We start from the raw sequence: 922,746 nt of genomic DNA on the forward strand, positions 1-922,746 counted from the left end.
CGTCGCCGAGAGCAAACCGGCGCCAGCGGTTTCGGCTAACGAAAAGGAACGTTACCAGGCGGCCTACGATACGTTGCGTAACGGCCATAACGCCCAAGCCGTGAAAATGTTTCAGGATTTGCTGAGGGATTTTCCGGCGGGCGAATTTGCCGACAATTCGCAATATTGGTTGGCCGAAGCTTATAAAATCAATCGCGAATTCGATGCCGCTCGTGCCGCGTTCAACAAAGTGGTCAGCCAATATCCGAACAGTTCGAAAGTGCCGGATGCGTTGTTGAAACTGGGTTATATCGAATTCGATCTGCAAAACGCCGCAAAAGCCCGCGATTATCTGACCCGGGTAACCACCAGTTATCCAGGAACCACCGCCGCGCATTTGGCCGAGAAAAAACTGGCGCAAATGTCGCAATAGCCGGTCGGCGGATGGATCAACAGCTACGCATCACCGAGATTTTTTATTCGTTGCAAGGGGAAACCAACACGGTTGGTATTCCCACAGTATTCGTACGCTTGACCGGATGTCCGTTGCGCTGTTCGTATTGCGACACCGCTTATGCCTTCAGCGGCGGCGAAAAGCGCAGTATCGGCGAAATCATCGCTGAGGTAGGGCGCTACCACACCCGCTACGTGACGGTGACCGGCGGCGAGCCGCTGGCTCAGCCGGGGTGTCATCCGTTGATGACAGGCTTGTTGGATGCCGGCTATTCGGTCTCGCTGGAAACCAGCGGTGCGCTGGACGTTGCGGCAGTCGATGCCAGAGTCGTCAAAGTCGTCGACTTGAAAACGCCGAGTTCCGGCGAAATGCAGCGCAACCTCTACCGCAACCTCGATTTTTTACTGCCGCACGATCAGGTCAAGTTTGTCATTGCCGATGCCGCCGATTACGAATGGTCCAAACAACAGTTGGAACATTACCGGTTGGCGCAACGCTGCGAAGTGCTGTTTTCGCCGGTCATGGGCGTGATGCCGCCGGCCGAGCTGGCCGAGCGGATTCTGGCCGACCAATTGACGGTTCGGTTTCAAATTCAATTGCATAAATATTTGTGGAATGATGCGCGAGGAAAATAATGCCGGCGCTAAACCGGCAGTAATTTTGTTGTCCGGCGGACTGGATTCGATCACGGTACTGGCCTTGGCCCAGCAGCAAGGTTTTGTTTGCCACGCGTTGAGCTTCGATTACGGCCAACGCCACAACGCGGAACTGGAGGCAGCCAGGAACATTGCCAGCCATTATCAAGTCGCCGCCCATAAAGTTATCAATTTAGGCTTGAGTTCTATCGGCGGATCGGCGTTGACCGACGCTAATATCGATGTGCCGACTTCGCCGCAGACCGGGATTCCGGTGACTTATGTGCCGGCGCGCAACACCATATTCTTGGCTTTTGCATTGGGTTGGGCAGAGGTATTGCAGGCGCACGACGTGTTTATAGGCGTCAATGCGGTGGATTATTCCGGTTATCCCGATTGCCGGCCGGAATTTATTAAGGCGTTCCAGGATATGGCCAATCTCGGTACCAAGGCCGGTGTGGAAGGCCACAAAATCCAAATCCACACGCCGTTGATCTCGTTCAGCAAGGCGCAGATCATCCAACAAGGTATGGCTTTAGGCGTCGATTACGCCGCCACCGTTTCCTGCTATTCGGCCGATGCCGAAGGCCGGGCCTGCGGCGTATGCGATGCCTGCCGGCTGCGCGCGGCGGGATTCGCGGCGGCCGGCGTCGCCGATCCGACCCGTTATCGTCCCCACTAAATCCGTATCGGCCCGCATTTATCGAAACTGAAATTCGCGCGCTCAAATTTGTCGGCTAAGCTTTGCAAGGTCAGACGGAGAGCCGCCAGAGGTCGTGCCAAATGCAAGTCAAACCAACCAAATCCCAGTTTGTCGCGGTCGCGTCGATTGCCGCCGAACTGAGCGCCGTGATGGAAGTTGCCAAGGAAATATCGTTGGCCGCGGCCAACGCCAAAGCCATCGCTTTTCGCGCCGGCGAAAAAGCCAAAGGTTTCCAGCCTATCACCGATTTCATTAACGAATTGGCCAAAGACACCATCGAACTAGTCAACAACATTAACGATTACGCCTTCCTGCTCTATCGCTTGACGGTCGACGAACAACGTTTGGCCGAAGCCTGCGGCCGTTTCGAACAGGTCGAACGTCTGGCCCAGGGCGCGCGTTATGCCGCGTCGTTGGCGGGGCCATTACAGCAAGCCCGGCATAAAGCTCAGGCTGCGCGCCGCGAGTTTACGATCCACGTTTCCGAATTGCTGGGCAAATTGGCCGAAGTGATGCATCCGGCTCGCGCGGCGCGGGTGATCGCCGCCAATTCCAGGATCGAAGCGTCGCAAGCCGGCGAGTACCTGCAAAGCTTGCAAGCGGTTGCCGAAAGCGTCGATAACGCCGCCCAAATCATTAACGACAAAGTACACCGTTGCCGTAGCGCATTGACCGTTATCAATCTGGCCGATTGAACGGGGCCGTTGCGAAGAGGAATCCGATATGAAAATGACCAGAATCTACGAAGGCGCGCACCAATGGGTGATGTTCGGCCGCGATCCGCACCGGCCGGAAAAGATTATCGATACCAACCAATACATGGTGCGCACCGCGGATCGTTGCCTGTTGCTGGATCCCGGCGGCATCGAACTGTTTGCGCCGATGTTGGCTGCGGTATTGCACCACGCCCCGGTCGAGGAGATTACCGATTTGTTCGCATCGCATCAGGACCCTGACATTATTTCGTCTCTAGGCCTGTGGGACCAAGCTCTGCCGAACGCCAAATTACACGCGGCGCAGTTGTGGGAGGGGTTTTTACGCCATTTCGGCTGCGAGTCTATCGAATACGTGCCGATTCCGGACCACGGCGGCACGATCAATCTCGGCAGCGTCGAACTGCAAATCGTGCCGGCGCACTATCTGCATTCATCGGCCAACTTTCATATTTACGATCCGCAAGCCAAGATTTTAATGTCGGGCGATGTCGGCGCCGCGTTGGAAGCCCCAGGCGCGCCGGTATTCGTCGATAATTTCGAGGCCCATATCGAAAAGATGCGCTATTTCCACCAGCGGTGGATGCCGTCCAACCAAGCCAAGCGGGCTTGGCTGGAGCGGGTCAGAAAACTGGATGTGCAAATCCTGGCCCCGCAACACGGCCGGATGTTCAAGGGCGACGATGTCAGGCGGTTTCTGGATTGGTTCGAGGCGCTGCAAGTGGGGATTGCCGTATAAAACAAGCATTTGCCGAAAATTGGGTTTATAATCCGGCCGTTACCAGCCCCTGTCGCGAGACGGGGGTTTTTTGTTAGTGAGAGGAGCTGGAGTATCTCATCAAGCATGGCGCAAAAACTTTATATACAGACTAACGGTTGTCAAATGAACGAGTACGATTCCGACAAGATGCGGGACGTACTGCAAGCATCGCACGGTTTGGAATTGACCGATATCCCCGAACAGGCCGACGTGTTATTGCTGAACACCTGTTCGATCCGGGAAAAAGCCCAGGAAAAAGTGTTTTCTGCGGTCGGGCGTTGGAAAAAGATCAAAGACAAACGCCCGGATGTGATTATCGGCGTCGGCGGTTGCGTCGCCAGCCAGGAAGGCGCGGCTCTTCAAAAGCGCGCACCTTACGTCGACATCGTCTTCGGGCCGCAAACCCTGCATCGTCTGCCGGAACTGTTGAACAAGGCGCGTAGCGGCGACAAACATGTGGTCGATATTTCCTTCCCGGAAATCGAAAAATTCGACAACCTGCCTGAGCCGCGCGCCGAAGGTCCGAAAGCCTTCGTGTCGGTGATGGAAGGTTGCAGCAAATATTGCACTTATTGCGTCGTACCTTACACCCGCGGCGAGGAAGTCAGCCGGCCGCTGAACGATGTGATTGCCGAAATCGAAACGCTGGCCAAGCAAGGCGTCCGCGAGATAAATCTGCTCGGCCAGAACGTCAACGCCTACCGCGGCGCCATGGAAGACGGCGACATCGCCAGCTTCGCCTTGTTGTTGCACTGCGTCGCCGCCGTCGACGGCATCGACCGCATCCGCTTTACCACCTCTCACCCGCTGGAATTCACCGACGACATCATCGAGGCCTTCGCCGAGATTCCGCAGTTGGTCAACCACCTACATCTGCCGGTGCAAAGCGGCAGCAACCGGATTCTGGCCGAAATGAAACGCGGCCACCGCCGCGAGGATTACCTGGAGATCATGCGCAAAATCAAAGCGGTGCGGCCGGGAATCAGTTTGTCGTCGGATTTCATAATCGGTTTTCCCGGCGAAACCGAGCAGGATTTCGAAGATACGATGGCGCTGATCGAGGAAGTCGGCTTCGACTTTTCCTACAGTTTTATTTTTAGCGCCAGACCCGGCACGCCGGCGGCGAATTTTGCCGACGACGTCAGCATCGAAGTGAAGGAGCAGCGTCTGCAACGCTTGAAAGAACGTTTGAACCAGATGTTCATGGCCATTTCGGAAGGGATGGTCGGCAGCGTGCAAAGCGTGTTGGTGGAAGGGGTTTCGAAGAAAAATCCGTTGCACTTGACCGGGCGTACCGAGAACAACCGGGTGGTAAATTTTGCCGCCCATCCGCGCCTGATCGGCCAATTCGTCGACGTGTTGATTACCGAAGCGTTGCCGAATTCTTTGCGCGGCCGCGTGTCGGAATCCTCCATCGAAAAAGTCAGACAGACCGCCTAGTGTTGAATACCTCGCATTTTTCTCAAGAAATCACGCTGTTGCCGGACGACGCCCAGCGCCTGTCCAATTTCTGCGGCCAACTCGATAGCCACATCCGCCAAATCGAACAGCGCCTGCATGTGGACATTGCCAACCGCAGCAACCATTTTCGAGTCACCGGCGTCGATGCTGCGGTCAAAGCGGCTTGCGCGGTGATTCAAAAACTGTTCGAAATGACCGAGCGCGAAGAAATTACCCCGGAGCAGGTGCACCTGAGTTTGCAGGATGCCAGCATCGACCAACTGCTGCAGCCTGCGGCCAACCACGAGCCGGTAGCGATTCGCACCAAGCGCGGCGTGATTAAAGGCCGTGGCCACAATCAGCAGGATTATTTGCGCAAGATTCTCAGCCACGACATCAATTTCGGCGTCGGTCCGGCCGGCACCGGTAAAACCTATCTGGCGGTGGCTTGTGCCGTCGAAGCCTTGCAAAACGAGACCGTCCGGCGGATCGTCTTGGTGCGCCCGGCCGTAGAAGCCGGCGAGAAACTGGGTTTTTTGCCCGGCGACATGGCGCAGAAAGTCGACCCTTATTTGCGGCCGTTGTACGACGCTTTATACGATATGCTCGGCTTCGAGCGGGTCGAGAAACTGCTGGAGAAAAACGTCATCGAAGTCGCGCCGTTGGCGTTCATGCGCGGCAGAACCTTGAACGATTCCTTCATCATTCTCGACGAAGCCCAAAATACCACGGTGGAACAGATCAAAATGTTCTTGACCCGGGTCGGTTTCGGCTCCACCGCGGTGATTACCGGCGACGTGACTCAAATCGACCTGCCCAGCGAAAAAATGTCCGGCCTGAAGCATGTTTTGAAAGTATTGAAAGACGTGGAAGGGATCAGCTTCACCTTTTTCGGCGTGCGCGACGTGGTCAGGCACCCGTTGGTGCAACGCATCGTCGCGGCGTACGACCGCTACGATCTGGAACAGGGCAAAAACACGCCGTGAACTATATCGATTTGCAAATTGCTACCGAGTCGGTCTATCCCGCCGCCGAGCAATTCCAAGCCTGGGTCGACGCCGCCTTATCCGATTTCCAACGCGACAGCGAAGTGACGATTCGTCTGGTCGATACTGCGGAAAGCGCCGAATTGAACAGCCAATACCGGCACAAATCCGGCCCGACCAATATCCTCAGCTTTCCGTTCGAGGCGCCGCCGGGCGTGGAGCTCGACCTGTTGGGCGATCTGGTGATTTGTGCGCCGGTGCTGGCGCGCGAGGCGGCCGAACAAGGCAAATTGCCCGAACACCATTGGGCGCATATCACTGTACACGGCGTATTGCATTTGCTAGGGTATGACCACATCGAAGAGCAAGACGCGGAACAAATGGAAGCGCTGGAAATTGACATTCTAAGCCGATTAAACATAGCCAATCCCTATCTGGAGGATAGTAAGCAATGAGCGATGGTAACCCCCCGAGTAGCCAGCCCCATCAGAAAAGCCTGATCGAACGCATCGGCCATTTTCTGAGTGGGGAGCCGCAAGATCAGGAAGACTTGCTGGAGATATTAAGAGAGTCGCAAGAAAAACATTTGCTCGATTCCGACGCGTTATCCATGATGGAAGGCGTCATGCATGTCGCGGAGATGCGAGTCAGAGACATCATGATCCCGCGTTCGCAGATGGTGGTGGTGCCGCGCGAGGCCGAATTGGAAACCATCTTTCCGCTGGTCGTCGAATTTGCCCATTCCCGTTTTCCCGTCATCGAAGAAGACCGCAGCAAAGTGGTCGGCATTCTGTTGGCCAAGGATTTGTTGGCCCATGCCTTGCGCAACAAAGCGCTGAAGGTGGAAGACGTGATGCGGCCGGTCAACTTGGTGCCGGAAAGCAAACGGCTGAACGTGTTACTGAAGGAATTTCGTACCGAACGCAACCATATGGCGATCGTGGTCGATGAATACGGCAACGCCGCCGGCTTGGTTACCATCGAAGACGTACTGGAGCAAATCGTCGGCAAAATCGAGGACGAGCACGACGATGACGAGGTCCAGGAATTCATTTCGCAGCGCGGCGAAAAAGAGTTCATTCTGAACGCATTAACGCCGATAGAAGAATTCAACGACTATTTTTCCGCCGATCTGGAAGACGACGAATACGACACCATCGGCGGTTTGATCGTGCAACGTTTGGAGCATTTTCCAAAGAAAGGCGAAAAAGTCGAAATCGGCGATTTTTGTTTCGAGGTGTTGCGAGCCGATAACCGCCGCGTGCATCTGCTAAAACTTAAAATCAAGTAAGCGTTCAGTCCGGCCGCTCGGCCGCACTTAAAAACCGCTCGAAATCCTCGGCCGGCAATGGCCGCGAAAAGTGGTAGCCCTGGCCGAAGTCGCAGCCGGATTCCAGCAGCAAGCGGTGCTGGTTTTCGGTTTCCAGGCCTTCGGCGATCACCTGCATGCCCAGCTTGTGCGCCATGACGATGATGGCTTCGCATAACGCCATGTCGCTCGAGTCCGGCGCTAAATTGGCGACGAAGGAACGGTCGATTTTCAAATAATCGATATCGAATTTTTTCAGATAAGCCAATGCCGAATAACCGGTGCCGAAGTCGTCCAGCGATATCTGCATGCCGGCGTCGCGAAACGCTTGCAGGCTGTTTCGTACCACATTGCTGGCATCCAGCAGCAGTCCCTCGGTAATTTCCACGACCAGCCCTTGCCCCGCCAGCCCCAATTCCTGCAGATAGTCGAGCCATGCGTCGTGCGATTGGCTGCCGTAAAATTGCGCCGGAGATTTGTTGATACTGATCTGGAACTCGGGATGGTAATGCTCCCGCCAGCGCCGGGCTTGCCGCGCGGCCTGCTCGAACACCCAGTTGCCGATATCGACGATCAGGCCGTTGTCTTCGGCAATCGGGATGAACTCGGCCGGATTGATCGGCCCGCGCTCGGGGTGGTGCCAGCGCAATAGGGCCTCGGCCTTCATAATCTTGCCGGAAGCCAGTTCGACGATCGGTTGGTAGTAAAGCCGGAACTGGCCGTTTGCCAGCGCGCTACGCAAATCGCCGGCGATCAACATCCGTTTGTGGGCGGCGGCATGCATGGCTGGCGTGAAATAACAATAGCGGTTGCGGCCCTGATGCTTGGCGGCGTACATGGCCTGGTCGGCGTTTTTGATCAACGCATCGATTTTTTCGGCGTCTTGCGGATACAGGGTAATGCCGACGCTGGCCGATAAATAGGCGACCTTGTTTTTCAGTTGGAAGGGTTCGGCCAACGTTCGCAAAATACTTTGCGCAACCCGCTCGGCGCTGGCAATGTCGTCCAGTTCCGGCAGTATCATCGTGAATTCGTCGCCGCCGAGCCGCGCCACCGTATCCGATTCCCGCACGCAACGGCTCAAACGTAGCGCGGCGTCTTTCAACAGCATGTCGCCCATGTCGTGGCCCAGCGTATCGTTGATTTCCTTGAACCAGTCCAGGTCGATGAAAATCAGCGCCAGCGGCAAGCCGCTGCGTTGGCTCTTTTTGGTTTCCTGGTCCAGCCGGTCGTGGAACATGCGCCGGTTGGGCAAGCCGGTCAGCGGATCGAAATTGGCCTGGGTCCAGATCAATTCCTCGGATTGTTTTTTCTGGGTGATGTCCGAGAACATCGCCACGCGCCGGTGCGGGCTACCGTCGGCGTTGAAAATGGTGTTGATGGTCAGCAATTCGGCAAAGATCTCGCCGTTCTTGCGCCGGTTCCAAAGTTCGCCTTTCCAGTGGCCGCTGCTGCCGATTGCATGCAGCATGGCTTGGTAAAACTGCTCGCTCTGCCGATTCGAATTCAAGATGGCGTGGCTTTGGCCGGCTACCTCGGCCAGCGTATAGCCGGTCAGTTCGGTAAAAGCCGGGTTGACCGTGATGATGGCGCAGTCGGCATCCATCACTGCCATCGCTTCGCTGCTGTTCTGGTATACCAGCGACGCCAATTGCAGCGCCTCGGTGCTGCGGCTGCGTTCGACGGCAATGCCGGCCAGGTTGGCGGCCTGCTCTATGGCCAGCAAGTCGTCGGCATTCGGTGCGGCCGGTTTGTGTTGGTAAATCGCCAGGCAGCCGAGCAGTTTGCCGGAAGCGTCGCGGATCGGTTCCGACCAGCAGGCGCCGAGTCCGGCCTGGGCGGCCAGCTCTTTGAACGGTGCCCAATACGGATGCTGCTGGATGTCTTCGACGATGGTGCGCTCGACGCAATAGGCTGCGTTGGCGTGGTTGTCGGCACCGATCTCGACCGGCAAGCCTTCCAGCGCCCTGTCGGCTAAGCCCGGCAAGTGGGGCGCGGCCGCTATATGCAAGCGTTTGCCTTGCTCATCCAATAACAGGATCGAGCAGAGCAGGTCCGGATTCTGGGTTTCGACTGCCAGGACCACGGCGTCCAGAGTGCCGGCCAACGGCGCGCCCTTGGCGACCAGCTCCAGGACGTGGTTGTGGGCGCGTTCGCGGTCAGCCGCATGCTGGCGGTCGGAAATGTCCATGGCGATGCCGATCACGCCGACCGGTTTGCCGTTGATGTCTTGCAGCCGGGTTCGGGTAATCTGCAGGACCCGGCGCTTGCCGTCGGCGAATTTTACCCGTTCCAACGCTTGGTGGACCGGGTCGGCGCCGTTCAGGCAGGCCTGGTCGGCCACGCTAAAGCGGGCGGCCAATTCCTCGCCCAGCAATTCGGCCAAGTTCGGGTAGGCGACGACTTGCTTTTCCGGCAGGCCCAGATGGCTGCAAAAGGTCTTGTTGGCGAAGGCAAATCGCCGGTCCATGCCAATCAACCAGATGCCGACCGGAGCATTGTCCAGAATGGCGTGCAATTTCGCTTCGGACGCATACAATTCGGCGACCTGGGCGTTCAATTGTTGGGTCATCGACACGAAACTGTTGGCCAGATAACCGATTTCGTCGCGGCGGCCGGTAGGGGCCGCATCCAGGGTTTGCCCCAGTTGAAACCGGCTGACGGCCTGGGTCATCTGGTTCAGCGGCTTGGCCAGGATTCTGGCCAAAACCAATGAGATCGCGCTGGCCAGCAGGCTGAAGATCGCCGTGATCTCCACGACCTTCCAGCCCAGGGTATGGCTGCCGGCCAACACCTCGGCCAGCGGCGTGTAAACGCCCAACAGCGCGAAACGCCGGTTTTGCGGACCCAGCGGTAACTTGGCGAACGCCGCCAAAGACGATGCCGCCAAGGTTTGCTCGGTTCCGGTGGCAAATACCGCAGACGTGCGTTTGCCGTACAACACCTCGCCGACTTCGGGGATGTCGTCTTGTATCACGAAGCGGCGGCCGCGCTCGAAGCCGAAGGTTTTGGCCTGGTCGGGGTGGATCAGATAATCGCCGCTGCCGTTGCTGAGCAACAAGCGGATGCCGGCGGGCAATTTGCCGGCGATCAGTGTGAACAGGCCGTCCAGATCGACGTTGACCACTACCAGCGCGATGTAGCCGTCTGGCGCGGACCCAATCGGTACGGCGACGCGTACGGTCGGTTTGCCGAAACCCTGATGGGCGCCCAGTTCCTGGTTTAAATTGATCTCCGAGACGTATATCTCTTCGGTAGCGGGCAGGCTGAGGGTCTCGAATACATACGGAAAATGGTTTTTTTCCTGCAATTGCGCATCCGTCACGATTTGCACACTGTCGCGGTCGCGGTCGACCCGGACCAGTTCCTTACCGTAGCGCTGGGCGTGGATCAGCCGGACCTGGCTGTATTCCGGGTGGCTCTTCAGCAAGGCGGAAAACAGGTCGGCCAGTTGCGCCTTGGCCGCGGCCGGCTCGCTGCCGGGTTTGGCCAAGGCGATTTGCCGGCAAAGCGATAAATTCGCCAGTGTTTTTGCGTCTTTCGCGGTTGTGGCCAGCGCATCGCCGAAGCGGTGAGACAAGCCCTGGACCGTGCTCAACAATTGGGCCTGTGCGGCACCGACCAGCAATTGTCGGCTGCGGTCGTAGACGTAGTAACCGGTCAAACCGGTGGAAGCGGTGCCGAGCAACGCCAGCCAGAATCCCAGTTTGATGCCGACGCTCGCCCGCATTAAAACGCCTCGGGCGGTTCGCCGGAAATGATGCGGTCCCAAAGCCGCTTTTGCAACTCGGGATTGGCGACGGGTTCCAGCCAGACCAGTTTTTGCCGGGTTTCGCCGCCGGGCTGGACGGTAACGGTATTGGCCAGGCCGTGGCGAATGCTGAGGCGTTCGCTGACGGCCGGTTCCAGCGTGTAATCGATCCATTGTGCGGCCAAATCCGGGTTGCCTGTGTTGCGGGTAACGGCCCAGCAGTCCAGCCAAGCCAGCGCGCCTTCTTGCGGAATGACGTAGCCGACATCGGCGCCGGCATCGCGCAAGGCCTTCAATTGTTGGTTGCCGTAATTGCCGAACACCAGCGCAACGTCGTGGCGGGTAAACAGTTCCACCGCTTCTTCCGCAGTCGAATAAAAAGTCAGCACGTTGCGGCGCAATTTCGCCAGTTCCCGCGCGGCTGTGGCCAGCTCGCGATCGGAGAGGCGAAACGGGTCGGCGGCCCCCAGCAACAGCCCGACCAACGAGAAATTATGGTTGCTGGTATTGAACGCCAGCACCCGGCCCCGGTAGGCCGTATCCCACATTGCGGCCATCGATCGCGGCGCTTCGGCCATGGTTTTGCGGTTGTAGATCAAGCCCATTTCCGCGTAGGTGTAGGGGATTGCAAATACTTGCCCCTGCCGTACCAAGCCGGGAATCGCATGCAGATCGCGGAAGCGCGGCAATTGCCGGGCATGATTGGCGAGCCGGCCGGGATCGAGCGCCTGTACCAAATGCCGGTCGATATAACGCTGCAATTCGGCGGTATTGACTGCAAACACGTCGTAGGCGGCGCTGTTGATTTTGTACCACAGGTCGTCGTCGGAATTGGCGTAAGTTACTTCCACTGCGGCGCCGTGGCGAATTTCGAACTCGCGGACGGTATCGGCGTCGGCGTAACCGGCCCAGGCCAAAATTCGCAGAATATCCTGTGCGGCTGCCGGCGCAGGGCAGAGCGCGGCAATAAACGCAATCGCCGCGATTGCGGCCAAGGATAGAAAACGTGGAGTCATATAGGGTGTGACTTACGCGCGGTTGACGAAGATGCCTAAGTATATTGGCGGATGAGGCCGGGCGTGGGCCGATCGACGCTGAAAACGTCGCCGGCACGGCATTTTGCCGACTAAAACCGATTAATCGGCGGTTTCCACTTTTATCAGTATCCGCAGCCGGTTGTGCCGGCTAGCGTGGTTGAAGCTATCGAAGCCGCTACCTTGGCTATTTTCGTCGTCGACGTTGCCGGCGATTTCGACCCATTCGCCCAGATTGGCGCGTATCGAGGTCTGCGCCGATTGGGTGTCGAGTTGGCCGTTCTGGCGAAAGCGGTCCGACCAGGGGGCGACATCGAGGACCACTTGCTGGCCGACCAAGCGCGGTGTGACGGCGAAGCCGGTCGTCGCTTCGACCATTTGGGTGTTACTGTAGACGGTGGCGCCGTAACCGTACTGGTAGACGTTGTGGCTATGTACCGGCCGGACTTCGCCGGTTCTGATGATGGCCGGCTGGCCTTCCAGGGTACGCAATTGTTGGTGTTGCTGGCGGTTTTCCAAATCGGCCGTGTTGCCGACCATGCCCCGCATCCGAATCGCATGCGGCGACACGGCGATTGCCGCCTCAGCGTTGAGTTCGGCGGCGGTTTTGGTACTGGTCTGCAACACGCTGATCATAAGATTGCTGAGGCGGGCGTCCAGTTTGCGGACCAGCGATTGGATATTCGCCAGCCGTTCCGGGCTGGTTCTGACGATCAGGCTGCTGCCGTTGTCCACCACCCGGTCTTCGCCGTCCAGTAGCGGCGCCAACAACGGCAGGATTTCGGCAGCCGGCCGGTTGGCGAGCGGAATCACTTCCATCACCGGCTCGCCGGCCAGCGTGGTTTGCCCGGCTAATACCACCAGCGCCAGGCAAACCGCCTTATATTTCATCGTACAAGGCCAGGTATTGTGCCGCGCTGTTTTTCCACGAGAAATCCTTGGCCATCGCATTGCGTTGGATCTGGCGCCAGATTTTGGGATTGTGGAACAGGACCAGGCTGCGCTTGATGGCTTCGATCAATGCCGCCGCCGAGGCATCGTTGAAAGAGATGCCGCTGGCCGTACCGTTGGCGATGCTTTCCGGTAGGGAGTCGACCACGGTATCGGCCAGGCCGCCGGTTCTTCGGACAATCGGGATGGTGCCGTAACGTTGGCTGTACATTTGGTTCAGTCCGCAAGGTTCGAACCGCGACGGCATCAGGAAGATGTCGGAGCCGGCTTCGATCCGGTGCGCCAAACGCTCGTCGTAGCCTATCGTCACGGCCACTTTTTCCGGATAGAGCCGGGCGAATTCCTGCAAGCGGTATTCTATGCTCTTGTCGCCGCTGCCCAGCAAGGCGAATTGCAGCGGTAAGTTCGTCATTTCGGCCAGACAGTTCAATACTAAGTCTATGCCCTTCTGTTCCACCAGCCGGCCGATCAGGCCGAATAACGGCACATCGGCCTCGACCGGTAGGCCCAACTCCTGTTGCAACGCAGCTTTATTGGCCTGTTTGCCTTCCAACTTGTCCGCCGTGTAATTGTGCGCCAGATAACTGTCGCTGCTCGGGTCCCAAACTGTCGTATCGATGCCGTTAATGATGCCGCTCAGTTGTTGTTGCTTGTGCGCCAGCAAGCCTTCCAGGCCGTAGCCGAATTCCGGAGTCTGGATTTCCTGAGCGTAGGTGGGGCTGACCGTGGTGATGCGGTCGGAATAGGCCAAACCGCCCTTGATGAACGACAGCATGCCGTGGAATTCGAGCCCTTCCGGGTGCAACAACTGGCCGGGCAAATTCAGTTGCGAATAGGCGCTGCCGGGAAACAGGCCCTGGTAAGCCATGTTATGGATCGTAAACACCGTTGCTGGCCGCTCCTGCTCCAACGACAACAGCGCCGGCGCCAGTCCGGTTTGCCAGTCGTTGCAATGCAGGATGTCGGTGCGCCAGTCCAGGTAGGCCCGGTTCATCGCCACTTCGACGATGATGCGGCAAAACAGCGCAAAGCGTTCGCCGATATTGGCCCAGGGCCGACCGGCTTCGTCCAGGTAGGGGTTGCCGGGGACGTTGAAAAACGGCGGGTAATCGACCAGCCAGACGATGACGTTGCTGTCCGGCAACCGGGTTTCCAATAAGTTGACGTCGCAATTGTTGACGCGCACCGTACACAGGTAGCGGCCCGGTTCGCAGTTCTTGATGGCCTGGTAGTTGGGCATGATGATGCGCACGTCCTGGCCCAAATCGGCCAAGGCTAGCGGCAAACTGCCGGCGACGTCAGCCAGGCCGCCGGTTTTGATCAGGGGATGGGTTTCGCTGCTGGCGAACAGAATTTTTTTCATGTGGCAAATTACATTTTCAAGATGATGCCGGCCAAGGGCGGTAACGTGATCGCAATCGAGTGTTGTTGGCCCATCCACGGTTGCGGTTCGCTAAGCACGGCGCCATTGCCAAGGTTGCTACCATCGTAGTATTGCGAATCGGAATTGAATATCTCGTAGTAGGTGCCGGGATTGGGCACGCCGATCCGGTAACTTTCCCGCGGCACCGGCGTAAAGTTCAGCACCACGATCAAGTCTTCGTGCGCAGATTTGCGGCGGTAACTGATGATGGATTGCTGGTAGTCGTGGCAGTCGATCCATTCGAAGCCTTGGTGTTCGAAATCGTAACGGTGCAACGCGGCATGGTTGCGGTAAAGTTTGTTCAGATCCTTGACCAGCGTCTGTAAGCCGCGATGGTGGGCGTAATCCAGTACGTACCAGTCCAGCGTACGGTTGCAGCTCCATTCGGTGCCCTGGCCGAATTCGCAGCCCATGAACAACAGTTTTTTACCGGGATAGGTAAACATCATCGTGTACAACAGACGCAGGTTGGCGAAGCGCTGCCATTCGTCGCCGGGCATTTTGTTCAGCATCGAGCCTTTGCCGTGTACCACTTCGTCGTGGGAAAACGGCAGTACGAAGTTTTCGGTAAATGCATAGAGCAGGCCGAAAGTCAGCGAATCGTGATGGTAGGAGCGGTGGATCGGTTCCTCCTGCATGTAATGCAGAATGTCGTGCATCCAGCCCATGTTCCATTTCATCGAGAAACCCAGGCCGCCGGTCCAGGTCGGCCGGGTCACTTGCGGCCACGAGGTGGATTCCTCGGCCATGATCACGGTGCCGGGGTGCTGCTCGTGAGTGACGGTATTCATGTGGCGCAAGAAGTCGATCGCTTCCAGGTTTTCGTTGCCGCCGTACATGTTCGGAATCCAGTCGTTGGCGTCGCGCGAGTAATCCAGATACAGCATAGACGCCACCGCATCGACCCGCAGGCCGTCCAGATGGAATTCCTCCAGCCAGAAGAAGGCGCTGGACAGCAGGAAGTTTTTCACTTCGTTACGGCTGTAGTTGTAGATCAGTGTGCCCCAATCGCGGTGTTCGCCTTTGCGCGGGTCTTCGTGTTCGTACAACGGGGTGCCGTCGAAGCGGCCCAGCGCGAAGCTGTCCTTCGGGAAATGGGCCGGGACCCAATCCAGAATCACGCCGATACCGTTCTGGTGGCAATGGTCGACGAAAAAGCGGAAGTCGTCCGGCGTGCCGTGGCGGCTGGTCGGCGCGAAATAACCGGTGGTCTGGTAGCCCCAGGAAATGTCCAGCGGATGTTCGGTGACCGGCAACAGTTCGATGTGGGTAAAGCCCATCTCCTTGACGTAATCGACCAATTGTTCGGCCAGTTCGCGGTAGTTCAGGAAATTGCCGCGATGGTCGCGCCGCCATGAACCCAGATGTACCTCGTAGATCGACATCGGTTGGTGCAGCCAGTCGTGTTGCGGCCTTTGTTCCATCCAGGCGCCGTCGCCCCAGGTGTAAGCGTTCTCGTCGACGACGACCGCCGCGGTGGCCGGGCGAAATTCGAATTGTTGGCCGTAGGGGTCGGTTTTAACCAGCACCTGGCCGCTGTGGCGATTGAGGATTTCGAATTTGTACAGGCAGCCGGCGCTCAAGCCCGGAATGAAGATTTCCCAAATGCCGCTGCTGCCCAGGCTGCGCATCGGATGGCCGCGGCCGTCCCAGCGGTTGAAATCGCCGATGACGCTGACCCGTTGCGCATTAGGCGCCCAGACCGCGAAATGCACGCCCTCAATGCCGTCGACCGTAAGCTGGTGTGCGCCGAGCTTTTGGTAAATGTGCCAATGCCGGCCCTCGCCGAACAAATGCTGGTCGAATTCCGGCAACACCGGGCCGAAGCAATAGGGGTCGTAGTGGCGGTGAGTATGGCCGTCCTTGTCCAACCAGGACAATTGGTAGTGCGCAGGAATAACGGCGGTTTTGCCGGGGCGGTATTCGAAGAAATCGCTGTCCGGGATGCGCTGGAATTCGCCGCCGTCGGCTTCGAATTTGACGGATTCGGCGTAGGGCAAAAAGGTGCGGATGATGGTGTCGCTGCCTACGGTATGGCGGCCCAAGACCGAGAAAGGATCGTGATGCTTGGCATCTTTGATTTTGACGAGTTCTGAATCAAGCGAATGTAATTGGCTTGGCTTGTTCATTTTGCAGGGCCTCAGTATAGTTAGGTTTAGCGTTTGGCGGGGACGGCAATTGGGTTAAAACACCGACGTTATTAATAGCAATGCGCTTGGGTTTTTACTTTTCCGTGAAGAGTAACGATAATGGCTCAGCGCGGCAAGTGGCAGGTCGAGAAATCTGTGTCAACCCGTCGGTGTCCGTATTTGCAGTAGTGAAGCTTATCAATTGAATGAGGAATTACATGTCAGTCGTCGATACACATCAGCAGGAGAGACGGGTAAACGATTTAACCCGCAATACCATCGCTTTAATTCTGGCTGGCGGCCGCGGCTCGCGGTTGAAGAATATGACGGACTGGCGGGCAAAGCCTGCGGTACCCTTTGGCGGCAAGTTTCGGATTATCGACTTTCCTCTGTCGAACTGCATCAACTCGGATATCCGCAAGATCGGCATCCTGACCCAATACAAAGCCGATTCTTTGATTCGGCACATCCAGCAAGGCTGGGGCTTTCTGCGCGGCGAATTCGGCGAATACGTGGATTTGATGCCGGCGCAGCAACGCCACGACGAACACTCCTGGTATCAGGGCACAGCCGATGCGATCTACCAAAACATCGACATCCTGCGGGCGCGCAATCCTGAATTCGTGCTGGTGTTGGCCGGCGACCACATCTACAAAATGGATTACTCGGTGATGCTGGCCGACCATGTCGCCAACAAGGCCGACCTGACTATAGGCTGTATCGAAGTGTCGCTGGAAGATGCCAAGGCCTTCGGCGTGATGCATGTCGACGACAATCGCCGGGTCAAGGCTTTCGTCGAAAAGCCGGAGAACCCGCCGGTGATGCCGGGCCGGGAAAACACCGCGCTGGCGTCCATGGGTATTTACATTTTTAACGCCGGCTTCCTGTTCGAACAACTGATCAAAGACGCCGACACCAAAGGTTCCAGTCGCGATTTCGGCAAAGACATCATTCCGTCGGTGATCGACAAATACCGGGTCAACGCCTATCCGTTTTTGGATTTGCAAAGCGGCCAACAAAGCTACTGGCGCGACGTAGGCACGATCGACGCCTACTGGACCGCTAATATGGAATTGGTTGGCGTCAAACCGGACCTGAATCTGTACGACAACACCTGGCCGATCTGGACCTACCAGGCGCAGACGCCGCCGGCCAAATTCGTGTTCGACGACGACGACCGCCGCGGCCAGGCCATCGACTCGATGGTATCCGGCGGCTGCGTGATATCCGGCGCGATCGTGCGCCACTCGCTGTTATTCTCGCAAGTGCGGGTCAATTCCTACAGTACCGTGCAGGATTCGGTGGTGCTGCCGGAAGTGAATATCGGCCGCCATTGCCGGATCAAGAAAGCGATCATCGAAAAAGGCTGCCAGGTGCCGGAAGGCACCGTGATCGGCGAGAACCGGGCCGACGACGAAAGACGCTTCCACGTCAGCGAGGGCGGAGTCGTATTGGTGACCTCCGATATGTTGGGCCAACGCCGGAATTATGTCCGCTAAAAAATTGAAGCTGGTGCTGTGTTGGCACATGCACCAGCCCGAATACCGCGATATGCAGAGCGGCGAGTTCAAGTTGCCTTGGACTTATCTGCATGTGATCAAAGATTACGTGGATATGGTCGCCCATCTGGAGGCCGCGCCGGCCGCGAAGGCGGTCGTCAATTTCGCCCCTATCCTGCTGGAGCAGATCGAAGATTATTCCAACCAGGTCAACGGCTATTTGCATGATCGGATCGCGATCAAGGATCCGTTACTGGCGGCCTTGGTCGAGCCGGCTATCTCGGCCGATCCGGAGCGGCGGTTGAAATTATTGCGCGATTGCAAAAAAGCCAACCGCGAACGCCAGATCGAACGCTACCCCGCGTTTCGCAAGCTGATCGATATGGCGGATTGGGTCCAGGCGCATCAGGATTCGGTCAACTACGTCAATTCCCAATTCGTTTCCGATATTCTAGTCTGGTACCATCTGGTTTGGATGGGGGAAACCGTCAAGCTCAGCGACGGCCGGGTGCAGCGCCTGATCGAGAAAGGCAGCGGATTCAGTCTGCACGACCGGATCGAAATCGTCGAAATCATTGGCGACTTGTTATCCCGCGTCATCTACCGTTACAAATCGCTGGCCAGAAAAGGCCGCATCGAATTGTCTGTCACTCCTTACGCCCATCCGATCATGCCGCTGATGCTGCAAATCGATTGCGCCCGCGAGGCCATACCCGGCATCTCATTACCCGCGCTGGAGCACTACCCCGGCGGCGAGGAGCGGGTGCGTTGGCATTTGCAGAAGGGCGTGGCCACGTTTCGTCATTTCTTCGGCTTCGAGCCGCAAGGTTGCTGGCCGTCTGAGGGCAGTGTCAGCGAGCGGACGTTGCAGATTCTGGCCGAAGCCGGTTTTCGTTGGGCCGCCAGCGGCGGAAACGTCTTGCACAACAGTTTGCATGCCTCGGGCATCGCCGGAAATTGCAGTCCGCACCAACCGTTCAAAGTGCATTCTGCAGATATCGCCTGTTTTTTTCGGGACGACGGTTTGTCCGATTTGATCGGTTTCGAGTATTCCAAGTGGCATGCCGACGACGCGGTGGCCGATTTGATCAAACATCTGGAAAATATCGCCGATTTCGACAGCCGGGAGCCTTTGGTGTCGATCATTATGGACGGCGAAAATGCTTGGGAATATTTTCCGGATAACGGCTATCATTTTCTTAGCGCTTTGTACCGCCGGCTGAGCGAACATCCACGTATCGAGCTGACCACCTTTGCCGAGTATTTGGATAACGCCGAAGCCCGGATGGATGCGCTGCCGAAGTTGGTGGCCGGAAGCTGGGTCTACGGTACTTTCTCGACCTGGATCGGCGATGCCGATAAGAATTACGGCTGGGATATGTTGGGCGACGTCAAGGCGGCGTTCGACCGGGCCGTCGCTAACGGCAAGCTCAACGAGCAGCAACTGCTGCAGGCGCAAAGCCAATTAGGGGTGTGCGAAGGTTCGGACTGGTTTTGGTGGTTTGGCGACTACAATCCCGGTGAAGCGGTCAGCGACTTCGAAAAGCAGTACCGGCTCAATCTGACCAACCTTTACCGGTTGTTGGGAGAAGAGCCGCCGGCTTACCTGGCCTTGTCGTTCACGCAAGGCAGCGGTAATCCAGCAATGGGCGGCGCAATGCGCCGCGGTAATCAAATATAAGAAAATGGAACTAGTTCATGGGTGCTCTCTTGGATAAACGCCGCGCGGGCGTTTTGCTACACATTACATCCTTGCCGGGGCGCGGAGAGTGTGGCGATTTGGGAAGGGAAGCGTTTCATTTTGTCAATTTCTTGCACGACACCGGGGTGACGGTTTGGCAGACCTTGCCGCTCGGCATGCCGCACGGCGACGGCTCGCCTTACCAGTGTTTGTCGGCCCATGCCGGCAATCCGGCATTGATCAATCTGGAATGGCTGACTGAGAAGGGGTGGCTGCAGGCTACCGACCGTTGCGGCGATTGCCATACCAATGCCGAATTTACCAAGAGTTGTCTGGTAACAAAGGCGTTCTACGGCTTCCAGAATCTGGCCGATGCCGAGCAGCAGCTGGATTTTCAGCGGTTTTGCCGGGAAAAGGCCGGCTGGCTCGACGATTTCGCGCTGTTTATTGCATTGCGTAACGTATTCGGCCACAAATGCTGGAACGAATGGCCGGAAGCATTGCGGCAACGCGAACCGAAAGCGTTGAGCGAATCCCGGCAATTATTGAAAGCGGTAATCGATTCGATCAAATTCGAACAATACGTGTTCTTCAAGCAATGGCATGAATTGAAGGATTATGCCGCCCGCCACGGCGTGCTGATGTTCGGCGACATTCCGATTTTCGTTTCCTACGACAGTGCCGACGTTTGGGCCAACCGGGACGTGTTCAAGCTGAACGCGGCCGGCGAGATGGAAGTGGTGGCCGGCGTGCCGCCGGATTATTTTTCCGAGTTCGGCCAGCGCTGGGGTAATCCGCATTACGACTGGGAGTATTTGCGGAAAACCGGTTTCAAGTGGTGGCTGGAGCGGATCGAATCGCAATACGAGATGTTCGATGTGCTCAGAATCGACCATTTCCGCGGACTCGAGGCGGCATGGGAAATTCCGGCTAACGAAGATACCGCGATCAATGGCCGCTGGGTCGTGGCGCCCGGGGCCGAGTTATTGGCCGAAATTCAACGCCATTTCGGCTCGCTATCGTTGGTTGCGGAAGATCTGGGCATCATCACTGCGGAAGTCGAAGCCTTGCGCGACGATTTCAGTTTGCCCGGCATGAAGATTTTGCAATTTGCCTTCGGCGACGACAGCCGCAACCCCTATTTGCCGTGCAATTACCATAAGAATTGCGTGGTGTATACCGGTACCCACGACAACGATACTACGTTAGGCTGGTTCGACGGGCTCAACGACGGCGAAAAGCAGCGCATTTACGACTACCTGGGCTGGTCCAGCCTGCCGATGCCGAGCGCGCTGATCCATGCCGCTATGGGATCGGTAGCCAATCTGGCGGTGATTCCGATGCAGGATATTTTGAAGCTAGGTTCGCCGGATCGGATGAATACGCCGGGGACCACCGAGGGTAATTGGCGCTGGCGCTTCGATTGGTCGCAATTGTCCGACGATAAAGCCGGACATTTTGCCCACTTAGTCAGGTTGTTCGGCCGCTGACGCGGCCGAATCCCGCAGTCAATCGTCGTCGTCTTTCTTCGCCGGTTTTTCCGGAATAGGTAGCGACGGAATTTTGTAGTCGGCAATGATCGCCTGGATTTTTGCCTGATTCTTGTCGATCAAGTCGTTAAGCTGTTGCTTGCGCTGATTGTCGCCTTGGCGGATTCCCATCGCAATCGAGAAATCGAAGCGGGTTCCCGCTGAGGATTGCATCGGCATTGCAATATAGCCGTTCTTGGCGCTCTGGTTTTGTACGTAAGCCGCCATCGGGCCCCATAAAATCACCATGTCGATTTTCCCTGCGCGCAGTTCTTTCTCGATCTGCATCGCGACATTATGCTCGCTGTCGCCGGTCATGCTTTGGTAAGGGACGCCGTAATCCAATAGCCCGTTCTGTTGCAGCCAGTCGGTACCGGGGCCGCGGTCGAACATGGCGATTTTCAGTTTCTGCTGCCGTTGCTCAGGCAATTGCGCTAGTTGGTTAGGCTCTTTGATATCGTCCCAGCCGCGGCCTTTTGCAATCAATAAGACGTAGGTCGAATGCAGATAGGGTTTGGTGGTTTCGGTCAATTCGAAGCCGGCCGGTACGCCCATCACCACGTCGCACTTGAAGCCTTCGCCATTGTCGTTTTCCGCTTTCAAAGTATTGCGGATGAAGCCGATGCGGTCCGGCAACCAGGTATATTCCAGTTCCTGGCCCAATTGGTCGGCAAACAGTGCGGCGATTTTATTCTCGTAGCCGGTGAGCTCCTTGGTGGAATAGGGCGGATTTACCGGGTCCGCACAGACTTTGAACTTATCCTGGGCTTGGCTGTTGGCCATGGGGGCGACCAAGGCGAGATATAAGGCCCAGGTAGCGAGGGTCGAATTGGCTTTCATGAAAATTCCTGTACTGGTTTTCTTGGCATAAAAAAGCCTTGGCCGATTGCTCGGCCAAGGCTTGCTTTACTGAGGTCCGAAAAGTCGGATCTTAGTTAGGCAGAGCGAACACGGTCAGTGTACCACCCAATTTGGTATAAGAACCCAAGCTTCTGTACGCACCAACCGCACCCAGACCTTCCGAGTTGGTTGAGGACGAGCCGTCGTCCAGGCCGGCAGCGATACCGATACCGGCCCAGCCGCCGATACCTGACAGAACGCCGACGTATTGTTTGCCGTTGAATTCCCAGGTGTTGACGTTGCCGATGATGCCGGATGGGGTTTTGAATTTGTACAATTCTTTACCGGTTTTGGCATCAACCGCTTTCAGGTAGCCTTCCAGCGTGCCGTAGAATACGACGCCGCCGGCGGTAGCAACAGAACCTGACCAAACAGAGAATTGTTCTTTGTTTGACCAAACGATTTTGCCGGTTTTTGCGTCAAATGCGGTGAATTGACCCAAGTTGGTGCTATCGTCTTTTTTGCCGGTCAGTACGTCAGCGCCTGCTGGCATCATTGACAGGGTAGCGCCTACGTACGGTTGACCCGCAGTGTAGCTAACTTCAAACGGTTCGTACTCCATGCACAAGTGGTTGCCGGAGATATAGAACAAGCCTGTTTGTGGAGAGTAAGACACAGGAGCCATGTTTTTGGCACCCAACGCCGCAGGGCAAGTACCTACGGTGTTAACGTCTTCGCCGTTGTGCTCAGTTGAGAACTCAGGCACGACTTGTGGGCGACCGGTTTTCATGTCGACGTGGGTCAGCCAGTTGACGGATTTATCGAATTTCTCAGCCACCAACAGTTCGCCGGTTTCGCGATCCAGAGTGTAACCTACACCGTTACGGTCAAAGTGCACGATGGTTTTATGCATTTTGCCTTTGACTTCTTGATCAACCAAAACGGTTTCGTTGATACCGTCGTAGTCCCACTCGTCGTGTGGCGTCATTTGGTAAACCCATTTGACTTCACCGGTGTCGGCGTCACGCGCCCACAAAGACATGGACCATTTGTTGTCGCCCGGACGTTGTACAGGGTTCCAGGTGGATGGGTTGCCTGAACCGTAATAGACCAGATTCAATTTAGGATCGTAAGAGTACCAGCCCCAAGTGGTGCCGCCGCCGATTTTCCATTGGTCGCCTTTCCAGGTCGCCAAGCCGGAATCAGCTCCCAGCGGGGTGACTTTGCCATCTTGCCAAGTGGTGGATTTGCCCGGTTTGATCAGAGTGTCCTTGTCCGGACCCATGCTGTAACCTTTCCATGCCAATTGGCCGGTTTTGATGTCGTAGGCAGCCAGGAAGCCGCGAACGCCGAATTCGCCGCCGGAAATACCGGTGATGACTTTATCTTTAACCACGATAGGTGCGTTGGTGTTGGTCATACCCAGTTTCGGGTCGCCGTTTTGCACGCTCCATACGCGTTTGCCGGTTTTGGCATCCAGTGCGGTCAGAACGGTGTCCGATTGTTGCAGGAAGATTTTGCCGTCGCCGTAAGCCAAGCCGCGGTTAACCGTGTCGCAGCACATAACCGGAATGGTTACGTCGGCGTCCATGGTCGGGGTGAATTCCCAGATCACCGCTTTGGTGGTTTGGTCGATAGCGTAAACAGTGTTTGGGAACGGAGTGTGAATAAACATTACGCCGTTAACAACCAGAGGACCGCCTTCGTGACCGCGCAATACACCGGTTGAGAAAGACCAGGCAGGTTGCAGGTTTTTAACGTTCTGAGTGTTGATTTGTGACAATTTGCTGTAACGGGTACCAGCGTAGTCGCCACCCCAAGTTGCCCAGTTGGCGGGGTTTTGAGTTAATTTCTCAACGTCTTCGTTCGCGGTAGATACGGTTGGTGCAGCAAGAATCGTCGCTACAGCCGAAGCAAGCAGCCAGTTGTATACAGGCTTCTTCATATGTTTCCTCCTGGTAATCTGCGGATGAGACAGAATACGGTTTTGTGTTGTTAAGACTAATATTAGTATTAAAGCTCTGTTTGGATGACTGACCTGTTTAGGTCGTTCGGTAAGCGCCGAACGCAGAGGTAGAGCCACACCAGGCGCGTAAATTGAAGGATTTTTTCCTAAAAGTCAACCGGAAAAACTCTGCTTGGAAGGCCTGGAAACGATAATGCCAAGACTTATAACGCCTTAGCATTCGGCACCGTTTTATTCAGCGCGGGTAACAAATCCCCAGTCCGCCGAGGCCGCAATAACCGTCCGGGTTTTTCGCCAGATATTGCTGGTGTTCCAGTTCGGCATAGTAAAACGGCGGCGCGTCGCGGATTTCGGTCGTGATCGGCGGCAGGCCGGCGCCGGCCAATGCCGCCTGGTATGCAGCCAGGCTGGCGTTGGCGGCGGCAAGTTGCGGTTCGCCGTAGCAGTAAATGGCTGAACGGTACTGGGTGCCGACGTCGTTGCCCTGGCGCATGCCTTGGGTCGGATTGTGCGATTCCCAAAACACGGCCAACAGCGCAGGGTAGCTGACGGTGTGCGGATCGAATACGACCAGTACTACCTCGGCGTGGCCGGTCAGGCCGCTGCAGACTTCCTGATAAGTCGGATTGGGCGTATAACCGCCGGCATAGCCGACTGCGGTGGCATAAACTCCGGCCTGCTGCCAGAACTTGCGTTCCGCTCCCCAAAAGCAGCCCATGCCGAACACGGCTTGCTGTAAATGTTCCGGAAACGGCGGATGGTAACAATGGCCGCTGACAGCATGTAGCGAGCCGCTGGCGATAGGCGTGGAGCGGCCCGGCAGGGCTTGTTCCGCCGTGGGCATCGCGGTTTTTTTGAGTAGAAAAGACATAACTGCTTCCCTCGGGTCGAATGATCGGACAGTGGGGGATTATAATCGCCGACCTTTCTTAACCGGTTAACGAAATCATGAAACAACAAGATTGCTTACGCCGCTTTATCTTTGAGGAGCATGGCGTGCGCGGCGAATGGGTTAGACTGCGGACCAGCCTGGCCGCAGCCAAACAGCACCAGCGGATAGTGGACGATGCGGTCGACGCGCAAATGGGCCAGGCGTTGGCGGCCGCGGTATTGCTGGCGGCGACTATTAAATTCAAAGGTGCAATGATTATGCAAATCCAGGGCGGCGGCGAGCTTAAGGCTGTGGTTGCCCAAGCCAGCAGCGACCGCAAAATACGCGGCCTGGTACGGAGCGCGGACAGCGTCGGCGGCACCAATCTGCGCGAAATGATCGGAGAAGGCGGCCGCTTGGTGCTGACCGTCGAATCCGAAAACGCCGAACCTTACCAAGGCATCGTCGGTGTCGAAGCCGATACGCTGGCCGAAGTGTTGGAAGTGTACTTCAAGCAATCGGAACAACTGAACACCCGTTTGTGGTTGTTCGCCGACCGCGACACCGCAGCCGGGCTGTTGCTTCAGGAATTGCCGGGCGAGCAAAAAGACCCGGCCGACTGGGAACGCCTGGAAATGTTGGCGGCTACCGTTACTGCCGAGGAAATGTTCGCGTTGGATTGCGAAGAACTGCTGTACCGCCTGTTTCATCAAGAAAAGGTCAGAATTTTCGAGGCGGAGATCGTGGAATTCAAATGCAATTGCTCGCGGCAAAAAATCGCCGGCACTTTAGCCGCCTTGGGACGGTCCGAATTGCACGCGATTTTGCAGGAGCGCGACGACATCGAAGTCGATTGCCAGTTCTGCGGCGCCCAGTACCGTTTTGATAAAATCGACGTAGAAAATTTGCTGGCCAATCCGGCGGCAGAAACCGAGACTAACCCGCCGACCCGGCATTGAGGAGGCTATGAAAACATTTACCCGAATTTTGCGCTGGTTGCTGGCTTTTACGCTGCTCAGCACGATGACCGGCTGCCTGCATTGGTTGCACGCCTATCAAACTTATTTACAGATGGACGAGTTCGACCGCTATTTCTCGGTGGTGTCGAAAGACGACTTCACCGTGCATTTCAAGAAACCCAAGTTATTCAGCGAAGACTTCGTCTCGCTGGCCAAACTGCATGCCAGCAGCGAAGAGCAGACTGCCGACGGCAAACGCTGGCGCTATTGGTTCCGGAAAATCGATAAGGATGGCAAGCAGGTGGCGCCGGAAGTCAGTTTCTACCTGGATCTGGCTTTCAATAAGGAAGATAAGGTCACCGACTGGACCTTTTCCAATCTGTTCCTGCAAATCGCGCCGCCGGAGTTTCTGGAAGCGTCGTTCCGTTCTTTGGGCGGTGCCGAAATCAACGAAGAGAAAAAGCAGTTGAAGGCCAAGGCCGACCAATTGGAAAAAATCGCCGCATTGCTGCCGAAGAAGTCTCAGGTGGTCAAGCAGTTGGGCGAGCCGTTGGAGATTACCCAAGAAGAGAAACAGGAAGTTTACCTGTACCACTTTCGCCTGGAAGCGAAGGAGATCGAAGAAGGTTACGAGGACCGGGCGTTGAGCGAGGTCAGGCTGATGTTCGATAAAGACACGGCAGAAATGGTGAAAATGTCCGGCCGTTTCGCCGGCCTGAAAATTTCGATCAACTACCGCGACTATCAGGAAGATAAGGATAAAGCCGTGGCCGGTTTGTAAGGCCGTTGCGGCCGGCTGCCACCAGCCGGCCGCATGCGCGGCTATCGATTAGCTGCGCGCTTTCAATACCGCAACTGCGGGCAGTTCCTTGCCTTCCAGGAATTCCAGGAAGGCGCCGCCGCCGGTAGAGGTGTAAGACACTTTATCGGCGATGCCGTATTTGTCGATAGCCGCCAGCGTGTCGCCGCCGCCGGCAATCGAGAACGCCGGGCTTTCCGCAATCGCCAGCGACAGGGATTTGGTGCCTTCGCCGAACTGGTCGATTTCGAACACGCCGACCGGGCCGTTCCAGACGATGGTGCCGGCGGTTTTCAGGATTTCCGCGTATTGTTTGGCGGTTTCCGGTCCGATGTCCAGGATCAAGTCGTCGGCTTCGACGTCGGCGACGTTTTTCACGGTAGCCGCAGCGCTTTCGGAGAATTCTTTGGCACAGACCACATCGACCGGCACCGGGATGTCGGCGCCGCGTTCTTTCGCGGAAGCGATCAAACGTTTGGCTTCCGGAATTAAATCCGCTTCATATAGCGATTTGCCGACGTTGTAACCGGCGGCCGCAATGAAGGTGTTGGCGATGCCGCCGCCGACGATCAGTTGGTCGACTTTGGTCGACAAGGATTCCAGCACGGTCAATTTGGTCGAAACCTTGGAACCGCCGACGATCGCGACCAACGGGCGGGCCGGCGTTTCCAGGGCTTTGCCCAGTGCATCCAGTTCGGCCGCCAACAGCGGGCCGGCGCAAGCGACGGCAGCATGCTCGGCAACGGCATGGGTTGAGGCTTCGGCGCGGTGAGCGGTGCCGAAGGCGTCCATCACGAAGATGTCGCACAGCGCGGCCATTTTTTGGCCGAGCTCGGCGCTGTTTTTCTTTTCGCCTTTATTGAAGCGCACGTTCTCGCACAGCACGACTTCGCCGCGCTTGACGTCGACGCCGTCCAGCCAATCTTTGACCAGACGCACCGGTTGGCCCAGCAATTGGGAAAAACGTTCGGCAACGGGTTGCAAGCTGGAGGCTTCGTCGTATTCGCCTTCGGTCGGACGGCCCAGGTGCGACATCAAAATCACCGCGGCGCCGCCGGCCAAAGCCGCTTCGACGGTCGGAACGCTGGCCTGGATGCGCAAGTCGCTGGTGACTTTACCGTCTTTGACCGGTACGTTTAAATCCTGGCGGATCAGGACGCGTTTGCCCGCCAGATCCAGATCGACCATTCGTTTGATAGACATAAGTTCTCCTATGGTTGAAATAAAAACATTATAAAGCGTAACACTGGGAGCGGCCTGAATTAAAAATCGTAAATTAGTCAGCCCTTTGGACTATATTTGCTAGCCATTACCTAAACTCTTGCGGACGCAGTTATGTTTAGAATGCTGATATTGGCCGTATTGTGCACTTTCGGCCCGGAGGGGTTTTCTGTCCGGGCTCAGCCCGCGGCGCTGGCGGGTGGGGACGATATCCAGGTGTTGATAGACGTCTCCGGCAGCATGAAACAAAACGATCCGGATAATCTGCGGATCGAAGCCGGCCGCTTGCTGGTCGAATTGTTGCCGGAGGGTAGCCGCACCGGTTTGTGGTTGTTTGCCGAAAAGACGGTGCCGCTGATCGCCAGCGATAAAGTCGATGCGGCCTGGAAACAACAAGCCGGTAAAGCGTTGGCCAACATACATTCCCGCGGGCTCTACACCCACATCGAAGATGCGATCCGCACCGCGCTCAGCCAAGGCTTCAAAGGCTCCGGCCGCAAACACCTGATCCTATTGACCGACGGCTTCGTCGACATTTCCAAGGACATCATGCAAAGCGCCGATTCGCGCGAGCGCATTCTCAGCGAGTGGATTCCTAAGCTGCAACAGCAAGACATCCAGGTGCAGACCGTTGCCCTGTCCGACCAGGCCGACAAGGAACTGCTGGAAAAGCTGGCATTCGAGACCGGCGGGTGGGCCGAAGTGGCGCAGTCGGCCGACAGCTTGCAGCGCTCGTTTTTGAAAATGGCGCAGAAAGCGGCGCCGAAAACCACGCTACCGTTACGCAACAACAAATTCGACGTCGATGCCGGCGTCCGGGAGTTTTCGATCCTGGTCTTCAAAACCGCGCATGCGGCGCCGACCCAACTGGTCATGCCGGACGGCAATAAACTGGCCAAGCAGACCATGGCGGCCAACGTGTCGTGGCTGGAAAGCCGGAATTACGATCTGATTACCGTCAGGCAACCGGCGGTGGGCGAGTGGGGTTTGTTGGCCGAGGTGGATCCGGACAACCAAGTCATGATAGTCACCGACTTGAAACTGCAACTCAGCGAAATTCCGAATTTCGTCGGCGAACAAGAGGCGGTGGCGATCGAGGCGCACTTTACCGACCGCGACCGGTTGATCACCCGTGCCGATTTCCTCGGCATGTTGAGCTTGGAAGTCGGTTTGGACCAACAGGCGCCGCTGAAAATGGCGCCAGCCGGGAAACCCGGTTTTTTTCAACAAAGCCTGAACGGGTTGGCACTCGGCAAGCACAGCCTGAAAATACTCGCCGACGGCAAAACCTTCAAACGCGAAATCATCAGCGAGATTCAGGTGGTGGCCGCGCCGATTAGCGTGGCGCGCGAGATCGATGCCGCGCAGCGCCGGGTGCGGCTGCTGTTGAAGCCGGATCTGGCGGTGGTGGATCCGGCCGGAATGGTGGTCAATGCTCAGGTCAGCCGCGACGGCAAGCCGCCGGAAACGCATGTGGCTACTGAAAAAGACGGAATTTGGCAATTGGAGTTGGCCGAATTGCCGCCAGCGGCGATCACCAAGGTGGGCTTTAACGTGATGGCCAAGGACCGTAATGGCAAACCGTTGGCACCGGCCGTCAAACCGCTAACCATAGACGATAGCTGGTTCCAACCCGCCGAGCCGCCGGCCGGCGCCGCTGTGCATGCCGCCGAGCATGGGGAGCATGTGCAGCATGATGCGGTCGCGGCGGCTGCAGCCGAGAGCGGCCATGAGCCGGCGGCGGAACACCCATCTGCGGAATCTCCGCCGGCAGCGCATGCGCCGCCGGAGCAACCGCATACGCCGGCTGAACCGACCAATTGGTGGCTGGTCGGCGGAATTTTGTTGGCAATTAACCTGTTATTTGGGGTGGGCGGCTTTTTTATCCACCGTTATCTGAAAAAATCCGAGGCGGAACAGCATCAACGCTTGTTGGAGAGATTGTCATGAATTCGTTCGATTCGGTAATGGTGATATTGGCGGCGGAAGCCTTGGCGGTTTTGACGTTGCTGGCAATTGCGCTGTTTTGTTTTTCCCGCAACCGAAAAGGCAAGGAAATAGCCGAAATCGACCGCTTTATCAACGATCTGGAGGACCACTCCTTCGAAAAGGGCGAACGCCTGCAGCAATTCATCGGCGAAAATTGCAGTTTGAGCGAAGCGGAAATCGAAAGCGTGTTGCAGCAAGTCAGCGCCTCGGAGCGGGCTTTGCTGCAGGATATCATCCGGCTGTTTCTGAAGCGGGAAATGGCTTTGTTGCAAGGGATAGAACAGCGCATCGAGCAATTGGCCGAACCTTACCAAAATCTGGTCACCAATGCCGGCCACGGCCAGCAACCGCCCGTCAGCCATGAAAACGAAGACCTGGCGCAAAAGCAGGCCGGCCTGGAACGGGTCAACCAGCAACTGGTGCGCCAACTCGATACCGCGATGAAAACCATAGACGAAATGTCGGCCGAATATACCCGCGTGTTCAGCGGCAACCAAACCGCGTTGGAACTGGAAAACAGCAGTAAAAAGATGATGCAGATATTTGTCGACGCCGAACGGGCGCTACGCGCCGACCTGACGGAAATGGAGCGGCGATGAATTCAACCTGGATCATCCTGATTTTGGCCAATACGCTGGCTGTCAGCTTGATCGCGTTGGCCGTGCTGCTATTGGCCCGCGGCCGGGAAAAGAAACGGCGGCAGGCCGAAATCGAGGAATTGCTGGCCGAAATCAAGGATAGGCAGGAGCGGCGCGGCGATAGGCTGCAGTTGGCCCTGATCGAAAAATACCGTTTCGGCGAGGAAGCAGCACATAGCGTCGCCGACGTGTTGATGCTGGCCGAAAAGCAGTTCCTGTACCAGTTCGTCGAACAATTGCTCGGCCGGCAGCCGCTGGCCGGCTGTTACCGGAATCTGTGCGATTTGTTGGACAGCTATCTGAACGGTGCGTTGGCTGCTGCCCATTCGTCGGCAAACGCGGCCGCACCATCGGCCGCCGAGCCGGCGGCCGGCAACGCCGCAGCGGCTGCGGGCGCCGAAACCGAGCTGCCGCCGCCTCCGGACTGGGGCGACGTGTTCGACTGAACCTCAGACCGCGCTGTCGGCGAGTTTGAGGCCGGTGAATTTGCTGAAAAAATGCGCGGAAAGTTTGGACAGGCTATCGCCGCCGGCCAGTTCCTGTTTCGCGTTCTCGAATACCACCACCGAATGCGGTTCGACCGCGTAACGGTTTTCCGCCACCGGTTTCTGCTCGGCCGGATCGATAATGTCCTGCCCCGGTTTCTGCGCGGTATCGACCGCCAAGCGCCAGACCCGTTCCGGGATTGGCGGCAATGCCATCGCGTGGCGTTGGTCCGACATGTTCAGAATCACGTGCAGATCGGCCTCTTCCTTGGCCAGCGCAGTCAACGTGAAAGCCAGTATCCGCGTCTCCGGATCGTCCCAGCGCGGCGGCTGCTCGACTTGCAAGCCATGCCAGACGATATCCGGCATGTTGCGTTCCTCCAAGATTTCTCCGGTCAAAAATCGCCGCCGCATCAACGACGTGTGGCGTTTGCGCAAACGGATCATCTGCTGCACGAAGTGCAGCACGTCGGCGTTTTCCTTGGCTTTTTCCCAATTCAACCAGCTTAGCTCGTTGTCCTGGCAATAACAGTTGTTGTTGCCTTGTTGGGTGTGCAGGATTTCGTCGCCGGCCAGTAACATCGGCACGCCGTGGCTCAGCAGCAGTATGGCAAAGGCGTTTTTGACGCGTTTGCGGCGCAAGGCCTGGATGGCCGGGTCCCGGGTTGGGCCTTCCATTCCGCAGTTGCTGCTGAGATTGTTGTTACAGCCGTCGCGATTGTTTTCGCCGTTGGCGGCATTATGCTTTTCGTTGTAGCTGAACAGGTCGTTCAGCGTAAAGCCGTCGTGGCAGGTGACGAAGTTAATACCGCTGATCGGCAACCGGTGCTGGTGTTGGTACAAGTCGCTACTGCCGCAGATGCGGGTGGCGACCTCGCTGATGATGCCGGAGTCGCCGCGCACGAAGCGGCGGATCACGTCGCGGTAGCGGCCGTTCCATTCGCCCCAGCGGTAGCCGGGGAAATTGCCGACCTGGTACAGGCCGGAGGCGTCCCAGGCTTCGGCGATCAATTTGGTTCTGGCCAATTGCTCCGATAACTCGATACCCCAGACCAGCGGCGGGTCCTGCAACACGCTGCCGTCTTCGCCGCGGGCCAGCGCGCTGGCCAGATCGAAACGAAACCCGTCGACGTGCATTTCCCTGACCCAATATTCCAGGCAACTGATAATGAAGTTGCTGACCAGCGGATGGTTGGCGTTGACGGTGTTGCCGCAGCCAGTGTAGTCGTGAAAGATGCGCTTGTCGTGTTTGTCGGTCAGGTAGAAGCTGTTGCCGGTAATGCCCTTGAAATTGATGACCGGGCCGTCGGCGCCGGCTTCGGAGGTGTGGTTGAACACGACGTCCATGATCACGCCGATGCCGGCCTTATGCAGCGCTTTGACCAGGTCGCGGAATTCGCGGAGATGGGTACCTTGTTCCGGCGTCACGCAATAACCCGGATGCGGGCTGAAAAAACTGTGGGTGCTGTAACCCCAGTAGTTTTTCAGGCCCAGATCGGAGGTGTGCGGCGGTACGTCCTGTTCGTCGAACGCCATGACCGGCAGTAACTCGACGTGGGTGATGCCCAGCTTGGACAAGTAAGGGACTTTTTCGATCAGGCCGGCAAAGGTGCCGGGATGTTTGACCTTGGCCGACGGATGGCGGGTAAAGCCGCCGACGTGCAATTCGTAAATGATGGCTTTTTCGCTGCGGATCGCCAGCGGCGTATCGCCTTCCCAGTCGTAGCGGTCGTCGACTACCACCGCACGCATCGCATGGGTGCTGTTGTCGCCGGGCAGGCAGGCGGCGGCGCGTTGCCAGAGCTTGTCGCTGACCGCCCGCGCCCACGGGTCCAGCAGCAGTTTGTCCTTGTCGAAGCGCAAACCGGTTTCGCGGGTATTGCTCGGGCCGTCGATGCGCCAGGCGTACCAAGTGCCGGTCGGCAAGCCCTCGACGAATACGTGCCAGGAAAAAAAAGTGTGGTGCTTGTCTTTGCGCAGGGCAATGACTTGAAACGGTTCCGGACTCTCGTTGCTGGAGAACAACAGTAATTCGACGTGAGTGGCATGCCGGCTAGAGATGGAAAAATTCACGCCGTTTTCGCTGGCTTTGGCGCCATGCGGATAGGGACTCCCTGACTTTAAACTGTATGGTTTGCGCATGCCCTTTGCCGAAAAACTTGGATGCCTTGATTTTACTGCAAATCGTAGGTGCAGGCCTACGCCTTGCGTAAATATTCGACAACGGTTAGAGTCTTATTAGGGCGGCTTTGCGAAGGGCCGCACCAGCGCGCGCCCGCGGTCCGCGCCCAAATTTCCGCTAAACGTATCTTTAACATCGCCAATGGCTTCTTCCCGGTCAACTTCTGAGTCTCGCCTGCAGCTTTCTGCCGAGGAGATGCGGGATATCAGCCTGGAGATCAGCCGCGGTTTCGCCCCGCGCCGGTTCAGGGCCGGCGGCAGAGCGGCCACCTCCGGATTTTCGCCGCAGGAGTTGTTCAACATCAGCCAGCAAATCAGCCGAGAATTCGCGCCGCGGGCCGATGCGCGGGCGCCGGGTGCACCCAGTCTGGTGCTGTTGCCGGTCGACCCGCGCCGCTTGCACGCCTATTGGCAATTGCCCGAACCGCCGCGGTTGGTGCCGGCCGATGAGCCCACCGAATCGCCCGCGGCGGCCGAGCCGGGCTTGACCCTGCGGATTTACCGGCAAGCGGAAGCCGCCGACAGCGGAAAGGATCAGGCCGAAACCCGGCCGGCGTGGTTCGACCTGCCGGTCAGCGGCCAGAGCAGCCAGCAGCGAATCGCGTTACCCGAGCAACTGGCGACTGCCGCCGGTTATTACCAGGCGGCCATCGGCCATCTGGACCAGTATAAGGAGTTTACCGCTTTGGCTTATTCCAATCCGGCCGCCGTGGCCGAAGTTGCTGACGCGGCCGGCGAGTGGCTACCGCCTGCCATCGCCCAATTTGTGATGCCGGCCGGGGCCGGTTCCTTGCCTTCCCTGGCCGGTTCGTCCGCCGGTTCGGCTGTTTTGGCCTGCTCCGAGCATGAATAACGGCTATCTTGCCATCGTTTTGCACGCGCACCTGCCGTACGTGCACCATCCCGAGCACGACAGTTTTTTCGAAGAAAACTGGCTGTTCGAGGCGATCAGCGAATGTTATCTGCCGCTATTGGCCATGTTGGAGCGTCTGCGCTACGACCGGGTGGCGTACCGGCTAACCTTGTCGCTATCGCCGACGTTGATGGCGATGTTGCGCAATCCGTTGCTGCAAAACCGGTTTTTGCGCTATATGCGCGGCCGGGTGGAACTGGCCGAGCGCGAGGTCGAACGGACCCGGCGCTTGCCGCAGTTCCACGCCCTGGCGCAGCATTATCTGCAATTGTTTCAAGACAACTTGCACGACTACCAGCAACGCTACCAGTGCGATCTGCTCGCGGCGTTTCAGCGCCACCATAGCGGCGGCCGGCTGGAATTGATCACCACGGCGGCGACCCACGGTTACTTGCCGCTGCTGAACGTCAACCCCGCCTCCGTGCGCAATCAGATCGGCGTCGGCGTCGACAGCTTTCGGGCCCAATTCGGTTTTGCGCCGCACGGTTTCTGGCTGCCGGAATGCGGCTACTATCCGGGGCTGGAGCAGACGTTGAAGGCGGAGGGGATCGATTATTTCTTTCTGGAAAGCCACGCGCTGCTCAACGCCGACCGTCGGCCGCAATTCGGCGTATACGCGCCGGTCGATTGCGGCGGAATTGCCGCCTTCGGCCGCGATCCGGCCGCGTCGCATCAAGTTTGGAGTGCCGAATCCGGCTACCCCGGCGACGGCGATTACCGCGAATATTACCGGGATATCGGTTTCGATTTGCCGCTGGAATACATCGCGCCCTACATCCTCGACGGCGAGACCCGGATCAACACCGGCATCAAATATTACCGGATTACCGGCGGCAAGCAGCCCAAACAGGTGTATCAGCCGGAATTGGCCAAGTTGAAATTGCGCCAGCACGCCGCGGATTTCATCGCCAGCCGCCAACGGCAGATCGACGCCTTGGCCGCGGAAATGCGGCAGCCGCCTATCGTGGTGGCGCCTTACGATGCCGAGCTGTTCGGCCATTGGTGGTTCGAAGGGCCGTTGTGGCTGGAGCAAGTGCTGCGTTTGGCGGCCGGCGCCGACAACGGCGTGCAAACCGTCAGTTGCGGCGATTACCTGCAATTGCCGTTGCCGCGCCAGCCTGCGCTGCCGGCTGCATCCAGTTGGGGCGAGCACGGCTATTCCGAATTTTGGTTGAACGAAAGCAACGACTGGATTTATCCGCTGTTGCATAAGGCCGCCGCCGAAATGGAAAAACTGGCGAGCGATTTGCGCGGCTTCCAGGTCAGCGACTTGCAGCGGCGGGCGCTGAACCAAGCGGCGCGTTCGTTGCTGCTGGCCCAGGCTTCGGATTGGCCGTTTATCATGAAGGCCGGCACCACGATCGATTATGCGCGCAAACGCATCACCGACCATTTGGCGCGCTTCAATTATTTGCACGATGCGATCCGTAAGAACCGGATCGACGAGCGCTATTTGACAGCGCTGGAAATCATGGACGATATTTTTCCGGACATCGATTTTCGCGCCTATGCCGCCTAGGCGGCCGGCCGCAAGGCCAAACCGGCGCCGGCTATCGCCGCGCCGGCCAACTCTCGGGAGGGACCATGGATAACATCCAGTTACTGTATGTCGCCAATACCGTTAGCGGTAAGGCTGCTGCCAGCACGCAGACTTTGCAGTTCTTGATCCGGGTGGCCAATCTCGGTTACGGCAAGACCGTAGAGGTGCATTGGGCCGGCGAAGACGGCGTCTGGCGCCGGGTGTTGGCCGATTATTGCGCCAGCGCCGGCGACGGCAGCGAGTATTGGCGGGCCGAGGTGGCGTTTCCGCGCCAGGCCAGGGCCGAATTGCCCGGCGACATCCATTTCGTTGCTCGGCTGGAACATGAAGGCTGCGAGTATTGGGATAACAACGACGGTTGCCTAGACTACTTCTGCGCGGCCGGCAGCGGCGGCCGGATGACCGGAGTCATGCCGGTAGTGCCATTGAATCCGATGCAAGGCTTGGGTCCGGCGCAGCGTAACGTTCCGCTCAAATTCGCGGTCAATGCCGCACTGGCGGCGGAGAAAGTGACTGTGCATTGGACGCTGGACGATTGGCGCCACGTGCACAAGACCAGCTGCCGGCTGCAATCCGGGAAGCGCTCCGCGACCCATGGCGGTTACGCCGGGCTGCATCCGGTGCAGCTTTGGAGCGCCAATCTGAAAGTCGAAGGTGCGTTCCGCCTGCAATACAGCATCTGCTGCGAGAGCGGGGAGCAAACCCTCTGGGATAACAATGCCGGCCGCAACTATCGGCTGAGCCGGGCGCCGCTGAAAGTGCTGATCCTGAATCTGCATTGCTACCAGGAAGACGACCAAGACCGCAAATTCTGGCAAATCGCCAAAGCCGTCGACGAACTCCAAGCCGATGTGGTCTGTTTGCAGGAAGTGGCGGAACATTGGAACGACGGCCGCGGCGATTGGGCCTCCAATTCCGCCAATATCATCAACCGTCGCCTGAAAAAGCCGTTCCACCTGTACAGCGATTGGTCCCACCTGGGCTTCGATAAGTACCGGGAAGGGGTGGCGATTTTGAGCCGTTATCCGATCGAACGCCAGGAAGCCCGCTACGTCTCCGACAGCAGCGATGCCTACAGTATCCATTCCCGCAAAGTGGTCGCCGCCTGCATCGATGTCCCTTGCATCGGCCCGATCGACGTATTTTCGGCGCATTTGAGCTGGTGGGACGACGGTTTCCCCGAACAATTCCAACGTTTGTCGGATTGGGCCGACAGCCGGCGCGGCGGCGAGGTTGCGGCGACTTTATTGTGCGGGGATTTCAATATCGCCGCCGGTTCGCTAGGCTATCGCCTGGTCGTCGATGGTCACCGCTACGAAGACCAGTATCTGGCGGCCAATGCCCCGGCCTTGTTTCAACAGATTTTCCGGGTCGACGATGCCCATTGGCGCGATCAGTTGGCGGACGACTACCGGATCGATTACGTGTTTATGAACAAAGACAGCGGATTGCGGGCGACCTCGGCGCGGGTATTATTCACCGAGCAGGATTACGGCCGGGTGTCCGACCATTGCGGCTATCTGCTGGAGTTCGAGCCGCTGTGACCGGCTCGAAGGTTAACCATGGATTTCAACGTGTGCGATTAGGCGAGCGAACATGCAAGTAGCAGAACATTACGCCAGGCCGGTATTCGGCAAATTGGGCGGCTGTTTCCAACGCAGCAACGATTTCAGGGAGAGTTTCGACATCCGCTGGGGCAAGATCGATTTCGAATTGCACCACGGCGTCGCGGCCAATTTGAAGGTGGTACTAAAGGTATTCCGCGATTCGATCTGCGAAACCTACATCGTCGATACCGACGCCTACGATGTCGAATGGGATCGGCACAAACGTTCGACCCGGGATTTCTACGTTCTGCCGTATTCGGCCCAGTTCGGCCGTATCCATTGCATCAAGTTCGGGTTTATCGTCCATATCGGCGAGCATTCGATTGCCTCGCGCCACGAATACATTTTCATGGATGCGCCGCAATTGCAGGATAACCAGCCGACGCAACGCCAAATTAGCGAGCAATGGGCCACGCCCAACCATTACCGTACCCACGAGATCGATGCCGGCAAATTGCAGGCCGACGTGGATTGGTATAACCGCCATTTCGAGTCGCTGCATCTGACGCCGAAATTCACCAAGGGCCAGCAGCACCATCCTTACCACCCGAAGCGCTTCATCCACGACCATATCGACAAAACTATCGCCGCCAAGCGGACGCAACCCGACCGGCTGTGTACGATCAAGGTCAGCGTCGATTGCATCGACGACAACGACTTTATCAACCATTTGATCCATGCCAGCCACCAGGGCGTGCTGGTGCAATGCATCGTCGATTGGCGCAAGATGACGCTGACCAACAGCCAGAACTACGCCCGGCTGAAACGCTCCGGCATCGAGTTGGTCGGCGTGTTTTGCACGCCGAAGCACCATTTGATCGAAGTCGAGCCGGATATGCACACCAAATTCGTCATCTTCAACGACGAGGACGCTATCATCGGTTCGTTCAACATTACTTTCGACCGCTGGTGGGCCAACTGGGAGTCGGGCATGAGCTTTCATTCCCAGGGCGTGTGCCGGCTGCTGGACAACATCTTCCAAAGCCAGCGCGGCGGCGTGATCCAGAAATACGGCATCGACCCGCTCAGCCCGTTCAATTTGCTGTACACCTTCGGTCGCCAGACCATGGCCAACGGCAAGCTGTACCGGCCGCACCATGCAATTTTGGCCGAGATCCACCGCGCCCGCCGTTCGTTGAAGCTTTGCCTGTTTTTGATCGGCGATCTGCTCGGCGACCATAACGACAGCGTCGTTACCGCCTTGATCCAGGCCCGCGACCGCGGCGTGGACGTACAGTTGTTGTTCAACGGCCATTTGGCGCGGCAGGGCAAGATCGGCGTCGAACGGCCGATGTCCGAAGAACTGGCGCGGCCGTTGCTGCCTGCCATTCAACGCTTGAAAGACGCCGGCATTCGCGTCGGCCTGGTCTACGGCCAGGACGACTTGCCGGTGCCGTATTCGCCGATCCATTGCAAATATTGCGTGATCGACGAATACATCGTCATCGAAGGCAGTTTCAACTGGTACAACACCTCGGTGTTTTCCCACGACTTGGTCGTCGTCGCCGCCAACCGCGACGTGGCCCGGCCGTATCTGTACGAATTCGAGCAGATACAGCGTTTGTTCAGAGTGTTTTATTAACCGTATCGGTTACAGGATATTTTTATTTTGGAGTATCGAGCATGAATTTGCGCCAGGGCTGGTTGCTGCTTTTTTCTGTGCTGTTTATCAATTCCGGACATAGCGAAACGTTGCCCGGCAAAACGGGGCAGGCGGCTTCGTCGAAATCGAAACCCGCGCCGGTGCGAAAGGCGCGAAACCGGGCGGCAAAGCATTTTCGCGATTGTGCCGATTGTCCGGAAATGGTGGCAATTCCCGGCGGCGTGTATCTGATGGGTTCGCCGGTGACCGATCAGGAAGGGCAGGATTATGAAAAGCCGCGCCACGAGGTCAAAGTTAGCGGTTTTGCCATCGGTAAATACGAAATCAGCAAATCGCAGTTTGCCGCGTTTGTCGAGGCGGCCAACTACAATCCGGGTAACGAATGTTGGACGATGGAAGCCGGCAAGGGCGAAATGCGCAGCAACCGGAATTGGTCGGCCCCTGGCTACCCGCAAGATAGCGATCATCCGGCCACTTGCGTCAGCGTCGACGACGCCGAGGCTTATATCAAATGGCTGAATCAAAAAACCGGCAAACACTATCGCCTGCCTACCGAGGCGGAGTGGGAATACGCCGCTCGGGGCGGTAGTGCTGCTGCCCGGTTTTGGGGCGATAACCCGGATGGCGCCTGCAAATATGCCAACGTTGCGGATCTAAGCCTGCAAAAAGCGGATTCGAAAGTCATCCCGCACAACTGCGAGGACGGGTACGTGTTTACCGCGCCGGTCGGCAGTTACTCGCCTAACGCGTTTGGGCTTTACGACATGTTGGGAAATGTCTGGGAATGGACCTGCAGTGCGGATAGCGGATACGGTTCCAGCGAAGAGGAAAAATGTACCGGCCTGTTATCGCGGCGCATCTACCGCGGCGGTTCGTGGATCAATACCGCGGACTATGTCCGTTCCGCCTCTCGCTACGGCTATATTCCGTCATTTCGGTTCAATAACGTGGGATTTCGCTTGGCGCGCGATAATTGAGTTATATCCGGGGTGGCCCGGCATATAGCATCGCCTGGAACGCGCCCGCATTCGTTAGTTGCTGCCGGATCAAGTTGAACGCGGTTTGGCCGATTTGGCGGCCGGCCGGAATCGCGGCGCCGGCGAGACCTTGAATGCGCTGCGGCGCAATAGAACCTAGCGTAACGTCCCGAACAAAACGTTAGTTTTGGAAACGCCCGGAAATATCGCACTACCCAGGCTTTACCCCGATTGACGCCCCCTACCTTTAACGTTACGACCGGCAATTGCAATGGCTAAAAAAACCAAATCCGCTTTCGTCTGCACCGAGTGCGGCGCCGATTTTGCCGGCTGGGCCGGCCAGTGCAACCAGTGCGGAGCCTGGAATACGATCAAGGAAGTCAAACTCGGCGGCGGCAAATCGGAGCGCGAGCGTTCGGGTTATGCCGGCAGCCGCAGTGCGGTGCAATTGTTGTCCGAAGTCAATCTGGCTCAGGCCGAACGGATTTCCACCGGTCTGGCCGAGTTCGACCGGGTGTTGGGCGGCGGCATCGTCAAGGGCAGCGTGGTGTTGATCGGCGGCGCGCCCGGCGCCGGCAAGAGTACGATTTTGTTGCAAGCCGTCGCCCATATCGCCCGGCAACTGCCGGTGCTGTACGTGTCGGGCGAGGAGTCGTTGCAACAGATCGCCGAACGCGCCCATCGGTTGCAGCTCAATAGCGCCGGCATCAAGATGTTGGCCGAAACCTCGGTGCAGCAGATTTGCCAGGTGTTGGACGAAGAGCAGCCGCAGGTTGTCATCATCGATTCGATTCAGGTCATGTACACGGCGGACTCCGACTCGGCGCCGGGCTCGGTGTCGCAGGTGCGGGAGTCGGCCAGTTATTTGACCCAATACGCCAAGCGCACTGGCGTATCGTTCTTTATGGTCGGCCACGTCACCAAGGACCAGTCGTTGGCCGGGCCGATGACCTTGAGCCATATCGTCGACGCCCAGGTGGTGCTGTCTTCGACCGACGATGCGCGGTTTCGGGTGCTGCGGGCCGACAAGAACCGTTTCGGCAGCGTCGGCGAGCTGGGTTTTTTTGCGATGGAAAGCAGCGGCTTGAAGGAAGTGAAAAACCCGTCGGCAATGTTTTTGTCGCGGGCGGAAAAACCGGCGCCGGGCAGCGTGGTGACGGTGTTATGGGAAGGCACCCGACCGCTATTGGTGGAAATCCAGGCGTTGGTCACGGAAAGCCAGTACGGCAATCCGCGCCGGCTGGCGGTGGGTCTGGACCAAAACCGTTTGGCGATGTTGCTGGCGGTGTTGTCGCGCCACGGCGGCATTTTCACCGGCAACGACGAGATTTACGCCAATGTGGTCGGCGGCATCAAGGTCAGCGAGACCAGCACCGATTTGGCGATCTTGGTTGGCGTGGTGTCCAGTTTGCGCGACCGCATCGTGCCTTACGATGCGGTGTTTTTCGGCGAAGTGGGTTTGAACGGCGAAATCCGCCCGGTCGCCAATGGCCATGCCCGCCTCAACGAAGCCGCCAAACACGGCTTTAAAAAAGCCATCATTCCGAAAAGCAACAAACCCAAGGACGGCGTCAAAAATCTGGAAATTCACGCGGTGGGTAATATTCAGGAAGCGTTGGCGGTGGTCAACGAACTGTAGGCGGGGCGGCCATCGGCCTTGGCAAAACTGTCGCCGGTTCGGGCTCGGCCGGAGGCCGGCGTTGAAGCGTCAACGCACCATCAGTTCCGGGCCGAATGCATCGATCACGACCCGGCGGTAATTCTCGGCTTTGGCAATTTGCAGATGTTCCAGCGGATTATAGTTGTCGGTAATGATCGTGCCGCCCGCGTTGTCCAGGGGCAGTCTGCGTTGCGCCAACCAAGTTTGTTGCGCTTCCGGCAAGCCCTGGGCAGCGATATCGATAGGGTGGTTAGTCGCCAGAAAAATAAAATCGTTGAAGTTTTCGCCCGGTTCGGACACGAAAAACAACTGGTGCGGAAAGACTTGTTCAAGCGTACGCGAAACGCTGGCTAGAGAAGGATTACGGCCGCCGTCGTAGAACGCGACGAAATTGAGCGCCATGATGCCGTGGTCCGACAACAAGCCGCGCAGTTGGGTCAGCGTTTCGACGGTCAACAGGTGCGAGGGCTCGGAGCCCCCGGTAAAACAATCGTGAATGATCAGATCGTAGGGCCCGGTCAAGTGGCGAATTTCGTAACGGGCGTCGCCGATGATGTTTTTGCCTCGCGGTTTAAAACCGAAATAATCGGCGGCCGCGTCGGCCACCGCCGGGTCGATTTCGAGAGTATCGGTGGCAATGCCGTAGCGCTCGTGCAGCGTGTTCGCCATCTTGCCGGCACCGAGGCCGACCACCAGGGCGCGGCGGATGCCCGGCGCCAGCGAGGGTAGGGCGTCGACGATGTTTTGGTAGGTCAAACGGTTCTCGCCGTTGGAAATGGTTTCCGCGCCTATCGCCGAGGCATCCGAGGTCATGACGCGCAGGTCGTTGGCCGGATGGTCGATCACTCTGACCCAGCCATACAGGCTTTCGCGTTCGGATTGAATGTGAAATTGGTCGTTGCCGCTGCTACGGCCGACAACGATGGCCGGCAATAAACCGGCGGCCAGCGCCGCCAAAAATAGGCAGGGCAGCAAGCGGCTGTTGCCGAGATACTTTTTTTCGACAACCGCGATCGCCAGACCCAGCATCAGCAGTAATACGCCCAGTCCGACCAGAATTTCCCGCGAGCCGACAAATGGAAATAAGAAGAAGCCCAAGACCAAAGTACCGACAACGCTGCCTACCGTGCTGACGGCATAGATCGAACCGGCGCTGGAACCGACGCCGTCGATACGCGCGGTATAAAGTTTGATGGCAAATGGGCTCACCATGCCCAGCATGGTCAGGCTGGGCAGGAACAAGGCGAGTGCGCTGGCAAAAGCCCCGGCGCGTAACCCTAGCGGATCGGTCGCCAACAATACCGGGCGCGTCAGCCAGGGGATGGTCAAGGTTAACAGCCCGGCCAGCGCAATGACCAACGACAAGCCGGTCCGCTCGGCCCGGTCCGCCCAGCGGCCGCCGACGAAATAACCCAGTGCCAGCGCAATCATGGTGATCGAAATCAACGACGACCAGACATAAAGGCTGGCGCCGTAAAACGGCGCGATCATGCGCGTGCCGAGCAATTCGATGACCATGACGGCTGCGCCCGTGACGAAAACGGTTAGGAACAGTCCGGCGCGGCCGCCGCCGGCAAGTGGTGGGTGGTTCATGTTATTGGTTCCGCAAGGTAGTAAAAATTCTTTGTGGCCGAGGGTTGCAGGATAAGACCGTTCGCAGCGAATTCGCCGATACACGAGCATTAGAGCTGCGTTTAAGCGCATTTCGCTGTTTGCCGGAGCAGGGCCTTCGCGACACCTTCCAAAAAGCCGGCAGTGGCGGCATTGCTCAGCCGATCCCACCGCTTAGGCCATCTATGCGTTTTTCAGTAGGCGGCGCCCCGGCATATCCGCGGGGCAGCGGATGATTGCCGGGGCCCTGAAGCCATTTATGGCGAGGGTTTCTTAGGTCCTTGCGGCTTGGTTCCCGGCTTAGACGTGGTTTCAACTACTAATACGAACAACGTCATTTCTGGAAGGGAAACGCAACGCTATCGGTTACACCGCAGCCGAACCCTACTAAAACGCGTAAGTCCAGGTCGCCGCCAAAGCCGCGTCCCGCTCTAATTGGTAGCCGTTTTGCTTGGTCGCCACCGGTTCCAGCCATTCGAAACTCAGGCTATTTCCGGCCAAATCGCCGCTCAGTACGCGGGCGTTGACGCCAAAGCCGACATCCCAATATTGGCCGCCGTAGTTTTTCGGAAAATCGGACGGTGCCATGGTTTGGATCAAGCCATTGAATTGGCCTCTGACTGCACCCTGAGCGGTATAGACGCCGCGCACCGAGGTAGACAGCCAGTCCAGCCACTGGTAACTGCCCCAGGCGGTGGATTGGATGATATCGCCCAGTGCGTAACCGGACGCGTTTTTGTTGTCCAGACGCTTGGTACCGTTGACCTGTGCCCCCCAAGACCATTCGCCGTTTTGTCCGGTATAACTCAGCGCGGGTTTGAAATCCCAGGTGCCGCTGCCCAATTGCATGCCGTAGTCGTTAAAACCGCCGTCCACCTGGTGGTTGCGGCGCAGCCGGTTGGAAACGTCGCCGGTCGGCGCGGTGACACCCAAGGTCAGATTGACGTGGTGGTCGGGCGTGCCGAACAATTTGAACAAGGCGTACATGCCGGTATCGCCGACGCCGCCGGTGCTATGGCCGGCGCTGATGTGGTGGGTGATGTGGTCCAGTTTGTTAGGGGGCGGCGGTAATCCGGCATAAGCCGCGGGATCGGCTATTTGCCGCATATCCATGTCCATGTCGACGAATTGCGGCATCAACATCAAGTTCAACCAATCGGTCGGTGCGTACATCAGATCCAGCATGTGCATGTGCATGCTCATGCGCTCCGGCGCGATGAAGCATTTGTCGATATTGGCGCTGCCGCAGCCGAAATTGACGATGGCCGGGTCGTTGGCGACCGACGAGCCGCGTAACATGTCTCCGGCCTGGGCGCTGTACATGTACCGGTAACCGACCATCACGGCGTCGGCCTGATCCATCATGTGGGCGAACATGACGCCGGCCGGTATTTCGGCGCCATGGTGGTGGTGCGCGTGATGGTGGTGTTCGCCGCCGGCTTTACCGGCACCGACGGCCGAGAAATTGACTTTCAAGCCGGCATTGGCTACGAAATAGTTAAAGTTGGAATAGTTGCCTTCGCCGTTGCCGCCGATCTTGAGCGAGCCGGAATGGGTGTAGTATTCGAACCCGGTTTCCAGGGTAATGCCTTTGGCGAATTGTTTGCTGACCGAGATGCCGCCGCTCAGCGTGCCGTAGCCGGATAAGCGCTGGTCGCTGGAGTAATAGTCGGGCAGTTTTCGGTAGTCGTTGCTAGTCGTAAAATTTGAAGAAACTGCCTGGTTGACTAGCAGGTAGGGTTTATAGAAATCGGCCGCGTCCTGCGAGTAATAACGGACTCGGGGAGTTACGGTCCAGCCCGAACCCAACGGTTGCACCCAATCGGCTTCGAAGGTGTGGGAGTTGATGCCCCAGTCGTCGTGCGAGAAGCGGTAATCGAAATGCAGGGCGGCATCGAAGGTATGGAAGTATTGGACGTAACGGCCACCCAGGTTCCATTGGTTGCGCAGGGTGGGCCGCTTTTCCAGAAATGCCCTTAGATCGCCTTTCAGAACATCGGCTGGTCGGCCGTCGCTAAAATAATCCTTGCCGTCGCCGAATGGGTCTATTAAGTCAGGAACCTGATTCGGATCGACGAACAATGCTTCCATCACCTTATACGGGTTGGCCATGTAGCCGCTGCTATGGGTAAAACTCAAGTCGGCCTGAATCAGTGAGTCTTTGCTCAAAATTTGAGTCAGGCCCAGGCTGGCGGCGATGTCTTCCTTGGTGCCGGTCAGGCGGGTTCCGGTGGTCGTGCTGCGAATTTGTCCTGATTCCCTGTAAGCTCGAACATTGATGTAAGGTGTTGCATCATGGTCGAGCAAGGCGTTGGTGTCGCTGTTGGTATAGCTCAAGCCCAGATTCAGGCTGGTCAGTTTTTGGTTGAAATCGATACGCCCGCCCAGATTGACGAAGCGCGATTCGTAATCCCGCTCGGACGATACGCCGCCGCCCAGATTGGCTTCGGCTTCGTCCCATTCGTAGCCCAATCTGAAATCGCCTTGTCTGCGGGTTTCCGGCGAGGCCGTCGACAGGGTATGGACTAACTGCCGGTTTTGGCTAAACAAACCTATCCCTGTGTTCGGGTCGTCCCCGTGATATTGCATCGGGTTGAAATTCCGGTCGACATACATCGTGTTTGGCGGGGATATAAACGGCGAGGCACCGGTCGCCGTGCCGCTGGTATAACGGTTATTGCCGCCGAAAACCAACGGGGCAGTGGCAATGGGCGTGGCGCCGGACCAGGTGTCCTGAATATAGTTGAAGCCGAGTTTGATCCGGTCGGTCAGCATGGCGTTGGCGCGGCCGTGTATGCTGTCGACTTCGATCGGGTTACGGCTGTCGGGTCGGCTGCCGTACAAATTGCGCTTGCCTTCCTGATAATGGCTGTACTGAAAATCCGCGCTGTCGTCTTCGGCGGCAACCCCGGTATTCGGTACCTGCACGCCAAGCAGTATCTGCGCCGCTACCGTAAACGCCTGCAGGGTCGGTGTAGCGAACGCCGGCGATTTGGCCGGCGCATGGTTTGTTGGCTGATCGGTGTGCTCGTCAGTAACAGCCACAGCCGCCGCCTCCTTTCGCCGTGTTGCTGCCGGCGCCGGCTTCGCGGCTGCCGTAGATATGGCCGCGCATTTCATCGGACATCGGATTTGCCGAGATCGCCATTTGCGGTTTGGCGAGAATGCCGCGCTCCCAGGGTTGTATTGGCGCACAGCCGGACGCGCCGCTGCAAACTGCCAGGCCTATCAAGGCGATAAACCCGGCCCGATTCAATGCCGTTATACCTTTAGGACGGAGCCCTTCGACGGGGGCAGGGCAAACGGCATTCGACGGCCGGGCTAATAATTCAAAAGACTTTCTATGCATCGGAGAGACTTGTCGCCGGTATTTTAACGTGCGGAGGTTTTTTCGCAGGCAAGGGTTGGCGCGAGATTTTAGTCGACTTTCACCGGCTCTCATCAGAACCCAATTTTTTTAATAGATGGAAAAACTCTGCCGCATTATCGCCGTGGCTTCGAAGATAGGGCGGATGCCTTGGCTTTCGGAAAAAGCGAGAATTCGGGAATATCTCATTTGCGAATCAGGGTACGGCCCAGCCGGGCGCGGGTTCGTTAAACCGGACATTGGCCACCTGCCGCGCGACCAATGTCCGGATGCAATTAAGTTTGCTTACTGGTTTTGTAATTGCAGCGAGTCGGTGCCGGTGTGGTTGTTGCCTGCATCCTCGCAGTGGGCGGTCAGCACATAATTGTCTGTCGCTGCGGCGGTATGGTGTACCACAACCGTAAAGGTCACGTCCTGGGCGGGCACCGGCGCTTTTAATGTCTTAACCGCACTAGCCGAGTTATCTCCACCCACCAAATCGGTCGCTGTCACGGCCGTGCGCAGATTGTTCGTGACTTGGTTGGCGATGATCGCGTTGTTTATTGCCGTCGCACTGATTTGCCCGCCGGCCGAGCTGGCGTCGCGAACTTGAAAATATAGATGGTCGGTCGGATTCGATGACAATGTCGGGTCGTTGTAACAGCTGACTGTGTAAACGTCGGTAGCGCCGGCACCGGTTTGGCTTAGAACACCGTTGCTCAACGAACCGATGATTTCGTGGGCGGAAGCGGTGGTTGCCAGTCCGGCAGACGCTAGCAGCAAACCGGCGATCGGAAGGTGTTTGGATGATGAATTTCGCATAGTGTTACTTGTGTAATTTTTGTTTAGTTAATTGGATTGGTTCAGTGCGGCCAATTTGGCGGCGGCATATTCGCGGATAGTACGGTCGCTGTCCGTGAGGGCCTGCTGTAATAGCAAGGCGTTGTCGCCTACGCTTTCCGTCGCCAATAGGCGGACATCGGCATTGCTGTCGTGCATGGCTTGGGCGATTTGGTTAACCGCGTCCCCGTCCTGGGTTTGGCGCAATGCCAACACCGCTTGCGCCCGCACTCCCGGATCTTTGTCTTTCAACGCGTCTTTGATTGCTGCCTTGACTTGCATATCGTCGAACCGCCCGGCCATGGCCAAATTGGCGATGGCCTGCATCCGTTGTTGCGGATCTTTGGCTTGCTCCAGAAAGGTTGGCGTATTGTCGGTTACGGTTGGTGCCGGCTCTGTGGCCAAGGCCCGGCCGGTTTCGCTGTCGCTTTCGGCAGGCTGCGGCAGTATCCAGGCTTCCGTTAGTTGCCTGTTCCCGCTCGGAGCCGACGAATAGCGAAATGCCAGGTTCGCTTGCGGGCCGAGCAGGCACGGCAACAAACTCTCCAGTTTGCCGGCACAATCCGCGCTGGCCGATTCCTTCGGTAACGCGGAATAGTGCAGCCTGATTGCCGATTTTTCGGCAATCTGCGCTAGCACTTGCTCCAGGCCGGCTTTGCCTGGAGCCACTCTAAATTCGCCCGGCCCGGTGCGCTCGAGCATTACCTGCCGTTCCGCTACGGCCGGCAAAGGCAGCAGCAGTAAGCTGTAGGCGAGCAGGCGAATCGAGCGCATCCGGCGGCTAAGGCGGCGACGGGTTCAGGCGACCTGGTTAAGCGGACTTTCTGCGGCCGAACAGGCCAAATCCACCCAGAACCGAGCCGAACAACCAGACGGCGGCTGGCACCGGCACTGCGGCTGGCGGTGCGGATACTTGGCTGACGTCGCCGGTAATGGTCAAAGTGTAGTTATTCAATTGCACGCCCTCAGTAGGTGCGCCCCAGGCATCGTAGGTTCCCCATAATGCGGCTTGAAATGGAGAACCCACGGCAATGGTTTGACCTAAGCTGCCGACCAAATTCTGTTCATTCGATAGAGACGTTGGGCCGTTGTTGGTGTCGGATTGCAAAATCAAATAGGTTGAGCCGGCGGTCAAGTTTAAGGTTAGACCCGGGTCGGAGATGCCTCCAAAAGGATCGGCTGCGGCCCACTGATGAACGTTAACGCCATAAATGTTCTTTGAGTTGGAAGCGTCTCTGGGGGCTTCATCGTTGGCGCCAACCAAAACCCAGTTGCTGCCCGACAGTTGCCAGACGCTGAGCAGGCCGTTCATTGCCAGCGAAAGCGGCTCGCCTCCGACGTCGACGTTCGTATCGATGGAGCTCAGAAAAATGTTGGAGCTGCCGGAAGTATTGGCTTGGATGTAATAAGCTTCGATCTTATTCGGGGTGGCGGTATCGTGTACGCTGTTAATGGTTAACGAAGCTTGCGCGGCACCGGTCGACAGTGCGAGGGCTAGGGATGAGGCCAGAATTGTCTTGTTCATCGGGTTACCTATTTCCATTTGGGATTAAAAAACTATTAATGCCAAACGAGGCGTTCACGAGTTTGGTGAATGCGCCGCTTGGCGTTAACGGGGCAAGCTGCTGATTATCGGCTTTTGCGCTTGGAGATACCCAATACGCCCATCAAACCGGACATCAGCATCCAGGCCGTTGCCGGTAGCGGAACTGCTGCGGGCGGATTGGCGCTTTCCAAGGCCGACACGACCGAGCTGTCGATGTTCAGCGAATAAAGGAACGTACTGGAAAAGCTGCCGCCGCCGGAGAACCCGCTAGACAAGGTGTTGCCCAGAGTATTGTTGCCGAATCCGGTGATGGTTGCCAAATAGTTTCCGATCCCCAGGTTCAGAACCAGTTGCGAGTCCTTGCTGTTGGTGGTCTCGAAGAAATTAGCGGTGGTGCGGTCGTCGTTGAAAGCCAGTTTGGTCCAGTCGGCGGCGGTCGGATTGGCCGCGGTTGTGGTCCACAGCGTCAACAATGGGTTGAACGGGGCATTGGAGGCGGTGTAAATATTGACTTCGCCGGCCGCATCGACCTGAAAGCTGAAATAGTCGACTTGGTTGGCGTCGTATTGGGTGGCGTCGACCCAGGCGAGGTCGGCTTGAGCGGTGGTCGAAAGTAAGGTTAATACAGCCAACAAGGCATGGATTTTTTTCATTTAGATTCTCCGAAAAAAGGGGCTGAGTGGAATCCGGAAAGGCGCAGCGCCGGATTGGCCGGGCAAATTCGACCGCGCTGCGCCTGGTATCGGCTTAACTAACCTTATTGGAAGGTGTTGCCGCTAGCCGGAGTACCCCAGCCTGGGAATGCCAGTTGGTCGATATCGTCCGCCGATGGTTTGACCGTGATTTCGATGGTCGGATCGCTACCGCCGGCCGCCGCGCAGTTGGCTGGGTAAGGGTTGATGGCGGTATCGCGGTTGATGGTCAAGTTGGTGGTGCCGGCACCGTTTTCAATCGCGCTGGCCGGGAATTGCGTGGTGTCCAGGTCTGCGATGGTCTTGTCGATCCACAGGTTGACGCCGTTATTGCCGCTACCGATCGCCGGCAAACTGCCCGGTTTTTGGTTGATGTTGCAAATGTCGGCCACGGCGAATTGCACGGTCAGTTTGCTGACGCAGGAATTGGCATTACCTGCGGCAAATCTGAAATGCGGCGCCGCAAAGCGGAATGGTACTTCGCCGTGCAGATTCACAGCCAAGCTGCCTTTGGTGGAAACCCAACCGATGACGCTGTTGCTCGCGTTGCGTTGTTCGATTTGATTGGAAAACACGTCTTTGCTTTGGATCAACTGCCCCAGGTTTTGCAGTGAGTTCAAAGGGGTGGTGCCGGCCAAGTTGGTTGAGAAGTAAGGACTTAAGCCGCCGCCGCTAACATCGGTCGTGGTGCCGGAAACGGTTTCTTTTTTCAGAATGGTCGGGTTAATGGTCGGGATGACTACGCTTTGGGCCACAATCGGAGTCGGCGGGGTGGTGCCGTTGCAAGCATGGTTCAAACCGACGCGAGGAAAGCCGGTCGCGCCGCTGGTAATCGCGCCAACGATAGAGGCGTGAGCAAATGCCGCATCGCCTGCAGCCATCATCGCCATGCCGCCAAAACCCATTGCAATGAATTTCAATTTCTTCATGTGGTTCTCCTTAAAAGATAGTTTCTCTGCTGTTATTAGTGTTGTTCCCCATTTTTGCCCCGCGTTGCGTGTCCAGGCGAAACTAAGTAACGTGAACAGGTACGCATAATTGATGCCATAAATGGGTGCTTGCTCGCATTGTATTTATCTGATTGATTTGTAAAGGCCTGGCCGGGTTTTGCCGGACGCGGAGCGGAGGAGGATTTGTTCCGGAGAAATTAAACTATGCTATATAACTTGGTTATAGGTGAAATGACACAGTTAAACGCTTGGTTTATCCGTATAAGATTGGCATAGGCCGGCATTGCGCCGTACTCGAAGCATGTTCTGGCGGGCCGGCGCAGCTGCGGCGGGCGGAATTCGCAAAAAAGGCCGGGCTGCGCTTGCTGTTGCGGTGCGATCTTTGTGCGTATGCGGGCTTTGGGCTTCAGCCCATCCGTAGCGGAATGTGCAGGAGGGCTGCAGTCTGGCGAGCGCCGCTTAGCTGTCGCCGGTGGACGTGGGCACTGTCTGTCCTGGAAGGCGTTGCATTTTGCCGAGTCTTTGGCGGTGCCGCCGGCTTTACCGGTCCAATACAACCGACGCTCGGCTAATGGCGGGCTCGAGATTATTCGGCGAGCAATTTGGCGACTTGATCGCGGATCTCGGACTGGTCGGTTTCGCGGAATCCCAGGTGGATTTTGCGGACTTTTCCGGTTTTATCGACGAAGAACGACGAGGGCATGGCTTGTACTCCAAACGCGCTGGGGCATTTGCCTTGCGGGTCGAACAGTATCGGATAGTCGACTGAGCGGGTTTGCAGAAAACGGCGGGCTTCGTCGCTATTTTCATCGACATTGATGGCAATGATTTCAAATCCGTCCGCTTGCAGCTCGTTACGCAATTGGTTCAGAAACGGCATTGACTTTTGGCAGGGGCCGCACCAGGTCGCCCAGAAATCGACCAGCAAGACTTTGCCCTTGTAGCGGCTAAAATCCAGAGTAGTTTCAGATTCGGCTAATTGGGCGGGGCATTGCGGTACGGGTTCGCCCAGTTCGGCCGCTTGGCTGGTGATTGTCGCCGCGAATGAGAGTCCTAGAAAAAAAATATGCTTTAGCGTCATGGCAGGTAAGGCTGTTGATTGAGGAAGGAAAACACTCGCCGGATAGGCAAGCCTCCGAGCGTATTGGCTGCTGAAGCCGGCATCGCTAACCGGTTTATGGTAGCAGCACCTTAATAGCAAGCAAAGCTTCGGCCAGCTAAGCCGGCATCCGCAGGAGTTTGCCGCGGATGTGTTGGGACTCGGAGTCGGCATCGGGTACCGTACATTTCAAGGGGGGATAAGGCCCGGTTTTCCAAGTTGCTTTTAGGGTTGTTCCGATGTTTCAGGCGGATGCGATAAATTAAACTGTGTTATACCCCGCGCTTATTGCGGTATTTGCCGGTTCTTGGGGCGGGTTTGGAAATATTCCCGGACCGGAAATATGCCGGAACGGATGCTTTTGTCTCTTCCTGCGGTTGTTTTATGTTCTAATCACCCTGTGTTGCTGGGGTTTTTGCATCCCGCAGGCGTTATCGAAAGAAATGGCCTTTATTTTGCAATACTTTGCTGCTATTTTGAGGCGCCTTGATTCCGGGCCGACTGCCAGTTGGAGATATTTATGCAAAAAACACCAAATACCCCGTTGTGGGTATTTCTTGCGCTATCCAGTATAGAGACGCGCCGGGGGGCGCTATGGCTGGTGTGGAGCAGCCTGTTGTTCACACTGTATTGCGTGCCGTGGGGGCATTATTTTCAGGGTAGCGCCTGGGTTGCCACGATGTTTCTGATAGAAGATTGGGAATGGTTTGCCATGATGGTGCCCATGACGCTTTGGTATTGGATGAGTATGCGCTGGGTTGACAAAAACGGCGGTTGGAACACGGTGAGCGTTTAAATTCAACCCGGTTTCCAGGTTGTGGTGCGGATGGTTTTTGAGCCTATTTTCAAAGCTTCTTTACCAAATTTAAATTAGCTGTTTAGATGGCCTTTTTATCCGGCCCATTCAAGTCTGGCAGGTTTTCCATGCTTTCCCACATCCTACCCAAAGCCGAAATCTCGATCCGGGAAAACCTCAGGTGGTTGTACATCCTGAGAAATCTGATGCTGTTCGCGGTGACCTTTGCCGTGTTCATTGCCGTCAACGGGCTGGGCATCGAGCTGCCGCAAAACCAGTTGTGGTTAGCGATTTTTGCGATCTCGATACTCAATTTATACACCTGGCTGCGGCTGCGCACGCCGGAAGAAGTCACCGAGCACGAGATTTTTTCGCAGATCTGCATGGACGTGCTGGCGTTGGCTTATCTGCTGTACCTGACCGGAGGCGCTTCGAATCCGATCATTTGGGTGTTTCTATTGCCGTTGATCGTAACGGCGATCATGTTGCCCCAGGCTTACGCGTGGAACATGGTGATCATAACTTCGTGTGTCTACACCGTGTTGATCGCCTATAACGTGCCGCTTCCGGCCATCGAGCCGCATTTGGCGCATCCGGCCATGGCCGAGTTGACGCCGGAAATGAGTCTGCAGATGCATCTGATGAACGATAGGCGCTATTTCAATCTGCACGTGTTCGGCATGTGGTTCGGTTTTGTGTTCAGCGCCGGCTTGGTCGCGTTCTTTGTCGTGGAATTGTCGAAAACGTTAAAAGAGCGCGAGCGCAATCTGGCCGATGCCCGCGAGAGTGCCTTGCGGGATGAGCGCGTGGTTTCGCTGGGTACGTTGGCGGCCAGCGCGGCTCACGATATGGGCACGCCGCTGGGTACGATCGCGATCCTCACGCACGAAATGGTCGAGGATTTCCCCGAGCACCGGTACCCTGAGCTCTACCACAAGCTGATGATCGTGCAGCAGCAAATCGACCGCTGCAAGCAGGCGTTGTCGGTGATGTCGGCGTCGGCCGGCGAGATGCGGGCCGAATCGGGCAAGGTCATGCTGGTCAGCGAGTATATCGACGAAGTTTTGCACCAATGGCGGGCGCACAAATCGGCTACCCGGCTGAAATTATTCGTATCCCCGAACGTGGACATGGCGGCGAAAATCATCGCCGAGCGCACGGTGACCCATTCCATTATCAACATACTGAACAACGCGGCCGAGGCTTCTCCGGACGACGCCGGTATCGAGTTTCATGCCGAGTGGAGCGATGACAATTTGTTTTTGCGGATACGGGATTTCGGTCCGGGTCTGCCAGCCGAGTTTATCGATTTCGCCGGGCATCAGCCGGTGAAAAGCAACAAGCAGGGCATGGGGGTGGGTTTGTTTTTGACCTATACCACGATAAAACGCTTGGGCGGTACAATACAGTTCAGTAATCTCGACAGCGGCGGAGCTTGCGTGGAGATCAGTTTGCCGTTGTTAGCTAAGGAGAGTATCCATGACCAATTTGCCTACGGATAAGCCGAATTTATTGTTGGTTGACGATGACGTAACCTATTGTTCGGTGTTGAAGCCGGCGTTGGAAAAGCGCAATTTTCAGGTAACGGTAGCCAACGATGTGGCGACGGCGATGAAATTGGCCGAGCAGACCGAGCCGGAGTACGCGGTAATCGATTTGCGGATCGGTTTCGATTCCGGGCTGGAGATGGTCAAGAAGCTGATTTCGCTCGACGACAATACCCAAATCGTCATGTTGACCGGTTTCGCCAGCATTGCGACCGCGGTGGAGGCGATCAAGTTAGGTGCAATCCATTATCTGACCAAGCCGGCGAATGCCGACGAAATTGTCAGCGCGCTATACAAAAACGAGGGCGACGCCTCGGTGGCTATCAGCGATAGCCCGTTATCGGTAAAGCGTCTGGAATGGGAACATTTGCAAAAAGTACTGATGCAACACGACGGCAACATTTCCGCCGCCGCGCGCGCCCTGAATATGCATCGAAGGACTTTGCAACGGAAGCTGGAGAAAAAACCGGTCAAGGAATGACGGGTAATCAGAGGGGGAGCTTGAAAAACGGGTTTCAGTTCGACCAAGGAAGAGGGTGTCCTGAATTTTGTGTAAACGGGTCGGTTAAAGGCTTGGCATCCGTTCTTTAAATTGAATGCTAAACCGATTCAAAGCGGCTTTTCAGTCTCGTAATGGCATGGTCCATTAGGGCAATCGCACTTAAATACCTCGGATCAAGCGTAGTAAATAGTCATTATCCCAACCGGCACGCTTGCGTTTGACTTTAATCCCAACCTTTCGGGAGGTTTCGTTCTTGAATAGATTCAAGGCGATATGCCGAATCACCGCGAGGTTGGCTGCACTATGGTTCTGACGAGTGCGGTTGCGGTCTTCGTCGAAAGCCACATCCAGCACCCAATGCAGATTAGACCAGTGAACACGGACGGCGATTGCCAGGCGCCGGTGATCGTCGGCTTTCAGGTTGGAAAGGATTTGTTGCATATGGGAACCTCTAAAAATTGCGCCCGGCGAGTAAAATGAGTCGGAGCTAAAGACCTGGAGAGCAGAGATGACGGTGGCACAAGACGACCTTTTCGGTTCCCTGTTTGAACATCGAGATCGTCGGATCGATCGTTTGGGCAATCCGTTGTTGGAATTGGACGCGCAAGTGGATTGGGAGGCGTTCCGTCCGTTGCTGGATCAAGTGCGTCACAAAGTCCGTAAATCGTCTGCCGGGCGAAAGCCTTGGGATGGGGTGTTGATGTTCAAAGCGTTGGTCATCGCCAGCCTCTACAATCTGAGCGACGAGCAACTGGAGTTCCAAATCGAAGACCGGCGCAGCTTCCAGCGATTTATTGGTTTGTCGGATGCCAAGCACGCGCCGGATCGCAACAGTTTCTGGCTGTTTCGTGAGTCACTCAAAGCACTGAAACTCACCGAGACGTTATTCAACGAATTCAACCGACAATTGGACCGTGCCGGCTTGATCGCCCGCAAGGGTCAACTGATTGACGCCAGCTTCGTCAAGGCGCCGGTGCAGCGTAATACCCCGGACGAGAACGCCCGGATTAAAGCCGGCGAAACCGTCGAGGACTGGTCAGTCGCCAAACGCAGTCAGAAGGATACCGATGCGCGCTGGACCAAGAAAGGTGACAAGAGTTATTACGGGTACAAGAATCACGTCAACGTTGATAATGCCCACAAGCTGGTACGCAAATACACGGTCACCGATGCCAGCGTCCACGACTCTCAAACCCTGAACGGCTTGCTCGATAGCGGCAATACCAGCCGGGATTTGTGGGCCGACAGTGCCTATCGTTCCGAAGCGGTGGAAGAACAGTTAAAAGTCCAAGGCTACCGCAGCCGGATTCACCGCAAAGGGGTGCGCGGCAAACCGCTGACCGACCGGGAAAAACAAGGCAACAGCACCCGCTCCAAAACCCGTTGCCGGGTCGAGCACGTGTTTGCCTGGATGGCGCAATGGGGCGGTAAGGCGATCCGTTGCATTGGCCTAGCCCGCGCCGAAGTACGTATCGGCTTCATGAATCTGGTGTACAACATGCGACGTTTTTGCGCCATTCGCAGGGTAGCTGCGTCTTGATGCCGCCCATCGGAGCTGAAAAGGCTTCGAGTTGAAGGTAGTCCGCTTGGAAATGTCAGCTTTCGAGCGCGTTTTACGCCCCGAATCTGATTAATCGTGGATTTTTAGAGGCTCCCATAAATCGAGGCCAGGGTAAATTTCCCCACCCCGAATCGTCAGACGGATTTAGGGCATGACCACGGTGATCGGCGTTCCCAGTTGGGTAAACCGGTTCTATAGCGCAGTTCGAATCTGCAACTTGGCGACTTGGCTATCAAAGACCCTCGCCTTGACCCGTTCGCCCAGCAGCTTGAAGCAACGCATTTTGGTTTCCACCAGACTGCGGCGATGGTAACCGTGAAATGGTCTAATAATCCCGGACACCTCTAAAGGCAGAATTTATACTGCTAACAGAGGTGACCATGAGTAACGACAAAAAACACAATCGACCCAAATACAGCCTGGAATTCAGACAAGATGCCGCCAGACTGGTTCTTGAAAAAGGCTACAGCCAGCAGCAAGCGGCCGAACATCTGGGCATATCGCAAAGTGCCCTGGGACGCTGGGTACGAGCGGAACGCAAGCCTTCGGCCAACGAATCGGCGACAAAAAAGTCTTGCCAGAATCTGTCGGATCATGACGAATTGATCCGATTACGCAAGGAAAACGAACAACTGCGAATGGAGCGCGAAATCTTAAAAAAGGCCGCCGTCTTATTTGCGAAAGAAGCCGAGTAAAGTACGGATTTATTCAGGCGCAACAGAAGACGTACCCCGTAACCGTACTGTGTCGAGTGATGCAGGTGAGCACCAGTGCTTATTATGCGTGGTGTAACAGCCCACCAGACAAGGGCAAAGCACATCAAGATCAACAGCGTACCGATAGTGTGCGGCAGATTTTTACCGACAACAAGCAGTGCTTCGGTTCGCGTCGTTTGGCGGATCGATTGCAGAAACAGGGCTTTGCCGTCGGCCGCTATAAAACGCGGCGGATCATACCCAAAGGGCACAAATGCGGGAGTTGAAATTAAAGGTTCGCTACCCCAAACGATTTAAAGCGACCACGGGCAGCAATCACAGTGAGGCTATTTCGCCCAACCGATTGGATCGGCAATTTCAAGTCGCTGAGCTCAATCAAGTGTGGACGACCGATATTACCTATGTCTGGACGCTACAGGGCTGGCTGTATGTCGCGGTCGTGATCGATCTATTTTCCCGCCAAGTGGTGGGTTGGGCGATTGACGGCCATATGCGGACGTCGCTCTGTGTCAAGGCATTACAAATGGCCTTCTACCCACAGGGCACAATTGGCGCCGTAAACCACCGCCTGGACTGCTGCATCATTCCGACCGTGGCAGACAGTATGCCGGCCGGGAATATCGGCAACATCTGGCGGTGATGCGCATGGAGCAAAGCATGAGCCGGAAAGGCAATTGCTGGGATAATTCGCCGACGGAGAGATTTTTCCGTAGCTTGAAGCATGAACAGCTCAGCTACGAAAAATTCAAAACCCACGAGGCGGCAAAACTGAGCGTGATCGATTATTTGACTTTTTACAATGGCCGTCGATCGCACTCAACATTGGGTTATCAATCCCCGGTCGAATTCGAGCGGGAATTTACGAGAAACGCTGCCTAAATAGGTGTCCGGTTTTTGTTGACCATTACAGTGCTGGATTCATCCCGACCAGGCCAAAGCGAAAAAAGGCGATTGGTATTCCGTTAAACGCGGATGCCATCGCGGTGATCCGCCAGCAACTCGGCCAACATGACCGCTACGTGTTCACGTTCAAAGGTAAACCCGTGCTAAAAGCCGGCGGTAACGCTTGGAAGAAAGCATTGAATCGCGCCAGCATTAGCGAATTCAGGTGGCACGATTTGCGCCATACCTGGGCAAGCTGGCATGTGCAGGCAGGGACGCCCCTGAATGTGTTACAGGAATTAGGCGGCTGGAGTGATTATTCGATGGTGTTGCGTTACGCGCACTTGGCGCCGGAACATCTGGCCGAATATGCCAACCGAATCGCCGATTCAGCACATTTTGCGCACACAAAACAGGAGGGCATAAAAAAACCAGTTGCCCTTGGAAGCTAACTGGTTGTTTTATCTGGTCATTCGTGGTGGGTCGTGTGCGATTCGAACGCACGACCATCGCATTAAAAGTGCGGTGCTCTACCGGCTGAGCTAACGACCCCCTGAATGAATTTCCCATTATACCTACGTTTTATTATTTTGCAACAATAAAAACCAAAATTTTAGGAAAACCTATCTTTAGCTCCCTGTTTAGTAGATCGCTTCGGCGATTTGCGCAGAAGGATCACGGTTTCCATTGACGGGCGAAGTTCAAGCTTGTGCCAGGGATGGTTTCAACATCGAGGTCTTGCCGACCATGATGTCCACTGCCTTTAACAAGCGCTTAAATACCGAGTCTTGGCAATAGGGAATGCCGTGGCGTGCACACAAGGCTTTTACCTGAGGTTGCAGCTTTTGGTATTGGCTCAACGGCAAATCCGGCCACAGGTGGTGCTCGATCTGGTAATTCAGCCAGCCGTATAAAAAGTCGTTGGCGTTGGAACCGGTCGGGTAGTTGACCGAACCCAGGATCTGGCGCAGATAGAACTCGCCCTTGCTGTGCGCTTTTTCGTCGAAACCCATCACGTCGTCGCCGGCGTGGTTGGGGATCATCACTAGAAAGGTATGCATGTTGGTGAAAATTTCCGCCAGGATGGAATTCAGCAACACGTAGCTGGCGGCAACGCTGCCTAGCGGTAGAAACAGCGCCGGCAGCAGCGCAAAGCGGAACGCTGCATAGGGCAGTATGCTTTGCAGCCAAAGGCCGCGGCCTTGCGGGGTGAAAGGACTCCAGGCACCGAGACGGGTCATTTTCGGTGTCGGTTGATGCAGGTGGCGAGCCTGTTCCAGGCGTAATTCCTTATGCGTGCGCGGCGTGTAGTAACTCAGTTTCCAAACCCCGGAAAACAAGGCGACGATCACGTAGCGCAACCACATCGGTAAACCGGATTGGCGTAGCCATTCCATATTGTGCTGAGCGTTATTGGGGTCGGCGGTCTCGCCCAAGCGATAATGGTGCAGCACGTCGTGTTCGTGGTGCCAGCCGGCCGGCGTCATCCAGTCCGGCCAATCCAAAAATCGGCGCCAACCCTTGGCAAAGCCTTTGCTTTTATAGCGCGGTTCGGCCTGTTTGATTTTGTCGTAACCGCGGTGCTGGATCGGATGCGCCACCTGGGTCCAGCGGGCAAAACTGCCCTGGCTGATCAGAAGCGCCGATAGCGGGTTCGGCGCGATCCAGGCCGTGGCGTAGCCGAGCAGCGAACAAGCCTGGCCCCAGCGTTCCATCCGCTTCATGTGGCGGAAATCTTCTGCGCCCAGATCTGCCTGGGCTTGCCGGTAAAGTTGTTTAATATCTTGCGCAAGCTGTTCGCGGTTGACGTTGCGGTAACTGGATAAACTCAAAAGAACCTCTTAGGTACGGTGGCAGCGGAAAAGCCCGGTAATCAGAATCGCCGTCGATACTGTCCCTGCGCCGGTGCCAAAACGTAATCGGGTTCGAACGCCCTGAACGCGCTGGAAGCGTTAATGCGGAGTGGTGGATAACTTACGAAACAAAGCTGAGCCGAGCGCCTGGCCGGGTTTGGAAACATAACAACCGTGGTTCGTTATGTTTGGTTTTAATCGGATCGGCTTGACCCGATTCTCCGCCCTTGCCAAGTAGCCGGTAATTTTACTTCAAACGTCCGGAAAATATTCGAATTTGCTATACCCGAGGGCCAATCCGGTTCTAATTCGGCTGGAGAAATAAATCGGCAAAGGGATTGATGTCACTTCAAGGTGGCATGCGCCGGCTTGAAATGCCTCTTCGGTGTTTGCGCTCAACAGGTCTGGCCGATCGCCGCCGGTGATTCGCCGGCCAAGTGCCTATCCCACATGGTTTGATATAACCCTTCCAGATGTAGCGTGTATGCCGCGCTGTCGAACAAGGCTAGCGATAAGCGGTTTTGCTGTAGCCGATGCCTGATTTCGGCCAAGCGTTGCGGGTGGTTGCTGAGCTCCAGGGCCAACGCATAGTAGGCGGCAGTGTCTTCGGCAATCAATTCTTCGAGATCCACCGCTCGCAGCAAACTTCCCGCCACGCGCGAGGCGAAGGTGTCGCCGGTGCAGGTAATCAGCGGCACGCCTACCCACAACGCGTCGCTGGCCGTGGTATGTGCGTTGTAAGGTGCGGTATCCAATACCAGATCGGCCAGGCTCAAGCGCGCCAAATGCCTGGATTGCGGCACTTCGCCGGCAAAAACCAAGCGCTCCGGCGATATGCCGCGCTGATAGGCTTCGTTGCGCAGCCGGCCTTTGGCCTTGGCGTTATCCAGTAACCAAAGCACGCTACCGGGCGTGTTATGCAGCAAGCGGCACCAGAGATCGAATGTCTCAGGCATGATTTTGTAAGCTTGGTTAAAGCAGCAAAACACGAAGCCCTCGGCGGGTAAGCCCTGTTCGGCCCGGTTACTCGATCGACCGATCGCCACGTCGCTGCCGTGCGGTTGGTAGCTGCCGGGCATGCAGGCGAACGCTTCGCTGTAATCGCCGGCGCTGGCCGGCGGAGTCACATAATTATCCGTAATGATGTAATCGCAGAAGTCGCCGCCGACGGTGCCCGGATACCCCAAATAATTCACCTGAACCGGCGCCGGACGGTAGGTCAGAATCTCGGTTCGGGTGCCGCGGGTGTAACCTTTGAGGTCGATCAAAATATCGATCCGGTCCGCGTAAATCGTTTTGGCGCAATCGGCGATCGACAATTGGCTGAGATCGATAAAGCGGTCGAAACAGCGTTCCAGGCGCTGACGCATCGTTCCACCGTCGTCGGCGCCGTAGGAATAGGCGTAAAGTTCGAAACGGTCGCGATCGTGCGCTTCCAGCGTTTCGGCCAGCAGGTACGCGGTGGCGTGTTCCTGGAAGTCGGCGGATAAATAACCCAGGCGGATTTTGGTTTGCGGCGGCCGGGCGAAATCGAAGTCGAGCTCCAAGCGTTCCTCGGCGCTGGCCGCCAAACGGCCGGCCATCCAGGCATCTGCGCATTGGCGCTGCTCGGCGGCGCTGAATCCGGCCAGCGACAACAAATGGAACGGCGAAATTCGGCTGGTTTCGCCGCCGGCCAGACTGGCGCGGATTTTATCCCGCCATTCGTCCAGCCGCTCCCATTCGCAGATACTCCGGCTGCGGTCGTAATACTTCATCATCGGGATCCACTCCGTTGTTGGCCTGTTAAGCCGGGAAGGGCCCGACGTGCGGTCCGGGGCTGTCTGGCATCGTACTCCGATTCTTAGAAAACACCGAGCAATTCCGCGGCCGCGGCGCGTAAATCCGGCAAACCCAAGCGCAGTTATTAGCAGTTGCAGACTTTTGTCGCATCGGTTTTCGGCGCTTGCCGCCGCGGTAAGCCTTAGTAAGCGTTCGACCGGCTAGGCCGCGCGGTTGGCGAGGCCGGTTTCGGCGAAAATGCGGGCATGCAAATGGCGGCCTTGTACTGTCACGGTTGCGGGCCGCTCGGTTCCAATACGCCGCGCAGCTTTACGCCGCCAACGTTCGAAACCGGTCGTTACGTCCGTGGCGATTGTGCCGGTCCAGCGGCGTTTCAGGTGGAGTTTGGATACGCTATCCCGATAGGGGGGTATCCACAATCTAATCCCGGTAATAGCTCGGGCCGAGACAATCGATTCGACGTCGAGAAAACCATACTGTAGCGGCCTTTATTCTAACGTGTTGTCAACGGGTGCTGGGGCTGGCAAAGGCTGTTCACACCCATTGAGCCGGGGCCGGCAAGCTCTGCCGGCAGTAGGGGATTACGGTTTCGGATACACTTCCACCCACTCGATGCGCGGGCCTTGCATTTCCTTAACGACGATTTCGAAATCGTTGAAAGCGATGCGTTCGCCGACGTCGGGGATGTCGCGCAATTGCGCCAGAATCATGCCGCCGACTGAATCGACGTCGTCCAAGTCCAATTCTTCGTTTTCGATGTCGACGCCGAGAATGCGCTCCAACGAAAAGATCGGCAGGCTGCCTTTACCTAACAGGCTGCCGTCATCTTGCCGGGTCCAATCGCTTTCCGATTGGCGGAATTCGTCGCGGATTTCACCGACCATGGCTGATAACAGGTTATCCAGCGTAATAAAGCCCAGAGGTTTTTGGCCTCTCTGGCCAATCACGGCGAAATGCGGCGACCCTTGGGTAAAGCGGCGGAATAATTCCAGCGCCGGCATGTGGGCGGAGATGTGTTGAATCGGCCGCAAGTAGGCTTCCAGGTCGGTTAACGGATCGCCTTTCTGCTGGGCCAGAAACAAATCCTTCAGATGGATGATGCCCAGTGCGTCCATGCCGTTGCTGTCGAAGTACGGAAAGCGGCTGTAGCAACTGTTGGAGACCGTTTCCAACATGTCCTGCGGCGACTGGCCGCGCTGCAGCGCAGTAATTTCGTGAATCGGCCGCATCAGATCGGAGACTTCCAGTTTGCCGAAATCCAGAGTTTTCGCTAACACCTTACATTCTTCGCCAGTGAAATTCTCGGCCGAGCGGGTGGAGCGCAAGATCAGTTTCAGTTCGTCGGTAGAATAATGGCTGTCGTGGTGGTGGCCCTCGCATAGCCCGGACAGGCGTAATACCAGGGTGGCGCTGCCGTTCAGTAGCCAGATAGCCGGATACATCAACCAGTACAGCGCATACAGCGGCCCCGCGCTCCACAGGCCGATGCCTTCCGGGTTGCGAATCGCCAGCGATTTAGGCGCCTGCTCGCCGACCACGATATGCAAAAACGAGATGGTGCAGAAGGCGAAGGCGAACGAAATGTTGTGGATTAGTTCGGGCGAGGTGATTTGCAACTGGTCGAACAAAGGTATCAATAAGTCGGCGAAGGCTGGTTCGCCGATCCAGCCCAGGCCCAGAGAGGCCAAGGTGATGCCGAGCTGACAGGCCGATAAATAGGCGTCGAGTTGTTTGTGAACCTTGGCCAGAATCCGGCCGCGCCAACCTTCGTTTTGTTCGATGGCTTTGATTCGGGTCTGCCGCAACTTTACCAGACTGAATTCCACGGCCACGAAAAAGCCGTTCAACAATACCAGCAGCAAGGCGCAGGCGACCAGAATAACGTTACTCATATACAGCTAAAGGATTACCACGGATGCAGCATTATACCGGTAATTGTGGGGTTTGCTCGGCAGGCGTGGCAGTGGCCGCCAAATGCCGGCTGCGTTTAGCGGATGACGCGGCGGAGCAGACGTGCTGTAATCCGGGCGCAGGCCGGTGACCGATTCGCCGCCTAAGCCCAGGAAATACTTTTAGTCGTTTGGAGAAAGCCGCCATGCCGGGACAACGCCCAGGACCGATCTGTAACAGCAGAGGAAACGAAACCGTAGACCAAGGCACCAGTTGCCGGGCGGCATCGCCGCGGCCGGGACCGGTCGGCGCCTTTTCGGGAGCGGTCGGCATGGTACGCAAACCGGTCAGTTTTGCCCGGTTGTGGGCAGGCTATCCGGGCGAGGCGCCTTATCGCGACGGCGAAGGCAATGTGCCCGCCGGTTACGAAAACCAATGCGCGATCAAGGTCAGCGCGGCACTCTACGCGGCCGGTGCCAAGCTGGACGGGTTCGGCGGAGCCACGGTCAGCGTCGGCGGCAACCGGTTGGCGATTCGAGCGCAGGAAATGGCGGAATGGTTGAAAACCGCTTCGGTCAAGGTGTTGCAAAGTCGGGTCACCGATGTCACCGGTCAGGATTGGCAGGCCAAGTTGAAGGGTAAGACCGGTATCGTCTATTTTCAGAATTACTGGTTGCGGCCGGGCGAAAAAACGCCTTCCGGCGACCATATCGATCTGTGGAACGGTAGCCGGTTGACGGCGTCCGGGTTTCAAGGGGCGGTGGTGACAGTTCTGCGCTTCGGTTTGGGTGTGGCGTCCGGACCGGGTTTTTCCGATCTGAGCAAATCGCAAAAGATTCTGTTTTGGGAGGTGCCGTGAATTTGCGCTTTCTGTTGCGCTTGGCCGGCGCCGGTTTGGCGGTCGGTTTGGGCGTTGGTTTGTGGCGCTATTGGTCCGGAATCTGCAATGAGGCCTGCGCTGCGGAACGGGCGCTGGCGATGATTTTGTTGAGTTTCCTATTGCCGGCTGCGGCCTATTGGACGCTGCTGGTGTGGACATCCGCCTGCCCACGGCCGCGCGCGCGGATCGTCGCCGCGCTGTTGACCGGAGTATGCTCGGTGGTTTCTATCTGGTTGAGCGTCACCGGCTGATGCCGGTGGTTGGTGGGCGCTTACTCGCGGTCGCCGATTTTCGGCAGCCGGTTGGCTAAACCCATCGCGTGGCGCGCCAGCATTTGCTTGGCGAAAGGCAGGTGGTCCAGCAAGGTGAGCCCGGCGTTGCGAACCGCGGCCAGCGGCAGGTTGCCGTTGGAGAAGATTTTGACCAAGTTGTCGGTAAAACCGATGGTCCTGCCGTGGTCTTGCTCGCGCTGCCGGCTGTAGTTTTTCAGCATGCGGGCATCGCCGATATCGCCGTCATGCTGGCGTTGCTCGATCAGCATTTCCGCCAGTAACGCCACGTCGCGGATGCCCAGGTTAAAACCTTGCCCGGCCACCGGATGCAGTTGGTGCACGGCGTTGCCGATGATGACGGTACGGCCCGAAACCATGCTTTCGGCGCGGATCAGGCTGAGCGGAAACGCCCGGCGCGGCGCCGCCAGTTTCAGCTCGCCCAAGCGGTAACCGAAGCAATCCTGCAATTCGGCGAGAAATTCGCGGTCGTTGGCGTTGAGTAGGGTTTCGGCTTGTTCGTGGCTGCGGGTCCAGACCACGGCCGATTGCTTGCCAGCGACCGGCAACAAGGCCAGCGGGCCGAATTCGGTAAAGCGTTCGAAGGCGGTGTTGCGGTGCGGTAGTGCCGAATGCACCGTGGTGACCAGCGCGGTCTGGCCGTATTCGGTAACTTGCTGCGGAATTTCCAACAGTTTGCGTACCGTGGAATTGCCGCCGTCGGCGCCGACCAGCAATTGCGCGCTGACGTTCAACGAACTGCCGTCGTGCTGTTTCAGACTGGCATTGACGGCGTCGCGGCCCGACATCAATCCCGCGACTCGGGTTTGGTACAGGCAGACGGCGTCGGTTTTCTCGGCCAAGTCGGCCATATGCTGTTCGATGTCGCGGGCGACGATCACATAGCCCAGGGCGGCGACGCCCTCGGTTTCGGCCGATAGCCGGGTTTTGCCGAAATGGCCGCGGTCGGAAACGTGAATGTGTTTGATCGGAGTGGCTTTGTCGGCCACGCCGCGCCAGGCGCCCAGTGAGTTCAGCAATTCCACGGTGCCGGCCGCGAGCGCGAGCGCGCGGTCGCCGGCCGGGGAATTGCGCATTTGTTCGCGGCTGGCGGCTTCGACCAAGGCGATCTTCAATCCGCTGCGCTTCAGAGCCAAAGCCAGACAGTTGCCGGCCAGACCGGCGCCGACGATGATCAGGTCGAAGTCGTGTTGCATCGTTTAGCCCGTCATTAACGCTTCGATGGCGTCTATCGACTTTGGTACGCCGCCGGTCAGAATCTCGTGGCCGTCTTTGGTGACCAGTACGTCGTCCTCGATCCGGATGCCGATGCCGCGCCATTGCTTATCGACGCTGTCGCAATCGGCCGGCACGTAAAGGCCAGGCTCCACTGTCAACACCATGCCCGGTTCCAGCAAGCGCCATTCGTCCTTGATTTTGTAATCGCCGACGTCGTGTACGTCCATGCCCAGCCAGTGGCCGATGCGGTGCATGTAGAACTGTTTATATTTCTCGTCCTTGATCAGTTTTTTCACCCGGCCTTTCAACAGGCCCAGCTCCACCAAGCCCCTGGTCAAGGTTTCCACCGAGGCGTCGTGGGCCTTGTTCCACGGGTTACCGGGTTTGATCTCGGCCAAAGCGGCAGCTTGGGCATCTAGCACCAATTGGTACAACAAACGTTGCGGCTCGCTGAATTTGCCGGATACCGGGAAGGTGCGGGTGATGTCGGCGGCGTAATGGTCGCATTCGACGCCGGCGTCGATCAGCAACAGGTCGCCTTTGTTCAGTTTGTCTTTGTTTTCGGTGTAATGCAGCACGCAGGCGTTTTTGCCGCCGGCGACGATGGACGGGTAGGCCACCGCGCGCAGGCCGTCTTGTACGAACTCGTGTACCAGTTCGGCTTCGACTTGGTATTCGTATAAGCCCGGTCTGCAGGCTTTCATGGCACGGACGTGGGCTTTGGCCGAGACTTCGGCGGCGCGGCGCATCAGTTTCAATTCCTCGGCGCTTTTGAACAGCCGCATCTCGTGCAGGATGTGCTCCAACGATACCAATTCGCCCGGTGCCGTAATGCCGGAACGCGATTGCTTACGGATGTTGTTGATCCACTCCATCAGCTTGTGGTCGAGATCGCTGTCCTTGCCCATCGGATAGAACACCTTGCTCTTGTTTTCCAGCATGCCGGGCAGGATGTCGTCCAGATCGTCGATCGGAAACGAATCGTCGGCTTCGTAATGTTTGGTGGCGCCTTCCAGGCCCGCATGCGCGCCTTCCCATAGGGCTTTTTTTTCGTCGAATTCGCGGCAAAACAGGATGTATTCGCCTTGTTCGCGGCCGGGAATGAATACGGCCATCGATTCGGCTTCGTTGAAGCCGGTCAGATAGTAAAAGTCGCTGTCTTGGCGAAACGGGTAATGTACGTCGCGGTTGCGGGTACGGTGCGGGGCGCTGGCAATAATGGCGATATTGCCTTTGCCGATTTGCTTCATCAGGCTGGCGCGGCGTTTTTTGAATTCGCTTTGTTTCATCGGCTGGCGGCTTAATGGGGTTGTAGCGGATTTTGTTCGGCAAACTGGTCGCGCACGGTGAATACGGCGGCGCGTACATATTCGCGGATTTCGATCAGTGCGTTCTCGTCGTCCCCTTCGCCCAGTTCGCTGTCGATTTTGGTCAGTTCGATCATGTCTCGCATCACCTCGGCCGTGTCGCCGGGCCAGTCGGCGTCGGTCTGAGCGTAGCCGACGCCGAACAGAAAGCCCTGGCACCAACAACGCAAGGCCTCCACTTGCTCGGCCAATGCTTCGTCCTCGTCCGGCAGCAATAAGTCGAATGCGAATTCGTCGTTCTGGTTTTCCAATAAAGTCCGGGTTTGTTCGAAGATGCCGCACAGCAGATTTTTGTCGTCGTCGGCCAGGTGCTGGCCGTCGGCAAACAATTCCCGCAGCCAGTTCTCGACGTCGGCCTTGATTTCGACGCAGAGCATACCGGTAGCGACCCCGTGCGCCTCGGCGGCGCCGAAGTCCGCGTCGTGTTGTTCCAGAATTTCGCTGATCGCGCGGTAGGTCATCGGATACGGGTTTCCTATCAAGGAGCTGTTCAAATACATGGCTTATGCTAACATTCCTAGCCGAACGTGAGGATTATAACGTCATATCAGCCCATACTTCTGACTATGTCTCAACCAGAAAAAGATCCGTCAACCGAACTCGAAGCGCTGGAAAAAAAACTGGATTTGCTGATCGCTCAGTTCAATCAAGTCAAAAATGAGAACAAGTCGTTGAAAGTCAAACAGGATGCCTTGGTTAAGGAGAAAGCCAAATTGCTGGAAAAAACCACGCTGGCCAAAGCCCGAGTCGAAGCCATGATCGCCCGCCTGAAAGCGATGGAACACGACTCATGAGCAAAGCCGTTCACCCCGTCTCGTTGAATATTCTGGACAAGGAATACAAGATCGCCTGCGCGCCGGACGAAAGAGAGACTTTGATCAGTTCCGCCCGCGAGCTGGACAAGCAAATGCGCAAAATACGCGATACCGGTAAAGTCAGCGGTGCCGATCGGATCGCCGTGTTGGCGGCGTTGAATCTGGCCCACGATTGGGCCGCGGAAGCTCACAAGTCTGCCGGCGCCGGCGATATCGCCAGCCGCTTGGCAGATTTGCGCGTCAAAATAGAAAACGTTTTGGAAAACCCGTAAATCCGGTAAACTACAGGTCCAATCTCCTGCAGCGTTCGAGCAGTACTGGGTGTTTCCTGAACCTGCATTTGCCCCGGAAGCTTTTTACCCGTCATGGTGTGCATGCCTGTTCGATCAGGAAGCCTGATTGGCGGGAATCGGTTTCCACTTGAACCTCCGGTTCAAGGACGAAAGTATCAGACGGCGCAGGCGGGAGATCTCTTCAATTTTCTTTCCTTTAGTCCGATCCGCGTTCCCCACTAATAGCCCTACCTTATACGGTCAGTTTTAGTGCCGCGGCCAACGGGCCTTGGCCAACCTCAAAATCGTCCCACCTTTGCCGGTTCCGGCATACAGACGCGATTCGTCGAGTTTGCTTCCAAATTGTTTTTTGAATGAAGTTACGGTTGCAAACGGCGTCCGCCACTCCGGTTTTTCGGTCGATCTTTGCAGCGAGCGTTCGATAACAAGATGTGCTTGGTTCGCGACAGGTAAAACTAGCGCTTGAACCAGATATTGCGCGCTGCGATGTATATCGCATAGGCAAACGCCAATAAGAACAGAGGTTTTATGCGAGAGCGTGGAATCCGGAAAATTGCGGTTTTTGTCGGTAAGCCTGTGGTTTTATATCCGAAATATGCGACATGTATTAAATAACGGTAAATCCGGTCTGGCAATAAATGGCGTTTTGGATTTTACTTACTGCGCGCCGTTGCTTGAGGTGGCGGGAATGGATTTTTAAAACGCAGTGGGTTGGATGCGCTTTTGATTTAATTTACCGTAGGGTGGTCGCAATGAATGATTTTAAAAAAGACGTGTTTGTTGGCTTGGTTTCGTTTTCCGGCATACTGAGTTTTATTTTCGGGCAATTCATAATTTCAACGATGCTGTTCGGTATAGCGGCGCTATCCAGCACTATGTTGGCGGACAATCGCGCTAAGCTCGAAAGGTTCTAAAGGTTTCTCCATTTGGCGGAGATTCGCAGGTAGATATTTTCGATATTTGCTTGCTTTCGCTCCCGTATTGGCCCTCCGGTACGGGAGTTTTTTTATGCGCGCTATTACAGTAAATGCCATCTTCAAACGCCTTAACTAAATAACGAAATCCGCGACCGATTTTTATTGTTTTCGCAAAAACTGCAGTTTCTCTTTTATTTTTATTTCCAGCCCGCGTTCGACCGGAAAATAATAGCGTTTTCCAATTAAAGGCTCCGGAAAATAGTTTTCGCCGGCGGCATAGGCGTTTTTCTCGTCGTGAGCGTAACGGTATTCTGCACCGTGTCCCAGCTCCTTCATCAATTTAGTCGGGGCATTGCGCAAATGCATCGGTACTTCCAGCGAACCGCTGGTTCGAGCATCGGTCATTGCCGCTTTGTAGGCCACGTAAACCGCATTGCTTTTCGGCGCGCAGGCCAGATAAACGATGGCTTGCGCCAACGATAATTCGCCTTCAGGGCTGCCCAGGCGTTCGTAGGCGTGGGCGGCGTTCAACGCCAGTTCCAGGCCGCGCGGGTCGGCGTTACCGATGTCTTCCGACGCCATCCGTACCACGCGGCGGGCGATGTACAACGGGTCGCAACCGCCGTCTATCATCCGGCAGAACCAATACAGTGCCGCGTCCGGGTCGGTGCCGCGCACCGATTTGTGCAGCGCGGAAATCTGGTCGTAGAAAATGTCGCCGCCCTTGTCGAAGCGCGCGGCGTGGCCTTGCAACACTTCGTCCAGCACCTCGCGATTGACCACGTCCTTGCCGTCGACGTTTTCCGCCAGATCGGCGGCAATCTGCAAAATGTTCAAACAGCGGCGGGCGTCGCCGTCGGCGGCCTTGGCAATCATCAGCAACACCTCGTCGTCGATGATCAGATTACGGCTGCCCAAGCCGCGAAGCGGATCGGTCAACGCGTTATGGAGCAGATTCAGCAAGTCGTCGGCGTCGATACTGCGCATTACGTAGACGCGCAGCCGCGACAGCAAAGCGTTGTTCAGTTCGAACGACGGATTCTCGGTGGTGGCGCCGAATAAAATGATCGCGCCGCTTTCGATCGGCGCCAGCAGGGAATCCTGCTGGCTTTTCGAGAAGCGGTGAATCTCGTCGATGAATACCACGGTGTTGAGATTGCGGCTCAGCTTGACGTCCTCGGCCTCGGCGACGGCGGCGCGAATTTCCTTGACGCCGGCCATCACCGCCGACAATTCGATGAAATGACAATGTGCGCTGGCGGCGATAATTTTCGCCAGCGTGGTCTTGCCGACGCCGGGTGGCCCCCAAAACACCAGGGAGTGCGGCGCGCCCTGATCTATCGCTGCGCGCAACGACTTGCCCTTGGCCAGCAAATGCTGTTGGCCTATGTATTGGTCCAGATTGGTGGGTCGCATCCGGGCTGCCAGCGGCGCGTGCGGGTTGATGTCGAAGGCGTCTTTGTTCATGGTCAGGTAAAACTGATAGGCAATGGCGGCATTTTTCTTTAAAATCGCCGGCCATTTTATTGATTCTCTGGCCGGATTGACATGGATTTAAAATTCTTAGATTTCGAACAGCCCATCGCCGAATTGCAAGCCAAAATTGAAGAGCTGCGCAAGGTGGAGCTGGACAACAATTTCGACATTTCCGAGACGCTGAAGCAGCTCGAGCAAAAATGCGAAATGCTGACCGAGAGTATTTTCAGCAATCTGACCGACTGGCAGATTTCGCAATTGTCGCGCCATCCGGGCCGTCCCTATACGCTGGACTATGTCAATCTGATGTTTACCGATTTCCACGAGTTGCACGGCGACCGGGCTTACGCCGACGATCCGGCCATCGTCTGCGGCTTGGCGCGGCTGGAAGGCCAGCCGGTGGTGGTGATCGGTCACCAAAAAGGTCGCGACACCAGGGAAAAGATTTACCGCAACTTCGGTATGCCGCGTCCGGAGGGCTACCGCAAGGCCTTGCGGGTCATGAAGTTGGCCGAGCGTTTTAAACTGCCGATTATTTGTCTGATCGATACTCCGGGCGCCTATCCCGGTATCGGCGCCGAAGAGCGAGGCCAGAGCGAGGCCATCGCCCGCAATCTGTTCGAGATGTCCAAGCTCAGAACGCCGGTGATCTGCGTGGTGATCGGCGAGGGCGGTTCCGGCGGTGCGTTGGCCATCGGTGTCGGCGATCGTCTGTTGATGTTGGAATACAGCACCTATGCGGTAATTTCCCCGGAAGGTTGCGCGTCGATCTTGTGGAAAAGCGCGGATAAAGCCCAGTTGGCGGCCGAAGCGATGGGGATCACGTCCGACCGGGTGCGCGAGCAAGGCTTTTTGGACGAGGTGGTACGCGAACCGGTCGGCGGCGGCCACCGTAATTTTCAAAAAATCGCCGAGAATTTGCAGGAGGCGCTGTTGCGGCATTTGGCGGAATTGAATCAAGAGGCGGCTGCCAACATGGATCAAATGTTGGAAAAACGCTACCAGCGGATCATGCGTTTCGGTTCTTACATCGAAGAGCCCGTCAAATAATTCGGCCCGATTCGTCCGTTAAGCAAAAGGCCGGCTGCGTTCGGCCTTTTTTATGAGCCGGAAAATGTCCAGTCTCGATCCGCGTCTGATCACGAAACTATTGCCGCCGGGGTGCCGAACGGTTTACTTGGCCTATAGCGGCGGCTTGGACTCGCATGCGCTATTACATCTAGCCACAGCCATCGGCGATTTGCGCGGCAGGTTGGTTGCCGTCTACGTTAATCATGGCTTGCAAGCCGCCGCCGCCGATTGGGGCGAACATTGCCGCCGCCAATGCTTGGAATTGGGGGTGGCGTTCCGAATCGTCGAAGTCGATGCGGCGGCGCGAAGCGGCGAAGGTCCGGAAGCAGCCGCGCGCGAAGCCAGGTACCGGGCTCTGCGCCAATTGTTGCAGGTGGACGATGTACTGTTACTGGCGCAGCACCGCGACGACCAAATGGAGACGTTGTTGCTGCAGTTGTTCAGAGGTGCCGGTTTGGCCGGTTTGGCCGGCATGCCCGCCAGCGCGGCGTTTGGTTGCGGCCTTATGTTGCGGCCTTTTTTGGATATTTCCAGAAAAGATATCCTCGATTACGCGCTGGCGAACAACTTGCGGTGGGTAGAAGATCCCAGCAACCAAAGTAACGATTTCGACCGTAACTTTCTGCGCAATCAAATTGTGCCGTTGTTGAAGCAACGCTGGCCGGGATTGGATAAGACGGTGGCGCGTTCGGCCGCGCATTGCGGCGAAGCCTCGCGCCTGTTAGACGATTGGGCGGATCGAGTTCTGGAAGAGTTAGCCGATGCCGAACAAGCCGGCATTTGCCTAGCAGGCTTAAGCGAACTAACCGAGGAGCAGCGTAGCGTCTTACTGCGAAGGTGGTTGGTCGGTTTCGGCTTGAAGCCGCCTAGTGCGGCCATTATCAAGGCGTTGGCGGCACAGGTGTCGGCTGGTCCGGGTAAAGCTTCGCCGCCGCAAATCCACATTCAGGGATGCCGCATCCTTGGCTATCGGCAAAAGTTGTTTTGCATTCCGGCGGCGGCGTTGAGTAAATTCACAGGCGATTTATTATGGCCGAAACCGGATGCGCGGTTAGACTTGGCGAACGGCTATTGCTTGCGCAGGATTGAGGCGCTCTCCGGAATCGGCAAAGATTATTGGGATAGGGCCGAGGTGTCGGTTAAGGCCCGCGCTGGCGGCGAAAAACTCAAGTTGCCGGGGCGGGAAGGGCATCATTGCCTGAAGAAGCTGTACCAGGAAGCCGGTATTCCGCCGTGGGAACGCGAGCAACGGCCGTTGGTCTATCTCGACGGACGCTTAGCGGCGATCGCAGGTTTATGGGTTGCCGAATGGGCTTGGGCGGCCGAGGCGGCTTGTTATCGGGTGGTTTGGCAGGCCGAGGCCGGGCTTGGCGATACTCACCACAAATGAGGAGGGGTTATGTTTCCGGATATTTTGCAGAGCGCGATTGTCGGCATGATGGTCGCGATACCGACCATCGTAGTTTATAAAAAAGCCGGCTTACATCCGGCGTGGGCGGCATTGGTGTTCCTGCCGGTGTTCGGCTTGCTGTTGGTGTTCCTGCAGTTGGCTTTTCAAGGCTGGCCTAACTTGAGACAGGAGCGTTAACCATGGAATTATTTTTTATTATTCTGCCGGCCTACATCCTGTTTTGCCTCTGGCTGGCTTACCGTATTTTGCAAAAAGCCGGATTCGACGGCCGTTGGGCATTGGTGTTAATGGTGCCGGTGGTGAACATCATCATGATTTGGGTGTTCGCCTTCAGTTCGTGGCCGAATTTGCGGCCGGGCGTGAAGCTGGAATGACGGTATTCGCCGGCCGTTTCAATAAAGCCGGCGTTGCCGCGATGCTGCCTCTGGGTCGGTTGCTCCGTCTAATTTAGCGGCAAGCTACCGCCAAAGCTGCTAAAATCGGCGTTTGTTTTGATCCTGCTATTCGCTAAACAGGGCGCAAATCCTTAATGACAAAATTCATCTTTATCACCGGCGGCGTGGTGTCTTCCTTGGGGAAAGGTATTGCCGCTTCGTCGTTGGCGGCGATTCTTGAAGATCGCGGCCTTAAAGTCACCATCACCAAACTCGATCCTTACATCAACGTCGATCCCGGCACGATGAGCCCATTCCAGCACGGTGAAGTCTTCGTCACCGAGGATGGCGCGGAAACCGATTTGGACCTTGGCCATTACGAGCGGTTTTTGAAGGCCACGATGGCCAAGAAAAACAATTTCACTACCGGCCAGGTGTACGAGCAGGTGTTGCGCAACGAGCGCAAGGGCGAGTATCTGGGTGCCACGGTGCAAGTCATTCCACACATCACCGACGAAATCAAACGCCGGGTGTTCGCCAGTGCCGAAGGCATGGACATCGGCATCATCGAAGTCGGCGGCACGGTCGGCGACATCGAGTCGCTACCCTTCCTGGAAACCATCCGCCAGATGGGTGTGGAACTGGGCCGTGACCGCGCCGTGTTCATCCACTTGACGCTGGTGCCTTACATCAAATCGGCCGGCGAACTGAAAACCAAGCCCACCCAGCATTCGGTCAAGGAGCTGCGTACCATCGGTATCCAGCCGGACATTCTGATTTGCCGTTCCGAGCAACCGATTCCGGCCAGCGAACGCCGCAAAATTGCGCTGTTTACCAACGTCAGCGAAAAAGCCGTTATTTCGGCGATCGATGCCGATACGATTTATCGCATCCCATTATTGTTACGCGAACAAGGCCTGGACGACCTGGTGGTGCACCAGTTGCGTCTCGATGTGCCGCCCGCCGACTTGACTGCCTGGGAAAAAGTCGTCGACGGCTTGACCCATCCGACCGACGAAGTGCAAATCGCCATCGTCGGCAAATACGTCGATCACACCGATGCCTATAAATCGCTGAACGAAGCCTTGCTGCATGCCGGCATCCATACCCGGCACAAGGTCGAGATTAAATACATCGATTCCGAAACCATCGAGCAGGAAGGCACCGCGCAACTGAAAGACGTCGACGCGATTCTGGTGCCGGGCGGTTTCGGCGAGCGCGGCGTGGAAGGCAAAATTTCCACCGTGCGTTTTGCCCGCGAGCACAAGATTCCGTACTTGGGCATTTGTCTGGGTATGCAGTCCGCAGTGATTGAGTTTGCCCGCAACGTGGTAGGTTTGGAAGGCGCACACAGTACCGAATTCCTGCCGAAAAGCCCGCATCCGGTGATCGGCTTGATCACCGAATGGATGGACGAAGCCGGCGAACTGGTGACCCGCGACGAAGATTCCGACATCGGCGGCACCATGCGCCTGGGCGCGCAAAAATGCCGCTTGAAGTCCGATTCGCTGGCGTTCGCGGTGTATCAAAAAGATGTGATTACCGAGCGCCACCGCCACCGCTACGAGTTCAACAATCAATATTTGAAACAACTGGAAGCCGCCGGCATGCGTTTTTCCGGCAAATCGCTGGACGGCCGCCTGGTCGAGATCGTCGAATTGGCCGACCATCCCTGGTTTCTGGCCTGCCAGTTCCATCCGGAATTTACTTCGACGCCGCGCAACGGCCATCCGCTGTTTTCCGGCTTCGTCGAAGCGGCCGCCAAACACAAAAAGCATTCACCCGAATCCAAGTAACCAAGGTCAAGCATGCAACTTTGCAATTTCGAAGCCGGACTCGACAAACCGTTATTTCTGATCGCCGGCACTTGCGTGATCGAAAGCGAACAAATGACGCTGGATACTGCCGGCAAATTGAAGGAAATCGCTAGCGAGCTGGGCATTCCCTTCATCTATAAATCTTCGTTCGACAAAGCCAATCGTTCGTCGATGAGCAGTTTTCGCGGTCTGGGGCTGGAAACCGGCTTGCAGATTCTGGAAAAGGTCAAACAACAATTGAATGTGCCGGTACTGACCGACGTCCACGAAGACACGCCGCTGGCCGAGGTCGCCTCTGTGGTCGACGTGATGCAAACTCCGGCTTTCCTGTGCCGACAAACCAATTTCATTCAGAGCGTCGCCGCTCAAGGCAAGCCGGTCAATATTAAGAAAGGCCAATTCATGGCGCCGTGGGATATGGGTAACGTCGTCGCCAAGGCCAAGGCCACCGGCAACGACAAAATCATGGTCTGCGAGCGCGGCGTGTCGTTCGGTTATAACAATCTGGTTTCCGACATGCGTTCGCTGGCGGTGATGCGCGACACCCAATGCCCGGTGGTTTTCGACGCCACTCACTCGGTGCAACTGCCGGGCGGGCAGGGTAGTTGCTCGGGAGGTCAGCGCGAGCATGTGCCGGTGTTGGCGCGGGCGGCGGTGGCGGCTGGTGTTGCCGGCTTGTTCATGGAAACCCATCCGAAGCCGGAAGAAGCCTTGAGCGACGGCCCCAACTCCTGGCCGTTGCACCGTATGAAAGAATTGCTGGAAACCTTAATGACGATAGACCGCGCGGTCAAGTCCGGTCCGTTCATCGAAACCACCCTTTAGTTTCTATTGCCATGGCCAAAATCACCCAGTTATCGCAGCTCGATTTATCGGCCAGCTATAGCTATGCGGATTATTTGACCTGGCAATTGGACGAAACTATCGAGTTGATCAAGGGCAAAATTTCGTTGATGGCACCGGCGCCGAACGTCAAGCATCAACGACTGTCGATGAGTTTGAGCGGGCAACTGTTTAACTATTTCTGCCATAAATCTTGCCAAGTGTTTGCTGCCCCATTCGACGTTCGCCTCTACGACCGCCGCAAATCCATCCTCGCCAGTCAAGACATCTTTACCGTCGTCCAGCCCGACATCTGCGTCATCTGCGACCCGGACAAACTCGACGAACAGGGTTGCAACGGCGCGCCGGACTGGATTATCGAAATCGTTTCCAAGGGCAGTTCCAAACAAGATGCCCAGATCAAACACGCATTGTACGCCGAAAGCGGCGTAACCGAATACTGGCTAGTATTCCCGTACGAAACCGTCATCCAGCAATTCGTGTTGAACGATCAGGGCCAATACCAGTTGCAGTGCAGTTTTGCCGGCGACGATATAGCAACCCCGCATTTATTCCCGGATTTGAGTATAGCCTTGAGCGAGCTCTTCCCTGACAATTAAAAACCACCATTAACCATATCCCTATTACGGAGCAACTGAAGATCATGAGAATCGTTGATGTAAAAGCTAGAGAAGTTCTGGACTCGCGCGGCAACCCTAGCGTCGAAGCCGAAGTGTATTTGGATTCCGGTGTGGTCGGCAGTGCGATGGTGCCGTCCGGCGCCTCGACCGGCGAGCGTGAAGCTATCGAATTGCGCGACGGCGACAAAAACCGTTACCTGGGCAAAGGCGTATTGAAAGCCGTCAACAACGTCAACACTGCATTGAAAGACGCAGTCGTTGGTATGCAAGCCGACGACCAAGCGGCATTGGACCAAAAAATGATAGCCCTGGACGGCACCAACGCGAAAAGCAACCTGGGCGCCAACGCGATCCTGGGCGTATCGATGGCCGCTGCTCGCGCTGCCGCACAAGAAGCTGGCAAACCGCTGTATCAATTCATGAACAAATCCGGCGAATTTATCCTGCCGGTACCGATGATGAACATCATCAACGGCGGTTCGCACGCCGACAACAGCGTCGACTTGCAAGAATTCATGATTCTGCCGGTTGGTGCGCCAACCTTCCGCGAAGCCATCCGTTACGGCGCCGAAGTATTCCACAACCTGGCGAAAGTCTTGAAAGGCAAAGGCCTGGCCACTACCGTCGGCGACGAGGGCGGTTTCGCGCCTAACTTGCGTTCCAACGAAGAAGCTATCGAAGTCATCCTGGAAGCCATCGAAAAAGCCGGTTACAAAGCCGGTCAAGACATCTACCTGGGTATGGATGCGGCCGCTTCCGAGTATTTCGAAAACGACAAATACTTCCTGTCCGCCGAAAACCGTAGCTTTACTTCCACAGAAATGGTCGACTTCCTGGCGGCTTGGGTCGATAAATATCCTATCATCTCCATCGAAGACGGCCTGGACGAAAACGATTGGGACGGCTGGAAATATCAAACCGAAAAATTGGGCAACCGTATCCAATTGGTCGGCGACGATTTGTTCGTGACCAATCCAGCGATCCTGAAAGAAGGCATTGAAAAAGGCATCGCTAACTCGATCCTGATCAAGGTCAACCAAATCGGCACGCTGACCGAAACCCTGGAAGCGATCAGCATGGCGTCTGCCGCCGGTTACAGCGCCGTGGTTTCACACCGTTCCGGCGAAACCGAAGACACCACCATTGCCGACCTGGTCGTCGCCACCGGCACCGGCCAGATCAAAACCGGTTCCTTGAGCCGTTCCGACCGCGTTGCCAAATACAACCGTCTGATGAAAATCGAAGACGAGTTGGGTGCCAAAGCCCGCTATGCCGGCCGCAGCGCGTTCAAAATGTTGAAATAAAATAGCGTAGGTTGGGTTAGCTCGATAGAGCGTAACCCGACACGTCGGCTTTTAAGTTGGGTTACACCCTTCGCTAGCGCTTAGGGCTAACCCAACCTACATTTTCGAGATACCGCCATCAAAACCCTGATCCTAGTCATCATCGCGTTGACGCTACACTTCCAGTATCGGTTGTGGTTCGGCGATGCCAGCTTGTCGCAGATTCGCGAGTACCGCGCGCGGCTGGAAGAATTGACCAAGGAAGCCCAGGAAAAAAAGGAACGCAACGACGCCTTGTACGCCGAGGTCAAGGATTTGCGCAAGGGTCTGGAAACCATCGAAGAGCGCGCCCGCTATGAGCTGGGCATGATCAAGGAAAACGAAACTTTCTTTCAAGTGCTTGAGTAAAGCATGAACCAAATTCCCAAATGTTGGGCCGTGGTGCCCGCAGCCGGCGTCGGCAAACGCATGCAGGCCGACCGCCCCAAACAATATCTGCCGCTGGCCGGCAAGACCGTCATCGAACACACCTTGAGCCGCTTGCTGGCTTCCGGCGCTTTTCAAAAAGTTGCGGTAGCGATTTCGGTCGAAGACCCTTACTGGCCGGAACTGGACATTTCCAAGCATCCCGATGTGATCACCGCGCCCGGCGGCAAGGAGCGCGCCGATTCGGTACTGTCGGCATTAAAATCCCTGCAAGGCTTGGCCGGCGAAGACGACTGGGTGCTGGTGCACGACGCCGCCCGTCCCTGTTTGACCGCCGGCGACATACATCTCCAGATCGACACCTTAAAAGATGACGCGGTTGGCGGCATCCTGGCCTTGAGTTCGCACGACACCTTGAAACACGTCGACGGCGATACGATTACCGCCACGATAGACCGCAAACACGTCTGGCGCGCGCTGACTCCGCAAATGTTCAAATACGGCATGCTGCGCGACGCGCTGCAGCAAACCGAAGGCAATCCGGCCGTCACCGACGAAGCCAGCGCGCTGGAAATTCTCGGCTTCAAACCGAAGATCGTCGAAGGCCGTCCCGACAACATCAAAATTACCCGGCCCGAAGATCTGGCGCTGGCGCAATTCTATATGGAGCAACAAGCATGATTCGAGTCGGCATGGGCTACGACGTCCACCGCTTCAACGACGGCGACCACATCATTCTGGGCGGCGTCACCATCCCCTACGAAAAAGGCCTGGAAGCCCACTCCGACGGCGACGTGGTGTTACACGCGTTGGCCGACGCCATTCTGGGTGCAGCGGCATTGGGCGACATCGGCAAACATTTCCCGGATACCGATCCCAACTTCAAGGGTGCCGACAGCCGGGTGCTGCTGCGCCACGTCTACAATATCGTCAAAGAAAAAGGCTATAAGCTGGTCAACGCCGACGTCACCATCATCGCCCAGGCACCGAAAATGCTGCCGCACGTGCCGGAGATGCGCGCCAACATCGCCGCCGACCTGGAAACCGACATCGACTGCATCAACGTCAAAGCCACCACCACCGAGAAACTCGGCTTCGAAGGCCGCAAGGAAGGTATCGCGGTGCAGGCGGTGGTGTTGATCGAGAAATAAACTTGGCCGAATTTGATGTGTAACCGAATTTATCTCCATGATTTGAAATTAGTTTTTGTTGGATTGACTGCAATCTGTCTGTCATTTTCAGCGTTGGCAGAGGAAAAATTTGCCAAAGCTTTATGTGGCGGAACCTCTGTCGAAGTAAAAGCAGAACGATTTCCGGATACCAAGCTAGCTTTATCTAAAATAGTCCTCTCTGCTAGCTCTGGGAAAGAATCAATTCGTTTGGTTTTTGATAATACGGTCGATGATCCAAAAGCGGCTGAGTACTTTTTTGCCGCTTGTCTAAAAGGAAAAGATCAAAGGCCGTATATCGTTTTCCAAAATTATTGCGGTGGCTCTGGTTGCCATGATTTGGACAACTTTGGCATTATCGACGCGGCGTCACTGCGCGTCTTGTTGGCGCCCTCCGATAACAATCATTCCGTTGCCGACCAAATTATTGGTTATTCGGTCCAACCTCTTTTTGATTACAAGGAACGTTTTTTCTGAGTCGTTTGACGCCAAATCCGGAATTTGTTGGTTTTGATTTAACTGGCTGGCCCCACGCCTACGGCGGCCCATCCGCCACCGCCGACTTCAAAACCCTCCCCGACGACTTCGTCGTAGAGGAAATCCTCGGCTTCGAGCCGGAAGGCAGTGGCGAGCACGTGTTTTTGTTCGTCGAAAAAATCGGCGAAAACACCGAATACGTCGCCCGCTTGCTGGCCCGCCACGCCGGCGTCAGGCAGCGCGACATCGGCTACGCCGGCCTGAAAGACCGCCACGGCCGCACTCGGCAATGGTTCAGCGTTTGGCTGCCCGGCAAAGACGCTCCCGATTGGTCGGTTCTCGAATCGGAATCGCTAAAAATCCTGCAAGCGGTGCGCCATCCGCGCAAACTCAAGCGCGGCGTGCTGGCCGGCAACCGTTTCGAAATTCTGCTTCGCAACTGGCAAGGCGACCGCGCGCAAGCCGAAAGCCAACTCCGGCAAATCCAAACTCGAGGCTTTCCCAATTACTTCGGCCCGCAACGCTTCGGCCACCAAGGCCGAAATATCGACAAAGCCTTGGCACTGTTCGGCGGCGCTAAACTCAAGCGCGAACAGGCATCGATTTACCTGTCTGCCGCCCGCTCCTATTTGTTCAATCTGATCTTGGCCGGGCGCGTCAGCCAAGGCAATTGGGATCAAGCTTTGGCCGGCGATATTTTCAAACTGGCGGCGAGCAACAGCCTGTTTGCCGGCGCAGCGGCCGATGCCGGCCTGGCAGCGCGGGTGGCAGCCGGCGAGATTCATCCGACCGGCGTGCTGTATGGTAAAGCCGGCCTGTTTGCCGAGGCCGACGCCGGACAGATCGAGCAAGCGGTATTAAACGCGAATCCGTTATTGGTCGAGGGCTTGCGAGTCCATGCCGATGCCGCCGACCGCCGTGCGCTAAGGGCGATACCGGGCGAACTGGGTTGGGAGTGGGAACACGCAGGCCTGCGATTAGGTTTTTCGTTGCCGGCCGGCAGTTACGCGACAGCCTTGCTGAGGGAGTTGATCGGCGACGAATCGGCCGCTGCGTAGCGGTTTATTGTGTAAATTGGACTTGGGTACAACTGTTGGTAGGATTGTGATCTTAATCAATTTATAATCTTGGGCAGAAACCGGACCGGTTCCACAATAAAAATAATCACTAGCAACCCCAAAAACCGATGCCCGACAGCCTGCTGAGCCTAGGACCCGCCAATCCCAAGTTTGACGATCCGCTATTGCTGGCTTTGTTATCGGTCTGCAAAATCCTGCATATTACGCAAACTGCGACGGCACTGGTGGCCGGCCTGCCGTTGCTCGACCATAAACTAACCCCCGATTTGTTTCCGCGTGCCGCCGAGCGCGCCGGTTTGCGTGCCAGCTTGTTGCGCCGGCCGTTGGAACGAATCTCCACGCTGGTGTTGCCGGTCGTGCTGTTACTGAAAGACGGCACCACCTGCGTGTTGGTCGGCCGGGACGGCGAGGGCTGCACCGTCATCGTCCCGGAAACCGAAAGCGGCGAAAAAACCGTCGCAGCCGCCGAGTTGAATGCGCTATACAGCGGTTTGGCGTTCTTCGTGCAAGTCAGCCACCATTTCGATGCTCGCAGCGGCGATGCGGGGCTGCCCAAAGCCAAGCATTGGTTTTGGGACGTCATCGCCAAATCCTGGCCGATTTATGCCGAAGTGCTGGCGGCGTCGCTGTTGATCAACATTTTTGCGTTGGCCGCGCCGCTGTTCTTCATGAACGTTTACGACCGGGTGGTACCGAACCGCGCCTTGGAAACCCTTTGGGTGTTTGCGCTAGGCATCGTGATCGTATTCGGCTTCGAATTGGCGATGAAACTGTTGCGTAGCTATTTCATCGACGCCGCCGGCAAGCGCGCCGATATCGTGCTGTCGGCGACGATTTTCGAAAAACTGATGAATATCCGGATGGAGGCCAAACCGGTTTCGGTCGGCGGTTTTGCCAACAACCTGAGCGAATTCGAATCGTTCCGCGAATTTCTGACCTCCGCCAGCTTGGCCACGCTGATCGACCTGCCGTTTCTGATCCTGTTCATCTTGATTATTTCCAGTATCGGCGGCCATTTAGCCTGGATTCCGCTGGTCATATTGCCGTTGGCGGTATTGGTCGGCATCGTGTTGCAGGCCCCGCTCAGGGCTACGATCCAGGCCTTGTTCAAAGCCGGCGCCGAGAAAAATGCCACCCTGGTCGAAGCCCTGTCCAACCTGGAAACGCTGAAGGCCGCCGGCGCCGAAGGCCAACTGCAGGCGCGTTGGGAAAAAGGCATCGGCGAGATGGCCCGGCTTGGTTTGAAGTCGCGGTTTTATTCCGGCTTGACCGTCAATTTGACGGCGTTTTTCCAGCAATTGGCCTCGGTGTTTGTCGTCGTCGCCGGCGTTTACCGCATTGCCGACGGCGACTTGACCACAGGCGGTTTGGTGGCCTGCACCATGCTGACCTCGCGGGCGCTGGCGCCGGTCGGCCAAGTGGCGGCGTTGTTGACCCGCTACCACCACGCCCGCGCCGCGTTGGATTCCTTGAACCGGATGATGGCTTTGCCGGTCGAGCGCGAACCGGGGCGGGACTACTTGCACCGGCCGCGCTTCAACGGCGATATCGAATTCAAACAGGTCGCCTTCCATTATCCGCAGCAACCGGTCAAAGCGCTGGAGGGGATCTCGTTCAAAATCAAAGCCGGCGAACGGGTAGGCGTGATCGGCCGGATCGGTTCAGGCAAAAGCACGTTGGAGCGTTTGATCCTGGGCTTGTACCAGGCCCAACAGGGCTCGATTTTGATCGACGGCGCAGATATCCGCCAAATCGATCCCGCCGACTTGCGCCGCCAGATAGGCTACGTGCCGCAAGACATTTCGCTGATGTACGGCAGCGTCAAGGACAATATCACGCTCGGCTCCGGCTTCGCCGACGACAGCCAAGTGTTGCGGGCGGCGCGGATCGCCGGCGTCGACCAGTTTGTGAATAGGCATCCGGACGGATTCGAACTGCAGGTCGGCGAGGGCGGCGCCAATTTATCCGGCGGCCAACGCCAGAGCATCGCCCTAGCGCGGGCCTTGTTGCTGGCGCCGCCGATTTTGGTGTTGGACGAGCCGACCAACGCGATGGATAACAGCAGCGAAGAAGGTTTTAAGCAGCGGTTCGCCGCCGAACTGGACGGTCAGACCTTGATTCTGGTGACGCACCGCATGTCGTTGCTGAGTCTGGTCGAGCGTTTGATCGTCATGGACGGCGGCCATATCGTCGCCGACGGCCCGAAACAGCATGTGCTGGAAGCCTTGCGCCAAGGCCAGATCAAGGTTGCGGCGTGACGATGTTTAAAAAATTCGCCGAATGGCGCGCCGCGCAACGGTATCGGACCGAAGACCAGGCTTTTCTGAACGACGTCAACGCCGCCAATTTGTACGAAGTGCCGCTGCAAGGCCATTTGATCTTGTGGTCCAGCTTTGCCTTTGTCGTCGTCGCCCTGGTTTGGGCCGGGTTCGCCAGCGTCGACGAAGTCACCCGCGGCCAGGGCAAGACCATTCCGTCCAGCCAGGTTCAGGTGGTGCAGAATCTGGAGGGCGGCATCGTTTCCGACATTCTGGTGCAGGAAGGGCAGTTGGTGGAAAAAGACCAGGTGCTGTTGCAATTGGACGAAGTCAGATTCGCCTCGTCGTTCAAGGAAACCAAACTGAAATACTACGAATTGCTGGCAGCCACCGCCCGCTTGAATGCCGAAATCAACGGCACGCCGCTGCAAATACCGGCGGAGGTGGCGGCTAACGCGCCGCAAATCGCCGAAAACGCCAAGCAGTTGCTCTTGTCGCGGCAGAACGAAATCAAATCGAATAGCGATATCCTGGCCGAACAAGTCCGGCAAAAAGAACAGGAGATCGTCGAATTGCAATCGAAGAGCGAGCAATTGGCGCGTAGCTACCGCTTGCTGCAGGACGAGGTAAAAATGTCCGAGCCGCTGGTGGCGGACGGCGCCATGTCGCAGGTGGAGTTGCTCAGGCTGCAGCGCGCCGCCAACGATTTGAAAGGCGATTTGAATTCGGCCAATCTGGCGATTCCGCGCCTGCGTTCGTCGTTGGACGAGGCGCGCAATAAATTGGCGGAAATCAAGATCCGCTACCGCACCGAGGCCTTGAAGGAATTGAACGAAGTCAAAGCCGAACTGGACCGCACCTCGGAGTCGGCGGTGGCGTTGGCGGACCGCGTCAGCCGCACCCGGGTGCTGTCGCCGGTCAAGGGCACCGTCAAACGCATCAAGGTGGCCACGGTCGGCGGCGTGATCCAGCCGGGCATGGATTTGCTGGAAATCGTGCCGGTGGAGGACCAGTTGCTGATCGAGGCCAAAATCCGTCCGGCCGATATTGCTTTTCTTCACCCCGGACAACGAGCTGTGGTAAAACTTAGTGCGTACGATTTCTCGATATACGGCGGGCTGGATGCGACGCTGGAGCATATTAGCGCCGATAGCATTCCCGGCGAGAAAAAGGACGAGGACAGTTATTATTTGATCAGGCTGCGGACCGCGAAAAATTATCTGGAAAAAAACGGCCAACGTCTTGATATCATTGCCGGGATGACCGCCGAAGTCGATATTTTGACCGGAAAGAAAACCGTACTGGACTACCTGTTGAAACCGATATTGAAAGCCAGAGATCGGGCCTTCAGAGAACGATAACCCAACACGACATAAACATCACTGTGGCTAACATACTGATTTATTCAAATAACCCTCAGTTGACCGCGCAATGGACGCACGCGCTAATCGCTGAGTACAGTGTCAGTATGCTGCACAGCATTCGCGGCGATTTTCAAGCCGACGCCGTGATCTTCGACGCCAAAAAACTGGACGAAGACGCCGGCCTGCTGGCGGTTTTCGCCAACAAACGCACCCGGTTCTTAGTGATCGGCGCCGATTGGCCGGAAGAAAAACAAATCAATATCCTGATCAACGGCGCTGCCGGCTATTGCGAGCAGGCCGAGGCGCCGGCTTTGTTGGTGCGCGCGGTGGCCTGCATCCTGACCGGCGACATTTGGATCCGGCGGGCGCTGGTACCCAAAGTGATTGGCGCCTTGACCGGAGCCCGCCGCATGCATGCCGTATCCGCCGCCCCGGTGGATTGCGATCGAAAACTACAAATGCTGGCCACGCTATCGGCCCGCGAATTGGAAGTGGCGGATATGATACGTCAGGGCGAGAGCAACAAGCGCATCGCCTTGGCGTTGAATATCTCGGAACGGACGGTGAAAGCCCATTTATCCTCGATTTTCCGCAAGCTGGAAGTCGACGATAGGTTGCGCTTGGCCATATTCTTGAAAGAGATCGATCAATACCAAAGAGGAACGTCATGAGATTTGCTATGGGAATTGGCATCGGCGTAGCCATGCAGATGGGATTTGTGTCCACCGGGCAGGCACTGAGTTTGCAGGAGTCGATACAAAAAGTTCTGGACGACAATCCGAAAATCCAGGCGGCGAAATCCGAACGGCGCGCGGTCGAGGAAGAAATCGACCAAGCTAGGGCCGGTTACTTTCCTACCGTCGATGTCACCGCCGGCATCGGCTGGGAGGAATCGAACAACCCGACCACCCGCGGCCGCGGCGACGGTTCGGTGTTTTACCACCGCGAAGAAGGCGCGATTCAAGTCCGGCAAATGTTGTTCGACGGCTTGGCTACGCCGAACGAAGTCGAGCGCCAGGAAAAGCGGACCGATTCCCGCGCCTACACCGTATTCGGCCAATCCGAAATCACCGCGTTGGACGGTGTCGAAGCCTATCTGAAAGTATTGCGCCGCCAGGAGTTGTTGAATCTGGCCAAGGAAAACCTGCAATTGCATTTGCGCACCAACGAGCAAATCAAGCTGCGCAGCGAGCGCGGCGTCGGCAAACGCGCCGATGTCGACCAATCCATGGGCCGGGTGGCGTTGGCCGAGAAGAACGTCTGGTCGGAAACCGGTAACCTGAAAGATGCCGAAACCGGCTTTCAACGGGTGATCGGCATCCTGCCGGATGCAGTCGAACCGGTGGCCGCGCCGACCGCGGCGCTGCCGGCGACGATGGAGCAAGCCATCGACGAAGCGCTGGCCGAACATCCGATACTGAAATCGGCCAACTCCGACATCGAATCGGCCTTTGCCCAACACAATACCGCGATGGCGCCTTACTTTCCCCGGTTCGATATCGAGACCGGCGTCAGCCACAACTACAATCTGGACGGCATCCGCGGCACCAACTCCGACATGACGGCTATGCTGCGCATGCGCTACAACATCTTCAACGGCGGCAAGGACATCGCCCGCCGCGAACAGACTGCGCAACTGATCAACCAAGCCAAAGACATCCGCGACAACACCCACCGCCAGGTGGTGGAAAGCATGCGCTTGTCGTGGGTGGCGTATCAGACCGTGAAAAGCCAGATGGATTTTTTCAAACAGCATGCCGAGTCGGCCGAAAAAACCATAACCGCCTACCAACAGCAATTCAACATCGGCCAACGCACCTTGTTGGACTTGCTCGATACTTTCAATGAAATGTACATCGCCAAAAGCTCGCTGATCAACGCCAAGTACGATGAGTTGTTCTCGCAATACCGGATTTTGGCCAGCAAGGGCCAGTTGAATAAGTATCTGGGTACTCAATTGCCGGCCGAGGTGCAGCCGGTTAGTTTGGCGGATTAGTCGTAAGTCGATTGGCCGGAATTGCCCGCCGTTCCGGGGTGGATGGTGGGTTTTCCGATTACTAAGTGGCCGCCTAGTTTGGGCACTTGGGTGTTCGCGCCAATTCGAGCTTAATCGAGAAAATTTTGGGGGTTTGATGATATACGGAAATGAAAATTATCTGTGGATCAATAATATACAGACGAGAGGGGTGGTTATGCTTATATACGCGGTTAACCGCTTAATAGCTTGTTAGGCGTCTCAAATCCTCCCATGGTCGACTTCCCCTTTCTCGCAAGCTTCACTGTCTGCTCTGCCAGCGCATCCGATGAAGTGACTTCGTCATCAAGTGGGCTGTCCACGCGTCACCGCATGTCGCTTGTGTTGCGTGCGGGGCCAGAAGTCGAGATTGAGTTGCCCTCGGGTGAGCCGCTGGGCAGTCTGGAGACTCACCTGACACTACAAGCAGGACTGGCATCGCCTCGCGACCTTGCCAGCGAGCTGGCCGCTGACGACGTCGGCTTCTTGCTTCACTCCAAAGCTGGGGCGGACCCGCCATTCATTCATGGCGCCGTTGCTTGGCCGACAGCAGACTTGCCTTACCACCTACTCACTCGGGGTCTGAGAGCCAGCGTTCTGCTGTCGTTCTCGTCGATACAGCAGATCCTCGAGTACCAGGACTCGTTTGTCTGGCAACCTGGCCGCGGCGCCATCCTCCGCATCGGAAGCTACTCGATCAACTGCACGAGCGCCCTGGTCCCGTGAGGAAATGAAGACCGAGCCGCCTAACATGTCGGTCAACCGGAGCCTCCACGGCATGGCACCGTGGCCGCGATGCGCTCGTTGTCTATGTTGTGCCTCACGGCTAGGGCGCCACGCCGTTCCGGCCCGGTTACCTCTACGTTAGGCCTGCGATGTCGTCGTCCGTCAGTCAAGCACGAGCCCTCTTCGCTTCAATGCCAGACCAAGTCTTCAACGAATGGTTAGTCGAAAGAATCGAATCAGCGGGTTGGCCGCCGGTTGGGCCGCGCTGGAATGCTTTGCTTGGCGGCTATACATCTGACACTTGGGCTACCTTTTCTTGGAATCAAGAAGAGCTTGATCTCTACAACCTAACCTACTCTAAAGAATCAATCCGCATCATCAAGGGTCTGTCCGAAGCACGATTCGGAGGCGTTGAGAACGCATACGCGAGCATCGAGAGGTCAGAGGAACGCATGCGAAGAATCCATCAATACGTCAAGTCCACAAGGAAGCTTCCTGGCTCGGTTGTTCTCATTGATGGGCCTCCTTGGGAGATCATCGATGGCTGCCACAGAATCACGATGTACGTTGGTTGGATTCGAAACAAAGAGCTTGCCGGTGGTGTCGATCGACTGCAAAAGGCATGGGTAGCAAGGCCACCTCGCGATGCGCTGGCCTAACCCTTCCATCGAGAGCCCGCGTCCGATTAGTGTTAGCTTAATCGGACGTATGTTTGTCCAAAATACCTTTGTTTCAACGGCTTCGCTATCGCGATGCCTGTTTTGAAGTCGGGTCTCGGCCCGACAGCCGAGTTTCTTTCTTTTGTTTGGCCAAAAGAAAGAAACCAAAGAAAAAGCCACCCCATGCCGCTTCGATCCTGCGCTCCGGTGGGTTTGAGCGGGGTTTTCTGAAGGGCTGTCCTAGCCCTCCGAAAACGCGCGGCATCCCTGCCGCGCCCCTGGCGGGCCGATCCGCCCAAACCCGCCGGTGCTCGGCGCGGCATAAGGCGGTGTAAAACCGTCCCGATTTCACGGCAGGCCGGAATAAGCGTAGCGTTTCCGGCAGCCGAGTAGGGTGGGCACGGCATTTTGTGCCCACGCGGTTAATAGGCCTTCGTGTCTTGTGTCGCTAACGCGACGGCTGCTTTGAATGTCGGGTCTCGGCCCGACAGCCGAGATACTTTTCTTTGCTTGTCCAAAGAAAAGTATCCAAAAGAAACGACACCCCATGCCGCTTCGATCCTGCGCTCCGGTGGGTTTGAGCGGGGTTTTCTGAAGGGCTGTCCTAGCCCTCCGAAAACGCGCGGCATCCCTGCCGCGCCCCTGTCGGGCCGATCCGCCCAAACCCTCCGGTGCTCGGCGCGGCATAAGGGGAGTGTAAAACCGTCCCGATTTCACGGTAGGCCGGAATAAGCGTAGCGTTTCCGGCAAGCTTTAAGTCCTTTGTATGTTTGGCTGGTGGCGGTTTGGAATGTCGCGACAGGATTAATCCGGTTAAAACGCCGGAGAGCGCGGTTGGTCGTAGGCCGGTTTCGATACCGGCCAACGGTTCCATGCGCTATGCGTCGTCGCCGGACGCGAACAGGCCGAATTTCCCCAGCGTCTCCTGGGTGTCGCACAGCCAGAAACCGGGCTCCAGTTTGGCTTGGGCTTTTGCCAGATACATGCGCGCATCGGCGGCCATGACCAATTCGTCGCCCGACATCGGTTTGTCCGGGCCGGTTTGGCAAATGCCGATGCTGAACGAGAGCTTATGCCGGTCGTTGCGCGCGACGAAAGCGTTGATCAGACGTTCGCAGACGTCCTTAGCGTGGCCGTTGGTGGCGCCGGGCATGATGATGCAAAACTCGTCGCCACCGTAGCGGCAGGCGATATCGGTTTCGCGGATACTGCTCAGGATGGTCGTGCCGAGCGCTTCCAGCATGTGGTCGCCGACGATGTGGCCGTAGTTGTCGTTCAGCAACTTGAAGTCGTTCAGATCGAAATACACCAGCGTCAAGGGTTCCTTACGCCGGGCGCAACCGGCCAATTCGATGCGGATGCGTTCGTAAAAAGCGCGGTGGTTGAACAAGCGGGTCAAGCCGTCCTGGCTGGATAGCTCCTGCAATTCCTTGGTTTGCTTGGCGACGGTTTCCACCAAGTCGCGGGCGTAATCCTCCAATTCCTGCTTGGCTTTCTGGACCTCGGCTACCAGCGCGCCGGTGTAGGTCTCGAACACGAACTGCACATCGAACATCAGCAATTTGGTCAAGCTGCGTTGGCGCTGATCGGCCTCGTGTCGGCTGCAGAGGCCTTCCTCGTATTGTTTTTCGAATTGGTCCGAGAGTATGTCCCACAGCAAGCGGACCGCGGACATGTAAAGCGCGGGCGACACGCCGATACGCTTGTGCACGATTCCGACCCGCAGCCGGTTGGTGACGTAATTCTGGTCGTAGGTGCCGGAAAACACTTCCTGAATATAACCGCGCATGCTGTTTTTTAATCGGCTCAACGTTTCTGAGTCGCCAATCACAATTTCCACTTCAGAGTGGGTCAACTGATTGGCATAAAACTCTTCGACGATGGCGTCCAGATTGCGCGTGATAAACGGCTCGGCCGCCAGCAGATTGTTTTCGTCTTCTTTGGTCAGATAGAACAACTTCTTGATTAGCTCGATTTTTCTATCCGTCAGCTTGAGCTGTTCCACCATGGTGTGGTTAGTTAGTAGCATCTAAATGCCTTTATATTTGGATGGATTACACGCACCTTAAACCTATCCCACGTCTTTGGCAAACCCCCGCGAGACCGCGCTCGCCGGGCGCAGCCGGTCCTAGCGGCGGCCGGGGCGGACGCGGCCGGAGTCCGTTTTGCCGGGAACTTCGTTACCGATTGTAGGGTTTCCGACAATGTGCTTTTCCGGTTCCCGGTTTTCTTGTCGGCATCCCGCCAAACTGCGGCGTCCGACCCGGTAAAACGCCGGCTTTCCGCAGTTGGCAAGTGTTTTGCATTATCTCTGGCAAAGGCGTCGCCCCAGCAAAACCGCAAACGACATTCCGCCAGAGGTGAAGTATGCAAGCCAATACTCGACACATCGTCATCGACGACACTACGCTGCGCGACGGCGAACAGTCGGCCGGCGTAGTGTTTTCGCTGCAGGAAAAGCTGGCGATTGCCGAACGACTGGCGGCATTGGGCGTGCCGGAGCTGGAAATCGGTATCCCGGCGATGGGCGCGCAGGAACGGGCCGAAATCGAAGCCATTGCCGCGCTGAATCTGCCTTGCAATTTGCTGGTGTGGTCGCGGATGCGAGACGACGATTTGCAGCATTGCCTGGGATTGGGCGTCGGCATGGTGGACTTGTCCATTTCCGCATCCGACCAGCATATCCAACACAAATTGAAACAAAGCCGGGCCTGGGTGTTAGCCACCATCGACCGCTGCGTCAAAGCAGCCATCGACGCCGGCTTGCAGGTTTGCGTCGGCGCCGAAGACGCATCGCGCGCCGATAGCGGCTTCCTGGCGCAGATGGCGGAAGCCGCGCAACGCGCCGGAGCGGTCAGAATCCGCTTCGCCGACACGGTCGGCATCATGGAGCCGTTCGGCACCTTCGAAGCGATCCGCAAATTGCGCAGCGTCACCGACATGGATATCGAGATGCACGCCCACGACGATTTGGGGCTGGCCACTGCCAACAGTCTGGCCGCCGCCTTTGCCGGCGCCACCCATTTGAATACGACCGTCAACGGACTGGGCGAACGCGCCGGCAATGCGGCGTTGGAAGAAGTCGTGGTCGGCTTGAAGCAGTTGTACGGTTTCGAAACCGGCGTCGATCTACGCAATTTTCCGGAATTGTCGCACCAGGTGGCGACGGCTTCCGGCGATACCATCGGCAGCCGCAAAAGCCTGATCGGCCGCGACGTTTTCAGCCACGAAGCCGGCATCCACGTCGACGGCCTGTTGAAAGACCCCAACAACTACCAAGGTGTCGACCCGGCCTTGGTCGGCCGCAGCCACCGGCTGGTGCTGGGCAAACATTCCGGCAGCCAGGGCGTGATGCACGCCTACCGGCAACTCGGTATCCAAATTAACCGCTGGCAGGCCGGCCGCCTGCTGCCTTTGATTCGCGAATTTGTCAGCCTGCACAAACGCGAACCGCAATCCGCCGATTTGAACCAGTTCTTACACAGCCTATAGCGAGGTGTGCGATGAGTAGTAACCGCCAACAATCAGTCGTGAAAACCAGCAGTAAAGTCGAAGCGCCGATCGCCAATCCGGCCCAACGCGAGCTGCCGGACGAGCGTTATCCGGGCACGTTCTTCCGGGTACCGGGCGTGCCGATGCCGGGCAAAACCACCTGGAGCTTGGCAAAATGATGCTGTTCTCGCCGTCGCGGCTTGCGGCCAAGCCCAGCCTTTGGCAGGACTGGCACGAAGACGTGGCGTGCGTTTTCGCCCGCGATCCGGCCGCCCGCAACGTATTCGAAGTATTGTTCGCCTATCCCGGCGTGCACGCGGTGCTGATCTATCGGGTGACCCACCGGCTCTGGCTGGCGGAGTGGAAATTCGCGGCGCGCTTCCTGGCGGCCTTCGGCCGCTGGTTGACCAACGTCGATATCCATCCCGGCGCGACGATAGGCAAACGTTTCTTCATCGATCACGGCGCCTGCGTCGTGATCGGCGAGACCGCCGAAATCGGTAACGACGTGACCATGTACCACGGCGTCACGCTGGGCGGCACCACCTGGCACAAGACCAAGCGTCATCCGACCTTGGGCAATAACGTGCTGGTCGGCGCCGGCGCCAAGATTCTGGGCGCGATCACGCTGGGCGACAACGTCCGGGTCGGCGCCAACTCGGTAGTGGTCAAGGACGTGCCGCCGTGCTGCACCGTGATCGGCATTCCGGGCCGGATCATTCAGCAAAAGGGCGTCAAGATTCAAGACCCGCGCGGCATCGATCTGGACCACCACTTGGTGCCGGACCCGATCGGCAAGGCCATCAATTGCCTGGTCGAGCGCTTGGACGAGCTGGAACACAACCAGAAGCGTTTCGTCGTCGCGGAAGATACCTGCGGCAGTTGCGAAGCGGAAGGGGTGTGCCACGGCGACGAGGTGGTGCAATTGAAGCAGGCGGCAGGTGGCAAATAATGGATTTGCTGCAGTTCGAAGCCGAGGATTTGTATTACGAGCAGGAAGACAGCCCGGAAGTCCAGGCATTGATCAGGTACGCCGCCGAGCGTTACGCGACCGGCGAAGCCGAGTTGCCGCTGCTGCAGGCTTACTTGCGGGCGCCGGAGTCGTTGAACGTGCTGGTGTCGTTGAACCGGTTTTACTACTACCAGCACCGCTTGCAGGAAGCGTTACTGATCTCGGAAAAAGCGTTGGAACTGATCCGGCCCGGCATCGGTTTCCCGGCAGATTGGCGCCAGGTCGGTCTGGGCCTGATTAGCGATGCGCCGAAGGAGTCGTTGACCCGGATTCGCTTGTATTTGTTTACGTTGAAGTCGGTCGGTTTTTTGAACATGCGCCTGGAAAATCTGGAATTGGCTAAAGCCATTTTCGAAAAACTGGTGGCGCTGGACGACATGGACCGGATCGGCGCCAAAGGCTTGCTGGAACTGGTGGTCCGCCGCCAGGAAGCCGACGAAGGAATTTTCCGTTTGTTCGGGTGACCGCTGCCCGGAATGAACACCAAACCACGATGGGCGCCGCCCATGCCGCACAATTGACCCGAAGGTGATAGCCATGAAAAAGCAGCAGAAATCCGATCCATTCCTGGCCCAGACCGCGGTAATGCTGGTGGTTTTAATAGTGGTGTACGCGCTGGGCGAACAACCCGCCAACCTGGATCACCTGATAATGAGGTAATGAGATGACTTTTTTGGAAGAAATGGAAGAAATGGAGTCGGCCGAGGACTTTCTGTTGTATTTCGGTTTGGAATACGACGCGACTGTGGTCCACGTCAACCGGCTACATATACTGCAGCGGTTCCACGACTATTTGAGCCAAGCCGGCGCCAGCATGCCGGAGGACGAGGACGCCCAGCGCGAAATCTATAAAAAGCTGCTGCAACGGGCTTATAGCGATTTCGTCCAGTCCGACGCCCAGACCGAAAAGGTGTTTAAGGTGTTCAAGATGATGGAACCGCAAACCGTGTTCGTATCGCTGGGCGACATCAAAACATGATAGAAGAACGATACGACGAAGAACGGTTCGAGTTCGGCGAGGCGGTGCGGGTCACCCGCAACGTGCGCAACGACGGTACCTATCCGGGCAGGGAAATCGGCGATCTGCTGATCCGCCGCGGTAGCGTCGGCCACGTCATTGAAGTCGGCACTTTTTTGCAGGACCAGGTGATTTACACGGTACATTTTCTGGATCACGGCAAAATGATCGGCTGCCGGGCCGAGGAATTGATCCCGGCCGATGCGCCGTGGAATCCGAGCCGCTTTGAATTCCGCGACAAAGTCAGATGCAACTGCGATCTGCCGACCGCAGACGGCGTGATCGCCAGCGGCACGGAAGGCGAAGTGCTGAAGATTTTGCGCGAGCGCGAGCCCTTGCTGTACCACGTGCGGTTTCCGGGTAAGACCATGCAGGTACCGGAAGTCGTATTGGAACCGGCCGACCCGGCCAATTTTCGCGAACCGGAGGAGTAGCATGAATCAAGCCTCTGAAGCCGTAATCGAACCTTACACTTTGTTGCGGGCCTCGTTGAGCCTGTTCAAAAAGTCGCCGGCGGAACTCGAGCAATTGCAGTTGCGCCAGGTCGAGGTGCAGGCCAAGAACGAATTCGAAATCGAGAGCAGGGTGCTCAGTTCCGCAGAAGCGGCCGGCGTCGTGGTTTCCGATATCGAACTGGAGCGGGCTTATCAGGAGATCCGCGGCCGCTTCGACGACGAAGACGCGTTTTTAGCGGCACTGGCCGCCAACCGGCTGGATGTCGATCAATTGAGGGCCGCGTTGAGCCGGCAATGCAAGGTCAACACCGTGCTGGAGCGGGTCGGATCGCGGGCGCCCAAGGTCAACGAGGTAGAGATCGGCATCTTTTACCACTCGCATCCGGAAAAGTTTCACAAGCCCGAGCAGCGTTCCGCCCGCCATATTTTGATCAGCATCAACCCGGATTACCCGGAGAACACCCGCGACAACGCCCGGCGCCGGATCGAGGAAGTTCTGGAAACGCTGAAACGCAAGCCGCACAAATTCGCCGACCTGGCGCTGAAACATTCGGAGTGCCCGACCGCGATGCAGGGCGGCGAATTGGGTGCCGTGACCAAAGGTGTGTTATACCCGGAACTGGACCAAGCCTTGTTCAGCTTGAAAGAACAAGCCATCAGCGAGGTGCTGGAATCCGAAATCGGGTTTCATGTGATCCAATGCCTGAAGATCGTCCCCGCCGAGACGATGTCGCTGAAAAAAGCCACACCGAAGATTCAGCAGATCATGCAAGACCGTTACCGCCGCAATTGCCAGCGTACTTGGCTGGCCAGTCTACCCGCCGCCACTAGGAGTGCCTAACATGACAAAAGAACCGAAACATTGCTCGTTTTGCGGTATTGAAGCGTCGGCCTCCGTGCCTATGATTGCCGGCACCGAAGGCTATATCTGCGAGGCTTGCGTAATGCTGGCCAGCCAGGTCGTCTCCAGTTGGGGCAAGAAAAAGGAGCTGGCCGATATGCAGGGGCCGCTGCCGAAGCCGGCTGAAATGAAGGCGATGCTCGACCAGTACGTGATCGGCCAGGACCTGGCCAAGGAAATCCTGTCGGTCGCGGTGTATAACCACTACAAACGCTTGAAGCACGTCGGCAGTAAAACCGGCGGTTTGGGCGAAGCCGACCAAAGCGTCGAAATCGGCAAATCCAACATCCTGATGATAGGCCCGTCCGGCACCGGCAAAACCTTGCTGGCTTCGACCTTGGCCAAGATCGTCGGCGTGCCGTTCGCGGTCGCCGATGCAACGACCTTGACCCAGGCCGGCTACGTCGGCGACGACGTCGAGAACATCCTGGTGCGCTTGCTGGACGTGGCCGACGGCCAGATCAGCAAGGCCGAGTGGGGCATCGTTTATATCGACGAGGTCGACAAAATCGCCCGCAGCCCGGAACAAGCCTTCGGTACTCGCGATGTGTCGGGCGAAGGCGTGCAACAGGCCTTGCTGCGTCTGGTCGAGGGGTCGCAAGTCAAGGTGCCGACCAAGGGCCGGCGCAAGGACCACAGCGGCAGCGACTCGGTGATGGTCGATACCAGCAACATTTTGTTCATTGCCGGCGGCGCGTTTCCCGGGTTGGAAAAGCATGTCGAGAAACGGCTGCAGCCGCCGAAAACCGCGATCGGTTTCCACGCCGAAGTCAACAATCCGGACGACAAGCCCAGCCTGGAACAGATGCTGAACGCGACTCAACCGGACGATTTGAAACGCTTCGGCCTGATTCCGGAATTTATCGGCCGTTTCCCGGTGCTGGCGCCGCTGGAGCCGCTCGATGTCGATGCCTTGATCCAAGTGTTGACCGAACCGAAAAACGCGCTGGTCAAACAGTACCAACAGTTGTTCGCTTTCGACGAAGTCGATCTGGAGTTTACCCAGGATGCATTGGTGGAAATCGCCGAGAAAGCCATTGCCCGCAATACCGGCGCCCGCGGTCTGCGCGGCATCATGGAGAACGTGCTGCGCAAAACCATGTTCGAACTGCCCTCCCGCACTAACGTCAAGCGCTGTATCGTCAATGCCGAGGTGATTCGCGGCGAAGGCGAGATTCAGGTGGTGGAACGGGACGGCGTTGCTGACGGCGAGGATTTGAAGCGGTTGTCGGGTGGGGAGTGATTTTTCAGATGTGCAGGTTGGGTTAGCCGGCAGGCGTAAGCCAACGGTGTTGTGTCGCTGTCGCGACGGATGGTTTGTAACTCGGTTCGCGGAACGACAGCCGCGATACTTTCTTTTGCTCCGCCAAAAGAAAGTATCCAAAGACAAATCTGCCTGGAGCAGATTTGGACGCCACCGGCGCACGAAGTGCGAGTGCCTGGATGGCGCGAGTCAGCAGGCGGCCCGGATGCCGCTTATTCCCTGCGCTTCGAAGCTTTTGCACGGGGTTGCCTGAAGGGGCTTCCCAGCCCCTGCAGGCAAATCGCCGCATCCCTGCGGCGCCCCTTTGGGCTGATCCGTGCAAAAGCTTCCGTGCTCGGCGCGGCATACGGGAGGGAGTCGGTGTGGTGGGGATTTCGTTTCCTCCGAATATGCCGAAAAGAAAAAATGTAGGTTGGGTCAGAGTAGCGTAACCCAACAAAATCAAAATGTTGGATGTAAGCAGGCAGGAAATTACCTCGCCTTCGGGTGTGAGAACCCGATTAAAACAGTTTCGCGGTAGCGAAACCTTAATTGAAAATTGAAAAGTGAAACTCCCTATGAGCGTCAAAGAAAAAATCCTGCAACAACTCGCCGAAAACCCGGTGATTATTTACATGAAAGGCGTACCCAGCGCGCCGGAGTGCGGCTTTTCCGCCAAGACGGTCGCGATTCTGAACCAGACCAAGATTCCTTACGCCTACGTCAACGTGCTGCAAGCGCCGTTCATTCGGGAAAAATTGCCGTCGATTTCGAAATGGCCGACCTACCCGCAAGTATTCATCAACGGCGAGTTGATCGGTGGCGCCGATATTGTCGAGGCGATGCATAACGACGGCAGCCTGTTGCCGAAGTTGCAGGCCGCCGTTAAGCCGGCCGAAGACAGCGCGCCCAGCCAAACAATTACCCATTCCGAAGTCGAGGCGCTGATTCTGGCCGAATATCCCGGCGCGAAAATCGCCATCGAGGGCCAAGGCTGCGATTTAAACATCACCGTAGTCAGCGATTTGTTCGCCGAGCAGCCGATGATCAAACAACACCAGGGCGTGATGGCAACGTTGAGCGAGCCGCTGGCTTCAGGCCGGCTGCATGCCGTTACGTTGAAAACCCATACCGCAGCCGCCTGGGCCGCCCTGCAACCGGCGGCTAATCCCGGCTTGCTGCAAATCCAAATTTAATTCGTTTAACAAGGAGCACATACCATGGCTAAAGTAGGCATCTTCTTTGGAACCGACACCGGCAACACCCGCAAATTCGCGAAAACGATTGCCAGCAAATTGGGCGATGTCGCCGACAAACCGGTCAACATCAACAAAGCCAGCGTCGACGATTTGCTGGCCTACGACGTGCTGATTCTGGGCTCGCCGACTTATGGCGAAGGCGAACTGCCGGGCCTGAGCGCCGGCCACGACAACGAGAGCTGGGAAGAGTTTTTGCCGACCCTGGCCGGTGCCGATTTTTCCGGTAAGACCGTTGCCTTGTACGGTTTGGGCGACCAGGAAGGCTATCCCGGCCATTTCGTCGATGCGTTGGGCTTTTTGTACGACGCCTTCGCCGATGCCGGCGCTACCATCGTCGGCATGACCAGCAAGGAAGGCTACGAATTCAAAAAATCCAAAGCCTTGCTGGGCGACCAGTTTGTCGGTCTAGCCTTGGACGAAGACAACCAAAAAGAGCTCAGCGAAGGCCGCTTGAATGCCTGGCTGGAGTCGATTTCCTCGGCCTGGGCCTAAGCCGAGCCTGCCATGATCGAAGAAGCGGCCGTCGTCACCCGTATCGGCGCCGACGGCCGGACTTGGATCAAAAGCCTGCAAACCAGTGCTTGCAGCGGCTGTATGCAACAGCAGTCCTGCGGCACTGCGACGCTGGCGAAAGTCCTGCCCAAACGCGAATTCGCAGTCGATTCCGATATTGCGCTGCAAGCCGGAGACCGCGTCGTGGTTGCGATCGACGATGGCCATTTGCTGTTGACCTCGCTGATCTTGTACTTGCTACCGTTGCTGATCATGCTCGGCGGGGTGGGTTTGGCTCAGGCCTGTTTGCCGCCGCCGCACAATAGCGATTATCTGCCCGAAATCGCGTTAACCAGCCTGTTGGCCGGTTTCGCGCTGATCAACCGTTGCCAGAACCTGTTGCTGCTGCATCTCTGTTTCAAACCGCAAATTCTGAAAAAACTGCCCGCCGCTTGAGGGTCCCCTTGTCGGATCGGCGACAATCCCTTGGCATTGTTGTCGGCTTGTCGCAAAACTCCGGCGCAAAATTTCGCCGGCAATCCGCGTCCGACCCGTAAACCCTGATTAGACCTTGCATTTCGTAAGGTAAATTTCTATGGCATTGATTTTGCAAATAATTGCTCGAAAACCACTAGGCTTTCAAGAGGGCGACAGGCGAGTGCCAGCGCCTGCCGCCATTGTGTTTATGGCGAAATCTTCGAGGTGATGAGATGAGCGAAGTTTTACTGGTTGGTTTGATCATGGTGATCGTCGCGGCATGTGCGTTTGCGCCGTTGGGTTGTTTTTTGTCGGCATACGCCAAAGCTAAACAGGCCGAGGACGGCAATCCGTCAGCCCATGGCGGTACCGCCAAGCCCGTGGTGCCGGAGGATTCCATCCTGAGACGGCATTTTCTAGCGCAATTGCAAAGCGAGATCGAGGCGGCATTGTTTCCGCGGCCGACCGATTCGATGTTGCAGCGCCACTACGACAGTCTGGTGGCGGCAAAAGTCGAGAGCCGGCTGCAGGCTTTGGGCAAATAGACTGCCTTAATTGGCTGCTGGTACCGAGGTGAAGCGCGCTTTAGGTACCGGCGCCTTCATCTGGGCCAATCCGCCCGCAGTATTTTCTGGCGTTTTGGCCTACGGTTTGGCGAGAATAGGCCGCATCCCGATCCATTCATTCGAAACATGCCTAACTCTTCCGATTATGCCGCGCTATGGCTGACGTTTCAGGTCGCCGGTCTGGCCACGCTATTGCTGTTATTGCTGGGTACGCCGTTGGCCTGGTGGCTGGCGCGGACAAGTTCGTGCTGGAAAGGTGCGATCAGCAGCATCGTGGCTTTGCCGTTGGTGTTGCCGCCCACCGTGCTGGGGTTTTATTTGTTGGTGCTGATGGGGCCGGCCGGCCCTATCGGTAAATTCACCCAATGGCTCGGCATCGGCACCTTGCCGTTCAGCTTCGGCGGATTGGTCGCGGCGTCGGTGTTGTATTCGCTGCCGTTCGTGGTGCAGCCTTTGCAAAACACCTTTGTTGCCATCGGCAACGGACCGTTGGAAGCCGCCGCAACGGCCGGCGCCGGGCCGCTGGACCGGTTTTTCTCGGTAGCCTTGCCGTTGGCCAAGTCCGGGTTTTTGACGGCCGGCATCCTCGGTTTTACCCATACCGTCGGCGAATTCGGCGTGGTGTTGATGGTCGGCGGCAATATTCCCGACAAGACCCGAGTGGTGTCGGTGCAGATTTATAACCACGTCGAGGCGCTGGAATACGGCCAGGCCCATTGGCTGGCCGGCGGCTTATTGATTTTTTCGTTTCTGGTGTTGTTGGCGTTGTACTCGACCCAATCCGTGCAGCCTTTGGGCCGGTCCGCCAAATGAGCGCATCCGAGTTGAAAGCCCGCTTCAAACTCAGTTACGGCGAGTTTGCGCTGGATTTGGATTTAAGTTTGCCGGCCGCCGGCGTTACGGTGTTCTTCGGCCATTCCGGCTCCGGCAAAACCACGTTGCTGCGCTGCATTGCCGGCCTGGAGCACGCACCGCTCGGTTATTTACGCATTGGCGACACGCTGTGGCAGGACAGCGAACGCGGCGTGTTTCTACCGACCCACCGGCGCAATCTGGGCTACGTGTTCCAGGACGCCAATTTGTTCCCGCATCTGAGCGTGCGCGGCAATCTGGATTATGCGGTGCGGCGCATGCGTTGCCGGGAACGGAAGATTTCGTTGGAACAGGCCATCGAATTATTGGCGATTGCGCCGTTGCTGGCGCGCATGCCGGATCGGCTGTCCGGCGGCGAGCGCCAGCGGGTGGCGATTGCCCGCGCCTTGGCGGCCAGTCCGGATATTCTGTTGATGGACGAACCTTTGGCGGCCTTGGACGATGAACGCAAACAGGAGTTTTTGCCGTATCTGACCGGCTTGCAGCAGAACCTGCGGATTCCGATTCTGTACGTCACCCATTCCCGGCACGAGGTCAATCGCCTGGCCGACCATTTGTTGGTGATGGCGGCCGGCAAAGCCGTGGCCTGCGGCCCGTTGGCCGAGACGCTGACCAGTCTGGACGGCCCGCTGGCCGCGGATCGGATGGCGGCCAGCGTCTGGCAGGGCCGGTTACTGGGCCACGAAGCCGAGTACCATTTGAGCCATGCCGAGTTTGCCGGCGGCAATTTGAGTCTGCCTTACCTGGATGCGGCGCCGGGCAGCCCGGTAAGGATCAGGATTTACGCGCGCGACGTCAGCATCGCGTTGCAACCGCCGCAGGCTTCCAGCATTCTCAACGTGCTGCCGGCCCAGGTGCGTGCGGTTGCCGATTTGGGCCAGGGCCAGACTGTGGTGCAATTAGCGCTGGGCGGCGAAATTCTGCTGTCGCACGTCACCCAAAAATCGGCGGCATTATTGAATCTGCAACCGGGGATGGCGGTGTTCGCCCAGATTAAGGGGACTTCTATAGTCGGCTAGGCCGGCGGATCGATAGCCTGTCGCCGCGTGCACCGGTCCTGCCGTTCGGCTTCGGCCGCAAAACCGATCCGCTGCGCAGGATGGCCGCTGGATTTGCCGCCGGCTCCCGTCTAAATAATCTGCTATTTTTCGGTTAAGTAATTCGCGGAATAAATCGCTGCGTAACCGTCTATTTTAGGCTGGATAAAAATTTGAGTTGCTTAAATAAACTGGCTTAGAATCGATACCAAATAATAACAACTGAAGGGTTATTGGCATGCAAAAAATCATCATAAAACACTTGGCGGGATCTAAGGCAAACCAAACCGATGGTTACGAATTGCCGATACAGGAATTGATTTTTGGCAGAGAAACTAACTGCCAGGTCATGTTCGACCCGGAGAAAGACGATTTAGTCAGCCGAACCCATTGCAAAATTACCGTTCAAAACGAAAACCAGTTTTGGCTGACCGATTTGAACAGCCGTAACGGCACCTTGGTCAATAACGCGAAAATAACCGCGCCGCAGCAAATATATGCCGGCGACGTGGTCGAGCTTGGTAAAGGCGGCCCTAAATTCGTGTTCGACCTCGATCCGCGGCCGCCCGCTGCCGCCAAGGCCACTCGCTTCGGCGATGCGCCGTCCCCCGTTGCCGCGACCCGGGAAGTCAGGGTCGAACCCAGTTTGGATGCGTTGGCCGGCATCCCCAAAACCAGCGCTACCAACGTCTCTGCGGAAAATGCCGAGCCACCGCGCACTATCGGCCGCAACACCGTCGAGCGGCTGATTACTCAGGCGGAAACCAATAGCCGTAAAAAGATGATCAATATCGGCGCCGGTATTATCGGCGTGATTGTGGCGATATCCGGTTTTCTGGCCTTCCAAAACTACCAAAGCAAAGCGGAACTGCAGTCGGAATTGGATAGGAGCAAATTGGAGCAAGGCAAGCAGATCGCCGAATTAAACGCCAATAAGGCCTTGAGTTCGTCCGATATTTTCAAAAGTTTCGGCAATGCCACCGTATTTATTGAGTCGAGCTGGAAATTGATTCATATTCCCACCGGCAAGCAAATCTTTCAAAAAGCCGGTTGCGTAACCAAAGCGGGGAAATGCATAACCGAATCCCGGCCTTGGTATATTTATATCGACGGTACCGTAGAACCGTTTTTGGATATCGACAGCGGTCTGCCGATCGGCGAATCGGGTTCCGGCTCCGGCTTCGTGGTCGAACCCGGCGGCTTTATTTTGACCAATCGGCATGTGGCGGCCAGTTGGCTTACCCAAAACCGCAATTTCAGTTTTCCGGGCTTTTTAGTAGTCTGCGGCGACGAGAATTGCAGCAAGCACGAGATCGCCGAATTGCGATACGACAAGGACAACAAGTACATCGCGTCGCTGAACAGTTGGGTGCCGTCGAAATCGAAAATGCTCGGAAAAAAACCGTTACACGGCAAAATCGTCGAGGGCCGTAACGATTATCTGGATGTGACCTTTCCGAAAACCGGTTTGCGCATCCCGGCGCATCTGGTCCGGGTTTCCGACAGTGCGGACGTGGCGTTGATTAAAGTCGATGTACCGCAAAGCCTGCCGGTGGTGCAAATGAGTTCCGAGGATGCGGTTACCGCCGGCGATGCGATTACCGTGATGGGCTATCCGGGCGTTTCGCCGGACGTTGCCGTGAAGATGAGCTCGCAAGACCCGTTCAACCGCGAAGGCGAATGGCGGCAAATTCCCGATCCGACCGTAACCGGCGGCAATATCGGTAAAGTGATACAGGGGTCGGCGACCACCATGTCCGATTCGGTGAACGGCTATTTCAGCGAGATGGGCGACGTCTACCAGTTGACGGTAAACGCCACCGGCAGCGGCAATAGCGGCGGCCCGGTATTCAACGACAAAGGCCACGTCATCGGTATCTTTACCTCGAAGCGCACCGACAACTCGGGCACGGTGATTTCGTTCGCGGTCCCGATCCGGCACGGCCAGGAAATCATGGGCGTGCACAAACTGGTGCAATGACGCCGATGAAAAAGTTGTGGTCGGCATGGTTCGACAAGCCCAAAGCGTCCCGTTACCGGAACCTGGCCGAGCCGATAGCGGATTATTTTCCGGAAATCGGCCTGTTGTCGGACGCCGGCGTCGTGCGGTCCAGCAATCAGGACCACATCGGTTGCATCCGCTTCGCCAACGACCGCAACCTGGTGGCCGTGATTGCCGACGGCATGGGCGGCCACCAAAGCGGGGAGATTGCCAGCCGCATCGCCGTCGAAGTGTTTCAGAAAAATTTCTCCGGCTATTTGCGCAACGCCGATTGCAGACAAGCGTTGCTCAAGTGTTTTGCCGACGCCAATGCCGAAGTGTTCCGCTCCGGCCAAGCCTTGGCCGAAAACCACGGCATGGGTACCACGCTGGTGGCGTTGGCGGTGATCGACGGCTTGGCTTATTACGGCAACACCGGCGATAGCCGGCTGTACCTGTGCCGGTCCGGTCAGGTTCGCCAGTTATCTCAAGACCACACCGTGGTCGCCGAACTGCTGAATGCCGGCTTGATCAGCGCCGAATCGGCCGCCAACCACCCCGACCGCAACGTAATTACCAGCGCTATCGGTACCCGCCAGACCACCAAAGCCGACATAGCGGACGTAGCGCTACCGATCGAGATCGGCGATTGTTTCGTCTTGTGTTCGGATGGTTTGTACGATCTGGTCGGCGATGGCGAAATCGCCGAAATCAGCGCCGCCCGTCCGGCACAGGAAGCGTGCAAGGTATTGGTCGATTTGGCCAATCAGCGCGGCGGCTACGATAATATTTCGGTGGCTGTCGTCAAAATAACCGAACAAAAAACCCAAGCCGCCAATTCCCCTATCACCCGCGTATAAGCCCCGGAATACTATGGACCAAATCGACAATTACAAAATCGTCGAAAAGATCGGCGAAGGCGGTATGGGCGAAGTCTATAAAGGCGTCGACGTAATGCTGGAACGGGAAGTCGCGATCAAGTTGTTGCGGCCGGAGTTGAGTTCCCGGGAGGATATCGTCAACCGCTTCAGATCGGAGGCGGTGGCGCTGGGGCGGTTAAACCATTCGAACATCGCCGTGGTTTATAACTTCGGCAAGTTGCCGGCCGGGCAGTTTTATATGGCGCTGGAGTTTGTCCACGGCGACACTCTGGACGCGGTGATAAAACGTTCAGGCTCGTTGCCGTGGCAAAAAGCGGTCAAGTACGCGCTCGGCATTTTGGAAGGCCTGGACCACGCCCACGGCTTCAATATCGTCCACCGCGACATTAAGCCGGCGAATATCGTCGTCACCAACCACGATACGGTCAAAATACTGGATTTCGGCATTGCCAGAATCCTGGAAACCGCCAGGCTTACCCGGGTCGGCCATTTGGTCGGCACCTTGGAATACGTCTCGCCGGAGCAAATTCAAGGCAAAGATACCGACGCCAAATCCGATATCTATTCGGTCGGCGTGGTGCTATACGAAATGCTGACCGGGCATATCCCGTTCGAAAAGGAAACCGAATACGACCTGATCAAATCGCAAATCGAGGAAAAGCCGAAAGCTCCGCATACGCTATGCGGCAATATTCCGCCGAAATTGGAAAAGCTGGTGCTGAAAGCCTTGGAGAAAAACCCGGACAAACGTTTTGCCAGCGCCAGAGAATTTTGCGATGCACTGATTGCCGTCTCCAACGAATGTGCCGATTCGATGCGGGCGGCGCCCGCTCGCCTGCCGTCAAACAAGTTATGGGGTTTGTGCCGGGAATATCCCGGCCCGGTATTTCTGCTTGCACTGTTGGCTTTCGGCCTGATCTATTTCTTATGGATGCAACTGGGCGCCGCCGATTTTGCGAAACCGCCCGACGTCGCCACCGGGCCGGCGTCGCAACCTCCTGCGGCGCTGGCGCCGCTTGCGGGCAACGATGGCGCGGACGGCGGCACTGCGGACCAGGACCCGAATAAAAAGCCGGATACCGGCGAACGCTTGCCGCCACCGCCGATCATGCCGATCCAGCCGGTTGCCGAAAGCCCGTTGGATGGTGCACGTTTACCGGCGCCGGCTAAAATCGGCGCGGTTTCCGCTGCGGAGGACAACAAAGCCAGAGTAAAACCTCCCGCGCCGGCCAAGCCCAAGAAAGAGCGGAGAATTGCCGACGACGATCCCGGTATCGGCCGGGCAGCCGACAATTTTTTCAACTAATCCACGTAAAGTCGTTTTAAGGAACTAGTCATGAAAAATACCTTGATTGTTTCGGCCACCATCGTTTCGTTGCTCAGCGGTTGCGCCGGTATGTCCAAAGGCCAACAAACCGCCCTGGGCGGTGTCGGCGGTTGTGCGGCAGGTGCCGCATTGGGCATTTTGTTGGGCGGCGGCGCAAAAAACGCGGCGATAGGTTGCGGCGCCGGTGCGGCCTTGGGTGCGGCAACAGCCTACATGTTAGCGAACGATCCCTATACCCAGTCCGTCACGCAGCAGGCGAATGCCTGGCAACAGGAAACCGGCGCCAGTACCGAAGTCGTGAAAGCCTCGCAAGTCGTCGAGAACGGCCAGAACGTGCAACGCATCGATTCGCAAAAAGTCGTGGTTCCGAATGAAAAAATGGTTTCCGGTAAACATTTGGCGCCGAAAGCCAAACAGCAGTTGGTCAATGCGAAAAGCCAGTCGGCGAAGGTGGGAGGTAACGTGCACGTCATCTGCCCGGCCAGTGCGACCAAGACGGTGTTGAACGATATCAGCAATACCGGCGTGACCTATACCCAAGAGCCGACCATGCAGAACGGTTACGTCGTCGTAATGTCCCGCAACAACGAAGGTGTGCCGCTGTAACCGATAGCGCCCCAGTATCGCGTAATCGGCAGCGAAATTAGCCGGCCGGCGGCCGGTCCGCAGCGGAAGCTGCCGCCGGCGCGGAAATCGGCTACTCTTTGCCGGAATTTTCGCCGAAGGCGGTTACGAGGTAGCGATGGAAGACGACAAAACCGTACTGATGCGTTCGAAGCCGGCAGCCGCGCAGTCCGATCCGGATCGGACTTTGCTGGTCGGTGGGAACAGGTTGGCGGCCAGTTTAGTGGACGCTGCCGGCCGCAGCGTCGCCGGTTATAGCTTTACCGGGGATTTTCGCGTCGGCCGCTCCGCCGACAACGATATCGTGATCCAGGACCCGGCGGTCAGTCGCCACCATTGCGAAATTAAATTCAGCGACGGGAGTTGGTGGTTGCACGATCTGAACAGCAGTCACGGCGTGTATCTGGAGGGGCTGCGGGTTCCGGGCAACGTCAAATTGGCGCTACCGGCGACGATAAGTTTCGGCCCGGCACCGTTCGGGCTGAAGCTCAGCGACCCCACCGCCCAGCCCAAACCGGTATTGCCGCAACCGGGCGCCGTCGCCGCAGTTGCGCCGGCCGAGCCGCAACCGCCGCAGCATGGCCAATCCCGCCCGCAATTGACGCCCGAGCAAATCCGTAACCGGCTGTTGTCGGAGCAGGAGTCGGAAGACATGGGCGACTATACCCGCATGGTGCGTGGCTTTATCCGCGAGGATAGAACCGTACGCACCAAAAGTTACAAGAAATGGATCTGGTCACTGGCCGGTTTGCTGGTGTTGGTCGCCGGTTTGGCGGTGTACCAGCGGTTTGCGTTGGACAATGCCCGGACGCTGGCGATCAACATGTTCTACGACATCAAGACGTTGGAGGTCAGCCTGTCGCAAGCCGACATTCGTTTGGAGCAAAGCGCGGAGACCTTGGCCCAAACCCTGGCCGCGGTCAACGACGAAAAATTGCGGGTGTCGCAGGAACGGATCAAGGAAGAGCAATTGCGCATCCAGCAGGAAAAGAAACGTCTGGCCGAAGAGCGCGAGCGGTTGAAGGCGATGAAAGTCAAATACCAGGCCTATCTGCAGCAAGTCGATTTCCTACGGCTGAGTTTTCCGACCGACGAGGAATACGAGCGGGAATTGGTGACGCGGGTGGCGCGCGGTTTCGGCGAAAGCGAACTGGAAGTGCCGGAAGAGTTCGTGGCCAAGGTCAAGCAGTACATCGACAACTGGAAAAACAGTTCCCGCCTGCAACTGGCGATTCGCAACCTGGAAACCAACCAATATGCGCCTATCGTATTGAGCGAGCTGGAAAAGGAAGGCTTGCCGGCATATTTTCTGTACCTGCCGTTGCAGGAAAGCAATTACGACAGCAAAGCGGTCGGTCCGGAAACCCGTTTCGGCATCGCCAAGGGCGCTTGGCAGTTTTTAGCCACGACCGGCCAGGATTACGGCTTAGTTCCGGGGCCGTTGGCTAACACCCGCGATTACGACGAGCAGGACGCCCGGTTCGACTTCAACCAGGCCACCCGCGCCGGCGCCAAATATTTGAAATACATCTACGGCACGCAGGCCCAAGCTTCGGGCTTATTGGTCATGGCCAGTTACAACTACGGCCACAACAAGGTGCGGAGCATGGTGGAAAACATGCCGGACAATCCGCGCGACAAGAATTTCTGGAAATTCATCCAGCAATACGAAATTCCGGCCGAGACCTACGATTACGTGTTTTACATCGTCTCCGCCGCAGTGATCGGCGAAGACCCGAAGCATTTCGGCTTCGATTTCAAACCGCCGTTGCTGGCGGCGCTGCCGTTACCGGGCTAGCGGCGGCGCAATCGACTAATTTTGCACCGCCGCCGGCCTTGGCGGTTTAAGCCGCTACTGCTGCCGCTTGGACCGATTGCAGAAAGTCCTGGACATCGGCATTGATCAATTCGAATCCCATCCGCTCGCTGAAGCGTTTTTCCTTGTCGGTCGGGTTTTTGCGGAGGAACCAGCCTTTCGGTTCGCTGGCACCGTAAACGATATCGCTCATCACCATCCGCTCCGAGTCGCGGTTCAACGGCAAGCCGAGCAACAGGTATTTTTTGCCGATGCGGTATTCCTTCAGAAAATCCGGAATGGCGAAGCCGCCCATCAGCTCGGTAATGTAGTCGACGTAATCGGCATCCGAGGCAATATAGTTGGACTCCGGTTTCGGCGTGCCCATCGGCTTGAACAGGATGGGCAGGTTGCGGTCGACTTGCTCCTGACTGACCTCGAAATAGCCGCTGCCGTCGTAGTGGTAGATTTTAAAGCGGAATGCGGTGCCGACGATGCGGGCGACGCCAACGATCAATGTGTGTTCCTCGTCGGCGTAACTGTCCTGCAATTGGGTGTCGCGGTTAATGTCGATCACGTACTTCGGCCGCCATTCCTGGAGCCAGTCGTGCAGCGCAGCACGGGTGTATTGCGTTTCGCCGTAGGTTTTGTCCAAAAACTGGCTCAGAAAGTTGCGACCGCGTTTCAGTTCCTGGTTCATCGCCGCGCGCGGAAATTCGTACATCAGCTTGGGAGCCATCGGCTTGCCGCCGTTCATCGCCAGAATCAGGCTGTCGCTGTCGGCCGGCATCGGCTCGCGGGTCAGTTTGTTCTGGGCGTCGAATAACACGCCCGGCCCAAGATACGGAATGACTTGATTGTCATACAAGCCGCTTAAAATTTCGGAAAACACATTGCTAGCCATGAAACGCTCCGTCGAAAAGAAATTGATAATTGGCTAAAGCAAGTTTCAATCCAGTTTGCGGGTTGGCCTGAAAGTCGCGGGGTGCCTGGCTTGGGCGGTTTGGCCGCGGTTGAGTGCGCGGCAACAACCGTATAAATTTCGGTGAAATTGTCGCAAGTACGACAACCATAATCCGCGCTTGCTGTCGATTGCCGAGCCGGTTCCAGAACGGACGGATGAAACCGAAGGCCGTAAAGCCGCCGTCGGCCTCCAACTCGGCGCAGGTCACGAATGAAGCGGCGCCGGCGGCCAAGGACAAAGTGGCCTTGGCGACTCGTCCGTCTCGCCGATGCGGCGGAGAAACTCCCCGGCGGGGTTGATCGGAACACCCCATACCCATCGTCCTGCCTCAATATCGCTGACGATCACCCATTTGCCGGTTGCTGCCAGGACCTGAGCCGTTCCGGTCCCGATGTCTTAGCCGGCCCCGGTCACCAGAGCGATTTTGCCGTCTATACGGGGCGTATGTTTTTTTGAATAGATGGGCCTGTTATGTCGATTTGATGGTCATCCGATCGACTAGTCGGTAACGAATCGTCTGATTGGCCCGCTAGGTTGCCAAGTGCGTGAGGATGTTCGTTATGAAACACATGGTTTAGTGTTTTTAAAACAGGGGGCACTCAGCGCCCACAACCTGGACGCTTAGGGGCCGAGAGTACGTTTCGGTCCCGAGTTATTATTTGCACGGCGACCGTCTTAAGGTCGGCCGACTAGCATGAGGCAAACCCATGACAGACACAATTTTGCTGGGCACCCGCAAGGGCACCGTAATTATTGACCGCTCGTCCGCCGGTTGGCGGCCCCGGCCGATTGTCCATGCCGGGATTCCGGTTTGTTACGCGGCGCGGGATACGCGCGATGGCACCTTGTGGGCTGCGCTGGATCACGGCCACTGGGGGCCGAAACTGTCGCGTTCGCGCGACGGCGGCGAGACTTGGCAGGACGTGTCGTCGCTGAAGTATCCGGATGGCGCGCGCTATATCGTCAAATATTTGCCGACGCCGGATTTCGATCCCGAAACGCCGGCCGGGCAGCCCGAATACAAAGACGCGACGGTGTTCAAGATCTGGTATCTCGCCTTTGGCAGCGTAGAGCAACCGGGCCGAATTTATGCCGGCACGATTCCCGGCGGCTTGTTCGTCAGCGACGACGGCGGCGACAGTTGGTCGCTGAATCGGCCGTTGTGGAACCACGACAGCCGGGGCGGCGATTTGTTCGCCGGCGAGGCGACCAGCGAAAACCGCTGGGGCGGCACGCCGGCCAGTATCGATTACGGTGTGTTCGAACCGGGTATTCATTCCATCGTCGTCGATCCGCGCGATCCGAACCGGCTTTACGTCGCGGTGTCGTCGGCAGGCGTATTGGAAAGCAGCGACGGCGGCCGAAGTTGGCAAGGCCGGAACCGCGGCTTATTGATGGATTACCTGCCGAATCCGGCAGCGGAATGGGGCCACGATCCGCATTTCATGACTCATTGTCCGGCGCAACCGGATCATCTCTGGCAACAAAACCATTGCGGCGTTTTTTATAGCGAAGACGGCGCGCGAAGTTGGCGCAAAGTCAGTCTGCCGGATGCCGGCGTCCATTTCGGCTTTCCGATAGCCGTTGACGGGCGTGACGGCCGGACCGCCTGGGTGGTGCCGGCGCGGGCGGATTCCGAACGGATGGCGATCGGCGGCGGCTTGTGCGTGGCGAGAACCAGCGACGGCGGCCGGAGCTGGCAAGCGTTTCGGGCCGGCCTGCCGCAGGATCACGCTTACGACATTGTTTACCGGCATGGGCTGGATGTGGCCGGTGATTGCTTGTGTTTCGGCAGCACGACCGGCAACGTCTATTTGTCGGAAGATCGGGGCGAAACCTGGCAATGCCTGGGCAACCACTTTCCGCCGGTTTACTCGGTCCGCTTCGGTTAGCCGCGATGGTCACCGTAAAAATGACCTCGCATCTTTACCGCTTCTTTCCGCTACTGGAGAACCGGGAAATCAGGGTTGCCACCGGTTCGGTGGCCGATGTTCTGCGAGCGGTGGATCAACTGGCCCCCGGATTTAGCGATTATGTGCTGGACGAACGCGGAGCGCTGCGCCGGCACGTCTATCTCAGTGTCAACGATACCATCCTGGTCGATAGGAAGACTTTAACGGATCGGGTTCCCGAGGATGGCACAGTCTATATTTTTCAGGCGCTGAGCGGCGGTTGATTTTAATGCCAGCCGCCGTACTGCGTGGTCGGGTCGCCGCGGAAACCCGAGGTGGTCTTGTTGGCATCGGGCACGTGCGCGGTTTCTTCGGCCGCTCTGACCATGTTGCCGTGGCTGTAGCCGCCCATGGCCTTGGCTTGTTTGGCGATGGCGGTCGTGGTCGGGTTGATGTCGTATTTGCCGGAGTCGGGATGGATGATCACGCTGACCAGTTCGTCGGCGCCCGAGCCGTAACTCAAAATCAGCGGTAGCGGCGTATTGGCCGGCACGGGTATCTCGAATCGCGGGCTGTTGTTCAATTCGGTGCTGGCGATCAATTTGCCGGCTTCGGAGCGCAATTTAACCTCGCCGGATTTGATCGGGCCGGCGTTGCCGCTGACCGCGCCGGTCAGGCTGGTCGCCCGTAAATGCTGGGTTCCGGCCGGCTTGGCGACGATGGTCTTGGCTTGCTCCTGGCCGCAGCCGGCCAGCAAACCGCCGCTCAACAGAGCCAGCGCCGCGACCGGAAAAATCAGGTGTTTTGGGGGTGTTTTCATGGGGTTCTCCTCCGTTGTCGGCTAAAGATACCCGTTTCGCCGCTGGCCGACAAGGCCGCACCGTCGCTCAGATTGCAGTTGAATAATGCCGGTAACGCCGTTATATTGCCTGGCTTTTATACTTGTAAATCAATGCTATGCCATCATTCGACATCGTTTCCGAACTCGATAGCCACGAAGTGACCAACGCCGTGGACCAAGCCAACAAGGAAGTCTCGACCCGTTTCGACTTCAAGGGCTCCAATGCCAATTTCGAACAGACCGACGACGGCATTTTGCTGAAAGCCGAATCCACCTTCCAGTTGCAGCAAATGCTGCCGATTTTGTACGCCAAGATGGGCAAGCGCGGCATCGATATTTCGGCGCTGGAGAGCGGAAAAATCACCGATACCGGCAAGACCGCCAGCCAGACCATTGCCTTGAAGCAAGGCATCGGCAGCGATCTGGCGAAGAAAATCGTCAAGCTGATCAAGGACAAAAAAATGAAAGTGCAGGCTGCGATCAACGGCGACAAGGTGCGCGTGACCGGCAAGAAAAGGGACGATTTGCAGGAAGTGATCCAGATGCTGCGCAGCGAGGATCTGGAACAACCGCTGCAATTCAACAATTTCCGCGATTAATCCGGCAGGCACACCGTGATGGAAGCGCGCATCGGCCATCCGGCACCGCCGTTGGCAATCGGCGAATGGCTGCAAGGCCAGCCAACGCAACTGGCCGACTTGGCCGATCGCGTGGTGCTGGTGGCGGTATTCCAGGTCAATTGCCCCGGCTGTTTTTTGTATTGCCTGCCGCGGGCGGAGGATTTGCATTGGCGCTACCAGGACCATGGCCTGACGGTGTTGGGCCTGGCCACGGCGTTCGAGGATTTCGACAAAAATACGCTCGGCAATTTACGCTTGCTGCTGGAAAGCGGCCGCGTGATCGGCGAAACCGAAAAACTGCTGAAACATCACGCGCTACTGCAAGGCGAGCGGCTGCCGTACTCCTTGAGCTTTCCGGTGGCGATGGACCGACTGGCGCCGCAAACGCTTGATAATATCGAGGCCGAGATCGACGCTTTTGTCGGTGAACAACTGCCCGATTTCGAAACTCGCCCGCCGGCGGAACGCCAAGCCATCCGCGCCCGCCTGCGCGCCTATTTCGCGCAGCGGCCGTTCCGTCCGGAAACCTTCGAGCGTTACCGGCTGCAAGGCACGCCGTCGTATCTGTTGATCGATAGGGCCGGCATCCTGCGCGCCAGCCGCTTTGGCGCCTACGACGAGCTGGAAGCCGATCTGACCGGCCTGCTTTAACACCTACCGGCTGTGGCCGGTTTTTTCCAACCCAAGGATATTTTTTTCGATGACCGAACCGCTGCTGATCGCCAAATCCGCCACCGCCGAATTGCACCTGTTGCCGGCTATGGCCAATCGCCACGGCTTGATTGCCGGCGCCACCGGTACCGGCAAGACCATTACCTTGCAAACGCTGGCCGAGGCCTTTTCCGAGATCGGCGTGCCGGTATTCATGGCCGACGTCAAAGGCGATTTGTCCGGCTTGAGCCGGCCCGGCGGCGGCAACGCCAAGGTCGACGCGCGCTTGGCCGAATTGGGTCTGCCGGCACTGGAACCGGCGGCGGCGCCGGTATTGTTTTGGGACGTGTTCGGCGCGAAAGGCCATCCGTTGCGTTCGACCGTGTCGGAGATGGGGCCGCTGCTGCTGGCGCGGATGCTGAATCTGAACGAGGTGCAGAGCGGCGTGTTGACCGCGGCCTTCAAAATCGCCGACGACAACGGCTGGCTGCTGCTGGATTTGAAGGACCTGAAAGCGATGCTGCAATACGCCGCCGAGCATGCATCGGAACTGGCCGACGAATACGGCAGCATTTCCGCCGCCAGCGTCGGCGCGATTCAGCGCGGTTTGCTGCAACTGGAGCACGAAGGCGGCGAAAAGCTGTTCGGCGAGCCGGCGCTGGACTTCAACGACCTGTTGCAAACCGAGGGCGGCCGCGGCGTAATCAATATTCTGGCCGCCGACACGCTATACAACTCGCCGCGGGTTTACGCCACGCTGTTGCTGTGGCTGCTGTCCGAGTTGTTCGAAAATCTGCCCGAAGCCGGTGATTTGGACAAACCGAAACTGGTGTTTTTCTTCGACGAAGCGCATTTGCTGTTCAACGACGCGCCGGCCGCGCTGTTGCAGAAAATCGAACAGGTGGTGCGGCTGATCCGCTCCAAAGGTGTCGGCGTCTATTTCGTCAGCCAGAATCCGCTGGATATTCCGGATGTCATTCTGGGCCAGCTCGGCAACCGGGTGCAGCATGCGTTGCGGGCCTTCACCCCGCGCGACCAAAAAGCGGTCAAGGCCGCCGCCGAGACCTTCCGCAGCAACCCCAAGTTGGATGTCGCTGCGGCCATCGGCGAACTGGGCGTCGGCGAGGCCTTGGTGTCGTTTCTGGAAATTAAAGGCACGCCGGCCGTGGTCGAGCGGGCATTGGTCAAGCCGCCGCGTTCGCGGATCGGTCCCGCCAGCGACGCCGAGCGACAACAAACCATCGCTGATTCGGTGATCGCCGGCCATTACGAAAAGCAGGTCGATAGAGAATCGGCTTACGAAATTCTGAAAGGCAAAGCCGGTAGAGAGGTTAAGACCGAAGCTGGCGGCGGTTTCGATTGGGGCGACGTGTTGTTGGGCGGCGGTAAGTCTGCTAGCAAACGCAGCCGGCGCTCGGCGGAGACCGTGTTGGAAGCGGCCGCGAAAAGCGCGGCGCGCAGCATCGGCCAGGAAGTCGGCAAGCAAATCATCCGCGGCGTACTGGGGTCGTTGCTGGGCGGCCGGCGCTAGCGGCAAACATTGCTGACACCACGCTGTCAGCAGGGCTGCTTTAGGATGGCGGCTCTTTTAAACCAATGGAGGAATCTGTCATGAATCAAAATATCGCAACCTGGTTCGAATTGCCCGCCACCGACCTCGGCCGCGCCCAGCAGTTTTACCGTAGCGTGCTGAACGCCAGTTTCAAGCTGGAGGACATGAGCGGCATGCAGTTGGCGATTTTCGAGGCCGAAGACGGTGCGGTTAGCGGTATGCTGGTGCAAGGCGAGCACTACCAGCCTTCTGCGACCGGCGCAGTGGTGTATTTCAGCGGCGGCGAAGATCTGAGCCAACCTTTGGCTGAAGTCGAGTCCGCCGGCGGCAAAGTGTTGATGCCGAAAACGCCGATACATGACGGCGAATGCGGTTATTTCGCGCTGCTGCTGGATAGCGAAGGCAACCGGGTCGGCTTGTACTCGCCGGCTTAATCCGGCCGGAAACCGCTATGCGCAGAGCCGACCGCTTGTTTCAGATCGTTCAGATTCTGCGCAACCGCCGTTTGGTCACGGCCAAAGCGCTGGCCGAGCGCCTGGAAGTGTCGGAGCGCACCATCTACCGCGACATTCAGGTGTTGAGTTTGTCCGGCATTCCGGTCGAAGGCGAGGCCGGCGTCGGATACGCGCTCCGCCACAGCCTGGACGTTCCGCCGCTGATGTTCAGTGCTGCCGAACTGGAGGCGCTGGTGGTTGGCGCCCGCATGGTCAAGACCTGGGCTGGCACCGAGTTGGGCCGTTCGGCGCAATCGGTGTTGGACAAGGTCACGGCGGTGGTGCCGACCGAACTGCGCGACCGGTTGGAGCGTTCCAAATTGTTCGCGCTGCGATTTTCGCCGCGCGAAGATTTGGACGTTACTATGGACATTTGCCGCAACGCGCTGGACGCCAAACGCGTATTGCACTTGGACTACCGCCGCGGCGACGGCGAATTCAGCCAGCGCCGGATCCGGCCGCTGGGGCTGTATTTCTGGGGTAACGTCTGGACCTTGGTCGGCTGGTGCGAACTGCGCGACGACTTCCGCAATTTTCGCTTGGATCGCATTGAGCGCGCGCTGGTGCTGGACGAAGCCTTCAGCGAAGACGCCGGCCAGACTTTGCAAGATTTTATCCGCAGCATGCATTGCCAGCCGCAGTAAACATTCCGTCAATCGCTAAGAATCGGTTTGCCGAATCTCGGCTTTTCTCTATCATGGTGGGTGACGCGGCCGGCGCGGCCGCCATTTTTCGTCACCGTTTCAATCATTATCCCTACCATGACAACAATCAACATCCAACAAATGATGGCCGACAGCGGCGTTGCGTTCGGCACCAGCGGCGCGCGCGGCTTGGTCAGCCAGATGAGCGGCGAAGTCTGTGCCGCTTATACCTTGGCGTTTATTCAAGCTTTGAACCTGAGCCGACCCGGCCAGCGCATTGCCCTGGGCATGGACTTGCGGCCGTCCAGTCCGGAGATTGCCCAAGCCTGCGTCGCCGGCATACGTCAGGCCGGCTGCGAGGTGGATTTCTGCGGCGTGCTGCCAACGCCGGCGCTGGCGTTATATGCGTTGGCCGAAGGCATTCCGGCGATCATGGTCACCGGCAGCCACATTCCGTTCGACCGCAACGGCATCAAGTTTTACCGGGCCGACGGCGAGATCAGCAAAGCCGACGAGGCGGCGATGACAAGCGCGACGGTAACAGTCGAAGCCGCCGCCGCCGAATTGCCGGCCGTCAATCCGGCGGCATTAAGCCAATACCGCCAGCGCTACACCAGTTTATTCGCCAAGGATTTGCTGGCCGGCTGGCGGGTAGGGGTTTACGAACATTCCAGCGCTGCTCGCGACGTGTTGAAGGAAGTTCTGGCCGAATTGGGCGCCGAAGTGATTGGTTTGGAGCGCACCGAGACCTTCGTGCCGATCGATACCGAAGCGGTCGGCGAAGCGGACAGGCAACGTGGCCGCGACTGGGCGGCGCAATACCGACTCGATGCGCTGATTTCCACCGACGGCGACGGCGACCGGCCGCTGATCGGCGACGAGAGCGGCGAGTGGTTGCGTGGCGATATCGTCGGTTTGCTGTGCGCCAAATTTCTGGGCGCCGACACCGTGGTGACGCCGGTCAGTTGCAATACCGCAATCGAAGCCTCGGGTTGGTTCAAACACGTGATTCGCACTCGGATCGGCTCGCCGTATGTGATTGCCGGCATGGAGCAGGTGACTGAAGGCGGCGTGGCCGGCTTCGAAGCCAACGGCGGTTTTCTGGCCGGCAATGGCCTGTCTGTCAACGGTAAGCGCTTGGCGGCTTTGCAGACCCGCGATTCGCTGTTGCCGGCGCTGGCCTTGTTGGCGATGGCGCGCGGGCAGGGCATCAAATTGTCCGGTTTACTGCAAGGCTTGCCGCAACGCTTTACCGCCAGCGACCGGATTCAAGAATTTCCGGTTGCCAACAGCCGCGCCTTATTGGAGCGCTTGCAAGCCGACGCCAGCGCCTATCGCGGCCTGTGGGGCGACACCCTGGGGGCGCCTGTCGCTAGCGACACTACCGACGGCTTGCGTTTGACCTTTGCCAGTGGCGACATCGTGCATTTACGGCCGTCCGGCAATGCCCCGGAATTGCGTTGCTACGCCGAGGCCGGCGACATGCCGCGGGCGCAAAAGCTGGTGGCGGATACCTTGCAGCGCATTGCCGGTTGATTCTCGGCCAATCGTCGAAATGGCCTCAGTTAATTTGCGGTTAAGTTTGCTTGGAGTATCGTAGACCCGCGATAACACACAATCCCAAGGAGACAACATGCAAAATAAAACTATTTTAATCGGTTCGCTGCTATTGGCATCGTCAGCGGCTTTTGCCGAAACCGGCGTTTTGGAAGGCGTCGCGAAGCAGGCGGCAAAAGATACGGCGGCAGCGGTAGCGCCCGGCGCGGTGCAACGTGCGGAGCAGGCCAACCAAGCCTTGGAGCAGGCTCAGGAGGTCAAACAGGGCGTCGAAAATGCTCCCGGCGCCTTGAAAAACCAGGCTAAGGAAGCCGTGAAAGACGCCGCGCAGCAGAAGCTGGAGCAAGCGGTGCCGGCCGAAGTGAAACAGGGCGCGGAAACCGTTAAAGCCGGCAAGGAAGCCGCTGCAAATCTGAAAGGCAAGGTCGATGCCGCTCCCAAGTCCGCCGGCGACGCGGTCAAGGCCGCCAAAGGCAAGGCCAAGCGAAAAGCTGCCGCCAAAGCCCTGGATTTGCTCAACTAAGTCGGCTAGACGGGCGGCGGTTTCGGCCGTCGCCCGCGATTTGCTAACATTACGGCTAGGCTCCATGGGCGGACCATGCGAGTCGGCTCGGTCCGGACAACGGAGTTGGGTACCGCTGCTCTCTGACCCGAATTGATAAGCCAACGGTGAACGCCGATATGGTGCCGTGAAGACGATTCGATACGAATCCCGGCCCATTCGCTATCATTAGCGCTCTTCCCTCAAAACCCGTCCGCCACCATGCTTAATGCCGCCCAACTCAAAGCTTTGTCGGTTTTTGCGATATTCGCGATCATCGGTTTCGGCCCGATTTCCCCCGGTTGCTTGATCGGCATGTATGTCGTGGTCAAGCGTCCCGAGTGGTTTCGCCGTTTGGTACGCGGCATCTACGCCTATCCCGACGACGTCGATTTTGTTACCGCCGCCGAAACCCGCGCGGCCCGCATCAAAAGTTTCGCCAGCCTCTTGCTGCTGTTTTTAGTCGATATCGTACCGCTGCCGGTCACGCCGGTGGTCGCCTTTGCCATCATCCTGAGCCGGCCCGCCTGGTTTTACCGGACGGCCAGACGCATTTACGGGCAAGCGGCGTGAGGCAAAGCTCGGTTGGCTGATAGCCGGAACCGACGAAATTTAAACCGGAGTTTGCAACGCGCGCCAGCGCTGATTGTTTACCCTCGTATCTTCCTGCTTGTGGCCGGAAGCAGACCGCGGCCGGCTCTCGCGTCTAAAACCCCATTCGCGCCGGCCGCGTTTTGCCGTTTTCTGTGCCGGATCGGATAGGCTAATTCGGAGCAGGAAAACTAGCGGCGTCCAATGCCAGATTCAGTCGTAACACGTTGACCCTGGGTTCGCCGAATACGCCCCATTGCCGGCCTTCGCTGTTGGCTTGGATCAAATCCCGTAATTGGCGCTCATCGATTTTTCTTAATCTGGCAACGCGTTTCAATTGGTATTCCGCCGCCGCCGGACTGATATGCGGGTCCAGGCCGCTGGCGGAAGCGGTGACCAGATCGACCGGCACCGGCGCTTTATTATCCGGATCGGCCTGTTTCAGGGCCTGGATGCGGGCGGCGACGGCGTCGGCCAACGCCGGATTGGTCGGCCCCAGGTTTGAGCCACCGGAGGCGGCGGCATTGTAAGGATAAGGCGCGGTGGCCGACGGCCGGCTCCAAAAGTATTCCGGTTCGCTGAAGCTTTGCCCTATCAGTTTTGAGCCGACCGCATCGCCATTGGCCGTTTTGATCACACTGCCGTTGGATTGCTCGGCAAATAGGGTTTGGGCAATTAACGTAACCAGTGCCGGATAGGCGGCGCCGGTAATGAACGTTAATAGCAACAGCATCGTCGCTGCGGGTCTTAAATAACTGGACATAGTCGCTCCTTACACCAAGTTCATGGCTACCAAAAACAAATCGATGGCCTTGATGCCGATAAACGGCACGATCAAGCCGCCGACGCCGTAGATCAGCAAGTTGTTGTGCAGCAGTTGCTCGGCGCCGACCGGGCGGTATTTGATGCCTTTCAACGCCAGCGGGATCAGGGCGATGATGATCAAGGCATTGAAAATCACCGCCGACAGGATCGCGCTGGCCGGCGTGGCCAACTGCATGACGTTCAACACGTTCAGCACCGGATAAGTCGTCGCAAACGCGGCCGGAATGATCGCAAAATACTTGGCGACGTCGTTGGCGATGCTGAAGGTAGTTAGCGCGCCGCGGGTCATCAGCATTTGCTTGCCGGTTTCGACGATTTCGATCAGCTTGGTCGGGTTGGAATCCAGATCGACCATGTTGCCGGCCTCCTTGGCGGCCTGAGTGCCGCTGTTCATCGCCACCGCGACGTCGGCCTGCGCCAGCGCCGGGGCGTCGTTGGTACCGTCGCCGGTCATCGCCACCAACCGGCCGTCGCTTTGGTGCTGGCGGATCAAGGCCAATTTGGCTTCCGGCGTGGCTTCGGCCAGGAAGTCGTCGACGCCGGCTTCGGCGGCGATGGCGGCGGCGGTCAGACGGTTGTCGCCGGTAATCATGATGGTTTTGATGCCCATCTGCCGCAACTCGATGAAGCGTTCCTTGATGCCGCCCTTGACGATGTCTTTGAGCTCGATCACGCCCAAGGCCTTGTCGCCTTCGGCGACTACCAGCGGCGTGCTGCCGCGCCGCGCGACATCGTCGACCAGGTTCTTCAGTTCGGCCGGCCATTTACCGCCTTGGGCTTCGATGTGCTGGCGGATGGAGTCGGCGGCGCCCTTGCGGATTTGCCGCAACCCGTCACCCCCGTCCCCTCTCGGCAACTGCTCCTGGCGTTGCTCTACCTCCTGCGTCCATGCAGTCGTCCCAGTGGGAGAGGGGAGATTTACGCCGCTCATCCGGGTTTGCGCGCTGAAATGGACGAAGGTGGCGCCCAGGGAATGAATGTCGCGTTCGCGTAAACCGAACTTTTGTTTGGCCAGTATCACCACGCTGCGGCCTTCCGGAGTTTCGTCGGCCAGCGAGGCCAGTTGCGCGGCATCGGCCAGTTGTTTGTCCGATACGCCCTTGACCGGAAAGAAACCGGAGGCTTGGCGGTTGCCCAAGGTGATGGTGCCGGTTTTGTCCAGCAGCAGCACATCGACGTCGCCGGCCGCTTCCACCGCCCGGCCGGAGGTGGCGATGACGTTTTTCTGCATCATCCGGCCGATGCCGGCCACGCCGATGGCCGACAACAGGCCGCCGATCGTGGTGGGGATCAGGCAAACCAGCAAGGCCACCAATACCGTGACGCTAATCGGGCTGCCGCTGCCGGCGGTTTCCACGCTGTAAATCGAAAACGGCAGCAAGGTCACCGTGGCCAGCAGAAATACCAAGGTCAGCGCGACCAGTAAAATGGTCAGGGCGATTTCGTTCGGGGTTTTCTGGCGCTTGGCCCCTTCCACCATGCCGATCATCCGGTCGAGGAAGCTCTCGCCGGGATTGGTGGTAATGCGCACCACCAGCCAGTCGGACAACACCCGGGTACCGCCGGTCACCGAACTGAAGTCGCCGCCGGATTCCCTGATCACCGGCGCCGACTCACCGGTAATGGCGCTTTCGTCGACCGAGGCCACGCCTTCGATGACGTCGCCGTCGCCCGGTACGAAGTCGCCGGCTTCGATCAGCACCACGTCGCCTCTGCGCAGGCTGGAACCGGCGACTTTGCTGTAGTTGGCGCCATATTTCGCTTCATCCAGCTTTTTGGCGGCGATGTCGCGCTTGGCGCTGCGCAGAAAGGCGGCTTGGGCCTTGCTGCGGCCTTCCGCGACCGCTTCGGCGAAATTGGCGAACAGCACGGTAAACCACAGCCAAAGCGTAATCGCCAGGATAAAACCGGCCGGTTCTTCGCTGCCGCCGTTCCAGGCTTGCAGCCACAATACGCTAGTCAGCATGCTGCCGAGGTAGACCACGAACATCACCGGATTTTTCCATTGCTGGCGTGGCGTCAGTTTGGCAAAGGCGTCGAAAAACGCCTGTTGCAGGATTTGCGGGTCCATCAAGGACGTTGTTGCGGGTTTGCTGGTCATAGTGTTTCCTATATCGATTCTATGTCGGCCGGAATAAAGCAGTTACGGCGATAGCGCAAACCGCTGTTTCCGGCGAATGGCTTTGCCGGAAACGCCCACCCTTGCTAACGCCGGGTGGGCTTATTCCGGCCTACGGCGCTATCGGTCTACGGTTTAAGCATTTGCAAATGCTCGACGATAGGCCCTAAAGCCAGTGCCGGCACGAAAGTCAGCGCGCCGACCATCAGCACGGTGACGATCAGCAACACCGCGAATAACGGCGTATGGGTCGGCAGCGTGCCGGGACCGACCGGCACCGTCTTTTTGGCGGCCAAGGAACCGGCAATCGCCAGCACCGGAATCATCAGCCAATAGCGGGAGAACAACATCGCCAGCCCCAGCCAGAAGTTGTAAAACGGCACGTTGGCCGACAAGCCGCCGAAAGCGCTGCCGTTGTTGTTGCCGGCCGAAGACCAGGCGTACAGCACTTCGCTGAAACCGTGGGCACCGGGGTTGAAGATCGAGGCCTTACCGGCGTCCAGCATCAGACTCAATGCGGTGCCGCCCAACACCATCAACGGCGGGATCAAGATGACGATGGCGGCCATTTTCATCTCGAACGCTTCGATCTTTTTGCCCAGATACTCCGGGGTGCGGCCTATCATCAGGCCAGCGATGAACACCGCGACGATGGCGAATACGATCATGCCGTATAAACCGGAACCGACGCCGCCGAAAATGACTTCGCCGAGTTGCATCAGCCACATCGGGACCATACCGCCGATGGGCGTGTAGGAGTCGTGCATCGAATTGACCGAACCGTTGGAGGCGGCGGTGGTCGCTACCGCCCATAAAGCGGAATTGACGATGCCGAAGCGGGCTTCCTTGCCTTCCATATTGCCGCCGGCTTGTTGTGCGCCGATACTTTGATCGACGCTCAATGCCGTCAGGGCCGGGTTACCGTGTTGCTCGGCCGGTACCGTGACGAAGATCAAGGCGACGAAAACCAGCGTCATCGCCGCCAGAATGGCCCAACCTTGGCGAGTGTCGCCGACCATAAAACCGAAGCTGTAACACAGCGCGGCCGGAATCAGCAGAATGGCCAGCATCTCCAAAAAGTTGGACAGCGGCGTCGGGTTCTCGAACGGATGAGCCGAGTTGACGTTGAAGAAGCCGCCGCCGTTGGTACCTAATTGCTTGATGGCAATTTGCGAGGCGGCCGGACCCAGGGCCAGGATTTGTTTGGTCGATTTGCCAGTTTGATTCTCCTCACCGCTACCCTCTCCAGCAGGCGAGGGAGCTAAACCCATCGACTGCGCATCAACCGTATTGTTTGAGGTTTCCAACAAGCTTACAGTCCGATCCGGGTTGAAGGTCTGCACCACGCCCTGGCCGACCAGCGCCAGCGACAGCAGCAAGGACAGCGGCAGCAGGATGTATAAGGTGCTGCGGGTCATATCGACCCAGAAATTACCGATACCCTGGGCGTTGCGGCGGGCGAAGCCGCGAATCAACGCCACCAGCACCGCCATGCCGCTGGCCGCCGACAGAAAGTTTTGCACGTTCAGCCCCAGCATTTGCGTCAGATAGCTCATCGTCGCCTCGCCGCTATAACCTTGCCAGTCGGTATTGGTGGCAAAGCTGACCGCGGTATTGAACGCCGAATCCGGGGGCACCGCCGGCAAGGCTTGCGGATTCAACGGCAGAACGTCTTGAAAGCGTTGTAAGCCATAGACCGCCAACAAGCCGAACAGATTGAAAGCCAAGGTCGCCAAGGCATATTGCTGCCAGCGCATGTCTTGCTCGGGATCGACCCCGCTCAGCCGGTAACACAACCGTTCTAGCCCGGCGAACCAGCGGTTCAAGCCCACCGACTCGTCTTGATAAACCCGCGCCATATAACTGCCCAGCGGCTTGGCCAGCGCAATCAGCGCGATCAGATAAATAGCGATTTGCAAAAAATCCGGTCCGTTCATCAGAATTTCTCCGGGCAAAACAGCGCGACCAGCAGATAGACGAACACGGCCAGCGCCAGCCCGCCGCTCAGTAAATAAATCCAGCTCATGCTTGCCCCCTCAGCGCATCGCAGCCCGCCACTAACATGACGGTGGCGGCGAAGAAGACGGCCGTTACCAGCAAATACAGGGTGTCCATCGTTACCTCCACTAAATTAAGCCGGCTTTGCAGCCGTTATCGATTGGGTGGCGATAGGGTAAAGACCGGCCGGTAAAAATGCCGTAAAAATGGCGTTTACCGGGATAAAGAAAATATAAGAATTTTATATTTGGCCGCGGCTGCGGAAAATGAAATGCCGGAGCTTATTTGGCTCGGCTATCGTAGCGTTACGTAGTGGCTGAATTGTACGTCGGCCCGTTTGGCAGCAATAGGAACAGGGTAAGGTCGGAACGAAGTGTCGGCCTGGCGGCCTTAGCGAAGGGGTTGGCGATATTAAAAACGGGAACCGGGTTCCGGCGCATGCCGCAACCCGGCCGTCCCGCCGGGTTAAGCCGCCGCCAAACCTTTGACGATATCCAATACCGCTTGGGCGTGGCCTTCGTGGTTGACGCCGTACATGGCTTCCACCAGCTTGCCGTCTTTATCGATAATGAAAGTTGAGCGAACGATTTTCCATTTTTTGATGCCGTCCTTTTCCACTTCCTGCCAGGTGCCGTAACTGTCGCACAGTGTGCCGTCGGTGTCGGCCAGCAGTTGTACGTTCAGGCCGTATTTGGCGATGAAGGCGCGATGGCTTTCGCAATCGTCTTTGCTGACGCCGATCACGACGGTATCCAGCGCCGCGAATTCGTCGGCCAGGCCGGTAAAGTCGTTGGCTTCTACGGTACAGCCGGGGGTGTCGTCCTTCGGATAAAAGTACAGCACGACGTTCTTTTCACCCTGATAGTCGGCCAGATAAACCGGTTTATTGTGTTGGTTGACGGCGCGGAAGAAGGGCGCTTCCTGGTTTTTTTCTAATTGTGACATGCGATTCTCCTCTCGATTTCAGCCAGTAGGAACCGGAGCTAAGTCCGGGTGGCGCTGCGTTGGCGGGCGCCGGATTTTCAAGACCAGCGGTCGTTGAAATTGGGGGCGGCTTCTTGGTGGAAACCGCAATCGGCCGATTATGGACCAAGTTTTCCGGCCCTATCTACCCCAAAAGCAGTGGGGCAAAGCCGGGCTTGCAGGCTAACGCAGGAAAGGAATCCGGCAAGCCGGCTAAGCCCATTGCTCCTCGACTTTGCCGTCGTGGCCGCAGAATACCGCGCGGGTCAGGCCGCTGAAAATGCCGTGTTCGACGATGCCGGGAATCGCGTTCAGGCGTTCGTTCAGGGTTTTGCCGTCCAGATTGGATTCGAAAGTCACATCCAGCACCAGGCTACCGTGCGACGTGACCACCAGGCCGTCCTGGTTCGGGGTTTGCCGCAGGTTGCCGTGGCCGCCGATTGCCGCCACACTACGCTGCACCAGGCGCCAGGCGAACGGGCTGACTTCGATCGGTATCGGGAAATTCTCGCCGATCCGCTTTACCCGTTTGCTGGCGTCGATCAGCACCAAGAACGAGTCGGCGGCCTTGGCCAGCAATTTTTCCCGTACCAAGTCGTAACCGCGGCCTTTCAGCAGTGTCAGGTCCGGCGCCACCTCGTCGGCGCCGTCGACGTATAAATCCAGACCGTCGATGTGCTCGATACCGAGCAAGGCCAAACCCAACTGTTTGGCTTTGTTGGCGCTGACCACCGAACTGGACACCACTTTGAATTTCAAGTTTTCTTCGCTTTGCCGGCGCGCCAGTTCTTCGATGAAAAAATTGGCGGTGGAGCCGGTGCCGAGGCCGACGACCATGCCGTTTTGCACTTGCTGGGCCGCATAGTGGGCGACGCGTTGTTTATCGTTCATGGCCGTCTTCCTCGCAGTTGGGGTGGCTTTATTCTTCCAGTTTGGCGATTCGCGCTTCCAGCGCTTTGAATTTCTGCAGCAGTTCCGGCAGCTTGGCCAGCGCCGCCAATTCCCGCCAGGCGACTTTGCGGTCCTTGGCCGGGCTGCCGAACACTTGGGCGCCGGGATCGACGTCGGCCGAGATGCCGCTGCGCGCCATCACCACGGCACGGGAGCCGATTTTGACGTGGTCGGCGACGCCGGTGCTGCCGGCCAGAATTGCGCCGTCTTCTATCGTGCAGGAGCCGGAGATACCGGATTGGCCGCAGATGATGACGTTGCGGCCGACGATGTTGTTGTGGCCCAGTTGCACCAGATTGTCGATCTTGCTGCCGGCGCCGATTTTGGTCGCACCCAGCGCGCCGCGGTCGATGCAGGTGTTTGCGCCGATTTCGACGTTGTCGGCGATTTCGACGTGGCCGACGTGCGGCACTTTGACGTGCTGGTTGTCGCGGAATTTGTAACCGAAGCCGTCGGCGCCGATCACGGCTCCGGCATGGATGATGACGTTATTGCCGATCACGCTGTGGTCGTAAATCACCGCATTCGGGTGAATATGGCAGTGTTTGCCGATCGAGACGTGGTTGCCGATACGGGCCCCGGCCTCTACGGTGCTGCTGTCGCCGATGCTGCTGTGCTGGCCGACCGTGGCGAACGGGCCGACGTGGATGTCGTAGCCCAGCGTCGAGGTATCGGCTAACACCGCATGCTCGGACACTTGGCGTTTTAGCACCGGTTCCGGGTGCAGCGCCTTGACGGCGTTCAGGAAGCTGATTTCCGGGTCCTTGCACACCAGCAGGGCCAAATTGTCCGGGATATCGCCGTCGATCAAGGCTTCGCTGATAAAACAGGCCGAGGCCTGGGTGTCTTTTAAATATTTTTTGTATTTGGCGTCGCTCAACACCGTAACCTGGTGGGCGTGGGCGGACATGATGTCTGCGGCGGAGTTGATGAAGGCCGACGCATCGCCGCCGTGTACGTTAGCGTCGCAGAGTTGGGCCAGATCCTTAATAAGCATGCGGTTTCCTATTTCCAAATTCCAATGATGTGCGTGAAGTCGTCGGTCCAAGGTTTTAAGCCAAAGGTCAACGGTAATTTTTGCCAATGCCCGAGCCGGCTTTGCTGCAAGCGTTGCAGGCGCTCCGGATTCTTGGCGATCACCACCCAGTCGGTGGCAAGCACCAGAGGGACATCGGTTTCCGGTTTAAATTCCTGCAGCAAGGCCGCCAGATGCAATTGGTTGACGTGGTCGGCCAATACTTTTTTCAAAGCCAAGTGGCGGTTGGTGATGTGAAACGCCAATAGGCCGTCGTCTTTCAGCTTGGCGAAGTATAGCTGCAATGCCTCGCGGGTCAGCAGATGAGTCGGCACCGCATCGGAACTGAAGGCGTCCATCACCAACAGATCGAAACTGCGGTCGGCGGCTTTAACCAGCGACAGGCGGGCGTCGCCGACCACCATTTCGGCTTGCGGGTTACAGCGGCTTAGATAGCTGAACCATTTCGGGTTTTGCGCCACGTCCACCACCAGCGGATCGATTTCGTAAAACGTCCATTGTTGGCCGGGCTTGAAATAACAGGCCAGCGCACCGGCGCCGAGGCCGACCGCACCGATATTCCAGTGCTGGTTCTCGTTGTCGAATTCGGCGAATACCTGGCCGATCGGGCCGGGCTTGCTGTAGTAGGTCAGCGGGGTCGTCAGGTTGCCGGGCGTTAGGCGTTGCGCGCCGTGTTTGGTGGTGCCGTGGTACAGCTCGTGTACGGTTTCCGGCTTCTGGTTCTCGTCGGGTATCACGGTGTCGCGTACCGACATCACACCGAAGAAGGTGCGTTCCTGGTACAGCGTGTTGGAGGCCATGCTGTGCAGGCCCAACGTAAATAGCAGTATCACTCCGGTCAGAGAGCCCAACGCGAGCGGGTTGCGGCGCAACGAGTAACTGATACCGGCCAGCAGGATCAGCGCGCCGCCGATTAGGTCCAGATAATCGAACAAGTCGCGGCTGCTGAAATAAACGATCAGACCGACCGTCAACACCACGGCCGGGAAAATCGGCTGTAGAAACCATTTGCCGTCGAAAAAGCCGGGACGCAACAACAACGCCGCGACGATCATGATCGGGTATTCGTAGACCGAGTTGAAGACGAACGGGGCGACGAAGGTGTTGAACAATCCGCCTAGCATGCCGGCAAATGACATGACCAGATAAAAACGGGTCAGATATTGCGGATGCGGCCGGCTTTTTGCCAGTTCGCCGTGGCAGACCATCACCGCCAGGAAAAACGCGATCAAGTGCAGAATCAGATCCAGCCAGTAGGGCAGTGTGGCCGGGTTGATGAAGGAGTAGGCGATGAACACCGTCAATACCGCCGGTTGCGCCGCCAGCATCCATGGCCGCAGCCGGTCTGCCCAAGTGCTGAACACCAGAATGAAGGTCAGCAGGTACAGGGTCAGCGGCACGATCCACAACAGCGGCACTGCAGCGATATCGGTACTGATGAATTGGGTCAGGCCCAGCAGCAGGCTGGACGGGACGAATGCCAGGGCCAGCCAGTGCAATTGCTGTAGCGTGGTCGGCGGTTCGACGCCGGCGTCGGCCAAGACCTCGTCGTCGGCCTTGTCGGCCTGATTGCGCCAAAAACTGATGCCGCACAGCAAAATCAGCAAGCACAATCCCACGTAACCGCCGCTCCAGACCAACCGTTGCGTGGCCAAGCCCAGATTAGGTTCGATTAAAAACGGGTAGCTCAATAAGGCCAGCAGGCTGCCGGCGTTGCTGGCGGCGTAGAGATAGTAAGGATCGCCGCTGCTATGGTGGCCGCTATGCGAAAACCATTTTTGCAACAACGGCGCCGTGGTCGATACGACGAAGAAGGGTAGGCCGATAGCCAGAAACAAGGTCCAAACCAGCCATAAAGTCGGATTGCCGGCGGTGGGTGGCGCGGCATTGTCCGGCAACGCCACCGGTAAGGCGATTGCGCTGAAAATCAGTAATGCGGTATGGATTTGCAATTGGCGCTGGCTGCCGAAACGCGAGCTGAGCCAATCGGCATACAAATAGCCGAGGAACAGCAGGGTCTGGTAAAACACCATGCAGGTATTCCACACCGCCGGGGTGCCGCCCAGCAAGGGCAGCAGAATTTTGCCGAACATCGGCTGCAGCACGAACATCAACGTGGCGCTGGCGAATAGGGTGGCGGCGAACGGAATGACCGGAGAAATCGGGGATTTGGCGGCGGATTGCGGGGTGCTGTTCATTGTTATTGTGATTGTGGCCGAACGAGTCTCCAGCCAATCATAAAGCATTTGGCCGGGCTTGTGGCCGGTAAACCGCGCAGTGACTTGGATTTGGCGGAGTTTGTCGGAAACCGGCAGTCAATCAATCCGCCGAAATTGAATAACCGGAGCGCTGGGGATGGTGTCGATGCGCTGTTAATCCGATTGCAGTGCCTCGCAGTCAGCCATTATGGAACGAAGAACCGATGAAACCGCTTACCGCACGCCGGTTAATGAGTGCCTGTTCAAGGTGGCCCGTGACTGTATTCTGGCCGACGAATACTATCAATCGAAGACTCGGGCGATTGCCGAAAAAGCCGATATCAACGTGGCGATGATCGAATATCAGTTCCGCAGCAATCAAGAATTGTCAGAAGCGGTCATAGCTCGAACGCTGCAACCGCTTTAAAATTTGCTTTGGCACATCAAAGACATGATCAGACTTTGGAGCGGAAAGAACCGGCCGGCAGAAAGAAGAAAAACACTTTCTGCCAGGCCGGTCATTTAAGCTATGCGCTAAACAACATATGATCCATCAGAGTGGTTAGGCCTTGCTGGTTGTTAACGCCAACCAAGCCGATAATTTGCAACTCATCTGGGCCAATACTCAGTGGGTCAACTTCCCCGGCATTAGTAGCGGATAAAAAGCCTTGGGAATTGATATGGACATCGGCAAAGTTGGCGCCGTTGATGTCACCTTTAGTCCCAATCAGGCCGTTAGCTAACGTGACTTTTATTCCGGTGACATTCTCGAATTTCAAGAAGTCTTCTGTGAGCTTGAAATCGAGAATTCGGCTAGTTTCTCCCGGGATCATGGAGTTTTTATCTTGCAACACAAAAATGTCGCTACCAATCCCGCCCATGGCGATATCACCCTCACCGGCATTCACGTAGAGTGTGTCTCCCCCGGCATTACCAAGCAGGCGATCTGCACCTTGCCGCCCGATTAGAATGTCATTGCCTAATCCACCTGACAGTAAATCGTCACCGCTACTGCCAACCATGAGGTCATCCCCTTGGCCACCGTACTCAAAGGCGTCAGATGATGTAGCGAGAACAAAATCAGATCCTTTGGTGCCAATTTCGCTCCAGGTAGTGGAGTAGACGTTGCTGACGCCTGTACCAAAGTCAAAGCCGATTTTTTCGATGCTGCGATCGACCAGCAGACTGGCATTGATCGGATGCGTCAAGAGTTGGGCTGGATCTGAGTTGGGTAGGCCGATGCTGACTGTGTTGCCTTTCACGTAAAACTGCAAGTCGTTCACTTTTGTGACTCCACCCACAATCAAGGTGTCGTTGCCGCCAGCATCTGTGCCGCCGCTAAGATCCAGGTTGCCATAGATGACACCTTCAGGGAGTTGGGAATTGCTGTCCGGACGAGAGCTATAGCTGGCTGTGCCTCCCGTTCTTTCACTTACCAAAGTTGCGGCCGTATTCAAAGCCACGTAATAGGTGTCATTGCCTTCGCCACCTAACAATTGGACGAAATCGTAGTCGCTGCTATCGATACCGACCTCCAGACGATCGTCACCTTTGCCACCGATCAAAATGTCATCGCCGCCGCCGCCGTTCAGAGTATCGTTGCCTTCCGCGCCATCCAGCTTATTCGCGTTGGCATCGCCGAATATGGTGTCGTTTTGCTTGCTGCCCAATATATTGCCAATGCCGCTGAATTGATCGAAGCCAACGATTTCTTGGCCCGTGGAGTCGTAGGCTAATCCGACACCGGCAGCCATATGCACTTCAGTAATCCCCGTTGCCCAAGCATAAGATAATGTGGCTTTTTGCGGTTCTTGAGGCGTTGGATTGATTGGGGCTTGATTCATCGCTGTATAGACGTTCAACTTGTTGAAGCCTTCACCCCCCATGACTACCGTATTTGTGCTGTCCTTAAACCAAATAAGGTCGTCGCCTTTGCCGCCATCAAAAACATTTCCGTCATTGGTGTTGGCATTGTTATCGTCCATGGCCAAGATCATATCGGCACCATCACTGCCCTTGGCGCTCCAATTGCCGCTACTCAAGCTCGCGTAAACCAACTTGTAGTCCAAAGATTTGGTCACTCGGGTCAAGTCGAGAGGGTCTTTGTATTCATTGAGTTTTAGGCGCTCAATAGTACCGATGTTAGACGTCACCAAGGGTGTTGAATACTCTTCTTGACCTTGTTGGTAGGCGTAAATTACCAACTTGGAGTTTTCTATGACGCTTCTTACGTTCAGGTTGCGCGGGATTACAATACCTCCACCTAAATTTGAATAGCCATAGTTATTGATGATAAGGTTGTCGCTACCACTGTTATCAGTTACGCTAATATTCTGATAAGTATCAAATCCATCCAGTAAATAAACGTCATCCCCCACGCCACCGTTCAATTCGATCAAGTCAGCTAAATTGGGCGCAACTCTAGAATACGGGTTGCTTACGACCAAGGTATCGCTACCATCTCCACCGATCAATACATCTGAACCACTAAAGCCATTTAAGTAATCATTACCCAAGCCGCCAATCAGTGTGTCGGCATATTGGCTACCGAACAGTTTGTCGTTACCTGCCAAGCCATCGATAGCTGGCAGCGGCCCGTTTGGAATAAACGCGTTGTTGGGCGTAAAGACTTGGGTAGCGAAGTTGTATGAACCGCTGCCGCGGTTGTACAGCACATCATCGCCGGTGGAGGCCGTCGCGGCCCAAAAATCGGAGAACGCAATCGGGTTGATCCCTTCAAATGCAATGAATTCGACGTTGTTTTTGACGGTGATGATGTTGCCGGCGGTGGTTTTGTCGGTGAATACCAAATCGCTGCCACTCTTGCTTATCAGGTAGTCGCTTTCGGCCTTGTGCAGATTCAGCGTATCGATACCGTCGCCGCCATCGATGCTGTCTTTGCCGGTGCTGTAGGTGAGGCCGGGCATCGGATTAATGACATTGTTGATCGACTCGTACTGGGTGAATGTATCGTCGCCTTTGCCGCCTATCAAGGTGTCGTCGCCTTTGCCCAACAGTAACCAGTCGTTGCCGTCGCCGCCATCCAGGATATCGTTGCCGGCTTCGCCGGAAAGGGTATCGTCGCCGGCCATGCCTTCCAGCTTGTTGGCGGCGGCATTGCCGATTAACGATTGGCCGTATTCGTTGCCCTTGATATTGGTGGCTGACGTGCTGCTGTAATCCCAGGTCCAAAAGATATCCGCCGGTGTTGATTTGGAGGCGGTGCCGGCACTCAGCCAGCCAATGGCTTGGCCGGAAGCCAGTACGTAGCTGATAGCGCCTTTGACTTGAACCTTATTTTCCAGAAATGGGCCTGGTTGCACACCTTGACCTAAAACCTCCTGGATCGAGTCGGCGATGTTATCCACCACGTAAAAGTCGTCGCCGGCGCCGCCGATCAGCGTGTCAGTGCCGTTGCCGCCATCCAGAAAATCGTTACCGCCAAAACCGGTCAGCGTGTCGTTGCCATCGCCGCCAATCAAGGTGTCGTCAAATTCGGTGCCAAATAGCTTGTCATTACCCGCTAAGCCATCGATAGCCGGCAGCGGCCCGTTTGGAATAAACGCGTTGTTGGGGGTAAAGACTTGGGTAGCGAAGTTGTATGAACCGCTGCCGCGGTTGTACAGCACATCATCGCCGGTGGAGGCCGTAGCGGCCCAAAAGTCGGAGAATGCAATCGGGTTGATCCCTTCAAATGCAATGAATTCGACGTTGTTTTTGACGGTGATGATGTTGCCGGCGGTGGTTTTGTCGGTGAATACCAAATCGCTGCCACTCTTGCTTATCGCGTAGTTGATTTCGGCTTTTTGCAGATTCAGGGTGTCGGTACCATCGCCACCGTCAATGCTGTCTTTGCCGGTGTTGAAGATCAAGTTAGGATTAAATACATCGTTTATCGATTCGTATTGCACAAATTCGTCGTCGCCTTTGCCTCCTTGCAAAGTATCATCCCCCTTCCCCAAGACTAAACGGTCATTGCCTTCGCCACCATCGAGAATGTCGTTACCCGCTTCACCTGATAGCCAGTCGTCTCCAGACATACCTTCAAGCTTGTTGGTCGCGGCATTGCCGATTACCACCTGGCCGAATTCATTACCTTTAATATTGGTTGTATTCGTGCCAGTGTAATCCCAAGTCAAAATGTCGCCTGGCATAACTTGGGCTGTACCTGCACTCAACCAACCGATAGCTTGCCCGGTAGCCAGCACATAGCTAATTGAACCTTTGACTTGCACTCTGTTTTCTGGATAGAACCCTGGTGAAACTCCCTGGCCGATTCCCTCTTGGATTACATCAGCAATGTTATCAACAACATAAAGGTCATGGCCGCTACCACCGATTAGGGTATCCGCTCCACTTCCACCATCAAGGAAATCGCTTCCGCCGAAACCAGTCAGGGTGTCATTGCCATCACCACCAAGCAAAGTGTCGGTGAATTCAGTGCCGAAAAGTTTGTCATTGCCCGCCAAGCCATCGATAGTCCCTATTGGTCCGATTGGCGTGAAAGCGTTATTTGGGGTGAATATCTGCGTTCCGAAGTTATATGTGCCACTGCCGCGGGTATAGAGTACGTCATCGCCGGTGGAAGCCGCAGACGCTAAAAAATCGGAGAACGCAATCGGGTTGATCGCTTCAAATGCAATGAATTCGACGTTGTTTTTGACGGTGATGATATTGCCGGCGGTGGTTTTATCGGTGAAAACCAGGTCGATACCGCTTTTGCTGATAAGGTATTCGCTTTCGGCCTTTTGCAGATTCAGCGTGTCGATACCGTCGCCGCCATCGATGCTGTCTTTACCGGTGCTGTAGGTGAGGCCGGGCGTCGGATTAATGACATTGTTGATCGACTCGTACTGGGTGAACGTATCGTCGCCTTTGCCGCCTATCAAGGTGTCGTCGCCTTTGCCCAACAGTAACCAGTCGTTGCCGTCGCCGCCATCCAGGATATCGTTGCCGGCTTCGCCGGAAAGGGTATCGTCGCCGGCCATGCCTTCCAGCTTGTTGGCGGCAGCATTGCCGATTAAATGTTGGCCGTATTCGTTGCCCTTGATATTGGTGGCAGACGTGCTGCTGTAATCCCAGGTCCAAAAGATATCCGCCGGTGTTGATTTGGAGGCGGTGCCGGCACTCAGCCAGCCAATGGCTTGGCCGGAAGCCAGTACGTAGCTGATGACTCCTTTGACTTGGATTGCATTTCCTGGAATGAGGTTTGGGTCCTGAAGTACGCCTTCCTGTACCAAATCGGCAATGTTATCAACCACGTAAAAGTCGTCGCCGGCGCCGCCGATCAGTGTGTCAGTGCCGCTGCCGCCATCCAGAAAATCGTTACCGCCAAAACCGGTCAACGTGTCGTTGCCATCGCCGCCAATCAAGGTATCGTCAAATTCGGTGCCGAACAGTTTGTCGTTACCAAGGCTACCGTCGAACACAGCGGCAGGGCCAACGTAGTTGATATCTTGAGTGAAAGAGTTGTTGGCATACGTGCCGCTGCCTACCCGGTAAAGAATGTCATCTCCCGCTGACGAGGCCGAAGCTTGTATCTGCTGCAAGGTCAGGATCTGTGCGCCGGCATTAAATCTGAACGATTCGACATTGGAAACTGTGGCTGCGCCGTTCGCGTCGCTGAGCGTGACGCTAGTGGCCGTTTTGGAAATGGCATAGGTCTCGAACGCGTTGGCAAATATTGCGGAGTCATCGCCGATTCCGCCGTCGACGTTATCTATTCCTGTTCCGGCGCTGATCCAGTCGTCGCCCGCTCCCCCCTTCAACGTATCATTGTCCTGGCCGCCGTTGATAATGTCGTTAAATCCGGTGCCGGTGATGGTGTCGTTACCGGTTCCCCCGTCAATTAGTGAGGGTATCAGTTGATTGCTAATAAGACTTGTGTCCAGAAAGTCGCCAGTCGAGCTTATGGTGATTGTGTCGTTGCCGCTGACAAAATTACTGTATAAATTGCTATTTAAAATAGAGTTAACATTTAACGACGTCGGTAAATTGGTTATTGTCTCGGTGACCAGGTTTTTTGTGGATTTGGTTTCCGTGTCGGTGACGGGGTTATAAGTCCATATATTCTGATCTAATTTAAGCGAATAGCTGCCGAATGTAGTTGTATTATTGACGCTTACTGCATTAGCATCGTTTGGTGATTGGAAAAGATTGATTGCCGATGTGAAAATGATTTTCTCGCTTTGGGTGGCTTCGATATATTCATTTTGATTCGAGCTGTCGGCAAAGTAATAAGTTGATTTTTCTACCGAAGCCAGCGTTCCGGTCCATGTATCGGTTAAGCTATTGTATGTCAATGCAGTATTTGCATCTAAATACGTGTTTGGATCGACACTGGACGATAGCAAAGAAATGGTCGAGCCGTTCCCTATGTCAACGGATGATAAGGTGCCTGTTTGATCAAAATGGTAGTTAACTTTAACATTCCCATTTAGCTCGTACAGATTGCCATTTATATACAAATCCATGCTTCTTACTGTCATGGATTGAATTGAATTTGGCGATGGTGGGATTCCTCTCATGAATCCAGGTAGATTAGTCTCTGATACGGCAATGCTGCCGAAAATACCTGCATCACTGTTTTCTATGCCATAGAACTTTAAACCGGTAGTGCTATCCAGAAAAGTAATAGGCGTACCGTCGTTTGGGTCAATCGCTTGCGATAACGGAAGTTGTATCGCTAATTCAAAGGCCGCTTGAGTTTGAGATATGCAGGAATTTATATCCTGAGCTACGCTAAATGAATCTTGATTGGGTTGGTCGGAGTAATTTAAATAATGGTATGGATTGAGTAGGTTTTCGTTTCCGGGTTGGTTAAGCAAAATATTTAATTCTTGCCGTAAATCCTTAAGGTTTACCGATATGTTAACTAATGACATTGATTATCCTGATTAATCGATTTTTATATAATTATTTTTTAATTGTTATGCTTTTGCGTTCAGGTTTCCGATCTTGTGTCTATGAAAATATCGGAGACACATGAATTTTTTTTGATGAATATCAAAGAAATGTTGAGTGCGGACGTGGGAAATAATAATTGCGTCACAATTTTATCAGTCTCGGAAGCTCGTACGGTTGGGTTATGTTGCTTTTGCGGTTGTATTCACGGATTTTGGTAAATCGATATATTTTGTTCAGGCTGAACGTAGTACAGCCTGAGCCACCGGCTCGACATACCGGCAAGTTAGGGCTCTGTATTTTGCCGCGAGGCTATAAATTGCCGGTGTCTTGGCAGATGGATGTATGGCTGGCGGTGATTAGCGGCAAATGCATGTATTCGCTAAGTGCAGTACGTTACGGCATGAGCAATAACGATCCCGTCAAGGATTTGGCGAATGTCGCCGCGGCCGGAAGCTTCAATGGCGCGCGGGTTGCGGTAATGGAATTAGTGCTGCCAGAAGCTTTTGCCTATCAGGTTTGTGTCGATTTCGTTATGTCCATTTCCGGCCTGAAACGCAAGCTCAGCGAATTGCTAATGTTGTTATGGCACGACGGTTGGCTACTTGAGGAGGTTCCGATCATGGTGCAAGGCCATGCGTCGCGCGCGAATCCGTTTTGGCGCGAGTGCGGCCCGCAGCAAGCGCCCGCAGTAGCGGCTTTCGTGCAACGGTGCTTAATAGCTAACGAGGATTAATCCGGCTTCTAATCGATGGTGGCGGCTATGGCCGGCCTGCCGTTTCGCGACGCCGGGAATTGCCGAGCCTTGTTTAGCTCAAGGCCAAATTACCGGCTTTCCCCGCGTCAAGAATCTGACTGAAAAGCCGCTTGGGGGCGGCAAGAAATTGCGCTTTTGGCCGAGGCGGGCGGAATCAAGTTGTTAAATAATTTTATAAGTTGTTGTTATTTTTATATAAAAGTTTTTTGGCATGGAAGGTGAATAATCCTGGTAGGCGGCAATAATGCCGAACTCATTAGAGATTTATCGGGAGAACGATCATGCCATCACCAATGGTCATCAATACGAATATCGCTTCATTGAACAGCCAGAAGTATCTGAGCCGGACCAACGAAAGTCTGCAAACGTCCATGGAGCGCTTGTCATCGGGTATGCGGGTCAACAGTGCGAAAGACGATGCGGCCGGTTTGGCGATCGCCGATCGGATGACTTCGCAGATTCGCGGTATGACGGTTGCCATGCGCAACGCCAACGACGGTATTTCCATGGCGCAAACCGCCGAGGCGGGCATGGGAACGCTAACTTCGACTCTGCAACGGATGCGTGACTTGGCGGTACAGGCTGCGAACCGGGCGGCGGTCAGCAATAGCGACCGGCAAAAACTGCAAACCGAGTTCAAGCAATTAGGCGATGAGATCGGGCGGATTATTTCCAATACCGAATTTAATGGGAAGAAAATTCTTGCCGGTTCTCTACAGGGAGCTAACTTTCAGATTGGCGCTAACACATCAACGGATAATCAAATTTCCGTGACTGTTTCAGACCTTCGGTCTATAGCCGATATCTATAACTTAACTTTAGGCGGCTATTCGATTGGTAGTGACGCAACCTCGCAAGGGGTTCGAGATGCTATAGACGACATCGATAGAGCAATCGAGAGAATCGATATCTTCCGCTCCAACCTCGGTGCGATTCAAAACCGTTTCACGACAACGATTGCTAATCTACAATCGTCTATCGAAAACCAAAGCGCGGCGCGCTCCAGAATCATGGACGCCGACTTCGCTGCGGAAACTTCGAACCTGACCCGCAGCCAGATCCTGCAACAAGCCGGCACGGCGATGTTGGCGCAGGCGAATCAGGTCTCGCAAGGGGTCTTGAAACTGTTGCAATAAACCCGGTCCACCAGGCAATGAGGCATGACAGAGACGATCGATTTGGCGGATGAACAAGCACTGGGGCCGCTGGCGGCGAATGCGTTCGGCGACCGCTACTTTTTCAACCTGAATCGCCACGCGTTCGCTAAGCTCGGCGCGACGGCTTTATTCGAGACCAAGTTCGGCGAGCTGTTATTCAGGGAAGACGAGCTGAGCGTCATTGTCGGCACCGATTCCGGTCTGTTGTTGCAGTATTTGCGCAGCAAGCCTTTGCCCAAGGGCACGCGTTACATTTTTATCGAGCCGGATCGGGTGTTGCAAGCCTTACGCAGCCACGATCTGCTCGGCGATGCGGACGAACGCATCGTTTGTGTCGGCCTCGAAGACTGGCCGCGGATGTTGCAAAAATTCAAAGCCGCCGAATATTTTTATATCGATGCGGTCAAGTCGGTCAACGCGCTGTGCGCGCAAGACGATTTTATCGACGAGTATGCCGAATTAAGCTGGCACGTCGCCGAAGTGCTGGCGCAATTGAACTGGCGCTATAGTGCCGAATTGGGGTCGGAGGCGTTCATCGCCCGCCAAATCGCCAACGCGGCGGACAATCGTTTGCCGGCAAAATTGCTGGCAAAGGCGTTCGGCGGCAAAACCGTGGCAATTCTTGCCGGCGGGCCGTCGCTCGACCAGGCCTTGCCCTGGGTCATCCAACATCGGCAGCAGTGCGTGGTATTTGCCGTCTCCCGCATTTCCAGGCAACTGCTGGCCGCCGGCATCGAGCCGGACTTCGTCTTTTCCGTCGACCCCACCGATTTAAGTTTCGATATCAGCAAGGAAATGCTGAATTTCAGCGAAAAAACCGTGTTCGTCTGTTCCTACCATACCGTACCGACGTTGGTTAGCCAGTGGTCGGGCACTATGTTGTACCTCGGCGCCAGATTTCCGTGGCAAAGCGATTTGAACAGCAAAAATCTGAGCAGTGCCGGGCCAACCGTGACCAATACGGCGTTGAACATGGCTTACGAGTTCGGTTTCAGCCAGATCGTTCTATGCGGTGTGGATTTGTGTTTTACCCGCGAGGGCTTTACCCACGCCAAAGGCAGCGACGAACAATTGGCCGGGCCGCGCTTTAATTTGACCTCGTTACAAGTCGAGACCAATGGCGGTTACCTGGCACCGACCAGTTGCGATTTTGCCCAGGCGATCCAGTCCCTGGGGCGGCAAGCGCAATTGTTGAGCCGTGCCGGTTGCCGCATTGTCAACGTGGCCGAAGGTGCCGCGAAAATTGAGGCTGTGGAATATCAGCCCTTAGCCTCCTTGCAACTCGATGCCGAACCGGTCGATGTTGCCGCCACGCTGGCGGCGAGGCTGGCGCCGGCTGCCGCTTCGTATCAGGATTTGGACAAGGTTGAGGCCGAATTGGCGCGCGCGCGGCATCAAGTCAAGGCGATTGCCAAACTGGCGGCCAATGCCCGCCAAATTAATGACGCAATGTACCAAAGCGAAGGGACCGTCGTCCGATTCAAAGACAAGAAAAGCCTCGACCAAATCGAGAAAAAATTCAAACGCGAATACCGGCAATTCAGCCGCTTGGTCAAAAAGTTCGGCATTCGCAGCTTCATCAAGCTGGCCAAACCGTTCGACGATGAAGAATGGAGTGCCGAGGAAGCAAGGCAATTGGGCAACGTTTATTACGATGCCTACGCCGAAGGCGCCAACAAATTACTGGTTTTGATCGATGGCGCGATTGACCGGGCTGCGGCGCGCCGCCAGGAACAAGCGCAGCATCCCGATTTTGCCGTGTTGCTGGCGCAGGCGGAAAAGGACCGCAGTTATGGTCGCGTTAAATTGTGGCGGCGCCGGTTCGACAGCGGATTATGGCCGGCAGAAGTACGCGCCGAATTCGCCGAGATGGAAAGGCGCTATCAGGACGTGTTGAACGATCGCAATACCAAGCACATGGCGCGAGCCAAAAGCCATAGCAATCTGGCGGCGGTCAAACATCGGGCCGGTTTGCTGTTCAAGCATCGCAAACTGGCCGAATTACAGGACTTGCTTGCCGCCTTGAACAAACACGAACAACAACAGGCGGCAAATTGTTACCGCTTTTTGATCGAAGGCTATTCGGCGGAGCTGCAGGATAGCCCTGAAGATGCTTTGGATGCCTACCAGCGGGTGGTCGATTTGGGGGATGCCTTGCTGGAAGAGGCTTTGGCCAGGATCGCCGCGATCGGCATAAGCCACGACGATGCGCAAACGGCGAGTTTGGCGCTGGAATGTCTGTCGCAATTGAATCCGGTTTATTTGCCGCTTTACGCAGAAATGCAGCGTTTGCAGCACGATATGGTTGCGGCCATCGATTCCTATGCAGCCTATATCGAGCAGTTTCCGCAAGACCTACTAGTGCAGATGAAATTGGCGGCGCTGTACGGCGAGTGCCGGATTTACGACGGCGCGGATATGATGCTGGATTACATCTTGCAGCAAAAACCGGATTACGAAGCGGCGCTTGCGTTGAGGCGGCACTTGGCGGCGCAGAAAATCTCCGGGTAACGCTAAAGATTCGGCGCGGCCGGGCGATAACTTGTGCATTCCCGATTTCAGTGGCGGAGGTGTGCGATGGCCGATTCAGTATCCGGCGTTAATTCATCCGGTCTGCTGGCTGCGGTGTTGCAGCAGGCAGCGAATAAGCAAGAGCTGGCTGTGGCGGTCGTCAAGAAAGGCCAGGAAGTCCAGGCCGCGCAAGGTGAGGCGGCGCTGAAGTTGATCGATTCCGCGGCGGCGGTTCCCGGCAGAATCGATACATACGCTTGATGCTGGCCCGCAGCGCTCAGGTTTTTTTCAAGATCAATTCCAACACCAGTTTGCTGCCGAAATAAGCCAGCAACAGCAGCACGAAGCCGACCAGCGTCCATTGGATCGCGGTACTGCCGCGCCAACCGTAACGCAGCCGCCCCAACAATAGTCCGGAAAAAATCAGCCAGGCGCAAATCGACAGGATGGTCTTGTGGGCCAGATGCTGGGCGAAGATGTCTTCGATAAAAATGAAGCCGCTCAATAACGCGGCCGTCAGGAAAAACAGGCCCGTGCCTATCATCTGAAATAGCAATGTTTCCATCGCCTGCAAGGGCGGCAGCGCCAGCATCAGTTTTTTCGGATGGTGGCTGCGCAATTGCTGGTCCTGAATCGCCAGCAGGATGGCCTGAATCGCCGCGATGTTCAGCAGGCTGAAGGCAACGATGGAGGTCAGAATATGTACGCTCATCTGCCAATTATGCGTGACCAGCGGATGCAGGGTTTCCGGAAAAACCATGTCCAGGCCGATCAATCCGGCCGCCAGCGGGAATACCGCAACGCCGAGCTTTTCGACCGGCTTGTCCAGCGCCGCAAACAATAAAAACCAGGCAATCACCAGCGCTACCAGCGTTGCTGCGTTAAAGAAGCTGAAGTTGAATGGTTGTTCGCCGAGGAAAATCGTTGCCGCATACGCCGTGTGCAGTCCGGCGCCGATCCAAGCCAGGCGGATAGGCGCCGGGCGCCGGTCCTGTCTGGCGAAAAGATCCTTCGCGATCAACGTGGCCGCAGCCGAATAGCATAAAACCGAGAGGATGCCGAAAATAGGGATGTTCATTGGATTGGCGTGGCGAATTATCAAAAGGCGTTGCGTAGGCCTTATGTTAAACTAAGCCCGAGTATTGTTCTAACTCCGCTTGAGCCGGAACGAGTCGTAATTAACCAGCTAAACAAGACGTATCTATGTTCGATAATTTATCCGATCGCCTGAGTGGCGCACTAAAAAAAATAAAAGGCCAAGGCCGTCTGACCGAGAGCAATATTCAAGAGACCATGCGCGAGGTGCGGATGGCTTTGCTGGAAGCGGATGTCGCTCTGCCGGTGGTGACCGATTTTATCGAGCAGGTTACCCAACGCGCGCTCGGACAGGAAGTGCAAACCAGCTTGACGCCGGGCCAGGCTCTGATCAAGGTGGTGCAATCGGAGTTGGTAAAAGTGATGGGTGCTGCCAACGAAGAGTTGAATCTGCGGACCAATCCGCCGGCCATCGTGTTGATGGCGGGCTTGCAGGGTGCCGGTAAGACCACGACGGTCGCCAAGCTGGGCCGCCACCTTAAGGAAAAGAAAAAGAAAAAAGTCGGTGTGGTCAGTGTCGACGTCTACCGGCCCGCGGCGATCAAGCAGTTGCAAACTTTGGCCGACGACATCGGGCTGAAGTTTTTCGAGAGCGACGCCAGCGAAAACCCGGTCGATATCGTCAATCGGGCCTTAGATGCGGCCAAGCGCCAATTCGTCGATGTATTGATCGTCGATACCGCGGGCCGTTTGCATGTGGACGACGAGATGATGGCCGAAATCAAAGCGTTGCACGCTGCGATAAAACCGATCGAAACCTTGTTCGTTGTCGACAGTATGACCGGTCAGGACGCCGCCAATACCGCAAAGGCCTTTCATGACGCGCTGCCGTTGACCGGTGTGATTTTGACCAAGGCCGACGGCGATGCTCGCGGCGGTGCGGCCCTGTCGATACGTCAAATCACCGGTAAGCCGATCAAGTTTATCGGTGTTGGCGAAAAAACCGATGCGTTGGAGCCGTTTTACCCGGACCGGCTGGCGTCGCGTATCTTGGGCATGGGCGACGTATTGTCGCTGATCGAAGATATCGAGCAAAAAGTCGATAAGAAAAAAGCCGAGCAATTGGCGAAGAAACTGCAGAAAGGCAAAAGTTTCGATTTGGACGATTTGAAGGAACAGTTGCTGCAGATGCAAAACATGGGCGGCCTGGGCGCGATGATGGACAAGTTGCCGGGCATGAACAGTGTGCCGAAAGATATCAGGGAAAAGGTCAACGACAAGGACTTGGCGCATCAGATCGCCGTGATCAATTCGATGACCAAGCAGGAGCGGCGGTTTCCCGATTTGATCAAGGGTAGCCGCAAGCAGCGCATCGCCGACGGTTGCGGTCTCGATTTACAAGCGGTAAACCGCGTGTTGAAACAACATCAGATGATGGAAAAGATGATGAAGAAGTTCAGCAAAGGCAATATTGCCAACATGATGCGCGGTTTAAAAAGCAATATGCGCGGCCTGAGAATGTGATCGGCGTAATTTGTCCTTCACTTATTCGCAAAATCGCGTAGAATAGTTTGATTAAATTTTTTGATTCAATGTTTTTTAAGGTATTCAAATGGTAAGCATTCGTTTGTCCAGAGGCGGCGCAAAGAATCGTCCTTTTTATCATGTTGTCGTAACCGACAGCAGAAGCAGCCGTGACGGCCGTTACATCGAGCGGGTCGGCTTTTTCAACCCGCTGGCGCGTGGTGCGGAGCAACGCTTGGTTTTGGATGCTGAACGCGTTCAATATTGGCAATCTAACGGCGCTCAGCCGACAGATCGCGTGGCCAGGCTGATCAAAGACGCCGCCAAAGCTGCCGCGTAACACGTAGTTTTGCAGTCAGGGGAGTATCTGAACGTCGGACAAGTATCCGGCGTTTTTGGTGTAAAGGGGTGGGTAAAAATTTTTTCTTTTACCGAACCCCGCGAAAATATCCTGAAATATTCGCCTTGGTTGTTACAAAAAAACGGCCAACGCCATGAGTTGAAAGTCGTTGGCGGTCGCCGTCAGGGTAACCTGATTGTTGCCCAGCTCGAAAATATCGACGACAGAGATGCCGCCGCCGCGTGGATGGGGGCTGAAATCCTGATTCGCAAGCAGCAATTGCCGAAGCCTGAGGCTGGTGAGTTCTATTGGGCCGATTTAATAGGGCTTGCAGTAGAAAACCAAACCGGTTACAGGCTCGGCATAGTCGATCATTTGCTTGAGACTGGGGCCAACGATGTATTAGTGGTCGTCGACGGCGAGACCGAGCGGTTAATACCGTTTGTGCAACCCAGCACGATTGTCAATATCGACTTGGCTGCCGGTTTGATTGTCGTCGATTGGGATCCGGATTTTTAGGCGGATATGCACTTCGATGTGGTCAGCCTTTTCCCGGACATGGTTTCCGGAGCCGCCGGCTATGGTGTAACCGGTAAGGCGATAGAAAAAGGTTTGGTCGGGTTATCGGTTTGGAATCCGCGCAATTACGCGCACGACCGGCATAAAACAGTCGATGACAGGCCATACGGCGGCGGGCCCGGCATGGTCATGAAATACCAGCCTTTGTTGGACGCCGTCAACGATGCGAAGCTGAGCCGGCCTGCTGATGCCGCCAAAGTCGTCTATTTGAGTCCGCAAGGGCGTTTGGTTACCCAGGCCCTATTGCAGGACGCCAGCGCTAACCGGCGCTTGATTCTGGTTGCCGGGCGATACGAGGGGGTCGACGAACGGTTTATCGGAAGCGTTTGCGACGACGAGTGGTCGCTGGGCGATTACGTGATCAGCGGCGGAGAACTCGCGGCGTTGATTGTGATAGACGGGATTAGCCGGTTGATACCGGGCGTGTTGGGCGACGAAGAGTCGGCCAAACAAGATTCTCACTCCGACGGATTGTTGGATTGTCCGCATTACACGCGGCCGGAACGTGGCGAGCTTGGCGATGTCCCCGAGGTATTGTTGGGCGGCAACCATGCGGCAATCCGGCGTTGGCGCATGAAGCAAGCCTTGGGCAGAACTTGGTTACGCCGGCCCGATTTGCTGGAAAAACTGGAATTAACCGCAGAGCAGGACGCTTTGCTGAAAGAATTTAGAAACGAAGTTGTTTAATAGGGTGTGGTTATGAGTAAAATTATCGAAGAATTGGAAGCGGAACAGCTGAAAAAAGATGTGCCTGAATTCGGTCCGGGCGATACCGTGGTTGTTCAAGTCAGAGTGACCGAAGGTAGCCGCGAACGGTTGCAGGCTTTCGAAGGCATCGTTATCGCCAAGCGCAATCGCGGTTTGAATTCAGCATTTACCGTTAGAAAAATTTCCCACGGCGTCGGCGTCGAGCGCGTATTTCAGACCCACAGCCCTGCGGTCGGCAGTATCGAAGTTAAACGCCGCGGCGATGTGCGCCGCGCCAAGCTGTATTATCTGCGCGATCTGGCCGGTAAAGCCGCACGGATTAAAGAAAGACTTTCTTAAGCCGTTGCTATCCGATTGGCAGCAATCGGGTCGGTTGCAAAAAGGCGGCTTCTGGCCGCCTTTTTTTTTCCGCTAATTTCGAGTAATCCATGACCTTGCATATTGTTTGGCAGCCAACAGCGGACGCGGAACCGCACACCGTAGGCGTGCCGGTGTTCGGTGTCGAATTGGCGTTAACCTTGCGCGGTTCGGTCATCATCGACGCCTCGTGGCAAATCGAGGCCCATGCCGCAGAAAAGACCCTGCCCGATTTGGCGCTGCAGGTTCGGCAGTATCTACTGGATCCGGATAACAGTCATTTACAGCTCGAACTGTTAACCCAGGGCAGCAAATTCAGCAACAGGGTCTGGAATGCTCTGTCGACAATACCGGTCGGCGTGACGTTAACCTATGCCGAATTGGCAAAACGCTTGGACTCCGCGCCTCGCGCCGTTGCTGCGGGTTGCCGGCGCAACCCCTATGCCGGCATTATTCCTTGCCACCGCGTCGTCGCCAGTAACGGTATCGGCGGCTTCATGGGCCAAGCCGATGGCGAATTCGTAGCGTTAAAAAGCCGGTTGCTCGATTACGAGAGTCGTTTGTGCCGCACGAAATCGTGAATTCGGCCCAAGCCATAGAGGCTTTCTTGAATGCGCTGTGGTTGGAGTTCGGTTTGAGCGATAACACGCTGGCGGCCTACGGCAGCGACTTGAAACAATTTGCCGTGTGGCTGAAGCATAAGGAACTGCCGGCGGCAGACGATACCGATGTCCGCGGCTTTCTGGCCAGCCAGCGCCGAGCCGGCATTTCGAGCCGCTCCGCGGCGCGCAAATTATCCTGCTTGAAGCGGTTTTATGGCTATTTGCTGCGAGAGGCAAAAATCGCCGCCGATCCCACTCAATTAATAGACGCGCCGCAATTAGGCCGATATTTGCCCGGTTCGCTGTCCGAGAGCGATGTCGAAGCGTTGCTTCTAGCTCCGGAAATCACTAGTACGCTGGGGTTTCGGGATCGAGCCATGCTGGAGATCTTATATGCGACTGGACTGCGCGTCTCAGAATTGGTCGGTTTGAGTTTTTCGCAGGTCAATTTTCGCCAAGGGTGTTTGCGGGTCATCGGCAAAGGCGATAAGGAACGTTTGGTCCCGGTCGGCGAAGAAGCGATCGAATGGGTCGAACGTTACATTAGTGGCGCCAGACAGGCATTGCTGGCCGGTCGGCAATCCGATTATTTATTCGTCACCGCACGCGGCGGCGCCATGACACGCCAGGCTTTTTGGCATATCATCAAACGCTATGCCAAGCAGGCCGGGATCGACAAGCACTTGTCGCCGCATACCTTGCGCCATGCGTTTGCGACGCACTTGTTAAACCACGGTGCCGACCTGCGCGTGGTGCAGTTGTTGCTGGGCCATTCCGATCTGTCGACGACGCAGATTTACACGCATATCGCCCAGCAGCGTTTAAAAGAACTTCATCGCCAACACCACCCCAGAGGTTAAACATGAGCAATTCGATCCATCCAACGGCTTACGTCGAAAGCGGCGCGATTTTAGCCGAAAATGTCTGCGTTGGACCGTTTGCTGTAGTCGAAGCCGGCGCCCGAATCGGCGCCGGCAGCCGAATCGGCGCGCACGCCGTAGTCCACGGCCAGGTGAAAATGGGAGCCGATAATATTCTGCATCCCCACTCGGTGCTGGGCGGATTGCCGCAGGATACCGGTTTCCGTGCCGAAACCGAATCCTGGTTGGAAATCGGCGACGGCAACGTGTTTCGGGAAGGTTTCACCGCCCACAGGGCTACCAAAGCCGGTGCTGCCACTATCATCGGTTCGGGCTGTTACTTCATGAACAACAGCCATGTCGCTCACGATTGCCGGATTGGCGATAAAACTATTTTCGCCAACAATGTCGCGATCGGCGGCCACGTCGAGGTTGGCGCTAACGTATTCATGGGCGGCGCGGTGGTGGTCCACCAGTTTTGCCGGATCGGAGCGTATGCCATTGTGCAGGGTACGACCGGTATCAATATGGACGTAATTCCGTTTACATTGATCGGCGGCCGGCCGGCCAAGCATTACCGGTTGAATATCGTCGGCCTGAGACGGGCCGGCATCGTCGGCGACCGATACAAAGTGCTTTCCGCTGCATTCAGATTGCTGCGGAATAAAAAAAGCCTCGACGAATTGCAATCTACCGAAGAACTGCAATACTTAAAAGATTGGTTGGCGGCCGAGTCGAAGCGCGGAATGCACGGCTTCATGTCGATAGCCTCGACCGATAACGAGTAAAAAGAAGCCTGGCCCGTTGCGAATCTGGGCTCAACCGGTTCAGTGACAATTTGGGCGCCTAAATCGGCACAACGTTAGTACTAATCGCCATGAAAATACATGTAATCGACAATGCCGGGCAAATCGAGCCGTTGCTGCTGATGGCCGAAGCCGAGGTGGCGTTCTATATCGACGAGATAAGGGCGCTGAATGCCGCGGAACAGGATAAGCCCGGGTTGATTTTGTTGAATTATGCGCTGCGCGGCGCGGACACCGCCGAATACACCGGCTTGCTACTGAACGCCAGTCCGGCCAGCAATATCGTTATCATCGGCGACGATCTGGCGACCGAGCAAGTGGTCAATTGCATAATGGCCGGCGCCAAGGGCTACCAAAACAGCGGTTCGCTGGCGGTTTATATCAATCGCATGATTCGGGCCGTGGCGGCTGGGGAAGCTTGGTTGAGCCGTAAACTGGTCGCCAGCCTATTGGATGCCATCCATAAAAACTATGCCGGCCAGGATGCCTTGTAGATCAGTAGTGTAAACCCACTTCGAAGTAAAACATCTGGCCGCTGATCGGCAGATTGTAAGGATAGCTAGCCGTGGCCGGTTCCGTACCGCGAGCATCCAGCAAATTGCGGGCAGAAGCCGTCAAATCCAGATAACCCATCAATTTTTTCGCGTTCAGCGTCAGGTCTACCGTTTCGTAATCTTTTAATTGTCTGCTGTCGCCGGGACTGCTCAGCCGGTGGCCGATCCAGTTGATCTGGGTTTGGATTTGCCATTTGGGCAGGAAATTCCAGGCCAGGGCCGAATATACATGGTGTTCGGGAACATTGCTGACCCGGGTGTGGGTCGCTTCGTTGCGGGCAAATTGCCAGGCATAATTGCCGCGCAAATTCCAATCCGGCAGAAACTTCCAATCCCATTCGAACTCGCTGCCGTAACCGTCCTGACCGGGCGTGTTCTGTTCCGTCAGGGTTGTGGACGAGGCAATCGGACCGCTGATCAGATCGTGAATTTCGTAATGGTATAAATTCAACGCGGTTCTGAGCGTTTTGCTCGGATGGTAGTCGAAGGCCAGCTCGGTGGTGGCGATGGTTTCCGGACTCAAACTCGGATTGCCCAGAAATAGCGTGCTGTTTTGTTGGTATTGCTCCAAAAAGCTCGGAGCGCGGTAAGCTTGGCCGTAAAGCAATTTGCCGGTGAAATGTTCGTTGACGTCCCAAACCAGTGCCGCCCGCGGGTTTAGTGTGCTGCCGAAGTCGGAATAGTGGTCGAAACGCAAGCCGGTCGTCAAATGCCAATCCGGGGCGAATTGCCATTCGTCTTGAAATGCCGCCGACCAGATGTCGCGGTGGTGGTCGTCCAGGAACGTGAAGGGCGTGTCGGTCAGATTTTGCAGCGGGCCGCCGAGATTGGCGATGCCGGCCCCGTAGTTACGGGCTTCCCGGGTGTTGAGTTCCTCGTAACGGAAGCCGGTGATCATCCTGATGATATGGTTGGAGAACCCTTTGTAAATACTGGTCAGTTCGAAACTGGGTACTGTGTTTTTGAAGCCGGCGACGAAACGTAAACCGTTTGGAAACGGCACGAAGGCATTGATCAATCCCGGTTGGCCGGTGACGTTGCCGCTGGCGTCCAGTGGCAGTATCGATCCCGGCGGAAAGCCGTAAATGTCGGCCGCAACGTCGGTATGCAAGAAGCTGGCGTGGGCTTGCAATTCCCAATCCTGCAAATCGTCCTCCGTCGAATAACGGATGTCGGCCAGATAATTGCTGCCGTTGCCTTTGCCGCGGTTGTCCAAAGCGCCGAAAGCGCCCGACCTAAAGCTGTAGTCCGATTCGTTAAAAGCCCAGAATCCCAAGTCCCAATGTTTGCGTTGCAGATTCAGATGGCCGTTCCAGCGTTCGTTTTGAGTTTGCATCGGCCCCGGCGCCAGCGACGCGCGCGTCGCCAACAGTTGGTCGATCTGGCTTTGCGCGTCGGCCTTGATGATCCGGTCGGGATCGGCGCCGTTGTGGCTGTATTGCAGACTGCCGGCTACGTCCCAGCCTTGCCATTTGCCGCCGTATTGGCCCCAGGCGCTTTTGGTATCGGCATTGCCGCCGCGCGCGCCGACGTTAAGCCCGTCGATATCGGCCGCTTTCTTGGTGACGATGTTGATCACGCCGGCAAAGGCGTCGGCGCCGTACAGCGCGGACCCCGGCCCGCGAATTACTTCGACGCGCTGGATGTTTTCCACCGGCATAATCATGCCGGCCATGTGCGTGCCCTGGTAAGGTACCGAAAAGCGGGTGCCGTTGATCATCAACAACACTTCGGAATTGGTTTCGTTGCGGATGCCGCGCATCGTATAACTGTAATCGTTGGTTACCGGCTGGATCGTGACGTGCATGCCGGGCACGGTTTCCAGCACCTCGTGCAATTCGGTGGCGCCCATTGCCGCGATTTGCTCGGCGGTGATGACGCTGGTGACGGCTGCGGATTGGGCGATGGGTTTGGCGGTGCCGGAGGCGATTGCAACCGAGATATTGGCCAGCTCCGCCGGCGACATATCCAGCAATTCGTTCATGCTTTGCTCTGCGTGCGCCGCTTGGCCGATCAGCGTCAGCCATAAACCCGGTTGGAACAGTCGTTTCTTCAAAGCTCCCGGCATAAGTAATCTCATAGTTCCCGTAAAGGCACCGGCTTGGCGATGCCGTAACCTTGCGCGTAATTGACGCCCAGGGTTTGCAGTAAATCAAAGATAGACTTGTTTTCGACAAATTCGGCAATTGTTTTCTTGCCCATCACGTGGGCGACTTCGTTGATCGACTTCACCATCGTCAGATCCACCCGGTCTTCTAGGATGTCTTTGACGAACAAGCCGTCGATTTTCAGATAATCGACCGGCAGGTTTTTCAAATAAGCGAACGAGGATAAGCCGCTGCCGAAATCGTCCAGCGAAAACGAACACCCCTTTCCGCGCAGCGACTCCATGAACTGGCGGGCGTAAGACAGGTTGCTGATCGCCGCGGTCTCGGTGACCTCGAAGCAGATTTTCTCGGTCGGGATCCGCCATTTCTGGAATTGTTCGCCGATGAAACTCAGCATGGATTGGTCCGACAGCGACAGGCCCGACAGATTGACCGAACACATTTCCAGGCGACGCAGCAAATCGGGCGTGGTAGCCAAATACTCGAATAGCGTGGCGATGACCCAGCGGTCCAGCGGCGGCGCCATGTTGTAGCGTTCCGCGGCCGGTAAAAACGCGCCGGGCGGTATGATTTTGCCCTGGTCGTCGCGGTAGCGGATCAGGGTCTCGAAATGCAAGGCCTCGTGGTTATGGGTCAGCGGCACGATCAACTGGCCGAACAACTGGAAGCGGTTTTGTTCGATGCCCAGCCGAATTTTTTCCACCCACTGCATTTCGCCCTGGCGCAAGGTCAATTCCTCGTCGTCCGGGCTGAATACGTGCACCCGGTTGCGGCCCTTCTCTTTCGCGGCATAGCAGGCGGCGTCGGCCTCTTTCAGCACGTCGACCGCGTTGCCGCTGGAGCGGTTGATCGGCGCCACGCCGATGCTGACGCCGATGCTGAAACTGCGGCTTTCCCAGGCGAACTGGAAGTCGCAAATCGCATTGCGCAATTTTTCGCCGGTGACCACGGCCTGCTCCAGCGAGCAATAGGACATCAGGATGCCGAACTCGTCGCCGCCCAGCCGCGCCAAAATATCCATTTTTCGGACCTGTTGCCGCAACACCTCGCCGAGTTGCCGTAGCAGTTCGTCGCCGGCCAAATGGCCGCAGGTATCGTTGACGATCTTGAATTGATCCAGGTCCAGGTAACACAACACGTGGCTGCTGTCGTCGGTTTGCGCCTGCAACACCAGGTTCTGGATATGGATATCGAATTGGCGGCGGTTGACCAGTCCGGTCAATTCGTCGTGGCTGGCCTGGTAGGCGATTTTTTCCGACAGCCGGCGGGTTTCGGTGATGTCTTCGCAGACCAGCAGCAAATGCGGCAAATTGTTTTCGTCCTTGACCAGGCGCGCGGTTTCCCTGACCCAAATCGTATTGCCGTTGCGGCAGACGATGCGGCTTTCCAGCTTGTGCACCTGTTCCGGATGGTTGCGGCAAATTTGCAGAAATTGGTTGCAATTGCCGATGTCCTCCGGATGGGCGAAGTTGAAGATCGAACAACCCTGCAATTCTTCGACGCCCAGCCCCAATTGGCGGGCGCCGAAGCGGTTTACCGAGATAATCTGCCCGTCCATGTCCAGGTTGAACACCATGGTCGGGTTGTTGTCGTAGAGCGCCTGGTAGTTGTTCTTGACGCTGACCAGCGCTTTGTTCTGGGTTTCTACCGTGTCGAGCATGTCGTTGAAGGCATCGACCAGGATGCCCATTTCGTCGCTGCTATGTTTCTCGGCGCGCAACGAATAATCGTGGCCGCGGCTGACTTTTTGCGCCGTGTGCGCCAATTGGGCGATCGGTTTGGCGACCCGGTTCAGCAGCGGCGCCGTCAGCAGAAAGGTAATGAACAGCGCGACGAACAGCACCAGCAGCACCACGCCGACGAATTTCAATTCCCGCCAGAACGCGGTGCTCAAATCGGAGCACAAATACACCGCGCCGATGATCTCGTCGTCCACCAGCATCGGTTGGTAAACGTATAACGACAATTGGTCGAAGTGGGTGCGCAGGCCTTGCAGGCTGTCCGGGCAAGCGGCCGTCGGTTTGTCCAGCGCAGTAAACAAGCCGCCCTGTTTGTCGTAAACGCAGGCGCTGCGCAGATCGGGCAGATTGGCCAACGATGCCAGGTTTTCCTTAGCCAGATTGGAATCGTCGAACATCACGGCCGCGATACTGCGGTTGGCGATCAGGCCGGCGACCGCGAGCAGGTCGTCCTGCGCCTTGCGCTTGACGTCACTGATATTGATCGTGACCAGTATCAGTAAAGCCAGCAGCATCGAAAACAAGCTGGACGTAATTGCTATGGTGAACAACTTGGACTTGATCGACAGCCGGGCGAAGAATTTACTCAACTTCGCCCCCTTCGACCAGCGTGGCGACTTCGATCAGTTTGGCGCTGACGCTGAGGCCGTTTTTTTTCAACGCCTTCAGATTGATGTGCAATTTGACTTTAGCGTCGTCCAGTACGAAGCCGATCATGCCGCCGGATTCGGCAAAAAACGGTTGGCTGCTGACGGTCAGGGCGGTTTTCAACGAGCCCACCGTCAACACGCCGGCCATGGCTTGCTCGGGGCGCTGGTCCGGATTGTCGAAGTAGGCGATGTCGCAATCGCGGGCCTGCTTGGCCGAATCGTAGCGGATCAGTTTGATCGGCTTGTCTTGGACGGTTTTAGTTTCCAGCGGATCGAGCAAGTGGCCGAACGGGTCGTTGCCGATAATGCAAATATTGAAGGTTGGGCTGGTTTTGGCCGGCCAGGTAATGAATTTGGTGAAATTGTATAGGTAAGCCGCTTTGACCTTGTATTCCAATTCGTTGTCTTCGGCCTGGGCTTTGGGGAGGCTGCACCAGCATAAGACTGTCCAGCCGAAGGCGACGCAAATGCGCCGCAGTGGCCGTGCCTCAGCAAAAGAAAAAACGGAAACCAAGTTATTGCCTGCCGGAAAAAATCATCAGGCAAGAATAGTTGAAAAATCACTGGCTGCAGAAAAAAGCCCGCAGCGCCCGGATCATATAACCGTGGTCCAAAACGCCGGCGCTTTCGCGGAGGCTGTGCATGGCCCACATCGGCGAACCGACATCCACGCTGCGTACGCCCAGTTTGGCCGACGCGATCGGGCCTATCGTGCTGCCGCAGGGCAGGTCGCCGCGGTGAGCGTACTTCTGGTAGGGCACGTCGGCGTCTCGGCAAAAGCGGATGAATTCCGCCTCGGACAGGCATTCCGAGGCATAGCGGTGGTTAACGTTAATCTTGATGGCCGGGCCCTGGTTGACGATCACTTTGTGGCCGGGTTCGTAAGCGCCGGGAAAGCCGGGCTGGTAGCCATGCGCCATATCGGCACTAACCATAAAGCTGTGGGCCAAGGCTCGGCGATAACCGTCGGCTCGGTCGCAGCAGCAGGCGGCGATGCGTTCCAGCACGTCCGGCAAAAAGCTGCCGGCCGCGCCTTTGCAGCTTTCGCTGCCGATTTCTTCGTGGTCGAAAAAGGCGCAGACCAGCGTGTTGCCGCTGTTCAGTACCGCGTTATCCAGCATCGCGCTTAAGCCGGCGTGGCAGGACGCCAGGTTATCCAATTGGCTGTCGGCGTAGAACAAGCCGTCGTTGCCCCAGAATGCGCCTTTTTGGGTGTCGTAAACGTTCAATTCCCAACTCAACAGGCTGTCGGCCTCGATGCCGGCGGTAGCGGCCAGCAACTGGCGAAAATAGTCGGCGGGCAATTGTTCGGCGGCGCTGGCCATTATCAAGGCCAGTTCGGTTTGCTTTTGCAATTTCAGGCCGTCTTCGTTGACGCCGCGGTTCATGTGAATTGCCAGATTGGGCAAACGCAGCAGGGCTTGGTCGAAGCGGAGTAACCGGCTGCCGACGCTGCCGTCCGCTTGGCTGAACGCGACGCGGCCGGCCAAACTTAGGTCGCGGTCGGTGAAGGTTGCCAGAATCGGCCCGCCGTAGATTTCGACTGCTAAGCGTTGAATTTTGTCCGATTCCAATACCGGCTGCGGTTTGACCCGCAATCCGGGCGAGTCGGTGTGGGCGCCGAGCAATTTGAAACCCTTGGCCGCCAGGTCCGTTCGGCCCAGCACGAAAGCCGCAATCGACGAATCGTCGCGGATCACGTAGTAGCGGCCGTCGGCGGCCAGGGTCCAGGCGTCGCCCTCGTGCAGGCGCTGGAACTGAAACGCCTGTAGACGTTGTTCGATGCTGGCTACCGCATGCCACGGGCTGGGGCTGGCATCGATGAAGTCGAGTAAATCCTGTACTTGCCGGTGGGCGCTCATGTTTTCTTGTCCAGGGTTAACGCTACCGAATTGATGCAATAGCGCAATCCGGTCGGTAGCGGGCCGTCTTCGAACACGTGGCCGAGATGGGCGCCGCAGGAATGGCAGGTCACTTCGGTGCGGCGCATGCCGTGGCTGGTATCGAGATGTTCGTCCAGGCTCTCGGCGTGCAACGGGTTCCAAAAGCTGGGCCAGCCGCAGCCGGAATGGAATTTGTGTTCGGAATCGAACAAGGCCTCGCCGCAACAGACGCAGCGGTAGATGCCGGCTTCCTCGCAATCGGTGTATTTGCCGGTGAACGGCGGTTCGGTGCCTTTTTCGCGGCAAACGCGGTATTGCTCCGGCGTCAGTTTTTCGCGCCAAAATTTTTCCGGATCGTTCGAGTCGGTCATGGTGGCTATCCTTATCAACGGGGTCGGCGGCCATTGTACCCAGTCTCAACGGCTTGCTGAAGCCGCAGGAATATTTCGGTTGATTATGTTAGAGAATTCTAATATTCTTTGGCCACATGGTTTTGCGGCGTACAACTACAATAATTCGATAAATAAACCGCAATTTCGTGTTTATCTGAATATCAGCGAGGAGAATGTCATGGCAAGAATCGTAGTGTTGGGTGCAGGCATCGGTGGCGTACCGATGGCGTACGAAATGAAGGAAACGGTTGGCAAGGAGCACGAAGTGGTGGTGATTTCCGATTCGCCGACTTTCCATTTCGTGCCGTCCAATCCTTGGGTACCGCCGAAATGGCGCAAACCGGAAGATTTGAAAATCGAACTGGCGCCGGTGATGGCGAAAAAAGGCATCACCTTCATCCAAAAGGCCGCCACCAAGGTCGATCCGGCCAATAACAAAGTCGATCTGGCCGACGGCAGTGCCGTGGAATACGACTATCTGGTCATCGCTACCGGACCGCGTTTGGCTTTCGACGAAGTACCGGGCCTGGGCCCCCACGGCGGCCACACGTCTTCGGTTTGCCACGTCGACCACGCTGCGTTGGCAGCCGAAGACTGGGACCGCTTCATGGCCGATCCCGGTCCGATCGTGATCGGTGCGGTGCAAGGCGCTTCCTGCTTCGGTCCGGCCTACGAATACATGATGATCATCGAAACCGAATTGCGGAAACGTAAAATCCGCGACAAGGTACCGATGACTTTCGTCACTTCCGAACCTTATATCGGCCATCTGGGCCTGGGCGGCGTCGGCGACACCAAAGGCTTGCTGGAAAGCGCGTTGCGCGACAAGACCATCAAATGGATCACCAATGCCAAGGTCGACAAGATTGAAGCCGGCATGATGTATATCACCGAAGTCGACGACGACGGCAACGAAAAGAAGAAGCACGAGCTGCCGTTCAAACATTCGATGATGCTGCCGGCCTTTACCGGCGTCGATGCGGTGCGTAACAGCGGTGCGGAAGGCCTGACCAATCCGCGCGGCTTCGTCATCGTCGACGAACACCAGCGCAATCCGACCTATAAAAACATTTATTCGGTCGGCGTCTGCGTGGCCTTGCCGCCGGTGGAAAAAACCCCGGTACCGGTCGGTACCCCGAAAACCGGTTACATGATCGAATCGATGGTGACCGCGACCGCCCACAACATCCGCGACGAACTGGCCGGCAAGCAACCGTCCGACAAGCCGAGCTTGAGTGCGCTGTGTCTGGCAGATCTGGGCGATACCGGCGTGGCATTCTTGGCGGTGCCGCAGATACCGCCGCGCAATACCACCTGGTCGCAACACGGCAAATGGGTGCATCTGGCCAAAATCGCGTTCGAAAAATACTTCATGCGCAAAGTCAGAAAAGGTATCAGCGAGCCGTTCTACGAACGGATGATGCTGAAATTCATGGGCGTCGTGCGCCTGAAATAGGAGGTGCTTATGTCTATCGATCGGATGGTGATGGCGTTTGCCGGCTCGTTTATTCTGGCCAGCCTGGCATTGGCGCATTGGCATTCGCCAAATTGGTTGTGGTTTACCGCCTTCGTCGGCGCCAATTTATTGCAAGCCTCGTTTACCGGCTTTTGCCCGTTGGCGATTATCCTGAAAAAGCTCGGCGTAAAACCCGGCTGCGCGTTTTAGTTTGTTCCCTCTAGCCTAACCGCCGCGGGTTTGGCGGTTAGGTCTTTTTGCCGTTTTCCGCCCGAAAAAAATTCGGCGCCAACCCTCTTGAAGTTTCTCTCATAGCCCCTAAATTCTCGGTGTCCGGGCCGGACGGCTCGGTAAAAACCAGTGTTTTCAAATGCATATCTTGAATTGGGGAGAAAATGCCATGAGAGTCGAATATACGCCGATTTACCGTCCCAACCTGGGTTTGGCGCCATGGGCCGCGATGTTGGACGGCATTTTGCAAAGCGATCGGCCCAATCACGATTATCCGGCCTTCGATATCGAAGCGGTCGGCGACAACCAATTTACCATCAGTTTGGCGGTGCCTGGGTTCAGTCCGGAGCAGTTGCTGATAGAAACCGAAAACAACGTACTGACCGTCAAAGGCGAGAAACCGCAAGACGCCGGCAAGCGCCGCTTTCTGCACCAAGGCATTGTCAGCCGCAATTTCGAACGCCGTTTCAATCTGGCCGAACATACCGAAGTCTGCGGCGCCCACTACCGTGACGGTTTGCTGACCGTAAGTCTGGTAAAACGCGTGCCGGAGGCGATGAAACCGCGCCGCATCGAAATCGACAACGTCGGCCAGGTACTTAACCCGGCCCCAGCCCAAGCCACCTTGCCGATCGCTTGATCCGCGGCCGATGGCTACCGGAATCGTTGAATCCGCTACCGGCGGGCGTAGCCAGCGTCCGCCGGACGGCACCGATGCCAGGTCGTCCCGGCCGGCGGCCTGGCCGCACGAAGAATGGAAACTGCTGTCGTTTTACGAAAAATTCGAGCAGTGCGTGGCACTGGTGCTGGTGGCGCTGATTTCGCTGGTGATCGTCAGCGCGTTGTACCGTTTGGCGCTCAAAGTATTGGCGACCTTGCTCGAAGCCGCCGACCCCACCGACCCCGGCGTGTTCCAGGCCTTGTTCGGCATGATCATGACCTTGCTGATCGCTATGGAATTCAAGCACTCGATCTTGCGCGTCGTCGCTCGCCGCGACAGCATCATTCAGGTCAAAACGGTGATTCTGATCGCGATCCTGGCGATCAGCCGCAAATTCATCGTGCTCGATACCAAGCACTTGGTGGCAGCCGACATTGCCGCCTTATCCGGCGCGTTGTTGGCGTTGGGCTGCGTCTACTGGCTGATGCGCGAGCGCGACGACCGGGTTCAGCGTTGACGATCAAGCGCCGATCCGCTCGCCGCAGTACTTGCAATGCGCCGCGTCGAAATCGTGTCCGACCGCACCGCAGTTGGCGCAGGCTCGATTGTCCAGGCCGCGGTTGTTGTGGCTGTTGATCAATTCGGCGCTGTAGATGCCGGTCGGCACGGCGATGATGCCGTAACCCATGATCATGATGGTGGACGCGATCAACTGCCCCAAAGCCGTCTTCGGGGCAATGTCGCCGTAACCGACGGTGGTGATCGTGACGATGGCCCAATACACCGCTTTCGGAATACTGGTAAAGCCGGCTTGCGGGCCTTCCACCACATACATCAGCGCGCCGAAAACCACGACCAGCGTCAACACCGCATACAGAAATACCGTGATTTTACGAAAGCTATTGGCCAAGGCGACGGTCAGGACATTGGCTTCGTCCAGATATTGGGAGAGCTTCAGAATCCGGAAAATCCGCAACAGCCGCAATATCCGCAGCGTTAGCATGTAGCCGGTGCCCGGCAGCAGCAAGCCCAGATAAGCCGGCAGAATCGACAGCAAGTCGATGATGCCGAAAAAGCTGCGGATATACAGCCAGGGTCGGCGCACGCAGACCAACCGCAGCAGGTATTCCAGCGTGAACAAAGCTGTGAACGCCCACTCCGCCCGAAACAGCACGTTCGCGTAACGCTGTTGGATATGCGCCACGCTGTCCAGCATCACCACGCCGATGCTGAGCAGGATGGCGACGATCAACAGAATGTCGAAAGTCCGGCCGGCAGCGGTTTCCGAGCCGAAAATGATTTGGTTCAACGCCTCCCGCCACGGCGACAGGGTTTGGCCTTGGTTATAGCGGTGCGGTTTGCGGTTCGGTCTCATCGGCAGCGTGCAGGATGGTTAGGCGATGGGCGCAAGTATAAGCCCGGCGAAAGCGGACGCCACTTTGTCCGGTCGCGTTTGCCGATTGTCGGGTTTGCTACAAAAAAAATCCAGACAAGCCTTTGAAAAATATGGATTTGGTAGTTGGCACACCGGTTGCAAAAGGTTTTACAAAAAACTTGGGGTTGTGCCATGAAATCGACCAAAGACATTGCCGAAATGCTGGACGAACCGGCTTGCGAGCATAACAAGAAGGAAAAATCCGGCTGCGCCAAACCCAAACCCGGCTCGGCCGCCGGCGGTTGTGCCTTCGATGGCGCCCAAATCGCATTGTTACCGATTGCCGACGTCGCCCATATCGTGCACGGCCCGATCGCTTGTGCCGGCAGCTCCTGGGACAACCGTGGCACCCGCTCCTCCGGGCCGGGCCTGTACCGGATCGGCATGACCACCGACCTGACCGAGCAGGACATCGTTATGGGCCGCTCGGAAAAACGCCTGTTCCATGCCATCAAGCAAGCCGTGGAAAGCTTCAACCCGCCGGCGGTATTCATTTACAACACCTGCGTGCCGGCCCTGGTCGGCGACGACATCAACGCCACCTGCAAAGAAGCCACCGAGCGTTGGGGCGTGCCGGTGGTGCCGATAGACGCGGCCGGTTTTTACGGCACCAAAAACCTGGGCAACCGCATCGCCGCCGATGCGATGATCAAATACGTGGTGGGGACTCGCGACCCCGATCCGTTGCCGCCGGCAGCGATAGCAGCGGAAAAAACCGGCATCAAAATCCACGACGTCAACTTGGTCGGCGAATACAACATTGCCGGCGAGTTCTGGCACGTGTTGCCGCTGCTGGACGAAATGGGCTTGCGCGTCTTGTGCACCCTGTCCGGCGACGCTCGCTTCCGCGAAGTGCAAACCATGCACAAGGCCGAAGTCAACATGATGGTCTGCTCCAAAGCCATGATCAACGTAGCGCGCAAACTGGAGCAGCAATACCAAATTCCCTGGTTCGAGGGCAGCTTCTACGGCATTACCGACACCAGCCAAGCCTTGCGCGATTTCGCCCGCATCATAGCCGATCCGGATTTGACCGCCCGCACCGAAGCCATCATCGCCCGCGAAGAGAATCGGATCCGCGCAGCCTTGGCGCCGTGGCGCGAACGCCTGAAAGGCAAACGGGTATTGCTGTTTACCGGCGGCGTCAAAAGCTGGTCGGTAATTTCGGCGCTGCAGGATTTGGGCATGGTCGTCGTCGCTACCGGCACCAAGAAATCGACCGAAGAAGACAAAGCCCGGATTCGGGAATTGATGGGCGAAGATACCTTGATGATCGAAGACGGCAGCCCGAAGGCGTTGTTAAAAGTCGTGCGCGACTATAAAGCCGACATTCTGATTGCCGGCGGCCGCAATATGTATACCGCGTTGAAGGCGCGCATCCCGTTTCTGGACATCAACCAGGAGCGCGAATTCGGTTACGAAGGCTACCAAGGCATGCTGGAACTGGTCCGCCAATTGGCTTTGACGCTGGAAAGCCCGGTCTGGGAAGCGGTTCGGGCGCCGGCGCCGTGGCGGGCCTCGAAATCCGTAGGGTATGCATCGCGTACCGAATTGGCTGAGGTACGCGAAGCGTACCCTACAGCGTCCGAATCCGTCGCTGCTTAGCCGAGTACTTCGCCATGGCCGAAATCCTGAAACGCAATAAAGCCCTGTCGGTAAGCCCGTTAAAAGCTAGCCAACCCACCGGCGGCTCGTTGGCCTGCCTGGGTTTCGATAGGGCGATCCCGATGCTGCATGGCTCGCAAGGCTGCACAGCGTTTGCCAAAGTGTTTTTCGTGCGCCACTTCCGCGAACCGATTCCGTTGCAAACCACTGCGATGGATCAGGCCAGTTCGGTACTCGGCGCCGACGAGAACGTGATCGAGGGCATCAAAATCATCGCCGAGAAATCCAATCCGGCCTTGATTGCGGTATTGACCACCGGCCTGGCCGAAACCCAGGGCTGCGACGTGCAGCGCAACTTACGCGAGTTCCGCGCCAAATATCCCGAATACGACCATGTTGCGGTTGTGGTCGTTAACACGCCGGATTTTACCGGCTGCGTCGAAACCGGCTATGCGGCGACGCTGACCGAAATCGTGCGCAGTCTGGTACCGGATGCCGAGCAGGCCGGCACCAAGCCCGGTAACCGCCTGCGCCAGGTCAACGTGCTGGCCAGCCCGATGCTGACGCCGGGCGATTTGGAGGCCTTGCGCGATCTGATCGAGCAATTCAATTTGCGGCCGGTGCTGGTGCCGGACATCTCCGATTCGCTGGACGGCAGTTTGACCGACGACGATTTTTCGCCGGTGACGATAGGCGGTACCCCGGTGTCGGAACTGAAGACGCTGGGCGAGGCCCGCGCCACGCTGGTAGTCGGCGCGTCGCTGCGCAAAGCCGGCGAACTGTTGCAGGAAAAAACCGGCGTGCCCAGCCATTTCTTCGACCATCTGTACGGTTTGCAAGCCAACGATGCCTTGATTTGCGCGCTGGCCGACATCAGCGAAATGCCGGTGCCGGGCAAGATCGAACGCCAACGCGCGCAATTGCAGGATGCGATGCTGGATACCCATTTCATGCTCGGCCAATTGCGGGTAGCGCTAGCCGGCGATCCCGATCAACTCAACGCGTTGGCGCATCTGGTCACCGGCATGGGCGCCGAGGTGGTTGCCGCCGTGGCCGCCGCTAATGCGCCGGTACTGGCAACGACGCCGGTCGCCAGCGTCAAGATCGGCGACCTCGAAGATTTGGAAAACCTGGCCCGCGAACACAAGGCGCAACTGCTGATCGGCAACTCGCATGCGGTCGCCAGCGCCGAGCGTTTGGGCATTCCGATTCTGCGGGTCGGCTTTCCGTTATACGACATCATCGGCGGCTACCAGAAAACCTGGATCGGTTACCGCGGCAGCCGCCAAACCCTGTTCGATCTGGCCAATCTGGTCATCAATTTCGCCCACGAAGAAATCGAGCCTTACTTTTCGCCGTACGCGCAGAAGCCGGAATCCGAACGCCAAGCTTGTTCGCCGTCATGTCATTAGCTCGCCGCATGCAGGTCTTGCATGCCCCAGACCAGAGGATGCCTATGGAAACCGCGATAAAAGTCGCTTTCGCCACCACCGACATGGTGCACGTCAACCAGCATTTCGGTTCCGCCAAATCGTTCGCGGTCTATGCCGTCGACCCGGAACAGTCGGAAATGCTGGAAGCCGCCCAGTTCGGCGAACTGGCGCAAGACGGCAACGAGGACAAATTGTCGGTGAAGATCCAGTTGTTGGAAGGTTGCGCCGCAGTCTACTGCCAGGCCATAGGCGCCTCGGCGATCAAACAGATCGTCGCTCAGGGCATCCAGCCGATCAAGGTCCAGGAAGGCGCCACGATCAAGGATTTGATCGGCGACTTGCAGCACGAAATGAAAGTCGGCCCCTCGACCTGGCTGGCCAAAGCCATCAACCAGCATAAAGGGCCGAGTCCGGATCGGTTCAATGCGATGGAGGATGAGGGGTGGGATGAATAGAGCAATACCCGTTTGCTTATATGTAGTTTGGGTATTGAGCATGTCCAGAGCGTGCTTGTGCTTCGACAAGCTCGGCACTAACGGTCCAAATACCTAAAGGCCGGATCAATAAATAGTGCAGTGGGTGTCGAGAATTCGGGAGGGTTTTAGTCCCGTATGCCGCGCCGAGCACCGGAAGGTTTGAGGCGTAGGGTGGGCACAGTTTTTGTGCCCACACCGAAAACAGGTTTTGTGTCGCTATCGCGACGGATTAGTTAGACGTCGGGTCTCGGCCCGACAGCCGAGATACTTTTCTTTGCTTGTCCAAAGAAAAGTATCCAAAAGAAAAGACACCCGGATGCCGCTTTTTCCCTGCGCTCCGTTGCGTTTATCGAGGGTCGGCAGAAGGGGCTTCCCAGCCCCTCCGCCGCCGCGCCGCGTCCATGCGGCGCCCCTGCGGGCGGTTCTCGAGAAACGCAACGGTGCTCGGCGCGGCATACGGGAAAGGGCTTGGCGATAGCAGAAGCCGTTTAATCGATTTGATACTTGAAATAGGAGAACCACCATGTCCCAACCCGCACTTGTCGTCGAAGCCGGCGATCCCTTGATGACTTCGGACATCGTCGTCGAAATGCTGAAGCAGCTTCGGGCGATGGATACCTACGATACCTACGAAGGCTGGTCCGAGGAAAAAATCATCGACCCTTTGATTATGACCAAGGAACGTAAACGCGAGATTCCTATCGTCGGCGACCCTGACGAAATCACGCTGGCCCGGGTCAAGGCGTACTACAACGCCATTGCTTCGCTGGCGGAAAAACGCACCGGTTTGATGGCGGTGCCGGTTATCAATATCACCCACGAAGGTTTCGGCCGGGCGCTGGTGCTGGTCGGCAAATTGATTGCGGTCGATAAAGTGCTGCGCGACGTGCATCGCTTCGGTTTCGGCAGTTTGGAAGAATTGAACGAGAAGACCGAAAAGATTCTGGAAAAGGCCGTGAGCTTGATTGAGCAATTTAAAGAAGTGGCCGAAGCTTGAGGTGAAATATGAGCGACGAAGACATTAAAGCCTTGGAAAAAGAAGTGAAGAAAACCAAACGCCTGGCCAACGAGGCGGCGTCGGTGCTGCACGACCTGATCGAAGACCGGTTGCCGGATGCTTACGGCGAACTGATGGGGGTGGCGCAAGCTACCTATGACGCCTGCAAGGCCTGGGACGAAGCCAACAAGAAATTCTTGGCGGCCAGCACCACTTCAGCCTAGGAGGAGCGATGAGCGAATTTGTAACCGGCGTAACCTTCGGCGGCAGCGTCTGGACGCCGTCCTACGTGACCGACATTAACCAGCGCGCCTGCATCGGCTGCGGCCGTTGCTTCAAGGTTTGCCCGCGCGACGTGTTCGATTTGGTCGAAAAAGACGAGGCGCTGGCCGACGCGGCCGACGACGATTACGAAGATTTCGAGGACGACGACAACAGTATGGTGATGAGCCTGAAAAACGCAGCCGACTGCATCGGTTGCGAGGCCTGTTCCAAGGTTTGTCCGAAGGATTGTTTTACGCATCAGCATAAGGCTGCGGCTTGATTGCTTGATTTGAGCGTAGGGTGGGCACGGTTTTTGTGCCCACGCGGTGAGGGAGATGTGTCGCTGTCGCGACGGTTGTTTTGTATGTCGGTTCGCGGACCGACAACCGCGATACTTTTCTTTGCTTGTCCAAAGAAAAGTATCCAAAAGAAACGACACCCCGATGCCGCTTTGATCCTGCGCGCCGCAGCGTTTATCGAGGGTCGGCAGAAGGGGCTTCCCAGCCCCTCCGCCGACGTGCGGCATCCTTGCCGCACCCCTTCGGGCTGTTCTCGATAAACGCTACGGTGCTCGGCGCGGCATAGGGGGATTTGTCTACTACGCAGGATTGAACGAAGCATGGGATGCTGCCGACTATAGGCGGCGCAGCGTTCGCGACCGATGCGCTTCACTGCGTTCAGCACATCCTACATTTTGATTTTTTGGTTGGGCAGCTTAGCGGCTGATGGTTTTTGTCCCGTATGGCGCGCCGAGCACCGGAGCTTTTGAACGGATCAGCCCGTAGGGGCGATGCAGGGATGCATCGCGTTGCCGAAGGGGCAGGAAGCCCCTTTCGGCAACCCCGTTCAAAAGCTTCGGAGCGCAGGGAATAAGCGGCATCCGGGGCGCCTTTTCTTTGGATACTTTCTTTTGGCGACGCACAAATTCGTCTGGAACGAATTTGAACAGCCGGTAGGCTGGCCCGAAGGGCGAAAACCATGGATGGTTTTCGTAGCGAAAGTATCTCGGCCGTCGGGACGAGACCCGACTTTAAAATATCCGTCGCGATAGCGACACCAATTTTTCATCTTAAAAAAGGAAAGCTATCATGCCACGCCCCGAAAAACACGTATTCGTCTGTACTCAAGCCCGTCCGCAAGGCCATCCGCGCGGGTCCTGCTCGGCCAGCGGTTGTGCCGACGTGATGAACGAGTTCATGAACCAAATTCAGGCCCGGAATCTGTTCGAGAAAATCGGTTTGACCAATACCGGTTGCATGGGGCCGTGCACGCTCGGCCCGAGCGTGCTGGTTTACCCGGAAGGGGTCATGTACGGCAAAGTCACCAAAGACGATGTCAAAACCATCATCGACCAGCATTTGTTGGGCGGTGCGCCGGTCGAGGCTTTGCAAGTCCCGGCAGAGGTTTGGTAAGCCATGGCCGGAGTGTCGTTTCTGGAACAGCGGGTGCTGTTCAGCCCGGACGTGCCCGAGGCGGTGAACAAGCTGCTGCAAATGGCGGTGGCGGCCAGCCATGCCGATAAACCGCTGGCGGAGAAATACTTCCAGCAGGCGCAACAGCTGGATCCGGCCTGCCTGCAGACCTATTTTGCGCTGTACAAGTTTTATTTCTACCAGGGCCGTTTGGCCGAAGCCGAGCGCGAAGCCCTGGCGGCACTGGCGGAATCGGCGCGGCAAGGCGGCTTTCCGGCCGATTACCGGCAATTGGCGGCCGAAGCCGGGCAATGGGATATGTATGCCAGCGACGTCTGCCTGTTTTACCTGTACAGCTTGAAAGCCCTGGGTTTCATCCGTTTGCGCCGGCAGCTCGAAGACGAGGCCCGGTTGGTGTTGGCGGTGCTGCGGCAACTGGACCCGCTGGACCGCTCCGGCGGCTCGGTGATCATGCATTTGGCCGAAGTGTTGGCCGAGGAGGCGGCATGAGCGACGAATTGCAGCAACACCTGGAAGCCAAACGCGGCTTCGGCAAGGCGGTGTGCCAGCGCATGACCGAAAACATCGTCAAGCTGGGTTTTCCGTTGCAGACCGATTTGAGTTTGCCCGATTTCGACGCCGCGGTGTTCAGTCTGGTCACCGATCCGTTTACCCAGAGCCGGGATCTGGTCGGTTACTGGTACAACGCCGGCAAGCAACGTATCGGCCAGATCAAATTCCACGGCGACGGCAGTTTTTACGCCGAATACGATGTGGTCAAGCCGCATCCGACCAAGAAGCGCTGGTTCGTCGAGGCGATCAATGCCTGGGGCCGGCAGGACGAAATCAAAACCGAAGCAAAATTGTTGGACACGCCGCAATAAGGAGGCGCGATGGCTAATCCCAAACGCTTGTACGAATTGCTGTTGGATTATTGCAGCAGCGATGCCGTGGTGGACAATCTGATGATAGGCCTGGTGTGGACCGTATGCCAGAGTCAGGGCAAGGCGACGGCCGGGCTGGCGATGAGTCCGGGACATGCCACCCGCACCTTGGCTTGGTCGGGGAGTTTGGTCGGCAAGCCGGTTACCGATTTGGCGGCCTGGATTACCGAATGGGACCCGTTCAAGGCCACCGTGGCGATGGCAGCGATCAACAGTTGCATCAACGCCCGGCCGTTGCCGGAATCGCTGGCGCTGGATTGCCACGACGAACACGCCAATCTGGCGGTGTTCGATTATTTTCTGCCGCAGTTACAGGGTAAACATGTGGTCGTAATCGGCCGTTATCCCGGCATCGAACGCTACCAGGACAAAATGTTGTTGACGGTATTGGAACGGCAACCGACGGCCGCCGATCTGCCGGATTCGGCATGCGAGTTCTTGCTGCCGCAGGCCGATTGGGTATTTCTGACCGGCAGCAGCATCACCAACAAGACCTTCCCGCGTCTGACCGAATTGGCCGCGCATGCGACCACGGTTTTGATGGGGCCGACCGTACCCTGGCTGCCGCAACTGCACGAGTTCGGCATCGATTATCTGGCCGGGGTCGAAGTCGTCGATCCGCAAGCGCTTTACCACACTGCGGCCCAGGGCGGCGGGGTGCGGATTTTCAACAACGGCCTGCGCTACCGGATTGCCGAGCTGGCGCCGCAACGCAGCATCAGTTGGTTGAAGCAGCAGATCGCCGATTGCTTTGCCGAAAAATCGCAACTGACGCTGGCGATGGAGCAATGGTACGGCGCCGGCAACAAAGCCCGCTTCCCGCAATATTCGTTGCTCGACCAATTGAACAGCCGGCTGTCGCGGCTGGACACCAGTTTTAAATCGTTGTGGGACAACTATGCCGCCGGATAACGCATGATCCCGGCCATACCGGCAGAATTCGACCGGCACCGGTTGCTGCTGTTGTACAAAGGCGATATCAGCGCGTTGACCTTGTTCGCCCAGCAAGCCAACGGCAGCGTCTGTTTTCCGCAGCCGTTGCCGGCCTTATCCGCGGCGCTGGACGACGATAGCGGCGCAGCGGCCACGTTGACGATTCATCCGGCGACGCTGGTTAAGGCGATCACCAAGCTGATGGACTTCGAGGCCGATTTGTTGCAGGCCGAGGCCGGCTACCGGCAGGCGGTCGACACGCCGGGCGGCATCGTCACCGTCTACATCGCCCGGTTTAAGCTGCTCGATCCGCCGCACCGGCTGCTGCAAAGCCTGGATTGCCGGCTGCGCACCTTGCCCGAGCTGCGCGGCCGGCCGCCGGCCGAGATGGATTTGTTGCGCCGCGCCTACGAAACGATGATGGAGGGTTAGCGTGTTCGATTACATGGACTTCGGCCTCGACGCCGGCGATAACGGCGGCGCATCGTATCCGGCCAGCGACGGCCCCTATATTCCGGAAGCCCAGGATTGCATGCGTTGCGGCATGTGCGTGAGCGGCTGCCCGACTTACCGTTTGTTTCAAACCGACGCCGAAACGCCGCGGCAGAGGATTCGCAGCATCGAAAAAGTGCTGCGGGATGAGGCGATTGGCGACGACGAACGCGGCCATCTGGATAACTGCCTGCAATGCCGGGCCTGCGAAACCGTGTGTCCGAGTCGGATGAAATATGGCGAACTGTTCGATTTGGCGCGGCACAAACTAATGCAATTGCAGCCGCCGTCCTGGCTTACCGGATTGGCGCTGCGTCTGATCGAACATAAAAAATGGCGGCGCAGCTTGTTGCCGTTGGTCACCTTGTATTTGCGTTCGGGTCTGCAAAAGCCGTTGCGGGCTAGCGGCCTGTTGCAAAAACTGTATCTGGCGGCCGCCGAGCGCCTAGTCTGCGAGCCGGCGCTTGGCGGTTTAGCCGGTGTTTTTCCGGTGGGCAAGCGCGCCCGCCAGCGCGGGCGCGTGGCGCTGTTCACCGGTTGTCTGGCCGAACATTTCGACCGCGCCACGCTGAAGGCGGCAATCAAATTGCTGAATGCCATCGGCTACGAGGTGGTGGTGCCGGAAGGGCAGGGCTGCTGCGGCGCGATCCATCAACATAACGGCCGCTCCGCCGCAGCTCTGGTCGAAAACAATATCGCCGCGTTTTATGCGCTGGAAGTCGAAGCGGTGGTCTATCTGGCCAGCGGGTGCGGGGCGATGTTGAGCGAAGCCGAAGGCGCCGACAGCGAGACCGCCGGCTGGTTCCGCCGCAGTCTATGCGACATCAACGAGTTCTTGCTGGAGCACTGGCCGGAGCAGTTGCAACCGGCGGCATCGAATCTGAACATCGCCGTGCACGAACCTTGCAGCCAGCGGAACGTGCTGAAAAACGCCAAGGCGGTTTACGCCTTGTTGGCCAAAATCCCCGGCGTGAATATCGAAGCGCTGCCGGACAACCAGACCTGCTGCGGCGCCGGCGGCAGCTATATGCTGAGCCATCCGGAAAACGCCGGGCGATTGAAAGCCGCCAAGCGCCAAGCCATCGCCGGTTGCGGTGCCGACATCGCCGTCAGCGCCAATTTCGGTTGCGCATTTTTTCTGAACGCCGAGCGCGGCGAAACCGACCGCAAACTGATGCATCCGATCCGGCTGCTGGCCGACCGTATCTGACCGAGTCCGCCGCTGCCGGCGGCGCCGAGCCTGACTATCCCCGGCGATTTGTGTAAAATCGCGCCACTTTTCAATTTAGATAGCGCAGGCAGCAGCATGACTAAATCCATCGTTCTTACCGGCATCACCACCACCGGTACGCCGCATTTGGGCAATTACGCCGGAGCCATTCGGCCGGCGATCAAGGCCAGCAAGGACGAGCAGGTCCGGCCGTTTTATTTTCTGGCCGATTACCATGCGCTGATCAAATGCAGCGAGCCGGCCCGGGTCAAGCAATCCAGCCTGGAGATTGCCGCGACTTGGCTGGCGCTGGGGCTGGATACCTCGAATGCGGTGTTCTACCGCCAATCCGACGTGCCGGAAATTCTGGAACTGACCTGGATGCTGACCTGCGTCACCGCCAAGGGCTTGATGAACCGGGCGCACGCCTACAAAGCCGCGGTTGCGGAAAACGAGGAAGCCGGCGGTAGCGATCCGGACAAAGGCGTGACGATGGGTTTATTCAGTTACCCGATCCTGATGGCTGCCGATATCTTGATGTTCAACGCCAACAAGGTGCCGGTCGGCAAGGACCAAATCCAGCATATCGAAATGGCCCGAGACATCGCCGCCCGTTTCAACCATATTTACGGCGAGCATTTCGTCCTGCCGGAAGCGGTACTGGAAGAAAATGCCGCGACCTTGCTGGGTCTGGACGGCCGCAAAATGAGCAAGAGCTACAACAACACCATCCCGTTGTTCGAGCCGGAAAAGAAACTGCGCAAATTGATCAACAAGATCAAAACCAACTCGCTGGAACCGGGCGAACCGAAAGACCCGGAAGGCTGCACGCTGTTCGGTATCTACCAGGCGTTCGCCAACCACCACGAAGTCGATGCGATTCGCCAGCGTTACGCGGAAGGCATCGGTTGGGGCGAGATGAAACAGGTGTTGTTCGAAAAAATCAACGACGAAATCGCGCCGGCGCGCGAGCGTTACGAAGCGCTGCTGGCGTCGCCTGAGCACATCGAACAGCAATTGCAGGAAGGCGCCGAAAAAGCCCGCGCCATCAGCCGGCCGTTCATCGAACAACTGCGGGCAGCGGTCGGCATCGCCAAGTTGGCCGGTTAAGCGCCGCGCCGGGTCGGCGGCCGCTAACCCAACCGAGGTTGTGATGTCCGCAATGCTGGTTTACGCGCTACAGGCGCTGTTACTGCCGCCGGTCTCGTTGTTGGTTTTGGCGCTAGTAGGGCTGGCGTACGGTAACCGAAAATGGGGGCGAAACATGGCGCTGACCGGTTTGATTTTGTTGTGGTTGCTGAGCCTGCCGGTGGTGGTGAATCGGCTGGGGCTGTGGTGGGAGCGGGTGCCGCCTGTGACGGCGGAGGCTGTCGCGGCATCGAAGCCCCAAGCGCTGGTCGTGATCGGCGGCGGCCTGCAATTCGACACGCCCGAATATCCCGGGCAAATCACCTTACATCCCCGAAACCTGCTGCGCCTGCGCTATGCCGCCAAACTGGCCTGGGACTTGGGCTTGCCGGTATTGGTCTCCGGCGGCGGCGCGCTGGCGCCGGATGATGTGGCCGAAGCCGACCTGATGGCGGAGATCTTGGATCGGGAGTTCAAAACCCCTGTGGCTTGGCAGGAGCGCGAAAGCCGCAACACCGCCGAAAACGCCGGCTTCAGCCGCGAGTTGTTGCGCCAATATGGCATCGACAACATCGTGCTGGTGACGCAAGCCTACCACATGCCCCGAGCGTTAATGGCTTTCCGCAACGCCGGCTTCAAGGTCTTGCCGGCACCGACCGCCTTCATCGGCCGCAGCGGCGATTCCCGCTTCCTGGACTGGCTACCGTCGCCGTCGGCCTGGGCCAACGTCTTCCTGCTGGCCCACGAGGCGGTCGGGATGGTTTGGTATGGGATTAGGTATGGGTAGGAGGGCATGAATAGCGGAAATGATGGGCGGTGATAGCCAGTCAAAGCGGTTTCGGCTTTTCCTAGTTCCTAAGCTTCTGCGTACCCGCAGGGCATAAATGGGAAAGCATACCAGCCTTCATGCAGTATGGATTCCAACGGGGGATCGTTCATCGTTATATACAAGTGCCGTCATACCCGCAGGACGCGGGTATCCAGTACCATGGACGGCAGCTTCAAGCCATCCTTGCAGCCTGGATTCGCTACGCGGTCTGCGGCTCCGGCACAAATCTGTCTGGAACAGATTTGCATTACCCGACGCGTGTCAGGCAGGACAGCCTGACATGAATCCCTGCCGAAAGACGGTTATCGAACAAAGATGTGTATAACGGCTAACTAAGGACCTTGGCAAACAGGAAATACTATGTAATCGTTCCGGCAAAACGTGCACTTGGCTTTCAAGGTTGTACACGCTTGCCGGAGCCATATCACATTTCGCTGGTTGGCCTTTTTCCTGGTGTTCGGAGGTGGTTAAACAGTTCCAAGACATTGTAGGCCGGAATAAGCGCAGCGTTTCCGGCAAAATCAACGAGAGAGGTGTGCCTGGCAAAACTAAAAACCTGCCGGAAACGCTGCGCTTATTCCGGCCTACATGGCTGGTCCGACAAAACGACTGCAGCAGTCAGTTAGAGCGGCCGCTTAGTCTTCAAGGTTGTAAACACTTGCCGGAGCTGTGACACATTTCGCTCATCGGCCTACATGGCTCTGAGCCGGAACGGATTATGCTCATTGGAAATGCCTAGCGTTGAATTAACGGGCGCGTGTTAGTGAGTCACCGTTGAATGAGTTGTTAGCCATGTTTGTAGCGCTTTGGACGTAATCATTGTGTTTTTATACTGAGCTGTTTTCTCGATGATTTGCTCTAGATCAGGGTAAAGCGCCCTAGCCTTTTCAAAATATGGTTGAGCTTCTGTTGTCTTATTGGCATCTTGAAGCATGAGCGCCCACTTTGTATATAGAGCGCAGGCCAATGTGAATCGGCCCATACCATAGTCCATTATGCTGAGGGCTTTTTCGCCTTTCACTATGGCACCATCTACATCATTGTAATCAAACAACAGGAAGTCTGAGTAATTTCCCCATACCCATGCATTTCCCGGTTCGTAGGAAATTTCTTGTTTAAATCCGTTATTAGCATTATCGTATTGACCTAAATATCTATACACCGTAGTTAGACCAGATAAGGCGTTGGCATATGCTTTCCTATTTGATGTTCGTGTTTTAATTACGCTTTGGTAACGTTGAAAAGCTTCTTTGTATTTATCCCGTTTAATAAGTAAATCAGCCCAGTTCAAATCTAACCAAGGAATTTTGGTTCCTATGCTTTCCGCTTTTTTTAATGCACTTTCGGCATCGCTATATCGCTGCATATTTGTATATAAGTGACCCAGTAAGACGTATGAGTCAGCGTAGCTAGGCTCAATTTCTATAGACTTTAGTATTGACGCTTCCGCAGGATTGAGGCTGCCTGATTCGAAGTTGTTATAGTTAATGTAACCTGCCATGATATATAGTCGACCATATTCTTTATAGGCAGGAGCAAAACTTCCGTCGCTTTTAAGTACCCCCTTAAGTAGAGTATCAGCCTCTATCAGTTTTTCACCCTGGCCACTCCACGAGTCCAATATATTCTTGGCATGGGACATTTCGGAATATAGTTTTGGATTCTTGGTAGAATATTTCTTATCTATTGGCGAAATCCATTCTTCTGCATGAGCAGCTAATGAAGATAGGAGAATAAGGAATGCGATTGATTTTTTCATTAATGCCTCACAGCTTTTATATGGCTAACTAGTAGTGAACAGGTTGGTGAAAAGCTCTTTTTCGAAGCCAATCGAGTCTGCATGTAGTATTGAAAAAAAGGAATTAGGACTAAATAAAGCTACCTTCTTGCTGAATTAGTGATCAGAATATAATTTTGACCAAACGGCTAAGCTGATGTTTGTTATCGGTGGTAACTGACTTGGTGAGCATGAAATTTTCCTATCGGTCTCAGTTTAGAGATGATGGCCTGTAACGACCTTAACGTCATTGAATCACTTCGGTCGGTAGGTCGCAACTTTAAAGCGCATTTGTCTCCAATCAGAATACCTAAACTGATTGCCAGTTATTTAGGTCTGATCGTAACCTTACTACCTTAGTAGCGCATCAACGATAGCCAAAAAACTCCCGGCGCAAGTCGTCGAGTTGCCGTTCGTGGAAATACAAATCTTGGCGGCGGTGGTCGTAGCGGCGGTCTAGGTCCCGCAGTTCGCTGCGCAGTCGGTCGCGCTCTTTGTCGGTCAATTTGCTGTCGCGCAGACGGCTTTCCTTGCCGGACAAGTCGCTTTGCAGCCGGTCCAGTTCGTTGCGGTCTTCGTAAACGGCATAGGCCGCCGCGTGGTAGCGGGCAAACTGGCCGTCGATGGCCGGAGGGCAGACGTGTCGGTATTGGCGGCCATTCAGGCCTTCGTTGAACGCATTGTCCAGCCGGCAGTAATCGGTCAGGCCTTGCTCGCGGCCGGCGAAATAGGCCGATTGATCGACGGCTATGCCATACTCGCGGCAGGCTTCGGCGTGATCCGCCAAACGCTGGCCGGTTTCGCCGCCGAGCCCGTCGCGCATGCCGACGCCGAACCAGTCGCCGCGCAGGCAATCTTCTCGGCTCAGACTGGCGCAACCTGCGGCAAGCAGTGCCAGCAACAGAGCCGCGCCGGTATAAGTAGCGCTGCGGAACCAGGCCGATTTAAGCGGCATCGTCGTCGCAATCCAATGCCGAGCTGCGCAGCGGTTCTTTCATCGCTATCGCAACGCACAAGGCCAGCGCGGCGCAACCGCTGACGTAATAGCCGAACCATTCCGGGTGGCCCTGGCTTTTTAGCCATAACGCCAGGTATTCGGCGCTGCCGCCGAACAAGGCCACGGTCAGCGCATACGGAAAACCGACGCCGAGGGCGCGGATCTGCACCGGAAACAGTTCGGCTTTGACGATGGCGTTGACCGACGAGTAGCCGGAGGTGATCAGCAGGGCGCAAACGTACCAGCCCAGCGCAGTCTCGACGCTGTGGGCAGCGGCCAATAGCGAAAGCAACGGCGCGGTGAATAGGGTGGCGCCGAGGCCGAAGCCGATCAGCAGCGTGCGGCGGCCGATGTAGTCGGAGATCAAACCGAATACGGGTTGTAGTGCCATGAATACCAGCAAGCCCAGGCTGCAGATCAGCGTGGCGTCGTCTTTGCTGAAGCCGCTGGTATTGACCAGGAATTTTTGCATGTAGACGGTGAAGGTGTAATACGACACCGTGCCGCCGGCGGTTAGGGCAACGACGGTGAATACCGCCCGCGGGTGGCGCGCCAGTTCGCGCAGTGGCGTGCGTCGGTGCGGATGCCGGCGCGATGCGGCGAAGGCGGCGGTTTCGGCCATATTGCCGCGTAGCCAGATCGCCAGCACGGCCAACGTGCCGCCGACGACGAACGGAATCCGCCAACCCCAGGCGTGCAGTTGGTCGCTGCTTAACAGGTAACGTTGCAACAGCATCAATAACCCGAGCGCCAGCAGTTGGCCGAGCACGATCGTCACGTATTGGAAGCTGGAATAGTAACCGCGGTGCCTGGCACCGGCCATTTCGCTGAGGTAGGTGGCCGAACTGCCGTATTCGCCGCCGATGCTGAAGCCTTGCAGCATGCGGGCAATCAGCAGCAGCGCCGGGGCCCAGTTGCCGATGGCGGCGTAGCCCGGTGTGCAGGCGATGATCAACGAGCCCAGGCACATCAAACTCACCGACAACAGCAATGCGCTCTTGCGGCCTTTGCGGTCGGCCAGGCTGCCGAGCAGCCATCCGCCCAGCGGCCGGAACACGAAGCCGACGGCGAATATTGCGGCGTTATTCAACAATTGCGCGGTCTGGTCGCCCTCCGGAAAGAAGCGCGGGGCAAAGTACAGGGCGAAGGCGGCGTAGATGGCCCAGTCGAAATATTCAACCAGATTGCCGGCCGAGCCGCTCAGGATGTAGCGCAGGCGCTGCCGGTGCGACAGCGTGGCGGCGGGCGGAGGCGTGGCGAAAGAATCCATCCCTGCGCCTCGCGAGCTTTATTCGGCGGCGGGTGCCTGCCGGGCCGGCTTGGCTTCGGTTTTTTTCGGTTTTTTCTTTTGCGACCGGTATTTCAGGCGTTGCGCCTGGACGGCGTTGTCCTTGGTGACGCGGCCGGCTTCGTTACCGTTCAGGTCGACCCGAATGGCGCCTTCGACCATGCAGGCCCAATAGCGGTTGCCGGTACACCAGGTTTTGATCGCTTCCAGCAGCGCTTCCTTGGCGATGCCGAGTTGTTCCGATAGTTCGACCAAGTCGTTATGGATGCCGATTTTGAGCGGCACTTTCGGGTTCGGGCTTTTCGGAAAGATAGTCGGAAAACGCTTCTGCAACTGGCCTATGGTTTGTACCACCGGATCGACGTCCGCGCTGGGCGCTTGGTGCTGCTTTTTCTTTTCTTGCTTTTTCGCTTTTTCGGCAGCGGCCTGTTGCGCCAGTTGATCCCGCAGCGATGCTAATTGTTCGAACCCCATACGCAACCCGATAATGTACTGAAAAACGCGCATTGTACAACGATGCGGGCGGCGGTGAAATTTACCGTGCGTTTTATGCGGTTATATTGGTCGGTCGTCCTGCACCGATCGGTTGATGCTTGCACGGCTGCTTGATTCTACTTTGCCAGATTAAGCCAATGCCGTTGCGCCCGCCAGGACAACTTCAATGGCACAAGGTTGCCATTAATCAATTTTTACATTGGGCAAACGCCGATTTACTTTATGTTGGGCATACTTGAGACTATGTGTTTGGCTTTTTCCGTTACCCGTGCCGGAGTTTTGCACCAATGTCTGTTTTCTCCAGATTGTTCCCGAACTATCGTCTGCTTTTGGCAATCATGCTGCTGCCGATGCTAAATGCCTGTTCTTCCCGGCCCACTTTACCGGGGCAGGAGGAGCAATTCGAGAAATTGCAGCAGGCGATGCAAAGCGGGGCCTACCGGCCGGCCGGCAATTTCGAGCTGGATTCCGTCCGCGACCGCTGGTTGCACGACGGGGTCGAGCTGGATGTGGAAATGCTGGCGCCGAAAGCCGCGGGCAGTTATCCGCTGGTGATTTATCTGCCCAGTATCGGCGAAGACGCAGGGGCCGGCAGGTTGTGGCGGGAAAGCTGGGCCAAGGCCGGTTATGCCGTATTCAGCGTCCAGCCGGTGGAAATCGCTCAGGCCTTGAAACAACTGGAAGCCGAACGTAAATTCGACTTGCCGGACGCCGACGAATTGGCGGCTCCCGCAGATGCGGACGAGGACGGCGGCCCCGAACGCGAACCCGGCGGCGAGTCTTGGTTTGGCGAGAAACGTCCGCGCCAATCGCGTTCCGCGCGCAGTAGCGAACTGCACTACGTCGGCCACCAATATTTTGCGCCGGATCGATTGCAAAGCCGGCTCGGGCATTTGTACTGGGCTTACCGGCAACTGAAACTCAGAGCCGAGATGCGGGCGCCGGTATTTGCCGCGGCCGATTTTTCCAAAGTGGTTTTGGCCGGTTACGATTTGGGCGGGCAGACGGTGTCGGCGGCGGCGGGCGAGGCGTTCGCCGGCGATATGCCGGGCGGCGGCGATTTGCAACCGGTCGCCGCCATTGTGCTGAGTCCGTCGGTCGATTTGGCCGAAGGCCAAGTACGGGGCCGATTTCAAAAGCTGACCTTGCCGATGTTAAGTATCACCGGCAGCGAAGACAACGATCCGTATGCAATCAGCTCGGCGCCGGTCAGAACGGCGTTGTGGGAATACGCGCCTGCCGGAGGTAAGTACCTGTTGCTGTTGCAGGGCGGCGGGCATAAGGTGTTGGCGGGATCGGAACTCGGCGGCCGTTTCGCGGCGGCGGAGCGGCGCAACGAGGCGGCGCTGGCGGAGGGAATGCCGATGGCCGCCGGCCGCCGCCGAGGCGGCATGGGCGGACCTCAAGCCGGCGGCGAGTCCTGGTTTGGCGGCTCGCGCACGGAAGAAACCCGGCGGGACCAGGGTTACAAACACGTTGCCGCCGTTATCGGCACCACCACGGCGTTTTTGGACATGGTCGTCAAAAACGACGAGTTCGCCCATGCCTGGTTGCAGGAAAAAGCCAATCCCTGGCTCGGGCGAAGCGGGTCGTTAAAGAGTCGCTAGTCGGCGTTTACGCGGGTTGCCCGTCGGCGGCCAACCAACGTTCCCGTAGCTGGTCGCGATGGATATACAGCCACTGGATGGCAATGATCGGAATGCCGGATTCGATTTCGCGGCGTTGCAGCATGGCAAACACCTCCTCGAATTTGATAGCGCTGACCCGGATGTCCTCGTCTTCCTCGTCCAGACCGTGAATGCCGCCCACCTCGCTGCTATCGACCCGGCCGCAAAACAGCGTGATCCATTCGGAGGCGCCGCCCGGGGTCGTGAAAAATTGCTGGATCTCGATCAAATCCAGAATCTCGCAGCCGGCTTCCTCCCGCGCTTCGCGGTAGGCGACTTCTTCGGCGGTTTCGCCTTCTTCAATCGCTCCGGCCACAATTTCCAGCAACCAGGCCCGCTGCGGCTGCAAAATCGCGCCGACCCGGAATTGTTCGATGATGACGACTTCGTCGCGGTCGGGGTCGTACAGCAGCACCGCCACGCAATCGCCGCGGCGGAACAATTCCCGCGTTAGCGGTTGGCTCCAGCCGCCCTTGAACAGCGTGTGCCGCAGCGTATATTGCTCCAGTCGGAAAAAACCGTGGTAGACAGTGCGGCAGTCCAGTATTTCGAAGCGTTTTTCGCTCATTGGCCGTAGGTCACCCGGTAGATTACGCCCAGACTGTCGTCGCTGATCAGCAAGCTGCCGTCCGGCAATTGCAGAACGTCGTTGGGCCGGCCCAGCACTTCGCCTTTGGCCGTCAGCCAGCCGCTGATGAAGGGTTGTTCGTTGTAAGGCTGGCCCTCGCGGAATTTGACGATGTTGACCTGGTAGCCTTGCGCTTCGCTGCGGTTCCACGAGCCGTGTTGCGCCACGATCAGTTGCCGAAAATAAACGTCGGGAAACTGCTTGCCGGTATAAAAACGCATGCCTAACGGAGCGATATGCGCCTTATAGCGCCAGACCGGCGCCGCATATTTGTAGCATTCTTTGCCGGCGCCGAATTCGGGATCGGGGATGTTGCCGGCGTGGCAGTAGGGAAAGCCGAAGTGATGGTTGGCCGGGTTCCACTCGTTCAATTCGTCCGGCGGCACATCGTCGCCCAGATAGTCGCGGCCGTTGTCGTTGAAAAACAAATGGCCGGTCCGGGTTTCCCAGTCGAAACCGACCGTATTGCGGATGCCGCGCGCCAATATTTCCAAATTGCTGCCGTCGAGGTTCATCCGCAACAAAGAACCGTATATCGGTTGTTCCGGATCGCAGACGTTACACGGCGCGCCGACTGCGGTGTACAGTTTGTTATCGGGGCCGATACGCAAATATTTCCAGCCGTGGTGGCGGTCGGACGGGAATCGGTCGTAGACGGTCACCGGTTTCGGCGGATTGGCCAGCCGCATGCCGATTTCGTCGAAACGAATGATGCGTTGGATTTCGGCGACGTAGAGCGAGCCGTCTTTGTAAGCGACGCCGTTGGGCAAGTTGAGTTGTTCGGCGATGACGAAGCGCTGGTCGGCCGTGCCGTCGCCGTCCCTATCTTGCACGGCGTAGACGTTGCCCTGGCGGGAGCCGACATAGACCACGCCCTTGTCGCCCAACGCCATCTGTCGGGCATTGGGCAGATTGTCGGCGAAAATCCGGATATTGAATCCGGGCGGCAAGTGCAGTTGTTTCAAAACCGCCTCGTGTTCCGGGCTGGCGGCCAGCGTGGGCAAGCTCGCAATCATGAGCAATAGCAGGGACTTTATTCTTTTCATTTTTATCTGCCTCTGAGTAAACTTTGAATGATGTTATCACTCTATAACCTTGAATTTAATCTTTCGGCGCCCCAAATCGCCACCACACCATAACAACACAGGAAAGTTACGCCATGATGAGAATATTGCTGTTTTTGGCTACCAACGTGGCCATCATGATTGCGATCAGCATCATTTTTAACGTTTTAGGCTTGAGAGGCGCGCTGGACGCTCAAGGCGTACATCTGAACATCGAAGGCTTGCTGGCTATGTCGGCGGTAATCGGTATGACCGGTTCGGTGATTTCGTTGTTCATGTCCAAGTGGTCGGCGAAAAGCGCAATGGGCGTGCATGTGATCGAACAACCGCAAAACCAGACCGAACAATGGCTGGTCAGTGTGGTATCGCGCCAAGCGCAAATGGCCGGTATCGGCATGCCGGAAGTCGGTATCTTCGATGCGCCGGAAGCCAATGCTTTTGCCACCGGGGCTAACCGGGACAATGCTTTGGTAGCGGTCAGCACCGGTTTATTGCGGACCATGAATGCCGACGAAGTCGAAGCGGTGGTCGGCCACGAGATTAGCCACGTCGCCAACGGCGATATGGTGACGATGGCGCTGATGCAGGGCGTGGTCAACACCTTCGTTTATTTCTTCGCCACCATCATCGGTTATGTGGTCGACCGGGCGGTGTTCAAGACCGAACGCGGTTACGGTCCGGCGTATTACGTGACGCAAATGGTCGCGCAAATCGCCTTGTCGATTTTGGCTTCGATGCTGGTGATGTGGTTCTCGCGTTACCGCGAATTCCGCGCCGATGCCGGCGGTGCTCAATTAGCCGGCCGGCAGAAAATGATCGACGCCTTGCGGGCGTTGCAACGCTCGCACGAACCGGCGCAATTGCCCGGCGAGTTGGCGGCATTCGGCATCAACGGCGGCGGCGTGCAACGCTTGTTCATGAGCCACCCGCCTTTGGAAGAGCGGATTGCCGCTTTGCAAAACGCCCGTTAACCGACGGAACAGCCGAGCCGGGGCATCCCGGCTCGGCTTTTTTATGGCCAACCAATTTATCCGTTTCCGACTCGATCTCAGTTACGGCCAATTTCTGGCCGTCTACCAAGGCCACGCCAAAACGGTCAGCGCCGTCGCCGACGACGGCCGTCGCATACAGTTTCCGGCCGGCAACATTCAGCGCTACTTGACCAAGAATGGCATTCAGGGTTACTTCGAAATGGAATTGGGGCCGGGAAACAAATTCGTCGCGTTGCGCCGGCTGGATTAGCTCGCCCTCTCGGCCCGACCGGACTCAAGCTTTGGCAGCCTTGGTGCGGTACATAGCTTGGTCGGCCTGCCTGATTAAATCGTCCCAGGATTGTTTGCCGCGGCGGTAAATCGCGGTGCCGATGCTGACGTCCAGCGTCAGGTAGCCGATGGCCGAGGCGTAGGGAGCGATCAGAGTTTCGTAAACTTTATCGATTACCGCGCTTAGCTGGTTCGAGTTTTCGATGTCGGTCAGCAGTACCAAAAACTCATCTCCGCCGTAACGGCAAGCGGTATCGCAATTGCGAATGCAGGCTTGCAGCCGGTTGGCGACATCGCTTAACAGGCGGTCGCCGGCCGCATGGCCCAGCGTGTCGTTGACGGCTTTGAAGTCGTCGAGATCGATGAACAACAATGCCAGATGCGATTGCTGCCGGTTTGCCAGCGCCATGGCCTGGCGCAGCCTATCCTGCAGCAGCGTGCGGTTTGCCAGTCCGGTCAACGCATCGTGATGGGCCGCATGCAAGGCCTGGCGATAATTTTCGCCCACTTCGCGCAATTGTTGGTTTAACTCGGCTCGGTCGGCGTGTAGCGATTCGACTTGCCGCCTGGCGACGGCCAATTGCTGTTGGCTCAGCGCCAACGCCTTTTGCAATTCGGCAATCTCCGCAAAGTTTTGGTGTAACTGTTCGCATTTGCCGGGCGCCGCGCAACAGGAACCCGGCTCGAGCCAATGTGAGGTAACGCTGGCATCCGGGCCGGAAAGGGCCGGGATGGGGTTCAAAAAAAGAGTCGGTTCGTTTTTCATGGTCAGCTCTGTCGGTAAAGGGTTGGTATTTGCCGTTTTCCGGCGCCTTTTTTACCGAATCCATCAAGAGCCGTGCCATTGCGGATTTAATCGAATCCGGATGCCGCAATTCATTGAAATAAAATTGTTTTTATTGTACGGCCTGGCGGGAGCGGCGCTGCTGCGGCGACGGCAGCGGGCCGAGCGGGACGAAATATCGCCATGCGCACGATATTTCGTAGTTTTGGCGGGCGGCCGAGTGGCCGCTGCTTGATCTATGTGTTAGCGTTGACGGAAGCGGATGTCGCCGAACAGTTCCTTCAATTCTCTCGGTTGGCAACGCCAATATTGGCGGGGAGCTTCGACTCGAGCGCCAAGTTTGGCGGCGGCGTGCCAGGGCCAGCGCGGATCGTAAAGAATGCCGCGGGCGATGGCGACCAGGTCGGCCCGACCCTCGGCGACGATGGCTTCGGCCGCCTCCGCTTCGGTAATCAATCCCACTGCAACCGTCGCCAGTCCGCAGCCGGCGCGAATCGCTGCCGCCAGCGGCACTTGGTAGTTGGGGCCCAGCGGAATTTTCTGTTGCGGTGACAGGCCGCCGCTGGATACGTGAATGTAGGCGCAGCCGCGAGCTTTCAATTCGTTGGCAAACACATTGCTTTGCTCGACATCCCAGCCGCCGGCCACCCAATCGGTCGCAGAAATCCTGACTCCGATCGGTATCCGCTCGGAAACCGCGGCACGCATCGCCGCGAACACCGCCAACGGAAACCGCATCCGGTTTTCCAGCGAACCGCCAAATTCGTCGTTCCGCACATTGGCCAGCGGCGACAAAAACTGGTGTAACAGATAGCCGTGTGCAGCGTGGATCTCGATTGCGTCGACGCCGATCTGCTGCGCCCGTTGTGCCGCCGATACGAAACACCGTTCTATGTGTGTCATATCGGCAGGGCTCAGTTCGAGCGGCGGCGGGTCGTCCGGCATGAACGGCAGCGGCGATGGGGCAACGGTCGGCCAACCGCCGCCGGTCGCGTCCAGTAGCTGTCCGCCGTCCCACGGTGTAGCGGTAGAGGCCTTGCGTCCGGCATGGGCGAGTTGCAGCGCAATCGGCATCGGCGAATAGCGCCGAATCGAATCCAGAATTTTGCCCAAAGCCGCCGCGCCGGCGTCGGACCAGAGACCGAGGTCGGCCGGCGAGATGCGGCCGCGCGGCTCGACCGCGGTGGCTTCGATGATCAACAGGCCGGCGCCGGACATTGCCAGATTGCCGAGGTGCATTAAGTGCCAATCGGAGGCAATGCCGTCGACGGCCGAATATTGGCACATCGGCGCGATGACGATCCGGTTCGGCAGGGTCAACGGGCCTAAAGAAAACGGAGTGAATAATTGGCTCATGGCGGAGGTCGGGGCTATTTGCTTGGCTGAGGTGCGAGTCTATTGGCTGGTGGCCGGATTGGCAATGCTGCCAGCGCTGCCACGCTTGTCATTTCGGCTGCCAGAACTGTCACTCGCGCAATTGCTGAAAAATCATTGTGAAGAAGATCAAATAATTGATTCGAAACATTTTAATGGTAGTGGCACAAGGCGTGCTTTATTCCAGGTTAAGGAATTCGTTCCGTTCCACTCAATGTTTTATTACTGCTGCAAAGGATGAATAAAGTGAACAAGTGTTTGCCTGGATTACGCCTGGTTTTATTGGCCCTGACGTTGGCTTTGTTTGCGGGAAACGCCGTTTCCGCAACCTTGATCGACGATTTTTCCGATTTTCAAGCCATCGGTAACGGTAGCGACGGTCCGTTGCCGATTTCCGGCTCGGATTTAAGCGGCATTACCCGCACCTTGACCGCTACCCCGTTCGCTAACGGCGATACCTCAGAAGTGGTGGTCGAACAAGGTCTGTTGACGGTCAGTAACGGTTCAAACGGCGGTTTCGCCAGCGTGTTATACAGTTTCGATACGATCGATTTGGCATCGCTGGCCGGCGCATTTGTGCTTGCCACCGAATTTATGGATTTGAGCCACCAAGTGCAGTTGATTGCCAACGGCAGTTCGATATTCGGATTTACCGACTTGGGACTCGGCCAGCACATCATCGCCTTTACCCAGTTTTCCGATGCCAGCGTGTTCGGCCATTTGACTAGCCTGGAACTCAAATTCCAGGGCACTGACGCCTGGGACGCACAGTTCAGATTGTTGGCTACCAATGGCAATAGCGTGCCCGAACCGTCGGTCATAGCACTGTTAGCGATTGGTTTGTTGGCTAGCGGCTTCGGCTCGCCGAAAAAACCGTTGTCGGCCAAGGCGTGAATTAGCAATCCACTCTCAGTGTAATGTCAGGACAATCGACCATGTTTATGAAAATCTTGAAATCCAGTCTGCCAGCCTTAGCGCTGCTTTGCTCGCTGTCTATCTCGCCTTCCGCGGGCGCCAGCGTGTTAACGATCGACAATTTTACCCACGTCCAAACGGCTATCGATCGGGGAAATACCGTGGGTAGCCCGACTACCGTCAATCATTTGACCGGTACTGATTTGACCAATGCCTCGCGTACCTTTTCGGCCGTTGCCAGCGGCACGACTTACGCCAATAAAGAAGAAATCGCTTCCGGCGGCAATGTTTTGAAAATTACCAATGGCGGAACCTCGGCCGGTACCGCGTCTATCGTTTGGAATTTCGATCCGATCAATTTTACCGCCCACGGCAATGCGATTCTGTTGGAGATTTTAAGTATCGACTTGGGCGTTCAAGTCGAAATGATCGCCAACGGCAGTTCGACTAGCGGCGTACAAAGTTTCAGCGGTCCGGGAAGCTTTTGGTTGGGGTTCGACGAATTCAGTAACCCGGCGGCGTTTTCCAACGTCAATAGTTTCCGCCTGAATTTCTCCGGTCCGGCGGCTTGGGACGGACAATTCCGGGTGTTGGCAACCAGCTTTCCGGTGCCGCTGCCTCCGGCCTTCTGGCTGATGGGGTCCGTGCTGTTGGGCGGGCTGGGCATTCCGCGCAGATCAACCCGCTGATTCGGTACGGCCAAAAACCAGACCCGGCAAGCGCTGGGTCTGGTTTTTTATTGCCCGAGCCATTTCCGCTACGCCATTGGCTTCCAAGCACTGTCGGCCGGTTACCAGGCTCTTTCAGCTAAGGGCTGGACAACGGCCGATTGCAAGGTAACTTCTGCTCCAAGCATGGCGCAGCCTTGCTGCTAATTAAATCGAATCAATCGTTTGGCCGCTTGCCGGCTTGGAGGGAATAGTATGGGGCCGTATTACCGAGCGACATCGCAAACCACAGGGGCTTTTTTCGACACGTTCTACCAACATCCGATTTTGATGTTGCTACTGGTCGCCGGCGTGGTCGGGCTGGGCGTCTGGTTCTGGAAAAAAACCGATAAACCGTCGGCCTAGCTTGGCATGACGCTTTGGCCGCAAACGCCGGCAATTCGCGGCCAAAGCGCCGCTCTCGTTGTTTATCGGGACAGTTTTGTTTTGCTGTTGCGCCAAAAATAAAACAGCGCCAGTCCGGTGGCGAGTGCCAGTAGTGCCAGCATGAATCTAGGATCCGCCACTTGCAATGAACGGTTTTCGTCCTTGAATTTGAATTTGGTCAGCACGCCTAAAGCCGGGTCGCTGATATCGATAGCGATCGATTTTGCCGGCAAGTTGAGTAGCTGGATCTCGCTGCCGTCGAACGGCTTGTTGTTGCGGGTATCGGTACTGACCATGCCCGGGTAAAGTGGCGTTTGCGCCAATTGGGCGAGACTGATTTTTCCGGCAAGTTCTTGCTCCAGTTCCTGGGTCGTTTTGCCGTCGGTTTTTATCTTGATCGGCGTTTGGCCGTCTATCGCGATCGCAATTTCGCCTTGGGATGCCGATTGCGCTTTTTTCGACGTAAAGTTGTCCAAATACTCCACGTCGGCGGTATAGACCAAATCCAGCGCTAGCTGTACGCCTTCGGCGCTAAAGGTTTTGTCGGCCAGCTCGTACTGCAAAGCCTGATTGGAGTAATCGCGAATCGTGATGTTGGTGAGCGAGTAGCCGGCTTTGTTGGCGATAACCAATTCCGGCTGGTCCTTGGGTTGGATAACGGTGACGCCGCGCCAATTCGGATCGAGTTGGATCATGCCGTCCTTCATTGCGGTCCAAAGCTTTTTGGCGATGTAAGCCTCCGGTTTGTCGTGGTCCAATTTGGAGGCGTTCAAGAAACTCAAGCCGGTGGAGCGGTATAACTCGCCGTCGTCGATACGCCATTCCACGGTATACGAAAACAGCGAATCGCTGGCGCGGCGCGGAATTCCGGTGTGGATGCGTAATTTATCCTGTTCGGCGGCCGTATTCGCCGCAAAAGCAGGCTGGAATTGCGCTATGCAGGCCGGCAGGGACAAGGCCAGCATCAGCGAATGTATCAGTTTTTGTTTCATTTCAATTCCGGACCGTGGCGTTCAAAACGCCAACGTTAGCACAAGCTGCCGGAAAAGGCATACTGCACCGGCTGTAGGGGTAATCAGGACGGCTCAGAGTCCGGGGATGCGACGCGGCCTAGTCCACCGCGCAATTGCAGCGCCTCCAATTCGGCGGGCGAGTTGATATTGGCAAAAACCTCGGGCGCCGTGCCGAAATCGACTTCGACCATAGCGTGGCGCCGAAACCAAACCTGCAATTTACGTTCTCCGCGTAGCAAGTAATCTTGTAAATCGGCTTGCAAATGGGTGCGGATCGCTGCGAAAACCGGATGTAAACGCTCGCCGTCGAATGCCACCGCAATGTCGGCAGTACTACCGTGTAAGGCGTCCAACAGCTTTTGAAAATGTTCGGTGCGGACAAAAGGCGAATCGCAAGGCGCAGTCAATAAAATTTGCGCCGGTGCGGTTTGCAATGCGGCCAGGATGCCGGCCAAAGGGCCGTCGAAGGTGGGATTGGCGTCGCTGATCACCCGGTAGCCGAAGCCACGGTATTGCTCTTGGTTACGGTTGGCGCTGATCAACAACGTTTGGGCCAGCGGCGCCAACGCCGCCAACGCATAGCTGACCAGCGGCCGGTCTCCGAACAGGATCAGGCCTTTGTCTCGGTGCTGCATCCGCCGCGCCAAACCGCCGGCCAGCACGACGCCGCTAACTTTGTTTTGCCCGCTCATGATGTTAAGCTTTGCCGATGTTTAACAGAGCCGTCATTTTCGCAAGCTTGCCGCTGATTGCAAGTTGCGCCAATCCCGCGCTGCACAGCGAGACGGTAACGTATTATCAGGTCGAGACCGGCAAGCCTTACGACGAAGTGTTGGCCGAATTGCAGGTTGCCATTGCCGAGCACAATTTCCGTATCACCGGCCATAGCCGGGTCGGCAAAGTCATACGCGAGCGTGGCGCCGAGAATTTTCCCGAGTACGACACCGTACAGTTTTGCAATCTGACCTTGGCGAAAACGGTACTGGAAATCACGCCGCATGCGATCGCTTATATGCCCTGCAACGTCGTGACCTACCAATTCCAGGGTAAAACCATCGTGCGTACCCATTTGTTGCCGGAAGATACCGACAATCCGGCGCTGAACCAATTTGCAGCCGAAATGAACCCGCAACTGAAACAGATTGTCGATTTCGCCGCCGAACAATAACTCTTTAACTACAACGAAACAGCCAGCACCATGAAAAACTTTTTGATCCCGATGCTCAGCGCTTTGGTTTTACTCGGCGGTTGCGCCGTCACCGAAGACAGCGCCAAACCGGATGCCGAAGCCGCTGCCGCACCCGCGCCAATGATCAACGACTACCCGACCCGCGACCGCGTCGATTACGTTTTGGAATGCGTCGCCAAACACGGCGGCTTGACCTACATCAGCCAATACGCCTGCGGCTGCAAGATCGACAAGATTGCCGAGAAATTGAGTTTTGCCGAATACGAAGCGGCCAGAACCTTCAGCCAGATGCAAAAAACCGCCGGAGAGAACGGCGCCGCGTTCCGCGATCCCAAACAATCCAAGGAGTTACGCAGCCGCTTGAAAGAAGCCGAAGCAGAAGCCGAGAAAGCCTGCTTCATCAAATAAACGGATAGGCCAATACAGGGCTTTAGCAGGCTGGTGAAAAACTCCCAAAGCTGCAGTCATCAAGGCGCATAGCCTCAGCAAACAAGTAAAATAGCGCATCTAAATTGGAGAAGCCCCCCATGCGCGGACACGATGCCATTCAAAATAGCTGGTTCAGCTACGTTAGCCTGGAAGACCGTATTCCCAAACAGCATCCGTTGCGTCGTTTACGGCTACTCGTCGATGGCGTATTGGCCTCTATGGATGCGGTCTTTGCCGAATGCTACTCCCATACTGGCCGCCCGTCGATTGCGCCCGAAAAACTGCTGCGCGCCTTGCTATTGCAAGTGCTGTACACCGTTCGTAGCGAACGCCAGTTGATGGAACAGCTGGACTACAACCTGCTGTTTCGCTGGTTTGTCGGTTTGGGTATCGACGATGCTGTCTGGGAACGCAGCGTGTTCAGCGCCAACCGCGAGCGCCTGCTGTCCGAAGCACTGAGTCGCGAGTTTTTTGAGCGGGTCTTGGCCATTGCCGAATGGCAAAACCTGGTGTCCGACGAACACTTCAGTGTCGACGGCAGCCTGATCGAAGCCTGGGCCTCGCACAAAAGCTTCGTGAAGAAAGACGGCAGCGGTCCTGATAAACCCGCCGGCCGCAATCCCGAGGTCGACTTCAGCGGCGAAAAGCGCAGCAATGCCACGCATCAGAGCACGACAGACCCCGAAGCGCGGCTTTACAAGAAAGGCGAATACACCGAGGCCAAACTGCGTTACATCACCCATGCCCTATCCGAGAATCGTAACGGCCTGATTGTCGATGTCGAAACCACCCAAGCCACCGGCACCGCTGAAATCGAAGCCGCGCAAACAATGATCAAACGCCGTGTTCCCAAAGGCGGCAGCGTCGGTGCCGACAAAGGCTATGACCAACCGGCGTTCGTCAACAAACTCAAGACGCAAGACATCAAAGCCCATGTTGCTCGCAAAAAGACCGGCAGTGCCGTCGATGGCCGCACCGCGCGCGGCAAAGCGTACGCTCAAAGCCTCAAGCGCCGCAAAATCGTCGAAGAAGCCTTCGGCTGGATCAAGACCGTCGGGGGCCTGCGTAAAACCCGCCACATCGGCTTAGCCAAAGTCGCAGGTCAGGCCTTGTTTTGCTTTGCCGCCTACAACCTGACGCGCTTGCTCAACCTATTGGTGTTCACGCCGAAACCGGCGTGGAGTGCGCCCACCTAGGGCGAAGTGCGCCTGAAAACCGTCCACAGACGGCTTCAGGCGAATAAAAAGCCCTTGAAACAGGGGCAAAACGGTTGAAACTCGATGTCATGACCGATTTCAACACGAAAAAATCACGGAAACCGTGGGTAAGGGGAAATATCAGTGGGTTTTTCACCAGCCTGTTAGCGGCGCTAAAGCCCTTTTTTATTTGCCACAATTTTCACGTTGCCTTTGTCGGCATGCCGGACCTGTCGATCATGTTCAATACTTCCGCGATCCAATATCCTAAATCCAAATTGTCGATTCTGGCGTTGCTGGCGCTGAATGCCGTTATTTACGGTTTTACCGACACGCTGACCAGTTTTTCCGATGCCTTGGTATGGGTGGTGTTGCTGGTGATTTACGAATTGGAAGCGAACAAGGTCGGTTTGCCGCTAGGCGAAACGGCGATGCGCCATCTGCGCAGCGGTTTGATCGGCGTGATCGGTTTGGTTTTTGCCAGTTACTGGCGCGACAGCGAATGGTTGGATGTGGCCAACTCGCTGCTTTGGTTTGGATTGATTGCCATTTTGGAAACCGAAGTCCGCTGGCCGGACTACGTACGCCGGCACCCGCGTTTTTTTTGGCTGGCGACCATTGCCACTTTTACCGGCCTACTGGCGATGGCCGGGGTTTGGTTGGCGCGCGGCGCCTGGCTCGACGGCTACGATGCCTTGTTGTGGATTGTCGCGTTCGGTTTCATCGAAGTCGATATTTTTCATCTGCTAAAACGTAAGCGCTCGGTATAAGCCGGCATGGCCAAGCGCTTGGGCGTCTTCGTCTTCCTATTGGCGCCGTTGCTGCTGAAAGGCCTGTTCGTCGACCGTTTCATCTACGAGTACACCGGTACGCCATGGCTGGGATGGGCTCGGGTGTTGGCCAACGATGCTGTGGTTTATGCGGCATTGCTGGTGCTGCTGTACCTGTCGTGCTGGCCCGGTATGCGGCGGCCGATATCGGCGCTATTGCGTTTGTCGGCGCTGGCGTTGTTTACGGTGTACTGGATCGATTACTTGGTCATCGCTAATTTCGACACCCATCTGGCGCTCGGCGATGCGATCAAATACGCCGGTTATTCCCACAAATACCTGCAACAAATCTACGGATTGCCGGATTGGGCGCTGTGGGCGGTCGCGCTGCCGGTATTGGCGGCGATTGCCGCGCTGGTATCGCTTCCGTACCGTCTTCCCGCCGAACGCGGCCGCATACTGCCGCTGTTTGCCATCGCCGGGCTGCCGTTGATTTCCGGTTTCACCGACAACGACGTCTACGCCCATGCCTGGATTTATAAAAACGTTTTCGATTACAACCTGACGATACGCTCGGAAGCGTCGGCTTACAGCCCGGCTTTTATTCGCGATTTTCGCCACGAAGAAGCGCAAATCTGCCTCGCCGAACCGGCACAACGCAAAAACATCGTCATTCTGATGGTGGAATCGCTGTCCGCCTACCAAAGTCGCTACTTTTCCGGCATTCGCGATTGGACCCCCGAGTTGGACGCGATCGCGGCAAACCATCTGGCGTTTCGCAATTTTTACGCGAACGGTTTTATCACCGAAGACGGCGAAATCGCTCTGTTGACCGGCTTGCCGCCGATCTATTCGCCGTCGAGCTATTCCGACGGCGGCAGCGCTTCGTTTGCCGGTTTTTATGGCGTCGAGCAAGCGTTGCCGAAACGGTTGAGGTCTCACGGCTACCTTAGCGAGTTTTTAACCAGTGCCGATCTGGAATTCGGCAACACCGGGACTTGGGCGAAAAGCATCGGTTTCGATTACGTCGAGGGCCACGACCATCCCGATTATGCGCATTGGGACCGCTATCATTTTCGCGCCGCGCCGGACGAGGCGCTTTACCTGCGGGCGCTGGATCGAATCGCCAAGGCCGCTAACCAGCCGTTGTTACTGTTCATCAAGACCGTCAGTACCCACCATCCTTACGTCGACCCGGAAACCAAGCAAAAATCCGAGGAAGCGGCGTTCCGCTACGCCGATAAGCAATTGGGCCGTTTTGTCCGGCAGTTGCAGGATCGGCACTTTTTTCGCAATGGGCTGCTGCTGATCGTCGGCGACCACCATTCGATGACGCCGTTAAAAAAAGAAGAGGCCGCGCATTTCGGCCATTACAAAGCCTCGGCCAAAGTGCCGTTGCTCGTCGTCTCCGGCAACGGGCATGCGGATGAGGACAGGCAGTTTCAACAGACCGACGTGTTCAATACCTTGCAAGGCATGGTCGACGGCAGGCAATGCCGCAGCGATTGGCAAGGCGTGCTGTGGGGCGAGCATGCCGCGCCGCCGCGTTTTATCGCCCATCGCCGCGGCGACAATCGCGATAAGGTCAGCGTGTTCAGCGAGGATGGCGATTATCTGATAAAGCTGGACGGCGACGATACCCGCCTTGGCAGCGATGGCGTCGATCCGGGCTTAAGCCGCTTGCTGGTCGGTAAAATCAATGCGTTGCGTCTGGCTCGGCTGAATTGGCTGGCAAAATCCGCCGAAACGTCAAATTGATCCGCGGCTGTTTGGTTTGCCGGGTTTTCGGCAACTCGTGGCGCCAATGGTGCTGCAATGTGCCGGCCATGACCAACAGGTCGCCGTGAGCTAATTCGATATCCAGAGTCTGTTTGCTACGGTTGTGGCGCAGGCGGAATAGGCGACTGTCGCCGAGACTGAGCGATGCGATCGTGGGGTTCTTGCCCAGCTCGGGCTCGTTGTCGGCGTGGCAGCCCATCGAATCGCGGCCGTCGCGGTATAAATTGGCCAGCACGCTATTGAAGGTATGTTGGCAAACCGAATCCAGGTCGGCTTTTATCTGCAATAAACTAGCGGTCCAGGGCAAAGGGCTGTGGTCGACGCCGGAATAGCGGTAATGTGCTGCCCGGTCGCCGTACCAAGCCATTAGCCGCGGCACGGTTATCGAGCGGCCGAAGATTTGGATTTGTTCGGTTTGCCATGCCAGGTTGCAGCGTAAATCTTGAAACAAGGCATCGGCGGCGGCGTTCGGGTAAAAGCCGCGCAACAGGTAGAGTTCGCCGTCGCTCGGCGCCAGATTGTCGGTGTTGGCTAGCATTGCGGCGCCGATGTCGCTAACCATGCACCCGACGAATCGGGCTTAGTTGACCAGTAAAATAATCAACTGCGCCGCGATGATGCGCAAAATCATCACCAGCGGATACACCGTTGCGTAAGCCATCGAAACGGCAGCCGACGGACTCAGATTGTTGGCGAAGGCCAGGGCCGGCGGATCGGTCATGCTACCGGCCAGCAGGCCGCACAAAGACAGAAAATTCAGCTTGTAGAAAATGCGGCCGACGGCAGCGACGATTAATAACGGCAGCAGCGTGATCAATGCGGCGCAGGCCATCCAGTAAAAGCCGTCGCCTTTGACCAGGGTTTCGACGAACTGGTCGCCGGAATGCAGACCGACGCAGGCCAGGAACAGCACGATGCCGATATCTTTCAGGATGATGTTGGAGCTTTTCGGTAGATGCCAGGTCATCGCGCCCCAGTTGCCGATCCGGCTCAGCATGATCGCAACCAGCAACGGGCCGCCGGCCATGCCCAGTTTGACCGCGGACGGGATGCCGGGCAGGTAAAGCGGGAAGCTACCCAACAGCACGCCGAGCGAGATGCCGATAAAGATCGGCATGATTTGCGGATGGTCCAGTTCTTCCAAGGAATTGCCCAGGGCTTTTTCGATGCTGGTCAATGCATCCTGGCTGCCGACCACGTGCAGTTCGTCGCCGAATTGCACATGGACGTGGCTGGTCGGCGAAAATTCGACGTCCGGCCGATGAATCCGCGAAATCGTCACGCCGTACAGCAGACAGAGGTTGCCGATGGTTTGGTTGATCGCCGCTTTATTGGTGACCACCAAGCGTTTGCTGTGCAGATTGGTGGCGATTTGTTTCAGGTCGATATCCGATTCCGGGCCGATCAGGATTTTCAACTGCTCCAGCGGTTCGCGCTCTCCGACCAGCCGGATTGTGTCGCCGACCGCCAGCCGGCTGTCCCGGCCGGCGACGTCGACTTGGCCGTTGTGCAGAATTCGGGTCATGACTACGTTCATACCTTCGAAAAACGGAATCTGGCTCAGCATCAGGCCGTTCAGATTGGGGTTCTCGACTTTCAAATCCTTCCAGATCGGCACGTGCGCCTGCTGTTGTTGGTTGTCGTCGAACAGTTTGGCTTCGTGGGCGATGTCGATCTTGAACAGGCGTTTATTCAGCAGCATCGCCAAGATGATGCCGGCGATGCCGAACGGATAGGCGACCGCATAACCCAAGCCCGGCATTTTTAGCGTGTCCGGGCCGATATTCGGCAAACTGCCCAAGACTTGCTGGGCCGCGGCCAGCGACGGTGTATTCGTCGTCGCGCCGGAGAACAGGCCCACTGCGACCGGCATCGGAATCTCGCCGACGATGCTGATCAGCACTGCGGCCAAGGCGCCCAGCAAGACGATGGCCGCAGCCAACCCGTTCAGCTTCAGCCCGTAGCGGAAAAACGAACTGACGAAGCTGGGCCCGACCTGCAAGCCGATGGCGTAAACGAACAACACCAGGCCGAATTCGCGTAGGAAGTGCATGACTTCCGGATTGATGCTGAGCTGGAAATGGCCGAAGATCAGGCCGGAGAACAACACGCCGGCGATGCCGAGCTGAATGCCGGCCAGCGACAAGCGGCCCAACACCAGGCCGCTGGCGATCACCAGGCTGATGACCAGCAAGGTGTGTGGTACCGAGTCTTGATTGAAAAGCGATAGCAGCCAGGACATGTCCTATTCCTTGGGGATGGGGTTCACGGGATTTAAGGTTTGCTTACTCGAAACGGCCTGACTATGATGGGGCTTCCCCGCCGGTGCGAAAGCGCTGGTCGGATTGTACAACAAGCCAACCAAGGGTGATCGGGATGAACAATAACTACCATAAAATTAAAATTATCGTCATGCTCGGGTTGTTTGCCGCTGGAGCGAATGCGGCGGATATCAATGCCGGTAAAGCCAAAGCTGCGGTTTGCCAGGGCTGCCACGGCTCCGCCGGCGTCAGTAGCAGCCCGCTGTGGCCGAGTTTGGCCGGCCAGGGCGCGATTTACCTGGAAAGCCAGTTGAATAAATTCAAGTCGGGCCAGCGCGAAAACGAGGTCATGAAACCGATTGCAGCCGGTTTGTCGGAGGCCGACATGCAGAATCTGGCAGCTTACTATGCCAGTTTACCGGGCAAGTCGGCGGGCGGCGGTAGCGACGCCGCTTTGATCGGCCAAGGTAAGGAAAAAGCCGGTATGTGTCTGGGCTGCCACGGTAATAATGGTCAGGGCACCGGCATGGTACCCAAACTCGCCGGCCAGCAGCCGCAATATTTGGCCAAGCAACTGGCCGATTTCAAAAAAGGTGCGCGTAAGGCACCGCAAATGAATGCAATGGCGCAATCGTTGAGCGACGACGACATCAAGGCTTTGGCCGCTTATTTAGGCTCGTTGTAATTCTGCAATTCGCCGTTGCCGGTTAGCGGTTGGGCGGCGGCGGCGGGGAGCCGGGCGGTGGCGGCGGAACCCGCGTCGGAGCGTTGCTAGGCGCCGGCGATTGGTAAGAAAATTCTCCGGATACCGGCACCCGGTGGCCCTTGCCGTACATACACTGCACGTAAGCATTGTCGTAGTTTTGCTGGGTAGCGTAGCCGGCGCGGCGGGCTTCGCCGCTGCCGGCGATGGTTCCCGCCATTAGGCCGGTACCGGCGCCTATCGCCGCACCGCCACCTCCTCCCAACGCTGCGCCGGCGGCGGCACCGACCGCCGTACCGACGGCGGCGCTGCCGATCTGGCTATCCGCGCTGGCTTGGTTCGGCGTCGCGCCGACTTGGCCGGCCGCGTACTGCTGGCATAGATAATCGTCCTGGCGGAATTGTTCGAACGACATGCCGCTGCCCGGTAAGGCCATTACGCTGGGGCCGTTGGGCATATGTGCGCAGCCACCGCTTAGCAAGGCGGCGCCAAGCAATCCGATAACTCTGTTACGTTGCATAGTGCGCCTCCACTCAATTCGGCGGTGTCGGCGAGACTTGGCGCCAGCCGCCGGGGCATTGATTGACGTAAGGGTAATAGCCGGCCGGATTGTCGCAGTAATACCAATAGCCTTCCGGCAACGGTGCGCTGGGCGCGGCCGGCCGCTCGCGTTCGATGTAAACGGGCGGTTGCGCCGGCAACGTGATGATTTCCCGCGGGTAGTAGGGATAAGCGGGGTAGTACGGGTAAGCCGGATAATACGGTCGTGGAAACAGCGGAACTCCCAGGTAAAAACCGAAGCCGGGGTGAAAGTGGCGGCCGAAACCGTGGCCGTGGTGGTGCGGGCCGGCGCTGACGCCGAACGCCACTGTCGATAGTAGCGCGCCTGCCGCTAGCCAGCGGCGGAAGCTCAATTTGTGTGTGTCCATATCATCCTCAACTGGTTTGCCGACTGGGGAACGGGATATCGATCGTGACGCGCAATCCGCCGGCCTCGCGGTTTTCGGCGCCGATTCGGCCGCCGTGCGCTTCGATCGCGCGTTGGGCGATGGTCAGGCCAAGGCCGGTGCTTTGGGCTTTGGTCGGTTTGCCGCTGCGGAAAAACGGCTGAAAAATCGCCGCCAGGTCCCGATCGGGAACTCCCGGCCCCATATCCTCCACGCGGATTCTTAAGCGCGCATTATTGCGCTCGAAATCGGCGGCCAGTATCACGCTGCCGTCGCGGCGGCAGTGTTGTACGGCATTGCGCAGGACGTTTTCGACCGCTCTGTGCAACAGTTCGGGCAGGCAATAACCGCGGATGTCGCCGATGCCTGAATACTCCAGCGAAATGCCGTTCCGTTGCGCTTCGAAGCCGACGTCTTCGACGATATCCGCCAACAAATCGGCGATATTGACCGCTTCGAATGTTCGTTTATCGACTCCGGCCTCCAGCCGGGACAGCATCAGCAGTTCGCCGACCAGGTCGCTGATGCGCTGCGACTCGCGTTCGATGCGCTCCAAGGTTGCCGGCAATTTTTCCGGTTGTTGCTGGGCCAGGCCGATCGCGGCTTGAATCCGGGCTAGCGGCGAGCGCAATTCGTGCGACACGTCGTGCAGCAAATGCTGCTGGGCGCCGACCAAATTGCCGATTTGCTTGGTCATATGGTCGAAATCCCGGCCCAAGTCGCTCAATTCGTCGCGTCGGCGGCCCATGCCCAGGCCGATCCGGGTATCCAGCCGGCCTTGGGCCACGGCTTGAAACGCATTGCGCAGATTGCGGATCGGTTTGGCGAAGTACCAGGCTAACAAGGCGCTAAACACCAAACTGGCGATGCTGCCGGCTATCAGCGGCGCGATAGGCGAGGGCGGATTGCGCGGCGGCCGGCGATTGTCGCGGCCGGGCGGCGGGCGTTGGCCGGGGCTGGCTAAACCCAGCAGGTCCGGCGGGTTCGGCGGCATCGCCATTCTGAAATTGTCGGCGAAACCGTTTTCCGGCGACGGTACGAACAGCAAATAGCGGCGGCCGTCGTCGGCCGAGACCATGCGGATCGCGTCCGGATATTGGCCGTCCGCGTACAGGGTTCGCGCCTGGTGCAAAATCTCGGGCGATACTTCGCGGCCCAGTAATTCCCGGTCTTGGTCGTCGACGGCGTAAATCGGCGGAAACCGCTCCTGGCGCAAGGCGTGGATAAAGTCGCGCAAGCCGGCGACGCCGCTGCGCGGCAACAAATTGGCGGCAACGCTGACCATCGAAGCGATATGCCTGACGTTGATGCCGCTGGGTTGGTTGGCCGATTCCGCTTGCCGTTGCGTTTCGCGCAGCCAGAAGATCGTGCCGACGCCGATGCCCGCCGTCAGCCAGGCCAGCCAGAACGCGAAAAAAAACTTCCAGAACAAGCGGCCCATTTCAATCCTTGACCAGTTGGTAACCTTGGCCGCGCACGGTCTGGATATAAGAGCGGCCGTCGGCCTGGTTGCCCAATTTTTGTCGAATGCTGCTCATGTGGACGTCTATGCTGCGGTCGAAGCGGGCCAGCGGCCGGCCTAACGCTTTCTCGGACAGGGCTTGTTTGCTGACAACTTGCCCGGCGTGGCAGGCCAGCGCTTCCAGTAGATTGAATTCGGTGCTGGTCAACTCCAGGGTTTTGTCGAACCAGGTCGCCTTGCGTTTTTCGCTCCAGATTTGCAACGGCCCGGCCAAAATCGGCCCGGGTTGGCGTAGCTCGTCCGCCGCCTGGGTGCGGCGCAATATTGCGCGAATCCGGGCGACCAGTTCGCGCGGCGTGCAAGGTTTCGGAACGTAGTCGTCGGCACCGGATTCCAGGCCGATAATGCGGTCGACATCGTCGCCTTTGGCAGTAAACATCAGTACCGGCACACGACTTTCCAGCCTGATGCGCGCCAGTATTTCGGTGCCTTTGATGTCGGGCAGCATGATGTCGAGGATCACCAATTGGTGTTTGCCGGATAGCGCCTGCTGCAGCCCGGAATTGCCGGTCATGGCGATGTCGACTTCGAAACCTTCCTGCTGTAGGTAATCGCTGAACAGGCCGGCCAATTCCTCGTCGTCGTCGATAATCAACACTTTGCTCATCTGCTTGGCCTCCACCAAAATTCGATGCGGCATCATAGCGGTTGCCGGCTTAACTGCGCCAACCGCTTTTACTTGATTTTACTTTGCGCTAACCGCAGTTAACTCCCTGTTTGCAATACTGGATTCCGGCAAATAGCTATTCGGCTATGCCGCTTTCCAAATTGATCGAGTCGAGGAGTTGTTATGAAAAAGTTGTTATTGATCGCAGGCCTGTTACCGCTGGCGGTTGCCGCCGGCCCCCGCCACGGCGAACCTGGTTGCGACGGTGGCCCGCATCCGGCTCGCCACGGCGAATTTGCTCCGGGCGAGCACCTGCCGCATTTTCTGCGGGCGTTGAATCTGAGCGATGCGCAACGGGCGGAGATAAAAAGTCTGCGGCAAAGTCAGTTCGGCGAGGGCCGCGATGCGATGCGAAGCCAGGGCCGGGCGATGCACGACGAGCTGCGCAATCTGAGCTTTTCCGCGGACTATAACGAAGCGAAAAGCCTGAGTCTGATCGAGAAATCGTTGGAGATGCATAAACAAGCGGCCTTGGAAAAGGCCAAGCTGGATAACCGGATCTTCAAACTGCTGACGCCGGAGCAACAGCAGAAACTTCAGTCCGAACTGAGCAAAGCCGAGCATTGAACGTTGTTATTACTGGCGCACGACCCGCGGCAAGGCCTGCTGGCCGATTAATCGCCTGTGCCGGGTTAGTCGCAGGGTGTCGCCGGTGTGCACCATTTCGGAAAATTGTTAATGACCAAACAAGCATAATTTCGTAAAATCTCGCTGTTTTTATCTCTCCGGAACGGGATCGGCCGCAAGGCTTATCCCGTTTTCTACATCTAAGGTGGCCAATCTTGAATAAACCCGCATTACTGGTATTAGAAGATGGGACTGCGTTTCACGGCGTGTCGATCGGCGCCGATGGCTGTTCCGTCGGGGAAGTGGTATTTAACACGGCGCTGACCGGTTACCAGGAAATCCTCAGCGATCCTTCCTACGCCAGACAAATCGTGACGCTGACTTATCCGCATATCGGCAACGTCGGTACCAATGCCGAAGACGACGAATCGGCGAAAGTATTCGCCAGCGGCTTGGTGATTCGCGATTTGCCGTTGTTGGCCAGTAGCTGGCGCCAGCAACAAACCTTGCCCGAATATCTGCAACGGCACAACGTGGTGGCGATCGCCGATATCGATACGCGCCAACTGACCCGGTTGTTGCGCGATAAAGGCGCGCAACGCGGCTGCATCATGGCCGGCGAGACGGTTGACATTGCCGCGGCAACCCAAGCGATCGAATCTTTTCCGGGGTTGCAAGGGATGGATTTGGCCAAGGAAGTCACTACCGACCAAGCCTACGAATGGAGCGAAAATGTCTGGCAATTGGGCGTGGGCCATCGAGCCGCGCCGAATTTGGCCAAGCATGTCGTCGCTTACGACTTCGGCGTCAAACGCAATATCTTGCGGCTGTTGGCCAACCGCGGCTGCCGCGTCACGGTGGTGCCGGCCAAAACCCCGGCGGCCGAGGTATTGGCGCTGAATCCGGACGGCGTGTTCCTGTCCAACGGCCCCGGCGACCCGGAGCCTTGCGATTACGCAATCGAGGCGATTGGGGCTATCTTGGCAAAAAAAGTACCGGTGTTCGGCATTTGCCTGGGCCACCAGTTGCTGGCACTGGCCAGCGGTGCCAAAACCGAGAAAATGAAATTCGGCCACCACGGCGCCAACCACCCGGTCCAGGACTTGGCGAGCGGCCGAGTCATGATCAGCAGCCAAAACCACGGCTTTGCGGTCAGTCCGGACAGTTTGCCGGTCAATCTTAAAGCCACCCACGTCTCGCTGTTCGACGGCAGCCTGCAGGGTATCGCCCGAACCGACGTGCCGGCCTTCAGTTTTCAAGGCCACCCGGAAGCCAGTCCGGGACCGCACGATGTGGAATCGTTGTTCGACGATTTCATTGCGTTGATGGACCAGTCCCGTTAAGCCCAGTTTTTACAGAGTGATATGCCAAAAAGAACCGACATAAAATCGATTTTATTACTGGGCGCCGGACCGATCGTCATCGGTCAGGCTTGCGAGTTCGACTATTCTGGCACCCAGGCCTGCAAAGCGTTGCGCGAAGAAGGCTACCGGGTGATTCTGGTCAACTCCAATCCGGCCACGATCATGACCGATCCGGACATGGCCGATGCTATCTACATCGAGCCGATCGACTGGCAAACGGTGGAAAAAATCATCGAGAAGGAGCGCCCGGACGCAATCCTGCCGACTATGGGCGGTCAGACCGCGCTGAATTGCGCACTGGCGTTGGACAAGCACGGCGTGCTGGCCAAATACGGCGTGGAAATGATCGGCGCGAGTAAAGAAGCCATCAACAAAGCCGAGGATCGCGACCTGTTCAATCAGGCCATGCGCAAGATCGGCTTGGAAGTCGCCAAGTCCAAAGTTGCCCACAGTATGGAAGAGGCCTTTGCCGCTCAGGAAGAAGTCGGCTATCCGACCATCATCCGGCCCTCGTTTACGATGGGCGGTAGCGGCGGCGGCATTGCCTACAACCGCGAGGAATTCATCGAGATTTGCGAACGCGGCTTGGATTTGTCGCCGACCAACGAGCTGTTGATCGAGGAATCGATTCTGGGTTGGAAGGAATTCGAAATGGAGGTCGTGCGCGACCGCCACGACAATTGCATCATCGTCTGCTCCATCGAAAATTTCGATCCGATGGGCGTGCACACTGGCGACTCGATTACCGTGGCGCCGGCGCAAACCTTGACCGATAAGGAATACCAAATCATGCGCAACGCCTCGCTGGCGGTATTGCGCGAAATCGGCGTCGATACCGGCGGTTCCAACGTGCAGTTCGCCGTCAATCCCGATAACGGCCGCTTGATCGTCATCGAAATGAATCCGCGGGTCAGCCGTTCGTCGGCCTTGGCCTCCAAAGCCACCGGTTTCCCGATTGCAAAAGTTGCGGCGAAACTGGCGGTCGGTTTTACCTTGGATGAACTACGTAACGAGATCACCGGCGGAGCGACGCCGGCTTCGTTCGAGCCGACTATCGACTATGTCGTCACCAAGGTGCCGCGGTTCGCGTTCGAGAAATTCCCGCAAGCCAACGACCGGCTGACCACGCAAATGAAATCGGTCGGCGAAGTCATGGCGATCGGCCGTACCTTCCAGGAATCGCTGCAAAAAGCCTTGCGCGGACTGGAAGTCGGCGTTGACGGCTTGGACGAAGTGGCGGATTTGAGCGATCCGAACGCGCAGGACATCATTCTGCGCGAGCTGCGCTATCCGGGGCCGCAACGCTTGTGGTATCTGGCCGATGCGTTTCGTAGCGGCTTGAGTTTCGAAGAAATCCACCAGGCCTGCAAAATCGAGCCTTGGTTTTTGGCCCAAGTTGAGGATTTGATCTCTACTGAAAAAGCCTTGTCGACCAAAACCCTGGCGACATTGGAGCCGGGCGAATTGCTGCGGTTGAAACGCAAAGGTTTCTCCGACAAACGTTTGGCGAAATTACTGGAAACCAAGGAATCCGAAGTACGCAACGTCCGCCACAAGAAAGGCATTCGGCCGGTGTTCAAGCGTATCGATTCCTGCGCCGCGGAGTTTGCTTCCGACACCGCTTATTTGTATTCCACCTACGAGCAGGAATGCGAAGCCAAGCCGTCGGATCGGGAAAAAATCGTCATTTTGGGCGGCGGTCCGAACCGGATCGGCCAGGGCATCGAATTCGACTATTGCTGCGTACATGCCGCCTTGGCGCTGCGCGAGGACGGTTACGAGACCATTATGGTCAACTGTAATCCGGAAACCGTTTCGACCGACTTCGACACTTCCGACCGTTTGTATTTCGAGCCGTTGACCTTGGAAGACGTGCTGGAAATCATCGACCTGGAGAAACCCAAGGGTGTGATTGTGCAGTACGGTGGCCAAACCCCGCTGAAACTGGCACGGGCCTTGGAAGCGGCTGGCGCGCCGATTATTGGCACTTCACCGGATTCGATCGATTTGGCCGAAGACCGCGAGCGGTTCCAGAAATTGCTGGAGCGTCTGAATCTGTTGCAACCGCCCAACGCCACCGCGCGTTCGGTCGAGCAGGCGGTCAGTTCGGCAAAGGAAATCGGCTATCCGCTGGTGGTGCGTCCATCCTATGTGTTGGGCGGCCGGGCGATGGAGATCGTGTTCAACGAAGACGGCCTGCGCCGTTACATGAAAGAAGCCGTCAGCGTGTCGAACGATTCGCCGGTGTTACTGGACCGGTTCCTGGACGACGCGGTGGAAATGGACGTCGATGCGATTTACGACGGCGAAACCGTGTTGATCGGCGGCTTGATGGAACACATCGAACAGGCCGGCGTGCATTCCGGCGACTCGGCGTGCTCGCTGCCGCCTTACGATTTGCCGGCGCATTTGCAAGATCAATTGCGCGCCCAAGTCGCGAAGATGGCCGAAGCATTGGGTGTGCGCGGTTTGATGAATACCCAGTTCGCGATTCAAGGCGAGACCGTATACGTGCTGGAAGTGAATCCGCGCGCTTCGCGTACCGCGCCGTTCGTGTCGAAAGCCACAGGTTATCCGTTGGCGAAAATCGCCGCGCGCTGCATGGTCGGTAAGTCGTTGAAAGAACAGGGTGTTACCGAGGAGCGCATTCCTGAGTATTTCTCGGTCAAGGAAGCGGTGTTTCCGTTCATCAAATTCCCCGGCGTCGATCCGTTGCTGGGGCCGGAGATGAAATCCACCGGCGAGGTGATGGGCGTCGGCAAAACCTTCGGTGAAGCCTTTGCCAAGTCGCAACGGGCTTGCGGCGTGGATTTGAGCCATAGCGGCAAGGTATTGATCAGTATTCGCGATGCGGATAAACCCAAGTTGCCGGAATTGGCGAATATGCTGATCGCCAAAAATTACGAAATCGTCGCGACTCCGGGTACCGCGCGCGTGTTGCGCGAGGCCGGTATCGCTTGTAAAGACGTGTTCAAGGTCAACCAGGGCCGGCCGCATACCGTGGATATGATCAAGAACGGCGAGATCCAGATGGTCATCAACACGACCGACGGCGCGAAAGCGGTTGCGGATTCATTCACGATGCGGCGCGAAGCGCTGCAGCGTAAGGTCACCTACTACACGACGATGGCCGGCGCCAGAGCGGCTTGCTACGCGCTGGGCGAGCTCGATGCCGGCGACGTCAATTGCTTGCAAGATTTGCATAACAGTTTTAACGGATAAAGAAAAAAGGGGAGCAGTAAATGCAAAAATTTCCGCTGACGGTGGCTGGCGCCAATAAGCTGCGCGCCGAGCTGGAGGAATTGAAAACCGTGATTCGGCCGCGAATTATCCAGGCCATTGCCGAAGCCCGCGAGCACGGCGATTTGAAAGAAAACGCCGAGTACCATGCGGCTAGGGAACAACAAAGTTTCGCCGAGGGGCGGATTGCCGAAATCGAAGGTAAATTGTCCAACGCCAATATCATCGACGTGACCAAAACCGACGCCAACGGCAAAGTCGTATTCGGCGCGACCGTGGAAATCGAGGATTTGGATTCGGGTAAGGTTGTGACTTACCAGATCGTCGGCGAAGACGAAGCCAACATCAAGGAAGGCAGAATTTCGGTCGGATCGCCGATTGCGCGGGCTTTGATCGGCAAGGAAGTCGAAGATGTCGTGACGGTGAAGGCGCCGGGCGGCGATGTCGAGTACGAGATTATTTCGGTCAAATATATTTAGCCGGAGCGAGCGGGGAGGCGCTGCCTCCCCAATAGGCTATTTTTTCGGATTTTGCCGGTAAACCACAGCAATTTGGCCGATAGACTGAATCAGTTCGGCTTTGGTTTCGGCGCAAATTTGCTCGGAAATAACGGCGCGTTCATCCCGCTCGGCGCGGATTTTAATTTTGATCAGTTCGTGCGCATCCAGCGCGACGTTGATTTCTTTCAGTACCGCTTCGGTCAAGCCCGCCTGGCCGATGATCACCACCGGATTCAGGGCATGCGCCTGGGCTTTGAGTTTTTTCTTTTGGATGGGATTCACGCAGTTTCCTTGACTTTATAAAACCGAGCGATTTTACACGAATAGAAAATATGGCACGCAGCAAAAGTAGCCAGCAGTGGATGCAGGAACATTTCCAGGACGAATATGTCAAGAAGGCCCAGGCTTTGGGTTATCGCTCGCGGGCGGTTTTCAAGCTGATCGAAATTCAGGAAAAAGACAAAATCATCAAGCCTGGTATTAATATAGTCGACCTCGGTGCGGCGCCCGGAGGTTGGTCGGAGTACGCCAGCAAAATCGTCGGCAAAAAAAGCAAGGTGATTGCGCTGGACTTATTGCCGATAGAACCGATCGAGGGGGTCGAATTCATTCAAGGCGACTTTCGGGAAGACGAAGTCCTGGAAGAATTGTACAAAGTGCTTGATGGCGAGCCGGTGCACTTGTTATTGTCGGATATGGCCCCCAATATGAGCGGTAGCAGGGAAATGGATCAACCCCGCTCCATCTATCTCGGCGAATTGGCATTAGATGCCGCGCAGCGGATTTTGGTAAAGGGTGGGACGTTTTTGATAAAAATGTTCCAGGGCGCCGGTTTCGACGAGTACTATAATCAAGTGCGGCAGCAATTCAACAGCGTTGCTATCAGAAAGCCCAAGGCTTCGCGGGCACGCAGCAACGAAGTCTACATTTTGGCGAAAGGTTTTAAATAAGCCGGCGAACAGCCTCGATTCCAGGCGGTCCTTGCCGGTAGGGTGCGAGTACTCCTGATACAATTACTCGGTTTTTAAATATGGTGGCCATTCCCGGCCGGAGCGCGTAACTTGAGCGATATGATTAAAAATTTGGTTTTGTGGGTGGTCATCGCGGTGGTATTGATGGCCGTATTCAACAACTTCGGGTCGCGGGCGGTACGCAGCGATGCCAATTTGTCGTATTCGCAACTGATTGACGCGGTCAAGGCCGGCCAAGTGCAGCAGGTCGCGATTTCCGACAACACGGTCAAAGGCCGTATGCACACCGGCGATAAGTTTAAGACTTATATGCCGAACGATCCGCATTTGATCGACGACCTGTTGGCGAACGGTGTCGAAATCACCGTGCAGCCGCCGGAAGAGCCGTCGATGCTGATGCAGATATTCGTGTCGTTCGGGCCGATTCTGCTGCTGATTGCGGTTTGGGTGTTCTTCATGCGGCAGATGCAGGGTGGTGGCGTCGGCGGCCGCGGCGGCGCGATGGGTTTTGGTAAGAGTAAAGCCCGGATGCTGGATCAGGATCAAAACAAAGTCACGTTTGCCGACGTGGCCGGTTGCGACGAAGCCAAGGAAGAAGTACAGGAAATGGTCGACTTTCTGAAAGATCCGGCCAAATACCAGCGCCTTGGCGGTAAAGTCCCGCGCGGCGCGCTGATGGTCGGACCGCCGGGTACCGGTAAAACCTTGCTGGCCCGGGCCATTGCCGGCGAAGCGAAAGTGCCGTTCTTTACCATTTCCGGTTCGGACTTCGTCGAAATGTTCGTCGGCGTCGGTGCTTCCAGGGTGCGCGACATGTTCGAGCAGGCCAAAAAGCATGCGCCGTGCATCATCTTCATCGACGAGATCGACGCAGTAGGCCGGTCCCGCGGTGCCGGATTGGGCGGCGGCAACGACGAACGGGAACAAACCTTGAACCAGTTGCTGGTTGAAATGGACGGTTTCGAAGGCCACGAAGGCATCATTGTCATCGCCGCGACCAACCGTTCCGACGTGCTGGACAAAGCCTTGTTGCGTCCCGGCCGCTTCGACCGCCAAGTAGTGGTCGGTTTGCCCGATGTTCGCGGCCGCGAGCAAATTCTGAACGTGCATTTGAAGAAAGTCCCGATGGCCGATGACGTCAAAGTCAAGTACATCGCCCAAGGCACGCCGGGTTTTTCCGGTGCCGATCTGGCTAACCTGGTCAACGAAGCGGCATTGTTCGCCGCCCGTTTCAACAAGCGTTTGGTCAGCATGGTCGATTTGGAAAAAGCCAAGGACAAACTGATCATGGGCGCCGAACGGCGCTCGATGGTGATGGACGAGAAAGAAAAGAAAATGACCGCCTACCACGAAGCCGGCCACGCTATCGTCGGCCGCTTGGTGCCGGACCACGATCCGGTGTACAAGGTCAGCATCATGCCGCGCGGCCGGGCTTTGGGTGTGACGATGTTTTTGCCGGAACGCGACCAGTACAGCGCCAGCAAACGCAAGCTGGACAGCATGATTTCCAGCCTGTATGGCGGCCGCATCGCCGAAGAGCTGATCTTTGGCTGGGAAGAAGTGTCGACCGGCGCTTCCAACGACATCGAGCGTGCTACCGAGCTGGCGCGTAATATGGTGACCAAATGGGGCTTGTCGCAACGCCTGGGGCCTTTGGCTTACAGCGAAGAAGAGGGCGAAATCTTTTTGGGCCGTTCGGTGACTCAGCACAAATCGGTTGCCGAGGAAACTTCGCATACCATTGACGAAGAAATCCGTTCGATCATCGACCGCAACTACGAGCGTGCCGAAACGATTCTGAAGGAAAACATGGACATTCTGCACGCGATGGCAGAAGCGTTGATGAAGTACGAAACCATCGACAAGTACCAAATCGACGACTTAATGTCCAGAAAACCGGTGCGCGAGCCCAAGGGCTGGGACGATACGCCGTCGCCCAGCGACGAGCGGAAAAGCGACCATTGGGATCAAAAAAGCGATGGCGAATCGATAGGCGGCGCCGCAGAGCAAGGCTGATATCGCCGCATGGAACAAGAGAGGCTTCGGCCTCTCTTTTTTTTGGGTTTGAACAAGGTAGATCGAGAATGGCAAAAAAATATTTCGGTACCGACGGTATTCGCGGCAAGGTTGGCGAATATCCGATAACCGCCGACTTCATGTTGAAACTGGGCTGGGCCACCGGCAGAGTGTTCGCTCGGGAAGGTAGCGGCTTCGTCTTGGTGGGTAAAGACACCCGTATTTCCGGCTATATGTTCGAATCGGCGCTCGAAGCCGGATTGTCGGCCGCCGGCGTCGATACCCGGATGCTGGGGCCGATGCCGACGCCGGGCATAGCCTACTTGACTAGAACCTTGCGGGCCAGGGCCGGCATTGTCATCAGCGCGTCGCACAACCCGTATTACGATAACGGTATTAAATTTTTCTCGGTCGACGGCGCCAAGTTGCCGGACGAAGTCGAGCACCAAATCGAACAATATCTGGATGCGCCGATCACGACCGTGGAGTCGGCAAAACTGGGCAAGGTTAAACGCATCAGCGATGCCGCCGGACGTTATATCGAATTTTGCAAAGCCACGGTGCCGCCGCATCTGGACTTCAAAGGCATGCGCATCGTCATCGATTGCGCCAACGGAGCCACCTACCATATCGCGCCGCACGTGTTCAGCGAGGTTGGCGCCGAGGTGGTGACGATAGGCGCCGAACCGGACGGCCTGAATATTAACGACGAGTGCGGTGCCACCAAACCGGATTATTTGGCGGGCAAGGTACTGGAATACCGTGCCGACTTGGGCATTGCGCTGGACGGCGACGGCGACCGCGTCATCATGATCGACCACAAAGGCGAAATCGTCGACGGCGATGAACTGATCTATATCATTGCTAAATCGCGGCTCGATGAAGGCAAATTGCTGGGGCCGGTGGTAGGGACCTTGATGTCTAATCTGGGTATGGAACACGCTTTGAACGCGCTGAACCTGCAACTGTTGCGAGCCAAGGTCGGCGACCGTTACGTGATGGAAATGCTGACGGAGAACAAAGGCATGTTGGGCGGCGAAGGTTCCGGCCATATCATTTGTCTGGATAAGACAACGACCGGCGACGGCATCGTTGCCGCGCTGCAAGTGCTGGCAGAAATGCAGCGCACCGGCAAAAGCTTGCGCGATCTGAAATCCGGCATGAAGAAATACCCGCAAGTGCTGGTCAACGTCAGAACCGAAAAGAAAGTCAAAATCGAGGAAATCGACAGCATCAAGAAAGCCGTCGAAGCCGTCGAAAAAAAACTCGGCGACAAAGGCCGCGTGTTGCTGCGTTCGTCCGGTACCGAGCCGTTAATCCGGGTGATGGTGGAAGGCGTCGACGAAGATGACGTCACTCGCTACGCCAACCAGTTGGCGGCCGACGTGAAGAAGGCCATTGCGGCTTGAATAAGCCGGCTTATCCCGATATGATATGCGGTCTTATTTAGCTTGGAGGGTGCAATGCGTCGATCTTTGATTATGGGGAATTGGAAAATGAACGGCTCTCGGGAAGAGGGGCAAAAGCTTGCGCAAGCCTTGGCCGACGGCCTGGGTAATGTAGAACAAGAAGTTGCAGTCTGCGTTCCATTTGTCTACCTGTCAGATATCCGCACTGTATTGGCATCCTCGCCAATCGCCTTGGGTGCGCAAAATGTCGCCGACCAAGCGTCCGGTGCCTACACCGGCGAAGTGTCCGCCGCGATGCTGGCCGATATCGGTTGCAAATATGCCCTGGTCGGCCACTCCGAGCGCCGCAGCTACTACGGCGACACCAACGAATCCGTCGCCAAACGTTTCGCTCAAGCCTTGAGCAAAGGCGTGGTGCCGGTACTGTGCGTGGGTGAAACCCTGGAAGAGCGCGAACAAGACAAAACCTTCCAAGTCGTCGACGAGCAATTGGACGCCGTCATCGCCGAAGCCGGCATCGAAGCGTTCGAAAAAGCGGTCATCGCTTACGAACCGGTTTGGGCAATTGGTACCGGTAAAGTCGCGACCGACGAGCAAGCGCAAGAAGTGCACCAGTACATTCGCAAACGCATCGCGGACAGAAATCCTGCCATTGCCGAGAAAGTACAAATTTTATACGGCGGTAGCGTCAAACCGGATAATGCCAAAGGTTTGTTCGCAATGCCGGACATTGATGGCGGTTTGGTGGGCGGTGCATCTCTCGATGCCAAAGGCTTCCTGCAAATCTGCCATTCGGTTTAGTTCCATCCGATTAAGGTCTTTATGTTGTACCAAATTATAATAATTATTCATATCTTCCTGGGTATAGGCATCATCGGTTTGGTGCTGATGCAACAAGGAAAGGGCGCAGACGCGGGAGCCACCTTCGGCGGCGGCGCATCCGGTTCGGTATTCGGCGCCCAGGGCTCCGCATCGTTCCTGTCCAGAACCACGGCAATTTTCGCAACGTTGTTTTTCATGACCAGCTTGGGTTTGGCGATGATGAGCGGTTACCAAGGTAAAAAGACCGACATCGTTCTGGAATCGGCTCCGGCGGCAGAACCCGCTAAATCCGAATTGCCGTTACCGCAGAGCTCAGCCGAGATTCCTGCGGCTGTGCCGGGCGTAGTCGACGCCAAAATCCCCGAAGCTCCGGCTATCAAAGAAGTCGAAAAGCCGGCCGCGCAATAAGTGTTAATGCCGACGTGGTGAAATTGGTAGACACGCCATCTTGAGGGGGTGGTGACGCAAGTCGTGCCGGTTCAAGTCCGGCCGTCGGTACCAAATTAGGGTTTTAAGAAACCCGATACAATCCAAAAACCCGCAAGTTACAAGGCTTCGCGGGTTTTTTTATGTCCGATGGAATCCGCCTAAATTTGCCAGAATCCGGCCCAATGTGTGACACTGAGAGTGACACTGAGCTAATGACGCTTTCCAGTGTCACATTTTTTAAAAGCTGGTGTCACATTATGGCAATCGAAATCAACAAAGACGCGGTTTACAGGGCAGCCAAGCCAAAAGAAAAGGATTACACAATCAAGGACGGCGGCGGTTTGGAAATGGTCATAAAAGCCGATGGCGTAAAACGATGGGTTTTTAGATATAGGGCAGACGGCAAGCAGAACAAACTAGGCTTTGGTGTGTACCCCGAAACCACGTTAGAGAACGCTAGGCGGAAGGCGGAGGAAGCGCGGCAACAAATCGCCGAAGGTATCGACCCCGGCAAAATCAGGCGGCAAGAAAAGGCAGCCAAGCAACTAGCCAAACAAAATCAAGGCCGGCAAAAGGAAGGCTTACCGATTCTGGATAGTTTCGCCGATATTACCCGGCAATGGTTGGCGTCAATCGCGCACCTGACAACCGTAACCACCCACACCAAGAAAACCAGCAGGATCGAACGTCTAGCCTTTCCCTTGCTAGGTGATAAACCCATCAAGGAAATTAAATCCGCCGATGTGCTGGCAGTCTTAAAGCCGATGATCGACAAACAGCAGCTTGAAACGGCGCACCGGCTACACGCGGAAATCAGTTCAATATTTGCCTATGCCATTGTTCACAACTTCACCGACTACGATCCGGCGCAACCTGTAGCAAAACAGATACCCGCACAAAAGGTAAGGCACCGGGCAGCGATTATCGACCCCAAGCAGGTTGGGCAATTGTTGCGGGATATTTACGCCTATCAAGGCACCTATGTTGTGCAGATGGCGTTAAGGCTAAGCCCATTGCTGTTTCAGCGCCCAGGCGAAATCCGCCAAATGCTTTGGGATGATGTGGATTTGGTGGCGAAGGAATGGCGGCCTTACATCAGCAAAACCGACTTTCATCATATTGTGCCGTTGAGTCGGCAGGCTTTAGAAATCCTGGAAGCGATCCAACCACTAACCGGCGGCGGGCAATATGTGTTCCCTTCCAGCCGCGGCGATGGGCGGCCAATGTCGGATAACACCATCAGGACGGCGTTGATAACTCTTGGTTATGACTCAACCATCCAAACGGCGCACGGATTCCGCACTATTGCATCAACCTTGCTGAATGAGCAGGGATGGAGTCCAGATGCAATCGAGCGCCAGCTTGCCCACGCGCCGCGCGATCAAGTACGGGCGGCCTATAACCGGGCGCAATACCTGGACGAACGGCGGCGAATGATGCAAAGCTGGGCGGATTACCTGGATGGACTTAAAAGAGGTGCGGACGTAATCCCATTTAAGCGGACTGGATAAAACTAACTTGGACAATCTTTTGTGGATGTTATATTATAGCAGTCACTGATCCGCTGATACCCTCGACAGGGATAAAGCGAATCTCGCTAACCCTCTCAGACGCTACACAGCCGACGCGAGGCAAGCGCAACTTGAACTTATGTTTAATTTGCTTTGCCGTGTCCGCTGTTATCGCATCACTGGCAGAGCGACCACCGCATTAGAGGTATCGCAATGCTCGAATTACCACAAACTGGCTATTTACGCCTTCCGCAAATAATCGGTAACCCCAAAGCCGAACCACCAACCCCACCGCTTATTCCCGTTTCAAAATCTACGTGGTGGGATGGCGTCAAAACCGGACGTTTCCCTAAACCCGTCAAACTGTCTGCCAGAACAACGGCATGGCGTGTCGAGGACATCCGCGCCTTAATCGAGCAACTTGCAACCGAACGCGCAGCGTAAGGGGGCAGGATGACAAACAAAAAAATAGCCACCGGGGCGGGCGAGCCTCAAGCAGCTACAAAATCATTCAACGGCAGCAAGTTTAACCTGATCGATTATCGAATCAAAGCCGTTATTCATCACCTAGCCCCCTGGTTTTTCCTGGTAGGGGGCTTGCATGGCTAAGGCTGTACGCAATTCGAAAAAACGCGGTGTTACTGGTGTTACCGGTGTTACCACTTACAGCGGCGCGGCTTCCAGCGGTAACACCACAAAAAACCAAGGTGTTACCGGTGTTACCAAACCGGAAAACGAAACCAACTTAGAGCCAGTCGGAGCCGATAAACATCCTTTCCCACCAGCAACAGAACGAGATTGTTATCGCGTTTATGATGATTGGTGCGGGCCGAAGTCAAAATGGCCGCCGGGTGTTTACTGGCATTACATGAGCAAAGCCACGAGGGAGGAACCACCCGCGCCGGTTGATGTTCGATTGTGCGGGCCTTTACGCGTAACGGCTACAGCCAGAAACAAGCAAGGCCGCGAGTTTGGACAGGTTCTAGAGTTTGTCGATAAATTGAAACACCCTAAACGCTGGAATATGCCTAGCAAGTTATTGGCTGGCCGTGGTGATGAATTGCAACGTGAGTTGTTTGATTCGGGGTTGGAGATTAACTACAGGCAGCGCGCCAGAATTGCCGAATACATTAGCGAGCAAAGACCCAAGGCAACGGTTTGGACGGCTTCGGCGTGTGGCTGGTTTTATGGTGTTTTTGTCTTGCCCAACCAAGTGATTGGCGACAATGCCGAGTCTGTAATGTATCAGAGTGATAGTGCCAAGGCGTTAGATGCCTACACGCAGGCCGGGAGCCTTGACGATTGGCAAAACCATGTTGCGCGATATTGCCCCGGCAATCCGTTGTTAGTGTTGGCGGTATCTCAGGCTTTTAGCGGCGCATTATTGGAAAAATGCAGTGTTGACGGTATCGGCGTGCATATTTTTGGCGAATCCAGCAAAGGCAAAACCAGCGGCATGCTATTGGCGGGCAGTGTATGGGGCGAACCGAAACGGTTTAATCGATCCTGGACAGCCACCGCGAACGGTTTGGAATCAGCGGCTACAGGCGTTAATGATGGACTGTTATGCCTGGATGAAATGAGCAAGGCCGATGCCAACGAGGTAAGCAAGTCGCTGTATATGCTGGCGAATGGTATCGGTAAACAACGAGCGACCGCGAACGGTTCCGCGCGTGCAACAAATAACTGGCGCGTATCTGTCCTATCCAATGGCGAAGAATCTATCGAGGCGCATTTACTCAAAGCGGGCATTATTGCCAAGGCTGGCGAGCTGGTGCGATTCCTACAACTGCCCATATTCGGCGATTATGGCGCGTTCAATGATTTGCAGGGTAGTGAGTCAGGGCGGGCCTTTTCCGCCTTGCTGGCGCAAAATTCAGCGCGTTATTACGGCACGGCGGGCATTGCCTATCTGGAGAAACTCACCCGCGATAAACGCGACTTTGCCGAGACTCTTAGCCAGTTTGTCGCGGTGATTGAAAAGCAAAACGGCGCATTATCCCCGCAGGAAGGCCGGGCGGCGCGTGCGTTTGCCTTAATCGGTATGGCGGGCGAATTGGCGACGGAATACGGCATTACAGGCTGGACTGAACGCACGGCGATGGATGCCGCGCTACAGTGCTTTAAACAATGGCGAAACCATCGTGGCAAGGGTGAGCTTGAGCCTAAGCAGTTAGTGGATACTGTCCGGCATTATGTTGAACTCTATGGCGATGCCCGCTTTACCAGCACCACCGACGACACCCGCTTATACGGTGAGCGTTCTGGATATTGGCGCGAGGTTGAAGGCGTGCGGCAATGGCTATTCAGTACCGCAGGATTTAAAAAGGCCATAGGCAACGCTGACAGCAAACAGGCGGCGAGATTGTTAGCTACTCAAGGCGTGTTAATACCTGGAAGATCGAAAACCGTTACACAGGTTAAGCATAGCGGCGGTACAAGCTGGTTTTACGTGATTCAGTTCAATAGCGATGCTGAGTAGCGTTCTGGATTATTACCTAAAGACGGTAACACCGGTAACACCTGCAAAAATCGAGGTGTTACCGCTACAGGCCGCGCCATTTCTGGCGGTAACACCAGTAACACCGGTAACACTCGAAAAAAGACACACGCAACCGCAAAACCAGCTACTCCAGAAAACTACAGTTTCCAAACCAATTACCTGCAAGGCCTGTAATCACTTCCAGAGCTACCACCAACACGGCGGCGGCGCGGGTGTTTGCAGTGTTGGCGTGCAACCCTTTGGCGCGTGTTGGTGGGCGGATACCTTGCACGAGTGCGACCAATGGAGCGCAAAACATGATTGAAGCCGAATTGAAGGCGTTAAGCGACTTGGCCGAAGAGGTTTTGATGGCATGGCTTGCCGTTGAAAGTCCGAGCGATAGGCGACGGCAGCAAGCCTTAGCATTGCTGGCCGATGCCGGGATGTTGTTATTCAATGCTCACCGGAATTTGACGCTTGATGACTACGGGGAGATTGCGGGGAGTCAGTTAGATTTTCAGAATAACAATCAATAACTTGGCTTGTCTTAAAATAGCCTTGGGTTTTCACAAAGCGGCTACGGTAATAACCAATTTAGCCAATCGGCAGATCCACGCGCACGCGGCAGAATCGAAACAAGCGGCAAATTTTCCGCTTGATCTGATAGCAGACCCACGCGCACGCGGCAGAATGGATACTTCCGGCAAATTTGCCGAATGTTGAAGTCATGGTAAGGCAAGGTTGTAGATAGGTATCCAAAACATGGTAACCAGGCTGGTAGCCATCAAAATCGCCGTTTTTCGGCCAGCGTACTAATGACGACACCGGAACTAAGAAAGCAGCTTAAAGCCTATTGCCGGCGCCATGACGCCATCTTTGCCGAATGGCGCGAGCGCGGCTATCAGTATCCGCCGCCAGTTCGCGAACCTTTCCCCGCGGAGTTTCGCGATATGACTTGCGGCGCCAAAACCCGAGCCGGCACACCTTGCCAGCAAAAGGCGATTTTCGCCAATGGCCGCTGCAAATGGCATGGCGGATGCAGTACCGGCCCCAAGACCGAAGCCGGCAAACAGCGGGCGGCTTTGAATGGAAACCGACCGAAGCAAAAGCGAAGTCATACCGGTGAATAAAACACCAGTTTCAACGGCACGGAGGAATAACGATTATGGCCGCATCCAGTTTTAAAACATCCGCCGAATACCAACGCGAACGGCGAGAACTCAACAGGCGGCACGGCGTGCGGCGATTGGATATTGAAATCGGACCAAAGCTAATGGCAAGGCTTCAGCGGGAACTTGCCGACTATGGCGCGGCCACCCATCCGGGCGCGGCCCTGGTGGATTGGCTGGATGACGTGTTACCGGAATAAAGTACGCAAAAGTACGAAAACGGTACGAACGGAAATACTCAAAAACGCCACCCCGAACGCAACACCCACGCTTAAAGAATTCACGGCCTTGAAAGGCAAATACAACAGCAAACCGCAACATAAAATGAAGCAACGGGGCGTGAACAGGCCTAGTGAACGAAAATTGGCGATTATGGCGCGGCCACCCATCCGGGCGCGGCGTTGGTTGATTGGTTAAATGATGTTCTGCTCGAGTAGTGTCTATTTTAGAGTGTTTAGATATACCGGAATAAACTGCGATAGAATAAAAAAGAAGTAGGGGTTTAGCGCGACAAGAGCGGGTAAAAGCTAAAAATGTGACACCCAGAGTGACACTGGTGAAGCATCAAAATTGAATGTTGTTGCAAATCAAATTATTGCAAATGAATTCAAGACCGGCTGTCGTACCAAATTAGGGTTTTAAGAAACCCGATACAATCCAAAAACCCGCAAGTTACAAGGCTTCGCGGGTTTTTTATGTCCGATAGAATCCGGCTAGATTTGCCAGAATCCGGGCGAATTTGCCATACTGAGAGCCATATCGGGGCGAGTAAGGGTTTCGGTATGGCAAAATGGCGCTGAATTTCAATAAAGACGCGGTTTACAGGGCGGCCAAGCCCAAAGACAAGGACTATTCGATCAGTGACGGCGGCGGCTTGGCACTGAAGGTGAAGCCAGACGGCACGAAACGCTGGACATTTTTCTATCGTCTACGCGATGGCACGAAAAATTACCTTGGCTTTGGTGAATACCCGGCCACCACTCTGGAAAACGCCAGGCGGAAGGCGGAGGAAGCGCGGCAGCAAATCGCCGAAGGTATCGACCCCGGCGAAATCAGGCGGCAAGAAAAAGCAGCCAAGCAACTTGCCAAACAAAACCAAGACCGGCAAAAGGAAGGCTTACCGATCCTGGACAGTTTCGCCGATATTACCCGGCAATGGTTGGCGTCAATCGCCCACCTGACAACCGCAACCACCCACGCCAAGAAAACCAGCAGGATCGAACGCCTAGCCTTTCCCTTGCTAGGTGATAAACCCATCAAGGAAATTAAATCCGCCGATGTGCTGGCAGTCTTAAAGCCGATGATCGACAAACAGCAGCTTGAAACGGCGCACCGGCTACACGCGGAAATCAGTTCAATATTTGCCTATGCCATTGTTCACAACTTCACCGACTACGATCCGGCGCAACCTGTAGCAAAACAGATACCCGCACAAAAGGTAAGGCACCGGGCCGCGATTATCGACCCCAAGCAGGTTGGGCAATTGTTGCGGGATATTTACGCCTATCAAGGCACCTATGTTGTGCAGATGGCGTTAAGGCTAAGCCCATTGCTGTTTCAGCGCCCCGGCGAAATCCGCCAAATGCTTTGGGATGATGTGGATTTGGTGGCGGAGGAATGGCGGCCTTACATCAGCAAAACCGACTTTCATCATATTGTGCCGTTGAGCCGGCATGCCTTAGAAATCCTGGAGGCCATCCAACCATTAACCGGAGACGGGCAATATGTTTTCCCTTCCAGTCGCGGCGACGGGCGGCCAATGTCGAATAACACCATTAGGACGGCGCTAATAACGCTGGGCTATGACTCAACTATCCAAACGGCGCACGGATTCCGCACTATTGCATCAACCTTGCTGAATGAACAGGGATGGAGTCCAGACGCAATCGAGCGCCGGCTCGCCCACGCCCCGCGCGATCAAGTCTGAGCCGCCTACAACCGGCGCAATACTTAGACGAACGCCGGCGCTCAGGTGATACCGTTTAGGAAAAACGGCTAAACCGTTTATTGTAAAATTTAAATGGCATAGCACGCATTTAGACAGAAAACCGTCACCTTGATCGATATAGGATTGTCCCGTCTTTAATTGGACGGAGATAATCCACTATGCACCAACTACCCCAAACCGGCTATTTACGCCTGCCGCAAATTATTGGCAATCCAAAAGCCGAGCCACCCATTCCGCCGATCATTCCCGTTTCCAAGTCAACTTGGTGGGATGGAGTCAAAAGCGGGCGCTACCCTAAACTCGTCAAGCTGAGTCTTCGAACAACGGCTTGGCGCGTCGAAGACATCCGCGCCTTGATCGAGCGAATGGCGTAAGGAGGCAGGATGGCAGCCAACAAAAAAGCCGCGCCAGTCGGGAAACTGGTCACGGCTTCAAGATCATTTACCGGCAACCAGTTTAACCTGATCGATTACGGCCTGCTGCATTCGCCGGATTACCGCAAACGCTATGCTGACAATCTGGCCAAGGAATTGCCGCGTATCCCTTGCGTCAAAACCGCTGCCGATTTTTGGGCGTTTGCCAAGGCCGGGCGCGACTTGGCGGAACTACATTTGCATTACGAAACCGTCGAAAAGTATCCGTTGCAAATTGTCGGCAATCCGCAATTAACCGATGCCGATTACCGGGTCGAGAAGATGAAATACGGCACCCTCACCCCAACCCTCTCCCGGGGGGAGAGGGGGACTGCACGGAGTAAAGACCTGACCACGCTGCATTACAACGCCAAAATTACTCTGACCGGCATTCCGCTGGAAGCTTACGACTACGTGGTCAACGGCAAACCGGCGCTGGATTGGGTGGTCGAGCGGCAATGCGTCAAAACCGACAAAGACAGCGGCATCGTCAACGACGCCAACGACTGGGCTATCGAAACCATGCACAACCCGCGCTATCCGTTGGAACTGTTCCAGCGCGTGATTACGGTCAGTTTGGCAACGATGAAAATTGTTAAGGCCTTGCCTGCTTTGAATATTTAACCGGACGAATCCGCCCAAATCACCAAGGCCGTCACCGGCAAAGTCGACGTTAGAGAATGGCATGAATAAACTGGCTCTCATAAACTGCTTACAAACTCAGCTCGATGGCTTGCTGGCGTTGTATGCCTTTGGCAGCCGTATCCAGGGCAACGCAACGCCGGACAGCGACCTGGATTTAGCGGTTTTGGTTGCCGGTTATGCCGACCCGGTTTTATTGTTCGATCTGGCCGGGCAACTGGCCGATATCGCCGGCTGCCCGGTGGACTTGGTCGATTTACGCGCGGCTTCGACAGTCATGCAATACCAAATCATCATGACAGGCGAACGCTGGTGGCAAAAGGACGCCCAAGCGGCATTGTTCGAGGCGGCGGTGTTGAGCGAAAAAACGGCGCTGGATACGGCACGCGCGGCGCTGATCGAAGACATCCAACACAGGGGCAGTGTCTATGGCCGATGATGTTTTGCTGAATAAAGCGGCAACGATTGAGCGTTGCGTGCGGCGCGCGCGGGAAGAATATGCCGCCGATCCGGCCGGCTTTATTCAAAACGACACTCGGCAGGATGCCGCCATTCTGAACATTCAACGCGCTTGCGAAGCGGCGCTGGATATGGGGCAGCATTTGATTCGGCGCGAAAAATTAGGTATTCCGCAAAGCGCTCGCGATGTGTTTAACCTACTGGCACAAGGCGGCTGGGGCGAGCTGGAATTGGCCGCAGGCCTGAAACGTATGGTGGGCTTTCGTAATATTGCCGTGCATGAATATCAGGCATTACAACTGCCCATCACGGTGGCTATTATCGAAAAACAATTGGACGAATTTTTGCAGTACAGCAATGTTCTGTTGCGGCCGGACGCCAGCAGCGGCTAAAACACCGAGGGAGAGCCTGAAGCATACGGCAATAGGCTTAGAAAACGATTCGGTCAGCCATGCCGGTTATTGCTCGATTTGAAACGCCACAAAGCCGCCAAGAAGTTTCGGGCGTTATGGGTTCGTCGCCCAATCGCCCAATGCCGCCCCCCAAAAAACACGTATCGCCAACAACTAACCCCGCATGTGCCGATAGTCGCTGGGCGAACAGCCGTAGCGGCGTTTGAAGGCGCGGCTGAAATGGGACATGTCGTTAAATCCCCAGCGCAGGGCGATTTCGGTCAAACTGCGGTCGGCGTGCCGTGCGGCCCGCAGTTCCTCGGCGCAACGTTGCAGACGGCGCTGCCAGACGTAACGCATCAACGAAGTGTTTTCGGCGTTGAAAAGCGCGTTGATGTAACGCGGCGACAGGCGGGCGGCGCCGGCAATTGCTGCGCTGTCCAGCTCCGGGTCGGCCAGGCGGGCTTCGATCAGGCGTTTGATGCGGCTCAAGGCCTGGGCGCGGTGATCGGCCAATTCGAACCGGCCCGGCCGTAGCGCGCTTAGCGTCAAAGCCAATAAATCCAGAGCTTGGCCGGCCAGCGGCGAAAACCGGGCGGCGTCGATGCAATCCGCCTGGCGCGCGGCGCTACGCAAAAAATCCGACGTTACCGCGCCGAGGCCGCCGCTGCCGGGGATCCGCACTGCGGAACAATGCTCGACGCCGGCCAGGCGTTGTTGCAGCAGTTGCCGCGGAACCGATACCAGCAGTTTGGCAAACGGTTCCGGGCATTCGATCCGGTGCGGCCGGGTGGCGTCGTATAGCGCTATATCTCCGGCCTGCAATTCCGCTGCGCGGCCGTCCTGCTGCAACCGGTAGCGGCCGTGTAACAGCACCACGGCGAAATAGGCATCCTGGCTGGCGGTTTCGGGCTCGCACGGCGGGCAATACAGGCCGATGCTGCTGGAGCGAATCGCCGACAGCCGTAAGTCCTGCCACGGGTAAATCGTCATCTCGTTGAACAGCTCCGCTTGCGCGGGCGGCGTGATCTCGACCCTGGCATATTCGCGGCCAATCACGTGGTGCAACCAGTCCCGCCGCTGCGTCGGCGGCAGGTCGGCGGTCGACAAGCGCAAGGCCGGATTGGCGGATGGGCTCACGGCAAATCTCCATAAACTCGATCCGGCCATGATAGCGGCGTTAGCACCGTTGCAGTCAAGCGATTGTGCCGCTCCGGTCAAGCCGGCCGCAGCGCCGCCGGCTAGGATAGCCGCATCGATTGGCCGAGATGGCGGAGGAGAAGATGGCGACGAGCAATACTGCAACCCAGATACTGTTATTGAAAGGCGCGGCGTTATGGCTGTTGGCGGCGTTGCTGCTGGCTTGGTGCCTGGTCGGCTTGAACCTGGAACTGGCGCCGCTGCACGCGCTGTTTCCCGGTAAGCCGTCGCGCTTGTTGCAGGCACATTTGGACTATTTGCTGATGAGCGCGTTGCTGTTCGGCTTCGCGGCGGCCGGCATCGGCTTGCCTCGGCTCGTAGCTTGGGCGATGGTGGTCGGCGCCTGCACCAATTCCAGCCTGTTTCTGCTGATGGCACTGTTTCCGCACCTGGACGGCCCGCAGCCGCAAGCGGACGCCTGGTTGCAGTTGTTCAAACTGTATACCTTCGCCAGCATCGTTACGACCAGTTACGGCTTCGGACGCGCCGCCTGGTTGTTGTTGACCTGGACCCGGCAGCGGCCGGGCAGGGCTTAAGCGGCAGTCGCTTTGCCGGCGGCGAAAAACGGCCGGGTGGCGAAGATGCGGTCGGCGAAGCGTTTGCCTTGCCAAGACAGGCTGCGTTTCAACACGAAATCGAACCGAAACGGATGATAGTCCTGCAGGCTTTGCAGCGGCTCCACCGCCGTTTCCGGCAACAGGCCGGCTTCGGCAAAGGCCGGTACCGAAATCAGCGGCAAAATCCCGGTCAACGGGTAATCCGAACCGTACAACAACCGGTCGTGCCAGCCGGTTTCCACCAACAGGGTTTTAACGACCTCCGGGTCGCGGTTGCGCAATACGATTGCGGATATGTCGCCGAACAAACGGCCCTGCCATTGTTTGTCCGCCATCAGCTTGGCGAATAAATCGAAACTTCTGACCTCGCGGCCGTCCTCGTCGATGTCATGGCCCAAGGTCGCGCAATGGGCGATCACCACCCGTACCCCGGCTTCCAACGCCCGCCGCAGCCGCAGCGGATTGCCGAACAAGGGTTGGTCGGCGCCGTGCAAGGCATTCTCTTCGCCGCCGTGGGTGATGATCGGTATGTTCAATGCCGCCGCTGCTCGATAAAAACGGTCGCATTGCGGCGAGGCCGGATCGATGCCCATCACCGGCGGCAGCCATTTCACGGCCCTGGCACCGTTGGCGGCTGCGTGTTGCAAGGCCTCGACGCAATCGGCGCGGTAGGGGTGGATGCTGGCGACCCACTCGAAGCGGTCCGGGTAAGCTTTGGCCAGGCGCTGGGCATATTCGTTCGGTACGAAAAACGCGGTGTTGGCGTGGTCCGGGTCGCCGTTGGCGCCGTGAGTCCGGTCGAAGGCGTACAGCATGGCCTTGGCGCCTTTCGGCATCGTATCCATCAAGGCCCGCAGCCGCTCGACGAAGGCTTGGTCTTGATTGTTATCCGGAATGCAGGCGGCATTGGCGTAGGCCCAATGCTGCAAGGTTTGAATCGGATGGCGCAGCGGTTGGTGCATTTCCGGCGTCTGGGTAATGCCGCTGCCACCGTCGCCGGAACCGACGATATGGGTATGGCAATCCCACCAGTCGGCCGGATCGATACCTTGCCAGGCGGCTTTTTCCAATGCCAGCGCCGGGGTTTCCTGCGGATTCAGGCAGGCGTTGTTCAGGCGGAACAGGGCTTGCGCGGCCGGGCTTAACGCGGCCAGCCCGGCAGCACCGAGTTGCAAGAAACGGCGTCGGGCCGGCGCCCCGGAGCGGAAACAATTCGTAGTCATGTTGGGATTGGCTTGTTAAAAATGAACGTAAACTGGGCCGCGGTTTCGGGTGCTACTTTGGCCCTGGTATGCCGCAGTGCCCGGCAAATGCGGCGCGTTGGTTTTTCCCGTCGCTTACGCTGGCGGCAGTGACGGATGCCAGGCGCTACCGGCTTGACAGTATAGACCGCGGCAGCGGCCGTCGAATCGAAACGGCTCAAAACAAGCCGGTAAGCGGCTTCCGAATTATTTACGGCGTTTTGATCTACCCCATTGCCAATGCAAATGGCAAGCTACAGAAGGTTTAACATTTCGGCAACGCTGCCAAGATGGTATTGAATAAATACTGGCCTGTGTCAACTCGATAACGTGAGCAGATAGGATGTGCCGACGGCAGGAGGCGCATCCAATTTTCGACCGGCCGCAGGGCGGATAAGCGAAGCGCCATCCGCCATTCAAGCATATTACGACTCGCCAACCATTTCCGCCGTTCGCGGCAGCACCACAACCTCAGCCTTTTTCAACGACTTACTCAGCAACATATAAGTATCCCGATCAAACGCCGGCCGCCCACTTTGCAACAGCTCCGCGATGTCCGCTTCGTTTTTGGCTGTGCCCAGATAACACCAGCGATCAATCACATGCAGCTCCTCGCCTTCGCGCACGCCGATTGCGCTCGGATAAGGCCAGACGGCGAGTTTGAGTTTTTGCATCGCGATCAACAGCCGCGCCGCGTGCGCCAACGGCGCTTCCAAACCGACGCAGGCGCCGCGGCATTTTTTGATCTGGTAGCCAAAACACGGCCGGCCGGCGGCGGTTTTTTCCAGGCCCAACACGCTCAGGCACAGGCCGTGCTGTTCGGCGACGCCGCGCAAGGCTTTTTGGGCGTCGCGCTGGCTGTGGTACAGGCCGTACAAATTATCCTGGGCACCGAAATCCAGCTCGCCGGCCCAGCTCAACACCGGCTTGAGCTGTTCGCCCTGTTGTTGCAATTGCCAAGCGCACAAGGCGTTTTTGCGGCGCAGGCGCTGATTGTGGACCGGCGTTTTTTCCTTGATTAGCCGCGCCTCCAGCAACAGTGCGCCCAATTCGCCAGCGGTTTCTATCCAGTCGATACGCCGCAATTGTTGGGCCAGACTCATCTCTTTATTGCTCTTATGATCGGCGCCGAAATGCGCTAATACCCGGTTGCGGATATTGACGCTTTTGCCGATGTACAGCGGCAGGTCGTTCTCGCCGTAGAACAGGTAAACGCCGGGCGCTTCCGGCAAATCGTGGATCAAGTTTGGGTCGATGTTGGACGGCAGGCTGGAGCGGCCAACCAGGCGCTGGGCGGCTTGATCGACCACGATTTCGGAAAACTGTTCGCAAGCCTGAGTCCAGAACTGATGAATCAACTGGGCGTCGGCCAGCGCCCGGTGCCGGTCCTTGGCTTTTAAGCCGTGGCGGTCGATCAGGCTGTCCAGATTATGGCGGTGGAACTGCGGATATAAAGCCCGCGACAGTTTGACGGTACACAACACTTGCGGCCGAAAGGTCATGCCGACCCGACTGAATTCGTTCTTCAAAAAGCCGTAATCGAAGCGGGCGTTGTGGGCGATAAATAGCCGGCCTTCCAGTAATTCTGACACTTCGCCGGCCACCTGGGCAAAGCTGGGCATCTCGGCGACCATCTGGTTGCTGATGCCGGTCATTTGTTCGATGAACAACGGAATCCGGATTTGCGGGTTGACCAATTGGTTCCATTCCCGCACCCCGTCGGTATCGACCAGCACGATGCCGATTTCGGTGATGCGGTCCTTGGTGGCGGTGGCGCCGGTGGTTTCCAGGTCGACGAAGGCCAGCGGTTGGTTAACGTGCTTCAGCATCCCACTCCGTGGCGGTTTGCGCCCAGTCCAGCGGGCAACTGCAAAACACGTGGCGGTCACCGTAAACGCTGTCGATGCGCCCGACCGGCGGCCAGTACTTGTCGTCGTGCTGATGGCTGTCCGGGAAGAAGGCTTTTTGCCGGGAATACGGCAAATGCCAGTCCTCCAGCAGCAGGCGGTGGGTATGCGGCGCGTTGTGCAAGACGTTGTGCTCCGGGTCGGCGGTGCCGGTCTCGATCTCGCGGATTTCCTCGCGAATCGCGATCATCGCCGCGCAGAAGCGGTCGATTTCGGTTTTGTTCTCACTTTCGGTCGGTTCGATCATCAAGGTATCCGGCACCGGAAACGATACGGTCGGGGCATGGAAGCCGTAATCGATCAGGCGCTTGGCGATGTCCTCGACCGTGACGTTGGCGGTTTTTTTAAAGGCGTGGCAATCGATGATGCATTCGTGCGCGACCCAGCCGTTGGCGTCGGTGTACATAATCGGGTAATGCGGCGCCAAGCGGCGGGCGATGTAATTGGCGTTCATGATTGCGGTCAAAGTTGCTCGGCGCAAGCCGGTGGCGCCCATCATCGCGATATAGGCCCAGGAAATGGTGAGAATACTGGCCGAGCCCCACGGCGCCGCCGACACGGTGCCGACCGTGCCGTGCTCGCCCTTGGCCGGATTGACGCCTTCCACCACCGGATGCTCAGGCAGATACGGCGCCAAATGCGCGCCCACGCCAATCGGGCCAACGCCGGGCCCGCCGCCGCCGTGCGGTATCGCGAAGGTTTTATGTAGATTCAAATGGGCGACGTCGGCACCGATTCTGCCCGGCCGGCACAAGCCTACCAAGGCGTTGAAATTGGCGCCGTCCATATACACCTGGCCGCCGTGTTGATGGACGATGTCGCAAATCTCGCGGAAGGCCGCTTCGTAAACGCCGTGGGTGGACGGATAGGTGATCATCAAGGCCGCCAACGTGTCTTGATATTGCTGAGCCTTGGCGCGCAGGTCGGCGACATCGACGTTACCATGGTCATCGCAGGCCACCACCACCACGTGCAACCCGGCCAAGGTCGCGCTGGCCGGGTTGGTGCCGTGCGCCGAGGCCGGAATCAGGCAGATGTTGCGCTGGCCCTGGCCGTTGACCTGATGGTATTTGCGGATCACCAGCAGGCCGGTGTATTCGCCTTGCGAACCGGCATTGGGTTGCAACGAAAAGGCATCGAAGCCGGTCAGGTCGCAGAGCATGTCTTCCAATTCCGCGAACAACTGCTGGTAACCCTGGGTTTGGTGCAGCGGCGCGAAAGGATGCATCGCCGCAAATTCGTAGAATGAGATGGCCTGCATTTCGGTGGCGGCGTTCAGCTTCATCGTGCAGGAACCGAGCGGAATCATCGCTCGATCCAAGGCAATGTCGCGCCGCGCCAGCCGGCGCATGTAGCGCATCATTTCGGTTTCCGAATGGTACAGACTGAATACCGGATGCGTAAGGATCGCATCGTCGCGCAACAAGTGGGCCGGAATGCATTCCGTCAGGCCGGCATCCAGCGCGGCAACGTCGGGCAATTCGCTGATCGGCGAGGCGAAGATTTGCCAGAGGGCGCGAATGTGGTCGCGGGTAGTGGCTTCGTCCAATGCAATGCCCAATGTATCCGGATCGATCACCCGCAGATTGATGCCGGCCGCCTCGGCTTGGGCGGCAAAGCGCCGGGCCCGGTTCGGTACCCGCACTCTAATGGTGTCGAAATAGCACTGGCTCAACACTGGGTAGCCGCTGCGCGCCAGGCCGGCGGCCAGAATCCGGGCATAGCGATGCACCCGGCCGGCAATCAAACGCAAACCATCGGCGCCGTGGTAGACCGCGTAAAAGCCGGCGATCACCGCCAGCAACACCTGCGACGTGCAAATATTGCTGGTAGCCTTGTCGCGGCGGATGTGCTGTTCGCGGGTTTGCAGGGCCATGCGTAATGCAACCTGGCCGTGAGTGTCCTTGGACACGCCGATCAAACGGCCGGGCATCGAACGTTTGAAGTCGTCGCGGGTGGCAAAAAACGCGGCATGCGGGCCGCCATAACCCATCGGCACGCCGAAACGCTGGGCGCTGCCGACCACGATGTCGGCACCGAATTTGGCCGGCGGCGTCAGCAGCACCAAACTCAGCAAGTCTGCGGCGACGGTAACCAGCGCCGATTTGGCATGGGCCACCGCGGTCGCTTCGGTCAGATCGTGGATTTCGCCGCCGCTGTTGGGATATTGCAAAATCAACGCGAAAAAGTCGTGTTGCTCCAGACCGCTAAAAGGATCGGCGACCACCACCTCATAACCCAGCGAGCCGGCGCGGGTTTGTACCACGGCAATGGTTTGCGGATGGCAGTTTTGATCGATCAGCACGGTGTTGGATCGGCTCTTGGCCAGACGGCGGGCCATCGTCATCGCTTCGGCAGCGGCGGTAGCTTCGTCGAGCAACGAGGCGTTGGCGATGTCCATGCCGGTCAGGTCGATGATCATTTGCTGGAAATTCAACAAGGCCTCCAGCCGGCCTTGGCCGACTTCGGCTTGGTACGGCGTGTAGGCGGTATACCAGCCGGGATTTTCCAGCACGTTGCGCTTGATCACCGCCGGCATGATGGTATCCGAGTAGCCCATGCCGATCATCGACACCATCACCTTGTTGCGCTCGCGCATGGCCCGCAGGTATTTGATCACCGCCCGCTCGCTGATCGTGCCGGTCAGTTTCAGCGGCTCGTGGTTCAGAATGTCGGCCGGCAGCACCCGTTCGACGATCTGCTCCAGGTCGTCCAGGCCCAGTTCGGCCAGCATCGCTTGAGTTTGCTCGGCGTTGGGGCCGATGTGGCGCTGGATGAAATTTCCGCGCATTTCCAGTTGGTCGAGGCGGGGACGGTGGCTCATGGTTATCTCGCGAGTTTGTGGTAACGGTGCGGTACGAAAGGTAGCGGACAGACTGTCAATTCGATGGCCGAGTTCCGCACCACTGCATTGAGGCGGGTGCCGGCTGCGGTTAAGGCCCGGTCGATCAAAGCCATCGCAATCGGCCGGTTCAACGTCGGCGAGAAGCTGCCGCTGGTAACGATGCCTACCTCGCGGCCGGCGCTATCCAGCAAAATAGCTCCATCCCGGACCGGGATTTTGCCCTCGACCAGCAAACCGACTCGACGCCGCCCGGCGGCGTTTTGCCGCTGCGCCAGAATGGTTTCGGCACCGGGGAAATCGGTATGGCCTTTCTTAAAAATCCAGTTCAAGCCGGCCTCTATCGGCGTGATGGTTTCGTTCAATTCATGTCCATAGAGACACAGCCCGGCTTCCAACCGCAAGGTATCGCGGGCGCCCAAACCGATGGGTTCGACGCCGTCTTCGGCCAGCAATAATTTGGCGATTCGTTCGGCATCTGCAGCCGGCAATGAAATTTCGAAGCCATCCTCGCCGGTGTAGCCGCTACGGCTGACGGTGCAAGTTACGTCGGCGACGCTGGTCTGGCAGACTTGCAGAAAATTCAGCGTCGCCGCCTCGCCCGAAAATTTTGCCATCACGGCAGCCGCACCGGGGCCTTGCAACGCCAATAAAGCCTGATCTCTTAACGCTTCGAATCGACAATCGGCCGGTAACCGCTCCCGCAAATAAGCAAAATCCTTGTCCTTGCAACCGGCATTAACGATGATGCCGACCCCATCCGTAACACGGGTGACGATGATGTCGTCGATCACGCCGCCGGCGGCGTTGGTCAGCACCGTGTATTTTTGTTGGCCGACCGCCAATTCGGCGATGCCGCCTGGCGTCAATTTATCCAACGCCGCGGCGGCACGGTCGCCAAAAATGCGGCATTGGCCCATGTGGGAAATATCGAAAAAACCGGCCTGGCTACGGCAATGCAGATGCTCGTGGATGATGCCGTTTTTGTATTGCACCGGCATTTGGTAACCGGCGAAGGCGGTCATTTTGGCGCCCAACTCGCGGTGGAGGGCGGCAAGCGGGGTGAGTTTCAAGTCTGTCATGGCGGCCGGACCTATGTAGCCGATTCGTCGTGCCCGGCAGCGGCCGACGGTGTGGGCGGCGCGCTCTGCTGCAGATCGACGCCGCAATCGGGACAATAGCGTTGATCGGCCGCGACCTGGGAACCGCAGGCCTGGCATTGCGCCGTTTGCGGTATTGGGCCGCCGCAATGGCCGCAAAAATGGGCGTTAGCGGATACGGCCGCGTGACATTGCCGGCAGCGTCGCTTGTCGGTGCCGGCCAGCCACGGCCTTAGCTTGGCCAAATCGCTCAAGGCCAGAACCAGTTGGTCGGCTTGGCGGTAAGCCCGCAACACCAGCCACACGCTGACGCCGACGATCAACGCCAGTACGCTGCCGTAATAAATCGTTTGGCCGGTGGTATTGACGAAGGGCTCCAGGATCTCCCAAAACAGGCTTTGCGCCATGGCCAAGATCACTAACGCGCATAGCGGCTCGGCCACGCTCATCGCAAAGGACAGCGCGCCGCCGCGGTCCGGAACCGTTTGCAGCGCCAGGCTGGCGCAGAAATAAAACAACACCAAGGCCGCCAGTTTCGCCGCGAACCAAACGATTTGCCCGGCCTTGAAATGCCAGAACAATTCCAACTGGTCCATCATCGGCACCAGCGAGACCGCCTTGCCGATAGCCAATACCGTCAACAGCGTTACCAGCAGTTGGGCGGCGCGTAAAGCGTTACTGTTTGCGGACATGTTGCCTCCTGTGACAGGGTGTTCGAACTGACGGGGAAGTGTTCGGCGGGCTTGGACAGCGCCCGCACTCAAGGTCCGGGCTAGCGTAGCATAGAACCGGTTCGGACGGGATTGGCGGCAACGCCCGCCTTGCTGGAACGCATCGCCGCCCGGATGCTAGCCAGAGGCAAATCAGGGTTTGCCGAGATAAGCGAAAAATTCCTGCATCCACTCCGGTCCGCGCTTTTTCGGGAACTGGTTGGGGTGGGTCTTGACCCACTGTAGGGCGTAGATCATCGGCACCGAATCCGGTTGCGTGATATGGCCGGTATGCCAGAGTTTACGCACCAATCGCGATACCTGAAATTTCAACTCGATGTGTTCGACCGTGTCCGGCGCCGGCTCCCGGCAATGCTCGGCCGGCGAGGTCACCAGATATTCGCGGCAGGCCAACGGCCGCTCGGGGTGAATCGAGCAGCTCTCGTCCTCCAAAAACGGGCAGGCGATATTCTGGCGGAAATAATCCAGAGCATGGCTCTGCACGGCGTCGTGGGTCGTGCCTTGCTGTAGTTGTTGTTGCAATTGCGCCAACCAGCCGATCCGATCCAACTGGGCGCAGCCGTCGGCAAAACGTTGTTTGACGGCGCTGCGCCGGGGTTCCGGCAAGCGTTCGACCACGGCGGCGATGTGGTAAGCCTCGAATTCGGCCAGGGGCACCACCTGCCGGCAACAGGCACCGCAGCCGGCCCGGCAGGAGATCGGCCGGTCCCGGTCGACAAAGGCTTCTACCGCGGTATCGACGAATTGGTTATCGATCTGCTGCAACGCCGGCAGCACGCCGAGCGGCGTGACCTTGTCCGCGGGGACGGCGAACTTCAATTCCAGCGGTTTGCCGTAAAGCGTCAAATTGACTTGGGCGGGTACTTTTTGGGCCATATTCTAAAACTCGTTTGCTGAATTAAACGGCCGGGCAGCCGCCGGCCAATTTTAGCGCCTTCCGCCGACCTCAATGTCGTTGAGTTAAGGATGGTAGGAGCGGGGCATGCCCGCGATCAAACGCTTTCGGTCGCAGGCATAGCCTGCTCCTATAGGATGTGAACCAGCCGTTCTGTTTCTTAACTTAACGGCATGACCGTCGGGTTTGGAGAGTCCGGAAGAAAGCAAGCTCGCCGGGCGCTTACGGCCTTGCGAAATAACGGCTGCAGCAGCCGTCGGAAAAATCCCTTTCCCATTGCGGAAAATTAATGTTAAAAGTTTCCCCTCAACCACCCACGAGGAAATGCCTGTGATCTCAGCCGCTATTTATATCCTGACCGTCAGTTTCGCCGCCTACGCCATTTACAAAGTCCAGGCCAAATAAGTCTTAACCCGGCCGATGTCCAGCGTCGACAGAATTCCAGCGCGGACCGGAACGCCGCGCAGTTACTGGGTCAAGGAAAGCGCTTTCGGCATCTGGTTTCTGAATACCTACACCTGGCGGCAACGGGTACTGCGCATCGCATTAAACGATCTGGCGCGGTTGTTGCCGTCCCGCCCGGTCCGGCCGGCGATACTGGATATCGGCTGCGGCCGCGGCAATTCGTTTGCGTTACTGGAAACCCAGTTCCAGCCGCAGCATATCGCCGGCATCGAGATCGATCCGGCCCTGCTGGCGGACGCGGTCCGCGCCGGCTCCCAGTGTTCCTGCCGGGTCGACGTCACGCTGGGCAACGCCGAACAATTGCCCTATCCGGACGCCAGCTTCGACGTGTTGTTCTGCCACCAAAGTTTTCACCACATCGTCAAACACCGCGAGGCCATGCAGGAATTTTACCGGGTCTTAAAACCGGGCGGGCTGCTGCTGTTCGCCGAATCCTGCAAGCGCTTTATCCATTCGTTGCCGATCCGGCTGCTGTTCCGCCACCCGATGCAGGTGCAAAAAACCGCCGACGAATACATCGCATTGATCCGCGACAGCGGCTTCAAACTGGACGATAGCGCCATCTCCAAGCCCTATTTATGGTGGAGCCGGCCGGATGCCGGTGCGTTGGAATGGTTCGGTTTTTCCCTGCCAAAGCAGCCGGAACCGACCTTGGTCAATTTAGTCGCCGTCAAATAACGTGGCGGGTTTGCACGTTGCCCGCCGCGGCCTGCCGGCCGCTTTGGCTTCTATCCTTATCGCCGCCTGCACACCGCCACCGCCGACCGCCGCGCTGCCGGAGCTGGCAGCGCCGCAGGGTCCTACCCGACACGTCCTGCAACTGGTCGCCGCCAGTTGGCCGGGCGGCAACGCCAGTTTGCTCTGCGTGCTGGAATTGAACGCCCAGCGCATCGCGCTGGCCGGGACCAGCAAAGACGGCCTGAGTTTGTTCAATCTGAGCTACGACGGCGAGAATCTGGTACTGGATAAAAATCCGTTGCTGCCGGATACGGTCGACCCGCGCGCTATCGTCGCCGATATGCAGTTGATTTATTGGCCGGTCGCGGCTCTGCAATACCGTTTACCGCCCGGCTGGCATCTGCAAACCGGCGCTACCCGCCGCGAACTGTTCCAAGGCGAAGAAAAAATCGCCGAAATCGTCTATTTATCCAGCGAAACCGATTGGCCGCGGCACGCCGAGTTGGCGAATCTGCGTTACGGCTACCGGCTGAGCATCGATACCCTGAGCTATGAACTGGTATCTGAATGACTTAGGCATCCTCTGCGCGCTGGGGTGCGGCCAAGCGGAAGTGCTGGCCGGCTTGTTGCACGGCGACCGCAGCGGCCTGCGGCCGAGCGACGAGTTCAGTCCGGGCCGACCGCAATGGCTGGGCGCGGTCACGGCGCCGTTGCCGCCAATTCCCGCCGAGTTGTCAGTCTACGCCTGCCGCAACAACCGATTGCTGTTGGCGGCTGTCGAGCAAATCCGCCCCACTGTCGAAGGGTTGCGCGAGCGTTTCGGTCCGCACCGAATCGGTATCGCCCTCGGCACCAGCACCTCCGGCGTGCGCAACACCGAATCGGCGCTGGCCTACCAATCCAAGCACGGCCGGCTGCCGCCGGACTATCATTACAAACAACAGCAGATGGGCGCCGGCGCCGATTTTCTGGCCGACTATCTGCAAATCCACGGCCCGGCCTACACGCTGTCCAGCGCCTGCGCGTCCAGCGGTAAGGCCTTTGCTTCGGCGCAGCGGCTGTTGGCGATGGACTTGTGCGACGCGGTCGTCGTCGGCGGCGCCGACAGCCTGTGCGGCTTGACCGTCAACGGCTTCGCCGCGTTGGAATCGGTCAGCGCCGGCCCGTGCAAACCCTTCGGCCGCCGACGCGACGGCATCAACATCGGCGAAGCCGCCGCCTTGTTCGTCCTCAGCAAACAACCCGGACCGGTGCGCTTGCGCGGCGTTGCCGCCAGCAGCGACGCCTACCATTTCTCGGCCCCCGACCCGGACGGCACGGCGGTCAAGGCTGCGCTGCGGACCGCATTGGCGCAAGCCGGCCTGAAGCCGGAACAAGTCGATTACCTGAATTTGCACGGCACCGCCACGCCGTTGAACGACGCGATGGAAAGCCGCGCGGTGCATGCCGTGTTCGGCAGCCGCACGCCGGCCAGTTCCAGCAAAGGCATGAGCGGCCATACTTTGGGCGCCGCAGCGGCATTGGAATTGGGATTTTGCTGGCTGCTGCTGCAAAGCCAGGACCCGGACGGCCGCTTGATCGCCAACGTCAACGGCGACGACATCGACCCTGAGTTACCGCCGTTGCACTGGGTGACTCCCGGCCAGACTTTGGGCCGGCCGATTCGAGTCTGCCAAAGCAATTCCTTCGCCTTCGGCGGCAGCAACGTATCCATCGTTGCGGAGCGGGCATGAATCCGGCAACCGACTTTGCCTTAGACGATTACCGCATGACCGACCTGCTGCCGCACACCGGCGCCATGGTGCTGTTGGAGCGGGTGGTAAGCTTTGACGCCGACCGCCTCAGCGCGGCATTGACCGTGCGCGGCGACGGCCTGCTGTTCGGCGACGAGCGGGAGGTTCCGGCCTGGGTGGCGATAGAATACATGGCGCAAGCCATCGGCGCCTTCGTCGGTCTGCAAGCCAAGCTGGCCGGCCAGCCGATTCGGCTCGGCTTCCTGCTCGGCAGCCGCCTGTTCGAAAGCAATGTTGCCACCTTGCCGGTCGGCTGCAGCCTGACCGTCGCCATCGAAAAAATCGTGCACGACGAACAATTAGGCGTTTTCGATTGCCGGGTCAGCGGCGACAATATCGAAATCGGCGCCAAGCTGAATGTTTACCAACCCCGTTTCGACCAACCGTTAACCGATGAATAAAACCGTTCTCGTCACCGGCTCCAGCCGCGGTATCGGCAAAGCCATCGCAATTTACCTGGCCCGCCGTGGCTACGACCTGGTGTTGCATTGCCGCAGCCGACTTAGCGAAGCCGAAGCCGCCGCCGCCGAAATTACCGCGCTGGGCCGGCAAACGCGCATCCTGCAATTCGATATCGGCAACCGCAGCGAGTGCGCCGAGATACTAACTGCCGACGTCGAAGCCCACGGCGCCTACTACGGCGTGGTCTGCAATGCCGGCATCAGCGCCGACAACGCTTTTCCAGCCTTGACCGGCGAGGACTGGGACAGTGTGATCCGCACCAATCTGGACGGCTTTTACAACGTGTTGCAGCCGCTGGTGATGCCGATGGTCAGGCGGCGAAAACCGGGGCGCATCGTGACCTTGTCGTCGGTCTCCGGCTTGATCGGCAACCGCGGCCAGGTCAATTACAGCGCGGCGAAGGCCGGTATCATCGGCGCCAGCAAAGCTCTGGCGCTGGAACTGGCCAAGCGCGAAATCACGGTGAATTGCGTGGCGCCGGGCTTGATCGACACCGACATGACCGAAGCCTTGCCGCTGGACGACATCAAACAAATGATCCCGGCCCGCCGGGTAGGCCGCCCGGAAGAAGTAGCGGCGGCGGTGGCGTTTTTGCTGTCGGAAGACGCCGGCTACATCACCCGCCAGGTGATTTCGGTGAACGGAGGCCTGTGTTGAAACGGGTGGTCGTTACCGGCATGGCCGGCTTATCGCCGATCGGCAGCGACTGGCCGACCATAGCCGAACATCTGCAAAGCGGTCGCACCGGCATCCGCGCGCTCCAGGAATGGGACCAATACCGCGGTTTGAACACCCGGCTGGCGGCGCCGGTGGCTTTCGAGCGGCCGGCCCACTACAGCCGCAAACAAACCCGCAGCATGGGCCGGGTGGCGCTGCTGGCGACGTACGCCAGCGAACTGGCGCTGATCGATGCCGGCCTGCTGCACGATCCTTGCCTGAGCAGCGGCCGTACCGGCATCGCTTACGGCAGTTGCGCCGGCAGCTTCGAGGCCATCGCCGATTTCGGCAATATGCTGCTGAACCACGCCACCGACGGCCTCAACGCCACCTCTTACATCCGGATGATGGCGCATACCGCACCGGTCAATATCGGCCTGTTTTTCGGCATCAACGGCCGGGTCTATACCACGTCCAGCGCCTGCACCTCCGGCAGCCAGGGCATCGGTTACGCCTACGAAGCCATCAAATACGGCCAACAACAGGTCATGCTCGCGGGCGGCGCCGACGAGTTGTCGGCCTCGGAAGCGGCGGTGTTCGACACGCTGTTCGCGACCAGCTTGCGCAACGACGAACCGGACAAATCGCCGCGGCCGTTCGACCGCGACCGCGACGGTCTGGTGATCGGCGAAGGCGCCGGTACGCTGGTATTGGAAGAGCTGGAACACGCGCGGGCCCGGGGCGCCCGCATCTACGCCGAAGTCGCCGGTTTCGGCACTAACTCCGACGGCCTGCACGTGACCCAACCCGACGCCGCCGGCATGCAAACCACAATGCGTCTGGCCTTGCACGACGCCGGCCTACCGGCCTCGGCCATCGGTTATATCAGTGCCCACGGCACCGCCACCGAGCACGGCGATATCGCCGAAAGCCGCGCCACCTTCGACGTGTTCGGCGGCAACACGCCGATCAGCGCGTTGAAAAGCTTTACCGGCCACACGCTGGGCGCTTGCGGCGCTTTGGAAGCCTGGGCCGCGATCATGATGATGAACCAAGGCTGGTTTCACCCGACCGCGAATTTGGACCAAATCGACCCGGCCTGCGCCGATCTGGACTATATTCGTCAGCAAAGCCGACGCTTGGACACCGAATACGTCGTCAGTAATAACTTCGCCTTCGGCGGTATCAATACTTCGCTGATTTTCAAACGTTTTTAACCTGACGAGGAATAGCACATGAAAAAGTTGATCGCGCTGTTATCGGCTTTGATCGTGCAAGGATGCGCGTCGCCGGTGACGAGAATCGAACCGGTACCGGCCACGGAGACCATCGCCCGTTTGTGTATCGAGGAAAACCCGAAAACCTATATGGAGGATTTTCTGCCGGAAGTGCGCGCGCAATTGGCTGAACACGCCATCGCAACCGAACTGCTGGGCCAGGGCGGCGACTGTCCGTACACGATGAGCTACGAGGCGCAATGGTCCTGGGATTGGTTCTGGACTTTTAGCGTATATTTGTCGATGGCGGAATTTTCGGTCACCAAAGACGGCCGCCAAATCGGCATGGCGTCTTACACCGCCGCGTTGGGCCCGTCCGCCGTCGGCCGCACCAAAAACAAAATCCGCCCGTTACTGATAGAACTATTCAGAAAATAAAGCGTAACGTTTTACTACAACCTAGGAGACAACCATGCTGCACAAGATCGTACTCGCGCTGTTTTTGAGCCTGTTGGTGGGCTGCACCACCACCGGCCATTTCAAAGTGCCGGAAGGTTCGCAACTTTATCTGTACAAGCGGCCGCAACCGGTGGACATTAAAGCCAACGGCGAAGTCACGACCCGGCCGTTCTTCTGGACCGCAGCCGGCATGCCGCCGGGCGGCGGTATTCCTTACCGGCTGGAGAAAGACGGCAAGATGTTGAAAGAAGGCAAGCTGCGCGCCAAATTCCGGGTGGTTTCCATATTCTGGCCGCCGTTCTCGTTGATTTACTGGCCGATGGGTCTGAATCCGAACATCACCTACGATCTGATCAACGACAAGCAGGAATAATCCTGACCGCTTCGGTTCCGGCCCAAGCCCGGCCGCGAACCGAAGCCCCGGGTTACGCCCCGCCGCTCGACATGCTGCCGAACCGGCCGCCGATCCTCCGTTAGAACTTGGTGCCCTGTGCAGCATCGCCCCGCTTCCGTTGCCGTACTCGCCAAAGCCCTCGGCAATCAAGAAAAGCCACAATGGGTTTTCCCGTTAGCCCGAATGCTGTTAAATTACCCGCCAATAGCGGCCGACCTTGCTACGGCCTGACGCCACTGCTTCCGCAAACTATAGAGCTACGCATGATCACCCAAGCACAAGCCGACCAACTGGCCGAAGCCTGGCTCCAGGCCTGGAATAGCCGCGATCTGGCGCGGATCATGGCACACTACGCCGACACCATCGACTTCTGCAGTCCGTTTATCGTCAACCTGCTGCAGCGTCCCGACGGCCGATTGCTCGGCAAACCCGCGGTCCAAGCCTATTTTGCCCAGGGTTTGGCCAAATTCCCCGATTTACATTTCACGCTGTTGCAGGCCTTACCCGGCGTCGGCAGCGTAACCTTGCTGTACCGCAGCGTTAACGATCTGCTGGCGGCGGAAACGATGGAAATCGACGCCGCCGGTAAAATTTGCCGGGTCATGGCGCATTACAGCGCCACGGCGGAGCGCATTTAGCACCGGCGACCGGCGCGTCGCCTTTAAATTCGGAACGCGCTGCCGCAGCGTATTATTTGGAATCTTGATACACAGGAGCTTATCGCTATGAGTTTGAGTCTGGTCATCGGCAACAAGAACTACTCGTCCTGGTCGTTTCGGCCCTGGTTTTACCTGAAACACCACGGCATCGAATTCGACGAAATCCGAATTCCGCTGTACCAGGAAGAATCCAAAGCCAAAATCCTGCAATACTCGCCGTCCGGCAAAGTGCCGGTGCTGATCGACGGCGAACTGCGGATTTGGGATTCGCTGGCCATCCTGGAATATCTGGCCGAACGCTTCCCGCAAACCCAGGGCTGGCCGGACGATTTCGCCGAACGCGCCTTGGCCCGCTCGCTGGCGGCCGAGATGCATGCCGGCTTCACGGCATTGCGCACCTACTGCGGCATGAACTGCCGGCGGACGCCGGCCGCCAAGCATTTGCCGGAAGGCGTGCAACCCGATATCGACCGTATCGGCGAGATCTGGCAACAATGCCGGCGCCGGCACGGCAAAGACGGCCCCTGGCTGTTCGGCCGTTTCGGCATTATCGATGCGATGTTTGCGCCGGTCGCGTTCCGTTTCCACAGCTACCAGTTAGTCACCAACCCGGAAGCGCAAGCCTACGTGCAAACCCTGCTGAACGATCCCGACGCCCAAGCCTGGATCGAAGCCGGCAAGCACGAAAGCGAGGTTATTAGTGCGTTTGAGTAGGGGCGCGAGCAGGTTGGCGCGTTTTCTGAAACTAAGTCGTTTTGTAGACATTCCTTAGTTTAGGGAACCTCTAAAAATTCACTCTCGATCCAAGAGATGGATAGAGTGAAGGATGTAAGCAATTGATTTTAAACTCCTCATCCCAACCTTCTCCCCCTGGAAAAAGGAGTTTGTTTTATTTTTAGAGGTTCCCTTTACTCTATCGCTAATCGGGGCGGATTTAGCCCAGTAAACTTAGGAGCTTTGCTTTTATCGGGCCGATTCATGATGGCGAAATTGTGGCAAAGCGTAAATGGTCTGTGGTTCTTTGGCTTTCTGATGGCTTTGATCGAACGCGTCAGCAATCCCTTGGTAGTGATTTTGGATAATGCATCCATTCATACTGCCAAGAAACTGAAACCTTATTGGGATTTGTTGGAAGAGAAAGGTATGCGATTTTATTTCCTGCCACCCTACAGTCCCGAGCTGAACCGCATTGAATTGCTGTGGCATAAAATGAAATATGAATGGCTGCCATTCAAAACATTTACGCCGGACGAACTTGACCAAGCCATTGACGAAATTGGTCGCGGGTTTGGCTTATAATACACGTTAACTTTTTGCTAGGCGCTTAATTAACCTATTCAAGGTTCTTAATTCGGAGGATATTGGTCAAAAAGACAGGTTTTTAGAATTATTTTTTGAAAACTATTGGTATGCTTAAAGGGTTATGATTATAAAAATATTGCTCCTGCTATTTTTTACTGGCTGTTCTAATATTGGTGGAGATCGACTTCCGCCTGCGAAGCAATTCGATACAAAAGCTATTGAGCAAGAACTAGTTCTTCGGAAGAAAGATTTAGACAAGGCTAGGAGTACAGAAGTTTTTGATCCAAATGCTGTCAAGCCATCCGGGATTAATACAGTTTTCGGGCTTGCTCTCGGTAAGGTGTTTAATTTGCCAGAATGTTATAAATCTCGTTATAAACCAGGATATTACGAGGATTTTTCAAAATTTGTTTGCTTTGAAAAAACTCTTGCCAATAGAGATGCTTCAAAAATGGTTTTGATCCAGTTGCCTTACGAGGATTTTCCCTTAATAGTTTATTGGGGAAGTAAGCTGTATGCGACAATTATTGATGACAATCTTGAGCTAATAAGGCTTAAGACAACAAGTGGAAAAGATATTGTTTTAACAAAGTTGAAAGAGAAATATGGGGATCCGCTAAAGCTGGAGTCATTTGATGTCAAAACAAAAATTGGAGCTTCATTTGATGCGATAAGGGCCGAATGGAGGGTGTTCAATATTAAGGTGGTATATAATAGCATCGATCAAAATCTCGATTTCGGTTCGCTAACAATTGGGACGGAAAAGGGTTTTGAAGATTTAGATAAATCAATTCAGTTCGATATGCAAAAAGGTCGGCAGCTATAATATTTGATTTTTAGTGATTGCCGGGATTAATTGTTAATCGGCAATTTTGTTTTAATTAGAAAGTAGCCTCGATGTAATCGAGAATTCGAAGGCCAACTCCCTATCTTTTGCCGACATTGCCCTGATGATTTGATGGCCAATTGTACTCAATTACCGACATTGGTCTGATGACCGAGCTCGGTACGCACCGCGTACCTTTTGGCTTTGTCCCTCCACGATAGCTCTATTGGTACGCTGGATTTTGCGGGCCGTAGGGCGGATAAGCGAAGCGTCATCCGCCAAATTGGCTAATCTTTACCAATCGGTAACGGATTTACCCGCAGGGTATAAAGGCCAGTTCGAGTTTCCATCGTTTGGTCGATGCCGGCGTTTATGCTTTGGATTGGGCGGGCGGTGTGTCCGAAGCGGTTACCGCCGGGGAAATGGAAGACGAGTCGTAATGCTCGAACGGCGCTTCGTTTATTCGCCATTCGCCCCTCAACTCCAATACCGGATTTATTTAAATCGAATCGGGAGGTTTTATGGCCGTATATCCGCTGCTGGCGTCTATGATGGCCGGTGCCAACATCCATTCATCGCATGTTTTTGAAACGCGCGTCATACCGTATCTGCTGGAGACTTGGCTAGACGACTATAGGCGTTTCATTAAAGCCAGCGAAATTTTGGAGACTAGCGTCGACGGCTTTTCGTATTTGTTCGATGCGACGGTTGAGCGATTGATCGCCGCTTGGGGTGTTAGCAGCGGTCGGCATGCCGGTGCCCGCGACCGTTCTCGAATGGCCGGCCACCCCCTCAGCGATGGTCCAGATTATCACCGGGGCCATTCCATCCCGCATACCCTGGGTGGAACGACCGATATTAACCTGGTTCCGCAGCTCGGCGCCGTCAATATCGGTCCGTTCCGGGAGCTGGAGAAACGCGCGGTAGCCACACCCGGTTCGTTGTATTTTACCTATTGGATATACGGCGCGTCAGGCAGTCAAAGGCCGTTGTATGTCCAACAGGGACTGTTAATTCCGGGGAGATTTCCTGACATTAGAACTCATCCGAATTAGATTTTTCGTGGGCTTTATTGGCGCGGGTTGTTCGGGGTTCGGGTTCTCGGCGCGGGCGGCCTGCCACAGGCTGATTCGGCAATGATCAGCGGGTGAATCAACACCGAATCGGACAGGAGTAACCGAACCAAGTCTTCGTTCTATGACTCTGTACGCCTGCGAGCATGACGGCCCTTGTCTATAACGTCGAGCCGAGGAGAGCGGGCATGGCAAGCTCAGCAGCGCTGCCATCGGAGCGAAGCGCGTTACAGCGGCCTTACCGTCCTGCATCCGGGAAAGCCGCTACATCCCCAAAACTGGTTGCCGGCATTGTCGCCTTTGCTCGCGGTTCTCAGGATCATCGGTTTGCCGCATTTGGGGCAGGCATTTTGATTGGCTTGCTGTTTTTGCTCGACGATGGTTTTGACATGTCTAACGTGCTCGATATGCGTTTTGATGGACGGCCTTAAACGACCGGCTTGCAATTTGCGGCAAACCTCCTGCACTTCACTATCGGCCAACAGGCGTTGCTGCTTGCTCTTGATAAAGCGGATGTAACCGCCGGCATAGACCACGTTCTCCGGCATCGGCGTTTTGAATTCGCTGTCGCCGACAAACACGACCAGCGAGAATAATTTGCTTGGGTCGAGTTCCAATGCCGATTGCAACGTCTGCGTGTGTTTATAGTTTTGATGCAACGGATTCTGGAATTGGTTTTTGTGTTTGTAGATTTGCTGGGTCCATAGCTTTTGCTGTGGGCTACCGAATATCCAACCTTTCAAGTTCTTGGTCTCGATGACGAAAACCCCGTACGGCGACACGATGACATGGTCCAGCTGGGTGGTGCCGTCTTCGGTGGGTAACGTGACGTTTTTGAACAGGCGGTAGACGTTCTTATCCAAAAATAGCTTGGCGGCTAAATTGACTATCGCTTCGCCGATGATGCCCTTCATCAACGGCGACTTTAACAAGCTGATGAAGATCAGCAACACCAACAGCCACCAATAGGCGGCGAAGGCTTGGCTAAAAGCTTGTACGACCATTTGAGTTAAATTCATGACGGGATTCCTGTCGGGGGGTTAGACGTTGACCGGGCCGGTAGCATCGGCCAAACAAAAATAGGTCAAGTTTCCAGTTTCGCCACGGTTTCCTCGTTCCCATTCATGCCCTGCGGGTACGCCACGGCGCTCATCGTCATACACCAGTGCCGTCATGCCCGCAGGACGCGGGCATCCAGCGCCATGGACGCTAGCCTCAAGCTCTCCTTGCCGCCAGGAGTTCTGTGGAGGACTGTGGGAACCGGAAAGGCTGATTTTTTATGTTAGTCAATTTGCCAAAATTCCCCCACCTTTCTATGCGACTAAACCGCCAGGCGACTCGGATATTTCGTTAAGTCCGGGTTAAGCGCGTTCGCCGACATTGGCAACGCCAACGGCTTCGCACCTGCTTCAAATAACACCCATACCTCGCGAAAAGGTCGCAATTTCGGCAATCCCTGCGTTTGCCTTACGGGCTTAGTTGGCCAAGCCATTGGCGAGCACAACATGACGTTTAACTAGACCGAGAAACGGAGATTTGACTATGCATCGTAGAATTCTTAATTATTCAGCCCTGGTATGCAGCATATTCTTGACGGCTTGCAGCGCCAAAGGCTATCGAGGCCCCGAATTACCGGACAATCAAGTCGCAACGATCGAGCTGAAAGCGCCCGCCTTGTCCAAGGTTCCTTTATTCTGGGTTTTTCCGTTGAACATGCTGCTCTGGTTTTCCGAAGACTGGAACGAAACCTCTTGGGGCCCCAATATTTTTGTCGGCTATATCGAATTGGATGATCCGGATGCAGGTACTTGGGATGTGGATGCATCGAGCAAGGTCAAGCTGGACCGATTCAGCAAAGTCTATGTACGCTCCGGCACCCGGAGCGTAAGAACGATGGAGACTGCCTTTGTCAAAAAAACGGTTGCCGGCGATACCACTTACCAAACCGGTTCCTGCGAATGTACGGAACGGGAAGCGAATAACCAAAAACAAAAAGTCTGCGAAAAAAAGACAACCAGTTCAACGCCTTATTTCGTTACCGAGCGCGACACAACCTGCACCCTGGTATTCCATGCCTTCGCCGGGCAGACGTATCGGGCCTTTAACCGAAACGGTCGGCTGATGTTGCAATATTCGGATGGCAAAATCGATAACGATGCAATGTGTCAAAGCAAAGATCGTAGCCGGCAAACTTACGAGTCCGGATATTCTACAAGCCAATGCACACCTTGACCGCTAACCGTTACGGAGTGGCGGTAGGGCGGATTCCTGGCGGCTGCTGCGTATCCAGGGGGGGCATAAAGCGGTACGGCGCGGTTTTCATTCCAGTATGGGTTCCCCTGCCGTTGCAAAATTCTGCCGACAGCCAACTCGGTTTTGGCATGGGCCAGAATCGGGCGTTGCAGGTCCGGTCCGACGCCGGCTTGCCGTTACAATTCGAAGGCCTGATCTCCTCGCTCGGGCAGATTTCGGGCTATGACCTGGCTATGTTGTCTCGACGGGGGCGAGTGATGGAACCCGAGTATCGGGGAGGCGGGCGTCGGCGTCTAAACTGGTTTAGCGGCATTGGCCGCCGGACCGAGCCGTTATCGTGTATTACATGTCATCAAAATTTCATCGAATTGAAACTTAATTTTCTTGTGGGCTGGTTACCATTTTTTTCGCAAGTTCTGTGACAGGGCTTTGCTAACCACAATAAACGACTTCGTTCTCAAGGATATAAAGATCATGAAAGTTTTTAAAATGACATTAGTAGCCGCTGCTGTTGCGGTTGTCGTTGCACCTATGGCTCACGCGGCTGCCACCGAGTTCGACAATTTTACGCCGATGATCGGCAACACAACGCCACTCAATCCAGGCTCGGCCACACCTTACAAATTGTCGTCGCCGAATTTCATCCAGGAAACCATCGCGGATCGTAAGACCCAAAATACCTTGGTTCCAGGCTCCAACTCAGGCAGTTGGGACATGATCGCCGCCAACGAAACCGGACCTAACGCCGGCCGCTATTTGTTCATGCCATTCGAAACCGGTGCCGCCGGTGTGCAACGTATCGATTTGTGGGACAACAACTACAACACCCGCACCACTACCATCGTCGCTCCAGGTACCCAAGGTTTCGTATCCGGTGATGCATCGTTGTGGACGCCATGGGGCGGTTATCTGACTGCTGAAGAGTCCTGGGGCGCAGGCAGTTCTAAAGGCCGTTTGTTCGAGGTCAGCAACCCCACCAGCGCCGCCGCGAACGGCGGTACCTTCATCCAACGTTCGATCCTGCCCCGCGTTTCTCACGAGGGCTTAGCATTCGACAAAAACAATAACCTGTATTTCGTCGACGAATTGAACGGCGGTTCTGTCTATAAGTACGTTTCGGCCAATCCATTCGCCACCAATGGCAACGACTTTTTCGCTGCCGGCCAAACTTTTGCGTTGAGAGTGGGAGCCGGTGGCCAGTTCGAAGGTAACAATGCTCCCGCCATTACCGGCGCCTCTACTTGGGAAGCGATCACCGACGTTAACGGTGGCGTTCTGGCCGGTATTTCCGCTCTGCTGGGAGATGGTACGATCGATGGCCGGGTCAGCGCCGATAACGCCGCCGTGAAAGGCACCGGCTTCAACCGTCCGGAAGACATGGAAATTCAAAACTTGGCTAACGGTAACCAATTCTTGTATTTCACCACCACCGACTCCGATGACGACGGTAACACCGCTAACGGTCGTAGCCGGGTTTATTCGATCGACTTGGGTACCAGTGAAGTCAAACTGTTTGCCGACAGCAACACCATCGATATGGCGACAGGCTTGGCGGCTGGCGGCGAATTTAGAAATGCCGACAACTTGGCCATCGACGGCGAAGGCAACATCTACATCATCGAAGATCAAGACGGCGGTGTGGAAGACGTTTGGTTCGCCAAAGACGAAAACCGCGACGGTGTGGCGGAGTCGATTGGCAAATGGATCAGCTTGACTACGGCGGGTGCCGAAAGTACCGGTTTGTATTTCGATAAATTCAACCCGAACAAAGCCTACATCAACGTTCAACACCCTGCCGACGGCATCGACCGTACCATCATGTTGACTGCGGCCCCGGCTGCGGTACCCGTTCCTGGGGCTGCTTGGCTGTTCGGTACTGCTTTGGCTGGTTTCCTCGGCTTGCGCCGCAACAAAGCCTAAAGCATCAAGGAAACAAGGATGTTTCCTTCAAATCCCTATCCGGGTTCCCGTGGAGCACAAATAAGACCGGTGGCCAAACCCGACCCGCAAGCGGTAGGGCTTGTTTTGCTTAGCTTTACTTGGTTCTCACGCTCCCGCTTGGGAACGCCTGCCCGTTAATCCATAATTTGGACTAACGCACAGTATCCTCGCCAGTGCCCAATGGCATTTTCCATCGTTCCCGCACTTTGGCGTGGGAACGCATACCGACTAACCCGGTACAGCCCGAATTTTCGGCGAGTACCGTTAGCAACTGTGCCGCAACGACTTCGATTAGGGGCTGTTGCCGTTTTACATGGGTAACCAAATAAAAGCGCAGGCCAAAGCGACAACGCTTTCAAAATTGCGTTTCAATTTGTCATATCGCGTCGCGATGGCTCTGAAATGTTTCAATCGCGCAAAGACATTTTCAACGAGGTGGCGATATTGGTAGAGACACCAATCCATTCCGTCATTCCCGACGATTGAATTCTGTTTTCTAGGAATGATGGGCACACTCCCTTTCTCTCGAATTTGAATCCTTAGAGGTTCACTGTCATAGCCTTTGTCAGCGACCGTGTAGTCAGCCAAAGGCAGTTTAGCCACTAATTTCGGCGCTTCTTTACAGTCATGGACTTCACCACCGGTGACCGAGAAATGAATAGGCAGCCCGCAGGCATCAACGGCCATATGGATTTTCGTGGTGTTACCCGCGACGGATTTCCCAATCGCGGCATCCTGTTCACGAGCCGCGCCACTACTATGCTGATGCGCTTTTACGATACTGCCGTCAATAAAGGTCCATTCCAAATCGGGTGCCACAACTAGACCTCGAAAAATGCCCATCAGTTTTTCTTGCAGTGACCACGCATTGAACCGTTTGTACACGGCATTCCACTTACCAAACGTGGCAGGCAGGTCTCGCCAGGGGCAGCCGACTCGCATGCGATAAAAAATCCCTTCTACCGTTTGCCGGAGCGAAGGCTTGTCGTAAATCCCCAGGCTTAACATGATGGCTTTGAATTTATTCCAGTATTCGTCCGTAAACAATTGTCGTGGCATCGGTTGCTTGTCTTTTGATTGAAAAATCAATCTACTGAGGCAGAGCCGCTCAATTTCAAGGCTATTGTTTGAAAATGGCAACAGCCCCTAGTGTAATTCCAACCAGCAAGCGATAACCTATTCCGTCGCGATTCAATTAGACGAATTCCCACCCCAGCGCGGGAACCCGGGAACGCATTCCCCGCTCTTAGGCTCGGATTTGGCTTACTGCGCGAGGAGGGGACCATAAGATGGATAGCATTATCTCCCTGGTGGAAAACCATATCGAATATGCGCCTTGGATCATATTCGGCCTGTTGTTGCTTGCCGGTTTTAACGTTCCGGTACCGGAAGACGGCATGTTGTTTGTTGCCGCGACGTTTGCCGCGCGCAATCCGGAGCAATTGCCGCAACTTTTCGCCGCCGTTTATCTGGGGGCATACCTTTCCGATCTGATTTGTTACGGCCTGGGCCGGTATTTGGGGCCCAAACTGAGCCATTGGCGGCTATTCGCCAAAATCATGAACCAAGACAAGATCGACCGGGTCGCCGGATATTATCGAGACTATGGGATGTTGACGCTGTTGTTCGGCCGATTCGTACCGTTCGGCGTGCGTAATATCTTGTTTTTGACGGCCGGGCTGGGCCATATGAACGCGGGTAAATTTGCCGCGGCCGATTTGGTGGCGTGCACATTGTCGTCGGTGGTGTTTTTTAGCGTTTATTACCGCTACGGCCAGAAAATCGTCTTGATCGTCCAGGAAGTGAACGTTGCGCTGTTCGTCCTCGCAGTCTCGGTCGGCGCCTATTTTTATTTCAAACGCAAAAACGCAGCTTAGCGTAATACGCCGCCGGGCTATGCTTGCCCCGCTTCGGCGCGGGAATGCCTATGGCCTGACTATTTTTACGCCTCGGCTTGTCCGTAAAGCCGTAAGGGTTCCCTTTGCCAGCTTATCAGGCTACATCCGGGGCGGCCAAGGCTCAAAAGCCCAGCAAGGCCGAACCGAACAATCAGACCGCGCCCGGCACCGGTACCGCCGAGACTTGGTACAACGAGGTGGTTTCGCTGCCTGCGTTGGCGACGGCCAGATAGCTGCCTTGCGCGTTGCTGTGGAAATTTAAGGTCGGCCGGTCGAAACCGGTCGGTATGGATTGCCGGGCAAGGCGTTCCAAAATCTAAGCTGGCGAACGCGGCGGCAGGCGGGGGCTTTGAAAGCCTGCACGGCGACGGCAAGTGGGGGAGCATTTGCCGTCGGCTGCAGGCTGACAATCTTGGTATTGCCGGCGCTAACGTGCCCTTGATGACCGAGTGGGGGATAGGTAGCGGTAGCAATGCCGGTCAGTCGTCGAGAACATTCCTCGCTAAGTCGCTAGACGCCCTCGCAAAATAGCGAATCTCAGCAAGGAAACAGGTTTTGCAGATGGCGCTTGTAAAACCGGTTTTTCGAGCGCGCTTTCAGAAAGTCGCTGAACAGTTGTTCCGGAACGTGGCAAAATTCCTGGACCGGACGGTCTTTGAAGGCAACTCGCATTTTGCGGCTGTCTTTGTCGTAACCGACCACCTCTATCGTGCTGGATTTAAAGGCTTGCATTTGCATAACGGCCTCCGTTGGATTCAGGGTTTGGATGTGGCGGTCAGGCATGCGAAACCTCGAATAGTTCCGGATAAATCCCGATTTTGCCGCTGGGTATTCCGGCAATTTTGCAGAGCGGCCAAGCGGGCCGCGGTAACGTTCATTTCAATCGATTTTTGGAGGCATTCACGATGAAAACACTATTGGTCACCGGCGCCAACCGCGGCTTGGGCCTGGAGTTTTGCCGGCAATACGCGGCGGCCGGCTGCAATGTCATAGCGGCCTGCCGCCGGCCGGAGCAGGCCGAACAATTGCAGGCTTTAGCCGGCCAATATGCCAGTATCGAGCTGCAAGCGTTGGACGTGGCCGATTTCAGCCAAATCGAAGCCTTGGCGGCCAAGCTGGCCGAGCGCCGAATCGACGTGTTGCTGAACAACGCCGGCGTCTACGGCGACCAGTCCGGCCGCGGCTTCGGCAAGCTGGATTACCAGGCTTGGGCCGATACCTTGGCGATCAACGTCATGGCGCCGGTAAAACTGGCGGAATGCTTTTTGCCGCATCTGCAACGCAGCGATAAACCTTTGATCGCGTCGTTGAGCAGTTTGATGGGCAGCATGACCGACAACAGCAGCGGCGGCAGCATTTTGTACCGTTCCAGCAAGGCCGGCCTGAATGCGGCGATGAAAAGTCTGGCCATCGACCTGCGGCCGCGCAATATCGGCGTGTTGATTCTGCATCCGGGTTGGGTCAGGACCGACATGGGCGGTCCGAACGGCTTGATAGACGTCGAGGAAAGCGTCAGCGGCATGCGCCGCTTGATCGACCGTTTCGACCTGGCCGATAGCGGCAGCTTCGTCAAATACGACGGTTCGCCGCTGCCGTGGTAAGCGCGAGAGTCCGCCGGTCGGGGAAAAACGTTACCGAAATAATGGCTTTCGCAAAAACGGCTATGCTTGAACTTCGATGGCGCGTCGCGGCCGGACACCCGCTTGCCTTGGCTAGCGGCCGCAGAACCCGAAATAGCCGGCATTGGAATTGTTGACAGAACGACTGCATAAATCTTCGATGAATCGCAAAGCCTGCTTGGCCGTTGTTTTTACCGGTTTCAGCGCGTTGGTCCTGGCCGACGCCGATAAAGCCGTGACCGAGATGGATACGGCCGATCTGCTGAATATGCAGGTCATTTCCACCCGCAAGAAATCGCAAGTGACATCGGCTTCGAAAAAAGCCGAATACGTGTCGAATGCGCCGTCGGCGGTGTTCGTGATCGGCAACGACGACATTAAACGTGCCGGCGTCACCAGCGTGCCGGAAGCTTTGCGCTTGGCGCCCGGCGTGGATGTGGCGCGGGTCAGTTCCAGTAAGTGGGCGGTCAGTATCCGCGGTTTTAACGGCATTTTCGCCAACAAGCTGCTGGTCATGATCGATGGCCGCAGCGTCTACAACCCCGGATTTTCCGGCGTATATTGGGACGCTCAGGACGTGATGCTGGAAGACGTCGAGCGCATCGAAGTGATCCGCGGTCCGGCTGCGACGCTGTGGGGCGCCAATGCCGTCAACGGCGTGATCAACATCATTTCCAAGCGGGCCGAGGATACGTCCGGCGGTTTGCTTGCCGGCGGCGGCGGTACCTTGGAAACCGGTTTCGGCGCCTTGCGTTACGGCAAACAATTGGGCGAGGACAGCTACGGCCGGGTTTACGTCAAGGGCTTTCAACGCGAGGGCCTGGGGCAGGTCGAGGGCTTTGCCGCCAGCGCCGACAATTGGGACAAGCAGCAAGGCGGTTTTCGCATCGATTCGCGCCTGTCCAGCCGCGACGAATGGACGCTGCAAGGCGACCTTTACCGTAGCCAGTTAAGCCAAAACGCGCTGTTGCCGGTATTGAGTTCGCCTTACCAGCAAAGCCTGATCGAGAATTTCTCCGCCGCGGGCGCGAATATTCTGTCGCGTTTGCGGCATACCTTCTCCACCAGCGCCGAGTACAGCCTGCAGTTCTATTACGACCACTCCGAACGCGGCAACAATGCGTTTGCCAAGCAGTCGCTGGACACGCTGGACGTCGATTTTCAAAACAGTTTTGCCATCGGCGAGCGGCAGAACGCGATCTGGGGCGTCGGCTATCGGGCCAATCTGGACGAGTTTTCGGATAGCCCGCTGATTCAGCCCACGCGCTTGAAACGCGATACCCATTTGTTCACCGCATTCGTGCAGGACGAGATCATGCTGGTGGACGACAAGCTGTGGCTTACGCTGGGGTCGAAGTTCGAACACAATTCCTATTCCGGTTTCGAAGGCCAGCCGACGGCGCGGCTGATGTGGGCGCCGACTTTGGAACAACGGGTTTGGGCGGCATTCTCCCGCGCGGTGCGGACGCCGTCGCGGGCCGATCACGATATTCGTTTTCTTAACGGCGTGATTCCGACGGAGGTTCCGGGGTTGGGTACGCTGCCGGTCGAAGTCGTGCTGAACGGCAACCGGAATTTTCGGGCCGAAGATGTGCTGTCCTACGAGCTGGGCTACCGCTTCGCCTGGGCCAGCCAGGCTTCGCTGGACCTGACCGCGTTTTACAACGATTACGATAACTTGACAGCCTACCGGGCTGGAGCGTTGTTACCGATCGCTACGCCGGTAGCCCATCTTCTACAACCGATTACTGCCACCAATCTGGGCAAGGCCCATACTTACGGTTTCGAAGCGGCAGCGGTCTGGCAGATGGCCGATTGGTGGCGCTGGGATGCTAATTACAGTTTGCTGAAAACCGAGTTCGGTGCTTTCGTCGGCCTGGCGCAACAGACCAGTCCACAACATAACCTGTCGCTACGCGCCGCCATCAATCCGACGGAACGGGTTTCGCTGGACTTCTGGTTGCGTTACACCGGGCCGCGCAGCGTGGTCGGCAATGGTGCCGGCAACCAGTTGCGGCAACTCAACGGCCGCGCCACTTTCGATACCCGTCTGGCCTGGAAAGTCCTGCCCAGTCTGGAGCTGTCCGTGATCGGCCAAAACCTGCTGGACGAGGGGCGGCTGGAATACATCGACGAGTCCGGCATCATCCAACCGGGCGGGGTCTCGCGCGGCGTCTACGGCAAACTAGAACTGCGGTTTTAACTTTAAAAACGCTGCCGATGGCAGCGATACCTTCCAGCCGGCTTGGCGGTTTCATCGCCGGTTTTCGCCGGTTTCGCTTATCTCCCACCGCACCTAACGCAGGCTTCAAACACTTGTGCTTGCTGCAGCTTGCCTGGTGCCGGCAAAAAAAAATTCCGCCGATGCATTTTATTGCTTGCATATTAATTTCGATTCGATATTATTTCCTCGGCCGCTAACCGACTCCGCCTGACCGGTGCCGCGCCGCGGTACGCGAGGTTCGCGTCGATTACAATTATTACAAGCGAGAGGACGGTTTCATGCAGACACCCGCCAAATTATTACTGGAAAACAAAGCCTGGTCGGAAGCCATAGTCAAGCAACGGCCCGATTATTTCAAGACTTTGGCCAAGGAGCAGCGACCGGAATTCTTATGGATCGGTTGCGCCGATAGCCGGGTGCCGGCCGATACCATCGTCAAGGCCGAGCCCGGCGAAATTTTCGTGCACCGTAACATTGCCAACCAGGTCATCACCACCGATTTCAATGGCTTAAGCGTATTGCAATACGCAGTCAACGTGCTGAAAGTCAAACACGTCATCGTCTGCGGCCATTACGGCTGCGGCGGCGTCGAAGCGGCGTTGCATTCGCAACGCGGCGACTTGGCGATCGCCAACAAGTGGCTGTCGCATATCAAGGAAATTTACCGGCTGTATCAGGACGAGCTGGATAACCTGCCGCCGCGCAAGCGGGTCGACCGCCTGGTGGAATGGAACGTGATCGAGCAAGTGCATCGGCTGGCGCATACCTCCATCGTTCAGGCGGCCTGGGATGCCGGGCAATCTTTGAGTTTGCGCGGTTGGGTTTACGGTTTGAGCGACGGCCTGCTCAACGAATTGGTGCATATGGACCAGAAGTCGTCGATCCACGAAATTTACCAATATGCCGGTTGAATATTCCCCGGCCCGAGAGGAGGTCCGTTATGAAAACTAATGTATCGTACTATCTGAAGTATTTGCGCAACGATGTGCCGGCCAGCGTCGTGGTGTTTCTGGTGGCCTTGCCGCTGTGTCTGGGCGTCGCGCTGGCGTCGGGCGCACCGCTATTTTCCGGCGTTATCGCCGGCATGGTCGGCGGCATCGTCGTCGCTTGGTTTAGCGGTTCCCATCTCAGCGTGTCCGGCCCCGCCGCCGGTCTGACCGTAATTGTCTATAACGCCATCGAGACCCTGGGCGATTTCAAGGCCTTTTTATTGAGCCTGGCCATCGCCGGCGTAATCCAAATGAGCCTGGGATTTTTGCGCGCCGGCCTGATCGGCGCGTTCTTTCCGGGGGCAGTGATCAAGGGCATGCTGGCGGCGATCGGCATGATTTTGATCATTAAACAGACGCCGCACGCGACCGGCTACGACGCCGGTTACGCCGCCGACGAGAGTTACATGCCCGATACTGCCGGAGCGAGTTTTCTGGAGTTCACCCAGTCGCTGAACGGCATTTCGCCGGGAGCGACCTTGGTCGCCGCGGTGGCATTACTGATTTTGATCGGGTGGGATAGCGGCTTCATCAAGCGCTTCAGCATCTTGAAAATGGTACCCGGTCCGCTGTTGGCGGTAGTTTGGGGCGTGCTGTTCAATAACTGGGCCTTGGCTTACGCCCCGGAATGGTCGATTGCCGAGAAATACCTGGTTTCGCTGCCGGAATTGGGTTCCACCAGCAATTTTGTCGCCCAGTTGCGTATGCCGGATTTCAGTTATATCGAGAACCCCAAAATTTACAGCGTCGCGCTGACCTTGGCGATTATTGCCAGCCTGGAAACGCTGTTGAGCATTGAGGCGGTCGATAAACTCGATCCGCACAAACGCATATCGCCGACCAACCGCGAGTTGAAGGCGCAAGGTTTGGGCAACCTGATCAGCGGCTTGATTGGCGGTTTGCCGATCACCGCGGTCATCGTGCGCAGCTCGGCCAATATCAACGCCGGCGGCCAGACCCGGATATCCGGCTTCCTGCACGGCGTGTTGCTGATGGTCAGCGTGCTGTTTTTCGCCCGTTACCTGAACATGATTCCGCTGTCCTGCCTGGCGGCGATTTTGCTGCAGACCGGTTATAAACTGGCCAAACCGGCGATGTTTTTCGAATTTTACAAAAAAGGCCCGAACCAGTTCATCCCGTTCGCGATTACTGTGTTCGCCATTTTGTTCACCGACTTGTTGGAAGGCATCGCCATCGGCATGGCCTGCGGCATCTTCTTCGTGCTGCGCGCCAATTTCCATGTCGCGATGTCGTTGACCCAACATGGTTCGCATTACCTGCTGAGGCTGCACAAGGATGTGTCTTTTTTGAACAAGGCCCTGCTGCGCAACCATTTGAGCAATATCCCGGACGATAGCGAACTGATTATCGACGGCGGCAAAACCCTGTTCATCGACCACGACATCCTGGAAACCATTGCCGATTTCCTGCTGGCCGCGCCGGACCGGAATATTTCGGTAGAACTGCAAGGCTTCGATCTGGCATTTCCGGCGCTGGGCTACGAGGCCGGCTTCTCGCCGCGGTTGGCGGCGTCAGCGTCCCACGCCTGACGGCCGCACAGGTATCCGCAAAAAGCGGCGGTTCACGCCGGCGTTACACTACCGGGCCCAGGCCGGCTTGGACAAAGTCGATAAAGGCCCGGGTCTTGCCGGGCATCAGCCGCCGGCCGGGAAACACCAGCCAAGCCGTGGTTTGCGGCAAACACCAGTCCGGCAGGACTCGCTGCAACTCTCCGCTTTGCAGGTAGGCCGCCGCATAGGCATCCGGGGCGGCGACGATGCCCCGGCCGCGGCAGGCCAGCTTGACCAGCAACTCCGGCGAATTCGCCAGAATCCGGGCCGGCGGCAACCCCTGCCAGCGGCGCTCGCCGCATTCGAGTTGCCATTGCGGCGGCTCGCGGTAACGGCCGGGCAGGCTTAGCGCGTGATAGCGGCCTAAGTCTTCCGGCCGCTCCGGCTGGCCGTGCCGCGCCAGGTAAGCCGGCGCCGCGTACAACCCCCAGCTTTGGCGGTTCAGGCGGGTGGCGGTTAAGTTGGCGTCGTCCGGCAGATCGCCCATCCGAATCGCCAGATCGAAATGCTCGCCGACCAAATCCACCCGCCGGGCGGACAAATCGATTTCCAGTGCAATCGCCGGATAGCGGGCGCTGAACTCGGCCAACACCGGTACCAGAAACAAGGTGGCAAAGTCGTTCGGCAGCGAAATGCGCAGCGTGCCGCTGGGTTGGGTTTGCCGGTGTTCGGCCCAGGCCCGGGCGGCGTCGATTTCCTCGCCGATCTGGCGGCCATGCTGCAGCAGACGCAAACCGAATTCGGTCAATTGCAATTGCCGAGTGGTGCGCTGCAACAGGCGTTCGCCCAATTGCTTTTCCAGATGGCTGATGCGGCGCGACAGGGTCGACTTGGGCAAGCCCAGCAATTCTGCGGCCTTGGAAAAACTGCCGGCGTCGGCGACTTTGGCGAACAGCCACAAATCGTTGGCTTCGATAGTCATTGATTGTTCCTCCTATGGAACAATGTTATCCGTTTTCCGGTCTTCTGCCCATTATCGCCCTGGCGTATAGTCTGTCCGACTTCAACATTTCGGGAGACCGCTATGAACATTCTGCAAATCAATTCCAGCATTCGGGCCGAAACCGCCCACTCCAGCCGCCTGGCCGATAGCTTGGTCGGCAAATTGCGCCGCCGCTTTCCGCAGGCGCGGCTGACCGTGCGCGATTTGGCGAAAATGCCGCATCCGGTGTTGGACGCGGCGGCATTGGCAGCGCTTAGTACGCCGGCCGAGCAGCGCACTGCGGAACAGGCGCAACGGGTGGCGTTGGACGATGCCTTGATCGCCGAGATCCAGCAAGCCGACCGGATCGTGATCGGCGCGCCGATGTATAACTTCGGCATTCCGGCACAACTGAAAGCCTGGATCGATGCGATTGCCAGGGCTAGAGTCACGTTCCGCTATACCGAACACGGTGTGGAAGGTTTGTTAAAGGGTAAAAAAGTCTATGTGATTCAAACCGCCGGCGGCGTACACAGCGGTTCGGCAGCAGACAGCCAGACGGTTTACTTGCGCACCGTGTTGGGATTTTTGGGAATGGAAGACATCGAATTCGTTTATGCGGAAGGCTTGGCGTTGGGGGAGGACGCGGTGCAAAGTGCCTTGCAATCCGCCGAAGCCAAAATCTCGGCCTTGGCCGCTTAATTTTTCCAGCGGGGAGTATCGTCATGAACGCACAAATCGAACCAGCCGAAACCGTGCAACAGTCGCGGCAGATCGAACAACTGGTGGAGGGTAGGGCAACCTCGGACGGCGCCGGCGTCAAATTGACCCGGCTATTGGGTCAAGACTTGCAGCGGCGGCTGGATCCGTTTCTGATGCTGGACGCGTTTGCCAGCGAGTCGGCCGACGATTACATCGCCGGCTTTCCGAACCATCCGCACCGTGGCTTCGAGACCTTGACCTATCTGCTGGCGGGCCGGATGCGCCACCGCGACAATGCCGGCCACGAAGGCTTGCTGGAAACCGGCGGCATGCAATGGATGACGGCCGGCCGCGGCATCGTCCACTCGGAAATGCCGGAACAAAAGGACGGCTTGCTGGCCGGATTTCAATTGTGGATCAACTTGCCGGCTGCCGACAAGATGGTGCCGGCCTGGTATCGCGACGTGCAAAGCCCGGACATTCCGCAATTCGGCCGCGCCGGCGCCCGGGTAAGGGTGTTGGCCGGTGCCAGCCACGGCGTAACCGGCCCGATTCAACGGCCGAAGACCGAACCGCTGGTGTTGGATCTGGAGTTGCCGGCCGGTACTCGCTTCGAGCAGCCGTTGCCGGCTGGGCATAACGCGTTTTTTTACGTCTACGGCGGCGAGGTCGAGGTGGCCGGGCGTATTGCCGACCGCGGGCGGATGGCGGTGTTGAGCACGAATCCGCGAGCCGATGGCGTCGCTTTGCACGCGCTGGCAGACAGCCGGGTACTGCTGGTTGCCGGCGCGCCGCTCGGCGAAGCCATCGTCCAACACGGGCCGTTTGTCATGAACAGCCGCGAGCAGATCGAACAAGCGGTATACGACTACCAGCACGGCCGTTTCGGATTTAACAATTCGGATTGAAGTCGCGGCAGCCTTTGCATTACCGCACCGAACGAGCCGGTGTCGCGCCGGCTCCGCAGCCCGTGTAGTCGATTAATATCCCGCCGCCGATGATGGCCGGTACGCCGTTCGGGCCACGCTCGGCGCAGGCTGTCTAAGCTTGATCTGGATTGCCCCAATGCGGCTAAGTCGAGCGATTCGATTGTCACGCCCCTCTTTGAAAAAGAGGGGGGCGGGGGAGATTTTTCAAAACATACCGAACTCAAGTCTCGCCCACGGTTTTGGGTCCTAAGCCCACCCGAACCAGCCGCGCTCCGCTACCGGCGCTTATCGCTTCCTGTCGCCGATAGATCGCCGTTCATTTCCTCCGCGAAGCCGGTCCGGCCCGCCGCCAGCCGGATTTTTGCTTTGCCCGTTGTGAGCAACCGCCCACACGATTTAGCGAACACGTTGATAAAATCGGTGTAAATTAACCGACCTCATTTGCCGGCGGTTGCTGTTTAGTCGGACCATGAGGCGGCATTCGGGAATGGATTGCCGGAGGCGGGGAGTGTGTGGCAAAACGCAGAAATGATTAATTGGTTTGGCATTCGTTCTCATTTGGCTAAGCTTATGCCGCTCTAGTGCTTTGTAACTAATTTGAACCGAACCCGAATCACTATGCCTTGTTTGACCGGAAACCGCCGCCCCGCGTTGCTGGCCGCTTGCCTGTTGCTGAATGCCGCTGTGGCGCGCACCGACGACGGCCGCGCCGCGCCGCCGGCCGGCGAAGACGAACAGGCCGTCCTGTTCGGCGAATTGCCGTCGGTGTTCAGCGCTTCCCGCCACGAACAGCCGATTACCAAAGCGCCGGCCGCGGTCGACGTCATTACTTCGGAACAAATCAAACATTACGGCTGGCGTACCGTGGCGGCCATGCTGGGTAGCTTGCCCGGCTTTTTGGCAACCTACGACCGGGCTTACCAACGCGTCGGCGTCCGCGGCTTCGCCCCGCCGGGCGATTACAACACCCGTATCCTGGTGCTGATCGACGGCCACCGGATCAACGAAAGTTTGCAGGACTATGCCGGCCTGGGCCGGGATTTTCCGGTCGACGTGGAAAACATCGAGCGGGTCGAAGTCGTACGCGGCCCGGCGTCGTCCTTGTACGGCAGCAGCGCGGTGTTTGCCGTGGTCAACGTCATCACCCTGCGCGGCCGCGATTTGCAGGGCGTGCGGCTGGGCGGAGAAGTGGCCAGTTACGGCAGCGAGCAGGGCCAGGTCAGTTACGGCCAGAAATTCGCCAACGGCCTGGAAGGTTTGCTCTCGGCCAGTTACTACCATAGCGACGGCCATAATTCGCTGAACTACGGCAATCTGGGTTCGGCCGATTGGCTGGACCAGGAACAAGTCGAGCGCCTGTTCGGCAAACTGGCTTGGGGCGACTTTACCCTGAGCGGCGGCTACATGCAGCGCAAAAAATACCTGCCGGCCGGCAGCGTCGGCGCCGACTTCGGCGTGCCCGGCAGCAATTACCACGACCGCCGGGCTTATGCCGATTTGAACTACCGGCATACCTTCAGCGGCGATTGGGAAGCCACCGGCCGCCTGTTTTGGGACGGCTACGAGTTCGACGACGATCTGAACAGCCGGCCGGCGCCGCAGCAATTGTTGACCAACCAGGATTATTGGCAGGGCAATTGGCTGGGCGGAGAAGTGTTGTTGAGCCACACTTTTTTCGACAGCCACCGCTTGACGCTGGGTAGCGAGTACCGCCGCAACTATAGCCAGCACATGGCCAATTACGACCTGCAGACCGGTTTCCAGTGGGCGGACAACCGCTTGAACAGCAGCATCGCCGGCGTATTCCTGCAAGACGAATGGGCCATTCTCGACAATCTGAGTCTGCACGCCGGCGCCCGCTACGACCACTACGACAACTTCGGCGGTACTGCCAATCCCCGGCTGGGCCTGATCTACCAGCCTTTCGCCGACACCACGCTGAAGTTGCTGTACGGCACCGCATTTCGGGCGCCGAATGCCTTCGAAACCTATTACACCTGCTGCTCCGGTACCTGGATCGGCAATCCGGCCTTGAAACCGGAGCGGATCGAATCCTACGAAATCGTGCTGGAACAGAAAATCGGCGAGCATTTCAACGTCCGCTTCAGCCCGTACTACAACAAACTGAGCAATTTGATCAACCAGGTCGATGCCGACGTCAGGCAATTCCGCAACCAGGGCAACGCCGAGGCACACGGCCTGGAGACCCAGTTGCAAGGCCATTACCGCAACTTCGAAGGCCGCGTCAGTTACACCTACCAGCAGACCCGGATCGCCGGGCTGGAACAAGCGCCCAATTCGCCGTCGCACATGATCAAATTCAATCTGAGCGCACCCTTGTGGCAGGACAAATTGTTCGCCAGTTGGGAATTGCAGTACGTCAGCCAACGCGCCAATCCGGGCTATGCCGCGACCGGCGCATACACCGTCAGCAATCTGGTGCTGTTCTCCCGCAAATGGCTGCCGGGCGTCGAACTGACCGGCGGCATTTACAATCTGTTCGACGAGGATTATGCCGATCCGCGGATTCCGCCCAATGCCAATCTGCCCGACCATATTCCGCAAGACGGCCGCAACCTTCGGCTGAGGTTGGGCCTTGAATTTTAAACCCGCGGCCGCGGTTCGGCTGCGGACCGGCAGCAGCTGGTTCGGCTGGCAGTGGTTGCCGGCGGTTTGGCTGTGGCTGCGGGCCAAGTCCGGCCTGGGCAGGGGGTGCGTCCGGATTTGCTTGGGGTTTGCCGCACTTTGCCCCGGCGTCAGAATCTCGGCAGCCGACATCCTGGTGCTGCAAAGCCACGATTCCGCGCCGTACCGGCAAACCGTGCAAGGCTTCAGCGCCGCGCTGGCGCAACGCGGTTTGCACGCCAGCATCGAAACCCGCACGGTCGGCGACGAGGCCGTCGCGGCGATCAACGAGCATTTACGCGCGGAGGCGCCGCAATTGCTGTTGGCCTTGGGTACGCCGGCCGCGCGCGCGACAATGGCCGCCGGCCAAACTACCCCGGTCGTGGCCGGCCTGTTGCTGGACAGCGACGAGTTGCGCGGCAAACCGCGCCTGACCGGCGTCGGCCTGGATTTTCCGCCGGCATTGCAATGGCGTTGGTTGCGCCGGCTGTTGCCGGAAGTCCGCCACATCGCCGTGATCTACGATCCTCACCGCGGGCTGCCGACGTTCGAGGCCTTGCAACAATTGGCCAGGGCCGACGGCATCGAACTGGTACCGGCGCCGGCCGCCGCGCCGGAGGACCTGCCCAGGTTGCTGAAGGAGTTGCCGGCCCAACTCGACGCCTTGTGGGCGGTCGACGGCGTGGCGGCATTCAATGCCGTCGCGGTGCGGGAGCTGCTGTTGTATTCGTTCCGCAATCGGACGCCGCTGATCGGCTTATCGGAGCAATGGGTCAAGGCCGGAGCGATTTATGCGTTGGATTGGGATTATGCCGATCTCGGCGCCCAGGCCGCGGAGTTGGCCTGGAACATCCTGGCCAACGGCGCGGCGCCGTCCAGCCTGCCGCCGCAGACGCCGCGCAAAGTCCGGGTGGTTTACAACGGCCGCACGCTGGAGCACATGAAACTGAGCCTGCCGGAGCGCTGGTTGCCGGAAATCAGCGAGGTGGCGCCGTGAGCAGAAGCTCGATGAACATGGCGACGCGCTTCAATCTGCTGAACGCCGCGCTGGTGCTGGTGACTGCACTCGGCGTCGGCTTTATCGCCACCTATACCCAATTGACCCGGCAGTTCGAGGCGCGGCAGCAGCACAGTCTGGCGCTGGCGACGATGTTGGCCGAGACCAGCGAATACGCGGTGTTCACCGGCCAGGGCAAATTGCTCGAACACCAGTTGGAGCGCTTGCGCAAGGTGCCGGGTCTGGCGTATGCCGTGATCGTCGACGCCCAGGGCCGAGAATTGGCGCGGATGTCGGTCGACGTCCGCTACGACGCCCGGCCGGCGCCCCAGTCCGGCAAAGCGCCGGAGAGTTTCTGGAATTGGTGGCAGGCGTCGAACCGCCACGGTTTGCTGGAGATCGTGCAGCCGATCACCAGCGGCGGCTTTCAGAACGAGGATGCGCTGTTTTTGCAAGCGTCGACCAGTAGTGCCGTGATCGGCGAGGTGCGGCTGGCGATGAATCTGGACGATTTCGTCGCGGTGGTGCGCCACGCCGTGCGCTGGGGCTTGCTGGTGGTCGCGGTGATTTTGCTGATCGGCTTGGCCGTGTCGTTGGCGATGACGGCCCGGATCGCGTCGCCGCTGAAACGTCTGGCCGACGCCGCCCACCAATTGATAGACGGCCGCATGCAACCGGTGGAACTGGACAGCGGCGGCCCGGAAGTGCGCGAATTGGGGCAGGCGTTCAATTTGATGGTGTCGTGGCTGACCGATTACCGGGCCGAAGTGCAAAGTTACCAGAGCATGCTGGAACGCCAGGCGTTCTACGACGAACTGACCGGGTTGGCCAACCGTAATTTGTTGAAAGACCACCTGCAATTGGCACTGAACCAGACCCACCGCCGGCGCAGTTCGATGGCTTTGCTGTTCCTCGATCTGGACCGTTTCAAATACGTCAACGACACCTTGGGCCATTCGTTCGGCGACCAATTGTTGCAGGAAGTCTCTGAACGTCTGCGCAATGCGGTCAGGGCCACCGATACGGTCGGACGCATGGGCGGCGACGAGTTCGTTATCATTCTGGTCGACTTGGATCGCGACGTGGCCGTGGCCCGCCGGGAAGCGGCACGGGCGGCCGAACAAATCGGCCAGGTGTTGCACCAGCCGTTTTCGATTCGCGGCCACGACATCAGCACCAGCTTCAGTATCGGCATCGCCTTGTGCCCGCACGACGGCGACGACAGCGAAGCCCTGATCCGCTACGCCGACTGTGCGATGTACGATGCCAAGACCCAAGGCCGCAACACCTACCGCTTCTACGAACCGGCGCTGCAGCAGCGTGGCGCCCGGCGCCTGAATCTGGAAAACGGCCTGAAACGCGCGCTGGAACTGGGCGAATTAATGCTGTACTTCCAACCCAAGTACGATTGCGCCCGCCGCCGCCTGATCGGCGCCGAGGCCTTGCTGCGCTGGCAATACAAGCATGAATGGATCTCGCCGACCGAATTCATCCCGTTGGCCGAGGAAACCGGCCTGATTCTGCCGCTCGGCGAATGGGTGCTGGAGGCCGCATTGAATACCCTAGCCGAATGGCGGCATCAGCAGTTGGTCGACGACGAATTCCATATCGGCGTCAACGTGTCGCCGGCTCAATTCTGGCATCCGCAATTTGCCCAACGCACCTTGGAGATTTTGCAGCGTTGCCTGCCCGGCGGCCAGGGCCTGCTGGAGTTGGAATTGACCGAAAGCTGCCTGCTCAGGCCGTCCGAGGAAAGCCAACGTACCTTCAATGCCTTGCGCCAGGCCGGCGTGCGTTTCGCCGTCGACGACTTCGGCACTGGCTACTCCAATCTCGGCTATCTGAAACAGTTTCCGCTCGACGTGTTGAAGATCGACCAATCCTTTGTTCGCGATTGTATCGACGACCTCAGCGACGCCACCATCATCCGCGCCATCATCGCGATGGCGCACGGCTTGGGCCTGGCCGTGATCGCCGAGGGCGTCGAAACCCTGGAGCATGCCGAGTTTCTGAAACGCGAAGGCTGCGAATTGTTGCAAGGTTACCTGCTGGCCAAACCGATGCCGGCCGACCAGTTCGCCGAATTTTGCCGGCAACTGGCTTTCCATCCCTACCTGGGCAGCGTCGCGGCAAGCCATGCCGCCGGCGCCGAATAGCCGAGTTAGCCGGCTCGATACTATCGGCTTGAAATTAATTTGAGCGCGCTCCGGAACCATGTTAGATAGGCGGTAACACTGACCCTATCGCTGGAGGCCGCCATGTCCGATTGTCACTTTGCCAAAACTGTACGCCGCGCCGCGATCGGCTGCAGCTTGTTGTTTGCGGCTGCGGCCGGCCATGCCGTCGAATGCGGCATGGCGCAAGCCTTCAAACAGCCGGACGGCAATGCCAAAACCGGCTTTACCCCGGTCTGGTCCGACCATGACGCCAAGGCGCTGTTTTTCATCGAAGCGCTCAACGTCAATACCGACGGTACTCGCCGCTCGTACAGCGTCGACGATTTTTGGGGAGAGGAAAAAGCGCTGAACAACTTGTGCAACGCCATGAGCGACGCCTGCGCCGGACTGGATAAGGAGGGCTTGCGCCAGCGGCGTCTGCTGACCCAAAAAGCCTTTGCGGCGGGATGGCCGGCCGATCTGACGGCACAAACCAAAATCTCGCCGGCGATTATCCCGTTCGTAGCCGGGAAACCCTGTCCGCCGGTGGATGGCTTTCTGGTGTCCGCCACCGCCTTGCATAAACCGAACGTGGCCGACGCCTGCGACATCGGCAATTACGCCGACGCCTTGGTCACACCGGCGCTGGTCCTGCCGAAAAACCCCGGCAAAAACACCCTGTCGGAATTTGCCAAACGCAATGCCAAGGTCGGCGATTTGGCCGTAGCGCTGGTGCCGGGCGGTTCCGCACCGGTATTTGCCGTGGTCGGCGATACCGGACCGGCCAAGGAATTGGGCGAAGGTTCGGTGGCCTTGAACGGCAAATTGCTCGGCAAAAACGCGCCGCCGGCCAACTATCAGGAGGTGCGCGGCAAGGGTAAATACAAAGGCAAGGCCTGGACGGTACCGCAAGCGATGGTGCTGATCTTCCCGGCCAGCCGCGACAGCGCCGATCCGTACATGACCCCGGAACGCATCGACGCCGCAGCGAAACAACGGTTCGACGATTGGGGCGGCCTGGAACGGCTCACTGCCTGTGCTGACGCATACGGCCGTTGACGGCATTGCGGGTAGGCCAAGTGCGGCCGGTCGTGTGCGCGGCGCCGGAATATTTAAGGCGCCGTGAAGGACCCAACCACCCGAGGGAACCGGCCTGCCACGCCCTAATCGCCGCCGGCGGCCTCGGCGCCGGCCCGGACTGGCGCTTCGGCAGCGGCGCGGATGCGCTCAGCGTGCGCGTCCAGCCCCGGCTGGTCACGACCACGATAGACGCCGCCATCGAAGCCCCGTGCTAGGCCTGGGCCTGGCCCCGCCTGCTGTCTCCTACCAAGTCGCCCCTTACCTGGCCAGCGGCCAATTACAAACCGTGCTGACCCACTCCGAACCGCCGCCTATCCCGATCCACGTGCTGCACCGCGAAGGCCGTTACGCCTCGGCCAAGGTCAGAAGCTTCGTGGATTTGATTTCCGAAAAGTTGCGGAGGGAAGCGCGGTGGTTGTGAGACGGCTAAAAGCGGCTTTGTTGGTGTTGCTATGATGCGACCGCTCTACCCATCCGATTCAGGAAGAAGGCTTCTGATGCCTCTGAACACCGTTCACAGTACCACCCACGAATGTGCGACGTGAAGTTGTGCAACGGCGGTTTTCAAGATAACTTGCAGGTCGATTCAAGATAATTTTTTAGCGATGTATTCGTAACTTTTTGATATTGTTTGTCAATGCAAACGATATCAAAGATATAAGAAACGCCATTTCAAGAAAACCCACACCATGCCCGTATTTAAACACTACGATTTGACTCTACTCAACCCGGCATTCGATTCGCCGCTGGTGGACGTGTTGACAGAGCTCGAATACTTGCGGCGCTTGCAATTGGGCGGCACTACGCCGCCGCGGGTGTTTTTTCAATTGAAACGAATTTTCCATATGCTGGAAAGTTTGGGCTCGGCACGGATCGAGGGCAATCATACAACCCTGGCCGATTACGTGGAGAGCAAGCTGGACGGCGGCCCGCAACCGCCGAACGATCAGTTGCGCGAAATGGTCAACCTTGAAACTGCGATGGACTTCATCGAAGAACACTTCGATCCCGGCGCGGAGCTGACCGAACACTTTATCCGCGAACTGCACGCCATGACGGTCGATAGTCTGGAACGCGAAGGCGACGCCACGCCGGGCGCCTACCGGCAACGGCCGGTGCAAATCGCGCAAGCGGAGCATTTGCCGCCCGAGGCGCTGTTGGTGCCCGGTTATATGTCCGAGCTAGTGGCATTCGTCAACGCGGGCGATCCCAAAAAATACGACTTGATCAAAGTCGCCCTGGCGCATCATCGCTTTGGCTGGATACACCCGTTCGGCAACGGCAACGGCCGCGTTGTTCGGTTGCTGACCTATGCGCTGTTGATCAAATACGGGTTTAACGTCAACGCCGGCGGCCGGGTGTTAAACCCGACCGCCGTATTTTGCAACGACCGCGACCGGTATTACGCCATGCTCGCCCAAGCCGATAAAGGCACCGGCGCGGGTTTGGAAAATTGGTGCGTGTATGTACTGCAAGGCATTTTGGACGAATTGCGCAAACTGGACCAATTAGCCGACTTCGGCTATTTGGGCGCCAAAATCCTGGCTCCGGCCTTGGCCTATGCTCGCGAGCGGGAATTGATCACGGCGCAGGAAGAAAAGATTCTGCACATCGCGGCAAAAGCCGGCACCGCCAAAGCCGCCGATTTCGAAAGCGCCATGCCCAACATGAGCGGCATGCAACGCACCTATCAAATTAAAAAGCTGGTCGAACGCCAAATGCTGCAACCCATCAAGCCCGGCGCAAGACAATACACGATAGGCTTCAGCAGCAGTTTTTTGATACGCGGCGTGATCCTGGCGTTATCGAACGAAGGGTTTATTCCTCCGTCTTTGAACAGTGCGGCGGGTTAGTTAGAGAGATTTTACGGTCTGGATTTGTTGGTCGATTTGCAGAAAAAGGCGTCTTTCGCAAGGATCAACTAACTTTGAAATAGCGGACACCCTTGGCTGACCAAAATGATTGGTAACGTATGATAAAGATTGGTTAATTCTTCGTCGTTAATGCTGAATAAGTTGCTCGAATGCAAGACCTGACCCCGGTCTTGGGATCGGTTTGAAGATATACAGATTATTTTTTAACGGGGCAAAATTCATATCAATTTTTTAGCATTATCGTAAGGATGTGTGAATGAATATTGAAAAAATATCAATTGTTGGCTTCAGAAATTTTTCAAATGCAACAGTAAAATTTAATGAAAGCACTCTAATAATAGGGGCAAATGATGTTGGAAAAACCAACATGATTTACGCTCTTAGATTATTGCTAGATAAGTCACTTTCTGAAAGAGATATTGAGCCACAGATAACTGACTTTCATATAGCTAAAAATGGAAGCCAAGTAAGCCAGTTTACAATTACTATCTTCTTTAAAGATATAATTGAAGATGCCGTTTTGTCAATACTAAAAGGCAATGTTAGTGATGACGGTTGTTCTGTATTAAAACTAATGGCGGATAGAGGTGCTTTGGATTATAAACTTCTCATAGGATCCAATGAAATCGAACTTGAGGAAGTAACAAGTCGCTTTTATCTAAAATACATCAATATGAGGTATGTAAAGTCCCGGCGTGATCTTAAAAAGTTTATTGAAAGCGAAAAGAAGCAGTTATTAAAAATATCTCAAGATAACCGCGACACACAAAAAGCAGAAAGTGACGAAAGACAACTTGGTAAAATTTCACGCGGTCTTAATGTAATTAATGAAAGGGTTAGTAAGCTGAATTATGTAAAAGATTCCACCTTATTAGTTAATAATGAATTAAAAAAGCTATCATATGGCTATAACGATTATGCTGTCCATCTGGATTCTGGAGCTATCAAGGTACATCAATTTATCGATAATTTAGAACTTGGAGCTTCAATTTCGGGTTCAAAGATGATGCTCGGTGGAGAGGGTAGAGACAATCAAATTCTACTTGCGCTTTGGAAAGCCAAAAGTGAAAGAGAATTTGATCCTGATCATGAAGTGACATTCTATTGTGTTGAGGAACCAGAAGCTCACTTACATCCTCATCAGCAAAGAAAATTGGCCGACTATCTTAATAAAGAGTTACCGGGACAATCTATTATCACTAGTCATTCTCCCCAGATAACCGCAAGATACAAGCCTGATTCAATTGTCCGCATCATTAACAAAGACGGAGCTAGCTACGCAGCGAGTGAAGGTTGTTCAAATTGTATTAGCACAGCTTGGGATGAACTTGGTTACAGAATAAGTATTTTGCCTGCGGAAGCATTCTTTTCTAGCTGTGTATTCCTTGTTGAAGGGCCATCAGAACAACTTTTTTATCAACAGCTTGCCATTGCGGCGAATATAGATTTGGATTATTACAATATATCTATTCTTAGTGTCGATGGAATCGCATTTAATGTGTATACGAATATATTAAATGCTCTTGAAATTCCTTGGGTACTGCGAACCGACAACGATGTGTCAAAGGTTCCTAATAACGATTTAAAGAATTTAGCTGGCATCAATAGATGTATGGATATTGCTGGCTTGTCAAAGCTGCCTCATCGTGACCTAGCAACCGACGCAAATACATTAGTCCAAGATGGAACTTGGTTAATGGTTTCTAACCAAATAAACCCTTTGAAAATTTATCTATCAAAAATTGATCTTGAATCCGATTTGTCATTAGAATTATCTGGAGAATTATTAGCGTATTCTGGCAAAACAGATATGGATGAGGCAATTAAATATCTTCAAGATCAAAAGGCCATTAGGATGCGTGAGTTTTTGGCTGGCAATAAAGATAATTTAGCAAATATTCAAAGTGGAGAGCTAATTAAGCCACTACTTCACGCTCAGAAAATCGTAGAGATGAGTCTTTAAATATGGCCGGTTTTGATTTTACTCCAGATCAAAAAGCAGCAATAGAGTCTCAGGCAAATATGGTAATAACTGCTTGCCCAGGTAGCGGCAAAACATCGGTTGTTGTTGAAAAATAAGGCGTGAAGTCACAATTTTAAAGTCGTATCAAGGCGTTATTGGTATTACTTTTACTGTAAAAGCGAGCAGAGAATTAAAGCAGCGTTGTAAAAGAGATGGATTAGATACTAAAGCTAGTTTTTTTGGCACAATAGATCATTTTTGTTTAACTGAGATTGTTTCTCCATTTATATCAAGACTGTATGGTTTAACTATTAAGCCAATAGAATGCAAGGCTTATAAAGAATTAAATGATGAGTTTAGGAATTTATTGCCTAATCTTGAAGAAGTAGGGAATGAGTTAAAAACCGAAGATTATGAGATGTATGAAAGTGTATTTCGGGCATTGCATCAATCTGGTATTATTTTGCTAGAATCGTTAGGGGTTGTTGCTGTACATATACTTGGTAATTCAGAAGGGTGTAGAAAATACATTAAATCAAAATATAAATCTTTATATGTTGATGAATATCAAGATTCTTCACAAACCCAACACCAGCTATTTCTTGCTTTATTAGGACTTGGGCTTTCTGCGGTAGCTGTCGGCGATGTTAAACAATCAATTTACGCATTTAGAGGAAGTGATCCGCGTTACATTAAAGACCTGATTGATAAACCTGACGTTTTTGAACATCATATTGTTAACATTAATCATCGATGCCATCCATCAATAACAAATTACTCAAACAGACTATTTGACAGTAGCTGCCAACTGCTACCAACACAAGAAATAAGGGTGTATCAACGCGTATTTAATGGCACTCAATTGGATGTGGCAAAAACATTGAGCAAGTCTATTAATAAATTATTAATCGATGGGGTGATTTCTTCATTTTCAGACGTGGCAATTTTAGTTCGTAATAACAAGAGTCTTGACTTTCTGAAAGATGGGTTGGAAGTGCCATTTAGGATTTTCAATGATGACCCCTTAAGTCTTATTAATTCAGATGCATCCAAGGTTATGGGCAGCTTATTAGTCTATCGTTATGATCAAAAATCATTAATAAGTGATACAGTTGAGTTGGTGAGTCAATATCGATCCATAGCGCTGTCTGAAATAACATCAGTAAGAAATATAATTAAAACAATGCGAAATTGTAGTTATTTAAATAAAGAGCTAGTTGTTGATATAGCGCATCAGCTGTTGAGCCGCGAAATAACGAATGCCGAAATTTCTGCCTTAGCAGGCTGGTGAAAAACTCCCAAAGCTGCAGTCATCAAGGCGCATAGCCTCAGCAAACAAGTAAAATAGCGCATCTAAATTGGAGAAGCCCCCCATGCGCGGACACGATGCCATTCAAAATAGCTGGTTCAGCTACGTTAGCCTGGAAGACCGTATTCCCAAACAGCATCCGTTGCGTCGTTTACGGCTACTCGTCGATGGCGTATTGGCCTCTATGGATGCGGTCTTTGCCGAATGCTACTCCCATACTGGCCGCCCGTCGATTGCGCCCGAAAAACTGCTGCGCGCCTTGCTATTGCAAGTGCTGTACACCGTTCGTAGCGAACGCCAGTTGATGGAACAGCTGGACTACAACCTGCTGTTTCGCTGGTTTGTCGGTTTGGGTATCGACGATGCTGTCTGGGAACGCAGCGTGTTCAGCGCCAACCGCGAGCGCCTGCTGTCCGAAGCACTGAGTCGCGAGTTTTTTGAGCGGGTCTTGGCCATTGCCGAATGGCAAAACCTGGTGTCCGACGAACACTTCAGTGTCGACGGCAGCCTGATCGAAGCCTGGGCCTCGCACAAAAGCTTCGTGAAGAAAGACGGCAGCGGTCCTGATAAACCCGCCGGCCGCAATCCCGAGGTCGACTTCAGCGGCGAAAAGCGCAGCAATGCCACGCATCAGAGCACGACAGACCCCGAAGCGCGGCTTTACAAGAAAGGCGAATACACCGAGGCCAAACTGCGTTACATCACCCATGCCCTATCCGAGAATCGTAACGGCCTGATTGTCGATGTCGAAACCACCCAAGCCACCGGCACCGCTGAAATCGAAGCCGCGCAAACAATGATCAAACGCCGTGTTCCCAAAGGCGGCAGCGTCGGTGCCGACAAAGGCTATGACCAACCGGCGTTCGTCAACAAACTCAAGACGCAAGACATCAAAGCCCATGTTGCTCGCAAAAAGACCGGCAGTGCCGTCGATGGCCGCACCGCGCGCGGCAAAGCGTACGCTCAAAGCCTCAAGCGCCGCAAAATCGTCGAAGAAGCCTTCGGCTGGATCAAGACCGTCGGGGGCCTGCGTAAAACCCGCCACATCGGCTTAGCCAAAGTCGCAGGTCAGGCCTTGTTTTGCTTTGCCGCCTACAACCTGACGCGCTTGCTCAACCTATTGGTGTTCACGCCGAAACCGGCGTGGAGTGCGCCCACCTAGGGCGAAGTGCGCCTGAAAACCGTCCACAGACGGCTTCAGGCGAATAAAAAGCCCTTGAAACAGGGGCAAAACGGTTGAAACTCGATGTCATGACCGATTTCAACACGAAAAAATCACGGAAACCGTGGGTAAGGGGAAATATCAGTGGGTTTTTCACCAGCCTGCTAGACCGAGTTTTAATCGACCCGAATCTCTTAAAGCAATATCAGCCGATAAACGAAGGGGAAGTGCAAATAATGACACTGCACAAATCAAAAGGTTTGGAGTTTGATGTTGTGTTTCACTTAGACCTTTATGACTGGATTTTTCCAAAGCGGGATTATGTTCAAGGTTGCTATGAGGAGGTTTTTTCTAGCTGGGAACAAGATTTGAATTTACATTTTGTTGGCATAACGAGAGCAAAAGAGTATTGTATTCTTGTCAGCAGCACTGAAAGATTTAATTATAACAATCAAATCAAAGCTGCAAAAAAGTCTCAATTTATGACCTTGACTGGATTGATTGGTCTATTCAATTCCCTGTAGGGAGCCTCTAAAAATCCACGATTAATCAGATTCGGGGCGTAAAACGCGCTCGAAAGCGGACATTTCCAAGCGGACTACCTTCAACTCGAAGCCTTTTCAGCTCCGCTGGGCGGCATCAAGACGCAGCTACCCTGCGAATAGCGCAAAAACGTCGCATGTTGTACACCAGATTCATGAAGCCGATACGCACTTCGGCGCGGGCTAGGCCAATGCAACGGATCACCTTACCGCCCCATTGCGCCATCCAGGCAAACACGTGCTCGACCCGGCAACGGGTTTGGGAGCGGGTGCTGTTGCCTTGTTTTTCCCGGTCGGTCAGCGGCTTGCCGCGAACTCCTTTGCGGTGAATCCGGCTGTGGTAGCCTTGGACTTTTAACTGTTCTTCCACCGCTTCGGAACGATAGGCACTGTCGGCCCACAAATCCCGGCTGGTATTGCCGCTATCGAGCAAGCCGTTCAGGGCTTGCGAGTCGTGGACGCTGGCATCGGTGACCGTGTATTTGCGCACCAACTTGTGGGCATTATCAACGTTGACGTGGTTCTTGTACCCGTAATAGCTCTTGTCGCCTTTCTTGGTCCAGCGCGCATCGGTATCCTTCTGACTGCGTTTGGAGGCTGACCAGTCCTCGACGGTTTCGCCGGCTTTAATCCGAGCGTTTTCGTCCGGCGTATTACGCTGCACCGGCGCCTTGACGAAGCTGGCGTCAATCAGCTGACCCTTGCGGGCAATCAGGCCGGCGCGATCCAATTGCCGGTTGAATTCATTGAACAAGGTTTCGGTCAATTTCAACGCCTTGAGCGACTCGCGAAACAGCCAGAAACTGTTGCGATCCGGTGCGTGCTTGGCATCCGACAAACCAATAAAACGCTGGAAACTACGCCGGTCTTCGATTTGAAACTCCAGTTGCTCGTCGCTCAGATTGTAGAGGCTGGCGATGACCAACGCTTTGAACATCAACACCCCATCCCAAGGCTTACGCCCGGCAGACGATTTGCGGACTTTGTGACGCACTTGATCCAGCAACGGACGGAACGCTTCCCAATCCACTTGCGCGTCCAATTCCAACAACGGATTACCCAGCCGATCGATCCGACGATCACGATGTTCAAACAGGGAACCGAAAAGGTCGTCTTGTGCCACCGTCATCTCTGCTCTCCAGGTCTTTAGCTCCGACTCATTTTACTCGCCGGGCGCAATTTTTAGAGGTTCCCTGTAGGTTAGCGTTCCCTGGCAATTTAACTCCAATTTGTCAAGCCTCAATGAAATCGAGGATTCGAAGGGCAGTATATGTGGTGATGAACGAACCGCATCAATCGTTACCGTATCCTAAGAGCTAAAGCTCTGGACGAATGGCATGGGGTTGGGGATTGTGATGCAATCGTTGCATGCTTTCAAGCCACATATGCCTTGCATACCATTTTCCAATTCAATTTGAACCACCGCACCTAGCTATGCCGACCCCATTTTTCAGCGCGCGGCGGCAAAATGCTGGTGCTTCTTATTTGCTTGTAGTAATGTTTATACATTGCAAATTGAGGGCGTCGCCATGGCTATTACGACCATCTCCAGCCGAGAGCTGAATCAGGATGTTACCCGCGCGAAGAAGGCGGCCAAGAATGGCCCGGTATTCATCACGGATCGGGGCAAGCCGGCTCACGTGTTATTGAGCATCGAGGAATACCAGCGGCTGACAAAGCAGCGCCGCAACATTGCCGATTCGCTGGCCATGCCAGACGCTGCGGACATCGAGTTCGAGCCGCAGCCTTTGACGATAGGGGCTCGGCCGGCTGATTTCTGATGATGTATGTTCTCGACACCAACGTAGTTTCCGAGCTGCGAAAAATCCGGATTGGCAAGGCGGACGCGAATGTGGCGGCATGGGCCGACAGCGTCGATGCCGCCGACTTGTTCTTGTCCGCCATCACTCTGATGGAATTGGAACTTGGCGTTTTGTCGATCGAGCGCAAGGACGCCAGCCAAGGTACGGTGTTGCGGGCATGGCTGGAACAGCAGGTCTTGCCGGAGTTCTCCGAGCGGACTCTGCCGGTCGATACGGCGGTTGCACTGCGTTGCGCCAGGCTCCACGTACCCGACAAACGCGGCGAGCGGGATGCGCTGATCGCGGCGACGGCGCTGGTGCATGGCATGGTGCTGGTCACCCGCAATGTGGCCGACTTCCAGGCTACGGGCGTGGCTATCCTCAATCCGTGGGAGGCCATGCAGTGACTGCCCCGGTGGGCACGGTGTTTGTACCACGCAGCATGGAACGATGGACAAATTTGCCCACCCTACGTTTTTTTGAGATTTCTTTTAAGTATTGGGATGGTTTTGGTCCCGTTATTTCGCCCCGAACATCTTAGGTTCTGGCGAGATCAACTCGATAGCATGCGCTCCCATCATAGGTTATGCCGAACAACGAGAGGCGCAACGGTCGCGAATGACGCGCCTCCTTGCGTCGGCACCATCCTATACCCACATTGGAATATCAAAGCCTATTCGAATTGATACGATCAACCCGCTAATTCTTTGTAGACAATCAAGCATGCAACGCCGCGTATTCCTTGGCCGAAGGAATATGTTGCGGCAAAGTTTGCCCCGTTGGGCGCACGGCTTTCCAGCCCAGGCAGACCAGCCAGATCGTGCGGGGAATCGGTTTTTCGCCGTCGCGGTAATAAATCAGCATGCGGCGGGAAATACCCAAGGCCTCGGCGGCTTGCTCCAGCCTGAGTCCGGTGTTGTGCGGCCACTGCCGGATGCGTTCCCGGCCGATGTCGCGGGCCTGCTCGACCGCCAGATTGCGCAGGTTGTCGGCGGCCAAATCGAGTTCGTCTTCGATCCAATCCATCGTCCGTCCCGCGAAACCTATTTTGGCTTGCGCAAATAAGTCCCGATCTTTCAGCGGACTTAGCGCTTCGGTTTCGGTTATCCAGGCGTTCAAATCGACTTCGAAGCTTTGGCCGTCGGCGTAACGCAAGCGCAGTTTGTATGTGGTTAACGGCTCGACCCCGGTCAGTTACTCATCGTTGCAGTTCCTCGAATAGTTTGGCCAGCTATTCAAGATTGGCTTTTGCCTACACCGGCGCTTCGGACATTTCACGCAGGGCGCATGCAGCCGATGATTTCCACAGTGGCGCGCTACATCTCGTATTGTTTTGTGGCCTCTGGTTGAAAATAGATCATGTCGATCCGGATGGATCTGAGCCCTTCCGGGAAATGCCATTCAACGGTGCTGCCGACAGAAAAACCGATAATTGCAACCCCCATATCCGACAGAATGGATAGTTTACCCTGCTGGAGATCTTCATCGTTCGGGAACACCAGCGTATATGTCATCGTCTTTCCCGTGCTTATGTCGATTAAGCGAACGCAGGTGTTCATTGTGACTACATAAGGCGGGATTTCTTCCGGCGGCAGAATGGTGGCTCGGTTAAGTTCGCCTTCCAGCGTATCCAACAGAACCGACGGCGTGGAACTGAATTGTCTTGCCGTTATGATCAAGTCCCGTAAACGGGCGCAGTCGAGCGCGGAAAGAATGATGTTTCTGGCTTTCATGAAGTCTTTCATGGTCGTCGCTTCGCCGAGTGAGTGGTGATAGAGAGCTTTTAGTCGGACTGTTCTCTCCAACTAGAATCGTCTGATTGGGCTTCCGACTTAAGCCGGGATAAAAAAAGCGTTCCTGCGCAGTCCTTTATTGCGTTAACGATCAAAAACAAAACGACACAAGGAATCCGCAACTAACCGCTCGATTATCAATGAGCCGGTTGGTCGTGGCAACAAAAGTCTTCGGCAACCAACTCGATGACATGCCCTTCCTACGCAGGTAGGCCGAACAACGTGGGCCGCAACGGTCGCGAATGATGTGCCGCCTCGGATCGGCGCCATCCTACACCCACATTCGAATAGCAAAGCCTATTCGAACTGATGCATTCCAAGCTTACCTTCTGGCATTTTGACCGGATTGACCACCCCACATCTCACGCCCATTTGACCATCCCGTGAGGATTTCGTGACTTTTCTGATTGCACAATGGCCGCGCCATTTGGCATTCATATTAAGGAGAATCACGATGCAGAAAAACCATGCTTTTGCGCTGTCGGCGCTGTTGTTGGCGGCCGGCGCGGCGCCGTTGAGTTCGGCTGAGGCAGCGCAGGTCACGCTGAGTTTCAGCAACCTGTCTGCTGCCAACGGGCCGGCCTTGAGTCCGTTTTTCGTCGCCTTGCACGACGGCTCGTTCGACGCGTTCGATGTCGGCACCACGGCTTCGGCGGCGATTGAGGCGATTGCCGAGATGGGCAACGGCGCCGGCTTGTCGTCGGCATTCGCGGCCAGCAGCGCGGCGGCGGCCGGCGGCACCAGCGCGACGGTGACTGCGGCGGTTAACGCCTTCGGCCCCGGTATCTTCCTGCCCGGTGCTAAGGGCAGCGTCACCCTGGATCTGGACCCGGTGAAAAACCGTTACCTGAGCTATTTCGCGATGGTGGTGCCGTCCAACGACCGCTTCGTCGGTAACGACTCGGCGACCGAAATCGAATTATTCGACGCCCAAGGCCATTTCACCGGCGGCACCTTCGTCGAGAACGGCAGCAACATCTGGGACGCCGGCACCGAACTGGACGGCACCACCGGTGCGGCGTTCCTGGTCGGGTCTAATGCGGCGGACAGCCCGGCGCAAAACGGTACCATCCAAGCCAACCATGACTTCGCGGTCTACGCCGGATTAGGAACGCCGGCCGGTTACAACTTTACCGATCTGCCCGGCGCCAATACGCCGTTGCTGCAAATCAGCGCAGTGTCGCAAGTACCGGTTCCGGCGGCGGCCTGGTTGTTCGGCAGCGTGTTGCCTTTGTTCGGTTGGTTACGGAAGCGCGCGGCGGTGTCGGCTTTGCCGGCTTGAGGCGGGCGGTTCAACTCAATAGAGTACAAATCTTGATTTGTACTCTATTGAGGATTTCGTTACCCAGAACTTCCCCCTTTGCAAAAGGGGGATCGAGGGGGATTTATTTAAAAATCTCCCCCAGCCCCTCTTTGTTAAAGAGGGGAGTTATCCCGGCGCGATTCGGAGCAATCCGGGTTCAGGGATTTTAGCTATGACCAGGTCCTTCGGTCATGGGTATCGCTTTGTAACGCTAGTTCGACATGATGGAATTGGCAGCGGGGCGCGTTTTCGCTTCGGCTTTTCGTCCCGGCTGGGCCTGACTCGCAGCACAAATCGCGTTTGCACTCCGGCTTGGCAAAGCACCGCATCAAAACCCGTCGCCGTAACCTTGATTCTGCAAATTGGCCGGCGGCTTGCCGGTGGGGAAGCGGGCTTTCAATTCCACCTTCAGCATCAGTTCTGCGGCAGGCACGCTGACGACTTGCTCGGGCGCTTGTTCGGCCGCGTCCGGGTGCCAAAAGCTCAGGCGGTAGCGGCCGTCCGGCAAATCCAGCGTCCAGCGGCCCTCGGCGTCGGAAACCGCCAAATAGTCCGCGTCGCTGACGTAGACATACCCCAGCATCCAGTCGTGGATGTTACAACCCAGCGCGACGATGCCGGGGCGGTCGAACAGTACCGGTTCGCGCGGCACGCCGCTGTAGAGTTTGATTTCGAAACGCTTGGCCGCGGAAAACGAATAGACGTGGTGCTTGATCGCGTCGCTGTTCGGAAAATACACCGGCGTGCCGCTGCGCACCGCCAACACGTGCGGGACGAATTCGCGGCTTTTCTGGTCCAGCGCCATCGCCGCCGGCGCCGGCGGCGCTTTGACCCGGCCGGCGGCATCCAAGGCTTGGGCGGCGACCACCAGATCGGCCAACGGTCGGCCGCCGGCTACGGCCTTACCCGCCAATTCAGCGGCCGGCGCGACCGCGGCCCAAGTCGTCAAAAAAACAGCCGGTAAGCGACTTGCCACAGCGTGTCCTCCTGATAAACGGCTTCGCCGCGTTCCTGCCGCGCCGGGCGGGCGCTGAAAATGCGGCTGAATTCGACATTCAATTGATGGTGTTGGGCGACGGTCAGATTGTAATTGGCGGTCCAAGCCTGGCCGTGTTCGCCGTTGCGGTCTTGCGGCAGGTAATCGCGTTCGTCGCTGCCGAAGCGTTCGTAGCGCAGGCTAAAACGGCCGTCGCCCAGCGGCCGGCTCAACAGCCAGCTTGCCGACCAAAATCCGACATCGACCGCCCGCAAGTCGCCGAGCAATTCGCCCATGCTGGTACGGCCGGTCATCGCTTGCGAAATCAGCGTGGTTTCCCACGGCAATTCGGCCTTGGCGCCCAGGCTCCAGAACCGGGTGTGCCAGCCGTATTGGCCGGCGGACAGCGCGGCCGGATCGGCATTGTTGTCGTAATACAGCGCGCGCAGCGTGTAGCGTTGCGGCCGCTCGGCGGCGATGCCGGCGTAAAAGCCGGGCCGGCCGTCCACTTCGACGAAGGCCTGGCTGGCATTGGCCTGCTTAGGAAACAAGGCCGGTATGGCGATGCCGTTCGGCAGACGCAGGCGGCCGGTTAACGTGGATTCGAAGTCATGCAAACTCCAGCCGCGCCAGGCCAACGTCAGGCCGGCGGTGTCGTTGTTGGCGAGGCCGGCGCCGAACACGCCGAATTTATCGCCGGCTTCGGTTTGGTAATCCAAACGCAACTCGCCGCCGAACGCGCGCAACTCCTCGCCGACCCAGGCGTTGATCGTCGACGAACTCAGCGTATACGGGCTGCTCCAGGCGGTGCCGGTGTTTTCCAACGAAATCGGTGGAAAGAACATGCCCAAGCGCCCGGCCAGACGCCAGCCGGCGGCGCCGACCGGCCGGTAAGCCAAATAGGCTTCGGTCAAGTCCAGCGGAGCCGATTGACGGTCGGCGTATTTGACGGTGGCGTTGACCATCCAATCCCAGTCCAAGCGCACCTGTAAGGTCGCGGCGGCTTCGTTAACCCGCCAGCGGTCGCGGTCGCCGCCGGCCCGCAGCTTGCCCAGGCCATGTTCCAACTCGCCCGGCGCGGCGTCGCTGTGTTGGTAACGCAGGTCCAGCAGGCCGTGCCAAGTGAATTCCGGAAATTGGCCGTCGTCGGCTCGGCAGATCTGCACCATCAAACCGAAAAGCGTCAGCAGAAGAAGCGACTGCATTAGGCGGGGAGGCTTCCAGGTTTTCCGCTGCTGCGGGAATGAGCTTGGCGGGACCGGGAATCGAGCGGTTAATAACAGCATGGTTACGATTTGTCTGTCGCTGCGCGCGCGGATTCCGCCAGCGGTAAGTCGAAACGAAATTCGCTGCCGACGCCCAAGGAGCTCTCCACTTGCAAGCGGCCGCCGTGCAATTGCGCAATCTTGCCGACCACGATCAAGCCGAAACCGCCGCCGTCGGCGCGGGCGCGGCGGGCCAGCGGCGAGTCCCAATCGCACAAGGTGGGTAAATATTCCGGCGCGATGCCGATGCCAGTATCGCGGACGGCCACCGTTATCCGGCCGCGCGCCGGCCAAGCATCCAGCCGCACTCGGCCGCCTGGCGGGGTGTGACGTAAGGCGTTGTCGATCATGTTGGTGAGCAGGCGCTCGATCAGTCCGATGTCGGCGCTGACTAGAGGCAAATCCGGGCGCAGTTCGGCTTGCAAGCTGACGCCGCGTTGTTCGGCTTGTAGCCGGTATTTTTGGGCGACATCCTGCAGCAATTCGGCCAGATTGAACGGCTCGGGACTCAGGCTGGCATCGTCGCATTCCAACTTGGCCAGTTCGAACAATTCCTGCGCCAGTCGGCTGACTTTTTCGGTTTGGCGCAGCGCAGTGTCTAGAAAATGCTGTTGTTCGTTAGCCGGCAAGGTATCGGCCTTACGCTGCATGGTTTCCAGAAAGCCGCGCAGCGCGGCCAACGGTGTGCGTAAATCGTGCGACATCGAAGCCACCAACTCGCGCCGTTCCTGGTCTTTCTGGCGCAGTTCGCCCAATTGGCCGGCTAGTTGCGCGGCGCGGACGAAGGTATCGGCCAGCCGGCCCAGTTCGTCGCTACGGCCGGCCAGCGAGGAGGCGGTGAAATCGCCGTTGACTGCCCGCTCGCCGACGCCGGCCAAGGCCCGCAGCGGCCGCGACAGATTGCGGGCTATGACGACGCTGCCGGCCAACGTCGCCAACAGGCCCAACAGCAACACCCCGGCTGCCAGCAACAACATATGGCGGTAGCCGGCGAAGGCGTCGGTGAACTTGATTTGCAGCAATGCGGCGACGCCTTGCTCGTCGCCGGCCGCCGGCAATGCCAGTATGCGGCCGAGATAGCGGCCTTGCGCGGTATCGACCGTGGTCGCCAGTGCCCGGTCGGTCGCGCTGTGCAACAAGGCCAGGGCCGCGTCCGGTGCCGAAGCGGCCAACAGGCGGCCGCCGTCCGCACCGAGTTCGGCCAAACCGATCTGCAGCGGCAATAGCGAGTTTTGCCGAAACCGGGCGATACGTTGTTCGTCGACGGCTTGCGCCACCGCCACCCAACCCACCGGCAGCGGCGCCGACACCGGCACCAGCGCCCATTCCTGCAAGCGGCCGTCCAACACGCCGAACCAAACCAGCGGGCGGCTGGCGTCGGTGTTTGCCAAGGCTCGCGCATACGGAAACGGCCGGCCCTGCCACTGGCCGGCACTATCGGCGACGACGTTGTATTGCGGATCGATAAACAAGCCGCGTTGGCCGCGGATGCGCAGCAGCAGGTTTTCCAAGGCCGAGGCGATCGTGGCCGGGTCGCCGCCGGTGACGGTGCTGCGAAAGCCAAAATCGGCGACCAGCAAGCCGGCCTCGCCGGCGACCCGCTCGGCGCGTTCGACTAGCAACTGGCGAAAGGCTTGCTCGGCGTAGCGCAAGTCCTGGTCGAGCTGGCGCAGCAGGTTGTCGCGCACCGCCGCATAGATGCAGACCACCGTCAGCGCCTGCACCGCGACGAATAGCGCGGCGAACAGCAAGGCGATACGACTTTGGAAGCTCAGCGTCATGCGTCGGCGGCGTCCGCTTCGGCGAACTTGTAGCCGACGCCCCACACCGTCAATATTCGCGCCGGTTTGGCCGGATCGGCTTCGATTTTGGCGCGCAAGCGGTTGATGTGCGAGTTGACGGTATGCTCGTAGCCGTCGTGGTTGTAGCCCCAGACTTGGTTAAGCAACTCCAGCCGGGTGAACATCCGGCCCGGATGGCGGGCGAAGAAATGCAGCAAGTCGAATTCGCGGGCAGTCAGCGCCAGCGTTTGGCCATCCAAAACCACTGTGCGACTTTGCGCATCGATCCGTAAACCGTGGGAGACGATGACGGCCTCGGCGGGTTCGGCGGCCGGTTGGCTCAAGGCTGCCACCCGCCGCAACAGCGCGCGGACTCTAGCGACCACCTCGGCCAGTGCGAACGGCTTGCTGATGTAATCGTCGGCGCCCATTTCCAACCCTACCACCCGGTGCACGTCGCTGGATTTGGAACTGACGATGATGATCGGCGTATACACCGGCCCGGCCCGCACCCGCCGGCAAATTTCTAGGCCGTCCACGCCGGGCAGCATCACGTCCAGCAACAGCAAGTCGTAACGATTGCCGGCAATCGCGGCCAACGCGGCGTCGCCGTCGGCCGCCCAATCCACGCCGTAGCCTTCCTCGCGTAGATTGGCGGCCAGCAGGCCGGCGATGTCGGGATCGTCTTCGACCAGGAGCAGGTGTTTGGTGGGCGGCATCGGCGGCGGGATTTATCGAAAATAACGCCGATTATCGGCCAAGCGCAGCGCTGGCGCCATTCACGAAAGGCTCACGCCGTCGTGATAATTCCGTGAGATTTGGCCGATCAAACTAAAACGGCGGTTAGCCGTTGCCCGGTCGGCGCTGCACGCGCACCGTCATAGAGCGTCGGCCGGTGGCGACGCAGAGCAACACGATGGCGGCGGCGATGATTTGGCTGGGGTTTATCGTCTCGCCCAGTACCAGCGCCGCGCCGGCCAGGCTAAAAAACGGCTGCACCAGTTGCAACTGGCCGATCCGGGCAATACCGCCCATTGCCAGACCTTTGTACCAGGCGCAGAAGGCCAGATACATACTGACAACGCTGACGTAGCCAAATCCGGCCAGGCTGCGCCAGCCGACCGCCGACCACGCCGGCGGCGCGGCCTGCCAAACGATGGGAACCAGCAGCGGTGCCGACAACAACAAGGCCCAACTGATCGTCTGCCAGGCGCCCAATTCCCGCGCCAGCCGGGCGCCTTCGGCGTAACCGAGGCCGACTGCGGCGACCGCCGCCAGCAACAACAGGTCGGCGCCGTTCGGCGTGCCGCCGGCGCTGAGTCCGCAAAAGCCGACGATTGTCGCGCTACCGATCAAGGTCGCCAGCCAATAATGCGGCCCCGGCCGTTCGCCGGCCAGCCAGAAGGCGAATAACGCCGTCGCCAGCGGCGCCAGTCCGACCACGACCGAGGCATGGCCGGCGGCCGCAGTCCGCATGGCCAGCGTCGACAACAACGGATAGCCGATCACGACGCCGGCGGCAGTCAGAGCCAGACGACCCCATTGCCGCCGCGACGGCCGCGGCGCCTTGGCCCACCATAACATCGCCGCGGCCAACGCAGCGGCAACCAGCGCCCGGCCCAGGCCGACGAACACCGGGTCGAGATCGGCGACCGCCAATCGGGTAGCCGGTAAAGTCAAACTAAATCCCAGGATGCCCAGCATCCCAAATATGGCGCCTTGGCGCTCGCGCGGCGTTCCGCTTGTTGCAGTCATCGCTATTCTCGCTATCGGATGGTAAACATGCCGCGGTAAAGGCCCAGCAAACCTGCGGCAATTGACGGCGATATGCTAGCCGGCTAAGCTGGCACTTATACAGAAGTACTTTTGTGAAATTCTAGCGATACAGATGCCGCGAAATCCGCCCTGTATCGGTCCATACCACCCGGATCTGTATCAGTTGCCCGATGACCTTGCTCTACCAGGAAATTGCCGAACACCTCGATAACGCGATTGCCCAAGGCGTTTACCGGCCCGGCGAGCGCTTGCCCAGCGTGCGCCAGCTCGGCGAGCAGCACCGGGTCAGCCCGGCGACGGCGGTACAAGCCTTACGCTTGTTGGAAGACAGCGGCCGGATCGCCGCCCGGCCGCGTTCCGGCTATTACGTGACGCTACGGCGCGAATCGGTATTGCCGGAGCCGGCAACCTCCGCGCCGCTGCTACAACCGACGCCGGTCAGCGGCCAAGCCTTGGTGTTGCAATTGGCCAAGGCCGCCGCCGAACGGCGCACCGTCCCGCTCGGCGCGGCGGTGCCGGCACCGTCGTTTCTGCCGACCTTGAAAATCGAACGTGCGCTGGCCGGTTGCGCCCGCCGCCATCGGCAACGCATCGCCGGCTACGAATTCGCGCTGGGCAATCCGGAATTGCGCCGGCAGATTGCCAGACGGATGTCGGAAGCCGGTTGCACGCTGAGTGCCGACGACATCGTCATCACCAACGGTTGCCAGGAAGCGATTGCATTGGCGCTGCGGGCAGTGACCGAGCCGGGCGACATCGTCGCTATCGAGTCGCCGATTTTCTACGGCCAGTTGCAGGTGATCGAATCGCTGGGGCTGAAGGCCATCGAAATCCCGACCCACCCGCGCGACGGCCTGTCGCTGGCTGCACTTGAATTGGCTTGCGAACAATGGCCGGTCAAGGCTTGTTTGGTGGTGCCTAATTTCAGCAACCCTTTGGGTTATTTGATGAGCGAAGCCGGCAAGCGAGAATTGCTGGCGCTAGCCAAGCGCCATGATTTTGCGCTGATCGAGGACGACGTCTACGGCGATTTGGGCTTCGCGGCGAGCCGGCCGCCGGTGGTCAAGGCCTGGGACGAGGAGGGCAGGGTGCTGCATTGTTCGTCGTTTTCCAAGTCGCTGTCGCCGGGCTTGCGCATCGGCTGGATCGCACCGGGGCGGTACTTGCAGCGCATCGAATATCTGAAATACGTGGCGAATCTGGCCTCGCCGTCGTTGTCGCAGATTGCCACCGCGGAAATCCTGGCCGACGGCGGCTTCGAACGCCATCTGCGCCAAATCCGCCGGCGTTATGCCGAGGCGGTCAAGCGGATGACTGACGCCGTGGCCCGCCATTTTCCGGACGGCACCAAATCCACCCAACCGGCCGGCGGCTTCGTGTTGTGGCTGGAATTGCCCGATGGCAGCGACGCGCTGGCCTTGGCGCAGCGGGCTTTGCTGGAAGGCATCAGCATCGCGCCGGGGCCGATCTTTTCGGCGACCGGCAAATACCGCAATTTCATCCGCCTCAACTGCGCTTGCGACTGGGACCGCAACGTCGAGCGGGCGCTGGAGAAACTCGGCCGCTTGGCGGCGGGTTGAAGCTTTCCCGGCGAGCGGTCCGCCGGCGTTGTTTATGCATGGTTAAGGTAACCCGGCGGCGGATCGAGACGGCCAATCACCGATGCCGGTCAGGATCGGCATCTATTTGCCGTCGCCGCCTTTGCTGCCGAATTCCTTGACCGTATTGGTGAACTGCTTCAATTGGGCGTCGATGCGGCCGTTGAACGAGTCGGGCGGGTAGGCGCCGGTTTCATCGGCGGCACCGACTTCGATGTCGCTCAATAATGCCATCGCTTCGTCGACGGTCGTGACCGGATAGATATGGAATTGCCCGGCCTGGGCGGCGTGGACCACGTCCCAGCGCAGCATCAGGTGCGGCACGTTGCTGGCCGGAATGATCACGCCCTGGCTGCCGCTCAGGCCGCGGGCGGCGCAGATGTCGAAAAAGCCTTCGATTTTTTCGTTGACGCCGCCGATCGGTTGCACTTGGCCGAGCTGGTTGACCGAGCCGGTCATCGCCAGATCCTGGCGCAGCGGCACTTGCGCCAGCGAGGACAGGATCGCACACAATTCCGCCAACGACGCGCTGTCGCCTTCGACGTGGCCGTAGGATTGCTCGAACACCAGGCTGGCCGCCAGCGAGAACGGGCTGTTGCGGGCGTAACGGGCGGCGATGAAGCTGGACAATATCAGCACGCCCTTGGAATGGATTGCGCCGCCCAATTCGGTTTCGCGTTCGATGTCGACCACTTTGCCGCTGCCCATCCGGGTGGTGGCGGTAATCCGCGACGGCTGGCCGAAGCTGAATTCGCCCAGTTGCAGTACCGACAGGCCGTTGATCTGGCCGGCGACGCGGCCTTCGGTGGCGATCATGATGGTGCCGCGGCGGATGGTTTCGTACAGCCGCTCGCGCAATTGGTCCAGGCGGTGATCTTTTTGGTCGATGGCTTGTTGCACGTCGCTGTTGGCGATGGCGGCATGGCCGTTCTCGGCAGCCCAGTAGTCGGCCTCGGCCAGCAGATCGCGGATGCTGCGCAGATGGGTCAGCAGCTTTTCCGAATCGTCGGCCATCCGCGCGCTGTGTTCGATGATGCGCGCCACGGCTTGCCGGCTCAACGGCCGCAGTTTTTCGCGGCGGGCGATGGTCGCCAGTAAGCGGGCGTAATCCAGCGTGTTGTGCTCGCGGTCGATGTGGCTGGCGAAGTCGGCGGCGACCTTGAAATAATCGGCGAATTCCGGATCGTAGAAATTGAGCAGGTAATACAGCATCGGCTCGCCCAGCAGCAACACTTTGACTTGCAGCGGAATCGGTTCCGGTTCCAAAGAGGTGGTGCTGATCAGGCTCAGCGCCCGCTCCAGCGATTCGATGCGGATTTCGCCGGCTTGCAGCGTGCGTTTCAAGGTCTCCCAGGCATAGGGCTGCTGCAATAATTTGCGGGCGTTCAGAATCAGATAGCCGCCGTTGGCCTTATGGAATGCGCCGGGTTTGATCATCGTGAAATCGGTGACCAACGAGCCCATCTGCGCCTGGTGGTCGATGCGGCCGAGCAGGTTGGCGTAATTCGGCAAATCCTCGCACACCACCGGCGCGCAGCGTTTGTGGTTCAGGCTGACCATCAGATTGACCCGGTAGCGCTTGAACGGCGCCGGTTCCTGGGGTTGTTCCATAAAGGACAGTACTTTCTCGCTATGCGGCATGAAGTCGCGGACGTGGTCGATGATGTCTTGCTGCACCGCGCTCAGATATTCCTGCACCGCCTGGTTCTTGGCATATTTTTTCTGCAATTCGTCAATCGAATGGTGCACGGCCAGCTCGGCCACTTCCCGGTTCAAAGCCTGAATCTTGCGTTTGGTTTGCTTGCGCCACTGCGGGAATTTCTTCAACGCATCCTGCACCTTTTCCTGTAAATCCAAGACCGTTTCGTGAAATTGGCGCTGCCGCTCCTTGTCCAGCTTGTTGAATTGGTCCGGCGTATAGGGTTCGTTGTTGTCGTCGGCCGGCAGGAAGGCATAGCCGTTCGGGGTTTCGGTGAAAATGATGTGGGCCTGTTCGGCTTCTTCGCGCAGCGAGTTGATCGCTTCCAACTCGCGTTGGCGCGATTCGTTCTCCAGCTCGCCGGCGCGCGAGCGGTACTCGTCGCCGTCGAACGCGGCCGGGATGCCGACGCTGAGTTCGTCGATCAGCTCCGCCATGTCGTTCTGAAAGCCCTTGCCTTCGCCGGGTTCCAGCCGGATTGCCTTAGGTTTGGCGGGTTGGTCGAAATTGTGCACATAGCACCAATCCGACGGCGGCGGTTGCCGGCAGGCCTCGTGCTCGGCCAGTTGTTTGATCGTGGTCATTTTGCCGGTGCCGTCCGGCGCCAGCGCGAAGATGTTGTAACCGCTCTTATCGATGCGCAAGCCGAATTTGATCGCGGCGATGGCCCGATCCTGCCCCAGCAGCGTATCGACGTCGTCCAGCTCGTCTGTGGTGGTAAAAGTCAGTTGTTCCAGTTTGCAAGGCTTATACAGTTGCGAAGGCTCTAGCGGTTTGATGGTCATGGCCTGTGTTCCCTGTCCGGTCTTGGCGCGGCGTTGGTGTCGGTGGGTTAAATTTGGTGTCGCTGTCGCGACGGGTTTAATTTTAAGTCGGGTCGCGGCCCGACGGCCGCGATACTTTCTTTTGTTTGGCCAAAAGAAAGTATCCAAAGAAAAGGCCACCCGGATGCCGCTTCGATCCTGCGCTCCTCGGGTTCGAACGGGGTTTTCCGAAGGGGCTTCCCAGCCCCTGCGTAAAACGCGCCGCATCCTTGCGGCGCCCCTAACGGGCTGATCCGTTCGAACCCTCCGGTGCTCGGCGCGGCATACGGGAGAAAACCCCGCCGCGAAGTTTAATCCATATAATATTTCTGCAGTTTTGTAGGGTGCCTTAGCGATAGCGCAATGTGCCAAATGCTTTAAGTCCATCATGCGGAGCAATAAGACTACGCCTCTTGACTCCATAGGAATTGCGTCTTACGGCCTCCCTGGTAAGTTTAGCCATGAATGCTTGGTTGCAAATCCTGCCCCAGTTTTGTGTTCCGTGTTTTGTGCGTTTTATTGGTCTTTAGAATAGTTTATTTTTGTCAATAGTTCCAATATAGAATCGACTGTTTTATCTATAGTAGCTTCAACGTCTTTACTAAGAGACAGCTTAGACATAAACCTAACGCCTTCCAATCTATTATCCGATGTTTCATTTATATTCAGAAGAGCCATTGGTATTAATTTAGAGAATTTTATGAGCGAATTAATGTATTCCTGTTCAATTAAATTATTATCAATTAATACTACAGCGGCACTAATTCCAAAACAGTTCTCCCTCAATACGCCAATAGATGGCTGAACATTTTTCTGAATAAAACAATCTAGGAGGCGAAAAGCTAGTTTGTCGTTAACAGGATTGCCTATATTGTAATTCACGATCAAAACGTGGTGGCCTGTGAATCTTCTCCGGCCTATCGACTCTGGTGTTAGCAATTCATTTGAAAACAAAATGGGAATAAATTTCCTACCAAGCGAGGTGATTTCATTCGGTTGATTATTAATGAACCCCAAAGAAATCAATTTTTCAATAGTAATCCTACGAAGCGGATCATTTGTAGTCAGAATGTTCTTAACTTGAGTATTTACACCGGTTACGCAACCTGATAGAGGCATCATCTCATATTCGCTATTAATATAAATATCTCTTAAAAATATTAATTCCGCAAAAGTCAAATCTTTACATGATTTAATAAAATGCCTTCTGGTTTCCGAATTAAAGTTGCCTTCAATTAAGCCCTTCATTAATTCTGAATATAATGATACCTTTTCATTCTCAATATCCTGTATGCAAGAGGACAAGACAGCATAGTAGTCATCCATGTCAAACTTCTTTTCAAAAAATGTCTTTAACTCCTCGTCACTTTCTCGACCCCTTATTAAATTCTCGCAAAACTCTTTACTCCGATCATCGTTCCGATCAGAAATGTAATTTTTGGTATGAAGTATTAACGTTTTACTAGCCTCATAAAGCAAGCCGCCGAACGGAATAGCCGTACTTAGCAGGCTGGTACACCGTTCGTAGCGAACGCCAGTTGATGGAACAGCTGGACTACAACCTGCTGTTTCGCTGGTTTGTCGGTTTGGGTATCGACGATGCTGTCTGGGAACGCAGCGTGTTCAGCGCCAACCGCGAGCGCCTGCTGTCCGAAGCACTGAGTCGCGAGTTTTTTGAGCGGGTCTTGGCCATTGCCGAATGGCAAAACCTGGTGTCCGACGAACACTTCAGTGTCGACGGCAGCCTGATCGAAGCCTGGGCCTCGCACAAAAGCTTCGTGAAGAAAGACGGCAGCGGTCCTGATAAACCCGCCGGCCGCAATCCCGAGGTCGACTTCAGCGGCGAAAAGCGCAGCAATGCCACGCATCAGAGCACGACAGACCCCGAAGCGCGGCTTTACAAGAAAGGCGAATACACCGAGGCCAAACTGCGTTACATCACCCATGCCCTATCCGAGAATCGTAACGGCCTGATTGTCGATGTCGAAACCACCCAAGCCACCGGCACCGCTGAAATCGAAGCCGCGCAAACAATGATCAAACGCCGTGTTCCCAAAGGCGGCAGCGTCGGTGCCGACAAAGGCTATGACCAACCGGCGTTCGTCAACAAACTCAAGACGCAAGACATCAAAGCCCATGTTGCTCGCAAAAAGACCGGCAGTGCCGTCGATGGCCGCACCGCGCGCGGCAAAGCGTACGCTCAAAGCCTCAAGCGCCGCAAAATCGTCGAAGAAGCCTTCGGCTGGATCAAGACCGTCGGGGGCCTGCGTAAAACCCGCCACATCGGCTTAGCCAAAGTCGCAGGTCAGGCCTTGTTTTGCTTTGCCGCCTACAACCTGACGCGCTTGCTCAACCTATTGGTGTTCACGCCGAAACCGGCGTGGAGTGCGCCCACCTAGGGCGAAGTGCGCCTGAAAACCGTCCACAGACGGCTTCAGGCGAATAAAAAGCCCTTGAAACAGGGGCAAAACGGTTGAAACTCGATGTCATGACCGATTTCAACACGAAAAAATCACGGAAACCGTGGGTAAGGGGAAATATCAGTGGGTTTTTCACCAGCCTGCTAGGTGGGCGCACTCCACGCCGGTTTCGGCGTGAACACCAATAGGTTGAGCAAGCGCGTCAGGTTGTAGGCGGCAAAGCAAAACAAGGCCTGACCTGCGACTTTGGCTAAGCCGATGTGGCGGGTTTTACGCAGGCCCCCGACGGTCTTGATCCAGCCGAAGGCTTCTTCGACGATTTTGCGGCGCTTGAGGCTTTGAGCGTACGCTTTGCCGCGCGCGGTGCGGCCATCGACGGCACTGCCGGTCTTTTTGCGAGCAACATGGGCTTTGATGTCTTGCGTCTTGAGTTTGTTGACGAACGCCGGTTGGTCATAGCCTTTGTCGGCACCGACGCTGCCGCCTTTGGGAACACGGCGTTTGATCATTGTTTGCGCGGCTTCGATTTCAGCGGTGCCGGTGGCTTGGGTGGTTTCGACATCGACAATCAGGCCGTTACGATTCTCGGATAGGGCATGGGTGATGTAACGCAGTTTGGCCTCGGTGTATTCGCCTTTCTTGTAAAGCCGCGCTTCGGGGTCTGTCGTGCTCTGATGCGTGGCATTGCTGCGCTTTTCGCCGCTGAAGTCGACCTCGGGATTGCGGCCGGCGGGTTTATCAGGACCGCTGCCGTCTTTCTTCACGAAGCTTTTGTGCGAGGCCCAGGCTTCGATCAGGCTGCCGTCGACACTGAAGTGTTCGTCGGACACCAGGTTTTGCCATTCGGCAATGGCCAAGACCCGCTCAAAAAACTCGCGACTCAGTGCTTCGGACAGCAGGCGCTCGCGGTTGGCGCTGAACACGCTGCGTTCCCAGACAGCATCGTCGATACCCAAACCGACAAACCAGCGAAACAGCAGGTTGTAGTCCAGCTGTTCCATCAACTGGCGTTCGCTACGAACGGTGTACAGCACTTGCAATAGCAAGGCGCGCAGCAGTTTTTCGGGCGCAATCGACGGGCGGCCAGTATGGGACCAGCCTGCTAGGGCGAAGTGCGCCTGAAAACCGTCCACAGACGGCTTCAGGCGAATAAAAAGCCCTTGAAACAGGGGCAAAACGGTTGAAACTCGATGTCATGACCGATTTCAACACGAAAAAATCACGGAAACCGTGGGTAAGGGGAAATATCAGTGGGTTTTTCACCAGCCTGTTAAGGAGAAGCGTCGGTCACGTTATTTAATAATAAGCTAAAGGCAAGGTCAAAGCTAAATTCAGAGTCAGCCGGGTAGGGTCGGCACGGTTTTTGTGCCCACGTGGCATTAAATAATTCCCGCTAACGGTGGGCAGAAAAGCGTTGCCCACCCTACATTTTTGATTTTGCACTGAATTTCGAGAGTGGTTTTCTCCCGTTATTCCGCCCCGAGCATCGGAGCTTTTGGCGAGATCAGCCCATAGGGGCGCGGCAGGGATGCCGCGCGTTTTCGGAGGGCCAGGGATGGCCCTTCCGAAAACCCTCGGCAAAAGCGAGAAGCGCAGGAAATTGGCGGAATGTCGGGTGGCCTTTTCTTTGGATACTTTCTTTTGGCCAAGCAAAAGAAAGTATCGCGGTTGTCGGTCCGCGAACCGACGTTAGAAAAAGCTGTCGCGCCAGCGACACCAAATTCTTCTAAGTGCATCTAAGCAGGTAGAACCCAATTCTAACCGCGTCTCCGCCGAATTCCCCCCAACCCACTCAAAAACAGCAACAAAGAGGGCGGTAACGGCACAGCAGTAATGTTGAAGCCGACGCTGGCATTGATCGCCAGCTGCCCTTGGTTTAAAAAGATCAACCCTTGGTTGAGATCATACAAATCGCTGGTAATCGCGACATTCAAATCACCCACCGCGATGGCCTGAAAATGCATAACCGCCAGAGAAATCAGTGAACCCACCTCATTTGCACCCAAACCAGGAAACGCCAAACCGGCAGCGGCCAAATTCACGCCATCCTGTGTTGAAATGTCAGTAAATAACGGGTTTATGCTGCTACCTAAAAACTGCGCGGAGCCCGTACCGCCGACTTGTGTATTGAAACCAAAGCCCAACAGTAATTCGTCGGCGCTAGCATTCGCAAAAGGCACCAAAGCCAGCACTTGAATATCAAAATGATCACCAATTTGGGTAAAGCCTGAGGCTTGTTGCACCGCCAAAAAAGTGGGTTCGGTGGGCAAGACGATGGTTAACGGTGATATTAAGCCTGAATTTATTGGCGTTTGTCCCGTTTGGATTTTAATACCCTCTCTGGGCAAAATTTGAATGTCACCCCCTGTAATAAGTGGTGGTTGTTTAGCTTCCAGATTTCCTGGGGTTTGACCCGTTTGGAGGTCTATATTGCCGCCAGGGTAAATTTGAATATCGTTAGTTGCGCTGAGCGTACTCGCTTGGTTAGCGGCAGGCCAAAACGCCAACGCAAGTATCAGGCAATGACGCCATGTCATATTTTTCATAAAACCTTCTTTAACAAATAAAAATTAATCGGCAATGTTCGCGGCGGTTATGGCTTGCTGATAGCTGCATAACTATTGAAATAGCCGTACCAAATCCGGTAGTCCGCCATGCTGACGCAGCCGGTCGCGTCATAATCCGCTTCCCGGTTAAAACCCAATTTGCCGCTGCATTTGCCTACCTGGGCCTTGATCAGATTGGCATCGCTGGCATCCACATCGCCGTCGTTATCCAGGTCGCCCGGTACGAACAGTTTGACCAGCAATGGATCGTGGTCCGAGGAACGGTAAGCGTCGGCGACGTAGAAACTGTCGACTTGGCCGGCGGTTTTGAACTCGGTGTTGTAATCCAGCGCGCGCGGCTCGTCGGCGTTGATGTGCCATTCGGTTGTGCTTTTGACTTGCGCCGCCAAAGCCGGTCCGGCCAAGGCGTGGTCCAGATAGCCGGCGGCACCGTCGAACACGTAGCTATACGCCGCTTGGTTGCCGACCATCGTTTCCAGCAGGTTGCGGTAGCCGGCGTTCTTCAGTGCGCTGATCGGGTCTTCCTGGGCATAGCTGTTCAGGTCGCCGATGATCAAGCTGTTGGCGGCACCTTGCTGGGTCGGGTCGCCGGCCAGCCAATTGGCCAGCGCGGTTGCGGCGTTGGTGCGGGTCAGGTTGCAGTTGCCCTGGCCGTCGCCGGTGTCCGGGTCGTTGACGTCGTCGCAAGCCGAGCCTTTGGATTTCAAATGGTTGACGGCCACGGTCAGCAGTTTGTTGGATGCTTTATCCAAAAAGGTCTGGGCCAATGCCGGCCGGTTTTTGGTGTCCAGAAACTGCGGGTCGACGCTGCCGTCCAGGATCGCCGCGCCGCCGGCCAAGCCGACTTTGCCGGGTTTGTAGATCAAACCCACCGCGATTTCGTCGCTGCCGATTTTGCCGATGCCAGGATTGACGAAGGCGTAACTGCCGGCGCCGGCCAGTTGGTTCAAGCCGTTGACCAGATCGGCAATCGCGCTGGTGCCGGCGTAGCCGTCGTTTTCGATTTCCATCAGGCCGACCACGTCGGCATCCAGTTGATGCAGGGCGGCAACGATTTTGGCGCGTTGGCGGTTGAACTCGGCCAAGGTATTGGCGCCGCGTGCGGTCGGGAAGCCGCCGCCGAGGCCGTTGCCATTGAAATAGTTCAGCACGTTGAAGCTGGCCACTTTCAGCGAGCCCGGACCGGTGGGCGCCGGGTTGGCTGGGCGCGGATTGCCGGCGGTAAACGTCAACGGCTGAGTCGGTTGCAAACGGTAAACGCCGAAATCGTAAGCCAACACGCCGCTGGCGCCGGTTACCGTAGCGCCGGAGCGTAGGCTGTTGGCCGCGCTCAAGCCGGCCGGTTGCGGATAGATCACCGGATCGGGGTTTTGGATATTGCTGCCGTCGTCGACCAATAGCTGGTTCAAGGCATTTTGCGTGGCAACGTCGTTGGCGGCTTGGCCGGGCGCGGCGACTTGAGTGGGTGTTAATAAGCGGCCGCCGGATGACAACAGGAATTCGCCGTAGCGGGCCAGATTGTAGTTTTCGGTGACTGTCAGGGTTTGCGGCAAATTTACCAGCATGCCTTCCCAACGTTCCGGGTCGTTGCCGGCGCTATCGAACGGCAGATTGACGTCTACCGCCGCGGGCAGTGCGTTGCCGCTGGAACAGATCTCGACGCTGCTGACGTTTTCCAGGCGGGTCATGCCGTAGGTTTCGGCGACGCTGCCGACCAGGTGGACCCGGTCGCCGACGTTGACCGGCGTGTTGGCGGCCACGAACAGGCCTTCCGAGGTCGCCGGATTGGCGTCGGCATCGCTGCCTTGCTGGACGAAGAAACCGTTTAAGTTGCCGCTGCCTTGAAAGTCGGCGCTGACCACGGCTTCGACGTGTTGCACAGTGCCGTTCAGTGGGCTGACGCCGCCGCTACCCTGGATGGCGCTAATCAAGGTTGCCGGCTGGCCGCATTGCGATACCGGCGGTGGTGGCGGTGTTACGCTGCCGAAGGTTTGGCCGGCGTTGATGTTGCCGAACGACGCGGCCGATTCGGTGGCCCACGTGAAGTCTTCGTAATTCGAGCCGCTGCCTTTTAGTTGCAGCGACTGGCCGGCCGCGCCGCTGCCGGATTGGGAGACGCCAATGTCGACGCTGGTCATGCCGTTAGCCGGGCCGTTGCTGGCGGTAAACGTACCTTCGTAACTGAGGAACTGCACTAAGGCGTTGCCGGCGTCGACCAAGGCGATGCCGTCCGGCGCGCCGTTTTGCAAACCGGAAATGGCGCAACTGACGCTGCCGAAGCCGTTGTTTTGATTGGGGATGCTGCCGCTCAGATTGCAGATCGGGGTGTAGCTGGCGCCGCCGCTGCCGTTGTAGGGCACGATTTTCCAGCCGCTGAGGTTTGTTCCTGCCGGTCCGGCGATTTCGACGGCTTCGCCGCTGTCGCTGCCGGCGTTGTCGTAATGGATTTCGTTGATAAACACCGGCGTTGCGGCTTCGGCGTTAGCGCTAACGCCGATTGCCGCTATTGCCGCCAGCAACGGCAAGCGGCTGAATTGGTTTGCGATCATGGTCGGAGAGTCTCTGTAATGGTAAAAACAGCGAACAGGCCGAAAGCCTGGCCGACCCGCAGAAAAATCCCGCCGCCGATTCAAGGGGGTAGCGCCGAGGCGGGATCGGTTTTGGCAACCGATTCTGCAAGTCCGGTCACATTTTGCGGGATAGGCCGGAGCGGCAGGTTAAGAAACCGTGACGGTTTGCGGACGTTTTGGTGAAACGTATTACACCGGGGCGGGTGGGTAATGCGGTTAAGCTTAGCGATAAACCGGCCTGCTCCTACCACCCTTAACTTAACGACATTCGGTGGATCGGAGATTCCCTTCGAACCCGCAGCTGCAGACGCGATTACTTGCGCAGTCCGGCGGTTCGCAATAGGGTTTTGACGCCGCGTTTCAGGCGTTGGCCGAGGATGTTGCGGGCGGCGTGGTAATTGCCGGCGGCCGTGGCCGGGTTGAACGCCATCACGCCATAATAGTCGCGGGCCTGTTTCATCCAGCCCCCCTTGTAATCCTCGACGCCGAAGCCGAAGTCTATGCTTGCCGCCCGGTCCCGGTCCAACGCCTGGGCGATCATGAAATTGGTCAACACCACGCCGACCGCCAGATGCTTGTACTCTTCCCGGTAAGCCAGCCGGACGCAGTGGGCGACGCCGCGGTCGAACAGCCAGAATTGCACCGCGGCGGCCTGTTCGCCCAGGCGCAAAATACCCAGCCGCAGGCAGCCCAGCTCCGCGGCCAGCCGCATCATGTCCTGGATTTCTCTGTTGAACATGGTTTCCGGCCTTTTCCAGCTAGTCATCGACACGGCGATATAGTCGGCCAGCGCTTGCTGCAACTGTTCCGGCGTGGTGTACAACTCCAGTTTGAGTTGGCCGGTTTTTTCCAAGGCCCGTTGCCGACGGCGTACGCTGTAACGCAAGTTGGCGCTGCGCGCGTCGAAATAGGCGGCATAGTCCAGGCCGGCGGTGGTTTCGTAGCGGTTGTAGGAATTGGCGTAGCGTTGGCAACGGAAGCCGGCTTGCTGTAAAGCCGAAACCAGCGCTTGTTCCAGTTCCGAACCTTCCGCTAACGGCCACAGGCGCAGCGCGTCACAGCGGCCGCGGCCGTTGCCTAGCGGCGTGGCCTGCAGGTGGCGGAACAGGGCAATCAACAATCCCTGGCGGTCGGATGCTGCGGGATGAAACAGCAACGGCGTTTCGGCGAAGTTTTCCGGATGGCTGAGCGCGGCCAAGGTGTCGGCGCCGGTCGCGGCGGAGTCGAGCACGGTGTGGCGTAACGCTGCCAGCAATAGGGTGCGGCCGCTGCCGGCATCGGCGACGGCGTAGACGCGAAAGGTGTCCGTATCGGCAAACAGGCTGCGTTGCAGGATTTCGAACCACTGCGGCCGGTAAAAGAAGCCGCAATCGTGCAGCCAGGTGCAATCCGGCGGAAGTTCGGCGAAGTTTGGGTAGTGTTCGATCGTATACATGGTTGGGGCAGCGGTTCCAATCGGCGAGCGGTTACAGTAACATCGCCGCGATAGCCGCGGCGCTGCCAATCTATAAGCACAGGCGCGATCGCGCAATACCCGCCGGCCGAGTGGCGAACTTTTCCATAAGAGCGGACCGAGTCCGCCGTTACCGATGTTTAGATGAAACTTTGCCAGTTGGCCGAATTTCCGGACTTGCCGCGATGGCCGCAGATTGCGGGCGGCATGCCGACCCAGACTCACGCCTGGATGCAGGCCCGAGCCGGTTTGTTGCCGCCCGGTTTGCCGATCAGGTTGTATGCGGTCGAATCCGGCGGCCGAATGCAGGCGCTGGCGCCATTGTGCGCTGCCGGCGGCTGGCTGCGCGAATTGCCGGCCATGTTCGAACCCAGCGATCTGATTGCCGCAGATGAGCCCGGTTTGGCCGTTCTGGCGGACGGGCTGGCGGCGCAGCCTTTGCCGTTGTATCTGGAACGGCTGCCGCTGGACTCGGCGACGCTGCCGGCTTTGCGCCGGGCCTACCGCCGGCGCGGTCTGGTGCAGGTCCAACCGGCCATGCCGACGCCGCTGATCCGGTTGGAGCGGCAGATTGCCGATGTCGATGCGCTGTTCAACGCTCGGCGGCGGGCGGATTTTCGCCGTGCGGAACGGCGGGCGGCCCGATTCGGCGATTTGCGCTACCAGATCCAGGCGCCGGCCGACGCGGCCGAGTTGACCCGGCTATTGGCCGAGGCTTACGCGATGGAGGCGAAAAGTTGGAAGGCCGCCGCAGGCACCGCTTTGAGCGCCGACTGGGTCCAGGGCGAGTTTTTCCGGCGCTTCTGCCGGGCGGCGATGCAGGAAGGTATGTTGCGCATCGCCTTGCTGCGTCTCGGCGACCGCACCGCGGCGATGCAGATTGCCTGCGAGTGGCGGCAACGCTTCTGGCTGTTCAAGATCAGCCACGATTTGGCTTTTGCCGACTGTTCGCCGGGCCAATTATTGATGCGGTATACGCTGCAATACGCGGCTGCCGGCGGATTGCAGGCCTACGAATTCATGGGTGGCATGGACGGTTGGACCCGGCTATGGACCCGCGACGTGCGCGAATATTGCCAGGTGCGGGCGGCGCCGTTCGGCTTGGCGGCAATGAAAATGGCGGCGAAAAGCGCGGTGCGCACGCTGCGCGGCCGTTTATAACCTATTGGGGGGCGATGATGGTTAAGGCTTGGGGACGGCGCATCGTAGGCAAAGGCTTGCGCCTGGTATTGCGGATAGCCGGCCGGGTATACGTGCCGGGCTCCCGGCTGGAGGACGCGATGCGGGTGGCGCGCCGGCTGTCGGCGCAGCAGCTCGCGTACACGCTGGGCTACTTTCATAACTGGTTGGAACCGCAGCGCCAGGAAACGCCGGAGCAGGTTGCCGCGGTCTGCCGGCAGATTATCGCCGCCATTGCCGAATTGCCGGGCCAAGCTTACCTGTCGGTCAAGGCGCCGGCCTTGGCTTACGATGCCGGATTGCTGGGCCAAATCGCCGTCGCGGCGCGCGACGCCGGTATGCTGCTGCATTTCGATTCGCACGAGCCGTTGACGGCCGATGCGACCCTGGCCTGCGTGCGCAACGCGCTGGCCGAGGGCGCGGCGGTGGGCTTGAGCGTACCGGGGCGCTGGCGGCGCAGTCTGGCCGACGCCGATCTGGCCTGCGAGTTGGGAGTGCGGGTGCGGGTGGTGAAGGGCGAGTGGCCCGATCCGATGGACGCCGATATGGATATGCGCGAGGGTTTTCTGCGCGTGGTCGAGCGGTTGGCCGGCCGCGCGGCTTCGGTAGCGCTGGCCAGCCACGATCCATGGTTGGTGCGCGAAGCCTTGCTGCGCTTGCGCGCGGCCGGCACCCCTTGCGAAATCGAATTGCTGCACGGTTTGCCCAAGCGCCGTTTGCTGGCGCTGGCCCGCGAATTTTCGGTGCCGGCCCGGGTGTATATCCCGTTCGGTATCGCCTGGCGGCCGTATGCGCTGGGCAAGGCCGCCGACAATCCGCGCCTGCTGTGGTGGGTAGTCCGCGACAGCGTCGTGGGCTTATTGCTGTCGCTGCGGCGCTTGCCGGGCAGAATCTGAAGTTAACCGAATCCCGCCATGCCGGTCGGCGGATCTTGCTAACTTGGCGGTATTCAGGCTCAGCCGGGGTGGGGCAGGCCGGTTTCGGCTTGGGTTTCCGGGCTCGGTTTTTCCTGTTTCAACCAGTGCACCAGTTCCAAGCGGCCGTCGTTATGCTCGACGATGGCGGTGCAGCTCTCGACGAAGTCGCCGGTGTTGACGTAGGTGAAACCTTCGATGTCCTTGATTTCGGCGTGATGGATGTGGCCGCAGATCACGCCGTCCAAGCCCTGGTTTCTGAGGGTGCGGACGATGCTTTCCTCGTAGTCCGAAATGAATTGGACGGCATTTTTGACTTTGAATTTGACGAAGGCGGCCAACGAAAAATGCGATTGGTAGCCGATTAGTTTCCGGCACAGGCGTAGGAAACGGTTGATCTCGATCAGCCAGTCGTAGCCGACGCTGCCGATCTTGGCCAGCCAGCGGTGGTGCCTGGCGATGGTGTCGTATTCGTCGCCGTGCACGATCAAAAAGCGTTTGCCGGCAGCAGTGGTGTGGATGTCGGAACGCTTGACCACGATGTCGCCGAACACGTAATCGTCGTATTCGCGTACGTTTTCGTCGTGGTTGCCGGGCACGTAAATGATTTGGGTGCCGTGCCGGGCTTTGCGCAGAATTTTCTGGATGATGGTGTTGTGCTCCCGCGGCCAGTACATCTTTTTCGACAACGCCCAAAAGTCGATGATATCGCCGACCAGATACAGCTTTTCGCTATCGTTGTGTTTCAGAAAATCCAGCAGCGCATCGGCGTGGCATTGGGTGGAGCCGATGTGCAAATCGGAAATCCAGATGGTTCGGTATGTAGAGGCAGTCATAAGTACGCTGGGTATGGATAGCGGATGGGGGGTATTTTTCTGGCTGTTTATGACAGCAGTATGACGCTTGCCGCAAGCGGGCGGCGGACAAGCCGATTTTGCCGCCCGCGTCCGCTTGTCACAATTCCGTCATTCCCGGCGCCCGGCTCGGCCGGATCTGGCTTGTAGCTGCTGCCATGTCACATTCCTGTCACTTTGAGCCGTTAAACTCCGGGCCTAAAAACTTGCGCGTTAACCCGATAGAGACTTGGTTATGATCACTCCGACAGACACCGGCGGCAATCCGCATACGCTGCACGAATACGACAACGAGCTGAGCCATTTGTACGGCCTGCTGCTGGAAGTTACCGACTTGTTGATTTACCAGTTCGAGCAGGCCATGCAAGCCATGGATTACGGCGACGCCGAGCTGGCGCAGAAAGTCATTTCCCGCCACAAGAAGCTGAAACATTACGAAAGCAAAATCGACGACGGCGTGTTGAGCGTGATTGCCCGGCATTGCCCGGTGGCCAACGATCTGCGCCTGGTGTTGTCGGTCTCGAAAATTTCGGCCGAGTTTTCCAAAATCGGCGACGAAATCGGCGAATTCGCCCGGCTGGTCACGGTGTTGTTCGATCCGAGCACCAGCGACCCGAACGAAAAATTGCTGGCCGATATCGTCAAAATGGGCGGCTTGGTCAAGGCGATTCTGGACAAGCTGATGGTGGTGTTCGAGAACCGCGATTCCAAACAGGCTTATGCACTGTTGCAATGCGACCAACTGTGCGAGAAAGAATTGCAGGAAGGGATCAAGCACCAATTGGCCTATGTCCTGCACGACGCCCGCATGATCCGCCGGGCGCTGGACATCATGCAAATGATGAAGATCTTGGAGCGTTGCGCCGAGCATTGCCGGGTCGTCGCCGAGCATGCCGTGTTCATGCTGGACGGTGTCGATATCCGCCACGGCGGTCTGCTGCGCCAGCAAACGCCTAGCCAGGGCAACGCCTGACCGGCGGTTTTTAATTACGGGAGTCCAGCCATGGGGCCGACATTGCCGTTTCCGTATTACGGGTTTGCCGATTATTGCAACGAACTCAAGGCTTTGGGTATCGATCCCGGCTACGTGATGTATACCGACCGCCACGCCAACAACGGTCAGCCTAGCGCCAGATTGGTGCCGGCCGAGCATTTGCCGGCGGCGCGGGCCTATATCGAAGCGGCCAGCGACGCGGCGTTCATCGATTTGGTGCAAGCCGGCGTGCTAGTGGATACCGAATGGGAGCGGCATACCACCGGTTGGCTGGTCGTGTCGTTTACCGGCTGGGAAGTCCTGCACAAGGCCTTCAGCCGCTTGAACGCGAAGCTGGACCATGCGGTGTTGGATATGGCGGGGTGAGGCGGTAGCTGGTTTGTCGGGTTGCATAATCTGCATGCTGGCGATGGCGAGTGAGAGTTTGCCTGCTTCCGGTTTGGCCAATTTTATTTTGTAGGCCGGAATGCCGAAGTCACTTTTATGACATTTCATTCGTAATGAGAGCTGGATTTCAAGCTTAACCGACACATACAAAAAAGCCAGGCTAGGCCTGGCTTTTTTAGGTTAGATGGCGCAGCGGCAGCTATTGGTGAATTTCCAAATGCAAGGCGCGGTATTCTTCGGTCAGTTTGTGCGATGGAGCGTAGTGCACCAGCGGTTGGGCGTCGCTGTGCGATTCGCGGACTTTGACCGAGGTCGAGATTTTGGTTTCCAGCACCGGCAAGCCTTCGGCGATCAGGTCTTCGACCAATTGCCGCGGCAGGTTGGCTTGTTTTTGGTATTGGTTGACAACGACGCCTTCCACTTCCAAATGCGGGTTGTGGTCGGCCTTGACTTCGGTGATCGCACGCATCAGCGTGTACAACGCTTCGCGGGCGAAGGTGTCGCAGTCGAACGGGATCAGGCATTTTTCGGCGGCGATCAAGGCTGACAGGCTGTAGAAGTTCAGAATCGGCGGCGTGTCGATATAGATGTGTTCGAAGCCTTCCAGCCGTTCCAGCGCTTCGCGCAGTTTGTAGATTTTATGCCTGGATTCCAGCCGGCTTTGCAGGCCTTCCAGGTCGGAATGCGACGGCAGCACGTACAGGTTGGGGAAGGGCGTTTCGTGGATCAGGCCGTCCAAGCCTTCCTTCCCGCCGCCGAACAGGCCCAGTCCCAGGCTGTCTTTGAAGAAGTGGGCAATGGTTTTATCGGAATCGGCGACCTTGCTGCCCAGCAGGTATTGCGTCGAGTTGCCTTGTACGTCGAGGTCGATCACCAGGGTTTTTTTGCCTTCGACGGCACTGATCGCCGCCAAATTGCAGGTAATGGTGGATTTACCGACGCCGCCTTTCTGATTGAAAATCACCCTGCGCATAATCGCCCTCGATCAAGGAAAAATAAAGCCCGCATTATAAGGTTTGAGCCCGCAATATCAACAACGGCTGAAACTGCTGCCTTTGCATTCCGGGCAGGCCGGGATGATACTGGTGGATTTGAAGGCGATTTGCTTGCCGCAAGCGTCGCAGGTGAAGGTGCCGGGGCCGGCCACTTCGCCGCTTTGGTAGGGGTGGTACAGTTTGGCTTCCATTTCCAGTGCCGCCAGCTTGACCCGGGTTTTATCGGCGATGTCGAGAAAGGCTTCCAGCGCGAAGTTTTCGATCAATTCGATGTCGAACTTCAGCCATTCGGACAGCGAGTCGTTTTCGTGTTTCAGGTCTGGCGATGTGGCGACGTGTTCGACGTCGCGCATCACATAGTCGGCGATTTTGTTGATTTCTTCCTGGGTGTGGCCACCCAGCGCGGCGGTTTTCTCTTTGGCGATTTCCAAAGCGTCGGCCACCGAATGCAGTGTGTCATCCATCGCTTCGTAGAGATGGCCCATCAAGTCGTCGTATGCTTTGATCAGTTTATTTTCGCCCATGCTTACTCCCGGTATTTATAGTATTCGCGCTTTAGATTTAAGCGCCTGTAAGGTATTCTAGCGCCTTTTTACAGCAAAAGACGAACAGGATGGAAGAGCATTACAACCCCGCGGCGATCGAAGAAAAAGTCCAAGCCGATTGGGAAAAATCAGGCGTGTTTACCGCAACCGAGGATACCGGCAAGGAAAAATACTACTGCTTGTCGATGTTCCCCTACCCGAGCGGCAAGCTGCACATGGGCCACGTCCGCAACTACACCATCGGCGACGTGATCAGCCGTTTCCAGCGCATGCAAGGCAAGCACGTTTTGCAACCGATGGGTTGGGATGCCTTCGGATTGCCGGCGGAAAACGCCGCGATGCAAAACAAGGTGCATCCGGCCGATTGGACCTATTCCAACATCGACTACATGCGCGACCAGCTCAAACGCCTGGGCTTCGGTTACGACTGGAGCCGCGAGCTGGCGACCTGCGACCCTGAGTATTACCGCTGGGAACAATGGTTCTTCATCCGTCTGCTGGAAAAGGGCCTGGTTTACAAAAAAACCGCGCCGGTCAACTGGTGTCCGCATGACCAGACCGTACTGGCCAACGAACAGGTGATCGACGGTTGCTGCTGGCGCTGCGACACCCAGGTCGAGAAAAAAGAAATCTCGCAGTGGTTTTTGAAAATCACCGCTTATGCCCAGGAATTGCTGGACGACCTGCAAAAACTGCCGGGCTGGCCTGAGCAAGTGCGGACGATGCAGGCCAACTGGATCGGCCGTTCCGAAGGCGTCGAGATGGATTTTGCCGTGGAAGGTTTCGAGTCGCCGATTCGAATTTACACCACCCGTCCCGACACGGTGATGGGCGTGACTTACGTCGCGGTCGCCGCGGAGCATCCGGTCGCGTTGAAAGCCGCCGAAACCAATCCCGAAATTGCCGCGTTCATCGAGTCCTGCAAGCAGATGGAAACCTCGGAAGCGGCGATGGAAACCATGGAAAAACGCGGCATTGCCTCGGGTTACAGCGCGATTCATCCGCTGACCGGCGAGTCGGTGCCGGTGTGGATCGCCAACTTCGTGTTGATGAGCTACGGCACCGGAGCGGTGATGTCGGTGCCGGCCCACGACCAACGCGATTACGAATTCGCTAAGAAATACGGTATTGCGATCAAGGAAGTCATCGCCTCCGCCGACGGTAGCGACGACAGTGTGGCCGACAAGGCTTTCACCGACAAAGGCGTTCTGAAAAACTCCGGCGAATTCGACGGTCTGGATTTCAAACAAGCCTTCGACGCCATTGCCGCCAAACTGGCCGGCCTGGGCAAAGGCGAGCGCAAAACCAATTTCCGCCTGCGCGACTGGGGCGTATCACGCCAACGTTACTGGGGCGCGCCGATTCCAGTGATTTATTGCGACGACTGCGGTACCGTGCCGGTGCCCGACGAGCAATTGCCGGTGACCTTGCCGCGCGACGTGGTGCTGGACGGCTCGCAATCGCCATTGGCCGCGCATCCGACCTTTCCGCATACCGATTGCCCAACATGCGGCAAACCGGCCCGACGCGAGACCGATACCTTCGATACCTTCATGGAATCGTCCTGGTACTTCGCCCGCTACGCCAGCAGCGACTGCCACACGGCAATGCTGGACCAACGCGCCAATTACTGGCTGCCGGTCGACCATTACATCGGCGGTATCGAGCACGCCATTCTGCATCTGCTGTACTCGCGCTTTTACAACAAATTGCTGCGCGACGAAGGCTTGCTGGTTTGCGACGAGCCGTTTAAAAACCTGCTCACGCAAGGTATGGTCGTCGCCGAGACCTTTTACCAATTCGACGAACACGGCCATAAAAAATATTTCAACCTGACCCAGATCGAAGTCGAACGCGACGCCAAAGGCAAGATCGTCGGCGCCAAATTATTGGAAGACGGCTCGCCGGTCACGGTCGGCGCCATCGAAAAGATGTCCAAATCCAAGAATAACGGCGTCGATCCGCAGGTGTTGATCGATAAATACGGCGCCGACACCGTGCGCTTGTACACGATGTTTACGTCGCCGCCGGACCAGTCCTTGGAATGGAACGATGCGGGCGTCGAAGGCGCGTTCCGTTTCCTAAAACGCTTGTGGCGCCAGGTTTACTTGCATGTCGAGACCGGTTTGCCGCAAGCGGCGCTGGATAAAGCCGCGCTGACGGACGATCAAAAAGCTTTGCGTCGCCAGTTGCACCAAGCCTTGCAGAAAGTGACCGACGACATGGCGCGGCGCCACACCTTCAACACCGCAATCGCCGCCAATATGGAACTGGTCAACGCCTTGAACAAATTCGAGGACGACAGTGCCAACGGCCGGGCGGTGCGCCAGGAAGTGTTGGAAGCCATCGTGCTGATGTTGGCGCCGATCATTCCGCACGCCGCGCAGCAACTCTGGAACGACCTGGGCCGCGACAGCGACATCGTCGCCGCGGCTTGGCCGGAATTGGACGAGTCGGCGTTGGTCCAGGACAGCATCGAAATGGTGGTGCAAGTCAACGGCAAATTGCGCGGCAAGTTGGCGGTTGCGGTCGCTGCTTCGAAGGAGCAGATCGAAACCTTGGCGCTGGCCGATGCCAACGTGCAGCGTTTCCTTGAGGGTAAGCCGGTGAAAAAGCTAATCGTGGTACCGCAAAAACTGGTCAATATCGTTGTTTAACTGGGTTAGTGTAATGCCGATGAAACGCTGGTCCCGATTCCTGGTCTTGGCCGCCGTGCTGATGCAAGCCGGTTGCGGCTACCATTTGCGCGGCTCGATCGAAATGCCGGCAGCGTTGAAAAGCCTTTACATATTCGGCGCTTCCGGACCGTTGCAAAACGAAATGCAGCAGATTATGCGGGCGTCTAAAGGCAAATTAGCGCCGACCCCGGACGATGCCGGCGTAGTCATCAAAGTGTTGAAGGAAGACATGCGCAGCCGGGTGTTGTCTATCGGTTCCACCGGTAAATCCAGCGAGTCCGAGTTGGAATATTATCTGCGCTTCCAGTTCTTCGACGCGAAGGAGACGGCGATGATGGACGAACAGGTCATCGAATTGTCCCGGGAATTCTTCAACGACCAGACCGCCGTATTGGCGAAAACCAACGAAGAGCAGTTGATACGCAGCGAAATTTATAAGCAGGCGGCCCGGATGATCTTGGCCCGCGCCCGTGTGGCGATCGACAACCAGAAGTAAAACACGTGCGCTTGAAAGTCGAGCAGTTGGCTACGGCGTTGCAAAAAGCCGTGGCTCCTGTCTATCTGGTCAGCGGCGACGAGCCTTTGCAGTTGGGCGAAGCCGCCGACGACATCCGTAAGGCGGCGCGCGCGGCCGGCTACACCACCCGCGAAGTAATTTCGGTCGAGTCCGGCCACGAATGGCCGCAACTTGGCCTGGAAGCCGATTCGCTGTCGATTTTTTCCGACAAAAAATTAATCGATTTGCGCCTGCCTTCGGCGAAGCCGGGAACGGAAGGCAGCAAAGCTCTGATCGCCTATTGCCAGCGTTTACCGGAAGATACCGTGTTGCTTGTGACGGCGGGCAAACTAGAGTCAGCGGCGCAAAAGTCGCAGTGGTTTCAGGCTGTGGACGGCGTTGGCGTCATCGTCCAGGTTTGGCCATTGCAAGGGCAGGAATTGCTGCAGTGGTTGCAACGCCGCGCCGAGCGCAAAGGCATGCGGCTGGACCAAGATGCCTTGAAAAGTTTGGCGGCCCGGGTCGAGGGCAATCTGTTGGCGGCCGCACAGGAGATCGAAAAGCTTTATATCCTGCACGGTGCGACCTTGGTCGGCAAAGCCATGGTCGAGGATGACGTTGCCGATAGCGCCCGTTTCGACGTGTTCAAATTGACCGAGGCCTTGCTGGCCGGAAAATTGAACCGGGCGTTAAAAATACTGAATGGCTTACGGGCTGAAGGAACCGCCAGTTCCATCGTGTTGTGGGCGCTGAGCCGGGAAACCAGAATGTTGCTGCACGTAAAAAGCGAGTTAGGCCGCGGCGCCAACCCGGACGCGGTGTTTAAGAAATATCAGGTTTGGGATAAACGCAAGCATCTGGTCCAGGAAGCGGTCCAGCGTTTGAAAACCGACCAGTTGCAAGCGATTCTGCGGGCCGGGGCGGAAATTGACCGCAGTATAAAGGGGCAATCCGCCGGGGACGAGTGGGAAGGTTTGTTCGGTTTGTGTTTGCGGTTTTCGGGAATGGCGGGGCTGTGATGAGCTTTATTTATCGTTGTAGACGAAAATCTACCGCTCAAGTTCTACTTGCGCGGTAGGCTGTATGGAGTATTTATCAAACAGCGGTCTTTTTTCGTGCGGCGGCACCAATCATCCCAATCAGGCCCGTGCCGAACATCCATATGGCAGTCGGTACCGGAACAGCAGTCAATTGCAAATTGCCGTCCGCCGCAAACAATGCGCCGCCGACCTTGCTTTCACCTAGGACGCTGTTGACACTGGATAACAACGACACACCTTTGGTTTTTATCGAAAATATCGCGTCACCGCCGCCGATGGTATCGGGCGAGTAAACGTTATGATCGTAGCCGCCGAACGCACCAGAAAAATTCAAGCTTAATTCTTCGAAGCCAGAGCCGGAAGCGTTGACGCTACCTTCGCCTCCGGCAATGCTGCCAAAAAGGATCGGGGCATAAGCTTCTTCAAAACCACTATCTGCCGCGAAATTGTAGTCTGGCGTGGTGTCGAAATAGAGGCCTACGTTCCCGCCAGTGATTTGGAAGGTATTGGTCGCCCCGCTGATGGTATAAGTGCCGGTAAATCTTGCGACCGCGGTCAGCTCGTATCCCGCTCCAGATCCGGAAGAATTCAGGTTGGGTGATGGGGCTGTAACGAAATCTAAAGAGTGTTCAACGACAGCGGATTGGTACCAGCCGCTCAACGAACCCGTTGTCGCGGAAGTCGGCGTAAATTTAATTAAGGAAACACCAACCCCAAAATCGTAGGTATCGAACGGACCAACGCTGTCTTCGTCCACGCCGCCTGCGGTAGGCGCATTAGAATAATCTGCAATGCCTACCCAGGTTGTCGCCGCCATCGTAACAGGAGTAACGAGGGACAATCCAGCAGCTAACAGCAGCCCTCGTTTAAAGCCGGTCGTAAAAATATACGTATTCATCTTGTGACCTCAAAAAGTTAAAAGTTTCAATCCCCCCTTATGAAGGCTTATATCTTTTTTACATTACATTTCAATTACATTGGCTCGTGCATGTTGCATTTTCGGAATGGGCGCGCATAAGAGTTTGATGCTAGAGAAATTGAGAAATGATTTGATCAACTGGCTGTAAGTGAAATGGTTTTCGAGCTTCAAATGGTTCGGTGATTCCTTCCAATATTCGTGGTTTTTTGCCGGGCGAGCATAGGCTACAATTTGGCCCGTTTATTAAACGTCGTTACAACCGAGGATTAAACAATGGCAGAATTCAGAAGATACAAATGCAAAACCTGTGGACATATTTACGACGAGGAGCTGGGTGACCCGCGTAACGGCGTTGCCCCGGGTACCCGCTGGGAAGACGTGCCGGAAGATTGGGGTTGCCCGAAGTGCGGCGCGATCAAAGCGATGTTCACGTTGATGCGCTAATGGCGTACACCAGCAGGTAAGAAAAAGGGCGCCAGGGCGCCCTTTTTTGTTGGCTGGAATTGGCCCAGTTTTACGCCAGTTTGGCTTTGATAAAACCGACCAATTCTGAAAAAGGCACTTCCTGGCTGTCGTGGTCGGTGCGGCCCTGGTATTCCACCGTACCGGAGTCCAGGCCGCGGTCGCCGATGACAATACGGTGCGGAATACCGATCAATTCCATGTCGGAGAACATAAAGCCGGCCCGCACCTTGCGGTCGTCGAGCAAGACTTCGATGCCGGCCTCGGTTAGCTCCCGGTACACTTTTTCTACGGTATCGACCAGGCGATCGGATTTGTACATGTTCATCGGACAGATCGCGACCTGGAACGGCGCCAATTCGTTGGGCCAGATGATGCCGCGCTCGTCGTGGCCCTGTTCTATCGCTGCGGCGACGACCCGGGAAATGCCGATACCGTAACAGCCCATGACCATGATTTGGTTCTTGCCGGCTTCGTTGACGATGGCGGCGTTCATCGCTTCGCTGTACTTGGTGCCGAGCTGGAAGATGTGACCGACTTCGATGCCGCGGGCGATGGTGATGTTGCCGACGCCGTCCGGGCTGGGGTCGCCTTCGCCGATTTGACGAATGTCGTGCAGCCATTCGTTCATTAAGGGGCAATCCCGTTCCCAGTTGACGCCGGTATAGTGGTGGCCGGCTTCGTTGGCGCCGCAGACGAAATCGCTCATGTTTTCCACCGCATAGTCGGCGATGATTTGGCCGAGGAAAGGTTTGTCTCGTTCGGTGAGCGGCCCGATGTAACCCGCACGGCAGCCTAGGGCTTCCTCGACTTCATCGTCCTTGGCAAAATCGAAGTTGCCGATGATTTTGCTCAATTTGATTTCATTCAATTCGTGGTCGCCGCGCAGTAACACCATGTAGTACACGTTTCGCGCTGCGCTGTTTTGCGGATCGGCAGGGCGTTGTACCAAAATCAGGGTTTTCAGCACGTTGCTGGCGCTGGCGGCTAAGAATTCGCAGACTTCGGCGATGGTTTTTTTGCCCGGCGTAGGCGTTTTTTCCAGATTGCGGCTGGGTGCTGGCCGATTCAGCGGCGGGCGGCGCACCTCGGCTTTTTCGATGTTGGCGGCGTAATCGCTGGCGTCGGAAAAGGCGATGGCATCTTCGCCGGAGGCCGCCAGAACGTGGAATTCATGCGATACGGCACCGCCGATGGAGCCCGAGTCGGCCATCACGGCGCGGAATTTCAAGCCGAAACGGTTGAAGATGTTGGTGTAGGTTTGATACATCACATCGTAAGTGGCTTGCAGCGATTCCTGGTCGAGATGGAAGGAATAAGCGTCCTTCATGACGAATTCGCGCGAACGCATTACGCCGAAGCGCGGGCGGATTTCGTCGCGGAATTTGGTTTGGATCTGGTAGTAGGTGATCGGCAGTTGTTTATAGCTGCGCAATTCGTTACGGGCCAAATCGGTAATGATTTCTTCGTGAGTCGGGCCGAGGCAGAAGTCGCGCTCGTGGCGGTCTTTCATCCGGGCCAGTTCCGGGCCGTATTTTTCCCAGCGCCCGGTTTCCTGCCAGAGCTCCGCCGGTTGCAGGGCCGGCATCAACACTTCCAAAGCACCGGCTTTGTTCATTTCTTCGCGGACGATGTGTTCGACCTTGCGCAGTACCCGCAATCCCAGCGGCAGCCAGGTGTAGACTCCGGCGGCCAGTTTGCGGATCAGGCCGGCGCGTATCATCAATTGGTGGCTGGCGATTTCGGCGTCGGCGGGTATTTCTTTTACAGTGCTGAGAGGAAATTGGGAAGTGCGCATGGCGACCTTTGGTTTGGTTGATCAAAAGCGCTATTTTAACGGTTATTCGGGGAAACGACGCAGGTGCGAGCGGGATTAACTCTTTTAGATGCCGCTTGCCGTTGCCGTTGGAAAGGAAATTTGGGAAACTTGACCGGATAAAGATCGTTGCAAAGGAAGTTATGATTAAAGTTTTACTCGTTGACGACCATGAATTGGTCAGGAGCGGTATCGAGGCGCTGTTGGCTGCGGAGCAGGATATTTCCGTGGTCGGCGTATGCAATTGCGGCGAACAGGCGTTGCAACTGGTTGCTCAGGACCCGCCGGACGTGGTTTTGATGGATATCAACATGCCGGGCATGGGTGGGTTCGAAGCTTGCCGCCGCCTGTTGCAAACTCAGCCGAACGCCAAGATCATTGCATTGTCGGTACATAACGACGGTCCGATTCCGCAACAATTGCTGAAACTGGGCGTGGTTGGTTTCGTGTCTAAAGCGTCGCCGGTCAACGAAATGGTCGCGGCGATTAAAACCGTCATGTCCGGGAAACGTTACTTGTGCCAGGATGTGGCCAGCAATCTGGCATTTCAATTTTTGCCGGGCGCCGACGTTTCGCCGTTTTTGCAATTGTCTCAGCGCGAGGCCGAAGTGGTGCGGATGATTCTGAACGGCAAAAGCATACAGGAAATGTCGGAAGCGCTGGCGCTCAGCGACAAAACCATCAATACCTACCGCTACCGGGTATACCGGAAATTGCAGATCAAAAACGATGTGGAATTGACCAGACTGGCGGTGAAATTCAATTATCTGGACGCCGTCTGAGGAATGGCGAGGGTTGGGTCGTTGACCCAACCCTCGGCGGCGTTCAGACCAGAGTGCGGGCTTTGACGAAGGCTTCGCGGAAATCCAGAAACAGCGGGGTTTCGGTTTCCAACATCAGTTTCAACAGTTCGTGCTGGAGTTGGTACTTAACGTTGCCGACGGCTAAGGCACCGACGCCGACCGCATTCGGCGAATGCGCCGCAGCAGCCAATGGCGCCGCGAAATCGTTCAATTCTATGCCTTCGATACCCAGCGGCGGTACCGCGTTGACGTCGCCGGCGACTTTGAGTTGTTTGGCTTGCGCCAGCACGGCAGAGTTGATGACGCGGATGCCGGCTTTCGCGGTGCAGAACACTATGTCGGCATCGGCAACCAGTTGGGCTTTCTCTTCGTCGTTGCGCGCCACGGCCGCACCCATACTGGCGCCGAAGCGCCGGTTGTATTGTTTGGCTGCGTCCTTGGCGGTATCGATCGACAAATGGTCCACCAGCAAGGTTTCGGCACCCTGTAGCGAAGCGATGACGCCGGTGGCGATGCCGACCGGGCCGGTGCCGCCGAATACCAACGCCTTCAGGCCTTTCAATTCCCGGCTGTGGTGGTCCTTCAGCGCCTTTTCCACGCAGGCTACCAGCGCGGCGGCGGTGGTGCAGGCGCCGCTGGGATCGGCAAATACCGAGACTTGAAACGGCGGCGCCATCGCCGGTTTGGTGGCTTGCAGCATGTCGATGGCCAGCCCCATATCGCGGCCGCCGATGAACAGCGCGGTGCGTTTGTTGCCGGCCGGACTCCGCGAAAACACCGCATCCTGCGTCAAATTGTGTATGTTCTCCAGTTTGACGTTGGCGTAAGGAACGAGCACGTCAAAACCGGCGTCGAGCGCCATGTTGATGTCAAACGGGCTGTTGTTCGGCATTGGGTCGAACATGTGGAGTATGCTGCGTTTTGCCATTGGTACCTTACCCTGTGTGTGGTGGCGGACTGGACTTGGAGTCGGTTACTTGCTGGTTTTGATGAATTCGCGCGCGACTTCGAATGCGTGCTCGAAGTGCAAAAACAGCGGCTGGTCGCTTTCCAGCATCCGTTTCAGCAAGCGGCTTTGCGCCTGGTACTTGATGTTGCCGATTGCCAATGCGCCGATACCGACCGCGCCGCTGACCGAGCCGGCGATCGGTTTGCCGTTGTCGAACGCGTCGACGCCGGCAATACCGGACGGCGGCACTGCGTTGACGTCGGCCGCGACCTTCAGTTGCGGCGCGCTCGCGATCATTTCGGCGCTGAGCAGTTCGATACCAGCCGCGCCGGTGGCGAACACGACGTCGGCGGTTTTGATGTATTCGGCTTTATCGGAATCGGCGCCGGCGGCAATCGAGATCTTACCGTCGCCGAATTCTTCGCTGCACAACTCGGCAGTACGCTCGGCTCTATCCAGTTGGCGGCCGATGATACGGACGTTGGCTCCGGCTTGGGCAGCGATCACCGCTGCGGCTTGGCCGACCGGGCCGGTGCCGCCCAGGGCCAGAACGTTTTTGCCCTGCAGCGTCGTGCCGAATTTATCGGCCAGTTCTTTTTCGACGGCGGCTACCATGCCGGCGGCAGTGGTGAAGGCGCCGCTGGGATCGGCGAATACCGAGACTTCGAACGGCGGAACCATGGAGTTTTTCGCCATTTTCAGCATGTCCATGGCTTGTTTGGTTTCGCGGCCGCCAATGAAAATCGCGGTGCGCAACAAGCCTTTCGGGCTGCGCGAGAAAATAGCGTCTTGAACCAAGCCCCGGACTTCGCTCGGTTCGACGTTAATATAAGGCACCGCTGAAATCCAGCCTGCATCCATCGCCATATTGACGTCGAACGGGCTCAGGTTTTTGGCTGTTGTCAGCATGTGTAGAATGAACGGTTTTTCCATGGTGGCCTCTTAGATTTTGATTAGCCGGTAAGTATAAAAGAAAAGGCGAAGCGATAACAATTTTAGGCTAAATGCGAAATTACGCCTTATTTCAGGCGGGCGGGTACATGCGGTTCGATGATTTGATACATCAATTGGTGCATTTTCGGATTGCCGGTGATGATGTTTCCGGACTGTAAGTATTTGTCGTTGAAAGAAAAATCGGTGGCGACGCCGCCGGCTTCCTGTACCAGCAACACGCCGGCGGCAATGTCCCATTCCTTGACGCCGATTTCCCAGTAAGCGTCCAGCCTGCCGCAGGCAACATAAGCCATATCCAGCGCGGCGGCTCCGGCGCGGCGGATGCCGGCGGCGTCGGCGCAGACGGCCTTGAACATGCCGAGATACGGCTCGATGTTTTCCATGGTCTTGAATGGAAAGCCGGTGCCGATCAAAGCCCCGCGCATCGTGTTTTGTTTGGTAACGCGGATGCGCCGGTTGTTCAGCATCGCTCCGCCGCCGCGTTCGGCCGTGAACAGTTCGTCGCGGGTTGGGTCGTAAATAACGCCGATCTCTAATTTATTCTTGTTTTTCAATGCGATCGAAACGGCATAGTGCGGGAAACCGTGTAAAAAATTGGTGGTGCCGTCCAACGGGTCGATGATCCAGGTGTAATCGTTACCTTTAGTCTCGCCGCTTTCTTCCGCCAGGATGCCGTGGTCGGGAAATGCGGTGCGGATGACTTTGATAATTTCCTGCTCGGCTGCGCGGTCCACTTCCGAGGCGTAGTCGTTGCGGCTTTTTTGGTCTATCGTGAGCTTTTCGATATTGAGTGAGGAGCGTTGGATCAGATCGCCGGCGTTCCGCGCTGCGCGGACGGCTATATTGAGCATCGGATGCATAATCGAGTTGAAAATGAGCAGTTGGAAAACGCCGATAGGATAGCAAACTTTGCTAGAATCGCCGCTTTTTCAAGCGCGGCAGGTGGGCATTGCTGTCTAATTTCAAAGTGGTTTTGGTCGAGACTTCCCATCCCGGCAACATCGGTGCCGTGGCGCGCGCCATGAAAAATATGGGCATGGATCAGTTGCGTCTGGTGTCGCCCAAGTATTTCCCTCATGCCGATGCCACCGCCAGGGCCTCGGGAGCCGACGATGTGTTGCGCCATGCCGGTTGTTTTGCTTCGTTGCCAGAGGCGTTGGCCGATTGCCAGATTGTTTTCGGCGCCAGTGCCAGAGACAGGACCATCAGTTGGCCCAGTCTGACAGCGCGCGAGCTGGCCGAAACCTGGGCGGCAAGGGACGACGTTGCGCAGCCTAACATCGCTTTGGTGTTCGGCCGGGAAAATTCCGGCTTGAAAAACCACGAACTGGATTTATGCCATTACCTTTTGCGGATTCCGTGTAATCCCGACTACAGTTCGTTGAATCTGGCCGCGGCGGTGCAAGTGGTGTGTTACGAGCTGTTTTTGGCTGGCGGCAGGCAGTCCGCCAGTACGATCGGCGACCGAGGCGAAGCGCCCCTGGCTACTGCGGCGCAAATGGAAGCGTTTTACGAACACCTGCAGCAAACCATGGCCGATATCGGTTTCTTGCATCCAGAACGGTCGCGTTCGATCATGCGCCGGTTGCGCCGGATTTTCAACCGGACTCAGCTCGATACCAAGGAGTTGGATATCCTGCGGGGTATTCTGCGGTTCTCGCAAAACCATAACACCAAGTAGGCGTATGTTCTCCCGACTAAAAGAAGATATCCAATGCGTGTTTGCGCGCGACCCCGCCGCACAATCGGTGTTCGAAGTCGTTACCACGTATCCCGGGTTTCATGCGGTGCTGATTCACCGTCTCAGCCATTGGCTATGGGGGCGCGGTTTTCGCTGGGCGGCGCGTTATGTTTCTTTCCTCGGCCGTTGGTTGACCGGGATCGAAATTCACCCCGGCGCTCAAATCGGCCGGCGTTTTTTTATCGACCACGGCATGGGGGTCGTGATCGGCGAGACGGCCGTGATCGGCGACGATTGCACGCTTTACCACAGCGTTACGCTGGGCGGTACTAGTTGGGATAAGGGCAAACGCCACCCGACATTGGGTAACGGCGTCGTCATCGGGGCCGGGGCCAAAGTGTTGGGGCCGATCGACATTGGCGACGGCGCCAGGGTCGGCTCGAACTCGGTGGTGGTGAAGCCGGTGCCGCCCGGCGTCACGGTCGTCGGCATTCCGGCGCATATCGTCGATGCCAAGGCCAAGCAGGACAAGGCGCGCCGAGATGCGATGGCGCAGAAAATCGGCTTCGATGCTTACGGGGCCACGGCCGATATGCCGGACCCGATTGCCAATGCCATTAATTTAATGTTGGACCATATTCACCATCTGGACCAGCAGTTGGACGACATGCAGAAAGTCTTGAGCAATGCCGGTATCGATTGCCGCCGCCATCAGGTGCCGAAGCTGGACGACTGTGAAATTAAGGATCAACCCTAGTCGCGTTGCCGGGCAGAGCTGTCGGGGCGGAAGCGAAGCTAAAAATAGCCTGCAGACAAATACTTGACCAATTTAGTGGGTTTATTTATAGTCGCCTTTATTTTCATTAGTTTATAAGGGGTTTGGCATGCGGCTCACGACAAAAGGGCGTTACGCGGTTACCGCGATGTTGGATCTGGCTTACCACAGCCAGTCCAATCCAGTCACGTTGACCGACATTGCGACTCGGCAAACCATTTCGTTGTCTTATCTGGAGCAACTGTTCGCCCGCTTGCGCAAAGCCGGTATGGTCAAAGGCGTCAGGGGACCGGGTGGCGGCTACACGCTGAGCCGCGGAGCCCGCGACATCAACATCGCCGAAATTATCGAAGCGGTCGACGAGCCGGTCGATTCGACCAAATGCGGCGGTAAAGCCAATTGCCATAACGACCAACCCTGCTTGACTCACGATTTGTGGATGGGGCTCAGCGAGCAAATTCGGGCTTATCTGAAAGAAATCAGTCTGGGGCAATTGTTGGAGCGGGACTTTGTCAGCGACGTCGCCAAGCGCCAAGGCCGGCAAGTCGAACACGTGATCGAATTGCAAACTCGCCAGGAAAAACGCAGCGCTTGATGATTTATTTCGATCACAACGCGACGACGCGTTGCGACGAACGCGTCGTCGAGGCTATGGCGCCCTATCTGGGCGCCATGTACGGCAATCCCTCCAGTCTTTATAAACTCGGGCGTTTCGCCCGCACTGCAATCGACACCGCCCGAGAGCAATTGGCGGCGTTGATCGACGCTCCTGCGGAGCGCATTGTGTTTACCAGCGGCGGTACCGAAGCCAACGCCTTGGCTTTGGCCAATGCACGCGGCCGCCGGTTGACTATTTCGGCGATAGAGCATCCGTCGGTATTCGAGAATGCAACTGCAAACAGGCTGCACTACCCCGAATTGCGAACCGTCGCCGTCGGCGCCAACGGCCAGGTCCCGATTGGTAGCCTATTGGATTTGAATTGGCAGCCGGGCGATTTTTTGTCGCTAATGCTGGCCAATAACGAAACGGGGGCCGTGCAACAAGTCGCGGAGGCGGTGCAGGGATTAGGCCGTTTCGGAGTCAACCTGCACACCGATGCCGTGCAGGCTTTAGGCAAGTTGCCGATATCGTTCAGGCAACTTGGCGTCAAGCTATTAACGGTGTCCAGCCATAAGATTTATGGGCCTAAAGGTTGCGGGGCGCTGGTTGCCGCCGAAGATTTCGATCTTACCGCGTTGCAACGTGGCGGCGACCAGGAGCGTGGCTGGCGCGCCGGCACCGAAAACGTCGCGGCCATCGTCGGTTTCGGTAAGGCGGCCGAATTGGCAAAAGCGGAAATGGAGGCGCGTTCGGCCAAGCTGGCAATGCTGCGGCGGCGCCTGGAGCAGCGCTTAAAAACGATACCCGGGTTGGTAATTTTCGCCGAAACTGCCGAACGATTGCCGAACACCGTGCAATTCGGTATTGCCGGACTAAATGGCGAAATGCTGTTGATGCAATTGGATCAGCACAACATCGCCGTATCCAGCGGCTCGGCGTGTTCGGCGGCGTCCGGCGAAACCAGTCCGGTTTTGGCGGCCATGGGCATAGCGCCCGATTTGGCCAAATCGGCGATACGGGTCAGTTTGGGCAAGGATAATCACGAAACCGAGATCGATCGCTTTGTCGAGGTATTGAGCGCCTCGCTGGCAAGACAACAGGAGAGTTAATTCATGAGCATTACCGTTACAGAGAATGCCGCAAGGCAAATTCAAAAACAGTTGCAAAAGCGTGGCTCTGGCGTGGGCTTGCGCTTAGGGGTCAAGGCGTCGGGTTGTTCCGGTTACGCTTATGTATTGGATTACGCCGACCAAGCCGAAGCCGATGACGTGGTATTCGACCAACACGATGTGAAAGTGTTGGTGAAGCAGGCGGATTTGGATAAATTGGCTGGTATTCAGTTGGATTACGCCAGAGAAGGTTTCAACGAAGCCTTCAAATTTAGTAATCCCAACGTCAAAGCGACCTGCGGTTGCGGGGAAAGTTTTTCGGTTTGAAAGTTGAAGGCGCCGGTGTCGATTTACCGGCGCCGCCGGCGCTTACTTCATGTTGGCGCCGCAGTTTCCTTCCATTTTTTTGCCTTCTGCAGCTTTGTCGGCGGCCGGTGCAGGTTTGTTGCCGGCGCATTTGCCTTCGGTAGCGGCTTTGGTGTCGGTACTTTTTTTCATCATCGCCGCGCCGCATTTGCCTTCGCCGCAAGCGCCGTCTTTCATCTTGTCGGCGCCGGCCTCAGGTTTGGCTTCGGCGGTCACCATGTAACCCGAACTCAATTCGGACAGCGCAAACGGGTTGCTGTCGGCTTGAGCGATGCCGCCGGCCAGGGTTGGCAGTAAGCTGGCGCCCATTGCTACGGCCAACGGGGTTTTGTTTAATTTTTTCATAGTATCTCCAGTGGAAAAAGCGTGGTTTTGTTTGATGGCTAATAGCCGGAAACTCGATCTTTCGGCTCGGGCTCGTCGGTAATATCACAAAAAAGCCCCGCAAAGTAAAGACGAGTGGATTCCCGCCAACCGCAGTATACTTGGGCTCGAAATAAACCTGTTCCGCCAGATGCCGGGGCCAAATTTGCCGCAGTTATGACTGAAAATAGACAGATACAACAGTTGGGAGCCGAAGTGTTGCGCCAACAGGCCGCGCCGATTGACGACTTTAACAGCTCTGAGTTCCGCGAACTGATAGAAAATATGCGTAGTGCGATGCTGGCCGCCAATGGCGTAGGTATTGCTGCGCCGCAATTGGGTGAATCGAAGCGGGTGGTCATTGTCGCCTCGCGCCCGACGGCGCGTTACCCGTTGGCACCGAAAATGGCGCCGGTTGTGATGGTTAATCCGCGTTTCGATGTGGTGGACGCTGCGGTGGTTAAAGATTGGGAAGGCTGCTTGAGTGTGCCGGGCGTCAGAGCCTTGGTGCCGCGTTACCGCGCGGTCGAAGTGGAGTTTTGCAACGAATCCGGCCAAACCTGCCGTTTGACGCTACAAGATTTTCCGGCGCGGGTGTTCCAGCATGAGTTCGACCATTTGCAAGGCTTGGTTTACTTGGATCGGGTGGAAACCAACCGCGACATCATTGCCGAAGCCGAGTTTTTTAAGCGGATGGCGGGTCAGGAGCAAGCGGCATGAGATGGTTTGGCCTTGTATGCGGTATGGCATTGAGTTTCGCGGCGCAGTGCGCGCCGTTGTTGAAAGTGGAACAGGTTGCGCCCGGCATTTATCTGCATGTTTCCGAACACCATTGGCCGGATCGCGAAAACCACGGCGAAATCGCCAACATCGGTTTCATCGTCGGCGACCGTTGCGTCGCGGTGATCGATAGCGGCGGCAGCCCGCAGCAGGGCATCGCCTTGCGCAATGCGATCAAGCAGACTACTGCAAAGCCGGTGTGTTACGTCATCAATACCCATGTGCATCCCGACCATATTTACGGCAATCGTGCTTTTAAAGAACCCGGGGTGCAATTCGTCGGCCACCATAAACTGGCCAGAGCAATGGCGGCCCGCGGCGACCATTACTTGAGCCGAGCTGCTGAACTGTTGGATATCCACGTCAACCGGGACAACATCATTCCACCGGACTTGCAAGTCAAACAGACCATGGCATTGAATTTGGGGAATCGCGAGTTGTTGCTGACGGCACATTCGAGCGCCCACACCGACAACGATTTAAGCGTTTACGACAAAACTACCGATACGCTTTGGCTGGCGGATTTATTGTTTCTGGAGCACATTCCGGTCATCGACGGCAGCATCAAGGGCTGGCTGGCCGAATTGGAGAAACTGGAAAAAAATAACTATAAGTTGGTGATTCCGGGGCATGGGCGCCTAGTTAAAGATTGGCCGGCGGCGATGTTGCCGCAGAAAGCGTATTTGTCGGAGCTGGTTACCGAGATTCGTGCCATGGTCAAGCAGGGCAATACCTTGGAACAGGCCGTGGAGCAGGTCGGTTTGGCCGCAAAAAAACGTTGGCAGTTATTCGAGCAATTCCATCGCAAGAACGTGACGACGGCGTTTGCCGAGCTGGAATGGGAAGATTAAATCTATCGGGAGATTGATGCATGCATAAGTTTATACCGTTGTTGTGTTTGAGCATTGCCATGGCGCTGCTGGCGCCGGGAGTCCGCGCCGAGGGCGACGACGAAACCTGGAATGCGGTGCTGAAAAGCCAGTTTTTCGCAGGCAAAACCATCGACGAGAACAACGCCGCGATCGAATTGGATGCGCCTTACCGGGCGGAAGATCCGGCGATCGTGCCGGTCAAGGTGGTCAGCAAGTTCCCGCAGAGCAAAGACAAATACATCCGCAAGGTCTGGTTGTTCGTCGATAAGAACCCGTTTCCGTTCGTCGGCGAATTCGAGTTTTTTCCGGAAAGCGGCAAAGCTGATCTGGCAATGCGGATACGGGTCAACACTTACAGTAATATCCGTGCCATCGCCGAAACCAACGACGGCAAATTAACCATGACTAAAAAATTCGTTAAAGCCAGCGGCGGTTGCTCGGCGCCGATCGGAGCCGACCTCGACGAGGCGATGAAGCGTTTAGGCAAGGTCAAGTTCCGAATCGACGACGGTTTGCAAGCCGGTCAGCCGGCCCAAACCCAATTGATGATCAGCCATCCCAATTTGACCGGTATGCAGATGGATCAGATGACGCGGTTTATCCGGAAGTCGCACTTCATCGACCAGTTGAAAGTCACGTTCAACAACAAGCCGGTGCTCAACGCCAAAATCGATATCGCTATCAGCGCCGACCCAAACTTCAGATTTTATTTTGTTCCGGATAAGGCGGGAGAATTGAAGGCCGAATTTAGCGATATTTCCTGCGAATCCCCGACAAGCCGCAATGTCTGTAGCAAAGGTAGCGGTTATTCGCAAAGTTACGCCGTGAATCCTTAACAGCAATGCGTTACGTACATATCAAGCCGATGCTTTTCGCCGCGTTCGCTCTGCTGGTTGCCGGCGATGTCCTGGCAATGCGCTGCGGACACCGTTTGGTTCAAGTCGGCGATTACAAAACGGAAGTATTGGAAAAATGCGGCGAGCCCGACTCGGTGGAACAGCGTCGGGCAATACGCGGCAGCCGTTTGCGCCATCCCTACGGCGCGCTGCAGATAGACCAGTTCGAAGAGGTGTTGATCGAAGAGTGGACATATAACTTCGGCCGGCGAAAATTCCAGAAATTGTTGGAGTTCGAAGATGGCGAGTTAAAGAAAATTCGCGACTTGGGATACGGTTATTAACTGCTGGAGCAAGCACTCCCAGCCAATCTAAGGGATTTGGTTTAAATCGGTGATCGCGTCGATTACCATCCCGCTGCCGATTGCAATCATCAAAATATCGGACGCTACTCGAGCCAATCTGTAACCTGTCGGTAGTGGGCCGATCAGATGTGGCGGTACTTCGTAATAGATCACATCTCTGGGTAACGGCCGACCAATGGCCCATTTTTTTGCTTGTCCGGGCGGTAAGCAGCCGTTACGTTTTTTCTTGAGCCCCGGCGGGCAATTGGCGCTACGGTATTGTTGCGCGTAATATTCCCTTACGGCCCGGCGATCGGCGTCGCTGAATCGGTAGCCTTGATATTGGTAGGCTTCGTGTCCGCCTGAGCGGTCTTTGGCATGTTGATGTGCACTGGTATGGGGGGCATGGCCGCGGCCATGCCTGGCATTTTCTGCGATTACACCGGGCGCGGAAACTAAAAGGCATGCTGCCAACAAGTGCGTCAGTTGCTTCGTAGCGTTTGGAATAATATGCATGTGGTTCGCTCCATTGTGCAAAGGTATCGGACAAAGCCCGCAGTTTGGATTAAAATAACCGAGCGGTTAGAGTGTGCCGAGCCGGTCAGCCGTAGAAAGAGAGCTTTGGTTAACAAGCGATAATTTTCCGGCATGAACGAAAGGATAATATAAAAGCGCTAATATATTTTGCTTCCATTTTTCGGGAAAAAGAATATAATTGTCGATTCGAGTATGTGGCAGTAACAAGCGCATTAACAATGTAGGGAGATAGTATGCTTATCTTGACTCGTAGAGTGGGAGAGACCTTGATGATTGGTGACGATGTTACTGTTACGGTTCTCGGGGTAAAAGGTAACCAAGTAAGAATTGGGGTTAATGCGCCCAAAGACATCTCGGTTCACAGGGAAGAGATTTACGAAAGAATTAAGAAAGAACAATCCGAGGCGGGCAGCGTCGAGGGTTGATGCAGTTTTAGGAGAGATGGCCGAGAGGCCGAAGGCGCTCCCCTGCTAAGGGAGTATGTGCCAAAAGCGCATCGAGGGTTCGAATCCCTCTCTCTCCGCCACTAATTAAGAAAGTAAGTAACAAGAAAATAAAGTTTGACACGGAGTTTAAAAAAAATAATAATAGGCGGCTCAACAAAGCGCCCGTAGCTCAGCTGGATAGAGTACTCGGCTACGAACCGAGCGGTCGGGAGTTCGAATCTCTCCGGGCGCGCCATTATTGAGAAGTTTAAAGATATTAATCCCCTGTAGCTCAGTCGGTAGAGCGGGTGACTGTTAATCACTAGGTCGGCGGTTCGAGCCCGTCCGGGGGAGCCAAATAAATCAAGGGCTTAGGCAGAAATGTCTAAGCCCTTTTTTATTGCGTGGTCACTTTTATGGTCACTTTGTTTTTCACTCAAATCCGAAAAAAATTTCGTGCTTGATCGAAAAATATACGGCACCAAACGACAAATAAGGTTTGAATGCAGTTGTAAGGCATCAAAGTGTTTCGACATCTTCTTTTTTTACCCTCCTTTCATAAAATTCTTTGATCTGGCTTGCAAGCCACATTTGTGGATTTCGAATTACCGGTGGAGGAACCTCACCTGCCTTCCTCATTCGCCAAAACTGGGTCCGAGTCACGCCCAATTTTTCAACCATGTCGTTAATTTTCAGAAATTCCTTTTCCTTTTCTTTTGCCGTCGTATTTTGCTCGGATTCAATGTTCACTGGATAGCCTGATTACAAAGAGTTGTTGCAAACGCCGCAGCGTTCAACCTGGTCTTCTCTTGCGTTCAACAGCACCCAGGCACGACAATGCGGGCATGTTGAGACCTGCACTTTTTTATCTTTGAGGTCTTCAGAGATAACCCATGCCGCTGAAAAATCGAGGTTTCCGAATGGGTAGGAATGCTTATAGGCATCAAAGGCGGTTATCACTGCTTGGATTTGATCATCGGCCGACTTACTCGCTGCCACCCGATAGCAAACCGCAAACAGCGTAGCGTCTTTGTATTTGCGTCTACTTCCAGTCAACCCACGTGTTGAAAACTTGATTGAACCTGGAATGGGCGAACGTCCATGCAATTGTCGATAGGTCTGTCTTAATGGCTTGACGGGAATACCGGTTACTTGATGCACGATTTTTACTCTGGCATGGCGTTTGAGCAATTCAATGGCGAGTGTTTGCTGTTGATATTTTTTCAGCATAGCTCCCCCCTCAGCAGATCGTTCCGGTTAAACCGAGCATGGCTTCCACTATCGGCGGCTGTTCTTTATTGATGTTCCTCAGGAACTGACTGGAAAACCGTGGAGTGAAGCAAAGCCAGTTGGAGCGAGCGATGAACTGAATGTCCTCCAAGGACAAATGACCGAGTGCTGTTCGCATGGTGTCATCCGTAATTCCCAGTACTAATTCCGTCAATACAGGATTTTCCCGGGCGATCTCTCTGGCCTTTATCAACCAAGTTTGATTCATGGTGTATATCTCTTCATCGCACCCTTGGTGATTGATCTCTGTAAGTTTGTCGAAATAGTCGTCCAAGCTTTTGAATGCAGATTGCATCCGAATTTCATTGGCGTCACTCAAGTTAATGACTATAAGTTTCGATTTCAAATAATCGGCGCCAAACTCAGTAATCAAAGGGAAAAATAATTCCTGAAAAAATCCTTGGGTAATTGTGCTGACGTCCTTAAAATCAATGGTCAATATTTGCTGATTGGCAAAGCACTCGCGTGCGAGCCTAGCTAGGTTTTTGCCGTGTAAGGGCTGCGGTATTTGGGAATCAGTGGCTGTAATGACAGCAATATGCATGCGACTTCTCCTTAGTAGCGGATGGGTGATCTCCAGGCTGAGTAATGTAATCAAATCGGTTTTTTGGATTTTGCAGAGGCCCAGCGTCGTCGTCCCGAACGATCGGTCCAAACATCGCAGATTGGGCATTGGCTAAACGTTGCATTCGGGTGAATCACGCTGAGAAAGCGTGCTCTGCAACATGCGCAAACAGTGAAGATCAAATCACCGGCCAAGAGCATGCTGATTAAAGACCACGCCCTATTGATGTCTAACGTGAACTGTTTTGTTACAGGTGCTATTGCTTTAGGCTCGATGAATATGTGTGGCGCGATGTTTTTATAAATGCTAAAAGCATCAACTAATACCTGAGCTGAAAAATGCTGAATAGATAATCGCTGCCGAATATCATCGAGAATGCCCAAAAATATCGACGCGTGAATATTGCGGCCGGTGGATTGAATGACCCATTGGTGATCGTGAGGTAGCATGCCTTGTTTGGGTGGGCATCCGTTTACTGATTTATACAAGTCGATACTTTGTTGCCGTGACAACCGACAAAGTTGACTGACGATAGGAGGGCGAGCGCCAAGCTGGATCAATTGCTCAGCTAAAACCAAGTGGTTGGCAAAATTTGAGGCTTTTTTAAATGGCACTGTTTTCATCGGTCCGTCCCAAAACCAAGGGTTGAAGTAAGTCCACGTAGGTGCCCATGGAAACGCCACTTGGAACGAAGAACGGCAACAGCCGAATAACCGCTCTGCTACTTTCAGCTTGATCCCGAAGATGCTCCAGCGTCATGTCTGCGAGTTCTTCTATATGTTTTTTATCCAAGCCAAATCGCCATGCTGTTTCTGCCGGGTTGCTGCGAGCACATTCCCTGGCTAGCATGAGATATTCGAAATTTAACCGGGAAAGATCTTCATCCAGTGTTGACATAGACGCCTCATAGTTGATTAATGGCTGTTGTCGGTATGCTAGGAGGTCAAAGCAGAAAAGTCCCGTTCGCAAGGTGACCTGTTTTGGGTCACAAACCTCTGGAAGCCTTGATTGTTCTGCATTGGAGCTGCTATTGATTAATGCTCGTAACGTTCTTTTCTTGGACTTTGACCGCCGGATGAATGCGGAAACGCGAAACGCGTACATGAATCCATTGCATGATTTCGATACTTCTCTGCTCTCGCTCTGGCTTCCAGCGTTGCTTGCCGTTGTGGAATGTGCTTTTTTGGGTACGCCAATTAAATTCAAATAGTTAAAAATCATTTCGGTATTGCCTAAACCTTGAATTGTTATGGAGGACATTGTTATGAATCGACTAAGCGCAAACCAGACTGCAACTACCCGTTACCTGGTTTGGGGTGGTTTATGCGTGAAGTAATCCAATGCCTGATTGATTGGTTGGACAGCGAAACAAGCGATGAAAAAGGTCACCGCATATTGCGCGCGTTAGCTCATGAATCGTTAAAGAAAGCGGATTTCGATGAGTCGAAGCGACGGTTCACAGCCGAAGAAATCGTTGCTGCCGTTGGAGACTCGATAGGAAGTGCAGATCCGAAAAAGTGGATCGATTGGCCGGGGTTCTTGAAAAAATATTGCGAGACTCGCGAGGGGCAAATTGTAGAGTTTGCTCGTAAACGCGGGCTACCGCATTACCCGAAACCGGAACGAAAAAGTACAAAGGGCGGTCCGGGAAAACTCACCACGTTTTATATCAAAGCCGAGCGGGTACCAGAGATCATCGAGGATGAACAAGTCATTGATGAGTCTCAAGTAGCCATACGCAACACAGCTGAGCTGAAAGCCAATTACCAAATGACTGAATTGGGTGAGGTTAAACCTAGTTGGATCGCGAGTTGGTTATTTAGAGATGGACAAATCAAATTGCGTCAATGGCATGTTTGGTGCCTACTGGGCTGGCTGGCGACAATCGGCGGACTTGCAGTGTTAATTGCCTATGCGGGATGGCTATCCTTATCCGAACCAAGGCCCGTTACGACGCGCGATCTGACCTTGCTGGTAAGTATTTTTGTGATTCCTTATGGTGCCTGGGTCACTATCATCAAGCCTTGGATATTATTGTTGGATGATCGAATAGTCGTAGCCCATGAAATATTCACAAATTTTTATGAACAATCTGCACAGCTCGAATTACTAAGGGATGGCGATTTACGAGTGGTGCGGTTAGTTCGGTATTCAGCGGCATGCCCAATTTGTGGCGCCACCGTTTATCTTGAAAATGGCGAACCGGATTATCGGCGAAGGTTGGTAGGTCGATGCTATGAAAGCCCTCGAGAGCATGTGTTTAGTTTCGATAGAATCACGCGCTGTGGGCGGCTACTGGTTGATCGTTAATTTTTATGAAAGTGCAACAACTACCCATTCCTGCCGGTCGCGTTTCTACAAACCGGCCAGTTAGCCAAATCCAGATTCTGCGAACTGGAGGGCTACAAAGCAGCCATCCAAAATAGCACCAGTGTTATCCTGGGATAATGGAATGCTATCCTTAGATGACCAGATACCCGTACTACGAGTCGAATCCTAAAAACAACAATGCGAAATCGATCAATCTATAGAAACACTCCGCGCAACCAAATTAAGCTATCGGAGCGCATGGATGCATATTCAATAAAACGAGCTGATCTCGCTAAAAAATATTTCGTAAACGACCTTCCGGGGGCCTTTATCCCTGCGACTCGCCTTCAAAACATTCTCGAAAACATAGACCAAGGCCGTCCCCCTTCAGAAAGTTCTCAGTTGTATTTGCTGCAAAATGGGCTTGTTGCTCTGCAGCAATTTGCGCTTGGTGGAATGACGTATGAAGAATTCCGCAATATTGCCACTGGAGAACAGGTTTTGCGAGGGTATTCACCCCAAACCGTAAAAAAGATAGAAGATTCCAGAATTGAGGAAATCAAAACCACTGGGACTATTCAAAAGGCCGAATGTGAGCGCGAACACCAACGGCGAGAAAGTATTCCTCAGAACATATCTAAAATGCAAAACCAGCAGCTTCGCAACCGGACAGATTTACGTAAGTGTGTGCCTGCTGGACAAAATCGGATTGATCTCGCTAACAAATACTTCGTGACCGACCTTCCTGGGGCATTTATCCCGGCGACACGTCTTAACAATGTTCTCGAAAATTTAGAGCAAGGCCGTCCACTTCCATTGGAAGCAGTAAAGTATTTGCAGCAACAAGGGCTTGTTAATCTAAGTCGGCTTGCGCTGGGTGAAATCACCTATGAAGCGTTCCGTGAAATTGCAGCTCAAGAGCTGGCTAGTCGCGAACATTCGCTTAAAATTAAAAGACAGAAAGAAGAATCGGCACGACTGCGAATGATTGAGGAAGCAAAGGCCCGAGACGCTATTCGGCAAGCCAATTACGAGCGCGAACGACAGAAGCGTGAGAGCGATCCAAAATACATAGCTAAAATTAAAAACCAAAAGCTCCGGCAGCGCTACGGCCTCGATCAGTTCATCGAAAAAGAGTTTTTTGCTCGTCTGATGGATATTCTCAATCGCTTCGATGTCGGCAATCGCCTCTCTGACGAAGACATTTTGTGGCTTACCACCAAAGGCAAGGATTACTACACGGAAATCCTAGAAACTGCCTTTCACGAGCGAGAAGCCGAGTTCTATATTACTGAATACAAACGAACGAATGACTTATGGAACGCGGTTAATGCAAGTGGTCACTACCGAAAGTGCAAACAATCCAGAAAAGCGCATGAATTGCTGAACTCGATTCCTGCTACACGCAAAATGGCGCCCAAACTGAATTCCGCTATTTGCACAACTCATGGCGGTGTGATGCGAGATTTGAGTCGCTTTGATGACGCATTAAAGCTTGGCAGTCAAGCACATGTTTTGACGCCAAAGGATTTCCGCCCCTGCACCTTACTAGGTGCCGTAAATATCGAGATGGGAAATTACAGTGCCGGGTCAGAATGGTATGAGAAGGCGGAAGAACTCGGAGCCAGTAAGCGCTCTATTGATTATGACCTTCGGGGCATCTTGCTGCGGGCCGACAATGAAAAGCGCGAGAAACTAAAGGCATTTCTGCTGCGAGAAGATCCTGAGCGGTATAAATGGGTCCGCAGTTTCAAGGCTTAAGATCATGTGCTCGCTAAGAGATCGTCTTGTCTTCAGATTCATCGCCGGAAAGCAGCCATTGAATTCCAATACCTGAAAGTAGCCGTTCGTCACTGTGTCCAACCGACCCCAAGGGGACGATCATGAAGCAGAGAAATCCTCGTGCTGAAGGTCCGGTATATAAAGAGAAGAAGACACATAGTAGACTTGAGATTTAATGCACCAATTAATCATTGATGCTCATTCACCGGTTTATCCAGCAATCACCGAAGCTGGTTTATTCTCAATTTAGTCATTTTTTACCCGCATTGCAGTGTGTTTGCTGAGTGAGGGTAGAGTCTTGGGGCTATTAGGACTGCAAGCCTGCCCCCCATCTAATCTCATTTTCAATACATTTCATTTGCCCTATTACTAGCTGCGGCATACAATCGCCGCTGGTTTTAAGGTTCCCGTCATTCACGGGTGAAACTGGAAGTCGGTTAAATGCCGACGCTGCCCCCGCAACGGTAGGTGATTCGTCACGAGCCCGGAGACAGGCCTAAAACTCTTGTTAACAGTATTGCGGAGGGCGAGCTGTCAAATCGGTTTTTTTAGGTTTGTTTTGTCCTCTGTTATTCCGTCCACCTTTTTCGGAACAGACAACCATGAAAACCATCTCTGCCTCAACCGCCATTGCTTCCTCAAAATTCCTGCCCGGTTTCAGTGCCATCGTGTTAGGCCTGACCGTCGTTTTAGGTTTGGGTTTCTTGCAGGACGCCAATAACTACCTGCATAACGCCGCCCACGACGGACGCCATAGCGCTGCTTTTCCCTGTCATTAATATGGCGGATTTTCGTAAGCTGGTTGCAGCCTCGCTACTGGCTGGACTATTGGGCGGCTTGTTACTCAGCGTGCTACAACACTATCAAACCCTGCCGTTGATTTTAGCCGCCGAACAGTTCGAAACACCATCGGCTGAGCATGTGCATGCCTGGCAGCCGATGGATGGCTGGCAACGCAATGGTTTTACCTTGCTATTCAATGGCCTGACCGGTTTCGGCTTTGCCTTGTTGATCAGTGCTTCCATGTACTGGCGAGATCAACGCGGTTATCTGCATGGCCTGGGTTGGGGGTTAGCCGGGTATTTGGTGTTTTTTGCAGCACCTTCATTAGGGTTGCCGCCGGAGTTGCCCGGCACCGACAGCGCAGAATTGCATAGTCGCCAAGCGTGGTGGCTATTTACTGCGGCGGCCACAGCCGTTGGTTTGTTTGGGCTGGTGTTGACCAAACAACGCTGGCTGCAATTCGGCGGCGTTTGCTTGCTGGCCTTGCCGCATCTGATCGGCGCGCCTCATCCGGAAGTTGCCCGCGCCTTAGCCCCTGAAGAAATACAACAGCATTTTGTGGTGCTGACATCCATCAACAATGCTTTTTTTTGGCTGATACTGGGTGCGTTATCGGGCAGGCTTTTGTCCAAAGTTAAATTTTAATGAATAAGTCTTCTGCAGCACGTCATTGCCCGGCGATATTAATCAGCGCCCCCGCCTCAGGCCAAGGCAAAACCACTATCACCGCAGCCTTCACTTATTACCATCGCCAGCAAAACCGCAAGGTATGCGTGTTCAAAACCGGCCCGGATTTTATCGATCCGCAAATATTGAGCTTTGCTTGCGGACAGCCGGTTTATCAGCTGGATTTATGGATGATGGGCGAAACGCATTGCCGTGAGATGCTTTATAACGCCGCCGACGCTGACATCATCTTGATTGAAGGTGTCATGGGCTTGTTCGACGGCGATAGCAGCAGCGCCGATTTGGCACAAACACTAGACGTGCCGGTGGCCGTTGTCATCGATGCGGGCGGCATGGCACAAACTTTTGCCGCTGTGGCTTATGGCTTAGCCCATTACAGAGCCAACTTGCCGTTTGTCGGCGTCATCGCCAACAAAGTCGGCAGTCCGGGTCATGCTAAATTGCTGGAAGAAGCCTTGCCGGACAGCATGCCGCTACTGGCGGCGATGGCGAAAGATGAAACGGTCGGCTTGCCGTCGCGGCACTTAGGCTTAGTGCAGGCCGATGAAATTGCAGACCTTGACCTTCGCCTGGTGCGCGCAGCCGAATTACTCAGTAGCCTTGCGCCGTGCCGATTGCCGCAGCCGGTTGCCTTCGCGCCGATCGCCACCTCTCCGCCGCCACCGTTACTGGCTGGAAAGCGCATAGCCGTAGCTCGCGATGCTGCATTTTCATTTATCTACCAGGCCAATTTGGATTGTTTGCAAGCCATGGGCGCAGAACTGACGTTTTTCTCGCCTCTGGCCGACCATGCCTTGCCCGAAGCAGACGGTCTCTATCTGCCCGGCGGTTACCCGGAGCTGCATCTGCAAACATTGGCCGATAATGTTGCCATGAAACAATCTGTGCATGCATATCATCAAGCCGGTAAGCCGATTTACGCCGAATGCGGCGGCTTTTTATATTTGCTGGAACGCTTGACCGATAAAGACGGCCATGCGGCAGAAATGGCAGGATTACTACCCGGCAGCGCGCAGATGCAAAAAAGCTTGGTGAATCTGGGCATGCACAGCTTGCAGTTGGAACAAGGCGAAATTCGCGGTCACAGTTTTCATCACTCGCAACTGGAAACAACGTTGCAGCCATTCACCGAATCGATCCCGCAACGCAATCGTAGCCGTAGCGAAAACTTTTACCGGGTGGGTTCGCTGCAAGCGTCTTATCTGCATAACTATTTCCCATTCAATCCGCAGGTTGCGGCTGGATTTTTTCTATGAGCGCTCACTCTATTCAGCCTAATCAGCAGAAGGTCTGGTTTGTCGGCGCAGGTCCGGGTGACCCCGATCTAATCACCGTCAAAGGCCGCGACTTAATCGCCAAGGCTGATGCCATTTTGTTCGCAGGCTCGCTAGTACAAGCTGCCGCGACGCAATGGGCGCATAGCACTTGCGTGATCAAAGATTCCAAGGATATGACCCTGGAGCAGATTACCGACTGGCTGATCGAACAAGCCGGGCCTGGAAAAATCGTGATTCGCCTGCAAACCGGCGACCCTGGCTTGTATGGCGCATTAATCGAAATGGTGCAACCGCTGGATGCGGCCAACATTGCCGTCGAAGTAGTGCCGGGCGTCTCGTCGGCATTCGCCGCGATGGCTTGCGCGGTAGAAAGCCTGACCTTGCCGGAAGTCACGCAAACCGTGATTTTAACCCGCGTTGAAGGCCGCACGCCGATGCCGGACGGTGAATCCTTGCAAGAATTGGCCAGCCATCACACCACGCTGTGCCTGTTTTTATCGATCACCTTGTTGCCCACGATCGAACGCGAATTAAAAGCAGCCGGTTGGGCGGATGATGCTCCGGTATTGGTAGTCCATAAAGCCAGTTGGCCGGACGAACAACAGATTATCCGTGGCACGCTGGCAGATATTCGCGAACGCTGCCGGGCCGCCAAAATCAACAGCCAGGCGATGATCGTGGTCAGTCCAACGCTGGGCGCTCGTCATTGGCCCGAGTTAAAAAAATCCAAACTTTATGATGCCGGTTTTACCCATCGTTTTCGCCGTGCCGAACGGCCAAATCCCGAGGAGCAAGCATGACAACCACCATCCTTCTGGTCGGCCACGGTTCACGTAATCAGGCCGGCAATGATGAAATTCGCGAATTTCAACAACAATGGCAGGCGCAGCACCCCGATTGGCGCATCGACTTGTGTTACATCGAACTGGCGGACGTACTGTTGCCAGAAGGTCTTCAACGCGCCGCACAAGGTTCGGATCGTGTGATTGTGGTACCGTTGATCATCAGCGCCGCCGGGCATGTGAAGATGGAGATTCCAGAACATATCGAAGAAGCGCGTGCTCAATTCCCTGACGTGGAATTCATCTATGCGCCGCATCTAGGCAGTAACGAAACCTTGTTGGCCATCCTGCAAAAACAGCTCAAATCAGCGCTTAAATCACTGGCGATGCCAGACCCGAAAACCACTGGCGTGATCATTTTAGGCCGTGGCTCATCGGACAAGGTTGCCAACGGCGAACTGGCGAAACTGGCGCGTTGGCTGTTTGAGGTTACCGAGCACGAATTGATCGACATCGCCTTTACCGGGATTACCCATCCACGTCTGGAAACGGCAGTGCAACGTCAGGTGCGTCTGGGCATGTCGCAAATTGCCATTTTGCCCTATTACCTGTTCACCGGCCTGCTGATAGAACGCATTGGCAAGCAAGTCGAACGATTGCAAAGCCAATATCCGCAGATTGCTTTCGGTTCCGGTACTTATTTTGGTTTTGATCCGGTCATTTTTAAATTGCTTGATCAACGGGTTACCGAAGCCTCCGACCCGGTTGCGCCGAAAATGCTGGAATGCGACGGCTGTCAGTACCGCGAGCAAGCCGAACATCACCACCACCATCATTAGAGTAGCCATGAGCCACAACATTCAAACCGAACAACTGACCCAGGCCGGGCAACAAATCGAACACGATTCTTTTGCCATCGTCGACCGCGAAGTTGGCGAGCACAATTATTCCGATGGCCAATGGCAAGTGGTGCGGCGCATGATCCACGCCACTGCCGATTTTGAATTCAATGGCCTGACCGAGTTTTCCGAGCGGGCGGTGGAAGGCGGTATTCAAGCAATTTTAAACGGTGCGCCGATCGTTGCCGACGTGGAAATGATTTGCGTCGGCTTATCGCAGCCGCGTCTGGCGCATTTTGGCATCAGAGCCTGCCAGTTCATCGCTGATGCAGATGTCATAGCCGCCGCCAAACAGGTCAACAGCACCCGCGCGGTGCAAGCCATGCGTAAAGCGCAGCGCCTGGGTTTAATCGATAGCGGCATTGTCGCCGTCGGTAATGCACCCACCGCGTTGTTGGAAGTATTGCGGATGATCAAAGAAGACGGCATTAAACCGGCGCTGATCGTCGGCATGCCGGTCGGCTTTGTCTCGGCAGCGGAATCCAAGGATTTACTCGCCGAATTACACGATGTGCCATGGATCATCACCCGTGGACGTAAAGGCGGCTCGACCTTGGTCGTCGCGGCGATTCATGCCTTGTTGAGCTTGGCGGAAACCCAGCAGAAAAACGGCTGATAGCATGGCAATGCCGGAACGCAAACCCAAAGGTACCCGCAAGGGTTACACCACCGGCGCCTGTTCGGCGGCAGCTGCACGGGCGGCAGTGCAGGGTTTGCTAAATGGGCGTGTGCCGGACACTATCGACTGCGTGCTGCCCAACGGACAAGACGTGGCGTTCAAAGTCGAAGAAAGCTTTGTACAGAACGACCGAGCACATGCTGTCATCGAAAAAGATGCCGGCGACGATCCGGATTGTACCAATCACGCTCGGTTGACGGCGGATGTGATGTGGATAGAACAACCGGACACTATCGTATTGCAAGGCGGCGAAGGCATAGGCCTGATCACTCGGCCTGGTTTGGGTCTGGCGGTCGGCGGTCCGGCCATCAATCCGGTTCCGCGAAAAAATATCGAAGATAACATCCGTCAGATCGCCGCCGAAGCGCTAAAAACCCGAGGCTTACAGGTAACAATCTCGGTGCCGGGCGGCGAAGAGATGGCGAAAAAAACCCTGAACTATCGTTTGGGCATTATCGGCGGCATTTCGATTTTAGGTACGACCGGGATCGTGCATCCGTATTCCACGGCGGCATTTCGGGCCAGCGTGGTGCAAGGCGTGGAAGTGGCAGCCAATCAGGGTCAGACTAGCGTGGTACTGACCACCGGCGGCCGCACCGAGAAATTCGTGATGCGCGAATTGCCCGAGCTGGATGAAAGCTGTTTCGTGCAAATGGGTGACTTTCTGACACCCGCACTGGACGCCGCCGCTCGTTGCGGGATTCGAAACATCATCATCGGCGGCATGGTCGGCAAGCTGACCAAAATGGCCCAGGGTGAAACCATTACTCATGCCGGTCGCGCCCCGGTCGATGTGGAACTGGTCGCTGATATTGCCCGTAGTATCGGTGCGCCGGACGATGTGTGCGACGCCATCGCTGCTCAAGAAACCGCTCGCTACGCCTCCGAATGCATGGCCGAGTTGGGGTTGGAATACGAATTTCATGTCGAACTGGCTAACCGAGTCATCGCCACCTTGGAAAACCGTTATCCCGGCCGTTTTCACATCAGTGTTCTGGTGTGTGATTTCGATGGCAACAAACTGGCCGAAGCCGGAAGGAATTGATCATGCAAGCGATGTGCAGTTTTATCGGCGTACTCGACAACGGCGTCGCCAGCCTGAGCCAGGAGGCCTTACAGGTATTACGCGAAGCCAAACATGTCATTGCCGGTAGCCGTCTGCTGGCAACGCTGGCTGATGACATCATTGAAGCCAGACACTACGACTTAACCGGGCAACTCAAACAAGTGCCGGACTGGATCAATGCCGCGTTGGCACAAAATGAAGCGGTCGCGGTACTGGCTACTGGTGACCCCTTGTGTCACGGCATCGCCGGGTTTCTGGCCGGCAAACTGGAATCCAGCCGTGTGCGTATCCTGCCCAATCCGAGCACCCTGCAATTGGCATTTGCCGAGTTGAAATTGTCTTGGCAAGCCGCTGCTATCGTTTCGATCCACAATAAAGATGCTGGTGAATGGCTGCGCGGGGCCACGCCGGAGCATGGCTTGTACGAATTGGCTCAGCGCTGCCGCCAACACGATTTGCTGGCGATATTGACCAGCCCGGACAACACTCCGGCGCGTATCGCCCGCTTATTGCAAATCGAAGGCTTGGCCGATGTGTTCGAAATGGCGATTGCCGAAGCCCTAAAACAAGCGGAACAGCGCGTCAGCGCCTGGCTGACCATCGCTGAGGTGGCTCAAAGCCGTTATCTCGATCCCAACGTCGTCATTCTAAAACGCAAAACGGCTGCGCCCGCACCGGTACTGTTCGGAATCAGCGACGACAGCTTTCAGCAGCGCAAGCCTGAAAAAGGCCTGATCACCAAACGCGAAGTGAGGGCTGTATCGCTAGCCCGCATGCAGCTGACAAGAAGCAGTATTGTCTGGGACATCGGCGCCGGTTCCGGATCGGTGGGTCTGGAGGCCGCGCGGCTGTGTTCGGCTGGGCATGTCTTTGCCATCGAAAAAAACGCCGATGACATGGCCAATGTCGAACAGAATCAAGCCGTCTGGGGCATCAGCAATTACAGCTTCGTGCATGGCAAGGCTCCGCAATTTCTCGACACTTGGCCCGATCCGGATGCGGTATTCGTCGGCGGTTCCGGCGGCGAATTGGCGGAATTGATTGCCTTGTGTTTAGGGCGTTTGCGCCCGGCGGGTTGGCTAGTGATGAATTTCGTCACGCTGGAAAACCTGTCCACCGCCGTCGAGACCCTGAAACAGCTCGGCGCAGACTGGGACGTTTGTCAGATTCAAGCTTCCCGTAGTAGCCCGATTCTGGCCATGCATCGCATGCAGGCCGAAAATCCAGTGTGGATCGTATCGGCCACCCATCCTTTACAGCCTAAAACCTGCGGTCAAGATGAACACTAAACTCGGCACCCTCTACGGCGTTTCCCTTGGTCCAGGCGATCCTGGGCTCATTACTCGCCGCGCCTGGGATTTACTGACCGGTCCGGGCCATTGGACTTATCCTGTGCGCAAAAAAAACAGCGACAGTTATGCCTTGGACATAGCCTTGCGCGCCGGCCTGGAACTGCCTGCCGAACATAGCGAGCTGCATTTTCCGATGACTCACGATGCCGAGATTCTGGCCCGTTACTGGCTGGATGCAGCACAAACCGTGTTGGCAATATTACAACGCGGCGAGGATGTGTTGTTTCTGGTGGAGGGCGATGCATCAACCTATTCCACTTTCGGCCATTTGCAACGCAGTGTTCGTGCCTTACAGCCGGAAGTTACAGTCGAAGTAGTGCCGGGGGTGTCGTCATTTCATGCCGCTGCGGCGCGCAGTGGCGAACCGTTGGCGGATGTCGATGACACCATCGCCATAGTACCGGCGGGATATGGTATCGCGCAGATCGAGCGCATGCTGAGCGACTTCGATACCTTGGTGTTGCTCAAGGTCAAACCGCTGCTGGACGACATCATCGATCTGTTGCGCCGCCGCGATTTGCTGGCTCATGGCTGGTTCGTGGAAAAAGCCGGGGCGCCGGAAGAACGCATGGTGCACGACATCGCCAGCCTTGAGGGGCAAAAGGTCAATTATCTGTCGTTACTGATCATCAAAAACCCAGGCCGTCAGCGCAGCGAAATGCAACGCGGTTGCCGCAAGAAAAAGGACTCAATCGATGAATGAAGTGCGTGTCGCCCTGGTGGCGATTACCAAACACGGCGCCGGGATTGCCACTCGCCTGGCGCCACAACTCCCCGAAGCGGAGGTGGTGGTGTCGGAGAAACAAGCCGAGCATTTGGGTGATTTTGCTAATTCGCGCCGGGTTTATCAGGGGGCATTGAGCGCGCAAATCGGCGATCTGTTCGCATCCTACGACCAAATTATTTTTCTGGTGTCGTTGGGCGCGGTGGTTCGGCTGATTGCGCCGCATCTCAAATCCAAGGATGAAGATCCCGGTGTGTTGGTGATCGACGATGCCGCCGAATTCGTGATTCCGGTGTTGTCCGGCCATATCGGTGGCGCCAACGCCTATGCTGAAAAAGTTGCGGCTTTACTGAGTGCAACGCCGGTGCTGACCACTGCTTCGGATGTGGGCAAAACCATTCCGGTGGATATTTTGGGCCGCGAACTGGGCTGGCAAGTGGAAGCCCCTAAGATCAACATCACGCGTGTGTCGGCGGACGTGGTCAATCAACTGCCGATTGCCTTCGTGCAAGAAGCCGGTAGTTCAAATTGGTGGACGCGGCCATCGCCGTTACCGGCCAATATTCATCTGTTCCAGCGCTTTGAGGACGTCAACACCGAACAATACCGGTCGATTCTATGGGTAACACACCGGGCAATCGATCCGGCTGTTTGGCAACAACTGGCTGAGCGATTGGTGGTGTATCGGCCGCCCAGGGATCAAGCGTAAGCGTATGAAAGTCATGATTGGCATGGGTTGCGACCGCAATGCCAGCCTGGAAACCTTACGGCAAGCCTTGGCTCAGGCTTTGTGGCAATGCGGGCTAGGCGTGTCAGCGGTAGCCGGTTTGGCCAGCATCGACAAAAAAAACGACGAAGCGGCCCTGTTACAACTGGCCCAACTACACCGTTGGCCGTTGTTTTTTTACCCGGCAGAAGTCTTGGCCGCCATTCCGGTACCGAATCCATCCGAGGTGGTCATGAAATACATGGGTACACCGGCGGTGGCGGAAGCGGCGGCACTGAAAGCGGCCAATGCCGAGCTGACGGATTTACTGGTCGAAAAACATAAATATTGCGGTGTGGACGGCAAGAACGCCACCGTTTCGATAGCGAGAATTAAATGACAAAAGCAGGCAAAATTTTACTGGTGGGTATCGGCCCCGGCGCGCATGAGCACATGACTGCTCGCGCTCGCCAAGCGATTGCGGAAGCGGATGTGGTGATTGGTTACAGCACCTACATCAAACTGGTGCAAGACTTGCTCGATGGCAAGGAAGTCATCAAAAAAGGCATGACCGAAGAACTGGATCGTAGTATCGAAGCTTATGAACATGCCAAGCAGGGCAAAATCGTCGCTATGGTGTCGTCCGGCGACATCGGCGTTTACGGCATGGCCGGACCCACTTATGAACTGCTGCTGGACAGTGGTTGGACGCCGGATGATCCGATTCAGGTGGAAGTGGTGCCCGGTAGTACCGCGTTGTCGAGTTGCGCATCCCTGGTCGGGGCGCCGCTGACCCATGATTTTTGTTCGATCTCGCTGTCCGACTTGTTGACGCCCTGGCCGGTGATCGCCCGCCGCCTGGAAAGCGCTGCGCGCGGGGATTTCGTGGTGGCTTTGTATAACCCGAAAAGCGGTCGCCGCACGCAGCATATCGTCGAAGCGCAAACTATATTGCTGCGTCATCGTAGCCCGGACACGCCGGTTGCCATCGTTAAATCCGGTTATCGTGCTCGGCAACACATCCAGCTTGTTCGCTTGGTGGAGATGGCCGATTGCGACATCGGCATGTTGACCACGGTCTTGGTCGGCAACAGCAGCACCTTCGTCCGTGCAGGGTTGATGGTGACGCCGCGCGGCTATGCCAATAAATATGACGCCATGACCGGCGTAACCCGAGCAGGCGAACAGGCGGGTCGTTCGCTGAGCATGGGCCTGGAGGGCTGGAAAGCTTGTGTGCGGCAATATTTGCGCGACACGCCCAAGGTGACATTGCAACAGGCGGCAGCATACTTCGCGCAACCGCTGGCGGACATTCTCGATGCCGTCAGCCAGTCCACGCCGGGCGATCAAGCCGGCATGTTCTGCGCGCAACGTGCAACCCCAGACAGTCATGAACGTTTACTTGTGTCATTCCAGGGTTGGGGCAAACTACGCGCCGTGGTGCGCAGCGAAGCGGGCGCCGTAGCGGAATTGCTGATCAACGCTGCCGATTTGCAAAGCAAAAACGGCTGGATGAGTATCGTCAACGACGCTTTTCATTTTCACATCGACTGGCGCAAGGCCCAGCAGATCTGGTTTGTGAGCCGACAGAATCAAGCCTATGGCATTCAGGTACTCGATCAACACGGCGACGCCTTATTCAACTTATGGTTAGTCGCTGACGAAGCAGGCTTCGACAGCACAGCCCTACAACATTACCGCGATGACCGAGCGCAATTTAGCGCCCCAACTGTTCTGGAACCTACCCACCATGACTGATAACACGACACCTATGCCAGAAAAACCCAAAATGGGTGACTACAAACGCCACTTGCTGGTGTGTACCGGCCCCCGCTGCACCGAAAATGGCGAAGCGCAGGCCTTATTCGAAACCCTGGGGGAGAAATTTAAAGCGGCCGGCATTGATAAAGGCGAACTCAGGGTTAAGCGCACCCGCACCCACTGTTTCGCCACCTGCAAATCCGGCCCCATCCTATGCGTGCAACCCGATGGTATCTGGTATTACAACGTCAATGAAACCAATTTACAGCGCATCATTGATGAGCATTTGGTGGGCGGTCGACCTGTCGAAGAGCTGATTTATCATCAAAGTACTTGCTCGGTTCCATAGCAGTAAAACAAAGCGTTATGGATTATTTTCCTCTTTTCTTAAAAGTTAAAGACCAAACGTGTTTGGTGGTAGGCGCTGGCGAAATTGCGGCGCGAAAAATTGAATTACTGCTCCGGGCTGGAGCCAACATCGTCGTTGTTGCTATGGAAATTGGTGGCGCGGTAGCCGCTATGCAACAGTCAAATCAAATCGTTATCCGTCAAAAAGCATTTACGCATGAGGATATCGACGGCATGGGACTCGTGGTTTCCGCTACCAATTGCCGCTCCACGAATGTAGAGATCTCCAAGTTGGCGAATCAGCGGAAAATCCCCGTTAATGTGGTTGATGATCCGGCGTTATGTTCCTTTATATTCCCGGCCATTATTGATCGTTCGCCCCTACTTATCGCCATATCCTCAAGTGGTGTATCTCCCGTATTAACGCGACTTTTACGGGCTAGGGTGGAAAGTGCCATTCCGGCATCGTTTGGCCTGTTGGTGCAATTGGCTGAAAAATTCAAATTATTGGTCAAACAACGCATTCCACAACCGAGTCTGCGTAGAGTTTTCTGGGAAAAGATTTTACAAGGGCCAGTGACTGAATTAGTTTTTGTAGGCAAGCAGAACGAAGCGGAAGAACTGCTGCGGTCGCAACTGCAGCAGGCTGACCCTACAGCAAATCAGGGTGAAGTGTATTTAATAGGTGCCGGTCCTGGCGACCCCGATTTATTAACGTTTAAAGCCTTGCGTCTGCTGCAGCAGGCAGACGTTATTGTTTATGACAGGCTGGTTTCTATAGAAGTGCTCGATATGGCCCGACGGGACGCCGAGAAAATCTATGTCGGCAAACAGAGGGATAACCATAGCCTACCGCAGGAGTCGATTAATCAACTGTTAATTGATTTAGCCCTGGCCGGCAAACGGGTAGCCCGATTAAAGGGGGGCGATCCTTTTATCTTTGGTCGTGGGGGTGAAGAAATCGAGTCCTTTATACAACTAGGGATCAGCTTTCAGGTTGTGCCTGGCATTACTGCGGCGGCAGGCTGTGCAGCCTATGCGGGCATTCCGCTGACCCATCGCGATCATGCTCAATCCTGCACATTTGTCACCGGCCACTTAAAAGACGGCAGTATCAATCTCGACTGGCAGCAATTATCTCGTCCCAATCAAACCATTGTGATTTATATGGGACTGGCTGGATTGGCAACCATCTGCCGATCGCTGATCGAGTACGGTTGTCCGGCCAATCACCCCATTGCCGTCATTCAGGAAGGCACGACCCGAAACCAGCGGGTTTTAACCGGAACACTAGCGGATATGCCCAGTCGCGTGGAACAGGCCGAGATGACGCCGCCGACGCTGATTATTGTCGGTTCGGTAGTTACACTCCATCAACAATTGGACTGGTTTCAGATGAACTTATAAACGCCAGCTCTTTGCATTGATTATCTTTGGGAGGCTATCAAATTTTGAATTGATCGGTGGTTTAGCTTGAAATAAGCGCAAGAGCGAGAGCGTTCGTCATTACTAATCCTTACCTTCGAGGAACGGCAAAATAGGCAATATGTTGATACTGAGTGTCAGAATAAGCTTATGAAGCAGACATCCGGTAGAAAAACCTTGATGGTCCGGTTATGGCCGGGTCGAGCCAAAGAGAATGCAAAGTTGCTTGCCGAAATGCTGCCATTCGCTGAACTTAGGAATGGAAAATTTCGTCAGCATCCTCGGTGCCCGGTATTGGCCTTGACTGCCACGAGTAAACCTCCCCAGAAGTCAGAGCAGTGCTTAGCTTCTGATTCTGGGTAGGTGTGGGTTTTATATCATTTTTCGCAGTCGTATCGACACCGCCTCAGGCGAGTCGCTAGTTCAACTTCGCTGATCCTACGTTTGCCTAGGGGGCCGAGGAATCGTTTCTGTGCCAATACCTTTTATAGCAATCCATGCTCCGCGAATGAATACACGTTTTCGCCGACGATGAAGTGATCAAGTACGCGAACGTCAATCAAGGCCAAAGCCTCTTTGAGTTTCACCGTAATCACGCGGTCGGCCTGACTGGGGTCACTAATCCCTGATGGGTGATTGTGCGCCATAATCAAAGCCGCCGCATTATGGTGCAGCGAGGCCTTGACCACTTCGCGTGGATACACGCTAGCGCCATCGATCGTACCTCGGAATAATTCATCGCAAGCGATGACGCGGTGTTGATTGTCCAAAAACAAACACAGAAATACTTCGTGCTCGTAAGGCGCCAATTTCAACTTGATACAGTCCTTAGCCTTGTCTGGACTGGTCAAGGCTTCGCCTCGACTGAAGTTACGGTTGTAGTGTTGGCGCCGGGCGAAAATTGACCAACCGTACCGGTTGAAATTTGACTAGGGGCGGGGCCGGTTTTTGGAGTCGCCGGCTGTGGATAAGTGTAAAGGAATCGGATAGCAATCGGTAGCTTTGCCATCCGATTCCCATCAGGATTTTTAGAACGGATTCTCCTCGTACAAGATATCTTCCGGTGTTTTGCCGCTATGTTTGGCTTTCTCTCTGGCCTGTATGCGCGCCTTGGCTTCTTCAGAGCTTTGCCGGAAGCGGTAGGATTCATTGCCTGTTTCGATGATGTAGCAATGGTGTGTCAGCCGATCCAGTAACGCGGTAGTCATTTTGGCATCGTTGAACACACTGGACCATTCGGTAAAGGTCAAATTGGTGGTGATGACCACGCTGGTCCGCTCGTACAGTTTCGATAGCAAATGAAACAGCAAGGCGCCACCGTCCTTGGAAAATGGCAGGTAGCCCAGTTCATCCAGAATGACCAAATCGACTTGCATCAAGCGATAGGCCAATTTGCCTTGGTTGCCGGCGGCTTTTTCCCGTTCCAGTTGCGTGATGAGATCGATGGTGGAATAGAAGCGGACTCGCTTACCTTGGTCAGTAATGGCTTTGACGCCCAAAGCCGTGGCCAAATGGGTTTTGCCGGTACCGGTGCCGCCCACCAATACCACGTTATGCGCGGCATCGATAAAGGCGCCGCCCGCCAGTTGTTCGACTAAGGCGCGATCGGCCTTGGCCTGCTCAAAGTCGAAGCCGGCCAAGTCGCGATGCACCGGAAAACGCGCACTCTGAAGTTGGTAGCGAATGGAACGAATATGCCGATCCTCGATTTCCGCTTTCAGCAAATGCCAGATCAGCCATTCCGATGATTGTAAGACCGCACCGCGTTCGCTGGCGACTTCGGCATAAGCGGATGCCATGCCGAAGAGTTTGAGTGATTTCAATTCCGCTTCAAGATCACGCATCGCCCCTCTCCTCATTAACCAGAGCGATATCGAACGCTTCGCGCAATTGCTCATACCGAGCGGTATCGGCGATGGGCGCATCCTTGAGCTGTAAGGCATCCGGCGCGACCACAGTCTGCGGTTCGGCGACTGGTTGAGCCCCGCCGACAAGCGTAGACACGAGATGTTTAACCTGCTCGATGCTGACCACCCCGGCTGCCAGCAAAGATTCCACTGCCACCAACACGGCATCGAGTCCCTGTCGGGGTACGCAGGCCAGCAGGTCGGCCATGATCCGATCACCGCCAGGGCGCTTGCTTAACGCGCGTTTCAACGACAGCAGCGCGTTTGGCATTTCGGTAAAGGGGGCGCCATTACGTAACGCACCGGGCTTGCGTTCCAATAACGGTAAATAGTGTTGCCAGTCATAGCTGACCTGATCGCGATCCAGCAGCCGCACATGGCTGGCAATCCAGGCATCATCCCCATAAAGATCGAGCCGATCCGAATACAGGCGCACACTGATCCGTCGGTTGGCCCAACGGCAAGGCACCGAATAGCGGTTGCGCTTCACCGTGACCAGGCAGGTGCTGGATACACGGGCTAAAAACTCAATGTAACTGTCGAACACGCCGGGCATGGGCATTAACGCAGGCTGTTCCAGCTCAAGCGCTTCTTGGAGTGTCATCTCCTGGCGTTCCGGCCAAGATAGTTCCGTCCACAGTTGTCGGCAACGCGCTTCCAACCAGTCATTTAACTCGGTAAAGCTGGCAAAGCATTGTTGACGGGCATCCAGCCAGAGCCGGCGCCGACTGTCCTGGACGTTCTTCTCGACGATGCCTTTTTCCCAACCGGACGCCACATTACAGAAATCGGGATCGAACAGATAATAAGCCGTCATCGCTGCAAACCGGGTGTTGACGATACGTTCCTTGCCTTTCTGCACCTTGTCGACCGCCGTTTTCATGTTGTCGTATATCCCGCGCAACGGCACCCCACCAAAGGCCTGAAACGCACGGCGATGGGCGTCGAACAGCATCTCATGACTCTGGCTTGGATAGGCGGACAACAAAAACGCTCGGCTGGCACACAGCTTGGTATGCGCAACAAGCAAACGCCGATAAACGCCGCCCACGACCAGCGACTCTTCACTCCAGTCGAATTGAAAGGCTTCGCCCCAACGGAACTTCAGCGGCACAAAGGCGTGTTTGCCGGCATCGCTACTCGCGTCTTGGCGCCAGGCGCGGATGTAATCGGTGAGTTGCGTATAACCGCCGTCATAGCCGGCTTTTTGTAACTCTTCCAGCAACTTCAAAGCGGTCCGTCGTTCCCGCTTAGGACGATAGCCATCGGCGATCAGTGCTCGTTTGAGCTGATCTTCAAACGGGGATAGCTTGGTCGGCTGTGGACAGCGTTTATATTTTGGGTCGGTCTCGCCGGGCATTCGCAACCACCTTTTGACGGTGTTGCGAGACAGGCTGGTTCGCCTGGCAATCTCGTTGATGGATAACTTGTCGCGGAAATACATCCGCCTGATTTTTGAAAATAAGATCACGGTCATCACCCTCTAAGCTCCTGTCTAAATTTTGGACAGGACAGGTTAATAACCCTGGTCAATTTTCAGCCGGAATTCGGCCTCTTACATGGTCAATTTTCAACCGGCGTCAACACGGTTGTAGATCTGAATGGCCTCCAAGATGACATCCTGTTCATCGGCCATACGGTAACGATTATTGGTTCCTCGAATGTATAACATGGGCTTTCTCCCGAAATCTTAAAAATTGGAGAAAGCCGCCCCTTCCGGGGTAGACTTTCTCCGGAAGGGTTGTCAAAAAAATTCAAAGCGTCGTCAGCGATGCCTGCAAACGTTGACCGTCGGCAGCGCAATTTCGCGAAAGACGCTTAAGCTGACGCCATTACGGCGTCAGGTGTTTGGAAATACTTGCTTGTTACGTGGTCTCGCCAAAAAACCAGCCAAAAGCCACGTGCTCACTCAGTCACGGCCGTCGACCCGGTTGGGTTTCGACTACATTTCAGTAACGGTGACGACATCGCCATCCTTGCCAAGCACGATTTGAAAGGTCCTGGAAAACAAGGCAGGACAACTACCAAATTTCGGCAGCAGTCGTTGCAATGCATCCGCAGGCTTGTCAGCCGTGTTGGCCACCACGAAGTTATGAAAATCCCATTCATCGGTTTCCTTGGCGGATTCCATGAACGTATCCCATTCGTCGTAGTAGGACGATGCCTGGCAAACCACCAACCCGGATGACTCCCGACTGGGTACGATGAAGCAATCCTGATCCTCGTCATACACGGCATCCTGATCGATGTCGATGGACTCGCCATTGAGGGTTAACCGGTATTGTTCACAAAAGACCGCCTGACCACTCACCCATTGCCCCGCAAAAAAAGCGCGGTGCGTTTCGTTGCCGATGTCCAAGGTGATGGCCGGCGAGTTCAAATCGACCAGGTACGAAAATAGCCAATGCCTAGCATCCAACCCCGGCCGAAACACCCGATAATCCATGTGCCAAGAGAACATCCAGCGTAGCGCACCGACCTCATCGAGATCATCTAGATCGGCGACTTTGACAAGGCCGTTTTCCACATCACTTCGACTGACCGGTTGCGAAACCGCAGCCAAATTCACTCGGCTGCAACCTTCCTTGATTGGATAGTCCTGAATGATCGCCAATACCTGTTTGGGCAATAACGGCACGTCATTCAGTAAATCCAGACAGCGGTAAGTTTTCAAGGTGTCGTAACCAAGTACAAACTCCTCCACCAATAGCTGGCTCTTGATCACTTCCAGGCGTTGCCGGGCTTCCCGTTGCAGAACCTGCTTAATCTCGGCAATCACCTGCGCTTCGTCGATCAACTTATCCCGATCCGGCAACCGTGCGAAAAACCGGCTTGAATCCAAATGGATGACATGACCGGGGTCTCGTTCATGGTGACTGTGATAGACCGGCAAACCTTGCAGATACAGATGAAAATACTCTGATTGCCGCAACCAGTCTTCGCTCTGGGACAAGCCATACAGATACAGCTCACCCAGTTCGGTCTCGATGAACGGTAGCGTTGAGTTAGCCGCTCTCGGCCGATCCAGGCTGACACCGTTAAAGCGCACCTCAATCGGAAATGCTCGCGCCAGGCGACGCAACTGAGATTCAATCCGCTCCGCGTCCGGTTTAAACTGGGTCAATGTCAAGCAGGTAATGCCTTGCCAGTCGGCGGGTTCGATGACAATCGGTTGAAAGGCCAATAGCTCAGCCGTATACACCGAAAATCGACCGCCTTTGCTGTCTACGCTGATGGCATCGCAGGCAAAAATGGCCGACAAAAAGCCGATGCCAAACGGATGTTCCCGTTCGATGACATCAATATCCCAGCCAGACTCAGCCACGGTCAGTAACGATTTCAAACAGGCAATGCCGCAGCCATCGTCACACACCGTCAAGGTTCGAGTGTCTTCAACATACTCGAAGCTGACGAATGTGGCGCCGGCGCGGCGGGCATTCTGCATCAGTTCGCCCAGAACCGTGGTGGACTGGGTAAAGCTGAAGCGCAGGTTGTTGATCAGTTTTTCGGGGTTTACCGATAATTGTGTGGTGTTCATGTGAGTTCCTCAAAGTAAAAAGCCCCGAGGAAATGACACAGTTCGACCCCGACGGGGAGAACGGATCATCTCCCCGAGGCGGGTGATACTGGCTAGGTTAAGTCCCGGTTTAACACCGATTTACGATGCCAAAGCCAGGTCTGTAGTCGATGGCAGGCAGCCCGTCCATTCCAGCAAGCTGGATTGTGCGTTTTCCAATACCGCATCGGGATCGATACCCCGACTGGCTAGTACCGTGCTCATTGCTTGGGTTAACAGGCCATGGCCTCTTTCCCGTTCCGACTCCCCGCCGTGCTTGATAGCCCAGAAGGGATCGAATCGGATAGCTCGGCCATCGCATTTGCACTGCTTGTTCACTTCGGTGTGAAACGCCTTATCGAACGCTTCGGCCTGTTCGAACTGCTGCCAGAAACCTTTCCCAGCTTGCATGTCCACCGGCGGTAACCAGCGGCGCTGGCGGCCGACCCAACGGTTCATTCGGTCGATCAAGATTTCGCTTTTCGGAAAAAAGTGGATGGTACCGACGCCCGGATAATAGCGAACGTCAAAGTAACTGCCACCGATCCGTTGTCCGACCCGAAGCGCGTGAAAATGCTGCCGAAACACCGATACCAAACTTACTTCCGCTTCGGTCTTGCCGTCGAGCAAGGCAAATACCTTGTCGAAGTCGGCCAGCAGCCGTTCCGATTCCCAGTTCAAACCATTCTGGTAAGCACTCGAGCCATGACCCGGCAGAATGAAGCGCGTGGTTTTGATCCGCATACCCAGCGTGCGATGTTTATCATTGGATTTCCAGCCCATGTAAAACACCGCGTTATCGCTGTAATAGCGGGTGATCAAATCGAATACATCGCATACCATGCTCAGTTGAATTTCACCTTGCTGATCGATGATGCCTTGCAAAAAGCCGTAGATATTCGGCACGGTAAATTCCAAGGACTTCACCGTTTCGAAATCCGATTCCAAGCGTTTTTGCGCCCCCGATGACAAGCGTGATGTGACCTGCGTCGAGCGTAAAATGCTGACCCAGGCCCGATTCTTCAAATCGTGATAGCGTTTAAACAGCGTCCGCTTCACCGCATCCGAAGACGACTCGTCTTCACTACTGATACCGCCACCGCTCAGTTCGCCGAGAGTTTTACCCAGCATGGCCCGATAACGACTGGCTCGGGCTTCACTGAATACGGCTTGGCGCGCGGCTTCGACCGCGGCATTGAACATCAGTACCGCATTGTCGATGAAGGCGTTTGGTAAGGCCAACTCGTTGGGCATTTGAAACTCACCGGCTAAATCGTCGGCCTCCCGCCTATCCTGGCACAAATCATCCAGAATACAGCCGAGGATGTCCTGCTCAAAGGTTGAAGTTTTCCTCAACCAGACCAAGGCCACCTCGACCGGTGTTTTGCGTTCGGCATCCTCGCCGGCGAACATTTCTGGCAGATACTCGACCTCGCCGTGCTGCTCGATCAAACGCAATAACAGCTGGCGTTCTTTCGAAAACGGATTGCGCACGGTTTCGGCATTGAGAATGGCGACGATTTCACCGTCGAATAAGATCTCCCAAGCCTTCAACACGTGCTTGGCCCCGTCGGCAAACGGCGGATTCATGATGATGTGCGAATAGACACTGCCGCTTTGAAACTGCAGAAAATCCATCCCCACCACGGCAAATCCTTCATCGCGCAGAACTGCATGTTTGCGGATATCGATTTCAATGCAATCGATCGGCAAACGTTTCCCGTATTGGTAGGGTACTGAACGAAGCAAATGTCCTTCGCCTGCTGAAGGCTCCAATACCCGAGTGAATTGTTGGTTCTTGAACATCGCCCAGGCTTTACGGCTCAGTGCTTCTGGCGTGGGGTAATATTGATAAGGGTCTGTCATGGTATTCTCCAAAGAAGCCCCTGACGACCGATTTATCCCTGGCGGGATAGAATCATCCCGCAGGGGTAGAGTGAAAGACTCGGTTTAACCGAGTGTCAAATATGAAAACGGCGCGTCAGATCAACGCGAACCGCTTACCTAGAATGAAGTCCTGATACTGCCGGGCTTCGGTTTTTGCTTTGAATCGGGCATGTACGCTGCCGTCGATCCAGATTTCCCAAGGCAAGCGTTTAAGCTCACCTTTCACCAATTCCACCACGCCAACCCGAAAGTCGTCGTGTTGGTAAAGCACTTGGCGGGGACTGTCGACACGGACGATGCACTGATCCAATAATGCTGGACCACCAACATCACCCGGTTCGATCAACAGCGGCACTTTGATACTGCCGGTCGATCGACCAATCCAGCCGATGACATCGTGCTCGTCGAGCCACGATTGACCAGTGGTTGGATCGCCGTAATACAGCCGAATTTTGCGCCGGCTATGGCGAAGCTGTTCCAACAACTCGACCACCGGTTCCGGTGTATCGGCGTGATAACAGGTACCGGATGGCAAGCGCTGATACTGGATGCAATGACCCGTACTGAAGGTGTGTTCAAAGATTTGTGTCATGATGTTGTCCTCAAAAATACGGAAACATCACGCATCCCCAGCAGGAATAGGACATTCCCGTGTGGGTGGATAAAAAAGAGTGCCGAATCGAATGACGTGGCTAACTCAGGTTTTTGCAAATTGCGCGCTTAAAAACCGCGCGCACTTTTCAGGATTGGATCTCCAGTACAGGTTTTCCCAAGGCTTGTAAGGCCAGAGGGATTAACTGATCTAAATTTTCCCAATCGATACTGCCGCCATTGGCTTCGCCTTGTTGATAGGCTTCAACCAAACCGCGGCAAACTTGCATGGCCGCTTGCTCATTCTTCAATTGCCGAACCGAATGATCCGGTTCCGGCCATTGTTCAACGGCCACGCATTCCCAGGCCAAGCTTTCATCGCCCGACCCAAGGTATTCGTCGGATAATAACGGCATTGCCGCGGTGTCATCCCAAATGCTGGCATCGTTGAATGCCTGCTCGGCAAGTTGTTGAGCCGCTTCGGGACTATCCGCGGTGATACCGACCGACACCCTATGCACATAGTCGATTTCGTAGGAGACTACGAAGAACCGATTCACAGCCGCCGCCGTGACATTAGCTGAGGCGGGTTTTTCGTCTGGCAATTCGGTTTCCACCGATTCACCCTCGATCAATGCGCTTTCATAAGGCTCGATCTCCTTGTTGCAGTCCGGACAGCGATCGTTACAGCCGCAATCCCACACATCCTCCCATTCGGTTTGGCAGTAAGGGCAGCGGTACTGATTCAGATAGCGAACCGTGCTGTTTTCGACAGCGGTTGTGCCAACGATGGGTTGGTTGATTGTTTTCATGGTCATGTTCTCCAAAAAATGCAGGAACGACCACCCGGCAGGATGATGTTCCTGCAAGGGTAAAGTCGCTGAATAAAGCCGAAAATCGGCTTGCGCAGCGGGGTTGAATTCGCGCAAAAATCGGTATATGGTGGCTAAAACTCATTAAAAAGCAGAGAAATAGCCATGTTTGACGATATTTTGCGCATTTTTGATTTCCTCAGTCCTAAGCAGACGGAAGAGACGTATCCAAGTCGAAAACCGATGGCGATTCCGGTCGACGAACCACTAAAAGTCATTCGACATTGCCAACAAATTTTCCAAAAATTGGATGTTTTGGAAGCCGACGTGCTCAAGCGGATTGATAATCCTGAACAAGCCTGGCCGTTTCTAAACAAGATTCGACAAATTCGTCGGGAAACCCAGAACGACTTGTTGTCGTTATTGCCCGAAGGTCACTGCCTACTGGCCGATGACTCCAGTCAATACGGAATTCCGGTTCGCAGCATCAATACTGGAACCGGAACCACGCTAAAGGTGTTCAATGGCGGGCTTGCTGATTAACCGGTAACGCGTTGGCATTACCTTTTAGCGCTTCCCGCAATTGAAAAACCTGTTGAGCGGTTTTAGTGGACTTGTCGTCCACCATGGCTGATTCGGTCGCTTTTTTAGACCGCCGACGAGGTTTAGCCTCGGTTTCCGCCGAGACGATCGTCGGTTTGATTTTCAAAAGCTCCCGCTCCAATTTGGCGATTTCAATATCCGCCTCGTAGAGTTTGATTGTTTTCTGTTTGGCTTGATATTGAAGCTCCAATCGCTCCAACTCGCGATTGGTTTCACGATTGCGACTCTGAATTTCCTGGCGCACCGAATCCGATATCGCCAACCAATCCAAGTCTTCTCGGCTACGTGGCATGATGACCGGTAGCCGATTCCTTGCCAATCGCTGAACACGATAGCGGTGAAACGTTTGAGCTGCGTGTTTCAATGCATGCAACAGTTGCAACGTCGTTGCCCAAATCACTCTCAGAGCGAGAATAAACATAGCCAACAGGATGATGCCGAAAATAAAGTTCATTGAAGTTCTCCTTTAAAAGTTTAAGAAAACACTTCGAATGAACAGCACCCAGCCGGGCGATGGTCGCCCGAAGCGGGTTTTGATTTTCAGTGGGTAGAACCACTGTGATTTACATCGGGCTTAACGCACCCGACACGATCAAGGGAATACCTTGCTCGCCGCCTAATGACGGAACGCCGACCGAAGTCGGATTCAGCATTCTTCGAAAAGAACACATGAAAGGTCTGTTTGTCGAATGGGCTCGTTATATGGAGTGCATTCGACAAACCGCGGTTGCAATCAGTTACCCATAACCACAATCCAAGGCATTGGGCCAAGGATTGGGCTACAGATAACGGACTGAAAATTACGCCGCCAACAACACCGCTTTCGAGAGTTCGAACAATTGGGCTCTCAACTCCGATAGCTCGTTGATGGTGATGGCAACCGGGAATAGATGACTGACATCCAAACCCAAGCCCACGCCGACCGTTTCGATTCCACTATCGCGGCAGCGCTGTAACAGTTCCAGCGTACTCAACGTATCGTTGGGTTGGCCATCGGTCATCACCATCAACACTTTGCGCGGTTCCCGGCAGCGCAGTAGTGATGCCGCACCAAACCAGATCGCTTCGGTCATCGGTGTACTGCCGGTAGCCGCCAGCGAAAAGGCGCCGGTACGGGCATACACACGTTGGTCATGTTCCAGCAAGCGAAACACCGAGTCATCTTGGCGCCCTGGAAACGCAGTGACGCCGGGATTAACCCCAGGAATTCCTTCAAAGGCCAAGGCCAGTGCCAAAGTCGCTTCCAACGCAATCGGCATTCGCGATCCAATCGGTTGCCCTTGGCTATCGGTCACCTGATAACCCATGCTTTCCGATTTATCGAGTAGCAGATGAATCGCCGTATTCGGTGCTGATTTTGCTTGTTGGCGCTGAAACACTTTGGTTTCACCCACTGACAATCGATGTAAACGCTTGCCATCCATCCGCCGTCCACGACAAGCGTGTTGCGAGCGGTTTAGGGTTTGCGATTGCACCAGGCCTTGCAAGGCAGCACGAATTTTTCCCGATTCGCTTTGCACCTTTCGCAGTAAAAACGTACCGGCTCGCTCGTCCATAGGTGGCTCGTGGCCGCTTGGCATGAGCAGTTCCGACACGTTTTCCGCTGCCAACGACAACGCCGATTTCAATGACTCGAATAAATCCTGCTCGATGTCACCGTCTCCGGCGGACAACATCGTTTGCAAGACAGCCATACGATCGGGAATCTCCGTGTTTTCTTCATCCTCATCTTGCGGGTTGGGTGAAGTAGTCTCGGCTGTCGTTGCCAGTTCATCGTCAGGATTTTCCGGATTCGAATCTTCGTTACCGGCCGATTCTGAGGACGGATCGGCGTCAGTGTCGTTGGGTAAGCGTTCATCGGGATCCACTTCATCCTGGGAATCAGGGGTATTCGAATCTTCTGATTCTGCGTCCTGATCCTTATCTTTCGGTTCAGGCGAGGGTTCCTCATTTGCCGATGGCTGTGACTGATTACGCTGCTGTTGTTGCTCGAACTCCTGCTCAATCATGGTCAGGATTCGATCGGTCAAATGCAGGCAATCGGACTCAGAATGCAAGCCCGACGGAACTTCGGACAGCAAGCCTTTCAGTCGCGTTACCGCACCGATTGGAAATGTTGCCTTCAAAGCGGATTCGGTTTCTTCGACCAATGGCCGTAACGCCAACTGACCCAATACCCTGGCACGCAAGCTTTTCAAGACATAGCTGTACAGAATATTGGCTGGATGTTCGTCGATACGGCTGGCGACAAAGTCGCCTTTGGCAATCATCTTTTCTATGACCGTGCGTATCGTCAATCGAGTACCCGGAAAGTCTTTGGCCAATTCGTGCTCAATGCGGACATCTTCTATCGCGTTGCAAAGCCGCCGGCGTAAGACCGAATGCCCATAGCGCAGCGTAAAATCCGAATAGCGAATATGCGCCGCTTCGTGGGCTAACAGTCCCCAGGCGACATCCTGATAATCCGGATCGTCGCCTTCATAGGCCGGTAGCTGAATCGATTTGCCATCGGTATAGGCTTGATCGCCACCGACGCTGACTTTGACGCCAAAGCGATTGCCAATGGCGGCCGCGACGATGGGGAAGGCGTTGTGTAAAGTTCTATTTTTCATGGTGTGCTCCAAAAATTAAGGGCAAACCATGACCCCAGCGGGACAAAGGTTTGCCCCAGTGGGTGAATAGTTAAATGGCGTCAGATCAGAACCAGTAATCCTGGTCGGAATCGTCCGCTTCCTCATCGTCTCCTGCCGTCACCATTGAAGGTTCCGTCGCGTGGTCTACATCATGCGATTGATCGGCATCCTGTTCTGTTTCTCGCTCAGACTGATGCTTACCCAGCAAGACTTCCAAAGCCCAGTCATCCGGTGCCGATTCCGCTTCGAGTTCATCATCAAAGATGCCATCAAACAGATCCGTAAAATCCGGATCGTTTTCAGGCGTCTCAGTGATAACAGATGCTGGATATGCTGGCAGCACGGATGGCTCGGATTCCTCTGGCTTGACGGTTTCTTCAACATCAATACCAAGATCAACGTCAGCATCAGTCTCTAATGCCGGCGCTTGCGCCGCCAACAAACCTTCACCGTGCCGCCGGGTTTTATCCGGATCGGCCAGCAACATCGCCGTGGCGAGAATTTCCTGTAGCAAACTACCTTCTATCGTTCCCCGATTCGGGATCTTGCCGAGCAAGTCGTCAATGGTCGTTACCACTGGTGCTACGCGATGATCCAAAAAACTCAAACCATCGAGTTTGTCGCGGATGCGTTTGATCGGCCTGAGCGCGTTGCGGGTGACTTGTTCCTTGCCGAGTAACGATTGCTCGACCAGCAAGTTGGCGTCCACCGCAATTTCATGGAACATCTGCTCGCTCAACGAACCGATTTTGCTTTCCAGGCGTTCGACCTCCACTTTTGGCAACTGTTCGGGTAAAGCAACCGATACCACCAGGTAATCGAACGTCAAGCGGGTGGCGACCAAAGCCACCGAGTCGATGGCTTTCTCGATGATGCCGGCAAATTCCGGATGTTTGACCATCCAGTCTTGTACCGCGGCATCGTAGCCATCCAAAAACTCGGCCCGTGCCTGAGCAAAGTCCCCGGCGATCCGGTCCAGTTCCGCGGTGACCTGCGCCGCTGCCGCGACCGGTACGATAAACCCGCCCAGAAACCGAGTGCCGACGCGTAAACAAATGCGTTCGGCTTCCTTTTTCAAGCGGTTGAACACCGATAGACGGTCCGGATCGAGCAAGCGCTTCGAGCCCAAACTGGCCAAATCCTCCGGCGGCAACTTGCTCCCGTCGGCCAGGACCAGATCCTCTTTGTTGAGTTTTTTGCGCGCGCCGTAAATGGTGGCGTCGACTTTGACCAAGACCACTTGGTCCAGAATAAGTTGGGTTTGTGTCATGTGTACCTCCTAGGGAAGAAGGCACACTGACCCCATGGGGGCAAATGGCCCCTTCCGGGTTAATGTTAAAAAACTGCAACGAATGGTTCGCCACAGGAATTGAAGGTTGGGACCTCGGCCGATCAAAACCAGTGATCGGTTTGATCGGCCATGGCCAACGCCAGATCGAGCCTGGGTTTCAATAGACCCAAGCTTTCCGCCGCCGGCCGTATGGCCTCGACGTCGGTATCGAATAACGCCAATACATCCGTTTCGGCTTTCAGCTCTGCCGACACGTCACGGCCGCTTTCGGTGGCAATACCGACCGAAACGCCGGGAAACGCGGCATGTTTCAAGGCCATCAACCACAGGCAAGGCAACACCCCGTGTTCGAGGTCGATTTGCCCACTGAGATCGAAGGCTTCATCGCCCTGGCCGGCATCGATCAACCGCTGCCAACCGGACCAGTCACTCACCGCATCACCTCGAGCCTGAGACCAGGCTTCCAGATCGCCCAACCAACGCCGTAGTGCGATACCCATGTCTAGCAAGGTAACGTGTCCGGCGCGACAATCGACATGCCAATACAGCTTGTCGACAGCGATCGACGGAGTCTGGGGCGGCATGGGCGAGGGATCGGCCATCGGCGCGGACCGGGATAAGCGGATGTTGCCGTCGGCATCGATCTCGACTTCGCCGACAAACACATAGCCCTTGGCCTGTTTTTGCCGTTCGATGTCATATTGGCGAATCCCGGTTCGCGTATTGATGCTCGGCAGACGTGAAGCTGTCTTGCCCCAACGCGTCGAGATCGAGCCGTCGGCATTCGTAGTGACGGCCCAGTCTTTGGAACTGCCATCACTATTGCGATAGCGGAACAAATTCCACACGGCCATGGCTACACCGCCCAATCGTCACCGAACACATCCTTGGCGATGCGATGAATCGCTTCGCGTTCGGCGGGTTCGGCACGGAAGGTCAAGGCTCGGTCCAGCGAGTAGGCGAGGGCATTCGGGGCACTTTTGAAGGTCGCCACCAAAGTTGCCCAGCGCACTAAACCGCGTGTCGATAACGTCACCGACAACATGCCGCCGCCGTCCGCACCGCCGATAAAGACTTTACGAATCTGGTTGGCCACTTTGATCATGCTTTCCCGTACCGATTCCGGCATGGTCGGCACCACATCGGCCAATAGCTTCATTTCGTCTTCGGGTTCGGGGTAACCGACTTCCATCAACCTAAAACGATCCAGGAAGGCCAGGTTTTGCCGTAAAACCCCTTGATACAAACCCGACTGATCGCCGCTGCCGGCACTATTGCCGGTGGCCACCAAGCGAAACTTGGGATGCGGGGCAATCACGTCGCCGGTCTGCGGAATCGTCAACGGCTTGCCTTCGACGATTTCATTCAGGCCAATCAGCTCTGCGGGGTCGATGGCATCGATTTCGTTGATCAACAGCACATGGCCCAGGCGTACCGCCAGGGTCAACGGGCCATCAATCCACTTCATCGCGCCACCGTCAACCAACATGTACTGACCGAGTAGATCATTGAGTTCCAGTCGACCGTGACCGGTGACCGCATGCACGCCCCAATGGAGACGCGCCGCGACTTGCTCCAACAACGAGGTTTTACCCGAACCGGTCGGACCAGTCAGGTATAAGCCGTCGCCGTTATGCGCGCCCAAAAACGCCAACACATCCCGCAAGTGATCCTTGCGAAACACATACGGCTTGACGGCCGGTACATAGGGGTTATTGGCCGGGGCAAAGCCTTCCACTTTCATGGACGCCGGGGCCTGAATGCCGAAGGTGTCGGCGATGGAATAGTGTTGATACATGGTGAGCTCCTCGAGGACTAGCCTCAGAAAACAAGGGGCGCACCGCCCCGAAGGGGTAATGAGCCCCAACGGGTGAGTAAAGCCCTGGTAAACCAGGGTCGATAAAAAATTAACGCAACTGCATCACGCAATACATTGCCCATTCGGCACGGGCCAACAGCTCCCGGTCCATCAAACGCACGATGCGCTGAATGTCGCTTCTCAAACCGGGGTCCAAGATTTGACGATGCATCTCCAGCAACACACGCTTTTTGGCCTGAATGTCGTTGCTATGCGCAACGTTCAACCAGCCCTGCAAGGTTTTCCAAAAGTCTTGATTCATAATGACCTCCTTCAATCGATAAAAGGGGTCACCGGGTCCCGTGAGGGTGATGAACCCCAACGGGACAAACTAAAACACCAGGCTTGACGCACCTGGCACACGAGGCAAACGCTCATGCCGCTTAACAACGGAACGCCGGTCGAAACCGGATTCGGGATTCCACGAAGGGAATGCCTGAACGATGCGGGTTTTGGGTTGGGTTTTACGGCAAAGCCCAGCCTAAAACCGACATGCCTTAACTGAAGGATTCCATGAAGTGTCCGGCGTTAACACTCTTAGCCGACTGTCATCAATGAACATCCCGTAACCACCAGGGTTACAGGATGTCTTGAAACGAACCATCAAAACCAAAAATCCACACCGGCTAGGTCTTTCAAGGCCTGAGCGTCGAACGGTACTTCGGCGTGTTTACCGTCATCGTCCCTGCAAGTCACACGGACTCGCGTGGCCGACGGTTTTCGGTAAACTTCCAGCGCAGAGGTCTGAACATCCGGTTGCAAGGCGTGAAGTGCGGCCTTGTAATCGATGGCGCCCTGGCTTTGAAACCGGCTGATGCGTAGCCCGGAATGCTCCGCAGCCACGTAATCACCCATCAACCTCACCAAAGTGTCTTCAATGCGCGACTGCTCATCCTTCAACTGGTTGAGTTGGCTGTTGAGGTCCAATATAGTCAACTCCCGTTGCCGATACGTCGCCGCCAGTTGTTGCCATTGCCGTTCCGCCTCGCCGTGCGGCAAATACAAATCGCGTTCAGGATCCTTGTGTGGTTCCTTTTTCGATTTAACTGCCGACCAGAAATCCATTGCCGTTTCGACCAACTCGGTGAGAAAGCGGTCATCGCGCTGAATTTCAAACTCGATATCCTGGCTTTGATGGTAGAAAAACAAGAAACCACGTTCGGCATCAGCGACCAGCAATTGCTGCTGCACCTGGCACCAATACAACTGATAGGCGGCCGAGGCTTCCCGATTCAACAGCACATCCAGAAACGTGGTCTCGTGCGGGCATTTGATTTCTACGGGCTCATTCGCGTCGGACAAGCCGTCGAACGAGGCGCGCATCAAGGGAAACTGCTCCGACTCGCCGCACAGCGGTAACAACATCAGATCGTGTTTGTCCTCGAAGCGTTGCAAAGCTTCGGGCTCTTGCTGGATGCCGGCGCGGATCAACGGGTTGTTGTCCAGGCTGGCTTCCAAAACCAGGCCGATTTTCTCGGCCCAGAGACGCCACGGGGTTTTGTACGGCGAACGGTTCATGACGATGGCTGCTTCGCTGGCACTGACACCTTGTAAGCGCCACTGCCGCCAGGTATCGGAACGTTGCGAAACGTCGATGACCTTCATCGCGAAAATCCGGTCAACTGCACCTGGCAGCCGAAACGTACCGTCTCGATGCCAAGCTTGTGCAGCTGGGTCTGGCAACGCCGGGCCCAATAGCCATCCCCGAAAAGCAACAGCAGTTCGTCTTGGACCGGCAGACACACGCCGCCAAAACTCTCGGCAAGTGTCGTCAGTTCTGGTTGGCTCAAAGGTTGCGGATTCGGTTCGTTGCCCTGGGGTCGCCACAGGCGTTCCAGAAAGCCCCGGCCGTGACGGCGTAATACCGTGGGGGAATCGTAACGTTGCCAGTCGGTATGACAGGGCACGCGGTTCAATGATTGATCGTTTGTGTTCATGACATCTCCTGATAAAAGAAGGGTGTCATGTCCAACCCCGTGGGCGAAACATGACGCCCTCGTGGGTGGTTAGGGAATGTTGGGTAGCAGCGTATTAGGCGGCGTTACCCAAGGTTTGACGGGCCTGATTTATGGCCATGTCTTTCGCGGACAAAGGTGGCATACCGGTGCTGTCGGTTTGGTTCAAGGCTTGTGTTGCCCTGGGATCAACCTCCGATACCTTATCCAGCTCGGCCAAAGCAAACGTCAGATCGATGCCTTTGAATTTTTGATTGGCATAGTCGTAGGCCGCTTTCCAGGCGCCTGCCGCCGCAGTCCGTCTAACCAACTCTGCGACCGCTTTTTGCACCTTGGGATGGATTTGCGACAGGTCGATCACGTGCGGTGTAGGCTCGGATGCTCCCGTAAACCGATCATCAACATGGCCAACATCGGTTTTCCAATGCGTCGCCTCGCCATCGATCACGGTACCGTCGACGATATCATCGAGCGTTTTGCCATCCATTTCCTCGGCGGCATAGCCGCATTCCTCCGGAAACGCCGCCCGCAAGGATGCCGCTTTACCGCATTTGGCCAATTGCCCCTTGGGGCGTTTGATCCACATCGCGGTCGGCACTTGCGAGTTTTTACCTCCGGCAGTGCTGTAGGCTTCGAGCCAATAGACTTCCTCGGTAAAGGCGCAACGTTTGCCGCCGACGATCCGGTACACGGTGACCGCTACCCATTCGGGAAAAGTCACGGTGACACTGGATTCCTGCCATTGCTCGTTGTCGTCCTTGTAGCGCCCGGTAAAGGTTTTGGTGACATCAGGGCCCCAAACGGGCCTGTCCATGCCAGCCCAAACCCCGGTACGCGACGCAGTAGTCTGAATTTCCATGATGGATGGCCACACGGTCTCGACATTGCGGCCTAAGGCTGCACTCCACATCGGCACGATATGCACCGGCTTTTTGAAGATGTCGAGCTTGCGGGCTTTGCAATAATCCAGCGCCATCAGAATGGCTTCTGGGGTTTTCGCCGTGGGAAAAGTGACTTCCGTCAGCACTTTCCAGGACTGCTCCGACAGGCCGTAGCTCTGTTGCACAACAGTCGGCATCGGCAGGTCACGGGTTTTGGGTAAGGTATTACGGTTGTTTTGGCTCATGGTGGGTCTCCTTCAATAAAAAAAGGGAACGCCATCACCCGCCGGGGAATGGAATTCCCCTTGGGGTTGAAATACCGAAGCCTGAAAAGGATCGGCGGTGTAAAACGTTAAATCCACGAACGCCGATAATCGGCGCGCCGCGGTTTAATGGTTTGGCATATCGCTGTAGTCGTCATCCCAATCAGAGTCCTCGGGTGCCGAGTTCGATGTTGATGAACCATTTCCAGATGTTGATGGGGCAGGGCGATCCAGCATCTGCAATTCAAAGGCGGCGATTTCGGTACGGTACCGCTTATCGCCCGCTTGGCTCCATTGTTGGGTACGCAAACGGCCCTCGATGTAGATCTGGCTGCCTTTATGCAAATACTGTTCGGCGGTATCGGCGAGTTTTTTGAAAAACACCACCCGATGCCATTCCGTCCGCTCCTGTTTGCCGTTTTTAGGATCGTTCCAGACTTCGCAGGTTGCCAAACGGACGGCGACGACTTTGCCGCCGTTGTTTGGCATAAAACGAACATCCGGATCGGCGCCAAGCCGGCCCAGCAAGATGACTTTGTTCACGCCGCGATTAGCCATGATGACATTCCTCCTGTCGGCCGCGCCCGACTCAACGATAACAATACCCAGCTGCGCGGCGATGGGCATGCCGGTGCGCCGAATCCCTGCGGGAATCGATATGCCCGGCAGGGTTAAACAATAAAAACTCACATCAGGCTTGACGCACCTGACACGCCGATGGACAACCACCGTCGCCGCTTAAAAACGGAACGCCGACCGAAGCCGGATCAAGGCAGTCATGAAAGACCAGCCGAGAAAGTCTCGGAAGAAAAGGAAGGCCGATGGCCAACCGATTCCGTTGGCGGGTATTGAAGCAGAGATTTTTTGAAGTGTTCTTGCAGCTGATGCCGAATTCGCCATCAGCTGCGGAAGGGCTAAAAAGAATCTGGCTTACGATCATGAACCATTCGTCCACATCAGGAAACGGTCATGTCCGAAGCAGCTCCACAGCCCAAACCAGCCCCGCGCCGCGCTATCAGTCGGCCGATATTTGAGCGTACATTTAGCATCAACAGTGAGCAAGCCATTCGGGTCATTCGTGATAGCTATCACCGACTGATGGTGTCCTTGTATGCGATCGATGTAATCCTGCGCATCATCGGCCGCGAGGAAACGGTCGATGAAATCGAAAGCCTCGTCAGCCAGATGATTGCCGAATGCGCGGAGCAGCTGCAGCAGGAAAAGATGCGGTTGGAAAAACTCAAGGCCGACAACGGCATCAGCGAAACACCGACCTACACGCACCCCAGGGAATTTGTGGCCAAGATTGCCTCGCCGCAGATAGCCCAATTCGTCGAGTTGATTCGTTTACTAGATCAGTTGATGATCGTCATGGACACCTTGTGGCTGTGCCAGATCATCTCCAACAAACATTGCATTGCCGCGCGCCTAGAGTGGCAGCAGCGCTTGCAGCGACTAGCCAATAAAATTGTGACGATGGAAAGACATGCGCATCAGGCAGCGTATGAACAAGGGCACGGGGAGGAGGTGCGATTGGCCCGGCAGGAATCGGGATTGTTGGATGAAACAGAGAAACTTTCCAAGGATGAGGATTCAGTGGCTGATGACAACGAATAATCCCCAAGCTCTGATAAGGTGGGTGCGCAATGACCGTCAATCTGAATGAAATAGGTTTGTGCCGGATTTGTCACGCCGCTTCGCGCACGTTGAGGCGAAGGATCAATGATTGGCCGTTTTATCGAGCTTCATTCACCAATCAATTTTTTGATGTTGTCTTTACTGATCGTTGACAGCGTGAGCTTCTTGATTTCCTTGGCTTTCAAGTCTAGGGCATGAGTTTTGCCAAGTTCCAGCAGTTTGGCGATGACTAACTTGTCGGATTTCAATAAAAAATCCTTGAGTGTGATTTTTTTCACCCGCACGGTATCGACGCCGCCTTTAGCCTTTTCGGTATGAACCAGTCCCATGACGATAAAATAGGAAAATGCTTTGTTCACGGTCGTTTTGCTAATTTTCGGGTCAGCCTTATGACACAGATCGAATAAGGCCGTTCTAAATTGTGCAGGATCTGGACAGATTTCCTTCAAGGTAACGGCGTGTTTGTAAATTTTCTTCAGCGTGTCGGCATTGTCCGGCAGCGCATTGTATTTTTTCAGAAGCGCTTTGTAGGCTTCCGCGGTTGCAATGGTTTTGTCTGTTTCGGTTGGTTGAGCAGGCTTCGCCAAACTGGCGAAATTAACCGTGCCGCTTTTGCTGATTTCGATGGCGTTGTTAGCGCTTAGGTAATCCGTGAACGTTTTAAAGCCGTAATGCTTTTCGTCGAAGTCGGCCGCAGTCTGCTTGAGCAAAGTCTTGATTTGGGAAGCATTGACCGGTGTAGGCGATGCTTTCAATTGGGCAATGACCAATTCATCGGCCTCGGCCAGCGTAAGCGTTGGAGTGGAATTAGGTAATGGTTGCGGAGGTGGGGACTCCTGTGGCGAAGCCTCATTGCCGATCAATGTGTTAATGACATCGTCCGTATAAATGAATCGAGTGCACGACGTCTTCACGCATTCACTCAACGTAGAATGCTGGCCAACGCCAATTACATCCTTGTCCATTTCCCGAAGTCGGCGAAAAACGGGTGTAAAGTCTGAATCGCCGGTGACCAACACAAAGCAGGTAATATTCGGTAATTGCCAGGCGCATTCAATGATATCCAGCGTCATCTGAATGTCCGCCGTATTTTTGCCGGTCACGGGATGGTAGCAATGGATGAGCTCAAACCCGGATCGATTGATGGCCGCTTGGTGCATGGCCAAATTCGGCTTGCTCCAAACACCATAAGCGCGACGGATAATGATCTGTCCAAACTGATTCAGCTCTTCCATCAGTATTCTGACGCCGCCGTGTTTGATCCAGTTCGTGACATTTTCGGCATCTACGAACACCGCAATACGATTGTTTTTTTGATGTGTCATGAGGATGCGGTATCTCGCATGTTCCCTTAAATCAGATAAAAATTGCCTTCCAGTTTAACTTTTTTTGAATTTGTACAGCCCGGTTTTTTAGCGTCTCAGCTAACAACCGATGTCAGTCAAAATGCGAGTGTTTGCTTGATCGACAGTTTGACTTTATACCGTCACCTCTATGTACTTTACAGATACTGGGCATGCGCTCTTGTGAGCATCATTTGAATATCCTGTCGAAGTTCTGATGGTGAAATGACTTCAATTCGATCGCCTTCACCCATAATCCACCAGCGCAACTGCCAGGTATCCAGAACATCGGCTGTCAACAACTTGAATCCCAAGCTGTCGACTTCGGAAATGATTTGGTTTTCACTGAGAGGTGATTCTTGAAGTATCAATGCCAAATGGTCGCAAATTTTTGCTTCAAGGTGGATGGGCGATGCGGTACCAAAATGTCCCTGGCTCTGGGCAAATTGGTGCAAATCAAAGCCGTTTTTTCCACGACAATCCTCCGTTAGAACTTCCACTGCCAGCATACGATGCAAAGCATAAAGATATACATCCTCATATTCGTTGGCCATCGCAGCCAAGTAAGTGATCGGGCCGCGTTGAATCAACCCTAAAGGATGCAAACGGTACGCTTTGGGCTCAGCGTCAACCTTTTGAGTAGCGCGGTAGCTTACGCGAAGCTGTTTTTCGTTTAGCAACGCATCATGCACTGCCTCCAGGATTTCACCTCGGACTTCTGGTGGGATAAGCGGTTGCGCCGGTTGGATCACGCAAATTTTTTCAGGCCATTGAGTAATTTGGCTTTTCTTATGCAACTCTAATGTCTGATGGGCTTTTGTGAAAATATCCTGCAATGGACGATTCAATAGCACAGGCAAGGATTGACTCAGATAACGCTCAACCATCACTAGCGATAAGGCTTCTGGCAAAGTGATGCCACCACCCATTTGCTGATCTCTACCGACCCAACGATAACCATAAGCCAGACCATTTTTAGCCTCGCCCTCGCCGTTGCTATTGTTGTTACATTCCAATTGCTGATAAGTTACCAGCAACGATTTCATGTCACGGCGAATAGAATGGATTTCGACAGCGTAACCTTGTTGTCGCAAGTCGGCGACGATTTCTGAAACTGTCACCCACCGCTCCGAACGTCCGCTCAATCGGCGAATGCTTTCCAAAACCAGTAGCCGACGTTGAACAACGGCTTGAGATTTTTGATCCGACAAGTTTCACTCCTTATAAACCTAAAAATTTCCAATTTCTTACCCTGACACATTTTGTAAGGGTTATCCGTAAGCTATACCCTCGGCTAGCAAGAGCTCGCCGGTTCCGCAACCACATTGAGGGAATTAGCCATGACAAGTTTAGCGTTTGAAATCGGTTTTGATCATTACCGTTTTGGCCTGCCTTTGGAAATCAGTCGTTTCCAAGACGGCCAGCGTCAGCAAATTCGCCATGGCTACGAAGCGGCTAAAATACAGAACGTCACCCAAAAGAAGCCCGATATTTTCGACAAGAAGCTCTTGGCCATTCGTGATAGAGCCATTGTCAAAGGCCTTCAAGTATCAATCAGTAAGCATGACCTGTGTGAAAAGCTGACCGAAGCTGGTGAAAGCTGTCCAATCACTGGCCAGCCCTTCACATTCGCAGAACACAATGCTACCGATTGGTCGGTGGACAGAATCGATAATGCACAGGGTTACTGCCCTGACAATATCGTCATTGTTTCCACCATTGCCAATCAAGCAAAGGGCGATTTGGATTTAGCCGGCCTGATTAAACAAGCGTTGGGCAAAGGCCATTCTGATGATCTGCTGACACCAACAGAATGGATTCGAATGGCACGGTTCTATTATCACAAGTTGAATATGCATAAGCCGCTTTGCTTTTGCCGCTTACTTGCCGAATCAGAGCCGTTGTACGATCAAATCGTCTTTCTGCAATTGTTCAAAAACGAAGAAAAACGTGCATCCGTCTTCTTGAAGCGCCTGGAAAAATATAGCGGTAGGGAAAGCGTCAGCAAGGCTAAGAAACTGACTCACAAGCGTGTTTATCATCGCGCCGATTTGGCTGTAGAAGTCCTATACGATAGCCCGAAACTGTATCGCTGGGTACAAGGTTTCAAAACAACAATCAATGCCCACAGTTCGGAGTTTGATTCTTTGTTGATGGACTGCATGTTTGCATAAACAGGGTTATTCATATCGTTTAGTGTTGTTTATCAATTAGATAAAATAATTTTGGGGCGGACGTGGATGCTCAACTTCGAAAAACGCGAAGTGCTCGGTATGTGTGGATGTTAAAATGGATAAAGGCTAATTGTTTGCCTAGTGCGGTAATTAACCTAAAACGATCTTTATTCATCATAATAATTTTATACATGGACAGTCTGCTAAAGCCGATTAACCCTAAAAAAGCATCATTCGGTCGCCATGAAACATTTGCCCTGCGTTATTCATGGTTAACCAAAGGATTTATGGCTTTCGAAAAAAACAAATCCATATTTTCTTCTGACGAAGCCACGATTGAACTTGGCGTCGGCAAAAACATGGTCAACGCCATCAAATACTGGTTGCGGGCCAGTTCTATGCTGCTGGATACAGACGAAGGGTTGGAAGCTTCCGATCTTGGAAAAGCAATTTTCACCGATAAAGGTGGAGATCCTTATCTTGAAGATGAAGCCACACTTTGGCTCATTCATTGGCAATTAGCTACGAATGCCGAACTAGTTACAGCATGGTATTGGTTTTTCAATTGTTATCACAAGGCGGAGTTCACAAGCGACGATGCAGCGGAATCGTTAGCCGATTTTGTTCGTAACAATCTCACAGGTAAACACTCGGAAAGAACCGTAAAACATGAAGTCTCAATGATTTTGCGGATGTATTGCCCCTCTAATAGCAATGCCAAAGCCATCGAAGAAAGCTTGGATTCGCCCTTAACCTCATTGAAATTGGTTGCGGCTATAGATGACCAACACTTTTACCGTTCTTACGGCAATTTGCAACCGAGTTTGCCGATAGAGCTGATTGGCTATGCCGCAAACGAAATATTTAATCAACGGCAAACCGAAACTCTCCCGATTGCGGATTTAATGTATGGTCAAAAAGACGGAATTGCTCTTGGAAGCGTATTCAGACTGACGGAAAGCGCCTTATTGGCAAAATTAGAAGATTTAGTGAAAGCATACCCCAACATTTTTCAAATCAATGAAACAGCTGGCGTCAATCAGCTTTACCGACAAGATAGCACGACCGAGTCATTAACGTTTCTCCGTCATTATTATCAACCTACCCGGTAATGGCGGCGATATGAGAGACATTGTACAAGTAGACACCCATTACACCCGATCTATCAACTTAGAACGAGACGCCGAGTCAAGCGACGTTCTGCGGGCTTACATTCCAACATCCCGGGCCATTCAGACGCTAGACAAAATCGCACAAACGTTTAATCAAAAGACGATGCCTAGGGCATGGTCTTTGGTCGGTCCTTATGGATCTGGCAAATCATCGTTTGCCGCCTTTCTGGCCCATCTTTTAGAAAACCAAGAACGCACAAACAGCGTACTGGCCGAAGAAATTTTGCAACGGCACAATCCAGATGTCGCGGAAAAATTTACCGCCTGTACACACGACTCTAATGCTTATTGCATAGTGCTATTAACCGGCAGCCCCGAATCGTTGAGTAAGCGCTTCGTGCAAGCGCTATACCAGGCCGCAGTTGGATATTTCGCTGAAATTGAAACTGAAGGCACGCCATCCATCGTTCACGACCTAGAACAAGCAACACACCGAACGAAAACAACCAGTGAAATTGTCAAACTGTTAAAAAAACTGCGCGAGGCCGTCAGCCAAGTTTCCGGCAAAGGCATTTTGATCGTCATCGATGAGCTGGGTAAATTTCTTGAATATGAGGCCCGCCATCAGGGCAGCAATGACATCTTTTTGCTGCAAGCACTAGGCGAATTATGTGTTGAAGGTGGTGATGCCAATATCCTGCTAGTGGTATTGATGCATCAAGCCTTTGAACAATATTCAAAAGGGCTTGCCGAAGCACAGAAACAGGAGTGGTCAAAAGTGCAAGGCCGGTTCGAAAACGTGCCGTTTCTAGAGTCTACCGAACAAACATTAAGGGTTATATCGGCGGCTTTTCATAGCCAGTTAACGCCGGAAGTCCAGCAAACTATTCAGGAGCAGGCCACAGAAATAGTCTGTGTATTGGAAAAACAAAACGCCCTCCTTTCTGGATTATCGCCAGATGCAGCCATAGACGTTCTGACCAAGTGCTATCCGCTGCATCCTATTGCGACACTGTTATTGCCGACGCTGTGTCAAAAAGTCGCTCAAAACGAAAGAACCCTGTTCAGCTATCTCGGCAGTCAGGAATACTTTGGTTTTAAAGACAGCGTAAGTCGCATACAAAATGTGGGTGAATGGGTGTTGCCGTGGGAAGTATTCGAATATTTCATAGAAAATCAACCTTCAGCCACCACGGATCATGCAACCCACAGACGCTGGGCAGAAGTCATCACCGCTACGGAACGGTTGGGCGATGCCGACGACACCGAAATTCAATTATTAAAAACCATCGGCCTATTTAACATCATTGGCCGTCAAGCAGGATTTAAAGCCAGTAAAGAAATATTAACCCTGTGCTTTCCAAAATCGGTCGATGTAGAGCAATTGCTCAAAAACCTGCAAGCTAAATCCATTATCAACTATCGTAAATACAGCTTGGAATATAGGGTATGGGAAGGTAGTGACTTTGACCTGGATGCCGCCGTTATCGAAACAACACAGCAGCTTGGTCGCGTTAATTTGGCAGAGGCACTGACACACCGAAATCAGCTGATGCCGGTCGTCGCTCGCAAGTACTCAATCACTAGCGGCGTATTGCGCTATTTTCAACCCTTTTATGCGGATGCGACGACGCGGAACGATTTCTTCGAAAGCGTCGATCAGCCTAGGATCGTTCTCTTTTTGGCGGAAGGACAAGACGATCGCGACATGTTCAGCGAAAAAGTTAAGACTTACCCTGACTCACTCACGATCTACGTGCTATGCGATAACGCAGCGCAAATCAAACAGGTGGTTTCCGAAGCGATTGCGTTGGAAAAAATTCAGACCGAGCGCGCGGAATTGAAGTCAGACCCCGTTTCGCAACGAGAACTAAAAGATCGACTTCAAGCCGTGAAAAGCCTTGAACTCGATCTACTCAATTCGTATTTGGAACAACCGGAATCTTTTGAGTGGTATTGGGAAGGAAAACAGCCGCTCTTAAACAATAAAAAGGACTTGCAAACCTTACTTTCAAGGGTTTTGGAGACGGTTTTTAGTAAAGCGCCATTGATTAAGAACGAACTGATCAACCGCGACAAAACCTCGGGTCAAGCCAATGCCGCTAAAAACAAATTAGTCGAGGCGTTATTGTCTAACACCCATTTGGAAGACTTGGGATTCGATTCTAAAAAATACCCACCTGAAAAAACGATTTATCGTGCAGTATTCAAAGAGCCTGGCATTCATGTGTTACAAAATGGTGCTTGGCAATTCGTTAATCCAAGCCCGACTAATAAATATCGTTTTTATGGCGTATGGCAAGCGATCGATGAACAACTAAAAAAAAGTAAGTGTCCGCAGCCGCTTGTCGACATCTATCATCTGATAGAACAACCGCCTTATGGCGTGCAAAAGGGCGTGTCATCGCTGATCTTTATTGGTTTTTTTCTTGCTAACCAGCGTTCACTGGCTCTCTACGAAAGCGGCGTATTCTGTCCGCATGTAACCCAGGAACACTTGGAAATCTTATTAAAGCGCCCCGAATTGTTTTCTGTCGAAGCGTTCGACTTTAGCGGGATTCGCGCAGACTTGTTCAATCAATATTTAGAAAAATTGGTGGGTAAGTCGCCGGAAAATAGCACTTTGCTGGACATCGTTAAACCGTTGGCAAAATTCATCCATCAACTACCCGCATATACCCTAGCTACACGAGAATTGGACCCAAAAGCGTTGGCGGTACGCGATGCATTCCAAAGTACGCAAAGTCCGATGCAATTATTGTTTAAAGAATTACCGGAAGCTTGCGGATTTCTTGCCTTTACAGACGAGCAGCACTTTAATGGCAGTAATCCAAACGATTTTCTGAATGTGCTGGTCGAGTGCCTAAACATCCTTAATAAGGCCTACCAGAATTTATTGTCCCAGTTTAAACGCCAGCTCTGTCAGGCCTTTGAACTGGACGAACACGAAGAGATCAGCACACTAAGACATACGCTGAATCAACGTTATGCAGGTCTGGAAAAATACACCGTTGATGGACAAGGGTTAAAAGCCTTCGTTATAAGGCTGCAAAACGAAAAGGATACCGAGCAAGGTTGGTTGGAATCGGTTGCCGCATTTTTAGGCAGTGCTACGCCGGATAAATGGAAGCCAAACAATATCACTCAAGCCGATTATCGTCTCCGCGAATTCAGTGAACGTTTAAAGGAATTAGCAGTAGTACATGCCGAGCAGCAAAAAGCGGATGTTGGCAGCCAAGCGACTTTAATCCGCATCGTTAGCGAACAGGGCGAATATAGTGAAATTGCCTATATTACCGACAAGCTCAAACAACAAGCCGATGCCAAAATAGCGGAACTGAAACTAGCAAAAGCAGACAAAGCGTTAAAACAAGCTATTTTGGCAAGCTTGATGCGCGAATTAACCGAACACAATTAATCTAAGAGTAATTACTATGAGTGACGATAAACCCGTTAGACATTTATTAGGGTTATCAGGCGGCAAGGATAGTGCGGCATTAGCGATTTATATGCGGGATAAAGTGCCGGAAATGGAGTATTACTTTACTGATACTGGGGCCGAATTGCCTGAGACTTTAGAGTTTATCGATTTGATGGAAGATTATTTGGGCAAAGAAATCATTCGCCTAAATGGCGGGCGTCAGTTTGATTATTACCTCAAATTACACAATAACTATTTACCCTCCGCCCAACAACGCTGGTGCACGATAAATCTAAAGCTCAAACCTTTTGAAGACTTTGTTGGTGATGATGAGGTTAGAAGTTACGTTGGTATTCGAGCGGATGAGCCACAACGAGAAGGCTATATTTCTACTAAGCCAAACATCAAGGCAGTATTTCCTTTCAAGGAGGACGGTTTAGTAAAAGACGATATTATCAAATTGCTTGAAGATTCCGGCTTAGGGTTGCCTAAATATTATGAGTGGCGTAGCCGGTCTGGCTGTCATTTTTGTTTTTATCAGCGGAAAATAGAATGGATAGGTTTGTACGAAAATCATCCTGATTTATTTGAAGATGCAAAACGATATGAAAAGTATGATGAAAAAACAGGTAAACGCTATACCTGGTCGCAAGGTGAATCATTAGATGAATTGTTAGCTAGAAAAGATGAAATAAAGTCTAGGTTTGCTTTGGATAATAAGAATTCAAAGCAAAATAATTTAATGGATGCCATTCTCAAAGATAGTGAGGATGATGATAATGATAGCTGTTTAATCTGTATGTTGTAGTTGAGAGTTTTTACTGGTCTTAGGTATTATTTGCTATCCGATCTATAAAATTCAAACTCAAATTTGAATATTTTTAAGAAAAATAAACGGATTTTATGAATTTCGACAATTTAATTTCGCGTGCTGACGATGAACTGCTTCAAGACCTTTTAGGAAATAAGGTTCTCCGTTTAGCGGGTACTCTTGATCCACAACTTCTTTCACCACGTAAATTACGAGAGGTTTTAATTTCGCTGCATCCGCCAGTATATCTTTTCGTTGAAAAAGTGACACGAGATAAATTGTTGGAATTGCTGCGACCAAACGAGGCGGCAATGCTCACACAAGCGCTTGGCGTCACCGGTGATGATCCGTGGCACGAGCTCAGACGCTTGACTTTTCAGAATCAAGATAAGCTTCGAATACTTCTAGCGTTTTTTGAACTTACTCTGCCAGAGCCTGAGTCCGAAGAGTTGCCGCCGGCTAATCGCAACGTCCAAGCATCATATGCTCTGTTTAAACACCAAAGAGATGCTGTCGAGCGTGTAGCGTGCGAACTAAGTAAGGAGCCCTATCGTTGCTTGCTGCACATGCCTACAGGTTCGGGAAAAACGCGTACAGCAATGAATGCTATTGCCGATCACCTTCGCCATTCAAGGCAATCAGTAGTAGTCTGGTTAGCGCATAGCGAAGAACTATGCGAGCAAGCTGCAAGCGAATTTGAAAAAGCATGGTCACAGTTAGGAAATAGGGATATTACAGTTTTCCGGTTTTGGGGGGGATATGAGATTGACCCTGCCTCTATAAGGGATGGCGTTATATTCGCTGGATTACCGAAAATATACAGTCGAGCTAAGAAAAGCCTTAAATTTATTAGTACTCTTGGGGGCCGTACATCTCTTGTTGTAATGGATGAGGCACATCAGGCTATAGCGCCATCTTATCGGCTCATATTGGATGCCCTGGTACTACCATTTCCAAAAACAGCGTTACTTGGTTTAAGTGCCACTCCCGGACGTTCGTGGTCAGATATTACCGCCGATGAAGAACTTGCTGAATTTTTCGCAAGACGCAAAGTTATGCTTAGTGTCGAAAACTACAGCAACCCAGTCGATTTCTTAGTAGACGAAGGATATTTGGCAAAGGCTAACTTTCGATCATTGTTTTATAAAGGAGGTCTATCTCTTACTGATAATGATCTTCGACACATTCAGGAAGAATTGGAATTGCCGAAAAATGTTTTGGAAAAGTTAGCAGACGATGAAAAACGTAATCTTAGAATTCTGTTAGAAGTCGAAACGCTTGCGAAACAACATAGCCGAATAATTGTTTTTGCACTTTCTGTAGAGCATTCAGATCAACTTGCCGCTGTATTGCAAACTCGTGATTTGAAAGCGTATTCGATCACCGGAAAAACGCCATCGTCAGAACGGCGCCGATTGCTGGATGAATACAAGTCACCATCAAACGAGTGCATAGTGCTATTTAACTTTGGCGTGCTAACGACCGGATTTGATGCGCCTAGAACAAGTGCTGCCGTAATCGCACGACCAACTCAATCGTTAGTTCTCTATAGTCAAATGGTTGGACGGGCAATTCGCGGGCCTAAAGCAGGCGGTAATAAAACCGCAGAAATTGTAACTGTGATTGACGAAGGATTACCGGGTTTTCGCGATATTGCGGAAGCGTTTCATAATTGGGAAGATGTTTGGAGAGTATAGCAATGACTTTTTCTATCGTGCCACCGCATCTCGCGGTTAAGGCAATGCGTGATAACGGATATAAAAACGCCGCATACGCGTTAGCCGAATTAATGGACAATTCTATACAAGCTGGAGCCACAGTAGTCGAACTTTTGTGTGGTGAAATGGATTTTATGCTTGAGCAACGGAGAAGGTCTCGCGTCCATCAAATCGCGGTGTTAGATAATGGCACTGGTATGGACAGAGATGTTTTGCGTATGGCGTTACAGTTTGGCAACGGCACTCATCTAAATTCCGAGAATCAGAAAGGAATTGGACGATTTGGTATGGGATTGCCGGCTTCATCCATTTCACAGTGTAAACGAGTAGACGTATGGAGTTGGCAAAATGGTCACGATAATGCTCTATATAGCTACTTGGATATTGACAAAATTGCCTGCCGGGAAATGACAGAGGTTCCAGAGCCCGAGCCTGCAAAGATCCCGGAAGTATGGCAGAAGGTTAGCGAATCCTTAGGCTCTAGCGGTACATTAGTGGTTTGGTCTTCATTAGATAGACTTATGTGGAAAACAGCATCCGCTATAATCGATAACTCTGAGTTGGTTATCGGAAGGATGTATCGGAAGTTTCTAGAGAGCGGTCGAGTAAAAATCCGGATGACTGGGTTCGATTTTGACAATCCATTTATGGTAAGTGTCGACAAGTTTGCCTTACCCAATGATCCAAGCTATCTCATAGCGCAAACATCTTGTCCAGCCCCATTTGACCATAAACCCATGTTTGATAAATGGGGGGGCGAGGATTTTGAAGTAACACACGTTATCTCTTTCGAGGAAAAAGAACACGAGGTAAAAGTGCGTTATTCGGTTGCGAAAGAGGAAGCGAGACAGGGCGTCAACCCGGGAGCAAAACCACATGGCAAGCATGCCGCAAAAAATGTTGGCGTATCAGTTGTTCGCGCGGATAGAGAGCTCGAACTCGATCCCGCCTGGTCAAATCCCTCTGATCCACGAGATCGGTGGTGGGGGGTTGAAATAGACTTTTCTCCTTCGTTAGACCCATTGTTCGGAGTTACGAACAATAAGCAGCATGCCCATAACTTTGCAGAATTAGCGAAGCTGGATTTTGACGATTTTCTGAAAGGTGGACGGACGATAATCGAACTCAAGAATGAGCTTACGGCCGATGAAGATCCTCGTGCACCTATATTGGAACTAGGCCACCAAATTCAAAAAACATTAAGCGTATTACGTGCCTTGCTACGTGCACAAACAGCAAGTGAAGAAAGCGCAGCCAGAAAACGGCATAAGGATCCTTTGAAGAGTCCTGAAGCTCAAGCCACAGAAGTGACTCAAAAGCGTAAGGAAGACGGGTATTCTGGCCAAAGCGATAGTGACGAAAATTTACCTCCCGACGAACGGCGTGGAATTATAGAACAGACACTTATAGAAGAAGGGCTTCCACAATCCGTTGCACGGGATCTTGCGGCAACTACAGTTTCAAATGGGTTGAAATATGTATTCGCAGAAGCAGATCTTGAGACATCGGCTTTTTTCTCAGTAAAACAACGTGGTGGTTCTATCGTAATTACACTTAATACAAATCATCCTGCCTATCCATGTCTCGTGGAGGTGCTAGAAAAAGAAACAGATGATGACCAAGAAGAGACCATTGAAACCCGAGTTTCAAATGCTCTGAACGGGTTGAAACTTCTTTTGATGGCGTGGGCAAGATACGAAGATGAACAACCCGATGGAAATAGGCGAGTCCAAGCTCAAGAAACTCGCAGCGATTGGGGGCGGCTCGCTCGGCAGTTCCTAGAGAGAAATCCATAACCAAAATAAGAATTACTGTGGTTGAAATAGGTAACCGATTAATTGAGCGGCTTTCGCGTGCACAAAATCGCGTGATATTAGCCGCTCCTTTTATTAAAGCGAACGTGTTACAGCAACTGTTTGCATCAATACCAACAGATGTGGAGTTGATATGTATAACTCGCTGGAAACTTGAAGAGATAGTCGCGGGAGTTAGCGATCTTGACGTATGGAACCTTATTAAAGAGCGCCCGAACTCACATCTCTCTTTAATAAGTAATCTTCATGCAAAGTACTATCGTATTGATGACAGCTGTTTTGTGGGCTCCGCTAATTTAACAAAGGCTGCGCTTGGATGGTCGTCATCTCCAAATTTGGAATTTCTTGTAGAAATATCAACACAAAATAATGAAGCTAAAGCTTTTGAAGTTTGCTTATTAGAAAATTGTATTAGAGTTGATCAAAATTTATATGAAGAGATAGCTCAAAAACTTGAAAATATAAAAGACTGGCTTCCTCCATTCCTTTTTCTCGATGAAGAATACTTGGCTTCCCATGAATCTTATCAAAATATTCACAATCTTCCTATTTTAGATAAGTGGATTCCAAGTCTTAGAAATCCAGAAGATTTGTACCAAGTGTACGCTGGACAGGTTGACAAATTAACGACAATATCGCGAGAGTTTGCGTTACGTGACCTTGAAGCTTTTGTTATTAAGAAAGGCCTTCCCCGACCAATTTTTGAAGCCAATATTGCAATACAGTTATTAGAAAAACCAATTATTCGGAGTTTGGATTCTTACTTTGAAGCCCCTCGCCGTTTTGGGGAAGTAACGAATTATCTTCAATCGAAACTTATAGAAATAGAAGATATAGACAGGGTGTGGCAGACAATTATGCGATGGCTGCGATACTTTTTCCCAGATCGATATGGACTATCGATTCCTAGACACTCAGAGGTGTTTTATCGCAGATCGGCAATTGTTGACCCCTAATATAAATTATACCGAAAATTGTAGATATTCTAAAGTTTCCTTAGAATAATATTCAGCCATTTTACTTTATCATTTGATTCCGAGCGTTCTGAGAAGCTCACCCACATAGTCTCTAATATTAGGTGCTTATTTGTCTGGAAAAGAGCGCTATAGTTGATGTCATCATAATTGTAAAAAGTTCTTCCGTTTTTATCAAATGATTTTAATATGGGGGCGTATTTTACAGAAACAAAAATTATACCTCCTGGTTTTACGGATCTTTCAAATTTATCAATGAAATTACTTGCCTGATCGTGTGGTGTATGAACGAGAGAAGCACATGACCAAACCGCGTCAAATTCTTCATGGTATTCTAATTCATTGAAGTCCATCCATAAACAATAACTGTAAGGATTTTCTCTGCACTTTAATACCATTTGCCAAGATGCATCAATGGATACGACAATAAACCCTGACTGAATAAAGTGTCTTGTGTCCCGGCCAACTCCACATCCAGCATCTAAAATACGTCCACCTCGTGGTAAATAGGATATAAATTGACTCCATAGATGATCTAAATTTAAATGGGCTGTTCCTTCTCGATATTCATCTGCGAATCGATCATAATATGAGATAGAATTTTTTAATCTTTTTTGATGTACATTTGGACCCTGAATGAAGTGCTCTGTACCTCTGCCTGATAATTCTGCTAAACGATCCTCGAGACGAAGAATTGCACTTTCTAATGCACCGTCAATTGCACGAGGGAATACAATATCGTCATATATTTCTGGATCCCCTTTTAGCCATCTCGTTATACACAACTCAAATCTAGCGATATGATCCGATTATTTGCAAGTGAATAGGAAGAAATGGGTTGGGTAGCGGAAGAACTGTCAGGGATCGATTTAGGCGACCAACGCTTGAATGCACGGTCGATCAAGTTGTTGCGGCGATTGTCGGAAAAGCCGTCAGCCAGTATTCCGGCGGCTTGTGGTGGCTGGGCCGAGACCGTCGCCGCCTACCGGTTTTTATCGCAAGAAGCGCTGGAATGGCAAGATATTCTGCAACCGCATATGGCTTGTACGCAGACCCGGATGCAAAGCCATCCGGTGGTGCTTTGCCTACAGGATACGACCGAACTGGACTTCAATGGTCGAAGCGCCGACGGACTGGGCCCCTTGTCCTATGAAGCTCAGCGCGGCATGTATCTGCATCCGACGTTTGCGGTCACCCCGGAGCGCTTACCGTTGGGTGTCATTGATGCCTGGATGTGGGCACGGGAAGCGAAAGACGAACAGGGCGAACGCCCCGGCATTTCGGAAAGCGTGCGCTGGATAGAAGGTTACGAACGCATCGCCGAACGCGCCCAGGAACTGCCCGATACGCGCTTGGTGTATGTGGCGGATCGCGAGGGCGACATATTGGCGCTGATGCAGCGGGCTCATGCGCTGAACCACTCGGCCGACTGGCTGATTCGCGCCAAACACAACCGGAAATTACCGGACGACAGCGGTAAATGTTGGGATCGGGTCGCGGAAACCGAGGTGCTGGGCGAACTGCAATTCTATTTGCCGCCGCGCCCGGGACGCAAAGGACGGCCGATTGTCCAGCAGATCCGTGCGTTACGCGTGAGTCTGCCAACTGCCAATAAGGAGATGTTTGAAGTGACCGCCCTGCAGGCCACGGAAGTCGATCCACCGACCGGTGAAAAACCTGTGGAATGGCGTCTACTGACGAATCGCGAAGCACCGGCTTTGGCCGAGGCGGCGACCCTAATCGACTGGTATCGCTGCCGCTGGGAGATCGAAATATTTTTCAACATCTTGAAAAACGGCTGTCAGGTGGAAGCCTTGCAATTAGCGGCGATGCCGCGCATCGAATTAGCGCTGAGTTTGTTCATGATCGTGGCCTGGCGAATCGGCTTTCTGATGCGTTTGGGCCGGAGCTGTCCGGATATGGACTGCGAGATCGTGTTTGACCGGGAAGAATGGCAAGCCGCTTGGTTGGTAGCTCGAAAGCCCTTGCCGCCGGCACCGCCCAAACTCAATGAGGCCATCCGAGTAATTGCCAGCTTTGGTGGCTTTTTAGGGCGCAAGGGCGACGGTGAACCGGGCGTGAAAAGTCTCTGGCAAGGTCTGCAGCGCGTCATGGACTTCGCCATGGGCATTCGCGCCGTGAGAGAGACGCAGGGTTATGTATAAAAGGATGCCTTTTAGCTCATCTTTTGCAGCCATTTCCAAAAGTCGTATATGTGCTCCCCATTGTCCAAGCAATTGACGTAGTGCGGGTTGATCGACTACGCCTGCTTCATGCTCAATCAGTTCGAGTGACTGTTTTCCAATGGCAACTATTTGATCGAGTAATTCCCTATCGGTTTGTGAAAGTTGTCGTAAACCGCTAGCAACAAGATATGTGAGAGTTCGAAACGGAAGTTTATTTTTCTTATGCTCTAGACGAGTTTTTAACGCAAATTTGTCATATAGTAGAACTGATTGAATCCTAAGTTCACGAAGAGGGCCGTAAAACTTTGTTAACTGCCTAATAATTTCATCTCTTTCTTGTGTTTGTTGTGTTATCTTCAAAGTTACTAATGTTAATTCATTTTGTCGCTTGTTTTGTTTAGATTGAATAAAAAGAGTTATTAAAACAGTGGTTAATCCAACTAAAATTGGCCCCCAAGCCTTTACGACTTCCACATCCCAATTAAATGGATTTATCATTGTACTTTCCTGGGTTTGTGATCAATTACGCTATTATTTAAATATTTAAAAGAAGCGATGTTGTCTTAAAAATAGATTAATCATAACTATTTCTTTATTTTTGGTATGATAATTCCGGTTTTTGTAAGGAGCATATCTACATATTCTTTTTTATTATCCGGCCCATAACTGACATGTATGGGCCGGTCTTCGCCATAAAAGTACAGCCGATCATAAGGCATATTTTCGGCAATCCAATCGGCGACTTCCCGCATGTTTTCATCGTCAACGATGAAATCAACTGCAGCACCAAGCCGCGGGCAAATTAGGTTTTTCTTGCTGTTCAGTTCATACGCGGCATGTTGATCCAATTTCGGAGCAACCCGTTTTTTAATGTGCTTACCCAATTCATGTGAACAAAAGCCGTAGGACAGCCTGATCATACCGAAATAATCAATTACGGGATCGAGTATATTGATCGCTAGATCGTATAGCGCGTTATAGCTATCGGCTTGTTTGGGGAGATTGGGTATACCTGTGGCTTGTTGAGTTTCCCCGCATTCGATGAGTTGTCTATACGTCAGATAGTTTCCACACGGTTCATCTAGATCGGGTGTTGAACGACTACGAATCAGTTCAAAGCCATCGATTTCCCAGCGTGCACGGGCTAATGTTTGCCGAAATTCTTCCGGTTTGGGACCGTAACCGCTTAAGTCGAATAGGTTTAAGGCCAGTAATTGCTCATCAAAATTTAGCTGTTCGGCGTAGTGCGGGAATTCCTCATTGATAAAGCGGGACTTTACATACAGGTAGGTGGGTTCAAATTCTTCGCCGTATTCGTAGAGATCGAATGTTTGTTCTCGCAGATTGATCTTGACGCGCTCCAGCAAGCGCGGAATAGGTTGATCCTCAAAATCGTCGTAGCGCATCAAGCTTAATTTGCCGGATTGGATGTGGATTTTTATCAAATCCGTTTGTTCGATATCGCCATACAAAATCGTGGCGCAGCCGATGTATATCCTCAGCAAAGCCGGTAGTTCCTGAACCATGCTGGTGTGCAGATGCAACGCCTCGCCTTCATCCAGATATCCTAGGCCTTGTTCTGTCGAGTGTTGGCAGGCTGCCGCAATGAGTTCGGCATTGCTAATCTTGAATAAAATCGATTTGGCTGTTTCGATGGCATTTGGATAATCGCCAAAAAAGGCCTTGATGTCTTTTTGTAACCCCGCTTCTAAATGTTTGTAGGGTTTGCGTTTGGAAAAGGCCTGTAACGCGAAATAGGTGATTAAGTCTTCGATTTTGCTTTGCTGGGCTTGCTCGAACAGCGCTTCGTCATTGTTGTCTAGCGTAAAGCGAATGGCTTTGTTGACGGTGCCAAAGGCTTCGGTGAGTTCAACCAGCGAATCGACTTCCGATTTGTCGGGTAGCCGCCCAAGCTCCAGAATTTTCTGCCACAGCGGGTCGAGAAGGTGTTTGTAAGCCAGATATTTTTTCTCATTACGAGAAAGTTTAGGCTCCGCCGGTGAAACAGGTCTACGCGATAGGCGTAAAACGTTGCGTTGGCTACGTTGCCGGCCGAGTAGAAAGCGTTGTTCCGCGTCTTGATTTTTAAAAACGAAGAAGATGCCTGGGGCGACCGGGATAGTGTCCGTTTCTAAGGTTTCCGATATAAAGTCTTTTAGTTCGCTTTGGGTAAAGTATTTCTGGAAGGTATTGCGTTGGGTGATGACGCCGTCGTTAAAAGCTTGGCCTTTGAATGCATTCTGATTAAATAGCATGGCGGAAACCACTAACACTTGGTTAGCCAAATCATAAGCGCCGATTAATGCTTCCAGTCTTTCTTGGTAGTTTTCGATGACATTGATCACGAAGCCTAAATTAACAATGTCGGCGGCTTGCTTGGGCTGGTCGGGGGCGTAATGTGGATCCCAGCCGGACACGGTAATATCGTTTGCCGAAAGATTGCGGATATCGTCGCCTTTTCCGCAGCCGTAATCGAATACGCTTAACGAGCCGTCTAAAAATCCATGACGCGCTAAGCATTGCATTGGGGCGGATAAATTACTGCGGGAAAGTGCCGTGAGATGGCGGGAAATGCTTGCGCTTTCGGATAATTCAAGCCTTACGTTATCGGTAGTTTCGTCGTTGCCTATCGGTACAAACTGGTAATCAATGAGCTGAAAGCCTTTTTCGGCTATTAAAGCCTCCCAAGCTTGTTTGAAGCCGATTTGTATCGGATTTTCGAATAGCCCAAGCTGTTCGGCTGTCTCCGTTAACTGGCGAAACTGCTCGATGTTAGGAGCATCTTTACCGACTAACAATTCCTTACGATGTAAAATCGGCGGATTAAATGAGGCTTGATAGCTGCGTTTTTCGACTCTTTGCGCCGTTAGGTCAATGCGGTAACTCTTTTCTAGGGCGGGAAATGGGTCTTCAAAGAAATTGGGATACCAAAGTAATGACAGCACATTGGATTTGCCATCGTATTTGACGACATTGTAATCATGGCTCGGTTGTAAATTGGCTAACGCCTCGGCGGCCTTGATAGTCTGTTGTACTTCGCTCTTTTGCGATTCGGTTAGGCTGCAATGCCAATAAACGTTGTTAAGTACTTTCTTGCCAAGCATGGGGTTATATCCTGTCGCCAATTATTCCAATGCCAGTTCCCGTAAGCGGGTGACTTCTTCAACGATGCGTTGTCCGGCCCAGGCGATTTCTTCGATGGAAGTGTAACGTCCAAAACTGATCCGCACTGCGCCATAAAGCCTATCCCCTTCAATGCCCATGGCTCTTAAGACATGTGAGGCTTCGACCGCGCCACTGTTACAGGCCGATCCTGACGATATTGCAATCTCGTCTCTAAGTGCAATGATCAACGAGTCGGCACTGATCTGTTCAAAGCTGACGTTAATGATATTGGGTAGCTTGTGCTCTTGATCACCGTTGAAATATACGCCGTCTAGCTTGTTCAGTTGCTTGGTTAAAGCGTGTTGTAACGCTACAGCGTGTGCGTAATCTGCTTTCTGGGTGTCGTTGGCTAATTCAAATGCGGTTGCCATGCCGGCGATTTGATGAGTGGGCAGTGTTCCCGGCCTTAATCCGTGCTCTTGGCCTCCGCCATGCAGTAATGGAGTGAGATTGATCTTTTTTCGATTTCTAACAAACAAGCAGCCTATGCCTTTCGGGCCATAAAATTTATGCCCAGAAAGCGAAAGTAAATCGATGGGCGTTTCGGATAAATCAAGTGGCAGTTTGCCAGCGCTTTGGGCGGCGTCGACATGAAAAAACACGTCTTCTTGTTCTAGAGCTTTTGCAATTTGATTAATATCTTGAATGTAGCCCGTTTCGTTATTGACCTGCATTAATGAGACAAGAATGGTTTCGCTAGTGATCGCTGACAGCACTTGTTCAACGCTGATTTGGCCTTCTAAATCTGGGCGCAGGTAAGTTACACTAAAACCTATCGATTCAAGATACTTGCAAGTATCTAATACGGCTTTGTGTTCACTCGCCGAGGTAATGATGTGTTGTCCCTTACTTCGATAGCCGAGCGCGATACCCTTGATCGCTAGATTGTTGGATTCCGTTGCGCCGGACGTGAATATCAAATCGCCGGGCTTGCAGTTCAGGCAGGTCGCCATGTTTGTTCTGGAGTTTTCAACCAGATCATTGGCTCGTTCACCAAAAGCGTGCTGTAACGACGCAGGGTTTGCGAAGTTATCGTCTAATGTAAGGCTGCCGCAAAGAGTTAGTACAGCCTCGGGCGCCATGGGGGTGGTCGCCGCGTAGTCTAGGTAAATCTGATTTGCCAAGATAATTGATGTGTTGTTGTTAGGAATAGGTCAATAATATATGCCTTCGCTTGGAATATGAAGTTATACATAATTTTGAAGTGACTAATTACCTCTCTGAAAAAATGGTTGGGGACGTCACTATATCTATAGTGATGTAAAATGATTATTGCAGGTTCAAAATTTTTATTAACTCAAAACAAATTCCAGTATGAACAAATCCGACCTCATCGACGCCATCGCCAGCCACGCCAACCTGACCAAAGCCGACGCAGGCCGGGCACTGGATGGACTTATCCAATCCATCCAAACCGCATTGAAAGCTGGAGATTCTGTAGCATTAGTAGGCTTCGGTACTTTTGAAGTGAAAGAGCGTGCAGAGCGAACAGGTCGTAATCCGCAAACCGGTGCAGCCATTACGATCGCCGCTGCAAAACTGCCTGGTTTCAAAGCCGGCAAAGCCCTGAAAGACGCCGTTCAGTAAGGTTTAGGCCGCATCATTGCGGCCCCATGCCCCAGCCTTCCAGTTCCGACTGTCGTTTCACCGTGGTGACATCCAGATCGGTCATCCGGCCTTGGGTGCGGGTTAATGTGTCTTGCCGGCCGCTGGAGGCTGCGCCGTATTTCTGAGGATTGAGCCGGCTTCCCGTCCCGGTGAGTTGATCGAGATTGAGCATGGATGAGGCATTGGCGGCGGACGGCAAATGCCCGGTCTGAGCCAAAATGGCCAACCATTTGTCCAGGTTGACCTGTGTCCAGTCCACGCGATCCAGGTCTGCGACTTTGATGCCGGTACAAGTCGGACTTTCCGGCGTACCGAAATCCATGCCCAACTGCGGTTTGATTTGTTCGTTGAGAATGCGCGCAAGCGGCGAGTTGTAGCAGCAGTAACTTTCCTTGCGCACCCAACACACGCCAGCCACCTTGCTCTCGCAATAGGTGCCCAAGTCCGTGCAGACTTTGAGCTGTTTCTGGGCGGCGAGTTCGTATTCCGGTTCCTCGCAGGAATAGACGATCTGGATGATCATGATGATGATCATCACCACGGTATAGGCTGTCATCAACGTGCTGAGCAGTTCGCCCGCAACAGCGGCGCCACCACCCAACTCGACGCCGCCCGATTGGGCCGCCGGGGTCAAATTGCCCGCTGAATCGAATGCCGCCTGGCCGCCCGCACTGAAAAGCGCGTTACCGGCCGCTTCGCCAAAGGTCTGGCCGATCCATTCCGCCACCGATTTCATCAATTCGCCTTTGAGAGAATCGAGCAAGCCTTGCGAGGCAAGGTCGCTGGTGCTGAGCATGTCAGTGCCGACCAAATCATTCACCGTCGAGGCAAAATCCGCCTGAAAACTGTTCCAGGCATCGCCGGCCAACGTGAACGGGGTACGCATGGTTTCCCAAGCGCCTCGAATGGCCGAGGTGCTATCCATGGCCATCACCGCGCTGTCCATCTGACTGGTGGCGATCAACAGATCAATGTAACGTCCCAGTCCCATGGCTCCCTCGGGCGTTTCGCAGCAATCGACCAGGCTGAGTGCGCCACCGACCATTTTGCAACTGGCCGGTTTGCCCTGAAATACTTGGCACGTCGTCGGATCCTTTTGTTGTAGATCGGCATTGGCGTAGTCGCAATGCAAGTCCATCGCCATTTGCTGGGCGCTGTTGAGTAAGGCGACTGCCTTGCTGAAATCCTGACTTTGTGTGCGATTCACGCTGATGCAGTCTTCGCCCATACAGCGAATCGGTCCAGCGCATTGCTGTTGAGTGTGGCTTTGAATGCCGGGAACACCCACCGTTTGCCCGCAGTCGTAAGTATCGACGCTGTCCCAGCAGGTACCCGAGGCCAATACACTGGTGCATTGGCTTTTGATGAACGAGCAGCCTTTAGTTTCCAAGGACTCACAGGTCTTACTGGGCACACCGTTCGTCGGTGGCTCCAGACAGTGGGTGCCGGCGGTATCGGTCCAACATTGACCGTACTGATTCAAATCGCAGTTTCCGGCCGCCTGGATGTTCATGCAGGTATTTCGTATCCCACTTGAACTCGCCACCGGCGCTTGTGCCAAATCGGTACCGCAGACCATCACCTGCGAAGTCGGATCGACATAACAACCCGTAGCATTGGCGGGATCGTTCGTGCAACTCAATTGGCTGCCGGCCTGACAGATGCCATCGGTAATGGCATTGGCCAGATTCTGACAATTCGGACCGTCCCAGCTCCATTCGTCCTGGGTGATCAGTTTCGACAAGTCGTAGCGCAAGCGAATCCGCGAATAGCCTTCGCCGCGTCCAGAGACGCGGGTTTCTTCCTTGAACACCTTGATGCCGCTGCTATTGAAGGCATACAGCACGTTGGTGTTGGGATATTCGTTCCAACTGGTGTAAAGCTCGCAATCCCCGAACCAACCGCTGGCACCGGTATAGATCAACTGATTGTCGTAATAGACTCGAGTGTGGTCATCGTATTTGACGTATTCCAGCGTGGCGCTGGTGATGGCTTCCGGATGCAAGACCTCATACTTGACCTGCCAGGTAAACAAGCCGCAATCGGATTCCCAATAATCATCACCGACCCGGCCGACATACAAATCCATGCAGCCCGGCCCGCAACTGGAAAATCCGCCATCGCCACTGACGAAACGAATCAAGGGTTCGACATGGACTTGGTGAGTGGCGGTACAGCTTTGCGGTACGGTCGGTTGACGCAGACATAACTGATAGTCGGGGATACGGACCGACTGATTGGTCTCGGTTTGCGTTGTCACGGTAGTACAGTCAGAAAACGACTGCGCCCAAGGCGTGAAGTCGCTGAATACCTGATCGCCGTTTCGCCAAATCGGATCGGCTTGTAAGTCCGGGTGCGACTGGTGAGCGTTGTCGATCAGAGTGCGATAGGCTTCGCCGGTGAAGCTGGTTTCGCCGTTCAGGGTGGTCTGTGCATCGAGACCCGCCGCCAGTGTGCCGGGATTGTTACCGTAGAGATTGGCAAAATCGCTGGTCGTGGTAGAAGTGCTATTGGTATCCGGAAACAGCGTGCCGATCGAAATGGCGCTTTCCTGAGCTGTTCCCGGATTTAAGGTCAGTGTGCTGTTGCCAGTATCGATCGGAAACGCAAAACCATCTAGGACTTGCTGACCCAGTTGTTGGCCATCACGCCCAGCCGCCTGAATCGCATCGGCCCAGGACACACCAAAAGGCGTCCAGGCCAGGGTCACGCACAAAATTGCAGACAGTGTCTTCGTAAACCTACATTGCGGTTCGAATAACTCCTTGACGCCCATCACAGCCCCACGCAACAGTCCTGCCAACGCCACAACAGGTAGAGATGATCTTCACCCGGCCCCGGATAAGTGCGTCCCGCACCCCACTTGAACGTGGTTTCGCCAATGGCGTGATTGGACTCGGTTTCGGCGACCGGATAAAACATCGATAGCCGATATTGCGACTTGGGGATGAAGGGATAGATGTAGCCGCCGCATAAGGCATCGTTGCCGGTTGTTTTCCAGGCCAGCCCACGCCGATGCAGGGAGGCCGTGGCGCGTGTAGCCAACAAGCTGGTGATGCGCGGGTCGGTGCCGTAACTGGTCGGCGAGATGCCGGATAAGGGATACATGTGTCCCCAAGCGCCGGCACACCAGAACAAGGCATCCAAGGGACTGCCGATTGCTGCCGCAGCAGCATCGGCGACACAGGCTGAAATGGCCACAGGATTGGCAAACAACGCCGTTTCCGGACTGGTAAAAAACGCCAACAAATCGTTGTTCCAGGTCGGATCGAGCTCCGATACATACAGCAAATCGAAATCCCGGTAGCCGTCGCTGTTGCAATGGCCATCCCAGAACAGATCCAGCAGAATGGTCAACGGAAAGGCGAAATAGTGGTAATTGAAAAACGCCATCTCGCTGGCATCGAAGTCGGCCTTGCCGGTGGTGGCGATCAGACGCACATTCGAGGCACTGAACTTATGACCGCCCAGCGCCGGTGAACACCAGGGATTGCGGACAACCTCAATTAGGCGCGCCGGATTCCAAAGCCCCATGGTCATGCCCAGTTCCGGAATGCCCATCGGATCGGTGCAGAAGCAAAATTTCTCATCCGTGGCGATACTGGGTACATTGCCACCGCCCAACGATGCACCGGCGGCGCGAATCGGGAACAGACAACTCCAGCAAATATCGGAGATCAGCTTGCCGGACCACAGTTCGGCGTCCGAGCACAACGGATCGACACTATTGGTGGTGGTTTCGGCATACAACGGAGTTGTCAGGGTTATCAAACCGCCCAACACCCAAAGGAAAACGAACCGCTTCATGATCGTTCTCCGGTTGCGGCCGGCAGTTTTCGTTCATGAACCAGCAAACGATTACCGGATTGTTCAACGACAGCGGGCACATGCTGTAATTGAAAACGGCTGCGCACATCCGGTGTCAATAAATACACCGGTGCCTGCAACGTCGTTTCCAAACGCTTTAAACTCTCCCAACCTTTATGACGAGACAGCGACGTGGCCAGATACATCACGCGAGATTGTTTGTCCTGGCAGGACTGATGCTGAATCAGCTCAACTTGAGCTGGCACCGTGGCATCGAATACCATCAGGCATAAGCCAAACGGCATCTTGTCCAAGGGATTGACGGTTTGTCCGGCATGGATAATCAGCTGACCGTTGGGTGCAACTAGATCGCGTGGGGCGGTGATGGTCAGATCCACAATCCGATCACGATCGGCCTGAGCGGTGGGTAAGTCTTCAAATTTTTGCTGTTCCCAGAATCGAGCGATGGCCTGTTGCTGCTTTTGCTTCCAGTCAATGGCGGCCATCCGGCGTTTGATCTCTTCAAGCAAGTCGATTTCGGCAATCTCGCCGACATCGCCCAAGGTTCCTAATTCACCCTGTTTGCCGGCTTTGATCTGCTCGTCCAGCCAGGACAAACTACTGACACCCCGGACGTGTAAAAGGGATTTGTCTTCCTGTTCGACGACGATGTCCGGCACCGACGCAACCGACCAGCGTTGAAAACGGGTGGGATCGATAACGATGTTCGGTAATGGCTCGATGCCTTTCAGCAATCGCTTGAGGTCTGCCATCAAGGCCGGTAGTTTTTGGCCGGGCTTTGGGCCGCGAAACACTAGCAACACATCGTCCCGATCTGCGGCCTCTTCAAAGATGCCTTTCAGTGCAGGTTCACCCAGCGAGAAGGAGACAAACAACAGTGTGAGTGGTTTGTTCGAAGGCGTTGTTGGTAGGCCGCTTGCCAATTTTGTGGATCTTGTCGATAGCGCATCTGCGCGAATCGCTTGTGAGGCCTCAAATACTTGTTGCGCTTGGCGCTTCACGTCTAACTGTTCGGATTGACCGTTCAACCAGTCGGGTCGAGGCTGGCCTTCCAGGGCTTGCAAGATGGCCTGCGAGCGTGTTAACCAAGCCTCCTCTGCGAAAGCTGGAAAAAATGGAACCCCTAAGATCAGGCAGAATACCGACCGGATTTGCCGAGCCAGAGTTTGATCAAAACAACGCATAGGCCCGTCCAATCACTTGATGGTCGTAGACATAGCCCCAGTAACGGGAATCGAAGCTTTTGTCGGTTTGCCCGGTCACCCAATAGGCGGCCGGTGGAATCGTTTCATGGCGTTTGAAAGAGGAGGGGGCTTTGTTCAGTTTCTCCGACAATGGCAAACCGTCGATGACCTGTTCGTTGTTAATCATGGTGTGCTTTGGGTCGACATGGACGGTATCGCCCGTGACGCCGGCGGCAATTTTGACGATGATCTGGCCGTCCTTGAAAAAAGGCGCCATGCGCTCGGCGCGAAACGCAATCAAATCGCCGCGCCAGATGTCTTTGTTGTGAGTGTCGATCAGGTACACCCATTTGTCCGGCAGGCAGCGATCGACCTGATCGTCGCCGCCGATCAGAAAGCGTTGACCGATATAGCGTTCAACGGCCAATACCAGCAACAAGATCGGTAAAGCTTTCCCGATGAACCGCAGTAACGCCGCTCGGGTTTTATAGGGTCTCTGCTTGGTATTGGTTGTCGTGGCGATAGCGACATTTGAATGATTGGATTGCATAGACTCACCGGGTTTGATGCTGAACATAGACATCCGCCGGGGCGGCTACTACCGCGGTCGAGTCAATGACCAGATAACCTGCGTCACTGAGCTTTTTGGCCTGCCCCTGCCAGTCATCGACGATCTTGGCCATTTGCTCCTGGCTGGCGTTGGGCGGTATCGATTGAATCAGCTTGCCCCGATCGAGCACGAACACCGGCGTGACCAGATTCAGGCGCGCCAACGGCTGTTGCAATTGCTGTTGTGCAGCTAGCCAGCCGCCGATACTGCCCAGAAACAGCGAAATCAACACGGTACTAAGCCATTGCGATTTAGGATCCATACGCACTCTCCCTGGATTTGCTGCTGCGATTGTCGATGAGTTGTTGAATGGCATCGCCCAGACTCAAACCTTGCCGGCGCAGCTGCTTCAAGGCATTGACGTCTTCGGGTTTGGTGGAAAACAGAATGCGTTTGTAAGGATCGACGATCAGCCGGCCGATGCCGGAACCCATCTCGGTGATGAAGAAAATCTCGGAATAAGCACCGGGCAAGGTATGCACGGTTTTCAGCAGTTCATAGCCGCCATCCGATAACGGCAAGCGTCGGTCCTGTTTCATACCTTCGATGACTTCGGCTTTTTGACCGAGCAAATACATATTGGCCGAGTTCTCGACGATGGCCCGGCCTGCAGCATTGCGGTACAAGTCGTTGACCGACTGGGTGATGGTTATCGCCGCACCGCCGTATTTACGAAACCGACGGTAGCCGTGTTCCATGAACTTGGCGACATCGCCTTCAGTGAGTAGATCCCAGGCTTCGTCGATGATGACGATCTTGGGGCGGTTGCGTTCGCCCAGATACATTTCTTGCTGGATCTGGTAGATCAGCTGCAGCAACACCACCTGTTGTAGATGTTTACGTCCTTTTAGCTCCTCCAATTCCAATACGGTAAAGTCGCGAGCGAACTTGGCATTGTTCTTACCGTTGAAGTAACGGCCGTATTCGCCTCGAGTGGTAAAGGGGAATAACTGCTCACCGACATCTTTTAGGCGTTGGTCGGTTTCGGCGCAGAGTTGCTTGGCAATGTCGTCCACGGACATGGCCTGCGCTTTTTCGGTCCACAGTTGTTTCAATATCCGCTTCAGACCCGCGGTTTGAAAATCGGTCAACTTTTCAGTCGGTGCTGCCATTTGACTGACTAAACCGGCTAACATGTCAGCTTCTTCCTCGAAGTTTTGCACGATCTCGAACGGGTTCATGCAAATGCTCGAGCCATGGGTGAACTTAACGAAGTCGCCTTCCAATACCTCACAGAGATTTTCATAGGAGCGGCCGACATCGATCGCCCAGATTTGCGCGCCTTCGGTCAGGTAGCTGACGACGATCTCGTTGGTCAGAAAGGATTTTCCTTTACCCGATTCGGCGGCGATACACAGGTTGTAATTGCCGGTGGTATCGAACAACGACACGGCCATGTGCTCGCCGTTGCGTGAGACGAAATTCAGGGTTGGGGTGCCGGTACCGGCCCAGTCGCCGAACAAAGGCAACAAAGGAATCGCATGCCGGGTGGCCAAGGTGCGGTAGCGTTTCAAATCGGAAATCGCCGAGCGTTCGGGGCCGAACGGCAAACAATTGAGAAAAAAAGGCAGGCAAAAATACTTGTCTTCCAGTAGCTGAAAGCCCAATTCGCGAAAATACACCCTGGCATTCGAAACGGCAGCGGCTTCTTCGGCTTCGTCGCAAAATAGCAGAACGCCGAAATAGGCCCGAATCGGCCGGTCGCCGTCGCGGTAGGCATCGAACAACACATCGAAATGGTGTTTGCGTTGAACCAGCACCGGCAGAAAACGGGCGATTGGCGTATTGACCTGATTGGTGATGAATTGCCGCACGCCTTCCTGACGGGTTCGCGTGGATTCGGCATCGGGATAATGCAAGGTCAGACTGAGCAAAGTATTCTGGCGGATGCCACGGGTACCGGAGAGAATGTCACCCAAGTAACTTTTGGCGCTGCCGAAGTAAAAATGATCGGGGGTGCGTTTGGCGGACAAGGTCTTGACACGCTTACTACCGAGCCACAGACCTTTTTCATCCAGTTCGAGTGCGTTGTCGTAATCCAGCAATTGATCGCGGATCAGTTGAGTCGGATCACACTCGGGCACCACCCGGTCTTTCCAGCCGGCATCCGGTTGCCAGTTGAGCAGCGTGTTCAGGATGCGGACATACTGATCGGCGCCCAATACTTCCGGATACAAGCCAATGGTCGACAGCGATTGTTGCGTTGCCATTTGCAATTCGCTGGCCCGGCGGATGTCGGCTTCACTCGGCCGGGGGAATGCCATCGGTAGTTTGACTGTGACCAGAATGTGGCTGCGCCGGAGACGTGCCCCCGAAATTGCTTCCGGCGCCTTGGTCGTGCCGCGCCGCAGAAACTCAACGCTGGCCTGCGTCATGGTTTTATAGGTTGGCTTTTGCTGCTTTAAACGTCGGGTCTGCATGATCGCCAGCGATTCCTCGATATCCGGCGAGGTCCAGAGGCTGACCTGCAACAAGGTGTCGGTCGGCCAATCTTGGTTCAGCAACACGTTGACGCGCGCGGACACGCTGGCATCGGCGCCGGTCATGGGGCGGCATAAAAAACCAAAGCCAATGCTGCTATCGGCCATCAAGAAGAGATGATGGTCATATTCGTAGGCCAGTACCGTGAATAGCTGGTCAGCCCGAGGGCGTTGCGATGAGGTCATAGTGCTTTGTCCTCTTCATAAAGTTGCTTCAAGTCTTCGGCTGGACATTCCGGATGTAAGCGAATCGTGAAGGGATGTCGGCAAACACGAACCGCACGTTTTTTGCGCGATAACTGCCGGGCTCTGGCCGGATGGCAGGAATTGATCGGTTTGCCGTTAGCGGCCTGGACCTTGACGCTGCGCATGGCCTTAGTCGGTTGACAAGGGCGGCGGTTGCCCGCCGCAGTCTCGGTATCAATACTTGAACCGGTCATCGTCTTTAAGCCTAAATCGTGGCGGTGACGATGTTGGTGATGATGGTCGGCGCCGCAAACAATCCGACGCCGCTGGCAATCCCCAGCACAAAGCCCATGATGCTGCCGCGCACGACACCGGCAACCAGGCCGACGATGACGAACACGATGGCAATGATGCGGCCGAGCAAGCCTTCGACCCAGCCGGTCAGCAAGGTCCAGACGTTGTTGAACTCGGTACCGCCGGCACCGGCCATGGCGTCGGATGCCATCAACATAAAAAATAACGATGCCAGGGCGACCAAGACCCCGGTTCGATACGACGTTTTCATCAAAAATGTCCTCATTCAGGTTAAATGACGGTTGCCCGTCGAATCTCGGACGCTCAGTCCGGCAGGTTTTAAGCGGTTGCCCGCTCACTCTCGCAGGGGGTGTGAGACCTGCGGTGAAAAGGGATTCAGGCTTAGGGCAATTTGTGATCCAGCCGGGGAGTAGGACCATCATCGTCATTCGCCTCGACGCTCGGCCGTTTCTCGGGCGGACGTTGCTCGACTTGTAAAGGAATCAACGACGAACTGGCTGTCGGTGCCGCCTTGCCAATCATCCAACGCCGAGGTTCCAGCTCGGTGTAGACGTAGTTGGAGACCATCAAATCGCCGTCAGCATCTTCCCAAGGGGCGATCCAAATGCGCATGACCTGGGAGGGTGTACGAATCGGAGTGGGATCTTCGATCTTGGGTACGGGTTGTTGTAACGGTGGGACGAGTGTTGGTTTCGAGACTGACTCCGATCCCTGGCTATTTTCCGCAGGCGTTTCCGGTAAGGCGGTATTGGTCACCTGGTAAGCTTGTGTAGTCGACAGACAGCTGGGTTCGTCCGGCATACCTTTACAGCCGTATTCGGTGGCGCAGCCGGCGGTGATGGTAATCAGCAATACACTGATGCCGTAACGGGAAATGGCGAGAATGGCTTTCATGGTTTCTTCTCCGAGGCATTTGGATTTTGTGTATCGGGCGTCGTTGCCAGACTGGGCGACGGTTTCGGTTTGTCGGCCAACCAATCGGCTAACACCTCAGGTGCGCCACTGTGGGTGCGGCCGTCCGGAGCAATCAGAAACGGCACGCCCTTCAAATCGAACAATTTGGCGGTGACAACAGCCTTTTGCAGCGGCTCTTTGTTGCACTGAGTGGGCGGTTCGGTCGGCAAGCCGGCGTAATCCTGTTTCAACAAGCGGTCGCGCACGGCGTCTTTGGTTTTGGTATCGGTCGCCCCTAATTGACACGCCAGTTGCACGACGAGGTTTTGCGATTCGGGGCCGAGGATGGGGATCATCACCAGTTTGAAGGTGTACTGGTCTTTCAAGGCTTGCAGGTCTTTCATGACCTTGCCGCAATAAGGGCAGCGCGGATCGATGAACACCAGTACTTGGCCTTTGCCATGCCCGACGGTCACCGCGCCCAGATCGTCGGCCTTGAGTTTCATCCGCGACAGGTCGATGCGGTTGGCGATGTTGTCGATATCCGCCAATGCCTTGATCTCCTGTTGAGTCCAGATGTCCATCAATTTGCCGCCGTAAAAGGCAAAGCGGCCATTGCTGGAGATAAACACCGTTTGCTCGCCGGACTTGACCATCTTCAGGCCCGAGATCGGCAAGTCCTGCATGCCGTCGATCTTGATCGACAAAAGGCCTGCGGCGATATCCGATACAGCCGGTTTTTGCGGATTGGCGGCGAAGGCGATCGACGCCGCGAATAGCGATGCAAACAGTAGAGTAATTTGGCGTAGAGTCATAAATACCTTTGAGATCGGGTTAAAGAATCAGCTCGGTGTTTTCAGCTTCAGCGCCGTGCCTTTTTGCACGATGAAATTGACCTGGCGCGTAGCGTCGACTTCTATGACCGGGTAAATCTCCTCGGCCATGTCCATGTAAAAGTGCGACAGGCGTTCCATGGCGTATCCGGCGCCTTTCAAGGCACCGCCTTCCATCGACTGCGAGGAAAAGGCGCTTTGGAACGGCGTGGTTCCGGATAGAGCCCCCAGGCCGCCGGTCATCAGCACCGGAATCTGATTGCGTCCGAAGGCATCGGAAAAGCCGCGTAAAAAGCCCGCCATCATGGATTGAGCGAGGAGGGCGCCTTGTTTGGACACCACGCGACCGCGCACACCGTTTTTGCCGTCTTCGCCGGTGGCATACGCATTCATCGGTACTTCGATCACGCCACCGTCCTGACGGACACAGGAAAAGGTCTCGCCGCGAAAGTAGGCCCGCTCAGCACTCAGGTCTCCGAAGCCCGCGGCCAGCAGGAAGCACTCGCGGACATCGGCATGAAAACGGTTGGGCAGAATGGCTTCCTTCTTGATCCGGAACAGTACCGGCATGGGTTCTTTCTTGGCTTTTTTGCCGGTCGGGGCATCCAGACCGTTCAACAACACCCCGGTCAATATGCTGCCTGCCGGAATGAAGACATCGCTGCTGGCATGGTTAGAACGTCTTCGATCCAGAGTCGGAGTCGTGTCTTTGTCTTTACCATTGGACTGCTCGGCGCCTTCCTGTATGACGCGAATCTGCATTGCCGCCGGTGCTTGGCCATTGGCTCGTCCTCCCGAGACACCAGTATTGCCTGGTGTCGATGCGGGAATGGCGGCTTGCTCGAAAACGTGGTTGAGATCATCCTGGCTGTTGTCGAACCGCGTGCTGCTTGGGCGGCGGTTGTAAGGTCTTCCTTGCGTCATTGGCTCTATGGAAGGTTCATTGGAATCGCCTGGGTTGCTGGCCACTGTCGGTGTGGTGGCTTTGTTCTTCAGCGACTCGACTTCGCCGGTCACGGCTTGTAGTTTGGCTTCATAGGCTTCGCGTTCCGCTGCCGTCCATTGTTTGAAACGGATTTCATCGGATTGCTGTTCCCGGCGCTGCTGTTCTTCGATCGCCGCTAGCCGGCGGGCTTGCTCGTCGTTCTTCTGCAGCAGATCTCGCAATTGCGCGGAAATGCCGTCGATGCCCAGCGAGCGCGGATCGCTATCGGTCAGAATGTGTTGAATGGTGGCCTGTTTGCTCAGCGGTTTGCTGACTTCCGGGGTGACGGTGGCCAATGCGATGATGATGGCCAACACCACGGTACCGATGCCGCCGACGGCCAGATTGCGTTTGGCGGTCGGGCTCAAGCGTGTCCACCAGGTATCTACGCTGGCCATTACGGTTGACCTCCGCCCAGCAACGAGGGACGCAAGCTAGTCGAGGCTTCAGGCGCTTGTCGGACCACGACATACAACTCGGTGGCTTCTTGCGGTTTCAATACCACGTTGGGCCAGACCGACACGGCGAGTACGTCCTGTTGTATCGTCGCGCAACTGCGTTCGTCGAACTCGAGCATGTCGCCGCCTGTATTCTTGGCAAGACCCACCAGAATCAACTGGTCCTGGCCTTCTAGAACCTGGCCGGTTTGGATCTGGAACCGGTCTTGCAGGCAGTGAATCTGTTCCTGCGGTTTGGGTTCGCGTAGCGAATAACCGGACGGGGTCTTTTGCAACCCCAAATCCCGAAATAGCGCTTTTAGTTGGCTGATATAGGCTTGTTCCTGTTGGCTCGAGGTTCGACTTGCGCTATCGGAGCGCTGCCATTGGTTCAACAGTTGGTAGCTGTCCTTGTCCAAATCAAGATGGATTTCCCGCGCGGGGATGCGTTTGGGAATCAAGGTTAGCGACAAGGCAATGTCCTGGTTGTCGCCAGGGGTGATGTATAAGGTGACCGGTGTTTCGTCGGCGGTGGCGACATAAACGATTTTGCCTTTGGTACTGGTCGTGGCTTGGCTGGTAGTCGTAACCACCGGATGTTCAAACGGCGTGACCAAGCGATTCAAGTGGCCGACGGCAATCGGCATCAGTTCGTTAATGCCGGGTTTAACCGCGATGTGCTGCGGGCCGATTGAAGTGGCTGACGTAGCGTTTGACGCTGCCGCTTGCTGGTTGGCAACTTTTATTACACTGGCATCGACCGGCGGTAACTCGATGCCTAAGTCGGGCTTCGGCGGCACAACGGGTTGTGATGATGCTGAGGACGACTCTTCGGCTACGGTGGTGACCGGGGGTAACACCGTCACGGGTAAGTCATCGGTGGCCCAACTGCCCTGGGTGAAAGTCACGAGTAGCCAAGGCAAAAAGTGTCGTTTCATGGTTTAGCCTCTTGAGGTTGCCCCTGGGTGGATTTCAATCGCTCCAGGGTTCTAGGGGAATCCGGATACACGTCGATGTATTCCAGGCGGGGCCGATAGTTTTTGATGGCGATGATGAATTCGTAGGTACGGGGTTTGACGTCGGGTTTGGAACTGGGGCCTTGGCTTTTCAGTTCGCCGCTGACAAAGACCTTGTTGGTCTCGGCTTCGTAGTCGACATGACGCGGAGTGAAGCTGATCGCGACCCGGTCCATTTTGATGGCCTTGATTTGATCGCTCATGGCATCCAGGACACTGCGGTAAATATCCGGCGCCAATAACGGCTCGACCGCGGTTTTCAGAAAGTCGGCATTGGCTGGCGTGGTGTTGCCAAGGAGTTCTGCCAGGAACAAGCCCCAGGACTCTTTGAACTCACTAGAGGCCTGGCTGCGGGTGACCTCGACTTCCTGGGTGAGGGTAGGTGGCACCAGGATGATGCTGCGCTCGGTTCGCCAAGCGGCCAGCGAGGTGATCACGCAAATCACCAGCAAGCCGATAATGATTACCCGGCTGAGTCGGTTCTCGGTCTCGTGCCCGTCCCAGGTCTGAAGAAAATCCGACCATCTCATGGCAGAAACCGGCGAATGTAGGGATTGGGGATGGTTTGCGCGCGACTGGGCAACAAGCCCAGCCAATACAGTGCATGCAAGGTGTAGCCGTCAGGGCGGTTATCGCGGAAACGCCGGTAAAACTTGACCGCGATGAAGCCGAGCGCCAAGCCGGGGATAAATTGATCGATCAACATGCCGGTGAGCATGCTCACCATGAACGGCACAATCTCGTCCGCGCTCCACAGCAAAATGTGGATCGGATCGTCGATCGATTGGGGGATGGCAATGGGTTCCATAATGACCTCCGGTTAGGATGGTCATTATTTTGAAGGGATATTTGAAGAGAGCTTTTGCAGCTGATGACGAATTTGACGTCAGCTACGGAAAGCGTAGGAAATTGAATTTATTGGTTGATGGTAGGCACTTATAAATTACATGTGCTTGTCAAAATCCGCGAAATGATTGAACTGAATTCCAACAGCCGCTGAGTAAGCGTTTGTATAAAATGGAGATCTCTTACGGATTCGAATTCGAGAGTTAGGCAGCGAACTGTTTGTTCATCCTTTCCTTGAAAACAGAATTCAACCGTCGTTAAAGACGGGATGGATTGATACCGCTACAAAGATCGCCACCTCGTTGAAAGGGTATTCTCGAGATGAAACATTTCGGAGCAATTGCGAAGCGATGTGACTGAATTAAATGCAATTTTTGAATCTGCATTAGCTTCGGTCTGAGCATTTTTTGCTAACTATGTAAATGGCAATGGCCCCTAGTCCTTAATCGATGGAAAACGGTCACTTGAACGAGATACCCGATCGCGTAAATCTAACCCAGCCTTAAAGTGGGTTGTATACCGCATGGGCAAACTCACTGGTTCACCTGTTTTTGGATTACGGCCTATGCGAGCGGCTCGCTGAATAACTGAGAATCCTCCAAACCCACGAATTTCAATTCGCTCGGCTCGTGCCAGATGATGGATCATCGCATCAATTGTCACGTTAATCGCTAATTCGACATCGCGTTGCAGCAAATGTGGCAATTTAAGACTGATGCGTTCGATAAGTTCAGACTTTGTCATTCTATGGTGTATGTCAAATCGGTGATGTTTAACAATGGGCTGGTGATTAAGTTATTAGAGCGTTGGCAGTGTCTTACCGCCTTGTTCAATGACAACGGCTTGCTTAAGCAAATCACTGGCAGTGGGATATTGATCGTAAAGGCTGCCAATCGCTTGATAATAGGCCGTCGTACTAAATGGTTCTGAGGCTTGTTTTCGGATTAACTCAGCCAGTCTTGACCTGAAGTCTGGTGAAACGGTAACCATACGTATGCCTTTAACGATTTTGGTGCCCGGATCCACCAAAACTAGATTAAAGGGTAAGTAGGCATTCCCTTCGTCAATCGTTTCATCCCCAGCAAGATGAATGGTAAATGCCAAGTCCGACCAGTCCAAAAATCCCTCTATTTTGAATAAAAAGAAAATAAGTTCGGCTTTAGCGAATAACGCAAAGGATGTATTGCCGTTTAGAAAGGTTTGGATTTCTCGAGGGGACGCCGAAAAATTAAACGTCAGCAACGGCGCGCCATTGGCCAGTACGATACTCATACCTTCCGCAGGCATGTCATGATCAAAGCGTTCCCCAACGCAGAGTTTCAAATATTCCATTTCACTGGTGTTCATGATGTCTTTTCGGCAAGAAGAGAGTCTGGGAGCTAGGAATAGCGGAGCGGTAATGGCTCACCGACAAGCCGCACGTTTTCAGCAATATCGACGGCGACACAACGATTCGCTTGAATCGCGTCAGCTAAAATGTATTCGTCTTGGCACAAGTAAACATTCTGTTCACAGGTTGAACAATAACGAATGTCTTGATTATCCGTTGTAACCAACTCATCCCATTTCTTATCGCATTGTTTGCCAAAAATACAGTTTCTGATTACGCTCACTTCGCACTCCCTGAAGCAAAAAAAGTTAAAGAACTCGGCCTAATCAGTCAGCCCGTACAGGTTTTTAGTTTGACTGAGAAATCCGCAATCCCCAGTTTGAATAACTGTTTGGCGGCCGCGTCCAAGGTTTTAAATTCCTTGGTTTCACGTTTGGTGGTTTCCAATGGCTGTCCGTTGATGACGACCATGTAACCCTGAGCCATCACAGCATAATGAACTTGGACTTGCTTCACCGCATTGGCATCAAGCAGCACCTTTACCTCGCGCTCAATCATACATCTCCCTTGATGTTCGGTTCGCCGGTTGGGTTCGACTGTTCCCACGATTCAAATAAATCTTGTTGGTCGACTAATACCAACAGATCACCCGGTTTTACCTGCAAGTAGCGACACAACTTGGCAAGTACATCGCGGTCAAAACTTTTCACCTGATCGTAGTAATAGCGATCTACCGTCGCTCGCGCAACGCCTGTTGCGTGGCATACGTCGGAGACTTTCAATCGTTTAGCGCCAAGGATCGTTGACAGTCGACAGGTAATCATATGTCTTATTGAGTGAAAAACTAATCGAACTCGATTAATTATTGCAATGATATGGTCAATGGCGCTCTAAGGCAAGGTTCGGTTTTAGGATCATGCAAAGAGTAGGGGTTAGCAGCCTAGAGACGACAACTGTCGAGCATCAACTTTTATTGCAGCCATGGGGAATTAGCCAGCTGGAAGCTGGTTTCTCATGCTTCGCATAATCGGCAACTGGAAAGGTTTCTCCGGTCAGTTTTTCGAGTTCGTCTATCGATACCAAATAACGATCCAGTTTGCGTTTTGTGGCATCAGTTGAATTCGGTACGACCCAGGCAATAGCTCGTTCATCGGCACCAGTGCCTCGTACGATCACTTTGTAAAAGTAGTCGGGGGTACGCACGCCATGGGACGAAACGAAAATATCATTGCTCGTATCGTTACCCCAAACGACGCCACCCAGGACCAAAAGATCATCTATATCGCGGTAGCATTCGATGATTTCCTCCGTCAGCAACCAGGCGCCTCGATTCATCTGCGAGGTTTGCGGCAAAATGTTGGTCATGTCGTTAGATTGATGGATAGCATTGGCGGAAGCATCCAGGTGATTAGCCGGAACTTGGTGACCGCGGTCATAGCCATTGCCATAGGCCTTGCTCGTGAACTGTTGGCAAGAAGCCGACACATTCGGATCCAGCTCGAATTTGTCGTATCGTTTCAAGTTACCACTATCGCGTTGTGCGTTATAGCGGAACTTGATTGCTGCTCGTTCTTTGCAGTCTAGCCAGACTGTAAATCCGTCATAATCCAGTTTCAGAATGTCACCTGACGGCAAATTGTGTGCCGGTGTGGCGGCGGACAATGTCTGGGGAGTTGCTTGCTGTTGAACTACTGTTGATTCGGTCGATGCCTTGGAATGCCCTTCATGGCAATGATATTCACCCGTTTTACGATTGGTATGACAACCTTCAGCGTTGACTTTGCCTGGATGGGCAACTGCGACATTCCAGAATAGAAACGGCAGTAACAAAGCGACATGTCGTAATGTGAAGTCTTGGGTCATCGTTTAACTCGTTGGATATTTTCGTTACTGTAACTGTTGCCAAAGCGCCTGAATGATTACGTCCGAGGCATCATCCGCAAAGGTTGTACCACATTCAGCTAATAGTGGATTAGTAGGATTATGCAGATCGTATGCATTTCGGATCGCGGCACCCAAACTGAAATGTAAGTCAATTAAGTCGATCTGATTCATGCCTGCGATGGAGTGGCGCTCCTCATAGCTCAAAATAAGCATCAATCGGTTAACGGCATCATCTACGGTGTTGGGCGGTTGCAGGATGTCTTGACTGATGAATGACCAATTCTTGCTCAATTTGATAGACCTTCAATGAACTCGGTGGGTTAGGTGTTTTAACCCGAAAATTTGCACAACGTTATCCACAGAATTTGGGGATAACGAATCAGCGGCAGTAAGATTAGCTGGTAATAAACGGCTTTGTTTGAACTTGCCAGTCTACGCAGCTTAGATCTCTGAGGGTTACATGACACAATCGATCAGTTCGAACTTTTATGCCTACCTTTCACGCCTGAGGTGGATTAAGCGCTGGGGCCTAAAGCGCAACGCCCACGAAGAAAATGTCATGGAACACAGTTGGGAAGTGGCTGTGATTGCCCATACCTTGGCGCTCATCAAAAACCGCTATTTTGAGGGGCAAGTCGATGCTAACGCCGTGGCAACCGCAGCCCTTTACCATGACATCACGGAAGTGATCACGGGTGATATGCCCACACCCATCAAATACCATTCGCCCGCTATTCTAGGTGCCTACAAACAAATCGAACAGCAAGCGGAACAAGAGTTATTGAATCTGCTACCGGAAGTCTTGCAACCCGATTTCCGGGCACTGATTGATCACCGGAAAATGTCTGAAGTCCATCAGAAAATCATCAAAGCCGCCGACAAGATCTCCGCCTACCTAAAATGCCAGGCCGAATTGAAAGCCGGCAATGCTGAATTTGAAATGGCTGCCGAACAACTCGAACGGGATATTGACGCGTTGGATCAACCCGAGGTTCGTTTTTTTATGTTGTCATTTGCGCCCAACTGCGGGTTGACGCTCGATGATTTGATGAAAAAACGTTAGCGCAGTTGTATTCAGCATGGATTCCCAATCTAACCCGCCTTATTCTGCCGACAATCCCGTTGAGAAACTACACGGCTCCATCGAGCGTGTCACTTTTCATAGCGAGTCCTCGGGATTTTGTGTGTTACGGGTCAAGGTCAAAGGTTATCGTGAACTGATTACCGTGATCGGGTCAGCTGCCAGCGTCACGGCCGGCGAGTACATTGAATGCCTGGGTTGTTGGGTCAATGATCGTCAGCATGGGCAGCAATTTAAAACCATCTCCTTAAAGATTGTTCCGCCGACCACGTTGGATGGCATCGAGAAATATCTGGGCTCGGGTATGGTCAAAGGCATTGGTCCTCATTTTGCCAAGAAACTCGTCAAAGCATTTGGCGAACAGGTGTTCGATGTGATTGAGCAAACACCGGAACGCCTGCTGGAATTGCCGGGTATTGGCAAGAAGCGCCAAGAGCGGGTCACGGGGGCCTGGGCCGAACAGAAAGTGATACGCGAGATCATGGTGTTTTTGCAATCTCACGGCGTTGGCACCTCTCGCTCGGTCCGAATATACAAGACTTACGGCGACCAGGCTATCGATAAAGTTCGGGAAAACCCTTATCGGCTAGCATTGGATATTCACGGAATTGGCTTTAAAACCGCTGATACCCTGGCGCAGAAATTAGGCATTGGCCCTCAGTCCCTGCTTAGAGCTCAGGCGGGCGTTCGCCACGTTTTACAAGAGTGGTCAGGCGAAGGCCACTGTGCCGCGATTCGCAGCAATCTGTGCGAAATGGCGGCCAAATTACTGGAAATCTCATTACCGATTATCGATCAAGCGGTCGCGGCGGAATTAACCGAAGGCAATTTGATCGCCGAAATCGATGGCAGCGACGAATTCATTTTTCTGACGCCTTTGCACCGCGCTGAAATAGGCTGTGCCGCCCACCTGAACCGGTTAAATCAAGGCGATGCACCTTGGGGTGTGATTGACGCGGATAAAGCCATCCCCTGGGTGGAAGAGCAAACTGGCGTGACCTTGTCGCAGTCGCAAGCGGCTGCCGTTCGATTGGTACTCCAGCATAAAGTCTCGGTGATCACTGGCGGTCCCGGTGTCGGTAAAACCACCTTGGTCAACAGCTTGCTCAAGATACTCAAAGCCAAACGGGTGCGGATTGGTTTGTGCGCGCCGACAGGACGTGCTGCAAAACGCTTAACTGAATCGACCGGTATGGAAGCAAAAACGGTGCATCGTCTACTGGAGTTCGATCCGACGCAATTCGCGTTCAAGCATAACGACGAAAACCCGCTGGACTTCGATTGCTTGGTGATTGATGAGTCGTCGATGATGGACGTGGTGTTGATGAATCAGCTGTTAAAAGCGATACCGACGGAAGCCGCATTCTTGATCGTCGGAGATGTCGATCAATTACCTTCAGTCGGACCCGGATCTGTGCTGGCCGACATCATTGATTCCGGCCAAATTGCCACCGTGCGTCTGACCGAGATTTTCCGTCAAGCCAGTACCTCCAAAATCATCACTAATGCTCACCGGATTAACCATGGGCAAATGCCGCTAGTGGACAAGATAGAGGGACTCAGCGATTTTTATTGCCTGTACGCCGAAACCCCGGAGGAGATTTTCGCTAAGTTGATGCAAGTCGTGCTCGAACGGATTCCGCAGCGCTTCCACTTTCATCCGGTCAACGATGTGCAAATTCTGACGCCCATGAATCGTGGTGGCCTGGGAGCGCGGTCGTTAAATATCGAATTGCAAGCACGACTCAATGGTCACAGCGAGCCCAAGATCACCCGCTTTGGCAATACCTATGCGCCGGGTGATAAGGTGATTCAGAGGATCAACAACTACGACAAGGAAGTCTTCAACGGCGACATTGGTGTGATCAAATCCATTGATCTTGAGGACAGCCAGGTCAAAATATTGTTCGACGATCGAGTGGTCGACTACGAATTCAGTGATCTGGACGAAATTACACTAGCTTACGCCACCAGTGTGCACAAATCGCAAGGCTCGGAATATCCGGTGGTTGTTATTCCATTGGCCATGCAGCATTTTATGCTGCTGGAACGTAATCTGCTGTATACCGGCGTCACGCGTGGCAAACAACTGGTCGTGGTGATTGCCCAGCCAAAAGCGCTAGGCATGGCGGTGAAAAACCAGCAATCACAAAGAAGGATCACTCATTTGGCGGCTAGGCTGAACGAAAATACGTGACTATTGTTACGGCTATACTCGTCGAGAACGGCCAAAACCGGCCGCTGATGATGCTGGCGAAATTTTCTATCCCTAAGTTCAGCGAATGGCAGCTTTTCGGCAAGCAAATCGACATTATGACCGTGTCACTACGGCCAAAAGCGGTCTATGAAAAATACAAAAAATCAGTTCTCCGAATGGCTGGTTTATATCGATCATTTGACATCTGTATTGCGCTCATTTTCTAAACGCTTGAAATTCGCTAAACAGCATTGGCCTGATGGGTTTCTAATTTCACAAGCACATTCCCCGGCTTGAGTGCGTTGCATGACGAAAGCTTTGATCGGCTCTGCCCGATGATCTTTTAATGCCGATAGGTACTGCTCGGCGTCAATATCAAAACAGTAACAAAGCGTGTCGTTTTGAATGGCTTGATAGCTTCTTAAATGCTGTTTGGGAATAGTGTTGCCCGTACTGGAAAAGTACCCCACTGAGCATGTTTTGGTCGGGCAAAAATAATAACTGTTAGTGATGATTGCCTGATTCTCGGGAAACCTGACCTGATGATAAAGCGTAGACATACCGACATTTTTACAAGTGGAGCCGCATTCAGGACAATTCTGTTTGGTTTTGGTGGATGTACTTGGGCAGCAACAATCAGACATAGACCGCATCCTCGGCTTTATCGGGTAATAGATGTGACCAGGGAACCCGGATAACCAGCATCCGTCGTGGCTTTGATCAAGGCTGCACTATCGGTTTTCTTGCTATCGAAGGTTACAGTGGCTGTTTTTGAATCGTAATCGACAGTCACTTCCTGTACGCCTTCGACTTTCTGCAAGGCTTTTTTGATGGTGACTGTACACATAGCGCAGGTCATGTTTTCTATATTCAGCGTCACCGTATTCAGCGTCACCGTTTGCTGTTGGTTCGGCTGTGCAACAGTGGCTTCAGCATGGGCCGCCGGCATCCACAGAGCGCTTGATGACAAGCTCAAAATTAACAAACAGGTTTTAATTGTCATACCGATTCTCTCAAGCCATAAAAAAGGGCGCTAACCAGGGAAAGGCCAGCAGCATCAAAATGAATGCGGAGCCAAGCCAAAATATTAGGCGTTGTTTACGTTGGGTATCGTAGTTGGTACAGATGGCACTTTCTGCACAACAGGAAGGCTTCCGATAGAGTTTGCGATACCCTAAGACCATAAAGACCAGGGTCAGGATGATAAAAAAAGGACGGGCCGGTTCCATTGCCGTAAGTGTACTCATCCAGGCCCCGCCAATGCCTAAAGATAAAAACAACAGGGGGCCGACGCAGCATGCCGAAGCGCCTATTGCGGCTAATACGGCACCGATACCTAGCCAAGACGGGGAGTTAATAGATGTTTCAGGGTCTGTTTTCATACGAATCTCCTAAACCAAACAATTACCAATGTTGGTAAGAAGTCTAAACCCTGTTGTTTAGAACAGAGTCAAGCGGGCTGTAGCGTCTTACTTAAAATCAGGGTTTGATTGATGCATCATCGCTAAACGCATCGAGAATAGCGCAATGAGCGGCTGGAGCGGTCTGCTGACAGTCGTTGACCAGCGTTCCCAATACCTGACGCAGTGCCGTTAAATCCCTGATTTGCTGATCGATCTGCTGACATTTCTGCTCAGCGAGTTGTCGTACATCGGCACAGTGCGGCCCATCAAGCGATAACAAGGTAGCAATTTCTTTCAAGGTAAATCCGGCCTGTTGAGCGCGTTTGATAAAACGTATCTGGGCAATCGCATCAGCTAAATAAACTCGATAACCACCATCGGGTTTCGCTGGCTCTGTCAGTAAACCAATGCGTTGATAGTGGCGGATGGTTTCGATGGTGACTTCGGTTTGCTTGGCAAGTTTGCCTATGGTCAGAGCCGGCATTTTATTGGGCCTTAGATCAAAAGAGTTTTATTGTCATGCAGTTTTCAATCACTAGCCTTTAGGCGTCCAGATTTTAGACGTCAATAATGAAAAATTTCATCTACAATAATATAGATAAGTTAGACTCTGGCAAATATGATGCAACATCGCCTCACCACCATTCTATTAGTGCTCATGGCTATCATGCCTGTAGTGGTGGCGTTCGCTCATTATTCTGTACTCACCAACCAGTTATCGGTTGCGCAAATGGTTGTCGTTGCCGATGAAATGGGCGATGAAGGAGTTTCGGCCTCCACACACGCCGATCATTGCCAATCCGCCTCAGCCAAACCTCACTTAGCTAGTTGTAGCTTCCATGTTTGCGTCGATTGCGCAATCACATCGTCTTTCAGGTTTATTCCAATCCATGTGCCCAATAGCTATGGCTATGGGGGGGAACCTAATTCTGCCTCATTCGTTGTACCCCCCGACATAAAGCCGCCGATTTTTAGCCTCTAAGCCGTTCAACGGCGGTATTTCGTGATAAGAAATCACTGCCCATCCTGATGATGATCGACATCTGCCAAAGCCCGGTGGTTGTCGATTCGCCATCGTTACCACGAGTTTACGAGGATTATCATGTCATCCTTTTTTCGATCAAGGCGTCTGCTGATGGCGACGCTGTTTATCGTCTGCCACATGGCCGCCGCAGATGAGCAACCACTATTGACGCTTGAGGCGGCCACTCAAAAAGTCATTCAGGACAATCCTGATCTGGCGCAAATCCTGGCCCGCGCCAAGGCGATGGCCGCCATTCCATCGCAGGAAGGCAGCCTGCCCGATCCGCAAATCAGTTTCAATGCCATGAGTCTGCCGACCAATAGTTTCAGCACCCGGCCGGAAGACATGACCCAAATCGGCTTCGGCCTCTCCCAGGCCATTCCTTTTCCCGGCAAATTGGCGCTGCGCGAACAGGCGGCGATGTATGAAGCGGAAGCCGCTACGCTGAATGCCGATGAACTGCGCCTGCGTTTGTTGAGCGACGTGAAAACCCTGTGGTGGCAGGTTTTTTATCTGGATCGTACCCTGGAGATTGTCGATAACAATCACAAACTATTGCAACAGTTCGTCGATATCGCCCGCAGCAAATACGAAGTCGGCGAAGGCTTGCAGCAGGATGTATTGCTGGCCCAGCTGGAATTATCCAAATTGCTCGATCAAAAAATCACTCTGACCGGGATGCGGCGCGGCACCATTGCCAAACTCAACGCATTGCTGGATCAACCCGCCAACAACCCCGTGCAATTACCCGCCACACTTTCAATACAGTTGCCGGAAATCAGACAGGAAGACCGCCTGTATCAGCAAGCGGAAGTCTCAAGGCCGATGTTGGAAAGCGACCGACAGGGCATCCATGCGGCGCAATCCAAACTGGAACTAGCGCAAAAAGATTTTCTACCGGATTTTAACGTCGAAGCGGCCTATGGTACCCGCAACAATATGCCGGACGGCACCCGGCGTTCGGATTTGCTGAGCCTGGGCGTCAGCATGAACGTGCCGATTTTTGCCGCCAGTAAGCAAGCCAAAGCCGTCGATCAGCGGACCAGCGAATTGATGCAACAACGCTACACACTGCAAGATCGATGGAACGCGGTTCGTTCTGAAATTACCCAGAACCACAGCGATTACCAGCGGGCCAAACAGCAATTCGTGTTGTTCGATACCGGCATCATTCCGCAGGCCCGGCAAACCGTCGCGTCCATGTTGGCCGGTTATCAGGTCAACAAAGTCGATTTTTTGAATCTGGTACGTAGCCAGATCACCTTGTTCGAATACGAAACCCAGTACTGGAAAGCCTTTACGGAAGCCCAACAAGCTTTAGCACAACTATCCGCGAATGTGGGCGAGGACAACATTTATGAATAAGCAACTGTTATTAACCGCCGCAGTGACGCTGGGGATAGGCTTGGCGGGCGGCTATTGGTTAGCTCAGCAATCCAAGCACGAATCGGCGATACAACCGGCAGAGGGCAGAAAGCCTTTATTTTACAGAAGTACCATGAATCCATCGGCAACGTCCCCGGTACCAGCCAAAGATGCGATGGGCATGGACTACGAGCCGGTGTATGCCGAAGATAATGCGTCTAGGCAACCCAAAATTCTGTTTTACCGCAATCCGATGAATCCCTCGGTCACCTCGCCGATTCCGGCCAAAGACAATATGGGCATGGATTATCTGCCTGTGTATGCCGAGGACGAGGCAAAAATTGACGATTTGGCCGGTGCCGTTAGAATCGATGCCGCCACGGTGCAAAACATCGGCGTGCGGACCGCGCTTGCCCAAAAAACCTTGCTCACGCATGTGGTCCGCGCCGTCGGCCGGGTAGCCTACGACGAAGAGCATATCGTCCGCCTGCATCCCAAAACCGAAGGCTGGATTGAAACCTTGCGTGCCGATAAGACCGGGCAAAGAGTCAGGAAGAATGAAGAGCTACTGAGCATTTATTCCCCGCAACTGGTGGCCAGCCAACAGGAATATGTGTTGGCGCTGAACAATCTCAAGGTGCTGGAAAAAAGCCCTATCGAAGACATCCGCCGTGGCGCGGAAGAACTGGTCAAAAGCTCCCGCGAACGCTTGAAATTGCTGGATGTGCCGGCCCATCAGCTGCACGACCTGACGGATAGCCAATCCATCAAAAAGAGTCTGCATATTCATACCCCGGCGGACGGCATCGTCATCAACATCGGCGCCCGCGAAGGCCAATACGTCACGCCGGAAACCGAGCTGTACATGATCGCCGACCTTTCCACGGTCTGGGTATATGCGGAAATTTACGAGTACGAGCTGCCCTGGGTTAAGGAAGGCGACCCGGTTGAAATGCGCTTGGCCGGGGTTCCGGGCCGCACCTTCAAGGGCCGCCTGGCGTTTATCTACCCTTACGCCGAAGCCAAGACCCGGACTATCAAAGTCCGGCTGGTATTCGACAATGCCGACTTGCTGTTAAAACCCGATATGTTCGCCGAAGTCACGATCCATGCCGGTAAGCAAGTCGATACGGTCGTGATTCCTTCCGAAGCGGTTATCCGTTCCGGCGCGCAAACCCAGGTTTTGGTGGTGCGCGGTCCGGGCAAATTCGAGCCGCGTCAAGTGACGACGGGTTTGTCGTCCAATAACGACATTGCCATCATTAACGGATTAGCGGCTGGGGAAGAAGTCGTCACTTCGGCGCAATTCCTGATCGACTCCGAATCCAAGCTGAATGAAGCCACGTCGAAAATGCTGGAGCCTTCGGCGACAACGACATCGGAACCCAATCGCTTGCAGGCCGAGCAGGGAGCGCATCGCCATGACTGATTTCATTATCAATAGCGTATTGAAGGATCGCTTCCTGGTGCTGCTGGGGGCGATTATCCTGGCCATCGGCGGGATTTGGTCGATCAAAAACATGCCGCTAGACGCGATACCGGATTTGTCCGACGTGCAGGTGATTATCTTCACCGACTATGCCGACCAGTCACCGCAGGTGGTCGAAAACCAGGTCACCTATCCTTTGACCACCGCGATGTTGGCCGTGCCGCATGCCAAGGTGGTACGCGGTTATTCGTTCTTTGGCTTGTCGTTCGTTTACGTGATCTTTGAAGACGGCACCGACATGTATTGGGCTAGGTCGCGGGTGTTGGAATACCTTAACTATGTGAAGAATCGCCTGCCGCAAGGCGTGACACCGACATTGGGCCCCGATGCCACCGGTGTCGGCTGGATTTACGAATATGCCCTAGTGGACAAGACTGGCAAGCATGATCTGGCGCAACTACGCTCCATTCAGGATTGGTATCTGCGCTATCCTCTTCAAACCGTACCCGGTGTGTCGGAAGTCGCCTCGGTTGGCGGCTACGTCAAGCAATACCAGGTGGAAGTCGATCCCAATGCGTTGCAAGCCTACGACATTGCCTTATCCACGGTGATGATGGCGATCAAGCGTTCCAACAACGATGTCGGCGGGCGTTTGCTGGAAGTCGGCGAAACCGAGTACATGGTCAGGGGTTTGGGTTACATCAAATCGATCAACGACCTAAATACGATACCGGTGGGTGTCGACGCCAACGGCACGCCGATTCGCTTGCAGGATGTCGCCCATGTGCAAATTGGACCGGAATTGCGGCGCGGCGTCACTGAACTGAATGGCGAAGGCGAAGTAGCTGGCGGCGTAGTGATCATGCGCTTCGGCGAAAATGCCTTGGCAACCATCGAGGACGTGCGGGCCAAACTGGAAGAACTGAAAAAAGGGCTGCCGGAAGGCGTGGAAATCGTCCCGGTGTATGACCGGGGCAGTTTGATCGAACGGGCTGTAGACACCTTGAAAGAGGCATTAAGCCAGGAGCTAATCATCGTCTGCGCCTTGGTCGCTTTGTTTTTGTTGCATTTACGTTCGTCCCTGGTGATCGTCATCACCCTGCCTCTGGGCATATTAATGGCCTTCATCGTGATGAAATGGCAAGGCATGAACGCCAACATCATGTCCTTGGGCGGCATCGCACTGGCCATCGGCGACATGGTCGATGGCGGCGTGGTGATGGTCGAAAACGCCCATAAACACCTCGCCGAAGCAGCCGAGAAAAAAAAAGCCAAACTAAGCTCGAACGAACGTTGGCAAGCCATCGGCAATGCGTCCCGCGAAGTGGGCTCCGGTCTATTTTCCTCGCTGTTGGTAATTACCGTCTCCTTCCTGCCCATTATCACCATGGAAGCGCAGGAAGGCCGCTTATTCAGCCCGCTGGCGTACACCAAAACCTATGCGATGGCGGCGGCGGCGATCTTGACCATCACGCTGGTTCCGGTGTTGATGGGGTATTTTGTGCGCGGCAAGATCATCCCCGAACACAAAAATCCGATTAACCGCGTCCTGCATGCCATCCATTCGCCGGTCTTGAAAGTGGCGATGCGCTGGCGGGGTGCGACGCTGATCGTGGCACTGCTGTTGATGGCCTCTACGCTCTATCCCTTATCCCAATTGGGCAGCGAGTTCATGCCGCCGCTGGATGAAGGCGATATTTTGTACATGCCCACCACCTTTCCAGGCATCTCCATCACCAAAGCCAAGGAGGTGTTGCAACAGACCGACAAGATCATCAAGACCTTTCCGGAGGTGCATCATGTGTTCGGCAAGATCGGCCGGGCCGAAACCGCCACCGATGCCGCGCCGCTGATGATGGTGGAAACCACCATCCAGCTCAAACCGCAAGACCAATGGCCCGATCCGAACAAGACCACCCGGCAACTGATAGATGAGATGGATAAGGCCATTCATTTCCCCGGACTGGCCAACGCCTGGACCATGCCCATCAAGACCCGGATAGACATGCTGTCTACCGGCATCAAGACCCCGGTGGGCATCAAGGTGTCCGGTCCCGACCTGAACGTGCTGCAATCTTTGTCACTTCAAATCGAACAGGCCATGAAAACCTTGCCGGATACGCTGTCGGCCTATGGCGACCGGGCCGTCGGCGGCTATTTCCTGGATTTCGACATCAACCGCGAAGCCGCCGCGCGTTACGGCCTGACAGTCGGCGATGTGCAGGATGTGATCCAAACCGCGATCGGCGGCATGAACATCACCGAAACCGTCGAAGGACTGGAGCGCTATCCGGTCAACCTGCGTTATCCGCGCGACCTGCGCGATAACCCGGAAGCCTTGCGGCGGGTGTTGATTCCCACTCCGACAGGCAGTCAGATTCCTTTGACGGCGGTGGCGGACATAAACTTCAAACGCGGCACCGATGTGATTAAAACCGAGGATGCCCGGCCCAATGCCTGGATTTATGTGGACCTAAAAACCTCCGACATCGGCGGTTATGTGGAACAGGCGAAAAAGACCTTAGCCGAGACTGTCACGATACCCGCAGGTTATACCGTCACCTGGTCGGGCCAATTTGAATACATGGAACGGGCGGCGGAACGCTTGCGCATCGTGGTACCCATCACCTTGCTGCTGATCTTTATCTTGCTGTACACAGCTTTTCGTAATATCACCGAGCCGACTATCGTGATGTTGGCGATTCCGTTCAGCCTGATTGGTGGAATTTGGTTCATATACTGGTTGGGATACAACCTGTCGATTACCGTCTATGTCGGCTTCATCGCGCTGGCCGGCACGGCTGCCGAAACCGGAGTGATGGTGCTGAGCTTTATCGATATTGAAATCGATAAGCTGCGGGCGCAAAAACAGGCGCCACTGACCGGCGAAGAAATCAGGGTGGCCAGCGAGGCTGCGACGGCTCTACGGGTGCGGCCGGTAGCCATTACCTCGCTGGCCAACATCATCGGTTTGATACCCATCATGACGGCGACCGGCACCGGTGCTGATGTCACCCAGCGTATCGCCGCCCCCGCGCTGGGCGGCATGCTCACCGTGTTGATATTAAGCCTTTTGGTATTTCCGGTGATTTACAGCCTGGTGTTGCAGTTCCAAGAACGGTTTCGATACCCATAGTCCTGAGATGTTACTTATGCTTTCATCAATTTGTTAGGTTCACGGAGAATTTTGATATGGCTTCATGTTGTGAAAATAACTGCGCAATTGAGAAATTGCGCGAACGACAACGCGGCACGCTTAAAGCTGTGCTCGTTGTTAATGCGGTTATGTTTGTCGTCATTGTCGGCGGGGCGGTTTACGGAAAATCAACAGCTCTGCTCTCGGACAGCCTGGATAATCTCGGCGATGCGCTAACCTATGGCTTAAGCCTTTACGCCGTTTCTAAAGAGGCGACCACAAAAGCGAAAGTGGCCTTATTTAAGGGTAGTTTGATATTGATCGGGGCGTGTGTGGTCTTGGCGCAAATCATTCAGCGGCTGATTGAGCCTGTACTACCATCTTACGAGATCATGGGTGCTTTCAGTTTGGCGGGACTGGCTGCAAATTCGCTATGTCTATTTCTGCTGTGGAAGCACAGAAACGAAGACATCAACATGAGCTCTGTATGGGAATGTTCAAGAAATGACATAGCATCAAATCTATCGGTATTTTTCACGGCAGGGGCCGTTTGGTTCTTTGAATCGGGATGGGCGGATATTGTCGTTGCATCCTGTCTTGTCATGCTGCTGCTGAATTCTTCTTTTCGTGTTATTCGCTCCGCGCTTAGAGAATTACATGAATCGCTTCCTCTATAACCAAGGGAAAACGTAAAACGATCTGAGCCGATTTTGTTGCCGGCGTTTTTATAGATAGCAACACATCACGCGATGTCGATGGCAGAGCTTTAAATTAAGTGTATGAAAACGAAAAACCTAACTAGCGACCAATTTTTATATGCCTCCATCCCCGAAAACAGGGCTTTATTTAAGGAGATTTACTATGAGCATGACGAAAACTTTACTGATTTCAGCAATGCTGGGATTGTTGGGCGGCTGCGCCCAGCTGGCTTCTCATCCCATGGACATGACCGTAGCCATTCATAACGCGAAAACAAAGACAGACCACGAAGCACTGGCAGTTCATTACGAACAAATAGCCCATGAAATGAAAGCGAAGTCCGAAGACCACAAAAAACAATTAGGGGAATATCAAGCGATACTTCCCAAAGCAGATGAGCAATATGCTCAATTCGAAGCACATTGTTTACAACTGATAAAAATATATGCCCAAGCCGAGCAAGAAAACTTGGAAATGGCTCGGCTGCACCGTCAGATTGCTTCTGGATTACCAAACTGACATTCGTTTTTCTGGAAATAAACTATGAAAACAAAATTACTGTTTACCTTGATTTTAGCTGTTGGTTTACTGTCCGCCTGTAGCGAGATGAACCCTCATCCGATGGATATGAGCCAAGCTGTGCAAAATGCAACATCCAGGGCCGATCATGAGGCGCTGGCGCAACACTATGAAGAAGCGGCCAAAGAAATGCAGCTTAAAGTTGACGAGCACAATAAGCTTCTTAGCCAGTATCGATCAATAGGTTACCGCTACGGTAGACCCCCGGATGATTTTGTGGAATATTTTATAGATCATTGCCAAAGGCTGATTGATGTCTATGAAAAAGCTGTCGAGGAAAACTTGAGTATGGCAAATCTGCATCGGCAGAAATAGCGAGGGAGGAAGAGACATGACTATCCGTTGGCATAAAACAATCCTAATCATGTTAGTCGGTGTACTTTTCTTGCTGGAAGGGTGCGCTGTTACCCAGCCCGCATTCTACCGGGCTTCGGAATTGACGCCTGAATCCATAGGTCAGATTACGCTACTGCCAGCCGTTGATGCGCGAATCGATAAGCATGTCGCGGCACATCTCGAAGAACCCTTGCGCCAAAAGGCGGCAACGATCCTGAAGCGGAAAGGATACTCGGTGATCCTGAGTGATTCGCGCGAGAGTCATGCCCTGACCAACGATGGTCTACGGGCCGCCGATCCTGCCTTGATAAAACGCCTTGGTCCGCCGGATGCACGCTGGATCATGGTCTTAGCCCTTATCGATCTCAATGTGGTTGGCAGCAACAATAAGGTGGAAGTGGCAGGCTTTCTATATGATAAGGAGAAGGGCTTGCTCCTATGGCGGGACAGCATTATTTGTTTGGTCGGGGATGGCGGGATATTTGGCGGGTTAATAAACGATAAAAGGGTCGATATAGCGGTTTCGACCGCAGTGGATTCATTATTGGGCAGCATTCCGGAATAGGGACTCGTTTTGATAATCCCACGCCGCCACCGGTCGTTATCTCTGCCATCACCGATATGTTTAAAGGGAGGTGTGTCATGATGAATACATGGCATAAGCTATCAGCAATCGAAGCCGCAAGCCTGCTTGCGACTGATATGGAACAGGGACTTTCCACCGAAGAGGCGAAAAAGCGACTTGCTCGATATGGGCAAAATAAACTGCATAAGGGCAAGCGATTTTCGGCTTTGGTGATTTTTATCAGCCAGTTTAAAAGTCTCGTTATTTGGGTACTGATGGGCGCAGCGGCCGTTTCCGTTGCACTCGGTGAAGTCATCGACGGTATTGCCATCATCGCTATTGTGATCTTGAATGCGGTCATTGGTTTTCTCCAGGAGTATCGGGCCGAGAAAGCGGCAGCCGCACTCGCTCGTTTAACAACGCCGCATTGTCGAGTGATTCGGGATGGCCATAGTCTGGTGGTCACAACCACTGAAGTCGTTCCGGGCGATTTACTGTTACTCGAAGCGGGCGATTTGGTGGCGGCGGATGCCCGCCTTATTCAAGCCTCCGTGTTTCGTGTCAATGAAGCCCCGCTCACGGGGGAATCGCAAGCCGTGGCTAAATTTACCGTTAGTCTGGTATTGGACACGCCGCTGGCTGAGCGGAGCAATATGGTTTTTCTCGGGACCAGTGTGACGGGTGGTTCCGCACGCGCAGTGGTGGTTAATACCGGGATGGAAACCGAACTTGGCCGCATAGCGAAACTGCTCGAATCGGCCGAAAGCGGAGAAACGCCATTGCAACGCCAACTGGAGCGGGTTGGGCGCCTGTTGTTGATGGCGTGTTTCGGCATCGTCGGCTTAATTTTTGGTCTGGGATTATGGCGAGGCATTGCTCCCTTTGAGCTTTTCTTAAGTTCGGTGAGCCTTGCGGTTGCGGCGATTCCCGAAGGGTTGCCGGCGGTGGTAACGATTGCGCTGGCTTTGGGTGTGCAACGGATGGTTCAACGGCATGCCTTGGTACGACGATTGGCTTCGGTTGAAACGCTAGGCCGTGCCCAGGTGATTTGTACCGATAAGACCGGCACGCTAACGATGGGTGAAATGACGGCCCGCAAACTGGTTACCTCAAAAAGCCTCTATCGTGTCACCGGCGAAGGTTACGCCACGGAAGGCGCATTCTTCTCCGGCAACGTGGAAAGTTTCCCCTCGGAAAGCTCCGAACTATTCGCACTGCTGCGTGCATCGGCGGCATGCAACGATGCCGAACTCTCGCTAATCGATGGCCGATCTACTGTAGTAGGCGATCCTACCGAGGGGGCGTTATTGGTGGCCGCCGAGAAAGCGAATATTACCCGGTCAGCCATTGAAACGGAGATGCCGCGTTTGGCGGTGATCCCTTTCGATTCCGAACGTAAACGCATGAGCGTTATCCGCCGTCAGGCCGGTCATCCCTGGGCCTTTGTCAAAGGCGCTCCCGAAGAGATTCTCAGCCGCTGCACCCTGGTCCGTACCGGTCAAGGCGTCAAGGAACTGACAGAAAACGACCGAACTCGATTCCTACAGGCTAACACCCTACTGGCCAACGATGCTTTGCGAGTGCTGGCCGTGGCAGAGCGTCCACTAGATGGCATTAATTTCGATGCGGGCGTGTTCGGCAGTGATGTCGAGATCGAACAACAGCTTATTTTGCTGGGACTCGTCGGTTTACAGGACCCACCTCGTGGCGAAGCCAGAGAGGCTGTGGCTAAGTGTAAACGGGCTGGTATCAAAACCGTAATGATTACGGGCGATCATCCGGATACTGCACGGGCCATCGGCTGCGAATTAGGGATTATTGATAAGGGCGATGAAGTGCTCATCGGTGCGGAGATAGACCACTTGGACGATGCAGAGCTAAAGGAACGCGTACCGCATGTTTCGGTGTATGCACGGGTAACCGCTGAGCATAAACTGCGTATTGTGCGGGCATGGAAAGCGATTGGGGCGGTTGTCGCGATGACGGGAGACGGCGTGAACGATGCGCCCGCTATCAAAGAAGCATCCATCGGAATCGCCATGGGCATTACCGGTACTGAGGTGACCAAAGAAGCCGCCGACATGATTGTCGCCGATGATAATTTTGCTTCCATTGTCGCCGCCGTTGAAGAAGGACGCGGCATTTATGACAACATCGCCAAAACGCTAGCTTACCTGCTGGGCAGTAGCACCGGCGAGTTGTTGGTGATGTTGGGCGCGGTACTGCTGGGTTGGCCATTACCGCTTTTACCGCTACATCTTTTGTGGATCAACCTGGTCACCGATGGTTTTGCGGCCTTGGCCCTTTCCACCGATCCAATTGACCCAGGGGTATTGAATCGCCCGCCTCGACAGGCTCAGTCCCAGTTACTCAACCGGCATTTGTTTTATCTGACTTTATTCACCGGTTTATTAGCCGCGAGCGTCACGCTCGGCGTGTTTGCCTATGAACTGCATGTAGTCGGCAATACGCTTGATCAAGCTCGCGATGCCGCCTTTACCGCTCTGGTGATTACCGGTTTGCTGCGTGCCTTCGGGGCGCGAAGCGAACAACGCGTCATCTGGCAAATCGGTTTGTTTTCCAATTTGCGCTTGTTTCTGATTGTCGCCGTGTGTTTCAGCTTGCAGTTGGCGATACACCATGTTTCGATGCTGCAAACCCTGTTTCAGATCAAATCAGTGTCGTTGCACCAGTGTGTAGTCTGGCTCGGGGTTGGATTTATACCCTTGGCAATCTTAGAGCTCAGAAAAATCCTGCTTAATCGAGCTAAAAAGTTTGCTTAGAGCAATGAAAACCAAGCAATCACATCGCTATCAACCTAAAAGGATGAAATCGCCACAAGCGATGTCCACCAATCGCTTTATCCACCGAAAAATTCTGACCCGATTGTTTTTAGGCTGGTTGTTCCTGAGTGTAACGGTAGGCGGTTCCATTTTATGGCTGGAGATTAAGAGAGCTGAGCAGTTAGTTCATGTCCTTGCGCTGAAGGAATCAGCGATATTTAGCGGGGCATCGGCCCATAATCTGGAACAACTCGATACCCAATCGACCGAACATCTGAGACAGCTGGCTGAACAACTGGTTAGCCAGCATTTTCTGATTGTCGAATTGTATGACCGCAACGAACAATTAAAACTCGAAGTCGTTCGACAAGGACAGGAATTGGTCGAGCAATTCATCGATCAATATCGCCATCAATTTCCAAAGGCCGACGAGTTTACTCATGACCTGCATTTTATTCATGGACAGTTGTGGCTAGTCACGCTGGTTCCGCTACGCGGCGAGCAGGATTCGCCGATGGGTTATTTCGAGGGCGTTTATCAGGTTGATCCGGAAACGTTTGCCACGTTGAAGCAAAACCTAATCCGTATGCTGGCCTTCGTGACGCTAGGCATTTTCTTTACCAGCCTCTTGATGTATCCGATTGTCCTGACCCTCAATCGAGGCGTCATTAGGCTTTCCGGCGAACTATTGCAAGGCAATATTGAACTGATGAATGTACTGGGCTGTGCCATTGCAGAACGCGATTCGGAAACCAACCATCATAACTATCGGGTGACTTATTACGCACTTCGGCTTGGCGAAGCGATCGGGCTGCCTGAAGAAAATATGCGCGATCTAATTGCAGGGGCATTTTTACATGATGTCGGCAAGATCGGCATCCGCGATCCGATATTACTGAAACCGGAAAAACTAACAGCGGATGAATTCGAGGTCATGAAAACGCATGTGGCATTAGGCGTGGAAATTCTAAACAAATCGCACTGGTTAACCGGTGCGCGGGATGTCGTGGAGTTTCATCATGAGAAATATGACGGCAGCGGGTATCTGCAAGGCCTTACAGGGGACACCATTCCACTAAACGCGCGAATATTTGCTATCGGGGATGTGTTTGATGCGCTGACCTCGCAACGTCCGTACAAGGAAGCGTGGCCTGTAGTCGATGCTATTTCCAAGCTCGTAAAAGAGGGCGATAGCCACTTTGACCCTCGGCTGGTAACGATTTTTGCCAAGATTGCTCCGCGTCTTCATCAAGAGGTGAATGATTTAGACGAATCTCAACTGGAGGCAATGCTTCAACGCCTCGTTGTCGAACACTTCTTGAATACAGCTTTTAAGGCTCGAAAGGCAAGAGATGAATTTGCTCGCACATCGGCTTAGGAAATTGACCCAATGCGGTGCAGTAACACCTTGGTTTGCACCAGTATTGCGCAATAGGCCGCGAGAGTATGTAAAGACGAATTTAACTCATTGATTTTAACCAATAATGAGAAATCCCCCGGCTCAGCCGGGGAGACAGCATAAGTTTGACATTCAGAGGAGTCCACCAGGACACTCCAGAGCGTGAGCCGCCAAGCAAACGCAAGAGGAGAACCTGATGGACGAGAACGAGAGCTTAAGTCACTCGAAATGGGAGTGCAAATATCACGTGGTGTTTATACCGAAATGCCGCCGTCGAACCTTGTATAAGGCGTTGCGAAAGCATTTAGGTGAAGTGTTCCGGCGATTAGCCAGCCAGAGAGAAAGCCGAATATTGGAAGGTCATTTGATGCCGGATCATGTGCATATGCTGATCTCGATACCGCCGAAATACGCGGTGTCGCAAGTGATAGGCTACATCAAAGGGAAGAGTGCGATTCATTTGGCGAGGGTCTATGGCGAGAAGAAACGCAACTTTGTAGGTCAGCATTTCTGGGCACGAGGGTATTTTGTTTCGACGGTTGGCAGGGACGAAACAATGATACGGGAATATATCCGGCCTCAAGAACAGGAAGACCAGCGAATAGAGCAAATGAACCTTTGGTAATGAGTCGCCGCCTATTGGCGGCTATTGATATGGGGCCGCGTTAGCGTCCCCACTTACCGCTTTGAGCGGTTCACTTTATAAAGCCCCCGGCTTTGCCGGGGGATATTTACTAATAGCACTATTTGTGCCTGAAATATAAAGATTTATAGAATGGATTGATGTCATTTTTAATTTTTCATCACTCCATAAGCTATAAAAACAGGACGAAATTAACGATTAATAACAACTAAATCTGGAGAAAATCTATGAAAACAAAACTATTGATTACCCTATTGTTAGGTGCTGGCATCTTAGTGGCATGTAGTGAGATGAACCCGCATCCGATGGATATGACTCAAGCCGTTCAAAGCGCAACGACCAAAGCTGATCACGAGGCATTGGCGAAACATTACGAAGAAGCCGCAAAAGAACTGCAACTTAAAGTTGAAGAGCACAAAAAACTGCTCAGTCAATATCAAGCTAAAAGCTATCTTTACGGCAAGCAAGCCGACACCTTGAAAAGTCATTGTCGAGCGTTGATTAATGCCTATGAAAAAGCCGCCGAGGCCAATTTGAGTATGGCAGCAATGCATCGCCAGATGTAAGTGATTTGTGCTGCTTGCCAAGAAGAATCATGGCAAGCAGCCGCTGAACTATCTTGTTCAATTTGTTAGTCGGACAATTATTAAGGGTTCTGTCGTTGATTTGACTGTCCGCTGTACGATGGGACCGGACTGTCAATGAGTTGGATGGCGAACGGCTGCTTGGGGTCGGTTCGACACAGTGACGAACGGCCGCTTTCAGGTATCGGAATTCATTGACAGCTTTCCGGCGATGAATCTGAAGAGCGGACGCTCGCCAAGCGAGCCTAGGTTGACATTCGAAAGTACGCGACGCAATTCGGCAGGCAGTCAGTGAGCAGATATTCGACGCCATGCTAAGGGGGTGAGCAGCGGAGCGTCCCTTCGCGCGACGTGTTATGCCTGAGTCGTAATGCAAAAATGTAGTTCACCGCTAATGCCATAAGGTGCGCACCTCGGATAGGCCGTGCCGAGCTAGTGGCGAGGCATAACAGTCGCCGAGATTTAACGTACCTTATCGAGTCGGAAAACCTAAGCCAATTTAGGCTTTATCGCAGTCATGAGCATGTCGACTCCTTCACGATAAAGCGAGTGCACATCGGTGAAACCGAGAGATCGCAGTGTCGATATTATGGTCGGAGCATACATGATGTGGTCCGGTGATTCGTCGCTCAGCAAATGTACAACCCAGTCTTCCAGGAGATCGTAACGCTTTAGTTCCCCAAAAGCCTTGAACCAGTGGCGAATGTCGGCTTGCGTCGAAGCCAGGTGCAGGGCAGAATCATCGATAGCAAAGCGGTCGCCGTTCACGAACATTCCACCCGGTTTAAGCACGCGCAAGATTTCGGCAAATACTTTGTCCCGATAGTCATACATAAAATTGTGAATGGCATAATTCGAGGCAACAACATCGACACTTGCGTCTGGTTGCTGCCGCAAAAAAGCTAACGCATCGCTCTCGATGAATTCGACACGACCGTTGTCCACATACTCCGCCAATTTCCCGCGCGCCTGTGCAAGCATTGCCGCTGAAGCATCGAAAGCGCGCAGATGTAGGTCCTCGCGCTGAGAAAGCAACGACAGCGTGCTCAGTCCTGTACCGCAGCCGATCTCAAGTCCCTGTAACATGTTTCCGGGGCACCATGCAGCGACAGTAGAACCGAGCTTCTGCGTCAGAACCACTAAATTGGGACACATAATACCGAGGAAATCGTACTCTTCGCCGATACGGCCAGTAAACGGATTGTGTGTGGCCAAAGAAGTCGTCACAGCATTTTCATTCGAATTCATAAGATAGTTTCCTAGTTTTTTAACAGATACGTGGTTGTGCTTTATTGCGCCCAGCTGGAAGGATTTTGCGGACTTCATCTTTACGCGATTTGAAATTGTAATCATATAAACGCGCTTCGGATACCGAGCCACCCATTTTCCAAGCGCTGGTATCCATCGAACAAGGTTAACAATATTCCCGGTAGCCATTCTTAAGGAACCTCTGATTGATTCTTCAAAACCGCAAGCAACCCAGTAGGTACGCAATTAGCTTTTGATTAGACAATATAGGCTCCAAACCAGACATACAATAATGAAGTTCAATAGGCTGCTTTGGAGAAGCGCGAATGGCGAAAATGGGTCGTTAACGAATATGACAATAAAAATTGGCATACTTAATACAGGTTATTACAAAACAATATCTCCTTTGTTAGTTTGACCTTCCTGCAAGCGTTTCTGCATTTCGTTTTCCTTTTCGGCATCGAAGATGTCGATAGCGGTATTCAGCGGAACAATGTTTTTCAATACCAGATTACAGAGCCCAGAACGCAAGGCGACAAGTTTCACGAGTCGTTCATCGCCCGGATGCTCCTTGGCTAAATTTTCATTGTTGGTTGCGAATGTTGGGTCTAGGCAAAAGTTTTTTGGCTTGTCTTCAGGCCAAAGCTTTTCATCACCCTCAGCAAAAGCTGCACTAGAGAAAATCCATAGCACCAATAGTATTCTTTCCATGTCTACCTCCTATTTGAAACTTACCTTGGCAAAAGTGTAGCCCCAACCTTGGTTGACGCCAAGTTTGTGCGTTAGCCTAAATCGGGGTTATGCACAGATCATCCTCATGCCTGGGGTTATTCACCCAATCACTTATGGGGGTTGTCGTCATATTGGCATAGGCCAAATTATCAAGCAGCATGAAGGCTTGATCCACACTGGTATATTTATCCAACCAATTGCTGTAATGATCAGGCGGCAGAATCACCGGCATTCTGTCGTGGATGGGCTGCATTAACTCAGTCGCTTCAGTGGTGATGACGCTGCAGGAATACAGGGTTTGTTGTTCTTGTTGCCAATGCTCCCAGACTCCGGCAAAGGCGAATAACTGATTGTCCTGTCGATGGATATGGAAAGCTTGCTTGCCAGATTCCAACTTCTGCCATTCGTAAAAACCTTGGGCTACTATCAAGCAACGGCGCTTATGAAACGCAGTGCGAAAGGATGGCTTTTCATGAACGGTTTCGGCACGCGCATTGATCAGATGGTGGCTGTTTTTGGTGTCCTTAGACCAGGACGGAACCAATCCCCAGAACAGATTCACCGCTTTCAGCGATTTGTCTTCCAGTTCGACGATACAGAGAATTTTTCGTGCTGGGGTAATGTTGTAGCTGGGCTGATACTTTGGCAGGCGCGTCAGTTGAAAATGCTCAGCAATGTCTTCAGGTGAGGCTGTTAACTGGAATCGTCCGCACATGTTTTGATAATTCGATCTGGTTTACTGCCAACCTTGTAACCATTGCCCAGTATCCGTCAGGTCTTGCCACGGCAGGATAACGCTGCGGCGCGAATAGATCGCTTCCATCTCGATGTGTTCTATCGGCGCATCGGGCGTATCAGGTGTGATCAACTGGGTCACCAGAAAATGCTTTTCCTTATTTTGTGGTGTTGCGGCAGTCCATTTACTCAACAGTAACTTTTTCGGATTTAAGCGGCGTGCAGTTTTGTCAGGCATCGGAATGTCTCCTGCGGATAGTAGTCTTCGATCGTAAATGCACGACCTGAGTTTTCTTTAATGCCTTGACCAAGGTCATATAGGTATCGCGATCAAATGCCGGCCGGCCTTGCTCCAGCAGTGCTTGGATTTCTTCGTCACCGTGGGCAGTGCCGAGATAACACCAATGATCGATGACATGCAAATCCTCTTCTTCGCTAATGCCGATGGCGCCCGGATAAGGCCAACTGGTCAATTTGACCTTGCTCATGGCGGTTAATAACCGCGTGGCATGTTCCAAGCCGGACTCTTTGCCGACGCAGGCACCCCGACAGCGCTTGAGTTGATGTGCAAAACACGGCTTACCACTGCCTACTTTTTCAAGACCCAGCACACCCAGACAAAGCTGATGTTGCTCAGCCAAACTGCGCAGCGCCTTTTCGGCATCCCGTTTAGTACCGTACAAGCCATATAAATTATCCTGCGCGCCAAAGTCCAAATCGTTGGCCCAGGTCAAGCGCGGCAATAATTGATCCTGCTTTTGCTCCAGTTGCCAGGCACACAGCGCATTTTTACGCCGCAGACGTTGGTTATGTACCGGCGTCATTTGTTTGATCAGTTTGGCTTCGGTCAATAATGCACCCAGTTCACCGCCGGTTTCGATCCAGTCGATACGCTTGGTTTGCTGGGACAGACTCATTTCCTTGGTGTGGCTATGGTCTGCAGCGAAGTGCGACAGCACCCGCTGTCTGATGTTGACACTTTTGCCAATATACAGCGGCAGTTCGTTTTCACCATAGAACAGATAGACACCGGGTCCTTCCGGCAGTTCATGGACCAGATTCGGATCAAGCTGCGACGGCAGGCTGGAACGTTGCACCAGATTTTTTACCGTGGCTTTGATCGCATCGGCGGAAAACTGCTGATTCGCATGCTGCCAGAACTGATGAATCAGTTGCGCATCCGCCAGGGCACGGTGGCGATCCTTGGCCGTGAGTTGATGTCGTTCGATCAGGCTATCAAGATTATGCCGGTTATACTGGGGATACAACGCTCGAGACAACTTCACAGTACACAATACCTGCGGCTTGAACAGCAGACCGACTCGTTTGAATTCATTTTTCAGGAAGCCATAATCGAAGCGGGCGTTATGGGCGATGAACAGTCGGCCTTGCAATAAACCATCGACTTCCTTGGCCACCTGTTCAAACGTGGGTGCGTTTTCGACCATCGCGTTGCTAATGCCGGTCATTTGTTCGATGAACAACGGAATGCGCATTTGCGGATGAACCAATTGGCTCCATTCCCGCACGCCATCGTCATCCACCAGGACAATGCCGATCTCGGTAATGCGATCTTTCGTGGCAGAGCCGCCGGTGGTTTCCAAGTCGACAAAGGCTAATGGTTGCATAGTTGAGTCTTAACAGTAACTGCGCATCTGGCCGACCAGTACGCCTTGAATGCTGACTTGTGACGGATGGAAGTGCATGGCTTCCATGCTGGAATTGGCCGGAATCAATAACACCTCATCCGCTGTTTGTTCAATGTACTTCAAAGTGGCCTCCTGGTTGTCGATCAGTGCTACCACAATTTCACCGTTGTGGGCGTGACTACGTTGTTCGATGATGACCCAATCGCCATCCAGTATGCCGGCTTCGATCATGGAATTCCCCTTAATTTTGAGCACATAACAGGATTGTTCGGTGCGAATTTGATCGGGGACATTGACCCATTCGGTCTGCTCAATCGCTTCGATCGGTTTGCCGGCCGCAATGGTACCTACTAAGGGCAACGCATGGGGCAGAGGATGGTCGGGGCAACGCATGGCCAGCGCCTTTTCTGTTAGCCGAACCCCTCGATGTTTGTGCCCCATGGTTTCGACAAAACCAGCGTCTATCAATCCGCTCAGCGTTAAATGTAACGAACCCCGCGACTTCAAGCCCAGTGCCTGACACAGTTCATTCAACGACGGTGGCCGTGGAAACTGCGACTGATTATCCAGCAAGAAATCCAAAATGGCCCGTTGTTTTCGGGTTAAGGCACTCATGCGAGAAATAAATAGGTTTTAGTTATATTGAGAACAATCATAGAACGTTTGCGTTTTCGATGGTAGTCTTATGTCATCAATCGTTTGTAATTCACAGTGATGCCCATGACCGAATCATTGCCATTTTCGATCCTCAACGCCGCACAACCGTTACCCCCAATCCGGGATGGATTGGCTTGGTTTCATCTTGCCAAATCGGAAAAGACACTACGATTGCCGCTGTTCATCAGCAAAGTGGCCGCGGGTTTTCCATCGCCGGCCGATGATTATGTGGAAAAGACGTTGGATTTAGAAGAATTGCTGATTCAAAAACCGGCGGCGACTTTTTTTGTCAGGGCTCAAGGCGATTCCATGCTCGGCGCCGGGATTCATCCCAACGACATTTTAGTGGTCGACCGCTCCAGGGAGCCGATGCCCGATAAGATCGTGATTTGCGCCGTCAACGGTGAGTTGACGGTGAAGCGACTAATCGTTGCCGACGGCCAATGGCGTTTGAAAGCCGAAAACCCGGCGTATCCGGATATTCCTTTGACCGAGGATCTGGAAACTGTGTTTTGGGGGACGGTGACTAATGTGATACATCCGGTCTGATGATGGAACAAGCGCGCATCGGTCTTGTTGACTGTAACAATTTTTACGTGAGTTGCGAGCGGGTTTTCCGGCCGGATTTGATCGGCAAGCCGGTCATGCTGTTGAGCAACAACGACGGTTGTGTCGTAGCTCGCAGTCAGGAGGTCAAAGACTTAGGCATTAAAATGGGCGTGCCTTTGTTTCAGGTACAGCAACTGGTCAATCAGCATCAAATCCAACTATTTTCGTCGAACTATACCTTGTACGCGGACATGTCGGCGCGGGTGATGAGTTTGTTGGAAGAATTTACACCGCGCATGGAAGTGTACTCCATCGACGAAGCGTTTTTGGATTTAACCGCCGTGTATCCTTGTTATCAAGATCCGATTGCTTATGGTCAGCGCATCCGCAAAGCGATTGCTCGGCAAACCGGCATTCCAGTGTGTGTCGGTATGGGGCCGACCAAGACCCTGGCCAAGCTGGCTAACTTCGCCGCCAAGAAATGGAAACAAACCGGCGGTGTCCTCGATCTTTCCGACCCCATCCGTCGGGAAAAGCTGATGAAAATTGTTCCCGTCGATGAAGTCTGGGGGATTGGCCGGCAAACCACGAAGCGCCTTAATCAATTGGGCATTCAAACCGTCTGGGACCTGGCCATACAGCCTCCTAAAACCATCCAGGCGCAATTCAATGTTGTGGTCGCCCGTACAGTCATGGAGTTGAACGGTACGGCCAGCCTGGATTTGGAAGACGTGGCCGCGGACAAGCAACAAATCGTCTGTTCACGATCCTTCAGTCGCAAGCTGACTGAGCTGGAGGAGTTAAGTCGAGCCCTGTCGGAATACTGTACCCGTGCCGCTGAAAAGCTACGCCGGCAACAGTCGGTGACCTGTTGCGTCAGTGTGTTCATTCGGACTAATCCGTTTGCGGTTCAAGAACCGCAATACCAACGCGCCGCAACGGTCAAACTGGATGCCGCCACTCAAGATACTCGTGTGATCATTCGTGTCGCGCTGTCGAGTTTAAAAGCCATCTACAAACCCGGCTTTGGTTATCAAAAATGCGGTGTCCAACTGAGTGCGATTCGACCTGCAGTATCCCCCTCGCAGTTCGATCTCTTCGACTTGAGCTGCGAAGGCATGCCACCCGATAACACCGCACTCATGCAAACCTTGGATACCATCAATCGACGATTCCCCAAAGCGGTCACGATCGCGTCATCGGGCTTTGATAAAAGTTGGAAACCCAAAGCCGAACGCATTTCACAACGCTATACCACCGATTGGCGAGAATTGGTTGTCGTTCGCTAACTGCATGGTTCAGCATATAAAGAACGTTTGAGGCTCCTCTGGTTCCAATTGCCTGGACATCGATTCACAATAGTGATCGAAATTCCCCGTGAATTCGATGGTAGGAAGAAGGTTGTTGTCAATCATGTGAGGAATATTGAGATCGATCAGAAGTTCGTTGATGTCTTCGAATTCTGTCTTAGCCTCATCGGTTGTCAAGAGCGGCCAAACGTAAACGGTTGACAGTGCTTTATCATCATCAAAAAAAGCCGCCCGTATTTCCGTGGGTATGCCATCGACGCCGTGTTTACTGAGCAGGACTTTTGACACGGGATAATCTTGGTCTTTAATAATTACCTTATAGAAGATATCAAGCCCATTGAGTAAATGGATCCCACGCGAGGCGGCAATACTGAGCGGGTTGGGTTTTTCAACCGCCCAGACAGTGTGCCCGGTTTGTTCTTCCATCTCGTCTTCAAAGGCTACTGACCATTCTTCGGCAAATCCGCCAAAGGCATCCGATTTGGGCTGTTCACAAAAAAGGGGGGTTAATGCCTGATCGCTAATCACCACTCCCACCAGGAAGCGCAAAATGAGGTCCCCCTCCGGACTCTCCGAGGGCTTCATAACAAAAGAACGGCGTGATTCCGATGTTGAAATTTCGCCTTCGGCTTGCTCGATCAATTGCTGGTTGATCTGGCGAATTTGGCTAGGTAACCAGTTGATGTCTTCAAGGGTGAACAATTCGTCATGAATGGCGAGAGCTTGTCTATCATTGATCAGCCCATGGCTTTGAAGCAATTGTCTAATGCGCTCGGGGTCTTCAATACGCTTAAGCAAAGGCTTTCCAAGATGGGTCTCGATAACCATCGGAATGGCGAATACAATCGCCTCTGCATTCGGCATAGACGGTAATCTCACCCGAATGCGTTCGGCGAGCGAAAAAATGCGCTCATTTAATATCGAAAATACGTGCAAACCTTCCGATTGTCGTAAAGCGCTTACCAAAATATCGTCCTGGCCTTTTGCAATACAGGACTCGATAAACGCTCGCAAAAGCGAATCGAGCTCCGACGACGTCGGGTTTAGGGCGACTGTCTTAGCGGTTAAAGTAATAAATTCAACGAAAGGATCCGACGTAGCGGTGACGTTAATAGAACGGGTTGACATGATAATGCTCCTGGGTTGTGTTGAGGTTGAGGAGTAAAACAAGTTTGGGGTTTTGCCTGAGCCTGGGGTAATGCGCCGGATGTGTGTGGATCATGCCGTGCAGAAAACAGATGACATTCATGGAACACCTACACCCGCTTTTGCGTATTGGCCAACAGCACGTTGACGGCGTAGGCGACGACAAAGACGCCCACCGGGACAGCTTGCGGCGGAATCGGAAACGGCAGGGTCAAACTAACCAATAGCAGATACAACGCACCTAGAATCAGGTAGAGGCTGTAGCGATGGGCCATGGGGCTAGGGTAATCGAAGTTGGTCTGGCTGATCTTACGCCGCACCAATCCGTCGACGACAAACGGCAGCAATGAAGTCGCCAGATAGGGCAACCAGATACAGGCGGTAGTCAGGCGCTTGATCATTTGAAAGATGGTGTCCCACAGCACGTTGAGCCGACTTTCGATAAACGGAAACAGATCGTTGCGGCCCACATCCTCGAAACCCTTGGACATCTGGCGTTCGCGCTCGGTCGGAATGAAGTAGCGGAACACGCTGTCTCGAATACCGGTGCTGACGAACAAGCGATCAAACCAGCGTTGCGCGGTGTGATTGATCTGCGATTCTTTATTGGCGCCAAAATAGCCGATCATCATCCGGTCTTCGGCGCGCTGCAGTTCGCGCGTCCAGCGGTCGGACACGAAACTGGCCACCAGGATCACTTCCAGTAGCCAAAGCATCAGGCTGAACAACAGATTGCGTGTCATCAGCTAGCGCCTTGACGGTCTTGTGCCGACCGCAGTATCGGCAAGCGGCCTTTGACGATCCGGCCGCCGGACAACTTGGCGATGTAATGCAGATCGGGGAGTTGCCCCAACAATTGCGGTGCAAACAAATCGCCTTCTTCTTCCATCAGGCGTTCGCCGACATTGCCGGAAAACACGGTGGGATTGGTCGCACTAGTGGCTACGCCTTGGGTGCGCATGATGTATTTGAGCCGGGTTTTCGGCAGGTTGTCGGTGATGTACTGCTGGGTTTCGCTGTCCATGATCCTGAGCGCGATCAGGTTATTGACGTTACCCAGCACTTGTCGTGCTTTGTCCTGGGAACCCGTGCGGGCGGCAAAGTCGGCAAAAGTTTGCGTAGCGATGAACAGCCGAATCTTGGCGCCGCGGCCTTTGTTCAAAACCTGAATGAAGGGATCGTTGATGACTTCCGCCGCCTCGTCGACGAACACATTCACGGGTCGGTCCGAGACGCCGTAGTTGTAACGGTCGCCGGCGACAGCGGCCAAGTCGGCCAACAGAATCGAACCAATCGCACTGCCCACCATGCCATCCGATAACGAATCCAGGCCGATGTAAGCAACCTGGGCTTTTTCGATGATGTGGCCGGTATTGGTGATCGGCCTAAGATCGTCTATATCATGAGGGTTAGGGGAGAGCAGGGGGCCTAAAGAACCCGAGGTCAGCATGTTCATGATCGGAATCAAGGAGGCGACCATCTTGCTGAAGTGCGCCCGGTCGTGTTCGAACAAGGACAACAGGCCTTCCAAATCCAAATTGGGCAGTTGATACTGCACGACTTCCCGGTAAAACTTGACCAGTCCCAGCGCTTTGGAATCGATTTCCTTGGCATTCTTCAGGTAAGGCCGCGCCTCTTGCCGCCAATGCCCCAGGTTATTGTCGAAATAACGTTCCAGAGCTTGAATCACCAACGTGGAGGGACCGCCTTCGAGGTAACGGCGCAGTTTCACCAGGGTTGGCCGTTCCTCGATCACCATCAACCCCTGAATCACGTTATCCAGCGATTTTTGGCCAAAGGCCTTGAATGGGTCGTTACTGCTTTCGCTGGGCGAAATGGCGCTGATGCGGCTGGCGATTTCCGAAGGCCGGTTGAAATTGTGCAGAGGGTCAAGTCGCACGCTGTCTTCCGGAAACGCCGGGTGGAAATACACGAAACGGTCCGGACGCTTGGCCAAGGCACAGGCGCGTTTGGCACAGGCCATCAAGTCCTTGTCGCCTTTGGGGTCGATGATGATCACCGCTTCGCCGCGCAACACGGCTTGCGTCACCAACACGTCAAAGGCTCGGGTTTTACCGGCGCCAGTGGTACCGACCAGCAGCGTATGGCCGGCGGTATGCTGCAAAGGCTGACGAATGTCGTTTTCGGAGACTTCCAGGCCGTGTATCCAAGCCGAGCCCATGCGTTGATGATCGCTGGGAATCAAGGTCGAGACATCGCGTTTTAAAATCTCATAGGCCAATTGCGCATGCTTTTGTACCCAATCGAATCCCCAGCCGAACCACAAAGCCTCGGGGTTGCGCTTCACCATCGTTACCAGCTTTTCGGCCTCCAGGTATTGGAATCGAAACTGTCGCAACCGGCGTTTGCGGTGCCAGAGACTTAATGCCGGTAACAATCGCCAACACGCCATTACCCCGCACGCCGTCATCAACCAATCGAAGGGCTCACGCGGCAATCCCGACCACCGACTGGTGAAATTCGCCAAACCGGCGCCGCCCAACCAACCCGAGATGGCATAGACCTCGAAAATCGGGCGCCAAGGAAACTGATAGTCGTAATCGGATTTCATGGGCGTAATCTCACCTGAATGCCCTCCGTGGCACTGACCGAGCGACAATCTGGATGGTTAGCAATATCGAGCATCAGGCGAGTGCGCTTGACCGTCGGATGTTGGGTCAGAAACTGTTCCAGCTCGGTATTGGACACTGTGTGCCAGTGACCGTCTGGTGATGATTCATCGGGCGGAATGTTTTGTTGTCGCACATGCGTGATTAGCAAGTCGATCATTCCTGGTTTTGCCGGTGGGGTTGATAGGGGAGAACTTACTTTTACAGGCTTGGAATTGACCGAACTGTCTGACCCCTTGCCGCTTATGGATTTTTCCTTGCCTGACGCTTTTGACTTGGACCGGCCAGCCTTAGGCTCTCCGTTCTCGTCGTCTTGAGTCTGAGAAGGTTCAACCAGAACTTTGGCATTGTCGGTATTGCTGCTTTGAGGTCGCACTGATCCAGCTGTCAGCATGGTTTCGCCATGGCATTTCAATAACGCCTTCAAAGCCGAGCTCGGTTCCAATGTCAGCAGGACACCGCGGACCGATTGGAGGGTTTGTACCTTGCGCATCGGCGACAGGACATCGGTCACCAGCCAGCCGGTAGCCTCAAATGTTTTGATGAACTGAGGCGGATCAACGGCTAGTTTTTCAGCCGTCGCCGGAAACGGCAGCAAATATTTCTCCTGGACTTTCAATAGATCGCTGCCTAACTGCCATTGGCCTTGATTGAGCATGGAGGCGATATCCATCAGCCATTGACCAGCATCGCCATGGTTTTCCAACCAGCACTTGGCGCTGTCGACCGGATTAGAAATGCATTTCGTGTCTGTTGTCGAGAGATCGGGTATTGCGGCTGAAGCCGTTTTTTCTGAGTGGGTTGGTTTGGCTGACGTTGCGTTTTCCGGTTGCTCTGTCTGACACAACGAATGGGTCCCATCGGTTGATTTGGCTTGCGACAGTCCTTGATCGGGATCTGATGGCAAGGTCGTCGTGTCCTTCGCGTCTTGCGAATTCGAAATGGCTGGTGCCGATTTGGTAAGCAGCGGGTCGGGTAGGGCGCTTGGGTCAAGCCCGGGTTCTGGTGAGGTTGCTTCTGGCAAATCTGACGCCGGATTATCTGTGCGTTGGGATTGCTTCAGAACTGCGGCGTTTTTGCCTTTTGCCTGTTTGCTAGTTTTCGGTGCCTGACTGGTAACGGTTTCGGATTTTTCTGCGGAATCTGGTTCGTGGATTTCGCGCGCTGCAACCACGAGCGGCGGCTCGCCGCTGAAAATGAGTTCCGCGGATTTCAGACGCAGCAGATACAGCGGATTGTCCAAGCCTTCGGGCTGCATTTGCCAATAACGGTATTGCCGGCCATCCGGCCAGGACTTAGGGATTGCCAAGCCGCGTTCGATCAGGATGTCCGCCAAGGTATCTTCGTCGCGCGGAATGCCTGGCACTTTGTCTTTGGCCAGCAGGGTAACGATTTCTTGCGCACCGGCCCGCCAGACGATATGAAGACCATCCTCAAAACGCCATAGCCGAGCGCCTTTTTCGTTGACGGTCCACTGTCCGGACTTCACCAGGCGGCGCATGGCGTCGAACAGGTACTTTTCCACCGGCATGCCCAAGGCCGAGTCGATGTTTTGGTAGTGTGCTTTTAAATCCCGTTCCACGCTTTTGCAGTCGGCGGTTATCACCAGTGCGTAAACTTTGGAGCCGCGGTCCAAACCGTTAATGGTTTCCAGCATCGCCTGCATGATGTCGGGGCCGGACTCCAGAATGAATGTGCGAGCTTCGCGGGTCAGGACGCGCTCGATCACCAAGGCCGAAAACTGTTCATGGCGTTTATGACGATTATCTCGCCAACGCAGAAAGTATCGGTCGATCTCATTTCGCACAGCCCAGTCGGTGATGTTTTCATCGCAGGGGTTCCAGGTATGTTGCCCCTGTGCGTCGACCACGGCCATATCGGCGACCGGTTTGCCGATGTCATGTAACAGCCCGGCAAAACAAACCGCCAGACGCCAACGTAATTCTTGTGCTTTTCGTTCCTTGGGTGATGCTGACGTGGCAAACAAACTGCCTTGGGATGCCTGGGTTGCCCAATGGGCGACTTCCAATCCATGCCGAAACAAGCCACCGGCGCCGCGATGATGATGCGATTCGGACGCCGGCAACAAGTGGCTGTAGGTGGCATAGCGGTGTATGACCGGCGCGGCTATGGTTTGATAAAGACTATCCGGCATGGCCAGCGCCTGTTCGATGGACGTAATCAGTTCCGTTTGACTGGACAGGATGCGTTCCACAGGCGCAGCCGGCAGACCCTTCATGAATGGCGGGTAACGCGGCACGTCTTCATCAACCATTGTCGCAACCTGACCGGCAGGCGCGGGCTCGACGCCAAACAGACGTTGGCGGATGCGAGCAATGAGCGTCGAAGGCGTATTTTCCATAACGCCGCATCTTGCCGGGAATTTTTCAATCGTCGCTTGCAGCTGACGACGAATTCGACGTCAGTTGCAAGTAGGCCTGGCAAAAGAGTGTTTAGTGTAACGAGCTCCTAAAAATTAGCCCTGGAGCTCCCATGAAATCCAAATCTATCGCAATCCACTGCCTTGTGTCCGCAATATGTGGCACGGCCTGTACTTCGCTAAATCGGCCCGATGCTGCCATAAGTGAGACCGTCATCGAATCGATTGTGCCGGTTCAACCCGAACAACCCTGGCGCCTGGATAATGCTTGGCAGACAGGTGGATTGGGCGGTTCGGTATTACGGTCTGCATCGCTTGAACACGTCGTCAGGCAAGTCGATCAACCGCTTGGTGTTTACGTGGCCATTGACGACACAGCGGGTCGTGTCCTTAATGTCAGCACGCCACGCGTTCCCGAACGCCAGGATGACAATTCTCAGGACATCGAACGCGCCTGGCGAAAATATTGCCACCACCAACTCGATATGACACCGCAGGAGCAGGCGTTAGTCAAAACCATGCCAATTCCTCACAACGTGCTGAGCCATGGTTGTAATCCTGGCAGCTTGAAGAAGTGAGGCGCTCGTCATGGAGAGAAATAGCACAAACCATTCGCTCGATAATCTCACCGAACGTTTTCAGTCTCTGACGGAGCGGAAAAAAGTCAAATTGCGGGTCGTCGAACCCTTGAAGTCTTTACCCAATTGGCCATCGGCAATCCGCGGTACGCCGAATGCCTGTTTGCGGAGTGCATTGTTCGCCGGCATCCAAGGCAAGGAACGCATTGCCTACAAAAAACGCACCCTGCTGGCTGCGGTCGATGGCATTGAGGTTCGTTACCTCGGCATACAGCTCAATCAATCGGACCTCGATGTCTGGATGCAGATCGTTCACTTGTCCCGTCAACAATTACCGGGATTTAGCGTGACCTTCAGTGCCCATGCGCTGTTGACGGCATTGGGGCGCGGTAGCGGCAAAAGCCAACATGAATGGCTGAAAGAATCGATGGCCCGCTTGGGCGGCGCCTTTGTCGAAATCACCTTTCACGGTCGGGATGCCTTCGGTGAAAAAGGTTTCCTGCGCTATTACCGTGATGAACTGACGCAGCGCTACGTGGTGGAGTTGACCGAATCTATGCTGCGCCTGTTCGAGGAGGGCTATACCTACATCGAATTTGAGCAGCGGCAGAAATTGCGCAAGCAACCCTTGGCATTATGGTTACACGGTTTCCTATCGTCCCATGCTGCTCCGTTCCCGATGAAAATTACCACCATTCACCGACTGAGCGGCAGTGGCGCGAAAACCCTGCGCGACTTCAAATATCGGCTGGGTAAAGCGTTGGAGGCCTTGGTGAACATCGGCACTTTGGCTAGCTTTGAATTCGCTGATGATATCGTGAAGATCAAACGGCAGCCGACGCCCAGTCAACAGCGTTTTCTCGATGACCAGCAGCACTAAAAAGCACGGCATTAGACCGACGCTATTTTGGGTCGGTTGAAGGCTCTCGATACGGCATTAGGCCGACGCGGATACGGCATTAGACCGACGGAGGCACGGCATTCGGCCGACAAGGTAACGGCATTAGACCGACGGGCACGGCATTAGACCGACAGAAAGCACGGCATTAGGCCGACGTTTGACGCGGCATTAGACCGACGCTTCTAGTAAAATGTAAAATCGTCGCAGGCCATGATATTCGTGGTCTGCAGCGATTCTCTTGTATTGAAATTTGGGGATGCTAATCTATATATAATCTTTATTTAATCTATATATAGGGGCCGGTGGCGTAGAGGATTGTGCCTATGGACGTATGTTTGAATGTGAGATTAGGTCTTTGATTGCATTCGGATGTCGACAATAGCTGTAGAGTGTCGAACTATTGAGGTCTATCGCTCGATCTGATTCGTCGACTACAATTAAAGCCATTACCATCCATTATTTGTATTCGCCGACGACGTACTGAAAGGAAAATTTAATGCCAATTCATGAAATGTCGTGTCGAGTAGAATTCTCAGCTAGGTACACAATCAACTTTCTAATCACTCGTTATAGGCTGATGGAAAAAGATGCTGGCAAAGCCATACGAGTTGAGCAAGTGAAGAACGAAACGTTCTTCAGTGGTTTGTCTGAACAACGGTTAGAGTACTGAATGGCGATTTGATCGATGACAAACCTAACCACCGATAAATACTCGGCCGGCGAACAGGGGCTGGGATATATCTACCAAGCTAGACTGGCCCTGCTCCATTTACTGCAATTACCCGAGGACACAGCGGTCTTTCTAGAAAAGGACGATGACCTCAATTTTATCGACGGCGATGGCGGCAAATCTCTGGCGTCTCTAAAGCATAAGGCGGTCGGTGACCGCCTGACAGATCTTTCGACCGACTTCTGGAAGTCCGTCAACATCTGGTTGGCAAGGTACAAACGCGATGACCGAGCCGCATCGAACATGCGGTTCTTTCTGTTCACCACCGGCACGGTGTCAGCCGAATCGTTCCTGACCCGTTTTCTCCCAAACCAGCCCTTCGGCTCCAGCAATACTGGCACCTTGACCATGCTGGCCAATGCTGTGCTCAGTAAGTCGAAGTCGAAGCTAATTATGCAGATAGCCACGGAGTTCAACGAATTGAACGATCCCGAGAAGCAGGATTTTCTCGAACGTATTCTTATCCTTGATGCCAGTCCACGCATCGGCGATATCCCATCGGCTATCAAGGACAAGTGCATGCGAAGCGTCCGGCGCGAACATCGTGAATTCGTTTTCGAGCGGCTTGAGGGTTGGTGGAACGACACGGTCATCAAACAGTTGACCGGCTCTAGGACGGAAGGAGTCTTCGGCTACGAGGTCTCGGACAAGCTGTGCGCCTTCGCCGAGGAATATAAAGCAGACAATCTCCCCATTACCTTTCGCGGAAAGGTTCCCGTCAACGAGATCGACACCGAGACTGATCCGCGCCTGTTCGTGGCGCAACTGCGAGAAATTGGCATTTCCTCCAACCGAATCAGAAGCGCGATCCTGGACTATTACAGGGCGTTCGAGCAGCGGTCAGCCTGGGCTCGCGAGAACCTTTTGGTATCAGGAGAGGTCGAGGAATACGAAGATCGTCTCGTTGATGAGTGGGACCGCTACAAAGATGTCATCTTCGAGAAACTAATTGATGACAGCGTCGAGGATGCTCTTCGTGAGGCCGGCGCGACCCTCTATAACTGGGCGGAATTCGAGACTGGGAAGATCGAATCCCTTCGGATCCGAACTAGTGTTACCGAACCATACGTCCTCCGAGGCAGTTTCCACATCCTAGCAGATACCTCACCCGAACCCCGGCTCTATTGGCATCCCAGGTTCCTCGACCGCCTTGGCAAAGCACTGGGGGTGGCCAAATGAAGCGATGGGACCAGCGCCCCTTTGAAATTCGAAATTTGTTTAACCCCGCCTTCTGCGGCTTGGTCCTGTTTCGCGCCCTGCACGGGTACGAAGAAATAGACGCTCGTGGCATGCCATTCTCGCTGTCACTGCTGGTGTTGCCCATGTGCCTACACAAGGAATCGCGCGAGGTGATCGCCAGCAATCCGCGCAGCTACCTGCTCAAGACCACGGAGAAGAACCAGCAGATCATGGTGGGCTTCGCCAACCGGGTCACCGACATGCTGCCCTATGCGTTCGAGGGGTTCGGCGTGCTGATGGAAAGAGGGTGCATCGCCATTACTGACGATGGACGCATTCAGACACTGCCCAACAAGGTGCGCAAGACTGTTACCGGAACCGACGAGACTATCTCCTGCCAGAAAGTGGCGCGCATTGTAGGGAGGGAGTTCGCGCGCATCGCTGACCGGGTGACCGTTTACACCACTTTCGGGATTCGTCCATGAAGATTAGCTCGATCCACATATACAGCTACGATGGCCAGCGCCGAGATCTCCAGTTCAATATAGACGGGCTCAACATCATCACCGGCCGGTCTTCAACCGGCAAGTCCGCGCTTTCCGAGATCATCGAATACTGCATGGGACGCTCCTCGTTCAACGTCCCCGAAGGTGTCATCCGCGACAAGGTGGCTTGGTTTGCCGTGATCTACCAGTTCGAGAACGAGCAAGTGCTGGTTGCCAAGCCGACTCCTACTGCAGGTGGTGCCAGCTGCAGTACCGCGATGTTGCGGAGAGGAAGTCAACTGCAGGCGACTTCGTTCAATGAACTGGCAACCAACACGGACGATGACACCATTGTTGAACTATTGTCGCGTCTACTCGGCATTCCCGAGAACCGCACCGATGTCGCGCTTGAACACAGCCGTAACAGCTTCGACACCAATGTCAAGCATACGCTCTATTATCTATTCCAGAAGCAGGGGTTGGTCGCAAACAAGGACCAGCTTTTCTACCGCCAGAATGAGCAATTCCAGCCGCAGGCGATCCGCGACACGCTTCCAATCCTGCTCGGAGTCTCCTCCCACGACCGCTATGAGCTGGAATCTAAACTGCGCACGGCACAACGGGAACTGAGGATCAACACCAAACAGTTAGGGCAGGCGCGCGACGCCGTCGATACGACACACGAAAAAGCCATCGGTCTCTACTCGGAAGCCAAGGCTGTAGGAATCATTGGCAAGACTGACGCTTCCCCCAACGCTGACTGGATCATCGACGCATTGAGGTCAGCTATGTCGTGGAAGCCCGAGATGATACCTGATGACGATGGCAGCCGGATTTCAAGTTTGGAGGAAGAGCTAAGTCAGTTACGCAAGGAACGTCGTGTTATCCAGGCCAGAATAGACTCGGCGCGCCAGTTCGCGAAGCGGGCTGGTGGTTACGAAAACGAGGCTGCCGAACAGGTAGATCGGCTAGCCTCTATCAGGGCGCTACCGAAAAACACCGACACCGGAGAGTGGCAATGGCCATTCTGCGAGCGGAACTTGGCGCTTGAATCCCCCATCGCCACAGTCCTGTTAAACGAGTTGGCGTCGCTCGACAAGGAATTGCGCATTGCCACCGGCCAGCGACCAAAGCTCGCAGCCTACCTGACCGAGCTGGCTGATAACCTGGAGAAGATTGCGTGCGCCATCAGGGAGAAGGAAGCTGAGCTTTCCGCAGCGATCTCGGCCAACGAGGTCATTGCCCAGCTGGGCAACCGCAATAATGCAGCCGCACGCGTTGTTGGTCGCATCAGCTTGTTTCTGGAAACTCTCCTCTCGAACGAGGAGCTTGTTAAGCTGGAAGCGGAGAATCGCCGTATCAGGAACAAGGTTCGGCGGCTTGAGGAAGAGATTGGCACCGACGACAGCAACGAACGTCTGGCCTCGATTCTAAACAATATTTCTGCACGCGTTACGCGGTACATCCATCAGTTCGACGCCGAATTCGCTCCCTACCCAGCGCGGCTCAACTTGCCTCAGTTGACGATCATCTTCGATCGCCCCGAACGTCCGGTTCCGATGAGCAGGACCGGGGGCGGCGAAAATCATCTGGCTTACCACCTGTCAGCACTGCTTGCCCTGCATTTGTTCGCGGCTCAGAACAACCGCCCAATCCCGAGCTTCCTCCTGATCGACCAGCCAACCCAAGTTTACTTCCCGTCCGAGCAGGTCTACAAGGATGCCGACGGCTCAGTGCAGAAGACTGAAGCAGACGCCGATCTCAAAGCGGTGCGCCGGTTATTTGAGTTATTGCTGAAGTTTACCCAAGAGGACGTCCCCGGTTTCCAGTTGATCGTCACAGAGCACGCCAATCTTCGCGAGCAGTGGTTCCAGGACGCATTGGTAGAACCGCCTTGGACAAAGCCTCCGGCATTGGTACCTGAAGACTGGAGCCAAGGATGATCCTCTAGCAGCGCAGAATGCTGATCGTTGGGCGTGAGCGGAAGTTCTATGACACACCGGATATCAAGTTGAAAAACTGATGGGCCGGAAATGTCAGCAGTACGGGTTTATTACTTCCTTACAGGTTTATTTGTGCAATGTATGCTTTTTAGCAACATCAACCGATGATTTGTTGTCTGTGTCAGTTTCAATTACCCTGCAATATCGCTGCACCGCATCCCGAATTTTTCCCAGTCGATCGAGCTGTTGCCGGATATGGGCAAACTCGGTTTCCAGTTCTTCGACTAATTCCGTCTCCCAGGCAGGCTCGCCCCTCAGCAAGTTGCCGAGCGGATAACGATAGCCGCGGCCTTTCTTAACGTACTGCGCAATGGGTTTGGTTTGGCCGTTTTGTCGCAATGTGGCCATGCGGTACCACTCAATGCTGAAAGCGCGTTGGTTTTCTCGGCAGCGAATGCGGACGCCGATTCGGCCCGATTCGCTTTTATTGTGTTTCTGACGTTGGCTTTTCAATTGGCGCCAATAATCATCGACCAGTACTTTGGCTTGCGCCTGGAGATGATCGCACTGGGTTTCGATCCAATGCAGCAGGTCTTGTTCAGTAAGATTGGACTGACTGTTGAACGGTTGTTCGCTAGACATGAATTTTCCTATTACTTAACTGTAGGGATAGACATGGACAATGCCTAACGGGATTTTCTGTTCATTGCGACCCTTGGAAAGCGCCTTAATGCATGGGTATTTGCACCTTAAATGCCTACCGCAGTAGGCATATCACTGTCATTTTCTGGATGGTTCATTTAGGCATTGCCTTCGCAAAACGGCGTCATTCATGCCTACCTAGGAAATAACTTCGGATTTCGGGCCGATTAACATTGCCACGTTTCCCTACTAGCGTAGGGAAATCGAACGTCGATTTCCTATTGGTATTTGCTGGCTATCGTTCATTCGCAATAACGCCAGCATTTTAGGCAATCGATATTGGATGCCGATTTCAGTTGACGCCGAATTTGCGTTCGTCTGCCGTTACGGTCGCGGTCTAAGATCGCTACTCGATCCATCTTGCAGCTGATGGCGTTTTCGTCGTCAGCTGCAAAAGTCGCTGGGAAAATCTGACGGACAATGGCGCGATGAACCGAAACGCCATTTCTTTGCCGATCATCATGAGTTTGTGTCTCAAAGCCTCGCTGGCGATGGGTAAAGACGACGCGCCAGAGGTTTCCTATTTCGCCGACAAACAGCGAGGCTGGTTTTGGTACGAGCTGTTGCCGGAGCCGGTTAAAAAATCCCAACCCGAAATTAAAGCCGATCAGGAAAAACCCAAGTCTGACAGCAAACCGCCCAGCGTCGTTCAGGCTGAAACTGAACCCAAAACTCAAGCCAAGCCCTCTGCAGAATCCCAACCACTGTCCTCAGTCTGGTTCAAGCAAAACCTGGAGCATTTCCTGAACCAGGCGATCGACGATCCCAGTCCCGAGAATGTGGCGGCGTTTTATTACCTGCAGCGGGTGATGATGGATAAAGCCGAGCGTTTTACCAACGCGGCGCGTTATGTGGTGATGTCCGATCCGCAACTCGATGAAACCGTGCGCCGTCCGGTAGCGACTTTTGCGGCTAATGAAGCTAATCACCAAGCCAGCGTGGTGGCCGAAAAGGCCTTGAAAGCGATTGCCGCACAAGCCGGCCTATTGTTTTTCTTCCGTTCCGATTGTCCTTATTGTCATGTCCAGGCGCCGATTCTGGTGATGCTGGAAAACGCCTACGGTTTCAAAATCTATCCCGTGTCGCTGGATGGTTTACCGATGCCGAATGGTTTTTTCAGTCAGTTCAAACGGGATAACGGCCAAGCGGCGATGTTGGGTGTAGAACAAACCCCGGCGCTGTTTCTGATGAAACCGCCCAAGCAAATTGTGCCGTTGGCGCAAGGTGCGTTGTCACTGGAAGAAATCACCGGTCGGATTCTGCTGGCGGCCAAGGAATCCGGATGGATTGATGCCACGCAATATCAAACCACCCAAGGCATTCGTAACACACCCATGTTGTTACCGGCCGCCGGTAGCATCAGCCCTGCGGACACTCAAGATCCATTGTCACTGATCCAGGCATTGCAACGCAGTGCGCATTTGGGGAGCACGCCATGACGTCATTTTCGCTATCACGACGCTATCGCCAGATCGTAGTATTGATTTTATTGGTCGAGAGTACGGTTCCAGCCTACGCCGACTTGCAACAAGAAATGGACAGCATGTTTGGCACCATGACCAACTTCACGGCACCGACCGCACATTTGGGACAGCGCCGGGGCGTGATTACCGGCGGCAGCTTGGTGGCGCGCAACGGCATCACCAATACCAACCTGTTTTCCTTCGTGCCGCCATCATTCAGTGCCGGTTGCGGCGGTATCGACTTGTTCGCCGGCAGTTTCAGCTTCATCAACTTTAACCAATTCGTGCAGTTGCTGCGCAATGTGGCCGCCAATGCTTCGGGCTATGCGTTTCAGTTGGCCGTTGGCGCCATGTGCCCCTGGTGCGCGTCGGTGATGACCGACCTGCAAAAGAAAATCCAGGAGATGAACCAGATGTTCAGCAACTCCTGCCGTTTGGCGCAAGGCCTAGTCAACGATACGGTCAAAGCCTTCGATCTGCAAAGCAAAACCAATCTGTCCAATGCCTCGTTTACCCAAGGTATCAGTGACGTGTTCTCCAGTTGGACCAATACCAGCACCCTGGGCGATCCGGTACAGCAGGTCAAACAGAACGACCCGGTCGACATGACCAAGATCATCCAGGGTAATTTAGTCTGGCGTGCTTTGGTCAATCAAAACGCTGGCGGCTGGTTCCGATTCGGCGGTAATAGCCTGTTGGAAGCGGCGATGAGTATTTCCGGCACGGTGATTGTTGATGCCCCGCAAGCGGCGCCGGATGGCAAAGGCGAAAACAATGCCATCAGCGCGCCGCCACCGGTGTTGCGGATCAAGGATTTGATGTATGGCAACGACGCCGGCAACAGCTATCAAACCGTGCGGATGTATACCTGTAGCGATGGTCATGATGCCGATCAGTGTCTGAAACCCATCGTCCAGAACGTCAATCTGGTTGGCTTGAAGCAACGGGTGATGGAGATCCTGTTGGGCTCGGTCAATTCCGGCAACGGCTTGATCTACAAATTCTCGACCAATGCGGGCCAAATCACCGACAGCGAAAAAGCCTTCATGCAAACCGTGCCGGATGCCATCGGCGGCATGATCCATAACTTGGCACGAGAAGACGCCGGCATTGCCAAACTCTGGGCCGAAGAGGCGGCGCCTGTCATCGCGTTGGAACTGGCACAATTGATCGTCAACGATTTACTGAATGCCGTGCAAACCGCCGCGCATATGAACGACCACGCCTACGCCAAGTTGTTGATGGATGCGTTGAAAGACGCCCGTGAGCAGATTCAAGACGAATACGTCACCATCGCCGGTCGTTATGGTAATCCACAAACCTTGATGGCGTTTTACCAGCAGCTGATGACCACCGTGAAGCCCAAACACTATGGTACCGTGGCGCAGTTGCCGGCCTCCGGGATGGCTTGGCCAAGTCCTTAAAAGCTCATTCCCCGTCCTCTCCTCGATGCATTTCTCCCTCGTTCATTAAAAGGCAGGTCGTCCATGTTTGAAATCTTTTCCGTGGGCGACTCCGCCTATCTGCAAGCCGTGCTCAATGCGATCGCGATGATTTCCGGTACCGGCGATTACCGCACCGCCGCAGCTGTTGGTGGCTTGATCGGCGTCATCATCGTCATGCTCAGGGCTTTGTTGCAATGGGATGGCCGTGGCATCCGCTATCAGGATTTATTGTTGGCTTATGTGCTGTGGTTGATGCTGTATGCACCGTCGGTGCGGGTGTCGATTGAGGACGCCTATACCGGCAGCGTGGTGGTGGTCGACAACGTACCGCTGGGACCGGCGGTGGTCGGCAGTGTCATGTCGAACATGGGCTATCGCACGACACGACTGTTCGAACAAGGCTTTGCCACACCGTCGATGACCGGCAATGGCTTTGCCGACAGTTTGCAGACCTTGACGGCGGTGCGGAAGAATCTATTGTCGCGGGTGAATCTAGGCGCGGCCAACGTGCCGAATGCCGGTAGCGATATGGAAACCTCGTTTGCTAATTACGTGCGCGAATGCACCTTGACCGGTGTCGATCTCAACCAGAAATCGGTGGATGCCATCTTGCGCGATGCCGATCCCCTGAACGCCATCCGCTTCGATTCCGACATTTACATGACCCAAATCTATGTCGGCGGCCAACCGCAGACCAAAACCTGTACCGATGCCTGGGCCGATTTGAGTGTAGTGGCCAACGGCAATTTCGCGACGGCGCTGGAAGGCTTGTTACAACCGACCTTGAGTGTGCCGACTGCAGGCGATACCGTGCCGAAAATCCAGGATGCCTTCGATGCGTTGGCAGGGCCCGGCGTAGTCGATGCCGCCGATTACATGCTGATGTCGGCGATTATGCCGATGTTCGAGAAAGGTGTCATTGGTCGACATGAAGACGGTTTGCATTGGAACAAGGCGGCGATGGTCGAACAAGCCATTCAGCAACGCAATACCCAATGGGCGGCCGAGCAAACCCTGTTTGCCAAGATCGTTCGGCCCATGATGGCGTTTATCGAAGGCTTGAGCTATGCCATTGCCCCGATCATGGCCTTCGTGGTGATGCTGGGCAGCGTCGGCATCCGGATGAATATCGGTTACTTCTCGATGCTGCTGTGGATCCAACTGTGGATGCCGATTCTGGCGGTGATCAATTTGTTCATCCAGATGTCGGCGGCCGGCAAGATGGCGGCACTGACCACGGCCACCTACAACCTGCCATCCATGATGGGCATTTACCAGCTGGATATGGAGTTGCAGCAATGGTTGTCGATCGGCGGCATGCTGGCGGCGTCGACGCCGGCCATTACCTTGATGCTGATTTATCGTGGGGCAGTCACTGCTACACATTTTCTGGGACGGATGGACGGTGGCGACACCATTAACGAAAGAATCGCCACGCCGGATGTGATCAGTCCGGCGCCGGTATTGAATGCCCAAGCGCAGCATCAATACAGCCCACTTTCAGCCGTGACTCAGACTGGGGTCGACAAGGTGCTACCGACATTTACCGCCGGCAAGGACATGAGTGCGGCCGTTTCGTCAGCATATTCCGAGTCCGAGCAAGCCACCAGCAGTTTCATGAACAGCCTGTCGTCCACGGCGTCGAAGTCGGCGAGTATAACCAGCGATGCGTTTGATAGTCGGTCATTGGGCAATCAAATCGCCAGCAGTTCCAGTTATACTGATGCCTACAACCGTCAGTTTGGTGAGGCCTTTGCCAAGAAACACGCCGATACCGGCATATCCGCCGATCAATTTTCGGCCTTGGTGGCCGGCAGTGCTAACGCAGGTGGCAAACTCGGTAGCGACCAATTGAGCGGCGCAATCTCTGGCCGCTTGCAAAACGACTTCAAAGTCAGTCAGGACAAGTCTGACGCCATTGCCGCCGACATCAGTCAAACCGTCAACGACAGCCAGGGCTATCAGGCGGGGTTGGCGAAAAGCCTGGCGCTGGATGCGCAAACCGGCACCCGAAACGTCGCATCCATGGGACTGCAAAATCAATCGTTGTCCTCACTGCAACACAGCGCAACGGATGTGGTATCAGCCAGCGAATCCTATCAACAAACCCTATCGGCCCAACAACGCTTCGGGACACAAGCCAGTTTCGGTGCGGCGGAGACGGGTTACAAAATCGCTAATGACCCAGGCTTGATGGAGCGTCTGGATCGTACACTCGATCAATATGGCTTGCGCGGCGATACGCAACGGCTGGCATCGCAGTGGAAAGCGGCGGGTTGGATCAGCGATGCTGACCAAGCCTACGCGGCCGCCGGCATGTCGTTATTGACTGGCTTTTCGTCACCCAGTTACCGCACGCTGGATGATCAACAATCGCATCAGGCACACATCTCGGGTTACCAACTGCTCGGCGATGCATTCAATGCTCCGCAAGCGGATCAAACCTGGAACGCCAATCGCAACGAAACCTTGAAAATCAATGCTCCGCAAACTGATAAGGTTCAAGAATTAGTCGAACAGGCCAATCTCAAAGACCCACGCGCTGAAACCGAATCGCTAATTCAAAGAGCACAAACACAGATTGGTTCAGCGGCGGGAAAAGTTGCCGGTGGCGAAGCCCGTGTCGAAGCGCAACATGATCGTAATCTGATTGAACGTGAACAAAATTCAAGAGAGGGCTTTGGTCAATTGGCAAACGTCAAAGCGGAGCACTTTAGGCAATCGATTGCGGCAGCGGCCAACGAAACGCCATCTGCTGCAGAGTTGTCTTACAACTACATAGGCGGTGGGGTCTACAGTACTGCCAAAAATCTTGAAGCCATAGGTGCTGCAGGGCACGAGTACTTGAAGCAATTCAATAATAGTTACGATGAAGCGCGGTCAAAAGGCGCTGAAAAATGGGATGCCTTTAAACACGCGGCATCCCAGTCCTATCCGGGATTTGCTCAAGCTACACAAGCCTGGGCTGATCAAAGAATCAATGAAGTTGCCGACAAGCTCACATCGAGTCAACAAGCTTATTATCGTGCAGCTATGTTTGAAGCCTTTGATGGGATCGCTGTCAGTAGTGAAAACACAGGTAGCTTGGGGGAAGCGAAGCAGCGGATAATAAATGAAGAAGGCGAAAATGATGGCAATAATATCGCTAAATTATTGAGAAGTGCTGCTGGGCAAAACAGACGGGATCTGATTGACCAGATAGGACAATATAATCGAGCCCATGGACTGATCAATTATTGAAACGTGGATTTCATTGGTTTTTTCCGGGTTACGATAAAGGCCGCAACAAAACCACGAGCAATAATCATAAAGAAAAATAGAGCAACATAGCCAGCTAGCGTTGGAAACTCATGGGCAATAAACATGGCAACTAATACCAATATCGCCCAATAGTAATTACTTTGATGAAAAAACTTGGCTGCCATACGCTCAACTCCCTGAAATACCAATTCAGCCAATGTCACCGCAAGAAAAAACGCTGTTCCGAATGCGGCAAACAAACTGACGTTATCTGATAGGTTTCCCCAGTCAGCAATGAACCATAGCGCTACGAGACATATTGTTATAGTTGCCAGTTTTTGAAGAACTGAAAAGGAAGGAGCATCTGAGTATCTGGATTGGAAAAATCGTGTAAAACCGGAAGGGAAAGATGCAAAAGTGCTTCCGCAAAATGGGCAAATTGATTTCAATGGCTGGCCGTAATAGGTAATGACGCGCGGCACCATGATTCGATGGCATTCCGGACAATCGACAGTTGCATGATGGCCCTTAAACATTGAGTGATTTGATGGAGTTTGAATCGATTGGCTGGACCGTTTGAACCGATCTGAGAGTGATGACTGTGAAGACATTGTATTCTCCATGCTTAAGCGGTTGGGCAATCCTACCGCGATTGAACTAACGTTCCAAGTCGGTTTTTAAGTCAAAGCCATTTTTTTAGGGCAAAGAAAAATGGTCTGCTTAACGACTGGATCACTCCCCGACACTTGCCAGAATTTTGTTGATTACCGTCGCTGAAATTCGAAAATCGGAACGGTGCAAGACTTCAAAAGCGGCTCGAGCCGACGCAATCAAACCTCGTTTCTTAGCTAGGCCAATGACTGCGGCCGTACCGACGACCTGGAGTTGATATTCTTTGGCCACCGCCCGTCCGGCACGTTCGTCCATGATCAGCAAATAGTTTTCGGGGGATGATGGCGCAATGTTGATGCAATCGGTTTCGCCAGCGTCCAGATCAATGTCCAAACAGGATATGATGATTTCCGGCCATACCGTTAACCAACCTGAGTCGAATGCTTGGGCCAATGCTTGTTCACCTGGCGCCGATTTGCCTGGTAAAACTTCTTGTTTAACCGATTCGGGAACGAAAACCTGGCCAAATAATTGGGGCAGCCAGATTAAACCATCCACCAGCGCCAGTCCGATCAATGGACTCGCATCGACAATCACTTTTTTGGTCATCAGCGGTCAGACTTGGTTGAGCCACTGGTCCAGAGTGTCCAAATCATCCTCAACTTCATCAGTCGTTTGATCGATGACGGAAATACCCAGGCGCGAGACGTGCGCAATAAAGTTTGCCAACGGCATATCGGCCAGTTTAGCGGAGCGGGCAAGGGATAAATTTCCGTCTTTGAATAAGGCTGTTGCCAAGGCTTTGCGCACACCCGGCATACCAATGATTTTGGCGGATTTGAGGCCGACCATCACCGCGTCCGGTTCGTTTCGATTCATGACCAGAACCATATCCTCGTGGGCCATGCGCAAGGCTTCGCTGGGATTGTTCTTTAGACCACTGACATTGACAGTTTTCATAGCCTGATTACATAGGAAGATTAGATGGGTGGATTATAATCCTCTGAATGAAAATTGATGCAACAATGTGAAGTGGGATCGACCTGCCTTGACAACGCATCGAGCGCTATGGGACTAAGTAACTAGGTCTGACTGCTCCTAGGATCAGTTACTCGTTGATCGCTCTCTAGATTTAGAAATTTGGTTTAGCACGCACATTTGGCAGACCTGTTGGTATTTACAGCCATGAATGACCAAATAGGGCGTATGGCAGGTCGTACAATAAGGTAATTCAGCGAGTCCGTCTCTCAGGGCTTCGATGATAATCCAGGCCTCATCGAAATTTGCTGGCCGTATGCGGCCAAACGGTCGGCGTTCTTGAATATGGTTTGGATAAAATGCACAAAAAGTGTCCCAGGCAAACACCATGGCATTTAGATCCATTTCTGCTCTGATAGCGCCTGAGCAAGCGCTTCGATAGATTGAAGCAAATAGGGCCATGTAAAGAAACGACTCGCGTGACTGCGGCATTGCCATAATGCTGGGGATCAGTCCCGCCACTGGGCTTTCGCGGTGCAGCGAAAAGTAAAGATTACACAATTCTTTAGGGCGTAAGGTTTTGATGACCCGGCTGGCCAATTTGGTACGCAACTTTCGTTTCAGTAACTGATAGGCCCAATACTGATCTTTGAGTCGAGCAGCAAAAGCGCTATGGCTGCTCATGACTCTGGTGAATGGGAGGACAATAGCATCAGGAGTTCGATGGCTCGTGCGTCGATTACATCCGGCACTTCGGTTTTTTGGGCGTTTAGGAATTTGCTCCATTGGTGGGCGTTGAAACGGGGAACAAAGGTCAGGCAATCGCTTCGAGCCAGGCTCTTCAACTGTTCGAGCGGCATCTTTCGGAGTAATGAAACCGCTTCGGTCGTGAGACCTAAGCAGAACATGGCTTTTGGTTCGCTTTCGGACAAAATTAAGGATTGAGCGACGATGAGGTAGTCGAGATTGAGTTTGTAGAGGTTTTCATCCATTCTGCAATCCTCATGGATTAGAGAATCGCTCGGATTTGATTCGCCAGGGCAATTACTTTTTGCCCGTACTGGATGGCGGCCGGCTCATTTTTCCAACTGTAATATCGGCCTATTCCATGTGCGAGATTGCCAGGTACCGATTGGATGGCCTCGGAGAGTACGCTTGCGCCGATTTCGAGATTGGTGCTCGGTATCAAGAGTTGCTCAGGTTTCGCAACACGGTGACCATGCCACCGCAGATTCACTTGCATAATGCCAATATCGATATTGCGTTTACCTTGAACCATCAATTGATTGAGCAACGCTTCGGCTTCCTGTTGGCTGCCAGGAATAAAGGTGTTGCCAGCGTTATTGATGGCCCAGGGCGAAGGTATGACACGATTCTGCCCATCGTTTTTTCGCGACTCCGTGAGCGCAACGGCATACAGAATATAGGGGTCAATGCGATGTCTACGAGCTACTTGGCCCCACAGCGTGTTCCGTAATTTGGTTTTTGATGGCGGAGACGGATGGCTGTTGCTATGGGTTTGAATGGATTCAGCAGCCATGGATTCCATGGGTTGGCTGATGATGCAAAGGCCACCAAGCATGACAATCCAAACGTTCTTTACGGATTTATGGATTGAAATGCAATTGGTATTAAGTTTTTGGTTTTTTATCTTATCAACACACATCGCAAACTCGCCGTAATGGTCTTGAGGCGAGTTTACGACGATGCCAAAAATTCTATATGTCCGAAAAACCCCTCATTTTGCGGTTTTTCGCCAATAATGAATGTTCGTATTGGTTGGGATATTTTTCAGTCAAACGCTAAAATGCTGAATGAGTAACCTTTACACGTCTGTTTATGGTTTATATCGAGACTCTTCGGCATAATAATCCGCAAATCCCACGGCTTCGGTTAATTCGTTGAAAGACAAAACGCTCGGTGATTGTTCGTCTCGCAATACCATCAATGCTTCACGCATGGCCTTGATCGAAACGTTGAGCAAAGTCAGCGGATAGACCGCAATTTTGTAACCCATAGCCGCTAACTCCGCGCGTGGCAGAATGGGGGTCTTGCCGTGTTCGATCAGGTTAACCATCTTGTACCCAAATACTTCGCGGCAATAACGTTGCATCTCGTCAACACTTTCCGGCGCTTCCAGGAAAGTGATATCCACCCCGAGTTCAACAAAAGCCTGGCAACGGGCAATCGCTTCGTCAATGCCATGCGTAGCGCGTGCATCGGTGCGCGCCATGATCAGAATGTCGGCGCCTTCATTGCGCGCGTCAATAGCCGCCTGAATGCGAAGCAGTGCTTCCTCTCGATCTACCACCGATTTACCACGAGTATGGCCGCAGCGTTTAGGGCTGAGTTGATCTTCCAACATGATGCAGGCGAAACCGGCCTGAGCGTATTCTCGGACCGTACGTTTGATATTCATGGCATTGCCAAAACCGGTATCGCCATCGCCGAATAAGGGGATGCTAATGGCGTTTGCGATGTTGCGGCCTTGATCCAGCATTTCGCCAAAGGAAATCAGGCCCGTGTCAGGCATGGCCAAACGCGATGCTGATACCGCAAAGCCACTCATGAACACCGCCGGAAAACCGGCTTGTTCCGCCAAGTGAGCCGATAAGGCATCGTGACAGCCGGTAATGGTTAGCATCTCGGATGCGGCTAACAATTGGCGTAATTGATTGGTTTTGGCATTCATTTGTTATCGGTAAAATATGGATTGAAAAATGTTGTTGGATTGAATGCAAAGTCAGTAACAGCAGGTTTAAACGTTTCGCTTATATCAAGGCGTTACCGAATTCTGAGCTGGAAAATATACCCTTCATACTGCGAAACGAATAAACTGATCAACCACCTCAACAACATGATGACTTGATGCGGAATACGGATAGACTTCGACAGGTACAAACCCCCATCATTCCAGTGATCGCTGACTGGACTCGGCAAACGCCAGGGACATTGTCGCTGGGGCAGGGGATGGTGAGCTATCCGCCACCGGATTCCGCCATGCAGGCCATAACGAGGTTCGGCATGCTGCCGGAGGATCATCTTTACGGATCGCCGCTGGGTCATCCCCAACTGTTGGAGATTATCCGAACCAAATTGCGACAAGACAATTGCATCGATTGCGACCAGGGTTATCAAGTCATGGTAACGGCGGGTTCAAACATGGCCTTTTTGAATGTCATCATGGCCATTAGCAATCCGGGCGATGAAATTATTCTGCCGATGCCTTATTACTTCAACCAGGAAATGGCGATTCAGATGCTGGGATGCGTTGTGGTGCCGGTCCCTACGCGTGAGGATTACCAACTCGATCTTGACGCATTACAAGCCGTCATTACGCCAAAAACGCGTGCTATCGTCACCGTTTCCCCGAATAACCCTTCTGGGGCGGTCTATCCGGAAAAGGATTTACGAGTGGTCAATGCGTTGTGTCAACAACACGGTCTCTACCATATCAGCGATGAAGCTTACGAGTATTTCACTTACGATGGCGCCGCGCATTTTTCCCCGGCTAGCCTAGTCGATGCCGCCGAGCACACGATCAGTCTCTATTCGTTATCGAAAGCGTATGGCTTTGCCAGTTGGCGGGTGGGTTATGCCGTTTTTCCGGAAGCCTTGCTACCTGCGATGCTGAAAATTCAAGACACCAACTTGATCTGTCCACCCGCCATCACGCAAGTAGCGGCGATCGGCGCACTTGAAACCGGTGTCGATTATTGTCGGCAGCAATTAGCGGAACTCGCCCAGATCAGACTACAAGTGCTGCAACAATTGCGGGCAATCGCGGAGATTTGCCACGTCCAACCCACCGCGGGTGCCTTTTATTTACTGCTAAAAATCCAAACGTCATTAAGCGATCTCGAACTCGCCGAACGTCTGATCAAACAATTCAAAGTAGCCGCCATTCCTGGTTGCGCCTTTGGCATGCAGGACGGTTGTTATTTGCGAATATCCTACGGTATGTTAAACCAGGTACAAGTCGGTGAGGCTGTTCAGCGTCTGATCACTGGATTACGTACATTATGCAGTCTAAACCAAATTGGCTCGGCCACGACTCCCGAGGGCACATAAGCGATTGGAACTTAGCGTGCAGATGCTGCCTTTTTGTCACTAAAAATTTTATGGCGCGATTATTGATTTGGTGACATATTAAGTGGCGCGATAAGCTAAATCGCGACACAAAAAATCAAATCATGCCAAAAATAGTCTCGTCAGAAGAGTTGGATCGAATCGAGAAGCTGATTGCCCAGCATCCTGAGGGTATCGGTGCGAAAGATATTGCAGAACAGCTAGATTTTGAAATCAAGGGGCGTACGCTACAGCGCCGCTTGGCCACATTGATCGCAGAACAACGCATTTTTAGCGAAGGCGATGGGCGGGCACTGAAATATAAAATTGCAGGATCCAGTCAGGGTAGGGGAGTCCTCCCGATCGATGATGAAAACCGGCAAAACCTTGACGAAGTCTATATCCCCGTTTCGCCAGAAGGCGAAGAGATCAAGTCCTCTATTCGCCAACCTCGAACGCAACGGTCTCCCGTCAGCTATCAGCCTGATTTCCTGGGGCAGTATTATCCAAACGACACCTATTACTTACCAGCCGGGTTACGCGAACAATTACATGCCCTGGGCCGGTCGCCGGCTGAACAAAACCCGGCGGGCACGTTTGCCCGTGACATTCTGAATCGCCTGCTCATCGACCTTTCTTGGGCTTCTTCCCGCTTGGAAGGCAATACCTACAGTCGACTGGATACCGAACGCTTGATTGAATTCGGTCAGGCGGCTGAAGGCAAGGATGTCATGGAAACCCAGATGATCCTCAATCACAAATCGGCCATAGAATATTTGGTACGCGATACCGAGCATGCCGGCGTTACGGCCGAAACCGTTGTTGCCTTACATGCTTTTTTATCGGATGGCTTGTTGGCGGATCCGATGAGTTGTGGTCGACTGCGTAATCGGGCGGTCGATATCGGCGGCAGTGTTTATTTGCCGATTGCGATGCCGCAGCGGATTGAGGAGTTGTTCGGGATTGTCATGACCATGGCGGCGGAAATCACCGATCCATTTGAACAATCATTTTTCCTGATGGTGCATTTGCCTTACCTGCAGCCCTTCGAAGACGTCAACAAACGGGTTTCGCGCTTGGCGGCCAATATCCCGCTGATTCAACACAATCTGTGCCCATTGTCGTTTATCGACGTGCCTCAGCAAGCTTATGTGGACGCGGTCCTAGGCATTTATGAACTGAATCGAATTGAATTGTTGAGAGATGTCTATATCTGGGCCTACGAGCGTTCATGCCAGCAATACGTCGCCGTGCAACAGCAGCTCGTGCCGCCGGACATTGTTCGATTACGATATCGAAACGAACTAGCTGAAGTAATACGAGCCATTGTCCGGGATGGACTGGCGACAGACGAAGCATCGATCTTAGCTGGCATTCCGGATTCTGTGTCTGAGGAAGACAAGCAGAAGTTCATTAAACTGGTACAAAACGAACTCAAGACGTTACATGCGGGAAATGCTATCCGTTTCGGCTTGCGTCCTCTAGAGTTTTCGGTATGGCAGGAAAAAGGAACAAAATTCTGTGATTGAATTGAACAAACAAATAACTAATGGCTAATTCTTTATTGATCTAAAAAAATCAACACTACGCGTTTTGATCTCCATTCAACTCGATTAAGTGGTTTTCCCATTTTAATAAAGCGCTTCGCTTTTCCTGTAAATAATCGTATCTATCATAATGTTTTGAGCTTACGTCATTTAAAGCATGATTTTGTATCCTATCTCTAATGCTTTTTTCAATGCCAATTTCTCCCATACGAGTCTTTACTGTTCTTCTTAAATCTCTCGGGGTAAAGGTATCGATGCTGCTAATTCGCGTGATTGCGTGAGCCAAAGACGTTTTGTGTATCGGTTTTTCTTCGTTATATCGACTTGGAAAAAGATAATCAGAGTTTCCAGAATACGGCCATAATTTATCAAGTAATTTTTTAGCTAACGGAGTAATAGGCAATATCAGCCAGCGTTCGTTTTTCACTCGCTCTGGCGGGGCGCTCCAAATCATGGTGTCAAAATCAAACTCATGTTTCATTGCGCCGCAGAGCTCCCAAGATCGACAGCCATATAGCAGTAATAGTTTTGTAGCCAGATGGAATTGCTCAAGAAGGCATGTTTCGTTCCAAAGTACTTTTATTTCGGAAAATGATAATGCTCTTTCTCCAGCAACTTCCGCACTGGTATCTTTTGGAATTGCATCGACAGGGTTGGCTTGTATTTGAAAGGTAAAATCATTTGATAGGTTTTTGGGGTCGTTATCATGATAAACCCCTAATTCAAATGCTCTTCTTAAGTATGATCGAATCCGATTAGCTTGAACATTCGAGCCTCGCGAAATAATGGTGTAAAGTATTTTTCTTATATGGGCTGGCGTTACGTCTTTGGCTTGTAAGTCCAAAATGTCTTTACAGTTGTAATGAAGATCTGCCTCGACTTTTTCAAAAGTTCGCTTTCCTGAATCAACCATGTGCTTGATGTAGTAATCAAACAAATCGGCTACGCTGCCAAGTCTCAGCTCAATGCGAGATTGTGGGTCAATTCCGCGATCAATCTCCCGTCTCAGTTCACGACACTTATCCCTTGCTTCAGATAGGCTAATCGATGGATACCGTCCTAGGCTTGCGAATTTTTGTTTGCCATCTGGACCTGCATATTGAATAAAAAAGGCTACGCTTCCAGCTGGTGTCACTTTAACGCCAAAGCCTTTGTCGGGCCCTTTTTCATAGAGTCTATATGCCGACGGTTTTGCCTTAAGTCCTTTAATCGATTTGTCAGTAAACATAATTTCGTGGTCACTTTGTGGTCACTTGAATTCCGCAACATAAGGTTACAGAATGAAACAACCATGAACGGATGATGTTATAAAGTTCAATATAATCGGGCATTTAGAAATGTTATGCAACATATGGAAATGCGTGGTAACATAGTCTTTAGCGACTGTTAATCACTAGGTCGGCGGTTCGAGCCCGTCCGGGGGAGCCAAATAAATCAAGGGCTTACGAGAAATCGTCAAGCCCTTTTTTTTGCCTGTCAATTTTGTGTAGGCAATTTGTAGGCATTTTCGCAAAATCCTTCTGAATGTCGCCAATCCCTCACGGCTTGTTTCTAGCCCACTGGTGACATATCGCTTTATCGCTAGCGTTTTTTGAAACTTCAATATGGCTTGATTTTATGTGGTAGTTGCTTGACCATTGCGGCCAATTCAACGCCTTGTCTCAAGTAATCGACCCGCAAATTCAGGATGACCAAGAAAGGACTCAGCGAAGCCGACATCTGCGCCAAATTCATCACGCCGAATTTGATTAAAGCCGGCTGGGACGAACTCGCCCAGATTCGTCGCGAAGTCTCGTTTACCAAAGGCCGCGTCATCGTACGCGGCAAACTGGTCACACGCGGTAAAGCCAAACGCGCTGATTATGTTCTGTACTACCAGCATCTACCCCTTGCTGTCATTGAAGCTAAAGATAATAGTCATGGTGTCGGTGACGGCATGCAACAGGGGCTGGATTACGCCAAAGTCCTGAATGTCCCCTTTGTATTCGCCAGCAACGGTGACGGATTTCTTTTCCATGATCGCACCGGTCGATCAGAACCCATCGAACAGCTTTTAGCGCTAGAGCAGTTTCCTAGCCCCGCACAACTTTGGCAGCGTTATAGGCTGTGGAAGCAACTGGATAAAGACCAGGAAGACATTGTCCTCGAACCTTACTACGATGATGGTGGCGGCAAAGAACCGCGTTATTATCAACGCAACGCCATCAATGCCACCATAGAATCCATCGCCAAAGGCCAGGAACGGATTCTGCTGGTGATTGCGACCGGCACCGGTAAGACCTACACCGCATTCCAAATCATCTGGCGCTTGTGGAAGTCCAACTGGCGGCAACACCGGCAGAAGCGGGTGTTATTCCTTGCCGACCGTAACGTGCTGGTCAACCAAACCATGGTCAACGACTTCCGCCCGTTCGGCCCGGCCATGGCCAAACTTAGCACCAATGCCAAAACCATCGAACGCGATGATGGCACGTTCCTCGATTTGACCACGGCTATAGATAGTAAGCGTCGCATTGATACCGCCTACGAAATTTACTTGGGCCTGTATCAAGCCCTGACCGGCCCAGAAGATCGGCAAAAGATTTACCGTGAACTATCCGCGGACTTTTTCGATTTGATCATCATCGACGAATGTCATCGAGGCAGTGCTGCCGAGGATTCGGCCTGGCGCGAGATTCTGGAGCACTTCAAACCGGCTACCCAGATTGGTCTAACCGCCACACCCAAGGAAACCGAATACGTTTCTAATATCCATTATTTTGGTGAACCGGTTTACACCTACTCGCTCAAGCAAGGTATCAGCGACGGCTTCCTGGCGCCCTACAAAGTCATCAAAGTGCATCTGGACATCGACGTCGAAGGCTACCGGCCGAAGAAGGGCGAGACCGACCAACAAGGCATCTTGATTGACGACCGTATTTACAATATCAAGGACTTCGACCGCACTATCATCATCGACAGCCGTACCCAACGCGTCGCCAAATGGATTTCCGATTACTTGAAGCAAAGCGGCGACCGCTACCAAAAAACCATCGTCTTTTGCGTCGATACCGAGCATGCTGCCCTGATGCGGCAAGCGTTGATCCTGGAAAACCAGGACGAGGTACTAAAAAACGATCGCTACATTATGCGGATTACAGGCGACGATGCCATAGGCGTGGCGCAACTCGATAACTTTATCGACCCCGAGTCCAAATACCCGGTCATCGTAACCACCTCGCGTCTGTTATCGACCGGTGTTGATGCTCAAACCTGTAAGTTAATCGTCATTGATCGCCCGGTCGGCTCGATGACCGAATTCAAGCAAATCCTCGGCCGCGGCACCCGGCTCTACGAAGACTTGCAAAAATTCTATTTCACCCTGGTCGATTTTCGCCAAGCCAGTGCGCATTTTGCCGACAAAGCCTTCGACGGCGAACCGGTACAAATCTACGAACCCAAAGAAGATGACCCGGTCACGCCGCCCGACGATATTCCGCCTTCCAGCGACCTTGATGAACCTATTCCCGAACAACCGGGCAAGGATGAAGAAGTGCTGCTCGATCCGCCCAACGACGAAGAGCCACCGGTCATTTCGGAGCCTACGCCCAAATACCGCGTCAAAGGCAAACCCGTTAACGTCCTGAAAGAGCGCATCGAATACCTCGACGAAAACGGCAAGCTGATTACCGAATCGCTGCGTGACTATTCCCGTAACGCCATCCGCGCCCATTACGCCAGTCTCGACCAGTTCCTGAAGCGCTGGAAAAGCGCCGAACGCAAAGAGGCGATTATCGAGGAACTCGCGGAAGAAGGCTTGCTGCTCGACCCATTGTTGGAAGAAGTCGGCAAAGACCTGGATCCGTTCGATTTGATTTGCCACATTGCCTTTGATCGTCCGGCCTTGACCCGCCGCGAACGCGCCAACAATGTCAAAAAGCGCGACGTGTTTACCAAATACGGCGACCAGGCCCGCGCCGTGCTGGAAGCCTTGCTCGACAAATACCAGGATGAAGGCGTCGTCGCCGGTTTGGATAATGTCAAAATACTGGAAATCGCACCCTTCAATACCATGGGCATGCCGATTCAACTGATTAAACAATTCGGCGGCAAAGCCAACTTCGAACGCGCCGTTCATGAGTTGCAAGCCGCCCTCTACGACGAAACCGCTTAAACCATGTCAGCCCGCAATACCGTTAAATCCATTCAAGACATCATGCGTCAGGATGTCGGCGTCGATGGCGATGCCCAACGTCTGTCGCAATTGTGCTGGATGTTTTTTTTAAAGATCATCGACGACCAGGACCAACAACTGGAATTGATGCAGGACGATTACCAGTCGCCGATTCCGGCTAAATACCAATGGCGCAACTGGGCCGCCGATGCGGAAGGCATTACCGGCGAGGCGTTGATGGCCTTCATCAACACCGAACTGTTTCCGGCCCTCAAGGATTTACTGGTGTTCGGTAAACAAGCCAACCGCATCCGCGTCGTCAAAAGCGTGTTCGAGGATGCCTACAACTACATGAAATCCGGCCAGTTGATGCGCCAGGTCATCAACAAAATCAGCACCGTCGATTTCAACGACCTGGCCGAACGTAAACACTTTGGCGACATCTACGAACAACTGCTCAACGACCTGCAAAGCGCCGGCAATGCCGGCGAATATTACACACCGCGCGCCGTCACCGCCTTCATGGTCGACCGCATCGATCCCAAACCCGGCGAAATTCTGTTCGATCCCAGTTGCGGTACCGGTGGCTTTTTAACCTGCGCCATTCGCCACATGCGCGACCGTTACGTCAAAAAGGTCGAAGATGAACAAGCTCTGCAAGCCAGTCTGCGCGCAGTGGAGAAAAAACAGCTGCCGCACATGCTCTGCGTCACCAACATGCTGCTGCACGGCATCGAAGACCCCAGCTTCGTCCGCCACGACAATACCCTGGCCCGGCCTTACATCAGCTGGGGGCAGGGTGACCGCGTCGACATCATCCTGACCAATCCACCGTTCGGTGGCCGCGAGGAAGACGGCATCGAAACCAACTTTCCGGCCCAGTTTCGCACCAAGGAAACCGCCGACCTGTTCCTGGCCTTGTTCATCCGTTTGCTCAAACCCGGTGGCCGTGCCGCCATCGTGTTGCCGGATGGTTCGCTATTCGGCGAAGGCGTCAAAACCCGCCTGAAAGAACATCTGTTGCAAGAATGTAACCTGCACACTATCGTCCGCCTGCCCAACAGCGTGTTCAAGCCTTACGCCAGCATCGGCACCAATTTGCTGTTCTTCGACAAAGGCCAACCCACCGAGGAGGTTTGGTTTTACGAGCATCAAGTGCCGGCCACCCAAAAAGCCTATTCGATGACCAAACCCATCCGCGTCGAACACCTGCAAGACTGCGTCGATTGGTGGGGCGGCGCAACTCGAGAGGGCCGCCAGGAAACCGAGCGCGCCTGGAAAGTTACTATCGACGACATCAAGGCCCGCAACTACAACCTGGACTATAAAAACCCGCATAACGTGGCCGACGACCACGGCGACCCGCAAGAAATTCTGACTAAGCTGGAACACGACGAACAGCGGGTAACGGCATTGCGCGATCAACTCAAATCGATTCTGGCCGAGGCGCTGCTGCGATGAATCAACCGGTTGCCAACGACTTCAGCGAAATCACCCAACTGATCGCCGCCGCGCGTCAACGCGCCGTGCAGGCGGTTAACACAGCCTTGATCGACTTGTACTGGCAAGTCGGTCAGATCATCAGTCGCAAGATCGAAGCCGCCGAATGGGGCGACGCGGTGGTGCCGCAACTGGCTCGGCATATCGCGCAGACCCAGCCCGGCTTGCGGGGTTTTACTGCTCGCAACCTGTTTCGCATGCGGCAGTTTTACGAAGCCTACCGCGACGATGAAAAAGTCGCACCGCTGGCACGACAATTACCGTGGACCCATAATCTAATCATCCTCAACCAGAGTAAACGCGCGGAAGAACGCGAGTTTTACCTGCGCCTAGCAATAAAGGAACAGTGGAGCAGCCGCGAACTGGAGCGCCAGTTTAAAACCGCCTTGTTCGAGCGCACCGTCCTTAATCCGCCAAATGTGTCAGCAGTGCTGTCACAAATTCATCCCGAAGCCATTAACGTGTTCAAGGACAGCTATCTGGTGGAATTTCTCGATCTGCCGCCCGGCCACTTGGAAGCCGATCTGCATCAAGGCTTGGTAAACCAGCTCAAACAATTTTTGATCGAGCTGGGTCGGGATTTTTGCTTTGTCGGCAGCCAATTCCCGTTGCAGGTCGGTGGCCGTGATTTCGCGCTGGATTTGTTGTTCTTCCACCGTGGCCTCAACTGTCTGGTTGCGATCGAACTCAAAGTCGGCCGTTTCGAGCCGGAATATCTGGGCAAGCTGGAGTTTTATCTGGAAGCCCTGGACCGCGACGTCAAAAAGCCGCACGAACAACCAGCCATCGGCGTGCTGCTCTGCGCCAGCAAGGATACGGAAGTGGTGGAATACGCCCTCAGCCGCAGCCTGTCGCCGGCGCTGATCGCCGAATACCAAACCCAATTGCCCGACAAAGCCCTGCTGCAAGCCAAGCTGCACGAGTTCTACCAACTCAATGCGTCAGCCGGCGACGAAGATTCAGCCAGTGGAGACAACGCATGAACCCGGAACAACTGCTGCAACACTTTGAACGCATCAGCGAAGCGCCGGATGCGATAGCGCGTTTGCGCCGGTTTATTCTGGATTTGGCGGTGCGGGGGAAGCTGGTCGAGCAAGACCCGAATGATGAGCCGGCGAGCGAATTGTTGAGACAGATTCAAAGTGAAAAATCCCGGTTGATTCTGGAACGAAGTATCAAAACACAACAGGCATTACCTCCAATCAATGCGGAGGTAATGCCGCATACAATCCCTGAAGGCTGGATTTGGGTGTATCTCAATGATGTAACAGATTTGGTGTATGGAAAACTACTGCCAACAACTGATCTTCTTCCATCCGGATATGATGTCTTTGGCGCAAATGGAGTTATAGGCAAGTACTCTGAATTTCTTTACAAAGACGAGATGTTACTTATTTCATGTCGGGGGGCTTATAGCGGAACGCCAAATATTTCACCACCAAATTGCTATGTAACGAACAACTCAATTGTTTGTCAATTTTTTGCTCCAAATAAATGCAATATTCGGTATTTTTATTCAGTCCTTACAGTTTCAAATAAAGAAAAAATTGTTAGTGGCACTGCTCAGCCCCAGGTAACTGTAGCAAATGCTATCCGACTTCCAATTCCTTTACCACCTCTCGCCGAACAACACCGCATCGTCGCCAAAGTCGATGAACTGATGGCGCTGTGCGACCAGTTGCAGGCAGCGCAAACCGAACGCGAGCAACACCGTGACCGTTTGGTGGCCGCCAGCCTGCACTGCCTGAACCCAGCCGTCGCCGGCACCGAAGCCAATACTCCGGACACCCAACGCGAAAGCGCCCGCTTCTTGTTCAACCACCTGCCGCGGCTGACCACCCGCCCGGAACACATCAAGCAACTACGCCAAACCATCCTCAACCTCGCCGTCCGCGGCAAACTCGTCCCGCAAGATCCGAATGATGAACCGGCAGCTAAGTTGTCTAAACGAATCGAGAAGGAAATAAATGATCATCAAGTTAATAGATCTTATAGAAAGGCAAAACCATTACCACCAGTAAAGAGCGATGAAAAACCATTTATTTTGCCATTTAATTGGGAATGGGCGAGGCTTAGGTCGTTAGCTTTTGTACTCGGTGATGGCATACACGGCACACCGATATATACGGATGGAACAAATTATTTTTTTATCAATGGCAATAATTTGGCCGATGGAAAAATTGTAATCAAATCGAATACGAAAACTGTTTCATTCGAAGAAATGCAGAAGCACAAAAAACCAATGTCAACAAACACGGTATTGGTTTCAATTAACGGTACTCTTGGAAACGTCGCCTTCTACAATAACGAAGAGGTCGTTCTAGGCAAAAGCGCTTGTTATTTCAACTTATCTAGCTCCATCAATAAGTACTACATAAAACTGCTTATTGAAAGTCCGTATTTTCTCGAATATGCGTTGCTAGGTGCTACTGGAACAACCATTAAGAATCTTTCACTCAAGGCAATGAATGAATTTCCAGTTCCTCTCCCACCATTAGCCGAACAACACCGCATCGTCGCCAAAGTCGACGAACTGATGGCGCTGTGCGATCAACTGGAAACCCAGCTCGCCGATACCGCCGCCGACAGTCGCCGCTTGCTGGAAGCCGTGCTACACCAAGCCTTGTTGCCCGCCGAGCAAGCAGCATGATCGATAAATTAAGTTGGCTTAGCATACGGCGGTTAAGCTAGTTCAACGCAAAAAATCACTCTTTCAAGCAGGAAATGCATGATTTACATCCTGACCTGGAACAAAGACAAGTGGCCGGAAAGCGAACTGCAAAAGTTGATGGATGACTTTGCGGCTGGCAAGGAGGTTACAAATAGGTGGAAATGCGCATCGCATAAACAATGCAATATTGGCGATCGAGTGTTCTTGTCCAGAACCGGTCAGCAGTTTCCGGGTTTGATCGGCTCCGGAAAAATCATATCTGATGCCTATCAGGATGACGACTTTGAAGATCCGAGTAAACGTGCCTGGTATGTTTTGGTTAGATTCGATTACTTGGCCAAGTCACCTTCAAAAGTGGTTATTTCGCATCAGGAATTGGCGTCAAAGCTTAAAGTTCCTCCCCGCATGTTCACGCCCCGATCTTCGGGAACTCCTTGTACCGGGAATCACTTGCAACTAGAAACGCTATGGTCAAGACTGATCGGTAACGGTTCGATGATTTATCCTGATGACGTCAATGTTTCATCGCACCCGTATATGGAAGGCACTATCCAACAGGTAACTGTCAATCGCTACGAGCGAGACCCTTCGGCGCGAAGAAGGTGCATTGAACTTCATGGCGCCAGTTGTAAAGCCTGCGGGCTGAATATGGCCCATGTCTACGGGCCTGATCTTGGCCGAGATTATATTCACGTCCACCACGTAGTCCCGTTGCATGCGATCAAGGAAAGTTACGAGATCGATCCGGAAAAGGATTTGGTTCCGCTGTGTCCCAATTGTCATAGTATGGTCCACCAAAGCGATCCGCCGCTGGCAGTGGACGAACTCAGGAGCAAAATTATGCCGCGCTATATCGCTTTATTTAGTTGAATCGTCGCTGTATTTGGCGTTATGTAAGGGAGAAATTCGGGAATGGGTAACGATGCATTTTTCTGCCACTTGGATACAGACGAGATTGCGCGTTTGGTTGTCGAGGCACAACAAGCTGTCTGTTTCGCAGCGCCAGGGATTCGGTTACCCGTTGCGAAGGCAATGCTCAAATGCGCTGATCGACTTGGGCCGGAAATGATTACGGTATCACTTGATTTTGACGAGCGGGTGATTCGGATGGGCTATGGTGATTTTCAAGCCGTGGAATTGTTGCGTGACGCGGGTATTTCCGTCAACAATTCCCCAGGGCTGCGGACATCCCTGGTAATTGTCGATAACCGTGGCTTTATCTTTACGCCGACTGCGCTGTATCTGGAAGCTGAAGCTAAGAGCGCCAATGCGTCCAACGCCATTCGGATGTCGGATGATCAGGTTGCGGAAGCTTTGGCAAGACTATCGCCAGTCGCCAAAGTCATTGCCATGGCGCAAGCCAAAACGCCGGAAGAGAAAAAACGTATTGAGAATCTGCCACTCGATGTCGGCTCCAGTCCGGTCACCGAAGAGCAGGTGGCGACGATTGGGCGCAACTTGGTGGACGTACCGGCTACCAATTTTGATTTGGCCCGGCAGGTGCGGGTTTTTGAGCCTTACTTGCAGTATGTCGAGTTGAAGTTGACGGGCGCGGCAATACAACGATTTCGGTTAACGATCCCGGCTAAGATACAACAGCTTGGCGGTGCAAGTGAGTTGGAAGGCCGTTTAAAAACAACGATTGAATTAATCGAGAAAGACAGCCAGTTGTCCTCCAAACCGCTTGAAGCCAAGTTGAACGAGATTCGTAGCGATCTCACACCCAGACTCGGAAAGGACCATGGGCGGGTCGTGCTGAAATCCAAAAAAACATTGTTGGCTAATCGCTTGGCTGTGTTTCGTGCTGAATTGGAACAGCATCAGGCAATGGTAAAGGACGAGTTGCAAGCATACCTGGATAAAACCCGGCAGCAAATCGTTGAGTATTACGTGCCGATTGTCTTGAAATCCCCTCCTGATGCATTGATGGGGCAAATATGGGGCGATCCCGCGGAAGATGATGCTCGGCTATGGTTGAATGACCAGTTGGATAGAGTTTTTCCAGTTGCGGAGACGTTGGTGCAAGACATGAGGCTTGAAGAGCGTTATATGGATTTTACGTACGAAACGCTAAGTCAGGATAATTTTCTGGATTTGGTGAAGTCGGCCTTCAATAAAATTGACTGGGATAAGGCGTATAACGAATTTTTGGCCGCAGCGGAGAACTCCCAGGCCGGAATTCCTGATCGGTGAGATTTCAACTGCTAATCGCTTGTAGCCTTTTCGCTATAAAAAGCGTTAACGCCGCGCCTCCATCATCCCGGCAACATAGAGTCCACAATTTTTGCCAGCGAACGCCTAGTGTTTTGGCGTGTTCTCTGAAGATACCCAACTGCTGCCGAGTGTATCGCGTATTTTGACCGGCACTGCGGCAAAGCGCTTTGATTTCAAGGCGTTCATCGATTTTTTCCTGAGTCCGTTTTCCGTGTTTGTAATTTCCGTTGGCTTTTCCGGTAGGCGCGCCAGTTGCCTTGCCACCGTGCATGCGACAGCGCCCATTCGCCATGGCAGGTGACCGGCAGGGGTTGCCGGTCGTTCGGGCATAAGCAGCGCACCTTGGCGCCAAATGCGCGCTTTGCATGGGGTTGATGTTCATTTTGGGTCTTCTGAACAAATTGGTTACAGGAGTGCAGGGAATCAAACCACCAGTATGTGCCGTATGGTTTAACGCCAGCGCCACAAACACCCGCGCCGCGTCCGTGGGTGTTGAAGCTCTGGAAATGGCTGCATGACTGGCAGGTGATTAGGCCCGAGGCTTTGGGTTTCTGGAGCGGAGTGAAGTCACTACAGCGCCGCCATTTATTGACCACGACGCGCCAATTCTTAAATTGACAAGCGTCGCCGGCTAATTGTCCACAGTTTGAACATTGCGCTAAGCCGGTTGTGTCGTCGTGTTTCAGGTTCAGGACATCCTCTGCATGGCTTAGCGCCGCTGTCAGGGTTGTCGCATCCTTACTGCGTTCCCCGAGGAGTTCATCGATGATGCAGGGATCGTATTCGCCAATGACTGCTAAGTAATCGAGTAGCTTCTGACGATCACTGGCCGATAGCTCGACTTTCTGCTTGATGCTCGTTTTGTCTGACGGAACCAGCGGAACCGGCGGAACCCCCAGTGGCGACGTGGCTTGAGAAGTTCCGTGGTTCATTTTGCGCGGCGGAACTGGCGGAACCTGAGCGGGTAAATTCAAAAATAAATGCTCAAGCATGATCGCCCTCCATGGGTTGAATCCAGTACAGACGCGGTTTGTTGGCGCCAGAAACCACAGTCCTCTTACTACGTTCGTTATGATCGCGCTCAGCTATCCAGCCGGCGGTATCCAAGGCATCAAGAACTCGTTTTATATCAAAGTTACCGCCTGCCTCCCGCAGCGCCTGCGATGTAAACAGATACACCCTGCACCCTTCGCGCTCGGTGTACCAGCCTGCTCGTTCCAACTTTGGCGGTTCGTTGCTGGTCTTCTCGGTGAATCGAGTATCGCCGTGCTTTAGGATGTAATCGGCCACGCTCTGCAATATCTGTTTATGCTCGGTGGCACCGGTGCCGCGCATGGTTTGCCATTGGTCAAACATTACCTTACAGGCATCGAGTGCTGCGCCTGGTGTCCAAGGCAGAATTCCTGCATCAATCGCCAGTTCAGCTGCCATCGCATACAAAGCAAATCGGGAAGCCGCCCGCGCCGCTTGGCTGTCGCCATGTTGAAATTGCTGTTCAATCTTGGCAAGGATGCCGCCAAAGTCGGCATCCCCTTTTTTCTCCAGGCTGAGAATATGCTCGACAAACTTTGGTCCGGCGTGGCCGTAATGTCTAGCGCATTCGGTCTTAAAGAAATCAGACATAGGTCGCCCATCTTCAAAGTGATGCAAGTCATCAAACACACCATAAGTTCGGTTGGCCGGAATGTTGAGTAGGCGCACCAGTTGTCCCGCTTTTGCCTGCTTGCCACCTTCCTGCATCGCTGCTGAAATAGATCGTTCGCCGGTAGACAGCAACGACAGACGCCAGCGATGTGCATCCCGTGCCGATCCGACGCGGTTGGCTCTGGTCTTGCCGGTGCCGTTACCAAGACTGTAAACAATAGCCCCAATTTCGCGAGGATCAGCTTCATTGATTTCGTCGAGGCATAAGCAGGTATCAGACAGCAGCGCCGCTACGCCTTCCAAACCGTTGCTGGTGGCTCGCCAAGTACGTTTAAGGTCTTCGCCGCCCCATACCGAAGCGCCAAGACATAGCGCGGTAGTTTTGCCGGTGGAACTGTCGCCCACCCAATGTACGCCACCACTATCGCGGTGAGTTTTGGCCAGAAGGGGGCCGGACAATGCGACTCCAATCGAGGCCATCAGTACCGGATTTCCCTGACAGTAGCCCGCCATCTTCTGCCATTGCAGATAATCGCCACCCACTCGTGTCGCACCAGTTCCGTTCATGCTTTCGCTCTGAAAGTGGACACGCTCGTCACCAATAATGCGATCATGCAAGACAAAGGCGCCGCCTTTGCTCGTCCAGCCGGTGCGGGTCGCTGCTGTCCAGACGTGGCGCGGCACTCGCCATTGCAGATAATCGGCCAGCTTTTGACGGTTGCGGAAATCGATTTCGACGCCGGAGGCCAGTAATTCACCGCGAAGCTCCTCGCATGATCCGCGAAGCATCTCCATTGGCATGGCCCAATTCCGCCAACGGCCCAAGGTGTCGCGGAATCTGAGCAAGCGCCCGAAGTATTGACCGCTTTCGGTATTGGTGACACCTTCGACATACAACGGCGAACAGATGAACGATGCATGATTTGCCGGCGGTTTCCTCTCGGTACCTTCGGTTTGATAGCAATACCACACGCCAGGTCGGCGTTTTCCACCAAGATCGAACCAGTCATCCTTAACCAGAAAACAAGGCAACGACAAATCGTCGAAGCTCAAGCGCTCCAGGTCGTCAGATTCTTGTTGTAACGGATCAATCGCAGCAGCCAAGGCCTCGGAAAAGCTGGCGCTTAATTCGACGGTTCCGCGGGTTCCGTCATCGTTCTTTGCTGGCGGAACCGAAGCTCCCTCGTTGTTACAATTGATTGCGGCGGTTCCGTGAGTTCCGCCGTTTTTTGCGATGCCTGACGATTTGCGTTTGGCTTTCTCCTGATCATTAGGCTGCACATTTGAAGAGGGCTCTAACGGCGAAGTATCACATTCGATACTATTGACGGAACCGACGGAACTTGACACCGTTTTTTCAGCCATCAATTGACAGTCTTCGTCCAATACGTCGAACACCCCTTGTGTCGGTTCGTCAAGAATATTCTCGTTACGCACGACTCACCGCCTTGACGCTCAATTCGTCGTTCCAATCGTTGCCGATCGTCGGCGGGATCATGTATCTACCACCGACCGCCAGCGCTGCCTTTCGGGCGGCTGACTGGCCAACGCCAGACACATCGTTGTCACCGGCGATAATAATGTCGGCGTTGGCGTTGAGCATACGAAACGCCCGAGCCACTGGCTCTAGGTTTCCAGCGTCCATTGCTACGACAACAAAGTGACCACAGTCTTGATGAATCGATGCGCCGGTTGCCCAGCCTTCGCAGACAATCAGCGGATCGCCTTGTCGATAAGTACCAATCGTTGAAAAGCAGCCAGCCTTTCTGCCGCCTGCCAAAAAGCGCTTATTGCCGTCGGCGTCGATAAATTGCAGGTTCACCAACGCGTTGTCGATGTTGTATATCGGTACGATCAGTACACCATGCCGGTCGATTTTCAAACCAAATGAATCGATGTGCTTGCGGATCAGATACGGATGGGTTCGCAGTTGTAGCGGTATAACCCTGCGCCAGATGTAACGGGCCCTCAATGCTACCTTCGCCTGCCGCATTTCGCGCTCTTGTTGCTGCCTGAGACGTTCTTCATCGATCTGTCGGCGCATGGCCTTGGTCATCCGTTGACGATTGCCATTGACCGACCAGGTAATCGTCGCTCCTGTTCTGAAGTGATGCGCCCAGCCAGCCGGCTTGCCATCTAGATGGAGAATATATGCGCCGTTTTTGGTGCCACGTTTGTCGCCTTCAACGTAAACACGGTGCAGGTGACCGTCAGCAATTATCGGCTCATAGACGACAATATTTGCATCCGCCATTGCTGTTTTGAATGATTCAGTAGCGTCAACATTAACCATGCAACACCCCCAAAAAATAGAGCCACGGGGCTAGACGGTATAGAGTGGCTTTTACGCGGTAATCGATTGGAAAAGAGTGGGAGTGCCGGATTGATTCAGACGCAATTGCCAGTTGTCCGACTGGTGCGGTTATTTGCTTGTCTGCCATCTTGCCACCTTAAACAGCTTGGTCTGCAACCAGTGCCTTGAGCTCGGATACGCTCCAACCCAGGCGACCATTTACTCGACGCGGGCGAATAGGGCCGTTTTCCAAACAGGCCCACTTTCGTAAAGTTTGAGATTTGCGATTTAAGTAATACGCAGCTTGCTCGGTTGGAACCGTAGGGCTGGTGACCAATTCAATGGGCGGGAAATAATCTGCCATGAGGTTAACCTCTTAAACATTAATAGAGGTTCCCCATTAACCGAGGCTAGGCGACAAGGGTCAAATCCTGTCAATCTTTTTTTGTAGATTTACGTTAATTTTTAAATTACGTTTGATGTCGTGGGTGCGAGGCTGGATTTTTCGGAGAGTTATTAAGGACAATTGATCGATTTTTTTATCAATGCAAATCTATTTGATCACTCGTAAGCCTTGAGATAGTTCAACTTGAGCAAACTCGATGCTAGCCTGCTCCAGAATCCAGGCTTCGTACTTGCCATGCCAGATTGCCAGCAACTCCAGCGGACGAGTTTTGTAATGCTTCTCAGCGGTTGCGTTCGGTTTGTGCCCCATGATTTGCGCGACAACGCCAACCGGCATTTCTACCCATTCGGCCAAACTGGCAAACGTGCGGCGTAAGCCGTGCAAGGTGACATGTTCAAGGCCGGCAGCATCGAGAGCGCGATTGTGGGCAATCCTAGGCTCCGCAAGCTTACCGTCCGCTGCGTTAGGGCTGCTAAATACCCATTCGTTCCGGCGCGGCAATCCGGTTATCAGAGAGGCCAGATAGGGCGGCAAGGGAATCATTCGACCTTCGTCGTCCACCTTGTCTTTGAGCCACATGGCGCCTAGCTTGAAATCCACGTCCGACCACTTCAATTCGGCCAATTCTTCGCGCCGTGCTCCGGTCAACAGCAAGCCTTGGAGGTATGCGGCAATAACCGGGTTACTGAGGTTTCGCACTGCTTCAAACCAGTCTTTTAAATGGACCCGTTGTAGCACGTCGGCTTTTTTGGTGCCTGCCTTAGGAACAACTGCTCGCACTTCCTTGGTGATGGCCAGCGGGTCAATGATGGATTGATAGGCTTTCTGTTCAGCGCACCAGTTCCAGAACGTTCGGAACAGTACAAAGCCATGGCGGGCAGAGGTGGCGCGGGTTTCGGATTCCAGGGTTTGCCAGTGCTCCAGTACGTCGGCGTTAATGTCGATCATGCGCATTTGCAAAAGCGGGTAGAGAACGCCTTGCACGGTGACGCCACCACCACGTTTTTTGGGTTGTCCGCCGGGTGCAGATACTTTTGCATGGTCGATAACGTGATGATGACTCCAGCGAGGTGACTTCTTCGCCACGTACTCGTCCCATACCTGTTGAACCAAAATACTGTTCCGCATAGCCTTAACTTTAGCCAGTTCCTTGGCGGCCTCAGCCTTGGCGATCTTTTCTGCTTTTGCTTGGCGCGGGTCGGTACCCGCGTCAATCAAAGTTTGCAGACGGCGGGCCTCGGCTTGTGCATCAGCAAGACTCCAGGTTTTAACGTCGCCGATGGTCATTCTCAAGGTTTTGCCATTGAAACGACTCTCGAAAATGTAAGCCTTGCCACCGGCCTGTGTTATGCGAAGAGCTAAGCCCGGCGCAGATGTATCCCAGATAAAGGTTTGAGCCTTGCCGGATTCCGGCTGCGCTTTGTCGATTTTTGAGCCAGATAGCTTGGTTGTTGCCATACAGTGATTACCTCGTCACAGGGTTCTACACAAAAATTCATGTAGGCAATTTGTAGGCAAATTATAGGCGCATTTAGGAATGTCAATCAACGATCAAAACAGTGTCTATCATTAATAATTATTATTTTTCAATTGTTTGAAAATTTTCAGGAATAATGATCAATGGCAATAAAACAGTTGATTTTGCGACTGTTAATCACTAGGTCGGCGGTTCGAGCCCGTCCGGGGGAGCCAAATAAATCAAGGGCTTATAGCAATATAAGCCCTTTTTTTGTGTCTTCGATTTTTTCAGGGCAACCTCTGGGCAACTTTCAAATCAGAGAGCTTATTTTTTCGCTGCGATAACTTACAGATCCGTATCAATATCTATGATGAAACGGGTTGCAGTCCTTATAAGGTGCAGTGCTACGGTAGAGCCACCAGCCATCAATGGGACCGGTTCGTGTGGCGCAAGCAGGTTCTCCGAAATTACCGTAGAGCAATAATTAATTGCAGGATTTCGCCGGGGTTGCCCAGTCTAGCCGAGCATTCTCAAGTTCCCAGCGTTTTGAATCTAGCCTTCGCCAAGTGGGATAGATAAAAAAATCAGCACCGCAGACACCCTCGTAGGGGATATGTATGTCACCACGCATTTTTTCTTCCAATGTGTCGCCAGTGCAGTACTCTTCTTCGGATAGTTCATCAAGCAGCATCGGGTAATGCTTGGCTATGCCGGGGATTCCACTATCCGGGCCACAAAGTAAGAAAGCATCTCCAGGTGCTTTCCCTAACTTTCGTGCACGCTTGATCTGTTCATCCAGCAAGCCTTCCCAAAGTATGGTGTCTTTGAATGGGCAGGATACTGAATGCACATCTTCTCGTTTTGCGATTGCGAGAATGAATTCACGCAGTTCTTTAGAAATATCAAATTTATTCATCAGTTTGTCACTGTGTGCACCTCGCCAATATCAATACTCTCCTAACAATCGGTTTGGACGTGACATAGGCATGACTCATTTTTGCGAAACAGATTTATTCAAGCAATTTTTCCAAGAAACTGAATCGTGTGGCGATGCCGATCATCAGAAAAATTGGCATTTTGGTCATGCTTAAACACTACCAAACGCAGGACAGAAGTTGTAAATCACTAGGGGCTGTTGCCGTTTTACATGGGTAACCAAATAAAAGCGCAGGCCAAAGCGACAACGCTTTCAAAATTGCGTTTCAATTTGTCATATCGCGTCGCGATGGCTCTGAAATGTTTCAATCGCGCAAAGACATTTTCAACGAGGTGGCGATATTGGTAGAGACACCAATCCATTCCGTCATTCCCGACGATTGAATTCTGTTTTCTAGGAATGATGGGCACACTCCCTTTCTCTCGAATTTGAATCCTTAGAGGTTCACTGTCATAGCCTTTGTCAGCGACCGTGTAGTCAGCCAAAGGCAGTTTAGCCACTAATTTCGGCGCTTCTTTACAGTCATGGACTTCACCACCGGTGACCGAGAAATGAATAGGCAGCCCGCAGGCATCAACGGCCATATGGATTTTCGTGGTGTTACCCGCGACGGATTTCCCAATCGCGGCATCCTGTTCACGAGCCGCGCCACTACTATGCTGATGCGCTTTTACGATACTGCCGTCAATAAAGGTCCATTCCAAATCGGGTGCCACAACTAGACCTCGAAAAATGCCCATCAGTTTTTCTTGCAGTGACCACGCATTGAACCGTTTGTACACGGCATTCCACTTACCAAACGTGGCAGGCAGGTCTCGCCAGGGGCAGCCGACTCGCATGCGATAAAAAATCCCTTCTACCGTTTGCCGGAGCGAAGGCTTGTCGTAAATCCCCAGGCTTAACATGATGGCTTTGAATTTATTCCAGTATTCGTCCGTAAACAATTGTCGTGGCATCGGTTGCTTGTCTTTTGATTGAAAAATCAATCTACTGAGGCAGAGCCGCTCAATTTCAAGGCTATTGTTTGAAAATGGCAACAGCCCCTACTGGCTGATCCATTTTTTTCTCCAAAATATTTTTCCGAAATCAATAAACAATTTACATCACTGGTATTGCCGAAAGACTTCCCGCATTGGGATAACGTCTACAAAACCTTTCGCCGTTGGAGTGCCCTGGGCCGGTTTGAAGCGATGCATGACCGCTTACGACAGATGTGGCGAGCCCGCGAAGAGCGCGATGCCATGCCCAGTACGGCGGTGTTGGATGCGCAAAGTATGCGGAGTTCGCCGCAGGGCGGGCCAGTCGGTTATGACGCCGGCAAGAAGGTCAAAGGTCGCAAGCGCAACCTCGTTGTGGATACCCTGGGTTTACTGATGGCCGTCAGTGTATGTGCAGCCAACCTGCAAGACCGCGATGCGGGCATCTACGCCCTAGCCAGCGCCGTGGAAAAATACCCCACGGTGCAACGAGTGTACGTCGACAGCGCTTACGCCGGAAAATGGGCGGCCGCTGCCGAGGCGAAACATGGGCTGACGGTCGAAGTGGTGCGCCATCCGGCGAATCGGAATGTCGGCCGTTGGGTAAAGGCTGGGCAACAGGACTTGTTCCCCGAAACATTGGCAACCGGTTTCACCGTATTGCAGAAGCGTTGGCTAGTCGAGCGTACCACGCCTGGAACGAACGCGCACGACGCCTGGTCATGCACCATGATCGCTTGAACAAGGTATCTGAAGCCTGGGTTTGGCTGGCGGAAGCCAGAATGCTGGCCTGCCGGTTAACTGGGTGATTTATTTTGTTTATACCCTCTTAACAAACGCTCGGGAATTCCCTATTCCACTCCCTCCTCTCGCCGAACAACATCGCATCGTCGCCAAAGTTGATGAACTGATGGCACTGTGCGACCAACTGGAAACCCAGCTCGCCGACACCGCCGTCGACAGCCGCCGCCTGCTGGAAGCGGTGCTGCAGCAAGCCTTGTTGCCCGCCGAGCAAGCGGCATGATCGATAAGCCAAGTAGGCTTAGCATACGGCGGTTAAGCTAGTTCAACGCAAAAAATCACTCTTTCAAGGAGGAAATATATGACCTATATCCTGACATGGAATAAAGACAAGTGGCCCGAAAGTGAACTGCAAAAATTGATGGATGACTTTGCGGCTGGCAAGGATGTTACAATTAGGTGGAAGTGCGCATCGCACAGACAATGCAATATCGGCGATAGAATATTTTTGTCTCGGGTGGGGCAGCAACTTCCCGGATTGATCGGCTCAGGAAAAATCATATCTGATGCCTATCAGGATGACGACTGACGACTTTGAAGATCCGAGTAAACGTGCCTGGTATGTTGAGGGTGTCCTGAATTTTGTGTAAACGGGATTTAATTATCGATTGGGCATCCTGTCTTCAAACTGAATGCTAAACCGATTCAAAGCCGCTTTCCAGTCATGCAACGGCATGGTCCATTTTTGACTGATATTCATCAGGGCCAAATAGAACAATTTCGACAAGGCTTCATCACTGGGAAATGAGCCGCGATTCTTGGTGATTTTCCGCAAACTCATGTTCACCGACTCGATCGCATTCGTAGTGTAAATGATGCGGCGTATCTCGGGCGGATAGTCGAAGAAGGGAATGATTCTATCCCAATTACGTCGCCAAATTTGAGCAATGGGCGGGTAGGCCTCGTTCCACTGCGTCTCGAACTCAGCCAGCCTTTGCTCTGCTTCAACGACGCTGGCGGATTGGTATATTCGTTTGAGATCGCCGGCGATCTGTTTACGCATTTTCCAACTGACATAGTTCAGGCTGTTGCGGACTAGGTGGACGATACACAGTTGGACGGCGGCGTGTGGATAGACGGTTTCAATCGCTTCCGGGAAGCCTTTCAAACCGTCGACACAGGCAATGAAGATGTCTTGCACGCCGCGATTCTTGAGGTCTGTCACGACCTGTAACCAAAACTTGGCGCCTTCGGTTTGGGCGATCCACAAGCCCAGCACTTCCTTCTCTCCTTGCAGGTTAATCCCTATGGCCAGATAAACGGCCTTGACACGAACGGCACCGGTATCGCGCACTTTGACGTGGATACAATCGAGATAAACGATGGGGTAAACCGGATCAAGCGGCCGCAATTGCCAGGCTTTGACTTCCTCAATCACGGCGTCCGTCACCGAGGAGATCAAGGTGGGTGAAACTTCAGTGCCATACAGTTCTTCCAGATGGCTCTGGATTTCCCTGACGGTCAGACCTCGGGCATAGAGTGAAATGATCTTGTCATCAAAGCCCGTCCAGCGGGATTGGTGTTTGCCAATGATTTGCGGCTCGAACTGACCATGACGATCACGGGGAATCTCAATCGGCAATGCGCCAAAATCGCCTTTGAGGGTTTTACGGCTCTTGCCATTGCGGGTGTTGCCGGTGGCGTTGCAGACTGACTCATGCTTGGCATGGCCTAAATGTTCAGTCATTTCGGCTTCTAAGGCTCGCTCGACCAAGGCCTTGGTGAGTTGTTTTAGCAGGCCATTTTCGCCCAGCAGGTCTTCAGGTTTTTGATAGCCCGACAATAAGGTATCAATTAGGTCGGTTGGGATGGCTTTTGGTAAGGTCATAGTTACTCCTCAAAGTAAGGGCAGTTTCCTGCCTAATGGCCGTTTACACAAAAATTCTTACACCCTCGGTATGTTTTGGTTAGATTCGATTACTTGACCAAGTCACCTTCAAAAGCAGTTATTTCGCATCAGGAATTGGCATCAAAGCTTAACGTCCCTAGCCGCATGTTCACGCCTCAAGCTTCGGGAACACCTTTTACTGGGAACCACTTGCAGCTCGAAACGCTATGGTCGCGACTGATCGGTGGTTCCCTGATTTATCCTGATGACGTTAATGTCTCCGAGCATCGGCATGTGGAAGGTGCTGTACAACAGGTAACCGTCAATCGCTATGAGCGAGACCCTTCGGCGCGAAGACGGTGCATTGAATTTCATGGTACGAGTTGCAAAGCTTGCGGACTCAATATGGCCTATGTCTATGGGCCGGATTTGGGCAGAGATTATATTCACGTCCATCACGTGATTCCTTTGCATACGATAAAGGATAGTTACGTGATCGATCCGGAACAGGATTTGGTTCCGTTGTGCCCTAATTGCCACAGTATGGTTCACCAGCGTAATCCACCTTTGTCTGTGGACGAACTTAGAAGCAAAATTATGCCGCGCTATATCGCTTTGTTTAGATAAATCGTCGATGTAGCCAGCATTGGTGAGATCGGCAAGGTGTTCAGCGGTTTTCAAAAATACCTGTATTACGAGTTCAAAGCCGTACCGTAATTCTCATGGTTTTCATACCGATATCATCTCCTTGATCCCGCTCCGGCAGGATTGCCCGCCGTTTTCGTCTGCAATACGGCACCTTTCTGTTTGCGCGTCTTGATTTGTCCGTTTTTGATGAAGGGGATCGCCGCCACGCACCTCAAGCCGCCGTACTTTTAATAATCCCCTGCCGACTAGCGAGCAAAGTCATTTCCGACATGGTTTTCACCCCCAGCTTTTCTTTGATCGCCGTGCTGTGGTTGCAGACGGTTTTGTAGCTCAAACATAGTTTCTCCGCCGCTTCGCGGGTGCTTAGGCCGTTGGCCAGCAGGCAGAAAATGTCGAATTCGCGCGGCGACAGCGATTTGATCTTGTAGGACTCGTCCTGGCCCACCGCCATGTTTACCGCCAATTGCTGGGCCAGGTCTGGGTCGATGTAGGTGTTGCCTTCGGCGATGGCACATACCGCGGTGACCAGCGTGTCCGGCTCGTTGTTTTTGGTGATGTAGCCCCTGGCGCCGGCTTTGATGGCGCGGGTGACGTAGACCAGTTCGTTGTGAATGCTAAAGATCAGGATGCGGCAGGCCGGGTGCCGGCTCAGCAGGCGCCTTACCGATTCCAGGCCGCCCAGGCCGGGCATAGACAAATCCATCACGACGACGTCCGGCGTATGCCGGGAGTAAATTTGGCAGGCGGTTTCGCCGCGGTCGGCTTCGTAGATTTCGCCGATGCGTTCGGACAGCGACAGGTAGGTCTTGTAACCGGCGCGGACCACGGCGTGGTCGTCGACCAATAACACGCTGATTTTGTTTGCCACAGGCAATACTTCCTCTTTCGCGGATTGTGTAAAAGCGGGTCCGGTAACCCGGTTGGGCGGACCCGCTTTTCATAATGCCGCGTTTTCGCTCCTGAAACCATGGGAGCTTTTCCCGAATATGCCGGTTGCGGCGCTGCCGCGTTCTGGGAAAGATTCCAGGCGTTTTTCCGCGATTTTCCTGTGTTTTTCATGGATTATTCCGTAACGCCGGGCCGGGCGGTTTCTTTACCATTTCCCGTCAGCATGGCCCGGTAGGTCTAAGTCAATGATGTGTGCGAATTGATCGAGACTGCTGATCTGAAAAAGTCAGGAGATTGCCGGATTGCGGCATCTCGCGTTAACGGGTAAACGCCAAAATCAATGCGCATCTTGCTATTGATTTTGCCCGGATACGCCGGGTGCGTATCCGCTTTTAACGGAAGGCTCCCCTAACCAACCGATTTGCCGGGCCATGCACTCTAATAAACAACTTAGGAGGATTCATGCAAATTTCACGGTTTGCCAAGCACGTGGCGACATCGGCCGTATTGACCGGGGCAGCGTTGAGCGTGCCGCAGTCGGCGCAAGCGAATAAAGAGCTGGAGCAACTTTCCAAACAAAACACCAATTGGGTGATGCAGACCAAGGATTACGGCTCCACCCATTTCAGCGAGATGATCGACATCAACGCCAACAACGTCAAAAACCTGAAAGTGGCATGGTCTTTCTCGACCGGCGTACTGAACGGCCACGAAGGCGGCCCGCTGGTGGTGGATGGCATCATGTACGTGCATACCCCGTATCCGAACAACGTGTTCGCGATCGATTTGAACGAACCGGACAAAATCCTGTGGCAATTCAAGCCCAAGCAAAACCCGGCGGCCCGCGCCGTCGCCTGTTGCGACGTGGTCAACCGCGGTTTGGCATATGCGCCGGCCGGCAAGGATTATCCGGCCACGATCTTTTTGAACCAGTTGGACGGCCACGTGGTGGCGCTGAACGCCAAAACCGGCGAGCTGCGCTGGAAAATGGAAAACTCCGACATCGCCATGGGTTCTACCTTGACCGTGGCGCCGTTCGTCGCCAAGGATAAGGTCATCGTCGGTTCCTCCGGCGCCGAGTTGGGCGTGCGCGGTTACGCCACCGCCTATAACGTCAAAGACGGCAAGCAAGAGTGGCGGGTATATGCCACCGGTCCCGACGAAGACATCAAATTGTCCAAAGACTTCAACAAAGCCAACCCGCACTACGGCCAGTTCGGTCTGGGCCTGAAAACCTGGGAAGGCGACGCCTGGAAAATCGGCGGCGGCACCAACTGGGGCTGGTACGCTTACGACAGCGACCTGGAAATGCTGTACTACGGCTCGGGTAACCCGGCACCGTGGAACGAAACCATGCGTCCCGGCGACAACAAATGGACCATGACCATCTGGGGCCGCGACATCAATAGCGGCGAAGCCAAATTCGGCTACCAAAAAACTCCGCATGACGAATGGGACTACGCCGGCGTCAACTACATGGGCTTGTCCGAGCAAGTGGTGGACGGTAAGAAGCGCAAGCTGCTGACCCACCCGGACCGCAACGGTCTGGTCTACACCCTGGACCGCGAGAACGGCGATCTGATCAATGCCTTCAAAATCGACGACACCGTCAACTGGGTCAAGAAAGTCGATCTGAAAACCGGCTTGCCGGTGCGCGATCCGGAATATTCGACCCACATGGACCACCAAGCCACTGGCATCTGCCCGTCGGCAATGGGGTACCACAACCAGGGTATCGAGTCTTACGATCCGAACAAGCAACTGTTCTTCATGGGCGTCAACCACATCTGCATGGATTGGGAACCGTTCATGTTGCCTTACCGCGCGGGTCAGTTCTTCGTCGGCGCGACCTTGAACATGTATCCCGGTCCTAAAGGCACCTTGGGCCAAGTCAAAGCGATGAATGCCGTCACCGGCAAAATGGAGTGGGAAGTTCAGGAGAAATTCGCGGTCTGGGGCGGCACGACAGCCACTGCCGGCGACTTGGTGTTCTACGGCACCTTGGACGGCTACATCAAAGCCCGCCATTCCAAAACCGGCGAAGAGCTGTGGAAGTTCAAACTGCCTTCAGGCGTCATCGGCCACCCGATTACCTATAAACACAACAACAAACAGTACGTTGCGATTTATTACGGTGTCGGCGGCTGGCCCGGCGTTGGCTTGGTGTTCGACCTGGCCGACCCGACCGCTGGCTTGGGTGCTGTCGGTGCGTTCAAGGAATTGGCGCATTACACCCAAATGGGCGGCGGCGTGATGGTGTTCTCGCTGTAAGGCGGCCCTCACCCCAACCCCTCTCCCTGGGGGAGAGGGGCTCAATCCTCGGTTGCTGATAGGCGTTTTCATTCAGCCACTATTTCCGGCGAAACGAGTGCCTAAAGCACCCCTCTCCCGCTGGGAGAGGGTGAGGGGAGAGAGGTAGGGTACGCATCGCGTACCGGTTTAGATATTGTGATTGTTAAGTCGAACAAGGTACGCGATGCGTACCCTACAACTGGACATATATCCGTGAAAAAAAAGATACACATTTTTACCGCTTTGGCGTTGGGCATGGGTTTCGCCACGGCCCAAGCCGAGCAACCGGCGTTGAAAGTCTGCACCGCCGAAAACGAAATGCCTTACTCCAATAAAAACGGCGAGGGCTTCGAAAACAAGCTGGCGCAATACGTCGCCGAGCAACTGGGTCGCAAGCTGGAAACGGTAAGCTGGACCGATCCGCGCTACTTCATCCGCGATTACCTGGATAAAGGCTTGTGCGACGTGGTGATGGGCGTCGATGCCGGCGACCCGCGCTTGCTGACGACGGCGCCGTACTACCGCTCCGGCTACGTCTTCATCAGCCGCGAGCAGGACGGTTTGGATTTGCAGAACTGGGACAGTCCGGCGCTGAAGACCGCCAAGCGCATCGCCTTCGCGCCCGGCAGCCCGGCTGAAACCATGCTGCGGGCAATAGGCCGCTACAACGACATGTTCAACTACCAACAAGAGTTGGCCGGCTTCAAGTCCAAGCGTAACCAATACGTCAAGTACGACAACGACAAACTGGTCAACGAAGTCGCTTCCGGCAAAGCCGAAATCGCCATTCTGTGGGGGCCGGCGGCGGCGCGTTACGTCAAAGCCGCGGCGACGCCGCTGACGATGACGCTGATTCCGGACACCGCCAAACGCGCCGACGGCGAAAAAGTCGGGTTCCACTACAGCACCGCAATCGGCGTGCGCAAAGGCGATACCGCATTACTGGAACAGTTGAACAAAATCGTGCGCGACAAACAGGACGATATCGAGGAACTGCTGGAAGCGGAGGGTATTCCGCTGCTGGACGAACCCGAAACCGCCTTGTCCATGAACTAACAGGAATCATTAAATGAAATTGAAGACATTTTTCAACGGCGTTGCACTGACTCTGTCGCTGGCCGCGATTTCCGCGGCCCAGGCCGACATCACCCTGCGCCACGCCTTGACCGGGGAAACGCTGGATTTGAGCTTCGCCAAGAAGGGCGGCAATACCGACAAATTCAAGCAATTCATGCAAACCGGCAAGAACCCGTACAACGGCGACGCCGAAGCCGCCAAGAAAGGCGAGAGTCTGTACATGACCGGCTGTTCCGGTTGCCACGGTCACGAAGCCGAAGGCAAATTGGGCCCCGGTTTGGCCGACGACTACTGGACCTATCCGCGCGGCCTGACCGACCAGGGCTTGTTCGAAATCCTGTTCGGCGGCGCCAACGGCATGATGGGTCCGCAGTACGTCAACTTCAGCACCGACGACATGCTGCACATCATGTCCTTCTTGCGCAGCATTTATAAAGGCGATCCGAAAAAGGCGGAGTGGTTGAAATAATCACCCTCGCCGCGGCCCCTCGCCCAAAGGGAGAGGGAAGGTTGGTAGGGTCCGCAATGCGTACCCTACGGCCGCTAGAGCACGACGGTTATCCAATAAATTATCAGGAGATCAACATGAACAAATTAGTATTGTTAGGCACTGTGTTACTGGCATTGGCTTTGTCCGGCACCGCTAAAGCCTATGACGGCACCAAATGCAAAGAAGCCGGCAACTGCTGGGAACCGAAACCGGGTTATCCGGCGCAAGTGGCGGGCAGCAAATACGACCCCAAACACGATCCGAACGAGTTGAACAAACAAGCCCAGTCGATCAAGGAAATGGAAGCGCGTAACGCCAAGCGGACGGAAGTTCTGGCTAAAACCGGAAAATTCGTTTACGACGTGGAAGGTCAATGAGCTCAACGATGAGCCGCAGGCCGAAATAGGCCGATAGGCGTTGCCGGCATGTTCAGCGCGCCGCAGGCTGCCAGCAAAACGGCGGGCTTTAACGAACCCTTAGGAAGCCGCCAGGGATGGCGGGGCCTAATTCCTGCGATTGCCGATCATAAACCTGTTAAGCCGGTTACTGTTATCCGGTTCCGGCTGAGCGTAGCGAACAGCCGTAGGCCGGAATAAGCCGACAGGCGTTTCCGGCATTTCGGCACCGTCCGAAACACGACGCTGATTCCGGCCGGCCTCCCCAAACGTTTTCGGCAACGGAATGGTCGGCAAATGCATCCCTAGAGGATAGAAATACTCCGCTCCGGCAAAGCAATGCGTCGGGGCTTTTTTACGATTATGAATTCAGAACATCAACTCAGCGACCGCTGCGAACAGGCCCTCAATTTCGAACGGCACATCAACCGCATCGTGATCGGCCAGCAGGCCGCAGTGCGCAATCTCATCATCGCGGTGTTCGCTCGCGGCCACGTGTTATTGGAGGGCCAGGTCGGCGTCGGCAAAACCACCTTGCTGCGTACCGTGGCCCAGGGTTTGGGCGGCCGCTACCAGCGTATCGAAGGCACGATAGATTTGATGCCGTCCGACCTGGTGTACTACACCTATCTGGATCAAGACGGCCGGCCGCGGGTCGACCCCGGACCGTTGCTGAAGCAGGGCGAGGAACTGGCGGTATTCTTCTTCAACGAAATCAACCGCGCCCGACCGCAAGTGCATTCGCTGCTGCTGCGGGTGATGGCCGAGCGCGCAGTCGGCGCCTTCAACCGCGAATACCGGATGCCGCATATGCTGGTATTCGCCGACCGCAACCGGGTGGAGCGGGAAGAAACCTTCGAATTGCCGGCCGCCGCCCGCGACCGTTTTCTGATGGAAATCAACATCGCTGCCCCCGGCGACGACGCGGTACTGGACCAATTGATGTTCGATCCGCGTTTCCACGACGTCGATGCCTTGATCGGAACGATGCCGGAATCGGCCATCGGCTACCAAAACCTGAACGCGCTGGCCGAGTCGATTCAACAGCGGGTGCAGGCCGCGCCGGCGCTGCACAAATACGCGCTGGAGCTGTGGCAAGCGACGGCCGAGCCGCAGGCTTACGGCATCAGCGTCAGCGACGTCGACATCGGCCAACTGCTGCAATCCGGCGCCAGTCCGCGCGGTATGAGCTACCTGATTCGCGCCGCCAAGGTCAGAGCCTGGCTGGAAGGCCGCGACAATTTGTGGCCGGAGGACTTGCAAGCGGTTTATGCGCCGACCATGAGCCACCGCCTGTTCTTAAACCCGATTTACGCCTATCGCCGGGAGGTTTTGCTTCCGGAACTGGTCAACCAAATCTTGCAGCGCATCGCCGCACCTTAAACTTATGGATTGGAAACGATTTTTACGGGCGCTGGTCCCGCATGCAGGGCTCGGCCATCTGCTGGAAACCTATTTGACCTGGTCCGGCGTCGGCATCATCAGTTCGCTGATTGCCAGCGCGTTGGACGCGTATTCGGAAATTCCCTACGCCGCCTATTACACCAGCGCACTGAACGACGCGGTCGGCTTCAAGTTCTGGATCTTGTTGTCGGTGATCGGCATTTTGTTGTTTTGCGCCAGCGTGCCGGTGTTGTACCTGTCTTTGCGACTGCCGCAACTGGCCGGGTTTTCGCTGCGTTTGCGCCGCTTTACCTACACCTTCTTCCTGGTCGCCTTCGACGAGGGGGCGTTGATGATCGGCATCTTGACCGCCAACTTTTTCGATACCAACGAACGCATCTCGCTGCTGGCCAGCAAGTCGTTTTTATTCAGCGACGTCGGCTTCTTCACGATTATCGCGCTGTTGATTCTGGACTCGCTGCTGTGGCTGTTCGGCGAAGCGATTTACAGCCAGAATCAGCGCGGTTACTCCGGCGTGGTCGAAATGCTGGTCAATGCACCGCTGAAATATGCCATACCGGGCTATTTGCTGGTGACCGGGCTGGTGGTGCAGGTCGTCGTCGCCCAGTAGCGGCTGCATTCCTTGAACAATTCTCCGGCTAAGCGCACCATGGCCTCCCGCATCGAACCTTTTTCCTATCGCTTGCCCAGGCCGGCCGTCGAGGTCTACCCCGGCGCCCATCCCGGCCAGATGGTCGGCAACGGCCAGTTATTCAAACGCCACGAGGCCTTGTTGGCGCGGCCCGATCCGCGCCGGCTGGATTTGCGCGCCAGCGTGCTCGACCCGTTCGGCCAATACCGGGTCAGGGCCTACCAGGAACACGACCGGGTCGAAGTCATGGTGCTGGCGGACCTGTCGGCGTCGTTGGCTTACGCCGGCCGCTTCGATAAGCGCGAAGTATTGGCCGACCTGGTTAAAGCGATTGCCGCATCGGCGCTGGCTTGCGGCGACCGGGTCGGTTTCGCCGGTTTCGGCGACGGCGAAAAGCCTTTGTTGTATGCGCCGCCCGGCACCGACTTGAGCTGGTTGCCTTCTCTGGGCGGCCTCCTGAAAAAATTACCGCAGCAACGCGGCTGCGCCGGCCTGTGGCAGGCCGGTGCGTACCTGCCGCAGCGCCGGGCCTTGTTGTTTTTGCTCGGCGACGGCCATTGGCCGTTAGCCCGATTGCCCGGTTTGTTGGCGACCTTGGGCCGCCACCAACCGGTGCCGTTATTGATTTGGGACGAAGCCGAATACCGTGGCTTGCCCGATTGGGGCTTATTGGCGCTACAGGATTTGGAAAGCGGTCGCCGCCGGCGGTTATGGTTGCGGCCGGCCCTGAAACGGCGCATCGAACAGGCTTATAGCGCACGGCGCGAACAACTGCGCCGCCTGTTCCGTGCCGCCGGCTGCGAGCCGATGTTCATCGAACAGGGTTACCGGGTCGAACAATTCAATCGCTATTTCCTGGAGCGGACAGCGTGACGCGGCGCCGATACCTAGTCAAAGTCTCGCGTTTGGCGGCGTTGGCGATTGCGGCAACGTTGGCGGCGGCATGTGCCGGTGGTCCGAGTCGGCCGGTCGAGGCCTTCAATCTGGAAACGCCGCGGCCGTTCGGTTACCAGATCGGCGATACCATTCCGATGCGCGTCGTGGTGCAGACCCGGCCCGGCGTGCAATTGCAGCCGGCCAGCCTGCCCAAGCCCGGCCCGCTGAACCGGTGGCTGAATCTGCGTCGGATCGAGTTGGCCGAGGCTGGCGACGGCGAGTACCGGATCGAGCTGGAATACCAGGTGTTTTACGCGCCGCTGGAAGTGAAAGCCTTGACGATTCCGGGTTTTGCCCTGCGCTTCAGCCAATACGGCCAAACCGTCGAGGAGAGCGTGCCGCCCTGGCAATTCACCGTCGCGCCGCTGCGCGAATTGATCGCCCGCCAGGACGAGGCAGGCGAATATCTGCGGCCGGATCAGGCGCCGGCGTTGTTGGCGACCGCTAGCGTGCGCACCAACTTGGCATTGTCGCTGTTGGCCGCAGCGATGTTGGGCTTGAAGCTGGCGCGACAGTACGGTTATCTGCCATGGTTTGCCCGGCGCAGCCCGTTCAAAACCGCCGAAAGGCGCTTGCGGCAGTTGCCGCCGGGCGAATTGGCCGCCGGGTTGGCCGCACTGCACAGCGCATTGAATGCGACTCACGGAACGCCGGTGTTCGGCCACCGCTTGCAGGATTTTCTGAGCGCGCATCCCGAATTCGGCCAAGTTCGCGCCGAGCTGGCCTGGTTTTTCGACTATTCCAACCGGTTTTTTTTCGCCGGGCAGCGCGACGAGGCCGACACCGACTTAGTGCGCCTGCAAAAGCTGTGCGGCCTGTGCCGGGCGATAGAGCGGGGGAGCCGATGAATTTGGCGGTGGAACAACCCTGGCTGTTGGTAGGCCTGCTGCTGTGCGGCTTGCCCTTGCTCAGATACGGCCAACGTCTGGCCGGCCATCCGGCCTTGGCCCTGTTGCCGCCGGACCGGCTGTCGCTGCTGGCCGACGCTCTGATCCGCTTGCTGGGGGCATTGGCTCTGGCCGCCCTGGTATTGGGTATGGCCGGGATGTACCGCACGGAACAGCAGGTCGAACGCATCGGCCACGGCGCGCATATCGTGTTGCTGCTGGATCGCAGCAACAGCATGGACCAGACCTTTGCCGGGACCTCGGCGGAGGCCGGCGGCGCCGAGAGTAAGGCCGCCGCGGCCCGGCGCTTGTTGAGCCAATTCGTCGAGCGCCGCACACACGACTTGATCGGCGTCGCCGCCTATAGTACCTCGCCGCTGTTCGTCACGCCGCTGACCGAAAACAAGCAGGCGGTAGCCGCGGCCATCGCCGCCACGGCGCGGCCGGCGCTGGCCTATACCAACGTCAGCAAGGGCTTGGCGCTGGCCTTGTCTTATTTCGACCAACGCCCGGCGGTCGGCGCCCGCATCGTCTTGTTGGTGTCGGACGGCGCCGCGGTGATCGATCCGGACAGCGAAGCCAAGCTCAGAGAATTGTTTCAGCGCCAGCAAGTGCGCCTGTACTGGGTATTCTTGCGTACCGCCAATAGCCCCGGCTTGTACGACGTACCGAACGATCCGCGCGACGACAATGCCCAGGCCATGCCGGAGCGCTATCTGCATTTGTTTTTTTCCAGCCTGCATATCCCTTACCAGGCCTACCAGGCGGAAGACCCGGGGGCGATGCGGCAGGCGATCGACGACATCAATCGGCTGGAGCAGCAACCGCTGCATTATTTCGAACGGATCCCGAAACAAGATCTGGCGCCGCTGTGCTACCGGAGCGCGGCGCTGCTGCTGTTGCTACTGATCGGGCTGAAAGCTTGCGAGGCCAAATGTTAATCCGACGTATCAAACACGGTTTCTGGTGGACCGCGCTGGCCGCCGCATTGTTGGTGGCGCTGAGCCAGGCCTGGCTCTGGGCCGGCATTGCCGGGCAAAACCGGCTGATCGGCCAATTGCTGGCCGGGCGCGACGTTGCGGTCGAGGATTTGGCCCATGCCGATCCGGCGGTGCGCTTGGCGCGGGCGGTGTATTTACGCCAAGCCGGGCGTTACGACGATGCGTTGGCGACCTTGAACCTGTTGTTGCAGCAAGCGCCGGCGGCCTTGCGCGCCCAGGCGCGTTACAACCTGGGCAATCTGTATCTGGCCCAAGCGCAGGAAAAACTCGGTCAGGGCAGTGTGGATAGCGCGACGCCGCTGGTCGCATTGGCCAAACAGGCTTACCGCGCAGCGCTGGGCGCCGATCCCGGTTTTTGGGATGCCAAATACAATCTGGAAGTGGCGATGCGCTTGCTGCCGGAAATGGACCGGATCGACAGCGGCAACCAGGAAGACGACGGCTCGCAAAAGGCCGAGCTGTGGACCACGTTGCCCGGATTCCCGCGCGGTTTGCCGTAAACATGGCATCCGCTAACCCGTCTGCGCCGTTTCCGCGCCGGAGCTATCGGTCATGACGCTATTGAAAGATTTCCGCTTCTGGCTGTTGGCCGCGGCGTTGGCGTTGGCCCTGATCGCCGCGGCCGGGCCGACCCGCGGCGTGCGCCAGCCGCTGTATCGGCTGATGTTCGTCGTCGACATTACCCGCAGCATGAACACCGAGGATTACCAAATCGGCGGCCATGCCGTTAGCCGGCTGGACTACGTCAAGCAGGCGCTACGCCGGCAGTTGCTGGCGCTGCCCTGCCAATCGCACGTCGGTTTGGGGGTATTTACCGAGCGGCGGTCAGTGGTGTTGTTCGAGCCTATCGAAGTCTGTGCCGGCTTTGCCGAAATCGATGCGGCCATCGCGGCATTGGATTGGCGTATGGCTTGGGCCGCGGACAGCCGAATCGCTGCCGGACTGGCGACGACGCTGGCAACGTTCAAAAACAGCCGGGATGCTTTGGTATTTTTCAGCGACGGCCAGGAGGCTCCGCCGCCGAATCCGCGTTACCAGCCGGATTTGACCGTATTCAAAGGCCAGGTCAAAGGCTTGCTTGTCGGTGTCGGCGGCGATCAAGCCACGCCGATTCCCAAGTTCGACGCCAACGGCAAGCGTTTGGGATTTTATCGGCCGGAAGACGTGCCGCACCGTTCCACGTTCGGCGAGTCGGACCTGAATCCCGAAAAAATCGAAGGTTACGACGCCCGCAACGCGCCGTTCGGTAGCCGGGCCGCGACCGGCGACGAGCATCTGAGCCGCTTGCACGAAGACTATCTGCGCAAACTGGCCGGCGACAGCGGCTTGCGCTACCGGCGGCTGACCGACGCCGACAGTCTGGGCCTTGCGTTGCAAGATTCAGAATTTGCCGAACCGGGCCGGGCCGAGACGGCTATTGCCTGGCAATTCGCCGGTCTGGCCGTGTTGTTCGTATCGGTTCTGTACTGGCGGCGTTAGGGTTTAGTCTGCCGGCGGGCAGTCGGCGGCAATCGTCAAGGCCCGGCCGATTTCGTCCAGCGAATTGTAAAAATGCGGCGAGAAGCGCACGCCGCCGCCGCGCAACGCGCAGACCACGCCATGTTGCTGCAGATGCCGATACAGCGTTTCGTTGCCGGCCTGGCGGTGCTTGAACACGACGATGCCGGACTTTAATCTGGGCGCGGCTTCGGACAGTAACAGCAGATTCGGCTGGTTTCGAATGGCTTGGCGTAAAAAGTCGCTGCGTTCCAGTACCAGGGCTTCGACCGTGTCCATCCCGGTTTCCAGCAACAGCGACAGGCTGGCCGACAAGGCTTGAATGCCCAGCATGTTCGGGCTGCCGCATTCGAAACGGCGCGCGCTTGGGTGAATTTCCCAGGGCCGGTTCTCGTAGTTGTGGATGTCCTTCATCATATGCCAGCCGTACTGGCTCAGTTTCAGCCGCTCCCTGGCCTCCGGCGTGGTATAGAACACGCCCAATCCCTCCGGGCCGAACAGCCATTTATGGCCGTCGGCCATCGCAAAATCGGCCTGGCAGGCCTGCACGTCGAATTGCACCGCACCCAGGCTCTGAATCGCGTCGACGCAAAATAAAATACCGTGCCGCTTGCAAAATTCGCCGATGCGCACCAAATCCATTCTGAGGCCGGAACCGAACTGGATCGAACTGACCGTCAGCAGCCGGGTGTTTTGGTCCACCAGCGCAAACAACGCGTCTTCCGGCGTGGCCGCGCTGCGCAGGTCGGTCTCGCGGAATTCCACGCCCTGGGCCGACAGCGCTTGCCAGGGCAGGCGGTTGGAGGGGAATTCCTCGTTGCTGGAGACGATGTTGTCGCCGGCTTGCCAGGGCAGGCCGCAGGCGACGAAGGACAGCGCTTCCGAGGTGTTTTTGACCAGGGCGATATCGTCCGCGGAAGCGGCGTTGAGCAAGTCCCTTAGCTGGCGCCGAATCAGCAATTCTTTTTTCAGCCAATCCGGATAGTAATGCGAGCCCCAGTCGCGGTTTTGTTCGGCGAAGGCGATCACGGCGGCGCTGGTGCGTTTCGGCCACGGCGCCACGGCGGCATGGTTCAAGTAAATCAACTCGTCGCTGAGCGGAAATTCGGGATGTTTCATGATAGGCATTCCGGCTGGAGGTAAAAATGCCTCGCGAACGGGCTACGGGGCGCTTGGCTTACGGCCAATCATAACGGGGCCGGCGCCGCAAATTCAATCGATAATCCGTTGCGGCCGGCGTCCGCAAACAGCAGATATCGGCCAAGCCGTGTTATAAAACATACAGGCGTTGCGGCAAATGCATCGAGGCCGCCGCCAATCGTGTCAATTTATTTTTCGTAATTTTAGAGATGATGGAATTAATTTGGATCAGTGCAGCGTATCTGACCGGCCTGCTCGCCAGCCGGCTGTCTTTTCCGCCCTTGGTAGGCTATTTGGCTGCCGGCTATGCCCTGAATGCGCTGGGCGTCGCGCCGTTGGCCGATCTGAACCACATTGCCGAGATCGGCATCGAGTTGCTGTTGTTTTCGGTGGGATTGAAGTTGAAACCGGCGTCGTTGATCCGGCGCGAAGTGGTCAGCGTCGGCGGCGCCCACTTGCTGATGACGACCCTGATTTCGGCCCTGGTGTTTTTCTGGTTGGAACAACATATCACCGGCGGGCTGGTGCTCGGCGTCAGTTTGGCCTTTTCCAGCACCGTGCTGGCGATCAAGGTGCTGGAAGACAACGGCGAACTGTCGTCGTTGCACGGCCGGGACGTGATGAGTATTTTGATTTTGCAGGATATCGTCGCCATCGGCCTGTTGGCCGTGGCGGAGCGCAAGCAACCGACGCAATGGGCGTTGGCCTTATTCCTGTTGCCGTTGCTGCGGCCGTTGGCGCATCGGATATTGGCTGCCAGCCGTTCGTCCGAGCTGTTGCTGCTGTTGGGCGTGACGTTGGCCTTGGCCGGCGGCGTTGCCGCCGAAAATTCGGGGATTTCCGCCGACATCGGGGCGCTACTGACCGGCGTGATGCTGGCCAACCACACCAAAATCAACGAATTGACCGACCGTTTATGGGGGCTGAAAGAATTGTTCCTGGTGGCGTTTTTTCTGCAGATCGGCGTCAGCGATTTGCCGAGCCGGGAGCAGGTGTTTCAGGCACTGCAGTTATTGGCCTTGCTGCCGGTTCAAGGTGCGCTGTTTTTCGGGTTGTTCCTGTTCGCCGGCCTGCGCGCCCGTACCGCCTTCGTCTCGACGCTGGCCTTGACCACCTACAGCGAATTCGCCTTGATTACCACCCGCGCCGTGGTCGATGCCAAACTGCTGCCGGCCGAATGGAATGCGGTCATCAGCCTGGCGGTGGCCGGTTCGCTGGCGATCGCGGCGCCGTTGAACCGCTATTCGCATGTCTTGTTCTCCTGGTTCGAACCGTTTCTGGTGCGCTTCGAGAAGAAAACCGGCAATCCCGACCGGCTGCCGGAATCCTTCGGCGTCGCCGAATGGCTGGTGATCGGTATGGGCCGGACCGGCGTCTCGGCCTACCAAGCCTTGTCGGCTCAGGAACAGCGGGTGGTCGGCCTGGATGCCGACCCTACCGTACTGGAAAACCTGTTGGCCGAAGGCCGGCGCGTGGTCTACGGCGACGCCGAGGATAGCGAACTGTGGAGCGGATTGCGCCTGGAGCGGATGAAAGGCATCGTCATCACGGTACCGGACGTCGAAACCCGCTTGCTGGCGATCGCTCAGTTGCGCAAACGCGGCTTCAAAGGCCAGATCGGCACCTTGTGCTACCACTATGAGGAAGAGCAGGAACTGAAGCGGGTTGGCGCCGACTATGTAATCCATCCTTTGGTGGAAGCCGGCAACCAATTGGCCAAGCATATGCTGGGGGTCGGGAATTGAGCGGAGGCAAGTCGATCCAACGCGACCGATGTATTCCGCAATGCCCGTGTCCGCTCAATGTATAAACCGCTATTGGCAGACCGCAGCATCGCGCCTCACTCGCATTCGTAACGCAGACCCCGTCTATGTTGGTACATCCCTGTGCAATTCACCGAATTGCACAAGTCCATTTCGACCGACGCATTGTCCGCCTATTGCGGGTGAGTTAGCCTCTCTGAAATCGATCCTGGGCTAAGAGCGGGATTCAATCCGCTAATTGTTCGCAATTTATTCAGTTGGTTACGAACGATCGGCAGATTATTTCGATTGTAAAGCTCGTATATCCATCTAGTTGGCCGGATCAAGCAGTCCGGTCATCAACCGCCATCCGGCAGCACAAATCGTAGCGGACGAGTTCCAATCTCCGCCCCAGTGACCGCGTCTATGGCCACCGGTTTAATATCCTCTCCGGTTTCGACATCCTGAATGCGCACCAACGGGCCGCCGCCGCGATACTGATGGCCCCAGGCGCCGAGCATGACCAGCACCGGCAGAAAATCGCGGCCGGCGGCGGTCAACACATACTCCTCGCGCGGCGGCCGCTCCGAATACAGCCGCTTTTCCAACATGCCTTCCTCCGTCAGCGTCGCCAGGCGCCGGGTCAACATCGTCGGCGCGATACCTAGACTTTTTCGAAATTGGTCGAAACGGGTCAGACCAATATGGGCGTCCCGCAAAATCAACAAGCTCCATGCGTCGCCGAGAAAAGCCAGGCAACGCGCTATCGGGCAAGGGTCGGCGCAAATATTTTTATCGTTCATACGTTTTTAGTAGTGACTTAATATTAAATTGATAGTAACATTGCTATCGAAATGATAGTAACACTTAGACGATAGACAATCCACCCCACGGGAGACTTGATATGAACAATAAAGACAATGCCGTCGCTTTGATTACCGGCGCATCCTCGGGCATTGGGCTGGTAACGGCCAAGGCCCTGCAACGAGCGGGATACCGGGTATTCGGTACCAGCCGCAGGGCAGCGGCAAGCCCTGACGGCATCACGATGCTGAGCTGCGACGTAACCGACGAAGCGTCGGTAAACGACATGGTCGCCGAGGTCTTGCAACAGGCCGGGCGCATTGATCTGCTGGTCAACAATGCCGGCGTCGGCCTACTCGGCGCCGCGGAAGAATCGTCTACCGCGCAGGCCCAGGCCTTGTTCGACGTCAACCTGTTCGGCATCACCCGCGTCACCAATGCCGTGCTGCCGACCATGCGCGGCCAAGGAAAAGGCAGAATCGTCAATATCAGCTCGGTAATGGGCTTGATCCCGGCGCCGTACAACGCGCTATATGCCGCGACCAAGCATGCGGTCGAAGGCTATTCCGAATCGCTCGATCACGAATTGCGCAGCTTCGGCATTCGGGTGGTGCTGGTTGAGCCGGCATTTACCCGCACCGCGTTCGAAGCCAGCCTAACCAAGCCAGATCGGCCGCTGGCCGTCTATGACTCGGTGCGCGCCGGCATGGCAGTGCTGATGCGCAATGGCGTCAATGCGGGCGACGCTCCGGAGGTGGTGGCCGATACGGTGTTGAAAGCCGCGACTGCCGCGGTTCCCAGCAGGCGTTATACCGCCGGAAAACAGGCAAGCCAGGTGCGTTTCCTGCGCCGTTTCTTCCCGGAAGCCTTGGTAGACAAGAGCTTACGCCGGTTTAACCAGCTGCCGATAGTCTGAATATTAGAAAAATAACGCCGTGAACCATGCCGCGGCACCATCGGCGCCGTTGCTATTCGGGCGACAAGCTAAGTGCAGACCATTCCTTGGGAGCTATGAACAACGATGTCGATTAAAACCGCAAACGCTCGCGAACGAATCTTGTTGGCAGCTAAAACGCTCTTCTCCAGCCAAGGTATTAGAGCTACAAGTGTCGATAGCGTCGTCAAATCGGCCAATACCCACAAAATGACGCTTTACAAGCACTTCTGCTCCAAGGAAGCGCTAATCGTTGCTTACTTAGACAAACACAGTGCCGAATTTTGGGCTTGGTTCGTCGCGCAAATTGAGCGCAAAGCGCAGACGCCGAAAGACCAGCTGTTAGCCATTTTCGATGTCCATGCCGGATGGTTGGCCAGTCCTGATTTCCAAGGCTGCCCATTGATCAAGGCCGCCGCGGAATATCCCGAGCAAAGCCATGCGGTGCATCGAGCATCCGCCGCGTTTTACCGCAGGCTACAACACCATATGACCGATTTGTCGGCACGGGCCGGCGCGCAGTCTCCGGAACGGCTGGCCGGGCAACTGTGTGCCTTGTTCCAGGGTGCCATCGTCTCCGCACAATTGCAGCGCCATTCCGGCGCGGGCGTCGATGCCAGGTTGGCCGCCGAGATACTGATCAAAAACAGCATCGAATGACTATTTCTAACATTACCGAACCTTTTACCGAAGGAGGCAGCAATATGCCGAAACCAAAAACTCCGTTTAGATCGAACGCCCTTGACCGGCCGCAATTTCGATTCACCAACAAAGGCTGGCTACTGGCTGGGTTGTTGCCGCTTATGATGAACGCCGGATGCAGCGGCCAGGACAAACCCACACAATCGGTTGTCCGCCCGGTGAAGGTGTTTCGAATCGAACAAAACGCCGTCGCCGGCGCTAGAAGTTTTGCCGGGGAAGTCAGGGCAAGATTCGAGGCGCCCTTATCCTTCCGGGTGGCCGGTAAACTACTGGAGCGCAAAGTTGACGTTGGCGACCCGGTGCGTAAGGGCCAACTGCTGGCGATACTGGACGGCAACGATTACCGCCTTGCCGTGCAGGCCCTTAAGGCTCAGCTGGCTTCCGCGCAGGCCGACAGCAATTTCCTGCGCGACGACTTGACGAGATACCGCGAATTGCTGACCCAGCAAGTCATCAGTCCGCCGGAGTTCGAGCGGCATGAAACCGCTTATACCACGGCACGTGAGCGGACGGCGGCGCTGGAAGCGCAATTGGCCGAGGCGAATAACCAGCTGAGCTATACCGAATTGCATGCCGACCGCGACGGCGTGGTTACGGCCTTGGCTGTCGAGGCCGGACAGGTGCTGGCGGCCGGTCAGGCCGTGGTGACGCTGGCCCAGCTCGACGAAAGGGAAATCCACTTCGATGTGCCAGAACATCGTCTGACGGAGATTAAGAGCCAACAAGCCGTTGCTGTGTCGTTGTGGTCCGGCGATGATCGGCGGCTCAAGGCCAGAATCCGCGAAATCGCCTCGGCCGCCGAGCCGGCCAGCCGCACCTATCGCGTCAAGGCCACTTTGCTGGAAGGCCTGGACGCCGCGCAATTGGGCATGACGGCGACGGTGCATATCGATGCGAAAACCGCTTCCGGCATCGCCATCCCGCTTTCCGCCGTCTATACCCCGCAAAACCAGCCCGATCATCCCTTGGTATGGCTGATCGACGAGCAGGCGGCTACCGTCAAATCCGTGCCGGTTAAGCTGGACGAAACGTTGCCCGGCGAACGCATTGCCGTAGACGGACTCGCCGCCGACCAATTGCTGGTCAGCGCCGGCGTCCAGCGTCTGGCCGAAGGCCAGGCTGTGCGCTTGCCGGAAGAAAATGCATTGGCTAAGCATGGTGCAAAAGAGGGACAACTATGAAAGCGTTCAACCTCAGCGAGTGGGTGCTTAACCACCGTTCCTTCACCGGCTTCATGCTGGCATTGGTGGTGCTCGGTGGGGTGTTCGCCTATCACATGCTGGGCCAGCAAGAAGATCCGCCGTTCACCTTCCGGATCATGGTGGTCAAAACCCTCTATCCCGGCGCCACCGCGCTGGAAGTGGAACAGCAGTTGACGGACCGGTTGGAAAAGAAAATCCAGGAGTTGCCTAATCTGGATTATCTGCGCAGCTATTCCAAACCCGGCGAATCGGTAATTTTCGTGACCCCGCGCGAAGATACGCCGGCCAAGGACATCCCGGAACTTTGGTATCAGGTGCGCAAAAAGGTCGACGACATCCGCATGACGCTGCCGCCCGGCAGCATAGGGCCGTTTTTCAACGACGAATTCGGCGATACCTACAGCCTGATTTACGCCTTCTCCGGCGAAGGTTTTAATTATGCCGACCTGAAATTAGCGGCCGATTCGGTCCGCCAACAGCTATTGCGGGTCAAGGATGTCGAGAAAGTCGATCTGATCGGCGTGCAGGACGAAAAGATTTTCGTCGAATTTTCCGACAAGAAACTGGCCGAACTGGGACTGGATACGGCGGCGGTTGCCGGGGCTTTACAGGCGCAGAACGGTATGGCGCCGGCCGGCACCGTGTTTTCCGCGCAACGCAATCTGCCGATACGCCTGACCGGCTCGTTTGACTCGGAAGACAGCGTCGCCAATATGGCGGTACGCATCGCTAATCGCACCTTCAAGGTCAAGGATTTTGCCCAGGTGACGCGCGGCTATGTCGATCCCGCCGAATTCAAGATGCGCTTCAACGGCAAACCGGCCCTCGGCCTCGGCGTGACGATGAACAAGAAAGGCAACGTGATCGCCCTGGGAAAAAACCTGGAGGATACGCTGGCCGGCATCAAAAACGAGTTGCCGTTGGGTATGGACGTGGAGCCGGTCGCCAATCAAGCGCATGTGGTGAAAAACCAGATGGCGGAATTCGGCCAAACCTTCTTCGAAGCCCTGGCGACCGTGTTGGTGGTCAGTTTCTTGAGCCTGGGCTGGCGCACCGGGTCCGTGGTGGCGTTGACCGTGCCGCTGGTGTTGGCCGCCACCTTGCTGGTGATGCTGTTGTGCGGCATCGATTTGCAACGGATTTCCTTGGGGGCTTTGATTTTGGCGCTGGGCCTGTTGGTGGACGATGCAATGATTGCCGTTGAGATGATGGCGCGCAAGCTGGAAGAAGGCTGGGATCGGATGCGCGCCGCGACCTATGCGTACACGGCCACGGCCTTTCCGATGCTGACTGGCACCTTGATCACCATCGCCGGTTTCCTGCCGGTGGGTCTGGCGCAATCCTCGGCCGGCGAATACACCGTGGCGATTTTTCAGGTGGTTGGCATATCCTTGATACTGTCCTGGATAGGCGCGGTGGTGTTCACCCCGTATTTAGGGTTTTTGATCCTTAAGGTGCATGCCAACGCCGATGGCCCGATCCACGATTTGTTCGATACGCCGTTCTACAACCGCTTGCGCCGCTGGGTGGATGCATGCGTGGCGCACCGGAAGAAGGTGATTATCGCCACGCTGGGCTTGTTCGGTCTCGGCGTCGTGGCTTTAACCCACGTTCCCGAACAGTTCTTCCCGCTGTCCAACCGGCCGGAAGTCATCGTCAATCTTTGGCTGCCGGAGGGTAGTGCCTTCGAGCAAACCGAAGCCGCCGCCAAGCGCATGGAAGCGCTGTTAGCTAAGGACGAGGATGTGGAACACGTCGCCAGCTATGTCGGTAGCGGCACGCCGAGGTTTTTCATGCTGATCGTGCAGCAATTGGCGAATACCAATCTGGCCGAATTGGTGGTGATGACCAAGGATAACCAGGCGCGTGAACGGGTGATGCAGCGCGTCCGGCAGATACTTGAAACCGACTTTCCGAATGTCAGGGGCCGGGTGAAGCGGCTCAATGTCGGGCCGCCGATGGATTATCCGTTGGCGTTCAGGGTGCTGGGCGAAAACCCCAACATCGTGCGCGGCATTGCCGAGCGGGTGGCCGAGGTCGTGCGCAACCATCCCGGCACCGTGGACGTCAACGACGACTGGCATGACCGCATGCCGTCGTTCCGTCTGATGTTGGATCAGGACAAGGCGCGCGCCCTCGGCGTTTCGACGGCCAGTTTGTCGCAAGCCTTGCAGGCGCATTACGCCGGCATCCCGGTCGGGCAGTTGCGCGAACAGGATAAATTGATCGACATCGTCTGGCGGGCCAGTCCCGAATTGCGAACAGCCGCCGACGAATTGCCGGATGTCGCGGTGCGCACCGCCAACGGCAAGGCGGTAGCGCTGTCGCAGTTCGTCAAGTTCGAGACCGTGTTCGAAGACGGCGTGCGCTGGCGGCGCAATCGCTTCCCGACTATCTCGGTGCGCGCCGACGTGGCCGACGGCAAGATGGCCCCGGACGTGGCGGCGGAAATCGTCCCGAAACTTAAACCGATACAGGACAGCCTGCCGGCGGGTTATTTCATCGAAACCGGCGGTTCTAAGGAAGACGCGGTGAACGCGCAAAAGTCTATCCTGATCTGGATTCCGCTGGTGCTGATCGTCACGCTGATTTTATTGATGATGCAGCTGCAGAATCTGTCCAGGACGTTCATGGTGTTCAGCACCGCCCCGCTGGGCGTGATCGGCGCCGCCTTCGCCTTGCTGTTGTTTGGAGCGCCGTTCGGCTTCGTGGCGCTGCTCGGCATCCTGGCGCTGGCCGGCATGATCATGCGCAACTCGGTGATTCTGGTGGATCAGATCGATCAGGATGAAAAATCAGGACTCGACACCTGGTCGGCCATCGTCGAATCGACGGTGCGGCGCTTCCGGCCGATCATGCTGACTGCGGCGGCGGCCATCCTGGCGATGATCCCGCTGTCGCGCAACGATTTCTTCGGCCCGCAGGCCATCGCCATCATGGGCGGATTGACGGTGGCGACCGTGTTGACGGTGTTCTTCCTGCCGGCGCTGTATGCGGCTTGGTTTAGGGTGGAGCGTGCCGATGCAAAAACTCCCTCTCTCACCGGGATAGGGTAAAACTAAATGTAGGTTGGGCTGAATGCAATGAAGCCCAACGGTTTGATTTTGTTGGGCTTCGCGTTGCTCAGCCCAACCTACATTGCAACAGTCGTAGGGTACGCACCGCGTACCTTTTTAAAGCCTCTACAAATGTTAAAGCCCAGAAGGTACGCGGTGCGTACCCTACGCGGAGCCCACGGAGTTTTACGATGAATAACCGATATTTAATACCGCTAACCCTACTGTCCCTGGCTAGTCTAATCGCCTGCACGCCAACCCGCGTCGGCGACCAGGTGGCGCTCAATAGCCCGGCAACCTGGCAACATGCGCCCAATACTCAAACCACCGAAACGGTGGACCTTAAGACTTGGTGGCAAGGGTTCAACGATCCCTTGCTGAACGAGTTGATAGACAAAGCCTTGGCTGCCAACCACGATCTGAAAATCGCCACCGCTCGGGTCCGCGAAGCCAGCGCGATGGTCACCGTCGCCGAAGCGGCTCTTTATCCCAGCCTGGATTTCTCGATCTCCGGCGGCCGGGAAAAACGCATCGACCGCATCGTTGGCGTACCGGACGGGCAAGGCATGAAATTGATTACGCCGACCGCCGATGCCGTCAGCGGCGGATTGGCGGCGCGCTGGGAAATCGACGTGTTTGGCGGCCGGCATCTGGAAGCGGAAGCCGCTGCCGCGCAAGCCCAAGGCAGCCGGGAAGGCTTGCATGCGGCGCAAGTCGGTCTGTTGGCCCAGGTGGCGACCAATTATCTGGAACTGCGCGGCGTGCAGCAACGCATCGGCATTCTGCAAGAAAACATAGCCTTGCAACGCGAACGGCTGAGGACATTGCAGGCGTTTGTTAAAGCCGGACTGGCTAACGAGGCCGATCTGGCTCGTCAGCAAACGCTGTTGCAGGGCACCGAAGCGACGCTGCCGCAACTGACTAACGCCGAGCAAAACCTGATCCATCGCTTGGGCGTATTGCTGGGCGAGCCGCCGGAAAACCTGGGAGCGCGGCTGGCCGTCGCAGGCCCGTTGCCGAAGCAAGCGCCGGTCATGCCCAATTTGCTTCCGGCTGAACTACTCGCGCAACGTCCCGATTTGCGCCTGGCGCAAACCGAAGTCAGCGCGGCGGCGGCCAGTCTGGGTTCGGCGCGGGCCGATCTTTATCCCAAGATAGTTTTGTCGGTCAGCGGCGGTCTCGGCGCGCTGGCGGTCGGCGGTTTTCCGAGTCTGGCCGATAGCGTTTATGCGCTGGGTTCCGGCATTTCCGCGCCTATCTTCAACGCCGGCCGCATCCGCGCCCAGATTACCGCCGCCGATGGGCGGCTGGAGCAAGTTGCGGCTAATTATGAGAAGACTTTTTTGCTGGCATTGGAAGACGTGGAAAACGCCTTCGTCGCCCACCGTTCCGCTACCGATAGCTTTAGCCGTTTAACCGAAGCGGAAGCCTCGGCGGAAAAAGCCTACCGGCTGGTCGATACCTTGTATAGTCGCGGCGCAGGGAATTATTTGGCTGTTCTGGATGCCCAACGCGGTAAGCTGGCTGTCAGCGACGAACGCGCCAAAGCCGAAACGGCCGTCAGTGTGGCGATGGTATCGTTGTACCGGGCGTTCGGCGGCGGCTGGACGGCTAATTCGACGAACAGCGCTGTCGATACAGCCTTTATGCCTTGATCGGCGCAGCATACAGGACTGCACTGAAAGTACTTGGAAAAGCAATCAAAACCATCGCCGGGTTCCGCATTCATCAAGTATTTGGCGTTTTTTTATGCACCCAAGCCAATCGCGACGATCACCGCATGTTTTAATCGTTTGTTTTCGCTTAAAGATTCGGGGCACGGTAGCTATCGCAGAAGCACTAAATTAGAACGTAGAACGCAAAGAATCCGAATGTTACGAATTCGCTGAATCCTCAAACTGGACGGTTTTAGATGTGCATTTTTGGACGATAGCGGCTCGCTTTCGGCGAAAGCCAACGTAACTGCACCCAGCCGCGAGGCAATGTATGTCTCGAATGGAACTCGACCGCGCTGCTTGGTGGACGGCCAGGGGAATCGCGGTTTGTACGGCATCGAGGCGAATGGTTGTTTTCCCTCTCCGGCCTGCGCGGTTTTTCTTGGTAAGCTATGCAGCCATTTCAACCAACGCGTGCCAACGGAGATAAAGATGACTACGATTTTTCGCCTTACCGCTGTCTGTTTGTTAAGCCTGAGCGCCGATATCGCTTACGCCTACGGCAGCAGCCAAAGTTCGAGCCACTGCGATAAGCCGACGTTTTCCGAGTTTCAACCGGCTGCCAACAAATATTTGCAGTCGTTTCAGGAGTTTTCGCTGTCGGCGTCCGCCAACACGACGCCGACGTCCATTGTTGTGCATGTCGGTGCCGGCGATATCAAATACGAATATACGGCCAAGGAGTTATACATTAGCCAGCACAAGAGCGGACGCTACGAGGTGCGCGGCAAGATAGAGCGGCCGATCGAGCACGGTTTTGTCCGGGTCAGCGTCACGGCCCACAGTAAGCCGGGCTGCGAGAAAACCGACGGCTATCTGGTCAGGATTCAATAAGTCGCCAGCCGGCCGGTTCTCAGGGCTTGGCCTGCAACTGCTTCAGTGCCGCCGCCACTTTTTGCGCATCCAGCGCCGGGTCGACGTCGTCGTCGATACGGCGCACCTTCAACTCCGGATCGATGATGAAGGTCCAGCGTTTGGCCATGGTTAACACCGGCATTTTCGCGCCGTAAGCCTCGGTGACCTTGGCGTCGGGGTCGGACAGCAGCGTGAAGCTGAGTTTATGTTCGCGGTGGAAGTTGGCCAGTTCGGTCACGCTATCGGTACTCAGGCCGTAAACCTCGGCGCCCTGCTGGCGGATGGCTTGTATCGCATCGCGGAAGGCGCAAGCTTGGGCGGTGCATCCCGGCGTTCCGGCTTTAGGATAAAAATACAATACGGTCCAGCCGTTGCCGCGGCGCGCATTCAAATCGAAATCGTCGCCACTCTGGGTTTTGGCTTGAAACGCCGGGGCGGAATCGCCAACCTGCAATTGCTCGGCAGCAGCCGATGGTAGCCGGCATAACAGCAGCAGAAGCGGGATCAACACGGTAATGGGGGTTTTCATCTGATCGTCCTCGGAAGTCTGGTGGAGCTGGGGTTGGCGTCGGCCATTGTCGATCAATCAATGCGGTTACGGTAGCATTTGTTGGCCGGCGCCCAAAAAAGTTGTGCCTCGTGGCTAAAAATCGGGAGCGGAGACGCGGCGGCGTAGCCGGCAGTGTGGAATAATCGCCTCGTTCGCAGCACAAATCCCGCCGGCGGCGTTGGGTTCGCCCAGTGCCGTAGGGATTACCACTAAGGAATAAGCCCATGATTTGGCAGCGCCGTCATTCCCGCCTATCGAATAGCCTCTGGCTCAGCGCGTTGGCCTTGCTGTTGCTTGCCGGTTCGGTTTTCTATTGCATCGGCAACGAAAACCGGATCGGCCGTGACTACCGGCTTGGGTTGGACGCATACCGTCTGGTCGACGAGTTGGATAAGGCATCCGGCGAAGCTTGGCGTATGGCGCTCGGCTACATCGTCAGCGGCGATCCGGAGTACCGGCGCCGATACCGGGAAGTGGCGGAATTGCGCGGCGGCGACCGGCCGGATGCCTGGCAAGACGCCGGGTTTACCGTCGAAGAACTGGCGAAACTGGCCGAAGCCAAAGCCAAAGCCGGCGAACTGGCGGCCATCGAGCTCGCTGCGATGCAACTGGCCGAAACCGCCGACCCGGCGGATGCCGCCAACCGCTTCCGGGCGGCGTCTATGCTGGATAACCCGGCTTACCGTCGGGCCAATGCGGAATGGATTCGCAGCATCGGCGAGGCGCGCGGCATGGTGCAGATGCGCAGCGAGCGCTCGGCTCGACAACAGGCCGAAATGGCTTGGCTGCTGCGGATTAGTATCGCCGTCGCCGGTCTGCTGCTGGTGCTGGGGTTGAGGTGGGTCTACCGCACCGTCTACGCCATCCTCGGTGCATCGCCGGAACAAGTGCACCAGCAAATCGCCGAATTGGGCCGCGGCGATTTTAGCCAGCCCGTAGCGGTGCCCGCCAACTTGCACAATAGCGTGATGGGATGGTTGTCGGAAACCCAGCGCCAATTGGCCAGGATCGACGCCGACCGCAGAAGCGCCGAAGCGAAAACCCTGCGCCTGACCCAGCTTTACGCCGCGTTGAGCCAATGCAACCAGGCGATTGTCCGTTGCAATTCCGAAGCCGAGTTGTTTCCGCAAATCTGCCGCGATGCCGTCATGTTCGGCGGCATGAAAATGGCTTGGGTCGGCATGCTCGACCCCAGCGGGCAAACGGTGGTGCCGGTGGCGAGTTACGGTAGCGGCGTCGAATATCTGGCCGGCATCGCGATCGGTGTCGATGCCAAGCACGGTAACGGTTGCGGCCCGACCGGGACCGCGCTGCGGGAGGATAAGGCCTACTGGTGCCAGGATTATCTGCACGATCCGACCACGGCGGCTTGGCACGAGCGCGGCGCCCAATTCGGCTGGCGGGCGTCGGCGGCATTGCCGTTGCACAAAAACGGCGTGCCGGTCGGAACGCTGAATTTATACGCCGATAGCGTAAACGCTTTCGATTTTGCCGCCCGCAACTTGCTGCTGGAAATGGCGATGGACATCGACCACGCCTTGAAGGGTTTCGAACGCGAGGCCGAGCGCCGGCACGCCCTGCAAATGGAAATCTTGCGCACCTTCATGCTGGAGCGGCTAAATAGCGGCGGTTCGTTGCGGGAATTACTGGACGAGGTGGTACGCAAGCTGGAAAGCGCCATGCCGGATTGTATTTGTTCGGTATTGCTGCTGGACGAAGGCGGGCGACATTTGCGCGTTGCCGCGGCACCCGGGTTGCCCGATTTTTACAACCGGGCGATCGACGGCGCCGAGATCGGGCCGGGAGTCGGTTCTTGCGGCAATAGCGCATTCACCGGGCAACGTACCGTCGTCGCCGACATCGCCCGGCATCCGTACTGGGCGAATTATAAAACCCTGGCCGAGCAAGCCGGACTCGGCGCTTGCTGGTCCGAGCCGATCTTGGGTGCCGCCAAAAAGGTGCTGGGCACCTTCGCCATTTACCAGCGCTATCCGGCGTCCCCGGACAATTTCGCCTTACGCCTGCTGGATATGGTTGCCCATTTCGTGGCGTTGGCTATCGAACGCAAGCAGGCCGAGGAACACATTTACCAGTTGGCGAATTACGATCCGTTGACCGGACTGCCCAACCGCGGCCAGCTTAATAACCATTTGAAGTATGCGTTGGGTCTGGCCAGGCGCACCAATGGCCAACTGGCACTGATGTTTCTGGATATCGACCACTTCAAGGACGTTAACGATACCTTGGGGCACAGCATCGGCGATGCCTTGCTGGTCGAATTGGCCAATCGGTTGCGCGCCGCACTGCGGGCTGAGGATATCGTCACCCGGCTGGGCGGCGACGAGTTCATCGTCTTGTTGCCCGGAGCCAACGCCAACGCTGCCGCCTATATTGCCCAAAAATTGCTGGACGCGATTTCCGCACCGTTCCGCATCGAGCACTACGATTTGAACATGAGCGCATCGATCGGCATCGCGCTGTATCCGAACGACGGCGAGGATCTGGAAACCTTATCGAAAAGCGCCGATACCGCAATGTACCGGGTGAAGCTGGAAGGCCGCCACGGTTGCCGCTTCTTCACGCCGGAAATGCACGCCAATTCGGCGCGCAATCTGCAGTTGGTCAACGGCCTGCGCCATGCGCTGGAGCGCGGCGAATTGGAGTTGCACTACCAGCCGCAATTGTCGCTGAAAACCGGCAAGGTGACCGGTGCCGAAGCCTTGTTGCGTTGGCGGCATCCGGAGTTGGGCCAGGTGTCGCCGGCCGAATTCATTCCGGTGGCCGAGGACAGCGGTTTGATCCTGCCGATCGGCGAATGGGTGATCAGAACCGCCGTGCGCCAAGCCAGGCAGATTATGGCGGACGGGCTGGGGCCGCTGGTCATGGCCGTGAATTTGTCGGCGGTGCAATTCAGCCAACCGACATTGCCGGATTTGGTGGGCAGCATTCTGGACCAGGAAGGGTTACCGCCGGAATATCTGGAACTGGAATTGACCGAACGGGTGGCGATGAACCAACCGCATGCCGCGATTGCGGCGATGGATAATCTGCACCGGCGCGGTATCCGGATGTCTATCGACGATTTCGGCACCGGCTATTCGTCGTTGAGCTACCTGAAGAAATTCAAAGTCTACAAACTGAAAATCGACCAGTCCTTCGTGCGCGACATCAATACCGACGCCGAAGACAAGGCAATCGTCAGCGCAGTGATCAGCCTGGCCGACAGCCTGGGCTTGGCAACCATCGCCGAGGGCGTCGAAACGTCGGAGCAGAAAGCCTTCTTGCAACAGCAAGGTTGCGACGAAATGCAGGGCTATCTGTTCAGCCGGCCGTTGACCGCCAGCCAATTGCTGGAGTTTTTGCGCTAAGCTTGTCGCCATGGGCCGCTGTGTTGCGGCCGCTGCGCTGCGGAGCTTACCGATGAACGATTCCCGATCCATTTTCGAACGCTGGCCGCAGCCGCTGCCGGTTCCGCCGTTGGCGGTACTGTTGGGCATCGGCGGTCTGATTGCCGCCAGTACCTGCTTCTATACCATCCCAGCCGAATCCGAAGGCATCGTGTTACGCTTCGGCGAATTTACCGACAAGGTGCCGTCCGGCTTGCACGCCAAACTGCCGTTCGGGGTCGACGAGGTGATCGAAGTGCCGACCCAGCGCCAACAAAAGCTGGAGTTCGGCTTTGCCTCGCCCGGTTTTACCAATCCGGATCAGGCCGGCCAGGAACCGGAGCTGGAACGGGCCATGGTGACCGGCGATTTGAACTCGGCCTTGGTGGAATGGATCGTGCAATACCGGATTACCGATCCGGAGAAGTACCTGTTCGATGTGCGCGATCCCGGCCTGACCTTGCGCGACATTTCCGAAGCGGCGATGCGGGAAGTGGTCGGCGACCGTACCGTCGACGAAATCATCACGATCGGCCGCCAGGAAATCGAGGAAACCGTGTTGGCGCGGGTGCGCGAATTGGCCGAGCGCTACCGCTTGGGCGTGACGATCAACCAAGTGCAACTAAAAAACGTCAACCCGCCGGAACCGGTACAGCCGTCGTTCAATGAAGTCAATCGGGCGCAGCAGGACCGGGAGAACGTGATCAACCTGGCTAACGGCGAATACAACAAAGCCGTGCCGAAAGCGCGCGGCGAGGCGGACCAAAGAATACGCGCCGCCGACGGCTACCGCTTCAAACGCATCAACGAAGCCGAAGGCGACGTCACGGCTTTTAACCAGGTGCTGGAACAATACCTGAAAGCGCCGGAAGTCACCCGCACCCGGATTTATCTGGAGACGATGGCCGCAGTGATACCGCAAGCCAAACAGCAAATCATCGTCGACGATTCGGTGCAACAGATTCTGCCGCTGCTGGCGCCGCCCAGTCCACAAGTTGTCGAGGTGGCAAAATGAACGGTTTCGGCAAGCCGATAGGCGTCATCGCCATAATGCTATTTTTGTTGCTCACTTGCAGCTACACCGTCAACCAGACCGAGCAAGTCATCATTACCCAATTCGGCCGGCCGATAGGGTTGCCGATTACCGATCCCGGCCTGCATTTCAAGTTGCCGTTCGTGCAACAGGTCAACAGTTTCGATAAACGTTACCTGGCTTGGGACGGGCCGATGGTGGAGATGTCGACCAAAGATAAAACTTATGTCCAGGTCGATACTTTCGCCCGCTGGCGCATCACCGATCCGATGCGCTATTACCTGCGCTTGCGCGACGAACGCAGCGCCCAGTCGCGGCTGGAAGACATTTTGGGCAGCGAAACCCGCACCGCGATTGCCCGCCACGAGTTGATCGAGGTAGTGCGTAACGACAAGCAGCGGAAACCGTTGCAGGACGAGAGCTTGGCCGGTCTGGCCGGCGAGGAGGCCGGAATCGGCGTGTTGCGGCCGATTCGGGCCGGGCGGGCCGCCATCGAAAACGACGTCTATGCGGCAGCGGCGCCGAAACTGGCCGAGTTCGGCGTCGAACTGTTGGATGTCCGCTTCAAGCGCATCAATTACAACCGGCAGGTGCTGGAACGGATACACCAGCGCATGATTAGCGAACGCCTGCAAATCGCGCAACGCTTCCGGTCCGAGGGCGAAGGCGAAGCCGCGCGCATCCACGGCAACAAGGAGCGCGATATCAACGAGATCGAATCCGCGGCGTACAAGCGGGTGCAGGAAATTCAAGGCGAGGCCGATGCCAAGGCCGCCGAAATTTACGCCAAAGCTTACGCGCAGAAGCCGGAAGCGGCCGAGTTCTATAAATTCCTGAAAAGCATGGAGACTTACCGGAGCGTGATCGGCAGCGAGGCCAGTTTGGTGCTATCGACCGACAGCGAGTTATTCGGCTGGTTGAAACGGGCGGAAACCAAAGGCCGTTGACGGCGCTAACGGCCGCCGGCCGCGGTTAAGTTGGAATTAAGCTGCCGCTCGCATCATGCATCCCGACACGATCATTTTGCGAAAAGGAGCTTTGATATGTGGAATAAAACCCTAATTGCCGTTTTGAGTTTGGCGTTTTCGTCGGCTGCATTGGCCGACCATGACGACTGGGGCCACCATGGGGGCCATCACCGCCACCATCACCACCATGGGCATTACCCGGAATACCGGGAGCGGGTGATTTATTACCAACCCGCCCCGCCGCCGGTGGTGGAGTACGTGCCGGCACCGGCCTATTACGCGCCGGCCCCGCAGCCGCGTTATTACCAATACGACCAGCGCAACCCGCAAGGTTTGGTGGGCGGCATGGTCGGTAGTGCGATGGGCTACCACTTCGGCGGCGGCGATCCGCTGGCGGCCGGCATCGGCGCCGCGGCCGGTGCGCTGTTAGGTAACGGCATGTACTGATCCGGCTGCCGAGTCCGCTCGGCCGTCAGCGACCGTGGCCTTAATAAGTAAGCAGTTGGAAAAAGCTTTTCGGCGCGCCGCAGATCGGACATTGCCAGTCGTCCGGGATGTCTTCCCAGCGCGTGCCGGGGGCGATGCCGCTATCCGGATCGCCTTTAGCTTCGTCGTAAATGTGTTCGCATTCGCGGCAATGGTATTTTTTGTAATCGGCCATAGGTTGTTCTCTCCCGGTCAACGTGTTAAATCCCGCAACAAGCGGTCGAAGGCCGCCGCCATCAGCGGCAGAATGCTGAGTAAACGGTGGTCCGCGTCCAGCATGTGCAAGCGGGCGCGATGCTCGCGGCAAAAGCGCCAGGCGTTTTCGGGCGGCACCACGTCGTCTTGCCAGCCGTGAAATACCTCGATGTTTTCGGTACCGGGGGCGAAGCGGTCGCGGGCATAACCGGGCAGGTAAAAAGCCGGCGCGATCAAAAACAGGCCTTGCGGCTTGATCGTTTCGGCAGCAACGGTCGCCACGTAAGCGCCCATGCTCGAGCCGGCCAGCACGATCCGCTCGTAACCGCGCAAATCCAGCGCTAGCAGTTGTTCGACCCGCCAATCCGGATCGTTGCTGGCCTGATAATCCGGACTGATGAACTCGAAACCGCGGCCTTTGGCTACTTCGGCCAAGGCCAACGCTTTTTCGCCCCACGGAATACTGTCCTTGCCGTGATTGTATACCACCAGGTTCGTCACCATTTCCCCCTTCATTTTCGAAAAAACAGATTAGCCAGCACGGTGATCAGCACACTGGCCACGATCATCGACGTGATCGGAATAAACACAAAGCTGCTTTTGCTCTGAATGCGGATGTCGCCGGGCAATTTGCCGAACCAACTGACCAGCCACGGCGCGTAGTTAAGCACCAAGCCCACGGCCAGAAGCAGAGCGCCTATGCTTATCAAGGCTTTGCCGGGTTCCATGCTAGCTCCTCTTTATAAAACGCAGCGGCCTATTCTATGCCGTCCGGGCTTGTCGTGCAGCGCCAAGCGCGGGTTTAGTTGTTCCAGGAAAAGCTAAAATAACGAGTTGTGCGGAATGCGCTCGAACCCAACCGGGAATTCGCCACCGTGCGGAGGGTTCGCGGTGGGGCAAATCGGTTGAGGACAATCTTGGATGTTAGTTTGATCGGCTAAAACCGACCCATAAGCGACATTCGAAAACAATTAACCAAGAGTCCGATTTTCTCATCATATAGATGGTGTTCCTTAAATTTACCCAGATTAAAAAGTTGCTTTGAAATCTTTGTCGGTCTTTGGGCATTAACAAGGTTTTTCCAAAAACCTTGAATATCTTACAGAATTCAGTGATGATGAAAATTATTCGGTCAGCCCATTTAGATTAAGCCTGCGGAGGAGTCGTAAACTATCGAAGTTAACCTTTGCCAAACAGGCACCCATGGAAACAAATAGAACACCAACGGTTATTGGCATTGGGGCTTCGGCCGGGGGATTGGAAGCACTCGAACAATTCTTTACCCATGTTCCACCAAACTGCGACGCTACGTTTGTCGTAATTCAACATCTTGATCCTACTAACCCCGGTATGCTGCCGGAATTGTTGCAGCGCTTCACAGCGATGAAGGTCGCTCAGGCCGAAGAGGGTATCAAGGTCAAAGCCAACTGCGTCTATGTAATCCCTTCCAATAAGGATTTATCGATTGCTCAGGGCAAGCTGCATCTACACGATCCTGTCGCGCCACGCGGCTTACGCCTACCCATCGACTTTTTCTTCCGTTCGCTGGCGAATGACCAGAATGAACGTGCCATAGGCGTAATTTTGTCGGGCATGGGTTCCGACGGCACGCTTGGTTTGCGTGCCATCAAGGCAAATGCGGGACTAGCGTTAGTGCAAACCCCAGATTCCGCTAAATTCGACGCCATGCCGCACAGTGCGATTGATGCTGGATTGGTGGATATTGCCGCGTCTCCAGACGCACTTTGGGAGAAGATAGCCACCTGTCTCCAACAAAGTCGACACGGTCGGTACAGGGTTTCCGAGCCGGTTTTGGCCCTTAAATCGCAAAGCGCACTAGAACAAATCATCCTGTTGCTGCGCTCGCGTACTGGCAACGATTTTTCGGGCTATAAGAAAAACACCCTGTATCGCCGTGTCGAACGGCGCATGGGCTTGCACCAGATCGACGTCATTTCTCATTACTTGCACTATCTGCGCGAAAACCTCCAAGAGCAGGATATGCTGTTCAAGGAGCTACTGATCGGTGTTACCCAATTCTTTCGGGATACCGCAGTATGGGAGCAACTGAAAAACCATGCCATTCCGAATTTGCTAGCCGAAAATCCCATGGCTACACAACTACGGGCTTGGGTTCCAGCCTGTTCGACCGGCGAAGAGGCTTATTCGCTGGCCATGGTGTTTAAGGAAGCCGTCACCCAAAGTAGCCTTGATCACATCTACAAATTACAGATTTTTGCCACCGATCTCGATGCCGATGCAATCGAAAAAGCCCGTCAAGGTTATTACCCCGCCAACATTGCCGCCGATGTTTCGCCAGAGCGGCTCAGTCGCTTTTTTGTCGCCGAAGACGATGGTTATCGGATAAACAAAGACATCCGGGAAATGGTGATCTTTGCCCAGCAAAACATCATCAGCGATCCACCTTTCACCAAACTCGATCTGCTCTGCTGCCGTAATTTATTAATTTATTTAGAGCCCGTGTGCCAGAAGAAACTGATGCCACTGTTTCATTACGCGCTGAGGGTGCACGGTATTTTGTTGCTCGGTAATGCCGAGACTATCAGCAATTTTGGCGACTTGTTCTCGGTTATCGATAGCCATTCGCGGCTGTATCGTCGTAATGATCAAGCTTTGCCCTTTGCAGATATAGAATTCCCGTCCAAATACTTTCCTGTCGTCACCATGATCCATTCAAATGCCCAGGCACCCAAAACCGCTTTAAATCTGCAAAGCCAGGTAGAGAGACTGTTATTGCAGCACTATTCACCCGCTGCGGTGTTGGTCAATGCCGACGGCGATATTTTGTATATCCATGGTCGTACCGGAAAATATCTGGAACCCGCCGCCGGTAAAGCCAATTTGAATATTCACGCCATGGCCCGGGACGGCCTAAGACATGAGCTGCCGATTGCCCTAAAGCAAGCTCAACAGCAAACCGAAGCGGTCACTGTGCGTGGTTTGACGGTGGGTACCAATGGCGGCAGCCAAACGATCGACCTTTCCGTGCAGGCTATCGACAAACCCGAAACCTTAAAAGGCTCGCTGTTGATCACCTTCACCGATGTGGCGACGCCGAAACCCAGAAAACGCAACCGGCACTCACCGAACGCCGAGATGCAGACGGTACTGGACGAGTTGCAAAAAGCGCGCGAAGAAAATCAAAGTCTGCGGGAAGAAGCGCAATCCTCGCAGGAAGAACTGAAATCCGCCAATGAAGAACTGCAATCGACCAATGAAGAGTTGCAGTCCACCAACGAGGAATTGACTACCTCCAAGGAAGAAATGCAATCATTGAATGAAGAGTTACAAACGGTCAACGCAGAACTGCAAGCCAAGGTCAGTGATCTATCCTTGGTCAACAATGACATGAAGAACCTGCTCGACAGTATGGAAATTGCGACTGTATTTCTTGACAATGCTCTGAATGTCCGCCGGTTTACTAGCCACGCCACGCATCTCTTCAAACTGATCGCAGGTGATGTGGGCCGTCCATTGTCCGACATTGTGACTGAACTCGATTATTCGCAGTTGCAGCAAGATGCCCAGAGCGTACTGCGAACATTGGTCTTTATTGAAAAGCAGGTCAAAACTCACAATAATCTTTGGTTTACAGTGCGTATCATGCCATACCGCACCCAAGACAATGTAATAGACGGCATTGTGATAACGTTTATCAACATTACCGAAACCAAAAAGCTGGAAGCGCAATTACGGGGGGGGTATGAAGCATGAAAAAAAACCGCTAGACCTCCGGCAAGATCCTGCAACACTGCGTCGTAGCGCCGAACAACAGCTAACAGCGAAACCGCAAACCGATGCGCAAACACCAAGCGAAGATAAAAAGCTGCTGCATGAATTACAGGTGCATCAGATCGAGCTGGAGATGCTCAACGAAAATTTGAGTCATGCCCAAGCAGAACTGGAAAAATCTTGGGCACGCTATTTCGATTTATACGATTTGGCCCCCGTAGGGTATCTAAGCCTCGGTAGCCGCAACATCATCCTGAATGCCAACTTGACTGCCACGACTTTGCTCGGCATGACACGTAAAGCCCTACTTAAAAGGTCTTTACCCGATTTTATCCTAGCCGCTGATCATGACAAGTATGACCTCCACCTCAAGCAATTGCAGGAGACCGGCAAACCACAGGTTTTTGAATTGCATTTGCTTAAGCAGGATGGCGGTGCAATTTGGGTTAGGTTAGAAATGAACCGGGCGGTGGGCGCTGGAAGCGATCAACTGCTGCGTGTCGTAATGATCGATATCAGCGAACAAAAAGCCAAAGATGACTATCTGCGGCAGGCTGCGGCTATGTTTGAGACTGCTCGTGAAGGTGTGATGGTGACAGATGCCGAAAACCGTATTGTGGTTGTCAATCGGGCATTTACCGAGCTCACCGGCTATAGCTCCGCTGAAGTGCTGGAACAAACGCCGAAAATCCTCAAATCAGGGCGACAAGATGAGGCTTTTTACGCGGCGATGTGGTCTGAAATCAACGCCACAGGTTATTGGCAAGGCGAAATCTGGAATAGACGTAAGAACGGCGAGATTTATCCGCAAATGCTTAGTATCAGAGCGGTTCGCAATGAAAACGAACAGGTGACGCATTATGTGGGCGTGTTCTCCGATATCAGTCAACTCAAAAATGCCGTCGATCGCCTGGATTACCTGGCGCATCATGATCCCCTGACCAGTTTACCGAATCGTCTGTTGTTATTTGCACGTTTGGAACACTGTATCGAGTTATCCAGTCGTGAACGCAAATCAGCGGCCTTATTGATGCTTGACCTGGATCGTTTCAAGGATGTCAATGACAGCTTTGGTCATCTAGCAGGTGATGAATTATTGCAACAGGTAGCAAGACGCTTATCCAGCCGCTTGCGTGGCGTTGATACCGTGACTCGACTGGGTGGTGACGAGTTTGCACTGTTGCTAGAAGATTTGTCTCATCCGCAAGATGCAGCATTGGTGGCGACCGAAATTATCGAAGCGCTCTGTGATCCTTGGCGATTGGCTAATGGAGTGGAAGTTCGCATTGGCGTTAGTATTGGTATTAGTTTGTTCCCAGAGCATGGCAGAACAGCAGAAGAACTGATGAAACAAGCCGATGCGGCCCTTTATCGGGCCAAGGACGAGGGTCGAGGTAACTTCAAATACTTTTCCGAAGAATTGACCGAAGCAGCCAAGCGCCGTATCAAACTGGAATCGCTTTTGCGTCGAGCAATTGTCAAACACGAGTTACAGGTTTATTACCAACCCCAGATAGATTTCAGAAGCGGTTTAATTATTGGTGCTGAGGTCCTACTCCGTTGGAATCAAGCTGACGAAGGCATGATATCGCCGATTCAGTTTATTCCGGTAGCGGAGGAAATCGGCTTGATTGCCGAGATCGGCGAATGGGTGCTAATGGAAGCGTGCCGCCAAGGTCAACGCTGGATAGAAGCAGGTTTTCCTACGCTCAGATTGGCCGTTAATCTATCACCTCATCAATTTCGACATGGCAATATTGTTGCCAGCGTGACAAGCATTCTCAAGGAAACCCGCTTTCCCGCCAAACACCTGGAATTGGAAATAACCGAAAGTACGTTGATGGCAAGGGAATGCGAAGCCGTGCAAATTCTAAGGGCTCTACGGACGTTGGGCATTCGCTTGGCGATTGATGATTTCGGCACCGGTTATTCTTCACTGGCGTATCTAAAACGTTTCCCTCTCGACATCCTGAAAATCGACAAGTCGTTTATAGACGACATTCCTGATCAAGAAGACGATAAAGAAATTGCTGCAGCCATTATCGGTATGGCGCATAACCTCCGATTGCAAGTGTTGGCAGAAGGGGTGGAAACCGAAGCGCAACTTAACTTTCTTAAAGAGCAAGGCTGCGATTTTTATCAAGGCTATTACAAAAGCCCGGCGGTGCCTGCTGAAACATTCGCCGCATTGCTAAAACCGTTTCAATAACGCTGCAGCGCTTAGCGAAGTATCAACGTTAAACGTAGATCGACCGCTTTAAGCGGACGTTCAATTTCCATAATTTAAGGCTTGGTCACTGTCGCTTATTGGCCGAATCCAGCCAAACCCAAACATCCTACAAATTTCATGCCCCCCACAATCTCCGCCATTCACGCCGACATTACCAAGCTGGCCGTCGATGCCATCGTCAATGCTGCCAATTCATCGTTGCTCGGCGGCGGCGGGGTGGATGGGGCGATTCATCGTCAGGCGGGGCCCGAATTATTGGCCGAGTGCCGAAGCCTGGGCGGTTGTGCGACCGGGGACGCCAAGTTGACCAAAGCTTACCGCTTGCCGGCCAAATACGTGATTCATACCGTCGGGCCGGTCTGGCGCGGCGGCCGGGAAAACGAGGCCACGCTGTTATCGGCCTGTTACCGAAATTCGCTGCGGCTGGCGCTGGCGCATCGGCTTGAAAGTCTGGCCTTTCCCTGCATCAGTACCGGTATTTACGGTTATCCACCGCGCGAGGCTGCCGCAATTGCGGTCGATAGCGTTGTGGGATTTTTAGACGGACAAGCGCATCGGCTGGCCGTGACCTTTTGCTGTTTTTCGGAAGCGGATTTGCAAATCTACCGCGCCTTGCTGAACCGGCCGGTTTAAGGCGTAACCACCACCTGGGCGAAGCCGCCGCCCGGCGTACGGAAATTGGTGGTCTGGCCCTGGTAGAGCCGGGCGCAAACCAGTTGGGTTTGGCCGCGGTAGACGAAATGGCGCAAATCCAGTTTCAAATCGCCGACATCCAGTTGCCGCTCGCTGGGTTTGACCAGTGCCTGCGCCACATAATCGTGGCGCAGAATTTCGTCGAACACCCGCAAAGTCAGCTTGTCGCCGCGGTAGGCCGCTTTGCTGCCGTAGCCTTTGGCCGGTTTGAAGAACAACTGCTTGCGGTGTTGCCAGAACCACTCGGCGTTTTGCGCTTCAACGATGCGGGTTTCGGCGATACCGCGGCGGAGAATATCGCGGCTGGCGGCGTCGATGCCGATTTCGGCCAGGAATTCGGCATCGCCGAGCAGGGCCAGATTTCGTTTGTCGGCATACAACGCATGGTTGCGCGGATGCGGCGTCAGCACCACGTCTGCGGCCAGATAGGCTTGCAACAAGGGCTGTTGTTTGGCTTGTTCCAAACCGAAGTCGGTCAACCGGTTGTAAACCAGATCGATCTTGATATCGCCGTGCCATAACGCCGCGTCGCGGTAGCTCAATTCGGCCGGATCGCAAATCAGCGCCCGGATGCCGTGGCGCTCGAACAGCGCCTGAAACAGCAGAAATTCCGGCCATAGGTATTGGTTTTGCGGGTCTTCGTCGACGATGGCGACGGTTTGCAAGGTTTGCCCGCCGCGTTCGCATCGCCATTCTTCGGCGAACATTTGCATGAACAAGGCTTCCGATGCGGTTCCGGCCGCCGCCAACGCCGGGCCGTCGCCGGGGCGTTGGCTGTCGGCTGCTTCGCAGCAACGCAGTTGCGCCCGGATCGCGACGGCGTTCAACAACCCGCCGCCGGCGTTGGAGTTGATCTCGATCAGCTTGGGGCCGTCCGGGCTTAAATGGAAATCGTAGCCGACGAACACGCCGTGCGCCTTGGCCGGAAAGCGTGCCGATTCCGGCGCATAGCGCAATACCCGTTCCTGATACGCCGGGTTGGCGATGGCCGTTTCGGCGGCGGCGATGACGGCCAATTGCGCCTGCAAGTTGGCCCGGTCCAGGAATACCGGCGCCTCGGCAAACAAATAAGGCCTTTCCTCGCCGACCATGCGGTATAAATCGTGGGTAGCGTCCCAATCGGCCAGTTCCCGGCGTAAAAGATCCCTGCTCAGCGAGGCGCAACGGCAGCTTCGGTTGAGTTGTTCGGCGCTGGCGGCCGGTTGCGGCAGGGGGGTAATAGTCATGAAATGGGCGGCGATGGCGAATTGGTTAGCGCTATTTTAACGCGGCCAACGGCGAGGCCCGGAAAAGTTTCGGCGGCGGCAAACCCATCGCGGCCGCCGTTGTGCCGAGTTTGGCCGGCTGCAAAACTTGTGTGAGAAAATGTAAATTTATGAAAATGCCTCAGCGGGCGATAACGCTTGCGCAGAGCCGAAATTCGGCTCCGGCCCGCTTAACCTATTGCACAGCAGCCATGTATTGTCCGATTTCTTTGTTCCGTTTTATGCCGCGTTTATTGGCGGTTTTGCTAATTTGCCATTGGGCCGTTGCCGGCGCGGACGAAACCGACGCCGGCAAGGCGATCGAGACCTTGCTGAACAGCGGCCGCCTGCCGTTGCTGGCCCGAGCTGACTTTTCCGAGCAACGCCCGGCATTGGCCCGCTTGTACGGCGCCAACGGTAACCGGCCATTGTGGTTCGGCGCCGCCAATCCGGCGCAGAATCGGGAACAGGCGTTGGCCATGTTGCGCAATGCCGCCGACGACGGGCTTGATCCGCGCCATTACGACGCGGAACGCTTGGCCGAATACGCCCGCCAGGCCAACTCCGCTCCGGCAGATGCCGTGGCCGGTTACGATGTGGCGTTGACCGTGGCGTTGCTGCGTTATGCCGGCGACCTGCATTCCGGGCGGGTCGATCCGCGGAAACTGGATTACCCGGCGCAACTCGGCACATTACGGCCGCAACCCGATTTGGCCGCGGTGTTGCAGCGTCATTTGCACATGCAAAGTCTGGCGAAACTGCCCGCCGAATTGGCGCCGGATAACGAACAATATCGCTTGCTGAAGCGGGCCTTGGCCGACTTTCGCCGGCAAGCGCCGAATTCCGCAGCCGGTTTGGCCTTCGCCAGATCCTTGCATCCCGGCGACCGCGACCCCCAGTTGCCCGAACTGCGCCGGCGGCTACGCGAGCTGAGCCTATTGGACAGTCCGGTTGCGGCCGATGCCGGCCAGACTGGCGATGAATACGACCCTGCTACGGTGGCCGCAATCATGCAGCTTCAGGACCAGCAAGGCTTGAAGGCGGACGGTGTTATCGGCCGGCAAACTCTGGCGCTGTTGAACCAATCGGTGCCGGAAAAAATTGCCGCCATCGAATTGGCGATGGAACGGATTCGCTGGCTGCCCGAGTCCGCCGGCGGACCGCATATCGTGGTCAATATCCCGGCGTTCCAGCTTTGGGCGTTCAAGGATGCCCAGGACCAGCAACCGCTGCGGATGAAGGTCATCGTCGGCAAAGCACCGGAAAATTTGACGCCGATGCTGGCCGAAGACATGAAATATCTGGAGTTCATGCCGTACTGGAATATTCCGAAAAGCATCATGGACAAGGAAATTTTGCCGAAACTGGAAGGCGACGAAGCCTTTCTGGACGACCAGGACATCGAGTTGGTCGAGCGTTTCAGCGACGACGAACAGGCCGAAGATATCGTCGCCGATCTGCGCCAAGGCCGGCTCCGCGCCCGGCAGCGTCCCGGCGCGAAAAACCCATTGGGGCGGGTGAAGTTCGTGTTTCCGAACAAGGCCGACGTTTACTTGCACGATACGCCGGGCAAGGCCGCTTTCAACCGCGACCGGCGCGACCTGAGCCACGGCTGCGTCCGCGTCGCCGAAGCCGAAAAGTTGGCCGAGTTCGTGTTGGACGGCCAGGAAGGCTGGAGCCTGGACAGCATCAGGCAAGCGATGGCCGGCCCCAAAACCCAGCGCGTCAGCTTAAAAAAATCGGTGCCGGTTTTGTTTTTCTACGCCACGGCATTCGTCGACCGCGACGGCCAGCCGCGCTTTTATCCGGATATCTACGGTTACGACGCCGCGCTACGCAATGCGCTGAACAAGCTGGCGCCGGAAAATGGCGCGCAATTGACCAGCAAGCTCAACGCCACCTCGGGCGGTTAAGCCGTCCGGGCGGCGATAGCGCCGGCCGCGTCGCGCCGCAATCCGCTGCGGCATATCCGCGTGGCCGCAGGCGTCGCTTCGCCGCGCTTGGCACTTCCACAACAAAAAATTTGCGGTAAATTCAGGGGTTCGGGGCGCAGCGCTCATTGTCTTCGGACCGTCATGAAAGTCTATTATCTTTACCGCAAACAAGCCTTGGCTCTATCCGCCGACCAGGCCTGGCAGTTTTTTTCGTCCCCGCACCACTTGAACCGCATCACGCCGGATTTTTTTCATGTCGACATCGCTTCGCCGGTGCCCGACGACATTTACGGCGGCTTGCTGATTTGTTACCGGATGCGGGCGGTGTTCGGTTGGCCGATGGTTTGGTTGTCGGAAATCAGCCATTGCGACAAACCGCGCCGCTTCGTTTACCAGCAAAAGGTGGGGCCGTTCGCGTTCTGGAGCCACGAAGTGGCAATCAACGAAGCGGCCGGCGGGGTCGAGGTGGAAGACATCGTGTTTTATGCGATGCCGTGGGGCTGGTTCGGCAGGTTGATGCACGGTTTGTTGATCGGCAGCAAATTGCGGCAAATTTTCGATACCCGGCGCGATTATCTGCAGCGGCATTGGGGCGTTGCCGCGGCCGAACCGCGCTGATTCGCCTAATTGACATTTACCCCGGCCAAGCATTTAATCCCGACTACAAATTCAACCTACAGGAGGCTGATATGGCTGAAGAATCAGGTTATTTGGACCCATCCGGCGACCGGGTCGCGGCAATCGTGCAGAATCTGGACCGCGACGTGGAACGCGGCGAAGACACCATCATGTTGGGCTACGGTCTGGTGCTATTGGCGCCGGCCTTCGCGCCGCTGCTGCCGCCCAGTATTCTGTTGCCGTTGATGGCGATTACCTTTGCCGTTTCGGCCAGCGCGGCGCGTTGGCATTTCTACAAGATGGCGCGTAAATTGGCGTATTCCATGGCCGTATTGGAATATTCGGAACAGGCGAAGCTGAAGCCTATTGCCCAGGTGTTCGAAGACCACCCCCAGCAAACCTTGGCCGTCGCCTTCAATCCGCTGAAAAACCTGAAACGCACTTGGAAAAGCATTCTGGGCGGGCTGATGATCAACCCGTTCTGGGGGCCGATTTTTTACATGCTGGGCGTGCAGTTTGTCGAAGACAAACATTTTTTCGTACTGAATAAAGCCGTGATCAGCGTCGAGCAAAAAATCATGCCTATCCTACTCCGCGACGAATAAGCCCGTTTGGCGATACTGCCGCTTAGTCAAAGGCTTAGCGCTCGGTTTGCCCAACGGCGAGTCCGTTTTAGTTGGATTCGGACACGGAATGTCCGTAGCATACCTATCGGACGAAAGTACAGTTATGCACAGAAACTGTGGATAAAGTTGTGGCCAAGTCGTGGGCAAACTGCCCGAAAGCCCGTCCCATTTGTAACGTTTTTAAATTGGATAAAATTTAGCCAGCCGATTTTTGGCTATGCTTATTCCCTATAGAGCACAAGAGCCGTCGGTTGGCCCCGAACGGCCGTTCGTAACACACTGAAAAGGTCGCGCCATGCCCAAGCAAACCCTGACCATCGACGGCAACCAGGCCGCCGCCAGCATCGCCTACAAACTCAACGAAGTCATTGCCATCTACCCGATTACCCCGTCTTCGCCGATGGGCGAATGGGCCGACGAATGGGCCTCGCGCGGCCAAGCCAACTTGTGGGGTACCGTGCCGCAAGTGGTCGAACTGCAAAGCGAGGCCGGCGCCGCCGGCACCATTCACGGCGCGTTGCAGGCCGGCACGCTGGCGACCACGTTCACCGCCTCGCAAGGGCTGCTGTTGATGCTGCCGAATATGTACAAAATCGCCGGCGAACTCAGCCCGGCCGTGTTCCACATTGCCGCCCGCTCGTTGGCGGCCCAAGGCTTGTCCATCTTCGGCGACCACAGCGACGTGATGGCGGCGCGGATGACCGGTTTTGCGATGCTGTGTTCCAATTCGCCGCAGGAAGTGCAGGATCTGGCCTTGATTAGCCACGCGGTATCCTTGCAAAGCCGGGTGCCGTTCATGCACTTTTTTGACGGTTTTCGTACCTCGCACGAAGTCGCCAAAATCGTCGAAATCGACGATAGCGTGATACGCGGTATGGTCGACGACGCCTGGGTTGCTGAACACCGCGGCCGCGCCTTGACGCCGGATAAGCCGGTGCTGCGCGGCACGGCGCAAAACCCGGACGTGTATTTTCAGGGGCGGGAGTCGGTCAACTCGTTCTACGCCGCGTTACCGGAAATTGCCCAGCAAGCGATGGACCGTTTCGCCGGCCTGACCGGTCGCCAATACCGTTTGTTCGAGTATGTCGGCGCCGCCGATGCCGAACGGGTGATCGTGTTGATGGGCTCCGGCGCCGAGGCGGTCGAGGAAACCCTGGATTATCTGAACCGGCAGGGCGAAGCGGTCGGCTTGCTGAAAGTGCGCTTGTTCCGGCCGTTCTCGCCTGAGCATTTGATAGCCGCGTTGCCGGCCGGCGTCCGTAACATCGCGGTATTGGACCGCACCAAGGAACCCGGCGCCGACGGCGAGCCGCTGTATAAAGACGTGCTGGCTGCCGTGGCGCAAGCCTTCAGCCAGGGCGAAAAATTCAGCCGGATGCCGCGCGTGGTCGGCGGCCGCTACGGCTTGTCGTCCAAGGAATTCACGCCGGGCATGGTCAAGGCCGTTTACGACGAGCTGAAACAAGACAAACCCAAAAACCAGTTTACGATCGGCATCCACGACGACGTCAGCCATACCAGCCTGGTCTGGGACGCCGCTTACCGCACCGACGCCCACGACCAAACCTTTCAAGCCATGTTTTACGGCCTGGGCAGCGACGGCACGGTCGGCGCCAACAAGAACACCATCAAAATCATCGGCGAAGAAACCGATTTGTACGCCCAGGGGTATTTCGTCTACGACTCGAAAAAGTCCGGCGCGGTGACGGTATCGCATCTGCGCTTCGGACCGCAGCCGATCCGTTCCAGCTACTTGATCGGCGAAAACGACGCCCAATTCATCGGCTGCCACCAGGCCGTGTTTCTGGAGCGTTACGACATGCTGGCCAATGCGGCCGCCAATGCCGTGTTTTTATTGAATAGCCCGGCCCCGGTCGACCGCGTTTGGGAAACGTTGCCGCGCAAGATGCAGCAGCAGATGCTGGATAAAAACATCCGTTTTTACCTGATCGACGGCAATGCGGTGGCCGAGAAGTCCGGCATGGGCAAGCGCATCAATACCATCATGCAGACCTGTTTTTTCGCGATTTCCGGCGTATTGCCGCAGGCACAGGCCATCGACGCGATCAAACACGCCGTGCAAAAAACCTACGGCAAAAAAGGCCAGCGCATCGTCGATTTGAATTTCAAAGCCATCGACGAGACGTTGGCCGGGCTACAGCAAGTGGCGTTGCCGAAACAAGCTACGAGTGCCTTCGACATCGTGTCGCGGATCGGCGATAGCGCGCCGGACTTTATCAAACGCGTCACCGCCGAAATCATCGCCGGCCGCGGCGACGCGCTGCCGGTCAGCGCCATGCCGGCCGACGGCACCTTTCCGACCGGCAGCGCGGCTTACGAAAAACGCAATCTGGCGTTGGAAATTCCGGTCTGGGAAACCGATCTGTGCACCCAGTGCGGCAAATGTCCGATGGTGTGCCCGCACGCGGCGATCCGCAGCAAAATCGTGCCCAACGAAGCCTTGAGCGACGCGCCAGCCACGTTCAAACATGCCTCAATGCTGGGCAAGGATTTCCCGGCCGGCTTGTCGATCAGTTACCAGGTGGCGCCGGAAGACTGCACCGGTTGCGGTTTGTGCGCGGACATTTGCCCGATTCGCGATAAAACCAACGCCAGCCGCAAGGCCTTGAACATGGCGCCGCAAGCGCCGCTGCGCGAGCCGGAAAGCAAGAACTGGGAATATTTTCTGTCTTTGCCGGAATACGACCGCCGACTATTGAAAACCAATACCATCAAAGGCTCGATGGTGTTGCAACCCTTGTTCGAATTCTCCGGCGCCTGCGTCGGCTGCGGCGAAACGCCTTACGTCAAACTGGTGTCGCAATTGTTCGGCGACCGGATGGTGGTGGCCAATGCCACCGGCTGCTCGTCGATATACGGCGGCAACCTGCCGACCACACCGTGGACCAAAAATGCCGAGGGCAGGGGGCCGGCCTGGAGCAATTCGCTGTTCGAGGACAACGCCGAATTCGGCTTAGGGATGCGGGTGGCGATTGACAAGCAGGCCGAGCACGCCGCCGAACTGTTGGTGTCGCTGCGGGAAACCTTGGGCGGCGAGTTGGTCGATGCGATTCTGCACGCCGACCAAGCCGACGAAGCCGGTATTTACGAACAGCGCCAACGCGTTGCCGCGCTCAAACGACAACTGCTGTCGTTAAGCCAGCCGGAGGCGCAAATGCTGTTGCCTCTGGCCGACTATCTGTGCAAGAAAAGCGTCTGGATCATCGGCGGCGACGGCTGGGCTTACGACATCGGTTACGGTGGTCTCGACCACGTGCTGGCCAGCGGCCGCAACGTCAATATCCTGGTGTTGGACACCGAGGTGTATTCCAACACCGGCGGCCAGACCTCCAAGTCGACGCCGATGGGGGCGGTGGCCAAATTCTCGGCCGGCGGCAAGCCGACCGCCAAGAAAGATCTGGCCTTGCTGGCGATGGACTACGGCAACGTCTACGTCGCCCACGTCGCCTATGCCGGCAAGGATACCCAGACTCTCAGCGCGTTTTTGGAGGCGGAAGCCCACAACGGCCCGTCCATCATCATCGCCTACTCGCCGTGCATCGCCCATGGCGTGGATTTATCCAACAACCACCGCCAGCAAAACCTGGCCGTGAAAAGCGGGCATTGGCCGTTGTTTAGGTTCAACCCGGCCAAGATTCAGCAGGGCAAGAACCCGATGCAACTGGATTCGGCCGAACCGTCGATTCCTTACCGCGACTTTGTCATGACCGAAACCCGCTTCAGCATGTTATGGCAGAGCCATCCGGACCATGCCGAGGCTTTCTTGAAACAAGCCCAGCACGACGTCAAAAACCGCTACCGTTATTACCAACAATTGGCGGCTTTGGACTGGAGCGACGCGACCAGCGTGGCCGCCGCCAAAGCCCAAGTCAAAGCCGATCTGGCCCAGGAGCAAAGCAATGGTTGATTTAGCCACCGAATATTTGGGCCTGAAACTGGCGCATCCCTTGGTACCGTCGGCTTCGCCGTTGAGCAAGGACTTGGACAGCGCCCGCCGTCTGGAAGATGCCGGCGCGGCAGCCATCGTGTTGTCATCATTGTTCGAGGAAAAAATCGAAGCCGAGCAACAGCAGATGGAACGTTTTCTGTTCGGCCAGGGCATAGGTTACGGCGAGGCCGACTCGTTTCATCCGTTGCCGCCGCAAATTTTGACCTACCAGGAACAGTACCTGGAACACCTGCAACGCCTGAAAAGCGCGTTGCAAATTCCGGTGATCGCCAGCCTGAACGGCACCTCGGTCGGCGGCTGGATCGAATACGGCAAAGCCTTGCAGGACGCCGGCGCCGATGCCTTGGAACTGAATATCTACCATCTGGCGGCCGACATTGCCGAAAGCAGCGAGACGGTCGAAAACCGCTATCTGGACATCGTTCGCGAATTGAAGCGCCAAATCGGTATCCCGCTGGCCCTGAAACTGTCGCCGCAATTCAGCTCGCCGCTGCATTTCGTGCAACGCCTGCAACAGGCCGGCGCCGACGGCGTGGCCTTGTTCAACCGCTTTTACCAGCCGGATATCGATCTGGAAACGTTGGAAGTGGTGCCGAAGCTGCAATTGTCGACCCCGGCCGAAGCCTTGTTGCGGGTGCGCTGGACTGCATTGATGTATGGCCGGGTGCCATTGTCGCTGGCGGTGACCGGCGGCTTCCATCAGGCCGAAGACGTGATCAAGGCCTTGCTGGCCGGCGCCGACGTTGTGCATCTGTGCAGCGTGTTGCTGGCGCAGGGCGTCGGTAAACTGGACGAGATTCGTAACGAGCTGGCGCATTGGTTGATCGAACACGAATACGAGTCGGTCGTCCAAATGAAAGGCAGCGTCAGCCGCCAGCACGCCATCGACCCCAGCGCTTACGAACGGGCCAATTACATCCACGTACTGGACAGTTATACCCCGGCGCCGGGCGTGTTGCGTTAACCCGGCGATGCGGGATTTGGACGAACTGTTCGCCGGCTTGGCCAAATCCCGGTTTCGCAGCCGGTTTAACTTGAATGCCAAAGACTTGCAGTACCTGCACACCAAGGGCATAGAAACCATCCTCAGTCACGCCGACGATTTCATCGGCAAGCGCCTGGCCCCCGCCCAACCGTTGAACGACGGCCAACAAACCCCTTACCGCGGCCATCCAGTGTTTGTCGCTCAACATGCGACGGCCTGCTGCTGCCGCGGCTGCCTGGAAAAATGGCACCGGATTCCGCAGGGCAGGGAGCTGAATCTCGATGAACGTAACTACATCCGTTCCGTGTTGGAGCGCTGGTTGCTCGCGCTGTTATAAAGAAGCCAACTCTCGAGCATTCGGCTAGCGGCTGTAAAGTTGGTCGACCAGATCTTTAAACCACGCCGGCCGAAACAGCATGACGTACAAAATCGTCAGTTCCAGTATCGGCAGCGGGATGATGTGCAACACGATCAAAACCAGCAATACCACGCAGCAAACCAGCAATTTCGGAAAGAAGGGGGCTGTATTCATGATGATCTCCTACGAAACGGCTTTCGGATTTGTTCTCCGCTAAGCCGGGCGGTTAACGCCATTTAAATACCAATACGGTGATATCGTCCGCGAATTTTTCGGTACCGCAGAATCTGCGCAAGGAGTCGAGTAAGGCGTCGATTATCCCTTGCGGCGGCAAGTCGGCGTTGGCGGCAATTTCGGATTTAACCCGTTCCAGACCGAAAAAGCCGTGCTCGCCATGCTCGGCTTCGACCAGGCCGTCGGTATAAAGCACAATCAAATCGCCCGCGGCCAATTCGACGGTTTTGCGTTCGAAGCGAACGTCTTGGCGCAAACCGACGATCAGGCCGTCGGCATCCAATTCGGCGAACTGCCGGCTATGGCGGTTGAACAGCAACGGCGGCGGGTGGCCGGCATTGGCGAAGTGCAGTTGCCGGCGTTCCGGGTCGACTTGCAAGTAAAACAAAGTCAGAAAGTAATCGGCCCGATTCAAGTCGTTGAATAAAAACCGGTTCAGGGCCGACAGCACCGCTTCCGGCGCCGCTTCGCTACTGCTTTTCATCCGGATCGCGCTACGGGTTTCGACCATGAACAAGGCCGGACCGATGGAATGGCCGGAAACGTCGGCGATGACGATGTCGAGCCGGCCGCCGTCGCGGTAAAAATAATCGAAATAGTCGCCGCCGACCTTATCCGCCGGCAGGCAAACCCCGGTGATCTCGAATTCGCCGGTTTTCAACGGCGCGGCCGGCGACAGGCCGGCCTGGATTTGCTGGGCGATTTTCAGCTCGTTCTGCGCCACCGCCAATTCCACCTGGGCTTGGCGAATTTGCCGTTCCGCCGCTTTACGGCCGGAGATGTCGTGGATGAAAGCGCTGAAAATGTAGCTGTCGCCCAGTTTCAACGGCGCCACGCTGAGTTCGACCGGAAACTCGCTGCCGTCGCGCCTGAGCGCGACCTGTTCGGTCTGGCGGTTTAGAATCGGGCCGCTGCCGCTTGCCAGAAACCGGCGCATACCACTGCGGTGCGCGGTGCGAAACCGCGGCGGGATGATCAAATCTTCCAGGCGAGCGCCGATTGCCGCATCCACCGGCCAACCGAACATCTGTTCGGCGCGCCGGTTCCAATCGGTGACGATACCGTGGGCATCCATGATGATGATGGCGTTGATCGAGCTTTCGATGATCAGCCGGGTGCGTTTTTCCGATTCGATCAGGGCATTCTGAAACTGCATCCTGGCGGTAATGTCCCTATCCACTCCGCGCCATTTCACCAGATTGCCGGCGGCATCGAGCAACGGCAATCCGGTCGATTCGGTGATGACCGGATGGCCGTCACTATGCCGGTAATGGTTGACCAGGGCATGAAACGACTGCTGGCTGGAGGACATGCCGACATGGGCTTGCTGGTCTTGCGCGGTCAGCAGTTCGGTGTAATGTTTGCCGATGATTTGCGCCGGCGTCAGCCCCAGGATTTGTTCGACCGCGATGCTGCTGTACAGGTAGTAACCCTTGGGGTCCTGTTCCCACAGCCATTCGCCGGACAAATCGGCCATTTGCCGGAAGCGCTGTTCGCTTTCGGCCAGGGCCGATTCCACGGCTCTGCGGCCGGTAATGTCCTCGGCGACCGCCAAATAGTGGGTGGTGTTGCCCTGGCTGTCCTTGATCGCGCTGATGCTTTCCGCGACCCAGTATTCCCGGCCGTTTTTGTGGCGGTTGCAAATTTCGCCCTGCCATTCGCCGCTTACCGCCAACTGCCGCCACAACTCTTGATAATCCTGCTGCGACATCTTGCCGGATTGCAGCAAATTGGGGTTTTGGCCAAGCAACTCGGCTTCGGCATAACCGCTCAGCGCCGAGAAGCGGGGATTGACGTAGACGATGCGGCCGCTAGCGTCGGTCACCATCATTGCGCTGGCGCTCTGCTCGATGACCCGGCGCATCACCAAAAAGTCGCTGGCCGGATCGATGGCTTGGATCAACAACAGTGCTTTGCCGGCACCCGGCCGGGGCGGCGGTAGCGAACTGGCCGTGACCAGGGCCTGAAAGCTATGGTTTCTGGCCACCAGTTCCGCTTCGAAGCATTCGGCGGCATCGCGTTGCCGAGCGCGCGCCAACGCCGCCCGGCACAGCGCCAGGCTGGACGGTGCCAGGATCCGCTCCAGCGGCAAACCGGCCAGTTCGTGAGCGCCGTAGCCGAGCAGCCCGGCGGCGGCCCGGTTCGCGCTGTCGATGGTCGGGCTCGCCGGTTCGCCGTCGCCTGTCGGGTAGCCGACAAGCAGCAGATTGAAGGTCAGGCTATCGATCAGTTGCCGCATGGTTAGTCCGGTAGCGCCAGGCCTCAGACCCGGCTATGCAAATGCGCCGCCAGCCGCTGCATCGCGGCCGAGGCGTCGGCGGGATCGAGACGGACGTTGATGATGCTGGGCGAGCTGCGGTTGTCCAGCGCCGCTACCAGCGCCGCCTCGAACGCTTCCTCGGTGCTGGCGGCGTAGCCTTGCAGCGGGCCGAACACCTCGCCGAGCCGGTCGAAGCGCCAATCGCCGATGTCGTTGAACGGGCCCTCCAAGATGAAGCGCTCGGTACTGTAACCGCGGTTGTTGAAGACGACCACAATCGGGTCCAGGCCCAGGCGGGCGAAAGTAGCCAGTTCGGTGCCGGTCATCTGAAACGCGCCGTCGCCGACCAAAACCAGGGCGCGGCGGTCGCGGCGGGCGATTTGGGCGCCCAGCGCCGCCGGCACGGCAAAGCCCATGCTGGTGTAAAAGGCGGACGACAGGAATTCCGACTGTTCGTGCACTTGCAGGTCTATCGTCGCAAACAGGCAGTCGCCGACGTCGCAGACCACGATGAATTCGGGGCCGAGGGCTTGGTTCAAGCGGCCGACCAGGCGGGAAGTGGTGATGGTGCGATCCGGCAATGGAAAATCCGGCGCGGTCACCGCCGCCGCTGCGGCAACGAATTTTTCCGGCCGCACCGGTACCGATTTGGCCAACGCGTGCAGGAAATCCTTCAGCAATACCCGCGGGTAACGGTGCGAGCTGATCACGACTTCGTCCTGCGCCGCTCTGACCATATGCTGCGGGTCGAGCTTGGCCGTATAAATGCCGGTATCGACGTCGTTCAACGTCACGCCCAGCATCAGCAACAAATCGGCTTGTTCGACCAGATAACGGGTGTATTCGGCGCTCATGGCGCCTTCGTAGATGCCGAGATAGGCCGGATGCCGTTCGGCGATTACCGATTTGCCGGTCAGCGTTGCCGCAACCGGCAGGCCGGAGCGGTTCACCAAATCGACCAGCACGCCTTGCAAGCCGCGGCGGTGGATTTCCACCCCGGCGACGATGATGGGCGAACGGGATTTCTCTCCCAACTCCATCGTTTCCGCCACCGCTTCGGCCAATGCGGTTTCGTCGCTGCCGAAGGCTTCCTGCTCCGGCTCCGGAATCGGGTAGCCGGCCACTCTGACCCGGTCCCGCGGAATTTCGATGTAGACCGGTTTGGAATAGTGGCGGGCGGCGGCCAGCGCCTGGTCGATCTGGCGGCAGGCGATCACCGGGTCGTTCAGCACCACGCTGGCGCAGGTGATGCGTTCGAAGATTTCGCGCTGAAAGGTGAACGGCCCGAAGCGGTGGTGCAGCAACGGGTCGTTGCGTTGTTCTTCCACCCCCGGCGCACCGCTGATTACGACCACCGGCGACGACTCGGCATGGGCGCCGGCAACGGCGTTGACCGTATTCAGCGCGCCGACGCCGTATGTCACCGCGACCGCGCCCAACCCGGAGCAGCGGGCGTAACCGTCGGCGGCAAAGGCCGCGGTGTCCTCGCGGGTGGTGCCGATGTGGCGGATCGGGCTGTGTACCATTTGGTCGTAAAAGCCGAGGATGTAATCGCCCGGCACGCCGAAAATGTCTTTGACGCCCAGGGCGTACAGCCGCTCGAGCAGGTATTGGCCGATACTTTCGGCGGATTGGCTGGGCATGGTGGCCTCCGGTAATGGTTTGGCTGAAAGTGTTTCCGGCGCCGGCGCCGAAATATCCGGGTAAAGTTTGAACGTAAGACTAGATTAAATATCGAAGTTTCCGCAGCGGCAATCTCGGCCCGATATTCGGTAGCCGTCAATTGCTGCTAGACTGCGGCCGAACCGGCGCGCGAAAACGTAAATCCCCAGCGTTATTTATGAAATTAGAACTCGAAAAACAGCATGGCCTTAACGTGGTAACCATCCGCGAGCCGCGGGTCGATGCCCATAATTCGGCGGAATTGAAGGACTATTTGGCGCAATTGATCGAGAGCGGCGAAAACCGAATTTTGGTGCAACTGGCCGAAGTCCGTTTCATCGACAGCTCGGGGCTGGGCGCGCTATTGTCGGCCTACAAAAGAACCGCGGCCGATGCCGGGCAGTTCGCGCTGAGCAACGTGCAGCCGCAGGTGTTGTCGATGTTCGAAATTACCCGGCTGAACCGCGTGTTCGAAATTTACGCCGATGCCAAGGACGTGGCCCCGAATTAGCCGACGAGGTTGCCTATGTGTCCCACCTCCATCCAAATCGATGTCGTCATCCCGACTCACACCAAGTATCTTGATCTGATCGGGAGCATCGGCGAGCGCGTCGTCAAGGAGTTGGACGGCTTTGCCGGCGACCGGGAAGCGTTGGCCTACCAATTGAACCTGGTATTGACCGAAGCGGCGGCGAACGTGATCAAGCACGCTCACGACGCCGCCAGCAAAGATAAAGTGCGGGTCACGATCCAACTGCTGGACGATACGCTGACGCTGAAGGTTTACGACCACGGCCAGGGCTTCGATTTGGATACGGTGCCCAGCCCCGATTTCGCCGCCGCACCGGAAAGCGGCATGGGCTTGTTTCTGATCCGGTCGGTGATGGATAAGGTCAGTTACACCCGCCAAGCCGACTACAACGTGCTGGAACTGGTCAAATATTTGAAATGATCCGGTGCCGTGGCATCCTGGATCATCGAGCCGAACCGCGTTGGCCTGCGCGGCGTCCGGCCTAACTCCCCTCTCTAACCGGCAGCCGCCGCCAACCGTAGGACATCGACCATGCAGAATCAGGACCGGTCCTGGAACGAAGAGCTTTTCGGCGCATTGCAACAGGCGCTCGGTGGCGAGCACGCGGCGGCGCTGTGGCGCAACTATGCCGCCGCCTTTCCGTTCGATTACCAGGCGCTGATCGCGCCGCAGCAAGCCGTCCGGGATCTGCTGAATCTGGAACGCTTGTCCGGGCCGGCGGCGCAAGCCGCCGAATTGCTGGAACCGGCCAACGCCGCCGACGCCTACCGCCTGCATTTTTACGGCACCCGGCAACGCTATCTGGACGAGTTCATACCGGTGCTGGAGAACCTGAATTTGCGGGTGTTGGACCAGGTCCAGTTCGTATTGCGCCTGGAGCGGCAAACGGTTTATTTGAAAAGTTTCAGCGTCAAGCCGGCCTCCAACGATTGCGCGCCGCTGGAGCGGGTCAAACCGCAGTTGCTGGCGACGATACAAGCGGTGATGGCGGGCTGGGTCGAGAACGACGGCTTGAACCGGTTGGTGACCTTAACCGGCATGGATTGGCGCGACTGCGACCTGTTGCGTACCTACCGCAACTATTTCCTGCAACTGCATAACTGGGCCAGCAAAGCCACCATCCACCAGGCCTTGGCGGCCAATCCCGCGGCCGCGCAAGGCTTGTTCGACTATTTCGAAGCCCGGTTTCGCCCCAATCCGGAATGGCAGGATTATGCGGTCAGAGACGAACAGGTGTTGTTTCCGTTGCGCATGCAACTGCTGCAAACCATGGCGGCGGTGGCGAATATTCAGCACGACCGGATCTTGCGCGGCCTGTTCAATCTGATCGACGCCACGGTGCGCAGCAATTTCCACTTGCGGCGCGAGGCCGCGGAGCACTTCATAGCGATCAAGCTCAACAGTCTGGGCGTGATCGATATGCCGGCGCCGCGACCGCAATACGAGATTTACGTGCACGCCGCCGATATGGAAGGCATCCATCTGCGCGGCGGCCGGGTATCGCGCGGCGGCATTCGCTGGTCGGACCGGATCGACGATTTCCGCACCGAAATCCTGGATCTGATGCAGACCCAAATCAGCAAGAACGCGTTGATTATCCCAACCGGCGCCAAGGGCGGTTTCGTCGTCAAGCCCGGCGCGGCGGGCCAGGATGCCAAGCTGGCCGGGCAGCAGGCCTATCGCCGCCTGATCCGCGGCTTGCTGGATTTGACCGACAACCTGCAGGACGGCGTCGTCGCCAGTCCGCCGCAGTTGGTGGTGCACGACGACCCCGACCCGTATCTGGTGGTGGCGGCCGATAAAGGCACGGCTAAATTCTCCGATATCGCCAATGCCGTCGCCGCCGAATACCGGTTCTGGCTCGGCGACGCCTTTGCCAGCGGCGGCTCGCACGGTTACGACCACAAGGCGCTGGGGATTACCGCGCGCGGCGCCTGGGAATGCGTCAAACGCCATTTCCGGGAAATGGGCAAGGACATTCAAACCGAAGCTTTCAGTGTGGTCGGCATCGGCAGCATGGACGGCGACGTGTTCGGCAACGGCATGTTGCTGTCGCCCGGCATCCGCTTGCTGGCGGCGTTCAGCGGCCAGCACATCTTCATCGACCCGAATCCGCCGGCCGACGAAACCGCGTTCAACGAGCGTAAGCGCTTGTTCGAGCTGCCCGGTTCCAGTTGGCAGGATTACGACCGGAATTTGATCTCGGCCGGGGGCGGCGTCTATAGCCGCAGCGATAAGGACATTCCGGTGTCGCCGGAGCTGAAGAGCTGGCTGGGTATCCGCTACCGCAGCATAGACGGCGAAGCGCTGATCCAGTATCTGCTGAAGGCGCCGGTGGAGTTGTTGTGGCTGGGCGGCATCGGTACCTACGTCAAGGCCGCTGCCGAACGCCATGCCGATGTCGGCGACCGCGGCAACGACAACGTGCGGGTCGATGCCGGCGAATTGCGGGCGCTGGTGGTCGGCGAGGGCGCCAACCTGGGTTTTACCCAGGCCGCCAGAATCGAGTACGCCTTGCGCGGCGGCCGAATCAACACCGACGCGGTGGATAATTCCGCCGGCGTCGACACCTCGGACCATGAAGTCAATTTGAAAATCTTGCTGGCCGGTCTGCACAAGCAAAACCTGGTCGACGACTGCCAAACCTTATTCGAAAGCTTGACCGAGGCGGTCTGCGCCGATGTCTTGCAAGACAACATCGAGCAAAGCCTGTGCTTGTCGCTGGATCAAATCCGCTGCCAGGCCGATCCGGCCCTGTTCATGCAGGTGGCGGAACGGCTGGAGGCTGCCGGTTTCCTGGATCGGAGCGTCGAATCGTTTCCGGAGGCGAAAGACGTGATGGCCCGGCCCGGCCAAGCTTTGACCCGTCCGGAGCTGGCGGTGCTGATGGCGGCGGCGAAAATGTTTCTGGTGCGGCAGTTGCAAAAGCGGCCCGAGCATCTCGATGTAGCTCGCTACCAGCCGTATTTGGCGGCCTATTTTCCGGCGCCGCTGCGCGAGCGGTTCGGCGCGCATCTGGCCGCACACCCGTTGGCCGCCGAGATCAAAGCTACCGTGATTGCCAATCGGATCGTCAACCAGGCCGGCAGCGGTTTTCTGGCCTTGGACGACGGCGAAAACGGCGGCATTCTCGGTGTCGTCGACGCTTACCTGGCGTTCGACCAGGCTTTGGCCGCCGAAGCGTTGCGGGCAAGGCTGGCGGCGGTGGGGCCCGAGCTGGCTGCCGAACTCCGTTACCAATGCTTGCTGCATTTGGAGCAGGCGTTGTCCGGATTTTGCCTGTGGGCGGCAGCCCGGCAGCCCGCCGTCGCGGCCGACGCCGACACGGTAAGCCTTTTCCGCGGGCTATTGGCCGAATACCGGCGCTACCAGTTTGCCGACGGCGAGATTCCGCAGGCGGCCAAATATGAGCAAGCCGGCATGCCGGCCGATTTGGCGGCGGAGATCGGCTTTGTCGAAAACCTGCCGAATTTTTTGTGGCTGGCGGGATTGGTCGAAGAGAGCGGACGCGATTTCGCCAGCGTCGACCGCTTGCTGCAATCGGTCGATCAAACCTTGGCCATCCGCCCGTTGGCGCAGCAATTGGCGCAGATCCCGCAACGCGACTACTGGGTCAGAAGCGTGTGTGCCGCGCTGCAGGCGGATTTGCGCCGCTGCGCCGGTGCATGGGTCAAGCAAATGCTGGCGCACGGTTGTAGTTCCTGCGCCGAGTATGTGGAACTGAAGCAATTGCGGCCCGGCTTGAACCGCTACCGCAAAATTCATGCGGAAAGCCGCAAGTTGATGTCGTTGAATCTGCTCAGTTATGTCGTGCTGGTGCGGGCGTTGGGCGCGGTGCTACCGGCGCAAGCCAATTCGGGCTGAAAACGTCCGTTGACCGCCGTCGGCTGCCGAGAGTCCGATTTTTTGCGGTTTTTGCATTCTAGGGTTGGAATGTAGATCGGTTCCTGTTTTTTAATCCGGACGGTTTTAGGCAAAACTTGGTTGGGAGGAATGCTCGTTACCGGCGATTTAGAGCCACAGAATGCACGCAAAACAATGGCGAAAACCATCTGTGTCCAGTCAATTGTCTGATTTGTCTAGGGGCTGTTGCCATTTTCAAACAATAGCCTTGAAATTGAGCGGCTCTGCCTCAGTAGATTGATTTTTCAATCAAAAGACAAGCAACCGATGCCACGACAATTGTTTACGGACGAATACTGGAATAAATTCAAAGCCATCATGTTAAGCCTGGGGATTTACGACAAGCCTTCGCTCCGGCAAACGGTAGAAGGGATTTTTTATCGCATGCGAGTCGGCTGCCCCTGGCGAGACCTGCCTGCCACGTTTGGTAAGTGGAATGCCGTGTACAAACGGTTCAATGCGTGGTCACTGCAAGAAAAACTGATGGGCATTTTTCGAGGTCTAGTTGTGGCACCCGATTTGGAATGGACCTTTATTGACGGCAGTATCGTAAAAGCGCATCAGCATAGTAGTGGCGCGGCTCGTGAACAGGATGCCGCGATTGGGAAATCCGTCGCGGGTAACACCACGAAAATCCATATGGCCGTTGATGCCTGCGGGCTGCCTATTCATTTCTCGGTCACCGGTGGTGAAGTCCATGACTGTAAAGAAGCGCCGAAATTAGTGGCTAAACTGCCTTTGGCTGACTACACGGTCGCTGACAAAGGCTATGACAGTGAACCTCTAAGGATTCAAATTCGAGAGAAAGGGAGTGTGCCCATCATTCCTAGAAAACAGAATTCAATCGTCGGGAATGACGGAATGGATTGGTGTCTCTACCAATATCGCCACCTCGTTGAAAATGTCTTTGCGCGATTGAAACATTTCAGAGCCATCGCGACGCGATATGACAAATTGAAACGCAATTTTGAAAGCGTTGTCGCTTTGGCCTGCGCTTTTATTTGGTTACCCATGTAAAACGGCAACAGCCCCTAATAATCCAGATGTAGATACCGTCTTAAAAGTCAACTTTGGAGAGCATAGTCGGCTCGGTAAGGCTCGCGAGTTTTCAGGACACCAAAGCACAAATGTACGAGTTTACGCATAGCACCACCGAGAGCAGACATTTTGGTTTTTCCACGTGCCTGCAAACGCAGATAGAGTGCTTTGAGATGTGGGTTGTATTGAACGCCGACCACGGTGGCCATGTAAAGGATGGCGCGTATACGGGCGGGGCCAGCTTTAGATAGTCGGGGCCGCCCTTGAATCGACGAACCGGACTGTCGCTCCACGGGCACCAAACCCAGGTAAGCGGCCAGTTGTTCGGCGGATTGAAAGTGATGATTGTGCATCACCGCTAACAAGTGATTGCTAACCTGGGGACCGACGCCGGGAATACTGATTAACAGCGTCCGGTCCGCCTTCAGTTCAGGGTGCTGATCGATATGGTCGTCGATGTCGATCTGGAGTTTAGCGAGTTGCGTTTCCAGGAAAGCAATAGAGTCGAGTAGGGATTGGTGAATCAGCGCTGGGGTATCGGTGGCCCGGGCTTTTTCCAGGCGGTTGCGCTCGCGTTGCAAATCCTGGGCGATCGCTTCACGGCGGGATAACAGGGCTTGCAAGGTGCGAGCTTCTGGAGTTGGAGGTGTCCAAGGCCTGGGGTTCAACAACGCGCCGTAACGAGCCAACACCAGACTATCGACGCCGTCGGTCTTGGTGCGCACACCCAGGCTGCGGCCAAAGTCTTTGACTTGAGCGGGATTTACAATCGAGACCGTGACGCCTGCATCGCTCAAGGCGAGTGCAGCCTGTTCGTGATAAACGCCGGTCCCTTCCAGGATAGCGTGTAGCGTGTCAGGCGTGGCCTGTTGCTTTACACACCAAGCTAGCAGATCGTCGACGCCCGCTTTGGAATTGGTAACGGATTTCGCACGGCGTTTGGCAGTGGCAACATCCAATAACAGACTGCAATCAAGTTTGGCTTTAGAAACATCGATACCGATAAAAAACATAGAGTGATTCAGCATGAAGAAACAAAATAAACCAACCGAGCCCACTTGCCTTGTGCATACAGGGTCATTGCCCTTGGCTACCGTTCAGTGTCTTCGTTGGCGTCAGAAGCGAGACAGAAGGCTTAATCTACATGCCAAGGTCGAACCTTAAGGGTACGCACAAGCTCTTTCTGTCTCAGTGCCAGGTAGCTAACCATGGCGACAAGTAAGATACAAGGGTACGCATCGCGTACCATTAAAAGGCCGTCATTCTGGCTTTGAGCGGTTCACAACATAAAGCCCCCGGCTTTGCCGGGGGATATTTACTCCAGCGGTGGATGGAAGACCATTTTTCCCAGTTGTAAAAATTGAGCGGGCTCGGAGCCGGCAAAACCAATGCCCGCCTAGGCAAACCCCAAAAATACCGCCAATGCTCGGTTGACCGCCAACAGGGTTTCGTCATCCACATGTCCGATAACGGCGCCGATTTTACTGCGCGACACGGATTGCGGCTTATCCACCATCACTTGCGAAGGCTTGCTAAGCCCGGTTTGTTCATTGGCCGCCAAGGGGATTCGAAACAACGGGGCATCGCGTAACTCGCCGGTAACCGGCAAAATCGTCACGGATGGGTGCGCGTCGAACAAATCGGACTGAATCAGCAGCGCCGGTCTGGGTTTGCCAAGATCGCCCTGTAACGCGACCGTCACTAGATCGCCGCGCCTCATTGCCAGCCGTCGTGGTCAGCCACCGCTTCCAGCCACATACAAGTCTCCTGATCCGCGGCATCATCACGAATCAGCAAGGATTGCCGCCGGCATTCGTCGGCAAAACCATTACGCCGGGTATCGGGCACCCAAATTTGCAGGGGGCGCAACCCCGCCTCCCTTAATGACTGGCGATGTTTTTGCACACGTGCCGAAGTACTGATACTCATCATAATCTCCCGTTGCATGTAACAAAGCGCATCATAAACACCACTCACGTTACATGCAACAGACTTGCGCATAGGAACAGAATTACCTGAACCTGATATTCAGCAGGTCCGAAGGATTCTCAATCTGTCAGTAACGTTTTCATTACCTCCAGACTAATTTGCAAACTTTGGGACGGGGTTACAAGCTTCGTGCCGCTCGGTTTCGTCGTAGCATTCAATCATCGTCCACCCCGGATTTCGCTGACTCTCCATCCAGGCTAAGTGTTCACCAATATCGATTAATTGCTTTCACCAAATTCTTGATCCGAAAATTCGTCGGCACCCGCTCAATTCTCTGGCAAAAGCCCATGGCGAACGTATCGATGAAAGGTCGAATAAGGCCAATCTATCAATTGTTTAACGTAACCGTGTTTCATTGGGTTCCAGTGGCAGTAATCGATATGCTTGGAATAATCGGGATTGTCGCGAATTGCATGCTCCCAAAAACGCCGTTGCCAGATGCCACGTTCCAGGCGTTTACGACGCGTCGCCGATAAACGTTCGGTGTGCGGCAAACCTTTGGCGAACAATAATTTCATCAGCCGTAAGCGAACAGGGAAATCGTCGGCATCCAGCGGCAAGGTCAACGCCATATGCATGTGATCCGTCAGCACTACCCAAGCATCGATTTCAAATGGATACAACCGTTTGAACCGGCGCAACGAATCGCGCAGCAAATCGATATGGTCGGTCAGCAAAGCAAGCGTCGTTCCAGCAGATTCACCGTAAAGAACTAACAATCACCCGCAACAAAACAACGTCGATAATTTGGCACCGCCACCCCGGCAACAAAAATGGTTAATCCAACAACCTACCAACCCAAATCAAGGGGTTAGCGTAGGGCGGATTCGGAGCAAAGCGACAATCCGCGAAAACCAACACCCACTGGCGCATCCAATCGCGCGAGCAAACCGGAAACCATCCATGGTGGATTGCTTCGCGAATCCACCTTACGCCACCCATTTATGCACCGTACGGCCGTGTTAGTGTGGGAATGAGAGGATCGGAGGCTTTCCCGCGCAGGCATCCGGCTGGCTTACGCTGGCCGGATTGCTAGAGAAAAAAATCATTTTTTAAATGGACTATCTGTCTTTCCAATAGCGCTAAATGCGTTATGAACTAATGGAATATTGAAATATGTCTGCTTAGGTATCTTCTGAATACTTCGTAAAGGCTTTAGCCTTCCAGGTGCGTTCCAAAGTTTTAGAGCCTTAGAACCAGGCAGAAGAAGCGAAGCCGTAACCAAAAAGCCATTAAACATAAAATAGACATGAATACCGTCATCAATAGAGTCGGTTATTCTTTGGTTAATCCTAATGATTACATTATCAAGAACACTTTGCGGGACTGCCTGAGTATGATCAATAACCTTTACGATAGATAATTTTATAAAGTCATCTAGCCTAGCTATTTGATCATCATTAGATGAAATTGAAAGTGTCTTATAAAAAATGCATGGTCTAAAATATTTCTCAAAATCTAAGAATGCCTTTAAGCCATCATATTCCTTTAAAGTAGATACTGATGCACGCCAAATTATAGTAAAAACAAATAGATAGAATTGAGCGTAATTAAATTCAGTGAATATAACGCTAGAACACGTTTCTAATTGTTTATTTGTATCAACAAGAAGCTTGGTGCAATCATTCTCAAAGTTACGACTTAAAAACTGCTCACAATCTGAACACAACAGCTTTTGCTTATAGTCAGCGTTAGTCCTTATGGCCCTGGGCTTCTCACTCACATCAACGACAACGCATTGCGGACGCCCATTACGCATCCTTCTGTAAAACGACTTAGGCTCAATATGAGAATTACACAACGGCTTTTCCAAACCGCACAATCTACAAATACCGTTCATAGAAGCCACCAAAAGCGATAAATCAAAATACTAATTTGTCGCCAAACGTCGGTCAACAGAAAAAATTACACGCAATTTTGCTTTGCCTAGCAGGCTGGTGAAAAACTCCCAAAGCTGCAGTCATCAAGGCGCATAGCCTCAGCAAACAAGTAAAATAGCGCATCTAAATTGGAGAAGCCCCCCATGCGCGGACACGATGCCATTCAAAATAGCTGGTTCAGCTACGTTAGCCTGGAAGACCGTATTCCCAAACAGCATCCGTTGCGTCGTTTACGGCTACTCGTCGATGGCGTATTGGCCTCTATGGATGCGGTCTTTGCCGAATGCTACTCCCATACTGGCCGCCCGTCGATTGCGCCCGAAAAACTGCTGCGCGCCTTGCTATTGCAAGTGCTGTACACCGTTCGTAGCGAACGCCAGTTGATGGAACAGCTGGACTACAACCTGCTGTTTCGCTGGTTTGTCGGTTTGGGTATCGACGATGCTGTCTGGGAACGCAGCGTGTTCAGCGCCAACCGCGAGCGCCTGCTGTCCGAAGCACTGAGTCGCGAGTTTTTTGAGCGGGTCTTGGCCATTGCCGAATGGCAAAACCTGGTGTCCGACGAACACTTCAGTGTCGACGGCAGCCTGATCGAAGCCTGGGCCTCGCACAAAAGCTTCGTGAAGAAAGACGGCAGCGGTCCTGATAAACCCGCCGGCCGCAATCCCGAGGTCGACTTCAGCGGCGAAAAGCGCAGCAATGCCACGCATCAGAGCACGACAGACCCCGAAGCGCGGCTTTACAAGAAAGGCGAATACACCGAGGCCAAACTGCGTTACATCACCCATGCCCTATCCGAGAATCGTAACGGCCTGATTGTCGATGTCGAAACCACCCAAGCCACCGGCACCGCTGAAATCGAAGCCGCGCAAACAATGATCAAACGCCGTGTTCCCAAAGGCGGCAGCGTCGGTGCCGACAAAGGCTATGACCAACCGGCGTTCGTCAACAAACTCAAGACGCAAGACATCAAAGCCCATGTTGCTCGCAAAAAGACCGGCAGTGCCGTCGATGGCCGCACCGCGCGCGGCAAAGCGTACGCTCAAAGCCTCAAGCGCCGCAAAATCGTCGAAGAAGCCTTCGGCTGGATCAAGACCGTCGGGGGCCTGCGTAAAACCCGCCACATCGGCTTAGCCAAAGTCGCAGGTCAGGCCTTGTTTTGCTTTGCCGCCTACAACCTGACGCGCTTGCTCAACCTATTGGTGTTCACGCCGAAACCGGCGTGGAGTGCGCCCACCTAGGGCGAAGTGCGCCTGAAAACCGTCCACAGACGGCTTCAGGCGAATAAAAAGCCCTTGAAACAGGGGCAAAACGGTTGAAACTCGATGTCATGACCGATTTCAACACGAAAAAATCACGGAAACCGTGGGTAAGGGGAAATATCAGTGGGTTTTTCACCAGCCTGCTAGTGGCATGGATTGAGCGCTATCAGCACTTGCGATATTCATCAAAGCCGGCCTCAGCTCAATTTCTCGCAAATCAGTGGGCGGGGTTTTAGGCTGTACGCCGTATTTGTGGCAGTTGCGGCGGATAATCAGGGTTTCGGAGTCGGAGGATACCGCGCAGTTTTTGACCTGCGGCGCGGAGCAGCCAAGTTTTAGTTGCGTTCCGTCGGGCGCTAACAGCGTAACCCTACAGACCGAGGCAATGGCCAACCTCACCCCATCGAATGCGAGGTGGTGGAAATCGACAGTCTTTAGGTCGTCTTCGGAGTCGGCAACGAAAGCTAGCCTGCTGTGGTAGTGGTCGGCAAAGGGCCGTAGGCTGGGTTGAACAACGTGAAACCCAGCGATCATTCCCAGTTTTGTTCGATTAAGTCCGGCAGAGCAGCCCAGTTTTCGGTGTAAATCCCTAATTTAAGTCCGTAAGGCGGAAGCCGACAGGCGTTCCGCCATTTTAGAACTGGTTTACCGGATTCCGCCGAATGTGGTTTTGGATTCGGGATGTTTTTACGCGACGCGATGGTTTTGAAAGATGGTTGATGGATTTGGCGGAACGTCTGTCGGCTTCCGCCCTACGATGGAGGCGACATGCCGGATTATCGGCGGTATCGGGTGCCGGGTGGGACGTATTTTTTTACGGTGAACTTGCTGGAGCGGCGGCCGGATACGTTGGTTCGGCATATCGATGTGTTGCGCGATGCGGTGCGGGTCACCAAACGGGAACGGCCGTTTCATATCGATGCCTGGGTGGTGTTGCCGGACCACATGCACTGTGTTTGGACTTTGCCACCTGGCGACGATGATTTTTCCAACCGCTGGAAAGCCATCAAAATCCGCTTCGTCCAAAAAATCCCTACGACCGAACGACGATCAGCGACACGCATCGCCAGAGGCGAACGAGGCATCTGGCAACGACGGTTTTGGGAGCATGCGATACGCGACGATCGGGATTACGCCAACCACGTCGATTATTGCCACTGGAATCCGATGAAGCATGGATTGGTTCGGCGTGGCCCTATTCGTCGTTTCATCGCTACGTCAGGCAAGGGTTGCTGACAAATGATTGGGCCGGATCACCATTAGCCGCCAATCTTGAATTTGGCGAACCGGAGTTTCAGTTTATTGGCGGAACGTCTACGATGGACGCGGCATGCTCGAGCGAGACGGGGTCACTCTAAAAGTAACAGAACCGCGATCAACGGCTTGAAAAGCCTTATCCCGCCAGCAAGCTTTCGTAAGGAATTGCCAACCCCTCATGCAGGCGTTTGATCATGCGCAAGCTCAACGGGCGCTTGCGGTTGAGGATTTCGGAGACTCTACCACTACTGCCGATATAAGTTTCCAGGTCTTTGGCGCTGAGATTTTGCTGTTCCATGCGGAATTTGATCGCTTCTATTGGGTCAGGCGGGGCAATGGCGTAGTGTTTGTTTTCATAGGCTTCGATCAGCGTTACCCATACTTCCATTTCATCCGCTTCCGGGGTGCCGGATTCGGCTTGGAAAATGGCCTCCAGCCGTTGAAAAGCGGCTTTTAGTTCATTGTCGTTTCGGATGGGTTTAATAGTCATTGACGGTCTCCACATCAATTAAGTCGTATTGGGCGTGCGTGCCAATAAATTTTATCCAGGCAATGCCTGCGCGGTATTGCATCTCCACCACTAACCGGTATTTGTTGCCGCCAATATTGAAAACGACCCGATTGTTGTTGCAGATACTGGCATTTTGGTATTGGTTTTTTATCGCTTGCGGCGAAGTCCAATTAGCGGTCAGGGCTTCTTCGTACCAGCTTTCCAATGGTCCTTTGGCATCGCGATACGCCGGTTGCTCCCAGAATTTTTTGATCGTGCTTTTGGCAATGATGCGCATGGTAGTTGGTAGCAATCTCCCTATTTGGGAGGATTTTAGGTCGGCGCAGTTAATTGTTCAAGCTCTAGCTGTTTACCGGGACAAAATCAGTTTCAAATAGTCTTTGCCTGCGAGAGGAATACCGGATTCGCGAAGCAGTCCATCAGCGATGTACATCGCGCATCAATTCGGTCACGAAAATGACTTTTAATATTGGGCCAAGGCCTATAACACTGATTCATCCAGTCAAAGAGGTCTGATCATGCTGACAAATTCTTCGGGGAACCCCGCCTTGACATCTGCCTGCACCGGTTTTCTGTTGACACTGCTCTATGGCTTGTCGTTTTACCTCTACCGCACCCTTTACGTGCCGAATCTGGTCGCCTATTACCTCAATGCCGCCATCGGAATGCGGGTAACCCTGTTGGAATATGCCATGACCGCCATGGGTTTGCTGATTGGTGCGCAGTTGTATGGCGCAAAATGGTGGGCGGGTGGATTGGTGTTGCTGGCAACCAGCCTCTCATTGCCTTGGCTGGCCGTGCTGCTCAGCGAAGATATTTACCTGGCACCCGGCTACGGCATGCTGTTTTTCCTGCCGTTCTGGCTGACATTACGCCTGTTTATTTGTCAATTTATCGGTTTGCTTTTCATGGTCGCGGTGGGGCATTGCCGGAGCTTAATTTTAGCCAGATGGATAAACTCCTAGGGCGGTAGGCAGGGTGGAGCGGCAGCGATACCCAGATTTAATGGTTTCTAGCTGGGTTTCATATCATTCAGCCTACTTCCACAAACGCGGATTCAGCTTATTATCCATTTGCGATTATTGTAAAGCGCAACCGACTGTCGCCTTAGGAGGCGTAACAAGACAATCACGCCTTGCCCTAACAAGCGTCGAATTTCCTCAGAACCGAAAGCCAGCCAAAATAACGTGGCTCAACATTAAACCTAGCGGCTTTCATTCCAACCTGAGAATGCGAATAGCCAATTTTTGTTGTACTAGCGCACCTACCCAGGCTACTATCACGGCCCATGTTATTCGCCAATCCGCTTTTTCTCGCCAATAAACGCCGCTGGCTATGGGGCTTACCTATCGCTGCGGTGTTTGCGTTTTTCTAAAAAACTTTCAAGCAACCGCGGGCTTGCCGCAGTTGCTTCGCCATTTGCCCCAGGCCCGCACCAACCCAGGAGGTCTGATGGCAACACCCGTTTCCACCCACTTAACAGAACACAGGCGCTGGCTCGGTTTCGGCTTGGCGATTTTGGCCGCTATCGGTTTTTCCGGCAAAGCCATTTTCGTCAAATTGGCTTACAGCGAGGCGGTCGACGCCGTGACTTTGCTGGCGTTGCGGATGCTGTTTTCGGCACCGTTTTTCCTGGTCGTGGCTTTGCGCCATGCCTGGCAAAAACCGGCGCAAAGCTTGGGTCGGCGCGATTACGTGGCGTTGTTGCTATTGGGTCTGCTGGGTTATTACCTGTCCAGCCTGTTCGACTTCATCGGCTTGCAATACATCTCCGCCGGTCTGGAGCGCCTGATTTTGTTTTTGTACCCGACCCTGGTCGTGGTGTTGTCGGCGTTACTGTTGCATAAACCGTTCGGCCGTAAAGAAGTCGTGGCGTTGTTACTCAGTTATGCCGGCATCGGCGTGGTGTTCGGCGATCAAGTGACCTTGCAGGCCGAGCATTTGTGGCTGGGAGCCGGGTTTGTGTTCGCCAGCACGCTGACCTACGCGGCTTATCTGATCGGTACCGGCGAAACGGTGGCCAGGATAGGCGCGTCGCGCTTTACCGCTTATGCGATGTTGGTGGCGTGCGCGGCAACGCTGATCCAATTCCTGTTGACCCATCCGCCGCAGGCGCTGTTGGTCTCGGCGCGGGTGTATCAATTGAGTTTGTGGATGGCGCTTGTGTCGACCGTGTTGCCGGTGTTCATGCTATCGGCGGCGATCCGGATCATCGGCTCCGGCCATGCCTCGCTGATCGGTGCGCTGGGGCCGGTAGCGACGCTGTTTCTGGCCAATGTGTTTCTCGGCGAACAATTGAGCGCCGGGCAAATGGCCGGCGCTGGGTTGGTGTTGATCGGCGTGTTGAGCCTGTCGCGCAAATAAAGCCTTAGCCGGCTGCGTCGGCGGCCCCGCCCGAAGCCAGCATTTCTCGGGCGTGGGCCAGCGTGTTTTCGGTGATGGTGACGCCGCCCAGCATCCGCGCCACTTCCTGCACCCGTTCCTCCTCGCTCAGCCGGCGCACGCTGGACGAGGTGACGGCCGCCTTTTGGTTTTTGGCGACGAACAAGTGCTGGTGGGCTTGCGCCGCGACTTGCGGCAGGTGGGTTACGCACAGCACCTGGCGGTTGCGGCTGAGCCGGCGCAGCTTTTGGCCGACGATTTCGGCGATGCCGCCGCCGATGCCGGAATCGACCTCGTCGAAAATCATGGTCGGCGTGGTTTTGTCGGTGCTGGTCGTGACCTGGATCGCCAAACTGATGCGCGACAATTCGCCGCCGGAGGCGACCTTGGCCAGCGGCTTGGCCGGCAGGCCGGGGTTGGTGCTGACCAAAAATTCGATCTGGTCCAGGCCGTTGCGTTGCGGTTCGGCGTTTTCCGGCGTTTGCAGTTTGACGATGAATTCGCCGTGCGGCATGCCCAGTTCCTTGATCGCGGCGGAAATGCGCTGCTGCAATTCGGCGCCGGCCTGGGCCCGGCTGGCGGACAAGTCGGCGGCCAGTTGGCGGTATTGGTTCAGCAAGCGTTCGCAGTCGGCGTGCAGCGCTTCGATGCGCTCGCTGCTGTGGCTGAGGTTATGCAGTTCTGCGCTGAAGCGGCCGGCCAGTTCCGGCAGTTCCTCGGGCTGCACTTTGTGTTTGCGGCTCAAGGATTGAATCACGCCGATCTGGTTTTCCAGCCAGGCCAGTTGCTGCGGATCGGCTTCTTGGTTTTCCAGGAAGCGGCGCAATTGTTGGGTGGCTTCGCCGATCTGGATTTCGGCGTCGCCGAGCAGTTCCGCCACGCCGTTCAATTCGGCAGCGTATTGGCTCAGCTCCTGCAACGCATGGATCACGTGGCCCAGCATGTCGGCGACCGATTGCTGGTCGTTGTCGTACAGTATGTCCAGTTGTTGCTGGCCGACGCCGAGGATTTTGCCGAGGTTGGCCAGTTTGTGGTGTTCGTCGGCCAGGGCCTGGTAATCGAAATTTTCCAGGTCTAGCTGCTGCAACTCCTCCAACTGGTAGCGCAGCAATTCCTCGCGCTCGGCCTGGTCGCTGCCGGCCTTTACCAGTTGCTGCAATTCTTTGTGCGCCTGGCGCCAGTTTTGGTAACAAGCGTTGAGTTGTTCCAGCAAGGCTTGGTTGCCGGCGAAGCCGTCCAGCAGCCGGCGTTGTTCTTCGCCGTCCAGCAAGGTCAAATGGGCGTGTTGGCCGTGGATTTCCACCAATTGCCGGCTCAGAGCTTGCAGGGTTTGCAGATTGACCGGGCGGTTGTTGATGTAAGCTTTGGAGCGGCCGTCCTCGCTGACGGTGCGGCGGATCAGGCACTGGCTGTCGTCGTCCAGCTCGTTGTCGGCCAGCCATTGTTTGACCAGCGGCGCTTTGCTCAAATCGAATTCGATGTTGATCTCGGCCCGCTTGCTGCCGGGACGGACGTAGCCGGAATCGGCGCGGTCGCCGAGTGCCAGGCCCAGTGCGGTCAACAGGATGGACTTGCCGGCGCCGGTTTCGCCGGTCAACACCGACATGCCGGGGTCCAGATCCAGATCCAAGGCGTCGACCACGGCCAGGTCGAGAATGTTCAGGTTTAACAGCATGGGTTCAGGCGGGGTAGCCGCTCCAGTTGAGTTTGCTTCTCAGAATGTGGAAATAGTCGTGGTCTGCCGGATGCAGGATTTTAATCGGTTTCTCGGCCTTCTTGATCACGATCTTGTCGTTGATGCGCACGTCCGGAATTTCCAGATGGTCGCAAGTGACCAGCGCATTGATTTGTTTGGCGCGGCTGAAACGGACTTCGATGGTGACGTTGTCGTCGATCACCAGCGGCCGGTTGGATAAGGTATGCGGGTTCAGCGGCACCAACACCAGCGCGTGCAAGGCCGGATGCAGAATCGGGCCGCCGGCCGACAAAGAATAGGCGGTGGAGCCGGTCGGCGTGGCGACGATCAGGCCGTCCGAGCGTTGCGTGTTCAGATAAACGCCGTCGATGCTGGTGACGATCTCGATCATGCTCGGCGTCACCCAGCGGTGTATCACGACTTCGTTGACGGCGGTTTGCTGGTGGATCAGCGTGCCGTCGCGGATGATGGCCGCATTCAACAAATGGCGTTGTTCGGTAATGTAGTGGCCGGCCAGAATCTGTTCCAGGCTGCCCGAGAGCTGTTCCGGCGAAATATCGGCCAAAAAACCGAGCCGGCCCAGATTGACGCCGAGCAACGGCACCTCGTAATCGGCCACCGCCCGCGCCGCGGCCAGGAAGGTGCCGTCGCCGCCCAACGCGATCATCAGGTCGCAATGTTCCGGTAAACGCTCGATATAGACGCCGGTAAGATCGGCGTTGTCGATCAATTCGGCGCTTTGGCTTTCCACCGCCACTTGAAAACCCCGGCGCAGCAGATAGCGGTAAAGTTGGTTCAGCGTCGGCGCGATGCCGGGGTCGCCGAACTTGCCGACGAGGCCGATGCGCTGGAATGGGCTTGGCATGGAATAGGTTGAATTGGCTGTGTTGGCCGGATTATACAAACAGGTAGGCCGAAAGTCTTCGCGCAAGTTTTGGCGGCCGCGCGCAGCCATTGCCGGTCTAGGTATTTGGGCCTATAGACAAACCAAAGGATGCGGCTAGAATCCGAAAATTTTCCGGCGCGCCGCGTTAAAGAAAGGCTATGTTCGCGTTAATAGTTGAATGAGAACGAAGCCGTCATCCCGGCATACCCAAAGGGCACAAGCGGATTGCCGGGATCCATGACACAAGGATGTGTTGAAACTTTGCCGTCCGTGGCTTCTGGGCCCCGGCAATCCATGCCGGGGCGACGCCAACTACTAACGCGAACATAGCCTAACGAAAGTCAACCGATTCAATCCGATTCCATGAAATTCGACAGAGTGATCCTGGTCGTCGATGCCGACGTCTCCTCATACAAAGGCATTTTGCGGATGGCCGAACGGCTGGCGGCCGAGGTGGTGCATTTTGCCTGTAGCAGCGAATTAAACCGGTGGGCCGGCGACAAGCGCTTGCGTTTCGGTCCTGCCAATCTGGCGTTGTGCGTGGTGTTCGATCCGGAGTTTCTGGACGTGTTCGAGCGTAAGCCGGGAGACGATGTTTTCGGCCAATGGCCGCGTATCTGTATCAGCCGGGCCGGAAGCATGTCCAAAGCACTGCAGGCGATCAACTCCGGCGTTTTCGATTTTATCGAGAAGCCGTTTCGGCTGGACCAGATGCGGTTGGCCTTAGAACGGGCGTTGGATACCTTCGAACGCGATACCCGGCGGCTCAGCGAATTCAAGACGCTGACCCGCAGAGAATTGCAGACGTGCGAGATGGTGGTCAGCGGCCTGACCAACCGGGAAATTTCCGAACAATTGGACATTTCCATCAAAACGGTTAAGGTCCACCGTGCCAACCTGATGCGCAAGGTGCGCGCCAAATCGGTAACAGAACTGTTGCGCGGCTACGATGAATTCAAAGCCTCGGGTAACGGCGCCCATGGTGCGGCGAAAAAGTTTTCCGCCGACACATGAGGCCGCGCCAATCAGCATTCGCGCTTGTCGAATCCCCAGCCAAACCTTGCGCCATCCCGGCTTAAACCCAACCGCTAACCGCATTCACCATCCATGGAATTGACTTTGTTTCCCACCGTCGGCACGATTGCCCAGCGCGAAATTTTGCGCGCCACGCTCGAGACCAGCATGCGCGAGGTGTCCGAACTGCTGAGCCGCTACAACGTTAGTAGCGTCGTGATCGAGCAAGCCGACGGACACTATGTGTTTTCGGTCGAAGACTTGCTGGTCCACGTCCACGAGGGCGGCCAAACATCCGCCAAACTGGGCGACCTGCCGATCCGCAAGGTCGCCTGCATCGGCGAAAACGAACATATCCTGGCCGGCCTGGACGAGCTGGAGAAGAGCGGCGACCGCTATTTGGGCGTGGTCGGCAGCGGCGGCGAGCTGGTCGGCATTCTGACCTATACCGATATTTTGTCGGCGGTCGATCCGACCGTGCTGGTCCAGAAAAAAACCATAGGTGAGCTGATTTCCCGCACCGAACCGGTCACGTTTTCGCCGGATTGGATTCTGGAAGACGTATTGAGCCACCTGCGCAAAATGGAAGATTCCATTATCGTGGTCGAGGCCGGAATACCGGTCGGCATCATCACGACCAAGGACATTTTCCGGATTTTATCGTCCGGCAGCGCTACGGACTTGCCGCTGGCGGAGTACATGACCAGCCCGGTCGCGACCACCCATATCGATGCGACGATACACGACGCCTTGATGCAACTGAAAACCTTGAAGATCAAACGCGCGGTGGTGGTCGATGCGAACCGCCATCTGGTCGGCGTCGTCACCCAGAGCGAGCTGGTCGGATTCGCTTACGGCACCTGGATCGATTTGGTCAAACACCACGCCAGCGAATTGAAGGAGTTGGTCGGGATTTTGGAATCGAAGGCGTTGGGTTTGGAAAAGTCCGCGCTGACCGATCCGTTGACCGGCATCGGCAACCGGCGCATGTTGCAACAACGCCTGGAAGAGGAAATTCAGCGCATACGGCGTTACCGGTCGTCGCCGTTTTCGTTGTTGTTGATCGACATCGACCACTTCAAGCGCGTCAACGACAGCCACGGCCATCTGGTCGGCGACGAAGTCTTGAAACTGGTGGCGGCGACGCTGCGCGGCTTGGTGCGGACCGTCGACGACGTCACTCGCTGGGGCGGCGAAGAATTTGCGCTGCTGCTGCCGCATACGCCGATTGCCGCCGCGGCCGAATTTGCTGCCCGCGTGCGGCTGGCCATCGAGAATTTGGTGTTGCCGCGGCAAATACGAGTCAGCATCAGCATCGGCGCCGGCGAGTTTGCCGTCGCCGAAACCGAGCAGGCATTCTTCGAGCGGGTCGATAAAGCGCTGTACCGGGCCAAGCGCAACGGCCGCAATTGCGTCGTGGCCGACACCGGCCCCGAGGGTGTCTGACATGAAGGGCCGGATACCGTTTTGACCTACGCGGCATGGGCGCTGACTTGCGCTTGCTGGTTATGGAGCCGGACCGGTCTGCCCGGAATGGCCGCTATTAGCCGCCGCGTTGCTGTGCGGAGCCTTGTTTTACTCGTTCATGGGACGCAGGCAATGGCAGGGCAACCAGTGCCGGGTCTTGCGGGCGCTGATCGGCGCATTCGCGGCTTGCGCGCCTCGTTGCGGGATAAAACAACCGCAGCGCACTGGCGATAGGCGCCTCGCCCGCTAGATCCCTGGGTTAACCGTTGCCGCCGTTCTGGGCCAAAAAGCTTTCCCAGTTCCGCGTCGTCACCGCCTGCAAATAGGCTGCGGCCATTTCGGCGGTGAGCAATTCGAACAATACCCGGTTTTCCAGCCAAACTTCCACCACCTGAAAGATGCCGCCGCGGTCGCAGGTCAACGCCCGCCAGCCTTCGCGCGCGGCAATCGCTTTGATCGACGCTTCGTCCAAGGCCACGGAAAGCGCGGCGTGGGTCGGCACGTAATCCGGCCGGTCGGCGTCGTATTGAAATTGCACGTCCTGCCCATCTGCGCCGGGCTGCATGACGGTACCCAGAGGATAGACCTCGACCAGCGTGGCATGGCCGTCGTCGCAGATTGCGATATGGCTGCCGCGCGCGGACGGAAACGGATACGCCTTGCCGCCGATCAATTCGGCAACGACGGCTGCCACTCGGGCCGGGTCATGAGCGGAAATCGATAAATGGTGAATCATATGCAGTTCTCGGTAGATTTAAGGTAAGGTTCGGCGGCGGTGTAAGCCGGCCGGCTATGTTAGCGAATTAACGGCGGAAATGTTCGGATAGATCGGATTGATTTTTACGGATACGGATGCAGGGTACACGGTGTGTACCTACGGGGCTATCTGCCAAGTGGGAGCGCAGACGTGCCGTGCCACGGTGGATTTGTGCCGCAGCGCGGCCGAGCCTTGCATTACCACGCGGCGCGTGGGAACGAGGAAAATTCAAAGTAGGGTACGCACCGCGTACCTTTGGTTTCATTCACCACCATCGAACGTATCAAATTTTCCGGCCATATCCGAGCCCCATTCCGCAGGATAAACCCCCTCGTTTACGAAGCGATGGAACGACGAATAAGGCCAATTAGCCACCGAGGTCACCAGACCGTGTTTAACCGGATTGTAATGCAGGTAATCCAGATGTTTTGCGTAGTCGCATTCGTCGCGTAATGCATGCTCCCAAAATCTACGTTGCCAGACGCCGCGCCGCCTTTGGTGTTGTTTTGATAGAGATATTGATTGTTCAGGGCCGTTCGCCGCCAACCAATGTTGGGTGAAATGTTTTTTGATAAAGCCCCAGCGTTTGGAGTAATCGGCATCGCCAGGAGGCAATGCCAAAATCGCGTGGAGGTGATCCGGCAACACCACCAGGGCATCAACCGTAAAAGGCCATTGTTGTTGGCATGCGCGAATGGCCGAACGCAGCAAATCCCGAGCCGCATCGTTCGCCAAAATCGGCGCCCGTCGTTCCGTTACCAGGGTAAAAAAGTACGAGCCGCCCGGTATATAACAGCGCCGATAATTCGCCATCGCAAACCCCGTTTGCAGAAACCCATGTTGGGAATTGTGGACGGGTTTAAACCAATCGGCAATTCAAGGTAGGGTACGCACCGCGTACCGAAAGAGGGGCGTCCCAATGTTGGAAGCCAGAAGAAGGTACGCGGTGCGTACCCTACACAGCTCGGAAATTGGCAAAATCGGCGGCCATCAGATCATTAGGGCAACGTCGACAAATCATTGGGAATTGGCCTTCGAATCCTCGATTGCATCGAGGCTACTTGCTTGCGGAGGTCCGGTTGACCGAAAGGTTAAACCTAGTGGCGAAGAGATAAGTAAGGAGAAAACTTTTTATCTAGCACACTCGTTTGTTCAAACATCCATTTCTTAATGTCAGCACTCGCATGAACTTTTCTTGAGCGCTCCTCACCGACCGGTAATCCCTCCAATTCGGACTGAATACAGCCGAGTTCACAGATTTTGTGCCAAAGAACTTTGTCGAGGTATTGAACTATTGCGTCGTCAAAAAGCCATTTTGCTCCTCGAGTGCCAGACAAGAACTTGAACTCAGCTTCTTGTGATGTCTTCCCGGAGGTTAAAACAGAAGCAAGGTAGTCCCGGGCAGCTTCGTAGACAGATAACCGCCGTTCGAATAAATCGAGTTTCAATTTGTTTTGAGCTGTACGCCATTGGTGGTAGGCAATTGAAGCTCCAAAGAACGCAATCGTTGGGGTAAGCAATGCTGCGAGATATGTTGTCCAGTGCGGTTCAGTCATAGCTAGGTCTAACAAGTAATTAAATAGATCTGTATATCGCTTAAAACTAACGGATATATAGGGCGACTTTAACACAACACCCACAAAAAAGGCCGGTTTCCCGGCCTTTCTCAATTGATGGCTCGATTGGGTTACAAACCCTATCGAAAGCCAACGTGTCGGGTTACGGCTATCGCCTAACCCAACCTACTTCAATAGATTTTGCAACAACCCATTCAACTTATGCACAAACGCTGCCGGGTCGTCCAACTGGCCGCCTTCGCTGAGGATGGCTTGGTCGAACAGAATGTGGCTGATGTCGGCAAACCGGGCATCGTCCTGCTCGTTTTTCAGGGCTTGGACGATGGCGTGGTCCGGGTTGATTTCGAAGATCGGCTTGCTGTTGCCGCCCATGCCGAACATGCCGCCGGCGTGGCCGGCTTCCTTCATGATCCGCTCCATGTGCAGGCTCATGTCGTAAGCGCCGGTGACCAGGCAAGCAGGGGAGTCGGTTAGACGGTGGCTGATTTTGACTTCGCTGACTTTGTCGCTGAGTACGTCTTTGATTTGTTTAACCACCGATTCGAAGTCCTTGCTGACTTCTTCCTGGTGTTTTTTCTCTTCTTCGGTATCGAATTTATCCAGGTCAAGTTCACCTTTGGCAATCGATTGCATGTGTTTGCCGTCGAATTCGGTCAGGCTGGATACCAGCCATTCGTCGATGCGGTCGGTCAGCAATAACACCTCGATGCCTTTCTTGCGGAACACTTCCAGATGTGGGCTGCTTTTCGCGGCGGCGAAGCTGTCGGCGGTGATGAAGTAGATTTTTTCCTGGCCATCCTTCATCCGGCTGACGTAATCGGCCAGCGATACGTTCTGGGTTTTGTCGTCGGTATGGGTCGATGAGAAACGCAACAGGCCGGCAACGCGGTCCTTGTTTTTATGGTCTTCAATCGGACCTTCTTTGATGACGTTACCGAATTGCTCCCAGAATTTTTGGTATTTCTCGGCGTCGTTTTCGGCCAGGTCTTCCAGCAATCCCAAGACCTTTTTAACGGCACCGCCTTTGATGGTGTTGATCTGCTTGCTTTGTTGCAGAATTTCCCGCGAGACGTTCAGCGGCAGGCTGTCGGTGTCGATTACGCCGCGGATGAAGCGCAGATAGCGCGGCATCAATTGCTCGGCATCGTCGGTGATGAAGACTTTTTTGATGTACAGTTTCACCCCGTGTTTGGCGTCGCGGTCCCATAAATCGAACGGCGCTCGACCCGGAACATAGAGCAGCAAGGTGTATTCGTTGGTGCCTTCCACTTTGCTGTGGACGTGAGCCAATGGGTCTTGGAAGTCGTGGCCGACGTGTTTGTAGAACTCGTTGTACTGTTCTTCGGTGATGTCGTCTTTAGACTTGGTCCATAGGGCAGAGGCGCTGTTGACGGTTTCGTCTTCGACGCGGGCTGGCGAAGTTTCGTTGCCTTCGTCATCTTTCTCGGCCGGGATTTCCTTGCTCATGATGATGGGCAGGGAGATGTGGTCGGAGTATTTTTTGATGATTGAACGCAGTTTCCATTCGCTGAGGAATTCTTCTTCGCCTTCTTTCAGGTGCAGCACAATTTCGGTACCGCGGCCGGCTTTATCGACCGATTCGATGCTGTACTCGCCCAGGCCGTCGGATTCCCAGCGCACACCCTGGTCGTGCGGTGCGCCGGCTTTGCGGGTGGTTAAGGTGACTTTGTCGGCGACGATGAAGGCCGAGTAGAAACCGACGCCGAATTGGCCGATCAGTTCGCTATCCTTGGCTTGGTCGCCGGTCAGACGTTCGAAGAATTGCTTGGTGCCGGATTTGGCGATGGTGCCGATATGGTCCTGCACTTCCTCGCGAGTCATGCCGATGCCGTTATCGGTGATGGTGATGGTCTTTTTGGCTTCGTCGAAATCGACGCGGATTTTCAATTCGCTGTCGCCTTCGTACAGGCTGTCGTTGGCCAGGGCTTCGAAGCGCAATTTATCGGCGGCGTCGGAGCCGTTGGAGATCAACTCGCGCAAAAAGATTTCCTTGTTGCTGTACAAGGAGTGAATCATCAAGTGCAGCAAATGCTTTACTTCGGTTTGAAAACCTAGGGTTTGTTTGTTTGCCTCAACAGTCATGTCTATACTCTTTTGGTTGTAAAGTGGACTTGGGCAAGTTGGGGATGGCCGTTAAATTTTTCAAGGCCGCGGTTGCGGCATTCGGGGCAAGCGGGGTTTATGGTTTCGTTAGTTGATTTACGCCCATGAAATTGAGTCTAGCCAGTAAGCCGATTCTGATTGTCGAGGACAATCCGGTGATTCGTAAGTCGATACGCGACATGTTGTACAGCTTGAATGCGGATACGATTACCGAAGCCGACAATGGCGTGGCCGCCATCAATGCGATGGCGAAAACCACGTTCGAGATCGTGTTGTGCGATTACAACCTGGGGCCGGGCAAGAACGGCCAGCAGGTGTTGGAGGAAGCGCGGCACCGCAAGCTGATCGATTACCGCAGTATTTTCATTCTGATCAGTTCCGAACAATCCACCAGCGCGGTATTGGGGGCGATGGACAGCAAGCCCGACGAATACCTGACCAAACCGTTCAATGCCCAGCAACTGATCAGCCGCCTGAGCCGGCATTTTGCCCGCCGCGATTATCTGGGCGGCATCGAAAAAGCCATGGCCAAGGGCGATTTGGCGCAGGCGATCCGGCAATGCGATGCGCTGCTGGAGCGCGGCGACGTGAAGATGCGGCTGCATCTGTTGAAAATGCGCGCCGAACTGGCCATCGCCGCCGGCGATTTCGAATCGGCGCGGCGGATTTACCTGGAGGTGTTGCAGCACCGCGATTTGCCGTGGGCCCGCCTGGGCTTGGGCATCATCGATTTACAAAACAACAATATCGAACAGGCCATAGCCGGTTTTCAAAGTCTGGTCGCGGAAAATCCGATGTTGATGGAGGGTTACGACTGGCTGACTCGCGCCTACGAAGCGCTGGACCGGCATCAGGAGGTCGAGCAGGTGTTGCAGCAGGCTTTGGAATTGTCGCCGCAATCGATCTTGCGGCAGAAGAAGTTCGCCGAAACCGCCGACAAGAACGGCAATCTGGAGGCGGCCGAGAAAGCCTACAAGGCGGCGCTCAAGCTGGGCAAGCACTCGGTGCACCGGTCTTGTAGCGATTATGCCGGCCTGGCCAAGTTGTACGCCAAAACCAACGCCGGCGAAGAAGCCTTGAAGACCTTGAACGAGATGCGCCAGGAATACGCCAACCAGCCGGAAGCGGAGCTACGGGCGGCAACGCTGGAAGCCGACCTGTTCCGGGCGCAAGGCGACGACGAGGCGGCGCAGCAGGCTTTGGACAAAGCCTTGGATCTTTGCGGTCGCTTGGGCAGCAAGGCGCCGCGGGAGTTGCAGTTGGAAGTGGCCCGCTCGTGTTTTTTGAACCAACAGCACGACAAAGCCGAAGCCATCTTGCATGGCTTGATTCAGAACCATATCGACGACGAGCAATTTCTGAACAATTTGCGGGCCATGCAAAGCGGGGTCGGCATGCATAATTATTCCGAAATTCAGATTCAAAAAACCCGGCAGGCCTTGATTGCCACCAATAACAAAGGCGTGGCGCTGTACAAGCAGGGTAAATTCAAGGAGGCGCTGGATTTATTCGAGCAGGCCATCGCGACGATGCCGGAAAACAAGACCATCATCCTGAATATGTTGAAAATCATTATTCACGACCTGAAAGCGAACCCGGCCGATGCCGACAAGGAGCGCCGCGCCAGATTGCTGCTCAAGAAGGCCAGGCAATTGGGGGTGGAGCAGCATAAATTGGGGGTGCTGCAAATGGAATTCGGGAAATTGCATCGGCCGGCCGCGGCCAAGGCGTGACTATGTCCGGCCGTTTCGATAACGATACGCTGTTTCCGACCATTCTGGCGTTTACCGTACACGACATCAAAAACTCGTTAGGTACGTTGTTGGAATTGATTCGCCAGTTCTCCGCCAAACTGCAGGGCGAAACCGGCGATTTGGGCCTGTTGGAATTCGAGGCCGCCCGGATTAATCACAGCCTGATGCAATTGCTGGTGTTGTATAAAGTGGGCGCCAATAAATTCAGCTTGGCCGTCGACGAATATCCGGCGCTGGATCTGCTGCAGGAAGCCGTGCATCAGCAGGCGCGGCTGTCGACCTTAAACAATGTCGCATTGCAGGTGGATTGTGCGGACGATCTGCCGGCCTATTGCGATTTCGCCACTATCGCCAATGCCCTGGCCGCCGTGTTGAACAACGCCTTGCGTTATACTCGGCATGCGGTCTTGGTTTCGGCCGAGCAGGACGGCGGCTATTTGCGCATCGCGATAGAGGACGACGGCGCCGGTTATCCGCCGCATTTTTTGGCAGCCGATTTGAATAACGCCGCCGACCTGGATTGGGTCAACGGCAATACCGGCTTGGGCCTGTATTTCGTGTCGGTGATTGCCGGGTTGCACAAAAACGCCGGCCGTTGCGGTTACGTCACGATCGACAATGCGAGCCGGCTGGGCGGAGCCCGGTTTCGGCTGTTTTTGCCTTGATGCGGCCGTTACTAAGTTACAATAGCCGATAGTGCGGCTAAGCGCCTTTAAAAACAATCACAAGATCCGTTGCATATGAGCATTTTAGTCACCGGCGGTGCCGGGTTTATCGGCAGCAATTTCGTTTTGGACTGGCTGGCGGAAAGCGACGAAACCGTCGTCAATCTGGACAAGCTGACTTACGCCGGCAATCCGGAAAATCTGGCTTCGCTGCAAAACGATGCTCGCCACGTGTTCGTGCACGGCGATATCGGCGATTACGATTTGGTCTTGAGTTTGCTGAAGCGGCACCAGGTGCGGGCTGTGGTCAATTTTGCCGCCGAGTCCCACGTCGACCGCTCGATTCACGGTCCGGAAGATTTTATCCAAACCAATATCGTCGGCAGTTTTCGTTTGCTGGAAGCGGTCCGCGAATACTGGAACAATCTGGAGCCGGCCGAGCAACAGGCCTTTCGCTTGCTGCACGTTTCGACCGACGAAGTTTACGGCTCGCTGGAAAAAACCGATCCGCCGTTCGCCGAATCCAACCAATACCAGCCGAACAGCCCGTATTCGGCCAGCAAGGCCGCCAGCGACCATCTGGTCCGCGCTTACCACCACACCTACGGTTTGCCGGTTTTGACCACCAATTGCTCGAACAATTACGGCCCATACCATTTCCCGGAAAAATTGATACCACTCTGCATCCAAAATGCCTTGTCCGGCAAGCCGCTGCCGATTTACGGCGACGGCCAGCAAATCCGCGACTGGCTGTTCGTCAAAGACCATTGCAGTGCAATTCGGCGGGTATTGGCGGCCGGCCAGGTGGGCGAGGTCTACAACGTCGGCGGTTGGAACGAGAAAGCCAATCTGGATGTGGTCAACACGCTGTGCGCGATACTCGACGAATTGCAGCCGCGCCCCGACGGCAAGTCTTACGCGGAGCAAATTACTTACGTCAAGGACCGGCCCGGACACGACCGCCGCTATGCGATCGACGCGACCAAACTGGAGCGGGAATTGGGCTGGAAACCGGCCGAAACCTTCGAGACCGGAATTCGCAAAACCGTGCAGTGGTACCTGGATAACCAAGCCTGGGTCAACAATGTGCTGTCCGGCGATTACCAGGCTTGGCTGGACAAAAACTACGCCGGGCGGGCCGGGTGAAAATCTTATTGTTCGGCAAGAACGGCCAGGTCGGCTGGGAGCTGCAGCGCAGTCTGGCGCCGCTGGGCGAGTTGCTGGCCCTGGACCGCCACGACCGGCACTACTGCGGCGATTTGAGCAATCCGGAAGGCGTCGCGGCAACGGTCCGCGCCGTGCGGCCGGACGTGGTGGTCAATGCCGCGGCTTACACCGCGGTCGATAAGGCCGAGTCCGAGATCGAACTGGCCAATACCGTAAACTGCGCAGCGCCGCGGGCGATGGCCGATGCGGCGGCGGCATGCGGCGCCTGGCTGGTCCATTATTCCACCGATTATGTATTCGACGGCAGCGGCAACCGCGCTTGGCGCGAGGACGATGCGACCGGGCCGCTGAGCGTCTACGGCCAGACCAAATTGGCCGGGGAATGCGCGATCCAAGCCAGCGCTTGCCGACATTTGATCTTCCGCACCAGTTGGGTGTATGCCGCGCGCGGTAACAATTTTGCCAAGACTATGCTGCGCCTGGCCCAGGAACGCCAGCAGTTGTCGGTGATAAACGACCAATTCGGCGCGCCGACCGGGGCCGAATTGTTGGCCGACGTCGCAGCGCACGCGATCCGCAGCGCATTGCAAGCTCCCGAGCTCGCCGGCGTCTACCATCTAACCGCGGCCGGCGAGACCAGTTGGTACGAATATGCTCACTTTGCGCTGGATTTCGCCCGCCAGGCCGGTGTCGCACTGAATACGCCGAAGCAGGCCGTCACGGCTATCCCGACCAGCGCCTACCAAACGCCGGCCAAGAGGCCGTTGAATTCGCGGTTGAATACCGAGAAATTGCAAACTGCATTCGGTTTCCGCTTGCCGCCCTGGCAGGACGGGGTCGAGCGCATGTTGTCCGAATTGTACGGAAGGTAACTATGACTCACCGTAAAGGCATTATTCTGGCCGGAGGTTCCGGTACCCGCTTGTATCCGGTCACCAAAGCGGTATCGAAGCAGTTACTGCCGATCTACGACAAGCCGATGATTTATTATCCGCTCAGCACGCTGATGCTGGCCGGGATTCGCGACATTCTGGTGATTTCCACGCCGCAAGATACGCCGTTGTTTCAGCAGTTGCTCGGCGACGGCAGCGATTGGGGTTTGAATTTGCAATACGCCGTGCAACCCAGCCCGGACGGCTTGGCGCAGGCTTTTATCATCGGCCGCGATTTTGTCGGTGCCAATCCCAGCGCCTTGGTTTTAGGCGATAATATTTTCTACGGCCACGATTTGTATCAGCAATTGCGGACTGCGCACCGGCGGACTTCTGGGGCAACGGTATTTGCTTATCACGTGCAGGACCCGGAACGTTACGGTGTCGTCAGCTTCGACGCCGAGGGCAAGGCCTTGTCGCTGGAGGAAAAACCGGCGCAGCCGAAAAGCCACTACGCCGTGACCGGCTTGTATTTTTACGATAACCAGGTGGTCGATATCGCCGCCAATTTGCAGCCGTCGCCGCGTGGCGAGTTGGAGATTACCGACGTCAACCGGGTCTACCTGCAGCAGCAGCAATTGAGTGTCGAGATTATGGGGCGCGGTTACGCCTGGCTGGATACCGGCACCCACGCCAGCTTGATCGAGGCCAGCAATTTCATCGAAACCATCGAGTCCCGGCAGGGCCTGAAAATTTCCTGCCCGGAGGAAATTGCCTGGCGTAGCGGCTGGATCGGCGACGAGCAGATCGAAAAATTGGCCAAACCGCTGGCAAAGAACGGTTACGGCCAATATTTGTTGGGCTTGCTGAACAAGCAGGTTTTTTAGGATGATTTTTTGCGGCATTGAGCCGAGTCAATGCGTTTGACGATTGAGCAACGCCGGCTCATTCTGGAGACGGTCAATCGGGTTGCCGGGAAGGGCGTGGATGTTTACCTGTTCGGTTCCAGGCTGGATGACGGGGCTAAGGGCGGCGATGTCGATTTGTTCTTGGAAGCTGAAAGGCCGGTGTCGTTCCTGCAACGCGCGCAACTGAAATGGCGTTTGGAAGCGATGTTGGGTTTGCCGGTCGATTTGATTTGTAAAACCGGGTGTAACGACGCGAGTCCGTTTCAGGCCATCGCCAAAAGCCGGGCGGTAAAGTTGGGTAATTGCTGATGGCAAAAACGGCTTTGGAGTTACAGAAACAGCATCTGGCCGAATTGATTCAAGCAATACAGCGCTGTAGCTATTTTTTGCATGCGTCCAGCGAAAAACTGGATTGGCCCCTCGGCGCCGATCTGTTAGCCGCAAAGAAAAAGGATGTTGGCTTGTTCGAAATTTTGGCGGCAATCAACGAACGGTTCGCCAAGTTGCAGGATACCTTGGCTGCCGCGATGCGGCATGCGTCGTTGTTAGCGGGCGAGCCCAGCGATAATTTTCTTAAGGTTTTGAGTTTTTACGAAAAAATGGGAGTGATAGAATCGCTGGAAGTCTGGCAATTATGTCGAGCTACGCGCAATTTGGCCGCACACGATTACGAAACCGATTATTTCGAGATTGCCGAACACTTTAACTCGCTTTACGAACTAAGCCCAACCCTGTATCGAACCGCCGGCCGCTTTGTCGCCTATTGCCGAGACACTTTAGCCATCGAAGCCAATGCCGATGATTTTTCTCTCGACTTCAGCGCCATCGCCGATATCTAATCTTTGACGATTTGACCAATAACAGTAAGCCATGCAAGCCACCCGTCTAGCCATTCCCGATGTCGTACTATTCGCGCCTAAAGTGTTCGGCGACGAGCGCGGCTTTTTTTTCGAAAGCTTCAACGCAAGGTTGTTCAGAGAATTGACCGGAGCCGAGGCCAACTTTGTGCAGGATAACCATTCCAAGTCGCAAAAGGGCGTATTGCGCGGCTTGCATTACCAACTGCAGCCGATGGCCCAGGGCAAGCTGGTTCGGGTCGTGCAGGGCGAGGTATTCGACGTTGCGGTGGATATCCGGAAAAGCTCGCCGACGTTTGGGCTATGGGTCGGCGAAATATTGTCTGCCGACAACAAGCGGCAAATGTGGATTCCGGAAGGCTTTGCCCACGGTTTCGTTACGTTGTCCGACACTGCGGAATTCCTGTATAAAACCACCAATTACTATGCGCCCGAGTACGAGCGGTCTATTGCCTGGAACGACGCGGCGGTGAAGGTGAATTGGCCTTATAGCGGTGTGCCGGTTTTGTCCGGAAAGGATCAAGCCGCCGTGCCATTGGCCGAGGCCGAGCTATTCGCTTAAACCCGGCCGGCGGCCGGCGTTATAAAACTCTTTTTTGATTAATATGCTTCGCGATAAAACCATACTGATTACCGGTGGTACCGGTTCTTTCGGCCATACTTTCGTGCCGTTGACCTTGGCCAAATACAATCCGCGCCGCTTGGTGATTTTTTCCCGCGATGAAATGAAACAGTGGGAAATGGCAAAATTGTACGGCGACAACCCGCGCGTCCGCTTTTTCATCGGCGACGTGCGCGATAAAGACCGCTTGGCCAGGGCCTTGAACGGTATCGATTACGTCGTTCACGCTGCGGCGACCAAAATCGTGCCGACTGCGGAATACAATCCGTTCGAATGCGTCAAGACCAACATCATCGGTGCGATGAACCTGATCGACGCCTGTATCGACCAGGGCGTGAAACGGGTGGTAGCGTTGTCGACCGATAAAGCCAGCAGTCCGGCCAATCTGTACGGCGCGACCAAACTGGCCTCCGATAAGTTGTTCGTTGCCGGCAATTCGTACTCCGGCAAAAACGAAACTCGGTTTGCCGTGGTGCGTTACGGCAACGTGATGGGCTCGCGCGGTTCGGTGATTCCGTTTTTCCAATCCATCGCCCACAAAGGCGTACTACCGATTACCGATGTCCGGATGACCCGCTTCATGATCACGCTGGAGCAAGGCGTTGATTTGGTCTGGCGTGCCTTCGACGACATGGTCGGCGGTGAAATTTACGTCAAAAAAATCCCGTCGATGAATATCGTCGATATCGCCCGTGCCGTGGCTCCCGATGCGCAGCACGAAATTGTCGGCATTCGCCCCGGCGAAAAACTGCACGAACAAATGATAGGGTTGGAAGATGCGCCTTACACCTACGAATACGACGATTACTACAAAATTCTGCCGGCGATTCATAACTGGAGTTCCGACCCCGAGCGTATCAACCGGGGCGTGCGGGTTGCCCCGGATTTTGTCTATTGCTCCGATAACAACACGGAATGGATGAGCGTGGCCGAGTTGCAGGCTTGGCTGGAACAAAACCGCGATAAAGTCGGCAAAATATGACCGAGTTTATTCCCTACGGCCGCCAGGATATCGGCGCCGCCGACATTCAGGCGGTCATCAATGTCTTGCAATCCGATTTTCTGACCCAAGGCCCGGCCGTGCCGGCTTTCGAAACCGCGGTCGCCAATTATTGCGGCGCGCGCTATGCGTTCGCCGCGAACAGTGCGACCTCGGCCTTGCATATCGCCTGTCTGGCTCTGGGCGTCGGTCCGGGCGATCTGGTCTGGACCAGCCCGATCACCTTCGTCGCCAGCGCCAATTGCGCGTTGTATTGCGGTGCTACTGTCGATTTCGTCGATATCGACCCGCGCACTTATAACCTCAGCGTCACGGCATTGGCAGAAAAACTGCAAGCGGCCGAGCGCAGCGGGAGGCTGCCCAAAGTGGTGATTCCGGTGCATCTGTGCGGGCAATCCTGCGAGATGGCGGCGATTCATGCCTTAAGCGAACAGTACGGCTTTAAAATCATCGAAGATGCCTCGCATGCGATCGGCGGAAAATACCGGGACCAGCCGATCGGCAATTGCCGTTATTCCGATATCACCGTATTCAGTTTTCATCCGGTCAAGATCATCACGACCGCCGAGGGCGGTATGGCCTTGACCAACGATGCCGAGTTGGCGGAGAAGTTGGCCCTGTTGCGCAGCCACGGCATCACCCGCGACCCGTCGCAAATGACGCATCAGGCGGACGGACCCTGGTATTACCAACAGATCGCGCTCGGTTACAACTATCGCATGACCGATATTCAGGCCGCGCTCGGATTGAGCCAGTTATCGCGGCTGGAGCAATTCGTGAAAAACCGGCACCACTTGGCGGCGCGTTACGACAGCTCGTTGTCGGCGTTGCCGGTCGGCATACCTTGGCAGCACCCGGACAACTATTCCGCGTTGCATCTGTACCCGATTACGGTTCCAGACAACATTAGATTGACCGTGTTCGAAGGCTTGCGCGCAGCCGGTATCGGCGTCAATGTGCATTACATCCCGGTGCATTTGCAGCCCTATTACCGGAAGCTGGGTTTCCAACCGGGAGACTTTCCGGAAGCGGAGCGTTATTACCGCGCAGCAATTAGCCTACCGCTCTATGCGACCTTGACCGAAGCCAACCAAGACCGCGTCGTCGCAGCGCTGAGCGAACAATTGCAATGAAGATCGGTTTGGGCACCGTACAATTCGGCGTCGATTACGGCGTTTCGAATAAAGACGGCAAAACGCCGGCCGGCGAAGTCGAATCGATTTTGGCGGCCGCTCGGGAGTTGAAGGTTCGAGTGCTGGATACCGCCAGCCTTTACGGCGACAGCGAACAGGTTTTGGGTAATTGTTTGCCGGCGGCGGCCGGGTTCGAAATCGTGACTAAAACCCCGCAGTTCGCCAAACCGGTTTTGGATGCCGATGACGCCGAACGATTGCAACAAGCTTTTTACGAGTCGTTAACAAAGCTGAACTGCGCTTCGGTCTACGGCTTATTGATGCATCGGGCGGACGATCTGTTCGTGCCCGGCGGCGAACGTTTGATGGCAGCGTTAACCGATTTGAAGCAGCAAGGCTTGGTCGCCAAGATCGGCGTCTCGGTTTATAACGCAGAGCAGATCGACCAAGTGCTGGATCGGTTTGCCATCGATTTGGTGCAATTGCCGATCAGCGTTTTGGACCAACGCTTGCTGCGTAGCGGCCATTTGCGGAAACTCAAATCTGCCGGAGTCGAGGTACATGCCCGCTCGGTATTTTTGCAGGGCCTGTTGCTGATGGACTTGTCCGAAATTCCGGCTTACTTCGCTCCGGTGCGGAATACTCTCGAGTCCTACCACCAATTTATTCGCGCACGCGGATTGACGCCGCTGCAGGCCGCGTTGGGCTTCGTGTCCGGCTTAAGCGAAATTGATCGAATCATCTGCGGCGTGAACAACGTGCAGCAATTGCGCGATATTTGCAACGCTGCCGACGTCGAGCTCGATTGCGCAGAATTTGCCGAGTTCGCAATCGGCGAAGAAGCGATAGTCAATCCGGCTTTGTGGCGACTGGAACCAGGAAAACCATGATACTAGCGATATTGCAGGCCCGGATGTCGTCGTCCCGCTTGCCCGGCAAGGTGTTGCTGCCCTTGTTGGGAGAACCGATGTTGCTCAGGCAAATCCAGCGGCTGCGAAAAGTGCATAACATCGACCGGTTGCTGGTTGCTACCAGCGCCGAGACGGCGGACGATGAGATAGAGATCTTGTGTAAACGGCATGCTATCGACTGCTTTCGCGGCAACCTAAACGACGTATTGGACCGGTTCTATCAGGCGGCGGTCAGCCACCACCCGGATCATGTCGTGCGCTTGACCGCAGATTGCCCGTTGGCCGATCCCGGATTGATCGACCAAGTCATCGAATTTTATCTGGCCGGCGGTTATGACTATGCAAGTAACTCAGTGCGACCAACATTTCCGGATGGCTTGGACGTCGAAATTTGCCGATTTGCCTGCCTGGAGCAGGCTTGGCGCGAGGCCGGGCTGCCGTCGCAACGCGAACACGTCATGCCGTTCATTCACCAGCAGCCGGAACGCTTCAATATTGGCCATTTTCTCAATCGCGAAGACTTGTCGCATCTGCGCTGGACCGTCGACGAGCCCCGAGATTTCGAATTGGTTTCGCAGATTTATGCCGCTTTGTACCCGGCGAATCCGGATTTCTCGACGCCGGATATCTTGCGCTTATTGGCCGAGCGGCCGGAACTGGCCAACTGGAATACGCAGCATCAACGCAACGAGGGTTATCTTAAATCCCTGGCCGCCGATGAGCCGCAACCGTCTAACCCAGCGAGTGAATAGCCCTTATGTCAGAACGTTACCGTAACTCCGAAACGCTACTGGAACGCGCGCTGAAAACCGTTCCGCTCGGTTCTCAAACTTTCAGCAAGAGTAAAACCCAGTATCCGCACGGCGTGTCGCCGTATTTCATCCAGCGCGGACGCGGTAGCCACGTTTGGGACGTCGACGGCAACGAGTACGTCGATTTCATTAACGGACTTTGCGCCGTCACCCTAGGCTACAATGATCCGGACGTCACCGAGGCCGTCAAGGCGCAATTGGAAGACGGCGTCATTTTCAGTTTGCCGCATCCGATCGAAATGCAGGTCGCGGAAAAAATCTGCGAATTGGTGCCTTGCGCGGAAAAAGTCAGATTCGGCAAAAACGGTTCCGACGCCACGGCCGGTGCGATTCGCCTGGCGCGCGCCCATACCGGCCGCGACCATGTCGCGGTGTGCGGCTACCATGGCTGGCAGGATTGGTATATCGGTTCCACCCTGCGTAACCGCGGTGTGCCGCAAGCCACCCGCGATTTGACGCATACCTTCGCGTATAACGACATTGCCTCGCTGGACAGCTTGTTTAAGCAATGGCCGGACCAAATCGCCGCAGTGATTCTGGAGCCGATGAATGTAGTCGAGCCTCACGACGGGTTTTTGGAAGATGTCAAAGCATTGACCCATAAACATGGCGCGGTGTTGATTTTCGACGAAACCATTACCGGATTTCGTTATGCCAACGGCGGCGCCCAGGAATATTTCGGGGTGACGCCGGATTTAGCGACCTTCGGCAAAGGTTTGGCCAACGGTTATCCGGTTTCCGCCGTCGCCGGACGGGCGGACTTGATGCAGCTGATGGAAGAAGTGTTCTTCTCGTTTACCTTCGGCGGCGAAACCTTGTCCTTGGCGGCGGCATTGGCGACGATGCAGAAATTGCAGCGCGAACCGGTCGTGGCGACGATGCGCCGGCAGGGCGAAAAAATTATCCAGCGCTTGAATGCCGTCATCAGTGAACAGGGTGCCGAGCAATTCCTCAGCGTCTCCGGCCATCCGGCCTGGAGCTTTTTGTTGATCAAGGATGCCGAGCCATACACGTCTTGGCAGTTAAAAACCCTGTTCATGCAAGAGATGCTGGAGCGCGGTATTCTGGCTTTCGGCTCCCATAACATGAGCTATAGCCATCGCGACGATGACCTGGATCAATTGTTTGCAGCCTACGATGCAGTGATTCCGTTGCTGGTTGCGGCGGTCAAGGAGCGTTCGTTGCCGAAAATGCTGCGTTGCCAGGCGTTGGAACCGCTGTTCAAGGTCAGATGAGTTTGAAAGTTGCGATTCGCGCCGACGCCTCGGTGCAGATGGGCAGCGGCCATGTCATGCGTTGTCTGACTTTGGCTGACGCCTTGCGCGAGCGCGGCGCCGAGGTGGCGTTTATCAGCCGCGAACATCCCGGCAACCTATTCGCGCTGATCGAGGCTTCCGGCCACCGTTTATTGCGCCTGCCGGAACCGACGGTCGTTGCCGATGCTCGGCTGGCCCACGCCGCATGGCTGGGAGCAACGCAAACTGAGGATGCCCAACAAACCGTTACGGCTTTACGGCAGTTTGCCGACCCGGATTGGCTGATCGTCGACCATTACGCGATTGATGAAGAATGGGAGGCAACGCTGCGGCCGTTGGTCGGACGCATCATGGTGATCGACGATTTGGCGGATCGGCGGCACGATTGCGACTTGTTGTTGGACCAAAATCTGCAAGACCAAACCGGACAAACCCGCTACGACGGATTGCTGCCGGCCACGGCAATCAAGCTGATTGGGCCAAAATATGCATTGCTTCGTGCGGAATTTAGGCAAGTGCGTCGTAACTTAAGAGTCCGAGACGGAGTTGTTAGAAATATATTGGTTTTTTTCGGTGGAAGTGATCCAACAAATGAAACCGGGAAAGCGCTATCTGCAATTCGGCAATTGAATATTCCGGAAGTTACAATCCATGTGGTTGTTGGCGGGTTGAATACGCATAGAGATGAGATTAGAAATCTTTGCATGCAGATGACAAATGCGAAGATGTATCATCAAATTGATAATATGGCGGATTTGATGGCTAGTTCGGATCTCGCACTTGGAGCTGCTGGAGGTTCGACTTGGGAAAGATGTTGTGTGGGGTTGCCGTCAATAGTATGGTCTATTGCTGATAATCAAAACTCGATAGCTCAGTGTGCGGCAGATGCGGGAGTATGTATAACATTGGGGGATAAACAAAATGTTTCCCCTGAAGTGATATTGGATGCTCTTGTTAATTTAAAAAATGATGCGGATAAACAAAAAGAAATTATTAATAAATCACTGGATTTGGTTGATGGCAATGGTGTGTTTAGGGTGTTGGTTTCGATTTTGCCAAAATTGAAAATTTCTGTGGTATCAGATAGTTCTAGCTGGCTGAATAGATATATTCCATCTTTGCTGTCGGAATGGGAAAATATGGGCCACGAAACACATTGGTTGCATTGTGTTGAAGATATTGGGTATGGTGACTGCGTTTTTTTTCTTGGTTGCTCTCAGATTGCCAGTGGAGAGGTTTTGTCGCGAAATGTTCATAATCTGGTTGTTCATGAAAGTGCTTTGCCAAGGGGGCGAGGATGGTCTCCTTTAACTTGGCAAATTTTGGAAGGTAAAAACACAATACCAATTGTACTTTTTGAGGCTGCATCAGGTGTAGATAGCGGTAACATTTATCTAATCGATAATATGAATTTTAATGGAACGGAGTTAATACGTGAGCTTCGGGAGATCCAAGCGGAAAAGACAGTTTCATTATGTAATAAATTTGTATTAAGTTATCCTGTTATTGTTTCAAATGCAAAGCCACAAAAAGGTGATGCTACTTATTATCCTCGACGCACAAAGAAAAGTAGTGAATTGGATGTTGATAAGAGTTTAAGAGAGCAGTTTAATCTTTTGAGGGTTGTTGATAATGATAATTATCCGGCGTTTATGATGATGAACGGGAAAAAATATATTATAAGAATTGAATTGGATAACGAGGGCCAGTAATGAATGGATATGTATACACAAAAGAAGTTCTTGATCGTGCGGTGTCCAAAAATAGTCTGAATAACAGGCTGGATATGAATAAAAAATTTCAGTCCACCGATTTCGACTCCTGGCTAATGGCGCGGTTAAATCCGAAAGCCGGCGAAGATATTCTGGACGTTGGTTGCGGCACCGGTGCACAGTCGATACCGTTCCTGAAAAGCGTTGGGCCGGAAGGCAGCGTTTCGGCGTTGGATATTGCCGCGGATTCGGTAGCCGAATTGATCCGTAAATCGGAGAACAGCCCCAATTTATCGGCCGCGGTTTCCGATATGGGCAAACTGGCGGACGTGATCGACCGGCAATTTGCCGTCAAACAATACGATTTGGCCCAGTCCAGTTATGCGTTGTATTACTCGGCCGAACGTATGGCGGTGCTGGACACGATGCGTAAACACCTAAAACCCAACGGCCGCTTGGCGGTGTTTACGCCAAACGCGCCGCACGGCATGGTCGAGTTCGTACGGCAATTTGCCGATATACCGGGCGGGGTAGACGAATGCATGGAGTTCGGGCCGAATGTGCTGGAACCGTATTTCAGAAAGCATTTCTGGGATGTCACCGTGCATTTTTTCCATAACGTGGTCAGAATTCCAACCGTCGCCGATTTCGTCAGTTTTTACCGCTCGACTACTTATTACAACGCTTCAGTCGAAGAGCAGTTGGGAGCGGTGGTCGAGAATAAAATCACCGAGAACGGCTTTTTCGAATACGAGAAGAACGGCTATCTGATTATCGGCCAGTCGCAATTTTAAGATGACGAAAACGCAGATCGTATCGGTTATCGCCGCCCACCCGGACGATGAAATTCTCGGGTGCGGCGGTGTCATCGCCGACCACGTCGCCAAAGGCGACCAGGTTCATGTGCTGATTCTGGCAGAAGGCATTACCAGCCGAGACGGCATGGCCGATCGCGGCAAATGCCAGGCCGATTTATCCGAGTTGGCCAAATCCGCCCATAAGGCCAACGATATCTTGGGGGTTACGTCGCTGACCCTGCAAAACCTGCCCGACAACAGGATGGATTCGCTGGACAGGCTGGATGTGATTAAAATGGTAGAGGCCTTCGTGCAAGCCAATGCGTCCACTATCGTCTATACCCACCACGCCGGCGACGTGAATATCGATCACCGCCGTATTCACGAGGCTGTAGTCACTGCTTGCCGGCCGATCCCCGGCCAACGCGTGTCGACCTTGCTGTTCTTCGAAGTGGCGTCCAGCACCGAATGGCAGCCGCCTGTATCGGCACCGGTATTTGCGCCGAATTGGTTCGTCGATATTTCCGCCCATTTGCCATCGAAGCTCGCAGCCTTGAATGCCTATGCCAGCGAGATGCGGCCTTGGCCTCACGCCCGTTCCGTGCAGGCGCTGGAACATCTGGCCCGCTGGCGGGGGGCAACGATAGGCGTTGCCGCGGCCGAGGCTTTTATATTGGGCCGATACATTCACAAAGCGGATCGTTAACGCATATGCAAATAGCAAATAGACCTATTGGAACAGGCCATCGGCCTTTCGTGATCGCCGAAATGTCCGGCAACCACAACCAGTCGCTGGAAAGGGCGCTGGAAATCGTCGACGCTGCGGCCAAAGCCGGCGCGCATGCATTGAAAATCCAAACATATACCGCAGATACCATTACATTGGACGTCGGCGAAGGCGAGTTTTTCATTTCCGACCCGAATTCGTTATGGAAAGGTACCTCGCTGCATAAACTGTATCAGCAAGCCTACACACCGTGGGAATGGCATAAAGCCATTTTCGACCGTTGCCGCGAACTGGGGATGATCGGCTTCTCGACGCCGTTCGACGAAACTGCCGTCGATTTCCTGGAAGAGCTGGACGTGCCTTGCTACAAGATCGCGTCGTTCGAAAACATCCATCTGCCGTTGATTCGGAAAGTCGCGGCCACCGGCAAACCAATGATCGTTTCCACCGGCATGGCAACCGTAGCGGAATTGGACGATACGGTGCGGGCGGCGCGCGAGGCCGGCTGCAACGATATCGTGTTGTTGAAGTGCACCAGTTCCTATCCGGCGACTCCGGAAAACACCAATATCCGCACCATTCCGCATCTGCGCGAATTATTCGGCTGTGAGGTGGGTTTGTCCGACCATACCATGGGCACCGGCGTTGCCGTCGCCAGCGTGGCGTTGGGCGCCAGCGTCATCGAAAAGCATTTTACGCTGTGCCGCGCCGACGGCGGCGTCGATAGCGCATTTTCATTGGAGCCGGCGGAAATGGCGACATTAGTGGTCGAAACCGAACGCGCTTGGCAGGCCTTGGGCGAAATCAGCTACGGCGTAACCGAGGCCGAGAAAAAATCGCTGCAATTTCGCCGCTCTATTTACATTGCCCGCGATATCGCCGCCGGCGAAACCTTGACTAGCGAGAATTTGCGCTGCGTCAGGCCGGGCATGGGTTTGCCGCCGAAATATTACGGAACCTTGCTGGGGCGTAAGGTCAACCGCGATGTGAAAATGGGCACCCCGATGTCCTGGGACTTGCTCGGCTGAGTGATGGCGGAAAGCGAACACATTTTAGGTACGCGCTTACCTTTCGACCTCGATGCAACGCTGGCCGCTGCGAATTTGAAGGCCAGGCTTTATGCAGTAGATCGCGATAGCTGGCGCAGTGCGGCCGATCGCGCTGAATATGTGCCGGTGGCTTATAGTAGAGCCATGACCGACTACCAGTTGGCTTACTGGCGCGACAGTGCGCAGGAAATATTCGACTTGTCGCTAGTGCTTTACCAGGACAAGCATCCCTGCGGGATATGGCCGCTAAGCCTTTCCGTCGCCGCTGGTGCGCGCATCGGCAGCAACGGCGATGCGCTGCTGCCGCCGCTGTTCGTTGCCGGATTGACGGCAAATGTCAGGAAAAAGCTGTTGCAAGGTTGTTTGGAAATCATCGATATGTTGGCGCGGAAATTCGATATCGGCCAATGGCAATCGGTCGATGCGTTCAGCAATCTGTCCGGCATCAGCGAATGGCAGCACTTGGCGTTGTGCCGCGGTGCCAGCGTAAATTGTAGCCACGAGTTGTTTATCGATTTGCAGCCTTCCGTCACGGAGATCAAATCCGGCTTTCGCAAGAGCTACCGGCCCCTGGTGTCGCTCGGCACCAAACTGTGGCAGATTTCGGTTTTGAACAGCCGCGACGATAATGTCTGGAGCGAATTTAAGAATCTGCATCGCGAAGTCGCCGGCAAGGTTACCCGCAGCGACGATAGTTGGCGCTTGCAACACGAAGCCATAGCGTCCGGCGATGCGTTTTTGGTGTATCTGCGCGACGCCGCGCAACGCATGGTCGGCGGCGGATTTTTTCAGGTAACCCGCGACGAAGGCGTCTATGCCGTGGCCGCTTACGACAGGGCGCTATTCGACAAGCCCTTGGGGCATGCGGTGCAGTATCGGGCCGTAGAGGAAATGAAAAATCGCGGCATCCGCTGGTACAAAATCGGCGCCCGGCCCTATCCGGGCGATCAGCCACCGCCCAGCGCAAAGGAGTTGCGGATTGCCGAATTCAAACAGGGCTTTGCCTCGCATATTTTTCCGTGCTACCGCTTGACCTCTAGCATATGCCATTGATTTCTGCGTCCCGGAACCCGTCCTGCGCTCAAGCCTCCGCCTATCGCCATTCCCTATGCACTCGATAACATTTAGCCTATTGCCCGGCAAAAACAGCGGCCGCAGTTTACCGAGCTGGCAAGGGGGGCGTTGATGGCAACTGTTTCCGTCGGCATCGTGTCGTATAACCGGCCGGAATTGCTGAAGCGGGCCATTGAATCGGCCGTGTCGCAAAGCTACCGCGATCTGGAAATTATCATCAGCGATAATGGCAGTACCGATCCCCGAGTCCGGCACATCATCGAACAATTCGCCGCTAACGACCCGCGCATCAAATGCCTGTTTCATCCGGTCAACCAAGGGGCGTTTTTCAATTTTCGTGAGGCGTTGAACGCCGCCACCGGCCGTTACTTCATCTGGCTGGCCGACGACGATTATTGGTGTTCTGAGTATTTGGCGCATATCGCGGCCAAAGCCGGACAGAGCGGCGCGGCATTGACTTACGGCCGTTGCGAGATCATCGATGCCGAGCAGGGTAGCGACGACCGTGTGGTCAAGGAAATGGCGACGGCTTCGAGCAGATTGGCGGCGATGGCCAATTTCGTGCGTCTCGACACCGATGCGGTTTTTTACGGTTTGTTTCCTACCGCATTGGGCCAGCGATTGGCCGGGTTGTTGCGCTTTTGGCGAATACCGCCGAAGCTGGCCGCGGCTTGGCCGTTTCTTGAATATAATTTCGTCAGTTACGCCTTTATTTTCGGCCTGTTGAGTTCGGGCGGATATTGCAATGCCAGTAGCGAACATGCCGTGCATTTCGTCGGCGGCAGGGCGCCGTTTCCACATTCGCCCACGCTGGGTTGGCGCCATTTGTGGTTGTTTCTGATGTACGTCTCGGTTCACCTGCAAATGGCGGGCCGGTTTGCCCATGCCGCGTATTCCGCCGTCAGTTGGCCAGGCGTGCTGTTCTCGCCGGTTGCGGTGGGTTACTTGTTTTGCCGCCGGCTCGGCATGATTTTGAGCCAAAGATTAAACACAATGAAAAAGGTCTGAAATGAGCGTAAAAACCAAATTCAAGGATTGGCTGTATACAAACTATCCGGGATCGAAGCAAAAAGTGGAAAACTTCTTTGCCGATGCGCCGCTGCTGCGGAAATTGTTACGCGTCGGCTTTACCCCAACTTTTCAGGGCTGGGGCATGTCGACGTTTACCCATACGCCGTGGGGCAGCGCGACCGATTTGGGCGACATAGAGCAGGCGTTCAACGAAACCTGTAGCCAGTTAACGGAATTGGTTAAAAGCGACGGTTTCAAACTGACCCAATTCAAACCGGCCGAACGCTTGAGTATGTTGAATTCGTTGATGTGGCGGCATTACATTGTCTTCTGGAGCGCCACTTTTGCCGCCAAATACGCACCGCGCGGGACGCATAATTTCGTCGAATGCGGGGTTTGCGACGGCCTGACTTCGTTTTTTGCATTGAATGCGGCATCCCGCGGCGGCTCCGACTGGGGGGCTTACTTGTACGACGCCTGGGAGGCAATGCGCGGCGATTTATTGTTGGATAGCGAGAAGGGCAACCAAGGCGAATATGCGTATTTGAACGTCGACGTGACTCGGGCCAATCTGGCCATGTTCGGCGAGCGGGTGCGCTTCAACAAGGGCTACATTCCAGAATCGTTTGCCGGCTCCGAGAATCCCGAGGCGATCGTGTGGATGCATATCGATTTGAATTCGGCGACGCCGACCATCGCCGCGCTCGACTTTTTCTGGCCGCGCATGGTATCGGGCGGGGTCGTGTTATTCGACGATTACGCCTGGCCCGGTTACGAAGACACCCGCAATCTGATCCTGCAATGGTTGAAAGGCAAGGACGGTACGTTGTTGCCGTTGCCTACCGGGCAAGCGCTGATCTTTAAACGCTAATCGCGGAAGCGAGCCGATGGGATACCGTTTTAAGGAGCAAAGATGCGTTTTTTAATGCTGGTTTTCAGGATCATTCCGGAAAATTGGCATCGGCGTTTTTTTGGCTTGGTCGCTTTGTATCTGCTGTTGGGCGTATTCGAGATGCTCGGCGTCGCCTCGATCATGCCCTTTGTCGCCTTATTGTCCGATCCGGCCGCGTTGACCAAATCCTCGACCGGCCAGTTGTTCGCATTGGTCAGCCCCGTGCCGCTGGAGCAAATACCGGTACACGTGGTGGGCTTGGTCGTGCTGTTTTTATTCGTGTTCGGCAACGTGCTAGGCTTGGCGTCGATGTGGTTGTCGATCCGGTTTTCGGCGCGGTTGGGCGTCAGATTGGCCGGCGAATTATCGCTGAGCTTTTTCGCCAGGGGCTTGCCGTTTTTGCGGTCGCAGAATCCGACGATTCACGCCAACTATGTGGTCAGAGAAATCGATCGGGCCGTCTCGGGCGGCATTCTGCAATTGTGCCTGATCGTCAGTAAAACCTTTCAGGTGGCCTTGGTAGTAGTGCTGCTGGCATTGGTTTCGCCGCTGTTTTCCGCGGTCTTCGGCTTGGCGGCCATCGTCATGTACTCGTTGTTCTTTCGCGTATTGAGAAAGAAAATGGCCGGAGCCGGCGAAGCCATTTTGCACGCTACCGGCAATGCCACCCGCGCCGCGACCGATTTGTTCGCGTCGGCCAAGGAAGTGTTGGTGCGCGGTAACCTGGATTACTTCGTCGGCGGTCTGTGCGGCTGGTTGGATGAATACCACCATGCCGATCAGGTTTCCCGGGTGTATCCGATGGTGCCGAAATACCTGATCGAGCTGTTGGCGTTCTCGATGTTGTTGTCGTTGCCGATCTACCGTTCCTGGAGCGGCGGCGAATACCGTTCCTTGGTGCCGTTTATTGCGTTGTTCGCCTACGCCGGTTACCGCTTGCTGCCCAATTTGCAACAGGTTTACGCCAGTTTGAGCATACTGAAATTCAATGCTGCGGCGGTCGAGTATCTCGGCCAATGTTTGGCGGAAGCCAGGGCGCGGTCGGCGTCCGCCACTCGCATAGAACAGTTCGGACAGAGCATCGTCTTCGAAAACGTCGCTTACACCTATCCGGCCAGCGACGCTCCGGCGCTGGCCGGCGTCTCGTTAGCGATCGCTGCCGGCGAGAAGGTGGCGATCGTCGGCGTTTCCGGGAGCGGAAAAAGCACCTTGCTCGATTTGATCCTGGGTTTGGTGCCGGCGGCGAGCGGCAGCATTGCGATCGACGGGGTCGAACTCGCCGATCAGCGTTTGTCCTGGGCGACCGAATTGGTCGGCTACGCGCCGCAAGCGCCGCTGATTTTGGGAGCATCGGTGGCCGAGAATATCGCGTTCGGAATTCCGGCCGACATGATCGATCAACGCCGCTGCCGCGAGGTCGCCGATTTTGCAATGGCAGGCGACGTGGTCGCCAATTTGCCGCGCGGTATGGCCACGGTCCTGGGCGGAGACGGTGTGGCGCTTTCAGGTGGCGAAGCCCAACGCATATCGATTGCTCGCGCGCTGTACCACGATCCGCAAATCGTTGTGCTCGACGAGCCGTCCAGCGCCTTGGACCCGGTGTTGTCGGCCCGTCTGTTCGAAAAATTGTGCGCGACCGGCTTTAACAAAACGGTGGTCGCGGTGACCCATAACTGGGACGTCTTGCCCGGTTTCGATAAAATTGTCCTGATGGACTCCGGCCGATTGGTCGCGATCGGCAGCTACGCCGAGGTCGCGCCGCTGGTTGACGAGTTGCGCAAGCGCGAGCCGGCCGAAGTTTGACCGGCTCGGGTATCCACAAATTTCGCAGGTGAAAGCCGTCGGCCTATCGTGTATCATCCACGGTTTTTTGTTTGGCTCGCTCGCGTTGAAAAATAAAATGGTGCGCCCGTTACAGTCCCGCCGATTGGCTGCCGACCTTTTTAAAATAGATTCATGAAAGCAGTCATTCTGGCCGGCGGGCTCGGTACCCGCATCAGCGAAGAAACCGTTGCCCGACCCAAACCGATGATCGAAATCGGCGGCAAGCCGATTTTGTGGCACATCATGAAGATTTACTCCGCGCACGGCATTAACGAGTTCATCGTTTGCTGCGGTTACAAGGGCTATGTGATCAAGGAGTATTTCGCCAATTATTTTCTGCATATGTCGGACGTGACGTTCGACATGCAAAAAAACGAAATGGAAGTCCATCACCGCTATGCCGAACCGTGGCGGGTAACGCTGGTCGATACCGGCGACGACACCATGACCGGCGGCCGCTTGAAACGGGTCGCGGCCTATCTGCAAAACGAAACGGCGTTTTGTTTCACCTACGGCGACGGCGTCGCCGACGTCGATGTCTCCGCTGCGATTCGCTTTCATCATAGCCACGGCAAACTGGCTACCGTCACCGCGGTGCAACCCGCCGGCCGCTACGGCGCATTGGATTTGGCCGGGACCCAGGTCAAAGGCTTCATGGAAAAACCGAAAGGCGACGGCGGCTGGATCAACGGCGGTTTCTTCGTGTTATCTCCGGAGTGCGTGCAATACATCGACGGCGATGCAACCCACTGGGAAGCCGAGCCGTTGACCCGTCTGGCGCAGCAGGGGCAGTTGATGGCTTTCGAGCATGCCGGCTTCTGGCAGCCGATGGATACGTTGCGCGATAAGAATCAGCTCGAGGAGTTGTGGCAATCCGGGGGCGCACCGTGGAAGGTTTGGCATGAATCCTGAATTCTGGCGCGGCAAGCGAGTGTTCGTCACCGGCCATACTGGTTTCAAAGGCGGCTGGTTGACGATGCTGTTGCATTCGTTGGGTGCGGAGGTTTACGGCTATGCGCTGCCTCCGGCCACCGAACCGTCTTTATTCGAGGAGGCCAGCGTAGAGTCGTTGCTCGCCGCGCATGTGTTGGCGGACATCCGCGATCTGCCGCGTTTGACGGCGGCGCTGGACCAAGCCCGGCCCGATATCGTCCTGCATCTGGCTGCGCAACCGCTGGTGCGTTATTCCTACCGCGAGCCGGTCGAGACTTTTCAGGTCAATGTGTTGGGGACGGTAAATTTACTGGAGGCCGTGCGCCGGCAGAGCACGGTTCGCGCGGTGGTCAACGTTACCACCGATAAATGCTACGAAAACCGCGAGTGGCTGTGGCCCTATCGGGAAAACGAAGCCATGGGCGGCCGCGATCCTTATTCCGCCAGCAAAGGCTGCGCGGAATTGGTGACGGCCGCTTACCGGGCGTCGTTTCTGGCGCAGGCCGGGGTTCATCTGGCATCGGCCCGCGCCGGCAACGTGATCGGCGGCGGCGATTGGGCGGAAGACCGCTTGATTCCGGACGCCCTGCGCGCGCTGGACCGCGGCGAAGAATTGGTGATTCGGGCGCCGAATGCGACGCGGCCCTGGCAGCATGTGCTGGAGCCGCTGTCCGGTTATTTGACGTTAGCCGAGCATTTATTCGAGCCTGGCGAATCATTCGCCGAGGGCTGGAATTTCGGGCCGCGGGAACAGGACGCCAAACCGGTGGCTTGGTTGCTAGGCGAATTGGCGAAGTGCTTCCCGGCGCTGAATTGGCGCTCCGAGCCGAGCGATCTGCACGAAGCGCATTTTCTGAGTCTGGACAGCAGTAAAGCCCGGCAGCGTTTGGATTGGCAGCCGCGCTGGCGCTTGCGGATCGCTATCGAAAAAACGGCTGCCTGGCATCAGGCCTGGCGCAATGGCGAGGACATGGCGGAGTTCAGTGCCGGACAAATTCGGGATTACCGGCAAGTACCGCATGGAGACGGTCTTGGCGCAATTTGAAGTCATCGCGACGCCGCTGGCCGGATTGAAATTGATTCGGCGGCGCTGCTCGGAAGATAGCCGCGGTTATTTTTCCCGGTTTTTCTGCGCGGCCGAATTGAACGCTGCCGGCTTTTCCGAGCCGGTCGCCCAGATCAACCAGACTCTGACTCGCCGTTGCGGTGCGGTCAGAGGCATGCATTTTCAAGCTCCGCCCCACGCCGAGATCAAATTGGTCAGTTGTCTCAGGGGACGGATATTCGACGTCGCGGTCGATTTGAGACGCGGATCGTCGACCTTTCTGCACTGGTTCGGCGTGGAATTGTCGGCGCAGAACCGCGAGTCGCTGTTGATTCCGCAGGGTTTCGCCCACGGTTTCCAGACCTTGGCGGACGACTGCGAATTACTCTATCTGCACAGTACCGCCTATGCGCCGGCTGCGGAGGGGGCGTTGCATGCATTAGAGCCGAGAGTGGCTATCGACTGGCCGTTGGCGATTACCGAAATGTCGGAGCGCGACCGGCAGCACCCCAACTTAACATCCGATTTTCAAGGTATCGAGCTATGAAATGCCGTCATTGCGGTTCCGAACTCTCTCTGCCCTTGATCGATCTGGGTAGCGCTCCGCCTTCGAACTCCTATCTGACCGCAGACACTTTGCATGCGCCGGAACGTTGGTATCCGCTACGGGTTTTGGTGTGCGAGCAGTGCTGGTTGGTACAGACTGAGGACTACGCGCATTGCGCCGAATTTTTCTCGGCCGATTACGCCTATTTCAGTTCGTTCTCGTCGACGTGGCTGCAGCACGCCGAAAATTACGTCGCGGCGATGGTTCGGCGTTTCAATTTGGATGCCGGCGCTTTAGTCGTGGAAGTCGCGTCGAACGACGGTTACCTGCTGCAATACGTGCAGGCGCGCGGGATCGGCGCTTTGGGGATCGAGCCCACCGCGAGTACCGCCCAGGCCGCCCGCGATAAGGGCCTGCAAGTGATAGAGGAGTTTTTCGGCGCACAGTTGGCCGAGCGGCTGGCGGCCGACGGCATTCGAGCCGATTTGATGGCGGCGAACAACGTGCTGGCGCACGTACCCGACATCAACGACTTTGTCCGCGGCTTTGCGCTGTTGCTGAAACCGGCCGGGGTGGCGACGTTCGAATTTCCGCATCTGCTGAATTTGGTCGAAAGCAATCAGTTCGATACGATTTACCACGAGCATTTTTCCTACTTGTCGTTAACGGCGGTACAGCGCATATTCGCCGAAAACGGTTTGACGCTGTTCGACGTCGAGGAATTGCCGACCCACGGCGGCAGCTTGCGGGTTTTTGCCCAGCGCACGGCAGATGGCGCGCAGCCGGTTGAGCCTTGCGTTGCCGAACTGTTGCGGCGCGAGGCCCGGGCCGGCATGGCCGCTACCGCTTTTTACGCCGGCTTCCAGAAGCGAGCCGATGCGCTAAAGAACGATCTGCTAAGCTTTTTGCTGGAAGCCGCCCGCAACGGCAAAAAAGTCGCAGCTTACGGCGCAGCGGCGAAAGGCAATACCTTACTGAATTATGCCGGTGTGCGTCCGGATTTGATTGGCTACGTCGTGGACCGCAATCCGGCAAAACAGGGGAAATGGCTGCCCGGCAGCCGGATACCGATCGTCGACGAGCCGCATTTGCAACGCGATAAGCCGGATTATGTTTTGATTCTGCCTTGGAATTTACAGCGCGAAGTCGTAGCGCAATTGGCTTATGTGCGGGATTGGGGCGGCCGCTTCGCCATCGCGGTGCCGGAGTTAACGGTTCTCTAATGAGAATCGCGGTTACCGGCGCCGACGGCTTCATCGGCCGTTATCTACTGCCGATCTTGCTGGCGCAGGGCCACCAGGTCGCCGCCGTTTCCAGGCGGGCCGGCCATCCGCCGCAGCCCGGCCTGAGCTGGTTGCAGGCCGATTTGTTGGATGCCGGGCAAGTCAGGCAAGCGATGGCCGAAGCCGAGGCCGAGTGCTTGATCCACTTGGCCTGGTTTGTCGAGCACGGCCGATTTTGGACCGCGGCCGAAAACTTTGCCTGGTGCGACGCGACGGCCGGTCTACTGGCGGCGTTTAACGAGTTTGGTGGTAAGCGGGCGGTGTTGGCCGGAACCTGTGCCGAATACGATTGGAACTACGGCTATTGCATTGAAGGTAAAACGCCAACCGTGCCGGCGACGCTGTACGGCAAGTGCAAAGATGCCGCCCGGCAATTTGCCGAACATTTTTGCCGCGACAACGGCATCGAGTGGGTGTGGGGACGGATTTTTACGCCGTACGGGCCAGGTGAGCCGGTGGGGCGATTCGTGCCGTCCGTGCTATCGGCCATGGGCCGGGGCGAAGTTTTGAAATGCAGCCACGGCCGGCAGTTTCGCGATTTTCTGCACGCGAGCGATGTGGCGGCGGCTTTCGCCCATTTGGCGGCAAACACGCCGGCGACCGGAGTGTTTAACATCGCCTCGGGCGAACCTATGCGACTGGCAGATATCGTGGCGATCTGCGCCGGGTTGTTCGAAGCCGAGCCGGCTGTCGAATTCGGCGCGGTGCCGGTGGCCGAATACGATCCGCTGATGCTGGTCGGCTGCGCGGACAAGCTGGCCGCAACCGGTTGGGCTGCACGGATATCGATCCGCGACGGCCTTGCCGATTACCGAATTAAAATTAACGAATTGAAGGGGAGTGAATGATGGATCCGGTAACACAGTTTGCGCTTGAAAGAGAGTCAATCCGCCAGGCTTTCGCGGCAAACAATGAGGCCGAACGGCTAACTCGCGCCTGGATGAATTTCGCTCAAGCCGGCAAATATTCATACCAATTCGACTGGATGGGGCGGCCGATCATTCAGTATCCGCAAGACATCGTGGCGATGCAGGAGTTGATTTGGTCGGTCAAGCCCGACCTGATCGTCGAGACCGGTATCGCCCATGGCGGCTCGTTGATTTTCAGCGCGTCGATGCTGGCGTTGCTGGACATGGCCGACGCGATCGAAGCCGGCGAACAGTCGCTGAATCTGCGCGATTGCCGTCGCAAGGTGATCGGCATCGATATCGACATTCGCGCCCATAACCGGGCCGCGATCGAAGCCCATCCGATGAGTGCGCGGATCGAAATGATCCAAGGTTCCAGCATCGCTCCGGAAACCGTGGCCCAAGTTAGAGCTCGCGCAGAAGGTTCGCAACGGATTTTGGTATGTCTGGACTCCAACCACACCCACGACCACGTGCTGGCCGAGCTGGAAGCCTATGCGCCGTTGACCACGGTAGGCAGTTACTGCGTCGTGTTCGATACCATGGTCGAGGACATGCCGGCCGACCTGTTCCCGGACCGCCCCTGGGGGCCGGGCGACAATCCGAAAACCGCGGTCAGGCAATATTTGCAGTCGCATCCCGAATTCGAGATCGATAAAGGCCTGGACCATAAACTGCAGATATCGGTGGCCCCGGACGGCTTTTTGAAACGCCTGCGCTAACCGCAGTCCGACCGCCGGCCTTGCCGATGCCCCGTTTTTCCGGTCTGCCCGTATCCATGCCTCACGCTCTTCCCGCGGCTGTCGGCCTCGACGCCGGTCCGGCGGTTGCGGTGCAACGCGGCGAGCGCATCCAAACTCTGGATTTTTTTCGCGGCATCGCCATTTTGATGGTGATTTGCGGCCATTTTCTGCCGCAGCGCTTGGTCTTCGGTGATTTGGCAGCATTGTTTGCGACCATGGGCAGGGGCGGCGTGATCGTATTCTTTTTGCTCAGCGGCTATTTGATTATCAGGAGTTTGCAGGGGTGCTCTATCGGGGCTTTCCTATGCCGGAGGTTTTTCAAAATTTTCCCGGCCTATTGGTTGAACCTGCTGGTCTTGTTCATTGCCGGCCAACTGGGTTTCGGTTTGGCGAGCCACTCCAATGCAACCTACTTGGCGAATTTTGCAATGCTGTCCGACCTGTTTAGGGTAGCCAATGTCAGCAATGAGTATTGGACTTTGTTGATCGAAGTGAAGTTTTACGTGTTTATCGCTTGCTATTTTCACTGGTTCGGCATCCGTTTTGTTTCCGCGCTGCCGTTATTGTTTACCGTGGCCAACGCTACGGTGTTTGCGCTCAGAGGCCAAGCCAGCCAGTTATTGACGTTTTTTCCGGTTTTTTTTGTCGGTATTCAGGTGTTGCTGGCCGAGAAATCGGGCTGGGCGAGGTCGAACCTGTTGCGTTTGGCTTCGACCGGTCTGCTGGCCGGACTTAACGTTGCCTTGTTCGACGGCATTTATCCGCTTTGGTCGATAGCCTATATCCTCGGGGGCGCTGTCGCCATGGTAGGGCTGTTGCAATCCGGATTCTCGCTGGGTTTGCTGGCCTTTTTCGGTAAGGTGTCCTACAGCAATTATTTGTACCATACCTTGGTCGGCTATTCGCTGTTCGAATGGATCGGCCGGCAACAGACCGTCGCCAGCAATCTGATCGCCGTTGCCGCCGTGGTGGTGGTGTCGACGTGGGTGGCTTATCTGAGTTACATCCTGGTCGAGCTACCGTCGGGACGGTTTTGCAAAGTTCATGAGCCGCGGTTTCTGCTGCGGTTCTCCAAGTTGCGGAGACGTTAATGTCAGCCGAAAAAACGGTTTTGGCGGTTTTGGGCACCCGGCCGGAGGCGATCAAGTTATCGCCTTTGGTTTTGGCCGGCAAACAACGCAAGCAATTCGATTTTTTGGTTTGCAACACCGGCCAGCACCGGCAGATGTCGGATCAGGTGCTGGATTTGTTCGGTTTGCAGGCCGATTTCGATTTGGATGTCATGCGAGCCGAACAAACGCTGACCGGTATCACGGTCGATATCCTGACGCGGATGCAGGATTGTCTGGACCGCTGCCGGCCGGATTGGGTCGTTGTCCAGGGCGATACGACGACCAGTTTCGCCGCGGCGCTCGCGGCGTTTTACCGCAAGATTCCGGTGGCGCATGTCGAGGCCGGATTACGCACCGGCAATATCTATGCGCCGTGGCCGGAAGAAATGAATCGGCGCCTGGTGTCCGAATTGGCGACGCTGCACTTTCCGCCGACTCAGTCGGCCGCGGAAAATCTGCTGCGCGAAGGGATCGCTCCAGACCGCATGTTGGTGACCGGAAACACCGGCATCGATGCCTTGAAAGGCTTGGTCAAGCGCTTGGCGGACGACGCGATGCTGCGGGATAGGGCGGCCAATTTACTGAATTCGGCCGGTTTGAAAACCGGGAGTTGGTCGCAGGGGCGGCCTTATGTATTGGTCACCTGCCACCGGCGGGAAAGTTTCGGCGCCGGTCTCGAGGCGATTTGCACGGCGGTTTTGCGGCTTGCCAACCGGTTTCCGGGCTACGATTTTATCTATCCGGTACATCCGAACCCGCGGGTTCGGGAGACGGTAAACAGGCTGTTGGCTACCGGTATCGCCAACGTGCAATTGATCGAGCCTTTGGAATATTTGCCGTTCGTGCGCCTGATGGCCGAAGCCGAATTGATTTTGACCGATTCCGGCGGCGTGCAGGAGGAGGCGCCGAGCCTGGGCAAGCGCGTCGTGGTGTTGAGAGACGAGACCGAGCGAACCGAAGGTCTCGAAACCGGTTTGATTCGCTTGGCTGGAACCGATCCCGAGAAAGTGGTCGGTTTCGCGCTGGATGCGCTGGAGGGACGATGGCCGCTTGCCGACAGGGCCGATGTCTACGGCGACGGCCGGGCGTCGGAACGCATAATCGACGCTATCGCCGCCCATTCCCCGCTTTAACCGCATTTTGCTATGAAAGTACTTGCCGTATCTTACGTGCTGCCGCCGAATTTGTATTCGCAGGCCATCCAAATCGGCCGCCTGCTTTACCACGCTCGATTGCCGATGGCCGCCGTTACCGGCCAAGTGGATACCTTGGCAAGCGGCCTGGATGTTTATCCCGTCTTCGACAGCCGTCTGCTGTTCAGGTTGCCGGTAGCTTACCGCGCGCCGATGTCGGGCCTCATGCACCGAATTGCGGCGAACTTGTTGCCCTTGTATGCGCGAGCGCCCGACGAATTTCTGGGTTGGGTGCCGCTGGCGGAGCGCGCCGTAGTCGAGCGTTTGGCCCAGGGCGATTTCGCGCCCGACGTTTTACTAACTTTCGGCGAGCCGATGTCCGATCATCTGCTTGGCCTGCGCCTAAAGCGCCGCTACGAATTGCCGTGGGTGGCGCATTTCAGCGATCCTTGGGCCGATAACCCGTTTCGGCGCCGATTTTTCCTGGCCAATATCCGTAACCGCCAATTGGAACGCGAGGTGATTGCCAACGCCGACCGCATCATTTTCACCTCGCAGGAAACCGTGGATTTGGTGATGGCCAAATATCCCGCGGCGTGGCGGCAAAAAGCCAGGGTCCTGCCGCACGGTTTCGAGCCCGACGCTTACGGCGACTCGCCGCGCGATCCGGATGCGCCGCTGCTGATCCGTTATTTGGGTAATTTCTACGGCCACCGTTCGCCGCAGCCGTTGTTCGAGGCTTTGGCGGCCATTCTGCGCGAGCGGCCGGACGAACTGCACGGCGTGCGGATCGAATTGGTCGGCGGAGTACCGCCCAGGATGCTGAAATCGGCAGCCTTCCGATCTTTGCCGGATGGGCTGCTGAAATTGGTGCCGACCGTCGATTATTCGGCTTCGCTGGCATTGATGAAGCAAGCCGATTTGTTGTTGGTAATCGATGCGCCGGACGATTTGAGCGTGTTTCTGCCCGGTAAATTGGTCGACTATTTGGGCGCCGGTGTGCCGATTTTCGGCATCGTGCCGCCCGGCGCTTCGGCGCAGTTAATTTCCAAACTCGGCGGCGGCGTTGCCAATCCGCGCCGGCCGGCGGAAATCGCCGAATCTCTAACTCAGGCTTTGCGCAATATTCGCGAGCGCAGAGCGGTGGGAACTGGTCCGGCTTGGGGTAATCCGCAAGTACGCGCGGCTTATAGCGCCGATGCGGTGGCAGAGCGGTTCCGTTCTATCGTTGGCGAACTGGCCGGCAGCGGTGCGGATGAATAAGCTTTTTCTGTACGGCTATTACGGCTTCGGCAACGTCGGCGACGATCTACTGTTGGCGGCGATTATCCGGCGCTTGCGCGCGGCGGTGCCGGGTGCGAGTTTTGCCGTGCGTAGCTTGCACCCGGTAGCCGAGTTGCAAAGCCGGGACATTGAATTTACTTGCCAGGAGCGGATTCTGTTGAATCCAAATCTGCCGAAGTGGCGGCGCTTGCTCGACTATCTGCTTGCCAATTGGCGGTCGCTGGCCGGTTGCCGGGCTATGGTTTTCGGCGGCGGTACGCTGTTTCATGCGCGTGGCGGCGCGTTGACCAATCTGCTGTTGATTTTTCTGGCAGTACTTCAAGCGCGGTTGCGGGGCGTCCGGGTGTTTGTGCTCGGGGCCGGTGTCGCTGAAATGCCGGGCGTCGCGGCCAGATTACTGATGGCGGCGATTTTGGCGCTAAGCGACGATTTTGCTGTGCGCGATGCCTCGTCGTGGCGGCATTGCCGGCAGGTTTTCGGCGGCAAGCATGTCCGGCGCACGGCGGATCTGGTGTTTTCATTGCAGTTGCCGGCGGTGCCGACAACCTCGGCCGGCAAAACCATCGGCGTCACGTTGGCGGCCAGCGATATCGGCTCTGCGATCGGCGCCTACCCCCAGTTTTTTACCGCCCTTGCCGCGGATTTGGCGTCTTTGCGCGACAACGGCTGCTCGATCCGGCTGTTGTCGTTTCAAGAATTGGACGATCCGCAGGCCGGCGTGTCCGACACCCAATTGCTGCAGGCCATCGGTATCGAGGGGGAGCGCGTCGAACTGCAAAGGGTATCGTCCGATCCCGAGGCATTGTGCCGGCAATTCGCCGAACTCGATATCGTTGTCGGTATGCGGTTTCACGGCCTGGTCATGGCGGCTTTGCTGGGGCTGCCGTTTGTCGGGATCGGCCGCGACAGTAAGCTTTCGGACTTTTGCCAGGATGCCGGTATGCCGTTTTTATCGCTTGCCGACGTCAACGCCGGCCAGATCGCCGAGACCATAGTGGGCACTGCGGGGCGAATGCTGGATAGTGCCAATCTTGCCTCCTGGCAAGCCTTGTCTGCGGAAAATTTCGGCCCAATCGAGGAATACCTGAAATGAGGGTGATTTTGCACGGGTTCGGCTCGTTCCCGATTCTGTTTTACCACGTGATCGAATACGCCAAGCGCCGCTATCCGGAAGTGGAATGGGCGATCATCTTGTCTTCGCCGCACCACGAGGCGTTGATGGTGTCGCTGCTCGGCCGGGACAATGTGTTTGTACTGAACGCCAATGATGGCTCTTGCTCGGCGGAAGAGAAAGATTGGCTGTATCCGGGCAGCCTGCACCGCGATATCGACAGCGAAAAGCGCAATTTCAAATTCGCCCGCTCGCATATCCAATTGCAAAGGGCGATGAATTTGTACCGCGGCGCCAGACGCTTTATGGCCAGGTTTAATCCCAGCCACGCCTTGGTTTCGCAGGTGGAAGGTCTGGACGGCAAGGTGTTTCTGGCCTGCGCCAAGCAGATGGGGATACCGGTCGTCGTGCCGACCCATTGCCGCAATTTGGGCGGGATATTTTTCTCGCCGGACGATTGCGAATCCTTGCCGCCTTATGCAAATGCCGCCGACTCTGCGGCGCGGCAGGCTGCGGCAAGCTTTCTTCGCGAGTTCCGGCAGGCGCCGAAAGCGCCGGCAGTCGGCCAAGGTCTTGCTGAAGACCGTATTCTGTCCGGCTTCCAAAAGCCTTTCCTGCAACGCGTGGGTGCGGCCTTACAACGCCGCTTCGACGCCAGCGAAGCTTTCGAATGGGATTACCTGCGTGCGGCCTTTTTGAATAATTTGCCGTGGTTGCGGGATGCTATTTGGAACTTGCGGCGTTGGAAAAACCAACGGTTATGCGACATTACCGGCCTGGAACAGTTGCCGGACAAGTTCGTGTTTTATCCGTTGCAGTATTCGCCCGAGTCGTCGATCAATACGCCGGCACCGTATTTCGTCGATCAGATGCGGGCGATTGATGCGATTCGGCACGCGTTGCCCAGCGACGTGGTTCTGCTGATTAAAGAACATCCGGCCTGCATTCTGCTGCGAAGCGGCAGTTTCGTCCGCGAGTTGCTGCATAAGTCCGGCGTGGTAGTGGCGCATTACGCGTTGCCGTCGGCGGAAATCGTAAAACGGGCGCACATCACGATTTCGGTGACCGGTACCGCCACCTTCGAAGCCTATATGTTGGGCCGGCCGTCGGTTACCTTGGGCAATGCCTTTTTCTCCGAGGCTTTGGGCGGCGTCTGTAAGCTACACGATCTGCGCGCGAAAATTGCCCAACAATTGGATAGCAAAATCGACGACGCCGACATTATCGATTTTCTGGCCCGCGTGTTCTCGGTACGCAAACAGATCGTGTTCGGTTCGCCCGGCATGGCCGGCGAACCGGTATTGCGCGAGCGCAATGTTGCCGCATTTGCCGAAGGCTTTATGCAACATTGCCGGGCTATCGACGGAGCGAAGGAATGAATACGGCGCCGCTAGAGCAGAATCTGACCTGTCCGATTTGCGCTGCCGAGCAGTCCAGGCCTATACCGTTTCGGGACCCCGACTCCGGGCTACGGGTATTAAAATCTGCCGGTTACCATTGGCGTATATGCGGCAATTGCGGCAACGCCTTCCCGACGCAGACCGTTTCGTTGGCGGAACTGCAGCAATACTGGGACCGCAACCGGGTCATTGAAGATACGCCTGCGGCCGACACCGAGACAGTCTGGCAAAGCCGATGGCAGGCCAGCCAAGTCTGGGCGCAGCGCACATACGATTTTCTCGCACCGTTTTTGCGCCCGGATATGCGGCGTTTTCTCGATGTCGCCTGCGGGCTCGGTGCAACCGTGGCACTATTTCGCGACAAAGGCTGGCAGGCTGAGGGGGTCGACGCCGACCCGAACACGCGGCAATTCCACGAGAAAGCCGGGATCGCGGTGACGATAGGGCAGGTGGAAAACTTGCAGCCGGGTGCGGCTTTCGATGTGATTTCGATCGCGCATGCGATTTATTTCGTCAGCCGGCCGCGGCAGTTCGTGCAGCGGGTTGCGGCGATGCTGAAACCCGACGGCCTGTTCGCCGTTATCGTTAGCGATTTGTTGTCGTCGTTGAGCGACAGTTGTCCGGGTTACGCCCACACTTGGTATCCGAGCGCCGATGCGCTGGTTTACTTGTTGCAGCAGGAAGGCTTCGTCGTGATTGCGCGCCGCTCTATGAAAGGTTCGATCATGATCTTGGCAAAACGCGGCCAAGCCGCGGCGCCGCGGGCGTTTCCGCGCCGCGACTACTGGCTGCATATGAGTCAGGCCTGGCGCTTCAAATTGTTGGGCCGGCCGTATCGCTGCTTGGTGAATAGGTTGAAAAAGCTGTTGCGGAAATAGTTTGGCGTACTTGAACGCGATGGCAATTCGGATATCCGGCCAGTGGCCGGAGTCGGCAAATTTGGGGTGCGGTCGGTCCGCGCCGCTTTGAGATTAGGGGAGAACTGGCATGGGGCATGCGGCTGAGGTCGAGTCCGGACAACGTTTTGAATTTGGCGAGAATTGGGCGCGTTTCTTGTCCGAACTATCGGACGAAAAAATCGCTGCGGCGGAAGCGTCGCTGAAACGGATGCTGGGCGTCGAGTCCTTGCAAGGCAAGACCTTTCTCGATGCGGGCTCCGGCAGTGGCTTGTTTTCGCTGGCGGCGGCACGTCTGGGCGCGACGGTGCATTCCTTCGATTTCGATCCGAGTTCGGTTAAATGCACCGAACGGATCAAGCAGCTTAAATTTCCGAATTGCGAACGTTGGCGTATCGAGAGCGGATCGGTACTGGATCAAGGCTATGTCTCGGCGTTGGGCGCTTTCGACGTGGTCTATTCCTGGGGTGTGTTACACCATACCGGCGATATGGCCGGGGCATTCGCCAACATTGCCGGTTGCGTCAAACCGGGCGGTTTGCTGTTTGTCGCGATCTATAACGACCAGGGCTGGGTCAGCCGCTATTGGACTTGGGTCAAACGTTTGTACAACCGCAGCAGCATCGCCAAACCGGTATTGATTGCGTGCCACGCCCCCTATTTGCTGGGTTTACGCTGGCTGGTGCGGGCAATCAGCGGTCGGCTGTCGATCGAGCGCGGCATGACGATTTGGTATGACATGATCGATTGGCTGGGCGGGTACCCGTTCGAGGTGGCCAAGCCGGAACAAGTCTTCGCGTATTTCCGCGGCCGCGGTTTTACGCTGACCGAAATGACGACTTGCGGCGGTCGCATGGGTTGTAACGAATTCGTATTCCGCCTTGCCAGCCGCTAACGCCAATCGCATCGTCGTCGTCCATGTCATCACCGGCCTCAACGTTGGCGGGGCCGAGCGCATGCTGTGGAAATTGCTGGCACATGCCGACCGGCAGCGTTTCGATATGCGGGTGGTTTGCCTGATCGGCGACGGGCCGGTCGCGGACGATATCCGTGCCTTGGGCATACCGGTATTGTGTTTGGGAGTGCAATCGCCGGCGGGAGGTTTGCAGGCGCTCGGACGCTTGCGCCGGTATTTGCGCGCGGCACGGCCCGACATTCTGCAAGGCTGGATGTACCATGGCAATTTCGCGGCCTGGGTCTGCCGCTGGCTGGCTGGTCGGCGGGTACCGTTGATCTGGGGCGTGCGGCAAAGCCTTTACGACATCAATAAAGAAAAGCCGGGCACCGCAAAAGTCATCCGACTGTGCGCCTGGTTGTCCGGGGCGGCGACCAAAATCCTATACAACTCGCAAACCGCTAGGCAACACCATGAAAACTTAGGCTACGCAGCGGAGTGCGGCGATTGGTTGCCGAACGGTTTCGACACCGACTTATTCCGGCCGGACCCGACAGCGCGGACTGCATTGCGGGAAGAACTTGGCTTGCAGCCGCAAGCGGCGTTGGTCGGCATAGTTGCCCGCTACGATCCGATGAAAGGCCATGCCAATTTTCTAAAGGCCGCCCAGCTATTGGCCGAGCGGCGCAACGATGTGCATTTCGTGTTAGTTGGCCGCGGCGTCGACTCGCAAACCCGCTTGTTTGCCGATGCTGAACGCGCGTCCGCTTTGCAAGGTCGGTTGCATCTATTAGGCGAGCGCCGTGATATTCCAAGCATCACTGCCGCGTTGGATATCGCCGTCACGCCTTCGGTTTCGGAAGGCTTCGCCAATGCAATCGGCGAAGCAATGAGTTGCGCGGTGCCGTGCGTGGTGACCGACGTCGGCGATTCCGCGGCGGTTTTGGGCGAGGGCGGCCGCGTTGTGGCGGCCGAGGACGCGCTAGCCTTGGCTGATGCGATATGCGAGTTGCTCGATTTATCCAGAGACCAGCGGCAGGCGATTGGTATGCAGGCCCGGCAGCGGGTGTTGGCGCAATTTTCGATTCAAGCGGTGGTCGAGCGCTACCAAGAACTTTATCTGCGGTTGACGGCAACCGAGGATGCGTAAGGCATGTGCGGCATAGCTGGTTTTTTCGGCATCGGCCTGTCCGCCCCCGATGCGGTTCTGCAAGCGATGGGCGATGCGATTCGCAGCCGCGGCCCCGACGACAGCGGAATTTTCCGGAGTGCGGAGGCTGGCATCGGCTTGGTGCATCGCCGGTTGTCCATCGTCGATCTGTCGCCGGCCGGGCATCAACCGATGCAGTCGTCGTGTCGACGCTACGTCATCGTGTTCAACGGCGAGATCTACAACCATCCGGCGTTGCGTGAGCAACTCGAGCGGGCCGGGCAAGCACCGGTTTGGCGCGGACATTCCGACACCGAGACCTTATTGGCCGCCATCGCCGCCTGGGGCTTGCGCAAAGCGCTGGAGTCGGCGGTAGGCATGTTCGCGCTGGCGCTGTGGGATCAGGAAAAGCGCGAGTTATCGCTGGCGCGGGATCGCTTGGGCGAAAAGCCGTTGTATTACGGCCGCGTCGCCGGCGGTTTGGCCTTTGCTTCCGAACTGAAGGCTTTGCGCGTAATCCCGGGCTTTGTCGGCGAAGTCAATCGACAAGCCTTGGCGTTGTATATGCGCCACAATTATGTTCCCGGCCCGTACTGCATTTATGCCGGAATCGACAAGCTAATTCCAGGTAGTCTTGTAACGTTCAACCGCCAACACATTGCCGCAGGCAATTTTCCGGAACCCGAGCGGTTTTGGTCCGCCGCGGCCGTAGCCAAAAATGGCTTGGCCGAGCCGCTGCAGCTTAGTTCCGCGGACGAGGTGGCCGACGCGCTGGAACAAAAGTTACGCGCCACGTTGCGCGGCCAAATGATGGCGGATGTGCCGTTGGGCGCATTTTTGTCGGGCGGCGTCGATTCTTCGGCGATTGTCGCATTGATGCAGGCCGAGGCGCGGGCTGGCGGAGCGCCGCCGGTCAAGACTTTTACCATCGGCTTTGGCGAGGATGCGTTCGACGAGGCCCGCTATGCGCAGGCGGTGGCCCGGCATTTGGGTACAGAGCACAGCGAGCTTTACGTTACCTCCCATGACGCATTGGCCGTCATTCCGGAATTGCCGGCGATTTATGACGAACCGTTTGCCGATTCCTCGCAATTGCCGACTTGCTTGGTTTCGCGCATGGCGCGGCAGCAGGTTACCGTGGCGTTGTCCGGCGACGGCGGCGACGAATTGTTCGGCGGCTACGACCGCTATCGGATGGCGCAGCGGCTGTGGGCCAAGCTGGCAGCGGTGCCTTTGCCGTTACGCAAAGCGCTGGCCGGCATGTTACGCAGCGTGCCGGTCAACGGTTGGGATGCTTTATGCGGCGTTGCCCAGCCGTTGTTGCCGGCCGGCATGCGTAGCGGTTTTCCGGGGGATAAGATCCATAAAGGGGCCGGGCTGTTGCATAGCGCCAATCCGGCCGAGTTGTATTTGAACTTGATCAGCCATTGGCAACCGGACCAGGTGGTGCTCGGCAACGACCCGGGAACGGGTTTGCTGCAACAATGGCCGGATTTGCCGGAGTTGTTCGAACAAATGATGTTGTTCGATAGCTGCAGTTATCTGCCGGATGACATTTTAGTCAAGGTCGACCGGGCAGCGATGAACGTCGGCCTGGAAACCCGGGTGCCGCTGCTCGACCACCGCTTGTTCGAGTTTGCCTGGAAATTGCCGCGGCAGATGAAAGTGCGGGACGGCGAAGCCAAATGGCTGTTACGCCGGGTGTTGTACCGGCATGTGCCGCGCGAGTTGATCGAACGGCCGAAAATGGGCTTTGCCGTGCCGCTCGAGCAGTGGCTGCGCGGGCCGTTGCGCGACTGGGCCGAAGCTTTGCTCGACCGTTCCCGGCTGAGCCGCGACGGTTATTTCGATCCGGAGCCGATCAGGCGCAAATGGGCCGAACATCTGTCCGGCCGACGAAACTGGCGATTTTTATTGTGGGATGTTTTGATGTTCAACGCCTGGTTAGATCAGCAATGAGTTACAAATTATTGGTGGTCTGCAACGACCTGGATTTTTTTCTGCTGCACCGACTGCCGGAAACCAGCGGTGCGCTGAGACAGGGCTACGAGGTCCATGTCGCGACGCCGCCCGGAGCGCGCACGGCGGAAATCGGCAAGCTCGGTTTTATCTACCACGAATTGCTATTAACTCGGAGCGGGCAAAATCCGTTAGCCGAATTGGCGGCGCTGCGGGCGATGTATGCCTTATTCAAGCGGGTGCAACCCGACCTGGTTTACCTGATGACGGTCAAGCCGATTTTGTACGGCGGTATCGCCGCGCGCTTGGCGGGAGTCAAGGCCGTGGTTGCGGCGGTATTCGGCATGGGCTACCTGTTTACCGATACCCGGCTTAAAACCCGGATAGTCAGAGCCTTGGTGTCCCGGCTTTACCGTTTGGCGCTGGGGCATCGCAATATTCGCGTGATCTTTCAGAATCCGACCGACCGCGATCTGATGCTCGAACTCGGTGTCGTTTCTCCGGAACAAACTGTTTTGGTGCGCGGCTCCGGAGTCGATTTGCAGCGCTTCGCCGTCGCACCGGAGCCTGCCGGCAGGCTGCAGGTCTTAATGGCGGCACGCTTGCTTTACGATAAAGGCGTCAGGGAATATGTCGAGGCCGCCCGCTTGTTGCGGCAGCAGGGCGTAGACGCGCGCTTTGTACTGGTCGGCGACCGGGACGACGGCAATCCATCCAGCCTGAGCCGGCAGGAGGTCGAGGCGCTGCGCGCCGATTCGAATATCGAATTCCTCGGTTTTCAAACGAATATGCCGCAACTGTTGGCCGCTGCCAATATCGTGGTGTTGCCGTCCTACCGCGAAGGCTTGCCCAGAGTGTTGGAAGAAGCTGCCGCCTGCGGGCGGGCGGTGGTCACCACCGATGTGCCGGGCTGCCGCGATGCGATAGAAGCCAATGCCAGCGGGCTGTTGGTCCCGGTACGAGACGCCGCTGGCCTGGCGGATGCGATCCGGCGTTTGTTGGAGGACGGCGAGTTGCGGCGGGAGATGGGGCGGCAGGGGCGGCAACTGGCCGAACGGCGCTATGCCGTCGCCGCCATCGTCGACGCTCATCTGGCGATTTACCGTGAATTGCTGGCCGCCAGCGGCGCCGTTGGATAGCTTCGTGCGATTGGGCCTCATGTAGTGGCCTGATTTTGCCCGAAATTTTGCTAGAATGGCCGCTATTTCCTTTTTTGTAGTTGACATGAAACACATCGAACTCCTTTCCCCGGCCGGTACCTTACGCAACATGCGTTACGCTTTTGCCTTCGGCGCCGATGCGGTCTATGCCGGGCAGCCGCGCTATAGTCTCAGAGTGCGCAACAACGATTTCCTATCCGAAAATCTGGCCAAAGGCATTGCCGAGGCGCACCGGTTGGGCAAGAAGTTTTTTCTGGCCGCCAACGTGATTCCGCATAACGCCAAGATCAAAACCTTTTTGAAGGACATGGCGCCGATCATCGCGATGCAGCCCGACGCGCTGATCATGGCGGACCCCGGTTTGATCATGATGACCCGTGAGCAATGGCCGGAGATGCCGATTCATTTGTCGGTACAGGCTAACACCGTCAACTATGCCAGCGTCCGGTTCTGGAAAAGCATGGGCGTGGAAAGGGTGATTCTGTCGCGCGAGCTGTCGCTGGACGAGATCGCCGAGATTCGCCAACAATGCCCCGATATGGAACTGGAAGTGTTCGTCCACGGCGCATTGTGTATCGCCTATTCCGGCCGTTGCCTGTTGTCCGGCTACTTCAATCATCGCGATCCTAACCAAGGCACTTGTACCAATTCCTGCCGCTGGAAATACGACACCAAACCGGCGGTGGAAAATGCCGAAGGCGATTATTTGTTGGCCGATAGCGCGGTTATTTCCATGAACGATTTGAACCAAGGGCTAAACACCGCCAGTTGCGGCGGCGCCGAGCGCCATCCTTTGGCCGACAATATTTATTTCCTGGAAGAAGAAGGCCGGCCGGGCGAGCTATTGCCGGTGATGGAAGACGAAAACGGCACTTACATCATGAACTCGAAAGACTTGCGTGCCATCGAGCACGTGCAGCGGCTGGTGGAAATCGGCGTCGATAGTTTAAAGATCGAGGGCCGCACCAAATCGCATTTCTACGTGGCGCGTACCGCCCAGACTTACCGCCAGGCCATCGACGATGCGCTGGCCGGGCGGCCGTTCCAGCCGGAATTGCTGGGCATACTGGATAATCTGGCTAACCGCGGTTACACCGACGGTTTTTACCAGCGCCACCATACCCACGAACACCAAAACTACCTGTCCGGATATTCCAAAAGCCACCAGCAACAGTTCTGCGGCGAGATTACCGGCTTCGATACCGCGACCGGCATGGCCGACGTCAGCGTCAAAAACAAGTTTGCGCTGGGCGACAAATTGGAACTGATTCTGCCTGGCGGCAACCGGGATATCGTCGTGGAACGCATGGTCGATAAGTACGGCCAGCCGATGCAGGAAGCGGCCGGCGGCGGCTACGAAGTGAAGATTCCGCTACCGACCGCGGATTGCGATTTCGGTTTGTTGGCGCGTTATTACTGATTCGCGGAGGCGAGTATGAGCTTCGATACGGCGGATTTATGCGACCGTTTTGGCCAAAGCGACAGTTTTCAGGTCGCGGAACCCGTGCTGCGCCACTTCGGCGGCTCGCGCCGGTTCTGCGGCCAAATCACGACGTTAAAAGTGTTCGAGGATAATTCGCTGGTCCGCGCCACTTTGGCGGAAAAAGTCGACGGCCGAGTGCTGGTGGTCGATGGCGGCGGTTCCAAGCGTTGCGCGCTGATCGGCGATACTCTGGCCGGCTTGGCGTTGGAGAATGGCTGGCAGGGTATCGTGGTCTACGGCAGCATTCGCGGCTCCGAACTGATCCGGCAACTGCCGATCGGCGTGATGGCGCTGAACACCAATCCGTTGCGCAGCAACAAGCACGGCCACGGCGACCGCGACGTGATGATCACCTTTGCCGGCGTCAATTTCAAAAAAGACCATTATTTATATGCCGATGGCGACGGAATTATCGTCGCGGATGCGAAATTGGATTAGAATTGCTTCGTCTTAACCCAGTAAAAAAGTCAAGAATATGCAAATAGTACTCGCTAACCCCCGTGGATTCTGTGCCGGCGTCGACCGGGCCATCGAAATCGTCGATCAAGCGATAGACACTTTCGGAGCGCCGATTTACGTGCGCCACGAAGTGGTGCACAACCGCACTGTCGTCGATGGCTTGAAAGAAAAGGGTGCCGTTTTTATCGAAGAACTCAGCGACGTGCCGGTCGGGTCGTATCTGATTTTCAGCGCGCACGGTGTGTCCAAAGCGGTACAGAAAGAAGCCGAGGAACGTCAGTTGACGGTATTCGATGCCACCTGTCCGTTGGTGACCAAGGTACACATGCAGGTCGCCAAACACGCTAAACAAGACCGGGAAGTGATTCTGATCGGCCACGCCGGCCATCCGGAAGTGGAAGGTACCATGGGCCAGTACGATAAATGCACCGAACACGGCGACATTTATCTGGTGGAAACGCCGGAGGACGTCAAAAACCTGAAGGTCAACAATCCAGATAATCTGGCCTACGTCACGCAAACCACGTTGTCGATGACCGACACCAAAGTCATGGTCGACGCATTGCGCGAACAATTTCCGTCGATCAAGGAACAGAAAAAAGACGACATTTGCTATGCCACGCAAAACCGGCAAGACGCGGTGCACGATCTGGCCAGAATCTCCGATTTGATCCTGGTGGTCGGTTCGCCGAACAGTTCCAATTCCAACCGTTTGCGGGAAATCGCCGAGCAACTGGGCAAACCGGCCCACCTGATCGATACTTACAAGGACTTGAAACAGGAATGGTTGGATGGTATCGATGTGGTCGGCGTTACCGCCGGCGCCTCGGCACCGGAAGTGCTGGTGCAGGAAGTGATCAACCAATTGAAGGAGTGGGGTGGCGAAAATACCACCGTGCGCGAAAACAAAGGTATCGAGGAAAAAGTGGTGTTTTCGATTCCTAAGGAATTGAAAAAAGCCATGGAAGCCTGATTTTTAGGAGAAATTTATGCCAATCACAGCTCAGGAACTGGTTGCTGCCGCCAAGCAGCAGATTACCGAAATCGACGTCGCGGCGGCCCAAGCCAGGCTGTCCGGCTCCTTGCTGCTGGACGTGCGCGAGCCGGCCGAATTCGCTGCCGGCCACTTGCCGGGGGCGGTCAACATTCCGCGCGGCGTATTGGAATTTCAAATCGGCGGCCATCCGGCCTTTCAAGGCAAACAGGATGCGGGCATTGTCGTGTACTGCCAGGGCGGTGGCCGCTCGGCGTTGGCAACCCAGGTCCTGAACCAGTTGGGATATTCCGGCGCGGTCAGCATGGCCGGGGGCTTTAAGGCTTGGGCGGAGAGCGGGCTCAAGGTTGAATGAGCTAGGCCAAATCCGCATCGACAAATGGCTGTGGGCCGCGCGGTTCTTCAAAACGCGCGGTCTGGCGGCCGATGCCGTCAACGGCGGCAAAGTCCATGTCAACGGCCAGCGTTGCAAGCCGGGTAAGGACGTCAAAATTGGCGACCTCGTCACGGTGACCAAGGACCAGTATACCTGGGAAGTACGGGTCACCGATCTGAACAAGCAGCGGCGTCCCGCCCAGGAAGCGGCCGAGCTTTATCACGAAGACACAACCAGTGCGGAAAAACGCCGGCAGCAAATCGAATTGCGCAAACAGCAACAGGCGCAGCAGCACCCTTCCGAACGCGAGCATAAACCCAATAAAAAGCAGCGCCGGCAAATCCACCGTTTCAAGCAGGACTCGTTGTAAGCGGACGTCGCCGCGGTCGGATAAAACGATAGCCACATCGCCGACTTCAATTTATTATTCCCGGCTGAATGTAGTGAATTAAGCGCGAAAGTATTGCCTAAACTTGCGGCTTAGATTCCGTTAAGTAAGGCCTAAGCGCCAGCCGTTAGCTTGAAAACGCCGGTGCCGCCCGGCCGTCGAACGTCGCCACACTTCTTTAGGACCATTAATGCCGATCAGCCGCTTGTCAACTCTACCCGTTACGCTTATTGCCGGCAGTTTGCTCGCCGGTTGCGCCACGACCCGGCAGATCGCGGTGGACTACCCCAAAACCGAAACGGTAGCGATCAAACCCTTGCGCGGCCACAGTGCGGTCGGCGGCGACGATTACTACGTGCAGTTGGTTTCCGATTTCGAATTCAAGGGCGACAGCGCATTGAAAGGCGGTTGCAACGAGATGGGCGGGCACTACGAGAACGGCGACCTGTCGGCGGCTTTGGTATTCAGCGTCCACAACGAAACCTTGAAGTTGAAACGGGAAGTCAGCGGTTTCCTCTATCAGGCCACCACCGGCAAGTGCAATTTCAAGTTGGAGACCAAAAAAGCCAACCTGACGCCGTGGTTGAGGCTGGATACCAGCAAGGATACGCTGATCGATTACAACTTTCTCACCAGCAACAGCCACGAAGCCAATCTTTCCCAGTTGGTCGAGGATGTCAATGCCGCCAGCGGCTTGTTCGCGTTGACCGGTGTCGGCGCCGGTATGGCGGTGATGGGTAAACTGGCCGGCAATTGGGTGGAAACCAGCCCGCAGGTCGTGGCGAAAACCCCGGCGGCGAGCGGAAAATACAGTTCCGAGAGCCATTCCCTGCCGGCTAGCGTGGTGTTAGCCGGCGATAGCGGCAATTTCAACCAGAGCCGATTGGCTGTGTACGAAGTGGTCGAAGGCGGGTTGAAGGCTTGGAGTTCGGAGGCCAAATTGCTGGGCGAACTGCGGATTTACCCGGAAGTCGCCACGTCGCTGTTGTTAAAAACCGCCGGAGAAACCACGCCGGATGCCCACGATCTGTCTTTGGACGAATTATGGCGGGCGCCGATCCAGACCGCCAACGGCGAAGTCAGCCTGCTGCAATTGGTCAACCAGGTCGATCCTGCCGCCAAGCCCAATTTGCAAATGGACTGGCGTAATTACGAAGAAGTGGAGAGCCAATGCCGACGGCTGAAATTGGTGATGAAGGATTTGGGTTTCAACAAATTCGACCGCAATGCCGTGTTGTATTACTTTCTAGCCAAATCGCCCGACTGGAAAAATTTTAATATCTCCGCACAGAAGGCGATGACCGACGAAATTCGGCCGAAACTGCTGGAGCAATACCGCACCAAGGATTTTTCCGCCTGTCTGGCGGCCGAGGACTATGCGGCTATGAAAAGCATGCGCTTGCCGGTTAACACCGGGCAGGACTGGGATAATTTGACCAGTTCCCGGCAGAAGAAGGAAGGCGTGATCAGTCCGATCCAGTCGGCGGCACGCCAATTTTTGTCGGCTTTGCAAAATCCGAATAAGGACGAAGCCGCCCGGCAACTGTATCCGTTGCTGAATACCGAAAAGTCCGGCAACGGTTCGGTATTGCTGCAGAACCATTTAAGCAACTTCGGCTTGGAGGCCTTGTTGCAGGTGCCGAATATTGCCGACGACGGCGTCGTGGTCACCGCCGCGCAGTTGGCCAATGTGTTCGCAGCGCTGAACGTCGACAGTTTCAGTTGTGCCCGGCCGGCGCAGGAACAAGGTCAGCCAATGGCGAATATCGGCATCATGCTGTTCGCAACCAAACCGGGTAGCCCGCGCGAAAAGGGTGGAGCGCTGGAATTCGAGCTGGTGCAGGGCAAGATCGGCCGCTTGGCGTTTCAACACCCGTCGTTTCGCGATTTCGAACAAAATCTGGCGGATTATCCGGATCTGGGCGGCTGCCGGATAGACGCCGAATTCATCAACCGGCTACATTGACCTGAAATAAGCGATGCCGATTACGCTAAACCGGAAAAAAACCTTGATTGCCGTCGCGGCAGTATCCGCTGGCGCGGCGGCGTATGCGCTAGCCGGTTTTTATCTGCTGCCGAAAATTGCGCTGAGCAAACTTCCGCAAATCGTCAAGCAACAAACCGGGCAGACGCCGCAGTTGCAACAGATTCGGCTGAATCCGTTCAGTTGGGTGCTGGAGTTGCGGGAATTCTCGTTACCGGCCGGCGACGGCCAACTGCTGGCCGGGTTCGAAGCGTTACGGATCGATCTGGCGGCGTGGGAGTCGATCAAACTGGGCGGTGTAGTCGTCGACAGCATCGAGCTGTCCAAGCTGCAACTCAATATCGCCCGCCGCGCCGACGGCCGTTTTAATTTTGCCGACCTGCAGCCGGAACAGACCGAAGCAGAGGCTGTCCCGGCGGCGCCGGAGGCCGATACCGATCCGGTCAAACTGTTGATTCGTCACGCGGCAATTTCCGACGGCAAGCTCGCCTGGCTGGATGTCTCGACCGGCCAAGCCTTGGCCGAAACTCTGGTGCCGATCAATTTAATGCTGCAGGACATCAGTACTCAGGCCGAACAGGCCGGCAACGGCAAGTTGACGCTGGGCATCGAGTCCGGCGGCAGCATCGAATGGAGCGGGGATTTTAGTCTGCAACCTTTGGCTTCCAAAGGCCACCTGCAGCTCGACGCCATCGGCTTGGATAAAGTTTGGCAGTTGTTTTTGCAGCAACTGCCGATACGGATAGCGGCCGGCCGGGCCGGTCTGCGAATCGATTACGATTTAACGTCGGCCGATTCCGGAGTGGCCGTGCTATTGAATAACGGCGCGCTGGCTTTGCAGCAATTGGCCGTCGTCGAAAAAAACAGCGGCAAACCACTAATCGACCTGCCGGAGCTGGCCGTCGACGGCATCGGCGTCGATGTCGAGGGGCAGACGGTGAACGTGGCTGCTCTGACCAGCCGCAATGCGGCGATACAGGCTTGGTTGCAGGCCGACGGTAGCGTCAATTACCAAGCCTTGTTCGGCGAAGACGCCGCCGCTGCTACGGCAGGTTCGGCGCAAACTGGCGCCGGCGCTCCGGCTGCCGCCGAGTCTGGCAAGCCCTGGTCGGTTCGCTTGGGCGAACTGGCATTGCACGATTACCAAATCCATTTCACCGATTTTAGCCAAGCCAAACCCGCCGAATTCAAACTCAGCGAGTTGAATTGCAAACTGCAAAATTTCAGTTCCGATCTGGCCGGCAAGGTGCCGTTGCAATTCAGTACCCGATTGAACCAAACCGGCAGTCTGGCGTTGAACGGCGACATGCTGTTGCAACCGTTTGCGGCCGATTGGGACGTGCAAATCAAAAATCTGCAGTTAAAACCTTTCCAGCCCTATCTGGATCCGTTTTTAAAACTGGAACTGGTCGACGGCGATGTCAACCTTACCGGCAAACTGCATCTGGCCGTGGCCGAGCCGTTTCAGCTCACGTTTAACGGCGATGCCGACATCGACAATTTATTGACCCGAGACCAACTGAAAAACAAGGATTTTCTGAAGTGGTCGAATTTGGCGCTGGACGGCATTGCCATCGATTTGGCCGCGCAGGACTTTAAGCTGGCGAAAGTGTTGTTGGAACGCCCTTATGTGCGCTTTAACATCAAAAAGGACGGTACTACCAATATCGACGAGATTCTGGTCGAACCAAAAGTGGAACCGGTAAAAACTGCCAAGCCCGTTAAAACGGCCGCCAAGCCGGCCCCGGCGAAAGCCAAGGCGGATGAGCCGAGTTTAAGCATCGGCAAGATCGAAATGCGCAACGGCAAGTCCGATTTTGCCGACTATTCGTTGATCTTGCCTTTCGTCGCCGAGATGAACGGCTTGAACGGCGAAGTCCGCGGCTTTTCTTCGGATCAGGATGCCGCGGCGACGATGGCCTTGAAAGGCAAGGTTTACGACATGGCCTTGGTCGGTATCAAGGGCAAATACCAGTTCCAGAGCGGCGATTCCGATATCGCTCTGAATTTTACCCATATGCCGTTGCCGTTGATTACGCCGTATATGGCGGAATTCGCCGGCTACCGGATCGAGAAGGGCCAGATGGCGCTGGATCTGCATTACAAGATCAAGCGCGGCCAGCTCGAGGTGCAGAACAAACTGTTCATCGACCAATTGACCTTGGGCGACAAGGTCGAGAATCCGAATGCGGTGTCCTTGCCCTTGCATCTGGCGATTGCCTTGCTGAAAGATGCCGACGGCAAAATCAATCTGGATTTTCCGATTACCGGCAGCCTGGAAGATCCGCAATTCAGCGTCGGAGCGCTGGTGCGCGACGTGTTGGTCAATCTGGTTAAGAAGGTGGCAATGTCGCCGTTCAAGGCCATCGCCTCGTTGTTGAGCGACGACAAGGACTTCAGCAGCGTGCAATTTACCCCGGGTAGCGCCGAATTGGCCAAGGATCAGGCGGACAAATTGGGCGAATTGAGCAAGGCTCTACTCAGCAAGCCGGAACTGACGTTGGAAATCAAGGGCATTGCCTATCAAAACCAGGATTGGCCGGCCATGCGGTTCTCGGCGTTGCAGGACGTATTGAAAAAAATGAAATCCGGCGAACTGCGCGACCAGGGCCAGAAGATTCGCCACGAATACATTCAGCTATCCGACGACGATTACAAACGCTTGCTGGCAAAATTTTTCGCCGAAGTGTTTCCGCAGGATTTCGAGCGCAGCCTGCTTGGCAAGCCGCGCATCAAGAGCAATCCCGACGCCGATTTCTACACCTTGGCGCGCGAGCGGCTGGAAGGGATTTTTCAGCCCGACCCGCTTAAGCTCAACGATTTGGCCGTCGCCAGGGCCAACCACATCGCCCAATACGTGACCGAGTCGGGCGGCATCAGCCGGGACCGAGTTTACATTCTGGCCACCGAGTTGAGCCAGGACGAAGCCGCCGACGGCATCAGCGCGATGTTGACATTGAACGCCGCGCCGTAAAAGTCGGCCCGGCGGTGTAAGATAGGCCTATTTTTTACCGCCGAGGCAGGCATGCGGCGGCCTTTGTTAAGCGTTATTGACCAATGGAGTAGCCATGAAAACCAAGCTTTTTCGAACGATACCGGTGTTGGCCGTTTGCGCGGCGGGCGTGTTTGCTCCGGCTCCGGTAGCGGCGCAATCGTTAGCATCCTGCACGATGACGTATAGACTCAGCGGCTGGTCTTTTGTCTACAAGCAATACGACGGTATCGGCAATATCAGTTGCAGTAACGGCCAGCGCGCGCAGGTGGCTTTGGCCTCGAAAAGTATCGGTTTTACCATCGGCAAATCGGAAATCGAAGGCACCGGCATGTTTTCCGAAGTGAAGAATTTAAACGAAATTTACGGCAATTATGTCGCTTTGGAAGGCCATGCCGGTGCCACCAAGTCGGTGGATGCCCAAGTGCTGACCCGCGGCGAAATCTCGCTGGCATTGTCGGGCAAGGGGCGCGGGATCGATATCGGCGTGACCTTGGGGGCACTGACAATCTCGCCGCGCTGATGCCGTCCGGCGGCGATTGTGTTGGCGCCTTATTAACTGCTGAGGCCGGTTAAGCATGCCTTTCGTCCGACGCGGTGCCGACGGGACCATTTCCGGCGTAAGCGCGGGCGGCGGCGAATGGCTGGCGGCCGACGATCCGGAGTGGCTGGCATACGCCAAACTCCGGTTCGAGCAGGATGCCCGCCAAGCGTTGTCCGACACCGACAGCGAGATGGTGCGGGTGATAGACGATTTGGTCGACTTGCTGGTGGCCAAGCAAGTATTGATCTTTACCGAGTTACCGGAACGGGTGCAATCCAAATTGTTGGCCAGAAAGCAGCTAAGAAACGATATGAACGCATTGCAGAACCCGGTGGTTGACGACGAGGCGCTTTTCTAAAAAATGGAGTCTATAGTTGTTAACGTTGCCGGTTTGCCGTGGCTGCACCGGTACCGAGAGCGCGCCGAGCGCGTACATATTTTGGGCTGTTTGTGAAAAACTCGTTCTTTCTAGTCATTCCCGAGCAAAAAAGCGATCCGCAACTGCTGGCTTCGTTCGGCGACGACGCGCTGAAACAATGGATTGCCGAGCTTCCCGCCGCCAACCCGGGCTTGGCGGCGCGCTTATTCTATGAATTGCTGGGCGAACTGGTTACAGTGGAAATGCCGGCGGCAAAACGCCTGCACGCCCTGGAGATGCTCCGCGACAGTTTTTTTCTGATCGACGACTATCTGCGTTCGCGCCTGACCCGGTCCGGCTTCCCGAAAGGCGAGAACGAGAAGAAAATTTTCGGCTTGGCCTGCAGCATCGAGCGCCAATTCACGATCGGTTACTGGAGCGTGGCCCGCGAATTGACCCGCCGCGAAGTGAGCTGGTTGCAGGCCAAACCCACTGTGTTGGCCATCCAGCGCACGATCAAGGGCTTGAGCCGTATCGTCGTCACCCATTACATGATGAGTTATCCGATCCCGGATTGGATCTGGATCGACTTGCATTCGTTGTACAAGCTGGCAGTGAAGTTGGGTAAGGCCGACGTCAAGGTGGCCGATCAGGGCGGAATTTTCAGCAAGCAGTCGTCGATCGAGGATAGTTACAAACAAATCCTATTGCTGAGCCTGGCGTATCCGTCCGGTTTGATGCAAAAGGAATTCCAGCTGGTTTACGAGTTCATCGAAAAAATCGCCGATTTGCTGGAGATCGAAACCAAGCCGGTCGCCGGTCAAGCCGTGCAGTGCTCGATTCTGATGGACGAGGATTTGCCGCCGGCCTTTCTGGCCAACAGCGGGCAGAGTGACCGCCGCTCGGATTCGGCGATGCTGTACCTGAATCTGAGCAAGTTGGCCAAGGTATTCAAGCATCCGGACAAGTTTTCCAGCAAGGACGAAGCCCGTTTCAGTTCGCTGGAGATGGAGAAGAGCCAGCAGCAACGCCTGCCGGCGGAGTTGTTCGATTATCTGTTGCAGCGTTGGCAGGGCCAGGAACCGCAAGGCTCGGTGTATTTCAGCGACCGGCTCGACCGCTACGTGGCGATTGGCCTGGAGCCTACTTTCGACTTGCTCGATGCCTCGCGTAACGGCTCCGGTTCCGGCTTGGAAAAACGTGCCGAGACCGATTCGGAACGCGCGCTGTCGTGCAACTTCGACCAGGAAGGCGTGCTGTCTATCGGTAGTTTGGTCAGCTTTAGAAAGATCGATGCCTTGCCCCAGCAGCGTGCTTTGGGCGTGGTTTGCAAGATACTGGTGCCCAAACAGGACAGCAAGCTGATCTTCGAATTGATGGTTATCGCCGCCCAGGCCTATGCGGTGACTTACCAGGCGCTGGACGCATCGCCCGGCGACGAACGCAAGAAAGCCTTGATTTACGGCGCGAAAGACCACGAAGGCGAGAAGAGTTATATCATTATGGATTCTTTTCGTTTGAAGGACGGCGACCTGCTTAGAATGTACATGGGCAACGAGAATTTTCCGATCATCCTGAACGGCCGGCGTAACATCGGCCTGGGCTATTGGCAATTCGAGTGCCGGCGGATTCTGGACGAATCCACCATACCGCAACAACCCAAGAAGAAAGGCTATGACTTTATCTAACCCATGCCACAAGCGCCCGATACACCGTATTGCGGGGGCGTGGCTGCCAAGCGACGGATTCAATGACCACCAATAGCGATCAACCCGCTGATTTTTCGACTTTCGTCGATCCGCACGCCGAGCGCGAAGCGGAAAAATACGAGAACCCGATACCCAGCCGCGAACTGATTCTGGAGCTGATCCAGCAGGCCGGCAAACCGTTAAGACGCCAACAAATCGCCCAGCAATTCGGCCTGGAATCGGCCGATGCCCAGGAGGCCTTGCGCCGCAGGCTGCGCGCAATGGAACGCGACGGCCAATTGAGCTTTAACAGCCGGCAAAAATATTGTATCGGTTCCGGAAACAACACGATTGCCGGCCGAATCCTCGGTCATCCGGACGGCTTCGGCTTCTTGAAGCCGGACGACGGCAGCGAAGACTTGTTCTTGTCGCCGCGGGAAATGAAGCCGTTGATGCCGAACGACCGGGTGATCGCCCGCGTCAGCGGCGTCGACCGCCGCGGCCGGCGCGAGGCCGCGGTGATCGAAATCACCGAACGCAATACGCATCAAATCGTCGGCCGTTTTTTCAGCGAGGGCCGCGTCGCTTACGTGGTGCCGGACAACAAGAAGATCAACCACGAAGTGTTGATCGCCAAGGAGGACGTCGGCAGCGCCAAGAACGGCCAGATCGTCGTCGCCGAAATCCTGCAGCAACCCAGTGCGCATTGCCAACCGATTGGCCGTATCGCCGAAGTGTTGGGTCTGCACATGGCGCCGGGCATGGAAATCGAAATGGCGATTCGTTCCTACGACTTGCCGAACCAGTGGCCGGAAGCCCTGTTAGCGGAAATCAAGGCCTTGAAGCCGGAAGTGCCGGAAGAAGCCAAGCAGGGTCGGGAAGACATTCGCCAATTGCCGTTGGTGACGATAGACGGCGAAGACGCCCGCGACTTCGACGACGCGGTTTACGCCCAAAAAACGCCGAAAGGTTGGAAGTTGCTGGTGGCGATTGCCGACGTGTCGCATTACGTCAAAGTCGGCACCGCGTTGGACGACGAAGCGAAGAGCCGCAGTACTTCGGTGTATTTCCCGGAAAAAGTGATTCCGATGCTGCCGGAGATCCTGTCCAACGGCTTGTGTTCGTTGAACCCGGCCGTGGATCGCTTGTGTATGGTCTGCGAGCTGTTGATCAGCAGCGAAGGCCTAGTGTTGCGCTCGCGTTTTTTCGAAGCGGTGATGCGCTCCCACGCCCGTTTGACCTACAGTGCTGTGGCCAAAATGTTGGTCGAAGGCGATCAAAAGCTGATTAAAAAGCATCAGGAACTGATGCCGCATCTGCAGACGTTATACGATCTGTACAAAGTCATGCGCCAGCAGCGCGAACTGCGCGGGGCGATGGATTTCGATACTCAGGAAACCAAAATCGTGTTCGGTCCCGAGCGCAAGATTGCCGAGATCGTGCCGTTGGTGCGCAACGATGCCCATAAATTGATCGAAGAATTCATGATCACCGCCAACACCGCGGCGGCCCGTTTCCTGAACCGCAAGAAAATGCCCAGGCTGTTGCGGATTCACGATGGTCCGAGCGCGGAAAAATTGCTGGCGCTGAAAACCTTTCTGAACGAATTGGGCCTGCATCTGGGCGGCAAGGCCGAGCCGACGCCGTTGGACTATATGCATCTGCTGGAATCGGTGCAGCAACGCCCGGACGCCCACCTGATTCAGACCTTACTGCTGCGTTCGATGTCGCAGGCGGTCTATAGTCCGGAAACCAAAGGCCATTTCGGCTTGGCGCTGGATGCCTACGCCCATTTCACCTCGCCGATCCGGCGTTATCCCGATCTGTTGGTGCACCGGGCGATTCGGCATTGTCTGGCCGGCCATAAACCGGACACCTTTCATTACAGCCATGACGATATGGTGGTACTGGGCGAACACTGTTCGGCCAACGAACGCCGGGCCGACGACGCCACCCGCGACGTGGTCAGTTGGCTGAAATGCGAATACATGATGGACAAGATCGGCGAGGAGTTTGCCGGGGTGATTTCCGCGGTAACCGGCTTCGGCTTCTTCGTCGAATTGCAGGCCATCTATGTCGAAGGCTTGGTGCATATCGCCTCGCTGCAGGACGACTATTTCAATTTCGACCCCGGCAAACACCAGCTTTACGGCGAACGCAGCGGTATCCGCTACCGTTTGGGCGACAGCGTGCGCATCCGCGTGATCCGCGTCAGTCTGGACGATAAGAAAATCGACTTCGAGTTGGTACAGGCCGGTAAAAAAGCCAAAACTAAAGCCACACCCGCCAAGGAAAGCGGCAAGAAGAAGGCCAAGAAGTCCAAAGCCGAGCCGGCAAAATCCAACGCTAAAGCCAAATCCAGAAAACGCCGCCGCTCATGAATCTGACGCATCTGTTCGGCATCCACGCGGCGCAAGCCGCATTGGAATACTCGCCGCAAAAAATCCGCCGCGCCTGGGTCGATGGCCAGCGGCAGGACGCCCGCCTGAAACCCTTGCTCGACGAACTCGCCGCGCTTGGCGTCAGTCCGGAGAAAACCGAGCGCAAGAAGTTGGACAAGTTGGCCGACGGCAAGAACCATCAAGGTATTGTTATCGCCGTCGAATTGCCGGCGATGCGCAACGAGGACCGCTTGAAGAGCGATGTCGAGGCGCTAACCGAGCCGGCCTTCTATCTGATTTTGGATCAAGTCCAGGATCCGCATAATCTCGGCGCTTGCCTGCGCACGGCCGATGCAGTCGGCGCTCACGGCGTCGTCGTCACCAAGGACAATGCGGCCGGCATCACGCCCACGGTGTGCAAGGTGGCCAGCGGCGCAGCGGAAACGGTGCCGGTGTACCAAGTCACCAATCTGGCGCGGACTTTGCGTTGGCTGAAGGAACAAAACATCTGGATCATGGGCGCGGCCGGCGAAGCCGGGCAAACCATTTACGACATGAAACTGGATATGCCGCTGGCTTTGGTGATGGGGGCGGAAGGCAGCGGTATGCGCCATCTGACCCGGCAACACTGCGACTTTCTGGTCAAAATTCCGATGCTCGGCCAGGTGGAAAGCCTGAACGTTTCGGTCGCGGCAGGGGTGTTGCTGTACGAGATTTTTCGGCAAAAACATTCGGGCTAGCGCTATGCGGCGGCTGCGCGGCACCGTTTACGTTCTGGCGCTTATTCCGTTACGGGCGGCGCATGCCGATTTGTCCGCCCAGGCCATAGCCATGAACTGTCTGAATTGCCACGCTAGCGGCCAGGCCGCGGCGAGCCGTTTGCCCGATATCGGCCGTCTCAGCGCAGCCGAATTGGAGCAGGCCTTATTGGCCTTCAAATACGACAGGCGCGCCGCGACGTTGATGCCGCGGCTGGCCAAGGCGTATAGCGACGCCGAGTTGGCCGCCGTGGCCGTCTATCTGGCCCGGCATTAATGGCAAGCGGATTGTCGCGGCGCAGATTTCTGAAAAATTGTGCTGGATTCGGTGCCGGTCTGCTGGCAGCCTGCAGCCGCTGGCCGTTGTCGGATTCTTCCAAGCCGCGGGTGGTGGTGGTCGGCGGCGGTTTCGCCGGTGCCACCGCGGCCAAATATCTGAAAATTCTGGATGACGCCCTCCATGTCTCTCTGATCGTACCCCAAGCCGGCTACATCACCTGTCCGGCCAGCAACTGGTTGTTTGCCGGACTGGGCGATATCGAGCGCCTGACCGTGGATTATCGTTCGTTGCAAAGCCGTTACGGCGTGGCCGTCGTGGCCGATTCCGCTAAGGCATTGGATTTATCCGGGAAGCGGGTGCATCTGCAAAGTGGCGAGGTACGGTCTTACGATCGCCTGATTCTGGCGCCCGGTATCGATTTTCGCTGGGATACGATTGCGGGTTACGATGCGGCGGCTGCCGAACATTTCCCGCACGCCTGGCGGGCCGGACCGCAGACATTAATGCTGTTGCGACAATTGCAGGCGATGCCCGACGGCGGCGTGGTGCTGATCGCAGTCCCGGCCGACCCGTACCGCTGTCCGCCGGGGCCTTACGAGCGAGCCAGCATGATGGCCTATTGGCTGAAGCAACATAAACCGCGCGCCAAGATTCTGATCCTCGATGCCAAGCGCAGTTTTTCCAAGCAAGCGCTGTTCGAAGCCGGCTGGGCCAAACATTACGGCTATGGCACGCCGCAGAGTCTGATCGAATGGCACAGTCTGGCCGACAATCCGCTGCTGGAATTGCATGCCGATTCGAAGACGCTGGTCAGCGAGTTCGGCGACCGTTTTTCCGGCGATGTGTTGAACATCATTCCGCCGCAAACGGCCGGTTCGATTGTGCGGCAAAGCGGGCTGGCCGACGCCGGCGGTTGGTGTCCGGTCAGGCCGGCTACCGCGCAATCGAGGTTCGACGACTTTGTGCATATAATCGGCGACGCCGCCAACTATGCGCCGATTCCGAAATCGGCCTTTGCCGCCAATTCCGCAGCCAAAGTCTGCGCGATGGCGGTGGTGTCTTTGTTGCGGGAGCAACCGCTGCCCGAAGCGCATTGGCTGAATACCTGTTACAGCCTGGTTGCGCCGGAACACGGCATTTCGGTGGCCGGAGTCTACAAGGCCGATAGCGGCGGTACCATCAGTCCGGTCGCAGGGGCGGGTGGGGTCAGTGTGGCCAAAGACTCCGAAGCGGAGCGAGCGGAAGCCGAGTATGCGCAAATCGTTTACCGCAATTTGGTCGCGGACAGTTTTGTTTGAGTATTTTTCGGTGAAAGTTTTTGTAATTCAATGTCTTATAAGCGATTTTTTGCGGTTTGGTTTCTAATGTTTGGCTTTGCATTTGAAACCAAATAAGAAAGCAATTTTTCGGCCAAAATTAGCCAGTATTTACCCTGGAAGGCGCGGGAATAGCAAAACAGCATGTTACAATCGGGGCATTTATCGATCCTGGTTGACTGCGTGAAGAAAAACCCGCTTTTGCAAATCCTGTTGTTGAGCATGCTGACCGGCAAAGCTGTCCAGGCGAGCAGTTTCGTAGTCGAAGACATCAAGGTCAAGGGTTTGCAACGGATTTCGGCCGGTACCGTCTACAACTATTTGCCGGTCAATGTCGGCGAAACCTTTACCGAAGACAAACAGGCCCAGGCGATCCGGGCCTTGTTCAATACCGGTTTTTTCAAGGATATCGCGCTGGAACGCGACGGCGGTACTTTGATCGTCAGCGTAGTCGAGCGGCCCTCCGTCGCCAAAGTGGTGATCGAGGGCAATAAAGACATCAAAAAAGAAGATCTGACCGAAGCCTTGAAGAAGATCGGCTTGGCCGAGGGCAAGGTTTACAACAAACAAATACTGGATAAGGTCGAGCAGGAACTGCGCCGCCAGTATTTCAGCCACGGCAAATACGGGCTGAAAATCAAGACCGAAGTCACCGAACTGACCCGCAACCGGGTCGGCATTCGCATCGACATCTCCGAAGGCCGGGTCGCCAAGATCAAGCAGATCAACATTGTCGGCAGCAAATCGTTTTCCAACGACGTGTTGCGCAAGGAATTCGAGTTAAGCACCACCAATTTCTTGTCTTTCTACTCGAAAGACGACCAATATTCGAAACAGAAACTCTCGGCCGATCTGGAAAAGCTGCGCTCGTATTATCTGGATCGCGGCTATATCAATTTCTCGATCGAATCCACCCAGGTCGATATCACGGCCGACAAAAAAGAAATCTACATCACGATCAACGTCAAGGAAGGCGACGTCTACATGCTGGACAAGGTCAAATTGTCCGGCGATTTGATCGTGCCGCCTGAGGATTTGATCAAACTGGTCAAGGTCGGTCCCGGCGAGATTTTCTCGCGCAAGAATGCGACCGAAACCTCTAAAGCAATTTCCGACCGGTTGGGCGACGAAGGCTATACCTTCGCCAACGTCAACATGGTGCCGGAGATCAACGAACAAAACAAAACCGTGGCGATGACGTTTTTCGTCGATCCGGGCAAGCGGGTTTACGTCCGCCGCATCAATATCAAAGGCAATACCAAGACCCGCGACGAGGTCATTCGCCGCGAAGCCAGACAGATGGAGTCGAGTTGGGCCGCCAGCAGCAAGATCGAACGCACCAAAACCCGTTTGGACCGTTTGGGTTACTTCGAAGAAGTCGGTGTCGAAACCCCGCCAGTGGTCGGTGCCGCGGACCAGATCGACGTCAATTACACGATCAAGGAAAAAGCTTCCGGTAACTTGCAGGCCGGTATCGGTTATTCGCAGGTGCAAGGCATCATCTTCAATGCCAACGTGTCGCAGGACAACATTTTCGGTACCGGCAAACGCGTCGATTTCGCCTTTAACAACAGCAGCATCTTGACCCGTTACAATCTGGGCTTTACCGACCCTTACTACACTTTGGATGGCGTGGCGCTCGGCTACAACCTGGGTTACACCTCGCGCAACGCCTACGCCGCCAACCTGGCCAGTTACAACACCAACATCACCAATGCCGGGGTCAATTTCGGCATTCCGTTGAACGAGTTCGATCGGATCGGTTTCGACGTCGAATTGAAGCGTACCGAAATCGAAAACACCACGTTGTCGTCGGATACGATTTTGAAGTTTTTGGGCTTCAATCAAGGCGACCCGTTGGTAACCAAGTCAAAAAGCTTCAATACTCTGTCGACATCTGTGGGTTGGACTCACGATACGCTGGACCGAGCCACCTTCGCCCATAGCGGCGGCCAGCAACGGGTGTCCGGTTTGATCACTGTACCGGGCAGCGATCTGGAGTATTTCAAGATCGGTTACAAACACCAGCATTATTTTCCGCTGTCCAACGATTTTACCTTTCGCTTACTGGGCGAGGTCGCGCACGGCGATAGCTACGGCGGCGCTTCCGGTCTGCCGTTCTTCGAAAACTATTTCGCCGGCGGTACCAACGACGTACGCGGTTTCATGCAAAACACGCTCGGTATCATCGATACCAACGATTTGAATCCGACCAATACCTTCCGGCGTCCGGTCGGCGGTTCCACCAAATTGATCGGCAAGGCCGAGCTGTTTTTCCCGGTGCCTTTCTTGAGCGACGTCAAGTCGGTCCGGATCGGCTCGTTTATCGACGCCGGCACCTTGGCGCCGGGATTGAATACCGGCGACCTGAAGAAATATTTCCGTTATTCGGTCGGATTGAGCGGCGAGTGGCTGTCGCCGTTTGGGGCCTTGGCCGTTAGTGTCGCCCAGCCGATGAGCACCGAAGATACCGATAGAATCCAGGCTTTCCAGTTCACCTTCGGTTCCGGTTTTTAGTTCAGTTCAAGCCGGTTTTGCCCTATAATCGCCGCTGCGTTTCGTCTTAAATTAAAATTTTTTAACCGGAGATGGTTTTAACCATGAAAAATAGAATTTCTTTGTTTTTAATGCTGATGATTTTTGCCGGCATCAGTCACGCGGAGCTGAAAATCGGCTTTGTTAACGTGGCTAAAGTATTGGAGAAAGCCCCGCAGGCAGCGAAAGCAAAAACCCGCTTGGAAACCGAGTTTTCACCCCGGGACAAAGCCTTGGTGAGTCAACAAAAGGAAATTAAAACCCTTGAGGAAAAACTGAGCCGCGACAGTGCCGTGATGAGCGAAGACGAGCGCCGCAGACTGGAAAAAGACGTACTGGATAAAAAACGCGAATTCGGCAGAGCGCAGCAAGAGTTTAGCGAAGACTTCAACATGCGCCGCAACGAAGAGTTGGGCAATCTGCAAAAACGCATCGTCGAGGCGGTCAGAGCCCTGGCTAAGGAAGAGTCTTTCGACTTGCTGCTGACCGACGGCGTGATTTACGCCAACGACCAAATCGACGTGACCAGCCGCGTCCAACAAAAGCTGGAAACATTGTCGCAGTAACTTCTTCGCGGCTTACCGGTTTATTTTCGGAAAGCCGCCGCTCCGTTTTCGCGGGAGGCTTGACGTTCGGCAGGCTTTCCAAGTCCACCTCCGTCGTTCAAAATCGTTATGGCCGGAACACTCGATATTCTGCAGATTCAGAAATTATTGCCGCATCGTTATCCATTCTTGTTGGTGGATAAAGTGGTCGCTTGCGAGCCCGGCGCCAGCTTGACGGCTTTAAAAAACGTCACCTTCAACGAGCCGTTTTTTCAGGGCCATTTTCCCAGCCAGCCTATCATGCCCGGCGTATTGATTATGGAAGCGCTGGCACAGGCTACGGCGTTGCTGACTTCGCAAAGCGACGACAAGCTGGGCGAGGGTGCCGTCTATTATTTGGCCGGCATCGACAATGCCCGCTTCAAACGCCAAGTGGTGCCTGGAGACCAATTGCGCTTGCAGGTTACTTACCTGAAGCACAAGCGCCATTTGTGGTCGTTCGACTGCCGGGCCGAGGTCGACGGCGAACTGGCGGCCAGCGCGCAGATCATGTGCGCGGTGTCGGTGGCGTAAATGATCGATTCTAGAGCCATAGTCCACCCGAACGCCGATTTGGCCGACGACGTTCGCGTCGGTCCGTTTACTGTGATCGGCCCCGACGTGCAAATCGATGCCGGTACCGAAATCGGTCCCCACGTCGTGATCAAGGGGCCGACCGCGATCGGCCGCGACAACAGGATTTACCAGTTCTCCTCCATTGGCGAAGATCCGCAGGACAAAAAATACGCCGACGAAATCACCCGCTTGGAAATCGGCGACCGCAACGTGATCCGCGAGTTCTGCACCATGCATCGCGGCACCCTGCAGGATCAGGGCTTGACCTTGATCGGCAGCGACAATTTGTTCATGGCGTACACCCATGTCGCTCACGACTGTGTGATCGGTGACCATGTGATCATGGCCAACGGCGCCTCCATCGCCGGCCACGTGCACTTGGGCGACCACGCCATTCTCGGCGGCTTTACCTTGGTGCACCAGTTTACCCAGATCGGCGAGTACAGTTTCTCGGCCATGGGTAGCGCGATTACCCAGGACATTCCGCCTTATGTGATGGTCGGCGGCAGGCCGACCCGGCCGCACGGTATCAACTCGGTCGGCATGGAACGCAACGGCAAGTCCCCGGAAGTAATCCGCCAAATCCGTCAGGCCTATAAAATTCTCTACAAGAGCAATTTGCGCCTGGAAGACGCGATCGAAGAAATGGAAGGCATGGCCGGCGAAAGCAACGAACTTTCCAATATGGTCAGTTTCTTGCGTAATGTCACTCGCGGCATCCTTCGATAACTCCCCAATACTGATCGCCGGCATCGACGAAGTAGGGCGCGGCTGTATTGTCGGTCCGGTCGTCGCCGCGGCGGTCATTCTCGATCCGGCCAAGCCGATCGCCGGCTTGACGGATTCGAAAAAACTCAGCGAAAAACGCCGTACCGTATTGGCCGAAGAGATCAAAGCCAATGCTTTGGCTTGGGCGGTGGCTCGCGCGGAAGCCAGCGAAATCGACCGCATCAACATCCTGCAAGCCACCTTTGTGGCGATGCGGCGCGCATTTGCCCAATTGCCGATCAAGCCCGATTTCATCAAAGTAGACGGCAATCGCCTGCCCGGCATAGCGTGTCCCGGCGAAGCTGTGGTCGGCGGCGACGCGTTGGTTGCCGAAATCTCGGCGGCGTCGATCCTGGCCAAGGTGGCGCGCGACAGCGAAATGGCGGTGCTGGATCGGCTGTATCCAGGCTACGATTTCGCCGGCCACAAAGGCTACCCGACTAAGGTTCACCTGAGCGCATTAGCCGAACACGGCCTGACGCCGCAGCATCGTCGCTCTTACGCCCCGGTGAAAAAATTCCTCTAAGCCGATGAATCCGAGCTTCGTCCATCTCCGCATCCATACCGAGTTCTCGCTGGTCGACGGTATCGTCCGCATCAAGCCGCTGGTAAAAAAACTCGGCGAATACCAAATGCCGGCTGCGGCCATTACCGAACAGAGCAACCTGTTTTCGTTGGTCAAATTCTATAAGGCCGCCCAGGGCGCCGGCATCAAGCCGATTGCCGGAGCCGACGTTTGGATTTACAACCCGGAAGAGCCCGCCGCGCCGCATCGCCTGACCTTGCTGGCTCGCAACCAGCCAGGCTATGTGACGCTGACCGAATTGGTGTCGCGCGGCTATCAGGAAGGCCAGCACCAGGGTATTCCGATGTTGCAGAAAGAGTGGATCGCCGAAAACCATGCCGGATTGATCGCATTGTCCGCGGCAATGCAGGGCGACATCGGCGCCGCGCTGTTGGCGGAAAATCGCGCACAAGCTCGAGCCTGCGCCGAGTTTTGGAGCGGTTTATTCCCGGATAGCTTTTATTTGGAATTGCAACGGGTCGGTAAGCCGGACGAAGAACGCTATATCGGTTTGGCGGTGGAGTTGGCGGCCGAATTGGACTTGCCGGTCGTCGCCACCAACGACGTGCGGTTTTTGAACCCAAGCGACTTCGACGCTCACGAAGTGCGGGTCTGCATTCACCAGGGCCGGGTGCTGGACGATAGCCGGCGGCCGAAAGACTATACCAATCAGCAATATCTGCGCAGCGCCGAGGAAATGACCGAGCTGTTCGCTGATATCCCGGAAGCGTTGCAAAACAGCGTCGAAATCGCCAAACGGTGCACCGTCGAATTGCGACTGGGCGAAAACTTCCTGCCCGATTTCGAGGTGCCGGAAGGCATGACGCTGGCCGACTATTTCAAGCAAGCCTCGCGCGAAGGATTGGAGGAGCGCCTGCAACAGCATCCGCCGGTCGGCAAGGGCAGCTTCGAGGAGAATCGCAAGGTTTACGACGAGCGTCTGGAAATCGAGCTGAACGTGATCGTGCAGATGGGTTTTCCCGGCTACTTTATGATCGTCGCCGACTTTATCCAGTGGGCCAAGAATAACGATATTCCGGTCGGGCCGGGTCGGGGTTCCGGCGCCGGTTCGCTGGTGGCCTACGCGTTGAAGATCACCGACCTCGACCCCATCGAATTCGACCTGCTGTTCGAGCGTTTTTTGAACCCGGAGCGGGTGTCGATGCCGGACTTCGATATCGACTTTTGCATGGAACGCCGCGACGAGGTGATCGACTACGTCGCCCGCCACTACGGCCGCGACCACGTGTCGCAGATCATCACCTACGGGTCGATGGCGGCGAAGGCGGTGATTCGCGACGTTGGTCGGGTCATGGGTCACGCCTATGGCTTCGTCGACCGGCTGGCGAAACTGATTCCGTTCGAGATCGGCATGACGCTGGACAAGGCGCTGAAAGAAAGCCAGGAATTGAAAGACCTGTACGACAGCGAGGAAGACGTCAAGCAATTGATCGACATGGCTCGTGCGCTGGAAGGCATTTCCCGCAATGCCGGCAAACACGCCGGCGGCGTCGTCATCGCACCGACCAAGCTGACCGACTTTTCGCCGCTATATTGCGAGCAGGGCGGCGGCAATCTGGTGACCCAGTTCGACAAGGACGATGTCGAGGCGGTCGGTCTGGTCAAGTTCGACTTTTTGGGACTTAGAACCCTCACCATCATCGATTGGGCCTTGCAGACCATCAACCGCCAGCGCGCCGCCAAGGGCGAGCCGCCGGTCGACATCAGCCAAATTCCGCGCGACGATCAGGCCAGCTACGAATTGCTGAAAAACGCCCAGACCACGGCGGTGTTCCAGCTCGAATCCAGCGGCATGAAGGCCTTGATTAAGAAACTGAAGCCGGATTGCTTCGACGACATCATCGCGCTGGTGGCGTTGTTCCGACCCGGCCCGCTGGAATCGGGCATGGTCGACGACTACATCAACGTCAAGCACGGCGCCAAGGCCGAGTACGCCCATCCGCTGCTGGAACCGATCCTGAAACCGACCAACGGCGTGATTCTCTACCAGGAACAGGTGATGCAAATCGCCCGCGAACTGGCCAGCTACACGTTGGGCGGCGCCGACATGTTGCGGCGGGCGATGGGTAAGAAAAAGCCCGAGGAAATGGCTAAGGAGCGGGAGAAATTCATGTCCGGCGCCGTCGCCAACCAAATCGACGCCGGCATCGCCACCTACGTGTTCGACTTGATGGAGAAGTTCGCCGGCTACGGTTTCAACAAGTCGCACTCGGCCGCCTACGCGCTGGTGGCCTACCAGACCGCGTGGCTGAAAGCGCATTATCCGGCCGCCTTTATGGCGGCGGTGATGTCGTCGGACATGGACAACACCGACAAGGTGGTGGTGTTGATCGAGGAATGTCGGGAAATGAAGCTGCAAATTTGCCCGCCCGACATCAACCTGTCCGACTTTCGCTTCACGGTCAACGACAAGGGCCAAATCGTCTATGGCATAGGCGCGATCAAAGGCGTCGGCGAAAACGCCATCGACGATTTGCTGAAAGAGCGCAACGTCAACGGGCCGTATTCCGGCCTCTACGATTTGTGCAAGCGCGTCGATTTGCGCAAGGTCAACCGCCGGGTGCTGGAAGCGCTGATCAAGGCCGGGGCGCTGGATTCCATCGACCCGAACCGCGCCGCACACATGGCCGAGTTGACCACCGCGCTGCGGGTCGCCGAACAGCACGGCAAGATGGCGCTGGCCGGCCAGAACGACTTGTTCGGGCTGGGCGTGGAAGTCGAGGAGAGCGACAACGAGGCCGACGCTTATTCCACCGTGGTCGAGCCATGGACCGAAAAAGAAAAGCTGGAAGCGGAAAAGCAGACATTGGGCTTGTTTCTATCCGGCCATCCGATTGCCGAATACCTGCCGGAACTGAAACACATTACCCATGGCACGCTGGGCAGTCTGGAAGTCGACGCCGGCCGCAGTCGCGGCAAGATGGAAGCGCGCGTTGCCGGCCTGATCGTGGAAATGCGTACCCGCCAGACCAAGCAGGGCAAGATGATGGGCTTCGCCACGCTGGATGATCGCACCGGCCGGCTGGAGGTCGCCGCTTTCAGCGGTATTTTCGATAAATACCGCAACCTGCTGAACAAGGATACGATTTTGGTTGCGGAAGGCTCGCTGGCGATGGACGATTTCAGCAATAGCCTGCGCATGACCGCCGAAAAACTATACGGCATGGAAGAGGCGCGCGAGGTGTTTGCGCGAGGCATTACGTTGCAGATCGATGCCGCCAACCCCGAGCTGCCGAGCGACTGGTTGGGGCGTTTACAGGAAACATTATTGCCGTTCCGCGGCGGGCAATGTCCGGTCGAACTCGAATACCGCACGGCTGGCGATAAGGCCGCGTTGAAATTGGGCGACGAATGGCGGGTGCGACCGGCCGACGAACTTCTGATCCGGTTACGCCGGTTGTTGAGCGCGGAGAAGGTCGCGGTCCGCTATTGATCGCAGCGGTTCCTGTAACCGCAGTCTGCCGTAATCGACGCTAACGAACATTTGGAATTTGCCCTGATAGTGCTAGGCTGATTCGGTGTGCCGGGGGGAAACCAAGCATCCGGCCCAATTCTTAAAGGGGGAAACATGGCCGACTCGATTGGGTGCATCCGCCGCAGAGCCGGCGCCGTTTACCTATTACTGTTATTGTCTGTTTTCTCCGTGCAGGCCGAGGCCGGCACAATCTCAGAAAAGCGGCGAACGCTAGCCGGCAACGCCGACCGGTCCGGCGATATTACCCTGCGCGCCGACGATAGCGGCCATTTTCGCGGAAGATTATCGATTAACGGTAGGGAGTTGCCGTTCCTGATCGACACCGGAGCAACCTTGACGGTTATACCGATGAAATTTGCCCATGAGGCGCGCTTGCCGTTCGGCAGGCAAGTCGATACGGCTACGGCCGGCGGCAGAACTTTCGACAAACTGACGGTTATCGACAGCCTGGCTATCGGCAACACTGAATTGAAGCACATCGAAGCGGCGCTGAATCAGCATCTGACCGAGATTTTGCTGGGTATGAATACCTTGAGATTCTTCAAAATGACTCAATCCGGCGACACGCTGACCTTGCGTTTGAATGAACAATTGATCGAGCAGAATCATCTGGAAGACCGGGTGGCAATGCCGCCGCCCTCGGATATCGACAGCCGGCCGCAATCCGATTATTACGTTTCGCCCAACCCGATTACCAAGTCGGTGGAGTGCGATGCGCAAAAGCATTGCGTCACCAAGTTCGGCAATTGACCGCTCGTCGCCCGCTTTCGGCCGATTTTTTCAAAGTTGGGTCTTTCATTAGAGCGTCACTTAAAACGGCCTTTTAACACCAGGGTTTGCCAAAGGTGGCGGTCGCCGCGGCCGAAATCCGACATGCCGGCGGCTTCGCGTTCCGCTGCATCCTTGGCCTTGGCTTCTTTCAACACGTCGCGGTAGGAGCGGTTGACGCTCTTGGCGTATGCGTCCTCTTGTTTGCCGATTTCTTCCGCAATGGTTTTGGGCGGTTCCGGGTCGTAACGTTCTGTCAGTTCGTCGGCTAACGATTTCAGGTTTTGGCCGATACTCAGCAGTAATGTCGAGTTATGGGTTTTGTCGGTGTCCAGCTTGAAAGCCTTGATTAACTCGTCGCGCAGATTAAAGCCGTACACCACCGGTTCGCCGTCTTTCTGCTGGAAATCGTAGGCAATGTAAAAGTCCAGCGGGTCTTTGGCGTTTTTGTCGAATACGAATTTCGCGCTTTCCATCGAGTAGTTCAGCGACTCGATAAATTGCCGGCGCGCGGCTTCCAGTTCCTCGAAAATAAAGTCGTCGCCGATCTGCTTGATAATATATTTCATACGTTGCTCCTGGTTGGCTTTGCCCGTCTGCGTGCACTCGCCGGTTAAGTTGCGTCGCGGCTTGGCAAAAAAAAGGGAGGCTTGAGCCTCCCTTCTTGGACTACACGCTAAGGCAGCGGCTAGCGGTCGGTACGTTTGTACTCGACGCGGCGGTTGTAAGCGCGGCCTTCGTCGGTGTCGTTGCTTTCCACCGGTTTGGATTCGCCGAAGCCGACTGCAGTCAGGCGTTTGCCGTCAACGCCTTGTTTGATCAGTTCGTTTCTGACGGCGTTGGCGCGGCGCTCCGACAGTTTTTCGTTGTAGGCGTCGGTGCCGTAGCTATCGGTGTGGCCTTGAATTTCCACGGTCAGGCCGGGGTTCAGTTTCATCACGTCCACCGCATTTTGGATCAGCGGGCTGTATTTGGATTTGATGTCGGCTTTGTCGAAATCGAACAGGACGCCGCGGAATGCCCAGCAGCCGTTTTTATCGACGATGGCGCCCTTCGGCGTATCGGCGCATTTGTCGGCACAATTGTTGACGCCGTCTTTGTCATCGTCCAGTTTCGAACAGTCGGCGACAGGCGTTCCGGCTTTGAAGAAAACGTTTTTGACGAAGTCGCTCATGCCGCGTGGAGTGCTGATCGCGTCGGCGGTTGTCGAGAAGCCGCAACCGGACGCGTCGGCGATGCTTTGCAGCACGGCCTGGCCGGCGGCGTCTTGGTCGTTGCCCACCCAAACCGTGTATATGCACAGCCGGTCGCCGTATTGGGCTTTCAGGGTTGCCGCGGTCGGAGCCGGAGAGCTTTCTTCGATACCGTCGCTTAACACGATCATGGCAATGTTGCCGGAGGCGTTAGCCAAATCGCGGCTGGATTCTTGCAGTGCATCGGCTAAAGGCGTACCGCCGCTGGAGCATTGCAAAGAGGTGATGGCGCTGTCGAAGCCGGCTTGGGTGTAGTTTTGCACCGGCTGGTTCAATTTGGTCGCGCTCCAGTCCAGGCAGGGGCCATAGCCGAAGCTGCGCAAGCCGGACATCAACGGAATGGACGGAATGGATTTGTTGAATTTGTTCAGCAATGCCTTTTCGACATCGAGCTTGGTGCCGCTGTAGTCTTGGGAATTAAGGTAAATTCGGCTCATGGACGAGGAGGAGTCGTTCACCACCAGGAAGCTGTTGGTTTTTTGTACCAGTCTGCCCGATTTGACCAACGCATTCAGGTCTTCGGCCTGGAACGGTGGGAAGTTATTGCTCGACTGGGTGGCGCAGCCCGATAATACCGCGCCGGCCAGTGCGACCGTAATCATTAGGTTTGTTTTCATATCTCAAGTCTCCTGGTTGTTATTCTTGGGCGGCAAGGCTGGAGTGTTTGCCTTGATAGGCAAAGTCTAACATCAATCCCTTATTTTTATATAGTTCATTCAAATGGGCCAAGCGCCGTGAAATAATAGCGATTTGGCCGTGCCATCGATTTTTTCCTGGGGGTATTTGATGCGTAAGTTGCTATGGCTGTGCCTGCTCATGGCGCAGATGAATCCGGCTTTTGCCGACAACATAAAACAGGCGGCCGAGCAGGGCAACGCTTTGGCGCAAGCCAAGCTGGCGTCGCGATTCCTACTGGGCCGCGACGGCGAACCAAAAGACGAGCAGCAGGCCGCTCACTGGATGGAAAAGGCGGCCAATCAAGGATTGGTCGATGCTCAAGTGGCGCTGGCGGCGATGTACGATCGCGGTTTGGGCGTTACCAGCGACCGCGACAAAGCCACCCAATGGTACGAAAAGGCCGCGGCCCAGGGCCATGGTACTTCTTTGGCCATTCTGGGCAAAAACGATGCCGCCAAGGGCAGTGTCCAATTCAATTACCAGGCGATGCGACTGAGCGCGTCGCGCTCGATTCCCGGCGAATACGCTAAGAAATTTTTAATAACCCAATAATCCGATAATGAGTATAAGAACCCGATTTGCTCCGAGTCCCACCGGCTATTTACACGTCGGCGGCGCTAGAACCGCGTTGTTTTCGTGGCTGTACGCCCGCAAACACGGCGGCCGTTTTATTTTGCGGATTGAGGACACCGACCTGGAGCGCTCGAGCCAGGAATCGGTCAACGCGATTCTGGAAGGCATGACCTGGTTGGGCTTGGAATACGACGAAGGCCCGTTTTACCAAACCCAGCGATTCGACCGCTATAAAGAAGTGATACAGCAGTTGCTCGATCAAGGCGACGCCTATTACTGTTATTGCAGCCGCGAGGAACTCGACGCGTTGCGGGAAAAGCAAATGGCTAACAAGGAAAAGCCGCGTTACAACGGCAAATGCCGCCATGGCGTCTCGAATCCGAGCGGCGAGCCTGTGGTGCGCTTCAAGAATCCGGAGAGCGGAGAGGTGGTGATCGACGATCTGGTGAAAGGCCGCATCGTCGTTGCCAACAAAGAATTGGACGATTTGATCATCGCCCGTTCCGACGGTACGCCGACCTATAACCTGACCGTCGTCGTCGACGATATGGACATGGGCGTGACTCACGTCATCCGCGGCGACGACCACGTCAACAATACGCCCAGACAGATCAATATTTTGCAAGCTTTAGGCGCACCGTTGCCGATTTACGCCCACGTGCCGATGATTCTGGGCCCGGACGGCGCGCGCCTGTCCAAACGCCATGGCGCGGTCAGCGTGATGCAGTACCGCAACGACGGCTATTTGCCGGAAGCGTTGTTGAACTATCTGGTGCGATTGGGTTGGTCGCACGGCGATCAGGAGTTGTTTTCGATCGAGCAAATGATCGAGCTGTTCGAGTTGGAGAAAGTCAACGTATCGGCGTCCACCTTCAATACCGATAAGCTAATCTGGTTGAATCACCAATACATCATGAACTCCGATCCCGCTCACGTCGCTCGGCATCTGGCTTGGCACATGGGCGAGCGCGGCATCGATCCGGCGACCGGGCCCGCTCTGAGCGAGGTCGTCAAAGCCCAGCGCGAGCGCTGCAAGACTTTGGTGGATATGGCTAACGACAGCGTCTATTTCTACCGCGACTTTGCGGAGTACGACGACAAGGCCGTGAAGAAGAATTTCAAGGCCGGCGTCGATGACGTGTTGCAGCATTTGCGGGACCAATTCGGTGCATTGGCGGACTGGGAGGCCGATGCGCTGCATCAGGTGGTATTCGATAGCGCCGAGCGGTTGCAACTTAATCTGGGCAAAGTCGCGCAGCCGTTGCGCGTCGCCGTCTGCGGCGGCAGCGTGTCGCCGGCCATCGACGTGACGTTGAAGCTGCTGGGTCGCGAAAAAACTTTGAATCGGTTGGATCGAGCGATCGAGTTTATAAAAAAATTATAAATTCTCTGGACAAGGATCTAAATATCCGTATAATACGAGAACTCAACTACGGGGCCATAGCTCAGCTGGGAGAGCGCTTGCATGGCATGCAAGAGGTCAGGAGTTCGATCCTCCTTGGCTCCACCAAATAGTTGATTTAGTCCTAAGTCCCCATCGTCTAGTGGCCTAGGACACCGCCCTTTCACGGCGGTAACCGGGGTTCGAACCCCCGTGGGGACGCCAATCTGGCTAAAGCCGGTAACCACCGGCAACCGCTAATCAAAAAAGCTGCAGAATTATCTGCACACAGTCCTGAGTCCCCATCGTCTAGTGGCCTAGGACACCGCCCTTTCACGGCGGTAACCGGGGTTCGAACCCCCGTGGGGACGCCAATTCTCTTGATTTATTCCTTCAGTGCGATTCAGTTACCGCTGCATTGCATCGGTTTGTATCGATCCGCGCCGCAATTCAAGTCAAATGCCTGAATGCTTCTACCAAGTGCTGCTTGGCGTTCGCGTCAGTGATTTCGCCATGGGCGACGACAATGCGCCGCACATCCCAGGCGAGAATCCGTTGGGCGCAGCGAGACAGGGCGGCTCGGTCTTTTATCAGCAGCTTCATGCTGCGCGACATCGCCAATCTGCGATAGACGCCAAGTAAGCGGGCGGCGATTCGTGTCGCCCAACTATTGTCGTCGCCGAAACAGAACAGCAAGTCCGTCAAAATCAGTGTGCCGCTTGGTTTATGAAACCACACCGTTTCATTGATAACCGGCAGTCCGTCGATAAACAGACTATCCAATTCAGCCGCCCACGGTGCGCAATCCGCTGAAGGGATAGTCGGAAAACCCGCCAAATCCGGCCGCTTATCGGCCAGCCCCGGAGCAATATAGCCTTGAGCGTCGCAGCAGGCCTGCAGAAAAGGCAAGAAGAACAAGTGATGGCTTTTATTCGGCGCGATCACGTATTTAACCGGGCCGATTTCGGCGATTGCGCCAAGCAATTCCGGCGCGGGCGATATCGGCGAATGTACCCAGACTTCGCCGCCGGCCAGCCTGACGATAGTCGACCGGGTGGTCAACTGGAGCGGACCGAACTTAAGCGCCTGCCGCACATGCCAGATTTGGCCCGGAACCAATGTTTCCAAGTTCATCGGTCGATCCGGCCGCTGTTTTTCGGGGTTATTTGTCGATGTTGCCACCGTGCAGGCCGCATTCCTTCTTCGCACTGTCCTCCCACCACCAGCGTCCGGCCCGCTCGTGTTGGTTCGGTAGCACCGGCCGGGTGCACGGTTCGCAACCGATGCTGATGTAACCGTGCTGGTGCAAATCGTTGTACGGTACCCGATAGGCTTCGATGTAATCCCAGACCTGGGCCGAGGTCCAGTTCAGCAACGGATTGAATTTGACCAGTTGTTTGCCCGGACCGGAAAAACCGGCGTCGAGTTGTACTTCCGGGATGTCGCCGCGGGTATCCAGGCTTTGGTCCTTACGCTGGCCGGTGATCCAGGCGTCGAGCCCGGCTAGTTTTCGCCGCAGCGGTTCGACTTTACGGATCGCACAACATTGTTGGTGGCCGTCTTCGTAAAAGCTGAACAAACCCTTTTCCTTGACGAAGGCATCCAACTGTTCCCGGTCCGGGCTCAAAATATCGATGGCGATGCCGTAATGTTTGCGGACTTTTTCGATGAAGCGGTAGGTTTCCGGGTGCAGGCGACCGGTATCCAGCGAGAATACCTGAATGTCTTTCCGAATATTTATCGCCATATCGATCAACACCACATCCTCGGCGCCGCTGAAAGAAATGGCGATGTTGTCGAAATTGGCCAGCGCCGCTTTCAGAATTGTGCGCGGATTTTTGCCTTGCAGCTCGGTTTGGGCGGTGTTCAGATCGAATGCGGTCATAAATTAGCTCTGGGCGAAGTAACGGGATAAAAATTCGTCGAAGTCGAGCGTGTCGCCGGCTTCGATTTCGGCTTGTTTCCGCAGCGAGGTAGCGGCCAGTTCTTCGAATTGGCGCTGGCTGTCCGCATCCAGCGGTTCGGCGTTGAAATAGTGTTTGTGCAAGGCCGACGTATTGCTGGCAAAGCAGCCGAATTCCTGGCCGTTTTCGCGCATGCAAGCCAGTATCCTGGCCGACGGCGTCAGCGCCGGATTGTCGACCACGGCGAGCTGGTGTTGCAGAGCCAATTGGTAAGGGCGGTCCAGGCTGCCGCGGTCCAGCACGGCACAGATCGGTTGCATTGCGCACAAAATGTCGTGCGCCCAATTTTGCAGCGTGACCGGCTTGCCGTTACGGTTCAATTCCAGTCCGGGCTGGCGGCCCTGGTTGGCGACCAGCAATTGGTTGCTGTTGTTGATCTGAAATTCGTCCGGCCCTTGCGGCGGGCTGTCGTGCAGCAAGCAGTAAAGCAAGAACGCCTCGACAAAACGGGCCGTACTTTCGTCGATGCCGATCGGATTCAACAGGTTCAAGTCTAACGAGCGCATTTCCACGTACAGCACGCCGCGGCGTTTCAAGGCTAAAGTTGGCTTCTCGCCGGATTTGGCGATCTGCTTCGGTCGCATCGTGCTATAAAACTCGTTCTCGATTTGCAGAATGTTGGCATTCAGCTGCTGGTATTCGCCGTCGACCTTGACACCGATCGCCTGGTACTCCGGGTAAGGTGTGTTGATCGCCGCGCTCAAGCTTTGCACATAACCTTCCAGCGAGTTGTAGTCGATTTTCAAGCCTGCCTGATTTTTGCTCTTGTAACCGATATCGCTCATCCGTAGCGAGGTCGCGTAGGGGTGGAACACGGTATGGTCGTCGAATTCCTTGAACTGTTGCATCAGTTGCGGCCGGCTCTTGAAAAACGTCTTGCAGATGGCCGGCGAGGCGCCGAACAGATACAAAATCAGCCAACCTTGACGATGGAAATTGCGAATCAGGCCGAAATACGACTTGGAAATAAAGTCTTCCAGCGATAAGTCGCCGCCGTCGTAACCGTGCAGCGCCGGCCACAACCCTTGCGGCACCGAATAATTGAAATGGATGCCGGCAATCGCCTGCATGGTACGGCCGTAACGGTGCCACAAGCCCTTGCGGTAGATATGTTTCATCTTGCCGATATTGGACGTACCGTATTCGGCAATCGGAATGCTCAGATCGCCGTCGATACCGCACGGCATACTGGTGGCCAGCAGCATTTCGTCGCCCAGATGCGGGTAAACGAATTGGTGAATCTGGTGCATGTAATCCAGCGTTTGTTTGATGTCGGCAAACGGCGGCGTAATGAATTCCAGTAACGCTTCCGAATAATCGGTCGTGATATACGGATGGGTCAAGGCCGAACCCAATGCGCGCGGATGTGGCTTTTGCGAGATCGCGCCTTGTTCGGAAATGCGCAGGCTTTCTTTCTCTATGCCTTTCAGGCCTTGCTTGAGCAAGTACTGTTGATCGCGCGCTATCAAATATTTCAGGCGGTCGGGTAGGCAGCAGTAGTTCGTTATCATAGAAGAAAAGGTTGGCGCCGACGGCGGCGTGAGTTAGCGGGCCATTATAAGGGCTGGTACCCGGATTATTGAAATCGCAGCAGTGCTGTCCAGTCGAGATAAGGCGCGTCGCCGACTATTTCAAGGCCGGCTGCAAAGCCAGGCGTCCTCAGCGCTGCAGTCGCGCCGCCATCTATGGTGTAATAACGGTTATCAGTAACCGCTTATCCGCGCCAGCAAGGCTTCACCATTCGGCAAATGACCCATAATCCAGCGCTCGACACGCTACGTAGCGTATTCGGCTACGACAGTTTTCGCGGCCAGCAGCAGCACATCATCGAACAACTGATTGCCGGCCGTGACGTCTTGGTGCTGATGCCGACCGGCGGCGGCAAGTCTTTGTGTTACCAGATTCCGGCGCTGGTGATGGACGGCGTCGGCATCGTCATCTCGCCGTTGATCGCGTTGATGCAAGACCAGGTCAGCGCGTTGCACCAACTCGGCGTCAGAGCCGCATACCTGAATTCCACCTTATCGTTGGAGCAGGTGCGCGACATTGAGCAACAGTTGCAAAACGGCGACTTGGATTTGTTGTACATCGCCCCGGAACGGCTGTCCAATCTCAGAACTCAAGCCTTGTTCAACCGCTGCAAGATTGCCTTGTTTGCGATAGACGAGGCGCATTGCGTATCGCAATGGGGCCACGACTTTCGCGCCGATTACCTGCAGTTATCGGTGTTGCACCAGCAATTTCCGACCGTGCCGCGCATTGCCTTGACCGCAACCGCCGACGAACGTACCCGCCAGGAAATCATCGCCCGCTTGGCCTTGGAACAAGCCCAAGTCTTTGTCAGCGGCTTCGACCGGCCCAATATCCGCTACCGGATCGTGCAAAAAGACAATGCCCGCCAACAGTTACTGAGCTTTATCCGCAGCGAGCATCCCGGCGATACCGGTATCGTTTATTGCCTGTCGCGCAAAAAAGTCGAGGAAACCGCCGAATGGTTGAGCCAAAAAGGCTTGCGGGCGTTGCCTTACCACGCCGGTATGGACCACCAGCAGCGGCAGAAAAACCAGCATCAGTTTTTGATGGAGGATGGCCTGATTATCGTCGCCACCATCGCCTTCGGCATGGGCATCGATAAACCGAACGTGCGTTTCGTCGCCCATCTGGACCTGCCGAAGAGTGTGGAGGCTTACTACCAGGAAACCGGCCGCGCCGGCCGCGACGGCTTGCCGGCCAATGCCTGGATGGCTTACGGCTTGCAGGACGTATTGACCTTGCGGCAGATGCTCGGCGCATCCAACGCCGACGCCGCCCATAAACGGGTCGAATTGCACAAATTGGATGCGATGTTGGCCTTGTGCGAAACGGTCGGTTGCCGGCGCCAGGCCTTGCTCGGCTATTTCGGCGACGTGCTGGAGCAGGGCTGCGGCAATTGCGATACCTGCCTGGAACCGGTTGCGACCTGGGACGGCAGTCTGGCCGCGCAGCAGGCCTTGTCCTGCATCTACCGCACCGGCCAGCGCTTCGGCGCCACCTACTTGATCGACGTCTTACTCGGTAAGGACGACGAGCGCATCAAGCAATTCGGCCACGACCGGCTATCGACTTTCGGCATCGGCAAGGCCCTCGACGAAAAACGCTGGCGTTCCGTGTTCCGGCAATTGGTTGCCAAATCGCTGGTAGAGATCGACTTCGAAGGCCACGGCAGCCTGCGCTTGGCCGACGCCTGCCGGCCGGTGTTGCGCGGCGAGCAAACCTTGATGCTGCGCAAGGACGTGCAAACCGCCAAGACCCGGCGCGATAAGTACGAAAAGCGCCAGCCGGGCGGCGCGGCGGACAGTGCCTTGTGGGAAGCGTTGCGGGCCAAGCGCAAACAGTTGGCCGACGAGCAGGATGTGCCGCCGTACGTGATTTTTCACGATGCCACCTTAATGGCGATGGTGGAGGTGAGACCGCACAACCGCGAACAGCTCGGGATGATTTCCGGCATCGGCCAGCGCAAGCTGGAACTGTACGGCGACGAGTTTTTGGCCGTCCTGGCCGAGTTCGATACCGCAGCGGAGCCCGGCTCCCGCTCCGATACCGTTGCCGAGAGCCTGGATTTGTTTCGCTTGGGCTATAGCGTGGAGCAGGTGGCGCGGCAGCGGGGAGTAACCGAGGATACGGTTTACAACCATATGGCGAAAGCCTTGGAATCCGGTTTGGTGGAACTGGGCGACGTGTTAAACCTGTCGCCGGCGGAACTCGGCGACATCGAAGCCGCTTTGTTGGCCTTGCCGCACGAGCAACGCAATGCGTTGAAGCCGGTCTACGAACAACTGGCCGGAGCCTACAGTTACGGCATATTGCGCTGCGTCCGCGCCGCGTTACAGCGGCAGACTGGGTAGAAGCGGGCTGAACAAAGCCTTAGTTTCGGCATAGCCTGAAAATATCGTGGTGAAGAGACATTGCCCCCAAATCAAGCCACTTGGTGCGACGAACGGCATCCGGCGGAGGATTTGGCTTGACGTCAAATGATTAGCGAATCTGGTGAGGCGCATGACAGTTATAGAGGTACATCTCCTGTAAAGACGTGCAATATCGTCTCGTCGGGCAGTAAGCTGATAGACAATATTTATCCCTTGCAGCACAGAAAACATCGGTATCAGTAAATCTAACCCAATTCGCGTTAGCTAAAGTGTAAAAATTTCGAGGAAATATGGCAAAAGATACCCAGCGCGGCTCAGCCGTCGTGAACGTTCTGAAATCCGATTCATTGGTTAGTGTAGGAAAGGAGTACTTAGAACTTGGAATAGACACTTTGTTTGAGTCTGGCGCACTTAAGGATATTCCGCTAGCTAATACAATAGTTGGAATATTTGATGCTACCGGTTCTTTTAGAGATCAGCTTCTTGTCAACAAGCTTCTTCGTTTCATAAGTCAACTCTCGGAAATTTCGCAAGAAGAACGAATCGCAATGGCTGAAAAATTAAATGAGGACGACAAATTCTCCGGCAGAACTGGTGCGGCGGTAATTGAAATTCTGGATAGGATGGAGAGCGAGAAAAAACCCGAGTATGCGGCAAAATTCTTTGCCGCCTACGCACGAAGCGAAATTTCCTTCGAGGAGCTTCGCCGTATATTGGTTGCGCTTGAACGAGTTCCATCCTTCGATTTAGAAAAATTGGAGAATTTTTCGAAATCTACGATCAATGAGTCGCGACAAATGGATGAATCCCTTTTACTTGCATTTGTAAATGCAGGCTTGGGAAAAAATAACGGTGGCTGGGATGGCGGAGCAATTGTTCCAACGAGTCTCTGTGAAACATTTGTAAGAGTCGGCATATGCGTGGTCTAACCCAACGTTTGAGTCGACTTCGCTAACGCTTGGCTGCTGAGTTTTGCTTTGGGTGTAGGATCATGAAAACACGTCCTTTGACACAATGATTGATGTCGCGAGCGAGTTTCTTTCCGGCCGGAAACGCTTCTGCACCATCGGAGCCGAGCTAGGAAATATCGAAGGAGGGGCGGCATGGTGTCTTATCGGAAGCATCTGCCGTTAAATCGACTCATCAGGGTATCGAGCATTTGAAGCGAGTCGGGCTTCCATTCCTGGAGCGGTTTTCCGACGCCAACAATTTACTGGCTACGTTAAGGGGAGGCGGAGCAGACACCATGCTGATTACAGATTAGTCCGCTGCTCCAGCTACACCCTGGGCAGATTGTCGCCCTCGGCAGCATTACGCCCGCCAGCTAGGCGTTGCCAAAACCAAGGTTTTATGCAGGACGCTATATCAGGCTTGCGCCGTCTCGGTCCGTTGGAAGCGGTATTCGGTTTTCAGGCAATGGTCCAGCCATTTCTGCAGAAAATAGTTCAAGCGCCATTTGTAATCGCGGATTTCGATCAGATCGCCCGGGTCCTGGTAGACCTTGTCCACCGTCGGCCGGTCGTTGTCGCGGATGACTTCGGCCAGTTGGGCGTCGAGATAGATCCGGATTTTGACGGCCGGTACCAGCAGTTCGGAGCGTTGCTGGTTGAAGCAATGGGTCAGTTCTATGGTCAGCGTGTAGGGATTGCGTTCCAGAACGTCAAGATACAGAGCCGGTTTATTTTGCGTCACACCGATCGCGGCCCGGTCGAAAGAGCGCAAGTTCGGAATCAGCTTGAACAATTTCCGGTAGTTGGATTCGCATAGCTGTTCCAGGCAAAACGCGGTGTTGACCGGCTGCACCAGGCTCATTGTCAATCTTCCCGGTAGCAGGCGTTGGCGCTGGCGGTTTCCCACAGCACCACTTGGTCGACGTTGAAACCTTGCTGTTTGACGTACTGGTAAATCATTTTACTCAGCACTTCGGCGGTGGGGTGCTCGTCTATCGCCAGATATTGTTCGTTATTGGCGATCAGGGCCGGAATGATAGGGTCGTCTTTGTGCAGCAGAAAGTTATGGTCCAGCACGTCGTCGATAAAGCTCTCGACGCAGGCTTTGACGTCGGAAAAGTCGCAGACCATGCCTTGCGCATTCAGTTGTTCCTGGCGGATAGAAATACTGGCCTTGACGCTGTGGCCGTGCAGATTGCGGCACTTGCCCGGATGGTTCATCAGGCGGTGGCCGTAACAAAAATAGACTTCTTTGGTGATGATATACATGGCGTGCCACGTCCTTGTCGTTATCTGTGGAATCCTTAATTGCCTTTGATGCTTTTGATCGAGGCGGCGATTTCGTAATTGCCGTCGCCTTGCTTGACGCTACGCACCACTTCGATGAACGCGGTCATCGGCGGCGTGATCGGCGTTTTCGGCAGAATGCTGACTTCCAGGGCCAGGCCGATTTCGAACGGGCGATTGGCGATGAACGAGACGCCGGCGCCGCTGAGCGTGGTGCATCTGCCGGTACTGACTTGATCCGAATCGGCGAGCCGGTAGGTAATGTCACAGTCGACATCCATGCGGATGTAATCGCGTTTTTCATCATGAGTCAGCATTGAGTTCCTCCGATTCGAAGTGAGCGTTGCGGGTAAGCGAACAATTGGCGGGAGTTTACTATAAAAAAATCCGGTCCAGGGCAGGAAAACGCGGCAGCAGCGACCGAGCTTCGGGTTTTGCCGGCTGGCTCCGGAATTTGGCTTGCCGGCGCCGGCTCGGCTTGGGATTCTGCGAGTTTTGTACTACGCGCCGGAGCGGGGTGAGCTGCTATGGCTTCAAGCGAATTCCGAGCGGCGGCAGCCGGGTATGGTCGCCGCCGGAACCGGACAAGAAGTCGCCAATCTGTTCATTCGGCTAACCCGGCCGCCTGCAGATCGGCGTGGTAGGACGAGCGGACCAGCGGCGCGCTGGCGACCTGGCGGAAGCCGAGTTCGCGGGCGATCTCGGCATAACGGGCGAATTGGTCCGGGTGGATGTATTCGCGTACCGGCAGATGGTCTTTGCTGGGTTGCAGATATTGGCCCAGCGTCAGCATGCTGCAGCCGTGGGCCAGCAAGTCCCGCATCACTTGCACCACTTCGGCCTCGGTTTCGCCGATGCCCAGCATCAGGCCGGATTTGGTCGGCACCTGCGGCAAGTGCTGTTTGTGCTGCTCCAGCAATTTGAGGGAAGTCGGATAATCGGCGCCGGGGCGGGCTTGCAAATACAGGCGCGGTACCGTTTCCAAGTTGTGGTTGAACACGTCGCAAGGTTGTTGTTGCAGAATGTCCAATGCGGTGTCCATCCGGCCGCGAAAATCCGGTACCAGAATTTCGATTGTGGTCTGCGGCGAACGGGCCCGGACTTCGGCGATGCAGGCGGCAAAATGGCCGGCGCCGCCGTCGCGCAAGTCGTCGCGGTTGACCGAGGTGATGACGACGTATTTCAAGCCCATCGCCGCGATAGTCTCGGCCAGATTGGCCGGCTCTTCCGGGTCCAGCGGCTGCGGTTTGCCGTGGGCCACGTCGCAGAACGGGCAGCGCCGGGTGCACAAATCGCCCATAATCATGAAGGTGGCGGTGCCGTGGCTGAAGCATTCGCCCAGATTGGGGCAGGCGGCTTCTTCGCAGACGCTGTGCAGGCGGTGTTCGCGTAGCGATTGTTTGATCCGGTTGACCTGATCGCCGCTCGGCAGCTTGACCCGGATCCAATCCGGTTTGCGCAGCGGCGGTTCGCCGGTCTGTTCCACTTTGACTGGAATCCGCGACAGCTTGTCGGCCTTGCGTTGGTGGGTTTGCGGCGTGGCACGGGACGGGGCGTTGAATGTCATGGTTCGATAGCCTTCAGCAATTGGTGGACCAGCGGTACCGCCAGTTCGTGGTTCGCTATGTTAACGCCCAAGTCGGCAAGTTGGGTGACTTGCAGTCCGGGGTAACCGCAGGGATTGATGTCTCGAAACGGGCCAAGATCCATATCGTTGTTGATGCTGATGCCGTGGTAACAGCAGCCGCGTTTGATGCGCAGGCCGAGCGAAGCGATTTTGCGGCCTGCGACATACACCCCCGGCGCATCGGGTCGTGCGGCGGCGGCGATGCCGTACTGGCTCAGCGTGGCGATGGCGGCGTTTTCCAGCAAGCTGACCGTCTGCCGGGGGCCTTGGTTCAAGCGGCGTAAATCGGCCAGCAGGTATACCACCAACTGGCCGGGGCCGTGGTAGGTGATTTGGCCGCCGCGGTCGGAATCGACGATGGGTATGCCGTTGTTGGCCAGCAGGTGTTCGCGTTTGCCGTTCAGGCCCAGCGTATAAACCGGCGGATGTTCGACGATCCAGATTTGGTCGGCACTGTCCGGCGTGCGTTCCGCCGTGTAGCGTTGCATGTCGTGCCAGACCGCGACATAGTCGCGCAGGCCCAACTGGCGCAGTTCGATATTCCGGTTCACTGCTACCGTTACAGCGCCATTAATACGTCCGGGCAGGCGGTCAGGCCCAGATAAATCGCATCCAATTGTTCGCGGCTGGTGGCTTCTATAACGACGGTAACCGCCGTGTAATTGCCGCCTTTGCTGGGCCGGCTGGTGACGGCGCCCTCGCGGATGTCCGGTACGTGGCGGCGAATGATTTCCACGACGATGGCGTCGAAATCGTCGCGGCTTTTGCCCATCGCCTTGATCGGAAACTGGCAGGGAAATTCGAGTAATGAATCGGATTCGCTCATGACAAGGAGTTTTTGTAAGCTTGCAGCAATTGGTCCATACGTTGCCACAGCGGGCCGGGTTTGCCGTCGCCGATCGCCGCGCCGTCCAGGGCTACCACCGGCACGATTTCGCGGGTGGAACTGACCACCCAAACTTCGCTGGCCTGTTGCAGCGCTTCCAGCGCGATGATGTCTTCTCGGTATGGGATTCGATGCGCTTCCGCCAATTCCAGAATCACGTCGCGGGTGATGCCGGGCAGAATGTCGTGGCCTTTCGGCGGCGTGATCAGTTCGCCGTCGATGACGGCGAACACGTTGCTGGCGGCGCCTTCGATGACGTAACCGTTTTTGACCAGAATCGCTTCGGCGCAGCCGCGGTCGACCGCTTCCTGGCGCAGCAGAATGTTGGCCAGCAGCGTGATGGCTTTGATGTCGCACAATTGCCAGCGGGTATCGTCCAGCGTAATCGCTTCGATGCCTTCGCTGCGGCCGGGAAAGGGCTGGATATCGGCAGACATTGCGAACACGGTCGGCGTAGTCTGTTGCGGAAAGGCGTGGTCGCGCTTCGGCGCCCAGCCGCGGGTGATTTGCAGATAAATGTATTGGTCGCGGCCGTCGTCGGCCAGTAAAGGCCGGAATATCGCTTCCCATTCGGCCACGCTGTACGCCAGCGGCAAACGGATGCCGGCCAAGCTGTTGTTCAGCCTGGCGATGTGGTCTTCCAGCCGGAACAGGCGGCCTTTATAGGCCGGAATCACTTCGTAAACGCCGTCGCCGAATAAAAATCCGCGGTCCAACACCGAGACTTTGGCGTCTGCCAGCGGCAGGTACTCGCCGTTCAAATAGACTTGTTGCGTCATTCTTTCTCCAGTAAACCGATCGCGGCGTCGTACAGGCGGCGGAATAGGCCGCCTTCGGCCACGCTATCCAATGCCACCAGCGGTTTGCTGGCGATCGCATCGCCGGCCAGCGTGACATTCAAACTGCCCACCGTGTCGCCTTTGTTAAGCGGGGCGAATACGCCTTTGTCGATCTGGGTTTCGGCTTTCAGTTCGTTGAAATGTTTGCGCGGCGCGGTCACGTAAAGGTCTTCCGCCAAGCCGACCGCCAATTTGGAAGTCACGCCCTTGCGGATGCGGGTTTCGGCCAGCGGCTTGCCGCCCTCATACAGGCGGTGGGTTTCGAAGAAGCGGAAGCCGTAATTCAGCAACGACTGGCTTTCGTTGGAACGGGCATTGGCGCTGGCGGTGCCCATCACGACCGAGATCAGGCGCATGTCTTCGCGTTTGGCCGAAGCGACCATGCAGTAACCGGCGTCGTCGGTAAAGCCGGTTTTCAAGCCATCGACCGACGGATCGCGCCATAACAGCAGGTTACGGTTTTGTTGGGTGATGCCGTTGTAGGTGAATTCTTTTTGCGAATCCCAGCGGTAGTATTCCGGAAACTCGCGGATCATCGCTTGCGCCAGCATCGCCAGATCCCGCGCCGAGCTGTAATGGTTGGGGCTGGGCAGGCCGGTGGCGTTTTCGAAATGGCTGTTGGCCATGCCCAGGCGGCTGGCTTGTTCGTTCATCATCGTCGCGAAAGTTTGCTCGCTGCCGGCCACGTGTTCGGCCAAGGCCACGCTGGCGTCGTTACCGGATTGGATGATCATGCCTTGCAGCAAGTCTTCGACCCGAACTTGTTTGTTGACCTCGACGAACATTTTCGAGCCGCCGGTTTCCCAGGCGTTCTGGCTGATCGTGACTTTCTCGTCCAACGTTAAATGTCCGGCTTTCAATTCGCGGAACACGACGTAGGCCGTCATGATTTTGGTCAGACTGGCCGGGGCTACGCGTTTGTCGGCGTCTTTCTCGGCCAGAATCCGGCTGCTGTCGAAATCCAGCAGGAAGAAACTGGAGGCGGCGACGCTGGGGGCGGCCGGGGTGAAAATCGGTCCGGCGGCCGGTAAAGACAGGCTGGTGAACAGTAACAGCAGCCCGCCAAACAGGCCGAATGTCATGCGAAGAGGTTGGCTCATGATTGCGGTATTCAAAAGTCGTTCGGGAAGCGGCCATTGTACCACCCCCGGCTCGCGCTTAGAAAAACCCGAGCGTTGCGCCAGCGGCACGCGTCGGAAAGCCCCGGACTGCTGGCGTTCGCTAGGGCTCAGCGTTCGGCGCAGATTCTGAAGCGGCAGGCGCAATCCTGTTGTGCCATACACGCCGTTTGTTCGATGGCGCTGCCCAGTAATGTGCTGATCAGCGCCCGGTCGAATTCGCACAGCTCGGGGATTTGCTGGGCCAAGTCGTGGTAGACGCAGTTCACCGCTTTCAGGCTGGGCTGGCCGTCATCGGTTTCCAACTCGGCGCGGTAGCCCAGCGTTTGCATCAATTCGACCAGGGCCTGGCGTTTCGCCTGCGGAGTTTTGCCGCTGAATTGCGGTGCCAACGATTGCGCCAGGTTAACGCCCATCCGCGCCAGCATTTGCCTTAGCGCGGTTTCGCCAAGTTCCGTCTTCAGTTCCGCCAATAATAATTGGCAGAACCAGCCGTATTGCTTGGGCAGGCGGTTGCGTCCCTGTTCCGTCAGCTTGTAGCTGCGCGCCGGCCGGCCGCCGGTACTGTTCAACGCCGCTTCGGCGACCAGTTGTGCTTTTTCCAGCCCCACCAAATGCTGCTTCACCGCATTGCGCGAAATCTGCATTGCGGCGGCCAGCTCGTCGATGCTCAGCCCGTTTGCCGCCGCTAGCAGTAAATTCAGGATTTGGTCTTGGCGGGTGCCGTTGGCTTGGGTCATGGCGCTGCTGCGAATCGTAGGCTGGAGATGGCGTAATTCTATGCCGGAATCCGGGCTTGGCAAAGTATCGGAAAGGCCGATAGCTAATATAAATAAGTTTTATAATACAAATATTGCAAAAGGTGGCTGATTGGCTTATTCTGCTCCCGGCTGCTACAAGCCGTAACCGATTCATCCACTCCATATAGGCGGAACAATATGAGCGAAACCACTGCAACTCTGTACGAACAATTGGGCGGCGAAGCCGCGGTTAATGCTGCGGTCGATATCTTCTACCGTAAAGTGCTAAACGACCACCGCATCAACCGCTTCTTCGACAACACCGACATGGACAAACAGGCTGCCAAGCAGAAAGCCTTTTTGACGATGGCCTTCGGCGGTCCCAACAATTATTCGGGGGCCGATATGCGCCGGGCTCATGCTCATCTAGTGAAGAACTTGGGTCTGGACGACTCCCATTTCGATGCGGTGGTCGAAAATCTGGCGACGACCTTGCAGGAATTGAACGTGCCGGATGCCTTGATTCAGCAAGTCGCAGCGATTGCCGAAAGTACGCGTAACGACGTACTGGACCGTTAAGCGGAGATGCAGGCCATGCAGACGCACAAGATCAACCTGGGCCGGCGCGAGTTGTTTTGCCAGCCTGGCGAGTCGGTGTTGGACGCTTTACTGCGGGAGCAGGTCGAGATTGCTTACGGCTGCCGGCAGGGGGCTTGCCAGAGCTGCATCGCCCGCAGTCTGGACGGGGCGCCGCCGGCTGCGGCCCAAGCCGGCTTGAAAGACGTGTTGCGCCATCAAAACCACTTCCTGGCCTGCCTGTGCTACCCGGAACGCGATATGGCGATCGGTATCGGCTCGCCGGAGCAGCGTTTTTGCCACGCCACGGTGACCGGTAAGCGCTTGCTCAATGCCGAGACCTTGTTGCTAACTTTGCGTACCGAGGAAGCGCTCGACTATTACGCCGGCCAGTTCGTCAATTTGAAGCGCAGCGACGGTTTGCAACGCAGTTATTCGATCGCCAACAACCGGACCCACGCCAACAACTTGACCTTCCATATCCGCCGGTTGGCCGGCGGCCGCTTCAGTGCCTGGGCGCACGACGAACTGCAGCTTGGCGACCTGTTGGAGGTTTCCGATCCGCAAGGCCTGTGTTACTACCTGCCCAGCAGTCAGCCGCGCAATTTATTGTTGATCGGCACCGGCAGCGGCCTGGCGCCGCTGGCCGGCATTGTCAGCGAGGCGCTGCACCACGGCCACGCCGGCGAGATTCACCTCTACCACGGTAGCCGGGAAATGGACGGTTTGTATTGGATCGACGAAATGCGCGAGCTGGCTGCGCAATACGCTAATTTTCATTACACGCCCTGCGTATCGCGCGGCGTTGCGGCGGATGGCGTCGCTAGTGGTCGGGCCAACGACGTGGCGATGCAGCGATTGCCGGATTTGCAGGGTTGGCGGGTCTACTTGTGCGGCCACCCGGACATGGTGCAGCAGAGCAAACGCCAGGCTTTCCTGAAAGGCGCCAAATTCGACGACATTTATGCCGACGCGTTTCATGTGGCGTCGGCCACCTTGGACTAACTGCCGAGCGCGGAATAATCCTTTTGCCGTTCGGCGGTTGCCAGGCCGCGCAGTTGAGCCAGGACTTGTTGCAGCACCGGCGAGTCGTTGTCGCGGCCGGACACCATGTAAGCCGGCAACGTGAAGCGCGGGCTGTCCGCCACCGGATGCAAGCGGCCGGATTGCAACAGCGGTGCCGCCAATCGGATCGGCAGAAAGCAGGAGCCGCTGTTTTGTGCCAGGATCAATTGCAGTGCCATCCAACCGATATTGACCACTTGCGCCGAGCGTTCCAGGTTGGGAAAGGCATTGCTGTGTTGGGCGTAAAAACCCGGTGCCCAATCGACGAAAATGTAGTCGTCGTTGGGCCAGGGCCGGTCGGGGTCGGTGCTCAGCAGCAATAACGTTTCGTCGAATATGTGCTCCACCAGCAGCCCCGGGCTGTGTTGCGGCGTATACATCATGCCTATGTCCAGCGCGCCGGAAATCAGGCTGCGCATCAAGTCTTCCTCGAAGCCGATATCGGTGCGGATCGAAACATCCGGCATCTGTCGCCGAATCGCGCCTATCCATTCCGGCAACAAGCCTTCGCACAAGGCGATGCGGGCGCCGATGCTGACGCTGTCGCGGAAGCGGCTGGGTAGGCCGATATCGTGGCGGGCCTGTTCCAATGTCAGCAGCAGAGCTTTGGCGTGGCGCAAAAAGCGTTGGCCGGGTTGGGTCAGGCTGGCGCCGGCCCGGTTGCGCACGAACAAGCTGACGCCCAAGTAGGCTTCCAGGCGCTGGATCCGGGTGCTGACCGTCGATTGGGTTACATACAGGCGGTTGGCGGCTTCCAAAAAACTGCCGTTGGCGGCGACGCTTAAAAAGGTTCTGATCTGATCGATATCCATGGTGGCGTAGTATTGATAAGTTCGATATTAAAGTCCAATAAATATCGTTTGTCTTATATCAAATCGGTTTTTATAGTAGAGCTGTATCGATTCGATGGTATCTATTACACTTGGAGGGCACCATGAAGACTTTAATCGATTTGACAAAATTCGTTGCCGCTACACCCAGATGGCTGGTCGGTCTGGCCTTAACCGGTTTGATGGCGGCATGCTCCGCGCCGGCTCTGAAAGCAGTGCAAATTCCCGGCAAGCAATACCAAGCCGTGTTGATTGTGCCGGTTACGGCGCCGCCGCTGGAAGTGATTCCGGATTTGCTGGAACAACACGATGCAGCCTATCGCCACGTGAGAAATATGGCGATGAATCTGGACCTTGAAAAACAGCGCTATCGCACCGCTGGCGGCATTGTCGTCGTTGGCATGGTCGCCGGCAATCCAAGCGACGCCGAGACGCTCGGGGCTTTGCCGCCGACTGCGGTCGGTGGCGAGGCAGGCGCCAGCGTCTGGACTCCGGCGAAAACCGTTGGCGAGCAACTGAAAAAGCTGCTGGCCTTCGAAAACCGGGTTGCGGTATTGAGTCGCGAAGATTACCCCTTGGTGATAACCAACGACGCCAGCCTGCATGATTGGCATCGAGCGATTCAGGCTTGGTATCGCCAGGATAACAGCACCGGCGCCTACGCCAATCGCGGCCGCTACGACGCCGTGATCGAGTTGGGCGTCGGCCGTTACCGGATCTTCGAAGGCCAAACCTCGTTGCAACTGATGCTGAAGCTGATCGATCCGGCCTCCGGCCACGTGCTGGCCCGAACCCATTCCGAGAGTTTCCGGGTCGACGATGCCGCATTGGCTTCGCTCGAGCAGGACGGCGTGGCGTTCCGACAATTGATCGGCAATATGGCGGCGCCGCTGTTGCGGCAAAGTCTGGGCGATTTGGGGCTGCGCGATTTGCCGGTCGCGGACGAGAGTTGAGGCCGGGTCGGATCAGCGATGAGCGCCGATTTCCCGAAACGCCTGCGCGGTTGGCGGTTCAATTTATTCAACCTGTTGCTTGGCGGCGGTCATGCCTTGGTGATTTTCAACGCCGGCGCCTACATCGCGATGCTGCCCAGGGTGGCGGCCGGTTTGGGTGTGCAGCCCAGTTTCGGCACCTGGACCCAGACCGACTACATGATCGCGCTGGCCTTGGCTTTGCCGCTGGGCGGCTGGTTGGGGCGGCGGTTCGGCGAATACCGGCCCTTGATTTGGGCCTTTGCCGGCTTTGCTGCGGCATCCTGGCTGTGCGCGATGGCCGATGACTTTCATCTGTATCTGGCCGCGCGGGTGGTGCTGGGCTTCTGCGGCGGGCTGACCTTGCCCTTGGGCCAGGCGTTGTTGCTCAAGGAATATCCGGACAAACGCAAGTCGCTGGGTATCGGCGTCTGGAGTCTGTTTACCTTGACGCCGTTTACCTTCGGTCCGCCGCTCGGCGGTTGGGTGGCCGACAATTTGGGTTGGCGCTGGCTGTTTTGGGGCAACATTCCGCTGGCATTGGCGATTGCCGGACTGCTGGGCGCCTTGCTGTACGGCCGCGGCGGGCCGCACTTGCGGCAACGTCTGGATATTCCCGGTTGCGTTATGGCCATACTGATTTTATTCGGCATACAAACCCTGCTGAACCAGGGCAACGACTGGGATTGGGGCAATTCCGGCTACATCAGGGGGCTAAGCATCGGCGTGGGCGTAATGCTGCTGTACTGGCTGATTTGGGAATGGGGTTGTCGGCGGCCGTTTCTGGATATTCGCTTGTTTGGCCGGCGCAATTTTACGATCGGCGTGATCGGCTTGTTCGCCGGCTTTTTGTGTTTTCAAGGTCTGTTGTCGCTGCTGATCGTGCAATTGCAACTGGCGTTGGGTTACTCGTCGTTCCTGGCCGGACTGGTGTTTTTGCCGATGGCGATTTTCGCCAAACCGATGGCCGGTGTGTTTCACGAGATCGCCAAACGGGTCGATGCCCGCTTGCTGGCCAGTGCCAATTTGTTGGGCTTTGCCGCCACCTATTTCTGGCTGAGCCGCTTCGACGACCCGGACAGCTTTGCCCAGTTGTTCTGGCCGAAATTGCTGGAAGGTGCCTGTTTGGGCAGCTTTTTCGTGCCGTTGACGGCGTTGTTGTTGCACGGTATTCCGGCCGATAGGCATTGGCGGGCACTGGAATTGGCCAATCTGTTGCGCATTGCCGCCGGCGCGATCGGTATTGCCTTGCAGGGCGTGATTTTCTACCGGCGTACGCCGTTGCATATGACCCGTTTCGCCGAGAATCGAGATGCCTGGTCGGATGCCGGTACGGAGGCGATGCAAACCTTGCTGGCTAGCGGCTTCGAAGCCGACGCCGCGCTGGCCAAATTCGCCAAACTGGCCGGCAAAGCCCAAGCCATTCGCGGCTTGAACGATGCGTTTTGGTTGGCCGGCTGCATTTTTCTCGGTCTGGCGGCCTTGGTTTGGCTGGCCGAACCGACCCGGGCCCCGGTTCGTTCCGCGCCGGCCATGCAGCGCGAGCTGGAAGAAACCTTGGCGGAGGAGGATGCCTGATGGCTGCACTTCGCCGGTTTGGCTTGGCTGTATTGGTAATAACAATCGAGGGGTGTGCTTTATTCGGCGCAGATAGCCAGCGCGCACAAATGGCACCGCTACCGGAAATCGAACAAACCCTGGCGCGCACCACTGCCGAGATTGCCGCGCAAGACCGTTGGCCGGAACAGCGCTGGTGGACGGCGTTCGGCAACGCCACGTTGAACGGCTTGATCGAGACCGCGCTGGCCGCCAATCCGAATCTGAAAGTCGCCGAGGCGCGCCTGCGCCAGGCCGAAACCTTGGCCGATTTCGAAGCCGCCGACCTGTATCCGACCATAGACGCCAACGTCAGCTTTACCGCGCAACGCTTTTCCGCCGATAGCGTGCAGGCAAAATTGGCCGGCCAGCATTTCCGGCATTTACTGATTAATCCGCTGGTGCTGCGCTACCATCTGGACTTTTGGGGGCGCGACGAAGCCAGTCTGCAAAGTGCCGTCGATCGTTCGCTGGCCGCCAGTGCCGAATTGGCCGACGCCCGCTTGTTGTTGGCCACGGCCGTGGCCGGAGCCTATTTCGATTTGCTGGCGGCCGCGGAAAAATGGCAACTGGCGGAACATATCGTCTCCGATCTGGAGACGCTGTTCCGCTTGGAGCAGCGTCGCCGCGCCGCCGGTTTGATCGGCGAGGCGCCGCTGTGGCAAGCCGAACGGAATTTGCATGCGGCCAAACAGGCGGCGGCCGGTTTGCGCGCCGAACAGGAATTGCGCCGCAACCAGTTGGCGGCGTTGGCCGGGCAGGGCGCCGATTGGGGGATGCGGATAGCGCTTGACGCTTCGGTGGTGCCGCAAGTGCTGGCCTTGCCGGCCGATCTGCCGTTGCGGTTGCTGGCGCGGCGGCCGGACCTGCATGCCGCCCGCTTGCAGGCGAATGCCGCCGCCGAGGATATTCATGTCGCCAAAACTGCGTTTTATCCGGACGTCAATTTGCTGGCGTTCACAGGCTTCCATAGCGTCAGTCTGGTCGATATTGCCTTGCAAGGCTCGAGTTTGGCCTATGCCGTCGGCCCGTCGATCGAATTTCCGATTTTCGAAGGCGGCCGCTTGCGCGCCCAACTCGGTTACCGGGAAGCCGCCTACGACTTGGCGGTGCAGCGCTATAACGCCGGCTTGTTGCATGCGGTGCAGGATGTCGCCGACGCCTTGAGCCGCTGGCACGAACTGGCCGCCAAAGCCGATGAACAACAACAAGCCTTGGCGGCCGCCGAGGCGCAAAACCGGCTCAGCGATAGCCTGATTCGCAACGGTTTGCACGATAACGGCAAGCTAGTGCTGGCGCGGATCGAAGCCAACCGCGAGCGCCTGCTGCTGGCCGGCTTGGCGGCCGAACAACGTAAGAACGCGGTCAGTCTGATCAAAGCCTTGGGTGGCGGTTACCAGGCAGCCGTAGAATCCGCACCCCAACCCTGAACACCATGCAGAAAAAAGTGTATCCCCGCGAAATTCTTCGCCAACGCCGGCGCCGGCTGCGCTGGGTCACGATTTTATTGTTGCTGGCCGCCGCCGGCTATCTGGGCTATTGGTGGCTGACCCAGCGCGAGTGGGTGCGGACCGACGACGCTTTCGTCGCCGGGCATTTGGTCGGCGTCAAGGCCCAGGTCGACGGGACGGTGGTCGAGATCCTGGCCGAGAATACCCAGGCCGTACAAAAGGGCGACGTGCTGGTGCGGCTGGACGGCAACTACGCATTAGTGGCGATGCAACAGGCCGAAGCCGAACTGGCCAAAACCGTGCGCGAGTTTTATATGTTGAAAGCCCGGCTGGAGAGTTTGCGCCAGCGTTTGGCCGCCAAGCAAGCGGCAGTGATGCAAGTCGAACACGATTTGCAGCGCTTCAAAGCCGCGGCCGGCGACGGTGCGGTGTCCGACCAGCAAGTGCAGAATGCCGAAGATAAATTGCGCGAGTTGGCGGCGGCGATTCGCGAGACCAGTGCGGAGCGGGACGGCGTGGCCGCTCAGTTGCGCGATTCCGGCGTGGACGACTATCCGGCGGTGGAGCAGGCCAAGAGCCGTTTGCGCCGGGCCTATTTGGATTATCAGCGGCGCGAGGTGCGGGCGCCGGTGTCCGGTTTCGTCGCCAAGCGCAAGGTGCAGGTCGGCGACAATCTGCACGCCGGCGCGGCGCTGATGGTGGTGGTGCCGTTGGACCAAGTGTGGATCGAAGCCAACTTTCTGGAAACCCAGATTGCCGATATTCGTCCCGGCCAGGCCGCCGAGATTCGGGTCGATGCCTTTGGCGGCGAGCGCATGTACCATGGCTTGGTGCAGGGCTTGAATCCCGGTTCCGGCAGCAGTTTTGCGTTGTTGCCGACCGACAACGCCACTGGCAATTTCATTCATATCGCCGAGCGGGTGCAGGTGCGGATTGCGTTGGCGCCGGAAGAATTGCGCGCCGTGCCGTTGCAGCCCGGTTTATCGACATTGACCCGGGTGCATATCGCCGACACCGGCGCGTCGGCGTTGGCTTCTAAGGTGAGTCTGGCTGATGCCGCCTACCGCACCGATATTTACCAGCACGAACTGGACGGCGTCGAGGACAAAATCCGCGAGATTATCGCGGCCAACCGTTCCTGATCGATTCGTTGCCGCTGGCTGGAAAACCTACAAAAAATGCTGCAATTCGTGGGCTGTCCGTGTATCTTTGCCCGTTGGTTAACATAACCATAACAATAAATTTAACCGCCAGCCCGACAGGGACGGCTTTGTCGAATATTTAGCTCACGGATTAACCATGTGTTTTAGCGCCAATATGTCTTTGGGATTGGGAGTGGCCGGGCTGGTTGCGTCCAGCGTCACTTTTTTGGATAAGGACGAAACCTTTTGGGTCAGGTTGGCTCGGGCCTATGCGATTTTCCATTTTTCGTTGATGGAGTTCATCCAGTATTTCGCCTATCCGGTCGCCGACCAGTGCGGCTACGGCACCAATTTACTGCTCAGCGAATTGTCGTCGGTGCATATCAGTTTGCAAGCCTTTGCCATCATGCCGGCCTTGGCCACCTATTCGACCGATCCCGGCGCGTTACGCAAAGCCTTTTTCGTCGGTAGCAGCCTGAGCGGCTTGTTTCTGATCTTTACTCGGCTGCCCAACGATTGGCAGTTGTTCGGGATCGATCCCAATTTCATCGGCCGCATGCAGTCCTGCCTGTTCATGGGCATTTACCACATCGGTTATGCGATTTCGAGCGCCTTCGGCTTGCTGGTTACCCACGGCTCGCTGTTCGCGTTGGCTTTGAGCGGGTTTGTCTGGAAAAACAATTGGCGGATCGGCACATACCATTGCTTCGGCGCCTTGATGACCTTGTTTGTGCCGCAGTGGTTGTTCGGCGTCAGTACCGGCGAAGCGGCGGCGATGTATTGCTTCTATTCGATTCCGATTACCGCCAGCTTCATGCCCTGGTTCAAAAAGATCTTTATCGGCCGGGTCGCGGATGCGGCCGATGGCATGCCGGCGCGGCAACAGTCCTAGCCGATCATCCCCAGGCGGCTCTGAACTGGCGGTAAAATTCGGGGTCGCGCACCGTGGCCCCGCGGCGTCCGACGATGGCCGAGGCGAAATCTTGAGCGCGTGCCAGCGTCAACCGCAACGGCCAGCCGCGGTCGATTCCCAATAACACCACGGCGGCGAAGGCGTCGCCGGCGCCGACCGTGTCGACCACCTCAATGCTTGCAGCCGGTTGCACTTCGGCGAATTCGCCGGTTTGGGTCAATGCCATGGCGCCATGCTCGCCGCGAGTCACCACCACGCCCTGCAAATCGTAACGTTGCTGCAATAGCCGCAGCTTGCTGTCGATGGCATGCTCCTCCGGCAGCAATAAGGCCAGTTCTTCATCGTTCAGTTTCAACCAATCGGCGGCGCTCATCCACTGATGGACTGCATCCGCATCCCACCACGGCGCGCGCAAATTGACGTCGAAAAACACCGGGCCGCGCCATTGGCGTTTGATCTGTTCGAACGTTGCGCGGGATACATCATGCCGCAGCGCCAGGCTGCCGTGGTAGAGCAAGCCCAGCTCGCTGCCGGCGGGTAATTCCATGGCCGCGATGTAATCGTAGGCTTGTTGTTCCAGAATACGGTAACTCGGCTGGCCGTTGTCGATGCTGACCGCGACACTGCCGGTCGGACGGGCGGCGTCTGTCTCCACCCCATTTTGGCGCATGCCGTGGTTTTGCATGGCCGCCAACAATTCCGCCCCCGCCGCATCCCGGCCGATGCGGCTGACAAATAAAGGTTCGGCGCCCAAACCTTGCAAATGCCAGGCAACGTTGAAAGGCGCTCCGCCGAGTATCCGGCTGCCGTCCGGGAAGCAATCGAACAGCGCTTCGCCGAAAATGGTTATCGAATCTGCCGGCATGGTGTCCGCCTGAATTAAAGGTGTGGGGCGGCAACCTTAGCCAATCGGCCGGAAAATGGCAATCGGTTACGGCTGGCAAACGGGGCGGCGTTCGTTTTAGGGGCGGTGGCTGGTGTCTTGTGCACCGATTTGGTGCGTCTGTTTCGGCTGTTGTGCGGGGCGGTATTTAACCGGCTGATAAATCAGCATTAATTTGTTTGGCATGTGGTTTGCACTGGATTAAGTCATGAATACACAAAATATTTTCGATGAAATGCGGGCCGGAGACGGCCAGGTGCGGCTGCTCTATCAACCGTTTTCCGAATGGCTGAAAGGCGTCGATCATGCGCAACTGATGCAGAAATCCCGCGAAGCGGAAATGCTGTTCCGGCGGGTCGGCATCACGTTTAACGTTTACGGCGAGGAAGCCGGCGCCGAGCGCTTGATTCCGTTCGACGTGATTCCGCGGATTCTGGCGGCCAACGAGTGGCGCCAGCTTTCGGCCGGCGTGATCCAGCGCGTCGCTGCTTTGAATGCTTTCCTGAACGACTTGTACCACGACCAGGAAATTATCAAGGCCGGCATCGTGCCGGCGACTATCCTGGAAAACGAAATGTACCGGCCGGAAATGCAGGGCGTGGACGTGCCGGGCGGCATCTACGCCCACATCGCCGGTATCGATATCGTGCGTACCGCGGAAAACCAGTTCTATGTGCTGGAAGACAATCTGCGTACCCCGTCCGGCGTGTCTTACATGCTGGAAAACCGCAAAATGATGATGCGCCTGTTTCCGGAACTGTTCCGCCGTTACGCGGTGGCGCCGGTCGAGCATTATCCGCAGGTGTTGTTGAATAACTTGCGTGCGGTAGCGCAGCCCGGCGTGCACGATCCGGTGGTGGTGTTGTTGACGCCGGGCGCCTATAACAGCGCCTATTTCGAGCACGCATTCCTGGCGCAACAAATGGGTATCGAACTGGTGGAAGGCCAGGATCTGTTCTGTAAAGACAACGCAGTGTTCATGCGCACCACCGAAGGGCCGAAACGGGTCGACGTGATTTACCGCCGCATCGACGACGATTTCCTCGATCCGTTGGCGTTCCGCGAAGATTCTATGCTCGGCGTACCGGGGCTGGTTTCGGTATACCGCAACGGCGGCGTGACTTTGGCCAATGCGATTGGCGCCGGCGTCGCCGACGATAAATCGACTTATACCTATGTGCCGGAAATGGTGCGTTTTTACCTGGGCGAGGAGCCGATATTGTCGAACGTACCGACCTACAAGTTGGAAAAGCCGGACGATTTGAAATACGTGCTGGAACATTTGGCGGAACTGGTGGTGAAAGAGGTACAGGGTTCCGGCGGCTACGGCATGCTGGTCGGCCCGACTGCGTCCAAGCAGCAAATCGAAGAGTTTCGGGCGCGGATTCTGGCCGAACCGGACAATTACATCGCCCAGCCCACGTTGGCGTTGTCGACCTGTCCGACCTTGGTCGAGCAAGGCGTGGCGCCGAGGCACGTCGATTTGCGGCCGTTCGTGCTGTCCGGTAAGACCGTAACGTTGGTGCCGGGCGGATTGTGCCGGGTGGCGATGCGGGAGGGTTCGTTGGTGGTCAATTCCTCGCAAGGCGGCGGTACCAAAGACACCTGGGTGTTGAACGGAGATAAACCATGCTGAGCCGTACCGCCGATCATTTATATTGGATGGCGCGCTATATCGAGCGTGCCGAAAACATGGCTCGGGTGCTGGACGTGACCGACCGCATGTCGCTGGTGGCCAATAGCGCCTACGACGAAGCGGCGCGCTGGAAACCGCCGGTTTTGATCGCCGACGACGTTGCCGTGTTCGAGCGCGATTACGGCAGCTACACGGCGGCGAACGTGATGCACTACATGGCCTTGGACGAACGCAATCCGTCCAGCATCGTCAGCGCGCTGGGCGCGGCCAGGGAAAACGCCAGGGCGGTGCGGGTGGCGATGTCGTCGGAGATGTGGGAAACCGTCAATGCGCTGTGGTTGGAATTGCGGCAGCGGATTCGGCAGGGCCTGCGCGAAGCCGATATCGGCGAGTTCTGCGATTGGGTCAAGTCGCGCTCGCACCTGTTCCGCGGCGTGACCTTCGGCACCATGTTGCGCGACGACGGCTACAAATTCGTCCGCTTGGGCAGTTTCGTCGAACGTGCCGACAATACCGCGCGCTTGCTGGATGCCAAGTTTCAGTTGCTGTTGCCTAACGAAGACCCGACTGCCGAAATGGATTACTACGAGTGGAGTTCGTTGCTGCGTTCGGTGTCGGCGTTCGAGGCCTACCAGAAAGTCTACCGCGATACGATAGAGCCGACCAAAGTGGCCGAGTTACTGGTATTGCGCGACGACATGCCGCGTTCGCTGCATGCCTGTTACGACGAGTTGGCGCCGATTTTGGAGCAACTTTGCCGCCAGCCCGGCTGCGAGTGTTTACGACTGGCCGGCGAGAACCATGCCCGGCTGCATTTCGGACGCATCAACCACATTTTTAACAGCGGTTTGCACGAGTTTTTGCAGGATTTCATCGCCCGTAACAATGCGCTCGGCATCGAGATTCAACGGGCGTTTCTGAATAGCCCGGATTAGCCGGTTTGGCCTAGCCGTCTGCAGCGTTGCTAAGCGCGGCGGCGGCCGGTTCGGCCAAACCCAATGCAGGTAGCGGATAGAAAGCGTTAGAGGAAACAGGATGGTTAATTCATTGATTCACCCCAAGCAGGGCGATAAGGCCAATTCGGCTTGGTTCGAGGAGTTTTTGGTCCGGTTGTTGGAAAACCGCGACCGCACCGGGTTGAGCGAAATGATTCGCGAGATCGATGCGCTGATGATCACGGTCGAGCCCGGATGTTCGGCGGCTTACGTCAGCGAGTTGGCTCTGATGACGCCTTACCACTACTTGGTCACGTTGGAGTCGGAGTCGCATTGGACCCATATCCTGCGCATCGATATGGAGTCGCCGGATTTGTTGGTGCGCGAGGTGCGCGATCCGGGGCGCGGCGATATTTTCCGCAGCTTGAACGAAGTGTATCCGATCGGGGCGCATAAACCCAACTCGCGCTACATGGGCGAGATTTTCCGGGTCAGCAATCTGCACGAAGTGGTGGAGCAGCAAAAAGGCCGGGAAATCCGCTTCTTCAATCAGGACCAGATCCGCAAACTGGAATTGCCCGGCAATATGGCGATCGTCAAGCCGTCGCCGTATACGCACAACGTCGTCGCTTATTGGGAGCGGCCGCCGGAAGATATGCGGGTGTATGCATTAGGCAACAGCGTGATTCTGGACGAAGTCAACCGCGGTTACCATGCCGCCAAGGCCATTCAAGAAGACTTGGGGCTGGATAAACTGATCCGGCCTATCGACCATTTGGCAACCCGCGTTTACAGCCAGAACCGGGAAGTGGCGATACTGGAGTATCTGACCCTGTCCAGTTACTACTATTGGGGGTCGTACGATATCGCCAACCAAAATTCGTCGACCAACGTCACCAAAAGCATCCATTACGCCGATGAGCGGATCAGCCCGGCCAAAGTCTTTACGGCGGCGAACCAGCCCTATTTCGTCAACCATTTGGTGGGCTTGCCGTCGCCGACCGAAAATTTCGTGCGCAATTACGGGCCGCGCCTGCACCATCTGGCCCTGGCAGTCGCCGACGGCGAGACCGGCAACCAGGCCAACATCGATTACGTGGTCGATGCGATTCGGGCTCGGGGTAAGGATTTTCTGCTGGATGTAATCGGTTCGCGCGAAGAAGGTTTGAAGCAGATTTTTTCCAGCGCATCCGAACACTCGTCGTTGATTATCGAATACGTGCAGCGGTTCGGCGATTTCGACGGTTTTTTTACCAAGCAAAACGTCGCCGAATTGACTCATGCCGCCGGCGTGGAGGAAAACTTGCGTCTACTACAGGCTGAAAGCGAAGCCGCCAATCCATTGGTGAATGCATGAGTATTCGTGTCGCGATAAACCACAAGACCAGCTATTTCTACGATAAGCCGGTGCAATTGACGCCGCACGTGTTGCGGCTACGGCCGGCCGTGCATTCGCGGACGCCGATTTCGGCCTATTCGCTGCGGGTCAAACCGGAAAAGCACTTTATCAATTGGCAGCAAGACCCGTTCGGCAACTATTTGGCGAGGCTGGTGTTTCCGGAAAAAACCCGGGAGTTTTCGATCGAGGTGGATTTGATCGCCGAAATGACGGTGATTAATCCATTCGACTTTTTCCTGGAGGAATATGCCGAGAAATATCCGTTCGCATATCCTGAGCAATTAGCCAAGGAGCTGGCGCCGTATTTGGAAGTTAGGGAGCAGGGACCGTTGCTGACCGAATTTCTGAAAACTTTGCCGCGTAGCGAGCAAGGCGTGGTCGATTTTCTGGTGGCGGCCAACCAGGCGGTCAATCAAACGGTGGCTTACTCTATCCGGATGGAACCGGGCGTGCAAAGCTGCGAAGAAACCTTGGCGAAGAAGTTGGGGTCTTGCCGCGATTCCGGCTGGCTGCTGGTGCAAGTGTTGCGCCACATGGGCTTGGCGGCGCGCTTCGTATCCGGCTATTTGGTGCAGTTGGTGGCCGATGTCAAGGCCTTGGACGGGCCGTCCGGCACCGATCACGATTTCACCGATTTACACGCCTGGGCCGAAGTGTATATCCCCGGCGCCGGCTGGGTCGGCCTGGATCCGACTTCGGGGTTGTTTGCCGGCGAGGGTCACATTCCGCTGGCCTGCACCGCCGATTACGTTAGTGCGGCGCCGGTCAGCGGCGGATTTGTCGGCCAGGCGGAAACGCGTTTCGAATTTGCCAACCGCGTCAGCCGGATACACGAGGATCCGCGCGTCACCAAACCTTACACCGAACGGCAATGGGCCGAGATCGATGCGTTGGGCGAGAAAGTCGACGCCGAACTGCTGGCCGGCGACGTCCGGCTGACGATGGGCGGCGAGCCGACCTTCGTTTCGATCGATAACATGGATGCGCCGGAATGGAACACGGAAGCCGACGGCTTGGAAAAACGCAAATTGGCGGGGAAATTGATTCGGCGCTTGCGCGACAGTTTTGCCCCGGGCGGTTTGTTGTACTTCGGCCAAGGCAAATGGTATCCGGGCGAGCCGTTGCCGCGCTGGCAGTTGGCGTGTTTCTGGCGCAAAGACGGTGCGCCGGTTTGGAAAAACCCAGGCTTGCTGGCCGACGAAAGCCGTGATTACGGATTCGCCCGCGAGCAGGCCGACTCGTTTGTACGCGATTTGGCGAAGCGGCTGGGCTTGAAGAGTTCGTTTATCGTGCCGGGCTACGAGGACCCGTTACATTACTTGCATCAGGAAAGTTTATTGCCGGCCAATCTGGACCCGAAGCGGGCCGATTTGACCGACGAATTGGAACGGCAGCGGCTGGCGCGGATTTTGAGCGGCGATTTGGGGGCTCCGGTAGGTTACGCGTTGCCGTTACACTGGCGTTACAAAACCCGGTCCTGGAACAGCGCGCTCTGGTCTTTCCGCCGCGGCGAGATGTACCTGCTGCCCGGCGATTCGGCGATGGGTCTGCGTTTGCCGTTAAATAGCCTGCCGTGGGTGCCGTTCGAGCGCCGGGAGCAGCCGGTCGAGCGCAGTTTGTACGATAGCGTCGAACCGCTGGGCGATATAGATTCCGAAGTCAGCCGGCGCTATAGCCAAACTGCGAAGCAGGAATGGCATCCGCCCGAAATGGAGGCCGTGGACGAGCGCGACTCAAGCGATCCGCTGTGGATACCGCATACCGCGCTGGTGGTGGAGAGCAGGGAAGGGCGGTTGTACGTGTTTCTGCCGCCGACCAACGAATTGGAACACTATCTGGATCTGATCGCCTCAGTTGAGGCCACCGCTGCGGCATTGAAGCTGCCGGTCGTGATAGAAGGCTACCAGCCGCCGCACGATTTGCGCTTGAACCGCTTGCCGGTGACGCCGGATCCCGGTGTGATCGAGGTCAATATCCATCCCGCGGCGAGTTGGCGCGAGTTGGTCGAGAATACGACGACGCTTTACGAAGATGCCCGCCTGACCCGGTTGAGTACCGAGAAGTTCATGCTGGATGGCCGCCATACCGGCACCGGTGGCGGCAACCATGTCACGTTGGGCGGTATTACCCCGGCGGACAGCCCGATTCTGCGGCGTCCCGATTTGCTGCGCAGTTTGGTTACTTATTGGCAACATCATCCTGCCTTGTCGTATTTATTCTCGGGTTTGTTCATCGGCCCGACCAGCCAGGCGCCGCGGGTCGACGAAGCCCGTAACGACAGTTTGTACGAGCTGGAGATAGCATTCCAACAAATGCCCGACGGCGAAGTGCCGGCTCCCTGGCTGGTGGATCGTCTGTTGCGCAATTTGTTGGTCGATATGACCGGAAATACCCACCGCGCGGAGTTTTGCATCGATAAGCTGTATGCGCCGGGCAGCGATGCCGGGCGGTTGGGCTTGCTGGAATTGCGGGCTTTCGAAATGCCGCCGCACGCCCGGATGAGTCTGATGCAAATGTTGCTGCTCAGAACCCTGGTGGCTTGGTTTTGGCGTCAGCCTTACCGGAAGCCGCTGGTGCGCTGGGGTACGCAATTGCACGATAAATACATGTTGCCGCATTTTATCGCCAGCGATATTCAAGATGTGGCGCGCGATCTGCAAACGGCCGGATACGATTTCAAGAGCGACTGGTTTGCGCCGTTTTTGGAGTTCCGGTTTCCGCACATCGGCAGCTTGCGCGTCGGCGATTTGCAGTTGGATTTACATCAGGCGATCGAGCCCTGGCATGTGCTGGGCGAGGAAATCGCCAGCGGCGGCACCGCACGGTATGTGGATTCTTCGGTCGAACGGCTGCAAGTTTCGCTGAACGGGGCGATGGGCGAGCGTTATCTATTGAGTTGTAACGGCCGGCGCGTGCCGCTGCAGCCGACGGGCAAGCAGGGCGAGATGGTGGCCGGGATTCGCTACCGGGCCTGGAATCCGCCGTCGGCTTTGCATCCAACCATCGGCGTACAGGCTCCCTTGGTATTCGATCTGATCGATACCTGGAACGGGCGTTCGGTTGGCGGATGCACCTACCATGTCAGTCATCCCGGCGGGCGCAATTACGATACCTTGCCGGTGAATGCTTATGAAGCCGAAGGCCGGCGGGTCAGCCGGTTTTTGCGACATGGTTATACGCCGAGTACCGGTTCTGCCGAATTGCCTGCCGAAGAAACGAACAGGGACTATCCGTTGACTTTGGATTTGCGCTGGAATGCCCGCTAGCTAACTTGCCGTCTCGGTGGAGGCCAGGGTTTTTTGTCAAGCGGTTTTAAAATTAATAGAATTGATATACCATCTTGAAATGGCTTGTGAAAAAGTTTCCATAGTTATTTGAACTTGTTAAACAAATTTATTAAGTGTGGTGTCGCGTGACTCAGAATCCGCATTCTTTCGATAGTTGTTTCGAGGTGTTTTTAGCCGATACGCCCGAGGCAGAGGAAATCCATTACCGTATCCGTTACCGAGTCTATTGCGACGAGTTGGGCTTCGAGGACAAGCAGCTTTTTCCGGACGGACTCGAGCGCGACGAGTGGGACGCCAACGCGGTACATTTCCTGGTCCGGCACAAATTCAGCGGCGAATGGCTCGGCGCCCTGAGGTTGGTTAGGCCGGAACGGCAGCGTTTTCCGTTCGAAGAGCACTGCGCGCCATACCGAGGCCTTGCCAAAGCCAGTTACAGTCGTGCGGTAGAGATTTCGAGGCTTTGCGTTGTTAAGGAAGCCAGGCGGTTCGCATTGCGAAGACACCATTCCCCGATAGACGGTAGGCCGGGGAATGTCAGTTTTTTACATGATTATCGGAACCTGAATAGAAGCATCATGTGGGGGCTTTACCGGGCGGCGACGGTTTATTCGGCTCGAAGCGGTATCGACGATTGGTTTATTTTGGTAACCCCGGCGCTGGCGTATTTTGTTAGCAAGGAAGGCTTTCGCATGCGCCAAATCGGCGATGCTTGCGATCACCGCGGACAGCGTACGCCCTACCGTTTGAGCGTCAAGCATATCCTGCAAAATCCGTTATGGCAGCAGGATTACCAACAAGATTACCGCTTGTATTCGGAATTGGCCGAAACTCGTGCGGTTCGCTACGGTGGCCGAGATTTGCGGCAAATCGGGGTAGTGTCCTTCGTGTCCGGCGCCTGATCTATTCGCTGCGAAGCCTTCGGTTAGTCTTCGGAATGGTTGCGGACCAAGCCTTGTAAGCCGTATTTTTCGAACAAACCATATAGCGTAGGTCGGGTTACACCGAGCAATTTCGCTGCTTCCGATACGTTGTTGTCTGCATAGCTCAGGGCGCGCTTGATGGCTACCGTCTCGGCCGCTTCCCGTACCGATTTCAGGTTCAAAGGCATAGTATTTTCTGCCGGCTGACCGATCTCCAGGTCGGCCGCGGTGACGAAATTGCCGTCGGACAAAATCGTTGCCCGTTTGATTTTATTCTCCATCTCCCGGATATTGCCCGGCCAGTGGTAGGCTTCCATCGCTTGGGCGGCATCGTGGGAAAAATGTTTTTCCTTCAGGTTGTTTTCCCGGCAGTAGCGTTGCAGCAAGGAATTGGCAATGGTGGTAACGTCGCCTTCGCGTTCGCGTAGCGGCGGGATATCGACCACGATTTCGCTCAGCCGGTAGTACAAATCGCCGCGGAATGTGCCTTGATCGATCAGGTCCGGTAATTTCCGGTGAGTCGCGCAGATAATGCGGACGTCGATTGGGATCTCTTTACGGCCCCCCAGTCTTTCTATTACCCGCTCCTGGATGAAGCGGAGCAATTTGGCCTGTAAGGCGAAAGGCAAGTCGCCGATCTCGTCCAGAAAAAAGGTACCGCCTTGAGCATATTCGATTTTGCCTTTGGTTTGAGCGACCGCACCGGTAAACGCGCCTTTTTCGTAGCCGAACAATTCGCTTTCCAGTAACGTTTCCGGTATCGCTGCGCAATTCACTGCGACAAATGGCTGCTCTGACCGCGTGCTTAGTCGGTGCAACGCTCGGGCTAGCAGTTCTTTACCGGTCCCGCTTTCGCCGAGCAGTAGAACCGTGGCTTGGGTAGGGGCAATTTTCTCGACCATCCGCATCACCGCCTGCATTTGCGGGCTGGTGGCAATAACGCCGTGCAGCGGCTTTTGCTGCTGCAGGTTTTGGTAGTCGCGTTCCAGCGCATCCAAATGAAAGGCGCGTTCGATGATTAAACCGAGAATGTCGGGATCGACCGGTTTTTGGTAAAAATCGTAGGCGCCCAGTGCGACGGCGTGAATTGCGTTGGCGCGATCGTCGTTACCGGTAACGACGATTATTTTGGTGGCCGGAGCCAGCGCCAGTATTTCCCGCAATGTGGCCAAGCCCTCGCTGGCATTGGTCGGATCCGGCGGTAACCCCAAATCCAGCGTCACAACGCTAGGTGTATATCTTCTGATCGCGGCGATGGCTTCGTTCCGGTTGCCGGCAATCACGACTTCGTATTGTTCGAAGCTCCATTTCAACTGTTTCTGCAACCCCGGGTCGTCTTCGACAACGAGCAATATTCTTGATTGGGTCATTGAGTCCTTGGTTTATCGGAAATGAGTTTCGCTAACGGCAGTTTTATTGTGAACGTGGTGCCCTGGCCGGGTTTGCTGTCGACATGAATCTGGCCGGCGTTTTTGGTAATGTAATCCCGAGCTTCATAGGCACCTATACCCATGCCGGCGTTACCTTTGGTGGTGTCGAACGGTTTGAACAGGCGTTCGGCTATGAACTGCTGGTCCATGCCTACGCCGTTATCCATGATCTTGATTTGAGCATAGTCCTGGTTTTTTGTTAATTCAAGCTTCACCCAGCCGCCGCTGTTCCGGGTGGCGTCCTGAGCGTTTTGTACCAGGTTGGTGAGTATATTGGTTAGTTTGATCTTGTCTGCAGAGACCGGGCATTCGTCTAAATCGGTATCCAGGGTAACCGGCGGCGATCCCAGGTGTTGTTGGGCAATCGAGCGGGCGATCGCGGCGAGGTTGACCACACTATTGGCAGCGGCTTGCGGTTCGCCCTGCTTTAACTGTTCCACGATATGGTGCATTTTTTTGACGACGTTATTCAGCGTATCGATGGTGTCGTCGAAAAAGTCCGGGTTATGTTTGTGTTTTTCGGCGTTTCTGACAATCAACGAGATTTGCGCCACTAAATTTTTCAAATCGTGTACCAGGAACGCGGAGAGCCTGTGGTAGGTTTCGAATTGGCGGTTGTTAGCCAATTCTTCGCTGGCTCGGTTTAGAGCTAATGCATTGGCGAGTTGCATGCCGACGGTTTTTAGTAAGTCATGGTCTTCCCAATTCAGTTTTCTGGGTACTCTGGCTTGGGTCAATACGACAAAAGCTTCCAGTTTGTTCAGGTGAAATAACGGTACTATCAGCCAGACTTGGCTGTCTTCATAGCACCAGGGCGATAGGTCGATGTCATCGTAAACCTCGGGGGCATGGGACAGCTCGAAGAAATCTATCACCCATTGCTTATTAGCCAAGTAGAGCGGGAGGTCGCCAACGTTATGCAGGTAATCGATTTCCTGCGCCGTTAACCTCAAGTTCTGTTCGGCGGCCAGAAAAAATCTGCCTTGATCGTTTTTTAACCACAATCCGCCGCCCGTACTTTCCACCAAATCGGTCAAGGTATTGATAATAAAGCCTTTCAATTCCTCCAGGGATTCAAGTTTGGCCAGCGCCTTACTGATTTTGAGCCATTCCTCGCGATAGTCGTAACTGTAGTGAAAGAAATGCTTGCTAAAGTAAACCTTGACTAAGGCCCTGATCTTGCCGGATGTAAACGGTACGACCAGTAACAACAACGCCAAAAATATGAACACGGCCTGCGCAGTCTCGCCCCATTCGGTATTGGCGCGTTTGATATAAAACCCGGCGAATGACATTAAAATTAAATAGACACCGCATCCGAATAGGATCGTGGTGTAAAAAATAGTCTTGCGGGGAGTTGTCAGGTCCTGGCCGTCACTGTTAAGCTTAAGGCGGGTAGCTGTGATTGCCAAAAATGGGGTTATCATGGCGTTCGTAACGCCCCGTGACTGCCAGAGTGCGAAGTCTAGATGGTTGAATAATAAAGATTTGCTGTAAACCAGCAAGTCAACAGCAAAAACCGCTCCAAGGCTGATACACAGGAATTTCAGGTTCCACCGTTGTTTTAAGGGGGTGCTTCGATAGAGTTGCTCCACCAAGATTAAGCCGAGAACTGCAAACACGACGTGCCCGGCAAATCTGGGGTCGGCATCTATAACAGTTGTGACCAACTTTAACGATTCCGGAAAAGACTCCAAACACAGAATTATTAAGACAAATGTTGTAATCGCAATGCTGGTGTGCCCCTTAAACAGTTGCTTGTAGTTATTGTAGCGTTGCTTGGAAAGCAAAGCGCCTAACAGAAAAAACCAAGCGCCATTGCGTATGGTTTCGTGAGCTAGGGTGTCGGCATAAAAGTAGTGGCTGCTTTTTGTTGCAAACGTCACGCTCGTTGACCATATGGCCGAGCAGAGAACTGCTATTATGAAAGGGTAATGCCGGTTTTTGTTGAAGACAACAAAAACGAATAAGGTTACGTACGCGACGCTAGCAGTCAAGTAGCTGTAATAAATGTAGTTTTCCATGTTTGGTCGTTAGTGGCCGCACGCTTACTTTGCCATTATAACCAGCGAGTCAGTGTTATTGATATGGTTTGGCCTGATGATAGAGATACTTAGTGACGTTCTGAAGAATCCGTTGTTTCAAGAGGGCTGCGCTTGGCGACGATACAGACTGAGTGCGGGTGCCACTATCGTCAAGAAGGGCGATCCTGGAAAAACTTTGTTTTATTTGGAAGAAGGTCTTGTCAGGGTTTTGGGTGGGGCCGAGTTGGATGGTAATAAACGGGTTAGTCCGGGGTTGTGCGATTTGGAGGCCGGCGCAGTCTTCGGAGATGTGTGTCTTTATGAATCGAGGGAACGCACGGCTTCGGTTATTTCGGTGACAGACGTGCAGTTGCTGGAAATTCGTAGCGATATGTTGAGCGTGTATATGGACGATCATCCTATTCAAGGGTATTTGTTTTTGAAAGAGTTGTTTCAAACTATGTCCAGGCGTTTAGGTTTGGCGAACGATCGTATCGAACATTTATTGGCGTGGGGTATAAAAGCTCATGATATCGATAAGTATTTGTAGTCGATAAGCAATTTATCAGAGAGCGCATAGAATGGACGTCGCACAAAAGCTGTCATTAGCGGAAAGCTTTAGTCGCTATTTTAAGGTCTCCCTAGCGGAAACTGTTGCGCAAAAACAGCAGGTTTTTCGAATAAGGTATAGGGTGTATTGCGAAGAGTTCAAATATGAATCGCAAGAGCATTTTAAAGATCAGCTTGAGATTGATGAGTATGATCAACTCTCCCGTCATTGTTTGATTACCCATATCCACACTGGTTTGCCCGCTGGCTGTGTCAGATTAGTTCCTGCATTGGGGGCGGAATCGGAGGCGCCGTTACCTTTAGAAAGGTACTGCAGCAACAGCCTGGATCGCAATACGCTTGATAGTCTGCAGCTTGACAGAAACACGGTGTGTGAAATATCCAGGTTGGCTGTTGATGGCGCTTTTCGCAGAAGGACTGGTGAGAGTCTGACTCGTTTCGGCGAAATCAACGGATTACATTTCTCCGCGCAAGAGCAGAGGACTTTTTCGACTATTGCGGTTGCATGTTTTTTTGCGGCAACGGTTTTGACCGAAATCGATAGACGGACTAACGTGTTTGCAATGATGGAGCCGTTTTTACCACGAATGATGCATCGATCAGGAATTGATTTTCAGAGAGTCGGAAAAGACATCGACTATCATGGCATTCGCGCGCCTTACTTCATTACAACGCAATCGGTGTTGGCAAACATGCATGCGGAGTTGCGGGAGCTATATGCATGGATCAAACAAAGCATCGCTGAATGACGCGCACGAAATTGTAATGGCATTTTTGGAGTACTTCTAAGTGGTGATAAGAAAATATAAGGATAACGTGGATAAAGGTTTTGCGCTGGTTTGTGCGCTACTTTTGTTCGGATGTAATTCACCGGTAGAAACCGCCGATAGTCATCTACAAAAAGGAAAAGACTTTATCGAGAAAGGCGAATTGGATAAAGCTTTCTTGGAGTTGAAAAGCGCCAATCAGAGTGACGACAAAAGAGGGGAAACTTACTATTACATGGCTTTGCTGGATGAAAAATCCAATAATTACAAAGCTATGAAGCAGAATTTGACCAGGGCGTTGGAATTAGATAGCGGCTTACTTGACGCTAAAATCAAGCTGGGCAAGCTAAATGTTTTATCTGGCGATTTGGATAAGGCTTTGGAGCTTGCAAAAGCGGCCTTGGCTAGTGACCCCGGCAATTTAGAAGCTCAAATTATTGAGGCTTCCGTTTACGTCAAACAGGAGAAGTCCGATCAAGCCAGTCAAATTGTCCAGCAAATTTTGAAGGATAACCAAGATAACGTCGATGTATTGTCTTTAGCTGCCGCTTTAGCTTACAAGGCCAATCGGCCGGCTGATGCTTTGGATTTAATTGGGAAAGGCTTAGATAAAGACGGCAAGAATATAGCTTTGCGTTTGTTTAGGGTGAAGATAAATGCATCTAACAACCAGGTTGACAAAGTAATTGAAGATTATAAAAGCCTTGTTGATTTATACCCAGAGAACAATAATTTTAAATTGAGCTTAGCCTCAATTTATTCCATGACGAACAAACTGGATTTGGCAGAATCTTTGCTCCGGATTGTTGCCGAAAAGGAAGGCTATAAGCCCGATTCCGAAATTACTCTGTTAGAGTTTCTTAATGCTAGAGCTAAAGACAGGGTGCCTGTCGAGTATGAGGTCATGGTAAATCGTCATCAGCGGCAGGGTGCCCTAATATTGGAATTGTCGAAGTGGATGATGGCGAATGGCTTTATCGACACGGCCAAAAATGGATTACAGAAAGTTGTTGAATTAGAAGGAGATGGCGACTTAGGGCTAACAGCGAAAGTTCTGATCGCAGATACATCCATGCTGGCCAAGCAATACGATGTCACAAAAAATATTGTTGACCAAGTGCTTGTGTCGAATCCTGAGTTCGTTCCTGCAAAACTCTTAAGAGCAAGGTTATTCTTGGCCGAAAACAATCCTGATGAGGCTCTGGTTTTACTCAACAAGCTTGTATGGGATAAGGCAAATTTAGACGAGGTATATGCTCTTTTGGGGCAAGTGCACCAAGTTAAAAAGGACCGTAAGACTGCTGATAAATATTTCAAGCAAGCGCTGGAAGTAAATCCGGTCAACTTGGTTGCTTTTAATAATACCTTTAGTTCCTATATCCAAACAGGGCAAAGAGATACTGCACGACAAGTTTTAGACAAAGCCCTTAAATTAAAGCCAAATCAAATTAATTTTCTTATTAGCCAGGCAGAGCTTGATATTTTAGAAAAACGTTGGGATCAGGCGCAGGATGTTGTGCATAAAATAGCTTTATTTTCCAAAGAGAAAGCTGTGCCGTTTTATCTTCAAGCCAACGTACTGCAGGGTAAAGGAAAATATTCCGATGCGATAGCATTATATGACAAGATTCTTCAAGAATTTCCAGGGCATCTTAATTCTATGGTAAACCTGGCGCGAAGCTTTGATGCGTCCGGACAGAAAGAAAAAGCTGTTTCTTATTTGGAAATTCACCATGATAAGCATCCGGATGACTCTACGATTGTTGGTGTTTTGACGGATGTTTACTTAGCTAATAAAGATTACAGCAAAGCTAAAAAGCTACTTTCTGCACAAATTGATAAATTTCCTAAATCAGTTTCCAGTTATTTGGCTTTGGCTAAAGTCCAAGCCTTATCCGGTGAAAATGTGGAATCAGTCAAGCAAATATATTTGAAAGGTTTGCAAGCTAATCCGGACGACGTTCAGCTAGCGTTGGCTTTGGCGGGGCTCTACGAGCAAGTCAACGAAAAACAGAATGCAAAGAAAATTTACGAAGAATTGCTTGAAAGGCATCCGGATGTCGACGTTGTTGTAAATAATTTGTCGGCTTTGCTTGTAGAGTCGGATGACCAGGATAACTTGGTCAAGGGTATGGCGCTTGCCGAGAGGTTTAAAAACTCCGATAACCCTTATTTTCAAGATACCTATGCGTGGGCGCTTGTAAGGTCCGGTAGAGTTACTGATGGACTAAAATTACTGGAAGAACTCATCATCAAGGAGCCAAAACTACCTGAATTCAGATACCATTTGGGGGTTGCCCACTACCAAAGTGGCAATAAAGCAACTGCATTATCCGAATTAAAGCAGGCTATCGCTTTATCGGATAGGCAGAAGAAAGGCTTTGCTGGACAGGATGTTGCGAAGAAGATGGTGTTCGAGATTGAACATTCTACAATTAAATAAATTAGAAATTCATAATAGGCCATGTTGATGATTTTCAAAAAATTCTTTGTTGCCTGGGTTGCGGTGCTCGCTTGTTTGTTCGTTGGCGGGTGTGCGCAGCCTTTGCTTGAAGACATACAGCAAGCTTCTGACTATACCTATCGAATCGGACCCGGAGATAGTGTCAACATATTCGTATGGGGAAATCCTGAATTATCGACATCTGCAGCGGTAAGGCCTGATGGCAAAATTACTGTTCCGTTGGTTGAGGAGCTTTTAGCGAGCGGTAAAACACCTTTCGAGCTAGCCAGAGATATTGAGAAGGTGCTGTCTACCTATGTCAAAAGCCCCCAGGTCGTAGTTATGGTCGGAGGATTCAAAGGTGTTAGGGATCAGCAAATTCGAATTATAGGTAGAATCGGTGGCGGTGGCGGTGGCGGTGGCGGTGGCGGTGGCGGTGGCGGTGGCGGTGGCGGTGGAATTGGTCGCTACCAAGGAAAGTCGATACCTTACGAAAGGGGTATGACATTGTTGGATGTTATTATACAAATAGGGCTTGATCAGTATGCCGATGGAAATAGAGCCAGTGTTATTCGGAATATTAATGGAGAGCTTAAGCCTTATGCGGTGAGAATTAATGATCTTATTGATGACGCCGATTTGACAGCCAATGTTTTGATGATGCCCGGTGATATTTTAATTATCCCAGATGCGTATTTTTAGTGTCATTTTCGGTGTGCTGGCTGGTTTTAATTGTGGGTAATTTTGGGTCTTTTAATTATGCAGCAAGATCTGTCCGAAGTTTATTTTTATTTAAAAGGCACACTTAAGTACAAGCGTGTAGCGATTTTATTTGCGCTTGCAGTTTGTATAGGTGCGTGGACTTATATTTTTTTAATGCCTGATAGGTTTGAGTCCAAAGCAAAAGTGCATATAGACTCTGCAACTGTGATTAGACCGCTTATGAGAGGGATGGTAATCGAACCGGATATATCCGCTTTAATAAGAATAATTCAGCAGTTAATGTTCACTAGGCCAAATTTGGAGAAAATTATCGAGTTATCGCAGTTAAGTCGTATTCAGGATGAGTTTGGCGGCAAGTCGGATTTAATCGAGAGGCTTAAGAAAGATATTACCATTGCGGGTGGTCGTGGAGATATCTTTGACATCGCTTTTAGCGCCAGAGATCCAGAAGTCGCTAGAAGTGTCGTACAAGCAGTGTTAACGGTGTTTTCAGAGCAAACTGAAGGTAAAGCCTTGGCGGATGCCAGCGACGCGCAAAGATTCATAGAGCAACAAATTCGGGACTACGAAATCAGGTTGCAGGATGCGGAAAAGGCAAAAGAGGAATTTAAACGAACTAATATGGATTTATTGAACGACGCAGATCAATTTCAGGCGTTGCAAAAGATGAAAGAGCAGTATCAGGACGCTAATACTGCTCTCCAACAGGCCATCTCTCGCCGAGATGTTCTGGCAGAACAGGTAGCGGAAGTGCGCGACTCAGACGAGGATTGGGGTATTCCGACTGCATCGCAAGAAGTATCATCTTCCGCTGATAGCGCTAGAATCGAATCGCTCAAGGATAAACGGACAGAGTTATTATTGAAATATACCGAAAAGCACCCCTCCATCATTGAAATTGATAAATTGATAGATACATTAAAGAGTCAAGAACAACAGGAGTTAGCAAGTAAGCAAGAATTGGCTAATAAAGAAAATAAAGTCGAAGATCAAACTTCGATAGCACCTGCCAAAATGACAAATCCCTACGTTCAAGCCCTTAAAATGGGCTTTGACAATGCCCAAGCTGAAGTTGCTTCAAATGAAGCTCTGGTGGAGTCTATCCGCAAAAGAATTGCTAAGCTGGAAGAAGGCTTGAACGAAAGGTTGACTATCGAGACCGAGATGAAAAATCTAAATCGCGATTATGAAACGATCAGTGGCAAGTATTCTGAATTATTGGAAAGAAGAGAACAAGCCCACATTACAGAGCGGGTGGATGATCAAACTTCAAGGCTGAAATTCAAAATTGCCGATCCACCGAGCAAGCCAGATAAGCCCAGCTTCCCTAATAGAAAATTATTTTATTCATTGGTTTTATTGGTCAGTATTGTAATTGGATTTTGTGTTGCTTTTTTGATTTATTTTATACGCCCGGTATTTATGTCTGCAAGGCAAGTTCGAGTAGTAACGGGCTTGCCTTCTCTAGGGAGTGTATCCCTAACTTCTCAGGGTATAAATAAAACCACGAATATTGACTGGATACTGGTCTCTACTTTGCTCTTATTGGTGGCTGGCTATATCGGTATTATGGCGCTGGAAATACTTAAGTAAGGCGTAAATTATGAGTATTATTGAAAATGCGCTGAATAAAGCCGCCAAGCAAGGGCTTGTAATCACTAGCGAGCGAACCGATTCAGTTGAATTGGATAGCGCTAGAGACCGCAAAATTTCTGATGCTAATTCTTTCGTAGGAGAGAAGTCGGCTGTTGACCTAGCAAGCAAGGCTGTTCCAGATAGGGTTGTAAATATCGATTGGCAGGCGCTTTCTGAAAATGGTTTTATCGATAGTAATAATGCCAAGTCTCAACTCGCAGAAGAGTTTAGAGTGATTAAGCGGCCTTTGGTTAATAATACCTTAGTCCGTGTTCCTGCGCGCCAATTGCTCTGTAATGTAATGATAAATAAGGGATAATTGGCGTTTATTTTTTCACCCTAACTGCTCATGAGTCGCTTCAAACTGAAAGCTTCAAAAAAGGAATTCACCTCGTATGCCGGGCTGGCCTTGGTCGGGCAATGCCTGGACATCATCAATGTTGAAGCGGTGGTTGATGGACGGATACCGGTCTCGCAAGGTATCAAGACTTCGGACGTGGTCAAATCAGCGACCGCCCTGCTCAGCATCGGCAAGAGCGATTTCGAGGCGATCGAGCCGTTTCGGGAAGACCGGTTTTTCAAGCAGGCGCTCAACCTGCGTAAAGTGCCGGGCAGCGTCTGGTTGCGGCAACGACTGGACCGCGTCAGTGATGCGTTGCGGGAGCCGTTGGACGAGATGTCGATGCGCTTGATTGAACGCTCCGACGCGCCGATCACACCGCACAAAGGGTACGTCTGCCTGGACATAGACACCTTTGTGATGGATCAAAGCGGCAGCAAGAAGGAAGAGGTCAGTCGTACCTATCAGGGTGTGGACGGGTATACGCCGGTAGCGGCCTATCTGGGCAACGAAGGCTGGTGCGTGGGTTTGGAGCTACGGCCTGGACGTTGGCATTCGTCACTGGAGATTGAGTATTTTCTGGAACGGCTGTTGCCGCGCGTCGAACGTCTGGTGCCCGTTGATCAAGCCGTGCTGATGCGCAAGGATTCGGGTTTCGATAGCGCCAAGTTATTGTTTGCAGCGGCGGCTGAAAAAGACCGCTGGGCGGCTCTGGGTCGGCAGTTCGAGTATTTGGTGAAATGGAACCCACGTCGCCAGGACAAAGATAGCTGGATTGCGCAAGCCGAGGCGCTCGGCGCCTTCATTGAGAAGCGTCCGGGCAAGCGCGAAGCGCTGTTCTCGATGAACGTCGAACGCCGCTTTGGCAAACAAACCCGCCGCTTCCGCCTAGTGATACGCCTGATCGAACGTACCATCAGCAAACACGGGCAACACCTGCTGTTACCGGACATCGAACTGGAAGGCTGGTGGACCAGTTTGGACGACGAGGAAGCGATGGTCATCGAACGCTATCGCGACCACGGTACCCATGAGCAATTCCACTCCGAGTTCAAAACCGACCTCGATCTGGAACGTCTACCGTCTGGCAAGTTTGACACCAACGACGCCATCCTGCGTCTCGGCATGCTGGCATACAATTGTTTGCGACTGCTCGGACAACTGGGCTTGCTCGGTGACTTGGCGCCGATCCGGCATCCAGCCAAGCGGCGGCGGATCAAAACAGTGTTACAGGAAATCATGTATCGTGCCGGGCAAGTCATACACAAAGCCAGACAGTGGTGGCTGGATTTGGGGCAGGCGTCGCCGGTTGCCCGGTTATTTGAATATCTGCAGCAACGCCTGGTGGTTCAGCCACCTGCCGCGACGGGATAAACGACGCCGCAAACCCGATGTTTCATGAACGCCCCTCCTTGCCGATAAGGCCGGGCCGTCAGGTGTTTGTCCATGCCCTGTCAAAGGGGCAGAAAATGCGCTGATGAAAGGCAACGCTAGATTTTTTTTGAGAAACACATCGCTAGTAGGACGATAAAAACAACGCAAGCCGGATCGGGTATCGAGAAAATGCGCCCCTTGCGCACTCAGGGCCGTTTAAGCTGGCGTGAGCACGGATTCAGGTAATATTCAAGGGGCTGAAAGCAATGGGATTAATCGTTCGAATTTGATTTTAATATGCAGTAGTTTGCCGGGGGAGGGTAAAACATTTGTCTCCATTAACTTGGCGTTGAGTATTGCTAATGAAAGGGATAAAAGTGTTCTGCTTATTGATGCCGATGTTGAAAAGCCTAATATTGCTAAGCAGCTTGGAATTGATAATTCTCGTGGGTTGATAGAGTATTTGGAGGATGACAAGGTCACTTTTTCGGATATTTTGTTAAAAACCGATCTGCCTAATTTAAGTATTATTACCGCAGGTAAACGACATAAATATTCAACCGAATTGTTGTCCAGTCAAAGAATGTATTTGTTCGCGGAAGAAGTAAGCCGCCGCTATAGGGACAGGATTGTAATTTTTGATTCCCCCCCTCTGTTGGTGGCGACTCAGGCTCAGATATTGGCTGAGCTTGTCGGTCAGGTTGTGCTTGTGATTGCCGCGGAGGCTACTCCACAAAGCGTTGTTAATGAATCGGTTTCCAAGTTGAGCAATTGCGATGTGGTTATGACGCTGCTAAACAAGACAAGAAAAGAAATAGATATATATGGTCATAACTACAGTTATGGTAAATATGGGCATTTTTGATTCTTGTTCTTCTCGGTTTCAGGTAGTTCCCTGTAAGCTCGTCTTCTCTAGTTTTTTAGTTTGTTTTTTCTATCCCGGAATTGGTTATGGACTCGACTGGCGTCTTACTCCAAGTTTGTCGGCTACCGAGACGTTTACTGATAATATAAACCTTTCTAATATCGAAAAAAAAAGCGGTTTTGTCACCGAGGTGGCGCCAGGGCTCTCTATAAATGGCTCGTCACCTTGGAGTAATTTTAATCTGAATTATCGCTTACAAGGCTTGCATAATGCCGGCGGGCGTGATGATTTAGATTTTAATCACCAATTGAACATGACCTCTTTGTACCAAGCCGTCAGGAATACCCTTTTTATTCAGACCAGCAGCTCGATTAGCCAGCAAAATATTAGTAATGCGCTAGTTACTACCGATAATATTTCCGGGGTCGGCGGACGCACTGAAAATACAAATTTCAGTATTTCTCCGTACTGGACGCCAAGGTTCGGCCAGTTTGGGAGTGGGTTGTTCAAAGTGGGTTACAGCCGATCTACTTTCGACACTTCCAGTTCTTCTCAGGCGGCGAGTTTGGTTCCGGATAATTTTGTAACCGATTCGGATGCTTTTACGCGCCAAGCCCGTTTGGCGAGCGGCTCTTTTTTTAGTAGTATGAATTGGGCTCTGAATTATTCATCGAATGAGCAAACCAGGGGAACGGGGCAGGATGTTCGGTTTGAACAATACCAGGGAGATATGCGCTATTTTTTGAGTAGAAAGTTTAGTGTTTTCGGGCTTGCTGGTTTCGAAAATAATGATTATCAGACCACCCAGAATAGTATTCGAAATGGTTTTTTTTATACGCTGGGTGGACGCTGGAATCCTAGTCGATGGTATTCATTGGAAGTCGGTTTGGGCAATAACAAACACGCTACGGTGCAATTCAATCCGTCAAGTAATTTCAGTTCTACAATTACATACCGTAATAAAGATGTGGGGCTTAATACCGGCGATTCTTGGGATGCCAGTCTAAGATACCAATTCAAACAAGCTAATTTCGGATTTAATTATAACCAGGAAACTACTACTACACAGCAGTTGTTGACCGAGCAGGGATACTTTATCAGGGATGCGTCCGGTAACCTGAGCCAAGTGATAAATACGCAAGATTTAATAGCCCAGGGTTTTTTGATGCTGGACCCATCTGATCCCGCAGGTACTCGGTTAATTCCCGGTCCTAATTTTAACAATTCTCGGCTTGTTTCAAATCCTTTTGATCTGGTCAACGACGTTATTATTAGAAAAAGAGGGACCTTGTCATTTAGTTACCAGACTGGCAAAAGTAGTTACACCGCTTCCATGTATAACGAAAGGCGATCTTACGAGCTAAGAGCCGGAGAAGACATGTCTTATGGTATCTCGGGAGGTTGGCAGTGGCAGGTCGAGCCAAGGTTGAATTTTTATCTTCGCCCATCTTGGCAGCATAACCAGGGTCAATTAGCGGACAACACTCGATACGACTTGGCTTTGGGCCTCAATCGTTCTATCCCGATCAATCTTGGACGTCCTTTGCTGATGGATACCCGTTTCGAGATTCGCCACATCAGCCAAAGTTCAGACACCTCCACTTTCGACTATACTGAAAACCGTGCATCAGCCAACTTCAACGTTCGTTTCTGAATAATTAGACAATGTACGACGGTTTTTACAATCTTACGCAAAAGCCCTTCCAGCTTAGCGCCGATCCGGATTTTTTCTTTCAAAGTTCTGTGCATAAAAGGGCTTTGGCTTACATGCATTACGGCTTAACGCAGGGCGAAGGCTTTGTGTTGGTCATCGGTTCTCCCGGTACCGGTAAGACCATGCTGGTAAAAAGTTTGATCAAAAATTTGAATAAAGACAAATTGTTGATCGGTGTGATGATGACCTCACAGGTCGGTCCTGAAGATACGTTGAGAATGGCGGCATCGACTTTCGGTTTTACCTTTTCTTTAACGGACAAAGCCAGTTTACTTTCGGGTTTTGAGAAATTTATTGTCGAGAAAGCAAGAGAGGGGCGGCGATTGCTATTGATCGTCGACGAAGCGCAAAACTTGCCGAAGCAGTCGCTGGAAGAGCTTCGAATGTTGACTAACTTAGATGTAAACGGCAACCCCGTATTCCAAGTTTTCCTGGTTGGTCAAACCGAACTGAAGCGGACGATTTATGCTGCCGATATGGAGCAATTAAAGCAACGTATCGTGTCTACATTTCAGCTCGATCCCCTGGATTTGGAGGAAACCAAGGAATATATACTGTTTCGTCTGCAGACGGCCGGTTGGGGCGGAACGCCGGAATTCGGGCCGGGCGTTTTCGATGTGATTCATGAGTTTACCGGCGGCATTCCACGGAGGATTAACTCGCTGTGCGATCGGTTATTGCTGTTCGGTTATTTGGAAGAGCTGGCGCTATTGAACGAAGAAGCCGTTAGAAAAGTGATCGTTGAGGTCAAAGAAGAAATGCTACTGGAGTCGGGCGACGAAGACACTCGCACACAGACCTTGGTTGCCGGCCGCATTTCGAACGACGATGCTAGTTTTGAGCAAAGATTGGACAGATTGGAAGCCATCGTGGATAACCTGAGAAACAGCGTAAGTAAAGAAAAAGCCTTGCTCAGAAAGGCGATCCTGTTGCAGTTGGATATGGATAGCGTTTACGGCGAAACAACGGATTCCGAATAGGTTTAATAATGTCCAAGACCATAGTCTGTGTCGTCGGCGCGCGGCCGAATTTCATGAAGATGGCGCCAATTATTCGTCAGCTACAACTAGTAAAAGATCGGGTCGTACCTTACCTCGTGCATACCGGGCAGCACTACGATCAAACGATGAAGGACACGTTTTTTCGGCAATTGGGCATACCGGAGCCGGATCGAGATTTGGGTGTCGGTTCCGGTACGCACGCGGTTCAAACCGCTAACGTTATGCTACGTTTCGAGTCGGTTTTGGACGAAGTCAAGCCATTTGCGGTTTTGGTTGTCGGCGATGTCAATTCCACTATTGCATGCGGCCTGGTAGCCGTTAAAAAAAACATTCCTTTGATTCACGTGGAAGCGGGATTGCGGAGCTTTGACCGTGAAATGCCGGAAGAAATAAATCGGGTGTTGACGGATCAAATTTCCGATTTATTGTTTACTACTGAGCGGGCGGCGGAGGCCAATCTAGTCAGAGAAGGAATCGCTCCCGAACGCATCAAATTCAGTGGTAACGTCATGATCGATACTCTGCTTGCTAATTGTAAGCAAGCGGATTCTTTAGACCAAATTCTGCAGCGCTACGATGTCGCATTACCAATCTACGAAAAAAAATATGCGTTGTTAACAATGCATAGGCCGTCGAATGTCGACGATCCCGATACCCTGTCGCGTTTGGTTTCAGTGATTGCAGATATTAGTAATAAAGTGCCGGTAGTGTTCCCTGTGCACCCGCGGACGCAGCAAAAATTAAGCGATGCCGGTTTGTTATCCGAGTTTTCTGGCCGGCAAGTAGCCTTACTTCCGCCAGTGGGATATCTGGAGATTTTGGGATTAATGCAGTCCGCGCAACTGGTTTTGACTGATTCGGGCGGGTTGCAGGAAGAAACTACCGCTCTGGGTGTGCCGTGCGTTACGTTACGGGAGAATACCGAGCGCCCCATAACCGTAACGGAAGGTACCAATACTATCGTGGGAAGCGACCCTGAGAAAATTATGGCGTGTGTCGACGACATTATGGTTACCGGCGGTAAAACCGGCCGAGTCCCTGAATACTGGGATGGTCGGGCAGCAGTCAGAATAGTCGATGAAATTTTGCGGCATTATTTGCAGGCAGGGTGACGAATCGATGAATGTAACGATAAAACCAATCAATGCAATGACAGTGGACGTCGAAGATTATTTTCAGGTTTCTGCATTCGAGCAACATATAACGCGTGACCGCTGGGATAAGCTGCCGCATCGGGTCGAGCAAAATACTGGCCGAATTCTGGATTTATTCCAGCAACGGCAAGTAAAAGCCACTTTTTTTACTTTGGGTTGGGTCGGCGAACGTTATCCTGGCTTAGTGCGTAGAATCGTTGCCGAAGGGCATGAGCTTGCGTCCCATGGTTACCAGCACACAAGGGTTACCGAACAGACGCCGGACCAGTTTCGAGAAGACCTGCGCCTAAGTAAGCTGATTTTGGAGGATGTCTCGGGACAGAGCGTTATCGGATACCGTGCCGCCAGTTATTCGATCGGTGCCAAGAATTTATGGGCTTTGGAAATTTTGCAGGAGGAGGGATTTTCCTATAGTTCCAGCATCTATCCGGTAAAGCACGATCTGTACGGCATGCCTGATGCGCCGCGTTTCGCTTACCGGCCGACTAACGCTCCCGGTTTGTTGGAAATTCCGATAACGACTTTGAATCTGTTCCGGAGGAATATACCGTGCGGTGGCGGCGGCTTTTTCCGCTTATATCCTTATTCGTTCTCCAAATGGGCGTACCGCTATATTAATAATAAGGAGCAGCAAGCCGGAATTTTCTATTTTCATCCATGGGAAATTGATCCTGAACAACCCAAGCAACAGGGTTTGTCTTTCAAGACCCGCTTCAGGCATTATCTGAATCTCAGCAAAATGCACGACAGGTTGGATAACCTGATAACCGATTTTGCCTGGGATACAATGCGCAATGTCTTTCTAAACAAAACAGACTGTCATCATTAACCATGATCAAATTGCTAGAGCCTGCCCAAGCAGAGCGTTGGGATAACTATGTCATGGCGGCGGCCGACGGTAGTTTTTTTCATTTGGCGGCTTGGCAACAAGTAATAAAACGGGCGTTCGGGCATCCGACTTATTACTATTATTTCGAGCAGGATGGTCAAATTACCGGGGTTTTGCCATTAACACATGTTAAAAGCCTGTTGTTCGGAAATTCGTTGGTATCCAACGCATTTTGTGTCTACGGCGGCATTCTTGCCAGCGACGATCAGTCTTTTAAGGCTTTGCAATCGCAGGCCCAGCAACTAGCCAGGGATTTAGGCGTCGATTGTTTAGAGATGCGAAACCGCCATCAGGCGCATCCCGAATGGCCACATAAAGAACTTTACGTCACATTCAGAAAAGAACTCGATACCGATGTTGAAAAGAATTTGAACGCGATCCCGCGTAAACAACGGGCAATGGTACGAGCCGGTATCAAAGCAGGTTTGGTTAGCGTAATAGATGATAACGTGGATAGGTTATACGCGGCCTATTCGGAGAGCGTTCGAAATTTAGGCACGCCTGTTTTTCCAAAAAATTACTTTCGGATATTAAAAGAAGTTTTTGGTAAAAGTTGTGAAGTGCTGAGCGTGGAACACGAAGGGCGCTTAATTGCTAGCGTCATGAGTTTTTATTTCAAGGACGAGGTTTTGCCGTACTACGGAGGCGGTGTCGACGCCGCCCGCGATTTGAAAGGCAACGATTTCATGTATTGGGAAGTTATGCGTCGGGCTGTCGAAAAAGGCTGCAAAGTCTTCGATTATGGCCGAAGCAAAATCGGTACCGGATCGTATCGGTTTAAAAAACACTGGGGATTCGAGCCGGAGCCACTATTCTATGAAATCGATTTGGTGGCTGCAAAACAAATTCCGGAAATCAATCCTTTGAATCCTAAATACCAACTGTTTATAGCAGCCTGGAAAAAACTACCGCTGCCAGTGAGTCAATGGCTCGGACCTTGGTTAGCCAAAGATTTGGGTTAAGCATGAAGCCCAAATTGCTCTATTTGGTTCACCGGATTCCCTATCCGCCCAACAAGGGCGATAAGATTCGTTCGTACCATTTTCTAAGGGCTTTGGCAGTCGAATACGAAATTTTTCTGGCTACCTTCATCGACGACCCCGATGATCGCCAGCACGTCGACACTTTGGCCGGTCTTTGTAATCAGGTCTGTTGTATCAATCTGGAGCCGCGTCTGGCAAAAGTCCAGAGCTTAGTCGGGTTGCTGACCAATGAAGCCTTGAGCTTGCCGTATTACCGTAGTGCCAGACTGCAAACTTGGGTGGACGATACTATCCGTGAACAATCGATAGATCGGGCGCTGATTTTTTCATCGCCAATGGCGCAGTACGTTGCGGGATACCCTTCGCTGAAAGTTGTCGCCGATTTTGTCGATGTCGATTCCGACAAGTGGCGCCAATATGCCTTGAGTAAGACATGGCCGGCTAGCTGGATTTATCGGCGGGAAGCCGAAAAATTGCTGCGATTCGAGCGGAGAACTGCCGCTCGCGCGAAAGCCACTTTATTCGTTTCCAAGCAGGAAGCCGATCTATTCAAATCTCTGGCACCGGAGTCCGCCGAAAAAATTACATTTGTCAATAACGGAGTCGACACGGAGCGCTTCGACCCTACACTCGATTACCAGCGTCCATTCTCTTCGGATAAGAAATCCATTGTCTTTACCGGAGCGATGGATTATTGGGCCAACGTCGATGCAGTGAAGTGGTTTGCTGAATTGGTTTTACCCTTGATTACGGCGAAATGTCCGGAAGTACGCTTTTATATAGTTGGGTCCAAACCGGCGCGAGAAGTGCTGCAACTAGCGGAGAACGACCCTGCGGTGGTTGTTACCGGCCGCGTAGACGATGTCCGCCCTTATTTGGCTTATGCCGATTTGATTGTGGCTCCATTACGGATTGCCAGAGGCATTCAAAATAAGGTTTTAGAGGCGCTGGCAATGAACAAGCCTGTCGTCGCATCCTCAGCAGCAATGGAAGGTATTCCGCCGGAGCAGGATTTGCATTTGGCGATAGCGGATACTCCTGACGATTATGCTAAGCATGTTTTAGCGCTTTTAGAAAACCAAACCGGTTGCAGCGAGGCTAACCGTCGCTACGTGCGGAATTGTTTTGGCTGGGTGGAAAGTGGCCGCCGGTTGCTGCAAATTCTAGCTGGGACGTAAGCGTATGGCCGACGCGAAGCCTCCTTTGATTGTTCATATAATTTACCGATTGGGTGTCGGCGGCCTTGAAAACGGTTTGGTTAATCTGATTAACAAGTTGCCAGAAAACGCCTATCGCCACGCTATTATTTGTTTGACTGAAAGTACCGATTTCAGCCAACGCATCGGCAGGAACGATGTCGATATCTTTCAACTGCACAAACAGCCCGGCCAAGACTGGCGGTCTTTCTATGCCGTTTATCGGTTGTTGAAACAATTACGTCCGGCGATTGTGCATACTCGCAATTTAGCGGCGATCGAGTACCAGATTTGCGCCTTGTTAGCGGGCGTCGGTTATCGCATTCATGGCGAGCACGGATGGGATGTGTTCGACCCCGATGGCAGCAAAATTAAGTATCAGTGGTTACGCAGAATCATCGGGACGATTATCCATCGTTTTATTCCATTGTCCCGACACTTGCAGGATTACTTACGGGATAGGGTAGGGATTCCTGCGCATAAGATTACCCGCATTTGTAATGGCGTCGACACATCGGTGTTTTATTCTGCTGGCGGCGAGAGAATAATTCCCGATGGTTGCGGTTTGGCATTGAGAGACAAGGTCGTTATAGGTACCGTGGGCCGGATGCATGGGGTCAAAGACCAAATTACCTTGGTTCGCGCCTTCATAAGAAGTTGTCAGCAGTCGCTTGAATTCGCCGCTTGTTGCCGCTTGTTTCTGATCGGCGATGGTCCGTTAAGGGCTGAGGCTATGGATTTGTTGGCTGCCGCAAATTTGGCGGATAGCGTTTGGGTGCCGGGGGAGAGAGGTGACATTCCGGCTATACTGCGTGCCATGGATATTTTTGTATTGCCGTCGGCGGCCGAGGGCATCTCCAATACGATTCTGGAAGCCATGGCCAGCGGTTTGCCGGTTATTGCCACCGATGTCGGCGGTAATCCGGAACTTGTGGCGGATGGCGAGACAGGGCGGTTGGTTCCGGCGCGGGATGTCGCGAGCTTGTCTTCGATTCTGAATGAGTTGGCGTTAGACGAACAGCGTCGCCGTCGCTTCGGAGAGGCTGCGTTAAAACGGATTCTGGCGGAGTTTTCTATCGACAGTATGGTGGCTCGCTACCAGCATGTGTATGACGGACAATAATTTGGGGCGGAGAGATTTTATATGTGCGGCATAGTGGGTATTTTCGATATTCGGGGATTGAGCGAAATAGACCGTAGTCTGCTGTCGCGCATGAACGAATCTCAGTTTCATCGCGGGCCCGATGAGGGGGGGCTACATACCGAGCCAGGTTTGGGCTTTGGCCACCGCCGGTTATCGATCATCGATCTATCCAGCGGCCAGCAACCGATGCACAGCCAGGACGGGAACGTCGTCTTGACCTATAACGGCGAAGTCTACAATTTTCCGGAATTGCGATTGGAGCTTGAAGCGTTGGGGTATGGCTTTAGAACGCATTGCGATACCGAAGTGATTTTGTATGCTTGGCAGGCCTGGGGGGAGTCTTGTGTCGAACGTTTGCGCGGCATGTTTGCTTTCGCCATTTGGGACAGAGCTAAGCAAACCTTGTTCCTGGCGCGTGATCGCCTTGGCGTCAAGCCCCTGTTTTATGCGGAATTACCGAATGGGCATTTTATATTCGGTTCGGAATTAAAGGCGTTAACCCAGCACCCATTGTTGCCGAAAGATCCCGATCCAACAGCGATAGAGGACTATTTCAGTTTTGGCTATATCCCAGATCCGAAAACCATCTACCGTAGCGTCTACAAATTGGAGCCTGGTTACTGCTTGGCGATTAAGCGGGGTGATGCAAATTTTCGCCCGAAACAATATTGGGACGTGACGTTTAAACCCATTACTTCGGCTCATGCCACCGATGTCGGCGAGGAATTAATCTCCCGCTTACGAGAAGCGGTAAAAATTAGGATGGTTGCGGATGTGCCGCTAGGTGCGTTTTTATCCGGTGGCGTTGATTCCAGCGGCGTGGTGGCGTTGATGGCCGGATTGTCGGCTGATCCGGTGAATACCTGCTCAATTTCGTTTGGTGATCCAAAGTTTAATGAGTCGGAGTTCGCTGCCAGAGTGGCCGAGCGCTACCATACTTCCCATCGCGTAGAGCAGGTTGATCCGGATGATTTCAGTTTGATTGATCGGCTTTCCGGTTTGTATGACGAACCTTATGCCGACAGTTCGGCTTTGCCGACTTATCGCGTGTGCGAATTAGCCAAAAAACAGGTCACCGTCGTGTTGTCTGGCGACGGGGGCGACGAGAATCTTGCCGGGTATCGTCGCTACCGTTGGCACACCTACGAAGAACGCATGCGCTCGATATTGCCGGATGCCCTACGCGTGCCGTTGTTTTCCACTCTTGGCAAGGTGTACCCGAAACTGGATTGGGCACCGAAGATATTGCGCGCCAAGACGACGTTGGAATCTATCGGTCGTGATTCGATGGCGGGTTATTTTCATAGCGTCTCGGTGTTGCCGAATGCGATGCGTGCCGAATTGTTCAGTGAACGGTTGAAGCGCGATTTACAAGGTTATCAGGCGGTTGAAGTCTTTCATCGTTACCGTGAGACTGCTCCGGACGATCCATTGTCGATGGTTCAATATCTCGATCTAAAAACCTATTTGGTTGGGGATATTCTGACCAAAGTCGACAGAGCCAGTATGGCGCATGCTCTGGAAGTACGAGTGCCGCTGTTGGATCATAAATTAGTGGAATGGATGGCTACTTTGCCGCCGGATTTGAAGTTAAAAGGACGGGAAGGCAAATACATTTTCAAGAAAGCATTGGAACCCTATCTGCCCTATGATGTTCTGTATAGGCCGAAAATGGGATTTTCGGTGCCGCTATCCGCTTGGTTCAGAGGTCCTTTAAAACAGCGTGTGCAGGATACCTTGCTGGGCGAAACGCTACAGAACACCGGCTGGTTTGACCGCAATTACTTGCAACATATTGTCAGCCAACATCAGTCGGGTCTGCGCGATTATAGCTCTGCAATCTGGTCGTTATTGATGTTTGAAGCATTTGCCAGGAACAAGTTGGCTTAGTCTTAGTTCAATATCCCTTGTACAACTGTGCAATAGACAGAGGATAAGCGTTTTGCTAAAGTGTGATGTAATTCAAAGTTAGATCGAGGGTGAGCAGAAATGAGCGATGCAAATAACACATTGCCCGAGCATAGCGAGCAATCAACGGAAAATGTGGCAGTAGATAAATCGCGGCGCACATTTGCAAAAGCCGGTGTTGTGGCTCCGGTAATCATGACTTTAGCCAATCGTTCAGCATGGGGCGGAGGCAAAAGAAGTTGTGGCACTATTTCCGGCTTTCAATCCTATGCCAAAGCCGGGAATGTTGATCCGTCCGGGACAGGAACTTATGTGCCTCCAAAGCCCAATCCTCCAAGCCACTATTGCGGACCGGGTACAGCAGGAAATTGGCCAGTTTCTAAGCCGATAAAATGTAGACCTTTTACTAAGTACCACGAGAACAATACCGGGCTAGAAGGGGGATACTGTCTCCGCGATAGGGCTGTAAGTGATGCTGTTCCGGCCAAATCAAGCTCCAGAAAAGGGAAATGGAAGACGAGAGACTATTGGGTGACAACTGAAGGTGAATCCACTGAATATGAATATAATAAAGTAGCTCAATACAAACACTCCGCCGTAAGGCAATTGGAAAATGCTACGACCTTTATCACGCTGGAATACGCTCGGAACAACGGTGTGCCAGACGACAGAAGTTTGCATGACTGTATCAAGGAGTTGAATGCTGGATCGTATACAAGGGATAATTGTTTCGCTTGGTTGTTCGTAAATGCTTGCGATGACAAGAATTTTATCGGAACAACTCCAGCGGACGTCAGAAGATGTTATTCGGATTATGATGAAGAAACGGTTATTCAATTTTGCAAGCATCTTATCAGTAACTGTTAATGTGTTTTGCTGGAGCTAAATTTTAGCTCTGTAGTTAGTTATCATGCGGTGGCGTAGTTTAGGAAAGGCTATATCTCAAGATTTCGATGACGGATTGTTGGTTTATCACGAAAGCTCAGGCGAGACCCACCTTCTTGTCGGCATCTCAAAGCAATTTCTTGACTATTGCTGTTCGGGAACTATATTCGGTTTGGACGATTTGGCTGGTTGGGCCAGACGTGAAGATAACAATGGGAACAGCTATGATCCGTTGCCAAATGATTTAATACTGGCTTTAAAAAAATTATCCAATATTAACCTTATCGAACCTGTCTGTTGCGAGTACGAGAGCTAAATTCATCAGCTGTTTACCAAGCCATATCCGGGAATGGCTTGAACCTTCAACTTGGTTGTTTCGTATTTTCAATTAATTCAAGAATTAAGCCTCTAGCGGCCTCCATATCTTCTCTTTATGGAGACTATGAGTTATCGGACGGCGCATTCATTGATTTCCACATCGACTTAAACGTCGTTAATGATTTAAACGCCATTCTATTTCGAAAGAAAGCCGTTTTTCTGGCAGATGGCTTCGCCCCGTTCGATCCTCTCCCTCATCAGCATGCTCCGGCTTTATTTGAATGGGGAATGAACTGGTGCGTATCCAGCCAGATAAATACCTTTTTAATCATTCATGCTGCCGTAGTCGAAAAAAATGGTTACGCAGCGGTCATGCCGGCGCCGCCAGGTTCCGGCAAAAGTACGTTGACGGCCAGTCTGATTCAGGAAGGTTGGAGATTGCTATCCGACGAACTGGCCTTGCTCGACCTTCAGACCGGCTACGTTACGCCTTTTCCCCGGCCAGTCAGTTTAAAAAATGCATCTATTGATCTGATTCGACATCGCTATCCTGATGTAGTATTCGGTCCATTAAGTTCGGATACCGTAAAAGGCAGTGTTTGTCATATTAAACCGCCTTCTGCCAGCGTCGAAATGCAGCATCAAGCCTGTCCAATTGGCTGGGTGGTGTTTCCCAAGTACGAGCCGGGGATAGAGGCCGAACTCTCAAATATCGGTAAAGCCTCGACCGTTATGGCGTTGGCGGATAATTCATTCAACTATAACTTGTTGGCTAAGGCCGGTTTCAACATACTGACGCAGATTGTCGAACGAGCTGATTGTTACCGATACCGCTACAGTTTGCTGGATCAAGCAATAGCGGCGTTCGATAGTTTGGCCAATTCAAAGCGATGATCGAGCTTCCCCTTATTGTAAATGTCTTGACCGGTGAAGTATCGGCGGCCAAATTGACGTTAAAGCAATGGGAATTGTTGATCCGCCAAGCTCAAGCTTCGATGCTCGCGGGTACCTTGTGTTATCGCTTGGATGGAACTTCGATTCCGAGTCAGGCGTTGCGCCATTTTCAATCGGCACGCATTCATTCCGATAAGCAATTCAACGATTTGCTTTGGGAAATACGGCAGCTTAAGCAGGTTGCCGCAGAGTTGGGATTGCCATTGATTTTGCTCAAGGGCGCTGCCTACGTCGCTTCCGATTACGCGGCAGCAAAAGGCCGTTTTTTTTCGGATATTGACTTGTTGGTGCAGAAGCAACATATTCCAGAAACTGAAAAAAAATTAATGGCTCATGGTTGGGTAAGTAGTTTGCAGAATACTTACGATCAGTACTACTATCGGAAATGGATGCACGAAATACCGCCGTTGCGGCATGTTTTTCGCGGCAGCGTTATTGATTTGCACCATAATATTTTGCCGCTCACGTCTAAGGTTTGTCCGAATGCTGATTTACTCATCGAAGCGGCGGTTAGCGTGGGAGACAGTCCGCTAATTCGAGTATTGCAATTGCAGGACATGATTATTCACAGTGCGGCCCATCTTTTTTACGATGGTGAGCTGAATCATGGTCTGCGGGATTTAGTGGATCTAGACAGTCTGCTCGGAAACAGTTCCGAAGATGTTGCTATGCTTGTAGTCGAGCGGGCCTATGAATTAGGACTGCAGCGCAGCATTTTTTATGCATTCAGATATCTAAATATGATCCTACGTACTCCAATTTCAGCCGGTGCACTGGAGCGAACTAGGCAAGCTGCCCCTAGCGGTTACGGCTTGCGGCTAATGGATTTTTTGTTTTTAAGGGCGCTTATGCCTGAGCATTCCAGTTGCGGCGATCGCTGGAGCGGAGTGGCCAGATGGCTGTTATACGTTCGTTCCCATTGGCTAAAAATGCCTTGGTATTTGTTGCTTCCGCATTTGTCAATAAAGGCTTGGCTCAGGCTGTTGGGCAAAGAAAAGCATTAGTTTGCTTGCGATCTTGGTTGTTTGCAAATGGCTCCTAATAATAAAAATAAATCATGAAGATATTGCATATATTGGATCACTCCATTCCATTACACAGTGGTTATACCTTTCGGACTCGGGCTATTTTGGAGCAGCAGCGCAAACTGGGTTGGGACACTTACCATATCACTTCCGCCAAACATCTGGGTGCTACCGCGGAATTGGAAGACGTTGACGGTTTGACTTTTTTCCGTTCGGCTTCACCCAGTGGATGGTTGGCGACATTGCCGATAATCAACCAGTGGGGGATTGTTGAAACGCTGTACCGGCGTCTGGATCAAATAATCCCGCAAATCAAACCGGATATTTTGCATGCCCACTCGCCGGCGTTGAATGGCCTGGCGGCTCTGAGAGCGGCAAAAAAATATCGGTTACCATTAGTCTACGAATGCAGAGCGTTTTGGGAAGATGCCGCGGTAGACCACGGCACCACGCATGAAGGCAGTCTCCGTTATCGCTTGACCCAGTATCTGGAAACCTATGTATTCAACCGTGCGGACGCGGTGACCACTATTTGCGAGGGGTTGCGTAGCGATATTGTTAAGCGCGAGATCGACGCGGATAAAATTACCGTCATCCCTAACGCCGTAGATATCGAGAAGTTCAGTTACGGCGAACCCGCAGACCCAGAGTTGTTGCAAAACTTGGGATTAAGCGGTAACACCGTTTTGGGTTTTATCGGTTCTTTTTACGCCTATGAGGGCTTGCTGTTACTGCTGGACGCGTTGCCGGCTATTGCCAAGCAACAACCGAATGTTCGTTTGCTGTTGGTGGGGGGGGGGCCTCAACAACAGCAAATTGCCGAAAAAATTGCGGCGCTCGGTATACAACAATGGGTCGTGATGCCAGGGCGCGTTCCGCATGATCAGGTGCAGAGCTATTACAACTTGGTGGATATCTTTATTTACCCGCGATTATCGATGCGGTTAACCGATCTGGTTACTCCGCTTAAGCCTTTGGAGGCGATGGCCCAAGGTCGTTTAGTGATTGCATCTGACGTTGGAGGTCATAAAGAGCTGATTCGAGATCACCAGACTGGATACTTGTTTAGATCTGGCGATAAATCGGATCTTGCCCAAACTGTAATTAACGTAATGGAACTTGCCGATATTGATGGGATATGTCGGGATGCCAGAAGGTTTGTCGAGGAAGAGCGCAGTTGGATTAAGAGTGTGGCGCATTACTCTGACGTATATAGCAAGGTCCGGGCGGGGACGTGATTGGGCTGAGCCATGTCTGATTATATAAAATTCTGGCACTATCTTAAAAAGGCCAAATTAGATAGCTTCACAGAAGCAGTTAATCTCTATTCACAATCCCTATTTAACCGATAACGTATATGCATATTGGATTGATTGGACCGCTGCCTCCACCTTTTGGAGGGATGGCAAATCAAACTAAGCAATTGAATGAGTTGCTAACTTCCGAAGGCTTAAAAGTAACTTTGGTTCGGACGAACGCGGATTATAAATGGCAGTGGGTCACGGATTTAAAAGGGATAAGGGCCTTGGCTCGCTTGGTGCCTTATTCGCTTGAGCTTTGGAGAGTGGCGGGAAATGTAGAATGTATGCATGTCATGGCTAATTCTGGTTGGTCCTGGCAACTCTACGCAGCTCCGGCAATTTGGATCGGCTGGATCAGAAAAGTACCGGTTGTAGTGAACTATCGTGGTGGAGATGCCGAACGTTATTTTAAGTCTTCAATACGTTGGGTTGCGCCCTCGTTGAACAAAGCTGCTGTATTAGTGGTGCCGTCAATGTTTTTATTTCAAGTGTTTGAACTGTTTGGATATAAAACAAAAGTCATCCCAAATATCATAAACTTAGAAAGGTTTAAATTCAAACCTCACTTGATCTCCAATAATAGATCGCTTCGTTTGGTAATTACGCGCAATTTGGAAAAAATATACGGTATTGATACCGCAATTCATGCTGTAGCTATTTTAAAATCAATATTAATTGATGTGAAACTAGTGATAGCAGGTTCCGGCCCATTGCAGGATGAATTGAAAGGATTGGCGGAAACGTTGGAATTATCCCATAGTGTTGAGTTCGTGGGAAAATTAGAGCCGGAAGAGATCGCTAAACTCTATTATGATGCAGATATAATGTTGAATCCCGCAACTGTAGATAATATGCCAAATTCAGTTCTAGAGGCGTTGGCATGCGGTTTACCTGTGATAACAACTAATGTTGGCGGGATACCTTTTATTGTTAAGGACAATGAAAGTGCGTTAATGGTTGAGCCGAACAACGCCCAAATGCTCGCTGATGCAATACTAAAATTAGTTAATGATTCTGATCTATATAATAAACTGGCCGTTAACGGCTTCGCTGTCGCGAACCAGTATGGCTGGTGCGTAGTTAAGGAGCAATGGCTTGGGTTGTATAAGGAGCTGGTTGATGCAAGCTGAAGGCTACACTTGGCTGTGTTCGAACATTATTTTTCCTGTTCATGAAGCCTTTAAAAGACACGATACCGTTATATTAAGAAAAAACATGGAGGTTAGCCAGTGGCTACCGGTTGATCAAATTCAGGCTAGACAGCTAGAAAGGCTGCGTCAATTTTTGAATGATGTCAATATTAACGTTCCTTATTATCGTCGTTTATTCGAACGATTAAATTTCGATGTTGCTAATTTCAACAGTACAGACCAGTTAACGCAATTACCCCTATTGACCAAGTCGGATATAAGAACTCATTTAGATGAACTTAAGGCAGACGATGCGACTGGTTTGGCAAGGTTCAACACCGGCGGCTCAAGCGGAGAGCCGCTGATTTTTTACATCGGCAGGCGTCGCGTCAGCCACGATGTGGCGGCCAAGTGGCGGGCGACTCGCTGGTGGGGCGTCGATATCGGCGATCCGGAGGCGGTGATTTGGGGCTCCCCGATAGAGTTGGGCGCGCAAGACAAAGTCCGCCTGTTACGCGATAAGTTGTTGCGGACGCATTTGATCCCGGCGTTCGAAATGTCCGCGGAAAAAGTCGACGGTTTTATCCGCCAGTTACAGCAGATCAGGCCCAAAATGTTGTTCGGTTATCCCTCGGCTTTGGCACATATTGCCAGTCGCGCGCAACAAACCGGGGTTAGGTTGGACGATTTGGGTGTCAAAGTCGCGTTCGTTACCTCGGAACGCTTGTACGATCATCAGCGCGAAAAAATAGAAAGCGTATTCGCATGTCCGGTTGCAAACGGTTATGGTGGAAGAGATGCCGGTTTTATTGCTCACCAATGCCCGCACGGCGGCATGCACATCACGGCGGAAGACATTATCGTCGAAATCGTGGACAAGGATGGTAAGCCTCTGCCCAATGGAGAGCTGGGTGAAATCGTCGTTACCCATTTAGCAACCCGCGACTTTCCATTCATTCGCTACCGTACCGGAGACATGGGAATTTTGTCGGAAAAGATTTGCGGATGTGGGCGCGGTTTACCGTTGTTGGAAGAGATCCAGGGGCGGACCACAGACTTCGTGGTTGCGCTAGACGGCACAGTGCTACACGGTTTGGCTCTGATTTATGTATTGCGCGATTTGGAAGGCGTCGAGGCTTTTAAAATTACTCAAGAAAGTTTGGAAAAAACGACGGTTCATATCGTTAAATCGGCCAGCTACCGAGAAGATGCCGAACAAAAAATAGTCGCCGAATTTAAAAAACGCCTCGGCCAGACGGTAACGATAAATGTCGAATACACCGATTACATTCCCAAAGAGCGTTCCGGCAAATTTCGGTATGTGATCAGCCATGTAAAACCATAATTTTCAACGGCAACTATGACAAAATTTGCGGGATGGATGGGTGCGGCTTCCAATACGGGAGCGGCGGCGGCAACACTCGGCCAAATGGCGCGAGACATTCGGGGGGCTCCCTTTACGGAGTCCGCTTGGGCTTTGCTGACCGACTCGGCGAATTGCCGGCGAAGCGGCGGCGTATTATTGCTCGTTTTACAAACAGCTTATCCTGCCGACGGCTTAGCGTTATTGCTGGATGCCTATCTAAGCCAAGGTATCGATGGTTTGCTAAAACGGCCGGATGTCGTCAACCTATTGCTGATAGATGAACGCCAACAAAAAGCGTTTTTGGTCACTGATCCGATTGGGCTGAGCCATATTTACTTCGCGGAAACTAAAGATAGGCTGGTGTTTGGATCGAGCGCTGATTTCGTTGTGCGCCATCCTGATGTTAGCAATACCATATTGCCGCAGTCGGTTTTCGACTATGTCTATTTCAACCATTGTCCCAGCCCGAATACGATCTATCGGCAGGTAAAAAAATTAGAGGGCGGACAGTGTCTGCGCTACCACAATGGTCAAATCGGAATCGAACGCTACTGGCAACCGGAGTTTTCCGAAAGCGATTGCGACTTACGCCAAGCCGGGCTGGAACTACAACAATCTTTGATCGAAGCCGTCAAACAGCGGGTCGGTGCCGAAGAAAATACCGGTGCCTTTCTGAGCGGCGGGTTGGATAGTTCCAGCGTCGCCGGAGCGTTAGCTCGAGTATTCCCGGGGCAGGCCAAGACGTTTTCGATGGGCTTTCAAGTCGCCGGATACGATGAAATCGAATACGCCAACATTGCCGTTGCCGCGTATAACACCCGTTCGCATACTTATTACGTTACTCCGGAAGATACCGTTGGTGCCGTGCCGGCAATTGCCGCCTACTATGACGAGCCGTTCGGTAACTCGTCCGCGCTCGCAGCTTACTACTGCGCGAAGTTGGCAAAGGAAAGCGGCGTTAATCGGTTATTGGCCGGCGACGGCGGCGACGAAATTTTTGCCGGCAACGAGCGCTACGCTAAACAGATGTTGTTCGAGGCTTACCATCGGCTGCCGAAATTCATGGCAAGCGGTTTGGAAGGCGTTTTGGGTTGCTTGCCCGATGCGGTTGCTAAACAAAAAATTCCTTTCAAAATAAAAAGGTATGTCGAACAGGCCAATGCGGCGATGCCTGATCGTTTGCAAGATTACAATTTTTTGCACCGGCATGCCGCTACCGATATTTTTCAGGCCGATTTTCTGGCTCAAGTCGATCCTAAGGCGCCATTATCGTCCCTACGGGAAAATTATTGGCGGCCGGCAAACGCCAGCACTTTGAACCGCATGTTGTACATGGATTGGAAAACCACCTTGCACGACAACGATCTAGTGAAGGTCAACCGTATGTGCGAAATGGCAGGTATAGAAGTCTGTTATCCGCTGCTCGACCAACGCATAATCGACTTATCTTGCCGAGTTCCGTCGCCAGACAAGTTGCGCGGCCAGAAACTACGCTGGTTTTATAAACAAGCGATGGCCGATTTTCTGCCGGAACCCATTATCAATAAATCCAAACACGGTTTCGGTTTGCCGTTCGGCATTTGGCTGAAAGACCATGAGCCTTTGAAACAAATGGCATATCAAGCCGTTCGCGATCTTGGAAAACGGGAATTTTTTCAGCCGGATTTTCTGGAGCACGCGATCAAGATGCATCAAACTGTTCACGCCGCTTACTACGGGGAGCTGATTTGGATACTGATGATGCTGGAATTCTGGTTTGTCGGTAAAGGCTATTGAATGGCTGCTCGGGTAAGTGACAAAAAACGTCAGTTTTAGCCAAAAATGCAGGTTGTCTTTTAGACGTAACGAGTCAGGTCAAGGGGAAGGTGCCGGGCAATCCCCCGAGCCGCGGCAAATCTACAGTGCTAAACACATTGGCACGCAAATTGTATTACACCTACCGAGTTTAAACCCCGTTAACTTTGAAGGAATTTTTTATGAATATACAATTACAAAAATCACAACAAGGTTTTACCTTGATCGAGTTAATGATCGTAGTCGCGATCATTGGTATCCTGGCTGCAATCGCGATTCCGGCGTATCAAGACTATACGGTCAAATCCAAAGTATCCGAAGGTCCAAGTTTGGCATCCCCTGCTTTGACGGCGGGTGGTGTGGCTTGTAGCGAACAAGTTTTAGGTCCGACTGGCGGTGCAACTAACGCAACGTTTGGTCTTAACCCTGCGGCAAGTATTTCCGGTAAGTACGTTAAATCTGTAACTATTACCTCCACTAGTACGAGTTCAGCAAGGGTGACTATTGCCTATAAAACTATAGGTACATCTGTTGATGCTGACCAAACTGTAGAGTATAGAGGTACTTGCACACCGGGTAGTGGTATGCAGTGGGCGACTGGAACCCCGTCGAACAATCCGACGTCATTTTTCGGTAGCGTTGCTCCCAAATATCAGCCTAAATCGTAAATACTTATTAAGCTGTTGAGTTGTAGAAAGGGGGCTAAATGCCCCCTTTTTTACGTGGGCTTATTTCGATAAGCATTAAAATTGCTGGTTACTGAAATTAATGATAAGGAAAAGGGCTTGGCATAGTCGAATACGATCGGCTGCATTCATGTCGTTTGTTTTGTTTTTTTTAGTTTTAGCGGCTTATTATCCCGGTAAATCGGGGCCGTTTCTAGCGGATGACTACCCTAATATTCTCGATAATAACGGGGTGTTACTCGAGCAGCTTAATGCCGAGGAACTGATGGGAGCTTGGAGCGCCAATACCAGTGGGCCTTTCAAGCGGCCAATCGCCAGCGTCAGTTTTGCTCTCAATTATTACTTTGCCGGACAAAGATTTGATCCTCTGCCTTTTAAATTAACCAATATTGCCATTCACGCAGTCACTAGCTTTCTGGTGTTTTTATTGGGTTTTCAATTGTTCAAAACGGCCGCGCCGACTTATCCTGCCGGAAAACTGGCATTTGTTGCGGCGTTAATTTGGGCCTTACATCCGCTGCAACTGACTTCTGTGCTGTATGTAGTTCAGCGTATGAATAGCATGGCCACCATGTTTATGTTGGCTGGGTTTTTAGTGTTCCTGAAGGGTAGGTTGCAACTCGAAAAACCATCCGGAATTATTCTGATGGTTTTGGGCTGCGTTTTGGGGACCGGCTTGGGTAGTTTGTGCAAGGAAAACGCGTTGCTGTTACCGCTACTCATTTTTGTCACCGAATTGACTTTATTGCCCTCCATTCCTCCTGCGTCCCGGTTTAAAGTGAACGCCTACTACGCGGCCACCGCAATATTGCCGGCATTGTTTGGCGCTTTGTACCTATTGACTCATCCCGACTATATACTGAATGGCTATTTGTCGCGCGAGTTTGATTTGCCGGAAAGGTTGATGACGCAATCCAGAGTTTTATTTTATTACCTGGGATTGTTGCTTTATCCGGACAATACCGAACTAAGCTTGGCACATGACGACTTTACTCTAAGTAAAGGGCTGTTACAGCCGATTGAAACCCTGGCAGCGATAGCCGGTATCCTTGGCTTGATTGGGTTTGCTATTCATAGCTGTTGGCACAAAAAGTACCGATTTTCGAGTTTCGCCATTCTGTGGTTTTTTGTCGGCCACGCCATGGAATCAACCATATTTCCATTGGAGTTGGTATATGAGCACCGGAACTATTTGCCAAGCATAGGCGTGGTATTTGCACTGGTTGTCCTTTCGTATCAAGCCTTAGCCGGACGCATCGGCAAAGGTTTGCTGAATACTCTGTATGCCGGTATCGTCGGCAGCCTTGCGCTGGCGACCTATACCCGTGCTGCTATTTGGTCGAATCTGGATAGCTTTAGTTATTTTGAAGTGCGTAACCATCCGGGCTCGGTCAGAGCCAATAGCGCTTACGCCAACAATTTGGAATTGAGGCGGGGACCGAATGCGGAAACTTATCAATATTATCTTAATGCATCCAAGCTGAATGAGTTTGAAGTTTCTACTTTGATCGAGATGTTCAAAGAGTTAAATCGATTGATATATTTTCATGGCTCCGGTAACGATAAAAATGATGTGGCGTTACCGGTTAGTTACGACGATCCGCTAATTCTCGATGGCAGATACATGGAGGCATTAAAAGATTTGGTCCACCGCGAGATTATACGTAGGGTGGTTTACCGTTCTCACCCGCTACGCACCATGGATTCCATACGTTCTGCCGCCACGTGTTTGATCAACGGCGATTACGAATGCAAAACCATTGCGGCTTATGTTCTGGAGTGGGCGGATGCTGCGTTAGCACAGCCTAATTTTACCGATAAGCCGATAATGCATCTGATAAAAGCCAAAGTGTATTTAACCCAAGGGAGTACCGAAAAAACTCACCGGGAAATGGATAACGCGCTTGAACTGGATCCGAATAGGATGTATCTGCATGCGGAAAAAGCCTACCTTTTTATCGCTTTAGAACAATACGATACGGCCGAGCAGGTGATTCGGCATGCCGAATCGTTGGGGGTGGTCAACGGTTTTGACGCCAAAGAGTTCCAGAAGCTCAGAGACGCGATAGCCTACAAAAAATCGTTGGTACAAGGTCAGCGACCGTGAATTATTCTTCTGCGGCTACCGGCCGAATTCACTAAAATAGCCGCTTAGTGTTTTACCGATTTGCTGTTTGCGAGTCGGTTGTAGCGAATTACCACTGTCTGCCCGTGGCCTGGGATCATGCGAATACTCAATATCAACTTCAAAAACATCAATTCCCTCGAGGGCGAAGGCCGGATCGATTTTGACCAAGGACCTATCGCCGACAGCGGCGTGTTTGCGATCACCGGGCCGAACGGTTCGGGCAAAACCAGTATTCTCGACGTGATTACGCTAGGACTATACGGCGAGACTTTTCGCTTGGATAAGCCGGCTGAGCACGTGATGACCAAGCAAACTAACGATAGTCTGGCGCAAGTCGAATTCATGCTCGGTGACGCACGATTTCGTTCCAGTTGGCGTGTAGAACGCATCGGCGATTCCGCGTTACAGCCTTTCATGGCCTTAACCCGGTTAGATGGAGAGCAGCAGGAGGTCTTGGCCGACACGCCGAATTCGGTCAGGGCACGTATCGCTGAATTAACCGGCATGGATTTTCATAAGTTCAGTAAGTCCATGGTATTACCGCAAGGCGATTTTGCTGCATTTATGAATGCGCTGGATAGCGAGCGCATGGACATTCTGGAAAAAATCAGCGGTACGGATATTTACCTGGAGTATCGGCAGCAAACTGAAGCCAATTACCAATCGGCCCGTGCCGGCTTAGCCCAATTGCAGCAGGATATTGAATTGATTCCGGTGTTGAGTCCGCAGGCTGTTGAAGCTGCCGAACACGACTTGCAGGATTTCAAGCAACAGGTGGACGAGTTGAAGGCTCAGCACCAGTTGGTCGACAAGCAATTGCGTGACGTGAAAAATGTCCAGGTTTTGCAAAATCGGCAAATTCAATTAACAAGCCAACTCCGCCAAATCGATGACCAGATACAGCAACTGCAGTTGGCTTTGCAGGAAGTTGCCGGCTTGCAGGATGCGGCCCAGTTTCGCGAAGAACTGAATGCGTTGGATGCGAAACAAATCCAGCTCGAACAAAGCCAAGCCAGTCTTGCTGCCTATCGCCAGGAGCTTGAGATGCTGCGGCGGCAATTGGGGGAAGAGGCTGCGAGCGTCGCGGCTTTCGAGATGGATGGCAGGTCCGTGGAAACGCAAAAGCAGGCTATCGATACGATGAAATTGAAGATTAGCGACTTGAAATTACTTTTGCCCAGCGAATCGGAGCAGGCGCAGGCGCTGGAGTCGCAACTGGCTGAAAAGAAAACCGCATTGGCGGAAGTCGAAGCTTGGCTGCAACAGCAGAGTCGCGATGCACTACTGCTCAGCGATTTTCCGGATATTCCACGCTTGCGTAATCTGCGTGCGGAGCTGGCCGAATTGTCCGGTAAGCAGAAGAACCAAGCCAGTTGGACCAAGACCACCACGACGTCTTTGCAAAAGAATAAGTCGGCATTGAGCGCCACCAAAGCAGATATCTCTGAATTGGAAATCAAGGTTGACGATGCGCGTAAAGTCATGGCCGAACTTGCGCAGGGCAAAAGTTTCGATGAGCTGAAAGAATTGGCGGCGGAGCAGCAGGTAAGGGTTAACGATTTTCGGGAGCTATTGTCGATTGCCGACGTCAACGCCAAGTTCAGCAAAAAGGGTTTTTTTCATTGGTTTTCAGGAAGTGGTAAACAAGTAGATTTGCCCGAAACCGATCAGTTAAAGGCGCGTTTGGACGAACTGCGCGAAGAGTTAAGCCGGGAAGACAATATCGGGAAAGCGTTGGAGCAGGCGGTTGCCAACGAGGCGCTGTTGAAGAGGTTTGCCGGCGAGCGCGGCAAGCTGGTGGAAGGGCAGCCGTGTTATTTATGCGGGTCGTTGCATCACCCGTATTCGACCAAGCCGCCGGCGCAGACTAACGCAAAAAAGGCTTTGGTCGACCAGCGCGGCAAGATGCAGGCATTAAAAGCCACGATCGAAACATTGTCCGCGCAACTGGCGGCGGCGGAAAAGCGCGGGGCGCAGGTCTCTGCCCGCGAGCAGCGCTTGCAGCAAATGCGCTCCGATTGGCAGGTGCTGATTAATCGGCTGAATGTGTTTAGCCCGGAACTAACGATCGATAATCTTTCGTTGCAGAAACGTTTGCTGGCTAACGAGACTGAGGAATTGGAGAAAATAAAGAATTTGCTGGAGCAACATGCCCAATTACAGCGCAATGTGGCGAAATGGTTGGCTGACATCGAAGGCAAAAAACTGGCTTTGCAAAAACTGGTCGTGTCTGTCGGGCAGTTGGAAGAGGCCTGGAATAATCGACCCTCCGAATTTGTGGAGGTCGAACAACGTTTTACCGGTCTGAAAGCCGAGGAAAAAGCGTTACTCGAGAAATTGGAGCAGCAACTTCAACAACTGGGCGAGAAGTTGCCGGCAAAAGGTAAGGAAAACTTGCTGTTCGATAAACTCAATGCCCGGCGTCAGGATTATCAGATCAGGGATATGCGAAAAAATGGCTTGTCTGAGGAAATATCCGACTTACAGGAAAAGTTGCGGGCGGCGCAGGCGAAAATCATCGAGTACCAAAACAAGCTTTCCGACTATGCAACAGGATTGCAGAGTGAAGAGTCGGTGGGTCTGCATTTGGCGGTAGTTGAAAAGCAAAAATTGATCGTTGAGTGCGAAAAGATGTTGTCGGCGCAACAAATTGAGTTCGAGGCGATGTACCGCTTGCTGGCCGGCAAGTTGGTTGGCAGTGACTTTGCCGACGTTGACGATTTACGTGCCGCTTTGACGCTAATCGATAACCGCCAGCAAATCGAAGCGGCGTTGGAGTATCAGGACGGCCTCAGAGCGTCGGTCGCGCAATCGTTGGATAAGCTAAGCGATGAGTTGCAGCGGGAAGCCGCCGCGTTAGCGATGTTGGCCTATACCGACGAAGAGAGCATGTTGATCTCATTGCAGCGGTTGGCACACCAAATCGAAATCGCTGAACAGGAAGTCCAAGCTGTTGAAAACAAACTGGATAAACAGCAAGCCTATAGGGAGAAACTCCAGGCATTACAAGTGCGGTTGAGCGAACAACTGGCGCTGTACAGTCAGGTTGAAGCGGAAATGAAATTGATTGCCGACGAACCGGGCGGGTTGCGCAGGCGCATTCAACAATTGTTGGTCGACAAGTTGATGTCCAAGGCCAATCAGATTTTGGAGAAACTCAGCGGCCGATATTACGTCCGCAGCACAGTAAACGACCATGGTTTGGCGTTGGAAATCGAGGATACCAAGCAGAGAAACCTGCGCCGCTTGCCGAAAACATTATCGGGCGGCGAAAGTTTCGTCGTCAGTTTGGCGTTGGCGTTGGCGTTGGCGGAAATTGCCAATAACGGCAAGGCTATCGATTCCTTATTTTTGGACGAAGGCTTTGGCAATCTGGATGCCGAGGCGCTGTATTTGGCAATGAGCGCGCTGGAAGGGTTGTCCACCCAAGGCAAGACAGTTGGGGTGATCTCCCATGTCGATGCCGTGAAAAAACGCATTAAAACGCAAATAGAGTTGGTGAAAAAAGCCAACGGGTTGAGCGAATTGAAGATGGTGGCTTAAACCGGCGGCAATCGCGTATTTTCCAAGCCGCCGGAATCGGATCGGTTTATCGGTTGGGGCGAAAAGCTTTACCGTAAGTGGTTTCGGCATCGAAATTTTCCCAGACATACAGCGGGTAAACGATGGGTTGGGTCGGTATCGGTGCGGATACCAGATCCACTACGCCAACACCGATACGGCCGCCCATGTTCAGCAAGCCTTTCAAAGTCCCGCCGACAAAGCCGTAAATTACGTTGCTTTGATTATTGATGATGATGATGTTTTTTGGGATTTCCAGGGACGACGTGGCGATATTGGCCAGCCCGGTGCTCAATTTCCGGCCGAAGGTTTGGCCGTAACTTTCCGGTTCGTCGGCTTTCGCCGGTAGGCTAAAGCAAGCGCTGGCTGATAACAACAACACTGCTGCGTTACGGGTAGCTTGTTTCATGGCATGTCCTGTAAAAATCCCATTTTGCGTTGCGGCGGGCGCTGTGTTTAGGCCCGCCGCGGGTCAGGCAAAATTATAGCAGAGCTTGACCGGATTACTTTTTCAAGGCCTTAGCGAACGCCGAGCTCATCGAGTTCTGTAAAGCAGGTTGCGGCTTCGGTTTCTGATTATGCTTGGTTGTCTTTTCGCTACGCACGAAGTCGCTGCTATCTATGTCTTTTTTCATGCTCAATGAGATGCGCTGGCGGGCAACGTCGACTTCCAGTACCCGCACTTTCACAGTATCGCCGGCTTTGACGACACTGCGCGGATCTTTGACGAACTCGTCAGCTAAATGGGAAATATGTACCAGCCCGTCCTGATGTACGCCAATGTCGACAAAGGCGCCGAAGTTGGCGACATTGGTTACCACCCCTTCCAGACTCATACCGGGCAGTAGGTCGGTGATCTTTTCCACGCCTTCCTTAAATTGAGCGCTTTTGAATTCCGGCCTCGGATCGCGTCCAGGTTTTTCCAGTTCCTGCAGAATATCGCTGACGGTCGGTAAGCCGAAGTCGGCATTGGTGTAGTTTGCCGGATTCAGGCCGCGTAGGAATTGGCTTTGGCCGATCAAGTCCCGGATCGATTTTCCGGTGTCGTCCAAAATAGCGTTGACTACTGGATAGGCTTCCGGATGCACCGCCGAGGCGTCCAGCGGATTGTCGCCGTTCATGATCCGTAAAAATCCTGCAGCTTGCTCGAATGCCTTGTCGCCCAAGCGCGGCACTTTTTTCAATTGGCTGCGGTTAGCGAATGGGCCGTTGGCGTTGCGAAATGCCACAATATTTTCGCTGATAGTGCCGTTCAGTCCGGAAACTTGTTTCAACAATGCGGCAGACGCGGTATTGACGTCGACGCCGACCGCGTTAACGCAGTCTTCGACTACAGTATCGAGCATGCGCGCCAAATGCGATTGGTTAACATCGTGCTGGTATTGGCCAACGCCGATGGATTTGGGGTCGATTTTAACCAACTCCGCCAATGGATCTTGTAACCGGCGCGCAATCGATACCGCGCCGCGTAGCGAAACGTCGAGGTTGGGAAATTCCTTGGCTGCTAGTTCCGAAGCGGAATATACCGAGGCGCCGGCCTCGGACACGACGATTTTCTGGAAATGCAATTCCGGGTGGCTTTTGATTAAATCGGCTACCAGTTGATCGGTTTCTCGCGAAGCGGTCCCGTTGCCGATGCTGACCAACTGCACGTTGTGTTGTGCTATCAGCTTGGCCAGCGCCGCTATCGATTGGTCCCATTGGTTTTTGGGTTGGTGCGGATAAACGGTGTCGGTGGCCAACAATTTACCGGTCGGGTCGACAACGGCAACTTTTACGCCGGTGCGAATACCGGGATCCAACCCCATCGTGGTTTTTGGGCCGGCCGGTGCTGCCAGCAACAAATCGCGCAGATTGCCGGCAAAGACTTTTATGGCTTCGTGCTCCGCGGCTTCCCGCAGGCGCAGCTTCAAATCCATATCGATCCGGGTAAACAATTTGATTTTCCAGGCGAATCGAGCGGTCTCTGCCAACCAGGCGTCGGCGGGTTTAGCGGTGTCGCTGACCTGTAGACGGCGGCAGACGAACTGGGTGCAAAGCTGGTGTTCGTCTTGGTCTTGCTCGGCCGGTTTCAGCGTAAGTGTTAGTAGATCTTCGTTTCGGCCGCGGAACAGCGCCAAGGCCCGGTGGGACGGAATTTTATTGATCGCTTCGCTGTAATCGAAATAATCTTTAAATTTGGCGGCTTCGGTTTCTTTGCCCGATACGACGTTGGCGTGCAGGATGCCTTTATTCCAGATGCGTTCGCGCAGTTCGGCCAGTAACTCGGCATCTTCCGAGATTCGTTCCATAACGATTTGGCGTGCGCCATCCAAAGCGGCTGCTACATCCGGAACGCCTTTTTCCGGATCGATGTAAGTGGCGGCGGCTTGCTCCGGAATCAAATCGCGGTTTTGCAACAGGGCGTCCGCTAATGGCTCCAGTCCTGCCTCTCGGGCTATTTGTGCTTTGGTGCGGCGTTTGGGTTTGTAAGGCAGATATAAGTCTTCCAGCAGCGTTTTAGTGTCGGCATCCCGAATCGATTGTTCCAATTCGGGCGTCAGTTTGCCTTGGGAGCGGATGCTGTCGAGAATGGAGTCGCGGCGGTCGTTGAGCTCCCGTAGGTAAACCAAGCGTTCTTCCAGATTTCTTAGTTGGGTATCGTCCAAGCCGCTAGTGACTTCTTTACGGTAACGGGCGATGAACGGAACGGTGGCGCCTTCGTCCAGCAAAGCGGCGGCGGCGGCGACTTGTTGCGGTTTTACGGAGAGTTCTGCGGCGATAACTTGGATGACATCCATCAGTGTTTTACTCGATTAGGTAAAACCGATGATTTTATCGTAGCGGTAGCGGATGAAAAAGCTGTGCAGGAGGAAAATGGCAGGCATAAAAAAGCGCCAGTTGCTGAGCAACTGGCGCTTGAAGTCTAAAGCAAATTAATTATTTTGCTTGGCTCAGTACGTCGTTGTTGAAATCTTTATGCTTAGCCAAAACTTGAGCTTCAGCAGCAGCACTGGTTTCACCGCTGTATTTCAAGTGTTTGGTTTCGTCTTGTTTCAACATTACGACGCCGGCAATAGCGATCGCAGTAACAACAGCAACTACGGTAAAGGTATTGTCTTTTTCTTGTTCAGCCATTTTCTAATCCTCATCTTGTTGTTGTAATAATTAGCCCTAAACAGGGGCAACTCGAGTTGTATGTCGAATTTAGTATTATTGTTAGTCGACGGGGCATTTTTTACACTTAAATTTGTTTTGTGTCAAAACAATATTTTTCTGCGGCAAAATTTTTGTGCGGTATCAGCGGATTTAGCGCATTCCAAGCCGGTTTCGATGGTCCAGTGGGCGCAGTGAATCGATTCGGTGATCGGGGCGAGGGCAATTCAAGGCCGGGATTTCCACGCGACATTCGGCGAATCGAGACCGTTGTTTCATTATTGCTATCCGGGATCGCATGTTAGCATTAGTTCCTTACGTCACAACGGCATCGAGTCTGTCGGCCGGTGCTTAATTTCCAGCAGAACATTGAAGGACGAAACAGTGGTCAAACATTTACATTTGCTTTTAGCGGCATTGGTAGCAGTCAGTTTTATCGCCAGAGTGCTTGCGGCACAGGTCAAGCCCGAATTATTACAGCGTCCGTTATTAAAGATCGCTCCGCACGCGTTGGCTAGCCTATTGCTGATTAGCGGCATCGTTCTGGTGTTTCAAGGCGGTTGGTTGGCCGGGAGTTTTGGCTGGATTGTCGCCAAAGTGCTGGCGCTACCGGTTTTTATCGGGCTGGGAATGGTTGCGATTCGGCAAAGTGGGCAGCAACGTTGGTTGGCATTTTCCGGCGCAATGCTGGTTTTGTTTTATATCGCCGGGGTGGCTGTGCATAAGCAGGCGTTTTTCTTTTTATGAAGTTATTTAATATCAAGCTTTTAGGATGATTTTGTGGCGCGTGAAAATAAGTCTTGACAGGAGAAAAATACTGAGCACTAACGAAAAAAGCTTGTCATGCCACACCTGTTGGGTTAGTCTCTGAACCTCCTGTCAATACTTAACGAAAGGAGGGTAGGATGCGAAATGCGAAACGGATAGCCTTTTTAACGCTATCAGCTAGCCTAGCGTCTGTTTGCTCTGTTAGTTATGCGAAAACAGAGAAGCACGGTTTGCTTTCCATTGAACAAAGTGGCATTGCGTCGTACTACAGCGACAAAATGCATGGTCAGCGGACAGCGAACGGTGAGGTTTACGATAAAAATGCGCTTACAGCGGCGCACCCATCGTTGCCTTTCGGTTCGTTGGTACGAGTTGTTAACTTGTCCAACAACCGTAGTGTAGAACTACGCATTAATAGCCGGGCGGGGCACCGTAACAGGCGACTGTTGGATGTGTCCAAGCAGGCTGCAAAAGAGCTTGGCTTCGTGCAGGCCGGCTTAGCTAAAGTGAAGCTGGAAGTATTACGTTTCGGCGACGCTTAGTTGTTCAAATTCCCTGCTACCCGAGCAGCTTTGCTGCCGGGTAGCAGGCTATCCTAATTTATTACCGGCTAGTTTTCCGTACTGCGAATTGCTTTAAAACCAATATCGTCCCGGTAATATACGTCCTGCCAGTCAATTTCATGAGTCAAGGCATAGGCTTTACGCTGGGCTTCCGCTATATCTGCACCTAAAGCGCATGCGCATAGCACTCTACCTCCGGCCGTGACGACTTTCTGGCCTTCCATCTTTGTGCCGGCGTGAAATACTTTCGAATCGGCGGTGTTTTCAGTTGGCAAGCCATTGATCGGATGGCCTTTGGCATAAGCGTCGGGATATCCGCCTGCGGCTAACACGACACCTAAAGCCACGCGTTGGTCCCATTCGGTATCGATTCTATCCAGGGTTTTCTGTAATGCCGCCTGGCACAGTTCGACCAGATCGCTTTTCAAACGCATCATGATCGGCTGTGTTTCCGGGTCGCCAAACCTGCAGTTGTATTCCAGTACCTTGATTGTGCCGTTTTTGCCGATCATCAGACCCGCATAAAGGAAGCCGGTATATTCGTTGCCGTCTTCGCGCATGCCGCGTAGCGTCGGCATGATGACTTCGTCCATAACTCGCCGGTGGATTTCCGGAGTAACCACCGGAGCCGGAGAATAAGCGCCCATGCCGCCGGTATTCGGTCCTTGGTCGCCGTTATCGCGGGCTTTGTGGTCTTGCGATGTTGCCATAGCCAGCGCGTGTTGCCCGTCGGCGATCACGATAAAGCTGGCTTCTTCCCCTGCTAAAAACTCCTCGACCACCACTCGATGCCCGGCTTCGCCGAAACTGTTGCCGGATAACATATCCCGTACCGAATCGATCGCTTGTTCTTCGGTCTGGGCAACGATGACGCCTTTCCCGGCAGCCAAGCCGTCGGCTTTGACCACGATCGGCGCGCCCTGGCTACGAATGTAGGCAATGGCCTGTTCGGTATCGGTAAAGGTTTGGTAGGCGGCGGTAGGGATGCCGTGGCGGGCCATAAAATCTTTGCAAAACGATTTCGACCCTTCCAATTGCGCCGCTTTTGCAGTCGGTCCGAAACAGGCTAAGCCGGCGGCTTGGAATTGGTCGACAATGCCCATTACCAGCGGTACTTCCGGGCCGACAATCGTTAAATCGATGGAGCGTGCCTGGGCGAAGTTCAGCAAACCGGCAATGTCGTCGGCTTGAATGTCGACGTTGTGTATACCGGCTTCCAATGCAGTGCCTGCATTTCCGGGGGCTACGAAGACGTGGGTGACTTTTGGGGATTGTTTGGCTTTCCAGGCCAGGGCGTGTTCACGGCCGCCGCTACCGACAATCAGGATTTTCATAGGACTTACCGGAGATCAGTTGGGAAACAGGGCCGCAGTGACCGGCCCATCTCGATACGAATCGGATTCGATGCGGCGCATCAATGCCGAAAATGGCGCATGCCGGTCAATACCATTGCAATATCGTGCTCGTCAGCCGCCGCAATGACTTCGGCGTCGCGCATCGAGCCGCCGGGATGTATCACCGCGGTAATGCCGGCTGCCGCCGCGGCGTCGATGCCGTCGCGGAAAGGGAAAAAGGCATCGGATGCCATGACCGAACCTGCCACATCCAGGCCCTCGTCCGCCGCTTTAATGCCGGCGATTTTTGCCGAATAGACCCGGCTCATTTGGCCGGCGCCGATACCGATGGTCCGGCCGTGTTTGCCGTAAACGATAGCGTTGGATTTGACGAATTTGGCAACCTTCCAGACGAACAACAAATCGGCCAATTCCTGCGCGGTCGGTGTGCGCTTGCTGACGACTTTCAGATCCGCCGCGGCAATATTGCCGGTATCTTTGTCCTGCACCAATAGGCCGCCGCCGACCCGTTTGAAATCCAATTGCGCGCCTGCCGAGTCGTGCCAATAACCGCAGTCCAATATTCGGACATTCGGCTTTTTGGCCAAAGCGGCTTTCGCCTCGTCAGCGATTGCCGGCGCGATAATGACTTCGACAAACTGGCGGCCGACGATTTCGGCGGCGGTGGTTGGGTCGAGTTCGCGATTGAAGGCGATGATGCCGCCGAATGCCGAGGTAGGATCGGTTGCGTAGGCCAGATTGTAAGCGTCGTAAATATCGGTTCCGACTGCCACGCCGCAGGGATTGGCGTGTTTGACGATCACGCAGGCCGGTTCGGAAAACGCTTTTACGCATTCCAAGGCGGCATCGGCGTCGGCGATGTTGTTGTAAGACAATTCCTTGCCTTGTAGTTGTCTTGCCGCGGCGATGCTGCCGGCAGGCGGCGTCTTTTCTCGATAAAACGCAGCGTTCTGATGCGGATTTTCGCCATAACGCATGGTTTGTAAGCGGTGAAATTGCAGATTGAGTGTCTCCGGAAAACCGCTGTCCAGTATTTTTCCTAAATAAGCCGAGATCGCGGTGTCGTAGCGGGCAGTGTGTTCGAAGCTTTTCAAGGCCAGTTTGAAGCGGCGCTCGTGGCTCAGGCTTGCGTTACCGGTTTGCAGTTCTTCCAAAATAGCTGCGTAGTCGGCCGGATCGACCACAATTGCAACATCGGCATGGTTTTTTGCGGCGGCGCGGATCATGGTCGGGCCACCAATGTCGATGTTTTCGATCGCGGTCTCCAAATCGCAATCCGGCTTGGCGATGGCTTGTTCGAAGGGGTAAAGATTGACGACGACCATGTCGATAGGTCGGATAGCGTTTGCTGCCATCACCGCGTCATCGATTCCGCGGCGGCCCAAGATGCCGCCGTGCACTTTTGGATGCAGGGTTTTCACCCGGCCGTCCATCATTTCCGGAAAACCCGTGTAATCCGATACTTCGGTGACGGCTATATTATGTTCGGCCAGCAATTTCGCGGTACCGCCGGTGGAGAGCAATTCGATTCCCAGGCTGTTCAGGCCGCGGCAAAACTCGAGAATGCCGGTTTTATCGGAGACGCTGACCAACGCACGGGTCACTTTTTTGTTCATGCAAACCTCAAAAAAGGAAAAAAGAAGATGTTAACTGATGCCGTAATGGTCGAGCTTTTTGCGCAGGGTGCTGCGGCTCAGACCCAGAATAATTGCGGCTTTGCTTTGGTTGAAATCGCAATGTTTCAGTGTGGTTTCCAGTAGCGGCTTTTCGACTTCGGCTAAGACTAAATGGTATAAACCGGAGGAATCGTGACCGTTAAGGTGTTTGAAATACTCTTCGACGCAATCGCGGACATGGTCGGACAGGGTGCGGTCGCTACCGGCATCTGTGGGGGAAGGTGGTGTTACCATCTAGGGGCTCTTGGCGAAATTAGATTGAAAGATGCGTCGACCAGATTGAGTTGTAGCTTGGTATCTTGAGCCCGATTGATCGCCGCCTTTTGTGCGGCCGGCAATGCACCTAGGCGATCGAAATACCAACCGATGTGTTTCCGGGCGATTCTAACACCAGTGTCTTTGCCGTAGAAGCTGTATAAATTTTCCAGGTGCCTGGCGACGACGGTTTTGATTTCGGTCAAACTCAGCCTAATCGGCGCAGAACCCTGCAGGGTTGCGCTAATTTCTCCAAAAATCCAGGGCCGGCCTTGGGCGGCGCGACCGATCATCACCGCGTCGGCACCGGTATAGTCCAGGACCTGTTTGGCTTTCTCCGCACTATCGATGTCGCCGTTGGCGATGATAGGAATCGTGGTTATTTGTTTTACACTTTTGATAGTCTCGTATTCGGCATGGCCTTCGAATTTACAAGCCCGGCTGCGGCCGTGTATGGTGAGCGCCTGAATTCCGCTTTGCTCGGCTATCCTTGCAATCTGCAAGGCGTTGCGGTTTTGCGGATCCCAGCCGGTCCGAATCTTTAAGGTCACCGGTATCTCGACCGCGGCGACGACGGCGTCCAGAATCCGAGCGACCAGCGCTTCATCCCTGAGTAGCGCCGACCCCGCTGCCGTCGAGCAGACTTTTTTGGCTGGGCAGCCCATGTTGATGTCGATGATTTGGGCGCCGCGTTGCTGATTGAGTCGGGCGGCCGCGGCCATTTGTGCCGGGTCGGCCCCCAGAATTTGTACCGAGCGAAGTCCGGCTTCTGCGGAAAGATCGGCTTTTTTCAGTGTCCGTGGGTGGTTTTGCAGGGTTGTATTGGAAATTAGCATTTCCGACACGACTAAACCGGCGCCGAATTCGTTACACAATTGCCGGAACGGTTTGTCGGTGATCCCCGCCATCGGGGCCAGAATTACGTTGTTGGGAAGTGGATGTGGGCCGATCTTCATGAATCGCCGAGCTGACCGAAAAAGGCCGCAAATAATACCTTAAAACACGGCACTCGCGAAATTTGAGGGAATCGACAATATAGGGGACCTCTAAAAATAAAACAAACTCCTTCTTCCACGGGGAGAAGGTTGGGATGATGGATTTAAAATCAATTGCTTACATCCTTGACTCTATCAATCTCTTGGATCGAGAGTGAATTTTTAGAGGTTCCCATAGGTCATTTCTCGGGGCCAAAGGTTTTTCGGAGGCGGGGCTTGGCGGCGGCGGGGCAATCGCGATTGAAGATTGGAGATAGGTCTGTTTGTTGGCTTAATCGGGCTGGATCAGTCGGAATTTTTTATGGAGAAAGCGAGTAGTTATGGAAAGCGTGGATAAACATGTGGTTTGGCATCACGCTCGGATTAATCGAGCACAAAGAGCGGTCTTGAATGGCCACCGCTCGGCGATTTTGTGGTTCACCGGCTTATCCGGCGCCGGCAAGTCGACATTGGCGCACGCGGTCGAAGAGCGCTTACACGAGCTTGGCTGCCGTACGTTCGTTTTGGATGGAGACAACGTCAGGCAGGGGCTGTGCGCAGATTTGGGGTTTAGCGATCAAGACCGCAGAGAAAATATCCGGCGCATCGCCGAGGTTGCCAAATTGATGTTGGAGGCCGGCATCATCACGTTGACGGCGTTTATTTCCCCGTTCCAGGTGGAACGTCTGCAAGCCAGGCAACTAGTGGCTGCCAACGATTTCATCGAAATTTATTGCAGTTGCGATTTGGCTGTTTGCGAGCAGCGCGATATTAAGGGCCTTTACCAAAAAGCCAGGCAGGGAGAAATCAAATGGTTCACCGGAATTTCGTCACCTTATGAAGTCCCGTTGCATCCGGATTTAATCGTAGAAACCGGTCGGGATAGTTTGGAAGATTGCGTGGACAGAGTCATGGAATTTTTGGCTGTGCGGGAAGTGATCGAGCTTCCAACGACAAGGTCGCTGATCGATGAATATCGACGTTTTTAACGGCGATGCCGACGGCATTTGCAGTCTGATTCAATTGCGGTTGGCATATCCGCGAGAGTCTTTGCTGGTGACCGGAGTTAAACGCGATATCGGATTGCTTACTCGGGTGGAGGCAACGCCTGGCGACGAGGTGGTTGTGCTGGACGTATCCCTGGACCGAAACCGAGATGCGCTGATGAGGTTGCTGGATAAAGGCGTCGGAATTTTTTACATGGACCACCATTTTCCCGGCGAAATACCGTGCCATTCTGGTTTGACGGCAGAAATCGATACCGATGCCAATGTTTGCACTAGCCTATTGATGGACCGTTTTTTGGGTGCGTGCTACACCGCGTGGGCGGTAACGGGGGCTTTCGGCGACAATTTGGATGCCACAGCCTATCGGGCGGCCGGGGCGCTGAATATGTCGGCTCAAGAATTGCATGATTTAAAGCAATTAGGAATCTGTATCAATTACAACGCATACGGTGACGATATTTGCGATCTGCATATACCTCCCGATTTGTTGTACAAAGAGCTGGTTGGCTATCGTTCGCCATTGGAGTTTATCGGCGATAAACCGCATTTGTATCGACAGCTGCTGGAGGGCTATGCCCAGGACATGGATTCAGTAGCGCAAGTCCAAGCATATTTTGCAACGGATAGCGTTGCCGTATTCGTGTTGCCCGATCAAAAATGGGCTCGGCGCGTCAGTGGTGTCTGGGGGAATGAATTGGCGAATCGCTATCCGGACAGGGCGCATGCCGTTTTGAACCGGAATCGGAACGGTGGGTTTCAGGTAAGTGTACGGGCTCCTTTAAACAATAAAGCGGGAGCGGATGAGTTGTGCAGACAATTCTCGGGCGGGGGGCGCAAGGCTGCTGCCGGTATTGACAATCTGCGTGCAGAGTATATCGATAACTTTATTTCGGCTTTTCAAGCTAAATATTCGTAATCCATGCCGATGGAGCTTTGAAAAAATCTAAATCATCTTGGGGGCGACTTTCCAATAGCGTGACAAGATTCGATATACTTGAACTAAGTTTCTATATGGCCATCGTGGTTGTCGCTGTGAGGATGGCGGGTTGAGTTCTCACGCTTTAAATGACTTTTTATTGCCTCCGTGCGGAGAACAATGTTCTATTTTCTTTATTATATTTCCGATTATTGCCTGGCGTTTTGGCTACGCCGGTTTGATAATTGTCGTCGAGCGTTTATAAATGCCTGTTCCAGTAAGCGCTGTTGTTGGGTTTTTATGGGAATTTTGGTTTCGTTTGGATTAGAAGCCAATAATCAAGCCGTTAAACCGACATCGTATAAAGAAAACGCGGAAGTGAAAAATCCGGCAAATGATGTTAAGAATAACGCTGCCGACCCTTTAAATAATCAGGTTTCACATAAAGATGGGGCTGATAAACAGGGAGAGTCCGGGCCCGTTCAGAATGCTTCGCTCAGTCGGGTCGCTTTGCCGCAACAAGGATATGTAACGATAGATTCGGTGCTTGCCGGCAGAATGACTAGGCCTTCCGCGTATCAGGCTGGATTTGCTAGGGAAAGCGGCCTTGGTGTCCCGCCTTATTTTCAGTCAGGCGTGGGAACTTTTTATGAAGATGTACTCGATTCGGTTCGCGATACTATAGGCGATACGGTATACAGCAAACTCTTGTGGACATATTACGATATCAAGGAGATTGATAACTTAATTTATGCAAAAATGGCGCAATATGATTTTAGTCGCAGTGTCGTCGCCGAAGGATATAGGGGAATTAAAGGGCTGAACCATCAATTCGGTGCGAGCATTATGGTGGGCAATTCACTAGGCGTATCGAACGGAAACACCATGTTCCAGGATGATATGGTAAAAGCGGTGTCGGGTAGTAACGAGAAGGCGGTGTTAAATATTCCAGAGCAAAATTTTGGAAATATCGAACATGATACTATTGATAACAGTTATTTCGCCTTAATCCTAAGGATTATGACAATAACGAATATTATATATGCCATGTTGGCTGTTTTTCTAAGCGGCTTGCTCTTGCGGCTCTTCAGGTTTTTTATCAAGCAAGATCTGAGTTGAATAACAGTTGTTTAATTTAGTTCGATTTTAACGTTGACTTCAAGTCCGACCGGAGCATGTAAAGGCGATTCAGGATCGATAAATACTTGAATGACGTCGATATCCTTGCGTTCGGTGGCGGTTTTGGCGAAAACGGTCTTTTTGCCCATGATTTGTTTCACTAAAGACACGCGCGCAGGAATTTCTTTATCGCCCAATCCGCGGCCAAACAAAATCGCCTTTTGCCCGGCGCGCAACAATAAGGCGTAGTTCTCATCCACTTCCGCCCGCACCCGCAATTTGCTCAGATCGCCCAGTAATAATACCGGTTCTGGGCTGCTGGTCGAAAATGTAGACTCGCCGACGCGCAAGATATTTTCCAGCACGGTTCCGTCGATCGGCGCAACCAGAAATGTTTCAGCGAAACTCTGTTGAGCCGCTTTTAACCGCGCTTCGGCAACCGCCACTTGAGCTAGTGCCGCTTGTTTGTCCACATCGCGGACGTAGTTTGTCAGATAGCGGGTTTCCGATAGTAAACGCAGGCTGTCTGCTTGCTTGAGTTTTGCGCTGGTTTCCGCCAAGTCGCGTTCGTCTTCCGAGGCAAATTTGCTATTTTGCAGCCGATCGATCCGTTCGAGTTTACGGCGCGCATATTCCGCGTCCAAGGCAGATACCTTTTGCGCGTTTTTTTTGGCTTCGATTTCGTAGGGATTGATGCCGGCCATGACTTTTTCCAAATCGGCTTTGGCAGCTGCCAATTGCGCTTCTGCTACCGTAACCGCGAGTTGCTCTTCGGCGTTTTTTTGAAGAGCAAGGATGTCGCCAGCTTTAACCTGTTGGCCCAGTTCTACTTTATATTCGCCGAGAATTCCAGGATGTTTGAATGCCACTCGGCGAATTTCGTTGGCCGGCTCGATATAGCCTATTCCTTGTATCCTCCGTGGTTCCGGTCCGGACTGATCGGCTTGAAGCAAAGGGCTGCCGAGAGTAATCAGCAAAGCGGTAATCAATGAGGCGGGGCGTCGCATATTCAAAATCCGGGAGGGTGGTCCAAATTGGTTTCAGTATAGAAAGTATTTTCCGTTGCCGCAGTCTGCTGGCGCTCGACCAGTAGGCCGTCCGCTATCGATAGGATTCTATCGAACAACGGTAGCATTCTGGTGTCATGAGTCACCACGACCAGGACCGCATTTTCTATACGGGCTTGTTCGAGTAATAGCTCGACTACGGTTTTACCGGTATTCCAGTCGAGCGCAGCGGTGGGTTCGTCGGCCAAAACGATAGAAGGGCGATGCAGCAGCGCCCGGCCGATGGCGACCCGTTGGCGTTGGCCGCCGCTTAATTGACTAGGGTATTTGTGTCTAAGCGGTTGAAGCTGCAATCTATCCAATAGCTTGTTGACGCGTTGGTCAATATCGGGTTGCGTCATGCCGGCATTGCGTCCGATGACGGATAAATTATCATCGATCGTCAGAAACGGTAACAGCTGCGCTTGTTGGAATATAAAACCCAATTTCTGCCGGCGGACCTCGGTCAGGCTGCTCTTGTCGGAAAAATTGACAGGGTTATTTTCGACCAATAATTCCCCGTTACTTGGCGCTAAAAGGCATCCTAAGATCGACAGCAACGTGGTTTTTCCGGAACCGGATGGGCCAACTAATACGGAGGCTTGCCCTTGGGAAAATTCGAGATCCACGCGCTTTAGCACCTGTTCGACAAGGTCGCCGCTGCCGTAACTCTTGGTAATGCCTCGGCAGACTAAAACGTTTTTCATCAGTGAAATACCGAGACAGGGTCCAATTTGAAAACGGCACGGATCGAAAACCAGGAGGCGGCTATGCAGCACAGTATTGAAAAAGCTATTAGGCTGAATGAAACGAAGGGTGTGGTTTCCAAAGGGATTGGGCTACGTGCAGAGATGTTGCAGGCAATCATGAATAGTGCTGAGCCGACAAGCATGCCCAATCCACCCAAGATTAAGCTTTGGGCTAGAACAATTTGACGTAAGGTTTTTTGATGAAAACCCAAAGCTAGCAATGTTGCGTAGTTGTCAATATGGTCCTGGGTTATGGCAAACAAAGTTTGGCTCATGATGACAGAACCGACTAGCAAACCCAAAAGTGCCGTGATAATTACGGTGATGCCCACACCGGTTTCCAGCATCCAATATTTCACTGACCTTTCGGCAAATTCCTTAGTGGTTAGAACTTCGACTTCTGCTACTTCCTTGGCTATGCGGTCACGTACTTCAAATAAGTTATAACCGGGATCGATACGGGCCAAAACATAGGATATTTCGTCATCCCGATATAGTCGCGCATAATTCAAAGCGTTTTTGATAGATGTAAAAACGAAAGGAGAGGCGGTAAAAGTACGGACGCCCTTCGATATTCCGCCAACAATAACGCTTTTTTCCTCCATTTCCGCTTTGTCGTCGATATTGCTGACGCCTAATGCGTCAGATGATAATTCGTCTACGATAACAGTGTCTGGTAGATGGATGGAATCAATTGAACCCGACTTCATGTTCCATGGTGTTCCTGCATTTCCTATGTCAATACCAATTAGTTCAACCGTGATGCGTTTGCCTTGCGGATGTTGCCAATTCACCCAGGTCACTAACAAACCTTCAGCCCAATCTACGCCTTTAACGCTACTGACTTGCTGAATCCGATGACGCGGAAGTGGATTTCCAAAATCAAACGTACGGGTTGCTTTTGGCATCACCCAGATATCGACGGCTGCGTGATTGATAATTGCACTGTTCGTATTAACCCAGCCGACTAACAGTCCAATTTGTGCCGCTGCGAGAAAAAAAGCGATTGCGATGCCAACTACTGTGATGGAAAATCGCATACGGTTATGAAGTAGCATCATTGTGGATACGGACTTTACAACTGATTTCATGAGTGGGCAGGGGGCAAATTGAGGTAAGCTTTAGCGAGCGTCAGCGATAACATTATGATCAAGTTCATTAAAAGATGCGATTGGCAGTATATCATTCACGCGGAGCAAGCATAAAAACGGCATAAACTATTATGGCGACGATATTCACATATAAGCAGTCATTTTCGTAGGAGTGTCGGTTCTCTAACAAAAATAAACAAAGTCTTTAACGTATTGGTTTTCAGCAACAAACGCTGAAAATCGTGGAAACGGATCGAACGCGAAGTGAAGATTTTTAGTCCGTGTAGCCTTAGCGCCGGGCGGGTTATCGCAGCGAAGCGGAGAATACCTGCAAGGCCTCGCGAAACGGCGTCAAGTTATGCGGAGCGGATGTTTCGGTCCCCTTGCTGGGTCGAAACGGGGCGAAGCGGACGAGATCGGGGTCGCCAAAGTCATAAGCCGTCGCGTAATTTTTGTCGATTTTTTCTAGCAGGAGGCCCGAAAAAATCTTTCGGCAAAAAATAGCGACTCTCCGATTGACTGGTGTTCTATGCGTTTTACCGCAAATAGAAAGAAGCTTTTCAGCTAGTCCCCGTTTATGCTCCGGCTAACAGAGTGGTGAAAAGCCATATACCGGTCTGTAATTTAATAGGGAAATGGCTTTATTTAAGGGAACCTCTAAAAATTGCGCCCGGCGAGTAAAATGAGTCGGAGCTAAAGACTTTTGGAGAGCAGAGATGAAGGCAGCACAAGACGACCTTTTCGGTTCCCTGTTTGAACATCGTGATCGTCGGATCGATCGGCTGGGTAATCCGTTGTTGGAATTAGAGGCGCAAGTGGATTGGGAGGCGTTCCGTCCGTTGCTGGATCAAGTGCGTCACAAAGTCCGTAAATCATCTGCCGGGCGTAAGCCTTGGGATGGTGTGTTGATGTTCAAAGCGTTGGTCATCGCCAGCCTCTACAATCTGAGCGACGAGCAACTGGAGTTTCAAATCGAAGACCGGCGTAGTTTCCAGCGTTTTATTGGTTTGTCGGATGCCAAGCACGCACCGGATCGCAACAGTTTCTGGCTGTTTCGCGAGTCGCTCAAGGCGTTGAAATTGACCGAAACCTTGTTCAATGAATTCAACCGGCAATTGGATCGCGCCGGTCTGATTGCCCGCAAGGGTCAGCTGATTGACGCCAGCTTCGTCAAGGCGCCGGTGCAGCGTAATACGCCGGACGAAAACGCTCGGATTAAAGCCGGCGAAACCGTCGAGGACTGGTCAGCCTCCAAACGCAGTCAGAAGGATACCGATGCGCGCTGGACCAAGAAAGGCGACAAGAGCTATTACGGGTACAAGAATCACGTCAACGTTGATAATGCCCACAAGTTAGTGCGCAAATACACGGTCACCGATGCCAGCGTCCACGACTCCCAAGCCCTGAACGGCTTGCTCGATAGCGGCAACACCAGCCACGCGGTGTGGGCCGACAGTGCGTACCGATCCGAAGCCACGGAAGCCAGCCTTAAAGCGCAAGGTTACCGCAGCCGAATTCACCGTAAAGGGGTGCGCGGCAAACCGCTGTCCGACCGGAAAAAACAGGGCAATCGCACCCGCTCCCAAACCCGTTGCCGGGTCGAGCACGTGCTTGCCTGGATGGCGCAATGGGGCGGTAAGGTGATCCGTTGCATTGGCCTAGCCCGCGCCGAAGTGCGTATCGGCTTCATGAATCTGGTGTACAACATGCGACGTTTTTGCGCTATTCGCAGGGTAGCTGCGTCTTGATGCCGCCCAGCGGAGCTGAAAAGGCTTCGAGTTGAAGGTAGTCCGCTTGGAAATGTCCGCTTTCGAGCGCGTTTTACGCCCCGAATCTGATTAATCGTGGATTTTTACAGGCTCCCTTAAGTAATCACGTATAACGAATTTTAAATTGATTGCCTACGGAGTCCATCAGCTTAGTAACCTCTTCACGTAACTGTTGTTTGGACCAAGTAACGAAGCATCGCCAATGGTATTTGGCGTGTTTCCAGAGAATTTCGATAAGATTGAGTTCTGGACTGTAAGGCGGTCAATGCAACAAGACTAAACGGTGCTCAACCAGCCATTCATCAAATTTGGCTATGTTGAAGTGGTGATGCATCGTGGCATTATCGAGCACGACGACGGTCAGCGGCATCTGTTGCTCGCGCTGAGCCATGCGGTCAATCAAATCGGTGACATGAGCGCGTTTTGATAGATTGGTTATTCAAGTCATACCAGAGGCGACCGGTGGAAAACTCCAGGCCGCCGATGACATTGATACGCTGTAGGCCTGAGCTGGTGTCAGCGCGATGTGGGTTACCCTTGGGTGCCCAGGCTCTTTGCTCATTAGGGCTGTTCGAAAAGTCGCTTTCGTCCAGATAGAACAGGCTCACTTGGTTCGTTTGGGTGGCGGCCGGCATGCGTTTCAGGTTGGCGTGCGCCGCCTGGAAGTGTTCTGGATTGCGTTTTTTTCAACGAGAGTCGAGTTCGGGTAAACGACGGGCCGCGTTTCCTCAGTTGCCGTGCCAGAGTGTCTCGAGGAACCGCCGGCACATCGGGGTGGATTTCCCGCGAGCGTCGCTCGATTTTGGCCAAGGTACACGGCGTTCGCGGGCTATCCGTTCAGCGGTATCCAGCCACTCTTCGGTGAGTTTGGTCGGGGCGCCGCCTTGATGACCGTTTAGCAACCCCATCAGGCCTAGCAGGTTGGTGAAAAACTCTTTTTTGCAACCAATCAGATCTACATTTAGTGCCGCAAGATTGATTCAGCACTAAATAAAGGCTTCTTCTGGCTAAATTAGTGGCTTGAATATAGTTTTTCACCAACCTGCTAGGCTTTGACCCAGTTGTAGGGCGTCGGCAGGGTAGCACTGAGAATATCGGCTACTGTGGAAAATGAATGCCCCTTATTAAGGGCTAGTAACCCAAGTGCACGACGACGGTAGTCGGGATAAGGATGATGCTCAGCTAACTCGTGGAGTGTAATTGATTCTGACTCCGACAATTCAAACGGTGGCAACATGGCAAGTTAAGGTTGCGTATCAATGTCATTAGCGTAGCTCATGTTTTTAAAATGGTTGCCTGTGTTTACTTAGTGCTCTTTTTTGAGATTATATTTTGGTGCCGGTAAATTATTTACCACAAAACAAAGCGTTCTCCCCGCGAAATTAGTGCCCAGAATATGGTTTTTCACCACGCTGCTAATGGGCTTTGGAGGCATTTGTCTTGTAGGTGTTGAAAACTCGAATTACAAAATTTTAAAAGGGCAATTATTTTAATTTGGATAAGATGGTGTAGATAGCTTTTTGTAAGCAAGTTTACTGTTTATTGATAAAATAATGTAAATAAATTATGCTAAGCTTGCTTTGCAATTTTAATAAATAAGGAGCCAGGTTTGATTCGAATACTTTTTTTTGCTGAGGCGGTAACATTGGCTCATGTTGCTAGATGTATTTCAATCGCCAACAAGCTCCATGAACAAGGGAAATATTATATAGGCCTAGCCAGCGATGCCAGATTTGATAAGGTTGTCGGTGAAACATCGTGCCAGAGAATTCCTCTTTATTCTGTTTCAAGCGAATTTTTCGCCAAAAGATTAGCCACGGGCATGCCAGTATATGATGTTGAAACTCTAAGTAAATATGTAGACGAAGATGTAGGCATTATTAATCAATTTCATCCTGACTTTATTTTCGGAGATTTTAGACTTTCATTGGCAATTAGTAGCAAATTAACAAAAATTCCATATGCGACGATTACAAATGCTTATTGGAGTCCATATGCAAATATTTCTTATCCTGTTCCAGAATTACTGTTGACGAGATTTTTTGGTGTTAATTTTGCGCAGCTATTATTTGACATAGTAAGGCCCGCTGTCTTTAAGTGCCACTCTCTTGCGCTAAATATAACTTGCATAAAATATGGGTTGCAACCATTTTGCTGCGATATGCGTGATGCCTACACGCACGCTGATTACACACTTTATTCAGACATCGAATCGCTCGTACCTATGCACCCATTACCGAAAAATCACATGTTTATAGGGCCTGTTTTATGGTCTGTCCAAGTCCCTTTGCCAGACTGGTGGGCTTTGATACCTGACGATAGACCGATTATTTTTGTTAGCTTAGGGAGTTCCGGCGATAAAAAACTGCTACCTTTAATTTTACAAACAACCAGTAGAATGCCGGTAACCACCATTTGCGCAACAGCAAGTAAAAGTTTTTCTTGCGATGGTTACCCTAATGTTTTCGTGTCAGATTTTCTTCCGGCGGAAGAAGTTGTCGAAAAAGCCAACATTGTTATCTGTAACGGCGGAAGCCCTATGGTTTATCAGAGTTTAATCAAAGAAAAGGCAGTAATTGGCATCCCAGCTAATCTTGATCAATATCTTATGATGACAATTACACAAAAAACTGGCAAAGGCATGCTTATTCGTTCTGGTAAATTGAATGCTACCGCATTAGAAAATGCCATTAATGAATCGTTGAAAATCGCAAATCAAAGTAGTTGGATTGATGAAAGTAGTTTATTCTCAATAGAGAAAATTGAAAATATAATAAACGAGGGTGTTAAGGAGCCTCTGATTAATTCAGTTTTTCAATAAAAACAGAGTCGCAAGTTGTTGACTTAATTGAGATTTAACTGCGCAATGGCGAATTAATAAGATGCTCATTAAAGATAACGCTTAAAATTCGTGAAGCAGATTATAAAATACATGAATAAAAGTCAAAAACGGCTATTGGCTATTGATCGGGAGAAATAGTCAAATCTGGTGTATGGCTGATTTGAATTAGGCGGCCATCTGCGGGGGGGAGGGGGCTTCTGTTTTCTCCGGTTCCACGATGACAGCAATACCGTCCTGAAAACGGATGCCCTCAATCACATCCGGCAATCGTTTAAATCCGCGTATCTTGCGCCAACTTTTTTCGGCGGTCAGCGCCAATTGAAACACCAGGCCCAGTAGCGTATTACGGGATACACAGTTCTTGGTCCGCGTCGTCCGATGGCGAATGGTCGCAAAGTTCGATTCGATCGGATTGGTGGTACGGATGTGTACCCAGTGTTCGGCGGGAAAGTCGTAAAACGCCAGTAGCGATTCACGGTCTTTTTCCAGAATATTGACTGCTTTCGGGTATTTGGCGTCAAAGTCACGCCGGACGCTGTCAAAGGCTTTGCTCGCCTGAACTTTGGTTTCCGCCATCCAGATTTCCTTCAAGCCTGCCTTGGCTTTTCCCTGGATGGAATCCGGTAATGCCGTCAGCACATTCGCCGTTTTATGTACCCGGCAGCGTTGGTGTTGTATGGCCGGCCAGGCTTCATCGAGTGCCGCCTTTATGCCCTTGGGTACAAAATCCTAATGCGCCGTCTCCGGTGGCCAGTTTCAGCGTCTCCCGTAGGCCGCGGGTTTGCAGATCTTGCAGCACACTCAACCAAGAGGCTTTCGATTCCCGATAACCATCCGATAAAGCCAGCAAGCGCTTTTCACCCTGTTCGTTGACACCGATGATGACCAATAAACACAGCCGATCATCCTCGCCACGCAGGGCTGAATAAATGCCGTCGGCCGGTAATCCCCCCTGAAAAGAGCACCCTGTAAAAGTAGAATTTTCTCGTAACAGACGGAGGAAGTTTTACATGAAGACCTCAAGATTTAGAGGCAGCCAGATTCTGGCGATTTTGAAACAAGCCGAAGCCGGTGCACCGGTGCCGGAGATCTGCCGTGAACACGGCATTAGTTCAGCTACGTTTTACAAATGGCGTTCCAAATATGGCGGTATGGATGCGTCCTTGATGGTTCGCCTGAAAGAACTGGAAGACGAAAACCGGCGGCTGAAGAAACTGTATGTCGAAGAACGGCTGAAAGCCGAAATCATCAGGGAGGCGCTGGAAAAAAAGGCCTAACGCCATCTTGCCGACGCGAGATGGCGCAGAACCTGCTCAAGGCCAAGCGGGCCAGTGTACGACTGGTCTGTTTGGCCTTGGGCATCAGCCCAAGCGGTTATCGCTATCAGTTAAAGCTCTCGACCGAAAACGCCGAAATTGCCGACTGGCTGCGACGCCTGACCGCCACGCACCGTACCTGGGGATTTGGATTATGTTTTTTATATTTGCGCAACGTGAAAGGCTTTCGCTGGAATCGCAAGCGGGTCTATCGGATTTACCGGGAACTGGAGCTCAACCTGCGCATCAAGGCCAAGAAGCGTTTGGTACGGGAAACCCCACAACCCTTGACGGTCTCGGATCACATCCATGCCGTGTGGTCGATGGATTTCATGTATGATCAACTGGCTGACGGAAGGGCTTCAACGTCATTGATGACTTTAATCGGGAATGCTTAGGGATTGAAGTGGATTTCTCCTTACCGGGCCTGCGGGTCACCCGAACCTTGGATCGCATCATCGAGTACCCATAGGGCATAAATGGCGGGGAAAACCCAGTGTCATTCGCTGTGATAATGGACCGGAATACATCAGCGAAACGTTAAAATCTTGGGCTGAACGACACGGTGTTCGGATCGACTATATCCAACCGGGGAACCCTCAACAGAATGCCTATGTGGAGCGCTATAACCGAACCGTGCGCTACGAATGGCTCGTCCAATACCTATTTGAATCGATCGGGCAGGTTCAAGATTTTGCTGAACGCTGGTTATGGACCTACAATCATGAACGCCCTAACATGGCCATCGGCGGTATAACACCCAAACAAAAATTGGCTCTTGCCGCTTAACCTCTACTTTTAGGATCAACTAAAAATGGGGGGATTACCTGCAGAACTGCTTGATACCTTACTATCGGGCTATCAAAAACCCGAAGACCTGATTGGCGAAAACGGCCTGTTGAAGCAATTAACCAAGGCACTGGTCGAACGTGCACTGTAAGCTGAACTGACCGAACATCTGGGCCATGCCAAGCATGAACCTGTCACAAATCCCAGTGGCAATGCGCGCAATGGCAAAAGCCGAAAAAATCTCAAAGGTGATTTTGGCGAACTGCCCATCGAGATTCCGCGTGATCGCCATGGTAGCTTCGAGCCGCAAATCGTCGCTAAACATCAGACACGCTGGCCAGGTTTCGACGACAAGATCATTTCGCTGTATGCCCGAGGTATGACGGTGCGGGAAATCCAGAGTCATCTGGAAGAGTTGTATGGCGCCGAGGTGTCGCCTTCGTTGATTTCCTCGGTCACCGATGCGGTCGCCGATGAAGTCATTGCCTGACAATCACGGCCGCTGGAACCGATTTATCCGATTGTCTATCTCGACTGTATCCATGTCAAAGTGCGCGATACCGGCGCCGTGCGGGTCAAGGCTGTCTATCTGGCGATTGGCGTCAACCTGAATGGCGAGAAGGAAGTCCTGGGGCTGTGGATCGCCCAAACCGAAGGCGCCAAATTCTGGTTGCAAGGCGGTCACCGAACTGAAAAATCGTGGCGTGCAGGACATTTTCATCGCCTGTGTCGATGGTCTGAAAGGTTTTCCGGAAGCCATCGAAACCGTTTATCCGCAAGCCTCCGTTCAGCTTTGCATCGTCCATCTGGTGCGTAACAGCCTGAACTATGTCAGTTGGAAAATGCGCAAACAGATCGCCGCTGACCTCAAGCGGATTTATCAATCGGCTACCGTGGCAGAGGCTGAGCAACGCCTGGCTGAGTTCGAGGCGCAATGGAGCGGCGATTACCCACCGGTTGCCCAGATATGGCGGCGGAACTGGGAGCGGATCATTCCCTTCTTTGATTATCCACCGGAAATACGCCGGATTATCTACACCATTTATGCCCTTTGGGTACCAATGCCATCGAGTCGGTCAATATGAGCCTGAGAAAAATCACCAAAAATCGTGGCTCATTCCCCAATGACGAGGCTTTATCGAAGCTGTTTTATCTGGCACTGATGAATATCAGTAAAAAATGGACCATGCCATTGCATGACTGGAAAGCGGCTTTAAATCGGTTTAGTATTCAATTTGAAGACCGGATGTCTAACCGCTAACCCAAACCCCGTTTACACAAAATTCAGGACAATCTCAAAATTTAGTCGACTACCTATTGAAATCAGCCCGCCTGATGCAAACTGCTGGAACGCCTCCCCAGATCTCGCCTTTCTTGATCAAAGTGCCGCGCTTTACAACAGCTGATACTGCAACTACGCCGTAATCTTCAATATTAACGCCGCTCATTACAACAGCATTTGCGCCTACCGTTACATGATTTCCTAGAGTAATAAAATCATGACCAATCGATTTTCCTTCCAAGTTATGTGGTACCAGCAACGCATTTTGTCCTATCAGGCAATTATCACCCATCTGGACAAATTGAGGATCGAAAATAATACCTGATGCGTAGCTGTTTTTCCCCATTTTCGCTCCCAGCGCCTTATAAAATAGTCGCATAAAAGGGACAGGAATAATGCCACTTCGCATGACCGGATAAAATATTAGTAAAAAAAACAAAATATATACATGGTAAATAAACTCATCTATGGAGTTTTCGCAAATTTCACCGCGTGTTAAAGGCGCGAAATATTGAAAAATCCTAAAAATTCCGATCATTGCCAAATAAAACAGGCCAATAAATAGGCCGGTTAAGAGAAAAGTATCGTGAATACCCTGCCTAATCAGAAGCCAGACGCCAAGACTTGTTAGCAAAATTCCAGTGGCTAGTAGAAGAAAAAAAATAAGAATTTGTAAGCCGTTAATTTGTCGCATAGAAGCTACCGTAGAACTTGTGGTTCTTGCCATTAAAACTGGATACGTCAAGAAGCGGAGGTGATTAACAGGTTGGCGAAAAACTTTTTTTAGACCAATTCAGTCTGTATCTAGAGGTTAAATAAAAAGATGGCACTAAAAAGCTATTTTCCTGTTAAATTAGCGGTCAGGATATGGTTTTTACTACCCTATTAACTAGTCCGACTGCGTTATAAAAGCTATGGGTCAAGCCTAGCGTAAAGACGCTAACAGGTTGTTTAAAAATATAAATCGGTGGGAAATGTTCGAAAACATGGCTGCTTTCCTATAAAGTCACTCGGTGAAAATGGGCGACCAGAGACTTACGCGTACGCTTTTTGTAGGAACTGTGCTTTTTACTACCCAAGGTGTAAAACATTTTCAAATTTTAGCGGCCTGTTAAAATTCGTTTCGATATATTCAAACACTGTTTACCTCACGGCTTCGCGACTATCAAGTTTCTCACTATGAATCGCCCCGGCTTTGAATTAATGAAATAAGCTCTCGGCATAAATAGTAAGGAAGAATTGTTTTTTGATGCTCGGGCTGCCCGGCAATTGAACTTGCTTAAGTGTATAACAGTATTGACATTCAGAAATTCGGACCAGTGGAGTTTTATGGCTGAGATGAATTTGGCCATCGCGCCGATACCGATTGTAGTAGGCTCGGCAATTGACTAGTATGGGCCTCTTAGATCAAGTAGATCAATAATGTCGATAACATATGGCCAGTCTTGGTCCGTACTAGATCGGTTTATATCGCCCGATCATCCGCCTATTTCCGATTTTCGGCTGAGAACACCTTTGTGCCGAAAAGCAAAAGGAGGAAAAATTCCTCCTTTTGCCGGCCGATTCGGACTGAAATTAAATTGCTTTTCTTTGTTTTCTGCTCGCTCCGGCAGCAAGCAGACCGCCGCCCAACAAAACAAGGCTACCCGGTTCCGGGACAGTTGTTCTTACTGTGAATGATTGATTAGCGTCTGCTTGAAATAAGAAGTCCGATTGATCAGTTGTTCCTGGGTTAGCTAAACCGTTTATATAGCAACCGCCACCTGCAAGCTGACCTGAAGCTCCAATTCCAGCAGCATCACAATCGGTAGCTGTGAACAATGATAGTGCGATTGCCTTGTCAACTACGGATCCAGAAGGGTCAACTTGTTGAAATGGAAGAACATTGGATGTATTGAAAGCCAATTCGACAATCAAAGAAGCTAATGTAGCATTGTTGAAAAAGTTACGGGCTTGGTTTAGGCCAGTAACGTCTGCAGATAAAGAGCCGCCACCTGTTCCAGTGATGCTGTAATACCCAGGATAATCGTTAGTCCCGAATTGATCCAATGCCGTTGGTGCTGGATTTATGACGGCAAACACAGTGCTATTTCCGGTTACAATCGCCGACAGCACCAAATCGCCATCGCCATAGCCGGTGCCGGCTAACGCGTTGGCATTCATATTTGTGTCGTAATAAATGTTAAAAAAATTGACGGTTTGGGTTGGCGCCAATCCGAAATTGGCGACGGCCCCGCCAGCGGTGGTCGATCCTACCTCGGTGAATCCCGCTTGAAAGGTAAGTTCGTAAGATGAGTTAAGCCCTGTGCCAAGGATTGGTAAGCTGTTGGCGCCGATAAAGTTTCCCAAGCTTGCTTGGGTATAGAGATTAAATGTTGTGGAGCCAGGGGCGGCCGCTACAGGTACTGCGCCGACCGCTAATGCAGAGCCGGGAGTCCAATCGAAAGATGAAACGCTAATGGCTCCTAGATTTGTATCGTTGATGGATACGGCGTCGGACGCATTGGCATTTACCCCGTACGCCATGGTGGCGGCAACAAGGCCATTGAGTAGTATTTTGTTCATTTTATTACTCCAAGAGAAAATACAAAAGAGTTGTGCAATGAAATAAAAGCATTTACCATGCCATAATCATAATTTATGTGACAACATGTTGTATTATATGAAATTTTTTTAGCTTTCACGCTAATGATCAATTCTGAAAGCGAGGTAAAGTGTATAAATATCTGACAGGTTTTTGGGTGTCGGTATGCATTCTATTGTCGTAAATAAATTCACTTATCGGCCCCAGGAATGTCCGCAGCTCAACGGAAACGGTCCCAAAAATTGAACAGTTGTTACTGTTCTTAGAACCTGTTCCTAATCTTTGAATAGTATCGATAATAAAGGGATGAGAAAAGAATATCCCGGTGACATCAGTTGAGAACAATTTAAGGGGGCCTCTAAAAATCCACGATTAATCAGATTCGGGGCGTAAAACGCGCTCGAAAGCGGACATTTCCAAGCGGACTACCTTCAACTCGAAGCCTTTTCAGCTCCGCTGGGCGGCATCAAGACGCAGCTACCCTGCGAATAGCGCAAAAACGTCGCATGTTGTACACCAGATTCATGAAGCCAATACGCACTTCGGCGCGGGCTAGGCCAATGCAACGGATCGCCTTACCGCCCCATTGCGCCATCCAGGCAAACACGTGCTCGACCCGACAGCGGGTTTGGGATCGCGTACGATTGCCCTGTTTTTTCCGGTCGGTCAGCGGTTTGCCGCGCACCCCTTTACGGTGAATTCGGCTGCGGTAACCTTGCGCTTTAAGGCTGGCTTCCGTGGCTTCGGATCGGTACGCACTGTCGGCCCACACCGCGTGGCTGGTATTGCCGCTATCGAGCAAGCCGTTCAGGGCTTGCGAGTCGTGGACGCTGGCATCGGTGACCGTGTATTTGCGCACCAACTTGTGGGCATTATCAACGTTGACGTGGTTCTTGTACCCGTAATAGCTCTTGTCGCCTTTCTTGGTCCAGCGCGCATCGGTATCCTTCTGACTGCGTTTGGAGGCTGACCAGTCCTCGACGGTTTCGCCGGCTTTAATCCGAGCGTTTTCGTCCGGCGTATTACGCTGCACCGGCGCCTTGACGAAGCTGGCGTCAATCAGCTGACCCTTGCGGGCAATCAGGCCGGCGCGATCCAATTGCCGGTTGAATTCATTGAACAAGGTTTCGGTCAATTTCAACGCCTTGAGCGACTCGCGAAACAGCCAGAAACTGTTGCGATCCGGTGCGTGCTTGGCATCCGACAAACCAATAAAACGCTGGAAACTACGCCGGTCTTCGATTTGAAACTCCAGTTGCTCGTCGCTCAGATTGTAGAGGCTGGCGATGACCAACGCTTTGAACATCAACACCCCATCCCAAGGCTTACGCCCGGCAGACGATTTGCGGACTTTGTGACGCACTTGATCCAGCAACGGACGGAACGCTTCCCAATCCACTTGCGCGTCCAATTCCAACAACGGATTACCCAGCCGATCGATCCGACGATCACGATGTTCAAACAGGGAACCGAAAAGGTCGTCTTGTGCCACCGTCATCTCTGCTCTCCAGGTCTTTAGCTCCGACTCATTTTACTCGCCGGGCGCAATTTTTAGAGGTTCCCTTGAGACAGTCAGGCCGCTGCTGGAAGGTGTGCGGAAGCGAACCAAGCCACGGACAGTGGATTTATACGAAGTGTTTTGCGGCATCCTGTACTTATTGAAAAGCGGTTGCCAATGGCAAATGCTGCCGAGCGATTTTCCCAAATAGCGAACGGTGTATGCCTATTTTGAGACATGGCGAGAGCCTGCCCAGGACGGCATCAGCGTATTGGAGCAGGCTTTAAAAAAACCAGGTTGGCGGAGGTTCGACGCAAGCAGGGGCGGAACGCCTCGACGCGCTTCATCATCGTCGACGCGCAGAGTTTGAAGAACACCGATAGTGCGGAACAAAAAGGCTATGACGCGGGCAAAAAGGTGTCCGGCATCAAGCGCCATATCGGCGTCGACATGTTGGGGTTGCCGCATGCAATCGAGGTTACTACGGCCGAGGTCACCGACCGTGCGGGGGCGCTGAAAGCCATCGCGCGTTGCGTCGCCAACCTGACGCAGGTTAGCAATGTGCTGGTCGATGGCGGTTATTCAGGCCAACCCTTTGCAACAGCCGTCCGTGAACAGCTTGGAGCAACGGTTCAAGTGGCCAAGCGCAACGAATTGCATACCGTTGAGGTGATTCCGCAACGCTGGATCGTAGAACGATCCTTTGCCTGGCTGGAAAAATGCCGGAGACTTTGGAAAAACTGCGAGCGCAAGCTGAATACCAGTCTGCAGCTCGTCCATTTGGCATTTTTGGCGCTTTTACTGAAAAGATCGTAAATAGGCTCTTATAAGTAATGTCACTTTTGATAAAATTAAAAAACATTTAATATCAATCCTTTAAAATTTAATGCATTATGACATTACATTCTAAAAGAGCAGTAAGTGAAAGGCCTGCTATTTTTGGATGTCAGCAAGGGTGCATAACTGGAGAACGATTTTTTAGTCGGCGCGCTCACCAAGGTGGGATGGCTGATCGCAGAGCGATGATCGACCGTCAATCGGAGTTGACGCTTGGGTGGTCAGGCCCAGCTATTGGGCATTAGTCATGGTAGTGTGTATTGCCTGCCCAAACCCGCGCTGCCAGTGAATTTGGACGCCATGTGCCGACTCGACGAGCTGCGCTTGGGGTGCCCGTTCGTAGCCCTAGTCAATTGCGTGATCAGTTGAACCTGTCGGGCGTCCCGATGGGGCGAAAGTACGCGAAAACGTTGAAGCTGCGTGTGGACATTGAGGTGGTGTGCTGCAAGCTCAATATCAGCAAAAGATACCAGGCTACGAATCCATTTTTACTTGCTGCGCGGCATGGCCATTATCGCGCCAATCAGGTTTGGGCTCTGGATACTACCTATACCGATGGTCCAGGGTATTGCGTATTTAACCGCAGTGGTCGATTGGTAATCCCCCCTGAAAAGAGCACCCTGTAAAAGTAGAATTTTCTCGTAACAGACGGAGGAAGTTTTACATGAAGACCTCAAGATTTAGAGGCAGCCAGATTCTGGCGATTTTGAAACAAGCCGAAGCCGGTGCACCGGTGCCGGAGATCTGCCGTGAACACGGCATTAGTTCAGCTACGTTTTACAAATGGCGTTCCAAATATGGCGGTATGGATGCGTCCTTGATGGTTCGCCTGAAAGAACTGGAAGACGAAAACCGGCGGCTGAAGAAACTGTATGTCGAAGAACGGCTGAAAGCCGAAATCATCAGGGAGGCGCTGGAAAAAAAGGCCTAACGCCATCTTGCCGACGCGAGATGGCGCAGAACCTGCTCAAGGCCAAGCGGGCCAGTGTACGACTGGTCTGTTTGGCCTTGGGCATCAGCCCAAGCGGTTATCGCTATCAGTTAAAGCTCTCGACCGAAAACGCCGAAATTGCCGACTGGCTGCGACGCCTGACCGCCACGCACCGTACCTGGGGATTTGGATTATGTTTTTTATATTTGCGCAACGTGAAAGGCTTTCGCTGGAATCGCAAGCGGGTCTATCGGATTTACCGGGAACTGGAGCTCAACCTGCGCATCAAGGCCAAGAAGCGTTTGGTACGGGAAACCCCACAACCCTTGACGGTCTCGGATCACATCCATGCCGTGTGGTCGATGGATTTCATGTATGATCAACTGGCTGACGGAAGGGCTTCAACGTCATTGATGACTTTAATCGGGAATGCTTAGGGATTGAAGTGGATTTCTCCTTACCGGGCCTGCGGGTCACCCGAACCTTGGATCGCATCATCGAGTACCCATAGGGCATAAATGGCGGGGAAAACCCAGTGTCATTCGCTGTGATAATGGACCGGAATACATCAGCGAAACGTTAAAATCTTGGGCTGAACGACACGGTGTTCGGATCGACTATATCCAACCGGGGAACCCTCAACAGAATGCCTATGTGGAGCGCTATAACCGAACCGTGCGCTACGAATGGCTCGTCCAATACCTATTTGAATCGATCGGGCAGGTTCAAGATTTTGCTGAACGCTGGTTATGGACCTACAATCATGAACGCCCTAACATGGCCATCGGCGGTATAACACCCAAACAAAAATTGGCTCTTGCCGCTTAACCTCTACTTTTAGGATCAACTAAAAATGGGGGGATTACCGATTGAGCTAGCCGCAAGGTCCTGGCCGCAAAGCTCGTGATTAAGCTGGAAGCGTGCCACGTCTTGAGCGTGTTGGGGTAAGCATTCACACTTTAGGCGGGCCGAACATCGTCAATACTGACGAGGGTGGTCAGTTTGCCGCCGAGGCGTTTGTCCATGCGCTGAAAAGCTTAAGCATGGGCGGTCGGTTTGTCTGGCGGGATAATGTCGTTGTCGAGCGGCTATGGCGATCGATAAAGCACGAGCGGGTTTAGCGCGTCTCTACGATTCCATCGGTCAAGCCCGCACTTAAATCCTGGATTATTTCGAGTGGAGCAGCCAGGAGTGACCGCATTCCAGTTTGAAGCGGAAAGGCGCCACATCAGGATAATAGTGATGGGTTGCCAAGTCCGCGTTAAATGACTATCCTGCGGGCCTGAGGATATCTTGTATTTCCAGAACAGAAGGTATTGGTCCAAATTTTGTGCTGTTTTTTTGATAACCTTTACCCGGGAGTGATTTTTTCATGCTGACAATCCTTCATAAATATGCATCCATGACCGGTGTCGTGGCCGCGTTATTATCATTTCAAGCTGGGTCTGCCTTTTTAGATAAGGAAATTGATATCCAGGATTCTCGAGGAAATTCTCAGGTTCCTACCTCTGACTTGGCGAGTTCGTTTGCTCGCAACACAAAAAATTCGCCCGCGGAATTTGACGCTGTACTTAAATTACTCAACGAAAAGAAATTCGACAAGGCAATAGAGGAAGCGGAAAAGCTCAAATCAAAATACCCTACACGCATGCTCCCCCGAAATTTATTGGGAATGGCTTACATGGGGAATGGGAATCATGAGCAGGCTCGTCAGCAATTCGAAGCGGTTCTGGAATCCTCACCAGGAGATCCTTCGGCTTCGGGGGCGCTAGCCGCTCTTGCGCTAAATAAAAACGATATTAGCCAAGCAAGGTCTTATTATGAACAGGTGATTAATAAGAATCCAAAACATCTCGACACAATGATTCTTCTGGCTGGCTTGGAAATCAAAGCTGGGGACAGAAATCGAGCTATACAATGGCTTACTAAAGCGGGGCAGCAGAAATCGAAGTCATTGCGATCAATAGTGGCGATTGCGAAGAGTTTGCTCCAACTGAGCGAGCCTGATCAGGCTTTGCAAGTACTTAATGATACTGATCCTTCTGCTGCTGACAATCCTGACATACTCATTCTGAAAGGTGTGACTAACGCTAGGCTTAATCGACTTGAAGCTACTGAACAGGCTTTTCGACGACTCATCCATTTGAATCCGGGGGTCGCGAACTCGCACTTTTTGTTAGCACAAGCTTATGCGGGCTTCAATAAATTGGATAAACTCAAAATCGAGCTAACTGAGACTCTTCGCATTGATCCAAGTCATCTTCAAGCAAATTCACTGATGGGGCGAGTCCTGTTAAATGAAGGAAGGCTTGAAGAAGCAAAGAAACTTCTCGCCGAAATGAAACGAACATTTCCTGATAACCCCGTGGTTTTGGCACACGAAGGATGGTTGCATGAAAATCAAAACGATTTTGCCGGCGCAATAACCGCGTATTCGAATGCGATTAACATTGATTCCAACAGTCCTCAATTACTAAGTCGCTTAGCAATGGCTCAACTGAAGGCGAAAAAAGGAGAAGATAGCCTCAGAACGCTGAACGGTTGGCTCGAAAAGCATCCGCAAGATTTGTCCATTCTCGGCTTGAGGGCACAAGTCAATCACTTGTTAGGTAAATATGAGGCAGCAATTGAAGATTATAAAGTTATTGTTGAACGCTCACCGAACGACGCTCTGGCTTTAAATAATCTCGCATGGTTTCTAAGGGATAAAGCCCCCATTCAGGCGCGTGAATATTCGGCACGTGCCTTTGAGCTAGCTCCGACCAGTTCTGCGGTTTTAGACACTCGAGCCATGTTGCTAATGGATCAAGGAGATCTTCAACAGGCTTTAAAAATTAGTAAAAAGGCAGCGGAAATACAGCCTAATGATTTTAATATCCAATATCATCTAGCACTTATATCTGCGAGTGGAGGGCACAAACAAGATGCCTCATCCATTTTGAAAATGTTATTGGCAACCGAGGCTAAGTTTAGTGAAAGATTAGCTGCGGAAAAGCTTTACAAAGACTTGACAAATTAACCAAAATGAGAAATCCCCCGACTCTGCCGGGGAGATAGTAGGAGTTTGACATTTAGAGGAGTCTATCAGGAAACTCGAGAGCGTGAGCTTAAGCCACTCGAAATGGGAGTGCAAATATCACGTTGTATTTATTCCGAAGTGCCGTCGCCGAACGTTGTATAAGGAGTGTAATGGTCAACAAAAACCGGACACCTGTTCAGGCAGCGTCTCTCGAAAATTCCCGCTCGAATTCGATCGGCGATTGATAACCCAATGTTGAGTGTGATCGACGGCCATTGTAAAAAGCCAAATAATCGATCACGCTCAGTTTCGCCGCCGCTTGGGTTTTGAATTTTTCGTAGTTGAGTTGTTCATGCTTCAAGCTACGAAAAAGCGTTCCGTCGGCGAATTATCCCAGCAATTGCCTTTGCGACTCATGCTCTGCTCCATGCGCATCACCGCCAGATGTTGCCGGTATTCCCGGCTGGCATACTGGCTGCCACGATCCGAATGATGCAATAAGCCAGGCGGCGGTTTACGGCGCCACTTGTGCCCTGTGGGTAGAAGGCCATTTGTAATGCCTTGATACAGAGCTCGGTCCGCATATGGTCGTCAATCGCCCAGCCCACCACTTGGCGGGAAAATAGATCGATCACGACCGCGACATACAGCCAGCCCTGTAACGTCCAGACATAGGTAATGTCCGTGGTCCACACTTGATTCGGCTGGGCGACCTTTAATTGGCGATCCAGCCGATTGGGCGATATGGCCTAATTGTGGTTGCTGTCCGTGGTCACTTTAAAGCGTTTGGGATAGCGGACCTTCAATTTTAAATCTCGCATGATCCGCCTCGTTTTAAAGCGGCCGACAGCAAAACCTTGCTTCTGCAATCGATCGGCTAAACGACGCGAACCAAAGCACTGTTTGTTGTCGGTGAAAATCTGCCTCACGTTTTCGGCAAGCTTCTGGTCTTGTCGCTTGTTGTCGCCATCTTGAGGAGCCTTGAGCCATGCATAATACGCACTGGTGCTCACCTGCATGACTCGACAGAGTACGGTCACTGGGTACGTCTTCTGTTGCGCCTGAATAAATCCGTACTTTACTCGGCTTCTTTCGCAAAGAAGACGGCGGCCTTTTTTAGTATCTCGCGCTCCATCCGCAGTTGTTCGTTTTCCTTGCGTAATCGGATCAATTCGTCATGATCCGACAGATTCTGGCAAGACTTTTTTGTCGCCGATTCGTTGGCCGAAGGCTTGCGTTCCGCTCGTACCCAGCGTCCCAGGGCGCTTTGCGATATGCCCAGATGATCGGCCGCTTGCTGTTGACTGTAGCCTTTTTCCAAAACCAGCTTCGTAGCATCTTGCTTGAACTCCAAGCTGTATTTGGGGCGATTGTGTTTTTTCTCGTTACTCATGGTCACCTCTAGTAGCAGTATAAATTCTGCCTTTAGAAGTGTCCGGGGTTATTAGACCATTTCAGAGTTGCGCAAGCATTTGGGTGAGGTGTTTAGAAGGCTAGCAAGCCAGAAAGAAAGCCGAATATTGGAAGGGCATTTGATGCCGGATCATGTGCATGTGTTGATATCGATCCCGCCGAAATATGCGGTGTCGCAGGTGATTGGCTACATCAAAGGGAAGAGTGCGATTCACTTGGCCCGTATTTATGGTGAAAAGAAGCGTAACTTTGTCGGTCAACATTTCTGGGCGCGAGGATATTTTGTTTCGACGGTGGGCCGGGACGAAACGAAGATACGGGAGTATATCCGCCATCAAGAACAGGAACACCAACGAATCGAACAAATGAACCTTTGGCAATGAGTCGCCGCCTATTGGCGGCTAAAGTTAAGGGAACCTCTAAAAATTGCGCCCGGCGAGTAAAATGAGTCGGAGCTAAAGACCTGGAGAGCAGAGATGACGGTGGCACAAGACGACCTTTTCGGTTCCCTGTTTGAACATCGTGATCGTCGGATCGATCGGCTGGGTAATCCGTTGTTGGAATTGGACGCGCAAGTGGATTGGGAAGCGTTCCGTCCGTTGCTGGATCAAGTGCGTCACAAAGTCCGCAAATCGTCTGCCGGGCGTAAGCCTTGGGATGGGGTGTTGATGTTCAAAGCGTTGGTCATCGCCAGCCTCTACAATCTGAGCGACGAGCAACTGGAGTTTCAAATCGAAGACCGGCGTAGTTTCCAGCGTTTTATTGGTTTGTCGGATGCCAAGCACGCACCGGATCGCAACAGTTTCTGGCTGTTTCGCGAGTCGCTCAAGGCGTTGAAATTGACCGAAACCTTGTTCAATGAATTCAACCGGCAATTGGATCGCGCCGGCCTGATTGCCCGCAAGGGTCAGCTGATTGACGCCAGCTTCGTCAAGGCGCCGGTGCAGCGTAATACGCCGGACGAAAACGCTCGGATTAAAGCCGGCGAAACCGTCGAGGACTGGTCAGCCTCCAAACGCAGTCAGAAGGATACCGATGCGCGCTGGACCAAGAAAGGCGACAAGAGCTATTACGGGTACAAGAACCACGTCAACGTTGATAATGCCCACAAGTTGGTGCGCAAATACACGGTCACCGATGCCAGCGTCCACGACTCGCAAGCCCTGAACGGCTTGCTCGATAGCGGCAATACCAGCCACGCGGTGTGGGCCGACAGTGCGTACCGATCCGAAGCCACGGAAGCCAGCCTTAAAGCGCAAGGTTACCGCAGCCGAATTCACCGTAAAGGGGTGCGCGGCAAACCGCTGACCGACCGGAAAAAACAGGGCAATCGTACGCGATCCCAAACCCGCTGTCGGGTCGAGCACGTGTTTGCCTGGATGGCGCAATGGGGCGGTAAGGCGATCCGTTGCATTGGCCTAGCCCGCGCCGAAGTGCGTATTGGCTTCATGAATCTGGTGTACAACATGCGACGTTTTTGCGCTATTCGCAGGGTAGCTGCGTCTTGATGCCGCCCAGCGGAGCTGAAAAGGCTTCGAGTTGAAGGTAGTCCGCTTGGAAATGTCCGCTTTCGAGCGCGTTTTACGCCCCGAATCTGATTAATCGTGGATTTTTAGAGGCTCCCTTAAAGGACCGCGTTAGCGGACCCTATTTACCGCTTTGAGCGGTTCGCAACATAAAGCCCTCGGCTTTGCCGGGGGATATTTACTATGCTGCTCCAATAAAGCTTTAGTACGTTGTTGAATAATACAAATCGGTGTAAAAATTTCCGAAAATAAGGCTGCTTTCCGATAAATAGCACTCGGCGACAACGAACAATCAACGAATTACGCGTAAACTTTTTGTAGGAACCGTGATTTTTACTACCCAAAGAGGAAAAAATTTTCAAATTTCAAAAGCCTGTTAAGCTGCAATTCGTAATCAACGGGTAACAGGTGGGAATTGAGTTGCTCGCGGTTATAATGCCCACTTCAATGTATTAAGCGCAGCCTGTCCTGGCTTCAGATCAGGCTCGATAAGTCTGGTGATTTTATGATGGTCAACTTCCTGATTGCCCGAGCCTCGGCTACATTTCACGGAAATATTGTCGGTTGAATAGGGCTTAACTTAATTTAAAGAGCGGTAATCTTTTAAATTCGAGATATTTCTAGGTGTTTTAATGCTTTTTTTTATAGCTTTTCCAATTCTAAAGCCAATAAGCAAGTCCTCAGAGAAATTAATATCGAATAAGTTTCTCAAATTGGTTTCCGCTTGTAATATTTGTTTCTGGCGTTTCTCGGGTAAAATGTTGAGCGGCTCTCGTTTGCTGCGATAAAAAAGCAAAGGTAAGCCTATGATTGGCTGGAAGTCCAAGCCCTGTCTGGTGGCTTCTAACCAAACTAGCTGCATGGCTCTACCAGCATGGATAAAGCCTGTTCTGTCGGAATTTTTGACACATAGCATGCCTATGATGGGGACGTCGTGCAAATTGTACCAGCACTTTAGACCAACCACCTTTGATAATCCGAAATAATTGGCGAATACAACGAATCTCCAAAAGCGCATTAAGGGAAACATTAGTTTTTCTATCCAATGCAAACCTAATGCATCCACTGGCATACCGTCACTGTGTTCAGCAATCTGTTTTTGGTTCCAGCGTATTTGTTTGAACAAAAACTCGTGAATTTCCTGGCACTCGAAAACCAAACTATCATTTATCATGAAAGCTATTGCCAGCTTTTTAATAATATTTGAAGATGTCGCAAAATGACTACAAACTTCCGGTACCGTTTTTATTGAATCCGCCAATAAATTTAAATCGTAAATCGTAGATTTGGCTGGTTGATATTTGAATCTGTTAGTTGAGCGGCTAAATATCGCTTCGTATAGCGGATCAATAACCTGTTCTTGATCGGCGAAATAAATATTAGCAACCTGATGAGGATTGGTCGGGTTTGGGAATAATTCAACGTTAGCTGATAAGCCTAAATATCGAGCTGCAATAGTAATGTTTTCTATTACAGCTCCATGAGAGATATAAGATGCAACTTGTTGATAATTATAATATGAATAATCTTTGTCGGGAAGATTATATAGAGTCAGTCCCGAATAATCGTTTGCAACACTAAGACGCCAAGGTTGAGTATTATCCCCAGATGGCGCCAATATAGCGGCTTCCAATAGTTTTTCTATTTTTATTTTTTCCATTATGATTATCTGCCAATAAGCAATGTAGAACAAATATTATTCTCGATTCATCTTAATAAATTTTTGCTTAGCTATCATGATACCCAATCTCTGAATGGGATTGCCATTTCCTCCTGGACGCCAAGTAGTGACTAACCTGTTGCAGTAAGCGTCGAAATGAAGCCCTTTGGGGGCCGCCAGAATTTTTCCTCGACCCAATAATATTTTCAAGGCTTGAGTTGCCACAACGCCTGCGCATAATTCACATGCCATTGGTGTAGATGGGCCTCGATGGTTTAACAAGTCTACCGCGCTCTGGTCCATCAAGTAGCCCCTTTGCAACATAGCCGGGGACAATCCTAATAAGAAATGAAGTATTTTATCGGTCGAGGACTTTCCGTTAAGTTTAAAATATTGCTCAAACGTCATTTTACCAGGCATAAAGTTAAGCAGCGCGACCCCCATCCCAAGCGGCGCTGCAGTAACAGCAGGAATTTTATGTTCGGCACAGTAGGCAAACACCATTTCTCTGGCCTCAAAAGCAAAAAAATCGAGCGAATCGACATATAAATCTACTCCACTAAAGAAATCGGCAAGATTGCTGGAGGTCACTCCATCCGGAAATTTCTGGATGTGTAGTTCAGGATTAATATCGAGTGCCATCGCTGCCATTATGTCTGTCTTTGGCTGATCCAAGTGTGAGATAGTGGCGCCTGCCTGACGGTTGAAATTGGCAAGTTCAAATTTGTCGAAATCCGCAATGTGGAATTCGCCAATCCCTAGCCGGGTCAGCGTTAACAAATGACTTCCTCCAACGCCGCCCAGTCCGGCAATAGCAATTTTTTTGCTGCGAAGTTTTGCCTGTTCATCTGTTGTGATCCAGCCGATATTACGGGAAAAAGCCTGTTCGAAATTGAATGCTGTCATTCCTGCGCTCCTGATCGAGGTCAGCGGTTGTGCTAAGTAGCTTGCTAAGCTGTCAGTCGGATTTTTTATTGCTATTTTATTATTCTAATAGTCTCTCTGGATTTGGCTTGCAAGGTATAGATATTGATATGCGTCGTCATGGGGGGCAACTTAGCATTTTGATCTACCAGATCGTTTGCTACGACTATTGTTACGCAGTAATCTCAGGCCAAATTCTAGTTGAGAAGAAATCTGACAAACTCCGCTTGGCTCATCGACATCAATACGCATGCCCGTCGGTTCAGAGAACCTGGATATCTTTGTTTGTTGCTTAGCACCATAGCTGTCATCCTACTTCAAATATCCAAAATTATATTTTTGCTGTTCTTTAAGTAAGAAATGTCACTTTTTATAAAATTAAAACACATTTAATATCAATTTTTTAAAATTTAACGCATTATGATATTGAATTCTAAAAGTCCAGTATTGTATTTAAGGAGCCTCTGATTAATTCAGTTTTTCAAGAAAAACAGAATCGCAACTCATTGATTTGATTGAGATCGAAATACGCGATAGCGAATTAATCAGAGGCCCCTTAAGCAATGATTTGTTAGGCGACGATATAACTTTTGTATCTACAAGATCACGGAGTTATCGAAAGTAAATAAAAATCCGTTGACTGATCCATGTAAGTCGCGATCAGTTGGTTTTTTGAGGGGCTATCTGGCCCCCTTTCCCCACAAAATCACTTCAACCGTACTCAACATTATCGTCAAATCCAGAAAAAGACTGTAGTTCTTCACGTAGTACAGATCATATTGCAGCTTTTGCCGAGTGTCGAATTCGCTGGCGCCGTAGGGATAACAAAGCTGGGCCCAGCCGGTGATGCCGGGCTTTACCCGGTGCCGTTCCTTGTAATATGGGATGGTTTCTTCGAAACCTTTTACAAATTCTGGCCTTTCCGGGCGTGGGCCGACGAAGCTCATATCGCCTTTCAGCACATTCAACAGTTGCGGTAACTCGTCGATTCGGTATTTTCTGATGAACTTGCCGACTTTGGTGACGCGGTCGTCGCTTTGGCTGGCCCATTGCGCGCCGTTTTTCTCGGCATCCACACGCATGCTGCGGAACTTGATGACGTCGAACGGGGAGTCGCGGTAACCGACGCGCTTTTGCCGGTAAAACACCGGCGCGCCGAAACCGCTTTCGATATAGATGGCCAGTGCGGTCAGCAGCATTAGCCACCAGCTAACGGCGAGCAATAACAGGCTGGCAATAATATCAAAACTGCGTTTGACGATGGGGCGCATACCGTTATTGACAAAACCGTCGGAAAACATCAGCCAACTTGGGCTAAGGGCGGCAAGAAACACCAAGCGTTGTTCCCGTTCGTAGAAAGTTTGCAAGTCCATTATTTGCACCCCCGACATTTTGATGTCCAACAGTTCTTCTACGGGCAGCTTTTTGCGCCTGTCGTCGACTGCGATGACGATTTCGTCGACATTCGCCGCTTCAACGATGTCGCTTAGTCTGATTTTGTCGTTTAGCGCGATGGCGTGCGGCACGGCGACCGGCTCGTCCTCTAGCGTTATGTAACCGACGATTTCGAAGCCTTTGTAAACGTAACTGGAATTCACGACGCTTAACTCGCCGGCCCGTTCCCCGCAGCCGATGACCAGCACTCTGCGTTTTAGGTTTTCCAGGTTTACAAAGCGGTAGAACAGATAGCGGGTGAGCAGCAAGCCGGCAAACGAAAATAAGATCGCCGAAATCAATACGCTGCGGGCCAGCATCAGTTCCGGGATGATGTAGTAAGTAAAAGCCAGGATAAAAACGGCGACGGCAAAGCTGACGCTAATCCGTTGCAGTATGTTGTATTCCTCCTTATCCAGCGTTTTGCGGTAAAGGCCTAATGCGGAACAACTTCCTGTCATTACCATCGCAAACACGATTGCCGCAGAAGCTAATTCGGATTGCGAATACCACGAGGCGGTGTAAAGAAAACGAACCGCAGCGCCGATGTACATCGCCGAGTAGAACACCAAAGCTTCAGCGAACAGCAGCCATAGGTATGCAGTCGATATGTAATGCCGAAATATTCTGATCATGGTTCGAGCTTTCGCGCTTTCAGGGAAATGTTATTGGGCCGCGTTTTGGTTCAACAGTGTCTTGATGTGTTCGGAAGGAATTGCGTAAGTAATGCCGCTGGGATTGGAAATCGCGTTTTCTTTGCTGCCCTGGACGAACACTTTGTTAATGATGCCGACGACCTTACCCGACTTTATGTCATATAGCGGGCTTCCGCTATTGCCCGGATAGGCAGTCGCGTCCAATTGAAACACGTCGAAGGGGGTTTGCAAGCGCTTTAACATATTGACATTCAATTGGTTGCTGGCAATGGCCGGGATGGCATTCGGGGATATTGCGGCGATAATGCTGCGGTGCGTCACCGGGTAAAGGCCCAAGATCATGCCGATCGGATAGCCGGTGAAGGCATATTGTTCGCCCTCGCGGACACGCTGCGAATCGCCGATTTCCAGTGCCGGCAGTGATCGGCCCTCTACGCTAAGCAACGCCAGATCGTGGTCCTCGTCGGTCGCGCGAAGCTCGGCGATTTGCATTTGTTCTTTTTGATCTTCCCGGTAAAACACCGCGAAGCGTTCCAAATGACCGTCGTCCAGCTTTTTGGCGGTGACATGGGCATTCGTGATTACTTTTTTGCCATCGCCCACTGCAAAACCGGTCCCAAGAAACACGCCACGCGGGTTACGGCTGGGCATATAGGTGCCGATCGCCACGATACCGGGTTTTATCCGACCCAATATTTCCGGTAGGTTAAATTCGCTTGCGTAGCCGCCGTTGGGAATTAGTAAGAATGCCAGCAAAGGGATCGGGAAATACGGTATGCAGTTTTTCATGGTCAATGGATACTTAGCCCCGCGGGACATGTTTTCACTAGAGTGTAGCGCAACTTACTGGGATTGGCATTGCGCTTGGACTGTATTCGTTTTAGCTTGCGGCCAAGGCCTTGCTGCCAGACGGTTAAACTGTTCGTTCGCGGCTGGCGGTTGAACTTGTCGCCAATTTACCGGTCTATGCAAGCGGAGATAGTAATCCGTTTCCGGTGGTTCGACGCTAAATGCGGGAATCGCTTTCCATGCAACGATTAACGACGAGCTGCCGGATTTTTTGCTTCGATGTTTTCTTCAATAAAACTGCCGTTTTTCCAGCACAACAACCCCGCCGATTCCGGGCGCCAATCCGCCAGCACGTAACGTTTAGCCGGCAAACCGTCCAACATAAATTCGTGGAAGCCCGGCCGATGCGTATGGCCGTGAACCAGTATCCGGCAGTCATATTCGCGCATGGCGGCGATGACGGTGTCCTGGTTGACATCCATGATGTCGTAGGATTTCTCACGTTTGTGAAAGTAACTGCGCAAACGGTACCAGCGGGCGGCTATAAGCCTTAGCCAAACCGGTTTGCGCAATACTGCGTCCTGCCATTCTCGGCTACGCGATTTGATTCGGAATGCCTGATAAGCTATGTCGTCACTGCACAATAAATCGCCGTGGGTCAATAACACCCGTTGGCCGTCCAGCTCGATCACGGCGAAATCCCCCAGCAGCGAAACACCGGTGTCGGTGCAAAAGGCATTGCCTAATAGAAAATCCCGGTTGCCTTGCTGGATAAAGACTTTGACGCCGGAAGCAGTAAGCTGTTTTAGCTCGCGTTTGATGTCTCGGGCGGGCCGGGTGTTATCGTCGTCGCCTATCCAGGCGTCGAATAAGTCGCCCAATATATATAAGGCTTGCGCTTTGCTGGCCCGCTGCCGCAGAAAATGAAAAAAGCGCCGGAGAATTTCAGGTTTTTCCAGCGCCAGATGCAGGTCGGATATGAACAGTATATCTTTCACGAAGAATGCCGCACCGACCCAGACGGAGCGGCGAGTTCCTTATTCGACAATTTCGGCTTTCTCGATCACGATATCGGTCTTAGGTACATCTTGGTGCATGCCGCGATTGCCGGTCGCCTGTTTAGCCATCGCGTCGACCACGTCCATACCTTCGACGACTTCGCCGAACACGGCATAGCCCCAACCGCTCGGTGTCGGGCTGGTGTGGTCCAGGAAGGAGTTGTCTTTGTAATTGATGAAAAATTGCGCGGTGGCGGAATGCGGATCGCTGGTGCGCGCCATTGCCAGCGTGCCGCGCTTGTTTTTCAAGCCGTTGTCGGCCTCGTTTTTGATCGGGGAATTGGTTGTTTTCTGGTTAAACGAAGTGTCGAAACCGCCGCCTTGGGCCATGAAACCAGGAATCACCCGATGGAAAATCGTGCCGTCGTAAAAACCTTGTTTAACGTAGGCAACAAAGTTAGCGGCGGATGCCGGGGCTTTTTCGTCCTCCAACTGGATGGCAATAGTGCCGAGAGAAGTGGTTAATTTGACTTTGGTATGTGTGTTGGACATTTTATTTTCTGTTGCAAATGAAAGAGTTGAGATTGAAAACAGCATCAAGTAAACCAGAGTTGCGCGCATGACCGCTCCCAAAATTAGCTGCAAGCCTTGAATTCTATGTGTTTTTATCTTGAAAGAGAAGTTCGAATCTTGGTAGATTGCCCGGTGTTTTGCCGCCTTTACGCCTCCGTACATGTTAAAAATCTACAATACTCTAACCCGTAGCAAACAAGAATTCGTGCCGAAACAGCCTGGCAAAGTCGGCATGTACGTTTGCGGAATGACCGTTTACGATTATTGCCATATCGGCCACGCCAGGGTCATGGTTGTGTTCGATACCGTGGCGCGTTACCTGCGGCATTCCGGTTACCAATTGATCTACGTCCGCAATATCACCGATATCGACGACAAAATTATTCAGCGCGCCAACCAGAACGGCGAGGAGTTCACCGAACTCACCGCGCGCTTCATCGATGCGATGCACGAAGACGAACGGGCGCTGGCGGTATTGCCGCCCGACCGCGAGCCCAGGGCGACGCAGTCGATTTCTGACATCATCGGCATGATCGAAGCGCTGATCGCAAAGGATTACGCTTACATCGGCGCGAACGGCGACGTGTTTTATGCCGTCGCTAAGTTTGCCGGATACGGCAAGTTATCCGGGAAAAACATCGAAGATCTGAACGCCGGCGAGCGTGTCGATATCGACAATGCCAAACGCGATCCGCTGGATTTCGTGCTGTGGAAAAGGGCTAAGCCCGGCGAACCGGCATGGGATTCGCCCTGGGGCGCCGGTCGCCCCGGCTGGCATATCGAATGCTCGGCGATGTCGACCTGCTGCCTGGGCAACCATTTCGACATTCACGGCGGCGGCATGGATCTGCAATTTCCACATCATGAAAACGAAATCGCCCAATCCGAGGGCGCCACCGGGGAAATCTTTGTCAACTACTGGATGCACAACGGTTTCGTCAGGGTCAACGAGGAGAAAATGTCCAAATCGTTGGGCAATTTTTTCACGGTGCGCGAAGTGTTGAAACAGTATCGTCCGGAAGTGGTCCGTTTTTTTATTTTGTCCAGCCATTACCGCAGTCCGTTGAATTATTCCGACGAGCATCTGGACGAAGCCGGTACGGCATTGACCAGGTTGTATACCGCGCTCAGAGGTATCGATGTGGTCGATATCGATGTCGACGCCGATTTCAAACAACGTTTTGAGCAGGCGATGGACGACGACTTCAATACCCCGGTCGCACTGGCGGTGTTGTTCGACTTGGCGCGGGAATTGAACAAAGCCGAGGACAAAACCCTATTGGCAGCTACTTTAAAGCGGTTGGCGGCGATCTTGGGTCTGTTACAAGACGATCCGGAACAATTCCTGAAGGGTGGGGCCGGGCAGGGCGGTTTGGACGCTGCGGAGATTGAACGCCTGATCGAAGCTCGCAAAGCCGCAAAAGCCGAAAAAAACTGGGCGCAGGCCGATGCTATTCGCGACCAATTGAAATCTCAGGGCATATTGTTGGAAGACATAGCCGGCGGCAAAACCACTTGGCGCCGGGAAGCTTGAGGAAACACATGAGCGAAATTAAAGACAAATCCATAGAAATATTTCTCGACGAGTTGGCTAGCAAGCAAGCCACGCCGGGCGGCGGTAGCGCGGCGGCGGTGATGGGGGCGCAAGCAGCGGCTTTGGTTAGCATGGTGTGCAATCTGACGATAGGTAAACCCAAATATGCCGCTGTGGAATTGGAATTGAGAGATTTGCTCGGCGAAGCCGAAGTGTTGCGGCAAACGCTGCTCGGGATGGTCAAAGCCGATGTCGACGTATTCGATAAGTTGATGGCGTGTTACGGACTACCGAAAACCAGCGAGCAGGAAAAGGCCTACCGTAGCGAGCAAATCCAAACGGTGCTGAAAGAAGCGACATTGGTGCCGTTGGCTTGCGCTAAAGCTTGTGCGCAGGCCATCGAGCTGAGCCGCATTGCCGCCGAAAAAGGCAATCTCGGCGTGATCAGCGATGCGGGCGTAGCGGTGATGGCCGCCTACGCCGGGCTGAAGAGTGCGGCATTGAACGTGCAAATCAATGCGGGCGGCTTGAAAGACCGAGTTTTTGCCGAAGCGCAATTGGCCGAGCTCGCCGGCTTGCTGTCGGTCGGCGAGCAAGCGACAGCAAAAATTTACCAAATCGTCAAAGACAAACTTTAAGCTGCGGTCCGGAAGTCGAATGCCCGGACGTTAAGCCAAGATGTTCTAAATCTGTTTAACGTTAATGTTCAAAGTTTGGATCCGGTAAGCGATTTGCCGCGGCGTCATGTCCAACAGGCGGGCGGCCTTGGCTTGCACCCAGCCGCTTTGTTCCAGCGCGGCGATGACCCGTTCCCGCTCGTCCATGCTCTCGTCGTGCAGGTCGATATGCTTGATCGATTGCGGCGTGCGACTGATGCCGATTTCGTTTTCCAGGCCGGTGCTGGCGATCACGTCGCGGTCGATGATGCCGTCGGCGCTCATGATCGCGGCGCGTTCCAGCCGGTTTTCCAGTTCGCGCACGTTGCCCGGCCAGTCGTGTTTCATCAGGATGCGGATTGCGCTTTCCTTAATTTCCAGCGGTCGGCCGCCCTGTTGTTTGGAAATCCGGTTCAATAAAAAGGCCGACAGTTCCGGAATATCTTCAATTCGCTCCCGCAACGGCGGCATATTGATCGGCATGACGTTGAGCCGATAATACAAATCCTCGCGGAAATTGCCGTCGGCCACTTCCTGCTCCAGATTGCGGTTGGTCGCAGCGATGATGCGGACGTTGACTTTCAGCGTGCGCACACCGCCGACCCGTTCGAATTCGCCTTCCTGCAGCACCCGCAGCAACTTGGCTTGGAACGATGCCGAGATTTCGCCGATTTCGTCCAGAAACAGCGTACCGCCGTCGGCCAATTCGAACCGGCCCTTGCGCTGGCCGATCGCGCCGCTAAACGCGCCTTTTTCGTGGCCGAACAATTCCGATTCCAGCAAGGTATCCGGCAGCGCCGCGCAGTTCAGTTTCAAAAACGGGCCGTTGGCGCAAGCCGAATTGAAATGGATCGAGCTGGCGACGACTTCCTTACCGGTGCCGGATTCGCCGCGGATCAACACCGTGGTGTGCCATTTCGCTACCTGGCGAATGATGTCGAACACTTTTAGCATCGGTTCGGAGTGGCCGATGATGTTTTCGAAGCGATAGTTTTTGACCAGGGTTTGCTTCAAATAATCGCGTTCGTTTACCAGTTCGTTTTGCTTGCGCTCCATGACCCGCAGCATGTTGACGCTGTGCGCGATCAGATTGGCGACCATTTCCATGAAACGGGCGCGTTCCCCCAGAAAGCTGGCGTCGCAGGGTTGCGCCGCCAAGATGCCGACTACTTCGCCTTGTTCCACCGCCAGCGGCGAGCCGATGAACGGTAGGTCGGGGTCGTAAACGCCCAGGCGGCTCAAAAAACGAGGCTCGTCGGCGATGCGTTCGACCACAATCGTGCTGCCTTCGTCGAGAATCGCCCCGACCAGGCCTTCGCCGGGCTGGTAACGTACCGAGCGGTCGATGCCTTCGCCGTAAATCTCGCAGATGCCCATGCTGTCGTCTTCGATGTCGCGTAGGGTGATCATGCCGAAGCGCAGGCCGCTGCGTTTATGCAAAATCTCCAGAATGCCTTTCAGTTTGCTGCGTAACTCGTGGGTGCTGTTCAGCAACTGGCTGACCATGTAGAGCGTGTCCAGCTCCGACTCGACCAGTAATAATCGTTCACTCATGGATGCTCACCATGGCCGAATTTTTTTGACAGGGAAAACTGAGTTTGAAACTGCAGCCGTGTTGGTAATCCGGGTCGATCTCGATCATGCCGCTATGCTGGTTGACGATTTCCTTGACCATCACCAAGCCCATGCCGGCCTGCGCACCCTTCAGATTCTGCGAGGTGGTGAAGAACGGTTCGAACACCTTGCTGCGCTGGTGAGCCGGAATCCCCGGTCCGCTGTCGGCGATACTGACGTTGACCCAGTCGCGGTCGGCCGCGGTCGTGATTTTGATCAGCCGCTCGCGGCTGCCGGCGCGGTTCATCGCATCGACTGCGTTATCGATCAGTTGTTTGAACAGCATCCGCAGTTTGTTCTCCGAGCCCAATACGCTAGGCAATACCGGATTCGGCAGCCAATCGACCACGACGCCGTTGGCTAGGAATTTATTGCTATGCAGCAGCATGACTTCGTGCAACAGTTGATTCAGATTGACCGGCACCACGGCCGCTTCCGGAATTTCCGGCACGCAGCGCTGCAGCGTTTCCAGGGTTTCTTCGCCCATCTTCTGCACTTGTCCGAGCAAATCGCGTAGCGGGCGGTTGCTGGCGTCGTTGCGTTGGCCCATGATTTGGATCGCCGCATTGATCTGATTCAAGGGTTGGCGGATTTGGTGCATCGCTCCCAACAAGGTCTCGCGAATACTGCGGATATGTTCTTCTTCGGCCAGTATGGTTCTGAGCGACTGCACCTGCAGTTTTTCCTGCTGCCGCCTGAGCGTCGTGATGTCGTTGATTGTCAACAGTAAGTAATCTTTGGACTGGCGGGCGAAAAAACTGTCGGCGCAGACGTCGTTTTCGATGAACCAGTTGCCGGAGCAGGAGAACCAGCGGGCTCCGCGCAGGCCGCTGCCTTCGATGCGGATTTCCCGGTTGGCGAAACCGTGTTGGCGGTTGACGTTGCTGCCCCACAAATCGCCCATTTCCTGTTCCAAAGCCTCCAAAAAAAACAGTGCCGGTTCGTCCTTGTCCAGTTCGCTGATCAGCATTTTGTACATTTGGTTGTCCAGCACCACCCGTTTGTCGCTATCCAGTACCGCCATCGCCACCGGCGACGCGTTCAGCACCGATTCGATCAATTGTTTCTGGTTATTGACCTGTTGCTCGGCATAGTGGGCCTGAGTGACGTCGCGGTGCATGCCGATGTAATGGCTGATCGCGCCTCTTTCGTCCAACATCGGCGCAATCGTCAAATCGGCCAAATAACGCTGGCCCAGTTTTTGCCGGTTGACCAACTGGCCGTGCCAGACCTGTTTGCGGGAAATGGTATGCCACAAGTCGTAATAGATTTGCCGGGGCGTGGACTTGTCGGATAGCTGCGATTCGTTCTTGCCGAGAATTTCCGCTGCGTTATAGCCGGTTACTTCGGTAAACGCGTCATTGATATAAAGAATATTGGCTTTCTTGTCGGTAATCGAAATCGCCACCGGCGCCTGCTCGACGGCTTTGACGAACAACGAAAACGGTAGCGTTTTGCTCGGCTTGTTAGCGGCCGCCGGCGCCGGACCGTTTCCGGCCGTCAGCAGCTCGGCGGTTTCGCTACCGATCTGGCTTTGCAGAAAGTCTGGAGTCGATTTGCTCATGCGCACGGGTCTCGGCTGTTTTATGAATACACAAAATGTATGCAATTTGAGCGCCAAATAAGAATTTGCCCGGCGCCGCCGACTAAATCCCGACGATTTGTGCGGTTTGCGACAATTTTAAACCCGGTTGTTTCGCCTCTGTGTTTTTTGGCACAGAGTTTTTCGGAGCCGTTTTTGGCGGTTTTGCACTAAAACGGTGAGCTGGCGGGCGTTTGCAGCGTTGGCACAAATGATGCTGCAGAGTAAACAAAACACCAGGTTCGAAGCGATGAGCGAATACTTACTTTTGATATTGGGTACGGCATTGGTCAACAACGTCGTGCTGGTCAAGTTTCTTGGGTTGTGCCCGTTCATGGGCGTTTCCAACAAACTCGACACGGCCTTGGGCATGGGCTTGGCGACGACTTTCGTGTTAACGCTGGCGTCCGCCGCCAGTTGGGTGTTAGAGCACCGGCTGTTAATACCGTTCGATATCGGTTTTTTGCGGGTGCTGGGATTTATTTTGGTGATCGCAGCCGTGGTGCAATTCACCGAAATGGTGATTCATAAAACCAGTCCGGTCATGTACCAGGTGCTGGGGATTTTCTTACCGCTGATTACGACCAATTGCGCGGTATTGGGTGTGGCCTTGTTGAACATCCAAGAGAAATACGATTTCGTGCAAAGCCTGCTGTTCGGCTTTGGTTCGGCAATGGGTTTTACCCTGGTGATGGTGCTCTTCGCCGGTCTGCGTGAACGCTTGGCGCTCATGGCAGTACCGGCGCTTTTTTCGGGGACGCCTATCGCTTTTATCACTGCCGGCGTTCTGTCGCTGGCATTCATGGGGTTTGCGGGTCTTTATACTAAATAAGAGGCGCATTATGTACGTATTGTCCGCCATCGTTGTGTTGACTGCGCTGGGGTTATTACTGGGGCTGGCGCTGGGGATTGCCGGGAAGTATTTGAAAGTCGAGGCCGATCCGCTGATCGAAAAGGTGGAGGCGCTGATGCCCGGATCGCAATGCGGCCAATGCGGTTTTCCCGGCTGCCGCCCGGCTGCCGAAGCGGTCGTCTCCGGTAGCGCGCCGCTGACGTTATGCCCGCCGGGCGGCACCTCGTTGGTGGAACAGTTAGCCAAATTATTGGGCGTGGAAGTCGATTTGAGCCAGACCCAGGATCAGGAACCGATGGTGGCTCGGGTCAGCGAGGAAACCTGCACCGGCTGCACCCGCTGCTTCAAAGTCTGCCCGACCGATGCAATCGTCGGCGCGCCCAAACAAATCCATGCCGTCGTCGCCGATGCTTGTATCGGTTGTAAAAAATGCGTCGAAGTCTGCCCCACCGAATGCTTGCAGATGCATCCGATAGAGGTAACCCTGCGCAATTGGCGCTGGCCTAAGCCGCTGGCGGCCTGACGGAGATGCCCATGTTCGCATTGTTCGAAAATCCCCGCCTGCGCGGCGGCATTCACGCCGAAGAACACAAAACCGAGACCTCGGCACTGCCGATTGCGACCGATTTTCCGTTACCGAAGAAACTGTATATCCCGGTGCAACAGCACGTCGGCAAGCCGGCCGAGCCGTTGGTCATGGTCGGCGAAAAGGTGTTGAAAGGCCAGTTGCTGGCCTATAGCCAGGGCACGATTTCGGCGCCGGTGCATGCGCCAACCTCCGGTACTATCGTCGACGTCAAGGATTTTCCGGCGCCGCATCCGTCGGCCTTGCCGATCCGCACCGTGGTATTGGAAAGCGACGGTCTGGAGCAATGGGCCGAATTGAATGTTGCGGACGACCCGTTTCAACTCGATCCGGAAGAAATCTGCCTGCGGGTCGGCGCGGCCGGCGTGGTCGGACTGGGCGGCGCGGTGTTTCCGTCGGCGGTGAAGCTGAATCTGGGGCGGAAGAACAAGATACATACCTTGCTGATCAACGCCGGCGAATGCGAGCCCTACCTGACCTGCGACGACCGTTTGATGCAGGAGCGGGCGGCGGAGATCGTCGCCGGCATCCGCTTGATGTTGCGCGGCATGGATGCGCCGAAAGCGTTAGTCGGCATCGAAGACAACAAGCCGGAAGCTTTTGCGGCGATGCGTGAGGCCAGCCGGGCGTTTTCCAATATCGTCGTTTCGCAGGTACCGACCCGCTATCCGATGGGTTGGGATCGGCAAATGCTGCGTTATCTGACCGGCCAGGAGATTCCGGCCGACGGCAGGGCCACCGACATCGGCGTTGTGGTGCATAACGTCGCCACTGCTTATGCGGTCTATAACGCCGTCTGCCTGGGTCAGCCTTTGATCAGCCGGGTGGTGACGGTGTCCGGTGCGGCGTTGGCCAAGCCGCAGAACGTCGAAGTGCCGATCGGCACCTTGATGTCGGAAGTATTGGTCTACTGCGGGCTGGACAAAGCCAAACTGGCGCGGCTGGTGATGGGCGGGCCGATGATGGGCGACGCGTTGCCTATCGCCGAAGTGCCGGTAGTAAAAGCCTGCAACGGCATATTGGCGCTGTCTCACGCCGATATCGAAGAACCGGAAGTGCAGCCCTGTATTCGCTGCTCGAGTTGCGTGACGGCCTGTCCGGTCGGGCTGTTGCCGTTGGAAATGGCCAGCCGGATCAAGGTCAACCAACTCGATGCCGCGGTGGATTTGGGCCTGAAGGATTGCATCAGTTGCGGCAGTTGTTCCTACGTCTGCCCGTCGAACATCCCGTTGGTGCATTACTTCAAATTCGCGTCCGGCGAACTGGTCAAGCGCCAACAAGCCGAACATAAAGCCGAGCAAACCAAACGCCTGATCGAAGACCGCAATAACCGGATGGAACGCATGCGCCTGGAAGCAGAAGCCGAAGCCCAGCGCGCCGCCGAGGCCCGCGCCGCGCGGCTGGCCGCCCAGCAGCAGGCCAAAGCCGACGGCACCGATAAAACTACGCAGAGCGTTGCCGCCGAGGAGACCGCATGAGCAGCAAACCGATCAGCGGGCCGCATACTGCGGCCAGCCGCCGCGTGGATCAGATCATGTGGCTGGTGATTAAGGCCATGGCGCCGGCTATCGCCTGCGGCCTATTTTTGTTCGGTTGGCCGGCCTTGTACTTGCTGGCAACCACAGTTGCGGCGGCAGTATTGTTCGAAGCACTCAGTTTGAAATTGAAAGGCGTCGCGGCAATGCCGTTTGTGCGCGACGGCTCGGCCATCGTCACCGGTTTGCTGGTGGCGATGACGTTGCCGCCGTGGGCGCCGTGGTGGATAGGCGTGGTCGGCGCGGCGATCGCGATTGTGTTGGGCAAGCATGTTTACGGCGGGTTGGGGCAGAACCTGTTCAATCCGGCCATGTTGGCGCGGGTGGCTTTGCTGATTTCGTTTCCGATCGAGATGACGACTTGGGCCAACGTGTCGCCGCTGTTTACCGGACCCGGCGTGATCGATAGTCTGGCCATCACCTTCGGCGGCTTGCAAAATGCCGACGCGGTGACCGGCGCCACCACCTTGGGTTACGTCAAAACCGAATTTTCCCAAGGCCGTATGCTGCCCGGCAGTTTGCTGGATTACTCCGGTTTTCTGGCTTTTTTAGGCTGGGAGCGCGGCAGCCTGGGCGAGACCTCTTCGCTGCTAATCCTGGCCGGCGGTATCTGGTTGATACGCCAGGGTGTCATCAAATGGCATATTCCGGTATCGCTGTTGCTGACCATTTTCTTGCTGTCGAGCCTGTTTCACTTGCTGGACGCCACGCACTATCTGGGACCATGGGTGCATTTGAATTCCGGCGCGGTGATGCTGGTGGCCTTCTTTATTGCCACCGATTACGTCACATCGCCGAATACGCCGCAAGGGCAAATTATTTTCGGTGCCGGCTGCGGCCTGTTGATTTACGTGATCCGCACCTGGGGCGGCTATCCGGAAGGCACCGGCTTTGCGATCTTGCTGATGAATGCGGTGACGCCGCTGATCGACCATTACATCCGTCCGCGCATCTACGGCCGTTACCGTAACGGCAAGCCGCTAGACATTTCCAACCCCTGAGGCCGGCCATGAGTTCCGAACCCGTTAAACCGCAAGCCAAGCCGAAAGCCGGCGAATTACTGGAGTTGGCGTTGCTGCGCTGGGCTAGGTTTCGCCTGCAGCTGGCGCAGTGGCTGCAACCCGAGAATCTGCAGCAATTGCGGCCGCAAGTAAAATTTCAGGCTGGCGTGTTGGCCGGATTTGCGTTGTTGGCTGCGATATTGTTGGGTGTGGCCGACTTGGCCACCCGCGGCGTGATCGAGTTGCGGCTGCGCGAGGATCTGCAAGCCAATCTGGCGCAGGTGGTTCCGGCGGAACTGCACGACAACGATCTGCTGCAGGATAGCGTGCTGCTGGATGCCAAGGACAACAATTTGGGAAGCGAGCAAATCGAAGTGTATTTGGCGAAAAAGGCCGGAATCGTCAATGCCGTCAGTTTTAAATTCGTTGCGCCGGACGGTTATGCCGGGCCTATCAGTTTGGTCATGGGCGTCGACCGCGACGGCGAAATCCTCGGCGTGCGCGTCATCTCTCACGTCGAAACGCCGGGCCTGGGCGACAAGATCGAAGTGACCAAATCGAAATGGGTGCTGGGGTTCAACGGCAAGTCGCTGGATAACTTGAGCGTCGAGCAATGGGCTGTGAAAAAAGACGGCGGCGTGTTCGACCAATTCAGCGGCGCGACGATCACGCCGCGCAAAGTGGTGCAGGCGATCAAGCGCGGTCTGGACTTTTATAAGTTGCACCGGGTGGCCTTGCTGGGTGCCGATTAGCTTGCAATGGTTCCTGTCTGCAATGTGGGGTAGCCCCGATGCCGATTGCACCCGCAGCGGCAACAGTTTTTATTTGGGAGCGTAGCTGTCATGAATCTGTCGATTCTATTCTCTGAACAATATCGAAAAATCGCCCGCGACGGGTTGTGGGACAACAATGTGGTGCTGACCCAGAATTTGGCTTTATGTCCGCTATTGGCTGTGACCGGCACTGCCACTAACGGTTTGGGCATGGGCTTGGCGACGATGGCGGTGATGGTGGCGTCCAACGCTGCGGTCTCGGTCAGCCGGCATTTGATTCCGGCGGAGATTCGGATTCCGATTTTTGTGCTATTGATCGCGGCCTTGGTAACGCTGGTCGATATTTTTCTGAATGCCTGGATGCACGAATTGCATAAAGTGTTGGGTTTGTTCATCCCGTTGATCGTAACCAACTGCGTGATTCTCGGCCGCGCCGAAGCATTCGCCTCCAAGCAGCCGGTAATGCCGTCGATGTGGGACGGGCTGATGATGGGCGTCGGCTTTACCGGGGCGATGGTGGTGTTGGGCGCAATGCGCGAAATCAGTTCGGCCGGCACCCTGTTTGCCAATGCCTCGGTTTTGCTCGGCGAGGGTTTCCGCTTTCTAGAGACGGTATTGATACCGGAATATAAAGGTTTTTTACTGATGGCATTGCCGCCCGGCGGATTCATCATGCTGGGGTTCATGGTAGCGCTGAAGCGGTTGTTGGACCGCCGAATCGCGGCCAGGCCGGCGCCGCTAATCCAACCGGCGGCGGAGATAGCGGACGAGGACGCGGTCGCGGCGGAATAGGAGGAATCGAACATGAACGTCGGGGTATGTTACGCACAGGCCGATCGGCAAATTTGGTTACGTCTGGAAGTGCCCGAAGGCAGCACCATCGCCGATGCTATCGAGTTGTCGGGCGTGCTGAAGCAAATTCCGGAGATCGATCTGGAAACGCAAAAAGTCGGTATTTTCGGTAAACTAGCCAAGCTGGATGCGCCGGTCAAGGAGGGCGACCGGGTAGAAATCTACCGTAAAATTACCGCCGATCCTACGCAGGTTCAACGGCGGCGGGTGGCGTAACGATGTATGTCTGCGTTTGTAAAGCGGTGACCGATAGCCAGTTGGACGCGGCGATTGCCAGAGGGCTGTGTTCGCGCAAGCAGTTATTCCATTGTTTCGGCGTCGGCGGCGACTGCGGCAAATGCAACAAGGATATCGCCAGGATCTTGACCGATAAATCTGCCGGACGCTTGCGCCAAGCGGCTAACGATCGGCAGTGACCAAACACCATAACCCAGGAGAATAGACATGCAAGGGGACAAAAAAGTTATCGAGTACCTGAACAAGGTATTGGAAAACGAACTCACCGCGATCAACCAATACTTTTTGCATGCCCGGATGTTCAAAAACTGGGGTTTGCAAAAACTCAACGAAAAGGAATACCACGAGTCGATCGACGAAATGAAACACGCCGACAAATTGATCGAGCGGGTTTTGTTTCTGGAGGGCCTGCCCAATCTGCAAAGCCTGGGCCGGTTGATGATCGGCGAGAATCCGCGGGAGATGCTGGAGTGCGACCTGAAGCTGGAGCAGTTGGCGTTGCCGCTGTTGAAAGAAGCGATCGCTTATTGTGAATCGGTCAACGATTATATTTCTCGCGAAGTGTTGGAACATATCCTGGAAAGCGAGGAAGAGCATATCGATTGGCTGGAAACCCAGTTGGATTTGATCGAAAAAATCGGCTTGCAGAACTATTTGCAATCGCAAATGTAATTTCCGTTATTCCCATGGATCGGCCTGGGCCGTCTTGCTTTAGTCGGCGCGGCCGATCCATTCCGGTTAAACCTCGTCGCACGCCTTGCTCTAAAATCCCGTTACCGCCGTTTGCCATGCCGCTTTGCCGAAATATCCGGCAGGGCAGGCGAATATTTTCCGCGCGTTGCCAACAGTTGGCGCTAATAGGTTATCCTTATTCCGGTTAGCCGCGGCGCCTTAAGTCCGGTCGAATCGAGGATGTCGTGGCGTATCGCATCCCGGCCGTTGGCCTATCGCCGCTAATGGTTGCCGATTTTTCAATCCCTATCGCCGGAATGGAGCGTATGCCGCAGAGTGCCTTTACCCTGGAATCCTTGCTGGAAACTCACGACTTGCCGCTGGTCATTGTCGATGCCGAATTGAATGTGGTTGCGGTCAATCGTGCTTGGGAAACCGGTTTTGGCGCTTCCCGGCAGAGCAGGGTGGGTAAGCCTTGCTGCCCAGACAACCGCGATTGCCGCCACCGGAAAATGTTCAGGACCTTGGAGTCGTACGCCGGGGTGTATCCGGATTACAGCGACCCGGACGCGGCGTCTTCTTTGAATGTGCGCGGTTTTCCGCTGCTGGATGCCGACGCCACTTTGTATTTGGGCGAAGTGCAGACGCCGTTGCACAAATGCCCGTCCGCCGATTCCGCGGCGATGATGGTCGGCAAGTCGGCGGTATTCAACGAATTTAGAACCCGCTTGTGCCAAGCCGCAGAAACTCAAGCGGCAGTGATGCTGCTCGGCGAAACCGGTACCGGTAAGGAACTGGCCGCCGAGTTTGTGCACCGGAATTCGAAGCATGCGCATGGCGAATTCGTCATTGTCGACTGCACCATCTTGGGCGAAGACCTGTTCGAAAGCGAATTGTTCGGCCACGAAAAAGGCGCGTTCACCGGAGCCACCGCGGCGAAAAAGGGCCTGTTCGAATTGGCAGATAACGGCACCTTGTTTTTCGACGAGATCGGCGACTTGCCGTTGTCGCAACAGCCCAAACTGTTGCGCGCGCTGGAAAGCGGCCAATTTCGCCGGGTGGGCGGCACCGCGATGCAAAAAGCCAAAGTCAGGGTGGTTTGCGCTACGCATCGGAATTTGGCGGAAATGGTCAAGAACGGCCAGTTTCGCGAGGATTTGTTCTACCGGCTTTCGGTATTCCCGGTGGAGGCGCCGCCGTTACGCCAGCGCAAGCAGGATTTGCCGATATTGATCGACCATTTTCTGGGGCAACTCGCTGCCGGAGGCGCCGGTTATAGCCTAACGCAACCGGCGTTGGTGAAACTGATCCAATACGATTGGCCGGGGAACATTCGCGAGTTGCGCAATTGTCTGCAATTGGCCGCCGGCCTGTGCAAGGAGCGCCAGATTCAGGATAGCGACATTCACTTTATGCAGCGCCCGGTAGGGAACGGCGAAACCGGCGGCGTCGTCGGCTGGCAGCGGGAAACGGCGCCATTGGCCGGCCTTGCCCAATACGAGGCCGAATTTATCGGCAGTTTGATGAAAAAATATCAGGGCAACCGTAAACTGATTGCCGCCGAAATGAATATCAGCGAAAGAACGCTGTACCGTAAACTTAACCGGCTGCATTTGAGCTAGGCCTCGGGATACGATGATGGAATCCAATTTAATCAACTGGACGCTAGACAACATCGGCAACCAGCAACGCAACGGTTTCACGCCGCCGCGCGACATGCGGGAAACGATTGCCCAAATCAAGGCCTTGCCGCCGCTGCCGGGCAGCGCAATGCGCATCTTGAATCTGATCGGCGACCCGCACGCCGACGTCGCCAAGTTGGCGGAAATCATAGAGCTCGACCCGCTGTTGACCGCGCAGATCATCCGCTGGGCCAGTTCTTCGTTATACGGTTACCGTGGTAAGATCACCACCGTGCATGACGCGATCAGCCGGGTGCTGGGCTTTAATTTCGTCTTGGACTTGGCGTTGGGTCTGGCGGTGTTGGCGCCGTTGAAATCGCCGAAGGAAGGGCAAATCGGTACCCGGATGTTTTGGACCCACGCACTGGCCAGCACCCGTTTGATGGCGCAATTGGCGGCAGCGATGCCCGAGTCGGTGCGGCCGAATGGGCAAGAATTATTTTTGGCCGGTTTGATGCACAATATCGGTTTCCCGTTGCTGGGTCACCGTTTTCCCGACGAATTCAATTATCTGAGCGGTCTGATCAATGCAAATCCGAATCTGGCGATCTTTAATCTGGAAAATTTCGCCTTCGGATTGAACCATACCGAAATCGGCGCCTGGTTAATGAATGTCTGGTCGATGCCGCGTGCGATCACCGATATTGTCTACCACCACCACAATCCTTGCTATCGCGGCGAACATCATCTATTGAACTTGTTGACATTTTACAGCGATTGCCTGTTGGGCAAACTCGGTATAGGCGATGCGGCGAATCAGTCTTGTCCCGACGAAGTGCCGGCGCTGCTGGGTCTGGACGAAGCGGTTTGCCAACAGATTCTCGATAGCCAAAACGACGAGATCAGTTACATTCTGGCCACTGCGGAACAACTTACGGATTAACTCTAGTCGGCCGGCATGGTTGCTTGAAGACGTTTATTCGCAGAACCCTCAAAAGACTTATTGCTGGCGTCAGTTTGCGAGTAGCGCTTTTCACTTTGCAGTGCGTTGCCTTGCTTAACCTTGCGCTCAAAACAAAGCCTGCCGCACTGTAATCTCGCCGAACCTGGCTCAAGTTGAATATTCAGCTTTGGCCCAGCGCGGTCTCATCGAGTTATCGCCGCTTGCACTCAGAATGAATAACCGAAGCCGGCTTTCACGGTAAGGTAATTGGTCTCGCTGTCGGGTTCGTAGTAAGTCTTATTCGGTCCGGTCATTTCCGAGCGGCCGTACTCGAATCCGATGTATTCCGCACTAGCATTGATATGGCAGCTTTGGTAGAAGGAATAATCGAATCCCATACCGACTTTATAAAACACGGAGTCGCCCAGATGCAGCGTTCCAGGGCCGCCGTCCTGGCCGATACCAGTTACGAAAAGGGCCGGTGTACCCGAAGAAGCCATCGTTGAAGAAAAGGTGCTGCCGACCATTGCTGTCGTCGTGAACACCAGATTTTTGATCGGCGAATACTGCAGCATCGAGCCGAAGGCGTAATAGTAGTTGTTGTAACTTTCTTTCGAGGTCGTGTTGCCAGGGAAGAATGCCGCGATAATTGGAATCTCGGAATCGATACGCCTGTTCCAATTGTGGTGGCCTATTTCCACGAAAGGAGTCGCCATCAGCGAATTGCCTAATTCAAAGCCTTTGCCGAAGCGGCCGTAAAAATCGACGAATTTAGCGCTGTTTTTTTGCCTGACGCTGCCGTAGGCATCTGCGGTCGGTCCCAGAATGCCCGGCAGAAACTGATTGCTCGATCCGATATAGTTGGTTTCGCCGTGCAACTGGCTGAATTGGAATGCGAAATAGGCATTCTCGACAATTAAGTTTTTCATGACGGATAACGAAATCCCGAAACCTGGAACGTATCCGCGTTCGGTATCGGCGATAACGCCTTCCTTCGAGATTTCGGTGTAGTCGACATCGGTCGTCACGAACTGGGCGCCAATCTGGCTGTTGGATGCAACGATGTCCGCCAAGTCCGCCTTTGCCGTCGGCACGGTTAAGTAACAGGCTCCTGCCAGTAGCAAATGGGTACTTTTCAAAATCGAATTTGCAGGATTCATGATTGGGCTGCCTAAACTCATATGACGTGCGGAGGATTATAGCCGGTAATCGGGCGATATATTGATTGTTAGTGTTTACGCTGAGTGGATTTTGGTGGCGTGCAGCCGTGCAATACCCTACTTTATTGGCGTAACCAGGCTTGGTTTATCCAAATCGTTCCGAACGCGGCTCGTTCCGTCCGGCATAGATTGTTCGAATGTTGTTACAGTGGCGTAAACTGCCGTCTCCTAGGTGCTTGCCGGCGTTCGCCGCAGCAAGAGTTTGGGGCTTGCTAGTGTTGGTGGGAGAGGAAAAACAATCTGTCCGAGAACATGAAATCCGCGCAATCGTTGGTCCGCCTATGGGCGGCTTCGGTTACGCACATCGAATGCGCTCGAAATTCGAACTCTCGGACAGATTTTTAGGCTTAGGTTGAAGAATGGCTGGTTTCGACCAGGATTTTCAGTTTCGATCCGGGCTTTATGTCGGCTTTATTGCGCGGCACGTTGTTCCATTTGCGCAGTTCGGTGACGTTGACGTTAAACTTTTTCGAAATTTGGCCCAGGGTATCGCCCGGTTTGACGGTGTAACTGATTTGCTTGATGGCTGGAGCCGTCGATACCACCGTGATGCTGCCGCTGGTCTTTTTCAGCGTCAGTTTTTGGCCGGGTTTTAACGCGGCTTTCTTCGGCAATTTATTCCAGCTCACGATGTCGTCCTGATCGATGGCGAAATGCTGAGCCAAGCCGGACAAGGTGTCGCCTTTCTTAACCGTATAGACCTGCTTGCCGGCTTGGATTGGCGCGGCGGCTTGGAGAGCCGGTGCCGACGCGGCTAGGCTGGTCGCTTCGCCTTTTTGCGATTGGTTGGACGCCGGAATCAGCAAGATTTTGCCTTGCGCCACCGATTCGTCTTCCAGGTGGTTGACGCTGGCAATTTCTTCGACCGTGGTGTGGTGTTTGCTAGCGATGCTTTTCAGCGTCTCTTTTTTGCCTACGGTGTGGTGTTCCCAGCGGATGCGTTCTTCGTGCGGGAGTTCTGCCAGCTTTTCCTTGAATTTATCGGCTTTGTCGACCGGAATCAGCAAGTGTTGGGCGCCGTTCGGATCGGTGCTCCACCGGTTGTAGCCCGGATTCAGCTTTAAAAAATCGTCCAACGGGGTTTGCGCCAATTCCGCGGCTTTACCCAGGTCGATCTGGGATTTGACGTCGACCAGCTCGAAATAAGGTTGGTTGGCGAATTGGTGCAAGTTGACGTTGTATTTCTCCGGATTGGCGAAGATTTTTGCGATCGCCAACAGCCGCGGTACGTAAGCGGAGGTTTCGCTGTTCAGATCCAGCGACCAGAAATCGGTAGGTTGGCCGCGTTCAACATTCCGGTCCACGGCATTCTTGATGTTGCCTTTACCGGCGTTGTAAGACGCCAAAGCCAGCAGCCAGTCGTTGTTGAAGGTTTCGCTGAGCTCTTTTAAAAACGTCGTGGCGGCCTGGGTGGACTCGACCACGTCGCGGCGGCCGTCGTACCAGCTATTTTGTTTCAGGCCGTAAAGCTTGCCGGTCGGCGGAATAAACTGCCATAAGCCGGATGCTTGTGCCGGCGACATCGCATCCGGGCGGAACGCGCTTTCCACGGCCGGTAGCAACGCCAATTCGCCCGGGATATTCTTGGCTTCGATTTCGTTCAGGATGAAATACAGATAGGGCTCCGCCCGCTGTTGTACCCGCGACAGGTAATCCGGATTTCGCAGGTACCAGTTCAACTCGCGGTCGATGCGGGGATGGTCGATCTCCGGCAACGCATACAGCGACAGCATTCTGTCCCACAGCGTGTTATGTTCCTTGGCAGCCTCTTGTTTTTTAGATGAGCCTGTACCTTTGCCATTACGGGTAAATACGGAAAACTTGCTCGTCGAAGACTGGGTCAGATGATCTTTTTGAGCTTGTTGACTACAGCCGGTAACCAGCAAAATGGGTAGTAGATAAGACAGATGACGGGCTGATTTTTTAGAAATTGAGCGGGGCATTGTCTGAACTCGCTAAAATAAAAAAATTAGATCCTAGCATGGCTTTCCGAAATAGCCAAAAAAACATAGCCTTATCGGTTGAATAGATGAAAAGACAATTCTTGTTTGCGTTGTACCAAACCCCGCGGGGTAAGCTGTTGCAAACCATGGAGGCCAGTTACCTGAAGCGTTCGATTACCGTCAGTTGCAAACAAAACCAATTGCAAATCGGCGGCTTGGGGTGGGAGAACGAGTTTGTCGATTTTTCGCTGTACCGCAATTACTTGATTCTGGACGGCAAGGCATTGGGCGACGGCGGCGCTCTTAAAGTCGCCGCCAAAGCTTTTAACTTGCCAATCCAGACCGAATCGATGGATTTGGTGATATTGCCGCATATCCTCGAGTTCGATGCGCGCCGGTTCCAGACCCTGCGCGAAGTGAACCGGGTGCTGAAGCCCGGCGGCGAACTGGTAGTACTGAATTTCAGTCCGTTCAGTCTGGCGGTGCGTTTCCAGTTTTTGTGGGATAGAAAATTGGCCGATTCCTGGCGCGCCCACTTTATAAGCAAGGCGCGGATGCTGGATTGGTTAAAATTGATGAATTTCGAGCTGTTGACGGCCGCCGAGTTCGGCCTGGATAGTTACACCATTTCCCATGGCAAGTTCCAGCTCGGCTTCGCTTCGGTGTTTGCGATGGCCTATGGCATCAGGGCGGTGAAAAGGCAATATACTCTGATCCCATTGGCCGCGGAAAAACGGCGGAAAATCAAATTAGCGGCTGCGACGGCGGGCTTGGAGTCGCGTTCACACGAGGATCGAGAGTAGATGGCGGAAACGGTCGATATATACACGGACGGCGCTTGCAAGGGTAACCCCGGCCCGGGTGGCTGGGGAGTGTGCATGCACTACAAGGCGCACCGGAAAGAGTTGTTCGGCGGCGAAGCCGAAACCACCAATAACCGGATGGAGTTGATGGCGGCGATTCAGGCCCTGGAAACGTTAAACAAACCCTGCAGCGTCAGGTTGTATACCGATTCCAAATACGTGTTGCAGGGTATCACCGAGTGGATGCCCAACTGGAAAAAACGCGCCTGGAAAACCGCAGCCAACCAACCGGTGAAAAACGTCGAGTTATGGCGGCGGCTAGATGCGGCGATTCAACGTCACCGCATCGACTGGGTCTGGGTCAAGGGCCATGCCGGGATACCCGGCAACGAACGCGCCGACCAATTGGCAAACCAGGGTATCGCCCAGTTGCCGGGTTACTAAAACACTAAAACGGGGGATATATGATAGGTTCGGTAGCGGCGGCATTGATTGCGATATGGTTTTACAACACGGCAGCGCGTTCCGGGCGGCCGGCGATTTCCTGGGCCGTGTCCGGTGTCGTGGTGTATTTTTTGGCAGCGGTGTTGTGGACGCTGATCGTGACGCCCGCGATCAAGGATACCGCCAGCCATACCCAAAACGGCGTGCTGGTCTTCATCGTGCAATACGCTTACATCGGCTTCGGTGCGGCGGTGGCAGTCAGCATCAATGCTTGGTTGAATAAAGCGGCTTGACCCGGCGCAGGCGATGGCGGATTGGTCGGTTTACATCATCGAGTGTTGTGACGGTAGCCTATATACCGGCATTACGACCGATGTCGAACGCCGTTTTCGCCAGCATCGGGCCGGCACCGGGGCCAAATATTTCAGAGCCAAACAACCTGTCCGCATCGTCTACACGGAAACCGAGCACGATAGGGCGACCGCGAGTCGGCGCGAGGCTGAAATCAAACGCATGGGGCGGGCCGAAAAGCTGGCAATACTGCAATCGGCCCGCTAAGCGCACCAGTTTGCGGCAAACTCGCAATCCTGCGCCGGGTACGTCCTTGTTCCCCGAAATTCCGCCGGCCCGTTATCAAAAATTGACTTTAAAACCGGCCTGGACCAAACGCGGCGAGCCGGGCAGGATGCCGCGGGTTCTATCCACGATGTAGGTCTCGTCCAGCAGGTTTTTCAGCGAGACGAAGAAATCGGTATTGATCGGTTTGGCATGGTAAGTCGTGGCCACGTTCAACACCACGTAATCGTCGATTTTGCCGATTTGACCGTTACCGTTGATGGGAGCCGTACCGGTGTTGGCAAAATCGCTGAATTGCTGGCCGACGTAAACCGTCTCCAAATGCAGGTCGAAGCCGCTGGCATGGGCGTAACCGATGGTCGTGGTCAGATTGTGTTCCGGCGAGTAGGGCAGGCGGTTGCCGACAAAGTTGCCGTTAGCCATTGCGATGGCCGTGGCGTTGTTGCAGTCGGTGCCGGTGGCCAAACAGCGGAACGCGGAGGTCATCTCGGCAGTGCCGACCCAGGTGTAAGCCGCCTGCAGATAGACGTTATGGTCGCTGTCGAACAAGGCGCCGAAATCCTGGCGGGCGGACAACTCGGCGCCTTGGTACAAAGCCTGTCCGGCCGCCAGCGGCGTCGAGCCGCCGGCGATGCTACCTACCGCATTTTGCTGCAGGAAGTCGGCGTGGAATAAGGTGGCATCCAATTTGGCACCTTTATAAGGTTTGGTCCTGACCCCCAATTCGTAATTCCAGCTTTTTTCCGGTCCTACGTCCACTACGGTGCCGACATTGCTCAGCGTATCCTCGGCGCGCGGCGGGGCAAAGCCGCCGTGAAAGCCGAAAAAGGTGGTGATCTTGTCGTTCGGCGAGTGCGATATGCCGAACGCCGGCAAGATTTCGGTCATAGTGGTATCGCCGGCAGCGTTAGTGAGTTTATTCAAGCGGCGAAAATCGACGTGTTCAATGCGAACGCCGGGCGTCAAACTCCAATCGCCGAGTATGAACCGGTTTTGGGCAAAGCCCGAGTAGGCATCGGTTTCACGCTCATTGCGTTCGGCGATCGATGTTAACGTGCCCGTCAAAAATTGCTTATTTTCCTGGGTCCGCTGCTGTTCTTCGAAATGGGCGCGGAAGCCCATGTCGAGTTCGCTGTCGATGCCCAACGTCTTATGGTTGACATGCAGGCGCGGTTCGACGCCGTAGCTGTAGTAATCGCGCAGCCGGCCCTGAATCGAGTTGCAACTGTTCGGATCGACCTCTACCCCGGCGAGTCTGGTGTTATTGAAACCGCATTGGTTGTCGGTGGTGGTGCTGGCTTGGCGCCACCAATCTCGGTGGAAATGCGACCAGTAGACGTTGGTGGTCAACGTGGCGTTGTTATTGATGCTGTACTGGTGGGTGACCGAAGTGCCCCAGCGGTCGGTTTTCATCGAGTCATTTTTAAACGGGTTGTAGCGAATTCCGAAGTTGCGCATTTCGGCGTCGGTGATGCCCGAATAAGTCAATTGCGAATCTTCCTGGAAATAGTTGGCGCGGATGGTCAGCGCGTTGTTGGTGTTGATGTCGTAGACGCCTTTGATGTTGAAGTCGTTGATATCCGAATGGGTATTATCGCGGGCGCCGCGGCTTTCTTTATGGGTGATATCGAACAGGCCGCCGAAATCGCCGACCGTACCGCCGTAGTTGAAATGGCCGTCGTAAAAGTCGCGGGTACCGCCGGTGAAGCTCAAGTAGCCGCCGGGCTTGCTGGGCGGATTCGGCGTCAGATAATTGATGGTGCCGCTAATGGTTTGCGGGCCGTACAAAATTTGCGAGGGGCCTTTCAGGACTTCGATGCTGGCGAAGCGCTCGATTGGCGGATGGTAATAACTGGCGTTGTCGCCATAAGGGGCGTACGACAGGGGGATGCCGTCTTCCAGCAACAAGGTCTTGGTGGATCGGGTCGGGTTGATGCCGCGGATGCCGATGTTGGGCCGCATACCGAAACCTTCCTCGTCACGGGCGTTGACGCCGGGGATTTTGCGCAACGCTTCGTTGACGTTAAACACATGGCTTTCGAATAACTCTTCCTGGGTCAGTACGTTGACGGTGCCGGGAATTTTTTGCAGGGTTTCGGCGGATTCGACGATTTCGACCACCGGCATTTCCAGCTCCGCATCTTCGGCGCCGGCAGCCGCGAGCAATATCGGGGAATGGCCGAGAATCATGGCGATTTGGCCGGGTATCAATAAGCGTGAATGGATTTTCGACATGGCATGAGTCCGGGTTGGAAATTTCTTTAAATTAAGTAGGGGCTTTACAAAAATTAACCGAAGTATACGGTCGCTAACACTAAAGGTAAATGATAATGCATATTGTTTGCTATTTGCTTTTGCTGGCGCCGTGCCGCTTCGGGCCGGTCAGTGTGGGAATTTTTGCGGTTTTTGGGCGTGGCCTGTACCATGCCCGGTCATTTATTAAGTTTGGGGAAACCGATGAATAAACATCTACAACAAGTCAGAGCTTTTCACGACAGCTTCGGCATTGCCCAACCGGAAGAGGGCGATAGCGGCCATGTGTCGGACATGGATATCGTTCTGCGCCAGGCCTTGCTGCTGGATTGCGCCAGCGAAACCTTTAAAGCGATAGCCGCCGGCGATCTGGAAAAGATACTGGCCGGATTAGTGGATTTGGCGTTCAACGCGTTGGCGGCGATTGCGACCCGCGGCGACGATGTGGTGGCGGTTGCGGCGAACTGGCGCCAGGACGGTTCGGTGCTGTCGGTGGTCAGGGTTTTATCCGATAAGGTCAACCAATGCGCATCGGGCGAAACCGTGCACTATTCAGGTCTTTACGCGATCTGCGCCCATCTGGCGCAACGTTTCGTCAACGCCGATTTCGACCAGGCCTTTCAAATCTTGCAACGCCACTTGTTGAGCGGCCAGGGCGATGCGGTACGGATCGATTTAAGCCCGGCCTTGTTCGAATAAGCGAGCAGCGATGCCAGAGCAACGTTACAAATTGGGTTTCGCCGGCATCGGTCTGATGGGCCGGCCGCTGGTGTTGCGCCTATTGGCTGCCGGATGCGAGGTAAAGGTATGGAATCGCGACCCGGCTAAACTGCAGCCGGTCGCCGAGGCTGGCGCCGTGGTTTGCGCATCCGCCGCCGAATTGGTGCGCGAGTCGGACGTCGTGATTTTGTGTCTGGCGGATACTGCCGCGGTTGATCAAGTCGTCACTGAGCAAGTGATCGGCAACGGCGCCACCGGCAAATTGCTGATCGATTTATCCAGTATCGATCCCGCGGCCACTCGCCGCTTGGCCGCCGAATTAAAAGCCTATTGCGGCATGGCTTGGGTCGATGCGCCGGTCTCAGGCGGCACCGCCGGAGCCGAGCAAGGCAGTTTGGCCATCATGGCCGGCGGCGACAGTGCCGATGTTGCCATTGCCCGCGAAGTGTTGCGGCCGTTGTACAGCCGCTTGACGCACATGGGGCCGGTCGGTAGCGGCCAGATCACCAAGATTTGCAATCAAATGATCGTCAGTTGCAATGTGCTGGTCATTGCCGAGATGATGGCATTGGCCAAAGCGGCCGGCGTCGACGCCGGTAAGATTCCGGAAGCGTTGGCCGGCGGTTTCGCCGATTCCAAACCCTTGCAAATCGTCGGGCCGGAAATGGCTGACGAACGCTTCGAACCGGTGAAGTGGCGGGTCAAAACCTTGCTGAAGGATTTGAATATGGCCGTCGAGCTTGCCGCCAAGCAGGGTAACGCGGTGCCGATGTCCGGTTTGGCGGCGCAATTGATGCAGTTGCACGGCGGCCGCGGGTTTCTGGAGCAGGATCCTTCGACTTTGGTCAAGCAATATCTTAAATCCTGATGTTGCAATTCTCCGCCAATCTCAGTCTGCTCTATAACGAATATCCGCTGCTGCAACGGTTCGCTGCTGCCAAGGCTGGCGGTTTCGATGCGGTGGAGATCCAGTTTCCGTATCGCCAGTCTGCTGCCGAATTGCGGCAATTATTGGATGGCAACGGTCTGCGGCTGGTGTTGTTCAATGTCGATGCCGATACCCTTTTGCAAGGCGGCGAGGGGCTTGCTGCGGTGCCGGAAAAGCGGCAGAATTTTCGGCGCGCGGTGGACCAGGCTCTGCGTTATGCTGAGCTGTTGCAACCTTGCGCGATAAACGTGTTGCCCGGCCGTTGCTTAAACGCCGATCGTCTGGCGGAATACCGCGCAACGTTTCTGGAAAACCTGGATTACGCGGCCCGAGCGTTTGCCGGCCAAGGTATCGTTACGGTTTTCGAAGCCGTGAACAGTTTCGACATGCCGGGATTTATACTCGATAGCAGCGCACAGATGCTGCAAGTGCTGCATGACTTGAACCATCCGCACTTACGGTTGCAATACGATATTTACCACATGAGCCGGATGGGCGAGGATTGCGCCGAATTTTTGCGTTGCCATATCGACCGGATCGGCCATATCCAGTTCGCCGATTGTCCGGGGCGGGCGCAACCCGGCAGCGGCAGCGTCGATTTTCCGGTTTTGTTCCAAATTATCCGCGATTCGGCTTATTCCGGCTGGACCGGCGCCGAATACCGTCCCGGCGCAGCGACCGCCGATAGCCTGGCTTGGCTGAAAAGCTACGCGGCAAGCGGAAGCGGCACGGTATAATCGCGCATCCTGTTTTTTGATCGACCTGCGTATGTCCAAGCATAACTTCACGATTCACCATGCCAGCCTCATCGTTTCCGACACCGAGCAGTCGTTGCAATTTTATCGGGACGTGCTCGACATGCAGCCCATAGAACGGCCGCCACTGCCGTTTCCGGGCGCCTGGCTGGCGATCGGCGACCAGCAGATACATTTGCTGGAGCTGGAAAACCCCGACCCGACCAGCGGCCGGCCGGCGCACGGTGGCCGCGACCGCCATGTGGCGATGCATATCGATTCGGTTGACGTGTTACGCAACGATTTGGATGCGGCCGGCGTCGCCTATACCCTGAGCATTTCCGGGCGGCGGGCTTTATTTTGCCGAGATCGCGACGGCAATGCGCTGGAGTTCATCGAGCGGGTTTGAGCGTATGCGATCCGGGCGTATTCTGTACGGCGGTTTGGCGATAGCCAGTTTGGCGATGCTGTTATTCGTTGCCGGTTTTTTTTGTTTTCGGCTTGGCTTGGCTTTGCTGGCCGGTCTTTTTTACGCGGTAGCCGGCAAGTTTCTGTTATTGGCCTTCGTCGGTCTGGGTTTATTTGGCCTGTTTGCCCTGGCAAAAGCGCTGTATCGGCAGTTGTGCGGCTATTTCCGGCGCGACGTTACGGAAATGCGTTGCTGGTTTGCGCTGCGTAACCAAGTTCGAGACGCCGGTTTGCGTGCCGCCGCGGAGGCACGGCAATTGCATTACCGCATGCAACTCCAACGCGGCCGGCTCGCGGCTGCAAACCACCGCAAGCATCTGCAGCAATTGTGCCAGGCAATCGATGGCGAATTGGCATCGGTCCGCAATCGTCTGCCCGCCGCGACTTATAAATCCCTACGTAAATCGCTGCGGCGGCATTACAAACAGGCGGATGCGGCCGCCATGCTGGCTTTGCGCAACCAATTGCCATGTCTGTGATACGGCGCTGGTTAGCGGAAGCCTTGGGATTTTATCGGCGTAGCGCCGACGATCAGCTGCATTGGCGCTTGTCCAGGCAGGGCGACCTGGCGCAACTGCGCCGGGAGCAGGCCTTGGCCGAGCAGGCGCTGGTGGCGGAACTGAAACAACGCAGCCAGCAGTTGGCCCACGAACTGGCCTTGAACAAGGCGCGCAACAATAACGAATTGGCGATGCTGAAGACCCGATGCCGGCAGGACTTGCAGGATTACCAGCAATATCTGCAATCGCTCGATAAACTGAAAGACTCGCTTCGCCGCAGCTATGCGCATTTGCCGGAGGCGGTTGCGTTTACCATCCACCACCACGCCAAGCAGTTGTTGAATCGGATGTGGGAAGCCGACGAGCCGCAGCAGAAATTGAAAATAGAAATGCAATTGCTGCAATTCATGGCGGCCGTGCACGAAGACAGCCGGGCGTCGTTGCAGTCGGATGCGGTGGAAGGCCTGCCGCAACGGGCGTTGGCCTGTATCGACGCCGATTTTGAAAATCAAATCGGCTGAAAGTACTCCTCGATATCCTTAATCAGCTTCTTGTTCAGCGCGAACATCACCACGTGATCGCCTTCGGCGAACACCGTGTCGTGGTGCACCGGAATTACTTCCTTTTCTCGAATCAATGCGCCGAGAATCACGCCGTCGGGCAAGTTGACCTGGTCCACCCTAAGGCCGACCACAGAAGACGAGTTCTTGCTGCGGTGGGCAATGGCTTCGATGGCTTCGGCGCTGCCGCCGCAAACCGAGCTGACGCCGACCACGTCGCCTTTGCGGACGTGTTTCAGAATGCCGCCCAGCGTTTCCAGCTTGGGTTGAATCGCCAGATCGATATCGCTGCCGTCCAACAGCTTTAAATAAGAGTTGTTATTGACCAGACAGATCGACTTTTTTGCGCCCAGTTTTTTGGCCAGGCCGGCGGAAATCAGGTTGATGCCGTCGTTATTGGTAATGGCGCAGAACAAATCGATGTTTTCGATCATTTCTTCCTGCAGCAACGATTCGTCGGTACAGTCGCCGTGCAAAATCAAGGTATGGCGCAGATCGTTGGCGATTTCCCGAGCCCGGTTGATGTCCTTCTCGATGATTTTGACGTGGTAATTGTGCTGCAAAGCAATGCCCAGGCGTTTGCCGACGTGGCCGCCGCCGGCCAACATGATGGTCTTGATCGGCGATTCCAGTTTGTGCAGGTCGATCAAGGTTTTCAGGACTTTTTCGCGCGGGCAGACGAAAAACACCTCGTCCCCGGTGGCAATGACTGCCTCGCCATTGACTGGAATCGCCTTGCCGTCGCGGAAGATCGCTGCAACCCGGATCATGCTGTCGGCCAATTTCTCCTTGACGGCTTGAATGCGTTTGCCGGTCAGGAAGCCGGTCGGCACGACCCGGATCGAAAATAGCCGGACCAAACCGTCGGCGAATTCCGATACGTGCAGGGCGCCGGGATATTTGATCAGGTTGTGGATGGATTCGGTGACGACTTGTTCCGGGCTGATGACGATATCGATGCCGCCCGGTTCGAATAATTGCGGATGGTTCAGGAAGTCGATTGCCCGTACCCTGGCGATGGTTTTCGGTTTGCTGTACAGCGTGTTGATTACCTGGCAGGCCAGCATGTTGGTTTCGTCGCGGTCGGTGACAGCAATCACCATGTCGGCGTCGCGGATGCCGGCCTGTTCCAAAATGCTGGGATGGGCGGCGTTGCCTTCGATGGTGGCGATATCGAGGCGGCCTTTCAACTCCGTCAACAGGTTGGGGTTTTTGTCGATGACGACAATATCGTTCTCTTCGCTGGCCAATGCGCCGGCAACCGATGAGCCGGTTACGCCGGCACCTAGTATCACTATTTTCATAAAACTCAACGCCGGAAATATGGGCTTGTAGGATATTTTCCGCGAGAACGAACGCCTGTTGGGTTAAAGGCCGCGGATTATACGCCGATCGCTGGGCATGTCCACGGCAAAACCGAGGCCTGGTGTCCGTTCGACTCGCTGCCGGCGTCGCGGCCGAGCGCTCAAGCGCAATAGCGGACAAACGCATCCATCGCGGCGGCCGGTCCACTGCGTTAGCCTTGTTTTCTGGTCATCGCCGCCGCATAACGTTTATAATCGCAAACTTTGGTTCACTCTCACACTGGAAGTATCATGCTGGGTAAGCTGGTTAAAATGGTAGTTGGCAGCCGCAACGACAGGCTGGTCAAGAAGAAACGCAAGCTGGTCAAGAAAGTCAATGCGCTGGCCGCCGAGTACGAAAAATTATCCGACGCCGCTTTGCAAGGCAAAACTCAGGAGTTCCGCGACCGCCTGGCCCAGGGCGAAAAACTCGACGATTTGTTACCGGAAGCGTTCGCCGCGGTCCGCGAAGCTTCCACCCGCGTGTTCGGCATGCGCCATTTCGACGTGCAGTTGATCGGCGGTATGGTGTTGCACAGCGGCAAGATCGCCGAGATGAAAACCGGTGAGGGTAAAACCCTGATGGCGACCTTGGCGGCGTACTTGAACGCATTGCCCGGCAAAGGCGTTCACGTGGTCACGGTCAACGATTACCTGGCGCGGCGCGACGCCGAATGGATGGGCCGGCTATACGGATTTCTGGGCTTGACCACTGGCGTCATCGTCAGCGATTTGACTCACGAACAGCGTAAATCGGCATATGCCGCCGACATCACCTACGGCACCAATAACGAATTCGGTTTCGACTATCTGCGCGACAACATGGCGTTCAGTCTGGAACAGAAAGTCCAGCGCGAGCTGCATTTTGCCATCGTCGACGAGGTGGACTCTATCCTGATCGACGAGGCCAGAACGCCGTTGATTATCTCCGGCCAAGCCGAGGGCAGTACCGACATTTACTTGACCACCAACAGCATCATCCCGTACCTGACCAAACAGGAAAAGGCCGAAGATCCGGAGCAGCAGGACAAAATGCCGGGCGATTACGCGGTCGATGAAAAGCAGCGGCAAATCCATTTGACCGAAGCCGGTTACGAAAATGTCGAACGCTTGCTCCACGAGCAAGGCTTGATTCCGGAAGGCTCCACCTTGTACGACCCGGTCAACATCCGCTTGATGCACTACCTGAACGCATCGTTGCGGGCGCATGTGCTGTTTCAGCGCGATGTCGATTACGTGGTCAAAGACGGCCAAGTCATCATCGTCGACGAATTCACCGGCCGGATGATGATGGGCCGGCGCTGGTCCGAGGGCTTGCACCAGGCGATGGAGGCCAAGGAAGGGGTGCCGATTCAAAACGAGAACCAGACCCTGGCTTCGATTACCTTCCAGAACTATTTTCGCCTGTACCACAAGCTGTCCGGCATGACCGGTACCGCCGATACCGAAGCGTTCGAGTTGAACAAAATCTACGGCTTGGAAGTAGTCGTGATTCCGACCCATCGGCCGATGATCCGCAAGGATATGGGCGACTTGGTCTACCTGTCGGCTCGCGAGAAATACAAAGCCGTAATCGAAGATATCAAGGATTGTACCAAACGCGGCCAACCGGTCTTGGTCGGTACCACGTCGATCGAAAATTCCGAACGGATTTCGGCGATGCTGCGCGAGCAGGGTATCAAGCACGAAGTTCTGAACGCGAAACAACACGAGCGCGAAGCTCACATCATCGAAATGGCCGGGTTGCCCGGTGCAGTGACAATTGCGACCAACATGGCCGGCCGCGGTACCGACATCGTCTTGGGCGGCAATTTGAATGCCGAGCTCGAAGCGTTGGGGCCGGATGCCAGCGAAGCCGACAAGGAACGCGTGCGCGGCGCCTGGCTGGATCGGCACGAGCAAGTCCTGGCCAGCGGCGGTCTGCACGTGATCGGTTCCGAACGCCACGAATCGCGGCGGATCGACAACCAGTTGCGCGGCCGTTCCGGCCGGCAGGGCGATCCCGGTTCCACCCGGTTTTATTTGTCGCTGGAAGACGATTTGATGCGGATTTTCGCCTCGGAACGGGTAGCGTCTCTGATGCAAAAGTTGGGCATGGAAGAGGGCGAGGCCATCGAGCATCCCTGGGTGACGCGTTCAATCGAAAGCGCGCAGCGCAAGGTCGAGAACCGCAACTTCGATATCCGTAAGGAAATTCTGGCCTACGACGACGTTGCCAATGACCAACGGAAAGTCATTTACGCCCAACGCAACGAGTTGATGGCGGCGGAAGATATCAGCGACATCATCACCGCGATTCGCGCCGACGTGTTGAACGACGCGATCACGCAATTCATCCCGCCGAAAACGATGGAAGAACAGTGGGACGTGCGCGGCCTGGAAGCTCATCTGCAGCAGGAATTCCATTTGCAATTCCCTCTGGCTGAGTGGCTGGATGCCGACCGCAGCTTGAACGAGCAGAAATTGCGCCAGTTGATCGTCGATAAGGCCGCCGAGGAAAGCCTGCGCCGCGAACAAACCGTCGGCACCCAAGTCATGCGCCATTTCGAGAAATCGGTGATGTTGCAAGTGCTGGACAACGCTTGGAAAGAACACTTGGCGGCCATGGACCAATTGCGCCAAGGCATCCATTTCCGCGGTTATGCGCAAAAGGATCCGAAGCAGGAGTACAAGCGCGAATCTTTCCAAATGTTCAACAGCTTGCTGGACCATATCAAGCACGAAGTCGTGACGATTTTGGCTCGGGTGCAAATTGCGCGGGAAGAGGACGTACAGGCTATCGACGAGCAGCGCCAGACACCGCAGGAAATGCATTTCGAACACGCCGAGGCGCAATCGGTATTCGAAGACACTTCGGAGGCGCAAGTCGAGGCGGAGCCGGAAACCGGTTCGGCGGAACAACCTTTCGTGCGCCATGGCGCCAAGGTCGGCCGTAACGACCCCTGTCCCTGCGGATCGGGCAAAAAGTACAAGCAGTGCCATGGTAAGCTCGATTGATCGTGGTTGCGGTGCCGCTTAAGTGGCGGCGCCGCTCAGAATCGGTGCCCGGAGTTTAGAAGTCGGCTCGCCGTTGCCAATCCCGCGGCACCAGGCTTAATCGTCCACTAGTTCCAAAGGTAATCACTATGCCGCATAGAGTTTTTCATAAAAGCAGTCCCGCCGCCGATATCACCAAACTGCCGAAACTCGGCATGGAAAAGAAGCATTTAATCGCCGATTTCAAGCATTACTACAGCCACCGGCTCGGTCGCGACGAAAATTGCCGCTCGCCCCATTACGCCTACGAGGCGCTATCGCTGGCCATCAGCGACCGCTTGGTGGAACGTTGGAAAAAGACCTACAACGTTTACCGCGATTCGGATTGTAAAAAAGCCTTTTACTTATCGATGGAATTTCTGATCGGCCGATCCCTGAGCAACGCGATGTTGAATCTGGGCGTCGATACCGTCGTCAAACAGGCTTTGTACGATTTGGGTCTGGAGATGGAAGAACTGGTGGAAAGCGAGCCGGATGCCGGTTTGGGCAACGGCGGTTTGGGCCGGTTGGCAGCCTGTTTTATCGATAGTTGCGCCACCTTGCAATTGCCGGTTACCGGCTACGGATTGCGCTACGAATACGGCATGTTTTCCCAGCAAATCGTCAACGGCGAGCAGGTCGAGCGCCCCGACCACTGGTTAAGGATGGGCAACGTCTGGGAAATCGAGCGTCCGGAATACATGCACCGGATCAAATTCGGCGGCCGCACCCAAAGTCATATCGACGAAAAAGGCCATAAGCGTACCAGTTGGATCGAAACCCACGACGTGTTGGCCATGCCTTACGATACGCCGGTGCCGGGTTACAAAAACGGCACGGTCAATACCTTGCGGCTATGGAAAGCCATCGCGACCGAAGAATTCAATCTGCAGGAATTCAATGCCGGCGACTATGCCGAGGCCGTCGCCGAAAAAAATACCGCGGAAAACATCACGATGGTGTTGTATCCGAACGATGCCAACGAGAACGGCAAGGCCTTGCGCTTGCAACAACAGTATTTGTTGGCTTCCGCTAGTCTGCAGGACGTGATTGCCAACTGGGTCGGCCGGCACGGCAACAATTTTGCCAAATTCGCCGAGAAAAATTGTTTTCAGCTCAACGACACCCATCCCAGCATCGCCGTCGCCGAATTAATGCGTTTATTGATGGATATTCACGGCCTGTCCTGGAAAGAGGCCTGGAACATCACGCGCAGTACCATGGCCTATACCAACCACACGCTGTTGCCGGAAGCGTTGGAAAAATGGTCGGTCCGGCTGATGCAAACCCTGTTGCCGCGCTTGATGGAGATCATCTTCGACATCAACGCCCATTTCATGGCCGAGGTTTCGGCGCGCTGGCCGGGAGACGGTCCGCGGATGGCGCGGATGTCGATTATTGAAGAGGGGCCGGAAAAACAAGTGCGGATGGCCTTCCTTGCTATCGTCGGCAGTTTTTCGGTCAACGGTGTCGCCGAACTGCATTCCAAATTGTTGAAGGAAGGCCTGTTCAAGGATTTTTACGAATTATGGCCGAATAAATTCAACAACAAAACCAATGGCGTAACGCCACGGCGTTGGCTGGCCGGCTGCAATCCGGAACTGGCGGAATTGATCACCGAAACCATAGGCGACGCCTGGGTCACCGATTTGTCGCAATTGGCCAAATTACGGCCCTATGCGGAGGATGCCGCATTTCGCCAGAAATGGTACGAACTGAACCGCGCCAGCAAACAACGGCTGGTCGATTACAAGAAAGAAGAGCACGACATCGAAATCAACGTCGACGCATTGTTCGACGTGCAGGTCAAACGCATCCACGAGTACAAACGCCAGATTCTGAACGTGTTGCACGTGATTCATCTGTACGACCGGATCAAACGCGGCGATAGCGCGAACTGGGTCGACCGTTGCGTGCTGATCGGCGGCAAGGCGGCACCCGGCTATGTGATGGCCAAGAAAATCATCAAATTGATCAACAACGTGGCCAACGTGATCAACGACGACCCCGATGTCGGCGACAAACTGAAACTGGTGTTCATGCCGAATTACTGCGTCTCGGCCATGGAAAAAATTTGCCCCGGCGCCGATCTGTCCGAGCAGATTTCGACGGCCGGCAAAGAAGCCTCAGGGACCGGTAACATGAAGTTCATGATGAACGGCGCCTTGACGATAGGTACGCTGGACGGTGCCAACATCGAGATTCGCGAAGAAGTCGGCGCCGAGAATTTCTTCCTGTTCGGTCTGACCGAAGCGGAAGTGGAAGCCTTGCGCCCGCATTACGATCCGCAATCCTATATTAATCAGGATACCGATTTGCAGGGCGTGATGCGCTTGCTGGAATGCGGCCATTTCAACCAGTTCGAGCCGGGCATCTTCGACGACATTATCGGTTCGATCAAAAGTCCGCACGACCCATGGATGACGATCGCCGATTTCCGCAGCTATATCGATGCTCAGCGCCGGGTGGATTTGGCCTACCGCGACCAGGAACGCTGGACCAAAATGAGCATTATCAACACTGCCGCCAGCGGCAAGTTTTCCACCGACCGTACCATCAGCGAATACAACCGGGATATCTGGAAGCTGGCACCGGTCAAGGTGGAAAACTGACGGCGCAATGCTGGATATCGTCCTGTTCGAGCCGGAAATTCCGGCCAATACCGGCAATATCATCCGGCTTTGTGCCAACACCGGCGCCCATCTGCATTTAATCCAGCCGCTGGGTTTCGATTTGGACGACAAGCGTTTGCGCCGGGCCGGCCTGGATTACCACGAGTGGGTGAATATCCGCCAATATGCGTCCTTGGCGGATTATGTGCAAAAAGCCAAGCCCAACCGCTTGTTCGCGTTAACGACCAAAGGGTCGGTCGTCTATAGCGAGGTGAGCTTCCAGCCGGGCGATGCCTTGTTGTTCGGTCCCGAGACCCGCGGCTTGCCGGCCGCGTTTCTCGGCGACCACCCGGCACAGCTCCAACTCTACCTACCCATGCGCAAGGAAAGCCGTAGCCTGAATCTGTCCAATACGGTTGCGGTTGTGCTTTATGAAGCGATGAAGCAACTGCGATTTCCGGATGTTGTGATCAAACCGCGTCTGGTTTGAGCGTCGGCCCACGGCGTAACGGTCATCCGCTATTTTTTGGATCGGTATGTCTGCGGGCGGAGTGCGGCGGAGCCAGTAGTGGAGCACCTTGCTTGCTAGGCGGCGGCATTGCCGGCCCGGTTACGAAGCGCTTTATGCCTGATGCGCGGCCTCGCCGGAGCGCTGAGCCGGCATCCCGTTCGATCCCTACTCTTTACCGTTTTTATTTTTGCGATAAGTTTGCGCCGCGTAATTCTTGGCTTGGTCTTTAGAATTTTCCGAAAAGAAATTTTTGTAAAAACCGCCGTTTCGGTCGGCGATTGCCCGGCAAACATCTTTGAACAAGCCGGTGTTGTCGATCACCGCTCGCGGGCTCAGGCCGTGCTGATTGGTCAGATAATAGGAAACGCCCATCAGATAGGCCTTTTCCCGGCCGTTGAGTTTAATCAGAAGCTTTTTTTGTTTGTCGTAAACATAATACGACGTCAACGCCAGCAGGCTCAGGCCCAGAAATTTGGTCCACAACAGGATGTAGGATTTATCTTCGAAAAGTGTTTGGCCCTTGTGCAGTATGGCTTCGGTTCTGGTCATGATTGTCCTCGTCAGAAATATCCGCCCATATTAATTTAACCGGCTGGCGCTGTCCAAATCGCCGTGCGGCCTCAGGCGGAAGCAAAATCGGCACTACCAAATTTATATGCGATATGCGGGAATAGCCACTTCGCTCGCAACGAAGATTGGTTTTGGTGCAAGGGCCGGCCGATTCTGCCTGTTTGTGGTGCATTGGGCGTGCGGGATTCGTCGGATAAGCGTTGAAAGTGGCTTGGAATGGCTTGTTCTTGTTTTGGCACTAACTTTGCTTTGTTGAAAGTGTGTGTTGTTACTCCTACCTGTTCTCATGTGTGGACGCTACGCCCTAATTGGACATCCAAGCAGGGCGTTTTTTTTGCGTCCGGCAAAAGCCCCCGGATTAAGCCTTTTTAACGAATTCAGACTTTAATTTCATCGCGCCGATACCGTCGATTTTGCAATCGATGTCATGGTCGCCTTCGACCAAACGGATGTTTTTAACGCGGGTGCCGACTTTGACGACCAAAGACGAACCTTTGACTTTCAAATCCTTGATCACGGTAATGGTGTCGCCGTCTTGCAGGACGTTACCGTTGGCGTCTTTGACCACTTTCAGGTCGTCGTTATTTTCGACTGCGTCTTGCGACCATTCGTGGGCGCACAGCGAACAAACGAAATTGCTGCCGTCGTGGTAGGTATATTCGGAGCCGCATTGCGGGCAATTGGGTAGTTCGTTCATTGTTTTGGCCGATTCGTGTCAGGTAAAAAGCTGAGTGGCAGCTTGGATTGATAAAAACAGACCGGACGGATGGGCTAATCAGCAATCCGCCGGGCTTGGTTTGGGGTTTTGGATTAATTCCGTGGCCTTCGGTCGGTGCGGCGGCCGCGGCCGGGGGGTATCAACGATAGCGGACCTGCGGCTTGCCGCTGCCTGCGGCAATCTCGCCGATCGTAAAAGCGGTTTCGCCTTGCTGTTGCAGAATTTGTAGCGTGGCTGCTTCGTCGCTGGCGGCAATGCAAACGATCATGCCGATACCGCAGTTAAACGTCACCAGCATGTCTTCCTGGGCAACGTTGCCTTGTTGTTGCAACCATTGGAATATTTCCGGTAATTGCCAGCTGTTCAGGTCGATATCGGCGTGCAATCCCTGCGGCAATACGCGCGGCAGGTTCTCGGTGATGCCGCCGCCGGTGATGTGCGCCATGGCATGTACCGGCACCGTTTTCAGCAATTCCAGCAGTGGTTTGACGTAAATCCGGGTCGGAGTCAGGAGCGTTTCGCCGAGCGGTTTGCCGTTTACGGTGTCGGTCCAGGCCAATCCGCTACGCGCCACGATTTTGCGGATCAAGGAGTAGCCGTTCGAATGCGGCCCGGAGGAGGCGAGGGCTATCAGTTTGTCGCCGGCTTTGACTTGGCTGCCGTCGATGATTCGTTCTTTTTCGACGATGCCGACGCAAAAGCCGGCCAAATCGTAATCGCCGTCGGCGTACATGCCAGGCATTTCCGCGGTTTCGCCGCCGACCAACGCGGCGCCGGCTTGTTCGCAGCCCTTGCCGATGCCTTCGATGACGCTGGCCGCGGTATCGACCGCCAATTTGCCGGTTGCGAAATAATCCAAGAAGAACAGCGGCTCCGCACCTTGCACGACGATGTCGTTGACGCACATGGCAACCAAGTCGATGCCGACGCTGTTGTGGATGTCCAAATCCAGGGCCAGTTTCAATTTGGTGCCGACACCGTCGGTGCCGGAGACCAACACCGGTTGTTGGTAACGGTCCAGAGGCAATTCGAATAGCGAACCGAAGCCGCCGAGGCCGGCCATCACGCCTGCGTTACGGGTTCTGGCGGCGATGGGTTTGATGCGTTCCACCAAAGCGTTGCCCGCTTCGATATCGACGCCGGCGCTCTTGTAATTCAGGCGGTCTTGTTGTTCGCTCAATGTTGGCCTCTTGTTAAAGTTCAGGTTGAAACGACCGATATTGTACTATATTCCGATTAATGCTGAGTCAGGGTAGGCGAGTGAGCAAGGTTTTTACGAAGCGTAAATCCGCGCGTTTATGCGTGTTGGTATTGGGTTTGCTGGGCGCAGTGATTACTGCCGATGCCGTCGAGGTGAAAGGCCTTTACGAAATCGAACTGGTTGCCCGCAGCCAGTCTGCCGAGGATCGGCTGCAAGCCATCAAGCAGGCCATGTATGCGGTTTTGAGCCGGGTGCTGGTGGCGGAAGACATTTCTAAAATTCCGGCGGTGCAGCAAGCGTTGGCCAGCGCGCAAAACTACGTCAAACAATCGCAATTTTCGTTGATCTCCGCCGACGAACAGCCGGACAACGAGGCGCGTTTGATTCGGGTGCAATTCGACGAAGACCAATTGATGCAGGTCATGCGCGATAGCCATGTCGGGATTTGGAGCGAGATTAGGCCGGAAACCTTGGTCTGGCTGGTCGTCGACGAGGACGGCGTGCGCCAGTTTTATAACGCCGATGCCATGCCGGAAGTGGAAAGCGCGCTGGCCTTCGCTGCTAAAATCAAGGGTATTCCGATGATTTACCCGATGCTGGATCTGGAAGAGCAGCAAAAGATTTCGGTCAGCGAAGTTCTGAGCGCCGATTCGCGTAATTTGTTAGCCGTCTCGGCGCGTTACGAAGTGACTTCGGTGATGGCCGGTCGCATCGCCAAAAAAGGCGGTTGCTGGCAAGGCGAATGGGCGTTTTATTTCGACGGCAAGATCAAGCAATGGAACAGCGAATGTTTGCCGTTGAAAGCGGCAGCAGTGGCCGGTGCCGAAGGGGCCTACCAAGTATTGTCCAATTATTACGGCGTCAAGCCGTCAGCCAACCAATAAGCTGTACAGGCCGTAAGCACCGCCGTAACTGGTCAAAAAATAGAAGAGAGCTACGACCAGGCCGGCCGCGTTGTTGACGCGCAATACGTCTTTGAAAATCCTGCCGACAATAATCAAATCCCACAGCAGGAACAGGGCGAGCGTCATGTAGCTGGGCGTGTCTTCGGCTACGGTCGCCCAAAACAAGATCGGTGCCAGGAACAGCGCCACCACGTTCTCGCAGAACAATACCGCTGACGACACTTGGATGAAAGCGTTGATGGTCCCGTTGAGCAGCAAGACCAGCGCAATGAAAGCCAAGGTTAGCGAGGTCTCCAGCAGGACCTCGAGGATGGAATCGATATCGTCAACCATGTTGAACTGGATGAAGAACACGATCGTGAAATAAAAAATCAGATTGTGTTTGAAGAAACGGGTTGACCGCGGCAGGTTCAATACCGAGACATTGAGCCAGCACAGCGGAAAATACTGTCTGATGATGTCCATGGGAGCGATACCTCGGCTTGTGGTTTATTCTTCCGTCTCGGGATAAGGATAGGCGTCGTAAGGGCCTCGGTAGTCCGCTTGCTGGACGTGGCTGAATTGGTCGTTCAAAGCCTGCACCAAATCTTTGCTTTGCTCCATCAGGCCGAGCAGGCGTTTCCCGTTTTTCTTGTTTCTACCGACCGGCTCGGTGATAGGCAGCAGGGTTCGCCAGAATCCCAGACTTTTTTCGAATAAACCCACCAGGTTTTCGGTCAGGTTGAGTTGGGCCTGGCGTTTCAGCAGTTGTTTGATGACGAATTTGGCATTGACCCGGCTAACGATCATGTGCAACGGCGTCATGATGGCGATCAATGCCAGCACCATGATTGGCCCGATGATGGGGTCGAACAGCAGATCGAGTATACCGACCGCGATTTCGGCAAACAGCAGTAACATGATGATGAAGCTCAGCACGATCAGCGTCGACGCATTGGAGCGTTCTTTCCAGGTATTCAGCGCATCTTCCACTTCCGGCATGATCACCTGGTCGATGGCGAGTATGCTGCTTTCCAGCGAGTCCAGGATTCGGTATGAGCGAGCGTTATTGAGATTGCCGAAGCGCTGGTCGAAGGGTGCGGTGTCGCCGGCTTGAGACAGTACCGCGAACTGGCCGGTATGGATGCCGAGTCCGGCCAGACGGCGCTGCCAGGATGCGGCGATTTCCTGGCTTTTGGCCGGATCGATAGTGATTTCGGAATGGTCGACAACGAACAGGAATTTGTTCGAATCCTGATGGGCAACGATGGTGCTCAGCGTGTCTTTGATCAATTCGGCGTCGGCCTCAAACAAATCGGTAAACACCAATACCAGATCGGAAATGCCGATCACGTATTTGCGCAACAGTGCCGACGTCGGCGATTCCTGATTCGGATTCAACACCGGGGTGTCTATGACCAGTTTGTTTTTCAATTTGGCGCTATTGGCGGTCACCAACTCCAGATAGGCGTTGGTTTTGCCGCCTTCGCCGGGTACGGTTTGTTCGAGTACGCGGCTGATCTGGTAGAACGGCAGGCGGTGGTCGGCGTCCAGAGCGGTTCCCGGCAGGGTGGCGGTCGTCGCTTGCGGGGTATATTGCAATACCGTGAATTTGTGGCGCGAGGTGTTCAGTTGCACACCCAGATAACGGTTGATGAATTCGGACTTAGCGGGAGAATAGCCGCCCAGCGTGCTGACGATAGGCCACCAACTGGTTTTGCGGGCGGTGGTTTCGTCGTGGTCGATCAAGCCCAGTTCGAATTCGATTTCATCCAACTCCTGAAAGATTTTTGCGGTTTTCTGCAAAATCGGATCGTTGCCCGCGAATTGCCGTTCGAGATTGGTCAGGTGCTTGCTTACCGTTTTATCCGCCATGGTATGTGAACCTTATGCTGCTGGTTGTGGGGTGTTCATCAGACGGCGGGAGTATACACCGATGGCCTTAATCGGAGAAAAAAACCTGCCGGAAGCCGCCGGCAAGTCTGGGGCAAGGGATGGATGAAGTGCGGCCCCGTGCCGCGGCTTATTCCTTGATATCGAGCTCCTTGATTTTGCGGGTCAGCGTGTTGCGGCCGTAGCCCAATAGCAAGGCGGCCTCGTGTTTACGGCCATGGGTATGGTTCAACGCGGCTTCGATCAATAGGGTTTCGACCGACGGAATCGCGTGTTTGGCGATGTCGACTTTGCCGGACGTTAGCTGCTGCTTGATCCAGGTCTTGAATTGGCTTTCCCAATCGCCGCTGCCGGATTCGCTAGTAGCCGTTTCGGCGTGGCTGTGGCTCAACTCGGGAGGCAGGTCTTCGATATGGATTTCGCGCCCGGATGCCATTACCGTCAGCCAACGGCAAATGTTTTCCAACTGGCGCACGTTGCCCGGCCAGCGCAAGGTGCTGAGGAAGGCCTCGGTATCGGGTTTTAACACCTTGATTTCGGTGTTCAATTCTTTCGCGCTTTGGTACAGGTAATGCCGCATCAGCAAACCGATGTCCTGCCGCCGCTCGCGCAACGGCGGAATATGGATGCGGATCACGTTCAAGCGGTGAAATAAATCTTCCCTGAACCGGCCTTGGGCGACCAGCGCCTCCAAATCCTGGTGAGTGGCGGCAATGATGCGGACGTTGACCTTGACCGAAGTATGCGCGCCGACCGGATAAAATTCATTGTCCGCCAGCACCCGCAATAATCGGGTTTGCAATTCGGCCGGCATGTCGCCGATTTCGTCCAGAAACAGCGTGCCGTTGTTGGCTTGTTCGAAGCGGCCGATGCGGCGGGCTTGGGCGCCGGTAAACGCGCCTTTTTCATGGCCGAACAGTTCGGACTCCATCAAATCTTTCGGAATCGCCGCCATGTTCAATGCAATGAAAGGCTGGTCGGCGCGCGGGCTATGCCGGTGCAGAGCTTTCGCCACCAGTTCCTTGCCGGTGCCGGATTCGCCGTTGATCAGGACGGTAATGTGGGAACGGGCCAGGCGGCCGATGGCGCGAAACACTTCTTGCATCGCCGGTGCTTCGCCGATGATTTCCGGCGTCTCCTGCACCCGGTCCTGTTCCTGGGCGCTATCGCTGTGGCGTTGCCGGCTGTGGGCGCAGGCGCGCTGTACCGTTTCGACGACTTCGGTGACATCGAACGGTTTGGGCAGGTATTCGAAAGCGCCGCCGTGAAATGCCGAAACTGCGCTCTCCAAGTCCGAGTGCGCGGTCATAACGATGACCGGCAGCTCGGGATAACTGTTTTGTATGTTGCGCAGCAATTCGAAACCGTCCATGCCCGGCATGCGGATGTCGGTAATTAGCACGTGCGGCAAACCCTGGGGCAGCGATTTTAACAATTCGCCGGCATTGGAGAAGCTCTGGGTACTGGCTCCGGCTTTCTGCAGGGCTTTTTCAAGTACCCAGCGGATGGATTTGTCATCATCGACAATCCAGACCTTGTCAGGAATTTGCATGATTTTTCTCCAAAGGTAGGTAGATGGAAAACACGGTGTGGCCGGGTTCGCTTTCGCATTCGATCAGGCCGTTATGCTGGTTGATCAAGGATTGCGCGATCGACAGGCCCAGCCCGGTTCCTTCGGCGCGGCCGGTGATCATCGGGTAAAAAATTTGTCCCATCAGCTCGGGTTTGATGCCGGGGCCATTGTCGATGATGTCTATTTTTACCGTCAGCCGGTAACGTTTGCGGCCTATCGTCATATGCCGTTGCACCCGTGTTTTGATCGTAATCCGGCCGTCGTTCTGCAAGGCCTGCACCGCATTGCGGACGATGTTCAACAACGCCTGAATCAATTGGTTTTTGTCGGCGAAAATCTCCGGAATACTCGGATCGTAGTTGGTTTGCAGTACGATGCCTTTGGTCGATTCCGCCGCCACCAGATGGCGGACGCGTTCCAGCACTTCGTGAATATTCAGCAAGCTTTTATTGGCCGGCTTGTTCGGGCCCAGCATTTTGTCCATCAGATCCTGCAAACGGTCGGACTCGGCGATGATGATTTGGGTGTATTCCTTCAGTTCCGGGTCTTGCAATTCCAAATCCAGCAATTGCGCCGCACCGCGGAGGCCGCCGAGCGGATTCTTGATTTCATGGGCCAAACCGCGCACCAGCATCCGGCTGGTGTTTTGCTGGGCCAGCAATTGCTCTTCCTTGGTAATACGCAAATGCCGGTCCACCTGTTGCAGCTCTATCAATATCTCGCTGAGTTCACCCTCTTCCAGCAACGGCGTTGCGCTCAGATTCACGGTAATCGACTGGTTGAGCCGCTCTAGGATCAGTTCTCTATCGACCAGAGGCTCCAGCATATACAAGCGCGGCAGTAATTCATTAAATAGACTGTTGTGTGCGGTTTTGAATAATTTGTGCGCGGTATGGCCAAGCAAATGCTTGGCGCTGTCCGCCAACAGCATCTCGCCCGCCGGGTTAATGTAGATCAGCCGCAAATCCTTATCGAATAGCAGGATTGCTTCGTTTAAGTGGTCGAGTATTTTTTTGTGCACTGGAAACGGATATCCTTAAAAGTCCTGACCAATTAAAGCAATATGTACGCCAACGCTCTGAATCTTAAGCCTGGCGCGCCTTTTCAGGTAAAGTGCTCGATGAGCCTGCTATTTTAGTGCATATGCTGGAGCAATAGCACCATAATGGTGCGCTCAGCTGGTGCTTGCCGATTCGTCTAGCACCGGCTCGTCGGTGCGGCGGAAATTTTTTTGGGCAGATACTGGACCGCTCAGGGTTCGGCAAACATCAGCTCGATGCAGGTTTAGGCCGAGCGCCGATTGGCCTTGTCGGTCTTGTTCTTAGGGCTGCGTGCGATAGGGTTAATCGAGGTGCGGCAGGAGCGGCATCCTCCATTAGATTGTTCGTTTGTTTGGAATCAGGGCAGGTAGTCGATGGTCAGTGGCGCGTGGTCGCTGAAACGCTGTTGCTTGTAGATTTGCGCGGCCGTCGCTTTGCCGCCGATTCCCGGTGTGGCGATTTGGTAATCGATGCGCCATCCCACATTCTTGGCCCAAGCCTGGCCGCGGTTGCTCCACCAAGTGTAACAGTCGTCGGTGGCCTCGGGATGCAAATAACGGTAAGTGTCCACCCAGCCCAATTCGTCCAGCACCCGCGTCATCCAGGCCCGTTCTTCCGGCAAAAAGCCGGAATTCTTTTGATTGCCGCGCCAGTTTTTCAGATCGGCCGGCCGATGCGCAATATTCCAGTCGCCGCAAACCACAACCTCGCGGCCGCTGCCGATTAGCTCTGCCAAATGCGGGAAAAATCGCTCCATCACGCTGAATTTGATCGCCTGGCGTTCTTCGCCGCTGGACCCGGACGGCAGGTACAGCGAGACGATAGACAAGTTGCCGACCCGGATCTCCAAATAACGGCCTTCGCTGTCGATATCGGCGTATCCCAGGCCTTCGATAACGGCATCGGCCGGCGTTTTGCTATAAATGCCGACGCCGCTGTAGCCTTTTTTCTCGGCGTAATGGAAGTAGCCGTGCAGGCCGTCCGGATTCAGCATCTGGGCAGTTAGGTCGGCGGCTTGAGCTTTCAGTTCCTGCAGGCAAACGAAATCGGCATTCTGGTTGCTAAGCCATTGGTAAAAACCTTTATTAGCTGCGGAACGGATGCCGTTCAGGTTGGCGGAAATAATGCGGAGCATGGCAGTTTGGGGATGGGGGCGGCGAGAGGCATAAAAAACCCCGCGAAGCCTTGAAGCTTGCGGGGTTCTGGGAAGGTGCGGGACTGTGTGGAACAGCCCTACAACTTACAGGCTGTAGTACATGTCCAACTCAACCGGGTGAGTGCTCATGCGCAGGCGGGTAACATCCTGTTTTTTCAGCTCGATGTAGCCGTCGATCACGTCGTCGGTGAATACACCGCCGCGGGTCAAGAACTCGCGGTCTTTGTCCAGTGCATCCAGCGCTTCGTCCAGAGAGAACGCGACTTGTGGGATGGCTTTTTCTTCTTCCGGTGGCAGATCGTACAAATCTTTGTCCATCGCATCGCCCGGATGGATTTTGTTTTGGATGCCGTCCAAGCCCGCCATCAGCATTGCGGAGAATGCCAGATATGGGTTAGCGGTTGAGTCCGGGAAACGCACTTCGATACGGCGGCCTTTCGGATTGTTGACGTAAGGAATGCGGATGGAGGCAGAGCGGTTACGCGCTGAGTATGCCAGCATCACAGGCGCTTCGAAGCCGGGAACCAGACGTTTGTAGCTGTTGGTTGAGGCGTTGGTGATTGCGTTCAGGGCTTTGGCGTGTTTGATGATGCCGCCGATGTAGTACAGCGCGGTTTCTGACAGGCCGCCGTACAGATTGCCGGTGAACAGGTTGACGCCGCCTTTAGCCAGAGATTGGTGGACGTGCATGCCGCTGCCGTTGTCGCCTACCAGCGGTTTAGGCATGAAAGTCGCGGTTTTACCGTAAGCATGGGCGATGTTGGCGATGACGTATTTCAGTTCCAATACTTCGTCGGCTTTTTTAACCAAAGTGTTGAATTTAGAACCGATTTCGCATTGGCCGGCGGTCGCCACTTCGTGGTGGTGAACTTCGACGGTTTGACCCATTTCTTCCAGAACCAAGCACATCGCGGAGCGCATGTCCTGGAAGGAATCGACTGGCGGGACGGGGAAGTAACCGCCTTTAATGCCTGGACGGTGGCCGATGTTGCCGTTTTCGTAGACTTTTTCCGAGTTCCAGCCGGCTTCTTCGGAGTCGATTTGGTATGAGCAGCCGCCCATGCCGGCGCTCCAGCGCACGTCGTCGAAAATGAAGAATTCGTTTTCCGGTCCGAACAACGCGGTGTCGGCGATACCGGTGGATTGCATGTAAGCTTCGGCGCGTTTGGCGATAGAGCGCGGGTCGCGAACATAGCCTTGCATGTCTTTCGGTTCGATGATGTCGCAGCGCAAGATCAGGGTTTTATCGTCGAAAAACGGATCGATTTTGGCGGTGCTGGGGTCCGGCATCAGAATCATGTCGGATTCGTTAATGTGTTTCCAACCGGCGATCGACGAACCGTCGAACATGTTGCCTTCTTCGAAGGTGTCTTCGTCGATGGTATGCGCAGGGAAGGTGACGTGTTGTTCCTTGCCGCGGGTATCGCAGAAGCGGAAATCGACGAATTTGACGTCGTTTTCTTGGATGAGTTTAAGAACGTGATCTACTGACATCGGCCAAAATCTCCTAGTGGATGGTTATTGTTTTAGGGTTAAAAACACCGGCAGTTACGATAGCATCAATTGCTAGCAAGGGCCAGAAAAATCAAAGCTTCCAGGGTGCCTAACCCACCCTGGAAGCGCGTTAAAACCCGCCTGTCCGGCTTAGAAAGTCACGACCACGTCTGCGGTAAACAGGAACTGGCTTTGGCGGGTGCCGTTGTCGAACGCTCTGGCGCCATCAGTGATGTCGTAGCGAACGTTCGGACGCAAGTTCAACCACTTGGCAGGTTTATAGCTGACGCCGGCGGTAATGCCGTAGTAGCTGGAGGTCAGGTCGTTGTCGGCCGTGTAGGCGCTCCATGCTGCGGTATCGCAGGCATAGTTGCCGTTGATGGTGCCTTGTTCCGCGGTTTGCGCGGCAAAGCAGCGGCCGGGGCCGCCGACTCTCAGGCCGTTGTGGTCTCTGAACCACTCGGCACGCAGGCCGGCCGAGAATTTATCCGTCACATCGTAAATCAGGTATTGGTTCAGGCCGTACCACTCGCCGGTTACTCCCGCGGTCGGCGCGTTTTCGGCGAAACCGTGGTCGTGTTGCATGATGAAATGCAATTTATCGGTAAAGTTGTGTTTGCCGACCACGCTGTACATGGCCCAGGACGAATTATTGCCTTCCGCAGTCTTGCCGGCGGTGGACGTCACTGCCAAAGAGGTTCCGGCATCGTCGCTGGTCCAGGTCACGCCACCCAGGAACGACCAGTTGCCGAGTTGGCGGTCCCAGTTACCGTCCCAGCCGCCGCTATTGCTGCCGGTGACTGCGCCGGCCGAGACGCTCCAATTCGGGTTGAAGGCGTAGCTTGCCAATACCCCGGTGTGGGTGAACGGCTCGCCGTATTGCATGGTGTACGGTTTGGTAATGAAGAAGTTGTCCGGTGCGGTGACGACTTCGTAGCCGATGATGGTGTAGAAGTGGCCGATTTTGACGTCGATGCCGTTACCGATAGGCAGGTTGAGTTCGGCGTAAGCCTGCGGCAGAGCCAAGCCGTAGAAGCGTTCGCCATGCCCGCTCAGATTCAGGTCCCAACTGCCTCTGTCGATATCCGCCCACGACGTGCCGTAGGCTTGGGTGAAAATTGCATCGGTACCGTACATGATGTCGAAACGTCCGCCGATATCGAAGGCGTCGCCGCTGACGTTGACGGCTTTTTGCAGATAAAGGTAAAGCTGATTCAGTTGCAATTCGCCGGTACGGTCGTTGAAGGTGACGGGGCCGTTGAAGCCGTCGCCGTTACTGTTCATGTTTGCAGAAACGCTGGAATTCAACCATCCGCCCAACTTCAGATTGTGGTCCTGCATGAATTTGGTTTCGTTGGGGTCGATGCCAGCCGCGCCCAACAAGCCTGAAGCCTGGCTCCAGGTCTCGGCGACGGCGCTGCCGCAGCACAGCGCGATGACCGCCGCCAACGAGCCGCGAGTGCCAAGCGTGAGTGATGGAAAGACTTTTTTCATAGGTTTACCTCTTGGTGTGTGACTACTGCATAAAAGTTAGCATTTTTGGGGCCAATTTTATTTTTGGCACAAATCAATAAGATACGTGCGGCATATCCGATTTTTTTGATCCTAAACGGTGCGATTTTGCCTTGTCGATCCATTTTGGTGCAGTTCCCGTTCGTGCAGGCAAATCAATCAGATGAGACCACTTAGCAACGATGTTTGACTTGGAGTATCAAGATCTGATTCGCAGTGGTGCGCCGCCTCAGCGAATGCACCATTGAGGTGCGAATCTATCTCGTTTCCGAAGCGTAATCCTTACAACCGCTTATAAATCATGGGTATAAATAGTGGCATGCATCATGCTTTGTCGGTTTCGGGATTTTACTAACTCAAGCAACGAGGTGTTTAACTATGAAACTGATCACAGCGGTGGTTAAGCCGTTCAAGCTGGACGATGTGCGCGAGGCGCTGTCGGATATCGGCGTGTCGGGCGTAACGGTGACCGAGGTTAAGGGTTTCGGCAGGCAGAAAGGCCATACCGAACTGTATCGCGGCGCCGAATACGTCGTCGATTTTTTACCTAAGGCCAAAATCGAAGTGGCGGTTGCGGACGCGCTGCTCGACCAGGCCGTCGAAGCCATAGTCAAGGTTGCCAATACCGGCAAAATCGGCGACGGCAAGATTTTTGTCACCGATTTGGAACAGGTGGTTCGAATCAGAACCGGCGAATCCGGCGAAGAAGCTCTTTAACATCAAGATGGGGAAACAAACAATGAGATATTTATCAAGCATGGCGCTACTGGCGCTGTTCGGGCTTTCTGGTGCAGCGTGGGCTCAAGAAGTGGCGGCGCCCGCGGTACAGGCCACCGTCAATAAAGGCGATACCGCCTGGATGATAGTGGCGACCGTATTGGTTGCGTTAATGGTGATACCGGGACTGGCCTTGTTCTACGGCGGTATGGTGCGGGCGAAAAACATGCTGTCGATCTTGATGCAAGTATTCGTGATTTTCTCGTTGACGGCGATACTGTGGGCGACCTACGGCTACAGCGTCGCCTTCACCGAGGGCAACGCTTTCTTCGGCGGCTTCAGTAAGGCTTTTCTCAGCGGCATTACGCCGGATTCGATGGCGGGAACTTTCAGCAAAGGCATTTACGTTCCCGAATACATCTATATCGCCTTTCAGCTGACTTTCTCGGCAATCACTCCGGCACTGATCATCGGTGCGTTTGCCGAGCGGGTTAAGTTCTCCGCGGTATTGCTGTTCACCGTGTTGTGGTTCAGTTTCTGCTATCTGCCGATGGCGCACATGGTCTGGTTCTGGGCCGGTCCGGATGCTTACACCGATGCCGCCGCCGCCGAAACCGCCGGTGCCACCGCCGGCTTCCTGTTCCAAAAAGGCGCGTTGGATTTTGCCGGCGGCACCGTGGTGCACATTAACGCCGGTATCGCCGGCCTGGTCGGTTGCTTGATGATCGGTAAACGCATCGGCTACGGCAAAGAATTCATCGCACCGCACAGCGTTACGATGAACATGATCGGCGCTTCTTTGCTGTGGATCGGCTGGTTCGGTTTCAATGCCGGTTCCAACTTGGAAGCCAACGGCCTGGCGGCGATGGTATTTTTGAACACCTTGTTGGCCGCCGCCGCCGCGACGCTGGCCTGGATGGCTGCGGAATGGCTGGTGCGCGGTAAACCGAGCATGCTGGGCGCGACTTCCGGTGCGATCGCCGGTCTGGTGGCGATTACCCCCGCCTGCGGTTGGGCCGGGCCGATGGGTTCGATTGCGTTGGGCCTGGTGGTCGGCGCCGTATGCTTCTGGTCGGTTACCTATCTGAAACATGCGTTGAACTACGACGATTCTTTGGACGCGTTCGGCGTTCACGGTATCGGCGGCATTATCGGTGCGCTGGGTACTGCCGTCGTGGCTAGCCCGGCCCTGGGCGGTGCCGGCGTGTGGGATTACGTCACCAACGCTACCGCTCCGGACTACAGCATACTGACCCAACTCGGTAGCCAAGCCTGGGGTGTCGGTGTGGCCATCGTTTGGTCCGGCGTCGTATCGTTCATTGCTTTCAAAATTGCCGACGTGGCACTGGGTCTGCGCGTCAGCGAAGCGACCGAACGCGAAGGTCTGGACGTCACCGAACACGGCGAGACCGCTTACCACGTGTAACGCATAGACGCCGCGGTGCCGGAGCATTAACGGGCGAGCTTCTCGCAGGCTGCCCGTCAACCCGGCACCGGTTTCGCGGCAGAGCTGCACCGAGCTAAATTGTGAGATGCAGCGGAATTATTTATCATGGACGGCAACTGTCACGAAACAGCTGGTTAACCATTCGAATATTGGGGATAGCATGAAACTTATTACAGCAATCATTAAACCGTTCAAATTGGACGACGTCAGAGAGGCCTTGTCCGAAATCGGCGTGGCCGGAGTCACGGCGACCGAAGTCAAAGGTTTCGGCCGGCAAAAAGGCCATACCGAACTGTATCGCGGGGCCGAGTATGTGGTGGACTTTCTGCCGAAAGTCAAATTGGAGATCGCCGTCGCGGAGCAGATCGTCGACCAAGCCGTGGAAACCATCGTCAAAGCCGCCAATACCGGCAAAATCGGCGACGGCAAAATCTTCGTCACCAATTTGGAGCAAATCATTCGGATCAGAACCGGCGAGACCGGGGAAGACGCGATTTGATCGACCGATAACACAATAAGATCGGGCGTAAGATCGGCAAAAATCGCCCTGGTCTGCGGGTAAAACGCAGACCAGGGCGATTTTGTTGTTTATAGCCCGTCAAAAAACAACACAACCATTTCGTGATAGACCATGACAACAATTATAAGAGCGTTGACGCTCATCGCCTTCACCTGGGCCATACCCGTTTCGGCTTCCGCCGATGAGTTAAACCAAGCCAATACCGCTTGGGTGCTAACTTCGACCGCATTGGTATTATTCATGACCATTCCCGGCCTGTCGCTGTTTTACGGCGGTCTGGTCAGGAGTAAAAACGTGCTGTCGGTATTGATGCAATGTTTTTCGATCACCTGTTTGGTATCCCTGCTTTGGCTGGCCGGCGTCTACAGCTTTGTCTTCGCCGACGGCAGCGACTGGCAACCGTGGTTGGGCGGCGCGTCCAAGCTATTTCTGCCGGACATGGGGATCGGCAACTTGACCGGCGACATTCCGGAAACCGTGTTTTTCATGTTCCAGATGACGTTCGCGATTATCACGCCGGCCTTGATCGTCGGCGCCTTTGCCGAGCGGATGAAATTTTCGGCCATGCTCTGGTTTAGCGGATTGTGGCTGGTATTCGTTTACATGCCGATCTGCCACTGGATCTGGGGTAACGGCTGGTTGGCGGCGCTGGGTGCCAAGGATTTTGCCGGCGGTATCGTGATCCACGTCAACGCCGGCGTTGCCTCGTTGGTGGCCGCGTTGGTGCTGGGCCGGCGCAAAGGCTTCCCGAGCGTGGCGATGCCGCCGCACAACATGACGATGGTCGTGACCGGCGCCGGCATGCTCTGGTTCGGCTGGTTCGGCTTCAACGGCGGCAGCGCCCTGAAAGCGGACGGCTCGGCCGGTATGGCCATCGCGGTAACCCATATCGCCGCTGCGGCCGGCTCGTTGACCTGGATGGCCATCGAATGGCTGCGTTTCGGCAAGCCCAGCGTGCTGGGTATCGTCACCGGCATGGTGGCCGGATTGGGCACCATCACGCCGGCCTCCGGTTTCGTCGGCCCGATCGGCGGATTGGCGATCGGTGTGGTGGCTGGCGGGGTTTGCTTTTATGCCACCCAATTCGTCAAACGCCGTCTGAAAATCGACGATTCGTTGGACGTGTTTCCGGTCCACGGCGTCGGCGGCTGCGTCGGTTCTATTTTGACCGGGGTATTCGCGGCCGAGAGTTTCGGCGGTCTGGGTTTGAACGGCGTCAGCATCGGCCACCAGGTGGCGGTCCAAGCCCTGGCGGTATTGGTAACCGCGGCCTGGAGCGCCGTTTTCAGTTACGGCCTGTTGAAAACGCTGGATCTGCTGATCGGCTTGCGCGTTACGGAAGACGAGGAACAGCAAGGCCTGGATATCGTGCTGCACGAGGAGACCGGCTACCACAATCTGTAAACTGCGGCATTGCGGGTTAAAATAGCCGGCTGATTCAAACCAGCGGGGTGTGCAAACATCCCGCTACCGACATTTTAAGCCGAGACCACCATGCCAATCACACTCCAAGCCTTGGAACCCATCATTCGCGCCGCCGGCAGCGTGGCGATGAATTATTTCAACGATCTGCCCAATCTGGCCGTCAATAAAAAAAGCGCGCGCGATCTAGTCACCGACGCCGACGTTGCCGTCGAAAACTATCTGAAACAAGCGTTGACCGAACGATGCCCGGAATACGGTTTTTGGGGCGAGGAGAGCGGCCAGACCGCCAACCAAAGCAGCCGTTGGATCGTCGACCCGATCGACGGTACCCATTCTTTTTCCAAAGGCCAATATTATTGGGGCATCAGCGTGGCGCTGGAAATCGACGGCGAACTGGTCATGGGCGTGGTCTACGGCCCGGCCTTGGACGATTACTATTGCGCCGAGAAAGGCAAGGGCGCCTGGAAAAACGGCCAATCGATCCGCGTCTCCGACGAAACCGACCTCGGTGCCAGCATGGTCTCGACCGGCTTTGCCTGTTTGCGCCAATATTTAACCGACAACAACCTGGCCCGTTTCGCCCGCATCGCTCAAGCCACCACCGGCCAACGCCGCTTGGGCTCGGCGGCATTGGACTTGTGCACCGTCGCCGACGGCCAAGTCGATGCATTTTGGGAGCAGGAACTGAATTTGTACGACGTTGCCGGCGGCGCTTTGGTGGTGATGGAAGCCGGCGGCACGCTGACCGATTTCGCCGGCAATCCCGGCGTCTTCCCCAAACAAATCCTGGCCACCAACGGCAAATTGCTGGATCAGATCTTGCCGTTGATGTGAGCCGGCGCGGTGGCGGCGCGCCGACCGTTGCGTCGGTTTATCGGCGATAACCGGTCCGATCAAGTTTCGTCCCGGTCCGAACCGCTTTCGGTTTGCGCCAGAAATCGCTCGCAAGCCATCAGCATTTCTTGCTGAGCAGTCTCTAAGCCGAAATCCCGGTAGCGTTGCTGCTCCGGCCACTCGGCCAGTGCGGCACTGAGAAAAGCGTGCGGCGACCAGGGTTGTTGTTTCAGAATCGCCAGATCGCTGCGTAACAGGCGGTCGTCGCCGGCAGTGAGGCCTTCCGGGAAGAAGAAGGCCAACACGGCATCGTCGTCGTTCAACCAAGCTTGCAACGCCAGCCATGATTGTCGATCCTGGCGCTCCAGCGGTATCCCGCGCTCGTCGAACAAACCCAGGCTGCGCGGTAACGGCTCGCCGGGGATCAAACCGCGGCGGCGGACCAAGTCCGGGTTCTCGGCTTGTTCGGTAAACCAGTCGTGGGCGGCGTAACGGTGGCTGAACAATTCAAACGCCGAAATAAAAGTGATTTCGATATCTTCAGGAACGTCCGTAACTTTCAATTTTTCATCGCAACGCTGTAATAGGATTCTCAAATGCGAAGGCATTACGGAATGTGTTATTAGTTGCTCAGGCAAGCGCGAGAAAAAGGTTGGCTGCGAACCACCAGCTATCCGCGACCGTAGCATCGATCTGAAATGTGAATGTCGCGAATGTGAGTGTTCGAGGCGCCGTAACCACCTAATTAGAATCCACGCTGCTGTCGATTCGGATCGGAATTGAGAGAATAACTCTGATCTTTCCGCCTTAAGTTTTGGCAATGGTGAGCATTCACTGACTAATAGCACTTGATATAGGCCCAACGATAACCGGCTCCGAATCGGTAAGTTATCAGTCGGGTTTATGGTGGATTGCACCGATGGCTGAGTAAACTCGGTTTCCCCTTGCAATAACCAAGCATCTGTAGGGATCAATGAACACAGGTGTTGCCATAAGTTGCCTTGCTTGGGCATAACTGTATCGAGCGTCGTACAAGTATTTGTTGGATAGGGGAATGCGATGTTGATGCCGTTATCCCGCCGTTGCCAGATTAACGATTCGGAATCGATTGCTGAAAGCAATGCGTCCTCAAGTGCAGAGTCCGCAAAAGGATTTTCAAAGTTTTCTTTTAACCCCCATCTCGTTAGAAGCAATAAACACAAAATACTGTAGAGCCGCGCAGCCAATGGATTCCGACACGTATCCCAATCAGGCTTCAACCAAGTTTGTTGAAATTTTTTTGTGATCTGGTCGGACCAGTTCAGATACGGTATGTCAAGTAATTTGGACTCTAACGATTGCCACTGCCGCTCGGGGTTTGAACATTCGGTTAATAGTTGTTTAACTTGATTTAAGCCAGTGTCAGTTAGCGTTTCACATGAGCTAAGCAAAAGGCCAATCCCCCAATTGGGATTGCACAAACAGATTATCAATAATGCCGGCAACCAAGCCCGTTGCTGTTCCGGCGTCAGCCCCAATTCCTTGCTGCAGACCGCTCTGACCAATAAGCCGGCTGCGCTTGCCTGATCTGGCGGCAACAATCCCAGCAATTCCAGATGGCCTTGATCTGTACGGCTTTTTTGCATGGTCAGCAACAACATGCCGACCTCGTCCCAGCCGGGTTGGCCCAGGCGTTGTACCAAATCCTCGCGAAACACGTCGGCAAAGCGGGTGCCGGCCAACCGGCGCTGGATATCTTCCGCGCACAGGTATTCCTGAAAGCTCAAATGGGCAAAGCAAATTTCGCCTTTGCGCGGTGAGATCAGTAAACCGGCGGGGTGCAGGTAGTAATCCAGCAATTGGCCGGCGTCTTCGGCGGGGACGCCGCCCAGACTGGCGCGCCCTAGCAGGTAATCCGCAACAAAGCTCTCCAGGTCGGCTCGTTGCCAAACGATCCGGCGCCGGTCGGGATGTGTGCCGGCTTCGGCATTTTCCGATCCCATCACTTGGCTTTGGTAGGCAATCCGGGCCAACACCCGGCGCTTTTCCTGCACCGGCCAGTCTTTTAGCTGATGGCCCTGGGTATCGAGGCGGTTTTTGCGTTGGCGGTGGCGGTCCTGGCGGTTCAGGTATAGATCGACGATGGCTTCGTACAAATCCGCCCGGCCGTGCGGCATTTCGTTGCGGGTGCAGTGGACCAGAGCCATCAGCGTTAAAAATATCGGGCGTCGTGCCAACGTCAACAGATAATTGCGCTGCGGATCTTTAAGTGCCTCCAGAAAGTGGGCGCTGCCTTCGGCGCGTTTGATTGCCCATTCCGGCCGCAAGCGGTACCAACTGTCGATGAAATTTTCGATTTGCGGCCAGGCCAACGGTAATAAGTGGTAAAGGCAGTCTTTGGTTAAGTTGATGCCAACCGTTTCGCGCCGGGTTTTAGCCCACCGAATTTTTCCGATATTGTCCGCTTCCTTCGATACCAAATAAGGGATATCCAGGCCGTCGAAGCCGCTCGGGCGGCCTGTGACGACCACCCGGTGGCCGCCATGGTTGTGCGCGGCGATTGCCATATCCAGCAGGGCTTGGCGCAGGTCGGGGCCGCCGGTTTCGTCGAGACCGTCGAGCAACAACAACAACGGGAAAGCGTCGCCTTCGGCGGAGAAACTGGCGCGCAGCCGGGCAATGTCCAGGTTGTCGCTCTGTGCCGCCTGCCGCTGCAGGTTGCGCCACCAAGCTTCCATCAATTCCTCGAGACTGTGGATGCCGTCGATGCCGGCAATGTCGCGCAGAACGATGGGAATAGGCGCTATGCCGCGTTGCCCTTGCAGCGTTGTGCGCAGCCGGCTCGGATGGCTGCCGCATAGCTCGCCGACCAAGGCTTTGGTCAGCGTGGTTTTGCCGCTGCCGGGGAGACCGGACAGGCAAACGAACGAACTTTCCGCAACCAAATCGAACGCATCCTCGCCCCTGAGCCGGTCCGGGGTTTCCAATTCGACGACTTTTTCCGGCGGCGCCATGTTGGTTTCCGAACGGTTCTTACGGCTGACCCGCATCGGCACGAAGATTTGGCGCAAACTGATCGGTTCCGGCTCGTCGGTTATTTCCGCAAGTTCTGCATTACCGTAATGCTTGTTGAGCCAACGAAAATAGCCGGCTCTGGCCTGCATTCTGGCGTTTTGTTCGGCGGGGCTATTGAAATCGGCCATGGCTTAGTCGGTATCGGTGATTTGCAAATACATGGCAGGCAGGCTTTCGTTGGGAGAAACATTCTGCTTCATCCACTCGACGAAATATTGGTCGGAGCGGCGCCGGTCCAGGCGCTCCAGGGCCTTGTCCACCGCGGCATCGAGGGATTGGCTGCGATGCAGTTTCATGTCTTTGGCATCGTCGTGTTTCAACACGTGGGCGAAGGAGCGGGAAAATATTTCGCGGGTTAGACGTAATTCGTCCGTGCTTAAACTTTTGGAGTCTATGTCCACCGGATCGGTGCTATCGGTGAATACGCGAAGCAGCAGTTGCAACAACACCGGCTCGCGTTCCAGCAGGCGCCATACCGGGCGATGGTTGACTCGCAAGTACTGGAACATGACCAGACGCCGGCAGTTCTCGGCTTCCTTCATGGCCTTGCAGCGCAGCATCTGCCAGTTGATGCAGAGACTGTTCAAAAAGTTTTTCACTTTGCGCGGATTGGGTTCCAGCAGAGCTTCGATATCGTTTGCCAAGGCTTCCCTTGCGTCGGCGGGAAAGCCGTGGCTTTCCAGTTGTTGTAGGATCAACGCCCGCACCTGTTTGGGTTGCGGTTGCGGCACCGGAAGCGTGGCCTGAAACAGTTTTTCCAGATACTCGCGGTTGTTGTCGTCGCTGCGGCCTTGCCAGTGGCGTTTCAACGCGTCGCCGACCGCGACGTCGTCAACTCCCAAAATAAATACGCAGCGGCTGGTGCCCAGGTAGAGCTTGATCGCTTCCAATAAGGCCACCACAGCTTTCTCCTCGCAGCGGTCCAAGTCGTCGATAAAGACGATCAGGCGGGCTTGGTTGTTGAGTTTTCGAGTGTTTAACTCGGCGAGGTCGTCCAATAGATTCTCTACCGCGTCTTCGAACAATAGATGGAAGCGTTGGCCGTCGCTCGGTTTAGCCAGGTTTTCCGAATTGTTCTCATTCCAGGCCTTGCGCACGTTTTCGCTAACGCCGACGGCGGCTTTGACGGGTTTACCGCTGGTAAAACTGATCGCGGCGTCGATGACGTACTCTATCAGAGTCAAAGCGGCCAATCCGCCTTGCCGGTTGAGTTGTCCGCCTTGTTCCAACAATCTGCGCTTGACACCATACTGGGCGCGTATTTCCTGCAACAACGGAATCAACGGGTTGTCGGCTTGTTGGTGCTGCCACGGCGAATACCAGATGCTTAAACTTTGATCCGCCGTCTCATGCAATGCGTCAGTCCAATTCAGAGCCCGATTTTTTTCGCCATTTAACCGATGGTTCAGACTATTAAGTTGTTCCAGCGATTCTTGGGTCAGCTCTGATTTATCCTGGCCTAATCTGAGGTTCTGGCTGATCGGTTTGCCGCCCAGTGTTGCAAAAGCCCGTCGCATCAGACTGGTTTTGCCGCAACCCCATTTGCCGGTAATCCCGATGGTGAAAGGCGATTGACTTCCAGGCTCATGCGCGCCAGTTCGTCGCCGGCCCTCCCCAGTCCCAGTTGGTCTTGTTGCACCCATTGGTCGTTGATATAGGTCGCTGGCATTGCCTTTCCCGGTGGTTTTGGATTGGCCCAATTGTATACAGAATTCTGGGTTTGCCGCAGAGGTTGCCGGAAGACAGCGGCCAAGTGGTTAGTCGGGGAATAGAGAAATCGGTGGAGCAGTCCGGATTTGCCGTTACAAATCCTTCAGTCCAGCGCAGGCACTATGCGGTCGTGGTCGGTAATCGAAAAGGATGGGCGTTATCCGCACCCATCCCGAATAACGATTTAAGGCTAATCCCGCAACACCGCATTGCGCCGGTCGGATTGTTTCAGCACGCCGCCCAGTATCCACATCTGGTACATCGACACGGTCCACATGAAGGCGAAGGAAATGCCGAGACCGGCGCCGGCAATGATGACCAGCCAGGCAAAGTGCGGGTTTAGTTTGGTCAGCCACCACGAGGCGATGTCGACCAATAAAAACAAATAGGGCATGACAATGGCCGGATATTTGTATTTACACGGTACGCCGGTACTGAAGCTGAAGATCACGCCGACGAACATGAAAATGAAGCTGATGCCGAATAAATGAATGTGCGACAAGCGGGTCAGCGAGGCAAAGGTGGCGCCTTCGCTGGATTCGGAAGCCTTTTTCAAGGCTTCGAATTTGGAAAAGTCCGGCAGCGAACCGGCGTTGGCATTGTGGCAGATCACGCAGTTCTTTTCGACGATCGGTTTGATGTCGGCGTTGTATTTTGCTTCGTCGGCACCGTCGCGCACCCATTGGATAATCTTGAACCGCTCCTGGTCCGGCGCGTTCATTTTCATCGATCCGTTGAGTTTGGATTCCAACACCGAACCGGAGCGGTCGCCGTAGTAGCTGTAGACGATATCGTCCAGCGACAAACCGAATTTGCCGTCGGCCATGCCGTGGGTAAATAAAATCTGGGTCAGCGCCATCAGGTAGCCGGCGCCGATCGTGACCAGGTAGCCAGTGAACAACAATTTGATACTAGTGCCGAAGCTGATCAGGTTTGCGCCCTTGTAGGCATACTTAACGGGAATATTGGAATCGGTGGACATAAGCTATCCGGTCGCTGAATTGGCGGAGCGGGCGTAAACGGGCGGCCGCAATGTCGCGGCCGCCCGGCGCCCGGTTATTTATTGACGTTTTGGTAAAAGAAGCCCAACTCGTTGATTTCGTCTTCGCTAAGCGCTTCGGCGATTAAACGCATCCGGCTGTAGATGTCGTTATGGCGACTGCCGGTTTTGAAGGCCTTCAAGGTAGTGACAAAATACTCGGCATTTTGGCCGGCCAGGGCCGGCGTATCCATTTCCTGGCCCTGGCCGTTACCGCCGTGGCACACTTCGCACGGCGGCAATATCCGGTCGTTGCTGCCTTGGGTTACCAGCTTTTCCGCCTGTTCGTAAACCATGGGGCTGCGCGACTTGAACGCCGGCGGCCGGCTGGAAAACCAAGCGGCCAAGTCGGCGGCGTCCTGCTTGCTCAACGATTTGGCCGGGCCGGACATCATCGGGTTGTCGCGGCTGCCGTCGGCGTAATCGCGCAATTGCTTGTACAGGTAGGTCGGCAACTGGCCGGCCAGCGACGGCGTACCGGGCATGGTGCTGATGCCGCTTTCGCCGTGGCAGCCCCCGCAGTTTTTGGCCAGCTCCTGGCCTTTCTGCGGATTGCCGGCTTTGACAAAATTCAGCTGGTCGGCCGTCCAGGCCACTTGCGACGAAGGTTGCGCCGCTAGTGCGGTCGGCAGCAGCAAGGCTGTAGTAAGTATCAGTTTTTTCATGATCAGACCCCCCATCTGCCTGAACCAAAGGTTTCCATCAAGAAGAATTGCAGAATCGGATAACCGAAGGCAATCAACATGAATACGGCGATGATGGCGTTCCACAAGCCAAAGCTGTTCAGATAGTTGGGTAGATCTTTCACGGCATGGATCGGTTCGGCGTACTCGATCTCGCCTTGATAGCTTTCCTGGCTAATCTGGGTTTTATACAAGATATAAACCAGCAAGCCGGCCGAGCCCAGCAGAATCAGGCCGCCGAATATCATCGTCACCTCGTACGGTTCCCATGACAGCGTCAGCAGGTTGTTGTAGTGCACGCTGTCGATCCGGCGCGGTTGGCCGAGCAGGCCTAAAATGTGCCAGGGCGTGGTCATGATGATCATGCCGATAAACCAGCTCCACAGTTGGGCGATTGCCAGCGACGGGCAGTACAACGGTTTGCCGCTCAACACCGGCCAGAAGTAATAGGCGATACCGAAATACATGATCACGGTAGTGCCGCCGAAGATCAGATGGAAATGGCCGGAAATCCAGGCGGTGTTATGCACCATCGCGTTCATCGCGTAACTGGCATTGATCAGGCCGCCGAAGCCGCCGAAGATCAACATCAACAGGCCCAGGATCAAGGCCAGCACCAGCGGGTTGCTCCACGGCAGCGCGGCGATCCAGCCGAACAGGCCTTTGCCGCCGTTCAGCCTGCCGGCGATTTCCAGCGAGGCAATCACGGTAAAGCCGGTGATGAAGGTCGGCAGCGTGACGACGAAGGTGCCGACCGCGTGCAGCAGTTTCCAGCCGTGGCCTTGTTCCGGGTCCATGTACAAATGGTGGAAGCCGATCGGCAAGCTGAACACCACCAACAGGATAAAGGCGGCGCGCGCCATCTCGTCGCTGAACAGGAAACCGCCGGCCTGTTTCGGTACCAGGCAGTAAAACGCGGTGTAGGACGGAATCAGCCAGAAGTAGACGATGGGGTGCAAGGTCCAGGCGAACAGCGTGCGAGCCAAGCCGGCGTCGATGGTATCGATCCAGCCCAACGCCCACGGAATCAATTGGAACAAGACTTCGGCGGCGACGCCGGCGCTGGTCCACAACCACAGAATGGCGTTGCCGGTGGTGGCGAACATCGCCAGCGGCACCGGCACGCCGGGATTGGCTTTTTTCCACTGCATGTACATCACGATCATCGACACGCACCAGAACCAGGAGCCGACCACTAGCAAGGTGGCGCCGATATAGAACAATGGATGCGCCTTCAACGGCGGGTAAAAGGTAAACAGTACCGAGGCCTGGCCGAACAGCAGTGGCAGCGCGGCCATGACCACGCCGGCCAGCGCCACGCCGAAACCGGTCCAAGCGAAGGTCTTATTCCACACCGGCAGTTTCAAGCTGCTGGTGGCGACGTAGTAACCGAAGCCCATGATGAAGAAGGTGGTCAACACAAAGCCCATCAGCACGCCGTGGGTACTGACCGACGCGTAATAGACCTCGCGCGACTCCAGAAAACCGAAGAAGCCGCTGCGTTCGATAACTTGATACAAGCCCATCACCGCGGCCAGCCCGAAGGCGCCGAACGCAACCCAGAAATGGGTTAGCGCCAATTTTTTCTCTACGCTGTTATCCATGGTTTGCTCCCCGTTGTTTGTTGAGCGCTTCCCATTGCGCTTTGCTGACCACCTTGATATTGCTCCACATATGCGCGTGGCCCATGCCGCAGTATTCGTTGCACAGCAGCGGATAATCGCCGGCGTGGTGCAGTTCAGTTTGGACCTGGGCGACGTAACCGGGCACGATCATCGTGCTCATGTTAGTCATCGGGATATGCACGCCGTGGATCACGTCCAGGCTGACCCAGCGGAAGGTGAGTTTGGTTTCCGCCGGCAGGGTCAAGGTTTTCGGATAAAAACCGTAGCGCCCGGCCACCATCCGCACCGTAACGCTGCCGTCCGGGTTGGTGCTGGCGCCGAGTTTATCTTCGGCAAATTCTTCCGACAGGTGCAGTTTCGCCGAATCGATGGTCTCGACGTTGCTCGGCGCGTGGATGCCGTGAAATAGGGCGGAGCCCAGAATCACCGCGACAAAAAAGCCGGCGATGCCCAAGGCGATGCCGGCCCATCTTTTTTCCAGTTGGTCGATATGCATGGTGTCCCCCTAACCGATATGGCCGCGAGGCAGGAATACCCCGTAATACATCAGCAACCAGGCGATCACCATGCCGCCGCCGACGATCAACATCAAGGCCCAGGTGCCGACCGGCGAGCTCTCCAGGATTTTTTTGCGTTCTTCTTCAGTCAGATTGTTCATATCCTTCCTTTCTTGTATGCGGTTGTGACAGGAATTGAGTTGGCAACCAACGGCATGAACAGCACAGGCTCCGTCATTCTTGCTGATGACTTAACCAGCCGATTGCTGGGGTTATCATACTCTCAAAGAATCGCCGGCTCAAAATCGGATAACTCAAGTTTTTTATATGGTTGTGGGGCTTTCTTACAGAGAGTTACGACTTGTGTCGGCCGGGCAGCGGATCGCAGTCTGATCCGGGTGGCGCTGTCGAGCAGCTGGTTGTCGCGCCACTTCCCCAGACAAACCCGGATTGCGGATATGCGGCCGGCAAGCGCCATGGCCGCCGGGAAGGGCCTGGGCAGTACAGTCCGGCCGTTTTTTCGGTAGGGCGGCGGATTGTCAGTCCGGGTCGATTCGGTTATAAGGCGTCGCTAAGGACAATACCATTGTCGATTTCAGGTTAATTGCGAGATTTATCGATTGGGAACAAGCATAGTGGATTCATTACCATCAACTGAGCCGATTCGTCTGGGCTTAATGCCGCCGCTGACCGGCGTGGTGGCGATGTACGGCAGCGAAATCATTCACGCCGCCCGGATCGCCTGTGCCGAAGTCAACCGCAGCGGAGGTTTGTTGGGCCGGCCGCTGGAGTTGATCGTCGAAGACGACGGCAGTTTGCCGCAGACCGCGGTGCCTGCCGCGCGGCGCTTGGTCAGCGAGCACCGCTGCGTGGCAATCATAGGCAATTTATTGTCCAGTTCCCGGATTGCCGTCGCCAGCCAAGTCGCCGAACCGGAAAAGATTCCCTATCTGAATTTCTCGTTTTACGAAGGCAGTATTTTCAGCCGTTATTTCTTTCATTTCGCCGCACTGCCGAACCAGCAGATCGACAAGATGATTCCGTACATGGCCGAGCACTACGGGCTGAAAATGTTTTTTGCCGGCAATAATTACGAATGGCCGCGCGGCTCCATCGATGCGGCCAAACGTTGCCTGCACAAACTCGATGGCGATGTGGTCGGCGAAGAATATCTGCCGATAGGCGCCAGTGGCGACGAGATCAACGCCCTGCTGGAACTGGTCGCCCGCTCCGGAGCCGATGTATTCGTGCCTTATTTTGCCGGCACCGATCAACTCAAATTGTTGACCGGTTTCGCCGAGATGGGCTTGAAGAAGCACATGGCGGTGGTGATGGGGCATTTTGACGAAGTATTGGCGAGCCTGTTGCCGGCTCACGTGCGGGAAGGCTTTTATTCCAGCAACACTTATTTCATGTCGCTGGATCGCGAGGAAAATCGGGCTTATTTTCAAAAGTTAGCCGCCGAACCCGGTATCGACGGCATTTGGCCGAACGGCAACGGCATATTGACTAACTTCGGCGAAGCGACCTACGTTTGCGTGAAAGCTTTCGCTAAAGCCGTCGAGCAAGCCGGTTCCACCGCCAACGAAGCCTTGGTGGATGCTTTGGAAACGGTCAGCGTTACTGCGCCCCAGGGCCGTGTCAGCATGGATGCGGAAACCCATCATGCCTGGGTGAATACCTATTTGGCGCGCTGTAACGCCGACGGCAGCTTCCGTATTGTCGAGCGTTTCGAGCTGAATCCGCCGCGTATACCGGAGCGCTATAGTCGCCAAGCCGCCGAATTGCATATTTCGCCGCCGTCTCCGCAGGATACCGGCCAGGTCATGCAGGGGGCCAAGTCGGTATTGGCCCAATCGAATGCCGCGCAGCAGATATTGTCGATTGCCGATATGGCGATTCTGGCGGCCGACGAAAACGGCATCATCACCGAAGCCAACGTCAACGCCTGCAAAATGTTCGGCTATTCGGGCGCGGAAATTTTGGGTATGTCGGTGCACTTATTGCTGCCGCCGCATTTTCGCCAGCGCCACGCCGAATTGGTCAAGCGGTTTGTCGAAAGCGACGAGACGCAACGCAATATGGGTGGGCGCGGAGAACTGGCCGGTTACCGCAAGGACGGCTCGTTTTTTCCGTTGGAAGCTTCGATCGGTAAAGTCCGCTTCGGCGAGCAATGGATGTTGGTCGTGACGCTACGCGACATTTCCAGCCGCAAACAGGCCGAGGAGGAGTTGCTGTGGCAGGCCACGCACGACAGTCTGACCGGTTTGCCCAATCGGGCGCTGATCCGCGAACGTTTGGCCAGTGCCTTGCAGCGTTCGCGCCGGCATGGCGCCAACGTCGCGCTGTTATTTGTCGATCTCGACGATTTCAAACTGATCAACGATACCTACGGCCACGAGATGGGCGATGCGCTGCTGAAAACCATCGCCGCGCGTTTGCGGGAACTGATACGCCCGGGCGATACGCTGGCCCGTCTGGCCGGCGACGAGTTCGTGGTGCTGTGCGAACAAATCGATCAACCGACGGCACTGTCTTTGATTGCCGAGCGCATCAATGCCGCGTTACGCCAACCGATGGCGTTAAACGGACATTCCTTGTACGTGACGGCCAGTATCGGTATTGCCGCCGGCCACGGTTCCACCCATTCCACCGACGACTTGTTGCGCTATGCCGATACCGCGATGTACGAGGTGAAGCAAAAAGGCCGCGACGGTTGGCATTTTTTCAACGACAGCCTCGAACAAAAGGTTCGCCAGCGCCTGTCGGTGACTCAAGGTTTGCGGTTGGCGATAGAACGCAACGAATTATCGCCCAGGTTTCAGCCGATAGTTTGTGCCGATAGCGGCCGGATCGTCGGCGCCGAACTTTTGCTGCGCTGGTTTCCGCAGGAGGGCGAAATTTCGCCGGCGATTTTTATTCCGATAGCCGAGATGACCGGTGCGATTGTGGCGCTGGGTTTATGGGTGTTCCGTCAGGCGTGCCGGGCCGAATCCGACTGGCGCCGGCGTTGGTCCGACTCGGCGCCGGCCTATATTTCGGTGAATGTGTCGGCCCGCCAGTTGAGCGAACAAAGTCTGGCCGAGGATTTTGCCGAGATTCTGCGGGAAACCGGCGCCGACCCGCGGCGTATTTTGTTGGAAATTACCGAAACCTCGTTGATGGCCGATATCGACAACAATTTGCGCGTATTGCAACGATTGGCCGATTTGGGGATGCGGGTGGCGGTAGACGATTTCGGTACCGGCTATTCGTCGCTGGCGCAATTGACCCGGCTGCCGGTCAATGTGTTGAAAATCGATAGGGCGTTTGTGGACGGTATCGAAACCCAGTCGGAAAACCGGGCCGTGAATCGCGCCATTGTCGGTTTGGCGCGGGCCCTGGGCTTGAAGCTGGTTGCCGAAGGGGTCGAAAATATCGAGCAGTTGCTCGAGTTGCGCGCATTGGGCTGCGACTACATTCAGGGCTACCTATTTCATCGGCCGCTGGAAGAGCCGATTTTTATCGACCGGTTTAGCCACGAGCTCCAGGAGCAGTCGCTGGTAGGGGCCGAGCCGCCGTTGTTTTTCCTGATTTACGTCAGCAGGGCGGTCCGGCCGTTTAGCGATAGCCAATTGGACGCGCTGCTGGAAAAGACCCGCGCGGCGAATAACGCCAGAAGCATTACCGGTTGCCTGTTGTACATGGATGGTTGTTTTATGCAGATATTGGAAGGTAGGCGCAAAACGGTATTGCAGTTGGTCGAGAGGATAAAGCTCGATCCGCGCCACCGAGACTTCCACTTGGTGGTGCAGGCGCCGCAGCAGCGCCGGATTTTTCCTAATTGGAACATGGGTTTTCGCGATTTATCCAGGCTCAACGGCGAACCGGATTTTTCTCCATGGCGCAAACGCAGCATCGGTTTTTTCGAACTGGCCGAGGATGCCCGCACCTGCTACACCTACATCACCGCGTTTCGGCATGACAGCATTTAGCCGACGGATTCTGATTTGATTTCGGACGGCTATGGCCCGCCGGTTTACCGCTGGCCGGGATATAGCGGGATCGGCCGAGTTTTTAGCGGTTCCGGCGTGCGCCACGCCCTGCTCGGGCCGACAATGGCTAAGTTCTGCGGTTATAATGCCCGGTTTTTCCAAATCATCGGATAGTCAAGCCGTGGATATAAAAACCTATATGCAGCAACTCGGCCGCCAAGCCAGACAGGCCGGCCGAGAAATCAGCAAAGCCGATAGCGGCCGGAAAAATGATGCCTTGCTCAAAATCGCCGCAGCGATTACCGAAGCCGGTGCCGAATTGGCCGGCGAAAACCGCAAGGATCTGGAGGCCGGCCGAGCCAACGGCATGGATGCGGCTTCGTTGGACCGGCTGGAGTTGACGCCGGCCCGCATCGGCGCCATGGTCGAGGGCTTGAAGCAAGTCGCGGCCTTGCCTGACCCGGTCGGCGAAATCAGCAACCTCGGCTACCGGCCCAGCGGCATCCAGGTCGGGCAGATGCGGGTGCCGCTGGGCGTGATCGGCATCATCTACGAATCGCGGCCGAATGTTACCGTCGATGCGGCGGCCTTGTGCCTGAAATCCGGCAATGCCTGCATCTTACGCGGCGGTTCCGAATCCATACATTCCAATCGGGCAATCGCGGCCTGCATCGCCAAAGGCTTGGCCGCGGCCGGCCTGCCGGAACAGGCGGTACAAGTGGTCGAAACCACCGACCGGGCCGCGGTCGGCGAACTGGTCCGGCTGCAGCAGTATGTCGACGTAATCGTGCCGCGCGGCGGCAAGAGCCTGATCGAGCGGATCAGCGCCGAAGCGACGATTCCGGTGATCAAGCATCTGGACGGCATTTGCCATGTCTATATCGACGGCAAGGCCGATATCGATAAAGCCGTGGCGATTGCGCTGAACGCCAAAACGCACCGCTACGGCGTCTGCAACGCGATGGAAACCTTGTTGGTCGCCGAAAGCATCGCGCCGACGGTGTTGCCGGTTTTGGCCGAAAAATTCGCGGAGAAGGGCGTCGAATTGCGCGGTTGCCTGAAAACCTGTTCGTTGGTGAAACAGGCCGTCCGCGCCAGCGAAGAAGATTGGCATACCGAGTATCTGGCGCCGATTTTGTCGATCAAGATCGTGGCCGATATCGACGAAGCGATCGACCATATCAACACCTACAGCTCGGCCCACACCGAAGCCATCGTCACCGAGGATTACACGTTGGCGCGGCGGTTCCTGCGCGAAGTCGATTCCAGCTCGGTGATGGTCAACGCCTCCACCCGGTTTGCCGACGGTTTCGAATACGGTCTGGGCGCCGAAATCGGCATCAGTACCGATAAGCTGCATGCCCGCGGGCCGGTTGGCTTGCACGGTCTGACTTCGTTGAAATACGTCGTGCTCGGCGACGGCCATATCCGCCAATAAATGATCGGCGTCTACGGAGGCACCTTCAATCCGGTCCATTACGGCCACTTACGCACGGCACTGGAAGTCAAGGAACTGTTCGGATTGCAGCGGCTGCACCTGATTCCGTGCCGGCTGCCGGCCCATCGCGGCCAACCCGAGGCCGACGCCGAGATTCGGATGCAAATGCTGGCGGCGGCAGTGGCCGATACGCCGGGATTTTTCGCCGATAGGCGCGAGCTGGAGCGCGACGGGCCGTCGTATATGGTCGATACCTTGGCGGCCTTACGCAGCGAATTGGCTGACGATACGCCGTTACTGCTGTTCATCGGCGCCGACGCCTTTGCCGGCTTGGAGCGCTGGCACCGGTGGCAGCGTTTGTTCGAGTTGGCCCATGTCGTCGTGATGACCCGGCCCGGCTTCCTGCACGGGCCGTTACCGGATTTTTTGCAACAACGGCTGGCCGACGATTCCCGGCTGTTGAGCGACGCGCCAGCCGGACGGATTTATTTCCAACCGGTAACGGCTTTGGCGATTTCCGCCACCGAAATCCGCCGTTTAATCGCGGCCGGCCGCAGTCCGCAGTTTTTATTGCCTGATCGGGTTATTGCTTTGATCCGTCAGCATCAACTTTATCAAGCAACTACTGATCAATAGGAATTCGAATGCAATCAGAAGCGTTAGTGAAACTGGTCGAAACCGAACTCGACGTTCGCAAGGGCCTGAATATCAAAACCATAGACGTGCGCGGTAAGACCAGCATCACCGATTTTATGGTGATCGCCACCGGTACCTCGTCGCGCCACGCTAAATCGTTATGCGATTACGTGGTCGAAAAAGTCAAGGAAAACGGCCTGCAACCGCTGGGCCTGGAAGGCGACCAGAGTTCCGATTGGATCTTGCTGGATTTGGGCGACGTGATTGTGCACGTGATGACCGGGCAAGCCCGCGAGCTGTACCAATTGGAAAAATTGTGGTCGGTCAGCGGCGACGCCGCCCGCGCCTGAGGATTCGGCGCGGAAACGCGATTTTGCCGGCTTTGCCGCGCTAATTTTTCGGTGCGCCCCCTCAAGAAAAGTCCGGCCCAGTCGATGACTTAGGCATGCTAAAGGAGGGGTTATGAAAACGTTGCGACTAATCGGTTTGGCGGCCTGTTTGGCCTTGGCGGCCTGTGCTGGCCCCGGCGCTAAAAATGCCGAGACGGCGGCGCAGACTAAAACCTTACGTGCCAGCGGCTTCAGCAATTTCGATAACAGCGGCCGGCTTTCGGTCAACCAACGCTGGTTGCAAGCGCAACAGGCGGCCAAGCTGGAGGCGTTCCGCAGCTTGGCAGACCAGTTGTACCGGGAGCCGCTGGACGGCGGCGACACGGTCGGCGCCAAAGTGATGCGCGACGAAACGTACCGCGTTTATCTCGATACCTATTTGCGCGGCGCCGCCGCATCCGACTACCGCACGGTAAAAGACACGCTGAAAGCGACATTGGAGCTGCAATTAAGCCCGCGTTTTTACCGTTGCATGAACGGCGGTACCGGCAACGTCGACCAATGTTTGCAACAAGACAATAAAGTTCCGTTCACCCGGCTGGGCTATAAGGAGGCGACGGTAACGTCGGCCAATCTGGCTTGCGGCTCGCGCGATTGCAACGACCTGTATTACGTCAGCGGTTTCTCCAAACGACCGAACATTCTGGACGACGTTTTGCTGGATGCCGGACTTTACGACGCGCAAGGGATAGTCAATACTGGTGCACGTGGCTTTCTCCAATATTTCCTGTTCAATGGCTTCTTTAATTCGCTTTAACAGTCTGATCCTGCCGTTACTGGCGCTGGTGTTGGCCGCTTGCGACGGCGGCGTGTTGCATAGGAGCGATGCCAACGACTCTGAGGCAAACGTTTCCGGACGGCAAACCAGCGTACAAGGCGCGGCTGCCATCGGCGCCGGCGGCGTCGAGGACGCGCGGCGCGCAGCGATAGACGATGCGGTGCAGCGGGCGTCGTCGCAGTTGAAACGCAGCAATCCGGCCGGAGCCATGATCAGCGACATCAAGGTGGTCGACGAATGGCAGGACGGCGAGGTCTATCGGGTGCAGGCCTTGGCGGTATTGTCCGAGCGCCAACATTGCGCGTCGCCGTACCGCAAAAAAATCGTCGCTACCGGTTTTCCGATCATGAACGCCGAGCAGGTCAGTAGCAGCGAAAGCCAGGACTTGTTCAGCGGCATCCCGCGCGAGATCAATAACCGGTTGATGGAAACCGGCGATTTTATCGGCCGTAATCTGACCAACGCCGTGTTGTATTCCCGACCGGATATTGCGCCCGAAATTTTGCCGACCACCGGCTCCGCCGAGTCGGTGATCGTCAACGTCGCCCGCCAATATAACGCCCAGTTTGTGCTGTCCGGCGTAATCCGCGGGTTTCGTACCGAATCGACCGAGTTCGTCAGGGGCACAGGTGTATTGGCCGAAATCAAATCGATGGCGCGCGACTTCATTGGCCGGCGCAGCATCGATTTCGACGTATTCGTCCACGACGGATTCAGCGGTGTGCTGCTGTTCCAGCAACGCTACAGTGCGTCGATCCTGGGCGATGTCTCGCTGCCCAACGGCTACAACGTCGGCAGCGAGCGTTTCAACGACACGCCGTCGGGGCATAAAATCAGCGAATTGATCCAGCAGGCCAGCGAGGATTTGCATCGCTTGTTCGGTTGTTATCCGTTTACCACCCGGGTATTGGAGTCGGCAAACAATCGCATCGTGATTGCGGCCGGCGCTCAGGACAAAATCAGGATGGGCGACAAGCTGATGGTCTACTCGGCAGCCGGCATTGCGCCCAGCGGGCGGGGCTTGAGCGACCAGGTCGGAATTTTGACGATCAATGAAGTCAGCGCCAACACTGCGGCCGGTAGTCTGGATTCCGGCGCGCAGGGCGTAGTTCGGCCCGGAGACTGGGTGAAAAGTTTCGGGTCGCCGTAAGGGTTAGGCTGCGGCCAGCAAGCGCTCGATATCCTGGCTCAACGCCGACGGCGCGACGAAGGGTGCGTAACGTTTGTACACAGTGCCGTCCCGGCCGATCAAAAATTTGCAGAAATTCCATTTTATCGATTGGCTTCCCAGCAAGCCCGGCGCGGCCGCTTTCAGATAACGAAACAGCGGGTCGGCATCGGCGCCGTTCACCTCCACTTTGGCAAACATCGGAAAACTGACGCCGTAGTTGGTTTCGCAAAATCCGGCAATCTCCTGGTTGGAACCCGGCTCCTGTTGGCCGAATTGGTTGCACGGAAACCCCAGTATCTCGAGTCCGCGGCTTTTGTAGGTTTGGTACAACGCTTCCAGGCCGCGGTATTGCGGTGTGAAACCGCAGCGGCTGGCCGTGTTGACCACCATGATGACTTTGCCGCGAAATTGGGCTAGCGAAATGGGTTCGCCGTGTATGTTCACGGCGGAAAATTGGTAAATATCGCTCATAGTGAAAACTTAGCTCGGAGTAAAGAACGGTAGCTTGTCGCGAGGCCATGGTTGCACACCGCCGCGGCCCGAATTGTGTCGGCCTTCCGAAAATTGGCCGGAAGGGGTATCCAAGTTCGATACGCAAGACGACACACCGCGGCGCGAACGGCTGCAGATTACCGTTGGCCGCGGATTTGTCAACGCACACCCGGCGCTTAAGCCGACTGCATCCGTGCCAGGTATTGTTGCAATTTTTGGGCGACGATGGCCTCGTAATGCCGTCTCAGCACAGAGTCGGACGGTTTGACCGGCAGTTCGCTTTCGATCTGGTTGGCCAGGCGGGCCAAGAAATGCCGCCGTAGCACCGAATCTTGCGGAATGCCGGGTTCTGCGGCCACCGCTACCGTCGCCGGCGCGCAGGATTCGGCCTCCGTCCTGATTGGCCGGTTTTCGGCGATTCGCGCTGGGGCCGAATAGGCGCCGTGCGCGGCGGCGTAATGGCGGCGCAACACCGAATCGGTCGGATACGGGTTGGCCAGCGCTTCCTTCTCTGCCAATTTGGCGGCTTGGTAGTGGCGGCGTAATACCGAGTCTTCGGGCTCACGTTCGGTATTGGCCGTAACCGCCGGAGCCAGGCTTGGTTCTGCTTGCCTAATAGCCGGCGCGGGTGCCGGTGCCGGTGCCGGTGCAGGGATTGGTGCTGCGGGCGCCGCTTCGGTTCTGGTTTGCGGAATTGCCTGATCGGATTTGATCGGCGCTTGCGGCGGCTGCGATGTTATCGCCGATGTGGCGGCCCGGACCTTGCGGCGATGGCGGAAGAAGGCCCAAATAGCAATGCCCAATAGCAGCAGCGATATGCCGAGAATCGATAAAGTTTCCAACATGACGGTCCCCTTTGAAAGAGTGTTGTTATTTACAAAGCCGGCCCGGTTTCCCGACTGGGCGCGCTGTGTGTTTTTGTAGTGGCTGCCCGGCATCCGCAAGCAGCGCGGCCGTCGCCGGCACCGGGGCGAAGTCCGGGATGCCGTTGCGCTGGCCCGCTCCGATTTATAGCATAATTCGTTGAAATAGTTGATTTTGGCCGGGTTTGGCTCGGCTTAGTGACGCGGTCGCGGTTATCGGCGGCCGGGTTCGGTACAATAGCCGCCTTTTTATCCCGCACCCCTGGTTTGTTAATGACTGATTCAATTATCTACGCGCTGGACTTCGACGGCGTGATTTGCGACAGCGCACTGGAAACCGCGCTGACCGGCTGGAAAGCCGCTGCCACAATTTGGAGCGGCATGGCCGAAACCGCTCCGCCGGAATTGGTCGAGCAATTCCGCGCGGTGCGCCCGATCATAGAAACCGGCTACGAAGCCATCCTGGTGATTCGGCTGTTGCATGCGGGCGAAACTATCGAGTCGATTTACGCCGGTTACGGCGAAAAGGCGCAAGCCTTAATGGCGGAAGCCGGTTTGACGGTGGCGGGCTTGAAACAGTTGTTCGGCGATACCCGCGACCAATGGATAGCCGAAGACAGAGCGGGTTGGATTGCCGTGAATCCGCTGTTCGCCGGCATGGCCGAAAAACTGCGCCGTTTGGGTAGGGACCATGTCTGGTACGTGGTTACCACCAAGCAGGAACGTTTCGTCAAGAAAATCCTGACTGCGAACGATATCGAACTGGCCCCCGACCGCATCTTCGGTTTGGATCGAAATATGAGTAAGCCGGAGGTATTGAAAGGGTTGCAGCGCTCGCACCCCGGCCGGCCGCTCTATTTTGTCGAAGATCGGCTACCCTCGCTGCAGAACGTACGCAAGCATGCCGAGTTGGCCGATTTACGGCTCGGCTTTGCCTTGTGGGGTTACAACCTGCCGCAGGACAAAGCGTTGGCCGAGGCCGAAGGCTGCCGGCCGCTGCTGCTAGAAAACTTCCTCGAGAACGCAGCCGGATTCGGCGACGCCTGCAAGCCGGATTAAAACCTGAGCAGGCTTTGCAGGTAAAAATAATCGGTATCCGGGGTGCGCGGTGCGGACGGCGCGATTCTGGCGAATTCGCCTTTGAACAAATGGCTCCAGCCGGTTTCGAAATTCAGGCTGCTGTTCACGTCCCAGCGCGTCGTCAATTCCAATTGTTGGCCGACCGAATCGCCGCTGCGGCCGGTTTTATCCTGCAAGCCGGTGCCGGCCCAACTGTCGGTCGGCGAGGCTAGCCAGAACAAGCGGTGCGACACCGATGCCTGGACATCGCCACGCGGCGAAAACGTGATTCGAGCGCCGGGCGAGTTGACGTTGGTGCGAGCGAACGCACCGTAAATGCCGGTGGCGCCGAACTCGAACCGGCGAGCGCCGTAAAGGGTATCGAACCGTTGCTCTTTATTGTCATTCGGATTGTCGTCGCCGCTGGCGTAATCGTATTCCAGTGTCAGATGCGGGGACCAGGGCGCATCGAAACTGTAGCCGACATCGGCGTGCTGGTACCAGGCGCTGTGCTGTTGGTCCAAGCCGTCGCGGGCGCCGCTGGTCGCTCTGACCGTGCCGAACTGGCCGATCGTCTCCAATTGAAAGTCGAAACTGGACTTGGCCGGCTTGCTGAATAGCCGGGCTCCCGGCGTGAAATAGCGGCGGTTGCGGGTCGGATTGCGGATACTGTCGCCTTCGTCCAGATGGTACAAATAAATTTCGGCGCTGGTGTTACCTAGCAAATTGTAAAGCTCCAAGAACCCGCCGGAAAACCAGGTGTGGGTGTCTTCCTCGTCGAATTCGTGAGTTTCCTCGAGCAAATCTAATGCAGCGGTCGGATAGCGGTTGACCGGCATCGTGACGAAGCCGGTGAATTGCCAAGCGTTGTAGTCCAGCAGCCGCAATTTAACGCCGGTAAAGGTGTTGATCGTATTGCGCATCGCGTTGCGCGCCACCAGGCGCCGGCTGCCCAGATTCAGGGTTTGGCGGCCGGCCACTACTTCGAAACCGAGACCGCTGTAGAAAATATTCTGCTTGGCCCAGGCCAGATAGCCCTGGATGAAATCGGCCTGGTCGGCGTGGGTGTTGTTAATGCCGGAACCGCTGTCGGCTGCCAGCGCTCGGGCATCCAGAAATTCCGCGCCAAGGCGGAAGGCATCGAAACCGGCCTGCAGCCAAAGGTCGCTTTGCAGTGCGATTTGCTGGTCGCCGCCTTTGCCGTTGGCTTTGAAGGCGTTATCCAGCGTTTCGTAGCGGGTACGCTGCTCCAGTCCGACCGATAGCCATTTCGGCAAGCCGAGGCTGTCGTGCAGATTCCAGACCGGCTTTTCGTATTTGTCGTTGCCCAGTAAGGCGTCCGGCATTTGGCTGGAAAAAACGGCAAACGGCGGCCGGCTGTAGCTTTTCTTCTCGGCGGCTTGCGCTACGGTCGCGGTGCCGGCCAGGTAAATGCCGCCGACGGCGATAGCCGCCCACGTGTTGCAGACTGGTAAGGGTTTCATGGTTCAACCGGATATCGAAGTTAATACGCTGCGCGTGCAGTAGTGCTAGACATCGACTTGCCGGAGCGGGCTTACGCTTCGGCCAGATAAAATCTCCGGCTAGCTTACTTGCCGTTATGTGCTCATGTAAATAACGAAAATGCGGGACTATATAATTCGGCTCAGGCAACAATGGCTGTCGGCAGCGGTAGCCAATTGCCTGCGAATCATTGTCGTATGCGTAATTGAATTGGCGCCGGCTCCTATGCCTACGGCCGAGCGAGGCCTCTGCAAATCCGGCGCGGCGTAGGCCTGTCTTAGTAGCCGGGCCACCAGCGCCAGGCGCTGTTCGGCCGGCTCAGCCCTTTGTATGGTCGTAAATGCTACACAGGCGGCGGCGCGAGTCCGAAGCCAATGTCGGTTTTGCGACAATGTCGGCCGTTTCTATGCCGAATTGGTTGGTTTTGCCGCCGCACACTACGGACGTCGCCCGAATAATCTCAATCTCGATAAGAGTTTAACAAGCTGGCAAGCCTCTTGCTTTGTTCCCAAGTAACACGATTCCATTCATGCGACAGGAGACTTTTCCGATGTTACTCGAGAGCTACGACAGCCAAGGCCTTTTAAACATTACTTCCGTGCTGGGCAAGACCAGCATGGCCGGAGTTTCGGCCTGGCGCGGCGATCTGGTATTGGTCGAAGGCGTAATGCGCGAGGGCGCCACCAATCCCAACGACCGCAATCCGCCCAAGCTGCTGATCCATCAAGCCGCGATGTTGGCCGATAACGAAAAAATCCTGTTCATTAACGGCATGGTTTACCTGCTGGATTCGCTGGAAGCGTTTGTCGAGAAATACAAATCTGCGCTGACTCCGGAAACCCTGGCGTTGATTTACGTAGAAAACATCGCCGGCAATCTGGAAGTCGAAATCGGCGGCGTCAAGTTCAAATTACTGCCTTACAGCGAAGGCATGGTCTGGAACGAAACCATGGAATTGCTCTACATCGAAAAATCCGACCTGAAAGGCCAGTCGGCAGAAGATAAGGTGGTAACCGTTTACGAATCCGCCAAAGGTTTCAAATTCAAAGCGGAAACGGTGGATTACCCAACGGCGTTGGGCAAAACCATCGAAGTCAAGCGCGAAGCCAGCTACGGTCCGGTATAACGCGGCTTGATCCAGATTGGGAGCGAGCATGAAAAACTTTAAAACGGTTTCCGTCGCCGAATCGGAGCAATTGATAGCCGCGCAGCAGCCGATGATTCTGGATTGCCGCGACTTGAAGGATTACCGGGCCGGCCACATCGAAAACGCCATGCACGTGCACGAACAACTGCGCGATTCCCTGCTGCGCAAGGCCGATAAAACCAAGCCGCTGCTGATTTATTGCTATTACGGCCACGCCAGCGAACATTTGGCTGAAATGTTCGGCGATTTCGGCTTCCAAGCGGTTTACAGTCTGGCCGGCGGTTATGCCGACTGGAAAGAGCAGCACAAACTTGAAAGGTGAGGCTATGGAACAATTATCACGAGATTTGGCGTTACGGATTGCGTTGGCGTCGCGCGTGCTGCCCGGCGTCGATGTGGCGACGCTGATCGGCATCTTGCACGAAAAGGCCGGCTCGCCGCTGACGGACGAGAAGTTGAAGTCGATTACTGTGACTAACTTAAAAACCGGTATCGGCAGCCACGACGGCGAGGAGGATGGCGAGGACATCGATATCGGCCTGGCCAACATCAAACTGGCCGTGCGCTACCTGTGGGGCGAGGAAGACGGCGACGAAGGTTTGCCGGAAATCATGCCTTACAAGGACGGCGATTTGCCGGAGTCGATCCGGGTCGCGATTGCGTCGAACAGCGGCGCATTATTGAACGGCCATTTCGGCTCCTGCATCCGCTTCCTGGTGTACCAGTTGTCGCGCGACGACATGCGGCTGGTGGATATCCGCTCCACGGTCGATGCCGACACCGCCGACGACAAAAACCTGTTCCGCGCCGAACTGATCAAGGATTGCCATGTGCTGTTCGTGCAGTCGATCGGCGGTCCGGCTGCGGCCAAAGTGATCCGCGCCGACATTTACCCGATCAAGATTCCGGACGTGATCGAAGCCACCGACCAACTGCGCGAATTCCAGAAAGTATTCGACGCGCCGCCGCCGTGGATGGCCAAGGCATTGGGCAAGAGCGCTGAGGAGCGGAAGCGCTTCGTGGCGCAGGAATAACGGGTCAGGCCGCCGGCGACGCGCTTAACGGCGCAATTGCCGGTTTAGCCGTACCACAAACTCGGTACCCTGTCCGGTTTCGCTGGCGAAGCTCAGCGAGCCGCCGTGTTGTTGGTTGACGATGCGGTAGGCGATATGTAGGCCTTGGCCGCTGCCTTTGCCGAAGTCCTTGGTCGTGAAGAACGGGTCGAAGATGCGGTCGCGAATCGGTTCCGGGATACCCGGCCCGTTGTCGGCAATCCGGATTTCGACGCAATCGCCGACCGCCGCGGTGCGGATCACGATTTTACCGCCGCCTTTTTTGCCGTCCTCGATCGCTTGCGCGGCGTTGACGATGATGTTCAAAAATACCTGGGCCAATTCTCCCGGGAAGCATTCGATAGCCGGCACGTCGCCGAAATCGGTTTCGACTTCCGCCACATATTTGTAGCTGTTGCGGGCAATCAGCAACGTATTCTCCAGCGCCAGATTCACGTTGACCCAGCCGGCGTTGCTTTGTCCGCTATGCGAGAACCCTTTCATGGCTTGCACGATACGGACGATTTGAGAAATGCCTTCCAACGATTGGGCGATGGCTAGCGGCGCGTCTTCCAGGATAAACGCCAGATCGGCCTGTTGTTCCAATTGGTCGATCAATTGCCGATGCTCGCCCTGTGCCGCGAGTAATTTGCGGTACTGTTCCAGCAGGTGGGTAACGCTGGCGAAGAAATCGCCGATGGCTTGCAGATTGTCGCCGACGTATTGCGCCGGCGTGTTAATTTCGTGGGCAATGCCAGCGGCAAGCTGGCCGACCGCGGCCAGTTTTTCGGCTTGCAGCAGGTTTTTGTTGGCTTGTTCGATGGCCTGGGTGCGCAGCTCGATTTGTTGCTCCATATAGCGCATCACATTGTGCGACTGCCATTTGCGCAACGCGGCGTGGATTATCTGGCGCAATTCCAGGTCGCTGAACGGTTTTTCCAAGATCAACAACTGGTCGCTTTCGCCCAATTTCGCGGCAATTTGTTCCCAGCTCAGCTCCTGGCCGGCACAACATAACACGACATGCAGGTCGGCATCGGCTTGCCACAGACTGCGGATCAGATCCAAGCCTTGGGCGTCCGGCAGGCTGTTTTCGACCAATGCCAGCTGGAAAACTTGTCCGGACTTGATGCCTCCGCGAATAGCGGCAGTCGCTTCAGCCGCGCTGGAGCAGCCCAGAAACTGATAACTCAGGTTTTCCGCAGCGGATTGCAACGATGCTTGGGCGCTGCCGTTGAACATCGCGTCGAGCCGGTTGCGCAAGTCAGGATTCGGGGCGACCGCCAGGATTTTGGAAGGGTCTTCGGCTTCGATAAACATGTTCAGGCTCCGAGGTTGCGCGGCTTGGCAGCGGAGCCCGCTTGCGCTGCTTTAAGGGAAAAACCGGCGCTCGCGCTCATCGGATCGTCAGAGCCCGGCAAATACGCGGTAAATTGACTTCGGCCATCGAGATGTCGTCCGTTTGCGGCTGATGCTGTTGGTGGTTGCGCAATTGCGCAACCACCCGATCGATACGCCTTGCTGCAGTAGGGGCGGCCGCCAGCGCGTGCTTTAAAGCCTCGGCCCCGAACAAGCCGAGACCGGCGCCGATTTGGTCGGTAACGCCGTCGCTGTAGAGAAACACCGACTCGATCCCGCCGATGTCGTAGTCGGCGATGGTGCCGATCAGGCCGGCGTCGGCGGCAATGCCGAGCGGCAGATTTGCGGAGTGCACTTTATCGGCGATGCGGCCCTGCTTGTCCAAAAAGTAAATATCCGGCATGCCGCCGTTCCACACCTGTAACCGGCCCGCGGCCAAATCCAACACCATCAGCGCGGCCGCACAAAACAAACCGGTCGGTAATTTACGGCACATTTTCCGGTTAATGATAGAGGCCAACTCGTGCAAGGGCGGACGGTCCGGACATTGTGCGTCGAAAATTTCGGTGACCAGTAATCCGCCCAGCGCCGATTGCAAACCGTGGCCGGTCAAATCGCCCATCATCAGATAAAACGCCTGGCCGTCGCGGCTGACGGCGTTCAGGATGAAATCGCCGCCCACCGCCTCCTTGGCCGAGATGAAAAAGTCCAGGCCGTTCGGCACTTGGTAACCGTATTTGCCGAATTTGCTGCAAACGATTTTGGCGGTCTCCAGCTCGTGTTCCAGCAGCGCCTGTTTTTCGGCCAATTCGGCGTTACGTTGCAGCAATTCCAGGTTTTTCTGTTCCAGTTGTTCGCTCAATTGGCGCTTGGCGACCACCAGCCGGTAGTGCGCCAGCGCGTCGGCAATGATTTTTTTGGTGACCTCCATCGGGCAAGGTTTGGGCAAGTAGCGAAAGATGTGGGCTTCGTTGATCGCTTTGATGGCGACGTCGATCTCGATGTTTCCGGTCAGCACAATTTGCACGCTGTCGGGCGATATCTCGCCGGCGCGCTGCAGAAACTCCAAACCGTTGGCGCCGGGCATGCTGTAATCGGACATGATCACGGCGATGTCGCGCTCGTGCTGCAGGATGCGCAGCGCGTCTGCGGCGGAACTTGCGGTAAACAATGCGAACTGCCGGCCCAGCGTGCGTCTGAACATGTCCAATATATTTTGCTCGTCATCTACGCACAGAATTTTGTCTTGTGATGTATCCGCCATCTCTGTCTCCTACTCCTATTTTTTTGCGAAACTTGCCGTGACGTTCGCGGCCAGCGTCCGCCATTCGCCGATACGGTCCAGCTTGCCTATTCGCTGCAAATAGGTTTGGTCCAGCGCCATGTCGAATAAACGGCCGTAACCTGGCACAGCCGTAGGGTTGAGCAAGCACGATGCCGCATGTACTGCAGTCAAGGCGTTGACGCCGTTGTATTCGGAATCGCTCGGCGTGTTTTGCAGCAAAATGGACTCGATGATACGCGGCGGTATTTTCCATAAACTCAGCACGTAAGCGGCCGCTTCCGCGCGGGTAAAGCCGAAGATGGACATTTCCAGCTCCGCCGGCGGCTTATCGCTGTTTACGGCTTGTTCCACCAGGATTTTCAGTTTATCGCCGCAGCGCGACATAAAAATCAGCAAACCCATATTGTGCAACAGGCCGCCCAGATAAGCCTGGTCAGGTCTGTCATCGCTTTGCCGTTCCGATAGCGCAATCAGCCGCGCCAGTTCGGCCACCCGGGCGGCGTCCTGCCAGAGATAATCCATGTAACGTTCCACCGCCGGATCGGTGACCGGAAAGGCGGTTTTGACGTGTACCGATAACACCAGGCTATTGAGTTTTTTCAGGCCGATCAGATTGATGGCGTCGGTCAGATTGGACACCGTTCGCTGCAAACCGAAATACGGCGAATTGACCAAATGCAGCAGTTTGGCGGAAAGCACCATGTCTTTGGCGAAGATATCGGCGATTTGAGCGCTGGTGGCGCGTTCGTCGCCGATCGCGGCGTTCAGCTGGTGGTAAATTTTCGGCAGGCTCGGCAATTGGCTGGCCTCGCCGACTTCCGCGGCGATACGCGGATTATCGACGCAGGCCTGGATTTTGAAGACTTGGCAGATTGTTTCCCGCAAGATTTCCGCGCTGCAAGGCTTGGCCAAATATTGATGCGCCACTTCCAGGCCGAGGCGCAAGTTGGTTTCGTCGGTATAGCCGCTGAGGATCATACGGACTGTGCCGGGGTAGGCCGCGGCGACCTTGGCCAATAATTCGTCGCCGCGCATTTCCGGCATCATCATGTCGCAAACGATCAAATCGATGGGTTGGCGCTGCATCAGCTCCAGGGCTTGTTTGCCGCAGGTGGCGAAGTGCAGATGCCATTGCCCGCGGTAAGGGCGCAGTTGGCGTTTGATGCCACTGATCACGTGCTCGGTGTCGTCGACGAACAGGATATGTTTGTTGCCGGTCATGCTCGGAACCTCAGGCAGACTGGGGCCCGCACGGGGGAATCGGTCGAGCAGCGCGCAAAAAATCGCGGGTTTCGCGTTTCGGGTTGGTGAGCATCGGTCACAATGGTCGGGTTGCTAGGAGCTTTAAGTTTAGATAAGCCGAGCCGGTTTGTCCGCCGGTAGTGGGCAAGCCGGTGCGCAATAAGGCCAAACCCCGTTTTTTCCGGCCCGGATTAAGGTTTACCCGACATTGACAAGGGTTGGGGCAACTGATAGTTTTGCTGTTGGCACTCGGCAGTGTGGAGTGCTAACGAATTTCGAAGGTACCGAATGTGGCTGGCGGACAGGATTTAAACGAACGATCGCTTTATTTGCTCAAAACCCTGGTGGAGCGTTACATCCAAGACGGCCAACCGGTCGGGTCGCGCCTGTTGTCCAAGGATCCGAATTTGAAGTTAAGCCCGGCCAGTATCCGCAACGTGATGGCGGATTTGGAAGAGATGGGCTTGATCCATTCGCCGCATACCTCCGCCGGGCGGGTGCCGACGGTCAGCGGTTACCGCTTGTTCGTCGATAGCCTGCTGACGGTCAGGCCGTTGGCGTCCAGCGAGCTGGACCAGTTGCAGGCCGGCTTGCACAGCGATACCGAGACGGCCAGCGATTTGTTGGGCAAAGCCTCCAAACTGCTGTCCGACGTCACCAAGATGGCCGGCGTCGTAACCTTACCGCGCCGCGAAAGCGTCTCCCTGCGCCACATCGAGTTTTTGCCGATGTCCAGTACCCGGCTGCTGGTGATCTTCGTCACCGATACCGAGGAAGTGCATAACAAGATCATCCATACCGAAAAACAATTTTCGCCGGCCGAGTTGCAGCAGGCCGCCAACTATTTGAACTCGGTGTTTACCGGCCGCAGTTTGGCCAAAATTCGCGAATTGGTGGTCAAGGATTTGGAAAAAGACAGGCATTCGGTCAACCAGGGCATGATCGATGCGGTCAACATGGCGCAACTGGCCTTTGCCGAGCAGCCCAACGACGACTATGTGTTAAGCGGCGAAACCAACTTGATGGGTTTTTCCGAGCTGTCGGACATGGACCGGCTCAAACAGTTATTCGAAGCCTTCAGCCAGAAACGCGGCGTGATCCATTTGTTGGACCAATGCCTGCAGGCCGACGGCGTCCAGATTTTTATCGGCGAAGAGTCCGGCTACAGCGTGTTCGAGCGTTGCAGCCTGGTAACCGCGCCTTACTCGGTCAACGACGAAGTCGTCGGCGTGCTGGGCGTGATCGGTCCGACCCGGATGGCTTACGAGAAGGTGATTCCGTTTGTCGACGTCACGGCAAAATTATTGGGCGCGGCCTTGAATCCGAAATAAAAGCCCTTATCGTTAGCCCAACTCAAAATATTAGAACCATGGAGAAACTATGAGTCACCAGCAATCGAGTCACGAACAGCAGACGGACGCCGAACTGATCGCCGAAGTACTGGAGCAAAACAAACCGGCCGCGGCGGAAGCCGGCGGCGAAGAGCCGGCAGCGGAAGAAGCGGTCAGCATCGAATCCTTGCGCCAGCAATTGGAACAAGCCCAACAACAGGCGTCCGCCAATCTGGATAAAGCCTTGCGGACTCAGGCCGAAATGGAGAATTTGAAAAAACGGGTACAAAAGGATTTGGACGACGAGCGCAAATACGGCTTGGCTAAATTCGCTAAGGAATTGCTCAGCGTGCTGGACAGTCTGGAATTGGGGATTCAGGCCGCATCCGGCGACAGCCCGGAAGTGGTCAAGTTACGCGAAGGCAGCTTGCTCACCGTCAAACAATTCGAATCGGTATTCGCCAAATTCAACATCGAAACCATCGACCCGCTGGGCCAGCCGTTCAACCCGGAATTCCACCAGGCCATGGTCATGCAACCCAGCGAAACCGCCGAACCGAATTCGGTATTGAACGTATTTCAAAAAGGTTACATTCTGAACGGCCGTTTGTTGCGTCCGGCCATGGTCGTGGTGGCGAAGGCTGCCGACAAACCGGCCGACGGAGCAAAAATCGATGAGCAGGCTTGAAAATCAAACGATCAACCGCATATCGCTAACAACTTTTTAACTTACCACTTATTCAAGTCTGGAGAATTTCAATGGGCAAAATGATCGGTATCGATTTAGGAACCACCAACTCCTGCGTCGCCGTACTGGAAAACGGCACCGCGCGGGTCATCGAAAACAGCGAGGGCGCCCGTACCACGCCCTCCATCATCGCGTTTACCAACGATAACGAAGTATTGGTCGGCCAATCCGCCAAGCGCCAAGCCGTAACCAATCCGGAAAACACCTTGTTTGCGATCAAACGTTTGATCGGCCGTCGTTTCAAAGAAGACGCGGTGCAAAAAGACATCAAAATGGTGCCTTACAAAATCATCGAAGCCAACAACGGCGACGCTTGGGTGGAATGCCACGGTAAGAAAATGGCGCCGCCGGAAGTGTCTTCCCGCGTCCTGATGAAATTGAAAAAAGACGCCGAAGCGTTCCTGGGCGAGGAAGTCACCGAAGCGGTCATCACCGTACCGGCCTATTTCAACGATTCGCAACGTCAAGCCACCAAAGATGCCGGCCGCATCGCCGGTCTGGACGTCAAACGCATCATCAACGAGCCGACCGCGGCGGCGTTGGCGTTCGGTATGGACAAACCGAAAGGCGACACCACCATCGCGGTTTATGACCTGGGTGGCGGTACCTTCGATATTTCCATCATCGAAATCGCCGAAATCGAAGGCGAGCACCAGTTCGAAGTTTTGGCCACCAACGGCGATACCTTCTTGGGCGGTGAAGACTTCGACTTGCGTATCATCGATTTCCTGGCCGGCGAGTTCAAAAAAGACACCGGCATCGATTTGCACAACGATCCTTTGGCTTTGCAACGTCTGAAAGAATCGGCCGAGAAAGCCAAAATCGAATTGTCGTCAGCCGAGCAAACCGACATCAATCTGCCGTACATCACTGCCGACGCATCGGGCCCGAAACACTTGAACGTCAAATTGACTCGCGCCAAATTGGAGTCTTTGGTCGACGATTTGATCGAACGTACCAAAGGTCCTTGCCTGCAAGCGATCAAAGACGCCGGTATTTCGGCGGCAAAAATCAACGACGTGATCCTGGTCGGTGGTCAAACCCGGATGCCGAAAGTGCAAGCGTTCGTTAAAGAATTGTTCGGCAAAGAGCCGCGCAAAGACGTCAACCCCGACGAAGCGGTGGCCTTGGGTGCGGCGATTCAAGCCGGCGTATTGGGCGGCGACGTTAAAGACGTGTTGTTGCTGGACGTTACCCCGTTGTCTTTGGGTATCGAAACTCTGGGCGGCGTGATGACCAAATTGATCGAGAAAAACACCACGATCCCGACCAACGCTTCGCAAGTGTTCTCGACCGCCGAAGATCATCAAACCGCGGTGACTGTGCATGTATTGCAAGGCGAGCGGGAAATGGCGTCCGGAAACAAATCGCTGGGCCGTTTCGACCTGCAGGACATTCCGCCGGCACCGCGCGGCATTCCGCAAATCGAAGTCTCGTTCGACATCGACGCCAACGGTATCCTGAACGTATCGGCCAAAGACAAAGCCACCGGCAAGAAGCAGTCCATCGTGATTAAGGCTTCCAGCGGTTTGTCCGACGACGAAGTCGAACGCATGATTAAGGACGCCGAAGCCCATGCCGACGAAGACCGCAAGCTGAAAGAGCTGGTCTCCACCCGCAACGCGGCCGAAGGCATGATCCACGCTACCGAAAAATCGCTGAAAGAATTGGGAGACCAGGTCAGCAGCGACGAAAAATCGGCGATCGAAGCGGCCATTAAAGACCTGCATGCTGTGCTGAAAAGCGACGACAAAGATGCCATCGAAGCCAAAACCAACGCCCTGACCGAACTATCGGGTAAACTGGCCGAACGCGTCTACGCCCAAAAAGGCGGCGCCGAAGCGGTGGCTACCGGCAGCCACGAACACGCGGCCGGCGGCCAACAAGCCGAGCCAGACCACAATGTGGTCGATGCCGAGTTCGAGGAAGTTAAGGACGATAAGAAGTAAAGTTCGTTCGATTTCTCTCGCAGCCTGAGAGAGGGTAGGACGGGCGCGCACGCTGTTAAAGTCGCTTCCGTCTTCTTTCAATTCAATATCTTAATTAACCGCCGGTTTCCGCCGGCGGTTTTCCTCGTTATGGCAAAAGAAGATTTTTATAAACTGCTGGAAGTGGATCGCAACGCCAGCGAAGCTATGTAGATGCGCACCGCATACCTTTTTGTTTTTGCGAGGTAGATATGCAAGCTGTTGTTACGGAAGTCAAAGAATTACTGAATAGATTGTCCGAAGAAAGCGGCTATTAAGATATTCAATATCACCTTTATGGCATGGCTAAAATTCGGCAAGGAATCACTAGGGCGGAAATCGAAGGGATTGTTCCGCACGAGGAAGTCGAAAAACAATTTGATTGCGTGTTTAGTTGAATACAAACTTCCAAGCTATATTTTGAGGTAAGAATAATGGATAGCACAGTAATCGAACGCGAAGCTCTTCATCTCCCCGCAGCGGAACGCGCCAAACTTGCCCACAGTTTATTATTAAGCTTAGAAAATCTCTCTGATGCTGAATTGCATCAAGTTTGGCTGGATGAGGCTCAGCGACGTGCCGATGAAATAGATCAAGGTTCGGTCGAACTGATTTCCTCCGAAGAAGTTAGTGCCAAAGCGCGTTTATTGCTGAGATGAGTTATCGGTTTCATCCGGGGGCCGAGCATGAGCATTTGGAGATTGTTGGATTCTACGAGTCGATACAAACGGGGTTAGGCGCTGCCTACTTAGCGGAATTTGAAAATTTAATGACTCGCGTTGTTGGGATGCCTAAAATTTATCGGATAAATAGAGGGTCTAATATTCGGGTGGTTTCCCTATTTAAGTTTCCTTATCGAATAATCTTTAGAGAGAATTCTGACGGGTTACAGGTTTTAGCGGTTTCGCATAAAAAAAGAAGGCCTGATTATTGGTTAGGTCGGTTATAACTAAATTTACCCATACTTAAAAAATAATATTTAAGAAAAATAAATGGCCGCAAAAGAAGATTTTTATAAACTGCTGGAAGTGGATCGCAACGCCAGCGAAGCCGAAATTAAAAAAAGCTATCGCAAGATGGCGATGAAATACCATCCGGATAGAAATAAGGATAATCCGGAAGAGGCGGAGAAAAAATTCAAGCTGATCAAGGAAGCTTACGAGGTTTTGTCGGATTCCAAAAAGCGTGCGGCTTACGACCAGTTCGGCCATGCCGGCGTCGACCCGTCGATGGGCGGCGGCCGTGGCGGTTTTACCGGGGCGGAGAGCTTCAGCGATATTTTCGGTGATGTGTTCGGCGATATTTTCGGCGGCGGCCGCCAGCAGCGCAGCAGCGTACAGCGCGGCGCCGACTTGCGTTATAACCTGGAATTGACCTTGGAAGAAGCGGTTGGCGGTACCGAAGCCACCGTCAAAGTGCCGGTATTGGTCGCGTGCGGCGAATGTAACGGTAGCGGCGCGAAAAAAGGCAGCAGTCCGGTCACCTGCACCACTTGCCACGGCCACGGCCAAGTGCGGATGCAGCAAGGCTTTTTTTCGGTACAACAAACTTGTCCGACCTGCCGCGGTACCGGCAAGCAGATCAAAGACCCGTGCCCGAAATGCTACGGCCAAGGCCGAGTGCAGGAAACCAAAACTCTCAACGTCAAAGTTCCGGCCGGCGTGGATACCGGCGACCGGATCCGTTTGGCAGGCGAGGGCGAAGCCGGATTGAACGGCGGTCCGTCAGGCGATCTGTACGTTCAGGTGCAGGTTAAAGAGCATCCGATCTTCACCCGCGACGGCGCCAATCTGTATTGCGAAGTGCCGATCAGTTTCCCGATGGCCTGTTTAGGTGGCGATTTGGAAGTGCCGACCCTGGACGGCAAGGTCATGCTGAAAATTCCGCCGGAAACCCAAACCGGGCGCATGTTCCGCTTGCGCGGCAAGGGCGTCAAGCCGGTCCGGGGTGGCGCGGTCGGCGATTTGCTGTGCAAGGTGCAACTGGAAACCCCGGTGCATTTGACCAAGGACCAGAAAGCCTTGATCGAGAAACTGGGCGAATCTTTGTCCGGCGGCGGCAAACACCACAGTCCGCAAGAACACAGCTGGATGGACGGTGTGAAAAATTTCTTCGACAAGTTGACAGGATAAGCCATGCAAAGAATCGCTGTTGCCGGCGCTTCCGGGCGCATGGGTTTGTGTTTGATCAAAGCGGCGTTGGCTGCGCAGCAGGCCGAATTGACTGTTGCGGTATCGCGACCGGGGAGTCTGGCCGTCGGTAAAGATGCCGGCGAATTGGCCGGCCTGGCGCCGGCCGGGGTGGTCGTCACCGACGACTTGGCCGCGGCCGCCGACCGCTTCGACGTGTTGATCGATTTCACCCGCCCCGACGCGTCGATGAATTACATCGAAATTTGCCGTCAGGCCGGGAAAAAAGTGGTGATCGGCACCACCGGCTATTCCGACGCGCAGAAAGCGGCGATAGCCGCTGCTGCTGACCAGGTGGCGATGGTGATTGCGCCCAATTTCAGCGTCGGCGTCAATCTTTCGCTGAAACTATTGGAAATGACCGCGAAAGTGATGGGCGATTACACCGATATCGAGGTGATCGAAGCCCACCATCGGCATAAAGTCGATGCGCCGTCCGGTACCGCATTGCGGATGGGCGAAGTGGTCGCGGCCGCGTTGGGACGCGATCTGAAAGACTGTGCGATTTACGGCCGGGAAGGCGAAACCGGCGCTCGCGACCGCAAAACCATCGGCTTTTCGACAATCCGTGCCGGCGATATCGTCGGCGAACACACCGTGATGTTTGCCGACGAAGGCGAACGGGTCGAAATCACCCACAAGGCCAGTAGTCGCATGACGTTTGCCAACGGTGCGGTGCGCGCCGCGATTTGGTTGGCGGACAAGCCGTGCGGCCTGTTCGATATGCAGGACGTGCTGGGCTTGAAAACCTGAGCCAAGTGGCCGGAATAAACTCCGGCCTGGTAAAATCAGCAAAATCTTATATTCTCAACGGCGTTACCGCGCCGGTCAGTTTATAATGCCGGTAGTCGGCGATAACCTGGGCGTGATCGAAAGCCAGAACGGCCGGCAAACTGTCGAATGTAAACAATCCGCAATTTTTCGCATCGTCCGCCGCCAACGGTTCGCCGTGGGCCCGCGCTAGGTAAACGGCGGTAACGGTGTGGTTGCGCGGGTCTCGGGCCGGATCGGAATACAGCCCGAGCAATGCGGTCAGTTCGACCTCCAATCCGGTTTCCTCCTTCGCTTCCCGAATCGCCGCGTGTTCGACGGTTTCGCCGACGTCGACGAAACCGCCGGGTACCGCCCAGCCGTAAGGCGGATATTTGCGTTCGATCAGCACGAACGGGCTTTGCGGATGGTCGATCAATTCGATCAGGATGTCGGCGGCAAGCAGAGGCGTAATTGGTTTCGGCATGGCGGTCACGAGGCTGGGTTAAACGTTAAAATATCGGTCGGACTCAAGTTTATACCGGTTTTTGCCGGCGGCGGAAATGTGCGTGGCCCAGCAAAACGGAGCTTTCGGTTCGGCAGCCATGCCGGCCGGACTATATTGCTATCCGGGAACCGGCCGACGCTTCGTGTCGGCACCGACTGGAAATCAACTAAAACAGAAATACATGAACGAATTTATTCCCGGCCAACGCTGGATCAGCAATACCGAATCCGAATTGGGTTTGGGCATGGTAGTCGAAGCCGAAGCCAACCGCGTCACCGTCTTGTTTTTAGCGACCGGCGACCGGCGGGTTTACGCCAAGGATAATGCCCCGTTGACGCGGGTACAGTTCAGCGCCGGCGACGTTATCGAGTCGGTGGAGTACGCCAAAATCACGGTGCAGCAGGTACAGCAACATGCCGGCCTGTTGACCTACATCGGTTTGGACCAGGATGGTCAGCTACAGCAAGTCGACGAAATGGAATTGAACCACCATATTCAATTCAACAAGCCGCAAGACCGTTTGTTCACCGGCCAATTCGATCCGACCGCCTGGTTTTTGTTGCGCTACGAGACCTGGCGCCGGCAACAGCAACACCAGCAATCCGCGGTTAAAGGCTTGCAGGGCGCGCGTGCGGCGCTGATTCCGCACCAGTTGTACATTGCCCATCAGGCTGCCAATCGCGCCGAACCGCGCATCATGCTGGCCGACGAAGTCGGTTTGGGCAAAACCATCGAAGCCGGCTTGATCATTCAACACCGCTTGATCAACGGCTTGAGCCAGCGGGTTTTGATTCTGGTACCGGAAAGTTTGATGTACCAGTGGTTGGTGGAAATGCTGCGCCGTTTTAATTTGCGCTTCAGCCTGTTCGACGAGTCGCGCTGCATGTCGTTTGCCGACGAGGGCAATCCGTTTCAACACGAACAATTGATTCTGTGCAGCCAACAGTTCTTCGCCGATTTTCCGGAGCGGCGCGAGCAGGCGCTCGAGGCCGGCTGGGATTTGGTCGTGGTCGACGAGGCTCACCATTTGGAATGGAGCGCGGAGGCGCCGAGCGAGGAATATTTATTCGTCGAACAACTGGCCGCCGCGGCACCGGGTTTGGTGTTGTTGACCGCCACCCCGGAACAATTGGGCAAGGAAAGCCATTTCGCTCGCCTGCGCTTATTGGACCCGGACCGTTTTTACGATTTCAAGCAATTCTTGGTGGAGGAAGGTCAATTCGAGCCGGTTGCCCGCCTGGCGAATCTGTTAATCGCCGGCGAAATGCTGGACGGCGAGCAACAAGCGTTGTTGCAACGTTTGTTGCAGCACGACAATGTCGACAATTGGTTGCGCGAGGTTAATGCCGCAGAAGGCAACGCTCGGGAGGAATTGATCAAATTGTTGCTGGACCATCATGGCACCGGACGGATTCTGTACCGCAATTCGCGGCACACCGTGCAGGGATTTCCGGACCGGCAACGCCATGCCTATCCCTTGCAGGGCGAGGACGGCGCCGATTTGGCCAATAGCCCGTATTTGCACTGGCTGGTCGGCCAATTAAAAGCACTGGGCGACGAAAAAGCCCTGCTGATTTGTAAGCGGGCCGAGACCGCGATCCAATTGGAACAGTTGCTCCGCCACCATGTCGGCCATATGGCTGCAGTGTTCCACGAAGGCATGAGCATCGTCGAACGCGACCGCGCCGCGGCGTTTTTTGCCGACGAAGAGAGCAGGGCGCAATTGCTGGTCTGCTCTGAAATCGGCAGCGAAGGCCGCAATTTCCAATTCGTCCGCCATTTGATCTTATTCGACTTGCCGGAAAATCCGGACTTATTGCAGCAACGCATCGGCCGGCTGGATCGGATCGGGCAGAAGCATGTGATTCAGATTCATATCCCGTATCTGGTCGGCAGCGCCCAGCATGTGCTCTACCGGTGGTACGAAGAAGGTTTGGATGCATTCAGGCACAACTGTTCGGGCGCTGCGCAAGTGCTGAAATTGCTCGGCAGCGAACTGCATGAGGTATTGCGCGCGCGCGATCCGGCGGCAATCGAGGCCTTGATCGCCAAGACCCGCGACTTGAACAGTCGGGTTGAAGAAGAATTGCACAAAGGCCGCGATTTATTGCTGGAGCTGAATTCCTGCCGGCCGCAGGAGGCGGCGCAGTTGGTGGAGCAGATTCGCCGCAACGAGCTGGACGGCAGTCTGTGGCCTTACATGGAGGCGATGTTCGATTGTTACGGGGTCGATGTCGAGGACCATTCCCGCGATTGTTATATCTTGTGGCCCAGCGAAAACCTGCGCATCGCCCATTTTCCGATGTTGCAGGACGACGGCCTGACGGTGACGGTGGATCGGGATATTGCCTTGGCGCGCGAGGACATGCAATTTCTGACGGCCGAGCATCCGATGGTGCTGTCGGCGATGGATTTGGTCTTGTCCAGCGAGACCGGCAACGCCGCAGTCAGCGTGGTCAAACATCCGCAGTTGAAAGCCGGTCAATTCCTGTTGGAGCTATTGTTCGTCGCCGAATGTAGCGCGCCGGCAGAGCTGCAATTAGGCCGGTTTTTGCCGCACACCCCAATCCGCGTCCTGGTCGACCAAAACAAGAAAGATCTGACGGCCGTTGTCGGCCACGATAGCTTGACCGAGACCGGAGACAGCTTCGATAAACTGCAGATCGCCCAGTTTTTGCATAGCCAGCGCCAGCACATTCAGGACATGATCCAGGTGGCCGAACGCCTGGCCGCGGCGCAGATGCAAAGGTTGGTGACCGAGAGCGGCAACCGGATGATTGCGGCGTTGACCGGCGAGATCAAGCGGTTGGTACGCTTGAAAAAAATCAATCCGGGCATCAAGCCGCAAGAAATCGAACAACTGAAACAGCAGACGATGCTGTCTCACGAATGCATCCAGGATACCCAGTTACGGTTGGATGCGCTGCGTTTCGTGATTACCAGTTAGCGGTTTATTGGGTTTTGATGAATACGGTGGAGTTATCCAGCTCGATGCATTCGAACATCACATCGTCGATAGAACCGTCGATGTGATCCACGTAATGCACGCCGCATTCGGATTCGTTTTGTTGGTGTTTCAGGATGCCGTGAACGCTGAAGGTGCTGCCGGATTCGGGCAGCGTCATCGTGATTTTGATATGGCCTATGATTTCGGCGGCGATCGGTTGTTTCAGTCTAACCCGAATTCCGCTGTAGCTGATGTCCAGAATATCGGCATCCAGCGCGATTTCCTGTTCGGCGGAGTAGAAGCGGAGGCCGGCTTTCAGGCCTTTCGGTTGTAATCTCGGGTGATTGCGTTTCTCGGTCATGCGGGCCTCCGTAAAAAGAATAACTTGCCTGTTAGGGTGGTTATTTTAGATAAAAAGTTTGTGTTTGCCGATTTTTCCCGGCGATAAATCGGGTAATTGGGCATTAATGGTTTCGCGTCCGGCTCAGCGGACGCCATCTGATGGGTTGATCAATGTTATTTTCAGAACTGGGTTTGTCCGAACAATTGTTGCGGGCGGTTGCCGAACAAGGTTATCAAACGCCGACGCCTATTCAGGCGCAGGCGATTCCGGTGATTCTGCAGGGTCGAGACGTTTTGGCCGGTGCGCAGACCGGTACCGGCAAGACCGCGGGCTTCACCTTGCCGTTGTTGCACATCCTGCAGCAACAGCCGATTCCGCAAAAACCGCGGCCGGTCAGGGTGTTGGTGTTGACACCGACCCGCGAGCTGGCGATGCAGGTTTACGAAAGCGTCAGAACTTACGGCAAGCATCTGCCGCTGTTTGCCGAGGCGATTTTCGGCGGTGTCAGTATCAATCCGCAGATTCAGAAAATCCGCCGCGGCACCGATATCGTCGTTGCCACGCCGGGGCGATTGCTGGATTTGATTCAGCAACAACACCTGGATTTGTCCCGCGTCGAGCATTTCGTGCTGGACGAAGCCGACCGGATGCTGGATATGGGCTTCATCCGCGACATTCGCAAAATCATCGCGCTGTTGCCGGAAAAACGGCAAAACCTGCTGTTTTCCGCGACTTACGCCCCGGAAATCAGTGCGTTGGCCGAGCAATTGCTGAACGATCCGGTCGAGATCGCCGTGGCTAAACGCAATGCCGCCGCGGATACCGTCTCGCAATTGGTTTACGGCATTCAGCGCGAATACAAACGCGAGCTGTTGGCATATTTGATCGGCGACGGCCATTGGCAGCAAGTACTGGTATTTGTGCGGACCAAACACGGCGCGGACCGCTTGTGTAAGCAATTGATCAAAGACGGCATTCGTTGCGCGGCCTTGCACGGCGATAAGAGCCAGGGCGCCAGGGTCCGGGCTTTGGACGAATTTAAAAATGGTGCGATTACTGCGTTGATTGCGACCGATATTGCCGCGCGCGGGCTGGATATCGACCAATTGCCGCATGTCGTCAATTTCGACTTGCCGCAGGTCGCCGAAGATTATGTGCACCGCATCGGCCGCACCGGCCGGGCCGGCGCGGAAGGGCAGGCCATTTCGTTGGTCGACCCGGAAGAGGCGCATTTGTTGGCGGCAATCGAAAAATTGTTGAAACGGCAAATTCCGCGCGTCGCCGATACCGGTTACCCTCGGGTATCGTTGGAGCCCGGCAACGGCAAGCCGCCGGCAAAGCCGATAGCGCCGCGGCCCAAACCGCAGCAAACCGGGCGCCGCGCCCAACCAAGCGGCGGCAAGTCCGATCCCGGAAAACGCACCCCGCCGCGCAAACCGCGCCGCGGCAACGTAAACGCCGCTAAACCCCGTTAGCGGCGGAATCGCCGATATGGATCGCCAGCCAGACCGTGTCTTGGTCCGGGCTGGTCCAATCGACCCGGTGCAAGCAATGCGCCGGGATCATGACATAGTCTCCCGCAACCATCTCCAGCGCCGCAGCGGTTTTAAAACTCAGCCGCGCAGCGCCTTGCAATACGAGCACCCATTCGTCCCAGGCCTGGTCGTACCAAGCGTCTTTTGGCGTGATATGCCCGCGCGAGACGATGCGCTCGATGCGCAGATTGGGCGCGGCGAACAAGGTTTGGCATAATTCAATTGGCAACTGAACTGGAATGCCTGTAAAAATAGACGAACTGCTGATGTGCATATGGCAGATCAATAATAAAAACTTGGGGGAGGTTACTAATGAATATTACGCCGTTAAACAAGGTACTCGAGACGCTGATCGGCAATATACCCGATGCGATGCGGCTGTCCAGCCGCTTTTGCGATAAAGCCGGGACTCTGGATTTTCTGGCGCCTTTGCTGATCCGCCTGTATTTGGTGCCGGTGTTCTGGATGGCAGGCACCAAAAAGTTCGCCAGTTTCTCCGATACGGCGGAGTGGTTCGGCAATGCCGAGTGGGGACTGGGGCTGCCGGCTCCTTATGTGTTGGTGTTTTTGGTGGCGTTGTTCGAGCTGGTCGGCGCCTTGTGCCTGTTGTTCGGTTTTGCGACCCGGCCGATTTGTCTGCCGTTGATGGTGATCATGGCGGTTGCCGCGGTCACGGCCCACCTGCAAAACGGTTGGCTGGCCATCGCCACCGGCAGCGGGATTTTCGCTACGGACCGGACCGTCGGTGCAATCGAGCGTCTGGAGCGGGCCAAGGAAATCCTGCAGGCGCAAGGCGATTACGAATGGATCACCGAAAACGGTGCGTTGGCGATTTTAAATAACGGTATCGAATTTGCGGCGACTTATTTCGTGATGCTGCTAGCTTTGTTTTTCCTGGGCGGCGGCCGTTTCGTCAGCGCGGATTACTGGTTGCGCCGCCATTACGGGATAGAGTGATTCAATCGGCGCGCCGGCGGCAGAAGTTGCTGCCGCCGGCTTACCCGTCGCCGACGCCGTTCAGCTTCGGTAATTCTGTACCAACACCCACGGTTTAACCACCACGGCCCAGACCGAACTGTCGGCGGCGATCCAGGCGGCGGCCTGGGCGTCGGAAACATGGCCGACTTGGCCGGCGTTCAGCCACGCTTCGACCTGAGCCTTGTTGTCCAACGAAAATTGGCAAGCCACCTCGAGCAAATCCAAGTCGTCGGCGACGGCAACCGCCAGGCCGGCCGCAAAAAAACGCTGCAACTCCGACCAAGGAATCGTCGACGTTTCCAAATTGATTTTGGCTTTTTCCAGCTCGGCGAGGGTTTCGCTCATTTACTTTTTCCGGTTGTGGCGGGATGTTGTAGTATGCTGCGCTATTTTATCGCAACCCGGTTTGTAAAACAGAAGTGAGGAATCTTCATGTCGTTGTTGAGTTCATTTAAGAAGCGTTCGACCTTGGATGCCGCCATCAAGCAAGTCGCTCAGGCCCGCAAAAGCGAAGGCAGCAAGGCCGAGCAACTGTACAAAGGCGCTTACCAGGGCTTCGCCAGCGTGATCGCCGACCATTTGATTGTGTCCGAAGCGCTTTACCACTGGGGATTTGCCTTACTGCACGAAGCCAGAAGCCAGCAAGCGCAACAAGCCATCGAAATATACGAGGATGCAATTTCCAAGTTTTCGTTCTGCCTGTTGACCGCACCGAACTACTTGGGGGCTGCGATCGACGGCGGCGTCGCGTTTATGGAATTGGCCCGTATCAGCCCCGATTCGGCAAAACCCGAGTTGTATAAATTCGCCGAGGATTTTTTCGAAAAAGCCGGCGCGATTCAAAAAGGCAGTGCCGCCTACAACTTGGCTTGCATCTATGCATTACGGGGCGACCAGGACGCTTGCCTGAAAGCGCTGCAAACCGCCCGCGAATTCGGCAGTTTGCCGGATGAGCAAAATATTTTGCAGGACCCGGACATGGCGGCAGTGGTCGGCAGCCAGTGGTTCAAAGATTTTCTGGAAGAACTGCGCAAACAGCCGGCAGCCGATGACGAGATCAAAGAGCAAACGATCGATGTCGAGCCGCGTTTCAAATTGGAAAAAAAGGAAGACTTCGATTACTACTCGAAATAGTCGGGATCGCTCCGCTTAGTCGCGGGCCGGTTCGGTCTAACCCCGCAAGCGCAGGCTGGGCGGGGTTTTTTCTGGCAAATTATTCTGCGGCGCCTGCGGCGGACAGCATCTTCGCCAGTTCGCCTTTGTTGTACAAGTCGGTGACGATATCGCAACCGCCCACCAATTGGCCGTCGATATACAATTGGGGATAAGTCGGCCAATTGGAATATTCCTTCAATGCTTCGCGCAACTCTTGGTCTTCGAAAATATTGAAGTGGCTATATTCGGCATTGCATGCCTCCAATATTTGTACCACCCGGCTGGAAAAACCGCATTGCGGAAATTCCGGCGTACCTTTCATGTACAACATCACGCGGTTTTCTGATAACTGGTTTTGAATTTTTTCGATAACGCTCATGGTTAATCTCGGTTGCTAAACGGTATTCGGATTCTATCAATCGCCATTGCGGATTAGAAGTTTAACTTGGCCGCTGCGTTGCGGCTGAGCGAATCGGTCTGGAAATTCAGCCAAGCCGCAAAGCATCCGATTCGAGTCGGCGGCGTAGGCTCCAAGTCCATGCAGAGGAGAAAGGTAGACGTTTGCCGGCAGGGCCGGCGGGTGTGGCTCTGGTTCAGCCGCTGCGGAGCGATTCTGCAGCGGCTGCCGATTAAGCTTGGTTATTTGGCTTTGGCCAATTCCGCGCGCATTTCGTCGATGACGGCTTTGTAGTCCGGTTTACCGAAGATCGCCGAACCGGCAACGAAGGTGTCGGCGCCGGCTTCCTTGATTTCGCGAATATTGGCGGTATTGACGCCGCCGTCGATTTCCAGACGAATGTCCAAGCCGCTGTCGTCGATGATTTTTCTGACTTGGCGCAATTTGGGCAACGCCGACGGCAGGAAGGACTGGCCGCCGAAGCCGGGGTTGACCGACATCAACAGAATCATGTCGCATTTATCCAGTACGTGTTCCAGATAGGTCAACGGCGTGGCCGGGTTGAACACCAGGCCGGATTTACAGCCATGGTCGCGGATCATTTGCAGGCTGCGGTCGATGTGGCGCGAGGCTTCCGGATGGAAGGTGATGTAACTGGCGCCGGCTTTGGCGAAATCGGGAATGATGCGGTCGACCGGTTCTACCATCAAATGCACGTCGATCGGTGCGGTGACGCCGTGTTTGCGCAACGCTTCGCAGACCAGAGGACCGATAGTCAAATTAGGCACAAAATGGTTGTCCATCACATCGAAATGCACGATATCCGCACCGGCATTTAAAACATTGACGACTTCTTCGCCCAAGCGCGCGAAGTCTGCGGAAAGAATAGAAGGTGCAATCAGATTGTCGGCCATCTTTTGATCCTTATGGGTCGGGTTAAAAAGCCGCATTATAACGTTTTTCCGCGTATTGGCTAAAACCGGGATCGCGGCAGCGAAATCCGCCTCCGCCTTGCCGGCCGGTTTAAGCCGCCGGCTGCGACCGCTCCCGGCGGTAAGCCGCCAAAAATTCCGAGAACTCCAACGCACATAGCGGCGCGCTGGTTAAAAAGCCCTGGTACAAATCGCATTGGCGGGTTTTCAGAAAAGCCAACTGCTCCGCGGTCTCGACGCCCTCGGCGATAACCCGCATGCGCAGGTTTTTGGCCATGGCAATAATCGTGGCAGTGATTTCCATATCGTCGGTGTGGTGCGGGATATCTTCGATAAAACTCCGGTCGATCTTCAACACGTCCAGCGGCAGCAATTTCAGATAAGCCAGCGACGAATAACCGGTACCGAAATCGTCTATCGCCAGATGCACGCCCAAGTCGTGCAGATTGTGCAGGATTTGGATCGCCTCTTTTTCGCGTTTCATCAATGCGCTTTCGGTCAACTCCAGTTCCAGCAGATGTGCCGGGAAGCCGGTCTCGCGTAGAGTTTTGGTCACCTCGGCCCGAATGTCGCTGTGCAGGAACTGTTGCGGCGACAGGTTGACCGCCAGCCGCAACGGCGGCAAGCCGGCATCCAGCCATTCCCGGCCCTGGCGGCAGGTTTCGCGTAGCACCCAATTGCCGATTGCGGTGATCAGTCCGGTTTCCTCGGCGATCGGAATGAAGCGAGTCGGCAACACCGTTTCTCCGGTCGCCGTTTGCCAGCGCACCAGTGCTTCGGCGGCCAGAATTTCGCCGGTTTCGACATCGACCTGGGGTTGGAAGAATACCCGCAACTCTCCCAGCTCGATGGCTTGGCGCAGGCGGATCTCGATATTGATGCGCTCGCGCGCGGCCCGGGTCAATTCCTCGGAAAAGTATTTGAAACGGTTGCGGCCTTCGTTTTTGGCTTGGTACAGCGCCGTATCGGCATGTTGGATCAATTGGTCCGGGGTGTTGCCGTGTTCCGGAAACATGGAAATGCCGACGCTGACGCCAATGCGCACTTCGTTGCCGCTGGGTAGGTGCCAGGTCTGGCTCAAGGTCTTGATGATCTGCGTCGCGACGTGGGCGGCCGCCTCCGGATGGCCGACTTCTTCCAGCAGCACGACAAATTCGTCGCCGCCGAGGCGGCAGACGGTATCGGAACTGCGCAGGCGTTTGGTCAGCCGCTTGGCGACCATCTGCAATAAGTCGTCGCCGGCCAAATGGCCGAAGCTGTCGTTGACATCCTTGAAGCGGTCCAGATCCAGCATCAACACCGCCATTTGCGTCGACTGGCGCCGGGCTTTCTCGATGATATGTTGCAGCCGGGACAGAAACAGCATCCGGTTCGGCAGTTTGGTCAGCGGATCGTGGTGGGCCAGAAATTCCAGCTCCATTTCCGAAGCCTTCAGTTTGGTAATGTCGGCAAACACACCGACATAGTGGCTGATGGCGCCGTCGCCGTCGCGCACGGTACTGATGCTGAGCAGTTCGGGATAGACTTCGCCGTTTTTGCGCCGATTCCAGATTTCGCCCTGCCAATGGTCGGTGGCCTCGATGCTGCTCCACATCTCCCGGTAAAATTCGGCATCGTGCCGGCCGGAACTGAGCAGGCGCGGGCTATTGCCGATGACCTCGTCCGCGCTGTAGCCGGTTATGGTCGTGAATGCCTTGTTCACCATCAAGATGCGGCGGTTGGCGTCGGTGACCATGACGCCTTCGCGGGTGCTTTCGAATACCGCGGCGGCTTGGCCCAGCGATTCTTCTTTGGCCTTGATTTCGGAGATATCGGTAATCGTGCCGACATAACCCAGCAGATTTCCGGCTTCGTCCAACTCCGGTTCGGCCCGGCCGATGACCCAGCGCAGATGGCCGTCGATATGCTGAAACCGGTATTGCAGCGTGAAGGGTTTGGCGTTGGCGACACAGGCCGCCCATTCGGCCTTGACCCGCTCCAAATCGCCGACGTACAAGCCGGCAAGCCAGCCGTCGCCGTGAGAATGGCTGTGGCTGAGCCCGGTAATCTCGCACCAGCGCTGGTTGACGTAATCGCAACTGCCAAACTGGTCTGTGCGGAAAATGCCGACCGGAGCGATTTTCGACAAGGTATGGAATAGCAGCTCGCTTTCCTGCAGCGCAAGTTCGGCTTGTTTGCGCGCAGTGATGTCGCGTAGCGCAATTACATAGGCCTGGGCCGATTCCCAATCCAGCGGAGTGGAGCGCATTTCGGCCCAGGCGATGCCGCTGGGCCGGATCAGATTGATATCCTGGTGAGTACCTTGATCGGTGGCGGCCGGGATGGCCAAAGCCTGGCCGGTCAGCGGGCCGCGTTCCAACAGTTGTTCGGCGGCCTGGTTGGAATACAGCACGATGCCTTGCGGGTCCACCACCATGACACCGTCCGTGATCGTGTCCAATATCAGCTTCAGTTGTTTGAAGGTTTGCGGCATTGTGCGGTGCGGATACTGCTTCAGACGATCACGGTTTGTACGCCGGTCCCCTGGGCTTGGGTGGTGATTGCGGCCATGACCGAAGACATCCGCGACAGGTCGCCGAGCAATTTCAATACCGGCTCCGGCAAGTCGCGCACTAACATCGGTGTCGCGAAAATTTCCTTCTCCAACGCTTTTTCCGGCATCCCCAGCACCTCGACTACATCGAAAACCCATTGGCCGGGCTCGTAAATGCCGGCCAACACGGCGCTGATTTGCTCGACCAGGCGCCGGGTCTCCGGATTCAGCGATACCACATACAGCGTCAACACCAATTTGTGGTGGTTAGCGCGGCGGACCTCGTGAATTTTGGCTATATGCACGACCTGGGCAATATTGCGGATTTGCGTCGCCGATAGTGGCTTGCTGGCCAATTCGAATTGCAGGCCTTCGTCGTGGGCGCTCTTCAATTGGTCCATAAACTCGGCAGCGAAAGCGGTGACGATGTAGATGTTCAGACTTTGGTCCAGCGCTTTCAGCCGGCGCAAGGTTTCCACGCCGTCGATGCCGGGCATGCGCAGGTCCAGAAAAATCAGATCGGGGCGTTCGGCCTTGACCAGGGCGATGCCCACTTCGCCGCTTTCGGCTTCGCGCACGTTGTAGCCTTCGTCTTCCAAAATCAGCTTGAACGCGCCGCGTACCGCCGGATCGTCGTCGATCACCAATATGCTGTTTACCATTGTTCAGGTCCGTGAATTTCAAAGATTAATAGTGGGGAAATTTTAACCGGATGCGGCAACCCTGACCAACGCTACTTTCCACGGCAATGGTGCCACCATTGTCTTGCACCAGGCGCCGTGTCACCGATAAGCCCAGGCCGGTACCTTTGCCGGGAGGTTTGGTGGTAAAGAACGGATCGAACATACGGTTTTGCACTTCGTCGCTGATGCCGGGACCATTATCGGTTACCGTCAACTCTAGCATTTTTTCCGCCGCAGTCGCCGAGATTTCAATCACCGGCTGTTCGCGGCCGGCCAAGGCGTCGCGGGCGTTAATCAGCAGATTCAGCAGGATCTGCTGCAGGCTTTCCGCGCTGCATCCGATGTTGGGTAAACCTGCCGGCAGCTCCTTACGCACCTCCACGCCGGCCTTGCGCAGTTCCGCGCCGATCAACAGCAGGGTTTGCTCCAAGACTTCCGCCAGCGAGCAACTGCCGATTTGCGCGGTTTGGTTGTGCATGAACACCAGCATGTTCGAAACGATGTTTTTGATCCGCTGGATTTGTTGCATCGCCTGCTGCAGGATGTGTTTGGATTTCGGATCTTCGCTGCGCTCGGCGGCAAATTCGACGAAATTCATCAGCCCCATCAGCGGGTTGTTGATTTCGTGGGCGACGCCGCCGACCAACGTGCCCAAGGCGGACAGTTTTTCCATCTGCAGCATGTGATCCTGGTTTTCCTGCAATTGTTTGTAGGCTTGGCGGGTCTGTTCCAGTAAGCGGGCATTTTCCAACGAGATCGCCGCCTGGGCGGTCAGCAATTCGGTCATGCCGATTTTTTCCGGCGTGAATACGCCGTCGGCCAGCCGGTTTTCCAGGTAGAGCAAGCCGATCAGTTCGGTCTGCTTGACCACCGGCAGGCATAAAATCGAACGCAGGCCGTAAGCGGCGACTTCCGGCGCGTTTTGAAAATCGCCTTCGCTGCCGGCGTCGCGCAGCACGACTTTTTCCCGGGTCCGGTGCACATAATTGACGATGGCCCGGCAAACGCCCTGGGCTTGGTTCAGACTGTAATGGGTTTTGGCGATCGAGCGCTTTTTGCCGGCGTGCTGTTCCGCGGCAATGCACAATTCTTCGCCCTGGCCGATCAGCAAATAGGCATGTTGGGCCCCGGAACTTTCCAGTACCACCGCCAAAATTTTCTGCATCAGTTGGGTCAGATCGATCTCAGCCGATAATGCCATCGCCGATTTCATCAAATAATTGATATCCAGATTCGGCAGCGTCGCCGCGGCGGGTTCCGATTTGGCAGTGTGGCGGGCGCCGGTTTCCGGGTGGACGTAGGGGTGGCGTTCCTGCAGCCGTTTGCCCAACGCATCGGCCCGGCACAACCGGTAATGGCGGCGGGCTTCGCCGTAGTAAAGCTCGGCGTCCCCCAAACGCTGTTTGACCAATAAGTCGGCTAACGCTTCGTAAAGATGGCCGGCCAACAAGCCGTATTGGTATTCCAGAGCCAGTGCGATGGCGTCCAGATATAAATTGCGCGCTTCCCGGTACTGTTGCTGGCGTAGCGCGATTTCGGCGTGAATCAGCGCCAGGTAAGGTTGCAGCAGCGGCCCCAGTGCGGCCCAGGTTTCCAGTTGGCTCAGCAGCGGGGCGATCTCCCGGTCGATTTCCGGCCAATCCAGCGGTTCCGGCAGGCGCAGACGGTTCAGAATGCGGAACGCGTACCACATCCGCTTCAACACGTTGTCGGTCAGGCCGTGCAGGTAATGTTCCACCTCAGCCAGGGATTTGGCGGCCGCGTTATACTCGCCAAGGTAATACTGGGCAAAACCCAGCAACACGAAATAACTGCCGGAGGCCGCAACATAGTTGTTTTCCGCCCAATGCCGCAACGTGGCCTGCATGTCGATGGCCGGCCGTTCCGGTTTCAGCGGCGTCACCCAGCCGGCCAATACCGCCTCGGCCAGGCCGACCGAAAACGACAATTGGTTTTTGCCGGAAAATTGCAGGCATTCTTCCGCGGCTTCCTCGACCCAGCGCAGATTTTTGCCCTGAACTTGCAGATTCCACATCAGCGGGCCGTAGGACAGGCCGGCGTTGTACAGGTCGCCGCAGTTTTTTCCGCACTGTATGGCTTTTTGCGCGTATTCGACGATTTGGGCCGGATGGCTGCGCGAATGCATATTGCACCAGACGATGCCGTTCATGCCGCGGGTGGCGCCGAACGTATTCGGGTATTTGGCGCACAGGTCGTGCGCCAGATCCTGGTATTTGAAGGCTTGGTCGAAGCGGCCCTGTTCCCCCAGGTTCAAGCCCATGATCGAAAACGAGTAAATCACCGATTCGTCCATGCCGCCTTCCAGGCAATGCAGCGTCGACTGTGCTGCAGACAAATACAGTTGCGGCACCAGGCCGCACATGTACAAATCCGGGATCAACTCGCTATAAAAAGCCAGCTCGATTTTGCTTTGCCGCTGTTCGGTGAACGGCATATTCAATATGGCTTGCCAGACGTCGCCGCAGCGGTCGATGCGCGCCATCAGCTCCAACATGCGTTGCCGGGCCGCGCCGGCGTCGTCGGGGATGGATTTGCCGAAATAGGCCAGACCGCGGTTGGCGGTGGCGATGGCTTGCTTGAAATTGCCGAACGAAGACAGCGAGGTGGTTTGCTCGGCCAAAGCCTCGGCTTTGTCCAGGTCGCTGACCGCGCGCTCGATCAAACTGTTCAGCAGCGCCTCCGAGCTCTCGTAGCGGCCGCACATCAGATGGGTTTTGGCCAGGCGTTGGTAAATCCTGAAAGTCAGCGGGTAGGCCGCTTCCCAGCTATCTTCCGGCAAATAATCGCGGGCTTTTTGGAAAAACTCGTTGGCGGCGTCGCCGGCCAGTGCATCAAGGGCTTTGTTGCCGGCCTGGAAATTGATGTCGACCAGCCAATACGCCGTTTCTTGGTCCAGTAGCTCCGGCCGGCCGCGGTTCAGGTGCGCGGCGATGGTAAACAGGTTGTCCAGGCTTTGCAGATCGCCGCCGACCGGGACGGCGCGCATCAGGCGGTGGCCGATACGCCAGTGAATGTCGGGCCGGACCGCGGGATCGACCTGTTGCAACACGGCTTCTTGCACCCGGTCGTGGACGAACTGCAGATCGGCCTTGTTTTCCAGCAGCAGGCCGGAACTCAATACCGGCTTCAACGCTTCGAACAAGGCTTCGATGCGCAGGTCCATCACCAGTGCCAGTTCCTCGACGCTGAAACGGTTGCCCATGCAGGCGCAATGTTGCAATACTCGCAGCGTCTCCGCCGGCAACTTGCGCACCTTGGCACCGAACAGTTCGACTACGCTGGCCGGCATCCGCGATTCGCGGATGCGCTGCATGTCCCAGCGCCAAAAGCGGTTGGCGTCGGTGTTGAGCAAACCTTCGTTATAGAGCCAGGCCAAGCTTTCGCTGACGAACAGCGGATTGCCTTCGGTCAGATGGGCGATGAATTCGGCCAGTTTTGCCGTCGCCGCCAACGGCGAATCCAGGATATAGGCCACCATTTCGTGGCAGTCGGCGTCGCTCAGCGCTTCCAGCCGGATTTCCCGCAGCGGCCCGTCCAGTTCGCGGACGTTGCGGATCAATTTGGTCAGCGGGTGGGCGCTGTCGACTTCGTTGTGGCGGTAGGCGCCGATGAAAAATAAGAAGGGGTGTTCGCGGTGGTTGGCGAACAGGTTTTGCAGAAAGTCGAAACTGGCGCTATCGCACCATTGCAAATCGTCGATGAACAACACCAGCGGATTCTCGGCGCTGGCCAGACAGGCCAGGAAGCGGCCGAACAAATTGTTGAAGCGGTGGCGGGCTTCCATCGGCGGCAGATGCGCCGGCTCGGGTTGCGGGCCGATGATGAATTCCAATTCCGGTGCCGCGTCGATGATCACACCGCCGTTGTGTTCCACCGCCTCCAGGATTTTGTCGCGCCACTGGCGGAGTTGGGCGTCGCTTTCGGTCAAAAAAGTGCGGATCAGATTGCGCAGGGCTTGGATCAGCGAGCTGTATGGGATGTTCTTCTGGTACTGGTCGAATTTGCCCGATGTGAAATAACCGCGGTTTTTGACCAGCGGCTTTTGCAACTCCTGGATCAAGCGGGTTTTGCCGATGCCGGACAGTCCGGAAATGAACACCGACCGGAACTGGCCGCGGCCGACTTGTTCGTATTCGCCGCGGATCAATTCGCTTTCGGCCTGGCGGTCGACCATTTTCGAAATGAAAATCACCCGCCGGCTGCGGTCGTGTTGGCCGATGGCAAAATCACCGACTGCGGCTCCGCTAGCGTGCTCCTTTTGGCAGCGCAACAAATCGGCCAGCAGGCCGGATGCGCTTTGGTAGCGTTTCTCCGGTTGCTTCAGCGTCAGTTTGGCGACGATCTCGCTCAGCGGGCGCGGTACGCCGGGGCAAATGTCGTGGACTTTGACCGCTTCCTCGGCCAGGTGTGAGTGGATCAATTCCAACGGGTCGTTGGAAAAAAACGGCAGCCGGCCGGTCAGCAACTCGTAGAACACGATGCCGAGCGAGTACAGGTCGGTCGAGAAGTCCACCCGGTAATTGATTCGGCCGGATTGCTCGGGCGAGGTATAGGCCAGCGTGTTGCGGACGAACTCCGGATCGTAGATGAAATGGCTGACGTCGCGAATGTCCAGCGGTGTGATGAAGTCGGTCAAACGCAGGTTCAGATTGCCGTTGTGGATCAGAATGTTGTTCGGTTTGATGCCGCCGTGGGTGATGCCGGCATCGTGGACCGCCTGCAGGGTTTCGGCCAGCGCGCAGGCCAGCGTGAAAAAATCGCCGAGTTGCACGGCTTGCCTTAACGCAGCCCAATGGTTGAGCGGCTGGCCGTTGAACCAGGGTTGGACGATGAATTGTTCGCCGTCGTCGGATTCCAAGGCCAGCGGCGTGCTGACCCGGGCGTCGTGCAAGACTTTCAGCCGCTCGATTTTCTGCCGCAAATGGCGGGATTGGTCTTCCCAGCTCGACAGCAGTTTCAGGCATTTGATTACCAGCGGATACTCGGGCACGTGCTTGTGGTAGCCCTTGTAAACCGCGGCTTGCAGGCTTTCGCCCAGTTTTTCGGTCAATACGTAGCTCTCCAGATAGGGAGCGCCGGCCAGCCGCGGGGTAGGTGCTGATTCGATCATAGGCGGATAAAGCTGAAATAAACCGAAATCGGTGACGGATGTTAATGCGATTCGCCGGCTAAAAACAGACCGGGCTTGTTTTATAATCGCGGCCGTTTCTCAATCCGTACAGGAGTCAATTATGGCCGCTACCGCCTCCACGATGTTGCCGCTCGGCACCATTGCCCCCGATTTCCGCTTGCCCGACAGCGTCACCGGCCGCGAGTTCGCGTTGCAGGATTTGCGCGGCGAGCGGGCGACGCTGGTGATGTTTATCTGCAACCATTGCCCCTACGTGTTGCACGTCAAACAACAATTGATCGCGATCGCCCGCGAATATGCTGCGGCCGGCGTCGCGACGATCGCCATCAGCGCCAACGACATCGCCAATTATCCGGAGGATGCCCCGGACAAAATGCAAGCGATGATGGCCGAGTGGGGCAATCCGTTTGCCGCCTACCTGTACGACGAAAGCCAGGCGGTGGCCAAGGCTTACCAGGCGGCATGCACGCCGGACATCTATTTGTTCGATGCCGGGCTGGCCTGCGTCTACCGCGGCCGGCTGGATGCGGCGACGCCGAAGAACGCCGAGCCGGTTACCGGCGCCGATTTGCGCAACGCGCTGGATAATCTGTTGGCCGGCCGGCCGATCGGCGCCGAGCAAATCCCCAGCATCGGCTGCAACATCAAGTGGAAGCCGGCCGAATAATGTCGGCGCCGGGCTAATCCGTTTTGTCGTCGAATTGCTCGACCATCATGTCCAGTTCTTTGCTCAACTCGGATACGCTGCCGCTGGCTGCGCTGGCCAGGTTGGCGTGATTGGTGGTTTCGCGCGATAAGGTGCCGATCGCTTCCACGGTGCGGGAGATGTCTTCCGCCACGGCATGTTGCTGCTCCGCTGCGCTGGCGATTTGCACGATCATGTCGTTGATCACGCCCACCGAACGTCCGGTTTCCTGCAACAGTTGCGTCGAATTCTTGCCTTGCGCCGCGCCGGAGGCGGCCAGTTCGCGGACCTTGGCCATTTCCCGCACCGCATTGTCGGCGCCGCCGCGCAAGGCTTCGATCATTTTATGGATTTGTTCGGTCGAGTTTTGGGTGCGGCCGGCCAAGGTGCGCACTTCGTCGGCTACCACCGCGAAGCCGCGGCCCTGTTCGCCGGCGCGCGCCGCCTCGATTGCGGCATTCAACGCCAGCAGGTTGGTCTGTTCGGCAATGCCCTGGATCACGTCTAATACGCCGCCGATTTGTTTGCTGCGGTCGGCCAGAACCTGGATCACCGCTTCGGCTTGGTCGACGGCGGCCGCCAGCCGATTGATCATCTCTATGCTGTCGTTGACCCGCGCCAGCGTATCCTGAGATTGGCGGTTGACGTCGTTAGTGGCTTGCGCGGCCTGGGCCGCACTGCGCGCGACTTCGCTGACCGTCGCGCTCATTTGGTGGATCGCCGCTGCCACCTGTTCGATTTCCCCCATTTGTCGGGCCATGGCCAGATTGACGCTTTTCACGGCGCGGTCGCTGGCTTCGGCCTTTTCCGCCAACGGTTCGGTGGCTTGAATCAGGCGGCGGATGATGGTTCTGGACTTGGCTTTGAGCAATTTGATCGCCAACAGCAGTTGGCCCACTTCGCCGGCATCGTCGGTGTAGACCTGCTGCATCAACGGGTTGCGGATAATGTCGCCGGCTTCGCCGGCGGCGGCTTTTAACGGCCGCAGTGCCAACGCGCTCCAGACATAGGCCGGCACTGCCGTGGCGGCGAAGGCCATGGCTGCTGCGGTGGGCGAGATCGTGCCGGCCAAGACCAATCCGGCGCAGCCGGCGGCTTGGATCGCGGCAAAGCCCAGAGCCAGTCTGGCCGATAGGCTGGAGCCGCGGCCGGCTGCGGCGTTTTTGCCGGCGTTCAATTGCCGGTAGATGGCGTCGGCGCGGGCAACGCAAGCGGCATTCGGTTTGACCCTGACCGACTCGTAGCCGACGATGTTGCCGTTGGCGAAACGCGGCGTTACGAAAGCATCCACCCAATAATGGTCGCCGTTTTTGCAGCGGTTTTTGACGATGCCCATCCAGGGTCGGCCGCTTTTAATGGTTTGCCACAAATCGGCGAAAGCGGCCGGCGGCATGTCTGGATGGCGGACGACGTTATGGCTTTTGCCGATCAGCTCGTCTTGGCCGAATCCGCTGATTTTTAGAAAATCCTGGTTGATGTAACTGATCGCGCCGGCCGGATTGGTGGCCGAGGTGATGGTGGCTTCCGGGCTGTAAGAGATTTCCCGCTGAGTAACCGGTTGATTGTTTTTCATCGTTCTTCTTGTTATTCGGTTCCGGGTGGACAGGGCTTTTAACCGGGGGCATCGGTCGCTGCCTGCGTTGCGGCGGCTGCGGTCCGGAACCGGGGTCGAACCCGTTAGAGCCCCCTTCGGCCATTATAGGCCACGGCCTGCATTTGCCAACGCCGATTTTTTGCCAGTGCCAAGACATGCACTATGCTTGGTCCGATAATTTAACCGAAGGGGGCTTCACATGGCACAGCATCAGGCGCAGCCGCTGCCACTGCATTTCAGCGGTAGCGGCAGCGAGTATTTTCGACTTTGGATAGTCAATGTTGGCTTGAGTATCGCGACGCTCGGAATCTATTCGGCTTGGGCCAAGGTGCGGCGTAACCAGTATTTTTACCGGCACACCCGTCTGGCCGGAGCCGGTTTCGATTACCACGGCGAGCCCATAGCCATCTTGAAAGGCCGGTTGGCGGCGTTTGCCTTGTTTGCCGCTTATACCGCAGCCAGCAGCTTTGCACCAACCGCGGCGGCGTTCATTCTGATGTTGATTATGGCCTTGGCGCCTTGGCTGCTGGTGCGGTCGTTGCGGTTCAGAATGCACAATACCAGCTATCGCGGCTTGCGCTTTGCTTTTCGCGGCCGTACCGGGCCGGCTTATCTGGCGTTTTTGCTGTGGCCGCTGCTGGCCGGTCTCAGTTTGGGTTTGTTGTGGCCGTTCGCGCAGCAACGCATGGCGGCCTATACCCGCAACAACAGCAGCTACGGCAGCGCCGAATTCAGGTTTTCGGCAGGTGCCGGCGCTTATTACGCCATTTATTTAATGACGTTGATGTTGGGCGTGGTGCTGTTCGCCGGTTTGATGGTGTTGACCAGCATATTGGGCAGCAACGGCTGGTTCGCCGTGGAAGAGGGCCAGTTGACGGCGATGAGCCTGTTGCTGGCTGCGCTCGGCACTTATTTGGGGTTGCTGCTGTTTGCCTATCCCTATGTCACGGCGCGTTTGCAGAATCTGGTTTGGGGGGCGACGACGCTGGGCGAGCACCGTTTCGTGGCCAATGTCAGTGCCTACCAATTGTTGGGATTGATGCTGAGCAACGTCGTGTTGGTGGTGCTGACGCTGGGCTTGTACAAGCCGTTTGCCGATATCAGACTGGCGCGTTACCGGATCGAACATCTGCACGTGCTGATGGAGGGCAATCCGGACGATTTCGTCGCCGGACTGCAGGCCGACGCTTCGGCGGCCGGCGACGAAATGGCCGAAATGTTCGATTTCGATATCGCCTTGTAAATGCGGGTAGCGGCGGTTTACTACGACGGGCGTAACGCCAAGGCCCATCCGGTTACATTGTGCTTGGAGGGCGACAAGCTGTTGTTGCAAGGTAAGGATGTGGTCCGCCGCGACGCGCTGGCCGGCCTTGACATTCAACCGCCGCTCGGCAGCACGCCGCGCGTGGTTTTGTTCGCCGACGGCGCCCGCTGCGAGGTGGCCGACAACCGCGGCTTTGCCGAGTTGTTTCCGGCTGCCGATAGCCGGGTGGCGGCGTTGGAGAATAGCTGGCGCTGGTCGGGCTTGGCCTTGTTACTGGTGTTGGCGACGGCCGGCGCCGGCTATCTGTGGGGCTTGCCCTATGCCGCACAAAACCTGGCGGAACGGATTCCGGCCGAACTGGCCGCGGGCCTGGACCGCGAAGTTTTGGCCGACCTGGACGGTAAAGTATTGCAACCCAGCGGCTTAAGCCAGGATCGGCGGCGCGGACTCGAAGCCAAACTCGCGGCTTTGGTATTGCCCGATCCGGCCGTCCGGCCGGCCGGACTGGAATTTCGCGCCAGTGCCGAACTGGGTGCCAATGCCTTCGCCTTGCCGGGTGGGAGCGTGGTGGTATTGGACGCGCTGGTCGAATTGGCGGAAGACGACGCCGAAATCGTTGCGGTTTTGCTGCACGAGCTGGGGCATGTCGCCGGGCGCCATGCTCTGCGCCAGATGTTGCAGGCTTCGGCGGTCGGTCTGGCGATGGCTTGGTATCTCGGCGATTTCAGCAGTTTGCTGGCGGCGGCGCCGGCCTTGGCGCTGGAAGCGCGCTATTCCCGCGAGTTCGAACGCGATGCCGACAATTTTGCCGCCGAAACGCTGCGGGCGAACGGGCTTTCGGCTGGCCGCTTGGCCGATATGCTGCTGAAATTGGAAACCGCCCGGCAAAGTCGCCTTGACGGAAAATTCGGCGCCGGTTTGGATTACCTGTCCAGCCACCCGAATAGCGAAGAACGTATCCAACGCCTGCGCAGCCAATGAAGCCGTTGCCGGCCATTAGAACCGCTGTGGAGACCACACTATGAAACCATTTTATGGGCTGACGCTGGCCGCTTGGCTAGCCGCGGGCTGTTCTCAGCCCGTGCAACCGCAAACCGGGGAAGCCGGTGGCAGAATGCACCACGTCGCCGTGGTCTGGTTGAAACAGCCGGGAGACCCGCAAGCCCGCCAGCGATACATCGAGGCCAGCCGGCCGCTGGCCCGATTGCAGGGGGTGGTGGCTTACGATGCCGGTACGCCGGCCGCAGTCCGGCGCGGCCGAGCCAATGCGGCGCTGGACGAAAGCTACGATGTCGCCGTTTCCGCCGTGTTCGAAAGCCGCCAGGCTTACCAGCAATTTTTGCAAGATCCGGAATATCTGCGGGTCGCCCAGCAAGTGCTGCGGCCGTTGGTGGAAAAGTACAAACTCTACGAGTTCGCCGAGCCGGATAGGCCCTGAAGGTTCAGCGCTGCCGCTCCGGATCTGCCGGCTGCGCTACCCCGAGTGCCGCCGAGCCGCCGCATTCGCCGTTCAGGTCCACCCATAAGTGCGGCAGTTGCAGATCGGTCAACCAGGCCGGGCCGTCTTCTTCTTTCAGCATCGCAATCGTCGACGCGCTACCGGCTACGACGCAGAATTCGGCGATGACGGTTACCGCAGCCAAATGCCGCACCGGCCAGCCGGTCCGCGGATTCAAGACGTGGCCGTAACGCACGCCGTCCAATGTGATGCAGCGTTCGTAATCGCCGCTGCTAGCGACCGCGCCTGCCGCCAGGGCCAGCGTATCGAGCAAGCCGCCGCTTCGGTGGGGATGGCGGATACCGATTTGCCACGGGCTGCCGTCGGCGCGGGGCCCGACGACTTTGATATCGCCGCCCAAGTTGACCAGGCCGTGGCGGATGCCATGAGCCTGGCATAAGGCTGCGGCCCGGTCCGCGGCGTATTCCTTGACCACGCCGCCGAAATCGATTTCCATGCTTGCCTTGGCAAAGGCCAGCCGCGGCCGCTGCCAGCTTAGTCTGTGCCAGCCCACGCGTTGCAACAAATTGTCGATCAACGATTGCTCCGGCAATTGGCCGGAATCGAATTTCCAGGCCCGGCGCAGGATGCCGGAGGTGATGTCGAACAGGCCGCCGCTTTGCGCGTAGCAGGTTGCGGCGTAATCCAGCAGGCCGGCGGTTTCCTCATCGACCTCGATCGCGGCACCGCTGGCGGCGGCCCGATTGATCTCGGATAGAAAACTATCGTCGCGGTAACGCGAATAGCGGGCTTCCAAACGCCGGACGTCGGCGATGGCCGCATCGGCGGCGGCCATCGCTTTGGCTTCACCGGCTGCGAACAACTGGATTTGGCACGGCGTACCCATGGCGTTGAAATCGCGGCGGAAATAATGCAGCGGCGGTTTTTTCATGGCTCGGCTAGCCGTGCCGGCGGCGGTGATGTGGGATTGAACCGGATCGGAACAGATTGCGCTTTTCCAATCCGGACGAGGGCGACGGTCAGCGCCGCCGGAGGCTTGCGAACGGCGGCGGCTGCAGCCAAGGCATCCCGCCGCCAGGCCGTTGGCCGTAGGGCGGCTCCGGCCGATTACTTTTTCAAAGCCGATGCGGCTGCGGCGCGGCGGGTGATTTCGGCCCAATCGCCGGCGTCGACCAGTTCGGCCGGCGCCATCCACGAGCCGCCGACGCAGGCGACGTTGCTCAGCGCCAAATATTCCGGCGCGTTTTTCGGATTGACGCCGCCGGTCGGGCAGAAGGTGACTTGCGGCAGCGGCCCGCCTATCGACTTCAGCATCGGAATGCCGCCGGCGGCTTCGGCCGGGAAAAACTTCATCGCGGTAATGCCTTTATCCAATAAGCGCATGACTTCGCTTGGGGTAATGACGCCGGGCAACAACGGTACGCTGGTTTCCAGGGCCGCATCCAGCAGATTTTCGGTCACGCCGGGGCTGACGATGAACTGGGCGCCGGCGTCGATGGCATGGTGCAGGGTGGTGACGTTGATGATGGTGCCGGCACCGACGATCGCGCCGGGTACTTCGGCTTTGATTTGGCGAATCGCATCCAGCGCCACCGGCGTGCGCAAGGTGATTTCCAGCACTTTCAAGCCGCCTTCGACCAGGGCTTTGGCCAGCGGCACGGCGTTTTCCAGATTATTGATAACCATGACCGGCATTACCGGCGAGGTGGTCATGACTTCTTTGATAGTTACTGTCATTGATTTATCCATTAGTGGGTTTGGGTTGTAGCTTAACCCAACTGGGCTTAATTGTCGGGCCACGCTACGCTAACCCAACTCGTGTTTATCGGATAATCCGCTTTCCGCTGCCGGCGGTTAAACCGTATACGTCGTCGACGCCGTTTTGCCGCCGCGGCCGGTCCAGTCGGTATGAAAGAACTCGCCGCGGGGACTGTCGGTGCGTTCGTAGGAATGGGCGCCGAAATAGTCGCGTTGGGCTTGCAACAGGTTGGCGGGCAGGCGTTCGCTGCGGTAACCGTCGTAATAGGCCAGCGCCGAGGAAAACGCCGGCGTCGGAATGCCCAATTCGATACCCATCACCACGGCTTGGCGCCAGCCGGCGTCGGCCTGCTGCATCGCCGCGCCGAAGAAATCCGCCAGCAGCAGGTTTTCCAAGTCGGGGTTTTGTTGGTAAGCCTGTTTAATATCGTTCAAAAATTGGCTGCGGATAATGCAACCGCCGCGCCACATCAGGGCAATGTCGCCGTAATTGAGCGCCAGCTTGTATTCCTGGGCGGCTTCGCGCATCAGGCGGAAACCTTGGGCATACGAAATAATTTTGGATGCGTACAGTGCCTGGCGGATGGCGTGGACCATGGCCTGGCGGTCGCCGCTGAAAGCTTTATGCTGCTTGGGCAGAATTTTCGCGGCTCTGACCCGCTCGTCTTTTTGCGCCGACAGGCAGCGGGCGAAGACCGATTCGCCGATCAAGGTCAGTGGAATTCCCAAATCCAGCGCATTGATGCCGGTCCACTTGCCGGTACCTTTTTGGCCGGCGGTATCCAGAATCTTGTCCAATAGCGGCTCGCCGTTTTCGTCTTTATAGGCGAGGATGTTGGCGGTGATCTCGATCAGGTAAGAACTCAATTCGCCTCGGTTCCAGTCGGCGAAAATTGCCTGCATTTCGTCGGTGCTCAAGCCCAGGCCTTCCGACAATAATTGGTAGGCTTCGCAAATCAATTGCATGTCGCCGTACTCGATGCCGTTGTGCACCATTTTCACGTAGTGGCCGGCGCCGTTGTCGCCGACCCATTCGCAACACGGTTGGTTATCGACATGGGCGCTGATCGCTTGAAAAATCGGCTTCACCGCCGGCCACGCCGCTTTATTGCCGCCCGGCATGATGGACGGGCCGTGGCGGGCGCCTTCCTCGCCGCCCGAGACGCCGGTACCGACATAAAGCAGGCCTTTATCGGCCAGGTATTGGGTGCGGCGGTTGGTGTCGGTGAACAGCGAATTGCCGCCGTCGATGATGATGTCGCCTGGCGCCAGCAGCGGCAACAAATCGTCGATGTATTGATCGACCACGCTGCCGGCCTTGACCATCAGCATGACCTTGCGCGGCGATGCCAGGCTGTCGACCAATTCCGCCAGGGAATGAGTGCCGACGACCTGGGTGCCCTGAGCCGGCCCGTCCAGGAACTCGTCGACTTTACTGGTGGTGCGGTTGTAGACCGCCACCTTGAAGCCGTGATCGTTCATGTTCAGGACTAAATTCTGTCCCATCACCGCCAATCCGATTAAACCGATATCTGCTTTCATGTTTGCCTGCCGCTGCCTGTTGCCAATATGTTAAATCCGATTCGACTTAGCGCGAAAACCGCATTGGCCGAGTCGCTTGAAATCCGGTCGTTCAATCGACAAAAAATAGATTGGTGGCGCCGGTTTCAGCCGACGAAGCCTGCGCCCGCATCGCGCCGAATAATTCCCGGCCCATGCCGAAGTGGTGGCCGGTGGCGTGGTTGGGCTCGGCGGCGCGGGCCTCGAACTCGGCTTGGTCGACTTGGACGTTGACTTCGCCGGTCTGGGTGTTCAGCACAATGATGTCGCCGTCGCGCACCTTTGCCAATGGGCCGCCGTCGATACATTCCGGCCACATGTGGATGGCCGAGGGCACTTTGCCGGACGCGCCGGACATGCGGCCGTCGGTCACCAGGCCGACATGGAAGCCGCGGTCCTGCAACACGCCCAGTACCGGGGTCAGTTTGTGCAGTTCCGGCATGCCGTTGGCTTTCGGGCCTTGAAACCTTAACACCACGATGACGTCTTTTTCCAGTTCGCCGCGTTTGAAGGCGGCAACCACGTCGAGCTGATCGTCGAAGACCATGGCCGGCGCCGTTACTACCTGGTGCTTTTCGGCAACGGCGGAAATTTTCGAGACGCCGCGACCCAAGTTGCCGTGCATCACGTGCAAGCCGCCGCCGGCGGCGAACGGTTGGGCGACGCTGCCGATGACTTCCGGATCCAGCGATTGGGCCGGCCCTTCTGCCCAGTGTAGCTTGCCGGCGGCGTCAAGCGCGGGAGCCTGGCTGTATTGGGCCATGCCGCGCTGGTCGCCGATGGTCAGAATGTCGCCGTGCAATAGGCCGTTTTCCAACAATTCCTTGATCAGCAGGCCCATACCGCCGGCATGGTGGAACTGGTTGACGTCTGCCGGGCCGTTCGGATAAATCTTGGTCAGCAGTGGAATGATTTTCGACAGTTTGTCGAAGTCGTCCCAGTTGATGATGATGCCGGCCGCGCGGGCGATGGCGATCAAATGTATCGTGTGGTTGGTCGAACCGCCGGTCGCCAACAGGCCGATAATCGCGTTGATAATGGCTCTTTCGTCGACGACGTGGGCGATCGGCCGGAAATCGTCGCCGAGTGCGGTGAATTTCAACACCTGCTTGGCGGCGGCCTTGGTCAACTCGTCGCGCAGCGGCGTGTACGGATTGACGAACGACGCGCCCGGCAAATGCAAGCCCATGATTTCCACCATCATCTGGTTGCTGTTGGCGGTACCGTAGAAGGTGCAGGTACCGGGGCTGTGGTAGGATTTGGACTCGGATTCCAGCAATTCTTTCTCGCCGATCTTGCCTTCGGCATACTTTTGGCGGGCGCGCGACTTTTCCTTATTGGACAGGCCGCTGGTCATCGGGCCGGCCGGCACGAACACGGCGGGCAAATGGCCGAAGCTGAGCGCGCCGATCAGCAAGCCGGGCACGATTTTGTCGCAGACTCCCAAATACAGTGCGGCATCGAACATATTGTGGCTCAGGCCGATGGCGGTGGACAGCGCGATCACGTCGCGGCTGAACAACGACAATTCCATTCCCGGCATGCCCTGGGTAACGCCGTCGCACATCGCCGGCACGCCGCCGGCAAACTGGGCGACGCCGCCCGCTTCGCGCACGGCTTGCTTGATCAACGCCGGATAATCCTTGTACGGTTCGTGGGCGGACAACATGTCGTTGTAAGCGGAAATGATGCCGACATTGGCTTTGGGGCCATGGGCCAGCTCTTCTTTTTCAGCCGCTGAACATACCGCAAAACCATGCGCCAGATTGGCGCAGGGCAATTTGGCGCGGTGCGGGCCCTGTGCGGCCGCGGCGTCGATCCGAGCCAGATAAGCCGCACGGGTTTCGCGGCTGCGTTTCACCACGTCCGCGGTGACTTTTTCTAAAGTAGGGTGCATAGAATCTCCTGGCGGCCATTACGCCGATTAGCTTGCGACGCGCCTATAGGTCTTGGGATCGAGCATTCTTGGGTCATGCGCGCCTAACCCGCCCTGAAATACGTTGGTTAAGGCGCCCAGTACAATTCCACCGGCGCTTGCTCCTGGTTCAACAGCGCACGGATCGGCATGTCTTCGACCGGTCCGGGCTGTTGGGCTTGGCCGAATACGGCCAGTTTGTCCTCGCCGGTGAACAGGATCACGATGCGTTCCGACTTCAGCAGGCCGTTACGGGTCAAGGTCAGGCGTTCGGTGTTGGGCCCGGTGACTTCGCTCTGAATCGCGTCGATTGCCGCGGTCAGTTGCGTGTTATCGTCGCTCAGCGCTTCGGCCAGACCGGGGGCGTGCGGAAACAACGACGCGGTATGGCCGTCGATGCCCATACCGACGATGCTCAAGGTAAACGGCTGAGGCAATGCTTGGTAACGGCTTTCGGTTTCGGCTTGGCCGGCCGCGGCGGTCGCGGCAGCGGTTTTCATGCCGACGAACTCGACATTGCGGGCGTTGTTGATCAGCAGGCTGCGGCGGATCAAGGCTTCGTTACTGGCGCTATGGTCGCTGTCCACCCAGCGTTCGTCGACTAGGGCTACTTTGATCTTTTTCCAGTTCAGGTCGGATTTGGACAGCGCTTCGTACAACGGTGCCGGCGTGGTGCCGCCGGAAACCAGCAGCACGGCATGGCCATGTTTGCTGATCGCCTCGGACAAGACGTCGTGGCATTCCGCCACCAATGCGGTGAACAAGTGGTTGCGCTGTTCGAAAAAAAATTCTCTAACCATGATCGTTTTACTCGTGATGGATTTAGATGGTTACTCTTCCCAAGCTCGGCCGTCGCGAGCCAATAACGCCACCGAGGCGATAGGGCCCCAGCTTCCGGCCGGATAAGATTTGGGCGCGCTGTGGCTGTGCGCCCAAGCGTCCTGGATCGAATCGACCCACGCCCAAGCCTGTTCGATTTCCTCGCGGCTCAAAAACAGCGTCGGGTTGCCGCGCAGGGCTTCCAGAATCAGCTTTTCGTAACCTCCAAAGATGCTGCTCTTTTTGAAAGTTTCCGAAAAGCTCAAGTCCAACTTGGTTTGCTGCAACTTGATGTTGCCGTCGATGCCGGGGATTTTGTTCAACATCACCACGTCTACGCCTTCGTTAGGCTGCAAATGGATCACCAGTTTATTGGCCGGCAAGTCGCGGAAACTGTCTTTGAAAATGTTATGCGGCAACTGTTTGAAGTTGACGACGATTTCGGTGCGCTTGTTGGGCATGCGTTTGCCGGTACGCATGTAAAACGGCACGCCGGCCCAACGCCAGTTGTCGATGTCGACCCGGATCGCGACGAAGCTCTCGGTTGTGCTTTCCTTGTTGGCGCCTTCTTCTTCCAGATAACCCGGTACGGCCTGGCCTTTGATGAAACCCGCGGTATATTGGCCGCGTACGGTTTTTTCCTCGACGTTGCGCGCTGTGATGGGCCGCAGGGCTTTCAGCACCTTGATTTTCTCCATGTGGATGCTTTCCGCTTCCAGGTCGGCCGGCGGTTCCATCGCTACGAAGGTCAGGATTTGCAACAGATGGTTTTGCAACATGTCGCGCAACTGGCCAGTCTTGTCGAAATATTCCCAACGGCCTTCGATGCCGATGTCTTCGCCGACCGTGATCTGGATGTGGTCTATCGTGTTGTGGTTCCAGTTGGTCGTGAAAATCGAGTTGGCGAAGCGCAAAGCCAGCAGGTTTAATACGGTTTCCTTACCCAGGTAATGGTCGATCCGGTAGACCTGGTCTTCGTGAAAGGCGTCGGCGACGGCGTCGTTGATTTCTTTCGACGATTTCAAATCGTGGCCGATAGGCTTTTCCATCACCATCCGCGCTTCCGGCGTCAACACGCCGCAGCTTTGCAGGCCCTGGCAAATGCTTTTGAACAAAAACGGCGCGACGGCGAAATAATTGACCATGACCCGTTTGTCCGGCTCCACGGCAGCATTTAGTTGCAGGTATTGTTCCGGCTGAGTCAGGTCGATTTTCAAATAAGACAGGCGCTTAGAAAAACGTTGCCAGATTTCTTCGTTGATGGTGTTGTTCAGAAACGCATCGAGACTGGCGCGGGCGATTTTGACGAAGCCTTCGCTGGTCTCGTCCAGCCGGTCGACGCCGACGATGCGGGTGTCGGGCTCGAGTAATTCCGACTTTTCCAGGCGATATAAAGAAATCAACAGCTTGCGCTTGGACAAATCACCCAGCGCACCGTAAATCACTAGGTCGCAGGGTTTATAGGTGTGGTTTTTCATCAATGGTACCCAAATACGCTGAAATCCGTTCGGTGCCGGCGGCGATCCTGCCGACGGCTGCAAAATCGGCGGGCCGAAATTAGCCGAAAATGCCGCCATTATAATGTTGCAACGCCTTTTCGAACAAGAAAAAAGCCCGGAGGCCGCGAGTTTGCTGGGTTGTGCGGAAGCGGCGGCTCAGCCGAAGCTTTCCGTGGTGTAGCGGAAAAACCGTAGGCTGTCCGACCAATATGCGGCCGGCAGGCCGGCTTTTTGTTTCAGGTGGTTCAGAAAGCGGGCCGGTTCGGGCAAATCGTCCCAAACCGCCGGCAGAAACGTTGCCCGCCGGCCGCCTTCCTGCAGGATCAAACCGTCTATGCCGGGGCGAAGTTGTTGCAGCAAATCGGCTTCCGACGCGACCGGCAGCGGTTCCGCCGGCGCCAACACCGAGATGTGCAGATCGAGTCCGGCCACCTCGCTGTCCCGTAATGGCGGGAAGCGCGGGTCGCGGAAGGCGGCGGCAAAGGCGTTTTCCGCCACGTCTTCAGCCAACGGCCGCCGCGCTTCCAGCATGCCGATACAGCCGCGCAACTGGCCGGCGCGCTCCAGCGTGACGAAGGTGGCGCGGTGGGCGCTCAACTCGCCGGGATAGTCCGACAGCTCCACAGTAAGCGGCCGGCCGGTCTGCAGGCCGTGGCTTATCGATTGCCGGGCCAGCGCCAATAGTCGCTGCCTTTGGTCTTCAGTCAACGACATAGGCACCGTAGCCCACCACTTGCTGCTTGTCGCCGGCGGTGTCTCCGGAGTTACGCAGGTCTATGGTTTTGATCGACAGGCCTTTTTCGCCCAGTAATTTCAACAGGCCGTTCACCGCCACTTTGCCGCAGGCATCCTCGCCGCCGATGTCCTGATAACGCAATTGCTCGATCAGTTGGCTGGTATTGCGGTCCATCCGTTGCGCGCTGGCGTAAGAGTGGTAGTGGCTGAGGTCGGAACTGACCACCAGCAGCGTTTCCGGTCCGTCCCACAGCAGGTCCAGCACTTGGCTGACCTGGTCCGGGCTGGCGTCGCCGGCTACGATAGGCACCAGGCTGAAGTCCCGCAAAACTTCTTGCAGAAATGGCAGCTGGACTTCCAGGCTGTGTTCCAGCGTATGCGCCTGCTCGATATATTCGACGAAGGGGAGTTGCAACAAGGTTTCTACCGCGGTCCGGTCCACCGGAACGTCGCCGAGCGGCGTGGTGTAGGCATGGGTGCGGCTGACCGCCAAGCCGCGGAACGCCACTCGATGCGAGGGTCCGATCAATACCACGCGCTTGATCGATCCGGCCGCCGGCTTCAAGCGCACGTAAGCGCTGGCGGCAATCGGTCCCGAGTAAATATAACCGGCGTGCGGGGCAATAATGGCTTTGGGAACTTGTTCCGCCGGTTCGGCCTGCTGCAGAAAGCCGGCAATTTCGGCGTGTAGTTGTTGGGGTTGCGCCGGATAAAAGCGGCCGGCGACCGCAGGTTTTCTGTTCATGCGCTGATCCTTATTAGAGTTGTAATCGATCAGTAAGCCGGGGTAGCCGTGGCTGTCGAAATAACTACAGTCCGTGGCCGCTCCGGAGTTATTCTACTGCTAACTGCACCGGTAACGACCGGATTTTTTCCGCTAGGTTCAAGGAGCGTCATCATGGCTACTTTACTCAGTCCCGACACTGCCGCCACCCGCTATTGGCACCTTTTGGAAGACGGCAAAGTGCAATGCGATTTGTGCCCGCGTTTCTGCAAATTGCACGAAGGGCAGCGCGGTTTGTGTTTTGTTCGGCAAAACCTGAATCAGCAAATCGTGATGACCAGCTACGGCCGTTCCAGCGGCTTTGCCGTCGATCCGATCGAAAAGAAACCGCTCAACCACTTTCTGCCCGGCACGCCGATTCTGTCGTTCGGCACCGCCGGCTGCAATCTGGCCTGCAAATTTTGCCAGAACTGGGACATCAGCAAGTCGCGGGAAATGGATACCTTGATGAGCCGCGCCAGTCCGGAAGCGATTGCCAAGGCGGCATTGGAGCAGGGCTGCAGCAGCGTGGCGTATACCTATAACGATCCGGTAGTGTTCCACGAATACGCCGTCGATACCGCTCAGGCCTGCCGGGAACTGGGATTGAAGTCGGTGGCGGTCACGGCGGGTTACGTCTGCGCCGAGCCGCGCGCCGAGTTTTACCGGTATATGGATGCCGCCAACGTCGATTTAAAAGCCTTCTCCGAGGACTTTTACCACAAAATCACCGGCGGCCATTTACAGCCGGTGTTGGAGACCTTGTTATATCTGAAGCGGGAAACCGAGGTCTGGTTCGAGCTGACCACGTTGCTGATTCCGGGCGAAAACGATTCCGAGGCGGAGTTGCAGGCGATGACGCAATGGGTGGTCGAGAATTTGGGGCCCGAGGTGCCGATGCATTTCACTGCGTTCCATCCGGACTGGAAAATGGCCGACAAACCGCATACGCCGGTGTCTAAGCTGCTGACGGCTCGCCGTATCGCGTTAGAAAACGGCGTGCGTTACGCCTACGTCGGCAACGTCCACGACAAGGCGGCGGAGAGTACCTACTGCCACCATTGCGGCGAATTGTTGATCGGCAGAGACTGGTATGTATTGTCCGACTGGAACCTGGATGCGGCGGGCAGTTGCCGGTTTTGCGGTACGCGCTGTGCCGGCCTGTTCCAACCCCGGCCCGGCGATTGGGGACCAAAACGACGGGCGGTACGTTTTTAAAAGTGCGCGGCCGACGCTCAGGTCCAGGCGTCCGGGTCGATCCGGCCGATCGCTTGAAACGCCGGTTTGCAGAACAAGTAGCCCTGGAACAGCGTCACGCCGCAGGATAGTAAGAAATCGCGCTCGGCCTTGGTTTCTATGCCTTCCGCCAGAACTTCGATTTCCAGTTCCCGGCAAATTTGAGTCACGCCGCGGACAATGGCTTGTTTTGCTTTATTGAGGTGGATGTCCCGGATCAAGTCCATATCCAGCTTGATCAAGTCGGGCTGAAATTCGGCCAGCAGATTCAGGCCGGCGTAACCGGCGCCAAAATCGTCGATTGCGGTCTTGAAGCCGAAGCGGCGGTATTCGGTGAAGATATTGATTAAATGCGGCCGATCGGAAACGTCCTCGCCTTCGACTACTTCGAAAATGATGCGGTCTTTGGAAAAATTATATTTATGTGCCGCTTCGAAGGTCGAGCGGATGCAAGCTTCGGGTTGGTAAACCGCATTCGGCAGAAAATTGATCGACAGAAACTCTTGGATGCCCAATTTTGCAGCGCCTTCCACGGCCTTGACGCGGCAGCTTTGGTCGAAGCGGTAGCGGTTTTCGTCGGTGACTCTGGACAATACCGACGCGGCCGATTCGCCGTTGATCCCTCGCACCAAAGCCTCGTGGGCAAAGATGGTTCTGGCGAAAAAATTGACGATGGGCTGATAGGCGAAGCTGAAGTCGAAATCCAGTTCAGCGAGATCCTGGCAACGATTGCAAGCGGGCAAATTGTTTTCGGCGGCGGGGGCGTTGGCGTTTGGTGCGGGTTGGTGCGGCATGGCGGAATCTCTGAATCAAGGTCGGTCGTATTTCATCGTTGCTGTCTCTTCTACGATTAGGGGCTGTTGCCGTTTTACATGGGTAACCAAATAAAAGCGCAGGCCAAAGCGACAACGCTTTCAAAATTGCGTTTCAATTTGTCATATCGCGTCGCGATGGCTCTGAAATGTTTCAATCGCGCAAAGACATTTTCAACGAGGTGGCGATATTGGTAGAGACACCAATCCATTCCGTCATTCCCGACGATTGAATTCTGTTTTCTAGGAATGATGGGCACACTCCCTTTCTCTCGAATTTGAATCCTTAGAGGTTCACTGTCATAGCCTTTGTCAGCGACCGTGTAGTCAGCCAAAGGCAGTTTAGCCACTAATTTCGGCGCTTCTTTACAGTCATGGACTTCACCACCGGTGACCGAGAAATGAATAGGCAGCCCGCAGGCATCAACGGCCATATGGATTTTCGTGGTGTTACCCGCGACGGATTTCCCAATCGCGGCATCCTGTTCACGAGCCGCGCCACTACTATGCTGATGCGCTTTTACGATACTGCCGTCAATAAAGGTCCATTCCAAATCGGGTGCCACAACTAGACCTCGAAAAATGCCCATCAGTTTTTCTTGCAGTGACCACGCATTGAACCGTTTGTACACGGCATTCCACTTACCAAACGTGGCAGGCAGGTCTCGCCAGGGGCAGCCGACTCGCATGCGATAAAAAATCCCTTCTACCGTTTGCCGGAGCGAAGGCTTGTCGTAAATCCCCAGGCTTAACATGATGGCTTTGAATTTATTCCAGTATTCGTCCGTAAACAATTGTCGTGGCATCGGTTGCTTGTCTTTTGATTGAAAAATCAATCTACTGAGGCAGAGCCGCTCAATTTCAAGGCTATTGTTTGAAAATGGCAACAGCCCCTAATTTTTCGGCGAGTATTAGCATCAGGTTAGCGAATTGTAGCCAAAAACCGCGCAACGCAGGTTTATTTTGGAAAGCGCCAAGCTACTGGAAACAATCATTTGCGACATGCATGCAGTGGCTCGATGTCAATTCCCGGAATCGAATTATTTGACGCAGTATCAACTTTGATTCTGCGTCTAAACTTGCATATCATAGCCAACCAGCATCCAGCCGCTGCTTGCTTAACCCGTCCCGGCAAATTTCGCGGGCTCGCGCCCAACGGAACCTAAGGAAATTGCATGAAAAAACCTCGATCGCTCGATCACGACGGCTTGGACGGCGTGCTGCCGTCCCTGGATAAAGCGCGGTTGGCGTCCGGAGAGTTGCAGGCCAAGCCGGGAAAAGTTTTGAAAAAGCCGAAGCGCGGCAATGTGCCCTGGTTGGTCGGCGTGGTCGGTTTGCTGGCCTTGGTTGCGGTGTTGGCGCCCAAACTGTCAAACCAGCCGGAGCCGGCCGGCGAAACGTTAGCTCAGAATAAACCGGCGATGCCGGCCGAACCGGCGGCCGAAACTAGTCGGCCGACGCCGGAGATGGCGGCAGGCAATGCTGGCGCGTCGGCTAACCCCGCCGCCGCGGAACCAACGCCGCTGGCCGAGGCAAAATCCGACCCTTGGTCTGCGGCGGAGCCGGAGCAGGCGAGTATCGATGGCGAACGGCAGGCAGCCGACGCGGTAGCCGAATTACCGACCGAACCGACCGCGGCGGGTGTACCCAACGCGGCGGCAGACGCTGCGGAAGTACCTCGCTTTACCGTGTATTTTAAATTCGACTCCGGCCAGCTGGCTCCGCAATCCGCTGCCGCGGCCGACGAATTGCTTGCCGCGGCGCAAAGCTGTCCCGGCCAAATCCGCTTGGTCGGCCATACTTGTAACATGGGCACCGCTGCCGGCAACCTTGCGCTCGGCAGGATCCGAGCGAATGCGGTCAAAAAGCAGCTAGTTGCCCGCGGCATTTCGAAACAAAACATCGTTACCGCCTCGGAAGGCATGGCGCGGCCGGCGGCGCCCAACGAGACCAAAGCCGGCCAGGCGCTGAACCGCAGAGTGGAACTGCATTGCCTGGACCATTAACCGAATCGAGGAGATGCCATGTTACAAAATACCAAATCAGACTATCAGATTGCCCAGCAGCAAATTCTCGACGGCATTATTTCCGGCCAGTTCGAAATCGAAAACCGCAACGATTTGGGGCCGTTGATTCCGATTCGCTTGTTTCAAGCGTTACGGATGGTGGCGCTGGGTTCCAACGTCGAGGATATATTGGGGCAGGGCGCGCCGTCGCTGGTTTACCATTCCGGGCAAAGTTTAGGCTTGGCTATGGGCCAGATCGCGGTAGCCAACATCGATAAAGATTTGGAGACCTATGTCGGCAAGATCAAAATGCTGTGCCGGCAATTAAGCATCGGCCTGGTGGTGCCGGATAAAGTCGATTTGTCGGCCGGCGTACTGGAATTGCGTGTCGACGAGTGCGTCTCCTGCGCCGGCATTCATAACGTCTCGGCGCCGATATGCCATTTCGAGGCCGGCATGGTCGGCGGCATCGTCAAGACTTTTTTCAAACGCAACGTCAAGGCGACCGAGACCAAATGCAACGCGCTGGGCGATAAAACCTGCCTGATCCGCGTCGATTTGCTGTAGACGGGTCCATTACAACGATAATCAGGAGTACGGCATGAGTAGTAACGTCCAATTTCTCGATCCCCGTAAATCTCAAAACAACGAGATCGACTCGATTTTGCGCAACCTGATGAGCATTCAGGGGGTTTCGGCGGCGGCGATTGTCGACAGCGACGGTTTCGTCACCCACATTCACCGCGACTTCGAAATCAACACCGACGCCATCGGCGCCTCGGTGCAGGTGGTGTTCGGTGCCGCGGCCAGAGCCGCGCAGCATGTCGGCCACCATTCCACCAACATGGTGATTTGCGAAAACTCGGAGGGTTATATCCTATCGACGCCGATCGAGGCCGGCTTCATGTTGGCTTTGGTCACGCAACGCGAGGCGCTGCTGGGCCGGGTGCGCTTCGAATTGAAGGAGACCATTCCGGTGCTGAAGCGCTTGTTCAGCAGTTATCTGGCCAATTAAGACTGTCTCCGCAGAATCCGCATGCATTGGTTCGAAACCCAGTTGGCGGCGCTGAATCGGCTCGCCGCGGACTATCTCGCCGCGCAACGCCAATCGGGCGGCGATATCGTCAACGTCAGCGAATCCGCCAGGACTAAGCGCGCGGCCTTCATCGACGCCGTGCAGGCGCTGGTGGATAAAGTAGTCAAAATCAAAGGCATAGCCGCTTGTGCCGCTTACCACGACGGCCTAATTCTGGCGCAGTCCGCCGAGGTGCCGCATATCGACGCTTTCGGCGCGGTGATTCAGGAAACCATTCGTGCCGCCCAGCACGGCCAAGTTTCGCTGAGCTTGGGCGCTATCGAGCAGATTGTCATCGTCGGCGCCGACCACAAACTGGCCATGCTCAGCGTCGGCCCCATCATTCTGTGCATTTACAGTCCGAAACAGGTCAATCTGGCTTCGGTATTGAGTCGGCAGGCCTAGGCCGCCGCGTTAGCCTTTGGCAGGTATCACTGTTCGGCGAGGTCGCCGGCAGGCGCGTTATTGTGCGCCAGGTCGCTAATCGGCGAGTTTTGTAGGGCTTCCAACTCGCTTAATTTCTTCCAGCGGTTAATAATCAGGCAGAACAATTCGGCGGTCTGTTCGGCATCGTACAGTGCCGAATGCGCTCGGGAGTTGTCCCAGGCCAGTCCGGCCGCTTGCGCGATCTTGGCCAGTACGGTCTGGCCGTAGACCAGCCCGCCCAGGGTAGCGGTATCGAAGCTGCTGAACGGGTGAAACGGGCTGCGTTTATGGTTGGTGCGGTCTATCGCGGCATTCAGGAAATTGATGTCGAACGCCGGGTTATGGCCGACCAGGATCGCCCGTTTGCAGTGGTTGCGTTTAACGGCGGCCTTGATTGGCGTAAACAACTTGTTCAAAGCCTCTTTTTCTTCGATTGCCATGCGGAACGGGTGGTAGGGATCGATACCGTTGAACTTCAAGGCGGCTTCGTCGAGTTCGGAGTTTTTGAACGGGACGATATTGCAATGGTGTTTTTCGGTAACGTGCAGTAGGCCGTCCGCGTCGGGTTCGACGATTACCGCAGCAATTTCCAGTAACGGATTTTTTTTGGCATTGAAACCGGCGGTTTCGATATCGACAATGACAGGTAGATAGCCTCGGAAACGATCGCCTAACGGGTTGAAAGTGCTTTGCATCGAGCTGCGGGTTGGTAAAAAAAATGGGTTGTATGCTATGTTACGTGAGTTTTGGATAGGTATAAACAATATTCAATTTGATGAGGTTTGTTATGCAAAATAGAAATACCACTTGGCTGGTCGCAGGGTTGTTGGCTTTGGCCAATGGTTGCGCCACGGTCCATACTGTCGATCCCAAGGACCCGTGGCAAAGTTGGAACCGGAGCGTGCAGTCGTTTAACGACGGCGTCGACGACTACGTCATGAAGCCGGTGGCCAAAGGCTACCGCTGGGTAACCCCGAATTTTGTCGACCAGGGCGTGACCAATTTCTTCAGCAACATCGACGATATCGGCGTTTGCGCTAACGACGCGCTGCAAGGCAAATTCGCCCAATCCGGCGCCGACGGTGCGCGGTTTCTGGTGAACACTACGGCCGGCGTTGCCGGCTTGGTCGATGTCGGCACGATGATCGGCTTGGCCAAACACAATGAAGATTTCGACCAAACCCTGGGTTATTGGGGCGTCCCAACCGGTCCGTATTTGGTGCTGCCGTTCTTCGGCCCCAGCTCGCCGCGCGGCGTATTCGGTTTAGTCGGCGATGCGGCGATGAATCCGTTTACCTATGCCGGCATCTACTTAAATCCGAGCTGGATCGGCGCCGCAGCCTCGATCGGGCCGGGGGCGTTGAAAGTGATAGACGCCCGTGCCGATTTGTTGGGTCTGGAAAAAGTCGCGACCGAAGCCGCTTTGGATCGGTACGAATTTTTCAAAAACGCCTATTTGTCCAGACGCAATTACCTGATTCACGACGGCAACGTGCCGGATGACGACGTGTTGAAGTTCGACGAACTGAAAGACCAAGGTTACGGGCCGTGGGATCCTAACCCGTATTAAGTTATTTTCGATGCCAAACCAAGGCCGCTGGGCGTAACGCCTTGCGGCCTTTTTTATTCGGCGAGGCTGGCGTTAACGAAGTCTGCCGCCACGGAGTCCAGCCTGGCCGGCACGATCAGGTTTTCCAAGATTCGCTCGGCGGGTACCGTACAGGCTACCCGCAAATAATTCGGGGTATAGCCGAAATAGCGCAGCTCGCCGTTCGCCAAGGTTTCGGTCTGGCCTTCCCATAACACTGGGGCCACGGTTCCGAGATTGCTTTCGATAAATGCCTGTTTCATCGTTTCGGCCAGTGCGTGCAATTCCCGGCTGCGTTGCCGTTTAAGCTCCTGCGATATTTGATTCGGCAAACCGGCGGCTTTGGTGCCCTCGCGCGGCGAATAGCTGAAGATGTGGATATGGCCGAAGCCGATGCGCTGGATGTATTCGACGCTTTCCCGCCATTCCTCCTCGGTTTCGCCGGGGAAGCCGACGATGATGTCGGTGGTGACGTTGAAATGCGGAATCGCGCTCCGGGCCCGGTTCACCAGTTCGGCGAATTCGGCGGTTTTGCAGCGGCGGGCCATGCGCCGCAACACACTGTCGCTACCGCTTTGTAGCGGCAAATGCAGGTGCGGCAGCAGGCGCGGGTTTTTGAACAGCTCGAAGAAACCGTCCGGCAATTCCCAGGGTTCCAAAGAGCCCATGCGCAAGCGCGGGATTTCGGTCCGCGCCAAAATGGATTGCACCAGTTCGGCCAGATCGCTGCCAATGTCGCTGCCGTAACCGCCCAGGTGCACGCCGGTAATGATGGCTTCGTTGATGCCTTGGGCATGCAACGCGTTGATTTCGGCGACGACTTCGTCGATGCTGCGGCTGCGTTCTTCGCCGCGGGCGACCGTGACGATACAGAAGGTGCAGCGGTAGCGGCAGCCGTCCTGGACCTTGACGAAGGCACGCTGGCGGCCGCGACTGAACAGCGATACCTCGCCGGGTTCGGTCGACATGGCCGGCATGCTGTCCATGTTCAATTCGCTGAGCGTGCGCTCGACTAACTGGTTTTTGTCGTTGTTGCCGACGATCAGATCGACGCCCATCAATTGCGCCGCTTCGCTTTCGTTTAGTGTCGCATAACAACCGCTAACCACCAGTTTGGCCTGAGGATTATCGCGATGCACGCGGCGGATCAGTTGTTTGGATTTTTTGACCGCATCCTGGGTTACTGCGCAGGAATTGATCACGACCAACTGCGCATCGTTGACGTTGCGGGTGATGGCGTGGCCTTTGGCTTGAAAGGCTTGGGCCCAGGTCTCCAGTTCGGCTTCGTTCAGGCGGCAGCCCAGGGTTTTTAAATGTATTTGCATCTGTTGTTTGTTTCCAAATTTTGCGGCGAATCGAGCCGCCTGCTCGGCGGTTAGCCGAAAAACCAATAAGTCACCAAAACCGCGGCAACAATGCCGCCGATGTCGGCGACAATGCCGCAGGCCGCGGCGTGGCGAATCTGCTTGATGTTGACCGCACCGAAGTACACCGCCAATACGTAGAATGTGGTCTCGGTGCTGCCTTGCACTACCGAAGCCAGTCGGCCGGCAAACGAATCGGCGCCGTGGGCCTGCATCGTGTCTATCATCATCGCCCGTGCGCCGCTGCCGCTGAACGGCTTCATCAAGGCGGTTGGCAGGCCGTCGATAAAACGGTTGTCTACACCGTAATAATCCACCACCCAGCGCACGCCGTCGCTGATCAAAGCCAAGGCGCCGCTGGCGCGGAATACGCCGAAAGCGACCAGCATCGCCACCAAATACGGAATGATGCCGATAGCGGTTTGAAAGCCTTGCTTGGCGCCGTCGATGAACAGTTCGTAGGCGTTCAGGCCTTTGTGCAAGGCGGCGGCGATGAACGCGACCACCAAACCGAACAATATCACGTGGCTGGCCAGCGCCGACTCCGCCAGCATCTCGGCCTGACTCAGGCCGGAGAAATAGCTCAATATTCCGGCCAGCAACGCCGTGATGCCGCCCAAATAGGCCAAAACCACTTTGTCGAGCAGGTTGATCTTTTGCATCCAGGCTACGGCCAGCAAGCCGGTCAAGGTCGAAACGTAGGTCGCGATTAAAATCGGCAGGAATACGTCGGTGGGATTGGCGGCGCCAAGCTGGGCCCGGTAAGCGAATATCGTCACCGGAAACAGCGTCACCGACGAAGTATTGATCACCAAAAACAGGATTTGCGCGTCGCTAGCTTGCTCCGGCCGCGGGTTTAGCGTCTGCATTTCCTGCATGGCTTTGATGCCCATCGGCGTGGCGGCGTTGTCCAGCCCCAACATGTTGGCGGCGATATTCATCGTAATCGATCCCAACGCCGGATGGCCCTGCGGAATTTCCGGCATCAGTCGGCTAAATAATGGGTTCAGCGCGCGGGTCAATAACGCTATGAAGCCGCTGTGTTCGCCGATTTTCATGATGCCCAGCCACAATGCCAATACGCCGCCCAGGCCCAACGAAATTTCGAACGCGGTTTTCGCCAGGTTGAACATCGCCGCGACCATTTCCGAAAATACCCGGCTGTCGCCCAATAGCAGCAGTTTGAAACTGGCGACGGCGAACGCCGACAGGAAGAAAAAGACCCAGATCAGGTTGAGCACAAGGTGAGGAGCTTGGGAGTGGCAACGGCAAAATTGGCGCTATTTTAGCAATTTAGCGTTGCCGGCGGCGCGGAAAATTGGGCCGTAGCCATCCTTGCCGGCGGCGATACTCAGCCGACGTAACGAAACGGCAAGTAGCGCGGGTGCCATTGGTTGGCGGCGATAAAGTCGGCCAAATGAGCCGCATCCAGGTCGTTGCGGCTGACCGAGCCGTCGGCGATGGCCTTGGCTAACACCCGTTCTGCGACATAGCTGCTGATTTTCTGCAAATCGGCGATAGCCGGGTAGATCGCGTCGGCAGCGGGCTCGAATTCGGCGCTGTAGTCGGCCAGGGCATAAGCCGATTCCAATACCATCGCGTCGCTAATACGGCGGCACTCGCCAAGCATGGCGGCCAAACCCAGGCCGGGAAAGATGAAGGCGTTGTTGCCCTGGCCGATTTTATGGCGAACGCCGCGGTGTTCGACATCGGCGAACGGACTGCCGGTGGCGACGATGGCGCGGCCGTCGCTCCAGGCGATGATGTCCGCCGGCGTCGCTTCGCAATTGGCGGTCGGGTTGGATAGCGGCATCACGATGGGGCTGGCGCAGTTTGCAGCCATGGTCCGGATCAGGTTTTCATCGAACAAGCCGGCTGCACCGGTAAGGCCGATCAAGACGCTGGGTTTGGCCTGGCTGACCACCTCGAACAGCGAGGGCGGCCGATGCTCCGGAATGCCCCAGGCTTGGCTAATCGCTGCCGGTTGAGCGATGCCGTGTTTGTAGTGCTCCAGTTCCTCGGTGTCGACCACCAAACCGTAAATATCCACCACAAACAGGCGTTGGCGGATTTCCGGTTCGCGCAAGCCGGCATCCACCATGCCGGCTTTGATTACGCTGGCCACGCCGATGCCGGCGGCGCCGGCACCGGCGATGACGATAATCTGTTCGGCCAGGGTTTGGCCGAGCCGGCGGCAAGCGGAAAGGATGCCGGCCAGCGCCATCGCCCCGGTACCTTGAATGTCGTCGTTGAAGCAGGGCACTTTTTCCCGGTAGCGGGCCAGCACGTCGAATGCCACATCCTTGGTGAAGTCTTCCCATTGGATGATGGCTTTGGGCCAGGTCCGGTGCGCTGCGGCGACGAATTTATCCACCATCGCAAAATAGGCGTCCCGACCTAGGCGCTTGGCGCGCACGCCTAAATAATGCGGGTCGTCCAACAGTTCGTCGCGGTTGGTGCCCACGTCCAGATTGATCGGCAAGGTCTGGAACGGGCAGACGCCGCCGCCAACGGTATACAAGGCCAGCTTGCCGATGCAGATCGATAAGCCGCCCATGCCCTGGTCGCCGATGCCGAGAATCGCCGACGCGTCGGTGACAACGATCATGCGGATGTCGTGCCAGGGGTAGTTTTTCAAAATCGCATCGGCGCGATCGATGTTGTTCGGCGCCAGTGTCAAGCCGCGGGCGGTACGGTACAGCGAGCTGAATTTTTGTACCGCCAGACCTATCGTCGGTGTATAGACGATGGGGACCATCTCCTCCAGATGCCGCTCCAGTATCGCGTAAAACAACACTTCGGAGCGGTCCTGGATCGCCCGCAGAAATTGGTATTTGGAAATGTCGTCGGCCTGTTGCCGGTAACTGAAATACAAACGCTCGATTTGTTGTTCCAGCGTCGTGACTTGCGGCGGCAGGAGTCCGTCCAGACCCAAGTCGATGCGTTCCTGTTCGGTAAATGCGGTACCTTTATTGCTGGCCGGCAACTTCAGTAAAGTCATGCCGCGGATAGACACCGCCAGATAAGGATTGCCGTCTTGGTCCTGGCGGTATTCGAAGTAGTCGCTGAGTCTGGTCATGGCGGGTGTGTAGTTATTCCCAAACAGCCATGCAGTCTATCCGAGCTGGCAGGCGTTTGCTGGTTTGATTATTTGTTTTAGCGACAAGCAAATGCGGTGCCAGGACTGACGCAGTTGCGCGGCTTTGGCTGCGCACTTGGTAACTCGGCTCCGATTTCGGTCGAGCGGTGGGTTTGCTGCGCGAATGCGCGACTATCGGCGTTGTTTTCGACAAAACACGGCGGAATGGGCTTTGGTCAATGTTGCCCGCTAAGATTCAGCAGGCATCGGAATTCGGCAGCGTAGCCGGCAATACGCGCGGTCCGCACCAATATCGGACTCAACCGGCGTCGGCGCACTGAAATAGTTCGGCGTAACGCGATAGGCGAAGCGGTCGGCCGCTTCGCCGTTGAACGGCTCGGTTAGATTTTCTTTGCCAATGCAGCAGCGTAACCGGTGTAGCTGTGCGGTGTCAGTTTCAGCAGCTCGGCTTTAGCGTCATCTGGAATCTCCAGCTTGTCGACGAAGGCGCGCATGCCGTCGCCGGTAACACGCTGGCCGCGGGTCAATTCCTTCAGTTTTTCGTAAGGTTTTTCAATGCCGTAGCGGCGCATCACGGTTTGAATCGGTTCGGCCAATACTTCCCAGTTTTGATCCAGGTCTTGGTCTAGCAGGGCAGGGTTCAGTTCCAGTTTGGAAATGCCTTTTAGCGTGGATTGGATGGCGATGCTGGTGTGGGCGATGCCGACGCCGATGTTGCGCAGCACGGTGGAATCGGTCAGGTCGCGCTGCCAACGCGATACCGGCAATTTGTCGGCCAGAAAGCCGAAGATCGCATTCGCCAATCCCAGGTTGCCTTCGGAGTTTTCGAAATCGATCGGATTGACCTTGTGCGGCATCGTCGAGGAGCCGACTTCGCCGGCCACGGTTTTTTGCTTGAAATAACCCAGCGAGATGTAGCCCCAGACGTCGCGGTCGAAGTCCAACAAGATGGTATTGAAGCGCGACAGGGCGTGGAAGAACTCGGCCATGTAATCGTGCGGTTCGATCTGGATGGTGTAAGGGTTGAAAGTCAGGCCCAGTGATTCGACGAAATTTTGCGCGAAAACCGGCCAATCGACGTCCGGGTAAGCCACCGTATGCGCATTGTAGTTGCCAACCGCGCCGTTGATCTTGCCCAGTAATTCCACCTTGGCGAGTTGTTCACGTTGGCGCTGCATGCGGGCGACGACGTTGGCGAATTCCTTGCCGACCGTGGTCGGCGTGGCCGATTGGCCGTGGGTGCGGGACAGCATGGGCTGATCGGCGCTGGCTAAAGCCAATTGTTTGATCGCGTCTATCGTCGCATCGATTTCGGCCATGATCAAGCCGCGGCCTTCTTTCAGCATCAACGCATAAGACAGGTTATTGATGTCTTCCGAGGTGCAGGCGAAATGGAAGAACTCGTTGATCGCATGCAATTCGGCATTGCCTTTGACTTTTTCCTTCAGCAGATACTCCACCGCCTTGACGTCGTGGTTGGTGGTCTTCTCGATGTCCTTGACCGCTTGAGCGTCGGCTTCGGAGAAATCGCTGACGATTTTATTCAGCACGGCGGTCGCTTCGACGGACAGGGCTGGGACTTCGGCGATCTTGGCTTCGGCGGCCAAGGCTTGCAGCCAGCGTACTTCCACTTCGACCCGGTAACGGATCAAGCCGTATTCGCTGAAAATGGGGCGTAAGGCGTCGACTTTGTTGGCGTAGCGGCCGTCGATGGGGGAGATGGCGGTGAGTGTCATGTTGTTTCCTAAATTTCTAAAACGTAAAACGTTACCTGCGGCAGCTAGATTTGCCCGCCAGGACGTTGGATCGGTTGGGTATTTTTATCGAAGCAAGCCTTGGCTGTGCCGGGAAAGGCTTCGATTAAACGGCGGCGCATGTCGGCATCGTCCTGGAAGACCGTCATCCAGACGGACCAGAAACCTCGTTGTAATGCCATTTCGACAATTTCGGCTCTGCGTTCCTCGCTATCGAAGACGGCAAGTTGCGATTTTCGCTTTGAGGCATTTTGCCAAGCTTGTTGTCTATGTAACCAACGTTTGTCTTTACTTGATGGTGTTTGTTGACCAGTAATCTGGCGATCAGGATGTTTATTTAGGCCTAATGCCAACCAGGTCGTTTCGATTTTTCGGTTGATAGGTTCGGCATGAATTTTATTCGGTAATACTCTGCCTTGCGCATCGTAGCTAAAGGCTAGCAAGGTGTTGTCGCTGTCGGGCCACACATAATCGTCAAGATTCAATTGGCCATGGCCTTTGCCGGAGTTGCAATTGCCGCAGGCAAGTAAAAAATTGCTCCATTGAAATTCGGTTTCCGGGTATTCTTTTTTCGGCTTTTTGTGTTCGACATGAATGCCGCTGGCGATCCAGCGTTCGCAATAAGAGCAATATTCTCCCAGCCGTTCGGTCAACGCTTGCTGGGCATCTCCGTAAGGTTTTATTTCGCCAAGGTCGGAGCCTTTATCAACCGGACGCATGCTTATTTATTTTTTGGTTGCCAGTACGGAGTCGCGTTCGAATTTTAACTGAGCGGCAAACGCAGGGTCGTCGCTAAAAGGAATACTCAATTCGTCAAACCGGCTACGTAATTGCAGCAATTCTTGATCGGTTTCGTCGTTAACTTGATGGAGTCGTCGATAATAGGCTTCAGCGGCAGCCATCATATCCAAATAACGTTTACTTTTTTGCGGCATATCGACATGCTGTTGATCTTCGGCAATATCTTCTATGCTTTCGCTTTCAATATTGACTGGACAGGCTTTTTCCAAATCCCACAATAAACAATCCTCACGTCCATACAACGACTGAATAATGAACGGCGAGTGGCTGCTGGCAACGAACTGCACTTTAGGAAAAGTAGTTAATAAACGCCCGACGACTTCCCGTTGCCATTTTGGATGCAAATGCAGGTCGATTTCGTCGATCAGCACGATGCCTTCGGTTTGCTTGATGACATCGGCTTCCAACTGCGGGTTCAGCGTTGCCATGCGGTAGGCGATGTCGGCGACCATGCCTATCATGTTGCGGTAGCCGTCGCTGAGGAGGTGGAAGGGGATGGTTTGGGTTCTGCCCTGAATTTCTGTTTCGATCAGGATTTCGTCCCAGTCGATGTCCCACCATGCCCGAACGGCACCTGGGATCATTTCGACAATGGCAAAACGAACAGCCTCCAAAACATGGCGGGTTTCATTTTTTTGCAGCGCTGCCAACTCTTGAGTTTTAAACCACCGAAATAATTGTTTCAAATTCGACTCGGAATTTAGACAATCTCGGTAACCGAGCAAACGAGAGCCGGGACTTAGTGTTTTTATTTGTTTTTCTTCTTCATCAATTATTTTCCACAATCGACCTGTTCCATAATATGAAATTACTGGCAACCTAGTGTTCTCATTGTCAATTTTTAATTGTAATGCATGAAACTGAAGATCCATCGGCATTTCGTTTTCATTGAGAAAACCAGGTTTATTCGTTATTTTTGAATTAAGTGGATTGGAAATGTTATCTATAGAAATAGTTATAAGGATAGAAGTTGGTGATGTAGTTTCTTTTATGGCGGTTTGGCCGGCGGTTAACAATTTGTAGTGAACATCAGAAGTGTCTATGGTTGGATTCGCATTTTCCCCCTGTTTTTTACTAATTAATACGCCAGAAAAATCTGGTAGACCATGTAAAAAAGGCACAAGGGATTTTCTCAGTGCATCCAAAACAGCCGTTTTGCCACTGCCATTATTACCAATAAGCAAAGTAAAACGGTCAGATAAATTTATTCCATAACTTTCAAAGCAACGAAAACCTTCTACTTGTAAATTAGTAATTTTCATTGTACTTAACCTCAATAATCCCTCCACCCAAACAAACCTCTCCCAAATAAAACACCACCGACTGCCCCGGCGTGATCGCCCGTTGAGCTTGGTCGAAGCGGACCTTGACGCGGCTGCCGCCATCAATCGGTTCGACCACGCAGTCCTGATCCGGCTGGCGGTAGCGGGTCTTGGCGGCGCAGCGGATGGTTTCGGTCAAAGGCTGGCTGCCGCACCAATCCAGTTGGCCGGCTTCCAGGGTGTTGTGCAGCATCAAGGGGTGGTCGTGGCCCTGGCCGACGATCAGCACGTTGTTATCCAGGTCTTTGTCCAGCACAAACCAAGGCTCGTCCGGCGCGTCTTTTACGCCGCCGATGCCTAAACCCTGGCGTTGGCCCAGGGTGTAATACATCAAGCCGTGATGCTTGCCGATATATTTGCCTTCCGGCGTACGCATTTCGCCGGGTTGGTGGGGCAGGTAGCGTTCCAGGAATTCCCTGAATTTGCGTTCGCCGATGAAGCAAATGCCGGTGCTGTCTTTCTTGCGGCTGTTGGCAAAGCCGGCTCTGTCGGCCATCGCCCGGATCTCGGTTTTGTGCAAATGGCCGATGGGAAACAGTGTTTTGGACAAGGCTTTCTGGCCCATCGCGTACAAAAAATAGCTTTGTTCCTTGGCCGGGTCCAGGCCTTTCAATAGTTCGAATTCGCCGTCCCGTTCGCGGACGCGCGCGTAGTGGCCGGTGGCGATGTATTCGGCGCCGAGGTCTTCGATGGCGTAGTTCAGGAAGGCGTTGAATTTGACGTGTTTGTTACACAGAATGTCGGGGTTGGGGGTGCGGCCGGCTTTGAATTCCGACAAAAACACTTCGAACACTTCGTCCCAGTATTCGGCGGCGAAGTTGACCGTTTTCAATTCTATGCCGAGTTTGTCGGCCACTTGCTGCGCGTCGGCCAAATCTTGCATCGCAGTGCAATATTCGGTGCCGTCGTCTTCCTCCCAGTTTTTCATGAACAAACCGGTTACTTTATGGCCCTGTTCTTGCAGGGCTAATGCGGTGACGGAAGAATCGACGCCGCCGGACATGCCGACGATGATGTGTTTACTCATGCGTGGTCTAAAAATGTTTGTAACAGGCTCAGCGGGTAACGTTGGCCTTTTAAGTACTCGTCGATGGTGGTCAGCACCAACGGGCTGCGCAATTGGTCGCGGCGGGCGCAAATCTCGTTGCGGCTGAGCCAATGAGTGCCGATAATGCCGTCGTCGAGCGCTTGTTCGGGATTATGGTTGCCGACGGTGCCGGCGAAGCAGAAGCGCAGAAAGCTGGGCATTTCCGGATTTCTCCGCCATAGTTGTGTCGCGATCAGGGCTTCGGGCTGAAATTCCCAGGCGGTTTCTTCCCGCACTTCCCGGATGACGGCGGCGATCAGGTCTTCGCCTTCTTCCAAATGTCCTGCCGGTTGATTGAACGCAATGCCTTGTGCCGTTGTCTCTTCGACCAGTAGAAAACGCCCGTTTTTTTCGATGACGGCGGCAACGGTAACGTGGGGTTTCCAGACCATAATTGTCGGCATAAAACGTTAAAAGGCGCGCATTTTACTAGAAATGTTTTTTATATGGGTAAAGATTGAAATTTAATGTTTAAGGCGCTATTTTTAAGTTCACAGCGATTTTGCACCACAGAAGTTTATGTCCGATTTTGAACCCTTTAAAGACGTCGACGGCACCACTGCGCTGCAAGAAGCCAAGCCGCAGTTGAAAAGGCCGCCGTTGTACAAAGTCATTTTGCTTAACGACGATTTCACGCCCATGGATTTTGTCGTCGAGATTCTGACCGACTTTTTTAACATGAGCCAAGAGCGGGCCACCCAGGTGATGTTGCAAGTGCATACCCAAGGCGTTGGGGTGTGCGGCACTTACACCAAGGATGTGGCCGAAACCAAAGTACATATCGTTAACGAATACTCCCGTGAACATCACCATCCGTTGATGTGCACGATGGAAGAGGCGTGAGAGGTAAGCCATGCTAAGTAAAGAACTGGAAGTGACATTGAACGCTGCTTTTACCGGGGCTCATGCCAAGCGCCACGAGTTCATCACCGTCGAGCATTTGCTGCTGGCTTTGCTGGATAACGTGACGACGATTCCGATCCTGATCGCCTGCGGTTGCAACGTCAATGCGTTGCGGGCGGAATTGACCCGATTTATCGACGAAACCATTTCCTTGATTCCGGAAGGTATCCAACGCGAAACCCAGCCGACGTTAGGCTTCCAGCGCGTGTTACAGCGGGCGGTATTTCATGTGCAGGCTTCCGACAAAAAAGAAGTGACCGGCGCCAACCTGTTTGTCGCCTTGTTCAGCGAGCAGGATTCGCATGCGGTTTATTTGCTGAACAAGCAAGACATCACGCGTCTGGATGTCGTCAATTATCTGGCTCACGGGGTTTCCAAAATCGAACAGTTCAGAAAAGAAAGCAGCGAGGAGCCGGAAGGCGAGCGCGGCAACAACGAGAATTTGACCAGTCCGCTGGAAAAATACGCTACCAATCTGAACGAAGAGGCCTTGAAAGGCAATATCGATCCGTTGATCGGTCGGGAAATAGAGGTGGAGCGGACCATCCAGGTCTTGTGCCGGCGGCGGAAAAACAACCCGTTGCTGGTCGGCGAAGCCGGGGTCGGCAAAACCGCAATCGCCGAGGGTTTGGCGAAGCGGATTGTCGAAGAGCAAGTCCCCGAGATATTGATGAACAGCACAATTTATTCGTTAGATATGGGGGCGTTGGTTGCCGGCACCAAATACCGCGGCGATTTCGAAAAACGTTTAAAAGCGTTGATCAACCAATTGAAAAAAGAGCCGGATTCGATTTTGTTCATCGACGAAATCCATACCATCATCGGTGCCGGTTCGGCTTCCGGCGGCGTAATGGACGCTTCGAATTTGATCAAACCGGTGTTGGCTTCCGGCCAGTTGCGCTGCATCGGTTCGACGACCTATCAGGAATACCGCGGCATCTTCGAAAAAGACCATGCCTTGGCGCGGCGTTTCCAAAAAATCGATGTGGTCGAACCGTCCATCGAAGATACGGTACTGATTCTGAAAGGTTTGAAGTCCCGTTTCGAAGAGCATCACGGCCTTAAATACACCCAGGAAGCCTTGCGCATGGCGGTGGAATTATCGGCCCGCTACATTACCGATAGGCATCTGCCGGACAAGGCGATCGACGTCATCGACGAAGCCGGCGCCAGACAACGTTTGTTCACGGCCGGGGAGCGTAAAGAGACCATAGACACCGCCGAGATCGAGGAGATTGTCGCCAAGATTGCCAGGGTACCGGCGCAATCGGTGTCTGCCAACGATATCGACAAGCTGTCCAACCTGGAAAAGAACCTGAAGATGTTGGTGTTCGGTCAGGACGAAGCGATTTCCGAATTGGCTGCCGCAATCAAATTGTCGCGAGCGGGATTGCGCGATACCACCAAGACGATTGGTTCCTTCCTGTTTGCCGGTCCGACCGGCGTCGGTAAAACCGAGGTGACCCGCCAGTTGGCCAAAGTGTTGGGTATCGAATTGATTCGCTTCGACATGTCGGAGTACATGGAGCGGCATACTGTGTCGCGCCTGATCGGTGCGCCTCCGGGCTACGTTGGCTTCGACCAGGGCGGATTGTTGACCGAAGCGGTGACCAAGCATCCGCATGCGGTGTTATTGCTCGACGAATTGGAAAAAGCCCATCCGGACGTGTTCAATTTGCTGCTGCAGGTCATGGACCACGGCACGTTGACCGATAACAACGGCCGTAAAGCAGATTTCAGAAACATCATTCTGATCATGACCACTAATGCCGGAGCCGAGGAAAGTAGCCGGGCCTCGATCGGATTTACCGTGCAAAACCATGCTTCGGACAGCATGAAGGTGATCGAGCGCGGCTTCTCGCCCGAGTTCAGAAACCGTTTGGATGCCATCGTCCAATTCAAGCCTTTGGATATGGCTGTGGTCGGCAGCGTGGTCGACAAGTTCATCTTCGAACTGGAAGCGGTGTTGGCGGACAAAAATGTGACATTGACGTTGGAACCTGCCGCGCGGGCATGGCTGGCGGAACACGGCTGCGATCCGAAAATGGGGGCCAGGCCGATGGCGCGTTTGATCCAGGAAAAAATCAAGAAGCCGCTGGCCGAAGACTTGCTGTTCGGGCGTTTGGCGAATGGCGGTCACGTGCGGATACACGTCGAGAATGGCGAATTAGCATTTGCCATCGAAGGCAAACAGCTAGTCGTTTCCGAATTGAATCAAGTGATGTAAAGCGGGGAGGTAATCGCTAGCCCGGAGCGGGTTAGCGATTCCGGAACGTGATGCGGCCTTTGGTCAGGTCGTAAGGGGTCATTTCCACGCGAACTTTGTCGCCGGTCAGGATACGGATGTAATGTTTGCGCATTTTGCCGGAAATATGCGCGGTGACGATGTGGCCGTTTTCCAGTTCGACGCGAAACATCGTGTTCGGCAGTGTGTCGATGACCTTGCCATCCATTTCAATTTGATCTTCTTTTGCCATAGTAAAAGCCCATAAAGTTAAAACGGCTATGTTAGCATGAATCCTCCGTCGAGCTTCTAAAAATGTCGGCGAAAGCCATGCGACAAAATCTCTAAACCTTCCGTTTTACTTCGATAATATTGGGTAAGTGGCTGAGCCGGGTTAACACCGCGCTCAGTTGCGCGGTATTCTCGATCTGTATCGTCATATGCAAAATCGCCGATAAATCCTCATGCGTTTTCAGCGAGGCGTTACTGATATGGATTTTCGCGGTCGCCAACACTTGCGAGACGTCGTTCAGCAGATTTTGGGCATTGAATGCATGGATCACGATCGGCACGCTGTGGTGTACCGATTTCTGGCCGCTCCATTCCGCTTTGACCAACTGCAATTGCTGCTCCGCCGATAAATGGCGGATGTTGTCGCAATCCTTGCGGTGTATCGTGATACCGCGCTTATGCGAGATAAAGCCGATGATATCGTCGCCCTTGACCGGCGAACAGCAATGCGCCAGCGTTGTGACGACATTATCGATATCGTCTATGGTCACGGCCGATTGCGCCGCGGTTTGGCTCGGCACCCACTTGACCGGCGTCGGTTCCAGTTCCGGAATTTTCAGCGCATTCGCCAATTGCCGGTTATTGATGGTTCCGTGGCCCAAGGCTTCGTAAAGATGCTCGGCGTCCGCTATTTTGAAGTGCTTCAGCAACTCGGCCATATCGACGCTTTTCAGGCCGAGGCGTCTGCTTTCCTTGTCCAGAATCTGTTTGCCGGCGGCAATGTTTTCGGCCTGCTGTTGCTGTTTGAACCAACTTTTTACCTTGCTGATCGCCCGCGGCGTCTTTAAATAGCCCAGGTTGGGATTCAACCAATTGTGGTTGGGCTGGCCGTTTTTGACGGTAATGATCTCGACCTGTTCGCCCGAGCTGAGTTTGTAAGTCAACGGCTTGATTTGGCCGTTGACCTTGGCGCCGCGGCAACTATGGCCGATTTCGGTATGGATCGCATAAGCAAAATCCAGCGGTGTGGCGCCTTTGACCAAATCGATCAACTTGCCTGCCGGCGTCAGCACGAACACCCGGTCCGAAAACAACTCGGTATGGAAATTCTCCAGCAGGTTATCGGTGCTGTCCTTGTCTTCCAGCAACTGGCGTAGCGAGGCGATATTCTTTTCGGTGGCGGCGTTGAATTTGCTGCCTTCCTTGTAGCGCCAATGTGCGGCGACGCCAAGCTCGGCGAATTCGTGCATGGCCTTGGTGCGGATCTGGATTTCGATCCGGTTGCCGTGGCTATCCAGTACCACGGTGTGCAGCGATTGGTAGCCGTTTTCCTTCGGGTTGGCGATGTAATCGTCGAATTCGCGCGGAATGTGCTGCCATTGGCTGTGCGCCAAACCCAGCACCATATAGCAATTCGGCAACGAATCGACCACGACCCGCACCGCCAGCAAATCGTACAAGTCAGCTAAAGCCAACTGTTTTCGGCGCATCTTGTTCCAGATGCTGTAAATATGTTTCGGCCGGCCGTAAACTTTTGCAGTCAAGCCATGCTCGGCCAGCAGCGCTTTCAACTCCTGTAAAAACCGGTCGATGCTGGCCTGGCGCTGTTCGCGGTTTTCCGCCAGCGAGGCGCTGATGAAGCGGTAATTGTCCGGGTCCAGATAACGGAAGGCCAAATCCTCCAATTCCCATTTGAACTGGCTGATCCCGAGCCGGTTGGCTAACGGCGCGTAGATATCCAACGTTTCGCGGGCGATGAAGCGGCGGATGTCCTCCTGTTCCAGATGCAGGTCGCGTAAACGCTGTATCCGCAAAGCTAATTTGATCAAAACCGCCCGCACGTCGTGCGTCATCGCCAACAGCATGCGGCGCAGGATTTCGGCCTGGTTCGGCTGGTTGGCCATCTCCGGCGTGTAAATGCTGACCTTGTTTAGCCAAGCCACGTCTTGGCATAAGCCGGCCACGGTGACGCCGAAACGTTCGCGGACTTGCGCTTCGTCGATGCGGTCGGCAACGCGGGAATCGCTCAGCAACGTCGCCAGAATGGTTTCCAGGTCGATATGTACGCCCATCAGGATCGCGGCGACATCGATCCCTTTCGGCCGCTGCGATTCGATACGGTTGGCGCCCAATTCTTCGATCCAGGCCAAGGCCGCGTCGATCTTGGCCCGGTCGGGAGCGGAAAAGCCGGGAAACAGTGCGCCGGCGCGCGAATCGTGGTTTGTCATGCCGATATTTTAAACGCGTACCGTTCCGAAAAGTACAAACAGACAAACGAGGCGTGGGATGGTCGGGGCATGGTGCATCGGTTAAGGCTGCAGGAAGCGGTAGAACCAGCGCTTGGCCAACTCTGCCGAAAAGATGTAAAGCATGACGATTGCGCCTAAACAGCCCAGTAACTCGGCCGGCAACGGTTCGAATCCGATCAAATCCGCCGCCGGCGAATAGGGTAGTGCGGCAGTAGCCGCTACCACAGCCATGGTCGCCCACAGCAAATATTTGCCGGGTTTGCTTCTAAAGAACGGTTTGCGGCTGCGGACGACAAACACGATCAGCGCGGCTGAAATTACCGATTCCAAAAACCAAGCGGTGCGAAATTGCTGCTCCGGTACATCCAGCCATAACAGCAAGCCGAAAGTCAGATAATCGAACAGCGAACTGACCAAGCCGAAGGTGACCATGAAGTTGCGGATAAAGCGGATATCCCAACGCCGCGGTTGCTCGATCATTTCTGGGTCCAGATTGTCCGAGGCGATGGTCATTTCCGGAAAATCGGTCAGTAAATTGGTTAACAGGATTTGTTTCGGCAGCAAGGGCAGAAACGGCAGAAACAGCGATGCGCCGGCCATGCTGAACATGTTGCCGAAATTGGCGCTGGTGGCCATGAACACGTATTTTAGCGTGTTGGCGAACGTAACCCGGCCGGCGCGGACGCCGCCGACCAGTACCTGTAGGCTTTTTTCCAGCAGTACGATTTGGGCGGCATCTTTCGCCACATCGGCGGCGCTATCCACCGAAATGCCGACGTCGGCGGCATGCAGTGCCGAGACGTCGTTAATGCCGTCGCCCATGTAGCCGACGACGAAGCCGGCTTTTTTCAATGCCATGATGATGCGTTCTTTCTGGTTCGGCTCCACTTCGGCGAATAAATCGATCCCGCCGGCTTGTTGCGTCAGAGCCTGATCGCTGATGCGGGCGATTTCCGGTCCGGTCAGAATTTTGCTGCCGCCGAGGCCCAACTGTTGGCTGACGGTTTCCGCGACCAAGCGATTGTCGCCGGTGATGATTTTCAAGGTAACGCCGAGGTCCTTCAACTGTTGAATAGTCGCTATGCAATCGGCCTTGGGCGGATCGAAGAAGGTCAAAAATCCCAAAAAGCGCATGTCGGATTCGTCGCCGCCGCTGACGCCGCTTTGTCCGCTCGCAAGCGGTTTGTAGGCCAGACCCAACGTCCGCAAACCTTGTTCGCTGTAGCTTTTGTAGCGTTCGAGTATCGCCGGTTTGGCTTGTTCGAGTTCGGCCAATTCGCCGTCCGCATGTTCGATATGGCCGCAGACATCCAGAATATTGTGCAGCGCACCCTTGCTGATTAACAGGTGTTGGCCGGCGTCGGCTACTAACATGCTCAGCCGTTTGCGGTAAAAATCGTAGGGAATTTCGTCGAGCTTGCGGCTGGCGCTCAAGTCGAACGTTTTGAATTGGCGTAGCGCCGCGTCGATCGGATTATTGAACCCGGTTTCGAAGGCGGCGTTCAGGAAGGCATAGCGCGCGACTCGGTCGCTAGCCGCGCCGCGGGCATCGGTGGCGGCGTGCACCTGTACGCTGCCTTGGGTCAATGTGCCGGTCTTGTCGGAACATAACACGTTCATGCTGCCCAGATTTTCGATCGAGGCCAGTTGTTTGACGATCACTTGGCGTTCGGCCATGCGTTTGGCGCCGTGGGCCAGATTGACGCTGACGATGGCCGGCAACAATTGCGGCGTCAAGCCTACCGCCAGCGCCAATGCGAACAAAAAGGAGTCCATCACCGGTTTGTGCAGATAGACGTTCACCGCGAAAATGACCATGACCAAAATCAGCGTGACTTCCATCAACAGGTAACCGAAACGGCGCACGCCGCGCTCGAACTCGGTTTCCGGCGCCTTCAGTTTCAAGCGGCCGGATAATTTGCCGAATTCGCTATTTTCGCCGGTGGCAACCACCAAAGCCCGGCCGGAACCGCTTTGCACATGGCTACCCATCCATAACGCGTTGCTCCGGCTGCTCAAAGGCGCATCGGCGGCCACTAATCCGGGGATTTTCTCGGCCGGATAACTCTCGCCGGTTAATGCGGCCTCGTCGACGAACAGATTTGCGCTAGCGAGTAGCAGGCAATCGGCTGGGACAATGTCGCCGGCTTTCAAGTCGACCACGTCGCCGATTACGATATCTTGCGCCGGAATGTCGCAGACTTTGCCGTCGCGGAGTACCGCGGAGTTGATTTGCACCATCGCTAACAATTTGACCACGGCGTCGGCCGCGCCCTTTTCCTGCCAAAAGCCAAGCAGGCCGCTGATCAAGACGATGGTCAAAATGATGCCGGCATCGACCCGGTCGTGCAGGTAAAACGATACCCCGGTCGCGAACAACAGTAACAGTACTATCGAGCTTTTGAATTGGGCCAGCAACAAACGCCAGGCGGAGTTGGGTTGCTTATGGTTTAGCCGATTGGGGCCGTATTGCCGGAGCCGCTCGCCGGCGGCAGTGGCCGTCAAGCCCTGTTCGGAACTGTCCAGTTTTTTCAGATGGTCTGCGGCCGGCAAGGCCCAAAAGGGTGTTTCCGGCTTGGTTTGGCCGTTCAATTTGAAGCTCATCTACGCCCCTCGCTCTGGTCGGGTTGACTTGCCCAATCCGGTTATTGCCGCCAGTAAAAGCCGCATAGGGCAATGTATTCGCCGTTGCCGGGCAGATTGGGAATTTGGACGCCGGCGGCAATTTGCCAATGTTGCGGTAGCGGATAAATCAGTTTGAACGTCGCGGCACCTACGGAATTATGGCCGGTTAAATAATCGGCGTTCAATCTGAGGCTGCCGGCGACGGGAATTTCGAGATTGACGTGCGCGCCGACGCTACGTTGGCCGGCGAGGGCGGCGTTGGCGTAATAACTGCCGATATCGATGTCGATATCCCAAGCGTCCAGATGTTGCTGGGCGTCCAAATACGCGTAATGCATGAAAACCGCTGCCTGCGGCAGCATACCCGCGCCGCTTTGATTGCCGACGATCAATTGGCTGTCGCCGAATAACCAGTGTTTCTCGAGGTTGAACAGCAAATCCGGTTGAAATGCTGAGGCCGCGCCGAAACCGCTGTAGAACTGCGCGTTCAACAGGCTAATGCCTATGTTCCAACCCGGGCCGGCGCCGTAGTCGAACGAGGTGTTGGAAATTCCGACTGCCGAATCCAGATTGAATTCCTGGTCGAATGCCGTTTGCCCGCTGGGCGTGGCTTCGATGTCGGGTAAATTCCGCACCCGGGCTTTGCCGGTCCGCTGTTGTTTTTCGGCGTTCGCCGACAAGGCCGGCAACACGCTTAAAGCCAAAATCGCCGAACCGATCAGTTTCGTCCGCAGTAATTTGTGGCCGGATGGAGTCTTGGCCGAGGTACCGGCAGCGCCTGCAATGGGCGAGTGTTGTAAAAAAATAGCCATGCGCTTGCCACCTTCGGATTAATCAAAGGCTGTTATCCAGTTGAAAAGAGCGGCGGCATTGCGGGAACCGGCCGGCCGCCACGGTATAGAGGCGGCCGCGACCGGATTACAAGCGATACGAAAAGGCGGAATTAGCGGCGTTCTTTGGAGGTGACCTCGCCCTTGTCGTTGACCGCTATCCGCCATTTGCCGTTGGCGGAGTCGATCAACAATTCGTATTCTTCGCCAACGCCGTTCGGGTTCACCACCAGTTCGGCTTTTTCGATGCGCGAATCCGGGAAATTGGCCTTGACGGTTTCGGTGACCATCGGCGGGACTTGTTGCGGATTTTCCAACACCAGCTCGCCGGTAAACAGTGCACCGTTGGAACGGAACAATTCATGCAGAACCTGGCCTTCCGCATCCTTGAAACTGACTTCCAGCAATTGTTGGCCGAAATGGGTTTCCAACTGGCCTTGCATATCGGTTGCCTGCGGATGGCGTTTCAGGACGCTGGCCCTGACCTTATCCGAAACCGGCGCCTCTTGGGCAAAAGCCTGGCTCGCGGCGCCGCTCAAGGCCAGTGCCAGCATGACGGTTGGAAATGTACGCATGTATCCTCCTGTGAAATTATTATCGTGTGCAGGCCAAATTGATGGCCGATTGATTCATGGCGCGCCGATGGCGCGCCTGGCACAACATTAATGCCATGATTGGCCGATAAAGTCACTAGGCGGATTCTTGCGCCTGGCTGCAAACCTCGCTGGGGCGGCCCATGCATAATCTGACGAAGACGCGGGCGGCGGCGATGCCGTTGACGACGAAGGCCAGCGTGATGGGCAGAGCAAACCAAGGATGCAGCCGGGTGGCGTCGGCCAATAACAGGTCTGCGCCCAGAAACGCCGGCGTGATCGGGAAACCGACTAAACCCAGAAAACTCAGAAACAGCAGCAGCGAAGCCCGCGGCCGGGTTTCGGCCATGGCCCGGTAGCGGAATGGCTCCTCGGCGAAGTTTTCCTGCGCCAACATTCGGCGCAATACCAATACCCCCAATAGCCAGGACGGCAACACGCCGCTCAGGAACAGCAGCACGTCGCCGTAAACCGCGGGATCCATCATCCACACCGCAATGCCGGCCAAGCTGCAACTGGTCGCGATCGCGTTCCAGACTTTGAACGGACTGTGTTTTTGGCTGAATGCGCTCAGCGAGGCTACCACCATTGCTACGGAGATAGGGATAGACAAATAGCCGCGATCGAACCACGCTTCGCTTTCGCCGAGTACGATCAAACCGAGCAAACCGACGATGCTGAAATACCTGATCGCAGGTCTGACCTGGTTCATGCGGGCGCCGATTTGCTTCAGCGGGTCCCACAAGGTCGAACGTACCAAGCGTTCCAGATTGCCTTCCTGCAACGCGAACACGTATAGCGTGTTTTGCAGTACCGCCGGCAAGGTGTCGCGGATGGAGTTGGGCAGAAATTCGCGCATCGCGCTGGGTTTGATGACGAAGTCGGTATCGACCGAGCCTTCCACCCGCAGCAAATGGGCGACGATAGACGGCGATACCAGCAATTGGTAGCAACGCAGGAAGGCGTTGCCGAGGAAGTGCACCAGAACCAAGGTTTCCAAGCCCAGCGACAATTCCATGAACATAAAACCGACCTGGGTGATCGAGGCGTAGGCAACTTGGCCTTTGATATTGGATTGGGTTTTTTCCGACAGATTGGCGATGACCACGGTCAGCAAGCCGATCACCAACACCATGGTGCGCGGCAAGTAATGGTAGGTCCAGATCGGCATGGTGCGTAACAACAGAAACACGCCCAAATGGATCGATAACGCACCGTAAAAAATCGCACTGGATGGCGTCGGTCCTTCCATCGCCCGCGGTAACCAGAAGCAGAACGGGAATTGCGCCGATTTGCCGGAGGCGGCAATGACGATCAGCCAGGACAACACCAACAGCGACGCGTAACCGGCCGGCGGCATCGCGGCGTGCTGGAACAAATTGGCCAGTTGGCTGAAATGCTGGCTCTCGTGAAACAGCAAATGGCTCATCCAGGCGCCAAGCAGCAAGCCGACGTCGCAGAAGCGGTAAATGCTGTACGCGCGCAAGGCGTTGCGGATCGGCTGCGGCCGGTGCCGGTAAAAGGCGATCAACAAAAACGACGAAACCCCGACGATTTCCCAGCCGGCGAACAGCATGTCGATCGAACCGGACAGAATCACCAGATTCAAGCCGAACGCAAAACCGAAGATCGTCAGGAAGAAACGCTTGTAGCCGGTTTCGCGGTGCAGATAGACCCGGCAATAACGCACGATAATCGAGAAAATCAGCCAGGCGCAGAATAAATACACCGCACTGATCCGGTCCAGATAAAACAGAATCGGAAAGCGGTAGCCGCCTTGCGCGTACAGATCGAACCAAACCAATTCGTGAGCCGGAAAACCGGCAACCGCCCAGGCGATCAACAGGCTCAGCACGCTGGCGCCCTTCACGCGGCTGGTCCACAGGCTGATCGTGGAAATGCGCTGCTCGCTGCTGCCGAACAACAATATCAGCAGCATACCGAGCAGCGGAAAGAACAAACAGGCCAATATTAAGCCGTTCATGCGTGTCTCCCTAACAATTGGTGTACCGGAATCGTCGCGGTTTTACCGACGATGATTTTTTCCGAATGCGCAGCGGCCGGGGTTTGCACGCTCTCCGGCAGTTCGATGCTTTCCCAGCCGTGTCTGGTGTACAACTTCATGTCGCGGCTGGCGGGGTCGTAACTGGCCAACCGGATCCATTCGCCGTCCAGCCATTCCCTCAAACCGCCGATAGCGGCCAAGGCTTTATCCACAGTGCCGGTGGCTTGTTCGATAATCATCAGTAGCCGGGCCGGTTCGTGGACTTCGATCATCTGCGACGGCAAGCCGGTACGCAAATCGCCTTCGACGCCGTTGGCGACGCCCAGCAAGCCGATCACGTTATGCGGCAGCTTGGTGCCGGCTCCGTAAACCGAATTGTCTATCCGCGAAAACAAGTATTCCAGATTGATGCCGCCGCACACCGGAATGATCGCGGACAGAATCTTGGTCAGAATTTCGCCGTTGGTGTCGCTATCCGGAGCGTAGGAATGCAGAAACGAGCGCCGGTCCATAAACAAGTGCCGGCTCAGTTCGCGGCGGCCAACCAAGCAATACAGGTTGTTGGAATGGTTGTATTCCGGGCGCGGTTCGAAAATCGACGAGGCGCGGGCCACCACGTGTTGATGCGCTTCCTTATTCGAATGCGATTGCGGGCCCAACTCGAACCAACGGCAGCGTTCGCGCGCGTTGCGCAGCAGGGCATGGTGCATGTCGTGCTTGAAGGCGTGCAGCACTTTGTGGTCGCGGTGCAGATAAGTATTCGGATCGAAATAAGTGATTTCGTCGCGGCTGGTGTTATGCAGCGCCGGTACGAAATAAGTGTCGGCCGGGATGTCGATACCGCGTTCGCGCAGAATGTCCCGTACCGGTTGTTGATTCGCCATCCAGGCGAAGGCGCGGGCATTCGGCGCTCCCGGTTTGCCGGCGCAGGCCCCGCAATCGTAAGCGGCGAAATGCGGATTGTTCACGCTGCTGGAACCGTGGGCGACGATGACAACCAGCGGCGCGAAATCTTTGGTCAAGCCGATATTGCGCAACAGGCCGCCGACCCGGTCGGCCATTTCCGGAAAGGAAAAGCCCAGCAAATAGCCTTCCGGCGTCGGTTCGTCGGTCTCGCGCAGCAGGTGCAAGTGGCTATGGGCTTTGACTTCGCTGAGCTGTTCGATGTTGAGCAGGCCGGCGCCGGGGCGGAACACGTTCCAGGCCAGGCGCGCCGCGTAACCGAGACCCAAGGTCTGAGTAAACAGCCAGCCGCGCAGCATCGAATGCGCCGTAAAATGCAGGCTGGACAGCTTGCCGGTTTTAGGTTTGGTTTCGGGTTGGTTTTCCGCCGCTTCGACGATCAAATGCTTAGGCGTAATCGCGGTCGGGCATTGTGCCACCGGATAGACGTCGTCCAGACCCTGGTACAGGAAATCGATGCCGAAAAAACCGACGGCACCGAAAGTTTGAATCCCCGGATTGGTTTCTTCCAGATGCCGGCGTAACGAACATTCGCGGTCGTCGATGCAAAACAGGGCCTGGGCTTGGACGGGCGATTTGGCGGTTTGGCTGGGGCCGGGCGCCGGCTGGTGTTTGATGGCTTGCAGCAATTCGCTGTGCAGTGACCATTCCATGGCCTCGTGCCAGACTTTCAACCGCAACGGAACCTGGGTCCGCATCGCGCCGCCGTTGAAGCGCGGTACCGTGTCCAATTGTTTCAACCCGGCAATATTGCTGAAATTGACACCGCGTTTTTTCCGCAAGAATGCCAGTTCGCAAGCCAGTTCGAATGCGATCAATTGCTTCAACGAAATGTCGCGGCGGGCCAGCAAGGTTTGCGGATTCAGCTCGATCAATCTGACCATACCGGACCAGCCGGGATGGCCGAGCAGCATTTCCAGAAGGTACTGTTCGTACCAAGTTTCGACGCCGACCATGCGTTGCAAACAGTGCAGAATGACTTGATCCGGGCCGAGGGTGAGCAGGTCGCGTACGTTTTTTTCTTGAAACGGATACAACGGCAACAGGCTGTTCTGGGTTAAGCGCAATACGCAATCCCAAAAACTCTCGTCTGCTTTTGGCAAACTCCAGCGGCTGATGCCCTGGTCCAGGAAGTTGGCCAGCAAACGGAACAGGACCGGGTGCACCAGCGCATTCAAATCCACTTCCAAGCGGCTCAGCCAACGGGTGCGGACACCGTGGTTGGCCAGCGAAATCGGCGGGTAATGGCTTTGCTTGTCTGCACTAAATAGGCTGTCGCGCAGCGCTTGGCGTTGGCTGCCGTTCACGCCGGAACGTTGCAAAGCCCAGTCGATGGCATGGTCGCTAATACGGCCTTCGCGGTAGCGGTTTTGGTAATCCGATAGCGGCAAATAGCTGCGCGCGCCGAATATTTTCGCCGCCAACGCGACGCCTTCGTGAAACGGGAGGTGTTGTACCGCATGTAAGGTATTGTGGTGGATGAAGTCTTTCAGTGGGCCTTGCGTCGGCAACCAGTGCGAAACGCTGTCGATCGCTCGATTCAGGTCGAAACCGCTATCTCGGCGGTCGCAGTGGCTGTCGTTCGGCTCCGCCGCATGATGGGTATGGCTAACCAGTTCCATGTACTAAACCTCGTTGGTCAAAAGAGCTTTCTACGGTTACCGGAGAGTTCAGCCTGCTGGCGGTAGCCGATGAATTGCAAGCCGGCCGGATTGGTCGGACGCGGGCCAATCTCTGCAACTGAAAACCGGAGCTTGGTCGCAACCGAGCCAATCCAGGCGGGGATGCTGATTAAGGCCTAGCATGGTGTGTGCCATTTATAGGTGGTTGATTTATATTGTGTTTATTTGACAGTGACTTGCGGGTGGTGCAAAAAACGGATGTGGATGGTTTATTTGAACCAATCGGCGCGGAATTACCGGTGGCGTGGTTCGGTTCGCCGGCTTGCGCATGGTTTAGATCGCCGAGAGTTTTAATGAGATACCAATTGGGAAGCTAATTTGGTGTTGCACTGCGAGCGAGTCGGCGTGTCAGCGCCAAAGCGATCGCCGATGCCCCAACTGCGGTCGGGTACGGGTGGATTTCAACCAAAATACGGGTTTGTATAAACCACTGCCCGGCCGCGCTGGGCGGCATTCAGGTTTGCAGATGCCGATCTGAGCGGGTTCGCGCCGGGAGAATCGGCGGGTTTGGCAGTGTTTGGCATTGGGTGGCATGGTTCTTGTTTGAAACAGGTTTTCCAAACTCGAACGAGCGCTATTTATGTCCCAAGTATCTCAGCTTGTGTTGCCGAAAACCGGTATTCCCGGCCTGGTCGAAAACTGGCGTAGCGATTTGCTTTCCGGTTTTCTGGTGTTTTTGATTGCGTTACCGCTCTGTCTGGGCATCGCGATGGCGTCGGGCTTTCCGCCGATGTCCGGCATCATCAGCGCCATCGTCGGCGGCGTGGTCGTCTCCCGCATCAGCGGTTCGTATGTGACGATCAACGGGCCGGCGGCCGGCTTGATCGTGGTCATCGTCGATGCGGTGCAGTCGTTGGGGCAGGGCGACGCCATGGCCGGCTACCGCTACACCTTGGCGGCGATCGTCGTCGCCAGCGTATTGCAGATTCTGCTCGGCGTGTTCAAAGCCGGCAAACTCAGCGCCTTTTTCCCCAGTTCAGTGGTTCACGGCATGTTGGCGGCCATCGGCATTATCATCATGGCCAAGCAAGTTCATACCTTGCTGGGCGTGAAGCCGGAAGCCAAAACCCTGCTCGGCACGATTGCCGAGATCCCGCATTCGATCATCGAGATGAACCCGGAAGTGTCGTTGATCGGTCTGTGCGGATTAGCGTTGCTGATCGTCTGGTCCGTGATCAAACAACCGACTCTGAAAATGATCCCGGCGCCGTTGCTGGTGGTCATGGTTGGCTTGGCGTTGGGCCAATACTTCGATTTGGACCATATCCACCAATACCTGTTTTTACCGGAAGCCGAAATCCTGCCGCACCACCAATACACGATAGGCCCGACCTTTTTGGTGGCGGTGCCGGAGAACTTCATGTCCGGTTTTTATTTTCCGGATTTTGCCAAAATCGCCACCTCCGAGTTCTGGGTGGCGGTCGTGACGATTTGGCTGGTCGGTAGTCTGGAAAGCCTGTTGAGCGCGTCGGCGGTGGACAAACTCGATCCTTACAAACGCAACTCCAATCTGAATCGCGACTTGGCCGCGGTCGGCGTCGGCAACCTGATCGCCGGTTCCGTCGGCGGCTTGCCGATGATTGCCGAAATCGTGCGTAGCTCGGCCAATATCAACAACGGCGCCAAAACCGGCTGGGCCAATTTTTTCCACGGTTTGCTGCTGTTGACCTTTGTGGCCTTGTTTCCACGCTTAATTCACGAAATTCCATTGTCTTCTTTGGCGGCATTGCTGGTTTTCACCGGTTTCCGGCTGGCGTCGCCGAAAGAATTCGCTAAAACCTTGTCGGTCGGGTTGGATAATTTCGTCGTGTTCGTGATTACCATCATCGGCGTTATCGCGACCGATTTGCTGGTCGGCGTCGCGATCGGTATCGTCGCCGAATTGCTGATCCACATGACCCGAGGCCTGAAACCGGGCAACGTGTTTTCGTTGGCGTACCATGTGAAGCAAACCGATCCGCGCACCTACCATATCGCAGTCAGCGGTGCGGCGGTGTTTTCCAACTTCATCAGTTTGAAAAGTTTGCTGGCCGACTTCCCGCAAGGCGAAAATCTGTTTTTCGATCTGACCGACGCCGAATTGATCGACCACACCGTGATGGAGTTTATCCACCACTACGCGGAAGAGTATCGCCACGCCGGCGGCAAATGCGAGATCGTCGGCCTCGACGACCATCACAGCTATTCCGACCACCATCTAGCGGCGCGCCGTAAACTCAGCGTTTGACGAGCTAACCTTTCGGAGCCGCCTGTTTTTGGGGCGGCTCCGGAGCATCAGTGGCCCGCCGGGCCAAACCATAATCACCGCAGACAATACTCCCGAGCCGACCCCGGATCGGTTGGTTACGCCCGAGATTTGCCTGCCAAAAACCGGAACTCGATCTCGGAGCACAGCGATGACGCGCATTGTCTACTCAGGTAAGGTTTTAAAAATACTGTTGTTCGCCTTCACGGCCGCCGGTGCAGCGGCGCATGGCGGCGAGTTAGCCGAAGACACCGGCGCCTGGCTGCAAATCGTCGGCGAAGGCAGCTTGAAAGCGGTCGATCCGGCGTTGGCAAAGGGCAGGGTCTGGCTGGAAGGCCAATCGCGCTTCGATGGCAACTGGGGCCATTGGTACCAGGGCATGGTACGTTCCGCGGTGGGTTATTCGCTGAGCGACCGGGCCACAATTTGGGCCGGTTACACTTGGCTGCCGACGCAGAACATCGGCAAGCCTTATATCGCGCAACAGGATATTTGGCCGGCGTTCCGCTACATCCTGCCCACCGAAATCGGCACCTTCACCTTCCGCACCATGTGGGAAACCAATTTCCTGCGCGGCGACCAAGTCCGCGAACGGCCGCGGCAGATGGTCAAATTCATGCATCCGTTCGATTTCGAACCGCGGCTGAGCTTCATCGCCTGGGACGAAGCGTTTTACCGGGTCAATAGCACCGACTGGGGCGGTAAATCCGGCTTCGACCAAAACCGGGCCTTCAGCGGTATCGGTTGGAATTTCGACAAAAATGTGCGGGCCGAACTGGGTTATTTAAACCAATACCTCGACGATGCCAACCACCGCGACGCCAAGATGCACCATTTGGGCATGGCGTCGTTGTTCGTCAATTTCTGAACGCTTGGCGGAGGGTGAAGCATTTTTTTCTGTACAGAACTTGAACTTTTTCGGTACGACTCCATCTTAACGAATGCCGTAGCCGTTCCTCCCAGGGGCGGCCGCGGTTTGTTTCTTCCTTAGAACCTCGTGGCTCCTGCCTGGACCGGTACGCATTGCGACTGGTCCTTTTTTTTGTTCGGCGATTGTTATGGCTAAAACTTACCTGCGCTTTCGGGATATTTCCACCAGCGAAAAAATCTTGAATACCGTATTTCTGTTGACGATAGGCCTGGGTTACTTGATGGCGCTGGTCAATTTGTATTACACCCACCAGGGGCGGGACGGCAAACGCGGTTTGTCGATAGACGATATCGTCATCATGTATCACGGTTCGACCACCCAGTCCAGGCTGGGTGCGGCCATCAACGGCATTATGGAGCCGAACTTAAAGTACAAAAGCGACAAGGAAACGATTTTGAAATGGATACAGGACGGTGCCGAACGCCAGGCCTACGAGCAAACCGTGGCGCCTATCCTGAACCGGGATTGTATCCATTGCCATAACCCGGTGGCCAACCCCAGCCTGCCCAACCTGACCGAATACGCCGGCGTAGCCGAAGTTGCCCACAAAGGCGGCGCCTCGGTACCGGCCTTGGTCCGGGTGTCGCACATCCATTTATTCGGCATCGCCTTTATCCTGTTTTTTATCGGTAAAATCTTTTTGCTGTGCGATATGAATATCTACGTCAAACGGGTGGCGCTCGTCATCCCGTTTTTCGCGATGTTGATGGACGTACTGTCCTGGTTCGTCACCAAACACATTTCCGAGTTCGCTTACGTCGTCGTGCTCAGCGGTGCCTTGATGGGTTTGTCGATGGGCGTACAGATCCTGATGAGCGTCTACCAGATGTGGTTTTACCCGAAATCGCCGCTGAAATCTTAGCCGGCGCCGCTTGCATCGCTTTGCCGGCTTCGCCTATGCTGCCGGCTTTTCAACCCGATAAGTATCCGGACCTGAATTTTTAGCCGTCAGAGTTCGAGACCATGCCGCGATGGCCGCCGGCGGACACCCGGTTCGAGGTCCCGGCCAAAGAGTTGAAAGGCGTTTCAGCTATATTTTCGAGTGCTGAGCCAAGCTTATGGCCGTATCGGGGCCGGGGCGGGGACAAAACGCCGCGGTTTACTTATCCATTGCCCAGGAATCGTTATGCACGTCACGTTAGTCCACGTTCACGTCAAACCCGAACACATCGACGACTTCATCGCCGCCACCCGCCTGAACCATCTGGCTTCGGTGCAGGAGGCCGGCAACCGCCGCTTCGACGTACTGCAAGTGCCGGATAATCCTAGCCAGTTTCTGTTGTACGAAGTCTACGCCACGGCCGAAGATGCCGCGGCGCATAAGCAGACCGCGCATTATCTGGCCTGGCGCGACACGGTCGCCGACTGGATGGCGCAGCCGCGCCAGGGCGTACCTTACAAAGCTCTGTTGCCGGAGGCTTGAGCATGCAAAGTTTCAAACCGTTTTACATCGCCCGCCTGCCGCGGATTTTGTTCGGCCGCGGCCGTTTAAACGAAGCTCCGGCTTTGATCGCCGGTTTCGGCCGCAAGGCCTTGTTGGTGACCGGCAAGCAATCGTTTTTCGGCACGCCGCGTTGGCAAAGTTTTATTGATGCGTTGGCCGGGCATGGCGTTGAATGGTGGCATTGCACGGTGTCCGGCGAACCGTCGCCGCAATTGGTCGACGATACGGTCAGCCGATTCCGCAGCGAGAACATCGAAGTCGTCGTTGCCATCGGCGGCGGCAGCGTATTGGACGCGGCCAAGGCCATCGCCGGCTTGCTGTCCAGCGGCGATTCGGTGATGGATTATCTGGAAGGCGTCGGCCGCAACAAAACCTATCGCGGCCCGAGCACGCCGTTCATCGCCGTACCGACCACCGCCGGCACCGGCAGCGAAGCCACCAAAAACTCCGTACTCAGCGTGCAAGGCCCGGACGGCTTCAAAAAATCGTTCCGCGACGAATGCCTGGTGCCGGAATACGCCATCCTCGACCCGGACTTGCTGGCCACTTGCTCGCCGGCATTGATCGCCGCCGACGGCATGGACGCGTTGACCCAATTGCTGGAATCCTACGTCTCGGCCAAGGCCAATCCGTTCACCGATGCGCTGGCCTGGAGCGGCATGGCGGCGGTCAAATCCGGCTTTTTCGCGGCCTGGCGCGGCGTGGAACCGGATGCCGGCGAGGGTAGGGCGGCGATGGCCTACGCGGCGCTGTTGTCCGGCATCACGCTGGCCCAAGTCGGCCTGGGCTCGGTACACGGCCTGGCTTCGCCGCTCGGCGCTTTCTTCCCGATCCCGCACGGCGTGGTCTGCGGCACACTGGTCGCCGCGGCCACCGAAGTCAACATCCGCGCCATGCAAGCCCGCGAGCCGGCCAATCCGGCGCTGGCCAAATACGCCCAGGTTGGCCGCCTGCTAAGCGGCGAAAACGGCCTGGACGACCAACAAGCCCGCGATGCCTTGATCGCGCTGCTGGCCGAATGGAGCGACACCTTGCAACTGGAGCGGCTCGGTGCCTACGGCATCGCCGAATCCGACTTCCCCCACATCGTCGCCAATGCCCGCGGCAGCAGCATGCAAACCAATCCTATCGTGCTGACGGATGCGGAGATTGAGGCGGTTTTGGCGAGGCGGGTTTGATTGGTCTGCCAAACATATCGGTGTGCGATTAGGTTTTTAGCTTCGGCAGAATGAGCTGCTTGTTTAGTGATTGTTGCGAGCGCGCCGCTTATGCAGATACTGTCGCCACCGTAATAGCCAATTTACTTCGGTTCGAACAAACTCAGCAAACGCTAGCTGGCGAAATTCCGTTACATTTGTCAGGTTAATCTGCCCTTGCGGTCAGTAGCGGAGTGGTATGATGTAGGCATAAACTTACAAGATATTGAACGCTTTGGGCCGCAACCCCGCCGCAATTAACCGACTAATGTTCACGATCCGCTTTGCCTCTCACTAGAAACCCCTGTTATTTCCCGAGTTTAGCTTGGCTTGGCCGCTCCTTGTTTTTGAGCGTCTGTTACTTTTTGTTAGGTGCGGCCGGCTTGGAGCTGGCGATTGCTCCCGGTTATGCCTCGGCGGTGTTTCCGGCGGCCGGCGTGGCGTTCGGCGCGGTGTTATGTTCGGGATACCGGATGTTGCCCGGCGTCGGTTTCGGTTCGCTGGCATTGAACTTGTGGGTCGCCGGCCGGCACGGGAGTTTGGACCAAGACGGCGTGTGGGTGGCCGCGGCCATCGGCTCGGGCGCGGTTTTGCAGGCCTTTGCCGCGGCAGCGTTGGTCAAACGCTTTTTAAAAGACGCCTGGCACGTGCTGGATACCGATAAGCATATCCTGTTGCTGTTGTTGTTGGCCGGGCCGCTGAGTTGCCTGGTTTCGGCTTCGGTCGCCAATCTGGCATTGGCCGGATTCGGCGTAATCTCGCGCGGCGAATTACTGTTTAACTGGTGGAACTGGTGGATCGGCGATTCGATCGGCACCTTGCTGTTCGGGCCGATGGCGATGATCGTACTGCAACGTCAAAACCGGCTCCGGCAAGCCCGGATCAAATTTGTGGCGCTACCTGCACTGACGATTACCGCCGGTATTGTCGCCGCCTTCATTTACGTGTCGCATACCGAAACCAACCGGATCAAGCAGGAAATTTCCGCTTACGGCTCCTCTCTGAACATCCGGTTGCAAGCCAAGTTGCTCGCCTACGGCGATTTGGTAGAGTCGATCTCCAACTTGATTTATGCCTATCCGCGTTTGACTTTTGCCGACTTCGAGCGCTTTACCAGGCCCAGTTTTGCCGAACATCCCGATCTGCAGGCCTTGAGCTGGAACCCGGTGGTTCGCTACCGGGATAAAGCCGATTTCGAAGCGGCGATGCGGAACGAATTGCACTTGCCCGACATGCGCATCAGCCAAAGAGACGCGTCGGGAAAGCTGGTTCCGGCCGACGAGCGCGAGACTTATGTCGCCGTGCGCTACATTGCGCCGCTGGACAAGAACCGTTTGGCGCTGGGCTACGATATTGCGTCGGACGAATTGAGGCATGCCGCAATCGCCGAGGCGGTCAAGCGTAACGAACTGACCGCGTCGGCGCCGTTACGCCTGGTACAGGAAAGCGGCGTCAGCAGCGGCGTATTGCTGTTGCATCCGGTTTATGCCGAAGCTGCGCAGGCCGCGGCCGGCCCATTCGGGCCGAAAACTCCCAGCGGCTTTGCCGTCGGCGTGTTTCGGATCGAGGATATGTTGCAGCATCAATTGGCAGCATCGTTGCCTTACGGACTGGCTTTTAGGCTGGAAGACAACGGTGCGCCGGCCGACAACCGGGTGCTGTACCGTTACGGTGCCCCGCCCGAAGCGGATTTGGCCGAATTTAGCTGGAGCGGCGAAATTCCGTTCAACGGCCGGACATGGTTGGCCACTGTTTATCCGATTCGGGAATTCATGGCTGCCAATCGTTCGCTGCTGGCCTGGACCGTGTTGGCGGCCGGTTTGATCTTGGTCAGTTTGTTTCAGGCCTTGTTATTAGCCATCACCGGCCGCAGCGCGGCAATCGAACGCCAGGTCGACAGGCAAACCAAGCAACTGCGTAGCGAAAGCGAAAAAATATCGCGTTATTGCACAACGCCAGCGACGGCATCCATATCCTCAGCGTCGAAGGTAACGTAATAGAAGCCAGCAACTCGTTTTGCGAGATGTTGGGTTATCGGCGGGAAGAAGTTGTCGGTATGAACGTCTGCCACTGGGATGCCGGCTTTGCGAATGCCGACCAGTTGCTTGCCGCGCTGAGGACGCAATTCGAAAATCAGGCCCGGTACCAAATCGAGACCATGCACCGGCGCAAAGACGGTTCCGTTTTTCACGTCGAAGTCAGCGGCTACCCGCTGGAATTGGACGGAAAACTGGTGTTGTTCAATTCGTCCAGAGATATTTCGCAGCGCAAGCAAGCGGACGCCGAATTGCGCATCGCCGCGGTGGCCTTCGAATCGCAGGAGGGCATGGTCGTGACCAATGCCGACGGCGACATCCTGCGGGTCAATCGGGCGTTCTCTGCCATTACCGGTTACGAGGATGCCGAAGTGATAGGCAAAAACTCCCGTCTGCTGAAATCGGGCCGGCAGGGGGCGGAGTTTTACCAGGCGATGTGGACCGCGATTGCCGAAACCGGATCGTGGAGCGGCGAGATCTGGAACCGGCGCAAGTCCGGCGAAGTTTATCCGGAGTTGCTTACGATTACCGCGGTGAAAGACAGCGCCGGCAACCTGACCCATTACGTCGCCGCGCATACCGACATCACCCATAGCAAGGCGGCCGCGGAAAAAATCGAGCGCTTGGCGTTTTACGATCCGTTAACCAGCCTGGCCAACCGCCGCCTGCTGTTGGACCGGCTGAAACAGGCGCTGGTCGCCAGCGCCCGCAGCGGCTTGGGCGGCGCCTTGTTGTTTCTGGATTTGGATAATTTCAAGATTCTGAACGATACGCTGGGCCACGATGTCGGCGATTTATTATTGCTGCAAGTGGCGGAGCGGCTGAAACTTTGCGTTCGGGAAGGCGATACCGTCGCCCGCCTGGGCGGCGACGAATTTGTCGTGATGTTGGAAAATCTGAGTGCGGAGGGGGTCGAAACGGCTGCTGTTGCCGAGCAGGTAGCCAACAAAATCTTGCTTACCCTGAACCAGCCCTACCGGCTCGGCAACCACCAGCACCGCAGTACGCCGAGTATCGGCATCAGCCTGTTCAATCAGGCCGCGCGGGCGCAACAGGCCGAAGAGTTGTTGAAACAGGCCGACATCGCCATGTACCAAGCCAAGAAAACCAGCCGCAATACGCTGTGCTTTTTCGACCCGATGCTGCAGATTGCGATCGAAAAACGCGCCGCGCTGGAGCGTGCCTTGAGCCATGCCGTAGCGGCCGGCCAGCTCGAACTGTATTACCAGATTCAGGTGTTGGCTTCCGGGACGGCGCTCGGCGCCGAGGCTTTGATTCGCTGGCGCCACCCGGAGCAAGGTTTGCTGCTGCCGTCCCAATTCATCCCGATTGCCGAGGAGTCCGATCTGATAACAGAGGTTGGCCGCTGGGTCATCGAAACCGCCTGCGCCCATTTGGCAGTGTGGCAATCGCATCCGCGCACCCGCGAATTGACCTTGTCGATCAATGTCAGTCCGCGCCAGTTCCGACAGCGGGATTTTGTCGACCAGGTTAGGGCGGCTTTACGTCGGCATGATATCCGTCGGCCGGACCTGCTCAAATTGGAACTGACCGAGAGCATGTTGCTGGACGATATCGACGGCATCGTCCCGACCATGGCCGCCTTGAAACAACTGGGCCTGCAAATCTCGTTGGACGATTTCGGTACCGGATATTCTTGCCTGCGTTACTTAAAAAGCCTGCCAATCGACCAATTGAAGATCGACCAATCGTTCGTACGCGATATCGTGACCGACGCCAACGACCGGGCGATTGTCAGGACGGTGCTGGCGATGGCGAGCAGTTTGGAGCTGGATACCATCGCCGAAGGCGTCGAAACCGACGAGCAGTTCGATATGTTGTTGCATAAGAATTGCCGCTGCTTCCAGGGTTATCTGTTCGGCAAACCGGTGCCGTTCGACCGTTTCTTCGAGGCGGTCGTCAATCAAAATACCGCCGCGCTTTGCGCGTCAAGGCTGCCGCAAAACCCGCCGGCGGTGATGTCGTAGCGGTTGGCAGCGACCTGTCTGTCGGGTTCGGGCCGGTTTGTTGATCGCGCAGCTAATCGGCGGCTGCGTTCATTTGGCGTCCAATAAGACCACACCGTTCCAGCGTTCGGGCGGGTTCCGCCGAAACTCCACGGCTTTTTGCAGATAAAACCGGCTGGGGCCGTCGTCGGCGTCAAGCTCCAAGGCGGCTTGTAAGCTCCGGATTGCCTCGGCCCAATCGCCGGCACGAAACGCGGCGAGGCCTTCTGCAAAGCGGCTGTGGACAGCATTCGGTTCGGCGTCGCCGCAGCCGACGATTTCCACCAATTCCACCGGCTCGCTCCGGCCGATCACGCGGAAGCTGCCGACCGGACGGCTGACGATGCCTTCCAGTTCCGCCGCGATGCTTGCCGTCGCTAGAATCCGCGTTCCCAACGGCGTATTAACGCCTTGAATCCGCGATGCGGTATTGACCGTGTCGCCGATAGCGCGGTAATGGCTGGTCCGGCCGGCCTCCAGCCGGCCCAGGGTCAGCTCGCCCTGGTGCAGACCGATTCGAGTCGCCAACGGCGCCAGCGGCGTAGCTTGGTTGAAGGCCTCCACGGCGGCGGCCATGTCCAGCGCCGCCAGACAGGCGAGCTGTTTTTGCTTGGCCGGCGGCAGTTCGCACCAGATCGCCATCATCGCGTCGCCGGTAACGTCGGCAATCATGCCTTGGTGGGAAATCACCGGATGGCCCAGCACCTGGTAATAGGCGTTCAGCAATTGCCACATTTCCCGCGGCGAATGTTGGGCGGCGATTGCCGTGTAACCGGCAATATCGGTAGCCAGGCACAGGCCGCTGACGTCCCGTTCCGGGCGGGTAGGCGGCAAATGCCGCTCCGCGTGCCAAGCGCCGGGCGCTGCCGGTACGAACGTGGCCCATTGCGGAAACACCTGGCGCACGAAGTTTAATAGGCGTTTGCGTTCGCAGATCAGGTCGTAACGCGACCAGGCCAATGCCAGCAGCCATGACAACGGCAGTTGCACCAATAACGGCCCAGCCAGCGGCAGCCACCAGCGCCACGCGGCAAAGGCATAGACGGCAAATCCGGCGTAGCCCGCGGCTACCACGGCGCTGGCCAGCAGGCCGCGGCGTTTGCGCCGGCTGTTCAGCAACCCGGCTACGGCCAGGCCGAACGGGCCGGAGACCGTCCAAAACGGCATTGGAATTTCGATAAATGCGGCTTGGCTCAGGTTGGCGAATTGGGTCGCCATGATCTCGACCCCGGCCATTTTGCCGGTGCGCGAGTCGGAGAACGGCGTCGGGAAAAAATCGGTTTTACCCGGCGAAAATTGGCGGTTGGCGCGGCCGACGAACACGACTTTGTCGCGTAGATCGCCGATTTTGCCGGAGTAGACGTCGGCGTAAGACTCCATGCACAGCGTTTTCGGCGGGCCGTAATAATTTAGGTAGCGGCTGTCGCCGTCGCATAGCAGTTTGTCGAAATCGGCGCCCAGGCCGGTCGGCGCCGGGCGATCTTCGGCGGCCAGGCAGTCCCGGCGCCGCTCGGTCAGCCAGGCGGAGCCGGATTGGCCGCTGTCGGCGAAAGCGGCGGCCGCTTGCCGGGTGTAAGTCCAGGCCAATACCGGCAGGCTGGGCGCGTCGGCCAGGGCGTCGAAGAAGGTCCAGACTTCGCGCACCTTGCTGTCTTCGGCATCGTTGGCCAGATAAAACGGTGCGCTGTCCAACGCCGCGGCGGCAATCTCAGGCGTCGCCCGGATTTGGCGCATCGCCACCAATTGCTCAGGCAATTCCGCGTCGGCGTTGCCTTCCAGGGCAACGGCGGTTTGTTTGTTGGTTTCCGAGCATTCTTCGCGGCCGAAAAAATCGGCTGCGCCGCGGCGGAATTTCTGCACGCACTCGCCGATCAGCACATTGCCAGCTGCCCGCATTGCAGCCGCTAACGCCGGATCGACCGCCGGGTTGGCGGCGATGAATTGCAGATCGAAAACGACCAGCTTTACCCCTTGCCGCTGCAATTGCTGAATCAGGTGGGCATGGAAGGCGCGCCAGCGCGTCAAGTCCTGGCCGACGCCGAGCTGGTTCTCCGACGCTTCGTCCATCGCAACGATGACCACATGCTCCGGCGCCGGCAGCGGTCCGCGCAGGCGGAATAGGGCGTCTTGGCTGGGGAGTTCCAGGTCGGTAGCGGTAGACACGGCGCCGGCTATCGAACCGGCAATTGCAGCGATTATTACTGGCCGGATAAGGCGTTGGAGCATCGCGATGGTGGTTTTGCTTCGGGGGTGTCGGTAGCTGGGGGGCGCATTTTTACACGAATGTTTTAGCGTGTCCGCGCGGAGAACGGATGCACAACCAATTATTCCCCGACCGGTAAATAGAATGCGGAGTCAAAACCGAAGTTATTAGAAACTGATCTGCGTCGGCCAGGGAAACTATATTGCAATTATTTATTTTTTTGTGTACCCACTTGGACAGTTAGGTAGGGTTTGAGGAATAGTCCAACACGACTCTGTTCCAACCTTGACTTCGCCGCCAACAGTGGTGGACGTGGTAGTCAAACAACACGTTGTGCTTCCCACTTTACGGCTTAGCGTGGAGGTGTAAACCTCTTGGGTTACGAATTCGTCTTTAAAAATTTTGCATTGGTTTTCACCGGGTTCCGCTGTGCAAGGCACCGGTTTGACCGATTCACCGGTACTCGGATTTTTATATTCATTTAGCGTGACGACGTTTAAGGCTTTTGGGGTAAATATAAACGTCGCTACGCCAATAATTAGCGCTACGCTTAATAGCTTGAACGACTCGTTTTGTCGAGTCCAAGCAGCACAAATCTTTCTAATAATTTCCATTATTGTGTCCCCTGTTATTTTAATGATTGAATTTTTTTCTAGTTGAATGCAATTGTAATTTGGCTATACAAATACCTCCCGGGTTGAAAGGTCGGCATAATTGGATTGTTGACCCCATTTTGAAAGTAAAATTCCTGATAATTGAATTTTTCGTCGAATAGGTTTTTTACCCCTATCGATACGATGCCCCAGCGTTTTGGTAAACGATAGCCGAATTGTGCATCAATCGTCCAGAAGTCGTCCGTACCTTCTCGTATTGTAGATTGGAAACCCTTTATCGCTAAGCCGGTTTGTTTATCGATGGTTTGATGAACGTTGGTTGCGGTGATTTTTGTGAAAATACCATTCGGTGCAAAATAATTAATACTCAACGGCATTCTCAGGGTCTTGATCGATCCGGGTGTCAGATCTGTGGTGTCGAACAGCTCGCGGTTTACAGTTTCGTAATTGATATCGAAATTGATGGAAAACTGGTCGTTTAGAGCCCAATAAATGTAACCGTGATCGCGGTGCTCGCGTTGCCGTTTTTTGATCAATTCTCCGGTTGGAACTTGCAGGTTACGCCACGAGACCTCTGCGCCAATAAACAAGTTTTTAGTCAGTTGATGGTCAATGCCGACTCCGTATCTCTCAGACATTGAGCCCGTGATATCGTCGAAAAATTGGTTAAAGCCCGCTATCTGAGTGGGCTCGATGGTTTGATCGGATATTAGGGGCCGTTTTACATTGGTGAAGTAGGCCGCGCGTAAGGCACTTTGCTCCGCATAATTCCACTTCAAGCCGACTTTCGGGTTTATTTTGTTGACGGTGCCGAGGGAGCGGCTATCCATCGAATCAAAGCTGACGCCTAGTGTTGTAGGTAAATATTTCAACCAATTAATATTGGAATAGATATAAGAGTTGATAAAATTTCCACCTCGGTCTGAGTTTGAGGTATCGCAGATGCAAGGCAATTCGAAGCCGAAAATTGAAGCCTTATTAACTTCATCGATATTCAGATTTTCATCTTGACCGAGATAGCTAAGTCCCAAGACATAATTTGAATATTTTGTTCGTTTTAGGTACTGAGATTCGAGGTGGAAAGCTTCCGTAGTTACTCGATTTGTTCGGCTCTTATCCTGCAAAAAACCGAATTCATCGGTAAAAATGTGACGCGAATTCTGATTGATTTCCCTTTTTAAATGGCTCAATGATGTCAAGAAATCGCTATCTGCATCGATTTCGTAATGCAGTCCAGCTCTAGCGCTAGTTGTGCGATTAGTTTGTCGCAAAGCCTCATCGACATCGGCTGCAAAAAATTGTGAGGATATATCGCCCGATTCGGTCTTGTTGTCACGGAATTCGAATTGAATGTTGGTCGAGGGTGTTAAAGCAAATTGGGCGAAAGCGGTGTAAAGGTTGGTTTCGATATCGTTGTTTTCCCGGAAACCGTCGGTTGAATAGTGAAACTGGCCGAGGCTGTAAGAAAACCGGTCCCAAATGCCGGAATGTATCGCTTCGTTGCCCCAGGTATTGTTCCCACCTGCAATTGCCGAGAGCTGCAAGGCCAAGCGGTTACGAGTGTATAGCGGGTTAAACTCGTTAAACGATTGTGTCGTTGGTCCCAAGCCTTCGAGTACCAAAGGGTTACTGGTTAACAAACCGGGTTGGATAGGCGTCATGTTGGCCGGTTGCAATAATTGAGATTGCAGCAACTCGCTGACACGGGTGATTTCATGGCGCGGTACTGCAGCGTAGTTATCGGCCAGCAGACGATGTGCCGAGAAGTTGCTCGGGTCTTCGCTTACAGAGCGCCATCCTTGAACCAAGCCCATCCACTGAAAACCCAGATCGTTGTATATGCGGCCCAAGCTAGCACTTTTAGCGGCTAGATCTTGGTCCAGCAACAGTTTCGAGCGGTATACGGCTCGGTTATCGTTCAATTGCATGGCGTCTTGCATATCCGCCAACGCCTCGACCGGCCGGTTGGTGGTTTGTTTGCGGATGGCGTCGTAGAAATACGGGGTCGGATCGTTCGGGTCTCGTTCCTTGGCCAGTTCGAGTTGGTCGGCAGCCAGCCGGTCGCGGCGTTCCTCGTAATAGGCTTTGCCTAAGTAGCTGCGGATCAACGAGTTTTCCGGGTCCAGCACCGCGGCGATTTCCAATTCCCGCCGGCCCTGTTCCAGGTCGCCGCCGCGGATTTTCGCCAGCCCCAGGCCCAGCCGCGCTAGCGGCGAGCTGGAATCCAGACGGATTGCGGTTTCGAAACTGCGGCGGGCTCGGTCGATTTCGGTATCGAACAGTTGCGAGAAACCGGCTACGGTCTGCGTGCGTTCCAGGTTCGGATCGAGTTGAAATGCCTTGGCGGCGGCATCGCGGCTTTCGTTGCGCCGGCCCAGCGCCAGTCTCAATTCGGCCAGCCGCGCCCATACCAGCGCGTCCTGCGGCGCCAACGCGGCGGCTCGTTCCGCCGATGCCAGAGCTTGTTCCAAATCGAACTGGCCTTGTTGGACGTAGGACAGGGCCGAATGGGCTGCGGCCGAACGGTTATCGGCGGCAACGGCTTGCTTGGCTAGCGCATCGGCTTCGGCTTTGCGGTTTTGGCTCAGCGCCAGAATCGATTGCAAGGCCAAGGCGTCGGCATCGCCCGGGTTGGCGGCCAGCAGCGCCTGGATATCCTGTAGCGCGGTTTCGGTTTGGCCTACGCTAAGGCGCATTGCGCCGCGGATTTTAAGATACTGCAGGGATTGCCGCTCCGGCGGCAGGGCGGCCAAGGCGGTCAACGCCAGATCGGTGCGGCCGCGGCGGAATTCCGCAATAGCCGCACGCAAGTCGGGATCGGCGGCTTGGGCCGGTTCCGGATAATTCAGCAAGGGCGGGTAGTACAAGGCCCAACTCACCGCGTCGCGCGGCTTGATGTCGATTTGCGCCCGCGGAGCTTGGCCGAGCAGGGTCTGTCCCGATTCGCCGGGCTGCAGGCGCAGTTCGCCGTAGGCATTGAAAAAACGCACGCCGCCTTCGTAGACCCACAACGAGGCGCTGGCGGCATCGGCTTGCAGCGCAAATTCGGTACCTTCCGGACCGGCGTTCGCCACCGGCGTCGTAATCTGCAATTGCTTTGGCGTGCGGCTGATGAAGTGGACGAAGCCTTTGACCAGATCCAGCAGCGTCGGGTCTTGCTGGCCGATTTTATTCAGCGACAACACGGAGCCGCCGCTCAGGCGCAAGGTAATGCCGCTAGGCAACAATAACGTGGCGCGGCTGTCCGCTTCGACCCGGATGCGGCTGCCCTCGCAAAGCGCTTGGCTCAATTGCGCCACATGCCAGCGGCCGTGGCCGTCGGGGTCGAAATACAGGCTGCCTTGCAGCGAGACTAAAGTGGCCGATGCCGTTTGGCTGCATGCCGCTGCTGCGTCCGTCTCCGCTGAACACAGTTGCGAAAATAAAAACATGAGCCAAATCACAAGACAACGCATTACTTCTCCAGGGTGGCGTTTTCTTTGCAATATAGTCGAAGTGGTCACATTAGCAAGGTAATAATTAACTTGCGAGGACTATGGTTGTTTGCTTTTGGCGCGGTTTTTGGCCGCACATCGGCGCGTCGGATCGGCGGCTCGGTCGCTTACCAGGATGCCGGTGGAGTGTGCAGAATGCGCAGGGTTTTGTCGTCGACGCTGACGTAGCCGCCCTTGGTCAATTCCTTCATTACCTTGTTGATCATCTCCCGCGACGAACCGACCATGGTCGCCAGTTCCTGCTGGGTTGGCCGGTTGTGGATTACGTAGATGTCGCCTTCTTTGTCGGCCATGTCTTGCAGAATTTTGATGGTGCGTTCGTAGACGTTGGATAGCGCCATCTGTTTGACTTTCTCGGTCAAGGCGCGGACTTTTTCCGCCAACACGCCCAATAGCTCGATGGCGGCATCCGGGTATTGTTTCAGCCAGTGGATGAAGTCGGCCTTGCCAATCACGCCGCAAACCGTCTTGTCCATGGCTTCGACGCCGGCGGAACGCGGTTCGTTGCTGAGCAGGGCCAATTCGCCGAAGTAGGAGCCGGCTTCCTGGATCAACAAGGTCACCTCTTTGTCCTTGTCGTTACTGCTGAATACGCGGACTTTGCCGGCCAGCACGATGTACATCGAACTGGTATCGTCGCCCTCGGAAATAATCAGGGCTTTTTTGGCAAATTTAACGACCTTGGCGCGCGAGGCCAACGCGGCGAGCGCTTCGTCCGGCATGCCGGCCAGAAACGGGATTTTACTGAGACAGGCGAGAACTTCCGATTGCATGGTTGATGAACGCTATTTTCTAATTATTGCCGGCGGCGCCATAGCGGTTGGTTTGCAGCCAAACGGCTTGGCCTGCGCATCGGCTGGCGGGTTACCTGGTGCCGGCGGGTTTGCCGACGGCCGCCCGGAAATCCGCCGCCCTACAACATCGGGCCGGTTCGGGCGCTCGTCGCCTGAGCGGCTTTCCAGTGCGGTGTTACCGCAAATCCGTTCTGTTCAACCGGATCGCCGGTAACTCAAACCGGAGCCAATGCGCGTACTGCTGTGAAGTATTTCACATATCCCCAGCGAATCAAGTCGCCGTCGGCATTTTTTTATACCTTTAAAATAGCGGCAGAGCCGCCGTTTGTCGGGAAAAACGCGGTTGGCGGCCGGGAGACTGAGTCCGGCCGTACATGCGATTCTGCAATTGAAAGTGGGATAGAAGAGAGAAGTGTCCTTAAATCGGCCGCAACTGCGCTATAGCCAGCCGCCGCCCAGCGCTTTGTAAAGCGCGACCATCGCGCTGATTTGTTTTTGCTTGGTTTCGATCAGTTCTTTCTTGGCTTCCAACGCGTCGCGTTGGGTCAACAACACCTCCAAATAGTCCGCTCGCGCCGAGATAAACAACTGGTTGGCAACTTCGATCGATTTCACCAGCGCATCCACCTGCTGCCGTTTTAGCTGGTAGTTTTTGTCCAGGTTATCGATGTTGGACATTTGATTGGCGACTTCGGCGTAAGCGTTGATGATGCTTTGCTCGTATTCGTAGGCCGCCTGTACTTGCTTGGCGTTGGCGTTTTTGTATTCGGCGGTGATCGCGTTTTTGTTGACCAGCGGCGCCGCCAGTTCACCGGCCACCATCGCCGCCAACGATTCCGGCGTGTTGATCAGGTATTTCAACGCAAACGCCTGAAAGCCGAGGCCGGCCTTGATGCCGAACGACGGGTAGAAATTGGCCCTGGCGACGTCGATGTTCAGATCGGCGGCCTTTAATTCCAGTTCGGCCTTGCGAATGTCGGGCCGATTTTGCAATAACTCCGACGGCACGCCGGCGCTCAAGACCTTGGGCTTGATGTCCATGAAACCGGCCGATGCGCGCGCTATCGGTTGCGGCGTTCTGCCGAGCAGCGTATTGATCCGATTCTCGACCACGGTAATCTGCTGCTCGATTTCGTATTGCCGGGCCTGGTTTTTTGCGACCTCGGCTTCGTAACGCTTGACTGCCAGTGCCGTGGTTCTGGCGAAGGTTTGCAACTGCCTGACCACCTGCAAGCCGTTTTGCTGTAGCGCGATGTTTTGCCGCAAGTTTTCCAGCTGGTTGTCCAAGGCGATCAATTCGTAATAGGCATGCGCGACCTCTGCGACCAGATTGGTCAACAGAAAATTACGGCCTTCGCCGGATGCCATGTATTCGTAGACGGCCACTTGAGTCGCGTTCCTGAGCTTTTTCCAAATGTCGATTTCCCAAGTCGAGAACAAGCCGAACTGGTAATCGCCGAGAAAGGCCGGAAACGGTTGGCCCTTGGCGATATTCAGATTGTCCTCGACCGCGCCGTTGCGGGTGTATTGCGCCGTCTTCTCGCCGCCGGCCGCGGCGCCGAGTTTGACGAAGGGCAGGTATTCCCCCTTGCGCGCCTGGATTTCATTTTCGGCGATGCTGATCCGTTGCGCCATGATGTTGATTTCCTTGTTATTGGCGACGGCGGTATCGATCAAGCTGCGCAGTTGCGGATCGTCGAAGAAGTCCTGCCATTTCACGTTCGCGGAACTGGTCTGCTCGTTTACGCCGGGCTTGAATTGCTCGGGCAACTGCGTATCCGCGGTTTTTTTGGTCATATCCGGAATACCGCAGGCTTGCAACATAGCCATCGCCAAAGCCGTTACCAGCAAAACATGGGTTTTATTCGTCAGCATCTTGGGTACCGTAATGATAGGTTTCGGTGAATGGATTGACGTCTTCGTCCTTGATCATGCGTTTGCCTTCGATCAGTTTGGCGAAGATGTAATACAGGCCTGGAATTAGCACGACGCCGAACACGGTGCCGAACAGCATGCCGCCCAACGCGGAGGTGCCGATGGTACGGTTGCCGACCGCCCCGGCGCCGGTAGCGAAAGCCAGCGGCACCAGGCCGGCGATGAAGGCGAACGAGGTCATCAGAATCGGCCGGAACCGGGCCTTGGCGGCTTCGATGGCCGCTTCTCGCACCGACATGCCTTGCTCCTGTTTTTGTACCGCGTATTCGACGATCAACACCGCGTTCTTACCGAGCAAGCCGACCAACATCACCAAACCGACTTGGGAATAGACGTCGTTGGCCAAGCCCATGGTCTTTAGCAGTAAAAACGAGCCGAAGATGCCGGCCGGCAACGAACAGATCACCACCAGTGGCAAGACAAAGCTTTCGTACTGCGCCGCCAACACCAGGTACACAAACACCAGGACCACGGCGAAAATCACCAGCGCTTCGTTTCCGCGCGCCGCTTCGTCGAAGGACAAGCCTTCCCAGGCCACATCGAATCCCTGCGGTAAAGTCGTCTTGGCCACTTCCTTGATGGCGTTGATGGCATCGCCGCTGGTGTAACCGGGCGCCGGTTCGGCGCGGATCGCCGCCGAGTTGTACAGGTTGTAGCGGGTCAGCTCGTTCGGACCTTGCTGCGGTTGCACGGTCATAAAAGCCGAGTAGGGCACCATTTCGCCGGCGTCGTTTTTGACGTAGTAATTCAATACGTCGGTCGGGAAGCGGCGAAACTCCGGCAAGGCTTGCACGTAGACTTTGAAAAAGTTATTGAAGCGGATGAAGCCTTGTTCGTAGGTACTGCCGATCATGATGTCCAGGTTTTCCATGGCCTTGTCGATATTCACGCCTTTTTGCATCGCCAATTTGTTGTCTATTTTCAACTCGTATTGCGGGTAGTTGGCAGCGTAAAAGGTGAACAAGCCGGTCAATTCCGGGCGTTTACGCAAGGCGGCCATGAACTCCTGATTCAGTTTGTCGAACTGGAAATAATCGGTGCCGGTGGTCTTATCCAATAGCCTGAACGCCAGACCGGAGGCGGCGCCGTAGCCAGGCACGGCCGGCGGTTGGAAGAATTCGATCACCGCACCGAAATCGTGGGTTTTTTCCTCTAATTGGCGAATCACGTCCTCCACCGAGACCTTGCGCTGGGTCCAATCCTTTAGATTGATGATGCAGGTGCCGGCGTTGGAGCCGCGGCCCTCAGTCAATACCTCGTAGCCGGCCAACGACGACACCGACTGCACGCCGTCGATTTTTTCGGCGACTTCTTCCAGTTGCCGCGCCACTTTATTGGTGACTTCGATAGTCGAACCGGGCGGAGTTTGGATAATCGCGTAGATCATGCCTTGGTCTTCGCCAGGGATGAATCCGGCCGGCAAGGTTTTATCGACGGTGAAGATCCCGAAACTGAATGCCGCCAACACTGCAACCGTAACGATGCGGCGAGTTACCACGACATCCAGTAACTTGACGTAGCGCCCGGTCACTTTTTCGAACAAGTAGTTGAAACCGTCGATAAACAATGCAATCGGCGTTCTACGTTTCGGTTGGCCGTGAGTGTTTTTCAAGATCATCGCGCACAACACCGGCGCCAACGACAAGGCGACGACGGCGGAGATAATGATGGACGAGGCCATCGCAATCGAAAACTGCCGGTAAAACACCCCGACCGGGCCGTTCATAAAGGCGATAGGTACGAATACCGACACCATGACCAACGTGATAGCGACGATGGCTCCGCCGATTTCGCCCAATACTTGCCGGGAGGCGGCATAGGGGCTGAGATGTTCGGCTTCCATTTTGGCGTGTACCGCCTCGACCACGACGATGGCATCGTCAACGACGACGCCAATCGCCAACACCAACGCGAATAGCGTGATCAAGTTGATCGACAAACCGAAGGCCGACATCACCGCGAACGAGCCGATCAGCGACACCGGCACCGCCAGAATCGGAATCAAGGTCGAGCGCCAATCGCCGAGGAACAGGAACACGACCAGGGTGACCAGCACGAAGGCTTCGCCCAAGGTGTGCAACACTTTGTGAATCGAGGCTTCGACGAAACGCGAGACGTCGTAGTTGATCTCGTAATCCATGCCTTCCGGGAAGGACTTTTTTAATTCCTCCAACTTGGCTTTGACGTCTTCGATGACTTTGGTGGCATTGGTGCCGTAGTTTTGCTTGAGGACGATGGACGCGGACGGGAAGGAGTCCTTGTCCGAATAAATGTTGTAAAACTCGCTGTCCAGATCGACCTTGGCGATGTCCTTCAAGCGCAGGATTTCGCCTTCCGAGTTGGCGCGGATGATGATGTCGGCGTATTGCTCCGGCGTGTTGTACCAGCCCTGGTAAATCAACACATATTCCTTGGATTGCGCCGCCATGCCGGTGCTTTGGCCGATGCGGCCGGGGCGGCCGATGATGCTTTGCTTGGCGATGGCGTCCATCACTTCTTCGGTCGAGACGCTATAGGCGCGCATCCGGTCCGGGTTCAACCAAATCCGCATCGCATACTGGCGGGCGCCGAGGATTTGCGCCTGGGCGATACCGTAGATGCGCTGGATTTCCGGTATCACGTTGACGTAGGCGTAATTGAACAAGAATTTCTGGTCGGCGTTTTTATCCTTGCTGTACAGGTTGACGTACATCAGCATGCTGGGCTGGACGAAGTTGACCACCACGCCTTCCAGTCGTACCAGATTCGGCAGCCGGCTCATCACCTGATCGACCCGGGTCTTGACGTTGACCATCGCGATATTCGGATCGACGCCGAGTTCGAACAAGACCTGGATCGTCGCTTCGCCGGCGCTGGTGGCGTCGGAGACGATGTATTTCATGCCCGGCACGCCGTTGATGGCCCGTTCGATGGTAATCAGCGACGATTTGACCAACACGTCGGCGCTGGAGCCAGGGAAGGACAAGGAAATGGTGACGCGCGGCGGGGCGATATCGGGAAACTGAGAAACTGGCAACGTGCGGATTGCCAAAAAGCCCATGAACAGGAAACTGAGCGACAACACGATCGCCATGACCGGTCTTTTGATAAAGATGCTAAACATAATAAGTCCCTGGCTGAAGCGTTACTCGGTATATAACTGCAAATCGGCGAAAGCTTTTTCCGGCGGCAATAAATTGATTTCCACCGTATCGCCGGCATGGACTTTTCGTAATCCCTCGAGTAAGACTTTTTCGCCGTCTTTTAAACCGTCCTTGATAATGAATAAATGCGGTAATTCGGCTTCGATGTTAATTAGCCTTTGTTCCAGTTTGCCGGAGTCGTTGACGACGTAAACGTAGGTTTTATCCAGAATTTCGAATGTGGCTTTTTGCGGAATCAATAGCGCATTTTTATATGGCTTTTTCATCAATATCGTGCCGGTTTCGCCGTGGCGAAGCAATTTGTCCGGGTTAGCGAAGGTGGCGCGGAATTCGATATTGCCGGCAGTATTATCGAAATCGGCTTCTATGGTTTCGATCACGCCGTCCTGGTTGTAAGTTTTGCCATTAGCCATTCTTAATTGAACTTTGGTTATGGCCGCGTCGTTGTTATGGGTTTTGAAATCCAGATATTCGGCCTCCGGCACGTTGAAATACACCCACAATTTACTGATGTCGGACAAGGTGGTTAGTAGCGCGCCGTCTTCGACCAAACTGCCGTTACGGACATTTAAATGGTCCATGATGCCTTCGAACGGGGCGTTGATATTGGTAAATCCCAAATGGGTTTCGGCCAGTTTTACCTCGGCGTTAGCCTTGTCCAGCTTAGCTTTGGCCAGGGCCAGTTCGTTGGGCGAAACGATTTTCTGGTCGGCCAAACCTTTGGTGTTCAGATATTCGATATTCATGTTATTGGCTTCGGCCTGAGCTTTTAATAACTCGGCTTGGTAGATATTGGGCATGATCTTGAACATCGGCTGGCCTTGGCGAATTAATTGGCCTTCGTCGACAAAGATATTCTGCACATAACCCCGTTCCAGCGCGCGCACTTCGATATGGCGGAAGGCGTGAATCTGGCACACGTATTCCTTGGTAACGGCAGTATCTTCCCGAATCGGTGTCGTTGCTTCCAGTTTCGGCTTTTCGTCGTGAGATTCGGTATCCGCCGGTTGGCAAGCGGTTAGCAGAATCGCAATCAAGCTTAGCAAGACACGAGTTTTATTTATCATGACAGTGATCTCACGGATAATTTTGGTAAAAACTTAATTAAAAAATATTCGGTATTGGTATCGGAGTTTTATTAACGGCAATACCAAGACTAAAATCGGAAAAATCAGAGTTTTGATGACCGAAATACTCTATAGCGGTAGATATTCGAATCACGATGCGGGTAATACCTGTATTACGAACACTGGCGCTATCCGCGACCAACGGCTTATTCCCGCTTTGGTTTAGTACTGAGCAAGCTTGGTGCCAGTTTTTTGTTGTTATTAATCAATGGTTTGAAATGTGATGTATGGGCGGTGGGTAAAATTACCCAATTGCGCCTGCTTTTCCGGGGAATATTCCCCGATGCTTGGTAAAGCGAAGTAGGGGAGGCGGGGATAAGGACTTGTCGGCGCCGTCTACGGTGGTTTGGATTCTGCTGGCGAACTCCAGCTTGGAAGCTCGACAATCCGGCTTATGGTCAACCGGGACGCGGCTTTCATGGGTTTAGGCAGGCCATGACAGGCCGGTATTTAAGACTTTTGGCTGCTGCATTGGCATGGAAATCGCTCCTCGGCAATAGGGCCGAATCGACACTGCAGCGAGAGGCCCCGATTCCCGTGAGCCAGTCAAAGGAGCTAGCGATGAAAAATCACATCCACAACCTTGCGAAATACACCGCGTTGATACTGATCTCGGCATTGCCGCTTTCGATAGAAGCCGCGGCCGATCCGAACCAAACTGTTAAACCGGCAGGTATAGCCAGCAATTTCGACGGCGAAGCGACCGAACCGCCGTCGGTGGAAGAAAAGGAGGAATAGCCGGCCGCAAACTCGAAAAAAACCATTGTTCGAGCCAGCCCTGGCTCGAACGTCAATTAGCGATCGCGGCGCCGAACATCGGTGTTTGCCGGGCTGCCGAAGCGGCGGTCTGGTTACCAAATTCGTCCGTGTGGCCAAACAATGGCCAAGCTTGGTTGTTACCGGCGCGACATTAATCGGTTAACCAGTGCCACGATGCCGACTTTCTTGCAACCTAATTCCGCTTGACCTTCCAACCGTGTGAAGCTTTAGCTTATTCTCCCCGGATGCCGGCCGAGTTGCGGCGGCTATCCATGACTAAAATTCGCATAATTTAAAGGAGGTTGAAATGGAATCGCATGCAATAGCCAAGCAGAAAACCGCAAGTGCCTATAACGCCGCGGCTGAACTGTTCGATCACCCGGCCAATACGTTTTGGAGCCGGTTCGGCAACAACACCGTCGAGCGTCTGGGGTTAACGACAGGCGACAAGGTATTGGACGTTTGCGCCGGTGCCGGTGCTTCAGCCTTGCCGGCGGCGCGAAAGGTCGGCCAGGCCGGCCGGGTGGTTGCCGTCGATTTGGCGGAAAAACTATTGGCAATAGCGCAAGCAAAGGCCGCGGCCGAAGGTCTGGATAACCTGGAATTTCGGGCCGATGACATGCTTGCTTTGGGCTATCCCGACGGTTATTTCGATGCGGTGGTTTGCGTGTTCGGGATTTTTTTCGTTCCCGACATGAGCGCCGCGGTCAAGGAACTGTGGCGGCAAGTCCGGCCGGGCGGGCGTTTGGCAATCACGACCTGGGGCCCCGATTTATTCGAACCCGCCAACAGCGCGCTTTGGCAAGCCATTCGCAACGAACGGCCCGAACTTTACAAAGACTTCAATCCTTGGGATCGGATATCCACCCCGGAAGGATTGTCGGCGATGCTGTATGAAGCCGGTTTAACCGATGTGGACATCGTTGCCGAAGACGCCACCCATGCGCTGTCCGGACCCGAGGATTGGTGGGTATTGGCGATGGGCAGTGGCTATCGGGGGACGTTGGAGCAGTTGAATGGCGAACAGTTACGGAAGGTCAAACACGCCAATCTTCAGCATTTGGCAAGCCGCTCGGTCGACGAGATTTCGGCAAATGTGATTTATGCCGTGGCGGATAAACCGCTGGCAGATAGCGCCGGTTACACCAGTATTGGATAGCGGGCGATGAACATCAGCCAAGCAGCGAAAATGACCGGCGTCTCCGCCAAAATGATTCGCCACTACGAAAGTATCGGGCTGATCAAAAAATGCCAGCGTAGCGCGTCGGGTTACCGCGTTTACCGAGACAGCGATTTGCAGTTGTTGCGGATGATCAAACGCGCCCGCAGCCTGGGATTTTCGTTAGACCAAATCCGCGATCTGGTTTTGCTTTGGCAAAATCCGGTTCGGGCCAGCGCCAACGTCAAAGCGCTGGCTCAATCCCATCTCGACGATTTGAACCGGCGCATTGCCGAACTAACCGAAATGCGCGACGTTCTGGTCAGGTTGGCACACCGCTGCAGCGGCGACGATAGCCCGGAATGCCCGATTATCGACACATTAGTGCTGGGCCAGCAGCCGACGTAAAGCCTGACTGTTCGACGAATTCGATTTCACGCAACGAAATGAGCGAATAATTCACTGTTGCGAAGGGGGCGCTAACCGGGGATTGGCTATTTTCGATAGCCAAGGCAGGGGCTTTTTACTGAGCTGAGGGGGCTTTGACCCATTGCAGTCTGTCGCCCTATCTGATTCAATGACCGAAATATGTTCAATAACCATAAATACTCAACACGGTCATGTGTTTTGAAAACTTATCATGTTAAAACGAACTATTCTTGCTATCGGGTTATTCTTTTTACTTTCGACTCAACTAGTCTTTGCTCAGGAACTAGTGGAAGTGAAAATTTATCGAGATCAACTCACTGAATTACATGCAAAAGTTAGGGCGATAACACCTAGGATTGAGCAGCAAGTTCGTAAGGGCGCAATTGATCAAGCTACGTTTGATCTTAGAAAAGAAATATTCTCTCTTCAGAAGTTATCTCAAGGTATATCAGAGGAAGCTCAAAGGGCGAATCTCAAGCGCCAAGAATCATGGCAAGATGTATCCAAAGATTTAATATTAATTACACAGGCGAGCGAGCTATTGAACTTTGTTCTAAACGCACTGGATAGCTATGTCTCAACTCGGGACAAAATTTTTCTTGGAATAGCAAAAGATAGTGAAAAACTCCAAGAATCAATCGAAAGGCTAATTTGATCAACGCGTTTATGAGGAATGATTCTCATGTCTAGTGCCGAAGCTGTTGATTTGAACGACTGGTTCAGTAAATGGGACATTGAAGCAATTCCGGACCTTGATGACAAAGTCAAAGAGTGCGAATTTTTCTTCGACGCACTCTCCACAGAAACCGACCGAAATAAGTTCCGGTGGTTGGTTTCCGCGTTCCTGAATGCGGCATATAGTTTCTTTGAGTCAACTGCACTCACAGCCTACTACCGGTTTACTGACACTGAAAGCGGGGAGCTTTATGAAGATCAAAAGGGGCTTGAAATCTTAAAAAAGCACGTAAAGGTATTTCAAAAGCCTAGCGATCCGATGTTTGTAACAACCGCAGGGTTAACTCCACTAACCAAGCAACTCTATGAGTTTCGCAAGAAAAGTACCCATCACTTTCCGCTCTCGATAATGGCCACTGGTACTACATTGCCCGAGGACTTCCATTTTGGGAGTATGCAGGATCAAGGTGTTCCCGTTATGCCACTTTGCCGTGACTCACTTGCATTAATTCGAGCCATTTATACTGAGATAAATGATTAACTAAAAAATAACCAAAAACTATTAGACAGATTTCTGTTTTATTACTGACATATATTGAAAAATTTGAACGTCGCAAAATGACCGATCCGAGATTAACTAATCCTATCTCTCACTGCCAATATTCCACGACATCGCCAACAGTATCACTCCGAACAGCCCTGTAGGCCGGAATAAGCGACAGCGTTTCCGGCAGGGCTTTAATCGCCAGAAACGCTGTCGCTTATTCTGGCCTACGCATCGGGTTTATTGGATAGCCGATCATACGCAACGGCTAATTTTCAGAGCCTACATTTCGGTTATCCGACAAACCAAAGCCTTCACCGCTTGCTTCCGGCTTGTAGCCATTGGTGGGAGCGTACCCTAACCACTGGATTCGGCCGATTCCAAACTAACTGCCTCTCTCATTTTCGCCGCGCCACGAAATCGCCAACAACATCAAACCGAACAACAGCAAAATCGGCCAGGAATAAGGCGCCAGCAGGAACAGGCCGATTACCGAGCATGCCAAAACCGCGAAAAACATCAGCATGCCGGCGCCGAATAGGGCGATGACCGCCAGCACGCCGACCACGGCGACGACCGCGAGCAGGAGCGGAAGCGCGGCTAGACGGAATAAGGGCTCGGCGACCGGTTGGCCGTCGATCAGCAAGCTGACGCGGCCGACTTCGGGATGGAAAAAATACACCAGACCGGCAAACAAACCGCCGAGCAGTATGATTTTGGTGAGCAGATGGCGCTTGTGCGGTTGCGGCATGGTTTGTCCCTCCGGTTAGGGTAGCTCTTCGATAAAGCCGTCTTCGTAGAATTTGAATTTAACCGGCCGGCCATTGATTTCGCCGACCACGTTGTAAAAATGCAGGTCCACCGATTCGGTTTCGGTGACTTTGATGCCCGGATAACGCGCTTCGATGGTCTGCATCTGCGGATAACTGAGGGCGAAATAGGGGACTTCCTTGCTTAATTTCATCAATTTGCCGTTGGCGGCGACTACGATATCCCAAGTCATCAGCTCCTGATTATTCTCGGTTTTGTCGGCCTCGATCTCGAACCGGAGCAGGTTGTTGTCGCTGATGCGGTTGATTTTGCTGATCTGCGGCCGGTCCAGAATTTCCAGCACCGTTTTTTGTACCGGCTCCGGCAATTGCTCGAACGGAATCGGGCTGGATTCGGCCGCCAGGCAAGCGGCCGAGTAGCACAAGGCCGCCAACGCGACGGCGAAATAATGTCTGTTTTGCATTTGCGTTCTCCTGTGTCGAAACGGGCTGGGCGACGATGGTTGGTGTTGTCCATGAAATCTCCATGCCACATTTGATTGCCGAGCGCGATGCCGCAGCCCGAAGCAGGCAGATGGATGATCGGAGGTTGGCATAAATATCGCTGGTTGGCGTCGGAAACAATCCGCCAATCCAGGAGAAACCGTCATGAGAACGCGCCCGAACCAGTCCGAACCAGCCCTGATCAAGGGCTTAAGAACCCTGCGCCTGGACTTTTACATTTTTGCGGTACTGATTTTCCTGTCGATTTTAGGTGTCGGCATAGCCGATGCCTTCGAAACGCCGGCGCATTGGTATTGGATCGCGATGGTTCCGGTCTATTTTGCCGCCTGTTTTTTCCTGGAATGGCAAGCCATCCGCCACAGCGGTAAAGCCTTGCGCGATATTCTGCTTTGGCAAACCCAGCATTGGTTGGGCGTGCTGGCGGCGTTTTTTCTGGCTTTCAAACTCCGCGAAATCGGCAGTCTGGACAATCAGGCGACCGGTTTGATCTTGTTGTTATTGTTGGCTTTGGGGACTTTTCTGGCCGGCATTACCACCGGCTGGTTGTTCCGCTTGCTGGGCATCTTTCTCGGCTTCAATTTGATTATGGTGGCTTACATGGAGCACTACGTTGCGGTACTGATCGCTTCGGCCGCGGCGATGCTGGTGTTGTACCACTATCTGGCGAAAAGCCCGGATCGGGCCGTTGCCGAACGCGTGGCCGACGATTCGGAGGAATGACCTTCGTCTTTGCAGTGATTGCAACACGGCAGTTTGCTGGTGAATATCAACCAATGTTGGCGGTAATTTTCCCCACTCGGCTGAAGATGGGAGCGTCCGGTCGGTATCGGGCCGCCGGGAATTGCCAAGCATAGTCTGCGGCGGCAGTGGGGCTGGTAAGCGGCACCAATCTTGCCTGACGAATCCGTATGATTAAACCGGCTGTTCCAATTGTGGGTATTCCGTTCGGGCCTGTCGAAGCTGAGGGTGGGAAGCCATTCGACAAGCCGGTTCTGAGCAAAACCGAACAGCTCGGGGCGAACGGGCAAAGCAAATAACGGCCGAATCGATGATCGGCGCGGGCTCCGGTTGCGATGGCCCTTACCGAAGCAGGGCGAACCATACCGTACGGAGGGCAGTGCATGCGGGCAGAACGGCGCGAAGCCAATTTACCGATTTGGATAACCGTCTCGTTGCTGAGCGGCTTGTTAATGATTTCGCTGATGATTCAATTGGCGATGGCCTGGCAGTCCTATCAGCGGATTTTGCCGCTGCCCAAGCACATTGCCCATTTGGAGCGGTTGCAGAGTGCGTTGTTCGATACCGAGGAAAGTCTGGCGCTAACCGAGGGACAAGACGCGGCGGCCGATCCGGCCATTCAAAGCCGGTTACAACGCTATCTGCAGGAATTGTTGGAGCGCGGCAACCACTTGGCGGCGAATACGCCGGACGGCTTACGCGCGGCACTTAAAGCGCTGGCTGCCGATACGCCGGAACCGCAGTTGCGCTTGCTGCAGACGCTGAAAATATTGCGCGGGATTTTCCGCGAAGAAGCCGCTGCGCACGGCAAACTGACCGAATCGATCGCGGCGGCGGCCAAATTCGAGGTGGAATTGGGCATCGGCATTACCTTGGCTTTGCCGTTGAGTGCGGTGTTGTTGTTTTATCTGATGCGGCGGCGGATTTTCCAACCGCTGCAACAAATGGGTTACATGATGGAATTGCTCGGCGAACGCCGTTACCAGCAAATTCCGTTGGACCGGATCGATCCGGCGTTCGCGCCGATATTCGCCAATTACAACAGCATGGTGGTCCGCCTGTCGGAATTGGAAGCGGAACACCTGCAAAACCGGCAGAATCTGGAGCTGTTGGTGGAACAAGCCGCAGGTACTTTGATCGCTCAGCAGCGCAATTTGGCGCAATCCGAACGTTTCGCGGCCTTGGGCGAAATCAGTGCCCGTTTGGTACACGAATTGCGCAATCCGCTGGCCGGTATCAAGATGGCGTGCATCAACCTGCAACAGCCATTGCAAATCGGCGAGGTGCAGCCGGATGCGGCCGAACGCATCGGTCTGGTGATCGCCGAAATCGAGCGCATCATCAGTACGCTGAACCGATGCCTGCAAGATGCCAGCCACGAACCGGAGCCGCTTCGGGCGGTTTTGGTCGATCAAGCCGTTAGCGAGTTATTGATGTTGGCTCGCTATCAGTTGCCGAAATCCATTACACTGGAATACCGCGGCTGTCCGGGCCTGATATGCCGCTTACCCGATACCGAGTTTCGCCAGGCCTTGCTGAACTTGATCTTGAATGCGCAACAGGCGATGGACGGCAATAGCGGTAAAATCGCAATCTCGGCGGCCACCGACGGCCGGCGCATGACGCTGGCGGTGTGCGACGACGGCCACGGCTTTTCCGGAGAGTTTCTGGAAAACGGTATCCGCGATTTCGTCAGCCGGCGGGCGGACGGTACCGGCTTGGGCTTGTCGATGGTCAAGCGCTTCGTCCGTAACCTGAGCGGCGAAATCAAACTGTATAACCGGCAGCCGCACGGCGCCTGCGTCGAAATTATCCTCAACTGCATCGCTCCACACCATGAATGACACCATTTTAATCATCGAAGACGAAGTCTTATTGGGTACGGAGTTGCAGCGTTACTACGCGCGCCTGGGCTTCGAAGCGTTGTGGGCGGCCGATTGCGGCCAGGCGCGCGCGATCCTCTACAACCCGGACCTGCGGCCGGCCTTGATTTTGTCCGACCTGAGCCTGCCGGACGGTAGCGGCCTGGATTTGTTGGAGGAGACTCGCGGCAGCCTTACCGATTGCGAATGGGTGTTTCTGACCGGTTACGGCGACGTGCCGGACTCGGTGCGGGCTTTGCGTTTGGGGGCATTCGATTTTCTGATCAAACCTTGCGTGCAGGAACAACTGGATATGGTGGTGCGCAGCGCATTGCGTAGCGCCCAGGCGCAACGGCGGATACTGACCGACTCGGTCAACGCCGGCAAGCGTTATGCGCCGGAGACCTTTCTTGGTAATAGTGCCGTTACCCGGCAGACCGCCGAGATGCTGCGCCAATTCAGCCAGGTGCCTTACAGCGCCTTGATTTTGACCGGCGAAACCGGCACCGGCAAAGGCTTGGCGGCCAGAATCCTGCATTACAACAGCGAGCGGGCCAAGGAACCCTTGATCGAATTGAATTGCGCCGCGCTGCCGAAGGACTTGTTAGAGTCGGAATTGTTCGGCCACGAGGCTGGAGCCTTTACCGGCGCCAAAGCCCGCCACCGGGGCTTGATCGAACAGGCCCATCGCGGCACCTTGTTTTTGGACGAAATCGGCGAGATGCCGCTGGATTTGCAGGTCAAATTGCTGAAAGTGCTGGAAGACCGCAAACTGCGCCGCTTGGGCGCCGAGAAGGAAATCAACGTCGACATTCGCATCATCGCCGCCACCAACCGCAATTTGCAGGACGAGGTCAAAAACGGCAGTTTTCGTTCCGATCTGTATTACCGCTTGAGCGTATTCGAACTGCGGCTGCCCAGCCTGCGCGAACGGATCGGCGATTTGGACGATTTGGTGCCGGCATTGATCGCCGAATTCAATTTGCAGGCCGGTAAAAAAGTCAGTCAGGTATCGGCTAGGGCCTGGCAGTTGCTGAAGTGTTACCGTTGGCCCGGCAACGTCCGCGAACTGCGCAACGTTTTGGAACGCAGCGTGATTTTGTCGTCCTCCCAGCAGTTGCCCGAACAGTGGTTGCCCAACGAAGGCCTGAACGGCGGAACGGCTGCTGCCGATTTTCAGTCGTCGGTCGCCGCCGCTCTCGATGCGGCCGGCGGCGAAGTCAGGCTTGATCTGCAATTTCCCACCGACGGCAGCATGGGACTGGAAGACATGGAAAGCGAGATCGTGCGCAAGATGCTGGAAATATGTCACGGCAATGTGATGGAAGCGGCCCGCATCCTGAAAACCACGCGGGAAAAAATCCGCTACCGGATCGAAAAATACAATTTGCGCTAAGGTCGGGATCTTGGCCAAGTCGCTACGGCAATGCCGCACGATCGCTTCGGTTTTTGCTCAGGATAGCCTTGCGAACTATGAGCGGCTCAACCATTTGCTCTTCGGCAGCGCCCTGGGCGAACGCTTTATCCTTATTTGCCGTGGCGGCACTTATTTATGCCGGCACTGTCCTTGCAGTGGCGGGTAAAAGGTTTAATCTGTTGCCCTGTTGTATGGTCTTGGTTGGAAGTTGTCCATGTCTGCTGTTTTAAGCTCGTCTGATTCGGTTCGCCGCTGGTTGTCGGCGTTGGTTATGGTTTTACTGATTAGCGGCTGCGCGCCGACCCTGGTGGCGCCGGTCTCGCCGGTTGCCGATGCCGGCAGTGCCCGGTTGGAAGACCAGCGTTTCGTGACCGCCGACGGCGAAGCGCTGGGTTTGAGCGTCTGGCCGGTCGCGCAGCCCAAGGCCATCGTTATCGCCTTGCACGGCTTTAACGATTACCGCAAGTTTTTCGCGGCGCCCGCGGAATTTCTGCAACAACAGGGCATTGCCAGTTACGCCTACGATCAGCGCGGATTCGGCGAAAGCCGCACGCCCGGGCTTTGGGCCGGCGACGCCACCTATGCCGACGACCTTGGCCAATTTACCCGGTTGGTGCAGGCCCGCCATCCGGGCGTGCCGGTTTACCTGTTAGGCGAAAGCATGGGTGGCGCGGTCGTGATCAATGCAATGACCCGGCCGGGCAAGCCGGCGGTGGCCGGCGTGATTTTGGCGGCGCCCGCGGTCTGGGGCCGGGATACCATGCCGTGGTACCAGACTTCTTTGCTGTGGACGCTCTACCATACCGTGCCGTGGATGACGCTGACCGGCAAAGGTCTGAAGATCATGCCGTCGGACAATATCGAGATGTTGCGGGCGTTGGGGCGCGATCCGCTGGTGATCAAGGAAACCCGGGTCGATGCGATTTACGGCTTGACCAATTTGATGGATAACGCGCTGGGTGCCGCAGAAAAACTCGACGACGAGACTTTGCTGTTGTACGGACAAAAAGACCAGATCGTGCCGGCGGAACCGACCAATCTGTTTGTCGAGGCGTTATTGTCGGGCCGGCCGGACAACAAAACCGTTGCTTACTATCAGAACGGTTACCACATGCTACTGCGCGATTTGCAGGCGCCGGTGATCTGGCGCGACATCAACGCCTGGATAGACCGTAACTTGCAACGCGCCGAGTTGCAAGCTGCCGCCAATCGGCTGTGACAGGCCGCTCTATCGCTTACTTCTTATCGTTCAATAACTGGGCGAAAAAGATGATCAAGCCAATCGCAAACACCCCCGAGTACACCGCCAAACCGGTTTCCTCGTTCTTGGCTGGGGTATGGGCGCGTTTGGCGGCCAATACCGATGCCGAGGTTCGGCCGTCGACTTCGTAACCGGTCTTGGCTGGGGCGTCGGCGGCGGCCGACGCGGCAGGCAGGTCGAGCAGCAGCGATAGGCAAAGTAAGGTTCGGGCTAATCTTGAGGAGCGGCGTTGTTGCGGCATAGCGGTTACCCGTCGGAGTGAATGAGCGTAGGCAAACGATTGTGCCGAAAAACCTTTCCAATTGAAAGGCTTTAACGTTTGCCGCCGAATTCGTAGGCGCCGGCATCGATTGGGCCGTTGCTTGGCCGAGCCGCCAAGCCCAAGGGATGGCGGTATTCGAATTCGGCCGCCAAGGCCACGCCGGTGGCGGAGATGCCGGGATCGACGCCCTGGTCGATTGCGCCGGCTTCGGCCCGCAAACGGTAGTCGAAACGTCCGCCATCGGCGAACAGCTCTTGTTCTGCCCAGACGTTGTGGGTAGCGCGAAACGGACCCTGGATGGTCGCGGCTTGGCCGACCAGCAGGTTGTTGATCAGCACCGCCTCGGCGACATTGTGGTTGTGCAGGAAATAGCTGCCGGCTTTGGCGTTGACCAGCGTGTTGTTCACCAGATACAGCGTGTATGGTTCGGCTTGGTTGTGCTCGGCGGCGAAAGAAACCATCGCCGGATTCTCGCTGTCGGCCGCCTGGTACAGTTGGTTGCCGATCAGATAACTTTCGCCGCCGTCCGGCAAATCCACCAGGTAGCTCGAAGCCCGCTGTTCGTCGCCGATGTGGTTGTAGAGCAGGAAATTGAACTTGGCGCGGGATTTGACGTTATGGCCGGTCGCTGCGTCGTGAATGTAGGAATTCCGCAGCGTGAAGCGCTTGATATTGCCGATATAGACGTTGTGGCCCAACTTGCCGTGCAAACGGTAATCGACGGTATTGTCGTTGAATTCGGAACCCTCGATCAGGATCTCCCGCTCCGGGTCGGCACCGGTCAGCAAGCCCATCTGGTTATGGTGGACGTGGCAGTGGCGGAGGGTTAACAAGCGGCCTTCGTAACGGATACCGGCGCCGTTCAAGGCCTGCGCTTCGGCGCCGGTGAATTCGATGTTTTCGACTACGACCCGGTCGCCCTTAATCACCCAAATCGCCTTGCCTTCGGCGTTGAGGCCGTTGGCGTGCAGCCGCGCCCAGCCGCCGCTGCCGCGTAGAGTCAGGCGATGCTGCGGCCAAACCGCGACATCGCCGGAGTAGACGGCGGCATCGATATGGACCGTGTCGCCGTCCCCGGCCAAGCGGGCGGCCTGGCTGGGCAGCTTCAGCGTCCGTTGCGGCCCCACATACCAATCCTTGGCCATTGCCGCGTTGAGCGCCAGCAGGCAAGCCAGCGCGGCGCCGGTTCGCAGCCGGAACCGCTTAGGTCTCGTAGGTTGCGGCATGGTTGAAACAGTCGAAGGCAGGATTGCAGGCCGCGCGTGGCCTCCGGCGACGGGTACTCGGCGAATTTGACGCCGTAATGGTGTTCGCCGCCGATTTTCTTGTAGCAGACGATCTTGCCGTCCAAGTCCAGCGGGGGTTTGCGTCTCGAATTCCTCGATAAAGTGCTCCAACATCTCGCGCATTTTTTCGGTGACTTGGTACAGGTCGTCGCTGATGGTGCGGGTAATGGGAACCTTGGATTCGTTTTGGCCCAAAGCTTCGAACAGCGCCTCGATCCGAGCTTGCAACTGGCCGACGTTGTCCAGTTGCGCGGCGGTGGCCTACTTCCGACGAACGCGATTGCTCGGAGCGGTTGACGTTGGAAATGCCGCCGGAAATATTGGCGATCCGGTACGAGGATTGGCCGATCTGCTTGCTGACCGTGTCGATTTGGCGCATGTGCTTGGACAATTCGTGGCCCATGTTTTTCATGATCGCCAGCAGGCTGCTTGCGTCGCCGATGGCGCATCGAAACCGGTCGGAGGCGCTTTCATAATGGTATTGCCGGCAGCGCGGCCGTCGCGGAAGTAGGCGTCGGCTATGGGTTCGCCGACTGCGGAGGCATCGGTCAAAAATTGTTGAATCTGCACCACGTGGTAGCGGCCGATTTTGAACGCCAGCGTGGCTTCGGTCAGACGGGGGTTGTCGATCTCCGCGGCTACCAGCCGGTCGTGAGTGAGCCAGACGACAGCGTTGCCGACGGTCAGCAGCGCGGCAACTAACAGCCTGCGTAACGAGAATTCGTCGTTTGCCGCCGAATGTCCTTGATCGTGCATCGCCATGGTCGTCTCTAGTCGAAATTGCCTGCGACAAGCTTAGCCGGATTTGCCTAGGCCGCTAACCGCGCGCACCGATTTGGCCGTCGCGCCGGCGGCGGATAATAAAGCTGGATACCCGGCCGAATATTGATAATAATCGCTTACGGTACAGAAACCGATTCCGGCGCGCCAAGCCCGAGCCGGCATTGTGCCGACAACAATAATAAGCGCAGGAGGTTTACCATGTTAGCCAAAATTGCGGTGGCCGATTACATGTCGGCCAAAATGATTACCGTCACTCCTGATACCGAGATTACTCAGGCCGTTAAAAAATTATTGGACCATAAAATCACCAGTTTGCCGGTAGTGGATGAGCGCGGCAAATTGGTCGGCGTGTTTTCCGAAAAGGAAGGCATGAAAGTGTTTGTCGGCTCGGCTTACAACCAGACATTGGAGGGTACTGTCGGCGAATATATGACCAAAGACCCGCAACTCGTTAACGGTGACGACAGTCTGGTCGACGTGGCAGCCAAATTTCAGGAATCGGCTACCCGTAGTTTTCCGGTGATGCAGAACGGCGAGCTGGCGGGCATGATCAGTCGGATCGACGTGTTGCGAGCCTTGCTGGCTATCCGCTAAGGGTCTCGCTGCAAATAATTTCCCCTTTTTAAAAAGGGGACGGGGCGTTTTGTTTAAAAAATCTCCCCGCAGCCGCTACGGCAACAAACTCCAAGCGTTGCCGTCCTGTATCCATGCAGCGCTGTTTGATACAAAGAACGATGCAATGGTCGGCCGATTCGAAACGATCCGACGCCTAAAAAACAAACGGCCCGGACGCCTCCGCGCCGAGCCGTTTCGCTTATCGCGGCAGCGCTTATCCCGCAGGGCAAGCACTGCTTTATTGGGGTATTAGCTTACTTCTCGCATTTATGGCCGCTGCCGCAGCAGTCCGCCATATTACCGCCGTGTTTTTGGCAATGTTCGGCGCCGCATTCATGCGCGGCTGCACCGTGGTGGTGGGCGCAATGACCGGCATCGCAATGTTTGGCCGCGTCGGCTTCGTGGTGAGCGCAGTGTTCGCTACCGCATTGATGAGGCTGGGCTTTAGCATCGCCCGAACAATGTTTGGCGCAGACGGCGTCTTTGGCGTGCGGATGGTCGGCGCAATGTTTCGCGCAATCGTGGTCGGCCAAGGCTTTGTCGGCGCAGTGTTTCAGGCAGGCTTTATTTTTTTTGCCCTTGCTTTTTTTGCAATGCGCCTCGCAGTCGTGCATCGCATCGGCTTTGTGTTTAGCGCAATGTTCGGGACTTACTGCTGGCGCGCTGTTCACGGCGGGGACCGCAGCCGGGGTCGGTGCGACGGCAGCCGGTGCCACTAGCGCCGGTTCGGCGTTGGTTTCGTCGACCGGTTTCGCCGATTCGCAACCGCTGACGGCAAACAGCGCAGGTAACACCAGGGCCAGCAATAAATGACGATTCTTCATAAGCATATCTCTATGGTTGATTAAGGTGGCGCGATTTTAGTAGCAAGCGGGCTACGCTGCAAATTAAATTACGTTATTTAACATAGTTCATTTGTTATTGCCGATTCGGTAGCTGCGGGCGGCTCATTCCTTGCGGCTCCGTTCGGCGGCAGGAAGCCGTCGAGGCGCTTGCGCATGCGGCCGGGGCGGCCGGCGTTTAACGGGCTTTATCCTGGCAGCGGAGGGTAAACGTCACCGGGCCGTCGTTGACCAGCGACACTTGCATATCGGCGCCGAAACGGCCGAATTGGCAATGGGGGTAGATTGCCGCGGCGCGTTGCCGGGCGTATTCGAACAATTCCCGGCCCAGTTCCGGCGGTGCGGCCGATGCGAAGCTGGGCCGGTTGCCGCTATCGGTGTCGGCGGCCAGCGTGAATTGCGGCACCAGCAGCAGGCCGCCGCCGATATCGCGCAAGCTCAGATTCATCTTATCGTCGGCATCGGCGAAAATCCGGTAATTCAGAATCCGTTCCAGCAGGCGGTCGGCCTGTTTGGGCGTATCGGCCTTTTCCACCGCCAATAAGGCCATGATGCCGGGGCCGATAATGCCGATATCGATGCCGTCGACCGTGACCTTAGCCTGGGTGACGCGTTGAATGACGCTGATCATGCGGTTCCTGAGTGTGGAGAAAAATAATCGCCGCCGGCTATCGCGCTCAAGCCGGCGGTCGGGTGATTGTAAAGGTAAACCCAGGCCGATAAAACCCGGCCGCCGGCCAAACGCACTGGACGGCGAACCCGGCGGTATTCGTGCGGCTGCGGAAAGTGCCGCGTGCATTCTTCGTAAAGATCCAACGCGGCCAATGTCCGGCGGCCGTTGCGCAGACGGTAGACTTCGCCTTGGATTCGGCCGTGGCCGGCGTCGACCGCGCCGGGGTAAGCGTCCAAGCGGTAAAGCCGGCCGGCCAGCGTCGCCGGGCCTAGCCATTCGCAGCCGGCCAACAGCGGGTGGTTGCTGCAAGCGCCGGGTTTACGGCGCAGGCTGCCGTAAACGAACAGGTAATCGCGGATTGGGTTCACCGAGTCGTTAACAGCAGCTTCAGGTTGATCGGGTTGTCGCCGGCCGCCGGATAATCGCTCCGCCGAGCCGGTAGGCGATACGGGCGCCAAGCAGCACCGCCAAAACCGAAGCGAAGGCAATCGGATTGCTCAGGTCCTTTTTCACCAACCACCAATAATGCACGACGCCGCCTACCGCACACAGGTAGGCCAATCGGTGCAAACGCAGCCAATTCTTCCCGCCCAGCCGGCGCAGCATATTATCGGTGGAAGTGATCGCCAACGGAATCATCGATACGAACGCGGCAAATCCCACCGTAATATAAGGCCGCTTGACGATGTCCTCGACGATGGCGTCCCAGTCGAAGAATTGGTCCAGCACCAGATAGGTCGATAGATGCAGGCACCCGTAACCGAATGCGAACAGGCCGAGCATGCGCCGCAGCCGGATCGGCCAATTCCAGCCCGACAGCCGGCGCAACGGCGTCGCCGCCAACGTAATCGTCAGCATGGTCAAGGTCCAGTAGCCAGTGACGTGGGTGATTTTTTCGATTGGGTTGGCGCCCAAATCGTCCAGATAGGCATTGACGCCCAGTTTGGCCAACGGCAGCAGGGCCAACAGAAACGTCGCGGCTTTTATCCAGGCCAAGGCTTTAGCGTTCAGCGAGGGTTTCGGCATACGCTAAAAGTAGCGGGCCAAGTCCATGCCGGCGTAGAGCGGCGCGACCTGTTCGGCGTAGCCGTTGAACATCAGGGTCTTGCGCTTCAGGAATTCGCCGATCCGGCGTTCCTTGGCCTGGCTCCAGCGCGGATGGTCCACTTCCGGATTGACGTTGGCATAAAACCCGTATTCCTGCGGGCCGGCCAGCATCCAACTGGTGGTCGGTTGCTGTTCCAGAAACCGGATCGCAACTATCGATTTCGCACTTTTAAATCCGTATTTCCACGGTACCACGATCCGCACCGGTGCGCCGTTTTGCGGCGGCAACACGTCGCCGTACAAGCCGACGGTCAATAGCGTTAACGGATGCATGGCTTCGTCGATACGCAAGCCTTCGCGGTAGGGCCATTCCAGCACCGGCGATTTTTGGCCGGGCATCTGCTGCGGATCGTGCAGACTGACGAACTCGACGTATTTGGCATTGCCGGTCGGTTCCGCGCGTTTGACCAGTTCGGCCAACGGAAAGCCAATCCATGGAATCACCATCGACCAGGCCTCGACGCAGCGTAAGCGGTAAATCCGTTCTTCCAATGGCGCCATTGTCAATATCTGGTCAATATCGAAGGTTTTCGGTTTTTTCACCGCGCCTTCGACCGCGATACTCCAGGGCCGGGTCTTTAAGCTGCCGGCGCGGGCGGCCGGATCGTCCTTGCCGGTGCCGAATTCGTAAAAATTGTTATAGCCCGTGACCGATTTCAACGGCGTCAGCTCTTCGCCGGCGCCGAATTCCGATTTTTTCAGTTCGCCGAATCCGCCTGCCGCCCACAACGGTGGCGGTAACAATGCTGCCAGGGCCGCGCCGCCCGCCGTTTGCATGAACTTGCGCCGAGCCAGAAATAGTGGTTTCGGCGTGATTTCGCCGGCAGGGATTTTGGGGTAGCGGTAGGTTTTCATAAGTGGCTTCTGGTCCGGAATTAAAATAGCAGACGAATTCGGTTGATCAGTGATAAGGATTTTGCCGCCAAGTTCCGCTTAGTTTCGGCGGTCGGCCTTCGCCGCCGCCAAAAAATCCGCAACGGTGGCGTAACTCAGGAACAGCGGCGGCGGATCGGTTTGGCCCAGCGCCGCCGATAACGCCACGCCGTGGCTAGCGTCGCCCACCAAAATGTCCGGCCGACCCCAATAGGCCAGCAGCACGTCGCACAGGCTGCGCAGCTCGCCGGCAACCATAATATCCGCGCGAAACGCCATGGCTTGGCCGCCGCGGTTGCGGATGCGTTCCGCCAGTCGTTCCGCGGCGTCGCGCCGATCCGGGTAATTCAACATGACCCTGGCGCCGGCCAGAGCCAGCGCTTCCGCGGCGGCCTCGCCTGCGGTGCAAGTGGCGTTGATCACCAGCGCGGTTTTGCCCAACAGGGGCAAGCGGCTATTGGCAATTGGCATGGGTCAGCCCGGCCGGCGCCGAAAATGCGCCCAGCAGAAATCCAGCGACCAACTGCCGGGGCCGTGCGCGATCAGCGCCAACAACAGCAATCCCCAAATTCGGTGTTGTTCCAGGCCGGCCGCGCCCAGTTCCGGGTACGACACCAGCGCGGCGATATTGAAGCCGAACAATAATGCCGCCGCCGAGCGAGCGAACAGGCCCAAAAACAAACACAGCGGACCCAACAGTTCGATGGCGGTGGCCAGCACGGCCGCCACGGGGCTCGGTAACAGCGACACCGCATATTCGAAACGGAACAGATACAAGGTGCTGTCCCAACTGTTTAACTTGATCCAACCGGAAATCCAGAACGCGTACCCGACCCAAGCCCGCAACAGTAAGTCGGCGAGCGGCGTCAGCACGCGGAGCAATCGCTGGGTTAATGTGTTTGCGGCTTTGCCGGGCGCGGCCGGGGCAGGATGCGAAATCAGCGTATTCATGGATTTAACCTCGGTTACGGTAACACGATATCGGCGATCAGGCCGCTGCGTAACCCGGCCAGTAGCCAGGATTCGACGGCGAATCCCGGATCGGCTGCCAAAGCGGCGCCGATTGCGCCGGTTAGGCCTTCGCCGCCGGCCAAAGCTGCCAAACAGCGGTATTCGGCCAATGCCAACGGCCGGATTTCGACTTCCCACTGCGGCCGGAACACCAGCAAGCGGCAAGCGCCGCTATCCAGCTCGACGTGCGGGTCGCCGTCAAAATCGGCTTGGTTGCTGAGCCAAATTTGTTGTAGCGGATACTCGGATTCGATCAAACCGGCGCTGGGATGCAAGGCTACCGTCAGCTTGCCGCATTCGACTGCAGCGACATTTCCCAAACCGGTTAAATCCGGCAGGCTGGAGTCGGCCGCGTGGTAGGCCGAGTGGCAAAGCCATTCCAAACGGGCCACGTCGGCCAGATAGGGTAGGCTGGCGGCAGCGGCAAAGCCGACGATTAGCTCGGGGAAATCGGCGCCGAATTCGATCAGACAAGCCGCCGCCGGTGGATGTTCGGCGATATAGGCTCGCGCCAGCCGGTCGAAGAAGCCGGCGCCAACCAGACGGTTCACCACCGGGTAGGTATCGCGTAAGGTCTGGCTCAAGCCGATTTGCGTGTTGTTGCGGTAAACGGCCAGACGCCGTTCTGGTGCGATGCCGTTGGCGATAATGCCGTGCGGAATTTTGCCGGAATCGCCAAAAACGAAACCGGCAAAGTCGCGTTGCAGTTCATGCAGCTTGTACATAACTTTGCCTCAAATAGCGGTCGGCGCGTGCGGCTTGGCCGACCAGGGTTTGCCAATCGGGTAGATCGGCATCCCATTCGATCAATGTCGGCCGGCTGCCGACCAGCTGTAAAACCATGCGGAACAACTGCCATACCGGTTCGGCCACCGGGCCGTTATGGCTGTCGATCAGGATAAAGCTGGTACCGACCCGGTTGCGGCTATGGCCGGCCAAATGAAATTCGGCGATGCGCTCGGCGTCGAGGCTCAGCAGATAGTCCAACGCATCCCAGCCGTGGTTCTGGCAGGAGAGGTACAGGTTGTTGACGTCCAGCAATATGCCGCAGCCGCTGCGGCGGGCCAGTTGGCTCAGGAATTCGGCTTCGCTGTAGTCGCCGCACTCGAATTGCAGATAACTGGACGGGTTTTCCAGCAGCAATTGCCGGCTGAGAAAATCCTGCGCCTGCGACACTCGCCGCCCCCATTCATCGAGGGCGGATTCGGTATAGGCAAGTGGCGCCAGATCGTTCAGATAGCGGCCGCCGAACGCGCTCCAGGACAAATGTTCGGACACCAAAGCCGGCTCGAAGCGGTCGATCAACTGTTGCAACTGCCGTAAATGGCGCCAGTCTAGGCTGTCTGCCGACCCCAGGGACATGCCGACGCCGTGCAGGCTGAGCGGATAGTCCCGCCGTAGGCTTTCCAGAATCCGCAGCGGTGCGCCGCCGGCGCCGAAATAGTTTTCGCTGTGGACCTCGAGCCAGGCCGGTTTGGCTGGGCTGGCCAACGCGTCGCGGTAATGCGGCGAGCGGAGCCCGATTCCGGCTGCAGCCGGAATCGAAGCGTTAGCGGCGCCTAAGCATAAGTTTGTGTTGGGTTGCGCCATGGCCGATCCGTATTACATGCCGGCCGGAGCTTGCAGGCTACCGCCGCTGATGCGCTTGCAGGTGCCGGCCGGCAAGGCGATGAAAGCGTCTTTTTGGTTGTCGCTCATGGAGTGGCCGGCACATGCGTTGGACAAGGTTTTGCAATCGTTCTTGCCGGCCTTGGCGACGCCGTAGCATTTCTCCATATCGGTTTTCTCGGCGGCTTCGGCGCCGGACGCCAAACCTAAGGCGCTCATGGCAAGGATGGAAGCCAAAGCGGTGCTGACGACGGTGTTTGGATTTTTCATAGATAGTCTCCGTTAGTTAAATAGGATCGATTGCCGGCAGCCTGCGCCGTCCGGCGAAACGAATATCGCAAGCGCCGTGCCAGATTGTGCGATAGAGGTTTATTGCAATTAAATCAGATGGTTGTCTGTATTCTGTCGCGGCGGTAGGCAGTAGCGGGGCGGATTAAGCCGCGGTATGTTGCGGGTGCCGCCAAATATGGTGGCTTGGTTTGGCGGCGGGGTCTAGAATGTGGCGGGGCTGTATACAGCCGACTCGTTACCGTCTTTTCATTCAATCTTTGCCTCACTATGCACCCGGTCGATTCCAGCGAATTTTCGGTTTTAAAGGCGGTGGTCGAAGGTACCGCTCAAGCCACCGGCGGCGACTTCATGCGCTCGCTGGTGCGTAACCTGTGCCGGGCGACCGGTGTGGCGAACGGTTTTGTCGCCGAGTTTGCCGAGGCCAAGACCCGGGTGCGCTCCCTGGCGTTCTGGATGGACGGCGATTTTCTGGACCGCCAGGAATGGGACTTGCCCGGTACGCCGTGCGAGAAGGTGTTGCGCGGCAATTTCTGCCATTACCCCTCCGGCGTCTCACAGTTGTTTCCGCACGAGCAGGGGGTGGACAGTTATTTGGGGGTACCGTTATCGGACGGCGCCGGTGAGGTGATTGGCCATCTGGCATTATTCGACCGGCAACCGATGCCGGCGCGGGACCATCTGTTTTATGTCTTCAAAATCTTTGCCGCCCGCGCCGCGGCGGAATTGAACCGCTTGCGCATCGAGCAGCGACTGCGGCTAAGCGAACAGCGCTTCCGCGAATTATTCGACGAGGCGCCGATTGCTTATGTGCACGAAGACAAGGACACCCGTTTTCTGCAGGCCAATCAGGCCGCGTTGCGGATATTGGGGTTGACTGCAGAGCAGGTTCCTAGCACGCAAGGCATTTCGCTGGTGCCGAATACGCCGGCTGCCCAAGCTCGATTGCGGGAAGCCTTCGCCTCGGTCGAGAAAGGCACCGACAGCGCCGGCGTGGTACTGGAATTGCGGCGTAAGGACGACGACCGGCCGGTTTGGATTCGGTGGTGGTCGAAAACCGATCCCAGCGGCCAGTTTCTAAGGACGATGTTCATCGACATCACCGCCCAAATCCTGATGGAGCAGGAACAGGCCAAATTGCAGGAGCAAAACCGTTACCTGCAGGAAGAAATTAAGGCTGAGCACAATTTCGAGGAAATCGTCGGCCGCAGCCCGGCGCTGCGTTCGTTGCTGAATCAGGTCCAACGCGTGGCGCAGACCGACGCCTCGGTGTTGATTCAAGGCGAATCCGGCACCGGCAAGGAATTGGTCGCCCGTGCCATCCACTCCGCCAGCAAGCGCAAACAGCGGCCGCTGATCAAAGTCAATTGCGCGGCGTTACCGTCCAGTCTGATCGAAAGCGAATTGTTTGGCCACGAAAAAGGCGCCTTCACCGGCGCGATCAGCAAACGTATCGGCCGTTTCGAACTGGCCGAAGGCGGTACGCTGTTTCTGGACGAAGTCGGCGAGATTCCGTTGGAGGTGCAAGTCAAATTATTGCGGGTCATCCAGGAACGCGAATTCGAACGGGTCGGCGGCCAGACGCCTATCAAAATGGACGTGCGGGTCATCACCGCCACCAACCGCGATTTGCTGCAGGAGGTGGCGAACAAACATTTCCGGGAAGACCTGTTCTACCGCTTGAACGTATTTCCGCTGGCTACGCCGCCGTTGCGGGAGCGGCTGGAAGACATTCCGCTGCTGGCCGATTTCCTGATCGGCAAATTCGCCCCGAAACTCGGCAAGAAAATCAACGGCATCGGCGCCGAATCGATGCGGCGCTTGCAGTGTTACCACTGGCCGGGCAATATCCGCGAACTGGAAAACATCATCGAACGCGCGATTATTCTGGCCGATGGGCCATGGCTGGAAATCGGCGCCGAGCAATTGCCGGGCAGCGTCACGGATATTTCATCCGTGACGCTTGGAAACGCTGCCGCCAGCCTGGATGCGATCGCCCGCGACCATATCCTGCAGGTGCTGGAGCAAACCCGTTGGGTCATAGAAGGCCCGCACGGCGCAGCGCAGCGCTTGCAGATCAAACCCAGCACGTTGCGCTATCGGATGCGCAAACTGGATATTCGTAAGCCGCGATGAACGTTGAGAACGAGTGTTAGCAAAAAGCAAACTTGTCTCCCGCGGGGGAACAGTGTTGTTGATTTGGGCAAAATCCAAGCCGCTACGGCGACGTGGGAATTGGTTTTGGCAGGAGGGAGAGATGGAAGAGGTAAATCGGCAGCTTAATTTGATCGGCGCATACCCGCGGCGCGGGTTGCCGCGAGCCTTTCAGACGGCCGCTGCGAAATCGTCGGTAGCGGCGTCCAGTGCCAGCAGGCTGTTGGCCGGCAGCGGCCGGTTCGCTCAAGCGCACGGCTAACCGGTCCGGACATGGCGTATTCCCCGGAAGCCGAAAACAGCGATCCGCGCGCGATTTGCCGAGCGCTGGGGATTGCCATCGAAGCGGTCGAAGCCCGCGGCTTGCGCCTGTATCCTGCGGCGGAGCGGCTGGCCGTCGCCGATGTCGATCGTAACGGCAGGCCGTTCTTCATGACTCCGGCAGCCGGTCGCGCCTGGCAAGCAATGAAAGCCGCGGCAGCGGCCGACGGTGTCGAGATCTATTTGATTTCCGCCTACCGCGGCGTGGAACGCCAGGCCGAGCTGATCCGCGCCAAACTCGATGCCGGCGTTGCCATCGGCGACATTCTCACCGTGCTGGCTCCGCCGGGCTACAGCGAACACCATACCGGCCGCGCCGTGGATTTAACCTGCCCCGATGCGCCGGCGGTGCAACTCGGATTCGAACTGACCGCAGCCTTTGCCTGGTTACAGGCCAACGCCGGTGGCTTCGGCTTCGTTATGTCCTACCCGCCGGGCAACGCATCGGGTTATCGATACGAACCTTGGCATTGGTGTTTTCGGGAATTCGATGACGATTTGCGGCTGGGGAAAATAAGCGGCGCTGTTTGAGGCAGGCTGAGGCGTCGGCTGGCCTGAGCCGGTTCACCTTCCGGCAGTTGCCGATCCGGCAAAAAGTGGGCTTTGGACTCCGTTTTTCTTGGCCGGAATTTCGGCGGATAGCCCTATATTCCGGCGGCTATACCGACCAGGGTATAAAAAGCATTCACTTTGTATGGTATTGGCCGCTTTCTTGGGCCATACTTGAGTGGCAAAACAATGCAAATCCGAAAAATCAATTAGCAAAATCCGAAATTGATCTATGTCTATCACTAAGAAAGTCCACCTGTCGGCGCGAGTGGGGGAATATGCGATCCCGCCCTTGAAAGATATGCTGGTGTTGGGTAACCAATCGCCGATCGGCTGTATTGCCATGCGGCGTGCCATCGAGCTGCTGATCAAAACCCCGTTCGAGCATATCGAGCTGCAGGACGATGTAATTTCGGATATTTTGGTACGCCACCATATTTTGCGGCGGGTTTCTCGCGAAGGCTTGATCGATTTCGTGATGGCGAATCTTAAACCGATGATGGGCCCGGACGAAGTCTTGCACGCGGAACTGGATGTCAGCGTGTTTCTGTCGGACGGCGACTGAAAACCGGATGGAGCGCTTGCTGGTTCGCGATTGTTTATGCGACCCTGTCGTGCGGGTGCTGGAAGAGGAGCGGCCGGACTATGCCTCGGCCACCCAGCCGCTATATGCGGTATTCCGCGACTCGACCGCGACCGGCGCGTTCTGCGGTCTGGTCGCGCCGCAAGACATCATCCAGCATCCGAATTGGATTTTTGCCGATCTTACCGAACACCGGGTTTGCCCGAGCCTCGGGCCGAGCGTCGAAGTTCGCCGTGCCATGACATTGATGAACCAGCAAGGCTTGGAAGCGTTGGCAGTATTGGACGGGCCGAATTTTGTCGGCGCGGTCAGCCGGCAGAGCATCCTCGAGACCCTGCTGAAACGGGAACGCCTGTTGTTGCTGCAGTCGCGCCGTTTGAACCGGTCGCTGGAAACCGAGCGCAACCTAATTCGTTCCTGGTCCGACAAACTGGCCCGCTTACACGAAGCCTCGCGCAGTTTGTTGACAGTGTTGAAGCATACTTCGGTACAAAACGATTTGTTCGAGACCGGTATCGATGCGCTGACCCGGCTATTGGAAGCGCGTTATGGCGCGATCGGCATCCTGGACGAAGCCGGTAAGCTCAGCCATTTCGTTTATACCGGCATCAATGCCGAACTGGCGCAACGCATCGGCCAGTTTCCGCAAGGCAGAGGTTTGTTGGGCGTTGTGATTCAGGACAACGTATCGCTGCGGCTAGCCGACTTATCCACGCATGCCAGCAGCAGCGGTTTTCCCGAGCACCATCCGCCGATGAAATCGTTGCTGGCGGTGCCGATTTCGCACCAGGGCCGCGTCTATGGCCGCATCTACCTGTGCGATAAGGAAAGCGGCGAGCCGTTCAGCGCCAACGACGAAGAACTGGCGCTGAGTTTTGCCTATTCGTTATCCTTGATTTTGGACAACGCCCGTGAAATCGAGGAAGTCAAACAAGCCCGCAAAAGCCTGAATTACATGGCGCATTTCGATGCGTTGACCGGGCTGCCGAACCGGACGCTATTGAAAGACCGTTTCGAACAGGCCATTTCTCACGCCCAGCGCAGCCGGGAGAAAGTCGGCATTCTGTTTTTGGATCTGGACAACTTCAAGGTAATCAACGACACCATCGGCCATACCTCGGGCGATGATTTACTGCGGGCCGTGGCGTCGCGGATCGACCGGTGCCTGCGCGACGGCGATACGGCGGCGCGTCTGGGCGGCGACGAATTCATCGTCATGCTGCCGGATTTGTCCGAGGTGCAGGATGCGGCCAAGGTCGCCGGCAAAATTCTGGAGTCGTTGCATAGCTCGTTCGACATCGACCGCCACGAGGTGTTCGTCAGTTTCAGCATCGGCATCAGCGTCTATCCGGACGATTCCAGGGACATGGAGGGCCTGCTCGCCAACGCCGACAGCGCGATGTATTACGCGAAAAAACTGGGTAAAAACAATTACCAGTTCTTCACGCCGGAAATGAACCGCACCGCGCAGAATTACATGAAGCTGGAAAAGCATTTGCGGCGGGCCATGGAGCAAGGCGAACTCGAGCTTTACTATCAACCGCAGATCGACGTGGCCAGCGGCAAAGTCATCTGTATGGAAGCCTTGATCCGCTGGTTTAGCGCCGAGTTGGGGACGGTGCCGCCGGGAGATTTCATTCCGTTTGCCGAGGAATCCGGCTTGATCGTCCCGATCGGCGCCTGGGTGCTGAAGACGGCCTGCATCCAGGCCAAACACTGGCAACGGGCAGGGCTGCCGCTCCGCGTCGCGGTGAATTTGTCCAGCCGCCAGTTCCACCAGGTGCAAACGGCACAACATGCGCGGCATCCGTTGCTCGACGCGGTATTGGATGCTCTGGACGTCAGCGGCTTGCCGCCGGCTTTGCTGGAATTGGAAATCACCGAAGGCATCTTGATGCGGCAGCTCGATTCGACCATGGAAATCCTCAATATCCTGAAACATCTCGGGGTACGGATCTCCATCGACGATTTCGGTACCGGCTACTCGTCGCTGAGTTACCTAAAGCGGTTTCCGATAGACGTGTTGAAAATCGACAAATCTTTTGTCAACGACATTACCAAAGACCCGAACGACAAGGCGATCGTGTCGGCGATTACCGTGATGGCGCAGCAACTCAAATTGGAAGTGGTCGCGGAGGGCGTGGAAAGCACCGCGCAGATGAACTATCTGCGCGAGCTGCGCTGCAACTACGTGCAAGGCTATTTTTTCAGCAAGCCGCTGGCGACCGGTCAAGTCCTGCCGTTTTTGCGCCAGCGCGGTGCAGAACCGACTGAAGCCGGATTCGTCGCCGTGGAGCGGCGATAAATGCCGCCGGTCATGGAGCGTGGGCAAGGCGGATTGGGCCTCCTGCTCCGATGCGGTCGCCCGTCAGGCGAAATGAAGCCGCCCATGGCAAATGTCCGGCCGGAATCAGCTTTAGGGTGTCGTGAATTTACCAACCGCACCAATCGCGACCGATGCGCTTCGCGCTGTTCGGCATCCTCCGGCCCCGATCAAGAAAACAAGCCGATGGTGCGGCGACCCAAAGCGATACTGGGAATCTCCAGCAAATAGTAGCAAGCCCAGGATAGTAACAATACAACTGCCACCGATAAGCCGTAGCCTCCGAGCCACAACAGCGAGCGGTTACCGGTTACCGCTTGCATCCCATGCAGTATCCGCGGCGTAACGCACAACAACACCAGCATATGAATCAGGTAGGCGCTGTACGAGACGCGACCGATTTGCCGCAGCAACGGCAGCGATAATAGGGCTTGTAACCTTGTCGATGCCACCGCGAACGTTAACAATACGCCTGCCCCCAATCCCGATATGGCCCAGACGATACTCTCCGGCATTGGGATGTTCTGGTATAGCCCGCCCGAGGTATACAGCGCAAAGCCGACCAGCAACAACAGCCGGCGCTGTAAGAATCTGGTTTTGAAATATCCGGCTATCGCTCGGTAATTTCTGGCGATCAGCAAGCCCAGCAAAAAGTGCAATAAAAAAGCCGACACGCCCAGCAGCGAAACTACTAAACAGGCAAAAAAAACCAGCCAGACCGCTCCGCGTTCCACCAATAACAAGCCGACCGGAAGCAATAAGGACAAGGCCAGTTCTATGGTCAATGTCCAAGCCTGCGGCAGCAACACGACGTTTTCCGGCAATTTCAACAGCATCGCCTCGCGCAGCATATCCGTTGCGCTTAACGGATTCGCGCGCCAGATATCGGTAAGCCAAGAACTGGGCGGCAACGCGTTATCTGTAAAAGGTACATCGGTGGCGGCGAGATATAACGCGGCACTGAGCCCCTGCACCACCAAATAGGGCGGCCACAGTCGAAACAAACGGTTGAGTGTGTAATTGACCAAGTTGAAATGTTGCAGGTCCGGATGGCAACCGAGTCGAAAATACTTCAGCGATAAGACCATCCCGCTCAACACAAAAAACATCGAAACCGCCGCGCCGCCGTCCCACCAGAAATTGAAGGGCGGCATGTCCAACACACGCTGGCAAAGCGCATCCCGGCACGGCAAACCGTATGCGATTACGTAATGTTCGGTAATCACTGCCATTGCCGCCAAGCCGCGGATACTGTCCAAATAAGCAACGTGGTTATTGTTCGCCACAACCCTTACCTCTGCCGCGGGCGCTAAATTTTTCGCCGATCCAGCGGATGGCTGTTAAACGCCTTACGCGCCTGCTGCCAATGCTCGATGACGGCCTCGATCCGGTTGGCATTGGTCGGTGCCAATTGAGTAAAACACTCGCTACTGCGGACGAAGGACGCCAAAAAATCGGCCATGATGCGTTGTTGGGTAAGGTATTGAGCAATCGCATCGTGCTTGCGGGCAATCTCGGCCTGGGTCAAATCCAGGCAAATCCGGCGATGGCCGCGCGCCGGCAAATTGTCAGGCAAATGCATCGGTTCGTTGCTCCAATCCTGGGCTATACCCCAATCGGAACCCTTGGGCCAATGCGGCCAGTGCACCAAGTAAGCCAACATTTTCGGGTCGATGCGTTCGTTTTGCGTTTGCGCTCGCCATTCGTGTACGGCCAGCAAGGCAAACATACCCAAACCGGCGTGGTCGGAATCGTCCTCCATAACGTCCGGAAAACTGATGATGGTCGGCTTGGTCTCTTTCATGGTCGCCACCAATTCGCCGACCAAATCTTTGCCGTCTTGGGCATTGCCCCAATCCAGGCTGTCGCGGTACGGCACGTGGTCGAAGCCGGTAAACCGGGATCGAAACGGGCTGTTACGCCGCCAATGCGACACCAGGGCGGCGTAGATCGCGCCGTCGGAAAACCCCATCAAATCCAGGTGCAGGAAACCGCCGCCCAAAATCTGAGCTGCGCGGCGCGACTCGTCCAGGCGCTTCTCGCCGAACGCCAAATAATCGGCCGGCGATAATCGGCTTTTCCCGGTGTCCATTTTGACGGCATCGACGTAGGCATCGCCCGAAGTGACGACGACGGCCCTTACCGATCCGCCCTTGGCAAACACGCGCTGGATCAAACCCGCGGAACTCAGGCTCTCGTCGTCCGGATGGGGTGCCAACACCAACAAACGTTCGCCGTTGCCGACTTCCAATTTCGATTCTTGCGCCAAAGCCGGCGCTATCGTCAAAGCCAGCCAGCAAGCGACAATGCCAAATCCGCTACGCCATCTCATGATAAACCTCCACTGCAATCCCAAATTACTTGATCCGGCTAATGCGTTGCTCGCGAACCGAACGTTAAATTCACCCACGCCAAACCGATTCGCCAGCACAAGGCTTAAGCCTCCGAAACTTTGCCAACATTCGCCGGCTTGGATCGCCTGTTCGGAGTTTTCATAGACAAGCAATAACAGCTAAGCCATTGACGGCCTCCCAGACGGTATGTTTTCTAAGCCGGCAACCCAAGTGCATTCGATATCAACCGCAAACAGCAAAGCAAAATTTTCGCCAACTCTGTTCTGGCAGCTCGAAATACCTGATCGATTGTCCCGCCTCAATTACATTGGTATTTCGTTGTTGCGGGCCGATCTAATCGCAGCCCGAGATGAAACGGCTTTCGAATAGCCGGCTGAAGCGGTCATCGACTCGAGCCCGATGCGCTCCGTCCGGCTAAATGTGCGACCAATCTTCCAGAGATTGGCCCGAATTATGCCGCTTGGAATAGTGAGGCCCGGTAGTCCTTAAAACAGGTGATTTCCGCTATCCGCTACCAAATCCACCGTTTGCGGAAATAGTGATTGGTGCAGATCAACCAATAATTAGCGTTGGCGGCATCGATAACAAATTTAGCTACTTCGTCGTCAATATTCGACCTGCCAGTTTCAGCCATGCCGGGTTGAAATGATGTGAGATTGTGTGGGAGGGGGAGATACACGCCAAATTGTATGGTGGGCAATCGATAGGCCAAACCGACGACAGGATAATATTTTCCTCGTGCAGCGAGTTCGAGCGGCCGCAATCGCTACCAACCTCCAAGCCGAGTGCCCGGAGCCGATAGCCTCGATGCCCGCTGGGATCGTCAATTTAACGCCTGGCCAAGCGATTCGTAATGCGAGAACGCATCGCGGACATCGTTGCGCAAGGCCTCGTCGTCCCAGGGCTTGGTGTGGAACTTGTATATCTCGCCGCGATTGATAGCCTCGGTAACCGTCGACAAATCGGTGTAACCAGATAAAACCATACGCACAGTGCGCGGATGCATGACTTTGACGCGCGCCAGAAACTCGGTACCGGTCATGTTGGGCATGCGCTGGTCGGCGATAATCACCTTCACGACATGATTGGCCATCAAATCCAGCGCTTCTTCGCCGCTGCGTGCCATCAGAACCTCGTAGCCGTCGCGATGAAACAAGCGCTTCAGTGCCGACAAAATATTCCGGTCGTCGTCGACTAACAAGATATGTTGTTTGTGTTCCGGGACAGGCAGGTCCAGCAAGCTGCCGGATTGGATTAAGCGGGATACCTCGGCGGCGGGTAGCGGCCGGCTGAAGTAATAGCCCTGAATCTGGTCGCATTTCAAGGCGCGTAGGTAATTGGCCTGAGCTTGGGTTTCCACGCCTTCGGCGATCACCGTCAGACCCATGCTGTGCGCCATCGCAATCGTGGCTTGGACAATGACGGCATCGTTGGGGTCCGTCGTGAAATGGTCGACAAAGCTCTTGTCGATCTTCAGCTTGTCTACCGAAAACTGTTTCAGATACGCCAGCGACGAATAACCGGTACCGAAATCGTCTATCGAGAGCTTGATACCGACGGCCTTCAACCTTTGCAACAGATTCTGGGTTTCGCTGACGTTGCTCATCAGCAGGCTTTCGGTCAGTTCCAGCTCCACACAGCGGGCCGGCAGCCCGAAGTCGTGCAATAGCTTCTGAATCGAATCGACCAAACAACCGGTCTGCATTTGCATTGCCGAAGCATTGACCGCGACCGTGAAAAATTGGTCGGCCAATCCGGCATCCTGCCATTCCCGCATCTGGCCGATGGCCCGCTGCAAAATCCAGTCGCCCAACGGCAGAATCAATCCGGACTCCTCGGCCAGCATGACAAATTTACCCGGCGGCAGAAAGCCTTGAAGCGGGTGGTTCCAGCGCACCAAGGCTTCCAGCCCGACGATTTTGCCGGTGGTAAGGGAGACCTGGGGCTGGTAATACAGCTCGAATTCGCCGCGCTCTATGCCGTGGCGCATATCGTTGGTCAGGGCAATTTTCGACAGCAACAAGTCGTTCATTTCCCGTTCGAAGAAGCGCAAACCGGAGACTTTGTCGGTCTTGGCATGATTCAAGGCAATGCCGGCGCGCTGCACCAATTGGTGGGCGGCGATACCGTCGGTCGGATAGAAACTGATGCCGATTTTGGCTTCGAGATGGATCTCGTGTTCGGCCAACAGCACGGGCTCGGACACGGCCAATTGCAAATTCTCCGCAAACTCCTTGGCCTCCAACACGCTTTTGACCAACGGAAAGGCGATGGCGAAATTGTCTTTGGCCATGCGGGTGACGATACCTTCGTTGCCGGCGGTTTTGACCAGTCGGCTGGCGACAATCTTCAGGGTTTGATCGCCAATCTCATAGCCGTAGCTGTCGTCGATGGTGTGGAAGCTTTCGATATCCAGCCGCACCACGGCAATCTCATAGTCCTGGCTCGCGGCAAGATCGATCGCCGCGGACAACAACTCCTCGAAATAAGGCTGGTTCGGCAAACCGGTCACCGTATCGTAACGGGACAATTCGGTAATGCGGGCCTGCATCGCCTGGGTTTCGGTCAGATCGTTGACAATCTCCACGAACAGCGGCGGTTGGTCGGCGCTGATTTCCAGCCGCACGTCAACCGGGTAGTAACTGCCATCCTTGCGCCGATGCCGGCTGATGAAATCGCAGTGGCGCTTGCTTCCGGCGCGTAGCGGCGCGACCAACTTTTCGAAGCTTTCCGCGCTGAACTCGGGCTTGAGATCCAGCGGCGTCATCCGCTCCAATTCTTGCAGCGAATAGCCCAGATTATTGCGGGCGCCTTGATTGACGTCGATGAAGCGTAAGCTGCGGCTATCGAAGGTATAAATCTCATTGGTGGAGCGTTCCAACACCTGGCTGAAGCGGGCGGCTTTATTTTCGGCGCGCTTGCGCTGAACGATACGCCAAAGCGCACTGGCGATTAGCTGGACGGTTTCGACGTCCAGCTCCGAATAAGCGCAGGGTTTATCGCCAACGCCGGCCAGCATGACGACCTTGCCGTTTTCGATAACCGGCACCGAGATCAGACGCGACAGGTCGGACAGGCCCGCCGCCGCGCCGTCGCTAATCGGCCTGCAATCGTTGAACACGACCGGCCGGCGTTGTCTGAGCGAATCCGCCCAAATCCCGGCCTGGCTGAGCGGATAGCGGTTACCGAGAGCGGCGGGGCATTCGGGCGCCTGGGCTTGCTGCGATCCGGCCACCCATTCGATCATCTGCTCGTCTTCATGCACAAAATGGATAAATCCGCTCCGGCTGGCCGTCAGTTGCGCCGCCAGCGCCTGGCCGTGCTGCATCAACGCGACTTCGCTGAGTTCTTCCGACGCTTTCGGTAGCTCCAGCAGGGCTTGGGCGCGCCGCGCCTGTAAAATCAGTTGTTGTTCGTTGGCGATCCGCTGGGTGACGTCGATGCCGACCCCATCCCAAACCACGCCGTTATCGGCCTGCCGTTGCGGGCTGGACTGGAACGCCACCCAGCGCTGGGAACCGTCCGCCAAGTTAAACAAATAGTTGCCGCGGTAGACGCTTAACTCGAGAGAGCTCTTGGTTTCCGCCGCATTGTGGTCGGCAAGCGATTCCGGCGCGATCTGGCGGGTAAACAGCGTCATGTCGTTCAGCACCTGCGCCGGCTTTAGCCCGTGCAATTTTTCAAATCCGGCGCTAAGGTAGCGAAATCTGGCCTGTCCATCCGGGGTTAGTTCGTAGCGGTAGACATAGCCTTCCGGCAGGTTGTCGCCGATGGCCCGCAATTGCGCTTCGTGTTCGCTCAGTGCCCGTTCCGCTTCGAGCCGGGCGGTGATGTCGTGCAATAAGCCGTGAATCTCTAACACTTCGCCATGGGCGTTTCTAGTCAGCCGTTTAAAGTCTTCCAGCCACAGCCAGTGGCCGTCGGCATGGCGCAGCCGATACTCCTGGCGAAACTCGTCGGTTCCCGCGGCAATGTGCTGGTGGATTTCGGCATGGATCCGCGCACGGTCGTCCGGGTGGACCAATTCATCGAATGCTAAGGTTCCGTAACGCAGCGTCTCCGGCGTATAGCCCCAGGCTACGCTATTGCGGCTGACATAATTGACCGGCCAGCCTTCGACATTGCGCCAGGTCATCGCGATCACCGGCGAGCGGCTGACGATCGCTTCCAACTGGCGCAGTTCGGCGCTGCGCAGCTCGACCAATTGCTCGAATTGGTGGTTGAGCCGGCTCAGTTCCAAGTGGGTGCGCACCCGCGCCCGCACTTCGTCTATATCGAAAGGTTTGGTGATGTAATCGGCGGCGCCGATCGCGAAACCGCGTACCTTGTCGGCCGTTGCATCGACCACGCTGACAAAAATCACCGGAATGCGGGTGCCGATGGCGGTGGCCTTGATCCGCCGGCACACCTCGTAACCGTCCAAATCGGGCATGACGATATCGAGAAGCACCAGGTCCGGCGGGTTGGCGCCGTTGACAATGTCCAGCGCGCGGTAGCCGTTGTTGGCGACCATGATCCGGTATTCCGTTTTCAATACCTCCGCCAATTCGTGAATGTTATCCGGGATGTCGTCAACCAGCAGCAAGGCCGGGCGCTCTTCCCGGATCGCGATGCGTTCGCTCAACGATAGCAGCGGCTTGCGGCGATAGCGGCGCAACTCGAGCTGGGTCAATATGCGTTGCTTGAGCAGGTCGGGATTGACCGGTTTGGTGATGTAATCGACGGCCCCCAATCTCAGTCCCTCGGCTTCGTCGGCGGTTTCCGACAAGGCCGTGACGAAGATCACCGGAATGTCGGCGGTACTCGGATCGGCTTTCAGCCGGCGCAACACTTCGTAGCCATCCATGCCCGGCATTTTGATATCCAGCAACACCAGTTCCGGGCCGGGTAGGCGCGTGGCCAATTCCAGCGCCTTTTCGCCCGTGGTGGCGGCCATCACGGCGTAATCGTCGCGCAGGATGCTTAATAGCGCGTGCAGATTCTCGTTGACGTCGTCGACGATCAGAATGCGGGGCTTGCTATGGTTGGACTCTGCCATGTGATTTTTGCGATTCAATCAGTGCCGGCTTGTCAGGCGTTGTTGTAAGCCGGCCAGTAGGATCAGGGCTTGATCGATGTTAAACGCATCGACCTGAGCAGCAATCTGATTGACTTCAGATTCGAATTGTCCGCCCGCCGCAGCCAAGCGTAATTCGGCCATTAGCGTTTCGGCGGCTCCCAAATCGGTTTCCAACACGGCCGCCAGCGCATGGATTATAGCCAGTATTTCGGCCTGAGACCGCCGCGTCCCGGCCGGTGGCTCGGGCAGCGGCTGTTCGGCGAGACTGTCGATGTCTTCGATTACATGGCCTAATAACTGCTGCAGGCGGTCGATATCGGCGTTTTCCGGACTTTGTTGCCGCTTCAGTAGGCTGTCGATTTGAGTGACGGATTCGTATAGTTTGTTGGCGCCGAGATTGCCCGCCACGCCTTTCAGCGCATGGCAATAGTTTTCCGCCGCCGGCAGTTGGTTGGCTTGCAACAAGCGCCGCAGTTCCGAAACCGCATCGGTGTAATGTTCGCGAAAGCGTTTCAATTGTTTGCGGTACGCCGCTTCCTTGCCGCCGATGCGGCGCAAGCCTTCGCCGACTTGCAAGCTTTGCAGCGCCAGCAAATCGGCGGAACAATGGCCGGTTCGCGGCGACGCAGCACTACTCGGCGTCGCATCGCCAGCCGCCTTGCTTGGCAACCATTTGCGCAGGCAGGCGAACAAACGCTCCGGCTCGACCGGTTTGCTGATATGGTCGTTCATGCCCGCGGCCAGACTATGCTCGGTATCGCTGGCCATCGCCAACGCCGTCATCGCGATAATCGGCAAGCGGGCAAAGTACTCGTCGCCGGTTTGCCGCGCCAATGCCCGAATCCGCCGGCTGGCTTCCAAACCGTCCAAGACCGGCATCTGAATATCCATCAACACGCAATCGTAACGTTGCTGCTGCACCATTTTTACGGCTTCCTCGCCGTCCATCGCCTGATCCGCCTGTATATCCACGCTGCGTAATAACTCGATAGCAAACTCGCGGTTGATGGCATTGTCTTCCACCAACAGCACCAAACAGCCCGAAAAATTGGGGGCGGCGGCCGGCCGGCCGGCCGATGCCGCGCTATGCGCCGGTTGGTCGGGAAGGCGGCCGCGGCCGAGCACCGACAAAATGGTGTCCAGCAATGCCGAAGGCGATACCGGCTTGACTAAAAAGCCGTCCACGCCGGCTTGGCGGGCCAGCAGCATCACATCTTCCCGGCCATAGGCAGTGACCATGACGACCTTCGGTTGCCGGGCAATCGCGCTGTTGGCGTGAATGCGCAGCGTCGCTTCGTCGCCATTCATGCCGGGCATGCGCCAATCCATCAATACCAGATCGAACGGCCGGTCGGCTGCCGCTTCCAATTGCCGAATAGCCGCCAAGCCGCCGGTGGCGACACTGACCTCCAGTTGGAAATAACCCAGCATCTCCGCCAAAATTTCGCGGGAGACTTCGTTGTCGTCGACCACTAACACCCGCAGCCCTTTCAGCAAGGGGCCGGTCTGCAAATACAATTCGTGGCGGTGGGCTTCGGCCTGCAACGAGACCGGCAATTGAATCGTGCAACACATGGTGGTGCCTTTGCCGGGCTGCGAATCTTCGATCCAGATCCGGCCGCCCATCATCTCGACCAAATGTTTACTGATCGCCAAGCCCAGCCCGGTGCCGCCAAAGCGCCGGGTCGTGGATTGGTCGGCTTGGGTAAATTTTTGGAACAGCCGCCCTTGCAGTTCCCGATCCATGCCGATACCGGTATCGCGCACCGAAATTTGGATCGTCGCCACATCTTCTTTTTTGCCGAGCAATCTGAAGCCTAATTCCACTTCGCCGCGTTCGGTAAACTTGAGGGCATTGCCGCACAGGTTCAGCAAGATCTGTTTCAAGCGCAACGGATCGCCCAGTAACATGTTGGGGATGTTGACGTCGTAGCGAATCAGAAACTCGACCCCTTTTTGTTCGGCTTGCAAGCCGATGGCATCGGTGATTTGCTCGAGTACGCCGTCCAGCGCAAATTCGGTGGCTTCGAACTCCAGCTTGCCGGCCTCTATTTTGGAAAAATCCAGAATGTCGTTGATGATGCCCAGCAGCGAATGCGCCGCGCTCTGGGCTTTACTGAGATGGTTATGCAAGCCGGCAGGCAATTCCTGCTTCAAAGCCAGATACAGCATGCCCAAAATGGCATTCATCGGCGTACGGATTTCGTGGCTCATGTTCGCTAAAAACTGGCTCTTGGCCAGCGTCGCCGCTTCGGCGGCTTGACGCGCCTGAACCAGCTCACGGGTGCGCGCCGCCACCAAATCTTCCAGATGATGGCGATACGATTCCAGCTCCTGCGCGACCCGTTTTTTCTCGGTAATGTCTTCTTTGATCGCCAGGTAATGGGTGATTTTGCCGTCCGGCTGGCGCACCGGGGTAATCTGCGCCCATTCGACGTATTCGCTGCCGTCCTTGCGCCGGTTGACCAGTTCGCCGGACCAGCTTTTGCCTTGGGTCAGCGTATCCCACATGGCATCGTAGACGGCTTGGCTGGTGTGCCCCGACTGTAAAATGCGCGGGTTTTTGCCGATTACGTCGTCGCGCTGGTAGCCGGTTACTTCGCTGAAACGGCGGTTTACATACTCGATATCGGCATTCAGGTTGGTGATCACGATGCTGTTGGGGCTCTGTTCCACCGCCAGCCACAGTTTACGCAGTTCCGATTCGGCTTGTTTCAACTCGGTGATGTCGGTAATTACCGCCACCCGACAATTGCGCTCGGAAAAAGTAATGTCATGCGAGCGGGAGATGATGTCTATCGTCGAACCGTCCCGGCGAACATGCCGCCATTCGCCGATATTGGCATAACCGCGCAAACCCGCTGCCAAATCGGCAATGGCCTGTTTCTGCTCGTCCGGATACAGGTCGGTCAGTTTCAATGTCTGCGCCTGCTCCTGGCTGTAGCCGTACAACGCGCTGAAGGCGTCGTTGACCGCCACCATGGCCAGCGAGCCGCGTTCGTAGATCAACATCGGCGCCGGGTTATGGGCAAACAGGTGGCGGAACTGTTGCTCGATTTGTTTGCGTTCGGTGATGTCAGACCAGATCAAGGACAGGTGCTTGCGGCCGCGAATCTCTATCACCTGCAGGCTGACATGGACGTTACGCAGCGAACCGTTCTTATGCCGGCGCAAGGTATCGAACTGAGCCGATCCGGCTCGCATGAACTCGGCGGTCTTCTTGGCGATGGTGTCGGCGTCGAACTCCCCCTGAATATCGGGCAGCCGCAAGCGGGCAAACTCGTCGCGGCTGTAGCCCAAATTGGTGCAGGCGGCATCGTTGAATTCGATGAATTCGAACGTTTGCGCATCGATCAAGGTAATGGCGTCGGTGGCCTGCGAGACAATCGAACTGAAAATGCGTTCGCGATTGCGGGCCGTTTCTTCCCGGCGCCGGCGGCTGATGAAATCGCTGAGCCGCTCCGCCACCGCCTCCAACAAGCCGCGTTTATCGTCCGCAAACAAACCGGGCTGTGGCGCCGGGCTTGGAACCGAACAAGCCACCGTGACGCAGCCCAGCACCTCACCGTCAATGCGAATCGGGGCGGTTTGCACCGCGAGCGGATGTTTAAAATCATCGGTGACGTAGCGCTGGCCGTCCCATTCGATACCCGCCGCAGTGGCTTCCGGCTCGGGCCATGCCGCCGGCAAACATGCCGCGACCGCTTGCAGCACGTCCGCTAGCGGTGTTTGCAAATCCTCGGTGGCACGGAACACCGCGTGCAGACACTTCTGTTCCTTGATCCGCTCGCCCAGGGCAATCTGGGTTTCTCGCAGTTGGGTAATGTCGCGGGCCATGCCCAATACCCCGATCAATTTGCCCTCGCTGTTATTCACCGGGGTCTTGATGGTTTCGTAGAGCGCGGTATGGCTGCCGTCGGCGTGGCTTAGCCATTCCTGATGGCTACTGGGCTTACCGGCGGCCAGGGCTTTCAGGTCATGCCGCCGGTAGGAATCGGCCAGATCGGGAGCGACAAAATCGTAATCGGTTTTGCCGACAATATGCTGTTCCGTGGTGCCGAACAGCGGTTCGAAACTGGGGTTGCACAGCAGATAAACGCCTTCCGGGTTTTTCAACCAGACCTTGTCCGGCATGGCTTTCAATAGGGTTCTGAGCAGTTCCTCGCGGTCGGCCAGGGTTTCCAGCGCCTTGTGGCGTTCGGAAAAATAGCAAGCCAGCGCCATGCCGACCAGCGACAGAACCACCATAAAAAACCAATAATTCAGTGCGTGGTTGTCGCCGAGGCCGGGGTCGATAAACCCCGAGCTTTGCCGTACCAAACCCGACATCGCTTGGCTGGCGGTAATGACCAGGATCAAGGTCGTGGCGCGGTTCCCCAACCGGACCGCGGCCCAACTGACAAACAAAAATATCCAGTAACTTTTGGCATAGCTGCCGAGGCTATCGTGGAACCAATCCAGGAATACCAATTGGCCGGCCATCACATTCATTGCCACGATCAAAACCGCCTCGAGCAAGCGTGTTCGGCCATGCAGTTTGCCTGGATGCTTGTTCCATACCAGCAGTAGCGGCGTCGTCAAAATCACGCCCAGCGTGTCGCCCATCCACCAATGCAACAGAGTGGTCAGGAAATTGTGCGGGCTAATGATGCCCGAGCCCAACAAGGTCAACGATCCGACAAGCGCCGGCAACGAACAGGCCAGTACCCCGCCCAAACCGATCAGCAGCATATAATCGCGCAGCGTGGGCAAACTGTGGTCGAAATTTTGCCTACGGCGCAGCAACCAGGCGCCCAGCCAGGTGCCGGCGGTACTGCCGAGCGAGATCACGGCTGCTGCCGGCCATGTCTTGCCCTGCAATACATTCAGCGCCAACGCGCCCAGCAATATCGCGAAGACGTAGCGCCAGCCGCCCAGCAACAGCGCGGCTAACGCAAATCCGCTAGCCACAAAAAATACGCTGGCGGTGCCGTTCGGGGCAAAGTACAGCAAAGCCAATCTAGCCGTTAGCCAATACATTGCCGCAACCGCAAGCCACCTTAGCGGCATCGGCAACGCTATATTGCGCAGATAATCGTTGAAAGTTGGGTATCCAGCCATCAAGGTCCTTGAGTCACGGGCTCCGGAATGAAAGCAAAGCATAGCTCAGCTATCGACAGACTTTAGCAAGGAGCGCGATGAAACGGAAAGGGCAGCGGAATAAACCCCGGGTGGCGGCGAGCTTTGCGTTCCGCTTGGATTGGTTTGGAACCGCCGGCGGCATGGGATCGACTCTGTGAAACCGCGGCAAAGCTGAGCGGCTTGCGCGGTAGAGCTTGGTCTTGGGTAAGCGCGGGACGGATCAATTTGCTGCTAGCGCAACGCCGGCGGTGCATTGACCGCACCTAACCGGCATCTCAGCGCCGGTGTCTGTCAGCCACCGTCTAATTCAATCGCTCAGTTGATTTGGTTTAACACGTCTTCTTCGGTGTAAAAGCGGTTTTCGGTAATGATATCCGCGGCGATGCGGTTGTTGAGCAGATTGTCGACGTCGTCCAGCACGCGGTCGACGATGGCCGAGATTTCGGCGCGCTCAGCCGATTTCTGCAGGGCGTTACCCCAGATCCCGACATGGCGGGTCGTGATGCGGCGTACGGCATTGTCCTTGGCCCATTCCGCGGCGATGGCGATGCCCAAACGGTGCAGTTTGCCTGCTATCTCGGGTTTGGCGGCCGGGTCGGCGATTTTGGCCGCCAAATCCTGGCTGATTCGGTTCCAGCCGGTCGGATACAGCTCCCAGCCCTGGTAAAAACGTTCGACCCAGGTCAGGTATTGTTCCAGGCTTTGCCGCTCGGCATTGCGCCGGTCTTGCCGGTAATGCTCGGTAAACTCGGCTTGGGCCGGCAAGGTTTCCGGCCAAGCGGATTGGCGCAGCGGCTCGGCGGCACAACCCCAAAGCCAGCTTATCGCCAAAAAAATTAGAACGCGCAGTGTCATGGCATCGGGTCCGGCGGCAATAAAGCTCGGATTTTAGGGGGCGGCCATGACAGCAGGATTAAGGTCCGGTTACGATTATTTGACGTCGGCCGGCATGGTCCGGCTCAAAACAATTCGAAGCGGGCCAGGTAGCCGAAGTGGTCCGATACGCTCGGATAAAACTCGTCGTTGAAAATCGGCGCCATTTCCCGCACCCGCAGCGGATGGCCGTTGCGTTTGAAGATGTAATCGATGCGCCGTGGCGGACTGTGGCGCCAGCCGTCGATCTGGCCGCGAAAGGTCGGTTCGTAAAACCGCTGCGGGTGCAGTTCGTGGTACTGGTCTATGTATTCGCCGTTGCCGACGATGTGTTGGTAAGCCTGCTCGCCGGCCGGCGCATTGAAATCGCCGACGATCAGGTCGCCTCTGACGCCGAAATGCTGGCGCGAGGCGATCAGCCGTTTCAGGTTGGCGTATTCCTGGTGGAAGCCATGGTGGGCCCAGCTCAGATGCACGTTGGCGATGTGCAGCAGGCCGAAGCGGGGCAGGTCGATGCAA

At 55.2% G+C, this 922,746-nt stretch carries 843 protein-coding genes, 8 tRNA genes, 1 other RNA gene, 14 pseudogenes and 1 riboswitch (2 of these 867 running past the window's edge); of the genes and pseudogenes, 522 read left to right on the forward strand and 344 right to left on the reverse strand.

Annotated elements, in window-relative coordinates:
* From ybgF to MKFW12EY_RS03880, 9 genes are all read left to right on the forward strand, one after another.
* Positions 1-412, forward strand: the end of a protein-coding gene (gene ybgF / locus MKFW12EY_RS03840) for a tol-pal system protein YbgF (RefSeq protein ID WP_221054034.1). It extends 437 nt beyond the left edge of the window; the window shows 412 of its 849 coding nt (coding positions 438-849); the start codon falls outside the window, past its left edge; the stop codon is at positions 410-412.
* 11 nt (positions 413-423) lie between these two features.
* A complete protein-coding gene (queE, locus tag MKFW12EY_RS03845) occupies positions 424-1,068 on the forward strand; it encodes a 7-carboxy-7-deazaguanine synthase QueE (RefSeq protein WP_054763809.1) in 645 nt (214 codons plus the stop codon).
* Complete coding sequence (gene queC, locus MKFW12EY_RS03850; protein ID WP_064039687.1) at positions 1,052-1,750, forward strand: 7-cyano-7-deazaguanine synthase QueC; 699 nt, start codon at positions 1,052-1,054, stop codon at positions 1,748-1,750. Before queE ends, queC begins: the two co-directional genes overlap by 17 nt.
* A 101-nt stretch (positions 1,751-1,851) precedes the next feature.
* Complete coding sequence (locus tag MKFW12EY_RS03855) at positions 1,852-2,466, forward strand: hypothetical protein (RefSeq protein WP_054761586.1); 615 nt, start codon at positions 1,852-1,854, stop codon at positions 2,464-2,466.
* Positions 2,467-2,494: 28 nt separating this feature from the next.
* Positions 2,495-3,223, forward strand: a complete 729-nt coding sequence (locus MKFW12EY_RS03860) for an oxygen-binding di-iron domain-containing protein (RefSeq protein WP_064020556.1) — start codon at positions 2,495-2,497, stop codon at positions 3,221-3,223.
* 105 nt (positions 3,224-3,328) lie between these two features.
* The gene (gene miaB, locus MKFW12EY_RS03865) at positions 3,329-4,684 is read left to right on the forward strand and encodes a tRNA (N6-isopentenyl adenosine(37)-C2)-methylthiotransferase MiaB (RefSeq protein ID WP_064020557.1); all 1,356 of its coding nucleotides are present in this window, start codon (positions 3,329-3,331) and stop codon (positions 4,682-4,684) included.
* Positions 4,684-5,670 carry a PhoH family protein gene (locus MKFW12EY_RS03870; protein WP_054761589.1) on the forward strand — a complete coding sequence of 329 codons (987 nt, stop codon included), beginning with the start codon at positions 4,684-4,686 and terminating at the stop codon, positions 5,668-5,670. The genes miaB and MKFW12EY_RS03870 overlap by 1 nt, the downstream gene beginning before the upstream one ends.
* Positions 5,667-6,125 (forward strand): rRNA maturation RNase YbeY, encoded by a 459-nt coding sequence (gene ybeY / locus MKFW12EY_RS03875; protein ID WP_054761593.1) that lies wholly within the window; start codon positions 5,667-5,669, stop codon positions 6,123-6,125. Before MKFW12EY_RS03870 ends, ybeY begins: the two co-directional genes overlap by 4 nt.
* Positions 6,122-6,961, forward strand: coding sequence for a CorC family transporter (locus MKFW12EY_RS03880; RefSeq protein WP_054761594.1), 840 nt, complete (start codon positions 6,122-6,124; stop codon positions 6,959-6,961). The genes ybeY and MKFW12EY_RS03880 overlap by 4 nt, the downstream gene beginning before the upstream one ends.
* 4 nt (positions 6,962-6,965) lie before the next feature.
* On the opposite strand, the gene MKFW12EY_RS03885 is transcribed toward MKFW12EY_RS03880, so the two are convergent.
* The 5 genes from MKFW12EY_RS03885 to glgB all read right to left on the reverse strand — a co-directional run bounded on the left by MKFW12EY_RS03885 (position 6,966) and on the right by glgB (position 16,267).
* Entirely contained in the window at positions 6,966-10,709 is a 3,744-nt protein-coding gene (locus tag MKFW12EY_RS03885) for a bifunctional diguanylate cyclase/phosphodiesterase (protein ID WP_221054035.1), read from the reverse strand.
* Positions 10,709-11,746, reverse strand: coding sequence for an extracellular solute-binding protein (locus MKFW12EY_RS03890; protein ID WP_054761604.1), 1,038 nt, complete (start codon positions 11,744-11,746; stop codon positions 10,709-10,711). The genes MKFW12EY_RS03885 and MKFW12EY_RS03890 overlap by 1 nt, the downstream gene beginning before the upstream one ends.
* A gap of 120 nt (positions 11,747-11,866) precedes the next feature.
* Positions 11,867-12,655, reverse strand: a complete 789-nt coding sequence (locus tag MKFW12EY_RS03895; RefSeq protein WP_054761606.1) for a secretin N-terminal domain-containing protein — start codon at positions 12,653-12,655, stop codon at positions 11,867-11,869.
* Positions 12,645-14,078, reverse strand: a complete 1,434-nt coding sequence (gene glgA / locus MKFW12EY_RS03900; protein WP_096875692.1) for a glycogen synthase GlgA — start codon at positions 14,076-14,078, stop codon at positions 12,645-12,647. The genes MKFW12EY_RS03895 and glgA overlap by 11 nt, the downstream gene beginning before the upstream one ends.
* Before the next feature lie 8 nt (positions 14,079-14,086).
* A complete protein-coding gene (glgB, locus tag MKFW12EY_RS03905) occupies positions 14,087-16,267 on the reverse strand; it encodes a 1,4-alpha-glucan branching protein GlgB (RefSeq protein ID WP_054761610.1) in 2,181 nt (726 codons plus the stop codon).
* A gap of 218 nt (positions 16,268-16,485) precedes the next feature.
* Here glgB and glgC point away from each other — a divergent pair, with 218 nt between their 5' ends.
* The 3 genes from glgC to malQ are packed head-to-tail and all read left to right on the forward strand — an operon-like array spanning position 16,486 to position 20,937.
* Positions 16,486-17,766 carry a glucose-1-phosphate adenylyltransferase gene (glgC, locus tag MKFW12EY_RS03910; protein WP_064020564.1) on the forward strand — a complete coding sequence of 427 codons (1,281 nt, stop codon included), beginning with the start codon at positions 16,486-16,488 and terminating at the stop codon, positions 17,764-17,766.
* A complete protein-coding gene (locus MKFW12EY_RS03915) occupies positions 17,756-19,447 on the forward strand; it encodes a glycoside hydrolase family 57 protein (protein WP_054761613.1) in 1,692 nt (563 codons plus the stop codon). Before glgC ends, MKFW12EY_RS03915 begins: the two co-directional genes overlap by 11 nt.
* Positions 19,448-19,464: 17 nt before the next feature.
* Entirely contained in the window at positions 19,465-20,937 is a 1,473-nt protein-coding gene (gene malQ, locus MKFW12EY_RS03920) for a 4-alpha-glucanotransferase (RefSeq protein ID WP_064020566.1), read from the forward strand.
* Positions 20,938-20,955: 18 nt separating this feature from the next.
* Here malQ and MKFW12EY_RS03925 read toward each other — a convergent pair whose 3' ends face one another.
* From MKFW12EY_RS03925 to msrA, 3 genes are all read right to left on the reverse strand, one after another.
* Complete coding sequence (locus tag MKFW12EY_RS03925; protein WP_054761615.1) at positions 20,956-21,816, reverse strand: quinoprotein dehydrogenase-associated putative ABC transporter substrate-binding protein; 861 nt, start codon at positions 21,814-21,816, stop codon at positions 20,956-20,958.
* A gap of 91 nt (positions 21,817-21,907) precedes the next feature.
* The gene (locus MKFW12EY_RS03930) at positions 21,908-23,761 is read right to left on the reverse strand and encodes a methanol/ethanol family PQQ-dependent dehydrogenase (protein ID WP_221054565.1); all 1,854 of its coding nucleotides are present in this window, start codon (positions 23,759-23,761) and stop codon (positions 21,908-21,910) included.
* A gap of 256 nt (positions 23,762-24,017) precedes the next feature.
* Complete coding sequence (gene msrA, locus MKFW12EY_RS03935) at positions 24,018-24,653, reverse strand: peptide-methionine (S)-S-oxide reductase MsrA (RefSeq protein WP_221054036.1); 636 nt, start codon at positions 24,651-24,653, stop codon at positions 24,018-24,020.
* Between the two features lie 77 nt (positions 24,654-24,730).
* Between msrA and hslO the strand changes: the two genes are divergently transcribed.
* Both hslO and MKFW12EY_RS03945 read left to right on the forward strand, forming a co-directional pair.
* Positions 24,731-25,612: an Hsp33 family molecular chaperone HslO gene (gene hslO, locus MKFW12EY_RS03940; RefSeq protein WP_221054037.1), complete on the forward strand. Its 882-nt coding sequence runs from the start codon at positions 24,731-24,733 to the stop codon at positions 25,610-25,612.
* 7 nt (positions 25,613-25,619) lie between these two features.
* Positions 25,620-26,393, forward strand: coding sequence for a hypothetical protein (locus tag MKFW12EY_RS03945; protein WP_054761616.1), 774 nt, complete (start codon positions 25,620-25,622; stop codon positions 26,391-26,393).
* A gap of 48 nt (positions 26,394-26,441) precedes the next feature.
* Here the strand turns inward: MKFW12EY_RS03945 and MKFW12EY_RS03950 are convergent, their stop codons facing one another.
* Positions 26,442-27,614: a phosphoglycerate kinase gene (locus MKFW12EY_RS03950; RefSeq protein ID WP_221054038.1), complete on the reverse strand. Its 1,173-nt coding sequence runs from the start codon at positions 27,612-27,614 to the stop codon at positions 26,442-26,444.
* Positions 27,615-27,746: 132 nt separating this feature from the next.
* On the opposite strand from MKFW12EY_RS03950, the gene MKFW12EY_RS03955 reads away from it, so the two are divergent.
* Genes MKFW12EY_RS03955 through MKFW12EY_RS03965 form a run of 3 tightly spaced genes read left to right on the forward strand, consistent with a single transcriptional unit; the run spans position 27,747 to position 30,705 of the window.
* Positions 27,747-29,582: a VWA domain-containing protein gene (locus MKFW12EY_RS03955; protein WP_221054039.1), complete on the forward strand. Its 1,836-nt coding sequence runs from the start codon at positions 27,747-27,749 to the stop codon at positions 29,580-29,582.
* Entirely contained in the window at positions 29,579-30,220 is a 642-nt protein-coding gene (locus MKFW12EY_RS03960; RefSeq protein WP_064020573.1) for a hypothetical protein, read from the forward strand. Before MKFW12EY_RS03955 ends, MKFW12EY_RS03960 begins: the two co-directional genes overlap by 4 nt.
* A complete protein-coding gene (locus MKFW12EY_RS03965; protein WP_221054040.1) occupies positions 30,217-30,705 on the forward strand; it encodes a hypothetical protein in 489 nt (162 codons plus the stop codon). The genes MKFW12EY_RS03960 and MKFW12EY_RS03965 overlap by 4 nt, the downstream gene beginning before the upstream one ends.
* Before the next feature lie 3 nt (positions 30,706-30,708).
* On the opposite strand, the gene glgX is transcribed toward MKFW12EY_RS03965, so the two are convergent.
* Positions 30,709-32,886, reverse strand: coding sequence for a glycogen debranching protein GlgX (glgX, locus tag MKFW12EY_RS03970; RefSeq protein ID WP_221054041.1), 2,178 nt, complete (start codon positions 32,884-32,886; stop codon positions 30,709-30,711).
* 235 nt (positions 32,887-33,121) lie between these two features.
* Here glgX and MKFW12EY_RS03975 point away from each other — a divergent pair, with 235 nt between their 5' ends.
* The 6 genes from MKFW12EY_RS03975 to radA all read left to right on the forward strand — a co-directional run bounded on the left by MKFW12EY_RS03975 (position 33,122) and on the right by radA (position 41,204).
* Positions 33,122-33,778, forward strand: a complete 657-nt coding sequence (locus MKFW12EY_RS03975; protein ID WP_221054042.1) for a DUF4912 domain-containing protein — start codon at positions 33,122-33,124, stop codon at positions 33,776-33,778.
* Entirely contained in the window at positions 33,771-35,357 is a 1,587-nt protein-coding gene (locus tag MKFW12EY_RS03980; RefSeq protein ID WP_221054043.1) for a glycoside hydrolase family 57 protein, read from the forward strand. The genes MKFW12EY_RS03975 and MKFW12EY_RS03980 overlap by 8 nt, the downstream gene beginning before the upstream one ends.
* Positions 35,358-35,422: 65 nt before the next feature.
* Positions 35,423-36,922, forward strand: a complete 1,500-nt coding sequence (locus MKFW12EY_RS03985; protein ID WP_221054044.1) for an endonuclease/exonuclease/phosphatase family protein — start codon at positions 35,423-35,425, stop codon at positions 36,920-36,922.
* A 52-nt stretch (positions 36,923-36,974) separates the two neighbouring features.
* Entirely contained in the window at positions 36,975-38,567 is a 1,593-nt protein-coding gene (locus tag MKFW12EY_RS03990; protein ID WP_064020579.1) for a phospholipase D-like domain-containing protein, read from the forward strand.
* Positions 38,568-38,608: 41 nt separating this feature from the next.
* The gene (locus MKFW12EY_RS03995; RefSeq protein ID WP_221054045.1) at positions 38,609-39,565 is read left to right on the forward strand and encodes a formylglycine-generating enzyme family protein; all 957 of its coding nucleotides are present in this window, start codon (positions 38,609-38,611) and stop codon (positions 39,563-39,565) included.
* A gap of 271 nt (positions 39,566-39,836) precedes the next feature.
* A complete protein-coding gene (gene radA / locus MKFW12EY_RS04000; protein ID WP_221054046.1) occupies positions 39,837-41,204 on the forward strand; it encodes a DNA repair protein RadA in 1,368 nt (455 codons plus the stop codon).
* 69 nt (positions 41,205-41,273) lie between these two features.
* Here radA and MKFW12EY_RS04005 read toward each other — a convergent pair whose 3' ends face one another.
* The 9 genes from MKFW12EY_RS04005 to MKFW12EY_RS04045 all read right to left on the reverse strand — a co-directional run bounded on the left by MKFW12EY_RS04005 (position 41,274) and on the right by MKFW12EY_RS04045 (position 51,291).
* Complete coding sequence (locus MKFW12EY_RS04005; RefSeq protein ID WP_221054047.1) at positions 41,274-42,818, reverse strand: fused MFS/spermidine synthase; 1,545 nt, start codon at positions 42,816-42,818, stop codon at positions 41,274-41,276.
* Positions 42,819-43,223: 405 nt separating this feature from the next.
* Positions 43,224-45,881, reverse strand: coding sequence for a DUF3570 domain-containing protein (locus MKFW12EY_RS04010; protein WP_245006429.1), 2,658 nt, complete (start codon positions 45,879-45,881; stop codon positions 43,224-43,226).
* The gene (locus tag MKFW12EY_RS22970; protein ID WP_231890731.1) at positions 45,868-45,963 is read right to left on the reverse strand and encodes a DUF4266 domain-containing protein; all 96 of its coding nucleotides are present in this window, start codon (positions 45,961-45,963) and stop codon (positions 45,868-45,870) included. The genes MKFW12EY_RS04010 and MKFW12EY_RS22970 overlap by 14 nt, the downstream gene beginning before the upstream one ends.
* Positions 45,964-46,488: 525 nt before the next feature.
* Positions 46,489-47,004 (reverse strand): hypothetical protein, encoded by a 516-nt coding sequence (locus MKFW12EY_RS04020; protein WP_221054048.1) that lies wholly within the window; start codon positions 47,002-47,004, stop codon positions 46,489-46,491.
* A 27-nt stretch (positions 47,005-47,031) separates the two neighbouring features.
* Complete coding sequence (locus tag MKFW12EY_RS04025) at positions 47,032-47,796, reverse strand: HEAT repeat domain-containing protein (protein ID WP_054762551.1); 765 nt, start codon at positions 47,794-47,796, stop codon at positions 47,032-47,034.
* A gap of 37 nt (positions 47,797-47,833) precedes the next feature.
* Entirely contained in the window at positions 47,834-48,547 is a 714-nt protein-coding gene (locus MKFW12EY_RS22975; RefSeq protein ID WP_245006430.1) for a VPLPA-CTERM sorting domain-containing protein, read from the reverse strand.
* A 104-nt stretch (positions 48,548-48,651) separates the two neighbouring features.
* Positions 48,652-49,221 carry a DVUA0089 family protein gene (locus tag MKFW12EY_RS04035; RefSeq protein ID WP_221054049.1) on the reverse strand — a complete coding sequence of 190 codons (570 nt, stop codon included), beginning with the start codon at positions 49,219-49,221 and terminating at the stop codon, positions 48,652-48,654.
* Between the two features lie 104 nt (positions 49,222-49,325).
* A complete protein-coding gene (locus tag MKFW12EY_RS04040; RefSeq protein WP_221054050.1) occupies positions 49,326-50,189 on the reverse strand; it encodes a hypothetical protein in 864 nt (287 codons plus the stop codon).
* A gap of 607 nt (positions 50,190-50,796) precedes the next feature.
* On the reverse strand, positions 50,797-51,291 hold the full coding sequence (locus tag MKFW12EY_RS04045; RefSeq protein WP_054762559.1) for a TlpA family protein disulfide reductase: 495 nt from the start codon (positions 51,289-51,291) through the stop codon (positions 50,797-50,799).
* Positions 51,292-51,829: 538 nt separating this feature from the next.
* On the opposite strand from MKFW12EY_RS04045, the gene MKFW12EY_RS04050 reads away from it, so the two are divergent.
* The 3 genes from MKFW12EY_RS04050 to MKFW12EY_RS04060 all read left to right on the forward strand — a co-directional run bounded on the left by MKFW12EY_RS04050 (position 51,830) and on the right by MKFW12EY_RS04060 (position 54,133).
* Entirely contained in the window at positions 51,830-52,105 is a 276-nt protein-coding gene (locus tag MKFW12EY_RS04050) for a hypothetical protein (protein ID WP_054762568.1), read from the forward strand.
* A 128-nt stretch (positions 52,106-52,233) separates the two neighbouring features.
* Positions 52,234-53,607, forward strand: a complete 1,374-nt coding sequence (locus MKFW12EY_RS04055; protein ID WP_054762560.1) for an ATP-binding protein — start codon at positions 52,234-52,236, stop codon at positions 53,605-53,607.
* Positions 53,585-54,133 (forward strand): response regulator transcription factor, encoded by a 549-nt coding sequence (locus MKFW12EY_RS04060; RefSeq protein ID WP_064020591.1) that lies wholly within the window; start codon positions 53,585-53,587, stop codon positions 54,131-54,133. Before MKFW12EY_RS04055 ends, MKFW12EY_RS04060 begins: the two co-directional genes overlap by 23 nt.
* Before the next feature lie 180 nt (positions 54,134-54,313).
* Here MKFW12EY_RS04060 and MKFW12EY_RS04065 read toward each other — a convergent pair whose 3' ends face one another.
* The gene (locus tag MKFW12EY_RS04065) at positions 54,314-54,595 is read right to left on the reverse strand and encodes an ISAs1 family transposase (RefSeq protein ID WP_054762562.1); all 282 of its coding nucleotides are present in this window, start codon (positions 54,593-54,595) and stop codon (positions 54,314-54,316) included.
* 67 nt (positions 54,596-54,662) lie between these two features.
* Here MKFW12EY_RS04065 and MKFW12EY_RS04070 point away from each other — a divergent pair, with 67 nt between their 5' ends.
* The gene (locus tag MKFW12EY_RS04070; RefSeq protein WP_054763844.1) at positions 54,663-55,694 is read left to right on the forward strand and encodes an IS5 family transposase; all 1,032 of its coding nucleotides are present in this window, start codon (positions 54,663-54,665) and stop codon (positions 55,692-55,694) included.
* A gap of 213 nt (positions 55,695-55,907) precedes the next feature.
* Here MKFW12EY_RS04070 and MKFW12EY_RS04075 read toward each other — a convergent pair.
* Positions 55,908-56,033 (reverse strand): annotated as a pseudogene (locus MKFW12EY_RS04075) (IS5/IS1182 family transposase); the annotation flags it as partial.
* 62 nt (positions 56,034-56,095) lie between these two features.
* Between MKFW12EY_RS04075 and MKFW12EY_RS04080 the strand changes: the two are divergent.
* From MKFW12EY_RS04080 to MKFW12EY_RS22980, 5 genes are all read left to right on the forward strand, one after another.
* Complete coding sequence (locus MKFW12EY_RS04080) at positions 56,096-56,410, forward strand: transposase (RefSeq protein ID WP_221054051.1); 315 nt, start codon at positions 56,096-56,098, stop codon at positions 56,408-56,410.
* 59 nt (positions 56,411-56,469) lie between these two features.
* Positions 56,470-56,697: an IS3 family transposase gene (locus MKFW12EY_RS23240; RefSeq protein ID WP_425334036.1), complete on the forward strand. Its 228-nt coding sequence runs from the start codon at positions 56,470-56,472 to the stop codon at positions 56,695-56,697.
* A complete protein-coding gene (locus tag MKFW12EY_RS04090) occupies positions 56,685-57,071 on the forward strand; it encodes a DDE-type integrase/transposase/recombinase (RefSeq protein ID WP_221054053.1) in 387 nt (128 codons plus the stop codon). Before MKFW12EY_RS23240 ends, MKFW12EY_RS04090 begins: the two co-directional genes overlap by 13 nt.
* Positions 57,072-57,076: 5 nt before the next feature.
* Positions 57,077-57,310: an integrase core domain-containing protein gene (locus MKFW12EY_RS23245; protein WP_425334037.1), complete on the forward strand. Its 234-nt coding sequence runs from the start codon at positions 57,077-57,079 to the stop codon at positions 57,308-57,310.
* A 104-nt stretch (positions 57,311-57,414) separates the two neighbouring features.
* Positions 57,415-57,765 carry a tyrosine-type recombinase/integrase gene (locus tag MKFW12EY_RS22980; protein WP_054763307.1) on the forward strand — a complete coding sequence of 117 codons (351 nt, stop codon included), beginning with the start codon at positions 57,415-57,417 and terminating at the stop codon, positions 57,763-57,765.
* A 24-nt stretch (positions 57,766-57,789) separates the two neighbouring features.
* Here the strand turns inward: MKFW12EY_RS22980 and MKFW12EY_RS04100 are convergent.
* The 4 genes from MKFW12EY_RS04100 to MKFW12EY_RS04115 all read right to left on the reverse strand — a co-directional run bounded on the left by MKFW12EY_RS04100 (position 57,790) and on the right by MKFW12EY_RS04115 (position 62,840).
* Positions 57,790-57,865 (reverse strand) — tRNA-Lys (locus MKFW12EY_RS04100).
* Positions 57,866-58,014: 149 nt separating this feature from the next.
* On the reverse strand, positions 58,015-59,145 hold the full coding sequence (locus MKFW12EY_RS04105) for a fatty acid desaturase family protein (protein WP_221054054.1): 1,131 nt from the start codon (positions 59,143-59,145) through the stop codon (positions 58,015-58,017).
* Positions 59,146-59,561: 416 nt separating this feature from the next.
* Complete coding sequence (locus MKFW12EY_RS04110; RefSeq protein ID WP_245006431.1) at positions 59,562-60,926, reverse strand: O-linked N-acetylglucosamine transferase, SPINDLY family protein; 1,365 nt, start codon at positions 60,924-60,926, stop codon at positions 59,562-59,564.
* Positions 60,927-61,529: 603 nt separating this feature from the next.
* Positions 61,530-62,840: a hemolysin family protein gene (locus MKFW12EY_RS04115; RefSeq protein ID WP_064020654.1), complete on the reverse strand. Its 1,311-nt coding sequence runs from the start codon at positions 62,838-62,840 to the stop codon at positions 61,530-61,532.
* Positions 62,841-63,043: 203 nt separating this feature from the next.
* On the opposite strand from MKFW12EY_RS04115, the gene MKFW12EY_RS04120 reads away from it, so the two are divergent.
* Both MKFW12EY_RS04120 and MKFW12EY_RS04125 read left to right on the forward strand, forming a co-directional pair.
* Positions 63,044-63,697, forward strand: coding sequence for a T6SS effector amidase Tae4 family protein (locus MKFW12EY_RS04120; protein WP_082409947.1), 654 nt, complete (start codon positions 63,044-63,046; stop codon positions 63,695-63,697).
* Positions 63,694-63,969 (forward strand): hypothetical protein, encoded by a 276-nt coding sequence (locus tag MKFW12EY_RS04125; RefSeq protein ID WP_054763311.1) that lies wholly within the window; start codon positions 63,694-63,696, stop codon positions 63,967-63,969. The genes MKFW12EY_RS04120 and MKFW12EY_RS04125 overlap by 4 nt, the downstream gene beginning before the upstream one ends.
* Positions 63,970-63,989: 20 nt before the next feature.
* Here the strand turns inward: MKFW12EY_RS04125 and ubiH are convergent, their stop codons facing one another.
* The 3 genes from ubiH to MKFW12EY_RS04140 are packed head-to-tail and all read right to left on the reverse strand — an operon-like array spanning position 63,990 to position 67,054.
* Positions 63,990-65,204 carry a 2-octaprenyl-6-methoxyphenyl hydroxylase gene (ubiH, locus tag MKFW12EY_RS04130; protein WP_064020657.1) on the reverse strand — a complete coding sequence of 405 codons (1,215 nt, stop codon included), beginning with the start codon at positions 65,202-65,204 and terminating at the stop codon, positions 63,990-63,992.
* Between the two features lie 3 nt (positions 65,205-65,207).
* Positions 65,208-66,515 (reverse strand): Xaa-Pro aminopeptidase, encoded by a 1,308-nt coding sequence (gene pepP, locus MKFW12EY_RS04135; RefSeq protein WP_064020658.1) that lies wholly within the window; start codon positions 66,513-66,515, stop codon positions 65,208-65,210.
* Between the two features lie 11 nt (positions 66,516-66,526).
* Positions 66,527-67,054 (reverse strand): UPF0149 family protein, encoded by a 528-nt coding sequence (locus MKFW12EY_RS04140; RefSeq protein WP_054762175.1) that lies wholly within the window; start codon positions 67,052-67,054, stop codon positions 66,527-66,529.
* 105 nt (positions 67,055-67,159) lie between these two features.
* Between MKFW12EY_RS04140 and MKFW12EY_RS04145 the strand changes: the two genes are divergently transcribed.
* The 3 genes from MKFW12EY_RS04145 (at position 67,160) to ssrS (ending at position 67,880) form a co-directional block, all read left to right on the forward strand.
* Positions 67,160-67,387, forward strand: a complete 228-nt coding sequence (locus tag MKFW12EY_RS04145) for a TIGR02449 family protein (RefSeq protein WP_054762145.1) — start codon at positions 67,160-67,162, stop codon at positions 67,385-67,387.
* The gene (locus MKFW12EY_RS04150) at positions 67,384-67,680 is read left to right on the forward strand and encodes a cell division protein ZapA (protein ID WP_054762147.1); all 297 of its coding nucleotides are present in this window, start codon (positions 67,384-67,386) and stop codon (positions 67,678-67,680) included. The genes MKFW12EY_RS04145 and MKFW12EY_RS04150 overlap by 4 nt, the downstream gene beginning before the upstream one ends.
* A 20-nt stretch (positions 67,681-67,700) precedes the next feature.
* Positions 67,701-67,880, forward strand: a non-coding RNA gene (ssrS, locus tag MKFW12EY_RS04155) — 6S RNA.
* An 897-nt stretch (positions 67,881-68,777) separates the two neighbouring features.
* Here ssrS and MKFW12EY_RS04160 read toward each other — a convergent pair.
* Positions 68,778-70,085 carry a replication-associated recombination protein A gene (locus tag MKFW12EY_RS04160; protein ID WP_221054055.1) on the reverse strand — a complete coding sequence of 436 codons (1,308 nt, stop codon included), beginning with the start codon at positions 70,083-70,085 and terminating at the stop codon, positions 68,778-68,780.
* An 81-nt stretch (positions 70,086-70,166) separates the two neighbouring features.
* Between MKFW12EY_RS04160 and accA the strand changes: the two genes are divergently transcribed.
* From accA to MKFW12EY_RS04250, 18 genes are all read left to right on the forward strand, one after another.
* Positions 70,167-71,144, forward strand: a complete 978-nt coding sequence (gene accA, locus MKFW12EY_RS04165; protein WP_064020661.1) for an acetyl-CoA carboxylase carboxyl transferase subunit alpha — start codon at positions 70,167-70,169, stop codon at positions 71,142-71,144.
* A 64-nt stretch (positions 71,145-71,208) separates the two neighbouring features.
* Positions 71,209-72,555, forward strand: coding sequence for a tRNA lysidine(34) synthetase TilS (gene tilS, locus MKFW12EY_RS04170; protein WP_221054056.1), 1,347 nt, complete (start codon positions 71,209-71,211; stop codon positions 72,553-72,555).
* A gap of 9 nt (positions 72,556-72,564) precedes the next feature.
* Complete coding sequence (locus MKFW12EY_RS04175; RefSeq protein ID WP_054762151.1) at positions 72,565-72,753, forward strand: hypothetical protein; 189 nt, start codon at positions 72,565-72,567, stop codon at positions 72,751-72,753.
* 2 nt (positions 72,754-72,755) lie between these two features.
* Positions 72,756-72,950 (forward strand): hypothetical protein, encoded by a 195-nt coding sequence (locus MKFW12EY_RS04180; protein ID WP_054762152.1) that lies wholly within the window; start codon positions 72,756-72,758, stop codon positions 72,948-72,950.
* A gap of 155 nt (positions 72,951-73,105) precedes the next feature.
* On the forward strand, positions 73,106-74,746 hold the full coding sequence (locus MKFW12EY_RS04185; RefSeq protein WP_096875728.1) for a CTP synthase: 1,641 nt from the start codon (positions 73,106-73,108) through the stop codon (positions 74,744-74,746).
* A gap of 12 nt (positions 74,747-74,758) precedes the next feature.
* Positions 74,759-75,592, forward strand: a complete 834-nt coding sequence (kdsA, locus tag MKFW12EY_RS04190) for a 3-deoxy-8-phosphooctulonate synthase (protein WP_054762154.1) — start codon at positions 74,759-74,761, stop codon at positions 75,590-75,592.
* An 11-nt stretch (positions 75,593-75,603) separates the two neighbouring features.
* Positions 75,604-76,209 carry a Uma2 family endonuclease gene (locus MKFW12EY_RS04195; protein WP_221054057.1) on the forward strand — a complete coding sequence of 202 codons (606 nt, stop codon included), beginning with the start codon at positions 75,604-75,606 and terminating at the stop codon, positions 76,207-76,209.
* Positions 76,210-76,250: 41 nt separating this feature from the next.
* Positions 76,251-77,534, forward strand: a complete 1,284-nt coding sequence (eno, locus tag MKFW12EY_RS04200) for a phosphopyruvate hydratase (protein WP_096876690.1) — start codon at positions 76,251-76,253, stop codon at positions 77,532-77,534.
* A gap of 117 nt (positions 77,535-77,651) precedes the next feature.
* A complete protein-coding gene (gene ftsB, locus MKFW12EY_RS04205) occupies positions 77,652-77,921 on the forward strand; it encodes a cell division protein FtsB (RefSeq protein ID WP_054762158.1) in 270 nt (89 codons plus the stop codon).
* A 3-nt stretch (positions 77,922-77,924) separates the two neighbouring features.
* Complete coding sequence (gene ispD / locus MKFW12EY_RS04210) at positions 77,925-78,620, forward strand: 2-C-methyl-D-erythritol 4-phosphate cytidylyltransferase (RefSeq protein WP_054762159.1); 696 nt, start codon at positions 77,925-77,927, stop codon at positions 78,618-78,620.
* Positions 78,617-79,090: a 2-C-methyl-D-erythritol 2,4-cyclodiphosphate synthase gene (gene ispF / locus MKFW12EY_RS04215; RefSeq protein WP_054762161.1), complete on the forward strand. Its 474-nt coding sequence runs from the start codon at positions 78,617-78,619 to the stop codon at positions 79,088-79,090. The genes ispD and ispF overlap by 4 nt, the downstream gene beginning before the upstream one ends.
* 15 nt (positions 79,091-79,105) lie before the next feature.
* On the forward strand, positions 79,106-79,585 hold the full coding sequence (locus tag MKFW12EY_RS04220; protein WP_221054058.1) for a hypothetical protein: 480 nt from the start codon (positions 79,106-79,108) through the stop codon (positions 79,583-79,585).
* 5 nt (positions 79,586-79,590) lie between these two features.
* Entirely contained in the window at positions 79,591-80,643 is a 1,053-nt protein-coding gene (gene truD / locus MKFW12EY_RS04225) for a tRNA pseudouridine(13) synthase TruD (RefSeq protein WP_221054059.1), read from the forward strand.
* Between the two features lie 128 nt (positions 80,644-80,771).
* Entirely contained in the window at positions 80,772-82,922 is a 2,151-nt protein-coding gene (locus MKFW12EY_RS04230) for a type I secretion system permease/ATPase (RefSeq protein WP_221054060.1), read from the forward strand.
* Positions 82,923-82,924: 2 nt separating this feature from the next.
* Positions 82,925-84,283, forward strand: a complete 1,359-nt coding sequence (locus MKFW12EY_RS04235; protein WP_054762165.1) for an HlyD family type I secretion periplasmic adaptor subunit — start codon at positions 82,925-82,927, stop codon at positions 84,281-84,283.
* Between the two features lie 107 nt (positions 84,284-84,390).
* On the forward strand, positions 84,391-84,957 hold the full coding sequence (locus tag MKFW12EY_RS04240) for a response regulator transcription factor (RefSeq protein ID WP_082409850.1): 567 nt from the start codon (positions 84,391-84,393) through the stop codon (positions 84,955-84,957).
* Between the two features lie 8 nt (positions 84,958-84,965).
* On the forward strand, positions 84,966-86,282 hold the full coding sequence (locus tag MKFW12EY_RS04245) for a TolC family outer membrane protein (RefSeq protein WP_245006432.1): 1,317 nt from the start codon (positions 84,966-84,968) through the stop codon (positions 86,280-86,282).
* Between the two features lie 935 nt (positions 86,283-87,217).
* Positions 87,218-87,685: a hypothetical protein gene (locus MKFW12EY_RS04250; protein WP_157199410.1), complete on the forward strand. Its 468-nt coding sequence runs from the start codon at positions 87,218-87,220 to the stop codon at positions 87,683-87,685.
* Positions 87,686-88,562: 877 nt separating this feature from the next.
* Here the strand turns inward: MKFW12EY_RS04250 and MKFW12EY_RS04255 are convergent.
* Positions 88,563-89,714, reverse strand: a complete 1,152-nt coding sequence (locus MKFW12EY_RS04255) for a GGDEF domain-containing protein (RefSeq protein ID WP_082410046.1) — start codon at positions 89,712-89,714, stop codon at positions 88,563-88,565.
* Between the two features lie 338 nt (positions 89,715-90,052).
* Here MKFW12EY_RS04255 and nifV point away from each other — a divergent pair, with 338 nt between their 5' ends.
* From nifV to MKFW12EY_RS04350, 20 genes are all read left to right on the forward strand, one after another.
* Entirely contained in the window at positions 90,053-91,177 is a 1,125-nt protein-coding gene (gene nifV / locus MKFW12EY_RS04260) for a homocitrate synthase (protein ID WP_221054061.1), read from the forward strand.
* 11 nt (positions 91,178-91,188) lie between these two features.
* A complete protein-coding gene (locus MKFW12EY_RS04265) occupies positions 91,189-91,356 on the forward strand; it encodes a hypothetical protein (RefSeq protein WP_197495966.1) in 168 nt (55 codons plus the stop codon).
* On the forward strand, positions 91,353-92,129 hold the full coding sequence (gene cysE, locus MKFW12EY_RS04270; protein WP_054763041.1) for a serine O-acetyltransferase: 777 nt from the start codon (positions 91,353-91,355) through the stop codon (positions 92,127-92,129). The genes MKFW12EY_RS04265 and cysE (MKFW12EY_RS04270) overlap by 4 nt, the downstream gene beginning before the upstream one ends.
* Entirely contained in the window at positions 92,129-92,653 is a 525-nt protein-coding gene (locus MKFW12EY_RS04275) for a hypothetical protein (RefSeq protein WP_054763042.1), read from the forward strand. The genes cysE (MKFW12EY_RS04270) and MKFW12EY_RS04275 overlap by 1 nt, the downstream gene beginning before the upstream one ends.
* A gap of 73 nt (positions 92,654-92,726) precedes the next feature.
* The gene (locus MKFW12EY_RS23170) at positions 92,727-92,849 is read left to right on the forward strand and encodes a hypothetical protein (RefSeq protein WP_256361197.1); all 123 of its coding nucleotides are present in this window, start codon (positions 92,727-92,729) and stop codon (positions 92,847-92,849) included.
* A gap of 4 nt (positions 92,850-92,853) precedes the next feature.
* Entirely contained in the window at positions 92,854-93,168 is a 315-nt protein-coding gene (gene nifW / locus MKFW12EY_RS04280; protein WP_054763043.1) for a nitrogenase-stabilizing/protective protein NifW, read from the forward strand.
* Positions 93,165-93,641 (forward strand): nitrogen fixation protein NifZ, encoded by a 477-nt coding sequence (locus MKFW12EY_RS04285; RefSeq protein ID WP_054763044.1) that lies wholly within the window; start codon positions 93,165-93,167, stop codon positions 93,639-93,641. The genes nifW and MKFW12EY_RS04285 overlap by 4 nt, the downstream gene beginning before the upstream one ends.
* Before the next feature lies 1 nt (position 93,642).
* Positions 93,643-94,503, forward strand: coding sequence for a nitrogen fixation protein NifM (gene nifM / locus MKFW12EY_RS04290; protein ID WP_054763045.1), 861 nt, complete (start codon positions 93,643-93,645; stop codon positions 94,501-94,503).
* A gap of 1 nt (position 94,504) precedes the next feature.
* The gene (gene clpX, locus MKFW12EY_RS04295; protein WP_221054062.1) at positions 94,505-95,806 is read left to right on the forward strand and encodes an ATP-dependent Clp protease ATP-binding subunit ClpX; all 1,302 of its coding nucleotides are present in this window, start codon (positions 94,505-94,507) and stop codon (positions 95,804-95,806) included.
* A 578-nt stretch (positions 95,807-96,384) separates the two neighbouring features.
* The gene (gene grxD, locus MKFW12EY_RS04300) at positions 96,385-97,002 is read left to right on the forward strand and encodes a Grx4 family monothiol glutaredoxin (protein ID WP_054763046.1); all 618 of its coding nucleotides are present in this window, start codon (positions 96,385-96,387) and stop codon (positions 97,000-97,002) included.
* Positions 97,003-97,026: 24 nt separating this feature from the next.
* The gene (locus MKFW12EY_RS04305; protein ID WP_054763047.1) at positions 97,027-97,557 is read left to right on the forward strand and encodes a flavodoxin; all 531 of its coding nucleotides are present in this window, start codon (positions 97,027-97,029) and stop codon (positions 97,555-97,557) included.
* A gap of 12 nt (positions 97,558-97,569) precedes the next feature.
* Positions 97,570-98,013, forward strand: coding sequence for a SoxR reducing system RseC family protein (locus MKFW12EY_RS04310; protein WP_054763048.1), 444 nt, complete (start codon positions 97,570-97,572; stop codon positions 98,011-98,013).
* 254 nt (positions 98,014-98,267) lie between these two features.
* Positions 98,268-98,579: a hypothetical protein gene (locus MKFW12EY_RS04315; protein WP_054763049.1), complete on the forward strand. Its 312-nt coding sequence runs from the start codon at positions 98,268-98,270 to the stop codon at positions 98,577-98,579.
* A 147-nt stretch (positions 98,580-98,726) separates the two neighbouring features.
* Positions 98,727-99,413 carry a molybdate ABC transporter permease subunit gene (gene modB / locus MKFW12EY_RS04320; protein ID WP_221054063.1) on the forward strand — a complete coding sequence of 229 codons (687 nt, stop codon included), beginning with the start codon at positions 98,727-98,729 and terminating at the stop codon, positions 99,411-99,413.
* Complete coding sequence (modC, locus tag MKFW12EY_RS04325; RefSeq protein ID WP_221054064.1) at positions 99,410-100,492, forward strand: molybdenum ABC transporter ATP-binding protein; 1,083 nt, start codon at positions 99,410-99,412, stop codon at positions 100,490-100,492. Before modB ends, modC begins: the two co-directional genes overlap by 4 nt.
* A 256-nt stretch (positions 100,493-100,748) precedes the next feature.
* Positions 100,749-102,491: a trypsin-like peptidase domain-containing protein gene (locus MKFW12EY_RS04330; RefSeq protein ID WP_054763051.1), complete on the forward strand. Its 1,743-nt coding sequence runs from the start codon at positions 100,749-100,751 to the stop codon at positions 102,489-102,491.
* Between the two features lie 5 nt (positions 102,492-102,496).
* Entirely contained in the window at positions 102,497-103,351 is an 855-nt protein-coding gene (locus MKFW12EY_RS04335; protein ID WP_221054065.1) for a Stp1/IreP family PP2C-type Ser/Thr phosphatase, read from the forward strand.
* Between the two features lie 13 nt (positions 103,352-103,364).
* Positions 103,365-104,678, forward strand: coding sequence for a serine/threonine protein kinase (locus MKFW12EY_RS04340; RefSeq protein WP_221054066.1), 1,314 nt, complete (start codon positions 103,365-103,367; stop codon positions 104,676-104,678).
* Between the two features lie 30 nt (positions 104,679-104,708).
* Positions 104,709-105,305: a hypothetical protein gene (locus tag MKFW12EY_RS04345; protein ID WP_064020690.1), complete on the forward strand. Its 597-nt coding sequence runs from the start codon at positions 104,709-104,711 to the stop codon at positions 105,303-105,305.
* Between the two features lie 136 nt (positions 105,306-105,441).
* On the forward strand, positions 105,442-107,121 hold the full coding sequence (locus MKFW12EY_RS04350) for an FHA domain-containing protein (RefSeq protein ID WP_221054067.1): 1,680 nt from the start codon (positions 105,442-105,444) through the stop codon (positions 107,119-107,121).
* A 46-nt stretch (positions 107,122-107,167) separates the two neighbouring features.
* Here the strand turns inward: MKFW12EY_RS04350 and MKFW12EY_RS04355 are convergent, their stop codons facing one another.
* Positions 107,168-108,022: an SIR2 family protein gene (locus MKFW12EY_RS04355; RefSeq protein WP_054759356.1), complete on the reverse strand. Its 855-nt coding sequence runs from the start codon at positions 108,020-108,022 to the stop codon at positions 107,168-107,170.
* The gene (locus MKFW12EY_RS04360; RefSeq protein WP_054759358.1) at positions 108,015-108,320 is read right to left on the reverse strand and encodes a hypothetical protein; all 306 of its coding nucleotides are present in this window, start codon (positions 108,318-108,320) and stop codon (positions 108,015-108,017) included. Before MKFW12EY_RS04360 ends, MKFW12EY_RS04355 begins: the two co-directional genes overlap by 8 nt.
* A 469-nt stretch (positions 108,321-108,789) precedes the next feature.
* On the opposite strand from MKFW12EY_RS04360, the gene MKFW12EY_RS04365 reads away from it, so the two are divergent.
* Together MKFW12EY_RS04365 and MKFW12EY_RS04370 are read left to right on the forward strand one after the other, a co-directional pair.
* Positions 108,790-109,974: a WD40/YVTN/BNR-like repeat-containing protein gene (locus MKFW12EY_RS04365; RefSeq protein ID WP_221054068.1), complete on the forward strand. Its 1,185-nt coding sequence runs from the start codon at positions 108,790-108,792 to the stop codon at positions 109,972-109,974.
* Between the two features lie 5 nt (positions 109,975-109,979).
* Entirely contained in the window at positions 109,980-110,258 is a 279-nt protein-coding gene (locus tag MKFW12EY_RS04370) for a ubiquitin family protein (protein ID WP_082409660.1), read from the forward strand.
* Between the two features lie 2 nt (positions 110,259-110,260).
* Here MKFW12EY_RS04370 and MKFW12EY_RS04375 read toward each other — a convergent pair whose 3' ends face one another.
* Positions 110,261-110,794, reverse strand: coding sequence for a hypothetical protein (locus MKFW12EY_RS04375; protein WP_221054069.1), 534 nt, complete (start codon positions 110,792-110,794; stop codon positions 110,261-110,263).
* Between the two features lie 137 nt (positions 110,795-110,931).
* Between MKFW12EY_RS04375 and MKFW12EY_RS04380 the strand changes: the two genes are divergently transcribed.
* The 8 genes from MKFW12EY_RS04380 to MKFW12EY_RS04415 all read left to right on the forward strand — a co-directional run bounded on the left by MKFW12EY_RS04380 (position 110,932) and on the right by MKFW12EY_RS04415 (position 117,447).
* Complete coding sequence (locus MKFW12EY_RS04380; protein WP_054759361.1) at positions 110,932-111,414, forward strand: YajQ family cyclic di-GMP-binding protein; 483 nt, start codon at positions 110,932-110,934, stop codon at positions 111,412-111,414.
* Between the two features lie 18 nt (positions 111,415-111,432).
* The gene (locus MKFW12EY_RS04385; RefSeq protein ID WP_221054070.1) at positions 111,433-112,086 is read left to right on the forward strand and encodes a peroxiredoxin family protein; all 654 of its coding nucleotides are present in this window, start codon (positions 111,433-111,435) and stop codon (positions 112,084-112,086) included.
* A gap of 49 nt (positions 112,087-112,135) precedes the next feature.
* Positions 112,136-113,617, forward strand: a complete 1,482-nt coding sequence (locus MKFW12EY_RS04390; RefSeq protein WP_054759363.1) for a helicase HerA-like domain-containing protein — start codon at positions 112,136-112,138, stop codon at positions 113,615-113,617.
* Between the two features lie 80 nt (positions 113,618-113,697).
* Positions 113,698-114,072, forward strand: coding sequence for a VOC family protein (locus tag MKFW12EY_RS04395; RefSeq protein WP_054759365.1), 375 nt, complete (start codon positions 113,698-113,700; stop codon positions 114,070-114,072).
* Between the two features lie 17 nt (positions 114,073-114,089).
* Positions 114,090-114,776 (forward strand): helix-turn-helix transcriptional regulator, encoded by a 687-nt coding sequence (locus tag MKFW12EY_RS04400; protein WP_054759367.1) that lies wholly within the window; start codon positions 114,090-114,092, stop codon positions 114,774-114,776.
* 117 nt (positions 114,777-114,893) lie between these two features.
* Positions 114,894-116,312 (forward strand): phosphomannomutase, encoded by a 1,419-nt coding sequence (locus tag MKFW12EY_RS04405; RefSeq protein WP_221054071.1) that lies wholly within the window; start codon positions 114,894-114,896, stop codon positions 116,310-116,312.
* 97 nt (positions 116,313-116,409) lie between these two features.
* Positions 116,410-116,856, forward strand: a complete 447-nt coding sequence (locus MKFW12EY_RS04410) for a hypothetical protein (RefSeq protein ID WP_221054072.1) — start codon at positions 116,410-116,412, stop codon at positions 116,854-116,856.
* 240 nt (positions 116,857-117,096) lie between these two features.
* Entirely contained in the window at positions 117,097-117,447 is a 351-nt protein-coding gene (locus MKFW12EY_RS04415; RefSeq protein ID WP_245006433.1) for a hypothetical protein, read from the forward strand.
* Positions 117,448-117,637: 190 nt separating this feature from the next.
* Here the strand turns inward: MKFW12EY_RS04415 and kdpC are convergent, their stop codons facing one another.
* From kdpC to MKFW12EY_RS04455, 8 genes are all read right to left on the reverse strand, one after another.
* A complete protein-coding gene (kdpC, locus tag MKFW12EY_RS04420) occupies positions 117,638-118,228 on the reverse strand; it encodes a potassium-transporting ATPase subunit KdpC (protein WP_054759369.1) in 591 nt (196 codons plus the stop codon).
* Between the two features lie 9 nt (positions 118,229-118,237).
* Positions 118,238-120,391 carry a potassium-transporting ATPase subunit KdpB gene (gene kdpB, locus MKFW12EY_RS04425; RefSeq protein WP_221054073.1) on the reverse strand — a complete coding sequence of 718 codons (2,154 nt, stop codon included), beginning with the start codon at positions 120,389-120,391 and terminating at the stop codon, positions 118,238-118,240.
* Positions 120,392-120,537: 146 nt separating this feature from the next.
* Positions 120,538-122,346: a potassium-transporting ATPase subunit KdpA gene (kdpA, locus tag MKFW12EY_RS04430; protein WP_221054074.1), complete on the reverse strand. Its 1,809-nt coding sequence runs from the start codon at positions 122,344-122,346 to the stop codon at positions 120,538-120,540.
* Positions 122,346-122,435: a potassium-transporting ATPase subunit F gene (locus tag MKFW12EY_RS04435; RefSeq protein ID WP_064020706.1), complete on the reverse strand. Its 90-nt coding sequence runs from the start codon at positions 122,433-122,435 to the stop codon at positions 122,346-122,348. Before MKFW12EY_RS04435 ends, kdpA begins: the two co-directional genes overlap by 1 nt.
* A gap of 437 nt (positions 122,436-122,872) precedes the next feature.
* Positions 122,873-123,352 carry a peroxiredoxin gene (locus MKFW12EY_RS04440; RefSeq protein WP_054759372.1) on the reverse strand — a complete coding sequence of 160 codons (480 nt, stop codon included), beginning with the start codon at positions 123,350-123,352 and terminating at the stop codon, positions 122,873-122,875.
* 231 nt (positions 123,353-123,583) lie between these two features.
* On the reverse strand, positions 123,584-124,261 hold the full coding sequence (gene rpiA / locus MKFW12EY_RS04445; RefSeq protein WP_054759373.1) for a ribose-5-phosphate isomerase RpiA: 678 nt from the start codon (positions 124,259-124,261) through the stop codon (positions 123,584-123,586).
* 28 nt (positions 124,262-124,289) lie between these two features.
* Positions 124,290-125,318 (reverse strand): UDP-3-O-(3-hydroxymyristoyl)glucosamine N-acyltransferase, encoded by a 1,029-nt coding sequence (lpxD, locus tag MKFW12EY_RS04450; RefSeq protein WP_054759435.1) that lies wholly within the window; start codon positions 125,316-125,318, stop codon positions 124,290-124,292.
* A gap of 8 nt (positions 125,319-125,326) precedes the next feature.
* Positions 125,327-127,555: a spermidine synthase gene (locus tag MKFW12EY_RS04455; RefSeq protein WP_064029298.1), complete on the reverse strand. Its 2,229-nt coding sequence runs from the start codon at positions 127,553-127,555 to the stop codon at positions 125,327-125,329.
* 208 nt (positions 127,556-127,763) lie between these two features.
* Between MKFW12EY_RS04455 and MKFW12EY_RS04460 the strand changes: the two genes are divergently transcribed.
* Entirely contained in the window at positions 127,764-127,982 is a 219-nt protein-coding gene (locus MKFW12EY_RS04460; protein ID WP_054759375.1) for a hypothetical protein, read from the forward strand.
* Between the two features lie 100 nt (positions 127,983-128,082).
* Here the strand turns inward: MKFW12EY_RS04460 and MKFW12EY_RS04465 are convergent, their stop codons facing one another.
* Complete coding sequence (locus MKFW12EY_RS04465; protein ID WP_221054075.1) at positions 128,083-134,439, reverse strand: calcium-binding protein; 6,357 nt, start codon at positions 134,437-134,439, stop codon at positions 128,083-128,085.
* 158 nt (positions 134,440-134,597) lie between these two features.
* Between MKFW12EY_RS04465 and MKFW12EY_RS04470 the strand changes: the two genes are divergently transcribed.
* From MKFW12EY_RS04470 to MKFW12EY_RS04485, 4 genes are all read left to right on the forward strand, one after another.
* Positions 134,598-135,194, forward strand: coding sequence for a hypothetical protein (locus MKFW12EY_RS04470; RefSeq protein WP_157199198.1), 597 nt, complete (start codon positions 134,598-134,600; stop codon positions 135,192-135,194).
* A 314-nt stretch (positions 135,195-135,508) separates the two neighbouring features.
* Complete coding sequence (locus tag MKFW12EY_RS04475; protein ID WP_054759389.1) at positions 135,509-136,351, forward strand: flagellin N-terminal helical domain-containing protein; 843 nt, start codon at positions 135,509-135,511, stop codon at positions 136,349-136,351.
* A 24-nt stretch (positions 136,352-136,375) separates the two neighbouring features.
* Positions 136,376-138,883, forward strand: a complete 2,508-nt coding sequence (locus MKFW12EY_RS04480; RefSeq protein ID WP_221054076.1) for a 6-hydroxymethylpterin diphosphokinase MptE-like protein — start codon at positions 136,376-136,378, stop codon at positions 138,881-138,883.
* A 66-nt stretch (positions 138,884-138,949) separates the two neighbouring features.
* A complete protein-coding gene (locus MKFW12EY_RS04485) occupies positions 138,950-139,144 on the forward strand; it encodes a hypothetical protein (RefSeq protein ID WP_054759391.1) in 195 nt (64 codons plus the stop codon).
* A 16-nt stretch (positions 139,145-139,160) separates the two neighbouring features.
* Here MKFW12EY_RS04485 and MKFW12EY_RS04490 read toward each other — a convergent pair whose 3' ends face one another.
* Positions 139,161-139,961 (reverse strand): cytochrome C assembly family protein, encoded by an 801-nt coding sequence (locus MKFW12EY_RS04490; protein ID WP_064020715.1) that lies wholly within the window; start codon positions 139,959-139,961, stop codon positions 139,161-139,163.
* Positions 139,962-140,086: 125 nt separating this feature from the next.
* Between MKFW12EY_RS04490 and ffh the strand changes: the two genes are divergently transcribed.
* The 9 genes from ffh (at position 140,087) to MKFW12EY_RS04535 (ending at position 146,188) form a co-directional block, all read left to right on the forward strand.
* Positions 140,087-141,442 (forward strand): signal recognition particle protein, encoded by a 1,356-nt coding sequence (gene ffh / locus MKFW12EY_RS04495; RefSeq protein ID WP_054759393.1) that lies wholly within the window; start codon positions 140,087-140,089, stop codon positions 141,440-141,442.
* A gap of 88 nt (positions 141,443-141,530) precedes the next feature.
* Positions 141,531-141,782: a 30S ribosomal protein S16 gene (gene rpsP, locus MKFW12EY_RS04500; protein ID WP_054759395.1), complete on the forward strand. Its 252-nt coding sequence runs from the start codon at positions 141,531-141,533 to the stop codon at positions 141,780-141,782.
* A 9-nt stretch (positions 141,783-141,791) separates the two neighbouring features.
* Positions 141,792-142,301 carry a ribosome maturation factor RimM gene (gene rimM / locus MKFW12EY_RS04505; protein WP_054759397.1) on the forward strand — a complete coding sequence of 170 codons (510 nt, stop codon included), beginning with the start codon at positions 141,792-141,794 and terminating at the stop codon, positions 142,299-142,301.
* 6 nt (positions 142,302-142,307) lie between these two features.
* Positions 142,308-143,048: a tRNA (guanosine(37)-N1)-methyltransferase TrmD gene (gene trmD, locus MKFW12EY_RS04510; RefSeq protein ID WP_221054077.1), complete on the forward strand. Its 741-nt coding sequence runs from the start codon at positions 142,308-142,310 to the stop codon at positions 143,046-143,048.
* A gap of 12 nt (positions 143,049-143,060) precedes the next feature.
* Positions 143,061-143,408: a 50S ribosomal protein L19 gene (gene rplS / locus MKFW12EY_RS04515; RefSeq protein ID WP_054759399.1), complete on the forward strand. Its 348-nt coding sequence runs from the start codon at positions 143,061-143,063 to the stop codon at positions 143,406-143,408.
* A gap of 89 nt (positions 143,409-143,497) precedes the next feature.
* The gene (locus tag MKFW12EY_RS04520; RefSeq protein WP_054759401.1) at positions 143,498-144,007 is read left to right on the forward strand and encodes a methylated-DNA--[protein]-cysteine S-methyltransferase; all 510 of its coding nucleotides are present in this window, start codon (positions 143,498-143,500) and stop codon (positions 144,005-144,007) included.
* Positions 144,004-144,888 (forward strand): site-specific tyrosine recombinase XerD, encoded by an 885-nt coding sequence (gene xerD / locus MKFW12EY_RS04525; protein ID WP_054759437.1) that lies wholly within the window; start codon positions 144,004-144,006, stop codon positions 144,886-144,888. Before MKFW12EY_RS04520 ends, xerD begins: the two co-directional genes overlap by 4 nt.
* Before the next feature lie 2 nt (positions 144,889-144,890).
* Positions 144,891-145,676, forward strand: a complete 786-nt coding sequence (gene lpxA, locus MKFW12EY_RS04530; RefSeq protein ID WP_054759402.1) for an acyl-ACP--UDP-N-acetylglucosamine O-acyltransferase — start codon at positions 144,891-144,893, stop codon at positions 145,674-145,676.
* Positions 145,677-145,765: 89 nt separating this feature from the next.
* Positions 145,766-146,188 carry a transcriptional regulator gene (locus tag MKFW12EY_RS04535; protein WP_064030266.1) on the forward strand — a complete coding sequence of 141 codons (423 nt, stop codon included), beginning with the start codon at positions 145,766-145,768 and terminating at the stop codon, positions 146,186-146,188.
* Between the two features lies 1 nt (position 146,189).
* On the opposite strand, the gene MKFW12EY_RS04540 is transcribed toward MKFW12EY_RS04535, so the two are convergent.
* The 5 genes from MKFW12EY_RS04540 to msrB all read right to left on the reverse strand — a co-directional run bounded on the left by MKFW12EY_RS04540 (position 146,190) and on the right by msrB (position 152,999).
* The gene (locus MKFW12EY_RS04540) at positions 146,190-148,316 is read right to left on the reverse strand and encodes a TonB-dependent receptor plug domain-containing protein (RefSeq protein WP_054759406.1); all 2,127 of its coding nucleotides are present in this window, start codon (positions 148,314-148,316) and stop codon (positions 146,190-146,192) included.
* 8 nt (positions 148,317-148,324) lie between these two features.
* Positions 148,325-150,685: an EAL domain-containing protein gene (locus MKFW12EY_RS04545; RefSeq protein ID WP_054759408.1), complete on the reverse strand. Its 2,361-nt coding sequence runs from the start codon at positions 150,683-150,685 to the stop codon at positions 148,325-148,327.
* Positions 150,678-151,142, reverse strand: coding sequence for a YfiR family protein (locus MKFW12EY_RS04550; RefSeq protein WP_054759411.1), 465 nt, complete (start codon positions 151,140-151,142; stop codon positions 150,678-150,680). The genes MKFW12EY_RS04545 and MKFW12EY_RS04550 overlap by 8 nt, the downstream gene beginning before the upstream one ends.
* A 163-nt stretch (positions 151,143-151,305) precedes the next feature.
* Positions 151,306-152,607, reverse strand: coding sequence for a M18 family aminopeptidase (locus MKFW12EY_RS04555; RefSeq protein ID WP_221054079.1), 1,302 nt, complete (start codon positions 152,605-152,607; stop codon positions 151,306-151,308).
* Complete coding sequence (gene msrB, locus MKFW12EY_RS04560) at positions 152,604-152,999, reverse strand: peptide-methionine (R)-S-oxide reductase MsrB (protein WP_054759412.1); 396 nt, start codon at positions 152,997-152,999, stop codon at positions 152,604-152,606. The genes MKFW12EY_RS04555 and msrB overlap by 4 nt, the downstream gene beginning before the upstream one ends.
* Positions 153,000-153,198: 199 nt before the next feature.
* On the opposite strand from msrB, the gene MKFW12EY_RS04565 reads away from it, so the two are divergent.
* The 4 genes from MKFW12EY_RS04565 to MKFW12EY_RS04580 all read left to right on the forward strand — a co-directional run bounded on the left by MKFW12EY_RS04565 (position 153,199) and on the right by MKFW12EY_RS04580 (position 155,885).
* Positions 153,199-154,476, forward strand: coding sequence for an NAD(P)/FAD-dependent oxidoreductase (locus MKFW12EY_RS04565; protein ID WP_064039155.1), 1,278 nt, complete (start codon positions 153,199-153,201; stop codon positions 154,474-154,476).
* 9 nt (positions 154,477-154,485) lie between these two features.
* Positions 154,486-154,686 (forward strand): YgaP family membrane protein, encoded by a 201-nt coding sequence (locus tag MKFW12EY_RS04570; RefSeq protein ID WP_054759414.1) that lies wholly within the window; start codon positions 154,486-154,488, stop codon positions 154,684-154,686.
* A gap of 190 nt (positions 154,687-154,876) precedes the next feature.
* The gene (locus MKFW12EY_RS04575) at positions 154,877-155,347 is read left to right on the forward strand and encodes an Hsp20 family protein (protein WP_054759439.1); all 471 of its coding nucleotides are present in this window, start codon (positions 154,877-154,879) and stop codon (positions 155,345-155,347) included.
* A 10-nt stretch (positions 155,348-155,357) separates the two neighbouring features.
* The gene (locus MKFW12EY_RS04580; RefSeq protein WP_082409665.1) at positions 155,358-155,885 is read left to right on the forward strand and encodes a phosphate-starvation-inducible PsiE family protein; all 528 of its coding nucleotides are present in this window, start codon (positions 155,358-155,360) and stop codon (positions 155,883-155,885) included.
* A gap of 3 nt (positions 155,886-155,888) precedes the next feature.
* On the opposite strand, the gene MKFW12EY_RS04585 is transcribed toward MKFW12EY_RS04580, so the two are convergent.
* Positions 155,889-156,743, reverse strand: a complete 855-nt coding sequence (locus tag MKFW12EY_RS04585) for an ion transporter (RefSeq protein WP_054759416.1) — start codon at positions 156,741-156,743, stop codon at positions 155,889-155,891.
* Between the two features lie 192 nt (positions 156,744-156,935).
* Here MKFW12EY_RS04585 and nifE point away from each other — a divergent pair, with 192 nt between their 5' ends.
* The 14 genes from nifE (at position 156,936) to MKFW12EY_RS04655 (ending at position 168,484) form a co-directional block, all read left to right on the forward strand.
* Complete coding sequence (gene nifE, locus MKFW12EY_RS04590; RefSeq protein ID WP_221054080.1) at positions 156,936-158,408, forward strand: nitrogenase iron-molybdenum cofactor biosynthesis protein NifE; 1,473 nt, start codon at positions 156,936-156,938, stop codon at positions 158,406-158,408.
* 14 nt (positions 158,409-158,422) lie between these two features.
* A complete protein-coding gene (gene nifN, locus MKFW12EY_RS04595) occupies positions 158,423-159,820 on the forward strand; it encodes a nitrogenase iron-molybdenum cofactor biosynthesis protein NifN (protein ID WP_054759418.1) in 1,398 nt (465 codons plus the stop codon).
* Between the two features lie 44 nt (positions 159,821-159,864).
* Complete coding sequence (nifX, locus tag MKFW12EY_RS04600; protein WP_082409666.1) at positions 159,865-160,296, forward strand: nitrogen fixation protein NifX; 432 nt, start codon at positions 159,865-159,867, stop codon at positions 160,294-160,296.
* A gap of 544 nt (positions 160,297-160,840) precedes the next feature.
* Positions 160,841-161,314, forward strand: coding sequence for a NifX-associated nitrogen fixation protein (locus MKFW12EY_RS04605; RefSeq protein ID WP_054759420.1), 474 nt, complete (start codon positions 160,841-160,843; stop codon positions 161,312-161,314).
* An 8-nt stretch (positions 161,315-161,322) separates the two neighbouring features.
* Positions 161,323-161,538 carry a CCE_0567 family metalloprotein gene (locus MKFW12EY_RS04610; protein ID WP_054759422.1) on the forward strand — a complete coding sequence of 72 codons (216 nt, stop codon included), beginning with the start codon at positions 161,323-161,325 and terminating at the stop codon, positions 161,536-161,538.
* 8 nt (positions 161,539-161,546) lie between these two features.
* Positions 161,547-161,858, forward strand: a complete 312-nt coding sequence (gene fdxB, locus MKFW12EY_RS04615) for a ferredoxin III, nif-specific (RefSeq protein WP_064020730.1) — start codon at positions 161,547-161,549, stop codon at positions 161,856-161,858.
* Between the two features lie 808 nt (positions 161,859-162,666).
* Positions 162,667-162,990 carry a (2Fe-2S) ferredoxin domain-containing protein gene (locus tag MKFW12EY_RS04620; RefSeq protein WP_054759424.1) on the forward strand — a complete coding sequence of 108 codons (324 nt, stop codon included), beginning with the start codon at positions 162,667-162,669 and terminating at the stop codon, positions 162,988-162,990.
* A 3-nt stretch (positions 162,991-162,993) separates the two neighbouring features.
* Positions 162,994-163,500, forward strand: a complete 507-nt coding sequence (locus tag MKFW12EY_RS04625) for a hypothetical protein (protein WP_221054081.1) — start codon at positions 162,994-162,996, stop codon at positions 163,498-163,500.
* The gene (locus MKFW12EY_RS04630; RefSeq protein WP_054759426.1) at positions 163,497-163,874 is read left to right on the forward strand and encodes a hypothetical protein; all 378 of its coding nucleotides are present in this window, start codon (positions 163,497-163,499) and stop codon (positions 163,872-163,874) included. Before MKFW12EY_RS04625 ends, MKFW12EY_RS04630 begins: the two co-directional genes overlap by 4 nt.
* Positions 163,875-163,883: 9 nt before the next feature.
* Complete coding sequence (locus MKFW12EY_RS04635) at positions 163,884-164,846, forward strand: DUF364 domain-containing protein (protein ID WP_054759428.1); 963 nt, start codon at positions 163,884-163,886, stop codon at positions 164,844-164,846.
* A gap of 3 nt (positions 164,847-164,849) precedes the next feature.
* Positions 164,850-165,299, forward strand: coding sequence for a hypothetical protein (locus MKFW12EY_RS04640; protein WP_054759430.1), 450 nt, complete (start codon positions 164,850-164,852; stop codon positions 165,297-165,299).
* Position 165,300: 1 nt separating this feature from the next.
* The gene (locus tag MKFW12EY_RS04645; RefSeq protein WP_082409667.1) at positions 165,301-166,569 is read left to right on the forward strand and encodes a (Fe-S)-binding protein; all 1,269 of its coding nucleotides are present in this window, start codon (positions 165,301-165,303) and stop codon (positions 166,567-166,569) included.
* 96 nt (positions 166,570-166,665) lie between these two features.
* Positions 166,666-167,679, forward strand: a complete 1,014-nt coding sequence (locus MKFW12EY_RS04650; RefSeq protein ID WP_054759450.1) for a tryptophan--tRNA ligase — start codon at positions 166,666-166,668, stop codon at positions 167,677-167,679.
* A gap of 43 nt (positions 167,680-167,722) precedes the next feature.
* Complete coding sequence (locus tag MKFW12EY_RS04655; protein ID WP_221054082.1) at positions 167,723-168,484, forward strand: YdcF family protein; 762 nt, start codon at positions 167,723-167,725, stop codon at positions 168,482-168,484.
* Between the two features lie 802 nt (positions 168,485-169,286).
* Here the strand turns inward: MKFW12EY_RS04655 and MKFW12EY_RS04660 are convergent.
* From MKFW12EY_RS04660 to MKFW12EY_RS04675, 4 genes are all read right to left on the reverse strand, one after another.
* Positions 169,287-170,285: a tetratricopeptide repeat protein gene (locus MKFW12EY_RS04660; RefSeq protein WP_221054083.1), complete on the reverse strand. Its 999-nt coding sequence runs from the start codon at positions 170,283-170,285 to the stop codon at positions 169,287-169,289.
* A 385-nt stretch (positions 170,286-170,670) separates the two neighbouring features.
* A complete protein-coding gene (locus tag MKFW12EY_RS04665) occupies positions 170,671-171,258 on the reverse strand; it encodes a DUF2799 domain-containing protein (protein WP_054763492.1) in 588 nt (195 codons plus the stop codon).
* The gene (locus MKFW12EY_RS04670; RefSeq protein WP_221054084.1) at positions 171,248-172,570 is read right to left on the reverse strand and encodes an MFS transporter; all 1,323 of its coding nucleotides are present in this window, start codon (positions 172,568-172,570) and stop codon (positions 171,248-171,250) included. The genes MKFW12EY_RS04665 and MKFW12EY_RS04670 overlap by 11 nt, the downstream gene beginning before the upstream one ends.
* Positions 172,571-172,588: 18 nt before the next feature.
* On the reverse strand, positions 172,589-173,062 hold the full coding sequence (locus MKFW12EY_RS04675) for a ProQ/FinO family protein (RefSeq protein ID WP_054763496.1): 474 nt from the start codon (positions 173,060-173,062) through the stop codon (positions 172,589-172,591).
* A 308-nt stretch (positions 173,063-173,370) separates the two neighbouring features.
* Between MKFW12EY_RS04675 and MKFW12EY_RS04680 the strand changes: the two genes are divergently transcribed.
* Entirely contained in the window at positions 173,371-174,690 is a 1,320-nt protein-coding gene (locus MKFW12EY_RS04680) for an alpha/beta hydrolase (protein WP_221054085.1), read from the forward strand.
* 7 nt (positions 174,691-174,697) lie between these two features.
* Here the strand turns inward: MKFW12EY_RS04680 and MKFW12EY_RS04685 are convergent, their stop codons facing one another.
* Both MKFW12EY_RS04685 and MKFW12EY_RS04690 read right to left on the reverse strand, forming a co-directional pair.
* Entirely contained in the window at positions 174,698-175,318 is a 621-nt protein-coding gene (locus MKFW12EY_RS04685; RefSeq protein ID WP_221054086.1) for an NUDIX domain-containing protein, read from the reverse strand.
* Complete coding sequence (locus MKFW12EY_RS04690) at positions 175,315-176,424, reverse strand: PQQ-dependent sugar dehydrogenase (protein ID WP_221054087.1); 1,110 nt, start codon at positions 176,422-176,424, stop codon at positions 175,315-175,317. The genes MKFW12EY_RS04685 and MKFW12EY_RS04690 overlap by 4 nt, the downstream gene beginning before the upstream one ends.
* Before the next feature lie 113 nt (positions 176,425-176,537).
* Here MKFW12EY_RS04690 and htpX point away from each other — a divergent pair, with 113 nt between their 5' ends.
* Positions 176,538-177,413 (forward strand): protease HtpX, encoded by an 876-nt coding sequence (gene htpX / locus MKFW12EY_RS04695; RefSeq protein WP_221054088.1) that lies wholly within the window; start codon positions 176,538-176,540, stop codon positions 177,411-177,413.
* 43 nt (positions 177,414-177,456) lie between these two features.
* On the forward strand, positions 177,457-177,684 hold the full coding sequence (locus tag MKFW12EY_RS04700) for a DUF2835 domain-containing protein (RefSeq protein ID WP_054763612.1): 228 nt from the start codon (positions 177,457-177,459) through the stop codon (positions 177,682-177,684).
* A gap of 24 nt (positions 177,685-177,708) precedes the next feature.
* On the opposite strand, the gene MKFW12EY_RS04705 is transcribed toward MKFW12EY_RS04700, so the two are convergent.
* Together MKFW12EY_RS04705 and MKFW12EY_RS04710 are read right to left on the reverse strand one after the other, a co-directional pair.
* On the reverse strand, positions 177,709-178,470 hold the full coding sequence (locus MKFW12EY_RS04705) for a GGDEF domain-containing protein (protein WP_054763613.1): 762 nt from the start codon (positions 178,468-178,470) through the stop codon (positions 177,709-177,711).
* Between the two features lie 261 nt (positions 178,471-178,731).
* Entirely contained in the window at positions 178,732-179,844 is a 1,113-nt protein-coding gene (locus tag MKFW12EY_RS04710; protein WP_221054089.1) for an NADH:flavin oxidoreductase/NADH oxidase, read from the reverse strand.
* A 255-nt stretch (positions 179,845-180,099) separates the two neighbouring features.
* Here MKFW12EY_RS04710 and MKFW12EY_RS04715 point away from each other — a divergent pair, with 255 nt between their 5' ends.
* The 3 genes from MKFW12EY_RS04715 (at position 180,100) to MKFW12EY_RS04725 (ending at position 181,850) form a co-directional block, all read left to right on the forward strand.
* Positions 180,100-180,756, forward strand: a complete 657-nt coding sequence (locus MKFW12EY_RS04715) for a PEP-CTERM sorting domain-containing protein (protein WP_054763623.1) — start codon at positions 180,100-180,102, stop codon at positions 180,754-180,756.
* Between the two features lie 41 nt (positions 180,757-180,797).
* A complete protein-coding gene (locus MKFW12EY_RS04720; RefSeq protein WP_054763622.1) occupies positions 180,798-181,466 on the forward strand; it encodes a hypothetical protein in 669 nt (222 codons plus the stop codon).
* A gap of 234 nt (positions 181,467-181,700) precedes the next feature.
* Complete coding sequence (locus tag MKFW12EY_RS04725; protein WP_172680396.1) at positions 181,701-181,850, forward strand: hypothetical protein; 150 nt, start codon at positions 181,701-181,703, stop codon at positions 181,848-181,850.
* A gap of 62 nt (positions 181,851-181,912) precedes the next feature.
* Here MKFW12EY_RS04725 and MKFW12EY_RS04730 read toward each other — a convergent pair whose 3' ends face one another.
* Both MKFW12EY_RS04730 and mobA read right to left on the reverse strand, forming a co-directional pair.
* Complete coding sequence (locus tag MKFW12EY_RS04730; RefSeq protein ID WP_231914850.1) at positions 181,913-182,863, reverse strand: hypothetical protein; 951 nt, start codon at positions 182,861-182,863, stop codon at positions 181,913-181,915.
* A gap of 83 nt (positions 182,864-182,946) precedes the next feature.
* On the reverse strand, positions 182,947-183,576 hold the full coding sequence (mobA, locus tag MKFW12EY_RS04735) for a molybdenum cofactor guanylyltransferase MobA (RefSeq protein ID WP_054763621.1): 630 nt from the start codon (positions 183,574-183,576) through the stop codon (positions 182,947-182,949).
* Positions 183,577-183,593: 17 nt separating this feature from the next.
* Between mobA and MKFW12EY_RS04740 the strand changes: the two genes are divergently transcribed.
* From MKFW12EY_RS04740 to MKFW12EY_RS04760, 5 genes are all read left to right on the forward strand, one after another.
* On the forward strand, positions 183,594-184,052 hold the full coding sequence (locus MKFW12EY_RS04740; RefSeq protein ID WP_064039050.1) for a DUF302 domain-containing protein: 459 nt from the start codon (positions 183,594-183,596) through the stop codon (positions 184,050-184,052).
* Between the two features lie 30 nt (positions 184,053-184,082).
* A complete protein-coding gene (locus MKFW12EY_RS04745; protein ID WP_054763620.1) occupies positions 184,083-184,481 on the forward strand; it encodes a hypothetical protein in 399 nt (132 codons plus the stop codon).
* A 119-nt stretch (positions 184,482-184,600) separates the two neighbouring features.
* Positions 184,601-185,698, forward strand: coding sequence for an IS5 family transposase (locus tag MKFW12EY_RS04750; RefSeq protein ID WP_221053058.1), 1,098 nt, complete (start codon positions 184,601-184,603; stop codon positions 185,696-185,698).
* Between the two features lie 239 nt (positions 185,699-185,937).
* A complete protein-coding gene (locus MKFW12EY_RS04755) occupies positions 185,938-186,468 on the forward strand; it encodes a hypothetical protein (protein WP_054763561.1) in 531 nt (176 codons plus the stop codon).
* 6 nt (positions 186,469-186,474) lie between these two features.
* Positions 186,475-188,226, forward strand: a complete 1,752-nt coding sequence (locus MKFW12EY_RS04760; protein ID WP_221054090.1) for an LTA synthase family protein — start codon at positions 186,475-186,477, stop codon at positions 188,224-188,226.
* On the opposite strand, the gene MKFW12EY_RS04765 is transcribed toward MKFW12EY_RS04760, so the two are convergent.
* Entirely contained in the window at positions 188,165-188,809 is a 645-nt protein-coding gene (locus MKFW12EY_RS04765) for an alpha-ketoglutarate-dependent dioxygenase AlkB family protein (RefSeq protein WP_245006434.1), read from the reverse strand. The two genes, MKFW12EY_RS04760 and MKFW12EY_RS04765, sit on opposite strands and share 62 nt — an antisense overlap.
* An 18-nt stretch (positions 188,810-188,827) precedes the next feature.
* The gene (locus MKFW12EY_RS04770) at positions 188,828-190,489 is read right to left on the reverse strand and encodes a putative transporter (RefSeq protein WP_054763558.1); all 1,662 of its coding nucleotides are present in this window, start codon (positions 190,487-190,489) and stop codon (positions 188,828-188,830) included.
* A 134-nt stretch (positions 190,490-190,623) separates the two neighbouring features.
* Here MKFW12EY_RS04770 and MKFW12EY_RS04775 point away from each other — a divergent pair, with 134 nt between their 5' ends.
* Positions 190,624-191,193 carry a c-type cytochrome gene (locus MKFW12EY_RS04775; protein ID WP_054763557.1) on the forward strand — a complete coding sequence of 190 codons (570 nt, stop codon included), beginning with the start codon at positions 190,624-190,626 and terminating at the stop codon, positions 191,191-191,193.
* A 22-nt stretch (positions 191,194-191,215) separates the two neighbouring features.
* Here the strand turns inward: MKFW12EY_RS04775 and MKFW12EY_RS04780 are convergent, their stop codons facing one another.
* Genes MKFW12EY_RS04780 through MKFW12EY_RS04795 form a run of 4 tightly spaced genes read right to left on the reverse strand, consistent with a single transcriptional unit; the run spans position 191,216 to position 194,323 of the window.
* On the reverse strand, positions 191,216-191,731 hold the full coding sequence (locus MKFW12EY_RS04780) for a hypothetical protein (protein WP_221054091.1): 516 nt from the start codon (positions 191,729-191,731) through the stop codon (positions 191,216-191,218).
* Positions 191,732-191,744: 13 nt separating this feature from the next.
* A complete protein-coding gene (locus tag MKFW12EY_RS04785; RefSeq protein ID WP_054763820.1) occupies positions 191,745-192,140 on the reverse strand; it encodes a hypothetical protein in 396 nt (131 codons plus the stop codon).
* 7 nt (positions 192,141-192,147) lie between these two features.
* Positions 192,148-193,599, reverse strand: coding sequence for an ATP-binding protein (locus tag MKFW12EY_RS04790; RefSeq protein WP_221054092.1), 1,452 nt, complete (start codon positions 193,597-193,599; stop codon positions 192,148-192,150).
* Between the two features lies 1 nt (position 193,600).
* Positions 193,601-194,323: a response regulator transcription factor gene (locus MKFW12EY_RS04795; protein ID WP_280637648.1), complete on the reverse strand. Its 723-nt coding sequence runs from the start codon at positions 194,321-194,323 to the stop codon at positions 193,601-193,603.
* A gap of 147 nt (positions 194,324-194,470) precedes the next feature.
* Between MKFW12EY_RS04795 and MKFW12EY_RS04800 the strand changes: the two genes are divergently transcribed.
* The 4 genes from MKFW12EY_RS04800 (at position 194,471) to greA (ending at position 199,997) form a co-directional block, all read left to right on the forward strand.
* Positions 194,471-194,914: a Spy/CpxP family protein refolding chaperone gene (locus MKFW12EY_RS04800; protein ID WP_054763110.1), complete on the forward strand. Its 444-nt coding sequence runs from the start codon at positions 194,471-194,473 to the stop codon at positions 194,912-194,914.
* 215 nt (positions 194,915-195,129) lie between these two features.
* Positions 195,130-196,257: a glutamine-hydrolyzing carbamoyl-phosphate synthase small subunit gene (gene carA / locus MKFW12EY_RS04805; RefSeq protein WP_221054093.1), complete on the forward strand. Its 1,128-nt coding sequence runs from the start codon at positions 195,130-195,132 to the stop codon at positions 196,255-196,257.
* 21 nt (positions 196,258-196,278) lie between these two features.
* Positions 196,279-199,500, forward strand: coding sequence for a carbamoyl-phosphate synthase large subunit (gene carB, locus MKFW12EY_RS04810; protein WP_221054094.1), 3,222 nt, complete (start codon positions 196,279-196,281; stop codon positions 199,498-199,500).
* A 20-nt stretch (positions 199,501-199,520) separates the two neighbouring features.
* Positions 199,521-199,997: a transcription elongation factor GreA gene (greA, locus tag MKFW12EY_RS04815; protein ID WP_064020763.1), complete on the forward strand. Its 477-nt coding sequence runs from the start codon at positions 199,521-199,523 to the stop codon at positions 199,995-199,997.
* Positions 199,998-200,033: 36 nt separating this feature from the next.
* Here the strand turns inward: greA and yhbY are convergent, their stop codons facing one another.
* Positions 200,034-200,300 (reverse strand): ribosome assembly RNA-binding protein YhbY, encoded by a 267-nt coding sequence (gene yhbY, locus MKFW12EY_RS04820; protein WP_054763109.1) that lies wholly within the window; start codon positions 200,298-200,300, stop codon positions 200,034-200,036.
* Between the two features lie 50 nt (positions 200,301-200,350).
* On the opposite strand from yhbY, the gene rlmE reads away from it, so the two are divergent.
* From rlmE to hepT, 18 genes are all read left to right on the forward strand, one after another.
* Positions 200,351-200,968 carry a 23S rRNA (uridine(2552)-2'-O)-methyltransferase RlmE gene (gene rlmE / locus MKFW12EY_RS04825; RefSeq protein WP_054763108.1) on the forward strand — a complete coding sequence of 206 codons (618 nt, stop codon included), beginning with the start codon at positions 200,351-200,353 and terminating at the stop codon, positions 200,966-200,968.
* Between the two features lie 120 nt (positions 200,969-201,088).
* Positions 201,089-203,005 (forward strand): ATP-dependent zinc metalloprotease FtsH, encoded by a 1,917-nt coding sequence (gene ftsH / locus MKFW12EY_RS04830; RefSeq protein ID WP_197484960.1) that lies wholly within the window; start codon positions 201,089-201,091, stop codon positions 203,003-203,005.
* Positions 203,006-203,073: 68 nt separating this feature from the next.
* Positions 203,074-204,414, forward strand: a complete 1,341-nt coding sequence (gene glmM / locus MKFW12EY_RS04835; RefSeq protein WP_221054095.1) for a phosphoglucosamine mutase — start codon at positions 203,074-203,076, stop codon at positions 204,412-204,414.
* A 54-nt stretch (positions 204,415-204,468) separates the two neighbouring features.
* A complete protein-coding gene (gene tpiA, locus MKFW12EY_RS04840; RefSeq protein ID WP_054763111.1) occupies positions 204,469-205,215 on the forward strand; it encodes a triose-phosphate isomerase in 747 nt (248 codons plus the stop codon).
* Between the two features lie 21 nt (positions 205,216-205,236).
* Entirely contained in the window at positions 205,237-205,644 is a 408-nt protein-coding gene (secG, locus tag MKFW12EY_RS04845; protein WP_054763107.1) for a preprotein translocase subunit SecG, read from the forward strand.
* Positions 205,645-205,652: 8 nt separating this feature from the next.
* Positions 205,653-205,737, forward strand: a tRNA-Leu gene (locus MKFW12EY_RS04850).
* A gap of 185 nt (positions 205,738-205,922) precedes the next feature.
* Positions 205,923-207,176 (forward strand): tyrosine-type recombinase/integrase, encoded by a 1,254-nt coding sequence (locus MKFW12EY_RS04855; protein WP_221054096.1) that lies wholly within the window; start codon positions 205,923-205,925, stop codon positions 207,174-207,176.
* Positions 207,177-207,389: 213 nt separating this feature from the next.
* A complete protein-coding gene (locus MKFW12EY_RS04860) occupies positions 207,390-207,620 on the forward strand; it encodes a helix-turn-helix transcriptional regulator (protein WP_082409992.1) in 231 nt (76 codons plus the stop codon).
* Positions 207,621-207,629: 9 nt separating this feature from the next.
* Positions 207,630-207,785 carry a hypothetical protein gene (locus MKFW12EY_RS04865; RefSeq protein WP_157199617.1) on the forward strand — a complete coding sequence of 52 codons (156 nt, stop codon included), beginning with the start codon at positions 207,630-207,632 and terminating at the stop codon, positions 207,783-207,785.
* Entirely contained in the window at positions 207,778-209,658 is a 1,881-nt protein-coding gene (locus MKFW12EY_RS04870; protein ID WP_221054097.1) for a DUF927 domain-containing protein, read from the forward strand. The genes MKFW12EY_RS04865 and MKFW12EY_RS04870 overlap by 8 nt, the downstream gene beginning before the upstream one ends.
* A 317-nt stretch (positions 209,659-209,975) precedes the next feature.
* A complete protein-coding gene (locus MKFW12EY_RS04875) occupies positions 209,976-210,194 on the forward strand; it encodes a hypothetical protein (protein WP_157199620.1) in 219 nt (72 codons plus the stop codon).
* A gap of 414 nt (positions 210,195-210,608) precedes the next feature.
* Positions 210,609-210,788, forward strand: coding sequence for an HGGxSTG domain-containing protein (locus tag MKFW12EY_RS23250; protein ID WP_054763574.1), 180 nt, complete (start codon positions 210,609-210,611; stop codon positions 210,786-210,788).
* A gap of 35 nt (positions 210,789-210,823) precedes the next feature.
* Positions 210,824-211,027, forward strand: a complete 204-nt coding sequence (locus tag MKFW12EY_RS04885; RefSeq protein ID WP_064042719.1) for a hypothetical protein — start codon at positions 210,824-210,826, stop codon at positions 211,025-211,027.
* Positions 211,028-211,617: 590 nt separating this feature from the next.
* Positions 211,618-212,754: a tyrosine-type recombinase/integrase gene (locus MKFW12EY_RS04890; RefSeq protein ID WP_221054098.1), complete on the forward strand. Its 1,137-nt coding sequence runs from the start codon at positions 211,618-211,620 to the stop codon at positions 212,752-212,754.
* 179 nt (positions 212,755-212,933) lie between these two features.
* Positions 212,934-213,149: a helix-turn-helix transcriptional regulator gene (locus MKFW12EY_RS04895; RefSeq protein ID WP_082409913.1), complete on the forward strand. Its 216-nt coding sequence runs from the start codon at positions 212,934-212,936 to the stop codon at positions 213,147-213,149.
* Positions 213,150-213,158: 9 nt separating this feature from the next.
* On the forward strand, positions 213,159-213,812 hold the full coding sequence (locus tag MKFW12EY_RS04900) for a type ISP restriction/modification enzyme (RefSeq protein WP_221054099.1): 654 nt from the start codon (positions 213,159-213,161) through the stop codon (positions 213,810-213,812).
* 61 nt (positions 213,813-213,873) lie between these two features.
* The gene (mntA, locus tag MKFW12EY_RS04905; protein ID WP_054763086.1) at positions 213,874-214,269 is read left to right on the forward strand and encodes a type VII toxin-antitoxin system MntA family adenylyltransferase antitoxin; all 396 of its coding nucleotides are present in this window, start codon (positions 213,874-213,876) and stop codon (positions 214,267-214,269) included.
* Entirely contained in the window at positions 214,259-214,681 is a 423-nt protein-coding gene (hepT, locus tag MKFW12EY_RS04910; RefSeq protein ID WP_054763087.1) for a type VII toxin-antitoxin system HepT family RNase toxin, read from the forward strand. Before mntA ends, hepT begins: the two co-directional genes overlap by 11 nt.
* Before the next feature lie 174 nt (positions 214,682-214,855).
* Here the strand turns inward: hepT and MKFW12EY_RS04915 are convergent, their stop codons facing one another.
* Positions 214,856-215,821 (reverse strand): AraC-like ligand-binding domain-containing protein, encoded by a 966-nt coding sequence (locus MKFW12EY_RS04915; RefSeq protein ID WP_245006435.1) that lies wholly within the window; start codon positions 215,819-215,821, stop codon positions 214,856-214,858.
* Positions 215,822-215,964: 143 nt separating this feature from the next.
* On the opposite strand from MKFW12EY_RS04915, the gene MKFW12EY_RS04920 reads away from it, so the two are divergent.
* Positions 215,965-216,417, forward strand: coding sequence for a hypothetical protein (locus MKFW12EY_RS04920; RefSeq protein ID WP_054763097.1), 453 nt, complete (start codon positions 215,965-215,967; stop codon positions 216,415-216,417).
* Here the strand turns inward: MKFW12EY_RS04920 and MKFW12EY_RS04925 are convergent.
* From MKFW12EY_RS04925 to MKFW12EY_RS04950, 6 genes are all read right to left on the reverse strand, one after another.
* Positions 216,414-217,661 carry an amidohydrolase family protein gene (locus tag MKFW12EY_RS04925; protein ID WP_054763088.1) on the reverse strand — a complete coding sequence of 416 codons (1,248 nt, stop codon included), beginning with the start codon at positions 217,659-217,661 and terminating at the stop codon, positions 216,414-216,416. The two genes, MKFW12EY_RS04920 and MKFW12EY_RS04925, sit on opposite strands and share 4 nt — an antisense overlap.
* A gap of 443 nt (positions 217,662-218,104) precedes the next feature.
* Positions 218,105-219,508: a 3'-5' exonuclease family protein gene (locus MKFW12EY_RS04930; RefSeq protein WP_054763090.1), complete on the reverse strand. Its 1,404-nt coding sequence runs from the start codon at positions 219,506-219,508 to the stop codon at positions 218,105-218,107.
* Positions 219,492-222,410: an aminomethyl-transferring glycine dehydrogenase gene (gene gcvP / locus MKFW12EY_RS04935; RefSeq protein WP_245006436.1), complete on the reverse strand. Its 2,919-nt coding sequence runs from the start codon at positions 222,408-222,410 to the stop codon at positions 219,492-219,494. The genes MKFW12EY_RS04930 and gcvP overlap by 17 nt, the downstream gene beginning before the upstream one ends.
* A gap of 2 nt (positions 222,411-222,412) precedes the next feature.
* Complete coding sequence (gene gcvT, locus MKFW12EY_RS04940; RefSeq protein WP_221054100.1) at positions 222,413-223,510, reverse strand: glycine cleavage system aminomethyltransferase GcvT; 1,098 nt, start codon at positions 223,508-223,510, stop codon at positions 222,413-222,415.
* Positions 223,511-223,521: 11 nt separating this feature from the next.
* Complete coding sequence (locus tag MKFW12EY_RS04945) at positions 223,522-224,220, reverse strand: zinc ribbon domain-containing protein (RefSeq protein ID WP_054763091.1); 699 nt, start codon at positions 224,218-224,220, stop codon at positions 223,522-223,524.
* 171 nt (positions 224,221-224,391) lie between these two features.
* Entirely contained in the window at positions 224,392-225,135 is a 744-nt protein-coding gene (locus tag MKFW12EY_RS04950; protein ID WP_221054101.1) for a YkgJ family cysteine cluster protein, read from the reverse strand.
* Between the two features lie 439 nt (positions 225,136-225,574).
* Here MKFW12EY_RS04950 and MKFW12EY_RS04955 point away from each other — a divergent pair, with 439 nt between their 5' ends.
* The 13 genes from MKFW12EY_RS04955 to MKFW12EY_RS05015 all read left to right on the forward strand — a co-directional run bounded on the left by MKFW12EY_RS04955 (position 225,575) and on the right by MKFW12EY_RS05015 (position 235,121).
* Positions 225,575-226,297, forward strand: a complete 723-nt coding sequence (locus tag MKFW12EY_RS04955; protein WP_054763095.1) for a class I SAM-dependent methyltransferase — start codon at positions 225,575-225,577, stop codon at positions 226,295-226,297.
* A gap of 43 nt (positions 226,298-226,340) precedes the next feature.
* Entirely contained in the window at positions 226,341-226,868 is a 528-nt protein-coding gene (locus tag MKFW12EY_RS04960) for a DUF3261 domain-containing protein (RefSeq protein ID WP_245006437.1), read from the forward strand.
* Positions 226,849-228,030, forward strand: a complete 1,182-nt coding sequence (locus MKFW12EY_RS04965) for a beta-ketoacyl-[acyl-carrier-protein] synthase family protein (RefSeq protein WP_221054103.1) — start codon at positions 226,849-226,851, stop codon at positions 228,028-228,030. Before MKFW12EY_RS04960 ends, MKFW12EY_RS04965 begins: the two co-directional genes overlap by 20 nt.
* The gene (locus MKFW12EY_RS04970; protein WP_054763140.1) at positions 228,027-228,491 is read left to right on the forward strand and encodes a hotdog family protein; all 465 of its coding nucleotides are present in this window, start codon (positions 228,027-228,029) and stop codon (positions 228,489-228,491) included. The genes MKFW12EY_RS04965 and MKFW12EY_RS04970 overlap by 4 nt, the downstream gene beginning before the upstream one ends.
* Positions 228,484-229,209 (forward strand): 3-oxoacyl-ACP reductase FabG, encoded by a 726-nt coding sequence (fabG, locus tag MKFW12EY_RS04975; RefSeq protein ID WP_054763141.1) that lies wholly within the window; start codon positions 228,484-228,486, stop codon positions 229,207-229,209. The genes MKFW12EY_RS04970 and fabG overlap by 8 nt, the downstream gene beginning before the upstream one ends.
* Positions 229,206-230,426, forward strand: a complete 1,221-nt coding sequence (locus tag MKFW12EY_RS04980; RefSeq protein WP_082409920.1) for a beta-ketoacyl-ACP synthase — start codon at positions 229,206-229,208, stop codon at positions 230,424-230,426. Before fabG ends, MKFW12EY_RS04980 begins: the two co-directional genes overlap by 4 nt.
* A gap of 18 nt (positions 230,427-230,444) precedes the next feature.
* Complete coding sequence (locus tag MKFW12EY_RS04985; RefSeq protein ID WP_054763142.1) at positions 230,445-230,864, forward strand: hypothetical protein; 420 nt, start codon at positions 230,445-230,447, stop codon at positions 230,862-230,864.
* A 34-nt stretch (positions 230,865-230,898) separates the two neighbouring features.
* Positions 230,899-231,258 carry a hypothetical protein gene (locus tag MKFW12EY_RS04990; RefSeq protein WP_064020787.1) on the forward strand — a complete coding sequence of 120 codons (360 nt, stop codon included), beginning with the start codon at positions 230,899-230,901 and terminating at the stop codon, positions 231,256-231,258.
* Positions 231,259-231,542: 284 nt separating this feature from the next.
* On the forward strand, positions 231,543-231,917 hold the full coding sequence (locus tag MKFW12EY_RS04995) for a YybH family protein (RefSeq protein WP_054763143.1): 375 nt from the start codon (positions 231,543-231,545) through the stop codon (positions 231,915-231,917).
* 87 nt (positions 231,918-232,004) lie between these two features.
* Complete coding sequence (locus MKFW12EY_RS05000; RefSeq protein WP_221054104.1) at positions 232,005-232,652, forward strand: glutathione S-transferase family protein; 648 nt, start codon at positions 232,005-232,007, stop codon at positions 232,650-232,652.
* A 243-nt stretch (positions 232,653-232,895) separates the two neighbouring features.
* Entirely contained in the window at positions 232,896-233,237 is a 342-nt protein-coding gene (locus MKFW12EY_RS05005; RefSeq protein ID WP_256361243.1) for a transposase, read from the forward strand.
* 124 nt (positions 233,238-233,361) lie between these two features.
* Positions 233,362-234,066 carry a hypothetical protein gene (locus MKFW12EY_RS05010; RefSeq protein WP_054763145.1) on the forward strand — a complete coding sequence of 235 codons (705 nt, stop codon included), beginning with the start codon at positions 233,362-233,364 and terminating at the stop codon, positions 234,064-234,066.
* Positions 234,067-234,587: 521 nt separating this feature from the next.
* On the forward strand, positions 234,588-235,121 hold the full coding sequence (locus MKFW12EY_RS05015; RefSeq protein WP_221054105.1) for a DNA/RNA non-specific endonuclease: 534 nt from the start codon (positions 234,588-234,590) through the stop codon (positions 235,119-235,121).
* Positions 235,122-235,366: 245 nt separating this feature from the next.
* On the opposite strand, the gene MKFW12EY_RS05020 is transcribed toward MKFW12EY_RS05015, so the two are convergent.
* Positions 235,367-236,158, reverse strand: coding sequence for a nuclease-related domain-containing protein (locus MKFW12EY_RS05020; RefSeq protein WP_054763146.1), 792 nt, complete (start codon positions 236,156-236,158; stop codon positions 235,367-235,369).
* Positions 236,159-236,681: 523 nt separating this feature from the next.
* On the opposite strand from MKFW12EY_RS05020, the gene MKFW12EY_RS05025 reads away from it, so the two are divergent.
* Both MKFW12EY_RS05025 and MKFW12EY_RS05030 read left to right on the forward strand, forming a co-directional pair.
* Entirely contained in the window at positions 236,682-237,371 is a 690-nt protein-coding gene (locus tag MKFW12EY_RS05025; RefSeq protein ID WP_221054106.1) for a hypothetical protein, read from the forward strand.
* A gap of 495 nt (positions 237,372-237,866) precedes the next feature.
* The gene (locus MKFW12EY_RS05030) at positions 237,867-239,312 is read left to right on the forward strand and encodes an alkaline phosphatase PhoX (RefSeq protein ID WP_221054107.1); all 1,446 of its coding nucleotides are present in this window, start codon (positions 237,867-237,869) and stop codon (positions 239,310-239,312) included.
* Between the two features lie 330 nt (positions 239,313-239,642).
* Here the strand turns inward: MKFW12EY_RS05030 and MKFW12EY_RS05035 are convergent, their stop codons facing one another.
* Positions 239,643-240,392: an IS5 family transposase gene (locus MKFW12EY_RS05035; RefSeq protein WP_054763859.1), complete on the reverse strand. Its 750-nt coding sequence runs from the start codon at positions 240,390-240,392 to the stop codon at positions 239,643-239,645.
* Between the two features lie 230 nt (positions 240,393-240,622).
* On the opposite strand from MKFW12EY_RS05035, the gene MKFW12EY_RS05040 reads away from it, so the two are divergent.
* Positions 240,623-241,210 (forward strand): DedA family protein, encoded by a 588-nt coding sequence (locus tag MKFW12EY_RS05040; RefSeq protein ID WP_054763250.1) that lies wholly within the window; start codon positions 240,623-240,625, stop codon positions 241,208-241,210.
* Between the two features lie 172 nt (positions 241,211-241,382).
* Here the strand turns inward: MKFW12EY_RS05040 and MKFW12EY_RS05045 are convergent, their stop codons facing one another.
* Entirely contained in the window at positions 241,383-241,544 is a 162-nt protein-coding gene (locus MKFW12EY_RS05045) for a hypothetical protein (protein ID WP_157199527.1), read from the reverse strand.
* 224 nt (positions 241,545-241,768) lie between these two features.
* Positions 241,769-241,969, reverse strand: coding sequence for a KTSC domain-containing protein (locus MKFW12EY_RS05050; RefSeq protein ID WP_221054108.1), 201 nt, complete (start codon positions 241,967-241,969; stop codon positions 241,769-241,771).
* A 167-nt stretch (positions 241,970-242,136) separates the two neighbouring features.
* Here MKFW12EY_RS05050 and MKFW12EY_RS05055 point away from each other — a divergent pair, with 167 nt between their 5' ends.
* The 4 genes from MKFW12EY_RS05055 to MKFW12EY_RS05070 all read left to right on the forward strand — a co-directional run bounded on the left by MKFW12EY_RS05055 (position 242,137) and on the right by MKFW12EY_RS05070 (position 247,613).
* Positions 242,137-242,832 carry an SDR family oxidoreductase gene (locus MKFW12EY_RS05055; RefSeq protein ID WP_221054109.1) on the forward strand — a complete coding sequence of 232 codons (696 nt, stop codon included), beginning with the start codon at positions 242,137-242,139 and terminating at the stop codon, positions 242,830-242,832.
* A gap of 178 nt (positions 242,833-243,010) precedes the next feature.
* The gene (locus MKFW12EY_RS05060) at positions 243,011-245,053 is read left to right on the forward strand and encodes a TonB-dependent receptor plug domain-containing protein (RefSeq protein WP_221054110.1); all 2,043 of its coding nucleotides are present in this window, start codon (positions 243,011-243,013) and stop codon (positions 245,051-245,053) included.
* 299 nt (positions 245,054-245,352) lie between these two features.
* Positions 245,353-245,985 (forward strand): carbonic anhydrase, encoded by a 633-nt coding sequence (locus MKFW12EY_RS05065; RefSeq protein WP_054763247.1) that lies wholly within the window; start codon positions 245,353-245,355, stop codon positions 245,983-245,985.
* 29 nt (positions 245,986-246,014) lie between these two features.
* A complete protein-coding gene (locus MKFW12EY_RS05070; RefSeq protein WP_221054111.1) occupies positions 246,015-247,613 on the forward strand; it encodes a SulP family inorganic anion transporter in 1,599 nt (532 codons plus the stop codon).
* 43 nt (positions 247,614-247,656) lie between these two features.
* Here the strand turns inward: MKFW12EY_RS05070 and MKFW12EY_RS05075 are convergent, their stop codons facing one another.
* Entirely contained in the window at positions 247,657-248,556 is a 900-nt protein-coding gene (locus MKFW12EY_RS05075; protein ID WP_054763246.1) for a LysR family transcriptional regulator, read from the reverse strand.
* A 102-nt stretch (positions 248,557-248,658) separates the two neighbouring features.
* Between MKFW12EY_RS05075 and MKFW12EY_RS05080 the strand changes: the two genes are divergently transcribed.
* The 14 genes from MKFW12EY_RS05080 to MKFW12EY_RS05145 all read left to right on the forward strand — a co-directional run bounded on the left by MKFW12EY_RS05080 (position 248,659) and on the right by MKFW12EY_RS05145 (position 263,877).
* A complete protein-coding gene (locus tag MKFW12EY_RS05080; RefSeq protein ID WP_054763245.1) occupies positions 248,659-249,258 on the forward strand; it encodes an FMN-dependent NADH-azoreductase in 600 nt (199 codons plus the stop codon).
* A 23-nt stretch (positions 249,259-249,281) separates the two neighbouring features.
* Positions 249,282-250,166 (forward strand): pirin family protein, encoded by an 885-nt coding sequence (locus MKFW12EY_RS05085; protein ID WP_054763244.1) that lies wholly within the window; start codon positions 249,282-249,284, stop codon positions 250,164-250,166.
* A gap of 639 nt (positions 250,167-250,805) precedes the next feature.
* Positions 250,806-252,794 (forward strand): TonB-dependent receptor plug domain-containing protein, encoded by a 1,989-nt coding sequence (locus tag MKFW12EY_RS05090; protein WP_221054112.1) that lies wholly within the window; start codon positions 250,806-250,808, stop codon positions 252,792-252,794.
* A complete protein-coding gene (locus MKFW12EY_RS05095; RefSeq protein WP_221054113.1) occupies positions 252,784-253,809 on the forward strand; it encodes an ABC transporter substrate-binding protein in 1,026 nt (341 codons plus the stop codon). Before MKFW12EY_RS05090 ends, MKFW12EY_RS05095 begins: the two co-directional genes overlap by 11 nt.
* An 11-nt stretch (positions 253,810-253,820) precedes the next feature.
* A complete protein-coding gene (locus tag MKFW12EY_RS05100) occupies positions 253,821-255,965 on the forward strand; it encodes a putative bifunctional diguanylate cyclase/phosphodiesterase (RefSeq protein WP_221054114.1) in 2,145 nt (714 codons plus the stop codon).
* Positions 255,966-256,067: 102 nt separating this feature from the next.
* Entirely contained in the window at positions 256,068-257,024 is a 957-nt protein-coding gene (locus MKFW12EY_RS05105) for a glycoside hydrolase family 75 protein (protein WP_221054115.1), read from the forward strand.
* Entirely contained in the window at positions 257,021-257,260 is a 240-nt protein-coding gene (locus tag MKFW12EY_RS05110; RefSeq protein WP_221054116.1) for a type 2 periplasmic-binding domain-containing protein, read from the forward strand. Before MKFW12EY_RS05105 ends, MKFW12EY_RS05110 begins: the two co-directional genes overlap by 4 nt.
* The gene (locus MKFW12EY_RS05115) at positions 257,254-257,466 is read left to right on the forward strand and encodes a LysR substrate-binding domain-containing protein (RefSeq protein ID WP_054763618.1); all 213 of its coding nucleotides are present in this window, start codon (positions 257,254-257,256) and stop codon (positions 257,464-257,466) included. Before MKFW12EY_RS05110 ends, MKFW12EY_RS05115 begins: the two co-directional genes overlap by 7 nt.
* Positions 257,467-257,734: 268 nt before the next feature.
* The gene (locus MKFW12EY_RS05120) at positions 257,735-258,898 is read left to right on the forward strand and encodes a Fic family protein (RefSeq protein WP_221054117.1); all 1,164 of its coding nucleotides are present in this window, start codon (positions 257,735-257,737) and stop codon (positions 258,896-258,898) included.
* Positions 258,899-259,175: 277 nt separating this feature from the next.
* Complete coding sequence (locus MKFW12EY_RS05125) at positions 259,176-260,882, forward strand: ATP-dependent nuclease (protein WP_054763619.1); 1,707 nt, start codon at positions 259,176-259,178, stop codon at positions 260,880-260,882.
* Positions 260,883-260,884: 2 nt separating this feature from the next.
* Positions 260,885-260,998: a UvrD-helicase domain-containing protein gene (locus MKFW12EY_RS05130; protein WP_172680395.1), complete on the forward strand. Its 114-nt coding sequence runs from the start codon at positions 260,885-260,887 to the stop codon at positions 260,996-260,998.
* A 14-nt stretch (positions 260,999-261,012) separates the two neighbouring features.
* Positions 261,013-262,173, forward strand: coding sequence for a UvrD-helicase domain-containing protein (locus MKFW12EY_RS05135; RefSeq protein ID WP_425334040.1), 1,161 nt, complete (start codon positions 261,013-261,015; stop codon positions 262,171-262,173).
* An 82-nt stretch (positions 262,174-262,255) separates the two neighbouring features.
* Positions 262,256-263,353 carry an IS5 family transposase gene (locus tag MKFW12EY_RS05140; protein WP_221053058.1) on the forward strand — a complete coding sequence of 366 codons (1,098 nt, stop codon included), beginning with the start codon at positions 262,256-262,258 and terminating at the stop codon, positions 263,351-263,353.
* Positions 263,354-263,442: 89 nt separating this feature from the next.
* Positions 263,443-263,877, forward strand: a complete 435-nt coding sequence (locus MKFW12EY_RS05145) for a 3'-5' exonuclease (RefSeq protein ID WP_221054118.1) — start codon at positions 263,443-263,445, stop codon at positions 263,875-263,877.
* Positions 263,878-263,992: 115 nt separating this feature from the next.
* Here the strand turns inward: MKFW12EY_RS05145 and MKFW12EY_RS05150 are convergent, their stop codons facing one another.
* Positions 263,993-265,024 carry an IS5 family transposase gene (locus MKFW12EY_RS05150; RefSeq protein ID WP_245006438.1) on the reverse strand — a complete coding sequence of 344 codons (1,032 nt, stop codon included), beginning with the start codon at positions 265,022-265,024 and terminating at the stop codon, positions 263,993-263,995.
* Positions 265,025-265,424: 400 nt separating this feature from the next.
* Between MKFW12EY_RS05150 and MKFW12EY_RS05155 the strand changes: the two genes are divergently transcribed.
* Both MKFW12EY_RS05155 and MKFW12EY_RS05160 read left to right on the forward strand, forming a co-directional pair.
* The gene (locus MKFW12EY_RS05155) at positions 265,425-265,676 is read left to right on the forward strand and encodes a type II toxin-antitoxin system Phd/YefM family antitoxin (RefSeq protein WP_054763753.1); all 252 of its coding nucleotides are present in this window, start codon (positions 265,425-265,427) and stop codon (positions 265,674-265,676) included.
* Complete coding sequence (locus MKFW12EY_RS05160) at positions 265,676-266,104, forward strand: type II toxin-antitoxin system VapC family toxin (RefSeq protein ID WP_172680411.1); 429 nt, start codon at positions 265,676-265,678, stop codon at positions 266,102-266,104. Before MKFW12EY_RS05155 ends, MKFW12EY_RS05160 begins: the two co-directional genes overlap by 1 nt.
* Before the next feature lie 310 nt (positions 266,105-266,414).
* Here MKFW12EY_RS05160 and MKFW12EY_RS05165 read toward each other — a convergent pair whose 3' ends face one another.
* The gene (locus MKFW12EY_RS05165) at positions 266,415-266,891 is read right to left on the reverse strand and encodes a DUF2442 domain-containing protein (protein WP_280637655.1); all 477 of its coding nucleotides are present in this window, start codon (positions 266,889-266,891) and stop codon (positions 266,415-266,417) included.
* Positions 266,892-267,013: 122 nt separating this feature from the next.
* Positions 267,014-267,442, reverse strand: coding sequence for a GreA/GreB family elongation factor (locus MKFW12EY_RS05170; protein WP_157199682.1), 429 nt, complete (start codon positions 267,440-267,442; stop codon positions 267,014-267,016).
* Positions 267,443-267,944: 502 nt separating this feature from the next.
* Here MKFW12EY_RS05170 and MKFW12EY_RS05175 point away from each other — a divergent pair.
* Positions 267,945-268,772 (forward strand): spondin domain-containing protein, encoded by an 828-nt coding sequence (locus tag MKFW12EY_RS05175; protein WP_221054120.1) that lies wholly within the window; start codon positions 267,945-267,947, stop codon positions 268,770-268,772.
* 349 nt (positions 268,773-269,121) lie between these two features.
* Here MKFW12EY_RS05175 and MKFW12EY_RS05180 read toward each other — a convergent pair whose 3' ends face one another.
* The 5 genes from MKFW12EY_RS05180 to MKFW12EY_RS05200 all read right to left on the reverse strand — a co-directional run bounded on the left by MKFW12EY_RS05180 (position 269,122) and on the right by MKFW12EY_RS05200 (position 274,570).
* Positions 269,122-269,769 (reverse strand): methylamine utilization protein, encoded by a 648-nt coding sequence (locus MKFW12EY_RS05180; protein ID WP_221054121.1) that lies wholly within the window; start codon positions 269,767-269,769, stop codon positions 269,122-269,124.
* The gene (locus MKFW12EY_RS05185; protein WP_221054122.1) at positions 269,739-270,974 is read right to left on the reverse strand and encodes a hypothetical protein; all 1,236 of its coding nucleotides are present in this window, start codon (positions 270,972-270,974) and stop codon (positions 269,739-269,741) included. Before MKFW12EY_RS05185 ends, MKFW12EY_RS05180 begins: the two co-directional genes overlap by 31 nt.
* An 83-nt stretch (positions 270,975-271,057) precedes the next feature.
* On the reverse strand, positions 271,058-272,815 hold the full coding sequence (locus MKFW12EY_RS05190) for a sensor histidine kinase (protein WP_221054123.1): 1,758 nt from the start codon (positions 272,813-272,815) through the stop codon (positions 271,058-271,060).
* Positions 272,812-273,534, reverse strand: coding sequence for a response regulator transcription factor (locus MKFW12EY_RS05195; protein ID WP_221054124.1), 723 nt, complete (start codon positions 273,532-273,534; stop codon positions 272,812-272,814). Before MKFW12EY_RS05195 ends, MKFW12EY_RS05190 begins: the two co-directional genes overlap by 4 nt.
* Before the next feature lie 124 nt (positions 273,535-273,658).
* On the reverse strand, positions 273,659-274,570 hold the full coding sequence (locus MKFW12EY_RS05200; RefSeq protein ID WP_221054125.1) for a DMT family transporter: 912 nt from the start codon (positions 274,568-274,570) through the stop codon (positions 273,659-273,661).
* 191 nt (positions 274,571-274,761) lie between these two features.
* On the opposite strand from MKFW12EY_RS05200, the gene MKFW12EY_RS05205 reads away from it, so the two are divergent.
* On the forward strand, positions 274,762-276,171 hold the full coding sequence (locus MKFW12EY_RS05205; protein WP_221054126.1) for an aminotransferase-like domain-containing protein: 1,410 nt from the start codon (positions 274,762-274,764) through the stop codon (positions 276,169-276,171).
* 102 nt (positions 276,172-276,273) lie between these two features.
* Here MKFW12EY_RS05205 and MKFW12EY_RS05210 read toward each other — a convergent pair whose 3' ends face one another.
* Together MKFW12EY_RS05210 and MKFW12EY_RS05215 are read right to left on the reverse strand one after the other, a co-directional pair.
* Positions 276,274-278,673 (reverse strand): Lon protease family protein, encoded by a 2,400-nt coding sequence (locus MKFW12EY_RS05210; RefSeq protein ID WP_221054127.1) that lies wholly within the window; start codon positions 278,671-278,673, stop codon positions 276,274-276,276.
* Between the two features lie 534 nt (positions 278,674-279,207).
* Positions 279,208-280,017, reverse strand: a complete 810-nt coding sequence (locus MKFW12EY_RS05215) for a hypothetical protein (RefSeq protein ID WP_157199637.1) — start codon at positions 280,015-280,017, stop codon at positions 279,208-279,210.
* A gap of 188 nt (positions 280,018-280,205) precedes the next feature.
* On the opposite strand from MKFW12EY_RS05215, the pseudogene MKFW12EY_RS05220 reads away from it, so the two are divergent.
* Positions 280,206-281,090, forward strand: a pseudogene (locus MKFW12EY_RS05220) (IS5 family transposase); the annotation flags it as partial.
* A gap of 164 nt (positions 281,091-281,254) precedes the next feature.
* On the opposite strand, the gene MKFW12EY_RS05225 reads toward MKFW12EY_RS05220, so the two are convergent.
* The 4 genes from MKFW12EY_RS05225 to MKFW12EY_RS05240 form a co-directional block, all read right to left on the reverse strand.
* Positions 281,255-282,244: an IS5 family transposase gene (locus MKFW12EY_RS05225; RefSeq protein WP_221054129.1), complete on the reverse strand. Its 990-nt coding sequence runs from the start codon at positions 282,242-282,244 to the stop codon at positions 281,255-281,257.
* 624 nt (positions 282,245-282,868) lie between these two features.
* A complete protein-coding gene (locus MKFW12EY_RS05230; protein ID WP_221054130.1) occupies positions 282,869-283,657 on the reverse strand; it encodes a hypothetical protein in 789 nt (262 codons plus the stop codon).
* Between the two features lie 47 nt (positions 283,658-283,704).
* Positions 283,705-286,227, reverse strand: a complete 2,523-nt coding sequence (locus MKFW12EY_RS05235) for an ExeM/NucH family extracellular endonuclease (protein ID WP_221054131.1) — start codon at positions 286,225-286,227, stop codon at positions 283,705-283,707.
* A 334-nt stretch (positions 286,228-286,561) separates the two neighbouring features.
* Positions 286,562-287,683, reverse strand: a complete 1,122-nt coding sequence (locus MKFW12EY_RS05240; RefSeq protein WP_221054132.1) for a GNAT family N-acetyltransferase — start codon at positions 287,681-287,683, stop codon at positions 286,562-286,564.
* 162 nt (positions 287,684-287,845) lie between these two features.
* Between MKFW12EY_RS05240 and MKFW12EY_RS05245 the strand changes: the two genes are divergently transcribed.
* Positions 287,846-288,862 (forward strand): GNAT family N-acetyltransferase, encoded by a 1,017-nt coding sequence (locus MKFW12EY_RS05245; RefSeq protein WP_221054133.1) that lies wholly within the window; start codon positions 287,846-287,848, stop codon positions 288,860-288,862.
* Between the two features lie 14 nt (positions 288,863-288,876).
* Positions 288,877-289,776, forward strand: coding sequence for a proline dehydrogenase family protein (locus MKFW12EY_RS05250; RefSeq protein ID WP_221054134.1), 900 nt, complete (start codon positions 288,877-288,879; stop codon positions 289,774-289,776).
* 59 nt (positions 289,777-289,835) lie between these two features.
* Here MKFW12EY_RS05250 and MKFW12EY_RS05255 read toward each other — a convergent pair whose 3' ends face one another.
* The gene (locus MKFW12EY_RS05255) at positions 289,836-290,630 is read right to left on the reverse strand and encodes a UDP-2,3-diacylglucosamine diphosphatase (RefSeq protein WP_054758177.1); all 795 of its coding nucleotides are present in this window, start codon (positions 290,628-290,630) and stop codon (positions 289,836-289,838) included.
* Between the two features lie 253 nt (positions 290,631-290,883).
* On the opposite strand from MKFW12EY_RS05255, the gene phoU reads away from it, so the two are divergent.
* Together phoU and MKFW12EY_RS05265 are read left to right on the forward strand one after the other, a co-directional pair.
* The gene (phoU, locus tag MKFW12EY_RS05260; protein ID WP_064022414.1) at positions 290,884-291,621 is read left to right on the forward strand and encodes a phosphate signaling complex protein PhoU; all 738 of its coding nucleotides are present in this window, start codon (positions 290,884-290,886) and stop codon (positions 291,619-291,621) included.
* 30 nt (positions 291,622-291,651) lie between these two features.
* On the forward strand, positions 291,652-292,008 hold the full coding sequence (locus MKFW12EY_RS05265) for a hypothetical protein (protein ID WP_054758179.1): 357 nt from the start codon (positions 291,652-291,654) through the stop codon (positions 292,006-292,008).
* A gap of 220 nt (positions 292,009-292,228) precedes the next feature.
* On the opposite strand, the gene MKFW12EY_RS05270 is transcribed toward MKFW12EY_RS05265, so the two are convergent.
* Both MKFW12EY_RS05270 and MKFW12EY_RS05275 read right to left on the reverse strand, forming a co-directional pair.
* A complete protein-coding gene (locus tag MKFW12EY_RS05270) occupies positions 292,229-293,002 on the reverse strand; it encodes a ParA family protein (RefSeq protein WP_064022412.1) in 774 nt (257 codons plus the stop codon).
* A gap of 57 nt (positions 293,003-293,059) precedes the next feature.
* Positions 293,060-293,548 carry a zinc ribbon-containing protein gene (locus tag MKFW12EY_RS05275; protein ID WP_054758180.1) on the reverse strand — a complete coding sequence of 163 codons (489 nt, stop codon included), beginning with the start codon at positions 293,546-293,548 and terminating at the stop codon, positions 293,060-293,062.
* Between the two features lie 89 nt (positions 293,549-293,637).
* On the opposite strand from MKFW12EY_RS05275, the gene leuS reads away from it, so the two are divergent.
* The 3 genes from leuS to holA are packed head-to-tail and all read left to right on the forward strand — an operon-like array spanning position 293,638 to position 297,762.
* The gene (gene leuS, locus MKFW12EY_RS05280) at positions 293,638-296,226 is read left to right on the forward strand and encodes a leucine--tRNA ligase (protein WP_054758181.1); all 2,589 of its coding nucleotides are present in this window, start codon (positions 293,638-293,640) and stop codon (positions 296,224-296,226) included.
* A gap of 19 nt (positions 296,227-296,245) precedes the next feature.
* Positions 296,246-296,743, forward strand: a complete 498-nt coding sequence (locus tag MKFW12EY_RS05285; protein WP_054758272.1) for an LPS-assembly lipoprotein LptE — start codon at positions 296,246-296,248, stop codon at positions 296,741-296,743.
* Positions 296,744-296,748: 5 nt separating this feature from the next.
* A complete protein-coding gene (gene holA / locus MKFW12EY_RS05290) occupies positions 296,749-297,762 on the forward strand; it encodes a DNA polymerase III subunit delta (RefSeq protein ID WP_221054135.1) in 1,014 nt (337 codons plus the stop codon).
* A gap of 76 nt (positions 297,763-297,838) precedes the next feature.
* Here the strand turns inward: holA and pepA are convergent, their stop codons facing one another.
* Complete coding sequence (pepA, locus tag MKFW12EY_RS05295; protein WP_221054136.1) at positions 297,839-298,681, reverse strand: flocculation-associated PEP-CTERM protein PepA; 843 nt, start codon at positions 298,679-298,681, stop codon at positions 297,839-297,841.
* A gap of 294 nt (positions 298,682-298,975) precedes the next feature.
* Here pepA and MKFW12EY_RS05300 point away from each other — a divergent pair, with 294 nt between their 5' ends.
* The gene (locus MKFW12EY_RS05300; RefSeq protein ID WP_054758182.1) at positions 298,976-299,146 is read left to right on the forward strand and encodes a rubredoxin; all 171 of its coding nucleotides are present in this window, start codon (positions 298,976-298,978) and stop codon (positions 299,144-299,146) included.
* Positions 299,147-299,216: 70 nt separating this feature from the next.
* Here MKFW12EY_RS05300 and MKFW12EY_RS05305 read toward each other — a convergent pair whose 3' ends face one another.
* The gene (locus MKFW12EY_RS05305) at positions 299,217-300,962 is read right to left on the reverse strand and encodes a proline--tRNA ligase (protein ID WP_054758183.1); all 1,746 of its coding nucleotides are present in this window, start codon (positions 300,960-300,962) and stop codon (positions 299,217-299,219) included.
* Positions 300,963-301,123: 161 nt separating this feature from the next.
* Between MKFW12EY_RS05305 and MKFW12EY_RS05310 the strand changes: the two genes are divergently transcribed.
* A complete protein-coding gene (locus tag MKFW12EY_RS05310) occupies positions 301,124-301,762 on the forward strand; it encodes a response regulator (protein ID WP_054758184.1) in 639 nt (212 codons plus the stop codon).
* 43 nt (positions 301,763-301,805) lie between these two features.
* On the opposite strand, the gene MKFW12EY_RS05315 is transcribed toward MKFW12EY_RS05310, so the two are convergent.
* The 3 genes from MKFW12EY_RS05315 to MKFW12EY_RS05325 form a co-directional block, all read right to left on the reverse strand.
* Positions 301,806-302,711, reverse strand: a complete 906-nt coding sequence (locus tag MKFW12EY_RS05315) for an NAD(P)-dependent methylenetetrahydromethanopterin dehydrogenase (protein ID WP_221054137.1) — start codon at positions 302,709-302,711, stop codon at positions 301,806-301,808.
* 45 nt (positions 302,712-302,756) lie between these two features.
* Positions 302,757-303,665, reverse strand: coding sequence for an NAD(P)-dependent methylenetetrahydromethanopterin dehydrogenase (locus MKFW12EY_RS05320; RefSeq protein ID WP_054758185.1), 909 nt, complete (start codon positions 303,663-303,665; stop codon positions 302,757-302,759).
* Positions 303,666-303,751: 86 nt separating this feature from the next.
* Positions 303,752-304,546 (reverse strand): inositol monophosphatase family protein, encoded by a 795-nt coding sequence (locus MKFW12EY_RS05325; protein ID WP_054758186.1) that lies wholly within the window; start codon positions 304,544-304,546, stop codon positions 303,752-303,754.
* A gap of 89 nt (positions 304,547-304,635) precedes the next feature.
* Here MKFW12EY_RS05325 and MKFW12EY_RS05330 point away from each other — a divergent pair, with 89 nt between their 5' ends.
* The 5 genes from MKFW12EY_RS05330 (at position 304,636) to MKFW12EY_RS05350 (ending at position 308,179) form a co-directional block, all read left to right on the forward strand.
* Positions 304,636-305,367 (forward strand): RNA methyltransferase, encoded by a 732-nt coding sequence (locus tag MKFW12EY_RS05330; protein ID WP_221054138.1) that lies wholly within the window; start codon positions 304,636-304,638, stop codon positions 305,365-305,367.
* A 4-nt stretch (positions 305,368-305,371) separates the two neighbouring features.
* On the forward strand, positions 305,372-306,124 hold the full coding sequence (cysE, locus tag MKFW12EY_RS05335) for a serine O-acetyltransferase (RefSeq protein WP_221054139.1): 753 nt from the start codon (positions 305,372-305,374) through the stop codon (positions 306,122-306,124).
* Positions 306,125-306,251: 127 nt separating this feature from the next.
* Positions 306,252-306,737, forward strand: coding sequence for a Fe-S cluster assembly transcriptional regulator IscR (gene iscR, locus MKFW12EY_RS05340; protein ID WP_064022403.1), 486 nt, complete (start codon positions 306,252-306,254; stop codon positions 306,735-306,737).
* Positions 306,737-307,852, forward strand: a complete 1,116-nt coding sequence (locus MKFW12EY_RS05345) for a cysteine desulfurase family protein (RefSeq protein ID WP_054758187.1) — start codon at positions 306,737-306,739, stop codon at positions 307,850-307,852. The genes iscR and MKFW12EY_RS05345 overlap by 1 nt, the downstream gene beginning before the upstream one ends.
* Positions 307,853-307,855: 3 nt before the next feature.
* On the forward strand, positions 307,856-308,179 hold the full coding sequence (locus MKFW12EY_RS05350; RefSeq protein ID WP_054758188.1) for a HesB/IscA family protein: 324 nt from the start codon (positions 307,856-307,858) through the stop codon (positions 308,177-308,179).
* Positions 308,180-308,221: 42 nt separating this feature from the next.
* Here the strand turns inward: MKFW12EY_RS05350 and MKFW12EY_RS05355 are convergent, their stop codons facing one another.
* Positions 308,222-308,563: a hypothetical protein gene (locus tag MKFW12EY_RS05355; RefSeq protein WP_054758189.1), complete on the reverse strand. Its 342-nt coding sequence runs from the start codon at positions 308,561-308,563 to the stop codon at positions 308,222-308,224.
* A gap of 195 nt (positions 308,564-308,758) precedes the next feature.
* On the opposite strand from MKFW12EY_RS05355, the gene def reads away from it, so the two are divergent.
* From def to MKFW12EY_RS05375, 4 genes are read left to right on the forward strand one after another with little or no spacing between them, the layout of a single operon-like run.
* Complete coding sequence (def, locus tag MKFW12EY_RS05360; RefSeq protein ID WP_054758190.1) at positions 308,759-309,301, forward strand: peptide deformylase; 543 nt, start codon at positions 308,759-308,761, stop codon at positions 309,299-309,301.
* 23 nt (positions 309,302-309,324) lie between these two features.
* The gene (locus tag MKFW12EY_RS05365) at positions 309,325-310,212 is read left to right on the forward strand and encodes a quinoprotein relay system zinc metallohydrolase 2 (protein ID WP_245006439.1); all 888 of its coding nucleotides are present in this window, start codon (positions 309,325-309,327) and stop codon (positions 310,210-310,212) included.
* Positions 310,213-310,232: 20 nt separating this feature from the next.
* Positions 310,233-311,069, forward strand: a complete 837-nt coding sequence (locus MKFW12EY_RS05370; protein ID WP_054758192.1) for a quinoprotein dehydrogenase-associated SoxYZ-like carrier — start codon at positions 310,233-310,235, stop codon at positions 311,067-311,069.
* 5 nt (positions 311,070-311,074) lie between these two features.
* Positions 311,075-311,413 (forward strand): DUF2845 domain-containing protein, encoded by a 339-nt coding sequence (locus tag MKFW12EY_RS05375; RefSeq protein ID WP_054758193.1) that lies wholly within the window; start codon positions 311,075-311,077, stop codon positions 311,411-311,413.
* Between the two features lie 27 nt (positions 311,414-311,440).
* Here MKFW12EY_RS05375 and MKFW12EY_RS05380 read toward each other — a convergent pair whose 3' ends face one another.
* Complete coding sequence (locus MKFW12EY_RS05380) at positions 311,441-311,929, reverse strand: hypothetical protein (protein ID WP_221054140.1); 489 nt, start codon at positions 311,927-311,929, stop codon at positions 311,441-311,443.
* Between the two features lie 254 nt (positions 311,930-312,183).
* Here MKFW12EY_RS05380 and csrA point away from each other — a divergent pair, with 254 nt between their 5' ends.
* The 4 genes from csrA to MKFW12EY_RS05400 all read left to right on the forward strand — a co-directional run bounded on the left by csrA (position 312,184) and on the right by MKFW12EY_RS05400 (position 312,732).
* Complete coding sequence (csrA, locus tag MKFW12EY_RS05385) at positions 312,184-312,375, forward strand: carbon storage regulator CsrA (RefSeq protein WP_054758195.1); 192 nt, start codon at positions 312,184-312,186, stop codon at positions 312,373-312,375.
* A gap of 10 nt (positions 312,376-312,385) precedes the next feature.
* Positions 312,386-312,476 (forward strand) — tRNA-Ser (locus MKFW12EY_RS05390).
* A gap of 78 nt (positions 312,477-312,554) precedes the next feature.
* A tRNA-Arg gene (locus MKFW12EY_RS05395) sits at positions 312,555-312,631 on the forward strand.
* Positions 312,632-312,656: 25 nt separating this feature from the next.
* Positions 312,657-312,732 (forward strand) — tRNA-Asn (locus MKFW12EY_RS05400).
* 162 nt (positions 312,733-312,894) lie between these two features.
* Here the strand turns inward: MKFW12EY_RS05400 and MKFW12EY_RS05405 are convergent.
* Genes MKFW12EY_RS05405 through MKFW12EY_RS22985 form a run of 5 tightly spaced genes read right to left on the reverse strand, consistent with a single transcriptional unit; the run spans position 312,895 to position 315,490 of the window.
* Positions 312,895-313,125: a helix-turn-helix transcriptional regulator gene (locus tag MKFW12EY_RS05405; protein WP_054758196.1), complete on the reverse strand. Its 231-nt coding sequence runs from the start codon at positions 313,123-313,125 to the stop codon at positions 312,895-312,897.
* Between the two features lie 12 nt (positions 313,126-313,137).
* A complete protein-coding gene (locus tag MKFW12EY_RS05410; protein WP_082409563.1) occupies positions 313,138-313,605 on the reverse strand; it encodes a FlhC family transcriptional regulator in 468 nt (155 codons plus the stop codon).
* Between the two features lie 10 nt (positions 313,606-313,615).
* Positions 313,616-314,209: an STAS-like domain-containing protein gene (locus MKFW12EY_RS05415; protein WP_221054141.1), complete on the reverse strand. Its 594-nt coding sequence runs from the start codon at positions 314,207-314,209 to the stop codon at positions 313,616-313,618.
* Positions 314,210-314,259: 50 nt separating this feature from the next.
* Entirely contained in the window at positions 314,260-314,853 is a 594-nt protein-coding gene (locus MKFW12EY_RS05420) for a FlhC family transcriptional regulator (RefSeq protein ID WP_082409564.1), read from the reverse strand.
* Complete coding sequence (locus MKFW12EY_RS22985) at positions 314,834-315,490, reverse strand: flagellar transcriptional regulator FlhD (RefSeq protein ID WP_245006440.1); 657 nt, start codon at positions 315,488-315,490, stop codon at positions 314,834-314,836. Before MKFW12EY_RS22985 ends, MKFW12EY_RS05420 begins: the two co-directional genes overlap by 20 nt.
* A 63-nt stretch (positions 315,491-315,553) precedes the next feature.
* Here MKFW12EY_RS22985 and MKFW12EY_RS05430 point away from each other — a divergent pair, with 63 nt between their 5' ends.
* From MKFW12EY_RS05430 to cysG, 16 genes are all read left to right on the forward strand, one after another.
* The gene (locus tag MKFW12EY_RS05430; protein ID WP_082409578.1) at positions 315,554-316,540 is read left to right on the forward strand and encodes a hypothetical protein; all 987 of its coding nucleotides are present in this window, start codon (positions 315,554-315,556) and stop codon (positions 316,538-316,540) included.
* A 258-nt stretch (positions 316,541-316,798) separates the two neighbouring features.
* The gene (locus tag MKFW12EY_RS05435; protein ID WP_054758199.1) at positions 316,799-318,301 is read left to right on the forward strand and encodes a hypothetical protein; all 1,503 of its coding nucleotides are present in this window, start codon (positions 316,799-316,801) and stop codon (positions 318,299-318,301) included.
* Between the two features lie 405 nt (positions 318,302-318,706).
* Positions 318,707-318,836: riboswitch (cobalamin riboswitch) on the forward strand.
* Positions 318,837-318,924: 88 nt separating this feature from the next.
* On the forward strand, positions 318,925-319,101 hold the full coding sequence (locus MKFW12EY_RS05440) for a CbtB domain-containing protein (protein WP_082409565.1): 177 nt from the start codon (positions 318,925-318,927) through the stop codon (positions 319,099-319,101).
* A gap of 1 nt (position 319,102) precedes the next feature.
* Positions 319,103-319,750 carry a CbtA family protein gene (locus MKFW12EY_RS05445; protein ID WP_082877833.1) on the forward strand — a complete coding sequence of 216 codons (648 nt, stop codon included), beginning with the start codon at positions 319,103-319,105 and terminating at the stop codon, positions 319,748-319,750.
* Complete coding sequence (locus MKFW12EY_RS05450) at positions 319,750-321,048, forward strand: cobyrinic acid a,c-diamide synthase CobB (protein ID WP_064042306.1); 1,299 nt, start codon at positions 319,750-319,752, stop codon at positions 321,046-321,048. The genes MKFW12EY_RS05445 and MKFW12EY_RS05450 overlap by 1 nt, the downstream gene beginning before the upstream one ends.
* Positions 321,045-321,869, forward strand: a complete 825-nt coding sequence (gene cobM, locus MKFW12EY_RS05455) for a precorrin-4 C(11)-methyltransferase (protein ID WP_064042307.1) — start codon at positions 321,045-321,047, stop codon at positions 321,867-321,869. Before MKFW12EY_RS05450 ends, cobM begins: the two co-directional genes overlap by 4 nt.
* Positions 321,866-322,690 carry a sirohydrochlorin chelatase gene (locus tag MKFW12EY_RS05460; RefSeq protein ID WP_064042308.1) on the forward strand — a complete coding sequence of 275 codons (825 nt, stop codon included), beginning with the start codon at positions 321,866-321,868 and terminating at the stop codon, positions 322,688-322,690. The genes cobM and MKFW12EY_RS05460 overlap by 4 nt, the downstream gene beginning before the upstream one ends.
* A 7-nt stretch (positions 322,691-322,697) precedes the next feature.
* On the forward strand, positions 322,698-323,366 hold the full coding sequence (locus tag MKFW12EY_RS05465) for a precorrin-8X methylmutase (RefSeq protein WP_054758200.1): 669 nt from the start codon (positions 322,698-322,700) through the stop codon (positions 323,364-323,366).
* 4 nt (positions 323,367-323,370) lie between these two features.
* Complete coding sequence (locus MKFW12EY_RS05470; protein ID WP_231890935.1) at positions 323,371-324,474, forward strand: cobalt-precorrin-5B (C(1))-methyltransferase; 1,104 nt, start codon at positions 323,371-323,373, stop codon at positions 324,472-324,474.
* A gap of 2 nt (positions 324,475-324,476) precedes the next feature.
* The gene (locus MKFW12EY_RS05475) at positions 324,477-325,784 is read left to right on the forward strand and encodes a bifunctional cobalt-precorrin-7 (C(5))-methyltransferase/cobalt-precorrin-6B (C(15))-methyltransferase (protein WP_054758274.1); all 1,308 of its coding nucleotides are present in this window, start codon (positions 324,477-324,479) and stop codon (positions 325,782-325,784) included.
* A complete protein-coding gene (gene cobI / locus MKFW12EY_RS05480) occupies positions 325,774-326,550 on the forward strand; it encodes a precorrin-2 C(20)-methyltransferase (RefSeq protein ID WP_064042309.1) in 777 nt (258 codons plus the stop codon). Before MKFW12EY_RS05475 ends, cobI begins: the two co-directional genes overlap by 11 nt.
* Positions 326,543-327,280 (forward strand): cobalamin biosynthesis central domain-containing protein, encoded by a 738-nt coding sequence (locus MKFW12EY_RS05485; protein ID WP_054758202.1) that lies wholly within the window; start codon positions 326,543-326,545, stop codon positions 327,278-327,280. The genes cobI and MKFW12EY_RS05485 overlap by 8 nt, the downstream gene beginning before the upstream one ends.
* Before the next feature lie 4 nt (positions 327,281-327,284).
* Entirely contained in the window at positions 327,285-327,677 is a 393-nt protein-coding gene (locus MKFW12EY_RS05490; protein WP_064042310.1) for a cobalamin biosynthesis protein, read from the forward strand.
* Positions 327,674-329,035 (forward strand): precorrin-3B C(17)-methyltransferase, encoded by a 1,362-nt coding sequence (cobJ, locus tag MKFW12EY_RS05495; protein WP_054758203.1) that lies wholly within the window; start codon positions 327,674-327,676, stop codon positions 329,033-329,035. Before MKFW12EY_RS05490 ends, cobJ begins: the two co-directional genes overlap by 4 nt.
* Positions 329,028-329,387 (forward strand): (2Fe-2S) ferredoxin domain-containing protein, encoded by a 360-nt coding sequence (locus MKFW12EY_RS05500; protein ID WP_054758204.1) that lies wholly within the window; start codon positions 329,028-329,030, stop codon positions 329,385-329,387. Before cobJ ends, MKFW12EY_RS05500 begins: the two co-directional genes overlap by 8 nt.
* Before the next feature lie 17 nt (positions 329,388-329,404).
* Positions 329,405-330,793, forward strand: coding sequence for a siroheme synthase CysG (gene cysG / locus MKFW12EY_RS05505; RefSeq protein WP_064042311.1), 1,389 nt, complete (start codon positions 329,405-329,407; stop codon positions 330,791-330,793).
* 503 nt (positions 330,794-331,296) lie between these two features.
* Here the strand turns inward: cysG and radC are convergent.
* From radC to MKFW12EY_RS05540, 7 genes are all read right to left on the reverse strand, one after another.
* Positions 331,297-331,713 (reverse strand): RadC family protein, encoded by a 417-nt coding sequence (gene radC, locus MKFW12EY_RS05510; RefSeq protein WP_054758205.1) that lies wholly within the window; start codon positions 331,711-331,713, stop codon positions 331,297-331,299.
* A gap of 126 nt (positions 331,714-331,839) precedes the next feature.
* Entirely contained in the window at positions 331,840-332,655 is an 816-nt protein-coding gene (istB, locus tag MKFW12EY_RS05515; RefSeq protein ID WP_054758206.1) for an IS21-like element helper ATPase IstB, read from the reverse strand.
* Positions 332,648-334,189: an IS21 family transposase gene (gene istA, locus MKFW12EY_RS05520; protein ID WP_157199121.1), complete on the reverse strand. Its 1,542-nt coding sequence runs from the start codon at positions 334,187-334,189 to the stop codon at positions 332,648-332,650. The genes istB and istA overlap by 8 nt, the downstream gene beginning before the upstream one ends.
* 471 nt (positions 334,190-334,660) lie before the next feature.
* Complete coding sequence (locus MKFW12EY_RS05525; RefSeq protein ID WP_174893214.1) at positions 334,661-336,163, reverse strand: hypothetical protein; 1,503 nt, start codon at positions 336,161-336,163, stop codon at positions 334,661-334,663.
* 213 nt (positions 336,164-336,376) lie between these two features.
* Positions 336,377-338,140: a DUF4942 domain-containing protein gene (locus tag MKFW12EY_RS05530; protein WP_221054142.1), complete on the reverse strand. Its 1,764-nt coding sequence runs from the start codon at positions 338,138-338,140 to the stop codon at positions 336,377-336,379.
* A gap of 115 nt (positions 338,141-338,255) precedes the next feature.
* Positions 338,256-338,753, reverse strand: a complete 498-nt coding sequence (locus MKFW12EY_RS05535) for a hypothetical protein (protein ID WP_054758209.1) — start codon at positions 338,751-338,753, stop codon at positions 338,256-338,258.
* A gap of 148 nt (positions 338,754-338,901) precedes the next feature.
* Positions 338,902-339,621: a 14-3-3 family protein gene (locus MKFW12EY_RS05540; protein ID WP_245006441.1), complete on the reverse strand. Its 720-nt coding sequence runs from the start codon at positions 339,619-339,621 to the stop codon at positions 338,902-338,904.
* Between the two features lie 108 nt (positions 339,622-339,729).
* Here MKFW12EY_RS05540 and MKFW12EY_RS05545 point away from each other — a divergent pair, with 108 nt between their 5' ends.
* Positions 339,730-340,107 carry a hypothetical protein gene (locus MKFW12EY_RS05545; protein ID WP_054758210.1) on the forward strand — a complete coding sequence of 126 codons (378 nt, stop codon included), beginning with the start codon at positions 339,730-339,732 and terminating at the stop codon, positions 340,105-340,107.
* On the opposite strand, the gene MKFW12EY_RS05550 is transcribed toward MKFW12EY_RS05545, so the two are convergent.
* The 11 genes from MKFW12EY_RS05550 to MKFW12EY_RS05600 form a co-directional block, all read right to left on the reverse strand.
* Positions 340,085-340,621 carry a hypothetical protein gene (locus MKFW12EY_RS05550; protein WP_054758211.1) on the reverse strand — a complete coding sequence of 179 codons (537 nt, stop codon included), beginning with the start codon at positions 340,619-340,621 and terminating at the stop codon, positions 340,085-340,087. The two genes, MKFW12EY_RS05545 and MKFW12EY_RS05550, sit on opposite strands and share 23 nt — an antisense overlap.
* Before the next feature lie 346 nt (positions 340,622-340,967).
* A complete protein-coding gene (locus tag MKFW12EY_RS05555) occupies positions 340,968-342,779 on the reverse strand; it encodes a VWA domain-containing protein (protein ID WP_221054143.1) in 1,812 nt (603 codons plus the stop codon).
* 85 nt (positions 342,780-342,864) lie between these two features.
* Positions 342,865-344,070 (reverse strand): DUF3150 domain-containing protein, encoded by a 1,206-nt coding sequence (locus MKFW12EY_RS05560; protein WP_221054144.1) that lies wholly within the window; start codon positions 344,068-344,070, stop codon positions 342,865-342,867.
* A 122-nt stretch (positions 344,071-344,192) separates the two neighbouring features.
* Positions 344,193-344,945 carry a hypothetical protein gene (locus tag MKFW12EY_RS05565; RefSeq protein ID WP_221054145.1) on the reverse strand — a complete coding sequence of 251 codons (753 nt, stop codon included), beginning with the start codon at positions 344,943-344,945 and terminating at the stop codon, positions 344,193-344,195.
* A gap of 2 nt (positions 344,946-344,947) precedes the next feature.
* Positions 344,948-345,889, reverse strand: coding sequence for an AAA family ATPase (locus MKFW12EY_RS05570; RefSeq protein WP_054758212.1), 942 nt, complete (start codon positions 345,887-345,889; stop codon positions 344,948-344,950).
* Between the two features lie 109 nt (positions 345,890-345,998).
* On the reverse strand, positions 345,999-346,211 hold the full coding sequence (locus MKFW12EY_RS05575) for a hypothetical protein (RefSeq protein WP_054758213.1): 213 nt from the start codon (positions 346,209-346,211) through the stop codon (positions 345,999-346,001).
* Between the two features lie 341 nt (positions 346,212-346,552).
* Complete coding sequence (locus tag MKFW12EY_RS05580; protein WP_221054146.1) at positions 346,553-347,554, reverse strand: YqaJ viral recombinase family nuclease; 1,002 nt, start codon at positions 347,552-347,554, stop codon at positions 346,553-346,555.
* Positions 347,551-347,886, reverse strand: coding sequence for a hypothetical protein (locus tag MKFW12EY_RS05585; RefSeq protein ID WP_054758214.1), 336 nt, complete (start codon positions 347,884-347,886; stop codon positions 347,551-347,553). The genes MKFW12EY_RS05580 and MKFW12EY_RS05585 overlap by 4 nt, the downstream gene beginning before the upstream one ends.
* Positions 347,887-347,980: 94 nt before the next feature.
* Positions 347,981-349,030: a phage recombination protein Bet gene (gene bet, locus MKFW12EY_RS05590; RefSeq protein WP_054758215.1), complete on the reverse strand. Its 1,050-nt coding sequence runs from the start codon at positions 349,028-349,030 to the stop codon at positions 347,981-347,983.
* Positions 349,031-349,174: 144 nt separating this feature from the next.
* Positions 349,175-349,675 (reverse strand): single-stranded DNA-binding protein, encoded by a 501-nt coding sequence (ssb, locus tag MKFW12EY_RS05595; RefSeq protein WP_054758275.1) that lies wholly within the window; start codon positions 349,673-349,675, stop codon positions 349,175-349,177.
* A 64-nt stretch (positions 349,676-349,739) separates the two neighbouring features.
* Entirely contained in the window at positions 349,740-349,988 is a 249-nt protein-coding gene (locus MKFW12EY_RS05600) for a hypothetical protein (protein ID WP_221054147.1), read from the reverse strand.
* 29 nt (positions 349,989-350,017) lie between these two features.
* On the opposite strand from MKFW12EY_RS05600, the gene MKFW12EY_RS05605 reads away from it, so the two are divergent.
* Positions 350,018-350,665: a hypothetical protein gene (locus MKFW12EY_RS05605; RefSeq protein ID WP_054758216.1), complete on the forward strand. Its 648-nt coding sequence runs from the start codon at positions 350,018-350,020 to the stop codon at positions 350,663-350,665.
* Between the two features lie 128 nt (positions 350,666-350,793).
* Here MKFW12EY_RS05605 and MKFW12EY_RS05610 read toward each other — a convergent pair whose 3' ends face one another.
* Both MKFW12EY_RS05610 and MKFW12EY_RS05615 read right to left on the reverse strand, forming a co-directional pair.
* Positions 350,794-352,011 (reverse strand): NYN domain-containing protein, encoded by a 1,218-nt coding sequence (locus MKFW12EY_RS05610; protein ID WP_221054148.1) that lies wholly within the window; start codon positions 352,009-352,011, stop codon positions 350,794-350,796.
* Between the two features lie 176 nt (positions 352,012-352,187).
* Positions 352,188-353,240: a helix-turn-helix transcriptional regulator gene (locus MKFW12EY_RS05615; protein ID WP_157199109.1), complete on the reverse strand. Its 1,053-nt coding sequence runs from the start codon at positions 353,238-353,240 to the stop codon at positions 352,188-352,190.
* Between the two features lie 129 nt (positions 353,241-353,369).
* On the opposite strand from MKFW12EY_RS05615, the gene MKFW12EY_RS05620 reads away from it, so the two are divergent.
* The 7 genes from MKFW12EY_RS05620 to MKFW12EY_RS05650 all read left to right on the forward strand — a co-directional run bounded on the left by MKFW12EY_RS05620 (position 353,370) and on the right by MKFW12EY_RS05650 (position 364,035).
* Entirely contained in the window at positions 353,370-354,203 is an 834-nt protein-coding gene (locus tag MKFW12EY_RS05620; protein WP_054758220.1) for a hypothetical protein, read from the forward strand.
* Between the two features lie 191 nt (positions 354,204-354,394).
* Positions 354,395-355,315 carry a DUF4007 family protein gene (locus tag MKFW12EY_RS05625; protein ID WP_054758276.1) on the forward strand — a complete coding sequence of 307 codons (921 nt, stop codon included), beginning with the start codon at positions 354,395-354,397 and terminating at the stop codon, positions 355,313-355,315.
* A 10-nt stretch (positions 355,316-355,325) separates the two neighbouring features.
* Positions 355,326-358,733, forward strand: coding sequence for a DUF6079 family protein (locus tag MKFW12EY_RS05630; protein WP_221054149.1), 3,408 nt, complete (start codon positions 355,326-355,328; stop codon positions 358,731-358,733).
* 16 nt (positions 358,734-358,749) lie between these two features.
* Positions 358,750-359,544 carry a phosphoadenosine phosphosulfate reductase domain-containing protein gene (locus tag MKFW12EY_RS05635; RefSeq protein ID WP_054758221.1) on the forward strand — a complete coding sequence of 265 codons (795 nt, stop codon included), beginning with the start codon at positions 358,750-358,752 and terminating at the stop codon, positions 359,542-359,544.
* 95 nt (positions 359,545-359,639) lie between these two features.
* On the forward strand, positions 359,640-361,244 hold the full coding sequence (locus MKFW12EY_RS05640; protein ID WP_221054150.1) for a DEAD/DEAH box helicase: 1,605 nt from the start codon (positions 359,640-359,642) through the stop codon (positions 361,242-361,244).
* Between the two features lie 2 nt (positions 361,245-361,246).
* On the forward strand, positions 361,247-363,061 hold the full coding sequence (locus MKFW12EY_RS05645; protein WP_054758277.1) for an ATP-binding protein: 1,815 nt from the start codon (positions 361,247-361,249) through the stop codon (positions 363,059-363,061).
* A gap of 17 nt (positions 363,062-363,078) precedes the next feature.
* Positions 363,079-364,035 (forward strand): phospholipase D family protein, encoded by a 957-nt coding sequence (locus MKFW12EY_RS05650; protein WP_172680177.1) that lies wholly within the window; start codon positions 363,079-363,081, stop codon positions 364,033-364,035.
* 29 nt (positions 364,036-364,064) lie between these two features.
* Here MKFW12EY_RS05650 and MKFW12EY_RS05655 read toward each other — a convergent pair whose 3' ends face one another.
* A complete protein-coding gene (locus MKFW12EY_RS05655; RefSeq protein WP_172680178.1) occupies positions 364,065-364,838 on the reverse strand; it encodes a class I SAM-dependent methyltransferase in 774 nt (257 codons plus the stop codon).
* Between the two features lie 48 nt (positions 364,839-364,886).
* Between MKFW12EY_RS05655 and MKFW12EY_RS05660 the strand changes: the two genes are divergently transcribed.
* Complete coding sequence (locus tag MKFW12EY_RS05660; protein WP_054758223.1) at positions 364,887-366,218, forward strand: IS4 family transposase; 1,332 nt, start codon at positions 364,887-364,889, stop codon at positions 366,216-366,218.
* On the opposite strand, the gene MKFW12EY_RS05665 is transcribed toward MKFW12EY_RS05660, so the two are convergent.
* The 3 genes from MKFW12EY_RS05665 to MKFW12EY_RS05675 form a co-directional block, all read right to left on the reverse strand.
* Positions 366,102-366,737 carry a hypothetical protein gene (locus MKFW12EY_RS05665; RefSeq protein ID WP_157199110.1) on the reverse strand — a complete coding sequence of 212 codons (636 nt, stop codon included), beginning with the start codon at positions 366,735-366,737 and terminating at the stop codon, positions 366,102-366,104. The two genes, MKFW12EY_RS05660 and MKFW12EY_RS05665, sit on opposite strands and share 117 nt — an antisense overlap.
* A gap of 86 nt (positions 366,738-366,823) precedes the next feature.
* Positions 366,824-369,343, reverse strand: coding sequence for a DNA phosphorothioation-associated putative methyltransferase (locus MKFW12EY_RS05670; RefSeq protein WP_221054151.1), 2,520 nt, complete (start codon positions 369,341-369,343; stop codon positions 366,824-366,826).
* A 21-nt stretch (positions 369,344-369,364) separates the two neighbouring features.
* A complete protein-coding gene (locus tag MKFW12EY_RS05675; protein ID WP_280637650.1) occupies positions 369,365-370,528 on the reverse strand; it encodes a cysteine desulfurase family protein in 1,164 nt (387 codons plus the stop codon).
* A 190-nt stretch (positions 370,529-370,718) separates the two neighbouring features.
* Here MKFW12EY_RS05675 and MKFW12EY_RS05680 point away from each other — a divergent pair, with 190 nt between their 5' ends.
* Positions 370,719-370,991 carry an HU family DNA-binding protein gene (locus MKFW12EY_RS05680; protein WP_054758224.1) on the forward strand — a complete coding sequence of 91 codons (273 nt, stop codon included), beginning with the start codon at positions 370,719-370,721 and terminating at the stop codon, positions 370,989-370,991.
* Between the two features lie 13 nt (positions 370,992-371,004).
* Here the strand turns inward: MKFW12EY_RS05680 and traN are convergent, their stop codons facing one another.
* The 20 genes from traN to MKFW12EY_RS05780 all read right to left on the reverse strand — a co-directional run bounded on the left by traN (position 371,005) and on the right by MKFW12EY_RS05780 (position 388,131).
* Positions 371,005-373,788: a conjugal transfer mating pair stabilization protein TraN gene (gene traN, locus MKFW12EY_RS05685; RefSeq protein WP_054758225.1), complete on the reverse strand. Its 2,784-nt coding sequence runs from the start codon at positions 373,786-373,788 to the stop codon at positions 371,005-371,007.
* Positions 373,788-374,819 (reverse strand): TraU family protein, encoded by a 1,032-nt coding sequence (locus MKFW12EY_RS05690; protein ID WP_054758226.1) that lies wholly within the window; start codon positions 374,817-374,819, stop codon positions 373,788-373,790. The genes traN and MKFW12EY_RS05690 overlap by 1 nt, the downstream gene beginning before the upstream one ends.
* Entirely contained in the window at positions 374,816-376,024 is a 1,209-nt protein-coding gene (locus MKFW12EY_RS05695; protein ID WP_221054153.1) for a TrbC family F-type conjugative pilus assembly protein, read from the reverse strand. The genes MKFW12EY_RS05690 and MKFW12EY_RS05695 overlap by 4 nt, the downstream gene beginning before the upstream one ends.
* The gene (gene lepB / locus MKFW12EY_RS05700; protein ID WP_054758227.1) at positions 376,011-376,574 is read right to left on the reverse strand and encodes a signal peptidase I; all 564 of its coding nucleotides are present in this window, start codon (positions 376,572-376,574) and stop codon (positions 376,011-376,013) included. The genes MKFW12EY_RS05695 and lepB overlap by 14 nt, the downstream gene beginning before the upstream one ends.
* A gap of 4 nt (positions 376,575-376,578) precedes the next feature.
* Complete coding sequence (locus MKFW12EY_RS05705) at positions 376,579-376,896, reverse strand: hypothetical protein (protein ID WP_054758228.1); 318 nt, start codon at positions 376,894-376,896, stop codon at positions 376,579-376,581.
* On the reverse strand, positions 376,886-379,300 hold the full coding sequence (gene traC / locus MKFW12EY_RS05710; RefSeq protein WP_054758229.1) for a type IV secretion system protein TraC: 2,415 nt from the start codon (positions 379,298-379,300) through the stop codon (positions 376,886-376,888). Before traC ends, MKFW12EY_RS05705 begins: the two co-directional genes overlap by 11 nt.
* Positions 379,297-379,446 carry an RRXRR domain-containing protein gene (locus MKFW12EY_RS22990; RefSeq protein ID WP_245006505.1) on the reverse strand — a complete coding sequence of 50 codons (150 nt, stop codon included), beginning with the start codon at positions 379,444-379,446 and terminating at the stop codon, positions 379,297-379,299. The genes traC and MKFW12EY_RS22990 overlap by 4 nt, the downstream gene beginning before the upstream one ends.
* A 119-nt stretch (positions 379,447-379,565) precedes the next feature.
* Positions 379,566-379,865, reverse strand: coding sequence for a TraA family conjugative transfer protein (gene traA / locus MKFW12EY_RS05720; protein ID WP_054758278.1), 300 nt, complete (start codon positions 379,863-379,865; stop codon positions 379,566-379,568).
* A 131-nt stretch (positions 379,866-379,996) separates the two neighbouring features.
* A complete protein-coding gene (locus MKFW12EY_RS05725; protein WP_054758230.1) occupies positions 379,997-380,509 on the reverse strand; it encodes a TraV family lipoprotein in 513 nt (170 codons plus the stop codon).
* The gene (locus tag MKFW12EY_RS05730; RefSeq protein WP_221054154.1) at positions 380,506-381,324 is read right to left on the reverse strand and encodes a DsbC family protein; all 819 of its coding nucleotides are present in this window, start codon (positions 381,322-381,324) and stop codon (positions 380,506-380,508) included. The genes MKFW12EY_RS05725 and MKFW12EY_RS05730 overlap by 4 nt, the downstream gene beginning before the upstream one ends.
* 27 nt (positions 381,325-381,351) lie before the next feature.
* Entirely contained in the window at positions 381,352-382,725 is a 1,374-nt protein-coding gene (locus tag MKFW12EY_RS05735) for a TraB/VirB10 family protein (protein WP_054758231.1), read from the reverse strand.
* A complete protein-coding gene (locus MKFW12EY_RS05740; protein WP_221054155.1) occupies positions 382,725-383,702 on the reverse strand; it encodes a TraK domain-containing protein in 978 nt (325 codons plus the stop codon). The genes MKFW12EY_RS05735 and MKFW12EY_RS05740 overlap by 1 nt, the downstream gene beginning before the upstream one ends.
* Positions 383,699-384,310: a TraE/TraK family type IV conjugative transfer system protein gene (locus MKFW12EY_RS05745; protein ID WP_054758233.1), complete on the reverse strand. Its 612-nt coding sequence runs from the start codon at positions 384,308-384,310 to the stop codon at positions 383,699-383,701. Before MKFW12EY_RS05745 ends, MKFW12EY_RS05740 begins: the two co-directional genes overlap by 4 nt.
* Positions 384,307-384,588 carry a type IV conjugative transfer system protein TraL gene (gene traL, locus MKFW12EY_RS05750; protein ID WP_054758234.1) on the reverse strand — a complete coding sequence of 94 codons (282 nt, stop codon included), beginning with the start codon at positions 384,586-384,588 and terminating at the stop codon, positions 384,307-384,309. The genes MKFW12EY_RS05745 and traL overlap by 4 nt, the downstream gene beginning before the upstream one ends.
* A gap of 473 nt (positions 384,589-385,061) precedes the next feature.
* Positions 385,062-385,370, reverse strand: a complete 309-nt coding sequence (locus MKFW12EY_RS05755; RefSeq protein ID WP_082409569.1) for an integration host factor subunit beta — start codon at positions 385,368-385,370, stop codon at positions 385,062-385,064.
* Positions 385,371-385,424: 54 nt separating this feature from the next.
* Entirely contained in the window at positions 385,425-385,973 is a 549-nt protein-coding gene (locus MKFW12EY_RS05760) for a hypothetical protein (RefSeq protein WP_245006443.1), read from the reverse strand.
* A 313-nt stretch (positions 385,974-386,286) separates the two neighbouring features.
* Entirely contained in the window at positions 386,287-386,514 is a 228-nt protein-coding gene (locus MKFW12EY_RS05765; RefSeq protein WP_054758235.1) for a hypothetical protein, read from the reverse strand.
* Positions 386,511-386,780: a helix-turn-helix domain-containing protein gene (locus MKFW12EY_RS05770; RefSeq protein WP_082409570.1), complete on the reverse strand. Its 270-nt coding sequence runs from the start codon at positions 386,778-386,780 to the stop codon at positions 386,511-386,513. Before MKFW12EY_RS05770 ends, MKFW12EY_RS05765 begins: the two co-directional genes overlap by 4 nt.
* A 139-nt stretch (positions 386,781-386,919) precedes the next feature.
* A complete protein-coding gene (locus MKFW12EY_RS05775; RefSeq protein WP_082409571.1) occupies positions 386,920-387,819 on the reverse strand; it encodes a DNA/RNA non-specific endonuclease in 900 nt (299 codons plus the stop codon).
* 24 nt (positions 387,820-387,843) lie between these two features.
* A complete protein-coding gene (locus MKFW12EY_RS05780) occupies positions 387,844-388,131 on the reverse strand; it encodes a DUF6794 domain-containing protein (RefSeq protein ID WP_054758237.1) in 288 nt (95 codons plus the stop codon).
* 169 nt (positions 388,132-388,300) lie between these two features.
* Here MKFW12EY_RS05780 and yfbR point away from each other — a divergent pair, with 169 nt between their 5' ends.
* Both yfbR and recD2 read left to right on the forward strand, forming a co-directional pair.
* Complete coding sequence (gene yfbR, locus MKFW12EY_RS05785; protein ID WP_221054157.1) at positions 388,301-388,903, forward strand: 5'-deoxynucleotidase; 603 nt, start codon at positions 388,301-388,303, stop codon at positions 388,901-388,903.
* 16 nt (positions 388,904-388,919) lie between these two features.
* A complete protein-coding gene (gene recD2, locus MKFW12EY_RS05790; RefSeq protein WP_054758238.1) occupies positions 388,920-391,118 on the forward strand; it encodes an SF1B family DNA helicase RecD2 in 2,199 nt (732 codons plus the stop codon).
* A gap of 194 nt (positions 391,119-391,312) precedes the next feature.
* Here recD2 and MKFW12EY_RS05795 read toward each other — a convergent pair whose 3' ends face one another.
* The 3 genes and pseudogenes from MKFW12EY_RS05795 to MKFW12EY_RS05810 all read right to left on the reverse strand — a co-directional run bounded on the left by MKFW12EY_RS05795 (position 391,313) and on the right by MKFW12EY_RS05810 (position 393,005).
* Positions 391,313-391,762: a putative iron-sulfur cluster-binding metallochaperone gene (locus tag MKFW12EY_RS05795; RefSeq protein WP_221054158.1), complete on the reverse strand. Its 450-nt coding sequence runs from the start codon at positions 391,760-391,762 to the stop codon at positions 391,313-391,315.
* A gap of 17 nt (positions 391,763-391,779) precedes the next feature.
* Positions 391,780-392,500 (reverse strand): annotated as a pseudogene (locus MKFW12EY_RS23230) (MerT/CopZ fusion-like heavy metal transport selenoprotein).
* 97 nt (positions 392,501-392,597) lie between these two features.
* A complete protein-coding gene (locus MKFW12EY_RS05810; RefSeq protein ID WP_054758242.1) occupies positions 392,598-393,005 on the reverse strand; it encodes a MerR family transcriptional regulator in 408 nt (135 codons plus the stop codon).
* 651 nt (positions 393,006-393,656) lie between these two features.
* On the opposite strand from MKFW12EY_RS05810, the gene MKFW12EY_RS05815 reads away from it, so the two are divergent.
* The 11 genes from MKFW12EY_RS05815 (at position 393,657) to MKFW12EY_RS05865 (ending at position 407,045) form a co-directional block, all read left to right on the forward strand.
* Entirely contained in the window at positions 393,657-394,910 is a 1,254-nt protein-coding gene (locus MKFW12EY_RS05815; protein WP_221054571.1) for a TolC family protein, read from the forward strand.
* Entirely contained in the window at positions 394,903-396,339 is a 1,437-nt protein-coding gene (locus MKFW12EY_RS05820) for an efflux RND transporter periplasmic adaptor subunit (protein WP_221054159.1), read from the forward strand. Before MKFW12EY_RS05815 ends, MKFW12EY_RS05820 begins: the two co-directional genes overlap by 8 nt.
* A complete protein-coding gene (locus MKFW12EY_RS05825) occupies positions 396,332-399,475 on the forward strand; it encodes an efflux RND transporter permease subunit (RefSeq protein WP_221054160.1) in 3,144 nt (1,047 codons plus the stop codon). The genes MKFW12EY_RS05820 and MKFW12EY_RS05825 overlap by 8 nt, the downstream gene beginning before the upstream one ends.
* A 56-nt stretch (positions 399,476-399,531) precedes the next feature.
* Entirely contained in the window at positions 399,532-400,152 is a 621-nt protein-coding gene (locus MKFW12EY_RS05830) for a cation efflux transmembrane domain-containing protein (RefSeq protein WP_054758243.1), read from the forward strand.
* Between the two features lie 184 nt (positions 400,153-400,336).
* Positions 400,337-400,693, forward strand: coding sequence for a hypothetical protein (locus MKFW12EY_RS05835; RefSeq protein WP_221054161.1), 357 nt, complete (start codon positions 400,337-400,339; stop codon positions 400,691-400,693).
* Between the two features lie 24 nt (positions 400,694-400,717).
* The gene (locus MKFW12EY_RS05840; protein ID WP_054758244.1) at positions 400,718-401,068 is read left to right on the forward strand and encodes a hypothetical protein; all 351 of its coding nucleotides are present in this window, start codon (positions 400,718-400,720) and stop codon (positions 401,066-401,068) included.
* Positions 401,069-401,084: 16 nt separating this feature from the next.
* Positions 401,085-401,654, forward strand: a complete 570-nt coding sequence (locus MKFW12EY_RS05845) for a hypothetical protein (protein ID WP_054758245.1) — start codon at positions 401,085-401,087, stop codon at positions 401,652-401,654.
* A 77-nt stretch (positions 401,655-401,731) separates the two neighbouring features.
* Positions 401,732-404,437 carry a cation-translocating P-type ATPase gene (locus MKFW12EY_RS05850; RefSeq protein ID WP_054758281.1) on the forward strand — a complete coding sequence of 902 codons (2,706 nt, stop codon included), beginning with the start codon at positions 401,732-401,734 and terminating at the stop codon, positions 404,435-404,437.
* A gap of 4 nt (positions 404,438-404,441) precedes the next feature.
* On the forward strand, positions 404,442-405,815 hold the full coding sequence (locus MKFW12EY_RS05855) for an HD-GYP domain-containing protein (protein WP_054758282.1): 1,374 nt from the start codon (positions 404,442-404,444) through the stop codon (positions 405,813-405,815).
* A gap of 217 nt (positions 405,816-406,032) precedes the next feature.
* A complete protein-coding gene (gene tnpA / locus MKFW12EY_RS05860) occupies positions 406,033-406,461 on the forward strand; it encodes an IS200/IS605 family transposase (RefSeq protein WP_054758246.1) in 429 nt (142 codons plus the stop codon).
* A 245-nt stretch (positions 406,462-406,706) separates the two neighbouring features.
* Complete coding sequence (locus tag MKFW12EY_RS05865) at positions 406,707-407,045, forward strand: hypothetical protein (protein WP_054758247.1); 339 nt, start codon at positions 406,707-406,709, stop codon at positions 407,043-407,045.
* 507 nt (positions 407,046-407,552) lie between these two features.
* On the opposite strand, the gene MKFW12EY_RS05870 is transcribed toward MKFW12EY_RS05865, so the two are convergent.
* From MKFW12EY_RS05870 to lexA, 6 genes are all read right to left on the reverse strand, one after another.
* Positions 407,553-408,311 carry a class I SAM-dependent methyltransferase gene (locus tag MKFW12EY_RS05870; protein ID WP_221054162.1) on the reverse strand — a complete coding sequence of 253 codons (759 nt, stop codon included), beginning with the start codon at positions 408,309-408,311 and terminating at the stop codon, positions 407,553-407,555.
* A gap of 387 nt (positions 408,312-408,698) precedes the next feature.
* Positions 408,699-409,022 carry a hypothetical protein gene (locus MKFW12EY_RS05875; protein ID WP_157199114.1) on the reverse strand — a complete coding sequence of 108 codons (324 nt, stop codon included), beginning with the start codon at positions 409,020-409,022 and terminating at the stop codon, positions 408,699-408,701.
* A gap of 76 nt (positions 409,023-409,098) precedes the next feature.
* Entirely contained in the window at positions 409,099-409,758 is a 660-nt protein-coding gene (locus MKFW12EY_RS05880) for an SOS response-associated peptidase (RefSeq protein WP_221054163.1), read from the reverse strand.
* A gap of 21 nt (positions 409,759-409,779) precedes the next feature.
* On the reverse strand, positions 409,780-410,016 hold the full coding sequence (locus MKFW12EY_RS05885) for a TIGR02450 family Trp-rich protein (RefSeq protein WP_054758248.1): 237 nt from the start codon (positions 410,014-410,016) through the stop codon (positions 409,780-409,782).
* Positions 410,009-411,382, reverse strand: a complete 1,374-nt coding sequence (locus MKFW12EY_RS05890; protein ID WP_245006444.1) for a 3'-5' exonuclease family protein — start codon at positions 411,380-411,382, stop codon at positions 410,009-410,011. The genes MKFW12EY_RS05885 and MKFW12EY_RS05890 overlap by 8 nt, the downstream gene beginning before the upstream one ends.
* Before the next feature lie 33 nt (positions 411,383-411,415).
* Positions 411,416-412,042 (reverse strand): transcriptional repressor LexA, encoded by a 627-nt coding sequence (gene lexA, locus MKFW12EY_RS05895; RefSeq protein WP_054758250.1) that lies wholly within the window; start codon positions 412,040-412,042, stop codon positions 411,416-411,418.
* Positions 412,043-412,141: 99 nt separating this feature from the next.
* On the opposite strand from lexA, the gene MKFW12EY_RS05900 reads away from it, so the two are divergent.
* Both MKFW12EY_RS05900 and MKFW12EY_RS05905 read left to right on the forward strand, forming a co-directional pair.
* The gene (locus MKFW12EY_RS05900) at positions 412,142-412,633 is read left to right on the forward strand and encodes a LexA family protein (RefSeq protein ID WP_082409572.1); all 492 of its coding nucleotides are present in this window, start codon (positions 412,142-412,144) and stop codon (positions 412,631-412,633) included.
* Complete coding sequence (locus tag MKFW12EY_RS05905) at positions 412,633-413,922, forward strand: Y-family DNA polymerase (protein ID WP_054758252.1); 1,290 nt, start codon at positions 412,633-412,635, stop codon at positions 413,920-413,922. Before MKFW12EY_RS05900 ends, MKFW12EY_RS05905 begins: the two co-directional genes overlap by 1 nt.
* 9 nt (positions 413,923-413,931) lie before the next feature.
* Here the strand turns inward: MKFW12EY_RS05905 and MKFW12EY_RS05910 are convergent, their stop codons facing one another.
* From MKFW12EY_RS05910 to mobH, 4 genes are all read right to left on the reverse strand, one after another.
* Positions 413,932-415,071, reverse strand: a complete 1,140-nt coding sequence (locus tag MKFW12EY_RS05910) for a hypothetical protein (protein ID WP_157199115.1) — start codon at positions 415,069-415,071, stop codon at positions 413,932-413,934.
* A gap of 128 nt (positions 415,072-415,199) precedes the next feature.
* Positions 415,200-415,832, reverse strand: a complete 633-nt coding sequence (locus MKFW12EY_RS05915) for an IncC plasmid conjugative DNA transfer DtrJ family protein (protein ID WP_054758254.1) — start codon at positions 415,830-415,832, stop codon at positions 415,200-415,202.
* Positions 415,832-417,661: a conjugative transfer system coupling protein TraD gene (gene traD / locus MKFW12EY_RS05920; protein ID WP_221054164.1), complete on the reverse strand. Its 1,830-nt coding sequence runs from the start codon at positions 417,659-417,661 to the stop codon at positions 415,832-415,834. Before traD ends, MKFW12EY_RS05915 begins: the two co-directional genes overlap by 1 nt.
* Positions 417,658-420,081 (reverse strand): MobH family relaxase, encoded by a 2,424-nt coding sequence (gene mobH, locus MKFW12EY_RS05925; RefSeq protein ID WP_221054165.1) that lies wholly within the window; start codon positions 420,079-420,081, stop codon positions 417,658-417,660. The genes traD and mobH overlap by 4 nt, the downstream gene beginning before the upstream one ends.
* A gap of 131 nt (positions 420,082-420,212) precedes the next feature.
* Between mobH and MKFW12EY_RS05930 the strand changes: the two genes are divergently transcribed.
* From MKFW12EY_RS05930 to MKFW12EY_RS05950, 5 genes are all read left to right on the forward strand, one after another.
* Positions 420,213-420,677, forward strand: coding sequence for a hypothetical protein (locus MKFW12EY_RS05930; RefSeq protein ID WP_082409573.1), 465 nt, complete (start codon positions 420,213-420,215; stop codon positions 420,675-420,677).
* Between the two features lie 10 nt (positions 420,678-420,687).
* Complete coding sequence (gene trfA, locus MKFW12EY_RS05935; protein ID WP_221054166.1) at positions 420,688-421,557, forward strand: plasmid replication initiator TrfA; 870 nt, start codon at positions 420,688-420,690, stop codon at positions 421,555-421,557.
* Positions 421,558-422,263: 706 nt separating this feature from the next.
* Positions 422,264-423,487 (forward strand): ABC-three component system protein, encoded by a 1,224-nt coding sequence (locus MKFW12EY_RS05940; protein WP_221054167.1) that lies wholly within the window; start codon positions 422,264-422,266, stop codon positions 423,485-423,487.
* On the forward strand, positions 423,484-423,972 hold the full coding sequence (locus MKFW12EY_RS05945) for a three component ABC system middle component (protein WP_221054168.1): 489 nt from the start codon (positions 423,484-423,486) through the stop codon (positions 423,970-423,972). Before MKFW12EY_RS05940 ends, MKFW12EY_RS05945 begins: the two co-directional genes overlap by 4 nt.
* Entirely contained in the window at positions 423,969-425,915 is a 1,947-nt protein-coding gene (locus MKFW12EY_RS05950; protein ID WP_221054169.1) for a DUF3732 domain-containing protein, read from the forward strand. Before MKFW12EY_RS05945 ends, MKFW12EY_RS05950 begins: the two co-directional genes overlap by 4 nt.
* Before the next feature lie 126 nt (positions 425,916-426,041).
* Here the strand turns inward: MKFW12EY_RS05950 and mobI are convergent, their stop codons facing one another.
* Positions 426,042-426,557, reverse strand: a complete 516-nt coding sequence (mobI, locus tag MKFW12EY_RS05955; RefSeq protein WP_054758257.1) for a conjugative transfer protein MobI(A/C) — start codon at positions 426,555-426,557, stop codon at positions 426,042-426,044.
* A gap of 488 nt (positions 426,558-427,045) precedes the next feature.
* Between mobI and MKFW12EY_RS05960 the strand changes: the two genes are divergently transcribed.
* From MKFW12EY_RS05960 to MKFW12EY_RS05970, 3 genes are all read left to right on the forward strand, one after another.
* Positions 427,046-428,056, forward strand: a complete 1,011-nt coding sequence (locus MKFW12EY_RS05960; RefSeq protein WP_245006445.1) for a conjugal transfer protein TraF — start codon at positions 427,046-427,048, stop codon at positions 428,054-428,056.
* A complete protein-coding gene (locus tag MKFW12EY_RS05965) occupies positions 428,053-429,504 on the forward strand; it encodes a conjugal transfer protein TraH (protein ID WP_221054170.1) in 1,452 nt (483 codons plus the stop codon). The genes MKFW12EY_RS05960 and MKFW12EY_RS05965 overlap by 4 nt, the downstream gene beginning before the upstream one ends.
* Before the next feature lie 63 nt (positions 429,505-429,567).
* Positions 429,568-432,765 (forward strand): conjugal transfer protein TraG N-terminal domain-containing protein, encoded by a 3,198-nt coding sequence (locus MKFW12EY_RS05970; RefSeq protein WP_221054171.1) that lies wholly within the window; start codon positions 429,568-429,570, stop codon positions 432,763-432,765.
* On the opposite strand, the gene MKFW12EY_RS05975 is transcribed toward MKFW12EY_RS05970, so the two are convergent.
* The 7 genes from MKFW12EY_RS05975 to MKFW12EY_RS06005 form a co-directional block, all read right to left on the reverse strand.
* On the reverse strand, positions 432,759-433,376 hold the full coding sequence (locus MKFW12EY_RS05975) for a hypothetical protein (protein ID WP_221054172.1): 618 nt from the start codon (positions 433,374-433,376) through the stop codon (positions 432,759-432,761). The two genes, MKFW12EY_RS05970 and MKFW12EY_RS05975, sit on opposite strands and share 7 nt — an antisense overlap.
* Before the next feature lie 121 nt (positions 433,377-433,497).
* Complete coding sequence (locus MKFW12EY_RS05980; RefSeq protein WP_221054173.1) at positions 433,498-433,986, reverse strand: PIN domain-containing protein; 489 nt, start codon at positions 433,984-433,986, stop codon at positions 433,498-433,500.
* Between the two features lie 6 nt (positions 433,987-433,992).
* Positions 433,993-434,337, reverse strand: a complete 345-nt coding sequence (locus MKFW12EY_RS05985) for a UPF0175 family protein (protein ID WP_054758259.1) — start codon at positions 434,335-434,337, stop codon at positions 433,993-433,995.
* A gap of 144 nt (positions 434,338-434,481) precedes the next feature.
* Entirely contained in the window at positions 434,482-435,039 is a 558-nt protein-coding gene (locus MKFW12EY_RS05990) for a FlhC family transcriptional regulator (RefSeq protein ID WP_082409574.1), read from the reverse strand.
* A complete protein-coding gene (locus MKFW12EY_RS05995; protein ID WP_054758260.1) occupies positions 435,036-435,347 on the reverse strand; it encodes a flagellar transcriptional regulator FlhD in 312 nt (103 codons plus the stop codon). Before MKFW12EY_RS05995 ends, MKFW12EY_RS05990 begins: the two co-directional genes overlap by 4 nt.
* 17 nt (positions 435,348-435,364) lie before the next feature.
* The gene (locus MKFW12EY_RS06000; RefSeq protein WP_245006446.1) at positions 435,365-436,021 is read right to left on the reverse strand and encodes a transglycosylase SLT domain-containing protein; all 657 of its coding nucleotides are present in this window, start codon (positions 436,019-436,021) and stop codon (positions 435,365-435,367) included.
* Between the two features lie 171 nt (positions 436,022-436,192).
* On the reverse strand, positions 436,193-437,047 hold the full coding sequence (locus tag MKFW12EY_RS06005) for an isocitrate lyase/PEP mutase family protein (RefSeq protein WP_221054174.1): 855 nt from the start codon (positions 437,045-437,047) through the stop codon (positions 436,193-436,195).
* A gap of 176 nt (positions 437,048-437,223) precedes the next feature.
* On the opposite strand from MKFW12EY_RS06005, the gene MKFW12EY_RS06010 reads away from it, so the two are divergent.
* The gene (locus MKFW12EY_RS06010) at positions 437,224-438,426 is read left to right on the forward strand and encodes a pyridoxal phosphate-dependent aminotransferase (RefSeq protein ID WP_054758284.1); all 1,203 of its coding nucleotides are present in this window, start codon (positions 437,224-437,226) and stop codon (positions 438,424-438,426) included.
* A 122-nt stretch (positions 438,427-438,548) separates the two neighbouring features.
* A complete protein-coding gene (locus MKFW12EY_RS06015; protein ID WP_221054175.1) occupies positions 438,549-439,952 on the forward strand; it encodes a Fic family protein in 1,404 nt (467 codons plus the stop codon).
* Positions 439,953-440,007: 55 nt separating this feature from the next.
* Here the strand turns inward: MKFW12EY_RS06015 and MKFW12EY_RS06020 are convergent, their stop codons facing one another.
* Complete coding sequence (locus MKFW12EY_RS06020) at positions 440,008-441,198, reverse strand: tyrosine-type recombinase/integrase (RefSeq protein WP_054758261.1); 1,191 nt, start codon at positions 441,196-441,198, stop codon at positions 440,008-440,010.
* Positions 441,199-441,657: 459 nt separating this feature from the next.
* Between MKFW12EY_RS06020 and hsdR the strand changes: the two genes are divergently transcribed.
* The 6 genes from hsdR (at position 441,658) to MKFW12EY_RS06050 (ending at position 450,487) form a co-directional block, all read left to right on the forward strand.
* Positions 441,658-444,123, forward strand: a complete 2,466-nt coding sequence (gene hsdR / locus MKFW12EY_RS06025) for an EcoAI/FtnUII family type I restriction enzme subunit R (RefSeq protein WP_221054176.1) — start codon at positions 441,658-441,660, stop codon at positions 444,121-444,123.
* 3 nt (positions 444,124-444,126) lie between these two features.
* Complete coding sequence (locus tag MKFW12EY_RS06030) at positions 444,127-445,584, forward strand: N-6 DNA methylase (protein ID WP_054758262.1); 1,458 nt, start codon at positions 444,127-444,129, stop codon at positions 445,582-445,584.
* Positions 445,581-446,606, forward strand: a complete 1,026-nt coding sequence (locus MKFW12EY_RS06035) for a PDDEXK nuclease domain-containing protein (protein WP_054758263.1) — start codon at positions 445,581-445,583, stop codon at positions 446,604-446,606. Before MKFW12EY_RS06030 ends, MKFW12EY_RS06035 begins: the two co-directional genes overlap by 4 nt.
* Positions 446,603-448,273 carry a restriction endonuclease subunit S gene (locus tag MKFW12EY_RS06040; RefSeq protein ID WP_221054177.1) on the forward strand — a complete coding sequence of 557 codons (1,671 nt, stop codon included), beginning with the start codon at positions 446,603-446,605 and terminating at the stop codon, positions 448,271-448,273. Before MKFW12EY_RS06035 ends, MKFW12EY_RS06040 begins: the two co-directional genes overlap by 4 nt.
* Before the next feature lie 78 nt (positions 448,274-448,351).
* Positions 448,352-449,164, forward strand: a complete 813-nt coding sequence (locus tag MKFW12EY_RS06045; RefSeq protein ID WP_082409575.1) for an HNH endonuclease — start codon at positions 448,352-448,354, stop codon at positions 449,162-449,164.
* Positions 449,165-449,206: 42 nt separating this feature from the next.
* A complete protein-coding gene (locus tag MKFW12EY_RS06050; RefSeq protein ID WP_054758267.1) occupies positions 449,207-450,487 on the forward strand; it encodes a hypothetical protein in 1,281 nt (426 codons plus the stop codon).
* A 4-nt stretch (positions 450,488-450,491) separates the two neighbouring features.
* Here the strand turns inward: MKFW12EY_RS06050 and MKFW12EY_RS23255 are convergent, their stop codons facing one another.
* The 8 genes from MKFW12EY_RS23255 to MKFW12EY_RS06085 all read right to left on the reverse strand — a co-directional run bounded on the left by MKFW12EY_RS23255 (position 450,492) and on the right by MKFW12EY_RS06085 (position 458,203).
* Entirely contained in the window at positions 450,492-450,800 is a 309-nt protein-coding gene (locus MKFW12EY_RS23255) for a hypothetical protein (RefSeq protein WP_425334041.1), read from the reverse strand.
* A complete protein-coding gene (locus MKFW12EY_RS06055) occupies positions 450,691-451,500 on the reverse strand; it encodes a hypothetical protein (RefSeq protein WP_221054178.1) in 810 nt (269 codons plus the stop codon). The genes MKFW12EY_RS23255 and MKFW12EY_RS06055 overlap by 110 nt, the downstream gene beginning before the upstream one ends.
* Positions 451,493-453,589, reverse strand: coding sequence for a DUF927 domain-containing protein (locus MKFW12EY_RS06060; protein ID WP_221054179.1), 2,097 nt, complete (start codon positions 453,587-453,589; stop codon positions 451,493-451,495). The genes MKFW12EY_RS06055 and MKFW12EY_RS06060 overlap by 8 nt, the downstream gene beginning before the upstream one ends.
* Complete coding sequence (locus MKFW12EY_RS06065) at positions 453,582-454,445, reverse strand: toprim domain-containing protein (protein WP_082409576.1); 864 nt, start codon at positions 454,443-454,445, stop codon at positions 453,582-453,584. The genes MKFW12EY_RS06060 and MKFW12EY_RS06065 overlap by 8 nt, the downstream gene beginning before the upstream one ends.
* 157 nt (positions 454,446-454,602) lie before the next feature.
* Positions 454,603-454,809: a hypothetical protein gene (locus MKFW12EY_RS06070; protein WP_221054180.1), complete on the reverse strand. Its 207-nt coding sequence runs from the start codon at positions 454,807-454,809 to the stop codon at positions 454,603-454,605.
* Positions 454,810-454,998: 189 nt separating this feature from the next.
* Complete coding sequence (locus MKFW12EY_RS06075) at positions 454,999-456,309, reverse strand: tyrosine-type recombinase/integrase (RefSeq protein WP_221054181.1); 1,311 nt, start codon at positions 456,307-456,309, stop codon at positions 454,999-455,001.
* A gap of 485 nt (positions 456,310-456,794) precedes the next feature.
* Positions 456,795-457,226: a hypothetical protein gene (locus MKFW12EY_RS06080; protein WP_221054182.1), complete on the reverse strand. Its 432-nt coding sequence runs from the start codon at positions 457,224-457,226 to the stop codon at positions 456,795-456,797.
* 227 nt (positions 457,227-457,453) lie between these two features.
* Positions 457,454-458,203 (reverse strand): IS5 family transposase, encoded by a 750-nt coding sequence (locus tag MKFW12EY_RS06085; protein WP_054763859.1) that lies wholly within the window; start codon positions 458,201-458,203, stop codon positions 457,454-457,456.
* A gap of 153 nt (positions 458,204-458,356) precedes the next feature.
* Here MKFW12EY_RS06085 and MKFW12EY_RS06090 point away from each other — a divergent pair.
* From MKFW12EY_RS06090 to MKFW12EY_RS06100, 3 genes and pseudogenes are all read left to right on the forward strand, one after another.
* Positions 458,357-459,033: pseudogene (locus tag MKFW12EY_RS06090) on the forward strand (IS5 family transposase); the annotation flags it as partial.
* Entirely contained in the window at positions 458,988-459,248 is a 261-nt protein-coding gene (locus MKFW12EY_RS06095) for a restriction endonuclease subunit S (protein WP_221054184.1), read from the forward strand. The pseudogene MKFW12EY_RS06090 and the gene MKFW12EY_RS06095, both read left to right, overlap by 46 nt.
* Positions 459,249-459,326: 78 nt before the next feature.
* Positions 459,327-459,554, forward strand: coding sequence for a hypothetical protein (locus MKFW12EY_RS06100; RefSeq protein ID WP_054763842.1), 228 nt, complete (start codon positions 459,327-459,329; stop codon positions 459,552-459,554).
* Between the two features lie 72 nt (positions 459,555-459,626).
* Here the strand turns inward: MKFW12EY_RS06100 and MKFW12EY_RS06105 are convergent, their stop codons facing one another.
* Complete coding sequence (locus MKFW12EY_RS06105; RefSeq protein WP_221052987.1) at positions 459,627-460,853, reverse strand: IS256 family transposase; 1,227 nt, start codon at positions 460,851-460,853, stop codon at positions 459,627-459,629.
* Between the two features lie 93 nt (positions 460,854-460,946).
* Between MKFW12EY_RS06105 and MKFW12EY_RS06110 the strand changes: the two genes are divergently transcribed.
* Entirely contained in the window at positions 460,947-461,480 is a 534-nt protein-coding gene (locus MKFW12EY_RS06110) for an HNH endonuclease (protein ID WP_157199354.1), read from the forward strand.
* Positions 461,481-461,712: 232 nt separating this feature from the next.
* Here MKFW12EY_RS06110 and MKFW12EY_RS06115 read toward each other — a convergent pair whose 3' ends face one another.
* Entirely contained in the window at positions 461,713-462,369 is a 657-nt protein-coding gene (locus tag MKFW12EY_RS06115; protein WP_054761450.1) for a response regulator, read from the reverse strand.
* Positions 462,370-462,851: 482 nt separating this feature from the next.
* On the opposite strand from MKFW12EY_RS06115, the gene MKFW12EY_RS06120 reads away from it, so the two are divergent.
* The 11 genes from MKFW12EY_RS06120 to MKFW12EY_RS06170 all read left to right on the forward strand — a co-directional run bounded on the left by MKFW12EY_RS06120 (position 462,852) and on the right by MKFW12EY_RS06170 (position 472,981).
* Positions 462,852-464,660 (forward strand): methanol/ethanol family PQQ-dependent dehydrogenase, encoded by a 1,809-nt coding sequence (locus MKFW12EY_RS06120; protein ID WP_221054185.1) that lies wholly within the window; start codon positions 462,852-462,854, stop codon positions 464,658-464,660.
* 234 nt (positions 464,661-464,894) lie between these two features.
* Positions 464,895-465,737, forward strand: coding sequence for a methanol oxidation system protein MoxJ (moxJ, locus tag MKFW12EY_RS06125; RefSeq protein WP_054761433.1), 843 nt, complete (start codon positions 464,895-464,897; stop codon positions 465,735-465,737).
* 13 nt (positions 465,738-465,750) lie between these two features.
* Positions 465,751-466,227, forward strand: coding sequence for a cytochrome c(L), periplasmic (moxG, locus tag MKFW12EY_RS06130; RefSeq protein ID WP_064022394.1), 477 nt, complete (start codon positions 465,751-465,753; stop codon positions 466,225-466,227).
* A 116-nt stretch (positions 466,228-466,343) separates the two neighbouring features.
* Positions 466,344-466,625: a methanol dehydrogenase [cytochrome c] subunit gene (locus tag MKFW12EY_RS06135; RefSeq protein ID WP_054761452.1), complete on the forward strand. Its 282-nt coding sequence runs from the start codon at positions 466,344-466,346 to the stop codon at positions 466,623-466,625.
* 381 nt (positions 466,626-467,006) lie between these two features.
* Positions 467,007-468,026, forward strand: a complete 1,020-nt coding sequence (locus MKFW12EY_RS06140; RefSeq protein WP_054761438.1) for an AAA family ATPase — start codon at positions 467,007-467,009, stop codon at positions 468,024-468,026.
* A 4-nt stretch (positions 468,027-468,030) separates the two neighbouring features.
* Entirely contained in the window at positions 468,031-468,657 is a 627-nt protein-coding gene (locus tag MKFW12EY_RS06145) for a hypothetical protein (protein ID WP_054761440.1), read from the forward strand.
* A gap of 39 nt (positions 468,658-468,696) precedes the next feature.
* On the forward strand, positions 468,697-469,551 hold the full coding sequence (locus MKFW12EY_RS06150; RefSeq protein ID WP_221054186.1) for a DUF58 domain-containing protein: 855 nt from the start codon (positions 468,697-468,699) through the stop codon (positions 469,549-469,551).
* Entirely contained in the window at positions 469,548-470,462 is a 915-nt protein-coding gene (locus tag MKFW12EY_RS06155) for a nonribosomal peptide synthetase MxaA (protein ID WP_245006447.1), read from the forward strand. Before MKFW12EY_RS06150 ends, MKFW12EY_RS06155 begins: the two co-directional genes overlap by 4 nt.
* The gene (locus tag MKFW12EY_RS06160) at positions 470,459-471,442 is read left to right on the forward strand and encodes a vWA domain-containing protein (RefSeq protein WP_054761442.1); all 984 of its coding nucleotides are present in this window, start codon (positions 470,459-470,461) and stop codon (positions 471,440-471,442) included. The genes MKFW12EY_RS06155 and MKFW12EY_RS06160 overlap by 4 nt, the downstream gene beginning before the upstream one ends.
* A complete protein-coding gene (locus tag MKFW12EY_RS06165) occupies positions 471,436-472,002 on the forward strand; it encodes a tetratricopeptide repeat protein (RefSeq protein ID WP_221054187.1) in 567 nt (188 codons plus the stop codon). The genes MKFW12EY_RS06160 and MKFW12EY_RS06165 overlap by 7 nt, the downstream gene beginning before the upstream one ends.
* Positions 472,003-472,054: 52 nt before the next feature.
* A complete protein-coding gene (locus MKFW12EY_RS06170) occupies positions 472,055-472,981 on the forward strand; it encodes a vWA domain-containing protein (RefSeq protein WP_221054188.1) in 927 nt (308 codons plus the stop codon).
* Positions 472,982-472,984: 3 nt separating this feature from the next.
* On the opposite strand, the gene MKFW12EY_RS06175 is transcribed toward MKFW12EY_RS06170, so the two are convergent.
* Positions 472,985-474,118 carry an aminotransferase class V-fold PLP-dependent enzyme gene (locus MKFW12EY_RS06175; protein WP_221054189.1) on the reverse strand — a complete coding sequence of 378 codons (1,134 nt, stop codon included), beginning with the start codon at positions 474,116-474,118 and terminating at the stop codon, positions 472,985-472,987.
* 230 nt (positions 474,119-474,348) lie between these two features.
* Here MKFW12EY_RS06175 and MKFW12EY_RS06180 point away from each other — a divergent pair, with 230 nt between their 5' ends.
* Positions 474,349-475,884, forward strand: a complete 1,536-nt coding sequence (locus tag MKFW12EY_RS06180; protein ID WP_096876319.1) for a cation:proton antiporter domain-containing protein — start codon at positions 474,349-474,351, stop codon at positions 475,882-475,884.
* Positions 475,885-476,240: 356 nt separating this feature from the next.
* Here the strand turns inward: MKFW12EY_RS06180 and MKFW12EY_RS06185 are convergent, their stop codons facing one another.
* Positions 476,241-476,684 carry a winged helix-turn-helix transcriptional regulator gene (locus tag MKFW12EY_RS06185; RefSeq protein WP_054761444.1) on the reverse strand — a complete coding sequence of 148 codons (444 nt, stop codon included), beginning with the start codon at positions 476,682-476,684 and terminating at the stop codon, positions 476,241-476,243.
* A gap of 101 nt (positions 476,685-476,785) precedes the next feature.
* On the opposite strand from MKFW12EY_RS06185, the gene MKFW12EY_RS06190 reads away from it, so the two are divergent.
* From MKFW12EY_RS06190 to MKFW12EY_RS06215, 6 genes are all read left to right on the forward strand, one after another.
* Positions 476,786-477,601, forward strand: a complete 816-nt coding sequence (locus MKFW12EY_RS06190) for an oxidoreductase (RefSeq protein ID WP_221054190.1) — start codon at positions 476,786-476,788, stop codon at positions 477,599-477,601.
* 105 nt (positions 477,602-477,706) lie between these two features.
* Positions 477,707-478,279: a TetR/AcrR family transcriptional regulator gene (locus MKFW12EY_RS06195; protein ID WP_221054191.1), complete on the forward strand. Its 573-nt coding sequence runs from the start codon at positions 477,707-477,709 to the stop codon at positions 478,277-478,279.
* 44 nt (positions 478,280-478,323) lie between these two features.
* The gene (locus MKFW12EY_RS06200) at positions 478,324-479,502 is read left to right on the forward strand and encodes an efflux RND transporter periplasmic adaptor subunit (protein ID WP_245006448.1); all 1,179 of its coding nucleotides are present in this window, start codon (positions 478,324-478,326) and stop codon (positions 479,500-479,502) included.
* Positions 479,499-482,579 (forward strand): efflux RND transporter permease subunit, encoded by a 3,081-nt coding sequence (locus tag MKFW12EY_RS06205; protein ID WP_221054192.1) that lies wholly within the window; start codon positions 479,499-479,501, stop codon positions 482,577-482,579. The genes MKFW12EY_RS06200 and MKFW12EY_RS06205 overlap by 4 nt, the downstream gene beginning before the upstream one ends.
* Positions 482,580-482,770: 191 nt before the next feature.
* Positions 482,771-484,234, forward strand: coding sequence for an efflux transporter outer membrane subunit (locus MKFW12EY_RS06210; RefSeq protein ID WP_221054193.1), 1,464 nt, complete (start codon positions 482,771-482,773; stop codon positions 484,232-484,234).
* A 492-nt stretch (positions 484,235-484,726) separates the two neighbouring features.
* Positions 484,727-485,128 carry a hypothetical protein gene (locus tag MKFW12EY_RS06215; protein ID WP_054761457.1) on the forward strand — a complete coding sequence of 134 codons (402 nt, stop codon included), beginning with the start codon at positions 484,727-484,729 and terminating at the stop codon, positions 485,126-485,128.
* Positions 485,129-485,147: 19 nt separating this feature from the next.
* Here the strand turns inward: MKFW12EY_RS06215 and MKFW12EY_RS06220 are convergent, their stop codons facing one another.
* Positions 485,148-485,678 carry a peroxiredoxin gene (locus tag MKFW12EY_RS06220; protein WP_082409803.1) on the reverse strand — a complete coding sequence of 177 codons (531 nt, stop codon included), beginning with the start codon at positions 485,676-485,678 and terminating at the stop codon, positions 485,148-485,150.
* A gap of 245 nt (positions 485,679-485,923) precedes the next feature.
* Between MKFW12EY_RS06220 and MKFW12EY_RS06225 the strand changes: the two genes are divergently transcribed.
* The 4 genes from MKFW12EY_RS06225 (at position 485,924) to MKFW12EY_RS06240 (ending at position 491,533) form a co-directional block, all read left to right on the forward strand.
* Positions 485,924-489,067 carry a sensor domain-containing phosphodiesterase gene (locus tag MKFW12EY_RS06225; RefSeq protein WP_221054194.1) on the forward strand — a complete coding sequence of 1,048 codons (3,144 nt, stop codon included), beginning with the start codon at positions 485,924-485,926 and terminating at the stop codon, positions 489,065-489,067.
* Positions 489,068-489,119: 52 nt separating this feature from the next.
* Positions 489,120-490,100, forward strand: coding sequence for an FtsH protease activity modulator HflK (hflK, locus tag MKFW12EY_RS06230; protein WP_054761462.1), 981 nt, complete (start codon positions 489,120-489,122; stop codon positions 490,098-490,100).
* Positions 490,097-491,065 carry a protease modulator HflC gene (gene hflC, locus MKFW12EY_RS06235; protein ID WP_221054195.1) on the forward strand — a complete coding sequence of 323 codons (969 nt, stop codon included), beginning with the start codon at positions 490,097-490,099 and terminating at the stop codon, positions 491,063-491,065. Before hflK ends, hflC begins: the two co-directional genes overlap by 4 nt.
* A gap of 96 nt (positions 491,066-491,161) precedes the next feature.
* Complete coding sequence (locus MKFW12EY_RS06240; protein ID WP_064022379.1) at positions 491,162-491,533, forward strand: hypothetical protein; 372 nt, start codon at positions 491,162-491,164, stop codon at positions 491,531-491,533.
* 40 nt (positions 491,534-491,573) lie between these two features.
* Here the strand turns inward: MKFW12EY_RS06240 and MKFW12EY_RS06245 are convergent, their stop codons facing one another.
* From MKFW12EY_RS06245 to MKFW12EY_RS06255, 3 genes are read right to left on the reverse strand one after another with little or no spacing between them, the layout of a single operon-like run.
* A complete protein-coding gene (locus MKFW12EY_RS06245; RefSeq protein WP_054763429.1) occupies positions 491,574-491,747 on the reverse strand; it encodes a rubredoxin in 174 nt (57 codons plus the stop codon).
* A 17-nt stretch (positions 491,748-491,764) separates the two neighbouring features.
* Entirely contained in the window at positions 491,765-492,271 is a 507-nt protein-coding gene (locus MKFW12EY_RS06250) for an alpha/beta hydrolase (protein ID WP_054763432.1), read from the reverse strand.
* A gap of 8 nt (positions 492,272-492,279) precedes the next feature.
* Positions 492,280-492,495, reverse strand: a complete 216-nt coding sequence (locus MKFW12EY_RS06255; protein WP_054763430.1) for a DUF2905 domain-containing protein — start codon at positions 492,493-492,495, stop codon at positions 492,280-492,282.
* A 475-nt stretch (positions 492,496-492,970) separates the two neighbouring features.
* Here MKFW12EY_RS06255 and MKFW12EY_RS06260 point away from each other — a divergent pair, with 475 nt between their 5' ends.
* The 3 genes from MKFW12EY_RS06260 (at position 492,971) to MKFW12EY_RS06270 (ending at position 498,383) form a co-directional block, all read left to right on the forward strand.
* Positions 492,971-495,502 (forward strand): chemotaxis protein CheB, encoded by a 2,532-nt coding sequence (locus MKFW12EY_RS06260; RefSeq protein ID WP_221054196.1) that lies wholly within the window; start codon positions 492,971-492,973, stop codon positions 495,500-495,502.
* A complete protein-coding gene (locus MKFW12EY_RS06265) occupies positions 495,492-497,729 on the forward strand; it encodes a putative bifunctional diguanylate cyclase/phosphodiesterase (protein WP_221054197.1) in 2,238 nt (745 codons plus the stop codon). The genes MKFW12EY_RS06260 and MKFW12EY_RS06265 overlap by 11 nt, the downstream gene beginning before the upstream one ends.
* Before the next feature lie 138 nt (positions 497,730-497,867).
* Positions 497,868-498,383 (forward strand): O-acetyl-ADP-ribose deacetylase, encoded by a 516-nt coding sequence (locus MKFW12EY_RS06270; protein WP_054763433.1) that lies wholly within the window; start codon positions 497,868-497,870, stop codon positions 498,381-498,383.
* Here the strand turns inward: MKFW12EY_RS06270 and MKFW12EY_RS06275 are convergent.
* Entirely contained in the window at positions 498,380-499,669 is a 1,290-nt protein-coding gene (locus MKFW12EY_RS06275) for a hypothetical protein (RefSeq protein WP_221054198.1), read from the reverse strand. The two genes, MKFW12EY_RS06270 and MKFW12EY_RS06275, sit on opposite strands and share 4 nt — an antisense overlap.
* 230 nt (positions 499,670-499,899) lie before the next feature.
* Between MKFW12EY_RS06275 and MKFW12EY_RS06280 the strand changes: the two genes are divergently transcribed.
* The 6 genes from MKFW12EY_RS06280 (at position 499,900) to MKFW12EY_RS06305 (ending at position 508,157) form a co-directional block, all read left to right on the forward strand.
* Positions 499,900-501,600 (forward strand): L,D-transpeptidase family protein, encoded by a 1,701-nt coding sequence (locus MKFW12EY_RS06280; protein WP_054763199.1) that lies wholly within the window; start codon positions 499,900-499,902, stop codon positions 501,598-501,600.
* Between the two features lie 162 nt (positions 501,601-501,762).
* A complete protein-coding gene (locus tag MKFW12EY_RS06285) occupies positions 501,763-502,239 on the forward strand; it encodes an SRPBCC family protein (RefSeq protein WP_054763198.1) in 477 nt (158 codons plus the stop codon).
* 71 nt (positions 502,240-502,310) lie between these two features.
* Positions 502,311-502,844, forward strand: a complete 534-nt coding sequence (locus tag MKFW12EY_RS06290) for a hypothetical protein (protein ID WP_096876776.1) — start codon at positions 502,311-502,313, stop codon at positions 502,842-502,844.
* Positions 502,845-503,160: 316 nt separating this feature from the next.
* Positions 503,161-506,793: a pyruvate:ferredoxin (flavodoxin) oxidoreductase gene (nifJ, locus tag MKFW12EY_RS06295; protein WP_221054199.1), complete on the forward strand. Its 3,633-nt coding sequence runs from the start codon at positions 503,161-503,163 to the stop codon at positions 506,791-506,793.
* Entirely contained in the window at positions 506,786-507,799 is a 1,014-nt protein-coding gene (locus MKFW12EY_RS06300) for a dihydroorotate dehydrogenase-like protein (RefSeq protein WP_054763197.1), read from the forward strand. The genes nifJ and MKFW12EY_RS06300 overlap by 8 nt, the downstream gene beginning before the upstream one ends.
* A 7-nt stretch (positions 507,800-507,806) precedes the next feature.
* Positions 507,807-508,157: a DUF4186 domain-containing protein gene (locus tag MKFW12EY_RS06305; RefSeq protein ID WP_054763196.1), complete on the forward strand. Its 351-nt coding sequence runs from the start codon at positions 507,807-507,809 to the stop codon at positions 508,155-508,157.
* Positions 508,158-508,181: 24 nt separating this feature from the next.
* On the opposite strand, the gene MKFW12EY_RS06310 is transcribed toward MKFW12EY_RS06305, so the two are convergent.
* From MKFW12EY_RS06310 to MKFW12EY_RS06320, 3 genes are read right to left on the reverse strand one after another with little or no spacing between them, the layout of a single operon-like run.
* Positions 508,182-508,352, reverse strand: a complete 171-nt coding sequence (locus MKFW12EY_RS06310) for a hypothetical protein (protein WP_172680348.1) — start codon at positions 508,350-508,352, stop codon at positions 508,182-508,184.
* A 52-nt stretch (positions 508,353-508,404) separates the two neighbouring features.
* On the reverse strand, positions 508,405-510,651 hold the full coding sequence (locus MKFW12EY_RS06315; protein WP_221054200.1) for a PAS domain S-box protein: 2,247 nt from the start codon (positions 510,649-510,651) through the stop codon (positions 508,405-508,407).
* Positions 510,652-510,674: 23 nt separating this feature from the next.
* A complete protein-coding gene (locus tag MKFW12EY_RS06320) occupies positions 510,675-512,315 on the reverse strand; it encodes an alpha-keto acid decarboxylase family protein (RefSeq protein ID WP_221054201.1) in 1,641 nt (546 codons plus the stop codon).
* A gap of 197 nt (positions 512,316-512,512) precedes the next feature.
* Here MKFW12EY_RS06320 and MKFW12EY_RS06325 point away from each other — a divergent pair, with 197 nt between their 5' ends.
* The 4 genes from MKFW12EY_RS06325 (at position 512,513) to MKFW12EY_RS06340 (ending at position 517,786) form a co-directional block, all read left to right on the forward strand.
* Entirely contained in the window at positions 512,513-512,845 is a 333-nt protein-coding gene (locus MKFW12EY_RS06325) for an STAS domain-containing protein (RefSeq protein ID WP_054763501.1), read from the forward strand.
* 15 nt (positions 512,846-512,860) lie between these two features.
* A complete protein-coding gene (locus MKFW12EY_RS06330) occupies positions 512,861-513,286 on the forward strand; it encodes an ATP-binding protein (protein ID WP_054763502.1) in 426 nt (141 codons plus the stop codon).
* Positions 513,287-513,397: 111 nt separating this feature from the next.
* On the forward strand, positions 513,398-516,730 hold the full coding sequence (locus MKFW12EY_RS06335) for an NAD-glutamate dehydrogenase domain-containing protein (RefSeq protein WP_221054202.1): 3,333 nt from the start codon (positions 513,398-513,400) through the stop codon (positions 516,728-516,730).
* A 306-nt stretch (positions 516,731-517,036) separates the two neighbouring features.
* Positions 517,037-517,786, forward strand: coding sequence for an IS5 family transposase (locus tag MKFW12EY_RS06340; protein WP_054763859.1), 750 nt, complete (start codon positions 517,037-517,039; stop codon positions 517,784-517,786).
* 47 nt (positions 517,787-517,833) lie between these two features.
* On the opposite strand, the gene MKFW12EY_RS06345 is transcribed toward MKFW12EY_RS06340, so the two are convergent.
* From MKFW12EY_RS06345 to MKFW12EY_RS06365, 5 genes and pseudogenes are all read right to left on the reverse strand, one after another.
* The gene (locus tag MKFW12EY_RS06345) at positions 517,834-518,820 is read right to left on the reverse strand and encodes an IS110 family RNA-guided transposase (RefSeq protein ID WP_245006449.1); all 987 of its coding nucleotides are present in this window, start codon (positions 518,818-518,820) and stop codon (positions 517,834-517,836) included.
* 383 nt (positions 518,821-519,203) lie between these two features.
* Positions 519,204-519,527 carry a type II toxin-antitoxin system PemK/MazF family toxin gene (locus tag MKFW12EY_RS06350; RefSeq protein ID WP_221054204.1) on the reverse strand — a complete coding sequence of 108 codons (324 nt, stop codon included), beginning with the start codon at positions 519,525-519,527 and terminating at the stop codon, positions 519,204-519,206.
* The gene (locus MKFW12EY_RS06355) at positions 519,524-519,739 is read right to left on the reverse strand and encodes an antitoxin MazE family protein (RefSeq protein WP_197495868.1); all 216 of its coding nucleotides are present in this window, start codon (positions 519,737-519,739) and stop codon (positions 519,524-519,526) included. Before MKFW12EY_RS06355 ends, MKFW12EY_RS06350 begins: the two co-directional genes overlap by 4 nt.
* Before the next feature lie 323 nt (positions 519,740-520,062).
* Positions 520,063-520,499: pseudogene (locus MKFW12EY_RS06360) on the reverse strand (REP-associated tyrosine transposase).
* A 342-nt stretch (positions 520,500-520,841) separates the two neighbouring features.
* Complete coding sequence (locus MKFW12EY_RS06365) at positions 520,842-521,636, reverse strand: hypothetical protein (protein WP_221054205.1); 795 nt, start codon at positions 521,634-521,636, stop codon at positions 520,842-520,844.
* A gap of 183 nt (positions 521,637-521,819) precedes the next feature.
* Between MKFW12EY_RS06365 and MKFW12EY_RS06370 the strand changes: the two genes are divergently transcribed.
* Complete coding sequence (locus MKFW12EY_RS06370) at positions 521,820-522,917, forward strand: IS5 family transposase (RefSeq protein ID WP_221053058.1); 1,098 nt, start codon at positions 521,820-521,822, stop codon at positions 522,915-522,917.
* Between the two features lie 789 nt (positions 522,918-523,706).
* Positions 523,707-524,194 (forward strand): annotated as a pseudogene (locus tag MKFW12EY_RS06375) (REP-associated tyrosine transposase); the annotation flags it as partial.
* A 137-nt stretch (positions 524,195-524,331) separates the two neighbouring features.
* On the opposite strand, the gene MKFW12EY_RS06380 reads toward MKFW12EY_RS06375, so the two are convergent.
* Together MKFW12EY_RS06380 and MKFW12EY_RS06385 are read right to left on the reverse strand one after the other, a co-directional pair.
* Complete coding sequence (locus MKFW12EY_RS06380) at positions 524,332-524,685, reverse strand: helix-turn-helix domain-containing protein (RefSeq protein ID WP_221054206.1); 354 nt, start codon at positions 524,683-524,685, stop codon at positions 524,332-524,334.
* On the reverse strand, positions 524,675-524,983 hold the full coding sequence (locus MKFW12EY_RS06385; RefSeq protein WP_054758285.1) for a type II toxin-antitoxin system HigB family toxin: 309 nt from the start codon (positions 524,981-524,983) through the stop codon (positions 524,675-524,677). Before MKFW12EY_RS06385 ends, MKFW12EY_RS06380 begins: the two co-directional genes overlap by 11 nt.
* A 241-nt stretch (positions 524,984-525,224) precedes the next feature.
* Here MKFW12EY_RS06385 and MKFW12EY_RS06390 point away from each other — a divergent pair, with 241 nt between their 5' ends.
* Both MKFW12EY_RS06390 and MKFW12EY_RS06395 read left to right on the forward strand, forming a co-directional pair.
* Positions 525,225-525,671, forward strand: a complete 447-nt coding sequence (locus MKFW12EY_RS06390; RefSeq protein WP_157199124.1) for a hypothetical protein — start codon at positions 525,225-525,227, stop codon at positions 525,669-525,671.
* A gap of 487 nt (positions 525,672-526,158) precedes the next feature.
* Complete coding sequence (locus MKFW12EY_RS06395; protein WP_054758348.1) at positions 526,159-527,070, forward strand: DMT family transporter; 912 nt, start codon at positions 526,159-526,161, stop codon at positions 527,068-527,070.
* 4 nt (positions 527,071-527,074) lie between these two features.
* On the opposite strand, the gene recN is transcribed toward MKFW12EY_RS06395, so the two are convergent.
* Complete coding sequence (recN, locus tag MKFW12EY_RS06400) at positions 527,075-528,763, reverse strand: DNA repair protein RecN (protein WP_221054207.1); 1,689 nt, start codon at positions 528,761-528,763, stop codon at positions 527,075-527,077.
* A gap of 4 nt (positions 528,764-528,767) precedes the next feature.
* Complete coding sequence (locus MKFW12EY_RS06405; protein WP_054758349.1) at positions 528,768-529,649, reverse strand: NAD(+) kinase; 882 nt, start codon at positions 529,647-529,649, stop codon at positions 528,768-528,770.
* 384 nt (positions 529,650-530,033) lie between these two features.
* Between MKFW12EY_RS06405 and MKFW12EY_RS06410 the strand changes: the two genes are divergently transcribed.
* Positions 530,034-530,684, forward strand: coding sequence for a response regulator transcription factor (locus MKFW12EY_RS06410; protein ID WP_054758287.1), 651 nt, complete (start codon positions 530,034-530,036; stop codon positions 530,682-530,684).
* 93 nt (positions 530,685-530,777) lie between these two features.
* Positions 530,778-532,130 (forward strand): diguanylate cyclase, encoded by a 1,353-nt coding sequence (locus tag MKFW12EY_RS06415; RefSeq protein ID WP_221054208.1) that lies wholly within the window; start codon positions 530,778-530,780, stop codon positions 532,128-532,130.
* 280 nt (positions 532,131-532,410) lie between these two features.
* On the opposite strand, the gene MKFW12EY_RS06420 is transcribed toward MKFW12EY_RS06415, so the two are convergent.
* The 4 genes from MKFW12EY_RS06420 to htpG form a co-directional block, all read right to left on the reverse strand.
* Positions 532,411-532,887: a hypothetical protein gene (locus MKFW12EY_RS06420; protein WP_054758290.1), complete on the reverse strand. Its 477-nt coding sequence runs from the start codon at positions 532,885-532,887 to the stop codon at positions 532,411-532,413.
* Between the two features lie 282 nt (positions 532,888-533,169).
* Positions 533,170-533,721, reverse strand: coding sequence for an REP-associated tyrosine transposase (locus MKFW12EY_RS06425; protein ID WP_221054209.1), 552 nt, complete (start codon positions 533,719-533,721; stop codon positions 533,170-533,172).
* Between the two features lie 284 nt (positions 533,722-534,005).
* Positions 534,006-534,464: a hypothetical protein gene (locus MKFW12EY_RS06430; RefSeq protein ID WP_157199125.1), complete on the reverse strand. Its 459-nt coding sequence runs from the start codon at positions 534,462-534,464 to the stop codon at positions 534,006-534,008.
* Between the two features lie 186 nt (positions 534,465-534,650).
* Positions 534,651-536,588 (reverse strand): molecular chaperone HtpG, encoded by a 1,938-nt coding sequence (gene htpG, locus MKFW12EY_RS06435; RefSeq protein WP_221054210.1) that lies wholly within the window; start codon positions 536,586-536,588, stop codon positions 534,651-534,653.
* A gap of 125 nt (positions 536,589-536,713) precedes the next feature.
* Between htpG and MKFW12EY_RS06440 the strand changes: the two genes are divergently transcribed.
* The 58 genes from MKFW12EY_RS06440 (at position 536,714) to MKFW12EY_RS06725 (ending at position 600,486) form a co-directional block, all read left to right on the forward strand.
* Positions 536,714-538,342, forward strand: coding sequence for a tetratricopeptide repeat-containing response regulator (locus MKFW12EY_RS06440; protein ID WP_221054211.1), 1,629 nt, complete (start codon positions 536,714-536,716; stop codon positions 538,340-538,342).
* Between the two features lie 2 nt (positions 538,343-538,344).
* The gene (locus tag MKFW12EY_RS06445) at positions 538,345-539,028 is read left to right on the forward strand and encodes a sensor histidine kinase (protein ID WP_221054212.1); all 684 of its coding nucleotides are present in this window, start codon (positions 538,345-538,347) and stop codon (positions 539,026-539,028) included.
* Between the two features lie 75 nt (positions 539,029-539,103).
* The gene (gene rfbB / locus MKFW12EY_RS06450; protein ID WP_054758292.1) at positions 539,104-540,174 is read left to right on the forward strand and encodes a dTDP-glucose 4,6-dehydratase; all 1,071 of its coding nucleotides are present in this window, start codon (positions 539,104-539,106) and stop codon (positions 540,172-540,174) included.
* Positions 540,171-541,067: a dTDP-4-dehydrorhamnose reductase gene (rfbD, locus tag MKFW12EY_RS06455; RefSeq protein ID WP_054758293.1), complete on the forward strand. Its 897-nt coding sequence runs from the start codon at positions 540,171-540,173 to the stop codon at positions 541,065-541,067. The genes rfbB and rfbD overlap by 4 nt, the downstream gene beginning before the upstream one ends.
* A gap of 2 nt (positions 541,068-541,069) precedes the next feature.
* The gene (gene rfbA, locus MKFW12EY_RS06460) at positions 541,070-541,954 is read left to right on the forward strand and encodes a glucose-1-phosphate thymidylyltransferase RfbA (protein ID WP_064022348.1); all 885 of its coding nucleotides are present in this window, start codon (positions 541,070-541,072) and stop codon (positions 541,952-541,954) included.
* A 30-nt stretch (positions 541,955-541,984) separates the two neighbouring features.
* Positions 541,985-542,284, forward strand: a complete 300-nt coding sequence (locus MKFW12EY_RS06465; protein ID WP_054758294.1) for a nucleotidyltransferase domain-containing protein — start codon at positions 541,985-541,987, stop codon at positions 542,282-542,284.
* The gene (locus MKFW12EY_RS06470; RefSeq protein WP_054758350.1) at positions 542,284-542,814 is read left to right on the forward strand and encodes a hypothetical protein; all 531 of its coding nucleotides are present in this window, start codon (positions 542,284-542,286) and stop codon (positions 542,812-542,814) included. The genes MKFW12EY_RS06465 and MKFW12EY_RS06470 overlap by 1 nt, the downstream gene beginning before the upstream one ends.
* 31 nt (positions 542,815-542,845) lie before the next feature.
* Positions 542,846-543,394 (forward strand): dTDP-4-dehydrorhamnose 3,5-epimerase, encoded by a 549-nt coding sequence (gene rfbC, locus MKFW12EY_RS06475; RefSeq protein WP_054758295.1) that lies wholly within the window; start codon positions 542,846-542,848, stop codon positions 543,392-543,394.
* A 43-nt stretch (positions 543,395-543,437) separates the two neighbouring features.
* Positions 543,438-544,436, forward strand: a complete 999-nt coding sequence (gene pseB, locus MKFW12EY_RS06480) for a UDP-N-acetylglucosamine 4,6-dehydratase (inverting) (protein WP_054758296.1) — start codon at positions 543,438-543,440, stop codon at positions 544,434-544,436.
* Complete coding sequence (gene pseC, locus MKFW12EY_RS06485; RefSeq protein ID WP_054758297.1) at positions 544,433-545,587, forward strand: UDP-4-amino-4,6-dideoxy-N-acetyl-beta-L-altrosamine transaminase; 1,155 nt, start codon at positions 544,433-544,435, stop codon at positions 545,585-545,587. The genes pseB and pseC overlap by 4 nt, the downstream gene beginning before the upstream one ends.
* Entirely contained in the window at positions 545,584-546,477 is an 894-nt protein-coding gene (locus MKFW12EY_RS06490; RefSeq protein ID WP_054758298.1) for an aldo/keto reductase, read from the forward strand. The genes pseC and MKFW12EY_RS06490 overlap by 4 nt, the downstream gene beginning before the upstream one ends.
* The gene (locus MKFW12EY_RS06495; RefSeq protein ID WP_054758299.1) at positions 546,474-547,250 is read left to right on the forward strand and encodes a cytidylyltransferase domain-containing protein; all 777 of its coding nucleotides are present in this window, start codon (positions 546,474-546,476) and stop codon (positions 547,248-547,250) included. The genes MKFW12EY_RS06490 and MKFW12EY_RS06495 overlap by 4 nt, the downstream gene beginning before the upstream one ends.
* 5 nt (positions 547,251-547,255) lie before the next feature.
* Positions 547,256-548,545: an aminotransferase class III-fold pyridoxal phosphate-dependent enzyme gene (locus MKFW12EY_RS06500; RefSeq protein WP_054758300.1), complete on the forward strand. Its 1,290-nt coding sequence runs from the start codon at positions 547,256-547,258 to the stop codon at positions 548,543-548,545.
* Entirely contained in the window at positions 548,542-550,278 is a 1,737-nt protein-coding gene (pseG, locus tag MKFW12EY_RS06505) for a UDP-2,4-diacetamido-2,4,6-trideoxy-beta-L-altropyranose hydrolase (RefSeq protein WP_054758301.1), read from the forward strand. The genes MKFW12EY_RS06500 and pseG overlap by 4 nt, the downstream gene beginning before the upstream one ends.
* 74 nt (positions 550,279-550,352) lie before the next feature.
* Positions 550,353-551,072 carry a class I SAM-dependent methyltransferase gene (locus MKFW12EY_RS06510; RefSeq protein WP_054758302.1) on the forward strand — a complete coding sequence of 240 codons (720 nt, stop codon included), beginning with the start codon at positions 550,353-550,355 and terminating at the stop codon, positions 551,070-551,072.
* A gap of 1 nt (position 551,073) precedes the next feature.
* On the forward strand, positions 551,074-551,781 hold the full coding sequence (locus MKFW12EY_RS06515; RefSeq protein WP_054758303.1) for a PIG-L deacetylase family protein: 708 nt from the start codon (positions 551,074-551,076) through the stop codon (positions 551,779-551,781).
* A gap of 5 nt (positions 551,782-551,786) precedes the next feature.
* Complete coding sequence (gene pseI, locus MKFW12EY_RS06520; protein ID WP_054758304.1) at positions 551,787-552,830, forward strand: pseudaminic acid synthase; 1,044 nt, start codon at positions 551,787-551,789, stop codon at positions 552,828-552,830.
* 3 nt (positions 552,831-552,833) lie between these two features.
* A complete protein-coding gene (locus tag MKFW12EY_RS06525; RefSeq protein ID WP_157199126.1) occupies positions 552,834-553,904 on the forward strand; it encodes a FemAB family protein in 1,071 nt (356 codons plus the stop codon).
* A gap of 132 nt (positions 553,905-554,036) precedes the next feature.
* Entirely contained in the window at positions 554,037-554,933 is an 897-nt protein-coding gene (locus tag MKFW12EY_RS06530; RefSeq protein ID WP_054758306.1) for a glycosyltransferase family 2 protein, read from the forward strand.
* Between the two features lies 1 nt (position 554,934).
* The gene (locus MKFW12EY_RS06535) at positions 554,935-555,807 is read left to right on the forward strand and encodes a class I SAM-dependent methyltransferase (protein WP_064022335.1); all 873 of its coding nucleotides are present in this window, start codon (positions 554,935-554,937) and stop codon (positions 555,805-555,807) included.
* 42 nt (positions 555,808-555,849) lie between these two features.
* Positions 555,850-557,631: an ATP-binding cassette domain-containing protein gene (locus MKFW12EY_RS06540; RefSeq protein WP_054758308.1), complete on the forward strand. Its 1,782-nt coding sequence runs from the start codon at positions 555,850-555,852 to the stop codon at positions 557,629-557,631.
* Positions 557,632-557,784: 153 nt separating this feature from the next.
* Positions 557,785-558,564 (forward strand): glucose-1-phosphate cytidylyltransferase, encoded by a 780-nt coding sequence (gene rfbF / locus MKFW12EY_RS06545; protein ID WP_054758309.1) that lies wholly within the window; start codon positions 557,785-557,787, stop codon positions 558,562-558,564.
* Complete coding sequence (rfbG, locus tag MKFW12EY_RS06550; protein WP_221054213.1) at positions 558,554-559,630, forward strand: CDP-glucose 4,6-dehydratase; 1,077 nt, start codon at positions 558,554-558,556, stop codon at positions 559,628-559,630. Before rfbF ends, rfbG begins: the two co-directional genes overlap by 11 nt.
* Positions 559,617-560,177, forward strand: coding sequence for a dTDP-4-dehydrorhamnose 3,5-epimerase family protein (locus MKFW12EY_RS06555; RefSeq protein WP_054758351.1), 561 nt, complete (start codon positions 559,617-559,619; stop codon positions 560,175-560,177). The genes rfbG and MKFW12EY_RS06555 overlap by 14 nt, the downstream gene beginning before the upstream one ends.
* Positions 560,174-561,400 carry a class I SAM-dependent methyltransferase gene (locus tag MKFW12EY_RS06560; protein ID WP_221054214.1) on the forward strand — a complete coding sequence of 409 codons (1,227 nt, stop codon included), beginning with the start codon at positions 560,174-560,176 and terminating at the stop codon, positions 561,398-561,400. Before MKFW12EY_RS06555 ends, MKFW12EY_RS06560 begins: the two co-directional genes overlap by 4 nt.
* Positions 561,400-562,308: an NAD-dependent epimerase/dehydratase family protein gene (locus MKFW12EY_RS06565; protein ID WP_054758310.1), complete on the forward strand. Its 909-nt coding sequence runs from the start codon at positions 561,400-561,402 to the stop codon at positions 562,306-562,308. The genes MKFW12EY_RS06560 and MKFW12EY_RS06565 overlap by 1 nt, the downstream gene beginning before the upstream one ends.
* Before the next feature lie 92 nt (positions 562,309-562,400).
* Positions 562,401-563,090, forward strand: a complete 690-nt coding sequence (locus tag MKFW12EY_RS06570) for a cephalosporin hydroxylase family protein (RefSeq protein ID WP_221054215.1) — start codon at positions 562,401-562,403, stop codon at positions 563,088-563,090.
* A gap of 56 nt (positions 563,091-563,146) precedes the next feature.
* Complete coding sequence (locus MKFW12EY_RS06575) at positions 563,147-564,202, forward strand: acyltransferase family protein (RefSeq protein WP_221054216.1); 1,056 nt, start codon at positions 563,147-563,149, stop codon at positions 564,200-564,202.
* Entirely contained in the window at positions 564,202-565,356 is a 1,155-nt protein-coding gene (wecB, locus tag MKFW12EY_RS06580; RefSeq protein WP_221054217.1) for a non-hydrolyzing UDP-N-acetylglucosamine 2-epimerase, read from the forward strand. Before MKFW12EY_RS06575 ends, wecB (MKFW12EY_RS06580) begins: the two co-directional genes overlap by 1 nt.
* Before the next feature lie 12 nt (positions 565,357-565,368).
* Positions 565,369-566,619: a glycosyltransferase gene (locus tag MKFW12EY_RS06585; protein WP_054758314.1), complete on the forward strand. Its 1,251-nt coding sequence runs from the start codon at positions 565,369-565,371 to the stop codon at positions 566,617-566,619.
* Positions 566,612-567,733: a polysaccharide pyruvyl transferase family protein gene (locus MKFW12EY_RS06590; RefSeq protein WP_221054218.1), complete on the forward strand. Its 1,122-nt coding sequence runs from the start codon at positions 566,612-566,614 to the stop codon at positions 567,731-567,733. The genes MKFW12EY_RS06585 and MKFW12EY_RS06590 overlap by 8 nt, the downstream gene beginning before the upstream one ends.
* Positions 567,730-569,130, forward strand: a complete 1,401-nt coding sequence (locus MKFW12EY_RS06595; RefSeq protein WP_157199129.1) for a capsular polysaccharide export protein, LipB/KpsS family — start codon at positions 567,730-567,732, stop codon at positions 569,128-569,130. The genes MKFW12EY_RS06590 and MKFW12EY_RS06595 overlap by 4 nt, the downstream gene beginning before the upstream one ends.
* Positions 569,127-570,029, forward strand: coding sequence for a class I SAM-dependent methyltransferase (locus MKFW12EY_RS06600; protein ID WP_221054219.1), 903 nt, complete (start codon positions 569,127-569,129; stop codon positions 570,027-570,029). The genes MKFW12EY_RS06595 and MKFW12EY_RS06600 overlap by 4 nt, the downstream gene beginning before the upstream one ends.
* Before the next feature lie 109 nt (positions 570,030-570,138).
* Complete coding sequence (locus tag MKFW12EY_RS06605; protein ID WP_054758320.1) at positions 570,139-570,942, forward strand: class I SAM-dependent methyltransferase; 804 nt, start codon at positions 570,139-570,141, stop codon at positions 570,940-570,942.
* The gene (locus MKFW12EY_RS06610) at positions 570,929-572,092 is read left to right on the forward strand and encodes a glycosyltransferase (protein ID WP_221054220.1); all 1,164 of its coding nucleotides are present in this window, start codon (positions 570,929-570,931) and stop codon (positions 572,090-572,092) included. The genes MKFW12EY_RS06605 and MKFW12EY_RS06610 overlap by 14 nt, the downstream gene beginning before the upstream one ends.
* A gap of 3 nt (positions 572,093-572,095) precedes the next feature.
* Positions 572,096-574,051 (forward strand): asparagine synthase (glutamine-hydrolyzing), encoded by a 1,956-nt coding sequence (asnB, locus tag MKFW12EY_RS06615; RefSeq protein WP_221054221.1) that lies wholly within the window; start codon positions 572,096-572,098, stop codon positions 574,049-574,051.
* Positions 574,048-575,190 (forward strand): glycosyltransferase family 4 protein, encoded by a 1,143-nt coding sequence (locus MKFW12EY_RS06620; protein ID WP_221054222.1) that lies wholly within the window; start codon positions 574,048-574,050, stop codon positions 575,188-575,190. The genes asnB and MKFW12EY_RS06620 overlap by 4 nt, the downstream gene beginning before the upstream one ends.
* 85 nt (positions 575,191-575,275) lie before the next feature.
* Positions 575,276-576,631: a prephenate-dependent tRNA uridine(34) hydroxylase TrhP gene (gene trhP / locus MKFW12EY_RS06625; protein WP_054758323.1), complete on the forward strand. Its 1,356-nt coding sequence runs from the start codon at positions 575,276-575,278 to the stop codon at positions 576,629-576,631.
* Between the two features lie 15 nt (positions 576,632-576,646).
* Positions 576,647-577,132, forward strand: coding sequence for a ribonuclease E activity regulator RraA (rraA, locus tag MKFW12EY_RS06630; protein ID WP_054758324.1), 486 nt, complete (start codon positions 576,647-576,649; stop codon positions 577,130-577,132).
* A gap of 37 nt (positions 577,133-577,169) precedes the next feature.
* Positions 577,170-578,126, forward strand: coding sequence for a 4-hydroxy-3-methylbut-2-enyl diphosphate reductase (gene ispH, locus MKFW12EY_RS06635; protein ID WP_054758325.1), 957 nt, complete (start codon positions 577,170-577,172; stop codon positions 578,124-578,126).
* 16 nt (positions 578,127-578,142) lie between these two features.
* Entirely contained in the window at positions 578,143-578,502 is a 360-nt protein-coding gene (locus MKFW12EY_RS06640; RefSeq protein WP_064022318.1) for a rhodanese-like domain-containing protein, read from the forward strand.
* Positions 578,495-578,893, forward strand: a complete 399-nt coding sequence (locus tag MKFW12EY_RS06645; protein ID WP_054758326.1) for an RNA-binding S4 domain-containing protein — start codon at positions 578,495-578,497, stop codon at positions 578,891-578,893. The genes MKFW12EY_RS06640 and MKFW12EY_RS06645 overlap by 8 nt, the downstream gene beginning before the upstream one ends.
* Positions 578,894-579,116: 223 nt before the next feature.
* Positions 579,117-580,877, forward strand: a complete 1,761-nt coding sequence (locus MKFW12EY_RS06650; protein ID WP_342394030.1) for a hypothetical protein — start codon at positions 579,117-579,119, stop codon at positions 580,875-580,877.
* Positions 580,878-580,890: 13 nt separating this feature from the next.
* Positions 580,891-583,869, forward strand: a complete 2,979-nt coding sequence (locus MKFW12EY_RS06655; RefSeq protein WP_054758327.1) for a DUF748 domain-containing protein — start codon at positions 580,891-580,893, stop codon at positions 583,867-583,869.
* A gap of 94 nt (positions 583,870-583,963) precedes the next feature.
* Positions 583,964-584,410 carry a DUF1134 domain-containing protein gene (locus MKFW12EY_RS06660; RefSeq protein ID WP_054758328.1) on the forward strand — a complete coding sequence of 149 codons (447 nt, stop codon included), beginning with the start codon at positions 583,964-583,966 and terminating at the stop codon, positions 584,408-584,410.
* A 55-nt stretch (positions 584,411-584,465) separates the two neighbouring features.
* Entirely contained in the window at positions 584,466-584,789 is a 324-nt protein-coding gene (locus MKFW12EY_RS06665; RefSeq protein WP_054758329.1) for a hypothetical protein, read from the forward strand.
* Positions 584,790-584,881: 92 nt separating this feature from the next.
* Positions 584,882-586,477 (forward strand): hypothetical protein, encoded by a 1,596-nt coding sequence (locus MKFW12EY_RS06670; RefSeq protein WP_221054224.1) that lies wholly within the window; start codon positions 584,882-584,884, stop codon positions 586,475-586,477.
* Between the two features lie 62 nt (positions 586,478-586,539).
* Positions 586,540-588,858: a ribonuclease R gene (gene rnr, locus MKFW12EY_RS06675; protein WP_221054225.1), complete on the forward strand. Its 2,319-nt coding sequence runs from the start codon at positions 586,540-586,542 to the stop codon at positions 588,856-588,858.
* Positions 588,855-589,598 carry a 23S rRNA (guanosine(2251)-2'-O)-methyltransferase RlmB gene (gene rlmB / locus MKFW12EY_RS06680; RefSeq protein ID WP_054758330.1) on the forward strand — a complete coding sequence of 248 codons (744 nt, stop codon included), beginning with the start codon at positions 588,855-588,857 and terminating at the stop codon, positions 589,596-589,598. Before rnr ends, rlmB begins: the two co-directional genes overlap by 4 nt.
* A gap of 4 nt (positions 589,599-589,602) precedes the next feature.
* The gene (locus MKFW12EY_RS06685; protein WP_054758331.1) at positions 589,603-589,893 is read left to right on the forward strand and encodes a c-type cytochrome; all 291 of its coding nucleotides are present in this window, start codon (positions 589,603-589,605) and stop codon (positions 589,891-589,893) included.
* Between the two features lie 11 nt (positions 589,894-589,904).
* A complete protein-coding gene (locus MKFW12EY_RS06690; protein WP_245006452.1) occupies positions 589,905-591,194 on the forward strand; it encodes an NAD(P)/FAD-dependent oxidoreductase in 1,290 nt (429 codons plus the stop codon).
* A gap of 201 nt (positions 591,195-591,395) precedes the next feature.
* A complete protein-coding gene (gene bamA, locus MKFW12EY_RS06695; protein ID WP_414855491.1) occupies positions 591,396-593,729 on the forward strand; it encodes an outer membrane protein assembly factor BamA in 2,334 nt (777 codons plus the stop codon).
* Positions 593,730-593,812: 83 nt separating this feature from the next.
* On the forward strand, positions 593,813-594,313 hold the full coding sequence (locus MKFW12EY_RS06700) for an OmpH/Skp family outer membrane protein (RefSeq protein WP_082409587.1): 501 nt from the start codon (positions 593,813-593,815) through the stop codon (positions 594,311-594,313).
* A 108-nt stretch (positions 594,314-594,421) separates the two neighbouring features.
* The gene (gene fabZ, locus MKFW12EY_RS06705; RefSeq protein ID WP_064022306.1) at positions 594,422-594,865 is read left to right on the forward strand and encodes a 3-hydroxyacyl-ACP dehydratase FabZ; all 444 of its coding nucleotides are present in this window, start codon (positions 594,422-594,424) and stop codon (positions 594,863-594,865) included.
* Positions 594,866-595,636, forward strand: a complete 771-nt coding sequence (lpxA, locus tag MKFW12EY_RS06710; protein WP_064022305.1) for an acyl-ACP--UDP-N-acetylglucosamine O-acyltransferase — start codon at positions 594,866-594,868, stop codon at positions 595,634-595,636.
* A complete protein-coding gene (gene rnhB, locus MKFW12EY_RS06715; protein ID WP_054758334.1) occupies positions 595,611-596,201 on the forward strand; it encodes a ribonuclease HII in 591 nt (196 codons plus the stop codon). The genes lpxA (MKFW12EY_RS06710) and rnhB overlap by 26 nt, the downstream gene beginning before the upstream one ends.
* Positions 596,202-596,205: 4 nt before the next feature.
* Entirely contained in the window at positions 596,206-599,694 is a 3,489-nt protein-coding gene (gene dnaE / locus MKFW12EY_RS06720) for a DNA polymerase III subunit alpha (protein WP_221054226.1), read from the forward strand.
* Positions 599,695-599,829: 135 nt separating this feature from the next.
* Positions 599,830-600,486: a retropepsin-like aspartic protease family protein gene (locus MKFW12EY_RS06725; protein ID WP_054758335.1), complete on the forward strand. Its 657-nt coding sequence runs from the start codon at positions 599,830-599,832 to the stop codon at positions 600,484-600,486.
* A 56-nt stretch (positions 600,487-600,542) separates the two neighbouring features.
* On the opposite strand, the gene MKFW12EY_RS06730 is transcribed toward MKFW12EY_RS06725, so the two are convergent.
* Both MKFW12EY_RS06730 and MKFW12EY_RS06735 read right to left on the reverse strand, forming a co-directional pair.
* Positions 600,543-601,073, reverse strand: a complete 531-nt coding sequence (locus tag MKFW12EY_RS06730; RefSeq protein ID WP_054758336.1) for a hypothetical protein — start codon at positions 601,071-601,073, stop codon at positions 600,543-600,545.
* A 119-nt stretch (positions 601,074-601,192) separates the two neighbouring features.
* Positions 601,193-602,374, reverse strand: a complete 1,182-nt coding sequence (locus MKFW12EY_RS06735) for an OmpA family protein (protein WP_054758337.1) — start codon at positions 602,372-602,374, stop codon at positions 601,193-601,195.
* Positions 602,375-602,543: 169 nt separating this feature from the next.
* On the opposite strand from MKFW12EY_RS06735, the gene MKFW12EY_RS06740 reads away from it, so the two are divergent.
* From MKFW12EY_RS06740 to MKFW12EY_RS06760, 5 genes are all read left to right on the forward strand, one after another.
* Positions 602,544-602,987, forward strand: coding sequence for a tetratricopeptide repeat protein (locus MKFW12EY_RS06740; protein WP_054758352.1), 444 nt, complete (start codon positions 602,544-602,546; stop codon positions 602,985-602,987).
* 7 nt (positions 602,988-602,994) lie between these two features.
* Positions 602,995-604,392 (forward strand): glutamate--tRNA ligase, encoded by a 1,398-nt coding sequence (gltX, locus tag MKFW12EY_RS06745; RefSeq protein ID WP_221054227.1) that lies wholly within the window; start codon positions 602,995-602,997, stop codon positions 604,390-604,392.
* A gap of 50 nt (positions 604,393-604,442) precedes the next feature.
* Positions 604,443-604,518, forward strand: a tRNA-Ala gene (locus tag MKFW12EY_RS06750).
* Positions 604,519-604,538: 20 nt separating this feature from the next.
* A tRNA-Glu gene (locus MKFW12EY_RS06755) sits at positions 604,539-604,614 on the forward strand.
* 73 nt (positions 604,615-604,687) lie between these two features.
* Positions 604,688-604,763 (forward strand) — tRNA-Glu (locus tag MKFW12EY_RS06760).
* Between the two features lie 76 nt (positions 604,764-604,839).
* On the opposite strand, the gene MKFW12EY_RS06765 is transcribed toward MKFW12EY_RS06760, so the two are convergent.
* From MKFW12EY_RS06765 to gshA, 3 genes are read right to left on the reverse strand one after another with little or no spacing between them, the layout of a single operon-like run.
* Complete coding sequence (locus MKFW12EY_RS06765) at positions 604,840-605,523, reverse strand: DUF4336 domain-containing protein (RefSeq protein WP_054758338.1); 684 nt, start codon at positions 605,521-605,523, stop codon at positions 604,840-604,842.
* Positions 605,524-605,551: 28 nt separating this feature from the next.
* Entirely contained in the window at positions 605,552-606,274 is a 723-nt protein-coding gene (locus tag MKFW12EY_RS06770; protein WP_054758339.1) for a phosphoadenylyl-sulfate reductase, read from the reverse strand.
* Positions 606,275-606,277: 3 nt separating this feature from the next.
* Positions 606,278-607,864, reverse strand: coding sequence for a glutamate--cysteine ligase (gene gshA, locus MKFW12EY_RS06775; protein WP_221054228.1), 1,587 nt, complete (start codon positions 607,862-607,864; stop codon positions 606,278-606,280).
* A gap of 237 nt (positions 607,865-608,101) precedes the next feature.
* Between gshA and recQ the strand changes: the two genes are divergently transcribed.
* Positions 608,102-610,237, forward strand: coding sequence for a DNA helicase RecQ (recQ, locus tag MKFW12EY_RS06780; protein WP_221054229.1), 2,136 nt, complete (start codon positions 608,102-608,104; stop codon positions 610,235-610,237).
* 311 nt (positions 610,238-610,548) lie between these two features.
* Complete coding sequence (locus MKFW12EY_RS06785; protein WP_054758340.1) at positions 610,549-611,187, forward strand: hypothetical protein; 639 nt, start codon at positions 610,549-610,551, stop codon at positions 611,185-611,187.
* Between the two features lie 436 nt (positions 611,188-611,623).
* Here MKFW12EY_RS06785 and MKFW12EY_RS06790 read toward each other — a convergent pair whose 3' ends face one another.
* The 9 genes from MKFW12EY_RS06790 to MKFW12EY_RS06830 form a co-directional block, all read right to left on the reverse strand.
* Positions 611,624-612,070 carry a DUF1249 domain-containing protein gene (locus MKFW12EY_RS06790; RefSeq protein ID WP_054758341.1) on the reverse strand — a complete coding sequence of 149 codons (447 nt, stop codon included), beginning with the start codon at positions 612,068-612,070 and terminating at the stop codon, positions 611,624-611,626.
* A 2-nt stretch (positions 612,071-612,072) separates the two neighbouring features.
* Positions 612,073-612,477 (reverse strand): 6-pyruvoyl trahydropterin synthase family protein, encoded by a 405-nt coding sequence (locus MKFW12EY_RS06795; protein ID WP_054758342.1) that lies wholly within the window; start codon positions 612,475-612,477, stop codon positions 612,073-612,075.
* Positions 612,478-612,512: 35 nt separating this feature from the next.
* Positions 612,513-612,812, reverse strand: coding sequence for a PilZ domain-containing protein (locus MKFW12EY_RS06800; RefSeq protein WP_064022292.1), 300 nt, complete (start codon positions 612,810-612,812; stop codon positions 612,513-612,515).
* Positions 612,813-613,099: 287 nt separating this feature from the next.
* Entirely contained in the window at positions 613,100-614,062 is a 963-nt protein-coding gene (lipA, locus tag MKFW12EY_RS06805) for a lipoyl synthase (RefSeq protein ID WP_221054230.1), read from the reverse strand.
* Positions 614,059-614,673 (reverse strand): lipoyl(octanoyl) transferase LipB, encoded by a 615-nt coding sequence (lipB, locus tag MKFW12EY_RS06810; protein WP_375142693.1) that lies wholly within the window; start codon positions 614,671-614,673, stop codon positions 614,059-614,061. The genes lipA and lipB overlap by 4 nt, the downstream gene beginning before the upstream one ends.
* Before the next feature lie 8 nt (positions 614,674-614,681).
* Positions 614,682-614,948, reverse strand: a complete 267-nt coding sequence (locus tag MKFW12EY_RS06815; protein ID WP_054758343.1) for a YbeD family protein — start codon at positions 614,946-614,948, stop codon at positions 614,682-614,684.
* The gene (locus MKFW12EY_RS06820) at positions 614,945-615,787 is read right to left on the reverse strand and encodes a D-amino acid aminotransferase (protein ID WP_054758344.1); all 843 of its coding nucleotides are present in this window, start codon (positions 615,785-615,787) and stop codon (positions 614,945-614,947) included. Before MKFW12EY_RS06820 ends, MKFW12EY_RS06815 begins: the two co-directional genes overlap by 4 nt.
* On the reverse strand, positions 615,784-616,947 hold the full coding sequence (locus MKFW12EY_RS06825; protein WP_054758353.1) for a D-alanyl-D-alanine carboxypeptidase family protein: 1,164 nt from the start codon (positions 616,945-616,947) through the stop codon (positions 615,784-615,786). The genes MKFW12EY_RS06820 and MKFW12EY_RS06825 overlap by 4 nt, the downstream gene beginning before the upstream one ends.
* A gap of 128 nt (positions 616,948-617,075) precedes the next feature.
* The gene (locus MKFW12EY_RS06830; protein WP_221054231.1) at positions 617,076-617,705 is read right to left on the reverse strand and encodes a helix-turn-helix transcriptional regulator; all 630 of its coding nucleotides are present in this window, start codon (positions 617,703-617,705) and stop codon (positions 617,076-617,078) included.
* Positions 617,706-617,903: 198 nt separating this feature from the next.
* On the opposite strand from MKFW12EY_RS06830, the gene MKFW12EY_RS06835 reads away from it, so the two are divergent.
* Positions 617,904-618,284, forward strand: coding sequence for a group I truncated hemoglobin (locus MKFW12EY_RS06835; RefSeq protein ID WP_054758345.1), 381 nt, complete (start codon positions 617,904-617,906; stop codon positions 618,282-618,284).
* A 15-nt stretch (positions 618,285-618,299) separates the two neighbouring features.
* Positions 618,300-619,286 carry a 2Fe-2S iron-sulfur cluster-binding protein gene (locus tag MKFW12EY_RS06840; RefSeq protein WP_054758354.1) on the forward strand — a complete coding sequence of 329 codons (987 nt, stop codon included), beginning with the start codon at positions 618,300-618,302 and terminating at the stop codon, positions 619,284-619,286.
* Here the strand turns inward: MKFW12EY_RS06840 and MKFW12EY_RS06845 are convergent.
* Positions 619,283-620,158 (reverse strand): LysR family transcriptional regulator, encoded by an 876-nt coding sequence (locus MKFW12EY_RS06845; protein ID WP_064022286.1) that lies wholly within the window; start codon positions 620,156-620,158, stop codon positions 619,283-619,285. The genes MKFW12EY_RS06840 and MKFW12EY_RS06845 overlap by 4 nt on opposite strands.
* 122 nt (positions 620,159-620,280) lie before the next feature.
* Between MKFW12EY_RS06845 and MKFW12EY_RS06850 the strand changes: the two genes are divergently transcribed.
* From MKFW12EY_RS06850 to MKFW12EY_RS06870, 5 genes are all read left to right on the forward strand, one after another.
* Positions 620,281-621,129, forward strand: coding sequence for a hypothetical protein (locus MKFW12EY_RS06850; protein ID WP_221054232.1), 849 nt, complete (start codon positions 620,281-620,283; stop codon positions 621,127-621,129).
* 18 nt (positions 621,130-621,147) lie between these two features.
* Complete coding sequence (locus MKFW12EY_RS06855) at positions 621,148-622,725, forward strand: DHA2 family efflux MFS transporter permease subunit (protein ID WP_221054233.1); 1,578 nt, start codon at positions 621,148-621,150, stop codon at positions 622,723-622,725.
* Positions 622,725-624,173, forward strand: coding sequence for an efflux transporter outer membrane subunit (locus MKFW12EY_RS06860; RefSeq protein WP_221054234.1), 1,449 nt, complete (start codon positions 622,725-622,727; stop codon positions 624,171-624,173). Before MKFW12EY_RS06855 ends, MKFW12EY_RS06860 begins: the two co-directional genes overlap by 1 nt.
* 5 nt (positions 624,174-624,178) lie before the next feature.
* The gene (locus MKFW12EY_RS06865) at positions 624,179-625,336 is read left to right on the forward strand and encodes an HlyD/EmrA/EmrK family protein (RefSeq protein WP_221054235.1); all 1,158 of its coding nucleotides are present in this window, start codon (positions 624,179-624,181) and stop codon (positions 625,334-625,336) included.
* Positions 625,337-625,493: 157 nt separating this feature from the next.
* Positions 625,494-626,228, forward strand: coding sequence for a DUF5765 domain-containing protein (locus tag MKFW12EY_RS06870; protein WP_064030122.1), 735 nt, complete (start codon positions 625,494-625,496; stop codon positions 626,226-626,228).
* Positions 626,229-626,232: 4 nt separating this feature from the next.
* On the opposite strand, the gene MKFW12EY_RS06875 is transcribed toward MKFW12EY_RS06870, so the two are convergent.
* A complete protein-coding gene (locus MKFW12EY_RS06875) occupies positions 626,233-627,114 on the reverse strand; it encodes a PfkB family carbohydrate kinase (RefSeq protein WP_221054236.1) in 882 nt (293 codons plus the stop codon).
* 226 nt (positions 627,115-627,340) lie between these two features.
* Between MKFW12EY_RS06875 and MKFW12EY_RS06880 the strand changes: the two genes are divergently transcribed.
* The 5 genes from MKFW12EY_RS06880 (at position 627,341) to MKFW12EY_RS06900 (ending at position 635,288) form a co-directional block, all read left to right on the forward strand.
* A complete protein-coding gene (locus MKFW12EY_RS06880) occupies positions 627,341-628,768 on the forward strand; it encodes a circularly permuted type 2 ATP-grasp protein (protein WP_064022279.1) in 1,428 nt (475 codons plus the stop codon).
* Complete coding sequence (locus MKFW12EY_RS06885) at positions 628,762-629,703, forward strand: alpha-E domain-containing protein (protein WP_054762470.1); 942 nt, start codon at positions 628,762-628,764, stop codon at positions 629,701-629,703. The genes MKFW12EY_RS06880 and MKFW12EY_RS06885 overlap by 7 nt, the downstream gene beginning before the upstream one ends.
* Positions 629,704-629,803: 100 nt before the next feature.
* Positions 629,804-631,060 (forward strand): hypothetical protein, encoded by a 1,257-nt coding sequence (locus MKFW12EY_RS06890; RefSeq protein ID WP_064030118.1) that lies wholly within the window; start codon positions 629,804-629,806, stop codon positions 631,058-631,060.
* Positions 631,057-634,368: a transglutaminase family protein gene (locus tag MKFW12EY_RS06895; RefSeq protein WP_221054237.1), complete on the forward strand. Its 3,312-nt coding sequence runs from the start codon at positions 631,057-631,059 to the stop codon at positions 634,366-634,368. Before MKFW12EY_RS06890 ends, MKFW12EY_RS06895 begins: the two co-directional genes overlap by 4 nt.
* 146 nt (positions 634,369-634,514) lie before the next feature.
* Positions 634,515-635,288, forward strand: coding sequence for a PEP-CTERM/exosortase system-associated acyltransferase (locus tag MKFW12EY_RS06900; RefSeq protein ID WP_054762471.1), 774 nt, complete (start codon positions 634,515-634,517; stop codon positions 635,286-635,288).
* Positions 635,289-635,311: 23 nt separating this feature from the next.
* Here MKFW12EY_RS06900 and prsR read toward each other — a convergent pair whose 3' ends face one another.
* A complete protein-coding gene (gene prsR, locus MKFW12EY_RS06905) occupies positions 635,312-636,679 on the reverse strand; it encodes a PEP-CTERM-box response regulator transcription factor (RefSeq protein WP_221054238.1) in 1,368 nt (455 codons plus the stop codon).
* The gene (prsK, locus tag MKFW12EY_RS06910; protein WP_064022273.1) at positions 636,676-638,763 is read right to left on the reverse strand and encodes an XrtA/PEP-CTERM system histidine kinase PrsK; all 2,088 of its coding nucleotides are present in this window, start codon (positions 638,761-638,763) and stop codon (positions 636,676-636,678) included. The genes prsR and prsK overlap by 4 nt, the downstream gene beginning before the upstream one ends.
* 76 nt (positions 638,764-638,839) lie before the next feature.
* Between prsK and MKFW12EY_RS06915 the strand changes: the two genes are divergently transcribed.
* From MKFW12EY_RS06915 to MKFW12EY_RS07040, 26 genes are all read left to right on the forward strand, one after another.
* Positions 638,840-639,313 (forward strand): Crp/Fnr family transcriptional regulator, encoded by a 474-nt coding sequence (locus tag MKFW12EY_RS06915; RefSeq protein ID WP_054762477.1) that lies wholly within the window; start codon positions 638,840-638,842, stop codon positions 639,311-639,313.
* 31 nt (positions 639,314-639,344) lie between these two features.
* Positions 639,345-640,082 (forward strand): PEP-CTERM/exosortase system-associated acyltransferase, encoded by a 738-nt coding sequence (locus MKFW12EY_RS06920; protein WP_054762473.1) that lies wholly within the window; start codon positions 639,345-639,347, stop codon positions 640,080-640,082.
* Between the two features lie 67 nt (positions 640,083-640,149).
* Complete coding sequence (locus MKFW12EY_RS06925) at positions 640,150-642,543, forward strand: tetratricopeptide repeat protein (protein WP_054762479.1); 2,394 nt, start codon at positions 640,150-640,152, stop codon at positions 642,541-642,543.
* A 27-nt stretch (positions 642,544-642,570) separates the two neighbouring features.
* Positions 642,571-643,245: a polysaccharide biosynthesis/export family protein gene (locus MKFW12EY_RS06930; RefSeq protein WP_245006453.1), complete on the forward strand. Its 675-nt coding sequence runs from the start codon at positions 642,571-642,573 to the stop codon at positions 643,243-643,245.
* Between the two features lie 57 nt (positions 643,246-643,302).
* On the forward strand, positions 643,303-644,859 hold the full coding sequence (locus tag MKFW12EY_RS06935) for an XrtA system polysaccharide chain length determinant (protein ID WP_064023548.1): 1,557 nt from the start codon (positions 643,303-643,305) through the stop codon (positions 644,857-644,859).
* A 10-nt stretch (positions 644,860-644,869) separates the two neighbouring features.
* Positions 644,870-645,220, forward strand: coding sequence for a hypothetical protein (locus tag MKFW12EY_RS06940; RefSeq protein WP_221054240.1), 351 nt, complete (start codon positions 644,870-644,872; stop codon positions 645,218-645,220).
* A gap of 30 nt (positions 645,221-645,250) precedes the next feature.
* Positions 645,251-646,615 carry an IS1380 family transposase gene (locus MKFW12EY_RS06945; RefSeq protein WP_221053570.1) on the forward strand — a complete coding sequence of 455 codons (1,365 nt, stop codon included), beginning with the start codon at positions 645,251-645,253 and terminating at the stop codon, positions 646,613-646,615.
* A 226-nt stretch (positions 646,616-646,841) separates the two neighbouring features.
* Positions 646,842-647,480 (forward strand): polysaccharide biosynthesis tyrosine autokinase, encoded by a 639-nt coding sequence (locus MKFW12EY_RS06950; RefSeq protein ID WP_245006454.1) that lies wholly within the window; start codon positions 646,842-646,844, stop codon positions 647,478-647,480.
* Positions 647,467-649,134 carry a TIGR03016 family PEP-CTERM system-associated outer membrane protein gene (locus MKFW12EY_RS06955; RefSeq protein WP_082409734.1) on the forward strand — a complete coding sequence of 556 codons (1,668 nt, stop codon included), beginning with the start codon at positions 647,467-647,469 and terminating at the stop codon, positions 649,132-649,134. The genes MKFW12EY_RS06950 and MKFW12EY_RS06955 overlap by 14 nt, the downstream gene beginning before the upstream one ends.
* An 11-nt stretch (positions 649,135-649,145) precedes the next feature.
* Positions 649,146-650,174: an XrtA/PEP-CTERM system-associated ATPase gene (locus tag MKFW12EY_RS06960; protein WP_054760438.1), complete on the forward strand. Its 1,029-nt coding sequence runs from the start codon at positions 649,146-649,148 to the stop codon at positions 650,172-650,174.
* An 8-nt stretch (positions 650,175-650,182) separates the two neighbouring features.
* Positions 650,183-651,307: a non-hydrolyzing UDP-N-acetylglucosamine 2-epimerase gene (gene wecB / locus MKFW12EY_RS06965; protein ID WP_221054241.1), complete on the forward strand. Its 1,125-nt coding sequence runs from the start codon at positions 650,183-650,185 to the stop codon at positions 651,305-651,307.
* 7 nt (positions 651,308-651,314) lie between these two features.
* Complete coding sequence (locus MKFW12EY_RS06970; protein ID WP_054760436.1) at positions 651,315-652,178, forward strand: XrtA system polysaccharide deacetylase; 864 nt, start codon at positions 651,315-651,317, stop codon at positions 652,176-652,178.
* Between the two features lie 2 nt (positions 652,179-652,180).
* Positions 652,181-653,200: a FemAB family XrtA/PEP-CTERM system-associated protein gene (locus MKFW12EY_RS06975; protein ID WP_221054242.1), complete on the forward strand. Its 1,020-nt coding sequence runs from the start codon at positions 652,181-652,183 to the stop codon at positions 653,198-653,200.
* Between the two features lie 2 nt (positions 653,201-653,202).
* Positions 653,203-654,399 carry a TIGR03087 family PEP-CTERM/XrtA system glycosyltransferase gene (locus MKFW12EY_RS06980; RefSeq protein WP_221054243.1) on the forward strand — a complete coding sequence of 399 codons (1,197 nt, stop codon included), beginning with the start codon at positions 653,203-653,205 and terminating at the stop codon, positions 654,397-654,399.
* Between the two features lie 4 nt (positions 654,400-654,403).
* Positions 654,404-655,540 (forward strand): TIGR03088 family PEP-CTERM/XrtA system glycosyltransferase, encoded by a 1,137-nt coding sequence (locus MKFW12EY_RS06985; RefSeq protein ID WP_221054244.1) that lies wholly within the window; start codon positions 654,404-654,406, stop codon positions 655,538-655,540.
* Between the two features lie 21 nt (positions 655,541-655,561).
* Positions 655,562-657,451: an XrtA/PEP-CTERM system amidotransferase gene (locus MKFW12EY_RS06990; RefSeq protein WP_221054245.1), complete on the forward strand. Its 1,890-nt coding sequence runs from the start codon at positions 655,562-655,564 to the stop codon at positions 657,449-657,451.
* 99 nt (positions 657,452-657,550) lie between these two features.
* Complete coding sequence (locus tag MKFW12EY_RS06995; RefSeq protein ID WP_157199274.1) at positions 657,551-658,336, forward strand: hypothetical protein; 786 nt, start codon at positions 657,551-657,553, stop codon at positions 658,334-658,336.
* 372 nt (positions 658,337-658,708) lie between these two features.
* Positions 658,709-659,566 (forward strand): HprK-related kinase A, encoded by an 858-nt coding sequence (locus MKFW12EY_RS07000; RefSeq protein WP_221054246.1) that lies wholly within the window; start codon positions 658,709-658,711, stop codon positions 659,564-659,566.
* Complete coding sequence (locus MKFW12EY_RS07005) at positions 659,563-660,630, forward strand: nucleotidyltransferase domain-containing protein (protein ID WP_221054247.1); 1,068 nt, start codon at positions 659,563-659,565, stop codon at positions 660,628-660,630. The genes MKFW12EY_RS07000 and MKFW12EY_RS07005 overlap by 4 nt, the downstream gene beginning before the upstream one ends.
* Positions 660,631-660,683: 53 nt before the next feature.
* The gene (locus MKFW12EY_RS07010) at positions 660,684-661,889 is read left to right on the forward strand and encodes a TIGR04063 family PEP-CTERM/XrtA system glycosyltransferase (protein WP_221054248.1); all 1,206 of its coding nucleotides are present in this window, start codon (positions 660,684-660,686) and stop codon (positions 661,887-661,889) included.
* 119 nt (positions 661,890-662,008) lie between these two features.
* Positions 662,009-663,082, forward strand: a complete 1,074-nt coding sequence (locus MKFW12EY_RS07015) for a glycosyltransferase family 4 protein (protein WP_054760426.1) — start codon at positions 662,009-662,011, stop codon at positions 663,080-663,082.
* On the forward strand, positions 663,072-664,427 hold the full coding sequence (locus tag MKFW12EY_RS07020; RefSeq protein ID WP_054760424.1) for a phenylacetate--CoA ligase family protein: 1,356 nt from the start codon (positions 663,072-663,074) through the stop codon (positions 664,425-664,427). Before MKFW12EY_RS07015 ends, MKFW12EY_RS07020 begins: the two co-directional genes overlap by 11 nt.
* Before the next feature lie 177 nt (positions 664,428-664,604).
* Positions 664,605-666,224 (forward strand): asparagine synthetase B family protein, encoded by a 1,620-nt coding sequence (locus MKFW12EY_RS07025; protein WP_245006455.1) that lies wholly within the window; start codon positions 664,605-664,607, stop codon positions 666,222-666,224.
* A 200-nt stretch (positions 666,225-666,424) separates the two neighbouring features.
* The gene (locus tag MKFW12EY_RS07030; protein ID WP_082409735.1) at positions 666,425-666,910 is read left to right on the forward strand and encodes a pilin; all 486 of its coding nucleotides are present in this window, start codon (positions 666,425-666,427) and stop codon (positions 666,908-666,910) included.
* A 148-nt stretch (positions 666,911-667,058) separates the two neighbouring features.
* On the forward strand, positions 667,059-669,035 hold the full coding sequence (locus MKFW12EY_RS07035; RefSeq protein ID WP_221054249.1) for a tetratricopeptide repeat protein: 1,977 nt from the start codon (positions 667,059-667,061) through the stop codon (positions 669,033-669,035).
* A gap of 117 nt (positions 669,036-669,152) precedes the next feature.
* Positions 669,153-672,599 carry an AAA family ATPase gene (locus MKFW12EY_RS07040; RefSeq protein WP_054760415.1) on the forward strand — a complete coding sequence of 1,149 codons (3,447 nt, stop codon included), beginning with the start codon at positions 669,153-669,155 and terminating at the stop codon, positions 672,597-672,599.
* Positions 672,600-672,645: 46 nt separating this feature from the next.
* On the opposite strand, the gene MKFW12EY_RS07045 is transcribed toward MKFW12EY_RS07040, so the two are convergent.
* Positions 672,646-673,026 carry an exosortase system-associated protein, TIGR04073 family gene (locus tag MKFW12EY_RS07045; protein ID WP_054760414.1) on the reverse strand — a complete coding sequence of 127 codons (381 nt, stop codon included), beginning with the start codon at positions 673,024-673,026 and terminating at the stop codon, positions 672,646-672,648.
* A 94-nt stretch (positions 673,027-673,120) separates the two neighbouring features.
* A complete protein-coding gene (locus MKFW12EY_RS07050; RefSeq protein WP_221054250.1) occupies positions 673,121-675,397 on the reverse strand; it encodes a Tex family protein in 2,277 nt (758 codons plus the stop codon).
* On the opposite strand from MKFW12EY_RS07050, the gene MKFW12EY_RS07055 reads away from it, so the two are divergent.
* Positions 675,383-675,526, forward strand: a complete 144-nt coding sequence (locus MKFW12EY_RS07055; protein WP_157198198.1) for a hypothetical protein — start codon at positions 675,383-675,385, stop codon at positions 675,524-675,526. The two genes, MKFW12EY_RS07050 and MKFW12EY_RS07055, sit on opposite strands and share 15 nt — an antisense overlap.
* 10 nt (positions 675,527-675,536) lie before the next feature.
* On the opposite strand, the gene MKFW12EY_RS07060 is transcribed toward MKFW12EY_RS07055, so the two are convergent.
* Positions 675,537-675,734 carry a hypothetical protein gene (locus tag MKFW12EY_RS07060; RefSeq protein ID WP_054760411.1) on the reverse strand — a complete coding sequence of 66 codons (198 nt, stop codon included), beginning with the start codon at positions 675,732-675,734 and terminating at the stop codon, positions 675,537-675,539.
* Between the two features lie 387 nt (positions 675,735-676,121).
* Between MKFW12EY_RS07060 and MKFW12EY_RS07065 the strand changes: the two genes are divergently transcribed.
* Together MKFW12EY_RS07065 and MKFW12EY_RS07070 are read left to right on the forward strand one after the other, a co-directional pair.
* The gene (locus MKFW12EY_RS07065) at positions 676,122-676,499 is read left to right on the forward strand and encodes a SirB2 family protein (RefSeq protein ID WP_245006456.1); all 378 of its coding nucleotides are present in this window, start codon (positions 676,122-676,124) and stop codon (positions 676,497-676,499) included.
* Between the two features lie 158 nt (positions 676,500-676,657).
* Positions 676,658-677,062 carry a septal ring lytic transglycosylase RlpA family protein gene (locus MKFW12EY_RS07070; RefSeq protein WP_054760409.1) on the forward strand — a complete coding sequence of 135 codons (405 nt, stop codon included), beginning with the start codon at positions 676,658-676,660 and terminating at the stop codon, positions 677,060-677,062.
* A gap of 68 nt (positions 677,063-677,130) precedes the next feature.
* On the opposite strand, the gene purD is transcribed toward MKFW12EY_RS07070, so the two are convergent.
* The 4 genes from purD to dusB all read right to left on the reverse strand — a co-directional run bounded on the left by purD (position 677,131) and on the right by dusB (position 681,325).
* Positions 677,131-678,417, reverse strand: coding sequence for a phosphoribosylamine--glycine ligase (purD, locus tag MKFW12EY_RS07075; protein WP_221054251.1), 1,287 nt, complete (start codon positions 678,415-678,417; stop codon positions 677,131-677,133).
* An 80-nt stretch (positions 678,418-678,497) separates the two neighbouring features.
* Positions 678,498-680,054 carry a bifunctional phosphoribosylaminoimidazolecarboxamide formyltransferase/IMP cyclohydrolase gene (gene purH, locus MKFW12EY_RS07080; RefSeq protein WP_221054252.1) on the reverse strand — a complete coding sequence of 519 codons (1,557 nt, stop codon included), beginning with the start codon at positions 680,052-680,054 and terminating at the stop codon, positions 678,498-678,500.
* A gap of 30 nt (positions 680,055-680,084) precedes the next feature.
* Entirely contained in the window at positions 680,085-680,348 is a 264-nt protein-coding gene (locus MKFW12EY_RS07085) for a helix-turn-helix domain-containing protein (protein WP_054760407.1), read from the reverse strand.
* On the reverse strand, positions 680,342-681,325 hold the full coding sequence (dusB, locus tag MKFW12EY_RS07090; RefSeq protein ID WP_221054253.1) for a tRNA dihydrouridine synthase DusB: 984 nt from the start codon (positions 681,323-681,325) through the stop codon (positions 680,342-680,344). Before dusB ends, MKFW12EY_RS07085 begins: the two co-directional genes overlap by 7 nt.
* A gap of 359 nt (positions 681,326-681,684) precedes the next feature.
* Here dusB and cysC point away from each other — a divergent pair, with 359 nt between their 5' ends.
* The 3 genes from cysC to MKFW12EY_RS07105 all read left to right on the forward strand — a co-directional run bounded on the left by cysC (position 681,685) and on the right by MKFW12EY_RS07105 (position 684,385).
* Entirely contained in the window at positions 681,685-682,332 is a 648-nt protein-coding gene (gene cysC / locus MKFW12EY_RS07095; RefSeq protein WP_221054254.1) for an adenylyl-sulfate kinase, read from the forward strand.
* A complete protein-coding gene (locus tag MKFW12EY_RS07100; RefSeq protein ID WP_221054255.1) occupies positions 682,313-683,266 on the forward strand; it encodes a DHH family phosphoesterase in 954 nt (317 codons plus the stop codon). The genes cysC and MKFW12EY_RS07100 overlap by 20 nt, the downstream gene beginning before the upstream one ends.
* Positions 683,267-683,446: 180 nt before the next feature.
* Complete coding sequence (locus tag MKFW12EY_RS07105; protein ID WP_157199273.1) at positions 683,447-684,385, forward strand: hypothetical protein; 939 nt, start codon at positions 683,447-683,449, stop codon at positions 684,383-684,385.
* Between the two features lie 11 nt (positions 684,386-684,396).
* Here MKFW12EY_RS07105 and MKFW12EY_RS07110 read toward each other — a convergent pair whose 3' ends face one another.
* From MKFW12EY_RS07110 to MKFW12EY_RS07120, 3 genes are all read right to left on the reverse strand, one after another.
* Positions 684,397-685,254, reverse strand: coding sequence for an HlyD family secretion protein (locus tag MKFW12EY_RS07110; protein ID WP_172680248.1), 858 nt, complete (start codon positions 685,252-685,254; stop codon positions 684,397-684,399).
* 140 nt (positions 685,255-685,394) lie between these two features.
* Entirely contained in the window at positions 685,395-686,138 is a 744-nt protein-coding gene (locus MKFW12EY_RS07115) for an ABC transporter ATP-binding protein (protein ID WP_054760402.1), read from the reverse strand.
* On the reverse strand, positions 686,138-687,220 hold the full coding sequence (locus MKFW12EY_RS07120; RefSeq protein WP_172680246.1) for an ABC transporter permease: 1,083 nt from the start codon (positions 687,218-687,220) through the stop codon (positions 686,138-686,140). The genes MKFW12EY_RS07115 and MKFW12EY_RS07120 overlap by 1 nt, the downstream gene beginning before the upstream one ends.
* A gap of 767 nt (positions 687,221-687,987) precedes the next feature.
* Between MKFW12EY_RS07120 and MKFW12EY_RS07125 the strand changes: the two genes are divergently transcribed.
* Complete coding sequence (locus MKFW12EY_RS07125; RefSeq protein WP_245006457.1) at positions 687,988-689,019, forward strand: IS5 family transposase; 1,032 nt, start codon at positions 687,988-687,990, stop codon at positions 689,017-689,019.
* Positions 689,020-689,143: 124 nt separating this feature from the next.
* On the opposite strand, the pseudogene MKFW12EY_RS23260 reads toward MKFW12EY_RS07125, so the two are convergent.
* Positions 689,144-689,290 (reverse strand): annotated as a pseudogene (locus tag MKFW12EY_RS23260) (hypothetical protein); the annotation flags it as partial.
* A gap of 33 nt (positions 689,291-689,323) precedes the next feature.
* Between MKFW12EY_RS23260 and MKFW12EY_RS07130 the strand changes: the two are divergent.
* Positions 689,324-689,467, forward strand: coding sequence for a hypothetical protein (locus MKFW12EY_RS07130; protein ID WP_221054256.1), 144 nt, complete (start codon positions 689,324-689,326; stop codon positions 689,465-689,467).
* Positions 689,468-690,649: 1,182 nt separating this feature from the next.
* On the forward strand, positions 690,650-691,861 hold the full coding sequence (locus MKFW12EY_RS07135; RefSeq protein WP_157199668.1) for a glycosyltransferase: 1,212 nt from the start codon (positions 690,650-690,652) through the stop codon (positions 691,859-691,861).
* A gap of 186 nt (positions 691,862-692,047) precedes the next feature.
* Here the strand turns inward: MKFW12EY_RS07135 and MKFW12EY_RS07140 are convergent.
* Positions 692,048-692,822, reverse strand: a pseudogene (locus MKFW12EY_RS07140) (IS256 family transposase); the annotation flags it as partial.
* A 70-nt stretch (positions 692,823-692,892) separates the two neighbouring features.
* Here MKFW12EY_RS07140 and MKFW12EY_RS07150 point away from each other — a divergent pair.
* Together MKFW12EY_RS07150 and MKFW12EY_RS07155 are read left to right on the forward strand one after the other, a co-directional pair.
* A pseudogene (locus MKFW12EY_RS07150) lies at positions 692,893-693,987 on the forward strand (IS3 family transposase).
* A 25-nt stretch (positions 693,988-694,012) separates the two neighbouring features.
* Positions 694,013-695,248 (forward strand): annotated as a pseudogene (locus tag MKFW12EY_RS07155) (IS256 family transposase).
* Between the two features lie 49 nt (positions 695,249-695,297).
* On the opposite strand, the gene MKFW12EY_RS07160 reads toward MKFW12EY_RS07155, so the two are convergent.
* The 3 genes from MKFW12EY_RS07160 to MKFW12EY_RS07170 all read right to left on the reverse strand — a co-directional run bounded on the left by MKFW12EY_RS07160 (position 695,298) and on the right by MKFW12EY_RS07170 (position 699,351).
* A complete protein-coding gene (locus tag MKFW12EY_RS07160) occupies positions 695,298-695,963 on the reverse strand; it encodes an acyltransferase (protein WP_054763670.1) in 666 nt (221 codons plus the stop codon).
* Positions 695,964-696,844: 881 nt separating this feature from the next.
* Positions 696,845-697,834, reverse strand: coding sequence for a PEP-CTERM sorting domain-containing protein (locus MKFW12EY_RS07165; RefSeq protein WP_221054257.1), 990 nt, complete (start codon positions 697,832-697,834; stop codon positions 696,845-696,847).
* Positions 697,835-698,319: 485 nt separating this feature from the next.
* On the reverse strand, positions 698,320-699,351 hold the full coding sequence (locus tag MKFW12EY_RS07170) for an IS5 family transposase (protein WP_245006458.1): 1,032 nt from the start codon (positions 699,349-699,351) through the stop codon (positions 698,320-698,322).
* A 49-nt stretch (positions 699,352-699,400) separates the two neighbouring features.
* On the opposite strand from MKFW12EY_RS07170, the pseudogene MKFW12EY_RS07175 reads away from it, so the two are divergent.
* The 4 genes and pseudogenes from MKFW12EY_RS07175 to MKFW12EY_RS07190 all read left to right on the forward strand — a co-directional run.
* Positions 699,401-700,167: pseudogene (locus MKFW12EY_RS07175) on the forward strand (IS5 family transposase).
* A 685-nt stretch (positions 700,168-700,852) separates the two neighbouring features.
* Positions 700,853-701,947, forward strand: a pseudogene (locus MKFW12EY_RS07180) (IS3 family transposase).
* 544 nt (positions 701,948-702,491) lie between these two features.
* Positions 702,492-704,138, forward strand: coding sequence for an XrtA/PEP-CTERM system TPR-repeat protein PrsT (gene prsT, locus MKFW12EY_RS07185; protein WP_221054258.1), 1,647 nt, complete (start codon positions 702,492-702,494; stop codon positions 704,136-704,138).
* Between the two features lie 64 nt (positions 704,139-704,202).
* Positions 704,203-704,298, forward strand: a pseudogene (locus MKFW12EY_RS07190) (IS200/IS605 family transposase); the annotation flags it as partial.
* 36 nt (positions 704,299-704,334) lie between these two features.
* Here the strand turns inward: MKFW12EY_RS07190 and MKFW12EY_RS23265 are convergent.
* The 5 genes from MKFW12EY_RS23265 to MKFW12EY_RS07210 are packed head-to-tail and all read right to left on the reverse strand — an operon-like array spanning position 704,335 to position 705,531.
* The gene (locus tag MKFW12EY_RS23265) at positions 704,335-704,499 is read right to left on the reverse strand and encodes an IS3 family transposase (RefSeq protein ID WP_221054259.1); all 165 of its coding nucleotides are present in this window, start codon (positions 704,497-704,499) and stop codon (positions 704,335-704,337) included.
* Positions 704,496-704,636 (reverse strand): hypothetical protein, encoded by a 141-nt coding sequence (locus MKFW12EY_RS23270; RefSeq protein WP_425334038.1) that lies wholly within the window; start codon positions 704,634-704,636, stop codon positions 704,496-704,498. Before MKFW12EY_RS23270 ends, MKFW12EY_RS23265 begins: the two co-directional genes overlap by 4 nt.
* A complete protein-coding gene (locus MKFW12EY_RS07200; RefSeq protein ID WP_221054260.1) occupies positions 704,573-704,833 on the reverse strand; it encodes a DDE-type integrase/transposase/recombinase in 261 nt (86 codons plus the stop codon). Before MKFW12EY_RS07200 ends, MKFW12EY_RS23270 begins: the two co-directional genes overlap by 64 nt.
* Before the next feature lie 54 nt (positions 704,834-704,887).
* On the reverse strand, positions 704,888-705,157 hold the full coding sequence (locus MKFW12EY_RS07205) for an IS3 family transposase (protein ID WP_082410018.1): 270 nt from the start codon (positions 705,155-705,157) through the stop codon (positions 704,888-704,890).
* Between the two features lie 59 nt (positions 705,158-705,216).
* Entirely contained in the window at positions 705,217-705,531 is a 315-nt protein-coding gene (locus MKFW12EY_RS07210; protein ID WP_054763691.1) for a transposase, read from the reverse strand.
* Between the two features lie 67 nt (positions 705,532-705,598).
* Here MKFW12EY_RS07210 and tnpA (MKFW12EY_RS07215) point away from each other — a divergent pair.
* Positions 705,599-705,934 (forward strand): annotated as a pseudogene (gene tnpA / locus MKFW12EY_RS07215) (IS200/IS605 family transposase); the annotation flags it as partial.
* Between the two features lie 93 nt (positions 705,935-706,027).
* Positions 706,028-707,059 (forward strand): IS5 family transposase, encoded by a 1,032-nt coding sequence (locus tag MKFW12EY_RS07220; protein WP_245006458.1) that lies wholly within the window; start codon positions 706,028-706,030, stop codon positions 707,057-707,059.
* A 598-nt stretch (positions 707,060-707,657) separates the two neighbouring features.
* Here the strand turns inward: MKFW12EY_RS07220 and MKFW12EY_RS07225 are convergent.
* The 6 genes from MKFW12EY_RS07225 to MKFW12EY_RS07250 all read right to left on the reverse strand — a co-directional run bounded on the left by MKFW12EY_RS07225 (position 707,658) and on the right by MKFW12EY_RS07250 (position 714,159).
* Positions 707,658-708,737 (reverse strand): hypothetical protein, encoded by a 1,080-nt coding sequence (locus MKFW12EY_RS07225; protein ID WP_157199487.1) that lies wholly within the window; start codon positions 708,735-708,737, stop codon positions 707,658-707,660.
* A 36-nt stretch (positions 708,738-708,773) separates the two neighbouring features.
* Positions 708,774-709,643 carry a ThiF family adenylyltransferase gene (locus MKFW12EY_RS07230; protein ID WP_221054261.1) on the reverse strand — a complete coding sequence of 290 codons (870 nt, stop codon included), beginning with the start codon at positions 709,641-709,643 and terminating at the stop codon, positions 708,774-708,776.
* 698 nt (positions 709,644-710,341) lie between these two features.
* On the reverse strand, positions 710,342-711,730 hold the full coding sequence (locus MKFW12EY_RS07235) for a TIGR03013 family XrtA/PEP-CTERM system glycosyltransferase (RefSeq protein WP_221054262.1): 1,389 nt from the start codon (positions 711,728-711,730) through the stop codon (positions 710,342-710,344).
* 30 nt (positions 711,731-711,760) lie between these two features.
* Entirely contained in the window at positions 711,761-712,540 is a 780-nt protein-coding gene (locus tag MKFW12EY_RS07240; RefSeq protein WP_221054263.1) for a S1 family peptidase, read from the reverse strand.
* Between the two features lie 248 nt (positions 712,541-712,788).
* Positions 712,789-713,538 (reverse strand): UDP-2,3-diacylglucosamine diphosphatase, encoded by a 750-nt coding sequence (locus MKFW12EY_RS07245; protein ID WP_221054264.1) that lies wholly within the window; start codon positions 713,536-713,538, stop codon positions 712,789-712,791.
* Between the two features lie 39 nt (positions 713,539-713,577).
* Positions 713,578-714,159 (reverse strand): peptidylprolyl isomerase, encoded by a 582-nt coding sequence (locus tag MKFW12EY_RS07250; protein ID WP_064030446.1) that lies wholly within the window; start codon positions 714,157-714,159, stop codon positions 713,578-713,580.
* 112 nt (positions 714,160-714,271) lie between these two features.
* Between MKFW12EY_RS07250 and cysS the strand changes: the two genes are divergently transcribed.
* On the forward strand, positions 714,272-715,645 hold the full coding sequence (cysS, locus tag MKFW12EY_RS07255; RefSeq protein WP_054763013.1) for a cysteine--tRNA ligase: 1,374 nt from the start codon (positions 714,272-714,274) through the stop codon (positions 715,643-715,645).
* A gap of 8 nt (positions 715,646-715,653) precedes the next feature.
* Complete coding sequence (fchA, locus tag MKFW12EY_RS07260) at positions 715,654-716,283, forward strand: methenyltetrahydrofolate cyclohydrolase (protein ID WP_221054265.1); 630 nt, start codon at positions 715,654-715,656, stop codon at positions 716,281-716,283.
* Positions 716,284-716,328: 45 nt separating this feature from the next.
* On the opposite strand, the gene nifA is transcribed toward fchA, so the two are convergent.
* On the reverse strand, positions 716,329-717,855 hold the full coding sequence (gene nifA / locus MKFW12EY_RS07265; RefSeq protein ID WP_064022232.1) for a nif-specific transcriptional activator NifA: 1,527 nt from the start codon (positions 717,853-717,855) through the stop codon (positions 716,329-716,331).
* Positions 717,848-719,479, reverse strand: a complete 1,632-nt coding sequence (gene nifL / locus MKFW12EY_RS07270) for a nitrogen fixation negative regulator NifL (protein ID WP_082409904.1) — start codon at positions 719,477-719,479, stop codon at positions 717,848-717,850. The genes nifA and nifL overlap by 8 nt, the downstream gene beginning before the upstream one ends.
* Before the next feature lie 268 nt (positions 719,480-719,747).
* Here nifL and rsxA point away from each other — a divergent pair, with 268 nt between their 5' ends.
* From rsxA to MKFW12EY_RS07325, 11 genes are all read left to right on the forward strand, one after another.
* Positions 719,748-720,329, forward strand: coding sequence for an electron transport complex subunit RsxA (gene rsxA / locus MKFW12EY_RS07275; protein WP_054763015.1), 582 nt, complete (start codon positions 719,748-719,750; stop codon positions 720,327-720,329).
* Between the two features lie 10 nt (positions 720,330-720,339).
* The gene (gene rsxB / locus MKFW12EY_RS07280) at positions 720,340-720,873 is read left to right on the forward strand and encodes an electron transport complex subunit RsxB (protein ID WP_064024766.1); all 534 of its coding nucleotides are present in this window, start codon (positions 720,340-720,342) and stop codon (positions 720,871-720,873) included.
* A gap of 11 nt (positions 720,874-720,884) precedes the next feature.
* Entirely contained in the window at positions 720,885-722,414 is a 1,530-nt protein-coding gene (gene rsxC, locus MKFW12EY_RS07285; RefSeq protein WP_221054266.1) for an electron transport complex subunit RsxC, read from the forward strand.
* Positions 722,411-723,472, forward strand: coding sequence for an RnfABCDGE type electron transport complex subunit D (locus tag MKFW12EY_RS07290; RefSeq protein ID WP_221054267.1), 1,062 nt, complete (start codon positions 722,411-722,413; stop codon positions 723,470-723,472). Before rsxC ends, MKFW12EY_RS07290 begins: the two co-directional genes overlap by 4 nt.
* Positions 723,473-723,480: 8 nt before the next feature.
* The gene (gene rsxG, locus MKFW12EY_RS07295) at positions 723,481-724,224 is read left to right on the forward strand and encodes an electron transport complex subunit RsxG (RefSeq protein WP_054758472.1); all 744 of its coding nucleotides are present in this window, start codon (positions 723,481-723,483) and stop codon (positions 724,222-724,224) included.
* A gap of 90 nt (positions 724,225-724,314) precedes the next feature.
* A complete protein-coding gene (locus MKFW12EY_RS07300; protein ID WP_054758473.1) occupies positions 724,315-725,037 on the forward strand; it encodes an electron transport complex subunit E in 723 nt (240 codons plus the stop codon).
* Positions 725,038-725,049: 12 nt separating this feature from the next.
* Positions 725,050-725,313 (forward strand): RnfH family protein, encoded by a 264-nt coding sequence (locus MKFW12EY_RS07305; protein WP_054758476.1) that lies wholly within the window; start codon positions 725,050-725,052, stop codon positions 725,311-725,313.
* 2 nt (positions 725,314-725,315) lie between these two features.
* Positions 725,316-725,513 carry a (2Fe-2S)-binding protein gene (locus MKFW12EY_RS07310; protein ID WP_054758485.1) on the forward strand — a complete coding sequence of 66 codons (198 nt, stop codon included), beginning with the start codon at positions 725,316-725,318 and terminating at the stop codon, positions 725,511-725,513.
* Positions 725,514-725,541: 28 nt separating this feature from the next.
* Positions 725,542-726,006 carry a bacterioferritin gene (bfr, locus tag MKFW12EY_RS07315; protein WP_064022225.1) on the forward strand — a complete coding sequence of 155 codons (465 nt, stop codon included), beginning with the start codon at positions 725,542-725,544 and terminating at the stop codon, positions 726,004-726,006.
* Between the two features lie 326 nt (positions 726,007-726,332).
* The gene (locus MKFW12EY_RS07320) at positions 726,333-727,628 is read left to right on the forward strand and encodes a sigma-54 interaction domain-containing protein (protein WP_054758595.1); all 1,296 of its coding nucleotides are present in this window, start codon (positions 726,333-726,335) and stop codon (positions 727,626-727,628) included.
* A 13-nt stretch (positions 727,629-727,641) separates the two neighbouring features.
* The gene (locus tag MKFW12EY_RS07325; protein WP_082409601.1) at positions 727,642-728,571 is read left to right on the forward strand and encodes an HDOD domain-containing protein; all 930 of its coding nucleotides are present in this window, start codon (positions 727,642-727,644) and stop codon (positions 728,569-728,571) included.
* A gap of 227 nt (positions 728,572-728,798) precedes the next feature.
* Here MKFW12EY_RS07325 and MKFW12EY_RS07330 read toward each other — a convergent pair whose 3' ends face one another.
* Together MKFW12EY_RS07330 and MKFW12EY_RS07335 are read right to left on the reverse strand one after the other, a co-directional pair.
* Positions 728,799-729,731: a hypothetical protein gene (locus MKFW12EY_RS07330; protein ID WP_221054268.1), complete on the reverse strand. Its 933-nt coding sequence runs from the start codon at positions 729,729-729,731 to the stop codon at positions 728,799-728,801.
* A gap of 407 nt (positions 729,732-730,138) precedes the next feature.
* Positions 730,139-731,524, reverse strand: a complete 1,386-nt coding sequence (locus MKFW12EY_RS07335; RefSeq protein WP_245006459.1) for a LysM peptidoglycan-binding domain-containing protein — start codon at positions 731,522-731,524, stop codon at positions 730,139-730,141.
* Positions 731,525-731,820: 296 nt separating this feature from the next.
* Here MKFW12EY_RS07335 and MKFW12EY_RS07340 point away from each other — a divergent pair, with 296 nt between their 5' ends.
* From MKFW12EY_RS07340 to MKFW12EY_RS07355, 4 genes are read left to right on the forward strand one after another with little or no spacing between them, the layout of a single operon-like run.
* Positions 731,821-732,537 (forward strand): class I SAM-dependent methyltransferase, encoded by a 717-nt coding sequence (locus MKFW12EY_RS07340; protein ID WP_221054269.1) that lies wholly within the window; start codon positions 731,821-731,823, stop codon positions 732,535-732,537.
* Positions 732,538-732,981 carry a ribonuclease HI gene (gene rnhA, locus MKFW12EY_RS07345; RefSeq protein ID WP_054758492.1) on the forward strand — a complete coding sequence of 148 codons (444 nt, stop codon included), beginning with the start codon at positions 732,538-732,540 and terminating at the stop codon, positions 732,979-732,981.
* Between the two features lie 20 nt (positions 732,982-733,001).
* Positions 733,002-733,274, forward strand: coding sequence for a hypothetical protein (locus MKFW12EY_RS07350; RefSeq protein ID WP_054758493.1), 273 nt, complete (start codon positions 733,002-733,004; stop codon positions 733,272-733,274).
* 13 nt (positions 733,275-733,287) lie between these two features.
* Positions 733,288-733,539, forward strand: coding sequence for a GIY-YIG nuclease family protein (locus tag MKFW12EY_RS07355; RefSeq protein WP_221054270.1), 252 nt, complete (start codon positions 733,288-733,290; stop codon positions 733,537-733,539).
* A 75-nt stretch (positions 733,540-733,614) separates the two neighbouring features.
* On the opposite strand, the gene MKFW12EY_RS07360 is transcribed toward MKFW12EY_RS07355, so the two are convergent.
* Positions 733,615-735,792: a TonB-dependent receptor family protein gene (locus MKFW12EY_RS07360; RefSeq protein ID WP_221054271.1), complete on the reverse strand. Its 2,178-nt coding sequence runs from the start codon at positions 735,790-735,792 to the stop codon at positions 733,615-733,617.
* 222 nt (positions 735,793-736,014) lie between these two features.
* On the opposite strand from MKFW12EY_RS07360, the gene MKFW12EY_RS07365 reads away from it, so the two are divergent.
* The 6 genes from MKFW12EY_RS07365 to MKFW12EY_RS07390 are packed head-to-tail and all read left to right on the forward strand — an operon-like array spanning position 736,015 to position 739,681.
* Complete coding sequence (locus MKFW12EY_RS07365; protein ID WP_064023542.1) at positions 736,015-736,509, forward strand: nucleoside triphosphate pyrophosphohydrolase family protein; 495 nt, start codon at positions 736,015-736,017, stop codon at positions 736,507-736,509.
* Positions 736,510-736,519: 10 nt separating this feature from the next.
* On the forward strand, positions 736,520-737,398 hold the full coding sequence (locus MKFW12EY_RS07370; RefSeq protein ID WP_221054272.1) for an NAD(P)-dependent oxidoreductase: 879 nt from the start codon (positions 736,520-736,522) through the stop codon (positions 737,396-737,398).
* Positions 737,398-738,195: a hydroxypyruvate isomerase family protein gene (locus MKFW12EY_RS07375; protein WP_221054273.1), complete on the forward strand. Its 798-nt coding sequence runs from the start codon at positions 737,398-737,400 to the stop codon at positions 738,193-738,195. The genes MKFW12EY_RS07370 and MKFW12EY_RS07375 overlap by 1 nt, the downstream gene beginning before the upstream one ends.
* Before the next feature lie 31 nt (positions 738,196-738,226).
* Positions 738,227-738,601, forward strand: a complete 375-nt coding sequence (locus tag MKFW12EY_RS07380) for a VOC family protein (protein ID WP_054758599.1) — start codon at positions 738,227-738,229, stop codon at positions 738,599-738,601.
* Between the two features lie 4 nt (positions 738,602-738,605).
* On the forward strand, positions 738,606-739,139 hold the full coding sequence (locus MKFW12EY_RS07385) for a hypothetical protein (RefSeq protein WP_221054274.1): 534 nt from the start codon (positions 738,606-738,608) through the stop codon (positions 739,137-739,139).
* On the forward strand, positions 739,130-739,681 hold the full coding sequence (locus MKFW12EY_RS07390; protein ID WP_054758503.1) for a hypothetical protein: 552 nt from the start codon (positions 739,130-739,132) through the stop codon (positions 739,679-739,681). Before MKFW12EY_RS07385 ends, MKFW12EY_RS07390 begins: the two co-directional genes overlap by 10 nt.
* Here the strand turns inward: MKFW12EY_RS07390 and trkA are convergent.
* Positions 739,669-741,024 carry a Trk system potassium transporter TrkA gene (trkA, locus tag MKFW12EY_RS07395; RefSeq protein ID WP_064024796.1) on the reverse strand — a complete coding sequence of 452 codons (1,356 nt, stop codon included), beginning with the start codon at positions 741,022-741,024 and terminating at the stop codon, positions 739,669-739,671. The two genes, MKFW12EY_RS07390 and trkA, sit on opposite strands and share 13 nt — an antisense overlap.
* 291 nt (positions 741,025-741,315) lie before the next feature.
* Here trkA and secA point away from each other — a divergent pair, with 291 nt between their 5' ends.
* The 3 genes from secA to trmL all read left to right on the forward strand — a co-directional run bounded on the left by secA (position 741,316) and on the right by trmL (position 747,180).
* Entirely contained in the window at positions 741,316-744,060 is a 2,745-nt protein-coding gene (gene secA / locus MKFW12EY_RS07400) for a preprotein translocase subunit SecA (protein ID WP_221054275.1), read from the forward strand.
* A gap of 128 nt (positions 744,061-744,188) precedes the next feature.
* Entirely contained in the window at positions 744,189-746,690 is a 2,502-nt protein-coding gene (locus tag MKFW12EY_RS07405; protein WP_054758504.1) for a glycogen/starch/alpha-glucan phosphorylase, read from the forward strand.
* Between the two features lie 7 nt (positions 746,691-746,697).
* Positions 746,698-747,180 (forward strand): tRNA (uridine(34)/cytosine(34)/5-carboxymethylaminomethyluridine(34)-2'-O)-methyltransferase TrmL, encoded by a 483-nt coding sequence (gene trmL, locus MKFW12EY_RS07410; protein ID WP_221054276.1) that lies wholly within the window; start codon positions 746,698-746,700, stop codon positions 747,178-747,180.
* Between the two features lie 186 nt (positions 747,181-747,366).
* Here trmL and MKFW12EY_RS07415 read toward each other — a convergent pair whose 3' ends face one another.
* The 3 genes from MKFW12EY_RS07415 to purM all read right to left on the reverse strand — a co-directional run bounded on the left by MKFW12EY_RS07415 (position 747,367) and on the right by purM (position 749,669).
* Positions 747,367-747,750, reverse strand: a complete 384-nt coding sequence (locus tag MKFW12EY_RS07415) for a hypothetical protein (RefSeq protein WP_054758506.1) — start codon at positions 747,748-747,750, stop codon at positions 747,367-747,369.
* 379 nt (positions 747,751-748,129) lie between these two features.
* Positions 748,130-748,468: a zinc ribbon domain-containing protein YjdM gene (locus MKFW12EY_RS07420; RefSeq protein ID WP_221054277.1), complete on the reverse strand. Its 339-nt coding sequence runs from the start codon at positions 748,466-748,468 to the stop codon at positions 748,130-748,132.
* A 160-nt stretch (positions 748,469-748,628) separates the two neighbouring features.
* On the reverse strand, positions 748,629-749,669 hold the full coding sequence (gene purM / locus MKFW12EY_RS07425) for a phosphoribosylformylglycinamidine cyclo-ligase (RefSeq protein WP_054758508.1): 1,041 nt from the start codon (positions 749,667-749,669) through the stop codon (positions 748,629-748,631).
* 80 nt (positions 749,670-749,749) lie between these two features.
* On the opposite strand from purM, the gene MKFW12EY_RS07430 reads away from it, so the two are divergent.
* Entirely contained in the window at positions 749,750-750,574 is an 825-nt protein-coding gene (locus MKFW12EY_RS07430; RefSeq protein ID WP_245006460.1) for a DUF2066 domain-containing protein, read from the forward strand.
* Here the strand turns inward: MKFW12EY_RS07430 and MKFW12EY_RS07435 are convergent.
* The 7 genes from MKFW12EY_RS07435 to MKFW12EY_RS07465 all read right to left on the reverse strand — a co-directional run bounded on the left by MKFW12EY_RS07435 (position 750,560) and on the right by MKFW12EY_RS07465 (position 759,224).
* Positions 750,560-751,060 (reverse strand): hypothetical protein, encoded by a 501-nt coding sequence (locus tag MKFW12EY_RS07435; RefSeq protein ID WP_054758510.1) that lies wholly within the window; start codon positions 751,058-751,060, stop codon positions 750,560-750,562. The two genes, MKFW12EY_RS07430 and MKFW12EY_RS07435, sit on opposite strands and share 15 nt — an antisense overlap.
* A 24-nt stretch (positions 751,061-751,084) precedes the next feature.
* Positions 751,085-752,449: a P-loop NTPase family protein gene (locus MKFW12EY_RS07440; RefSeq protein WP_054758511.1), complete on the reverse strand. Its 1,365-nt coding sequence runs from the start codon at positions 752,447-752,449 to the stop codon at positions 751,085-751,087.
* Between the two features lie 148 nt (positions 752,450-752,597).
* Entirely contained in the window at positions 752,598-754,019 is a 1,422-nt protein-coding gene (gene ntrC / locus MKFW12EY_RS07445) for a nitrogen regulation protein NR(I) (protein ID WP_054758512.1), read from the reverse strand.
* Complete coding sequence (gene glnL, locus MKFW12EY_RS07450; RefSeq protein WP_054758514.1) at positions 754,006-755,061, reverse strand: nitrogen regulation protein NR(II); 1,056 nt, start codon at positions 755,059-755,061, stop codon at positions 754,006-754,008. Before glnL ends, ntrC begins: the two co-directional genes overlap by 14 nt.
* A gap of 377 nt (positions 755,062-755,438) precedes the next feature.
* Positions 755,439-756,215, reverse strand: coding sequence for an exodeoxyribonuclease III (locus MKFW12EY_RS07455; RefSeq protein WP_054758517.1), 777 nt, complete (start codon positions 756,213-756,215; stop codon positions 755,439-755,441).
* Between the two features lie 105 nt (positions 756,216-756,320).
* Entirely contained in the window at positions 756,321-757,730 is a 1,410-nt protein-coding gene (glnA, locus tag MKFW12EY_RS07460; RefSeq protein WP_221054278.1) for a glutamate--ammonia ligase, read from the reverse strand.
* Between the two features lie 150 nt (positions 757,731-757,880).
* Positions 757,881-759,224, reverse strand: coding sequence for a porin (locus MKFW12EY_RS07465; protein ID WP_231879374.1), 1,344 nt, complete (start codon positions 759,222-759,224; stop codon positions 757,881-757,883).
* A 396-nt stretch (positions 759,225-759,620) separates the two neighbouring features.
* On the opposite strand from MKFW12EY_RS07465, the gene MKFW12EY_RS07470 reads away from it, so the two are divergent.
* From MKFW12EY_RS07470 to MKFW12EY_RS07480, 3 genes are all read left to right on the forward strand, one after another.
* Positions 759,621-759,959, forward strand: a complete 339-nt coding sequence (locus MKFW12EY_RS07470; protein WP_054758519.1) for a P-II family nitrogen regulator — start codon at positions 759,621-759,623, stop codon at positions 759,957-759,959.
* 22 nt (positions 759,960-759,981) lie between these two features.
* Positions 759,982-761,385, forward strand: a complete 1,404-nt coding sequence (locus MKFW12EY_RS07475; protein WP_064024926.1) for an ammonium transporter — start codon at positions 759,982-759,984, stop codon at positions 761,383-761,385.
* Between the two features lie 181 nt (positions 761,386-761,566).
* Complete coding sequence (locus MKFW12EY_RS07480; protein ID WP_054758601.1) at positions 761,567-761,905, forward strand: P-II family nitrogen regulator; 339 nt, start codon at positions 761,567-761,569, stop codon at positions 761,903-761,905.
* An 89-nt stretch (positions 761,906-761,994) separates the two neighbouring features.
* Here MKFW12EY_RS07480 and MKFW12EY_RS22995 read toward each other — a convergent pair whose 3' ends face one another.
* Entirely contained in the window at positions 761,995-762,168 is a 174-nt protein-coding gene (locus tag MKFW12EY_RS22995; protein WP_231879379.1) for a hypothetical protein, read from the reverse strand.
* On the opposite strand from MKFW12EY_RS22995, the gene MKFW12EY_RS07485 reads away from it, so the two are divergent.
* Both MKFW12EY_RS07485 and MKFW12EY_RS07490 read left to right on the forward strand, forming a co-directional pair.
* The gene (locus tag MKFW12EY_RS07485) at positions 762,167-763,330 is read left to right on the forward strand and encodes an ammonium transporter (RefSeq protein WP_375142696.1); all 1,164 of its coding nucleotides are present in this window, start codon (positions 762,167-762,169) and stop codon (positions 763,328-763,330) included. The two genes, MKFW12EY_RS22995 and MKFW12EY_RS07485, sit on opposite strands and share 2 nt — an antisense overlap.
* A 90-nt stretch (positions 763,331-763,420) precedes the next feature.
* Entirely contained in the window at positions 763,421-764,185 is a 765-nt protein-coding gene (locus MKFW12EY_RS07490) for an inositol monophosphatase family protein (protein WP_054758522.1), read from the forward strand.
* Between the two features lie 59 nt (positions 764,186-764,244).
* Here MKFW12EY_RS07490 and MKFW12EY_RS07495 read toward each other — a convergent pair whose 3' ends face one another.
* From MKFW12EY_RS07495 to MKFW12EY_RS07525, 8 genes are all read right to left on the reverse strand, one after another.
* A complete protein-coding gene (locus MKFW12EY_RS07495; protein ID WP_054758524.1) occupies positions 764,245-767,367 on the reverse strand; it encodes an NACHT domain-containing protein in 3,123 nt (1,040 codons plus the stop codon).
* Positions 767,368-767,370: 3 nt separating this feature from the next.
* Positions 767,371-768,756 (reverse strand): KAP family P-loop NTPase fold protein, encoded by a 1,386-nt coding sequence (locus tag MKFW12EY_RS07500; RefSeq protein WP_342394031.1) that lies wholly within the window; start codon positions 768,754-768,756, stop codon positions 767,371-767,373.
* Positions 768,756-768,908, reverse strand: a complete 153-nt coding sequence (locus MKFW12EY_RS23000) for a hypothetical protein (RefSeq protein ID WP_245006528.1) — start codon at positions 768,906-768,908, stop codon at positions 768,756-768,758. Before MKFW12EY_RS23000 ends, MKFW12EY_RS07500 begins: the two co-directional genes overlap by 1 nt.
* Before the next feature lie 231 nt (positions 768,909-769,139).
* Positions 769,140-769,931, reverse strand: coding sequence for an elongation factor-1 alpha (locus tag MKFW12EY_RS07505; RefSeq protein ID WP_221054280.1), 792 nt, complete (start codon positions 769,929-769,931; stop codon positions 769,140-769,142).
* A gap of 74 nt (positions 769,932-770,005) precedes the next feature.
* Complete coding sequence (locus tag MKFW12EY_RS07510) at positions 770,006-770,653, reverse strand: c-type cytochrome (RefSeq protein ID WP_054758534.1); 648 nt, start codon at positions 770,651-770,653, stop codon at positions 770,006-770,008.
* Between the two features lie 2 nt (positions 770,654-770,655).
* Entirely contained in the window at positions 770,656-772,275 is a 1,620-nt protein-coding gene (locus MKFW12EY_RS07515) for a b(o/a)3-type cytochrome-c oxidase subunit 1 (RefSeq protein ID WP_054758536.1), read from the reverse strand.
* On the reverse strand, positions 772,268-772,792 hold the full coding sequence (locus MKFW12EY_RS07520) for a cupredoxin domain-containing protein (protein WP_064024825.1): 525 nt from the start codon (positions 772,790-772,792) through the stop codon (positions 772,268-772,270). Before MKFW12EY_RS07520 ends, MKFW12EY_RS07515 begins: the two co-directional genes overlap by 8 nt.
* Positions 772,793-772,801: 9 nt before the next feature.
* Positions 772,802-772,954: a hypothetical protein gene (locus MKFW12EY_RS07525; protein ID WP_054758538.1), complete on the reverse strand. Its 153-nt coding sequence runs from the start codon at positions 772,952-772,954 to the stop codon at positions 772,802-772,804.
* A 474-nt stretch (positions 772,955-773,428) separates the two neighbouring features.
* On the opposite strand from MKFW12EY_RS07525, the gene MKFW12EY_RS07530 reads away from it, so the two are divergent.
* The 6 genes from MKFW12EY_RS07530 (at position 773,429) to MKFW12EY_RS07555 (ending at position 781,158) form a co-directional block, all read left to right on the forward strand.
* Entirely contained in the window at positions 773,429-776,767 is a 3,339-nt protein-coding gene (locus MKFW12EY_RS07530) for an EAL domain-containing protein (RefSeq protein WP_245006461.1), read from the forward strand.
* 145 nt (positions 776,768-776,912) lie between these two features.
* Positions 776,913-778,205: a glutamate-5-semialdehyde dehydrogenase gene (locus MKFW12EY_RS07535; RefSeq protein WP_197488427.1), complete on the forward strand. Its 1,293-nt coding sequence runs from the start codon at positions 776,913-776,915 to the stop codon at positions 778,203-778,205.
* On the forward strand, positions 778,206-778,841 hold the full coding sequence (gene nadD / locus MKFW12EY_RS07540; protein ID WP_221054281.1) for a nicotinate-nucleotide adenylyltransferase: 636 nt from the start codon (positions 778,206-778,208) through the stop codon (positions 778,839-778,841).
* 8 nt (positions 778,842-778,849) lie between these two features.
* On the forward strand, positions 778,850-779,191 hold the full coding sequence (gene rsfS, locus MKFW12EY_RS07545; protein ID WP_054758539.1) for a ribosome silencing factor: 342 nt from the start codon (positions 778,850-778,852) through the stop codon (positions 779,189-779,191).
* Positions 779,192-779,303: 112 nt separating this feature from the next.
* The gene (locus MKFW12EY_RS07550) at positions 779,304-779,987 is read left to right on the forward strand and encodes a hypothetical protein (protein ID WP_054758603.1); all 684 of its coding nucleotides are present in this window, start codon (positions 779,304-779,306) and stop codon (positions 779,985-779,987) included.
* Positions 779,965-781,158 (forward strand): flagella assembly protein FlgT middle domain-containing protein, encoded by a 1,194-nt coding sequence (locus tag MKFW12EY_RS07555; protein ID WP_245006462.1) that lies wholly within the window; start codon positions 779,965-779,967, stop codon positions 781,156-781,158. The genes MKFW12EY_RS07550 and MKFW12EY_RS07555 overlap by 23 nt, the downstream gene beginning before the upstream one ends.
* Before the next feature lie 3 nt (positions 781,159-781,161).
* On the opposite strand, the gene MKFW12EY_RS07560 is transcribed toward MKFW12EY_RS07555, so the two are convergent.
* A complete protein-coding gene (locus MKFW12EY_RS07560; RefSeq protein WP_054758545.1) occupies positions 781,162-781,650 on the reverse strand; it encodes a glutathione peroxidase in 489 nt (162 codons plus the stop codon).
* A 197-nt stretch (positions 781,651-781,847) separates the two neighbouring features.
* Positions 781,848-782,516 (reverse strand): hypothetical protein, encoded by a 669-nt coding sequence (locus tag MKFW12EY_RS07565; protein WP_221054282.1) that lies wholly within the window; start codon positions 782,514-782,516, stop codon positions 781,848-781,850.
* Between the two features lie 291 nt (positions 782,517-782,807).
* Between MKFW12EY_RS07565 and MKFW12EY_RS07570 the strand changes: the two genes are divergently transcribed.
* Positions 782,808-783,593: an HAD family hydrolase gene (locus tag MKFW12EY_RS07570; protein ID WP_221054283.1), complete on the forward strand. Its 786-nt coding sequence runs from the start codon at positions 782,808-782,810 to the stop codon at positions 783,591-783,593.
* Here the strand turns inward: MKFW12EY_RS07570 and MKFW12EY_RS07575 are convergent.
* A complete protein-coding gene (locus MKFW12EY_RS07575) occupies positions 783,590-785,077 on the reverse strand; it encodes an alginate export family protein (protein ID WP_054758549.1) in 1,488 nt (495 codons plus the stop codon). The two genes, MKFW12EY_RS07570 and MKFW12EY_RS07575, sit on opposite strands and share 4 nt — an antisense overlap.
* Positions 785,078-785,646: 569 nt before the next feature.
* Between MKFW12EY_RS07575 and MKFW12EY_RS07580 the strand changes: the two genes are divergently transcribed.
* Genes MKFW12EY_RS07580 through MKFW12EY_RS07590 form a run of 3 tightly spaced genes read left to right on the forward strand, consistent with a single transcriptional unit; the run spans position 785,647 to position 787,277 of the window.
* Complete coding sequence (locus MKFW12EY_RS07580) at positions 785,647-786,222, forward strand: hypothetical protein (RefSeq protein WP_054758551.1); 576 nt, start codon at positions 785,647-785,649, stop codon at positions 786,220-786,222.
* 28 nt (positions 786,223-786,250) lie between these two features.
* Positions 786,251-786,565: a rhodanese-like domain-containing protein gene (locus MKFW12EY_RS07585; protein WP_054758556.1), complete on the forward strand. Its 315-nt coding sequence runs from the start codon at positions 786,251-786,253 to the stop codon at positions 786,563-786,565.
* A gap of 4 nt (positions 786,566-786,569) precedes the next feature.
* Positions 786,570-787,277, forward strand: coding sequence for a dinitrogenase iron-molybdenum cofactor biosynthesis protein (locus MKFW12EY_RS07590; RefSeq protein WP_054758558.1), 708 nt, complete (start codon positions 786,570-786,572; stop codon positions 787,275-787,277).
* 24 nt (positions 787,278-787,301) lie between these two features.
* Here the strand turns inward: MKFW12EY_RS07590 and MKFW12EY_RS07595 are convergent, their stop codons facing one another.
* The 3 genes from MKFW12EY_RS07595 to MKFW12EY_RS07605 form a co-directional block, all read right to left on the reverse strand.
* The gene (locus MKFW12EY_RS07595) at positions 787,302-788,615 is read right to left on the reverse strand and encodes a sensor histidine kinase (RefSeq protein ID WP_221054284.1); all 1,314 of its coding nucleotides are present in this window, start codon (positions 788,613-788,615) and stop codon (positions 787,302-787,304) included.
* Positions 788,616-788,691: 76 nt separating this feature from the next.
* Positions 788,692-789,918 carry a SpoIIE family protein phosphatase gene (locus MKFW12EY_RS07600; RefSeq protein ID WP_221054285.1) on the reverse strand — a complete coding sequence of 409 codons (1,227 nt, stop codon included), beginning with the start codon at positions 789,916-789,918 and terminating at the stop codon, positions 788,692-788,694.
* A gap of 15 nt (positions 789,919-789,933) precedes the next feature.
* Entirely contained in the window at positions 789,934-791,160 is a 1,227-nt protein-coding gene (locus tag MKFW12EY_RS07605; RefSeq protein ID WP_221054286.1) for a response regulator, read from the reverse strand.
* Between the two features lie 311 nt (positions 791,161-791,471).
* Here MKFW12EY_RS07605 and hrcA point away from each other — a divergent pair, with 311 nt between their 5' ends.
* From hrcA to dapB, 7 genes are all read left to right on the forward strand, one after another.
* Positions 791,472-792,512 (forward strand): heat-inducible transcriptional repressor HrcA, encoded by a 1,041-nt coding sequence (gene hrcA / locus MKFW12EY_RS07610; protein WP_054758578.1) that lies wholly within the window; start codon positions 791,472-791,474, stop codon positions 792,510-792,512.
* A 49-nt stretch (positions 792,513-792,561) separates the two neighbouring features.
* Complete coding sequence (gene grpE, locus MKFW12EY_RS07615; RefSeq protein WP_221054287.1) at positions 792,562-793,200, forward strand: nucleotide exchange factor GrpE; 639 nt, start codon at positions 792,562-792,564, stop codon at positions 793,198-793,200.
* A gap of 71 nt (positions 793,201-793,271) precedes the next feature.
* Positions 793,272-795,209 carry a molecular chaperone DnaK gene (gene dnaK / locus MKFW12EY_RS07620; protein WP_054758580.1) on the forward strand — a complete coding sequence of 646 codons (1,938 nt, stop codon included), beginning with the start codon at positions 793,272-793,274 and terminating at the stop codon, positions 795,207-795,209.
* A 452-nt stretch (positions 795,210-795,661) separates the two neighbouring features.
* Entirely contained in the window at positions 795,662-795,886 is a 225-nt protein-coding gene (locus tag MKFW12EY_RS07625) for an addiction module protein (protein WP_082409607.1), read from the forward strand.
* Positions 795,883-796,176 (forward strand): type II toxin-antitoxin system RelE/ParE family toxin, encoded by a 294-nt coding sequence (locus MKFW12EY_RS23275; RefSeq protein ID WP_082409608.1) that lies wholly within the window; start codon positions 795,883-795,885, stop codon positions 796,174-796,176. The genes MKFW12EY_RS07625 and MKFW12EY_RS23275 overlap by 4 nt, the downstream gene beginning before the upstream one ends.
* Before the next feature lie 43 nt (positions 796,177-796,219).
* Entirely contained in the window at positions 796,220-797,359 is a 1,140-nt protein-coding gene (dnaJ, locus tag MKFW12EY_RS07635) for a molecular chaperone DnaJ (protein ID WP_064022176.1), read from the forward strand.
* A 3-nt stretch (positions 797,360-797,362) separates the two neighbouring features.
* Positions 797,363-798,169, forward strand: coding sequence for a 4-hydroxy-tetrahydrodipicolinate reductase (dapB, locus tag MKFW12EY_RS07640; protein WP_054758581.1), 807 nt, complete (start codon positions 797,363-797,365; stop codon positions 798,167-798,169).
* Between the two features lie 46 nt (positions 798,170-798,215).
* On the opposite strand, the gene MKFW12EY_RS07645 is transcribed toward dapB, so the two are convergent.
* Entirely contained in the window at positions 798,216-798,653 is a 438-nt protein-coding gene (locus tag MKFW12EY_RS07645) for an NUDIX domain-containing protein (RefSeq protein WP_054758582.1), read from the reverse strand.
* 202 nt (positions 798,654-798,855) lie between these two features.
* On the opposite strand from MKFW12EY_RS07645, the gene rapA reads away from it, so the two are divergent.
* Positions 798,856-801,621, forward strand: coding sequence for an RNA polymerase-associated protein RapA (gene rapA / locus MKFW12EY_RS07650; RefSeq protein ID WP_221054288.1), 2,766 nt, complete (start codon positions 798,856-798,858; stop codon positions 801,619-801,621).
* Positions 801,622-801,625: 4 nt separating this feature from the next.
* Here the strand turns inward: rapA and MKFW12EY_RS07655 are convergent, their stop codons facing one another.
* Positions 801,626-801,982 (reverse strand): PilZ domain-containing protein, encoded by a 357-nt coding sequence (locus MKFW12EY_RS07655; protein ID WP_054758583.1) that lies wholly within the window; start codon positions 801,980-801,982, stop codon positions 801,626-801,628.
* 152 nt (positions 801,983-802,134) lie between these two features.
* On the opposite strand from MKFW12EY_RS07655, the gene MKFW12EY_RS07660 reads away from it, so the two are divergent.
* Positions 802,135-803,439, forward strand: a complete 1,305-nt coding sequence (locus MKFW12EY_RS07660) for a DEAD/DEAH box helicase (RefSeq protein WP_221054289.1) — start codon at positions 802,135-802,137, stop codon at positions 803,437-803,439.
* On the opposite strand, the gene MKFW12EY_RS07665 is transcribed toward MKFW12EY_RS07660, so the two are convergent.
* A complete protein-coding gene (locus tag MKFW12EY_RS07665) occupies positions 803,426-803,728 on the reverse strand; it encodes a cupin domain-containing protein (protein ID WP_306305932.1) in 303 nt (100 codons plus the stop codon). The genes MKFW12EY_RS07660 and MKFW12EY_RS07665 overlap by 14 nt on opposite strands.
* Positions 803,729-803,811: 83 nt before the next feature.
* Here MKFW12EY_RS07665 and MKFW12EY_RS07670 point away from each other — a divergent pair, with 83 nt between their 5' ends.
* Positions 803,812-804,456, forward strand: a complete 645-nt coding sequence (locus MKFW12EY_RS07670; RefSeq protein WP_082877577.1) for an HvfX family Cu-binding RiPP maturation protein — start codon at positions 803,812-803,814, stop codon at positions 804,454-804,456.
* Between the two features lie 60 nt (positions 804,457-804,516).
* Here the strand turns inward: MKFW12EY_RS07670 and MKFW12EY_RS07675 are convergent, their stop codons facing one another.
* Positions 804,517-804,822 (reverse strand): DUF2288 domain-containing protein, encoded by a 306-nt coding sequence (locus tag MKFW12EY_RS07675; protein ID WP_054758585.1) that lies wholly within the window; start codon positions 804,820-804,822, stop codon positions 804,517-804,519.
* 87 nt (positions 804,823-804,909) lie between these two features.
* Between MKFW12EY_RS07675 and MKFW12EY_RS07680 the strand changes: the two genes are divergently transcribed.
* A complete protein-coding gene (locus MKFW12EY_RS07680; protein WP_221054290.1) occupies positions 804,910-805,611 on the forward strand; it encodes a TPR end-of-group domain-containing protein in 702 nt (233 codons plus the stop codon).
* 79 nt (positions 805,612-805,690) lie between these two features.
* On the opposite strand, the gene grxD (MKFW12EY_RS07685) is transcribed toward MKFW12EY_RS07680, so the two are convergent.
* The 5 genes from grxD (MKFW12EY_RS07685) to MKFW12EY_RS07705 form a co-directional block, all read right to left on the reverse strand.
* Positions 805,691-806,011 (reverse strand): Grx4 family monothiol glutaredoxin, encoded by a 321-nt coding sequence (gene grxD, locus MKFW12EY_RS07685; RefSeq protein ID WP_064024862.1) that lies wholly within the window; start codon positions 806,009-806,011, stop codon positions 805,691-805,693.
* A 260-nt stretch (positions 806,012-806,271) separates the two neighbouring features.
* The gene (rpe, locus tag MKFW12EY_RS07690) at positions 806,272-806,943 is read right to left on the reverse strand and encodes a ribulose-phosphate 3-epimerase (RefSeq protein ID WP_054758591.1); all 672 of its coding nucleotides are present in this window, start codon (positions 806,941-806,943) and stop codon (positions 806,272-806,274) included.
* A 109-nt stretch (positions 806,944-807,052) separates the two neighbouring features.
* Positions 807,053-809,434, reverse strand: coding sequence for a sensor domain-containing protein (locus MKFW12EY_RS07695; protein ID WP_221054291.1), 2,382 nt, complete (start codon positions 809,432-809,434; stop codon positions 807,053-807,055).
* A 20-nt stretch (positions 809,435-809,454) separates the two neighbouring features.
* Positions 809,455-810,156 carry a response regulator gene (locus tag MKFW12EY_RS07700; protein WP_054758593.1) on the reverse strand — a complete coding sequence of 234 codons (702 nt, stop codon included), beginning with the start codon at positions 810,154-810,156 and terminating at the stop codon, positions 809,455-809,457.
* Between the two features lie 25 nt (positions 810,157-810,181).
* Positions 810,182-815,308, reverse strand: coding sequence for an AAA family ATPase (locus tag MKFW12EY_RS07705; protein WP_221054292.1), 5,127 nt, complete (start codon positions 815,306-815,308; stop codon positions 810,182-810,184).
* A 121-nt stretch (positions 815,309-815,429) separates the two neighbouring features.
* Between MKFW12EY_RS07705 and MKFW12EY_RS07710 the strand changes: the two genes are divergently transcribed.
* The gene (locus tag MKFW12EY_RS07710) at positions 815,430-815,996 is read left to right on the forward strand and encodes a thioredoxin family protein (RefSeq protein ID WP_054763297.1); all 567 of its coding nucleotides are present in this window, start codon (positions 815,430-815,432) and stop codon (positions 815,994-815,996) included.
* Between the two features lie 13 nt (positions 815,997-816,009).
* Here MKFW12EY_RS07710 and MKFW12EY_RS07715 read toward each other — a convergent pair whose 3' ends face one another.
* On the reverse strand, positions 816,010-817,587 hold the full coding sequence (locus MKFW12EY_RS07715; protein WP_221054293.1) for a methyl-accepting chemotaxis protein: 1,578 nt from the start codon (positions 817,585-817,587) through the stop codon (positions 816,010-816,012).
* Between the two features lie 220 nt (positions 817,588-817,807).
* Between MKFW12EY_RS07715 and MKFW12EY_RS07720 the strand changes: the two genes are divergently transcribed.
* Genes MKFW12EY_RS07720 through MKFW12EY_RS07730 form a run of 3 tightly spaced genes read left to right on the forward strand, consistent with a single transcriptional unit; the run spans position 817,808 to position 820,310 of the window.
* Positions 817,808-818,851, forward strand: a complete 1,044-nt coding sequence (locus MKFW12EY_RS07720; protein ID WP_064022165.1) for a YjgN family protein — start codon at positions 817,808-817,810, stop codon at positions 818,849-818,851.
* Entirely contained in the window at positions 818,852-819,853 is a 1,002-nt protein-coding gene (locus MKFW12EY_RS07725) for a M48 family metallopeptidase (protein WP_221054294.1), read from the forward strand. It begins immediately after the preceding gene.
* A gap of 40 nt (positions 819,854-819,893) precedes the next feature.
* Positions 819,894-820,310, forward strand: a complete 417-nt coding sequence (locus MKFW12EY_RS07730; RefSeq protein WP_221054295.1) for a Dabb family protein — start codon at positions 819,894-819,896, stop codon at positions 820,308-820,310.
* Positions 820,311-820,314: 4 nt separating this feature from the next.
* Here MKFW12EY_RS07730 and MKFW12EY_RS07735 read toward each other — a convergent pair whose 3' ends face one another.
* The 8 genes from MKFW12EY_RS07735 to amrB form a co-directional block, all read right to left on the reverse strand.
* Positions 820,315-821,262 carry an FAD:protein FMN transferase gene (locus MKFW12EY_RS07735; protein WP_221054296.1) on the reverse strand — a complete coding sequence of 316 codons (948 nt, stop codon included), beginning with the start codon at positions 821,260-821,262 and terminating at the stop codon, positions 820,315-820,317.
* Positions 821,263-821,438: 176 nt separating this feature from the next.
* The gene (locus tag MKFW12EY_RS07740; protein WP_064024934.1) at positions 821,439-822,068 is read right to left on the reverse strand and encodes a bifunctional 4-hydroxy-2-oxoglutarate aldolase/2-dehydro-3-deoxy-phosphogluconate aldolase; all 630 of its coding nucleotides are present in this window, start codon (positions 822,066-822,068) and stop codon (positions 821,439-821,441) included.
* Positions 822,069-822,185: 117 nt separating this feature from the next.
* Positions 822,186-823,631 carry a decarboxylating NADP(+)-dependent phosphogluconate dehydrogenase gene (gene gnd, locus MKFW12EY_RS07745; RefSeq protein ID WP_221054297.1) on the reverse strand — a complete coding sequence of 482 codons (1,446 nt, stop codon included), beginning with the start codon at positions 823,629-823,631 and terminating at the stop codon, positions 822,186-822,188.
* 91 nt (positions 823,632-823,722) lie between these two features.
* Entirely contained in the window at positions 823,723-825,546 is a 1,824-nt protein-coding gene (gene edd, locus MKFW12EY_RS07750) for a phosphogluconate dehydratase (protein WP_221054298.1), read from the reverse strand.
* Positions 825,547-825,653: 107 nt separating this feature from the next.
* Positions 825,654-826,364 (reverse strand): 6-phosphogluconolactonase, encoded by a 711-nt coding sequence (gene pgl / locus MKFW12EY_RS07755; protein ID WP_221054299.1) that lies wholly within the window; start codon positions 826,362-826,364, stop codon positions 825,654-825,656.
* Between the two features lie 30 nt (positions 826,365-826,394).
* Complete coding sequence (zwf, locus tag MKFW12EY_RS07760; RefSeq protein ID WP_221054300.1) at positions 826,395-827,861, reverse strand: glucose-6-phosphate dehydrogenase; 1,467 nt, start codon at positions 827,859-827,861, stop codon at positions 826,395-826,397.
* Between the two features lie 177 nt (positions 827,862-828,038).
* A complete protein-coding gene (gene amrA / locus MKFW12EY_RS07765) occupies positions 828,039-828,596 on the reverse strand; it encodes an AmmeMemoRadiSam system protein A (protein ID WP_054763278.1) in 558 nt (185 codons plus the stop codon).
* Positions 828,583-829,362 carry an AmmeMemoRadiSam system protein B gene (gene amrB / locus MKFW12EY_RS07770; protein ID WP_054763277.1) on the reverse strand — a complete coding sequence of 260 codons (780 nt, stop codon included), beginning with the start codon at positions 829,360-829,362 and terminating at the stop codon, positions 828,583-828,585. Before amrB ends, amrA begins: the two co-directional genes overlap by 14 nt.
* A gap of 153 nt (positions 829,363-829,515) precedes the next feature.
* On the opposite strand from amrB, the gene amrS reads away from it, so the two are divergent.
* Positions 829,516-830,598 (forward strand): AmmeMemoRadiSam system radical SAM enzyme, encoded by a 1,083-nt coding sequence (gene amrS / locus MKFW12EY_RS07775; RefSeq protein WP_054763276.1) that lies wholly within the window; start codon positions 829,516-829,518, stop codon positions 830,596-830,598.
* 17 nt (positions 830,599-830,615) lie between these two features.
* On the opposite strand, the gene MKFW12EY_RS07780 is transcribed toward amrS, so the two are convergent.
* Positions 830,616-831,410, reverse strand: a complete 795-nt coding sequence (locus tag MKFW12EY_RS07780; protein WP_054763275.1) for an EAL domain-containing protein — start codon at positions 831,408-831,410, stop codon at positions 830,616-830,618.
* Positions 831,411-831,484: 74 nt separating this feature from the next.
* Complete coding sequence (locus tag MKFW12EY_RS07785) at positions 831,485-832,234, reverse strand: IS5 family transposase (protein WP_054763859.1); 750 nt, start codon at positions 832,232-832,234, stop codon at positions 831,485-831,487.
* 369 nt (positions 832,235-832,603) lie between these two features.
* Between MKFW12EY_RS07785 and MKFW12EY_RS07790 the strand changes: the two genes are divergently transcribed.
* The 4 genes from MKFW12EY_RS07790 to MKFW12EY_RS07805 are packed head-to-tail and all read left to right on the forward strand — an operon-like array spanning position 832,604 to position 834,914.
* A complete protein-coding gene (locus MKFW12EY_RS07790; protein ID WP_221054301.1) occupies positions 832,604-833,434 on the forward strand; it encodes an OmpA family protein in 831 nt (276 codons plus the stop codon).
* Positions 833,435-833,452: 18 nt separating this feature from the next.
* Complete coding sequence (locus MKFW12EY_RS07795) at positions 833,453-834,001, forward strand: V4R domain-containing protein (RefSeq protein WP_082877652.1); 549 nt, start codon at positions 833,453-833,455, stop codon at positions 833,999-834,001.
* Between the two features lie 34 nt (positions 834,002-834,035).
* Positions 834,036-834,449 carry a roadblock/LC7 domain-containing protein gene (locus MKFW12EY_RS07800; protein WP_054761132.1) on the forward strand — a complete coding sequence of 138 codons (414 nt, stop codon included), beginning with the start codon at positions 834,036-834,038 and terminating at the stop codon, positions 834,447-834,449.
* 21 nt (positions 834,450-834,470) lie between these two features.
* The gene (locus MKFW12EY_RS07805; RefSeq protein ID WP_054761134.1) at positions 834,471-834,914 is read left to right on the forward strand and encodes a roadblock/LC7 domain-containing protein; all 444 of its coding nucleotides are present in this window, start codon (positions 834,471-834,473) and stop codon (positions 834,912-834,914) included.
* 26 nt (positions 834,915-834,940) lie between these two features.
* On the opposite strand, the gene rnt is transcribed toward MKFW12EY_RS07805, so the two are convergent.
* The gene (gene rnt / locus MKFW12EY_RS07810) at positions 834,941-835,630 is read right to left on the reverse strand and encodes a ribonuclease T (RefSeq protein ID WP_082877651.1); all 690 of its coding nucleotides are present in this window, start codon (positions 835,628-835,630) and stop codon (positions 834,941-834,943) included.
* A gap of 92 nt (positions 835,631-835,722) precedes the next feature.
* Between rnt and MKFW12EY_RS07815 the strand changes: the two genes are divergently transcribed.
* Positions 835,723-836,505, forward strand: coding sequence for an MlaA family lipoprotein (locus tag MKFW12EY_RS07815; RefSeq protein WP_064024889.1), 783 nt, complete (start codon positions 835,723-835,725; stop codon positions 836,503-836,505).
* A gap of 53 nt (positions 836,506-836,558) precedes the next feature.
* On the opposite strand, the gene mtaB is transcribed toward MKFW12EY_RS07815, so the two are convergent.
* The 8 genes from mtaB to MKFW12EY_RS07855 all read right to left on the reverse strand — a co-directional run bounded on the left by mtaB (position 836,559) and on the right by MKFW12EY_RS07855 (position 846,343).
* Positions 836,559-837,848 (reverse strand): tRNA (N(6)-L-threonylcarbamoyladenosine(37)-C(2))-methylthiotransferase MtaB, encoded by a 1,290-nt coding sequence (gene mtaB, locus MKFW12EY_RS07820; protein WP_221054302.1) that lies wholly within the window; start codon positions 837,846-837,848, stop codon positions 836,559-836,561.
* Positions 837,849-837,898: 50 nt separating this feature from the next.
* A complete protein-coding gene (locus MKFW12EY_RS07825) occupies positions 837,899-839,128 on the reverse strand; it encodes a nucleoside recognition domain-containing protein (RefSeq protein WP_054761137.1) in 1,230 nt (409 codons plus the stop codon).
* Between the two features lie 110 nt (positions 839,129-839,238).
* A complete protein-coding gene (locus tag MKFW12EY_RS07830; RefSeq protein WP_221054303.1) occupies positions 839,239-840,966 on the reverse strand; it encodes an NAD-dependent malic enzyme in 1,728 nt (575 codons plus the stop codon).
* A 401-nt stretch (positions 840,967-841,367) separates the two neighbouring features.
* A complete protein-coding gene (purB, locus tag MKFW12EY_RS07835) occupies positions 841,368-842,723 on the reverse strand; it encodes an adenylosuccinate lyase (protein WP_054761139.1) in 1,356 nt (451 codons plus the stop codon).
* Positions 842,724-842,767: 44 nt separating this feature from the next.
* Positions 842,768-843,394: an HNH endonuclease gene (locus tag MKFW12EY_RS07840; RefSeq protein WP_172680273.1), complete on the reverse strand. Its 627-nt coding sequence runs from the start codon at positions 843,392-843,394 to the stop codon at positions 842,768-842,770.
* A 72-nt stretch (positions 843,395-843,466) separates the two neighbouring features.
* Positions 843,467-844,804, reverse strand: coding sequence for an AAA family ATPase (locus MKFW12EY_RS07845; RefSeq protein WP_221054304.1), 1,338 nt, complete (start codon positions 844,802-844,804; stop codon positions 843,467-843,469).
* Positions 844,791-845,891, reverse strand: coding sequence for a tRNA 2-thiouridine(34) synthase MnmA (gene mnmA, locus MKFW12EY_RS07850; RefSeq protein WP_221054305.1), 1,101 nt, complete (start codon positions 845,889-845,891; stop codon positions 844,791-844,793). Before mnmA ends, MKFW12EY_RS07845 begins: the two co-directional genes overlap by 14 nt.
* Positions 845,888-846,343 (reverse strand): NUDIX hydrolase, encoded by a 456-nt coding sequence (locus tag MKFW12EY_RS07855; protein WP_054761146.1) that lies wholly within the window; start codon positions 846,341-846,343, stop codon positions 845,888-845,890. Before MKFW12EY_RS07855 ends, mnmA begins: the two co-directional genes overlap by 4 nt.
* A 127-nt stretch (positions 846,344-846,470) precedes the next feature.
* Here MKFW12EY_RS07855 and clpS point away from each other — a divergent pair, with 127 nt between their 5' ends.
* The gene (gene clpS, locus MKFW12EY_RS07860; RefSeq protein WP_054761148.1) at positions 846,471-846,794 is read left to right on the forward strand and encodes an ATP-dependent Clp protease adapter ClpS; all 324 of its coding nucleotides are present in this window, start codon (positions 846,471-846,473) and stop codon (positions 846,792-846,794) included.
* 10 nt (positions 846,795-846,804) lie between these two features.
* Positions 846,805-849,081: an ATP-dependent Clp protease ATP-binding subunit ClpA gene (gene clpA, locus MKFW12EY_RS07865; protein WP_221054306.1), complete on the forward strand. Its 2,277-nt coding sequence runs from the start codon at positions 846,805-846,807 to the stop codon at positions 849,079-849,081.
* A gap of 31 nt (positions 849,082-849,112) precedes the next feature.
* Here the strand turns inward: clpA and infA are convergent, their stop codons facing one another.
* The 7 genes from infA to MKFW12EY_RS07900 form a co-directional block, all read right to left on the reverse strand.
* Entirely contained in the window at positions 849,113-849,331 is a 219-nt protein-coding gene (gene infA, locus MKFW12EY_RS07870; RefSeq protein WP_013819653.1) for a translation initiation factor IF-1, read from the reverse strand.
* Positions 849,332-849,422: 91 nt separating this feature from the next.
* On the reverse strand, positions 849,423-851,537 hold the full coding sequence (locus MKFW12EY_RS07875) for a RelA/SpoT family protein (protein ID WP_054761150.1): 2,115 nt from the start codon (positions 851,535-851,537) through the stop codon (positions 849,423-849,425).
* An 81-nt stretch (positions 851,538-851,618) separates the two neighbouring features.
* Entirely contained in the window at positions 851,619-854,162 is a 2,544-nt protein-coding gene (gene mgtA, locus MKFW12EY_RS07880) for a magnesium-translocating P-type ATPase (protein ID WP_221054307.1), read from the reverse strand.
* Positions 854,163-854,203: 41 nt separating this feature from the next.
* Complete coding sequence (locus MKFW12EY_RS07885) at positions 854,204-854,995, reverse strand: hypothetical protein (RefSeq protein WP_221054308.1); 792 nt, start codon at positions 854,993-854,995, stop codon at positions 854,204-854,206.
* A gap of 131 nt (positions 854,996-855,126) precedes the next feature.
* Positions 855,127-855,588 carry a hypothetical protein gene (locus MKFW12EY_RS07890; protein WP_157199333.1) on the reverse strand — a complete coding sequence of 154 codons (462 nt, stop codon included), beginning with the start codon at positions 855,586-855,588 and terminating at the stop codon, positions 855,127-855,129.
* Positions 855,589-855,703: 115 nt separating this feature from the next.
* Positions 855,704-857,590, reverse strand: a complete 1,887-nt coding sequence (locus tag MKFW12EY_RS07895) for a proton-conducting transporter transmembrane domain-containing protein (RefSeq protein WP_221054309.1) — start codon at positions 857,588-857,590, stop codon at positions 855,704-855,706.
* On the reverse strand, positions 857,587-860,196 hold the full coding sequence (locus MKFW12EY_RS07900) for a YbcC family protein (protein WP_221054310.1): 2,610 nt from the start codon (positions 860,194-860,196) through the stop codon (positions 857,587-857,589). Before MKFW12EY_RS07900 ends, MKFW12EY_RS07895 begins: the two co-directional genes overlap by 4 nt.
* A gap of 640 nt (positions 860,197-860,836) precedes the next feature.
* Between MKFW12EY_RS07900 and MKFW12EY_RS07905 the strand changes: the two genes are divergently transcribed.
* The 7 genes from MKFW12EY_RS07905 (at position 860,837) to MKFW12EY_RS07935 (ending at position 870,096) form a co-directional block, all read left to right on the forward strand.
* Complete coding sequence (locus MKFW12EY_RS07905; RefSeq protein ID WP_054761156.1) at positions 860,837-862,483, forward strand: SulP family inorganic anion transporter; 1,647 nt, start codon at positions 860,837-860,839, stop codon at positions 862,481-862,483.
* A 169-nt stretch (positions 862,484-862,652) separates the two neighbouring features.
* Positions 862,653-863,369, forward strand: coding sequence for a DUF2490 domain-containing protein (locus MKFW12EY_RS07910; protein WP_221054311.1), 717 nt, complete (start codon positions 862,653-862,655; stop codon positions 863,367-863,369).
* A gap of 190 nt (positions 863,370-863,559) precedes the next feature.
* Positions 863,560-864,294 (forward strand): hypothetical protein, encoded by a 735-nt coding sequence (locus MKFW12EY_RS07915; RefSeq protein ID WP_054761158.1) that lies wholly within the window; start codon positions 863,560-863,562, stop codon positions 864,292-864,294.
* Positions 864,295-864,558: 264 nt separating this feature from the next.
* Positions 864,559-864,855, forward strand: a complete 297-nt coding sequence (locus MKFW12EY_RS07920) for an antibiotic biosynthesis monooxygenase (protein ID WP_221054312.1) — start codon at positions 864,559-864,561, stop codon at positions 864,853-864,855.
* Positions 864,856-864,857: 2 nt separating this feature from the next.
* Positions 864,858-866,054, forward strand: coding sequence for an iron-containing alcohol dehydrogenase (locus MKFW12EY_RS07925; protein ID WP_221054313.1), 1,197 nt, complete (start codon positions 864,858-864,860; stop codon positions 866,052-866,054).
* Between the two features lie 365 nt (positions 866,055-866,419).
* The gene (locus tag MKFW12EY_RS07930; protein ID WP_221054314.1) at positions 866,420-868,069 is read left to right on the forward strand and encodes a CHASE domain-containing protein; all 1,650 of its coding nucleotides are present in this window, start codon (positions 866,420-866,422) and stop codon (positions 868,067-868,069) included.
* Positions 868,018-870,096 carry a sensor domain-containing protein gene (locus MKFW12EY_RS07935; RefSeq protein ID WP_221054315.1) on the forward strand — a complete coding sequence of 693 codons (2,079 nt, stop codon included), beginning with the start codon at positions 868,018-868,020 and terminating at the stop codon, positions 870,094-870,096. Before MKFW12EY_RS07930 ends, MKFW12EY_RS07935 begins: the two co-directional genes overlap by 52 nt.
* Positions 870,097-870,165: 69 nt before the next feature.
* On the opposite strand, the gene MKFW12EY_RS07940 is transcribed toward MKFW12EY_RS07935, so the two are convergent.
* The 6 genes from MKFW12EY_RS07940 to MKFW12EY_RS07965 all read right to left on the reverse strand — a co-directional run bounded on the left by MKFW12EY_RS07940 (position 870,166) and on the right by MKFW12EY_RS07965 (position 883,364).
* Positions 870,166-872,277: a CHASE2 domain-containing protein gene (locus MKFW12EY_RS07940; protein ID WP_245006463.1), complete on the reverse strand. Its 2,112-nt coding sequence runs from the start codon at positions 872,275-872,277 to the stop codon at positions 870,166-870,168.
* A 692-nt stretch (positions 872,278-872,969) separates the two neighbouring features.
* On the reverse strand, positions 872,970-876,362 hold the full coding sequence (locus tag MKFW12EY_RS07945; RefSeq protein ID WP_221054317.1) for a FecR domain-containing protein: 3,393 nt from the start codon (positions 876,360-876,362) through the stop codon (positions 872,970-872,972).
* 170 nt (positions 876,363-876,532) lie between these two features.
* The gene (locus MKFW12EY_RS07950; RefSeq protein ID WP_054760267.1) at positions 876,533-877,198 is read right to left on the reverse strand and encodes a Crp/Fnr family transcriptional regulator; all 666 of its coding nucleotides are present in this window, start codon (positions 877,196-877,198) and stop codon (positions 876,533-876,535) included.
* A 459-nt stretch (positions 877,199-877,657) separates the two neighbouring features.
* Positions 877,658-879,094: a TolC family protein gene (locus tag MKFW12EY_RS07955; RefSeq protein WP_054760268.1), complete on the reverse strand. Its 1,437-nt coding sequence runs from the start codon at positions 879,092-879,094 to the stop codon at positions 877,658-877,660.
* The gene (locus tag MKFW12EY_RS07960) at positions 879,081-882,257 is read right to left on the reverse strand and encodes an efflux RND transporter permease subunit (RefSeq protein ID WP_221054318.1); all 3,177 of its coding nucleotides are present in this window, start codon (positions 882,255-882,257) and stop codon (positions 879,081-879,083) included. Before MKFW12EY_RS07960 ends, MKFW12EY_RS07955 begins: the two co-directional genes overlap by 14 nt.
* Before the next feature lie 21 nt (positions 882,258-882,278).
* A complete protein-coding gene (locus MKFW12EY_RS07965; RefSeq protein WP_221054319.1) occupies positions 882,279-883,364 on the reverse strand; it encodes an efflux RND transporter periplasmic adaptor subunit in 1,086 nt (361 codons plus the stop codon).
* A 621-nt stretch (positions 883,365-883,985) separates the two neighbouring features.
* Between MKFW12EY_RS07965 and MKFW12EY_RS07970 the strand changes: the two genes are divergently transcribed.
* The 5 genes from MKFW12EY_RS07970 to MKFW12EY_RS07990 all read left to right on the forward strand — a co-directional run bounded on the left by MKFW12EY_RS07970 (position 883,986) and on the right by MKFW12EY_RS07990 (position 886,987).
* A complete protein-coding gene (locus MKFW12EY_RS07970) occupies positions 883,986-884,162 on the forward strand; it encodes a hypothetical protein (RefSeq protein WP_157198193.1) in 177 nt (58 codons plus the stop codon).
* A gap of 328 nt (positions 884,163-884,490) precedes the next feature.
* Positions 884,491-885,342 (forward strand): class I SAM-dependent methyltransferase, encoded by an 852-nt coding sequence (locus MKFW12EY_RS07975; RefSeq protein WP_221054320.1) that lies wholly within the window; start codon positions 884,491-884,493, stop codon positions 885,340-885,342.
* Positions 885,343-885,348: 6 nt separating this feature from the next.
* Complete coding sequence (gene cueR / locus MKFW12EY_RS07980; RefSeq protein WP_054760270.1) at positions 885,349-885,750, forward strand: Cu(I)-responsive transcriptional regulator; 402 nt, start codon at positions 885,349-885,351, stop codon at positions 885,748-885,750.
* Positions 885,751-885,982: 232 nt separating this feature from the next.
* Complete coding sequence (locus MKFW12EY_RS07985) at positions 885,983-886,426, forward strand: hypothetical protein (RefSeq protein ID WP_054760272.1); 444 nt, start codon at positions 885,983-885,985, stop codon at positions 886,424-886,426.
* A gap of 27 nt (positions 886,427-886,453) precedes the next feature.
* Entirely contained in the window at positions 886,454-886,987 is a 534-nt protein-coding gene (locus tag MKFW12EY_RS07990; RefSeq protein WP_157199263.1) for a hypothetical protein, read from the forward strand.
* 388 nt (positions 886,988-887,375) lie between these two features.
* Here the strand turns inward: MKFW12EY_RS07990 and MKFW12EY_RS07995 are convergent, their stop codons facing one another.
* Positions 887,376-887,741 (reverse strand): hypothetical protein, encoded by a 366-nt coding sequence (locus tag MKFW12EY_RS07995; protein ID WP_054760276.1) that lies wholly within the window; start codon positions 887,739-887,741, stop codon positions 887,376-887,378.
* A gap of 15 nt (positions 887,742-887,756) precedes the next feature.
* Positions 887,757-888,224, reverse strand: a complete 468-nt coding sequence (locus MKFW12EY_RS08000; RefSeq protein WP_054760278.1) for a hypothetical protein — start codon at positions 888,222-888,224, stop codon at positions 887,757-887,759.
* Between the two features lie 184 nt (positions 888,225-888,408).
* Here MKFW12EY_RS08000 and MKFW12EY_RS08005 point away from each other — a divergent pair, with 184 nt between their 5' ends.
* From MKFW12EY_RS08005 to MKFW12EY_RS08020, 4 genes are all read left to right on the forward strand, one after another.
* Positions 888,409-888,984, forward strand: a complete 576-nt coding sequence (locus tag MKFW12EY_RS08005; protein ID WP_221054321.1) for a hypothetical protein — start codon at positions 888,409-888,411, stop codon at positions 888,982-888,984.
* Positions 888,985-889,385: 401 nt separating this feature from the next.
* A complete protein-coding gene (locus tag MKFW12EY_RS08010) occupies positions 889,386-890,846 on the forward strand; it encodes a sensor histidine kinase (protein ID WP_054760282.1) in 1,461 nt (486 codons plus the stop codon).
* On the forward strand, positions 890,839-892,260 hold the full coding sequence (locus tag MKFW12EY_RS08015) for a sigma-54-dependent transcriptional regulator (RefSeq protein ID WP_221054322.1): 1,422 nt from the start codon (positions 890,839-890,841) through the stop codon (positions 892,258-892,260). The genes MKFW12EY_RS08010 and MKFW12EY_RS08015 overlap by 8 nt, the downstream gene beginning before the upstream one ends.
* Positions 892,261-892,552: 292 nt before the next feature.
* Complete coding sequence (locus tag MKFW12EY_RS08020; RefSeq protein ID WP_221054323.1) at positions 892,553-893,500, forward strand: alpha/beta hydrolase; 948 nt, start codon at positions 892,553-892,555, stop codon at positions 893,498-893,500.
* A 16-nt stretch (positions 893,501-893,516) separates the two neighbouring features.
* On the opposite strand, the gene MKFW12EY_RS08025 is transcribed toward MKFW12EY_RS08020, so the two are convergent.
* The 3 genes from MKFW12EY_RS08025 to MKFW12EY_RS08035 form a co-directional block, all read right to left on the reverse strand.
* On the reverse strand, positions 893,517-893,783 hold the full coding sequence (locus MKFW12EY_RS08025) for a hypothetical protein (protein WP_082409724.1): 267 nt from the start codon (positions 893,781-893,783) through the stop codon (positions 893,517-893,519).
* Between the two features lie 71 nt (positions 893,784-893,854).
* Positions 893,855-895,030: a right-handed parallel beta-helix repeat-containing protein gene (locus tag MKFW12EY_RS08030; RefSeq protein ID WP_221054324.1), complete on the reverse strand. Its 1,176-nt coding sequence runs from the start codon at positions 895,028-895,030 to the stop codon at positions 893,855-893,857.
* Positions 895,031-895,498: 468 nt separating this feature from the next.
* On the reverse strand, positions 895,499-895,852 hold the full coding sequence (locus tag MKFW12EY_RS08035) for a hypothetical protein (RefSeq protein ID WP_221054325.1): 354 nt from the start codon (positions 895,850-895,852) through the stop codon (positions 895,499-895,501).
* A gap of 219 nt (positions 895,853-896,071) precedes the next feature.
* On the opposite strand from MKFW12EY_RS08035, the gene MKFW12EY_RS08040 reads away from it, so the two are divergent.
* Positions 896,072-896,467 (forward strand): CBS domain-containing protein, encoded by a 396-nt coding sequence (locus MKFW12EY_RS08040; RefSeq protein ID WP_054760291.1) that lies wholly within the window; start codon positions 896,072-896,074, stop codon positions 896,465-896,467.
* A gap of 275 nt (positions 896,468-896,742) precedes the next feature.
* On the opposite strand, the gene MKFW12EY_RS08045 is transcribed toward MKFW12EY_RS08040, so the two are convergent.
* The 10 genes from MKFW12EY_RS08045 to MKFW12EY_RS08090 all read right to left on the reverse strand — a co-directional run bounded on the left by MKFW12EY_RS08045 (position 896,743) and on the right by MKFW12EY_RS08090 (position 902,872).
* Positions 896,743-897,312 carry a hypothetical protein gene (locus tag MKFW12EY_RS08045; RefSeq protein ID WP_054760293.1) on the reverse strand — a complete coding sequence of 190 codons (570 nt, stop codon included), beginning with the start codon at positions 897,310-897,312 and terminating at the stop codon, positions 896,743-896,745.
* A gap of 196 nt (positions 897,313-897,508) precedes the next feature.
* Positions 897,509-897,961: a D-aminoacyl-tRNA deacylase gene (gene dtd, locus MKFW12EY_RS08050; RefSeq protein WP_064022118.1), complete on the reverse strand. Its 453-nt coding sequence runs from the start codon at positions 897,959-897,961 to the stop codon at positions 897,509-897,511.
* Positions 897,958-898,371 (reverse strand): gamma-glutamylcyclotransferase family protein, encoded by a 414-nt coding sequence (locus tag MKFW12EY_RS08055; protein ID WP_054760294.1) that lies wholly within the window; start codon positions 898,369-898,371, stop codon positions 897,958-897,960. The genes dtd and MKFW12EY_RS08055 overlap by 4 nt, the downstream gene beginning before the upstream one ends.
* Before the next feature lie 19 nt (positions 898,372-898,390).
* Positions 898,391-899,029 (reverse strand): protein-methionine-sulfoxide reductase heme-binding subunit MsrQ, encoded by a 639-nt coding sequence (locus tag MKFW12EY_RS08060; RefSeq protein WP_054760296.1) that lies wholly within the window; start codon positions 899,027-899,029, stop codon positions 898,391-898,393.
* 3 nt (positions 899,030-899,032) lie between these two features.
* The gene (msrP, locus tag MKFW12EY_RS08065; RefSeq protein WP_054760298.1) at positions 899,033-899,965 is read right to left on the reverse strand and encodes a protein-methionine-sulfoxide reductase catalytic subunit MsrP; all 933 of its coding nucleotides are present in this window, start codon (positions 899,963-899,965) and stop codon (positions 899,033-899,035) included.
* Positions 899,966-900,043: 78 nt separating this feature from the next.
* Positions 900,044-900,454 (reverse strand): SDR family NAD(P)-dependent oxidoreductase, encoded by a 411-nt coding sequence (locus MKFW12EY_RS08070; protein WP_082409725.1) that lies wholly within the window; start codon positions 900,452-900,454, stop codon positions 900,044-900,046.
* Between the two features lie 3 nt (positions 900,455-900,457).
* A complete protein-coding gene (locus tag MKFW12EY_RS08075; protein WP_221054326.1) occupies positions 900,458-900,934 on the reverse strand; it encodes a DoxX family protein in 477 nt (158 codons plus the stop codon).
* A 14-nt stretch (positions 900,935-900,948) separates the two neighbouring features.
* On the reverse strand, positions 900,949-901,719 hold the full coding sequence (locus MKFW12EY_RS08080; RefSeq protein WP_221054327.1) for an HvfC/BufC N-terminal domain-containing protein: 771 nt from the start codon (positions 901,717-901,719) through the stop codon (positions 900,949-900,951).
* Positions 901,703-902,584, reverse strand: a complete 882-nt coding sequence (gene bufB / locus MKFW12EY_RS08085; protein ID WP_054760304.1) for an MNIO family bufferin maturase — start codon at positions 902,582-902,584, stop codon at positions 901,703-901,705. Before bufB ends, MKFW12EY_RS08080 begins: the two co-directional genes overlap by 17 nt.
* Positions 902,585-902,596: 12 nt before the next feature.
* Positions 902,597-902,872 (reverse strand): BufA1 family periplasmic bufferin-type metallophore, encoded by a 276-nt coding sequence (locus MKFW12EY_RS08090; protein WP_054760306.1) that lies wholly within the window; start codon positions 902,870-902,872, stop codon positions 902,597-902,599.
* A 288-nt stretch (positions 902,873-903,160) separates the two neighbouring features.
* Between MKFW12EY_RS08090 and MKFW12EY_RS08095 the strand changes: the two genes are divergently transcribed.
* From MKFW12EY_RS08095 to MKFW12EY_RS08110, 4 genes are all read left to right on the forward strand, one after another.
* Complete coding sequence (locus MKFW12EY_RS08095; RefSeq protein ID WP_054760308.1) at positions 903,161-905,026, forward strand: sigma 54-interacting transcriptional regulator; 1,866 nt, start codon at positions 903,161-903,163, stop codon at positions 905,024-905,026.
* A 291-nt stretch (positions 905,027-905,317) separates the two neighbouring features.
* Positions 905,318-905,896, forward strand: coding sequence for a M15 family metallopeptidase (locus tag MKFW12EY_RS08100; protein WP_054760310.1), 579 nt, complete (start codon positions 905,318-905,320; stop codon positions 905,894-905,896).
* Positions 905,897-906,146: 250 nt separating this feature from the next.
* Positions 906,147-906,479 carry a hypothetical protein gene (locus MKFW12EY_RS08105; RefSeq protein WP_054760312.1) on the forward strand — a complete coding sequence of 111 codons (333 nt, stop codon included), beginning with the start codon at positions 906,147-906,149 and terminating at the stop codon, positions 906,477-906,479.
* A 7-nt stretch (positions 906,480-906,486) separates the two neighbouring features.
* The gene (locus MKFW12EY_RS08110; protein ID WP_221054328.1) at positions 906,487-908,802 is read left to right on the forward strand and encodes an EAL domain-containing protein; all 2,316 of its coding nucleotides are present in this window, start codon (positions 906,487-906,489) and stop codon (positions 908,800-908,802) included.
* Positions 908,803-908,990: 188 nt separating this feature from the next.
* On the opposite strand, the gene MKFW12EY_RS08115 is transcribed toward MKFW12EY_RS08110, so the two are convergent.
* From MKFW12EY_RS08115 to MKFW12EY_RS08140, 6 genes are all read right to left on the reverse strand, one after another.
* The gene (locus MKFW12EY_RS08115) at positions 908,991-910,106 is read right to left on the reverse strand and encodes an acyltransferase family protein (protein ID WP_221054329.1); all 1,116 of its coding nucleotides are present in this window, start codon (positions 910,104-910,106) and stop codon (positions 908,991-908,993) included.
* 23 nt (positions 910,107-910,129) lie between these two features.
* Positions 910,130-911,152, reverse strand: a complete 1,023-nt coding sequence (locus tag MKFW12EY_RS08120; protein ID WP_054760317.1) for a PIG-L deacetylase family protein — start codon at positions 911,150-911,152, stop codon at positions 910,130-910,132.
* Positions 911,153-911,997: 845 nt separating this feature from the next.
* Positions 911,998-916,212 (reverse strand): EAL domain-containing protein, encoded by a 4,215-nt coding sequence (locus MKFW12EY_RS08125; RefSeq protein WP_221054330.1) that lies wholly within the window; start codon positions 916,210-916,212, stop codon positions 911,998-912,000.
* 18 nt (positions 916,213-916,230) lie between these two features.
* Positions 916,231-921,252 carry a PAS domain S-box protein gene (locus MKFW12EY_RS08130; protein ID WP_221054331.1) on the reverse strand — a complete coding sequence of 1,674 codons (5,022 nt, stop codon included), beginning with the start codon at positions 921,250-921,252 and terminating at the stop codon, positions 916,231-916,233.
* Between the two features lie 417 nt (positions 921,253-921,669).
* The gene (locus MKFW12EY_RS08135; protein ID WP_221054332.1) at positions 921,670-922,209 is read right to left on the reverse strand and encodes a hypothetical protein; all 540 of its coding nucleotides are present in this window, start codon (positions 922,207-922,209) and stop codon (positions 921,670-921,672) included.
* A gap of 104 nt (positions 922,210-922,313) precedes the next feature.
* Positions 922,314-922,746, reverse strand: the 3' portion of a protein-coding gene (locus MKFW12EY_RS08140) for an endonuclease/exonuclease/phosphatase family protein (protein WP_245006464.1). The gene runs 407 nt beyond the window's last position; the window shows 433 of its 840 coding nt (coding positions 408-840); its start codon lies beyond the right edge, outside the window; the stop codon is at positions 922,314-922,316.

This window comes from Methylomonas koyamae (assembly GCF_019669905.1).
Lineage (GTDB): Bacteria > Pseudomonadota > Gammaproteobacteria > Methylococcales > Methylomonadaceae > Methylomonas > Methylomonas koyamae.

Bases quoted from the DNA above. Each gene is read 5' to 3' on its own strand.
- queE (WP_054763809.1), top strand. From the start codon at position 424: ATGGATCAACAGCTACGCATCACCGAGATTTTTTATTCGTTGCAAGGG.
- queC (WP_064039687.1), top strand. From the start codon at position 1,052: ATGCGCGAGGAAAATAATGCCGGCGCTAAACCGGCAGTAATTTTGTTG.
- MKFW12EY_RS03855 (WP_054761586.1), top strand. From the start codon at position 1,852: ATGCAAGTCAAACCAACCAAATCCCAGTTTGTCGCGGTCGCGTCGATT.
- MKFW12EY_RS03860 (WP_064020556.1), top strand. From the start codon at position 2,495: ATGAAAATGACCAGAATCTACGAAGGCGCGCACCAATGGGTGATGTTC.
- miaB (WP_064020557.1), top strand. From the start codon at position 3,329: ATGGCGCAAAAACTTTATATACAGACTAACGGTTGTCAAATGAACGAG.
- MKFW12EY_RS03880 (WP_054761594.1), top strand. From the start codon at position 6,122: ATGAGCGATGGTAACCCCCCGAGTAGCCAGCCCCATCAGAAAAGCCTG.
- MKFW12EY_RS03885 (WP_221054035.1), bottom strand. From the start codon at position 10,709: ATGCGGGCGAGCGTCGGCATCAAACTGGGATTCTGGCTGGCGTTGCTC.
- MKFW12EY_RS03890 (WP_054761604.1), bottom strand. From the start codon at position 11,746: ATGACTCCACGTTTTCTATCCTTGGCCGCAATCGCGGCGATTGCGTTT.
- MKFW12EY_RS03895 (WP_054761606.1), bottom strand. From the start codon at position 12,655: ATGAAATATAAGGCGGTTTGCCTGGCGCTGGTGGTATTAGCCGGGCAA.
- glgA (WP_096875692.1), bottom strand. From the start codon at position 14,078: ATGAAAAAAATTCTGTTCGCCAGCAGCGAAACCCATCCCCTGATCAAA.
- glgB (WP_054761610.1), bottom strand. From the start codon at position 16,267: ATGAACAAGCCAAGCCAATTACATTCGCTTGATTCAGAACTCGTCAAA.
- glgC (WP_064020564.1), top strand. From the start codon at position 16,486: ATGTCAGTCGTCGATACACATCAGCAGGAGAGACGGGTAAACGATTTA.
- MKFW12EY_RS03915 (WP_054761613.1), top strand. From the start codon at position 17,756: ATGTCCGCTAAAAAATTGAAGCTGGTGCTGTGTTGGCACATGCACCAG.
- malQ (WP_064020566.1), top strand. From the start codon at position 19,465: ATGGGTGCTCTCTTGGATAAACGCCGCGCGGGCGTTTTGCTACACATT.
- MKFW12EY_RS03925 (WP_054761615.1), bottom strand. From the start codon at position 21,816: ATGAAAGCCAATTCGACCCTCGCTACCTGGGCCTTATATCTCGCCTTG.
- MKFW12EY_RS03930 (WP_221054565.1), bottom strand. From the start codon at position 23,761: ATGAAGAAGCCTGTATACAACTGGCTGCTTGCTTCGGCTGTAGCGACG.
- msrA (WP_221054036.1), bottom strand. From the start codon at position 24,653: ATGTCTTTTCTACTCAAAAAAACCGCGATGCCCACGGCGGAACAAGCC.
- hslO (WP_221054037.1), top strand. From the start codon at position 24,731: ATGAAACAACAAGATTGCTTACGCCGCTTTATCTTTGAGGAGCATGGC.
- MKFW12EY_RS03945 (WP_054761616.1), top strand. From the start codon at position 25,620: ATGAAAACATTTACCCGAATTTTGCGCTGGTTGCTGGCTTTTACGCTG.
- MKFW12EY_RS03950 (WP_221054038.1), bottom strand. From the start codon at position 27,614: ATGTCTATCAAACGAATGGTCGATCTGGATCTGGCGGGCAAACGCGTC.
- MKFW12EY_RS03955 (WP_221054039.1), top strand. From the start codon at position 27,747: ATGTTTAGAATGCTGATATTGGCCGTATTGTGCACTTTCGGCCCGGAG.
- MKFW12EY_RS03960 (WP_064020573.1), top strand. From the start codon at position 29,579: ATGAATTCGTTCGATTCGGTAATGGTGATATTGGCGGCGGAAGCCTTG.
- MKFW12EY_RS03965 (WP_221054040.1), top strand. From the start codon at position 30,217: ATGAATTCAACCTGGATCATCCTGATTTTGGCCAATACGCTGGCTGTC.
- glgX (WP_221054041.1), bottom strand. From the start codon at position 32,886: ATGCGCAAACCATACAGTTTAAAGTCAGGGAGTCCCTATCCGCATGGC.
- MKFW12EY_RS03975 (WP_221054042.1), top strand. From the start codon at position 33,122: ATGCGGGATATCAGCCTGGAGATCAGCCGCGGTTTCGCCCCGCGCCGG.
- MKFW12EY_RS03980 (WP_221054043.1), top strand. From the start codon at position 33,771: ATGAATAACGGCTATCTTGCCATCGTTTTGCACGCGCACCTGCCGTAC.
- MKFW12EY_RS03985 (WP_221054044.1), top strand. From the start codon at position 35,423: ATGGATAACATCCAGTTACTGTATGTCGCCAATACCGTTAGCGGTAAG.
- MKFW12EY_RS03990 (WP_064020579.1), top strand. From the start codon at position 36,975: ATGCAAGTAGCAGAACATTACGCCAGGCCGGTATTCGGCAAATTGGGC.
- MKFW12EY_RS03995 (WP_221054045.1), top strand. From the start codon at position 38,609: ATGAATTTGCGCCAGGGCTGGTTGCTGCTTTTTTCTGTGCTGTTTATC.
- radA (WP_221054046.1), top strand. From the start codon at position 39,837: ATGGCTAAAAAAACCAAATCCGCTTTCGTCTGCACCGAGTGCGGCGCC.
- MKFW12EY_RS04005 (WP_221054047.1), bottom strand. From the start codon at position 42,818: ATGAACCACCCACCACTTGCCGGCGGCGGCCGCGCCGGACTGTTCCTA.
- MKFW12EY_RS22970 (WP_231890731.1), bottom strand. From the start codon at position 45,963: ATGTCCGATGAAATGCGCGGCCATATCTACGGCAGCCGCGAAGCCGGC.
- MKFW12EY_RS04020 (WP_221054048.1), bottom strand. From the start codon at position 47,004: ATGCGAAATTCATCATCCAAACACCTTCCGATCGCCGGTTTGCTGCTA.
- MKFW12EY_RS04025 (WP_054762551.1), bottom strand. From the start codon at position 47,796: ATGCGCTCGATTCGCCTGCTCGCCTACAGCTTACTGCTGCTGCCTTTG.
- MKFW12EY_RS22975 (WP_245006430.1), bottom strand. From the start codon at position 48,547: ATGAACAAGACAATTCTGGCCTCATCCCTAGCCCTCGCACTGTCGACC.
- MKFW12EY_RS04035 (WP_221054049.1), bottom strand. From the start codon at position 49,221: ATGAAAAAAATCCATGCCTTGTTGGCTGTATTAACCTTACTTTCGACC.
- MKFW12EY_RS04040 (WP_221054050.1), bottom strand. From the start codon at position 50,189: ATGAAGAAATTGAAATTCATTGCAATGGGTTTTGGCGGCATGGCGATG.
- MKFW12EY_RS04045 (WP_054762559.1), bottom strand. From the start codon at position 51,291: ATGACGCTAAAGCATATTTTTTTTCTAGGACTCTCATTCGCGGCGACA.
- MKFW12EY_RS04050 (WP_054762568.1), top strand. From the start codon at position 51,830: ATGCAAAAAACACCAAATACCCCGTTGTGGGTATTTCTTGCGCTATCC.
- MKFW12EY_RS04055 (WP_054762560.1), top strand. From the start codon at position 52,234: ATGCTTTCCCACATCCTACCCAAAGCCGAAATCTCGATCCGGGAAAAC.
- MKFW12EY_RS04060 (WP_064020591.1), top strand. From the start codon at position 53,585: ATGACCAATTTGCCTACGGATAAGCCGAATTTATTGTTGGTTGACGAT.
- MKFW12EY_RS04065 (WP_054762562.1), bottom strand. From the start codon at position 54,595: ATGCAACAAATCCTTTCCAACCTGAAAGCCGACGATCACCGGCGCCTG.
- MKFW12EY_RS04070 (WP_054763844.1), top strand. From the start codon at position 54,663: ATGACGGTGGCACAAGACGACCTTTTCGGTTCCCTGTTTGAACATCGA.
- MKFW12EY_RS04080 (WP_221054051.1), top strand. From the start codon at position 56,096: ATGAGTAACGACAAAAAACACAATCGACCCAAATACAGCCTGGAATTC.
- MKFW12EY_RS23240 (WP_425334036.1), top strand. From the start codon at position 56,470: ATGCAGGTGAGCACCAGTGCTTATTATGCGTGGTGTAACAGCCCACCA.
- MKFW12EY_RS04090 (WP_221054053.1), top strand. From the start codon at position 56,685: ATGCGGGAGTTGAAATTAAAGGTTCGCTACCCCAAACGATTTAAAGCG.
- MKFW12EY_RS23245 (WP_425334037.1), top strand. From the start codon at position 57,077: ATGGAGCAAAGCATGAGCCGGAAAGGCAATTGCTGGGATAATTCGCCG.
- MKFW12EY_RS04110 (WP_245006431.1), bottom strand. From the start codon at position 60,926: ATGATGAAGTATTACGACCGCAGCCGGAGTATCTGCGAATGGGAGCGG.
- MKFW12EY_RS04115 (WP_064020654.1), bottom strand. From the start codon at position 62,840: ATGAGTAACGTTATTCTGGTCGCCTGCGCCTTGCTGCTGGTATTGTTG.
- MKFW12EY_RS04120 (WP_082409947.1), top strand. From the start codon at position 63,044: ATGCCGGGACAACGCCCAGGACCGATCTGTAACAGCAGAGGAAACGAA.
- ubiH (WP_064020657.1), bottom strand. From the start codon at position 65,204: ATGCAACACGACTTCGACCTGATCATCGTCGGCGCCGGTCTGGCCGGC.
- pepP (WP_064020658.1), bottom strand. From the start codon at position 66,515: ATGAAACAAAGCGAATTCAAAAAACGCCGCGCCAGCCTGATGAAGCAA.
- MKFW12EY_RS04140 (WP_054762175.1), bottom strand. From the start codon at position 67,054: ATGACCTACCGCGCGATCAGCGAAATTCTGGAACAACACGACGCGGAC.
- MKFW12EY_RS04145 (WP_054762145.1), top strand. From the start codon at position 67,160: ATGTCTCAACCAGAAAAAGATCCGTCAACCGAACTCGAAGCGCTGGAA.
- MKFW12EY_RS04150 (WP_054762147.1), top strand. From the start codon at position 67,384: ATGAGCAAAGCCGTTCACCCCGTCTCGTTGAATATTCTGGACAAGGAA.
- MKFW12EY_RS04160 (WP_221054055.1), bottom strand. From the start codon at position 70,085: ATGAACAAAGACGCCTTCGACATCAACCCGCACGCGCCGCTGGCAGCC.
- accA (WP_064020661.1), top strand. From the start codon at position 70,167: ATGGATTTAAAATTCTTAGATTTCGAACAGCCCATCGCCGAATTGCAA.
- tilS (WP_221054056.1), top strand. From the start codon at position 71,209: ATGTCCAGTCTCGATCCGCGTCTGATCACGAAACTATTGCCGCCGGGG.
- MKFW12EY_RS04175 (WP_054762151.1), top strand. From the start codon at position 72,565: ATGTTTCCGGATATTTTGCAGAGCGCGATTGTCGGCATGATGGTCGCG.
- MKFW12EY_RS04180 (WP_054762152.1), top strand. From the start codon at position 72,756: ATGGAATTATTTTTTATTATTCTGCCGGCCTACATCCTGTTTTGCCTC.
- MKFW12EY_RS04185 (WP_096875728.1), top strand. From the start codon at position 73,106: ATGACAAAATTCATCTTTATCACCGGCGGCGTGGTGTCTTCCTTGGGG.
- kdsA (WP_054762154.1), top strand. From the start codon at position 74,759: ATGCAACTTTGCAATTTCGAAGCCGGACTCGACAAACCGTTATTTCTG.
- MKFW12EY_RS04195 (WP_221054057.1), top strand. From the start codon at position 75,604: ATGGCCAAAATCACCCAGTTATCGCAGCTCGATTTATCGGCCAGCTAT.
- ispD (WP_054762159.1), top strand. From the start codon at position 77,925: ATGAACCAAATTCCCAAATGTTGGGCCGTGGTGCCCGCAGCCGGCGTC.
- ispF (WP_054762161.1), top strand. From the start codon at position 78,617: ATGATTCGAGTCGGCATGGGCTACGACGTCCACCGCTTCAACGACGGC.
- MKFW12EY_RS04220 (WP_221054058.1), top strand. From the start codon at position 79,106: ATGTGTAACCGAATTTATCTCCATGATTTGAAATTAGTTTTTGTTGGA.
- MKFW12EY_RS04230 (WP_221054060.1), top strand. From the start codon at position 80,772: ATGCCCGACAGCCTGCTGAGCCTAGGACCCGCCAATCCCAAGTTTGAC.
- MKFW12EY_RS04235 (WP_054762165.1), top strand. From the start codon at position 82,925: ATGTTTAAAAAATTCGCCGAATGGCGCGCCGCGCAACGGTATCGGACC.
- MKFW12EY_RS04240 (WP_082409850.1), top strand. From the start codon at position 84,391: ATGCTGCACAGCATTCGCGGCGATTTTCAAGCCGACGCCGTGATCTTC.
- MKFW12EY_RS04245 (WP_245006432.1), top strand. From the start codon at position 84,966: ATGGGAATTGGCATCGGCGTAGCCATGCAGATGGGATTTGTGTCCACC.
- MKFW12EY_RS04250 (WP_157199410.1), top strand. From the start codon at position 87,218: ATGCCAGACCAAGTCTTCAACGAATGGTTAGTCGAAAGAATCGAATCA.
- MKFW12EY_RS04255 (WP_082410046.1), bottom strand. From the start codon at position 89,714: ATGCTACTAACTAACCACACCATGGTGGAACAGCTCAAGCTGACGGAT.
- nifV (WP_221054061.1), top strand. From the start codon at position 90,053: ATGCAAGCCAATACTCGACACATCGTCATCGACGACACTACGCTGCGC.
- MKFW12EY_RS04265 (WP_197495966.1), top strand. From the start codon at position 91,189: ATGAGTAGTAACCGCCAACAATCAGTCGTGAAAACCAGCAGTAAAGTC.
- cysE (WP_054763041.1), top strand. From the start codon at position 91,353: ATGATGCTGTTCTCGCCGTCGCGGCTTGCGGCCAAGCCCAGCCTTTGG.
- MKFW12EY_RS04275 (WP_054763042.1), top strand. From the start codon at position 92,129: ATGGATTTGCTGCAGTTCGAAGCCGAGGATTTGTATTACGAGCAGGAA.
- MKFW12EY_RS23170 (WP_256361197.1), top strand. From the start codon at position 92,727: ATGAAAAAGCAGCAGAAATCCGATCCATTCCTGGCCCAGACCGCGGTA.
- nifW (WP_054763043.1), top strand. From the start codon at position 92,854: ATGACTTTTTTGGAAGAAATGGAAGAAATGGAGTCGGCCGAGGACTTT.
- MKFW12EY_RS04285 (WP_054763044.1), top strand. From the start codon at position 93,165: ATGATAGAAGAACGATACGACGAAGAACGGTTCGAGTTCGGCGAGGCG.
- nifM (WP_054763045.1), top strand. From the start codon at position 93,643: ATGAATCAAGCCTCTGAAGCCGTAATCGAACCTTACACTTTGTTGCGG.
- clpX (WP_221054062.1), top strand. From the start codon at position 94,505: ATGACAAAAGAACCGAAACATTGCTCGTTTTGCGGTATTGAAGCGTCG.
- grxD (WP_054763046.1), top strand. From the start codon at position 96,385: ATGAGCGTCAAAGAAAAAATCCTGCAACAACTCGCCGAAAACCCGGTG.
- MKFW12EY_RS04305 (WP_054763047.1), top strand. From the start codon at position 97,027: ATGGCTAAAGTAGGCATCTTCTTTGGAACCGACACCGGCAACACCCGC.
- MKFW12EY_RS04310 (WP_054763048.1), top strand. From the start codon at position 97,570: ATGATCGAAGAAGCGGCCGTCGTCACCCGTATCGGCGCCGACGGCCGG.
- MKFW12EY_RS04315 (WP_054763049.1), top strand. From the start codon at position 98,268: ATGAGCGAAGTTTTACTGGTTGGTTTGATCATGGTGATCGTCGCGGCA.
- modB (WP_221054063.1), top strand. From the start codon at position 98,727: ATGCCTAACTCTTCCGATTATGCCGCGCTATGGCTGACGTTTCAGGTC.
- modC (WP_221054064.1), top strand. From the start codon at position 99,410: ATGAGCGCATCCGAGTTGAAAGCCCGCTTCAAACTCAGTTACGGCGAG.
- MKFW12EY_RS04330 (WP_054763051.1), top strand. From the start codon at position 100,749: ATGCAAAAAATCATCATAAAACACTTGGCGGGATCTAAGGCAAACCAA.
- MKFW12EY_RS04335 (WP_221054065.1), top strand. From the start codon at position 102,497: ATGAAAAAGTTGTGGTCGGCATGGTTCGACAAGCCCAAAGCGTCCCGT.
- MKFW12EY_RS04340 (WP_221054066.1), top strand. From the start codon at position 103,365: ATGGACCAAATCGACAATTACAAAATCGTCGAAAAGATCGGCGAAGGC.
- MKFW12EY_RS04345 (WP_064020690.1), top strand. From the start codon at position 104,709: ATGAAAAATACCTTGATTGTTTCGGCCACCATCGTTTCGTTGCTCAGC.
- MKFW12EY_RS04350 (WP_221054067.1), top strand. From the start codon at position 105,442: ATGGAAGACGACAAAACCGTACTGATGCGTTCGAAGCCGGCAGCCGCG.
- MKFW12EY_RS04355 (WP_054759356.1), bottom strand. From the start codon at position 108,022: ATGGCTAGCAATGTGTTTTCCGAAATTTTAAGCGGCTTGTATGACAAT.
- MKFW12EY_RS04365 (WP_221054068.1), top strand. From the start codon at position 108,790: ATGACAGACACAATTTTGCTGGGCACCCGCAAGGGCACCGTAATTATT.
- MKFW12EY_RS04370 (WP_082409660.1), top strand. From the start codon at position 109,980: ATGGTCACCGTAAAAATGACCTCGCATCTTTACCGCTTCTTTCCGCTA.
- MKFW12EY_RS04375 (WP_221054069.1), bottom strand. From the start codon at position 110,794: ATGAAAACACCCCCAAAACACCTGATTTTTCCGGTCGCGGCGCTGGCT.
- MKFW12EY_RS04380 (WP_054759361.1), top strand. From the start codon at position 110,932: ATGCCATCATTCGACATCGTTTCCGAACTCGATAGCCACGAAGTGACC.
- MKFW12EY_RS04385 (WP_221054070.1), top strand. From the start codon at position 111,433: ATGGAAGCGCGCATCGGCCATCCGGCACCGCCGTTGGCAATCGGCGAA.
- MKFW12EY_RS04390 (WP_054759363.1), top strand. From the start codon at position 112,136: ATGACCGAACCGCTGCTGATCGCCAAATCCGCCACCGCCGAATTGCAC.
- MKFW12EY_RS04395 (WP_054759365.1), top strand. From the start codon at position 113,698: ATGAATCAAAATATCGCAACCTGGTTCGAATTGCCCGCCACCGACCTC.
- MKFW12EY_RS04400 (WP_054759367.1), top strand. From the start codon at position 114,090: ATGCGCAGAGCCGACCGCTTGTTTCAGATCGTTCAGATTCTGCGCAAC.
- MKFW12EY_RS04405 (WP_221054071.1), top strand. From the start codon at position 114,894: ATGACAACAATCAACATCCAACAAATGATGGCCGACAGCGGCGTTGCG.
- MKFW12EY_RS04410 (WP_221054072.1), top strand. From the start codon at position 116,410: ATGCAAAATAAAACTATTTTAATCGGTTCGCTGCTATTGGCATCGTCA.
- MKFW12EY_RS04415 (WP_245006433.1), top strand. From the start codon at position 117,097: ATGCTTAATGCCGCCCAACTCAAAGCTTTGTCGGTTTTTGCGATATTC.
- kdpC (WP_054759369.1), bottom strand. From the start codon at position 118,228: ATGTCCAGTTATTTAAGACCCGCAGCGACGATGCTGTTGCTATTAACG.
- kdpB (WP_221054073.1), bottom strand. From the start codon at position 120,391: ATGACCAGCAAACCCGCAACAACGTCCTTGATGGACCCGCAAATCCTG.
- kdpA (WP_221054074.1), bottom strand. From the start codon at position 122,346: ATGAACGGACCGGATTTTTTGCAAATCGCTATTTATCTGATCGCGCTG.
- MKFW12EY_RS04435 (WP_064020706.1), bottom strand. From the start codon at position 122,435: ATGAGCTGGATTTATTTACTGAGCGGCGGGCTGGCGCTGGCCGTGTTC.
- MKFW12EY_RS04440 (WP_054759372.1), bottom strand. From the start codon at position 123,352: ATGTCACAATTAGAAAAAAACCAGGAAGCGCCCTTCTTCCGCGCCGTC.
- rpiA (WP_054759373.1), bottom strand. From the start codon at position 124,261: ATGAACGATAAACAACGCGTCGCCCACTATGCGGCCCAGCAAGTGCAA.
- lpxD (WP_054759435.1), bottom strand. From the start codon at position 125,318: ATGCTTATTAAGGATCTGGCCCAACTCTGCGACGCTAACGTACACGGC.
- MKFW12EY_RS04455 (WP_064029298.1), bottom strand. From the start codon at position 127,555: ATGAACAGCACCCCGCAATCCGCCGCCAAATCCCCGATTTCTCCGGTC.
- MKFW12EY_RS04460 (WP_054759375.1), top strand. From the start codon at position 127,764: ATGGAACGAAGAACCGATGAAACCGCTTACCGCACGCCGGTTAATGAG.
- MKFW12EY_RS04465 (WP_221054075.1), bottom strand. From the start codon at position 134,439: ATGTCATTAGTTAACATATCGGTAAACCTTAAGGATTTACGGCAAGAA.
- MKFW12EY_RS04475 (WP_054759389.1), top strand. From the start codon at position 135,509: ATGGTCATCAATACGAATATCGCTTCATTGAACAGCCAGAAGTATCTG.
- MKFW12EY_RS04480 (WP_221054076.1), top strand. From the start codon at position 136,376: ATGACAGAGACGATCGATTTGGCGGATGAACAAGCACTGGGGCCGCTG.
- MKFW12EY_RS04485 (WP_054759391.1), top strand. From the start codon at position 138,950: ATGGCCGATTCAGTATCCGGCGTTAATTCATCCGGTCTGCTGGCTGCG.
- MKFW12EY_RS04490 (WP_064020715.1), bottom strand. From the start codon at position 139,961: ATGAACATCCCTATTTTCGGCATCCTCTCGGTTTTATGCTATTCGGCT.
- ffh (WP_054759393.1), top strand. From the start codon at position 140,087: ATGTTCGATAATTTATCCGATCGCCTGAGTGGCGCACTAAAAAAAATA.
- rpsP (WP_054759395.1), top strand. From the start codon at position 141,531: ATGGTAAGCATTCGTTTGTCCAGAGGCGGCGCAAAGAATCGTCCTTTT.
- trmD (WP_221054077.1), top strand. From the start codon at position 142,308: ATGCACTTCGATGTGGTCAGCCTTTTCCCGGACATGGTTTCCGGAGCC.
- rplS (WP_054759399.1), top strand. From the start codon at position 143,061: ATGAGTAAAATTATCGAAGAATTGGAAGCGGAACAGCTGAAAAAAGAT.
- MKFW12EY_RS04520 (WP_054759401.1), top strand. From the start codon at position 143,498: ATGACCTTGCATATTGTTTGGCAGCCAACAGCGGACGCGGAACCGCAC.
- lpxA (WP_054759402.1), top strand. From the start codon at position 144,891: ATGAGCAATTCGATCCATCCAACGGCTTACGTCGAAAGCGGCGCGATT.
- MKFW12EY_RS04535 (WP_064030266.1), top strand. From the start codon at position 145,766: ATGAAAATACATGTAATCGACAATGCCGGGCAAATCGAGCCGTTGCTG.
- MKFW12EY_RS04540 (WP_054759406.1), bottom strand. From the start codon at position 148,316: ATGCCGGGAGCTTTGAAGAAACGACTGTTCCAACCGGGTTTATGGCTG.
- MKFW12EY_RS04555 (WP_221054079.1), bottom strand. From the start codon at position 152,607: ATGAGCGCCCACCGGCAAGTACAGGATTTACTCGACTTCATCGATGCC.
- msrB (WP_054759412.1), bottom strand. From the start codon at position 152,999: ATGACCGACTCGAACGATCCGGAAAAATTTTGGCGCGAAAAACTGACG.
- MKFW12EY_RS04565 (WP_064039155.1), top strand. From the start codon at position 153,199: ATGGCAAGAATCGTAGTGTTGGGTGCAGGCATCGGTGGCGTACCGATG.
- MKFW12EY_RS04570 (WP_054759414.1), top strand. From the start codon at position 154,486: ATGTCTATCGATCGGATGGTGATGGCGTTTGCCGGCTCGTTTATTCTG.
- MKFW12EY_RS04575 (WP_054759439.1), top strand. From the start codon at position 154,877: ATGAGAGTCGAATATACGCCGATTTACCGTCCCAACCTGGGTTTGGCG.
- MKFW12EY_RS04580 (WP_082409665.1), top strand. From the start codon at position 155,358: ATGGCTACCGGAATCGTTGAATCCGCTACCGGCGGGCGTAGCCAGCGT.
- MKFW12EY_RS04585 (WP_054759416.1), bottom strand. From the start codon at position 156,743: ATGAGACCGAACCGCAAACCGCACCGCTATAACCAAGGCCAAACCCTG.
- nifE (WP_221054080.1), top strand. From the start codon at position 156,936: ATGAAATCGACCAAAGACATTGCCGAAATGCTGGACGAACCGGCTTGC.
- nifN (WP_054759418.1), top strand. From the start codon at position 158,423: ATGGCCGAAATCCTGAAACGCAATAAAGCCCTGTCGGTAAGCCCGTTA.
- nifX (WP_082409666.1), top strand. From the start codon at position 159,865: ATGGAAACCGCGATAAAAGTCGCTTTCGCCACCACCGACATGGTGCAC.
- MKFW12EY_RS04605 (WP_054759420.1), top strand. From the start codon at position 160,841: ATGTCCCAACCCGCACTTGTCGTCGAAGCCGGCGATCCCTTGATGACT.
- MKFW12EY_RS04610 (WP_054759422.1), top strand. From the start codon at position 161,323: ATGAGCGACGAAGACATTAAAGCCTTGGAAAAAGAAGTGAAGAAAACC.
- fdxB (WP_064020730.1), top strand. From the start codon at position 161,547: ATGAGCGAATTTGTAACCGGCGTAACCTTCGGCGGCAGCGTCTGGACG.
- MKFW12EY_RS04620 (WP_054759424.1), top strand. From the start codon at position 162,667: ATGCCACGCCCCGAAAAACACGTATTCGTCTGTACTCAAGCCCGTCCG.
- MKFW12EY_RS04625 (WP_221054081.1), top strand. From the start codon at position 162,994: ATGGCCGGAGTGTCGTTTCTGGAACAGCGGGTGCTGTTCAGCCCGGAC.
- MKFW12EY_RS04630 (WP_054759426.1), top strand. From the start codon at position 163,497: ATGAGCGACGAATTGCAGCAACACCTGGAAGCCAAACGCGGCTTCGGC.
- MKFW12EY_RS04635 (WP_054759428.1), top strand. From the start codon at position 163,884: ATGGCTAATCCCAAACGCTTGTACGAATTGCTGTTGGATTATTGCAGC.
- MKFW12EY_RS04640 (WP_054759430.1), top strand. From the start codon at position 164,850: ATGATCCCGGCCATACCGGCAGAATTCGACCGGCACCGGTTGCTGCTG.
- MKFW12EY_RS04650 (WP_054759450.1), top strand. From the start codon at position 166,666: ATGACTAAATCCATCGTTCTTACCGGCATCACCACCACCGGTACGCCG.
- MKFW12EY_RS04655 (WP_221054082.1), top strand. From the start codon at position 167,723: ATGTCCGCAATGCTGGTTTACGCGCTACAGGCGCTGTTACTGCCGCCG.
- MKFW12EY_RS04660 (WP_221054083.1), bottom strand. From the start codon at position 170,285: ATGAAAAAATCAATCGCATTCCTTATTCTCCTATCTTCATTAGCTGCT.
- MKFW12EY_RS04665 (WP_054763492.1), bottom strand. From the start codon at position 171,258: ATGCCGCTTAAATCGGCCTGGTTCCGCAGCGCTACTTATACCGGCGCG.
- MKFW12EY_RS04670 (WP_221054084.1), bottom strand. From the start codon at position 172,570: ATGGATTCTTTCGCCACGCCTCCGCCCGCCGCCACGCTGTCGCACCGG.
- MKFW12EY_RS04675 (WP_054763496.1), bottom strand. From the start codon at position 173,062: ATGGGGTTCGAACAATTAGCATCGCTGCGGGATCAACTGGCGCAACAG.
- MKFW12EY_RS04680 (WP_221054085.1), top strand. From the start codon at position 173,371: ATGTCTGTTTTCTCCAGATTGTTCCCGAACTATCGTCTGCTTTTGGCA.
- MKFW12EY_RS04685 (WP_221054086.1), bottom strand. From the start codon at position 175,318: ATGAGCGAAAAACGCTTCGAAATACTGGACTGCCGCACTGTCTACCAC.
- MKFW12EY_RS04690 (WP_221054087.1), bottom strand. From the start codon at position 176,424: ATGAAAAGAATAAAGTCCCTGCTATTGCTCATGATTGCGAGCTTGCCC.
- htpX (WP_221054088.1), top strand. From the start codon at position 176,538: ATGATGAGAATATTGCTGTTTTTGGCTACCAACGTGGCCATCATGATT.
- MKFW12EY_RS04700 (WP_054763612.1), top strand. From the start codon at position 177,457: ATGGCCAACCAATTTATCCGTTTCCGACTCGATCTCAGTTACGGCCAA.
- MKFW12EY_RS04705 (WP_054763613.1), bottom strand. From the start codon at position 178,470: ATGAAAAACGAACCGACTCTTTTTTTGAACCCCATCCCGGCCCTTTCC.
- MKFW12EY_RS04710 (WP_221054089.1), bottom strand. From the start codon at position 179,844: ATGAGCCAATTATTCACTCCGTTTTCTTTAGGCCCGTTGACCCTGCCG.
- MKFW12EY_RS04715 (WP_054763623.1), top strand. From the start codon at position 180,100: ATGAATAAAGTGAACAAGTGTTTGCCTGGATTACGCCTGGTTTTATTG.
- MKFW12EY_RS04720 (WP_054763622.1), top strand. From the start codon at position 180,798: ATGTTTATGAAAATCTTGAAATCCAGTCTGCCAGCCTTAGCGCTGCTT.
- MKFW12EY_RS04725 (WP_172680396.1), top strand. From the start codon at position 181,701: ATGGGGCCGTATTACCGAGCGACATCGCAAACCACAGGGGCTTTTTTC.
- MKFW12EY_RS04730 (WP_231914850.1), bottom strand. From the start codon at position 182,863: ATGAAACAAAAACTGATACATTCGCTGATGCTGGCCTTGTCCCTGCCG.
- mobA (WP_054763621.1), bottom strand. From the start codon at position 183,576: ATGAGCGGGCAAAACAAAGTTAGCGGCGTCGTGCTGGCCGGCGGTTTG.
- MKFW12EY_RS04740 (WP_064039050.1), top strand. From the start codon at position 183,594: ATGTTTAACAGAGCCGTCATTTTCGCAAGCTTGCCGCTGATTGCAAGT.
- MKFW12EY_RS04745 (WP_054763620.1), top strand. From the start codon at position 184,083: ATGAAAAACTTTTTGATCCCGATGCTCAGCGCTTTGGTTTTACTCGGC.
- MKFW12EY_RS04750 (WP_221053058.1), top strand. From the start codon at position 184,601: ATGCGCGGACACGATGCCATTCAAAATAGCTGGTTCAGCTACGTTAGC.
- MKFW12EY_RS04755 (WP_054763561.1), top strand. From the start codon at position 185,938: ATGTTCAATACTTCCGCGATCCAATATCCTAAATCCAAATTGTCGATT.
- MKFW12EY_RS04760 (WP_221054090.1), top strand. From the start codon at position 186,475: ATGGCCAAGCGCTTGGGCGTCTTCGTCTTCCTATTGGCGCCGTTGCTG.
- MKFW12EY_RS04765 (WP_245006434.1), bottom strand. From the start codon at position 188,809: ATGGTTAGCGACATCGGCGCCGCAATGCTAGCCAACACCGACAATCTG.
- MKFW12EY_RS04770 (WP_054763558.1), bottom strand. From the start codon at position 190,489: ATGTCCTGGCTGCTATCGCTTTTCAATCAAGACTCGGTACCACACACC.
- MKFW12EY_RS04775 (WP_054763557.1), top strand. From the start codon at position 190,624: ATGAACAATAACTACCATAAAATTAAAATTATCGTCATGCTCGGGTTG.
- MKFW12EY_RS04780 (WP_221054091.1), bottom strand. From the start codon at position 191,731: ATGCAACGTAACAGAGTTATCGGATTGCTTGGCGCCGCCTTGCTAAGC.
- MKFW12EY_RS04785 (WP_054763820.1), bottom strand. From the start codon at position 192,140: ATGGACACACACAAATTGAGCTTCCGCCGCTGGCTAGCGGCAGGCGCG.
- MKFW12EY_RS04790 (WP_221054092.1), bottom strand. From the start codon at position 193,599: ATGGGCCGCTTGTTCTGGAAGTTTTTTTTCGCGTTCTGGCTGGCCTGG.
- MKFW12EY_RS04795 (WP_280637648.1), bottom strand. From the start codon at position 194,323: ATGATGCCGCATCGAATTTTGGTGGAGGCCAAGCAGATGAGCAAAGTG.
- MKFW12EY_RS04800 (WP_054763110.1), top strand. From the start codon at position 194,471: ATGAAAAAGTTGTTATTGATCGCAGGCCTGTTACCGCTGGCGGTTGCC.
- carB (WP_221054094.1), top strand. From the start codon at position 196,279: ATGCCAAAAAGAACCGACATAAAATCGATTTTATTACTGGGCGCCGGA.
- greA (WP_064020763.1), top strand. From the start codon at position 199,521: ATGCAAAAATTTCCGCTGACGGTGGCTGGCGCCAATAAGCTGCGCGCC.
- rlmE (WP_054763108.1), top strand. From the start codon at position 200,351: ATGGCACGCAGCAAAAGTAGCCAGCAGTGGATGCAGGAACATTTCCAG.
- ftsH (WP_197484960.1), top strand. From the start codon at position 201,089: ATGATTAAAAATTTGGTTTTGTGGGTGGTCATCGCGGTGGTATTGATG.
- glmM (WP_221054095.1), top strand. From the start codon at position 203,074: ATGGCAAAAAAATATTTCGGTACCGACGGTATTCGCGGCAAGGTTGGC.
- tpiA (WP_054763111.1), top strand. From the start codon at position 204,469: ATGCGTCGATCTTTGATTATGGGGAATTGGAAAATGAACGGCTCTCGG.
- secG (WP_054763107.1), top strand. From the start codon at position 205,237: ATGTTGTACCAAATTATAATAATTATTCATATCTTCCTGGGTATAGGC.
- MKFW12EY_RS04855 (WP_221054096.1), top strand. From the start codon at position 205,923: ATGGCAATCGAAATCAACAAAGACGCGGTTTACAGGGCAGCCAAGCCA.
- MKFW12EY_RS04860 (WP_082409992.1), top strand. From the start codon at position 207,390: ATGCTCGAATTACCACAAACTGGCTATTTACGCCTTCCGCAAATAATC.
- MKFW12EY_RS04865 (WP_157199617.1), top strand. From the start codon at position 207,630: ATGACAAACAAAAAAATAGCCACCGGGGCGGGCGAGCCTCAAGCAGCT.
- MKFW12EY_RS04870 (WP_221054097.1), top strand. From the start codon at position 207,778: ATGGCTAAGGCTGTACGCAATTCGAAAAAACGCGGTGTTACTGGTGTT.
- MKFW12EY_RS04875 (WP_157199620.1), top strand. From the start codon at position 209,976: ATGATTGAAGCCGAATTGAAGGCGTTAAGCGACTTGGCCGAAGAGGTT.
- MKFW12EY_RS23250 (WP_054763574.1), top strand. From the start codon at position 210,609: ATGACTTGCGGCGCCAAAACCCGAGCCGGCACACCTTGCCAGCAAAAG.
- MKFW12EY_RS04885 (WP_064042719.1), top strand. From the start codon at position 210,824: ATGGCCGCATCCAGTTTTAAAACATCCGCCGAATACCAACGCGAACGG.
- MKFW12EY_RS04890 (WP_221054098.1), top strand. From the start codon at position 211,618: ATGGCGCTGAATTTCAATAAAGACGCGGTTTACAGGGCGGCCAAGCCC.
- MKFW12EY_RS04895 (WP_082409913.1), top strand. From the start codon at position 212,934: ATGCACCAACTACCCCAAACCGGCTATTTACGCCTGCCGCAAATTATT.
- MKFW12EY_RS04900 (WP_221054099.1), top strand. From the start codon at position 213,159: ATGGCAGCCAACAAAAAAGCCGCGCCAGTCGGGAAACTGGTCACGGCT.
- mntA (WP_054763086.1), top strand. From the start codon at position 213,874: ATGAATAAACTGGCTCTCATAAACTGCTTACAAACTCAGCTCGATGGC.
- hepT (WP_054763087.1), top strand. From the start codon at position 214,259: ATGGCCGATGATGTTTTGCTGAATAAAGCGGCAACGATTGAGCGTTGC.
- MKFW12EY_RS04920 (WP_054763097.1), top strand. From the start codon at position 215,965: ATGGCGACGAGCAATACTGCAACCCAGATACTGTTATTGAAAGGCGCG.
- MKFW12EY_RS04925 (WP_054763088.1), bottom strand. From the start codon at position 217,661: ATGACTACGAATTGTTTCCGCTCCGGGGCGCCGGCCCGACGCCGTTTC.
- MKFW12EY_RS04930 (WP_054763090.1), bottom strand. From the start codon at position 219,508: ATGCTGAAGCACGTTAACCAACCGCTGGCCTTCGTCGACCTGGAAACC.
- gcvP (WP_245006436.1), bottom strand. From the start codon at position 222,410: ATGAGCCACCGTCCCCGCCTCGACCAACTGGAAATGCGCGGAAATTTC.
- gcvT (WP_221054100.1), bottom strand. From the start codon at position 223,510: ATGACAGACTTGAAACTCACCCCGCTTGCCGCCCTCCACCGCGAGTTG.
- MKFW12EY_RS04945 (WP_054763091.1), bottom strand. From the start codon at position 224,220: ATGTCCGCAAACAGTAACGCTTTACGCGCCGCCCAACTGCTGGTAACG.
- MKFW12EY_RS04950 (WP_221054101.1), bottom strand. From the start codon at position 225,135: ATGGCCCAAAAAGTACCCGCCCAAGTCAATTTGACGCTTTACGGCAAA.
- MKFW12EY_RS04955 (WP_054763095.1), top strand. From the start codon at position 225,575: ATGTCCAGCGTCGACAGAATTCCAGCGCGGACCGGAACGCCGCGCAGT.
- MKFW12EY_RS04965 (WP_221054103.1), top strand. From the start codon at position 226,849: ATGAACTGGTATCTGAATGACTTAGGCATCCTCTGCGCGCTGGGGTGC.
- MKFW12EY_RS04970 (WP_054763140.1), top strand. From the start codon at position 228,027: ATGAATCCGGCAACCGACTTTGCCTTAGACGATTACCGCATGACCGAC.
- fabG (WP_054763141.1), top strand. From the start codon at position 228,484: ATGAATAAAACCGTTCTCGTCACCGGCTCCAGCCGCGGTATCGGCAAA.
- MKFW12EY_RS04985 (WP_054763142.1), top strand. From the start codon at position 230,445: ATGAAAAAGTTGATCGCGCTGTTATCGGCTTTGATCGTGCAAGGATGC.
- MKFW12EY_RS04990 (WP_064020787.1), top strand. From the start codon at position 230,899: ATGCTGCACAAGATCGTACTCGCGCTGTTTTTGAGCCTGTTGGTGGGC.
- MKFW12EY_RS04995 (WP_054763143.1), top strand. From the start codon at position 231,543: ATGATCACCCAAGCACAAGCCGACCAACTGGCCGAAGCCTGGCTCCAG.
- MKFW12EY_RS05000 (WP_221054104.1), top strand. From the start codon at position 232,005: ATGAGTTTGAGTCTGGTCATCGGCAACAAGAACTACTCGTCCTGGTCG.
- MKFW12EY_RS05010 (WP_054763145.1), top strand. From the start codon at position 233,362: ATGATTATAAAAATATTGCTCCTGCTATTTTTTACTGGCTGTTCTAAT.
- MKFW12EY_RS05015 (WP_221054105.1), top strand. From the start codon at position 234,588: ATGGCCGTATATCCGCTGCTGGCGTCTATGATGGCCGGTGCCAACATC.
- MKFW12EY_RS05020 (WP_054763146.1), bottom strand. From the start codon at position 236,158: ATGAATTTAACTCAAATGGTCGTACAAGCTTTTAGCCAAGCCTTCGCC.
- MKFW12EY_RS05025 (WP_221054106.1), top strand. From the start codon at position 236,682: ATGCATCGTAGAATTCTTAATTATTCAGCCCTGGTATGCAGCATATTC.
- MKFW12EY_RS05030 (WP_221054107.1), top strand. From the start codon at position 237,867: ATGAAAGTTTTTAAAATGACATTAGTAGCCGCTGCTGTTGCGGTTGTC.
- MKFW12EY_RS05035 (WP_054763859.1), bottom strand. From the start codon at position 240,392: ATGCCACGACAATTGTTTACGGACGAATACTGGAATAAATTCAAAGCC.
- MKFW12EY_RS05040 (WP_054763250.1), top strand. From the start codon at position 240,623: ATGGATAGCATTATCTCCCTGGTGGAAAACCATATCGAATATGCGCCT.
- MKFW12EY_RS05050 (WP_221054108.1), bottom strand. From the start codon at position 241,969: ATGCAAATGCAAGCCTTTAAATCCAGCACGATAGAGGTGGTCGGTTAC.
- MKFW12EY_RS05055 (WP_221054109.1), top strand. From the start codon at position 242,137: ATGAAAACACTATTGGTCACCGGCGCCAACCGCGGCTTGGGCCTGGAG.
- MKFW12EY_RS05060 (WP_221054110.1), top strand. From the start codon at position 243,011: ATGAATCGCAAAGCCTGCTTGGCCGTTGTTTTTACCGGTTTCAGCGCG.
- MKFW12EY_RS05065 (WP_054763247.1), top strand. From the start codon at position 245,353: ATGCAGACACCCGCCAAATTATTACTGGAAAACAAAGCCTGGTCGGAA.
- MKFW12EY_RS05070 (WP_221054111.1), top strand. From the start codon at position 246,015: ATGAAAACTAATGTATCGTACTATCTGAAGTATTTGCGCAACGATGTG.
- MKFW12EY_RS05075 (WP_054763246.1), bottom strand. From the start codon at position 248,556: ATGACTATCGAAGCCAACGATTTGTGGCTGTTCGCCAAAGTCGCCGAC.
- MKFW12EY_RS05080 (WP_054763245.1), top strand. From the start codon at position 248,659: ATGAACATTCTGCAAATCAATTCCAGCATTCGGGCCGAAACCGCCCAC.
- MKFW12EY_RS05085 (WP_054763244.1), top strand. From the start codon at position 249,282: ATGAACGCACAAATCGAACCAGCCGAAACCGTGCAACAGTCGCGGCAG.
- MKFW12EY_RS05090 (WP_221054112.1), top strand. From the start codon at position 250,806: ATGCCTTGTTTGACCGGAAACCGCCGCCCCGCGTTGCTGGCCGCTTGC.
- MKFW12EY_RS05100 (WP_221054114.1), top strand. From the start codon at position 253,821: ATGAACATGGCGACGCGCTTCAATCTGCTGAACGCCGCGCTGGTGCTG.
- MKFW12EY_RS05105 (WP_221054115.1), top strand. From the start codon at position 256,068: ATGTCCGATTGTCACTTTGCCAAAACTGTACGCCGCGCCGCGATCGGC.
- MKFW12EY_RS05120 (WP_221054117.1), top strand. From the start codon at position 257,735: ATGCCCGTATTTAAACACTACGATTTGACTCTACTCAACCCGGCATTC.
- MKFW12EY_RS05125 (WP_054763619.1), top strand. From the start codon at position 259,176: ATGAATATTGAAAAAATATCAATTGTTGGCTTCAGAAATTTTTCAAAT.
- MKFW12EY_RS05130 (WP_172680395.1), top strand. From the start codon at position 260,885: ATGGCCGGTTTTGATTTTACTCCAGATCAAAAAGCAGCAATAGAGTCT.
- MKFW12EY_RS05140 (WP_221053058.1), top strand. From the start codon at position 262,256: ATGCGCGGACACGATGCCATTCAAAATAGCTGGTTCAGCTACGTTAGC.
- MKFW12EY_RS05145 (WP_221054118.1), top strand. From the start codon at position 263,443: ATGACCGATTTCAACACGAAAAAATCACGGAAACCGTGGGTAAGGGGA.
- MKFW12EY_RS05150 (WP_245006438.1), bottom strand. From the start codon at position 265,024: ATGACGGTGGCACAAGACGACCTTTTCGGTTCCCTGTTTGAACATCGT.
- MKFW12EY_RS05155 (WP_054763753.1), top strand. From the start codon at position 265,425: ATGGCTATTACGACCATCTCCAGCCGAGAGCTGAATCAGGATGTTACC.
- MKFW12EY_RS05160 (WP_172680411.1), top strand. From the start codon at position 265,676: ATGATGTATGTTCTCGACACCAACGTAGTTTCCGAGCTGCGAAAAATC.
- MKFW12EY_RS05170 (WP_157199682.1), bottom strand. From the start codon at position 267,442: ATGAAAGACTTCATGAAAGCCAGAAACATCATTCTTTCCGCGCTCGAC.
- MKFW12EY_RS05175 (WP_221054120.1), top strand. From the start codon at position 267,945: ATGCAGAAAAACCATGCTTTTGCGCTGTCGGCGCTGTTGTTGGCGGCC.
- MKFW12EY_RS05185 (WP_221054122.1), bottom strand. From the start codon at position 270,974: ATGCAGTCGCTTCTTCTGCTGACGCTTTTCGGTTTGATGGTGCAGATC.
- MKFW12EY_RS05190 (WP_221054123.1), bottom strand. From the start codon at position 272,815: ATGACGCTGAGCTTCCAAAGTCGTATCGCCTTGCTGTTCGCCGCGCTA.
- MKFW12EY_RS05195 (WP_221054124.1), bottom strand. From the start codon at position 273,534: ATGCCGCCCACCAAACACCTGCTCCTGGTCGAAGACGATCCCGACATC.
- MKFW12EY_RS05200 (WP_221054125.1), bottom strand. From the start codon at position 274,570: ATGACTGCAACAAGCGGAACGCCGCGCGAGCGCCAAGGCGCCATATTT.
- MKFW12EY_RS05205 (WP_221054126.1), top strand. From the start codon at position 274,762: ATGACCTTGCTCTACCAGGAAATTGCCGAACACCTCGATAACGCGATT.
- MKFW12EY_RS05210 (WP_221054127.1), bottom strand. From the start codon at position 278,673: ATGACCATCAAACCGCTAGAGCCTTCGCAACTGTATAAGCCTTGCAAA.
- MKFW12EY_RS05215 (WP_157199637.1), bottom strand. From the start codon at position 280,017: ATGGATGACTACTATGCTGTCTTGTCCTCTTGCATACAGGATATTGAG.
- MKFW12EY_RS05230 (WP_221054130.1), bottom strand. From the start codon at position 283,657: ATGAAAAATATGACATGGCGTCATTGCCTGATACTTGCGTTGGCGTTT.
- MKFW12EY_RS05235 (WP_221054131.1), bottom strand. From the start codon at position 286,227: ATGATCGCAAACCAATTCAGCCGCTTGCCGTTGCTGGCGGCAATAGCG.
- MKFW12EY_RS05240 (WP_221054132.1), bottom strand. From the start codon at position 287,683: ATGTATACGATCGAACACTACCCAAACTTCGCCGAACTTCCGCCGGAT.
- MKFW12EY_RS05245 (WP_221054133.1), top strand. From the start codon at position 287,846: ATGAAACTTTGCCAGTTGGCCGAATTTCCGGACTTGCCGCGATGGCCG.
- MKFW12EY_RS05250 (WP_221054134.1), top strand. From the start codon at position 288,877: ATGATGGTTAAGGCTTGGGGACGGCGCATCGTAGGCAAAGGCTTGCGC.
- MKFW12EY_RS05255 (WP_054758177.1), bottom strand. From the start codon at position 290,630: ATGACTGCCTCTACATACCGAACCATCTGGATTTCCGATTTGCACATC.
- phoU (WP_064022414.1), top strand. From the start codon at position 290,884: ATGATCACTCCGACAGACACCGGCGGCAATCCGCATACGCTGCACGAA.
- MKFW12EY_RS05265 (WP_054758179.1), top strand. From the start codon at position 291,652: ATGGGGCCGACATTGCCGTTTCCGTATTACGGGTTTGCCGATTATTGC.
- MKFW12EY_RS05270 (WP_064022412.1), bottom strand. From the start codon at position 293,002: ATGCGCAGGGTGATTTTCAATCAGAAAGGCGGCGTCGGTAAATCCACC.
- MKFW12EY_RS05275 (WP_054758180.1), bottom strand. From the start codon at position 293,548: ATGGGCGAAAATAAACTGATCAAAGCATACGACGACTTGATGGGCCAT.
- leuS (WP_054758181.1), top strand. From the start codon at position 293,638: ATGGAAGAGCATTACAACCCCGCGGCGATCGAAGAAAAAGTCCAAGCC.
- MKFW12EY_RS05285 (WP_054758272.1), top strand. From the start codon at position 296,246: ATGAAACGCTGGTCCCGATTCCTGGTCTTGGCCGCCGTGCTGATGCAA.
- pepA (WP_221054136.1), bottom strand. From the start codon at position 298,681: ATGAATACGTATATTTTTACGACCGGCTTTAAACGAGGGCTGCTGTTA.
- MKFW12EY_RS05300 (WP_054758182.1), top strand. From the start codon at position 298,976: ATGGCAGAATTCAGAAGATACAAATGCAAAACCTGTGGACATATTTAC.
- MKFW12EY_RS05305 (WP_054758183.1), bottom strand. From the start codon at position 300,962: ATGCGCACTTCCCAATTTCCTCTCAGCACTGTAAAAGAAATACCCGCC.
- MKFW12EY_RS05310 (WP_054758184.1), top strand. From the start codon at position 301,124: ATGATTAAAGTTTTACTCGTTGACGACCATGAATTGGTCAGGAGCGGT.
- MKFW12EY_RS05315 (WP_221054137.1), bottom strand. From the start codon at position 302,711: ATGGCAAAACGCAGCATACTCCACATGTTCGACCCAATGCCGAACAAC.
- MKFW12EY_RS05320 (WP_054758185.1), bottom strand. From the start codon at position 303,665: ATGGAAAAACCGTTCATTCTACACATGCTGACAACAGCCAAAAACCTG.
- MKFW12EY_RS05325 (WP_054758186.1), bottom strand. From the start codon at position 304,546: ATGCATCCGATGCTCAATATAGCCGTCCGCGCAGCGCGGAACGCCGGC.
- cysE (WP_221054139.1), top strand. From the start codon at position 305,372: ATGTTCTCCCGACTAAAAGAAGATATCCAATGCGTGTTTGCGCGCGAC.
- iscR (WP_064022403.1), top strand. From the start codon at position 306,252: ATGCGGCTCACGACAAAAGGGCGTTACGCGGTTACCGCGATGTTGGAT.
- MKFW12EY_RS05345 (WP_054758187.1), top strand. From the start codon at position 306,737: ATGATTTATTTCGATCACAACGCGACGACGCGTTGCGACGAACGCGTC.
- MKFW12EY_RS05350 (WP_054758188.1), top strand. From the start codon at position 307,856: ATGAGCATTACCGTTACAGAGAATGCCGCAAGGCAAATTCAAAAACAG.
- MKFW12EY_RS05355 (WP_054758189.1), bottom strand. From the start codon at position 308,563: ATGAAAAAATTAAACAAAACCCCGTTGGCCGTAGCAATGGGCGCCAGC.
- def (WP_054758190.1), top strand. From the start codon at position 308,759: ATGACTGAAAATAGACAGATACAACAGTTGGGAGCCGAAGTGTTGCGC.
- MKFW12EY_RS05365 (WP_245006439.1), top strand. From the start codon at position 309,325: ATGGCATTGAGTTTCGCGGCGCAGTGCGCGCCGTTGTTGAAAGTGGAA.
- MKFW12EY_RS05370 (WP_054758192.1), top strand. From the start codon at position 310,233: ATGCATAAGTTTATACCGTTGTTGTGTTTGAGCATTGCCATGGCGCTG.
- MKFW12EY_RS05375 (WP_054758193.1), top strand. From the start codon at position 311,075: ATGCGTTACGTACATATCAAGCCGATGCTTTTCGCCGCGTTCGCTCTG.
- MKFW12EY_RS05380 (WP_221054140.1), bottom strand. From the start codon at position 311,929: ATGCATATTATTCCAAACGCTACGAAGCAACTGACGCACTTGTTGGCA.
- csrA (WP_054758195.1), top strand. From the start codon at position 312,184: ATGCTTATCTTGACTCGTAGAGTGGGAGAGACCTTGATGATTGGTGAC.
- MKFW12EY_RS05410 (WP_082409563.1), bottom strand. From the start codon at position 313,605: ATGCTGAAAAAATATCAACAGCAAACACTCGCCATTGAATTGCTCAAA.
- MKFW12EY_RS05415 (WP_221054141.1), bottom strand. From the start codon at position 314,209: ATGCATATTGCTGTCATTACAGCCACTGATTCCCAAATACCGCAGCCC.
- MKFW12EY_RS05420 (WP_082409564.1), bottom strand. From the start codon at position 314,853: ATGAAAACAGTGCCATTTAAAAAAGCCTCAAATTTTGCCAACCACTTG.
- MKFW12EY_RS22985 (WP_245006440.1), bottom strand. From the start codon at position 315,490: ATGTCCTCCATAACAATTCAAGGTTTAGGCAATACCGAAATGATTTTT.
- MKFW12EY_RS05430 (WP_082409578.1), top strand. From the start codon at position 315,554: ATGCGTGAAGTAATCCAATGCCTGATTGATTGGTTGGACAGCGAAACA.
- MKFW12EY_RS05435 (WP_054758199.1), top strand. From the start codon at position 316,799: ATGGATGCATATTCAATAAAACGAGCTGATCTCGCTAAAAAATATTTC.
- MKFW12EY_RS05440 (WP_082409565.1), top strand. From the start codon at position 318,925: ATGAAAACCATCTCTGCCTCAACCGCCATTGCTTCCTCAAAATTCCTG.
- MKFW12EY_RS05445 (WP_082877833.1), top strand. From the start codon at position 319,103: ATGGCGGATTTTCGTAAGCTGGTTGCAGCCTCGCTACTGGCTGGACTA.
- MKFW12EY_RS05450 (WP_064042306.1), top strand. From the start codon at position 319,750: ATGAATAAGTCTTCTGCAGCACGTCATTGCCCGGCGATATTAATCAGC.
- cobM (WP_064042307.1), top strand. From the start codon at position 321,045: ATGAGCGCTCACTCTATTCAGCCTAATCAGCAGAAGGTCTGGTTTGTC.
- MKFW12EY_RS05460 (WP_064042308.1), top strand. From the start codon at position 321,866: ATGACAACCACCATCCTTCTGGTCGGCCACGGTTCACGTAATCAGGCC.
- MKFW12EY_RS05465 (WP_054758200.1), top strand. From the start codon at position 322,698: ATGAGCCACAACATTCAAACCGAACAACTGACCCAGGCCGGGCAACAA.
- MKFW12EY_RS05470 (WP_231890935.1), top strand. From the start codon at position 323,371: ATGGCAATGCCGGAACGCAAACCCAAAGGTACCCGCAAGGGTTACACC.
- MKFW12EY_RS05475 (WP_054758274.1), top strand. From the start codon at position 324,477: ATGCAAGCGATGTGCAGTTTTATCGGCGTACTCGACAACGGCGTCGCC.
- cobI (WP_064042309.1), top strand. From the start codon at position 325,774: ATGAACACTAAACTCGGCACCCTCTACGGCGTTTCCCTTGGTCCAGGC.
- MKFW12EY_RS05485 (WP_054758202.1), top strand. From the start codon at position 326,543: ATGAATGAAGTGCGTGTCGCCCTGGTGGCGATTACCAAACACGGCGCC.
- MKFW12EY_RS05490 (WP_064042310.1), top strand. From the start codon at position 327,285: ATGAAAGTCATGATTGGCATGGGTTGCGACCGCAATGCCAGCCTGGAA.
- cobJ (WP_054758203.1), top strand. From the start codon at position 327,674: ATGACAAAAGCAGGCAAAATTTTACTGGTGGGTATCGGCCCCGGCGCG.
- MKFW12EY_RS05500 (WP_054758204.1), top strand. From the start codon at position 329,028: ATGACTGATAACACGACACCTATGCCAGAAAAACCCAAAATGGGTGAC.
- cysG (WP_064042311.1), top strand. From the start codon at position 329,405: ATGGATTATTTTCCTCTTTTCTTAAAAGTTAAAGACCAAACGTGTTTG.
- istB (WP_054758206.1), bottom strand. From the start codon at position 332,655: ATGCGTGATCTTGAAGCGGAATTGAAATCACTCAAACTCTTCGGCATG.
- MKFW12EY_RS05525 (WP_174893214.1), bottom strand. From the start codon at position 336,163: ATGCAGAATGCCCGCCGCGCCGGCGCCACATTCGTCAGCTTCGAGTAT.
- MKFW12EY_RS05530 (WP_221054142.1), bottom strand. From the start codon at position 338,140: ATGACAGACCCTTATCAATATTACCCCACGCCAGAAGCACTGAGCCGT.
- MKFW12EY_RS05535 (WP_054758209.1), bottom strand. From the start codon at position 338,753: ATGACACAAATCTTTGAACACACCTTCAGTACGGGTCATTGCATCCAG.
- MKFW12EY_RS05545 (WP_054758210.1), top strand. From the start codon at position 339,730: ATGTTTGACGATATTTTGCGCATTTTTGATTTCCTCAGTCCTAAGCAG.
- MKFW12EY_RS05550 (WP_054758211.1), bottom strand. From the start codon at position 340,621: ATGAACTTTATTTTCGGCATCATCCTGTTGGCTATGTTTATTCTCGCT.
- MKFW12EY_RS05555 (WP_221054143.1), bottom strand. From the start codon at position 342,779: ATGAAAAATAGAACTTTACACAACGCCTTCCCCATCGTCGCGGCCGCC.
- MKFW12EY_RS05560 (WP_221054144.1), bottom strand. From the start codon at position 344,070: ATGACACAAACCCAACTTATTCTGGACCAAGTGGTCTTGGTCAAAGTC.
- MKFW12EY_RS05565 (WP_221054145.1), bottom strand. From the start codon at position 344,945: ATGGCCGTGTGGAATTTGTTCCGCTATCGCAATAGTGATGGCAGTTCC.
- MKFW12EY_RS05570 (WP_054758212.1), bottom strand. From the start codon at position 345,889: ATGTATCAACACTATTCCATCGCCGACACCTTCGGCATTCAGGCCCCG.
- MKFW12EY_RS05575 (WP_054758213.1), bottom strand. From the start codon at position 346,211: ATGAATCAAGACTTTTGGAAAACCTTGCAGGGCTGGTTGAACGTTGCG.
- MKFW12EY_RS05580 (WP_221054146.1), bottom strand. From the start codon at position 347,554: ATGAAGGTCATCGACGTTTCGCAACGTTCCGATACCTGGCGGCAGTGG.
- MKFW12EY_RS05585 (WP_054758214.1), bottom strand. From the start codon at position 347,886: ATGAACACAAACGATCAATCATTGAACCGCGTGCCCTGTCATACCGAC.
- bet (WP_054758215.1), bottom strand. From the start codon at position 349,030: ATGAGCCAAAACAACCGTAATACCTTACCCAAAACCCGTGACCTGCCG.
- ssb (WP_054758275.1), bottom strand. From the start codon at position 349,675: ATGCCCATCGCCGCGCAGCTGGGTATTGTTATCGTTGAGTCGGGCGCG.
- MKFW12EY_RS05600 (WP_221054147.1), bottom strand. From the start codon at position 349,988: ATGATCGTAAGCCAGATTCTTTTTAGCCCTTCCGCAGCTGATGGCGAA.
- MKFW12EY_RS05605 (WP_054758216.1), top strand. From the start codon at position 350,018: ATGTCCGAAGCAGCTCCACAGCCCAAACCAGCCCCGCGCCGCGCTATC.
- MKFW12EY_RS05610 (WP_221054148.1), bottom strand. From the start codon at position 352,011: ATGACACATCAAAAAAACAATCGTATTGCGGTGTTCGTAGATGCCGAA.
- MKFW12EY_RS05620 (WP_054758220.1), top strand. From the start codon at position 353,370: ATGACAAGTTTAGCGTTTGAAATCGGTTTTGATCATTACCGTTTTGGC.
- MKFW12EY_RS05625 (WP_054758276.1), top strand. From the start codon at position 354,395: ATGGACAGTCTGCTAAAGCCGATTAACCCTAAAAAAGCATCATTCGGT.
- MKFW12EY_RS05630 (WP_221054149.1), top strand. From the start codon at position 355,326: ATGAGAGACATTGTACAAGTAGACACCCATTACACCCGATCTATCAAC.
- MKFW12EY_RS05635 (WP_054758221.1), top strand. From the start codon at position 358,750: ATGAGTGACGATAAACCCGTTAGACATTTATTAGGGTTATCAGGCGGC.
- MKFW12EY_RS05640 (WP_221054150.1), top strand. From the start codon at position 359,640: ATGAATTTCGACAATTTAATTTCGCGTGCTGACGATGAACTGCTTCAA.
- MKFW12EY_RS05645 (WP_054758277.1), top strand. From the start codon at position 361,247: ATGACTTTTTCTATCGTGCCACCGCATCTCGCGGTTAAGGCAATGCGT.
- MKFW12EY_RS05660 (WP_054758223.1), top strand. From the start codon at position 364,887: ATGGGTTGGGTAGCGGAAGAACTGTCAGGGATCGATTTAGGCGACCAA.
- MKFW12EY_RS05665 (WP_157199110.1), bottom strand. From the start codon at position 366,737: ATGATAAATCCATTTAATTGGGATGTGGAAGTCGTAAAGGCTTGGGGG.
- MKFW12EY_RS05670 (WP_221054151.1), bottom strand. From the start codon at position 369,343: ATGCTTGGCAAGAAAGTACTTAACAACGTTTATTGGCATTGCAGCCTA.
- MKFW12EY_RS05680 (WP_054758224.1), top strand. From the start codon at position 370,719: ATGAACAAATCCGACCTCATCGACGCCATCGCCAGCCACGCCAACCTG.
- traN (WP_054758225.1), bottom strand. From the start codon at position 373,788: ATGGGCGTCAAGGAGTTATTCGAACCGCAATGTAGGTTTACGAAGACA.
- MKFW12EY_RS05690 (WP_054758226.1), bottom strand. From the start codon at position 374,819: ATGAAGCGGTTCGTTTTCCTTTGGGTGTTGGGCGGTTTGATAACCCTG.
- MKFW12EY_RS05695 (WP_221054153.1), bottom strand. From the start codon at position 376,024: ATGCGTTGTTTTGATCAAACTCTGGCTCGGCAAATCCGGTCGGTATTC.
- lepB (WP_054758227.1), bottom strand. From the start codon at position 376,574: ATGCAATCCAATCATTCAAATGTCGCTATCGCCACGACAACCAATACC.
- MKFW12EY_RS05705 (WP_054758228.1), bottom strand. From the start codon at position 376,896: ATGGATCCTAAATCGCAATGGCTTAGTACCGTGTTGATTTCGCTGTTT.
- traC (WP_054758229.1), bottom strand. From the start codon at position 379,300: ATGACCTCATCGCAACGCCCTCGGGCTGACCAGCTATTCACGGTACTG.
- traA (WP_054758278.1), bottom strand. From the start codon at position 379,865: ATGAAAACGTCGTATCGAACCGGGGTCTTGGTCGCCCTGGCATCGTTA.
- MKFW12EY_RS05725 (WP_054758230.1), bottom strand. From the start codon at position 380,509: ATGAAAGCCATTCTCGCCATTTCCCGTTACGGCATCAGTGTATTGCTG.
- MKFW12EY_RS05730 (WP_221054154.1), bottom strand. From the start codon at position 381,324: ATGACTCTACGCCAAATTACTCTACTGTTTGCATCGCTATTCGCGGCG.
- MKFW12EY_RS05735 (WP_054758231.1), bottom strand. From the start codon at position 382,725: ATGGCCAGCGTAGATACCTGGTGGACACGCTTGAGCCCGACCGCCAAA.
- MKFW12EY_RS05740 (WP_221054155.1), bottom strand. From the start codon at position 383,702: ATGAAACGACACTTTTTGCCTTGGCTACTCGTGACTTTCACCCAGGGC.
- MKFW12EY_RS05745 (WP_054758233.1), bottom strand. From the start codon at position 384,310: ATGAGATGGTCGGATTTTCTTCAGACCTGGGACGGGCACGAGACCGAG.
- traL (WP_054758234.1), bottom strand. From the start codon at position 384,588: ATGGAACCCATTGCCATCCCCCAATCGATCGACGATCCGATCCACATT.
- MKFW12EY_RS05755 (WP_082409569.1), bottom strand. From the start codon at position 385,370: ATGACAAAGTCTGAACTTATCGAACGCATCAGTCTTAAATTGCCACAT.
- MKFW12EY_RS05760 (WP_245006443.1), bottom strand. From the start codon at position 385,973: ATGAACACCAGTGAAATGGAATATTTGAAACTCTGCGTTGGGGAACGC.
- MKFW12EY_RS05765 (WP_054758235.1), bottom strand. From the start codon at position 386,514: ATGATTGAGCGCGAGGTAAAGGTGCTGCTTGATGCCAATGCGGTGAAG.
- MKFW12EY_RS05770 (WP_082409570.1), bottom strand. From the start codon at position 386,780: ATGATTACCTGTCGACTGTCAACGATCCTTGGCGCTAAACGATTGAAA.
- MKFW12EY_RS05775 (WP_082409571.1), bottom strand. From the start codon at position 387,819: ATGACCCAAGACTTCACATTACGACATGTCGCTTTGTTACTGCCGTTT.
- yfbR (WP_221054157.1), top strand. From the start codon at position 388,301: ATGACACAATCGATCAGTTCGAACTTTTATGCCTACCTTTCACGCCTG.
- recD2 (WP_054758238.1), top strand. From the start codon at position 388,920: ATGGATTCCCAATCTAACCCGCCTTATTCTGCCGACAATCCCGTTGAG.
- MKFW12EY_RS05795 (WP_221054158.1), bottom strand. From the start codon at position 391,762: ATGTCTGATTGTTGCTGCCCAAGTACATCCACCAAAACCAAACAGAAT.
- MKFW12EY_RS05810 (WP_054758242.1), bottom strand. From the start codon at position 393,005: ATGCCGGCTCTGACCATAGGCAAACTTGCCAAGCAAACCGAAGTCACC.
- MKFW12EY_RS05815 (WP_221054571.1), top strand. From the start codon at position 393,657: ATGGCGACGCTGTTTATCGTCTGCCACATGGCCGCCGCAGATGAGCAA.
- MKFW12EY_RS05820 (WP_221054159.1), top strand. From the start codon at position 394,903: ATGAATAAGCAACTGTTATTAACCGCCGCAGTGACGCTGGGGATAGGC.
- MKFW12EY_RS05825 (WP_221054160.1), top strand. From the start codon at position 396,332: ATGACTGATTTCATTATCAATAGCGTATTGAAGGATCGCTTCCTGGTG.
- MKFW12EY_RS05830 (WP_054758243.1), top strand. From the start codon at position 399,532: ATGGCTTCATGTTGTGAAAATAACTGCGCAATTGAGAAATTGCGCGAA.
- MKFW12EY_RS05835 (WP_221054161.1), top strand. From the start codon at position 400,337: ATGAGCATGACGAAAACTTTACTGATTTCAGCAATGCTGGGATTGTTG.
- MKFW12EY_RS05840 (WP_054758244.1), top strand. From the start codon at position 400,718: ATGAAAACAAAATTACTGTTTACCTTGATTTTAGCTGTTGGTTTACTG.
- MKFW12EY_RS05845 (WP_054758245.1), top strand. From the start codon at position 401,085: ATGACTATCCGTTGGCATAAAACAATCCTAATCATGTTAGTCGGTGTA.
- MKFW12EY_RS05850 (WP_054758281.1), top strand. From the start codon at position 401,732: ATGATGAATACATGGCATAAGCTATCAGCAATCGAAGCCGCAAGCCTG.
- MKFW12EY_RS05855 (WP_054758282.1), top strand. From the start codon at position 404,442: ATGAAAACCAAGCAATCACATCGCTATCAACCTAAAAGGATGAAATCG.
- tnpA (WP_054758246.1), top strand. From the start codon at position 406,033: ATGGACGAGAACGAGAGCTTAAGTCACTCGAAATGGGAGTGCAAATAT.
- MKFW12EY_RS05865 (WP_054758247.1), top strand. From the start codon at position 406,707: ATGAAAACAAAACTATTGATTACCCTATTGTTAGGTGCTGGCATCTTA.
- MKFW12EY_RS05870 (WP_221054162.1), bottom strand. From the start codon at position 408,311: ATGAATTCGAATGAAAATGCTGTGACGACTTCTTTGGCCACACACAAT.
- MKFW12EY_RS05875 (WP_157199114.1), bottom strand. From the start codon at position 409,022: ATGGAAAGAATACTATTGGTGCTATGGATTTTCTCTAGTGCAGCTTTT.
- MKFW12EY_RS05880 (WP_221054163.1), bottom strand. From the start codon at position 409,758: ATGTGCGGACGATTCCAGTTAACAGCCTCACCTGAAGACATTGCTGAG.
- MKFW12EY_RS05885 (WP_054758248.1), bottom strand. From the start codon at position 410,016: ATGCCTGACAAAACTGCACGCCGCTTAAATCCGAAAAAGTTACTGTTG.
- lexA (WP_054758250.1), bottom strand. From the start codon at position 412,042: ATGAGTGCCTTAACCCGAAAACAACGGGCCATTTTGGATTTCTTGCTG.
- MKFW12EY_RS05900 (WP_082409572.1), top strand. From the start codon at position 412,142: ATGCCCATGACCGAATCATTGCCATTTTCGATCCTCAACGCCGCACAA.
- MKFW12EY_RS05905 (WP_054758252.1), top strand. From the start codon at position 412,633: ATGATGGAACAAGCGCGCATCGGTCTTGTTGACTGTAACAATTTTTAC.
- MKFW12EY_RS05910 (WP_157199115.1), bottom strand. From the start codon at position 415,071: ATGTCAACCCGTTCTATTAACGTCACCGCTACGTCGGATCCTTTCGTT.
- MKFW12EY_RS05915 (WP_054758254.1), bottom strand. From the start codon at position 415,832: ATGACACGCAATCTGTTGTTCAGCCTGATGCTTTGGCTACTGGAAGTG.
- traD (WP_221054164.1), bottom strand. From the start codon at position 417,661: ATGAAATCCGATTACGACTATCAGTTTCCTTGGCGCCCGATTTTCGAG.
- mobH (WP_221054165.1), bottom strand. From the start codon at position 420,081: ATGGAAAATACGCCTTCGACGCTCATTGCTCGCATCCGCCAACGTCTG.
- MKFW12EY_RS05930 (WP_082409573.1), top strand. From the start codon at position 420,213: ATGAAATCCAAATCTATCGCAATCCACTGCCTTGTGTCCGCAATATGT.
- trfA (WP_221054166.1), top strand. From the start codon at position 420,688: ATGGAGAGAAATAGCACAAACCATTCGCTCGATAATCTCACCGAACGT.
- MKFW12EY_RS05940 (WP_221054167.1), top strand. From the start codon at position 422,264: ATGACAAACCTAACCACCGATAAATACTCGGCCGGCGAACAGGGGCTG.
- MKFW12EY_RS05945 (WP_221054168.1), top strand. From the start codon at position 423,484: ATGAAGCGATGGGACCAGCGCCCCTTTGAAATTCGAAATTTGTTTAAC.
- MKFW12EY_RS05950 (WP_221054169.1), top strand. From the start codon at position 423,969: ATGAAGATTAGCTCGATCCACATATACAGCTACGATGGCCAGCGCCGA.
- mobI (WP_054758257.1), bottom strand. From the start codon at position 426,557: ATGTCTAGCGAACAACCGTTCAACAGTCAGTCCAATCTTACTGAACAA.
- MKFW12EY_RS05960 (WP_245006445.1), top strand. From the start codon at position 427,046: ATGAACCGAAACGCCATTTCTTTGCCGATCATCATGAGTTTGTGTCTC.
- MKFW12EY_RS05965 (WP_221054170.1), top strand. From the start codon at position 428,053: ATGACGTCATTTTCGCTATCACGACGCTATCGCCAGATCGTAGTATTG.
- MKFW12EY_RS05970 (WP_221054171.1), top strand. From the start codon at position 429,568: ATGTTTGAAATCTTTTCCGTGGGCGACTCCGCCTATCTGCAAGCCGTG.
- MKFW12EY_RS05975 (WP_221054172.1), bottom strand. From the start codon at position 433,376: ATGTCTTCACAGTCATCACTCTCAGATCGGTTCAAACGGTCCAGCCAA.
- MKFW12EY_RS05980 (WP_221054173.1), bottom strand. From the start codon at position 433,986: ATGACCAAAAAAGTGATTGTCGATGCGAGTCCATTGATCGGACTGGCG.
- MKFW12EY_RS05985 (WP_054758259.1), bottom strand. From the start codon at position 434,337: ATGAAAACTGTCAATGTCAGTGGTCTAAAGAACAATCCCAGCGAAGCC.
- MKFW12EY_RS05990 (WP_082409574.1), bottom strand. From the start codon at position 435,039: ATGAGCAGCCATAGCGCTTTTGCTGCTCGACTCAAAGATCAGTATTGG.
- MKFW12EY_RS05995 (WP_054758260.1), bottom strand. From the start codon at position 435,347: ATGGATGAAAACCTCTACAAACTCAATCTCGACTACCTCATCGTCGCT.
- MKFW12EY_RS06000 (WP_245006446.1), bottom strand. From the start codon at position 436,021: ATGTGTGTTGATAAGATAAAAAACCAAAAACTTAATACCAATTGCATT.
- MKFW12EY_RS06005 (WP_221054174.1), bottom strand. From the start codon at position 437,047: ATGAATGCCAAAACCAATCAATTACGCCAATTGTTAGCCGCATCCGAG.
- MKFW12EY_RS06010 (WP_054758284.1), top strand. From the start codon at position 437,224: ATGCGGAATACGGATAGACTTCGACAGGTACAAACCCCCATCATTCCA.
- MKFW12EY_RS06015 (WP_221054175.1), top strand. From the start codon at position 438,549: ATGCCAAAAATAGTCTCGTCAGAAGAGTTGGATCGAATCGAGAAGCTG.
- MKFW12EY_RS06020 (WP_054758261.1), bottom strand. From the start codon at position 441,198: ATGTTTACTGACAAATCGATTAAAGGACTTAAGGCAAAACCGTCGGCA.
- hsdR (WP_221054176.1), top strand. From the start codon at position 441,658: ATGACCAAGAAAGGACTCAGCGAAGCCGACATCTGCGCCAAATTCATC.
- MKFW12EY_RS06030 (WP_054758262.1), top strand. From the start codon at position 444,127: ATGTCAGCCCGCAATACCGTTAAATCCATTCAAGACATCATGCGTCAG.
- MKFW12EY_RS06035 (WP_054758263.1), top strand. From the start codon at position 445,581: ATGAATCAACCGGTTGCCAACGACTTCAGCGAAATCACCCAACTGATC.
- MKFW12EY_RS06040 (WP_221054177.1), top strand. From the start codon at position 446,603: ATGAACCCGGAACAACTGCTGCAACACTTTGAACGCATCAGCGAAGCG.
- MKFW12EY_RS06045 (WP_082409575.1), top strand. From the start codon at position 448,352: ATGATTTACATCCTGACCTGGAACAAAGACAAGTGGCCGGAAAGCGAA.
- MKFW12EY_RS06050 (WP_054758267.1), top strand. From the start codon at position 449,207: ATGGGTAACGATGCATTTTTCTGCCACTTGGATACAGACGAGATTGCG.
- MKFW12EY_RS23255 (WP_425334041.1), bottom strand. From the start codon at position 450,800: ATGGCGAATGGGCGCTGTCGCATGCACGGTGGCAAGGCAACTGGCGCG.
- MKFW12EY_RS06055 (WP_221054178.1), bottom strand. From the start codon at position 451,500: ATGCTTGAGCATTTATTTTTGAATTTACCCGCTCAGGTTCCGCCAGTT.
- MKFW12EY_RS06065 (WP_082409576.1), bottom strand. From the start codon at position 454,445: ATGGTTAATGTTGACGCTACTGAATCATTCAAAACAGCAATGGCGGAT.
- MKFW12EY_RS06070 (WP_221054180.1), bottom strand. From the start codon at position 454,809: ATGGCAGATTATTTCCCGCCCATTGAATTGGTCACCAGCCCTACGGTT.
- MKFW12EY_RS06075 (WP_221054181.1), bottom strand. From the start codon at position 456,309: ATGGCAACAACCAAGCTATCTGGCTCAAAAATCGACAAAGCGCAGCCG.
- MKFW12EY_RS06080 (WP_221054182.1), bottom strand. From the start codon at position 457,226: ATGAATAAATTTGATATTTCTAAAGAACTGCGTGAATTCATTCTCGCA.
- MKFW12EY_RS06085 (WP_054763859.1), bottom strand. From the start codon at position 458,203: ATGCCACGACAATTGTTTACGGACGAATACTGGAATAAATTCAAAGCC.
- MKFW12EY_RS06100 (WP_054763842.1), top strand. From the start codon at position 459,327: ATGACCTATATCCTGACATGGAATAAAGACAAGTGGCCCGAAAGTGAA.
- MKFW12EY_RS06105 (WP_221052987.1), bottom strand. From the start codon at position 460,853: ATGACCTTACCAAAAGCCATCCCAACCGACCTAATTGATACCTTATTG.
- MKFW12EY_RS06120 (WP_221054185.1), top strand. From the start codon at position 462,852: ATGCAAATTTCACGGTTTGCCAAGCACGTGGCGACATCGGCCGTATTG.
- moxG (WP_064022394.1), top strand. From the start codon at position 465,751: ATGAAATTGAAGACATTTTTCAACGGCGTTGCACTGACTCTGTCGCTG.
- MKFW12EY_RS06135 (WP_054761452.1), top strand. From the start codon at position 466,344: ATGAACAAATTAGTATTGTTAGGCACTGTGTTACTGGCATTGGCTTTG.
- MKFW12EY_RS06140 (WP_054761438.1), top strand. From the start codon at position 467,007: ATGAATTCAGAACATCAACTCAGCGACCGCTGCGAACAGGCCCTCAAT.
- MKFW12EY_RS06145 (WP_054761440.1), top strand. From the start codon at position 468,031: ATGGATTGGAAACGATTTTTACGGGCGCTGGTCCCGCATGCAGGGCTC.
- MKFW12EY_RS06150 (WP_221054186.1), top strand. From the start codon at position 468,697: ATGGCCTCCCGCATCGAACCTTTTTCCTATCGCTTGCCCAGGCCGGCC.
- MKFW12EY_RS06160 (WP_054761442.1), top strand. From the start codon at position 470,459: ATGAATTTGGCGGTGGAACAACCCTGGCTGTTGGTAGGCCTGCTGCTG.
- MKFW12EY_RS06165 (WP_221054187.1), top strand. From the start codon at position 471,436: ATGTTAATCCGACGTATCAAACACGGTTTCTGGTGGACCGCGCTGGCC.
- MKFW12EY_RS06170 (WP_221054188.1), top strand. From the start codon at position 472,055: ATGACGCTATTGAAAGATTTCCGCTTCTGGCTGTTGGCCGCGGCGTTG.
- MKFW12EY_RS06175 (WP_221054189.1), bottom strand. From the start codon at position 474,118: ATGAAACATCCCGAATTTCCGCTCAGCGACGAGTTGATTTACTTGAAC.
- MKFW12EY_RS06180 (WP_096876319.1), top strand. From the start codon at position 474,349: ATGATGGAATTAATTTGGATCAGTGCAGCGTATCTGACCGGCCTGCTC.
- MKFW12EY_RS06185 (WP_054761444.1), bottom strand. From the start codon at position 476,684: ATGAACGATAAAAATATTTGCGCCGACCCTTGCCCGATAGCGCGTTGC.
- MKFW12EY_RS06190 (WP_221054190.1), top strand. From the start codon at position 476,786: ATGAACAATAAAGACAATGCCGTCGCTTTGATTACCGGCGCATCCTCG.
- MKFW12EY_RS06195 (WP_221054191.1), top strand. From the start codon at position 477,707: ATGTCGATTAAAACCGCAAACGCTCGCGAACGAATCTTGTTGGCAGCT.
- MKFW12EY_RS06200 (WP_245006448.1), top strand. From the start codon at position 478,324: ATGCCGAAACCAAAAACTCCGTTTAGATCGAACGCCCTTGACCGGCCG.
- MKFW12EY_RS06205 (WP_221054192.1), top strand. From the start codon at position 479,499: ATGAAAGCGTTCAACCTCAGCGAGTGGGTGCTTAACCACCGTTCCTTC.
- MKFW12EY_RS06210 (WP_221054193.1), top strand. From the start codon at position 482,771: ATGAATAACCGATATTTAATACCGCTAACCCTACTGTCCCTGGCTAGT.
- MKFW12EY_RS06215 (WP_054761457.1), top strand. From the start codon at position 484,727: ATGACTACGATTTTTCGCCTTACCGCTGTCTGTTTGTTAAGCCTGAGC.
- MKFW12EY_RS06220 (WP_082409803.1), bottom strand. From the start codon at position 485,678: ATGAAAACCCCCATTACCGTGTTGATCCCGCTTCTGCTGCTGTTATGC.
- MKFW12EY_RS06225 (WP_221054194.1), top strand. From the start codon at position 485,924: ATGATTTGGCAGCGCCGTCATTCCCGCCTATCGAATAGCCTCTGGCTC.
- hflK (WP_054761462.1), top strand. From the start codon at position 489,120: ATGAACGATTCCCGATCCATTTTCGAACGCTGGCCGCAGCCGCTGCCG.
- hflC (WP_221054195.1), top strand. From the start codon at position 490,097: ATGAACGGTTTCGGCAAGCCGATAGGCGTCATCGCCATAATGCTATTT.
- MKFW12EY_RS06240 (WP_064022379.1), top strand. From the start codon at position 491,162: ATGTGGAATAAAACCCTAATTGCCGTTTTGAGTTTGGCGTTTTCGTCG.
- MKFW12EY_RS06245 (WP_054763429.1), bottom strand. From the start codon at position 491,747: ATGGCCGATTACAAAAAATACCATTGCCGCGAATGCGAACACATTTAC.
- MKFW12EY_RS06250 (WP_054763432.1), bottom strand. From the start codon at position 492,271: ATGGTGACGAACCTGGTGGTATACAATCACGGCAAGGACAGTATTCCG.
- MKFW12EY_RS06255 (WP_054763430.1), bottom strand. From the start codon at position 492,495: ATGGAACCCGGCAAAGCCTTGATAAGCATAGGCGCTCTGCTTCTGGCC.
- MKFW12EY_RS06260 (WP_221054196.1), top strand. From the start codon at position 492,971: ATGGAAACAAATAGAACACCAACGGTTATTGGCATTGGGGCTTCGGCC.
- MKFW12EY_RS06265 (WP_221054197.1), top strand. From the start codon at position 495,492: ATGAAGCATGAAAAAAAACCGCTAGACCTCCGGCAAGATCCTGCAACA.
- MKFW12EY_RS06270 (WP_054763433.1), top strand. From the start codon at position 497,868: ATGCCCCCCACAATCTCCGCCATTCACGCCGACATTACCAAGCTGGCC.
- MKFW12EY_RS06275 (WP_221054198.1), bottom strand. From the start codon at position 499,669: ATGACTATTACCCCCCTGCCGCAACCGGCCGCCAGCGCCGAACAACTC.
- MKFW12EY_RS06280 (WP_054763199.1), top strand. From the start codon at position 499,900: ATGTATTGTCCGATTTCTTTGTTCCGTTTTATGCCGCGTTTATTGGCG.
- MKFW12EY_RS06285 (WP_054763198.1), top strand. From the start codon at position 501,763: ATGAAAGTCTATTATCTTTACCGCAAACAAGCCTTGGCTCTATCCGCC.
- MKFW12EY_RS06290 (WP_096876776.1), top strand. From the start codon at position 502,311: ATGGCTGAAGAATCAGGTTATTTGGACCCATCCGGCGACCGGGTCGCG.
- nifJ (WP_221054199.1), top strand. From the start codon at position 503,161: ATGCCCAAGCAAACCCTGACCATCGACGGCAACCAGGCCGCCGCCAGC.
- MKFW12EY_RS06300 (WP_054763197.1), top strand. From the start codon at position 506,786: ATGGTTGATTTAGCCACCGAATATTTGGGCCTGAAACTGGCGCATCCC.
- MKFW12EY_RS06305 (WP_054763196.1), top strand. From the start codon at position 507,807: ATGCGGGATTTGGACGAACTGTTCGCCGGCTTGGCCAAATCCCGGTTT.
- MKFW12EY_RS06310 (WP_172680348.1), bottom strand. From the start codon at position 508,352: ATGAATACAGCCCCCTTCTTTCCGAAATTGCTGGTTTGCTGCGTGGTA.
- MKFW12EY_RS06315 (WP_221054200.1), bottom strand. From the start codon at position 510,651: ATGCGGCAACTGATCGATAGCCTGACCTTCAATCTGCTGCTTGTCGGC.
- MKFW12EY_RS06320 (WP_221054201.1), bottom strand. From the start codon at position 512,315: ATGCCCAGCCAATCCGCCGAAAGTATCGGCCAATACCTGCTCGAGCGG.
- MKFW12EY_RS06325 (WP_054763501.1), top strand. From the start codon at position 512,513: ATGAAATTAGAACTCGAAAAACAGCATGGCCTTAACGTGGTAACCATC.
- MKFW12EY_RS06330 (WP_054763502.1), top strand. From the start codon at position 512,861: ATGTGTCCCACCTCCATCCAAATCGATGTCGTCATCCCGACTCACACC.
- MKFW12EY_RS06335 (WP_221054202.1), top strand. From the start codon at position 513,398: ATGCAGAATCAGGACCGGTCCTGGAACGAAGAGCTTTTCGGCGCATTG.
- MKFW12EY_RS06340 (WP_054763859.1), top strand. From the start codon at position 517,037: ATGCCACGACAATTGTTTACGGACGAATACTGGAATAAATTCAAAGCC.
- MKFW12EY_RS06345 (WP_245006449.1), bottom strand. From the start codon at position 518,820: ATGTTTTTTATCGGTATCGATGTTTCTAAAGCCAAACTTGATTGCAGT.
- MKFW12EY_RS06350 (WP_221054204.1), bottom strand. From the start codon at position 519,527: ATGAGGCGCGGCGATCTAGTGACGGTCGCGTTACAGGGCGATCTTGGC.
- MKFW12EY_RS06355 (WP_197495868.1), bottom strand. From the start codon at position 519,739: ATGATGAGTATCAGTACTTCGGCACGTGTGCAAAAACATCGCCAGTCA.
- MKFW12EY_RS06365 (WP_221054205.1), bottom strand. From the start codon at position 521,636: ATGAACGGTATTTGTAGATTGTGCGGTTTGGAAAAGCCGTTGTGTAAT.
- MKFW12EY_RS06370 (WP_221053058.1), top strand. From the start codon at position 521,820: ATGCGCGGACACGATGCCATTCAAAATAGCTGGTTCAGCTACGTTAGC.
- MKFW12EY_RS06380 (WP_221054206.1), bottom strand. From the start codon at position 524,685: ATGACTATTAAACCCATCCGAAACGACAATGAACTAAAAGCCGCTTTT.
- MKFW12EY_RS06385 (WP_054758285.1), bottom strand. From the start codon at position 524,983: ATGCGCATCATTGCCAAAAGCACGATCAAAAAATTCTGGGAGCAACCG.
- MKFW12EY_RS06390 (WP_157199124.1), top strand. From the start codon at position 525,225: ATGCTGACAAATTCTTCGGGGAACCCCGCCTTGACATCTGCCTGCACC.
- MKFW12EY_RS06395 (WP_054758348.1), top strand. From the start codon at position 526,159: ATGGCAACACCCGTTTCCACCCACTTAACAGAACACAGGCGCTGGCTC.
- recN (WP_221054207.1), bottom strand. From the start codon at position 528,763: ATGCTGTTAAACCTGAACATTCTCGACCTGGCCGTGGTCGACGCCTTG.
- MKFW12EY_RS06405 (WP_054758349.1), bottom strand. From the start codon at position 529,649: ATGCCAAGCCCATTCCAGCGCATCGGCCTCGTCGGCAAGTTCGGCGAC.
- MKFW12EY_RS06410 (WP_054758287.1), top strand. From the start codon at position 530,034: ATGAAATTCGACAGAGTGATCCTGGTCGTCGATGCCGACGTCTCCTCA.
- MKFW12EY_RS06415 (WP_221054208.1), top strand. From the start codon at position 530,778: ATGGAATTGACTTTGTTTCCCACCGTCGGCACGATTGCCCAGCGCGAA.
- MKFW12EY_RS06420 (WP_054758290.1), bottom strand. From the start codon at position 532,887: ATGATTCACCATTTATCGATTTCCGCTCATGACCCGGCCCGAGTGGCA.
- MKFW12EY_RS06425 (WP_221054209.1), bottom strand. From the start codon at position 533,721: ATGGCGAATTATCGGCGCTGTTATATACCGGGCGGCTCGTACTTTTTT.
- MKFW12EY_RS06430 (WP_157199125.1), bottom strand. From the start codon at position 534,464: ATGACTGAACCGCACTGGACAACATATCTCGCAGCATTGCTTACCCCA.
- htpG (WP_221054210.1), bottom strand. From the start codon at position 536,588: ATGACTGTTGAGGCAAACAAACAAACCCTAGGTTTTCAAACCGAAGTA.
- MKFW12EY_RS06440 (WP_221054211.1), top strand. From the start codon at position 536,714: ATGAAATTGAGTCTAGCCAGTAAGCCGATTCTGATTGTCGAGGACAAT.
- MKFW12EY_RS06445 (WP_221054212.1), top strand. From the start codon at position 538,345: ATGTCCGGCCGTTTCGATAACGATACGCTGTTTCCGACCATTCTGGCG.
- rfbB (WP_054758292.1), top strand. From the start codon at position 539,104: ATGAGCATTTTAGTCACCGGCGGTGCCGGGTTTATCGGCAGCAATTTC.
- rfbA (WP_064022348.1), top strand. From the start codon at position 541,070: ATGACTCACCGTAAAGGCATTATTCTGGCCGGAGGTTCCGGTACCCGC.
- MKFW12EY_RS06465 (WP_054758294.1), top strand. From the start codon at position 541,985: ATGCGTTTGACGATTGAGCAACGCCGGCTCATTCTGGAGACGGTCAAT.
- MKFW12EY_RS06470 (WP_054758350.1), top strand. From the start codon at position 542,284: ATGGCAAAAACGGCTTTGGAGTTACAGAAACAGCATCTGGCCGAATTG.
- rfbC (WP_054758295.1), top strand. From the start codon at position 542,846: ATGCAAGCCACCCGTCTAGCCATTCCCGATGTCGTACTATTCGCGCCT.
- pseB (WP_054758296.1), top strand. From the start codon at position 543,438: ATGCTTCGCGATAAAACCATACTGATTACCGGTGGTACCGGTTCTTTC.
- pseC (WP_054758297.1), top strand. From the start codon at position 544,433: ATGACCGAGTTTATTCCCTACGGCCGCCAGGATATCGGCGCCGCCGAC.
- MKFW12EY_RS06490 (WP_054758298.1), top strand. From the start codon at position 545,584: ATGAAGATCGGTTTGGGCACCGTACAATTCGGCGTCGATTACGGCGTT.
- MKFW12EY_RS06495 (WP_054758299.1), top strand. From the start codon at position 546,474: ATGATACTAGCGATATTGCAGGCCCGGATGTCGTCGTCCCGCTTGCCC.
- MKFW12EY_RS06500 (WP_054758300.1), top strand. From the start codon at position 547,256: ATGTCAGAACGTTACCGTAACTCCGAAACGCTACTGGAACGCGCGCTG.
- pseG (WP_054758301.1), top strand. From the start codon at position 548,542: ATGAGTTTGAAAGTTGCGATTCGCGCCGACGCCTCGGTGCAGATGGGC.
- MKFW12EY_RS06510 (WP_054758302.1), top strand. From the start codon at position 550,353: ATGAATAAAAAATTTCAGTCCACCGATTTCGACTCCTGGCTAATGGCG.
- MKFW12EY_RS06515 (WP_054758303.1), top strand. From the start codon at position 551,074: ATGACGAAAACGCAGATCGTATCGGTTATCGCCGCCCACCCGGACGAT.
- pseI (WP_054758304.1), top strand. From the start codon at position 551,787: ATGCAAATAGCAAATAGACCTATTGGAACAGGCCATCGGCCTTTCGTG.
- MKFW12EY_RS06525 (WP_157199126.1), top strand. From the start codon at position 552,834: ATGGCGGAAAGCGAACACATTTTAGGTACGCGCTTACCTTTCGACCTC.
- MKFW12EY_RS06530 (WP_054758306.1), top strand. From the start codon at position 554,037: ATGGCAACTGTTTCCGTCGGCATCGTGTCGTATAACCGGCCGGAATTG.
- MKFW12EY_RS06535 (WP_064022335.1), top strand. From the start codon at position 554,935: ATGAGCGTAAAAACCAAATTCAAGGATTGGCTGTATACAAACTATCCG.
- MKFW12EY_RS06540 (WP_054758308.1), top strand. From the start codon at position 555,850: ATGCGTTTTTTAATGCTGGTTTTCAGGATCATTCCGGAAAATTGGCAT.
- rfbF (WP_054758309.1), top strand. From the start codon at position 557,785: ATGAAAGCAGTCATTCTGGCCGGCGGGCTCGGTACCCGCATCAGCGAA.
- rfbG (WP_221054213.1), top strand. From the start codon at position 558,554: ATGAATCCTGAATTCTGGCGCGGCAAGCGAGTGTTCGTCACCGGCCAT.
- MKFW12EY_RS06560 (WP_221054214.1), top strand. From the start codon at position 560,174: ATGAAATGCCGTCATTGCGGTTCCGAACTCTCTCTGCCCTTGATCGAT.
- MKFW12EY_RS06565 (WP_054758310.1), top strand. From the start codon at position 561,400: ATGAGAATCGCGGTTACCGGCGCCGACGGCTTCATCGGCCGTTATCTA.
- MKFW12EY_RS06570 (WP_221054215.1), top strand. From the start codon at position 562,401: ATGAATTTCGCTCAAGCCGGCAAATATTCATACCAATTCGACTGGATG.
- MKFW12EY_RS06575 (WP_221054216.1), top strand. From the start codon at position 563,147: ATGCCTCACGCTCTTCCCGCGGCTGTCGGCCTCGACGCCGGTCCGGCG.
- wecB (WP_221054217.1), top strand. From the start codon at position 564,202: ATGTCAGCCGAAAAAACGGTTTTGGCGGTTTTGGGCACCCGGCCGGAG.
- MKFW12EY_RS06585 (WP_054758314.1), top strand. From the start codon at position 565,369: ATGAAAGTACTTGCCGTATCTTACGTGCTGCCGCCGAATTTGTATTCG.
- MKFW12EY_RS06590 (WP_221054218.1), top strand. From the start codon at position 566,612: ATGAATAAGCTTTTTCTGTACGGCTATTACGGCTTCGGCAACGTCGGC.
- MKFW12EY_RS06595 (WP_157199129.1), top strand. From the start codon at position 567,730: ATGAGGGTGATTTTGCACGGGTTCGGCTCGTTCCCGATTCTGTTTTAC.
- MKFW12EY_RS06600 (WP_221054219.1), top strand. From the start codon at position 569,127: ATGAATACGGCGCCGCTAGAGCAGAATCTGACCTGTCCGATTTGCGCT.
- MKFW12EY_RS06605 (WP_054758320.1), top strand. From the start codon at position 570,139: ATGGGGCATGCGGCTGAGGTCGAGTCCGGACAACGTTTTGAATTTGGC.
- asnB (WP_221054221.1), top strand. From the start codon at position 572,096: ATGTGCGGCATAGCTGGTTTTTTCGGCATCGGCCTGTCCGCCCCCGAT.
- MKFW12EY_RS06620 (WP_221054222.1), top strand. From the start codon at position 574,048: ATGAGTTACAAATTATTGGTGGTCTGCAACGACCTGGATTTTTTTCTG.
- trhP (WP_054758323.1), top strand. From the start codon at position 575,276: ATGAAACACATCGAACTCCTTTCCCCGGCCGGTACCTTACGCAACATG.
- rraA (WP_054758324.1), top strand. From the start codon at position 576,647: ATGAGCTTCGATACGGCGGATTTATGCGACCGTTTTGGCCAAAGCGAC.
- ispH (WP_054758325.1), top strand. From the start codon at position 577,170: ATGCAAATAGTACTCGCTAACCCCCGTGGATTCTGTGCCGGCGTCGAC.
- MKFW12EY_RS06640 (WP_064022318.1), top strand. From the start codon at position 578,143: ATGCCAATCACAGCTCAGGAACTGGTTGCTGCCGCCAAGCAGCAGATT.
- MKFW12EY_RS06655 (WP_054758327.1), top strand. From the start codon at position 580,891: ATGCCGATTACGCTAAACCGGAAAAAAACCTTGATTGCCGTCGCGGCA.
- MKFW12EY_RS06660 (WP_054758328.1), top strand. From the start codon at position 583,964: ATGAAAACCAAGCTTTTTCGAACGATACCGGTGTTGGCCGTTTGCGCG.
- MKFW12EY_RS06665 (WP_054758329.1), top strand. From the start codon at position 584,466: ATGCCTTTCGTCCGACGCGGTGCCGACGGGACCATTTCCGGCGTAAGC.
- rnr (WP_221054225.1), top strand. From the start codon at position 586,540: ATGACCACCAATAGCGATCAACCCGCTGATTTTTCGACTTTCGTCGAT.
- rlmB (WP_054758330.1), top strand. From the start codon at position 588,855: ATGAATCTGACGCATCTGTTCGGCATCCACGCGGCGCAAGCCGCATTG.
- MKFW12EY_RS06685 (WP_054758331.1), top strand. From the start codon at position 589,603: ATGCGGCGGCTGCGCGGCACCGTTTACGTTCTGGCGCTTATTCCGTTA.
- MKFW12EY_RS06700 (WP_082409587.1), top strand. From the start codon at position 593,813: ATGAAAAATAGAATTTCTTTGTTTTTAATGCTGATGATTTTTGCCGGC.
- fabZ (WP_064022306.1), top strand. From the start codon at position 594,422: ATGGCCGGAACACTCGATATTCTGCAGATTCAGAAATTATTGCCGCAT.
- lpxA (WP_064022305.1), top strand. From the start codon at position 594,866: ATGATCGATTCTAGAGCCATAGTCCACCCGAACGCCGATTTGGCCGAC.
- rnhB (WP_054758334.1), top strand. From the start codon at position 595,611: ATGTCACTCGCGGCATCCTTCGATAACTCCCCAATACTGATCGCCGGC.
- dnaE (WP_221054226.1), top strand. From the start codon at position 596,206: ATGAATCCGAGCTTCGTCCATCTCCGCATCCATACCGAGTTCTCGCTG.
- MKFW12EY_RS06725 (WP_054758335.1), top strand. From the start codon at position 599,830: ATGGCCGACTCGATTGGGTGCATCCGCCGCAGAGCCGGCGCCGTTTAC.
- MKFW12EY_RS06730 (WP_054758336.1), bottom strand. From the start codon at position 601,073: ATGAAATATATTATCAAGCAGATCGGCGACGACTTTATTTTCGAGGAA.
- MKFW12EY_RS06735 (WP_054758337.1), bottom strand. From the start codon at position 602,374: ATGAAAACAAACCTAATGATTACGGTCGCACTGGCCGGCGCGGTATTA.
- MKFW12EY_RS06740 (WP_054758352.1), top strand. From the start codon at position 602,544: ATGCGTAAGTTGCTATGGCTGTGCCTGCTCATGGCGCAGATGAATCCG.
- gltX (WP_221054227.1), top strand. From the start codon at position 602,995: ATGAGTATAAGAACCCGATTTGCTCCGAGTCCCACCGGCTATTTACAC.
- MKFW12EY_RS06765 (WP_054758338.1), bottom strand. From the start codon at position 605,523: ATGAACTTGGAAACATTGGTTCCGGGCCAAATCTGGCATGTGCGGCAG.
- MKFW12EY_RS06770 (WP_054758339.1), bottom strand. From the start codon at position 606,274: ATGACCGCATTCGATCTGAACACCGCCCAAACCGAGCTGCAAGGCAAA.
- gshA (WP_221054228.1), bottom strand. From the start codon at position 607,864: ATGATAACGAACTACTGCTGCCTACCCGACCGCCTGAAATATTTGATA.
- recQ (WP_221054229.1), top strand. From the start codon at position 608,102: ATGACCCATAATCCAGCGCTCGACACGCTACGTAGCGTATTCGGCTAC.
- MKFW12EY_RS06785 (WP_054758340.1), top strand. From the start codon at position 610,549: ATGGCAAAAGATACCCAGCGCGGCTCAGCCGTCGTGAACGTTCTGAAA.
- MKFW12EY_RS06790 (WP_054758341.1), bottom strand. From the start codon at position 612,070: ATGAGCCTGGTGCAGCCGGTCAACACCGCGTTTTGCCTGGAACAGCTA.
- MKFW12EY_RS06795 (WP_054758342.1), bottom strand. From the start codon at position 612,477: ATGTATATCATCACCAAAGAAGTCTATTTTTGTTACGGCCACCGCCTG.
- MKFW12EY_RS06800 (WP_064022292.1), bottom strand. From the start codon at position 612,812: ATGCTGACTCATGATGAAAAACGCGATTACATCCGCATGGATGTCGAC.
- lipA (WP_221054230.1), bottom strand. From the start codon at position 614,062: ATGACATTCAACGCCCCGTCCCGTGCCACGCCGCAAACCCACCAACGC.
- MKFW12EY_RS06815 (WP_054758343.1), bottom strand. From the start codon at position 614,948: ATGAGCGAATCCGATTCATTACTCGAATTTCCCTGCCAGTTTCCGATC.
- MKFW12EY_RS06820 (WP_054758344.1), bottom strand. From the start codon at position 615,787: ATGACGCAACAAGTCTATTTGAACGGCGAGTACCTGCCGCTGGCAGAC.
- MKFW12EY_RS06825 (WP_054758353.1), bottom strand. From the start codon at position 616,947: ATGAGCCAACCTCTTCGCATGACATTCGGCCTGTTTGGCGGGCTGCTG.
- MKFW12EY_RS06830 (WP_221054231.1), bottom strand. From the start codon at position 617,705: ATGACCCAAGCCAACGGCACCCGCCAAGACCAAATCCTGAATTTACTG.
- MKFW12EY_RS06835 (WP_054758345.1), top strand. From the start codon at position 617,904: ATGAGCGAAACCACTGCAACTCTGTACGAACAATTGGGCGGCGAAGCC.
- MKFW12EY_RS06840 (WP_054758354.1), top strand. From the start codon at position 618,300: ATGCAGACGCACAAGATCAACCTGGGCCGGCGCGAGTTGTTTTGCCAG.
- MKFW12EY_RS06845 (WP_064022286.1), bottom strand. From the start codon at position 620,158: ATGGATATCGATCAGATCAGAACCTTTTTAAGCGTCGCCGCCAACGGC.
- MKFW12EY_RS06850 (WP_221054232.1), top strand. From the start codon at position 620,281: ATGAAGACTTTAATCGATTTGACAAAATTCGTTGCCGCTACACCCAGA.
- MKFW12EY_RS06855 (WP_221054233.1), top strand. From the start codon at position 621,148: ATGAGCGCCGATTTCCCGAAACGCCTGCGCGGTTGGCGGTTCAATTTA.
- MKFW12EY_RS06860 (WP_221054234.1), top strand. From the start codon at position 622,725: ATGGCTGCACTTCGCCGGTTTGGCTTGGCTGTATTGGTAATAACAATC.
- MKFW12EY_RS06865 (WP_221054235.1), top strand. From the start codon at position 624,179: ATGCAGAAAAAAGTGTATCCCCGCGAAATTCTTCGCCAACGCCGGCGC.
- MKFW12EY_RS06870 (WP_064030122.1), top strand. From the start codon at position 625,494: ATGTGTTTTAGCGCCAATATGTCTTTGGGATTGGGAGTGGCCGGGCTG.
- MKFW12EY_RS06875 (WP_221054236.1), bottom strand. From the start codon at position 627,114: ATGCCGGCAGATTCGATAACCATTTTCGGCGAAGCGCTGTTCGATTGC.
- MKFW12EY_RS06880 (WP_064022279.1), top strand. From the start codon at position 627,341: ATGAATACACAAAATATTTTCGATGAAATGCGGGCCGGAGACGGCCAG.
- MKFW12EY_RS06885 (WP_054762470.1), top strand. From the start codon at position 628,762: ATGCTGAGCCGTACCGCCGATCATTTATATTGGATGGCGCGCTATATC.
- MKFW12EY_RS06890 (WP_064030118.1), top strand. From the start codon at position 629,804: ATGGTTAATTCATTGATTCACCCCAAGCAGGGCGATAAGGCCAATTCG.
- MKFW12EY_RS06895 (WP_221054237.1), top strand. From the start codon at position 631,057: ATGAGTATTCGTGTCGCGATAAACCACAAGACCAGCTATTTCTACGAT.
- prsR (WP_221054238.1), bottom strand. From the start codon at position 636,679: ATGACCCAATCAAGAATATTGCTCGTTGTCGAAGACGACCCGGGGTTG.
- prsK (WP_064022273.1), bottom strand. From the start codon at position 638,763: ATGGAAAACTACATTTATTACAGCTACTTGACTGCTAGCGTCGCGTAC.
- MKFW12EY_RS06915 (WP_054762477.1), top strand. From the start codon at position 638,840: ATGATAGAGATACTTAGTGACGTTCTGAAGAATCCGTTGTTTCAAGAG.
- MKFW12EY_RS06920 (WP_054762473.1), top strand. From the start codon at position 639,345: ATGGACGTCGCACAAAAGCTGTCATTAGCGGAAAGCTTTAGTCGCTAT.
- MKFW12EY_RS06930 (WP_245006453.1), top strand. From the start codon at position 642,571: ATGATTTTCAAAAAATTCTTTGTTGCCTGGGTTGCGGTGCTCGCTTGT.
- MKFW12EY_RS06935 (WP_064023548.1), top strand. From the start codon at position 643,303: ATGCAGCAAGATCTGTCCGAAGTTTATTTTTATTTAAAAGGCACACTT.
- MKFW12EY_RS06940 (WP_221054240.1), top strand. From the start codon at position 644,870: ATGAGTATTATTGAAAATGCGCTGAATAAAGCCGCCAAGCAAGGGCTT.
- MKFW12EY_RS06945 (WP_221053570.1), top strand. From the start codon at position 645,251: ATGAGTCGCTTCAAACTGAAAGCTTCAAAAAAGGAATTCACCTCGTAT.
- MKFW12EY_RS06955 (WP_082409734.1), top strand. From the start codon at position 647,467: ATGGGCATTTTTGATTCTTGTTCTTCTCGGTTTCAGGTAGTTCCCTGT.
- MKFW12EY_RS06960 (WP_054760438.1), top strand. From the start codon at position 649,146: ATGTACGACGGTTTTTACAATCTTACGCAAAAGCCCTTCCAGCTTAGC.
- wecB (WP_221054241.1), top strand. From the start codon at position 650,183: ATGTCCAAGACCATAGTCTGTGTCGTCGGCGCGCGGCCGAATTTCATG.
- MKFW12EY_RS06970 (WP_054760436.1), top strand. From the start codon at position 651,315: ATGAATGTAACGATAAAACCAATCAATGCAATGACAGTGGACGTCGAA.
- MKFW12EY_RS06975 (WP_221054242.1), top strand. From the start codon at position 652,181: ATGATCAAATTGCTAGAGCCTGCCCAAGCAGAGCGTTGGGATAACTAT.
- MKFW12EY_RS06980 (WP_221054243.1), top strand. From the start codon at position 653,203: ATGAAGCCCAAATTGCTCTATTTGGTTCACCGGATTCCCTATCCGCCC.
- MKFW12EY_RS06985 (WP_221054244.1), top strand. From the start codon at position 654,404: ATGGCCGACGCGAAGCCTCCTTTGATTGTTCATATAATTTACCGATTG.
- MKFW12EY_RS06990 (WP_221054245.1), top strand. From the start codon at position 655,562: ATGTGCGGCATAGTGGGTATTTTCGATATTCGGGGATTGAGCGAAATA.
- MKFW12EY_RS06995 (WP_157199274.1), top strand. From the start codon at position 657,551: ATGAGCGATGCAAATAACACATTGCCCGAGCATAGCGAGCAATCAACG.
- MKFW12EY_RS07005 (WP_221054247.1), top strand. From the start codon at position 659,563: ATGATCGAGCTTCCCCTTATTGTAAATGTCTTGACCGGTGAAGTATCG.
- MKFW12EY_RS07010 (WP_221054248.1), top strand. From the start codon at position 660,684: ATGAAGATATTGCATATATTGGATCACTCCATTCCATTACACAGTGGT.
- MKFW12EY_RS07015 (WP_054760426.1), top strand. From the start codon at position 662,009: ATGCATATTGGATTGATTGGACCGCTGCCTCCACCTTTTGGAGGGATG.
- MKFW12EY_RS07020 (WP_054760424.1), top strand. From the start codon at position 663,072: ATGCAAGCTGAAGGCTACACTTGGCTGTGTTCGAACATTATTTTTCCT.
- MKFW12EY_RS07030 (WP_082409735.1), top strand. From the start codon at position 666,425: ATGAATATACAATTACAAAAATCACAACAAGGTTTTACCTTGATCGAG.
- MKFW12EY_RS07035 (WP_221054249.1), top strand. From the start codon at position 667,059: ATGTCGTTTGTTTTGTTTTTTTTAGTTTTAGCGGCTTATTATCCCGGT.
- MKFW12EY_RS07040 (WP_054760415.1), top strand. From the start codon at position 669,153: ATGCGAATACTCAATATCAACTTCAAAAACATCAATTCCCTCGAGGGC.
- MKFW12EY_RS07045 (WP_054760414.1), bottom strand. From the start codon at position 673,026: ATGAAACAAGCTACCCGTAACGCAGCAGTGTTGTTGTTATCAGCCAGC.
- MKFW12EY_RS07050 (WP_221054250.1), bottom strand. From the start codon at position 675,397: ATGGATGTCATCCAAGTTATCGCCGCAGAACTCTCCGTAAAACCGCAA.
- MKFW12EY_RS07060 (WP_054760411.1), bottom strand. From the start codon at position 675,734: ATGGCTGAACAAGAAAAAGACAATACCTTTACCGTAGTTGCTGTTGTT.
- MKFW12EY_RS07070 (WP_054760409.1), top strand. From the start codon at position 676,658: ATGCGAAATGCGAAACGGATAGCCTTTTTAACGCTATCAGCTAGCCTA.
- purD (WP_221054251.1), bottom strand. From the start codon at position 678,417: ATGAAAATCCTGATTGTCGGTAGCGGCGGCCGTGAACACGCCCTGGCC.
- purH (WP_221054252.1), bottom strand. From the start codon at position 680,054: ATGAACAAAAAAGTGACCCGTGCGTTGGTCAGCGTCTCCGATAAAACC.
- MKFW12EY_RS07085 (WP_054760407.1), bottom strand. From the start codon at position 680,348: ATGGTAACACCACCTTCCCCCACAGATGCCGGTAGCGACCGCACCCTG.
- dusB (WP_221054253.1), bottom strand. From the start codon at position 681,325: ATGAAGATCGGCCCACATCCACTTCCCAACAACGTAATTCTGGCCCCG.
- cysC (WP_221054254.1), top strand. From the start codon at position 681,685: ATGGAAAGCGTGGATAAACATGTGGTTTGGCATCACGCTCGGATTAAT.
- MKFW12EY_RS07100 (WP_221054255.1), top strand. From the start codon at position 682,313: ATGAATATCGACGTTTTTAACGGCGATGCCGACGGCATTTGCAGTCTG.
- MKFW12EY_RS07105 (WP_157199273.1), top strand. From the start codon at position 683,447: ATGTTCTATTTTCTTTATTATATTTCCGATTATTGCCTGGCGTTTTGG.
- MKFW12EY_RS07115 (WP_054760402.1), bottom strand. From the start codon at position 686,138: ATGAAAAACGTTTTAGTCTGCCGAGGCATTACCAAGAGTTACGGCAGC.
- MKFW12EY_RS07120 (WP_172680246.1), bottom strand. From the start codon at position 687,220: ATGCGATTTTCCATCACAGTAGTTGGCATCGCAATCGCTTTTTTTCTC.
- MKFW12EY_RS07125 (WP_245006457.1), top strand. From the start codon at position 687,988: ATGAAGGCAGCACAAGACGACCTTTTCGGTTCCCTGTTTGAACATCGT.
- MKFW12EY_RS07160 (WP_054763670.1), bottom strand. From the start codon at position 695,963: ATGCGACAAATTAACGGCTTACAAATTCTTATTTTTTTTCTTCTACTA.
- MKFW12EY_RS07165 (WP_221054257.1), bottom strand. From the start codon at position 697,834: ATGAACAAAATACTACTCAATGGCCTTGTTGCCGCCACCATGGCGTAC.
- MKFW12EY_RS07170 (WP_245006458.1), bottom strand. From the start codon at position 699,351: ATGACGGTGGCACAAGACGACCTTTTCGGTTCCCTGTTTGAACATCGT.
- prsT (WP_221054258.1), top strand. From the start codon at position 702,492: ATGCTGACAATCCTTCATAAATATGCATCCATGACCGGTGTCGTGGCC.
- MKFW12EY_RS07205 (WP_082410018.1), bottom strand. From the start codon at position 705,157: ATGCAGGTGAGCACCAGTGCGTATTATGCATGGCTCAAGGCTCCTCAA.
- MKFW12EY_RS07210 (WP_054763691.1), bottom strand. From the start codon at position 705,531: ATGAGTAACGAGAAAAAACACAATCGCCCCAAATACAGCTTGGAGTTC.
- MKFW12EY_RS07220 (WP_245006458.1), top strand. From the start codon at position 706,028: ATGACGGTGGCACAAGACGACCTTTTCGGTTCCCTGTTTGAACATCGT.
- MKFW12EY_RS07225 (WP_157199487.1), bottom strand. From the start codon at position 708,737: ATGGAAAAAATAAAAATAGAAAAACTATTGGAAGCCGCTATATTGGCG.
- MKFW12EY_RS07230 (WP_221054261.1), bottom strand. From the start codon at position 709,643: ATGACAGCATTCAATTTCGAACAGGCTTTTTCCCGTAATATCGGCTGG.
- MKFW12EY_RS07235 (WP_221054262.1), bottom strand. From the start codon at position 711,730: ATGATCAGAATATTTCGGCATTACATATCGACTGCATACCTATGGCTG.
- MKFW12EY_RS07240 (WP_221054263.1), bottom strand. From the start codon at position 712,540: ATGAAAAACTGCATACCGTATTTCCCGATCCCTTTGCTGGCATTCTTA.
- MKFW12EY_RS07250 (WP_064030446.1), bottom strand. From the start codon at position 714,159: ATGCGCGCAACTCTGGTTTACTTGATGCTGTTTTCAATCTCAACTCTT.
- cysS (WP_054763013.1), top strand. From the start codon at position 714,272: ATGTTAAAAATCTACAATACTCTAACCCGTAGCAAACAAGAATTCGTG.
- fchA (WP_221054265.1), top strand. From the start codon at position 715,654: ATGAGCGAAATTAAAGACAAATCCATAGAAATATTTCTCGACGAGTTG.
- nifA (WP_064022232.1), bottom strand. From the start codon at position 717,855: ATGAGTGAACGATTATTACTGGTCGAGTCGGAGCTGGACACGCTCTAC.
- nifL (WP_082409904.1), bottom strand. From the start codon at position 719,479: ATGAGCAAATCGACTCCAGACTTTCTGCAAAGCCAGATCGGTAGCGAA.
- rsxA (WP_054763015.1), top strand. From the start codon at position 719,748: ATGAGCGAATACTTACTTTTGATATTGGGTACGGCATTGGTCAACAAC.
- rsxB (WP_064024766.1), top strand. From the start codon at position 720,340: ATGTACGTATTGTCCGCCATCGTTGTGTTGACTGCGCTGGGGTTATTA.
- rsxC (WP_221054266.1), top strand. From the start codon at position 720,885: ATGTTCGCATTGTTCGAAAATCCCCGCCTGCGCGGCGGCATTCACGCC.
- MKFW12EY_RS07290 (WP_221054267.1), top strand. From the start codon at position 722,411: ATGAGCAGCAAACCGATCAGCGGGCCGCATACTGCGGCCAGCCGCCGC.
- rsxG (WP_054758472.1), top strand. From the start codon at position 723,481: ATGAGTTCCGAACCCGTTAAACCGCAAGCCAAGCCGAAAGCCGGCGAA.
- MKFW12EY_RS07300 (WP_054758473.1), top strand. From the start codon at position 724,315: ATGAATCTGTCGATTCTATTCTCTGAACAATATCGAAAAATCGCCCGC.
- MKFW12EY_RS07305 (WP_054758476.1), top strand. From the start codon at position 725,050: ATGAACGTCGGGGTATGTTACGCACAGGCCGATCGGCAAATTTGGTTA.
- MKFW12EY_RS07310 (WP_054758485.1), top strand. From the start codon at position 725,316: ATGTATGTCTGCGTTTGTAAAGCGGTGACCGATAGCCAGTTGGACGCG.
- bfr (WP_064022225.1), top strand. From the start codon at position 725,542: ATGCAAGGGGACAAAAAAGTTATCGAGTACCTGAACAAGGTATTGGAA.
- MKFW12EY_RS07320 (WP_054758595.1), top strand. From the start codon at position 726,333: ATGCCGCAGAGTGCCTTTACCCTGGAATCCTTGCTGGAAACTCACGAC.
- MKFW12EY_RS07325 (WP_082409601.1), top strand. From the start codon at position 727,642: ATGATGGAATCCAATTTAATCAACTGGACGCTAGACAACATCGGCAAC.
- MKFW12EY_RS07330 (WP_221054268.1), bottom strand. From the start codon at position 729,731: ATGAATCCTGCAAATTCGATTTTGAAAAGTACCCATTTGCTACTGGCA.
- MKFW12EY_RS07335 (WP_245006459.1), bottom strand. From the start codon at position 731,524: ATGCTGTCGCTGTATGCGTTGCCGGAGATCGACCATCCCCGCATCGAC.
- MKFW12EY_RS07340 (WP_221054269.1), top strand. From the start codon at position 731,821: ATGAAAAGACAATTCTTGTTTGCGTTGTACCAAACCCCGCGGGGTAAG.
- rnhA (WP_054758492.1), top strand. From the start codon at position 732,538: ATGGCGGAAACGGTCGATATATACACGGACGGCGCTTGCAAGGGTAAC.
- MKFW12EY_RS07350 (WP_054758493.1), top strand. From the start codon at position 733,002: ATGATAGGTTCGGTAGCGGCGGCATTGATTGCGATATGGTTTTACAAC.
- MKFW12EY_RS07355 (WP_221054270.1), top strand. From the start codon at position 733,288: ATGGCGGATTGGTCGGTTTACATCATCGAGTGTTGTGACGGTAGCCTA.
- MKFW12EY_RS07360 (WP_221054271.1), bottom strand. From the start codon at position 735,792: ATGTCGAAAATCCATTCACGCTTATTGATACCCGGCCAAATCGCCATG.
- MKFW12EY_RS07365 (WP_064023542.1), top strand. From the start codon at position 736,015: ATGAATAAACATCTACAACAAGTCAGAGCTTTTCACGACAGCTTCGGC.
- MKFW12EY_RS07370 (WP_221054272.1), top strand. From the start codon at position 736,520: ATGCCAGAGCAACGTTACAAATTGGGTTTCGCCGGCATCGGTCTGATG.
- MKFW12EY_RS07375 (WP_221054273.1), top strand. From the start codon at position 737,398: ATGTTGCAATTCTCCGCCAATCTCAGTCTGCTCTATAACGAATATCCG.
- MKFW12EY_RS07380 (WP_054758599.1), top strand. From the start codon at position 738,227: ATGTCCAAGCATAACTTCACGATTCACCATGCCAGCCTCATCGTTTCC.
- MKFW12EY_RS07385 (WP_221054274.1), top strand. From the start codon at position 738,606: ATGCGATCCGGGCGTATTCTGTACGGCGGTTTGGCGATAGCCAGTTTG.
- MKFW12EY_RS07390 (WP_054758503.1), top strand. From the start codon at position 739,130: ATGTCTGTGATACGGCGCTGGTTAGCGGAAGCCTTGGGATTTTATCGG.
- trkA (WP_064024796.1), bottom strand. From the start codon at position 741,024: ATGAAAATAGTGATACTAGGTGCCGGCGTAACCGGCTCATCGGTTGCC.
- secA (WP_221054275.1), top strand. From the start codon at position 741,316: ATGCTGGGTAAGCTGGTTAAAATGGTAGTTGGCAGCCGCAACGACAGG.
- MKFW12EY_RS07405 (WP_054758504.1), top strand. From the start codon at position 744,189: ATGCCGCATAGAGTTTTTCATAAAAGCAGTCCCGCCGCCGATATCACC.
- trmL (WP_221054276.1), top strand. From the start codon at position 746,698: ATGCTGGATATCGTCCTGTTCGAGCCGGAAATTCCGGCCAATACCGGC.
- MKFW12EY_RS07415 (WP_054758506.1), bottom strand. From the start codon at position 747,750: ATGACCAGAACCGAAGCCATACTGCACAAGGGCCAAACACTTTTCGAA.
- MKFW12EY_RS07420 (WP_221054277.1), bottom strand. From the start codon at position 748,468: ATGAACGAACTACCCAATTGCCCGCAATGCGGCTCCGAATATACCTAC.
- MKFW12EY_RS07435 (WP_054758510.1), bottom strand. From the start codon at position 751,060: ATGGACATCATCAGACAGTATTTTCCGCTGTGCTGGCTCAATGTCTCG.
- MKFW12EY_RS07440 (WP_054758511.1), bottom strand. From the start codon at position 752,449: ATGGCGGATAAAACGGTAAGCAAGCACCTGACCAATCTCGAACGGCAA.
- ntrC (WP_054758512.1), bottom strand. From the start codon at position 754,019: ATGCAAATTCCTGACAAGGTCTGGATTGTCGATGATGACAAATCCATC.
- MKFW12EY_RS07455 (WP_054758517.1), bottom strand. From the start codon at position 756,215: ATGCTCCGCATTATTTCCGCCAACCTGAACGGCATCCGTTCCGCAGCT.
- glnA (WP_221054278.1), bottom strand. From the start codon at position 757,730: ATGTCAGTAGATCACGTTCTTAAACTCATCCAAGAAAACGACGTCAAA.
- MKFW12EY_RS07465 (WP_231879374.1), bottom strand. From the start codon at position 759,224: ATGAAAAAAGTCTTTCCATCACTCACGCTTGGCACTCGCGGCTCGTTG.
- MKFW12EY_RS07470 (WP_054758519.1), top strand. From the start codon at position 759,621: ATGAAACTGATCACAGCGGTGGTTAAGCCGTTCAAGCTGGACGATGTG.
- MKFW12EY_RS07475 (WP_064024926.1), top strand. From the start codon at position 759,982: ATGAGATATTTATCAAGCATGGCGCTACTGGCGCTGTTCGGGCTTTCT.
- MKFW12EY_RS07480 (WP_054758601.1), top strand. From the start codon at position 761,567: ATGAAACTTATTACAGCAATCATTAAACCGTTCAAATTGGACGACGTC.
- MKFW12EY_RS07485 (WP_375142696.1), top strand. From the start codon at position 762,167: ATGACCATTCCCGGCCTGTCGCTGTTTTACGGCGGTCTGGTCAGGAGT.
- MKFW12EY_RS22995 (WP_231879379.1), bottom strand. From the start codon at position 762,168: ATGAATAATACCAATGCGGTCGAAGTTAGCACCCAAGCGGTATTGGCT.
- MKFW12EY_RS07490 (WP_054758522.1), top strand. From the start codon at position 763,421: ATGCCAATCACACTCCAAGCCTTGGAACCCATCATTCGCGCCGCCGGC.
- MKFW12EY_RS07495 (WP_054758524.1), bottom strand. From the start codon at position 767,367: ATGGCCGATTTCAATAGCCCCGCCGAACAAAACGCCAGAATGCAGGCC.
- MKFW12EY_RS07500 (WP_342394031.1), bottom strand. From the start codon at position 768,756: ATGCGACGGGCTTTTGCAACACTGGGCGGCAAACCGATCAGCCAGAAC.
- MKFW12EY_RS23000 (WP_245006528.1), bottom strand. From the start codon at position 768,908: ATGCCAGCGACCTATATCAACGACCAATGGGTGCAACAAGACCAACTG.
- MKFW12EY_RS07505 (WP_221054280.1), bottom strand. From the start codon at position 769,931: ATGTCCACCGATTCCAATATTCCCGTTAAGTATGCCTACAAGGGCGCA.
- MKFW12EY_RS07510 (WP_054758534.1), bottom strand. From the start codon at position 770,653: ATGAAAAAACTGATACTTACTACAGCCTTGCTGCTGCCGACCGCACTA.
- MKFW12EY_RS07515 (WP_054758536.1), bottom strand. From the start codon at position 772,275: ATGGATAACAGCGTAGAGAAAAAATTGGCGCTAACCCATTTCTGGGTT.
- MKFW12EY_RS07520 (WP_064024825.1), bottom strand. From the start codon at position 772,792: ATGCATATCGACCAACTGGAAAAAAGATGGGCCGGCATCGCCTTGGGC.
- MKFW12EY_RS07525 (WP_054758538.1), bottom strand. From the start codon at position 772,954: ATGAACAATCTGACTGAAGAAGAACGCAAAAAAATCCTGGAGAGCTCG.
- MKFW12EY_RS07535 (WP_197488427.1), top strand. From the start codon at position 776,913: ATGCCCGGTTTTTCCAAATCATCGGATAGTCAAGCCGTGGATATAAAA.
- nadD (WP_221054281.1), top strand. From the start codon at position 778,206: ATGATCGGCGTCTACGGAGGCACCTTCAATCCGGTCCATTACGGCCAC.
- rsfS (WP_054758539.1), top strand. From the start codon at position 778,850: ATGCAATCAGAAGCGTTAGTGAAACTGGTCGAAACCGAACTCGACGTT.
- MKFW12EY_RS07550 (WP_054758603.1), top strand. From the start codon at position 779,304: ATGAAAACGTTGCGACTAATCGGTTTGGCGGCCTGTTTGGCCTTGGCG.
- MKFW12EY_RS07555 (WP_245006462.1), top strand. From the start codon at position 779,965: ATGGCTTCTTTAATTCGCTTTAACAGTCTGATCCTGCCGTTACTGGCG.
- MKFW12EY_RS07560 (WP_054758545.1), bottom strand. From the start codon at position 781,650: ATGAGCGATATTTACCAATTTTCCGCCGTGAACATACACGGCGAACCC.
- MKFW12EY_RS07565 (WP_221054282.1), bottom strand. From the start codon at position 782,516: ATGTTGGAAACTTTATCGATTCTCGGCATATCGCTGCTGCTATTGGGC.
- MKFW12EY_RS07570 (WP_221054283.1), top strand. From the start codon at position 782,808: ATGACTGATTCAATTATCTACGCGCTGGACTTCGACGGCGTGATTTGC.
- MKFW12EY_RS07575 (WP_054758549.1), bottom strand. From the start codon at position 785,077: ATGAAACCCTTACCAGTCTGCAACACGTGGGCGGCTATCGCCGTCGGC.
- MKFW12EY_RS07580 (WP_054758551.1), top strand. From the start codon at position 785,647: ATGTTACTCGAGAGCTACGACAGCCAAGGCCTTTTAAACATTACTTCC.
- MKFW12EY_RS07585 (WP_054758556.1), top strand. From the start codon at position 786,251: ATGAAAAACTTTAAAACGGTTTCCGTCGCCGAATCGGAGCAATTGATA.
- MKFW12EY_RS07590 (WP_054758558.1), top strand. From the start codon at position 786,570: ATGGAACAATTATCACGAGATTTGGCGTTACGGATTGCGTTGGCGTCG.
- MKFW12EY_RS07595 (WP_221054284.1), bottom strand. From the start codon at position 788,615: ATGTTTATCGAAGCCGAAGACCCTTCCAAAATCCTGGCGGTCGCCCCG.
- MKFW12EY_RS07600 (WP_221054285.1), bottom strand. From the start codon at position 789,918: ATGGCGGATACATCACAAGACAAAATTCTGTGCGTAGATGACGAGCAA.
- MKFW12EY_RS07605 (WP_221054286.1), bottom strand. From the start codon at position 791,160: ATGACCGGCAACAAACATATCCTGTTCGTCGACGACACCGAGCACGTG.
- grpE (WP_221054287.1), top strand. From the start codon at position 792,562: ATGAGTCACCAGCAATCGAGTCACGAACAGCAGACGGACGCCGAACTG.
- dnaK (WP_054758580.1), top strand. From the start codon at position 793,272: ATGGGCAAAATGATCGGTATCGATTTAGGAACCACCAACTCCTGCGTC.
- MKFW12EY_RS07625 (WP_082409607.1), top strand. From the start codon at position 795,662: ATGGATAGCACAGTAATCGAACGCGAAGCTCTTCATCTCCCCGCAGCG.
- MKFW12EY_RS23275 (WP_082409608.1), top strand. From the start codon at position 795,883: ATGAGTTATCGGTTTCATCCGGGGGCCGAGCATGAGCATTTGGAGATT.
- dnaJ (WP_064022176.1), top strand. From the start codon at position 796,220: ATGGCCGCAAAAGAAGATTTTTATAAACTGCTGGAAGTGGATCGCAAC.
- dapB (WP_054758581.1), top strand. From the start codon at position 797,363: ATGCAAAGAATCGCTGTTGCCGGCGCTTCCGGGCGCATGGGTTTGTGT.
- MKFW12EY_RS07645 (WP_054758582.1), bottom strand. From the start codon at position 798,653: ATGCCGAAACCAATTACGCCTCTGCTTGCCGCCGACATCCTGATCGAA.
- rapA (WP_221054288.1), top strand. From the start codon at position 798,856: ATGAACGAATTTATTCCCGGCCAACGCTGGATCAGCAATACCGAATCC.
- MKFW12EY_RS07655 (WP_054758583.1), bottom strand. From the start codon at position 801,982: ATGACCGAGAAACGCAATCACCCGAGATTACAACCGAAAGGCCTGAAA.
- MKFW12EY_RS07660 (WP_221054289.1), top strand. From the start codon at position 802,135: ATGTTATTTTCAGAACTGGGTTTGTCCGAACAATTGTTGCGGGCGGTT.
- MKFW12EY_RS07670 (WP_082877577.1), top strand. From the start codon at position 803,812: ATGAATATTACGCCGTTAAACAAGGTACTCGAGACGCTGATCGGCAAT.
- MKFW12EY_RS07675 (WP_054758585.1), bottom strand. From the start codon at position 804,822: ATGAGCGAAACCCTCGCCGAGCTGGAAAAAGCCAAAATCAATTTGGAA.
- MKFW12EY_RS07680 (WP_221054290.1), top strand. From the start codon at position 804,910: ATGTCGTTGTTGAGTTCATTTAAGAAGCGTTCGACCTTGGATGCCGCC.
- grxD (WP_064024862.1), bottom strand. From the start codon at position 806,011: ATGAGCGTTATCGAAAAAATTCAAAACCAGTTATCAGAAAACCGCGTG.
- rpe (WP_054758591.1), bottom strand. From the start codon at position 806,943: ATGGCCGACAATCTGATTGCACCTTCTATTCTTTCCGCAGACTTCGCG.
- MKFW12EY_RS07695 (WP_221054291.1), bottom strand. From the start codon at position 809,434: ATGCCGCAAACCTTCAAACAACTGAAGCTGATATTGGACACGATCACG.
- MKFW12EY_RS07700 (WP_054758593.1), bottom strand. From the start codon at position 810,156: ATGGTAAACAGCATATTGGTGATCGACGACGATCCGGCGGTACGCGGC.
- MKFW12EY_RS07705 (WP_221054292.1), bottom strand. From the start codon at position 815,308: ATGATCGAATCAGCACCTACCCCGCGGCTGGCCGGCGCTCCCTATCTG.
- MKFW12EY_RS07710 (WP_054763297.1), top strand. From the start codon at position 815,430: ATGGCCGCTACCGCCTCCACGATGTTGCCGCTCGGCACCATTGCCCCC.
- MKFW12EY_RS07715 (WP_221054293.1), bottom strand. From the start codon at position 817,587: ATGAAAAACAATCAACCGGTTACTCAGCGGGAAATCTCTTACAGCCCG.
- MKFW12EY_RS07720 (WP_064022165.1), top strand. From the start codon at position 817,808: ATGGCACAGCATCAGGCGCAGCCGCTGCCACTGCATTTCAGCGGTAGC.
- MKFW12EY_RS07725 (WP_221054294.1), top strand. From the start codon at position 818,852: ATGCGGGTAGCGGCGGTTTACTACGACGGGCGTAACGCCAAGGCCCAT.
- MKFW12EY_RS07730 (WP_221054295.1), top strand. From the start codon at position 819,894: ATGAAACCATTTTATGGGCTGACGCTGGCCGCTTGGCTAGCCGCGGGC.
- MKFW12EY_RS07735 (WP_221054296.1), bottom strand. From the start codon at position 821,262: ATGAAAAAACCGCCGCTGCATTATTTCCGCCGCGATTTCAACGCCATG.
- MKFW12EY_RS07740 (WP_064024934.1), bottom strand. From the start codon at position 822,068: ATGACAGTAACTATCAAAGAAGTCATGACCACCTCGCCGGTAATGCCG.
- gnd (WP_221054297.1), bottom strand. From the start codon at position 823,631: ATGAAAGCAGATATCGGTTTAATCGGATTGGCGGTGATGGGACAGAAT.
- edd (WP_221054298.1), bottom strand. From the start codon at position 825,546: ATGCACCCTACTTTAGAAAAAGTCACCGCGGACGTGGTGAAACGCAGC.
- pgl (WP_221054299.1), bottom strand. From the start codon at position 826,364: ATGGTTAGAGAATTTTTTTTCGAACAGCGCAACCACTTGTTCACCGCA.
- zwf (WP_221054300.1), bottom strand. From the start codon at position 827,861: ATGAAAAACCACACCTATAAACCCTGCGACCTAGTGATTTACGGTGCG.
- amrA (WP_054763278.1), bottom strand. From the start codon at position 828,596: ATGTCGTTGACTGAAGACCAAAGGCAGCGACTATTGGCGCTGGCCCGG.
- amrB (WP_054763277.1), bottom strand. From the start codon at position 829,362: ATGAACAGAAAACCTGCGGTCGCCGGCCGCTTTTATCCGGCGCAACCC.
- amrS (WP_054763276.1), top strand. From the start codon at position 829,516: ATGGCTACTTTACTCAGTCCCGACACTGCCGCCACCCGCTATTGGCAC.
- MKFW12EY_RS07780 (WP_054763275.1), bottom strand. From the start codon at position 831,410: ATGCCGCACCAACCCGCACCAAACGCCAACGCCCCCGCCGCCGAAAAC.
- MKFW12EY_RS07785 (WP_054763859.1), bottom strand. From the start codon at position 832,234: ATGCCACGACAATTGTTTACGGACGAATACTGGAATAAATTCAAAGCC.
- MKFW12EY_RS07790 (WP_221054301.1), top strand. From the start codon at position 832,604: ATGAAAAAACCTCGATCGCTCGATCACGACGGCTTGGACGGCGTGCTG.
- MKFW12EY_RS07795 (WP_082877652.1), top strand. From the start codon at position 833,453: ATGTTACAAAATACCAAATCAGACTATCAGATTGCCCAGCAGCAAATT.
- MKFW12EY_RS07800 (WP_054761132.1), top strand. From the start codon at position 834,036: ATGAGTAGTAACGTCCAATTTCTCGATCCCCGTAAATCTCAAAACAAC.
- MKFW12EY_RS07805 (WP_054761134.1), top strand. From the start codon at position 834,471: ATGCATTGGTTCGAAACCCAGTTGGCGGCGCTGAATCGGCTCGCCGCG.
- rnt (WP_082877651.1), bottom strand. From the start codon at position 835,630: ATGCAAAGCACTTTCAACCCGTTAGGCGATCGTTTCCGAGGCTATCTA.
- MKFW12EY_RS07815 (WP_064024889.1), top strand. From the start codon at position 835,723: ATGCAAAATAGAAATACCACTTGGCTGGTCGCAGGGTTGTTGGCTTTG.
- mtaB (WP_221054302.1), bottom strand. From the start codon at position 837,848: ATGCAAATACATTTAAAAACCCTGGGCTGCCGCCTGAACGAAGCCGAA.
- MKFW12EY_RS07830 (WP_221054303.1), bottom strand. From the start codon at position 840,966: ATGACCAGACTCAGCGACTACTTCGAATACCGCCAGGACCAAGACGGC.
- purB (WP_054761139.1), bottom strand. From the start codon at position 842,723: ATGACACTCACCGCCATCTCCCCCATCGACGGCCGCTACGCCAACAAA.
- MKFW12EY_RS07845 (WP_221054304.1), bottom strand. From the start codon at position 844,804: ATGAAAATTACTAATTTACAAGTAGAAGGTTTTCGTTGCTTTGAAAGT.
- mnmA (WP_221054305.1), bottom strand. From the start codon at position 845,891: ATGAGTAAACACATCATCGTCGGCATGTCCGGCGGCGTCGATTCTTCC.
- MKFW12EY_RS07855 (WP_054761146.1), bottom strand. From the start codon at position 846,343: ATGGTCTGGAAACCCCACGTTACCGTTGCCGCCGTCATCGAAAAAAAC.
- clpS (WP_054761148.1), top strand. From the start codon at position 846,471: ATGTCCGATTTTGAACCCTTTAAAGACGTCGACGGCACCACTGCGCTG.
- clpA (WP_221054306.1), top strand. From the start codon at position 846,805: ATGCTAAGTAAAGAACTGGAAGTGACATTGAACGCTGCTTTTACCGGG.
- infA (WP_013819653.1), bottom strand. From the start codon at position 849,331: ATGGCAAAAGAAGATCAAATTGAAATGGATGGCAAGGTCATCGACACA.
- MKFW12EY_RS07875 (WP_054761150.1), bottom strand. From the start codon at position 851,537: ATGACAAACCACGATTCGCGCGCCGGCGCACTGTTTCCCGGCTTTTCC.
- mgtA (WP_221054307.1), bottom strand. From the start codon at position 854,162: ATGAGCTTCAAATTGAACGGCCAAACCAAGCCGGAAACACCCTTTTGG.
- MKFW12EY_RS07885 (WP_221054308.1), bottom strand. From the start codon at position 854,995: ATGGCTATTTTTTTACAACACTCGCCCATTGCAGGCGCTGCCGGTACC.
- MKFW12EY_RS07890 (WP_157199333.1), bottom strand. From the start codon at position 855,588: ATGCGTACATTTCCAACCGTCATGCTGGCACTGGCCTTGAGCGGCGCC.
- MKFW12EY_RS07895 (WP_221054309.1), bottom strand. From the start codon at position 857,590: ATGAACGGCTTAATATTGGCCTGTTTGTTCTTTCCGCTGCTCGGTATG.
- MKFW12EY_RS07900 (WP_221054310.1), bottom strand. From the start codon at position 860,196: ATGGAACTGGTTAGCCATACCCATCATGCGGCGGAGCCGAACGACAGC.
- MKFW12EY_RS07905 (WP_054761156.1), top strand. From the start codon at position 860,837: ATGTCCCAAGTATCTCAGCTTGTGTTGCCGAAAACCGGTATTCCCGGC.
- MKFW12EY_RS07910 (WP_221054311.1), top strand. From the start codon at position 862,653: ATGACGCGCATTGTCTACTCAGGTAAGGTTTTAAAAATACTGTTGTTC.
- MKFW12EY_RS07915 (WP_054761158.1), top strand. From the start codon at position 863,560: ATGGCTAAAACTTACCTGCGCTTTCGGGATATTTCCACCAGCGAAAAA.
- MKFW12EY_RS07920 (WP_221054312.1), top strand. From the start codon at position 864,559: ATGCACGTCACGTTAGTCCACGTTCACGTCAAACCCGAACACATCGAC.
- MKFW12EY_RS07925 (WP_221054313.1), top strand. From the start codon at position 864,858: ATGCAAAGTTTCAAACCGTTTTACATCGCCCGCCTGCCGCGGATTTTG.
- MKFW12EY_RS07945 (WP_221054317.1), bottom strand. From the start codon at position 876,362: ATGTTTTTATTTTCGCAACTGTGTTCAGCGGAGACGGACGCAGCAGCG.
- MKFW12EY_RS07950 (WP_054760267.1), bottom strand. From the start codon at position 877,198: ATGCAATCGGAAGTTCTCGCCTGTCTCAGTAAAATCCCGTTTCTGGCC.
- MKFW12EY_RS07955 (WP_054760268.1), bottom strand. From the start codon at position 879,094: ATGCTGACGAATAAAACCCATGTTTTGCTGGTAACGGCTTTGGCGATG.
- MKFW12EY_RS07960 (WP_221054318.1), bottom strand. From the start codon at position 882,257: ATGTTTAGCATCTTTATCAAAAGACCGGTCATGGCGATCGTGTTGTCG.
- MKFW12EY_RS07965 (WP_221054319.1), bottom strand. From the start codon at position 883,364: ATGATAAATAAAACTCGTGTCTTGCTAAGCTTGATTGCGATTCTGCTA.
- MKFW12EY_RS07970 (WP_157198193.1), top strand. From the start codon at position 883,986: ATGAAAAATCACATCCACAACCTTGCGAAATACACCGCGTTGATACTG.
- MKFW12EY_RS07975 (WP_221054320.1), top strand. From the start codon at position 884,491: ATGGAATCGCATGCAATAGCCAAGCAGAAAACCGCAAGTGCCTATAAC.
- cueR (WP_054760270.1), top strand. From the start codon at position 885,349: ATGAACATCAGCCAAGCAGCGAAAATGACCGGCGTCTCCGCCAAAATG.
- MKFW12EY_RS07985 (WP_054760272.1), top strand. From the start codon at position 885,983: ATGTTAAAACGAACTATTCTTGCTATCGGGTTATTCTTTTTACTTTCG.
- MKFW12EY_RS07990 (WP_157199263.1), top strand. From the start codon at position 886,454: ATGTCTAGTGCCGAAGCTGTTGATTTGAACGACTGGTTCAGTAAATGG.
- MKFW12EY_RS07995 (WP_054760276.1), bottom strand. From the start codon at position 887,741: ATGCCGCAACCGCACAAGCGCCATCTGCTCACCAAAATCATACTGCTC.
- MKFW12EY_RS08000 (WP_054760278.1), bottom strand. From the start codon at position 888,224: ATGCAAAACAGACATTATTTCGCCGTCGCGTTGGCGGCCTTGTGCTAC.
- MKFW12EY_RS08005 (WP_221054321.1), top strand. From the start codon at position 888,409: ATGAGAACGCGCCCGAACCAGTCCGAACCAGCCCTGATCAAGGGCTTA.
- MKFW12EY_RS08010 (WP_054760282.1), top strand. From the start codon at position 889,386: ATGCGGGCAGAACGGCGCGAAGCCAATTTACCGATTTGGATAACCGTC.
- MKFW12EY_RS08015 (WP_221054322.1), top strand. From the start codon at position 890,839: ATGAATGACACCATTTTAATCATCGAAGACGAAGTCTTATTGGGTACG.
- MKFW12EY_RS08020 (WP_221054323.1), top strand. From the start codon at position 892,553: ATGGTTTTACTGATTAGCGGCTGCGCGCCGACCCTGGTGGCGCCGGTC.
- MKFW12EY_RS08025 (WP_082409724.1), bottom strand. From the start codon at position 893,783: ATGCCGCAACAACGCCGCTCCTCAAGATTAGCCCGAACCTTACTTTGC.
- MKFW12EY_RS08030 (WP_221054324.1), bottom strand. From the start codon at position 895,030: ATGCCGCAACCTACGAGACCTAAGCGGTTCCGGCTGCGAACCGGCGCC.
- MKFW12EY_RS08035 (WP_221054325.1), bottom strand. From the start codon at position 895,852: ATGGCGATGCACGATCAAGGACATTCGGCGGCAAACGACGAATTCTCG.
- MKFW12EY_RS08040 (WP_054760291.1), top strand. From the start codon at position 896,072: ATGTTAGCCAAAATTGCGGTGGCCGATTACATGTCGGCCAAAATGATT.
- MKFW12EY_RS08045 (WP_054760293.1), bottom strand. From the start codon at position 897,312: ATGAAGAATCGTCATTTATTGCTGGCCCTGGTGTTACCTGCGCTGTTT.
- dtd (WP_064022118.1), bottom strand. From the start codon at position 897,961: ATGATCAGCGTCATTCAACGCGTCACCCAGGCTAAGGTCACGGTCGAC.
- MKFW12EY_RS08060 (WP_054760296.1), bottom strand. From the start codon at position 899,029: ATGCCGAAACCCTCGCTGAACGCTAAAGCCTTGGCCTGGATAAAAGCC.
- msrP (WP_054760298.1), bottom strand. From the start codon at position 899,965: ATGAAAACCTACCGCTACCCCAAAATCCCTGCCGGCGAAATCACGCCG.
- MKFW12EY_RS08070 (WP_082409725.1), bottom strand. From the start codon at position 900,454: ATGCCAATTGCCAATAGCCGCTTGCCCCTGTTGGGCAAAACCGCGCTG.
- MKFW12EY_RS08075 (WP_221054326.1), bottom strand. From the start codon at position 900,934: ATGAATACGCTGATTTCGCATCCTGCCCCGGCCGCGCCCGGCAAAGCC.
- MKFW12EY_RS08080 (WP_221054327.1), bottom strand. From the start codon at position 901,719: ATGTACAAGCTGCATGAACTGCAACGCGACTTTGCCGGTTTCGTTTTT.
- bufB (WP_054760304.1), bottom strand. From the start codon at position 902,584: ATGGCGCAACCCAACACAAACTTATGCTTAGGCGCCGCTAACGCTTCG.
- MKFW12EY_RS08090 (WP_054760306.1), bottom strand. From the start codon at position 902,872: ATGAAAAATCCAAACACCGTCGTCAGCACCGCTTTGGCTTCCATCCTT.
- MKFW12EY_RS08095 (WP_054760308.1), top strand. From the start codon at position 903,161: ATGCACCCGGTCGATTCCAGCGAATTTTCGGTTTTAAAGGCGGTGGTC.
- MKFW12EY_RS08100 (WP_054760310.1), top strand. From the start codon at position 905,318: ATGGCGTATTCCCCGGAAGCCGAAAACAGCGATCCGCGCGCGATTTGC.
- MKFW12EY_RS08105 (WP_054760312.1), top strand. From the start codon at position 906,147: ATGTCTATCACTAAGAAAGTCCACCTGTCGGCGCGAGTGGGGGAATAT.
- MKFW12EY_RS08110 (WP_221054328.1), top strand. From the start codon at position 906,487: ATGGAGCGCTTGCTGGTTCGCGATTGTTTATGCGACCCTGTCGTGCGG.
- MKFW12EY_RS08120 (WP_054760317.1), bottom strand. From the start codon at position 911,152: ATGAGATGGCGTAGCGGATTTGGCATTGTCGCTTGCTGGCTGGCTTTG.
- MKFW12EY_RS08125 (WP_221054330.1), bottom strand. From the start codon at position 916,212: ATGGCAGAGTCCAACCATAGCAAGCCCCGCATTCTGATCGTCGACGAC.
- MKFW12EY_RS08130 (WP_221054331.1), bottom strand. From the start codon at position 921,252: ATGTATTGGCTAACGGCTAGATTGGCTTTGCTGTACTTTGCCCCGAAC.
- MKFW12EY_RS08135 (WP_221054332.1), bottom strand. From the start codon at position 922,209: ATGACACTGCGCGTTCTAATTTTTTTGGCGATAAGCTGGCTTTGGGGT.